Raw genomic sequence first — 922,746 nt, 5'->3', positions numbered from 1 at the left:
GCGAACCGGTCAAGGGCGCGACCCGGAGGTACCCGGGTTAACACTGACGGATAAACGCAACCTGGCGGGATCTATCACCCACAATGTTGATAAAGGCGTACTGGAGCATGGTTTGGGCGAGGACTATGCGGCCATACACCAGTTTGGTGGTAAAGCTGGTCGTAACCACAGTGTGACCCTGCCCGCACGGCCCATCATAGGCATAGAGCAATACCAGGCCGGGGAAGTGTTAGACATCGTCAGCGACTGGCTGGTTTAAAGGAGCTTTAAATGCAGTTTAATTTTGATTTAAACCAGATTGAGGCCGCTTTAAAACGCGCCGGGTTCACAACCCATTATGCCGCCGATTTTAACGAGGCCCGCCGTAAACCTGTGCAACACACGCTGTTTTGTGTGCTGCCGCTCGATGAGGACTACGAACTGGCCAGCAGCATTAACGGCCAGGACGAGTACCAGGTAACTGAGATTTTTGCGGTGATGATCATTGTGCCTTGTCGTGCGGCGAACCGCAGTACAGATGCGGAGGTACGCAAAGCGCGTGAGCAGGTTAAACAGACACTGGGCGGGCTGACCATACCGCCCTACGAGCCCATAAAACTACACCGGGGCCGCATTGTGGAGTTTAACCCGGACACCAAAAACCTGATTTACCAGTGCCAATTCAGTGTAAGTGGGCTGGTAACTGTAAACACAAAGGTGATGTAAATGACAGACAAAAAACGGCAACCAAGTGCTAAGCAAACACCCCTAACCCCGGCAGCGATTGCCGCCCAGGTGCAGGCCGCACTGGCACAAAAACGACGTAACCGCAGCCAGGCCAAAGGCTGCCTGGTGCTCGACGGCGACAAACTATCGGAGGCTAAAGTATGAGCTGGCGATTTAAAGACAAAATACTGCTGGCCGCCAGTGCCGGTACCACGCTGCTGGGCAGCCATGCGGTGTATGCGTCTGATGTGGAGTTTAGCATCGAGACCGAAACCGAGGCCGACGAACTGGAACGCGCGCACTCGGGGGCAACCCTGGAAATATACTACGGCCAGCATGTATCCATTAATTTTAAAACCCCGTTGGCTGTGAGTGGCACACCAGGCAATGCCCCGGCCATCGGCCCGCTGCTGCTGGCCTGTGGCCTGGTGCAGGTATCGACCTCTACCGCAGTGACGTACACCAAAGGCGAGGCTACGGCCGCTAAATGCCTACTGCGGTTTGGTAATAACACCCATGAGATTGACCAGATGATGGGCAACATGAGCATTAGCCTGGAAAAAGGCCGCCCCATGATTAACTGGCAGTTTAAAGGGCTGTTTAGCCCACCGGTTGCATCGAGCGCGCCGCCAGAGGCCAACTGGTCAAACTGGGCTAAACCCAGCACCCTGGGCGCGACCAATAGCAGTGCGTTTAAACTGGACGGTGCCAGCCGCACGCTACATAAACTGACGGTTGATCTTGGTAATAACGTGATATTTGACCGGGCGATTAACCATGACGAGATCATGATCACCGGCCACGAGAGCACGGCTAATTTTACGGTATCCGCCGAAACCCTGGCACTGTTTAACCCGTTTAACGCGGTGGGAAATATCCAGACCTTTGAGTTTAACCACGGTAGCAGCGCAGGTTCCCGGGTAACCATTTTGGGCCGCTACCAGATGCCGGTACCAAAATACACCAACCTGGATAGCGAACTGACCGGCTACGAGTTTGACGGCAAACTGGTGCCCTCAAACGCGGGCTATGACGAACTAACGTTAGTATTTGAGTGATCTGATTATGAAATTGAAACTGCTAGAACAATTGAAAAATGCACAAATCGACATGCCCCTGGATTTTGAGTTTGGCGGGCTAGCCTTTAAATTCACCGCCCAGATAAAACTGATCACCCAGTCAGAAATCGACGAGATCACCAGTGGCAACCTGTCTGATGCTGATGTAGTACGTAAATTGCTGGTTGGCTGGACAGGCTTTACTTATGAGGGCGAAGACGCGCCCTACTCCGAGGGCGCAAAAGAGGAAATGCTGGCCTATGGTGCGCTGGCAGCTCGTTTATCGTCGGCCAGCATACAGGCGCAATACGCCGTACAGGAAAAAAACTAATTGATGTTGCCAGGTGGTTTGTGGGGGACCTGGCAACAACAACCAGCCAGACGGTAGCCGATGACCTGGCGCATTTTGGTGCGCCGGCTGAGCCACCCAAAGCGCAAACCGATTTAACTGTACTGCCCGATAACTGGGTGGCCGCTACTGCCCTCACCACTGCCGGTAGCCAGTGGCAGTTTTGTAAAGGCGGCGTAGAGGTAGCACTGGACTACGCCCGCGCCGACATTGCCTGGCGCTACGCTGGCCTGACACTCACCCCCACCGATTTTACCAAGCTCCAGCTGCTGGAGCGCACAGTTGTAGGACTGTTAAGGCGACCCGATGAAATCAAAACTGAAACTGGCGCTGCGCTTACATTACGACGGTAAGGCGGTAACCGACGGCACTAAAAAAAATATTGCGGATCTACAACGGATCCCTAAAGCGCTTGAGGCGCAACGTGGAGCTAATACCCGCCTATCTGAGGCGGTTGGCCAGGCGACTGCTGGCCAGACGGTTGCTATAGAGGCCATGCAACGGGGCAGCCAGGTTGCCATGCAGCAAAGCCTGGTTGCGCAAGGCGTTATTGCGGCTAATCGTGATGTGGCAACTACTGCCACGCAATCGGCAGCCAGCCAGGAAAAAGCAGCTAACAAGGCCAAGGCCCAAACTACCGCAGCGGCCAATCAGGCTGAGGTGGTACAGCAGGTAGCCACAAGCCAAAAGAGCGCTGCCGCTGCGCAAGGCCAAACCGGCCAGGCCATTAAAAAAACCACCGACGAAACACGCAAACAAACCAACGCCAACCAGAAAGTTGCCCAGTCGGACAACCTGGTTGCCATTGCGGCCAAGCGCCGTGCGGCCAGCCAGCAACAGGCAGCTCGCGTGCAGGAACTGCAGCGCAGCGCTACGCGCCGCCTGGTTGCAGCAAACCAGCAGTTAAGTGCCTCGCAGGCCAAAGTTGCCGCCTCTCATTCAGGTGCAACCCGACAGGTGTCTGCGTTAAATACCGGGTACTCTCATCTGGCCATTACCCTGTCGGGGTTGGTGGGGTTAGGGACTGGCGCGATGTTTGTGCGTGATACGGGCGCAGCGCAGTTACTGGATACGCGTCTGCAGGGGCTGACTGACACGGCGCAGGGTTACAATGCTGTGCAGCACTATCTGTTTAATGCAGCGGATCGGCTCAATACGCAGTACACCACCCTGGCCGATAGCTACAGCAAAATTCTCAACCTGCAGCAGGCCGGTGTGGTTACGCAGCGTGAGGGTGTGTCTATCCTGGAGGGGATGGCCAACGCGGCGGCTAAAACCGGTGCCAGCAATGTGCAGCTGGAGCAGTCGCTGTTTGGTATGACCCAGGGGATGACGGCGGGCGTTTTGCGCGCCGAGGAACTAAACCAGGTGACTGAACCCCTGCCCGGTCTATTGCAACGCCTGGATAAAGCGGCGGGTGTAGCTGCCGGAGGATTCCGGCAGATGGTAAACGATGGCCGGGTAACCAGCCAGATGTTTAAAAAATACCTGATCACGGCGCTGGAGGACTACGCCGGAGCTGCTGAGGCGACTGAGGGTAAAATCAACGCCTCGTTTGCTGAGATGAGCAACGAGTATCAACGGCTGATCCGCCATTACGAGCAGCCGGTTAATTTTGCAGTAACCGGCGTTGTTGACCTGCTGCGCGATGGCATGCGTGAGCTGCGCGAAAACGCGGAGCTGGTAGACGGGCTAACAACTGCAGCAACGGGGTTGACGATTGTGTTGGGTGGTCATCTGGCAGCGGGTGCCGCCCGTGCCACGACCGCCTTTACGGCTCAGGTGGTTGCTAAACAACGTGCGTTAAGTGCCGATCTGGCGCTGGCAAAACAAAATCAGGCGTCTGCGGCCATTGAGCATCAGCGCTCGCTCCAGGCTAAAACCTATGCCGCGCATACACTCAACGTGGCCCGTACAGAGCAAATGCGCACCGCTGCCGTTGCCCGCCTGGCGGCTGCCAACCAGCGGGCCCTGGTAACACAGCAGGCACTGACCGCAGCCACCGCAAACTATACGGTTGCTGCTCGCAGCGCATCGGTTGCCGCTCGCGGCTTGAGCGCTGTAATGGGTGTGTTTGGTGGTCCGGTTGGCCTGGCGGTTACTGCGGGTTTAGGTGTGGCCTACTTTGCAATGCAGAGCGACAATGCGGCCCAAAGTAGCAAAACGCTCAAAACCAACCTGCTAAACCTCGCCGGGGCGTATGACTCGGTTAATAACATGACAGCTCGCAATGACATAGAGAGAGCGGGCAAACGGGCAGCTAACTATACGAAACTTATCGACCGCGCCTATACCAAACTCAAGCGCCTGCAGACGCTCCGGGATAATGCGGGCTCTGATCGCTCTAAATTTGTTTACCGTCAGCAGATTGAGCAAACTCAAAAGTACATTAATGAGCAGTCAAAGCTTCGCGACGAGCAGCTAAAGCTGGCAGCTGCAACCGCCAACACCAACAAAAACCTGGCGCAAAGCCCCTGGCAAACGGTCATCGAGGAGGCGCAACAAGCCGCAGCCGCCCTGCCCCAGAATATCCAGCAGCTGCAAACCAGCCTGCTGGATGAAGAAGGACGGCTGCAGGCCAGTTACGAAAAGCGCCGGGCAATGGTGATCACCGCCCGGGACAACGACCAGGCAAACAAAGCCAAATATAACGCCCTGCTGGCGCAGCTCGACGCTAAACACGCTGAGGATGTAAAGGCGATCACCACCCGGCGCGAAGCCGAGAAAACCCGCATACAGAATCAGGCGGAGGAAAAGCGGCGCAACGACCTGCGCACCGAACTGGAGAACCGCATAGCCCAGATGCGCGGGTTTAGTGGCCGCGAGGCACTGGCCGCCTACAACAATGAGCTGGCCGTGGAGCAAGCACGCCAGCAAGCCCGGGTGGATGCCAAACGCCGTGGCCAGCTTGGTCTGGCCGCCAATGATGAAATTGGCGAGCTAAAGCATAACACTGACAACGAGATTAGGGAGATTGAGCGCCAGCAGGAGCTACTGGCCGCGCAAGGTTTCCATAGCCAGCGAGAGGCGAACGAAGCGGCGCACCAGGAGCGTTTAATGCAGATCCGAACTCGCCATACCGGCGCGTTGCAATCGACAATCCTGGCATTCGCGAATTTTGAGAAACAAACACAGGCCGAAAAAGCCAATGCCGTTGTTGGCCTGGGTGCCAACATGTTTAAACAGCTGGCTGGACAAAGTAAAACCGCGTTTAAAGCTTACAAGGCGTTTGCTATATCGCAGGCATTGATCAACACCTATCAGGCAGCAACCGGCGCTTATACAGCTTTGGCACCTATCCCTATCGTGGGCCCTGCACTGGGTGTGGCTGCAGCCGCCGCTGCTGTGTTATCTGGCCTGCAGCAGGTTAGACAGATAAAGGCTCAACAACCGGCAGGTATTGCGCATGGTGGTCTGGACTATGTGCCCAACGAGAGCACCTATCTGCTACAGCGTGGTGAGCGCGTCCTGTCACCTAAACAAAACATAGAGATCAGCGCCATGGCCCGCCACTATAACGCAGGTGGCCAAAGTGGTGGCCAGGGCAATATCAGTTTTGCCATTACCAATCAGATCACCGTCCAGGCCGCGCAAAATGACGCTAAAGGCGAACTGGTTGCCCAAAACATTGCCAGCCGCATTGAGGCTGTTGTGATAGCCAATGTCCGTTCCAATGGCAGTATTATTCGGGCGATTAAAGCGGCCTAGCGTAGCTTGCGAGCCCGCGCCAGGTCAATAACAACACCTGGTGCCTTTTCTGGTGGTGTGTAGTCTTTATCCTCAACCGGATAGCCCGTTGCGTCCAGGGCCAGATACACACCGTCATCACACCACACACCAACATAATGCCCCTTTAGGTCTACCCAGCCACTTAGCCCGGTCTTATCGCCGGTGATGCCTGTCACATCGTGCATTGTTACACGCTCAAAATGATATGCACGCAGCTCACTGGTAAACCCTCGAAACGCTAGATAGTGTTCCTGGTCATCCAGATCACTACACCGAACACGACCCCGATTGACGCATTTTGTGTTGCGCAGCAGCCCTCCTGTCGTGAGCAGGATGTGACCATAGTTGTGTTTGTAGCGGATGACTGGCATGTGGATACGGATACTGTTTAAATATACAGCTATGGTATCAGGATACATGCGTTAGAGCTAACATCATTAGAATGTCATGAACAATGGAATAGCAATTTATTTGGGAGATCAACGGATAAATAATTGATATGATTGCGCTAGTTAGATAGAAGGAAATTCTATGATTAATTTTGAACAATTTTTAGTTTTACTAGCCACACTGCTGTTTTGGAATACTTTAGGTATGGCGATCACTGTTGTCTGTCGATTTGCTGAAAAGGCACCTACATTCTACTCTGATGCCAAAGCCTCATTGGAAAAAATGGCGGAGTTCTACTCAAACACCCTAGCCTCCTTTAAAGGAAAAAAAACTATTTTAGTTATAGTTTCAATCCTAGTTATGTCTGCAAGTTGGATTTTTTTCGTTTTCTTTGATAGATACGATTACAGCCCTAATACAACGGGTTTGAAAGATTGGGTCGATGTTGCAGTTTATTTTAACAACATACTCTCACCACTTTTTCTCTTGCTTACCATCATTTTGCTTTTGATGACCTGGAGCACTAACAGGAAGGAGCTTAAGGCTATGACTGAGTTCCAGGATAGGCAGTTGCTGCATAGTCAGGTTGCGGACTTTTGTGCAGATTCACTTACTCACTATGAAAGGCTTGCTAGTGGTGTATCAATCAAAACGCTTAGGCAAAGTGTTGATGATTTCAATCTAGTCAGTAAAAAAGATAGTATTTTGATATACGTAGGAGGCTTAACAAGCGAACAAGAAAAAACCCAAAAAAGCCTCTTGGAAGTTATTACAAAGTTTGAAAGTGACAAGTTTGCCCACCCAATAATCGTAACTCTTTACTTTGCCTGTTACTGCAAGCGTCAATCCGTGGTGCCAAAGGAAGTCGATAGTTTGTACTTTTTCATCTGCTATTGCATATTGAAGGAACATCAAATTTTCAAACAAGTACTACCGGACGTTAAGTATCTCAAACTTTTGTGTGAGTCAGCAAAAAAATACGATGAGAAATACTTGGATATATACAATATAGTGTCGTTTAAGTTGGGCTCAGACTACTTAATATTTATCTTTATCTGTGTTCTTTTGAAGAAAGCGATCCTAGCCAAAAAGAATTGCTTGAGTTTTTAAAAAGTGTTTTCAGGTACAACAATGTGGAAATAGGTGACTTAGAAAGCTATATCGTGTCGAAACTGTGATGTAAAACGTTTTACACCTAAAACCCAGCTCCATAATTTTTACACTCGCTCCCACAGTAACCGACGAGCGATGAAAAACTATGGAGCAATTGCCCCTACCAAAGCCCCCAAAATCCTGCGTATTCCGGCTGGTACCTAACAGCCAGGTGCATGTCAGCAAAGCCAATAATGCCAGTGAGGTTTACGACCTGGAAGGCGCGTACTGGGAATTTGAACTCGAACTAACCAACGTCCGTGAGGGTGATGCGCTCGCCCTCGATGCGTTCCTGGCTAAACTCCGTGGCCAGGTGGGCAAGTTTGCCCTGCACGATTATCGCCGCCCGCAAACTAATCTAACCGCCGCCGGATTTGTCAATGGCAGCAACCAGGATGGCAATGTACTCAACGTACGTGGGATGCCTGTTAACCAAACCTATGCCCCTGCCGGAAGCCGTATCCAGATTGGACTGGGCGAGACTGCTGAACTCAAAGTGCTGACCGAGGATGTAGTGGTTAACAGCCACGGCCATGCACAGCTGGTATTTGAGTCCCCTGTCCGCTCTATTCCTGGTGATTCCTCGCCTGTTTATTTTAACAAGCCCTATGGCGTGTTCCGCCTGGCCGATAACAAGCAAGGGCTCGCCGAGGCCCAGTTAAAAGATGGCCTGGTCACATCATGGAAAATCAAGGGCCGGGAGGCTTTCTAGCATGGAGGCGCTTAATTTAAGCCTGGTTCAGGACCTGGCAAACGGCCGTCCCCGCTATTTTGTGCGAATGGCTTTTGAAAGCGGTGAATTGCTGTTGCACACGGGTGTGGGCGAGCGTCGGTTCCTTGAACGCACTTGGCATGGTCTCGGGATGCTGGGCCAGGTGGGTGAGCTGCCCGCCAGCGACAAAAACAACAGTGCGCGTATCAGCCTGACATTACACACCCAAAGCGACACCGTGCTGGCCGAAGTGGCAGTCAACGACCCGATTGGCGTGGGGGTTGAGATTTACCTGGTCACGGTGGATGCGCATTACCGTGTCTCCCAATACCAAATGCTTGAAAGCGGCTACATCGTAAGCTGCGATGTTGAGCGCGGCAGTGTCAGCAAGGTGCAGTTGCAGGTGGCTGGTGAGGCTGAGCGCTGGAAACAGGCCCGGCTCAACCAGCGTTGGAATGACGCCACCCAAAAGGCCCTGCACCCAGAGGACGAGTTTTTCAGTGAAATTGTTGCTGCGACCGCGACATACCTACCAGACACCCAACCGGGAAAATACATAGGACCAGATGATTTTGAATATGAACCTTGATTTGCAGGACTACCTGGACCAATGCGCTGAGCGCGATTTTGCCTGGGGAGAGTTTGATTGCTGTTTGTTTGTGGCCAACTGGATATTGCGCCGCACGGGTATAGACCTGGCACGCGATTTCAAAGGCCATTACAAAACCGAGCTGGGCGCTAAGCGGCGTTTAAAAGCTCTTGGCTTTGATGGCATTGAAAGTGTGTTTAAAGCCCGTTTAAAGCCTGTTTTATCTAGCTACGCGCGCCGGGGCGATTTGGCCCTGGTGAATTACGGCGGCCAGCTGGTAGGCGGTATTGTTGGGCTCAACTGTGTGTACTGTGTAACACAAAACGGTACCACAGCGCTTGACCTATCAATGGTCCACAGCTGCTACAGTCTGGAGAGTGCGAATGTCTAAAGTGGTAGATGTAGTTGTTGACCCAATATTGGACCTCGGCGAGAAAATCTGGGACGAAACCGTTGGTGTTCTGCTGGACAAGTTAGATCCCGATCTCCCTCAGGAAGACATGGCCACGCTGGCCAAGGGTCTGCAAAAAGGCATTGACCAGCCACGCCGTATTACGTTCGGCCGCGACCGGGTTGGTGGTGTTATCGCGCACCAGGCAACGGTCGAACGCGATGAAAAAAAATGGGTGCAGCTAATTGTGCTCATTAACGGTGCTCCCATTGATACCCTCGAAGACATCTACATTGCTAACAAGCCGCTAAGCGATTACCCCGCAGACAGCTATAACTACTCCCTGAGTGATGGACGCCATGCAACGGCCAATAGCATGGCCGTGTCTAAGATGGCAGGCTGGACCAGCAAACACGTTGGTTTCGGTCAGGCTCACGTTTTCATTGAGCTGGAAAACAACCGGGAGGTGTTTCCGGACGGCATAAGTGATTGCGAGTTTCTCATTCGTGGTATACGCGTATGGGACCCGCGTGACAGTGGTCAGAACCCGGATGATGAAAGCACCTGGGCGTGGTCACAAAACGCGGTGCTGTGTGCCCTGCACTATGTACGGTTTTATGGTGCGCATCAGGTACCAATGCATACGATACCACTCAATTGGTGGATAGCCGCCGCGAACGTAGCGGACGAGGATACCGAGTACACCAATACTGATGGGAACACTGCAACAGAGCCGCGCTATACCTGCAATGGTACATTTCAATTTACAAGCCGCCCGAGCGAGGTGCTGAGCCAGCTGGAGCGCACGTTTGCCGGTAAAATATTCCGCCAAATGGGCCAGTGGTTTGTGCGCGTAGGTGCCTGGTATGGCAACCCCACTTATACCATCGGCCCTGATGATGTGATGGGCAATGTTAAAATCAAATGGCATGCGGATCTGCGCGACCGTGCTAACACGGTACGCGCTCAGTTTGTTGACCCAAACCAGCACTATGAGCGTACCGATGCGCCGCCCGTTGTGGCTGAGGGGTATGTTGCCAGAGATAATCAGCCGTTAGAGGCGTCAATCAGCCTGCCTTTTGTCCGTAGCGTAACGACCGCGCAGCGCCTGGCTAAAATCCATCTTGAGCAAACCCGCCTTGGGGTGATAGAGCTGCCGCTGCGCCACACTGCCCTGCGTGCAGCCGTTGGCCGAACAATATATGTAGATTTGCCCCGTGAGCACATCAGCAAAAAAATATACCGTGTTGTTGACCGCAAGTTCCGACTGACCGGTGGTATTACCCTGGTATGTATCGAGGATGGGCCCCTGTTGTGGGCGGACGACCTGGTACCCGGCGCGGTAGATATCACGCCTAACAGTGATTATGTGACTGGTAAGCCGGGGCCTGTTTTTGATGTCCGGGTTGAGGTGGACGGTGACGGCAATGGCGTAATTAAATGGGGCCACGCTACGCCCCTCGCAGTACATGAGTACGATGTTATTTTTTATGACGGTGATAACAGAGTTTATCGGGACGCTGTGACCTACACCCAGATCACCATCCCAAAACTAGCGCTCGGTACCTATACTGTACGGGTGTATGCCCGCAACATATTTGGCCAGCGCTCTACCTCTGTGGCTACACAGTTTAGTGTGCTGCAGCCAATCGCCCCGCTGGTGAGCGTTGAGGTGGATTATAACCAGGTAACGCTGACTGCTGCTCTCCCTGCTGTTGGTATAGGTACACAGTTCCAGTGGGAGTTTTTAGGCTCTGCCGAGAGCCCGGCCAGTGGCCAGCGGGTGTTTGCGCAGGTGTATAACCGCATCGGATTGCAACCAATCACCACCTATTTGTTTAGAGTGCGCTCAGTTAATCACCTGGGTAACAGTGACTGGGTTAATGTCAGTGCAACTACAACCACCGTTGACCTGACAGAGTTTATTAATGAGATACCGCTAAATAAACTCAGCCAGGAGGCGCAGGACCTGATAGCAGACATTAACCAACAGGTTGATAGGCTGCGCCCGGAGACCGATAACAACCTGCCCTCACTGGTGGCCAAAAACATAGACCAAATTCAGGTGCTGCAGGACGTTACCGCAATACTGGATGACTCTTTGGCCAATGGGCTGCCCAATCAAGTGCGCCTGGCCAACATCAAACTGGATGAGACAGCACTGGCGCTCACAGACATGCAGCGCGCGGTGTTTGACGTAACGGGTAACTATACGTCTTTCCGGCAGGAGTATGAGCGCCGGACACTGGCCAACGAGCGCCTGATAGACGCGATTGTGTACGTGGACCCGGACAATGGCACCATTGTTAACCGAGCCTATCAGTATACCGACAGCCAGTTTACCCTGGCCCAGGCGCATATTAATGGTGTTGATGCCCGGGTATCTTTTGAGGCACGGCGAATAACGCAAACACAGGACCAACTGACAGAGGCCACTGCACAGATAATGGTGCAGGCGGGGCTAATCAATCAGCGTGCTACTTACACAGAGGTAGATGCGCAAATTGCCGGAGCCATAGCAGCGTTAACCCCGGCCTACAGCTGGCAGTTTAACACCAGTGCTGAGGGGTTTACTGGCCATAGCAGCTATAACGCTCAGGGCTATCTGGTTTGTAGCACTAGCCTGTCCAGCCCGAGTATCGAGTACAGCGCCAACCAAAATCCGGTGTTCAGACTGCGTGTACGTAAGCATGCAAACGGCAGCTGGGTTGGCCGTGTCCATTTTGGCGGGGCGCAGCCTATCCCGTTGCCGGAGCCAACCAGTACCGACTGGGAGGTGGTCCAGGTAGATGCAACTGGCACAGCTGGGTATGTCGGTACCATAACGGGGCTGACCTTTGAGCTGGGTGCCTGTGATGTGGATTACATTGAGGTAGGTAAACGTGGTGCCAATGACCTTGCCCTGCGAGACGTAACGGCACGCACCACCACCATTGAGCAGGAGCTGGACGCCGGAACCGGCCGCATGGCCCAGTATGCAACCACGGCCTGGACCAGTGCCCAGGGCTACCAGACACAGAGCAATGTACAGGCTGCACTGGACTCATTTAACACCACGTATGGCATTAGTGCGGTGCTGCAGGCGCTGGACGACAACGATGTAATAGTAAAGGCCAATGCTGCTCAATCCTGGATAGACGGGGCCAACGCCACGATTAAAAACCAGGTCACACAACTACTCAATGAGGACGGTGGCGTTAACCAAAAACTGGCAACGGCTGAGCAGCAGCTGGATGCCATTGCCGGTGAGATAAGCCAAACCGTAACGCAAGTGCAAGGCCTGCAGCTTGACCTGGCAGATAAAACCCTCAATGAGGTGCTGAGCGAATACAACACCCTGCTACGCAACAACGAGCTGGCAGAGCTGGGGGTGACTCTGGCCCATGCTAACAGCAAGCTGAGCGCTGTAACCGACGAGGTGAGCGCGGTTGCAGAGCAAACCACGCAGCTCATTGCCATGCAAAATCAAAGTGCTGCGGGGGTAACAGCCCTGGGCCGCGCCTACGCCAATGAGCGCCAGGCAAGTGCTGAGCGTGAGCAGCGCTTACGGGCTGAGATAACCACCGAGAGCGGTAAAGCTGTAGCGCAGGCGATTGACTTTACCCGAGCTGTAACCGGCTACTGTGTTGATGCAGACGGCAACCCGGTAGACGAGCAGGTTGCTGTAGCCTGTGAGGCCGCTGGTCACACCTGGATAAATGGCCCGGTGGTTGAGCGCAGCATGATGCTGGCCACTGCCATGGTGGACGCCCGAGGCTATCAAACCAGCAACCAGGTGGCCACAGCCATTAATACATTTAATGGTGAGTATGGCATTACCGCTGCCCTGCAGACGCTGACCGACAACAATACCCTGGCAAAGGCCAACCATGCGTCAAGCTGGATTGCGGCCGCTGATGGTTACATCCGCGACCAAATTACCATCTATAACGCTGCCGACGGTGGCATTAATGACCAGTTTGCCCACGTTGACCAAACCCTGGACGCCATTGCCGGTGAGATAAGCCGTAACGTTGTACAAATCCAAGGCATGCAGCTGGCTGATCAGGCACAGAGCCTTAACGATGTAATAGCTGCCTATAACCAGCTGATGCAGGGTAATGACCTGGCACTGCATGACATAAAACTGGCACTGGCCCAGGATAAACTCTCGGCAGTGACCGACGAGCTAACATCGACGGCCAGTTATACCCTGGAGCTGGGTGCCCTGCACCACCAAAGCCAGGCGTACATTACCACCCTGGCCAGCGCCTTTGCCAATGAGGTGCGTGCGAGTGTGACACGTGACGAGCGCTTTGCGGCTTTTGTGGGTGATACACAGGCCGCATTTAGTGATGTGACTGAGGCTTTTGCCGAGGTCGATGCGGCAAACATTATACGAGACCAGGCATTTAGCGCCTTTGCTGCCAATACCGAGGCGGCATTTAAGGCAGTGACAGAGACACTGGCGAGCCAGGAACAGGCACTGGCCAGGCAGCGTACTGATCTGGTTGCCAAAATCGAACAAGACGATACCGCCACACTGGCCAGTGCGATCACCTATACCCGGGCAGCAGTTGGCTACTGTATTGATGGAGCTGGCAACATCACCAATGAGACGGATGCCGTACAGTGCGTAACGGATGGTCATAGCTGGGTAGACGGCCCGTTGGCTGAGTACATCCGCAATCTGGCGATCACTAATGAGGTTGGCCAGGCTGTCAGTATTGCCGACATTCGCCAAGCCTTTGAGACTCAGGGTGGCCAACTGATAGCGCGTGGCGGTTGGGTGATCAACAACCAGGGCCGCATAGTCTCTATTGCCGGTTATAACGATGGTGACGTGGGCAGTATTGACCTGTCTGCAGATGTTATCCGCCAGGGGGTGATGATTGGTGATACCTTTGTACCCACCTCATACGTGGATAATACAGACCCGGACAACCCGGTGCATGTATTCCGTGGACGGCTGGAGTTAGGCGACTATACGGTCAATTCTGTTGATGATATTCGGGCGCAGGACGGTGAGCGTGGACCGCAGGGGATCCCCGGAGAGCCTGGTGCCGATGGTAAAACGACCTATACCTGGATCAAATATGCAGAGGGGCCGACAGGTATTGGGATGAGCGACTATCCCAACGGGCGTGATTATATAGGGCTTGCTTACAACAAGCTTACGCCTTTGGAGTCGTCAAACCCGTCTGATTACACCTGGTCAAAAATCCGAGGTGAACGAGGAGCAACCGGGCAAAATGGCACTGATGGTGTGCCCGGTGAGCCAGGTGCCGATGGTAAAACAACGTACACCTGGATTGCGTATTCGGACTATGCTGATGGGCGCAATATGTATCAGGTGTCCAATGAGGATACCGCGTACATTGGTATAGCGGTCAATAAGACTACTGCTACAGAGTCTGACAACCCGGCTGACTACACCTGGTCACGGGTTCGCGGATACGATGGTCAAGATGGTCAACAGGGCCCAGCAGGTTCTAGAGGGGCTGGGCAATTTACGGTTGGTACTGAATCTGGTGTTTGGTCAGATGCCGTAGCCAATAGCGTATGCACCGGTGGTTCACCCGTTCAAAATGACGTTGTAACTATTTACAAAGTGTCTGCGCCCAAAACCCAAACCACAAAGTACTGGTCAGGCAGTAATTGGTTGGCATTTGCGCTCCACATACATGGTAGTGCTCTAATAGATGGGACAGTCATTGCGGACGCAATTGTTGCCGCAACGGGCACCATAGACAGCATCACAGCGGTATCTGGCAACGTTAAAATCAACAATAGCGGCATAGAGGCACGCCAAATATATTCCTACGCCCAGTTTGTAACAACACCTGGCCAAACCGCTGCAGACAACCCTGCTGCTGTAAGGATCAACGCTAACAGCGGCAATGTGGGTAATCTATTTATCTATAACAGCAACAGCTCAGGCTATGGTGCAACAATTTACACCAATGGCACATATGCGTTATATGCCAGTCGAGGTCTGATAGGCCCATTTACTGGTGGGCATGATGGATTGGTTGACAAATCAGTTCACCTGGAGCCTGGCGACCTGGTCCGGGACATTGACCTGGTCAATATTGCCGATCTGTCTAATGCCATCTGCACCATGGGCCCTACCACAAAAGCAAATGACAGAGCGGTACGCGGCGTGTTTATCACGCGGACTGCATTAACTAATCGTGTGGCTGCCCTTCGCGGATTTCGCGGGTTTGAGCGGTTTGTACAGTACCGCAGCACTCATGATTTGATCTCATTTAACGCCCTGGGCGAGGGCGTGCTCAACGTATGTGGCCAAGGAGGCGACATCGAGACTGGCGATTACCTCTGCAGCAGTGCGATACCAGGTAAAGCAATGCGCCAGGCCGACCAAGACTTCGAGCGCCCTTACACCATCGCACAGGCGCGCCACCCTATCACATTCACACATCCTGACCAGGTCAAACAGGCTGCGGTCATCTATCTACGAGGATAAGTACATGGCATGGTTTAATGCACAATCAGTTAATGCAACCAATGGATCTAATGTGATCCAGGTTGTCAGCGGCGAGAGTGTCGCAAACATACGCCCGGGGGATGGCCTGATCATTGGCTCATTCAACCCGGTTGAGGTCAATCGGGCCTACGCCACCAATCAGGGCCAGTACATAGAGTTGCTGGCACCCTGGGACAACGCCACCCAGTCGCAGGTTCCTGCGCTTGTTATGCCAACGAGCGGAGACTTTAACAGCGCCGTAACCGCCCTAAAAAATGCCAACACCATGGTTAACGACAACGTGCGTGCCATGGTTGACTGGCAAACAAAAATGGGGTCGGTGCAGTTTACCGATCTGGATGGTAATGTTCAGACAGTAAAAAGCCTGCGCCTGATGCAGAGCGAGGTGGATAGCGCCAACCCCTACCCCTGGGCTATGCGCAAATGCCAGATGGAGGCCATTAGACAGCAAAATTTGGAGCGTTATGCAGCGAGTGGCTGGGTACACTTCGGGACACACCGTCATGACAATGCTGGTTATGTTGCTATTAACGACGGGCTCTTTACAGAGACTACGGCCAAAAATATTCTCAATTTGGGCAGTGGCCTCGCAAATAGCGGGTCACCTAAAAAGGGGCGGTCATCAACTGATGAGCCTGTTCTTCATATGGCTGGTTTAATTGTACATTTGTCGTCGCTATCTGTATCAAACGCTGGGTATCAGGCTAATCGTATTAAATTGCCTCCTGCTGAGTCTGGCACTCGGACATACGAAAGTGCAACTGGCGTGTCTGTCACACACGCAACTGCAGCTATCGCATTTGCGTCGGAAACTGAGACTAATAAAGTTGTGACTGATCGCGTTGATATGTGGGGCTTCGAGCTGTATCTGCGTGAGATAAACGAGAGTGACCCTTTTGTGTATGCAAACGGATTAATACAGAGCCAGGCAACACATATACATGGTGTTCCAACTACAGCTGATACCGTGCGGGCCAGTAGTTATTTTGCGTGGTATGAGGCAGATGATTCTAGTCGAGGTAAAGGGGTTAACTGGCAATATGCCAGCGAGTCTCAAAGAATGGCGATTGCCAGTGACCCAGCCCACAACATCTATTTTGATGATTCTACGGGGAAGTTCTATCAATGGTGTGTTCGGGGGAGAAGTTTCGTGGGTTTAGGAAATGGAGACTGGGAATCGATAGATTCTACAAAAGACTATTTTAACTTCTCGTATGCAAGATCATCATCGATTCAACCTCAAGGTTTGCAAAATCAATCTACAGCGTTTCGAGATTCTAGCCTATTCAGCTTATATGTAGGTGGAGGAACAATCGCCAGAAGCGTTTCAGCCAAACCTTATCAACGCGGACTGTTTCAAGTTAGAACTTCTGCAGATGGAGCTAACCCAAGTGATTTCGGTATTGATGGCCATTGCTACTTTCTTGTGTGTGGTACAGTCAATCGGCTTAACCAAGGGGCGTACCACCCAAGCTTTAACCCCTTAGGTTGCGGATACCATGCCGTAGGTAGTAATCCAGGCTCTACGAGCCACGGTTCCCGATTCGGTTCAACAGATATAGTCCCTATTGCATCGAGGAGTGATACATTCGACCCAGAAAAGGTTCGAATTCCGTCCGAAAATAGCAATGTGCAATGGGGGGCAATAGGTCACTTGTCCGGCAGACCAGATGGTAAGTCCTATGATGCCATATATTCCAGTGGTCAAGGGGGCGTTTGTAGGGATATGCGCTATGGTGCTATTGGCCTGGGCTTACCTGATTTCAGTGAGAGTGATTTAAAAGTCAAGGCCAGTATGTATCGTGGGTGGGAACTTCTTTCAAAAACAGAGTTTATTCCTCGTACTGTAACCGTCGGCGCTGCAGCATTCTTTAGTTCAGGTAATAACAGCACGGTTAGTTTTGCAACTAGTGATTCCGATAACCCAAGAAATACGGCGGCTCCGGAATTCCAGAATTACAATGCCTCGCATTGGTTGTTAGCCGGAGACAACGGGAATACAATGATTATAGAGAGAGTATCTTCTGGTCAAAATTTTGCGTACTGGCCCTTTAACAATAACACTGCTTTTTTGTACGATTCTGGTGATGTGGCAGATGAATTCAACTCTAAGTTTCCGGTTGGTACCAAAATTTGGCTAGGTGCAGTTTATCCAAGCGCCTCGCCTGTTTCTGCGGAGTATTTACATACTGATGTACTTGGCTCTCCTGCTAATATACTGCAATGTGCCGATTTAAAAGAGGGTTGGATAGGCTGTTGGTTGGGAGTTCCCAACGGACAAAAAAAATGGTCTGAGTTTAGGGCAAGCCGTCCTACCCAAGCGACTGTAATTAATACAGTCCAGACTGATGATCTAGGCGCTGCGTGGACTATTTCAACTCACTCATTCAACACTGTTTTAAATAGTCCGACAGCCGCAAGTGTCGCTCCTGTAGGCCGTGTTGAGGTATGGGTTTACAATACCAATGCAAAGCTGACGAGAGCATCAAATATTTCACCCATATACAAAGGTCGTGCAGGTATAGGAAACGTATTTCTGTCGCAAAATTACCTGCAGCGAGATTTGTGCTATTCATTGACTGGTAAGATTGTTGTCCGTAGTTCGCACGCACGCAGCGAGAGTACAGTTCCTCTGAGGGATCAAGGTAGGCTGTTTGCGGGCTTGTTTTATCAAACCAGCCCTAGGTGTTTTGACCTGCCCGATACATTTCCATTGCCCGATAACAATAGCCCGGCCCTGCTTGCTCTTGACTACGCTGTTGTGCAAGATGGTATGGCGTACATTAATTACGCGTACATCGAGCTCAAGTTTAATGGCACAGATTGGGGATCTGACGGTAATGTACATATGACAAACGGCCAAGGCACTATGCTCGACGACAATGGAGATACGGTAGCTTTTGGTACCGGACAGTTGGTAGAGCCATTAGGATGGGTTTAGCTATGACATTATGTAAAATTGAGTCATTTATAAAATTTGATGATGACAACCAGCCAGTTTTGGACGATGACGGCATACCTGCGCTCCTACCTAAGCCAGCGACGAAATCAGTCCAGGATTTGGAGCGGGTTATAGCATTGGGTAAGCCTCATCAGGTCATTGGGCAATTTGCTGAGCTAGTTGCGTTGGATGAGCAATGGCGGTTTGCTGTTGATTATGTAGAGTATCTAAAGGCAGTTAAAGCCGCTGATTCATTCGGAGTTGAGCCTCCAAACGAGCCTATCCAGCCACCTACCAAAACAATCCAAGAGGTTTTGGAGCCGTATATACGAGCACAGTTTAAACGTTTAAGAGCTAAGCTGGTTGCAGCAATCACAGTCGTTGTTGATGACATGGAGTTTGACGGCGATGAGGAGAGCCAAACAAGGATGGCAAGAGCATGCCAGTTTATGTCCGATACTGATGAGATTGACTGGATCCTGGCTGACAACACCGCAGTTAAAGTTACTAAAGCAACGCTAATGCAAGCCGGACGATTAGCTGGTTTGAGACAAGCTGAGCTTTGGGTTAAATAAGGTTTAAAGAGGATTTAAAGAGGGTTTAAAGCGCCCTCTTTTTTAATAATTGAGCAATCTAAAAACAAATGTATTTTTGTCCAAATTCATGCGGCGCGTTACACTTGGCTAATAATACACAAGAAGTGAGTGTTACATATCGTGATTATAAAGGCACACATACTGTGCCTGGTCGAAAAATCAATGACCATACCTTTCACTACAATATAAAAGCTGACAAACAAGTTCAGGTTACCACTTTAGAATGGCAACCCTATATTGGTTTGAGCTTGTGTAAGCAAGGTTGGGTAATGCAGGCCACAATTGCTTTACTGCATAGCCAAGGTTATGGTGCTACCGTGACCTTTTACCCATGGGCACGTGCCGTTGCTTATGCTGAAAATGGAAAAGTAGATTTGCTGGTGCCTGAGTATTTCATTGAGCCCGAGTCGCCTTCGGATACATTTCCTGGTACGCGCCGATTGGATCATCTTACTCTCACCGAGGCATTTGGCTGGGGTCCGATCGCACTATATAAGCGTAAGGATTATAACACAGATCACTTTACCAGCCTGGCTGCACTTGCTGATGAACGCATTGGTGTAGTCCGTGGCTATCAGAATACGCCAGAGTTTGACCGGCTCATGGACGCCGGCAAATTTAATGTCATGGAAGCCGTTGATGATGCACACAATATCAGATTACTTATGGCTGGTCGTGTAAATCTAATCGTTGGTGATCCTGAAGTTATCAAGATGGAGATTGATTCTTTTAAGCAGCATAGTAATACTGAACTAGCGACGATGGCTGCCAACCTAGTGATGGTTGAACCCATTTTACAAATGAATGGCTTGTTCTTCGCTGTCTCAAAGCACAATAAATATGGTAAAACCTTACTGTTTGAACTGAATCAGGCTATTGCCGAATTTAAAAAGCACGGTATCCTGGACGAGATAAAATACAACACAGCCAATAGTTGTAAGCAATAGTAACTATCTAATTTTTATAGAAAATATAAGCACCCTGCTATTCTCTGGCCTATTTCTAACTCTCGTGTTATGTTGAAATCAGATGATCAATACAATGAGCATAATGTGAAATTAGATATTTATCAGGTTGATGCATTTGCATCAGCTGTTTTTGAAGGTAACCCCGCTGCTGTGTGCCCGCTGCAAAACTGGCTGTCAGACGACTTACTACAAAAAATAGCGGAAGAAAATAACCTATCGGAAACAGCCTTTTTCGTATTAAAGGAAAACACCTACCAACTACGTTGGTTTACTCTTAAAGGTGAAGTGGACTTGTGTGGTCATGCAACCCTGGCTGCCGCCCATGTGTTGTTCACTCATCTAGGCCATCGTGGTCAAACGATCCATTTCCAAACAAGAAGCGGCTTACTATTGGTAACAAAGGTACCAGAGGGATACAGTATGGACTTCCCCGCTACACTTGTGCAGCCTGTTGAAGAACCAGATATGCTTTTGACTGGTCTGGGTATTTCAAGTGCGGAATGTGTATTGGCGGGGTTTGATTATATTGTTGTACTAAGTAATGACTCTGAAGTCAAAGCGATTGTGCCAGAGTTTGAGAAGTTAGCTCAGCTTGAACTGCGTGGCGTTGTTGTTACTGCCCCCGGGGAGTCAGTTGATTTTGTCAGTCGCTGTTTTTACCCTAAACTGCGTGTCAATGAAGATCCCGTAACGGGATCGGCTCATTGCCAGCTGGCGCCTTATTGGTGTGAGCGATTAGACAAAAACAGAGTGACAGCACAGCAGTTATCTGAGCGAACAGGGAAGATAAAGTGTACTCTTGTCGAAGACAGAGTAATACTTGAAGGCAATGCTGTAGATTATTTGCAGGGTCAAATCTCTATCTAAACACAACTTAAAGTGATTCATAAGAATAAAAAAGGGAGTAGCAACCCTCTCCCTTTTAAGCTTTTAATACAATTTAACATAATGAAAGATAGAGCTTTTTTGCATTAATTTTATACAATTAATGCAATGCAGCGGTAAATGGAATACTTTCGCAGATCTGCGCTTCTGCAATCAGTATTTCTTCCAGGCGCGCGTCGATCACAGCTTTGTCAAAGTACTCGTAGCCAAGCTCAACAAACAAGTTTTTGTGTTTTTCTTCCGATTTGGCTATGGTTACGTAAAAGTCTTTTTCTTTACCTTCCGGTAGTGCTTCCGCGACCAGCGAAAAAACGCTCATGGCCTCGCGCTTCAATCACAGCTGCTACCAACAAGCGATCAATTAAAAATTCATCTGAGCCCTGACGAAATAGCGCACGCATTTTTTTAATATAGGGATCTGCTTTGTCATTGCCCAAAGTCACCTGGCGATCAGTCAGTAATTTAAGCACTTGCTTGAAGTGGATCATCTCTTCAATAGCAAGGTCAGCCATTGCTTTAACGAGTTTGATTCGATCTGGATAGTGGCTCAGCATTGACATAGCCATGCCGGATGCTTTTTTCTCAGCGGCAGCGTGATCCTGTAAAAAGATATCAAACTCTGCCATGACTCTATGTGTCCATTCGAAGGGGGTGTGAAATTTTAGCTCAAACATCTGTAATTTATTCTGTTGTCAGTTTGCTGAGTATTTTACCTAAGTACGATGCTAATATCCAAAATTGCTGTGTGCCTCCTACTTTTGTGTTTACTTAGTGGCCTGCACAGTTAGTATCGGACATTTTATTCATGCATAACTAAGATGGGCTATAAAGAAGGCTGTCTCTGTCTGCTTTTCCATTTCTGGTAGATTCTACTTTCAGTGGATGATCGATTTGCTTCCACGCTGTCACTTTTCCTCCCTGATTGAGGTTTGGCATAGTACTCGCCAAATCAGTTTGCATACCAAGAAAGTCCGCCAGTGTTTGTAGGCTACCAGGTTGAGCTACGTCCAACATCAGGTATGTTTGCTGCTTGCGCTCTAAAAAGCCAAGGCAATCCTTACGATGCTTTTGGTAGATATCTATCAGGTATTGATCGCTTGCGATACTATCTTTGCTTAAATGTTCAAAGGTACCAAAGTAACAACGTTTCAAAGTGTCATTGAATCCGCCCTGCTGAGTTTCCAGCCTTGGCAACATACGGGTTAGTAAGCGTCGTATTGAGGGAACCCAGCTTGACATGGCTCTGTCCAGATATATAAAGCGGCTGTTTGGATACAACGCTGCCAGTGTTTCGTAGTCATTGAATACAGGAGTATCAGCTATGACCTGAGCTTGAGAAAATGTTTCCCGGGTATAAGCTGTATGTGCTGTTTTAAAACCTAGCTCTAAAAAAGCAGCACATACACTGGTAGTACCGGTTCTTGGTAACCCGGTAATAAAAATTTTTTCCATTAAACAAAATAACAATAAATATTAATAATCGACAGTGCTAACAGTGACAAAAAGCTTAACGCCATACCCAAAACACGCAGTTTTAGATTGGCCATGTTCAGCGCGAATGAGTGCAAAATCCGACCTGTCAGGTAGGTGCTGCCCGTGATGTATAACCAAATTGCCTGTCCGCCTTGAAATTCCAAAGCAAACAGAAGGATTAAAAGTAATGGCGTGTATTCCATGAAATTGCCATGGGCGCGGATCGCTCTTTCTAAGGCGGGGTTTCCACCATCTCCAAGCGCAACTTTGTGTTTGTGACGTAAACCTATGATATCAAAACTGAGTTTGATATAAAAAAGAGTAAATATGGCAGCAAAAAATCCTGTTATCATGACGCAGACCTACTTGTAAGTATTATAAGTAGGCCCAGTATAGAGAGTTTACTCGATAAAATATACCGCATACACTTCAGCAGTGAGTGTTGTGTCTCCAGTGTTATAAGCTTGACTGACATCCATGGACTCTGCCGCCATCATTTTGCCACGAGCATAAGGCTGAACAGGCACATTCATCGGTGAAAACGACACGGAATATAATCGACCGAGTTCAACGTCAAAGTCATCTGCAAGCTCTCTGGCAGCCGCCTTAGCTTCTTCAATGGCTGATTTTTTAAGCTTTTTCATGTACTCAGCTTTGTCTTCAACGACAAATTCAGTGTTATTAAATTGATTAATGCCACTGTCTACAAAGGCCTGTAGCAGATTTGGGTATTGTGCAAGATCTTTTAGTTTGACGGTAAGACTACGGCTGACTCTGAAGCCGTCGAACTCTTCTTCGTTGTTGGTACGATTGTAACGTGTCTGGCGATGCACATTAAGCTGCTCTGCATGAATATCATTGGTTTTTATATCAAAATCTCTGGCTATCTGAATCGCTTTGGCCATGATTTGATCAACATTTGCTTTTGCATCTGGTAATGACTTGTGCTTTTCAGTTATCGCGACACGAATAATGGCTGCGTCGGGCTGTACTTCCAAAGAAGACATCCCTTTTACATATAAGTGTGGACCTTCGGGCAAACTGCCTGCTTGTGCGCTGGTACTGAGCGCAAAAATTGCAGCGGCTAAAAGTGAGCGCATGAACGCCTCCTTACTTTATTCAAATGAAAAATGTGGTGTTGAACCATAAAACCACAAGAGATGCGCCAATTAAAGCACAAGTTTGTTAATCAATGCTGAATGTTATACGCTTTGTGTAAAGAGCGAATAATAAAGGGTTCTTCTTGCTCAAAAAACAAACCTGTGTGGGCGTTGAGTATTGCTTGCTGCAGATCTGGTCGTTCGAGTGCAGACTGTAGCAGATCGATCGCTTTCTTTCCCTCGTTGGATTTTGCACAAGCTATGTAGCCAAAAATAGTCAATCCAGCCTCTTCGATAGCATGGAAAGTGTAGCCATTAAGTGCTTGTGCCGAAGGATGCTCGGTAATGAATACTGAACTGTACTCAATTATCCCGTCCAGCTTTCCCTGACTCAGCATTGTCCTAAGTCGGTAAGCACTTTGATTTCCTTGTGCTACCCAAAAAGCTGATTGGTTTGCTGCGATAAAATTGTCAATTTCCTGTCCATAAGAGCGACCTTCCGATACGCCAATATTCAGGCCCATTCTGACGACTGTGCCCAGTGAAATCGTATCGGGAATATTTGGTTGATCTTTAAGTATTAAACGGTTGGCTGGAAATGACATCAAGGGGTAAGGTGTAAACAAAGCCATAGCCTCTCGCTCTGGTGTCTTAACTTTGTTGTATAGGCACGCTTTTGAATTACGAACGAGTTCTCGCCACTCCCTTTTACGGCTGGCTGGCATAAAAGCCAGGACGAGCTTTCCCTGAAGAGTAAGCTCTAATTTAAGCAATAGCTGGGTTGCCAGATCGGTGGGGGCTATATTTGAGTCTGGAGAGTAGTCTGAAATAATATCTACGTAGATTGGCTCACTTTTTACAAAAACAGAAACGAGCAACATAATAGCTACGACAGTACAGCGCATTCAGTTCACCTAACTCGAACATCTATGCAAAACCGGTTTTGCTGGGTTCCTGCTACTAAGCAAAAAGGAGCCGGATCGGCACAGACTTTCTATCAGTGCTCCATGCACACCCTAACGCTGAGCGAGCAGCGCTGATACTAAGTGTGGCTCAAAAAGAAAGAATCTGCCATAAGCAATTTAAAGAGTATATATTGGCATTGGTGGTTTTAGCTTTGTTGACAACAGGCATAAAGAACGTTTTTGCAAGTGATATCCATCACTAACGCGCAACTTGCTCACAATAATAAACATTGTCGTTTAACTATTGGGGCTGAATTATAGAAAAAAGGCGCGAATCAGATAGTCGCGCCTCAATTTAATCACACACTACAACGTTTGTAGTTGCGGTACTCTGGTAACCAATAATTTTTCTCAATGGCTGCCCAGATTAGATCTTCCGGCATTTCCAGCGCAACGCCCTCTACCATCGCTTTCTTGGCCACAGCAAATGCGATCCGTTTACTCAACGGTTCAATTTCAACCAACGAAGGAAGCAAGCTGCCTTTACCTGTGTTAGCCCAAGGTGAAGACTCTGCTAGTGTTTCACTGGCAATCATCAGCATAGACTCTGTAATGCGTGAAGCCTTAGCAGCCAATACACCCAGTCCAATACCCGGGAAAATGTAGCTGTTGTTACACTGAGGAATAGTAAAGGTTTGGCCGTTAAACTCGACAGGTTCAAACGGACTGCCTGTCGCAACGATCGCCTGACCTTCAGTCCACTCAATCACATCTTTTGGATGTGCTTCAACCTGACGCGACGGGTTGCTCAATGGGAAGATAATTGGACGTTCACACCCTGAGTGCATTGCTTTGATAACCTGTTCGGTGAACAAACCTGGCTGACCAGATACGCCAATCAGGATATCTGGTTGAGCGCAGTGCATCACATCAAGTAAAGAAGCAAATTCACCACTGAAGTTCCAGGTTTCAAGCGCCGATTTTGATTGAACCAAAGCCGCCTGGAAATCACGTAACCCTTCCATACCTTCGGTCAGCAGACCATAACGATCGACCATGAATATCCGGCTACGAGCTTGCTCGTCAGAAATGCCTTCGGATACCATTTGCGCAATGATCTGCTCTGCAATGCCACATCCGGCAGATCCTGCACCAACAAAGACGACCTTTTGCTCAGACAGCTTTGTACCTTTAACGCGGCATGCCGCCAACAAAGAGCCAACTGTAACGGAGGCGGTACCTTGTATATCGTCGTTGAAACAGCAAATTTCGTCACGATAGCGACCCAGCAAAGGCATTGCATTGGGTTGAGCAAAATCTTCAAACTGGAGTAAAACGTTTGGCCAGCGACGTTTAACGGCTTTGATAAATAGATCCAGGAACTCGTCGTATTCATCCTGAGAGATACGCTTATGACGTGCGCCCATATACATGGGGTCATTCAGTAATTTTTCGTTGTTCGTGCCTACATCGAGCATAACCGGTAAGGTGTATGCTGGGCTGATCCCGCCACATACAGTGTATAGTGCCAGCTTACCGATTGGGATACCCATTCCACCGATCCCCTGGTCACCCAGACCCAGAATACGCTCACCGTCGGTCACCACGATAACCTTAACCTTATTTTTGGTCGCGTTACGCAGAATATCGTCGATTTGATGGCGTTCTTCATAAGAAATGAATAAACCACGCGAGCTGCGATAAATGTCGGAAAACTTTTCGCATGCATCACCTACCGTTGGCGTATAAATGATAGGCATCATTTCTTCGAGGTGATCACGCACAAGACGATAATACAGGGTTTCGTTGTTGTCCTGTATAGCACGCAAATAAATATGCTTGTTAAGGTTGTCGCTGAAACTTGAAAACTGCTGATAACAGCGTTCGACCTGCTCTTCTATGGTTTCAAAACGTGGAGGAACGAGACCCGTCAGGTTAAAGTTTTCTCGTTCGCGCTGACTAAATGCACTGCCCTTATTTAATAGCGGAGTTTCTAAAAGCGTTGGGCCAGAGTATGGAATGTAGAGATAATTGGGATCGGATTGTTTAGTCATATTTACAAGCTGTGACTCGTTAAATTAAGTACAAGGAATTATTATTGCGCAAATGCATTAAAATTCAATGAATTTTAAGCATGTCAGACCAATAAAAAACGGCTCTGTTCGGGCATGAGCAATGCGTAAACAGAGCCGTACATTATACGATAAATCGATCTCAAGCGCCAAACTTACTCGCTGGATTCACCCATTGCCGCGCCTTCCCTACGTGGATCAGCGCCTCCTAGTAGAAGATCCTCTGTCACTGCGATGGCGTGAATACCAGAATTTAAGTCACGGACTCTGACAGTATGCCCCTTTGCTTCCAAAAGTGGCTTTAACTTGGCCACCTCGGTACCTTTTTCAAGTGTGGTGTATTGGTTGCGGTTTGTCACCCTTGGCAGGTCAATCGCTTGCTGCGGTGACATGCCCCAATCAAGTACGCCAATGACTGTTTGTGCCACATAATTGATGATGCGACTGCCACCTGGTGAACCAACTACAAGTTTTAATGACCCATCTTTGTTGAATACCATGACAGGCGACATCGAGCTACGTGGACGCTTATTGGCTTCTACTCTGTTTGCGACCCAAAGATCTCCAATTTTTGGAGACAACGCGAAGTCCGTAAGTTGATTGTTTAACAGGTACCCGTTGACCATGACGGTTGAGCCAAAGGCCATTTCAATAGAAGACGTCATAGAGACCGCATTGCCCTGTGCATCTACTATCGACAAATGTGTGGTTGATGGTAACTCGTAACTGTTGTCCTGTGCGTAAGCCAGCTTGCCCATACTGGGGTCGCCAATGGGAACCTCTTTATTGTCTTTATCCGTGATAAGTGTGGCTCTTTGCTTTAGGTAAGCGGGGTTCAGCAAGCCCTGAGTTGGCACTTCTACAAAGTCAGGGTCGGCAATATAATAGTTACGATCAGCAAAAGCCAAGCGAGAGGCCTGAGTAAATAAATGGAGGGCTTCAGGGTCATTTGGCTTATATTGACTAAGCTTCTTACCCTCGAGTAATTTCAGGATTTGCAAAACGGCAATCCCGCCACTGCTTGGTGGGGCCATTGAGCACACCCTGTAACTGTGGTAAGTGGTACAAATGGGGGCACGTTCTTTACTGTGGTAATTTTTAAGATCAGATAACGACAATACGCCCGGCGCTATCGTCGATTTTTGCACTGCGCGTACTATATCATCGGCATTTTTACCTTCGTAAAACCCTTTCAAGCCAAATTCTGCAATCTCTCGGTATAATCTTGCAAGTTCTGGGTTCTTTAATAAAGAGCCAGCTTCCAGAGCTTGACCTTCAGGATAGAAATATTCTTTGGCTGGAGATAATTTGGTCAACCCGGGTTCAGCTCTTTTTTCAATAGCATATGGAGTCGTGGAGATACCAAAAAACCCTTTTCAGCAAGCTCTATTGCAGGTTTAAAAAGATGACGCCACTTCAATTTTCCATATTTATCATGCGCTTGCTTCATTGCGTGCAACACACCGGGTGTTCCAACTGAGCGCCCGCCAACTACGGCTTCTATCCAACGTACGGGTTTGCCTTCTTTGTCTAAGAATAATGAAGGAGTTGCTGCTTCAGGCGCCGTTTCTCGACCGTCGAACGTGGTCAGATATTCATTTTCTTTGTCGTAGTGAAGAATAAAAGCACCTCCCCCGATCCCCGAAGATTGAGGTTCAACAAGAGTCAGCACCAGTTGAGCTGCAATGGCGGCATCAATTGCACTGCCGCCTTGTTGCAACATGAGCTGACCAGCTTTGCTTGCGTGTGCATTGGCTGCAACGACCATATACTTTTTGGCCGTCTTCTCTTTCTTTAGCTGTAAACCGGTTGCAGCTTCGGGCTCTCTGACTTCCCTGGTGTTATTGTCTAGGGCTAAAGAAGTGAATGGTAAGGCGGCGCCAAGCGCCAGTGCGGCAAGTGATAGGCGATATTTCATACAGTCTGGAAATTCTTCTGATAGATGATTGGCATCATAAAAGTAAACAGGCACAATATGCAAAAAAATTCTAAGAAATATTATGTTTGATCTCCCTTTAGCGCCTCGTTATCTTCTTCCACCGCTCGTTCTAATGTTCTTTAGTGCTTTACTGATGCTCCCATCAGTCAAGGAAATACTGGTTTTTAACCGGGATCTAATTGACCAGGGCGAGTTATGGCGGATCTGGACCAGCCAGTATGTTCATACTAACTGGATGCATTGGTTACTGAACGTGGTTGGGGTCGTGTTTATCTGGGTGCTCCATGCAGAATACCGTTCTCCTAAAGTTTATGCACTTCACCTCAGTATCCTTGGGCTGTGGACCGGGGTCGGGATCTGGTTATTTTGTCCGGAGATCCGCATTTATACTGGGCTAAGTGGCCTGCTACACGGTGTCATTGTTTGGGGCGCGATCAAAGATATCAAAGTGGGGGAAAAAACCGGTATTCTGCTATTTCTCGGTATTGCAGGCAAGCTGGTGTGGGAGCAATACGCCGGCCCCAGTGAAGATGTGGGTCAGCTCATTTCGTCGCGTGTTGCCATAGAGTCACACTTAATTGGTGCCCTCGGTGGGTTAGTATTGGCAGTGCCTCTGTTGTGGCAGAAGAAGTAAATAGTTAACAGCGCAGATCGACTGATCTGCGCTGAACATTAACTACAGGTTTTCTTTAAACAATTTGTAGATACGACGGTATTCATCTAACCAACTCGAAGGCTGAATGAATCCGTGTGGCTCTACAGGATAAATGGCCGTTTCGAAGTTCTCTTTCTCAAGCTCTATCAATCTCTGTACCAGACGCACAACGTCCTGGAAAAAGACATTGTCATCAATCATAGGCGCATTGATCAACATAGGTTTGTTTAGCCCCTCAGCAAAGTAAATTGGTGAGCTACGACGATACGCAATGGGATCATCCGCTGGACGGTTCAGAATATTCGAGGTATAGGGGTCGTTATAATAGGCCCAGTCAGTAACGGGTCTAAGCGCGGCACCCGCCTGGAACAGCTCTGGCTGAGTAAATAAGGCCATGAAAGTCATAAACCCACCATAAGAGCCACCATAGGTACCAACAGAGTTTTTGTCTACGTTGACGTTTTCGACCATCCAGTTAACGCCATCTGCTAAATCTTCTATCTCTGGTTTACCCATATGGCGGTAAATAGCTGTACGCCAGTCACGGCCATACCCCTTGGACGCACGGTAGTCCATATCCATCACAACATAGCCTTCGCTGGCAAGCAAAGAGTGAAACATAAACTCACGAAAATACACAGACCAGCCCATGTGCGAATTTTGCAAATATCCGGCACCATGGTTAAAGATCACGGCTTTGCGTGTTTTTCCCTGCTCTCCTTCCTGATAATCAGCTGGATAGTATACCTTGGCATAAATTGGTTGGTCGGTATTGCTCGATGGCACAGCCACCACTTTTGGCGCTATTAGCTTTTTATTCAAAAATTCCTGAGACACAGTATGCGTTATTTGCTTTGGCATGCTGCCAGGTTTAGCATCAGCAATAAACAACTCAGGCGGCATGACAATTTTAGAATGAGTCAGTAGCAGTTTGCTCTCATCCGGGCTCAATACATAATCTGTCATACCATCAAGGTTTGTGAGTGTTTCAACTTCACCTGATTGCAAAGCAACTCGATAAATTTCATAGATGCCAGGGTGCTTGATGTTTGCTTTAAAGTAGATAGACTTGCTGTCTTTTGTAGGCGTAAGCTCTGACACCTCATATTTACCTGAAGTCAGTTGCTTTGCTTTACCATTCAGTGGTTTAGTGTACAAATGGCTGTAGCCTGACTCCTCAGACAGGTAATACAGGGTGTCTTGATCATTAAGCCAGCCAAAATCATTGTGCGTGTAGTTTACCCAGGCTTCATCGTGCAGACGGTGCTGCGAAACCAGTGTGTTGTTATTAAAATCAACGCTTGCAATCCAGCGGTCTTTATTGTCCCAGGACTCGAGCATGACAGCGACCTGTGAGCCTTGCGTATTCCATTGAATTGCAGACTGATCCCACGCCCAGTCAAGCATCAGGGTGATATGACGGGGCGCCTTTTTACTGGTGTATGTTTTACCTAGAGCCTGAGCATTCTCTTTTCTAACTGTCGCCAGTACATCTTCATCATATCCCGGTAAAGTTTCGTAGGGCAGCATTTTTTGCTGCTTACTGCTCAGGTCTATATAGACTAGGCTGTGTTCTACAGGTTTATTGTCCGCAACGCGACTACGCGCTTTAACCGGATCAATATTACCATCCTGTGACACATAGTTGGGCATGATATCCTGTTCACTGCGCTCAGGAATGTCTTTGGTTATTGCCACTATCAGTTTATCCCCGGCCGGAGATAAACTTGCCTCAACAATACGCTGACCTGTACCCAGATAAAACTGGTTGTTGTCCAGGGTTGCGTTTTGTTCAACCAGCGCTTCTTGGCGGCTCTGTACATCCTTTGCGTTTTTATGTTGCAACGCCACATAGTCAATTAGCTTATGTTGTTCCTGAGCGATATAACTTTTCGGCTCCGTGACGCCTTCAGGCGCATTGCCAAGCACAAGTTTAGCTAATTCGGTTGTTAGTCCAGACTCCAAATCTATTGCGTAAAAGGTATTATCTGTTAAAAATGCAAGATTGCCGGATGTCAGAAACTGCAATTGTTTTGCAGTATGGCTGGAGCGCGTTAACTGCCGAACTGTATTGGTAGTAATGTCTTTTACAAACACATTACCCGCAAATGTGTAGGCTTGTAGTTTACCATCCTGAGAATATACCGCGTTTAGGGCACCAATTTGATGCTTGTCAGATAACGCGACTTGCTCAAGTCCTTGCGGGCCAAATTTGAAAGTATCTCTCAGGTTACTACCCGTTTGTTTTTGTTCAAACAACACGGATTGACTGTCTGCACTCCAAAACCCCTCTTCAGGTTTTCGACCAAGCCAGTCAGGGTGGGCCATAGCCTGCTCTAACGTAATCGATTCAGACCCAGTGGCTGCTTTGGTTGTCATCACTTGTGCGGGTTGGGTTTCGTAAGAGGTCGGTTTACTATGACTTGATTGGGTGACTTGACACCCGCAAAGGAACAGCGCTGACGCCACTGCAAGAGAAGTAAGAGATTGTTTCATTATATGAATTGTCTAAGGTTGTTATTGTGGGCTAATTTAAGCAGAAGAATACGGATAATTCGAACAATTTAAGACAAACAACCTAATAGAACGATTATTGCAAAAAAAAGGCCAGTAAAGATACTGGCCAAATACTCTCTGCGCTCACATAGTCGTTGATGGACAACGAGTATGAAATGAGGCCTATCCACGCCTCATAAAAGTAGACCTGAAGCTCGCGTAATAAGTTCCAAAAAAAATTCATTTATTTTATTTTTTTTGTAATGCGTTGATCTTTATACCAGTAAGAGGAGCGCCGGTTAAGACAGCTTGCTTTATAGTGAAACCAGGCCATCCATGATCAGTAACAACATCACGCCACTGACGATAAACCAAAGCACAGACGCCATCGCAAAAGGTCTCCAACCACTTTGACGTAACATCGTCATCGACACACCACTGCCTATCAAAAACAAACTTGCGACCAAAACTGACTTTGCACCGCTATAAAGTAAAGTCCACACAGGTTGATAGTCAGGCAACCAGGTATTAATCATGGCCGCCGCAATAAACCCGATGATGAATAGAGGGATACTGGCCTTTTCGGAAGAGCGCCAAAATACACCAGCAATGGCAGCATAAGGAACGATCCACATTGCCCGGGTCAGCTTAATCGTTGTAGCCATTGTGAGTGCAAGCGGGCCGTAAACTGCGGCGGCTGCCACTACACTGCTGGTATCATGAATTGCCAGTGCACTCCAAAGTGCAAATTGACTTTCTGTCAGAGAAAAGTAGTGTCCAAGCCAGGGGAAGATAAGTAAACCAAGAGCGTTTAGGGCGAAGATTACACTTAATGAAATAGCGATTTCTTCTTGTTTTGCTTTGATCACAGGCGCCATAGCGGCAATAGCGCTACCACCACAGATAGCCGTACCAAATGAGATGAGTGTGCCCGTATTACGGTTTAGCCGGAATACCTGGCTCAGTATTTCACCCAAGCCAATCGTCGCAGTAATACTGATAATCGTTAATACCACAGAGCTGCGACCTACACTCATCACCTCCTCAATATTAACGTTAAACCCCAAACCAATGACAGCCAACTTTAATAACCATTTTGAGCCTGAGCTGGATAAATCAGGAAAAGGGTTACCCAGTAACAGCGCAAACCCAAGGCCAATGAAAAGTGCCAAAGAGGCGCTGGCAAATGGAGATAACGCAAACAAGAAAGCAAACAGAAATAAGGTTCGGTGTAAACCAGGTCGTTCTAATAACACGTTATTACTCCCCAGCAGTCTTCAGATAAAACAACGCCGGGTAAACCCGGCGTGATGATAGCCCTAATTGAGGATCAGGGCATGACTTGTCTTAGCAATGCCGGGATAATCGGCTTCGGGGAGTATCTCAGCAAGCTCAGCCAGACGCTCGCCCAATTCGTGCAAGCTATTGGCGGAAACGTTAATGTGTCCCATCTTTCTGCCCGGCTTTGCCGTCTTACCATACCAGTGGCTGGTAACGCCAGTTACGCTCAACACCTGGGTGGGTATACTGCTTTGGCCTAACACGTTGATCATGGCTGTTGGTCTGAGCAAGCTAGTGTCGCCTGTAGGTAGGCCTGCCACTGCACGTATGTGGTTTTCAAACTGACTGGCGTGACAGCCTTGCTGAGTCCAGTGTCCTGAATTGTGCACCCGCGGTGCAATCTCATTAACTAGCAAAGTACCGTTAACATCAAAAAACTCTATCGCCAGTACACCAACATAATTGAGCTCATCAGCAATAGCAGCAAAAGCGGTCTCTGCTTGTGACTGGATTGCGGATTTCTCTTTGCCTGCTACAGATAATGTCAGTACGCCGTTAGTATGCTGATTTTCAGTCAAAGGATAAATTCTGCATTCTCCGGTACGGTCCCTGACACCAATAATGGATACTTCACGGTCAAATGGGATCATTTGCTCAGCAATAATCGCATGTGGTGCAGTGTCTGTACCTGCGGCAAGAAACTCAGCCATTTCCAGCCAAATCGCCTCTACTTCGTCATCATGTTTGACACGCCATTGACCCTTACCGTCATATCCAGCCTGACAGGTCTTAACGACAAGCGGCTTACCCAGTTTTTCAATGGCAGCAAAAAAGTGAGCTTTTTCTGTGATCAACGCATAAGGAGCACAGGCCACTTGTGCTTTTTCTAACAAAGCTTTTTCTTTGGCACGATCACCTCCAGTCAGAATGGCTTCAGCACCGGGGTAAAACTTCTCCGAGCTTTGACATACTGACAACACATCCGCAGGGATATGTTCAAACTCTGCAGTAATAGCGTCAACATCAGCAATAGCTTGCTCCAGAGTGGCACTATGTGCTTCGAATGTCACTGGATCAATGACTTGCTGGGTCGCTACGTCGTAGGCTGAAACCTGAATATCTAAGTGCGTGGCAGACAAACTCATCATACGAGCCAACTGGCCTGCGCCTAATACTAATACTTTCATTACTACTCTGCTGGGTTAGGGTTTGCCAGAATGGTGTCGGTTTGTGCCTTACGGAACGCCTCTACTTTCTCAAATATTTCAGGCTGTTGACAGCCCAGAATTTGTGCTGCTAACAAACCAGCATTCGCTGCACCTGCATCGCCGATAGCAAGAGTACCAACAGCTACACCTTTAGGCATCTGACAGATAGATAATAGAGAGTCTACGCCATTTAGGGTTTTGGATTTAACTGGTACGCCTAGTACCGGCAGGCTGGTAAATGCTGCAGCCATGCCAGGCAAATGGGCGGCACCGCCAGCACCAGCAATGATGACCTTAATACCACGTTCTGCCGCTGAGGAAGCATATTCTGCTAACAAATGAGGAGTACGGTGGGCCGAAACAACTTTAGTCTCGTAATCAATACCGAATTTCTCCAACATTTCCGCTGCATGTTGCATTGTAGGCCAATCGGACTTAGAGCCCATTATGATGCCAACCGTCATAATTATTCCTCAGTTAAAATTGAACGATTTAGGCGCATAGTTATGGGGTGTGCGCCAACTTCAGGCGTATTATACCCAAGTGGCGCTTCAAAGCGAATCGACATTTTCACCCAGGCTGGATGCCTTTCTCTTTTGTCGTTTCGGTATTACTTTTGGCATTGCGCCAGTGATGGAAAAAAGCATCAGGTCCCAGGATAAAAAAGAATATAACCAGCCCACCGGGTACCAGCACTGCCTTAAGTGCTGGGCCCAAGACATAGCTATAGAACACAATGAATGGAATAAACAAGAGATAACCTATCAACCGCTGCAACATAAAGCCTCCTTAACTCACAATTGAGCGCGCTCACATTTTTAAATGAGCACGCTCAATTGTCAATAATTATTATGAGGACAAGAAGTTTCGACTAACCTTTTGCTTTTAACAGAACCTTGAACGACTTGATATGTAGTGTGTTAAGGTCCCCTACAGACGTGATATAATGACGAAAAGTTTTTAGCTTAGAACAGATGAAAAAAAGAGAAAAAACAAGGCAGTTGATATTGGAAGAAAGCTGGCAGCTGTTTATAGACCAGGGCTACAAAGATACCTCAACCCGACAGATAGCCACTGCCGCAGGTGTTGCCGCCGGAACTGTATTTAGTCATTTCCCTAACAAAATCGACATTCTTAAAACAGCCATGCATCAGCAAATAGACAGTGTTATTGCATTGGCCCAAAATACAGATCAACATCATTCTGCAAGGCTGAAACTCAGACATTACGCCAGTCATTTATTTGCTTTTTATTTGCAACACAGAGAATTTAGTAAGGCTTTGCTGGGAGACCTTCTTTGGCATCAGTCTTACTTTGCAGCGCAACTTGACGCGTTTAAGCATCTGCTTTTTGCTGAGCAGGAATACGATGAAACAAAGGCAACAGTGATGATGGATTGTTACTTTATGACTCTGATACAGGGTTTATCAGACCCCTCTTCTTGCGAAGAATCTATGTTGCGAACTCTCACTAATAAGCTGGCATTATTGTATTAAAAGCTATGTATGATGTGTTCTTAAGATATATGTTAAAAGGCGGAGTTTCAAACTCCGCCAGACCTTAACTTATCTTTGTGTACTAAAAACAATGCCTGAGGTTATCGCAGGCTCCTTTAAATACCAGATACTACCCGGTTCATTTTCCATTGCCCGGCGAGCAACATGATTAGAGAATAGCCAAAACATCAGGCCAAATAGTAACGACACTACTTCCACCAAAACTGATTCCAGGCTGTTTGGTGCCCAGAGTTCGGTACCCGGAATAACCGCAGCGATAAAGGATGTGACAGGCACGATTACACACAAAAGCGTCAAAAGTTTAAGTCCGTAAATTGCCGTTCGTGCCGGACCGTAAACAAATGCAGAGATCACGACACTAAAAAAACTTATGTAGTAAACGAACAAATAAGCATGATTTATGTTCACAGGCGTCAAAGTGAGCCATTTATTGCTGGCAAATACCGCTGCAATGCCCATAAGCGCACCAAGGCTGACACCTACTGTAAGTGCCCCCATCACTTTATAACTCCGACTCTGCTGAACTCCTTTGTTACGCCTTTTCTCAAGCCACAAAATATTCCCAGAATAAAATAAACCCGCGCCTGCCAGGCCCATCAAAAAATAAGCCCAGCGAACTAGATCCCCGCCATAACTGCCAAAATGCAGACTAAAAAAAGTAGATACGATTTTAGCCCATATATTTTGCTCCGGATGTGCAGCACTGGAAGAGGCAATTTCAAACGTATAAGGATTTATGAAGACATAGTCATTTAACGCGCCTCGCATTAGCTGGTCTTCATTCACTACACCTACGCTGGCTGATGCGGCTGGTTTAGTCAGGTTTGCATATCTGATATAAGAGACAGCGTATCCGGGCGCATGCGCTTCTACTTTCGCTACTAACTCTGATACTTTTGGTAAGTCTGCTAACTTTCGCTCGATTTTTGAAGGCTCGGTTCCTGGGAATAAAGGCTTATCCCCATAAAATTGCGACAAACCGCCATAAAACACGTCATGATACGCAAAAACGGTTATGGTCATAGCAATCACAATGTGAAACGGTAAACTCGCAATACCCAGCAGATTATGACCATCCAGCCAAAAACGCTTTCTTTCTCCGTCCCGGCGCAGCGCTTGAAAACGCTTAACCAGGGTTGGGAGCAGAAATATCACACCAGAAACTAACGCTATAAAGTATGCAAATGCAGCAATACCGAGTACAAAAATCCCAGCCTGATGATGATCAATTTCTCCAATAATGCCCGCGGTGCGATGCAACATATCCAGCATAGCCGAAAGCGTATTTACAGGCACCAGTTGGGTAACCAGCTCACCGTCACTATTCAATGTTCCGTGCCACTTAACCTCATCCAGGGCAAGCCCTCTCCCATTACCCTGCTCGTACCAACTTACAGGCGATAACGACTTATCAAAATGCAGGGTTACGCTGTCAGCGACTTTTGGATACGCCTGTAGCACTTTTTGCAGCAATTCATCATAGCGTTCGGCAGCTATTGCAGGCATATGTTTTTCCGGAGATGTCGCCCATCGGTCGATCTCCGGGGCAAACATCACCAATGCACCGGCAAAGAAACCGATAAACAACAGTAAGCTGGTCGTTATGCCAGTCCAGGTATGTAGTGTTTGATAGGTGCGCAGAATGTCCGCTCTCACTTTCATAACGCACTCCTTAAAACCGCCTGCATCGAAAAACATACCGCACTGGCCAATAACAAATAACCCCAGGCCTGTTTTCCCGTTTTAAACAAAAAAGTCAAACTGAGTATTACCAACCAGACAGGCGCGATAATCCACATGTTGAACTGTGTTTTCCACAATAATTCTGAGTTTGTGAGCGTCCCCTTGAGACCATCCGGACCAAACCACACGATTAGACCAACAAACGCAAAACTCAGCAGTCCCCCAGCTATAATGCCAGCCAGAGACTTGCTCACCCAATGTGGCTGAATATGTGTGCCACTCTTCATAGCTTTCCCTTGTTGTGACTCGTTAATAGTGCAACAAAAGGAGGAATAATTAACCCTAACATGATCACCACAAAGCTCTGGAAAATAACTGAGGGCCCCTTCATTTGCGAAAAAATAAAGCCATATGCACAAAGCAGTATCAGGTAAGATGCCAATCGAAAACCGTTGCTTAGCGTTCTAGGTAATAACTGCTGATTTTTATTACTGAGGTAAAATAACAAGGTACCTGCGACCAACAATAGTACCTGAAATGAATTGAGCACTATCCCTCCCTGTATTTATTTTTTACGATAACCCGCGCATTATACACAAACAGTATTGATAATCACTACCATTTAATTTGGCGAAACAGGTTATCCGCTATGCTCGGCTTTTTTGTTTTTATACAACGCGCGAGTACGTAACAAGTGGTAAGCACGGCCTATAAGAACCAAACAAATTGCACCTGTTAATACCGGAAACAGTAAAAATGTCCATCCTTGACCAGTGAGCATAATAAATAATGGATTTGCACCTGCTGGCGGGTGCACCGTTTTCGTATACATCATTAACATTACTGCTAATCCTGTTGCAGTTCCCAGCGAGAATGCATTTAGTGGGGCAAGTTCAACAAAAACGACCCCACCAGTGCAGTAATAAAATGACCTGCTATCACATTGCGCGCTTGGGCCAGTGGACTTTCGGGCAAGACAAAGATCAGCACGCAAGACGCGCCAAAGGCTGCCATTAAAAGCCAGTACTCTTGCTCATGCTGCCCAACCAGAGCCAGAGCAGTAATTGCTAGCATAGAACCTAAACCAGCAGAAAAATAGACAATCCAGTTTGACACAACACCTCCTTAGGTAGACCAATCGTTCTACCCAACATGGTAGACAGATTTGTCTACCCGTGTCAAGATAGACACAAATAATGGGAGGTAGATATGTCAGATAAACGAGAGTTGTTGCTAAGCAAGGCGTTAGAACTGTTCTATCAAAAAGGGATCTGTGGCGTTGGAATAAACGAGATCATCGCGCACAGTGGCGTTGCTAAAAAAACCCTTTATCATCATTTCAGTTCCAAAGACGACCTGGTGCTTGCTGCATTATCACTTCGGGATCAGCAATATTTGCAGTGGCTAAGCGGCAAGTTGTCCGGGGCGCAAAGCAATACAGCGCTGATTGAGCTACTGTTTCATGCATTGAGCGACTGGTTTCATGATCGTGAACCTGAGCTTGGACCCTTCAGAGGGTGCTTTTTCATTAACACCGCCAGTGAATCCGCCTCACTGAATGCACAAATCCAGGATAGCTGTGCCAGGCATAAAACAGCCGTGAGACACTTGATCACACAAAGTTTGCCCCAGCCAGATGACAGATTGGTTGATACCTTGTGTTTACTAAAAGAAGGTGCAACGGTATCAGCCTTTGTTCAAGGTGACAAACAGGCAGCTTCTCGTTGTATCGATATTGCGCTAGCGTACAACGCTCATCCTGCATTTGGGGTGTAATCTTGTGAAATTTAACCCTCAAGCTCACTGCACTATAATCCCTTCATCATCACGAACCATATGTTTTGGTCAAGATCAACTATGCAACAAGATAACTACCTTAAACATGGCGCCCTGACACTTTGTGTCTCGGTTATAGTCGGCTTTATCGTTGATTATGCGTTTAACCTCAGCCTTAGCCGTAATCTGAGCGCTCATGAATACGGCGACTACAAAGTCGCCTACGCTTATGCCACAATTTGCGGCGTTATGGTGCTATTAGGAGGTGATCGCGTCGCCCCCAAGTTTCTGGCTAAACCGCTGGCGGACAACGCAACCAGCCAGGTCGGAGGGTTCGTCTTATTCTTTTGTAAAATTGCAGTTAGCCTATCCCTGATAGTCTTTGTTTTTACTTATTTAACTGGTTACTGGCACATAGGTAGCTGGTCTCTGGAAGAACATCATGCATTACTATGGATATCTGCTGCTATTCCACTGATAGCAATCGGCGCCATATTGAGCCGGGTATTACAAAGCGCGAAGATGTTAGTTTATGCCAATTTACCCTGGCGGATTGGCTTACCACTTGGGAAAACAATAGCCGTCATCGCATTGGCTGCTTTACTGGAACAAGTTCACCTTTGGCAGGTAATTGCCGCAGGCATTGGGCTATTACTTATTATAACGTCATTGCAGTTAGCCATTTTACGCAAGAAAAATCTACTGTCTTTTACTTCTTTGACGCCCGTCAACGACGGCACAAAACTGTTGATGACGTCCGTTCCTATGATGCTTGCGATGTTAGTTACTATCGCAATCTCTCAATTAGACCTGTACATGTTGGAGTTACTCGCTCTGGAGCACGAGGTGGGCCATTACGCTGGTGCAGTAACGACGGCTCATATGTTGCCGGTCGCACAAGTCAGCATCATAGCGCTATTTGTACCTTTGCTGGGTCAGGCTTTAGACAAAGGCGAAGAACATGCCGAACATGTGCTATGGCAAGCTCAGCGAGTCATGGTGGTGGTCGTTGTTTTACTATCGATAGCATTAATGGCGTCAGGCTCTCACCTTTTAAAATTGTTTGGTGAGGACTTTTTTACAGCTAAGGAAGCATTAAGGTACCTGATACTGGGATCCTGTTTCTGGGCTGTTACAGCGTTTATCTCTACCTGGCTTCAATACACAGGTAAAGGGAAATATGTTGTCGTTATTGGGCTTTTAACATTATTTACCGACGCGATATTGAACTGGTTACTAATTCCATCTCACGGCATTACTGGAGCGGCAATTTCTACGTGTGCGGCATTATTCCTGGCTTCTTTGCTGACTTGGATTACCTTTTTAACATTTAAAAAGCAACGTCAATCCAGACGAAATATGCAATCAGCATAACCAAACAGCAACTAACACGGCATTTTAAATAATAACCCGTTAAAATAATTGACACATTCTATACCCTTTTGTAATTTAATTACTGTGCTAGTTTGCACCACAAAAATAAGAATAATAAGGAAAATTATGAAACAACGAGTAAAACAAAGTGGGTTTTTTATTCTGATGTTGTGCCTGGGTTTAAGTTTGGGCATAGCATTGAAACACGCTTACACCAAATTGTCATTCAATCCAGACAAAGTTACGCCAAGTACCGCAATGCTTCACTTAGCGCAACCGGAGCATTACCAGTTGCATCACTTTAATCAAAAATGCGTTGGCTCACAGCCCAAACTGCGTGTGTCCTGATTAAGATAATGCGACCTATCTAGTCACTTAAATAGCGTCCGGAAAACCAGCTAACTCAGATATTAACACGGTGTCCGGTCGCTATTTTTTCACATTGTCAATTGCGAAAAACAGATAGATAGACTCCCTGCCATTGTTGCGCTATCTTAAAAAGTGTTACAGACGTATGGTCAATGACGGGAGACAATTTGCGATATACCTTATTAGCGCTTTTCTGCACTTTGTTTATCACGTCCGTCACAGCAACCCCTCAGATCGTCTCCAGATCTTCAGCTGATATACTTAGAGAAGCTGAAGATTACATCATTGTTGAACCCTCTCATTCTTATCGACTGCTCAGGCAAGTTTCTACAATCACCAACCTTTCTCCACCACAACAGATCCGCTGGCATTTAATTAAGGTACGCTCAGCGATTGCCACGAACAATTTAGGCGATATTGAAGCTGAACTCATCGCGCTGTTGAAGCTTCAACATCATAGCGATTTCCAAAAGCGCCTTACAAGTATACTAAGCGCAATGGGTATCGCTTTGAGACGTTTAGGCTACTTTTCACAGGCTAAATCTTTCTACACCTGCGCACTGGAACATGAAATAGCGGACAAAAAGCGAATGGCTTTGCTTATCAACCTGGCGGTGCTCTCGCGCCATATGAATGATTACCCTCTGGCTAAGCAGTCTTACAGGGCAGCGCGAGACATAGCACTGAGGCTCCATCATGAACGTGCCCTTGCAAACATAAATAATAATCTTGGCACCTTAGCGCTAGACGAAGGCAATATAGAGTTGGCAGAAAAATATTATCGAGAAGCACTTATCGGCTATCAGTCCAGCGATAAGCGCAGTGGAAACATAACCGCTGGCACTAATTTATTGCTCATTTTTGTAATTCAGGGCCATACTCTCAATTTTCAGCGACTGATAAGTCCAATTTCAGCCTTAGTAGACGCATACCCTGATGAATCAAAAAAAGCCTTGCTATTGTGGTTGATCAACGCAAATGAGGCGAACTTGGGCAAGCTTCTGTCACAAGGTGCAAAAGACGAGTTAACATCTGCATTTTACCGCCTTGAAAGTGTCAAGCTACAGCTTTTGATAAAGCGTTATCTCGCACCCAAAATGCATTTAGATGTCACCCCGGATAAAAGCCCGGTCCAGATCACGAAACCCACCCCTGCGTGGTTAAGGGCTCGCAAGTTTTGTACATAGCCCTGAGTTACTCCTATTGCTTAGAAAAATCCTTGGTTTCCAGGTAAAGTGCTTCAACAAACTCATATGACATCGGAAGATCTCGAGGCTGTGCCAATTGGAAAGTTAACCCTTGAACTGGCCGTTGGCAAAAGTCATCCGCTTGCATGTAAGGGTAGCGTAACTCTCTTAGAATTATCGAATTACCCTTTCGCGGTGCCTAATACGTCACCGTTTTGTGGTGAATTTCGTGGGTCACGTTGTGATGGCTGGTATATTGAGTGTGCTTTCATGATTATATATGAACGACCGTGCACATCTCTTTAGCAGCTCAGCAATAGGTAATATGAATGAAAAAGCCAGCTTAATACTGGCTTTTGTGGTAACAAAATCGATTATGCCGATTTGGCTCGCTGTGCATCTTTCTTTGCTTGCTTCTGCTCTTTGCGAGCACGCAAAGTTTCCTGTGCTTCATGACCAATGTGTCCTTCACCGCGCTGTTTCGCTAATTCAATTTGCTTTTGACGCTCAGCAAAGCGGGCTTTTTGCTCCTCAGTCACATTTTCATGGCAGTGGTGGCAGGATACACCTTCCATATATTCAGGACGTTGCATTTCTTCTTCGGTTATCGGCATGCGACATGCGTGACACTGATCGTAAGAGCCCTTGTTTAGGTCATGATCCACCGCAACACGGTTATCAAAGACAAAACACTCACCTTCCCACATTGTTTCCTCTTTTGGCACATCTTCCAAATACTTAAGAATACCGCCTTCCAGATGATATACTTCTTCGAAACCCTGCTCTTTCATGTACGCCGTTGACTTTTCACAACGAATACCGCCGGTACAAAACATAGCGACTTTCTTATGCTTTGCTGGATCAAGGTTTTTCTCTGCCCACGCCGGGAACTCACGGAAAGTTTTTGTATTTGGGTCAATGGCGTTTTTGAATGTGCCTATCTCGATTTCGTAATCGTTACGGGTATCAACCAATACCACGTCAGGGTCAGAGATCAGTGCATTCCAGTCCTGCGGCTTAACATAAGTACCCACCACTTCTTTAGGATCGATACCCTGAACACCCATGGTGACGATTTCTTTTTTCAGCTTGACCTTAGTGCGATAAAACGGGCAGGTTTCGTCGTATGACTCTTTATATACAATGTTGTCAAGACCAGGCTGTTTGTCCAGCCACGCCAGTAAAGCGTCAATGCCTTCACGTTTGCCAGCGACCGTGCCGTTTATACCTTCTTCTGCAAGCAATAAAGTACCGCGCACTTCATTGGCCTCCATCACATCCAGCAAAGGCTGACGGATCGCTTGATAATTTGGCAAGGACACAAACTTGTACATTGCACATACAACAAAATGGTTATTCATAACTTTCTCTTCGATAAGCTTTAAAACAGCCTACACTTAAGCACGACGTGTAAGCACATAACCGGATCGTAAATCCGGCGCCAGGCGCGATATTTTACGGATTTTAAGGATAATTGCAAAACCGTTTGTCAGCGACCAAAGCAGAACTGACACAAAGCGCGGTAAAGTTATGGTGGTAGGTAGACTTAGTTTGTTATAATACTGCGTTTTAGAAAATAATTACTGGAGAAAAGTACCTTGAGATTTTCCGAACTGGGTCTTGACCTGCGCTTTGAAAAACAATTAGAACACCAGGGGATCACAGCCCCAACCGAGATCCAGGCTCAGGCCATTCCCACAGCCCTTGCCGGGCACGATACCTTTGCACAGTCAAAGACAGGTTCAGGAAAAACTCTGGCTTTTCTGCTGCCCGCTGTACAGCGAGTCATGAAACAAAAAGCGCTCAGTAAACGCGACCCTCGTGTACTCATCGTAGCACCCACTCGTGAGCTGGCCACGCAGGTGTTTAACCAATGTCGCCTATTAATTGCCGGTACCGCGATGTCTTGCACTAAAGTGCTAGGTGGTGAGAACTTTAATGATCAGGTAAAAGCCCTGCGTAAAGATCCTCACTTTGTGATCGGCACGCCCGGTCGTATTACTGACCATATAGAACAGCGCAGCTTACAACTTCATGGTCTTGAATTACTGATTTTTGATGAAGCCGACCGTATGCTGGACTTAGGCTTTGAAAAACAACTTTCGACCATTAACCAGGCAGCCGATCACCGACTTCGTCAGACTTTATTATTTTCAGCAACGCTTGAGCATGCTCAAATTGAAATCACCTCCAGAGATCTGCTCAAATCACCCAAGCGAATTCTGCTCAGCGGTAGTAATGAAAAGCATGATGATATTCGTCAGGCGATGTATTTTGCCGACCACCTGGATCACAAAGAGGCGCTGTTAAAGCACTTCGTACAACAGGATAACGTTAAGCAATGCATTATTTTCACGGCAACGCGTCAGGATACAGTTCGGTTCAGCGAAATGCTTAACGAACTTGGCATCAAAGCAGTTGCACTGGCGGGCGATTTGGCACAAAGTAAACGTCTGGACATCATGGACGCATTTAGCCGTGGTCTGTATAAGGTGTTAGTTACCACAGACGTTGCTTCTCGTGGCCTTGACCTGCTTAACGTATCACACGTGATCAATTTCGACTTACCAAAGCAGGCTGAAGAATACGTGCATCGAATTGGCCGTACAGGCCGCGCCGGCTTTAAAGGAGACGCGATTTCTTTTGTCGGTCCTAAGGACTGGAAAAGCTATGAGGCAATTGCAGCTTATCTGAAAGAATCAGTTCAGTTTCAGGCAGTCGAGGGGCTGGAAGCTAAATTTAAAGGGTTTAAGCCAAAAGCGACCAAACCGAAACAAAATGCAAAGCCTCAATTAGCGAACACAAAAGCCAAAGCAAAACGCGCACCCAAACGAAAACCGCAACAACCTAAAAAGGCCGTCCCGGCACCATTTGATGTCGATGGGCACGCACCACTAAGAAGAAAACCTAAAAAGCCAACCGAGGAATAAATATGCTAGGTACTACTCAGTTTTTAATGATCGAAGAGATCTGTGCCGAAGGCGCATACCTGGATGGCAAGGAGCATGGCGACGTTTTTCTGCCGCTTAAAGAGCTGCCCGATCATTTGGAAGCAGGTGACAACGTTGAAGTGTTTGTCTTTAGTGATAATCAAGGCCACCCCTGTGCAACCACGCAGAAGCCTCTCGCTCAGTTAGGTCAGTTTGCCCTGCTACGCGCAAAACAAATTAATAAAGTGGGTGCATTCTTAGATCTCGGTATCAGCAAAGATGTATTGGCACCTTACAACGAGCAGAAACCAAAAATGCGCGAAGGCTACAGCTACCTGGTTAAGCTTTACCTCGACAATGCCAGCAAGCGTTTGTGTGCCTCAAGTAACCTGGGTAAATTTCTGAACAAAACGCCTGCTCAGTACAAAAAATTTGAGCAAGTTGAACTGATTGTCGTAGCAAAAACTGACCTGGGATATAAGGTTATTGTTAATGAACAACATTTTGGCATGGTGTTTTTTAATACCGTGTTTAAGCGTATGTACATAGGCCAGCGCATGATAGGTTATGTTAAACAGGTTCATGAAGACGACAAAATTGATATCTTACTTGAAAAACCTGGCATGGATAAGATTTCAGAGCTGGGCGAGCTGATCCTTCAAAAGCTGGAAGAGAACAATGGTTTTTTGCCATTGGGCGACAAGTCAGATCCTGAATTGATCAAAAAAACCTTCTCCACCAGCAAGGCCAATTTTAAGAAGGCCATTGGTGGTTTGTTCAAGCAGGAAAAGATCCAAATTGAGGCCACATCAATTTCACTTTTGAAAACAAAAAGTAAAAATTAATACAATTTTAATTTTACATTCAACTTGAATTTCCCTAATATGCGAACGCGCTTGTCATTTGGATACAAGCGCGTTTGACTTACATAAGGAAATTTATAATGAAAGTTCTAAAAACGTCGTTAATTCTGGCAGCCCTTACTCTAACTGGTGCTGCTCAGGCCGCCTCTCTTGGTGTCAGTATTGAAGAGCAACCTCGTCCGGGTGTACCACAAGCACGTTGGACAACAGTAAACATTGGTGACGCCTATTCGCAAAACCAGAACGCGAAGTTTAACTACAGTGTTTCCAACTACACCATCAACTTTTCGTGGACGACCAATGACGGTGCCACAGGTGGCTGTAACATTTATTACGATGTAAACAAAGATAGCTCGAATAACTTTAATGATCAGGTTGCTAAACGTCGATATGACACAACTAAAGCAATTCTGACCAATCTAAAGCAAGGTGATGAGCTATTCATTCAGTCGGCGTTCGGACGCGATGGCGACCCTTGTGAAGTAACGTTAAGACACAGCATCAGCCTGTGATCTGATATGATGGCGCACTGATGTGCGCCATTTCTGCTCTTTGACTAACCAATTTCAAACGATGTTACGCCAAACGTTTTTTCTATGCCAATATCAGGCACCATTTGCGTATACATTCGTGCCGTATCAAACACCGGTGTCATGTTAAGTTTTTCCGCAAGTCCAATCGCGGATGAATTACATGCTGGCACATCCAGGTAAACGGCACAATCACCGGTGACTTTTGAGCTCAATGTGCTAATTATAGCCTCAGCCTGCTGTGCATTTTGGGCAAACAAAGGGCCTATTTTATAGCCATCCCGGCACTGCCTGATAACCCCAACTCCCTGTAATTCTCCTCCAATCAACAAACCAACAGATACTGCATTGCTCTGTACCCGCCAGGCATGCCAAAACCGGGTTCTTTGTACCGGGAAAAATGGCTCAAGAAATCGCTCTATTGTTTTGTGCGGTAATGCGTTCAATTCAGTCATTTCTGCTGTACTTCGAACTGCTAGCCGCTGATTACTACCCTGATAACGACGATTGGAATAAGCCAAAGTAAAACCTGACTTTTTGTAGTTTTCCTGTTGTTCGACCACACCATCCAAACCAATATTACACCCGTCAAGCCTGGCCATGGCGGCCTGCCAGATTTTCAAACCAAAACCCCGCCCTCTATATTCAGGTTTAACAATATAGAATCCGACAAATCCAAAGAAATCATCATATTTGACCGCAGAGATTACAGCGATAGGCTCATCATTCAAAACCCCTACAAGAAACCCGTGCGGATCAGCCTGATAGTAGCATTGCGCATCCTCTAGCCCGGGATTCCAGCCTTCCTGTGCAGCCCAGTCAACCGCGAGATCAACTTCGGCACGAGTCATAGTGCGGATTGTATAGATGTTGCTCATAAATTAGCTCCTTGATGCGAATTTACATCTGACTTTCTTATATACCCGCACTATAACTGGCGTAGCAGGAAAAAGAAGTCCGATTAGCTAGGCGCGTACTATGCCCTTGCATCATGTTTACATGCCCTTCCTTTTGCAGGCCTCTGTAATCAGCGTGTTTATCATGTTTTTTTTATCTTGGCTATTTTCGATGACTGGGATGGCCCATGAACAGCCCGAAAGTTCAAAGTGAATTTTCCAGTTCTGCCAGGTTAACAGCTCCTCCAGTGTGTAACTTTGTCCGCCCCCGGTGTCTGCGATCCCTCCTCCTATAGACTGACTGATAGCAAAGAGCTTTTCGCTGAAAGGCGCTATAGACACAGAAAAAACATGATGGGTAGGATGACGATCCGTCGGTGCTTGATTTCTGCGGCAAAGCCCGAGCCACTGTCTTGCTAGCAATTCAGGCTCTATTTGCTTTGAATTAAGAAACAGATAGTCCGCATCCAGCTCACCGCCAAATTCTAAGGATACTTTTTCTGGCGTAAACGTAAATCTCTTGGCGTTACAGGGATAGGCCAGCGCTTGCCAGCCAAAAGCCTTTCTGGGATACTTAAACAAAGCAAGCGATACTCATTATCTGGAAATTGTATAATCAACTCCCCTGATTCGTTGGGTATTATCCTCACAATCCGTTAGATTACTTGCTCAGGAGAAATCGACTCAATTTCAGATGGACTACGGTCACTGTTTGGCTGAGAAGATCTAGAAGAAACCTTTTCCATAACCAACATGATGGCTAACCCCACGACGGCGATAACAAATGCGACTAGCAATTTTTCTCCTAATCGGTTCCAATGGCAGTACCTTAGCTCAAGCTGGTCACTGCCAGTGCGCAACATATTTCGAGCTACTTATATCGCTCAGGAAACATTTTTCTTAATATAATGCCTGACCATAGATTGACGTCGATTTCTCTGTGCCTGATTGCGTGGCGATTTACAACATCCATAATATCCATAACAAGCGCAGAAAAAGCCCCTGGATCTTTGAAAAACTCTGCCTGAGCTTTTTCACAGTCGCTATACACAGACAGGAATAATGGATTGTGTTCTAGCTCTCTTGCAAGACTCTCATCATAGTCCAACATGATAGCTGGCTTGTTGTTCTCGCACTTGGGTGTCTGAACATTGTCTTCATTAGCATTGTCTTCAGATTTATTTCGCCGAGCTCGTTTCTTAAAAAATGAGACCACAGAGCAGACTATAAATGCGCAGAACATAACCAGCATATAGACTTGTATATAGCTCACAACTCGTCCTTAGTACTGCACAAAAGCTTTAACCATGGCAATGAATAGCGAGAACAGTACCATTTAGCCTCGCAATCATCAATCACTTACAATTTATTCCAATCATATTTACAGCGCGCAGGACTTGTGAGCGATATGTCACGGCCACTTATTTGAAATAAATAAAAGCTACCCAGCCTCGCTCGTGGTTAGTAATTGTAATCTACTGTAATACAGCCAATGGCAAACCTTGACTAGGCTTTAGCCCGACGAGCGGTTGAACACAAATCAAAGAGGAATTGAGATGAGCCAACAAATCCCAAATGGTCAAACCAAAACTGATCCTGCATGGCATAAACGTAAATGGTCAGACATTCAGGTCAGTGGTAATTGGTTAGCAACCCAGACCAGTAACAAAACCACTGATTTCGTTACTCAAGGTAATACACCTGGCAACGTCGGTATTTGCTTTTCCGGTGGCGGTTCCATTGCCATGATTGCTGCACTAGGTCAGATGCGAGCACTCAACGATATGGGTGTGCTCGGGCAGGCACGGGCAATTTCAACGGTATCTGGCGGGAGCTGGGCAGTTGTACCTTTTACTTATCTACCGGATCATATAGACGATGCGACTTTTCTCGGCCCTTTTGTAGAAGATCCTTCCACGCTGACAGTGAGTACTTTAGATTACGCACCATCGGGCTATCTCGGCACAACCGTCACTCTGGATGGCATTAAGTGGGATAACATGGCGTATTCGGCTGGAAAGTTATTTGTTAACCCATACTTTCCAAATAACCGGATCTGGAATTATCAAATAGCAAAGAACATTCTGGAACCATCGGGATTGTCTTCCACTCATTTCGACGGACTTATGACGCCAGTCATAGAAACCGCATGGTTTGCGTATAATCAGGCAGATGCAGCATACATAAAGGCACAGAACCCGGGGTTACCTGACACAGTGCACACATATCAGCAAAGCGAGGGGCGTATAAAACGACCGTTCCATTTGTGCAATACAGCCGCATTTATTACGCCGAATACAAACCCGCAAACCGGTGATATGCTGGCGCCCGTCCAGTGCACCGCTATCGCAACAGGCATCTTTGCTGAAGACTTAGGAACTGTGGAAACGACGGCTACTGATTTACAACAGGTTGGTGGCGGTTTAGTGTCCAGTTATTGTTTTGACACTCAACTCACCTCCTCTGCCAAGTCCAGCATCAGTGCTAAACTGCCCCTGAATAATGACAATCAGGTCTCAGCATTTTCACTGGCTGATATTACCGCCAATAGCAGTGCATTTTTTGCAACGGCCATTCAAGGAATGGATGGCATAGATCCTAAATATAATTACTGGTCAGCGGCAGATGTTGCTGAGGAAAAGCCGGGTGTGGCTGCACGCTTTGCGGATGGCGGTGGCATTGAAGACAATGGTATCGCCAACCTGCTTGCCTTTGACGATATTGATCAGGTGCTGTCGTTCTCAAACGCCCTGCAAAGTGTTTACCGTGACCCAGATAACTCAGACAACAGCTGGAATATTGTGGTTGATATGTGGTTACCCACTTTGTTTGGATATACTCCTTACCAGCACACAGGCAATAAAGCAGGGTTATCGATTGGCTATCATCAATATGCAAATCTCACTGAAGCTCAGTTACAGGGGCAAGGCATTCGCTACTTCAGACACAACCAGATATTTGACTCAGCACTTTTCCAGCCATTTTTACAACAGCTATGGGCCAGCATGGACAACTACACCAGACCTGCGGTTTACTTCAACGACGCCATAGAGGTGATGGAAAATACCTGGTTTGACATTAAACCTCGTACCATTAAGTGGCTGTTGATCCACTATGGCCCGAATAAAACATTTGAAGCAACGCTAAAACCGGATGTAAGAGCAAAACTAGACTCATACACTACGCACTTTTCAAACGTTCGTAAACAGCACCCAAAACTCTACCCTCCAACGCCTCTGGATAATCAGTTTCCTAATATGGTTTTATTTGCAACTCATATGGAAGCGCCCTTAATGAACCTGTTTGCTCACTCCACCAGTTACGCGACAAACACGGAGCGAGAACGGATCCAGACAATGTTTAAATAGCCATGAGTTTAAATAGCCCTGAGACTTTTTGGCGGCCGACAGGCCGCTTTGTTTCTATGCAGCTGGTGAGTTTAAGGCGTGCTTCTTACAATGCCCTTAGCCTTAAAGCCAGCATATACACACCAAAATAAACCAACCAGAATAGTAAAAAAGGTATAAATGCGAAGGCAAGTGTTCCCACCAGGAGCCTTGATGGCTCAGCTGCGAAAAGACTTATCACGCTTAATACCATTGCAATGATTGCAGGGGCAGGAAAAGAAAACGGGAACACCCAAATAAATGCCGGGCTAAAAAAACAAGCTAACAGGCCACTTCGCAACGCCATTTTTTCTTTAAGCTGAGATTTTCGGACTTGCTGTAGCCAAATAAGACAATCAGGCCAGCAATAATCACGTAGATTATAGGCAGAAGTATCAGCATCCACATACAGCCTTTTTCCTATCGTTTATCTGAATCAAATTTAAAGGTGACATCAAAACATCGGTGAGCGTGTTCTGACGCGTTAAACCGCCAATTTTTTAAAGCCCTAATTGACTCGCGGCTGAAGACTCGGCTCATTTTAGAATCATTAATGTGATAACCAACTAACTTGCCGCTATTGTCAACCGTCGCCCGAATATGGACAAAAGCGACCTCCTCAAGGTGTTCTGTATGTAATGGCCAGGCGGGATTTACATGCTCCACCAACTGGAACGGCTCACCAATGCAAGATTCAACCACATATGTTTCAGTTTCAATAAAACTGACTAATGCCGAGGTTAAAAACAATTCAATCATTTTTATAATAGCTTTGGTGAAAAATACATCAACAAATAGCTGAGCGTAACCTTACTCATGGTCCTCAACCCACTCCCTGTGTTGTTCCATGAAGTATTCCCAGTACTCAGTTTCGCCCGAAATAGTTTGCAATTGACGCTCAATAATAGCGAGCTCTCTGGGGTCTGTAATTGTATTCTCATCGGGGCTAACTTGAGCAAAGCTCTGCTTACTGAGTTTGTTTAGATACAAAAGCGACTCCAAGAAAGAATTCAATGAAGTTGAAACTTGCTCTGGGATCCATTCCCCCTCGCCATGCATAGCTGTATAAACCGGCATCATAGGATCACTTGTATCAACAAAAAACGGGTCGCCCAATTCACTGTCAGTAGCTATGACAACCCAGCTTTGATGCCAACTTCCCTCTTCTGTTCCCGTTAAATCTGAGCCATCGGGGTGAATGCTATAGCCTATTTGTAGCCTGGCCAAAGTTGACTCATTAGCTACACTAATGCCGGATGCACCAAAGAACACCTCACTTATAGTGTGAGAGGTTAATGCTGTACTTATTTTCGTTATTGAACGTTCCACTTAAGAGTGCCCTCTTGTTGTGATTAAACTGCTATTCAACAAAATCCTTGATAACCACGTAAAGAGAATAATTCCCACCATATCAGCAATATAGTCATGCATATCTAAAGTTCTCGTTGGTATAAGATACTGACTTAATTCTTCCACTGTGGCAAAAACAAACACGGCGGCTGTGCCCCAAAAGACATCAATCGTACCGAGCTTGAAAACTTTAAATTTGCTGGCAACGTTAACGCATAAAGTGAGGGTACCAAACAATACGAAATGGCCAACTTTATCTCCATATGGAATAATTTTCACAAGTTCAAAAAAAAGGCTTGGCTGAGCGGTGTTCGCCAAATAAATTATCCAGATGATAAAAAGAAAAAAGCAACAGGATATTATCACAGTTAGTTTATACATAGCTCCTTCCTTAAAAGGTGAATGTTCTCAGTAATCATTTCCGTCACATCATACCTTTTTAGCGGTTTTGCCGCCTTCCCCCTCAGTAGATCCCTTTTTAAGAGTTTAAAGTTAGATGCTGCTTTATAAAAGACATTCAGCATATCGTGCACTTCTTCTTCGCCAGTCGTATGCAACTTAATCTCTGGGGGTGAAGACGGCTTTAATATGAGCTGAGCCAGCACATTAAATGAGGTTTTACTTTCTTTGAATGAACTATCAGATATGTCGCTCAATGCTTTCTGGAGTTTTGTTATTTTCTCTACAGAAATCTCATCAGCAACATTTCCAAGCTCTTTCTGATAACCAAATTTCTCTATGCGAATATTTGGGGCTGGATACCGTTTCGCTTCAGGTAAAAACACTTCCATTGCACTCATATGGCAAGGCTGGTGATCTTCGCAAGCATAAGCCAGGTTAAAAGTCGAAGCTAAAATAAAAAATACGGCTAAACGCAATTCATATCTCCTAGTACGATTGACCGCTTGGTGATGAAAACACCATGATGAGTAATTTACTAAAGTAACACACAAACGCCCCCTTTAAACTACTTCTAAATACCGGAAAATCAGCTGCGTGTACTGTGTAATACCCGGTAATGGTAACTTCTTAAAATTGCTCTAGAGTTAGGGTGACCGTCTCGATATTGAAAGGAATTTGTTATGCACCCCCTTAAATTTTCTCTGATCAGTGCTGCAATCACGGCTTTGCTTGCCTGCTCTACTGAGCCTTCAGGTTCCGTGGCTGACTCTGACAACACAGCCAGCCAGGATCCCTTGTTTTGCCCTGCAAATATTAACTGGGTAACGAACCCCAATAACCCACCGAGCGAAATTCCGGGAGGTGGGCAGAACCTGTGTCAGTTCTATCAGTTTTCCTGGCAATGGTTTATCTCTTTGATCAACGCGCCAAATGGCAAGGACCGAACCTTCTTAAATGAAGACCGCTATGCCATCTATCTAGGTAGTGATCAGGATTCTTGTGCGCCAAATACCCTGGAATCCAAACTGTTTGTCAGAGGAGATAAAGATCCGCACACCACCAGTGATGACTTCACTGCGCCCCATGAGATGAATCAGGCGCTGAGCAACGCCGTATTATATGACCAAAATGGTAATATTGTGCTGTATGAAACCCGTTTTGATCGGGGTATGTGTAATGTCGCTCAAGGCTCAGCAACACTGCCAGCCGGTACAACTGAAATCAAAACATCGTGGCGTAAAATCGCTGAAAAAGACATGCTTAACTACGTTTGGGTTCGCTCCGATACCAACAACAATGGCGAAATCGATGCCGATGAGCTGTATGGTATGGTTGGGTTTCACCTGGTAATTAGCACCAAAGACCATCCCGAGTTTATCTGGGCTACCTTTGAGCATAAATACAATGCACCAGACTGCCAAAAAGCAAATCAGCCAACCTCTGACTGGAGTTTTGCCAGTGAACAGTGTGCTGCGACCCTGCCAAATCCGGATGCAAATTGTGAGTTTAATAAAACGATAGATCCGACCAAAACTGGCAATTCTCCTCTGACAGGCCAACCGACGGAAGTCTGTCAGGTTTATGCTCAGGGTACAGCCGAAGGAGACAATCAGGCAGAGCACAACCGAGCTAATATCATTTCCCTAAACGAGCAATTGAACAAAGTGTTTAAGCGTATGCCAACCTATAACTCTTTAAGAGTACTGGCCAAATATGAACTGGTTGGCGGACTATGGTTGAATGATGTAAATCAACCATCTAAAAATCGAGACAACCAGCGGGGGTCCATTCAGCTGGCGAACACGACAATGGAAACCAATGCTCAGCAAGGATTTGGTGAGGTTGTCTATACAGGCCCTGAAAATCTACAACCAGCGGCAAACTGTTTTAACTGTCATGGCTATTCTGGCCCGACACAGAATGCCAAAGTAAGCCACATCTTTAGCTCCATCCATGGTTCTGGCAAGTAGCTTGTCTATACCAGTGATAACCCGCAACGCTCGGGTTATCACCTATGTCTTGCTGACCTTTTCTTAGATTTTAGCTTAACCTTAGTTTTTGTCCGTGTTTAATCACCGCTTTTACGTCTAGAATAGAGCGAATCTCCGTAACATCCGATGAGGAAAAACCATGATTGAACAAGGACACGCCTTGCCCCAAACCACTTTGAGTGAATTGACCGCTGATGGCATGGTCACGCACCACAGTGACACCCTATTTGCTGACAAAAAAGTGGTTGTGTTTGCCGTACCAGGCGCCTTTACACCGACCTGCTCTGCAGCTCATTTACCAGGTTATGTCGCCCTGGCCGACAAAATAAAAGCCAAAGGTGTCGATGCGATTGCCTGTGTTTCGGTGAACGATGCTTTTGTAATGAAAGCCTGGGGTGAGGCCCATAATGCAAGCGAAATTATGATGTTAGGCGACGGTGACGCGAGCTTTACCAAAGCGCTTGGTTTGGATATGGATACAGAGGGCTTCGGTGGGATCCGCTCTCAACGCTACGCAATGATTGTGGAGAACGGAATTGTCACCACTTTATTAGTTGAGGCGCCTAAGACATTTGAAGTCAGTAAAGCAGAAGTGATTCTGGAAAAGCTGTAAGCTTTTAAACTCAGGGGGCGCCAAGCTCCCTGCTATTCGGCGTTAGACGTTCTACATAAACTTGATACGTCATGAATTAGAGAATGCCCCATTTTGTCCTGGAGGCTATATAAAACAAACACCTTGATATATAAAGCGGTTCTGACATATTTGAACCTGATGCCTTTACAAACCCACAATTTCTCTAAGCGCAGCGACATGACCAAGATAAGCGGCTTCACCTGGCTCAGTCAAAGAAAGCCAGGTGCGCTGACGAGATAGACTGGCTCGTTTGGTCACTGAAATATAATTTGCCTGCTCAAGTGCTTTGACATGTTTAGATAGTACCGAATCACTGACATCCAGCTGCGCTTTAACCACTGAAAACTCGAGCTCTGAGACCGGCTGAAGTAACGCACAGATCTGTAGCCGATTATGGGCATGAATAAGCGAGTCAAAACAGGCTTTACTCACTCCCAGGCTCCTTTGCCAACCAGTCTCCCGCCGGTAGCTTGTAAAAAGCAAAACTACTAAACAGGCCGATCATCGCACCTGCCACATAAGCAGATAGCCAGATTCCCTGTTTGGTCAGATAGATTGCAAGCAGTACGATAAAAGCACTAGAAAACGCCAGAATAATCTTGGTTAGCCCTTGTTTAGATGCACCTTTAAGGGTTTTTGCTTTCACACCAGACACTCGCAGATAATGAGACCAACCCAGTGCCAATACAATAACACTCAGTGCTGCGCCTATCGCTATCAAAGTCCAGAAACTACTTTGACTTGCCTGAGCGCTTGCCGTTGTAGCCAATGCCGCCAGCAGGCTGATAAGTATGTTTAGCCAAACTGGCGGCCTTAAAAGCAGACTAGCCTGACGTTTGGCGTCGCTCGCCGCGGCAAGAGACGCACGAGCAGCCGCAGCTCCGATATTAGAGTCTTTGTTCATAGTCATTCCTTTACTTTCCGTTATGGAAACTAAAGACTAGCAATGACTTTCCAATGTGGCAAGTAATAAAAGTACCAAAGCATAACCCATTATCATAGACAGCGGGTTACCCACCATTGTGAGCCTGGCAAATTTCGTGCAATCGAGAATAAGTGGCAGAGCTCTGGAAACTTGCTCTGAGCTCACCACAGAGGATGCGATAGGGACTTTAATCTGATGCTCAGTTATAACCAGAACCGAAAACCATCGAAGCGAACATCAACAACCGCGCCGATGGTAACAACTAGTTAATTAGCTTTCACCGATAAGAGATAACAACTGCTCACCCGCCATAATCGCGTTGCTTTCGCCACCAAATACATTGTCAGTGTCCTTTTCGACAAACACATCGTTAAGCCAGCTGTTGATGTCTTTGTTGAACATCAGTAAAAACTCGATAGGAAAGGAGGAGTCCGCAGCCTGAGACTCAAGACGATCCGCTACCTCATCGATCATTAGTGCCCCATCGTTGAACTCAATACAAAAGTACAAGGTATTGGCCAGTTCTTTGTAGAGTCTTGCGACATTATTGAACCGCGTTTGCGAATAACCATTAAGCTCTATTAATCCTGTCTCTGATTCCAACTCGTTAAGGGCCCCAACAATGGACTCAACATCATCCTCTTCTATTGGGCTGTCTGCCCAAAACGCCTCAGCAGTCATCGCTTGTTTGTTCAGGCGCTGATCAGTACCACTACCTGAATCTTCATCGAGGTCAAAGAACAGCTCATCAAAGCTGTTTTCATCTGGCTCCTGATACGGAAACGCTTCCTGAAAAAGCTCAACATTGTCTTTGAGATGCAATCGGCCATTGAGTAGCTTCGCACTTCTTTTCAATGCATTCAGAACAGAATCGGCCCCTTTACCAAAACGGCTGCCCTGGCGAGCTGACTCCTGATAAAACTGCTTAAACACGTTCGTCGATTCTCGGATCTGCCGAACCAGACGACGCATATTGGTGAGATCTTTTTGCAGTGAAATGTAATGTGTTACCTCCCCCGTCTCGTTTGTAATGGCTGAAATATTCCACTCAACCGGATACATAGAACCGTCTTTTCTGTAGTTAACAGAAGAACCATAAAAATAGCCGTTTTTTTCAAGTGCCGGACTTAACCTGGCCAGCACTCTGCGATTACTCTTAGGTCCTTGCAATATCGCCGTTGACTTGCCGACTAGTTCGGCAAGTTCATAGCCAGTATGACGACAAAATACCCTGTTTGCGTACACAATACGATAACCTTCATCACGATTAGCGTCAGTGACGACTATGGCGTGCTGCGATCGCATTAAAACTTGTTTGAGAAGTTCAATTGGAGAGGAATTTTCCAATAACTGGCCGAAAAACAAGGTTTCTTCCATTGAAGGATCATTGGTATTCATTGGCAACTCAACTCATATTCGACAATAACATTACCTAGCTCACCTGATGGCAGTAAGTGGTGTACGCATGTCTGTTTGCGTGAGTTTAACTATAGTGCAAATTACCGAATACCATGAATTTTTTGTTCTGAATCAATCAAAAATTGAGCGGGATAGCCTTTGCAATGACTCTGGTGCTATCCCGTTCTTATCAGTCACTGCGTTTTGCAAAACTAAATGACTGTTCAGCCTCAAGCTTGCCACTTTGGTCATGTGGTGTCGTGTAAAAAGACACACTCAGCTTATCTAATTTGTTGTCCAGCTCAATATGGGCAAAACCCCAAATAAAACTTTTTGACCATACCAGATCATATTCTGGGTAGCGATTTTCCTGCTGCTGTGCAAAAGGTGTATGTGTTCCGCGCATTTTTGCCGCAGCTCCGCTGATAATCAAGGGTAGCTTTGGTTTGGCGTTACCAGGCATAACACGGCTACAGTCGTCTGTTAACAGCTCCAGATCGTGTTCATGCCCCGCAATATAGGCGTCCGCATACTGGCATAGCTCGGGTAAAATGAGTCTTCTGAGTACATGACCCTCATCATATTTGGAGCCACCGATTGACCACAGAATATGGTGCCCGTACACCAATTTCCACTTTGCCTTAGAGTGCTTTAGTCCATCTGCCAGCCAGGCAAGCTGCCGATGATCTTCTCCATTGATCGGTGTCTCATGACGTTCGATATCTTCAACTTCTGCCTGACCTGATGCAAGCGCGCTGGCCAACCCCTGCTCACTGCCGTCGGGACGTAGCGGGACCTCATAATAATGCTGACCTGAGAGCAGCATATTGGTATCCAGTACAAACAGCTCTACATCGTTGCCAGGTTCACCTATGGTGTAGCTGTAATAGCCTTTGGGCGACATATAAAAGTTTGGCTGCTTTGCCATCCATTCAGTCTGAAGCTTCACACCTTTTCGTGACGTTTTCCAGTCATGGTTGCCCAGTGCGGAGTATACGACCAGATCCGGTTGCTGCTCAAATAACGGGCGCAACGGTTTTAGGATCAGGTCGTTCATGCGCTGTTGATCATCCTTACCATCGTTAGCACCGGCACCGTCCGGATATATGTTGTCTCCTAACTGAATAGCAAAATCACATTTTTTCTGCTCGCATAGACTAGCCATCGCTTTGCCAGTTGCAAGTGCACCTGTCTGCTCAGTGGCGATATCTGTGCCCGGATAAACGTAAACTGGCGCGTGATTAAACTCTTCAACCGGTCGATGTTCCGCTAGCCAGTCAGCCCGCTCCGCAGCAATGAATTGTGCTTTGTTTTTTGGTTTCTGGATGTGCTTTAACTTTGGGTAGTCCGGGTGGTAGCCACCGTCACCAAATGCCAGGAAGGACACCGAATTATCTGAATGGGCGGCAAAAGATACCAGAGCAGACACACTCAGGCAGGACATTACAAATCGCTTTAAAGTCATAAATAGTACACAGTGCCGGGTTTCCCCGGCACGCTCCGCTAAGCAGGTTAGAAAGAAGTGTATGTGAAGCCCAGCTCGAAAGAGCGGCCATATTGTTCATACTGGAAGTTGTACTTTTGCTCGCCGTGATAAATGTATAGCGGTTCATCCGTCAGGTTAACTGCATTGAAGTACACCTGCATTTGATCAGTGAAGTAATACTTAACACTTAAGTCCAGCTGCATATGGTCGTCCTGATAAACACGAGCATCGTTTTCTGTACTCAGATAAGCTTTACTTTTGTAGTTACCACTCAGACGCGCACTCACAGAGTCGTCTTCATATCCCACTATCAGGTTCGCAACGGTATCTGACTGGCGGGTCAGCTTGTCATCGGCATCAATTAAGGTGGTATTGGCAGAAAACATCAACCCGTTTTTAAAGTTTTTGCTGTAAGCCAGCTCAATCCCTGTCAGGTCTGCCTCGCCACCATTTACGTACTGCATCACTTTCTTATAACCTGCCCATTCAGCCTGACCTTGCACTTCCTGCTCTGTAATGAAGTTGTCGATTTGTTTGTAGAATAAGCCGGCTGACATAACCCCAATACTGCCTGTGTAGTATTCAACAGACAAATCTAAGTTGTGAGACTCATAAGGGTCCAGATCGGGGTTGCCTACCTCACCTTCTCGTTCAGTCACGACCTGTCCGTCGTCTTCATCCGTTTCGCTTTCCAGCAGTTGATAAGCAGCGGCTTCTTCAAATCCTGGACGGGCAATCGTTTGAGTATAAGCAAAGCGTGAGATCACATCGTCTGCCAGCTCATAACGCAAAGTCAGGTTTGGCATCAGGTGGTCATATGACTTTTCGACTTCCCATGGACTGATATTCACCTGTTCGCTGTCGGTTAGTTTGTCTTTTTCGAGTGCAACCCGATAGCCTCGGGTAATGTAGTCGGTGTCCTCGTAACGCACACCCGTGATCATATTGAGTTTACCAAAATCTATGTTAATCATGGCATATAGCGCACTGACTGTTTCTTCAGAGCGATAGCTGCGTCCTTTAGACTCTATACTGGTTTCCTGGTCATTACGCTCTAAGGCACCTTTGTTGCTAGCAAAATAGCTATGCAGGGCCTGCTCAGACAGCCCCGGACCAAAGTCACCCAAGTCATACTCAGGTGCGACAGTCTTGAACTGCTCTGCCGTCACATCGTCAAATCCGCCGTCATAGACTACCGCATTGACTGAGTTGAACTTTTCACGGTCGCGATATTTAACTCCAAATTTAAGCTCTGCATTGTGGCCTGAAATCACCAGATCTTTTGTCAGATCCAGCTTAAAACTAGTCGCTTCGTCTTCACTCAGGTTATTCTCATGAACAATTTCATCCAGTTCGAAGCCATTTAGTTGATGAGCACCTTCATTGCGAGACAAAGTAGGCGTATCACCCAGGCTGGCATACCCTAGCGTCAAGTCCTCAGCCACAAATGCCATATCCAAACGGTCCGGCTCCTGCTCATCTGACTTTGAGTAAACCAGGCTGTACTCTATAAACCAATCGCTTACCAGATGCTCACCACCGGCCACCACAGACAAGATGCTTTGCTCTTCATACCGATCTTTGCTGTCCCGGTCCATCTCAGCACCACTAAAGTAGGCCATGCCATCGCCAGATTGATCGCTCAGGTACTCGCCTTTGTCGAACTTGTATTCGTTACGCAGACGGAATTCGTCATCCGAAAACTCACTATACATGGTTCTCAGATAGTACTTATTGAATAAACCCTGATGCAGGTCCAGATTCAGTGCAGCCCCCAGGCGTTCACGCGTGATGGTATACAGGCGCTGCTCAATTTCTTCGGCGCCAAAAAACGTAACTTCTTCACCTGTATTGGCATCGTCCATCTCCAGTTCCATCCAGCCACCGTCTGTTTCCATATTATGAGAGCCAAATTTACGCTCAAACCACGAAACGGCCGTTGCAACCCCTAATTGAGTCTGGCTGCTTAATTCATAGATATCACTGTAACTGGCTGACAATTTTGGACTGCTCTTTTCAACTTGTTCGTTATATGCGCCCTGAATATTAAAGCTATAGCTTTCCCCTTCTCGGTCAAACGCACTTAAGCTTTTCACTTCAATACTGCCACCAATTGCATTAGCGTCCATATCAGGGGTGACTGTTTTACTTACTTCCAGGCTTTGAATGATTTCGCTCGGGAGAACATCCATAGCCACACTGCGAACACCTCCTTCCGGAGAAGGAACCGCCGCCCCGTTGATAGTCACGTTATTCAGGTTAGGATCAATTCCTCTGATCCCAACGAAACGCCCTTCCCCCTGATCTCGCTCAATAAATAAGCCCGGTAAGCGTTGCAACGCTTCTGCTGCATTCTGATCAGGTAATTGACCAATGCTGTCTGCGCTCACAATGGATTTAATACCATCAGCATTCTTCTGCCTGTTCAGTGCTCCGGCCTGTCCCGCACGCTGCCCTTTGACAATAATGTTGTCCATTTCGCCCTGATAAGCACTGAGCAGAACCCGTGTCTGAGTTACCTCGTTGTCTTTAATCACAATTTGCTGAGTAACAGATTGCGCGCCAATGTAGCGAACTTCCAGTGTATAAGTCCCTGCTGGCAGGTTGATAAATCTAAACTCACCATTTCGCTCAGAGCTGACTTCGCGGCCTAACTCCTTGATGATGACTTTCGCCCCTTCAAAACGCGCTTTATTTTGCGCATCGGTTAATTCGCCCTGTAATGTATTAGCCGAGGCAGAGGTACTCAGCAAGCCCAGAGCAATGGCAACGCCAGCACAGATTTTCGTTATCCCAGTAGGTAGATTGTTCTTCATGTTTTTTCTCGCACAGAAAAGGTGTTTTACAAATTTCGCGATGACCTTAACCGTGCTCAATGAACGAATTATTGCAGTCTATTAGGGAACAAGGCTCCTACGCCGCCATATTGGGCGTTTTTACACCGTAATGAGCTAAAATGACCCCTGCTGGTGCGGCAACATTGTGGTTTTTTTGGAATAAATGCGCATATATGGCTAGCTTACTGACTTGTATGAGCTGTTTTGACCCCGTGACTAACCATGCGATTGTTTCGCCTCCACAGTGAAAGGCCACACATCCCGCTCTTAGTTTGCGCCGATAAAAACGAAAAAAGCCGCGGCACATAAGTGCTCACGGCTTTAACAACCAGAATTTGTTGTTACAGGGCTTGTTCGAACTGAGGTAAAACCTCGAACAAATCAGCCACCAAACCATAGTCTGCCACCTGGAAGATAGGCGCTTCAGGGTCTTTGTTGATGGCAACAATAACTTTTGAGTCTTTCATACCGGCCAGATGCTGAATCGCACCGCTAATGCCGACCGCAATATACAGATCCGGCGCAACGATTTTACCCGTCTGACCAACCTGCATATCATTTGGTACAAAGCCCGCATCAACCGCAGCACGCGATGCGCCAATAGCTGCCCCAAGTTTGTCGGCAATTCCTTCAAGTAAAGAGAAGTTTTCACCGTTTTGCATACCACGACCACCGGAAATAACCACAGGTGCCGCTGTCAGCTCAGGACGCTCTGATTCAGTTTGTTCAACACCAACAAAGCGACTGCTAGTATTTTCTACTGCTGTCGTTAAGCTCTCAATACCAACAGCTGCTTGTTCACCAGCGGCGTCGAATGCACTGGCTCGAACCGTAATAACTTTTTGTGTTTCAAGCGACTTAACTGTTGCAATCGCATTACCCGCATAGATAGGACGCATAAAGGTGTCTGCATCCACTACATCAACAATTTCAGAAATTTGCGACTTATCCAGCAATGCCGCTACGCGAGGCATGATATTTTTGCCCGTGGTCGATGCAGCAGCCAGAATATGGCTGTAACCTTGTGCAAGTGTGATAACCAAATCCGCTGTGCTTTCAGCCAACTGATGCTCAAGCGCGCCGTCGTCCGCCAACTTAACCGCTGTTACGCCGGCAATCTGTGCTGCAGCCTCTGCCACCGAACCAACATTATGGCCCGCGACAAGAACATGGACCTCTGCGCCAAGCTTGTTCGCCGCATGAACCACTTTTGCCGTTTCTGGCTTTAGTACACCATTTTCGTGTTCAGCAATGACTAGTACGCTCATGAGATCACCTTAGCTTCAGTTTTTAGTTTATTAACCAGTTCTTCTACACTCTCTACCATAATTCCCGCTTCGCGTTTAGCTGGCTCCTCGACACGAACCAACTCAACGCGTGGCGCTAGATCAACACCGAGCGAGTCAGCAGCAATGACATCCAGCGGTTTACGCTTGGCTTTCATGATATTAGGCAAGGATGCATAACGCGGTTCGTTCAGACGCAGATCTGTGGTAACCACAGCTGGCAGAGTTAACGAGACAGTTTGTAAACCACCATCCACTTCACGAGTCACAACTGCTTTGCCATCTTCAATTTCGACTTTAGACGCAAAGGTACCCTGCGGGCGTTTGGTCAATGCAGCTAACATCTGACCAGTTTGATTGTTGTCAGAATCGATGGATTGCTTACCCAGTATGACCAGCTCAGGGCTTTCCTGATCAACCAGTTTCGCCAGCAATTTAGCAACATGCAGCGATTCCAGTTTAGCAGTTGTTTCAATATGAATGGCTTTATCAGCGCCCAGAGCCAGTGCAGTACGAAGCTGTTCCTGACAAGCTTTATCGCCGATTGATACTGCGATCACTTCGCTGGCTTTACCTGCTTCTTTTAAACGGATGGCTTCTTCAACCGCAATCTCACAGAACGGGTTCATTGCCATTTTTACATTGGTCAAGTCAACATCACTGTTGTCGGCCTTGACTCTTGCCTTGACATTGTAGTCAATCACGCGTTTGATTGGCACAAGTACTTTCATGGTTACTCCATCATCTGGTTATTCTATAGGGCTGACGTAAACGTCAACAAAACAATTTAATGAATCCAGACTACTTCCTGTTGACGTAAACGTCAACCTAAAATAACCTTAGCTTAACCTTAACAAAACTAAAGCCTCGTTTTAGTTAAACTACCGTCAATCTATGTGAGGTAAAAATGGTCGAACGCGAAACCATGGAATTTGATGTCGTGATTGTTGGCGCGGGCCCTGCGGGCCTGTCGTGTGCGATCCGACTTGCACAACAGGCACAGGAAAAACAACAAGAACTGATGATCTGTGTCGTTGAAAAAGGCTCAGAGGTCGGAGCACATATATTGTCTGGTGCTGTCTTTGAAACTAAAGCGCTGGACGAATTAATCCCGGATTGGGCGCAGAAGAATGCCCCAGTTACAACAAAAGTCACTGAAGACGAAATTTATCTGTTTAAAGATCAGGACAAAGCGACCAGCATCCCGCACTTTGCTGTTCCCAAGACCTTTAAAAATGAAGGCAATTATATTGTCTCTATGGGTAATGTCTGTCGCTGGCTGGCTGAACAGGCTGAGCAACTGGGGGTTGAAGTCTTTCCCGGATTCAGTGCACACTCTTTGATAGTTGAAAACGATGAAGTCAAAGGTATCGTCACAGGCGATATGGGCGTAGACAAAGAAGGTCAGCCAAAAGACAGTTATATGCCAGGTATGGAGCTCAGAGCCAAGTACACGGTATTTGCTGAGGGCTGCCGTGGCCACCTTGGTAAACAGCTGGTCAGCCACTTTGCCCTGGATAAAGACGCGACCCCACAACACTATGGTATTGGCTTTAAGGAGATCTGGCAGATAGATCCTGCGAAGCACCAGGAAGGAAAAGTCGTTCATGGTACGGGCTGGCCACTCGATAATGAAACCCATGGAGGCTCTTTTATGTACCATGGCGAAAACAATCAGGTGGTCGTCGGGTTAATCATTGACCTGAACTATAAAAACCCTTATCTGAGCCCGTTTGACGAGTTTCAGCGTATGAAACATCAGCAGGTGTTTAAAGACACGCTGGAAGGCGGTGAACGCATTGCATACGGTGCCCGGGCGATAGCTAAAGGGGGTTTTCATGCGCTGCCTAAAATGCACTTCCCTGGCGGTTTGCTGGTTGGCTGTGATGCCGGCACATTGAACTTTGCCAAAATCAAAGGCAATCATACGGCGATGAAGTCGGGTATGATAGCTGCAGATACCATTTTGGCTGCACTTGGAGAAGAAAGCCCACGAGCAGACTTAAGCGAATTTGCCGATAACTTCAAAAGCAGCTGGCTGTATGACGAGCTTTACCAGTCGCGTAACTTTGGCCCGGCAATGCACAAGTTTGGCCGTATATTAGGTGGTGCCTACAATATGGTTGACCAGAACCTGTTTTCCGGCTCACTGCCATTTACACTCAAAGACACCACGCTCGACCATGCATCTCTTAGACTGGCAAAAGACTCTCAGGAAATTAACTATCCCAAACCGGATGGTAAACTGAGCTTTGATAAGCTGTCGTCGGTGTTTTTATCCAACACCAACCATGAAGAAGAGCAACCTTGTCATTTGCAACTCAAAGATCCCTCTATTCCTATCAAAGTGAATCTTGAACAGTATGCAGAGCCTGCTCAGCGCTACTGTCCGGCTGGTGTCTATGAGGTCAACGAGGATGAAAATGGGGATAAACAGTTTGTGATCAATGCGCAAAACTGTGTTCACTGTAAGACCTGTGACATAAAAGACCCGAGCCAAAATATCACCTGGATGACGCCAGAAGGCGCAGGTGGTCCTAACTACCCTAACATGTAAGCCTGTCTGGACGGGGGGCGGCTCCCCCGCTACCATCCGATTTTATCCTAAATTGCTGGGGCAAAATGCCCCTTTTTTTCTATACTTAAGCAAATGTATTTAGATGAAGAGGTGCCTTATGGCGCAGCAATCGGAAGTGGTATTTCGCTTTTTAGCGGAACCAACCGACGTAAACTTTGGCGGCAAAGTACATGGTGGTGTGGTCATGAAATGGATAGATCAGGCTGGATATGCTTGTGCCGCGGGCTGGAGTGGTGCGTATTGCGTCACAGTATCGGTAGCTGGTGTACGCTTTCACCGCCCTATCCTGGTTGGCCAGATTGTTGAAGTCTCTGCACGCATAGCCCATACCGGTAAAACCAGCATGCAAATCTTTATTCAGGTACGTTGTGGCGACCCACAAAAGCAACACATGGTCGAAACCAATCATTGTATCATCAGTTTTATTGCCATGGACCAGGCGGGTTACCCTATCCCTGTTGCCAAATTTGAAGCAAAAACCCAAGAACAAAAAGCGCTGGAGCAATATGCCATTAAGATGAAAGAAATTGCTATCCAAACCGAGTCTCTGTTACAAAACACGCTGGATCAGGGTGACTGATCCAGCGTGTGTAACGAGTTTGCAAGTGTGGCAAGTACGCTTAAAAGGTGTACAGTGCGCCGATAAAGGCCACATCCATAGTATCGTCACCAACCAGAGGGCTCTTGCTGATGACGCTATCCAGCTCTGTTCTGCTGACGCTGCCTATCAGGGTAATTTCTTGCGTTAACTGGTAGTAGGCATTTAAACCAAACGTCACATTTACCGCACTGTCATTAGTCTGATACGCTGTCCGCCCAACTGATGCATTGATATTTTTACCGCTGATCCCATATACGGTATTCACGTAATCTGAATCCAGCCAGCGCACCTGTGCCTGCGCCGAAATACCAAATCCATATGCACTCTCATACAAAGGAACTTCTGCACTCAGTGCAAAATTGGTGGCGTCTGATTCGTCAGACAAATCGGTATGCCCGGATACCCCAAACCATAAAAACTTGGCACCATAGTTCAGCACTAACTCGCCATCTGGAGCTTCATAGCCATCGAATACCTTGCTGTTTGAGCTTGTATCACCAAACAGACTATCATAGCCTTCGTTGCGATAACCAAGGCCAGCGTAGGCTGTAAAAGTATCATTTAAATTCAAAAACTGATAACCAATGGTGCTGTCCTCATTGGAAAACCAGTTACCTTTTTTGATGTCGGCCATAGGTACTATCGCAAATTCGTTACCGACTCCCTTCCAGGGCAGATCCGCCACTAATGCTCCTGCTCCAATTTTTACTTCCCAATCATCTTGCTCTTGCTCAGTGGCGTTACTGTACATGCTGGCAAGACTCAAAAATAAACCGCCAGCCATGACTGCTGAGTTTTTAAATATCCCGATCATTATGAGCTCCTAGTCTCTAAAAGTGTTGTTGCGCTGAGATTGAAAGTTCGGGGGCTGCTGATAACAGCTATGCTAATGCGCGAGCGCCCTCTGAAATTCACGAGCTCATAGTGCGACAAAAACGTGCAAAACTCAGTGAGAGCCTTGTGAGCAACTGTAACTTTGTGCGCCATTTCACAACAGTTATTCACAATTAAGCTAGTTACATGTGTCTAAGTCACTCTATTTGGAACGGTTTAAAATTATCCAATGTATCGCTTAACCTACTGGTATGAGCTGTGCTATGATTGCCGCCAGCTTAAATTGTGTTCAAAGACAGAGCAGTATATAGTGAGAAATGTCCGGTTTTTAGTGGTTGACGATTGTACCGCTGTACGTAATGTTGTGCGCAACATAATAAAGACACGTCTGGGGTCCGATCAGGTGATCATGGCCACGAATGGTAAACAGGCGATGCAGATCTTAGAGTCAAAGCCTGTCGATATTATTATTTCAGACTGGCAAATGCCTGAAATGAATGGCGAAGAATTACTTTACCAGGTTCGCAATAGTACCAAATTCAAAGACATGCCTTTTATTATGATGACCTCAAACGGCGAGCGCGACTTCGTGGTAACAGCGATTAAAAACGGCGTTAGTCACTTTGTTGTCAAACCATTTCGGGCAGAAAAACTTGAAGCGGCTGTGAATAAATCCTGGAATGGAGCCTGTAAACGTAACTCGGTGCGTCATTCAGCCTTGCCATCACACGCAATGCGTATTGTTGCATCCGATGCGCTGCTTGAAGCCAGAGTAAATAACATCAGCCACACTGGTATGCAGGTCTATTCAGATTATGTAGACGCACTTAGGCTTTACAGGACGACCGAATTTAACCTGAGCTTTGACCATTTTAATGGTCCTCACGCTCTGAGTATCTCCCCTTTGTATGGCACGATTGTGCGTATAGAAGCAAACGAAGGCCCCGAGCAAGACTGTTTGCTGGGCGTGCGCTTTGAGTTGGATAAATGCAGTGAGCAGGTTCGAAAGAACTTGGATAAACTGATGATGCACCTGGATAACGCAGCCCCGGATGTTGTAGATAATAGCTAGATGGCTTGTCTGGCCAGTTCGAACATTGTTGTATTTGTTTGCCTGATAAGCTCGTGGCGTGGCATATCACATTGGGACATGACCTTATTCACAACCAATTCAATCTCACATTGCAGTGCTGAATTAAGTTGAGTAGCCCGGACCGTCCCATCGCCTACCCCGCAAATAATGGTTGTAAAAACACGCGACGTTTACAAAGCTGCTCCACGACTAAGGGCATCACCGGAGACTGCTCAGTAAAAACCCGGCGGCAAATGTTACTTACCAAACGACTGTATGTCGGTTCCATCATATTTGAGGCAAGGTGCCCTTTTTGCTCAGCCTGCGGAGCACTTTCGATACTAAACATTTTCAAACCAATACATTATGTAATAACCCGATCCTAGCGACAAACAGCGAACTGGGGAATTACACAGGATTACAGTGCAGATTCAGTTCCATTTGTTACAACGCCTTTTGGTCGCTACAATACGCGCAAACTTATTAGCCGGAACATTGTGTGCACTTCGATATACAGCCTATTGGTGTGATCCATTCACCCTACAAACAAAAGTTTGCCATACCAAGACAACCGCGCCTGGTACCAGAAGCCAAAGCTAAGCTGGTATTCTGTGAAGACTTTAATAGAGAAGAGTTTGTACGTGGTATTGAGGAATTTAGCCACCTGTGGTTGTTATTCCGCTTTCACGAGACCGCCGACAAAGGCTATTCGGCCTTAGTACGACCGCCACGTTTAGGCGGCAATGCGCGCAAAGGCGTATTCGCGACACGCGCCACCTTCAGACCAAATGGCATTGGTATGAGCGCTGTGAAACTTGAAGGTGTTGAGTACAAAAATGGTCAACTCGCACTCCTGTTATCTGGTATAGACCTACTTGACGGCACACCGATAGTCGATATTAAACCCTATTTACCCTATTCTGACGCCTTAACTGATGCCGCCGCAGGTTTTGCAGACACACGTCCAGAGACTCAAATGACTGTCTCCTTTAGTGATCAGGCCGAAGATTTTATCTCTCAACAGAGCCAATACCCGGAACTGAGAGCTTTTATTGGTAATGTACTCAAACAAGACCCTCGCCCTGCATACAAAAAAAAGCAGGAAAATCCGCAAAACTATGGCATGAACCTGTATAACTTTAACATACGCTGGCAAGTAGATGGTGAACACAACCATGTGCTTGAAGTGGCTATTGCTGAGCCGGATTGAGCAAAATTCCCTCAGCCATTAGAACTGTGGCTTTTTCGCGATAAATAAAGCTTTTTAAGCGGTTTTAGCACTGTTAAACTAACCCGACAAAAATACTACAACAACGTATGATAACCTGGGCCATGGCCTGAGTATTCATCAATTGAACGGAACAAGTATGCGTACCAGTCAATATATTTTAGCGACTCAAAAAGAGACGCCTGCAGATGCAGAAGTGATCAGCCATCAGCTGATGTTACGCGCGGGTATGATCCGCAAATTAGCCTCCGGTTTATACACTTGGTTACCTTCCGGCCTGAAAGTGCTGCGTAAAGTAGAGAAAATCGTCCGTGAAGAAATGGACAAAGCCGGCGCCATTGAAATGCTGATGCCTATTATTCAGCCTGCCGATTTATGGCAAGAGTCGGGTCGTTGGGAGCAATTCGGTCCTGAACTGCTGCGCATTAATGACAGACATAATCGTCCGTTCGCACTGGGCCCAACCCACGAAGAAGTGATCACTGATCTGGTACGCCGTGAAGTCAGCAGCTACAAGCAACTGCCACTGACCTTATATCAGGTTCAGACCAAAGTACGCGACGAAGTACGTCCTCGTTTTGGTGTCATGCGTGCCCGTGAATTCACCATGAAAGATGCTTATTCTTTCCACCTGGATGAAGCGTGTCTGGAAAAAACCTATCAGGCAATGCACCAGGCCTACTGTAATATCTTTGAACGCCTGGGCCTGGATTACCGCCCGGTTATCGCAGATACCGGCTCTATCGGTGGCAGTGTTTCTCACGAGTTCCACGTTTTGGCTGAATCGGGTGAAGACGCCATCGCTTTCAGTACTGAAAGTGACTACGCTGCAAACATTGAAAAAGCGGAAGCAATTGCGCCATCTGAGCCTCGTCCAGAGCCATCAAAAGCGCTCAACACCTTTGACACGCCTGAAGCCAACACGATAGCCGAGTTAAAAGCAAAGCATGGTGTTAAACCACATCGTGGTGTGAAGACTCTGATAGTATATGGTGCACCGGACGAAGACGATAAGCGTGGTCTGGTTGCCCTTATTCTGCGTGGTGATCACGAGCTGAATGAGCTCAAAGCCGAGAAACTTCCTCTGGTTGATTCCCCACTGGAAATGGCAAAAGAAGAAGACATAGTTGCCGCAATTGGTGCTAAACCCGGCTCACTGGGTCCGGTTGGTCTGAGTATGCCTATTATCGTCGACCACAGCGCTGCTGTCATGGCGGACTTCGTTGCGGGCGCGAACAAAAATGGCGTGCATTACAGCGGTATTAACTGGGACCGTGATGTCACAGACTATACAGTTGCAGATCTGCGCAATGTAGTTGAAGGCGATCCAAGCCCGTGTGGTAAAGGTACACTGCAGATCAAACGTGGTATTGAAGTTGGTCATATTTTCCAGCTAGGTACTAAATACTCAGAAGCGATGAGCGCTGGTGTATTAGGCGAAAGTGGTAAAAACCAGGTCATGACCATGGGTTGTTACGGTATTGGTGTGTCACGTATCGTAGCTGCTGCAATTGAGCAGAATAATGACGATTACGGCATTAAGTGGCCTCAAGCCATTGCGCCGTTTGAGCTGGCTATTGTACCAATGAATATGCATAAATCGCATCGCATCCCTGATATTGCACAGAAGTTTTATACAGACCTGCAAGCGGCCGGTGTTGAAGTACTATTCGATGACCGTAAAGAACGTCCGGGTGTAATGTTCAACGACATGGAGCTATTGGGCGTGCCATTTACACTGGTGATCGGTGAGCGTAACCTGGATAACAATCAGGTTGAGCTTAAAAACCGTCGTACTGGTGAAAAACTGATGCTGGACATTGATTCTGCAGTAGCAGAAATCGCTAAAGCATTAGGTAAATAACCCCCTTCAGCAGAGTACGCTTAGCCGTACTCTGCTTTACCTCCACTGTCACAATAGCTTCTCTTAACTGCCCTGTTTTTGTCATCCCTCGTCTCTAACTTAGGGTTTATTACGCTCGAGAGTATGGCTATGACACAAACCTACTATCCAACAATTTGGATCTCTGATGTACATCTGGGCTATAAAGATTGCAAAGCCGAATTTCTGCTGGATTTTCTGAACAGCACACGTTGCGATACCCTGTATCTTGTCGGTGACATCGTTGACCTATGGTCACTCAAAAGGCAGTTTTTCTGGCATTCCAGCCACTATCAGGTACTGGAATGTATTCAGCACAAGGCTGAAAATGGCACTAAAGTCATCTACATTCCCGGTAATCACGATGAAACTTTCCGAAATTACGTAGGTAAAACTCTGTTTCATGTTGAAGTACACAAAACCTATATTCATACTACGTCTGCAGGCAAGCAATTTCTGTTGTTGCATGGTGATGATTTTGATTCAGCAACCCGCTATAACAAGCTGATCAGTATCATCGGCGATGCGGCGTATGATTTCTTACTGTTTCTTAACCGCTGGACCAATCGGGTCCGCAGGCTTTATGGCGGACACTACTGGTCTTTGGCTTCATGGCTAAAGAACCGAGTTCATAAAGCCCGTGAAGCTATTCATGCTTTCGAGCAAGCAGCGGTGCATGAAGCGAAAAAGCGTGGTGTTGATGGCATTATTTGCGGTCACATACATCAACCAAGGATTGCTGTCATGGATGGTATCGTGTATTGCAATGATGGCGACTGGATAGAAAACTGTACTGCGCTGGTAGAAAATGAACAAGGCCGAATAGAGTTGCTGCATTGGTCTGACATTAAGAAGGTGTTGACCGTGGTCGAGCCTGAAGCGACCTCCCCTGAGGATGTCAAGGCAGCCTGAATTACCGCATGAGGTAGCATGGCGTTAACCATGCTACTAATTTATCTGAATAATACAGATTCACGACTGAACCAACGCACACAGCAACCCAGCAGTGCCGCAGCGAGCAAAGTTGAAGCTAAGAAAATCAGCGCTACTGCCTGGTAATCAACAGTCCCCTTAACAATTTCCTTGATGGCCAGTGCCACGTTGGTGATTGGGATCCAGGCGGTTTTGGCGTTTAGCGTCATATTGGGCAAAACGGAAACCACAATAGGCACAAACACCAACATACTCAACGGTCCCATGTAATTCTGTGCCTCTTTAAAGCTGCGAGCATAAATAGAAATCGCCAGTACCAGAGACGATAACATCATGGCGACGGGCAGTAACAGGGCAAAAATCAACAGGAAATCCCAGTGTGTAACACTCGAAAATGCACTCAGAATAGGATCTAATGCGCCAAATCCACTTGCAGCCCCAATCCAGATAGCCATGCTGGATACGGTGACCAGAGCACAGGCAATAGAACTAATTAGAATGGTCAGAAACTTACCAAGTACCAGCTGAGTGCGAGTCAGAGGTGTAAGTAGTAAGGTTTCCAGCGTACCACGCTCTTTCTCACCAGCACCGAGATCAATCGCAGGATAGCTGGCACCCATCAACACCAGGGGGATCAGCATATAAGGAATAAACGCACCGATTTTCTCACCAATGTTTTCGCGCCGGTCAGCCGTGTCCACCTTTTCCATTATTACGGGTTGAAGCACAGCCGCTTGTTTATTCGCTTCAACACCCAGTTCAGTGAGAGCCTGCGCTGTCAGTTTGGCGGAATACTCGTCAATGACCTTTTTTATACGACCATAGATGTAATTTATAGACTGCGCATCATTGAAAATCACCTGAAACCGAGTTTGTTCACCCAGAGTCACCTGTTCCTGTGGAATTGACGGAATGTAGATCCCCACGTCAATAATACCTCTTCTGACAGCATCACTGAGTGCGTCAACACTGTCGAGCTTAGTATCGCCCTCATAGCGTTTAAAACTGCGATGATAGAACAAGGTCTCAGCGAAAGGACGGGCAAAGTCCTCGTTAACCACATAAAACGTGTGAACCTTTTGCTCTGCCTCTAAGGCTGCCTTGGAAGTCAGAAAAGCGACAAAGGCGAATAAAATAGGGAAGATAACAATCGGCAGCGCAATGACAAAAAATAGTGTTTTCCTGTCTCTGAGTAATTCACGCAGCTCCTTTAACATGACTTCAAACATGTTCGCCTCTCTGAATGATCTTTAAAAACGCCTGATTGAGCTCGCTGTTTTGTCCCTGCTCGCGAAAAGCTACCAGGTCGCCTTCAAAACAGCTAATACCTTTGTCAATCACGCAAACTCGATCGCATAACATGTCGACTTCATCAAGATGATGCGTAGAGAAAATAACTGGCGTCCCCTGTTCTTTTAGTTGCCTGATAAAAGACAGTAAAGTTTGTTTGGTCATGATATCCAGACCCGTTGTTGGCTCGTCCAGGATAACCACCTGCGGGTCATGAACCACCGCACGAGCAATGCTGGTTTTCTGTTTCATACCGGTAGATAAACTTTCTGAGCGCTTGTCCAGGAAAGAGGTCATATCCAGCGTTTCGAACAATAGTTCACAGCGGTCTTTTAACTTTTTGCCTTTTAGGCCATGCAATCTGCCAAAGTACTCGACATTTTCTTTTGCACTCAGGCGCCCATACAGGCCGGTAGTCCCCGACAAAAAACCGATATGACGCCGGCCATGTAGCGGGTGTTTGACGATATCTTGCCCTGCGACAATGATAGCCCCGCTATCAGGAGACAGTGCCGTTGACAACAATCTGAGCGTTGTAGTTTTACCAGCTCCATTGGGGCCGAGTAGCCCCAGTACTTCCCCTTTTTGGCAGCGAAACGACACAGATTCAACGGAATGAAAATAACCGTCTCTTTCTCTGGGGTCGCCACTGGTTTTATTTTTATTATGCTCCCTGCTGAGCTTAAAGCGTTTTTTTAAACCCTCAACCTGTATCACTGTGTGTCCTTTTTTGCTGACGGCAGTCTTTTGGGGCGGAAATAATCAGTATCGCTATAAAAAGCCAGGTCCTGCTCACCCAGATGCCATTGGGGTATCCCAAGTAATGGTAGAGGTGACATGTGCTTATTGTTATCCAGCAACCCCTGACGCTCTATCATATCTACCAGTTTCTGGTCTAAATGACGATACTGAAGCTTTAAAGGCAAGTGATAAAAAGCTTCATCTACTTCGATGCAAATGACCTTGCCCGTAAGACCAATAAAAGGTTTGGTCAGCATTTCGTAGTTTGCATGACCAAATACAAAGGGTAGCAGGTTGTGATGCCACATCGCACTGTATTCATAAAATACTTCCTGCCATTGGTGGGCGCGTAATGCCGTTTGCCAGCTGATATCAGGTACCGCCAATACCACCCCACATTCGTCGAATAATGTCAGTGCATTACGCTTTTTACTGCGCTGTTTCAGGCCATGTTCGCCGATTTCCTGCATATGCAAGCGATTCAACAAAGACTTCGTTTGTGGAAACAGGCACCAGATCAGTGCGCCAAAAAAATCATGCCAGTTATTTTCTCGGGTGGGAATACGATTTGTTTGAGCGATAATCTCTTCGTAATACAGAGTTTCGCCTTCCAGCTCACTATTGGGTGTAAATACCACATCCCGATTGTGTTGCTGATCTTTTTGGCCATTCAGCCAGTCGAATGACGGCCAGTCAGTGTGCTGGCTAAGTGAAAACAGTTCTTCTAAATGTTCAAAAGGTGCCTGACTGAACAGGTTTGCATGCCAGTGCTCTGGCGCGGTGAATTTATTCATATTGCCGATATGTCTTTCTCAGGCAGTGTTCAAAGCTGGCATTTTACCTTACCCAAAGCCAATACCCCAAGCTTACTTTGTTTAGTAAACCGCCAATTTAGTCAATTATCGCCAAAAGTCGAAATAACGGTGTAAATAACGTTATACTAGCGGCATATAACAACAAGCGAAGATAAATAACACTATGAAACTAAAACTAGCGCTAAGCGCACTGTCTGTTGCTGTGTTAGCTGGCTGTATGGCAACACAAACCAATCAGCCTGGCGATGTAACCGCCGCTTATAACAGCATCAATGCCGAGCAACTGGCAACCCACGTTAAAACACTGGCTTCTGACGAGTTTGGTGGACGCGCCCCTTCTACCAAAGGCGAAGAACTGACTCTGGCCTATCTTAAGAAACATTTCACTGAGCTGGGTTTCCAACCTGGCAATGGTGACAGCTTCTTCCAGGAAGTCCCTTTAGTATCTATCGAAGCTGACCCTAACATGACACTAAGTATTGGTGGTAAAGACTACGAATATAAGAAAGACATGGTAATGGGCACAGGCCGTATCAGTAAATTAGAGTCGATTAAAGATTCTGAATTGGTGTTTGTCGGCTATGGAGTCAATGCGCCTGAATATGGCTGGAACGATTACGAAGGTCTGGATGTACGTGGAAAAACTGTGGTCATGCTGGTAAACGACCCAGGCTTTGCGCGTAAGGACCCAGCTTTGTTCACGGGTGAAGCCATGACTTACTATGGTCGCTGGACTTACAAATATGAAGAAGCAAGCCGTCAGGGCGCTGCAGGCGCTATTATCGTACACGAAACCGCACCAGCCTCTTACCCTTGGAGTGTTGTAGAGAATTCGTGGAGTGGTCCTCAGTTTGGCTTCCAAAAAGAAAACAACAACATGGACCGCGTCGCTGTCGAAGGTTGGGTGACCAGCGACGTGGCTAAAGAGCTATTTGCAAAAGCGGGTCTGGACTTTGCCGAAGCAAAAGAAAAAGCGGCGGCCGGTGCCTATCACGTAGACATGGGCGACTTAACCGCGTCTGTTACTGTGAAAAGTAAAATCAGCACCTCAACGTCTTATAACTTCATAGCGACCCTGCCTGGTGCCAAGCACAGTGACGAGCACATCATTTACTCTGCACACTGGGATCACTTGGGCACAGATCCTAACCGTAAAGGCGATAAGATTTACAACGGCGCACACGATAATGCAACCGGTACAGGTGGCATGATTGAAGTCGCCGAAGCCTTCAGCAAGCTGCCTGTTAAGCCGGACCGTTCAATCACTTTCCTGGCCGTGACTGCGGAAGAGCAAGGCCTGCTGGGCTCAAAATTTTATGCAGCAAACCCGGTTATCCCTGCGGATAAAACGGTTGCCAACATTAATATGGACAGCCTGAACTTGCTGGGCAAAGTAAAAGACATCAGTGTTGTGGGTATTGGCAAGTCATCACTGGACGAAATGCTGGAAACCGCCGCAAAAGCACAGGACCGTGTTGTCTCTGGCGATCCACGTCCGGCAGCAGGTGGCTACTATCGTTCAGATCATTTCGCCTTTGCTAATATGGGCGTCCCGGCAATGTATGCCGGTGGTGGTACTGAAGCGCGTGACGAAGCCACTGAGCAATACCGTAAGCGTATGAGCCTGGTTCTACGTGGTTGTTATCACCAACCTTGTGATCGCTACCGTGAAGAATGGGATTTAAGCGGTGCTGTGCAGGATCTGCAATTGTTCTTCCAGGTAGGGTACGACATTTCTCAGCAGAGTGAATGGCCGACCTGGAAAGCAACCTCTGAGTTTCAACGCAACAAATAAATACAAATGATATTGATTTTCATTTAATAACATTCTAAAGTGCAACTGTGTTTTCAACCGGTTGCACTTTTTATGCTCTCACAATCCTACTCTACAACCACCAAACGCAGCTCAGCTCTCTCTTCGTTACTGGCAAACAAGCGCTTGCTGCTACCGATGTTAATCTGTCTGGCATTGCTATTTGACCCTCTGCGCACTTTAACCATTGCCACGCTCGCCGACGCGTTTTTTCAGGTGAGTGTGTTTGTCGCCGGTACCCTGGCAATCTATTACTTTCTTATCGACAGACTGCCTCAGTTAGAGCTCAGTTATCTCAAAGCCAGGTCGCCGCTATTGGAGATCTCAATGGCCGCAATACTCGGGGCGCTACCCGGCTGCGGCGGTGCAATCATCGTGGTCACTCAGTTCACCAAAGGACAGGCAAGTTTTGCCTCCGTGGTTGCTGTATTGACGGCAACCATGGGCGATGCCGCTTTCCTGCTTCTGGCTAAGAAGCCGCTCGAAGGCCTGACTATCATCGCCCTGGGTGTGGCTGTGGGAATCGTCAGTGGTTTGGTGGTTAATATGCTGCACAAACCTGAATTTTGCCAACCCAGCAGGCACAGCAGAACCGCCATAGAGTGCAAAACGCCACCCAGCGCTATCCGCTTCAGCGAGCCTGTATGGCGCTGGGTTTTACTACCTTGTGTGGTTATCGCGCTGCTTATCGCTTTTAATACGGACCTGGGCATATTAACCAAGCCTGTTGAGCTGGCAGGCGCAGCGCTGGCCCTGTTCGCCCTGACTATCTGGGCATTGTCTTCAAAAGGCCAAAGCTACCGCGAAGTCACCGCCGAGGACGATGAGCAGGATCCCCCTTCCAAACTGGCCAAGGTCATCCACGACACCCACTTTGTGACCGCCTGGGTTGTAGCCAGCTTTATGCTGTATGAACTGTCCGTTGCCTTGTTTGGCCTGGACCTGGCGGCCTGGTTCTCAGAGTACGCAGTATTTGCGCCGCTGATTGCCATTGCAATTGGTATGCTGCCCGGCTGTGGGCCACAGATTGTCGTCACCAGCTTGTATATTCAGGGTGTCTTACCTTTCAGTGCATTAGCTGCGAACGCCATCGCCAACGACGGTGATGCCCTATTCCCGGCACTGGCGCTGGCCCCCGGGGCCGCCGCTCTGGCCACCCTTTACTCGGCGATACCCGCCTTGCTTGTGGGTTACGGCTTATATTACTTCAGCTAAAAACATAAAGGCCTGCTTGTGCAGGCCTTTTCAACGTCAAGTTCTGTTTGGTTTTAAGTATCATGCTTTTCAATGATGAGGATAACTTCCCCGACTTTAAAACCCCATTTGATGATTTCTGTGCGGTTAAACAAGCGTTTTTCGTTAACCAAATACATCCAGTCGTCTAGCGTCACCTCCAGCGGCTTACCCTGATATTGGATTTCCAGCTGATATCGCCAATACAGAGCCGACCCTGCCGTTTCGCCTTGCGCGACCCCAATCACATCACCTGCGGTGCCTTTATAGCGGTTATCCGCGGTTTTCTCGAGCTGCCAGACTCTGGTTGACTTCTCCCCGTCGTCGAAGCGAAACCACTCTTTCAGCTCGCCTTTATTGCCGCGCCAGGTACCTATCAAGTCGGCCTCAAAGCGCCGGGTAAGATTGCCACTGCGATCCAGCACTATCCCGTAGGCCGTGAGCTCACCTTCAAAAAATTGCTCCAGTGCCAGCTCTGGCTTGGTGTCACTGTAATCCGCAATCGTTTTGCTGGTGCAGCCACTCAGAGCCAACGCCAGCAGCAAAGTTATAACTAGTTTCATTATATTACCTTCTTCCTATGAGCTGCTTTCTTAGCTCAGGCTCTGTGGTTTTTTCGGACAGCCAGATCCCTAAAAAGGCCGGCCCAAATGCACTGTCCTTAATCGCTCCTAAAAAACGCGCCGACGCTTTAAGATCAGATTCGGACAGCGACGCACTCAGCTCAGCTGGCGGTTCAGGGCGGAAGTAAAAGCGACTTTGCAGGTCCTTATCGACCACCAGGATTAGCTGATTACCTTTGCGAATATCAGGCCAAAGCTGTGCAAGCTGCCGCAGCCATTGCTCACTGTTATCAAGCGAAAGCTGCTGTTTTTGCCACTGTTCTTCGGTTGCGTCAACCAACTCCTGCGCTTCAATATCCCGCTTATAGGTCAAGCTCAGTATCTGGGGATATTCAGTCTCCCGATAAGCCTCACCGCCGGTATAAAGCGCAGCTGAATAAACATCCCAGAACAGGTAGCGCAAGTCTGCTGTACCGCGTAAATCAAGCTCCGACAGCTCAGTTGATGTTGATGCCTCAGCCTGCGTCGAAATCAGTGCGGGCGCCACAACTAATGCAGCTGACAAAATCAAGCCGTTTAACTGTTTAAACATGTTGTACTCCTGTTTTCGCGACAAAACGGCTGTTAAGGTGAACCACCAGAGGCAACACCACCGCCCAGACAGCGCCAAAGACTATAAACAAATTGAAAACGGACAGCGCGCTATCAAGTGCGCCCAGTTTTATGCCGCCAATGTAGCTCAGAGCACCAAACACCGCACCGAGTAAAGACTGAACGCCCAGATGGCAACGTCCTAACCAGCTCAGACTGTGGTTGAGCGTCAAAGTAAAATGCACCCACAAAAAAGCAAGCCACACAGGAAGCCAGGGCTGATCACCGGCAAACTGGATAACACCCGCTGCCGCCAGAGCTTGGTCTACCAATAAACCTACAGGTACAACCATAAGACTACTGAGGTCAGCCTTGCGACTTGGCGACAACGCGAAGTGCAGCGCCAGCAACAGCATGACCCCAATCAGTGCCTGATGAGTGAATAAAGCACTCAACCACCACACTGATTGGAATATAACGAGGTTAACTAGCCAGAAATTGCTCATCATTGACCCCAACATATCTGGGTTTACGTGCAACTAAATGATGCGTACTGATCACCCGCTCCAAAAATGCGCCTTCACAATATTGCAGATAAAAGAGCCATAAACGTCTGAACTGCTCGTCAAATCCAAACGTGCGGATCTGCTGCCAGTTCTGCTCAAACTGAATCCGCCAGCGTTTAAGCGTTTGCGCATAATGCAGGCCAATATCGTCTATATCTCGCACCACCATATCGGTCTGTGTGGCCAGGTGTTGTGACATCACAGCCACAGATGGCAAACACCCGCCCGGGAAAATATAGCGCTGGATGAAATCCACGTTATTGCGATAATGGTCGTAGCGACTGTCGGAGATGGTGATAGCCTGCAGTAGCATCAGGCCATCGTCTTTTAACAGGCTGCTGCACTTGGCAAAAAAGCCCGGCATATAACTGTGACCAACGGCCTCAATCATCTCGATGGAAACTAGCTTATCGAACTTGCCCTCAAGTAAGCGATAATCTTGCTTTAACAGGGTTATCTGCCCCTGCAATCCAGCCGCTTCAATTCTTTGCGCTGTAAAGTCGTGCTGAGCGTCGGAGATCGTCGTGGTCGTGACCTTACAGCCATAATTTTGCGCAGCAAATAACGCCAGCGCTCCCCAGCCCGTTCCAATTTCTAGTAAATGGTCATCGGCGCTCAACTCAAGTTTGTCACAAATGATTTTTAGCTTGTTATGTTGGGCCTGCTCGAGGGGCTGCTCTAAGGTTTCAAAGACCGCGCTGGAATACATCATGGTTGGGTCAAGAAATGCCTGATAAAGGTCGTTACTCAAATCATAATGGGCAAGAATATTCTGCTTAGAACCCGATTCACTGTTGCGATTGCCAAAGTGAAAGAGGCGATTTTTCACGGCTGTAAGCCAGGACATTTTGCCCTCCAGCTCATCCAGCTGAGATTGCGCGCGGGCAAACATGCGGATCACTTTGGTCAGGTCCGGGCTATGCCACTTCCCTTCAATAAACGCCTCAGCGGCGCCAATACCACCTCCTTTAAGCACATCCAGGTAAAAACTAATGTCATTGACGAAAATGGTCGCCTGTAGTCTGGGTTGCATCGCCCCCAGTACGACTTTTTCACTGCCCTCAATGATCTCAAGACGGTCATGCTCCAATTTTTCAAGCAACTTAAAAATGACGGCTCTGGCTTTATTTATCATCAACTGATGCCACCAGGATACCGTGGCAGGCTTAGAGATGGTTTGGCTATTTTGTTCCATGTATCACTTCGCTTTATTACAGTTAGAATGCGTTTCGGGGTGCGGTATGAAAGGCACACGCTTCACCCAAAGTTTGAGTGCCTGCCAGTAAATCGCCAGGCATATTTTCAATGTCATAGAGGGCAAACAAAGACCCAGCCCCAACAGGCTTTTAACCGACAAGGGTGTTGATTTAAGTGCCATGGTGGCATCAAACAGCTTGTCGTCTTGTAAAGCACCCTTTTGCTTGTACTCATGTTCGGCCGTAGCGTGGTTTTCTATGTGCACCAGTAATCGCCCTGCCCCTTGTGCGGGCGGCGCACTAACACGCCACAAATACTGCATATCCAGAGTCATAAATGGCGACACGTGAAATACCTTATCGGTTCTGTGCGCCTGACTGATATCGACCAGATAATAATGTCGCTGATTCCAGGGGGTGTTGCTTACTTCTGCCAGCATCAGGTTACACTTGCCCTGCTCGTCGTAACAAAAGTACACATTGAGCGGGCTGAAATATAATCCCAGACAACGCCCCTGAACCAATGCTTTTACACGACCTCCGGGCCATTGCCCGCCAAGCTCTATAACTTTGTTTTTTATACGTTGTTGCAGCGTGCCAGGATCACCCTTGAGATAGTCATGTTGGCAAAAACGAATGGGCCGATACCACTGGGGACCAATGAGTCCTCGGCCTTTTTGCACAAAGGTGTTTTCATCCAGATCCAGGCACAGCATATAAAGACGATAGGAAAAGCCATGAAACACAGGGGCAAAACGGCGATGCCTGACCTGGCCAACATATAAAGGCGAACTGTGCTGCGTATCATTCATTACAGGTCATCCAGGCTTATGCCAAACCGTGCTGCCACATCAACAGCACTGCGCACGCCGTCTTCGTGAAAGCCGTTGTACCAGTAGGCGCCCGCAAAATGAGTATGCTGAAGTCCACAAATTTCCTTTCGACGCTGTTGGGCCGCCATACTCTGGGTATTAAATACCGGATGCGCGTATTGATATTGACCGATCACCTTGTCTTCATCAATTGGCTGGTTCAGTGTCACGCAAAAGGTGCACGGCGCCTCGATACCTTGCAAGATGTTCATGTTGTATGTTACTGCCGCTGGGCGAGATTCATTGTTGTCGAGCAAGTAGTTCCAGGCCGCCCAGGCTAAACGGCGCTTCGGCAGCAAATCCGTATCAGTATGCAAAATCACGCTGTTCTTTGCGTAAGGAATAGCCGACAGCACACTACGCTCTTCAGCGCTGGCATCGCTGAGCAAGTTGAGTGCCTGATCGCTATGACACGCCAGTACCACCTCATCAAACTGACTGACGGTATCAGCAAAGTGCAACTGAACACGGTCGTTTTCTCGGGTCACTTTTTTGATATCTGCATCAAGGTGGATATTGGCCTCCAGACCACTTAACAGCGGCGCAATATACTGCCTGGAGCCACCCGGGATCACATACCACTGGGGCCTGTCGCTGATATTGAGTAAGCCGTGATGATAAAAAAAGCGGACAAAAAATTTGAGCTCGAATTCCTTCATTTTCTGTAAACTGGTAGACCAGATTGCAGCGCCCATCGGCAAAATATAATGTTCAGCAAAAAATTCGCTGAAGTTTTGCTCGTCAAGAAAACTGCCCAGTGTTTCGTTAGCAGAAAAGTCATCTTCCGCGAAGCGCTGTTTGGCTGCTTTATTAAAACGTATAATTTCGCGGATCAGGCGCCAAAATCTAGGACGAACTAAGTTACGTCGTTGAGCAAACAAGGTATTAAGGTCATGGCCATTGTATTCCAGCCCGGTATCCTTGTTATGCACACTGAAACTCATTTCAGTGGGCTTACCCTGGATCCCCAGTTTATCCATTAATTTAATGAAGTTTGGATAAGTTCTGTCGTTATAAACAATGAATCCAGTATCAACCTGATAGGTTTGCCCCTGATATTTAATGTCTTTTGTTGCGGTGTGCCCGCCTAAACGATCTCGTTTTTCAAATAAATGTACGTCATGTTGGGTACTGAGCAAACGTGCACAGACCATACCTGAAACGCCACTACCAATGACGGCTATTTTTTTCATCTTTTTATCCATTTTGCCGCAATATGTCGCCAAACGTTATGCGGCAACCAACCAAAAAATTTAAGCAGGTAAGTAAACCTGCGAGGAAAGTGAATATCAAACTGTTTGTTTTCTATCCCTTTAAATATACGCTCGGCAGCTTGTTCGCTGGTTATCTGACAAGGCATGGGGAAATCGTTCTTTTGCGTCAGAGGGGTATCTACAAAGCCCGGGTGCACGACGCTGACCTGAATACCGCTTCCTGCCAGATCCACGTCGAGTGTCTTGGCAAGATAAGTAAGTCCCGCTTTAGAAGCACCGTAAGCCTCAGCGCGAGGTAAAGGAAGAAAGCTTGCCGATGAACTGACAAACACCAAAAACGAAGGATCACGTAGCTTGCCTAGCCAGGCTTCCAGACAGTAACCCACAGAGATCAGGTTAACGCGGATGATGCGCGCGAACAGTTCAGAGTCAAATTGCTTCGCGTCATCTATGTATTCACAGCCACCGGCGTTAAGAATAATCCCATCCAACTGTGGCAGTTTGTCAGCCACCTCAAAAATGGCAGCCTTATCGTTAAGATCAAAGCATACATGTCGGACTTGTTCAGATTCAGGCAAGACCGACTGAAGCTTTTCTATATCACGACCACAAACATGCACTCTGTAACCGGCATCTAAATACCGCCTGGCAAGCGCAAGTCCTATTCCGGAGCTGGCACCTGTAATTAGAACTTCGGACATGCCTGCGTGCCTCCACTGCCTGTACTACTCGATTGCTCTCCGGAAATTCGTGCCTTAAGCCAGCGCACTCCCAGCCCCATGACGGGAATATGTTCATACAGCAAACTGCCAGCATCGAAGTAGTCGCGATGCATGATCACTTTGCCATCCTGTACTTTCAGGTAAGAATGCCCTTCTACGCTTATCTCCCGCCCTTTGCTCAGGCGGTTATGTCTGTAACGCATAGTCCAATACAAAGCAGCCTGATCGCCCTGAGATAAACTGTGTTGAATATCAAACTGACAGCTGATCACATTGCTGTACATATCAGCAAAGTAATTACTTAGATTTTGCAATCCGCTGATCCCGTGAAGCGGGTCGCTAAACTGAATATCAGGATGATAAACTTCTTCCAACAGGTGCAAGGTTTCTTTGTCCAGCTTATTGTAAATCCTTACAAAATTGTGGAGCCAGTCTGGTTGTTCTGTCATTACTTTGTCCTTTTTGCTGATATGTCTGGTTATACGGGAACAGACTGACATCAGATCAAACTCTCAGAGTCTGGAGTAACCTTTTACGCTGATATCTGATATGCGCACGACTTACCATAGTACATTAGCAGCTTTTCGGATAAAGCGCCTGAAATCAGTAGTCTATAAACGAAAAAAGCACAAAGGCTGGCTTTGTGCTCGAGTCGAAGGTGGAATTAAGATAAGACTTAATTCTGGGTTAGTAAATCAACTTACCTATAGGATTAAACAATTGGCTTAGCCCCTGGCTAAAGTGCAATGCATCATCAGCCAGCGTGAAACACAAGCAAGACTCAGTCGCTATCGGTGAATGCTCATGACTTCCATCCAACATAATAAAATCGCCCGGAACATAACTATCCATTTCGTCTTTAAAAGTACCAGATAATAGTAGTGTCAGCTCAAAGCCCTTGTGCGTGTGTTGTGGCACACTGCCACCTTTTTCAATGTGCAATAAACTGGCGTGTAGCTTTCCGTCGCCCAGGTTCAGCCGAGAACGGGATAGTTTGCCAAGTTTCAACCAACCACTTAGCCCTACATTTTGCAAACTGGATGGCAGCACAAACTGCTCTCCTTTCACTTCAATTTCTAGAGGTGCAGGAGAAGCTTGGTCTGAAAACATTGTATCTTCAGTTATCTGAGCAATCAGATCGTCCCAATTTTCATCGCCCTGTATGTCGATATCTTCGCCAACAAAGCTGTGAGCGCAGCTTGTTTCGAACTGACTCGTCAGCTGCTGACATTGCGGGCACATAGCTACATGCATACTAACAGCGATACTTAGTGACGCACACAGTTCTCCCTGAACATAAGATTGAAGAATGTGTTCGGATGGGTGATATTTAATCATGGTACTCCCCCATATGTGCTTTCAGTTTGCCCAGTGCCAGTCTCAGTCGGGATTTTACGGTGCCCAAAGGTATGCCAAGTTGATTTGCCAGCTCTTCCTGACTCAACTCCTGAAAATAAATGCCTTTCACTACATTTTTTTGTTCTTCAGGTAGTTTTTCTACGTATTCAACGAGTTGGCGGTCAAGTAAGTGGTCTGAAAACTCAGCGCTATCATCGCGCTCATTGCTGTGTTGCTGCCAGATATCCTCACTGAGGTTATCTTCCCGGTTGGTCTGCATCTTTCTCAGCATATCGAAGGACTGATTCCGCACCAGGGTATAAATCCAAGTGGTTACAGCGCCTTTTTCGGCATTAAACAAATGGGCTTTTCGCCACACGTTAGCCATGCTCTCCTGAAGCAGCTCCTGTGCCTGGCTTGCATCGCCAAAGCGTTGGCGACCCAGGTGCAACACCTTAGGTGCAAACCACTTGAATAAACAGGCGAATGCTTTTCTGTCCCTTTGTTTGGCAATGCGGTGCATCCAGTCGCACAACTGCGCCTGTTGCTCGGGACTGAGCAGGCGTTGCTCCGAAGTTTGTGTAGCAGCAACGTCTTTCATAACTGACCCCTGTGGCGTTTCGGTACTTTGCTGACGGCTTTTTTCTATCATTAGCTCACATCCATACATAATGGAAGTTTAAAAACGGATTTTTTATTTCTATACACGTTATACGTCGAACAAATAGATTTGGATCACACATGCTGACGAATATATCAGTCGTCCTGACCCGTTAAAATGGTATCAAGGAATTTCAGTGCCTGAGGCAATGTGCCTGGCTCGCAAAAGCCCTCTTTATGCTCCGGAGAAAACGGTAAAATCTCCAAGAAACGTCCGGCTACCCATGCAGCATCTTCAAATCGGGGTTCTGGATATAACGCAGCCAGTTCGGGGTTTTGTTTGAATATACGCAGCAGCTCATCGCTAATGTGTTGATATCTGGGTGCCAGCTCAGAGCACGACCAGTGTGGTCTTACATCAAAGCGAGCTTGGCGTAATCCGTCAGCGTCCATCCAGACTTCGGTCACATCCAGCAAACCCTTAGAACGTACGTCGATGGTTAGAATATCATCTTCCGCGGAGCCGAAATCAATGATTTCCACCCAACTTGCCCAGGGTGCAGTCTGAAATTCAGTCGCAGACTTGTACAAACTAAGTGCAAAGTGACGCTCATCGCCGGCTTCTTTCACCATGCGCAAATATTTTTGCTCGAAGATCCGCAACCGAGTGACGCCACCGGGCAGGAGAAATACAGGTAGTGGAAAAAGTGCCACTTGCACGCTTTGCATCATAAAATCAAGCCAAACAGTTAAATCTGACTAATAGTACGAGCAAGCTATATACCCGGATCAACAAAAATTTATCTCGTTAAACCAGTAAGTGCTTGTTAATTTTTTATCGGCGGGAGCATTAAAAAAGGGCCGTAAAGGCCCTTTACAACAAGTAAGAAACTAGCAAAAGCAATGATTAGCGCATGGCCATCATCATTTTAGCCGGCTCCTCTAAGTAAGACTTCCATAAATTGTTGAATCTTGCAATCGTTCCGCCATCAATAACACGGTGATCGCCAGACCAGCTCACTTGCATAATCGAACGTGATACCACATTACCCTTGTCATCAAAACGTGGCAGATGCTGTAACTTACCCAGTGCAACGATGGCCACTTCTGGCTTGTTGATGATAGGTGTGGCCGTAGTACCGCCGATTGCACCGATGTTAGAAATTGAGATCGTGCCGCCTTTCAGGTCATTTGGAGAAACTCGTCCCTCACGCGCAGCGTCTGTAAGTTGTGTTACCGCTTCAGCGACATCCACAATCGATTTGTTCTGACACTGTTTAATGTTTGGTACCAACAACCCAAGTTTGCTGTCGACCGCCATACCGATATTATGGTCGTCAAAGTAAGTGATCTCTGTACACTCATCGTTCACCTGCGAATTAAGAATTGGGAATTCTTTAATCGCCAGCGATAACGCCTTGATAAAGAAAGGCATCATAGTGAGTTTAATGCCCTGCTTTGCGTACTGATCCTTAAGTGATTTACGCAATGCTATCAGATCCGTCAGGTCAATTTCATCACTATATGTAAAGTGCGGAATAGTCGAAACCGATGCGACCATCTGCTTGGCCATCGCAGCTTTCATACCACGGATAGACTCGACACGTGTTCCACCTGATGATACTGGTGCTGGCGTTGACTGTTCGGTCTGAGAAGGCGTAGTCGACTGGGCACCTGTAGTACCGCCCTGTGCAAAACGCTCCAGATCCTCTTTAAATACGCGACCGTTTTTACCTGAGCCTGGTACCTGAGTGATGTCGATGTCCATCTCGCGCGCGCGACGTCTGACCGCAGGCGAGGCAACGGCTTTACCATTCACTTTAGCCGGCGCAGCTGTTGCTGTTGACGGCGTTTTGTTTTCTTTAACAGGCTGTGGCTTATGGACCGCAAGCTCATCTTGTTTCGGGCTGTGATCGGCACCCAAACGCATCTGAAATAACGGACTGTGCACCTGCGCAATATCACCTTTCTGATAATACAGCTTTTCAACCACACCATCGTATTTAGCCGGAATTTGCACCAGAGCTTTGTCTGTCATCACATCACACACAGCCTGATCTTCTTTGATTTCATCGCCTTGTGCGACCAACCACTCGACGATTTCACACTCAACAATGCCTTCACCGATATCCGGCAAAATAAAATCTTCTAAATGCGCCGCAGACGCAGCTGGCACTGAACCGCTGTCATCAGCATTGCTGGCAGGTGCAGGCGCTTCGCCGGCAACATCCATTGCAAACAATGGCTCGTGGACTTTAGCAATATCGCCTTTAGCATAGTGCAACTGAGTGATCACACCATCATGTACAGCCGGGATCTGGACCAGTGCCTTGTCTGTCATCACATCACAGATAGGCTGATCTTCTTTTACTTCATCACCAACATTCACCAGCCATTCGACCAGTTCACATTCGACGATCCCCTCGCCGATATCCGGTAAAATAAATTCTTTAGACATGATCCGTCCCTTAAAACTCTACTGACTTCTTAATTGCAGCGAATACTTTAAGTGCATCCGGTACATACTCTTTTTCCAGCGCCAGTGGATAAGGCGTATCCAGGCCACAAACACGCTCAATAGGCGATTCAAGGTGCAGAAAACACTCTTTCTGGATAGTCGCTGCGATCTCAGCGCCAAATCCGTTTGTAATAGGTGCTTCGTGGCTGATAACCAGGCGACCTGTTTTAGTAACAGACTTAGCGATGGTTTCAACATCCCAGGGTAAAATTGAACGCAAGTCAATGACTTCACAGCTGATCCCGGCTTCTTCTGCCTTGGCCGCTGCCTGCTCAATGATTTCCATCTGTGCGCCCCAGGCCAACACAGTTACATCTTTACCTTCTTTTACTACTTCCGCTTTACCAATCTCAATGGTGTAGTCGCCCTCAGGTACTTCGCCCGTAGAAGCGCGGTACAAACGCTTTGGCTCAAAGAAGATCACTGGGTTATCATCTTTAATACACGCACGCAGCAAGCCTTTTGCCTGATACGGGTTACGCGGTACAACAAGCTTCAGACCCGGTGTGTGTGCAAAATAAGCTTCTGGTGATTGCGAGTGATACAACCCACCGGCAATACCACCACCGTAAGGTGTACGTATGGTCAGATTGCCAACATTGAACTCATTACCAGAGCGGTAACGGAACTTGGCCGATTCGTTTACTATCTGGTCGAACGCCGGGAAGATATAGTCCGCAAACTGGATCTCAGCAAGTGCAGGCGCACCAAAAGCCGCCAGGCCATTTGCAAAACCCAGGATCCCCTGCTCAGTCAGTGGCGTATTAAACACACGGTGTTTACCGTATTTTTCCTGTAAACCTGAGGTGGCACGGAATACACCACCAAAGTAACCTACATCCTCACCAAAAATACACGCCTGAGGGTGCTCCGCCATGGTGATGTCTAGTGCCGAGTTAATGGCGTGCAGCATGTTCATTTTAGCCATTATTTTACCCTCCCAGCCGTGATTGGATATGCATCCGGATGCTGTTTAATGTGCTCTTTAAGTTCTTCGTATTGTTTTTGCAGTGCGGGGATTGGCGTATCGTAAACGTCAGAAACAAGCTCTTCCAGTGCCGGTTTTTGAACCTTTTCAGCCACCTTCAGTGCAGCCAGGATCTCTTCGCGGATTTTGTCTTTTTGCGCTTCGTCTTCTTCTTCGTTCAGCCAGCCTTGTTTTAATAACCAGGCCTTGAAGCGGGCAACCGGACAGTTTGACTTAAACTCGGCTTCTTCGTCTTTAGTACGGTAACCCGACGGGTCGTCCGACGTAGAGTGCGCGCCTAAGCGATAAGCAATCGACTCAATAAGGACAGGCTCACCTGTGGTGACTGCGATTTCACGGGCTTTTTGCGTTGCCGCATAAACAGCTAATGTATCCGCTCCATCGACACGAATGGTCTTGATGCCATAGCCGACACCACGAGACGCAATACCGTCGCCTTTAAATTGTTCATCTGCCGGCGTAGAGATGGCGTAACCATTGTTACGGGCAAAGAACAGTACCGGTGCCTTATGCACTGCGGCCATGTTCAAACCAGCGTGGAAGTCGCCTTCCGATGCGGCCCCTTCTCCAAAGTAACAAATGGTGACGTTGTCAATTTCACTGCTTAGCTCACCGCTTTGTGCATCAATATGCTTCAGCTTCTGGCCGTACGCATACCCCGTTGCTTGCGGGATCTGTGTACCCAGTGGCGATGAAATGGTCAGATAGTGTAATTCGTTTGAGCCATAATGAACTGGCATCTGACGACCCTTACCCAGGTCTTTTTCGTTCGAGAACAGCTGATTCATAAACTGCTCAAGCGAAAATCCACGATAGTGCAACGCCGCTTGTTCGCGATATTGCGCCATAATCATGTCTTCTTGTTTTAACGCAGCCGCACTGGCGGTAATAGCAGCCTCTTCACCAAGGCACTGCATATAAAAGCTGATCCGGCCCTGACGCTGAGCCGCCTGCATACGTTCATCCAGCAGGCGGATAAAACGCATGGTAGAATAGATACGCAGCGCCGTGTCTTTGTCTAACTCAGGTGCAGTTGCACCGTCCAAAATCTCACCGTCTTCGCTGAGAATTTTCAGCGTCGGGATGTTAAGCGCATGGCCATCGATAAATTCGAGCGCATGGCTGATATTCAACGATATGTTATTGGGGTTAGTCATAACCTACCTTCTCTTGTTGTCATAACTAATTTGCAACGCCAAGGCCGCTTAAAATGGGCCGGATCCGCGGTTAGAGATTTGAATAATTAGTGCGGTAAATGCAAATTAATTAAATTAAAGCTTTTGCCACTTTACGTTAACGTAAACGGTTATTCAACTAATCCTAGATGAATAACCGTTAATTTGCACATTTTGCGGTGGAAAGTTTTTGATACGCTTTGATAAGCGCTTTATTTACATGGGGTTATACGAAGTTTTCGTCTACTTCCAGCGGGATCACAGTCAGTAATGCACGCTGGCCAAGCGCAACTTTGGCATTCGGGAAGATGATGGCTTCGCCCTCAACTTCTGCGAAGTAGGCCGTATCACCGTCGGTTGCGAGCAACTCGCCTTTAGCAAAACCGGTGAAATTTACCGCAGAATCAGGGAACGGGAATGAAAACGCCTCACAGGTGCGGTTTATCGTGCGATGCACCTGGAACAACTCGAAGTCATTTGCATTAAACTCACCAAATTCGACATTTTCCTGACTAATTAATGCTTTTAGCGTTTGTTTTACTGCAGCAAAACGTGACATATCATTTTGGCCAAAAGGTTTCACCTGCCCCAGCTCAACCGTAAAGGCGTCAGCACCAAACTGAAATGATGAGAAGTAGCTGAAGGTGGTTGCTGCTGAACGCATCATCAAAATGGTATTGACGCCGCAGGCCAGCATAAATTGCAGCTGTGACTTCTTCCAGGGCTTGCCGTGTAAGAATGGGTAAACTGCAAATTTCTCATTTTTGGAGCCACGAATGGCAGTATGCAGATCATAATGGCAACGATAACGCCCCTCAGGCACGCTGGTGAAAAAGTCGCGTACATAGCCTTCAAGCTTTGCAGCGCGGATCTGCTCGGGGTTTTCGGTGCGGTTTTCATGGGCACCGTTGAATAGTCGGTTGAGGTTTTCATCCACAAAACGCTCTGCGATATTGATGGACTTAGGATTACCGAATACGAATAACACTCGATGTGCCAGTTCAATACGCTCCTGGATCACATCCTGAATAAACTCATCGCATATTTCGATGGGGGCAGTTTCATTACCATGCACCGCGCTCGACAACACGATGTCTTTATTACCATAAGTCGCAGGCGTAAACTGGATAACGCCAGTGTCTTTTACTTCAACCAAAGTGCCGTTGCTCAGCGAAAATTGCTCAGCGGCAAGAGAGAACTCGTTATTGCGAGTCAGAGTCAGGAAGTCTCCAGTTTGCTTTAATGTATCAAGGTACATACTAACATCACCTTTTGTGAGAGAAATGAGCGTCGCTGAGGGATCATACCAATTTCACTAAGTACCTGTTCAATTTGACGGAGCAAATATGACGCTAACGGCGTTAAAAATTTTTCATTTAGAACAACTAAATAACAAAATTTTTGCCTTATTATCGACCCTATTTTCTCGCCTCAAAATAGAACACTTAATTAAGCAAATTGGTATCAAATTTCAACAACTAAATAGTAGGTATAAAAAAGGCCATCACAATGAATGGCCTTTTATCACTTAGAGTTAGCGGATCACGCTATCTACCAATGTCTTGGCCGCCTGTTCCAGCTCAGCAAGATGCACTTCGCCTTTAAACGACTCAAGATAGATTTTATAAATGTCTTCGGTGCCCGATGGACGAGCCGCAAACCAACCCGACTCGGTTACCACTTTTAATCCGCCGATGGCGGCATTGTTGCCTGGTGCCTCGGTCAGAATATCTGTGATAGCGTCACCGGCAAGCGTGCTGGCCGTGACATCTTGCGGGCTTAAAGCTTTTAGTTTGGCTTTTTGTTCAGGTGATGCAGGCGCATCAATACGCTTGTAAACTGGCGCGCCATATTGCGCTTCAAGCTCACGGTAATATTGTGACGGCGTTTTACCTGTCACAGCCAGGATCTCGGCAGCCAGCAAGCCCATAATAAAGCCGTCTTTGTCTGTGTTCCAAACCTCACCGTTACGACGCAGGAAGGATGCGCCCGCGCTTTCTTCACCACCAAATGCCAGCCATTGTTCACTCAGGCCTTCAACGAACCACTTGAAACCAACTGGTACTTCGTACACTTCGCGCTGGTTGCCTTTGACTACTTTGTCGATCATGGCGCTGGATACCAGGGTTTTGCCAATTTTAATCTCACTGCCCCAGTCTCGGTGCTTAAGCAGGTAGTCTATCGACACGGCCAGGAAATGGTTTGGGTTCATCAAACCGTCTTTAGTGACAATACCGTGACGATCGTAATCCGGATCGTTACCAATACCGATATCATAATCGTCTTTAATCGCCACCAGATTGGCCATTGCAAATGGCGAAGAACAATCCATACGAATTTTGCCGTCTTTGTCCAAAGGCATAAAGGCAAAGCGTGAGTCAACTTGCTCATTCACAACTGTGAGGTCTAATCCATATTGCTTAGCTATCACCGGCCAGAAGTTGATACCAGAGCCTCCCAGCGGGTCAACACCAATGCGTACGCCCGCTTTTGCAATTGCTTCGAGGTCAACAATGTTTGCCAGGTCTTCCACATAAGGCGTGATCAAATCGACATATTTTACAAATCCTGAGCGACTGGCTTTAGCAAATGGGAACAACTCGACTTCAACCAAGTCTTCTATTAAGAGTTGATTGGCGCGATCTTCAATCCACTTAGTTACATCAGTATCGGCCGGTCCACCATTGGGTGGGTTATACTTAAAGCCACCATCTTCTGGCGGATTATGCGAAGGCGTCACCACAATGCCATCGGCCAGCTCATGCGGATGAGTCTGGTTGTGGCAAACAATCGCATGACTGATCACTGGGGTTGGTGTGTAGTCGTCATTTTCCTGAGTCACAACATGGACTTCGTTGGCGACCAATACTTCGATGGCAGAATTGAAAGCGGCCTCAGACAAGGCATGGGTGTCTTTACCTAAAAACAAAGGCCCAAAAATATTGTTGGCTTTCCTGTAGTCACAAATAGCCTGAGTGATAGCCAGGATATGAGACTCATTAAACTTCACATTATACGAACAGCCTCGGTGACCTGACGTGCCAAAAGCAACGCACTGCTGTGGGTTTTGCTCGAGATCAGGCTCATTAAGGTAGTAAGCCGATACCAGTTTGGGAATATTCGCCAGTTGACTTAATGGTGCTGGTTTGCCTGCATTTGGGTGATTTGCCATCACATTTCCTTATAGGTAGTCTCGGATAGTTTCTGCCTGTTGCGCCGAATAACCAAGTATGAGCGCAACTTCGTGCAACATCATTTTTTTGCGCGTCGTATTTGAGTTTGTCATAACCCAGTACTGACTGTCTGCAATGTTTTTCGGGTTCGTACTACTACCGCTTTCGAGCAACGCTGCTTTGCTGGTCGAAAAATAAATGCGATCTCGCCCTTTGATCTCCAGAACTTTATGGAAATCTGCTTTATGGCTGCGATGAAACGCCGCCAGAATAAATAAAAAACGCCCCACTACGCCTTTTTGCATAGCTAGCTCTTCTTTATTAAGAATATCAAATACGTTACCTGAGGGCTCACTCGAAACCTCTGCAGGCTCGGATTCAACCTGAGGTTGAGCTGCCGGTTCTGCGGGCTGTATGACTTCTTGTGCGCTCTGCGCCACTGAGTTCAGGTTTAATAAACGACGCAGGATCTGGGAAGCGCTTTCACCAATACTTTGCGTGTTACTGGCAATGTACTGATATAGCTCGTCATCTATTTCTATTTTTTTCATGCTTGTCCTGTCATTTTATACATCTACTGCATCTTCTCGGGATTATATCTAAATTTAACTTATTCCTCTACGGCTATGATTTTGCTTTCAACACTGGCAAACTATGCGCCGGATCCGGAGGTATTATGTTGCTTAACTACAAATTATCGGGACAGCCAATAGGCAGTGCCGAGCCAGTTGTGTTACTTCACGGGCTGTTTGGCTCGCTGGAGAACCTAAATATTATAGCCCGTGCACTGGGCGAGTCTTACGCTGTGATCAATCTAGATTTGCGCAATCACGGCTTGTCGTTCAAAAGTGATGTAATGGATTATCCGAGTATGGCTCAGGACGTGCTAAATGTACTCGAGTACCTAAACATAGAAAAAGCGCATCTGGTTGGTCATTCAATGGGCGGCAAAGTCGCCATGCAAGTAGCAATGTTGGATGAAAGTAAAATCCACAAGCTGGTAGTGCTGGACATCGCCCCGGTGAATTATCACCCACGCCATGGCGCCATTATACAGGCATTAAACGAAGTTGCTTCTGCACAGGTAACAAGCCGCACTGAAGCCGACACAAAAATGAAAGCCTTTATAGAAGAGCAAGGCGTGCGCGGCTTCTTGCTTAAAAGCCTGGCAAAAGACGAACTTGGTAAGTTCAACTGGCGCTTTAACCTAACCGTCATAGAGGCTAACTATGATAAGATCATCTCAAATATAAATACAACTCATTCTTGTTTGTGTGATACTCTGTTCCTGAAAGGAAACAACTCAGATTATATTGTGGCAGAACATAAAGACGCTATCATGCAAGCCTTTAGCAATGCCAGAGCAAAAATTATCCAGGGTGCCGGACATTGGCTGCACGCAGAGAAACCGCAAGCAGTCAATCGTTCAATTATTGATTTTATTCAATAATTACCCCAGTTTTTTCTCAGCAAACTTAATTTATCGGTAACAGGTATGGTATAGTAGCCGCCGTTTATATTTTGAGTAGTGCAAAGATGATCAACGAATTTATGAATGAGTTTGAAACCATTGGTCTTTACTTTGCTCTCGCCGGGATTTTCTTCTTCATAGGTATGGCCATTCAGGACGTCCTAAAGAAAGGAGACGTGCCCAAGTTTGGTCGATACATTGTCTGGTTAGTGCTATTTTTAGGGTGCTCAGGCTTTATCGCCAAGGGCCTGATACAAGTATTTTGGCAAGGTGCGGGTGTTGGTTAATGGCCAAGTCTGAATTAGATAGAACCACTATCGACTTGTTTGAAAATGAAAAGCGCCCTGGTCGGCCTAAGACAAATCCTCTCCCCAGAGAGATGCAGCTAAAGATCAACAAGCGCAATCAGATTAAAAGAGACAGAGCAAGAGGGTTAAAGCGCGTCGAGTTTAAAATTTCCTCTGAGCTATATCAGGCATTGAGTGATATGGCTGAAGAGCAAAATATCAGTCGTAGCGCGCTGATAGAAACCATTTTGCAAGAAAAATTAGCGATTAATAGATAAAAGGTAAGTAGTTAATGGCAAGCGTAGGTATTTTTTTCGGCAGTGACACGGGTAACACCGAACACGTTGCAAAAATGATCCAAAAAGAATTGGGCAAAAAATTAGTCGACGTAAAAGACATTGCCAAGAGCAGCAAAGCAGATATCGAAGAGTTCGACTTGATCCTTTTTGGTATCCCTACTTGGTACTACGGTGAGGCACAGTGTGACTGGGATGACTTTTTCCCTGAGCTGGAAGAAATCAATTTTGAAGGCAAACTGGTAGCAATCTTCGGTTGTGGTGATCAGGAAGACTATGCGAGTACTTCCTCGATGCAATGGGTATGATCAACGACATCGTCACTGAACGTGGTGCAATCGTGATCGGTAACTGGTCTACCGAAGGCTACGACTTCGAAGCCTCTAAAGCCCTGGTTGACGACGGTCACTTTGTTGGCCTGGGAATTGACGAAGACCGTCAGCCTGAATTGACAGAAGAACGTGTCAAAAAGTGGTCTGCTCAGGTATACGAAGAAATGTGCCTAAGCGAGCTGGAAGACTAACAACCTCTAACGGGGTTAGTAATCCAAAGCACACTATTTTTAAGTCTGTGTCGTGCTAGACTTAAGTAGTAACTGAAATTAGACAAATTGAGACAGATTAATGACTGATCACAACTTAGAGCTAAAAAAAGCGGGTTTAAAGGTTACCCTGCCACGTATTAAGATCTTAGAGATCTTGCAGTGTCCTGATAACCAGCACATCAGTGCCGAAGACGTATACAAAATTCTACTGGACAAAGGCGAAGAAATCGGTCTTGCAACGGTTTACCGTGTATTAAACCAGTTTGACGACGCCGGCATCGTGACCCGTCACCACTTTGAAGGTGGTAAGTCTGTATTTGAATTGTCAGGTAGTACACACCATGACCACCTGGTGTGCCTTAAGTGTGGTAAAGTCGTTGAGTTTGAAGATGACGTGATTGAAACGCGCCAGGAAGAGATTGCCAAAGACAACGGCATCAAACTGACCAACCACTCTCTGTATTTGTATGGTGAGTGCAGCGACGTAGAAGCGTGTAAAAAATACGCTGAAGAAAACGGTAACTAAGGTTACTAAATCAATTAGAAAGCCGACGACAGTCGGCTTTTTTGTGTTCGCTAAGCATATGGCGGGGAGTACTTGGTATTTATCAAATATATACTTCTTCCCTGTCATTTCGTTGCGTGTGTTCCCTCAGCCCAATGCTAAAGCGCTCTAAAATAAATCGGAGGATTGACTGGATTAAGCGTTTTATCCTCTATGATCTTACCGGCTTGTAACTGTTTGTTTGTTGACTCTATTAGAGACTGCTGATGACCGTTTAAGTCCAGGCCCACTGGTGTCTTTTGCGCTAGTACTCCTTCTTTTGAGCAGTACCGAATACGCATAGTGTCATTGACATCTTGCCAGGTACATTCCAGTAAGGTTTCGGTGAATCCATCTACTATACGTTGGGCAGGGTAAGCCCTGAAGTAAACCGGTCCCACCTCACAGGCATTTGGCTCTGGTGTTTTATCAATGACAGCCACACCGCCAGTGAAATGGTTGAGTGTAGAGCTGTGAAAGCTCATAACGCAATTTGAAGAGTCCGCTATCTGCAATTTGGTGGCAATTGGTAAATTCAACGTACGCCCTTTGATATCATCACACATAAAATTATGTGAGTTGTTGACTACGTTATTCCAACGACAATCCAGACGCTTTTCTAACAACCCATCCACGATGCGACTCTCAGGCGCAGGCTCAAAAGATACCGCACTTCCCCAGCAAGCAGTCTTATCGCCTGCAACTTTAACTGTTCCTTTAAGCTCAGTCCGGTAACCATCAAGCCAGTCTATTGTACAAATACCATAGCTGGGAATATGCACTTTTTTAGCGACCAAAATATCTGGTAAATTGGCATCTACCGGATTGGTACACATTTTGTTTTCCCATGTGCCTATTTCATTTTGTTTATCAGACTGCCAATAGCAAGACATGGGTGAGCTGTCTTGGGCATGTGCAGTGGCCATGAAGCTACACGCGATAATTGATGATACTTTTAGTAGTGCATTTAATTTGTTGTTCATACTGGTATTCCTTTTTAGTAATGAGTTGTCATCCGAAAACATGTGCACATTAACATTTTTAAAAAGGTTAAAAAGTCTAAATTACAGTTACTTACAATCAATTACCAGGCACTACAAACACACCTTTTTACTTACAAAGCTAATACGCATCATCGACCTGAATTCAGGTTTTATACATGTTTAGCCGTGTAAGGCAATGTAATAGTATTTGTAGCGTCGGCGCCTAAACTTTCATGGCTGTTATCCCTGACAGCCATCCACACAAGGAGCCAGGCTATGACTATCTCAAAATTTATGTTGTGTGCGTTATTTAGTAGCACTTTTTTGGCACATGCAGGAACCCAGTATCTAACCCAACCAGCCAGTAATATCACACAAACTTCAGCTCAATTGAACGGATATTCCTCTTCCACAATCGGTCTCAGTGGTGAGGTTTTTGACTATGGGCAAACGACCAGCTACGGAAGTGGTGCACTGGCTATTCCCCCCGGTGTTAATGGCCCTGTGAGTGCACAAATTTCCAACCTGGATTGCGGCACACAGTATCACTTTCGGTTTCGAGGTGACCCCAAACCCCCCCGTACAACCATTCAGGGTGAAGATCTCACCTTCACTACTCTGCCCTGCGGCCCGACAAGCTATTCGAACGTATCCTTTGAAACAGGTGGACAATACTATTTCGTCGCAGAAGGTAATGGTGGTAGCACTGTGAATGCAAACCGTCTGGCTATTGGGCCTTGGGAGCAGTTTAATCTGATCGATATCAACGGTGGCGACTTAAATAGTGGCGATCAGGTCCATATTCAGACTACTTCAGGCTACTACTTTGTTGCAGAACAAGGTGGTGGTGCTGAACTCAACGCCAACAGAACCGCAGCATCCATTTGGGAAACGTTTACCATCGAACTACCAAACAACCCTGGCGCTTTGATACAAAGCGGAGACAAAGTAGCCCTCAAGTCTGTTAACGGATATTACGTACAAGCGGCTGGTAACGGCGGTTCTGGCGCAAATGTCTACCCAACCGTGATTGGCTGTAATGCCACATACCCCTGTTCCTGGGAAATGTTTAAAATTCACTTTTAGACAAACCACAAATCCGCATGGCTGTATAAACAGCCATGCTACGATTATCATGATATTCGGTACACTTGAGCAGTATTGATCAAAATGCTAGCCTGTATGGCCTAATCAACCAAGGTGGATATGCCATAGTGAAGCGCTCTTTGTCACGAGAAAACATATTGAAAAAGCTGTTTTTACTTCAAGCGCTTTCTCTTCTGGGACTGTTAACTGGCACATTTCTCGCGCCGGAAAAACCAATCTATCCGTTTGCACCTGACATAACAAGTATGGCATTCATACAGCGAACAGAAGCAATCATTACTTGTGTGCTATCTGGCTGTGCAGCAATTTTTGCTATCTTTGGCAAATTCGCGCTTAGATTATCCTATACACATGTCACTATTTGTTCTTTAATGAGTGGGCTGTTTGCCGTGTCACTTTCAAGTGTTCGATTAGGAAGCTTTTCTTTACCTCCTCTCTACCTGATCACTTCATATATCGGGATCTTACTTCTGTTTATAACTGTTGGCGTTTCAGTTGAAAAATTAAAGAACTGAAATCAAGTTTAGTGGATAAATATGCCAATCAGTTTAACTGACTGGCATTGCTGCGACAGACAGCTAATCGTTAACTTATACTCGCCCCCAAAGAACGTACCTCTTTAAGCCACATATTCCGCTGACTCTCATCCGATAGAATAACGGAGCCAAATAAAGTAACCCCAGCTTTATTAATGCCGCAAAATTCGAGTGTATAAAAACTCAGCTGCTCCAGGACCGGCCCGGATTGTTGTTCAGCAAACTCTTGTGGCGCATCCATAGTTAATATGACTCTTGCCGTTTTACCAGTTAGCAGTTGCACAACGCTGGCACTGTCATCTTTAAAAGAAAACGCCATTCCGGGTAAGAGTGCCCTATCGAATAACCCTTTGAGTTTTGCGGGCAACCCGCCCCACCAGACAGGTGTAACAATTACGATATGTTCGGCCCAAATAAGGGCTTCAACAAAATCACTCAGGCAAGCTTCCAGCTCCTGAACTTCATCGTAGCCCGACGCCAAGTTTGGATCAAAATTCATCTCTGATAAATTAAAGCGACGAACCATTGCTGACTTTTCAGCTTGGTGTTGATATTCAGAACTCAGACGATGAGTAAAACTACTTTGTTTTGGGTTGCCATTTAACAGTAAGATTTTTTCATTATTTCCTCTTCAATTTAGGTAAACAATGAACATCTTAGAGTCTCCCGTTAAGGGAAGAGTCAAGCTGTTTTTTGACAAGAACTGATTGAGCCTATGCAGATATCTAACTTGGCTATTTTTTCAGAAATGGCCTGCAACTCGTTCTCAAGTCTTTGCCTTATCACCACCAGAAAAGCGTTAATCTCTGTCCAATTTGCGCTGCCATTGTGATATTTAATAACCCCCTTCAGCTCTGATAAGGTTACCCCCAGGTCCTTAGCTTCTGAGATCAGTTTCAACACCTCAATATGTTCTGGGGTATAAATCCGATACACCCCTTTTCTCTTCGGTGCTATGATAAGATCTTTCTCTTCATAAAATCGGATTGCTTTGACGGACAAACCGGTTTTCTTTGCCACTTCACCTATATACACTGTCACTTCCTTGAAAATACGACGCCTGCGTCAATTATAATCACAACAAGGTTTAATCATTAAATAATACCAGGCTTGGCCTATCCTCAACATGCCATCAACTCTCAAGCGCTTTTTTAATCGCTTCGAGCAGTTTTTCGGGTTCGTTGGTACCTAAGCTGACAGTGGCCCCATCTTTTAGTTTGAGTTCTACGGCGTCCACACCGGAGACATTATATAGCCAGCCGGTGGATAGCAGGCGAATACCCAGGCCATTGTACCATTTTGTTTTGATGATTTTTGCCGAGTCTATTCGTGTGCAATCGAGTGATTTACGCCAAAAACCCGGGCCGAAAAACCAACGGATCTGCCCCCCTCCTACTTTAATCGTAAGCGAACTAAATAAAATGGCGATGATGCCAACGACAACAAAAGCAAAACTAGCGTTGTCTTCGGGTTTAACGACAGCGCTATAGGCAAGAACCAGTGCAGATGTGCCCATAACGGCCAATATGGCGGTGCCAATTTGGGTATGTTTATAGTCCATTATGCTTGCTCCTGTACTATACTGTTGAGCCTCTTATGTCTTTTGTAGAATTATATACGTCTTTAAACAAGGGTTATTAAAGGGCCAGGCCATACCACTTAGGCCCACCCCTTAGTAATAACCCCTAGTTAGCAAGTGTAACCATTAACAGACACAGGGCAGGAATAGTTTGGATCTGAGATTGGACCACATCCCATCGCGGAAATCGCCCCGCCAATCTGACGTGTTTTGCTATTACCGAGGACCACCTGCCCAGACAGGTTTTTTACCTTCTTCTTTTTGAGTATCAATGTCATTATTTTCACCTTTACATGATTGCACCAATATTGGTAACAAACAGTTTGTTGCCATTTTGCTCAAAAAGCAACCAACAAAGGCTGGTGCACAAATATTTCACGCAACTGTCATAATCAAGAAGAGCGCTCACGGCACTGAATTTCGCGAGCAAACTGAGTACACTCAGCAAGTGCCGTGTCGTGATCTGTACTATACGCACTAACACTTCGTCCCCATTGATCTTGCCCCTGCGCAAGATATTGCCCAGGACCCACCTCCCGACATCTGAAATACCACCCTGTGACTGTGCCGAAGATCGGATACTCTCGCACCAAGTCATCTACAGATACTGCTGTCTTAGTTTTTTCACTGTGGCAAATGCTCCCTGTGGTGCATTGTTGTTTTTGGGCGCAAGCTGATGAGGTACCAGCTTGCAACTAACTTATTACAGTATGATGCGGCTTGCTTTGGTAAAAGGTGCAATACCAATTTGCTCGAAGATCGCTTCCGGCTTAAAAACTTGAGTACCTTTAATCACCAGAGAGAGTTTTCTCAGGGCCTTGATATCCTGACTCGGATCACCGTCGACCAGGAGCAGATCAGCCACTTTACCTTCACTTATAGAGCCTGTCTGATGTGCGACCCCCATCAATCTGGCGCTATCGATTGTGGCCATTTTCAGGACCTCAGTAGCAGGGATACCGGCCATAGTGTACAACTCAAGCTCTCGAAGTAAGGTAAACCCGGGGACACTGTCTGTGCCTGCAACCATAGGTACGCCTGCGTCATAGAGAATTTTAACCATTTTCAGCATAGCGTCTCCTGAGTTCTGATAGGCATTTTGGTGTTCATCCTCAACCTGCATCTGAGCCCCTTTCAGGTTGCGCACAAAATTCGGTGGCAAATGCGATGCAATCTCGGCAAACTCTTGGTCAATCTGTTTGTTTTTACTCATTAACAGGCTTCTGAAGGTAGACACGGTAGGGTCAATGACCACGTTTTTATCTGCCAGTAGCTTAATAAAGGTATCCATTTCCTCACCGGTCATCGGCATTTCGGCTGCTTTTTCGCCGATCAAGGAAAAACGTTGCTTGGTACGTGTGTCAACTTTTTCACCCGCCAGAAAGTTCAGAAATAGCATGTTGATATGCTGGATCTCATTATACCCGGCATGCACGGCCTGCTCTGCGGTCATAAAAGCCGGAATATGACCACTAAGACGAAGCCCTCGGCTATGCGCCCGTTGTGCTATCGGCTCAACCCATTTAGGATCGATAGACGAATAGAGCTTGATCTGGACGTATCCATTATCGGCAAAAAAATCCACCATCTCGAGCGCTTCTTTCAGCGTTTTAACGCTTAAACCGGCAGAGTTCTCACTGTATTTGTCCATAAATCCCGCGCGATATACACGAGTACCCAGTACTTTTCCTGTATCAAACAAAGACTGGATCTCCATCAGATTCTGATGTTCATTGCCCATGTCCCGTACACTGGTTACACCGGTAGCAATGTTCAGGATCCCGGTATCTTTACTTAAATGGCCATGCATATCCCACAGGCCGGGGATCAAGGTTTTGCCCTGCCCATTGACTGTTGCCACCTTTTTACTAAGCTTAATTTTCGGCGCAACCTGAACAATTTTGCCTTGCTCAATCAGTACCTGTTGACCTGTGAGCGTGGTCCCTTTTTCTACGTCAAATACGTTCACCTGATCTAACAGCAACGCTGAGTGGTATTCAGTAAGCTGCTCAGCCAAGTTCTCCAGATATGTTTGTTCTGCTTTTAGCTGACGGACCTTTAGCTGGTCAAACTGTTCTTTACTAAAACCGTCACGGATAACATACATACCGCCCCAGCTCTGAGCAAAGTAATTACCTTCTTTATCGTACCAGGCAAAGTCTGGCGTCATGGTCAATCCGGATTTGGCATACAAGTAGACTTGCTCATCACCCAGCTTTACCGCATCCAATTTGGTGAATGTGACTTTGCCGTGGGGTAGCACTTCGATCTGCTCAAGATCGTTTTTGATCAGGTAACGGATCAAGGCATTATCGATTGCCAACGTGCTATTTTTGGGCACATAAAATGTGGGTTGGTTTGTGTTGGCACTACTTCGTTCATCATCATTTTGCCACTTTGCATGGCCATTTTCCCACGTATAGGACTCACTGATGTCAGCACCGAAAGCAGACTGTCCCAGAGCTTCAAAGTCCAATATCCTGCCTTTATTGTCAAGTTTGAGTGTTTCATCGATAATAATACGGCGATTATTCCAGCCAAACCGTGCCTTTGACGTGTACGTATGCGTATCTAACTGTGTCTGGCTCATAGTGCCAGCCAGCCCTTTTTCTGAATAGATGTTATTAACTATGGTTTGTGCAAGTGCTGCGGGCAAATAAGCGGCAGATAGAACAGTTGTTGCAGCGAACAAGTGCCGCACTGCAAAACTCCTTATCGTGTTTTGTTTCACTGTGTTTTCCTTACATATTATTTTAATCAACAACATTTATATCATATTCAACTGTGAAATTTTCAAAAACACTATGATTTTAAATACTTGGATTATTTCATGAAATGGAGTTTGGGCCCCAATTAAGCGCATGCTCTGCGTTGTAACTTCTCAATGCTTAGTCTGGCTCCGTGAGCTGTTGTTTTAGAAGTGAGATCACCTCAGATGGCGTTTGTCTGTTAGCGGCAAGATAAAAGTCGCTGCTTAGTTCATCCAGTTCAAATAAAAATTTAAAATCGCTTCGTTTACAGCCAATTTTTCCGCACATATAGTCCAGATGTATCGGGGATGCGGCTATTATGTCAGCTCGACCTCTCAGCAACATTTTTAATGTGACTAATGTCTCTGGCAATACGACTGTGGTGTCGAGCAAGTTCTTTCCCGATAGATATTGGAATACCACATCGTCACGCTTTACCCCGACCTTGTAGTTAAGCAGATCAGACAGTTTCTCCATTTTGATATCGCGCCGCTCTTGCAGTGCAATAAGATAAGTTTTAGTGCTCATCAGAACACCGACCCAGTGAAACAGGGCCTCTCTGTCCGGTGTTCTTACCATTGAAAAGATCAAAGTCCCCGGTTCATCTACCGCTGTTTTATAAGCCCTGGCCCACGGCATAACCTCAATGTCGGCTTTTATATTCAAATCGGCCAATAATTTAGCTACTTTTTCAGCGGCTATACCTTCTACTCTCCCATTCTTACCTGACATCTGATATGGCGGCAGATCTTCAGTTACAATTTTGAGCTGATTTAAACCCGGCACAGGCGACTCATGGCTTGTAGTGACAAACGACCACAGTAGAAGTGGAAGCAAAACAATTAAACTAACATACCGCATGTATAACCAACTTAAAGAGTGTTAAATCAAGAATTATGTCAAAGTACATAACCTATGTACGACTGAGGAAGTCATTGGGATGATTCGTACTTAAAAATTGTGCGAAATAGCCATAGAATTTCAGCCCGTTTGGTTTGGTCCGTAAAAGCAAGCGCCTGCTCATAGGCTTGCAAGTACAGACCATCAACTACGGATACCCATTGACGCCCTTAACGATATCGCAGGAGGCGTTGCTCGATACTGACGTCATTTCGCGAAGCGAATAGCCTACCCACCAGACTTACTTTGCCTGAATGTAACTACTCAGCTGATCCACATGCTGTCGCGTTTCATCGATTAAACCGCCAATTTCTCCCGCCGATTCTGTCGTACGCATCGCCAGGCTTCTTACCTCATCAGCCACAACCGCAAAGCCCCTGCCCGCGTCACCAGCTCTGGCCGACTCAATAGCCGCATTAAGTGCCAGCAGGTTGGTCTGGTCCGAAATACTGTTGATGGTATTAATGATGGTGCTGATCTTTGACAGGACCTGCGCCATGGCATGGTGCGTTTCAGTCAGTACCGCATTGCGCTCGGACACATCTGTGCCGTACAGCAAGATTTTATTTAAGTTGCCATCTTCATCTAACACAGGAGAAATGGCTGCGTCTATTTGCACTTCACTTAAACCAGTTGGCAGGGCAAGCTGGGTTTTAACGAACTGACCGTTGCGTATCGACTGCCACTGCTCGTCACTGAGGTAACTCGATAAGGTTTTGAGCATTTGCTGCACGGCACGTTTATCGCTGGCGCCCAAAGCACTGAGACCCATAGGATTGATCAGTGTCAACTCACCCAGAGGATCAAACTCCAGCACTATATTCGCCTCACCTATGGCTCTGAGGCGGATATCATTTTCCAATGCGACACGCTTAGTACTGTCCACGTTTGCCTGAATCGATACAAAGCGGATCAGACTCCCCTTGTCATCAAATACCGGATTGATTGCCAAACTTATCCAGTAGGGGTCGCCTTCTTTTGTATAGTTCAGGATCTCTTCATAAAACGGGGTGCGCTGCTCCAGATTCTTTTTTATCCGTTTTTTGGTATCCGGTGAAGTATGCTTACCCTGCAAAACATGGCCTGGCTTTTTGCCCAATACTTCGTGTTGCTCGTACCCCGATAACTTGGTAAATCCGGGATTTACATACTCAATCAGTCCGTTTGCATCTGTGATAATAACAGAATTGTCTGTTTCATTCGCAACCAACGAAAGCAATGCAATCTGGTCTCGCTGGGCTTTTTCCTCGGTGATATCCTTAACAAACGCGGTATAGGCTATTTTTCCTGCCACATTAACTTTCGACAAAGACAGGTTGGCCCACAACACCTGACCGTCACTGCGTTCAATTTCCACATCCCTCGACGTACCGACAATTTTATCTTCACCAGTTCTGCGATTGCGATTAACCATTTCGTCATGGTTGCCCTGAATTGCTTTTGGCACGAGCATTTTTACATTGCGACCTATCACTTCATCTCGTTGATAGCCCCACAAACGCTCTGCCGCTGGGTTAAAAAATGTCACTATGTTGCTGTGGTCAATAGATACAACAGCGTCAATACACTGCTCAAGCGTCTGGTCGATCCGCTCTTGTGCTTCTTTTTGTACCGTAATATCTTTAATAAATGCGGTGTAATGAATGCCATCAGACTGGCGCACCTTAGATAATGACAGACTGCACCACTTCTTCTCGCCACTGCGGGTTTCAATCTGGATGTCACGCGATGTTCCGACAATTTTATCGGGTCCGCCGTCCCGGTTGGCATTAACGTATTGATCATGGTTAGTCGCAAATTCCCGGGGAACAAGCATTTTAACATTTTTCCCAATCACTTCCGTTTTGCTGTAACCAAACAGCTTTTCAGCTGCCGCATTCATGTAAGTAACGTTGTTTTTGGTGTTGATACTGATCACGGCATCAATAGCCTGATCCAGGATAGCTTGGGTGTTATCCGACTTACCGGAGAAGAGTGACTGAATCATCAATTAACCTCTGAGCATAGGTGAAAGCACGCGCTCGCAGGCTTAATACCTGGTGGTTGCAATCACACATGCATTAAACTGCGGTTAATTAAAAGTAGACCGAGTTTTCGAAAAGTGTCAATTATCGGCGCAGCTTTAGAGCTACACGTGAACATATTTTGCGTAAGACAGAAAGGCCGTATTACCCCAAACAGTGAAGTAACGCACGTCTAAACTGATCACATGACAATCGGTACTTAACTCAATACTGCAATTATCTCCGCCATAATTTACCAGTATCTGTACGCCGCCGAATAATGCTCTTATGTTCCATATATTAAGGTTTGAAGCCTTAGCTCTTTGCTGGCTTGGCTCACCTAGGACCTCGACAACATAGGCTCTTTGACTGCCGATATATACCTTATCAGATGATATCCAACTGGCCGCCAAACGACATGCATGGACAATGAACGTCACGCCCACAGCTGCTAAGAAATTATAAAAAGCCGATTTTTAATCATTAAACTAACCTTGCGAGAGGGTGTATACATACGCTTGTATTATCGCGCCGCTATCGAGCTCTACATCAGTCAGTACTCTAGTGTAGTGCGCTCCCTCAAAGTCATCCAGTCTGTGCCAATGAGTGCTCAATTGTTCTGACGTAAAGACCTGACCTGCGACCTGCTGCGTGCCATTGTCCAGAATCAGTCCCGGATACCCTAACTCAGCACCCCAGCCAGCATTACACAATTGGCCATTCACTTTGCCTGGTTGCCATTGGCCATCTACATCGGCCAAAATATGCTCATTGGGACGCCCTGGAGCCAATGTGCCATATACAAATAAACTTGCCATTTTGCCTCCATGTACATTCATTCAGGAAAGAATGGGGATCTGAAATTGCATCGTGATCCCCCCATACCGCTCCATATCTACCTCTTCAATCCACTCTATAAAGTGACCTTTGGGATCGACCTCGTAACCGGCTAGTTGTGCTTTTTCAAAGAGAGTATGCAGCACCTGGCTATAGGCCACATCCGACAACAGATAGGCCCGACAACAAAAGTAGTTACCGGCTGCGAGCTCCAAATCATAGGGCTCTGACTGAGCCACCACTTTTCCTACCTGAGTATGAATATCCGACCAGCTTTTCTCAAGCTCGGTAGTTTGTGTGATCCCCAGCAGTCCTACCGATTGTTCCCCATAGTGGTCTAGGATCAGGTCCCAATCGGTTGTATCCGTGGGGACGAGCCTGATATAACGTTTGTCAAAAAACGTACGATTGCATGGCAAGGCCTCAGCAAGTTGTTTCTCCAGTGAGCCGGACTCCCCTGGGTGGGCCAGTTTGTCCATTAATACCGTTGTTTGCGCAGGGGTTGCTTGCTGAGCCATTAAACGTATCGCTTTTGCAGTTAACCCTAGCTCGCGCTTGAGTGCTTTGGCCAACGCCTGCGAAGAAGCAAAGCCACATAACTGAGCAATATCTGTGACCGACAGAGTGTCGTGATACAACAGATAATACACCGCATATTGCAGCCGAACCCGACTTAAATAACGTCCCGGGGTTTCATTGAACAATTTGCTAAACTGACGATGAAAATGAAATGCAGAAATGGCACTTTTTTTAGCTATCTGCTGCCAGGTCAACCCCGCTTCAAGTTGTTCATGCATCAACAGCAACGCCAATTCAAATCGTTTACGCATGTGATCGGGCAAAGGTGCCAGTAAAGCAATTTCTGGCACCAGATTAAACACGGGCTCTTTGTTCTCTGACATACGGGCTCACTGGTAAATCCTAGGCGACAACTATCGCTCAGGCAGTAGCCCGAAGTCAACTGACCGTCATTGTCTCCCTGGCTGACGAGACAGCAGAGCGGGGTTGTCTATGGCTGAAGCCAAGCAACACGGGTATTAAGAACAAGGTGATCAGGGTTGCGAATAATTCACCAAATACCAGAGATACCGCAGCAGGTTTTAAGTACTGGACTTGTTCAGATGTCCCGAACAACAAAGGCAACAAACCGCACACAGTGGTCACTGTGGTCAGAAAAATCGCTCTGAAACGAGCGGTACCTGCCATTATCAGCGCCTCAGTGGACTCAATGCCCTTGCGATATTCGCTGTTAAAGCGAGTCATCAGTACTAAGGCGTCATTCACCACAATCCCTGTCATCGCCATCATACCAAACAAGGACAATAAGCTGACAGGCAGATCCATTATGGCATGGCCAAAAATGGCACCGGCAAACCCAAAGGGGATCACAGCCATGATGATAAGCGGCTGCCAGTAGGACTTAAGTGGGACCGCCAGCAGCACATAGATCAGCATCAATGTCAGTAATAATGCCGCTTTAAAACCTTTGCTCACTTCGTCGATTTCTTCATACTCACCCGCAGGCTTGATACCCACCTCAGGATATTGGGTTTTTAGTGTCTCAATCTCTTTGGCCAGTAATGCCAGCGTTTGTTCCGGTGAGCCTGATGCACGATCCTGAGACCAATAAAGGTTAATCACCCGTGAGCGATCGCGACGCTGTAACGCCTGTGGTTCGTACTCATAACTTAACCGGACCACATCACCCAATGCTACACTTTGCCCGTCCTTGAGTATTACCCGCATATCCTTTAATTCATGCTCTGTTCGTACTGCCTGCTGTGCAAAGCGCAAAACCACTTTTAGTTCCTGAGATTGATATAACAACCTATGCACCTCTCTCTCACCAAGCGCATTGGCGACCAACTCTGCCACCTGTGCCTGGGTGAGCCCCAACTGGCGACCGAATGCGTTTAGCCTGATCCGGATCTGTCGCTGTGCTGCCTGGTGGTCGTCTCGTACGTCTTTCACGCCGGGCAAACCTGCCAGCTTTTCACGTAACAGGTCGCTGACCTGCTTTGCCTGCAAAACATCATGGGATGAAATGGCCAGAAAAGTGCCCCCCGCCGGAGGCTCTGCGGCACTAAAGTGCTGCGCGTAACTGCCCTCTATGTTTGCAGCATACTCACGCCAGGCGTCGCTAAGTGTGTTCGCTGGTAGTACATTAAGTGCTTCCGAGGTCAGCTCAGCGGTCACTTCCAGCTCACCAAACCCATTGGACCACGCCAGAATATTTTTCATCGGAGCTGCATTTAGGGCGTAGTCTGCCTGCAGGGTGTTGTTGGCTTTCTGCGCACTGAGCTCAAGCTGGCTCAACGCCCGTGCCTGCAACCCAAGCGGCGCTCCCTCTTCCAAAGTTACCTTCGCAGTCACATATCGGCCCGGAATATCCGGAAACAAAGTACTTCGTATCGCGCCACCCAGCCAAAGACCATAGGCCAATACAAAAGCGGATAAAAACATCACCAAAGTGGATCTTTTATGCTTCAGGCTCACACACAGCATGGGTTTGTAGATGTGCTGAATGAACTGGGTTAGTGCCCAGCGCGCTTTGTTTTGAACTGTGGCGACAATCCCACTTCGCGCCCCTTTACGAGACATTGCAGCCAAATGTGATGGCAGGATGAACTTGCTTTCGACCAGTGAAAAACACAATGCCAGAATAACGACAGCCGAAAACCCTGCAAACAATTTTGCCAGATCATTGTTAATCCAGAGCATAGGCGAAAACGCCGCAATACTGGTCAGTACACCAAACACGGTTGCGACGGTCACAGACTCAACACCTGTGTAGGCGGCTTGCTTGTAGTTGGCACTGCCGTTTTGGTGTTCATCAATGGCTTCACCGACAACGACCGCATCATCGACCAAAATGCCCAATACTAAAATAAAGCCAAACAAGGTGATGTCATTGAGGCTATAGTCCAGTAACTGCATACCATATAAAGTGCCACAGATGGCAACCGGGATCCCCGCAGCGACCCAAAATGCCAGTCTCAGGTTTAGAAAGACCCCCAACAGTAAAATAACTATCAGTAAACCCTGCCAGGCACTGCTGCCCAGCCTTTGTAGCTGCTCTTCTATATAAGGTGCCATGTCTGCCATGGTAGTGATCTCAATGTCTTCTGCCAGCACAGGCTTTAGCTCAGCAATGGTGTCACGAATTGCCGCGCTGACATCAAGTAGATTGTCGCTCTGACTAGTGCTGACCATCAGTGCAATACCGGGTATGCCATTGTTGCGAACTATGGCGTCGCTGTGCTCATAGCCTCTGCGCACAGTTGCAACCTCGCCTAAAGTCACTTCTCCTGCCGGACCGTTTATCACAGGCAGCTTTTTCAACTCACCCAGCGCGCTCAGATAGCCGTCTCCACGCAAGGTAATACGCCCGCCTTCATGTTGCAATTGCCCACTGCGTGTTTCGAGCGACATCTGCACCATTGTGCCCGCAAGCTGCTCCAGCGTCATGCCATAGCGCAGCAGTGCTTCAGGGTCGGGGTCAATGTATATCCGTGGCTCACGCGCTCCCCAGTTGCTGACTTTGGAAATGTCGGAGTGCTTTTTTAGCGCCAACTCTATGCGCCTGGCAACTTGTTGCAGAGCCTCATCGCTGCGCGGCGCAGAAACAATGACAAACGCCGCCAGATTAGTAAATTCATCCCGGGTCACAATGGGCTTTTCAGCCTGAGCCGGAAAGTGGCTGATAGCATTAACCTGATTGCGAACTTCCTCCAGTAACTTGCCAAGGTCCGCATCGGGCTTTTTGCGAATGGTTACGGTAGACAATCCAGCCTGCGACTGGCTGGTAATTTGTTTTATCCCCGCCACCGAGCTGACCGACTCCTCAACACGTTGCGTAATGCTTTCGTCAATCTGCCTTGCTGTGCCGCCCGGATATGCTACGTGAATACTAAGACTGGATGGCGCTATCTGAGGAAAAGACTCAACTCTGAGCTGACCAAACGCCAGCAGACCACCAGCAATAATCATCGCCATCAGTAAGTTGGCAGCCACCGGGTTATCAATAAACCATTTGCTTAGCCAGCTCATAGCGCCTCCTGCTTGTCTGCAATCTGCAACGCCTCTGTAACCGGGTTTACTTTCTTTTTAGCCATCATGGAACGCAGTGGGAAACGCACAACCTGCAATGAAGCAGGTTGCTCGTCAATCAGTGACACAATCACGCTGTTCGCTCTTACCTCGATAACCCGGACATTCAGCTGACGCAGCTGTTGCTGCGCTGTTACCACCCAGATAAGTTCGTCCGGATCAACAGCGCTGAGTGGCAGTTCATATAAGGCTCCTTCATTTTTGAGCTCAAACTGCACTTTCACTTGTTGGTTCGGGAGCAACTGAGTTTCGTGATGATAGGGATCGAACACCGTCAGCACTAACGTTCGCTGGCGCGTTGTTTCATTGACCAGTGGCGACACATAACGCACAGATGCCGGCCAGCTCGCACCCGAGCGGCTGTGTATTTTAATCACATTTTTATCGAGATCAGCTGTACTTATTCTGTCCCAGTCATGCTGTGACAGGGGCACATGAATATCCATGCTGTCGCTGGCCACCAGTTCGAACAGAGTCTGACTGGCTTCCATCCATTCTCCCGGGCTCACAAAGCGCTGTGTGATCATGGCATCGTAAGGAGCAACAATAATGGCGTCATCCAGCATTTGTTGTGCACTTTTTACATTTTGTTGTGCGCGTGCCAATTCCGCTCGCGCCGCCGCCAGATGCGGTTCCATTCTGGCAAATGCCGTGCTGCTTTGAGCGGGCCGCATGCTCTGTGCGACCTCTTGCTCATGCAGTTGTTGCTGTAAATTGAGCTCAGCCTGTTTCAATGTACTGCGCGCCTCAACAAGCTGAGATTCAAGTAAACGGGTATTGAGCCGTGCCAGTACCTGACCTTTTTTCACATGCTTACCCGGCTCCATATCTGTGCCCAGATACGCTAACCTGGCGCTGCTGGTTGCCTTCAATTGCACAGGCCAGCGTGCCTGAGTATGTGCCTGGACGGATAATGTGGGCGTCAGTTCAGTACGCTCTATGGTCAACACAGAGACTGTTGGCACCACAACTTGTTCAACCCGAGGCATGGGTTCAACGGGTGTCATTAGCACCACGGTCACCAATGACAAGAGTAATGTGGCGCCGGCAGCAATGGCCGGCAAACGGGCTTTAAACATCATGGATCACCTCCTGGTTAGGCACGGTATCAACAGGTTGGTTGAGTCGCTTACTGATTTCGCTCAGGCGAGACAGCGTCTGTAGCGTGATGGGCAACATAATTGCGGTATCTACAAATTCGAGGGAATAGGTCACAATGGAGAACACCTGACCAACACTGATATCGGAGATCAGCTGCACCATCCACAAATTACCGAGTACAGCAGCAAAGAGTACAAGGAAGATCAGGCCATAAACCCAGGCTTCTGTATCGGATAGTCGGATCTCACATCGTTTAAGGCGTTCAAAGTGCGCACTGACAGCGCCAAGTGGCCTGTGGCTCAGCACCCAAACCTGTTGCTCAAGCTGGTCATTAAGCTTGCTATTAAGCAGACTGAAACGGTCATGAAACAGCGCATAAATTAGACACATCAATGCAGCAGCCAACACGACACTGTAGGCCAGATACAAATGGAATGACGCCAGAATCATCACAGTGGCGACCAGCTGAATCACAGCGGTAAACACGCCAGGCAGGTCATTTTCGAGAAAATCAACCAGCTCACGTGACATAGTCAGCCGCGCGTCTTTTACTGACACCGGGGCAGCGCGTAGCTTATAGGCCAGCATTTCAGCCAACCAGACACGGATGTCACCAAATACACGGGTATCATAAAAGCGCCGCAGGACACTGATCACCACCAGCGCCACCAACACCAGTGCAAACCAGGTGAGCGGTGTCAGTGACTGAGCTAACACGCCATCAATGGCGTGGCCGATAAATAAAGGCAATAAAATTAATAGGATATTTTCTAAGATCACCATGGTCCAGGTGAGCAGAATTTTAACTGGGCTGGTGCGAATAATCGCACCAAAAGAAATTGAATTAAGGAGGTTCACAACCAGCTCCGTGAGTACTACAAACTTACGGCCAGTGTGACAGAGCGCGGCACTAAAAAAGTGTCCCAGATTGCGCTTTACACTTTCTAACGTTTTTTGATTCGCTCTGCATAACGTTTATGTAAAGCGATTATTTCATCCTCTGAAGTGCCCTTTTTGAGCATCCGAGCAGGCACTTCGATCACATTGTTCCCCTGTTCTTGGGGTAAATCGCTCCCACACTGAGCACAGAAGCTACGGTACTTCCAGGTAGAGACCCGGCCTTTTTGAAGCCATCGAAAGTCGTTGCGATTTACCAAGTATTGCCTGTCGGATATTTCTCCACACCGCCTGCAAATACCGGTCGAGATGTCATACATAGACTCCCCAACCTGGAAAATAAACGCACCGCATTCGCACTGACCTAGTTCCATGAGGTCACTCCTTGACCTGATAAATACCGGGCTGACAAATTTGCATCAGGATACTTGGGTCGTCCGGCGTCTCAAAACCAAACTGGGTATATAAGCCGTGCGCATCTTTGGTTGCGAGCATCATTCGGCGCAGGCCTTGTAATTCAGGGTGGTTGATCACCGCGTTCACCAACTGCTTACTTAACCCCTGGCCTCTGTGTTGGTCAAGAACAAACACATCTGCAAGATAAGCGAACGTGGCCTTGTCGGTTATCACCCGGGCGAACCCCACCTGCTCTCCCCCCTCGCAGTACACGCCAAAGCACAGTGAATTGTCGATTGCCCTGGCCATAGTCTCGCGGGGAATACCTTTTGCCCAGTAAGAGCCAGAGATAAAGTTATAAATCACGTCAAAATTAAGCCGTGTCGGATCGGTGCTGATGGTATAGGCAGACATAGTACTCCTTCATGCGTATTGTTATTGCTCTGTCCATTAAAACCCCTGACCCCTCGTGATGACAAGCCCTTAAGCCAAGTTGAGCTTTAAAATGTCACTGCATCTCATTGCCAACCAGCATACCGCGCGTCAATTGTAAGGCACCCTGATGACTTTCCAGGCTTTGTGTAACCCAAAACGTCACGGGCAAACCCATTGCACAATACATATTGGGGTGGTCCTGAAGATGAAAGTGTAAATGTGGCTCACTCGTAAAACCACTGAACCCGCAGTGCCCCAACAACTCTCCCTGCTTCACCCTGTCACCGACTTTCACTGGGACAGACCCTTTGTTCAGATGAGCATAGAAACCGTATTCACCAGGTGCATGTTTAACAACAACATGATTACCGGCAAAATGGCGGCACAGGAAGTCGATCATGCCAAATCCTACCAAAGGCGCCTGAGCCACCTTGTCGAATACAGCCACTACCTCACCGTCAGCTGCCGCTAAAATAGGCTGATTAAAACAATAATAATCGCTCACATTCAGGCCCTTGGAGGTATGGCGAGAATAATTGTGATCGACCATCACAAAGTCCAGAGCAAACCTCTGCGAGAGCACTCCCCATGAGTGCGATGTCAAAGGTGTATTACCACCATTGTAAACCAACCAGCGACCTTCAAATGGTAATTGATAACGTACTTTGTTTTGATATCCGGCCATGTCATTTCGCCCTGCCGAGACCCGTCTTGCAACCGACCTCTGGCAAACAATTAGCTTAGCCTGTTGAAAGGCCAGCAAAGGGTTTAGGAATGTCAGCGCCAGGGATGGGAGTGCGGTAAACATCATGCCGTAGCGCCCCAGATAACGATGAATACCCGGACGCGGCCAGCTTAAACCCGGGTGAGGTTCATTGCCTGGTTGACTGATAAGATACTTTTTTACTAGGCAGGCACAGATAAAATGCGATGAAAAATAAACAGTCAGCTTTGCAATAACAGGCAGTCTGACTCCCCATACCCATTGGCATATAAACTGCGCTCCCAGCGTTACGCCAACTGCGACAACCAATGGAACCAACCAGGTAAATGCAAATGTTGTTTGTGGACTTTGTGCTGTCTCTTTGGGCATGTCTGTTCCGGTTTGTGTTATCAAGTGTATTTGTCGGTGTGCCGTCACTGTATACACGTGTCACTTAAGGTACAACGACCTGGTAATAACAAACTACCAAGAACCATATTTTGATACCCAAGCAATCATTTTGTGGTACCTTTTAGAGTAAACAATAAATGAGTAAATAGAGTGTCCAAAGACCTCAACACGCAGATAATCAGGCGATGTCTCGACGCGGTTAAAGTCCAGTTAAAATCAAGACAACTTACCTATCAGGATATTGCTGCATTGTTTGACGTTTCTGAAAACACCGTCAAGCGTATGCTCAATCAGGATGACATTAGTTTAGACAGGTTATTAACACTGTCACAGTTGTGCGGAATAGATACGGCTGAGCTCCTGAGTAAGAGCCAACAACATAGGACAGCGCACACCTATTTTTCTGCGCGTCAAGACCAGGCCTTTGCAGAAAACCCACACCTGTTAAGCTATTTTTCACGGTTGTTTTACCAGCAACATAGCGTGGAGAAAATTGCCTGTGAATTTGGTCTGAGCGACCTTTCCAGCTACCGATATTTGCGTGCTCTGGAGGATATTGAGCTGTTGGAATTAAAACCCCAGAACAAGTTCAGGTTTTTAGTAAGTCCACCTTTAGGGTTCGCGCCAGACAGCATGGTCATCAAACAGTCTGCTTGTAGGCACATGGAACAAACGTTGGAAGCCGTAATGGCCCCACACAAAACACCTCAGCATCATGTTGTGATCAAGCCATTAAAAATGCCAGCCATACTGCATGACAAAATGTGGCAAGAGTTACAACACACCCTGAGCAAATATGCTCAGGTCGCTGAGATGGCCTTTGCTGAATACAGTGAGCAGCCCAATATTCAGGTCACATTGGTGACACATCCACTCAATTCGAACCTATTCGATGAGGCGCCGATCATTTCGCTTGATTAACGCCTTACGACTTATGCCTGTTGAAATGAGTAAACAGACCCCAAATTCAGGATAACCGTTAACTCATCCAGTGCCGTCTGACACTCTGTGATTAAACTTGGGTCTGCGAGATCGGCCTCACTCAACCTGTCACGATAATGTGTATTTATCCAGTCGCGCAGTTGATCATATAAGCGCTCGTTCAGTAAACACGCCTGGTTCACAGCACTAAGTTCTTGCTCAGACAAGGTTACTCTCAGGCGTAAGCAAGCTGGCCCGCCACCATTTTGCATGCTTTGTTTAAGGTCCATATAGATCACTTCACTTACCGGGTTGCTAGCTTGACACAATGCAGACAAATACTGTTCAACCTTGCCCACCATCTGGCATTCTCCAGGAGCAATAACGGCCATCCCACCCGAGGGCAAACTCACCAGCTGGCTATTAAAAATATAACTTTTAACGGCTTCTTCAACGCTGATATCTGCGTTTTTAACTTCAATCAGATGAAGTGGCCTGTCACCATGATAACGCGCGCTTATCTGCTCTATCACAGTTTGCTGTTGATAAAATGCTTGCTCATGGAATAAAAAGACGTTTTCGTTACCAATGGCAATAACATCATTGTGAAATACCCCCTGATCTATCACCTCTGGATTTTGCTGGATAAACAGGGTGTGTTGCGGGTCTAACTGGTGACTGCGAGCAACTGCCTCGGATGCCTGGCGAGTCTGTCGTGCGGGAAATAACTGAGGTTTTATCTCAGTATGGGCATCCTCACCATAGACAAATAATGCCAGTCCCTGATGGCCATAGCTGTCTGCCAGACGCGTATAATTTGCAGCACCTTCGTCGCCATACAATGGATGCTGAGGTAGCGCATCATGATGGCTAAAAAAACCATCATTACTGAACATGGCTTTGAGGATCTGGCTGGTTTGCGGCGCTTCAATAGCTCTGTGCAGTTTGTTATTTAGATTGGCAGGCGTGATGTGTAGTTTTCCGTCTGCCGAATCGCAGCTCGGTGATACCGTCGCCGCGTTTGCTGTCCACATTGAAGAAGCTGAGTAGCATGCCTTCAGCAGCTGAGGCTGTGTCTTTGCCGCTTTGCTGATCACCTCTGTGTCTGAGCCTGTAAAGCCACAAGCCCTAAGCGTGGTGAGGTCCGGACGAGCATTGGGCGCAACTACTCCCTGATGCAGACCTAGCTGAACCAGATGCCACATTTTTTCGAGCCCCTGCAATGCCGCCTGTTTTGGGTTGGACGTTTTCTTTGCATTCGACTTAGACGCCACATTGCCATAAGACAGCCCGGCATAATTGTGAGTTGGGCCAACCAGGCCATCGAAGTTTACTTCGTAATAGTTCATATTGCCCCCTGATGGTGCAACCTTTCCCGTTTGGGGTCCTCAATTGCACCAGATTGGTTATTGTTCTTGTTGATGATCTGCCTTACTTTTTCGGAATAAAAACATAAATCATTATATTTCAATAACTTATTTAGTTCACTATCAGTAAGGCTTAGAAAATTCACCAATTACAGTGTCAAGACCCGTGCCATACCAATCCACTGAATTAAATATCCGGCTTTGAGGTGAGACAATCTCGACGTAAACAGGATATAATTTAGCTTGCTGGTCGTTAAAAATACGTGGCGTTTTGCACAGTCAATGACACAGTTATGACCTCAAATAAGCAATGTCTTAACTAGCTACCATAGACTTTAAAGCTGAGGATAAGATAAGCAATATAGCCACTGAGCAATATGCCCCCTTCAAGCCGACTAAGACGACGGCCGGTAAACAGAAAAAACAACAAAACAAATGCGCTGGCCAGTAATATCCAGAGGTCGAATTGTAACACGCGAGAGTGCGCCGGAAGCGGCTGCAAAAAGGCTGAGATACCGAGGATCCCAAGAATATTAAAAATATTACTGCCCAGTACATTGCCAATGGCCACATCAGCATGGCGGCGCAATGCAGCAATCAGGGACACGGACAGTTCAGGTAACGAGGTGCCTACGGCCACTAAAGTTAGGCCGATTACGGCCTCTGAAATAGCAAAATGCTGAGCCAGCCCCACAGCGCCTTTCAACAGTACCTGAGAGCCCAGTAATAACAGCGCCAAACCGGCGACCAAAAACAAGATAATGCGCCACGCAGCATCTGGCACTACTTCAATTTCCTTTGCCTCATCTTCATACACTTGCGAAGCAGGTGAACTGTGTTTTTTTTCGCTCCAATATGCAATGGCCAGATAACCGACTAGTGCTCCCAGCAGTACCATACTGTCTGTTGCAGACAGCCCCTTGCCACCTATCAGTACAACCAACAAAACAGAACTCAACACCATGATAACGCCATCGCGCCTGAGGATCAGTGGCTGCACAGACATAGGACTTATCAACGCACATAGTCCAAGGATCAATAAAATATTACCAATATTACTGCCAACCACATTCCCCATGGCTATGTCGGGCTGGGCCTGAGCTGCGGCATCGACAGAGACCACCAACTCAGGCGCTGAAGTGCCAAACCCGACAATCACCAGGCCGCTGAGCAAAGGTGAAACCCGAAACCGCCGAGCCGCAGCCACTGCGCCTCGGATCAGCGCTTCACCACCTAGTGTCAGCATCACAATGCCAGCGAATATCTGTACCAAATACAGCGTCATAAGTTATGAGTCCTTTTCGATTAAGCACTTATACTCTAGACGTTGTTTCCTTTCTTTAACAGAGGTCATAACAAATAGCGCTAAACATCAATCACGACTTTGCCCATCGCCCGACCACTTTGCAGACGTGTATGTGCTTGCCCTGCCTGAGTCAACTCAAAACGCTGCTCATCCAGTATCGGTGTTAGCTCACCAGCTTCGACTATGTTTGTTAGCTCGTTCAGAATGTGATGATGCGCTTCACGTTTGTGGTTATGCAGCATGGGGATCAGCATAAAGACGACATGCAACGACAACCCTTTAAAGTGCGCCTGCGACAGATCCAGGTCCACCATAGCGACCGTTGAGGCAACATGACCATTGAGTGCAGCCGCCTCAAACGAGTTTGCCATATTGGCACCTCCCACCGAGTCAAAGATCAGATCAAACCCTTTGCCATCGGTGTGTCTGGCAACATAGTCGGCAACCGACTCGGTTTTATAGTTGATTGGTTCGGCGCCCAGACGTTGAATTAAATCCAGCTGGGCTTCACCACCACCGGTAGAGTAAACACGAGCGCCAAAATGCTTAGCTAACTGCAAAGCCACATGACCGACCCCGCCAGAGCCGCCATGCACTAGCACCTGTTGGCCTGCGCTAATACCGCCACGCTGTAACCCCTCATAGGCTGTGATCCCAACCAGGGGTAACGCAGCTGCTTCTCGCATACTCAGATTACGCGGTTTACGTGCAATCAGTCGTGCATCGGCCAGCATATATTCCGCCAGCGCACCTTGTAAGTCGGCCAGCCCACCAGCACAGCCATAAACTTCATCGCCTGGTGCAAAGCCGGTTACGCCTTCGCCGACCTCAACCACTGTACCGGCAAAGTCCATCCCCAAAATAGCGGGTAAAGCTGGTGACAGGGGCAACGCCTCACCCATGGTACGGATCATGGTATCCACGGTGTTAACACTGCTGGCTGCCACCTGTACCAGCACATGACCGGCGCTCACTTTGGGTTTAGCCACATTTGTAACAGTAAACTCTGCGTCATCGCCATATTGATTCAAAACCATTGCTTTCATAATTGTGCTCTCCTGTGTTGATGACGAAAACTATACTTGCCTTTCAGTATTTTGATAATAGACTTGGTTTTATAATCACTTTATGTATTTTGTTGATAATGAACATTGAATATCTGAAGCTGTTTATCCGCATTGCCTCCACCCACAACATCAGTCAGGCAGGTCAGGATTTGGGCCTGTCAGCCGCGGTCGCGAGCAGTCATATTAATAAGCTTGAAACCGACTTGGGCGTAAGACTGCTGCACCGCACCACCCGCAAGGTCGCTTTGACCGAAGAAGGGTTGGCGTTTTTACCCCATGCCGAGGATGTCTTGAATGGCGTTGAAGCCGCCCGCGCCGCCATCGGCGCAGGCACCACCAAACCCAGTGGCACACTGAGGCTGACCATGCCCGCCTCCTTTGGCCGCATGCACGTTCTGCCGGCTTTGCCCGGCTTTTTTGCGCTTTATCCGGACATTAAGCTCGACCTGAAACTCTCTGACACCATTGCGGATCTGGTTGAAGGCGGGTTTGATCTGGCCATTCGAAATAGTGCGCTGAAAGACTCAACTCTGGTGGCCAAGCGGTTAGCAACAGACACTCGCCTGCTCACTGCGGCACCCAATTATCTGGCCCTTAAAGGAGCCCCGCAAAGCCCTGAGGATTTGCGGGATCATACCTGCATTACGCTCTCTGGGCTGGAACACTGGTCTTTTCAAACCCCGGATGGCGTCCAGACCATCAAAGTTCAGGGCCAGCTGCGCGCCGACAATGGCGATGCCATCAGAGAAGCCTGTCAGCTTGGCCTTGGGATCACCATTAATTCGCGCTGGAGTGCGTATCAGGCATTACGCTCTGGTGAGTTAGTTGAGGTGCTCGCGGCCTACCCCTTGAAGTCTGATACCGCAATCTGGCTGGTTTATCCCAGCTCCCGATTACTCGCGCCTAAAGTACGGGTTTTTATTGATTACCTGACCCGCTATTTCGGCGATATCCCTTACTGGGAAAAATAATGTGATGTTCGTGAACCTTTTTATGTGCTGCGTCGTCTTGTAGAAAAAGCCACAAGGAATAGCATGGAACCATCAAAGGCCGCATTACTGGTATTGTCTGCCCAACAGGGTAACCGGCGTGCGTTCGAAACCTTATGCGAAGCGTTTTATCAGCCAAGCTGGCGATTTGCAATGAAACTCAGTGGCCAGCGCGCCTGTGCAGATGATATCTGTCAGGATGTCTGGACCAGTGTGGCAAAAAAGCTGGGGCAGCTGAAAGAGCCCAGTGCGTTTCGCGCCTGGGTGTTCAGGGCCATCTATCGACGCTTTATCAGTCAAAAGCAAGGCGAAAGTCGGTTCGAAGACACCCAACCGGAACACGCCTACGAGACACCGGATCTGGATACCTCGCTGAGCATTCTGGCACTGATAAATCAGCTTAGCGATGACGAGCGCCACTGCGTGTATCTATTTTACTTAGAGCAGATGTCGCTCAGAGACATCGCCAACATACTGGATGTCCCCCAGGGCACCGTTAAATCGAGATTAAACCGCGCACGATCCCAATTGCGTGCCATGGTTAACGAGGAGCAAGCATCATGAATTTAGACAAAGAGATCAGTAAAGCATTACAGCAAGAGCAAGCAGAGATGGCCCCGATCCTCGCTGAGGAAAAAGGCCTGTTCACCATGTTGGGCAATGTATATCAGGGCAATACCCGCTTTTGGGTGATTTTGGCGTCTATCAGCGCCCTGTTGATCACCTTAGGTTTTGTATACAGCGGTTATCGTTTTATATTGCCACATCAGTGATGGATCAGGTCTTTTGGGCGGTGTGGTTTATCGCCGGGTTAGTGGTGCAAATAGCCACCAAACTGTGGATCTTTATGGAAATGAATCGCCAGAGTGTTCTTCGGGAGATCAATGCTCTGGCGATGCGATTGAGTAAATGAGCGCAGGGCCCCGCTTTTAGCGAGATGCAGCTGGCGGGGCTACTTCACAGATCACTTTTCCAAACACACTGGCGTCTACCTCAAGGCATTGCAAGCCATTTTGGACTGACTTCACAGCGTCGCTGCAACGTTTCTCCCGCACCACCGGATGACCCTTTGGCTCTACACGATAAGTACCACCTGCACACAACTCTTTTGCGGTGCTCAGCCACAATGTCAACAATTCAGTTGCCAGCTCGTCGGGATCAGACACGGATACCAAATACACCCCGTTTACCCGTGAGTCTGTTACCTCTATTTTTGGCGCTGCCAGACCCGTGCTACAGGCCAATAACAGCATTGCTGCGATGGTTGAATGCATATTTTATAAAAAGCGGTTATCACCTTGCGCTTAATGCTCCTTTTTATGGTGCCTATTCACCATCCAGACTCAGCACTCTGGGCGGTTGTTCAGGCTTTGCATAACTCAATCGGCCCAGTCTTTGGGTTTTATGATAACTGTCGAGCCCGGAAATAGCGACCGTGTTGAGAGACTCAATGTCGATATAACCATCGGCTTTAATGCTCTGTTGCGGCAGCTGGATGTCCATCACCTCGCCAATCACCAAAATGGTGCCATTGATCTCCAGCTTTTGCACTTCACGCAACGCCAGTGCAAACTTAAGCTGGCTTTGCGCCACATAAGGGGCAGTTATACCCGCTTCATACTGAGTGTCCAGCCCGACCTGCGCAAATTCTGAGACGCCAGGCGCATAGCGCGCTGAAGTCTGATGCGCTTGTTGCCAGATATCCGCATTCACATGATTCAGCGTATAAAAACCGGTGGCTTTAAGATTGCTTAAGGTATCTCTTGGCACAGTATCGGGGCGAATGATCATACCTATCAGCGGCGGGTTAGCCCCGATATGAAATACCGAGCTAACAATGGCCAGGTTTGGGTTGCCCTGCGCATCCTGAGTCCCCACCAGGTTAGCACTTTTAAACCCCGACAAGCTGTTGATCAGCCGTGCCCTTTCTCGCTCCTGCATATTGGCTATGTCTTCCCGGTTGAGCTGTTTGATCATCTGTATACCTTCCTCATTTATCACTGTTTTTACTGCACTGAGTCCTCTTTTGGGACGTCAGTGTTATAGCTGTTCAATATTATCGAGCATCTGCCTGGCGCGTTCGAGCACAGCTTGTTTGTCTTCGTCTGACTTTTTCAGCCAGTTGCTGTATACCATTTTGGTGCGCGGGTTACTGGCAAACTGTGCATGGTGTTGCTGCATAAAATGCCAGTACAAGGCATTGAGCGGACAGGCGGAGTCAGTGACGGTTTCTGTCACCTTGTAGGCGCAATCGCCGCAATAGTCGCTCATTTTTTTAATGTAGTTGCCACTGGCCGCATAGGCCTTAGAGCCAACAATGCCGCCATCAGCAAACTGGCTCATGCCCCGGGTGTTAGGCATTTCAACCCATTCGATGGCATCGATATAAATGCCCAGATACCAGTCATCCACCTCATCCGGGTCAATGCCAGCCACCAGACAGAAGTTACCTGTCACCATCAGGCGCTGGATATGATGCGCATAGGCATAAGTCAGCGATTGGGTGATGGCATGGCTGAGACAGCGCATTTTTGTCTCACCGTTCCAGAACCAGGATGGCAGAGCGCGCTTGGCCTGCAAATGATTGAGCTGTGCATACTGAGGCATATTGGCCCAATAAATCCCCCGCACAAACTCACGCCAGCCAATGATCTGACGGACAAAGCCTTCAATTTGAGCCAGGCTGATAGCACCCTGAGACTGCTCGAAGGCCGCAATGGCCGCATCGACCACCATTTTTGGGCTGAGTATTTTGGCATTAATCGCAAAAGACAGGCGGGAGTGATACAAGCTCCAGCCCCGGTCTTCACCCAGCTCTATGAGCTTGCCCGTCATGGCATCCTGAAATCGTCCGAAAGACGGCAAACAATACTGGCAAAAAAACGTCAGCAAGTCTTTTGCCTGAACCCGATTAACCGGCCACAATAACTGCTTATCTGCCTGCCCTATGGTTTTGATCTGGTGACGTTCCAGTCGTGCTAAAATGTCAGTAACATCGTTAGCGAACACCAGAGGCTCGGGGATATCGGCAAGATCCGCCGCTTTGAGTTTGTTGCGGTTATCGCTGTCGAAGTTCCACTGCCCCCCCTGTGGCTCACCATCAACCATCAACACGTTAAATTCACTGCGCATCTTGCGATAAAAGTGCTCCAGGCGATGACGCTTATCGCGTTTAAAGTAACGGCTTAACTGTTCATCGGCGAGGTAAAAATGCTCAGTTTCGTACACACTCGACGTGATTGAAAGCGACTCACAAAACTGTGCCAGTTGCGTGCGCAGCCGATATTCGTCAGGGAGCTGATAGGCAAAATCACTGATGTTGTGTTCGCTAAACAGGTGCGTCAGTAGTTCAGGTAGAGAGGCAAAATCCTGAGTATCATCCAGTGTCAGGTGAAGTACCCGGTGCCCGGCCGACTCAAGCGCCTGCGCAAAGGCTTGCATTGCCGCGAAAAACGCGCAAACCTTCTGAACATGATGGCGCGTGTAACTGGCTTCCTGATGCAGCTCTGCCACCACATACAGTACATCGTCGGATTTTTCTTTATACCAGGTGTGACCAGCGTTGAGCTGATCACCGAGGATTAATCTCAGTTGCTTACTCATGAGGTTCTCTTTGTGTTGACTTGTTGCCTGCACAGCGTTTGGAGCAATACTTAACATTGGGCCAGTCCCGTTGCCATTTCTTGCGCCAGGAAAAAGGACGCCGGCAGACCGGACAGGTTTTTTGCGGTAACTGTGATTTCTTCATTCTCTTATCCAGCTTTTAACTTGGCCGTACGTGTCGTTTTAAGATCCGCTGCGCCTCTTTTTTTACCTGAGGTTTCTTGCGCCACTGCCACAGCAATTCCTGGGCTGCTTTATAGCTTAGTTTTAAATCAACAATGGGCTCGGGGTAGTCTTTGCCAAGTTCAATGCCGTACATCAGCTGCTCCATTGGGGAAAGCGCCCAGGGCTGATGGACCAGCGGCGGAGGAATATCTCTGAGCGCTGGCAGCCAGGTTTTTACAAACGCGCCATCGGGGTCTTTTTCTTCCCCCTGCTTAACAGGATTATAAATACGAATGGTGTTAATGCCCGTCACGCCTGCCTGCATTTGAAACTGGCTGTAATGAATGCCAGGCTCAAAATCCAGAAACAGGCGAGCAAGGTGCGCAACCCCGGCGCGCCAGTCAAGCTCTAGGTGGTGACATAAAAAGCTCACCAGCATGGCGCGCATACGAAAGTTAATATAACCGGTTTCGAGCAGGCACTTCATGCAGGCATCTACCATGGGGATCCCGGTGTTGCCCGTTTCCCAGGCGTGCAACCTGCGCTGCGCCTCATCGCCGGTGCAGCGCGGCAGCTGTTCATAGCCCCGGTTAATGTGCCTGAACTGCATCTCGCATTCGCTTTCAAACTTCTGAATAAAGTGACAATGCCAGTGCAGCCTGGAAGAAAAGGCCACCAGAGTGCGACGCCAGCCAACCATTTTCCAGTGGGCCAGCACACTCTGGTACACCTGACGCAAACTGATGTTACCCCATGCCAGATAAGCAGACATACGCGAGCAGGCCTGCTGACTCAATAAGGGACTTGAAAGACTATATGAATAGCCTTTGCCCCGCCCCTGATAAAACTCTTCCAAAACGCGATGTGCCTGAGACTCTCCACCCGGCTGAAAATTCCCCGGCGGTGCACTAAAGCGTTGCTGAATATCACTAAGTTGACCAATGGGCTTGCCCGATGTAAACCAGTTAACCTGCGACAAGTCGGGTGTGGCGCAAATTGCGCGCATGGTTTTTTGCCATTGTTTATCCCAGCTTTGCCTTTGCCTTAAACCACGCTGGACCGCACCGCTGCGCGACTCTAGCCAGTCGACTCCCTGTTCGCGGCACCAGGCAGCAACGGCTTTATCCCGCTCAAAGGTATTCGCGAGGCCAATTTCCTGATGCGAATAAAGCCCGGCAATCTGGTGATCAGCATGGATCTGCTGTAGGGTTTGCAGTGCATTTTGCTCACCCACCCACAGTGCCGAGTGTGGCACACGTGCCTGAATGTCCTGTAGCGACTGTAAAACAAACTGCCAGTGACGCGGCGAATAATGCGGGTCTTCCAGCAGCATGGGCTCAAAGCAGTAAAACAACAACACGGGGTGGCCACTGGCCACTGCCCGGCACAAAGGCTCATGGTCAGACAATCTTAAATCGCGCTTAAGCCAGACCAGCGCCACACTCATACATCGGCCTCAGCAGGCATCGGCCAGTCAGCCGCATCCACACTATCCACAGCTGTTATGCCCTGTTTACCCCGCCACTTAGCCACAAATACGCCTTGTGGGTCGTATAACTGTGCCTGCTTTTCAATATTAAAGTGACGACCACCGCGGGGATCAACGCCTACACCGGCGATATACTGCCAGTTGCCCCAGTTTGAGGCGACGTCAAAATCGAGCAACTGTTGCTGGAAATATGCGGCACCATAGCGCCAGTCCAGCCCCAATTCGTGAACAAAATAACTGGCGACAATCTGCCTGCCGCGGTTTGACATATAGCCCGTTTCGTTGAGCTGGTTCATCAGTGCGTTAACCAAAGGTGCGGGCGTGTTGCCCTCGCACCAGCGCAAAAAGCGCTCGGGCATAAAGGTGGTTAAAGGTTTCGACTGAGCCAGCCCCTGAAAACGATAGAGTTTTGCTCCAAGCTTGAGGCTCAGCCACTGAAAATATTCACGCCACAACAGCTCAAACTTGATCCAGTAGGTGGACTCATTGGCCTCTACTTGGCGCTCAAAGGCGTCTGTTGCCCACCAAATCTGACGGGGTGACAAATTACCCAACGCCAGATAAGGGCTCATTTTGGTTGAATTGAGCCAACCATCCAGTTCATTGCGGGTCTCTTTATATCTGCGTGCCACGCCGCTCTCAAAATAGTCTTTAAGATGGGCCTGAGCGGCTTCTTCACCGGCTGGAAAGTCCAGCGGTACGCGGGTTTCTGACAAATTTGACTGGAGTTGTGCTTGCCACTGCTCAAACGCTACACAAGCGCTGCTGTCGATGGCTAATGGAGCCGGCATTTTGTTTGGCTCAAAGCGGCACGCAGTGACCACCGACAAAGGCGCCTTTTCAACGCGCTTGCGGAACTGAGTAAAGCTGCCTAAATCACTGTTGAGTGTCTGAATTTGAGCTTGGTCAAATAAGGTGTGCTGCCAAAAGCTATGCACAGGAACAGCGCCCAGAGCCCGACGCGTCTGCTGCAATATCGCACGTTCATAAAAGCCGGTGGGCTCTGCACAGATCACTTGATTTATCTGATACTTCGCAACCAATTCCGGCAACAGGTGATTGGGCTCCCCCTCCAGTACCAACAGCTTGTGGCCGCAGGCTGAGAGTTGGCTGTCCAACGTCATCAGCGAATCCGCAATGAATGCCGCCTGTCGGTCGCCAAGTAACTTACAGTGATGATTGGTCTGAGTGCGATACTTTGGGTTAATCACATACACAAACGTCAGCGCATCACTATTGTGAGCGGCAAAATCCAGTGCCAGATTGTCATCCAGCCTCAGATCTTGAGTAAACCAGTAGAGTGTTTTTTTCACACGCAGCCCTGTTGGATTCGGATATATGCGACCTTTTACGAACCTGTAAAAGAAAAAGTTCAGCGTTAAGCTTTCAATTTTTATTGAAAGTTCAATAACAACCGCGCTAAGCTAGCTGTGGTGAATCAAATAATAAACAATCAACAACAGGAACTTGCACTATGAAGAAACTCGCCACTGTCGTGCTGCTGGGCACCGCATTTGCAGGCCAGGCAGGCCAATCGCAGGATGCTCATAATTACCAATATACTGAGATCGGGGGAAAGAAGCTGGCCTATGCCTGCCAGGGAGAAGGTAAAGTGACGGCGCTGCTGGTTGCAGGTATGGGGCTTGATGCCCATACCACCTATAAAAATACCTTGCACAATGCCGACCCTGAAGGATATCGGTTGTGCTTTTACGACCGCGCCGGTTATGGCAAAAGCCAGTATGAGAACCCCAAAGTCAGAACCATGGTTGAGCTGCGCGACGAGCTTGCCGGCCTGGTTGAACACTTAAAAGTCGAGTCTCTGGTGCTGGTACCACATTCTTTTGGCGGTTTTGTCGCCCGTGCTTACGCCAGCAAATACCCTGACAAAGTGAAAGGCATGGTGCTGATAGACACAGCCCATGAATCCTGGTTCGACGCCATGAAATCAAATATGTCTAAACCCGGTTGGGACACGATGGAAATGATCATCAACTGGGAACGTGAACATAACTCGTTTGAGGACTTTGCCGAGGCCTCCAGCCATTCTGCGCTTTATAAAATTAAAGAAGATCTGCCTGTTACCGTGTTATCGCGCGGCATCCCTCATGTAACCATCAGACAAACTAAAATGAGTTACGCTGATATTGATGTCTACACACAGACCTGGAACGACTCACAAAAGAAACTGGCCAAGCTCAATAACAATACGCAAGCGTTCACCATGAAATATGCCTCACACCTGTTTGATGAGACAGACCCCTGGATGGCGCTTGAACACATAGAGGCCATGGTAAATAAAGCCAAGCTCTGAGGGCAAGGCTAACTTGCTCAGGACACTTGTGCTTGGATGTCCTGAGCAGGCAGGACGAACCACACTGCAATTGCAGCTAACATTCCTTTGCACATGCAGTGCTTTCAACTGCTCGGTAACCAAACAGATAACACAGCCCAACGACCAGCCAGACAATACCTGCAATCAGGACGGGATCACTGATTTTTTCCGGATAACGAAAAAACAGTTGAATAGGCAACACCCCCCGTACAATACAGACAGCAGATATACTATAAATACCCAGCCGCAAAAAAGGCAATCGTCTAATAAACCGAGCGGCAGATAGCGCATAGCAACCCAGTAAGATAAAAATCGCAGATACAGCCACCGTCAGTAGCGGTGCCATCAGCGTACCAGCGCGAGCAGACTCTACCACAAATGGCGGAGCCATCTGGACCGCATAGCACTGCGGACCAAAATAAATACATGACAAATGTGCAACGGCGACCAAAAAAGCGGTAAGGGTTGCGAGCAGTAATAAAACAATGCCATATCGTCGACTCATACCGGTAAGCTCCTTATTTAACCTAGACTTAGAATCAAACACACAACGAAATATTAACACATTTCTTTGCAGAAAAACGGTATAGTGAAATGAGTATTCATCTGTATCAGGCTAACAATGAAACCGATTTTCTTACCTTTAGCACTGGCCGCCACCGTTTTAAATACAGGCTGTCAGAGCACTTCAACCACATTCTCCTCAGAATCACAACCAACAAATCCGCAGACTCTGAGAGTGGCCACTTTTAATGTCAGTATGGAGGCGACTAATTATGCTATGTCGAATCAAAAGTCACTCTCTGGCAATGCGTTAACCTTTGCATTAAAAAGTGGCGAGTATGAGCAGATAAATAATATCGCACAGATCATTCAACGCACCCGGCCCGACATTATCCTGCTAAACGAGTTCGACTATATAGCAGAACCAGAGCAAGGCATTAACTTGTTTAAACATGATTACCTTGAAGTATCCCAGAACGGCTTTGCGCCCATTGAGTATCCTTATGTGTATCTGGCACCAGTTAATACCGGCGTAACAACGCCATTTACTGGTGATAATGCTCGCCTGACTCATTATGGGTTTGGTAAGTACCCGGGCCAGTATGCCATGGTGTTACTATCTAGATATCCAATCAAACGGGAGCAAATAAGAACGTTTCAGCATTTCCTTTGGAAAGATATGCCAGGGAACCTGATGCCCGCGGAGCAAGATGGCAGCAGTTGGTACTCAGCAGAAGAGGTATCCGCCATGCGCTTATCCTCGAAGTCGCACTGGGATATTCCTGTACAGATATGCAACAAACAGCTCAACGTCTTGGCCAGCCACCCTACACCACCAGTGTTCGATGGTCCGGAAGACAGAAACGGCAAGCGTAATTATGATGAGCTAAGATTGTGGAAAGACTACATTAGCGCTTCAGGTAACGACTACATTTATGACGATATAGGACGAGCTGGTGGATTTGCAGATGAGTCATTTGTGATTCTGGGCGATTTAAATGCCAGCCCGGTTGATGGTGATGCCTACCCGGGTGCCATTGATCAGTTGCTAAACCATCCGCGCGTTAACGACTACCCTGCACCAACTTCACAAGGTGGGCAACTCAATAAGCCGGACAATCCACATTCAGCTACCCATACCGCACACTGGGGAATGCGAGCAGATTACGTGCTGCCCTCTGCTGATCTTGCCATTAGCGGCAGTGGTGTGTTCTGGCCAGCGAGTGACGAGGCGGGCGCAGAGCTGGTAGCAGACAGAGCGTCATCATCAGATCATCGTCTGGTGTGGGTAGATATTGTATTGCCTGCACTGGAGTGTGAAAAATAAAAGCCACCTGTAGAGGACATGACATCCTTTGTTGATACTTTTTGGCATCGCGTGCTTTTATGTGAAACAATTCAGTTTAAAAGTTGTGATGCCAGATTCTGTGCAGGTCTTATCGCTTTATTGATCTTTATCTTGCGCGCCATGACACCGCTCATGGCTTACTCTCAAATTGAACATCTGATCCGGGCGATTAGACGGATCTTTGTCAAAAAAGTTGATTTCAATAACCTGTCCCTGCTCCAACATTTCAATGAAAAGCTCTGCCTGGCACACCTTCTCCAATAAACTGTCTTTGTATATATCTTTGATAGCTTGCCTGTTTGGTCTGCGTGCTCCATTTGCTAGCTCAGCGCCATCGGAATAGTCAATGCGCAAATGGAGGCGCTTATCATATTTACTATAATTGACTACCCGGATTTTCGGGTCCCCCTCTGCTAGCTCGGCATTTAGAGTCGTCAACTCGTTTTTAAAAGCACGGTCTTTCGGACTTCCAATAAAAACCTCTAAGATAAAACCGAAAAAAAGTATCCCTAACAGCAAATACATACCATATTTTCTGTAGTCATCATATTGTGAGCTCTCTTCGTTTAGGGGTGAATTCATCTAACTTCCCTCAATTACAGTAATTCATGAACCGATACAAACTTATATCTTAAAAACTAAAATATCATCTTAACCAAACCGGGCAAGAAATAAATAACATAGGTTAAATCAAAGCTTATTGCACATATTTTGGCTTTAGACGGAGGCTTCTTAATTATTTAAAGAACAGTGATTAAAATATTAGTTTTAAATACATCATCCAGCTCATTGGATCACATAAAATAAAGAGTTCATTGCCGGGCTGTGAAATTACCAGACTATATTACTTAGATGACATCTTTTTAATTTCAGAAAACAGCCACTTTCCTGGCGGAAATTTAATCACCCCACACATTATGCATAGCGCTAGCGATTTAAAATCCATCAGGCAAATTTGAAATACACTTTTAAATGCAACCAAGAGTAAATAGACGTGAAGAGCAGCTAAAACTCACCAGTTAATTCTCACTCATCATAAGATGATCATTACTGTAAAAGGTTATCATCAGAAACCTTTCACAATACATTTTTTAAGCATTATTTACGCAAGTAATATTACTGAACAACCTAGTTATTACCTGCGTATAACAAAAAAAGATAAGCCATTGTTTTAAATGGTTATTTTGCAACCTCCATGTGTTTTGCATTTGCCAGGCTTTTCATCCATTCTGTGTGGCGTCGACTAGGTGAGACGCTTAAAAAAGTAACGTCAGCTTAGTTCGTGAACTTGACATAAAAGGTATAAACAACATGAAAACACTTACAAATGATTGTGTACGCACTGTCTCTGGTGGTGAGCTTCCGCCTGATATAGTACCTACATTCCCTGAAGACTATAAATAACAAGAAAATATAACGAAGCGTTAAATAAAGCCTCGTTTTATGTAAATAACTGGAGTAATACCATGAGCAAAACCTTTACACCACAAGTTATTGATGAATTAGAAGTAAAGTCTGTCGTTAACGGCGGCGGCATTTTTGAGCCACCAATTTTCATCGGCCAGCCTTAATAAAGGAAGCAATTAAAATGAGCAAATCAAAATCATTCAACCCAGTAACAATTGATGAATTACAACTTAAAGAAGCCGTAACAGGTGCTGGCATTGACCGCCCAGTATTTATTGGCTACCAAGATCCAATTGATGTTATTAAGTTTTAATTAAGGAAAAACAATGAAAAAAGCAAAGCAATTTACACCTAAAACAATCGAAGACCTACAACTAAAAGGCGTTACCGGTGGCGGTATCGGTGACAGGTTCTGGGATGGCCGCCCTGTTTTCATCGGTTACCACGAGCCAGTTGAAAATATTAAGTTTTAATTTAGGAAAAAAACAATGAAAAAAGCAAATCAATTTACACCTAAAACAATCGAAGAACTACAACTAAAAAACGTTACCGGTGGCGGTATCGGGATTGACCGTCCAATTTTCATCGGCTACCACGAGCCAATCGAAAACATTAAGTTTTAACTGAGGATATAACAATGAAAAATTCAAAAACATTTGCACCAAAAACAATCGAAGCGCTAAACCTTAAAGAGATCTCTGGCGGATATGGTATTGAATTACCACCTGAATTCATCGGTATCCATTAATTAGCGAAATGTAGCTGGCATCGTTGGCCCAAGTTTCTTCGGCTACCACGAGCCAATCCACACTAATAAATTTTAATTGAGGATATGAGAATGAACAATCCAAAAACATTTACACCAAAAACGATTGAAGCACTTAATCTGAAAGAAATCGCAGGCGGCTATGGCACTTCACTTCCACCTGAGTTTATCGGTATCAAGTAAGTAGATAGCGCTATAGATAGGTCGAAGTAGCAGTGGTATCGCTACTTCACCTCTTTTCACGAAACAATTTCGTATTATGGCAGTATAAAAGGACGGCATATGATGACTGATAACTTTATTAGTATCTTATCGACAAGCAGCTCAGTTGAAGGTCTCGAAAACGCATTCTTTGACTATGTGGAAAAACAGCAATTCAAAACACAAATTGAGCACATGGTTGCGTGCAAAGATAGCACTTCTTTGGGTAAAATCGGCCGCAGGGGTATTACACTATATGAAGATGATACCTGGCTAATGCTTATTACTTTGGATGCTTTTGCAACTCAAAGTGGTGTAGCAAACACGTTTGCATCCGAGTCTTTATACTGTGTTATTTCAGATCATCATTACGCTGTGAGCGCCTATCCGGAGCTCAATGGTGTAATCGCATTACCCGATGAAAATAACCTTACTAAGACTAAAAACCTGAAAATACAGGCAAAAGATTACGCTTACGTATTTCATGGACAACAAGAAAAAGTCGTCGTTGCCCTACACAATAAATCAGTCACGCGAGACGTATGCCCGCAATATGAAATTGCAACGGGCAATAAAATCGCCAGTTACTCTGGTACTCAAAATCTGGAAAGATATAAGGTCCTTATCGGATTTTTACCTCAATTTGGTGCAACAGGCGCCCCGTACCTGAGTGCACTCACCAAACACAGAATAAATGCCATTCGTTGGCAAGCACTGGTGGAACTGTTCAGGGTGGATCATCAGCTGGCAAAAAGTACTTTAATTGAGTTCTTAGAAGACCCCTGCCAAATCATCAGAACGCAAGCCAAAGCTACCCTGGCTCAGTTAACAGAATTTGAAGAGGCGTGTTAGTCATATGGAATTTTACTCACCAAAAACCGTTACCCCTAATTCTATTAAAGGATTGATGGCGTTTATTAAAAACAATGTAAAAGAAGGTCAGAGACTGTGTGACACGCCAGGCCTGGTAGATCAGTTAATGGGGCTGAGAGCGAATATTCCCGATGTATTGGATCATATTATGCAATCACTTCAGCACCCCGAAGCCAATTCATACGGTAAGAACTCATTTGTACTATATAAAGATGATACCTTGATGCTACGTGCCGTTGTGTGGGAGCCAAGAGCAGACAGTGATTACACTAAAGATGATGAAAACCTGTTCGCATACGGTTTATGTCATGACCACAATTTCGAGTTATTGACGCTGGGACTAAGTGGCAGTGGCTATACAACACACATGTATGAGTATCAACATAAAGGCAGCGCCTATGAAGAAGGCGAAGAGATTGATATTCACTTCAATGGCGACTTTGTATTAGAGGAAGGGTGTGTGCTCTATATGGATAAGTCTCAGGACTTACATTCACAAAGCCCGCCTAAAGAGCTGTCAATGTCACTAAACATCATTGTGGATAGCGGTAAAAAAGAACAGCCTGTTTTTGTAGATACACAATCGAAGCGTGTTATCTCATTTGGCAGTGTAATTGATGGCGATCGTTATATGCAGCAACTCCAGCAAGCTCTCAGCTGATAAAACTGGATTGACCTTCTCTGAACCCTGCTCAATGCGACTAGGGTCAGCGAAGGTCATTTAATACTGAGTTCCCTATAGAAAACTGAGACAATTAAAAAATGGCTTACTTTTTTGGCTAACTCACTTTTCAAAAGACAGTGAGCGGCACAATGCATCCATCCTTTTCTCTTCCATGTTTTCGTGCAAAAAGGGATCCACGCTGGCTAATTGACGTCTGGCAGCATCGCTTTGCGCGCCAATCACTTGCTCAATCCAGCTCTGATAAGACGAAACTCGGGTATAAAGTTCAGTAACGCCATATTCACCGACATCGTAAAACCAGGAATCTGTTCGTGAACTCACACCGAGTAATACTAAGCGCCCGTCTTGTTTGATATAGGCAGGTCCCCCGCTATCACCATTACCAGAGACTCCCTCCAACGCCTCTCCTTTGCTCCCTTCTTCAAATTTAAAGACAATATCGGCGTCTGTTACTTTGACTATTTTATTTTGCGCTTTTCTTAACTTCCCTTTATTGTCCTTATAATTGACTGTTTCTCCCTGCTCACCGGTACCGAAACCACCAGCTCCAATAAACCACACCACTTGACCTTGTTCGTCCTGCATATTGTAAACCTCAGCCGGTTTCACACTCGTTACTGGCTGAGACAGCCTGAGCAAAGCAATGTCGTGTTGCTCGCCTAATCGATATTCGGGGTAACTGAAACGCTGTGATACTTTGACCAGCTCATTGCCCACTTTTATTGATTGCCCTGGGTTCATACAAAACACGGTATGGGCTGCTGTCAGTACCCAGTCGGGCGCGATTAAAGTGCCATGGACACCAATATTATAAAGTGTTGCCAATGGCGGGAAGTCAGATAGCGAAGCGTCATAGTGTCGCTCAGGTACATCGTGCCGAATAACGATGGCGTTGGCTAACGAGGTAAACAGACCGATTGTAAGAAGGATAGAACTGCTAATTTTCAATGTATTAATCCTTATCTATAACAGTTGTCAGATATGCAGAGACTTGCGGATCAATGTAGCAAATAGCAGCTTATGTGTTGTTTATTGGCTGTTTCATTTTGTAAGGATAGATTACAACTTATTCAGTTGTTCAAAGCGCTGCTCCAGCTCAGTTGCGCAGCAAAACCCCAATGTCAGAGCATAAGCGTTGCCCTGCTCGTTGACATAAAACAACGCTGGAAAGCCAGAAACCCTCAATCGACGTGTTAACTCCAGATGTTGCCTGAGTTGTGTTTGGGTCTGAGCACAGCCCAGTACTTCCTGAAATTTTGGCTTATCGAGCCCTATGGAGCCTGCGCACGCTATCAGTGTATCATCCAAAGAAGGGTTTTGTGCGAGTAGATAGTAGGCTCGCTGAATGGCTTTTGCCATGTCCATAGCACTGTTTTCCCGTATACTTTGTGCGGCAATCACGGCTCGACAAGCCTGATAAGTCGCATCACTATCTCACTATCTCACTATCTTTTTTATACCAATTTGCTTAATTAAGTGCTCCATTTTGAGGCGAGAAAATATCGTCGGTAACACCGCTCACGCGTCCAGCTATCGCTGAGGCACCTATGTCCATATAGGCGAGGCAAAAATTTGCGAACTAATAGCTTAGGTAAAGGTTCTAAATGAAAAATTTTTAACACCGTTAGGGTATATTTGCTCCTTCAAATTGACCAGGCACTAAGTGAGATTGGTATTGCATTGTATGTCGGCATGCGGCTACTACTCAGGTGCCGCTGGATAGAGCAAAAAAGAGGCTCGTCAGACCCGGTTCTGAGTCGTCCGGGCTGACACCATCATTGATTAAAAAATTGCTTTAAAAAGCGCTGTTACTTACCTTTTTCTGGTAACACATAGGGCTTATTTATGAACTGATAAAGCTCAGCAACGGTTTCTCTTGTAAATACAAAAGAACCCTTCAAAAAATTATTGAGATACAACCGCTCTTCACCCTGCAAAACAAGTACATTTCCCGCAGAACCAAGATCGACCGTCAGTGTAAACTCCTTCTCTTCTTCTGGTTTTAAGTAATTCGAAAGCAGTTCTTTGAAAGTATCCAGATCAGCAGGCTCAATAACCCAAAATGGTGTGATCTGGTAATCACCTACAATATAACTTGACGATCTCAGGCTAAGAGCAAATTTGCCTCCTTTTCTATCATATTTTCCTACTGCTACATTAGATACTCTGACTTCACTGTCTTGCGCCTGTTTATCTGATGGCTCTTCAATGATGATATTGCTGATGGATGTGCGATTATCGGGGTGAAGTGTTGTCTGGCATGCTGCGACAGCAACAAGCATAAACAACACGGCGAACATCTTAAATTTCATGATACAACCTAAATTAATACAAAAACAACGGTGACATAGACAATACACACCAACTGAATATTATGATTGTAAGAGAAATGCTGGGCTGATGGTGTGACACCAGTCAGTTATGTCGACCCTCATACAATCGCGCGGTATTCTACACCAAACAATTGCATTGAGGGTAAGTACTTATGTTAAATGTCTTTGGGTTTAAACCACATAATCTACCTGCTGGACAAGGCCTGGTTTTCCATTCTCATCGAGATAAAACCCCGACTTTCGAATCGCTCCCTGTAGCTGGCCATCTGATCTGATGTTCATTGGCGTATCTGCGTTTTGCAGAGCAATGGCACCTATGTTGGCATCGTTGAGTGACACTAATTCATCCTGTTCTTTGTTTTTAACCCAAACCTTTAGGCTGTCAAAGATACTGTCATTTTCATCAATAAAGCCGTTTCCGTCGTCGTCATAATTGGCCAGGTCGGCAAACCCATTGCCACTGAGCGCACCAAACAGCTCCTTACCATCGTCGATTTGATTGTTTTGGTTGAGATCCAATGCCAGATAACCGTATCCTTTCTTCAGTTGCGCAAAGGTATCTGCGTCGCCGTCAGCATCTATATCAAAATCCATACGTTCACTATCCAATTCTACGGCACGATTGGTGAAACTAATGATCAGAGGATCTTTCATATTCACGTTTTCAATGGTGCGTTCATAACTGGTATGTGACTGCTCAAAGACAGATTTAAACGCAAAACTGATCTGCTCCCCGCTTTCAAGCCGAATTTGCCCATCAGCTTTGAAGACGTTTGACTGACTCTCGTGTGCTAACCGCTCGACGATCACCTGTGTAGGGGCCGTTGGGCTGACATTTGCTTGCTCACCCGCCGACATAATCTCGGACATTTCAGCATGTGAAATATCTTTTCCCACAACAGCGTCATACCACTGAACGTCACTGCCTGAAAGTTTTTCCACCAATAATTTCAGGATGTACATTCTGGCGCTGGTCTGCATATCCAGCTCTGTCGATGTACTGTCTACTTCCGCCACCTCCCCCTGTAAGGTCTGGCCCCCATTACCAGACTGGATTGGGTTAACGTTCTCAGACGTTGGTGGATCCGAAATTTCAGTCCGCTTTTCATAAACATGGGCCTGACCCTCATGCTTATTACTCATGTTAACTTGTGCATTTTCAATTTTCATAGCTCCTCCGCTCCCATCCATGTAGTTTGGTATCGGCCAGAGCGAACAAAAATCAAGCGCTTTTTAAAAGCTTTTGCACACAGCTTTATGACTGCGAGCGACTCCTCTTAGTGGGTAATACCTCAGCCGTTTCAGTATCCAGCATGTCGAGAACTCGTTTAAAATCGTGTTTGGGTAGCCAGTCCAGTTGCTGTCGTGCGGCCGAGGCGTCATATACCCGGTCAAGAGATTTCGGCAATGACCAGCAACGTTGCTTAAATACTGATACCAATTCAGGACATTTTTCAGTAATGACTGCAGGTGCATTTTGATATAAACGCTCACAGTCTGTGCGGCTAAAAGGTGTGGTACCGGATATGATAAAACGATTGTAGCCTGTCAGCCTTTTTTGAATAGCACACAGATGTGCCGTCGCCACATCTCTTGCGTCAATGCCACGTGTCAGCCTGTAGATTGCCATCAGATCTGCTGGCTCAGGAAAACAGCGCGACATTTGTAACACCGTTACCGGCAAACTATGTTCTGTCGAAATAGTTTGTAATGCTTGCTCTGCCAATATTTTACTTCGGTGATAAACCGACTTTGGCTGAGGTAAGGTTTGCTCAGTGATCCAACCTGCGCGCCCTGAAGGTGTAGAAGCATGACCGTACAAGGCAGTCGTGCTGGTAAAAACAAAGTGCTTTAACCCAGCCCGAACGCCTGCCAGAGCAAGTTGTCGTGTGGCCTCTACGTTGACAGACTGAAACATACCTTCATCAACCAGCCCTACATGAGGGGCATGCAGCGCTGCGGTATGGACAACCACGTCAATGCCCTCAACGGCCTCGTTCAACAAATCGATATCACGAATGTCCCCAACAAAATCAGCCGTTGAACAAGGTGTTTTATCTAAACCAACCACCTCGTATTCACGCATCAGCTTAATATAAATTGCCCGTCCAACTCTACCTGCCGAACCCGTTACCAATACCTTCACTGTCTTTTACCTTATACTCACAACGATTGTAGCCATTCCGTCACTTTGTCTGCGCAGGCCTCAACCGGCAGATCTTCTGTAATGCTCAAATCGCAGTTGCGCCGGGCCATACTGACCGTGTCTGCATAAATTTCTTTTAAATGATCCTGATATTTTATCAGATAATTACCAAGGGCACGGGATGAATGACTCTGCCTTTGGACAAAATGCCTGCTGATCACACGTGATAAGCACAGCGCCAAAGGCAGATCCAGTAACACCACATAATCTATCCATGGCGCGATGCAGTCACGCGCTTTGCCAAACGGCTCTTCAACAAACACATATTCGGGCCTGCCTGCAATACCTAATTCAAGTGCCTTTGTCATGGTCGGCGTTTTAATTTTGCATACATCCGCCCCCTCGGCGTGCCATTGTTGCAAATTCCGGGGATAGCTCCGAGCATCGACATAGTCATCAAATAATATGCCGGGACATCCGAAACGCGCAGAAAGCACTTTTACCAGAGACGTTTTTCCACTTCCTGAAGCGCCGCTAATGGCTACAACAACCGTTTTACGCATTTCAATTTCTTTGTGAGATGAATGTATGACGATCCTATGCCAATACCAGAAGAATACCAACTGTTTGTTTTGAAAAGGAGAATAGCCCTTTGACAGGTATTCTCCAGTTACTGCTACATAAAGGCAGGCAACACCCGTTCTGCCATTAATTGCAGTGTGCTGTTTTCCCTTCGATTGGCAGTAACCACAACGACTAAGTCAAGTTCCTCAATCAAAATGATGTACTGACCACCACCTCCCTGGGCTGAGACACTGTAAAAGCGTTTATCACCCGACTGCAGCTCAGCGTTCCACCAGTAATAACCATAGCCCTGTTTAGATACATCTTTGCCACCACCGAATATGTCCTCATCCCCTGTATGGAGTTGTGGGCTGATTGCTTTGGTGATGTAACCTTGCGGGATCAACTGTTCACCCTGCCACTTACCTTTGTTACTGGCTAACGTACCCCACTTGAGCATATCACGGGATGTCATGTTGACCCGCCAGCCAGCTTCAGGAAGGCCGTTATCAGCTGTTTGCCAACGATACTGTTCGATTCCCAACCTATCAAGTAGCTCCTGTTTGATAAACGCTTCTGCGGTTCCGGGCACCACGGCATCAATCACATGCATGACCAGCATAGGGTCGTCCTGATATTTGAATATCTGCGATTGTGCACTGATAGGCGCGCTACGCTCCAGCAAAGCCTGAGCATGTCGCTGACCTTTAAGCTGTTTAGACATTTGCTCAAACCCCTCCTTTTGTTCATCACTAAGCCGAATACCAGAGCGCATAGTCAACGCCATATTGAGCGTGATTTTATCACTGCCTTTTGTCAGCTTGCTGGTATCTAGCCCTTGCAAAAAACTAATCAGGGGTTTGTCCAAATCAGCCATGGTCAAATAGCCCAACTGTATGGCTCTGCCAAGCGCCAGACTCGTGTATACCTTAGTTGCTGACGCCTGATAATGAGGCAGGTTGATACGACCACGAGAGTAATAAGACTCAAACACCAACTTACCCTTATGGGCGATGAGTAAACTGTCGAACTGCCCATGCATGTTGTTTTCTATTTCTTGTGCCAATTTAATTAATAGCGCTTTGTTGCCCCCATCAATACCAACCGCACCTACAGCCAAACCATCATTTCGTCGCTTTGGTGCGGTATCAATAAAGGCATTTTTGAGCTCTGCAACGTCCCGATATCCGCCTTCTAACTCAGCCTCAGTGGCCTCTATAGGCTGTGCACATTTTGCCATTGTTAATTGGCTGAAACAGCCAATAAGTACTGTCGCAGCTAAACTCATCACTATCTTATGTTTGATCATGTCACCTCTCCTGTTTTTAATTCGTGGCAACATAACCAATACAAAATACCTATACCTGACTTTTGGGTGACTTCTTAATGATTTTACAGCAAGAACAAATATAACAACTAGTATCAATAACTTAGAAGAAATCCTTTGGCACTCGTAGTCAATATCCATATCTCTTTTACTTAAGATATGTTGTTATAATTAGACATCATTGAAAGACGTTTAGAGTCACTTTTTCTATATAAGTCAAATAATTGAACGAGCATAGACACACTGATAATTGAGTTGTTCTTCAATTGGTTGCCGTACCGACATTTATTGACTAGACTCCCTGTATCACCTCTCATTTACCGCAATATGCTACGTATCATACTTTTTTGTGTTTTCTTGTTCCCTCTGGTCGTGTTATCAAACAATGACAAGCTGGTCCTGATTGCTGGCGACAACTGGTGTCCTGTGAACTGCGGGGAAAATGATAAAGACAAAGGATTTATGATCGATGTAGCCACCGAAGCACTGGCAATTTCCGGGTATGAGGTCCAATATGTTGAAATGCCATGGCTAAGAGCCATTCATCAGGCACGCGAAGGAAAAGTACATGCCATTGTGGGCGCTTTCAAAGATGATGCACCGGATTTTTACTTTCCAAAAGTCCCTATCCTCAGCATGAGTCCAAATACGTTATTCACACTCACAGACAATACTTGGGTATACAACAACCAGCACTCCCTAAATAAAGTTCGCCTCGGGGTCGTGCAAGGTTATGACTACGGTCACTTGCTAAATGCCTACATAAAATCACATCGTACATCACCCAACAATTATATTACGCAGATATCTGGAGACAATGCTGTAAAGCGAAGCCTCCAGCTACTAACCAGCAAACGTATTGATGTCTATGTGGACGCCGGTCCCGTGGTCTGGTTCCATGCAAAGCGAATGGGGCTCAATGAACAGATCAAATCCGTAGGTTCTGTCAGTCCGCTGGAACCAGCTTATATTGCCTTCTCCCCTAAACTGACAAATAGTGAACAACTTTCACTGGCGCTTGACTTGGGTGTGCTCAGGTTACAACTAGATGGCCGTCTTGCGGTGATAGCTAAAAAGTATGGTCTGCATGAAATGCACTATCGATAAACCCGTAATACGATAATGGCTTTATGGTATTACGGGTATAAAATATGATACGAAGCGACTTGGAGCAGCTTAAGTATTGTCAGGGCATGCCGGCTGCTCAATAATTGCCTGCGCGGCATGTTGAGCAAGCTCTCCTTGCAATTCTGGTGAGACCTCAGTCAAGATACTAGTAACTCCTTGATCTACTGATTGTCCAGTGATGATCTGTGTAAATACCAGTGAGCTTAGCAATATGCCTAGCGCATCTGCATGATTTCCGTCTTCAGCGTGTAATTCCAACTCAGGTCTACTGGCAATCGTACCGTACCAAGCATTTGCAATAGGTGCCAGACAACTTGGTTCTGCGTCAGCGATAGACTTATGAATACCATGAACATAGCCACCTTCTACACTATTGCCCCTCTGAGGGTGTTCAGGAAACAAAATAGGTGTAGCGCCATGAGTTTTGGCTATTGCGACCCACTGCTTGGTTGCTTCTGTGGAGTAGGCCTTAGACATTGACTGAGAATATTTCTGACCCTGAATTATCAAATGTGTCCAGGGTTTATCGGGTTGCGTAAAACGTTTAACTACTTCATAGTCGCTAATCAAATTGTCAGTGAAGCCAAACCCTAACACTTCAACATTGACGGTTTTATCAGGCGCCATAGTTTCAATTGTGTGCTTGAGAGTTGGGGCAAGGCCACTGGAGTGGCTATTACCCACCATAGCAATTTGGTAATGCTCCACATCGGAATTGACTACCAGAGAGGCTGGTTTGATGTAGTTTTTGACTAAATCAGCTGCACTTTCCCGTGCCTGATCCTGTGCAGAGTTGTTTTGATTGTCGCTATTCGACGCACCACCGCCCCCACATGCCCCAAGCAGTAGAGTGGGCAATAACGAAAGACAAAGTAATCCAGTATACTTATTCATTTTTATGCACTTTCCTTTTGTTATACTGTCTACATAATGCCCACAAGCTCAACTACTCGTCAACGCAATATTAAACTAAAATCATCATTTCATTAATGTAGATATCAGATATCAATAGTGTTGAGCGGTTTTACATCTACCGGATAACTAAAAGGCAATATCGAAATGACATTGCCATAAAGACCACTACCAAGTGATCCACATTCGCAAATCAACTTGGTAGTTAATTCTCTTTGTAAAGCGCTAGAATTGATAGTTAACGGTAAAGGAAGTTGTACGCCCATTAATAGCGCGAGCTCTGATGATGCCAGACTCAGGAATGCTGCCCTCCTCCGCTTCTGTTATTCCAACTGCATTAAACAAGTTGTTCACGTTGAGCGATAGTGACAAGTCTTCAGTCAGATCATAGCTGGCAAACGCATTAACCTGTGTGTACCCGTCAAACTTGAGGTCATTATTGTCCTGAGCATAGGCATCGCTGGAGCCAATCATACTCAGCCCTACCGCACCCTGAGTAAGATTGTAACGCGCCATCAAGGAGTAAATAAAGTCCGCCTGACGCCGTGGTGTATTGCCCACGACTTCAGGTGCCAAGGCATCTTTAGCTATTTCTGCATTCGTCCAGGTTAAGCTGCCTCTGAAATCAAACGAGCCAATAAAGTACACCCCTTCGAGCTCAATACCATGCGCCTCATATTCACGGTCAAAAAAGCGCTGGCTAGTGGCTTCAAAATTTTGCTCTTCTGTCTGGGCATAAAAAGCGGTAGCAAATACGCTGCCATTTTCTAATCGTTGCTTGAGGCCAAACTCCAGCTGAGTTACTTCATCTATCGCATCCTCTTTTGCCACGCTTCCATCAGCGTTAACTTTACCGAACAAAAGCCTATCTGCGTTGGCCCGGGCACCTTCACTGACACGCCCAAAAATAGCTCGAGTCCGGCTCAATTGATAATTCGCACCGATTGAATAGCTGGTATAATGCCAGTCGTAATCGACCAGCGAAGGGTTAGCCAGGTCAATACCTGCAACCTCTTGTTCAGGTTTAGAAATCACCCCATCAAAATTGATGTCTCGCTGCGACACAACCGCTCCCGCGTAAGTCCCAGTGGCGTTACCTGAGTCATAACGCCAGCTGGCATCTAGCGTTAGATCGCCAAGCACGGAAGACACTGCCAGATAAGGGCCCGTGTTGAGTATTCAGTATCATAATTTCGTTGACAGCAGTTACCCCAGGCTGGCGTGCCGTAGGCATATAAACCCTGCTCAGAAAAGGCTGTACCAGCTGCTGAATACACATCAACCAGCGCAGCGTTTTCTCCTTTTATTTCCATTAGGTAGGAGTTCCAAAGCCATGACATTTCAATACTTTGCTCTGACGCAAAATAACCAAAGGTCACAGCTGTATCACCCAATTGCTTCGTGAGTTTGATATCATTCACCAACGAGCCAAAATCTTGCATCTCAACATCAAACGTATGAATCCGCATCAGGTTGTCATCTTTAAACACATTACCTGCATTTGCACCATTGGCATACTTTAGAGTAGCCCCTTCACCAGCGATACTCTGAGCAATTGATTGTGCACTCCCTACCTCTGCGGGAAAAGGCGAATTAAAGGTTCCCTTAACCTGAGCAACACGAAAACGATTCTCAATTTTCCAGTCATTGTCGAGATCAAAGCTGGCTTCTACTCCGACACTGTCAACCTGTGGGTGCATGCCATCACGCACATCGCCGCGACGAATATCATTATCGGCCCCCAACCCTTGTGTTTGTATAAACAAAGCTGAATGCGGTGTATCTGACAGAGCATCAAACCCGGCGATTGAATCTCCATTGGCATACATTGGCATAGGCAGATAAGCCGTGCTTCTGTCATCCAGATGTTTCAGATAGACACGGATATAACCGGAGTCAAATTCTTTAGTCAGGTTGGCTTTAAGTTGACCGCCTTTATTCCCTGTATATCCGGTATCTCTGGGGCCCTCTCCCTGACGCACAAAGCCACCAACATGAAATCTTACGCTGTCCGACAAGTAAGTGCCAAATTCAAAATCGGTTCTGAATTCGTCATAATCCAGACCAAAAGTGGTTGCTACACTACCCGATTCGCTTTCCCCCGTTTTAGAAATGAAGTTGATGATACCACCCGGTGAGTTGCTGGCTGCCGTGGATGCTGACCCTCCACGGATGGATTCGATAGACTGTACCGTGCTGTCGAGGCGCATAAAGATATCTGCATTACCAAACGCGATATCGCCAAATTGTAGTACTGGCAAGCCATCTTCTTGCAATTGCAGGAATTTCGCACCTCCAGCAGCGACTGGTAGTCCACGTACCGCAATATTTGCATTTCCCTCGCCCCCGGTTGATTCAGATCTGACGCCCGGCAATAAGCGAAACGCCTCAGCCGTAGTCCTGGGCGTTGCAACGCTTACCTGCTGGGCAGAGATGCTGCTTACTGACACACTCGACGCCATAACAGTACGTCGTTGTGGTACGCCAGTCACAATGATTTTTCCAGCTCATTTTGAGCCTGTGCATCTGCTTGTGTCTTCTTCTCTTCAGCTAATGCGGTGGTGCTGAGTGCCATCGTCAGTGCACTAAGTGCAAACCAACTGGGGGTGTATGTTGTCATAATGTGCCTCGTTGTTGTCAATTATATATTGCTGGCACCACATTATGTGGATTTAGATACTTAATCGATTAAGTAAATTAGCAAATATTTGTCGCTTTGCAATCAAAAAATTACTCACGACGGGTTTCTAGTTAAATAACTCTATGATTTAATTTTAAAAGTATTTGAGCTAGTGTGCGTTTGCCAGCCTCAGCTGGGCGGGGTTTTTCCAGTAGTTGTACGCCATCGCCAGCATCAACAAAGCCGCAAACCCCATCGCCAGTGCAAAACCGGAGCGAATATGGCCAAAATAATCACTGACCATACCCATCAGCAAAGGTGCCAGGGCTGCAGACAGCGCGGTAAAGAACAAAATCACGCCAGCGACCGAGCCATGCTGATGCTTATCGAAGCATGAGATCCCCTTTGAATTAAGTGTGGGGTATATCATCGACATAAAGAGCCCACTGAATGGCAGCGCAATGACGGCAGCATCCACGCCAAACACAAAAGTCACCAGGTAGCAGAGAAAAATGGCCGTGCTAAGCGCAAACATCACACTCTGCCAGCTGAACAGGTTAAGCAGCCAGACAGCCATAAAGCGCCCCACCGCCCGCAAAATAAAAAAGATGGTCAGAGCATAGGTTGCCAGCAGGCTCCAGCTCCCCTCGTAGGTTTTGAGCAAAGTCGGCATCCAGACATAAATGGCCACTTCTGTTGCGACATACAGCGCAATAGCGGCCGAAAAACCCAGTGCATGTTTGTCTTTGAGCATTCGCAGAGTCTGCCTGAATCCACTGCCTTGGTTAACCTGCTTTGTGGGCCGCTCGGGAAACTTCACAGCGAACGTGATTAAACACAAAACGCTGCATAAGCCCCCTGCCAGAATATAGAGGTAAACCCAGCTGACACCCGACGCCAGCATGTAGCTCACCGCGGCCGGACCCACGATAGCGCCGACAGCAAAGAAGCCTTCGACCATGTTCATGGTCCGGGTATGTGCCTGACTGGTTGGCGTTAAATCGCCTAATAAAGCCAGTGCTGCGGTTTTAAACAGGCCGATCGCCAGGCCAATCACACTCAGTAAGCACACAAAGGTGATAAACGTTTTACCCATTGCAAAGCCAAAGCAGGCACCGGCAAAGAGCACAAAACCAAAAATGATGGTCGGCTTGTGACCTATTTTATCGGCCAAAAAGCCTAGCAACAGACCACTGGCAGCAATCCAAATCATTGGCGCGTAATGGAACGCGCTTGCCTGCGTCATGGTTAACTGATAATCCCGGATCAGCTCGGGGATGATCACGCCCACGGCGTCCGATGTCATGGCAAACATAAAAAACATCATATATGTCAGCCAGCGCAATGCGCCTAAGTTGCTGCTTGTCATAGTTATTACCTCTTAGGTATTGCGGCAAAGCCCGGTTAAGTTTAAAACTCAATCGCACCCTTGTGCCAGTTTTCCTGTAAATAGTGCTTGAATATCTTGTCGTGCTGATTAAAGATATAACTTAATCGATTAAGTTTCAACAATGAGAATTGAACTGAACCATGAAAAACCAAGTGCAACTGATAACCTACGCCGATCGCTTAAGCGGTGCAGGCCTGACGGAACTCACTCAGCTGTTGGACGGTCCGTTAGCGGGATTGTTTGGCGGTGTCCATATCCTGCCGTTTTACTACCCGATTGACGGTAGTGATGCCGGATTCGATCCGATAGATCACAGTGAGGTTGATAAACGACTGGGCAACTGGGAAAGTGTGAAAACACTTGGCGAGCGCTTTGAGATAATGGCCGATTTAATCGTCAATCACGCTTCGGCTCAGTCGCCAGAGTTTCAGGATGTACTCAAACACGGCGAACAGTCGCCCTACTGGTCTTTGTTTTTAAAAGAGCAGGATATTTTTCCTGGTGGGATCAGTGACGAACAAGCACAAGCGATATTCAGACCCAGGCCAACCAGCTGTTTTACGCCTAAAAAGCTGCAAAGTGGTGAAACGGTCAACTTCTGGACCACATTTACTGATAACCAGGTTGATATCAATGTTGAAACGCCCCAGGGCAAAGCGTATCTGGACAAAATTCTCACCTTGTTTGCCAAAAACAATGTCAAGATTATTCGCCTGGATGCGGCTGGCTATGCCATAAAGCGCGCCGGAACAAGCTGCTTTATGACCCCTGAATCATTCGACTTTATTAATCAGTTGTCGCGTCAGGCCAATGCGCTCGGTATGGAAACCATCGCCGAGATCCACAGCCATTATCAGACTCAAATTGACGTAGCATCGAAAGTTGACCGCGTATACGACTTTGCTTTGCCACCGTTAATCTTACACACTCTATTTAGCAATAATGCCGATGCCCTGCTTTGTTGGTTACAGCAATCGCCGCGTAATTGCCTGACGGTGCTCGATACCCATGACGGTATCGGCATTGTCGATGCAGGTCCGGACGGTGATAAACCCGGTCTGCTTAATGCACAGCAAATCGACACGCTGGTAGAAACCATTCACATAAATAGCCAGGGTGAAAGCCAACAAGCGACCGGTGCCGCTGCCAGCAACGTTGACTTGTATCAGGTCAATTGCACCTACTATGATGCACTGGGTCGCAATGATCTCGATTATTTGATAGCACGCGCTATTCAGTTCTTTTCCCCCGGCGTCCCGCAAGTTTATTATGGCGGTCTGCTGGCTCTGCACAATGATATGGCGCTGCTCGAAAGTACGAACGTAGGACGGGATATCAATCGCACTTACCTCAATGAGCAACAAGTTAAAGATGCGTTATCCAAACCCGTAGTCAACGGCCTGAGCAAACTGATTGAATTACGAAACCAAAGCAGTGCATTCGATGGAGAGTTTGTTTTGTCAGGAACACAAGACGCATTCTCGTTGCAGTGGAGCAATCAGCAAGCCCGTGCAAAACTAGAGGTCAACCTGACGACAAGAGAAGCGAATATAACGCTCCAAGAGCCTGGCCAAGCTAAGCATATCAGCCTGGCAGGTTTACTTCAGGCTCTGTAACGACAGTGACAACTGATACCAGGGCGGTCAGATTGACTGCCCTGCTCTGAGCTCAAAAGGCAAACGTATTTGCTGTTTCTCTTTGCCAATAAATAAAGTTGCTGCCTGTTCACCTTTATTCTCACTATTCTGATGTATTGTCGTAATGGCCGGTTGAAACAACTGGGCCTCGTCAATTCCGTCAAAGCCAACTATTTTAAGTTCTTGCGGGACTCGGATCCCCTGAGAGAGCGCCTCACGCGCTGCGGCCAGCGCAATTAAATCACTCATACACAGTAATACATTGGGCCGAGGCTGAACGGCAAGCGCCTCTTTAGCAGCAATTCGCGCATAGCGCTCGCTACTTTCCGGAATATTCCAAATCCTGTCGTCAGGCAGTCCAACCTGATGGTCATGCAGAGCTTGCCGGTAACCTGTCAGCCTTTGGTGTGCAATAGAGGTGCTTAACTCAGGCAAATGGCGCTCATACACCCGACATATCAACTCGGTATCCAGCAATCTCAGTCCGAGGATGGCGACACCAGCTTGCTTTGATGGGGCCTCAAACCGGGTCAGGGCTGCTTTAGCTACTTCATAGGCTGCCTGGTGATTATTGATATTCACACTGGCCTGCCCCTCAAGCTCAAAATCGACAGTAACGACTTGTTTGGTCACAGTTGCCAGCTGCTCTATCAACTTTGGATTACGTGGTCGGCCATAGCAGATAAAGCCATCGACAAAATCCAGGACATTGTTAACACTGTCAGTGTTTCCCGAAAATAGCAGTAGATTTATTCCCTGAGGCTCCAGAACCTTAGCCACACCTCGCATAAAACTACTGGCCACCGGATCGGACACCATGTATTCCACACTGTCGGGTAAAACCAGAGCAACGATGTTAAACGTGCCCTTTCTCAAAGAGCGGGCCGCTTTATTTGGACCAAAATAACCTAATGCCTTGCAAGCCGCCAGGATCTCCTCACGCTTTTTAGCAGACAGTTGATCGGGGCGATTAAAGGCATTGGATACCGTGGCATTCGACACGCCAAGATGCGCAGCAATACTTTTAAGTGTCCATTTTTTTTCTGTCATGGTTCGCTATATAATCTAATTAGTAGGGTTATGCATCCGGCTGGTCTGCGTCGCAAGCTGCATTCTTTTGAACTGTGGACGGTTTGACCCTTTGACCACTGAGCAGCCTTATCAACCCTGCCACAAGCATAATGAAAGAAATGAGTACGAGAGGAATTACCAATACATTAAATTGATATACCTTAACACAGTGAAAGCAGTTCATTTGCACACGATCAAGCGTAAAAACCGCCACTGCGCACAAGATCCCAAGCACTATAAACAGCTTAGTAAGTTTCACCATGCCTCCTGGTTCAATTTTACCTGTAATGCTCAGACAACCTACCCTGAATACCCACACTCAGGGCATCAATGCATACCTGAACAGCCATAGGGGTATGCCTGGAAAAAGGGGTGAGTAAGTACACCGGGTTTTCGGGCAAACAGGCTTGTGGCATTAGCCTGGTCACGTCCGTCAAATAATTCTTTAAGTAAAAATCCGGTACTAAGCCTATTCCTGCTCCAGCCCGAATGAGTGAAACGGTACTATGAAATGCATTTGTGATGCAACTAACCTTAGGAGTTAGCGCCCTTTTCTCACCATTTTTCGTCCTAAACTGATGCGTTATCAGTGTACCTTCCCAGGCATTTGCAATGTATGGGACCTGTGTCAGTTTCTCTTGTGAAAAACGTGCATGTCCGCATAGTACATCGCGAAAGCTACCCAGCCTTTTTTGTTTGAGCGTGCTGTCTTTAGACGTACCAATACGCACTGCAATATCAATATTATGCGCCATCATATCAAGATGCTGATCATCACATGTTAGCTTGACTAGCACACCTGGATACTGTTGCATCAGTTTGCTAATAATTGGGGTGAGCAGGCTTTCTATGAGTGCATTCGGCGCTGTAATATGCACGCTCCCCTCAGGTTCAAGCTGCTGAGCCTGCACATCCTCCCAGGCTGTTTCAGCTATCTGATTGAGCGCTTTGCAGGCTTCATAAAAGCGCTTTCCTGGCTCAGTCAGAAACTGACGACGTGTTGTCCGTTTGATCAATATTACACCTAGTTCTTGCTCCAGTGTTTTTAAATGCTGACTGACTACAGATTTTGACACGCCCAACCTGTCCGCCGCAGCGGATATAGAACCTGCATCAACGACATGGGCAAATAGTGACATTTTTCCGAATTGGTGCATTACAATTGTAAACATTAACCGAACAGTGTTTTTTATTATCTCTGTTTTTCACACCAATTAATACCATTAAGCTTACCTTACTGAAAACACAACAAGTGGAGTCATTACATGACACAACAACAAGAGCTGGACCTATGTAAATCGGGCATTGTCGCGTGGCAGAACGCATTTAATAGCCAGGATGCACGTGGTTGCGCCGCACAATATGCTACAGCCAGTATTATGCATGCACGGCCCATTGGCTCATTTGACGGGAGGAAAAACATTGAGGCATTCTGGCAGGACATTATAGATCAGGGTTTCTGTGATGTTGCTTATACCGATGTAGTCTGGGAAAAGCATCCAGAAACAGGCTACTTACTCAGTGCAAACTGGACGATGAATAAAGCCTTTGGCAAGATCCATGCTGAACATTGGGTGGTTGAGCAAGACGGCAAAGCCCGTCTGCAAAGTGATGATTTTGAGATCCTGGGTGAGCGTTGAGCCACCCAGGAAACTGCGCAAAGCTAAGCAAGCTCAGCTTGTGGTGCTTCTTTTGGGTTAGGACCGTATTCGTTTTCACCCGGCTTACTGTCCATCACATTAAACACAAGCAGTACCAGAGGGCCGACTAAAGGCACAAATGTTAACAGCATCCACCAACCACTGCGGCCAATGTCGTGCAAACGGCGTACACCAACTGCAATACTTGGAATAATTACGGCAAGCGCATACAAGCCACTTACGAGACCGACACCCGCTTCCTCAGAGTACATTCCCAGCATCATATCAACCAAACCCAGCACAATCATGACGATGAGATTACATAGCATAAACAGCCAATACTCTTTACGTCTTGCTCGACCCTTGAATTCCGTATAGTTTTTTAAAACAGATAAATAACTGTCGATCATTCTTACTTCTCCTTATTTTTCCTATTTAACTTGCTGCAATCTGAAGATTGCGGCAAACAAAGCGTAAATTGCATTAAATACTTTCTTACCAAAGGCCATTCTATTGGCTGTTTACTACAGCACGGCGTCAGCAACTTAACTAATAGAGAACTGAGGGTGCCCAAAGCACACTCATTACATTGGCTAATCCAATCTTTACAGGTTTATATTACTGCTCAGACTTGAGCTCCCTATTAGTTGCCATAAAGTATAGAGAAAAACGGTTAAAAATCTTCCCGATATTGCAAACGGTTAACTTTGAGACGCAGACAAACCCAAAATGAGTTCATATCACAGCGATAAGGTAATGCAAAGGTATTACACAAAGGAAAAAACGCGGTACATTCAGGGTGTACCGCGTTTTATTGTACAGAAAAACCGACTATTTAAGCGCCTGCTCAACAATCGGGTAATGATCCCAAACTTGCTTATCGGCAAGTGATCGAACCAGCTTCACATACTCGGCATGCGTCCAGGCCAGTGGTGTAGCAGAGTTGGTGCCCTCGCCCAGTGTATAACCGAACGGATTCACACCCACGCCATCCCACACCTGCTCAGGCAGCATCAGGCCTTCGTTTGCAAAGTGCTCCATGCCTTTGATGTAAGTGTATTTGATACGTTTTACCGCACTGTCATCCAATGCATTAGCCTGGCTGGCCGCTGCAATTTCGTAATGACCGCGCTCACCGGTGAAGAAAGGCCAGACACGGCCACGCTGACCGGCCGTGTTCTGACCCTGCTCAGCGTAGTTGGTCCCGCGCACTTCATCTTCTCCGTAGCCATCGTTGCCATAGCGGCGGTAGCCCGGATAACTGTTCGGATCCCCGGCAAAGTTAAAGCTGTATTTAACTCGCAAGTTCTCCGGCAGATTTTCATCTTCATACTCTGGCAAGGTATTGGTAATGCTGCTGGCATCTGCCGCTCTTACGCCATAGCGCACAAGCTCCAGGAAGCCACCATCAATGATCTGCTTTTTATCCATACCCGCACGGCCGTTGTTGTCACTCAGCTTAGTATCGGTATTCGGGTTGGCGTCTTTGCCAATGCGGAAGAAATATTTACCATCGCTTTGCTTAGAAGGCAGGTTACCCTCTGTGGTGAACATAGTCGATTCCACTTCACTGTCGTAGCGTTTGGCTGTTGCCATATAACGCTCACTGCCGGCTTTATCTCCGGCCAGTTTCGCAATGTCACTGGCAGCGACCAGGCCCGCGATAATGGCAGCGGTTGTCGATGGTGAATAACCGTCTTGCTCTTCCCAGCGCTCCTGTTGTGTTGCCGGTGGTGTGATCTGAGTATCGTTCCAGAGGATTTTTGCCAATCCGCCGTCGACTAAGAATTCGGCCGCTGGCTGGAGCATACGCTTGTACCAGTAAGCAAGCTTCTCATCGCTCAGTACGCCGGCCTGCCAGAGTTTCCACGCCAGCATAATCGGCATAGCGGTCTGATCCAGCTGCACACCTACCCACTCCAGCTCACCGTCAACATGGGTTTTTTGTAAGAACCAGCCGGTGTCACCGTGGTTGCCAGGCGTTTTGTCTGTGACCTGTACTTTTTCCAGATATTCAAATGCGGTCAGTGCGGTTTGCGGATCGCCCATGGCCAAAAATGCCATCGCAACCTGATAGAAGTCTCGCACCCAGACCGCTTTATAACCTGTGTGGCCTTGCTCAGCCGCCACCGTATCACCCCATGGGTTAGACAAAGAGGCAATCAAGGCGCCTGCGTGGGTTTTATCTTCTTGTGCCTTTAACACCAAAGCACTGGTGTAAAGTAGTTTACCCTGATCAGCCGTGTAACCGCTGAGCTTTTTCATAGGTTCAAGACTGTTCAGGTAGTCGCGCCAGCCAATGGCTTCTCCTTCACCATTGTAGTGGGCCAGCACCTGCTGATAACCACGTGCCAGTGACTGTGCGCCTTCCTCGAAACTCGCGCTTTGCGAGTGGCCAAAACTCAGTGCCAGGTCGAATGTCGCCTGCTGGTCCACGTCACCCAGCTCCGCCAGCCAATTAACGTTGCCGCTTTGTGCGCCTGTGCTGGTGTAACGCTGTGCCATTGACTGGCTTGCTTTAAGCTGTGCCAAACCATCGCTCTGACCGGTAAAGCCCACGCTTGCTTGCTTAAAGCCTGTGCTGCTTTGCAGTGTCAGGTAATTGTCTCCTTCCCAGGCAACCAGGCCCTGCTCAGTGACTTTCGCAAAATCGTTCAGGCCGTTGTTATTCACATACGGGTTTACGTTAACGAACAGCTTCACGCCATCAAGCTCTGTATGTACCTTAGCCCGGACGAACAGCGTTTGCCCGTCGGGATCGGTGAATATGTGTTTCTCAAGCGTAAAGCGGCCTTGCTTGTCTTTGCTTGTCACTTTGTATGCCAAAGACAGCGGACGACCTTGTGCGTCTTTATCGAGGTAATCAATGCTGACGTCCAGCGCATCTTGCTCCGTTACCGTAAAATCCGGGCCGGTAACAATAAACTGCATGTCTTTGATCTGCGCCTGGTGAATAAGACCAAACATAGTTTCAGTGATCATGCCCTTAGCGATAGAAAACCACACTTTTGATACGGCTTGTGTACTTGCTTGCTCAGAATACTGGCCCTGCTTGTAAGCTTCGTAGGAAGTACCAATGCCGGTTTTACCAGAGTACGCCCAGTATGGCTTGTCACCCGGTGCACCTGGCGCGGCTTGTTGCGATTGAGCCGCATTATTGGCACTGCCGCAACCGACGAGTCCGGCCGTTATCAAAGCCAGGGTTAAACTAGATAGTTTTTTCATAAAGTCTCCTTGGGCGGTGTTATTCTTGTTCGATTTTCACCCGCATCACAGCAATCGCTGCGAGCAGGAACGACACACCACCAACCACTAATGCAAAAATCGGTTGATTATCAAATAGGTTTCTCAGGATCAGGCCAAGTACACTGGCCGCCATCAGTTGCGGGATCACGATGAAGAAGTTAAAGATCCCCATAAACACGCCCATTTTATGGGCTGGCAATGAATTACTCAGCATGGCATAAGGCAGAGACAAAATAGACGCCCAAGCAAAGCCAATGCCAATCATCGGCAGCCAAAGCAGGCTAGGATCAGCTATCATTTTAAAGCTCAATAATGCGCCTGCGCCCAGCAGTAAGTTGATGCAATGTGCGCCACGTATTCCCAGGCGATTCACCATCACAGGGATACAGACAGCTGCAAGTGCAGCAAACCCGTTGTAGGCGGCAAAAAGCACACCTACCCAGTCGGCCCCATCGTTATAGGCTTTGCTGGTTACGTCGTTGGTACCATAGTGAAAACTGGTGACTGCCGAGGTGGTATAGATCCACATAGCAAACAAGGCAAACCAGCTAAAGAATTGCACCACTGCGAGCTGGCGCATGGTGCGTGGCATAGTAAACACATCGTAGATAACATTGTAAAAGCCACCTGAAGTGCTACCGCGCTGCTGCAGGTACCCTGCTATTAATAAAACCAGCGTGAAGGATAAGAACAGCCCGCTCAGCAGATAAAGCTCTTTTTCCAGCTGCAGTCCAATCACAGCAGCCAGGATCCCTCCACCAATCACGCCAGAAATAAGTGCTGCGCGTGCATAGTTGATCAGCTGATAGCTTTGACTGGTTTGCTTTTCAACCGCTTCACCGGCAAACTCAGCCAGTTGCTGTGGGGTGTACTCTTTGGTTTTTAGAATGGTCCAACCTACCGCCAAAAATAGCACCACACCACCGAAATAGAAGGCATACTTAACAGACTCTGGGATCTGACCCGCTTCAGCGGTATTGCTGATCCCAAACCAATTGGTCATCATCCAAGGCAAGGCAGATGCCACCACGGCACCCACGCCAATAAAGAAGCTTTGCATCGCATAGCCATTGGCGCGCTGCTTTTCGTTGAGGTTGTCACCCACCAGTGCGCGAAATGGCTCCATAGTGACATTGATTGAGGCATCCATGATCCACAGCATGCCCGCCGCTATCCAGAGTGTGGGAGAGTTAGGCATAAAGAACAACGACAAGGTGGTCAGAATAGCACCATACAGGAAAAAGGGTCGTCTGCGACCCAGCTTGCCCCAGGTGCGGTCACTCCAGTAACCAATGATTGGCTGCACAATCAAGCCCGTTAATGGGGCTGCAACCCAGAGAATGGGAATATCATCGACTTTCGCGCCCAGCGTCTGAAAGATCCGGCTGACGTTACCGTTTTGCAGTGCAAAGCCAAACTGGATCCCCAGAAAGCCAAAGCACATGTTCCAGATCTGCCAGAAACTGAGTTGTGGTTTTTGTTTTTGCATATTAATTCTCTAGTTCAAAGACCGCACTGGCCAAAGGTGCCAGGGTCACTGTCAACAGACTATTGTTAAGCGTAACCTGCCCATGTTGTTCAAGTTTGTCGTAAGCTTTTCCCTGCCAACCATCTGGCAGTTGAATTGACACGTTTTGAGCGTGACTTGCATCAAAGTTACTCACCACAATCAGACGTTGTGAGTCGCTCTGGCGGGCAAATCCAATCACTTTGGTTGCCGGCTCTGCGCTAGTCGTTGTCACTGCCGTCGATACGAACTCGCCCTGTGCTATCGCACTGTAAGACGCCATGTTCATCAGTTTCTGATAATAAGCACGCAACGCCTTTTGCTCTTCGCTCAGCAAGGCACCATCAAACTTACCCTGGTTCATCCAGGCCTGATGGGCCGGTACACCGATGTAGTCGAAGATACTGGTGCGGCTGGGTTTGCCAAATCCTGCCATTTCTGACCCGTCTTCACCCACGCTCTGAGCAAAATACAACAAGGTTGGTGACTGACTGATCAAATGACTCACCACCATGGCGGGTTTACCTTTATTGGCATCTCCGGCAAACTCCGGGCTCGCAATACGTTGCTCATCGTGATTCTCTAAAAAGTGCAGCATGTGCGGTGCAATATCCTGAACGCTGGCATGCACATCCAGCACTTGCTGCGCTGTGCCTTTGCCTTGCATCAGGGCTTTAAGAGAATCATAAAAACCGACTTTGTCGTACAGGTAGTCCATCTTCCCCTGCTCAATATACGAGCGATACAGCGTTGGGTTGTAGACTTCTGCGAGGATAAAAGCATCCGGGTTTTTCATCTTGATAGACGCATTAAGAAAGCTCCAGAACTCAACCGGCACCATCTCGGCCATATCATAACGGAAGCCATCTACGCCCTTGTCCAGCCAGTAATAGGTGATATCGCGAAACTTATACCAGCTGTCGGGCAGTTTTTTATCCTGCCAGAATGCATAGTGGGCACGGTAATCAAGCTGAGCATACTGCGCCGGCAAAGTAGCAAAATCGTAGCTGCCATCGGGCTTGACACCATAGTTCACTTTTACGGTTTCATACCAGTCATGAATATGGGGCTGCGCTGCACGTGCGCCGTTACCGGTCCATTTGGCCGGACTTTCACTGAACTGACCATCGGCAAGCGGGTGTGGCTCGCCGCCAAGTACCTGATAGTCTTGCGAGCTTGGCACGCTAAAATCTTCGCCGGTGACATAGTAAAAGTTGTTATCACGAGCATAGGTCACTGAGGTATCGTCGTTCGCGCCGAAATCGCTGACACCTTGCGGTGCGCTGAGCGATTGATAATTTCGCGCAACGTGATTGGGCACGATATCTATCACCACTTTCATACCTGCTTCGTGGGTGCGGGCGATGAGGGCTTCAAATTCAGCCAGTCTGTTGGCCGGGTTTACCGCCAGGTCCGGATTGACGTTGTAATAGTCTTTTACGGCATAGGGTGAACCCGCACGGCCTTTAACCACATCCGGGTCATCCAGGGCTATCCCATACTCGGTGTAATCCCCCACCAAGGCATGATGTAATACCCCGGTATACCAGACGTGGCTCACGCCCATGGCTTTGATTTCAGATAGAGCTTTGGGGGTAAAATCAGCAAACTTGCCCACGCCATTTTGTTCTTTTGTACCCCAGGGAATATTGTTGCTATTGGTGTTACCGAACAGGCGAGTAAAAACCTGATAAACAACTGGCTTTGCATAGCCGGGCTGCGCTGCCAGGCTCTGAGTGTCGGTGACTGGTGTCTTGTTGTCGTTAATACTGTTGCAGGCACTCAGTACCACAGAGCCGGTGATCAGCCCAAGGGCAATTACCAGCGGTTTCATTGTCATCATAATGTTGTCATTTTTAGTATTTTTAATGAGTCTACTGACTTGATAATCATGGGTGAACCGCCTGCATACGTATTCAGAGCGGCTATTCATCCTCGCGTCATGTTCAATATTCTTAGTGCTCAGATGTAAACGCCGCTCAAAGGCAAAGTTCGTCGATTTATCGCTTTTGGGCTAATCGCTCAAGTTGCACACGATGGTCATCAAAATTAAGTCCACACCGGGCAATGTAGTCCTGGATCTGTGATAAGTCGTACTTGTTCGCCTCCTCATTGCCTGCGATCAATTGAGACTGCTCTGGATAAATGCCGTAACCGGCAAGTAAACAGTGCCAACTTACGGATGGATAATATTTATCGATATCCTGACGATGCAATTCATCAGATAAGTTTTTGCCCGATACCCAGGTTTGCAAAACATCATACAAAGAACGTGAGAGCTGATTGTTATTCGCGTTATCGCGCCAGTACTGAGTATCGGTTCTACTGTTTACACGATAATGCGCCACAATATAGTCTCTGATCGCCTGATAGCGTGCATCGAGTGACTGGTTGTGTCTGGTTTTGAATTTATCTGTGAACTCACCGTCCTGATAGCATTCAATAAAGCTTTGAACAGTTTCCTGTACAATATGAAGCGCTGTGGCCTCCAGCGGTTCAATAAACCCTTGCGACAGTCCAATGGCAAGACAATTTTTGTGCCAGTGCTTTTTGACCTGCCCTACTTTCATGGTCAAATGACGCGCTTCAACATCGCTGTCCAGTAATCCCAGCGCGGCGCGTAATTCGGTCTCAGCTTTATCCGGATCGCAATAGCGTCGGCTGTAAACATAGCCATTACCAATGCGGTTGGTCAGCGGGATATGCCAGCTCCAGCCGAATTTTCGGGCTATTGACTGAGTTTCAGATGAGATCACATCGCCCTGCTCGGTTGGCAACACCACAGCGGCATCGTTGAATAGGTTATTGGCAAAAGAGTCAAAGCCAACGTCGAGATGTTGCTGCATTAATAAGCTGCGAAAGCCAGAGCAGTCAATAAAAACGTCACCTGTAATTTCTGTGCCCTGCTCAGCCACCAAAGCGGCAATATCGCCATCCGTGTGCTTACGCACATCTATGATATTGGCCTGAATATGTTCTACACCCAAATCGCGGGCTGTTTGCGCCAAAAAGAGCCCTAGTTTACCGGCATCGAAATGATAGCCATAATTAATTTCAAACGGAAAATGATGCGCAGCGATTGGCGCTTTAGCCTGCTCGGCAAGATAAGTGGTAAGGAAAAATGGGTCCGGGTGGCCTGCTACATCAATCGCTTTTCTACGTACAAAGCTGTTGTGAAAAAAAGCAGGAGCTGAATAATCGTCGGGCTGTGAGGGAAAAGGATGAAAGTAGCTGCTAAAGCCGGGGCGGGTTGACCAGTCAATAAAGCGAATGCCATTTTTATAGGTTGCATTGCACGCTGGCATCCACTGCGCTTCACTGATCCCCATAAAGTCCATAAAGCCCTTAAACTGGGGAGTAGAGCCCTCGCCTACACCAATAATGCCAATATCCGGTGATTCAATCAAAGCAACTTCAATCGGCTGATCCTGCCAGCTTTTTGCCATCAGGTTGGCCGCCATCCAGCCGGCGGTGCCTCCCCCTAAAATAACGATTCTCTTTTTATTCATCATTTTCACCTCATAAAACAAAGCCACCAGAAAACTGGTGGCTTTATATCAGAACAGCATTCGATACTTAGAAGCTATAGTTAAACCCTAAGAAATACTGACGACCGAACTCTTTGTATTCACCGGTTGCCAATGCCGTACCATAGTTAGTGGTGTTAGGCTCATCAGTTAAGTTATTGACTTGTAACACAGCCTGTAGACCATTTTCAAAGTCATACGTTCCCTGCCAGTCAATCACTGTATATTCATCCGCCCACGCCAAAGACGAACCACCCGGTGATGCGCCTTCATAGACATACTCATCACGATAACGTACATTCAGGTGCGTCGTAAATGCATCTATATTCCAGAAAACAGTTGCACTCCAGACATTTTTCGACAGGCCAGGCATTGGCAGCTGCTGATCCGGGAAGTTACCGCCACCGTCAACGGTTGTTTCACTTTCAGTATATGAATAGTTAGCATTGAAACCTAAGCCAGAGAAAACGCCAGGCAGGTTGTCAAACATAGTAGTGTAAGCTAACTCTACGCCACGAATATAGCCACCCTGATCATTGTTTTGAGTTGTCTGATACTGACCAGCGACAAAGCCTTCCGGTACTTCAAGACCAATGCTTGACCAGTCAACCTCACCTTCCTGATAAGTGATGCTTTCAATCAAAGACTCAATGTCTTTCCAGAAAATTGCAGCAACGAACGCGCCACCATCTTCGAAATAACGCTCATATGACAAGTCAAATTGAGTTGCACGGAACGGATCAAGGTTTGGATTACCTTTTGACCAAACATTGTAACGAGGGCTTTCACCGTCATTCGCTGTATCGGCCCAGGAACCTGCACCACCACGTAATTGATACACAGGTGGACGACCCATCACTTTTGCAGCAGCGAAGCGTATTTGATCTTCGTCAGTAACACGGAAGTTAAGGTTCAAAGAAGGTAATGTGTCTGTGTATTCTGGTCCGTATTCAACATGACGATAATCAGTACGCGCAACACCGTTATCATCAACAATCGTATCACCTACTTCATCACCCTGGATCTGCTGGATACCGACTGATTTAGTATCTGTTCTGACAACACGTACACCAAAGTTACCTGTAACCGGAATGTTCCCGATTTCAGTATCTATATTAGCCATCACATAACCAGCTAACACTTCTTCTTTAACCGCGCCACTTTCGATCAGTGTCCAGTTGTGCTCCCAGGTCTGCTGTGCGCCGTAATTACCCGGACCAAATACCGCGTCGGCAATGCCCACCAAGTCTAGCTCAAGATAGTTGAATCCTCGAGTATGCTCCACAGTGACGAAACCATCCAGAGAGTGCGGAATACAGGCATGATTTTGGTGGTTAAATTCGCACCCTTTATTGGTAACAATTGTACCATCAGGCATTTTGTAACCATTTTGGCCTTCACGCGCACCCCAGCGGAACGTTGAACGCTGATCTGTGAACTCACGATCTGACCAGCGCGCACCAACTTCAATTGAAGAGATAAACCCAGCTTCAACATGATACTTAAAGTCTACTTTAAAGCTGTCCAGTTCATCTGTGTATCTGTGTGGGAATTGCTCCCAGTCACCCAGACGCATGTTAGACAGATCTGTGTAACTATTGCCCAAGGTAAGCTGAGGTAAATCTTTCTCTTGCTGTACAAAAGAGAAGCTCTGGTTGCGCATTTCCTGCCACGTTTCAACCAAAGTGCCATCTACAACCGTATTTCCAAACTCATAGGCGTGCATAGATGCAATCATATCACGGCGCGTTTTCTCACCTTTACTATGTGCAAAGTCCAGTCTGAGTTCCCACTTGTCTGTCACATACTCTAAGTCCAGACCAAAGCTGTCTGTCGTAGAGTCGGTTGACTGATCTTCAGAACGCATTTCAACCCATGGGCCCTTGTGGTCAGTGATCACAACATCACCGGCAACTAAGAAACCATCTTGTACAACCGCGTTGTTAAGTGAGTACAGGGAACCTACATCTTTCTCGAAGCCTTCAATGTTCAAACCGCTTTTACGGTCTTCCGATTCAAACTCAGAGCGAAAATAGTCAAATTGTACTTTCAGCGCATCTGTAGGCTGGTAGACCAAAGTACTCATAAGACCCAGACGCTCGTCTGACCCTTTTGCAGAGCGAACCTGGTAACCATTAACTGAACGCTCTTCTTTACCATCGCCATCAAAGTCTTGTGAGCGTTTTGGTGCATGCGCTGATACGTCAATTGCATTATTAGGCTGGTTTAAGAAGGCTGCGCCAATACCAAAGCCCAAAGTTTCATCAAGGAATTTGCCCTGATAAGAGAAGCTGATGCGCTCACCGCTAGAATCAGCACCGACATCTGATGCCGCGTCATTATAGGAGTAGCGTACTGAAGAGCTAAAGTTATGCTGCTCTTTTGCTTCAAGCGGGTTTACTGTTTTAAGCTCAACCGTTGCAGCAACCCCACCTTCAACCAAAGAGGCTTTTGGCGACTTATATACCGCAGCCTGATTAATAAGCTCTGACGGGTACTGGTCAAATGAAATCCAACGACTACCAGCAGTGTAACCACTGGTGCTCGCCTGTTCACGGCCATTCAGGGTAGTCTGAATAAAGTCGCCGTTCATACCACGAATATTCAGCTGTGATGACTGTCCACTGGCACGAACCGCTGTTACACCGGGTAAACGGCTCAAAGAGTCTGCAATGGATACATCGGGTAGTGATGCCAGGTCACCGGCATCAACAACTTCAGCTACTGTATCGCTGTAGCGCTTTTTATCGATAGAAGCGATGATACTGCGCGAAATACCGCGTACCTCAATAACTTCAACGTCTTCTTTCTTAACTGCTTTCTCTTCTTCTGCAACGACCGAAAAGTGGCTAACGCCAGCGGCCATAAGCGCAACTGTTAGCATACTTGGTTTGAACATAGACATAGTGTTTTATCCCAATTAACCATTTTTATGACGCCTAGTTGTTTGTTAATTCGTCACACGGAAGACCGTGGAGCGCTACAACGATTTATAAAGGCGGTAATTTTGTTGTCAGCGGCAATAGTAGCGCTGCGTTCAACACGCAAACAACTTTATGCATACGTATTCAGCGTAACTCGCGGCGAAAACTGTTCACAGAATGTTCACCACCATACAAGCTAACTTACTGTAAAGTTTATAAATGTTAGCGCAACAATCTTTCCCCATAAACTGGTCATACATGCTTCTCTAGGTTCACTAAGTTTTAACGAAATTAAAATATATGCCAGTTAATAATCGACAAAACTTGCCAAGTTTTTCCAGCACACCTTGTCAGTGGAAATTGGTATTACCAATTAATCTTACTGTAACACAGGCAAAACAGGCAAATCTGAAATGATGTTTAACATTGGTAAAGTGCACCGACAAGTCTGCTTTTATTCTTTTATACCGTTTCAACCGTAACTAATTGCGCTGCATACGTATGCAGACTTTTTACTCATATCAAAGCATGCCGTATGCTCTTCGCCATTGTTAATATTCCGTGTTGGCGTCACTCGCTTACTTAAAAACCTGATCTCAACCCGACTGAATTGACTACAGTTACTATGCTACTCAATACAGAAAGTTAGGATATGGTCCCAGAAGTAAACTTGTTTACGACAACCCGACTGCACGGCGCAGGAGAAAGTGCATGGCTCAAAATGAATGGTGGAAAGGCGCGGTTATTTACCAGGTATACCCTCGCAGCTTTTGTGATACCAATAGTGATGGAATCGGCGATCTTCAGGGGATCATAAGTAAGCTCGACTATATTAAGTCGCTCGGCGTAGACGCCATCTGGATCTCGCCATTTTTTAAGTCACCAATGAAAGACTTTGGCTATGATATTAGCGACTATCGGGATATCGACCCTATGTTTGGTAACCTTGATGACTTTGATGAGCTGATTGATAAAGCACATCAAAGGAATATTAAGATCATTATCGATCAAGTACTTAGCCATACTTCAGATGAACACCCCTGGTTCAGTGAAAGCCGTGTCAGTCAGGCCAACCCTAAAGCAGACTGGTATGTCTGGGCTGATGCTAAACCTGATGGCAGCCCACCAAACAACTGGTTGTCTATCTTTGGTGGTGTTGCCTGGCAATGGGATTCGCGTCGCTGCCAGTACTATCTGCACAATTTCCTGACCGAGCAACCGGACTTGAATTTCCATAACCCTGAAGTACGTCAGGCGGTGCTGGATAATGTAGAATTCTGGCTGAAAAAAGGCGTAGACGGATTCCGTCTTGATGCCATTAACTTTTGCTTCCATGACCAACAGTTACGAGACAATCCGGCTAAACCTAAAGAGTTACGCCAGGGCCGCGGCTTTAGCGAAGATAACCCTTATGCGTTCCAGTACCACTATTACAATAACACTCAACCAGAGAACCTTGCTTTCATGGCTGAGATCCGTGCCCTGCTAAACCGCTACCCGGGTACCGTCAGTTTAGGTGAAATCTCATCAGAAGACTCTCTTCAGACTATGGCTGAGTATACTTCTGGTGGTGACAAGCTGCACATGGGCTACAGTTTTGAGCTACTGACCAAAGACTACAGTGCAGGCTACATTCGCGAAACCGTATCTCGTCTTGAGGCGGTAATGACCGAAGGCTGGCCGTGTTGGGCATTCAGTAATCATGACGTTGAACGCGTTGCGAGCCGCTGGTCGAAAGACGGCAAAACAGTCGATGCCCGACAAGCAAGTATGCTCACCGCTTTACTTGGCTCATTACGTGGCAGTGTTTGCATGTATCAGGGCGAAGAGCTGGGGCTGGGTGAAGCGGAAGTCGCCTTTGAAGACTTACAAGACCCTTATGGCATTACTTTCTGGCCAAATTTTAAAGGTCGTGACGGATGTCGCACTCCTATGCCGTGGAGCGAGCAACGAGAACATGCGGGCTTCACCGAAGGAAAACCCTGGTTACCCGTGTCGCCGGCACATCAGTCACACGCGGTTTCTCAACAAGCTGATTCAACTGATTCTATTTTGGCCCGTTTTCAGGCGTTTATGGCCTGGCGGAATACGATGCCTGAACTACAAGTCGGTGATATTGAGTTTATCGATACCCCGGAACCTGTGCTGGCATTTTATCGACGTTATGAAGGAAAAACCCTACTGTGTGTATTCAACCTCAGTGATCAACTAGCGCAACTTGCTCTGGACATTGAACACCATGCACAACATCTGGAAATAGCCCACCATAACGGTCGCTACGAAAAAGGGCTGCTATCCCTGCCCGGATTTGGCAGTTACTTTGCTTCATTGTAACCCTTGACTTAAAAGCCCCTGACTGGGGCTTTTTTTAAGCCATAATTTACTGCTGAAAACTAGCAAATCAGCTTAAGTTCCTGGGCCGGCATCGCTTTATAGTAATGCCACCCCTGATGTACCGAGACACCCTGTCGGGTTAGATACTCTGCCTGATGCGCCGTTTCTACCCCTTCTGCAATCAGCTTTTTATTAAGCTTTGCCGCCATCTCTATCACCGCATTGAGTACGGGAGACTGTAAGTTCTCCATTCCAATTGAGGCGACAAAGGTCTGGTCTATTTTCAGTAAATCAATCGGAAAGCTCTGCAGGTAATGCAAGCCGCTATAGCCCGTACCAAAGTCATCTATTGCAATCTCGATACCCTTATCAACCAGTGACTGTAAGACGGAATGTATTTGTGCCTGAGACAATACATCTCGCTCTGTCAGCTCTATGGTTAGCGTCGGGATAACCTGATTTGCTTTATGCAAAGTCTCAAGGTAGTCAGCACAGGTTAACAAATACCCGTTGACATTGAACGACACTTTAAAGCCAGGGTGGTTTTGTACAATATCGCCGAGCTCAGTTAGCGCCTTCTCTATCTGATAAATCGACAAATCCAGAATACTACCGTCTCTTTCAGCTTCAGGGATAAAATAGGCTGGGCTTAGCTCTCCCTCCACTGGGTGTTGCCAGCGGATCAATACTTCAACGCCAACAACCTCACGGGTCGTTGCATCCACGAGTGGCTGATAAACGTTAAAAAGTTCCTGTCTGCTGATGGCCCCAAGCAACAGTGCGCGACTACTCAATACTCGACTGTCATAGTAATTTAACAGCATAGTGAGCCCAACCAGGCAAGCGCAGTATAAGACCAACAGGGTTAGCAACCAAACAGGTTTAATGGTAGAAAGCCGCTTAGCATCACTGGCAACCATAATAGTCAGTTGCGGCAAAGCAGCAAGCGGACGAGCAAAAATATACTTCTGCGCCCCATCATCAAAGCGCCCCTCAAACTCAACCACATCGCGCATCGGAAAAAGTGTCTCGCCCAGTGGCAACGTGTATTTTCCGCGTAAAAAAATGGGCACCCCAGAGTCACCATCAAGCAAAGCGATAAACGCCAGGTTTTTATGACGGGTAATATCCAGGGTGTCGCTCAGCCAGCTGGTTGGCAGCAACGCGTTGACCTCAAACCCATCGTTGCGTGTCCGTGCCAGTACAAATGCGGGCACTTGCAGGAAGTCAGTGATGATCGGGCCGTGATATCTTAGCCCCGATTGTTTAACAGGCTCAGTGGTTTGTACGGGGGTGTCAGACGGCCGAATGAATTGCACAGTAAACGCCCCTGTTGATCGACAATACCTATTTCACTCAATGCAGGATTAACAAATACCTGCTCTCTCATCAAAGTAATGGTGCTGGCATCACAGTGTATATCTAGTTGCTCAGCCTGCTTTAGGAAGACATCTATGTTGTGAAGCTGCGAGTCCAGCTCCAGTCGGATCAACTCTGAAGCGGCCTGAACGGATTGCTTTGCAGCGTCTTTTTGCTGCACGTAGACAAAGATAGCAAGCAGCCCAAATAATACAGAGCTAATTAACCAGGCGACGATGATATTTTTGATACGGTTAGTCAAGGAGTGATTACCCTGGATCAACTTCGCACTCCAAACTCAAATACAAAGGCCAGATGGTAAAACAGATAAATGAAATTTTTATGACAAAAAACCCCGACTAACGTCAGGGTTTCTTAATTATCAAACAGATACCTATTTACACTCAACAGACGAGTATTTTCCCGCTGTTGAGTACTTGGGATTCCGCGTGATTACAGGTTTTTGCTGGTACCCACTTCTACACGTGTTTTTAACTTCTGACCGGGTCTGAAAGTTACAACACGACGTGCCGAGATGGGAATGTCTTCACCAGTTTTAGGATTACGACCTGGGCGTTCTTTTTTATCACGCAGATCGAAATTACCAAAACCGGACAGCTTTACCTGCTCTCCACTTTCCAGCGCTGAGCGGATTTCTTCAAAAAACGCTTCAACTAAGTCTTTGGCATCCTTTTTGTTTATCCCCAATTTCTCAAATAGGTGTTCAGCTATGTCGGCTTTAGTAAGCGCCATATCTAGTCCCTCAACGATGCATTAAATTGTTTGGCCAATTCGGCCACCACGATTTCTACAGTGTCGTTGATGTCTTTCTCTTCGAGCGTTCTATCAACGGCTTGCAGTGTTAGAGCAATGGCTAAACTCTTATAACCAGGCTCAATACCTTTGCCCTTATACACATCGAATAAGTTTAGGTCAACTAATTGATTTCCGCCAACTTTCTCAATGCTTTCTAAAATATCGCCTATTTTTACATCATCTGCAACTAAAATAGCAATATCACGGCGATTTGACGGGAATTTCGAGATACTAACGGCTTCTGGAAGCTGTCGCTGTGCTATAGCGGCTGTTTCAACTTCAAAAACATACGCAGTTTCATTCAGATCCAGCGACTTTTGCAGTTGTGGATGTACCGCACCAATAAAGCCGACTTTCTCGCCATTCGCATAGATTGCAGCTGACTGACCAGGGTGAAGTCCATCACACTCCTGTGCTTTAAAACTGAAACGCGCTTTATCGTTACACAAGGCAAGTAATGCTTCAACGTCCCCTTTCACATCAAAGAAGTCGGTTTTACGGCTTGCAATACCCCAGTGTTCATTGTGCGTATTACCATAAACTACGCCGCCAATAACTGGAGTTTGACGAACGCCGTTTTCAGCAGCTTCATCTTTAATGAACTTCAGGCCGTGTTCGAACAAGCGAATACGTGACTGCTGACGGTTTTGGTTATACGCCACCGCATTAAGCAGTCCAGGCATCAAGCTCACACGCATTGCCGACATTTCAACAGAAATTGGGTGAGGCAATACCAGTGCATCGCTGTCTGGGTGTAAAAGCAGTTGTTTTTTCGGATCGACAAAGCTGTAGGTAATCGCTTCCTGATAACCACGTGCAACCAGTTCATTGCGCAGGCGAGAAACCGGTAAACGCGCTTCCTGATGGTCGGTCATCTTTAACGCCGCTGTCGGGGCAACGTTTGGAATGTTGTTGTAACCAAATACGCGTGCAACTTCTTCAATCAGATCTTCTTCAATGCTGATGTCAAAGCGATAGCTTGGAACCGTGGCAGTCCAGCTGTCGTTGGCAAAAGTCACGTCCAGACCCAGACGCGTCAGAATGTCTGTCACTTTGCTGTCTTCAATATGGTAGCCGATAACGCGGTCAAGACGTGCACGACGAAGCGTCACCGATTTGGCTTCTGGTAAATCAGCCTCTGAAACAGCTTCGACAACAGGACCTGCCTGTCCACCCGCAATCTCGAGTAGCAACGCCGTTGCGCGCTCCATGGCATCACGTTGCAGTTGATAATCAACACCACGCTCGTAGCGGTGTGATGCATCAGTATGCAGGCCATAGCTACGTGCCTGACCGGCAATCGCTAAAGGACTGAAGAATGCACTTTCAAGCAAGATGTCTGTAGTGCCTTCTTTAACACCTGAGTTTTCGCCACCGAAGATACCGGCCATCGCCAGTGCTTTGTTGTGATCGGCAATAACCAGCGTGCTTGGCTTCAGTTTGGCCGTATTGCCATCAAGCAATATCAGCTCTTCGTTTTCTGCTGCGCTACGTACTTTGATCCCACCTTCAATGGCATTCAAATCGAAAGCATGCATTGGGTGGCCCAGCTCAAGCAGCACATAGTTGGTAATATCAACAACCGGATCGATTGAGCGAATGCCCGAGCGACGCAGTTTTTCAACCATCCACAGTGGTGTAACCGCATCCAGGTTGATGCCCTTCACCACACGGCCGAGGTAACGAGGACAGGCCTGGCTGTTCACCAGTTCAATCTCAATTTTGTCATCAATAGTCGGTTCGACAGCCGGGATAGCCAACTCATTGACATCAATACCATTTAGTACGCCGACTTCGCGCGCCAGGCCTTTAATGCCCAGACAATCACTGCGGTTTGCAGTCAGGTCAACGTCAATGGTGACGTCGTCAAGGTTGAAGTATTCGCGAATGCTCTGGCCAATTTGTGCATCAGCTGGTAGCTCTAAAATACCATCTGAGCTTTCTGCCATGCCCAGCTCTTCAAACGCACACAGCATGCCGTGTGAAGGCTGGCCACGTAATTTTGCTTTTTTGATTTTAAAGCCGCCTGGCAGAACTGCGCCAACTTTCGCCACAGCCACTTTCAGGCCCGCACGGCAGTTTGCCGCACCACATACGATATCCAGCAGTTCGTCTTCACCAACGTTTACTTTGGTGACACGCAGCTTGTCTGCATCCGGGTGCTGACCACACTCAACGACTTCACCGATAACCACGCCATCAAAATCACCTGCAACCGGGTCGACAGCATCGACTTCCAGACCGGCCATTGATAACTGTTCAGATAGAGCCTCGGTATCAATCGCAGGATTAACCCATTCTCTTAACCACTTTTCACTAAATTTCATTGTTGTATCGCTCTTATCTGAATTGGTTTAGGAATTTTAAATCGTTTTCGAAGAAAGCACGCAAATCGTTAACACCATATCGCAGCATGGTCAGACGCTCTACACCCATACCAAATGCAAAACCGGTGTACTTTTCAGGATCAATACCCACAGAACGCAGTACGTTCGGGTGCACCATGCCACAACCTAGTACTTCTAACCACTTGCCATTTTTGCCTTTCACGTCCACCTCTGCTGAAGGCTCAGTGAACGGGAAGTAAGACGGGCGGAAGCGGATTTCCATATCTTCTTCGAAAAAGTTACGCAAGAAATCGTGCAAAATACCTTTCAACTCAGTAAAGCTCACGTCTGTGTCTACCATCAGGCCTTCAACCTGGTGGAACATTGGCGTGTGTGTCTGGTCGTAATCGTTACGATATACACGGCCTGGAGAAATAATACGTAGTGGCGGCTGCTCTGCTTCCATAGTACGGATCTGAACACCACTGGTCTGGGTTCTTAAAACCAGCTTAGGGTTAAAGTAGAACGTATCGTGATCGGCACGTGCAGGATGGTGCTCTGGAATATTCAGTGCATCAAAGTTATGGAAGTCATCTTCAACTTCCGGACCAGATTTAACAGCAAAGCCCAGCTCACCAAAGAACTGTTCGATTCGCTCAATAGTCCGTGTTACCGGGTGTAAACCGCCTTGTGGCATAGTACGCCCAGGCAGAGTTACGTCAATGGTTTCTGCTGCCAGTTTCTGAGCCAGTGCGGCCTGCTCCAGCGCTTCACGCTTGTCATTGATCGCGGTCTGAACCTGATTTTTTGCCTGGTTGATCACCTGACCCGCTTCTTTACGTTCTTCTGGTGCCAGTTTACCCAGGGTTTTTAGTAGTCCAGTGATCTCACCTTTTTTACCAAGGTAGTTAACTCTGACTTCCTCAAGTTGCGCAACTTCGCTCGCGTTTGCAACGGCGTCCAGCGCTTGCGCTAAAATATTCTCTAAGTTCATTTTATACCTGATCTTGTTGAGGTAATTTGCCTTTGATTGAATCGGATATAATAACTGAAACAACAGGGCAGATTCTAGCCCAAATTAGGGGCTTTTCATGGACAATTTAAAGGTTGTCAGTTGATTTTGGGCTAGTTTGAAGTTTTTGGTGGAATTTGAGATACCGACGTTCAAAAATTCCACAACTGAGGGTTACAAATTCAAGGTGGTTTTAATAAACGGAATTGTCAGCTTTCGCTGCGCGGCCATTGACGCATGATCCAGCTTATCCAGTACATCTAACAAGGCACGCATATCCCGACTAAGCCGGGTCAGCAAGAACCTGGCACATTCATCACTGAGTTCCAGTCCACGCATTTTGGCCCGCTTAACGAGTGCTTCGGCTTTATCATCATCACTCATCGAGCGGATCTGAAATGTGGTGCCCCAGGTAAAACGCGATTCCAGATCAGGCAGGCTCAAATTCAGCATATTCGGCAATAAATCGGCCGTGACGACCAGGCACTTACCAGGCTCATTGAACCGATTAAAAAAGTTAAACAGTGCTTTTTCCCAGGGCTCATTGCCCGCGACCAGATGCACATCATCAATGCACACGACATCCAACGCTTCCAGTCCATCTAACACCGCTGGCCCGAAGTTAATCAGCTCTCTGAGCGACAACAGAATTGTAGACAGGCCTTGTTCCTGAGCATGAATACAGGTGGCATAAAGCAGATGCGACTTACCAGAGTCACCCAGACCACAAAGATAAGTGAACTGAAAGTCCTGCTGGATTGCCTCGAGTGCATTTTTCAGATGCGTCACTTCCAGCGAACCTTCCCCTCCAAAATAAGCACTAAAGGTTTCATCGTCGGGCAGGGTTACCGGCAAAGCCATTTGCATAGGCTGCATCATACTACTGCCCCACCCAACTGTATCTGAGGTTATTGGCACTGGCCACCTGATAAAATGCACGCGGGTCAACATACACACTGAATGCGCGTTCTAATTTCAGCGACTTTTGCAAATCGACCACTGATGAGCCATGCTCCACTTCAAACTTAACTAAATCGCCCTGGCGATAAATCACATCGACATCCTGTACCGTGCTGATGCTTAGCAACTGTCTTCTGGCAAGCTCTATTTTGCTGAATGAGGTTAGTTTATCTACCGTTAAGACTGTGCTATTGGTCGCATAAGAACGATTGGGATCAATCACATATTCAGCTGCCAGTGCCGTTGACATATCATTGATCATGGCAATAAGTAGCTGTTGTTTGTCCCCGACCTGCTGGGTCGACTCAAACTGATCGGTATCTGTATAACGCCAATCCAGTTGCCAGCTGCTGCTGTTGGGTTGTTTAAACAGCCGTCCTGTTATCACCCGCTCTGCGTTATAACGCATAGATGCCGCTTCAACTGGCTCAGAAAAATTACCCCATACCTCGGCAATGCCCACCTGCGCCCGGTCGGTCAGGTCCATCAGCGGTACCACCACAGGGATCCCCCACTCTGCGGCCGTATCATAAATGAGCCGCTCCAGCTGAGGGTAACTTTCCTGTGTCACAAACTCACGTCGCAGGTTATCCTCAATCACTAACCAAATTGCAATCATCGGGCGACGGTTGCCCCACAAAGGCAAGTTACTGTCCCTGACCAGTTGTTCTACTTTATCTGCTTCAAACCTCACCCGTATTTTAATATCGCCATCAGCCGACTCAATGTACTCATATTTGAGCATATAGTCAGAAATGCGTTTTTTGCTTTGGCGGATAAGTGGATGGTTCAGGTGCTCAGTGCGACCTGTCAACTTTTGGATTACGCGGTCCAGCGCCTGTTGGCTTGCAACAACGCGCTTTGCACGTGTCTTGTTATCTACCTGCAATGTAGCTTCGTATAGATCTGTTACCTCAACCGCGCTTGCAGCCATGCACCAGCCAAACAAACTCAGTAAAAATAATCTTAGTGCCATAACAACCAAAAAGTTAAGGATAAAACCCGATCCTAATGCAATCGCAGTTGCAAAGCAAAAACCAATGTTAATTGATTTTCAACATTTTAGATGAATCGAGGTTTTTATCACCGAATCTCAGATTCGTCGTAAAAATATGCCTGATTTTTACCCAGCTCTTTTGATGAATACAGAGCATTGTCAGCACACTTCAATAAAGGTTCGGCACTGAATACACCTGTGTTATTAGCAATACCTATGCTACAACCACATTGCACCTGCTGCCCACCTTCAAGCTGGATCGGGCTCGAAATACAGGCAATCAGCCGTGTGCAGATCTGCATCAGTGCTGACTTTTCCAGAGGATCTGAGAGCACCACAACAAATTCATCTCCGCCGAGGCGACATAACACGTCATAGCTGCGCAATTCCCTTTTAATTCTCTGCGCAACTTCCTGCAATACGATATCTCCACTGTGATGACCGAAATTGTCATTAATGGGCTTAAAATCGTCTAAGTCGAGATATAAAATATACACACAAACCGGACCACGCTTTGAGCGCTCAGCCAGATTATTCAGCTCCCGGAATAAGAACTTCCGATTAGTTAACCCCGTCAGCGTATCATGCAAGGCTTCGTGTTCAAGCCGCTGTTGCAGCGCTTCGCGGATCCCTATTTCTTTTTTCAGTTCAACCAAGCTGGACTCTAACTCTTCGGTACGCTCCGCAACTTTTATTTCCAGTTCATTTTGGTAATTTTGCAAGACTTTGTTTGCCTCAACCAATGCCTGTTGGTTGTTAAAAGCATCCAACGCAGACGAGATTACATGGCTGATGGTGTATAGCACATCGACGATCACGCCGGAATATTCATCCTCACGGCGATAGGACTGAATGATAAACGCGCCCATAAAGTTGTTACGGTTCACTAACGGAAAGCACAGCCACTGTTTAGGAACGGTACCGATAATATTTAACTGGCCCTGTGCCACCAAGTCCTCTAGTTGTTCTGTCGTATAGTTGCAAACAGACTGAGATTGCAATGCATACGCAGTCAGTGAGTGGGCGATTTCTTCCAGTGACAGGGCTTCGAGATCTTCAGGGTTAATATCATCCTTCACATCATGAAAATAGGGAAATGTCAGGCTACGGTCTTCACGATATAAAACGACGTAAAAGTTGTCTGCATAAGTCACCTTTTGCAAGATACAGTGTATATCCAGTAAAAACCGCTGGATAGAATCACTGGTATTCAAGCAGGCAACTATGTCCGTCATGCTGTCAATCACTTCACCGCTATTCAGAGAATCCATCGTCTCTAACACAAGATCACTCATCCTTTACTCACTCTGTTGCATCCTATATTTGGCACTTTAGTTAGTTTAGTCGAGGATTCGTGGGAATGTACAAAGAAAAGCATAGACAGCAGCGCCTGAACCAACCGGTGAGTTAGTACTTGACATAAAACCGCAACCCTTTAAGTTTACACCATTTAAACACAAAAATAACAAACATTGACATGCGTAAGGCTACTTTTGTTTTTCTTCATATGTTGACCATCATATTGGTGAGCTGCAGTCTGTTTACCGGCCTGAGGTTTTCTTTGCTCACTCAGGACTGGTTAAGATTCCTCAGTGCTCTGTTACCTCAGGGAAGTCTGTACCCCTGGCATATCGGCAGTGCCAGTTTATTATCTGTGCTGGCCATGGGATACCTGTTACTTTCTTTGTGGCGTCCATATCGCAGCAGCCCGAGTCACTATCACCTGTGGGTGAACCGGTTTGGTTACCTAATCATACTGGTATTACTGGGCTCCGGATGGCTGCTCTGGCTGGGGCGATTTGTTGCAATCGCACAGCCTCTGCATTTTTACAGTTTCTGGTTATTGCTCATATACCTGCTCATGCACGGATGGGCCTACTTCATTCAACATGGCAAATACGTTATATCCGCTTTACTGCCAAAACAGCCAGAAAAACACAGTATCGCGGCTGTCTTAAGCGTCACTGTCGGAGGCATACTCTTATACAGCGCAACTCAACATTCCGCTGAGACCTTGACTGTTGCGTCACTTGCCCCCGAGGAGTTTATCGACATCGACGGTCTTGGCGATGAGTCACAGTGGCAGAGAGCGCCGGTTTACACAATTGAGACACACGGCGGTATCAACTTTGATGATGGCCGCAGTACTATCCAGGTTCAGGCTCTGGCAAACAGCCAGGAGAGTTATTTCCTAGTGCGCTGGACAGACTCAAGCATGAGCACCAATCACCTTCCTCTGTTAAAAACGCAGGCAGGCTGGAAGGTTCAGCAAAATGGGTTTTATGAATTTGATGAGCGCACATTTTATGAAGACAAATTAGCCGTTATGCTGTCGCACTCTTGCGAAGCCGGAGCCGATAATACCGCTCAGCTGGGCAACCGCCCGCTTGATGGTAAACCGCCAAACTGGCATGGCAAGGGGTTCCACGCCAGTATGGATGGAAAAATTCGCGACCTGTGGCACTGGAAAGCGGTTCGCACCAACGACATGTACTTAGCGGACGACAACTTTTTCGGGCCACCAGCCATAGCACAACAGGGCCAACGCAGGTATACGGCAGGCTACCAGCCAGACGGCAAAGAGAGCGGCGCCTATGTGATGAACTGGCGATGGTATAAGCCGGGTTTGGTTACTCCGAAACGATTACCCGACCAAAGCAATGCACATCTGAGTGTCTTGCCCTGGTTTGGCAGCACCCCCTATACCGCCGAAAACGATGATTTTGCACCTGGCAGTACACTGTCATCGATTCTCTATCGCTCCAATCGCTTTGAAGGTGATCGTGCCGATGTCAGGGCAAGAGGAACCTGGAGTAACGGCGTGTGGACGCTGGAGTTAGTGCGCAAGCACGACACAGGCTCTGAGCACGATGTACCGCTCACAAACGGCACCTGCATGTGGTTTTCTGCCTTTGATCATGCACAGATTGGACATACCCGCCATATGCGCCCTGCAATTTTGAGGTACCCACTATGATCGCCCGATTACTCATGTCGCTGGCTGCTGTTTTAATTGTGGCTTCTGTGCTTTGGCTGGACCCGGCAACTCCGGTGGCGCAACCGCATCCCAGGTTTGTCAAACTGGATGAAAATGGCAGTCCTCTGTCTCCATGGCAAGGACCCTGGTCCTGCGTGCTGGATACGACACAACAACTGGTATGGGAGGTTAAAACCGACAGCGAAAACATCCATGATGGATACTGGACATACTCCTGGTACCTGTCAGACGACCTCCGTATTTCAGACCAGGCAAGAGGCGAAGCCAACCTTGGCGATTGCTATTTTGAAGCGAATCGTTGCGATACCCAGGACCTGATCAACAGAACCAGACAAGCTGCCTTGTGTGGCCTGACTCAATGGCGACTCCCCAGCGCACAAGAGCTAAGCAGCTTAGTGCAGCCCCCCGCCCGCCCGGGTCATGCCCATATTGCTCAGGACTTTTTCCCCATATGAAGCACGGAGACTACTGGAGTGGCGATCACTCTCAACCTCTGTCTGGCCATTACCGGCGCTTTAAACAAGGCGCTCTGGCCGTTAATTTTCATACCGGTAAACAGTACTCGTTGCCTTATCGCAATGCCGCATTCGTGCTATTGGTGGCCGATCTGCCATCAGAGCATCACTCTTCACGCATCTCAGGCGTGACTCATCAACCAACAACAGGAAACTAGGATATGAGAGTGCTTTTAGCAGGCCTCACAACCGTAAGCTTATTTACCTCAGCGGCATACAGTGCCAGTGACTATCACCGCTTAATCTGGGATACCGATCCCAGTCATCAGGCCACGTTGGGTTTTACACCCACAGGTGGAAGTGGTCATTTTGTCAAATATGGTACCACCACGAATGAACAAAACTGGCAGGTAAAGCAGCCCACCGCAACCGCCGTTTTTGATGGTAGTCTCAACAGCCAGTTCGTCACCCTGACAGGGCTCAGTGCCAACACAGCCATCTATTATCGGGTGTGCGACAACGCCGGCTGTGGTCAGCGGATGTGGTTTAAAACGGCGCCAGACACCACCACAGGGTTTGTTGCAGTCGCGGGCGGAGACACTCGAACAGGCTGGACAACACGACGTGAAGGCAATGCACTGATAGCCAAGATCCGCCCTCTGTTTATTATGCATGGCGGCGATTATACCAATGCCAATTCAGCCCAGGAAATGCGTGAGTACCTGAAAGACTGGCAGCTGACCTTTTCTGATGACGTTATCGATGGACAAAGCTACAAACGCATCTACCCATTTGTTGCCACCTTTGGTAACCATGAAGACGACAACTTTAAAACCCTGTGTCAGGTTTTTGGGGTTGACTATGACCAAGACGGAGCCTGTACCAATAAAGATAGTTACGGCGCCTTTAACATCGCGAACCTGCTGCGCGTCTACACCTTAAACAGCCAATACAAAGACAGTGGCTGGTCTAGCTATGCGACCGCCATGAACAATTGGCTTAAACAAGACCTGCAAAGCAATGGTGCCAGTGCCAAATGGCGTATTGCTCAGTATCACAAGCCTATGTACCCACATTACTCAGGGAAATCGGACAATACTATTTTGCATACCTGGTGGGCAGACTTGTTCTATCAGCATGGAATGAACCTGGTCGTTGAATCTGATACGCACATCAATAAGCTGACCGAAGCGTTGCAACCTTCGGGTTCAGGGTTTACCAAAACGACCACTGGCGGCACCGTGTATGTGGGTGAAGGTAGCTGGGGTGCCCCCGCTCGTTCAGCCAACGACCCGAAAAGCTGGACCATTGATTTGGCCAGTATTCAGCAGTTTAAAGTGTTAAGTGTGACTGCTGACAGCATGAAAGTGCAAACGGCTCAGTTTACTGCCGGTGCTGATACACTCACACGTGAACAACGCGCAGCCGACGCGCTTGCTCTGCCTGCCAATATCAGTTGGTGGTATGCCAGTGAGCTTGGAGAAACCATGACGCTTAAGCGTGCCGCCAATTCGCTTTCAATCATTGACAGAGACAGTGGTCCGGTTGACCCGGGCAATGAGCTACAAAATGGCCAGCCAGTCGGTAACCTCGCAGGCAGTGCCGACAGTGAAAAGGTGTTCACTATGGTTGTACCAGAGGGCGCAAGCAATCTGCGCTTTACTATGAGTGGCGGTAGTGGCGATGCCGACCTGTATGTGCGTTTTGCACAAAAACCAACGACCTCAACATATGATTGCCGCCCATATAAAGATGGTAATAATGAAACCTGTACCATCAGCAACGTACAGGCGGGTACCTATTATATTGTTGTCCGCGGTTACAAAGCCTTCTCTGGCGTATCATTAGTCGGCCAGTATGATCTGGGTACACCACCGGGCGATGGCAATAAGCAAGTATGGAGCGGGTTAAGTGCAACCGCAGGAAGCTGGATCCACAAAACCTTCGACGTGCCTGCCAGTGCCACTAAGCTCACCGTGAGCACCTCTGGCGGCACTGGTGATGCCGATCTTTATTTACGTTTCGGCGCGCAGCCAACCTCTTCACGTTATGATTGTCGCCCTTATGAAGATGGCAATGTGGAAACCTGCACACAAACGCAGCCTCAAACCGGCACCTGGCATATTTCTGTCAAAGCCTATAAAGACTTCAGCGGCGTGACATTAACCGCAGAGTATTGATAGTCTGACGCAACAAGGAGAGTAATCACCCTACTCTCCTTGATTTTTACTCATCTGCCCTTATCTTTGACACCTGAATAAACAGGGGCAATTTTATGAAATATCTGCACACTATGGTTCGGGTTGAAAACCTGGATGCATCTTTAAACTTTTACTGTAACCTGCTGGGATTAGTAGAAGTTAAACGTAAAGACAGTGAAGCCGGGCGCTTTACTCTGGTTTATCTGGCAGCACCCACCCAGCTGGATGAAGCGAAAACCAGCTTTTCACCGACCATTGAACTGACCTACAACTGGGATACAGAGCAGTACAGTGGCGGGCGCAATTTTGGTCACCTGGCCTTTGCTGTTGAAGACATCTATGCACTGTGTGAAAAACTCCAGGCTGCGGGCGTCACCATTAACCGGCCACCAAGATGTGGGCACATGGCCTTCATTAAATCTCCCGACGGTATCTCGATTGAACTATTACAACAGGGCGAGCCGTTACCTCCTCAGGAGCCGTGGCTGAGCATGGAAAACACCGGCAGCTGGTAACCATAATCGCTTCAATTAAGGTATACAGGTCGCGAAGTGCCGCAGCCCGTCAAAACGCTGGCACCTCGCTACTTCGCTGTGCCGGGGCCGGCATCAATCTGGTAACGACTCAATAGCTGAGTCAGTTTACTGCGAAAGCTCGCCTCATTTAATGTGGTAGCTAAACGTTCAAACTGTGATTGCAGCTGTGGAGGTGCCAGCATGGCTCTGTAATAAGACTCATGCGGCTGTTTAGACAAATGGAAATGCTCCTGCCAGCGGTTCTTTTTAATAAAGTAGTTGAGTGTGGAACGACTCACAATGGCAAAGTCCACACGTTCGCGCAGCGCCAGCTCCAGCAAGCCTTCTTCGCTGTTGGCATCGACCCGCTCCAACACCCCGGTGCTGACCGGTTTGACTGTACGAAAGTAGTGATAACCCAAAATGCCACCAAATTTTTTATTACTCATTGAGGCCACCCCATTATATTCAAAGGGGTTTTCGGCACAGGACACAAACTCATCGGTATCGTACATCAGTGGCTCACTCCACAAGTAGCGAGTCTTATCCGGGTCTTTAAACCAGACGGGGTGCACACCCAGTACCGCACCATTTAAGGTCTGTTCATTGAGATCCCGCTCGATGCGTCTGCGAGGCAAATAAATCAATTTATAGCGTGTGTGAGACTGCGAAGCGTTAAGCAGTGCCACAAAGTCGAAGTACAAGCCTTGTTGCTCTGCCAGATTCACTATGTAAGGGGGCTTGTTGTGATAGACAAATATATTCATTCGTTCAGCTGCATATGCGGGTAATAGCATACTGAAGAGGGTTAAGGTGATGCTGACTATCAACAGGTTTATTTTCACAGATGACTGCCATAAAAAGGCTGGGAAGACTCTCTAAATCTAGAGCCTTTCTCCCCAACCTTCAAGCACATTGGTTAAATACGCTTAACGATTTAGTTGCACCATCCATCGTTATAGGTCACTTGCACAGTCGCACCGACAGGCGCGCCACTGACCTTAAGGTATCCCCAATACTGGCTTTGATCACTTAGGTTAATACACTCACTGTTACCTGCCCGATAAGATCCGGCCTCCACATTATTGTCGTTTGGCCACCCCTGATTACTGTACTCCAGTGTCAGATCACCGTTACCATGGGCTGTTTCGATTCGAATGCTCTGCTGGCCACTGACGTTTTCCAGACTAAACCACATTGGATCCTGACTGCCCATACACACAGCAACGCCGTCTGACAGCCGCCCACCAGACACGCTTCCCTGAGTCACACAGGTATCAGGTAAAGCCGCTACCGGCGCGGTGTAACTGGCAATCAGGTTAACGTCGGCATATGCATTGTAGCCTCTGAGCATAATGTAATATTCACCAGCTTTTGGTGTCGCAACGTCACATCGCTCTGCATTGCCGCCAACATAAGGCCGACAATCGTAGGTGTCCAGCGTAGGTTGCTCCGCATGACGCAGATATAAGTCAACATCTCCGCTGCCATCACTGGTACTGACGGTCAGGTTCGTTGCACCTGCTGGAAGCTGAATTTTAAAGTATGTCAGTTCATCCTGGGCACCGGCAACACGCACAGCCTTACCATTTTGTAACTCAACAATCCCCTGATCTGCACTGATCGTTGCCTGCGTTGTCACCTGATGTGCCAGACCCTGACTGTCAGTCACAGTGAGTGTTACTGTGTAGCTACCGGCATCCTGGTAAGTATGAACTGGATCCGCTTGTGTGCTTTGCGCGCCATCTCCAAACTGCCATGCATAGCTTAGCGACTGTCCTTCCGGATCTGAACTGCCCTGACTGCTAAAACGCACAGATGCGCCGGCTGTGCCCTGATATGGACCATTTATAACCGCTGTCGGCGCCTGGTTTGTGTCGCCTGCCAGTTGTTGCGTCCACCGGGTAAACTCGTTGCCATATTGCGCAGCCCAGTTATTCATGCGCGCCTTATAAGCACTCCAGTTACCGACCCGGGTTTCTCCCAGCATGGCATTCACTTCATCTTTGTGTGTTTCAACCATAAAGCGCACAGCAAGATAACCCCAGCGATAGATCCTGTCCTGATCAAAGCCGTCGTACGTGGTTTCAAAGATCTCACCCAGCTGATAGGTACTGCCGTCTTTTATCGTATCTATAGCGCGCTGATTGTCGTTCAGGTTGGCCACATATTCTGCCACCCCTTCGCTCCACCAGACAATGGCCTCCGTTGGGGCATTAAAATCACCGTACAGGTCAAATCGTCCGTCCAGGTAATGCACATACTCGTGCTCCAGATTCCACACATAATGATCAGCCTTCGCGTAGCTGGCTTCATAGGCGATGAAGTTTGCCTGGTTACCTACAACACTCGGATCTCCTTCCAGATACATTCCGCCGTTGTCGGTGTTTATACCAAATATCGGGCCCGCATATTTCTTGTAATCTGCGCTGCTGTTAAAGATATTAACTTGCAGCATGGTGTTATTATCATCGGCGACGGGTGTTTGATTGGTTTCGAGCATGGCATGAAAGCGCGTCTCTTCTGCCGCCATAGTGTCACAGGCAGACAAATGCTGCGCCTGAGTCATCTCCTGAGAGCGAATACGGATAGTGCTGCTACACTGATAGCTCTGCGACAACGCTTTACCAATCAGCTCCTCTTTAAACCCACAGATCCCGAAATCATTACAATCCGCGTAATAGGTCGCAACATCAGCGGCACCAAGCCAGATCCCATCACCATAGCCATAGCTCTGGTAGGTAGAGAACAGAGATTTCAGGGCTGTATCGACGGCTGGCTGGATTGATGTTCCTGTATAATTCTTGAGCCTGGCAAGCTCTCTGCCGGCATTAATGATCATGAATTCAGCATCCGACCCCAGCATCCAGCTTTGTTTGGTAAAGTTAGCCAGTAAACTCACCAGCTCTGCATCTTTACCGACAAGCGCAACGAAATCGCTGTTCCACTGCCCGCGGAATAAAATGGTAAATATGCCATTCACCGCACCACGCATATGCCAGCTGGTCGCATAGCTTTCGCTCCAGCGAGACAACCAGGCTTTCACGACTGGAAGATAAACATGCTGAAGTTCGGAAGAATCCATAGTGGTGATCACTTCGCTAAGTACTTCGCCATGCGCATCGTTGTTGTCATAGAAATGACTATTGGCCACAAACGCATCCAGCGCGCCCTTAACCGCAGTTTGCACACTGCCGTCGAAGGTAACTGAGTCATTATAAAACTCGACGTAAAAACCGGCCCGAATAAACAAGAAAAACGCTTCCAGATCAGCACTGCCAGTCCCTGAATAATTCACAGACAAGGTCTTTGCCTGCGCAGCGACGGCCAGCATTTTTGCGGTTGTAAAGGTGGCAACCTGAGTATCAGAAGGTGCACTGAACAGATCATTGACACAACTTGCACCCTGCTCTGTGATTTGTGCCACGATAGTCGATGCACTTGCGTTGGCGAACCCACTCAGGTTACACCCGCTTGCCAGCTCAACCTGTGATGAAGCCAAATGCATTTCTACCGGCAAATGCGAATGCATTACAGAGTCACGGGCTGCTGTTGGTGCATTGTCTTGTGCAGTGTGGTTATGACCTTCGTCACCATGAGCCAGCTGTAAATCAGCAGCGTTCAGTGGTTTAAACTGTCTTTCAACTTGTTGCTGCGTCGCCTGCACACTAGTGCATAGCAAGGGAAGCGCAGCGAGTATTGCTTTTATTTTCATAATGTAACCTTATTAAAATGTGTATCCAAACCCCATAAGAGGTGACATATTATTAACACCGATTTCATTATGTATACAATATAATTTATATAATTTTATTGAATATGCCTCCTTACTTTTCCTTTTAAGCATTATTTATTCATTTAAGTCAGAATGTTAGCGGTTATGTGACAGAAAAAAGAGTGCGCTTGCCCTGCTTGTTGTTCGAAAAACAACCCAATGAACCAAAAATATATAGCAAAAACGTCAACAAACTGGCTGTACAGTTTTGCAGTTATCAGCAACCTGTTAACCAAGCAGTATGACAATGCGGTGAGAGGCAAAAGTAAAAAGCGCTGGACTATGGGCCGGCGTACCCATGATTCATGGTTAACGTGTAGCACCGCCAGTAAGCGTGAATGATAGAATGTTCATTGCCATACAGATCTGTATAGGGGGAAGTAACGACGAAGTCTGTGACAGTATTCAGCTTGTAAGACCAGTTAAGTACAGCCAATGCCTGAATTGATGCACTTTTGTCAGTCAGACCGCTGCCACTGAGCTTACTCAAGACCCTGGCAACTATTTACCACCTGAGTGTCGCGCTAAAACAGCACATAATGCGGCTGAGGAAAGTGTTAGCCGCCTATCGCTCAGCGCAGGTTAATTATTTTGTAATTCAGTGATAGACACTATGCCATAATGCTCAATCGTGACTATCAGAGTCCGATGCTCTAGTCTCAGCGGATACTGACCATCGGGGAGCCGCCTTGCCGTCAGGTTATTCAGCCCGACAATCAATCCATCCAGGTCACTGCCCTGCCGCTGTCCCTCAACGCCACGCCCTCGCATATACTCCATACCTTGCTGCAGGCACTTTTCAACAACAGCATCAGCCACCTTTCGGCCCGCCTGGTGTTTCAGAGACTTAAACAGTAACCCTTTGATTAAGGCAAACATAATACTTCCTATATGCGATAACTATGATGCAGGAAGTGTAGCAAAGCTGGGTCCAGAGGAGTATGACAAATCGTTTCAAAGTATGTAGATGTGCGCCTGGGTGGGCGAACGTTCGATTTAATTCTCGGACGAGTGCATCCTTTTGAGTCACTTGTATGGATAATAGAGCCATCAAATCCATGTATTTTACCGATTTGGGGTAAAGTGAGAACCAGGCTGTAGCTGCAATTAAAGCCTTCATTTACAGTAGTTCGATTGAATGTCGGTTTCTCTATTGGGAGACCGTTAACAAGAATGAAGGATGTAAAAGACTCCAAGCACCACACTCGAATAGTCTACTGGGCCTCGAGGGCGCATTTGGCAAGCATGAGCAGAAAAGGTGATTTCATGAACGTTCCATTTGGTAAGGTGACACTGGATGTATAGACAGTATTTTGACTATTGTCCAATAACATTATTACGTGCCGTTTTGTCCAATTTTCACACACGTGTGTTTTTGCAGGTTGCAACCGATTGTTTACTTTGAGTTTTTCCCGTGGGACTATGAGGGTATGTAATACAGCCCGTTTTGTCGGTTTATGTTCCGACATTTTGGGGTAGAATAAATTGTTATACATCTAAAGGAGTCTGGATGAAAATTAATGAATTTGTGGAAGTTTCATTTAAAGAAGGGGCTACTTTCATTTTTCAAGTTGACTCGAATGAAATCGTTTATCAGTGTAGTCCTTTCTCTGGTAAAGAATTTGTCTCTGTTAATGGAAAACTAGTTTCTGAAAGCCAGAATTACAAATTGAAATCTAATCATAAATTCATGGTAGACGGTGTTGAATATGAAATTGCCTTCGAGAGTAAAGATTTAATTAAGGGTCGAAATGAGTGCTCTTTGAACAAAGAAGGCGTGATGGTAAAACTTTATAAACTTAAATATATAAAACCACCCAAAAAGCCACTCTATCACTGGATACCCCCTATAATTCTGGGCGCTTTAGCAGGAGTTGGGATTGCTCAAAGAGTGTTTCCTATTTGGCTATGTATTGCATTTGGCGTATTGGCTTTTGTTTTAATTTTCATTTCAGAGCTCAAATCAAGTATAGAAAACTGGGATTGTGAAGTTGTCGATGTATAACAAACAGTTTAAAAGCGGACAAAATTCAGTTGGCTGGTTTCGCTCCGCTTCACATTATAGCCAACCAAATTTTGCCTTTTAACTGAGGCGTTATATTTCAAGGGAGATCACATGGAAGATTTAAAAGCGGAAGTTTCTTCTCTCAGAACAGAGGTTAAATATCTTAAAATCATTATCCCTTCAGCATGTGGTTTTGTAGCTTTGCTATTGCTTATATTTTGGGGCGTTGAACGAAACAATATCGGAGAGAGAGTTAGCGAAGCCTTGAATGAACATGCAGTATCTCAAGCTCTACAAGATATTGAACAGTCAAAGTTGTCTGCCGAGCAGCATCTATCTGATATAGAACAGCTTCATCAATCATCAAAAAATAAAGCGCAAAGTCTGATCAATGAAATAAAGAGTATTAAACAAGAATCACCATGGAGCGTTGTCGAGATTCTTAGTGTCGATCATAGTTCAGGGACCAAAGGCCAATACTTTAATTTTGACGTACATGTTATCGACGATGCTTTAGGTCACCCAAATTGGCACGATAAAGTTTTTCTTATACTGGACACTAACACCCAGAAATTAGATAGGGCCATACTTTGGCGAAGTAAAAATGGAGGTTCAATAGGTGACGGGCATGGCCGATGGAATTCTGGAGCTAGCCCGAATCAATGGTCAGCCGGTAAATCACTAGTGATTCTATCTGGTCCGCAAGCATGAAATATAACAAAGCGTTGCACCGGACAAGCCGGTGAACGCGGCGTTAGTGTTCTTGGAGTTTTAGTTGAGAATTAGAGCTAGCCGACAACTCAGAGAGGAAATGTTCAAAAGAGTGCTCATCGCATTAACTTTGTTCGGCGTGGCAATGTATATTTTGTCATCACCGGATGGGGTTTGCTTTGAAATACTCTTTAGAGAGTTATGTAACTCTGAAGATAAGTCGGTTGTTCTCACATGGATTTTAGTTGCTGATTCTGTATTGCTTGCTTATGTCATGTCGCCATTTGTTAAGTATGGCGCATTAAAATTCTTAATAAAGTCAAAAAACGAACACTAACAAAGCAAATTAAAAAGTGCGGACAAAAAACAGTTGGCTTTGTTCGTACCTCACAAATTTTAGCCAACTATTTTTAGCCGTTTATTTGCGGCGCTGGAGGATCCCCTCATAATTGAGGCCTCCCGAGCAGATGTATCAAGCGCACATATTCGCGTATAGCCCAGCGCAGTTGCTTTCCTGTCATAACATAATCGCTTCGTCGCCTAACCTCTTTGCCAAGTCTGACAGTCGACAGAACAGCACGGTCTTTTATTGTATTTGCCTGGAACTTTCGTTGCCAGTTTGAGTGTTGGGCATACAGGCCGATCCACCAGAGAATAATGGTCGCCAGCAAAGCGAGTAATAGCAGAATATCGAGCCGGTTCCGCAGACCCATCCCGTATTGGGGGCTTTTCAGGTCTCGAAAGCTCTCTTCGATTTGCATACGTTTGGCGTAAAGTGATACTACACGTCTGGGTTTGAACAATTCTGCGGGCAGGTTAGTGGCTAATAGCCAGGGCTCTTTACTGCCAGTTCGATAACTTTTTTGTGCGGTATGATGCCTGCCAGCTTTTGAAGAGCGCCTGTCAGTACGGCCTTTTTGTTTGGCTTTATATAAATGAAGGTGGCAGTTGATAGGGCTTTTTCGGCCAAGTTTTACTTCTCCAATATAACGTCCACGAGGAGTTGCTGATGGGTAAAGAGCCTGATTTACAGGCCAATCTTCGCTGTTCTTATGCTGATAAGTGACTTTACCACGCACCCGCCCGAGCCAGAACCAGCCTTTTTTATCAACCTGTCGAAACCAGGCATTTCGATAGCCAGCATCTGTCACGATGAGTGGAATACATTTATCAGGCAGGATGCTGGCAAGTTCATCCAGGAACAGCTGATGGGACTTGGGTGAGTTGTATTGAGCAAACGTGAAGGTGCACTCATACACTATCATTGAGCGTCCCTGAATGCTGACGGAAGCACGCGAAGTCATCAACCGCAGTTGCTCGCGCACATCGGCCCAGTCGACCGGCAAGATAGGCATAGGATTAGCGCCACACGTCAGGCGAGCATGAAAGCGGTAAATAGCAAGTCGGTCGTTATGCATGGCAGTGTTGCCAAGCAGTCGGTCCATACGTTTAATGTTGTGTTTTGCAGCGACAGGGCCCTTCATATTCCGACCCAGCTCTGTAAGAGATAGTTGGTTGCAATCGAGCAAAGTCTCAGTTGCCAGCATTAATGAATCAAGGCGCCGAGCGTGAATTTGGGGGCAGTTTTTTCTGAGCATATCGTGTAGGATGGTGGTATCAAGCATGGTGTTGTTATCTGGTTAGTTTTTGGCGAAATAAATTAGATCAAACAATGCCGTGCGTGTCCATCACATTGATTTTAAATATGATTATCTGGGGATTCCTCAGTTTGCGGCGTTATAAGCCCTTTGGAGTTTTAGTGAATGAAGTCAGTATGGATATTCAATAAAAGCAATGCAGACTTTTCTGGCGGTGTTTTCAGTGAACTCGAATTAGCTGAAAGTTGGATAAAAGAAAACTCACTAACTGGGATACTAACTAAATACCCGCTTGATCAAGGTGTATTTGACTGGGCTGTAGAAAATGACATGCATAATATTAAGCCCGAAAAATTAGCTGAAAAAAGTAAACAGCCCAATTTTATTGCTGGGTTTACCACAGCTAGCCAAGAGCATTATCATTACCAAAATGGCCTTCGTTCATAGGGCTTATAACAAAGCAAATTAAAAAGGGCGGACAAAAATCAGTTGGCTTTGTTCGTACCTCACAAATTTTAGCCAACTAATTTTTGCCGTTTATTTGCGGCGTTAATTGCCACGGTAACATGCGCGAAAACTTCAGCTAAGGGAGAACAGATTATGCTTCTGAAAGCTTTACGAAATTGGAAGTTAAAAAGGATTGCGAATAAGCTAACTCCTTGGTTGAGCACTTATGGTGATAAAGAGTCGTATTCGGATGAAGAAATATTGTACGCTTTGTCCCGAGCAAAAATATCTGATAAAAATTTAGATTTTGCGAAACAAATTTTCAATGGAACTCTGTCTCAATACAGAGACTATGGAAAAACAGAATATTTAAACAGAAAAAATAGACCTCCTCGCCGAGTCTCTTCAGGAACATTTAATCACTCTTCAGCATTTAGTGAATTAAGTGATTACAGTAACGACGATTCATCGGATAGTGGCAATTAACAAGGTCGTAAACGCGGACAAATAATTTTTTAAGTGACATATATGGACGCTCCAGCGATGTCTCTGTTTGTCCGCTTTTGCAAAAAAGCGACGCTCTAATCTGGCTAATTGTGAGCGCTTTCTGGGTTAGAATTGTCATTATCTTAACTTCGAGTGATGACTGTCGCACTTAGGCAGTGCTTAAACGTGTCCAAAATATCAAATAACGACTATTTCAGCTTAAATTGTTCACCCGCAAAGCCTGACTTCTGAATCTTTCCGCTTTTCTACTTGCTGAAGCACTTGTATTAATTGTATATGGACCTGTAAAAGTAACAGGTAAGACTGGGTGTATTTGTTTTTTATTTTTGTCTGTGTTTTTCAGGAGGATTTACTAGATAGTAATAGGGAGGGTTACAATCATTTAAATAGCCATAACCAAGGGCGGATAGCCCCTTATTTATGCATCAATATTTATGGCGCACACTGAGCCCAATTTGTGCCACAAAAATCACGATGTGTTACAGGACAACGCCCTGTGCCCCCCAATTGTCCCATCCACCATTCACTTCTTTTGTTGCCTTACCATTAAGCACTGCATGATCATGGCATAACTGTTTAATTTTGTTCTTTTTTAGCTTTAATTTCATGTTTCTATCCTTGTGAGTTAATTCTCAATCCCAACCTAACTCAACTTGAAAAAAAAAACAAGTAACAAAAATAGAGCTGATAGACGTACATTCCAAAACTTGTCTGTCATACAACCCTAGCCTATGCTTTTCATCTGCTCCAAGGATAAGGACGAACCCAATGCCAATGGCACGGAAAAGCCAGATCAGCTTAGTTGACACAAAATACTACCATTGCATCTCTCGCTGCGTAGCAAGAATTTTTTAAGTGACACCCACTGGTAAATTCGCAGACCAATTGTGGGCAGGATCAATAAAGAAATGCAAGACTACCAGATACTGCATTCCGTATAAGCTCTGAGCAGTGAAAGTCATAAGTTTAAGCATGAAAACCTGAAGAATAATCAGATTCTGACAATACGAGAACGTACCCAAACCTGAGCTTGGATAAATCGAGATGGTAGTTAAGGAAAAGTGTTAACCCAGTAATCGCTCGCACTGAGTCAAGTTGGCTCGTCGCCTTTTATGAAGATGTTCACAGTAATCTGTCATCGCTTGCTTTCGCCCCACTGCACCATGAAAGACCTTTGTAAACTGCGTAGTCAGTTTGAGCCAGTTGTCTGGCTCTATTTGCAATCGTGTCAGCAGTGGCTGACTATCGCTGATATAGCCCCGCTTATCTGCGCGCATGCATCGGCCTGTTAACTCCACCAGTTGGATATAATAAGTCAGCTCAAACGGCAGTCCTTTGGGCATGTGCTTTCTTGGGTTACCCGCAAAACGCAGTAAGCTTTTGGGTTGCTTACCTTGCTGTGCATGCTCAATCCGCTTTTTAATGCTGGTGTAGTCTGACGTTTCCGGTGTCTCTGCCATTTTGGCTCTGACTGGGTTCAGGTCAACATAAGCCAGGCATGCTGCCAGTGCCGCTTCATCCAGCAAGGCTTGTGACTTAAATCGCCCTTCCCAAAACCGGCCTGTGCAACCATCTTCTTTATTGGCTCTGCGGGCAATGTCTTCATTGAGCACCCGCATAAACCAGCTGATGCTCGCAAGACGGGATCTGAATTCAGCAATATCCGCTGCCAGCATACTATGCTCGGATGCGCTCAGCTCATCACCACCAATTAACTTGTGCGTCAGCCAGTTGCCCTTAAACAGCTTATGCCAGCGAAGAACGATTGCTTTATCTGATAACCTTTGTGCTTTCTTATCATCCACATACAACACAATATGCGTATGATTGCTCATAACAGCATAGCCACAAACATCAATGCAAAACACCTTGGCAAGGGTCAGCAATTTTTCCTCAATCCATTGAGCACTACCTAAAGGTAGACGACGTACATTCCGCACGCCAGTTTCGAGTGGATGTCTCGGTTTGTCTGGCCAAACTACCGCTTTTTTAAGTAACCACCAATGTATGAAGTTTCATTGGGCCAAGAATATATGTGCATTTCTGTAAAATTGTTTTTAAACTTTACAAAAGCCAACGTTTGTTCACCCAAATGAGTATCGAAAGTACCATTGCAGCTTGGTTTATTGTTATATTCGATTACCGTGTATTCCCAAGCATAAAACTCAGTATCACCAAACCTTTTAAATGTATAAGTATCAGTGCTTATTTCAGGGTAGCTAATTACAGTTTGGGTACCATCAGCTCTTAACTCGTATGTCTCGTCACAATAATCAGCAACTAGATCCCACATACCAACATGGTAATCTTTTGCCTTTTCAGTTGTTGTAATTGTGCAACCTGAAATTATCAAAACTAAAAATGAAATGTGAAATTTCAACATTAAACCTCAATAGGTGCATAACGCTTTGCTCACCGGAAAATTGGGAGCGCAGCGAGTAATTTTTCCGCGTGCAGCAACTTGTTATATGACGCCTTTAAAATGTTTCCCCTCATACTAATAAAGCCCAAATCCATGCTCTTCATCTCGCTTCGACTCTTCAATTATTTGCCGGTTTATATATGCAATATGATCTTTAACCCAGTGCCTTACATTAGAATTTTCATGTTCAATCAAGGGGCTTAGTGCTGCTTTATCTGATTCTAGGTAGGGTACTAGAGACCCTGACCAACCACGGGTTCCCATATTAGCGCTCAGTTCACTCGCTACCCGTTGGTCATTTCCAAAGTTCTCAAGCAAGGCGATAAACAAAGCCGAAGGCTGTTGCATCTCATCAACTGTTTCGATGACATTTAAACAACGGGCAACAAAAACTGGGCCAATATCTGGTTGCTTTAAGCACCATTCCATAACGCTTTCAACTGGAATAACAGAAAGTACACTTGGCACATTTCCTACCAAACTTGTTTCCCTATCTAAGAGCTGCTGTAACCAATACTTATCCATCCCTTCAGCTCGAACGATAGCCTCACCAAATATCGGCCAGATTACGTCACCATAGTCGCTCATTAGGCTTAACATTAAAGGTTTGGTATAAGACCAGATATCACCATGATTTAAGCCAAATTTACTCGCCGCAATTAACTGATTAGTTAGCGCAACTGCAAACTCTTCATCTCGCTCTTTTAATAGCTTTTCAGCCATGTCATGCCAATGGTGTGTATCTGTTGCGGTGTTCTCTTGCCCTTTATGTAAAGGTACGGCTGTGACTAAATACTTAAGCTGATCTCTTAGCTCATTGATGCTGTCATTATTGCTAAAACAATACATATAAATCACATTGAGCGCAGACCAGCTTGCCTGTTCGCCCAGCTCAGCTAACTGTAAGCAAAAACTGGCCATCACATCCGGTTCAATGCTGTCAGTCACACTGCCATAACTCAATACGTTCGCACTATTTGGCGATAACACACCTCGCTGAATGAGCTCCAGCAGATTATCTAAATGTGCCTTTTTAATATCACCCGTCCGTATAAAATCTGGATAAAGATGAACCAATTTCTCATCCGCAACTAGCCGATCGATATTCTCTTGCCAAAGCTCTTGCGACTGCTCAAACAAACCTCGATATAAACCTAAAACTAACCGAGAGTTAGGCTTTTCAATGGCTGCTAAGCACTCTAGGGCCAAATCAAGTATCGATACAACATCAGTTAAGTCATGAGCCAGTTGGTGGCCAAAAGCATAGGACTGCTTTTGCTCCCCCTGTAACAATAAGCCGAGGTGAGGGAGTAATTCTTCAATATTATTTGAGAGTTCTGTCGCAAGTACTTTCGCATTCTCTGCTGCCACATCAACGTAGTGACCATCCTCACCTTTATGATGCTCCCAGGGAGGATTGGTTACCAAAATCTTTAACTTCTCGGGCAGTTCTGCTTCATCGGGGCTTAGCAGCTCTAACCAGTTATTCAGCGCATCAGTCGCTTCTTGCTTGATATCTTCTGAATCATACTCAAAAGTGTTTTTGATACTGTCTAGAGCTTCTGGCCAATAGCAGCCATTGATACTAACAACCTTCCTAATCGCCGAATCCAACATTTCAATACGGCCACGAGCAACAAAGCCCCGAATTGAATGACCTATATCTGACAGGACTTTTTCTTTTTGTGCATCACCCCGTTCAAAAAGAACCAGCATTAAATCAAAAGCTTGTTGCCAGAAATCAAAAATATCTTGCCATAGCTCTGGCCGCCACTCTTCAAGCGGTGCTTTAGTTCCCTGATACTCGGCCCCAACAGTTCGTGTGCCTCCATAAGTACTGATTGCTTGACCTAAAGCCTCAAGAACCACAATATCTACATCGGTCTGATTAACTGCAATAGCCCGCTTTAAAATATCAAAGCGAATATTAGGCTTCGCTTGCGTTCCAGATAGATGCACTCGAAACAACTGAGAAAACATACCCGTTGCATTGTTGCTCCAACTTTCATTTTCAGCTGATGCCAGCAACAACATACACCATGCTGATTTTTCAAATACATCCGCATGAAAACATAGCTTTTCCAATGCCCATACTAGGTTTCTTCGCGTATCACCATCTATAGCCTGAAGTTGTTCATGACTGTACTCAGACAAAACTCTGTATAAAGCATCGCTCGTTGACTCGGGTTCACCTCAACAAATGCGCGGAAGAGTTTCGAACCCCTTTCTGTAAGCAGCTCCTCCGCTTGGACAAAAGGGCTTTGCCCCCCAAATAGTCGATCTGAAAATCTTTGAACACTCGGCTGGTCATCAAGATATGAAGCCTGAGTACAAAAACTCTGCATTAAGGAATCGGGGAGAGTATCAATTAGCTGCTTTTGACGATCATATGACGTCTCCTCCCACCATTCTGACGCCAGTGTCAGTGCCAGCGGCTTAGGCACCAGTCTTGCATACCGCCCCGCGCGATTTATGATTTGCCGACTGGTAAATATTTTTAATACTCTGTCAAATGTTTTTAGGTCAGACCCTGCAACATCTTCCGCAATATATTTGGCCTCTTCGCCGGCTGTCCCTTCGGCAGTACCAAAGACATCGAATAAGGAACAAGCAGATAACATTCCCTTCTCAACATCTGTTATACCGCCGTCACCATCGATTAATTTTCTTACGACAGAGCTACTTTCTATCGAACCAAGCAATCGACCCTCTTTCTGATACTGCCCTGCGATTAGAGTAGCCATAAGAGGATAACCCTGAGCAAACCGAGCTACACGATCAACGTCACTCGAATCCATCCCAACTAATATTGGGGACAGGACCTGCTTTATGGCCTCATCTGACAATGGGGAAAGTTGAATATGAATAGATTCATCAACTTGTTCATCTGAATAGCCAACTGTAACAAGTTTTAGCAAGCAATCTGTTTTATTGACCTCCTTGGCCAAATGGTTGTGCAAATCAATATTACAATTTTCAATTACTACCAGGCCATGAACACGATCTTCAACCATTGCTCGAATACTTTCTTTAATGATGGTGTCGTAACCAGGTGCATTAAAAATAAGAACACAGGAATCATCAATAGAAGTAGATGCATCAATAGCTTCTAATAATAAGCGTGTCTTACCTAACCCAGATGCTCCTGTTAGCCTAATCACAGCTCGTTCTAAATTCATAGCAGCAACAAACGACTCAAAATCTTTTGTTCGATTTTCATCAGTCGCATAATGGTAACTATGATTTCTTTCTACATTTTTCCAGTCTTCAAGGTCTCGTGAGGCAGTATTTTTATACCTATTTACAGTATGTTCTTCCAAAATAAATTTTTTAAAAACAATATATGAAGATGATTCCATACTTTTCGGTTTGACAATTGAGCCGTGATCAACATCGTTAATTGTTTCAACCTGATGATGCCTGAAGATACTCTTGGAACTAGAAGAAGATACAATGTCGTCATTTGCAGCGACAATGCTCATAATCTCCAGAGCATTGTCCAGCTCGCTATCTACCCACTGATCATTTAAATCATCGAGTTCGCTGGAATCACGACACAGACTTTTAAGATGCCGATTTCTAAATGAAATATACTTGCCAACATTTGCGAACCCTGACCCATCATGTGGAACGTCAAAAAAGCATACTTTTCTGATTTTATGGTTAATTTTTTTATCCTTCATGCGAAGGAGAAGTTTTTTAACCACTAAGCCACCCAAACTATGGCCAGCAAGAATAATTTCATCGTTATCCAAGTCGCACCGAGCTTTTATATCGGTGAGTAGGCCATTTGCTATATTCAGAATACTGGGGGCACGCTGATAAAATTGTTTAATTATATGGGGCGACTGATAGCCATATGAAACAATGCTGTAATCAAGGTCTGCATCCTGCTCAAGGAACTCTGGAAATCTTCCCCATGTTCCGTCGGCGGAACCGCCCAGCCCGTGGACGAGTATTATTTTTTTTCCCATTTTTAAACTCTAATCTAGTGAACTCTTAGGAAACGATAAAACAATATCGCTCTTCGTTTTCCAGCACACATACTTGGCTGCCACCGTTGATATCCATGGTGCTAAAGGCATATAACGCTTTAGTATTCATGCGTACGCAGTACGCATAATCGTTTGTTGAACTGGGCCGCTACCTGCACGCCGTATCCGGCTGGTGTGGTCTATGCTATGGGGATTTGCTTTTGATGAGTAACTTCTGTTCTGAACCGTTTGTGACTTAAACCGTTACAACGTGACTCATTCCCTGCCTGAACAACGTTATTTATGCGTATTATTAGACCTACTTTTTTCCTATTTGGCAAGGTGTTGTGATTTCGACACTAATTTTTTGAGTGACACCCACCAATACATTCACAGTTCAATGTGGGCTATGTTCTAAATTGAAGTGCACCACTATAGTTCAAGTTAGCTATTTTGGAGGTGCAAAATGGGTCAAAAATACTGTCATTTGAGTCATCAAGAGCGGAAGCTTATTTTTAATTGGTCTCACTATCAGGATAAAACGATACGTGAAATTGCACGTTTACTAAATCGCTCTCATTCCACTATTAGTAGAGAGCTCAAAAGGAATATCTATGACTATTACGTGCCAACATACTATCCAAATCCAGCTCATGATATGTACAAGGCCAGGATGAGTAAGCGTGCTCAACGTGAAAAGCTGAAGACTTCTGAGACACGGCTGTATGTGTTAGATAAGCTCAGGAAAGGCTGGTCCCCTCAGATTATATCAGGACGTCTCAAGCTTACTAATGAAGCTCCCTATGTGTGCCATAAATCAATCTATCAGTTCGTTTACAGTTCGCCTCCTGAACTCATAGCGTGCTTGGCTAGAAAACACAAAAAGCGCAGAAAAAAGTATCCATCACGTCGATATAACAAAAAATGCTCAATGAAAACAAGCATCCTGGAACGGCCCACATTTATAAATGAGCGCTCCCAATTAGGCCACTGGGAGAGCGATTCCGTAGTATCTAAGCACAAGAAATCGGCACTGAATGTCATCATAGAAAGAGCAACACGGCTAGTGCATATAACCAAGCTAAGCTCCAAGAGTGCATTAGTAACAAGCAATGCAATAATAAAACGCCTAAGTTCACACCCCGCAGGATTTGTTCAATCGATTACTTATGATAATGGGTCTGAAAATGCTCAGCACATAAAGGTAAACGGGACATTGCAGTGTGATTCTTACTTTTGCCAGCCCTACCATAGTTGGGAAAAAGGAGCTGTTGAGCAGATAAATAGCCTAATTCGAAGGTATCTGCCAAAAGGTACTGATTTCTCAACTGTAACCAACAAACAGATTCAAGAAATAGAGCATAATTTAAACTCAAGGCCCAGGAGGTGCCTTGATTACAAAACTCCATTTGAAATCTATAATGAAAAAGTTGGTGCACTTCCAAGTTGAACCTGCCATAAATTCTCTTCGCAAGGTTCAACAAACCTCGACAATTGAGAAAAATCTTCATCGAGAGCTAGAAAATATTTCCAATGAGGGTTCGATTCCATTGTTAACCTCGTTGTTCACATAACAACTTATTCTGCGCCACTTTGGTAGTTCAAAACACACCAAAGCGGCTCATATTACATACCTTCATAATTCCACTAATAACCGCCAATGTAAACAGAAAGATATTACAGTGTTAAATACCACTTTGTCACCTTACCCCAAACCGGCGAGTAATAATGTTACAGGACGAAATCAGGCTCTTTGTATAAAAACAGCATAACTTTGGCCTTCAACACACACAAAAAACTGTCAGATTAAGCTGTACTAGCCAAATCTGACAGTTCAAGTTAAGTCTTATTCAAGTTAAGACTTAAGCAACAGTCTGCGCTTTCTTAATAATAGAAAACAGCTGATCTTTTAGGTGCAGGCGCTGTTTTTTCAGTGACTCAAGATAGTCGTCAGAGGTGTTTTCTGCGCCGGTTTCAATGCGATGTACTTCATGATCGCACTCGTGGTACTCCTTGAACAGACGAGCGAAGTGCGCGTCGTTCATTTTCAGGTGGTGGATCTCGTCTTTATATTCCGGAAATTCGTGGTGCAGATCATGTTTTTCAATTGTCATAATACGGTCCTTTCTATTTAGCGCATTTAATACAAGTCGTTGTGTAAGGCAGAGCGTTTAAACGCTCCGGATTGATTTGTTCTTCACAGTGCTGACACAGGCCATAGGTGCCCTGCTCTATTCGCAGTATCGCGTGATTGACCATCACCAGTTCTTGCTTCGCTTCCTGATGAATTTCATCCAGTACATCGTCGTTTTCACGCTCGGTGTTTTGCTCTGCAAAGTTGGCCGACCGGCCCTTTCTGAAATCGGCTTCAATGGCGGCTATCCGTTGACTCAGTTCATTTTGTTTGGATTTGAGAAAACTCGTTAATTGGTCAGCAGTCATGATGTTCTCCTTTGTTAAACTCATCATAACGCGCTGCTTTTGCGGCTCTTTGATCTGGCACAAGGTTAAGGAGTGGGCAATAAAAAACCCGACACTGGGTCGGGTTTTTGGTGCTATAGGTTAGACAAATCTAGACATATTCAACTTCGATGATGTCGTATTCAACGCTACCGTTTGGAGTTTGAATGGTCACTGAATCATCCAGTTCTTTTCCGATCAGACCACGTGCAATGGGCGAGTTAACCGAGATCAGATTGTTTTTAATGTCTGCCTCGTCGTCACCTACGATCTTGTAGGTCACTTCCTCGTCTGTATCAACATTGACTATGGTCACCGTGCTGCCGAAGATCACTTTGCCATTGTTTGCCATTTTAGTGACGTCAATAACCTGTGATGTAGACAGTTTGGCTTCAATTTCCTGGATGCGGCCTTCGCAGAATCCCTGCTGCTCACGTGCAGCGTGGTACTCGGCGTTTTCTTTCAGATCGCCGTGCTCACGCGCTTCCGCGATGTCGGCAACGATCTTAGGACGGACGACTTTCTTTAAGTGGTTCAGTTCTTCACGAAGCATTTCTTCGCCTCGTACTGTCATCGGAATTGATTGCATAGTATCTCACTCATTGCCAGGGCTTGCGCCCTGGCCTTGTTCTTCTTAGTTCAAACGCTGGTGTAGCTCCTGAACAGAGTTTACAGAACTTCTGTCGTCAGCCTCATTGGCTGTACAGTTTGCAAACGCTGCGTTGAGCGTAGTGGTGTAGTTAGTTTTATGCTGAAGTGCACCACGACGTAACACCTTCGAATCTTCGATGGCCTGACGGCCTTCTGTGGTATTCACAATGTAGCTGTACTCACCGTTCTTGATGCGGTCAAGAATGTGTGGACGACCTTCAAATACCTTGTTTACGCGACGTACTTCGATGCCGGCGTCTTCCAGAGCTTGTGCTGTACCTTTGGTTGCATCCAGCTCAAAGCCAATGGCTTTCATGGTCTTAGCCAGCTCTACAACACGTGCCTTGTCACCATTGCGAACAGATAGTAGCGCGCGACCACCACGTGGTAAAGCGTTTGATGCACCTAATTGCGCTTTTGCGAAGGCTTCGGCGAAGTTTTCACCAACACCCATTACCTCACCGGTAGAGCGCATCTCAGGACCACGCATTGGGTCAACACCCTGGAACTTAGCAAATGGCAGTACCACTTCTTTTACGCTGTAGTAAGGCGGGATAACTTCTTTCGTCACACCCTGGCTTTCCAATGACTGGCCAACCATACAACGCGCCGCCACTTTTGCCAGTGCAACACCGGTCGCTTTAGAAACAAACGGCACGGTACGCGCAGCACGCGGGTTCACTTCAATCAGGTAAACCTGACCGTCTTTTACCGCGAACTGAGTATTCATCAGACCAACCACGCCCAGCTCCAGTGCCATGTCGCGCACTTGCTTGCGCATTACGTCCTGAATGTCCTGCGACAGTGAGTGTGCAGGCAGTGAACAGGCAGAGTCACCTGAGTGTACACCGGCTTGCTCAATGTGCTCCATGATGCCACCAATGATGACGTTTTCGCCGTCACAGATCGCATCAACGTCTACTTCGATGGCGTCATCCAGGAAGCGGTCCAGCAGAACTGGCGCTTCGTTAGACACAGATACCGCTTCGGTCATGTAACGACGCAGGTCATCTTCGTCATACACGATTTCCATCGCACGGCCACCCAGTACATAAGAAGGACGTACAACCAGCGGGAAGCCGATTTCCTGAGATTTTGCCACCGCTTCTTCCAGTGACGTAACCGTTGCGTTTTCAGGCTGAAGCAGGTCAAGACGCTCTACCAGCTGCTGGAAGCGCTCACGGTCTTCGGCACGGTCAATCGCGTCTGGTGAAGTACCAATTACTGGCACGCCGTTCGCTTCAAGGTCGCGGGCCAGTTTCAGTGGTGTTTGACCACCGTACTGAACGATTACCCCTTTTGGCTTTTCAACGCGCACGATTTCAAGCACATCTTCCAATGTGATTGGCTCGAAGAACAGACGATCTGAGGTATCGTAGTCAGTTGAAACCGTTTCAGGGTTACAGTTAACCATGATGGTCTCGTAGCCGTCTTCACGCATTGCCAACGCGGCGTGTACACAACAGTAATCGAATTCGATGCCCTGACCGATACGGTTAGGACCACCACCGATCACCATGATTTTATCTTTGTCAGACGGTGCGGCTTCACACTCTTCATCGTAAGATGAATACATGTAAGCGGTATCTGAGCTAAATTCTGCAGCACAGGTATCAACACGCTTATAAACTGGCAGGATATCCAGCTGGTGACGTTTCTTACGAATTTCTTTTTCAGATACACCGGCAATTTCTGCGATACGCGGATCTGAGAAACCTTTACGCTTCAGGCGGCGCAGGAAGTCTTTATTCAGACCAGCCATGCCCACTTCAGCGATGGTGGCTTCGTCTTTCAGAATGTCTTCAATCTGAACCAGGTACCAGCGGTCAACTTTGGTCAGCTCGAACACTTCTTCCACGCTCATGCCGTGACGCATTGCATCAGCAATGTACCAGATACGCTCAGCGCCTGGCTCACGTAGTTCGCGAATGATGGTTTCTTTGGCTTTCGGGTCGTCCAGTGCCACAATTGGGTTAAGACCTGTTGCGCCCACTTCCAGACCACGCAGTGCTTTTTGTAGTGATTCTTGCTGGTTACGACCAATGGCCATCACCTCACCCACTGACTTCATCTGGGTAGTCAGACGGTCGTTAGCGCCGGCAAACTTCTCAAAGTTAAAGCGTGGGATCTTAGTCACAACGTAATCGATTGACGGCTCGAATGACGCAGGGGTTGCACCGCCTGTGATGTCATTTTGTAGCTCGTCCAGGGTATAACCCACTGCCAGCTTAGCCGCAATTTTAGCGATCGGGAAACCGGTTGCTTTTGAGGCCAGTGCTGATGAGCGCGATACACGCGGGTTCATTTCAATGATAACCATACGGCCATCATCCGGGTTAACACCGAACTGAACGTTTGAACCACCGGTTTCTACGCCAATCTCACGCAGTACCGCCATCGAGGCGTTACGCATAAGCTGATATTCTTTGTCTGTCAGGGTTTGTGCCGGTGCCACTGTGATTGAGTCGCCCGTGTGAACACCCATAGGGTCGAAGTTTTCGATAGAACACACAATGATGCAGTTGTCGTTTTTGTCACGCACCACTTCCATTTCGTATTCTTTCCAGCCCAGTAAGCTTTCGTCGATCAGTAGCTCGTTGGTTGGAGACAAATCAAGACCACGGGTACAAATTTCATCGAACTCTTCCATGTTATAGGCAACACCACCACCGGTACCACCCATAGTGAAAGAAGGACGAATGATACACGGGAAGCCGATGCGCGACAGTACGTCGTGCGCTTCATCCATTGAGTGGGCGATCTCTGCGCGAGGACACTCAAGGCCGATGTTTTTCATTGCCGCGTCGAAGCGTTCACGATTTTCTGCTTTGTCGATGGCATCTGCGGTTGCACCGATCAGCTCAACACCGTGTTTAGCCAGTACGCCATGCTTGTCCAGGTCAAGCGCACAGTTTAGGGCTGTCTGACCACCCATAGTGGGTAGTACTGCATCTGGCTTTTCTTTTTCAATGATTTTTTCAACCACTTCCCAGTGAATTGGCTCGATGTATGTCGCATCGGCCATTTCCGGGTCAGTCATGATGGTTGCCGGGTTTGAGTTCACCAGAATAACCCGGTAGCCCTCTTCTCTTAGCGCTTTACACGCCTGAGCACCAGAGTAGTCAAACTCACAGGCTTGGCCGATGACGATTGGGCCTGCGCCCAGGATCAGTATGCTGTTTAAGTCGGTACGTTTTGGCATTGTTACTCCGGTTCTAATTAGGCTTTACGTGCTTGCATTAATTCAATGAAGTGGTCGAACAGCGGTGCTGCATCGTGCGGACCCGGGCTCGCTTCTGGGTGACCCTGGAAGCTAAAGGCCGGCTTGTCGGTACGATGAATGCCCTGCAGGGTTCCGTCGAACAACGACTTATGCGTTGCACGCAGGTTATCTGGCAAAGTAGCCTCGTCCGCTGCGAAACCATGGTTCTGTGCAGTGATCATTACCACGTCACGGTCCAGGTCTTTCACCGGGTGGTTACCACCGTGGTGACCGAATTTCATCTTCACCGTTTGTGCACCGGATGCCAGCGCCAGTAACTGATGGCCCAAACAAATGCCAAAGATAGGCGTATCAGTTTCTAAGAAGGCTTTAATCGCATCGATTGCATAAGTACAAGGCGCTGGGTCGCCAGGGCCATTAGACAGGAAGATACCGTCTGGATTCATCGCCAGTACTTCTGCAGCGGAGGTTTCTGCTGGTACTACAGTTAGTTTACAGCCACGGTCTACTAACATGCGAAGAATGTTCTTTTTCACACCAAAATCATACGCAACAACATGAAATTTTTCTTCCTCAGAACTCAGAGTCTGGAAGCCCTGACCTAAAGTCCAGCTCCCTTCACGCCACTCGTAAGTCTGTTCTGTTGTTACGACTTTCGCTAAATCCATCCCTTTAAGGCCTGGGAACGCTTTTGCCGCTTCCAGTGCCTGCTGCTCATCAATTTCATCGCCCGCGATGATGCAGCCATTTTGAGCGCCCTTATCACGCAGGATACGCGTCAGCTTACGCGTATCTATATCGGCAATCCCAAGGATATTGCGTGCTTTTAAGTAGTCACTTAACGATTGCTCGTTACGGAAATTACTTGCAAGCAATGGCAAATCCCGAATTACCAGACCCTTAGCCCAGATTTTATCGGCTTCTTCATCCTCACTATTAGTACCGGTATTCCCGATGTGCGGATAAGTCAGCGTCACAATCTGTTCTGCATAAGAAGGATCCGTCAAAATTTCTTGATATCCCGTCATAGACGTATTGAATACTACCTCACCAACGGACAGGCCGTCAGCGCCGATGGCAGTACCGCGAAACACAGTGCCGTCTTCAAGGACTAAGAGAGCGGATTTAGTCAAGTTAACCTCCTAGATAGTAAAAAACGGGAGCAAGCCAGCGCTTATCTTCCCGTCTACAAAGCGCTTGGTAACACGCAGTTATTAAAATTTTGGCAAATTCGTTATAGTCTACAGCACTTTCTTAGATTCGTCTAATAATTCACGTAAAAAATAAAAAAATAAGGTTTTTGACGACTTTTACTAACGAACACGCTAAAATAGTAAGCTTACCTCTTCAATCCAAGCACATCTTGCATGGAATAAAGTCCGTTCGGCTTATCTTTTAACCACTGCGCAGCCCTTACAGCACCTGATGCGAAGGTTAATCTTGATGTTGCTTTATGTGTTAATTCCAGCCTTTCTCCCATGGTGGCAAAATAAGCCGTATGTTCACCAACTATGTCGCCAGCTCTGAGCACTGAATAGCCAATTTCTTGTTGACTTTTAGCCTCATGTACCTGAGTTCTGTCATAGCGTGCCACCTGGTCATGATCCCAGCCTTTTGCCTCGGCAATGGCTTCACCAATCGCCAGCGCGGTCCCCGAAGGGGCGTCGACTTTGTTACGGTGATGGGCTTCAAAGATTTCAATGTCCATTTCATCGGCCAGCTTTGCCGCGGCAGTTTGCACCAGGTCCAGCATCAGCGTCACACCGACACTAAAGTTACGCGCAAAAACAATCGGAATAGACTGAGAGGCGTTTTCTAATGCCTGCATTTGTTCTGCACTCAGGCCCGTTGTGCCAATCACCATAGGTGTTTTGTTGGCCACAGCCTGTTGCAGGTGACCAAGCATGCCCTCTGGCAGGGTAAAATCGATCAGTACATCCAGTTCAGGGTCCAGTTGCTGTTCAGAACTGAAAGTCGCCCCGGTTGGTGCTTGCGGCTGCAATGTGGCAATAGACTGGTTAAGGTGTGGCGAGGAATCTCTGACGAACGCGCTACCAAGCTGGCAATGCTGAGACTGTTGGACTGCTTCAATCAGCGCCAGGCCCATACGGCCATTGGCGCCAAAAATACCGATTTGTGTCATTTTACGGTTTTCCTTTGTGTTAGATATGCCACCTGTTTGGTGGTACGGAAACGTATTTTCCCGATTTTCAGCGCAAGAGAGATAAGCTTAATCACCCCGCTTTTATACCAGGTGATTAATTTTGTGCTCTAGAGTTTACCCTATCTCTGTGTCATAGTCAGTTGACAATAATACCAATCTATCCTGTTTTGCGTGCTCATCACTTAGGTCCGACTATTGAGGTCTCGCCCCCTTTACAATGGGGTTTTCAGCTGTCGCAACCTCTGCTCAGGTTCAAAGTCATGTGCTCAGACAGGTAGATTAATATAATAACTAAACACCATGGACTTTGGACGTCTAACCATATAAACTTCCGCCCTCGCCGATTTCAATTATTGCGGGCGATGTAGTTTAAATGCAGCTAATAATGGATTCGTTGGCTGTGGTTAGTTTTTGGGGAGTGCTATGCAGCCAAACTTAAATCACACACAAGCAAAGCTTTCTTTGCTACCACTTTTAACCTTTGTTGGCCTGTTCCTGGGCGCAGGTCTGTACCTGCAATCACAGGGCGTCGACTATGCTTTCTATCAGCTACCGGCACCGGTTGCCATTTTGCCCGCCATAGTGATCGCGTTTTGGATCAACAAAGGCACCATCAACCAGAGCGTTGAAACTTTTATTAAAGGCGCCGGACACAGCAATATCATCACCATGTGTTTAATTTACTTGCTCGCCGGTGCGTTCTCGTCGGTGGCCAGCGCGACGGGCGGCGTTGATGCCGTCGTCAATGCTGGTTTATCGCTGATCCCGCCAAGCCTGTTGTTACCCGGGCTGTTTTTGATCGCGGCAGTGGTTTCAACGGCTATGGGAACGTCCATGGGTACTATCGGTGCCATCGGCCCAATTGCTTATGCGGTATCTGTTAAAACCGGTATCGATCCCGCCCTGATGGCAGGTACTATTGTCTCCGGTGCGATGTTTGGTGATAACCTGTCTATCATTTCTGATACCACCATTGCAGCAACTCGTACTCAGGGTTGTGAAATGAAAGACAAGTTCAGAGAAAACCTGAAAATTGCCCTGCCTGCTGCTGCGCTTACTGTTGCATTACTGGTGTTTTTAACACCTGAACCACAGGCGGTTGAAACCAAGCCATTTGACTGGCTGCTGGTGCTGCCCTATGCCTTTATTTTGGTACTGGCAGTGATAGGCATTAACGTCTTTGTGGTGCTCTTTAGTGGTATTATCTTTGCCGCACTCATGGGGTTCACGGGGGATTATCAGGGCGCTGCATTTGTCAAAGACGTGTACAAAGGCTTCAGTGATATGCAGGAAATTTTCCTGTTATCTATGTTTATCGGCGGTTTGTCTGAGTTTATTCGCGTCAATGGCGGGCTGGACTATCTGGCTCACAAGATCCAGGCAATCACGGCCATCATTGCCAAATGGCACAGAAAAGTGGCCGATCAGTTAGGTATTGCCGCGCTGGTGCTCACCAGTAACCTGTGCATCGCCAACAACACAGTGAGTATTATTGTTGCCGGCCCGGTTGCTAAAAAGCTGGCGGATGATGGTGAGATCTCTGGTAAGCGCTCTGCCAGCCTGTTGGATATTTTTGCCTGTGTCATGCAGGGCTCGCTGCCTTATGGCGCACAGGCTTTATTGCTGGGTGCGACCTTTAAGATCAGTCCGTGGGAAGTCTCTACCTCGTCCTTTTACTGCTTTATTCTGGCGTTTACGGCCATTGCCGTTATATGTTTGCGCCGTCATAAAGACTAAGTCCCCCTCTTTAATGGCATCCTGAGGATGCCATTATTTGTCCTAAACCAAGAAAATGCGTGTTTTTATTCCCCTTGTTTGTTGATTTGCGTTTATAATTCAGCTGTTTATAACCCCATACACACGAGAAACAATGAAAACACCACTTTTTTCTGCGCTCACTCTGAGTCTTATGCTTAGTGCTGGTACGGCTGTGGCGGCTGACTGGAGCAACACTCAACTACACCTCAATCACGGTGAATTTAAAAACCCATTTAGTCAGCAAAAAGCCAATCAGACGATTTACTCTCTGCAGCATGCTTCCGGTTACCGTTATGGAGATAACTTTTTCTTTATCGATTACAGCTCAGACGATCTGGACGATGGTTATCAGGATGGCGACTTTTACGGCGAGTGGTACTCTACATTTAGCCTGGGGAAACTGGCAGATCTGAAGTTTGATAACTCTCCACTACAGGACGTCGGTCTTGTAATGGGCTTTAACGCCGCGGGCGATGCCAAGGTCATGAAGTACCTGCCTGGCGTGAAACTTTCCTGGAATATCGATGGGTTTAATTTCTTCTCTACTACTTTGACAGGTTACATCGACGACAGTCGCGGCGTTAATGCTGGCGGCGCGCCGAAAGAGACCAACAGTTATATGCTGGATGTGGCCTGGGGCTACCCGTTTACCATTGGCGGACAAAAGTTCGAGTTTACAGGTCATGTTGAGTACATTACTGGCCGTGATAACGAAGTGGGCGGTGATGTGAAAGGCTGGCTACTGGCGCAGCCTATTCTGCGCTGGGATCTGGGTCATGCACTGGAGATGCCCGAAAACCAGCTGATGCTGGGTATCGAATGGCAGTACTGGCGCAATAAACTGGGCACAGACACCAACGAGTCAGTGCCTCAGGTGCACCTGGCCTGGACTTTCTAAGCTACGCTTTTTTGCCGGGTCATTACCACTGACCCGGCTTGCGCCCCGTTTATTACTCTCGAATAAAAAACACGCAAAACTGTTGCAGAAAAACATACCATACAGTACGGTATGTTCAGTTATCATCAAACGGAGTTGTTTTATGTTCAGTCAGATCTTGAGCCTGAAGCCTGAGCACGATCGCCTTCAGGCCAAAGCACGTACACACCATTTTCGTGACGCACTACAGGTCACACTCGATACACCATCCTTAACACCTTCTCAGCTGCAATACCGGATTTTTAATACTATGCCCGGCTGGGTAACACAATTGATGCGACTCAGAAATAAGTTAGTCGCTGTATTTGGCTTTTCAGTAGGGCAAGACACGATGGAGCCTGCCAGTGATGAGCTGGATGTTGGCGATCAGGCAGGTTTTCTGAACGTTTGCGAAAAGCACCCTGACGAGATCATCAGCAGCGCTGAGGATCGCCATATGGACTTTTACCTGAGCGTTAAAAAACAGCAAAATACTGTGGTAATATCTACCTTGGTCAATCCAAAAACGTTAATTGGCCGCACTTATCTCACTGCCATTTTGCCCTTTCATTATGTCATCGCGCGATGTGTTATTCACAATGCCAAGAAGGCGGGCAGATTATGAGCGATGCAAAACAAAGTTGGCTGGTATTTGCGCTAAAAACCCTGATCCGCAACGGGCCGGACGCCCTGACCATAGACCGCTTGTGCAGCCGTAAAAAAGTGACTAAAGGCTCTTTTTATCATCACTTTAAAAATCGCCAGGCTTTTATCGATGCACTGATGACTTACTGGTATGAGCAAGCCACTGCACGCCTGATTAGCATTGCCGATACGCAACCCTGCCCCATGACCAGACTGGAACGCCTCGATGAGGCCATTGCAGCCACTGACATAGAAGCCGAACTGCATATACGTGCCTGGGCCCTGAAAGATACCAGCATCCAGCATCACTTGTGCACCATCGACGCTCAGCGCCAGCATTACCTTAAAACCTGTTACCTTGAATTAGGTCTGGAGCCAACTCAGGCAGAACAACTGGCAACCACCAGCTATGCCAGTTTTCTGGGACTACAGCAACTCTACCCTCGGCTGTCCGTACAGGACTGTCTGACACTGAGTTCCCAACAGGCAAAAACGCAACTGGAGACATTATTATGAATCGCGCCGCTTTTTTAGGAAATGGGCTGATATTCACAGGCCTGCTTCACAACCTGGTCGGTATCTTGATGGGCTGGGAGGTACTCACCGCAATGCATCGGGAAGGCTGGTTCGCCACGACCGTCGTCAACGGCAGTTTGCTATTTGACCGCGAAGCCATCGTGTGGTTTCTAAGCAGTGGGGTGTTGTTTTTACTCCTTGGCTCTGTGCTGCGTCAACTCAGCACATATCAGATACCCGTGCCAGGGCTATTTGCCCCCTCACTCACCTTATTTGGTGTGATACTGGCGATCATAATGCCTTTCTCTGGTGCTTATTTATTGATTTTGCTTGGCGCCCTCCCGATATTAAAAGATAAATTCTGGCGCAGGCCGTCGCACTTGTCGTGACTTTTGTCCTAAAGATGTCCAATTAAATGTCGATATAAATTAAGATAAAAGTATTAATCGATACTTTGTATGTTTAGCCAAGCGTGATCAGGGAAAGTGCTATGACATTTATAATTCACCAGACATCCAGAGACATTACCGCTTTTCAGAGTAAACCTGCAGCCACCGCGACAGACGAAGTGGCTGCAACCAAAGAACAACAGACGACGCCGTCTGCAACAGATACCGCAGAAGAAGCCCAGGGCATCACTTTATCTAATGAAGACAAGCATGTACTGTCCGGGGAAAAAGCCAAAGAAGACGCTGAGGAGTTTGAAGATGTCCCTGCCTATATTCAGCGTATGCTGGAACGTCTGGAAAAGCTCAAAGAAGAAATGACCTTACTCAAAGAAGAGTTAATGGCATTGCAAACAGAGCGAGAACCCGATGAGGCAACTCAGCAACTGACAGAAATGAAAAGCCAGTACCTGATGCAGTTGCAGGAGCAGTATTTTGACATGATCAAAAACATTCAGGAAGCGCTGAAAAAAGAAGGGATCACTGATCCCGGCATCATTATTCGCGCTATAACTTAAATTAAATACCAGAATAAACAGGGTTAAGAGACAGTGCTCTAATTATCTCTTTTAACGTGTTAGCGCCTACGATTATTAAGCCTGAGAACGGCATGAGCCATAGTCGCACCGCGAAAAGCAAACAGAATTGAGCTATAACTAATAACAGCCTTCACTTTAGTAAGTGGTAAAATTGTGCAACGCTCCTATGTTATAGCCCTTTTATTACTTTGCTTATTGGTTAGCAAATACAGTTTTGCGATGTGCTCTGAAATACGCATAGGCGGTAGCCCTGATGCCCCTCCCATCAGCTATGCTATTAGTGAAGACAGTTTACGTGGTATCGGGTTTGATTTTGTTCGGCAAATTTTGCCTAAGCAAACGCAAATAAAAATAGCAAAGCCCATGCCCTGGCTCAGAGCCATTCAATGGGCAAGAGATGGCCATATTGATTTGCTGGTTGGTTTGCAACACACCCACTATCCGCCAGACTGGTTTACCTATTTAGAGCCTCCTCTGACAACGTCTGCACACAGTGTGTTTTATCGTCGCCGAGAAATACCGCTGCGTAACTTGCATGCACTTTTGCCACTCAGAGGCGCAGCGTTACGTGAAGCTAAATCAGCCACACATAGCCACACCGGATTTGATCTCACCCAGCTGACCCTGACGACGGCGGATAGCGTTGAAAAAGCCCTTAAAATGCTGGCGCTGGGTCGGATTGATTACTTTATTGCCCCACAGTGGCAGGCCATTAGCAGTTGGTTGAATGTGTATAGTGAGCAGTCTTTACCCCTTGCCATGTTACCTGAACCTGTGCAAATCAACCCTGTGTACCTTGCCCTGTCTAACCAAAGCCCTTGTCTGGCCGACAAAGAGGCATTGGAAGCGGCCATTATCAAAGCAAAACGTGAAGGGCTGATGGAAGCCTTGCTTGAACAAAGCTTCCTCTATTCAAATGTAGTTGATCAGTTTCACAATCTGATACGTTAGTACGAAAAGAGCAAATGTAGGAATCATAAATCATTGTATTTTTAAGATAACAACACTGAGGATAGTACTAACAAGGCTAAAAACGCAGGGGTAATAAAAGCCCGAAATCGGCAAAGTGATATCGGGCTGAGAGTATTTAACAAGGTCACATAGCTTAACCACTGAAACGGTCTGGACCATTCAGCGCGAATACAGGACTAAAAGACAAAATCGACACCCATACTGATGGTGCGCGAATCGCCGTGATAGGCCCAACCGTTAGGCACATCGCCCTGATCGACAAACTTGTCATACTGGACTTTGAAAGCAGCCTTAGGCATAAAGTCATAGCGAACACCAAAGCTCAGCATGTAGTGCTCTTCCAAATCTTCTGTCGGGACTTTGGAGCGTTCATGGTCTGCTTTTGAATAAGATACATAGGGTTGAATATCATCCCAGTGATAGACGAGAGAAACCAGATAGGTAGGAAATTCAGTGCCCAGATCGTCATCGTAGTCAACAAAGTTTGCATCAAAAAGTACCGTGAACTGACTTAAATTGATGCTCCCACCCAGGCCAATAAAGGTCTGAGAAAATGGCGTATATGGGTCAATACTGCCATCTTGCTGAATGGTCTCCCTGTCGCGGTCGTTCTGGAAATAAACAAATCTCAGGTCAAAGTTGTCGCCCGAAATATTCCAGTTCATCCCGGTAATATCGGTCCAGAATTCATTGACGGTACGCGCATTACCACCATACAGCTTATCGTAGTAGAGCATTTCGACGTTATCGTCGGAATACTCGTTACCGTAGAAAAAGGTCAGTGTATTGCTGTAATCACCCAGGTCAAAGCTATACATTGCATGGACCCCGTTAAACTGAGTAACCTGCCACCAATATAAGTTTGCAGGGGGCCGCATCCAGGGGTAAGCATAGCCGACTTCTGAAAACTCAGAAAAATAGTACATGGGGATGTTACGGCGTCCTGCCATCAGGGTAAGCTGATCTGAGGCCTGATAAGTAACATAGTACCAATCGAATTCGGGCTCAAAATCGTCGACTCCTTTGGCGACCAGCTGCGCCGTCACTGAGAACTTTTCATTCAAATCGACCACAGCCTGAACAGCTAAAATTGACTCGGCATTAAAGGTGATATCATTGTCATACTGACCCACATCATAAAAGTCAGCGGTCAATATTTCATCGCGGGTTTGTCCGGGTTTGAGCGGGTCATCCACCGTACCCAGGGTTTTACCGGCAATGATAGAACCATATCCACTTATCCGCATCTCAGCCATGGCCGATGCTGACAGTAATAAAGACAAACAAGATGAGAATGCTAATAATTTTTTCATGATTATGTCCTATTAAAATTTCGCAACAACCTTGACCGAGTCTGTTGCAGCACTCGCGTCAATATATCCGATCGCATCGGGGTTTGAAGCCACAGTCGAGATCACCTCCTGAGCCGAACTCATCTCCTGCGGAGGAGTCCCCTTACCTGTGAACAGAATTTTAGACCAGTAGGCTTTTACCTGGCTGCTGGAGCGGCCTATCACCTTTTCATTAAATTCGTCAGTCGCTGGGTCATCAGCACTGGCACTGATCAGAATCGCATTGCGTCCATTAGAAAAAGACTTTGTTTTTCCTAGGAATATCTTTTTGATTTCACCCTGATCAAAGGATGAATCATTGCTTGGATGAACAATGACAACAACTTCGGCATGTACAGGCAGGGACTGGGCCATACCCAGAAGTGCGGCGCCATACATGGCCGCACAACACACCTTCTTGACGGAGATTGACATAATCGTTTCCTCATGTGAGTGGCAGAATCAAGAAGTTTTGTGCACAAACTTCCCCTTCAAAGTAGTAGAAAGGTTAATAATTAGCCAATTTTTAACAGGTGGTTAGGTAGGACATTGTGCTATTTCTGAGACAATAGTGAATACAGCCCAACAAAGGCCAGACTGGGCAACACGAGCAGTTTGTTAAATTTAACTAAACAATTGGCTTTTTCTTGTCTTATGACTAAAACTTGATAGTGGACTGAACAACTTATCGGCGCACAACGGGGCTGTGGTGCAGATATAAAAACAGCACCTCCCCTTGGAGATTAAGGTTATGCAATGGTTTAAAAACCTACCGTTATTTTACAAAGTTTGTCTAATCGTCGCTCTGTCGGTATCCGTATTTACCGCAAACCTGTTAATTAATTACTTCGCCTTTAAAAGCACACAAAAAGAGCTTATGCTGCTGGAAAAGCAAATTTACAAAACCGTCCAGTTATCCACCATAAACAGTGTGCTTATCCGCCGCGCAGATGAGCTCTACAGTCAGGCCGTCTCTTTTGCAGACAATGACGTGTTGAACCAGGCGTCTCAAACGGTGCAAGACTTGAAAGCCAACCTGGATGAACTGCGCGTGCTGGACCTTGACAATGCCACACAAATTCAGCGCCAACTCAACGCAATTGAAGAATATAAGGCGCTGTCCGAGCAGATCGCGCAGGGCATGATCAACGACACCATAGACTTCAGTACCTTACCTGCCAAAGCAAAACAAAAATCGGAGCTGTTTGAGCAAACCGATAACGATCTGAGCGCTTATCAGCAAAGCGTCGATGCGCTTTTTCAGTCAACCATTAAGAAGGCCTATCAAAGCGGCAATGACGGCCTATGGATGTCAATTCAATCCGGCGTGGTGCTGACCATCCTACTTGTCATTGTGGCTCTGTCGGTGGCGCGTAATATCAGCTTTACCGCCAACGAACTCAGATCATCTTTACGTGAACTTGCAGAAGGACACGGGGATTTGAACCAACGTATAAAAGTATTGGGCAAAGATGAACTCGGTCTCACCGCGCAAAACTTCAATAAGTTTATGGATACCCTGACATCGGCCATTAACGGCGTGATGTCGGTTTCTCAACCTTTGTTAGATACCTCAGAAAAACTGGTTCATAGTACCGAAAAAGTGAGAGAAGTTACTAATACTCAGTCAGCTCAGGCATCACAGACACAACAATCTATCAATGAACTTATTCAGTCTATCGCCAGCATAAGTGAAGCGGCCTCTGCGGCAAATACCGCAGCACATGAAACCGAGCAGGAAGCCCACAACGGCCTGACAGCGGTTACAGACACCATTGCCAATTCCAAAGAGTTAAACCAACAGATCAGTCATGCCGCCGAGGCCGTTAATGATCTTGCCAAAGGCACTGGTAACGTGTCGTCTATCCTAGATGTCATTAGCTCCATCGCGGAACAAACGAACCTGCTCGCACTTAATGCGGCCATTGAAGCCGCTCGGGCTGGTGAACAAGGTCGTGGTTTTGCCGTCGTCGCTGACGAAGTCAGAACTCTGGCCTCACGCACCGGTGATGCCACTACTGAAATTCGCTCCCTGCTCGATTCCTTGCAAAACGCGGCAGATCACAGTGTTAAAATGATGAGCCAGGCCGATGAACAAGCCGCAAGTAATGAAAGCCGGGCATTAAAAGCAGGACAAGCACTGGAAGAGATACAGTCTAAGATTGCCAATATTACGTTGATGAATAATCAAATCGCGTCGGCCACAGAACAGCAAAGCTCTGTGGCCGCACAGGTTGCCGATACCATTGAACAGATGAACGAAGGGCAACAACAGGTACATGCATCATTTGCTGACCTTGACGATGTATCGCACAGACTGCACGAAGCATCAGACAGGCTGGTCGCAGCAACCAGCCAGTTTAAATTATGAGTTTAAACCCCATACTTAATTTGGCCAGGCTGATAACCCAATGATAAATATACCCAGCAGGCTCAGATAACAGACGCCAAATGCAACGCTGCGCAATATTTTCTGGCCGAAGTAGTAACACAACATGTGCCCGACCCTGGAGACAAGGTATGTTAAGGCTATTGCATTCAGCCACCAGGGATCCGCACCGGAAAACATGGCAAAGAGTATGACCAACACGAATATACCGAGCGTCTCATTACTGTTCGCAAATACCCGGTTACAACGAAATAGCCAGTCATCCGGGTCCTGAGTAACTGCGACTCCCGGAGGATGCTTTTGCTTAATGGCGACAATATCGACAATCGCCAGTTGGATTAAGAATAATGCACCCGACAGGCCGAGCACCAAAATGCTAAGATGATATGGCGCCAATAGTTCTGCCATGTATGGCTCCTGTGTTTTTATGATTTAGGTTCAGGTACTGTGACTCGGGTTGTATCTGAGGTCAATCGAACATTCATATGACCCCATGGCACTTACTTAACTCCCCTTTAATTATCCACACCTTTAAAGGCAACGTCTTGTGTTTCAAGGGAGAAAATTTTGCCATTGTCCAGTTCAATCTCGATATAAAAAGTCATATTCACTGGATAGTCTGGCCCGGTATTCAATATCAAATTACGTGTAAACCCGGCATTTAGCCCGCCATTGGCTTGACCATATTGCACATACTCCTCAACCGTAAAAAACGTTTTCACGTCGTTTTTATAGCTGTAGTACTTATTCAGCGTATCTGCATAAGTCACGGAAAACAGCGCATTCAGCTTAGAACCGGATGGATAGGCCTCGCTAAAGTCGGACGCTGAGGTAATATCAATTGAGACGATGTCCTCTTCTGTGTGAGGCGGTATGGGCGACAAAGCATAGGCTTTTGTGATCAACGAAAACGAATGAGGTATATCAAGCCAGGATGCCGTTGTGACCGACTTAGTTTGAGTGTCCAGACCAAAAACAATGTCCTGATAGGTCACTTGCTCAGTTACCTGATACGGCGTGTCCCGATTATATTCAGGGTTTTGCGTATCTTGTTCCGCCAGTCGATTGTAAATGCGAACTTCAAATCCTTGGGTGACTATTTTTGAATTTTTCTCGCTGGGCTTGGGTTGTCCCCCCTGCCCGGGAGCCGTGCCATCGCTGCCAGAACCACAGCCTGTTAACACGCCCGATAGCGCCAGTACACCCAGTGTTTTCATCCTCATCATGTCTTGTCCTTAAACTGCAAGTACGTCATATTCTATCTGGATATGTATTGGTAACAATGGCTTGTGTGTTATTAAATGTTACTCATTGCACAATTAAACACTATGCTCTGTTTGCTAATGTAACGTGCAGCCGCTTTTTAAGGGCTTAGTTCGTTTTTTCATTCCAAAGAGAGGGCCTGATGTCAATGACAGATCAGGCCCCAATGTCAGTTTAGTTACATGCCCCCATCACTTTCCACACTGCCCAGCGGCTAGAATTGTCGGCCGGATTCTGGTTGCGTGTCCACCACTTGGCCTGGAAAAACCGACCGTTATAACTCACCTGTTCACCCGCGGTATAAACCGTATTAGCGGACCAGGCACCGACTCGACATCCAGGAGTCTTTGTTTTGACATTTATGTTGTGTGTGGCTGAGCGAGTTTGCAGCCCACCTTTATCGCTGGCCACCGCATAAACCTCATAAGTACCCGCTTCGCTCAAAGACACCGAGGCAGAGTAAGGTTTTGTGTGACTGCTTGCCACCTGTTTGCCATTAACAAAATAGCGGATCTGAGCCAGGTCCCCATCCTTATCAGACGCACTGACCTGTAGTGCGATTGGCTGACCCAGTGCAAACTCACTGCCATTTTTGGGGCTGTTCAGGGTTACCTCTGGTGCATGGGTCTCACTTTTTATGGCATTCACTTTGATTGTGCGTGAAACTGCTGCGGAGCGGGCCCCCTTGTTATCTATGGCAACCGCACTCAGGGTGTATTCTCCAGCTTGTTTTGCGTCGAAGTGAAATGCATAAGGTGCTTGAGTAAGCTCACTCAGCAACTGCCCATTGACACTAACTAGCACCTGTTTAATCGTGCCATCTCTGTCGGTTGCATTTAATGCCACCGCCACCTTGCTGCCTTCACTCACTTCGAGGTAATTATCTGGTGATAAGAAGGTCAGTTCAGGTGCCTGATTTGGTTGCTCCGCTTTGATACCACACTCAACGCCGCGCTGCCATACGCCCCAGGAACCCGAGTTATGCGCGGGGCTCTGACCTCGGTTCCACCATTTAGCCGTATACTCAAAACCATCAAAGGACGCTTTATTACCCTGGACATAGACCTGGTTTTCTCTCCACTGGGGTGTCTGGCATTGCGCAGGGTCAATTAAGGTAAAGCGCACAGGCTCAGAGGTTACTGTCAGACCTTCATTGTCTTCTACAATCGCACTGAGTTGATAGGTGCCGGTTTCATCGCTTTGCCAGTGCACCTCAAAAGGCTCAGCAGTTAATGTCCGATATTGCTCACCGTTTACAACAAAAGTGACTTTAACAACCTCACCATACTCATCTTTTGCATCAGCACTGAAGGTCAACTCTGACTCAATCTTAAAGCGGCTGCCCTCACCCGGGCTCGTTATGGTTATTTCCGGCGCTTTATTTTCTGTACAGGCAAAAACCCCCACTTGTTTAAACGCCGCGCCGACATCTTTAGTGTCGTAACCCAGCTCCTCGGCAGCATCGGTAACACCGCAAGCCAGAGATTCAAAACTGCCGTTGTAAACCCAGTAGTATTTGTTGGCGTGCAACATCACTTCATAGGCATTTTTCACGCCCCAGCCTGATGTATTTGCCAGGTGATAAAATGCTTTGTTAAACACCCCAGAACTGTAATGAACATCCAGCCCCACGGTATAGTCATCCGCATGACCAATCGACTTACCGTCTTTCGTTGGGTCATTCATATAACGCAATGCTGTACGGTTTTTGAAAATGCTGGCACCTATTAACCAATCGACCTCGCAGCTGCCATCGGCGTCTTGATTCAAAAAGCACTCCAGTGCTTCCGATGTCATATCTGAAAACGCTTCGTTCACACCACCAGACATACTGCTGTAAACGAGCTTGGAGTTTTGTGACGTCACACCATGGGCAATTTCATGGGCGACCACGCCCAATGATGTAAAGGGATACACACCATAACGAGACAAGTTGCCGTCGCCAAACGTCACTTCTTTGCCATTCCAAAATGCATTGAGGTAATTTTCTCGGTAGTGCACCCTCATCACCAAATCGCCTTCCAGTGCGCGGCTGCTGTACCAGTCATCGAACATCTCCAGCGTCGCTTTACCATAATACATGGCATCATTCAGCGGAGAATACGCACCATTAACTGACTTATGCTGGTTCTCATGGCAATCAAACACAAAGGTCTCTGCATTACTGATGCCATGTTCCATGTCGATCACACGAATATCATCATGCGCCAGGGCACAACGCCCATCTGCACGTTCTGTGGCATAAAACTTAGGTTTGTCCTCACCAAAATAGTGTCGGCCGATTTTCTCATTACCGCCGGGGCCCGTGCCAATTTTGCCGTGGGTTAGGGTTTCAACATGACTCAAAACCTCCGCACTATGGGCATCAATAAAGAACTCTGGTCGGCTGGGTGCTTGCTCTGTCTCGGCAAAAAATGTGATCATGTATGCCAATCTAAAGCTATTCTGGTAAGGATAAACCACCAGTTCGACCTGCTCATCATGCGTGAGCAAGAGATCCGGAATACTCGCCTTTGCGCTACTCAGCGCTTGTGCTTCATCAATTGATGCGACCACCGAATCCAGCTTTGGGGCCGCTACCACCGAACCACTGACCCCTGTTATATTCCCCTCAGGTGAAAACCACACACTAAACAGGTTTTGTGCATCATGATGGGTCACAATTTCCCCTCCATGTACCCGTATTCCCTGGTAATACTGACTGCGACGAAGGTGCTTGCCATCTTTGCTGCGGCTGTGGGTTTTAAATTCAAAGCCAGCCTGAGCACTTGCCTGACGGGACTGAAAAAAGCGCGTTGACTGCTGCAACTGTTCGATCAGTTGTGACTCCAGCTGCTTGTTACTGTGGACACTGATTGGCGCGGTGCTAGCTGTAGCACCAAACACGCACATCGCGGCGAGAAAAGACGCTATGGGTGATAACTTATACATAATTATACTCTTATTGTTCGTTGTTTTTATTTGTCTGATAGAAGCGCGTCCCTGCGCTATTTTGGGGTTATCCGTAAGCGTGAGTTAATTTATAGCTTGCGCCAAACGCCATTACTGCCAGGCGTCTGACCTCGGGTCCACCAGCGTGCCTGCCAGGTTTCACCGTTATGCGTAACCTTGTCACCGCCGGTATAAACCAGGTCACTGCGCCATGCGCGTACTTTGCCATCGTCTGGGATGATCTCCTGCCACACACCGCCATTGGCGGGCAGCGCACCTCGTGTCCACCAGCGGGCGCGATATTCAACGCCTTTGTAGAACACCTTATCGCCACCCACATACACTTTGTTGGCATCCCAGGTGGTGTTGCCATCGCCTGGCGTCGGATCAGGCGTATCAGCCAGATTTTTCACGGTAACGTTAAACTGACGCTGCACTTCGTGGATGCCATCGGTGACAGTCACAGTACCAGTCACAGTCTGTGTTTTATCTACTTCGGAGGCGGTCAGGGTCACAGATGCGCCCTGGCCGCTTGTTGTGTGACCAGGCACATGCCAACGATAGCTCAGTGTCTTACCTTCCGGATCAGTGGCACTCACAGTCAGCGTTTTGCTGGTCTTTTCATCCAGACTAATACTCGCTATGTCTCCAACAATTGGGGCTTTGTTTTCAACTACCGGCGCTTTTACCTGTACTTTGACTTGTCGCTGTACCTGGTTCACCCCATCGGAGACCTGTAAGTTGATAGTAAAAACAGAGTCCTGAGAGACATTGGGCGCCGTCACGATAACGCTGTCATGCTCGCTTTGCAGATGCAGCTGATCATCGCCTGACCAAAGGTAGGTCAGCGCTTTACCTTCGGGGTCGCGCGCATCAGCAGTCAGAATATAAATGTCTCCCGCTGCCAGCGTCAGGTTGGTCTGCATAGTGACTATGGGTGCTTTATTCACGGGTACCGGCTCAGTCACTTTCCCGGCCAAACCTTCGTGCATGGCATTGAGAATATCACCGTTATCCGCATCAATTTCCCAGGCGAACAAACCACCCAGATTGTGCTCACGGACATATTTTCCCTTAGCTCTGACTGAACGCGGGCTGTCATAGGTCACCAGCGTTCCTGTATCGCGATTCCACACATAGGCAGCTTCGGCAGTGGTGTCATAACCCACTTCAAAGCCATTAATGCCGTGCTCACCACTGCCAATCATGTGCGCTTTTAGGCCTTTATAGTCAATGACACCCGCTTCCCAAACGCCCTGTGACGTGCTGCCTCGTAACTTACCATTGGCTGGTGCCGTCATCGGGTTATCTGCGATTTGGGCATTTTTTGGATAAACCCCTTCCCAGCCACGTCCGTACATGGCTGCTCCGACTACGAGTTTTTCGCTGGGCACACCTTGTTTAAGTAGCAACTGAATAGCATTGTCCAGCGTATATGCAGGGCCTTTTCTTGCCTCACCTTGATCATCAACACCCGTGCCCCGGCATTCATCCGAACTCAGATGTGAACCACAGTAAATACCCGTCTGATGGCCGGTTTCATTGTTCCAGCCACCATAAAAGTCATAGGTCATGGCAAAGATATAGTCCATGTACTGAGCAGCGTCGCGATAGTCAACATCTTCGATTTTGTCCCAGCCGGTACCTATGGCTGAAGTTAATTCGTATTCACGACCGGTTTGAATTTCCAGCTCATCCAGCATCTCTCTGAGCTCTTTCATCAGCAATACATAGGTTTCGCCATCCGTACTGGAACCCAAATCAGGGTGAGCACCATCACCTCCGGGGAATTCCCAGTCAATGTCCACGCCGTCATAGAATTTCCAGGTGGTCAGGAACTTGCGCATTGACTTCACAAAAGTGTCGCGGTTTGCTTTGTCCGTGAAATCAAAGAAGGGATCGGATAAGGTCCAGCCCCCCACCGAAGGTAAGATCTTCAGGTCCGGGTTACGCTGTTTCAGCGCCATTAATTGCGCGTAGGTGCCACGAATTGGATCTTTACTGCTGATCCCAGGCAGCGCCTTTTGCACCGCAGCCCAGGGATCGTGGATCACCACTTCATAGTCTTCAGAGCTGCCGCAGGCCAACTTTAACGCGTGCAGGCTATTGCCATTTTCTATCTCAGCCAGCGAGTCATTCGGACCACAAATAGGAATAAAGCCATATAAAAGGTGGGTCAGGTTATCTGCCGGGATTTGGGTCACATCAAAGTTTCTGCCGTATATCCCCCACTCAACAAAATAGGCGCCTACCACCGTATTGGGATCAGTGTCATATTGCTTGTTGTTTGGGTTGACGTTCAGCTTAAGAGGCTCCAGGTGCCCGCCATCAGTATCCGCGATCACGATAGGCTTGCTGGCAGAGGTGGCACAGCCCGACGCATCACATAGTGCAATACGCAATTCATGACGCCCTGATTTATGATAAGGGAAGCGGATCACCCCGCTGGTGGTGCCTTTCGCCAGCTGTCCTTCATTGACCACCTTATCATCAAAGTATACTTTGTAGCTGTCTCCTCCCTTGCCCGACCAGGCATTCCACTCTATGGCAATATCGACCACTTCTTTGGCCTGGATCAGCTGTTTGTATGACCCTCGGCCATAAATATTCACATCAACAAAGGAGTAGTTTTGCGGTTTCCAGTTAATGCTCGGGTTGATGGCGCAGCGACAGCTGTCGCTACTGATAAAGCTGATGCGACCGCAGCCGCACTGATCAAATAGTTCAACATGTTTTTTCCTCGTTCGTTGTTATAGTTTTTTCCACACGCTGTGTTTGCCAGGTTGCTGGCCTCGGGTCCACCAGCGCGCCTGATAACGCTCGCCCTGATAGCGCACAATTGTACCGCCGGTATAAGCCGCAGAGGCTTGCCATAGGTCTTTTGGTTCAGAAGGTGACGCTATGCGCTCCCAGGCATGGCTTGTATCGGGACGTTGCCCGCGAACCCACCATTTGGCGCGATATTGGCTGCCGTTAAAGCTGACAATGTCTCCACCGGTATAGACCTTATCCGCCTGCCAGGCATCACTATCGGGGGGCGTCGGGGTATCATTTTGGTTGGTCACGGCAATGACCAGATTGACTGAGGTGCTAAGTTGCCCGTCGGAAACAGTGACTTTGCCGCTAAATTGCGTGTCTTTATCCACCTGTGGAGCCGTGACTGTGATGGTTGCGCCGTTGCCGGTGTAACTGACTTGGGCGGGCAACTGCCAGTCGAAATCCAGTCTGCTTTGTTGATCATCAAAGGCATGCACATGCAAATGTGCGCTTTGTCCTTCTTGCACCGTCAATATAGCCGGGGTATGCACTGTGGGTGGCGTATTCACAGGCTTGGTAACCACACTGAGATTAAAGGTATACGCCTGGTCGCTCACAAAAACCTGATTGCTCGCCAGGTTGGTTGCATCAAAGTGAATATTGCCATGCTCATCTTGCACCCCAATGCGGATCAGTGCAGTAAACGCCTCATTGAGTTGAGTCGCAAAATACGCTGGCCAGTCGGCAAGGCGCTGCTCAGAAATGGTGAGTTTTTCCTGAATAAGCTCTTTACCATTGCCGTCGAACGCCCGCAGCCAGACCGTGTCGCCAATATTGGCCTGCTGCCCCTGACGCAAATAATACCCGGCGCTGTGCCAGCTTTGTGGCGGCTGGGGTTCAGCGTCTCTGATGATAGTAATGTCACTACAGTTATAAAAACCTTCTCCGACCACATCGTCCCGTTGCCAGCGGCTGTACAGAACAGCATCGCCTGAAAACTTGTCAGGTATGGCCACTGTCATCTCGTAGTAACGTTTACCGTCAGGTGCCATAAAAAAGTCAATGTTGCCATGGCTTTGCACCAGTTCCAGATCGGTCCAGCTGAGCGCTTTGTTTTCAAAATCAACACCCGGCTTGGTCAGATAGAACTGCCAGAAACTCGGGTTGTGCGGCGTCGTGGCGCGATAGCGTATCTTGATTTTCCCCTGACCATCGACCGTCACAGGGGTTTTCTGCCAGTCTTTTGAGGGTAAACCCATGCCGGCTTTATTTTTATCGCCAGCATGGCATAAAGTCCCATCGGGAATGTTCGCCTCAACCGCACTTTGATCGTTAAACTCTGCTGTATTGACGGCAAATTCATGCTTCTGGATAAACTGCACATGGCCGGATTTCAAAAATGCGGCACGACAAGCTGCATTGGGGATTTTGGAACCATCTTTTGGCCACCAGAATCCGCCCTGCTCCTGACAAATCGCCTGGCGGGCCTTAGGAAAGTCCATATAGCCGTGCGCTAATGCCTGATTGGCAGCAGCCAAGATCATCCCCACGGCCATAGCCGACAGGGTTTTATTATATTTCATAGGGATATCTCCTGCGGTGGCAGTTATGCCACCGCTATTTGTTGAGGATTACAGCGAGCAAACCTGCTGCCAGGCACCACCATTGGATGGCGTAGCATTGGTCCACCACTTTGCTTTGTAGACGTAACCGTTATGGATCAGCATGTCGCCACCGAGCGCATGACTCGGTGTACCTGCCCAATTAGTGCGAGGCCACTGTGGATATTGGTTGATATTACTCAGCTCAACGCCTTCACAAAGCGTGCCGGATGGTGGATTACCACCGGATGTGTCGTCCGACTTTTTCGCTACAGGTAATTCGGGGTATTCGCTACTGAAGGCGTATTGCTTGCCGTCTTTTTCGATGACAAAGTTGACCGGTCCCGTGATAGGCATGTAGTACATCACCTGAGCATTTACGGTCTCCCCCGGCTTAAACGACTCCAGCTGACCACCCCACTCGTTTTTCAGGGTAATTGAGAAACGATGGAATTCGTTGTCAAAGCCACCAATGTTATTACCGCGTGTGTTGCTGGCATCTTGCTCTACTTTCATACCCAGCTTTTTGCGGGCATTCCAGTTGGACTTGAAAATCGCAGAGGTTGAGACTGGTACATTGAAGCTGATAGTTGCGCCGCTCAGGTCCAGCTCTGAGTGGTTAGTGAATGCGAATGTAGGTCTGATCGGGTAGTTCTGATCACCAACTGGGAAGTCTTTGACATCAAAGCGAATATCAACCGCTGACTCAGGCACAACAAACTCGGCATCACCTTGTGCCGTTGCGTAGTCGGTACCATCTTGATTGAAGGTGTTGTAGGCAAGGCTAGTCATGGTCGAGCCCATGAAGTACTCACCTTTATCCGCATGGTAGTCGAAGTCGCCGGCAAGCTCCCAGAACATCACGCCACCCAGGCCTTTTTCAACCACATAATTGAGCTTAGTCTGCATGGATTCGGTATCTTCCATGGACAGAAAAACTTTTTTCTGTGCATTGTACAGCCAGGGCGCGACAGCGATGTCATCGTAATGCCGCACATAGTCGCCAAGCAGCACATCATCCGAGTCTGTGGCAGGCGTCAGGCCATAGTCTGTCAGGTAGCTTGGGTTGATACCATGTTGCAAGTTCTTTGCATGCCATAAGGGGTTAGAACCTGCTGCAACTTCTTGTCCATTTTCTATGTCGTGCCAGAGGTTGTCTATGCCAATCGCACCATTACCGCATTTGTTCTTCTCACCGATCCCTGTTCCTTTCGGACAGGCGTTTTGATCAGGCAATGGCGCACGACCCCAGAGGCCATTCTCACCACCACGTACATCCTTAAATCCACGGGTGTAATATGGAATACCTATGTTGATCCGCCCCGCAGGCAATGCACCTCTGAAATAATTCACGGCCCAGTCTGTGTTGAGATAACCGATTCCGCCGAACTCTTTGGTACCATAGACATTCCAGGTTTTCAGCTCGGTGTCTTTACCCGTGTCATACAAAGGCGCATTGTGGCCGACATGGTCGTTCCAGGCGCCGTGCAGGTCGTAACTCATGATGTTAACAAAGTCGAGATATTGCGCAGTCTGGAAAGTTTCCATTCCTCTTAGCAAATAGCCTGAGGACGGAGAGGCAATGGTTAGCATATAGTGCTTACCATCCTGCTCACCCGCTTTATCCAGCGCTTCACGCAAAGATTTCATCAGCACCTGATAAGACTTATTCAGGCCAGCACGACGCTGGTTGCTGATCTCAAAATCTTCAGGATGGCCCGAGTCCTTCATCGAGGACGGGTATTCGTAGTCAATGTCCAGACCATCAAAACCGTACTGACGTAAGAAGGCTACAGAGCTGGCAACAAAGGCTTTTATCCCCTCGTGATTAACACTGCCGTCGGCATGGGTGGTCATAGTGTAAAACCCGCCACTGTTGACGCGCTTACCGGCTTCATCGAAGTAACCGCCCGTTTCAGCCCAGCCACCAACTGAGATCATGGTTTTGACGTGTGGATACTGCTTTTTGTAACGATTCAATAAGTTAAAGTGACCAGTATAGGGCAAACTTGGGTCCATTTCGGCGCCCACCTCACCCGGCCAGGTCATATTGGTTGCAGCGTTGCCCTCAGCTTTAGGGTCGCCAATGCTTAGCTCATTTCGGCTATTTACATGAGCAAAGGCATAGTTAATGTGGGTGATCTTGTCCCAGGGAATATCATTGACCAGATAACTTGGCTGACCATTTTTACCATGACGCCAGCTGGTAAAGTAACCAATCACGCGCCGAGGATGATCAGTCCCCATTTTTTCCCGACCTTCGCTATCGTATACATCACAATAGGCACTGGTTACGCCGGGTGTGCGATATAGACCGGCGGGCAAACAGTCCAGCTGGTTTGTTTGATCGTTCCCAGTTTCTTTTACGATAAAGGTACGGCGAATGGACTCAGACACCAGTCCATGCTCGTCCGTTGCCTGCAAAGTAAACTCATGACGACCCGCTGACGCAGCTGACCACTCATAATGCGCCTCAGTCAGTTCTGTACGTTTAACCTCTTCCCCATTTAGCGTCAGTACCTGAGTTAAACCGTCATTTTCTTTGTCATGGCTTCGCAATGTGAGGCGAACCACACTACCAACTTCCAGTTCACTGGGCAGTTCAGCTGTCAGCCGTGAAACAGGTGCGGTATTTTTTTCTTCCGGCGGTACGGCTATAACCTGCACAGTGTGTTTTGCCGATACCGACTTTGCACCATCGTCATCAATCGCAACAGCATGGAAAACGTGATCCCCGACGCGTGCCTTCCAGTTAAGCACATAAGGAGCATGGTCCAGTACTTTAACCAAAGCGTCATTGTGATATACAGAAACCTGCTTGACGACGCCGTCGCTGTCATGCGCACTAAAAACGAACAGAAGCTTTTCACCTTCAGTCACTTTCATATCACTATCGGGCTGCTTCAGCTTAATCACAGGTGATTGATTAGGTTGCTCAGCCCCGAGACATTCTCCCTGTTTGCGCCACTCCTGCCATTGGCCAGAGCGCAGCTTAGGTGATGAACGGTTCCACCAATTTGCAGTGTAGGCAATGTTATCTTGTTGCACCTGTTGACCAGCAGTATATACCTGACCTGCTCGCCACTTTGGTAATTCGCCACAATCCACTTCTGCATGCGCGTAATGTGCAGCTAATGCCAGTGCTATTGCGCTGAACTTAATAGTTGGCTTTTTCATGTTAACTAGTTGCATAAATGCATCCTCACTTGTTTTTATTTTTAACCTGACGTCAATGGAAATGAAGTAATTCCCTATCATCGGTGCAGGCGGAGGCAGTGTATCGACGCAAAAAAACATAACAAGTGACTAGCAAATAATAATAATCTAGTACATATTTACTTAAACTCAGCTCTCGCAATCACTCAGAAATATCATTATCTCTTTGTTTATAATAAAGATTATTTATTTGTTGCACTTTTATGAATAACCATATATTTGGAACGTTGCCAGGTGGAACTTAATGTTTACAAAGAGTGCTGGTAAGAACAGACATAAGGGCGACATTTAAGCCAAAAACTAGCACTTTAAAACTACCCGCTTTCGTATCTGTTACTTTCTATGGGATCAAATACGCTAACGCGTAGCAGAAGAAAGAGTACGAAATAACCACACGAGTTAGACTGAAAACAATAAAAAATTATAATTTGAGCGATTACAGAAGCATAAAGCAGGTAAATTGGCCATTGCTAGGCGTGTTGTCTCGTAGGATTTCTATACAGTTCTGCGGAAAACTAGAATGTAGATATTGGCGAGATGTCTTCTGACAGACAATTTACGATTAAAAGCAGCCAGCGGTGAGGTTATAAGTGGCGTTTTGAAATAAAAAATCAGGGCGCAGCCACTGAAGGCTGAGCCCTTAAAGATGTTTATTATTTGCGGCGTCTGCGACGCCCCCATACCAATGGAAGCGCAAGCAATGACAGCCAGCTCAGTGTTCCTGACTGACGCTCGTAAGTTTCAGCTTCGGGTGCAACACATTGATCAATTTCAGTGCTACCAGTCTTGGTCAATACGACTGGGATCACAACAGATTCTGAGTCTTCATTGCCATCACTGTCCTTGTCCACATTGCCGAGCGTGTCCAGCTTTTTAACCGTTTTGGTTGCTACCGCGTAAATCGTATTATCGTCTGTTATGCGGATGGCTTCCGCGACGGTATACGGGAATTCATCGCTCTTACAAGGTAGTAAATCATTGATGTTAGTTAGCTTTTCATCACCAATTTTATACATAAATGCTTCACTACGCGGGTTAGAAACATTTTTCTCTGTCTCACCCTGACCGACCATATAGCCTTGATTATTAATATCTCTGACGTAAGTATCTGAGCCATTGAAATAGCTTGGGATTTCAACCAAGGCTTTGTCGTTCATATCGTAATAAAAACCTTTGACGTCAAACAGTGTATTCTGATTTTGTCTGCCAACGTAACCTGCTATGACATTACTATTGTTGATATCAACGGCATTACCTGACTGGTAGTAGTCATCGTGCTCACGTAAAGTAAAAAACTGTCCGTCCTGATAATAGCCAGGCTCCTGAAAAGCCTTAAGGCTGTCATCAATTCTGACCCGAGATTTACCCACCACAATACCGGCTTTATTGACAGCATATGCCGAACTATAAAACGGATTGTTTTCATCGTCTTTGCGCACCAGACCGATACCGAGATCTTTTGACTCGATAACATTAAAATCTTTGTCCAGCGTCCACTGGTAGGCGTGTAAATCGTACACTAACCTGCTCTGACGCCAGATGCACACAGCTTCTGGTTCATCCTTATCATCACAATTGTCAGTGATGGTTGTTTGGCTGTTTTCAGGTAACCCAACAGACGCTTGCCCTACAACCAAGTAGTTCCCTTCATCAGTTAGGGTTATATCCGTTGCTATGCTGTAACCACCATACTCAGTGAAAGCAGGTTCCAGCGTCACCCGTTTACCACTGGGCGCAATCACAATACCACGGGCATGCCAGTCTCGCACAAAATAGGTTTTGGCTTCACTTTCACCCTCTGGTGTGAAGGTAATTTTACTGTACGGCGCAGAGCCCCAACCAACGATAGTGCCATCTTCGGCAATCGCAGTTAGTGCGTTACTTACAGAGCGCGTTAAGCCGACATAGTCACTTGATTCAACATCAAATATGTCGATAAGGTTAACACTGGTACCGGTAAATTCAAATCCAGATACTGAGGCTATCTTCTGAAACTCTGCGCTGGCGCTTTGTGTTCCAGATAGCAGGTAACTCAACATAAAGTTGTGTGCCTCTGCATTAGTTTCAAGCACGTTACCGTTTTTTATGTCATCCAACGTAAAGTCAATGGTTTCTTCTCTGTCTTCCAGGAGCCTCTTGTAAGAATCATAAAAGTTGGTGATAGAGCTGTCTTCAAAGTCAATATAGGAAGTATCAACGGGTAACTTGAACAGGCCAGTCACTTGTCCAATTGCTTCACCGCTTTCGTTAGTGTCAATGATATAGTTCATTTTGCCTATATCACTGGTCGGTAATTCAGTGAGTTTATAGGTCGCGGCAAGTGCCTGACCAGAAAGGCCGAAAATAATGCTGGCGGCCATAAGTGAATATTTCATTTCAATCCTTACTACTGATTCTGTAATGCTTCTAATTCTTCCCAACGCTCAAACGCGGCTTCAAGCTTGGACTCAAGGTCGGCCAAATGGTTCAACGCGGTTTGGGTCGTTTCAGGATCTTGCTTGAAAAACTCCGGTGAATTCACCAAGTTTTGCTGCTCTTCCAGCTCGTTTTCCAGCGCCTCTACTTTACCCGGCAACGCCTCCAGTTCAAGCTTTAATTTGTAGCTTAACTTACCGGATTTGTTTTTATTGGCAGACTTTTTGTTATCGCTTGCTTGCTGCTTCTCCTTATCGAGCTTTTCCAACGCTTTTTGCTGCTCAAGCCGTTGCGCCCGGTAAGCTTCAAAATCACTAAAGCCACCAACAATCTCTGTTACTTTACCTTCGCCTTCAAACGCCCACACACTGTTACAAGTATTATCAATGAACTCTCGGTCATGGCTAACAATCAAGATAGTGCCCTGATACTGGTTAATGATTTCTTCCAGCAATTCCAGTGTTTCTATATCCAGGTCATTGGTCGGCTCATCGAGTACCAAAACGTTTGAAGGTTTGAGGAATAGCTTGGCCAACAGCAGGCGGTTCTTCTCTCCTCCCGACAATGCTTTAACCGGCGTGCGCGCTCTCGCTGGCGGGAACAAGAAGTCTTGCAGATACCCCAGAACATGGCGGCTTCGGCCCCCCATTTGTACTTCCTGTTTGCCTTCCGCGACATTGTCCTGAACGGTCTTTTCCTCATCCAGCTTTTCCCGATACTGGTCAAAATAGGCTACTTCAAGGTTAACACCCTGCTTCACTTTGCCGTTATCTGGTGCAATATCACCAAATAAAATTTTCAGTAAAGTGGTTTTACCTACCCCGTTGGGACCAATCAGACCCACTCGATCGCCGCGCATAACCAGTGTCGAGAAGTCATCCACAATACGCTTATCTTTGAAGGCATGACCAATATGTTGTGCCTCAAAGACCAACTTACCGGAGCGCTCAGCTGATTCTATGTTAAAGTCAGTCTTACCGACTTGCTCAACACGCTGCTTACGCTCAACCCGCAGTGCTTTGAGGGCTCTGACTCGTCCTTCGTTGCGTGTGCGTCGTGCTTTGATCCCTTGTCGGATCCAGGCCTCTTCTTCGGCAAGCTTTTTATCGAACAGTGCATTTTGCGCCTCTTCAACTTTAAGATCGTGCGCCTTTTGCTCTAGGTATTTCGCATAATCTCCAGGATAGGAGATGAGCTTGCCGCGATCTAAATCGAGGATGCGGGTCGCAACACCGCGAATAAATGCCCGGTCGTGCGATATAAAAACAATGCCGCCCTTAAATTCTTTAAGAAACTGCTCAAGCCACTCAACGCTACTCATGTCCAGGTGGTTGGTCGGTTCATCCAGCAGTAACAAATCTGGATCGCTTACCAAAGCCTTGGCCAAAGCGACTTTGCGCAGCCAGCCTCCAGATAACTTTTCCAGTTTCATATTGGCAGTTAGCTGCAACTGAGTTAAAACTAGCTTGATACGGCTTTCAAACCGCCAGGCATCCTTAGCTTCGATATCAGCAGATAACCGCTCCAGTCGACTCAAAAGGCTACTCGAGTGATCGGTCTGCAAGGCTTCACTGACGTTATGGTAGTCAATTAGCAGTTGAGCGATATCTGGAAGGCCGCCAGCTACGTAATCGAATACACTGCCCTGTGCGCCCTTAGGCGGATCCTGCTCTAACCGTGAAACTTTTAATCCCGATACCCGGTTGATTTCTCCATCATCCAGTTGGACCTGGCCATCAAGTACCTTTAATAGGGTTGATTTTCCGGCACCGTTACGCCCGACAATACAAACCCGCTCTCCAGCTTCAATCACCGCGTCGGCTTGGTCTAACAAGGGATGAGTACCAAAAGCCAGCTGGGCTCTCGCAATTCTGATTAAATCCATCTTACTTTAACAACTCTTTTATATCTTGTTCTGTAAAAGGCCAGAACAAAGCTCTGGCGCTATCTGTTAACTTAAGTACAGGGATTGAGGTCTGATACTCGGCCATCAACTGAGGATCGTCCACTATGTCCTTATGTATTACGGCGTCACTGGTTACACACCTGAGTACCAGCTCATAAGCCTGCTCACAAAGGTGACAGCCGTCAGTATAGAATAATGTGAGTTTAGCCATGGGTGATCAACCAACTGTTGTGGATTTGCTTATTACGTTTGAAATCAGGCGATAAGGTTTTATCTGAGACATTCTCTGCCTTAAGACCTAATCCCATCAACCCAACTTCATCCATCTTAAAGCCCCGCTTGTTATTAGAAAACAGCAAGGTACCACCTGGACTAAGAATTTTCTTAACCCATTCAAGCAGCTGGATATGGTCACGCTGCACATCAAACACGTCCTTCATACGCTTTGAGTTCGAAAAGGTCGGCGGGTCGAGGAAGATTAGATCATATTGCCCTTGTGCGTGCTCAAGCCATTTGAGACAGTCAGCCTGCTCAAATCTGAAGCGTGGGTTTCGCAGTTCATTTAAGGCAAAGTTCTCCTCCGCCCACTTTAGATAGGTTTTTGACATATCTACCGTTGTTACGGCTTTTGCTCCACCTAGTGCTGCGTGTACTGAAGCACTGCCGGTATAAGCAAACAGGTTAAGAACACGTTTGTTCTTCGCGTTTTGCTGAATATAGCGTCTGGCGAGTCGATGGTCCAAGAACAGCCCTGTATCAAGATAGTCGAACAAGTTAACCTTAAACTTAGCCCCGAATTCTTCAATCACTTGCACCCGGTTTTGCTTACTGAGTGCATTGTACTGTTCCTGACCTTTTTGCTTCTTACGTACCTTAACCGCAATATTACTGGGGTCAATATCTAAGGTCTCAGCTGTGAGCGTGATAATGTCTTGAAGACGCTTATTTGCAATCTGCTCATCTATTTCTTTGGGTGCAGCATATTCAAACACGACGGCGCTGTCGCCATAGACGTCCACCGCGACATTATACTCTGGAATATCCGCATCGTAGACGCGATAAGCCTGGACCTGCTCTTTTTTAAGCCAGCTTTTTAATGACTGTTTGTTCTTTTTAACTCGGTTAGCAAACGCCCTAGATTGTTCAAAATGTAACGCACCAGACTGTTCATTTTGTGCTACCTGGCGCTCATCCATGTCATACAGATACAACGCAACATCAAGAGGACCATTTTTAAACTTGTAGCGCTTTTTTGATGACAACTTCAAGGTTTTAAACAGTGCTTCGTCTGTACCAAGTAACGCCAAAGACCAATCTTTGTAGTGCTTTTTAAAACGCTCACCCATGCCACGATATAGGTTAATCAGTTCCGCCATTGACCCTAAGCGTTCACCATACGGTAAGTTACTTAATAATGTCCCGGGCGCTTAGCAACACAGGTCAGTTTACTAGCATCTCCTTCACTAAAACGGATCTTGTCCTCTAGTCCAGCTCGCTTCGCATTTCCTCTGGCGGTGTCCAAGACCTGAGCATCAATATCCTGGCCGATGACCCACAAAGGTTTATCCACCTGAGCCTGTTTCAGCTCACTTTTTAGTTCTTTAAACTTGGCGTCCCTAAAGCCGGGTAGTCGCTTAAAGGCAAAATCTTTATTCAGATTGGCGGGAATGTTCAGTGCCATACTGACTGCTTCAATCAGTAAAGTGCCTGAACCGCAGCATGGATCAAACAAAGGTTTAGATGTATCACTCAGCCAGCCACTGCGCTGCACCAAAGCGGCAGCCAGATTTTCGCGGATAGGTGCCCGCCCCTGTTTGGTACGATACCCTCTGTCCGACAAGCGTGGACCAGAATAATCGATATAAAGCGCAATCTTTTGCTTATTGAGCTTCGCGATAACGCGAACATTGGCATCCTGCTTATCGACTGATGGACGCTGCTCATACAGGTCCTGAAAATAATCAACAATGGCGTCTTTAATCACCAAACCGGAAAACTGCGTGTTTTTCAGCTCCCGGTTGGTACCATTGAATTCAATCGCAAACGTCTGTTTTGGACCAAACCATTCCTGCCAGCCCTGAAAGCGAGCAAATTTATATAAGTCATCTTTATTGTTGATGTTTTCATGCTCATCAATCAGCATCATCACGCGCGTCGCGAAACGCGTCGTCATACAGAATTTCTGAACTGCCAGGCTATCCGCGGTAAAGCGAACTGAACCGACAGTTTGTTTGACTACTTCAAGCCCCTGAGACTGAAGCTCTTCAAGCAAAAGGTTTTCAATACCGATAGACGTTAAGGCGATAAACTGCAATGTAAATACTCAATAATTTCAATTGCAGCGAGTATAACACAGCAAGTAGCAGACTGGGATATCAGAGTGGATGTGTGCATTGTCGCATAGTTAAGGCGATAAGCAGCACTATCAGGCAGTTTGTGTCAGCTTTTGTGTTTGGATCAGAGGGTGCACTCGGTCGTTCAGAACCTTGATGGCCTGAAATTGCTCAAGCTCAATGTTTTCATCCAGCATAAACCCATGAGTAAGGTTAATACACAGGCTGCTCTCTTGGTTGTGATCCACAATCAAGAACTCGCCAGGCTGGCATTTCGAGTGCAATGTGATAACTGCATCAACCAGAGGCTGACCTCCGGTATAGCTTTTGAAAAACCAGCTTTTAGCTTGCACGGGGAGCAGGTGGAACTTAGCCGCAGTCGCATTAAGGGCGATTTGACAACATTGAGGCTCGGACCAGACTTTAAATCCGAGTAAATAATCATATACATTGCGATAGAAGGCGGCCTCATCCACACTCATATCAACACTGTGCAGAGAGTCTTCCGTAAGTTGTCTTAGACGAAACGGCGTACATAACTGAAGATCGTCGCCTAAGTCCACAAGCAGTCTGTTTCTGTGGCTACATCTTATCCAACGCCACTCTTTGGATGCTTGCAAAACTGACCTCCGGATATCAATGTGTTACGTATTTAAGACTTGATCAGAAGTATATCGCGAATTATCACAGTGTAAAAACTTTTGTAATAACAAATTGTTTTAGATCATTGCGCTATATAAATGATCTTTATAAGGAAAAAACGATCATTCTCGCGAAAAAATGATCGTTCTAGAGAGGCGTTGTTGTATTCGTCTATATATTACAGATTAATTACAAAAATATTCAACTACTTACAAAACAGTCGATTAGATCTCTGTGACGATCTTTTTGATCAACTGAGGTCCTTCATAGATAAAACCTGTGTAAACCTGTACTAAATCCGCACCCGCATTGAGCTTTTCTTTTGCCGCAGCGGCACTGTCGATCCCGCCGACACCAATAATAGGTAGCTTGCCTTCAGTCATTCGTTTTAGTTCACTAACAACTTGTGTGGACTTTTCACGTACCGGACGACCTGATAAGCCACCTGCCTCTTCGGCGTGCTCTAGCCCTTTAACTGCTTCACGCGATAATGTGGTATTGGTTGCAATAACGCCATCGATGCGATTATTCACTAATGACTCGGCAATTTGCTGCAATTGCACTGCGTCTACATCCGGGGCAATTTTAACCAGCATAGGTACAGATTTCTTGTGCTTCTCAATCAAATCGACCTGTTCATTTTTCAGACTTTGTAACAAGTCATCTAATGCTTCACCGTACTGCAAATCCCTTAATCCAGGCGTATTGGGCGAGGAAATGTTCACTGTGATATATGACGCGTGTTCAAATACCTTACGCATGCAATGGATATAGTCGTCCTTCCCCTGCTCGTTTGGTGTGTCCTTATTTTTACCAATATTGATACCCAGGATCCCCTGATAACTAGCTGCTTTGACATTCGCAACCAGATTATCAACCCCCTTGTTATTAAAGCCCATGCGGTTAATGATGGCATTAGCATCTGGCAAACGAAATATGCGCGGTTTATCATTGCCAGCCTGAGGCCTGGGTGTAACCGTACCCACCTCAATAAAGCCAAAACCCATCTGACTAAAGGCATCAATACATTCCGCATTTTTATCGAGTCCCGCAGCTAACCCAACTGGGTTGTCAAACTCCAGGCCAAGGAAATTAACCGGTTTCTTTGGAAGTGACTGTGACCAGGCCATACTTAATGGGGTATTCGCGAAGCGGCGTAAATTTCCGAGTGCAAAATCATGAGCCCACTCGGCATCTTTACTGAACATATAGCGACGCGCTAAATCATAAAACATTGAGACTCCTTAAGTTCCTAGTAACGTATGACACCAATCAGCATTCGCGCATATCTGATTTGCTGGATAAAACTTGCCGCTGACTGTGTAAAAAATTGCTATTTAGTACATCAAACAGCCAAATCTTTGCCAGGTTATCGCCAAGGCTGTCTTGCCTCAGATTAGTTATTCAATGCAACGACTTGGTATCAATTTCAAATCTGGGATAAAAAAATACCCCAGCAAAGCCGGGGTATTTTAACGGGTTATTTTCTATTTGGAAGTGTCACAGTTGTGACTCAACAACATTAGTTCACGCAATGCCACTGAGAACTTGGCAAAGTCATGACTCTGCGACGTCTTGAACTCAGCCAGCATTTGCTGCCAACGTAGCAATAGCGTTGACTGATTTTCCATCCACTGATTGATCAGTGAATCGACATCGTGATCATCGCCCTCAAAGCTGTTCAGAACAACTTCAGACAATGCGCGTTGCTGCCAGTCTAGCTCTTCACGGTAAGAGGCACGTGCCAGCGCCTGCCAGTGGTTGGCAACCGGTTGTGCCGTGATCTGGTCAAGGAACCAGTGTAGACCCATGTTCGCACCCAGTTTGAAGTAAGTGTTAGACACCACATCAATGGCACGGCCAGAGCTTGCAGCCACTTCTGCCAGATCCATTACAGAGAACAGACTAGACAGAGAAACGATACGCATAGCGATTTGCTCTGGTACACCTTGTGCAATAAGCGCATCGGCTTTCTCTGCCAGACGTGCACTTTCTTCTTCAACCATGTAGTTGTTCAGATTATTGCTTAGATCTGCAAACGTCGGCGCAAAGAATGCGATAGTTTCTTCAATCGTCATACCTTTGTTACGGTGACGCAGGAACCAACGTGTAGTACGACGTACAGTACGGCGCAGCTGGTACAACATTTCTGTCTGAACAGCTGATGGGATCTGGTTATCCAGTGCAGCAATTGACTGCCAGGTATCCTTCATTTCAAAAATTTCGCTGGCAATTGAATAACACAGCGCAATTTCAGCTTCCGTAGCACCCGTTTCTTCGTGCATACGGACCATGAAGTTCAGACCCATATCGTTGACAATGTTATTAGCCAGTTTCGTCGCAATGATTTCTTTACGCAGTGGGTGGTTATCCATCGCCGCGTTAAAGCGTTCACGCAGTGGCACTGGGAATGAATTCACTAACAGCTGACGGTAATACGGGTTTTCTGAAATTTCATCAACAACCAGAGATTCTTTCAATACCATTTTAGAGTAAGAAACCAGTACAGACAGCTCAGGACGAGTCAGATCAGACCCAGCCGCTGCGCGCTCTGCCAACTCTTCATCCGTTGGTAAGAACTCAATCGTACGGTCCAGTTTACCCTCTTTCTCCAGTGCATGGATAAAGCGGATCTTCTCTTTCAGTGTTGCCGGACCTTTCGACTTAGTGATAGACAGAGTATGCGTCTGGCGGTAACAGTCAGCCAGTACCAGCTCAGACACTTCGTCCGTCATGGCATATAGCAGCTCATCACGCTGTTTCTTGGTCAGGTCGCCTTCTGCTACCAGGCCATTCAACAGGATCTTGATGTTTACTTCGTTATCCGAACAAGCCACGCCACCTACGTTATCAATGAAGTCGGTGTTAATGCGCCCGCCCTTCTCGGCAAACTCGATACGACCCAGTTGCGTTGCACCCAGGTTACCACCTTCACCAAAGATCTTAGCACCTAGCTCTGAACCATCGATACGTAAGCCGTCGTTCGCGCGGTCGCCTACATCGGCATTGGATTCAGACTTAGCTTTAATGTAAGTACCGATACCACCGTTCCACAGCAGATCAGCTGGCATCTTAAGCAAGGCTTTGATTAGCTCGTTAGGGGTCATGCTGGCTTTTTTGGTGCCCAGCATCTTCTTCATTTCAGCTGTCAGGTTAATTGACTTAGCCGCACGAGAGAAGACACCACCGCCTTCAGAGATCAGCTCTTTGTTGTAATCTTCCCAGCTCGAGCGAGGCAGATTGAACAGACGTTCACGTTCTACATAAGAGCTTGCCGCATCCGGGTTCGGATCGATAAAGATGTGCATGTGGTTAAAGGCTGCCTGCAGGCGAATGTGCTTAGAAAGCAACATACCATTACCAAATACGTCACCGCCCATGTCACCGATACCTACCGCGGTGAAATCTGTGGTCTGACAGTCGATGTCCATTTCACGGAAATGACGTTTAACTGACTCCCACGCACCTTTGGCTGTAATCCCCATTTTCTTGTGGTCATAACCAATTGAACCACCAGAGGCAAATGCATCACCCAACCAGAAATTGTATTCCTCAGCGATGCCGTTCGCGATATCAGAGAAAGTCGCGGTGCCTTTGTCGGCAGCAACAACCAGATATGGGTCATCTTCGTCGTGACGTACAACGTCAACTGGTGGCACGATTTCACCATGGATGATGTTGTCTGTGATATCTAACAAACCGCGGATGAACATCTTGTAGCATTCCTGACCTTCTTTAAAGAAGGCTTCACGGTCACTTGGCAGCTGCTTACAAACAAATCCACCTTTAGAACCAACCGGTACGATTACGGTGTTTTTAACCTGCTGTGCCTTAACCAGACCCAGTACCTCAGTACGGAAATCTTCACGGCGGTCAGACCAACGTAAACCACCACGCGCGACTTTACCACCACGTAAATGCACACCTTCTACGCGCGGAGAGTAGACAAATATTTCGTACGCAGGCAACGGCAACGGCATGTCAGGGATGGCACGCGGATTAACCTTGAACGAGACATAAGACTTGTTGCTGTCGTCCGCTTCTTTTTGGTAGAAGTTAGTGCGCAATGTGGCATTGATCATATCAACGTACATGCGAATGATGCGGTCGTCATCCAGGTTAGCAACGTTTTCCAGTTCCTGATAGATCTTCTCAATCAGCTTGTCCAGCGTCTTTTGTGCCGCTTTCTTGGCTGGAGAGAACTTCTTCACAAACAGCTCAACAATTTGCGCTGCAATGTGTGGATAATGCTCAAAGGTATTTTCGATATAAGATTGCGAGAATGTCACACCAATCTGGCGCATATATTTTGCGTATGCACGTAAGATAGACGCTTCACGGCCTGTCATTCCGCCTAGCAATACCATGCGGTTAAAGCCATCGCTTTCCAGACGGTTGTTCCAAACATTGGTCAATGCGGCACGAAAACGTGCTGACACTTTATCGAAATCGGCAATGCCTTTAGAGTCGATCATCATGGAGAAATCCATGATCCAGTTTACCTGACCATCACTGCTCTTGATTGCGTAAGGCGTTTCACCAATGACACGCAGACCAAAGTTTTCCAGCATTGGCATTACATCAGACAGGTGAATTGGTACATCTTTGTGGAACAGGCTCAAGCGAACGATTTCACTGTTTGCTTCTTCCTGAGGACGATAGAACAGCATTTCCAGCTTCTTCTCATCGCTCAGTTGCTCCAACTTCTCGATGTCAACCACAGCAGCACTAGGCAAAACCTGATCTTTGTAAGAGTGAGGGAACGCATTGGCATATTTGCGGTTTAGCTCGTTACCACGGGTTTCACCATTACTGCCAAGTAATGCTGACTGTAGTTTATCTTCCCAAGTGCGAGCGGCTTCTGCCAAGTTATTTTCGATGTCTTTCACGTTGTACTTAATACTGTTATCTGCCACACGTACGATATAATGCGTTCTCGCCAGTGTGGACTCTGAGAAAAAGGTCGTAAACTCAACTTTTTCATTGGACTTAAATGCATCTGCCAATAACTTTTGAGTTTCACGACGTAGTGCCGTGTTATAGCGCTCACGTGGTACGTAAACCATACATGAGAAAAAGCGTCCATATACATCACGGCGAACGAACAGACGACACATGTCGCGTTCCTGAATTTGCAATACGCCAGTCGCAACTTCCAGTAGCTCGGCTTCACGTGCCTGAACTAACTCATCGCGAGGATAAGTTTCAAGCAAGTTCAGCACGGCCTTATATGCGTGTGTACCTTCTGCAAAATCACATTGCTCCATAATGCGTTGGATCTTGCTCTTCAGGACGGGCACATCTGCGGCACTATTGTTATAGAAACTTGATGAGAACAATCCAATGAAGCGGTCTTCGCCGACCACATTGCCCTGCGCGTCAAAACGCTTGATACCCACATAATCAATGTAAGCTGGACGATGAACACGAGACAATGAATTAGTCTTGGTTAAAATCAGCAAGTTTTTACTGCGCGCTTCTTTACGGGCTACTTCTGGCAGTTCTGAAAGCAGACGACCGCCATCATGACTTGAGTTTTTCATCAAACCCAGGCTCGTATCTGGCACTGCTCGTAATTCGTGATCCCCTTGTACAGGCACAAGGTCGTACTGACGATAGCCCATAAAGGTGAAGTTATCTGAAGATAGCCACTCAAGGAACTCAACCGCTTCATCTACTTCTGCCTGTGTGCAGTCATGATGACGTGTTGGGATCTCTTTACTGACTGCAACCAGCTTATCGCGGATTGGCTTCCAATCTTCAACGGCCACAGACACGTCTTTCAATACTGATTCCAGTTCTTCGGTAAACGCTTTGATTGCCTTAGTATCGGTCTGACGATCAATCTCGATGAAGAACACCGTCTTGGTCGACGAAGATTCTTGATCTGCTTTTAAATTTGATAGTGCAGTGATCTTATTATTACTGTCGCGCTTGATTTTAAGCGGGCTATGTAACAGTAAGTGAGACACGATGTTTTTGCGGCTAAGCGCCATGCGCACAGAATCAACCAAAAATGGCATGTCTTTCGCGATGATCTCGACGATCGTGTGAGAGGATTGCCAGCCATCTTTGGCCACTTCAGGGTTGAAAACGCGAATAACCGCATCGTCAGTGGCATTCTTTTCGAGAGAATTCCAAAGACTCAATGCGGCTCCGTATAAGTCACTGTCGTTACGATGTGCCAAGTCCTCTTTAGACATGTTGCTGTACAAGGCTTTGGCAAAAGTTTCAACGAGCGACACGTTTTCGGCATGAACTTTTTTGTGGATCAGCTTGGTGACGTTATCCAGGATAACCGATGCTGGACCTTCATTTTGTGTCATTATGTGTTCCTTAATCTATACCACCTTTGAACGGTAGATTATTTGTACAGCCATTTATTAGCGTGGAGTCATGTGAATTTTAACCTTTCTGGCGCTAATAAAAAGCCTTTTCGACGAAAACATTATAGCCTTTTCAGCCGGTTGGTCAGATATTCACTAAATATAGATATAAATGGCCGAAATCGGCCATTTATAAGCACTTTTATTCACACTTTTTTTTCTGGTCTGTCCAGATTAAGGTTCCTATTGCAGGTAATAATAAAACCGCACCCAACATATTAACCAGGAACATAAAGGTTAATAATATCCCCATATCAGCCTGGAATTTGAGCGCCGAGAAAATCCAGGTGCTGACACCTATCGCTAATGTAATCCCAGTAAACAAGACAGCACTGCCTCTTTCAGCCAATGCATTACGATACGCGTGTGAAAGTGGCATACCCTGTTTGAGTTGGGTCATCATAGAAGACAGGATATAGATACCATAATCCACACCAATCCCCACTCCCAGAGCGATTACAGGTAAGGTGGATACAGTCAGGCCGATTTCGAGTTTGACCATCAATGCTTGTGCCAGTGTCGATACTATATACAGTGGCAATACGACGGCGATAGTCGCTCGTATACTTCTGAAGCTAATAAGACACAGGATAATAACCGCACCGTACACGTAGATCATCATAGGCAGCTGCGCCGCCGATACAGACTCGTTAGTCGCAGCCATTACGCCAATAGGGCCAGAAGCCAGTTTAAATTGCACTGTGTCTGTGCCCTCTTCCTTAGCAAAGGCTTTTATTTGAGACACCACATTATCTATGGTCTGGGCTTTGTGATCGGCCATGAAAATGATAATAGGCATGACTGAACAGTCACCATTAAGCAGACCCGTACTCGTTTCTACACGAGACGTAGCCTGTACCAGGGATGCACTGTTACGTGGCAAAGTTTGCCATTTCAGATTACCCTCGTTATAACCCGCATTGACAGATTGCGCCACTGAGCTCAAAGACACTGCTGACTGAACACCTGGTAAGTTTTCAACACGCCATTGGAAACGACTGATCCTATCCATCGTATCATGTTCGGTACAGGCAGCAGGATATGCCTCTACCAACACTTTAAGTATGTCAGATGAGATTGCATAACGATCAGAGATAAGGAAAGTATCCTGATTGTAACGTGCATCCTCATGCAGCGCTGGTGCACCGGCATGTAGATCACCGATTTGCATATTCTGAGATTGCCAGTAGCCTAAACCAAACAGAACCGCACTCACCAGTAAAATAACGCGTGCAACACGTTTATCAGTGGTTTTAACTAAGGCTTCACGCAATGCAGCAAATAACCGATGGCTTAGAGAGTTGCCATCGTCGACGCGGTGGATTTTGCTGGAATTGTAGTAAGACGCCAAAACTGGTAGTAAAATCAGGTTAGTGAAAATAATCACAGCTACACCCAAACTCGCGGTGATGGCCAGCTCACGAATGATGCCGATATCAATTGCAAGCAAGGTCAGAAAACCCACTGTATCTGATAGCAAAGCAATTCCGCCTGGGATTAATAAGGCTTTGAAACTTGCTTCTGCGGCCACTTTACTGCTCACGCCTTCCGCCACTTTTTTACCAATCGCGTTGATCATTTGCACACCATGGCTCACACCAATTGCAAAGACCAGGAAAGGTACCAGGATAGACATAGGATCTAAACCAAACCCAAGTATAGTGAGCAGGCCCATTTGCCATACCACTGCAATCAAAGAGCACATAATAGGCAGAAGCGTTAACTTGAAGCTCTTACAGAATAGCCACACCATCACAAAGGTAAACAAAATCGCGACCGCAAAAAATAGCACAACGCCTTTTGCACCATCCGCGATATCGCCAGCCATCTTGGCAAAACCGATAATATGGATAGTGACTTTATCTGTGCTCAGTGGCGCACGAATTTCACTTTCCAATTTTTTAGCAAACGCCAATGTATCGAGCTTTTCCTGCGTTTGTGGGTCAATTTCCATTAACTGAGCAGTCACCATCGCACAAGAATAGTCACTGGCCACCATGCGGCCTACAACTTTGGCTTTTTCTATGTTTTGTTTAACAACTGCGAGCCCGGCCTCGTCTGCCGTAAAATTGGCGGGAATAATGGGTCCGCCAGCAAACCCATCTTCCACTACTTCAACGAAACGCGCGCTGGGCGCAAAAATTGAGTTCACGAGAGGACGGTTTACACCGGGAATAAAGTAAAGTTGGTCATGAACTGCTTTTAACTGGGAAAAAAATTCTGGGTTGAAAATATCACCATCTGCGTCACATACCGAAATAAGGATGCTATTTGCTCCGCCAAATTGCTTTTCATGCTTGAGGTATACTTTCATATACTCATGATTTAACGGGATGTTTTTATTAAAAGAAGCATCGAGCTGAATGTGGGTAGTGCGATAACCCAAAAACAAAGTGGCCACAATGAACATAAAGATCATCGCAGCTCTGTGTCTGAACACGACATACACAAGTTGGTTTAACAATGACTGCATTAGTGTTTAACCTCTACTATTTGGATCCCTTGTTCAGTCGCCAGGACCAGTTTTCCATTGAATAAAACGCCGGCCATAATGGATTTACCATTTTTTAGCTGCTTACTGGATAACCCATCTTGCGTTCGGTTGAAAATTACACCGCTGTTTGCGAAGAGGTACTGCTGCTTATCAACAGACAGAACATGATTAATGGTTGCGGTTTTATTAAGTGCCAAACGCTTAAACGAGGAGAGTTCAGGATCAGAAATAAACGCATTTCCGCGCAGTCCGGCTGTTAATATTCGGCCATCAGACGTTTTATTAACTGAAAACAGTGAGCCTGCGTAAAAACTTGGCATTCTCAGCCAGCTTTTTCCGGCGTCCTTACTCACAGCAAACAGGCCCATTTCTCCGGCCAGATAATAGTCTGTGCCATCAATCAAAAGAGAATTAAAATGTGGCAGTATGAACGCAGTTTCGTCTTCATAGGCGGCGGGGTCTTCTTCTTTTAATTCGGCCAGATAATCAATGTCATCTGGGTGGACGAAGGTATCAATAAAGCGCTTTTGCCAGTTTTTTCCACCGTCTGCGGTTTCGTACATCATGCCATAAGCACCCACAGCATAGCCAACTTGCTCATTAGCAAAGGTAATATCCAGACAGGGCTTTTCGATGTCAGGTAAATGTTGCTGGATCTGCCAGCTCTGACCACTGTCCTCAGTGCTCAGAATTGTAGCGTCATGACCACATGCCCAGCCTTTACTTTCACTTACAAAAGTCACTGCCGTTAATAAGCTTTGTACAGGAACCTGAGCTTGTTGCCAATTACTCCCATCGCTGCTTGTAACGATCGTGCCATATTTGCCAACCGCAACGAGCTGGGAGCCTGTAAAACTAATATCTGTCAGTAATGTACGCTGTGGATGTGCCACCATTAGTGCATCAGAAGCTGCGACTACTGCATCACTTTGCATTGCCAAAACAGCAATCGTGGTTGCGACTAACTTCTTAATCATGATGAATACTCGAAAATTGTTGTGAGAGAGAATAGGAAGTGCAATTCAGGAGTCACTACCGTGACTCCTGAGGAGTTGCGCATTGCCAGCACTAGCCGGCAACTGCGCTTATCGTCTGCCCTCGCGGCGTAAAGCGCTTTGTGTGAACTCATTGTCCTGGAAAGACTGGCTGAAGTCATACATGCTTTCTTCATTATCCAGGCCAATTGCCAGATAACGACGAGAGTTAAGGTCATGATACACGTCTAACGTACTCCAATGCGTCGGCACTTCGTAGTAGTTCAAACCATGTGCCATCGCTACGCGGTACATTTGGTCACGGTTGTCGTACAGATCTGCAACATGGATTTGCCAGCTGTCCTCGTCAATATAGAAAACACGCTTCTTATATATGTGACGTGTGCCCTCTTTCAGGTTTGCTTCGACCACCCAAACACGGTGCTTTTCATAACGAACGTGCTCAGGATTTACGTGACCGGCCATCAGAATATCATCATACTTGAGCTTATCACTGTGAAGTTTGTAGCTGTTATATGGAATATAAAGTTCCTGCTTTCCTTTCAATGTCCAGTTGTAACGGTTAGGTGAACCGTTGAACATATCGAAATCGTCTGTCGTACGCAGACTGTCTGACGCAGTTCCCGGTGCATCATATGCTACATTCGGTGCACGACGCACCCGACGTTGACCTGCGTTATATGTCCAAGCCTGACGAGGTGTCAGGATTTGGTCCATTGTTTCATGTACCAACAAAGCAGTCCCAGCAAGGTTCGCAGGCTCAGTTACTTTTTGTTTAAACTTAAACAGGACATTAGACTCTTTTAGTTCTTCAGGCGTAACTTCAGGACTAGAGTACTTAACCAACAGTTTTTCATCAAAACCGATGATGTTGTATGAACCCGATGCAGTAGGCATTGCCTGCCCGCCGAAGCGCGCAATAGACAAACCACGATAGCGAAGCAAGTGGTTCCAGATAGCTTCTAAGCCATTTTTAGGGATCGGGAACGGAATACCAATTGCGGTATCTTTAATACCGTTACCGTTTTCGATTAGCTGTGCTGTAGATGCATACTTTTTGGTTGCATCGTACACTAACTGCGGATATGCAGCACTGCGTCGAGTCGGGTAGATATGCATTTTGAACGTATCGGGATAAGTCTCGAACAAGGCAACCTGACCAGGGCTCAACTTATCTTTGTACTTGTCCAGATTAGTTTTATCAATCGTGAACAAGATTTTATCATCTGCGAAGGGGTCTGGGTGGTGCATACCCACTTTATACTCTGCAGGTGGCTTAGTAATACCACCTGTCCAGGCAGGGATACTGCCGTCGGCATTACCCGCTTTCTCTGCGCCGATTGGCGTCAGGTCGGCGCCCAGGCGCGCAATTTCTTCTGGGTCATTTTTGCAAATGCACCCGGTGCTGCCATCATTGTTATAATTGTTGCAGCAAGCATAGTAGGTTTTCTAAACATATTGAAAGCCCTTAGATTGAATACTTGATATTAAATGAAACAAAGTCACGGTCTGAGAATGTGTTGGTCTTACCACCACCCCAGAATGCGTTATAACCAAAGTCAAATGACCAGGCATTTTGATAACTGAAGTTCAGCGTCATGCCCACAGATTTACGGTCTTCAACAAACAAGAACATTGGGTCTGGCGTGATACCATTAACATCGTGTGAAAACACAATGCGCGGTGACATATTGACGCCGGCAAACAAGTTGTTGTACTCGCCTTTAGCAATAAGTCGATAACCCCAGGCAGATGCTGTTGGGAATGGGTTAACCTCAGGGCCGTTTGAAATAGCCTTATGGAGCAAGTCGTACTCGTAGTCTTTTACCCCTTCAATTGTGCCACTTCGGCCAGTTCCAGCTACGTTTAGACGTAACTCATCGTAACTTGGCATGTCTTTAATAGTGACACCACCCACTTCACCAACTAACGCCCAACTGTCGGCTCCCAGTGACGGGCCAAACAAATGCGTTGCAGTAAATTGCAGCTGCATGGTGTCTTTCAGGACATAACCTTGTGCAATTTCACCCGGCTTAACAAAAGCGGTATCATCACCTTTACTCAACTGAGACAGACCTGCAACGTCGGTACGAATGCCAGCCAATGCAAGCTGCTCCAACATGCCTGCATACAGCAGTTCTACGTCATCGATTTGAAGTGGTTCGTCCTGGCGATATGAAAACTCACCAGAAAACGCTGTCTCGCCGATGGCGGTATTAAAGCTCAAACCATATAGTTTGATATCTTCAGGATATTCGATCAAACCCTGGGTGAAGGCATTCAGGTTAGTGAAATTCTCAGCATCCAGCGTGTTGTTTTTGATGTAGTCAAGATCAGCAGCAATCGCCTGACTAGTAAAGTCAGACGCTTTACCAGAAATCAGCGGCCGGCGGGCGTGATAATTAATGTAGTAAAGTGCAAATTCAGTATCATTTAGTTCAGGTGCAAACACGCCTAAACGAATACCAAACTGACCACTGTCTTTTGGCTCTTTCTTACCATTATGACCTTTGCCCTTTAGAGCTACTTTAGTTGGATAAGCCAGATACATAGACGTTAACTGAGAAATTGCTTCTTCACTTTTCAGTACGTTTTCGTCAGTCACATCCAAGCCTTGAGCAGCTAATGCGCCCATCCAGTTTGTATGCAAATTATTAAGCGCATCAGTCAAGTGAGCCAGGTCTATATCCGGGTTAGCAGTAAAGCCGAGCTGAATATTCTGGTTATAGCCATTTTCAGAAGCGAAGTCGTTCGTAGAAAAATAGCTGCCCGTCGCTGGTAAGCGTGTTTCGTGCCATTCATACTGATAAAAAGCTTCAAGCGTTACATTATCTGTCAAGCCAAGAGACGCCCACAGCATGCCAACAGGAATGAAGGCTTCTTTAAGCTCGGCACCAGGTGCTTTCAAACGGTCAATATCAACGGGGTTTATGTTAATACCGTGGCTGATCAGTGTACTTTCACCCCAGTTTACAACCTGGCGACCAAGTCTGACAGACAATGGGTTTTGACCACCGTTGAGGTCAAAATCAGCCCAGACGAATGCATCTAACAGACGTAAGTCTGAACACACCTGCTCCTTGGTATTGTCATCAGCACAAGGGTCTACTTTTTGGCCAGATACTGGATTCGTGTATGCAAAATCACCGTCTTCCATCGCAAAGTCTTTGAAATACATGAAGCGTGAGAAGAAGCCATAGTTGTCTTTGGTAATGCCAAGTTCATGTGTGCCTTTGATCAACTGAGAAAACGTGTCGCCCGAGTCGAAGTTTAAATCCCCAGCATCACCGTTATTTGAGTATGCACCCTGCTGCGACCAGATCTGAGAAGATGAGTAGATGGTGTTGCCTAACGAGGCGTTATAACCTGTCCAGTCATAACGTGGGTGATTACTTTTACCGATATGGTCAAAGTCGCGGTCTTCTATACGAATACTTTGGCCATAAGAAAACGTAGAATCAAAGGTTACATCAAAATCACCAACTTGGAACGTGGCGGCTTGCGCAGCAGTGCCAGCGACACCAAGACATGCTGCACTTAGGCCCAGCATTATCTTGTTCTTCACAAAGCGCGATGTTTTTATCATTATTTCTCCCCCCTTTGGCGGGTAATTCTTATCAAGTTATTGTTTTTTGTTGTCGTAACGATAGAAGCGATAGCTTTAAATTACAAATAATACGCGTCTGATCGGTGCATTTTTATCTCATTGGAGCGCATTTCACTCATGGTAAGACGTCCTACCAGAGTAGTTATAACACGTAATTTAAGTTTAAAACAAACCGATTTAACAAAAATACTTTATGTCTCGTCGCATAATTGTCATCAAACTACTTTTTCCAACGCTACGAAGCGGTTATTTTCATCAAGCAACAAACGAAAGCGCCCACGGACCCCTAAACTTGAGACATGCCGACGAATATGATGAGCGGGGAAGCGGATCCGCTTCCCACCATCCTCAACGACCTGTATAAACTCAACGTGGCCATGGTAATACGCCATACACTGTTCATGGCTCAAATCCATGTAAAAGTAATACTCATGCATTGTGTGGATAAAAACCTTTACATATCACAACTAAAAGCGCTGTTAATTTAGCGCTTTGTCAATTTTTTCGTACAAGTCATCACTCAATTCGGGCAATCTGGCTAGTTTCTCTAACTGTGTTTTCATCAATTCCTGTCGGTTACCATCAAAACGTTTGAAAGACAGTAACGGCGTTATGATCCTGGCAGCATTTTGCGGGTTGACCTGGTTTAGCTCCGCAATCAGATCGCCCAGCAGCGCATAGCCCCGGCCATCTTCGCGGTGGAAGTGACGTGGGTTTGTGCGAGTAAAGGCACCTATTAGTGCTCGCACGCGGTTTGGGTTTGCTTTGTCAAAGCAGGGGTGGGTGTAAAGTGACAAAATATTGTCGATACAGCTCTCATCACGCCGACTTGCCTGTAGTGCAAACCACTTGTCCATTACCAACAGATCTGACTGCCACTGTTTATCAAAGTCGTCCAACAACAGCTGTGTCAGCACGTGTCCGGCATTCACCGCAGCCCTGAGTGCCCCCAGTTTTAGTGTCATATTGTAACTTTCACTTTGCGCCTGTATCCACCCCTGGATCTGCGGGTCTGATACTTGAGCAAGATAAAACAAGCATTTGTTTTTCATTGTCCGAATTGCCACAGCCGCAGCGTCCAGGCTGCCATCGTCCTGTAGCTGAGAATAGGTCTCACACCAGGCCGGCTTGAGTTGCACTGCGATTTGGTACTCCAGGGTAGTAATCGCTTGATCCAGCTGCGCGACTGGAACAGGGGTGTAATCTGCACTGAGCGCATCAAAGCCCGGCACAGTACATAGCTCAGCCAAAATTGATAAGTCACCGCTGAGATCGGCAAGCAACAGGCGTAGTGCCTGAGTCAAACATTCAGGCAGCTGATACTCTGTAAACGTCTCGGTATTTACCAGTGCTTTAATTTCGGCTTTGTACAGTTGCTGAATGGCTTCCCAACGCGCGTAATCACTGCTTGCAAACTTGGCAATGTGAAGCAATTGCTGCTGCTGATAATCGTAGCTCAACAAACAAGGCGCCGAAAACCCTTCGAGTAACACAATTACAGGCTCGCTTTCGAGTCCGCTAAACACAAAACTCTGTTGTTTCTCGGTCAGTTCTATCACCTTGCCCTGCTTGGCTATCGACTCAGGTACTGTAATGACCTGCCCGTGCTTATCCAACAACTCAATAGCAACAGGAATATGCAATGGAGCTTCTACCGGGTCATGATCAGCATGGCTTTGTGCCAAATGCAAGGTAAACTCCCCTTGCTGCTCGTCAAAACTCGTACGAGCACTGACCTTTGGTGTGCCAACCTGGTTATACCAGAGTTTAAATTGGCTTAAATCTTTGCCATTGGCATCACTCATTGCGGCGACAAAGTCATCACACGTCACAGCCTGCCCGTCGTGACGCTCAAAATAGAGCTTCATACCCTGTTGGAAACCTGCCTCTCCCAATATAGTGTGCATCATTCGGATTACTTCAGCGCCTTTGTTATACACAGTGACGGTATAGAAGTTATTCATTTCGATCACTTGCTGTGGCCTGATCGGATGCGCCATAGGCCCCGCATCTTCAGCAAACTGATGTGTGCGAACCGTATTGACTGCATCTATCCTGTTCAGTGCACGAGAGCCCAGGTCACTACTGAATTCCTGATCGCGAAATACCGTAAGGCCCTCTTTGAGACTCAGCTGGAACCAATCTCGACAGGTCACGCGGTTTCCTGTCCAGTTGTGAAAATACTCATGCCCGACGATAGACTCTATGATATGGAAATCCCGATCTGTTGCCGTTTCCTGATTTGCCAGTACACAAGCACTATTGAAAACATTCAGACCTTTGTTCTCCATCGCGCCCATATTGAAAAAGTCGACCGCCACTATCATATAAATATCGAGATCGTATTCGAGATCAAAGCGTTGTTCGTCCCAGGCCATAGCCTTCTTCAAAGAAGTCATTGCATGAGGTGCTTTACTCAGATTTCCCTTATCAACAAATAGCTGTAGATCAACTTTGCGCCCCGTCCGTGTTTCAAATTGATCCGTCAGTACATCGAAATCCCCTGCCACCAAAGCAAACAGATAAGAAGGCTTCTTAAAGGGGTCTTCCCAGCAAACATAATGGCGGCCGTCTGATAATTCACCACTGTCAACCTTGTTACCATTGGATAATAGGTACGGCATTTGTTTCGGGCCGATTATTTTTACTTTATAGGTTGTCAGTACGTCTGGGCGATCCAGGAAATATGTAATCTTACGAAACCCCTCAGCTTCACATTGCGTGCAATAAGCGCCATCTGACAGATACAGACCTTCTAGTGATGTGTTTGTCCCTGGTGAAATGGTGTTAACAATTTCAATTTCAGCACGTTCACCCAGTCCGAATAACTCCAGGCCAGTATCATGTAACCTATAATTGGTGTGCACTTGTCCATCTACATGCACTGAGTTCAGTGTCAATTCAATGCCATCGAGCATAACCGAACTGGCGTCACCCTGTGCGGTTAGCATAAACCTAGCAGTTACCTTTGTGTGTTGCGGATCCAGTTCAAACGTTAAGGAGAGGTTTTCAACGGCATGTGTGGGTGGCTGATAATCATGTAAGTATTTGGCCTGAGGTTTTGAGGTCATGACAATTCCTATTATCAATTTACATTTGCTAACGTGCGCACCACGACTAAGCAAAATGAAAAAATGAGTACAAATCAATATCTTTATTGTAGAACGGCCTGCGCTGAGGGCAAAGGGATTTATGAATTGCAGAGGTGCAAAAACGCCTCAAATTGAGTGAGGCGTTTTATTTAACGTTGCGTATTTCAAATTACGAAGCGTTGGCTGAAGTTTCGGCCTGTTGCATTGCCTTTGGCTTGATTTTCAGAATCTTAATGCCCAGGTACGCATAGACTATCGCCAGGAATGGATTGATCAGGTTGAAAAACGCATAAACTGCATAATCGAGTGGGTTGATCAGCAGCACGCTTTGCATATAAGCACCACAGGTATTCCAGGGGATAAGAGGGCTTGTAATAGTGCCACCATCTTCAAGTGTTCTTGACAAATTGACACTGCGCAAACCTCGCTGCTTGTATTCTTCTTTAAACATGCGACCCGGAACTACGATTGCAATATACTGATCGGCTGCTACCAGGTTAGTGCCAAAACAAGTAGCGACTGTAGAAGCGATTAATGAGCCAGTGCTTTTCGCAACCTTAAGTATACTCTTAACAAATAGCTCCAGTAGCCCGGTTTTCTCCATGATAGCGCCAAACATCAATGCGGTCATTACCAACCAGGTTGTCGTTAACATGCTGGACATTCCGCCACCACTGAGCAGATCATCCATTTTTGCATTGCCAGTTTCCAGACTGAATCCGTCAAAGAAAGTAGCCCAAACCAGTTTGAAGTGACTGACCAACAGACCCTCATCAGGGTTAACCTGACTTGCAATTAAATCTCCTTGGAATAACAACGCCCAGATTGCACCAATTACTGCGCCGATAGAGATGGCAGGAAAAGCAGGCATTTTTTTAATCGCCAGTGCAAGCAGAATGATCAATGGCACCAGGTTAACCAGGCCAATATTAAAGTTGGTTTCCAAAATCGTCGCTATTTCGTCGATTTTGCTGGATTCGTTCGAAACATCGGCATTGAATCCCATAACGATAAAGATTATCAGGGCAATAACAAAACTGGGCACTGTCGTCCACAACATATGCTGGATATGCTCGAACAAGTCACTACCAGCGACCGCTGGCGCCAAATTAGTCGTTTCAGAGAGCGGTGATAATTTATCACCAAAATAAGCACCTGAGATCACCGCCCCTGCGGTAACCACCGGGTCAAGCCCTAAGCCGTTGGCAACACCGAGTAATGCCACACCTATTGTTGCTGCCGTGGTCCAGGAGCTTCCGATACTCATAGCTACAATACCACAGATCAAACAACCGGCAGCATAAAACCACGAAGGATGAATTATCTGCAAACCATAGTAAATCAGGGTTGGTACAGTGCCTGACAGTAACCAGGTTCCAATCAGAGCACCTACCATGAGCAGGATCAGAATTGCGCCTAAAGAGATGGTGATCCCTTTGATCATTGCCTCTTCGAGCGTTTTCCAGGTAAAGCCATTCTTCAGCCCTATCAGTGCGGCTGTAAAAGTAGCAAAAAGCAGGGCTATCTGGTTCGGCCCCGAAGAAGAATTATCACCATACAGGTATACCGCAGCGCCTAATAAGCTGACCAGTACCACAATAGGAATAAAGGCATCCAGGTAGGATGCTTGTTTTTGTTGTCTCAAACCAGAATACTCCTTCGCACTTAATGGAGTGCTTTATTATTATCTCTGTCAGATCAGTTCAGTGTTAAGCACAACACATGAATCTGAGCAAGACAGCGCCGAGCATATTCCTGACCGGCTATTTTTAATATTGCAGCTGACAATAATAACAAATTTCCCACGCACTGGTAACGAAAAAAGGCGCTCAATGCGCCTTTTCATGGTTTAGCCTTCCGTACGTCCTATCTCCAGCTACCTACTCAGTCACCAGCCTCGTTTTTTGCCAGGCGACCATAGTTAATCATATCTTGTGTGATTAGGGCTGCTTCTTCGAGATAAGGGTCGAGCTCAGCGATGACATCTGGCACGTCATCCAAATCTTTTACAGGCTCTTGCCCTAAACGTTTAAGGCGTTCATTGGTGCGTTTTAACGCTCGTTCGTCGCGTTCCTCACGCTCTTTCGTACGCTCAGTTTCAACCAGAGAAATAGATATATCGTCTTTTTGGGCTTTATATCGCGCAATATCGTCGTAAACGTAAGCAAATTCAGGCTCTTTGGCTATTCGCAAACCATGGCGTTCATTCAAATACTCAATGGTTGGACTCAGGTCATCCAATTGCTGGTACTTGGCTCTGACAATGCTGTCCCAAGGTAAAGCATTATCTTCCTGGCTCTCGCCCCACTCTGCTGGTTCAATTGCAGAAGGCAGCAAAATATCTGGAATTACGCCTTTGTTTTGTGTACTGCCACCATCAATACGATAAAACTTGGCAATAGTATAAGTAATGCTGCCTAGTGCGTTATCGAACAGATCATAGGTCTTTCTGAGACCTCTGTGTTGCTGAACAGTACCTTTACCAAAAGTTTGCTCGCCGATGACCACAGCACGCCCGTAATCCTGCATCGCAGCAGCAAATATCTCTGAAGCCGATGCGCTGTAACGGTCAACCAGTACAGTTAACGGACCATCATAGTAGGTTATCCCATCGCTGTCTTTTTGTGCTTCTACACGGTTGTATGCGGTATGGATCTGAACTATCGGGCCTTTGTCTATAAATAAACCTGACAATTGAGTGGCTTCATACAGGGAGCCACCGCCATTTTGTCTGAGATCAACGATAATCCCATCAACATTTTGTTCTTTAAGCTTTTCAAGCTCTTTCTTCACATCTTTCGACAGATTGTTGTAAAAGCTTGGGATCTCTATCACGCCTATTTTGCTGGTAAGGTCTGAGTATTTAGCTTCGAAGATTTCCGACTTTGCAGCTCTGTCCTCAAGGCGTATCTTATCTCGGACGATCTCAACGACCTTAGGTGTGCCATGAGTGTCGCTTCCCTTAAGGTACTGCAGTCTTACTTTAGTCCCTTTAGGTCCTTTGATGAGATCAACGACATCATCGAGACGCCAGCCAATCACATCAACAAATTCTTCACCATCTTGTGCAACACCTACAATGCGGTCATCTGGCTTAATCTTTTCCGTCTTATCGGCTGGACCGCCAGGAACCAGACTGCGGATGATGGTGTAATCTTCATCGTAACCAAGTACTGCACCAATGCCTTCTAGTTCAAGTTCCATATCCATCTTAAACTGTTCGGCACGGCGAGGTGACAAATAAGAAGTGTGGGCTTCAATGCTACGCGCAAATGCATTCATTACAATTTGAAAAGCATCTTCATTGTTGGTCTGTACCAGACGTTTGATGGTGTTTTTGTAACGCTTGGTCAGTACTTCTTTGATGCCGGCCCAGTCTTTGCCTGTGAGTTTTAATCTCAGTGCATCAGACTTAACACGCTGTCGCCAGTACTCATCCAACTCGGCTTGAGTTGTGGCAAACTGCATGTCTTCTCTGTCAAACACAAATTCGTCTGGTTTATCAAACTTCATTTCTGTGTCTAACAGAGAAATTGCATAGTTAAAGCGCTCATATCGACGTTGCATACTGTCGTTGAACATCGCAAAAGCAAAATCGAGCTTGCCTTTTTTCAAAGCATCGTCGAATTGCTTTTTATACCCTGAATACTTGTCAATGTCAGACTGCAGGAAAAGAGACTTGTTGTAATCGAGGTTTTCGATGTACCGGTCAAATATCTGTTCCGACAACGCATCGTCGAGCTTAAAGCGCTTATAGTGTTCACGAGTAAATTTACTGGTTACCCTTTTTGTTGCCGTCGCATGCTGGATTTCAGGTTCCAATATGGGAATATCTTTTTCCGTCACCGTCTGTGTTGCAGCTGAGCACACGCCAGATACAAACAGTGCGATTACACCAACTAAAGGTAACTTATTACTCATACACGACTCCTTAAAGAATAAACAGGCTTTCTGCTTTGGTTTTAACTTGCATACCTGTCACTAACTCAACATGAACTTCATCTTTGTTGACTTCTGTGATGGTTGCATTGACCAGAGCCTGTCCCAACTTCACTTTAACCTTATTATTTACCTTGACCTCATTTGCTGGCAGAGGTTCAACTTTCCCTGAACTACGACGCTGTTGCTGCTCAGGCTTAGCATTAACTTTAGCGTTTTTATTCCCGTGGCGGTGCTTGTTATCACCACGTGATTTGTAAGATTTTGTGTCACCATCGCGACGACGCTCGCCACGACCATCCTGTCTCGGACGTTGAGGCTTTTTACGTTTAGCCATTTTGGCACGTGATTCTTCCAGCGCTTTTTGCGCATGCTCTACGTGCTCTTGCTCAACTTTTTCAGCATCGTTACCGTCCAGGTCAACACGAAATTCATTATTGATAACCGCTTCTAAATAACGCCAAGAAGAGGTGTACTTACGTAAAGCCTGTCGAACCTGAGTCTTACTGACTTTGTCAGAGCCTTCGATTCTGGCAGCGATATCTTTAAATATGCCAACCTTTAGCGGTTTAATACCGTCTTTTTGTTTAAAACACTGAGGAAACTCGGCATATAAAAAGTCGAGAACCTCTTTGATATCTTTTAGCTTGTTTGTGGTTTCCATGTCTAAACCTATAGTTCAATATTTTCATCAAGAGATGACTGAATGTAATGTGTAACCCAGTCGACGAGTTCATCATACTCGGCTTCGACAAGCGCCAACTCGCCGCGCAGATGTTCCCATATTCCATTTATAATTAAATCGATTTTCTCACATTCCAGATCATCGGGAAGCATGTCCCAGGCTACGTGGATAAGCTCATTCAGCGTCTCAGCAACTCGCTCTTCTTCCCCTTCCCAGTCTCCCACATCAAAGTTGGAAAACAGGTAGTCCTGAACGTTGAGTAATTCTTTCATTTACAATGTACCTTCAAAGCATTTTACCAGTGCTTCCAGGCCAAGTTTATCTTCATCGTCAAATCTAGCCAAACTCGGACTATCAATGTCCAATACAGCAAACAGTTCACCGTTTCTCATAACGGGAATAACAATTTCAGAGTTTGAAGCGGCATCGCAGGCAATATGACCATCAAAGCTGTGTACATCTTCTACGAGCTGAGTCGTTAACTCAGCAGCCGCGGTACCACATACGCCTTTGCCTAACGGGATTCGAATGCAGGCTGGATTGCCCTGGAAAGGACCTAGTACGAGCTCATCTTTACCATCTAAAAGGTAAAAGCCTGCCCAGTTTATGTCTTCCATTGAGGTAAATAACAGGGCGCTGAGGTTTGCCATATTGGCGATGTAGTTGTGCTCATCACCAATTAGGGCCTGAGCTTGTAGGCTGAGAGTATCGTAGAACTTTTTCTTCTGCATTGCGGTCATTCAACAAATTTACATAAGAAGTAAAGGTACTCTTTCGTGCAGCTAAATGAAACCTTTTAGACAGAAAAACTATTAAATTAGTGTAAATCTACGCCACGCTGTACAAAAAGCCATCAGACGTTCTGAGCATTGCGCCGTAAACTGAACAAAAACAGCCCGCCTCCCAGCGCCGCCATCACTGCATTAATGATAAAAACCATACCAGAGCTTGCAACAAACAAGTAGCTAAACAGTGCGCCTCCGAGCATACCCGCGGTCAAAATACCCGAGTAAGTCAGTTTGTTGTGGCGCAACAACATCACATAAGCTGGCAAAACAAAAAACGCCATAGACAGGCCAACGATATGGGCATTGGCTACAGCCGTCATGAGTATTTGAAACAAAATCTTACTCTGACCACTTATCAGGGCATAATACCCTCCGAGCACTATGCCAACGATTAGCGGTGAAAATAACGAATATGCCACCGCTTTTGCCACTTGCCTTCTGATCATCTCTTTCACCTTTATTACCTTGCACAGAGATAGTCAGTGTCGACGCGAAGCATAAGTATCACAAGTCAACTTTGGTCGTATAAGCTTACCTTGCTGCTATCATCGCCCACAGCAGCATGCACAAAAGCAACGCAAACAATACGCCAGGCGTCATCAGGGAACGTACGGCCGCCACCGCGAGACCAACTACACGCGCCTGCCGATAAACCACACGCTGAGGCAACTGCCAAGAGGTATTCTCTATTTCATCTTTTAACAATTTTAAGCCCTGCGCCAGTGTCTCTGCACCAAGACGTACCAGACTGCCCGCTTCCGTATAAGCGACATTGATATCGCCAGCCGGTAATGGTCCCATACCGTCAACAAATGCTCGTGTTATAAAATAGATCCCCAGACCAAGAAGTACAGGCCATGCACTGCCCCAAAAGCTTGCCCCAGTCAGTTGATTAGCCCAAGCACCATTGGCTTGCGGTATCAGATAACTCAGCACCGTCACCAATATCAATAATGTGCCGTACGCACCTAACTGAAGTACATCAGGCTGGCCAGTCACCTTTTTTGGTTGCTTTTGCGCAATCAACTGCAAGAATCGCATCATCAGCCAGGTGGTCCCTATTGCTGTCAACGGCAGTACTGTCCCCATGAGCAAATCCCGCTCCACAACATCCTTTAGCGCGACCTTGGCAACCGCACCACTGGTTAGTGGCAACCCGGCCAGTGCAGCAGCGGGTAATGCAGCTGCCAGCAAGCAACCCCAGCGATACCTGTGCCATGTTAAAGTGCTATTTATGCCAGCAAAAAGGAACAGTGCAGCCTTAGCCAGACCATGATGCACTGCGTACAACACAATAGCGGGCAGCAATAAGGACCATAACTCGGGATATTTCAACCCTACCCCCACAGCCGCAATCAAAATGCCCATCTGGCTCATCGTTGAGTATGCAAGTAAGGCTTTAGGGTTATCCTGTGTAACCCCTACCAGAACGCCTAAAAATGCAGCAAATAACCCGAGCACCACCAGCACAGAGCCATACGTTGCGAAGGCCACCTCACCGAATGGAATAAATTTAAGCCACCCTAGCAGCCCCGCTTTCACCATAACACCGCTTAGTAACGCACTGGCTGCAACGGGTGCGACCGGATGCGCCATTGGCAGCCATACGTGCAAGCCAAACAAGCCTGCCTTTACTCCAAACCCGGCAAGTAAAAACCCGATTGCCCAGGCCGGATAAGTTTGCTCCGGATTTCCAGCTGAGGAGGGATCAATTGATCCAAATGCCAGGCCTGCGAGTCCTGTAAAAAGCAACAACTCTCCCAGTACAGCCCATTGCATGTAAGATTTGCCCGCCTGATGTGCTTCATCCGTATCAAAGTGCACAACCAGGCCGTACGAAGCCAGACTCATCAAGGTGAAGAAGCTGATAAAACCTGAAATATCCTGGGCCAGCACAAGCCCAAAATTGCCGCACATGGCTAGCAGGAAAAACAGACAAAACCTAACTTTACGCTCATCAGCTTTAACAAAATTAACGGCAAAAACCGCTGCCAGTAACCACAGACAGACAGCAAGCAGGAAGAAGGTCGATGTTGTATCATTTAGCGTCAGCACACTGCCAAAAAATAACCAAGGTGTGGTGTTGGTGCCTTGTCCAGAAATTGCATAGGCAAGCAGTGCTATACCTGCTGATAAGGGTAAAAACCAGTGTGCAACCTGCTGCATTTGCTTGCGCACCAGCAATAGCGCCCCCAATAACGGTGCACCAAGCGCCAGCCACATTGCAGGAATTTGTTGCGAACTGGCTGCCAGTATTGATACAAACTCACTGCCATATTCTCGGGCTGCTATCAGTTTCACCCAGTTCAGCGGGCTAAACTGGGCATCAGCAAACAAGCCTGCGCTGAGCGCCAGTAGTGCAGTCACTACAGGTGGTAACATGAGCATCCAGTGCGTTTCTAGCCGCCCCTTGGGTTTTTCTTTTGGCCAGGCGCCCTGCTGTGGTTTAAACCAAGCCGCGTATAAAATTGGCAGAAAGTAGATAGCATTGAGCAGACTACTGATAATAAGTACCCCCAGTACCCAATAAAAGCCTGCCTCAAGTGCTCCGGTGCCCAGATACCATTTTGAAATAAAACCCGCTGCGGGCGGTATCCCTATCATGCCCAGTACCGCCAAGCTAAACGCCAACATGGTTAACGGCATTCGTTTCCCGGCCCCATTCATCTGACTGACCTTAGTGACACCCAGAGTTTCTGCTATGCTACCGGCGCAGAAGAACATGGTGATTTTCATCAATCCCTGGTGGACCAGATGTGCAATGCCACCGATTGTCGCGATTGGTCCGGCAATGGCGGTGCCGAGTGCAATGTAGGAAACCTGACTGACCGTTGAATAAGCCAGCCTGCGTTTAAGGTCATCCTGGAACACAGCTCGGGTAGAGCCATAAACAATTGTCACAGAAGCCAACACAGCCAGAATGATGGTTAGACCAAGTTCCTGAGCAAATTCAACTCCATAGACATCATAAACAACCCGCACTATGCCAAATGCACCCGCTTTAACCACGGCAACCGCGTGTAACAATGCACTCACAGGGGCGGGTGCAGCCATGGCAGAAGGTAGCCAACCATGCAACGGGATCAATGCCGCCTTTACCCCTAACCCTATAATTATGAGGGCAAAAATCACTTTCAGGTGGAATGGGTCTAAATGAGGCATGGACGCGAGGATCCCCGTCGCGGTAAAGTCCAATGATCCCGCCAGGGCTTTTAACCACACAACACCGGCGAGCAAACTGGCGCCACCTAGCATGGTATAAATCAGGTATTTACGTCCTGCCGCCAGCGAGGCTTTATTCCCCTTATGGACTACCAGTGGATAAGTTGTCAGCGTCAGTAGCTCGTAGAAAATCAAAAAAGTGATCAAGTTACCAGCCAGCGCAACACCAATGGTTGCGAATACACACAGGCTAAAAAAACCGAAAAAGCGGCTACGGTTAGGTGATTGCTCCAGATACCCGATGGCATAAATCGTCGTTAATAACCACAAAAAACCGGATAAGGCGACAAACAGTAATGACAACGCATCCGCATGCAACACCAAATCCATATTAGGCAGCAAGGGCAAACGCGTTTCAAAAACCTGTCCCTGATACACACCCGAGATCATCACCAAGATCAGGCCAACACAGCTGCCAGCGCCAAGAAAGTTCAGAGTTTTTCTAAGTATAGGCTTGTTGTCGCTGACAAAAAATATCGTAACCCCGGATACCAGTGCGCTCAGTAAAATCAACAAAGGCAGAGTACTTTGCCACATCATTTACCGCCTCCTATCGCTATCAGGTCAATGATCAGGTCCGCATTGAAACCCAGCGCCATAGTACACAGGGCCAACGCCAGGCCACTGACAGGCATAGCCACAGGCACCTTCTGCCAGTTGTCAGGGGCAACTTGCTCAGACGCCTGTTCCGGTTTAATAAATGCCAGATCCAGCACTCTGAATATCGCCAGTGCTGCCAGCAGACCGCCGCTAAGAATGATCACAACCCACCACCACTGGTGAGTATCAATGGCAACATTGAGCAGTAACCATTTGGCGATAAAGCCTGCGCTGGGTGGCAGGCCGATTAAGCTGCCTCCTGCTATCGCAAAAGTAAACAAACTCAATGGCATATACTTTGCCATGCCCTGCAGCTTAGCAATGTCGTCATGACCAAGCGAATGTATGATGTTGCCAGCAGCAATAAACATCGCTGCCTTGGCACAGGCATGGGCGACAATAAAATAAGACACCGCGGCGAGCGCACTTTGCTGCTGGGCAGCCAGTTGCGATACCGATGCTTTCTCAGTGCTCATCAAAAGTGGAAACAGCAAAAACAGATAACCAATTTGCGCGACGGTCGAGTATGCCACCATCAGTTTGAGACGCTTTGCTCTGAGTGCCTGCACACACCCCCACAGAATAGCTGTCCCTCCTAATATGCCCAATAGCATTAACGCTTCATTGGTAACGGCGGGTGCCAGGATCTCCATCCAAAATCGTACCAACAGATAAAACGACGCTTTGACAACCAAAGCGGACAAAATAGCACTCACTGGTGCCGGTGCACTGCCATGAGCATGAGGTAACCAAAAGTGCAATGGGACCAGGGCGGTTTTTAGCACCAAACCCACAGTGATTAGCGCCAATGCAGCCCAGCTTAATGGATTGGATTCAGCTTTGGCTGCAAGCTGTGTAAAGTCTAGAGTACCATAGACGTGATACAACAAAGCCACAGCAAGCAGATAACAAAGAGACCCTAACAGACCGACTAATAAATAACGCAACGCTGCCGTCAGGCCCGCTTTATTGCCACTTAACGCGACCAGAGCAACCGCTGCTAATCCGATAATTTCGAGTGTCACATAGACATTGAAAATGTCAGCAGACAGGAATAACGCATTGATCCCCGCCACCAACAACCACCACAGAGGCCAAAAGCGCACACGTGCAGGTGATGCTGCGAAATAGAAAGCAGAATAAAAGGTCAATACTGTGACCAAAAAAACGGTCAATGACAGTAGCAGAGCTGAGAACCCATCAAGGCTTAGCGCAATACCCAAAGGAGCCTCCCAGCCTGCAAGGGCATACCTCAGAGGGGTCGCGAACTCGGAGACTCCAGGGGGAAAATTGGCCAAGATAAGCCCTATTACGAATACCAAGCCCAGTGCGCTAAGCAGCCCAATCAGCACCTGAGCATCTTTAGTATGCAGCAATACCGAGAGAATAGCCCCAATCAGGGGGATTGCAATCAGCAAGGGTAGTAAAGAAGCAGCGTCGATTACTGGCATTAAACGTCTTCCTCAGGCTTTTCAAGTGCTTTGATCCGAACCACCAAAGACAAGGCCATTGCCGTACCTGCCACCGCAACTACGATCCCAGTTAATACCATAGCGTGTGGTACAAAATCTGGTGAAGCGCCGGAGGAGGCATTCGCTATAAACACCATAAACACCCCCACACCACAAATATTGATGGCGAGTATCTTCTTAACGACATGGGCAATTGCCAAGACGCCAAACAGACCAATACCGAACAGTGCAATACCAAAGACACCATACAACAAAGCTTGCGTCATGAGTGCTTCTCCTCCTCAACACGATTTGCCAGTGCATGCTGAGGCTCAATCTGCAAAGCACAAAATAGTAAAACCAGGATTGCCGCTATGGTTATTGTCGCTGCCACTTCTATTACCAGAATTAACGTGCCAGCCATGGCCTCCGGGTAAGCCAACGCAATGCCACTTGACAGGACGACACCAGCACCGACCAATAAAAACATGGCTAAGCCAACCACCAACAACAGGCGTGCGGTGGGTGCATTGAAGTTAAAACTGTGATGACCGGCAAGTAGCAGCAAAATCCCTGCGCCTGCCAGCAATGCACCCGCCTGAAACGCACCGCCTGGCAATGCCGCACCAGTCCAAAGTAAATACCCGGATGTAACGACTATCGCCGGTAACAACCACCGCAGGAAGGCCTCAAGTATCAGGCTCCGCTTTCGAGGTTCAGATACTTTAATGAAGGGCTGTCGGGCGACTTGTAAACTGAAGGGCATCACTGCCAGGGCAACAATCAACAGCACCGCAACTTCCAGCAAAGTATCATAACTGCGAAAGTTAAGTAGCACGGCCGTAACCGGGTTCTCTACACCACTTTGCTCCAGATTAGAGGCAACCAGTGTCACTAGCGATTGGTCTATAGACTGAAACTGGACCAGGGAAATAGCCAGAAATAGACAGGCTGCAACAACCACCATACCAACGATCAACAAGATGCTGCCGGGCAAGTCTGCTTCTTGTTGTGCACTGTCACTTAATGTCATGTTATTAAACATAAGTTACCTCTGTTGTTATTATTTAACACAGTTTTATTGGTTGAGCTGTCGACGCGTGGCGATAAGCAATGCACCAGTCAAACCCGCTCCAATCGCCGCCTCTGCGATGGCAACATCCCACGCACCCAGTCTGACCCAGGCAAGCGTTACTAGCAGGCCCATGCTGATAAACAGTAAAATCGCCTGAAATAAGTCTTTAGCAGTGAGACACAATATTGCGGTTACTAAGGCCCCAGTACCCAATAGTAGGTCGATAAATAATTCACCGCTTATCATGCGCTACCTCCTGTTCCTCCAGTCTGCCTCGCTGTTTTACCGGTTGTTTACCTTGCTCCAAATCTGAGTGACTGGCCAATAAATAGCATGAGACGGCTCCAGCCAGCATCACTGCGACCCAAATCAACAACAGCTGAATTGCATCTGCCACTTCTATAACCTGAGGTAACACCCCCAGTACGATAAACCCCAAGCCCAGATTGTCGGCCTTGGTCAACGCATGCAGCCGGGATAATTCGTCTGGAAAACGCCACAAACCAACACCCCCAGCGATGAAAAAGAACACACCGAGCGTCACCATAACTACACTGTACCAGTCAAAAAACGTCATGATTTAGTGTCTCCCATTTTGACCAAAATGACCGTTGCGGTTGGAGCCAGCAGGGCCAATACCAGCGCTACGTTAAATAAAGCACTTTGTTGATATACGACTGCCAGCAGCGCCAAAATCGCAACGCCTATGGTGCCAAACAGTTGTAGAGACAGTATCCGGTTAAGCTTCGATGGGCCCAGCCAAAGCCGCCACAGCCCACCAAGGAGAACCAGTATTAAAATTGTAATAACCAGGTTTAAATACTCACTCATAGTTGCTCCTTCAAAATCGGCACCACTTGCTGATCTAGTTCTAAATCAAACAAATAGGCGATCTTTTGTTCACATTCAATCACATCCCGATAATTGCTTTCATTTACTTCCAGCATGTGTACCAACAAGGAATCACCATTCAGTTGGGCACTCAACGTGCCTGGTAGTAAACTGATCAGGTGAATAAACCACAGCTGTGTATGGCCCGAAGGCAAACGTAGCGGATAGGAAACCGTCCCAGGGCGCAATGCAATGCGGTGAGCAAAAGCCAGCCGCGCTGTTTGTATTCCCCCTTTCAACGAGTTAAGCAAAAAATACGGCAGCAGGCGCAGCAAACGACCATAATGCAGCTGCCCTGTTACAGAATGAACAGGCACGGCTGCCGCGTTATGAAAAAGACGCATGCTCATCCATACCGACACAGGTACGACGATGATACCTATTACCCAGGAGGACCAGACCCCTTTTGTGAGTAGCAGCCATAAAGCGCTGAATATCACTGCCCGGATAAGCAAGGTCCGTTTGTCTGAATTGTGAGAATGCGCCTTTTTATTCATACTGATTCACTCACTCTGTTGGTATTTGAATCTGAGGTTGACTGTGGTTCTTCGTTACCACTGCGCAGGCGCTTTTCAGCTCCAACAATCAGGGAGATCAACCAACCACAGGCAATAACTCGTAACCAGGCCTCAAGTGAGATAGGTGCACTCTGGAACCAGTCATTCATCAAGGGTAGGTAGGTAAACAGCAACTGTAATGCCATCATCAGCGCGATGCCTATCCAGATCCAGCGGTTTGAAAACAAGCCAACCGAAAATACCGACCGTTCCAACGAGCGACAGTTGAACAGGTAGAATGCTTCACCGACCACAAACATAGCGACTGCGACGGTTCTGGCTTGCGCTTCAGTTGCGCCCCACATTAATTCAAGCTCGTATAAGCCGAAGGCCGTGATACACAATAAAGAGGACACCAACAAAATTCGCCACATTAAGATCCTGTCAATGATAGGAGCATCCGGATCGTAGGGTGGACGGTCCATAATGCCCTTTTCTCTGGGCTCAAACGCCAGCATCAGACCGAGTAAAATGGCAGTGGTCATGTTGACCCACAGAATATGCACCGGCAATAACGGCAGGGACACGCCAAGTAACACCGCAAGTAAAATCACCAGGCCTTCGCCACCGTTGGTTGGTAAGGTCCAGACAATAAACTTCTTCAGATTGTCAAAGACACCCCGACCTTCCTCAACAGCAGCCCGCACAGTGGCAAAGTTATCATCAGTCAGCATCATATCCGACGCATCTCTGGCCACTTCAGTGCCATTGAGTGCCATGGCAACACCAATGTCGGCCCGTCTGAGCGCGGGCGCATCATTAACACCATCCCCCGTCATGGCCACAACATGGCCTTCGGCCTGTAACGATTTCACCAGCTGAAGTTTATTTTCAGGGCTGACCCGTGCAAACACATCATTATTACTGGCAATATCACTGAACTCATGCTCCGATAGGTCACCGAGCTGATAGCCCGTAACGGTTTTTCCTGCGCTTTGCGGTTGAATAATGCCGAGCTGTTTGGCAATACTGGTGGCAGTCAGCGCATGATCTCCGGTGATCATCTTGACCCGGATCCCAGCTCTGTGACAGGCAGCAACAGCTTCAATGGCCTCAGGGCGAGGCGGATCTATCATTGCTTGCAGCCCCAGAAACACCAGCTCCTGAGCAACATCGTCATGGCTCAGGCTCGTTTGCTCCGGACTTGTCTCTTTGCTGGCAAAAGCCAGTACGCGCAAGCCTTTAGCAGCCAAGCGTTCGGCTTGTTGCTCAATCGCCCCGTGTTCAAGAAGAATTGCGGCGCCCTGCTCATTAAGCATAAACCGACATTTAGGCAGAATACTCTCGATAGATCCCTTCATATGGATTATACGCGTGTCGTCGACGTCATCCAGAGTGGCCATATACTGATATTCTGATTGAAACGGTATGCAATCAATTCGTTTGGCATTCAGGCTTTCTGAGGCCATATTAGCTTTATGTGCAGACACCAGTAATGCTGCCTCGGTCGGATCACCGCCGATACGCCACTGTGCATTTCCTGTATCCGGTGCCAAGAGTTGAGCATCATTGCACAGCGCACCAGCTCTGAGTGTTGCATAAAGACCTGGCTGGGTATTGGCCTCAACAACAGCTGACTGTAACTCAGACTGCGGCATGTGAGTTTGGATCTCACCTGTGGGATTATAACCATTGCCAGATACCGCATAAAGCAGTCCGCCGCTGTAGATCTGCTCTACGGTCATCTCATTTTTGGTCAAAGTACCTGTCTTGTCAGAGCAGATGATGGTGGTACTTCCCAGCGTTTCAACCGCCGGGAGATTGCGAATAACGGCTTTACGTTTAGCCATGCGGGAAACGCCAATGGCCAGCATAATCGTGACCGCTGCTGGCAGCCCTTCCGGAATAGCCCCCACAGCCAAAGCAACCGCGGCCATAAAGGAATCAAGTAGTGGTTGTCCGTGCAAGTACCCTATCAGCAAGGTGATCGCTGCCAGGCCGATAATCGCATATAACAAGACATGACTAAATTGCTTGATGCGTTTGGTCAACGGTGTGTCCAGCGTTGGCGTCGTCGCGATCAGCTCGGAGATTTTACCTATTTCGGTGTTATCACCAGTTTCAGTTACTACCCCAACGCCGGTACCATAAACCACCAGCGTCGATGAAAACGCCATATTCTGGCGATCTCCCAGCAGCGCTTCTTTCGCCAGCACCTCCAGATTTTTCTCCACAGGCACGGATTCACCGGTCAGTGCCGACTCGTCCACCTGTAAATCTCTAACCTGCACCAGGCGCATGTCTGCGGTCACTTTATCACCGGCCTGCAGCAGCACAATATCGCCAGGCACCAGTTGTTGTGCAGCAATGGTCGTTTTTACTCCATCACGGATCACGATTGCAGTTGATTTAATACTGCCAGACAAGGCATTGATGGCATTAATTGCCTTAGACTCTTGTACAAAGCCAATGATGGCATTGAGTAGCACCACAGCAAAAATGACGATGGCGTCGACCCACTCCTGGAGTGCCAGCGTCACCACTACTGCCGAAAGCAAGATGTAAACCAAAGGCTGATGGAATTGCAGAGCGAACCGTTTTATCGGTCCGTCTCCATCATGTTTAGTAATGGCATTTGGCCCAAATTCTGCCTGTTGCCTGTCGACCTGTTGCGAAGATAACCCTCGCTCCGGGTCGGCCTCGAACTGCTTGAGTACTGATTCTGAGTGTTGACTGTGCCAGTCTTTCAGATCTTGCATAAAACACCTCGGGAACTAGTTGTACTAAAACTATACTAGGGTGCAGCAATGCTATGTAAAACTCGAATTATCAAACTTAAAAAATCGAAAAATACGAACTGTAATTTTGGCGCAAGGTTGATTTTTTGCCACTTTGATAACGTAGCTCATTTGAATAGCGACGATTTGGCTGTATTGAATATCGCAGCAATAGCCGGGTGTCGGATTTTTCGCTCTGCTGAAATCGCATAAAACTTTTGTTTTATGTTTGGCAGCTCACCCACCGGGCGTACATGGAATGCATCACACACATTTTGAGCAATGGCGCTGGGCATAAAAAACAACCCCAAACCAGACTGACCAAACGATTTCATCAACGCACTGTCATCAAACTGCGCCACGATATTGGGGTGAATATTCTGATCGCTTAACCAAAAATCAAACTCTTTACGAATTTCATGTTGCTGTGTCGGCAGTAATAAAGGTGCATTATTAAGCGATATAGGAAAGTTTTTGGCGTACTGTCTGGCAAGTGCGGGGGCCGCTAAAAAGGTAATACTACTTTCTCCCAGCAAATGGTTGTACGCCTTGACACTAAATGCCCCAGTAACAGGCACATCGCTCAACACCAAGTCAACTTTATGAACCGCCAAGTCAGCAAGCATACTGTCAACTGGCCCTTCCAGGCTGGTCAGGCGGATGTCCTGCTCAATATGCATGGCGGGCTCAATAATCTTATGCACTATGGTTTTGGGCAATACACTGGAGGCGCCAACAATAAACTCTGCCGGGCCCACCGCACTGTTACCTTTTAAGACATCACTCAACTCATTACCCAGCTCAAAGATCTCGTCAGCGTAACGCAATACGACTCGGCCGGTATCGGTTAATCGCAGTCCACGGCCCTCTTTTTGCAAAAGCTCATTACCGACGCGCTCTTCGAGCAAAGACAACTGACCGCTGATGGTTTGCGGGGTAATGTTCAGCTTAGCACTGGCCTTGGCAATACTGCCCTCATGCGCAACAGCCCAGAAGTACTTTAAGTGTTTGTAGTTAATGACATCCTGCATGGGGCTTCCTCATAGTCGAAGACACTTCGAATAATCCGAACTGTAGTATATAGAACAAACGATTTCACTTAATTCTTTTCGATTGATACGCTTGATGAGGTAGCACGATCACATTACAGGCGACGTTTAAGCAGATAAACGAACTTTAAATCAATCAATGAGAGTAAATTATGTGGGTAGATGTGTTTTCATCCCATAGTGACGCGACAGAAGCCGAAAACAATCATGTAGATGCACAAATCAGGCTTATGCTTGGCCGCTATGCAGGGCAAATTGACAAAGTCGAAGTTTACCTTTTGACGGATGAAAACCAGTTAGACGACATTCAACAAGTTTACTGTACGATCCGAGTCGGGCTGAGAGGCTATCAGCAGGTTGAAGTGAATGAGGTGGCAGATAAGGCGTCCGATGCAATTAATGCCTGCGCTCACCGGGCTAAACGTTACGTAAAACGCGCATTGAGGCTAGCAACCCGTGCAAGATGAAAAAAGTAAAAAGGCCGTAAGTCTGAGACTTACGGCCTTAATATGGCGGAGAGATAGGGATTTGAACCCTAGATACGCTATTAACGTATGCCGGTTTTCAAGACCGGTGCTTTCAACCACTCAGCCATCTCTCCAAAACAGATTGTATAAACCCGCCAGTGGACCTCACTTGGCAAATTCTTATAAAATTAGTGGCGGAGAGATAGGGATTTGAACCCTAGATACGCTATTAACGTATGCCGGTTTTCAAGACCGGTGCTTTCAACCGCTCAGCCATCTCTCCGCAGCGGGGCGAATATTAGTGAATCCTGACGCCCTTGTGAAGCTTTTTTTTCGCTTTTTTGTTTAATTGGTTAAATTTCACTTTATTTGTACAAACATCGGACACATTGAGAGGTTTTATGGTCAATAATCGGGAGTTTGAGAACTTTTAGCACAGTTTTAGGGTCTACTGATCCAGAAAGGTTTGCCGAGCGATTTAACTCTTGGTAATCTTGGCCTAGAATAATTTTCGGAACATTGTGTTTCTAATAAGGAGCTGATAATGGCGTTCAATCATTCGTACACTGGCCAAAAAGTGGCTATGTCGACGGTCGAAACTAACAAGGTGCTTAAAAACACCTACTTCCTACTGGCAATGACACTGGCATTTAGTGCGATTACTGCTGCCATCTCTATGACTATGGCACTACCGCGCTTCACCGGTCTTGTCTGTTCTTTAATTGCCTTTGGTCTTTTGTTCGTGATCCAGAAAAAAGCGAACTCTAGCTCAGCGATTGGTCTGGTTTTTCTGTTCACAGGTCTAATGGGCTTCGGCTTAGGTCCTATGCTTAGTCACTACGCCGCGATGCCAAATGGCAGCTTACTGATTGCACAAGCACTGGGTTCAACAGCGTTAGTGTTCTTTGGTTTATCTGCTTACGCACTAACAACCAAAAAAGACTTCTCCTTCATGGGCGGCTTCCTGGTTGTAGGTATGCTGGTCGTGATTGTCTCTAGCCTGGTTAACCTGTTTATCGGCAGTTCAGTTGCCTTTATCGCGATTAACGCCGCTGTTGTGCTGTTGATGTCTGGTTTTATCTTATATGACACCAGCCGCATCGTAAACGGTGGTGAAACAAACTACATCCTGGCAACGGTAAGCCTGTACCTGAGCATCTACAACCTGTTCACATCTATCCTTGCGTTGCTCGGCTCAAGTGATGACTAATCTGCTCAGTTTGCTAAAATAAGCCCCATTCGGGGCTTTTTTTATGAGTAACTTTTGAGCCAATACGTACTTTCCCTGCACAGCGATGTCAGTGACCACGACGCATTACAGCAGCTGCTGCGATTCGCCAGTGCTTTACAAGCACAAGATCATCAAATTGAATGTATCTTTCTTTATCAGCAAGCCGTTTTGTTTGCCAGTCAGCATTTCAACCTGGCCAGCGATGAACTTCAGCCAGCTCAGGTGTGGCAATCCCTGCATGACGCAGGTATTGCGCTCAAGCTATGTGTTACAGCGGCAGAAAAGCACGGACTGGACACCACACAGTGTGCTCCTTTTGAAGTTGCAGGGTTGGCGGAATTTGCCATGTTAGCAACCAAAGCAGATAAGTGGGTGCAATTTAAATGAGTGAAAACATTCTGGTGATCAACCACACCGCTCCTTTCGATGGTGCACATATCCGCGAAGGGTTAGACATGGCGCTCATTTTTGCTGCGCTGGATCAGAACATCTCCTGGCTTTTCAAGGGCCCAGCCGTATTAGCCCTAAAACAAGGCAATGATGCATCCACACTGGGAATTAAAAACTACTTTAAACAGCTTAAAACGCTGGAGATTTATGATGTTGAGCAAGTCTATGTATGTGCCGAAGCCATGAAGCGATTTGCACTTACCCCTGACGACCTGAATATCGACGCTCAGCTTCTGTCTGTAGACGAACAGCAAGCATTGCTGTCGCAACAAAGTAAGGTGGTCAGTTTATGAGCCTCCCCACATTACATATTTTTTCTAAGCCGCTGAGTTACTATCATGACGTATTCAGTGCAGGTTTGCTCGCCAAGCAGGATGTGATACTGCTCACAAGAGACGCCTGTTATGATCAGGCAGCATGGCGCGCACTGAGTACTAATCGTACTTGCATGCTGAATGTCTGTGCACTGGCACGCGGTATCAGTGCGCAAAATAATATCGAACCGCTCAGCGACCAGCAGTGGATCACGCTGGTTGAGCAAAGCAATAAAACTATTACGTGGTAACTATGCTCGTTTTTCAAGACAAACAGATCGAAACAGATAAAGAAGGCTACCTGCTAAATCATCAGGACTGGCATAAAGAACTGGCGCCATTGTTGGCGGAGCAAGAGAATATTACGCTCACAGACGCACATTGGGAGGTCGTAAACTTCGTCCGCGACTTTTATGAAGAGTACAATACAAGCCCGGCCATTCGTATGCTGGTTAAGGCCATTGGTCAAAAGCTGGGTGAAGACAAAGGCAAAAGCATCTACTTGTATAAGTTGTTTCCGAAGGGACCTGCAAAGCAAGCCACTAAGATAGCCGGTCTGCCAAAACCGGCTAAATGTATCTAGTTCTTTGTATCGTTATGGCTGTGTGGCATGCCACAGTGCACTGATTTCATCAAGCGTGGCAGGGTCGTCAATGGTCGACGGCACTGTCATCGCTTCACCATCCACCAGCTGACGTAAGTTTTTGCGTAATATCTTTCCGGAACGTGTTTTTGGTAACCGCTCTACAACCAGAATTTGCTTCAGACAGGCAATTGCTCCTATTTTGCCCCGCACAGACTGAACAAGTGCTTCGCGTAACTGTTCCTGGGTAAGATCGGCGCCGTCTTTAAGTACCACCATAGCCACAGGCACCTGGCCTTTTAGCTCATCTTTGGCAGCAAATACGGCACATTCGGCTACAGCGTCATGCGCAGCAACGACCTCTTCCATCTCTCCGGTCGACAAACGGTGACCAGCCACGCTTATTACATCGTCAGTGCGTCCCATAATAAACAGATACCCTTCTTCATCCAGGTAACCCCCGTCACCTGACAAGTAATAACCCGGAAACTCAGATAAGTAACTCTGTTTAAAACGACTACTATTTTGCCAGATGTTACTCAGGCAACCAGGCGGTAAAGGAGTCTTAATTGCAATTAGTCCTTGCTCATTAGCCCCGCAAGGCTCGCCGCTTGCATCCAGAATGCTTAGTTGATACCCCGGTGTAGGCACCGATGAGCTGCCCGCTTTGGTTGGTAAAGGTGACAACCCCATTGGATTGGCGGCAATGGGCCAGCCCGTTTCGGTTTGCCACCAGTGGTCAATCACCGGCAGGCGCGTAACAGATTGTAGCCAGTCATAGGTCGCGGGATCCAGGCGCTCACCCGCAAGAAACAAGGTTTGTAATGAGCGGGTATCATATTGTGCAAACAACTTACCTTCCGGGTCTTCTTTCTTAATGGCACGAAATGCAGTCGGCGCACTGAAGAGCGCATTCACCTGATATTCCTCAACTACCCGCCAAAATGCACCTGCATCCGGAGTTCTGACAGGCTTGCCCTCGTACAACAAAGTTGTACAACCAAACAGAAGTGGTGCATATACAATATATGAGTGGCCCACTACCCAGCCGATATCAGACGCAGCCCAAAATACCTGACCTGGCTTCATACCATATACCGTTTCCATACTATAATGCAGTGCTACTGCGTGTCCTCCCTGCTCGCGCACGACGCCTTTTGGGGTGCCGGTCGTGCCTGAGGTGTACAAAATATAAAGAGGATGAGTTGCACTCAATGGCACTGCATCGGCCTTCGGGGCCGCTGAAACCAGCTTGCTCCAGTCAAGATCGCGCGGCGCAGACATGTGTGCAGGATATTGAGGACGTTGCCAGACAACCGCATGCTCTACTTGATGCTCCGCCAGAGCCAACGCTTCATCCAGCATGGGTTTATATTCAATCACCCTGCCAACTTCAACACCACAGGATGCACTCAGCACCAGCTTAGGTTTTGCATCATCAATGCGCACCGCAAGCTCTTTGGGTGCAAAGCCACCAAACACCACAGAATGAATTGCCCCTATCCGGGCACATGCCAACATGGCTATCACAGCCTGAGGGATCATCGGCATATAGATCACCACCCGATCTCCGGCTACCACACCAAGTTTACCGAGCGCCCCGGCAAATGTACTGACTTCATCCAGCAATTGCGCATAGGTGTAGCTCTGCTTTTGTCCTGTTACTGGTGAATCATAAATCAGTGCGACTTGTTCAGCCCTGCCCTCATTTACCTGATGATCCAGTGCAAGATAACTGGTATTGAGTCTGCCATCTTCATACCAGTGGCTCAGCGACTCTTCGTCGTAGCTGACTCCTATTTTTGGTGAGGTATGCCAGTTGAGGCGGCCAGCCTGATTGAGCCAGAATACCTCTGAATTTTGCTCAAATTGTTCGTATGCCTGTTTATAGGCCTGATATGCAGTTGTTGTCATAATGATTTCCTGTTGGGCCGGGTCCAGCAGGTATGAAACTCTGCCAACTGGTTAATACCCGGTTAACGACCGATACCCTGTTAAACATAGAATTACTGAAATAAAGACAACACTAGACATTGGTCGATGCCAGGAAGAAATTTGATCTGTCGCAAACTTTCGATTAACCAAAAAATTAAAGGCCCTCTGACGAGGGCCTCATTTGACTCGATTTATTCATCAACTGGCCAGGTATATGGGACGGCAGGTACAGACAAGCCTCGGTCAGTAATAGATTCCGCAACTGTCTTAGTTGGGTCGGTTGGTGCCCACAGATCTTGACTGAACGCAAGCGTCGCATCTTCCTGTGCGATATCGCCTAGGACCCCACTGGCATCAATATCAAATACAAAGCTGCCAGTACCGTCATAGCTGCACGAAGCGGTCGGTGCATACTCAATATTAGCTTTACTACCGCTGCCGTCATAGGTTGCGGTTGCAGTGTCGTATTGGAAGAATTGACGCTGTGAGAATGCCTGCATACTGTGATCGTTTCCCGGGCCTGCCCAGTTACAGATAAAGCCCTGGATCAGCCCGTCGGTGTCCTCAATTTTCGACCCGTAGCCAAAGTGCGCTTCGCCATTGTCCAGGCTAGGTGAGTTAAACCCGATATTGAAAATTCGGCTGTTACTGTCGTTGACTCCGGCCTGCCAAACATAGGCATATTGACCTGCCAGTGTGGTTAGGTCAAAATTAGCACCGAATATCGAAAAGTTTTCACTCCAGCCGTCAGGGTTATCGACGTTGTGATACTTGTTGTTCACGTCAACCTGGTTGTCAGAGTTGAACATACCGGTGTTGCTATGCCCACATAGGGTGGCCACTCTGGCCTGTAACGACATGGTATCTCCTGCCCGCTCATAAGCCAATGATCCTGTCCGAGTGCGCTCGTTCTGAGAACAATTTCCCCCAGGGAACTCTATACCGCTCACCCCCTGCTCGCCTTCCACCAGATAAGTCAGGTGACCTGAATAATTCATCAGATCAGCACCTGGTGTATGCGCCATACTTAATGAAATATCATAGTCAGAGCCACTTACCGTGTATGTCAAAGCAACAGTGTATTGCCATTCACTTCCAGAGCGTGTGATAGCTGCACTGCTAAAGGTTACTCCGCTAACCCCTTTGGCATTCATTTCACCGGTCACGTCAATACTACTACCATCTGCAGGTAAGCTCATGCCAGAATCAAGCGCCGCAGAAACCATGCTGGCTAAGGTCATCAGGCTCATTCGCGATTGATCTCTCAGACCACTCAGCAATGCGTTGGTCTGAGCCACTGCACAGGCATTGCCATCAGTGTCACTCTCTAACCACAGCCCTAAGTCGCCACCGGGTAAAGTGCCGGAAGCTGAAGCTGGATCAGTCGCATCAGGATGACCTGTATAAGCGACCTGAGGACCAAAGCATGCTGCATTGGTACTATTGCGATAAAATGACTGAACTTTAAAGACATCCAGCAAAGGCACGGTACCATTGAGTATGCGACCAATCCGCTGTGTCGACCATAAATAAGTGGGAACTGAAGGCCCGTACTCTACCGCAGGCCGAGCGCCAAAACCGCGCTCCACCTCGTTGCTGCTATCACTAAAAGGAGATGAAGCCATTACCTCCCGAGGGAAATATGCGCCACGCGAATCATCCGGTTCATTCTGATCAGCACCATCATCCGAGCCGCTATCGCCAGACCCTGCATCACCCGAGCTATCTCCTTCAGAACCGTTATTACTGTCCCCCGAATCACCATCAGATGAATCATCCGAAGGGGCCTGTTGCTGTTGTTCCTGATCATTGGTATTACCAGGTTCATCGTTGTCTGATGATGAACACCCTGCTAATAATGCCAGTAAAATATAAGGAATATATGTTTTCATAGTTGCATACCTTGTTGTCTAACCCGTTTTAAAGGTAAGCCAAAAAGACCGAGAGCTCAAAAAACAACCAGACCAAAGTGTGAAATTATGTTTTGATCTTTTGAGCTAAAGCTTTGATGTTTCTGCTTTTACACAAAATTAGCAAAAGTATGTATTCTCATTTAGATTTCAGAAAATAGACTAGCGTAGTGATTCCATTACAGTTTGTTGAGTTTTACAGAATAAAAAACTGTAAAAGTAAAAGAACACAAATTGAACAACTTATTACAATTAAAGCGAAGCGTTTTTGGCTTGTACCGCTAATTCGCCAGCCATCAGATCGCCTGATTACACTCGGACTGCTGGATTGCAATATGTATCAGTTCAAATAAATCAGCCATAGGTTTTTCAACCTTGTCATAGTCTTTTTCTTTGAGTAGCCCATCAATTTTCGTTACCGTCTGATAAATATCATGGCAATCGAACATAGCAGATGTGCCTTTAAGTGCATGAATAGAGCGTGCCAGACCATCAAAGTCATGATATTTCAGCTGGTTTTGCAACTGTACAAGCTGTTCATGCAACCCTGCAATGTACTGGGATTTTAGTATGGAGAACTCTTCGTCAGGTAATGCCAGGTCTTCTTCAACTGTAATGTTCAGGTAGTGACTGACCTTCTTGGCAAATTCTGCTCTGTCGATAGGTTTAGCCAGGTGATCAGTAAAGCCAAGTTTCAGGTAACGTTCTACTTCATGACTCATAGTATTTGCCGTTAACGCTATCACTGGCGCTGTGCAACCCGTTGCCTGAATAAAGTTAAATGCCTGTTCACCGTCCATCACCGGCATCTGGATATCCATCAGGATCAAGTCAAATTCGTCATCCAGCACAGCTTGCACGGCAAGCTGGCCATTTTCAACGGCTGTAACACTCAGTCCCATGCGCTCCAGAATACGCGTGATCAGACGACAGTTATCGACATGGTCTTCGGCCAATAAGACCTCGCCTTTTAATGACTCAGTTTCATAACTCTCCGACTCTGTGCCGGGCTCCTCAGATTGATGAATTTCCGAAAACGTATTTAACCACTTGGTACGTTGCGTAGTATACAAGCCCACTGATAATGTAAAAGCAGTCCCTGAGCCGACTTCACTCTCAACGGTAATATCACCATCAAGTTTCTGCGCCAGACTCTTCGAAATATTTAGTCCTAGGCCAGTACCACCGTATTTTCTGGTCGTTGACGAGTCAGCCTGATGAAAGGCGTTAAACAACTCTTTCTGCTCCGCAGAAGTCATCCCAATCCCCGTGTCCTGAACCCGCACAGACAAAATATCCTGTGTACAACTCACATCGATAGAAATTTTGCCTACCGAGGTAAACTTAAGTGCATTGGACGTCAGGTTAAGCAATATTTGTCGCAGCCGAGTCGGGTCAATCACGATATAATCCGGCAATGGAAAATGATAGTTCAACTCAAACTCCAACCCTTTGTCTCTGATCTGTTTACCCAGCAGTGATTCAACATGCGTAATGGATTGGAACAGGTTCGCTTCAATGAGTTCTACTTCCAACCGGTTAGCCTCAATTTTAGACATATCCAGAATATCGTTGATCAAACCCAGAACATGACGTGAGTTTTGCAGGATCACCGAGATCGCATGATTACGCTCATGAGGTTTGATATCACCTAACATGATGCCATCTGCGTACCCTATAATAGACGTCATCGGAGTACGAATTTCATGACTCATATTGGCCAGAAAACGGCTTTTTGCTTCGCTGGCATCGCGTAGTTCAGTCGCAAGCTGCTCCAATTCATAAGTTCGCTTTAGGACTTTTGCTTCTAGATTCTTATTGAGCTCTATGTTTTCTTCATTCGTCAGACGGTACTTATCTGCCACTGCAAATGCCAGCAATAAGGCATCCAGGGCAGTGCCTATCAAACCAATTAAATATAAGTTGATAGCAATAGGAGGGAGTAATCCCAGGTTAGTGAAGTTCCCAACCATGTTTGGTATGGCCATACACACATAAGCCAAAACAAAATAGCGCGCCGGTTTAAAACCTTCCATCAGCCGCAATATGCCAACGTAAAGCCCCATACACAAAGCCGACCCCGTAGCTAACGTTGCCCACAAAAAACCGAACCCAGGAAACAGAATACAAAATGGTGCGCCGATCGCGCCGATCGCACCAACCCAAAGCGATGCCGTCGACAAGGCAGGGTGTTTTTCCTTCAGCTTAAGCAGTTGATTATAAAATAAAACGTTGGTTATCGGCGTCAGGGCAAAACCTAGCCAATGTAAATGGGCTGAATAAAAGCCAAAGAGTTGATCTGAGATGTGAAAGAAATGACTCCAGGCGAATACCCAGGTTGCAGCAAACATCGCGTAATAAAGATGCGTCATGTCCTTTGAGCCAATGTAGATCAGTAAATTGTACAGCCCAAGCACAATACCAACACTAAAACACAGGGACATCAAAAGGTTGTCCATGGTAACCTGGCGCTCAAATTCCTTTACGGGGATAAGCTCCAACTTAATTGGCGTATAAAAATAGTCACTTTCAAATAGAGTGACTATGAAATACCTCTGGTTAGGCAGCAGGTGTATTTTATTACCATAGTGAAACGGGTACTCATTAGCATGCATACCACCGGTAAAAAACCGCTCAACACCCGTCTCGGAATAGATTCGCGTCTCAACATTGGATAACACGGTATTATAAGGGTAAAGCACCAGATCCTGATACCTGGAATGGTTTTCAATTTCTGTTACCAACCAGTACCGGCCAGAAAACAGCGCACGTTGCGTCTGTTCCGCTTGTGCAGTTGACCACTGTGCTACCTGAGCAAAACTATCCGGGAACCGTGCGTTATTTTCTGCTGACAACACTAAGCCTTTGTCATGCAAGTTATGCCCGCGCTGCGTTCCATCAAACACGTAAACGTTTGCGCTGGCGACACTAGTGCACAGGCACAGTAACAATGTAGCTAATAGCCTAAAACTACCCATTTCGGACCTTAACTTTGATAATTCAGGGCAAAAGCCCGGCTAAAACCGATATGAAAAGTCAACCCCAAGACGTCTCCCCTCTCCTTTAAAGTCTTCCAACATACCCAGAAATGCACTTAGATCGAATTTTAAATGGCTATATTCTTTATCAAATAGGTTCTTTCCCCAAACACTTACTCGCCAGTCACCCCGTTCAAAGTGCACACTCCCTCGCCATAAAGTATATCCTGATTGCATTGCATAGGCGTTTTGATTTTGGTCGAAGTAATATTCTGATTGATAGTCAAACCCAACTGTTGAAACTAACTCTCCTTGCCAAAGTGGTAAAGAATGAGTGAGATCCGCATTAATGTTCCACTCTGGGGTAAAGGGTAAACGATTGTCTGTTAATACATTGCCAACTGGGTCGATGAATTGATCAAAGTTCGCTTCGGGCACATAACCCGCGGCACTTCTGAACTTAAGAGACTCGCTCATTTTATATTGTACAGCTAACTCTGCGCCATATATTGTAGAACTACCAACATTCTCAAGAAGTTGTAATGGCGGAGCACCAGGCACAGTGGATGCCTGATTCATAAACACCTGCTGGTCACTATAATCATAGAAGAACAACGCGCCGTTGAGCGACAGGTTATCGGCATTGTTGTACTTTACCCCCACTTCATGGGCATATAACTCTTCGGGACCATAATCTGCCAGGCGAGCTTGCTCTTCCGTCGCTAGTAAGCCGCCATTGTAGCCGCCACTTTTAGTCCCATTGGCAAAGCTATAATAGAGCATTAATGGAGCTGAAAGCTGATAATTCCAGGCCAGGCGGCCAGACAGTCCGTCATCCTCCACCTTTCCATTTACTCGATAGTAAGGAATGGTCACACCATCAAGTTGTGCCACATCTAATACAGTATTCAGCCGCGAAACAGAGTCATAATCGACAGTCTCATCGCTGTAGCGAAGACCCACGGTAAGTCGATGTGCGTCGTTAAGTTGCCACTCATACTGAGCAAACACGGCTGCCGACTTTACAATAATTTCATTGTCGTAGAAAAAAGTATTCGTCAGGGTGGTGTCTAACAAACCACGCATGTCTCGTAATATGTCGTTAAAATTGTCTTGGTATATACGCTCTTCAATATGGAATAAGCCTAGGGTCAGGTGGTCTCTGTCTATGGTTTGACTGTACCTTAACTCGTTAGAGAGAATTTCATTTTTAAGACCGAGCTCCCCTTCACATAATCTAGCTGGGCTACCATCACAGTTGAAGGCATGGCGCCTGTCGAGGCGGTTAAAGCCATTTATATAGGTCAACTGTTGGCTGTCAGATAGCTGCCAGTCTCCCTGTACTGTCCAGCCTTTATAAATTGACAGGTGTGGGGAATCATTATTCACGCTAACAGCCCAGTAATCCGAGCTACCATCATTAAAACCAAACGCATCGTAACATCCCTCGCCTCCCGCTTCACTCGGGGTACAACGAACTCCATTGGCAGGATCTTTGTAAATACCTATACTGCCAACTGGCTGGACAATGCCATCCCAGTGACCATATTCGAGCTTTGCATACAGTGAAAAAGCATCCCACTCAGCTAAGTAACTGAAACGGACGTCCTGCTGTTTTAGACCCGCTTCCACAGAGGGCTCAAACAAGTTATAGCTTGTATATTCATAATCGGTGTGGTTAAAGGAAAGTCGTAGCGCACTTTGGTCATTCACCCGCGCATTATACGCCCCCTGGACCCGACGCCACTCGTCAGTGCCAACGCCTGCTTTAATAAAACCGTAATTGCCGTCATCTGGCCGTTTGGTCCTGACAAGTAACGCACCACCAGTACTATTACGGCCGAACAAGGTACCCTGAGGTCCTTTTAACACTTCAATTTGCTCAACATCAAACAAGTTAGCAATCTGATTGTTTGCAGAACCGACTGGCCTACCATCAATGTACATAGCAATGGGTGATGTATTAGCCGTGTTATAATCTATTAACCCTACGCCTCGAATATTCAATGCAGGAGGAGTGCCTTCTGCTGCGTTCTGGCTGACCTTAAAATTGGCTACGTACCCCCCTAACTCACTGATATCTTTAATGCCCTGCTGGGTCATATTGTCACCATTGAGTGTGGCAATTGAGATGCTCACTTCCTCAAGGGTTTGCTTACGTTTTTGCGCATATACCTCGATGACTTCCATACTATCACTGTTTGCAAAAACACATACGGGAGAGAGAAAAACTGAAATTATTGATATTGAAATCGCTGAGAGTTTAAACATATCCGTGCTCTTTTTCTGCTTCACGCTTGTGCTTGTTTGAGTATAGTCCAAATGCAAAGACCTCCAACAAAATTGGAGGTCTTTTGTATATTCTATCAGTAGTTAGCTAACTCAGTTATCTGATCAACTATCTGACCTGTTAGCTGAGCCGCTTAATCAGGCTTAAACCCATCCTCACCACTGATGCTTTCCGGCAACCCACAAATTGCACGTGAAGTTTGCATACCAGCCATTACCGCAGCTTCTACACACCCAGCATTTACGCCTGTACTGATCCAATCGCCTGTCAGGTACAAGTTTCTAAACACTGTGCCGTCCGTTGGTAATCTGTACTGGCTACTATCGACAACCGACAACACGTAGCGCTCACTGGGGTCAACATTCACACGCCAGTACTGGCTGTCAAATCGCTCTTCACCTTGCGCAATGCTATCGTCATAAAGTGTATTCCAATTGTACTGCCCTGCAGCATTGTAGGCATTGGGCCACAGCGGTTTCATTTCAGTCGCCAGTTTATTAATCGCATTGGCTTTAACTTTTGCCTTTTGCTCATCAGGGAAACCATGGTCATGGCTAGGCGGATATTCTGCGCAGCAAAATGCACTACAAAAGTAAGCGATATTTTTCGGGCCATTTGCCGGCCAGTCTTCACGTGGTAACAAGAAAGACATAGCAGCCCAAGTATCAAATGGTTGTGAAAAGCCACTTAGAATAGGACGCTCTTCACTGGGTGGAGTGTAGTCAAACCCGAGCTGCTCATCGGTTTGATTTAACCAAACCTGAAACGCTTGAGTTGCCACCGTTTTGACTTCGCTGCTTTGTAACCTGAGCCCATCATCCAAGGCCAATAGTTGAGGGCACAAGTGCTCCAGGCCGCCCACAGAGATGCCAAAAATCACTTTATCGAAATCACGCCCTCGTTTCAGCGATAGTCGTGGTAAGGGTTTTCCAAATTCAGCTTCATAAAGAGACGGCCAATTACCCCAGAATGACTCCAGATTGACATTGTGTTGCTGCAATAGTGCGGCCTGCGCGTCGATTATCTGATCATAGTTAGGCCGGTCGGGCCAACATGGTAGCCCTTTGACATCTACAAACGGGTCATAATGACCATTTTTCAGCTCAACCTGCCGCGTCATTGTGATTTCATCAACCACATATTCACCATCCTGCAATGCCGGGATCAGCTCATCCACTTGGTGGAAATACTCAAATTTCACGCCTCGCTTGGAGAGTAATTCATAGATAGGTGAAAAGATGATGTCGCCCATGCCCGCTTGCATTTTCCACATCACTCCACCGCGATAGCACAGCATCAAACGCAGCATCGCCAAAGACGCAACACCAGCTTCTACATTACCCTTGTCAAAATCACCATCCTCATAGCCAAAAACCAGATCGTAAAACCCTCTCACAGGAGCTGATTCAACCACATACACTTCATCTGCGCCGTTACGCTTCAACCAGGCTTTAAAGTCATATTTATTTATTGCTTCAAAACCATCTGAATGGACATGATCCCTAAGCAGACCTATCAACATCGCGATAGCCAGGTCAGCGCAAATGTATAAACGCCTGATCACAGGATGGTCGTCCAGTAAATCTCGAGCTTCTGCTCTGAGCCAGCGTTTGAGCTTACGAACAATATACCAGGTCACCAATCGGTCTCGGCTGTTTGACAAGTTCTTATCTGCAGCCCGTAAGTTGAGTAACTCATGCAGCTGGGTGATCAACAATCTGGGAGTAGACCAAATTTCCTTTGCCTCATCTTGAGCGCTGTCAAAAAAGTCAGACACTTTGTCTTCCAAACTGTCAAATGCCCCAGTAATCTCGCTCGCAAGGTGTTGCAGCAAACCACGGTCACGGCGCTTTCGAGTTTGTAAGCGGATTTCCCGGTGCGCAGCCTCAACCTCGTCTTCCAGGCCATCAATCCATTTGTGTAACCAGGCAATAGTCATCTGGATCAACTGCCAAAAGTGCAAATCCAACGTACCATCCGCAGGGTTACCCGGTACCAATGGAAAATCAATCGGCCAGGTTTCCCACTCATTGTCTATATATTCCTGCAACACGACAAAGCTGTGTGGTTTTAATGCCTGCTGCCAGGTTGCAATCGGTACTGAACTGGGCCTGCTCAAATTGTTGTAAACCGTTTCAATGGCCCGAAATGAGTTCACATACGCACCAAACCAAACATGCAAGCCATGCTCTTCAATGCGCTCGTGTACATCCGGGTTACGCCCACTTGCCCCTTTTCCCCCCAACCGCCAGCCAAGCTGGTATACTGTAATGTCGTATTCTTCCTGCCAATTTTCTTTTTCAGTTAAGTAAACTGCGGCGGTCATGGCCGACACTCCACCACCCAAGATTGCTATTTTTTCTTTACTCATTACGTCCACCTATCCCAAATCGGCCTTAACAATCTCGTGTGCGCCATCCTGATCAAAGTCCATACATAAGTAATAAGGCAGCTTGGCAAATTGCTCCCCGACTGGGATCCCAAACATCTCTTCAAGTGGGAATGCATCAACCTGGTTAAAAGTGACTTTGTATTCGTCTTTCAAAAAGCCCAGCTTGTGTAGCTTTTTAACCTCAGAGGGTGAGTGAACAACGGCACTATACACACTGTTTGTGGCAAACCCATCGGGAAACTGTTTGAAGAAAATTTGATCTAGCATGGGATTTGTAAAACCGGTGAGTAATTGCTTGATAAACTCACTACTAATATCTATTTCACTGGCGCTTTCGTGCAGCAGCTCAGCAACTTCCTTACTGATTTCGACCGCCTCCTCAAACCAGGTGTCATCATCAGCGACACGGTCGATGGACAACAGCTCGTACCAAGCCATTTTTTTATTCGGATCATAAGGCTGAAATGTTTCCAGGCTCAGCGAGAAATGGTCAGCATGACGTCGATCCGCTGGCATTTCGTAACGACACAAATATTTATTATACCCCCAGGTCTCGCGGCCATTGATGAGCGCATTTATGTTATTGACTGTGATGAATGCCGGATACCAGTACAGGTGAGTCATGCGACTGGTATTTTTGCATACCTCAGCAACAGGTACCCAAATAATAATGTCTGTTTCCTGCATATAGCCATAATTGCTATACGGCGGTACCTTGGAAGCAATATTTTCAATATCTGTGAACGTTAGCAGGCAGTGTGAAGAAATGGCTTTATAAGTATTGGTTTCGTTAGGAACGGAGTTCAACGTGGCGTCGAAAAAGACTTGTATTTTTTCAATTTTTCCCTTCACAAAAAATCCGTACATCATTGCGTTGAGCATTCTGCAGGGAGGTTTAGCAATTGGATTGCCAAGAAAATGTCGATAAGGGACTGTTAGTTTTTCAGACATAGAAAACTCCTTCTATTGCGGTGGTGACATGCGGCGACTAAAACACAGCGATACCAAATCAGTTTGCTATCACTGCTCCTTTACATTATCAGCAACCACCACTTCACAACGCTAGGCTGTACTTCCATGACTGATAACCGGGGTCTGTTAGGTGTCCGCAAAGGTTAAGATGACACTAAGTTTAGTTCATCTTTTATGCGCCGATAGTTAAATTTGATTTTTGCTAGTTGCGCTACTTCCTCCTGACATCTCGCCAGGTAATGACCAAAAGCATCACTGTTGTAATGGCTCGACAAGCAATTCATAAATCCGTGATCATATCGTGTACGAAAACATTCGATATTCGGCTGTTGTTGCAAAATTTCCATTATTGGCACAATGTCGAAATGATTTTCCTGATAGGGAAAGAAAATATCAACTCGACAGCCGGGATTAAGATGTAGGTAGTTGCGGATCTGCCCAGGATAAAAAGCAATGAGTTTAACGGAGCTCTTAAGTGCAATCGCTGATAATGCACGCCAGGCTGCGACAGCCCCAGCGCTGAAAGCAATGATTAGATCGGGTTGATATGCAAGGATGTCATCCAACACCTGCCGCATATATTTATCATGCCCGACTTCATCAACAAAGCTCTGATACACTTGATTTTCAGGGAGGTTTACTTTGGCCTCGAACTGACCGTAGGGCGAGCTAATTTTGTAATCCGTCTCAAGATTTTGTGCAAAATCTTCAAGATAATCACTATGACCGAAAATGTCACCAACGATGAGCGTAACCATAATTTTTTCTCTTATTTCCGGTTAAATTATTATTGTTACGCCAACCCCTCATTATATCTGAAAAATGCACCGATTGCAGCGTAACTGAGTCTGACTTTCCATGTTCTTTAATTAGCACAAAACTTTAGAGGAGCCTCTTAAAATGTAGCAAAACTTTGCAACTTGTAAAAATAATTTAAAAACAAATATTGTTAAACACCCTTTTAGAGAATCGGCTTGTATGGCCATTTCTCCGTTTGTGATCACCTCTGCTACACTGACTAGTCAGGCAACACTGTAGGAGTATTGCGTGAAAGTTTATTTACTGCTGTTAACATGTTTTACTCTACTTTGTCATGCACGCACCGATTTCGAGACCGTATCTTGGATCACCACAGATTTCCCGCCCTACTACATCTATTCAGATCGAGACGAAGGCGAAGGCCGGGATGAACAACTGATTACGCTATTACATACTTTGATTGGTAATCTGGTACATCAACGCCAGGGATTTCCCGCAAGCCGCGCTATTTATGAGCTTAGCCACAGTAACTCTGGTTACTGTATGATCTCTTTGTACAAAACCAAGAGCCGGAAAAAGTACATCACCTATACAAAGCACTACTCAACACTGGGTTTGGCTCCTGGCTTAGCGCTTCGCAAGGAAACAGCACGTGTACTGGGTCTAAACATCAAAGGGGATGTATCCCTGGTCGACCTGGTCGTTAAGCATGGGCTTACCCTGGGTGTTGCACAAAGCCGCTCATATGGACAAGTACTGGACCAACTTATAGCTCGATTGCCACCCGACCAGATTGTTGTCAGACCGGGATGGGATACACTGCAAAGCCTGACAAACATGTTGCTAAAAAAGCGCGTTGATTTGGTACTGGGCTACCCAAGCGAACACTACTATCTGAGTAAGCGTCTTGGTACAGATAACCTGACTCAGGTGTCCCTGTCTGGCGTGCCGCTTCTCGCCAAAGGCTATATTGGGTGTACAAACAATGCTGCTGGTAGAAAATTGGTTCAGCTATTTGACAAAGAGCTCACCAGGTTAGTCAAAAAGGATGATTACAAAAACATTATGTTAAAATGGCTGCCGGATCATTTAAAGAGCAAACTGAATAGACACCTCATCACTGAGACAAATAAACTCAGTAATGAGGTGTACATCGGAGAAGACCGAAACTAAAACGCCATTAGCGATTTTTGTAGAAGTAACTTTCTTTTTCGATCGTGATATCAGCATCTTCTTCAGCTGTCACGATAAAGGTAATTGGCGTTGCAGTGCGACTAAGATCGTAACCATCAGCGGTAACAGTAACAGGTACTAGCAGCATTTGCCCCGCTTCAATCTTAATGGATTCGGGTGCCGAAAGTGTCGCATGCTCTATCCACTTATACCAACCCGATAATGCAGAACCTGTTGTGTTTTGTTGATAATGCTCAATGTATAAGGGTTTTCAACCAATCCTTCATAGTTCACTCGGTATAACGCATTTCGGTCACGGATCACCGATGCTTCTATAGGCGTACGGTTCATCGCCCAAATCACCATTGTGACAACAATCATGGCGAACAAGGCCGCATAGCCAACCAACTTAAGTCTGAATGGATTGGTCTTTTTGCCTGATAGTGTATTTTCACTGGTGTACTTGATAAGTCCGGTGTCATACCCAAACTTGTTCATCGTCTCATCACACGCATCAATACAGAGCCCGCAGTTGATACATTCATATTGCAACCCATTTCTGATGTCTATTCCTGCCGGACACACTTCAACACATAAATTACAGTCAACACAATCACCTAGTCCCATTGCTTTGTGATCTGCCTTACGCTTTCTGGGGCCTCGGTTTTCACCGCGCGCCGCATCGTATGAAACGACTAAAGTATCTTTGTCAAACATTACAGATTGAAAACGGGAGTAAGGACACGCTACATTACACATTTTCTCTCGCAGGAAGCCGGCGTTTCCATAAGTACAAAACGCGAACAGGAAGACCCAGAAACTGACCAGGCCAGACCATTGCAGAGTAAACATCTCGGTATAGAGTGTTTTTGCTGGCACAAAATAGGCCATGAAAGAAGTGGCAGTAAAGACGGAAATGAGTACCCACACGGCATGTTTTGCCAACTTTTTCGAGACCTTCTTGCTATCCCAATTACCTTTATCCAGCTTAATCCTTTGGTTTCGAGTCCCTTCGATCCGATGCTCAACCCAAGTGAACATCAGCATCCAAATCGTTTGTGGACAGGTGTAACCACACCACACTCTGCCTAGCCAATTAGTCACAAAAAACAAGCCAAACGCACCAGCCATAAATACCCAAGCCAGGATCATGAAATCATGTGGTAATAAAGTCACGCCGAAAATACGAAACTGCTGAGAAGCCACATCCAGCAACACGGCCTGCTGACCTTTGTATGGGATCCAGGAATAGCAATGAAAACCAGCATCAGGAACCAGCCCAGGTAGCGACGGATCTGCTGAAAAGGCCCCTTTTGCTCACGGATATAGATCGGCCCGTCCTGCTTATAGGGCTTGATGATCATATCTTCTTCTTTAATATCGAACTTCATAATACTTGCTTATTGTCAGTGAAACACACCATATAATTTGCAAGTTTCAGACCAAACTGAAAGTTTTTAAAACACTGTTTTTATTACCCTTTTTAAAATATCAAGAAAACAGAATCGCGAAATATCACGAAAACCCGTTATATTTCGCGATCCCTTTGAATATTTAGCTTTTTCATTTTTGATCTCAAGGTGCTTTCGGGCATACCAAGCAGGGTTGCTGCACCTTGCTCACCTGCTACACGCCACTGGCAAAGATCAAGCACCGTAACTATGTGCTCACGTTGAGCATGTTCAAGGGATAAATCCTGAGCTACAGCGACGCCACTGGTATTTGCTGCCAATGCCTGGGTCAGCCTCAGTGTCCTACCAGTCGTTAAAATGGCTTCGCGTTCCAGAATATTTTGTAATTCACGGATATTGCCGGGCCAGTCATATGCCTGTAATTTTGCCAGCGAGGACTTAGCAATGCCTCGCAGTTGCTTGCCCAAACGTGCATTGAGCCTGGATAGCATGTTGGCGCACAATAGAGGAATGTCCTCCAGGCGCTCTCTGAGCGCGGGCACTTTGATTGGAAACACATTTAGGCGGTAGTATAAGTCCATCCTGAACTCACCTTTCTCGACCATTTGCCATAAGTCTCTGTTTGTCGCTGCGATGACGCGAATATCCACTGAAATCGTTTTGCTGCCGCCAACACGCTCAAACTCCTGTTCCTGCAGAACTCTCAGTAGCTTACTTTGCGCTTCCAATGGTAATTCACCAATTTCATCTAAAAACAATGTCCCCTGATGCGCTAATTCAAAACGCCCCTTACGACGTTCATTAGCTCCAGTGAAAGCGCCTTTTTCATGGCCAAATAATTCCGATTCCAGCAAGCTAGGCGAAAATGCCGCACAATTAACCCGCACAAAGGGCTGTGAACCGCGCAGACTCAAACGATGCAAATTGCGTGCGACCAGCTCTTTGCCTGTGCCATTTTCACCCAAGACTAATACGGTACTATTAGTCTGGCTCACCAGCTTGATCTGCTCCAGCATGGTCTGAAAAATATGGCTTTGTCCTACCAACCCCGAGTCTTGCCAGTCTTCATTGATCTCTGCAAGCAGGTAGCTATTTTCCTCTTTTAGCTGTTCAGAAAGTGTCTGAACCTGTTCAAGTGCGTCCCTCAGTGCTTGCTCAGCTTCAACTTGCTTGGATATATCGCGAAATATCGCGACAGCGCCTATTACCTGCTCATCTTTAAAAACCGGTGTTGAGGTATATTCTACGGCAAAGCAACTGCCGTCTTTTCGCCAGAATACTTCATCGGTGACATGGCGGGTCTTACCGTCAAACATAGTACGATAAATCTGACAATGATCAGCTGGATAAGGTGTGCCGTCTGCATAACTATGGTGGTGATACTGATGAATTTTCTTGCCCAGTAAATCATCCGCTGACCAGCCGGTCATTTTTTCAGCAGCCGGATTGATAAAAACCGCATTGCCGGACAGATCAAATCCATAGATCCCCTCGCCCACAGCATTAAGCAGCAGGCGGGGATCATTCAAAAATTGTGCAATTACTGAAGACATAGCTTACCTCGTGACATTTCACGAGCTAATTTACCACGCCAATCGTTGAAGAAAAACCGAAATACTAACTCTTAAATAAGGACAGTGCCTGAGCATCAAAATGACTGAGATTGGGAAACAGTTCTGTCAACTCACTGTCGGCAAGACCAAACCAACGTGCAAGCGGCGCAAAATACTGCTCGTTACTGAACGCAGGGATCAGACGCCCTCCACCAACATCTTCACTCCCATCAAGTCGCTGTGCCATCATAGCTCCGTGTAAATCGCCTCCATTCACCGCGCCACCCAATACCAGTTGGTTGCCCGCCCAGCCATGATCTGTCCCGTCACCATTGGAGGTCAGAGTGCGTCCAAAATCGGACATAGTAAATGTGGTCACCTGCTCCACCAGATTAAGTTCAGCCATTGCACTTTGAAATTCCCCCATGCTTTGCGCCAATCCTTCTAATAATGCCGGGTGGGTTGACTCCTGGTCGTCGTGCGTATCAAATCCGCCCATAGATACGAAGAAAATCTGCCGTTTAGCACCGAGCAGAGACTGAATGCTGATGGTTTTCGCAACTGCAGCGAGTTGCGCAGACAAGCCAGATTCACCAAATTCGGTGGTTAAAATCGGTGCCTGCTCAAGTAAGGAATTCATATACAAGGTGTGATCAATAGCGCCATTCAACCTGCTTGCATAAGCTGCAGCTAAGGGGTGTGCCGCCTCACTAAACAAGGTTTGCATAACACGCCGCACATGTTCAACACGAGGTTCATAGCCTCTCAATGCATTGATTTTACTGATCCCACTTTTACTTAGCGCAAAAGCACTGGTATTGCTACCTGTTTGCCAGGGATTAGCTCCATCAATTGTGATATTGCTGCCAAATACCGTCCCTTGATCCAGCCTCTCTAACAACCTGGCACCCCAGCCGGTATTCAGAGTCTGTTTTTCCTGACCATGCATCCAAGTCGCTTGCTGATCATTATGAGAAAATAGATGCTGTGGCAGTGGAACGCTTTTAGCTTTGTATTGTGTCAAAGACGTCGGCGTAATTAATGTACCGACCCCACCTACGAAAGCAAGTGATTGCTGTTCGAAGTATGGCTGCAAAGCACTGAGCGCAGGATTTAACCCCACGCCACCTTCGAATTCACTTGTCGTATTGAGAACCGTTGCTCCCTGCACGGCCAGATTTTGTCTGCTTGCTTCATACCAGGTGCGTGGCTCACCACTGAGCGGCACCAGCATATTCATCGAATCATTGCCACCATATAGATACACGCACACCAGTGCTTTATAGTCAGAAAAACTGCGCGCCCGGATGCTTCCAGAGAGGGCCTGAAGCTGCAAACTGGTTAGCGCCGCCGCAGACATGCCGCCTTTCAGGCACAATGACAAAAAGTCTCTTCTGCTTTTGTTCATCTTCTTTGCCTCCTAATACTGCACATTAAATTCAGGTGATAACGACACCATGAACAAAAGCTGTCCAACTCTGTCTGCCGCACTCTTATTACTGAAGTATTCGTCCAGTTCAATCAGGGCATTGCGAGTCGAATCTGACATATTGCCGGCAAAATACAGCACATTGTACCTATTAAGCAAAGCACTCAGACCGACTGACTCCAGCAAAGTAATATCACTGTGGCCATACAGGTAGATCGATGATGGATTCAAGGTAGTGTGGCGCTCAGCCATTCGCCAGATAAGGTCACCATATTGTTGATTTAAAGTGCCTATCATAGCTGCATCATTGGCTATCTGTAATTCAGGCGCAAATAGCCCCTGGGCGCTGAGCTCTGCTGGTTGGTGATCAGGCCGGAAAAAGTTAAATACTGATGGTGATAACATCGGACCCTGGCCATACCTGTCATCGAGGTTCCAGGTGAAATAGTTACCTTCTTCGCTATGGGCGTTTAATGTACGCCACATCTGAACACCTTTTAGCAGTGGCTCCTTGATTTTACCCTGATAGGTGAGTACCGAACCATATCGCCGGGCTTCGTCATCGAGGTATATTGCGCGGACCACCGCGCTCAAGTCCCCCCTAATACCTTTTCCGTTGTCATTAAACACCTCTGCAACCCGTTCAACATACTGAGCAGAGGGGTTAGAGGTGATCAAACGCTGGATCAGTTGCTTGCTGATAAAAGGGCCCACATTGGGATGGTTGAATAAGTTATCCAGCGCCATCTGCATAGACTCTTCAGGTCCAACTCCGGCAGGGATCACAACATCATTTAACAGCGTTTTTTCAAGTGCGGAGTGATATTCCGGAAATGCCTGCATAGGCAGAGAGAAGTTTCGGCTCGGGCGATTCCAGCGTGCTGAAAAAGCGAAAGTCCAGCCCGTAAAAACCCGGGCAAATCCGGTGATCTCCTGTTGGGAATAGGTAGCTATGGGCTGATTATCTTCGCCCAGTTTCACGGAGCCATCCTGGTTGAGCATTTCAAGCCCTATGGTGAACAGCTGCATGACTTCTCGCGCATAGTTTTCATCAGGGCGAATATTACGCTCTGGATCTGCTTTTTCGTTACCCAGATGACTCAGGTAAGTCCCCATTACAGGAGACAAGGTTACAGCCTCCAGCAAATTGCGGTAGTTACCAAACGCATGCTCAAGCAGCAGATCGTAGTATGCCAGCATCCCCTCCGGCTCACCTTTAAGCCCATTGTTTGCATCAGAAACCACAAATATTTCACTTAAAGCAAAGGCAACACGTTGTCTGAGCTGATCGTCGGCATTTAAAGTGGCCTTCCACCAGGCATCTATGCGGTTGATTTGATACGGGGTATCCCTATCTGGATAGTTCTCTAGTAATGGCGAGTGATACGTTGCCGGCAAGGCCATTTGGTCAACTAACCACTGCTCTTCACTCATGCCAGTTGCTGCATTCACTTCTTCAAGTGTCGGACCCATAGTGCCCTGATGCAGTAGCGTGGCTGCCTGTATATCAGACATTGCATTGCTGGCGTAGACCTCGATTTCTGTTGTTGTTTCAGCGCCCTGAGCATCCGTAACGGTCACAGAAAATTGATAGTTATCACCTTGAGCCTGATAGGTTTCAGGCAACGTCACTGTGAGGGTTGGGCCGGTAACGTCGCCCAGCTCTACTGGAGGTCCGGTAAGTTGTTTCCAAAGGTAACTAAATGAGGTGTCTTGAGGGTCTGCAACATTCGCAGATAAAGTCAACGACGCCCCCTTAACGACCTCGGGTTGAACAATAGAGACTTCTACCTCAGGGGGCGCATTTTGTGGCTCTGAGCCGCCGCCCTCTCCCTGATCGCCAGATGGCTCAACTGCATCACCAGTGTTATCACCTGAAGGCGTGCCTGTGCCGTCCGACGGTTGCTGGGCGCTGTTTGCGTTCGCCATCGTATTAGATGAAGCGTTATCAGTGGCGGTACCACTGTCAGAGGAGCCACCACCGCAGGCGACAAGAGTTGTCAGGCAAAAAGCGGCCAGACTAAGATGTGCATTCATAATTGCAGAGTCCACAATGACACTTAATACTTTTATAACAGTAGTAAGAAGAAATACATATACTAAATTACTATTATTCTCTAAACGCCTTCATACTAGTCTGGAAGTGTTTCTTAAACTGTTTCGCCAGTGCTTGCGGATCCTGGTAGCCGACCTTATACGCTATCTGCTCCTGAGATAAAGTGGAACTAGCCAGCAGGTGTTTGGATTTCTCAAGCCGAACCAGGCGAACGTAATCCATGGGCGTCATGCCAACGTGTTGCTTGAAACGTCGAATCAAACTACGCTCTGACATATACACCGCACCTGCCAGACGTTTCAGACTCAAGGTCTCGTTAAGCTTTTCATCGATAAGTGATTGTACCGCCCTCACTTGCTCATCTGCATGATCCTGCAGCACGCTAAGCCTGATAAACTGATTTTGATTTGCCGACTTTTGCGGGATTGCCAGCCAGGAGGCTATTTGCTCCGCGACCTCTTTTCCTGCCATATCGCAGATAAAGGTCAGGATCAGATGTAAGTAACTGTGTGCCGCCCCGGCTGTATAAATGTTACTGCTACGAAACACAATTTCATCAGCTTTAAAGTCTATATGCGGAAAATACTTGGCAAAAAATGGCGCTAACCACCAACTTGCCGTAACCCTGTGTTCGTTAAGCAATCCTGTCGCTGCCAGATAAGCAACACCGCAGCAGCCCGCTAAGTGATAACGGCAACCATTGAGTGCGTTACCAAGCCCGTTAAGAGCCTGTTTCACTTGGCTACACTGCTCCCATAAAGTAACGGGACCGCTATACTGAGCACCAACCCACACCATCGCATCATATTCACTTAGCTCCTTCAAAGTAACATCACATTGGATAGTCAATCCCTGGCTACTGACAACCTGAAGCTCGCTGCTCAGTGCTGCAATCTTCCAGGTGAAAAATTGCCTACCCATAACCTGATTGGCCACGTTAAAGATGTCTATTACACCAGTTAATGCACTGGCGAATACTTTAGGAGGACACAAAAGCACAACCTGCATGTCACTTTTAACCTGAAAATAGTCAATATTGACACAGTAACTTATCGCTTGTCTCAGATAAAGTAAAACCAGTATTAATTAACAAAGGAACAACCCAATGTGGATCCATATCCCTATCTTTTTCTTAGTGTTACTTTACACCTTATTGTGGTTTACCACTGCCACCTTGCGTATTAGAGCAGTCTATCAGCGAAAAATATCTCTGGCAGACATACGCTTTGTCAGCAAAGAAGGCTTCCCTGAGCGGATCAGATTGTTAACCAACAGCTATGACAATCAGTTCCAGCTGCCAGTATTGTTTATTTGTCTGTTACTCCTGCTGCATATTCAGGGAATTCAGAGCCAAATTTGGTATGTGTACAGCACCGTATTTGTTGCAGCGCGATACTGGCATTGCTACGAACACATACTTGGGCGCAATCTGAAAATGCGTACACTGGCTTTTGCCCTTGGCAGTATCACCCTGTTCGTTGCCTGGTTTACCCTGCTCTTCCAAGCGCTTTAAGTAACCCTTTGTTTTGGACTAGTCATATTTTGAAAATGCCATTATGATCAGACCGATAGAGCAGCCACAGACACTTTCTGTGGCTGATGTAGTCTCCATTCAATCGGAAATGTACTCAGTGGCTAATTTTGCAACTCACTTTAAAGCATCGGTGGTGGTGAGCGCCGCCGCTTCCTCCGTTATACTGGCAACCAACCTGGCCAATCTAAACGATATGTTGGTGTTATTTATCGTTGGTTCGCTAGCCGGGCTACTCCCCGACCTTGATGCAGATAAATCTCGATCATTAAATAGTTTGTTTTCTATTTTCGCGCTTTGCGCCGCAGTCAGCCTGCCCCTGGCCATCGAGTTTAATTCATTGCTCACCATTTGGCTTTCTGGAATCGGCATCTATTTGCTTTTCATGTACGCCCTGAAACCGATCTTCGAAAGCTATACCATTCACCGCGGCGCAAGCCACTCACTATTGTCTGTGGTAATGTTTGCCGTTATCGCTGTTAATATGCCGTTATTCTTGGGCAAAGCACTGCCTTTTGCGCTGCTATGCGGTGTAATGGTCACGCTGGGCATGTTGACCCATTTGATCCTGGATGAATGTTACGCAGTAGATATTAACAATAACGAACTGAAATCTTCGTTTGGCAGCGCGCTTAAACCGGTTGCTACCAGTGCGCCGCTAGCATCGATCCTTCAATTAGTCGTAGTGCTGATGGGAAGCTATTTGCTTCTCCCTCATTACGAGGGCATACCTGAAGTTATCCAGCACTGGCAAAGCAAGCTATCTAATCTGCCTTTACTGCCAGATATGGATACGCTAAAACAATTTTACTAAGCACACATGAGTTCAGCAGCTGCATTTGCCGCTGAACTCTGAAATTATTAATGAATTACTGACAGGTATAACTGGGGGTTAAGCCTTTTGCAACTTCCCACTTTGCAGTGAGCAATGAAGCCGGTCCCTTGCTGTCATGAGACAGCTCCCAGTTCATAATACCGCCTGCATTTAGCTTAGCATACTCAGTTTTCGCCCGAATGGTTGGAATACCGTTATAATAGCTGCTGCCATCTGTATCCCGACAGGCGTTCGCTGGATTTTCCTGCACCAGTGTTCGATATGCCTTCCAGGTTGGACGTGCATAAAACGGCACACCCAACACCGTTTTCTCTTTACTCAGTCCACGACTCTGCCAGTATGCAATGGAATCTTTGGCATACTGCATCGACGCATGATTGCCATTGTTTGCGTCATAAGCCATCAGGTTCAAAAAGTCGATATCCTCAAATACTGACTCCGGTACACCACCGCCCGTATAGCCCAATGCGACAACCGCAGCAGTCAGGAATTTACCGCGAGCACGCAATTCTACGCTTAACTCCTTCATCAACAGTGCATAGTTATTAGCTGAGGTGCCAGGATCCGGATATTCCCAATCCATATCTACACCATCCAGGTTATGCAGCTCTACAAAGGCCATTACTTCACGTACAAACGTCGCGCGGCCCTGTGCTGACGCCGCAAATGTTTCGAATGCGCTGTCATCGCCACCATTCCAGCCACCTATGGCAATGCCAACTTTTACATTGTTTGCATGCGCAGAATTTACCAGCGCTGTCATTTTGCTCAAATTTTCAAGCGGCTGAAGCGTGCCATCTGCGTTAGGTAACAAGAATGAGTAATTGATATGCGTCAGTTTATCAAACTGGATATCACTGACAGCCCCCTGCCAGCTTGGGAAGTAGCCGACAATTTTAAAATTAGGATCACCCGGAGGGAAATCATCGGCAGCGACTGTGAAATTTACTGCACTGGACTCCCCTCTGCCGCCTGCGGCATCGACTGCAAATACCTGTAACTGATGGCTACCTAGTCCTTGTGCTTGCCAGGGTACAGAATACGGCGCGGTATTGTCTGTCGCAATCAGCGTTCCATCGATAAAGAATTCAGCCCGCTCAATCGCAACATTCTGCGGATGAGAAACAGATGCAGCCAGATCGACCGGCATCCCGATAATAATGCTCGCATTGTTGCTCGGTGAGGTGACCGTTACTAATGGTACCGGATCAGTTGCATCGCAGTTACCATCCTTATTCCACACAGCGTAAGTCGTAGAGTTATTCGCCGGGTTTTGATTCTGAGTCCACCACTTTGCGGTATAACGCACAGACTGATAAGTCACTGAGTTCCCTTTGGTATACACATTCTGAGCTTGCCATTCTGCTAAGCTGCTACAGTCCACCGCAAGCGCGGCTTCCATCGCCCCAAGCAATGGCAACGCCATTAATAAGCTTTTATATTTCATTACCTTTTCCATGTTGTATTTGTCGGCAAACGCAGGCCGCGCCGACGTTTTAAGAGTTGATGACCTGCCCTCTCAGAGTAACAGAGCGAACAAAAATCATACAAACAACATGTTCTGCGACCTTAGTCTAATAAGGCGCATCTAAGCGACAGAGTGATAGGAGGCAACTTCAGTGAACACAGACCCACTTGTGTTGTAAAAAGGTGCTTCTTTGAGTAGGTGTATTTGCTGTACGTTCCGTGTGGTTTTCCTGAGGCGGCTCTTATACCATTTTGAATAATTAACTGGTCAGATTTATCCAGTCCCTAAAGCACAATGATTTCACCCTGTCAGCACATGAGATAAACGCATTCCATGCTTCGCTGACCTGATCCAGAATGTCATCGTAGTTTGCAAAGGTTCTGTTTGATAACTTATACCAATTTGTTTAATTAAGTGTTCTATTTTGAGGCGAGAAAATAGGGTCGATAACAAGGCAAAAATTTTGCTATTTAGTTGTTCTAAATGAGAAATTTTTAACGCCGTTAGCGTCATATTTGCTCCTTCAAATAGAACAGGTATTAAGTGAAATTGGTATTATGTTGTCTGAGCCAACTCCACACTTGTTCTATGGGGTTTAACTCTGGCGAATAAGGTGGCAGCCTAATGATCACTACATTCTCCAGGCCTTTTACCAAACCATCTTTGAAGTGCCAGGCTGCGCGATCCATGACGACCACAGCCATTCTTCCTGGTTGAGTCCTTTGTGATATTTGCTCCAGGTGAGAATACATGACTTCTTTATTCACTATAGGTGAGATGAGTGCTTCTGTTTCACCAGTTGTTGGACACACTGCACCAAATAGATAGGCATATTCGAATTGTTGCTGCTTTACAACTCTTGGACGTGAGCCTTTTTCAGCCCAAACTTTTGTTGTTGAAGTTTGCTGACCAAATCGTGCTTCGTCCTGAAACCACACATCAATGCGTTCAGGAAGCAGGTGTCCCGGGGTGTGAAGGATCGTTTCCAGCTCGAAGTTTTTTAAAAGCTTCTTGGTGAGCCTGGTTTCCTTTAGGGTGTATTGACCGGCTGCTGATCCATGAGAAGTTTTGTCTTTTCAACAATCTGTGAACGGCTGATAACTCGTATTCTATGTGAAAAGACTCAGATATATACTGCTGAATATCTTCTAGTGTTAGCCGACCACCTTCCGTGCGGTCTATAGAGTCGAGTACATATGCTTTAAGCTGCTTCAGTTGTGCACCACCCAGTTTGCAAGGACGGCCCGAGCGAGGCAGGTCTTCCAGGCCCTCTAATCCATAATCGAGATAGTCTTTGACCCATTTGTTCACGCTAGTACGACTGACCTTCAGGTATTCAGCAATCTGATAGCGAGATTTACCTTCAAAGAAATGAGCCAGTGCGAGTATACGCACTTTCTTTCTTGGGTCTTTAGTCTGTTTGGAGAGCTTAATAAATTCAGAGGGCTGCAAAATCACTATCACAATGATGAAAATTGGATTTTGATATTAGATCATAAATTTAATCAAATTGGTATTAAGTGCAAAGTACAATGACAGCGAGCAACGTGAGTGCATTTACTTTGCGCAAGGTGAAATAAGCCATTTTAGAGAACGCAGACCTATTCCACCATCCAACCCAGCTTCATGGATGAATAGGCGATGCTATTCTATCTACAGCTACAGCTCATCAGCACTTTCTTAATCACACATAGCAAAAAACCCGCTGCATTGCTGCAACGGGTTTGACGTACATGGAAGTACTAATGTCGATGATATTCATGGATGAATGTCTTTCATCGACCTACTTATAAGGCCCTGGCGATGTCCTACTTTCACATGGACGAAATGAGACCGAAGCAACGCTTCGCAGCTCATTGAGATGAGCGCATGGACCCACATGGATGTGGGGAAGTAGAATAATGCAGGAGCAATTATCGAGATGCGCGATGGGACCCAGCTTCATGGATGAATAGGCGATGCTATTCTATCTACAGCTACAGCTCATCAGCACTTTCTTAATCACACATAGCAAAAAACCCGCTGCATTGCTGCAACGGGTTTCTTTTATTAGGAGCTTGGCAATGTCCTACTTTCACATGGGAAACCCCACACTATCATCGGCGCTATTTCGTTTCACTACTGAGTTCGGCATGGAGTCAGGTGGTTCCAAAACGCTATGGTTACCAAGCAAATTCTTTCGTGCAAATGGTTAATGACATCGCGCTGTGTGCGAGCATTTCATTTGCGCAAGGTGAACTGATTTCTCATAAGAGCTCATCTATTCACAGTGCTTAAATTCGGAAAGCGTATTAAATTCTTCGTCTACTTTAATTCTTAACTTCTAACAAACAAAACCACTTTGGCGTTGTATGGTTAAGCCTCACGGGTAATTAGTACGAGTTAGCTCAATGGCTCACACCACTTCCACATCTCGCCTATCAACGTTGTAGTCTTCAACGGCCCTTCAGTTAACTCTAAGTTAAAGTGAGAACTCATCTCGAGGCTCGCTTCCCGCTTAGATGCTTTCAGCGGTTATCGATTCCGAACGTAGCTACCGGGCAATGCCATTGGCATGACAACCCGAACACCAGCGGTTCGTCCACTCCGGTCCTCTCGTACTAGGAGCAGCCCCTCTCAATTCTCAAACGCCCACGGCAGATAGGGACCGAACTGTCTCACGACGTTCTAAACCCAGCTCGCGTACCACTTTAAATGGCGAACAGCCATACCCTTGGGACCGACTTCAGCCCCAGGATGTGATGAGCCGACATCGAGGTGCCAAACACCGCCGTCGATATGAACTCTTGGGCGGTATCAGCCTGTTATCCCCGGAGTACCTTTTATCCGTTGAGCGATGGCCCTTCCATTCAGAACCACCGGATCACTATGACCTACTTTCGTACCTGCTCGACGTGTCTGTCTCGCAGTTAAGCTGGCTTCTACCATTACACTAACCGTACGATGTCCGACCGTACTTAGCCAACCTTCGTGCTCCTCCGTTACTCTTTGGGAGGAGACCGCCCCAGTCAAACTACCCACCAGGCACTGTCCTCAACCCCGATTAGGGGCCTAAGTTAGAACATCAACACTACAAGGGTGGTATTTCAAGGTCGGCTCCACAGAAACTAGCGTTCCTGCTTCAAAGCCTCCCACCTATCCTACACATGTAGGGTCAATGTTCAGTGCCAAGCTGTAGTAAAGGTTCACGGGGTCTTTCCGTCTAGCCGCGGGTACACAGCATCTTCACTGCGATTTCAATTTCACTGAGTCTCGGGTGGAGACAGCGTGGCCATGGTTACACCATTCGTGCAGGTCGGAACTTACCCGACAAGGAATTTCGCTACCTTAGGACCGTTATAGTTACGGCCGCCGTTTACCGGGGCTTCGATCAAGAGCTTCGTCCGAAGACTAACCCCATCAATTAACCTTCCGGCACCGGGCAGGTGTCACACCGTATACGTCATCTTACGATTTTGCACAGTGCTGTGTTTTTAATAAACAGTCCCAGCCACCTGGTCACTGCGGCTCTCGTCTGCTTACGGAGCAAATCCTTCACAAACAAGAGCGTACCTTCTCCCGAAGTTACGGTACAATTTTGCCTAGTTCCTTCACCCGAGTTCTCTCAAGCGCCTTAGTATTCTCTACCTGACCACCTGTGTCGGTTTAGGGTACGATTCGATATAAACTGAAGCTTAGAGGCTTTTCCTGGAAGTAGGGCATCAACAACTTCACCACCGTAGTGGCTCGTCTCGACTCTCAGCCTTAGCGACCCGGATTTTCCTAAGTCACCAGCCTACAGCCTTTCACATGGACAACCAACGCCATGCTTGCCTAGCCTGCTCCGTCCCCCCATCGCATTTATACCAAGTACGGGAATATTAACCCGTTTCCCATCGACTACGCTCTTCAGCCTCGCCTTAGGGGTCGACTCACCCTACCCTGATTAACATGGGATAGGAACCCTTGGTCTTCCGGCGTGCGGGTTTTTCACCCGCATTATCGTTACTCATGTCAGCATTCGCACTTCTGATACGTCCAGCAAACCTTACAGTTCACCTTCAGCCGCTTACAGAACGCTCCCCTACCCCGCGAACTAAGTTCGCAGCCGTAGCTTCGGTGGTATGTTTAGCCCCGTTACATCTTCCGCGCAGGCCGACTCGACTAGTGAGCTATTACGCTTTCTTTAAAGGATGGCTGCTTCTAAGCCAACCTCCTAGCTGTTTTAGCCTTCCCACATCGTTTCCCACTTAACATACACTTTGGGACCTTAGCTGACGGTCTGGGTTGTTTCCCTCTCCACGATGGACGTTAGCACCCACCGTGTGTCTCCCGGATAGTACTTTACGGTATTCGGAGTTTGCAAAGGGTTGGTAAGTCGGGATGACCCCCTAGCCTTAACAGTGCTCTACCCCCGTAAGTATTCGTCCGAGGCTCTACCTAAATAGATTTCGGGGAGAACCAGCTATCTCCCGGTTTGATTAGCCTTTCACTCCTAGCCACAGGTCATCCCCTAACTTTTCAACGTTAGTGGGTTCGGTCCTCCAGTCAGTGTTACCTGACCTTCAACCTGCCCATGGCTAGATCACCGGGTTTCGGGTCTATACCCTGCAACTTAAGCGCCCAGTTAAGACTCGCTTTCGCTACGGCTCCCCTAAATGGTTAACCTTGCTACAGAATATAAGTCGCTGACCCATTATACAAAAGGTACGCAGTCACATAACAAGTATGCTCCTACTGCTTGTACGTACACGGTTTCAGGTTCTATTTCACTCCCCTCACAGGGGTTCTTTTCGCCTTTCCCTCACGGTACTGGTTCACTATCGGTCAGTTGGGAGTATTTAGCCTTGGAGGATGGTCCCCCCATATTCAGTCAAAGTTTCACGTGCTCCGACCTACTCGATTTCACTTTAAATAAGTTGTCGTGTACGGGACTGTCACCCTGTATCGTCATACTTTCCAGAATGTTCCACTAACTACATTAAAGCTTAAGGGCTAATCCGATTTCGCTCGCCGCTACTTTCGGAATCTCGGTTGATTTCTTTTCCTACGGGTACTTAGATGTTTCAGTTCTCCGCGTTCGCTTCGTTAACCTATGTATTCAGTTAACGATGACCCAAAGGGCCGGGTTTCCCCATTCGGAAATCCTAGTCTCAAGCGCCTCTTACTGGCTTGACTAGGCTTATCGCAAGTTAGTACGTCCTTCATCGCCTCCAACTGCCAAGGCATCCACCGTGTACGCTTAGTCACTTAACCATACAACCCAAAATAGTTTTGAATTGTACTGCTAAAGACAGTTTTAACTTCGCCAGAAGTTAAGTAATACTAAAGTAGACGCTAATTAATCAAAGAATTGATTAATCGGCATTTTTCTTTCGAAAACTCTATAGAACAACAATTTTCATTGTCATTCCGAGAATTTAATATCAGCTTTCCAAATTTTTAAAGAGCAAGAGAATTACTTCTCAGAGTTAAAAACTCTCAGTTTCTTATCTAAAGTCACTGTCTTAAGAGTGTTTATCTATGAGGAGTAGGTAGTAAAGTGGTGGAGCTAAGCAGGATCGAACTGCTGACCTCCTGCGTGCAAGGCAGGCGCTCTCCCAGCTGAGCTATAGCCCCACATTACTAGGATAACATTGTTCTGAACCAAGCTTCTTTTCGAGGCCAGGCATTAAGTGAGGACGTTTAGTGTTTTCTAAACGACGAGCTTAATAACGCAGCATCGGGAAGAAGTGGTGGGTCTGAGTAGACTTGAACTACCGACCTCACGCTTATCAGGCGTGCGCTCTAACCAGCTGAGCTACAGACCCAAACAATGTTTGTGTTCTCTAATTCTAATCAACAATCATCTGTGTGGACACTTCGAACAAATCAGTTCTAAGTCGATAAGGAGGTGATCCAGCCCCAGGTTCCCCTAGGGCTACCTTGTTACGACTTCACCCCAGTCATGAATCACTCCGTGGTGAACGCCCTCCCGAAGGTTAAGCTATCCACTTCTGGAGCAACCCACTCCCATGGTGTGACGGGCGGTGTGTACAAGGCCCGGGAACGTATTCACCGCGGCATTCTGATCCGCGATTACTAGCGATTCCGACTTCATGGAGTCGAGTTGCAGACTCCAATCCGGACTACGACATACTTTAAGTGATTCGCTTACTATCGCTAGTTCGCAGCACTCTGTATATGCCATTGTAGCACGTGTGTAGCCCTACACGTAAGGGCCATGATGACTTGACGTCGTCCCCACCTTCCTCCGGTTTATCACCGGCAGTCTCCTTAGAGTTCCCGACCGAATCGCTGGCAACTAAGGATAAGGGTTGCGCTCGTTGCGGGACTTAACCCAACATCTCACAACACGAGCTGACGACAGCCATGCAGCACCTGTATCAGAGTTCCCGAAGGCACCAAACCATCTCTGGTAAGTTCTCTGTATGTCAAGTGTAGGTAAGGTTCTTCGCGTTGCATCGAATTAAACCACATGCTCCACCGCTTGTGCGGGCCCCCGTCAATTCATTTGAGTTTTAACCTTGCGGCCGTACTCCCCAGGCGGTCTACTTAATGCGTTAGCTTTGGAAAAGTTGTCCGAAGACCCCAGCTCCTAGTAGACATCGTTTACGGCGTGGACTACCAGGGTATCTAATCCTGTTTGCTCCCCACGCTTTCGTACATGAGCGTCAGTGTTGACCCAGGTGGCTGCCTTCGCCATCGGTATTCCTTCAGATCTCTACGCATTTCACCGCTACACCTGAAATTCTACCACCCTCTATCACACTCTAGTTGACCAGTTCGAAATGCAGTTCCCAGGTTAAGCCCGGGGCTTTCACATCTCGCTTAATCAACCGCCTGCGTACGCTTTACGCCCAGTAATTCCGATTAACGCTCGCACCCTCCGTATTACCGCGGCTGCTGGCACGGAGTTAGCCGGTGCTTCTTCTGTCAGTAACGTCACAGCTAGCAGGTATTAACTACTAACCTTTCCTCCTGACTGAAAGTGCTTTACAACCCGAAGGCCTTCTTCACACACGCGGCATGGCTGCATCAGGCTTGCGCCCATTGTGCAATATTCCCCACTGCTGCCTCCCGTAGGAGTCTGGACCGTGTCTCAGTTCCAGTGTGGCTGATCATCCTCTCAAACCAGCTAGGGATCGTCGCCTTGGTGAGCCGTTACCTCACCAACTAGCTAATCCCACTTGGGCCAATCTAAAGGCGAGAGCCGAAGCCCCCTTTGGTCCGTAGACATTATGCGGTATTAGCCATCGTTTCCAATGGTTGTCCCCACCTAAAGGCATGTTCCCAAGCATTACTCACCCGTCCGCCGCTCGTCATCTTCTAGCAAGCTAGAAATGTTACCGCTCGACTTGCATGTGTTAGGCCTGCCGCCAGCGTTCAATCTGAGCCATGATCAAACTCTTCAATTAAAAGTTTTTTGAAACCGAAGTTTCGTGCTCAATGAATTCTGATTTTGATACCTGTCGGTATCGAATTGACTGTGCTGAATAAACTATGTTTATTCCGTTGGTCACTCAGTTCAATTGAGACTCTAAATTTGTTTGCGTCATTCAGTAAAACTGAAATCTGCTGTTAGAACTCAACCTGTACGAGTGCCCACACAGATGATTGCTTCATATTTTTAAAGAACATAATCCGGTTACCCGGTGCGACTTAATGCCGCTGCGCTGTTAGCGCTGAGGGTTGTGCATTCTAATCACTTCCCTCTTTTTGTCAACACTCAGATTTAAAAGAAGTTAAACTAAGTTTTATATGACTAATCGGCATTTTGTTCAGCGTTATATTTGCTGCCCGCCGTGTCGATGGATGCGCATTATAGGGAGATTCGAATGCAGCGCAAGCGCTTTTTATGATTTTTTTTGAATTAATTTTTTACCCAATACGACCTCACAACTGCCACACAAGTTACCCACAAAAACCTGTGGATAAAGCAATAATACTTAGAGTTGAAAGCCGTCATGTGCTAAATTACGCCACCTTATTTACCCGTTCTGCTATATCTATAATAAGGGTCGTAATCCAATGGCTGACTTTTTTAATACTATAAGCGGCTTGCTGTGGGGTCATATACTTATATACCTATTAATTGCAGCAGGTGTTTTCTTTACCCTCCGACTGGGTTTCATTCAGTTCACTCAATTCCCGTACATGATCAAAGTCATGGCAAACAGCCGAAGTGGCGCTAAAGACGGAATTTCTTCTTTTCAGGCTTTTTGTACCTCACTTGCCGCACGAGTTGGTACCGGTAACATGGCAGGTGTTGCCGTTGCGCTTTATCTGGGTGGACCCGGTGCTATTTTTTGGATGTGGCTAATCGCCCTCATAGGTATGGCGACCAGTTTTGCAGAAAGTGCGCTTGCTCAGCTATACAAAACCAAAGACGATGAAGGCAACTTCCGAGGTGGTCCAGCTTATTATATGGAGTATGGCCTGAATAAACGTTGGATGGGTGTACTTTTTTCTTTATGTCTGATCCTCGCATTCGGCTTGGTCTTTAATGCCGTGCAGGCAAACTCGATTGCCGCAGCGTTTGAAGTGGCTTTTGATGTTCCCAAATATGTGATGGGCTTGCTACTGGTATGTGGCTCAGCCTTCATTATCTTTGGCGGCCTTAAAACCATTGCCCGCTTTGCTGAGCTGGCAGTACCTTTTATGGCAATCGCCTACTTATTATTGGCAATCATTGTCTGCGCTATGAACGCCAGCCAGTTACCCGACGTTTTCATGTTGATCATCAATAGTGCATTTGGTTTTGAGCAGGCAGCAGGCGGAGCCGTAGGTTATGCCGTCATGCAGGCAATGATCCAGGGAATTAAACGTGGCCTGTTCTCCAATGAAGCAGGTATGGGTAGTGCCGCAAATGCCGCAGCAAGTGCGACCCCGAACCCAAACCACCCTGCTTCACAAGGTTATGTTCAGATGCTGGGTGTATTTGTTGATACCATAGTGATATGTAGTGCCACCGCCGCACTTATTCTGCTCTCTAACCAACTCGTGCCAGAATCTGGTGTCACGGGCATTCAATTAACGCAGGCAGCACTGGTTGAGCACGTTGGCGACTGGGGTGCAATTTTTGTAGCTATCGCGATTCTGTTCTTTGCCTTTACTTCTATTGTTGCAAACTATAGTTATGCAGAAACCAACCTATTATTCCTCGAGCATAACCATCCTAAAGGCCTGTTTATATTCAGAGCCTGTGTATTAGCTATGGTCATGTTTGGTGCCGTAGGTGAGCTTGGCCTGATCTGGACTCTTGCCGATATTTCAATGGGCCTGATGGCGATTGTAAACGTGATTGCGCTGTTCATGTTGTCTGGCATTGTTATCTGGCTTGCCAAAGACTATCGCGCACAACTTAAGCAAGGTAAAACACCCGTATTTGATCCATCACAAAAGCCTGAGGTGTTAAAAACCTTACCTAAAGGCATTTGGCACAAGTAATCTGAGACCGGGGTAGCGTACCACACGCTGCCTCGACCTCACTTCCCTCACGTTACCCTATTGCACAATAAAGCCGCACCCGAGTCCGGTCAGCACAAATAACATTCAGTCGAAACAATTACTTATTGCCTTTCATAAAAAAATCATTATAGTGAAACCCAAGTCGGCATATAGCGCAGCTTGGTAGCGCACTGTCATGGGGTGTCAGGGGTCGCAGGTTCAAATCCTGCTATGCCGACCATTCTTTTCTCACTCCTTTTTTGAAAACTTTGTAAATTTCCCTGAGCGTAATGCATACAGTATAATGCAACTACCCTGCTCATTTATTGTCAATACATATCTAAAAACTGTTCTCTGGTATTAAAATACCACACAAAAGTACGCTTGTAGTGCAAGTAGGTATATTGAAGCACAATATAGTGATGGAATTTAGCAGCGAAGTACTACGGCTTCAGGTCGTTGCATTAGTAATTATCACGTGATGCTACGACACAGGGCATGAATATTAAAACAAACCTCATGCCCCGATTGATGGAGCTCAGTCTATATGCAGGTATTAAGCTACATTAATGAACGGGTCCCAGGTGAAATAACCAACCACACTGCCAGACTGATTATTAACCAGCGCAAATGACAAAGTATACTGAATTGACTGCTTTACCTTAGTTATTTTGGCCTGGTAAACAGAAAATTGGTTCACAACCTTAGTGAATGTTGTTGGTGCTGAATCATCGCTTGGCACCAGGTAGTTGTTTTCTTGCTGAATTTCACTACCAAAAGCTTCAATACCATTCGAAGGATTGAAGCTACCATTGTAGATGCTTGCCGTGTGATCAGTGTTGTTACCAAATGTTGTCATTGCCCATTGTAAAAAGTCACCTGACTCGGCCTGAATGGTCAGCTCTGACTGGCCTTGATTGTTTACCGCAACGCCATGTTGCGCAATCATAGAAATGAAAACATCAGACTGGCTCCAGGCTCCTAACGGGGTTGGGTGTTCAGCGCTTCCAGCTGATAGTGTGCCATCAGCTACCTTATCAGCAAGTTTCTCTGCGTCTACTGCTACTAGAATATTGATTTGGGACATGTCTATCTCCTTGTAATTTGAATGGCTCTCCGAAAAAGTTACGGATACCCTAGCCTAAGGCAACCAAAACCCAATGTAATGATCCCTTAGGTGCATCAAACTCTAGCGTTAATGTGAATTATTTCTATTACATATTATTACGTACCTGTTTGTTATCAATTGAGAACAACAAACTGAAATTGTAGCACCATGACTTATCAATAATTGTACAACTTGTATCAGAAGAGCGTGTTACGACTAATTAATGTGCAAACAAACGGGTCAGGTGTTGCCTTTCCAATAAAAATCATTATAGTGGCAACCAAGTCGGCATATAGCGCAGCTTGGTAGCGCACTGTCATGGGGTGTCAGGGGTCGCAGGTTCAAATCCTGCTATGCCGACCATTTAACTCCCTCATAACATTGAAGTTTTTCCATATTGTTGGGAGCACAAAAACGCACTTGTGCAAAATAGGTGCAAAATACGTGCAAAACCCCAGTCAAAAAACACGTACTCACACATAGCAACACATCTTGGCCACGAGCGCCAGGACAACTCAGTTACTATCAGTCTGTGATATACAATTCCCCTACCCTTATATAGGGCTCCATGAGTTTGGGGGGCTTCGGAAAAAGGTAACATTGGTAACCTTTTAAAAAATCACAATTTAAGACATTGATAATTAGAACTTTTTTGGAAAGCAAAAAAGGTAACATCTAAGGTAACTAAAGAGTAACTATGTTACCTTTTTAAATGGTAATATCTTCCCTTATTAAATCTTATATATATCAATCACATAACCAAAAATTACCTTTTGGATTACCATAAATTACCTTTTCATGGTAACCACAAAATCATTTAGAATCATATAGTTACACGTTCCAGATTCACATGATTACCAATGTTACCTTTTTCCGAAGCCCTCCCCCGAACTCTGAGCGAGCCACCTACTTTTTGCTATCTGAGTAGTCGTCTTACTTTTGCGTTTTTTTGCGTTACGATTCGAGCAGTAACATCTATCCGCAGCACCAGCTATTACTTGTATTGAAGTGCTTGCACGACTGCGTTATTTTCGACACATAAAGCGCGCAGGCGTGGCGTGGGTTCAACGGCGCGCGCTGGGTGAAAACCTCTGTGAATCACAGGCACAAAAAAACCGCCCGAAGGCGGCTGCACTTGTTAAGTATTGGTTTAGGTGCTAATCGACACTGGCTGCCAGCTTGTAGTCACGAAACCGGATGATCTCCTCACCTGCCCAGTCGTTAATCGATAACAACGACAATCTAATACATTCCATCTCGTTTGCGTCGAATACTTCCGCTGCTTTGGCCGCATCACCAAACCCACCAACATTACCAGGAACGATACCCATCAATTGCGGAGGTACCCGGTGAGAACCTAGCTGGTCATCCCGGCTAACATTCTTGATTGTTAGAAACTCATCTTTAGCAGCCACTTCTGAAACCGGTATTAACCTCATGCCATCCTTGTCACCACCAGGTGAATGCAGGAACAGGTTTCTGAAATTGCCAGGGCCTTTACTGTCTTTAAGTGCTTTTCTTAAAGTCTTTACATCCTGTTCGTCTACCGTTGAATCTGTTAGCCACATGATAAAACCAGCATGGCTGCCATTTTCGTAGTAACGGCGCCTATACAGTGTCGCCGCTTCATTCAAAATTGACGAGTTCATGCTAGCCACATAATCTGGTATACCATAAACCTCCTGGTTTAAATCAGACTCTTTAACATGGAACACTGTGTTATCAGCAAACTCCTGCTCTTCCCTGCAGTTGGGTACCCACCAGAACGCGCTAGGGTTAAGGCCTACCCGTGTATACTTTGCTGGCATACGTTTGTAACTCATAGCTGAACCCAATCGGTTTCTTACTTGTTGTAAGTAGGCGTTGTTGAATACCAGGTAATCTAGCGCCAGTGCACTAAACTCATACATGCTTAATTTTGGATGTGGAATAAAACAGCTTTTTAGGATATTACGTTTTACCTGGATAGCGCTGGAGTGATGAACCGAGGTCCGATATAAACGGCTGAGACCATTCAGTGATAATGGTGGCTCGTAGTATTTACCATTTGACATGGTTTCCAGATAATCAAATATCTCGCGCTGGCTTAATACCGGTGTTGGTTCACCAAACGTAAACGCTTCTATTTGCTGACTCTGTTTCTTTTTCTTGCCTTTGGCCATTATTCGTAAATCTCCAGTGTTGATCCATGTTCGCCACTGGTATCCAATGGCTCGTTATAAAGTGCATGTATTGCAGCCCAGGCGATGTCGGCATGGCTGATCTCTTCGCTTCGGCTTGATTCGTAGGTCGTTTGTTTTTGATTTGGTGTAAGTGTTTTGCGAATGCTAATAAATGCCTGTGCCATATCAGTCCAACCGGCATCAAATTCGAGCCGGCCTTTGCTGATAACGTCGTGTGCCTTTAACACCATCTGACTCTTAAGGTGCGCGCTGTATTTGAATGGCGTGACTTTAGGAAAGAACTTTTTGACTAGCTTAAATACAGCGTCACCAATGCCCGTGTTGTCGATACCAATAAACTGAACATTGTACTTGGCGCACAGGTTCTTGATTGCTTTCGCTTGCGCCTCATAATCCATGCCATTCCAGCGGTGTTTTTCGATGACACGGAATTTTCCGCCTGGTACTGACGGTGGGCAGATAACAACGCAGCCGGCACTATCACCACTCGTGCCGCCACCATTCGGATCATAACCAATCCACACGGGCCGATTGCCCAAAGGCTTTGGCGCAAACGGTTTGTAATCCGCCCAAACTTCCCAGCTATCGACCATACAGCGCTGCATCATGGTCATAGGAAAAACCGATTGGGTATCGTCCACGAACTCACACATTAACAGGTTGGCGTGTTCCTCGGGGCTGTACTCTAAGTGCAATGTATCAGGGTCGAATAAGTCGCAGCCTTTCTTGATGGCATCTTCAACCGTTACAATCTGCTTCCATTGGCCATCTTCACACTTACGACCTCTATTTAATGCCTGGTGCGAGACGTCCACTTCTATTCGCTCTGACTTTGGACGACCTCGATTGAACAGTGCACCAGACCAAAATGGGTAAGCCTCGTGGCCCATTGACGACGGTGTAGAGAAATACGTTTGACGCCACTTTTTGTGAATCGCCATACCCGAAGCAACCTTTCTGAATTCTTGAAACTTGTTGATCCAGAAATATTCGTCCAGGTATAAGTTTCCGTGATACGACTGTGCTGTTTTTGCATTGGTACCCAAGAAGTAAAGCGTGGCGCCATTGTCCAATACGATTGGATCACCCTTTAAATCAACTCCCACAGTGTCTTTAACAAACTGCAGGATATACTGCTTGAATACATGAGCCTGGGCTTTACTCGCAGACAAAAATATCTGGTTGCGGCCTGTTGTTAGTGCATCAATTAACGCCTCATGTGCAAAAAAGTAAGTCGCGCCAATCTGCCGACTTTTCAGAATGTTTCTGATCCGCTGGGTTAAACCTGCGCGGTACCATTCTTTTTGATACTCATATTTAGAAATGATCTCGTTAAACTTGTCTATCAGCTTTTCGAGATCCTCTTCACTGATATAATTTTTCTTGGGCTTTTTCTTTTCGCCAGCATTGCGATTGTGAACGTTAGGATTAAGATCGGCTTCGTTCCCTCCATTGTTGTAACGGGTAATGCGCGCAATTCTCTCTAACTGCCTACCCAGTAAGTCAATCTCTTTAAAGTCTTTGCCTGTCTTGTCTTCCTTGGCAATGAGCTGCAGCATTCGCATTTCTAATGCAGAGTCAACACGGTCGATTGGTTTGGCATCATCCCAGCCATCACGCTTTTTCCAGCTCGATACAGTAGATTCCGCCAAATCCATGTGTTTGCTAATTTCGCGTACAGCCCACCCTGCCAATACAGGTTCTTGGCATACTGTCTTTGATTGTTTTCTGGATTCAGTTTCATTGCGCCAGTTTAAATAGCAATATCGCCAAATCCCTTTGTATTTAGCGGTATAGCTCTGGCTATACAATTCACACGCGTTGACCCTAACCGCTCGACTATTAACCATACAAGCACCTTATTTTTTGCGCCTAAACCACAGAGGAACAACGCAATGGCAAAAAAAGTATCAAAGTTTTTTCGTGTTTTTACTGAAGGGGACACGACCGATGGCCGCGTGGTCGAACGCAGCTGGATTGAGGACATGGCTGCTACTTACGACCAGAAAAAATATGGCGCCAGGGTATGGTTAGAACATATCAGAGGCACGTTACCAGACAGCCCTTTCAGAGCTTACGGTGATGTATGCGCTGTAAAAGCAGAAGAAGTGGAAGACGGTAAGCTTGCCCTATTTGCTCAGATTGACCCAACTCCCGATCTGATTGCCATGAATAAAAAGCGGCAAAAAATCTATACCAGTGTCGAGATTAACCCCGATTTCGCTAAATCAGGGAAATGCTACCTTGAAGGCTTGGCCGTCACAGATTCACCGGCATCTCTTGGCACTGAAATCTTACAGTTTTCAGCAAAAGCCGATTCCAACCCATTTGCAGATCGTAAACAGAAACCGGAGAACTTATTTACAGCTGCTGTTGAAGCTGAACTTGAGTTTGAAGAGGAAGAAGAGCCACCAGAAGAAAACGGCCTATTCAGCAAGGTTAAAGCCCTGCTCAACAAAAACAACAAACAAACCGAGGGCAACTTTAGTGACGTAAGCAACGCCGTTGAAGCCATCGCTCAGTCTTTCTCAAATTTTGAAAAAGCTACAAGCAAACAGCTTGAAGAAGCCTCTTCAAATTATACCGAACTACTCAATGAACATAATCAGCTAAAAGAGGCGTTTAATGCGCTCAAAGAACAACTGAGCAAGGAAGAGTCTGGCGGCCAGGGGCGTTCCCCGGCAACCGGCGGCGATGGCCAAGTTCAAACAGATTGCTAAGGAGCAACACTAAATGAAAAACTCAACACGTTCAGCCTACCTCGCATTTTGCGTACAAATAGCAACACTAAACAGTGTCGAATCGGCCGAAACTAAGTTCACCGTAGCCCCATCAATCCAGCAAACGCTGGAAACAAAAATGCAGGAAAGCTCAGACTTTCTTAGTCGCATTAACATTGTCCCTGTAGATGAGCAAGAAGGGGAAAAGCTGGGCCTTGGTATTAACACGCCAATTGCCAGTACTACCGACACCACCAAAAAAGACCGCGAGCCAATTGATCCAACAGATATGGATCGACACGGCTATAAATGTACGCAAACCAACTTCGATACGGCCATACGCTATGCCAAGCTGGATATGTGGGCCAAATTCCAGGACTTTCAAACCCGTTTTCGCGATGCCATCCTGAAGCGCCAGGCATTAGACCGTATTATGATTGGCTTTAACGGTACCAGCCGTGCCGCAAGTTCTGACCGGGCACTCAATCCTTTATTACAGGATGTAAATGTAGGTTGGATTGAGAAAATTCGCCTATATGCCCCAGAGCGCCACATGAAAGAAATCGTCGAAGGCTCTGGGAAAATTGTTGTTGGTGCATCGGGAGATTATGAAAACCCTGATGCACTGGTGTATGACATGGTCAACAACATGATTGATCCCTGGTACCAGGACGATACAGATTTAGTTGTGATTTGCGGGCGCAAACTGCTTGCTGATAAGTACTTCCCTCTCGTCAACAAAAATCACGACCCCAGCGAGCAAATAGCCGCCGACATGATTATCAGTCAAAAGCGTATTGGCGGCCTGCCAGCGGTTCGAGTGCCTAGTTTCCCAGCCAACGCCATCTTGGTGACCAGGTTAGATAACCTCAGTATCTATTACCAGGAAGGCACCCGTCGCCGGGCAATTATCGATAACCCAAAACGCGATCAGGTCGAGAACTACGAATCATCTAACGATTCTTATGTAGTGGAAGATTACGGCTGCGCCGCGTTTGCCGAAAACATCGAGCTAAAGGGGTAACACATGGGATCTCCAGCACAAAATCACTTTAACAAAGTACTGGCAGCCAAGCGCGGTGATAGTGAGTTCGAAAACACTCGAGCTCAAAACCAATACGAGCTGATGCTGATGCAACTTGCTGAGCATCGCCGCACCTTAAAGCGCGTGCAATCACTCGACAGAAAGCTCGAAACCAAGACCAAATTCTTACCAGAATACGAAGCCTACATAGCCGGTGTTTTAGAAGGTAACGCAGGTGTGCAGGACGAAGTATTTGTAACCATTCTGCTTTGGTACATCGATACAGGCAACATTGAAAAAGCATTGCCTCTTGCACAATATGCGCTGCAACACGACCTGGCTTTACCAGACCGTTTTGAACGCACACTTGCCTGCACATTGGCAGAAGAAACGGCAGAAACAGCAGCAAGGTTGTTTGAGTCAGATAAGGCCATTGCATCAAAAGCACTGGGCCAGTTAGTCGCACTAACTGCAGATCACGACATGTACGACCAGGCACGCGCTAAGTTATTCCGACAACTTGGTCAGGCCCTCGAAGCCGAAGACAAACCAGAAAAAGCCATTGAAGCCTACAAACAAGCCTTAACCCTGAACTCAAAAGTTGGGGTTAAAAAGTTCATTGAAAAACTTGAGCGTGATCTTAAAAAAGTAGCTTCAGATACCCAGACAACCGAGAGCGCACCAGAGCCTGGTGCGGGTTAACCGAGCGACCCTCGCAAGCCGTGCGGCGCTGGCTAAGTAAATTTGATTATTTGCTGAAGCCAGCCCACCGCACACTAAGGAGAAGCGAATGACCTTTATTGCCACCCCACAGACTACGCAATCTGATGACAAAGTAATTAGCTCCGGTGAGTTTTGGCCAGCTATTAGTCTGGCAGATTTCCGTGCCGTGATGCGTCTGGATGGCACGGTTACCAACCAACGCCTGGAACACGCGATAACAAGCTCAATACTGCAAATAAACAAAGAGTTAAGCGAATGGCGGCGTGTCCAGCAGTCCGATGGACACAGTAATCTGGCAAATGTTCCTGGTGAGCTAATCAATAATGTGAATGCCTATGTGCACCTGTACAAACGCGCTGTGTACTGTTTTGCCAAAGCAAACCTTGTGGAGCGTTACAACGATTTTGACTCAACCGTGAAAGGTACCAGGGACAGCGACGAGCTCAACGACACCACGGATTCACTCAGGCGTGATGGCCGCATCGCTATACGCGACATACTCGGCGAAAACCATGTAACTGTGGAGCTCATCTAATGAGCGCAACGCAAGCCGTTTACTCAGCTCAGGGGGACACTGTCGATGCGATTTGCTACCGGCACTATGGCAGTACAGCCGGCATTACAGAGCAAGTAATTAGTGCCAACGCACACATAGCAAAACTTCCCCCTGTACTGCCAACAAACACATTGGTCGTGCTGCCCGAGCTTTCCAGGCTAGCATCGCCGAACCTAATCAAATTATGGGATTAATTAACAATGAGCGAACCAATATCAACAACCAAAGCTGTGGCGGCAGTCAGCGCATTAACGTTAATCCCTGGGGCAGATCCGGCAGCAGTCATTGGCGCCTTTACCGGTGCTGTATTGTTCATTATGTCAAATGACCAGCTCAGCACGGTAAAACGCATTGGTTTATTCCTGGTGTCATTTCTGGGTGGGTTGGTTTGCGCTGACTGGTCATCAATTCTTATCAGTAATTTGTTGCCAGATTCACTGCAGATAAGCTCTGGCATGGGGGCGCTTATTGCCTCAGCCTGCGTCGTACGCTTGGTTCAGTACCTGATGAACCTGATGGACGACCCAAAGCGGTTTCTGGCTTTTATTCGAGGCACAAGGGGGAAGTAATGCTGTTAGTTGCCAATACACTTATTTGCCTGGCCATTGCTTTGCGCACTGCGTTGTTCGTACGAACAGGCTCTTATCGCCTTTCGATAGCATCCATTGCGTATGCAATCACGGTAGCCGCAGGCTCAGACATTGTTTTGCGTATTTATCACATTGTCGGTCCACCCAGTAATGCTGATCTGTTCTTTAAGCTGCTTGTCCTGGTCGCGCTGATCCGTGCCAAGGGCAATGTCGCCATCTTACTTTCACTTAAAAGGAGCCACTAATGAAACTAACAATCGGTGCCAAAGGCCAGCACGTTAAAGACCTGCAATCCAAGCTTAATGATAAAGGCACCACGCTCGACGTGGATGGCTGGTTTGGAGATAAAACAGCAGCTGCAGTTGCTCAATACCAACAACGCTTGCACCTCCCTATTACAGGATATGCCGGCAAACGAACGCTAGCGGTACTTAATGATGAACCAAGGGCAAAGTATCTGACTTTCGGCGACATTCAGTTAGCCGCCAGTGAATTATCAGTTAGCCTGGCAACCATCTCAGCGGTTGCAGAAGTCGAATCAAATGGGTGCGGGTTCTTTGATTGTGGACGCCCTAGCATCCTGTTCGAACGCCATGTTTTTTATCGACAAGTGAATGAAAAAGACGAAGACCAGGCAAAAACTCTGTCTGAAAAATACCCCAACATCTGCAATCCCAAGCCTGGTGGCTACACAGGTGGCAGCGGTGAACATAATCGCTTTGGGCTGGCGTGTATGTTTGATAATGATGCCGCTATTGCTGCGTGTAGTTGGGGCATGTTTCAAATTATGGGGTACCACTTTAATTTACTGGGCTATGAATCAGCCTCAGCGTTTAAACGGGATATGGAAATCTCAGAACGTAACCAACTACTTGCCCTGGTAAAGTTCATAAAGGCCGACACCAACATGCATAAGGCACTAAAAGGCCATAAGTGGGCTGAGTTTGCCAAACGATATAACGGCCCGGGCTACAAGCGCCACCTCTATGACGTAAAGCTAAGCCAGGCATACGCTGATGCATTGGAACTGATGCCTGAAGCAGATACAGCAGCATAACTTACAGGGCTGCATTTGCAGCCTGCCAAATGAAAAGGCCAAGCATGAATAAGCCCAGCGAAATCAGAACGCTACTAAGTACCAGCATTACATCGCTAAAACAAAACCCTGAAAACCTGCACGTATTTATTGAAGATGGCAATATTGCCGCCACAGCTGCAACAGGTAACCTCAGTTTTGAATATCAATTTACGTGCGTTGTGATTATCACCGATTTTAATACGCACGCTGATAATGTGATCGTTCCGTTACTTGGCTGGATTGCCCAAAACCAGCCTGAGCTGATAGAAAACCCTGAATTAAGGGCTACCGGCTTTCAATTCAAAGCAGAGCTGCTTAATCACTCAACATTCGATTTAGAAATTAAACTCAAGCTCACCGAGCGCGTAAAAGTGACCGAGCAACAAGCGGGCCTGCACGTTGAGCACTTGCCAGAACCTGTGTTCAGCGATGATGTTAACTGGCAATTGTTCACAAACGGAGTTGAGACGCCATGGCCACCGACAACCTGAACCAAATCAACGAACTATTTGATGGATTAATCGAACGCCTTTCGCCTCAAAAACGCAAACAACTTGCCCGGGACATTTCACGCAAACTCAGGTCTAGCCAGGCCAAACGGATCAAAGAGAACAAAGCCCCAGATGGCAGTCAGTTTGACGCTAGAAAACCGCAACCTAGTTGGCGCACCAAAAAAGGCAGCATCAAGAAAAAACTGATGTTCCAAAAGCTCATTCGCACCAAATACCTCAAGTCAGGTTATACCAGCGACCAGGCCAGTGCTGGATTTATTGGCTTGTTGGCATACATTGCCAGACAACACCAGTACGGTTTGCGTGGGAAGGTCAATGACCAGGTAAGTATTCAGTACCCTGAGCGTCAGTTATTGGGGTTTACTGAGGATGAACAGGCGCTAATTGAAGAAACGCTCATCAACCATTTAGAATCTGATGCATAACTATAAAACCACTTATACCCCCCACTTTCCTTGCTCTAGTTATACCAACTCGCAAACATAGCGGCATGAACATTGCCGCTGAACTTGCAGAACTCAAACGCCGCATCGACAACCTGATACGACTAGGCACAGTAGCCGAAGTTAAATCGGGATATTGTCGTGTAAAAACGGGTGAGATTACTACCGACTTTCGTCCGTATTTAACTCACCGGGCTGGTACAGCCAAAACCAGCTGGCGACCATCAATCGATGAACAAGTGATCTTACTCTCACTAAGCGGCGATATTAACAACGCTTATGTTCTGCCTGCGCTATATAGCGATGATAATCCAGAACCGGACGACCACGAAACCAGATTAAGAACCACATTCCCAGATGGTGCTGTTTTTGAATATGACCCGGAAACGAGCCAATTAAGGATCTCGGGTATCAGAACAGCATTAATCGAAGTGACTGAAAGCACGCAAACTGATTGCCCAGACAACACCATCAACGGCAATGTCACGATTAATGGAGAAACCACACTCAATGGTGATATCGCTCACACTGGCCACATGACAAATGTAGGCGGTATTCAAGTTGACGACATTGAGTTTGGTGAACATGGCCATAAAGACGTCAAAGCCGGCACTGACATTGCGGGTGAGCCAGTATGAAGTACATGAGTTTGAACCGCAAAACAGGTGCCTTAGTTGCTGGTAATGCCCACATCCAGCAAAGCGTTGAAGATATTTTAACGACCCCGATTGGTACCCGGGTTATGCGTCGTAACTATGGATCAGAGCTATTTGAATTGATTGACCAGCCTCACAATGGCGCCACACGTTTGCGCGCAATGGCCGCGATTATAACGGCACTTACTATCTGGGAACCTCGCGTCACCATCAAACAGGTGGAGCTTTCAATTCCTGATCTCAATGGCAAATTACAAATCAACTTAATCACTGATCGTAATGATCGCATTGAGGTGCAGTATGGCTAAGTTAATCGACCTGTCTAAAGTACCCGTGCCTGATATTATTGAAGAGCTCAACTTCGAACAGCTCTACGAAAAAAACAAACAAATGCTAATTGAGATTGAGCCTGGATACGCTGATGCACTGCAGTTCGACTCAGATCCACAAGCCAAGCAATTGCAAATTCTCACTTATAGAGAAATGCATTTAATTGCCAAAGTTAACCAGGCAACCCGCGCAAATATCCTGGCATCTGCCTTTGGTCAGGATTTAGACGCTCTGGCTGCCAATTATAATATAGAGCGCCTGGTTATCTCGCCAGAGAACCCAGCTACTAATCCGCCAACACCTGCCGTACTAGAAAGCGACGAGGCATTAAAGCGCCGTGTTCAATTAGCGTTTGACGGTTTAAATACCGCAGGCAGTGTCGACGGTTATATCTTTCATACGCTGGGCGCCGATGGTCGAGTATTAGACGCCGATGCATACAGCCCAGCCCCATGCGAAGTGGTCGTTGTTGTGCTCGCTCATACAGAAACCGGCCTGCCCACTAACGATTTAGTAATCAAAATTCGTAACCACTTTGGGCTTACCAACGATGGTACAGCGCAGCTACCAACTCCCAGCAAAGTTCGCCCTCAAGGCGACCGTGTAACCGTGCAAAGCGCTGAGATAATCAATTACACCATAGATGCTGAGTTAAACATTATGCCAGGGCCAGACAAGCAAGTAGTGCTCGCAGCTGCTAACCAAGCATTAGCTCAGTACCAACTTGAACAACGCAAATTAGGTGCAAGTATCACTCTATCGGGCATTTACAAGGCGCTCCATCAACCAGGTGTATCAGAGGTAACGATAAACCAGCCAGCCATCAGCGTGAATATTGAAGCCCATCAAGTCGCTTATTGCACGAGCGCAAACATCAGAGTTGGGGCCTGATATGCAGTTTTTCGATTCCTTGCTGCCACCCAATGCCACCAAGCTCGAGCGAGATCTAGAACAGGTCATCGCCAACGCGATTGATATAGAAGTACAAATCCAGGATTTATGGGACCCATATAAATGCCCTTTTAAATTATTGCCCTGGCTTGCCTGGGCTTACTCTGTCGACCACTGGGAAGACAGCTGGCCTGAGCATATTAAACGCGGCGTTGTTGCCAACTCATTCGACGTACATAAACACAAAGGTACACCCTACGCATTGCAACAAGCACTCGACAGCTTAGGTATACGCACCAACATGCTCGAATGGTGGGAAGCTCAAGCTAATGGCCAGCCGGGCACAATGAAAATACTGGCCATGCTCACCGAAAACTTCACCAGCGACCAAAACACGTTGTTTACCAGGGAAATGCTCGAGATGGTGACAGAAGCGATCCGGGTTCATAAACGCGGCAGTATTCATTTTGAGTTAGAACTTGGCATTGCTTTCGAAGAACAATTCGCACTTGCTGGCGTTATAAATCACGGCGTTGGTTATACCGACTTCACTGCAGAAGCAATTCCATTGGTACCCAATCCAGTCAGTGAAAACTTAAAAGTGTATGGCGTAAATCATCAAACGCATTTTGCTGATCATCAAGCTTCATTTTCAGCTGCAGAGCCATACCCAGCCCAAAGTTTTATAGAGCTTGGCGCTGTGGCCAATCAAATCATCTTTTCTGATATTTCATTAAACGGAGTTGTGTAATGCACCTTAAATTGCAATTTACAGAGGCAGGTTTAGCCGCTTGCTTATCTGCCAAAGACAAAGGGTTAAAAGCTGAAATCACGCATATGGCGTTTGGTTCGCACGCTTATACACCTTCAAAAAATCAAACATCGCTTAGCCGCGAAGAAGAGCGAATCGAAATCTCAGATTACGAAGACCAAGGCAAACAGCTAAGAGTTGCAGGCGCATTCACTGGTGAACTTGAATATCCCATTAAAGAAATAGGCATTTTCTGTGGTGATGTATTACTTGGCGTATATAGCCAAGCAAACAAGCTACTTGGTTACCGAACCCCTGCAGTAAAGATTGTTCAATGGTTCACTTTAGGCATTGAAGCTTTACCAACAGACAGTATTACCGTGGTCATCGGTACCAACAATCTAAACCTAATTCTAGACAAAGAATTTGTAATGGGCGGTCTTGCGTTTGTCAAAGGCCAAACCGCTTTGGTTAAACAAGCTCACTGGAGCATGCAACTTAGTGAGCAAATAAGACAAATGGAGGGCTCGAAATGAGCTTAATTGAAAAAATTGAAGAGTTGAAAAACTCTACAGCTGAGCAAACCCTTGCCTCGCAAGCCTTAGCGCAAGAAGTTGCGGGTAAGCAGGGGCAAATTGATAAAAAGGTTCAAGATGCAATTGATAAACTTGAAAACCAAGAAGTACAGTCATTTAAAATTGGAAGCCAGCATTTTGGAATTGCAGAAATTAGCGGTTCTCAAGAAAATCCTTATCTGCATTTAAAGACTAATATTCAGCAATTCAGCTCAAGAATGGTTGCGTTAAACTTTATTGGTTTTAGATACGGTCTAGGATTAATTGATACAGACGTTTCTTTTTATGTGTACCAGCATGAAGAGTATGCTCCAAAAGGGATTTTGCATAGTTGGTCTGTAGTCAACAAAGGGGCTTACCTAGATGCTTCGTCAGTACCAAGAATAAAAGTGTCATACTATTTTTCTTCTGATAATTATTTAGTGCTAGTGATTGGGGAGCTAAACCAATACACCCAAGTATCTATAAATTCATATATGCCAGCTGCATTAAGACATAATCTAGAGATAACTCAAATTTACGGTTCAACTACAGCAGACCCACAACTTTAAATAGGTAACAAGTATGGAAATTAAATCAGAAGATATGCTCCAATATCATATCGGATGGGCTAAGTCTGAGAGAAATAAACTTCTTAAAGAAACCGATTGGACTCAATTGAATGACTGCGAACTATCTGCAGAAAAAGTAAATGAATACAGCGAATACAGGAAAGCAGTAAGGCAAGTTGTCAGAGATATTATTGACACGACCCCAATAGTTTGGCCAACACCGCCAACCTCTTAATTACCACTATCCCGCCAGTTATACCTTTCAAATAGCTGGCTTAGCTTCGGTGCTATTTGCACTCTACCACTGTTAATTAACAACAGCACCGGAGCTAAATTATGAGTTACCACCACGGTGTACGTGTCATCGAGATAAACGAAGGCACGCGCACAATCCGCACCGTATCAACATCCGTGATTGGCATTGTTGCCATTGCAGACGATGCAGACACAACACTATTCCCACTCAATCAACCCGTATTACTGACGAACGTACAAACAGCCATTGGTAAAGCTGGTACACAAGGCACGCTAAAGCGCTCGCTGCAGGCCATTGCTGATCAGGTAAACACAATGTGTGTTGTTGTTCGTGTTGCGCAAGGTACAAACGAGTCAGAAACAACCGCCAATATTGTTGGCACAACCACGTCGGACGGCGAATACACCGGGTTAAAAGCCATGCTTGCGGCTCAATCCAAATTAAAAGTAAAGCCGCGCATCATTGGCGTACCAGGCCTGGACAATTTACCAGTGGCAACCGAGCTGGTCGCAGTGGCCAAAAAACTGCGCGCCTTTGCTTATGTATCCGCCTATGGCTGCCAAACCAAAGAGCAGGCCGTCACCTATCGTGAGAACTTTGGCGCCCGTGAGGTCATGGTTATCTGGCCCGACTTTGTGGCGTTTAATGTTGATACCCAACAAGATGAAAACGCCTATGCCATCGCTCGGGCCCTTGGCCTGCGAGCCAGAATAGACAAAGAACAAGGCTGGCACAAAACGCTATCTAACATTGCCGTGGATGGCGTCACCGCGACATCAAAGCCCGTATTCTGGGATTTACAAGACCCGGCAACCGATGCCGGCTACCTGAACAGCAACGAAGTCACCACCCTGATCAACCAAAGTGGCTTCCGCTTTTGGGGATCACGTACATGTTCAAGTGACCCCTTGTTCCAATTTGAAAACTACACGCGTACCGCTCAGGTGTTGGCAGATAGTATTGCAGAATCCCACATGTGGGCGGTTGATAAACCACTTACTCCAACGCTGGTAAAAGACATTGTAGAAGGCATAAACGCCAAGTTCCGTGAACTCAAAACCAGCGGTTACATCATCGATGGTCAAGCCTGGTATGCAGAAGACACAAACGACAAAGATACCCTCAAAGCTGGCCAGCTGTTTATTGACTACGACTATACGCCAGTGCCCCCACTCGAAAACCTAACCCTGCGCCAGCGGATCACCGACCGTTACCTGGTCGATTTCGCGGTTGGCGGTGCTTAATAAGGAGCTGAACAGATGGCATTACCCAGAAAATTAAAAAACTTAAACGTCTTCGTCGATGGCCAAGCCTATGCAGGCGAAGCAGAAGAAGTCACCCTTGCCAAGCTCACCCGAAAATTTGAAAGCTACCGTTCGGGCGGTATGCCTGGTGCAGTGCAAATAGATATGGGTTACGACGACAGCGCATTAGATGTGGAATTTACCTTAGGCGGCGTTAACGTCGACATGATGGGCAAACAAGGTGCGCAAACCATCGATGGTATTCAGCTGCGCTTTGCTGGTGCAATTCAACGCGACGATACTGGCGAAGTACAAAGTATCGAAGTCGTCTGCCGTGGCCGCTTCAAAGAGTTCGACCCTGGTACATACAAACCCGGTGACAACAGCACGACCAAAGTCACCATGATCAATACGTACTACAAACTCATCATCGATGGCCAGGTGATCCGCGAAATCGACCTGGTGAACTTTATCGACAAGCGCCCAGATGGCACCGACGCAATGGCAGAAATTCGCCAGGCGATCGGACTCTAACTCCCTGCCCGCTCTGCGCGGGCCTTCAACAACTAATTTAAAGGCACAACTATGTCAAAACCTGAATTTAAAACCGTAAAACTCGAGACACCCATTGCCCGTGGCGAAAAAACGATTGAAGAAATCCAGCTACGTAAACCCAAAGCCGGAGAACTGCGCGGTTTGTCGTTGTCCGACTTACTCAACCTAGACGTAAACGCAGTAACCGCCCTGCTGCCACGCATCAGCGACCCAATACTAACAAAGCACGACATCGACGATTTAGAACTCGATAACCTGGTAACTCTGGCAGGTGAAGCTGCAAATTTTTTCGTACCGAAGAGTTTAAAGGTGTAGCCCTACCCGACCTTGTAGATGAAGCGATGGCAGATATTGCCATCGTTTTTCGTTGGCAGCTCAGCGAAATGGACGCGCTGAGTATTGTTGATTTAATGCAATGGAGAGAAAAAGCCATCAACCGCTGGAACCAAATCAATAACCCTGAAGAGGACTAAGTGTATGGGTAACAAACTCGAAATAAAGGTATTGCTCAATGCCATTGATAAAATCACCGCCCCATTCAAAAAAATGCGTGCCGCTGGCGGCCATACCACTGAGCAGCTGCGCCAGGCTCAAAAGCGTATTAAATCGCTGAACAAGCAATCTGCACAAATTGAGGGCTACCGAAAAATAAGCAAGTCTTTGGGCGTAACCTCTTCACAGTTAAAAGAAGCCCAGGCCTATGTAAAACGTCTGGCTCAGCAAATGGATCATGCTAAATCCCCAAGTAAAGAGCTAACCAAAGAGTTTGAACAAGCCAGGGCCGCAACCGTTAAACTCACGACCCAGGTTAAGCAACTCACCGCCACCAAGCACAAACAACGCGAGGCCTTGCGCGAAGCGGGCATTGATACTAAAAAGCTAGCAGCTCATCAACGCACGCTAACCAACGACCTGTCTCAGGCAAATAAGCAGTTAGCTGCACAAAAAAAACACCTGCAAGGTGTGGCTAAGCAGCAAAAACAACTCAATAAAGCACGTAGCAAATTCGATAGCGGACTCAACTTACAAAGCAATCTGGCCACAAATGGTGCCGTGGGTGCAGCTACGGGCACAGCTGCACTGTATGCAACGGGCCAGTTCCTGCAGCCTGGTTTGGAGTTCACCACGGCACAGTCAAAAGTCCAGGCATTAACACGACTCGATAAAGAAGATCCCGCACTCAAAGCACTAAGGCAACAAGCCCGAGAGCTGGGCGCAACAACCAGTTTTACCGCTAACGATGTATCCATGGGCCAGAGCTATTTAGCCATGGCGGGGTTTGACGCCAAGGCCATACAGCAGGCCATGCCGGGGCTGTTAGATCTCTCGCTAGCCAACGACACAGAATTAGCTGTCACTTCAGACATTGCCTCTAATATCCTGTCAGGGTTTGGCTTAGCAGCAGATCAAATGGGTCGCCTGGGTGATGTGCTCACAGCCACCACAACGCGCGCCAATGTAGATCTAACCATGCTGGGCGAAACCATGAAATACGTGGCGCCTGCCGCTCGCGATTTAGGCATTGGCATAGAAGAAGCTGCCGCTATGTCCGGCCTGCTTGGCAATGTGGGTATTCAAGCCAGTCAGGGTGGTACCGTTTTACGTGCCCTGCTGAACAGGCTAAGCAGTCAAACTGGCCCTGCCGCACAGGCGATGGAAGAGCTGGGTTTAAAAACCAAAGACGCTCAGGGCAATTTACGTCCTATCCCCAAGATATTGCAGGACGTTGTAAAAGCCACAGCTCAGATGGGTAATGCAGATCGCGCAGGCATCCTTAAAACCATATTCGGCGAAGAAGCCGGCACAGGTGTCAGCGAACTCATCAAACAACAAGGCGATGGCGCAATAAAAGCCTTTACCGACGTACTTAAAAACGCTGCAGGCGAAAACGCCAGAGTCGCCAAAGTGATGGCCGACAACGCCAAAGGCGACCTGCAGAGTCTGGCATCGGCCTGGGATGATGTAGGTATAGAGTTGTTTGAGGGCAACGACTCAGGCATACGCACATTGATTCAAGACGTAACCGGCGTTGTACGCAGCATTGGCGGTTGGATGAAAGCGAACCCAGAGCTTACCGCTACACTGTTTAAGGTCGCAGCAGCTGCAGCTGCATTTGCAGCGATTGGTGGCACACTCACAGTCATGATTGCGGGGCTGATAGGTCCGATCGTGATGACCAAATATGCCCTATCCGTAATGGGCATTAAACATTTACCAATGCTAAGCAAGGGCTTTAAGTTGGCAGCGCTGGGTGCTGGTAAGTTTGGCACACTACTCAAAGGCACAGCAGCTGCAGTCCGCGTTTTTTCACTGGCGTTGATCAGTTCACCAATTGGCTGGGTTATCGCAGGTATTACCGCACTGGTTGCCGCGGGTTACTTCCTGGTAAAACACTGGGATTCAGTAAGCGCTTTTTTCAGCAAAACATGGCAAACACTAAAGGCTGTCGTTTCTGAAGGTGTGACTGAATCTCTGGCCGCAATTGGTGAGTGGCCAAAGACATTAAAGGCCATATTTGATTGGTCACCGCTGGGCCTGATCATCAACAACTTTGGAGCGATAAGAGGCTGGCTGGCAAATTTATGGCCATCGGTAAAAGCAACCGCTCGGTCACAGTGGCAAAGCTTAAAGTCGATATTCACCTGGCCGCCGCTGGCATCCATCGCCAGCGCATTCGCACCGGCCACAAACTGGCTTGGCAATCTGTGGCCAGCTATCAGAGCAACCGCGGCTGCTGGGTGGCAAGCGTTAAAAACGGTATTCGGTTGGACTCCCTTGGGGCTGATCATTAACAACTTTGGAGCAGCAAAAAGCTGGCTTGCAAACCTATGGCCAAGCATCAACACTGCCGCGGCTTCTGGCTGGCAGCGATTGAAATCAGTATTCACCTGGTCGCCTTTAGCATCAATCACCAGCGCATTTACACCTGCCAGCAACTGGCTTCGCAATCTCTGGCCAAACATCAACACGACCGCGGATTCAGGTTGGCAGCGTTTTAAATCAGTATTCACCTGGTCGCCTTTAGCATCCATCGAAAGTGCTTTCACTGCTGCCACAAACTGGCTTAGCAATCTCTGGCCAAACATCAACACATCCGCAGCTGCAGGATGGCAAACATTAAAATCGGTATTTGGTTGGACTCCCCAGGGGCTGCTCATCAGCAACTTTGGCGCTGTAAAAAGTTGGCTCGCAAACCTATGGCCAACCTTTAGCGCAACAGCGGCGGCAGGCTGGCAAAGTTTAAAATCGGTTTTTACCTGGTCACCCTTGGCGTCCATCACCGGCGCATTCACACCGGCCACAAACTGGCTTAGCAATCTCTGGCCAGCAATCAACTCAACCGCGGCGGCAGGCTGGCAAAGTTTAAAATCGGTTTTTGCCTGGTCACCCTTGGCGTCCATCACCGGTGCATTCTCGTCGACCAGGAACTGGCTAAGTAATTTGTGGCCCAGCATTAACTCAACCGCGGCTGCAGGATGGCAAACATTAAAATCGGTGTTTAGTTGGACTCCCCTCGGGCTGATCATCAATAACATTGGATCGGTAAAAGGTTGGCTCGTTAACCTATGGCCAAACATCAACGCGACCGCGGCGGCAGGCTGGCAGAATTTAAAATCAGTATTCACCTGGTCACCACTGGCATCTATCGCCGACGCGTTTAACTCAGCCAGGAACTGGCTTGTTAACCTGTGGCCAAGCATCAACGCAACTGCGACTGCAGGCTGGCAGCGATTGAAATCAGTATTCACCTGGTCGCCTTTAGCATCAATCACCAGCGCATTTACACCTGCCAGCAACTGGCTTCGCAATCTCTGGTCAAACATCAACACGACCGCGGCTTCAGGTTGGCAGCGTTTTAAATCAGTATTCACCTGGTCGCCTTTAGCATCCATCGAAAGTGCTTTCACTGCTGCCACAAACTGGCTTAGCAATCTCTGGCCAAACATCAACGCAACCGCGGCTGCTGGCTGGCAGACCTTCAAGGCTCTATTCAATTGGTCACCTTTGAACATGATCACCAGTCACTTTAATTCGGTGATCGGCTTTTTTACTAACTTACCTGGTAAGTTTGTGAGCCTGGGCGAAATGACAATAGACGGCTTTGGCGACGGCATTAAGAACAAATTGCAGTTAATCAAAGAGTCCATTTTTGGTATTAGCAAAAGTGCCATTGCATCATTAAAGCAAACGCTGGGGATTGCCTCTCCCAGTAAGGTCTTTGCCACCATGGGCGACCAGACCATGCAAGGGCTGCAGGTAGGCATTCAGCGCAGCCAAAGCGAGCCAATTAAGCAAGTAAATACGCTTAGCAAAACTTTGGCAGGCACCGCGTTTGTGGTTGGGGCTGCTAGTTTGTCGGCTGTTGCTCAGCCAGCCCCATTTAGCAAAGCTGAGCAGCCTACCTTTGTAAGCGGATCACAGTTATACCAACCAGACAAAGCGCGTTCTGTGGCTAACCAGCAGCCCAAAGCCATCCAGATTGACGCGTCAATACATGCGCCAATCACCATTCAAGCCGCACCAGGCACCAACGAGCAAGACATTGCCAGACAGGTTGCCATACAATTTGAGCACTACCAGCGTGCGCAACAGGCAAAAATCAGATCAACCCTGGGAGATATAGAATAATGATGATGACACTGGGCTATTTCGTTTTCGCGCGCAAAACCCTGGCCCCACAGCAAACCCAACATACAATGGTTTGGCGCCACCCAACCAATAACCGGGTTGGAACCCGGCCCGCTACTCAGTTCCTGGGCGCCGGTGATGAAACCAAAGTGCTGTCGGGCGTGCTCATGCCCGAGTTTACCGGCGGCGAACCCAGCTTAAACGAAGTGGCTAGCATGGCTGAAACAGGCAAAGGCTACCCACTGATTGACGGCAACGGCAACATGCACGGCTTTTTTGTCATTGAGAAAATAACCGCTGGCCATAGCGAATTACTGGGCGATGGCTCAGCGCGCAAAATCGAGTTTAGCATTGAGCTCAAGCGCATTGACGAAAAAAACACCCAGCAAATTGCTCACAAACTCTCGATGTAGGACAAGCACATGACACCCGACTACCAGTTAACCGTGGATGGCAAAGACATCAAAATAAGCGCACAGCTGATCAGCCTGACACTCACCGATAATCGGGGCTTTGAGGCCGATACCATTGAAATACAGCTCGATGACAGTTCCGGCCTGTTAGATATACCCCGTAAGGGTGCCAAAATGCAGGTTAAGCTTGGCTATCGGCACAATGAACAAAGTGAGCTGGTAGACAAAGGCTCATACACCATTGACGAAGTGGAACACAGCGGCGCCCCGGACACCCTCACCATTCGGGGCAAGTCTGCCGACATGCGCGGCTCACTGTTAAAGTCTCACGAGCAAAGCTATCACCAGGTCACACTTGGCAGCATTATCGAAACCATCGCCCAGCGTAACAACCTGACCGCTAAAGTTAGCCCTGATTTAAATGCAGAAATGATTGATCACATTGATCAGGCAAACGAGTCTGACGCCCAGTTCTTAACACGCCTTGCCGAACAGTACGACGCTATCGCCACCGTTAAAAACGATAACCTGTTGTTTATTGCCGCGGGCCAGGCGGTCAGTGCCACTGGCCAGCCCCTGCCTCCGGTTAAAATTACCAGGCAATCGGGTGATCAGCATCGCTTTAGCATAGCCGACCGCCAGGCGTATGCCGGTGTTATCGCCTACTGGCAAAACGAGAAAGCCGCCAGGCGCGAAAGCGTCACCGTGCAAAAATCAGAAAGTGCGTCCGAGCTGACTGGGGGGATGGTATTAAAACCCTGCGCCACATCTATGCATCTAAAGCCACCGCCACCCGTGCAGCCCGCGCCATGTGGGAGCGTATACAACGTGGTATTGCCAGCTTTAGCCTGACGCTGGCCCAGGGCCAGCCCGAATTGTTCCCAGAAACGCCCGTCACTGTAACGGGGTTTAAACCACAAATAGACAGTACTAGCTGGATATTGGTGCAGGTCGCGCACACGCTGAATGGCGCCGGGTACACCTCATCGCTAGAGCTTGAGATAAAACATACCGAACAGGCCGAAATTACCGAGCAAAAACAATCGGTCTAAATTTGGTTCGATAGTTGCTATTCACATTGAATCGGTCTATATTTAGACCAAAGCCCGTTAAGAGGCTTTCCAACATTTCGCAACCAACCAAAAAGTGAATTCGCACATGAAACTAGCAACCATCAGCCAAATGAAAGCCAATGCGGCAAACTTGCCCGATGAACTTGGTTTTAGTCCGTTGTTTGTAACACAAAATGGCAAAGAGTCATTAGTGGTGCAAACGCACGAGGCTTACCAGCATCAGCAAGAAAAAATGGCCTTCATGACGCTACTATTACAATCAAGAAAAGACATTGAAGAAGGCAAGACCGCGCCTATCGATGACTTTTTAAGTTCAATTTAAAATAGGTAGACAATGAAGAATGTAAATATCCAGATCACCGAACACGCACAATACCACATTAAAGACGCAATCAACTGGCGTGCCCACACCGAAGGCACCGACATTGCGAGGGATAAAATTAAGTCCACCATAACGGACTTTAAAACTCAGTTAGAAACCTTCCCTGAATGCGGAAAGGCATGTAAGTACTACGAGGCCCCCGAGTTCAGAGAGCTAATCAAAGGTGATTACCGGTTTGTGTATGAAATACGCCAGACAGGTGACAGATTTGATATTTACGTTTTGATTTTTTGTCATGTAAAAATGGACTACGAAACACTCATTCGACAGTTCAGCCAATTTTAATCTTGAGAGGGCCAGCGCACATCGCTGGCTCTTTGCTTATCACTAAAATACGTAACTACACGTAAGACACGTAACATAAAAAAAACATCCGCCCAATTGACTAAAAATAGTACAAACATCATTTATATCTGTATGTTAAGGACATCTTTTCACTCTTCTCTCATTTTACCTGTTAGTTTTTTGTTTCAAAAAAGCTGTGAAAAAAGAGAGAATAAATGTATATTTATGAGCAATAACAATTAGGTTCGCTGTCAGTGGTAGACAAGGACTGTTGTGATTGTTTATGTAAACGCCTTAAATACTAGGCAACATTATGAAAATAATCATTAAAAGCGAACTCTAAAGCGCCAGAACAACGCATCAATCGAGATGGTTCTATCGTGTTTTAGGAACGGTCCATACTTTCACGAATTGCTTTGACTATACCAAACTGTAGAATAAATGCGGGTTATAACCATAAAGGAAGATAGGACATGAAAACGCATGTTTACAAAAAAGCAGTACCACTAACCAAGGGCGCAACTCGTATTGTAAGTGGCGGTAACGGTTCAGGCAATGAACCACAAATGAAAAGAAGTAACATCATTGGAGGTAATGGTTTGGGTGAAGAGCCGATTGTGGTGCTCAGTATTAAGCCAGCAAGCAATTAGCCAGCTCAGCCATAATTAAAGGAGTTAGCAGTGGGCAGCTTTATTACTGATTTTGTCAGCAATGTTTGGATAGCAACCATTTTTATGATTGTTGCAGGCATTTTCATTCGTGCTGATAAATCATCTTTGATTTCATTAACTGTATGGACGTTTGCGCAACTTCTTATGGTGCGCATAGCGGTTGATATTAATGCGGTTGAAGATATCGAAACCAAAAGGCACCTTTGGTACACAACCTGGATTGTTTTCGATGCCATTAGTATCTGGCTGCTACTGCTCATACATCAAAAGTTAGGGATAGCCAGAAGTAAGCTCAGTACCTTTATCGCTATTAGCTTTTTCTCGTTACTAATTATTCAGGCTGCACGATACATTGATCGCATGGTCCTGGAAACCAATTTACTAGGCGGTTTATACAAATACTGCGTCCCGGCCATTGAAGTTTCTGTATCATTGATGGCTCTGTTTTGGCTGTACACCACGATTAGAACCAAGGAACGAGTAACACAATGACGGCTTTCGCACTGATCAAAATCTTTGTTTGTTTATATATCTCAGTTAAGAGCATACGCGCGTTTCTAAACCTAGAAGAATCGAACGAACTTACCTGGCAAGAAGCTGAACAACAAGCCCATACACCGCAAGCCCACAAACTATGTATGCAATCCTATGAATCGAGGCAAATGGCCAACACCTTTGACAAAATTCAGGCTGACAAAGAATACGAAGAAGCGTTAATAAAGTACATAGAAGATCTAGCCACTATTAAAGCTGACAATACGGTAAGCATCATCAAACAACCATCAACTCACAAGCCTACAAAGCTAAAAGCTGTTAAATGACTTATCTGTCTAAACCTTGCAGCTAATATCAACCCAGAATGAATCTATACAATCACTGAAAGACTACATTTGCCCTTTAAACACACCTATTAGTCAGAGCCTGTTAAACGCATTTTGCTATCAGGCTTTTCTTCTTCCCTTTGCTGAATAATAAACTGTGCCAGTTCTTGAAGTTGTTCGAACTGCAGCTTCTCCAGATTCAGGATCTTAAAACGACAGGCCATCACCAGTAGCTCATCAACCAGCTTAGACACCTCACTTGGTGTCAGCTGTTTTGATTTAAGCGCGTTCCCCGAATGCTGTTTAAAATAATCGGGAATAAAAAACATCCAGAGTTCAACCCAGTCGTAGCCAGGCAACAATGTCAGCATGGCCACTATTTGCCCGGCCTTGTCTGCACTTGGATTACGTGAACCTCTGCGAACATCCATAACGTATGAGTAATCAAGTTCAATGCCCTGATCATTTGCCTGGCGTACCAGGTCTTTCACTTTGTTTGTGCCCAATACAGTCTTCATATTGTCTACAAACGTGTCCTTTGCATTCATACTAAATGTGCCTATCGTCATATTTCTTTCGATTATAGTGCTAATTGACTCAACAAAACAATCAATACGCCAAAAAGATTTGCTGATTCTGAACATAGCCATAATCCCAAATCACACAAAAATAGACTATAGACACATTTTATATTGACCAAAGTCACCTTTAACGCTTTAATTAAACACAATTCTAGGATGATAAACACACTGGTAACACTATGACCTCAGATCAAATACGCGGTGCGTTAACCAAAATGCACCAGACACGCGGGCAGCTGATGGCGTTTTGCAACACCCATAAGCTCAATTACAACCTGATCATTAAATTCCTGAACGACCCTAAGCGCCAGCTTTGGCACGACAACGCGCAGCGGATCATTGATGCGCTGCCGGAGGAATACCGGCTGGAAGAAGGAGCAGCATAATGAGAACATCCAAGGGTTTGGGTATTGATTGCCCGCATTGTGGCCATCGAGCCAATCAACGCAGAACGAAGAAACAAAGCCAGCTTACCCGTGAAAAGGTGTATCGCTGCTCAAATGAAGACTGCAACTTTGTGTTTGCCACGCTGGAAGAAATAGTACGAACAGTGACGCCCAGCGCCAACCCGAACCCGGATGTAAACCTGCCAATGAGCGCACGCGCCCAGTGGTGCGAGAGCCAGCGTAACCGCAAAGCAGGTTAACCTGCCCCACAAAAATAACAACAAGGAGCGCTAAAAATATGACAATAGGCACAAAAAACCCCTTGCAGATGATATGTGGCAATGCCATACTTGACCCGATTGCCTTAGACAAGCAATCAACACCATGCCGGTGGATTAGACACCCACAGGCAGTGAGACAAAACGAAAACTTGACGTACCACATTCCTCCATATCAGCGTAATAATACGCTGATACATGCATTATTACGCTGGTTATGGGGGCATGGGTCGGGAGCCAAAGAAAACGCCCCCTCTGTGTCTTTCGTTTTGGGACACTGTCTTGCGGCTACCCGATCCACCATAAATATTCAGTTATTTATGGGAATACAAAACGTGATTTATACCTTTCTTGTTGCCTCTGGCAATCAAACTTTATCCAAATTATCTCGCATTCGTACGGTCAGCGCTGTAGCAGATACCGAAGCCCAGGCCCGCGCCCAGTTAACCGGTTTACCCCTTGTCTTTGTTAGCCGCAATACGGCTAAGGCTGGTGCGCTATGACCATGTGTACAGGCTATGCCCACAAATCTTTAAGGCCGCAGCGCGCCAATGTCGACTTTTGGCAACAAGAGCGTAAGCGTTTATCGCTAGAGCTTGAAAAGCACCTCCAGAATAACCCTGTTACCGACACGACAACTAACACAACGACTACCAGCGGCTCTGCTCAACCAACATTTGAGCCCCGTTTAGTGCTGTTTAGCTGTGCATGGCGCAGTAGAATCCGCGCCGCTCTCAAGCAAAGTGCCAATGCCCAGCTATATCATCAGTTAGGCATGTGCAAATTACGGTTATGGCGGGCTCGTGGGACATTAGCCGCGCTGTACCAGCAAAATGTTAGCGCCGCAGCGACACAGCAGCAGGCCACCAGTGCGGAGAGTGCAAATCATGACTAGGTTGATTAATGCGCTTCTCGGCAATGGGGGCATCATCGCCAAAGTAGAATGCGATCAGCTCCACGCGCTCCACCTTAATGCGGCCTTGTTTTAGCAAAGCGTTAAACGCGGTGATGCCGGGCTCAGACACACTGCGCCAGAGTTCTACGTGGCTATACCCATCCAGCAGCAAGGTTTCTTCACCCGCAAAGCCTGCAATATCCAGCTCCATATCATGCAAAGTGGAAGCGCCATTGTCTCTGAGGTAGTCCAAAATGGCGTGTTGCATCGTTTTATCCATAGTGCGCTTATCCTTAGGTTATGGATTAATTTGACCCACTTTAAGGGCCTAACAAAAAGTGAACGCCTCAGTATGCTAAAGGGTGTATGTAATGTACACACCCCTGCTGGTCATTCAGATAAATATGTAAAGGATGCTCACACTGTGAGTGTGTTTGATGAGCAGTACTCAGGTGAGAAAAAAAGGGGGGGTATAATGTACCCACCCCTTCAGCCAATCACTCAAACAAATATGAAAGGGGTACTTGTTTAACGAGTCACCTTGCTAAAAAACACTTGGATGACTGTAAAAGGGAGGGACACAATGCGTACACCCCTTTTGATACTGATGAACAACCACAAGGAGACGTGCTATGAGCACACCAACTAAACCGCAACTATTTGCCTTTGAGCAAGATAATTTATTAGCCAATGTTCGTGTGGTAACGAGTGCACTGGGTGAGCCATTATTTGTAGCTACCGACATTGCAGCCGCTCTGGAATATCGCGATGCACATAACATGATCCGTAATTTGGATGATGATGAAAGGAGCACTCATACTGTGAGTACCCGTGGTGGCGATCAGGAACTATCTGTTATTACTGAGTCGGGGGTTTACTCTGCCATTTTGAGAAGCCGTAAACCTTCGGCCAAAAAATTTAAGAAGTGGTTAACCTCTGAGGTTTTGCCCAGCATTAGAAAGACAGGTGCTTATCAGCGTGATGGCCTGTCGCTCAACAAGCAGGTAGAGCTGCAACGCTACAGCCACAAATTGCTTAGCGACATCAGCAAAACTGCAGAGCCTCATATCCGCAACATGCTGTACCAGGATTTACAGGCGGTACGCGGCTGGCTGGGCACTGACACGCCCCCATTGGAGTCGCTCATTATCTCGGGCGTGGCCGACAACAGCCTTGAAATAGCTGAAGCCTTCTTTAATGCTGTTTGCTATTTGGAGCAAAATGGCGAGCTGGTTAACCAGCATACGCCTAAAACACAGCTGGCTGTGCACATAGATAGCTTCCTGGCCCTGTGTGAAAAGCACAATATCCCTATGGTTAAAGGCCGCGCCCTGACCCGTGCGCTGCGTCAATCACCTCGGTTGATTGCTGCGAGCCATAACGTCAATAGCACGCAAGTGAGTGGCAAAGTACTTAAATGCTGGGTGTTTGCCCTTGAACAGACCATTGATGTGGTTGAGCAACCACAAGGAGAGGTGCAATGAACCAGGCAGATACTAAATTCGACGCTGCCCTGTACTGGGCAAATAAGCCGATCAAAAAGTTCGTGTGCACCATAAAATCTGACAATGGTGAGATGCACCAGTGTATTTGTGGCTCAAGCTGCAGCGACCGCGCCGCGGAAATCGCTATTGAGAACAGCCATTTGCAAGGCGTACTAACCTGCACAGAGATACGCCTGGCTACACCCGAAGACCTGGGCGCCACCGCTACCCTTCAGCCAACCATAAAAGAAAAGCTGCGCCGGTTTGCCAGTAGCAATGACTTACGCGAAGTTGACTCCGGTGGCCATTTGTTGGTGGGGAACCTGCCGGCCATTGAGCATGTGAACGCGTTAAAAGCGCAATGCAACCACCTCAGCGTTGCCCTGGTTGACTGCCTTGCCCTGATGGCCCAGTGCCAGCAGTACCAGGAATACCCCAAACTGTTTAGCAACCCGATTAACTCGTTACCCTGGCAAGCGACCATAGAAACGGCGCGCGCCCTGCTAAAAGCAGGTAACCTACAGCAATTTGAACAAAGCAAAGCGGATAATTTTTGATGTACCCTGAGCTTCATAGTGAGGTAACAACTCGCGTAATTAATGACTACAACTTTAAATCGTCCAGGTGTGGCGAGTTTATGCAGCAGGGCACCTGCCCTAGCTGCGGCAAAAAAGAGCTGTATACCAACAAGGAGAACCCCTGGGTTCTGCGTTGTGGCCGCTTAAACAAATGCGGCGACGAGTTTCATATAAAGGATCTGTATCCGGATCTGTTTGAATCCTGGAGTGACCGTTTCCCGCAGAAGGTTACGCAAGACAACCAGGTAATTGAAAATCCCAATGCCGCTGCCGATGCCTATATGCAACACGGCCGCGGGTTTACGCTAAGCACAGTACAGGGCTGGTACGAACAAGGCGCCTATTACTGTGGCCAGCGCCAGATTGGTACGGCCACTGTTAAGTTCAAATTGCCAGGCGGCGCAACCTGGGAGCGCTTTATAGATAAGCCACAGCGCTTTGGCAAAATGAAAGCCAACTTTGCTGGTAAGTATACGGGCCAGTGGTGGCAAGCACCGGATACTGATGTAACTACCTGGTCTGGCAAAGAGCTGTGGCTGACAGAAGGTATTTTTGATGCCATTGCCCTGCTCCATGCTGATATGAATGCCGTGAGCTTAATGACCTGCAGCAACTTTCCGGATCAGGCTCTGGCCGATTTAGAAAAGTCTTTGGCTGGCCAGAAAAAGCCAAAGCTGGTTTTTGCCCTGGACGATGGTAAAGCCGGCGAATCATTTACCAGGAAATTTGTTAAACGCGCTCGAGAACTGAGCTGGGATGCCAGCGCAGCGCAGCCACCCAGAGGCAAACAAAAACTAGACTGGAACGAGCTGTACCAGCGTGGACGCCTGACCAAGCAGCAAATAGACGAATGTAAGTACTATGGTCAGTTGCTGATAGCGAGCAGTGCCATCGCCAAAGCCATACTGATGTACAACAAAAAAGGGGCTAAAGAATTTCCGTTTACATTTAACAGCGCTATGTATTGGTTCAAGGTCGATTTAGACCGGTATACCAAAACCTACAACCAGGTAATTGACAGTGCCGACAGAGAGGGCGAGCAACTGTCTGAAGAAGAAATCAAAGAGCGTGCACTGCAGGAATCGGGCAGTATTCAGGAGCTGGCCAAGTGCCACCCGCAAGCGTTGTATTACCAGGAAAACAAACTAACAGATGAAAGTTGGTACTATTTTCGCGTTGATTTTCCGCATGACAGCCCGAGCGTAAAGAATACCTTTTCGGGTAGCCAGCTGAGCTCGAGCGCTGAATTTAAAAAGCGCCTGCTGGGAATTGCACCTGGTGCGGTGTTCAACGGCCAGACCCCTCAGTTAGATAAGATCATGAGCCAGCAGCTGTACAACATTAAACGCGTACAGACCACGGATTTCGTGGGCTATAGTAAAGAATACGAGTGCTACGTTTATAACGATGTGGCGATAAAAGACGGCAGGCTTTATAAGCTAAACGACGAAGACTTTTTCGACATCAATAAGTTAAGCATCAAAACACTGCAGACCATTGAGCTGAACCTGAACCACAATATTAACCAGGTCAATGGTGAGTGGGAACATAAACTTTACCAGGCGTTTGGCGCTAAAGGCTTTGTTGCCCTGGCATTTTGGTTTGGCAGTTTTTTTGCCGAGCAGATCCGTAAAAGCCACAAAACCTTCCCCTTTTTAGAAATCGTGGGTGAGCCAGGCACAGGTAAATCAACCTTGCTGGAATTCTTATGGAAGCTGGCAGGGCGCAACGACTACGAGGGGTTTGACCCAAGCAAATCAACCCTTGCTGCCCGAGCCCGTAATTTTGCGCAAGTATCGAACTTGCCTGTGGTACTCATCGAGGGCGACCGCGGTGACACCAAAGACGCCAAACAAAAGGGTTTTGACTGGGACGAGTTGAAAACCGCCTACAACGGTCGCAGTGTTCGCGCTCGAGGAATACGCAGCCAGGGCAACGAAACTTACGAGCCCCCTTTTAGAGGTTCAATTGTGATTGCACAAAACGCCGTAGTACAGGCGTCTGAGGCTGTATTACAGCGGATCATTCATATAATGACCGACCGCAAAGGCCAGAATGCTGCAACCAAAGAAGCAGCCGAATGGCTGGAGCGCATCGATGTTGAGCAAGTATCTGGCTTTTTACTAAAGGCAGCGCTACACGAACGTGAGGTACTGGCCTGCTTTAATGACCGCTTTAAACATCACGAAAAGTGGTTAAGCGAACAGCCCGACATTAAAAACGTGCGTATCGTTAAAAACCATGCGCAGATCTGCGCCCTGGTGGATGCCATGGCGCTGGTCACCAGTATTAATCAGCAGCAAATTGGCGCCACCTATGCAATGTTGTGCGACATGGCCATTAACCGGCAAAAGGCCATCAACGCTGAACATCCGCTGGTTCAGGAATTCTGGGATGTGTACGACTTCCTGGAAGGTGAAGACGATGGCGTTAAGGTGGTTAATCACCACAGAGACCCGAAAAAGATTGCAGTCAATCTAAACCATTTTGCAGAAGTAGCTGCAGAGCGCCGGCAATATGTGCCCCCGCTTTCCGACTTAAAGCGGTTGCTTAAATCTTGTCGCACCCGCAAGTTCCTGGGCCAACAACCCGTGAACAGCGCAGTGAATGCACGCATTAATAGTGAATCCCCAATGGCACGAAAGCCGGCCACGGTGAAATGCTGGGTATTTGAAAAAGGAGTCCAACTATGACGACAGGAAAACTAATGAGAGCAAGCCAGTGGGCCAGGCGCGAGTTTGCCCAGGGCTCGATACCAACAGCCAGAACGTTACGCAACTGGGTAGAAAGTGGCGAAGTTGCCGGGCGGATCATCGGCAGTGCGGTATTTATCTTTGAAAGCGAAAAAGCAGGCTTAGACACACAAGTGAGTCAAGCCGTTGCCAAGCTGTTAAGGGCATAATATGTACAATACTAACCGTAGCGGATCCCACAGTGGCACCTGGCGAGTTTATGAACTGGCACCACCGTTTGATGGCCTTTATGAAGCCCGGGCACGAGAATCAACCAATGCCTCTCTTTACAGCGTCATAAACGGAACAGTTATTGATAAAGATGGCGACACAGTGCTTAACTTCTCTTGTGAGTGGCGCTTTGTTAGATCATTAACCGAAGCTGAGTATCAAGTGTAATTGTTATGGCACCAAGACCAAGGAATAAGAAAGGCACAAATCTACCTGAGCATCTGTATTACTATGCGCAGCGTGGTATCTATCGGATCAAGCTGGTAAATGGCAAGTTCAAGTCACTGGGCACGGACCGAAACGTGGCGATTTCGATAGCCAAAGAATATAACCGCGTTGCGCGACCGCAAGTTGCGTTAAAGGTAGATGATTTGCTCAATTATGGCGAGTTCATGGATGAAAAGCCCTTTGCTGATCATATCCCCGCTCTGCTTAATCGCATATTGGACGACGAACAGCCAGCCAGTGACTCAGCCGACACACTGGCCAATGACGCAAAGCGCGCTCAAGAGTTCTTTGCAACTATACCGGGTTCGCAAATCACGCTGCAGCATGTGAATGACTACCTGGCGCAGTATCACTCTGACTCAAGTGCCAACGTGCAAAACCGAAAAGTGTCCTGGCTTAAAAAGCTCTTCAGCTATGCGGTTGATGAAAGCCTTATGCCTGCTAACCCTGCAGAGCTGAAAAAGATGCGCCGAATTAGCACAAAACAGCGAAACCGGTTGAAAAAAGAATGGTACGACGCAATCCATGAAGCCGCCCCACTCTGGCTGCAAACCGCAATGGATCTGTCACTGCAGACAACCCATGCGCGCCTGGAAATTTCACGCATAAAATACAAAATTAAAAAGCCCAACAGCAAAGCCTGCGGCTGCGTCTGGTTCCAGGTTCCGGAAGAAACGCCCCAGGGCAAAGTTTACGGCATACTGTACATTCATCGTCAAAAGACAGAGAAAAAGGAAGCTGCGCATGTGGCCATCCCTATTGGAGATGAGATCAAGAACATCATCGACCGCAGCCGCGACAACCTGCTGAGTGATTACGTGGTCCACCGCCTGCCGGCAAAGAGTAAACGTAAGATCAGCAAAGAAGTAAACCACGTCACCCAGCTAACCCCAGACTACATCAGCCGCACGTTTTCAAAAATCCGTGACGAACTGGGGTGCTGTGACCATTTAGAAAAAGACCAACGTCCCACTTTCCACGAAATCCGCGCCCTTTCCGCCCACCTGTTCGACACCCAGGGCATAGATCCCCAATCCAGGATGGCGCACACCGATGCGAAAAGCACCAAGATTTACACTAAGAATCATATCGAGTGGGTAGAAGTACCATTTGCGGAGATAAAGTCGGGTACGGTTGATTAGTCTCTTAGAGTTGTTATTTTGTATAGCACTCAATGGCTAGGCTTGTAATTGGCCGCACTATCTTAAGTAGTAATTTCGATTGTCATCCCTAAATCAAGTACAACCTGAGTTACTACTAAGTCACCAAGCTATTGAGATGCAATACTATTTTTATTAATGTATGATTTACGAAAATTTTTTAGTTTTTTAGTGGTTAGTCTATGCATCGGTCACCTCCTACCTTACAAGGTAGCGTACCTTGTATCGTCTTACTAATTAACAGTTAAGGCACACTAATTCTCAAGTAAGGAATATTAATTTGAAGATCGTATCAGTTTTTAACAACAAAGGTGGTGTAGGTAAATCTACCCTAAGCTTTCACTTGGCTTGTGCCTTGTCAGAGATGGGTAAGAAAACGTTAATGATTGACCTCGATCCTCAATCTAACTTGACTCTACAGTGCATTTCTCCTGATCAATTGGAAGAGCTTTGGACAGAGGAAGAGCCATACATCGAGGATTTTCAATCTGCCTTGGAAGAATCAGGTGAATCCTTTGAAAAATTCGTCGAGAAACCAAGATCAATTCATTGTTTACTTAAGCCAATTGAAGATGGTGTATTTGAGTCATTCAGCTTGGGAAGCGTCTATGAAATCGATGATAATTTAGGTTTGATTCCCGGCCGGTTAAGTCTTCACTCTTATGAAGACAAAATATCAAAATCGTGGAGCGATGCATTTCTAGGCGACCCTCAAGCTCTAAGAGTAATAACAAGCATTAGAAATATTTGCCTAGAAGCAGGAGAAAAATACGGCTATGAGTACGTAATAATTGATACATCTCCGAGTTTGGGAATTTTAAACAGAATTCTCATATCGATGTCTACTGGTTTCTTTGTGCCGTGTATGCCGGACATGTTCTCAACATTCGGTATTACAAATATCGGCCAAGCGCTTAAAACCTGGAAAAATCAATTCGAAACGATGTATAGCCTGCTACCTGACAAAAAGCGAGCTGTATTTCCAAAGAGCTTTGTAAAGTTTCTTGGCTTCACCATCTACAATGCAAAGAAATATACTGGTCAAAATGAGCTTGATCTTGCAGCAGCACATTATTCATACGTAAATCGACTGCCGAGTTCAATAAAAACGCATATACCTGCAGAATGTTATGACCACTTAGACGAAAAGGTTATAGGTTCACCTATAGGCAATAAGTCTGTAATGCACTCGCACAATACCCTTCCATCAATGGCGCAGAAATATAGAGTGCCCATCTGGGAAGTCCCAAATCAACCAAACTTACTCGCTTCAGACAGGCCTACTATATCGGGTAATCGTGAGATGTATTTCGAAAAAAGGGCTCTCTATCACTCCTTCGCGGAGGATCTTCTAAGTAGATTAGAGGGGTTAGATGACTAATGGATCAGGAGCTTAAAGAAAGATACAAAGACGTCCTTGATGTCTACGATCAAAATTTTGACTCTCTTGAGTTATTCTACAAAACTGTGAGGAGCTTTTTCGAAGCTCGATCGCTAAAAGGTGTTGTGCATTCGATTCGCCATAGATTAAAAGATGTGGATCACCTTATTGAAAAGGTCGAACGAAAAAATCAGGAAGATAAAAAAAAGCCCGAACCGGAACAGCTTGGCCCTATTAATGGGGATAATTTGTTTGATCGAATAACAGACATGGCAGGTGTTCGAGTTCTTCACCTACATCAAGAACAGTTTGAAACTATCCATAAAGAGATAATGAAAAAAGTCGATGATGGTGATTTCTGCTTATTTGAAGATCCAAAAGCATATACTTGGGACCCAGACTCAGATAAATTCTTTAACTCTCTTGGTATAAGAACCCAACAAAAGGACAGTTTCTACACGAGTATCCACTATGTTTTAAAGCCAAACGAAAGAAGCCCAATAACATGTGAGGTTCAAGTTCGGACTCTATTAGAAGAAGTGTGGGGAGAAATAGATCACACCATGAACTATCCGTCCCCCGTTGAAGATGAACAGTGTAAGGAAAACATAAGGGTATTGGCTCGATTAGTTAGCGCAGGGAGTCACCTTGCGGATTCAATCATGCGCAGATATGGCAAGCCTTAACAAAGCGCTGCTGTCGGACAAATTTTCCGTCGCGCGCCTAGTTTGCGGCAGAGCGCGGCGTTACCACCGTCAGCTGTTGGCACATTGGTAAAACAGACCGTGCAAAACTACCGCTGCAGCCCGCGACTTTAAAGGCACTAATAACGCAATTTTGATGATTTGACACCCTACCCAAAACCGCAAAAATAGCAGCTAAAACATAATAATAGCACCAACATTTACGCAGTCATGGGGTGTCAGGGGTCGCAGGTTCAAATCCTGCTATGCCGACCATTCTTCTCCCCCCTCTTTTTTCATTTAATACTTCACTATTTTCAGCAACGTCCATGTCGTTTACCTTAACCCAAATCTCTAACAGTAGACTCTTAGTTCATTAATCTGAGCGCGATATTTTTCATGGCGCTGCCCGACTTAGTGTCCAGTCCCCGATTCATCAGAATAATAAACCCATCTTTTTTGTTTGGATCAAAGTACATAGCTGCGAATACACCAGGATCCGAGCCCATATGTCCTATCAAACCCATGCTGTTGTCGCGCCAGAAGAAACGCTGACCTTTTGATACAGTTTCGGGTGCCTGGATCGATATCATTTGCTGAAATATCGTAGCTGACAGGAGTGGTTCACCGGTTATGGTTTGGTTTTTTAACAGCTGGGTCAGAAACTGGCTGAGCTCTTTAATACTAGTGCGGACTCCACCGTCAGGATACTGAGGGTTACCATAGTAAGGCTGTGGCACAAACCGCTTGAATGCAATGGGCGGATTAAAGTACTCATTAATCACATAATTCAATTTAGGTGATTCGAAATCTCCACACACAGGCGTAAAGGGAATGCAGGATTCCACTTCATAAGGCACTGCTATTTCTGCAAATGAGAGACCTTCTAATCGCCAGCGGGTGTTGTCCATTCCCAGCGGTTTAAACAAATGCTCTACACTGTACTGCGCCAGGCTTTCACCCGTGGTTGCCTCGACCAGATAACCCGCCAGAGCAGAAGCCAGATTGCTATACTTGCGATGAGTACCTGGTTGATGGTCCAGATAATAGGCCCCTTGCTCATACAGATGCCCCCCGGGTGTCAGTAATGACTTCAAGTGCGCTTCCAAGGTCGTTTCAGGATCCCGATTTGCCGTGAAGCTGTTTACATCGTAGTAATCTGCAATCCCGGAGGTATGGGTCACCAAATGCCTGAGGGTAATCGTCTCATTCTCTAGTTTGGGGTTATCAACCTTAAACGGTAAATAATCGTTAATATCCCGGTCGAGCTCAAGCTTACCCTGCTCTACCAACTTAAGCAGCACAACGCCCATAATGGGTTTGCTGATTGAAGCGATATTAAACAAGGTGTCTTGTGCCACCGGCCTGTTTTGCGTCACATCCGCAAAGCCAAAGGTATGAAGTGTGGCTTCACCATTGTCAATTTTGGCAATCGCCAGCCCCGGGATAGCCGCTTCTTCCATAACGGCCTTGATGTATTCGCTAAACGTCTTCTTGTCCTGGCTGATGGCTTCTTGTTTTGGTAATAAAATCCAGAACACAGGCAGTAGTAAAACAGCGATAAACAGCTTTTTCAAAGATCTTCTCCAAGTTAAAACACATACAGGAGCATAATACAGACCAATTTTATATCATTGTATTTTAATAAGTTTTTAAAATGGGAGTCACAGGGGGTTATGCATATTGGGTGTTATGGCTAACTTTTAGCTAGTTTGACACTCAATATGTATCAAACTTATGGCCACTACTATCCATGCTCTTACACACTCCTTAAACTTTGATCTATCATTAAAAGAACGGTCGTGCTATAAATATATGCAACATAGTAGTGAGTAGTGTATGAGCAAAGGCAAACAAACCCGCGATAATATTTTAAATGTGGCATTTACGCTGGCCAGTGAGAATGGTCTGGAAAGCCTGACGATTGGTGAGCTGGCCAAACAGTGCGGTATGTCTAAAAGCGGTTTGTTCGCGCACTTTAACTCAAAAGAGAATTTGCAGGCAGCAGTTGTCGATTTTGCCAACGAGATTTTTGTCCAACGCGTTATTGTGCCTGCTCGGGCAGATAACTGCCATAGCTATGAAGAGAAGATTAAGGCGCTGTTGCATCACTGGTTAAACTGGAATCAGTCATTCCAGGGCAGCTGCATGTTCCTAGATGCCTGGCGAGAAAAATGTGTCGACGAATCTGCCGCTCAGCGAGTGCTCAAGCAAGGCATTGAAAATTGGCTAATCTATTTGCAGATCCAGATAGGCAAAGGCGTCGAAAACAAAGAGTTTCGGGCTGATCTGGCACCAGAGCAAGCCACTTTTGAGTTATATGGCCTGTATTTGAGTGCCCACCTGTATCATTCAATGCATGGACAGGAAGAAAGCACACAGCGGTTCTGGCATGGCGTAGAGCGCCAGATACAGAGCTGGAAGTAGTTGTTTAAGCTTTCCAGTAGTTTAGACTAAACAGCATAAACCCCAGGCTGAACACCTTCAGCCTTTTTTTGAATACATTAATAGCACGACCGTTCGTTTTAAAGTTAACTGGCTATGGTGTTTTTCGTGGAGAAAGAGAAATGAGTGACAAGATTTACTTTAAATCAGATAGCAAATTTAACGTCAAAAAGCATATGCTTAATTTAATGACCCGTGCACACCATAGAATAGCGCCTGGACATGCCGAAAAGACTGCAACTAAGCTACTGCTTACGCCGGTCAGGGCTAAGCCCAAGCATGCGGCACCAAATGAAATGGTTGAGGGCAGTATTTCTTCAAAAGAAGGCTTACTAAAAACCTATCAGATTGGCTGTGGGCCAGTTTGGGTGTTAACCCACGGCTGGTCTGGCAGTGCCAACCAGTTCTTTCCTCTGATGCAGCACATAGCTCAGCAAGGCTACACAGCACTGGCCTTTGACCACCCAGCCCATGGCAACAGTGAAGGCTCGGTCGGTCACCTGCCCGCCTTTGTATACGGACTTGAAGCTGTGCTCGACAGCACAGAACACGTTGAAGGTGTTATCGCCCACAGTATGGGCTGCGCCGCTGCTATTGAATGTAAGCACCCAAAACTTGCCGACAAACCGCTGCTATTAATTGCACCCGTGCTGGATTATGTCAGCAATTTGTTTGGTAGTATTGAGCGTTCGGGTTATTCAATGCGATTGTTTCGCTCCGTCGTCAGCAAGGTCGAAAATGAATACAACTACCCAATGGCGTCTGTTGACCCGTTTGCAAAGCTAAAAAGCCGCTCCGCTCAGTGTATTATTGTGCACGACCAGAACGACCGGTTTGCGCAGTTTACCGTCTCTAAACAAGCAGCGACCGAAATGTCTAAGGTAAAACTCATAGAAACGCAGGGGCTTGGGCATGGCCGTATCTTGCAAAGCGAGCAAGCAAAAGAAGCGTTTGAGGAATTGGTAACGCCTTAGATAATACCTGCCCTGCTAGATATGTTACTAACATATGTGCAGGGCTAAAATTCGGTTTTCAAAACAAGGAGATACATTGGCCCAACGCTGTGAACACTAAACTGTCAGGAGCAGAAAGTGACATCATCTCACTTAAATATCGAAGTACTGGCCACAATACTTTCTATCTCGCTTTTCAGCACGTCAGAAGTATCCTCCATGTGAGAAGCGTATATTTCCAAAAGCATCTCACTCGATAAAAATATATGAGTGATCCTTGTTGGCATTGGCTCCCCTTTGCCGTTAAGGGGCGTCAATTGATAACTGTACGCCTTGCGCCCGCCTACATTAGTGGGGCCGTGCTCAATGTTTTCGTCTAATTGTGACCAGGTTACTGCGGTCCTTTGGAAGTAATCGTCCTGCTCATTCATAAAAACAGCAGGTACTGTCGTAAGGTGATAACGCACCCCGATATTTCTATCTTCTGAAGCTCTAATAAAAATATCTGCGGCTCTGATATCTATGGCAGCAGTATCCAGTTCCCACCCTCTGCGGGGGTAACAAAAACCGAACCTTAGCTGCGAAACATAGTGACTTTGATACCCATCAGCACACCCCACGATAGGTGACTCGCAATTCTTACTGAACAGTGAATTTGAGAGAGTTAACACTACGATAAACGCAGCGATACCGCCGGATGCGCTAAATGTAAATGGATGCCTGGATATAAAAGGTAACGGAACACTGCCCCTTGCAGCAACGGCTCCACCTAAAAAAGTGATAGAAAGTGCGACCCCAAAAGCGATGACAACCACAACTAAAAAACGGCTATCACAGGGTACTTCTAAGCCAAAGACCGACATGACTATCAATAGCATGAAAAAGAGCAGGGTAAGACCACCAAACACAGCTCCAGCAATAATAACCCAGTTAGGTACTTGCTTTGTCATATTATTATTCCTTCTCTTTTTTATTTTTGCGCAATGTCGCCTCTGAAAGGCTTATGAAAAGATATCCCATCTACTTAGTATTTGTATCAAATTTTAGCCATTGAACTCAAATAGGACGACGCAATTATGTACAATTAAAGTACGCAAAATAGCAGTTAAAGCAGTATCCGCTTTTATTGAATCGCAACAAAATGACCTTAAACACCCGGTTGAGAATGGGTCCATACAAAAAATCACGTCAACTCTGCCTCGATGGAATGCAAGACATTAAAATAACGACAGATATTGTTATAAGTTTTTGATATACGGTTCAAGGTTAAGAGAATTAGCCAACTGGCATAGCCCTGTAGGAGAACATTCCGGTTTGCTAATACCTAAATTAAATGCATGAAGGGCAAATAGATAAGATCTGACTGGACTCCTTGTTAAAGCATAAAGCCCGACTAAGCCGGGCTAAGCAGCCTTATCAACAAATATATGCTGTTGGGCAAAAGACAGGCGCTGTGTAACATGCGCCGTAGTCTTTACTGTAGGCACTTGCCCCACCCGCAATTTCATTCGTTTGCTGTGCGTTTAGGTTTTTACCTGTACTTAGCGTTTTTAATTTAACCTTTTTAAGTTTCATGTTGTTTCCTGTTGTATTTCTTACAATGGTTACTCGACAAATGATGAGACACCCTGCTCTGGCTGTGCTCATCCGTTAACCAATGTGTTGAAATTAGCAACAAAAAACAAGGTGTTTTAACCACTTTCTCAGTGCGCGTTTTTAGGTACTTGTTTTTTAAGTTGTTTACTATATTGAAATTTTATCAAGGAAACAAAAATGACAGCGCTGTATTTCTATACTAAGAATGAGCCATAGAAGGTGTGGCGGCAACATATTCTTCATATTGTTCTATAAGTCAACTAGCTACTCAAATACTCCAAGAACTAGTAATACCCGCACATCATTATATCTATCTCTTGTCGTGATAATCATAACTAACAATTTTTTAACCCCTGTGACACACATAGCGTAACCCCATATACTTAACAAGCGTTTAAGTTGATTTTTCATCAATAGGAGCATGCTGTTTTTATGATGGTAAACTGTTAGTTAGTTTGTAAATACGCACCTCTGAACCTTTTAAAAGCTCAACATACAAACCCACACCGACCCTCTTCCGTTTACTCCCAACCCATCACTATGAGACAATAGCGTGACGACTTAGATTTCCAGACTTTTGAGTTTGTACAAGCCTAAGCAATAGGCGCATTCGTACACACACTGATTGCGTGCGGTACACACAGTGATACACACAGTGATACACACACTTAGATTTAAAAAACAGCAAACTCTGAACAGTAGCCTGCTTCACTGAATTAGAATAACAGGTTGATAGAAATAGGATTTATAGCCTGATGGCGACACAAGAAATAACTGATAATATCCCGACAATTTACTGGCACGATTATGAAACCTGGGGGGCCAGCCCGCAGAAGGACCGGCCTAGTCAGTTTGCCGGGATCCGTACCGACCTAGACCTGAATATTATAGGTGAGCCGCTGATTGAGTATTGTCGCCCGGCGGCGGATTATTTGCCTCAGCCAGAGGCCTGTCTGGTGACTGGGATCACGCCGCAGCATGCGCTTAAGCATGGTTTGCCGGAAAGTGAGTTTATGGCCAAGATCCATCGCGAATTCAGTAAACCCAATACCTGTGTTGCCGGTTATAACAGCATTCGTTTTGATGACGAAGTGACCCGCTACAGCCTGTATCGCAACTTTTATGACCCCTATGAACGCGAGTGGCAAAATGGCAATAGCCGCTGGGATATCATTGATTTGGTGCGTGCCTGTTATGCGCTTCGCCCTGAAGGCATTGTGTGGCCAGAAAAAGAAGATGGCACGCCAAGCTTTCGCCTGGAAGACCTCACCAAAGCGAACGGCATTGAGCACGCCGATGCCCACGATGCGCTGAGCGATGTGACGGCAACCATTGCGCTGGCCAAGCTGATTAAAGACAAACAGCCTAAGCTGTATCAGTTTTTCTTCTCGCTGCGCGGTAAAAAAGCACTCGCAGACCTGATTGATGTGTTCAACATGCAACCACTGGTGCATACCTCTTCGCGTATTCCGGCCACTCAGGGTTGCACCAGCTGGATTGCGCCAATGAGCTTTCACCCGGTGAACAAAAATGCCGTGGTGTGTTTTAACCTGACCAATGACCCGCAGGTGTTGCTGGATCTGTCGGTAGAGGAACTCCGTGCGCGCTTGTACACTAAACACAGTGAGTTGGGTGAAGACGAGCTACCGGTTGGCCTGAAACTGGTTCACCTGAACAAATGTCCGATATTAGCACCTGCAAAAACTTTGTTGCCAGAGAACGCTGCCCGCCTGGGGATTGATCGTGAACAGTGTCTGGCACATCTTAAAATTCTTAAATCGCACCCGGAGCTTCGCGACAAAGTGGCTGAGGTGTTTAACGACCAGGGCGATTTCAGCGACACAACTAACCCGGATTATCAGCTTTATAATGGTTTTATCAGTAAAGCCGACAAAGCCAAGCTGGCCATTGTACGCGAAGCGCCGCCGCACGAATTAGGCTCGCTCAACCTGGAGTTTGAAGATCCTAAATTCCATACTCTGCTGTTTCGCTATCGTGCCCGAAACTGGCCGGAAAGCCTCTCTGCCAGTGAACTCGAGCAGTGGCGTAAATACTGTCAGAACAAACTCATGCATGGTGAAGACAACCCGTCTATCAATGCGCAGGACTTTATGATCACGCTAGAAAATCTGGTGTATGAACATGAAGGCAATGAAAAGAATCTGGCTGTGTTAAAGGCACTGTACCATTACGCGCAGAGCCTCTAATTTGGCATCATAAACGGGCGGTGACAACCTCACCGCCCGTTTCTGTTACAAGCTTTCCTGATAGACCTTAAGCGCCTGCTCCAGATCAGCAATCAAATCTTCCACATCTTCCAGACCTATGTGCAAGCGGATCACCGGACCATGCTGCCAGCCCGTTGTTGTGCGCAGAGGGGCCATGCTGGCATTCGCCGTTACCAGGCTTTCAAATCCCCCCATGAAAAGCCCATCTTAAAGTGGTGTAAGCTGTCAAGGAAGCGATTAATGGCTTTGCGGTGCCCTTGTTTCATTACCACAGAGAACAAACCATTACTGCCGCTAAAGTCGCGTTTAAAAAACTCATGTCCCGGGCAGCTTTTCAGTGCAGGGTGTCGTACGTGATCAACCAGAGGGTGGCCGGCGAGCCAGTTGGCAACCTGCAATGCCGACTTCTCATGTTGCTGCAAACGCACAGGCATAGTACGCAGGCCGCGCAGTGCCAGATAAGCGTCGTCCGCCGAGGTGCACTGGCCAAGCAGGTATGAGTTTTCACGCAGGGTCGGCCAGAGCGTTTCGTTAGCCACAGCAACGCCCATCATGACATCGGAGTGGCCTACTATGTATTTGGTGGCAGCCTGAATACTGATATCCACGCCATGCTCCAGCGGACGATAATGCCAGCCGTTGCCATAAGTGTTATCCAGCATAGTGATCAAGCCCTTTGCCTTGGCCACTTTGACCAAACTCGGTACATCCTGCACTTCCATGGTGATAGAACCTGGAGATTCCAGGAACAGCACTTTGGTATTGTCCTGAATGAGTGACTCTATGTCAGCGCCAACGAGTGGATCATAATAGGTGGTTGTGATCCCCAACCCGGCCAGGATCTTGTCACAAAAATCACGGGTTGGCTCGTAGGCAGTATCTACCATCAACAGGTGATCGCCGGTTTTTAAAAACGACAGCAGGGCCTGTGAAATGGCGGCAGCACCAGACGGATATAACGCACAACCGGCGCCATTTTCAAGCTCCATGATGGCGTCTTGCAAGGCAAAATGGGTGTTGGTGCCACGACGACCGTAAAACAAAGTACGTTTACCACGCTCAGAGATCGCCTCTTGCATATCGGCAACGGAGTCAAAAACAACGGTTGATGCCCGTTGTACCACAGGGTTAACCACGCCTTTGGTGTACTGGGATTTGCGGCCTACAGCCACCAATTTAGTATTCTTCTTCATAGTGTGCTCAATTTTGGACTAAATGCATCATTGCTGACGCCAGTATTCAACCAGATATCTGGAGATAGAATCTTTGCGGGTGAGCTTATATCCGGGCACATCGTCTCCCCACTCGGCAAACCCGTTGAGCTCCTCTCGGGAAAACCATTGTGCATGCTCCAGTTCATCCTGCTCAACAAAAATGTCGGTGCTTTTTGCAGTTGCTATAAAGCCTAGCATAATAGACGACGGAAATGGCCAGGGTTGCGAGGCAAGATAGCGTACCTGATCAACCTCAACTCCGGCTTCTTCTTTCACTTCGCGGATCACGGCCCGTTCCAGTGTTTCACCGGGGTCAACAAATCCCGCCAGAGTTGAATATACACCTTCGGGCCATTGCGCCTGTCGCCCAAGTAAACAGCGCTCAACACCATCTGCAAAGGTATGTGTTACAAGCATAATCACAGCAGGATCCGTACGCGGGAAAGTCATATGGCGACATTCTTTGTCATTACACAAACGCGCATGTCCGGCTTCAACGGGGCGGTTTGGGCTACCACAGCGTCCACAGAAACGGTGCGTTTTATGCCAATAACACAGCCCGCGAGCCAACACGCCCACCGACGCCAATTCGGCGTCCAGCTTTGGACCTATGGTACGCATATCTTCGAAATGGAAAGTTTGCTCAAAAGTGTGCTCATCAAAGCTGACATCAATGCAGCCCTGCAGTAACTCTTGTTCTACTTCGCTAACGTCCAGCGCAAAGTAGCTATGTGTTTCGTCAATGCCTAAAAACATGGCTTCGGCGCGGTCAAGTGTGTCAACCTGTGACTGAGACAACAAAGCCAGCTCCCGCTCGTTGCTGACAATCAAATTTTTGTTATTCCATACCAGCAACCAGCGGCTTTTTTCTCCGTATTGGCCAAGTAACCAGTTGGGGTCTTTGCGTTCAGCTGAGGCCCTGTTCAGGTTCATTTGCGTGTAATGCAGCACGACGTTCATCCTTTTGTTGTTCTTTGACGACACGCTAACATAGATGGCCCGAATGCCAATAGCTTTGCGGCAAAAAAAAAAGCCCTTACGGGCTTGAACTACAGTGTGATAACACACTACAGAGAGGCAAGATATTCCTGAAGCTTTTGATTCTCAGCTTCAATATGTTTGTAGAATTCAATGTCTTTCAGTTTGCTGGCAGCCCCTTCATCCAGCACAATCACAGCGTGACGGTGCATTTGTAAGGCTGATGCTGGACAAGCGGCGGTCAGAGGACCTTCAATCATGGCATGTACCGCATCGGCTTTGTTTTCACCGGTTGCCAGTAAGACCACTTTACGTGCGTCTAAAATAGTGCCGATCCCCATGGTGATCGACAAATGCGGCTGGTACTCATCGGCTGCAAAAAAGCGTGCATTATCGTCGATAGTGGCCTTGGTCAGGGTTTTAACCCGAGTACGTGATGTCAGTCCTGACGATGGCTCGTTAAAACCAATATGCCCATTGCGACCAATTCCCAGAAGCTGCACATCGATGCCACCAGCTGCGCTGATCTGCGCTTCATATTCTTTACAGGCTTCAATTGGGTTTTTGGCATCTCCTGGCGGAACATGTGTATTGTCTTTGTTAATATCTATGTGATTGAACAGCTGCTCGTTCATGAAATAACGATAACTTTGTGCATGCTCGCCATTCAGCCCCAGGTATTCATCCAGGTTGAACGTTTTGGCCTTGCTAAAGCTCACTGTACCCGCCTGGTTGCGACGGATCAGTTCCTGATACAAAGCAACTGGCGTAGATCCTGTCGCCAGTCCTAAAACAGAGCCTGCGTTACGTGTTAACTGCTGAGTAAAAATATCGGCACCATATGCTGCAACTTCAGCTGCGTTTTTAAGAATGACTATTTGCATAATGTAAGGCTCAAGGTTGTGAACAAACAGGAAAAATGGGATCTGAACCTTGCTCTGCGTGCAATCAAAACAAGGTCAGATCAAAACCTAACTGGGATACACTGTTTAGGTTATTACCATTATGACAACGCTGTCATTATTAGAGAAAAAAACGCGCTTGTAAAGTAAAAGTGATAAAAAAATGTACTTTTTTTATAGCCAAAATAAAAATGACCTGCTGAGCAGGTCATTTTTCAAAGTCTTAACAGCCGTCAGGCTCAGCACTTAGTTCTATTATGCTAAACGCTAACAATAATCTTACGTTTATACATCCAATGTAATACCAGCAGCTGAACCGCCAGCAAGGCACATACACTAATTAATGCCTGCCAATGCTCAGGTACGGCTTTGATAACACCACCGAATACACTGCGGCTGATAAAGCCCCAGTCAACCAGGCTCGATGCCAGATAAATAATAATGGAATTGGCTCCGATGATCACAAAAGGATAAGCCAGCTTCTGGCCATTAAGTATATCTACCAGGGTGAAGAAAATAGCCAGGAAAATAGCACTCCAGCCAACGGTCACCAGCACAAAAGAGCTGGTCCAAAGCTCTTTATTCACCGGGAATTGCAGATCCCACAACCAGCCCAATGCCAGGCTAATGATACCAGCAATCAACAGGCGCCCTGCGACCTGCCACTGACCCAGTTTATCCGACTGTGCAATGAGCTGTCCGGCAAATACACCGGCAATGGCGTTCACAATAGCCGGGAAACTGGACAAAATACCTTCCGGGTCAACCGGGCGGTTTTGATAAGTAATCCCTGGCAGTAATACCTGATCTACCCAGGCATTCCAGCTGCCAGCCGGTGTTAGCTCCCCTGCACTACCGCCAGGAACGGGAATAAAGCACAGCAACACCCAGTACGCTAGCAAAATAGCGACTCCAGTAAGCGCCGTTATCTTCAGGCTACAGTGCCACACCAGCATAGCGCAAAAGAACCAGGCAATGGCAATGCGCCCAAGTACACTGGCATAGCGGATCTCGCCAAAGTCGGCCGGAATACCTGTGCCCCAACCATGGTTATACAGTACGCCAAACAGACACAGCAAACCCAGGCGTTTAATCGCCTTGATGTAAATGGGCTTACGCTCTTCTATTGGTAAGTGATCAATGCGCTTGGGCCGTAAGCCCATTGCCACCCCTGACAAAAAGATAAACAAAGGGAAGATCAAGTCGTAAAAGGTAAAGCCGTGCCATGCACTGTGGAGCGTCTGAGCTTCAAAAATCTTCCACCCCTGCCAGCCGGTCAGAACAAACAGCGCGGCAAATATGGACTGACCGCCCAGGATCCAAAACATGTCCATGCCACGCAAGGCATCAAGCGACGCCAGTCTTTTCTTATTATTTGACATAGTTACTACCTATAGAAACAAAAAATCCCCGCTAAACAACAGCGGGGTTTTTTACCCAGGGAAAATTAAACGCGCTTTCCGTTAATGAAAGTCTGTAATACATTAAGGTCACTATCGAGCTGCACAAAATCAGCATCTGCACCGTCGACCAGACGACCTTTCGCCGGCAGTCCAAGGTACTGTGCCGGGTATAAAGAAGCCATTCGTAGTGCTTCAGACAAGGTCACATCGAGCGTATTAACACTGTTGCGTACCGCGCTTGCCATATCAAGCACACTGCCCGCCAACTCGCCAGTCGTCGAATTTAAACGATCACCGGTTCTGATCACTTTGCGGCCATCAAAGAAATCAAATTCCTGATCATCCGTGCCAACTGGCGGCATAGCATCAGTTACCAACATGATTTTGCCACGTTGTTTAGTACGAATCGCCAGCTTAGCTGAGGCCGGGTGCACATGGTGCCCATCGACTATCAAACCACACCAGGCGTTGTCATCCCACAACGCCGCCCCCACAACCCCTGGTTCACGAGAGGTGTAGGCCGACATGGCATTAAATAAGTGTGTAAACCCGTCAGCGCCTGCTTCCAGCGCAGCCATAGTGGTTTCAAAATCCGCATTAGAATGTCCAATAGACACTTTCACACCCAGCTCGACCAGACGTTTTATATCGCTCAGCGGCACAGTTTCGGGGGCCAGAGTCACCATTTTTATACCTAGATCTTCTCGGGCATAAATAGCGAACTCTCGTTCTGAGATTGGGCGTATAAACTGCTCGCTGTGAGTCCCCTTCTTAGGGTGAGACAAATGCGGACCTTCAAAATGGACCCCTGCGACACCGGGCTCTTTACGTGCAATTGCCTGAGCAATAGCATCCGCGGCTTGCTCCATGACCGCTACCTGATCGGTGATAAGTGTTGGCATCAGCGCAGTTGATCCAAACTTTGCATGGGCTGAGACTATGGTCGTCAGACAAGACAATGAGGGATCTGCATTCAAAAAGCCGCCCCCACCACCATTAACCTGGACATCAATAAATCCTGGTGCGGTTACGCCCTCGAGTCGCGTCACTTCACTGCCCGCAGGGTGAGATTCAAAGTGAAGCTTGCCATTATCGACTACAAACTCAACTTCGTTTTTAAATTGTGTGCCGTCAAACAAACGGCTGGCTGAAAATCTGTTCATGAATTACACCAAGTGTTCCGACTGACGTTGAATACTCTGCATTGCGAAGTAAATCGCCCCCATCTCAGGTGGCTGCTTAGGCAGTTCAACCCGTTTTGCAATTTCCGGGTCAAGCCACTGACTTAACGGTTCGGATAGACCCCCTATCATTGACAATCTGGGCGGATTGTTTTCCAACAGCTTGTGGGCAAGTCGACTGACATAATCAGCCCCGGTTTTCACAATATCCAGCGCCAGCTGATCTCCGGTTTTCGCGGCATCCAGTACATAGCGAGCCAACTTTGCATAGCTGCTGGAAGGTTGTCCGGCCATTTGCTCTGCAATACCCATTGCGGAGTTGGTATTGAAGTGCTGTAAAAATACTTGAGACAAGGTTGTTTTTGGCCCAAGCCCATCTAAATCCAGTAATACGGCTTTGACCGCTTCAAGACCCATCCAGGAGCCACTGCCCACATCCCCCTGAGCAAACCCGTGCCCGCCATAATTAGCACTTTTCCCATCCACCAGCACAAATCCACATGAGCCGGTGCCTGTGATGATCACCGCACCATCTTCTCCTTCATGTGCGCCAATACAGGCGGTATGTAAATCGGTTGTCAGGAACATTTGTTTGAATGGATGATCCCAGCGCATAATTTTGTCATATAAGCTGGGTAAGTTTACGCCAGCAAGGCCTAAACCCGCATTAAGCTCGTGAACCTGCTCTACTCTGAGTCCCGCGTCTTGCAATGCCAGTTGAGTCGAAACCATGATAGACTCCAAGGTTCTTTCGAATCCATGCAAGGGATTCGCAGGACCACCAAGACCAGTGCCTAATACGCCCTGTATTGCAGAGTATATAGTGGCACGACATTTCGTTCCCCCACCATCTATACCTATATATAACTGGTCATGTTCAACCTGTTTAGCCATCATGTAACGACCCCTAAAAGTTGTGATTGGTGCCTCCTCATTCAAAGGCAACCGGTATTCAGTCATGTTGATTTGATGTTACACAACAAATGACAGCGTTGTCATTAAGTTTTTTATTATTTTTTCGCACTGTGAAAAATTTTAATATTGCATACTTTTGCTTAATTGTCAGAAAAATTTTTGCAAGGAACTGAATATTGTCCTTTTTCTGTGCTTTGACGATGGATTTGGCTGACACTTTATACATATACAAAGATTGTCACATATTTGATAACGAAAAACGGCGCGAAAGCGCCGTTTTAAGCTAATACCCTACATTGATTTAATGTAGAAACAGATAGATAGGTGTTTATTTTACACCTAGCTCTCTCAAGCGCTCTTGCAGGTAGCTATCAGCGGTGTAACGCTCAGACAGAACCACATCCGGGCGTGGGTGCAGGAACAGTGGCAATGAAATGCGCGACTTGTCACTGGCCTTACCGGTTGGGTTGATCACGCGGTGGATAGTTGATGGGAAATAACCGCCTGACGCTTCTTGCAGCATGTCACCAATGTTGATGATCAGGTTACCGAAATCACAAGGCACGTCTAACCAGCTACCATCTTGTCTTTGTACTTGCAGACCAGGCTCGTTAGCCGCTGGCAGAACAGTCAACAGGTTAATGTCGCCATGTGCTGCTGCACGGATAGCACCCGGCTCTTCATCACCTGTCATCGGTGGGTAGTGCAAAACGCGCAGTAGTGTTTGTTCAGAGTCTTTGATCATGTCTTTCAGATCAATAGAGAATTTAGCACGCACTTCTTCTGGTGCTTCAGCCTGAACCCAGCTTAATAGCTGTGCCGCAAACTCATTGGCCAAACGATAGTACTCGCGAATTTCTGCATCAAGTTGCGCAGGCACACGACCTTTTGGATAAACGTGGAAGTACTCTTTAATATCTTTAATTGTGAAGCCTTTCGCAACTTCAGAAACATCGGGCGGAAAGTAACCGTCTTGCGTTTCTTTATTGAATAAAAACGCGTGCTTTTCTTCTGAGTTAAAGAATTCTTGCCAGTTTTTATAGATAGACTCAACCAATTCCTGAGGAATTGGATGGTTCTTAAGTACACCAAAGCCCGTTGAGCGCAGAGATTCAACAAATTGTTTCGCCGCGTCAGGCGCTTGATAGTCAACTGTAGGTAGCTGTTGCATAATGGTTCCACCGATATTTTAACGTGACTTAAATTCAAGAAATTAACTGCAACTCGAACATTGAAAATTAACTTTTTGAATTAAGATAAAATCTTGCTCGCGAGCTTAGAGAAATCCACCGCCGCAGATAAGGACTTATGTCCGCCCTTCATACCAATAATCACCGAGATTGACTCAGATCAAACCGGCTCCACTGGTAAAGATATCTGCCACTCCAGCCCGTGTTGACGGTCGTAAACCTGATAACTACCGTTTAAGGCATTCACAATCAAATTAGCCGCCACAGAAGCACTCAACCCAACATGACCTGTGTTACCTCTTTTTGTCGTTACGAACGGCTTCAACATGTCTTCTTCTGAGATACCATCCAGTCCCAACCCGTTGTCCAGATAGCGCACAGTCAATCGTGTATCCTCGATACCAAGGTCAAGGCGCACTTCTAATTTGCCTTCTTGTCGACCGTGAGAGAGTGAGTTTGCAATTAATGTATCTATTACAGAGTTCAGCAGACCTCCGTCAAACAGAGCAACGCCCTCGTGTTGCACCACAATTTCAACGCTGACGGGTTTATTCAACCAGGCACACCGCACTTTCTCGGCCAACTCGAGCAAACTCACGCGAGTAGGCGAAATCGGACACTCTACCCGGGCAATTTGCTTAACCATGGACACGAATTTAGCCACCCGAGTGAGGTTTCGCTCACTTAAAGACAGACTTGTGTCACACTCTGTCAGCTTGGTCGCTATCTCAGCGGGGCTTACCTCACCCTCTTTCAATGTATTTATCAGCTTATAAATTGTATCAGAGCAATGACTGACCGCTGTAATAGCTGTGCCCAAGGGCGTATTAATTTCGTGTGCTACACCAATCACCATTTCATTCATTACCTGAGAAAGTTGCTGTTTTACCGCGCTCTTTTGTGCATCAAGCAGCTTTATCTGTGTATCCACTCTGGCTAATATCTCAGCAGGAATGAAGGGCTTAGTAATATAGTCGTTACCGCCAGCATGAAGCGCTTCGACTATCCAGTCTGTGTCGCTATGTGCACTGACAAAAATCACCGGAATATGGCTGGTATGCTTTTCAGCCTTCAGCAACTTACACAGCTCGATCCCAGATGTTCCTGGCATTTTGATATCAGTGATCACCAGCTCTGGCGGTTTACGTTGAATAATATTCAGCGCGACCTCTGCATTGATAGCGGCAAGTACTGTATGCCCTTGCTGACGAAGGATCAGTTGAAGCATATGCAGGTTTTCTGCAACATCATCAACCACCAAAATGTCTGCCATTCCTTTTACCCTCATAAGTTGCTTTTTATACTTTCAGTAAGCATAGCTTGAGAAATGACCGCACGCGACTATGGTTACTATGTTAGTAAACTCAATAGTGTGGCGTGTATATGGGTGTAAAATTAAGAGTGAATGTTGTTTTTGCAGTGATACTGTCGATATTAGTTATTTCTACGTTACTACTCTTTCTAAGTTATACCAAACTCGAACCGACCAACCAAAAACTAGATAACCTTAAGACATTAGCCAAAGTCTCATATGAGCTTAGGGAGCACGCACAGCATCACGCAATACTGCTTGCTTTGTACCTGAACAATCCTCAGCCAAAACAGCTTGAGTTACTTCGTGATTATAATGACTCAAAATTAACATTCGCACGGGGTTCCCAAGCTGATGAGCATTCAACGCCGGGAGATAAACAAAAATCGATTGATCTGGTCCACACACTGGCCAACATGCCAATAGAGTCCTCAACCACACAACTTGGTGCACTGTATGGCGAGCTCAGACAACTCCATGCTCAAACCTATGCAGAACTGACACAACACCAGCCAAGTATCTCAGCGCCCCCTTTCCAATTGGTAAACTACCACAACACCTTGCAACATATTACTACAGAACTCGATCAGTTGGATTTCATATTCTCACAGCAAAGTACACAGCTTTATAAGGCAAAAGATGAGTTGTACATGTACCTTAATCAAGTCGTGATATGGGGAATTGTATTGCTTGGTCTGGCTGCTTTGCTGGGAGCCTGGTGGTGCAATTTCCGTGTCTTTGACCCGCTTAAACGATTATATCAGTCACTGCATAACGCCAATCAAAGTGGGAATGCCCAACTGCACTTGCCACAGCAGCTGGGAGAAGAGCTAAGTAGTCTGGCCAATGTGGTTGGTCAGATCTATGACAAGCTTCATAACCGAGTAGAAATTGCCAAACTGCGCGAAATGTTCAATCAAGGGATCCGCCATAGCCGCGACCCAGATGAACTGCGACGCTTCGCACTGGAGTTTTTCGCGACTTACTATGCAGCCCCGAGTGTGGCAATTTGTGATACCCGCGACAAAACATTGAACCCTTTACAAACTATAGGCTGCCCGCCTTGCCTTGATAACCTGAGTATTCAGTACACCCAACTATGCCGAACGCTGACAAGGCAGAGTTTAGTTTCCAGCGATACCGCTTTTGATCTCAAAGCAGGTGCTGTCACTATCTCTATAAAGAGTGCCGCTTTGTATCCTTTAATCGTCAATAACCAGCTCAAAGGCGCGCTGTATATTGCCAGCATTGATCGATTCGATAGCGAGCAGCAGACCAGTATCCAGCAATTATGTGAAGACCTTGCGATTCAGATTCAGCTGTGTGAAAACGCGCAGCAACAGCTTGCTGCAGAAACGGCCCTGTCACAGCATCTGGAGATGACGTTGCACATTCTGAATGCTATTCCTAACCCAACTTATTACCGAGATACTCGGGGGACCTTTTTGGGTGTAAACCGAGCATTTCTTGATTTTCTGGATATGTTTGAGGCCGAGGTGACCGGCATGCGGATCCAGGATGTATTTGATGTCTATACAGCAGGCTACCTTGAGCAAAAGTCCAATTACACCATTGAGCAGAAAATACAACATCAATTTGAGGTGACTCTGAAAAACGGCCAGCAAGAATCCAGAGAACTGATAGTACATGAGGCCCCTTTCTTTGATGGTTATAAAGAAGTTGGAGGTGTAGTCGGGACGTTTTTAGACATGACAGAGCGAAACGAACTCGAGCGTAATATGCTTGCAGCTAAAGAGCTGGCAGATAAAAACGCCAAAGTAAAAAGCGAATTTCTTGCCAATATGAGCCACGAAATTCGTTCTCCCATGAACGCCATCATAGGCATGGCTCACCTGGCACTGAATACGCAGCTAACGACAAAGCAACGTAATTATGTTGAAAAGATAGACAACGCCGCTAAACAGTTACTTAAGTTACTGAACGATATTCTAGATTTCTCTAAGATCGAAGCAGGCAAAGTTGAAATCGAGTCCACCCACTTCCACCTTGATAAAGTGCTGGATAACGTGGCGACAATCATCGGACTCAAAGCTGAAGAAAAGCAACTGGAGCTGATCTTTGATGTCCACCCGGAAGTAACAAATGATTATATTGGCGATCCACTCAGGATCGGTCAGGTCTTGATCAACCTTGCAGGTAATGCCGTTAAGTTCACAGAGCAAGGTCATGTAACCATCAATATCAGCTATCAAAGTGAAGACGAACAAAGTGCCAGATTACTCTTTTGTGTCATTGATACAGGGATTGGGCTAAGCCATGAACAGCAAACCAAACTCTTTCAGTCGTTTTCACAAGCTGACACATCTATTACGCGCAAGTACGGTGGCACCGGCCTGGGCCTGACTATTTCTCAACACCTTGTGAAGCTGATGGGGGGTGAGATTTTTGTAGAAAGCGAACCTGGTAAAGGCTCAACTTTTTACTTTACGCTACCTCTGCCCTTTGCAACCACTACTCGTTTGGTTAGCCAGCCTTCTGAGCATTTTAAAGACAAGCTCGCCTTAATTGTGGATGACAATGCGCTGGCAAGAGAGGTTATGGCTGCCATGCTGAAAAAGTTTGGTATTGCTTCTAAGCTGTTTTCATCTGGTGACGCCTGTATTGAGTACGTGCAAAATCAGCAACCCCATTTTGATATTGCCTTCGTTGACTGGCATATGCCACAAAGAGACGGCATCGATACCATTATGGAATTACATAGCCTGTCTTCGTCAAGGCAATATGTACTGGTTACCGCCTATGGCCGCGAGCTGGGGCTTAAAGATGACCAAAAGCACATCATATCCAGCATTTTGCTAAAGCCTATAAACCCATCAAGCGTGTTCGATTGCCTGCAAGCCTGCCTGGCACCTCAGCCCCAGCAAGTCGCTGCATCCAGCGCTGACGGGGACAACCGATTATCCGGCCTGACTATCCTGGTGGCCGAAGATCAACCGGTTAATCAGGAGATTGCTGTTGAAATTCTGACATTTCACGGCGCCGATGTAGCCGTTGCCAATAATGGGCAGGATGCACTTGAGGCCGTGCAAAAGACCGCATTTGATGTGGTACTGATGGACATGCAAATGCCTGTCATGGATGGATTGAAGGCAACCCGGGCAATTCGAAAACTGCCTGAACTCAGCCAGCCGCCCATACTGGCGATGACGGCGAACGCAATGCAGGATGACATACAGACTTGCCTGAGTGCAGGTATGGATGGCCACATAGCCAAGCCTATCGATGTAGAAAACATGGTCGAAACCATACTGGCATATGCAAAACAAGGTGAAGCAGAAGATGTTATCCAACAAACCGTTTCGCTTGAGCTCAACGAGTCAGAAATACCATGCATGGAGGTCGAAGCGTTTACTCTTGAAGGAATTGATATCGAAGCTGGGGTAAACCGAGCTGCTGGTAATCGGGAGGTGTACTTTTCGCTGCTTGAAAAATTTGTCAAACAGCAAATAGAGGAACTTATCAACCTTAAACAAGCCATTACCATAGGTAACACGGAGCTTGCAGAACATATTCTTCATGCCCTGAAAGGCGCAAGTGCGAATTTATCTATGACACATCTGACGAACCAATGTGCTGCACTAGAGTCACAACTTCATGAAAACCGCTTAGACGGAACACAAATTGATAATTTACTAGAGTATATCAGACACTGTCATGAGCAGGTGTCAGGCTACGTAAACCTGCATAAAGCAGAGCCAGATAAAACCTCTGTTCCCGTTTGTGAACAGTCTGACGAAATCCTGATAACACTTGCGAAAGCGCTCAGGGACTATGACGCAAGTGCCACTGAGCTCGTTGCATCTTTACACAATGGCGCATCGCTGCCTGAGGCGGTGTTGGATGAATTGAATGATTTAGTCGCCCGGTATGAGTTTGAAAAAGCACACGCGCTGATAGTGCCTTACGTACCCCAACTTGCTTAAGCCAGGGCCCAAATGGAGCTCGAGGCAGCATAGCGAGCCTTTAATCAGCTTGGCTACACTGCACAAAAGGTATGGCTATTCGTTATAGCCCAAGATCAGCCATAAAGTCGTCGTCTGCTACATCTTCAGCTGGCGTGTCGGCTTTTTTTGCAGACTCAGCTTTTTTTGTTCTCTGGCTGGCAATAATGTCATCCGGGTCAACAGCCTCGGTAATATCATAATCATGCAGTTTAATAAACTCGGTCTTATCCATCGCTAATTCAAGATAGAAAATGTTCTGCCCCTGAGTGGTAAAGGTCACGCGGCGCGCCTGTGGTCTGTCCATAGTGGTATCGACCGAGATCTGCACCTGTTTGTTAATGGCCATCATTTTGGGCTGGTTCTGAGTGATAGAGGTATGAAGCTGCTCACGAACCTTACTGGTAAAGTCGCCGACAATTTGGTTCATCAGCTCACCCATCACATTGGATACATCATCCGACAGGTGGCTTTGTGCAATTTCGCTTTCCGGCATACCCATTGAACGCATATAGTCCTGATAGACCTCCATTGCAGCCTGCGCGGTAAAATTGGTGACAACCAGCCCGGTAAAACCGCCGTCGAACAGAACAAAACAACCAATGTCTGGACGCATACAGGTACGGGTGATCTTCTGTACCATTGCCGAATAGGCAATCTGATTGCCACTGGCCGAGGACAAAACCTCAGTCACCGAGTGACATAGTGTTGATAGGATATCTTCTGTGCTGATCACTTTATTTTTCGCCATGTTGGTTCTCTAACTTACTTCTTATTGTTAATACTAGCCAAGCTACTCAATTTATCACTGACTATCTAGTATAAAATGCTAAAATAGCATGATTATTTTTTTGTAAGACAAATTGGACTAGCAGTGTGACGGGCAAAGACAGTATATATGCCACAGAGCAAGAAGTCAGAGACTTCACCTTCGACGCAAATGTTGTAGAAGTATTTCCGGACATGATCCAGCGTTCAGTGCCGGGTTATGCCACCATAGTCAGTACCATGGGTAAACTGGCCGGACAATACGCGCAGAGTAATTCAAACCTTTATGATCTGGGCTGTTCACTGGGGGCGGTCACCCTCAGTATGCGCCGTAATATCGACAAAGAAAATTGCCGCATTATTGCCGTAGACAACTCCCAGCCTATGGTCGAGCGCTGCCAGATACATCTGAAAGGCTTCAAATCAGACGTTCCGGTAGACGTACAACTGGGCGACATTAACGAGTTAGAGATCAGCAACGCCAGCGTGGTTGCCATGAATTTTACTTTGCAGTTCATCCCCCAGGCACAAAGAGCCACCGTGCTTGAAAAAATTTACCAGGGCTTAAAACCCGGCGGCGTGTTGCTACTTTCGGAGAAGATCAAAGGTGAAAACGACATCAAAGATAATTTGTTGATTGATCTGCACCATGACTTCAAACGACATAATGGCTATTCAGAGCTGGAGATCAGCCAAAAACGCACGGCTATTGAGAATGTGATGCGCACCGATAGCCTCAGCACCCACAAAAACCGTCTGGAACAGATCGGCTTTGCCCACACTCAGGTGTGGTATCAGTGCTTTAACTTCTGCTCCCTGGTAGCGATTAAATAAGAGAAAGACTATGAATTCCTGGTTTACCGATTTTTATGCCGCTATTGCGAAAAGCCCCCTCAGCCATTGGCTGGAAACACTGCCGGCACAACTGACTCACTGGCAAAAAGAAGCCCAGCACGGTGACTGGTCACAATGGGAAAAGGTACTTAAAAACCTGCCGGACTTACCCGCTGAGCAAGTCGACATTAAGAACAAAGTGTCCTTTACCCGTCAGGAGCCACTCTCTGAGGGACATCAGAAGCAATTGACACACCTGTTCAAACGCATGATGCCCTGGCGTAAGGGCCCGTTTCATATTCATGGTATCGACATTGACACCGAATGGCGCAGCGACTGGAAATGGGATCGTTTGTTACCGCATATCAGCGATTTACATGGCCGCAGCGTGCTCGACATCGGCTGTGGCTCTGGCTATCACCTGTGGCGTATGCGTGGTGCGGGTGCTGAGTTTGTCGTGGGGATCGATCCCTCAGACTTATTCTTGAGTCAGTTTCAGGCTATCAAGCACTTTAATCCAGATCCGAATGTCCACCTGTTACCTCTGGGTGTGGAGCAACTCCCGGACTTGAAAGCCTTTGATACGGTTTTCTCCATGGGTGTTTTGTATCATCGCCGCTCACCCATCGACTTTCTTGCACAGCTAAAGGCTCAGTTACGCCCGGGTGGTGAGTTAGTGCTTGAAACTCTGGTTATTGAAGGTGACGTGAACACCGTTCTTGTGCCGACTGACCGCTATGCCAAAATGCGTAACGTCTGGTTTATTCCCAGTTGCGATGCGCTAGCGCTGTGGCTACAACGCGTGGGCTTTAAAGACATCAAGGTGGTGGATAAAGACATCACTTCTTTGGATGAACAAAGACGCACCGAGTGGATGCAGACCGAATCCCTGGCCGACTTTTTGGATCCGAACGATCCCAGTAAGACGATTGAGGGCTACCCCGCTCCGCTTAGAGCAATTATTGTCGCAAAAGCCTAATAATACCAATTTCACTTAATAAATTGGTATGTTCAAACACAAAAAAGCCAGCATCTAAGCTGGCTTTTTCAATCTATGTGGGCAGTAGATTAGCCCAGCAGCTCAGCTAGTTGCTGGCTTACAGCTTCAACAGCCTGAGTACCATCCAGTTTGTGGTACTGAGTATTACCTGCATCTGCTTCAGACTGGTAGTAACTTACCAGAGGCTTTGTCTGGTCATGGTAGATACCAAGACGCTTACGTACAGTCTCTTCTGTATCATCAGCACGGATGATCAAGTCTTCACCAGTCTGATCGTCTTTGCCTTCTACTTTAGGCGGGTTGTACACAACGTGGTAAACACGGCCAGAAGCTGGGTGTACACGACGACCACTCATGCGCTCTACGATGATTTCGTCAGCAACGTCGAACTCGATAACGTGATCAACTGCAATACCGTTTTCTTTCATCGCATCTGCCTGAGGGATAGTACGCGGGAACCCGTCTAACAGGAAACCATTCGCACAGTCTTCTTTTGCAACGCGCTCTTTTACCAGACCAATAATGATGTCATCAGATACAAGTTGTCCTGCATCCATCACTTTTTTGGCTTCCAGACCCAGTGGCGTGCCTTCGCTGATAGCAGCACGTAGCATGTCGCCCGTTGAAATTTGTGGAATACCGTACTTTTCCATTAGAAATTGAGCTTGAGTGCCTTTACCTGCACCCGGCGCGCCTAGCAAAATAATGCGCATAGTGTGTTCCTCGTATGTGAGTTATACCCATTTCACTTAATACCTGTTCAATTTGAAGGAGCAAATAGGACGCTAACTGTGTTAAAGATTTCTCATTTAGAACAACTAAATAGCAAAATCTTTGCCTTGTTATCGACCCTATTTTCTCGCCTCAAAATAGAACACTTAATTAAGCAAATTGGTATTAACTGGATTTTAATTGTGTCGAATTTTTTCACATTGGGCAGGGATACTCAAGGGACTTAGACCAATTGTCTAGCGCAGATTGTAACAAGGCGAACAAAATTCGCTCACCTTGTCATAATATTCGGATTGCCAAGAGAATTTGGTCAAATAAACCTCGCCTTTGCCAGGGATAATTATCAGCTGGCTTTTTGCTTTAACCCAGCCCTGCCCAAGACAGCTCGACATAGCCGCTCACCCAGCACAGAAAATGTCAGACCACTGAGAATCACGGCACCGCCAATCATCTCGAACAGGCTTATCTGTTCACCCAAGATCAAACTGGCCCCTATCATACCCACCAAAGGGATCAACAATGCAAACGGGGTCACTGCCGCAGCGCGATGTCTGCCGAGTAACCAGCCCCACAAAGCAAAAGCCAGCAAGGTGGAAACGGGCCCCACATAGAGTAACGCTAGCCAGGATTGTGCACTGGTATTTTGGATCAGGGTGACTGGCGTATCACTTTCAAGAATATAAGACAATCCGAACAAAGGCAGTGGCGCCACAGCACTGACCCAGACCATAAAATGCAGCAAGTTAACTTGCTTTAACTGTTTCATAATGAGATTCGACACCGCCCAGCTCAAAGCCGCACACAGGATCAACACCATGCCATACAAAGTGACGCTGCCTGTTTCGCTCAAAAAGAACAAACCAAACCCACTACACGCAATGACCGCACCAGCTATCTGAAAACGACTTGCCTGCTCTTTTAACACCACTGCACTGAGCACAATCGTAAACACCACCTGGGCTTGTAGTATTAACGATGCAATGCCCGCTGAGGCATCTTTTTCCATTGCTACAAACAGGAGGCCAAATTTAATCACACCAAGAAATAAGCCCACACCCAGCACATGCCACACCGGTGTCTTCACAAAGGGAATAAAAAATATAGCGGGGAGTGCCACAATCAAAAAGCGCAAACCGGAGAATAAAATAGGTGGTAACTCTTCCAGCCCCAGTTTGATCACTGAAAAGTTAACCCCCCACACTGTCACCACTAATAGTGCACACATGATACTCTTAAAATCCATACTTCCTCCCTGCACCTGAGACGGTCCCCCCCCTATTTCGGGTCCAAACTACAACGCTAGCACAGGTTTTAAAAGAAAATCAAAATGGGTTAGCGCATACAATTGCAAATTACAGCACAATAAACCTGGCTGAAGCGAGTTTTTACTAAAAAGGTACATTCATGTGAAATTACCGAATACAACGACAATGCTATGCAAAAATCGAGCAAAATAAAAATTTTTAACCACGTTTTATTGCAAAATTATTTCATTCCATTGTAGAATGCACGCCCAACCGAATAGCAGCTTTTGCTGACCTTTCATTCTTAAAATTCTTGTTAATAAAAGTCATGCAGTCCCCATATGGTGATTGCTTTTTTGTGCGCGTCAATTTTATAAATGTCAAAAGTCAGCTCAGTGATAGCCATTCAACCTGGTTGGCGACTACCCTCGCAGAAACCACCACACACGAGATTTAAAATTAACCGTTTCTAACTTGAGGAACATACATGAGCACCACAGCACGCAATCTTACTCCGATCGCAACCGCCATGGCATTGGCCATGGCCGGCCTATCTTCAGCCCCAGTGTTGGCAGAAGAAGCCCAAGCTGAGAAATCAAAAATCGAAGCCATCACAGTAACCGCGACCAAGCGTTCACAGGTTATCTATGAAGTACCGATCGCTATGAGTGCATTCTCAGGAGATGATCTGGATGCACAGGGTATCTCAGACATCACTGATGTGGGCAAATTTGTTCCAAACCTGAATATCACAGGTTTTTCTGCAGGTCATAACTCATCTGCAAATCCATTTATTCGTGGTATCGGCTTGCAAGACCATCTGATCACCACAGATCCTGGCGTAAGCGTTTATGTTGATGGTGTTTACCTGGGTCGCCAGGTTGGCCAAAACTGGAATCTGGCCAACATCGAGCGTATTGAAGTACTGCGTGGTCCTCAGGGTACTCTGTATGGCCGTAACTCAATCGGTGGTGCAATTAACATCATCACTAAGCAACCAGATCAGGAAGCAGTAACTAAAGTTAGCGCGGAGACAGGTACTCGCGGACGTATTAAGGCCAGTATGTTTACCAATCAGGCCGTAACCGATGAACTGGCGTTCAATTTCAACATGGGCTTCAACCGCCGCGGTGGTCTGGGTGAGTTTACTAACCTGCCAAATGCTGAATACGATGTGGGTGAGAACCAGGAATTCCACGGTCGAGTCTCAGTTAAATACACCCCAACCGATGATTTACGTTTGGTACTGACTGCAGATGCAAATGATGGTGAAGGTGGTACACGTCCGTTTACTGTGTTAATCGATGAACTAAAAGATGTAGAAGACTCTCTCTACCAAGCAGGCTTGCGCAATTCGATGGTTGCCGCAGACCCGTACGACAATGCTACCAGCAGCATCAATACAACAACCGTATCGAACAAAGCAAACGGTGTTTCCCTGACTGCAGAATATGATATCAATGCCGACTATGGTACTAAGTTTATATTCAGCAAACGCTCATCAGAGTACAAAGCTGGTCTGGATGATGACGGCACTGCGATTGCTCACCTACACTTCCCAGAGCGAGGAGAAGCCGATCAAACATCTGTCGAGCTACAACTCACAGGCTACCTTGGCCGTTCGGATTTTGTTACCGGTGTATATTGGTTTAACGAAGAAGGGAATAACCGCCAGAGCCCGGATGAAGCAAGCTTTAACGGAGGTCCTGCAATGTTGGCGCTTGATCAGGAAACGACCAGTCGAGCAGTATTTTTTAACCTGGGCTACGATCTGACTGATGACCTGCGCCTTTCAGGTGGTGTTCGTTATACAGAAGATGAAAAAACTGCGTCTGCAAAAGTACATACACTCGTAGATACTGTATATGCAGAGCGAGAGTGGGACGAAATTTCCTGGGAACTGGCTGCCAATTATACCTTTGAAAATGGCCTTAACTGGTACGGTACGGTACAAACTGGCTACCAATCAGGACAATACCCTGCCCGCCCTTATTTTCTGATCACTCAGTTTTTCGAGCTGGGCGGATTTGCAGACAATGCGACGGCAGCCAACGCAGCCATTCAGTCAGCAAATGGTTTTGTCGCCAGCGACAATATCAGTGCAATTAACTACGAAACCGGGTTTAAAGGTCAGCTGACTAATGACTTCAGCATGAGTGTGGCATTTTTCAACACTGAATACGATGACCTGCCTTACCAGGTTAACACGGTCACCTCATCCGGGTTTGCTACCAACAACCTGATTGTTGAACAGACCTCTCGCGGTATCGAATTTGAGAGCACCTACTATGTAACAGACAACTTTACCCTGCATTCAAGCTTTGGCTTTATGGATGTAGATGTTGAAGAGCAAAATGGCATCAAACCAGTTGCTCCTCTGACTCCAGAGTGGACTGCCTCAATCAGCCCGTCTTATGAGTTTGAGCTGGACAACAACGCAACGGTAAACACACGCTTTGATATTTCATACCGCGACAGTATGTATGGTGAGCCGAGCTCAGACCCGGGCCGTATGACGCAAATTGACGACCGTACCACAGTGAACTTTGACGTATCTTATGCGCCAGCCAATGCGAACTGGGATATTTCACTGTATGGCCGTAATATCTTTGATGAACGTTACGATGATGCTCGCCTGAATACAGGTGCATACATCCTGGTTATCAAGAGCAATGATGCCAGCGAGTTTGGTGTTCGCTATCGCGCAACATTCTAATTAGCTATGCATCTGACAGACTGTCAGCTCCTTGCTGACAGTCTGCTTACCCTTGCCAATACGCCTTTCCTGTCACCCCTTCTCGCCGTTTACAATAGTTCACCCTATTGATTGAAGAGCAAAAAAGAAAAGACTAAAATCCGCGCCTTTCATATGGATACGGAATATATCAAACATGAGATTCTTACCTAATAAGAAGCTGTTCTTATGCGCAACAATGGCCTTGTCACTCACCGCATGTGGCGGTGGCTCAGACAACAAGGACACAAAGACATCTTCTGTCGAAGACATCAAAATTACCTATACTAAACTACCCACTTTTATTAATGTAAAAGAAGGTCAAGAGGTCACGCTATCTCTTAACACTTCTGGGACGAATGCCAATAACCTGAATTTTACCTGGGCAGTTCGTGGCGTTGATGGCGACGTGCCATTTACTGGTCAAGGTAGTGATACAATTACATTTACTGCACCAGAAGTCAGTCAGCAGAGCTCCCTCAGCATCTCTGTTAAACTAAACACGTCTAACGTGATAGGTTTTGTGGACCAGTATAGCTCTGTGTCTGTCGCGGATACTGACTCAAGCACCGTTGCACCACAGCCTGATACGAGTAACGTAGTCAAAGAGCTTGACTTAAGTGTGCTTGTCTCTGGTAGTACCTGGATGGAGACCATTCAACGGTATATTAAAGCACCACGTACGGAAGGCGGCTATAATCATACGACCGTGAAATTCTCTCGCCCTCTCGATATTGTTAGCTTCGACCAAAGTGAACATATGTTTACTGCTAAAGCGTGCGGTAAACAACATGGTCACGATATGAAAGTGGGAGACTTTTTTACTCATATTGACTGTTCAGAGGGTACTGAGTCAATTGTGCTGACTCAAGCGGAAAACAGCTTTACCATTACTAAAATGTGTGGTGACGACGTTGCTGCTACCAGCACATTCAAACACGTCAGTGAGACCGTACAAGAGAGCTTTGGCAAGTTAGCAGTTAATTTTGCGAACTATCCACAGCTTGCTGAAACAAACCGGCTTTGCGGTATTATCGCCACAACTCATGTAAAAACAAAGGACGGTAATGGTGAGACATTAACCAGTGCCGACGTCACAGTCGTGCGTTTGGCTAGCCAGTACGAAGGTAGCCCATTTGAGTTATCCTTCACATTTGGCGGCAAGCCAAACGATTCGTTTGCTAGTTTAGACAGTGTTGCAACAGGCAACTTTGCACAGCTTACTGCGACTGCATACCCTGAGATATACCAGCTCAAGAGCGACTCAGGGATGCTCAGACTGGATTGGGACAATACAGATACACATATCAAAGCTGAGTTCAACTTTGACCTGCCGCTTAGCACGTTCGAAGATGAAGAAGTGACAGGTAGTTTTGAGCTAAAGCTGGACTGATACTCATTAACTGATAATCACCCAATAAAAAGGGCTGCTATTCTATCGCAGCCCTTTTTATTGCCTGTAAACCAGCAAATCTCACAGTAGGTTACAGGCTTAATGTATGACAGATTCCGGGCAACTTATGAGCCAGATAGCTTTACAGGAAGAGGCTCGCAGAGCGAAGACGCTGCGAGCCTATATCAAGTTATTGTGGTTGGGTATGTGTCGCCGCGTTCACCTTAGGCTGTACGTCTTCCCCGTAACCAAAAGTGACTGCTAAAACCAGTACTACCGATGCTGCCAACATCAGTTTGCCAAACAGGGGCAGACAGAATCGGAACCACAAGTGATAAGGTACACCTGCCATACCAATAATCCCCATCAGTACTGCATTAGTCGGAATGATCATGTTAGAGAAGCCATCACCAAACTGGTAAGCAAGCACTGCAACCTGACGATACACACCTATAATGTCACCTACCGGGGCCATCAGTGGCATAGTGACATAGGCCTGGCCACTGCCTGATGGAATAAACAGGTTCAGCAGCGTTTGCATAATGAACATGCCAACGGCCGCTAGTTCAGCACCCAGATGTGATAAAGGCGACGACATGGCATAAACCAAAGTGTGGAGGATCTGGCCATCTTCCATAATCAATGCAATACCACGTGCCACACCAATTAGAACGGCGGTGCTGGCTAAGTCTTTCACACCTTCGATGAACTCATTTGCAGCACGATCAGCTCCAATTTGACCAATTAAGGTAGTGAAAATACCCCAAGTAATAAACACTGCACCCAGCTCATACAAATACCAGCCCTTTTGTGATATCCCCCAGACGGCAAGAACTATAGCCGCCACCAGACCAAACAGAATCATCTGATGACGTTTATTTAGTGTCGGATAATTTGCTTCAGCTGTACCGGCTAACGGACATGGTAAACCCTTGGTCAGGGATAGCTCAGGGTTTGCCTGTATTTTTTTGGCATAACTCCAGACATGATGAAAACCAATCAATACAAATGGCAAGAATATTGCCAGTCTCAGCTCAATGCCCGAGTACACAGGAATGTCTGCTACCTTTTGGGCGACCATGACGGTAAAAGGATTAAAGGCGGAAACGCCATAACCGATGCCATAGCCTGCAACCACCATTCCCACAGCGGTCATTGCATCAAGGCGCATCGCTTTACATAATCCAACCAGGATAAGTACAAAAGGAATATACTCACCAGCTGTACCAATCGCGCCTGATGCCAGCGCAAAACAAAACACGACCATGAAAATCAAGATATTTGGCTTATGGCCAAATCGCTCCAGTAGGCGGCCAATCAGCGCATCTATGGTGCCCGTTGCACGTGCGATTGATAATACACCACCGACGATAAAGACGAAGAAAATAACATCTTGTGCCGCGGCAAACGCTCGTGGAATCGCAACCAGAAAATCCATCGGAGTTAAATGAGTTTGCGCCTGTGCAAGCGCGTAGGTGCCAGGTACTACGGCCTCACGACCGTTGTCGAGTGTTACTGTCTCGAAGAAGCCTTGCGGAACGAGCCAGGTTGCAATATACGCCACCAGCATCATAGACAACAACAGGATAAGCGTGTGGGGAACTTTGAACCCTTCTTTCATGTTAATTCTTTGTCGTTAATTTAAATTGTGCGCAGTGTAATAAATATTGGCCCTATCGTGCAAACACCAAACGCTTAACGCGCCAACTTTGTCGTTAAAACAAAAACAAACAGCGCAGAAAAATCAAATAAGAAACACACAAAAACACTTTAACAACAACAAAAACAAACTGTTTACTTTTGTTTTTCTTTTGAGTACATTCAGAACGCCACATAGACGTTGGCACTTGTTAATCGACAACAAACTCAAATAGACAAGGAATTGAATTTTGAAAACGAACTATACACTTTTATCAGCATCTATTCTTCTGGGCCTCAGTAGCCAATCTCTTCACGCAGAAGACAACGTAAACTTCCTAAAAAAACTAGCTCAGGGCAGTAACTATGTTGTAGACCGCTCTGCGCCAGAGAGCATATGCGGTGTTGATAACCTGCAGCATGTTGAGCGATATGATAACCGTTACAGTAACTGGGGATATGACAGAAACTATGTTACTGCACAACAGCGCTCAGTCGGAGCATTAAAAAGCCGCTCTTCAAACTCTGCTACCAGCTACTGTAGTGGTACACTCATTGCGCCGGATTTATTTTTAACAGCCAGTCACTGTGTCGACAGTGGAACAACATCGGACGTTGTGGCGTTTGATTACCAGTTTAATGGTACTTCCAGCAGTTTAAGAAACCAGTCATTTTTCAACGTTACTGAGATAGTAGAAGATGGTGCCAATTTGAGTGGGGATCTGGACTTCGCAATCCTGCGCCTTGCCGGTAATCCGGGTAACACATTCGGCTGGAAACCGGTTGCAAATGCAGTCCCTGGTGATGTCATGATAATCCAACACCCTCGTGGTGAAGCGAAACAACTGGATGCGGGAACGGATGTTGTTTCAAGCGGTGCCCGAGTTTTATACGGTGATCTTGATACCGAACCAGGCTCTTCTGGCTCAGGCGTCCTTAACCGTGCAGGTGCCGTAGTCGGTGTACATACAAATGGGGGATGTGGCGCAACTTCCGGCCGAAATTCGGGCTACTCAATGGCAGCCATTACCAATGTATCCAGTATTCTTCCCGTCAGTACACACGTTCGAGCGATTAACAACTTCGGTACCAATGCAGGTGGCTGGGTGGTTTCAAAGAACCCCCGAGTTATGGCTGATATCAATGGCGACGGCCGCGAAGACATTGTCGGGTTTGGCAATGCATCAGTTTACACAGCTCTGGCAAACAGAGATGGTACCTTTTCACCAATTAAACGTGCCATCGACAGCTATACAATCAACAACGGTGGTTGGGACGTTGCAAAGCACCCCAGAACAGCCGCAGACATCAACGGTGATGGCCTGGCTGATATAGTAGGCTTCGGTACGAATTCAGTCTTCACCTCAGTATCTAATGGCGATGGTACGTTTGCACCGGCTAAGCGTGCGCTGGATGCATTTACAGTGAGCAATGGCGGCTGGGATGTAGCGAAGCACCCACGCAAACTGGCAGATATTAATGGCGATGGTCTGGCTGATATCATTGGATTTGGCACCACTCATGTCTATACAGCTTTAGCAAAGGGTGATGGTACATTTGCAAACCCTGTCGCAGTCCTTCAAAGCTTTACCGTCAGCTCAGGTGGCTGGCAGGTTGATAAACACCCTCGCGAAGTCGCTGATATTAACGGTGATGGTTTGGCAGATATCGTAGGCTTTGGCACTAACGGCGTCTATACAGCTTTGGCTACAGGTAACGGAAGGTTTGCATCACCGCGCTTTGTATTGTCCAGCTTTGCTATCAGCGCAGGTGGCTGGCAGGTAGACAAACACCCTCGCGTACTTGCCGATGTGAATGGCGACGGACTCAATGACATTGTGGGCTTTGGTACCTCACACATCTCGGTATCACTAGCCAATGGCGATGGTACATTCTCAACGCCCAGAACCAAACTGGATGACTTCGTATTGGATAAAAGCTGGAGCGTTGACCGTCACCCTCGTCGTATGGCAGATGTAACAGGCGATGGTCGTGCAGATGTAGTAGGCTTTTCCGATAACGGTGTTCTGGTACACATTAACAGAAACTGGTAGTAACACCTGATAAAAGATAGGCTGAAAAGCAAAAGCCCCGCATTGCGGGGCTTTTAAATTTATTACTGCTACTTACATATTACAGAAATGCGCCCAGCGCTTTAACCTGATCAAGCATACGATTTGAGAAACCCCATTCATTGTCGTACCAGGCCATAACTTTAACCAATTTGCCATCCACTTTCGTCTGGGTTGCATCAAATACTGATGATGCTGGGTTATGGTTAAAGTCCACGGATACCAGCGGTAAGGTGTTGTACTCAAGAATACCAGCCATTGCACCGTCGGCAGCGCCTTTTAAAATCTCATTAACTTCATCAGCAGACGTCTCGCGCTTTGCAATAAAAGTCAGATCAACTAAAGAAACATTCACCGTAGGAACGCGCACCGCCATACCATCCAGTTTGCCAGCCAGCTCTGGTAGTACCAGACCCACAGCCTTCGCTGCACCTGTTTTTGTTGGGATCATTGACTGTGTCGCACTGCGCGCACGGTATAGGTCTTTGTGGTACACGTCACACAGGTTTTGATCATTTGTGTACGCATGGATAGTGGTCATACTGCCCTGCTCAATCCCTATCGTGTCATTGAGGGCTTTTGCAACTGGCGCCAGGCAGTTAGTCGTACAAGATGCATTGGAAATGATGTTACTATCTGCGTTCAATACTTCACTGTTTACGCCATGTACAACTGTGGCATCCATATCAGTGCCAGGCGCCGATACAATCACTTTCTTCGCACCCGCTGCAATATGCTTACCTGCGGTTTCACGTGAAGTGAACAAGCCTGTACATTCAAGTACGATATCTACGTTCAGGTCGCGCCAAGGTAGCTGCGCAGGATCGCGTTCCTGAGTCAGTGTAATTTCGTCATCACCAATAATGAGGGTGTTGTCTTTTAGCTCAACCGGGAAGTTAAAGCGCCCATGAACCGAGTCAAACTGGGTAAGGTGTGCGTTAGTTTGTGCTGGTGCCAGATCGTTAATCGCGACAATCTTGATCTCGTCATTCTGACCTGCTTCGTAAAGCGCTCTCAGTACATTTCGACCGATACGGCCATAGCCATTAATTGCAATATTAATCATAACCCTATTCCCCTAAATTAGTTTACTTCACTTGCTTGTCGAGCAAGCGCTTCAATGGCTTGCCAGTCTTTGTTTGCGATAAGTGCTTTATCCAGCATCCAGGTACCACCGACACAAATCACATTTTTGAGTGCCAGATAGTCGGGTGCTGTCGCTAAGCTGATCCCACCCGTTGGGCAAAACGTCACCTGAGGCAAAGGACCACCGATTGATTTCAGCATGGCTGTACCACCTGCAGCCTCTGCCGGGAAAAACTTCAAAAATTTAAAGCCCTGAGCAGCCAGTTCCATCGCTTCGCTTGGCGTTGCAGCGCCCGGCAGAAATGGAATATCTGAGCCTTTTGCCAACGCCAGCAATTCAGAGCTTACGCCCGGGCTCACCATAAAATCAGCACCGGCTTCAACAGACGCGTCGAATGATGCTTTGTCAACGACGGTTCCTGTCCCGACGTAGGCCTCTGGCACCGCTTCTTTCATGGCTTTGACCGCCTGTGCAGCAACCGGTGTGCGCAATGTCACTTCCAGCGCACGCAAGCCACCGCGATATAGAGCCTGTGCCAGTGGTACGGCGTCTTCTAAGTCGTCAATGACAATAACGGGTACTACCGGCGCCGCTGATAAAATCTCTTTAATGCTCATAATGTCCTCATTCCCAGTTGCTGTTATTCTTCTATGCCGAATGCACTTGCGCCTAAATCGGCACTGCTGACAATATTTCTGAAACCGCTAAACAACTCTCGGCCCGTGCCAAAAGTTGGACCAACTTCCGTCAGTTCAATCTCGCGCTGAGCAAGCTCTTCATCGCTGACGTGCAGAACCAGTTCACCTTTGGGTGCATCAAGCGTGATTAAATCACCCTCTCGCACTTTCGCGATCGGCCCACCTTCTACGGCTTCTGGCGCAAGATGGATAGCCGCTGGCACTTTACCCGATGCACCTGACATCCGGCCGTCGGTAACAATGGCGACTTTGAAGCCTTCATCCTGCAAGCTCGCCATCACCGGCGTCAATTTGTGTAACTCTGGCATCCCCTTTGCTTTGGGGCCTTGCTCTTTGATAACCGCGATAAAATCCTGATTCAACTCGCCTCGTGTATAGGCTTCTTGCAATGCAGCTTGGGAGCTAAACACTTTCGCAGGCGCCGAGACCACCTGATGCTGCTCAGCAACCGCTGATACTTTGATCACAGACTTACCCAGGTTACCGCTTAACAGTTGTAACCCGCCTTGCTTGTTGAAAGGATTAGATACAGGTCTGAGCACATCTTGGTCCAGAGAATCAACTGGGCAATCTACCCACTTCACTTTTGCAGGCCCAGTGCTGTCTGTCATGATAAGAGTCGGATCAACGTCCAAGACAGGCTCTTTGGTATACGCATCAAGGCCATCGCCGACAATGGTTTTAACATCGTTGTGCAGGTAACCCGCATCACGCAATTCACGCATCAAAAAGCCCATGCCACCAGCTGCCTGGAAGTGGTTCACATCGGCTGAACCATTAGGATAAATGCGTGTTAGCAATGGCACGACTTCAGATAGGTCAGCCATATCTTTCCAGGTGATTTGAACACCTGCAGCTTTTGCCATAGCCACCAAATGAATCGCGTGGTTTGTAGAGCCCCCAGTCGCCAGTAGACCGACCAGTCCATTAATGACAGTTTTTTCACTGACGACCTCTGCCAGGCTATTCACTTTGTTGTCGCCAAGTAGCTGCTTTAACATGGTTTCTACCGCGCTGGCTGTCAGGCCATCACGTAGCTCGGTATAGGGGTTGATGAATGAGCTGCCTGGTAAGTGAAGGCCCATAATTTCCATCAGCATTTGGTTTGAGTTTGCCGTACCATAGAAGGTACATGTACCCGCACTATGATAAGACGCACTTTCTGCTTCCAGTAGTTCTTCACGGCTGACCAGGCCTTGTGCAAATTTTTGTCTGACACGAGCCTTCTCTTTATTCGGAATACCCGATTGCATTGGTCCAGCTGGCAGGAAGTATATTGGCAGATGACCAAATGACAGCGCGCCAATCAGTAATCCGGGGACGATTTTGTCACACACGCCCAAACAAAACACACCGTCAAACACATCATGTGATAGTGCAACCGCCGTCGACATTGCAATAACATCGCGAGAAAACAAGGACAGCTCCATACCATCACGCCCCTGCGTTACGCCATCACACATCGCGGGTACACCACCTGCCACCTGTGCCGTAGCATCGTATTTTTCAGCGATCGCTTTGATCTGATCAGGATACTCTTTATAAGGCACATGAGCAGACAACATGTCGTTGTAGGCATTGATAATAGCCAGATTAGGCTGCTCATCCGCTTTTAATCTTGCTTTGTCACTGCTCGAACAGGCCGCCATCACATGTGCCAGGTTACCACAGCCCAGTCCGGTTCTGACGCGAGTTTGTTTTTTTGCTTGTTCTATGCGTTCAAGATAGGCCTGACGAGATTGCTGACTGCGGGTGATAACGCGTTGAGTGACTTCATGAATTCGAGGATGCAACATAATTCAACTCTCTATTGTTAGAGGAAAAGGCTCAGTACAGCTCTCCCTGTACTGAGCAGCTTTGATTTACCCGTTCAAAGGTACGCTGTCAGGTTGTCTCTCACCCCAACCTGACACCGGTGTCACTATATTTACTCACGTTTGTGACACCGGTGTCAACCCTTACTTTAAATTTAGTCTAAATTTCATAAATGACCAAATAGTGAACAAACAACAAACAAAAAAGCCCGACCAAGATTGGCCGGGCTTTGGGCAAGTATAAAAATGGGATTTAGTGGTTTTTGGCTGTTGACTCGCGCGTGATCAGTCGTGCTTCCAGAACGCGCTGATATACCTGCTCCTGAGGCTCAGAGATTTGCATGATCAGTTGCTCAACGGCCAATCTCGTCATCTCCTCGACTGGCTGGGCAATCGTAGTCAGACCTGGCCAAATATGTCTTGCGATCGGGGCATTGTCAAAACCGGCGATGGACAAATCTTCCGGTACTCGCAATTGCCGTTGAGTTGCCAGCTTAAGTACCGCGGCAGCCATGTAGTCGTTAGATGCGAATACGGCCGATGGGCGCGGTGTCATATCCAAAATGGCCCGTGCACTATCTGCACCTGAGTGATAGCTAAAGTTACCCTCAGCAACCAATCGTTCCTGAAGCGGGATCTGGTGGTGCTCTAGTGCTCGTTTGTATCCGTTAAAGCGATTTTCAGTGGCGCTGTGGTCCGGGTGACCTTTGATGAAGGCAATATCGGTATGACCGAGCGCGATGAGGTGTTCAGTTAGCTCATAAGCCCCCTGCTCATCATTGCTACAGATAGAAATAGACTCATCATCCTGAATAGCTGAAGCTACCAACGCATAGTTGATATTTTTCTGCTTGAGAAAATCTATTAGTTCGCGTGAATCAGAAAACGGAGGCGTCAATACAAGACCATCCAGTCGGGACGTTGTCAGCAATTGATCAATATTATCAATCAATGCCTCGCCGCGAAGCTCACAAGGGTGGATCAGTAAGTTGTAATTATGTTTATGACAGGCTTCTAATGCACCACTTTGTACACGGGTTATATAGCTTTTACTTGGATTGTCATACAGGCAGCCAATAATGAAACTCTTGTTTCGCGCTAATCCACGCGCAATAGGGTTTGGACGATAATCCAGCTCCTTAAAAACTTTGAGTACTTTCTCGCGCGTTGCAGGGCTGACATTAGGTTCATTATTCAATACCCGGGACACTGTCTTTTTCGACACACCCGCATACTGCGCGACACTGTTAATGGTCACTTTTTTCATTACACTTGTCCTGACTATCTGGTACTGGCACGCTCATGTAAGCACGCAGCAGCGCCAATCAAAGGGATATTTTCCTGTACTACTAAAGTGACTGGGATCTGACCCGCATATTGACTCATCGGGCCTTTGGTGACAAACCGTTCAGCAAACTGGCTTGACTTTAAACGTTGCGCCATCCGAGGCAGAATTCCTCCCCCAATGAATACACCACCCAATGCACCAAAAGTTAAAGACAGATCACCGGCAACACTACCAATCCAGTCACAGAAGTGATTCAGCGTAGCATCACAGATCTCACATTCTGCTGCTCGCTCACTGATCTGCTCTGCGCTCAATCTCTCAGCCGTGTGTCCTTTTACTTTTGCCATAGCTTGGTACAAATGTGCTAAACCACGACCCGAAAAGACTTCTTCAACTGAAACATGCGCAATCTCCTGCTTCAACGCGACCAACAGCTGTTGGTCCAGTTCAGTGACCGCAGCGAGACTGATATGACCAGCTTCACAGCTCATCACAGCACTGCCGTTTATGTCTCTGGCAAGGCATGCAGCCCCAAAACCAGTGCCCGGTCCCATCACGGCAATATTGGCACCGGCTTGGGCCTGACCCGATTTTATTTCGATATTTTGTTCTGGGTCCAGGTAGGGCGCAGCGTATGCAAAAGCAGCAAAATCATTGATGACCGCTAATTCGCTAAAACCAAATTGCTGTTTAATATCCTGACTGTTAAATTGCCACCCTAAATTAGTCAAATAAACCTGCTGTGCCTTCACCGGCCCGGCCACAGCCAGACATGCACGCAACGGCTTAGCTATGGGGAGTTCATTTAGGTAGCGACTGATGGCAGATTCAAAAGAGGGAAATTCGGCGCTGGGATACGTTGACTGGTGACTTATTACAAACTGATTAGTACTCGAATCGTACTGGGTTATAACGGCAAAACGGGCGTTGGTACCGCCGATATCCGCGACGACAATAGGCTCAAACACGTGGCCTTTATTATTCGAGCTATGAGGTGTTGTCTGGCTCATGTTGTTTTTCTCTTTTATCCGGGTGCACTGAGTGCACAACTTCCAAGGTAACTGGCTCGGGTGATGATGCCAATGTTCAGCTGTATAACTTTGCACGTTCAGCTGAAAAAATGCTGTCCCCGGAGGGACAGCCAATACGTTTTGACAACAAAATGATAAAACAGCGACATTATGACACCGGTGTCAGATGGAGGCAATAAAAATTTTCTCTGGATCGACCTGGCAATTACTAACTGCGTATTTTCACAGCAACTATTACAAAGACCCGCAATCTTTTGGTAATCCGCTCGGTCAAGTATGTTACCAGGACAGCAGCAATGATATTACGCTTGCAAATTTTATTCATTCGCTGACAATAATCAGGTTATCACTCAGAACAAATACACTATGAAACCTAAAGGCAAAGCCACCTCTTTTGATATCGCCCACTTTGCGGGTGTCTCCCAGTCTACCGTGTCACGCGCGCTAAGAAATAGCCCGCTTGTTAATGAAGAGACCCGACGTCGCGTCTGGGAAGTGGCAAAGCAGCTTAATTATAAAGTCGATAAAAACGCCAGTAACCTGCGCACTCAGCAAAGCAGCACACTGGCACTGTTGTTATTCGAGGACCCAACTGGGGACGAGTCGCAGATCAACCCCTTCTTTCTAAATATGCTGGGAAGCATCACCCGAGCATGTGCAAAACAAGGCTATGACTTGCTTGTCTCCTTTCAATCCACCAGTCAGGACTGGCGAGCTGATTATGAAGACAGCCACAGGGCCGATGGCATTATTCTGCTTGGTTACGGTGATTACATGGACTATCAGTCTCGTCTTCAGCAATTGCTCTCTCAGGACACTAAGTTTGTCTGCTGGGGCGCAACGGTCGACGGACGGGAAGATTTAACGGTCAGTTGTGATAACTACGGTGGTGGTAAGCTGGCTGCAGAACACTTGTTACAGCAAAACCGCTCGCAGTATGTGTTCATTGGTGACGCATCCGATCACAGCCCGGAATTTTTCGCGCGCTTCAAAGGCTTTCGAGATACCCTGACAGCACAAGGGTTAGCATTACCCGAGCGTCAAATCGCCAACGCCATTTCAACAGAAGAGTCTGGCTATCATGCTACCCGCTCTTTACTGGCCAACAATATTCACTTTGATGCGCTATTTGCAGCCAGCGATCTCATCGCCATTGGTGCACTCAAAGCGCTTAAAGAAGCTGGTAAAGACGTACCAGGTGATGTTGCTGTGATTGGTTTTGACAATATCGCTGCTGCCAGTTTTATTTCACCGGCATTGACCACAGTGCAACAAAACACCACGCTGGCAGGCCAAATGTTGGTCAACAACCTGCTTAGTTTGATTAAAGGGGAAACGGTGACCGACACCCTGCTACCGCCTAAGTTGATTGTTAGAAAATCTGCCTGAACGCCTGTGTTACAGATGAAATTTGCTGATCTGCTGCTTGAGTAATAGCGCATCCTCATCCGCAGCAGCGGCCATTGAATTGACCTCTGTGATAATCGCACAGTTTGCCTGAGCCAAGGTTGTGATATCTGATATTTGCTGAGTTACGTCTTTGGCCACGGCACTTTGTTCAGTGGCCGCCGTCGCCATTTGTTCATTAAAGGCTTCGATTTTACAAATTTGGTCATTAATTTGCTGCAATGAATCCCGTGTGCAGTCCGTCGATGATAAGTTATTCTCTGTTAACGCATGTGCTTCACGTATCGCTGACATCGCATTTGCCGAACCACTTTGAAGACCTTGTATCATACGATTTATCTCTTCTGTCGATTGCTGAGTCCGCTGCGCCAAAGATCTTACTTCATCGGCCACAACAGAAAACCCTCTGCCTTGCTCACCCGCTCGGGCTGCCTCAATCGCAGCATTTAATGCCAGCAAATTAGTTTGCTCCGCAATTGTCTGGATCACCTCTAATACCTGGCTGATGTTATTGGATTGTTCCTGTAAAGCCGTCATTTGTTGCATAGTCAGATCCATCGCCTGCTCCAGGCTACGGGATGACTGCATATTCTTGGCCACATTACTCTTTCCCTGCTCTGACGCGCTAACAGCATCGTGACTGGCTTCGCTGGTATACTGTGCATTTTTAGCGACGTCTTCCGAGGTTGCAGCCATCTGCTCCATTGCTGCAGCAATGTGTACAGTTAGATCCGTTTGTGTATCGCTCTTATTCGTCAGCTCTGTAAAGTTTGCTTGTAATTGTGCCATCTGACAGGACAGCTTTTCGGCGCTAAGATTGACCTGATTTAAGGTATCGGTAAAGGTTTCAAACATAGAGTTCAAAGCTCGCTCTACCTGCCCCATTTCGTCCTGACTATTAGACCCGTTGAAGCGCAAAGTTAAATCCAGTGATGTCGCAACCTCATTGATAAAACGACTCATCTTTTGAATGGGTGTCGCAATAACGTTACCAAGCCCCCATGCACAAAGCAGGGCAATAGCTATCAATATGACGGTTATTATAATCGCCATCTTTGTTATCTGATTGGTAATTTCCTCTACATCTGCAAAAGCCTCAGACTGGTCCAGCTCGCTCAATAACGCCCAGGTTTCGCCATTTATCTCAACGAAAGTATATGCAGATGCCACGGCAATATTGCGATAGTCTTCAATGATGGCAAATCCAGATTGGCCTGACAGGGCGGCTTCAACAGCCTGAGTGCGAACACTTTGCAACCCGACCGATGTATCAAATCTGTTTATTGCAGCGATAACCTTTGAGTCTACTTTAGCTTGTTCCAGTACCTGCAGATAACCTGCTTTATCTTCCAGTAAGAAGCGGCTCATGCTACGCATTTTAAAGTCACTACCTACAAGATAGGTTTCGCCCGACTCTCCCAGCCCACGTGCTTGCCAGTTCTGCTGGTAAGTCAGGATATCATTGAGTCTGTCGATGGGCATTTGAAATACCAGCACAGCCAGGATATTTCCTTCTTTGACTATCGGCGTCGCAACAAACGACGCTGCGGCATTATAAGACGGTAAATACGGGGCAAAATCAACAAAGGCCACCTCTCCCGAAGAGAGTGTTCTGGCAGCTCTGAAAACTTCACCTAGCCCACTTTGCGTATATGGACCATTCAGCAGTGACGTCGCATAGTCCAATTCCTTGAATACGGAATACACTACATGACCGCTTTTTGCATCTACGATAAAAATATCGTAATAACCAAACTGCTCTAAGAAACTATTGAAAAAAGGGTGATGCAGATGATGGGCAGCATCATACTTACTACCATCTTGTAGGCTTTTCAGCGCATTTTTACTCCCCAATGGGTGTGTATTTTGTGCTATGTACTTGTCCTGCCAGTACTTAGCAGGTGCATCAAGGGCATTCAACAGGCGCCGTGTGTCCGTCGGTATACCATTTCTTTGCGTAAATACCTGTCCGAATTCATCACGATAATAGCGACTCAAAGCCTCTTCATCGGGCTGCACACCCACGTGTTTAAAAGTATCGGTGAATTGTAGTGCCGCATTACGAGTAGCTTCACTTGCAGCCAACGTCATTAATTGGCCATTGATGAAGTCAAAATACGCCGAGAGCTGTTCTTTCTTTGCGTCTCTGAGTCCCACCAGGCGGTGCTCGATCTGCATAGCGAGGGTCCTGGCCACATCTCTTTGAGTAACTTTGACCACACTAAAGGACAAAATAATAAGTGCAACAGTGACAAGAGCTGAGACGCTTACAATAAGCTTTAACTTGATGCTCACGGCACCTCCAGCGTCATCCTGACATATAAAGTAGACAGGTATTAAAAGCTTAGTTCAAGATCTCCACTTATGTTGTTTTATATTTCTTGTACAAAGCTATCCAATACATTTGGCAAACCACTTACGCCACTGAACCCGATTGTTTTCAAGCCAATGCTTTGCAACCAGCGCAGGCGTGAAGTTTTCCAGATTTACCATGGCTGCCAGCTGCTCAAGCATCATACTGTCCATGTCGAACTGACGCAGGCCCTTGGCCAAACAAGGGTGTCGTTCAAAAAACACGGTGCTGACTATCTTTTTTAACCACCCTGATTTGGGGTTTCCGCAATCAAACAAGAATTTGGGATTGACTCCCCAACCAGGTTCAGTTTCGCACCGTGGATCAAAGTCTGGAAACTCAACAAACTCACCAGGGTAAACGGCTCCCACCCAGTTAGGTGTCCAGTTAAACATCAGGATCGGTTGTTTAATTTTGTGCGCGATCGCCAGCTTTTTCCATAGTGCTTCTCCACTGTCGACCTGCTCAACGGCAAAGGGCAACTGTAACGCCCGGATCCTGGCACGGTCAGGTTTTTCCCAGGGGCCAGCGATATATACGCCCTTGCCCTGAGAGCCAGGCCTGGAGAAGACGTCGGCACATTGGATCAGTGCTTTCCAGTGAGGTAACCCGGGGCAATGCTGTTTAACATACAGCGGATACCACCAATCTTCGCGGGTTTTCAACGTATAATCACCAAGGTCAACTATCACCTGACTGTGCATAAGTTGCGCATATTTGTCGGCCATGGTGCCTTCCCAGACTTCCATTTGAACATCTGCCATTCCGGCTTTAAGTAAAAACCACTGGCCATCTGTTTTGGCCTCTATAAATTCAGTTTGATAGCCTAGTTCGGTAAAAATATTGGCCACAATATGAGACAAAACTTGCTGGCTAGTCCAGTCATTGTAGAGAATTTGAATAGGCTGCATGGCGCGCAGTGGCATCGCCAGCAACAAAATCCAAAAACAGAGGATACGGTACATAAACGACTGATGCCTGCTCAGAATCAATACCCTCCAGTATAGGTGCTATTTCACTTCTTTCAGTCTAAAAACCCAACTCATTTTTGTGACACAATTGTTTACAAACAGTTAAGTTAAACAGATTTACACGCTAGCATGAGATGTACTAATGTTTAACTGTTCACTATATGAACACTACAAATTCTAAAAGGAATATCAAAATGAAACTCAATTTGAATAAAAAATGCATCAAAAGGCTCAGTGCGGACAAAGCAACATTAGCACTTCAGGTAACACCTCAAGTAGCAGGCGGTCGCCCTAAAAGCTACTTTAATAACTGTGCGCCAACTGAAAACCGCTTTTGTTGGGAAGAGTCAATTAATAACTGCCCATTATCGCAGGCGATTGGATGCTAATCCTTTAGCATCTATCTAATTTTAGTGCGGGACAGTTACTTGCTTATCTGGTACTCCTGCCTGGATTTGAACTCCAATACGGTCGCATTAATGCAGTAGCGATCGCTACCACCCGGACCTTCGTTGGCAAACACATGACCTAAGTGGATCCCAGAAGAACTAGAACGGATCTCTATACGCTGCATACCATGGCTATTATCTTCATGATAGGTAACGCTGCCAGCTACGGGGTGCTTAAAGGACAGCCAACCGGTTCCTGAGTTAAACCTGTCTTTAGTATCGAATAAAGCCTGCCCGCTTAACTTGTCAATGAATACACCATCACCGGTTTGCTTAAACAAATCATATTGCTTACAAAACGGGCGGTCTGTCCCTTGCTCAAATGCCGTTTTAAATGCGTCACTGTCACCTAGCTTGAAAGCGCCCAGTGCACGGTAAAACTCATCACGATCCATGTAACCCTGAAAGCCTGCGACTTCTTTACCAGCCTCTAAAAACAAGATAGTCGGTGTCGCCCAGGTTGCGGACATTATACTTAATCCCTGCAACTGGTTTGCACGCCGATAATGTAGCGCAATGGTGCCCTGATAATCATTTACGACTTGTTGCTTGAATTTTTCACAGTAAGGGCAATAAGGCGCATCAATAACAACGATATGCTTGCCAATCATTAATGGCTTATTGTCGATAATTTCTTCTTCAGTTTGTTTAAAGGTCACGCCTGTACTGTGATCCGGGCAATAACCATTGGGATTTTTGACCAAATAGTTCTGGTGATACTCTTCCGCCCTGACAAAAGCCACTAACGGCTTAAGTGCAGTTTGAATGGGACCATATCCTGCTTCACTCAGCAGTGCCTGATATTGCCCCTGTAATGCCTCTGCTTTGGTTTTCTGCGCTTCTTCCGTATACAGAATGATCGAACGATACTGAGTGCCAACATCGTTGCCCTGGCGGTTTTTCTGTGTCGGATCATGACTTTCAAAATACACTTTTAGCAATGATTCGGTGGATAGACGGCTAGCGTTGTAGGTAACCCGAACCACTTCGGCGTAATTGTTGGGGTCAAACCGCCGGCTCGGTGCGGTAATCGCTTTGTAGCTTGCATGAAACCCACGGCCATCAGCATAGCCGGATTCAGCATCAATCACGCCAGGCAAAGCCTCATAGCGTTTCTCTGCTCCCCAAAAACACCCAGATCCCAGTACCAGAGTTTTAATGTGCGAACTAGCTTCGTCTGGCATATTGCTAACGGAGGTATCGTTGGCTTGGGTAAAACCCACTCCCCCAATAGCATCAAACCCAGAATAAGTCGATTATTCACGCCGGATCCCTTAAAATTGATTTCAGATGCCTAGTGAGACCGCATAAGCAAGCCGTCACTTTCACTTTCTGTACAAAAAACCTTTTTGCCAGCACTTTAACTAGGATTCTGTGTCGTTCAACGACATTTAATTAATTAATCGCCTTGTTTAAGGTAAAACGAATCCCAAATTAGTTATTGAGGGTTTAATCAATGTCATTATCTACTCGTCTGTGCGCACTCAGTGTTGCCCTTTTCGGATCTGCATCGGCGCTTGCCGCTGATATCCAATTCACCAATAAACTGAATGAAAAGACGAATGCACTGGTCGTATTTCAGGATAACGAGCAAAGCAATGCATTTAAATTCCTCGACAGAGATACCCGCAAACAGCTTACCAAGGCACTCGAAGCGGACAAGTTTTCTGGTGACTATGGCAAAGTCGTCGAAGTACTTGCTCCTGTTGACTCCAGGCATCAGCGTATCCTTGTCGTTGGTCTGGGCGAGCTTGAAGAACTAGACAGCGCTAAGATGGCTAAACTTGGTGGTAATCTGCACGCGAAACTTGAGAAAAAAGAGGTAGACACAGTCAGTGTCGCAATCAAAGGTTTTAATGGTCAGCTTAGTAACCACGAACTTGCGGCTCAATATGCGCATGGTGCCAATTTGCGTGACCACACATTTGAATTATATAAAAAAGAGCCGAACACACACACCATGACCTATAGCCTGAATGTGGATGACCAGAGTAAAACTCAGGCTGAATACACCACTTTAAGCTACATTGAGCAAGGCGTATTCTTGGCAAGAGACTTAACCTCTGAAGTGCCCACCGAAATGACTCCTGTTGATTTTGCTAATGCAGCCAAACAACTTGAGCAATACGGCGTAGAAGTAAAAATTCTTGAGCCTGAGCAGCTTAAGTCTCTGGGCATGAATGCACTGGAAGGCGTTGGTCGAGGCAGTAAAGAAGGTGCCCGTCTGGTCGTTGCACATTATAAAGGTAATAACGACACGCCCATCGCACTAGTGGGCAAAGGGATCACATTTGATTCTGGTGGCTACAGTATTAAAACCGGTAAATCGATTGCACGTATGAAATCAGACATGGCCGGTGCAGCAGCTGTACTGGGCACAGTAAAGGCGATGGCCTTGGCTAAAGCCGATGTGAACGTCGTCGCTGTGATGGGTATGGCCGCTAACATGGTCTCTGAAAACTCAATAGCACCGGGTGATGTGCTACGTACTGCCGAGGGCTTGAGCGTAGAAATCCTAAATACCGATGCTGAAGGCCGCTTGGTTCTGAGTGATGCGATGTGGTATGCCCGTACCTATTACAAACCAGAAGTCATGGTTGACCTGGCCACATTAACAGGCTCAAAAATTCGTGCCGTGGGTAACCGCTATGCAGCAGTTTTCTCTGACGACGAACATCTGATCTCTGAATTCACTGTGGCTGGCAAGGCCGTTAATGAGCCACTTTGGCGCCTTCCGCTGGGCTACAAAGATATGCTGAAGTCGGACATTGCGGATATCGCTAACATTGGTTCAGGTGGCCCGGGCGCTACTACGGCAGCCTCTTTCTTGCAACATTTTGCGGGTGAGACACGCTGGGTACACATTGATATTGCTGGCAATGCACTGGCTTCCTCTGGTAAAGGCGAAGTCTCTGCGGGCGGCACCGGATTTGGTGTTCGCCTGCTAAGCGAGTGGCTTTTAAGCAACTAACAAAATCCCAACCTAAGAGAGCCATGCGACCACTGCATGGCTTTTTTTTGCATCTCTGTGAACACACCCTGACAGCGTTGGACACATTGTGCAAGACAGTCAATGATAAGCTTGCTATTCTTTGCCTCGGGTACCACGCCGCGCCGGCATAACCTCAGGGTTAGCCTTGTGTGACAATAATAAAATGACAATAAGAAACCATGAATCAGGAACTGACTTATCTACTTGGTGAGCAAGCTGTGGTGCTTGACCTTAATTGCGCCCGACTCGATGATGCTCAACAGAACCGACTGTTTGCGTTGCATCGCCACTTACAACAACTGGAGATTGGCAGTGACATAGTGGTTGGAAAAACCTCCATCACGCTGGTTCTAAGAAACCCCACTCACTGTAACACTTGGCAAGAACGACTATTGACGCTCTGGCAGGAGCTGAGCGCAACAGATTTTCATCCAACCACGCACACTATCCCGGTTATCTACGGCAAAGAAGCTGGCCCAGATCTCTTACCACTGGCCGCTCAACTAGACCTGTCACCACGGGACATTGTTGAGCTGCACAGTACACCAGTTTATCAGGTCAAGTTTCTGGGCTTTTTACCAGGCTTTGCCTATCTGGGAACGGTGCCACAACAACTTCAGGTCGCCCGACTGGATTCGCCACGAACACAAGTACCTGCAGGTTCAGTTGCCATTGCAGAAGACCTCAGTGCGATATACCCCAGTGCCTCTCCCGGTGGCTGGCGACTGCTAGGCCACAGCTCAACGCGATTATTCGATGCTCAAGCCAACTCACCTTGTTTGCTCCAGCCAGGTGATAACGTCAAATTTGTACCTCAAAAGGAGGGGCTGTGCTAGAAATCATTAAACCTGGTGTTCTGATGTGTATTCAGGATCTTGGCCGATATGGCTATCGTCATCTGGGGGTAACACAAAGCGGCGTACTCGACCCTATGTCGATGAAAATTGCCAACATCTTACTGGGCAACCCTCCTGATACTGCGGTCCTTGAAATCACGGTCGGTCTCAGTCAGTTGTGCTTTCACCAGCCAACCAACTTCGCCTTGACCGGCGGCGATCTCAATGCGCGCCTGGACGACGGTGCACTGACACCAGGCTGGCGTTACTTCGCAAGACCCGGACAAGTGCTCAGTTTTGCTTCCAGCCCTAGCGCACTACGCGCCTATATCAGTGTAGAAGGTGGCTTTAACCTCCATCCTGTCATGGGCTCTGACTCCACAGATCTACAGGCAGGATTTGGCGGATTAGAAGGTAAAGCGTTATCTGCAGCAGACCAGCTAAGCTATAAAACCTGTTCAGAAAAACAAAGTATAGGAGCATTACAACCGCCCTACCTAAACCATATCCGCGTGCTGCCTGGTCCCCATTGCAAACACCTGAAACACTCAACAGAGCAACTGTTGTGCAGCCAGCAATGGCAGGTGTCAGCCGACAGCAATCGGATGGGCATGAGACTCAATACCTCCTCCCAATTCAGTCATCAGGTTACGATAAACAGTCAGGCTGTGCTACCTGGTACGATTCAGCTGCCCCCAACCGGAGCGCCCATTGTTTTACTGAACGACTGCCAGACCACCGGTGGATACCCGATGATAGCTCAGGTGATCAGTGCCGATCTGCGACACTTTGCCCAGCTTGCTGCAGGCGCTCAGATCAGCTTTAGTCTGACTACCCAAACCGAGGCGCGCCAGGAAACACAAAAACAACAAAATCATCTCAATCAATTGCGCATAGCGCTGACCCATCGCGACAGGAGTTTTTCGTGAGTGAACTTAATTTTTTACCCCTGAGTGGGATTGTAGTGGTGATCCTCGGATTTGCCCTGCGGTTTAACCCTCTGCTGGTTGTAACCTGTGCCGGTGTCGTTACGGGCTGGGCAGTAGGCTTAGACTTTCTGACTATACTGGAAACCTTCGGCGAGAAGTTTCTTAATTCACGCCAGCTTGCAAGCTTTTTACTCTTGCTCCCCGTAATTGCGATCCTGGAACGATATGGCTTACAACAACATGCCAAGAGTTGGATAGCGAGTATCAAAGGTGCAACCACAGCGAGGATCATGAGCGTCTATTTTGTCGTACGTGAATGTAGCGCCGCATTGGGCCTAATTAATCTTGCGGGCCAGCCCCAGACCGTGCGCCCTTTGCTTGCCCCTATGGCGCTCGGCGCCGCGAGCAACCTGCATGGTGATTTACCTAAGCCCGTTAAGGACCTGATCAGTGCACATGCGGCGGCATGTGACAATATTGCTGTCTTTTTTGGTGAAGATATATTCATTGCCTTTGGCGCCGTACTATTGATGGATGCTTTCTTAAGAGAAAATGGCATAACAGGCATTGAGCCGCTACATATTGGTCTGTGGGCAATTCCGACCGCCATTGCTGCATTAATTGTTCACCTGTTCCGTCTGGCACGACTTGAAGCCAAAATACGCGCACAAGTTGCCCTGCATGCTGAACAAAGTCAATCAGATGCTCAGAGCTCGGCAGTAAGGGAGGAACTTGCATGAGTGCGATGAGATCCACTGTTGACGCGCAGCCTGCTTTACTGTCAATTGAAAATATCTATTTACTTATCGGCTTTGTCGTACTGTTTCTGGTCATAAAAACGCTACAAGATAAACGCCACCCCAAACGACTGACCACAGCACTATTCTGGGGCTTGTTTGGCAGCGTTTTCTTATTTGGCGATTTATCTCTCACTTACCTTGGAGAAAGTCTCACCTATCGCTGGGTAGGTGTGTTTGTCATACTCATCGCCGTACTGGCGGGCATGGGCAAGGTTTCGATGGGCCACTATGATATGCCCAGTGAGGAAGAGCAAACAACCAGTGCCAGGAAGATCGGTAATAAATTGTTTATTCCGGCGGTCCTGATCCCCATTGTCACTGTCATTTGTACCATTGTTCTCAAGGATATCCAGATTGGGAGTCTGTTTGTCTTCGATCAGAGCCATGTCACCCTGGCGGCACTGACTCTGGCTTGTACAATTGCTTTGCTAGTCAGCTGGAAATTCACAGGAGGCAGTCCGGTTCAGGCGCTCGGTGAATCACGCCGCCTGGTTGACTCCATTGGCTGGGCCGCAATCCTGCCACAAATGCTTGCAATGCTGGGTGGTGTATTCATTGTAGCCAATACAGGCACTGCTATTCAGGAGCTGGTTACGCTGTTTGTATCCCCCGATAATCGCTTTATGCTTGTGGTTATTTATTGTGTTGGTATGGCCTTGTTTACTATGGTCATGGGCAATGCATTTGCCGCCTTCCCTGTCATGACAGCCGGTATTGCTGTGCCTTTCTTAATTCAGGGCCATGGTGCAAGTGCGGCTCCACTGGTTGCAATTGGCATGTATTCCGGCTACTGCGGCACGCTGATGACACCTATGGCAGCCAACTTCAATATAGTCCCTGCAGCGCTATTAGATTTAAAAGACAAGTATCAGGTCATTAAGGTACAGATCCCAACTGCTCTGTCCCTATTGGCTATCAACATCTTGCTCATGTATGGAGTTATCTTCAATGACTAAAGGACCACACAAAACCGTTTTATTGACCGGGTTTGAACCCTTCGGCGGCGAATCGGTTAACCCTTCGTGGCAGGCAGTTCACCAGCTCGATGGCTGCCATATTGGTGAATACACGATTCGAACCAAAGAACTCCCCTGCGAGTTTGACCATGCTCTGACACAGCTCAACCGAGCCATTGATAAGTATGCCCCGTCGCTCGTGCTGTGTGTAGGTCAGGCTGGTGGTCGCGCCGATATTTCTATCGAGCGCGTGGCTATCAATGTCAATGATGCCCGCATCGCAGACAATGCGGGGGCACAACCCATAGATACCCCCGTGTTGGCAGGTGGCCCGGCAGCTTATTTTGCCGCGTTGCCAGTAAAACACATGCTCAATGATCTGAGACAGGCGCATATCCCGGCCAGCATATCAAACACCGCTGGCACTTATGTGTGTAACCATGTGATGTATGGGTTACTTCATTATATCCATGAGCACCAGCTAAATTGTCGGGGAGGATTTATCCATATTCCTTACTTACCCGAACAGGCACTGCACCATGCAGGTGCACCCAGCATGAGTGTACCTATGGTTGTCGATGCACTTAAAGTGATGATTTTATCCGCTCTGCGCCATGACAGTGATCTTCAAATCGCTGCTGGTACCACTCACTAATACAGACGCCCTGTTTTGGTTCATCTGCGCACCAAAACAGGGCGGAATCTATCCAATAAAATCGCTGTTTTTTATGTGACTTGCGATCTCATTTCTGATAGTACTAAAGGCACGAGATGGCACCAGTGTGTCCGCTCGATAATAATAGTTAACAGGAATGAGGTTATTATGTGTTCAATTTTTGGTGTGCTGGAGATCAAATCAGATCCAGCCATTCTGCGCGAGCAGGCAATAGAAATGTCCAAGCGATTACGACATCGCGGTCCAGACTGGTCCGGTGTATATGCCAGTGATAAAGCCATTCTGGTGCATGAGCGACTCGCCATTGTAGGCGTATCCAGCGGTGCCCAGCCACTTTATAACCCGGAGCGAACCCACATTCTTGCAGTCAATGGCGAAATCTATAACCACAAAGAACTGGCTCAAAAGCTCACTGTGCCCTTCACGTTCCAGACTCAATCAGACTGTGAGGTGTTGCTGGCATTATATAAACAAAAAGGTCCTGAGTTCCTCGATGACCTGAACGGTATTTTTGCCTTTTGTCTGTATGATGAACAGGAAGATGCCTATTTGATCGGTCGCGATCACATTGGTATTATCCCGCTATACACAGGGCGGGACCAGCATGGTAACTTTTATGTCGCCAGTGAGATGAAGGCGCTCACACCAATTTGCAACCAGATTGAAGAGTTTCCGCCAGGGCACTATCTTTATTCCAAAGAAGGCACCCTAAGGCCCTATTATCAGCGAGACTGGCAAAAGTTTGAGGCAGTTAAAAATAACGAAGCCACTGCAGAAACAGTCAAAGACGCACTTGAAGCAGCGGTCAAGCGTCAGTTAATGTGTGATGTACCTTATGGCGTGTTGCTCTCTGGCGGCCTCGACTCATCGGTTATCTCCGCCATCACTCAAAAGTTTGCCGCACGTCGCATAGAAGACGATGGTGCGAGTGAGGCCTGGTGGCCAAAATTACACTCCTTTTCTATCGGACTTGAAGGCTCACCTGATCTGGCAGCTGCGCAAAAGGTTGCAGATCAAATAGGTACCGTTCACCACCCTATTCATTTTACAGTACAACAAGGCATCGATGCTCTCAAGGAAGTCATTTACCACCTTGAAACCTATGATGTAACCACAGTCCGTGCGTCTACTCCAATGTATCTGATGGCCCGCTACATCAAGGCTATGGGTATTAAAATGGTACTCTCCGGTGAAGGCGCCGACGAGCTGTTTGGAGGTTATTTATATTTCCATAAAGCGCCAAACAGCCAGGAGTTCCATGAAGAGCTCAATCGCAAAGTATCTAAGCTACATATGTTTGACTGCCTGCGCGCCAACAAGTCCATGGCAGCCTGGGGCGTAGAAGCACGCGTTCCTTTCCTGGACAAAGAGTTCGTGGATATCGCCATGCGTACTAACCCTGAATACAAGATGTGTAAAGAAGGTCGTATTGAGAAGCATATTATTCGGGAGGCGTTCGATGGCTACCTCCCTGATGAAGTACTGTGGCGTCAAAAAGAGCAATTCTCTGACGGCGTTGGGTATTCCTGGATAGACTCATTAAAAGAGTATGTGAATGAAAAGGTCAGCGATCAGGAGCTGGCCAGTGCCGGATATCGCTTCCCAATTAATACTCCCGACAGCAAAGAAGCCTATTACTATCGTAGTATCTTTGAATCTCACTTTCCTGGTGATGCAGCTGCCAAATGCGTTCCGCATGGTAAATCTGTTGCCTGCTCAACACCCGAGGCGCTGGCCTGGGATGCGTCTTTTGAGCAAAATGCCGATCCATCCGGTCGGGCAGCTAATGTGCATAGCCATGCTTACCAAAGCGCAGAATAGAGTAGACAATAAAAAGGGCCTGACGGCCCTTTTTATTAAATAAACTTTTTAATGATAAAGTCGACTTTCACTCGTTTTGCCTGTCCGAGAATTTTCTTCACCGCAGACGGGTAATCATCAATTGTTTCCAAATCCTGAGGCCCGCTGAGTTTAGTGCAATTAGCCAGGATCGCCTCTCGCTCCTGAGTTATCGCTTGCTCGAGCTTTTGCTCCGGATCTTCTATCAAAATACCGTTTTCAATGTCCAATCCCCAGGCACGAGGGTTGAGATTGTGTCCCGTCATCAGATGAACCTGATTGTCACGGTTAATCCCTTTTAGATGGAATGAGTTGTTTCCATCTCGCCATAAGTACACATTCAAATGCCCTGAGTTGATGTAGCGCCGTTGCGACTTAAGAAACTTGTACAAAATGGTCTCATACAAATAAGGTAAGGCACCAATTCGACTAAACGGCTGATCGGGCGCAATGTAAAAGTCATTTGCGGTTTTATCGCCAATCACGATTGTGACTGTTTTACCTTCTTTGAGCAAACGGCGCAATGACCGTAGCAACGGCGCCGGAAAGTTAAAGTATGGCGTGTATAAAAGCAGCTCACGTTCAGTTGTATCAAACAAGGCCTTAATCAGGCGGTTTAGCTTATTCGTTCGACGACCAAAGCCTAAAAAGGCACGAACATTCAAGCCATCTGTAGCAGTTGCTGAGCGCATATCGTATTGTGCTTTTTTAAGCTGCCTCATCAATTGCTTTTGTGCCACCTTCAACTCAGAAAATGGCTTTAGCGGGCGAACATCCAACCTTGGCACGGCCTCGCTGGATAATAAATGAGTATCCAGGAAATGACAGAAACTAGCTGCCAAAGCAGTATTTTCAATCACAAAATAGCGATCCAGGCGGTACTTATCGCCATGTTGCAAGTACACATTATTAATGCTGGCGCCGCTGTACAAAACGGTGTCATCGATAACAAAACCTTTAAGGTGTAAAACGCCAAACAATTCTTTGGCCTTAACTGGCACACCATACACTTTTACGCTTGAGCCAAACTCGGCTTGCATGTCGCAATACAGCTTTGCGTTACCCTCAGATTTGGCTTCACCTATCAGCCCGCGCTGTGCCCGATGAAAATCAACCAGTACGTGGATTTCAAGATGTGGGCGCGCCGAAGCCACCTCATGTAGCGCGGTTAATATTTCGCGACCCGCTTCATCGTCCTGCAGATACAGTGCGGTCAAATAGATGCGCTGTTGTGCGCCACGGATAAGTGACAAAAGCTGCGCGTGATACTGTTTCGCATCAGTCAGTATTTCGCAACTTTGTGCGTCCAGTGCAAACCCAGGTTTATCCTGCCAAAATGCCATAACTACCTTTAAAAACAGACTAACGTCAAATAGACAGAGAAAAATTCCCTAGAACATAGCAAAAAAAAACTCTCAGGTCATGAAATACCGATCATTTACGTTGCTATGGCACAAATTCTCATCAAGTACAGTATATTTGACAGCTTCTGATTTTATAAAAAATCGATTTTTGCAATTTATTTTACTTCTGGCTTGAATTTCATAGAATCGGCAGCACTAACTAGAGAAGATAGAAATTTTATTTTAGGAATTGTTTACATGACTGATGCAAAACATTGCAAACTGTTGATCTTGGGCTCAGGACCTGCTGGTTACACAGCCGCTGTCTATGCTGCACGTGCTAACCTTAACCCAGTACTAATTACGGGTATGCAGCAAGGTGGTCAGCTGACTACAACAACTGAAGTTGAAAACTGGCCTGGCGATGCGCATGGTCTTACTGGTCCTGCACTGATGGACCGTATGAAAGAGCACGCCGAGCGATTTGAAACTGAAATCATCTTTGATCACATCAACAAGGTAGATGTGACCAAGCGTCCTTTCACGCTTACTGGCGATCAAGGTACTTACACCTGTGATGCTCTCATCATTGCAACAGGTGCTTCAGCTAAGTACCTGGGCCTTGAGTCAGAAACAAACTTCCAGGGTCGTGGTGTATCAGCCTGTGCAACCTGTGATGGATTCTTCTACCGCGGGCAGAAAGTTGCTGTTGTAGGTGGTGGTAATACCGCCGTTGAAGAAGCACTTTATCTGTCAAACATCGCTGAAGAAGTACATGTGATCCACAGACGAGATACGTTCCGTAGCGAAAAGATTCTCTCAGATCGTCTGATGGAAAAAGCAAACAATGGCAATGTTGTTCTTCATCTCAACAAAACACTTGATGAAGTGCTGGGTGATGACATGGGTGTCACAGGCATTCGCATTAAAGATACTGACTCTGACGCTACCGAGCAGCTTGATCTTGCCGGTGTCTTTATTGCTATTGGTCACAAGCCGAATACGGACATGTTTGCAGGCCAGCTGGAAATGAAAGACGGCTACCTGGTCGTACAATCGGGTCTGAATGGCAACGCAACTCAAACCAGTGTTGAAGGCGTATTTGCAGCGGGTGACGTGTCTGATCACATCTACCGCCAGGCTATTACCTCTGCCGGCACTGGCTGCATGGCTGCATTAGATGCAGAGCGTTACTTAGATAATCTGAAGTAATAACAGCGCTATTGAAGACGTGTTTCGAAAAACACGTCTTCACACACAAATTCCCCCCACTACAGACCTAAAATAGGTTAGACTAAGGTCATAAATTTGGTTTTTAGTTTGTAATTCAGAACCGCCAATATGACACAGCAATTGTTTCATCTGTCTGCCACTGACTTTATTTTTCCCCCTTGCCATTTTGCACTCAAAGACCCCGACGGCTTACTCGCAGTGGGTGGATGTCTAAGTACAGCAAGACTGCGCCGGGCCTATCAGCAAGGTATTTTTCCCTGGTTCAATGAAAGAGAACCGATTATGTGGTGGGCACCCAGTGAGCGAGGCATCATGGAGCTGGATGAGTTTCATATCAGCCGCTCGCTCAAAAAGTCTGTACGTAAACTGGTACCTGAAGTCACCATAAACACTGCTTTTGAGCAGGTTATCACGGCATGTCGGCAACAAAGAGTCGATAAGGAAGGTACCTGGATAAACAAAGCCATGCTTAACGCCTATATTCAGGGCCATAAAGAAGGCTTTGTTCATAGTGTTGAAGTATGGCAACAGGGTACGTTGATAGGCGGTTTATATGGTGTAATGCTAAACGGTGTTTTTTGTGGTGAATCTATGTTTTATCGCGCGCCTGATGCGTCAAAGATGGCGATGTGGGCACTTGTCAATTGGCTCAAGCAACATGGGGCTCATTTTATAGATTGTCAGCTGGAAAACCCTTATTTACTGTCTCTGGGTGCAAAAGTCATATCAAGAAAAGAATTTTTGGCTAAACTTAAATCAGCAAGCCACTATCAAGTGCCTGAAACGATGTGGCATCCGCAACCATTGAGGGCGATATATGACTGAACATTTCCCTTCAAAAATTGGCCTGAGCCAGCAATTTGATTGCAGCTATCTCGCTGATCAAAAAGAACAGCTACTCGTGATTCTGGATAGTAACTGTTATACACCTGTGCGCTTTGAAACTTTGCTTTCGTTTGGATTTCGTCGCAGCGGCGACCAAATATACCGCCCTCACTGTCCCGCATGCCAGGCGTGTCAGTCAGTCCGCGTTTTAGCAAGTGACTATCGACCTTCTCGTTCCCAGAAACGAAAATGGAATAAAATTAACTCAGACTTTCGTTTTGAATATAACACTCAGGAGCAGCCGAGCTACTATCAGCTCTACGAAAAATACATCACTATGAGACATAGCGACGGTTCGATGTTCCCGCCAAATCGGCTTCAATACGAAAGCTTCCTGTTTTGTCGCTGGTTGCCAGTTACCTTTATCGAACTATGGCACAAAGAACAGCTCATAGCCGTTGCAGTAACAGACACTATGCCCACTGCTCTTTCTGCCATTTATACCTTTTTTGACCCTGACTACGCTGATCTGAGCTTAGGTACCATCATGATCATGGCACAACTTGAACATGCACGTCTGCACGATAAGACCTACCTTTATCTTGGTTATCAGATAGACGCCTGCCCCAAAATGCGCTACAAGCAGCAATATTTACCTGCACAACAGTTCAAAAGCGATGTTTGGGTCAACATTTAGATTACAAAATTCTCGCTCCTGCCTTTACTTATCGCGCACTTTTCGGCAAAATCTGCACCGTTAAACTTATCAAAGAGGTGATACGCTCCCCATGGCGAAAGAAGACGTTATTGAAATGCAAGGCACGGTCCTTGACACTTTACCAAATACTATGTTCCGTGTTGAATTGGAAAATGGTCACGTTGTTGTGGCACATATCTCTGGTAAAATGCGTAAAAATTACATCCGCATTCTGACCGGCGACAAGGTGACTGTTGAAATGACACCTTATGACCTGAGCAAAGGACGCATCGTCTTCCGCGCGCGTTAATTCGCCCAGCTCAGGTACGCTTGCCGCAACAGGCTGAGTTGTACAACGAGACGATTAGAACAAAAAGCCCGGCAGTTGCCGGGCTTTTTGTTCTCTTTGTTCCAACTTAGGCTGGCTCAGCCACGTTAGATTCAAATTTAAATGCCAGTTTTTTATCTTTGACCGAAATAGTGACAGTTCCTCCGTCAATCAATTCACCGAACAAAATTTCGTTTGCCAGCGGCTTCTTAAGGTTGTCCTGAATCACTCTGGCCATTGGACGAGCGCCCATTGACTTGTCATACCCGATATCTGCCAACCAGTCTCTGGCTTCATTGGTTAAATCCAGACACACAGATTTCTTATCAAGTTGAGCTTGCAATTCGACAATAAACTTGTCAACAACCTGCAAGATAACGTCTTTCTCAAGGTGGTTAAACCAAATGATATTGTCTAACCGGTTTCTAAACTCAGGCGTAAACACCTTATTGATCTCAACCAGTGCATCATGTGAATGATCTTGCTCTTGGAAGCCTATAGACTGGCGTACCGTCTCCTGCACACCCGCGTTAGTCGTCATCACCACTATCACGTTACGGAAATCGGCTTTGCGACCATTGTTGTCCGTCAATGTGCCATGGTCCATTACCTGCAACAAAATATTGTATATATCCGGGTGTGCTTTTTCAATTTCATCCAGCAGTACCACTGAATGCGGGTGTTTAATAACCGCATCCGTCAGCAACCCACCCTGTTCAAAACCTACATAACCCGGAGGCGCACCTATCAGTCGGCTTACAGCATGACGCTCTGAGTATTCAGACATATCAAAGCGCACAAACTCAATGCCCATACATTTGGCCAATTGCTTGGTGACTTCCGTTTTACCCACACCTGTAGGACCAGCAAATAAGAACGACCCAATTGGCTTATCCTCGCTACCCAGACCTGAACGTGACAGTCGAATTGCAGAGGTTAATGCATCGATAGATTCGTCCTGACCGAAAACCAGCATTTTAAGGTTACGATCAAGGTTCTTAAGGACTTCTTTGTCGCTTGAAGACACGTTTTGCTGAGGAATGCGCGCAATTTTAGACACTATTTGCTCGATATCCGATACACCAATAGTCTTTTTACGACGTGAAGCAGGCAACAGACGCTGATTAGCACCCGCTTCATCAATCACGTCAATGGCCTTGTCAGGCAAATGGCGCTCATTAATGTATTTTGCACTTAGCTCTGCGGCGGCCTTCAACGCTTTTTGCGTGTAACGTATGCCATGATGTTCCTCATAACGCTCTTTCAGACCGCTGAGGATTTTTGCAGTGTCGGCAACGCTTGGTTCTACAATGTCAATTTTCTGGAAGCGGCGAACCAAGGCACGATCTTTTTCAAAAATGTTTTTGAACTCAGAATAAGTCGTTGAACCCAGGCAGCGCAGCTGACCGCTCGACAGCAGAGGTTTAATCAGATTAGACGCATCCATAACACCACCCGACGCCGCACCTGCACCTATGATGGTGTGGATTTCATCTATGAATAAAATGGCGTTTGGTTTTGCCTGTAACTCTTTCAACAATGCTTTAAAGCGTTTTTCGAAATCGCCCCGATACTTAGTACCGGCGAGCAAAGCACCCATGTCCAGCGAATACACCACGGCATCCGCAATCACATCGGGAACTTGGTCATTCACAATACGATACGCCAACCCTTCTGCAATGGCTGTTTTACCAACCCCTGCTTCCCCCACCAACAGCGGATTGTTTTTCTTTCTGCGGCATAAAACCTGAATAGTCCGTTCTACTTCCTGATCGCGGCCAACCAAAGGATCGATTTGACCCGCCTTTGCCATCACATTTAGGTTGGCAGTAAAGTTCTCCAGTTTGGTCTTTTCTTCAGACGCCGTTTCGTGGTTTTCTTCATGCATTTCTTCGCTATCTTCAGGCTCAACCTCATCATCAGACTTTGAAATGCCATGACTTATATAGTTGACGATATCCAGACGACTTACATCGGCCTTTTTAAGAAGATAAACAGCCTGGCTTTCCTGCTCAGAGAAAATTGCAACTAACACGTTCACTCCGGTCACTTCATTGCGACCAGAAGATTGCACATGAAAAACCGCCCTTTGCAAGACACGCTGAAAGCCAAGTGTCGGCTGCGTTTCACGGTCCTCTTCTAAATCTGGAATAACAGGAGTAGTCTCATCAATAAATTCTGACAGCTCCCTTTTTAGCCCCTCTGTTTCAACGCCACACGCATTAAGTGCTTCACTGGCAGAGGGGTTATCAATCAATGCAAGCAGTAAATGTTCTACCGTCATAAATTCGTGGCGACGATTTCTCGCCTCGCGAAACGCGGTATTCAGAGTAATTTCTAAGTCTTTATTTAGCATTGGCAACCCCCAACGAGAATATATAAGGTCATTCCTGCTCACAACTACAGAGCAGCGGGTGCTCGTGATCCCGAGCATATCGATTTACCTGCTCAGCCTTTGTATGGGCAATGTCGGCAGGATACAGTCCACATACCGCTTTTCCCTCGTGATGTACTTTTAACATCACATCAGTTGCTCTTTCGCTATCCATACTGAAAAATGTCATCAAAACTTCAATGACAAAGTCCATAGGTGTGTAATCATCATTGTTTAAAATCACTTTGTACTTGCGCGGCGGTTGTAACTTTTGCTTCTGTTCGTCGCGTACCGCGTCAACCACACCAGATTCGTTTGTCCCAGTCATAATAAAATATAGTCTTGTCTTATCAACTCAAGCAACTTGAATTGAAAAATAAATAAATTGTTAAAAAATCGCTTTAAAAACTTGACTGTCTGGCCAAATAAACTACAGTCTTTACCTAGCTGGACATAATCATCATATGGGCAGCTTAGCAAATTTCAAAGGTTAGATTAACTTAATTTAGTCAACTTATAGAAGGATGTAGAAGTATGGCTTGCGGAAAAGTCAAATGGTTCAACAACGCCAAAGGGTTTGGTTTCATCGTAGAAGACGGCAGCGAGGAAGATATCTTTGCCCATTACTCCACGATTGTAATGGATGGATACAAAACGCTTAAAGCTGGTCAGGATGTAACATTCGATCTGCAAGAAGGTCCCAAAGGCCTGCACGCTACCAACATCGCGCCGCTTGCGGACGAAGTCGTGTAGCTATTGCAATATTTTGGCACACTAAAAGCGGGTTACGTTTGTTGCTCGCTTAATCCCTTCATCAATTAGTCTCATTTCTTCCATCTTAGTTCATAAAATTTTATATCTTTATTAAATTGCATTAGCGACTTAGTGATTTGGTTGATACAATCCCCGCCGGTGTCAGGTCGGGCTCCGTTGTAGCTGGCCCAAAAACGCGTCAGGTGTGTTAGATATTTTTATTGCCCCAAACTAGTAACAATACCTAACAAACTTGCTACATGCCGAGCTCAACCATCCGCATGATGACCCGAATATGGGTTACCAAGCGGATGGCTGAATAAAGATCGTGTATGCGGATACGTCCTTGAATAGCAAGCTTTTGCTTTGTTGAACGGCTGTTTGGCCCTAAACTATCTAGGAATGATGATGACATCAAAAATTATTTACACTAAAACAGATGAAGCGCCGGCTCTGGCAACTTACTCTTTATTGCCAGTTATCCAAGCTTATACCAAAGCGGCTGGTGTTGAAGTTGAAACCCGTGATATCTCGCTGGCAGGCCGTGTCATTGCTAACTTCCCCGAGTTTCTGAGCGAAGAGCAAAGAATTGGTGATGCTCTGGCTGAGCTGGGTGAGCTGGCAAAAACGCCAGAAGCCAATATCATCAAACTCCCTAATATCAGTGCGTCTATCCCTCAGTTGAAAGCTACCATTAAAGAGCTGCAGGAAAAAGGTTACGCCCTTCCAGACTATCCAGAAGAACCAAAAGACGACAAAGAAGCTGCAATCAAAGCGACTTACGACAAGATCAAAGGTAGTGCAGTAAACCCTGTTCTACGTGAAGGTAACTCAGACCGCCGCGCGCCAGCTTCCGTAAAAGCATACGCACGCAAAAACCCACACTCAATGGGTGCCTGGTCAAAAGATTCGCAGTCTTATGTTGCCAGCATGAGCGAAGGTGACTTCTTTGGTTCTGAGCAGTCAACAACTGTTACCGAAGCAACTGACGTCACTATTGAACACGTTGCAGCAGATGGCACAGTATCTGTGCTTAAACAAAGTACTCCATTATTGGCTGGCGAAATCATTGATGCGTCTCGTATGAGCGTCACTGCGCTACGCAGTTTCCTGGAAGCGGAAGTTGAAGCAGCCAAAGAAAAAGGCGTGCTGTTCTCACTGCACATGAAAGCCACCATGATGAAGGTGTCTGATCCAATCATCTTTGGTCACGCTGTGAAAGTTTTCTATAAGGAAGTTTTTGCTAAACACGGCGAAACTTTCGAAAAACTGGGTGTCGATGTCAACAATGGTATTGGTGATGTTTACAACAAGCTGGCCAATCTGGACGACGCAAAGCGTGCAGAAATCGAAGCCGACCTTGCTGCGGTTTATGATGTACGACCAAGCATTGCAATGGTTGACTCTGACCGTGGTATCACTAACCTGCACGTACCAAGCGATGTGATCATCGATGCATCAATGCCAGCTGCAATCCGTACCAGTGGTCAAATGTGGAACGCCGAAGGTAAGCAACAAGATACCAGCTTTGTGATCCCAGATCGTTGTTACTCTGGTGTATATCAGGCAACCATTGAGTTCTGTAAAGAGCACGGTGCGTTTGACCCTCGTACTATGGGTACTATCCCTAACGTTGGTCTGATGGCACAAAAAGCAGAAGAATACGGTTCACACGACAAAACATTCGAAGCACCATCTGCGGGCCAAATCCGCGTCGTTGATCAAGCTGGTAACGTATTGCTTCAGCATGACGTAGAGCAAGGTGATATCTGGCGTATGTGTCAGGTGAAAGATGCACCAATCAGAGACTGGGTTAAACTTGCTGTTAACCGCTCGCGCGCTTCAAATACCCCCGCGGTATTCTGGTTGAACGAAAACCGTGCTCATGACGCTGAGCTAATCAAGAAAGTAAATGCCTACCTGCCAGAGCATGATACTGATGGTCTGGAAATTCACATCCTTGCACCAGTTGAAGCCACTAAGTTTTCACTGGCAAGAATGAAAGACGGTCAGGATACCATTTCTGTGACAGGTAACGTATTACGTGACTACCTGACTGACCTGTTCCCAATCCTTGAACTTGGCACCAGCGCGAAGATGCTGTCTATCGTACCACTGATGAATGGCGGTGGTCTGTTCGAAACTGGTGCGGGCGGCTCTGCACCTAAACACGTTCAGCAGTTCGAAAAAGAGAACCACCTGCGCTGGGATTCACTGGGTGAGTTCCTGGCACTGGCTGCGTCTTTAGAACACCTGAGCCAGGCGACGGGCAACAGCAAAGCACAGGTTCTGGCTGATACTCTGGACGCCGCGACAGGTAAATTCCTGGACGAGAACAAGTCTCCATCACGTAAAGTGAAAGAGCTGGACAACCGTGGCAGCCACTTCTACCTGGCTATGTACTGGGCACAGGCACTTGCAGAGCAAACACAAGATGCAGAGCTTCAGGCTAAGTTCGCAGACATTGCAAAAGGTCTGACCGACAACGAAGCGGCAATCGTCAGTGAACTGAACGATGTTCAGGGCCAGGCGATGAATATCGGCGGATACTTCCAGCCTAACGATGCGCTGGCTGCTGACGCAATGCGTCCTAGCAAAACGTTTAACGACGTTTTAGCAAGCATGGCTTAACTCGCGATTTAGTGGAAAAAGGTGGCTCATGAGCCACCTTTTTTATTTGTCTTTGATTTTTGCTACACTCGCGCCATCGCTCCATTAGCTAAACACCTAACTATGCCCGCTCCGCACCAAAAAAACCGAACACATTCAACTAGCCGCGTTCAAGCTAAACGTCCAGCCAAGCAACGCCCTGGTCCTAAACGCGCAACCAAGCCACAGGTTTCGCCTGATCAGGTTAAAGTGGTACTGTTCAATAAGCCTTTTGATGTTCTGTGCCAGTTTACGGACGACCAAAACCGTCAGACGCTCGCCGACTTTATCGATATAAAAGGTGTATATGCAGCAGGAAGACTTGACCGTGATAGCGAAGGTCTGCTGTTGCTCACCAATTGCGGCCGCTTGCAACACAAGCTGACGGAACCGGGGAAAAAAACCGACAAAACCTACTGGGTCCAGGTAGAAGGCGAACCTGACCAAGCTGCTTTGCAGGCACTGCGTGATGGTATCATACTCAAAGATGGTCCTACCCGACCCGCCAAGGTTAACCTGATCACTACACCATCTGTGTGGCCACGTAACCCGCCTATCCGGGAGCGCAAAAACATTCCCACCAGCTGGCTTGAAATCACCATTTCTGAAGGACGTAACCGCCAGGTTCGCCGTATGACAGCGCATGTCGGTCACCCTACGCTGAGATTAATACGTTATCGGATCGGACCCTATACCCTGGATGGGATTGACAATGGTCAGTATCAGGTGGTGAAGGCAAAATAACCCACCGCGAAAAACTTGGGATTAATCAACCCGCGACTTCCGGGCACCTTGATTTACATGCTATAATGCAGCTCACTTTTTTGTAATCAAAATACACAGCGAGTTTATGAGCGATAACAGTCAAATTAAAGTCATCGTCGGTATGTCCGGCGGCGTAGATTCCTCCGTTTCAGCTTACCTGCTAAAACAGCAAGGCTATCAGGTTGAAGGCCTGTTCATGAAGAACTGGGAAGAAGACGATAATGACGAATACTGTGCCGCTGCTGAAGATTTAAAAGATGCTCAGGCTGTCTGCGACAAGCTGGGCATTGAGCTACATACTGTTAATTTTGCCGCAGAATACTGGGACAACGTATTTGAGTACTTTCTAGCCGAATACAAGGCTGGCCGGACTCCAAACCCTGATATCATGTGCAACAAAGAAATCAAATTTAAAGCCTTTCTTGAATTTGCGGCAGAAGCATTGGGTGCCGATTATATCGCGACGGGCCACTATGTACGCCGTGAGGAACGGGATGGTAAGTTTGCCATGTTACGCGGTCTGGATAACAACAAAGATCAGAGTTACTTCCTGTACACGCTCAGTCACGAACACGTAGCACAAACCCTGTTCCCGGTGGGTAACATTGAGAAGCCAGAAGTGCGCCGCATTGCTGAAGAGCAAGATCTGATCACGCATGACAAAAAAGATAGTACAGGAATTTGCTTTATTGGCGAGCGCAAGTTCAAAGACTTCCTGCAAAAATTCCTGCCAGCTCAGCCGGGCAAAATTGAGGACAGCGAAGGCAACCATGTTGGTGAACATGAGGGTCTGATGTACCACACACTTGGCCAACGTAAAGGCCTGCTTATCGGTGGTATGAAAGAAGGCTCTGGCGAGCCCTGGTATGTCGTCGATAAAGACGTCGAGCGCAATGTACTGGTTGTTGGTCAGGGCAAAAACCACCCTCGCCTGTTCAGCAATGGTCTCAATGCGAACCAGCTTCACTGGGTCGACCGTGTCGGTCCACAGGGCACTACCCGTTGCACAGTTAAGACTCGTTATCGCCAGGAAGACATTCCTTGTACATTGCTCGTTGGCCAGGACGGTATGGCACGAGTGTTATTCGATGAGCCACAAAAGGCCGTAACCCCGGGCCAATCTGCGGTATTTTATCAGGACGATGTGTGTCTTGGTGGCGGAATCATTGAATCGGTGATCAAGTAATGCAACGTGACGTCGTGATCCATTGGCAGCCATGTGTCAGGTTGCAAAATTGGTACAAAAATGTGCCCGCTATGGCACTTTTAACGGCCATGAAACAGACAGTTTGTTAAAAAGTATCACTATTACTTCGCCAAAAAACCCACAGGATGTCTACGAAGACCCAGGCGCAGTGAAGCAAGGCTGCCGTGCATTAGTGGACCAGCTGAGTGCTCAGGGCGAAAAAGATGTAGAAATGGTCAAATATGTGGGCAGTCTGATGCAACTTGAACGTGCCTTGTCAGCAAACGGCAAAGCAATGGCTGAACTTGGCAAACGCATCGAGCAGCTTGACAGACAGTTACAGCATTTCGACATCGGCGATGAGCAAATCGTTGGGGCACTTGCGGATATTTACAGTCAGGTAGTCAGCCCAGTTGGCCCGAAAATTCAAATTTTTGGTAAACCTGAGTTGCTCAAACAATCTCATGTACAACATCAGATCCGGGCGCTGTTGCTGGCCGGGATCCGCAGCGCAGTATTATGGCGTCAACTCGGTGGTAAACGCCGTCACTTCTTCTTTGCAAAGAAGAAAATCATTGCCGCTGCACAAAGTTATATTTAAATATCGTTCAAAAACCAATTAGTTAGGAGAAGTTATGGAGCTTTCAGCGTTAACCGCTATCTCTCCAGTAGATGGTCGCTATGGTAGCAAAACCAGTGAGCTGAGAAGTATTTTCAGTGAATTCGGCCTGATCAAGTATCGCGTGACGGTTGAAGTACGTTGGCTACAAGCCCTGGCCAACGCAGCTGCAATCAACGAAGTTCCAGCCTTCAGTGAGCAGGCGAATGCCCTGTTAGACAGCATTGTTGATAACTTCAGTGAAGCCGATGCCGCACGTGTCAAAGAGATTGAGCGTACAACCAATCATGATGTTAAAGCCGTTGAGTATCTGTTAAAAGAGAAAGTGGCAGACAATGCTGAGCTTCAGGCTGTTAACGAATTTATTCACTTTGCCTGTACATCAGAAGACATCAACAACCTGTCGCATGGTCTGATGCTGAGTGAAGCTCGCGATCAGGTGCTGTTGCCGTACTGTGATAAACTGCTTGCAGCAATCAAAGAAAAAGCGATTGAATACAAATCAGTAGCTATGATGACCCGCACCCACGGTCAACCGGCTTCTCCTTCTACCATGGGTAAAGAGTTCGCGAATGTTTATGTGCGCTTGCAGCGTCAACGTGAGCAAATCGCAAACGTCCAGATCCTGGGTAAAATCAACGGCGCCGTAGGTAACTACAACGCACACCTGAGCGCTTACCCTGAGTATGACTGGCATGCGCATGCCGAGCAATTTGTATCAAGCTTGGGCTTAACCTGGAACGCATTTACCACCCAGATTGAACCGCATGATTATATTGCTGAACTGTTCGACGCTGTGGCACGTTTCAACACCATTTTGCTCGACTTTGACCGCGACATGTGGGGTTACATTGCGCTTAACCACTTTAAGCAAAAAACCATTGCCGGTGAAATTGGCTCTTCGACCATGCCGCATAAGGTAAACCCAATTGACTTCGAAAACTCCGAAGGCAACCTCGGCATTGCGAATGCAATCTTCACTCACCTTGCGCAGAAACTGCCTGTTTCTCGCTGGCAGCGTGACTTGACTGATTCAACAGTGCTACGCAACCTCGGTGTTGGAATGGGTTATACCCTGATCGCATACCAGGCGACGCTAAAAGGGATCAGTAAGCTGGAAGTGAATGCAGATCGTCTTCTGGCTGAGCTGGATGAAAACTGGGAACTTCTTGCTGAGCCAATCCAGACGGTAATGCGTAAATACGGCATTGAAAAGCCGTATGAGAAACTAAAAGAACTGACACGTGGCAAACGCGTTAACCAAGAGATCATGGCTGAGTTTATTGATGGCTTAGACCTGCCGGAACAAGTAAAAGCAGACATGAAACTAATGACGCCTGCCAACTATATTGGCCGTGCGGAAGCTTTCATTGATGAGTTAAACTAAACTGAGTTAATCTCACCTAAATCTGAGAAGCGAAAGTTACGGCGCAGTGCCGGGCTTTCGCTTTTTTATTGGAGCTATTTATGTATCAGCTATCTATCAATGCCCTGACCGAGGCTGCTTTCCTGACTCAGTACTGGCAAAAAAAGCCCTTACTTATTAAGCAAGGATTTAGGGATTTCATCGACCCCCTGTCACCCGAAGAGCTGGCTGGTCTTGCGATGGAAGAAAACATAGAATCTCGCATCGTTACCAATCACGACCAGCACTGGGATGCGCATCACGGTCCATTTGACGACTTCACCCTGCTAACAGAGCAACACAGCACTTTGTTAGTGCAAGCCGTTGACCATTGGCACCCTCAGGCCGCAACCTTACTTGAGCCTTTTCGCTTTATTCCAAACTGGCGTATTGATGATCTGATGATCAGTTTTTCAACGCCCGGGGCGGTGTTGGTCCGCACCTCGACCAGTACGATGTCTTTATTATTCAGGGTCAGGGCAAACGACGCTGGCGTGTCGGTATGCCCGATGCAAGCCTGAAGCAATTTGCTCAAAACAAGAGTTTGTTGCAGGTAGAACAGTTCGACGCTGTCATAGACGCAGAGTTAGAGCCTGGAGATATTTTGTACATTCCGCCTGGCTGCCCTCACGAAGGCTATGCTGTTGAGAATGCAATGAACTATTCTGTGGGTTTCAGAGCGCCGGATCAAAGAGATTTGCTTTCCAGCCTCGCCGACCACCTGATAGATTCAGAGTTAGGTTCAACCCGTTACAGTGACCCCGACCTTGCATTGCGCGACTCTTTGGGTGAGATCAGCTGCCAGGACAAAGGTAAGATCCGCAGTATGCTTGAATCGGTGCTCCACGACAGTGACATTTTTGATGAGTGGCTGGGCCGTACACTTAGTGAACCGAAACATGAAATGGACCTGGCACCACTGGATCCACCCTTAGCATTGGATGCCTTACTGGAGGATATTTCATCAGATGATGTTCTGGTACGCTCAGGTGGCGTCAGAGCGCTTTATCAAGTAACGACACAAACTGTGATACTGAGCGTAAATGGACAAAATTTCCCCCTCCCCCTTGAGGTCTTACCAGAAGTAAAAAAACTGACGGATCAGGCGACTACCCCTATTTCTACATTATTGAATGCAATTGAATGTTTGGAATTTAAACAAACTTTAACTACGCTTATAAACGATGGGTCCTTTTATATTGAGGACTGGGTGTAATTACCTGAATCTGAGGGTTAGTCATACAATAACAGGCATCCGCTCTAGCCGATGCCACAATAATAAAGAGCATAGGCTGGTCCCTTGGTCAGGCGTGATTATGATGTTTGATGCGAGGCAATCATGAATTACCACGTCGATAGAGTGAGTTGGCAAAAAACTCAGGGACAACTGCGCCAAATCCGTGAGCGAGTCTTTGTTTACGAACTTCACCTTCCAAAAGAAGTCGAATTTGACCAACACGATAACACCGCCGAGCATGTGCTCGTGCGAGATGAAAACCAGTGCCCTATCGGAACGGGCAGGCTGTGTTGTGACGGTTTGATCAGCCGAATTGCGATTATTCGAGCACACAGAAACCGTGAAGCATATCAATCTTTAATTGGCTTTTTGAGTATTCTGGCTGAACAAAAAGGTTATGAAAATGTGTTTGTACAGTGCATTCTGGATGAAGTCCCAACATTCCTTAAATCCGGTTTTTCCAAACAAGGAAGCGTATTTATGGAAGCAGGCATTCCAAGACAGCGCATGAAATGCCCGGTGAAAGAAATGAACTGTGAGCCGTTTACGATGCTGCACTAGCCCAAAGTTGGTCCTTGCTTGCCAAATCGTATAAACCATGAGCATGCTGGACCAGAATATTGGCGTATTCAGTTTGGGCTTGGTTTGGGCGCTCCGCGGCGAGGATTTTATCCGCTTTGAGTTGCCACTGATAAGAAAAGTGTTTGAGTGCTGCGCGAGCATCTGCGGCGCCGCTCACAGGCATAGCGTCCGTAGGTACTTTACCAGATATAACCCAATACCCTTTGCCTAAGTTGTCTTTGACTTTCCAGACTCCACAAATCGGGGGTAGAATGCGAGATTCTTTCGCCTGGATGTTCAAGCCAAGAATCCCTTTTTCTGCCAGGTATTTTTGTGCTGCCTGCAAAGATGTCTGTTGCCATTGAGCAAGCTGTTGCTGTTGCTCATTAGTTAATTGCGTATCGTGTTTATTCATTATGTGTACTTCATTGCTGTTTTCCCTTACTTTAGGGATTATGCTAGCCGGATGCAAGCGTCAACAAAGTTCAAAACCAGAGCATAGGCTTTGGCTGGCAGCTGGCAACGAGTTATTATTTGCATTTGCACAATAAATAGACTCGGCTAGTATTAAATAACTATTTCAGTGGCCACAGTGGAGCCAATATGCTTCCGCTTTCCATCGCAATTCAGTTCATGATTTTTGCCATCACCTGGTATGGAACAGGCTGGGGTTTTGCCCTGGGTGTTACTGGCTTATCTGGCTTAGGATTGTTTATCCTTCATCGTGCAGCTCAAACACAATCGCCCACAGATGAGGTTGTAGTTAAAGCTGATACAGATGGTCAACACAGTGACCTGAATTGTCTTGAACAACTTGGCCACACCATTACTCCACAACTCAGAGACCAGATTAACAGTGCTCGCCAGCAAACCAAGCAAGCTGTCGATAATATGTCAGCTGAATTTTCTCAGCTTGTTAGCAATATTAGTTCGACGCTCAGCAGTTTAGACAATAGCAGCGCCAATAGCCTGCAGCAAACAGCTCAGCACAGCCGTGATCAGTTAACCCAAATCCTCACGTATCTCGAACAATCCAATGTCAGCCAACAGCAGCGGACAGAGACTTTCAAGACATTGGTAGAACAAAGTAAAGAGTTACAGGCGATGTCAATTGACGTCGCTAAAATTGCTGAGCAAACAAATTTACTCGCTCTTAATGCCTCTATTGAAGCCGCTCGCGCCGGAGACAATGGCCGTGGCTTTGCAGTTGTTGCCGATGAAGTACGTGCGCTTGCTAATTCAAGCGGCGAGACAGGGGTGAAGATAAACAAAATGGTCGAGACCATTGCGCAGGCAATGCAAAGCTCTATGGCCATGATGGAAAGTGAACTGGCGGAGCGCCAGGCACTGACAGATAAATATCAGCAACAAATCAATGAAGTGATTGATACCTGGCTCACCTTATCACAAAACGTAGAGCAACAGGCGCAAGTGCTGCAAACCTCAAATGAGGACAATCGGCAAAAAATCTCAGAAATCCTGGTCGACTTGCAGTTTCAGGACCGCGTCGATCAGATCCAGGATAGCGTTACGATTGCATTGGATATCATGACTCAGGAGTTAGACCTGTTTATCGAGCAGCGCCGCAGCAGCAACAATGCTCGCTTCAATCACGAGCGGATCAGTGAGGCGTTATCACGTACCGCTGCAACACGAGAGCAACGGCATATTTTGGCGACAAAAAGTGGCAGTGCCAAGAATGATAACGACGACACAGTCGACGATCTCACTTTTTTCTGACATACAACATGAGGGTAAGTTATGAGCAAGACCATATTAGTGGTTGATGATTCCGATTCATTAAGACAAGTCGTCAATATCGCACTGACAGGTGCTGGCTATCAGGTAATAGAAGCATGTGATGGCAAGGATGCACTGAGTAAACTTAACGGCAACAAGGTACACCTCATCATCAGCGACGTGAACATGCCCAATATGAATGGCATTGAGTTCGTCAAAAATGTTAAACAACTCCCGCAGTATAAGTTCACCCCTGTGATTATGCTGACCACAGAAAACCAGCAAAGTATGATGGAAGAAGGTAAAAAAGCCGGTGCGAAGGCCTGGATGGTCAAACCCTTCAAGCCTGCGCAAATGCTTCAGGCAGTATCTAAACTACTGATGATGTGACTGCCATGTCCGAGTGTTTTAAGTTTCCAGCGGAGCTGACCATCTACGAAGTACAGGATGTACATACAGAGCTTATCGCTTTTTTGGCTGGAAAAACGGAAGTCGCACTGGATCTAAGCCTGGTCGAAGAGCTCGACAGTGCCGGGATCCAGCTGGCTATCTGGTTGGTAAATTACTGCCGTAACACAGGTGTTCAGATAGGCACCCTTGCTTTATCCGATCTGCTCACTGCCAGACTGTCTTTATTAAATGTGGCCCTTACTGAGCCCACTACAAGTGAGCCTTAGTCATGTCTGTTGATTTGAGCGCTGCCATTACTACCTTTGTCAATGAATCAAAAGAGCTGCTCGCTGAGATGGAAAACAGCTTACTTGATCTTGAAAGCAGTGAAGCCAGTACTGATCAGGACGAGACTATCAATGCCATCTTCCGCGCCATTCACACCATTAAAGGTAGTGCCGGACTATTCGGCTTTGACTATGTCGTAAGCCTGACACACATTGCCGAAACCGTGCTGGATGACGTCCGGGGTGGTGACAGAGAAATGAGCAAACCCCTGCTCTCTTTGTATCTGGAAACCGGTGATTTATGTGATGAATTGATCATGCTCGCCGCATCGGAAAATGAGCCAAGTGCGCAACAACTTAGCCAGCTTGCAAAGCTCACCGAGCAATTCAGTGCATTTACCAAAAGCGTCGACACACCACAAAACACAGAGGCTGATAGTGAAACACAGCCGCAAGATGGAACCTGGTTTTTGTGTTTTGTTCCTAACGAAAATGTGCTGCGTAACGGTCTGGATCCGTACCCATTTATTCACTTTTTGAACAACGAGGTGGAGTCCCTTGAAGTAGCCACCAATTGCACTGCACTCAATGCCGAAACGCCCTACGACCCTGAATCCTGTTACCTGGCCTTTTTGATGTTATTTCATACCAGCCAGAACAAGGACGTGATAGAAGACGTGTTCGAATTTATAAAAAATGATGCGGTGGTTGAGATTTTGCCGCCAGGTCAGTGTCACTACGACGCCATTACCGATTGCGTAAAGCACTTTCCAGACCCGTCACAGTTTCATGCCACCCTGGCAAGACTGACACAATCGCGCCTGCCGGCTCAGCCATTGGATCCTGCGTCAGTGCCAGATGAAGCCGTGCCACCAGCTCAGACAAAAGGTAAGAAAAAAAATAAGCTCCACACCAGTAAAACCCTACGAGTTGAAGCCATGAAACTCGACCGATTGATCGATCAGGTTGGGGAAATGGTGATCACAGGTGCCCGTACCAACTTGCTGGCACACGAAACGGGTAACGAAACACTGATTGAAGCTATGGCCCTGCTAGAACGACTGGTTGAAAACATTCGTGACAGCTCGTTAAAACTGCGCATGGTCCAGATTGGTGAAACCTTCAATAAGTTCAAACGGGTTGTTCGCGATGTGGCCGATGAGCTGGGCAAAGAGGTGGAGCTCAATATTGTCGGCGCCGATACCGAGCTGGACAAAACCTTTGTCGAAAAAGTCAGCGACCCACTGATGCACATCATTCGCAATGCCATTGATCATGGCATTGAACCACCCGAGCAGCGACTTGCTGCGGGTAAACCGGCATGTGGCCAGCTAACACTCAAGGCCTATCATGATTCTGGCTCAATCGTCATCGAAATTCAGGATGACGGTCAGGGACTGGATCCAGGCAAGATCCTGGCCCGAGCCATAGAAAATGGCCTGGTCAATCAAGATCATTCGTTACAGGATAAAGAAATCAATCTGCTGATTTTTGAACCGGGGTTTTCTACCGCCGCTACCGTGACCAGTATCTCCGGTCGTGGTGTGGGCATGGACGTGGTAAAACGCAATGTCGAAAGCCTGCGTGGTAGTGTAGAAGTCGACAGCAACAAAGGATTGGGCTCTAAAATTATCATTCGCTTACCGCTTACCTTATCCATCATAGACGGGTTTATGTTTACCGTTGGTGCCGAGGACTATGTGATCCCACTTGATACCGTAGTGGAATGCCTGGAGCTGCACGAGGTGGTGTCTGAGTCTGATATTCAGGATAAAAACTACATTAACCTCAGAACTGAGGTCCTGCCCTTTATTCGTCTGCGCACCCTGTTTGGGATCGAGCAGCAAATAGAACACACGAAGGAATCACTGGTCATCGTCCAGTTTGGCACGCTCAGAGCTGGCCTGGTCGTAGACTCGTTGCAAGGAGAGTTTCAGACCGTAGTAAAACCTCTGGGGAGGCTGTTCGAAGGCCTCAAATGTATCAGCGGCGCAACCATACTCGGCAGTGGTAAAGTGGCTATCATTCTCGATGTCTCTGCCCTGATCCGCACCGCAATTACTATGTACGAGTCCTTAGAACTCAAGCATTAGTCAGATAAATCGGAGCATAAAAATGTTTAAAAATCTGACCATCAAAAACAAAATCATTCTGGCCATGTTTACCATGGGGCTATTACTACTGGTGATTGCCATATCTGTGCAAATGAAAAATGGCCGTATAGAAGGATTTGCCACCGATGTGGGTCAAACCGATATCCCCGAAGCCATCTATGCGCTGAATATGCTCGATGAGCTTGGCGATATGAACAGCAATGTGCTGGAGTACATTGCCGGTGAAGCCGATGAAAAAGCGGACTTTTTGTCTAATTACAGTGAATTTACTAACTATCTGGAAGACCTTAAACGGCTCAACTCTGTTGATACCAGCTACATCCGTCAGCTTGAGGACTTGGTGCGTCGTTATGCAAGCGAAAACCAAGAACTGATCTTTGACCGCTTTGATCCCCTTCAGGAAGAAAAAGCCGTCGAAAAATATGAATACCTCAACCGCGAATTCGCAGAGCCACTGGAAAGCCTGCTCGACTCACAAAAAGAGGCCGAAGTGGCCGATGCCGGCAGCAGCGGCGACTTTGCCGAAGTGGTTAACGATGACTTACCCGGCGTGCGCTACTACCTAGAACTGATCGACGAGCAAGGCGATATGATGAGTTCACTCAATGCCTATATGCGAGGTCGAGTCGGTGCCACAGCCGCCTTCGAAAAAGACGCCCGCACCTTTTCTAACTTTCTATCTGAGCTCAAACCACTGGAAAGAAAACCCCTGGAAATTAAAGCCATTGGTGATATCGAACGCATGTATCTCGGGCTCTATAACGGCGGTAAAGAGATATTCGCTATGTACGACCCCAGACAAAAAATTCAGGCATCTAAAGATGTTGACCGGCTGGAACATGATATTTTTAATAAGATAGAGGAAATACTGGAAAAAATCTCCAATGAGGCGATTGCAGAAAGCACTACCTCACTCAACGACCTGATGTCTGCTGCACGCGACAGCATTCGCCTGGTCTGGGGCTTGCTGGTAGTTGCCATTGTACTTGCTATCGCTACAGCTGCCTTTTTGATCCGCGGCATTGTACTTCCTATTAATGCACTGGCGGATGCCGCAGAAGACTTACGCTCGGGCGAAGGCGACCTGACCCGGCGTATTCCGGATTTTGGCAATGACGAGATTGGCCAAACGGCACAGAGTTTTAACGGTTTTATTGAACGGCTGCAAAACATTCTGCTGGATATTCAGGAGTCCGTCGAGTCCATCGCCCACAGTACCAACGAAGTCAGTACGACCTCTCGCATGCTCAGCTCCACCTCAAACCAACTTGCCGCCAGTGTGGAGGAAACCTCTGCGTCACTGGAGCAAATGAGCTCTTCTATCTCGATGAATACCGAGAATTCAAAAATGACCAACGACATTGCCAAGCAATCCAGCAGTGAAGCAAATGATGGCGGCCAGGCGGTAAAAGACACGGTTCAGGCAATGACTCAGATAGCCGAAAAAATTGGTATCATTGAGGACATAGCCTACAAAACTAACCTGCTGGCACTGAATGCCGCAATTGAGGCTGCCAGAGCCGGTGAACATGGGAAAGGCTTCGCGGTAGTAGCTGACGAAGTGCGTAAACTAGCTGAGCGCTCTCAGGTTGCTGCACAGGACATCAGCACACTGGCCGACAACAGTGTTAAAATAGCTCAACATGCCGGCGCTATGCTCGACAGAATGGTGCCTAACATTGGCAAAACCGCTGATCTGGTACAGGAGATCACCGCCGCCTCCACAGAGCAAAGCACCAGTGTTGCTGAAATCAACCGCACCGTTGCCCAGCTTGATGAAATCGCCCAGCAAAATGCCTCCGCTTCGGAAGAGCTCGCGTCAACCGCTAAGATGGTTCAGGACCAAACTGGAGATATTCGCTCTACCGTGAGCTACTTTAAGTTAAGTAATAATGGTCGGGGCAGCAGCAAAGGACGTTCTTCTCATATAGTCCACGACAACAGTCATAACCGGGAAGACGGTTATACCCCGTTTGATGAGTAATGCGCTATGAATGACTTAATTCACAGCCCGGCTACCACGCCTTACGACCACGATAAGTATCTGGCGTTTGAGCTCAACGGCGCCCCCTATTCAATCAGTATTGCCATTGTCAGGGAGATAATGGAATACATTGAAGTGGACAAAATACCCATGGCGCCCGAGTTTATTATTGGTGCCATCAACCTCAGAGGACTGGTTATCCCGGTTTTTGACTTATCCGTCAGGCTCAACAAACCAGCCCAGGCCATCACTAATCGCACCTGCATTATTGTGGCTGAGTGCGACTACAAAGCACAAAATATTACCGTGGGTTTAAAAGTCGACATGGTCACTAAAGTATTGGATATCCCGGCTCACGAGGTTGACCAGGTGCCCAGTATTGCCGGTCAGTTTCATAGTCGCTTTGTATACGGGCTGGCCAAACTGAAGGACAACCTGATGACAATACTGGATATCACCAAAATACTCACCCTGAATGATGTGCAGTTGTTTGACGACTTACAGCAGCAACACAAACAGCTATCTTTTGAGCTGCCTCTCGACGCTGACTCCAATACCCAGTTCGAGGAGACCTAACATGAGTTCAGAGTCTATAAGAATAAACAATAACACCGATAGCGAAGAGCTCCACTCTCTGTTGGTGTCTATCGGAAATGACACCTTTGGCATACCCATAGACTCGGTCAAAGAAGTGATTGAGCTGACTGACACCACTATGGTGCCTATGTGCAATCAGGTGATCAGAGGCGTGATTAACGTCCGTGGCAGCGTGATCCCCGTACTTGACCTGCAATACCGCCTGATGCTCAAAAACCCTCAGCCCTACAATAAATACAGCTGCATCGTATTATATGACTTCTATGACCCCAGCCTGGATGAAACCATGACGCTTGGCATGTTGGTCAGCAGCGTGATGTCCATCCAATTCATTAACTGCACTCAGCTGGAAGATTCGCCCTCATTTGGTGCCAATATCCCTCGTCATTTCGTCTGGAAAATGGCTAAGATCAATAATCAGCTCACTATTTTGCTGGATATGAAAAGCGTACTCAATATCAGCGAAATCAATACTCAACTGAAGTCCTCTCAGGCCGAGTTTTTTACCCGGTTTTGCCAACGCTAGGTCACTATGGCGATTTCAGCGCTGGAATTTCAACAACTCAATCGGCTGTTTGAACAGCATACCGGAATAAGTCTCGGTAAAAACAAAGCCGATATTGTGGCCAGTCGCCTTGCCAGCCGGCTGCGCGCCAGTCGTAGTCCTTCTTTCAGCAAATATTACCGATTATTACTGACTCCGGAGGGCCAGGATGAGCTGCAGATTTTCATCGATAAGCTGACCACACATGAGACCTATTTTTTTCGCGAGCAGGCCCAGTTTGAGTTTCTTTACCATTATTATCAACACAATCGCCCCAGGCATTCACCTATCCGCGCCTGGAGTGCAGCCTGCTCCAGCGGTGAAGAAGCCTACTCACTCGCGATGATCCTCGACGATCTGTTTTATAATCGCCCCTGGCACGTTATCGGCACGGATATTTCGGAAATGTCGGTGTTGATGGCCAGAGATGCCCGCTATGCGATTTCCACCGTGGGGAAAATTCCTAAACGTTATCGGATCCGCTACTGCATGAAAGGTACTGGTAAAAACGCTGATAATTTTACGCTCATCTCAACGCTGAAAAAACAGTGCAGTTTTCAGGAAGACAACTTATTGAACCTGACCACAGTAGATTTCTCGTTTGATGTAATCTTTCTGCGCAATGTACTTATCTACTTTGACAAACCAAAACAACAAGCCATTCTGAATAATATCATCAAGCGTTTAAACCATGGTGGTTTACTCTTTCTTGGGCACTCGGAAGCCATACGCGATAAACCCGCATGCCTGCAAACCCTGAGCCCATGCATCTATAAGAAGGTAGCCTTATGACCAGCGTCTTTATCATCGATGATTCTGCCCTGATGCGCCAGATCATGAGTGAGGTCATCGCCCATGAGCGCACCTTAAATGTCAGTGGTACAGCACCGGATCCCATCATTGCCGAGCGAAAAATGAAGCTTAACTGGCCAGATGTTATCTTGTTAGACGTCGAGATGCCAAAAATGGATGGCTTAACCTTCCTGAAAAAAATCATGCAGGAACGTCCTACGCCGGTGATAATCTGCTCAGCGCTGGCTCAGGAAAAAACGACCACTGCCATCGAGGCATTGGCCTGTGGGGCGGTCGATGTTATTGCCAAACCCACTCAGGGGCTGGGAGAATTTCTGCACAGCGACTCAGTGTCGCAGATCATTGACGCCATCAAAGCTGCCACCAAAGCCAAAGTTCGTCAGCTAAAGTATCTGGATGAAGGCTCGTTTCGGGAATTGCATACAACGGAAGAGGTACTGCCTGCACACAAGACTGCGCAACCTCCAGAAAGCGCGGGGAAAGTCATAGCCATTGGTGCCTCAACAGGTGGCACAGAGGCAATCGCCCGGCTGCTCCAACTCCTGCCGGCTCTTTCTCCCCCTGTTGTGGTTGTGCAGCATATGCCGGGGAAGTTCACTGCGGCGTTTGCACAACGCCTCAATGACATCACTGCGCATACAGTCCAGGAAGGTCAAACCGCCGTAAGGATCCGCCCAGGCCATGTATATATTGCGCCTGGTGGTCAGCATATGTTGGTAAAACGTCAGGGCTCGGACTACTATTTAGAAATACGCGATGGGCCACTTGTGAGCCGTCATAAACCTTCGGTCGACGTGTTGTTTCGCTCTGTAGCACAATCGGTGGGTAACCATGCCATTGGCGTGATCTTAACCGGTATGGGCAACGACGGGGCAAGTGGTTTGCTGGAAATGAAGCAAAAAGGTGCGGTTACTTTTGCAGAAAGTGAAGCCAGCTGTGTGGTGTTTGGCATGCCAAAAGAAGCCATCGCGAGGGGGGCCGTCGACAAAATCTACGCGCTAAGTAACCTCCCTTACCAGATCCAAAAAGCGCTTGGGTGATCTGTATGAAAAAGCAACTGACTCAACTTCTGGATATTGCCTATCTGAGCTATGATGAGCAAGGTCAGATCGTCGCCCTTTCTGATTCAGCCGAACGCATGCTGGATTTAAAACCCGGCGATGTCCTGTCACAAAAGTTGGTGTTTATTGACGAAGATTTTAAAGAGCTCAGTATTTCAGAGATTTTATTCGACCCAATCTTTGACCAGATAGAGCTTGGCGTCAGTATTGACAACAGCAGCGTTACCTGGGTGAAGTTGTATAGCTTCAGGCAGGATAATATCCACTACATCAGGCTGGAGCCCATAGAAGAGCTGATTTCTGTCAGACGTCTGAATAAACAATTAGCTATCCGCGACCCCCATACCGGCTTACTTTATCGGGATGCCTTCATCAGTAAAATTAAAGAACAACCACATCAGGGTACCATTTGCTGTGTCCGTATCTGTAATTTTCAACGTATTTCTGAGGTGTGGAATATTGGCGTCGCCAACTTGGTATTTATGGAGATCCTTGCACGGTTTCAGGGCGAGTTCGATAAAGGCATTTTTTCAAAACACTCTTCCGATTGTTACTGTGTGTTTATTCCGCAATTTGTGCCCATCAATATAGAAACGCTGTACAAACAGCTGAATGAGCCATTCAACTTTAACGGCAACAGTTTCTACAGTAATGTCTCTCTTGGGTACTATAAAGAACAACCCGACGACGACCATGAGCTGAGTCTCAACAAAGCGGAAATGGCGACCTTTGATTCGCTGGCGGATCATAACCGCCTGGTAGAATTCAAAGATACGCTGGCCAAGCAGATTGAACGACAAAACAAAATTGAAACCGGTCTGCGCAGTGCCCTTTATCAGGGCAATCTGGAGGACAGTTTTGAAGTAGTCTTTCAGCCGATACATGACACCAAAACCGAGCGCCTGATTGGTGCGGAATGTCTGATGCGCTGGGAGCTTGACGGCCAACCTATTCCGCCTACTGAGTTTATTCCTGTCATAGAAAGTACAGGAGAAATCAACAAACTTACGCACTTTACGCTTAGCCAGATCAACGTATTAAAGGCGCTGCTGGCCGAGGAACAAATTGAAGCCAGTTTGTTCCGTTTTGCCATCAATATCAGCGTTGTAGAAATTCTCGATGTAAACTTTACCACCCGACTGCTGCAAGCTCTGGACAGACTGGCACTCAATCCCGCTAAGATAAAACTAGAGCTGACTGAGTCGGCCCTGATTGACAACTTTAATTACATCAATGAGATTTTACAGAAACTACAAAGTCAGGGGCTGATGATATCCATAGATGACTTTGGCACTGGCTACTCCAGCCTGAGTTATTTATGTAAACTGCATTTCGACGAGATAAAAATAGACCGGGCCTTTGTGACTCATGTTGTCAGCGACGGTAAAATGCAGTCTTTATTTAATTCTATTGTGTCACTGGCCAAAAACCTCGATAAGCCTCTGGTTGCTGAGGGCATTGAACACTTAGATCAAATGATTTACGCCAAGGCCAAAGGCGTTGAATATGTGCAGGGCTATTACTACAGTAAACCATTAAGTATTAAAGACTTTGTAGACTATGTTGTCGCCGATAAGTCAAGCTACCTGCACTTTGAAGAGTAACGTATACGATAACGCATACACAACGTACAAATTATTTATACGTTATCGTATGCGTTTTCAGTCCTAACCACCCAGAACTCTGGCAGGGTCAACTTTAACAGCCTGCCAGGCTGGATACAGGCAGGACAATACGGCAATCACCAGAGTGATAGACAATACAGCCACGACATCAAACCACATCAGCTGACTGGGTAAAAACTCAATAAAGTACACTCCCTGAAGCGGATTGTCCCCATCCATCTCAACCCAGGCGCGGAATAAATCGGATATATTCAGTGCCAGCAAAATGCCAATAAACAAGCCTACCAGGGCACCAATAAGCGCATAACTCACTCCCTGGATCGCAAAAGTAGTAAAAATGGTACTGTCTTTTGCACCCATGGTTTTTAAAATCGCGATATCGGCCTGTTTTTCTTTCACTTCCATTACCATGGAAGACACTATGTTAAAGCTGGCGACTGCGATTATCAGAAACACCACCAGATAGACTATGGTTCTGACCATCTGAATGTCCTGATAAAGGCTGCCCTGAGTACGAAACCAGCTGTTAACATAAACCAGATCAGGCAACGCCCTGCCTGCAGACATCGCTATCTGATGAGCGGAAAATACATCGTCGACTTTTGCGCGCAGCCCGGTTACCTGATCCTCAGCCAGCCCCATTGCCTGCTGTAATCTTTTCACCGATACCAAGGCCAATGACCGGTCGATTGGCCCACCCATGTCAATGACACCAGCCAATACAAAGTTCAACCGCTTTGGTGCCGCCAGGGGAGAATCAGCCTGAGGATTGGCCACCAACAACGTGACCTTATCTCCGGGCGATAGCCCCAGCTCTTTGGCAATATGCTGACCTAAAACTATGTCATCCCCAGATAATGCAGACAGTGAGCTCCCCTTGATAAACTGCCCTACCTCCGAAACCGTGTGATGAGAAGCAAAATCTACACCTTTCACCTCGGCGGCTTTCAACTCACCACGAAACTGCACCATAGCTGTGACCGAAATCTCTGGTGCTGCTGCGACAACGCCTGGTTGTGCCTCCAGTAAACGGACCTTTTCAGGCCAGTTAGAAATTGGCTCATACGGTGCCTGATAAGCCACATGCGGCACCACTGATAACAAACGGGTCTTTAACTGCTGCTCAAACCCATTGATGACAGACAAGGCCACAATCAATACGGCGACACCCAGCATCACACCAAGCGTTGACGATTTACTCAAAAAACCGATTAACCCTGCCTGATGTTTGGATGCTCTTAACCGATTACTGATAAATATACTCAGCATTGCACTAAGCCTCGTTTTGCAAAGTATGTTCGACCAAAACACCGTCATCCAGCGCTACTGCACGGCCTAACTTGGCAGCGAGTTCCAGATCATGTGTCACCACGACAAAGCTGGTTTTCAAATCACGGTTAAGCTCCTTGAGTAACGCATAAATTTTCAATGCATTTTGTTTATCAAGGTTCCCCGTCGGCTCATCCGCCAGCACCAAGGCCGGACGAGTGACCAATGCACGGGCAATCGCCACTCGCTGACGTTCGCCACCGGATAGCTCAGATGGACGATGACCACCGCGATGGGCCAGTCCCACTTTATCCAGCATTTCCTCAGCCTGAGCGTGCGCTGCTTTGGGTGACTGACCCGATATCAGCAGCGGCATTGCGACATTTTCAAGCGCAGTAAAGTCCATCAAAAGATGATGAAACTGATAGATAAAGCCCAAGTTTTGATTGCGAAAATCGGCTTGCTTACGACGCGACAAGCTGGCAACGTCCGTCCCTTTAATTTGAACTGTGCCACTGCTTGCAGTATCCAGCGTGCCAAGAATATGTAGCAAGGTGCTTTTACCCGAGCCTGAACTACCGACAATTGCCAGCATATCACCCTGCGCAAGCACCAGCTCGACCCCTTTTAACACCTCAACCTGCTGCCCCGCTTCATCATAGGCCTTATTCAGACCCTGACACTCAATTACTAAATCACTCATACCTTAACACCTCAGCAGGAAGCACTTTTGCGGCTTTAAACGCCGGATACAATGTTGCAAGAAAACTCAATAACAAACTGGTTGCAACTATCAGACTCAAACTCAACCAATCGAACCGAACCGGTAACTCAGCACCACCAAGTAAAGACAAGCCACTAAGTGCTACCACTTCATTGATATTGCTGGCCAGCAGGTACCCAAATACCACTCCAAACAGAGTACCAACCACACCGTTATACAATCCCTGAACCATGAATACCCGGGCGATAGCTCCCGGTGCCAACCCAAGAGTTTGTAAAATCGCAACTTCGCCCTGCTTTTCACTGACCATCATGGATAAGGCAGAAACAATATTAAAGACCGCGACAATTACAATCAGGCCGAGCAACAATGACATGATGCGTTTTTCCATCGCCACAGCGGCAAATAACGCCCCCTGTTGTACATGCCAGTCTGAGTACGTCAAGCCTGACAAAAGCGGAGCATGTGTGGTTTTAAATTCATTGACAGCAAACGCATCCTTGAGGGTAATACTGACATCAAAATCTGCTGGTTTGCGCTTAAGCAGACGTTGCAAACTCTTTCCATCGGCAAAAGCCAAATTGACGTCGGCCTCACTGCGCGTGTTATAGATCAGAGCCACAGTGAACAGGCGTTGCTTGGGTACCCGTCCCATCGGGGTGTAACTACTCATATCGGGCATAATCACCCGAACTTTTTGGCCTAAACGCACGTCCAGTTGGTTCGCCAAATAACGGCTCAATGCCAGTTGATATTTCTGCTCACGAAATTGCGCTATGCTGCCCGCTTCAATATGTGGTTCTAGTGCTGAAGGGTAACCACTGAAGGCTCCCTGTAAACGCACCCCGACCAGATCTTTATTGGTCTGTAGGATCACATCACTGGTAACGTAAGGCGTAACCCGTTTTACCTCAGGCAAGGTTGCTAACTTATCCAATAGCTGCGTAGCATCAGCCTTGTGTTTTTCAGACGACTTGTGCAACTGTACATGTGGGATCAGGTCAAGCATGGCGTTTTTAAGGCTCTGCTCAAACCCGTTCATCACGGAACTGACCGTGATCAGTGCCATTAAACCAAGTGCGATACCGGCAATGGAAAAAACGAAATAAAAGACACAAACCCGTTGCCTTTTGTGGCACGGCTGTATCTGAGCCCTATATAAAGGCTAACAGGCTGAAACATAATAGTTTATTTTTCTATATATAAGTTCAGTGCACGATACTAGCACAATCAAGAAAGCGGGGTCATACCTTTGGCCCCAAAAAAAAGTGTAAAATTTTTTTAATTGTGGCTCTAAATTACACTGGGTTTTAGTGTAGAATGCGGCAAATCTCGCGGTATGGACCTTCAATGTTTTCGTTATCAAGATTTAAACATATGAATTTCAAGGGAGATTTGTTCGGTGGTGTGACCACTGCAATCATTTCCCTACCACTCGCCCTCGCCTTTGGCGTGGCATCCGGAGCCGGAGCTGAAGCCGGTATGTGGGGCGCAATTCTCGTTGGCCTCTTCGCTGCCTTGTTTGGCGGTTCAACCTCCCTGATCTCAGAACCAACTGGACCGATGACGGTCATTATGACAGCAGTGCTGACCACTATGGTGTCAAAATACCCTGAAGCCGGACCGGCGATGGCCTTTACAGTAGTTATGATGGCCGGGGCATTTCAAATATTATTAGGCACACTCAAACTCGGTAAATACGTCACTCTAATGCCCTACAGTGTGGTTTCAGGGTTTATGTCAGGGATTGGCGTCATACTAATCATCCTGCAATTGGCACCACTACTGGGTCATCAGGCTCCACCGGGTGGTGTTCCCGGCACCCTATCAGCATTTCCCGAGCTGTTTCTAAACCTGCACTTCTCAGAGCTCTTTTTAGGTCTTCTGACTCTGGGTGTACTCTTCTACATGCCGAATAAATATCGCCAGTACGTTCCCGCTCAGCTCGTAGCCTTAGTCGTTGTTACCTTGATATCCATCCTGCTTTTTGATACCGACAGTATTCGCAGAATTGGCGAAATCCCCAGCGGCCTGCCAGAAATTGTCTGGCCGACTTTTACCCCTGAACTGTTTACTGAAATGGTCATAGACGCGCTGGTACTGGGCACACTAGGGTGTATTGATACACTGCTGACAGCGGTTATTGGTGATAGCTTGACCCGTACCGAGCACGACTCAGACAAAGAGCTTCGTGGTCAGGGTATTGCAAACATGATTGCAGGTTTTTTTGGTGCGTTACCAGGTGCTGGTGCCACGATGGGCACGGTGGTCAATATCCAGGTGGGTGCTCGCTCCCCGCTGGCGGGGATCTTCCGGGCGTTGATCCTAATGGCCGTTGTCTTTGTTGCAGGCAGCCTGACCGAACCAATTCCCATGGCTGTGCTGGCAGGTATCGCCGTCTACGTCGGAATTAACATTCTTGACTGGAGCTTTATCCAGCGCGCTCACAAACTTAGCATAAGTCAGATGGCCATCATGTATGGTGTTATGCTGCTTACGGTATTCGTCGATTTGATGGTGGCTGTTGGCCTGGGTGTGTTTATTTCCAATATTATGGTCATTGAGCGCCTTAGTCGTGTGCAGGAGCAACATGTCAAAGCCATCAGTGATGGCGATGCCGATGAAGACGTACCATTATCCACACACGAGCGCGCATTGCTGGAACAAGCGAAGGGTCAACTGTTGTTCTTTTACCTGTCAGGGCCAATGATCTTCAGCGTATCAAAAGCAATTACGCGCCAGCACCGACATATTGGCGAGTATAAGACAATGGTGCTCGATTTAAGTGATGTTGCCATGCTGGATGTAACCGTCAGCCTGGCGATTGAAAACGCCATCAGCGATGCACTGGATGCGGATTGTCAGGTCTTTATTTACTCGCCTAATAAAGATACCAGCGAGCAGCTTCAGAAATTTAATATTCGCAGCAAGCTGGGAGAGCATGCATTCTGTAACAGCCGCGAACAGGCGCTGAGCAGAGCACTGCAAGCCATGGAGGCAAACAGTATTGAAGCTTAGAGCTGTTCCGCTAAAAAGTCGATAAGTGCACGAATAGCTGTCGACAAATATTTTCTGGGCGGGTAAACCGCCCAGATCCCCTCCGCCATCGGTGTAAAGTCATCCAAGACTGTCACTAACTCCCCACATTCAAGTGCTTCCTGCACGTAATAATGGGGCAATTGTACGACTCCTAACCCCTGCCTGGCCGCATCGAGTAATGCCCAGCCACTGTTACACCTGAGTGTTCCGGATACTTTTACATGCCGTTCAACGCCATGATCCATAAAACGCCAGTACTGCGCATTGCCCAGCAGACAATTATGTTCTGCCAAATCTCGGATATGCTTGATTGGCTGGTGCCGCATCTGGTAATCACTAGAAACGCATACCAAAGTGCACCGCTGAGACAAACGTTTTGCATGCAATGACGAGTCTTTAAGCTGGCCGATTCTAATCGCCAGATCCACGCCCTGCTCAACCAGGTCTAACTGGGCGTTGGTCAATTCCATATCCACAGTCACAGAGGGAAAGCGACACATAAATTGATGCACCAGTGGCATAATATATTGCTCACCATACATCACGGGTGCCGTCATCCTGATTTTCCCCGTAGGCTGAGTATCTCTTTGCCGCAAAGCGGCTGTCGCGTCCTCGTAGGCGTGCTGCAGCAGCCGTGCATGACTCAGAAAGACCTGGCCTTCCGGAGTCAGGGCCAGATTACGTGTTGTACGTGTCAGTAACTGATATCCGAGCTCTGACTCAAGGGTTTTAACCCGTCGGCTTACCTGTGCCACGGACGTATCCAACTGCTGTGCCGCTCCCGTAAATGACCCACAGGTCGCCACCGCTACAAATTCATCTAAACCTGACCATCTGTCCATTATTACAAATACGTAAAAGTCTTTCTTAATTTTTAAGATTATCAAACTCTCAGAGCAAGTTATACTTTTGTTTTCACACTACAAAACTGGAGTAATGATGGCTGAGTTTATTAAATCACGGGCTGCGATTGCCTGGGGACCAGGACAACCACTGAGCATTGAGGAAGTGGATGTAATGATGCCCAAGGCGGGCGAAGTATTGGTCAAAATCGTTGCCACCGGCGTGTGCCACACAGATGCATTCACTTTGTCTGGCGACGATCCTGAAGGCGTGTTCCCGGCTATTCTAGGCCACGAAGGCGGCGGCATTGTTGAGGCAGTGGGCGAAGGCGTGACCAGCGTTGCAGTTGGTGATCATGTAATCCCTCTGTACACGCCTGAATGTGGTGAGTGTAAGTTCTGTACCTCAGGAAAAACAAACCTGTGTCAAAAAATCCGTACGACTCAGGGGAAAGGTGTCATGCCGGACGGCACTACCCGTTTCTACAAAGATGGTGAACCGATTTATCACTACATGGGTACCTCGACCTTCTCTGAGTACACGGTACTGCCTGAGATTTCTCTGGCCAAAGTGAATAAAAGCGCCCCACTTGAAGAGATCTGCCTGCTAGGCTGTGGCGTAACCACGGGCATGGGCGCGGTCATGAATACCGCAAAAGTGCAGCCTGGTGATACCGTCGCTATCTTCGGACTAGGTGGGATCGGCCTGTCTGCGGTAATAGGTGCGGTTATGGCGGGTGCCAGCCGGATCATTGGCGTGGATATCAACACAGACAAGTATGCACTGGCACAAAAGCTCGGCGCAACCGACGTTATTAATCCGAATGATTACGACAAACCCATTCAGGAAGTCATCGTAGAGATGACCGATGGTGGCGTGGACTTTTCATTTGAATGTATTGGAAACGTCAATGTGATGCGCAGTGCACTGGAATGCTGCCACAAAGGCTGGGGTGAATCTGTCATCATCGGCGTTGCCGGTGCAGGTCAGGAAATCTCTACTCGTCCTTTCCAGCTGGTCACAGGCCGAGTCTGGCGTGGCACCGCATTTGGCGGAGTTAAAGGTCGCTCCGAACTGCCAGAAATCGTCGAGCGCTACCTCGCAGGTGAGTTTAAACTGGACGATTTCATCACTCATACCATGTCACTCGATGATATCAACGAGGCCTTTGATCTGATGCATCAGGGCAAGAGCATACGTTCGGTGATCCATTTCTAGGGAAATATATGGAATTAGTGAGTGAAAATAAGGTCGCCGGTGGCTGGCATCGACGCTATCGTCATCAAAGCCAGCACACTCAATGCGACATGACCTTTGCTATCTTCCTGCCAGAGCAGGCAAATAACGACCAGCCAGTACCTGTGCTTTACTGGCTATCGGGGTTGACCTGCACTGACGAGAATTTTATGCAAAAGGCGGGCGCATTTAAGCGAGCCAATGAATTGGGTATTGCTATCGTGGCACCGGATACATCTCCGCGAGGAGAAGGTGTACCTGATGACCCCCAGCAGTGCTATGACTTTGGCCTGGGTGCGGGTTTTTACGTCAACGCCACACAAGCCCCCTATGATAGACACTATCAGATGTACAGCTATGTGAGCGAAGAGTTACCGGCGCTAATCGAGCAGCAGTTCCCTGTTTCTCACAAGCGTGCCATTGCAGGTCACTCTATGGGTGGCCATGGCGCACTGGTCGTCGGGCTAAAAAACCCATCGCGTTATAACAGTATCTCTGCGTTTAGTCCTATTTCAAACCCGGCAGATTGTCCGTGGGGCAAAAAAGCGTTTTCGGGTTATCTGGGTGAAGAGAGTCAAGCCTGGTTGGCCTATGATGCCTGCCACTTGCTCAGACAAAGTAAGGACGATCTAAAGGTGCCAACGCGAGTTGATCAGGGTGAAGCCGACCAGTTCCTTGAAGAACAGCTTAAGCCGCAAGCTTTAGTGAAAGCGGCTCAGGCTGCGGACTATCCGCTCACGGTGACAATGCACCCGGATTATGACCACAGTTACTTCTTTATTTCTTCATTCATAGATGCGCACCTGGATTTTCATGCGCAGTATCTGAAGTGAACCACAAAAAAAGGCGCTGATGCGCCTTTTGCTTGCTTAACATAGTATTTTAAACAGTCAGATCACCATACTGATTGTTCACTGTCAGTTTGACTGGTTTGTCAAAGCCCGGAATACTCAGCGCTTCTTTACTCAACTGCAATTGTGACTCATCGATCATGCCATTACCAAAGCGGTAAATCAGCTCATACTGACCGAGATCAGCCGCCTGTTGATAGCTGGCTTGCTGCTGTTTTGTTTCTTCCAGCTTAGTACTGTGCTGTTCAAATTCAGCTTCACCATAACGCTTAGCAAGCAATTTCAGAGTCATCTCTGGTGACAGGACTGTCGCTGTTGCATTGTTGCCACCAAACCCTTTGGAGTTAATAAAGGCAATGTCCATTTTTTTGCAGTGATAGTGATGTGTACGAATATCCAGATGTTGATCATAAACATCTTCAGCGACTGCATCTATGGTTGTCACGCCTGGCATAATTTGATGGCTAAACACCCCCAACGCCATGGCAAGCTGGTCACCTGATGCGGGTCCAATTGTATGCCCTACAAATGCTTTAGGTGCCGCCACTTTCCACCCATCAATACCGAAGGTCTCTGCAATACGATGATAAATGAAAGATTCTGTCACACGGTTTTGTGGCGTACTCGAACCATGCGCAAGAATAAAGCTACGTTGTTGCAGCGCTTCTGTGCCTGCGATTTGTTCCGCCAGAGCGACAGACTTAGCCATTGTGATGTAGTTACCAGGACCTGGTGCGGTAATTGACTTCTTTACACCATCAGCATTGACATACACATCCGCAACTGACCCCATAATATCGGCACCAAGCTCCAGCGCCAGCTTGTCATCCATCAGAATGGCAACCTGAGCCCCTTCCCCGATTGTAAAACCGCAATTTTCGCCAAACGGACGACTGGTACGGCGATAATCAACCTGATCTGTATTATCCAGCTTACGTAAACCTTCCTCGTTGGCCAGTGCGCCCATATTACCGAAGCCTTCAATAACCTCCGGAGTAAGTGCACATTCAACACTGGCAACGACTGCAACGCGGGTACGACCCGCCTGAATATCATTGACCGCCGCACGTAAATTATACAAAAAAGTCGCGCAAGCGCCCGATGTTGAGAAGGTAGTACCGACACTACCCGTTACATAGGCGTTAATGAAGTCTGTTGACATAGTATTGAGACCCAGCGCAAGCTGCTTAGTGCTCACCCGCTCGCCCTTCATTCGGCTGCGGAAAAGTCCACCAAAGCCCTCATCGTTCACCTGCCCTACTACTGAGGCCGAGTAGGTCCCAATCTGATCAGGCTCAACGCTGTTCATCACTTTTTGCCAGTCTAACCCTGTTGAACGTATCGCATCGGTCGCAGCAAAAATCGTCGCCTGGAGGCCGCGTGGTTGATAACGGCTGTTATACATAACCGAAGGATCGAACCCGGTAGGTAGCTGACCAGCGGCTTTAATAGGATTATCTCTGTGACTGTCAACCTTCACCTCCAACTGTTCAGGGATGAACACCTGAGCTGTTTTTTCGTCAATAAATTCTAGTTGCCAACTAGCAGGAACCGGCGTTGGTAAATCACGTTTACGGCAGGTAAAAGTCAGGCCGCTATCGTCACTTGCCTGCATAGTTAATTTCTGCTGCCAGTGTGTTGCGTCAACGTCAAAGTGATTTTTTTCGATTTTCCTGATCAGTGTGCCTTCTATAATCTGGCGACCAAACAGAGATTCAATCTGCTCTGGACGTACAACGTCCCCGTCTGCAGTGACCAACTCCGAGCCCTGCAACGATACCAGGTTCATCAAAGTTGCCAGGCCCAGAAAGGTTTCCTGTCTTGCAGCATCATCCAGGCTGTCTAATACAATACGGCGATACCCCTGATGGAACGAGGTTCTGCCAGAGGCGTTCACGCCTCCCATGCCTACGATAATTGGTAATGCTGTCATATCAATCTCTTATCTACTAAAACTTATGAGCCGATTTTAGAACGAAGAAAAATATGTTACTTTACATTTTTCGCCACATAACATGCAAAATACGCCACGCATTAGAGGTCGGATGAGATGAACAACCATAGCCACCGCATTGCCTTCACAATTTATGAACAAATGCTTATAACCAGTGTGACGCTGCCGGTTGAGATGCTCCGCGCTGGTGAGGCATTTGCGAGACGCCACCTTGGTCATGAGTTTGTTCCTCTGGAGCTTGCCTGGCTGAGTGAAACAGGCGCCCCTGTAAATTCATCCATGGGTATCCCATTTTCAGCCCACACCAGTTTCGCCGCACTCAATGAATTTGACTATATAATAGTGCCCAGTATTTGGCGTAATCCCCGCCCCGTGCTCCGAAAAAATGCCTCTTTGGTGTCAAATGTGGCAAAGGCATGGTGGGCCGGCGCAACGCTTATCGGTGTCGGTACGGGAGTGTGTTTCCTCGCTGAATCCGGGATCCTGGATGGCCATTCGGCCACAACTCACTGGCATTATGCAGAACAGTTCAAACGCAGCTATCCACTTGTCGCTTTGCGGCCTGACTACTTTATTACTCAATCAGAACGCCTGTATACGGTAGCCAGCCTGAACGCACTGGCAGATGTGGTCGTTCATTTAATTGGACAATTCTATGGCCGTGAGGCTGCTCACCATGTACAGCAAAACTTTTCCCATGAAGTTCGAAAGCCATACGAGGAGCAAAGATATCTTGAAGGTGCGGTAGATAGACACAGCGACGAGCAAGTCGCGTCAATCCAGTTTTGGTTACGTAATAATTATGCTGACGAAATCACTTTTCCAGATGTCGCGACTCAGTTTGGCATGAGTTACCGAACTTTCAATCGCCGTTTTAAGGCCGCAACAGGTCAGACTGCCGCGAATTATTTACAAACAGTACGCGTCCGGCAAGTAACGGAACTGCTCGCATCAACCAACTTAAGCATTCAGGAAATCGCTCTGGCTTGTGGCTTCAACTCTCAGGGACAACTTACAAGGGTGTTTAAAAGCACGATGAATCAAACTCCCAGTCAATATCGTCAGGTGGTTAGGAAAAAGCTGTTTTCCTAACTACAAAAGACTTATTACCTCAAGCCACTGGGTCTTACCGTTAAAGTGAAACTCAACTTCTTCACCAACGTCAAGCCCTTGCAATGCTTGCCCAAGAGGGGATGCAAGTGTTATCACCATCACTTGTGTTGTACCCAAGGTCAGCTTTAACCCGCCCTCACCGGGACCAATATAAAACCAATGATGTGTATCCTGCTCATCCGCAAGTTCAACCAAAGCGCCAACCTGGATAGCGGAAGGACAGCTTAATGTATACGTACTGGCAAACGCATGAATGGCCTGATACGCCTGATCTACTCGCTCACTCTGTCCCTCAGCCAGGTAGCCTGACTCTATACTGAGTGAGTCATATTGAGTTTCCGCCGCACTTTGTTCATGAATTGCATCTGCTCTTGCGCTGTTCGCTGCCTGTTGTGCTTCCTGCAGCTTACACTCAAGCGCAAATTTTAGGTGTTCAATGACATGGTGTTTGTTCAAGCTGCCTCCTATCAGACGTCAAAAGGGCCCTCAGGCCCTTTTACAGATAAAAAAGTGATTCTAACAGCAAGCAGTCACTCAGAACAGAGATTCAAAGCTACCGTCTGGGAACAAGACCCCAGGGATCCCACGAACTGTTTTCACGTCACCAATCTGCTGGTCACCATAGTAGTATCCACCTGTGAAATTACGTCCTTTTTGTTTTATATCCAACCAATAACCATCCTTACCTTTTGCAACGATATTATTATTGCTACCCGAACGACGCACTTCCATTTGCATAACTCTGCCCCCAAGTAAATAGGCGAGGTCAGCTGAGGTCAGGTCGGTAAAACTATCTGGCTCTGCGGCTAACTGCAGCTGAAAATCAGCCGCACCTTTTAATGTGAAATCCACGTGCAAGCCGAATGTTAAATCCAGTTCAGTATCAAACTCAAAGGGCGTTTTTTCTGCTGCATACAAAGTAACGGGTGTAACCTGATTTTCCGTTTCAAAATCGCCTCGCAAACGCAAGTTAGCAATCACGCTTTCAACCGTATTACTTGGTGAGAGCACTCGGTTTAACCGTGCCCGCATATCCGCTTTTGTCTCAGACTCTGCCGTTTTTAGCGTGACTTCACCGGCAAATCGGGAGGTGCCCGTTGCTGTTTCCAAACTGTCTGCATCAATTGAACCATCAAATAACAGGAAAATATCGCTTAAATCTGCAGACAAAGATACATCCCCTTTTCGTACAGAGACAGAGCCACTACCAGAGATCCGATCTCCCAAGGTTGGACTCTGACGCCACTCTGGCATGGTAACGTCCATCTCTACCTCAAAATCCCTGCTAAGTCCTGTTACGCGCCAGTGAAAGGAAGGCTCTGTCGAATATACTATGTCCAGCCCTTTAATACGATAAGTGCCAGGCGCCGAATCGTGCGCAGGAGATACATTGTCAACGACATCATATATCGCTTCCGTGAGCACCAGGAATGACTGTTGAGCCGTTTCGTTCATCACCAACCGTTCAATCTCACTGAGCTTCAGCTTAACCTCGTCACTGTACTTCTCTTCTTGTAACCGGATCACACCCAGTGAGTCCCTGAAGTGGTTTAGCAAGTCATTATTAAATACCGTTTCAGTTCCTTTAAGCGTGTCCATCTCTTGAAGCTGCAAAGCCTCATTGGCCATAAGCAACACGTTTCCGGCAACACCGGTAAATAGCGCACTCTCCTTTTCATCCAATGACACTTCCATAAAATATTGATTTACTTCATTGATGTAAGTTTGCCATAACGTATAATCATTGTTGGTATAAGCCAAATCAAAAGCCTCAGCAAGAGACAAGACTTCCTCATCTTTACTCCCCTGAAGATTCAACTGCCGCATAATATCAGCATACGTGTAGGCCTTAGCTGTAAACTCAGCTTGCACAGACTGATTGATACTCGTGTGTGCCAGATGATAAATAGGCGTATTAGTTAAAGATAGCACCGTGCTATCTAGCCTATCGTCGCTTAACAGAGTCGCATAGGATGAAAACAGGAGTTTATTCTGACCTGCAGAGGGTTTGGCTACCAAGGAATAAGTCAAATTCGCCGCCACCGGTTCCCCATAATCAATCTCATCATTGTCATTGAGATCATTAGGGTCATTTAGCTGAGCCCTGCCACACCCCAAAATTCTGGGACAGAAAACCTGAAGATTAGCAGGGGTAAAGTCAAATCGGTAGACGCTGCCAGCGTCTAGATTAACTGCTAGCTTATTTAAATCATCAGAAGTAAATTCCTGTTTCTCACTGGAGTCAATTTGCGTAATGGATAATGTACCAGCAGTAGCCGTGAAGTTTGGCAAGTAAAACGTCACAGATGCTTCTAATGATTGACTAACATCATGACCTAGACCCGGCTCACTATTATCCACCGTCGGTGCGGGATCACTACTCCCACCACATGCAGCTAAGGTTGCCGCCAAAAAGAAAGGTAAGAGTCTATTAATTCGTCGCATTTTGTTACCTCCCTAAAAAGTCAAGTTAACGAACCAGTTCAAATTAACATAGTACGCCTTTTCAATGTCTGGATTATCCATTTTCACTGAAAAGCCGGCATAGTCATTCTTAATACCCAGCTCTACCGCTTCACTGTGTGTTTCATAACCACCAAATAAAGCCCAGCTATCTGAAAAGTGATATGACAGATTTGCCTGAATAAAAGTGTCGTCAATAAATTTACGTGCTTTAAGTTCGGTAGAGAACCTATCATTGATACGGTAGTCGACACCCAGGTAATATCTGGCATCCCGCTCGAAGGTATATTCAATTTCCTGGTCATAGGCCGATGTGCGAAGTCTGACTGAAGGGGTTGTATCTATGCCTCCCTCTCGTTCTGTGAAAGGAATATCTGTCGTAAACCCGTTAACGAATCCAGCCCCTTCATATTTCGTTTCATACATCAGGTCTTTACCAGCAGCCCATACTCGCAGGTCCTTTGTTATTTGCCAGTCGACGGATAGATCAAAGCTGTAGCCGTCACCTTGTGGGTTATCTACCGGAGTAAAAGACTTGAATAACACATCTTTTGAAAAGTAGTATTCAGCCTGGAGTTTACCTTCTACTTCACTACCAAATATGGTGCCGTCAACCTCAGCCTCCTGAAAGTGCGTACTTTTGAAATAGGTAAATTTTGGTGTAACGATCAATTTATTATCGAGCAGAGACAGGTCATAGCTCAGAAAAATGCCGTTGGTTGTAGCCTGACGCCCCCACAAATAATATCGATAATTACGCTGCTCAAAAGGCAGATCATTCTTTTCTGTATGCGTATAGCGTGCAGTGTCAGGATCGAAAGCAAGCAAATAATCGAAGCGACTTTGTGCACCTATCCCTATGCCTTTATATTTCATGCCTAACTCAAATAGGTTATATGTAAAGGCACTGTCACCTTCCGTCAGCGGTCCATCGAAATCTTCAACAAACGCCTTAACCGGCTGTGCTTCAGTGTATATCTCACTGTGAAACTGATGAATTAACTGTATGTCATCAGGAGCTGAAAACGCCTCCTGAGACAAAGGCAAACAACACAGAGAAAGTAGAGGTGTAATTTTTTTAATGTCATAAACTTAACTTCTAAAAAAAAGGGGAAAGGTCACCCTTTCCCCTTTTCAAATTGGCTTACATTAGTTGCTAGACTGACCGATAAAGTCAATGTCCGTATAGTCTACTGACAGGCCTGTAAAGTAATCAACACGGAAGCCGTTTGTAATTTCCTCTACACTACCTACGCCAACTGACTGTTCGGTATCGTTAAATAGTGACACATTGCCGCGCAATGGGCCAGCTTGATCGATAAGACCAACTTTAAACACATAACCGTTAAAGTTATCGATCGATACTGAAGCCATGCCTAGATCGTCGTTATTATCCTCATTGCGAATATCAAAGTGTGCGGTAAACTCCGTGCCTTCGGTATCACCTTTGAGCACAATTGAGGCCAGCTCGGTTGTATCGTCGACGAATAGTGGAGATGGGTTACCTTGCTGGTCAACTGCGGTCAATTCTGAGTGGAAATATCCGTTGAAGCCATATTGACCATCTACAAACTCAACCAAATTAAAGGTTTTGCCATGAGAAATATCAAAGTCTCGTGCGTCTTCTACATTCTGAATACTGCCATCAACATAAAGTACTGAACAAGATGCATTTGGCATTGCAATGGCGTCTATAGCCCAGCGCTCACACTCAGCCAGATCCGGAGACTTAATTTCAACCTTTTGACCAGAGTCAGCCACTAAGTAACCTGACCAGGTAAAGATAATCTTACTCTGCGCACCAGAGTTAACCTGGCCATTCGCTACAATCTTCTCGTCACCTTTGGTATTTTCCAGATTCAGAGCGTAAGTTTCTGTGTTATAACTGTATTTCCAGTCAGGGAAGTTAGGGGCTGTGCCACTATGGTCGCCAGAGTCTAGTCCAGAATCCCAGATGTCTCTCACGACATCATAGATAACTTCACCCGCATTGAATGTGGCATCAGCGCCTTCTTTAGTCACGAAGCTAATGTTAACCAGTTTGTCTGTGCCCTGCATAGCAAGCGCCGTCATTCTGTAATCTTCAATTTGTAACGCCGTGACCCCTTCAAGTCCAGAAATCTCACCAGTTGCTTCGGTAACCAGCTCATTCGACTCATTGATAGCAAGGTCAGCCGCATCGGTTGAGGCATTTTGGTTTTGAGCGAGGGTTTTATAAGTATTTGCAAGCTCTAGTGATGCTTTTGCGGCTGTCTCTGCTGCCTGGAAAGCCGCAATAACGTCTTGCAGGCTAGTTTGAGTTTTAGCTATTTCACTCAATGCAACTTCAGCAGAGGCTTGATCTGTAATCGCAGCAACCGCTGTCATCGCTGTCTGGAACTGCACTTCCATTTCGCCTTTCTTAGCGAATGCTGCCTCTTTACTTGCCCTGGCAGCCTGGAGGCTTTCATCCGACGCTTGCTTAGCAACATCAAGCGTCGCACCAAACTCCGCTATCTTCGCATTGGCAGCAGCAAGTTCTGCGGTAATTTGACCACCCAGTTGATCTTTACGGGCAACCAAAGACGTGACCTTGGTTAACAACCCGCCCGCTTGCGTGAGTGTTGGCTGATACTTAGCATCTAAAGTCACCAAACCAGTTGCAGCAGAAACCAGTTGCTCAGCACCCGATAGTTCACGTACCAACAACTTCCCTAAATTATCGCCCTCTACGTCTGTCGCAACTGCAGCCGTAAACTGGGTATTCAAGACAACAGCAGCACTGCCGTAAGCAATGGCTTTTTCTTTGGTTGCAGTATCAGCAGCCAGTGCTTTTACAGCAGCCAATGACGCAGCAAATTCGTCCAACTGAGCATCGCTACCTGTCAGAGTTTGTTCGCCCGATTCAATACTAGCCAACAGTGAAGCGTTTAAACTATCCAAAGAAGTGTCGCCGTTACCCAAATCGTCAAGTTGGTCGACTACTTTACCAGAGTCATCTTTTAGTTGCTCATCTGACGTCGCTCCGTTTTTAACGGCCTTGTCTTTGGCTGCTTTTGCATCAGCCGCAACCTGATCGACATCAGACTCATCAACACCCGCTTCGATCAACGCGGCTTTAATTGCCTCTTCATCACCTGATACTATCGCGTTTAGTACTTTACCGGCTTTCTTTGTTTCCGTTTTTAACTTGGAAAATATCTGGCTATTGCCCAGGTTACCTTGCTCAACATCACCAGATAGTTCAGCCAATACGTCCGCTACCGTTCTGCTTTCTTTACCGGCCAGAGATTGCAGTGAAGATGCCACTTGCACTAAGACAAGCGCGCCCGCATCTAGCTTCTCAGTTCCATCCACATCAGTAAAGTCAACCACACCACCGAGCGACAAGTCGCTGGCCAGTGTTGCAACCAAGGAAAGATCGCCCACAAGCTGCCCAATTACCTGGATACTCGCTTGTCCTACTGTAGCGGCGTCGATTGCAGACTCTCCGGCAAGCAAAATACGTGCTGCTGTTGAAGTAAATACTGACAAATTCGCTTTGTAAGAACCGTCATCACCATCTGCATATGACGGTGCATTTTTAGCAGTCGCAGCCCTTGCAGCAGTGTTTGCAGAAATCAGTTTGACAACAGACAACTCGATATCGTCTTTATACCACTCACCAAAGTCAACCTTGCCATTGTCATTAAAGACCGAACCATCATTCACTTTAATCGCAGTACCCACGCCACATCCAGCAAATGCATCACACTTAACCAGTGCATCGCCATCTTTAGATGTTTTCACTGTGATATAAAGAGGTCCAGAAAACCCTTCGTCAACAAAGATTTCGTACAAACCTTGTGCCGATGTTTTTAGCTCTGTAGGGTTACCGCTGATTAACTTAGCTTCAGCTTTTTCTTTTGCTTCGCTTTCACTTTCTGCTTTTTCTGTCGCTGACTCTTCGCCAGCAGCTGCTCGATATGCCAGGTCAATCATATTGCCCTGTTCATCCACTGTTTTAACACTAACGGTTGCACCACTGAGGGTTCCCTTAACGGCTTTACCTGATACTGAAACATTAAACTTAGCAGCAACAGTACTTTCAACTTCGGATGGAGCTGGGGGAGGATTAACAGTTGGTTTGCTATCATCACTATCAAATAAGCTACAGCCGGTAAGGCCCAGGCTTAATGCAATGGTGGATGCCACTGGAGTAAATTTATTCATGCGCTTTGCCACTAGAGGTCTCCTTAAATAGCTTGCGTGTTTTTCTTTATTTATTTGCCTATGCGAATGTTTTTGTCAAACGAGACTCTAAGCTAATTTGGGTACTTTAGCCCATCAATATACTCAATACTCTTAACAAAGTCATTGCAAAACACACTTCTTTGTAAACAAATATAAAACGCAAAGGTGAACTTTTCCAACATAGATTTCATTCTTGCGTAGTGTAGAGAGTGAATGTGACATTTTTGACATATTCAGCCTCCCCCGTCAAATCAGCCAGTTTGACTGTCAAACGCCACTCCATCACTGGATCACTACAAGCACCTACCATTACTTCAGCGGACCAAAACTCACCCTGTTGCTGTGTAAAAAAAACAGGGATGGTACCCATATACATTTGGGTACCTTCCAACCAGGCAGACTGTACCTTTATATCGGACGAACTCAGGGCCAGGGACAATTCAAATGGGGTTTCCGGGTGGAGTTTTTTAGCTGAACTCCAAAGCGCTGCTTCACCCTTTTGGCAAGGAGCAGAGGCAATACAATTTAAGGAAGTTTGCGAACTTTCACTTTTTTCTGAACTTTCATGTATAATAGTGGCTGGGTCTGAACAGGCCGTAAGAAAAGTGACTAAAAAAACACCGGTTAATGTGCAAGTTTTCTGCATAATACGAAGTGTGTGACATTGTGAAAAGAAATCCAGTGTAAGTGGAATAAGTCTTTTCGACCAGCTTTGGGCGTCAAGTTTTGCAATTTGTTTTGATATTGCGCAATTCGCGTACTCATTGAACAAGTGACTCGTTCAAAATTTGATTGATGTCATTATTTTAGGTGTTTGTAGTATCTTTTCGTTTGCAAAAAAATTATTATTTCCTTGCAAAAATAAGGGTTTCTCAAGCTGGTTAGAGTTCCGTTCTAAATGGATGTAACTCCAACGGGTTTGTTGAAATAAAAAACAGGGCCTGTATTACAGGTTAATCATTTCTAATCGCATTAATTGCAGCGGAATCCAGAAAATGAGCCAAACAGTAGCATCACAAACTGAGTACAATTATAAGGTTGTACGCCAATTCGCTATAATGACAGTGATTTGGGGCATCGTTGGCATGGGTGTAGGTGTATTTATCGCGGCGCAACTTGCGTGGCCTGCGTTAAACTTCGACATTCCATGGTTAACTTACTCTCGACTTCGTCCGTTACACACGAACGCAGTAATCTTCGCATTTGGTACAAGTGCACTTTTTGCAACATCTTACTATGTTGTACAGCGCACATGTCAGACGCGTCTATTCTCTGACAAGCTAGCCGCTTTCACATTCTGGGGCTGGCAGGCAATCATTCTTTCAGCAGCTATCACACTGCCTCTGGGTATCACATCTTCTAAAGAATATGCTGAGCTTGAGTGGCCAATTGATATCGCTATTGCTGTTGTTTGGGTTACGTATGCCGTTGTTTTCTTCGGCACGCTGATCAAACGTAAAGTGTCTCATATTTATGTTGCGAACTGGTTCTATGCGGGCTTCATTATTACCGTTGCAGTACTTCACATCGTAAACAGCATGGCTGTACCTGTATCTCTCACCAAGTCATACTCTATTTATGCGGGTGCAGTTGATGCAATGGTTCAGTGGTGGTATGGCCACAACGCGGTAGGTTTCCTTCTAACTGCGGGCTTCCTGGGCATGATGTACTACTTCGTACCTAAGCAAGCTGGTCGCCCTGTTTACTCTTACCGTTTATCGGTTGTTCACTTCTGGGCACTTGTTTCTCTATATATCTGGGCAGGTCCTCACCACCTACACTACACAGCTCTACCTGACTGGACTCAGTCTTTGGGTATGGTCATGTCTGTGATCCTATTCGTTCCTTCTTGGGGTGGTATGATCAACGGTATCATGACACTGTCTGGTGCATGGCATAAACTACGTACAGACCCAGTACTGCGCTTCCTGGTTGTTTCCCTGTCTTTCTACGGTATGTCTACCTTCGAAGGCCCGATGATGGCAATTAAATCTGTAAACGCGCTATCACACTACACTGACTGGACTGTCGGCCACGTACACTCAGGTGCACTGGGTTGGGTAGCAATGATTTCTATCGGTGCTATCTATCACCTAATCCCTGCACTATTCGGTCACGCTAACATGTACAGTGTAAAACTGGTTAACACCCATTTCTGGTTACACACAGTTGGTGTTGTTCTGTACATCGTCGCTATGTGGATCTCAGGTGTTATGCAAGGTCTGATGTGGCGTGCAGTTAACTCTGACGGTACCTTGATGTACAGCTTCGTACAATCTCTTGAAGCGTCTAAGCCTTTCTACATCATGCGATTCCTGGGCGGTGTCTTCATCGTGGTTGGTATGCTGGTAATGGCTTACAACGTTTACCGTACTGTGGCAGCTAAGAGTGGTTCTTTGACCACTGACGCTAACACGCAAATGGCTTAAGGGGTGTCGAGTATGAGCAATAATAACTCTACAAACAAACATGAAATCGTCGAAAAGAACGTCGGCCTGATGGCTATCCTGACGGTTTTTGCCATCAGCTTTGGTGCACTCGTTGAGATCACCCCACTGATGTTCCAAAAAGACACCACCCAGCCAGTTGAAGGCCTGCGCCCTCTTACTGCGCTGGAAATGGAAGGCCGTGATATCTATGTCCGTGAAGGTTGCTACAACTGTCACTCACAGATGATCCGCCCATTCCGTGACGAAGTTGAGCGCTATGGCCATTACTCTGTAGCCGGTGAATCTGTTTGGGATCACCCGTTCCAGTGGGGCTCTAAGCGTACAGGTCCAGATTTGGCACGTGTTGGTCAGCGTTATTCTGATGACTGGCATTTTGCTCACCTGATGGATCCTCGCTCTGTAGTACCTGAGTCAAACATGCCTGGCTACCCTTGGCTCAATGAGAATGTATTGGACGGTCAACTAACCGCTAAGAAACTTGAAGTGTTCCGTAATTTTGGTGTGCCTTACACCGATGAGGACATTCAGGGTGCTGAGGCAGCAGTAAAGGGCAAAACCGAAATGGAAGCTCTGATTGCATACCTTCAGCAACTTGGCACACATTTGAAGTAATTTGTTATGGATTACGGCACATACAGAGGCATTTTGACTCTGGTAATTTTAGTACTGTTCATAGTGATTGTTGTGTGGGCATACAGCAAGCGTAGCAAACGCCGTTTTGATGACGCAGCTAATGCCATCTTTGAAGATGAAAAGAAACACAACAACACAATCTCAAACGAGGAAAAGGAGTCTGAAAAATGACTAGCTTTTGGAGTATTTGGGTCATCGTATTGACCTTGGCGTGTCTGGCTCTGATCTTTGGCCTGCTGCTTTGGAACCTGAAAAACTACACAGGTGTTGAAGAAGGCGAAAGTTGTGGTCACGAGTTTGACGGAATCGAAGAACTAAATAATCCACTACCAAAGTGGTGGACTTACATGTTCTTCGCAACATTTATCTGGTCTGTTTACTATCTTGCTGCGTACCCGGGTCTGGGTAACTTTGCAGGCTTTTTGAACTGGACGAGCTCTAACCAGGGCGTGACGTCTCTTGAAGAGTCTAAACAAGCAACGGAAGAAGCCAAAGCAAATGGTCACTGGGTTCAACTCGATAAAGAGTTTGAAGCTGCTGACGAGCGTTTCGGCCCTATCTTCAAAGCGTTTGCTGAGCAAGATATCGAGACACTGGCAAAGGACCAAAAAGCACTTGAAATTGGTCAACGTCTGTTCGCTCAGAACTGTGCACAATGTCACGGTTCCGATGCACGTGGCGCAATGGGCTTCCCTAACCTGGCAGACAATGACTGGTTATATGGCGGTACACCTGACAAGATCAAAGAAACACTACTGCAAGGCCGTGTAGCTGCGATGCCAGGTTGGCAAGATGCACTGGGTGACCAGGGCATCAAAGAAATGACTGCTTATGTACTGAGCTTGTCTGGTCGTAAGGTAAACCAAAAAGACGCCGATGCAGGTAAAGCGAAATTCGCAATGTGTGCAGCGTGTCACGGTATGGATGGTAAAGGCTCTGTTGCCCACAACCTGCCTTTCGGTGCACCTAACCTGACCGACAACATCTGGTTGTATGGTGGTTCTCAACGTGCAGTTGAAGAAACACTACGTCATGGCCGTGCCGGTGTAATGCCAGCGTGGAAAGACATTCTGGGTGAAGACAAAGTACACCTGCTAACAGCTTACGTGTACAGCCTCTCTCAGGAGAAATAATCGAATAGATTATAAGTTTATTTAAGATCAAAAAAGCCTCCAATCGGAGGCTTTTTTTTAGGTATTTACCCCAAATAAGATAGAATATTGCCACTGAAATTAAGCTGTTGAGTCGTTATGAACCCTACTCCCTGGTATAAGAATTTTTGGCCTTGGTTTTTAATGTTTTTTCCGCTGGTTACCATAATTGCCTGCGTATTTTTGGTGATCTTTGCCGTCGGTAATGGTCCGGACATGGTGGTCGACGACTACTATAAAAAAGGTAAAGCCATTAACCTTGAACTCAGCAAATTCGATAAAGCCAAAGCTTTGTATTTACATGGTGATCTTGATGTCAGTGAAGACAGAGTCAGCTTTACCTTCACTAAAGGTGATCACAGTAAGGTCAATGCCCTGAAAGCCTCTTTTTATCACCGCACAGTCAAAAAATATGATTTTGAGGTCACCCTGCTGGCCAATGCCGCAGGCGAGTTTACCGCGATTCTGGATGAACCGCATCGTGGTGCGTTTACCGTGTTTCTTGAACCTATGGACCAGAGCTGGAAGTTAAAAGAGAAACTTCAGCTGCCCACCGCACAGAAAGTCGCCATTTCTCCAGAATATAAGTAGACACTATGACAACCAGTTGTTTTCATTGTCTGGAGCCCGTACCGCCGGGGTTTTCTGCTCACATAGAATTTGAAGGTCAGCCGCAGCCGGTGTGCTGCACTGGCTGTCAGGCGGTCGCCGAAACCATTCTTGCTCAGGGCATGAGCGACTACTACAAATTTCGCACTGACAGTGCAGGCAAGGTAGAAGAACTTGTTCCGGAGCAATTAAAAGAGCTGCTCAGTTACGACAACGCCGATATCCAGCAAGACTTTGTAAGTCAGCAAGGCGAACTGCAAGAGGTGTTACTAAGTGTTGAAGGGATCAGCTGCGCGGCCTGTGCCTGGCTTATCGAAAAACAACTACTTGGACTCAAAGGCATTGCCAGGGTTGATGTCAACACGTCGACACACAGAGCCATGATCCTGTGGCACCCACAACAATGTAAGCTCAGTGATATTATCAAATCACTGCATCAAATTGGCTATAAGGCCTACCCTTTTCAGGCCGATGATGAAGCCGCGCAAAAGCAAACTGTCGCTAAAGCCTATTTACGTCGGCTAGGTGTCGCAGGTCTCATGACCATGCAAGTCATGATGTTCGCGTTTGCCATGTATTTTGGCATGTTTTCCGGTATGGAAGACAATTTCGAACAATACTTCCGCTGGATCAGTTTATTTTTAGCCTCTCCGGTGATCCTGTACTCGGCAATGCCATTTTTGACTAATGCCATCAAAGGCCTCAGAGCTAAGCAGCTCAATATGGACCTGCCCGTCTCACTCGCCATATTTGGCGCATACGCCGCAAGTTGCTATGCAACAGTGATGTCTGTGGGCGAAGTCTATTTTGAATCGATTTGTATGTTCACCTTTTTGCTATTGCTCGGCAAGTATCTGGAGTTCAGAGCCAGGCTGAAAGCCAGTGAGTTTACTGCCAACCTGCAAAAACTACTCCCTCTGACCGCACGTAAACTTCTACCTGATGGCGAGCAGAAAATTGTTGCTGCGAAAAGCCTGCAGCTAAGCGATCAGATTATGATCAAGCCCGGTGAAACCATCCCCGCAGATGGCGTGTTGATCTCAGGCTCGACCACGGTTGATGAATCTATGATGACAGGTGAACATCTGCCTGTTAAAAAGTATCAAACCCACCAAGTCTACGCAGGCACCATCAACCACGATGGCGTTATCACCATTGAAATCAACAAGGTTGGGCAAAACACCCTGCTTAATCAGATCATTAAGCTACAACATAATGCCCTGACAAAACGGCCTAAAATCGTCGAAGTCACTGACAAAGTTGCGCAATGGTTTGTGGCCTGTTTATTAATTTTTGCCTCTATCACTGCAATTACCTGGTATCAGATAGATCCACCCCATGCCTTCTGGGTCACCATCTCAGTTTTAGTCGCAACTTGTCCGTGTGCACTGAGCCTGGCCATCCCAACAGCTTTGACATGTGCTGTTGCTACGCTCACCCGAAAAGGGATATTGATCAAAGAAAGTCATGTGCTGGAAACCGTGCCTAAACTCACCAGAATGGCGTTTGACAAAACCGGTACCCTCACTGAAGGACGCTTCTCGATTGAATCCATCAGCGTGCTTGATACAAGCTGGCAGGAATCCGACGTAATGGCGCTGGCCGTCGCGCTTGAACGCTATTCAGAGCATCCGATAGCCAAAGCTTTCACCGAACAAGTGGTGTCACCCAGGAAGCTGAATGATGTGGAAGTCATCACAGGCAGTGGTGTAAAAGCCCGCTTTGGTCAGCAAAAGGTGGCCATAGGTAAGTCTGCCTGGTTTGGCAATCATAGCTCTTTTGCACAAGCAACGCTGTTCGTGGATAACCTGCCTGTCGCAGATTTTTATCTTGCAGACAAAGTCAGAAATAGCGCGCCTGAGATCATCAGCTATGCACAAGGTCAGGGCCTGAGCTGCCATTTACTTAGTGGAGACAGCTCAAATGCGGTCAAAGATTTGGCCTTAGAGCTGGGATTGGATACCTACAAAAATGCCTGCTCCCCGCAAGATAAACAACAGCAGGTTGAATCCTGGTCGGCACAGCAGCATATTGTGGGCATGGTAGGTGATGGAGTCAATGACAGCCCGGTATTCAACAGTGCACACTTGTCCATTGCAATGGAAACCGGCGCTGATATTTCCAAAAATACGGCTGATGTCGTGTTGCTTAACAGCGACCTTAAATCTCTACAAACACTGCATCAGGTCGCTAAAAAAACCAAGACAGTGATAAAACAGAACCTCACTTTGTCACTCTGTTACAATGGCTCAATATTACCGCTCGCTGCGATGGGACTTGTGCCCCCCTGGGTGGCCGTCATTGGGATGTCTGCGAGCTCGATTCTGGTGATCACTAACTCTTTGAGGTTGCTGAAGCTATGAGTATTATCTATATCCTTATTCCCATTGCGATCTTGTTTGTCATTATCGCAATCGGGGTGTTTTTTTGGGCCGTCAAAAGCGAACAGTTCTCTGATCTGAACAAGCAAGGACACAGCATTCTGTTCGAAGACGACAAAGAGCAACATAATAAAAGTAATGACCGAGATAAGCCTGTTTAGCGCCTTTGTAATGGGCTTGGTCGGCAGCGGCCATTGTCTGGTCATGTGTGGTGGTATTGCATCAAGCCTGCAACTAGCTCAAACCAAGCAGTCGCCGTTTGTAACCGCACTGCTCTATAATCTGGGCAGATTAGGTAGTTATATGGTAGCCGGTGCACTGGTTGCCGGGCTCGGGGGCGCATTTGCCAAACAAAGCACCTTATTTGCGAACATCTTGAATGTGCTAAGTGGCGTATTTATGTTGCTGGTTGGTATCTATGTAATGCGCCTGGCAGCGACCTTAAACTGGTTAGAAAAAACAGGAAAGTGGTTGCTCTGGCAACGCCTGGTGCAACTTAACAAGTATTTACTCCCTGTCGACAATAAGAAAAAAGCGCTGGCATACGGTGCCTTATGGGGCTGGCTGCCTTGTGGGCTGGTCTATTCGGCACTCACCTGGACTCTTCAGGCGGATAGTAGCTTTAACGGTGCGCTTACTATGGCCGCTTTTGCATTGGGCACTTTTCCTGCAATGTTAGCGGTAGGACAAACCGCCCATCTGCTCAATACGTTTTTAAATCATAAAGCTACGCGTATTGCATTAGGTAATATTTTTATTTGGTATGGCTTTTATCTACTAATCATTGCAACAGACAAACTAGTACATTAATCTAGAAGCGGTAATACTATTAGATGAGAGTCATTAAGCTGAGCCGGAGAATGGGAATTTTTTGGCAGTCAATGATCGGTGTGCAATTGTCGTTAATCCCCTTTTAGCCACAATGCCTGCAATAGTAGATAAATATCTGAATAACAGATATTGAAAAGTTCAAGTATTAAAATATGACAGCATCTAATAGAATATCATTAACGTGCGTCATAGATAACGGATTTGTTATGGATTTAAGTAATCGTTCAAAAAGTCAATGTACTATCAGCTGCAACAACTGCAGCATCAGCCAATTGTGCCTGCCCTTCTCTTTAAACGGCAGCGAAATGGATAAGCTGGATGAAATCATCGAGCGCAAAAAACCGCTTCATAAAGGGGACTTTTTGTTCGAATCAGGCAGCGAACTCAACGCTATCTTTGCCGTTCGCTCCGGCTCATTCAAATCTTATACCATTTCAGAACAAGGTGATGAACAAATCACCGGATTCCATCTTGCTGGAGATTTGGTCGGTTTTGATGCCATCAACAAAATGCAGCATCAGAGCTTTGCTCAGGCACTTGAAACCTCTATGGTTTGTGAGATCCCATTTGATACTTTAGATGAACTGGCGGGCAAGCTACCTAAACTCCGGCAACAGATCATGCGCCTCATGAGTAGTGAAATCAACTACGATCAGGAGATGCTGTTATTGCTGAACAAGAAGACAGCTGAAGAGCGTCTGGCAACTTTCATCTTTAATCTGTCTAATCGGTTTGGTGAACGAGGCTTCTCGCGAAAAGAGTTCCGTTTTACTATGACTCGCGGTGAAATTGGCAATTATCTGGGGTTAACCGTTGAAACAATCAGCCGCTTGCTTAGCCGCTTCCAAAAAGCGGAAATTATCAAAGTAGAAGGTAAATTCATAACTATTCTAGATATTGATGAACTAGCCAAGGCCGCTGCAATTTCTCTTTGATCTAAGGCAATTAACGGCCCACTTTTCCTTTATCCCACGACGATTTCGATTACACTGTAAACAGAGTTGAAATCGTCCGTGCAAGATTAAGGAGCCCATTATGGAACAAATCAAACGCATTCTCACTGTCATAGATCCGACCAAACAACAGCAGAACAGCCTGAACCGTTCTATCAGTCTGGCGCAAAAAACGGGTGCTAAAATCACTGCCTTTTTATCAATTTATGACTTTTCTTACGAGATGACCACCATGTTATCGCGAGAAGAGCGTGAGGCGATGAGAGAAGCTGTGATTAAAGACCGTGAGGCTTGGATTTCGGAGCTTACCAGTGGCTACCAAAACATCGATATCGAAACCAAAGTAGTCTGGCACAACCGCCCTTACGAGGCCATTATCAAGACCGTACTTGAGCATGAGTTTGATCTTGTTATCAAAGCCACTCATCAGCATGATACACTCAAGTCCGTCATTTTTACTCCGACAGACTGGCACCTGATCAGAAAGTGTCCTGCCCCGGTATTATTGGTCAAAGATCATGCATGGCCAGAAAAAGGCGAAATACTTGCGGCAGTCAATGCCGTCAGTGATGACGAGCAACATCAGGCGCTAAACCATCGCATCATCAAAGACGCACAATTTTTATGCGAGCTTGCTAATGCCTCTTTGAGCCTGGTAAACACCTACCCGGCAACACCGGTAAATATCGCCATTGAGATCCCAGAGTTTAATCCGTCTCAATACAATGAAGCGGTGAAGAAGCATCACGAGGAGGAAACCTGGGCACTGGCGGAGCGCTTTGGTCTTGGCAAAGCGCAATGTGTTATTAAAGAGGGCTTACCAGAAGACGTAATCCCACATATTGCGAAAGAACACAATGCAGAGCTGGTTGTTATTGGCACCGTTGGTCGAACAGGCCTAAGTGCGGCATTGGTCGGCAATACCGCAGAACATGTTATCGATAGCCTTGATTGCGATGTACTGGCGCTCAAGCCTGATGGCTACAAAAGTCCGCTAGCACAGTAAATTGATTGTAGCGATCGGCACAGAATTTTGTGTCGATCTACTCCTCCCCTCCCCCGATTGTATTCTCACCGCTTATATTGCAGTTTGCAGACCTGACGGTATAATGCGCCCTTATTTATTTTTGCCGTCATTTTGATATAGGGGGGCGAGTGTCTCACTCACAAGAAGCTAAGCAAGCATATAGCCTTAACAAGTTGCAAAAACGCTTAAGAAGGCTGGCCGGTCAGGCTGTAGGCGATTTTAATATGATCGAAGATGGTGACCGTGTTATGGTTTGCCTGTCTGGCGGCAAGGACAGCTATACTCTGCTGGATGTATTACAGCATCTCCAGCGTGTCGCTCCTATCAAGTTCGATGTGTTTGCCATCAATCTGGATCAAAAGCAGCCCGGTTTTCCTGAGCATATCTTACCAGAATACCTGGACACCCTTGGCGTAGAATATAAAATCGTTGAGGAAGACACCTACTCAATCGTCAAAGACAAAATCCCCGAAGGCAAAACAACCTGCTCACTGTGTTCACGCCTGCGTCGCGGTATTCTGTATCGAACGGCAAAAGAAATGGGCGCCACTAAAATTGCCCTGGGACACCACCGTGATGACATGATTGAGACTATGTTTTTAAACATGTTCTATGGCGGTAAATTAAAAGGCATGCCACCTAAGCTAATGAGTGATGATGGCCAGCATATGGTGATCCGACCGCTGGCGTACTGTAAAGAAGCTGATATTGCACGTTATGCGCAAAGCCAGGCATTCCCTATCATTCCGTGTAACCTCTGTGGCTCGCAGGAAAACCTGCAGCGTAAGCATGTTAAGGCGATGCTTAACGAATGGAATACAACCCACCCGGGTAGAGTTGAAAGTATCTTTACCGCAATGCAAAACGTAGTGCCATCTCATCTGGCTGACCACGCCCTGTTCGACTTCCGCTCTTTGCAAAAAGACGACATCGTTGATGGCGGTGATATTGCCCTCGATAAACCGGAGTTTCCGAGTATGCCAGCAGGCGCAGAACAGGAAGAAGACGAGCAAACCGTTCAGATCCAGGCAATAGAGCTCAGTTAAATAAACAATATTACAGGCCGGATGTGTCAGCGTCCGGTTTCTGCCCTCGAAGAATCCTGCCATTTTGAGTCACAACCAATAATGTAAGCAAACACGGAACGAATGAAAAAATAAGAATTTAGTTTCTTTTTTTTAACTTTTTGGATGTCACAGTTCCCACTAAAGGGATTTTTGTTTACAATATGTGATAATAATCATTTTTAATTGCATTTAGCAAAACAACCTTAAGTCAGGTACCCCATGTCCACCAAACTCCGTTTGCTGATTTCATTCATGCTCGTTGGCTTGCTGCCCGCTGCGTTTATGGCAATCACATCCTTAATTACCGCATCAGATGCATTAGAGCGCCAGGCTTACAACCAGCTGACCTCCATCAAACACATTAAACATCGTCAAATCGACGATTATTTCAAGGCCCGTAAGGCAGATCTGAGCCTGATCGCTGCACAATGGCAACAATTGGCCAGCGCCAAGAGTCAGTCAGGCACAGCTGAGCTTGCCCGAGACAATCACGCTCTGTTCAGGCATTTTATCGAGCAAAAAGGGTTTTATGATCTGTTTATCATAGAGACCAACGGTTTTATCAGCTATACCGTCGCTAAAGAAAGTGACTATCAGAGCAACCTGAGAACAGGGCCTTATCGCGATTCAGGACTTGCTCAGCTATTTCGCAACGCACTCAATAGTCGCCAGTTTTCCATTACAGATTATCAACAGTACGCTCCGAGTAATGGCGAGCCCGCGGCATTTATCGGTGTACCAGTTCAGGTTAACGGGCAAATTCACTCCATTATTGCGTTGCAAATCGCCATAGATACGATTAACGACATCATGCAACAACGTGATGGTATGGGCAAAACGGGCGAATCCTACCTGGTAGGCTCAGATTTAAGAATGCGTTCCGATTCCTACCTGGATCCTACCGCACACAGTGTAACCGCCAGCTTTGCCGGTTCAGTTGCGCACAATGGCGTTGATACTTATGCGGTCAGACGAGGTCTGCAAGGCTTTTCTGAGACAGAACTGATCATTGATTATAATGGTAACCCAGTTTTGTCGGCCTATATGCCATTTCAATTTGCTGACCTAAACTGGGTGCTACTGAGTGAGATTGACAAAGCTGAGGCATTTGCACCCATTTATCAATTGTATTGGTTTATTGCTCTAATTGGCGCTGTTGCAATTATCGCAATCAGCGTGGCAACCTGGTTGATAGCAAGTTCGGTACTGCGTCCATTAGGAGGAGAGCCTAGCATGATGCGCGACATCAGTGAGCGCATTGCTTCAGGTGATTTGCGCCAGGATTTCAGCCAGGACGGTAATGTAACGGGCGTATACGGCGCTATGAGACAAATGACCAGCTACCTCACTGGCGTAATAGGAACTATCAGTGAAACAACTTCCCAGCTCGCCGTTACGGCCAGTCAAACCAGTGCAGCTAGTGAGCAGGCCAACACTAGCTTGCAAGAGCAACATGCAAACATTGAGCAAGTCGCCCTTGCTATTGCCGCCACGGCTCAGTCCGTTGAAAGTGTCGCGAATAGCGCAAATCAGGTTGCAGCGCTCAGCGTCGACACACAAGACAGTACTCAGGCCGCGAGCCAAACATTGGCGGAATGTGTTTCTAAAATGACTACTCTCGATCAGGTGATCAGCGACTCAGAGCGGGCGATTAAGGCTGTAGAATCTGGTGCTCAGAACATAGGTAAAGTGATTGAGGTGATCCAGGCTATCACAGAGCAGACCAATCTGTTGGCACTCAATGCCGCCATTGAGGCAGCCCGGGCTGGTGAGCATGGTCGTGGTTTTGCCGTCGTTGCGGATGAAGTACGCCAGCTTGCCTACAAAACTCAACAATCGACCGGTGACATAGAAACTATGATCCAGGAGCTACAAAGTGCGACCGCACAAGCTGTCGATAAAATGCATCAGTCAGCCGAAGTCGCTCAAGCGTCCATATCAGCAACTAATGAGAGTGCTGCCAGCTTGCAAACCAGCGTCGCACAAATTCAGGAAATTTCGGCAAGTGCAAAACGTATAGCTCAGGAAGCACAACAGCAAACCTCGACTACTGAAGAGATCAGTTACAATATTGACGCTATTAAACAAGCCGCATTGGATAACGCAGCAGGTGCCGATCAGGTGGCCAGTGCAAGCCTGGATTTGGATAAGCAGTCAAGAAAACTCAAACAAATCACCGCAAGCTTTAAGCTGCCATAGACTTGTCAAAACGTGTCTAAAGTAAGACAAACCCAGATTCAGGTTTGTCTTACTTTCACAGTTCTATCTGGTATGGCGTTGCAACCCATAGGTAAGACCAGTCGCAAGCATGAGTAAAACACTGGATATCAACAAGCAGCTAACTAACCCGCCATACTGATAGGCCAGGCCTGATAATATGGTTCCTGCAAGGCGACCCATCGCATTAGCCATGTAATAGAAGCCAACATCCATTGACACCCCATCCTCATCAGCAAAATGCACAATCAAAAAGCTGTGCAGCGAAGAGTTCACCGCAAACACTGCACCAAATATCAGTAAACCCGCTACAATCGACACCTGTACATACCACTGAGACCACAATGCCATGGCAATAAGCGCAGGCATCAGAGTCAGCAGAGCCACCCAGATAAACGCTTGTTGCGTGTTTGAGCGCTTATTACCAAGCAGCTTAGGTGCATTGGCCTGAACCAAGCCGTAAGCAATGACCCAGCTTGCCATAAAACCGCCAACCCACCAGTGATCCCAGCCAAATACACTTGCCAGATAAACCGGTAAAGCCACAACAAACCAAACATCACGAGAAGCAAATAAAAATAGCCGCGCCGCAGATAACCAGTTTACTTGCTTGCTGGTAGAGAACATTTCAGAAAACTTAGGCTTGTGTTTTTTCTTACCCAGATCCTGCCTAAGTAATATTAAGCTGAGCACCCAGGTTACCAGCAGCATAGTGCTCATAAACCATAATGCACCCTGAAAGCCAAACTGTGTCAGGAGCAGGCCACCCATAAAAAAGCCCACCCCCTTGAGCGCATTTTTCGACCCTGTGAGAATAGCAACCCACTTAAACAGCACACCATCCTGATCTTTGGGTACCAGTAACTTGATGGCACTTTTGGCACTCATTTTATTCAGGTCTTTAGCAATCCCGGATAAAGCCTGTGCCACCATCACATATGCAACGCTCAGCCACTGCGGGTCCACAACCAGCATAAGGAGGGCCACAATTTGCAAGAACAAGCCCACATTCATGGTCTTGTTCAGGCCCATTCTGGCACCCAGCCAGCCACCAACCAGATTAGTCACGACCCCAAACACTTCGTAAAGTAAAAATAACGAGGCGATTGCAATAGGACTGTACCCCAGCTGATGGAAATACAACACCACCAGCATACGTAGTGCCCCATCGGTCAGAGTAAACGACCAGTAATTGCCAGTTATAACCAAATACTGCTTAATGGGCGCAGAAAGCTGCTGTAACACGCCTACCCCCAGCGCTGTGCAATCACGTGACGAACCAGGTCAGCTGTACGGTTAGCGTAACCCCATTCATTGTCATACCAGACATAGAGTTTGACCTGAGTGCCATTTACAACCATAGTAGACAGCGCATCTACAATGGCACTGCGAGGGTCTGTTTTATAATCGATAGACACCAGAGGCCGCGTTTCATAGCCCAGAATGCCTGCCAGGTCCCCTTGTGCAGCCTGCTCCATCCAGCCATTGATTTCTTCCACTGTGGTTTCACGGTTAACTTCAAACACACAGTCTGTGATCGATGCATTGGTCAGCGGCACCCGCACGGCATGACCATTCAACTTGCCTTTAAGTTCTGGGAAAATATGGGTAATTGCCGTTGCCGACCCTGTTGTTGTCGGAATTAAGCTGGTACCGCAGGCGCGCGCTCTGCGCAAATCTTTATGCGGAGCATCAATAATCGTCTGGGTATTTGTGATGTCGTGTATAGTCGTCATCGAGCCGTGTTTAATACCGATGTTGTCCTGCAGAACTTTAACTACAGGCGCCAGACAGTTAGTTGTGCATGAGGCCGCTGTGACAATAGAGTGAGAGTCAGCATCAAATAGCTGATGGTTAACGCCCATCACGACATTCAGAACCCCCTCTTCTTTCACAGGCGCAGTTACAACCACCTGTTTTACACCCTGAGAAAAATAGCCAGCCAGCTTTTCTTTGCTTTTCAATTTACCACTGGCTTCTATCACTAAATCACAGTCTGACCAGTCAATTTTTTCCAACTGAGTTTGCTGCTCCACTGCGATGCGTTTATCTGCAATCACCATGGTTTTCTCGTCTCTGGCCTCGGCTTCCCATTCCCATTTGCCATGCACTGAATCAAAAGTCATCAGGTGAGCCAGTGTATACGCGTCGCCGCCTGGGTCATTGATTTTAACAATTTCAATTCCTGCAGTTTGCCATAGTGCTCGCATGGTGAGCCTGCCCATGCGTCCGAATCCATTGATACCTACTTTAATAGTCATGTGAATTACCTTTTTTAATAAAGCTGACCTCTTCTAAGCCCCCTCAGAAGAAACCTCAGATCCCATACTTCTAAATATGCGAATTATATTATATATGTTTTTTCATATATTCAAGACAAATAGGCTAGTACATCCTCGCAACAAAGAATATAGCCTGTAGAGATGAGTCTATCCCCGTGCGGTGTCAATTAGTGATAAACTAGTCACATAAAGTGCAAGAGATAATGACTTTGGACAATAAAACTTATATTCCCAATGAATTTATTGATGATGTCGCCAGCTACATACCTGCGCATCTGACTATGGACGATTTCATCGCCAGCTGCCGCAAGGGCTTAAGACGTGCGATTCGTGTCAATACGCTGAAAATGTCACAACAAGAATTTGAACATCAGGCAGCACAACTGCACTGGCAAATTGAGCCTATCCCTTGGTGTGAACACGGCTACTGGCTGACCCGCCCTGATGAAGAAGAAAAGAACCTGCCTATCGGCAATACAGCGCTGCACCTTAGCGGCTGTATTTATGTTCAGGAGGCAAGCTCCATGCTACCTCCTATGGCACTGGCCACATCTCTGGCCCCCGGGGACAAGGTACTGGATATGGCCGCAGCGCCAGGGTCGAAAACATCTCAACTGGCAGCTCTGATGGATAACCAGGGAATACTGGTTGCTAATGAGCTCTCCTCATCCCGACTAAAGACTCTGGCCGCTACTCTCAAACGTATGGGTGTTGCAAACTGCGCATTGTCACATTTTGATGGCCAGGTGTTTGGTGATTACATGTATGAGAGTTTTGACCATATCTTACTCGATGCGCCTTGCTCAGGAGAAGGGACGGTCCGTAAAGACCCTGATGCGCTCAAAAACTGGTCACTGGCATCCAATCAAGACATTGCTGAAGTACAAAAAACACTGATCCATAGTGCCTTTATGGCACTCAAACCCGGCGGCACTTTAGTGTATTCGACCTGTACTCTGACCCCATTGGAAAACCAGCAGGTCTGTGAACACCTGCTAGACACCTTCGCTGGAGATGTTGAGGTAGCCCCACTCCATGATCTGTTCCCTGAGGCCGATAAAGCAGCGACTGAGCAAGGTTATCTGCATGTGTGGCCACAGATCTACGACAGTGAAGGATTTTTTATCGCAAAATTCAAAAAAACAGCCAGTGCTGTAAACCCCCAGCAGAAGAAAAAGAAAGGACAATTCCCGTTCTCGCCCTGCGCTAAGAAAGACTTACAAGTATTTGAGACCAGTATCAAACAACAGTTTGGGATCAAGGCCCTGCCCGGGCAATTGATGAGCCGGGATAAAGAGCTATGGTTGTTTCCACCAGACATGGAAACGCTTCAGGAAAAGATAAAATACTCACGCATAGGTATCAAAGTTGCCACGACTCATAAAAATGGCGTGAAGCTGGAGCATGAGTTTGCAACTTGTCTGGGTCACCTGGCAACCAGCAATACCTTCGCACTGAATGCCGAACAAGCAAAAGCTTACTTTCAGGGACAGGATATTCGTCTTGACGCTGTGGGTCCTGCCCAAGGTGAGGTGGTACTTACGCTATGTGGTGCACCTGTCGGGCTTGGCAAATGGCAGAAGGCCAAAATCAAGAACAAGCTTCCGCGGGATTTAGTCCTAAATGGCCAGTTGATAACTTGGGTATAACCTGAACAAAAGGTTTTGATAATTTTAAGACGATTCGTTCATATGGAATTAATACATTGTTTTTATTGAAATAATTAATATTTCAAATGTTTGTAAATTTTATGAAGCCTTAGCTACACTTAAATGACTTTCTACTTCTCCCTTGTAATTAGAAGGTGTTTTTAAGTTAGCGCACGGCTCCGAATTTGAGCCTTTCCCTAAGCCCGACTCACACAGAGTCGGGCGTTTTTTTATCTGTACGATTGTACAAAAATTACAGAACGCAGCGCTCTGGGATTGTGTCCACCACAACAATGCGCTCTAACACCAGCTGCTTTTAGTCTCAATATCCACCCTATTCACTCGGTGCTTACGCTAACCTCAACCTCCTTTTCACATATCGCAATCAGACTCACGATTAATGGTATTGCATCTTTGCTTGATATCATTATATGATTTATATACGAAACATATACACAGTAAATATCCATGGGTATCGTTAAAATTTCAGATGAAGTACACGAAGAGCTGCGACAGGCAAGTCAGGTCATGTCACGCTCCATCAATGCGCAAGCAGAGTTTTGGATCAAAATGGGCCGCCTGGCGGAACTGAATCCGGACATGACCTTTGCACAAATAATCAAACAACAACTTAATCATGCAAGGAGTGACGCAATTGACTCAGGTCACGATCAAAAATAAGGCAGCGATTGCGCAAATGCGCGAATCAGGTGCGCTGTTAGCACGAGTGTTTAAAGCCTTGGATGAGCAAGTAAAACCCGGCGTGACAACATTGCAGCTGGATGAATTTGTTGAGCATTATATAGTGGACGTGTTAGGAGCTATACCCGCAAGCAAAGGTCAATATGGCTACCCCTACTCCATCAACACATCGGTGAACGAAGTCGTCTGCCATGGTATGCCCAGTGCACGTCGCATCATTAGCGAACAGGACATTCTCAACGTAGACATCACTCTCAAACACCAAGGTTATATCGCTGACTCCAGTAAAATGTATGTGATGCCGAACGCCAGTGACGCGGCACGGGCGTTGGTGAACGACACCGTCACCGCACTTTGGCGCGGGATCAATCAGGTGAAACCCGGTGCTACCCTGGGCGATATTGGCTATGCAATTGGAGACTTCGCTCGGCTTAAGGGCTTGAGTGTCGTGCGGGAATATTGCGGCCACGGAATTGGTACTGAGATGCATGAGGCGCCAGAGGTGTTGCATTTCGGACGCCCGGGCACTGGGATGAAGCTTGTTCCTGGCATGACATTCACCATTGAACCTATGCTCAATCAGGGAAGTCACAAAGTTAAGACTCTCAAAGATGGCTGGACCGTCGTGACACGAGATCGCGCACTATCTGCTCAGGCAGAGCATACAATTTTGGTGACGCCTACCGGGTGCGAAGTTCTGACCCTCAGAGAAGAAGAAAGCGCAGCGGGTTTGTTGGCCAATATCATTAAGCCGATAGCCCAGAGATGACTGAGTGCTGGCAGTTATGCAGGAAAAAAGTATTGTTGTTGGCTCCAGGAAATGAGCATCTAACTCAACTAGCGACAGAGTTTGCCAGTGGTACGTATTATCTGCTCATACTTACTGCAGCTAAGTACACTGCTCCAGCTCAGTAATAAGCCACATAGCATGCGCGTTATCTGTACCGCAGACATCTTCGCAGGGTATGAAGTCACCACATACTTTAGGCCGACGAGGATCGCCAAATAATTTGCACAGGTTGTCATCATTCAATTGCACACAACGCTCTCCCGCAGGTTTGCCCTGCGGCATCCCCGGAATTGGCGAACTGATACTCGGTGCTATACAACAGGCTCCACAGCCTAAACGACACTCCATCTGACCCTTCACAATTTAGTTTTGGTGGATAATCAAGCGTACCATTATACGACAACTCTTCAACGAAAACACTAAGGTCATTATCTTGCCAGACGTAAGCAAGCTGACATCCTTGCAATGCCTTGTTACACAATTTGAAATGTTTAAAACACCCAGACACATCTGTTCGCGTATCCTTAATCAGGTTAGAGAAATCGATTCAACCGTTATTGATGGAAGGAATAACTTGTGGCTAGTAAAAAACAAATCCTATTACCCGTTGCGGTGCTCGTAGGTGGCTTGGCTACCGCTTTTGCATTTTCGGCAATGAAGCAACCGCCTGAAGAAAAACCCGAAAAAGTCATTCACCCATTGGTTGAAGTCCAGCCAATTGATATGGCTCCCATGCAATTGATAGTCGACTCTTATGGGCTCGTGGCGCCTAAATACAGCACTGAGCTGGTCGCTCAGGTCAGTGGGCAGCTTATTGATCTGTCTGATAAATTTGTCAAAGGCGGCTTTGTTAAGCAAGGTGAAACTCTGGCTCGTATTGACCCGAATGACTACGAGGCAGCATTGATAGAAGCCGAGGCCAGCCTGGCTCAGGCGCATTCGGCACTGGAAATCGAACAGGCCCAGGCTCATGTTGCGAAAACAGAGTGGCAACGTATTAAAGACAATGCACAATCGACTATCCCTTCGGAACTCTATTTGCGCAAACCACAGCTGGCAGAAAAACTGGCGCGCTTTAAAGCAGCCCAGGCCAGTGTTAAGCGAGCAAAACGCAACCTTGAGCGCACCTATATCAAAGCCCCCTATGACGCAATTATAACCAGTCGCTCTTTAAGTCTGGGCAGTGTTGTCAACCCTGGCAGTACTTTGGGTGTCCTCAATGCGACGTCTGTGGCCGAAATCCGTTTACCCGTTGCAGACCATGAGCTTAGATACCTGAACAATAATGGCATTGATGCTACCGTCACCTTATCTGCAAAAGTGGCCGGGCAACCGGTTTCCTGGCAAGGAAAAATCGTCCGTAGCGAAGGCGTTGTTGATAATAAGAGCCGGATGACTTATCTGGTTGCTCAGGTGAGGGCTCCTTATCAGGATCAGGCACAGCCGCTGCGCTTTGGTACCTATCTGACTGCGCAAATTCAGGGGATCTCCGTAGCTAATGCGATGCGTATTCCACGTCATCTGGTCCACGATGGAAAAGTCGCGTTGCTCGATCACAACCAGCAGCTCACCTTTAAGCCCATTTCCGTTATTCGTGAAGTGGATGGATATGCAATCGCAACTGAGGGTCTGACTGACGGTCAGCAATTGATCACATCCGCGCTGGAGTACCCCTCAGAGGGAATGCAGCTGCGTCTTGACTCTTCGCCTGTCATTGCACCAGATACACAACTGGCACTGAAGGAGGAGTAATCTATGGAAGGCTCTCGCGAAAAAGGCTTAATTGCCTGGTTTGCTCGTAACCCAGTTGCGGCTAACCTGTTGATGATTTTTATTCTTGTGGGCGGCTTACTCAGCGCCTTTACAATCCGCAAGCAAATGTTTCCTCAGTTTGAGAATAACTGGTTGAGTGTGCAGGCAGTTTACCCTGGAGCTGCGCCACAGGAAGTAGAAGAAGGGATTACCATCAAAGTGGAGGAATCAATGGAAGGGCTGGAAGGCATCAAGCGCCTGATCACCTATTCCAACCGTGGTTTCTCACAAACCTGGATCGAGGTCGAAGAAAAGTATGATCCCCAGGAAGTGCTGGATGAAGTAAAAATGCAGGTTGACTCCATTTCGACCTTCCCGGCTGGGATGGAACGACCTATTGTTCGCCGCGATAAGTTTGAGCAGGAAGTGATGTGGCTGTCACTCAATGGTGATATGAATTTCCACCAGCTAAAACAACTGGGGAACGAAATACACGATGAGATGCTTGCCCTGCCGGGCGTAAACCTGGTCGACTTTAATGGCGGCCTGAACTACGAGATCAGTATCGAAATCAGTCCAGATCGCCTGCGTGAGTATGGCCTGACATTCAGAGATATTTCTGAAGCTGTTAAAAGCTTTTCTGCAAACATGTCCGCCGGACAGATCCGCTCTGACAATGGCTATATTTCTATGCGGGTTGAAAATCAGGCCTACCGTGGGCATGAGTTTGAACAGCTTCCTCTACTAACACTCGCAGACGGCGCGCAAATTAAATTAGGTGATGTTGCGAAAGTCACCGATGGCTTTGAGGAAGGCCTGCTTTACTCTCGCTATAACGGCAGAAATTCACTGGTATTCGAGGTTCGGGCGTCAAAAGATCAGGATATCACCAAAGTCGCTCAGGTCATGAAAACTTACCTGGCAGATAAAGCAACCCAACTGCCCCAGGGCGTTGAGTTGGAGCCCTTTATTGATTTGACTTACTATCTCGAAGGCCGCCTTAACATGATGATAGAAAACATGATGTGGGGTGGTATTCTGGTGATGCTAATGTTGGCTTTGTTCTTACGCGTCCGCTTAGCTTTTTGGGTCATGATGGGCCTGCCAGTTTCATTTTTGGGGGCGTTCTTGTTTATGCCAATGGGCATGCTGGACGTCACAATTAATCTAGCTTCTTTGTTTGCCTTCATTCTGGTGCTTGGCATCGTCGTTGATGACGCGATTGTCGTCGGGGAATCCGCCCATGCCGAGATTGAAAAGCACGGCCACAGTCTGGACAACGTGGTTCGGGGTGTGAAGCGTGTAGCAATCCCAGCCACATTTGGTGTGCTGACCACGGTCGCAGCATTTTTACCTCAGACTTTTGCAACGGGCCCGGCGGCTGCATTTTCTAAGGCCATCGGCGGCGTCATCATTTTATGTCTGCTGTTCTCTTTGGTTGAGTCTAAACTGATCCTGCCAGCACACCTTGCAGCCATGAAGGACCGCCCCGACAATCCGAAAAACCCTTTACATCGCGCCAGAGCACTCATAGATGGTGCATTGAAAAACTTTATTGAAAATCTCTATCGCCCGTTTATAGAAAAATGTATTCATTACCGATACACAGTGATTGTGGCATTTTTGTCTATCATCATTGTGAGTGGCGGTATGTTTGCAGGCGGTCTGGTTAAGTTCGTTGCGAACCCGAAAATCCCCCATGACTTCCCTCGCATCACAATTGATATGAACCTGTCATCTTCCGAGTCAGCAACACTGGCTACAGCTAAAAAAGTTGAGCAGGTGATTCTGGATGTTGAGAAACAGCTTGAGGCTGAATATGGCACTAAGATGATCAAAGATCTGTCTGTGAACCTGCGCGGGCGTACTACGGCATCTATCATGGCTATTCTGGTTGAACCCCACAAACGCCCAATCGATACCTTTGCGCTCAGTGCTTTATGGCGTGAAAACATGCCTCCCCTGCCAGGTGTGAAGTCGCTAAACATTCAGGACAGCATTATGAATGGTGGCCGGGATGACGGTGATATCAGCTTCCGCCTGGAGGGTAAAGATAAAGAAACTTTACAGGAAGTAGCGGGCAAACTTAAAGAGAAACTACGTACCATTGCAGGGGTTGGTGATGTCAATGATTCGATGCAATCGAGCACCGAAGAAGTACAGCTCGAGCTTAAACCTCTGGCCTACAGCATGGGACTGACACTGGCTGATGTTGCCTCTCAGGTAAACTTCAGTTACTACGGTCTGGAAGCACAGCGTATACTGCGCCGTGGTGAAGAAATCAAAGTGATGATCCGCTACCCGCAAGAGCAGCGTAACACAATCAGCGATATTCAGGCGGTCAGGATCATTACGCCAAGTGGCGCAGAAGTGCCGCTTGGAGAAATCGCCGATATCCACCTGGTCGAAGGGGTTAACCGGATCCGCCGTGAAAATGCTAAACGTACCATCAATGTCTGGGCGTCCGTTGACACAGATCAGGCAGAACCATTCAAAATAGCTGAAGAGATCCGTGATGAATACCTGCCTTCGCTACTGCAGAATTACCCAGGTGTCAGCAGTAGTGTTGCAGGCCGTATTCAGGAAGAAATGGACAGTGTAGCCGAGCAAATTCGTGATTTTGCTTTATCATTAATGATTATTTTTGCACTACTGGCTATCCCCTTACGTTCTTATTCTCAGCCGATACTGATCATGTCTGTGATCCCATTCGGTGTTGTTGGCGCAGTATTTGGCCATATGGTACTGGGCATGACCATGAGTAGCCTGTCCTTCTTCGGCATCATCGCTGTCGCAGGTGTGGTCGTCAATGACTCACTGGTGATGGTTGATTTTGTGAATAAGGCTCGTGAGCAAGGTATGAGCATTAAAGAAGCCGTAGTTGAGGCTGGCTGCAGACGTTTCAGAGCAATTTTGTTGACGTCACTGACCACCTTTATAGGCCTGGTCCCAATTCTTCTGGAAACCAGTCTGCAGGCACAAATTGTTATACCTATGGCTGTTTCTTTAGCTTTTGGCGTGTTGTTCGCAACGGTGATTACGTTAATTCTGATCCCCTGCCAATACGTCGCGCTGGAAGATCTTAAGCGCCTGATGAAACGCTTCAAAAAGCAGCCCACAAACACGGAAGCGTTGCAGCAAAACTAACAATCACAATTCATAGTTCTACCCAACCAACTAAGCCCGGTATTGCACTGGGCTTTTATTTTCACGTCAGTTGACAGCAAATTCGTTTAAATTTGTCGATTAGAATATAAACACAAATTAACAAATTAACGTTTCTAAAATTACACCGTTCTCGCTTAGACTTATCTGCGACATAAAAAACGCAATATAAAGGAATGAATAATGCGAAACTACCTACTGCTCTCTACATTTGGGATCCTTGTAGCCTGTGGCGGCTCATCTGGCAGCGAAAAAACCCCGACTTCAGACCGTGCACAAACAAGCGTCAATCAAGCCCCCTCAGTCAGCCTACAAGGCAACACGCTTATTAATGCCGGTGACACATTGTCTCTCACCACCTCAGTATCGGACCCAGAAAACGATACAGTCACTGGAGAGTGGACAAGCTCACTACCAGGTGTGAAGTTCGTCGCAGCAAGCAATACCTTACATCATGTCATCTTCCCGGATGTTAATGAACAAACGGAGGTCACATTGACCTATACCGTGACAGACAGTCACGAAAACCGAGTCAGTAAAACCTGGCAAGTCACTGTAATGCCCAACTCAACAGCTGGATACATAGAACTTGCCGACACCCTGACACTTTACAGTGGAGGCCATGCCACCATCACTGCCAACTTTGCTATGTCATCAGATATAGAGAAAATTGAGTGGCGGACAAACGGCATTGAGTTGGCTAACCAGAGTACCAGTTCTCACCATGACACGCGCGCGGGCAGCAGTACATTTAGTATTGATTTACCTGATGTATCGCAGGTTCAGCAGTTTGACATCGAATTTGAAATCACAACCTCAGACAAAGTACTCAGTAAAACCATTAAAGTGACCTTATCATCGAGTACTGAACCCGCTTTGAGTGTTTCTCTGCCTGAGCAGTTTAGCGTCAAAGAAAGAAGCTCACTCACCATTAAGCCGGATATTGCCAATAGCGATGAAATCATCGCTTATGAGTGGCAATGGCAAGGAACCCCTCAGCCTTCTCAGCACACCCAGGGCAAGCTTTACTATACATTCAAAGCACCTGAAGTGAACGAAAGCCAAACGTTTAAACTCCTGCTCACAGTGACCATGAAAGGTAATATCAAAAAAACCGCTGAAACAGCTGTAACAGTGCAAAATGTTACGGATCTGAATGGCATTGAACTTACCATGGATCGCTTGTCAGCTGTGCCCGGGCAGACAATCACGGTGACCTCTAACTTAACCAATTTTGATGATGTAGATAGCGTTTCCTGGAATATTCACGACTTTAGTGACGATTTACTACAAAAATCCAATAATAAACTGATTATTACCATACCTGATGAAAGCACCTTCCAAACATCTAAACAAATAGAATATACAGTAACGCTTAAAGATGGTTCAGAAAAAACAGCCTTTGCCGAATTCGGCTACATCAGCAGTTCAGCAGCCAAAAGCCTCTTGCAGATTAAAGATCCCGACCCATTTTCACTTTACCCAGATCTGAGCGCCACATTAGTTCTGGAATTTAGCGGCCCCATTGATGTCGATGAAGTAACAGTCACAAGTAATGACTACGACCCTTATGAAAGTCTTGAATGGTCTCTTGATGGCCAGTATTTGACACTAAAGTTGCGCAAGAAAACAATCACCCGAAAAGGGCTGACTTCAATTCGTATCACAGCCAAAGCTGGTGACGTTGTGCGTGAAAGTCTCATTATGGGAACAACTCACAGCGCATTGGTGGCCCCCTATGGCGGGGTAGATGAAACCTACGTACTGGGCAGTGAGGCACAGGTCTTTGGTCAGGTATTTCACCTTAATGACAAGACTGACATGCCAAGTCACTGGCAAATCAAGAGCTACGAAGATAGCGTGACACTTAAGCAAGTTTCAGACACCAGTACCATCGTAAAATACAGTGGTGACACAAGTGACAATGTGACATTGGAGTTTAACGCAACAGATGAGTACGACAATGCATCACAAAGCGAAGTCAGATTGAAGTTTGACAATACATTCTTAGTCCAGGGTGATACCTATTACTGTAAAATTTCAGACAGTAAGTTGGAATACTGTCGGGAGAGAAGCTCCACTCGGAACCTCGACCTGGTCGCCCCGACAGAACTCAAGCAAGTAATCACACGGGGAGATTATGCCTGCTTACTTGGCAACTATGGAGCGATTGTATGTAATGCCAAAGGCGATAATCCCGCAAAACACGTACCGCCTCAGTTGCTTGCCACAAAGCTCAATGCCGTTGATGCCAGCAACGTGTGTGCTCAGTTAAGTGATGCCAGCTGGCGTTGCTGGGGAAGTCGGGGCACTGAACTCACTGAGTTGATGGCTGCACACTCTATCGTTCACAAAGTTCTGGCAAACGACACACATACCTGCCTGGTAAGCAATCAGGACATCGCATGCTATGACGGCAAGACTCGGACCAGGCTAATTGAAGATGCATTCCCCCGCGATTTAACTTTATTTAGCCGTGAAATCTGCTATCGAACAGACGTCAATATTCTCAATTGCGATATTGAGTAAGCTGTCTTGCAAACAGTTGCGGTAAAATACCGCAACTGTTTATCACCAGTCTCAGATCTGCTGCGATTCCCTCTCATACACGCTGTATTTTGCCGACCAATACTTTACAAAAGTCCGATTAGAAGACAAACTAAAGTCATAATCACCTGAACTAATACTAATATGAAATTACTACTTACTTTTTCAATTGTAATCCTATTGATGTTGTCCGGCTGTGGTGGTGATGATGATGCGGCGCGTGGAGATAAAAATACCCCGGGATATGCAGCTACGGTTTTCTTTGACGCCCTGTACAACAAAAAAGACATGGAACTTGCGCTGAGCCGCTCAACGCCTCGTATGGGCAGAATCATGCGCTCTTACGGCACCCCCTCTCAATTCGCCAGAAACCTCGTTAATATGCAATATGATCAGGTGACCATCGAGGTAGACATGACTAACCAGAGCTTGCGGGAACAATATGGTAATGAGGCCAGGATCAACCTGATTTTTACCGGCATGCTACATGGGGAGCAAGTTGACGACATGCGCAGCGTTCAACTTATCAGACGCAAGGGCGAGTGGTACGTTGATAAGATCAACGCAGATCCTTTTGCCCGCTAATGTATTCTGCCCTCCAACCCCAAAGTAAGTAGAGTACATGCGTATCACCTAGCCAGACATGAACCTGGCTAGGAAAGCTCATTTCACACGCTTAACAAAATTCACATCCACATACACAGCGGATCAACCGACCTCATCCACACTCAATGCAAGCCGACTAGAGTGGAACCAATCAACCAACATTTCGCGCTCTTCTTCGTCAATAGCACATTCAGCCACAGCCATAGCAAGCTGCTCGTCAGTATTTAAAGCCAGCAGATTTGTCTGGTGGGATTTCTGCCAGCGTTCAAATTTACACAGGGCCTGTTCGCATTTTGGATATAGCTTAAACGCCTTCTCTAGTGAGTCCAGCCCCTCGTGGCCTGACGCACTACACAAGCTGGAAACGCGGGCCAGTGTCAGCTTATTGCGATATAAGCTATCACATAAATCAACCACGAGCTTATCTGAAGGCCCCGAAAAACCACCGCCAAAAGGCATAAACCACCTTGTTGCAATCGTTTTGAGCCCCGCTGGTGCGAAGTTTTCAACAAAACCCTTATAAGCCACCTCGAACGCACTGAGGTGATAACGCATCGCATAGTGTAACAAGGGTAAATCGCTACACTGACGGCCATCATCCTCAAACTTTTTCAGTGCGCAGGAGCCAAGGTAGAGATGACTCAACATATCTCCTAAACGAGCTGAACGCATTTCCTGTAGCTTTAACTTACCGCCGAGCACGAGCATCGCCAGATCACTTTGAGTCGCTAAGATTTGGCTATACCAGGTTAGAGTTTTATAGTACCTCGCCACCTCTCCACCAACAGGTGAAGATGAGAAGAAACCTAAGGTCAGCCCATTAAAAGATGCTTTAAGAAACGTTTTGCAACTGTGTGCCAGATGATCTGTCAGAACTTTATCGAACTGAAGTAACGCGGCTTCCGCATCTTGCTCCTGTACTGCCGCCATTTCTTTCAACACATAAGGGTGACAACGGGTCGCACCTTGACCAAAAATCATTAAATTACGTGTCAAGATGTTTGCTCCTTCAACCGTAATGCTAATTGGCATGCCCTGATAATGCAGGGCCAGATAGTTCAGAGGACCTCTTTGAATCGCCTTGCCGCCGTGTAAGTCCATCGCATCATTAACACTGATCCGTGCCATTTCAGTTAGATGGTACTTAGCAATTGCCGTAATGACTGCCGGACTCTTATTTAAATCTATCGCCAAAGCGGTATTTTGCCGCGTTGCTTCTATGCTGTAACTCAGTCCGGCAATTCGGGCTAATACTGACTGAACCCCGTCAAATCGACACAAAGGTTGTTTGAACTGTCGCCTTACACTGCAATAAGCTACGGTTGATCTGGCGCTCAGTTGTGCCGTACCTGCACTCAATGCTGGCAAAGAGATACCTCGCCCTGCACTCAGGCAAGCCATCAGCATACGCCACCCTTTTCCTATGCCTTCTTGCTCTCCGATGACCCAGTCTAACGGGATAAACACTCCCTGCCCCTCGGTCGTTCCATTCATAAAAGCCAGGCCCATAGGATCATGCCTGGAACCTACTTTTACACCCTCATGGTCGGTGGGTATTAAGGCACAAGTAATGCCCAATTCACTCTGTTCAGATAATAAATGGTCAGGATCATAAACTTTGAAAGCCAACCCTAATACAGTTGCCACCGGCGCTAACGTGATATAACGTTTTCGCCAGGTAACTTTCAGGCCCAAGGTCATTTCACCATTAAACTCCTGCTTGCAAACAACAGCAAAGTCGGTGATCCCACCCGCGTCGGATCCTGCCTCTAGTGATGTGAGCGCAAAACACGGCAGCGCAGAGCCATCGGCAAGCTTAGGCAACCAACTCTGTTGTTGGTGTGATGTGCCGAAATGAAGCAGCAACTCGGCAGGCCCAAGACTATTGGGCACCATCACTGTCACCGCAGCTGATAAGCTACGGGTTGCAATTTGCGCGACAATGGCTGAGTTTGCCTGCGCACTGAACGCTTTACCGCCAAATTTTTCAGGAATGATAAAAGAAAAAAAACCTTTCTCTTTCAAAAACTGCCATACATCAGGCGGCAAATCACCAGCTGCACAGATCTGATTTTCATCCAACATTGTCATGAGTTCAGTCAGCTCATGTTCAATAAAATCCCGTTCCCGGTCACTCAGTGCTGGTTTACCCGTTTGTAACCAGTGCGACCAATTTGGTTTGCCACTGAACAAACTGGCGTCCCACCAGGTATCCCCGGCTTCCATCGCTTCGCGTTCTGTTTGTGATAGTTGTGGAAGCGCACGCTTGAAATACGCCATGGCCGGCCCCGAAACGACTTTCAGCCTGACTTCCTTGATGTAAAAAATGAAACATACAGCAATAATGAGCAGTATCAGTAACCACATGGTAAGAGCACCTTCCAGTTATTGGCGCTTTAAGTATGGAACAAATGCCACTTAACTCAATATTTTTACATCGCTTGTCTGGTGTGAATTGTCGCATTCATTCGACACTGGTATCATCAACATTCTAATAACGATAATTGGAACAATGATGGCACTACAATTCAAACTCAGCCTGGGCGCCTTAGTGGTTGCCGGGGCACTCTCTCTGAGTGGATGTAACTCAACAACCAGTTCAACCTTAACGGAAAAAGACGCGGAAGCATTTCTGACCAAAGCGGAAAAAGAGCTGCAAGATTTAAGCTATCGCAGTGCACGCTCAGCTTGGATTTACGCTAACTTCATTACCGAAGATACCGCATCATTGGCTGCCGATGTGAGTCAGGAATACACCGAAAAGCTGGTTGCACTGGCCAATGAAGCAGCAAAGTTTGATGAGCTGGAGCTGAGCTACGACAACCGTCGCAAATTGGACAAGCTTAAATTGAACCTTACTCTTCCAGCACCTAAAGATGCAGAAAAAACAGCCGAACTAGCAAAGCTATCAGCTGAACTTGATGGCATGTATGGTAAAGGCAAGTATTGTAAAGACGACAAATGTATGAGCCTGGGTGAAATGACCTCCAAAATGGCTAACAGTCGTAACTACGAAGAGCTCTTAGATGTCTGGCAAGGCTGGCGTCAGGTTTCTCCGCAAATGCGCCCGCTATACAAAGATCTCGTTTCCTTAGCAAATGAAGGTGCGCAGGAATTAGGATATCGTGACACAGGTGCTATGTGGCGCAGCAAGTATGACATGCCTGCCGATGACTTTGCCAAAGAGTTAGATCGTATCTGGGGACAGGTCAAGCCGCTATATGACTCACTTCACTGTCATGTACGTGCCAAGCTAGGCGAAAAATATGGTGAAGACAAAGTTCCTCAGGATCAGCCCATTCCAGCGCACCTGTTAGGTAATATGTGGGCTCAGCAATGGGGCAACATCTATGACCTGGTTGCGCCAGAAAACGCTGATCCAGGATACGATGTGACCGAGTTGCTTGAAAAGCACAATTACGATGAGATCAAAATGGTTAAAGGTGCAGAGAAGTTCTTTACTTCAATGGGCTTTGAACCGTTGCCTGAAACGTTCTGGACGCGCTCACTGTTCACCAAGCCACAAGATCGCGACGTACAGTGCCACGCTTCAGCATGGAACTTAGATAACAAAGACGATCTGCGTATCAAAATGTGTATCCAGCGCACCGGTGAAGAGTTCTCTGTGATCCACCACGAGTTAGGACACAACTTCTATCAACGTGCTTATAACAAGCTACCACTGTACTATCAGGAAAGTGCCAACGATGGTTTCCATGAAGCAATCGGTGATACAATTGCTCTGTCAGTCACACCTGGCTACCTGAAAGAAATCGGCCTGTTGGAACAAGTGCCTGACGAGTCAAAAGACATTGGTCTGCTGATGAAGATGGCACTGGACAAAATCGCCTTCATTCCTTTTGGGCTGTTAGTTGACCAGTGGCGCTGGAAAGTATACTCAGGTGAGATCAGCCCGGCTGAATATAACAAAGCCTGGTGGGAATTACGTGAGAAATACCAGGGTCTTCAGGCGCCGGTTACGCGTACTGAAAACGACTTTGATCCAGGTGCAAAATACCACGTACCTGGTAACGTACCTTACACACGTTACTTCCTGGCGCATATTCTGCAGTTTGAATTCCACAAGGCATTGTGCGAAATTTCAGGTAACAAAGAAGCCATTCACCGCTGCTCTGTTTACAACTCAAAAGAAGCTGGCGAACGTCTGAATGCCATGCTGGAAATGGGCAGCAGCCGTCCATGGCAGGAAGCACTGGAAAGCGTTACTGGTAGTCAACAAATGGATGCCACCGCTATCCTGGATTACTTTGCACCACTTCAAACCTATCTGGATGAGCAAAACAAAAACCGCCAGTGTGGTTGGTAACCCACTCGCTTAAACACTTTTTAAAGGAGCCTGCTGGCTCCTTTTTTATATACGCCACACTCTGAAACAATTCTCAGCTTTTCCAATCACTCACTTATGCGTTAAGGTATCGGCAAAAGGAGTGCATTATGTCACTAAAAAGAATCATGTTATTAAGTCAGTTTGAACTGACACGCTTGTTTGCCACAAAACGCGGCTGGTTGGCACTGGCAGCCTTTATTATGGTGTGGCTGATGATTTTACGTTATCCCATCTATCATGCGGTTTCGGTACTAAACAGCCCTGAATTCTCCGATATCGCGGTACAAATTGCAGGCTCAGTGGGATTATACTCGCTCGCACGCTGGCCAGAGGCTGAACTGTCGGTCTACTGGATCATTGCCTTGTTCAGTTTTCCGGTTTTTACCTTATTCGTCAGCGCTGATCAGACCGTAGAAGACAGTAAACGGGGTACGCTCAGATTTTTGACATTACGGGCCAGCCGCAGTGAAATCATGCTCGGCCGATTTGCAGGACAGGCGCTCATTTTACTGGCACTGATCCTTACCTCTGCCCTCGCAGCCTGGGTACTTATGCTCACACGAGACCCCGCTCTGGCGTTCAATGGGCTAGGTAAATTAACCTCGATTACCGCGTTACTGGCGTTAACCACTCTCCCCTTTATCGCCCTGATGAGTTTACTCAACCTGCTGGCAAGCTCAGCACGTCTGAGTATCATCTATGCCAGTTTACTATTCACAGTAGGAAATTTATTGATTGGGTATCTGGCATCTCACATTGAACTGGCTGACTGGTTATATTATCTGCTGCCAGGAGTGCATATCAGTAGTATTGCGCCCTGGCACAATATCGACTGGCATACCTTTGCTATCCCCTTACTGCAATCCCTGGCACTACTGAGCACCGCATACTGGCTAATGAAAAGGAAAGATCTATGAGTACCTCAACGTCATTCGTCATTGAAGTCAAAGAGCTGACCAAACACTTTGGCAGCAAGTGTGCGCTGGATAAAGTGAGCTTCACCATAGATCAGGGCCATACCATTGCATTGGTTGGCCCCAATGGAGCAGGCAAAACAACACTGTTTAGCATCTTATGCGGCTTTTTAAGGGCTGACTCTGGAGCTGTTCGCGTATTGGGGCATACACCCGGCGATAGTTCACTGTTTGGTGTGCTCAGTGCACTGCCGCAGGATGCCCAACTTGATCCGCGTTTTTCAGTGGGTAAGCAGTTAACGTTTTATGGCCAGTTACAGGGCTTAAGTCGTGCGCAAGCTCAACATGAAACAGCACGGGTTCTCGAACAAGTCGACCTCAGCAATCAAATCAATGCCAAAGCCTCAGAGCTGTCCCACGGTATGAGAAAACGCATCTGTATTGCGCAAGCTTTGATTGGGAAGCCCAGAATTGTACTATTGGACGAGGCAACAGCGGGTCTGGATCCCATCAATGCTAAAGCAATCAGAACATTGGTCGCCGACTTGAGCAAAGACATGACGTTTATACTGAGCTCTCATGACCTGAGCGAACTGGATCGCCTGTGCGATACAGTCCTGTATCTGGAGCAAGGAAAACTCACCAGTCATCAGAGATACGGACAAAATGGCTCAGACACCGCATACCTGACCTTGCAAGTGAAGCAACCAGACAGCCAGATGCAGTCACATATTGCCCGGCTAGACGGTGTGAAACAGGTTCGTCAGTCACAGCCTGATGAGTTTGTCATTGAATACGATACTCACCAAGTAGCATTGGATATCGCGCTGCTTGAACTTTGCCATCATCACGGCTGGGTATATAAACAATTGATCAACGGCAATACCCTCGAAAACCAGCTGTTTGCCACACCATAGGCTAAACTAGAAATTTGTATGTGCAGTCAGGGCTGCTATGAAAAAAACTCTCAGACTTATTCGTCATGCTAAATCCAGCTGGCAGGAGCCGATGCTGCACGATATTGACCGCCCGCTAAAGCCCAAGGGCGTTCGCCGCGCCCAGGCACTGGCAAAACAATTAGGTACGCTGCCTGATACATACGTATTTACCAGCCCGGCAAAGCGTGCCCTCGACACTGCCCGCATATTACATACACAATGTAATATGACTAAACCGATTGAAATAATACAGGCACTTTATACCTTTGATGCACACGATCTATTGGACTGCCTGCACTTGTTACCTGATGAATGTAATGACGTTACTGTGGTGGGCCACAATCCAGCTTTAACGACTCTGGTTAACCACCTGAGTACAGTTCAGTTTGATAACATAGTGACGGCGGGTTATATCGAGTTGTTACTGACAGTACCACATTGGCACAAACTGACGATGGATACAGTTTCTTTGCAGCAAGTGATCTTTCGCCCTGAACTGTAGTTTTAAAATATATCCATTGCGAATAACAAGCCTGCTACTTGCCCATTTAGAAAACAGGCTTCACGCACTGGCAATGTTCTTTTGCGACATACTTAACGTCAAAAGAAGCAGAGTTTTGGAATATTTGAGATTCGGTGTAACAGGTTACATATGGTGTATTGCCTTATCACGCCAAATCGCAACTTGCAGATCTGGCGCTTATCCAATTTTAATAACTTGATTTTTGCCACTTCGAAAACAGTCGCATTGCCCCTTTCTCAAGGCTCAGGCTCAATCCTATTCCTAGTTTTTCTGCCAGTGGTTTCTTAAGCTTGAAGCGCACCTGATAAAGCTGATGCACTTTATTCAGATCCAACAACAAATCGTCACTGGTACGCAGTTCATCTACCAGAGCAAACTCATGGGCGTGGCTGGCCAGCCAGTGTTCACCTGTCGCGACTTTATCTATATCCATATCGGGACGGTTATCACTGACAAAACGCTTGAACAGGCCATGGGTATGCTCGACTTCCTCTCGAAACTTTTCACGCCCTTTGTCCGTGTTCTCGCCAAACAGAGTCAGAGTTCGCTTGAACTCACCAGCCGTGATTTGCTCATAATCGATGTCGTTCTTTTTCAGCAACTTATTAAAGTTTGGCATCTGGGCAATTACCCCAATAGAACCGACGATAGCAAATGGTGCGGCAACAATTTTATCTGCCACACAGGCCATCATATAGCCACCACTGGCGGCAATTTTATCGACACACACTGTCAGTGGCAAACCAGCATCTTTTACACGTTGCAGCTGAGAAGCAGCCAGTCCATAGCCATGTACAACCCCGCCTCCACTTTCCAGATTCACCACCACCTGATCCTGTTTGGCATCAGCTATGGTCAGAATCGCTGTAATTTCCTCTCTGAGGTTTTCCACTTCATGCGCATCCATACTGCCGCAAAATTCAATCACAAATACTCGTTTCTGGGTTTCATCAGATTGCTCAGACTCTACCTTCTTTTGCTGTTTCACATGAGCTTTGAGCGCTTTTTTGTCCAGAGTTTGTGCCAGAAATTGCTCTTTCGCTTCGTCCAGACGTTTTGACAGGTCCGTCAGCTCGATTTCACCTGATTGAGACTTAGGTTTATGACTTGCAGCAACAATCATTGCGATGATTGCACCAAGCGCAGCGACCAGTGTCACTGCCTTAGCCAAAAATAATCCGTACTCGTATAAAAATGCCAACTTTCTACTCCTGAAATTTAAGTAAAAAAAGCCGCTGAAACAGCGGCTTTCACATAATCTCTTAAATGCGATTATTTTGCAATAACAGCATCGTTAGTGATCGGTAGCATCAGGCCTTCAGTTGCCAGGAAGGTGGCCAGCTGCTTCTGGATTTCCATCGTTGCTGCTGCATGACCTTCAGTAGTACCGCCCGAGCGCTCATCAAAGCTAGTGGTGAGCAATGAGCTGTGATGGCCCTGGCTGAATTTCACCACATAACTGCCAGGCGTCCCATCGACTTCTGGAGATTCAGACACTTCCTGAAGACCCATCAATGCAGCCATTGGCAAAGTGCCCGACAGCGGGTTGCTTTCCGTTGATGGCGGGATCACCTGATCTTTCTTGTTGCCATTTTCACCACCAACAACCACACCCACATACATAGGTGTGCCCAGCGCTTTAACTGTACCAGCATAGTTAGCAGCATCTGCACTGCCCAATACGGTTTGTGCTGCGTAGGCAAACTGTGTCACAGTCGCATTAATCGCACCAAGTGCAACCGTATCACCATTAGCTTCTAGCTGAGCAGTAAAGGTTGAGTACGCACAGTTAGTAAACGCACCTGCATCTGTCGCAAACTGGCCACAGTCAGTGATCGCACCTTCTTTCATATAAGCATTAAATTGCTTAGACACAGCCAGGTCAGTTGCAGCAGAAAGCACGGCGCTTTTCACAACCGGACCAAATGAAGCCGACTCAACCAGGAAGTTAGCAATACCAGAGCCACCACTTGATAAGGCGCCTGCTTTTACATTAAACAAAGCATCTACTTGCTCATCCAACGGGGTATTTGCCATCGCAATAAAGCCAGGGCCTACCACAGAACCCAAAGAATGGCCGATAAAGCTAACATCCTGAGTATTGAACAATAATGGGACCGTTGTTGCCTGATTGATAAAGTTCAGACCCAGGCGCAGACCTAATAAATCTGCAACTGACTGACGCAGGTTATCGCGCGCTACCAACAGTGACTGCAGATTCATATAATGCAATACACTCTTGGTTGAGGCATTGAAATCATCTTCACCGTCATCATTTACATCGATACCACGATCACCATGTAGCGGGTGGTCGATTGCCACTGTTGCAAAACCAGCCTGGGTTAGCGCCAGCGTCAGACCCAGCATATCTTCTTTTTTACTGGTAATACCATGTTGCATAATAACAACCGGCCAGCCAGTTTCAGGACGGTTGGTTTCATCCTTAGGCATAGTTATCTGAACAGGAATATTATTTGCACCCTGAACTTTAGGAAGCGGATTATATCTGCTGACAAACCTCTGCTGATCCAGCCCAAAGTCTCTTAACACGTCTTTGGACAAGGTTTTACACAACGCATCGTTCGAGCCTGGCTCTGCGTCGGGATCTGTCCCAGTTGCTGTTTTGTACGCAATCACAGCCAACGCGTTGTCACACTGTGCCTGCCAGTAGGTATCCGCCAGCGCTGTATCTGCGGTTGTTTGTGGCTCACCCAGGTAGCGAGGCAATACAATGTTGCCTTTAAGGTAGCGGATTGAGCCATATAAAGGACGTAGCGGCTCAGGTAAAGCATCCCCCAGTATATCGGCTACTGTTAAGCCATCCGCAGGTTGTTCACCCACGCTTAAAACAGGTCTTTGCTCAGTTGTCAAAGAACCAGCCAACAACTGCTTAACCGCTCCCATCACTTCAAAAGTTGAGTGAGTGGTCATCGCAGCTGAATAAATGATTTCTTCCTTCGTCACTGTTCCCAGTGCCGCCACAGCATTTTCATAACTGTTGATCACACCCTGTAAGCTCTTTTGCGTAGGGGTAACCAGTGGCGTTTCTTGCTTAAGCAGCGCGTAGGTTGATGAAGGCGCAATACTGCCCGAGCTGTCTTTTAAGCCCGTTGTTAACACCGTAATATAAGTTGTTGCCGACTTAAGCGGCTTCATTGGGATAACATTGATGCTCTTGCCATCTGCCCCCAACTGAGTAACAAAGTCACCCGTTGGACCGAACGTTAATTCTGCAACAGCTTTACAGGCAATACCCGCTGGCACCTGAGCACACTCTTCAACGGTCTGGCTTGCGCCCATCACCACTTCAAAAATACGCACGGAGCCAGGTGTTGCAACACTGGCAGCATCAATTTCAACACCTGCTGGAACGGTTAAATCAATGGCAAAAGGCATTTGCGTTGACCAGCCATCCAGTGCACCCAGAGCAAAAGATGGGTCGGCATACTGAGCACGCTGGAGATTAGGAGCTCCGTCGCTATTGAGCTCTCCTGGAATATTGAGTGTGCCGTCTTTTGTACCACTAAACAGCAAATCGTTAGGCACGGAGATCACACCATTTGAAGGGTCGAATTTAATCGAGGCGCTGGGTGTTACAGCTGTACTTTCTTGTTTTACGTCATCAAGGGTTTCACCGCCACCACAACCAGCTAAGGCTGCAGAAACCGCGAGTGAGAGTAGCATTTTTTTCATTTATTTGGCTCCGACATAATCTTATTATTATTCTTAGCCCTGAATCCAACTTAACTGCTTAATTTAGCTGATAAATTGAGCGATCAGAGAATTTTTAGTTAAAACCTTTGCAAAAAGGTACTTAAAGGTAAATCTGCTTTTAATAAGACATTAGACCAGTTTAAGTTAACGCAAAGTGTAGCGTTTCGCCAGCCATATTTACAATAAATTCGATAACTTGGCTGTGGTATGTGGTAAAATATGCTGAAAATTTAGCTCAGAGGTTCAAAATGCATACTTATCAAGCAGCTGAGAATGCTTTAGAAAACAAAGTGATTTTGGTCACAGGTGCAGGCGATGGCATTGGCCGCGTTGCCGCACTGACCTATGCCAGGCATGGCGCCACGGTAATTTTGCTGGGTAAAACCACCAAAAAACTGGAATGTGTTTACGATGAAATCGTTGCCGCAGGTTACCCACAGCCTGCCATTGTCCCTTTAGATCTGAAAGGTGCCACAAAACAACACTACCGCGACCTTGCCGCCACTATCGAACAACAATTTGGCAAGCTTGACGGACTGTTAAATAACGCCTCTATTTTAGGCTCATTGGGCCCGCTTGAGCACTTTTGTGTTTCTACATTCGAAAATATCATGAAGGTAAACGTTACCGCACAGGCAATGATCACTAAATACCTGTTCCCGGTGATGCGCAAAGCGCCCAGTGCGTCTATTGTGTTCACCTCATCAGGCGTAGGTCGTCAGGGCCGCGAATTTTGGGGCGCATACGCAATTTCTAAATTCGCTACAGAAGGCATGATGCAAACCTGGGCGGCGGAAGTGGGCAAAACCAACATTCGTATAAACTGTATTAACCCAGGCGCCACTCGCACCAGCATGCGTGCTACCGCCTATCCGGGTGAAGATAAAGATAAGTTAAAAACACCAGAAGATCTGATGCCGACTTATCTCTACCTGATGTCTGACGATTCAGCTCAGGTCAACGGCCAGTCCCTCGACGCCCAACCTAAGTAATAACCATTAAAAAAGCCGCAAAAAGCGGCTTTTTTGTGTCTGTTTTAACGGCGCTTACTTTGTTTGAGGCGCTGGTTATGCTTATTCACCGCCTTGCGGATACGGTTTATCTTTGCACGCTTATCTTTACGCTTTTCAGGCATCACAGATAATTTGGTCTGAGTCTCAGGGCGCAAACCTACCGACTTGCGCAGGTAATTTACATCTTCCAGCTTGAGCTCTTCCCAGCCGCCCTGAGGCAAACGCTTGCTCAGCTCAAGCTTACCGTAACGAACTCGAATAAGACGGGATACTTCCAGCTCCTGTGATTGCCATAAACGACGCACTTCTCGGTTACGGCCTTCGGTCAGAGTTACGTTAAACCACTTGTTAAGGCCCTCACCACCGCGAGGCACCAATTTCAGGAATTTTGCCGGGCCATCTTCAAGCTCTACGCCTTTTTTCAGATTGCGCAGGTGCTCGTTGGTAACATCTCCAAACACCCGAACTGAATACTCGCGCTCTACTTCGTACTTAGGGTGCATCAGGCGATTGGCCAGTTCACCATCATTGGTGAATAACAACAGGCCTGAGGTGTTGATATCAAGGCGACCTATGGCGATCCAGCGATCGCCTTCAATACGTGGCAGGCGATCAAATACAGTACGGCGCCCTTCCGGGTCCTTGCGGGTACACAGTTCGCCTTCCGGCTTATGGTACATCAGTACACGGCAGATGCGCTCTTCCTGTTGCTCTACTTTAACAATATGACCATCGACCCGGATCACCGCGTTTTCTTCCACACGGTCACCCAGTTTAGCCACCTTGCCATCAACACTGACGCGGTTGCTTTCGATGTACTTTTCCATTTCACGACGCGAGCCTACGCCTGCGCGTGCCAAAACTTTTTGTAACTTCTCACTCATTCTGATGGTTCTCTCACAGAAGGATCATCTAACATCTGATCTAGCTTTTCGCCCTGTTGTGGTGGCAGCTCAGGGAGCATATCCAGCCCGTTAAGCGAAAAGTAGTCTAAAAATTGTCTGGTCGTTGCATATAATGCAGGTTTGCCCGGCACCTCTTTATAGCCCACCACCTTTATCCACTGACGCTCCAGTAAGCTCTTAATAATGTTGGAGCTGACAGTCACGCCACGCACTTGCTCAATTTCGCCCCGGGTAATGGGTTGTCGGTAAGCTATCAGAGCCAACGTTTCAAGTGTGGCACGGGAATACTTGGGTGCTTTTTCCTGCCACAAGTTACTGAGCCAGGGACTTAAACTGGCACAAGCCTGAAAACGATAACCGGTGCCAACTTCAACCAGTTTGACGCCTCTGGTCTGATAGTGTTCACTCAGGGTATCCAGTGCATCACGAAGCCGTTTATCCGATACATTGATGTCCAGTAAAACGGTCTCTTTCAGTTGTTTACGTGATAAAGGCTTATCGGCAACGAATATGGCTGCTTCAACCAGTTCAACCAATTGTTCATCACTGATACGACGTTTCATGCAAGTAGGATAAGGCTAGTCTAAAGCGGCGTATTATGACAGAGCCCGCGTCACTCTTGTAGCTTTAATGACAAATAAATTGCACTGGCAGGAGTAACAGCCGGCGCTACCTGTAAGCAATTAATTAGCTGCTCCTTTAAAAGCTCCAGCATGGCGATAAACGTCACCACTACACCGCTACGCCCTTCCGAAACAGTAAACAGCCGACTGAATTCTACAGGCTCCGGATGTTCCGACAAAAACTGAAGGATGGCCGCCATACGCTCCCGGGTAGATAGCACTTCGGCACTGATCTGGTGGTGCTCAAAGGTTTTTGCCCGAGCCATGACATCACTGAGCGCCAGCAGCAGCTCTGCCATTTCAATATCCGGCAAACGTGCCTGAGGCTCCTCGGACTCTTCCATCAAGGCGCGGGCAACAAAAATGTCCCGATCAACTCGAGGTAACTGGTCTAAGTGCTCGGCGGCTTTTTTGAATTGTTCATATTCCTGAAGTCTTCTGACTAATTCGGCACGAGGTCTTCCTCGTCTTCCAGTTCTTCATGCACAGGTAGCAGCAAACGTGACTTTATCTGTGCCAATAAAGCAGCCATCACCAGATACTCTCCGGCCAGTTCAAGCTGCATATCCTGCATCATCTCTACATACTGCACATATTGTTGCGTGATGCTCAGTATAGGTAGTTCCAGAATATCTAATTTATGGCGTTTGATCAGATATAACAACAGATCGAGCGGACCTTCAAATGTTTCCAGTATCACTTCCAGCGCGTCCGGAGGAATATAGAGATCCTCCGGCTTTTCCAGTACGGCCTCTCCGTGTAAAAACGCCAGTGGCAGCTTCTGTTGGGCTGGTTGGTCACCCATGATTATTCAAACGGGGCCGTATCGCCACAACCACGGCGCAGGATCACCACCTCGTCGTCAGACATATCAATAACCGTGGTCGCCTGCTCTACCAGATAACCACCATGAATGATCAAATCAACATGCTTTTCCAAACGCAACCGGATGTCTTCAGGATCCGACTCTGTAAATTGCTCATCAGGCAGGATCAGCGAGCAGGACATCAAAGGCTCACCCAACTCGGCCAGTAAAGCCGACGTAATGGGGTGCTCTGTCACGCGGATACCGATGGTTTTTTTCTTCTCATTGAGCAAACGCCGCGGTACTTCTTTGGTTCCTTTGAGAATAAAGGTGTACGGGCCGGGTGTATTGTTTTTGATCATCCGAAACATTTGGTTGTCGACCCGAGCATAAGTCGACAACTCAGATAAATCCCGGCACATCAGGGTAAAGTTATGGTGCTTTTCGATACCACGAATGCGCTCAATGCGCTCCTTAGCTTGCTTGTTACCCAGGCTGCAGCCAATGGCATAGCCAGAATCAGTTGGATAAACTAGCACCCCGCCCTGCTGGATGATATCAACGGCCTGACGGATAAGACGACCCTGTGGATTATCGGGATGAATATGAAAAAATTGGCTCACGCTGTCACTCCTCTGTCGCGCCCCAGAACTGCCAAACCCCTTGGCAATCTTTTGGTAAGTATAGGTTTTTTCCGAGATCCAACCAGTTTGTTGGATAATGAAAGTCAGATCCCTGACTGGCGAGTAAGTTATATTCGCGGCTCAGTTGACCCAAAAACTGCCGTTCAGAGGGTGCCTGTTGAGGCTGTGCCACCTCCATTGCTTTGCCACCGGCAGCACTGAATTCGTCCAGTAACTTTCTGAGCCACTTATTCGACATCTGATAGCGTCCGGGATGCGCCAACACGCTTACACCACCGGCACTGTGTATCGCCTCAACGGCTTGTGCCATGCTGCACCAGCTGCTGGGTACATAACCGATTTTATTGCGGCCCAGATACTTTTTAAACACGCCTTGAATGTTTTTAGCCACGCCTCTGTCCACCAGCGCTTTGGCAAAATGAGCGCGGGTAATTTCGGCGTTCTCGGCAAGCAATTTTGCTTCTTCGTATATGCCTTCATAGCCACGCTTGGCGAGCCGGGCACCGATTTCTTTGGCACGCTCCCGGCGCTTTTGCTGCTGACTGGCAAGCAGTGTGTTTAACGCATCCGCGTTTTCATCGATATTCAGACCAACGATGTGGATTTCGAAACTCTCCCATTTGGTTGAGATTTCAACGCCCGAGACCAAAGATAACGGCAGCTGTTTATCTGCAATGTAGGCACGCGCAGGGGCAAGGCCAGCTACCGTATCATGATCCGTAATGGCCAGTACGTCCACACCTCTTTCGGTTGCCCGTTCAAGTAAAGCGCTCACTGCCAAACGACCATCCGAAAAAGTGCTGTGACTGTGTAAGTCGTATTTTATCAAACTCTCATAACCTCATAAAAATTTGCAGGTTTTAGTATATCATGTTCTTTAATGTCAGGTGTGTTTATCTCATGACACCAAACAACGAGATAGCAGCTTTTTAGTCAGTCAAAATAACCATTTTTAGGTACGTGGTGGATTTTTTCGACTTTGCCCTTGACACTTTATCCCCTAGTACGGTTTACTGTTGGCACTGAATTGACATAACGATGACTTAACAAATGAAAACACAAAAAACTCTAAACATTTGGTGGTGGCACTCGTAATTAGCGGGTGAATCGTTGTGCATACAAGATTTTATAAACCCGCGCTAAAACCGCGGGTTTTTTTATAGTTTTTTTTCGATTAATTAAGAGTTTTAACATGAGCAACAATACAGTAAACCTTACAGTATCTATGTCGTGGTGGTGGTGCCTGAATTAGCGGACGGCATTGTTGTATCTAATAAACAGACCCCCGCAAGCAACCCGCTTACGGGGGTTTTTTTAGCTTATTTTATAAAAATTACGAGGAATGAGGTGTGATTTTTAGTCATATAACGACACAACCCGGGGAAGTAACCAGCATTCGGTTACGGCGCGACTATATCGCCAGTCCCCTGTCACTGTACGCAGCACTGGACAAACCCAAATTCGCTGTTACTGGAGTCTGCCGAAATTGACTCCAAGGATAATGTTAAAAGTATTATTCTGGTCGACTCGGCACTGCGCTTTGAGTGCCAGGGTAAAAGCGTGATAGTCCGTGCTCTGTCAAATAACGGTGAACAACTGCTGCCCTATCTGGCACAGCAAGTCGAAAACTGTGATGTAGAACTTGGTAACTCAGTACTGACCCTTACATACCGGGATACACCGGCAGATCTGGATGAATACGCGAAACTCAAGGCTGATAATGCATTCAGTGCGCTCAGAACCTGTATAAACCAAATAAAGTGCAACTCAGAAACACCCTTTTCGCTATTTCTGGGTGGTGTATTTGCCTATGATATGGTGGCCAACTTCGAGCGACTTCCCGACGTCGCCGATGGCGCCAACAGCTGCCCAGACTACGTATTCTATCTTGCTGAAACCTTGTTGATCATAGATCATCAGGCGCAGACCACAGAGCTAATCGGCAATGTGTTTAATGGCCCTGATGTTCACGCCAACTGTTTTGAAGTCGGCCGCAAGCTGGAAGTACTTAACCGTCAGTGCGATGATCTGCAAGCCTTTACGCCAGAGCCAGTCAAAGGCCGTTGCGACGTCCATGTTGATATCAGCGACGAAGCTTATAAAGAGCAGGTTATCAAACTGAAGCAACATATCGTGGATGGCGACATCTTCCAGGTTGTTCCTTCCAGAACATTTACTTTGCCCTGTGCAAATCCTTTATCGGCCTATATGGCGCTCAAACTACAAAACCCAAGCCCGTATATGTTCTACATGCGTGATGAGGATTTTGTATTATTCGGTGCCTCCCCGAGTCTGCGCTAAAATACTGCGAAAAAAGCAATCAGGTTGAAGTCTACCCAATCGCTGGCACGCGCCCGCGGGGAAAATTTACCGACGGTAGCATTAACCCGGATCTGGATAGCCGCATCGAGCTGGAACTCAGAGACGACCAGAAGGAGCGAGCTGAACACCTGATGTTAGTAGATCTGGCTCGTAATGATGTGGCGCGGATCAGCATACCGGGCACCCGCCATGCCAAAGAGCTGCTTAAAGTTGACCGCTATTCTCAGGTGATGCACCTGGTCTCTCGTGTGGTTGGCCAGCTTAAGCCTGATCTGGATGCCCTGCACGCCTATCAGGCCAGTATGAACATGGGCACTTTAGTCGGCGCACCAAAAGTCAAAGCAGCGGAGCTGGTCAGACATACAGAGCAGCAGCGACGTGGCAGCTATGGCGGTGCGGTTGGCTACCTGACAGGCGATGGTGCAATGGATTCATGTATTGTGATCCGTTCAGCCTTTGTAAAAGACGGCCAGGCTCTGGTACAGGCCGGAGCTGGTGTCGTCTATGACTCAACCCCACAAGCCGAAGCCGATGAAACCCGCGCCAAAGCCAGCGCCGTGATCAAAGCAATTCAGTCGACTTATGCAGGAGAGCAGGCATGATCCCTAAAATATATTTTCTTGATAACTTTGACTCCTTTTCTTACAACCTGGTTGATGAACTGTCGCTCCTTGGCGCTGAACTCGTGGTGTATCGTAATCACCTGGACGCCGAAACGATTTTTGCAAAAATGGAACAAGAAACCGACCCGGTGATCCTGGTTTTGTCTCCGGGTCCGGGGGCACCGAAAGATGCTGGCTGTTTGCTTGAGCTGATAGCCCTGTGCAAAGGCAAATATCCCATGCTGGGGATCTGCCTGGGCCAGCAGGCACTCACGCAAAGCTATGGCGGCACAATTGGCCATGCCGGAGAAACAGTTCACGGCAAGTCATCTCATATTTCTGTAACGCCACACCCTGTTTTTGACGGACTTGGCACATCCTTTCCGGTAGCACGCTATCACTCACTGATGGCGACTCAGGTCCCGAATGCCTTGAGGTCATCGCCCAGTATGAAGAAATCCCCATGGCGATTTTCCACCCGGATGATAAGGTGATCGGGTATCAGTTTCACCCTGAATCAATTTTAACCCCATGCGGCGCTCAGCTATTAAAGCAAAGCATCGCCTATCTCACTTCCCAGGAGTAGACATGGAAAGTTTAAATTTACTGCTAGAGCAAAAATCACTGGATTTTGCTGCCGCCACTGAGCTCTTTGGCGCCGTTATGCAAGGGCAACTTGATGAAGTACAACTAACCGCAGCCCTGGTCGCTTTGAAAATCAAAGGCGAAACAGCCGAAGAAATCGCGGGGGCGGCAAAAGCGATGCGCGACCATGCCATTGCTTTTGATACGCAAGGTCTGCTGTGTGCTGACAGCTGTGGCACGGGTGGCGATGGCACCAACACCATTAATGTCAGCACGACGGCAGCGATCGTGGCTGCGACCTGCGGCATACCTATGGTTAAACATGGCAACCGCAGTGTATCCAGTAAGTCCGGATCTGCGGATCTGTTAAAAACGCTTGGAATTAATCTGGATATGGACCCGCAGGCGGGCGCGCGATGTTTACAACAAACCAATTTTACCTTTTTGTTTGCACCGCTCTATCACACCGGCGTTAAACACGCGATGCCAGTACGTACAAAGTTAAAAACCCGCACTCTGTTCAATATTCTCGGACCGCTGGCAAACCCCGCCAAACCTCAGGTACAGCTGCTGGGTGTGTATGATCCAATTTGTGCCGCCCTATGGCCGAAACGCTGAACAAACTGGGGACACAAAGAGCCATGGTGGTGCATGGTTCAGGATGTGACGAAATTGCCTTGCATGGCGAAACACGGGTTACGGAATTAAACCAGGGCGTGCTGACAGAATATACTCTGACACCCGAAGACTTTGGATTAAAACAGTACCCACTCGATGCCATCGCTGGCGACACACCTGAGTTTAATGCCCAGGCAACGCGCGATATCCTGAGTGGACAAGGTAAAGAGGCACACAATGCGGCCATCATTGCCAATGTGGCCGCCCTGATGGTGATGACAAACAAAGCATCGGATCTTAAATCAGCCAGCGCCCAGGTTGCACAAGTACTGGCATCGGGACGTTGCTTAGAAAAACTTGCTGACATCGTGGAGGTCAGTCATGGCTAATGTGTTAGAAAAAATTGTTGCAGACAAAGCAATTGAAGTCGCGGAAAGAAAGCAGGCTCGCCTCTGGCTAGCTTTATTGAGCAGATAGCGCCAAGTGATCGTGATTTTTACGGCGCACTGAGCCAGCCCGGTACGCAATTCATCCTGGAGTGTAAAAAGGCCTCGCCGTCGAAAGGTTTGATCCGTCAGCATTTCGATCTGGACGAGATCACCAGCGTCTATGGCCGTTACGCCTCTTGTATCAGCGTACTGACCGATGAAAAGTATTTTCAAGGCAGTTTTGACTACCTCAGCTATGTCCGTACTCAGGTTTCTCAGCCACTCATTTGCAAAGACTTCTTTATTGATGAGTATCAGGTTTATCTTGCCCGTTTAAGCGGCGGTGATGCCATCTTACTGATGCTATCTGTGCTTGATGATGCGCGTTACCGGGCACTGGCGGAGTTGGCTCACAGCCTGAACATGGCCGTGCTGACTGAAGTGAGCAACGAAGAAGAAGTACATCGGGCATTAGCACTGGACGCACGATTGATTGGCATCAACAATCGTAACCTCAGAGACTTGAGTACTGATCTGGCTACCAGCGAGCGTTTGCGCAAGTTGATCCCTGACGACAAAACCGTGATCTCAGAGTCTGGTATTTACACACATACCGATGTGAAGCGCCTGGCCCCTATCTGCAACGGCTTCCTGGTTGGCAGCTCGCTGATGGCGGAACAAGACCTGGAAACAGCCTGTCGTAAGTTGATCCTCGGAGAAAACAAAGTGTGTGGCCTGACCCGCAGCCAGGATGCCATCGCAGCCTACGAAGCTGGCGCAGTGTATGGAGGGTTAATTTTTTATCCCAAGTCACCACGCTATGTGGACATCGACTGCGCCAAAGCCGTTGTAGACAGCGCACCGCTGAATTATGTGGGTGTCTTTGTTGATGCACCGCTTGATCAAGTCGTCGAACATGTCCGTATCCTTACACTCAGTGCAGTACAGCTACACGGCACTGAGTCACAAACATATATAGAACAATTGCGTCAACAACTGCCCGTTAACTGCCAGATCTGGAAAGCACAAGGGATCGCGGACCGCCTGCCGGAACCATTACAAGGCGTCGACAAACACTTGTACGACACTAAGATAAAAGGTCAGATTGGCGGTACAGGACAAGTATTTGACTGGCAATTGCTAAGCAATACGTCCGGCGATTTTATGCTGGCAGGCGGCCTGAGCGCAGACAACTTAACACATGCAACCTTCCTGGGCGCAGCCGGATTCGACCTGAATTCTGGCGTGGAAAGCAGCCCTGGCAAAAAATGCGCAGATAAACTGAACAAAGCTTTTAACACAATTCGTAAATACTGAGGTGGAAATGATTAATACAGGCTATTACGGCGACTTTGGCGGCATGTTTGTCCCAGAATTGCTGGTTCCTGCGCTCAAACAACTTGAGCAGGAATTTAACAAAGCACAAAACGATCCGGCTTTTCAGCAAGAGTTCTATCAGCTGCTGAATGAATTTGCAGGTCGTCCGACTCCACTCACGCTGACCAGAAACCTGGTTAAAAACCCGAAAGTGAAACTTTACCTCAAGCGTGAAGATCTATTGCATGGTGGTGCCCACAAAACTAACCAGGTACTCGGTCAGGCGCTGCTCACCAAACGTATGGGTAAGTCGGAAGTTATCGCAGAAACCGGCGCCGGACAACATGGTGTTGCAACAGCACTGGCCTGTGCGCTGCTGGGACTGAAATGTCGCGTTTACATGGGCGCAAAAGACGTTGAACGTCAGCAACCGAATGTATTCCGTATGCGCCTGATGGGTGCCGAAGTCATTCCGGTTACTGCGGGGTCCGGTACGCTTAAAGATGCTGTAAATGAAGCGATGCGTGACTGGTCTGCCAATTATAAAACGGCCCACTACCTGCTCGGTACGGCAGCAGGTCCCCACCCTTTCCCAACGCTGGTGCGTGAGTTCCAGAAAATGATTGGTGAAGAAGCCAAGCAACAGGTCCTTGAGGCAGAAGGTAAACTGCCGGATGTAGTAATGGCCTGTGTGGGCGGGGGCTCAAATGCCATTGGTATGTTCGCCGACTTTATTGACGAGGCAGATGTTAAATTGATTGGTGTCGAACCTGCAGGTAAGGGTCTGGATACCGAAGAGCATGGTGCTGCACTGTGTAAAGGCACCAAAGGCATTTTGCATGGTGCTTACACCTACATTATGCAAAATCCGGATGGTCAGATTGAGGAGTCTTACTCTGTATCGGCAGGTCTGGACTACCCAGCGGTGGGTCCTCAACATGCCTACCTGCATGAAACCGGCCGCGCGCAATACGTTGCCGTTACCGATGATGAGGCGCTGGCTGCCTTCCAGTCATTGGCTAAACACGAAGGGATTATTCCGGCACTGGAGTCAAGCCATGCTCTGGCTTATGCCCTGAAATATGCAGAAGCACAGGAGCAGGACACTGTGATTGTGGTGAATCTAAGTGGCCGGGGCGACAAAGACTTAGCCCATGTCCATCAGGTATTAGAAGCGCGAGGTGAGCTATGAGCCGTTATAATGACATGTTTGTGCAGCTAAAAGACAAACAGCAAGGTGCCTTTGTGCCGTTTGTGACTATTGGCGACCCCGACAAGGAAACCAGCCTGGCAATCATCAAAAGTCTGATTGAAGGCGGCGCAGACGCTTTGGAATTAGGGATCCCATTTTCTGATCCTATTGCCGATGGCCCAGTGATCCAGGCCGCGAACATCCGTGCACTGGAGCAAAACATCAACACAGAGGATTGTTTTGAGGTGATCAGTGCCATCAGAGCGCAATATCCTCATATTCCAATCGGATTGTTACTCTACTCAAACCTGATTTTTGCACGAGGGCTGGAGAGCTTTTACCAGCAAGCCAAAGCTGCGGGTGTCGATTCAGTGCTGGTTGCTGATGTGCCACTGCATGAATCCAAACTGTTCCGCAGAGCTGCTGTAAATGCCGGTATTGAACCGATTTTCATTGCAACACCTAATGCCAGTGACGATACACTGCGTGAGTGCGCCAGTTATGGCAGAGGCTATACCTACTTGCTCTCTCGTGCTGGGGTTACAGGTACAGAAAGTCAGGTACAGATGCCCACAGATGAGATTATTACTAAGCTTACTGAATACCACGCAGCGCCGGCTCTGCTTGGTTTTGGGATCTCTACCCCGGAGCAGGTCAAAGCCGCGTTGGACTCTGGTGCCGCAGGTGCCATCTCAGGTTCAGCCGTGGTCAAAATCATTGAGCAGCACCTGGATGATAAACCAACCATGTATCAGGCGCTAAGTACGTTTGTGCGCGACATGAAAGCCGCGACCCAGCGTTAAACTGCTATTTGTCAGCCAGGGCATCCTTTAATGCTTTGGCTGGCTTAAACAGCACTTTGTTTTGCCCTTCAATCATGATTTCCTCACCGGTTCTTGGGTTCCTGCCCGGTTTAGCCGGATGATAACTTAAAGTAAAAGTTCCCATTCCGTTGAGCTGGACTTGATCTCCTTCGGACAGACGTTTAGTGATAAGCTTTAACAGGCTTCCCAGTGCCGCCTGAGTGTCTTTCTTAGTCAATTCGCTATGTGCCGCCATGGCCGCAACCAGTTCACTTTTATTCATCATGCAATCCGTCTTTATACAACAAAGCGAGGCAGGCTAAGGACTTCTGTCACAAATGTCAATCTTGAGCTGATTAAACGAAGTTTTCCTTACCCTGCGATACCCGAGTTGAACAGCCTTGACTATAGTTAGGCTAACGCTTTCAGACATACCCAGAGGTCACATTGAACGCAAACCAATATCGCTGGTGCGAACTATTCCTGGTGTTTTTTCTGCTACCCGTTATTGCCTATGCATTTCGCCATCAACTTGCCAATTGGTTATTTCCGGCACTTATTATACTCACGGCTGTGTGTACATATTTGTTGCTAACCGACCCTCATTTTAAACGTTTTCGCCTCACCAGCCTCGGAACCTTCTCGACGGTCAAACGGCGGTTGTTTTCAACATTTTTTATCGGCGCTTTGTTCTCGGCCATGTTCTATGGCTTAGTTAACCAGGAAGCTGGTTTGATATGCCACTCAACTCTACCGACGACTGGTTGATACTTCTGATAGCTTATCCAATTTTATCGGTGTTACCCCAGGAGCTCGTGTTTAGAAGTTACTTTTTCCACCGTTACAAACGCATTTTGCCTCAGAAAACCACCCGGGTTGTACTCAGCGCTGCCGTCTTCGCCCTGGCCCATTGTGTCTATGATAATTGGGTTGCAATAGCGTTGTCTTTTGCAGGTGGATTACTGTTTGCATATACCTATGCACACAGTCGCTCTCTGGCAGTATGTGTGCTTGAGCACAGCCTGTGGGGCCTGTGGGTGTTTACACTGGGGTTGGGTCATTACCTAGATTCTGGCGTAACGTTTTAGAACTCCCCGGCGCCGCGGTTATGCTGACGCCCGAGAGCAAGTGTCGTGTTGGTGATCAGAAACCAAACAGACTGAAAGAGAAGAACTTAGTGGTCACTGTGTTGACAAAAATCAGCAACAGGATAACCGGAATAAAGGTGGACAGAGAAAAGTTCACGTACTTTTCCATTAAACTCCCCTTATAGTTAGGTGATCCCTGTGCCAGTTCTTCAGACAGATTGTGTTTTTTCCAGCGATACATAACGAATAAACACACCAGCAAACCGTTGAATGGCAAAATGGTTTCGTAGAATACGTCAGAGATCAGTGCAAACATACTCTGACTGGCCCCACCATAATTAACAAAATCAGTCAGCCACCCCACCATACCAAAAGACATAGTACACAACACTGTCAAACCACCGGTAGTCAATGCCAGCAGGCCCAATGCTTTCTTACGACTGATGTCTTTCTCTTCCATCAGCGCAGCAGTCGGTACTTCAATGATAGAAACGAGTGAGGTAATGGCAGCAAAGAAGACTAACAGGAAAAATACCGCAGCTACGGCAGAGGCTCCGAAGTAACCGATGTCAGATTGTAATGCCAGTAGCAGCTTTGGTAGATAGACAAAAATCATTGAAACTGATGAATCGCTCAACTGCGCGGGATCAGTATCCGGGTTGAAACTAAAGATGGCTGGTAACACCATCAGACCCGCAATAAATGCAACCAGAGAGTCGGTGATCGCAACCATTTTGGAGCTGCCAACAATGTCATCTTTTTTGGAGATATACGACGCGTAAGTGATGAGGATACCCATCCCCAGCGACAGTGAAAAGAATGACTGAGATAAGGCACCATTGAGCACGCTGGCATTCATTTTGGAAAAGTCAGGGACTAGGTAGTAACGCACCCCTTCCATCGCATTATCCAGCGTTAATACGTACATCACCAGTCCCAGCAGTAGAACAAAAAGGGCTGGCATCATAAACTTAGCTGCTTTTTCAATCCCTTCTTTTACACCACCTATCAGTATCAGGTTAACAATAATACCAACAAATACCATGTAGATGAACATAGAGTACTGGTTCACAAATGCATCAAAATGACCCGGATTTGCCAACAGGTCAAGATTACCCATTACCGTCTGGACCAGGTAACCGAAAATCCATACCGTGATCACCATATAGAACACCGCGATCATAAACGGCGTTAATACTGCAATCGCCCCCGCAAGAGACCACTTTTTATCACCTTGTGTCAGTGATTTGTATGAACCGTAAGGGTCTTTTTGTGCCTTTCGACCCATCGCCATCTCTGCCATCATCACAGGCAAACAAATAAAGATAACAAACAGGGCATAAGTTAGCAGAAAAGCACCGCCCCCATTTTTTGTTGCAGACACGGGAAACCCAACCAGGTTACCAATCCCTACTGCGGAACCTGCTGCGGCAAGAATAAATCCTAGCCGCGAGCTGAAGTGCTCACGATTTGCGCTCACAAGAAAAACCTTATTATTATTTTATAAGAATAGTCGAAGGACTCTACCAGCCATCCGCACGGAATTTCAAGTATAAACGTCTAATCCGTCGCGCTGAAGCGTAAACCTGGCGGCTTTACACCTGCCAGATAGCTTATTGCTCAACGCTACACACGCGTCCGGAGCATTTACACAAAGGGGAGATTCGGTCTATGATAGGCCCAAATTACACAATAATTCTTTGCATCTTATGCTTTACATGATCTACTCAACTGACGTTGAGAACTCTTTACAGAAGCGTCTGGCTGCGCGCCCTGCGCACTTGGCAAGACTGGACGAGCTTGCACAGCAACAGCGTTTATTCGCCGCAGGCCCTTTGCCTGCCATCGACAGCCCAGATCCAGGTGAAGCCGGGTTTACCGGATCACTGGTCATCGCCGAGTTTGAGTCTCTGGCACAAGCCAAAGCCTGGGCAGCAGAAGACCCTTACATCGCAGCTGGCGTCTATGCTAACAGCGTGGTTAAGCCATACAAGAAAGTACTGCCTTAACAAGTTCAGCATGGGTTAAGTCGATCACTCTTAGCCTGTGCCACAATGATGTTAAGCAACCCTAACCGTGGAGCTTATTAAATGCAGTTGCCAAGATGTTTTGCTACAGTGCTACTCTGTTGTTTACTGGGATCACACTCTGCGCAGGCCACCGAGAAGCAAGACACAATAAGCAAAAAACAAGCTGTAAAACTTGCAACCGACCAGTATTCGGGCAAAACCCTCAAAATCTCCAAACAAGGAGACTACTACATTGTGCGGATCTTACGCGATGATGGTCGGATCATAGATTTAAAAGTTCACCAGGTTACGGGCGAAGTGAAGAAGGACTAAACAATGCGAATTCTTGTAATAGAAGATGATATACAACTGGCTGAGAACCTGCGTACCGCGCTGGAGAAAGAAAAATACAGTGTGGACCTATGCCACGACGGAGAAAACGGTCTTTTTCACTTAACTGAATATCCGCTTGATCTGGCAGTGGTTGATTTGGGTTTACCTAAGCTCGATGGCATTGAACTCATTCGACAGGCACGAGCAAAAGACATTAAGTTACCCATTTTAATTTTAACCGCTCGGGATCGCTGGCAGGAAAAAGTCGAGGGGCTGGATGCCGGCGCTGATGACTATCTTACTAAGCCGTTCCATACAGAGGAATTGATAGCTCGCTGTAACGCCTTGATCCGCAGAAGTGCCGGACAAGCTAACCCTGAGATTTGCATTGGCCCCGTCAAGATCCACACTCGCTCTCAGCAAGTTTGGGTAGAAGACCGCGAGCTCACCCTGACAGCGTATGAGTATAAGGTGCTTGAGTACCTTATGGTCAACCCTCACAAGGTTATCTCTAAATCTGAACTGACTGAACATATTTACGATCAGGATTTTGATCTGGACTCGAATGTGATCGAGGTCTTCGTACTCAGGCTCCGAAAGAAACTGGACCCGGACGGCACACTGAACCCAGTTGAAACCCTCAGAGGGCGAGGCTATAGGTTTAAAAACCAGTGGTAAATCGCGCTCAAATCTCTTTAAAAATAAGGCAAGGATTTATCCTTGTCTTTGTTTTAATCGTTGCCCTTCCCGCGCTATTTTTTTCGATAGGCCGTGCCTACTATGCCACTTTAGTAGACGCCACAGAAAAAACACTGGAAGCCCACCTCTACTCCCTGATCTCCGAAGTTGATTTTGTGACAATGGAGATGCCAAATAGCATTTTGGCACCTGAGCTGAACCGTCTTAATTCAGACACTTATGCACTTATTTATCAGCAAAACGCGCTGGTGTGGCACTCCGAATCAGCAATGAATTTAACCGTAACGCCGGACATATCGCAAAGTAAAGCAGGGGCTGCTGAATTCGAACGGGTTGAATACAACCAGGAACTTTATTGGCAACTGAGCATGACCGTCATTCTCGGTAATGCCAGCCACTCACAGCAAGCTAAGTTTATACTGTTAAAGAAAAACTCAGCTTTGGTCGCACAAATGGCACAGTTTCGTAATACCCTGGTCAACTGGATGCTGGTGATGGGCGTGATGATAGCCGCACTAATGGCATTTGGTTTTATCTGGAGTGCTCGCCCACTGCAAAGACTAGACAGGGAGATCAAAGCAATTGAAGCGGGTGAAATAGATAAAATCAGTGGCCTCTACCCAGTTGAGTTGAATACCATTAAGGCGGATCTCAATTTACTACTGGACTCGCAAAGACGCCAAAAAGAACGTTACCGAGCCTCGCTGAGCGACCTGGCACATGCGCTTAAGACCCCGTTGGCCGTGCTAAAATCTAGCCCGATGGCGGAAAATGATGAGGCGCAGGAACAGCTTGACCGCATCAATGCCATGATTGAACACCAGTTAAAACGGGCCGCATCTGGCGCCTCCGATACCTGGAAAAAGCAAACTCAGGTAGAGCCTGTGGTTAATTCCATTCTAAACGCCATGACTAAGGTTTACCATGATAAGCACATCAACTTTAGTTCTGAGTGCCCGCCAGAGGCGGCTTTTTTGGGTGATAAGACCGATCTAATGGAAATTTTAGGTAATTTGATCGACAATGCCTGTAAAGCCTGTAATTCACAGGTCGATATAGAAGTGAAATATAATCAAAGCAAAGGCGTACGCTTCATCATTAGCGACGATGGTCCCGGAATACCTGAACAAAACAGAAAGACCCTGTTACAACGTGGGACACGACTCGACACCTACGAAAGTGGCCATGGTGTGGGGATGGCCATTGTGTCTGACCTCGTCTCTTCCTACCATGGAAGCATAGACATTGATTACAGCCAGCTGGGCGGTGCTCAGTTTACAATAGAATTTAGTTATGAACAGAACCAATAAAACACTGTGCTTTTTTACCCTGTTAACGCTCAGCGTGTCTGCTCAGGCAGCCAGATTAACCCTGCAACAGTGCGACCACCTCAATTCAGATCACCCTGAAAAAGCCAAACGTTACCTGATGTGCCTGGATGGTAATATTGAGCTGCTTGAGCGTGAAAGAAAAACCTGGATAACGAAATTGGTCATGGACACCGAAAACCTACAAAAAGAGACCGGTAACTCTCAGCTGCTGCCGATCATTCAGCGTAGCTTTATAAACCAGGAGAGGTATATGGAAGATGCCTGCCGCTGGCGCTACCTGAAACAGATGCCCAATGCAACCATGGCAGCCAAAGTCTATAAACGCTGTAAGATTGAGTTTATTAAACAGCATACACATGAACTACAGGCCGATTTTCTGCTCCAGTAGACCATACCCTGGCGTACAAATTTCTATCGGCCTGTCACGTCTGATGGTAACCGACGCATACTAACTTTAAAGATGCTTTCAAGTTGATTGAAGCGCCAGATAGCCTTAGCTATCTGGCATTATGTTGCTCTTCACCACCTAACATAGTCGCCAGCCAGCGACCGTCCTCACTGTTCTCCAGCGCAATTTTAACAACCATGGTAAGTGGCACAGACAGTAACATGCCTACCGTACCAAGTAGCCATCCCCAGAAAATCAAAGACAGGAACACAACCAAAGTGCTGAGCCCCAGCCCTCTGCCCATAAAACGAGGCTCGATAATATTACCCATAATGGTGTTAATACTGATATAGCCGGCAGCAACGATGGCACTAATCATAGGACTGTGAGTAACAAGTGCTAACAATACCGGAGGGACCGCGGCGATAATTGAACCGATATTGGGAATGTAATTAAGCAAAAATGCAAAGACACCCCATAAGATAAAGTAATCAATATCAAGCACCCACAAAAAACCCGCAGCAAGCACACCCGTTGCCAGTGATACCAAGGTCTTAATTGCCAGATAGCTGTTAATGGAATCCAGAAACCGGTCAATTTGCTTCATTTTCATGTCCGGATCATCCAGCGCCAGGTGAACTTTAGTGCTGATCATCGGTGCTTCAAAGAGCATAAATACTACCGTCAGGAGGATCAGGAAAATATTTGCCATGACGCCGCCAAAGCCAGTTAGCATATTGGTCGCTACATCTATCATTTTGCCCGGGTCGAACAGCGCAATAAGTTGTTGCTTATCCACTAAGATATTGTACTGAGCCGCCATATCGACAAACCAGATAAATTTACTTCTCAGCGCTTCACGATATTGCGGCAGCTGGCTGGAAAAATCATTGAGCGACTGGCCAACCAGGCCTGTCAGACTCATGCCCATCAGCATGACCAGCATAATAATCAGCACGATTGCCAGCCCCTTAGGGATCCGGTAATTTGCGAAAAACTTCAAAAGCGGATTGCAAATAATGGCAATAAAGGCTGCCAAAACAAAAGGGACGACAATTTCGTTGGCCAGTTTTATTCCGGCTAAAACAATGAACAATGACGCAATAACGACTAAGCTTTTAGTGATCCCAGACAATGAAGACACGACTTTTCCTTACATTAACTGTGCTAAACCGGTAATTAATACCGGTATATGACCCGGAAACAAAGTATGTGCCCGATAATATCCAGGCACCCGGAGCTTCATTGTAACGGAATTTAGCATCAAAGCACGCACAACTAATAAATTGATCGACAATACACTGCACTGAGTATAAGAGACTAAATTATTAAAAATGGGTTATACATGAATGTATTAATTACCGGTGCCACCGGTCTGATAGGATCAGAACTTTGCAAGTTCCTAGTCAACAAACACAAAATAATCGTCTTAACACGCAATGTCTCTGGGGCCAGGCGCAAGCTGGACAGCAAGATTGAACCCATTGATAGCCTAGATCAGGTTAATTTTAATGAGCTGGATGTCGTGATAAACCTGGCGGGAGAACCAATAGCAGAGAAACGCTGGACGGACAAACAAAAAGCCAGAATTGTTGACAGTCGAGTTCGATTAACGCGTGAACTCAGTGCTCGGATCCGGGACTGCGAAACCCCACCACACACCTTTATATCAGGTAGTGCCATAGGTTATTACGGCAGACAGCCCGCAACTGTCAAAGTAGGTGAAGATTTCGACGAGCCCTATCAGGAGTTTAGTCATCAGCTGTGTAAGGAGTGGGAAGAGCAGGCTCATCATGCTGAAAGTGAAAATACACGCGTCTGTATTGTCAGAACAGGCATAGTATTGTCAAAACAGGGTGGCGCTCTAAAGAAAATGTTGCCTGCATTTAAATTCGGAATGGGTGGTCCAATGGCCAGTGGAACACAGATGATGTCCTGGATCCACATCGATGACATGGTGCAGTTAATCTTATTCTTGCTCAAGCATCAGGAACTGTCCGGTGTATTTAATGCCACTGCACCTGCACCTGTATCGAACAAAGAGTTTGCTGAACGCCTGGCGCTGACACTGAGGCGACCTGCCATGTTTACAATGCCCGAATTCGTGCTTAAGGCCATGTTTGGGGAAATGTCTGAGCTACTTATTTACGGCCAGCGCGTGCTGCCACGACGCGCACTCAAGGCTAACTATCGTTTTCGCTATCCAACCCTTGAAGAAGCGTTACAACAACTTTTACATTAATACGCATTTCATACCAATTACACTAAATACCTGTTCAATTTGACGGAGCAACTTGGAATAATTTTGCGTATTACAGACAATAAAAAAGCGCCTTACGGCGCCTTTTTCGTATTAGCCCTGTTATGCTGTCAGGACCTTAATTAGCCTTTCCCGTTCAACATCATGAGTATCATTCACAACCTGTGACAGGTAACAATTCAGGTAATATTCCAGTGACTGGGCGCCGCCCTGTAACTTGGCTTCCAGTAGTGCTACCTGCTCTGCCATCCTCGCTTGTTGCAAATTAGCAGGCGAGTCGTTGTTCGTCATCACTTCAAGTCGCAGTAATAACTGCTCGGCAGATAACCCTGAATCATTACCACTCAGCCAGCTGCAAGGCGGAGTATCACCGGCACGAATAGCCTCAACCAGTTCGTTGAATTTTTCACGGCTCTGCGCTGAGAAAAGTTCATTCAACTTTGCCTCTGTCTGTTCTAGCAACTGTTGTTTGGTTTTTCTCAGCGATGCAAGCACCTCAGTGCTGTGCACGGCTTCTTTGACTGACAATAGCTCTGACTGAGTTTTAGCATCGATCATTTGGCTATCTAATTCAGCCAGTAACTGGCGCTGCTGTGCTTCCTGCGCCTGAGCCTGTTCGCGTTCGGCGTTTTTCTGCTCCTGGCGCTTGCTAAATACCGCATCGTTGTGCTTTCTGAATTCCTGCCACAATGTGTGTTCCTGCTTAGTGCCGGCAAAGCCAATTTCTTGCCAGCGCTTTTGCAGAGCTTTCAACGTATCGCAGGCCTGGCCAACATCTTCAAGCTCCAGCTGTTCTTGTGCCTCTGCTACCAACTTTTGCTTCAGTTGTGCATTTGCCTGATGACGGGCTTTTAATTGCTCATTGACCTGAGTATAAGCATCACGATAACGCTTATTAAGTGCCTGGTAGGTTGCCGCATCCAGACTGCCTGCTCCACGCCATTGCTTGTTGACCCGGTTAAACACACTTTCGACCTGACGCCAGTCTGCTTCAGGTTGTTGCATCACAGGAATAAGCGCAGCCATTTGTCCGACGAGTTCTTCACGCTGTTCTATCACCTTTTTGCGTAGTTCGTCTTGCTCAGCAAAATAAGCGCGACACGGAGCGAACAACAACTCAATTTTCTCATCAAATTGTGCAGCCTGTGCTTTTTCTTCATCGCTTTCAACACGTCCCAGTTCGTTCCAGCGCACTCGTAGCAATTTAACCTGTGCTGCGCGGGCTTTAGGATCGACTTCCTGCTCGGTCAGCATCTCGTCAAGCTGTTGCAATAACTCGGTGCGCTTAGGTTGTGATGCATATTTTTGCCAGTCTTTAAGTTCCTGCAGCGCCTCGCTCAAGGTTGTGAACTGTTTTGCAAGTTGCTGTTTAAACCCTTCACTCAACTGCTCATAGCTTTCTATAAAGCCATTAAACACGCCAAACGCAACATTAAAACGACCCTGGTCAAGCAATCGTTGTACATCTCGTGCTTTTTTGCGCGCTTCTTTGAGGTGCTTTTCCTGCACATCAACCAGAGGTTTCATCGTCTGGTTAAATTGAGTGCTGATTTCTTTAAGTTGCTCTGAAGCTTGTTTTTTCAAAGCCGCGGGTAACTGGCGAAGCTGTGATTGAGCATGCTGATAAGCCTGTTTTTGAGCTGCTAACACAGTATCAAGCTGTGCCAGTTCTTCGCTTGGCGCTACATCTTTAAGTGCATTCAGAGCCTTGTCGAACTGCTCTTTTGCGCTCACAAGCTCAGGTAAACTCTCCAGCTGTCTGGCACTATCGTGTACCTTATCAAGCAGTGCTTTTAATGCAGGCTCCGCATGGTAAGCGGACGCTTCGATGTCATTTTTCAGTTGATTAAGCTGTGCTTGCAGCGAGCTTTGAGCGGTTAAGTCCAGGGCTGAGACAGTATCAGAAAGGGCCTGCTCAAGCGCTACAAATCCGGTTTCAAACGCATTTATTGCTTTCGCTTTCGCCTCGGCCTGTTCAGCTTGTTGCTGAGCCTGTTCGAACGCATGCTGTAAGGTCTCACGATGTTTATTTAGCTTTGCCGAAATAGATTCAAACTTTTCCTGGTTAGCCTGTTGCACTTCTTCGCTCAGCCACTGGACTTCAAGCGCCTGCCATTGAGCTGTCAATGCATCGGCCTGACTGGCAACCAGTTGATAATCCGGTTTGTCACGTAGTGCATTAAGTTTGGCCAAAACCAGCTTAGCCGCCTGAGTCACCTGCTCTGGCATAATCTGGCTCAGGCGTTGCTGCTCCAGCGTTTGCTCAAGCGAAGTACGTGCCTCGCCAGAGGCAGCTTTGAGTACAGCCTTTTCCAGCTGATACTGAGCGATCAGGGGAGTAACTGTACTTGTAGTGGCTCGCCCCCCTCTTTAAATGCTTTTTCAATCAGCTTTGCATTAGCAAGGCGCTTGAGTAGTTTTGCTTTTTGTTCGTTGGCAATATCACTAAAGGCAACTTTTTCCAATGTTTTTGCCGGTGCATAACGGTCAATATACTCGTCACGGATCTCCTGACTCAGGGAATTAGAACCCGACAACACGGCCTGAGAAATGTGCTGCTCTGCCAGCTCTTTCAATTCCTGGTCGTGCTTATACACCTTCCACCACAAACTCAGGTCATTCATTTTATCCAGGACCTTTTTCCTGAGCTGACTCGAGTCGTCTTCCAGCGCGAGTGTTTGTAACACGTCAGCGTCTTTGCTTGTGTCCAGTTTGTCCACTGCGGCTAATCGCACCTGTGTTTTTGGGTGCTTCCATTTAGGGGTAAAAAGGTTTTTAAAGATCATTTTCGCTAAACCTGGCTATTTCATTTTCTGCTTTAAATTCTTGTTGCAATTCACGCTTGGATTTCTGAACCATCTCGCCTTGTTCATTGATGGTGAACTGTTCTGTGCTTTTGGCTACCTTTGCCTGATATAACATGACCAGCTGAACGGTTTGTTCTTTTTGCGCATCACTGAGCTCGGTACCATCTGGCCAGCGCCCGGTAGCGGCGCCATACTGAAGTCGCTCATAAAGTTCCGGCGTTATATTTTTAACTAAACTGTCTATATTCATGTTCACTTTTTCTTTTTCAGTACAACTAAAATCACTCGGTTTACCAAATACCAAACCAGGCCCACACCAATTGCGCCCTTAGCTGCCAACATTTCCCACGTCCCTTCTACAGGCTGCTGCCAGTATAGGTATAGGAACCCACCGAGAAATAAGATCAGCGCCAGAAATGAATAATTCATAATAGTTTGCTGCTTCTTAATTCGTCTGCGAACCGTTTCTCTGTGCAGAGATTCCTCATCCATATTCGCAAGATCAAACTGACAATGTGGGCAGGTTTTGTGCATAGAAGAAATGGGCTTGTTACAACTGGGGCATTGGGCAATTGCCATACTCGAGTGACTCCTAACGAAAAACTAGCATTTACACGCCGGTCACCTTTAGAGTGCTAATACCTGTGTGCTTAGTATTGCGCTGACAAAGCGAAAAGCGGCTGTCAAATCAAGCAATAATAAGCCTCTGCGGTACCACTGCTTCATAAAGAGTAAGACCAAAAAATAAGGCGCCATGTGGCGCCCTATTCTACTTGGTTTATTAAGGTTTGTCTTTTTGGAAATGCATTGAATTGTCTTTTTGTACCTCAGTATTTCCTTCAGACTGACTCTGCTCTTTTTCGAACTTGTCCCAATACTCATCAACAGAGTCTTTCATTTCTTTACGCAGCAACATGATCCCGAACAAGTTTGGTAGCGTCATCACAACAATACCTACCGCAGCCAGCTTCCAGATTAAGGTTGTATCTGCAAACGATGCCCAGAAAAATCCTGCCACGTAGAACACACGATAAGGCATTACCGAACGTGAGCCCAACAGATAGGTCATAGCTCGGTCGCCATAATATGACCAGGCAATTGCCGTAGAAAATGCAAATAACAGCAGACCAATAGAAACTATATATTGGCCATTTTCCCCAAAGAAGCCTCGCGTAAATGCCTTGGTTGTCAGCTCAGCAGAGTGAACCAGTGACTTACCTTTAATGCTAATACTGGTATCAACCAGCATGCCCTTGTCGACTTCAACAGTTCCGGTATAACGGTGTTTCGCCGTGATACCAAAACGAATATCTTCACCAATTGAGCGCGAGTGAATGACAGTAAAGTCTTTATTGACCGCGACGCCTTCGACAACGCGGATGTTACCGCTGTAAGCCTCAACACTATGACCATCAATACCATTGAGGTATTTGTATAGCTCTTCACGGTCACTGTCGTTTGATTCAACATAGTTGCCGTGCACTATGGTCATTGATGAACGCTCAAAGGTCGTTTCGAATTTTTCAGTCCATACACCGGAGGACAAGATCACCAAACCGGTCAGCGTACAAATCACTATGGTATCAATGAAAGGCTCCAGGATAGACACCATACCTTCTGATACAGGCTCATCAGCTTTGGCTGACGCGTGTGCAATGGGTGCTGAACCCTGACCTGCTTCGTTGGAGAACAGGCCTCGGTTTACACCACGGTTAAAGGCATAAGCAAAGGAGGCACCCAGGAAGCCGCCTACCGCAGCTGAGCCACTGAATGCATTCATAAATACTGCAGCAAAAGACGGGATAATATTCTCAGCGTTATACAGAATAACGGCCAATGCGCCGATGATATAAACCGCCGCCATTAAAGGCACGACCCGCGAGGTGATCGCTGCAATGCGCTTGATACCACCAAGGATAACCAGAGCAAGTAAAATAGACAGTACGGCACCGGTAACCATAGGCTCAATATTAAAGGTTGCTTCCATACCCTGAGCGATGTTGTTGATCTGTGGTAAGCTACCTGTTCCGAACGAGCTGATCACGGTTGCAATTGCAAACAATACCGCCAGCCACTTCATGTTAAGACGACGGTCCATATAGTACATGGGACCACCAGCCATAGTGCCGTCTTCTGCTTTAGTACGGTACTTGTGAGATAAGGTAACCTCAACAAACTTGGTCGTCATACCAAAAAATGCGGTCATCCACATCCAGAATAAAGCTGCCGGGCCACCAATTGAAATTGCCAGTGCAACACCACCGATGTTACCAGTACCTACTGTGCCTGACAGAGCTGTTGACAGGGCCTGGAAATGGGTTGTGTCACCTTCATGGCTTTTTTTATCGTATTTACCGGTGACAATTTTGCAGGCATGCTTGAAATACCGGATCTGTGGGAACTTTAAATACAGGGTAAAAAACAGACCCACTCCAAGTAGTACATAGGGGAACCACCAGGAGCCCCCAACAAGGCATCCAGACTATCCAGAAAACTTCCTAACGCGTCCACGACTCTTCCTCTTCTTCGTTGTTATTATATGCAACAGGCAACCTAAAAGGTTGCCTGTGATGATGATTATCTCAGATTATCGACCACGTTAACGATGGCTGCTAACGTATCCTGTCCAAACTGATATGAACGGCGATCAGACCAGCCATAATGTGGATCAGGTAAATTTGCATTGTCCTTGAATGGCATCTCAATGGTATATGCCAGGGCTTTAAAGGCTTCGCCCACAGCACAAGATGCAACAGTCAGATTAGCCTGACCCGGCTCGTCTTTTGGATAGCCGAACTCATCCTGAAATTCCGGTGTGATTGTCAACAGAGCCTGCTTGAATTGCTCTTCCAATGAAGCCAGGCGGGCATCATAACTTGGGATCCCTTCACTACCTGCAACAAAGTTGTATGGCAGCGCTTCATCACCGTGAATATCCAGATACAAATCCAAGCCAGTTTCATGCATTTTGTTCAGCACATGATAAACTTCCGGCGAGTTTTCAAGCGACGGCGTTTGCCACTCACGATTAAGGTTCACCCCTTTGGCATTGGTGCGCAGGTGGCCCCGAACACTACCATCTGGGTTCATGTTTGGTACGATATAAAATACCGCTTTTGACAACAGAGCTGCAGCATGGGGATCTTCATCGTCCAGCAACTTGTGCAGCAGGCCTTCTACAAACCACTCTGCCATCGTCTCACCTGGGTGTTGGCGTGCGGTGATCCAGATCTTTTTCTTTTCATCACCTGGTTCGCCGACACACAGCAGACTGATATCACGTCCATCTAAAGTTTCACCCAGTGTTTCAACACGACACGCATCATGGCTCTGTGCCCAATACACCAGATCCAAATGACGCTCATAACTATATGGGGCAAAGTAAGCGAAATAAGTGTGATGACACTCAGGTTCAAAGTCTATCACCAACTGACCATCCTGATAGGTGCTCGGTACCCGGAACCAAGTTTGTCTGTCATAAGAGGCCACCGCCTGATAATCATCCCACCCTTCAGGATAAGCTGAGTTTTGCAGATTGTTGATGTGTAGCTTGTGTTCAACAAATGGCGTCGATTCAAGACGGAAGTGGAACCATTGGAAAAACTCGGAATCGTTATCGTGGTTAATCTCCAGCTGAATATCTAGTGGAGCCTCAGCAGAAATTACTTTGATATTTCCGCTGTCAAAATTACTGGTGATCTTCATCATATACCCTAAATAAAAAAACCATCTCATTGCGCCAGATGTTATGAGTAAAGCGCCGGAAGGCACGTCACACAGTCAAGGTATTTTGTTTTAACCTTGATGATTTTTGTTAGTGATTTGTAGCAATAAATCAGCTGCAAGCCTAACACACCTGGTGCGAGACAAAAACAAAAAAAGCCAGCAATCGCTGGCTTTTTTGGACAAAGCGTGAATTAACGCGGCAGGCTCGGGAATTCCACCTCAGCCATGTCACGCATTACGCGTACAACCTGACAGCTGTAACCAAACTCGTTATCGTACCATACGTAAAGTACTACACGGTCACCGTCCACAATGGTCGCTTGTGAATCAACCACACCGGCGTAGCGGCTACCAACCAGGTCAGTTGATACAATTTCAGTCGACGCTGTGTAATCGATTTGGTCGCGAAGCTCAGAATGCAAAGATGTTTCGCGCAGGAACTCATTTAGTTCCTCAGCCGTTGTTTCAGCATTCAGGTTAAGGTTCAAAATAGCCATTGATACGTTTGGCGTAGGAACACGGATTGCATTACCAGTCAGCTTACCAGCTAGCTCAGGCAGTGCTTTTGCTACTGCTTTAGCTGCACCTGTTGAAGTGATAACCATGTTTAGTGCAGCACTACGACCACGACGCTCGGCTTTGTGGTAGTTATCGATCAGGTTTTGATCGTTGGTGTAAGAGTGAACTGTTTCAACGTGACCATTCTTGATACCAAACTTGTCGTTCAGTGCCTTAAGTACAGGCGTGATGGCGTTTGTCGTACAGCTTGCAGCAGACACAATTTTGTCTTCAGACAGGATATCAGCATTGTTAACACCGTAAACAACATTCTTGATATCGCCTTTTGCCGGCGCAGTCAGAAGTACTTTAGATGCGCCTTTTGATTGCAGGTGTTTACCCAGGCCGTCTTCATCTTTCCATACACCCGTGTTATCAACAACCAATGCATTCTCAATACCGTACTGAGTGTAATCCACTTCTTCAGGAGAGTTCGCATAGATAACCTGAATGTAGTTACCGTTTGCTTTAATAGCGCCTTTTTCATGGTCAACAGTGATTGAACCGTTGAATGGACCATGAATTGAGTCGCGGCGAAGCAAGCTTGCGCGTTTTTCAAGGTCACCATCACGACCACCACGTACCACAATTGCACGCAAGCGAAGATCAGCATGAGAACCGCCACGTTCAATCAACAGGCGTGCCAATAAACGACCGATACGGCCAAAACCATACAGAACAACGTCGCGAGGGGCCGGACGGTTGCCTGTATTAAGCAGATCAGCAAGCTCAGCGTTCAGGTACTCTTCGATTGAACGACCTTCACCTGCATTTTTATAAATGTAAGCATATGCCAGTTTACCTAAGTCAACACGGCCAGGAGCCAGTTCCATCTTGCTGATGGCTTCCAGGAAAGGAAAGCTCTCGCGCAAACGCAGTTTAGTTTCTTCGAAACGTGCGACTGTCTTATGGGCTTTAATAACATCGATAGTGCTGGTGTTTACAAGAGGACGGCCATAAACCGCAATTTCAACACCCAGATTACGATACAAACGACCAATGATCGGTTGCATGCTCTCTGCATAGTCTTGACGTTCTTGCCAGCTGTTTTGATATTCTTGCTCGTGAGATAAGGTCATTTTTTCTGCCTAATAAACAATTTTTGAACGGATAGCCTAACCGAGCCTGATGTATTGCATAATTTGAGAGTCAACAGGCCCCAAGGCAGCGACATTTTAATTGAAATGGCTGCAATTCTCCACCACTTACTGATAATTGTTACTGTAAAATTAACTCCACAGTAGACCTTACATCGATTAACCTGCCACGGAAGCATTAAAATATAAGAAAAACAGCTGAGACGCGCTTTGGCCGCAATCCCTTGCTACACTTGAGGTAAATAAAGGGTGGCCAGAATTGTCGAAATTGGTACTATACACGCGCAACAACAAAGACTTGGAGTACGTATAACAATGAGGTGGTGGCTAATATCAGGCCTGTGTATTACTACAGCGTTGCTCAGTGGCTGCGATGACACAATTACGCTGAATAAAATCTGCACAGAGACCCCGGATTTTGTGAAGATCTCAATAAAGATAGCCATTGTAAAGAGGAGCGTGCGGAGGTGATATTTGCTCGATATCACGAATACAAAGCGCCGACGGATGACAATCGATACACTTTGCTGAAAAATTTTGAACAATACAACGAATGTGTTTCACTGGCCGCGCAAATTGAGCATATCAAACTAAAAGAAAAAACCACGTCACGCGTTGAAGGTCACCTTACCAGCCTCAAAGAGATGACTCGCATCTACCAGGACACAATCAACACGGAGCACCCTGGCCTGCTTTACTATCATTGGTCCAGACGGAACAATCGACTTGCGCTGAACAAGCTACTGAATATGCAAGATCAGGACAATGTAAAAAGCGACCCGGAAATACAGCTATTTCTTGCTACTTTTTACGCGAAAATTGACGACGATAAAACCATTGATATTCTGTATCGAGTGCTTGAGCTAAATAAAGCGGGAGAAACACCGGATCCCGAAGTATTTGCCAGCCTGGTGAGTATTTTTTATAAGCAGCAGAAATATAAGCATGCATACACCTTTGCCCGCGTGGCGCAGCTATCTGGTTTTGAACACATTGATATTCTGCCGGTAGAACATAAGCTTTCCTCAAGCGGCAAAGACTTAGGTGCTCTGGATACTCTGGCCGCAAAAACCTGGGAAGAGATCAGCAATGGTGAGTTTCTCTCCCCAAGAAATTTCTAAAACCTTAACGATTTTACTCCACAGAGTAGCCAGCAATGGCTGCTCTGCTAGCTTTTTGCATTCAGCTCAGCAGTCACCTTCGCCAGGCCCACTTGCGAGATACGCACCGAGATTTCCTTTTGTTTCGCACTCAGTAAAGAAATTCCCTCAGCAACCAGGTCATACACTCTCCACTGGCCGTTTTTACTCTTGCGGAACTTAAAATGGATATCAATATCAGGGCCCGCAGGTTGCTTTACTATTGCTTTCACGGTTGCATACTTGCTTTGTTCATCCATTGGCATAGATTCAAACTGTACCTGCTGACCTTTGTATTGCATCAGCGCACTTGCGTAGCTCACTTCGAGGTAATGTTCAACGGCCGAAATAAACGCGACGGCCTCTGGTTTTTTAAGGCCTTTAATATGTTTACCCAATAACTTATAGGACACAAACCGAATATCAATGTGTGACATCAGATGTGCCTTAACCAGCTTGCGCATCTCTTGGGGGCTTGCCTGACCATCCTGATTGATTTGTTTAATATCTGAAAACAGGGTTTCACCCACCTCATTGATAAGCGCCAAAGGTGCTTGAGAGGCCAATGTCAGGGATGAAAACAGCAGTAAGAAAATTCCAACAAGTAACTTGTTCACGTTCGTTCCTCGATACTTTTAGAGTTTGACTTCCTGGTCCAGCTCCAACGCAGAGCATAGAGTCAGATGGTGTGTGCTTTTAACTGTAACGCTAAAGTCATGTTGAGTGTGTGAGAAAGTGTATGGAAATCGTTCAAATTCAGTATCAGGTCAGGTTGGTTTAGTGTGTTCAGAGTGTGCACGGTTGGCATCAATTTATCGTTTCAAAACTTTTTTAACCACCCGATGAGAATGTAGCCACTGTTTTGCGCTCTCGCGCTCAAGCGCTTCACTCATATAATACCCCTGCAAATAATGACACCCGATACTGTTAAGGTAGGCTGCGGTTTTACTGTCTTCGACACCCTCTGCGACCACAGAGCAACCCAACCGCTTGGCCAGATAAATAGTTGTCTCTACAATTGCCTGATCCTTATCGCTATCCAGACAACCGCTAACAAATGAGCGGTCTACTTTAATCTGAGAGATTGGTAACTCTCTGAGCATGGAAAAAGACGAGAACCCTGTACCAAAGTCATCGATACTGACCGAGAACCCCATATCAATCAACATACCTATCATATACCTGGCCTGATCAACATCGACCATCACCATACTCTCGGTTAGCTCGAATACAATACAACTGGGTTTCACATTATATTTTGATTGCAGCTCAACAAGCTGGTTAACCAGATAACGGCCGTGAAAGTCCTGGCAGGATAAGTTGATGTGCAGGGTCACATTCGGCTCTATGGTCAGAAAATGATTCAACTCGCTAAATACTCGCTCAATCACAAATGCGCTGATCTGTTTTATATAATTGTTTTTCTCGGCTATGGGAATGAAGGTCAGTGGACTGATAAATGCGCCATCGGTATCGCGCCAGCGAAGCAAAGCCTCAAGTCCATGCACTTCATTACTGTGCCCACAGACCAGTGGTTGATAAAACACTTCAAGCTGATTGTTGTTAAGTGCAGCCTTTAGTGAATTAAACAGTTCAAATTCAGCCTCTACGCCATCATGTAAGGTTTGGTCGAATATCACCAGACTTTGACGGCTACTTTTGGCAGCATACATTGCGATGTCGGCGTGCTTTAGCAGTTGGGTAACAGAAGGTTTTTCCTCTAAACAAAAGATACGCGCACCTGCGCTGTAAAATACGTCGACCTGCATATCGTCAATCATCAGGCCGTCATTAAATGTTTTTAGTAAGGTATTATTGAGTGAAAACAGCTCTGTTTCGCTTGCCGATTCCGTGACAATCACAAACTCATCTCCGCCCATTCTGTAGACCTTGCATCCACGCGTGGTCAGAGTCTGCATTTTGACTGCAAATGCAATGAGCAATTTGTCTCCAAAGAAATGCCCGAGCGCATCATTGACTTGTTTAAAATTATTGATATCCATAAGTAACACACTGAATGCCGCCCCTTTTGCAATACATTGCTCAATATACTTAGTACATTCCTGACGGTTCTCGAGTTGTGTAAGAGAGTCGTGGCGAGCCTGGTAACGCTCACTTTCGGCAATATCCTGAAGTTGAAGTAAGCTGGCGCGGCTAAGCCGAACCACCACAATGACAAAGATAGCGCCAAGCATCAGGATCACTGACAAACCTAATACCAGAGGGGAGTTATTTTCAGTACGATAGACTTGGTGCGCAAAGGCCAGATAACCACAGATAAAAAATAACACAAGCGCAAGTAACAATTGCCAGCCTCTGTTTTGCGCAATCCGACAGATATGTGTTGCAGGGAACAACGCCGCTACCAATAGCAGGAACCCAGTCAAAATAAGGCCTAAGCTCAGGTTTTCCACATCTACCACATTCGCACTGACTGAAATGTACTGAGTATAGTGAACAAATCACTATTGCGCGTTGCTGAAACCAGGTACATCCACCTGATAAGTAAATATTCGACGCCACCGGATGCCCGGGTAATCCACGTTTATGCAAACCAAATCGACTAGCCGCACCGACGCATTTGATGTAAAATACGCGCGTTTCTAAGCAAATCCATTCTGTTATTTTTGAGGAAAACCTGTGAGCGAACAAAAACAGTCTCTTAGCTATAAAGACGCAGGCGTTGATATCGATGCGGGCAATGCATTGGTTGAGCGCATTAAAGGGGTAGTTAAAAAAACGCGTCGCCCTGAAGTTATGGGCGGCATTGGCGGTTTTGGCGCTTTGTGCGAACTACCAACCGGATATAAAGAGCCTGTCTTAGTTGCTGGCACAGATGGTGTGGGTACTAAACTGCGTCTGGCCATCGATCTTAAAAAACACGATACCGTAGGTATCGACCTGGTTGCCATGTGTGTAAACGATTTAATAGTTCAAGGTGCTGAACCCCTATTTTTCCTTGACTATTACGCAACTGGTAAGCTGGACGTTGATACCGCTGCCGACGTGGTCACAGGCATTGGTACTGGTTGTGAGCTGGCAGGTTGCGCCCTGATCGGCGGTGAAACTGCTGAAATGCCTGGCATGTACGAAGGCGAAGACTATGACATGGCTGGTTTTTGTACCGGTGTTGTAGAAAAGTCTAAGATCATTGATGGTACTAAAGTTGCCGAAGGTGACCAACTTATTGCACTTGCTTCAAGCGGTCCACACTCAAACGGCTACTCGCTGATCCGCAAAGTACTGGAAGTATCTGGCGCAGATACCAGCGAAGAGTTTGCTGGCAAACCCCTGTCTGAGCACCTGCTTGAGCCAACCCGTATCTACGTTAAACCGATTCTGGAACTGCTGAAAGAAGTAGACGTACATGCCCTGTCGCACATCACAGGCGGTGGTTTCTGGGAAAATATCCCGCGTGTATTGCCAGAGTCAGCCAAAGCAGTCGTAAAAGGCGACAGCTGGGAATGGCCTGCAGTATTCAACTGGCTACAAGAAAACGGCAATATCAGCACCCACGAAATGTACCGTACATTTAACTGTGGTGTTGGTATGATCCTGGTAGTACCAGCCGACAAGCTAGCGCAAAGTCTGGAAATCCTAAAAGCACAAGGCGAAAACGCCTGGCACATTGGTGAAATTCAGGCTGCAAATGCAGGCGAAGAGCAAGTTGAAATCCTGGGTGGTGCCGAGTAATGGCACCCAACCGATCTCCAATTCGTATTGTTGTATTGATATCTGGTAGTGGCTCCAATTTGCAGGCCATTATGGATGGCTGTCAACGCAACGACATCAATGGCGAGATCTGTGCCGTCATCAGTAATAAAGCCAACGCGTACGGGCTGCAAAGAGCCCAACAAGCGGACATTGAAACGCAAGTGTTAAGTCATAAAGACTTTGACAGCCGCGAAGCCTATGACCAACGTTTGGCGCAATTAATTGACTCTTATAATCCAGATTTAGTTGTATTAGCTGGATTTATGCGTATTCTAACCGCAGACTTAGTGCAAAAATTTAAAGGAAAAATGTTGAACATTCATCCTTCTTTGTTGCCTAAGTACCAAGGGCTGAATACCCATCAAAGAGCGATTGATGCAAAAGAAACGTTTCATGGCGCCAGTGTTCACTTCGTGACAGAAGAACTAGATGGTGGACCGGTCATCGTACAAGCTAAGGTGCCAATCCTGGCTGATGATACTGCGCACACGCTGTCACAGCGGGTTCATGAACAAGAACATATAATCTATCCTTTGGTGGTCAAGTGGTTCAGCGAACACAGACTAACGATGGAAGCAGACTATGCCGTTTTTGACAATCAACCCCTTCCAGCTCAAGGCGCAACCTACCCAGAAGAATAAAAAATACAGCGCTTTACTATTAGGTTTAAGCGCTGTTTTCTCTTCTTCCCTATTTGCCAGTGACATTGTGCCCTACCGCGCTGAATATGACGTATTGCGCAAAGGTGAGGTCCATGGCAACGCCATCAGAGAGCTCTCTAAGGTCTCAAACGACACCTACTCGCTCAACTATGAAAGCAATATCGAATGGATGATATTTTCAGACGAGCGAACTGAAAACTCTCTGTTTACTTATCATGATAAAGTGCCAAAACCTCTCTTATACACACTAAAGCGCGAAGGCACTGGCCCCGACAAAAACTACAAGATCCGCTTTGACCGGGAAAACAAACAGCTCTATAAAGACGACGAGAAATACCCTATCAATGCCGACTGGAACGAAAAGCGCCAGGATGTTTTGTCTTACCAGATAGCCCTCCGTAATGATGTCAAAGCCGGAAAAACCAAAATGAGCTACCCCATTGTGGATAAAAATGGCAATGTGCGCAGCTACGATTTTGAAGTGGTGGGGCCGGAGACCATCACCTTACCCGTCGGCAATGTCGAAACCATTAAGGTAAAACGCCTGTACGACAATGACAAGCGTCAGGCCACGGCCTGGCTGGCACCCGCCTATCACTACTCGGTTGTGCAAATGTTTAAAGGTAAAGACGGTGTGGAGCAATTTATGATCCAGCTAAAGAGCTTTGATGCAGAGCAGCCGGCTGAGTAATATCTGAACCTGATATATGGATTTATCGCAACTTCTTGAGCTAATAACAGTATTGCTCTTTCCAATAGCCTTTGTTTTTAGCTCGTTTTGCTTCTTTAAAAGCCTCTACTTTTTCGTAAAAGCACTTTTAAACACTGTTGAAGGTGCTTTTCACAAAACACACACATCATTTAACTTTTTAAATGTGCTCTGGGTACCTGGGTGTTTGAATGAGCGAGGCAAACTCTATAGAAGAATAGCCTTGCGCAATATTATTATTGCTTTAGCCTGGATGTTATTGTTTCTTGCTGCTGCTCACTCTGTTGATAGTGCTTTCGCAGCTAATTGAATTGTGTTAGCAAGTGCCGTGCTCTGATGCCCTTTTTTCTGAGCACCTTATCTCGAGCACACATTTGGCACACATTGCGCTATATTTTCTCTCCAAGTTTAAACAGCACATATTCACCGGGTTGCATTTTGTTCCACTCTTCGTCATTGGTCAGTGGCCGGGTGGCAATTACGGTCACCACGTCATCCGGAGTGGTTTCTTTTTGAAAATCCACCACCATATCCGCATCAATGAGTGTTGCCTTACCAAAAGGTGCACGACGCGTGATCCAGTGCAGATTGTTAGAGCAATACGCCAGTACAAATACGCCATCGGTCAGCAGCATATTGAAGACGCCTTTGTCCATCAAGGTCTTTGCCAGTTTGGCAGCATAGCGAAATACGGTCGCCATGTTTTTTGGTCGTTTCGGGTATTTTTCACGGATCTTGTCTAAAATCCAGCAAAACGCCAGCTCACTGTCAGTGTTACCCACCGGCTTATAAAACTCGGTAGTCAGATCTTTATAGTTAGACAACTGGCCGTTGTGGGCATAGGTGATCTCCCTGCCCCACAGCTCACGAGTAAAAGGGTGAGTATTCTCAAGACAGGTTCTGCCGCGGTTGCCCTGGCGAATGTGGCTGATCACCGACACGCTTTTAATCGGATAAGCTTTTACCAGTTTGGCAATTTCCGACTGACAGCTGGGCTCCGGGTCCTTAAATGTCCGACATCCCTTGCCCTCATAAAACGTGATCCCCCAGCCGTCCTTATGCGGCCCGGTATTCCCCCCACGCTCCAACAACCCGGAAAAACTAAAACATATATCTGTGGGTACATTGGCAGACATGCCCAAAAGTTCACACATAGAATAAAAAGCCTTTAAATTTCATAATATTAATCTGAGACATTCTCTTTTTTACTTTCTGGTCTCAGTTTTGGTCACAGTTTGGATTAGACGTGACCACAATGCTTGTAAGCCAAATTTTATCACCAAGTGGCAAAGGGTACCAATGTGTAATCCGGGGTTTTGAACGAAATAACCCTGTTGAATTGACTGTTTGGAAGAAGTGTCTTGGTGAAATCGGGGATTTTATTTTCTTGCGTCTTGAACCTCTATTCCAATGCTCAAGATTTTGTTTCAATGATATCGAACCATTGACTTAGGGCTGGTAGTAAATATGCAACTCTTACCCCTTGTCTTTCAGAAAGCGCATAGAGCAAATTAGACAAGCGATAATGATCGCTGCCTGAGACCAAACTTACCTGCTCCAAAGTCTGCTGGCTACGCTCGCTCAGTTTATCCAACTCTTGCCACCATTCAGCTTCGTGCTTCCAATAATTAGCAGCTGCATTAATTGCAGATACATCTGTCACATCAGGGTGATGCCGTGGCCCCATAATAAATGCACTTCCCTTTTCTAGCTTAAAAAAGCTGATGGCCTCAACCATAAACCTCTGAGCTGCAACAAATCCTAACCCAACATAATATTCAGCTTGGTCAAGCAATCCTTCAGAATCTGGATCATTGGTATGAGCAATTGCGTGCTCTATTTTAGAAATTTTTTTGTCAAGCAATGCGAAAAGCTCTGTCATATCACCAAATGAGCAAAGTGCTGTCAGAATAATTTGTTTTTCTGTCATGATGGTTCCATTATTTCCAATACATACGCTCGGAGCTAGAAATTTTCCGCCAGTAATAATCATGATTTAAGAAAGGATAAGTTCGCTTCATCAGTATCAGAGAAGTTCTACTTACCACCAGTGACTCCTTTGAACCGTTCAAAAAGTAGTTAAGCAATGGGTCATATCTGCCAAATAAAACTAATTCAAATCACACTCAAGCGTTCCAACAAAAACATCCACTCACTCCCCATCCCGCGTAGCCCTGATCCGCATATCAACATACCACTTCCCACCACCTTCAAGTTGCTTGCTACTCACCCAGACAAACCCCCTGTTGCTAATCTGGCTAAAGCGAAAGCGTGCGGGTTGCAGCTCGCCGTTTGGCAGGCGCTGTTCAACCTCAAGGTGAACGCCCTCTTTGTCTCTGTGTGCGGTAAACGGGTTTAACGTCGCATTCATTTGTACCGGTAAGAACACCTGATGCCAGCGTTTGTCCTGGAGTGAAAAGGTTCTGAGTGTTCTGCCTGCATAGGTTACCTTGCCCTGCTCGTCGAGCAGACTGAAATCGTCGACCACCATTTTATGGTCAAAGGCATATTCGGCTTGCCAGCGACATGGCGCTGAGAACAGTGTTTTGCCTTGCGGGTCGAGCTGCTCATACCGGCACTGCCAGTGACCTATCAAAAACGCGTAATCGCTGGCCGCAGCGGGTGCCCCTGAGTAAAGCTCGGCGCTTTTTATATGAAAGGAACAGACAATGAGCAAACATAAAAATAGACATCGCATAGTAAGATCATCAATAGAAACATGGATTTTCAGTATGCCGCCAAATATCAATACAACCAAGTCTTTGTCGTGTTATTCGCATGCTCACTTGCTGCAGGCCGTTAAAACCCGACTATACTTGGGACACCACTTTCGAACACAATCACAATAAGCACATGCTATGGCACACACGCTTACATCCGAGCAATTAGCGCGCGGCTGGATACAAGCCTGGATAGACCAGGATATGGCGTGGTTGAACACCTATCTTGCTCCAGACTTTCTGCATATTAGTCCATTTGGCCGGTTAGCTGGTCGCGATCACTACCTGAACACAGTGGCACCTCTTGCGGCTAAAAGTGTGCAAAAGCTGACCATAGTTTCGGTGATTGCCGGACCAGATAAGTCTGCCATCTGGTTCGAGAACCACACTCCAGCGGGGGTTATTCCTTCTTGTGACTGGCTGACGGTTAAAAAGGGGACAATCAGTCAGATCCACTCTTTTTACGACAGTGCCCATGTGCGCGATACACTGACATCAGAGGAACAAAGTCAGCTGAATACAACCTTGCCTCCCAAATCATCCTAACGTGTGTAGTCGTTTTGCAATCCTATTCAGCAATAATACTCACGCCGAAGTGCTCACCGGCATACTTATTCACCTTTCAATTAAAACTACTCACTCAGGCTAGCAGCCAATTCTTGTACTCCCTTACCAATATAGCAAGCCTTTCGACGATACTCATGCTCCAATGAGGCTTTACACTCAGTGCATACTTTTCCGTCACCAGAAATACTGAACAACAAAAAACCAAAACATAAACCGCATAATTAATTCAAATAACTGCATAGAAAGACCAGATAAAAGATAAACAAACCTATAAAACCACACATTATCGTGAAAATTTTTTTATTGAAATTTCATGCACAAATTCACCTAAAAACCCGTTGATAGTGAATATATTTGCAAATATAATAAATATTAATTCACGTACCTTTTTCAATGATCTTGTTACCTGATTCACTTTATGCTTTCTTAGTTTGCATAAAAACAACAACCAGTACATTTCAGGATGCGCTACAATGCTAAAACCTAAACTCATTTCTCTGGCCATCGCCGGTGCTCTGCCAGGCTCACTGCTGCTGTCATCAGCAGTAAATGCCGACGAAGCCGGTGCACAAGAAAAATCTCTCGAAGTTATTCAGATCACTGCAACCCGACGCAGCGGCTCTGTACAAGAAGCTCCGCTCAACATTACTGCGTTAGATGCGGACGTTATGAAAGATCAAAATATTGGCGAGCTGGCCGATGTTGCACGCTGGGTGCCGGGGCTGACAGTGACGGATCAGGGTGGTCGCTCAGGCTCACCTATCATAGTAAGGGGTCTCAACACCAACTCTTCAGGCCCCGGCTCTGATGGCGGCACAGTTGCTACTTATATCAATGAAATTCCGGTTTCGCTTGATATGCGCCTGACTGATGTAGAACGAGTAGAAGTCTTGATTGGCCCTCAGGGTACTCTGTATGGCGCAGGCACCTTAGGTGGTGCCATTCGCTACATGCTTAAGGCCCCTGAGTTAGATATCACCACGGTTCAGCTCTATGGTGACATGTTCCAGAACAAAGAAAGCGACTCCGTGGGTGGCGAAGGCGGTTTTGTCTTTAATGCCCCTATCATCGAAGATGAACTGGCGCTGCGTGCCAGCCTGAATCACTATAAAGATCCTGGGTTTATTGATTACAACTATGTGGTGCGCGAACCCGGTGTGTCAAAAGCCGATCCCGACTGGTCAGATCAAAATGCGGTCGATAACAACCTTCGACAAATTACCGACGCGAACGGTGAAACCACCACCACAGGTCGCATCTCTGTGCGCTGGAAACCAAACGACTGGTTTGACGGCACGCTCAACTACTTTTATCAGAAACAAGAAAGTGAAGGCCGCTCTATTGTACATTATCAGGCGCTCAATTCAGCAAACGGGCTGAATGATCGTATCGGTAAGTACGAATCTGGCTATCGTTATGAAGAGCCCAGAGACAAAGAAGACGATCTGCTAAGCCTGGAGCTGAAAGCCGATCTGGGCTTTGCAGAGCTGGTCTCGGCATCAGGCTGGTCGAGCTTTGAAGCCGACGGCCAACGCGATCAAACTGACTTGCTGATCCGCCTTGATTACGGCTATGAAGAATTCCCCTCTTTCTCGGCATTCACCCGTGAAGAAGAAGAGGAAGATACCTTCACTCAGGAAATCCGCCTTGTATCGCAGGGCGACTCCGACTGGAACTGGATTGTTGGCGGTTTCTACAACAAATTTGAAAGTGATGGCAGCAGTAAAGAATTTACCCCAGGTTTTGGTGAGTTTGCCGTTGCCAACTTTGGTGGTGAGCAATCGCGCCCCGACAATCTTGAATATTTCTCGGTCGATCGCAGTGAGGTAACCGAACAGGCACTGTTTGGTGAAGTTGGTTATCAGGTTTCCGACAAACTGACCATCACTCTGGGCGCCCGTTTTTATGAATATGAAGTAAAAGCAGAGTCTGCCGTCGACTTCCCGCTGGCAAATACGCTATACAGTGGCGCAGGACCAAACGATATCACGCTGGATTTTAAAGAGAGTAACGCCGAAGACGACGGTAACCTGTTTAAGTTCAATGCCAACTATCAGTTTACCGACTCTGTCATGGCCTATATCACAGCCAGTGAAGGATTCCGTATCGGTGGTTCAAACGGTCTGGCTCCTTGTCCGGATCCATTGCCCGACAAGCAGATCGGCTGTGGTATGCCTGATGAACTATTGTACACAGCGGATACTACAACCAACTATGAGCTTGGCCTAAAGAGTACCTGGCTGAAAAACAAACTGCATTTCAACGCAGCCATATTCAATGTGGACTGGGAAGATGCGCAAATCGCGGGTGCAACTGTGGTCGGTCAGATCCCTTATACTTCTAATGCGGGTACGGCCAACGCCAAAGGGATCGAAATATCGACACGCGCCATCCTCACCGATCATATCAGCACATATGCTACGTATGCCTACACCAAAGCTGAGCTGACGTCAGATGCCCCATTCTTGTTTAATGCAGACGGCACAGATGGCGCCAAAGATGGCGACAGGCTGCCTGGTTCTCCGGAACATCAGTTCTCGCTGGGCGTAAACTATTCAACAGAAGTGATGGGCGATAAAACCTTAGATATCAATTATGGTTTAACCGCACAAAGCGATATCATTTCCAAAGTAGGCTTGCGCGATAGCGGCGAAACCTTGTCTGGTTATGGGATCAGCAATCTCTCAGCCAAGCTGACTGGCGATATGTGGTCTGCCACTTTTTACGTAAACAACTTATTCAATAAGTATGCGTTTACCTCTGTGCGCCGGGACGTTCGGGATATCACCACCGCCAATGGTGCTGAGATCCAACGCAACTATGGTCATTACCTCAATAAGCCTCTGACGGTCGGGATTAAGTTCGACTATCAATTTGAACTTTAGTAAATTTAACTCTCCCACTCCCAGGCTCATCCATAGTGATGAGCCTTTATGTTATTAAAAGTGACCAATCAGGATGATATCAATCCAGCAACGACATAAAAACGCCGTGGCAGCTCTGAATCAGGGCCAGCTAGAAACGGCCCATCAGCACCTTGTACACCTGTTGCGCGATGCGCCCGACTACGCCGATGGCTACTTTCTGCTTGGTGTGATCAACCTTCAGGTCGGACAGTTAAAAAAGGCCGTCAGACTGTTTGAAAAAGCTCTGGGGTTGCACAGCAGCGATGAGTACCGCGCGCAATTAACCAAATGCTATGCCTTGCAGGGTGAGCTGGCGCTGGCCCGCCAAACCGCAGAACAAACCAACCCGGGTTCACTCACCCGGGCACTTGACGCCGACACCTTTGGCGTGGCACTCAGCCATGTGGGATTGCACGAGAATGCACTGGCCTTTTTCCGCCAGGCTCTGCAACTGACCCGCAATAACCCCCAGTATTATTATAACTTTGGCGTCAGTGCGAAATTTGTTGGGCAGTTTAATGAGGCTGAGCAAGCGTTTGAGCAGGCACTCGCACTAGACGCTGATCACCACAGAGCGCACTTTGCGCTGTCAGATCTAAAAAAAGCGACCCCTGATGCACATCATATTGGACGTTTACAAGGGGCCTTCGAGCGGGCAAGCTCTCCTGAATCCAGGTTGCACCTGGGTCATGCTCTGGCCAAAGAGTATCAGGATCTTGGCAAATTTAATGATGCATACCAAGCACTGCAGCAGGGTAAAGCGGCATTACATGCGGCGCGCCCATTTGACCACACAGGCAGTGAAGCACTCTTTGAGCGCATTCAGAGTCTCAGTCAGGCTGAGCCCTATGATCAGCACGGCGGCCACTCAAGCCGTGAGCCCATCTTTGTACTGGGTATGCCACGCTCCGGCACCACCCTGGTTGAGCGGATCTTATCCAGTCACAGTGACGTGATGTCAGCCGGTGAGCTGCAAGATTTTGGGATCAGTGTGAAACGTCTGGCTCAGACCACCAGCCAGACTGTGCTGGACCCCACTACCCTTGAACAGGCCTATCAGTGCAATGCGCAGCAACTCGGGCAAACTTACCTGGATGCGACCCGGGTAGTCACAGGTAGCCACGCCCATTTTGTCGACAAGTTACCCTTTAATTTTTTCTATGTTGACTTGATCCGCCGGGCGCTGCCTAACGCCAAAATAGTCTGTCTGATGCGTGACCCTATGGACACCTGTATTGGTAATTTCCGCCAGCTTTTTACCATCAATAACCCCTATTACGCCTACTCATTGGATCTCATGGATACGGCACGATTCTATGCCCGCTTTTATCATTTAATGCAGCACTGGAAACAGCTCCATGGCGAGCAGTTTTATATGATGCAGTATGAATCGCTGGTGGATAATCCGGAGCAAGAAATATCAAAGCTACTGGCTTATTGTGAGCTCTCCTGGCAAGACAGCTGCATGCACTTTCATCTTAACGATGCGCCGGTATCGACCGCCAGTAAAGTACAAGTGCGAGAGCCACTCAACCGCCGCGCTATCGGGCGCTGGAAACGCTTTGCGCCTCATACCGACGCAGCCAAGGCATTGCTTAATGAACAAGGGATATTGTTCTGACTTGAATAGAAGACTAGCCAGCGTGCATTGTGCTCTGGCTAGTGTGTATCTTTTACTTACCCGCTAAGTGCTGGGTTAAATGTCTGTGAGCTTACTTCGCTTCCTGCTCAAGGCGCAGCAGCAGTGCTTTAATGTCGTCTTTGGCACCTGTGATATGCTTTTTCAGAAATTCGCAGGCACCGGCTTTGTCTTTTTCGTGACACAACTTAAGCAAGGTACGATGCTCTTCTGGCGCCGTTTTCAAACCACCAGCAAGCAATATGTGCATGCGAACATAGCGCTCTGAGTTTTTACTGTACACGTCAACCAGCTCACGAGTCTGAGGGCGTTCTGCTCGGCTATACAGTTTGCTGTGAAATTCGGCATTGAGTTTACCTGTTGCCAGCTGCGTATCACCGGCGTCGGTTGCCTCTTCCAAGTCAGCCAAAATCGCTTCTGCTTCAAGCAGGTCGCGTTTAGTCAGATTTTCAATTGAATGGCTCAGTAATTCCGCTTCCAAAATCGCGCGCAAATCGAAAATCTCATCAATTTGCTCAGCGCTCAATCGGGTTACGGTGGCCCCTTTGTGTGCTTCAAAGTTTACCAAACCTTCCGCTTCCAGTTGCAGCAGCGCTTCTCTGACAGGGATCCGGCTGACATTCAGTTCATCGGCCAGTGCAGCCTGACGTAAAGGTTCTCCGGCTTTAATCTCGCCACAGAGGATTTTTTCTCGGATCGCTTCCGCAACCAGTTGAGTTCGGGTTTTATGTACAATCGCCATAGGGTTAATTAATTATTATCATTGGGATACATTATACGTGCATTGCTATAAATTGCACGCTGTGAGGCACTTAGTTCGCGCTCTATGAGATGATATCATGATCAAATAGGCGGTTGCACAAGCTAAGGAACAAGCTTATGCAACCGCACTCCACGGGGGTTACAGACGTTCTATCTTCTGTGATTGCCTAACTCTGTACACATAATGGACGTAAGAACCGCGTCATCGCTTGTATCCCGACTGAGGTCGAACGGACATCCGTCGATGACGGATAAGGCCCGCCATGATTCATCGACCCACACACCTCAACACCGGTTGGCATCTGGCCAAAGATGAGACGACCCACTTTGTAGCTTAATTCATCCAAAAGTGTTTCCTGCACCGCAACTTCTGCATTAGTGGCATGCACACTGGCTGTTAACTGGCCTTGCAGTTGCTCTACAACACTTAGCAGCTGAGCTTCATCACGATATCGAACAATGAGGGCACTAGGACCAAATACTTCTTCGTGCAAGCTGGCATCCTTGATGAAATCTTCCGCCTCACAGGCAAACAAATGTGCGTTGGCGTGAAAAGGCTGGCTCTGCTGGGCACAGGCCAGTGTGCTGACATGAGGGTTGCGCTTCAATTCATCCATGGCTTTGTCAAAACTACTCAAAATTCTGGGCGTCAACAAAGTATCCGATGGTGCGGCTTCAATTGCCCTTGCGGCCGTCGCTTCAAACTGTTCTTGTCCATGAGGAACAAGCCACAGGCCTGGACTAGTGCAGAACTGACCATTACCCATCAGCAAAGACTGTACTAATGCTGTGGCCAGTGTTGTGCCCTGCGCTTGTGCATACTCAGGCAAAATCAGTTGTGGATTAACGCTGCCTAATTCGCCATACAGGGGATCACTTCTTCACGCTGATGAATGGTCTCTAGCAAAGCCTTAGCTACATTCAGCGATCCGGTAAAACCGACCGCTTTAACCGCTGCAGCACCAACCAGTTGATGGGAGAGTGCATAGTCTGCGCCCTGGATCATCGAAAACACGCCATCTGGCATTTGGCACTCGTGAATGGCACGCTCAATGGCGCGCGTCATTAACTCGCTGGTACCCGGGTGTGCGGTATGGCTTTTCACAATCACTGGACAACCCGCGGCCAGTGCAGCGGCCGTATCACCACCTAATGTTGAAAAAGCGTAAGGAAAGTTAGATGCACCAAAAACCGCCACCACGCCGACAGGCAAATAACGCAACTCAGTGGCAGGTTTAGGTAAGGGTGCTCGGTCTGGATCTGCGGGGTCCTGACGTGTCAGTGCCAGTGGTGCCAGGTCCTGTTCAAGCGCTGCTGCAAATGCGTTGAGTTGATTTACCGTGCGCATCCGCTCGCCTTCCAGTCTGGCTCTGGGTAGCCCAGTTTCCAGCATTGTGGTTTCAATCAGACCATCACCCAGCGCAAGGACCTCTTCGCCAATTTTACGTAAAAAGGCTGCACGCTGTGCATACGCGATACGGCGATAGGTTTTAAATGCGGTTTGCGCTTTGGAAATTGCGTCGTTCAGCTGCGCATGATCGGCATTAAAAAATGGCTGATGATGTCTTTCATTAGTTTGCGGGCAAAACGCAAAAAACTGCCCATTGCCTGCATTGCCGCACCATTGCCCGGCAATAAAACTCTGTCCTGTCAAAGTCATGGCTGTCTCCTTAAGACAAATGGTGTGAACAGGCTGACTTCAGCCTGTTCACGGTTAAAGCACCTGAAACCCGAATGCGTATGGGTCGTCGTCATCCACGGTAATACAGTTATGCCCTGTCACACGGGCCCAACCCTGAATGCTGGGCAATATGGCACTGTGACCGGCGATTTCTGTGGTGCCCTCTATGCGACCAATAAACTGGCTGCCAATGTAGCTTTCGTGAATAAAGTCCTCGCCACTTTGCAGTGCGCCTTTTGCAAACAGCTGAGCCATGCGCGCACTGGTACCGGTGCCACACGGAGAGCGGTCTATCGCTTTGTCACCATAAAACACCGCGTTGGCGGCACTGGAATCAGGCTGATTGGGCTCACCTGTCCACAACACATGAGAGGCACCGCATACAGTCGGATCGAGTGGATGTACACAGGCAATCTGTGCGTTGACGGCATCACGGACTTTAGGGCTCATCGCCAGCAACTCAGCAGCGCTCGTCGCATGTGTGCCTTTAAAATTGCCCTGAGGTTCAACAATAATGTAAAAATTCCCCCCGTAGGCAATGTCGACCTGCAGCTCCCCAATTCCGGGAACTGAGATCACCTCATTCCGGTGTGCCAAGAATGCGGGAACATTAAACAGCTTGACCCATTCCACCTTGCCATCGCGCATCGAGTAATATGCGTCGACCCGCCCGGCTGGGGTATCTAACCTGAGGCGTCCGGGTTCTTTTGGTGTTACCAGCCCCTGCTGCAACGCAAATGTCACGGTACCTATGGTGCCGTGCCCGCACATGGGCAAACAGCCAGAGGTTTCGATGAATAAAATAGCTACATCACCGTCTGCTGTGGTAGGTGGATACAAGAATGACCCCGACATCATGTCGTGCCCTCTGGGCTCAAACATCAGTGCACGGCGGATCCAGTCATATTCGGCCAAAAAGTGCTGGCGTTTATCGCTCATGGTCGCGCCTTGGAGCTGTGGATGTCCACTGGTTACCAGCCGTACCGGGTTGCCGCAGGTGTGCCCGTCAATGCAGAAAAATGTTCCCTTATTCATAGGCTTAATCCAGATTAAACTTACTTAAATCAATCCGGTTAGTCAGTGCCTCATCATACAAACGACGTACATAGGCTTTCTCATCTTGGGTCAGCGGTAAACGCGGAGAGCGCGTCACTTCACTGCCGCGCCCGGCCAGTTGCTCTGCATATTTGATGCACTGTACCAAAGTTGGGATAGTGTCCAGACGTAGCAAAGGTAAGAACCAGCGCCACAGCTCACGCGCTTCTTCGTAACGGCCCTGCTGAGCCAGCTTGTAGATAGCAACAGATTCACGGGGAAATACATTTGTCAGACCAGAGATCCACCCGGTAGCACCCAGCATTAAACTTTCCAGTGCGATATCATCTACCCCGCCGAACACCACATAGCGATCGCCAAAGGCCGAAAATAATTCGCTGATCCGGCGTGTATCTTCTGTTGCTTCCTTCACTGATACAATATTGGCTTCTTCAGCAAGGACTTTCATGCCTTCAATTGAGACATCCACGCCATAGGTCACCGGGTTGTTGTATATCATGACAGGCAAGTTGGTGTTGCGTGCAACCTGCTGATAATGGTGGATAGCCTCTCGCTCTGTAGAGCGATAAACCATGCCGGGCAGTACCATGTAACCGTCAACACCGATTTCTTCAGCGTCGCGCACAAACTCAACAGCCAGTGCTGTGGTCGTTTCGGCCACACCCGAAATCACCGGTACTCGTCCTGCAACCACTTCTTTTGCTGCACGCAATACATCGCGTTTTTCCTCAGCACGTAGCGAGCAGTTTTCACCCACTGTGCCTAATACAATAATACCGTGCACCCCTTCTTCAATCAGGGTGTTGATCATCGCTTTGGTGGTGTCAAAGTTGATGCTTTCGTCGTCATTAAACTGGGTCGTTACTGCGGGATAAACACCCTGCCAATCTACTTTCATGATAAGTCCTCTGCTTAGTTTGTGCTTGCCATCATAGGTATATTGTATACAATAATCAATATCCAAATTTAAGAAAATTGCCAGAACGTCAAAAATCGAGGCAAACAAATTGGTAAATCAATGAAAATAATATGGTTTATTTTTTGGTTAGCTTTGCAGTGGCATCTGGTTGATAACATGCAATCTGACAAACGAGAATAACAATGACACATTCACTTCAAATTGCAGTTGTGGGAGCTGGTGTAATTGGCTTGTGTAATGCCTTACAACTCGCCCGTCAGGGACACAGCGTCACGCTGTATGACCCGGCTGGTATTGGTGAGCAGTGTTCGCGAGGTAATGCCGGCCATTTCGCAACAGAACAGGTATTTCCGCTGGCTGACAAAGCCCTGCTGCCACGTTTACCTATAATGCTGCTCGATAAGCTCAGTCCTTTGCGCATTGATCACAAATACTTTGTTAAAGCGTTTCCCTGGCTGAGCCGCTTTTGCCTGAATATGCTGCCGGGCCGGTTTAAGCGTCATACCCGGGCTTTGCGGGCACTCAATGAAGCCGCCTTAGCCGCGTTCAGGCGGCTTTTGCAGGAGGACTTTGAGAGCAATATCAACCTGCGTGGCAGCCTGCTGACCTTTGAACATGACAGAATCAAAGAGATCTGCGCCATACAGCATAAATACCAGCAACAAGGGGTTGCCGTTGAGTTGCTGGACCGCACGCAACTCTTTGCGCTGGAGCCAGGTCTGAGCCGCAGTATTCACTACGCGCTTTACTTTACTGAAGTGGGCCATACCTCCGACCCTTATCAGCTAAGTCAGGCTTTATTTGAGCAGTTTACAGCGCTGGGAGGAAGATTTGTAAAGGCGGAAGTGTGTGCTATCACTCCTTTGGAAAATGGTTCAAACAGTCCTGACCAGGCTCAGGTAAAACTAACCACACAGACACACAGTTGTCGCACCTTTGACCGGCTTGTATTGGCCACCGGAGCCTGGAGCAAAACGCTGTGTGCTCAGCTTGGTTATAAACTGCCTATAGAGGCAGAGCGTGGTTATCATAATATGCTGCCTGTCATCAGTGGCCTGAGCCGTCCCGTGGCCTCTGCCGATCGCCAGTTTATAATGACCCCCATGCAAAATGGTCTGCGCCTGGCAGGCACCGTGGAGTTTGCAGGCCTGGACACCCGCCCTAACTATGAACGCGCAGAGATGTTACTGACTCATGCACGAGCCATACTCAAGGACAACGACGCCTTGCAACAGGGCGAACACTGGATGGGGCCGCGGCCCTCACTGCCTGACTCTTTGCCGGTAATAGGGCAAGCACCAGATCATCCAAACATTTACTTTGCCCTGGGACATCAGCATCTGGGTCTGACTCAGGCCGCAATCACCAGTGAGCTCATCGCACAGAGCATTGCAAATCAACCAACAACGCTGGATATTGGCCCCTACAGTATTGCGCGTTTTCAATAACGAAAAACAAACAGGAATCATTATGAAAGGCATAGGTTACCAAAATCGTGAAGCCGCACTGGCCGCACTGACAGATATGACGCAGGATGTGGTTGCGATTAAACCCGAGGAGTATTTGCATCGCATAGAAACAGCGCAAGCCTATATGCGTCAGCACAAAATAGCAGCTATTTATCTGAATGCTGGCACCAATTTAAAGTATTTTACGGGTTTACAGTGGTATCCGAGCGAGCGTATGGTCGGCGCCATTTTGCCAGCGCAAGGCGAAATACAATTTATAGTACCGTTTTTTGAAGTCGGTTCCATAAAGGACTATCAGGTAATTGAAGGCCCAATGCATACCTGGCAGGAAGAGCAGTCCCCCTATAGCCTGCTAACCAAGGTACTGACCGAGCTGGGCATTGCACCGGATGCGACGCTGGGCATTGATGAAAGCGCCGCTTTTTTCATCGCTGATGGCATTCGTCGGGCCGGGCCTGCGCTCAACCTGATCAACGCCAAATGCGTCACGGCCCATTGTCGCATGCATAAGTCTGACTCAGAACTGGCCCTTATCCAGCGAGCCATGGACATGACGCTCGCAGTGCACAAAGCCGCAGCCTCAATACTCCATGAAGGGATCACCACCACTGAGGTGGAAACCTTTATCAATGAAGCGCACCGTAAAGTCGGAGCAACCGGCAGCTATTTTTGCATTGTATTGTTTGGCACAGCCACGTCTTTTCCGCATGGCGTAAAAGATCCGCAGACGCTCAAACAGGGCGATGTTGTGTTGATAGATACTGGCTGTAAATTACAGGGTTACCTGAGCGATATCACCCGCACTTACGTGTTTGGTGAAGCGACTGAGCGCCAGCGCACTATGTGGCAGCACGAGAAAAATGCGCAGCTTGCTGCGTTTGAAGCGGCTCAGCCAGGCTCCCCATGTGGTGATGTCGATTTAGCCGCTCGCAGCTATCTTGCCGCACAAGGACTGGGACCAGATTATCAGTTGCCGGGTTGTCCACACCGAACCGGACACGGTATTGGCCTGGACATTCATGAATGGCCTTATCTGGTGAAGGACAATCCAGAGCCTCTGGCACCGGGTATGTGTTTCTCTAATGAGCCAATGTTGGTACTACCGGGGGAGTTTGGTATTCGACTGGAAGATCATTTTTATATGACACCAGACGGGCCAAAGTGGTTTACCGAACCTGCACACACAATTGATGATCCATTCGGTCTTGATAGCTAACCACTGTCCGGCGCTGCGTGACTCGCAGCGCTATCCTCAGCTTACGAGGAACAACTCCGTTTTGATACTCTTGGCAAATAAAGCAACTCGCTCATACGTCAAACAGCATCAGACCCATAGTTAACCCAAACTCTGAGTTGCACGCACGACATCAACCTCCCCGCGCCATCAAAACAGTGTCAGAAAAACTACGTAATAACCTGTAATTACTGGATATATTTTTATTTAGTAAAAATGTTTGATTAATTAATTTTTATACGATTTAATAATACCAATCCGCATAGTTCTGTTGCCAATCTTAAGACGAGTTAATCTCGGCGATAACGAGGCAAGAATTTTTCTATACAGGTGTTCTAAATGAGAAATTTTTAACACTGTTATCGACAGATTTAACCTCTCCAATTGGTTATGCATTATTGCGGATTGCTATAACTCAGGCAGCGCATTACTCCAACCCAAAAAAGACGCTGCCAAATACAATTAAATACCCATATCAACAAGGAATAAATATGAAACTAACGGTTAAAAAAACCCAGCTAAAGCGCTTATCTAACAAGCAAAATACCCTGCCACAACAGGCGACTCCACAGATTGCGGGTGGCCACCAGGGCGCCTCAATCTCAGCAGGCATTTTGTGTGAGATCACATCACTGGTGAATTGCTCAGGCGAATGCTCATTGGTGGTTTGCCCACAGTAGTCATTAGCCAGCCACCTCTGAGCACCAGGCACAGAGGTGGTTGATAAAGTTCAGGACTCCAAAACTAGTAACTTGCTTCAGAAATAGTAGCCGATGTTTACATTGAAACGGCGCTCAACGTCATCGCTGTCACCGACCAGTGTCCCGCCAACGAAGGGTTGATTTTTGGCATGTACCAAATCGATATAGGCAAATACAGGGCCTGCCGCCACAGCCATACCTGTGATATTCATCCAGGTGTTTGCGCTGTCATCAGACTTACCATGCATTAAGCCAAAGTCATTATAAACGGTCAGCTCGGTTAGCGGCCCAAACTCAACCTGCCAGTCATAAGATACGCCCATAGTCGTCGACGCAGCCTGTGCCGCGATGGTGTCGTACATCGCATTCGCAGCAACCGCAATCTGAGTAAATTCATCGACCTGATAGTCGTACTCGGTGTGTTGAAAATGGACATACCACTGGTGATATCGATTAGACGCATGCACAGCCCAGGCCTGATAATCGCCGGCCCGGGAGATTCCATTGTCCAGACCGCCATGCAGCGCAGAGAATCCGAGCTGGGTAGTACCAAAGGCATGATCCAGCTGGTAGGCAAACCGCCCTGCCAGAGTGTCATACTCAGCCAGCTTTTGTTCAGGTGTATCGTAAACCCCCTCACCTGCAGCGCGCAGACCAACGATGTCCACCGAATAACGGTCTTTGCGATCTTCAGCCGCACCATCTATCCCCCCGTGGTCGTCGTTTTTGAAAAAGGCCAGCTCCAGTTGCCAGTTATCCTGCATAGTGCGTTTAAACACCAGACCTAAATCATAATCCTCCTCCAGACCAACGAAATAATTGGGTGTCATAAAGTAGCTGTGTGATGCAACCGGCGTATTACCAAATGGTACAGGAGCCAGGCCGAGCTGAGCCAGCCAGTGAGGTGTGATGTCGTAGTCCAGGTAAGCAAACTTCACAACGCGCATGTAGTCATGAAATCGCACTTCCGCATTGATACCAATATCCGCAACCTTACCTGACAAATTAATACGAGCCAGATCAAAGTCGATGTCACCACCACGACGCTCACTGTCCTGATCGTAGGAGTTCATACCATAGTTAAACCGAATAGCTCCGCCTACCTTTACACCCTGCTCAGCAGGTTTATTATCTGCTTCTTGTTGTGTTTCAAGCTGTACCACTTTTTGCTGCAAATGAGCAAGTTCACGTTTAAGCGTACCTAACTCAGTCGCATTAATATTAAAGGAGGCAGAGCCAATGATCAGGGAGCTCGAAAGCAAAATAGTATGTCGGGAACTAAATGACATAAAGACACATTCCGGGGTAAAGCTAAAAAATTCGCGCAAGCCTATATGACAACGCTGACACGTTCAAATTAAAGAATTTCACCCGAATGTAAGGGATGTAAAACACTGTGCAATGGAGGTTTCAGTTTGTAAATTCTGTAGTGAAAATGCAGTTATGCTGTTTTATCTTCTTACCTAAAACATCAAGAGAACCAAGAATAATAAATTTAATTATCAATTACTTATATAGTCCCCTTGAGATATCGCCTTCATTAAAGTTAGCGAATAGTTACCAGTAAGCGGTTTATTGGCAATTCTGAGCCATTTTTAGCCCAGAAGAATTGTTCGAGCAATTTTCACCCGCTCTGATCGCTGGCAACCTGCCGCTTACCGCACCCAGTGACATTTTTGACCAAAACACGCTAATCTGTGAGCCTCTTTCTGTCGACTTAAGTTGAGCAAGCATGAAGAAAACATTAAACAACATTGCATTAAGCTTATTTTTTATCTCTGCCCAGAGCGTCCAGGCGGTTGAGCCTCAAACTATCCCTGTTGCAAAGAGCGCTGATAACTATCAGCTGGAACTGGTTGCGAGGGGTATTCAGATCCCCTGGGGAATGGTGTGGCTAAACGACAAAGAGCTGCTGGTCACCGACAGATCGGGGCAACTTCGCCTTATCAAAGAGGGCAAGCTGGTCGACAAACCGATCGAAGGTGTGCCAGAGGTACACGCTGAGCGCCAGGGTGGCCTGCTGGATATCGAGATAGACCCTGACTATAGCAAAAACGGTTGGATCTATTTTTCTTATTCCGGCTTTGAAGGCGAAGAAAAAGGCAGCAATACGTCTATTATGCGTGCACGCCTCAAAGATATGAAGCTGGTTGATAAGCAGTTAATATTTGATGGTTTTCCAAATACCAAGCCTTCTTTTCATTTCGGCTCTCGCATTGAGTTCGACAAAGATGGCTATCTGTACTTTTCGATTGGAGACAGGGGTAACCGGGACGTGCACCCGCAGCGCTTAGATCATGATGCAGGTAAAATTCATCGTATCAATGCCGACGGCACTATCCCCGATACTAACCCATTTGCAAAACAAAAGGATGCGCGTAAAAGTGTGTACTCCTACGGCCACCGCAACCCGCAAGGTATGGCTATGCACCCCAAAACGGGCGAGATTTGGACCCATGAGCATGGCCCTCGGGGTGGCGATGAGATCAATATCATCAAGCCGGGCCTGAACTACGGCTGGCCTGTGATCACCTACGGAATTAACTATAACGGAACAAAGATCACCGACGAAACCACCCGAGATGGAATGCAACAACCTAACTGGGTATGGGTTCCTTCTATCGCACCATCTGGTATGGAATTTATTACCAGCGACAAATACCCACAATGGCAAGGCCATCTGGTTGTCGGTTCAATGAAATTCGCCCATCTGGTGCTGGTTGAACTTGACGGCAATAAAGTGGTTGGCCACAGTAAACTCTTCGAGGGCGCCGGCCGTGTGCGCAGCATAGCGACCCACCCCAACGGTGATCTTTACCTGGGAATAGATGGCAGCGGGATCTATAAAGTGATACCCAAAGTCAAATAAGCAGCAATACTCTCATCCCGGCCACAGAGCCGGGATTTTTTTGATTTACCATGCACCTATCAGTGAAGGTATTGACCTACGTCCGCCACTTTTTATCGCTATGTTGGCGCAAAGCTTGCCACTTACCACACAAGACTTTGCTAAAAGGTTATTTTACAACGGCATTAAATAGACGAGGCTAAGGCCTAGGTATTTTTGGATATAACCCCATATAGATTAGGAGGTTCGCGTTGGTTGGAAGTAAATTTGATGCAGGGACAAAGAGATAACTTACAAGATAGAGTAATTGGCTCACTAGTCGGTCTAGCGTGCGGCGATGCTGTAGGGACTACATTGGAATTTGCAACAAAGGGAACATTTAAACCATTAACAGATATGATTGGTGGTGGCCCCTTTAACCTAAATAAAGGGCAATGGACTGACGATACATCAATGGCACTGTGTCTCGCCCACAGCCTTCTGGAAAAACAAGGATTTGATGCAAAAGATCAAATGGAGCGCTACTGCAAATGGCATAACCATGGCTACATGAGCAGCACTGGCAGGTGTTTTGATATTGGTATAACAGTATCCCGTGCCTTACGACAGTACCAGATCACTAACATCCCGTTCAGTGGCACCACAGACAAATACTCTTCAGGTAATGGTTCAATCATGAGATTGGCACCCATTCCTATTTACTACTTCTCAGATATCAATGCTTGCATGCTATATGCACAAGAAAGCTCTCGCACAACGCATGGCTCTCCACTATGTTTGGACGCATGCCGTTTATTAAGCTACCTTATCCGCAAAGCGTTCACGTCTCAGTGTAAAAATGACATCTTTGAACAGATCCCCGGTCATTTCTGTAGCGAACTGGATCCGGTTACCACTTTTAACTTTAAGGAGCTGGATTACTCGGTGCTGACAGGCAGTGGGTATGTTATCGATAGCCTGATATCCGCTCTTTGGTGCTTTTATCACAGCAATACTTTTAAGGAGTCCATATTACTTGCCGCAAATATTGGCAATGATGCCGACACAACAGCGGCCATATGTGGTCAAATTGCCGGCGCATTTTATGGATTCAATGGTATTCCAGTAGATTGGCGAGAATCCATTACAATGGCCTCTGATATAAAACAACTCGCCTCAGATCTATATAAAGCAGGAATAAATAATGGTGCTTTTGCCAGTTAGACCCAAGTGCCCTCCAGCTCTTTGTTTTTGAATTCACATAATAAACCAGCAACTGCAGACTATACTGAATGCAATAAACGAGAACATTGGCGCATTTGAACGGTGCTGTTCCCGAAGAGTTCGTCGGCCAAATACAACCCACTTTATTGTCTTGCTTAACAATCCTACAAAAACAGTATTGGTATGGCCCCAAAAGATTCGCCCTTGTGTTCCTGAAAAACAACCTTATATCCTCTATTGGTAGTGAATAAAAAAACATCAATTGCCATATCAAGACTTACAGGAACCTCAAGGAGCGCACACATGAAATTGGCCCAGTTAAATATAGCTAAAGCAAAATACCCGCTGGATGCCCCCGAGATAAAAGACTTTGTCGACAACTTAGAGCTGGTAAATGGTATTGCTGAAGACAGTGAGGGATTTGTCTGGCGACTGCAAGACGAATCGGGCGATGCAACACACATTCAGATGTTTGACGACCCCAGTATTATCGTCAATATGTCGGTGTGGGAGTCTGTTGATGCACTTAAAAACTTTATGTTCCGAACCCATCATCGTGAATTTATGCGCAGAAAAAGCGAATGGTTTCATCGCCTGGCCGAAGATACCTATGTGCTGTGGTGGATTGAAGATGACCATATACCGACGCAAGAAGAAGCATTGGCGCGTCTGATACACTTGCGACAAGAAGGAGATACTCCCTATGCCTTTACATTTAAGACTAACTTCACAGCATCGGAAGCGGCTATTTACTCCAGGGATGCACGGGGTTAGCACGCATAGGGGTATGTCATTTAAAAACAATAAGTAAAAAAGGACCAATCGTATGAAATATGTGTGCCTGATGCGTGGAATTAACGTTAGCGGCCAGCGAAAAGTAAACATGAAAACGCTCTGTACGCAACTCGCTGAACTTGGGATGGATAATGTCAGCTATTATCTGCAATCTGGTAATCTGCTCTTTGACACCTTGCTGACCAGTTCAGAGATCAAAGCTACTATCACACAATTGCTTGGTGATGCCTACGACTATCAGGATGTCGATCTGTTCCTGTTTACCTTTGATGCACTGCAAGCCATTTACGATGAGATGCCTACATTTGATTCTGATCAGGATGAAAGCAAAAGCCACTTCACCTTCCTCAATGACACACCTGATACCACCCTGACTGAGCAGATGGACGACCAAGCCTTCTTGCCAGACCAATATCGAATCTGTGGCACTATGGTTTACGTCTATTGCCCCAACGGATATGGCAGAACCAAAATACACACCAATTTTTTTGAGCGCAAACTTAAAGTCAGAGCCACCACCAGAAACCACAAAACGGTTGCGACCTTACTGGATAAACTCAGAAGCTAACGGACGCCATTTAACTGACCCCTCATTAACACGGCAAGACTGGCGAGCAGGTCGTGCTTGATAAATTGCTCGCCTAGATCAATGGTTTGAGCACTACATAATGACTCATGGATACAGTGCCTTAACTCGTCATTCGTCGAATAAACAGACACTTTTGGCATTAGTTGATGTACTCTATCCCACAAAACAGGACCTTTAGTAAGGAGTTTAGGTGAAACCCATTTTGTTTGTACTCAACATGCCCTTCGAAGATGGGCCCGGAAAAATGTGGGTATGTTCCCACTGTGCCATGATTGAAGGCGCACTGGCTGTAAACCACCACTGGGCAGATAAGGTGGATGTACGTCGTATTGATTTTGCAAAACCAAGAAAAGCGGTAGTTGAACTACTAGGCGAAGACAATCAGTGGTTACCTGTGCTTATTATGGACAATAAAAAAACGCTCACACAACCTGAAGCAATCATTAATTATCTGGCTGAAACCTTTGGAGGCGCGGCAGTTCACCCTTAACTATGCCTTGTTCAACCTGTTACCCGCACTCAATGTTTAAATACTCGATAAAAACATGCAGCTGTTACGGCAGGTATCACACTGTGAAATCGAGACTTTAAGGAAAACCATATGACCGTAATTATCAGGGAACCGCAAGCATCAGACTCAGAGGCAATTCACCAAGTCTCTCGCCATCTGGGTTATACCGAATTATCTCCCTCAGAGGCATACGAAAACCTGCATGCACTACTCAACTCTCCTCAGGACAAGCTCTACGTTGCACAGCGCAATGGCCTAATCGTGGGCTGGATACATGTGTTCTACGCTCGGAGATTGGCATCAGCCGGCTTCTATGAAATCGGAGGGCTAATTGTGTCTCCTGACGCCCAGGGGCAAGGAATAGGCCGAAAGCTGGTTAACCATGTGCGTACGCAACACCGGGGAACAGTCAGAGTTAGGTGCAACATGTTAAGAAAAGATGCACATCGCTTTTACGAATCAATTGGGTTTAACAATAACAAAGGTCAGTTCGTTTTTCAGGCAGACGCCATAAGGGAGTAATAGCTTAATTACCGCCCGGATATTCACCAAAAAGTAAAATAACACTGCCAAATTAAAGTAACGCTCAGGTACATATGACGCAATGATATGTCTGACGAGAAAACAGCTAAGTATGTGTTCAAATCACTTAGGATAAACGTGCCATACTTAATTGACCTTTAAAAAATGGAAAAAGAAATGCCTCAAAACAACCCTGTTGGATATTTTGAAATTCCAGTCACAGATCTGGATCGCGCGATGGCGTTTTACCACGCCGTATTTGGTTTTCAGTTCGAACATGCCGTCATCGATGGGCATGATATGGCACTATTCCCATCGAATGATCAGGCAACCGGCATAACCGGTGCGTTGGTTACAGGAGACAGTTATGTGCCATCTAAAGCAGGCGCACGGCTATATTTTCATACTGATGACATCGATGCTACGCTGGCCAAGGTGCTTTCACTGGGAGGTAAAACCCTCTACCCCAAAACATCAATTTGCGGATTTGGCTGGGTTGCAGAGTTTGAAGATTCTGAAGGGAACTGTATCGCCTTGCATGCCGAGTAACCTGCTCAATACGGAATTCAGCAACCAGTGGCACATTCTGTAAGCAGATATAAGGAAACATATGCACAAACATAAAAAACAGGCTCGCATTGTATCGCCTAGCAGATCGGCAGAGATCTTGTCCCAAGAAACAACAGCCATTGCCATTGAAACGCTTGCTGGGCTGGGTATCCAGTGCGACTTTTCCGCGCATTACATACACCGAGAGGTTACAACAGCCCAGTTGATACTCGATAAGGCAAAAGATTTGAATGACGCCTTTGCAGACCCAGAAGTTACACTCATTTTAAGTACTATTGGCGGTCACAACGCAAACAGGACACTCGACCATCTACACTGGGACATGATCCAGGCCAACCCAAAGCCTCTGTGCGGATACTCCGACATAACCGTACTACTCAACGCTATCTACGCCATTACAGGCCAGATCACCTATCTGGGCCCGCACTTTTCCTCTTTTGGCATGCAACAAGGTCTGGAATTTACCCTCAGACATTTTGAACACGCCTTACTGAGCGGTACAAACTATGAGCTTGGCGTCAGCGAATTTTGGTCAGATGATCTTTGGTTTATCGATCAAGCAAACCGTTCTTTTATACCTAACACTGGCCCCGTTATTGTGAACAAGGGGACTTGTGAAGGCATCATTTTAGGTGGCAACCTTTGCTCATTCAATTTATTGCAAGGCACCCGATACATGCCAGATTTAACTGGGGCGGTTTTGTTTATCGAAGAAGATAACCTGCTGGGCGACTTGACCCTGGCGGAATTTGAACGCAATTTGCAATCTTTGTTGTCTCATCAGGGCGCTGAGCATATCGCTGGACTTGTGGTCGGCCGCTTTCAGGCCAACAGCAGAGTCGACCTGAACGACTTGATAGAACTCTTGAGTAGCTTTGAGCAACTGACGCATTGCCCGGTTGTGTGCAATCTCGACTTTGGTCATACAACGCCTATCTTCACCATTCCCATTGGCGGACAATGCAAGATCAATGCATTGGATGGTAAAGTAACCGTTAACATCCTTACACAGCAAAACAACTAATGGGTTCCATAATCGATTATAAGTTTACGTCACAGGCGCAGGCCTCTGACTTACCCTTTGCATTCTATATAACCTGGCTTTGGGCCATTGGGTTGATAATTTTGCTGGGGTTTATCCCCAGCTATATTCTGCAGTTTTCATCACTGACTAGGATGCATCACTGGCACGGCGCTTTGTCCTTTGCCTGGGTGGCCGGTATGATCAGCCAGGCAACGCTGATTTACCAAAAACGCTTGATACCGCACCGAACACTTGGATACTGCCTGACTTTTGTCTTACTGGCTTTTATTATCTCAACGGTGGTTTTATACATCACCGTATACCAGGAACGTATCACCACCAGCGTTATATTCAGGTTGGTGTTGAGCCTTGATATCGCTCTTTTCCCGCTCTTCATATTCTTTATGTATCGGGCCATTTTCAGCCCTGGCTCTTCGCTCAAACATGCACACTGGGTGCTGCTTGCGTCTGTGATGCTGCTGCCTCCGGGACTTGGTCGCCTGATCCATGGTCTGTTTTTCTTCCCGTTTGATTTACCGCCCAGATATTTCTATGAGCCGACTGTGATTATCACAGGGTTAATCCTATACAGAATCGGTCAGGCGCAAAGCTGGCAATTCAAAAGCACCAGAGTTTGCTTAGTGGCATTTATTTCAGCTGTTCTAATCAGTTATGCTGTTGCTTACGATATAACGAAGGAGTCAATCCCGTGGCTTTCTTAAACGCGGTGTTAAAGGTCGACTTAGAGTTAAAACCCACTTCAAACTGAATGCTCGACACCTGCATGTCTGTTTCTTTGAGTAATTTTTCAGCTTGTGATATTCGATAGCGATTTACAAACTGGAAGAAGTTGGTCTGCATTAATTGAGACAGAGTTTCTGAAATGTGATTTTCGCTTACGCCAATTGCACTGGAAAGTTTATTCAAAGACAAATCCTCTTCCATAAACAGTTGATCTTCTTCCATCGCTTTTTCCAGTTTAGCCGAAATGCGCTGCATTCTGTCCAGGCTCACTGTCGATGTACGAGGCTGCCGGGCTCTCGGCTCACCTTTGTCAGCCGGAGTCAAAATTGGTTGTTTGAGTGCCAGATAGGCGAAGGCAAGTAGTACGCAAGCCTCAAAAATGGGTAGTATCACCCCCTGCCCAAACCAGCGCCAACCTAAGAACACCGAAATGTAACCAGTGGCATAGCACAGCCAAACCAAGCCCCACAGCAATAAGATGATGGCAAACCAACTGATTGAACGCGACTCAATGTCAGAAAAACGTTCCATTAATTGCTGCCGGTGACGGGTATGAAGTTTTAAAGCGCTAATAAAATAAACCGCTGTGTACAAAACAAAGATCTGCGTTGAGGCAAAACAAGAGAATAAAGCCAGCTTGTAATGCTGAGGATCTCGGGTTGCCGGGTCCGCCAGTGCCAGTTTCTCAGCAGAGGTCAGGCCGGACACAAACGGAGCCATCACAGCCATCACCAAAATCGGGCCAGACAGAGCCCATGCATAAGTCCGTTTCGAAAATTCAGGATTAGGAGACATGGTCGCACAGGCGTAAAAATACAGTGCCGGGCCTAACAGTACACGGACAGGAAACTGCGCTCCCACCAGCCAGGGCACGTAACGATATGCACCGGAATACACCACCAGTTCACCGCACACATGAACTATCAGTAAGGCGAGTAACGCTATCAGATAAGTCGTTTGTCTCTGTCGGGGTTTATTAACCGCCTGTAACAACGCCAGTAACAGCATACCCAGCATACTAGAATAGATCAGCGTGCCTAACACACTCATTTCAGCTCTCTCAAAAACATACAAAAGACAAATGGTAGCATATTGGAAACAGCTAAGGGGTGCAACCAGCGAGCAAGAGTAGACGCCATGTTGTTCAAGGCGAATTAAAAACTATGAAAGTGTATATTTTACATAGTATTAGATTAGATATAGGATAATCAGTGAGTGGTGGAAAAGTGATGTTTTACCACCTTAAATCACAAAGGATTCTATGAAACTAACACTAAAACTTTCTATCGCCATTTACATTATTTCTCTGTGCCTGCCTGCAATTTCTCCTTTGGAATATTCAGCAGAACATCTCACCGATGGCTATGAAACACTCATACTGGGACCTGTACAGGTTTTATTTGGATTGGTTATGTTGCCTCAAATGCCCGGGCTCGGACTACTGCTGATGTTACCCTGGCTGGCAAATATCAGTTGGCTGATAAGCCTGGTCACTTATAAGGAAAAACTGGGTCGCATTGCGGGGCTCTGTACTGCCGTGATCGTGGTGGTGTTTTTCGCTCACCCCGTTGCCATTATTGGCTCTTCTGTAAGTGTGGTCTTGTTGCAGTTGCATATTGGCGCTTACCTGTGGATGCTGGCACTCATGCTACCATTGCTCACCTTGTATCCACTCAAAACAAAAAAACAGCCTCACACCTCAGCGTCTTAATTTGTTAATTCGCCCATTTGGAGTAAGGCCAAGCGGCCTGCGGGTAAAACTGCCACAGGCCACTTCAATTAAGCGTAATTAGAATTACTGACGTTTATCCACTTCCACCTTACCGTCTTTAATTACCAGGGTCACGGTTTCCATCACCTGGATGTCTTGTAACGGATTACCCGGCACAGCAATGATATCAGCCAGCTTACCCGCCTCCAAAGAGCCGAGCTTGTCCTGCATCTTTAACAAGGTCGCAGAATTGATAGTCGCGGCCTGAAGCGCCTGAAGCTCATTCATACCAAATTTAACCATACGGCTGAACTGCTTGCCGTTTTGACCATGAGGATAAACCCCGCCGTCCGAGCCAAACACCATGTTCACACCTGCCTTAACGGCTTTTGTAAAACTGGCCCGTTGAGTGCCGCCAACTTTACGTTCTTTATCCAGACTTTCGGGTAAAATACCGGCTTTTTCTCCCTCACTCAGAATATATTCGGTATTGTAAATATCCATTGAGAAGTATGTACCGTGCTGCTTAGCAAGCTTGATAGCTTCATCATCCAAAAAACTAACATGTTCAACTGAATCCACCCCAGCACGGATAGCTGACTTAATGCCATCTGTTCCATGCGCATGAGCAGCCACGGTTAGGCCACGTAAATGCACTTCTGCTACCAGCGCCTGCATTTCCTCAAACGAATACTGCTGTGCACCCACTTTAGTACCTTTGGATAACACACCACCGGTTGCACAGAACTTAATAACGTCGACACCATATTTGATGTTTTCACGTACCTTTTGTCTGACTGCCCAGGGGCCATCGGCCACCCCTTCTGCTACCACCTTGTGTTCGTGAGTAAACAGGTTATTGTCGCAGTGACCGCCCGTAATGCCAAGTGCCGGACCCGATGCGAAGATACGAGGCCCAGGTACATCGCCATCATAGATAGCATCACGCAGCGCCAGATCAGCATAGCCGCCAGCGCCCAGGTTACGCACAGACGTAAACCCAGCTGCAAGCGTACGCTTGGCGTTACGCACTCCTGTGATTGCCGAGCGCGGTGCAGTACGCTGCAAGCGCTTGTAACCATGTACCTGTGCATCACCGGTCAGGTGCACATGCATATCAAACAACCCTGGCAACAGAGTATGGCCTTTAAGGTCTATTACAGTGGCATCTTCTGGGTAGGCTTTACGGTTGCTTCGCGATACCGACACGATGGTGTTGTCTTCGACCACCACAGTGGCGGGCCGGATGAGTTTTCCTGTGTTAACATCCAGCGCGGCATCGGCATTAAGTACCAATGTATCAGCAAAGGCATTGCCACAGGCCATAAGCACTGCGGCACTGATCAGAGTTGTTTTCAACATATTAGCTTCTTTTTTGTAGTAATTAGTCGACTCAGTCTAGCCATGGCAAGACGACAAAGGCAACTTAAGTGCGACCAACTTCGCCGAACATCGGAACAAACAGCGCTATAGTGCGGTTTGTTCCTCTACAGAAACCCGCTGAAAAGGCGTTTGAATCAGGAAGCGGTTGAAAAGGTATAAAGCAACAGCCGTCACCAGTGCCAATGCACCAAATAACCCCCACATCAAATCTGGTCGGCCATCTTGCTGGACCAAGGTGGCATAACTCCATCCTGATAAGAACCCGGCAAACAAAAATCCCAGAGCCATAGACACAAAATAGTAGCCCATATACAACGCGGCCTGAGAAGGCGGTGCGATGCTAGCTACGTACTCCTGGCTTTTAGGTGAGGTCAGCATTTCCCCCAGCGCGATTAGTAAAATAACTGTCACCATCAATGCTCCATTCGTTGATGTAAGCTCTACAGTCATGAGTGAAAAGGCCCCAAACATGACAACCAGTCCGGCCGTTAGCACATAGAACGGCTTTATCCGCTGGCACATATAGCTAACCAGGATCTGGAGCAAGACAATGGCAGCAAAATCCAGATTGATTAAATACTCGGGATTTATTTGCCTATATTCCAAAAGAGAATGCGTTATCTGTTGCAACTGTACACTCGAGAGTGTCTCAGACGCTGTCAAATCAGCCATCAGGGTGGTCAACTCTGATGCTGGTACATTTACTTTAAGGTGAACCCACTCCTGGCGCAGGGCTTCAGCGGCAGGTACAGTGCCCGTTTGCAATTGTGTATGCAATACCTGAACTGCACTTTGTAGCTGTGCACTATCTACATATGCAAAGAAAGCGACGGCATCCTCACCAAAATAGGCAATAAAATTCAGCAAGTCTCGGGTATCTACATAGTCACGGATAAACAAAGGTAAGGTATAGAACAACTGGTTGTAAACTGTCCAAAATCCAGAGAGAATGGCCAGATACACTGCAAACCGCACATTACTAATCTTCATTGGCTGAGCCCACCAGCCTGCTTTCGCCTGCGTGACTCTTTGGGCGATTCTATCCCAAATCAAATTAATAACCAGCCAGAGCCCGATCAGTGAAAACGCCTCAACATAGCTGAGTAATTCAATTCCTGAACACATCAGTAGCACCACAGCAACCAACAACGTCAGCGCAAAACGGCCATTACCTAGTACTGATTGAGCTTGCCGAAACACATCATGAAGCGACGCGCTCTGTCGCTTAAGGCTTGGCGGATCACGGTAAAACCACAAAACTGGAATAAAATTCAACAAGATCCAACATGCCGACATCATAAATACGGCATCCCAGCTTATCGCTCTGAACGCCCCAGCAAGCAAAGGCCCTAGAAAACCGCCAATATTGACCATGGTATAGAAAATACCGAATCCCAGACCGCGATTACTGTCATTGGTGCTGTGAGAAATAGTGCCGACTACCACAGGCTTGAAGCAAGCAGCCCCCAGGGCGACCAGGCTTAGTGCGGCAAAAAACGGCCAAAAACTTTGCGCCTGACCCAGTAAAAAATATCCCGGAGCCATAATGGAGAATGACAGCAAAAACATTTTTCGATAGCCAAGCTGATCGCCCAATGCGCCAGTCAGTACAGGTAAAAGATAGAGAAAAAATGGGATTATCCCCTGCACAGCACCGCGTTCAAGATCGGTAAAACCAACCCCGCCCTGAGCGCTGGGCGTGGTCATATACACAGAAGACACTGCAAAAAAACCATACCAGGCTAACCGCTCAAATATTTCCATGAGGTTAGCGACATAAAAAGTACGGCTAAATCCCGAACTGGAATCATCTGCTGTCTGTGTCCCTGCATCTGACTGACCTGCTGGTGTATTTATCGACATTGACTTGGATCCTATTGATTATTATTGTATACAATATACATAAAGCACAAATAAGAGAAAGTCAAAATGTTACGATTGAGTTTAATTGCGTTGGCACTCCTAAGCGGCTGCCAGTCGGTAGAAAGTCCGCTTCAGAACCAGGAAACCCGAGTTGCTAGCCAGATAGAACAGACAATACCGAGTCCAACTCAGATGCGTGTGGATATTGAAGTCGCGGGCAGGACCAGCACACTGAATCACATCGATATTGCTTATGTTGGTAAACAAATACCACGCACTTACAGCGACGGAAAAATAGCCAACAGTCGTGGCTATAACTGGTGGGTCAGTAAACATTTTGCGCTCAAAAGCGATCTGAGTGAGGAGAAAGTCCGCCTTTATCTCGAGTTACTGGAAATGTCCTACCCTCACTATGTCGAGCTGTTTGGCATGGCGCCTGCGAACATTGATAATCAGCGTATTGCTGTCGTATACGGCAGCTCCCGTGAGCGCGTACGTGAAGCCATGCTGGACGACGGTTTTTTACGTGGCGTACACAAAACTGCGGGAGGTGAAACCATGTATTACAACCGTGCCGGATACAGCTTTCCCAGCCACCGGCATCACCATCAGCGCTATATTGTGATCCACGAAACTATGCACGCTTTTCATATGGCGCTCAATGGTCACTCTACCTGGGCGCCAAACTGGATCACCGAAGGAATGGCCGACGCTATCGCCAGCCATACCTATGACAGTGACAAAAAACAGCTCAGAGTCATGGTATTTGACCGCGCCCCCATGAACTACCAGACCATGGGACTGGCGCAGTATCATAAAAATGGACAACCCAGCTTTGAACAGATCAATGATGATCCCCAACTGCGCCGTGGCCTTAACTTTTTTATTGTGCATTTTCTGTTAAGTGACCCAATGCGCTACCAGTATTTCAAACGCTACCTGCGCAACCTGATGGCTCTCAATCCCGACTCTGACGCAACCTTACCAACGGCCAATGCCTTATTGAAAACCACCTTTGCAGACTGGCCACAGCTGGAACGCGACTTTGCCGAATTTGTTCAATCAGCAAAACCGAGCTTTTACATTGTACAGGGTCCCTGGGAACAAAATGGCTCTGGTTATTGGCTACGCAGCAACGATGAAAAAGCGTTGCAACGCTTAGATATTACACCGATGCACAATACCAGCCACCCCGTACTGGATTTTCCCGCACCTCAGCCACACCCTGCAATTAACCCTGTCAGCAAAGATTCATTCGCGGCCTTATTGACACTACAACCAGAGCAAAAGACCCGTGGTGAAATTGGCATTGCTCTGCTCACCAAACTGAGCCAGGACAGCCTTGCCAAACGCACCGGATTGACTGAAAAAGCTGACTTTGCTCAGGATCAAATGCTACAAGTGCTACTTACCGATGGCACGCGATTGTCAGTCATTGACACAACCAACGGCACCACACAGGAGGTTGCACTGACGCCAGCAGTTTTGAGAAGCTTAGAGCAAACCTCACAACTGGGTCTTAATCTGCGAGCGACCGGTTCAGGGCTGGAAGTTGAGATAAAATCAGCTAACAGCACGCAAACTGTTGCCTTTACAGTCCCTGACAAGGTTTTGAGTGCAATCGACTTCCAGCAAGTCGCCCTGCTGGGCCGCAATATGAATCACATGGTTACCCCTTATCTGTATAGCCATACCTATGAGGTACCAGAGCTGAACACAGCCACAGCAAACCCCTGGTATTTTGCAGATGCAGATCTGGTACACAGAGCCTTTAATACCTGTGTCGCGTATTCGTCGCAGCTCCCGGATTGTATGGCAACACTGGATACTCAGCTGGCAAAACAATCCGATCTGAGTCTGCACTCAGCACTGAGCACGAATTTACAAAGTATACTAGAAAGTTGGCAACAACAGCTCTCTGATGATGCATTGTATTCGCTCAGCGGCATCGAACTGGTGTTACGCTTTGACGGTGATAACCCTTTTATTTCAGCACATAACCCCAGTCAGCAAACTGCCAAAATAACGCTTGAAGATGGCAAGTCCTACTCTTTAGCGCCGGGTAGGCACAAACTACCGTTGTCGGTAACTCAGAACCACGCAGACTATACCCTGAATTGGCAAGGCTTAACACAAACGGGCCAGATTACATTGGAAAATCAGCACTTTGATGGCGTGTATTTAAATGCCCAGTTCAGCAAAGGCAACTCAGATCTACAGATCAGTCTGACCGGGCCATATTCCGGAAACACCCATGGTAAACTGTCGGTACAGTTCCTTCCCTACCAAAGCCCGGCAGCTCAGAGCGCACTTTGGCAGCAGGACATCACCATTTCTCCCTATGAGAAAAAGCGCTGGCAACCGCGCTTGCGCCAACCTGAAAAACTCAAAAACGGGGTACTGAAGATAGTTGCCGTATTGAACGTAGATGGGGAGCCCATTAAACTGGTGGAAAGCTTTAAACTGTAAATAGACCTGGGGGGCTGATCAATTTTATTTGCCCCCTTGTTTGCAAAGATAAATGACTTAGGCGCGATACCAGTACAGGTGGCAATACTCGTCAGTACTGATTACATTGTCCAGATTACAATAAGCGCTGTTGTCTATAGTGACGGTTAGCGTCTGAGTAAATTTTGGTGCAAACAGGTGCAACTTCTTTAGGTAGCTTAGTTAAAACGACCTCAATATGGTTGGTTAACTCCGAGTTATCTGCATGCTGATTTACGAGGTAGCACACATCCTGACCTCCTTCTGCACCACCAGGTAAGGAGTCAGAACCAAGGTCCCAAAGTAAAGTAACGTGCTCTTCAAAGTTAAAGTAATAATAGTCGTTCCCCCACCTATTCTGGGGCAGTGTAGATATAAATTTCCCCTGATGTTCATGGATGTGTGCAGAGGTTAGATGCGCAAGCCCTTCCTTATTATTTGGGTATTGACCTGTTTTTAACTTATACATGCTTAATGCATCACCCAATTGTCGAAAATGCAGCTGGCTGAGGTCACGTTTACAAACCGTTTTATCGATAAGCTCGGGCATTACAAGCCCGGCTAAGAATAGTGAGGCCAGTACTGTAACGCCACAGAGTTTTGCACTCCCCTTTAATTCCATGATGCACTTACCTAATTTACACAGAATTTCGTACCATCATAGGTACCATGTCCAACCTCACTATTTACTTATTACTCGTGACGTGTTTGATTCTCGAAATGCCCTGAACACATCCATCTAAATGCAACGAAAGTGGCTGCGAAGCCATATGCGCAGCAAGGAGCAGAGAATATATTTCCTGAAAGAAAGGGTGATGATCATCCAAAATATAGTAGTCTGCACGGCCACATTTGCCTAAATCTGACATACCGGTTTGCTTGATCAGCACCCCAGTGTGACCTTCGTACCATAAAATAGTTTTAATCACGCCGGAGCTATCTCCGGAAGCGGCACTCGCCTGATTAAACAATGGCAAAAGTAAAAAGAAAACAATGATAAAAAACACCTGTTTCATCCGAGAAACTCCTTTATTTGATTAAATTTTCTATGCTGGAATAGCGTCAACGCGATGTACACCGTCTAAAAACAGTTTGAGAAAACCATGCGCCAGAATCACTTACCCGACCTGCTACTGCCAGGGCATCTTAGGACCTTGAATTGGTTGGGCTGGTATCAGGCATCGACACTCGCTCTGAGTCTCGAAATACGTATCGTAAACCACTAAGCCAACGGCATTAAAACACTATCGTGAATAGCTGCAGCGAGGTTAAAAAGCGTATACATATTACTGACTAACACTGCCTGAGCAAACATTACCTGAACAACAGAACGACCATCCGATAGTTGATTCTTCATGCCCCCATTCGATGGTGAGTAATGAGCTTTTTGATACATATGGCTGCTACCCGGGAGTTCACAACTAAAGAAAAAAGCATATCTCTGAGTAGGGATATGCTTTGCGTTGGACTATTGTGAGTCACCACAATATTTTAATTTAATTCCCATATTTGCTGTTGTTGGGCTCCATCGAACTCCCAGCTGTACACCAAAGGGTCCACATCAGTACTGTAGTACCAGATCTCTGCTTTCAGCTTTTGCTCGGAATGCGGTAATACTATTTGAACAAATAGTCCGTTATTGTCGATGGGCGCTCTCAAGAAACACGTATCGTCATTTGTCAATGTTGCCTCCTGAGGGCAAATGTTAATAAATGCTCGATTGTTCACAACACCCGGCGCAATTGACACAGCCACGGGTACGTCTGTACGAAAATCGAACGCCTCATCAACAACTACAGCCTCCATGCCTTCTAAACTGCCGTTGTCTTGCTCAGGTTGCATATCCTCGCTTTGCTGTGCAGAACCCTCTTGCGATTCGTTATCGCTACCCGCTTCAGTATCGTTATTACCTTGTGCCTGCGCAGCATTGACCGAACTGTTTTGCCCCTTGTCACTCGCTGTGCTCACAGTGGTACTATTTATCCGTGCTTGCCCTTGTGAGTCACCAGAACCACCACCGCATGCTGTTAATAATAATGAGATTAGAGTTACGATTAATTTTTTCATGATGCTCTCCTAGTTTTGCGCTGAGTTGCTGATGGTGTACTGGTTGCCAGGTACTGGGTTTTCAAACCAGGTTGCATTGTTAGCACCTGCCGACTCTGCAAACGCGGCAAAATCCGGGTAAGCTGCTGACATATCAACGCGCTCCATAGGATGGTCCCACTGAGAGTTAATGATGAGTGCCCAGGGCAGACCTGTAGACGTTTGGAAGTAGCCATTGATTGATGAAGTATCATCTCCCTGATCCAGATAGCTGCTATCAAACGCTTCGGTTGGCTCATGATTTTTAAGGTGAACTTCCCAGCCGCGTCCGTTATTTTGGTCTACAAAAGGTCCGTGGTAGTGGCCATTTACCGCAAAGATAAACGGGTCAACCTGACTGTTTGTCGCGATATTGGCGTTGTAGCTGGTTGCTAGCGGAATAGAGATTTCAAACGGGTAAGGCGCTCGTTGGATATCACTACAGCCGGTTTCTGTTCTGAAGAATTTACAGCCTGGCTGAACCGGTACCATCTCTCTGGTATCTGCAAACACAACGACTATGGCTTCGTTTCTGTTGGCTTCCAGCGGACTACTCATCTGCGGCGTACCATCAATAGTCAGTTCAATCTGGCCCTCATCAACATCCTTTCGAGCGATGTCTTTTAAACGAATCGCAAAGGCATTGTGATAGCCAGCCCCGACTGCTATCAGTGCCCCTTCAATGTGATATCGCACAACCTGGTTGCCAATTTGGCTGGTCGTCACACGATATCGAACCACCACGTCGTTAAAATCGTAATCGCCTTTTTGCGGCCACAGATCTTCAAACGCCGCTGTTTTCCAGGAAGTCGAATTTTGGATCAGACTACTGGCGACGATGGAGATATTTAAGTCCTCTACTTCACCGTTATCAACTCCACCCTGAGGTGCAATATCACTGTTGTCGGATACCCGGAACCTGGCCCAGGTACTACCTTCAACGGCATCAACAGGAACAGGGATAAGTACACGATTTTCACCGGCAACCCCCTGATACTCACTGATCACTCGCTCCGCCTGCTGAAACTGACCATCACCGTTCCAGTCGATCCAGGCATTTACATACCCTGATTTTGATAAGGAGAAGGAAATCAGTGTGTCGTACCCTGTTTCTAGGTTGGTCAAAAAGCTAATACCATCATCGTCATCTGTGGCTTTGGGTACGTATTCCGCACTGACACTTTGACCAAAGAATAGGTCACCCACATTATGACGGGCACCATTGGCATTGAGCGATGTACCATAGCTGTTGGGTGCATCACCATAGTCGATGGTTGGGTCTTCTGTATCATCAATAATGGGGGCTGTCGCGCAGCGCGCCCCGTCATTGGTATTTGAGACTGGGCCGTAAGCGAAAAGCTGGGTATTAGCTGGATTATTTATGTCTATTTTATAAACATGGCCGTCCTGATTACGGCTGATATAGAAATTATTTTCAACATCAAAATAGACTGCACCGAATGTGCCTGATTGTCCTACGTTGCCGAGGTTGGTACTGGTTCCGTTAGAAACATCAATGCGATGCAAATTTCCATTGCTATCCACACTGTAAGCCAAACTGGCATTTTCGTTGGGAGCGAACGCCATATCAAAAATATTCAGATTCAGTGCACTGCCATCAATGATACGCTCTGCTTGCAAATAGTCGTCGCTATTTGCGTCGAGAGATACACGATACAAACCTAAACTGCTACCCTTTTTGTAAACGTAAAATGCATTTTCGTGAATGGCAACGTCACCTACATAAAAGTTGGTATCAGGAAATCCCGACGTCATAATAGGTTCAAGCACATAGTCTTTTCCCAATCGACCAATGTCTTTATTGCTGTAATCCCAACCATAAATGTAACGGTCGTGAACACTGAACCCAATCCCATTGAGCTTATTATTGGTACCAACGTTTTCAGCGAAAGTAGTGTACGACCCCGAGACCAGATTAACGCCGTACATAGTTGCTGTGTTGCCCTGCACCAAAAAGGCTTTTGACGGGCATGTGTCGAATGGTGCGGCTGATAGTCCTGCGGAAAACGCACAGGCTCCGAGCAATAACTTTTTCATGTGACTCTCCAACGCTTAAATTGCTGTTAGATAGATTGCAAGCACAATACCAACTTTATGCACCTGATTTTAAAAGCCTTTTCTTTTTCTGATTAGTGTTGTTGCAATATGCGATGCGGTATGAAAATGGGAATGGAAAAACGGGGCGAAAAAGCATGCTCGGCTCGTGCTCAATCAACCGCGATGAATCACTGAGTTAATTGACTCTGTCGATCACGGATCAGGACTTATAGACATCTTTGGTCTTGAGCATGTCGTAAACTCTGTTCTCACGTGTTTCATCAAAGCCCACCTTTTGTATATACCCTTGTGGATTTGAGAGTGTGCCAAACAACAAATCCCAGTAAGCTAAGCCATAGTTTTGTTTGTGATGCAACTGATGAAAAACACGCCACAGCAAGTCAAACTTATGCATCGACCTGTGCCCCCTGTGAGCAACAAAGCTGGTTAATAAGAACCCGAGCATGCCTTGCAAGAACATATTGTGAGTAGTAATGCCAAAGACACAATGATGCTCATCGTTTGGCTAGCTCACGCTTGAGCTCTAATATTGTATGCTGACTAAACACCTTAATGCCCAGCTCTTCTAACAGTGCCGCAGTGACACCCGAACCATTAACTTTGGTCCCACTGAACGTACCATCATAAATATTGGTACTACCACAGGAAGGGCTGCTCTGCGTGAGCACTGCGTACTTTATTTGTTGCCGTTGACAAAGTGCCAGGGCGTTTTGGGCACCCGCGACAAACTGCGTAGTGACGTCGATACCGTCATCTCCGACGACTCGGGATGACCCTCTGAGTACATCAACACCTTTGCCTGCAATGATTTCAGCCGGCGGCCGAGGAGTGGGCAGGCCAGCGGATACTTCTGGGCAAAAGACCACCAACTCCACGTTTGCCTGCAACCAGTGCCAATCAGATTCAGGAAGAGACAAACAGCTGGCATTGTATCGAACTTTATTTCCAACCAAACACGAACTAATTAATACTTTTTCCACCCAGAACTCCTTTATAAAAAAGCAACAAACCGGACTCAACTAAGTGTCGGAGTCGCGTTAGTCTGGTGTGTTACATTCACTACTTAAGTTAGCTTATCGATCTTTATACCAGCCAGCCCAATCTGGTTGCTCAGGGTATTTTAATTTATAAGCGTTAATTTCTGCTTGCGAGGAGTGCTCAAAGTACACATCGATATAGTCCGTTAAGTACCCTTCTCCAATACCCATCCGCCAAAAAAGACTACCCGGCTCGTACTCAGGATATTTCTTCCAAGGCGGTATTGGTGGCGAATTCTTTAACTCATCGCCATATCTCTGCCTGAGCATTGCAGCCCACTCTTTTTTGTGATTAAGGTAAGCAGTCCAATCCTCTTGTGAACCCCCCTTTGGTGGGGAGCCATTATCTGTAGCCATACATAAACCTGAAAAATGAGAAAAAGCGGCAAATACAGAAACCTAGCTGTTAACGCTATAGTGTCTTGTTATATTCCTAATCGCTATGTTCTAAACTAGCAAAATTTGATATTTCAAAAAGTTTATCACCAAGCTCAACTAGCTTACCGAGATTCCTTCTTTCCCAAGCAGCGTTAGGTGTCCAAAGACAGGTTTCAGAATATGAGCTTCCACTTTTAGGTTTAAAGCACCATGTTGAACCGTCCATGCCACGCACACTATCGGTTACTAGTGTAGCTTGAACGGCTCTGTAAAGATCCTTGATATACAGGGAGGTCTTGACGTCTAACCTGGCCAATGATTCATGTGTAATCGTAGTTTTTAAAGGACCGCGAGTTGATACCGGCTCTATATATTGTGACACAACGTAGCTCGTTTCATCAAAGCAGAACTTGAAGTTATAGCTGCCATGAAAAGAGGTTACGACTTCCAGCTCAAACAGTTTACCACCGAACAGTTCATTTTCAGAACAATTCGGCACTGTGCCAGAAAACGTATTGAAGCTTAATACAATAAAAATAATAAAATTTTTCTCATATCTAAAATGGCATACATCGCTTGCTTCTGGGCGTCCTATGATATCTATATTTCAAGGCAGCGTGATAAGCGCACATGGTATTGTTCAATACCATTTAATATGCCAAACACTGACCAAATTACAATACTATGCGAGAAGCCACAGTCCTATAAGCCATGCTTAGTAAAGGCTGCCGTCAGATTTATGCCAGACGCCTTAATTCATTGGTACAGACAACTGAAGCTTTGCCTGATAGACATTAATTTCGTCTACCGACTTTCACTTATCTAACTGACAAAGGGATATCGGAGATTGCCGCTATAAATAACAAACGTGTTAGCCAACAATTTTGCGTCGATTTGTTCCAAGCTAAAGAAGCACTCGTATTGTCCCCATAATAACATATACTTGAGGGACTTTTTATATGGGGGCTGCACCAGTGCCGCAATCAAAGGAAGCGCTTACGTTGCCATGCTAGTTGTTTAGTTTGGCAACTTGATACGTTTAAACATGAATACTTTTGTACCACTTTGAAGCTTCAGCTCATCTTTAGTTTTTAGTAAAACCTTTAGCTTCTGCCGTTTGGTATTCTCTTGCAAAAAAGATTGCTGCTTAATCTTACGATCCGAGAAAAAGAAATAGTTGTTACCTATTTCAACTTTCCCAGTTTCGATTATTGGTTCTTTTGGGTCCAAACCGTAGCAGTCATTAAAAATGATAAAGTTATTACCACTTAACTCTAACACATCGGGACATTCAATTTTTTCATCGTATTGAATCCAAGTTTCAGCATTTGCCGAAAAGCTCAGTAGGAATATAGAGAGTGCTACTATTTTGCTCATACCAAAGATTACCAACACCCATCTCTGGGGTGTCTTCAAAATCATACTAAAAACGCTTCAATGCATTAGTACTGGCAACGAAGCAAGTACAAATTTATATGCTAGATACATTTGCTTGAAGACCTCAATTATGAAAGCTCCCCCAGCAAATTTTCACCCTTTCTATGTGATGTTTTCAGAACAAGTAAAATACATTTTTGTACCCAGAGGAAATTGCTCATTATTAAATTTTACCGTAAAAACTTCATCGGAGGCTGACTTTAACGCTACAACAAAATCATCTCCTTTCTCTGCTCGCGTCAAGATATCAGACACTTTTTTTCCTGTTAAATAAAAGTACTGTCCGTCTTTGCTCTCTAATCTATTCAGCTCGTCTCCATTAACATAGAGCTCGAATGGATAGTCAACTTTAGCGAGTGAAGTGTTGTACACCCCAGAAATAAAGAAACCCAAAGTGTGGTGACCCTTTTGGAAACCATTGCTTTTTTGTAATTCAGACAATTCGTACCCTTTCCCTTTAAAAGAGAAGCTGGAATAGATATCTACATTTAGTTCCGGTGAAACCTCAACATTTGAATTTTGCCATAGAATACACGCAGACTTTTTAAACTCAGGTTTCCAGTACCCTCCATAAGGAAGGCCCATACTGTTAAAACTTATTAGAACCAAAATTAAAGAACTTAATTTAAACATGCAATAGCCACTCAACGCTTTCTCTAAAATGCCATCATTTTCGTGCATTTATTATTGTAAAGAACAAAAACCTACCATCATAATATGCTTTGCTCAAGCCAAAGCGACTCCATGGAAACTGAACCATACACTTGGCAACACTTGCTTTTTGAGTGTCATTTGCCGTTTTAAGAGGTAACAGTTCTAGTTTACCCAGTCCCTGAAACTTAGTGATTATACTCAGTACATCAGATAGACATAGTCTGGTGGCGCTTTCGCACCGTGTTTTGATGGATCCCTGCTCGCACGCGTCAGGGATGACGAAGGGGAACATGATATGTTGGCATTGTGCTTGATACGACGAGGACGTATGTCACGTTCACTGCAACAAGATACAACTACGTTGTACTTAGGTAGTTCCCAGCTCGCACGCGTCCGGGATGACGCAGGGGTACGTGAGATGATGGCATTGTGCTTGATACGACGAGGGCGTATGTCACGTTCACTGCAACAAGATACAGCTGCGTTGCATTTGGCTAGATCTCAGCTCACACACGTCCGAGATGACAAGATTGTTAATGAAATTACGAGGTTGTTTGTCTAATTCCCCTCCACTATGTTGAAAAAAACCGCAGTTAAGCTGATTTAGCGCAGGTTTTACTGTCTCTACCCATTGAATTGCGACCCTTATGGCCTTAGTATCGGGAAAAACAATAATAATAACTGTAACGTTTTGAGTTCTTTAAGCCGCTTTTTCTTACTTGAGGAAGAAACCCAATCACCAGATCAGGTGCCTAACTGGCGTGTAAGTGCGCTGCGCATTATTTTGGTGACCGGTCTTTTATTATGTCTTGGGATCTTCGTCAACAGCTTGCCTGCTGCGTTGGCATTTGAACTCGACTATGTGCTGGCGCTGACATCCGGATTTACGCTCACCATAGGTGTGCTGCTTACATTGAGCCGAAGTGCCTATCAACTGTGCGCGCACCTGCTGATGATTGCGATTGTGGCCGCAGGGGTGGCCATCAAGTTATTTATTCCTCTGCTACCACTTGCCCAGTTAGGGTCTATTTTTGTTTATATTACGCCTATCCTTGCTTTGTTGTTACTGGGTAAGCGCACCGCAATTTTTTATGCCATTTTGAATATCGCGCCGTTTCTGATGATAGTGCAACACGTGAATGTCTCGCTGATCCCGCCGGGTGAGCGCATGCTGGTCGATGGCGACATCTATATTCACTTTTTGCTGTTCTTCTTTTTCAATTGTACCGTGCCACTGGCTGTGTGGCGCACCAGTTTGGCGGCCAGCCGACTTAACCTGCACATGGCCAGCAACAACGAACTGCTTGCCTCTCAGAAACAAATCTACCAACGCTTCTTTCAAAAATCTTTCCACGCAATCGCTTTAGTTGACCAGGACTTAAATATTGTAGAAGCCAATGAGAAGGCACGCAGTTTACTGGGGATCCAAACTCAACCCCTGCCCTGTAATTTTGCCCGTGTCACGCAGGACGATCTGAGTAGCCTGCTCATTAATAACGATCTATTTGATGCTGATTTGAATGTCTTTCGCGTTGACGAGCGAACCATTGAACTGGCCTCGCGGGAATACCACTCCGAGCAGCTGTGTGCCTGGTACCTGAACGATGTCTCCGATCAGCACCAGCTTCAGCAGGATCTGCTGGCACTGGATGTTGCGCACCAGCAAGCTAAATACTTTGATGCCAGAACCAATTTGCCAAATAAAACCTGGCTCACTGAGCAGCTACAAGTGCATATTGACCGTGGGCGGCCATTTGCTCTGCTCATCGCCGAAAACCTCAACAAACATGTACTGGACTACCTGATTGATGGTGAGCTCCATAAACATTTGTATGGTCATATTAATCAGGTTGCTGAACACGACCCCAGCTTGCTCGACCAGATAGCATATATCGGTGCAGGCCGACTAGCGATTATCATTGAGCCCGACGCCCCCGTGCTGGAAGTCGCACAGCGCTGGCATCAGCACCTGGATTTCTGGCTTAAGCTGGGTCAGCACCAGTTTCATGCGCGCTACGCCGTTGGCATTGCAACCTACCCCGAGCATGGCTACATTCCAGAGCGCCTGTTAAAGAATGCACAGCAGGCGTGCGAATTACGCAGCCCAGGCGATGACCTGGCCATTTTTGATCACGGCACCCGACGTCAGACACTTGCCCGCCATGAAATGGCTCTGCTGCTGGAAAAAGCACTGGAACATGACGAATTGCAAATTGTGCTGCAAAGTAAGCACGATAATACCCACTCGGTGATTGGCTATGAAGCACTCGCGCGCTGGCACAGTCCGCTGCTGGGATGGGTGTCTCCCGGTGAGTTTGTACCTATTGCCGAAGAGTTTGGCCTGGTCAATCAGCTGACACAACGTATTTTGCACAAGGTTTGTTTTACACTTCAGAGCCACCCGGATATTCACGTGCCAATTGCCATCAATATCAGTTCCCGGGATATTGCCTGTGAGCAATTTGCTCGCAAAACGCTCGCCATTGTACATAGTTACGGCTTGAGTCCGCGCATGTTTGAATTTGAACTGACCGAATATAGTTTTGCGGACGATCACAATCAGATCATGGAAGCGCTGGATAAAATGGGGTTCAGTCTCAGTATCGATGACTTTGGGATAGGATATTCTAACATCGCCCGGGTTCTGGCTTCGCCTATAAAACGCCTCAAACTGGATCGCTCTTTGGTGACTCAAATCACCTCAGATCAAAAGCAACAAGCACTGCTGCTTGGGATCCTCACTATGTGTGATAACCTGGGGATTGCTGCGCTGGCAGAAGGGGTTGAAACTCAGGAGCAACTAAATAAGCTGCTCGAGCTGGGTGTTAAAGAGTTTCAGGGCTACTGGTTTAGCCGTCCTGTTGCAGTTGAGCAGGTACTCGCAAAAACACATCAAATGCAGGAGCTTTAAGTCTTTTCCTGCGCTTCAAGCGCCATACACTGGTATCTGAGTTCACCGATAAATGCCCGGGCTGCAGGTCCCAGTGTGTCTCCGTCTTTAAAGATCAGATTAAGCTGCGCCAAACGCGTACGATTGTGCATCAGTTTTAATGGCAGCAGTGTGCCACTACTGAGTTGCTGTGCTATAGCACTTCTGGGTAGCCAGGCAAAGCCCAGTCCCTGCGTTACCATATCCACCATAGTGCGCAAATGGCTAACCGTCCAACGCTGATCAGCCCCCAGCCAGCCACTGTCTGTGCCTTTACCCAGCGCAGAATCTCTGACCACTATCTGCCTAAAAGACTTTAGGTCTTCCAAAGTGAGTGCACGGCCCAACTGATGTAAGGCATGTTCAGGGTGAGCAACAGCCACAAACTCAACCTGGCACAACTGCTCGCTGAATCCATCGCTCAATACCATAGGTGAAATAGCAATATCGACCTTAGCATGCTGTAGCGCCTCAAACGAGCCAGAGAGGATAGATTCAACCAGTTCTATGCGAAGTAAGGGGTATGCCTGAGAAGTCGCCTCCAGTACCTTATAAAGCAATGTTTGAGGAAATATTTCATCAACCGCAATGCGCAAGTGGCTTTCTACCCCTTTGGCCAGGGTCTGACCAACGGCTTCGACTTTCTCGGCCTCATCTAACAGGTAATTGGCTCGGCGCAGCATCATTTCGCCCGCTTCGGTCAGCCGGGTTTTGCGCCCTTCCACCTGAAATAGCTTAACTGACAGGGCCGTTTCTATTTTCTGCACTGCTGTATGAATGCTCGACTGGCTCTTATGGATAACTTTGGCAGCCTGATTAAAACCGCCATGTTCTACCACCGCGCGAAGCATGCGCCACTGCTCAAGCGTGACTCGTAACATCTCACCTTCCTCGTCATTTGGCCTTACAGGCCCTTTGCCTGCAACTATTCTAATCTATTCAAGTACTTTTCTCTATCAACGCGCACTGTATGCCACTTCAGCATAGTTAGCACACAACTGAATAGACCATGCAAAATTAAACCCTTAAACAGACTTAGGCTGTCATAATTTAGTCATTTATTAAGGGTATGATGCGCTCGCTCTTAACCAATCTGTACGCATTTTGGTTACTTTGATTTTTGAGCCTCCCTTGAATATTTACTGCACGGAGGCAGTACAGTTTCCCTTGGTGCTTTTGGCCCAACCAATAGCAAATCCACGTAGCCGGCGGACGTCGGCTTTTTTCTTTGCGACTGCAAAATATAATATCGGTTTGAATTAGGGGGTGAGAGACGGATGAGGCACAGCGGCCCCACCCAGAGGTAAGCAGGTTTTTCCTGAAAGGTAATTAACCCGCCGGATAGATATAGCTAGATTGCAGGCCCAATGGAATGCTCAGGCCCCAATATGCCAGCAAGAACAAACTCCAACCAATCAAAAAGGCTATTGAATATGGCAGCATCAGTGCCAGCAATGTACCAATACCTGTGTCTTTTACATACTTCTGACAGTACACCACCACCAATGGGAAGTAAGGCATTAGCGGAGTAATGATGTTTGAGCTGGAATCACCAACCCGATATGCCGCCTGAGACAAGTCCGGAGAAATACCCAGCTGCATTAGCATAGGGACAAAAATTGGGCCTAGCAGTGCCCATTTTGCCGAGCTGGAACCAACAAATAAGTTTACAAAGGCAGTCAAGAAAATAATACCAATCACGGTCACTGAGCTTGGCAGTGCCATTGCTTTTAAGATCTCAGCCCCTTCAATGGCCAGCAACGCGCCCAAGTTTGACTGGGTGAATGCTGCGATAAACAGTGCACAGAAAAACGCCATAACAATGTAATAAGACATCGAGTTCATCGACTTACTCATCGCATTTATCATGTCTTTTGACGACTTAAAGGTACCCACCATAAAGCCAAATACTGCACCAGGGATCCAGAATAATAAGAAGATCAGCGGTACAATCGACTGCATCAGAGGGGCACTAAAATCCGTCAGAGCACCACTTTTACTGCGCAGTGCCGAGTCTTCACCACTAGCGGCGAAGATAAGCAGCCCAATACCCGCCAGCATAACCGCAGAGGCAGTGTAAAAAGCCGAACGTTCTTTGCTGGTCACTTCGTTAAACTCAGGCAGGTCGTCAGTGTCGCCATCGACTTTAGTAGAAGCAAGTCGTGGTTCAATGATTTTATCAGTAATATACCAGCCCAGTAGAATAATAAAGACGCTAGAAGCTGAGGTAAAGAACCAGTTGTTCAGCGGATTAACGGCGATATCCGGGTCGATAATTTGCGCAGCACTTTGCGTAAAGCTTTGTAGCAACGGGTCAATACCAGACGGGATAAAGTTGGCACTAAAGCCCCCACTCACACCCGCAAACGCAGCCGCGATACCTGCAAGCGGGTGACGACCCATGGCATAGAATATAACGCCAGCCAGTGGGATCACCAGTACATAGCCAGCATCTGTAGCTGTATGGCTAACAATTGCAATCAGAATAATAGAGGGAGTAAGCAGTGCCTGAGGCGTGCGTTTAAGCATGAGCTTAAGGCCAGCGTTAATGAAACCAGAATGTTCTGCAACACCAACACCCAGCATAGCGACCAGCACTACACCCAGAGGAGCGAAGCCGGTAAAGGTTTTAACCATTGAGGCTAAAAAGCCCGCCAGAGCGTCACCACTGAGCAAGTTGTGAACAACAATCGCCTCGCCGGTACGCGGATCGATAGCATCAAAGCTGACACCTGAAAACATCCAGGATAACAGCCAGATAAGCATCATAGCACCAAGGAAAATCATGGCCGGGTCGGGCAGCTTGTTACCTACCCTTTCTATATTATTGAGGAATCGCATAACGAAGCTGGCGTCGTTATTTGCGTTTTTCGCTTGTTCCATAGTTAATCCCTAAAAAGAAAATTAGCCAACTTTAACTTAACAACCGTAACAATGCCAATTCATTTGTTCCTTTATCCATTACGTGGACATTATTTATGCGTTGTTTTGCGTTGACGCAAAGAATGCGTAATCCGACTCAGCTACTATACTTGGCAAAATGGCCTGAACCTCAACGGGCTAATTGTGTTTTTTAGTATTTTCTCAATGAGACCGCTATGATCGAAATAGACAACGCCGTGCTTAAGGATATGAATCATGGCTTTTGCCTGCCAGCAAAGCCAGAACTGTTGCAAAGCTTGCATCAGGTTTTACAACAGCCAGAGCCGGAACTTGGCGAAATCGCCGCTCTGATAGCAACAGACGTAGCAACTTCCGCCGCTGTACTCAAAGTCATTAATTCCTCCAGCTATGGTTTTTCACGCACCATTACTGATATTCGTCAGGCGGTGATGTTTCTCGGCCTCAACAGCATTACCATGCTGGTGACGGGATACCTGCTCAAACAGGCTTTTGACCAATCAAAATGCTGCATCAAACTGGAGCGATTCTGGGACAGTGCCCAGGAAATCGCCGATGTCGCAACCCTGATAGGCAATAAGATAAAAAGCAAAGTCCCAGTCGAAAACCTCTATATGCTAGGCCTGTTTCATGATGCAGGTATTCCGGCCATGGCTTTTAACTATACGGATTATGTCGAAGTACTGGGCGCTGCAAACAGTAATTACGATAAAATGCTGGTAGAGTTCGAAGAGCAGCGCTACCAGACCAATCATGCCGTCATTGGCTACTACCTGGCCAACAGCTGGAACTTGCCCAAACCCATTTGCCAACTCATTCTTCGCCATCATGATGTGACTTACCTTCAGGAAAAACGCACCGACGAAGAAATGCTCACATTTTCCACGCTGAAAATGGCTGAAAACCTGGTCCATGTTAATAAGCGTTTTGTGGCTGCGCCAGACTGGCCGATTATGAAGCAAAGCGTACTGGATGCCCTGAACCTGGATGAGGACGATTATCAGGACCTAAAAGACGACACTGAAGAATACTTTACCAGCTAACCGACTTCACGTCCTGACAGGGCTTTTGAACACCCAACCTCATTAGCCCAGTCATTTTCCACTTGGCAAACGCTTTCAAATCGTTAACATGAGTGGCAAAAAATAGGAAAGTCGTGTTGGAATCAATGTTTGCTAAACTCCGGAACCTGGGACCTGGGATCCTGATGGCCACTGCTGCAGTTGGCGGTTCACATCTCGTCGCCGCTACGCAGGCCGGTGCCCTGTTCGGCTGGCAGCTGCTGTGGCTAGTGGTAGCGGTTAATTTGCTTAAGTATCCGTTCTTTCGCTTTGGTGTGGAATATACACTGCACACAGGCAATAGCCTGGTCACAGGTTATCATAATAAAAACCGGGCTCTGTTTTATCTTTTTGTTGCCCTTAATATTATCGCTGCAGTGGTGAATACCGCGGGTGTACTCTTACTCACGGCCGCATTGCTGCAGTATGCCCTGCCATGGAGCCTATCGCTGACAACCTTGTGTTATGCGCTGCTGTTTGTGTGTCTGGGAATTTTATTGTTTGGTCATTACAAATTGCTCGACAAAGCCAGTAAAGGGATCATGGCGGTGTTGTGTATCACAACTCTGGCTGCGCTGCTGGTAGCCGTGTCACAAGGTCAGGCGCATCCATCACCACAACCGGCCCCTTCTCCCTATTCACTTGCATTACTGGGCTTTATGGTGGCTCTGATGGGCTGGATGCCGGCCCCCATTGAAATATCAGCCATCAATTCATTGTGGCTTAAAGCCAAAACTCGCACCCAGTCGCTCAGCAAAGCGCAGGGTTTGTTTGACTTTAATATGGGCTACTTTCTGACTTTATTTCTGGCAGTAGTATTCTTTTCTCTGGGCGTGTTACTGCAATATGGGCAGAGCCAGAAAATAGAACTCGCCGGCGTGGCTTTTTCTAAACAGCTGATTGATATGTATGCACTGACCTTAGGTGAATGGGCCCGCTGGTTAATCGCTACCATCGCCTTTTTGTGTATGTTTGGTACCACAATCACGGTGCTGGACGGCTACGCCAGAACCCTGGACGATGCGCTCAAGCAGATCAAACCGCACCAAAATAAGGCCAGCTTGTCGATTTTCATTACCGTGCAGGCCATCTTCGGGATGGTGCTGGTGTTGTTCTTTAAAGCCAACCTGAAAGACATGCTGATGTTTGCCATGACGCTGGCGTTTTTAACTACGCCGTTTTTTGCCTGGCTGAACTTCTCATTGCTCTCGAAAGCGCAGTTTGCGCAGCAAAGTAAGCCGGTGCAACTGCTGACCTGGGCAGGCCTGAGCTATTTGATTGCCTTTGCGGTACTATTTGTGGTGTGGCGCTGGATACTGTAAATGACAAAAGGCGGTGTAAAACCGCCTTTTTCGAAGTGAAATTAAGCCCCTAACTGCTTAAGGCGTTCCCAAATGGTTACCACATGGTGCTTGTCTTCTTCGTTAAGCTCGCCATCACGATACGCTTTCACCAGGCTTGCCTCGACTTTAGCATTCAGCTCATCCACTGACAGCGCCAGCTCCTCAACCTGAGCATAACCAACCGCCAGGTCGAAATGACCGCGTAAGTAGCCACCAGCAAACAGCTCGTCATCGCTTGCTCTATCTACTAATTCATCAAAAAACTGCTGCGCAGCTTCTATATACGCTTGAAGTGACATTCTGTCTCCTAAATTAAATCCTGATGCCCGACGGCATACATTACATGGTCATTATACCCTGTCACTACTTTGATGTAGCCACTCAGTTCATTGTCCAGTTCCTGATCGCCCGTATCTGCTATAAGAGGGCGACCATTGAGAGCCTGCAACTTGGTTTTGGTCGCAACCACTATGATATTGTCTTTGCCAATCTGACGGATCAAAGCCGGGCTGAGCTGCTGATTGCCACGGCCAAATATATGGCCCTGCCCACCTATCAGGGTGATCACCAATTTTGTTGGAGCCTGTGAAGCAGCATCCAGCAGCTGTTGCGCCGTCAGGTCACTGCCCAGCAGAGCGTGGTCGCGGATCAAATCAACCCCCAGTAAGGTGTTTTCCAGGCCCAGCTCTTCCATAATAGCGGCCACCGTTGAGCCCGAGCCCATAATATACTGCTCATGCTCTTCCATTTCTGAAATCACATACGCAGCGATGTCCGCCAGTACCAGTTCATCGCTTTCTTTGCCGCCATTTTTTACGCTTTGCACATAACGCAGCTCACTGGGCACCTGCATTTCACCATAGCGCTTGGCGCGCACCGTGCCTGCCCGAAAAGCACTTTCATCTATGTCCATCACGTCGGCGTCGTCTATGGTCACCAGCTCCCCTTTAATAAGCATTTCTACCACCCGACCAGCCGCTTTAGGGGTAATTGCATACACGCCACTGTGGATCTTACAACCGGCTGGTACACCCAGCACCGGGGCTTCGCTGCCAATGGCTGCGCAGATGTTTCGTGCGGTACCATCTCCACCGGCAAACAGCAACAGATCGACTTTAGCATCGGCCAACAGTTTGGCTGCCTGCTCTGTATCTTCTGGGGTACTGGGTGTGCCACAGGTCATCACAACCTGAGTAGAAAAACCGTGCTCAATGGCCAGGTCTTCTCCCATATCACCGCTCACGGTATAAACTTCAATGATGTCCCGATAAGGCTGTAATAGCGCCAGGGCCTGTGCCGTACGACTGTGTGCCTTCGGTTCAGCCCCAAGCGAGCGGGCAAGCTCGGCGGTTTCACTGCCATCACTGCCCTTGAGTGCCACAGTACCACCTAACCCGGCAACCGGGTTCACGATTAATCCAAGTTTAAACTGCATCTGCAAACTCCTGTGGGCAATGCCATTCAAACTGGCCAGCACTGAGTGGCCAGGGGGTCGAGTAAAACTGAGATAACGCTTCTAACAGCGCTTCGGTTCGGGCATTAAACCCGTCGGTTAACATTTCCAGCACCTGTGTATGAACACGACGCTGAAAAGCAAACCGACAGGTCGGCTCGCCATTTAGATTGTCAACAGAGACATTAAAGGCAAACCCGGCTGCTGCGCTCAGTGCCCACTCAATGGCCTGAGGCTTAACTTCCACTTGCTCAAATGCCAGTTGCTGATCTTTACTGCGTCCGTCCGGGCAGTACCAATAGCCATAGTCTTCGAGCTCCCGCCGCGCTTTACCAGCCACCAGCCAGTGCGCAATTTCGTGCATCGCACTGGCATAAAAGCCGTGTGCAAAAACAATGCGGTGATAATCGCACTGTGTATCCGCGGGCAGATAAATGGGCTCATCCTTACCTGCGACCAGTTTGGTATTGTGTGTTGGATAAAATAAGGCGTTAAATATCGAGATCAGATCGTCAATGTGGTGCATACAACTCGCAGGCGGTCCTCTAATCGGTTTATGGCCGCAGATTGTACGGATTTTTAGGGGGAAAGTAAAAACTCGTGCTAGTGATCACTGAACAGTATCGCTCTGCCCCGACCCGCCGCTTTAGCCTGGTATAGGGCATCATCGGCCTCGCCAATTAACTGAGCACACTCCACGCCCGACGACATATTAGCGCGACTGGTTACGCCGATACTCATTTCAAGATCATACTGATTCATTTGCCGGTACTGACTCACCAGCCTTTGCGCCATCAACAACGCCTCTTCTGAGGCGATTTCCGGGCATACAATGACAAACTCATCGCCTCCCCAGCGGCCAAGACAGTCGCTGGGCCTGATAGAGCGTTTTAAAAAGGCACTGAGCTCAGTTAGCGCTGCATCTCCAACCTGGTGACCCATGGTGTCATTGAGGGTCTTGAAGTGATCCAGGTCGACCATCATGACTGACAACGCCCTACTATAACGCACAGCGCGTGTCAGCTCATCGCCCAGTATTCGCTCAATCTGGCCTCTGTTAAAGGCCTGGGTCAGGAAGTCTAATTCAGCGCGTTGCTGTAGTTGCAATTCGGGGCGCAGATCCCGGATCACGGCCACATAGTAGGTTTCCTGTCCAAAGGTTGTTCGGGCAATTGCTATGTCCAGAGGTATTTCGTGACCAAGTTTATGCAAGCCAATGATATTCAGTCCATTCACCCCTTTACGGCGCATTTTTGCGCGCCCATAGAAAGATGCTCTGTGCTTGGCATGCAACTCCCTGAAGCGCTCAGGCATTAAGGCTTCGAGTTGCATATTGACTAACTCTTTCGCAGAGTAGCCAAATAGCTCGGAGCATGAGTGATTCACCTGGGTGATACGACCCTCAGAATCACAGTAAAGCAGTGCATCCGGGATGGCATCGAACAGACAATCACGCTCTTTTGCAGCCCTAAACTGCATCCTGAGCATCATAAAACTGACGAGCAGCATCATGACTATCAATATCAACAACAATAGTCCTTCAAGACTATCCCGGTAAATAATGTCTTGTAATGTCAGCTGGTGAGCTTCACGAGTGCGCGAGAAGCGCGTTTCAAGACCTTGCCTTAGTGAGCGCAAGGCTTCGTCTAAATGTTCATGCTGGCTTTTGAGTTGCTCAGAAAGTGCAGCAGTGCCTTGGTTTTGAATACCTTCGCTGTCAGCCTCAGTTAACTGTTTCTGGTAGAGGCCCGCATAATGTGTCACCACAGCTAACGCTTCGGTTTCACCTGCTTGCAGATCAAGCTCACTCAGCTGCGCCAAAGTGCGATACAGGCGAACCATATACTCGTCTGCCGATGGCTCGGCGTCCGGCTCTGGGTGGTGATAATCACGCACCTGATGTATGGCTTTGGCCTGGCTGAGCTGATGTTCCAGATCATCCAGCAGCCTGGATTCCTGCAAGACAATATCCGCCTGCTCCTGCCACTGCCGCTCAAATGTCTGGATCATGTCATTGACATCATCGCTGATCAAATACAGCACCACATTGGCTGAAATCGTCAGCACCAATAAAACAGCCAGAACAATTAAAAAAAGCGGTTTTTTCATCGCTTTTACATCGCAATACACAGAGTATCTGACTAATTTTAGCCGAAAATAAAAAAGCCGCATCAATGCGGCTTTTTCTAATGCTCAGACAAATGCTTAGCTGTAGTAAGCTTCACCCGCTTCGGCCTTAGCCAGTAGCGGTTCCGCTGGTGTAAACACCGCGTTGTCGGTGGCATAGGTAGACAGCTCTGAACACACTTTATTCAGACCACGTTTGTCCATATAGCTGAACGGCCCACCTAAGAATGGCGGGAAGCCAATACCAAAGATGGCACCGATGTCACCATCACGGGCACTGTCGATGATACCTTCATCCAGGCAGCGCGCAGCTTCATTGAGCATTTGCGCCACACAGCGGCTGGCAATTTCTTGCTTGTTCAGACGTGGGGCCGGTGTAATTCCCAGCAAGTCATAGACAGACTCGTCCACTTTCTTGCCTTTGGCTTCATATTTGTAGAAGCCTTTGCCGGTCTTACGACCCAGACGCTTGCTGTCGATCATGCGGGCAAAGGCATCCGGTGCTTTAAAGCGCTCACCCAGTTCTTTTTCAAGGATAGGCGCAATCTTAGAGCCGATGTCCACACCCACTTCGTCCAGCAGTGCCAAAGGCCCAACCGGGAAGCCAAACTCAACCAGGGCCTGGTCAATCTTTTCAATTGGCTCACCCGCTAATAGCAGGTTGGCCGCTTCATTAACGTAAGGCGCCAGAATACGGTTTACATAGAAGCCCGCTTTATCTTTAACCACGATAGGCGTCTTGCCCTGCTTGCGCGCAAAATTAACAGTACGAGCGATGGCCTCCTGTGATGTACCCTCATGCGGGATGATCTCAACCAGTGGCATTTTCTCGACCGGCGAGAAGTAATGCAGGCCAATCACGTTTTCAGGACGTGCAGCTTTTTCAGCGATCTGCGCAATCGGTAAGGACGACGTGTTACTGGCAAAAATGGTTTGCTCTGTACATTCGCGCTCGATGTCGGCCACCATGCTTTGTTTCAGAGCCAAGTCTTCAAATACCGCTTCAATCACGATATCAGTGTGACGCATGCCGGTGTAATCGGTAGTACCTGTGATGCGGTTCATCGCCAGTTGCAGATCGGCCTTAGACAAAATACGTTTTTTCTGTTTTTTAGACAGGATCTTGTAGCTATAACTTAGGGCATTGCTGATCCCCTGATGCGCCACATCTTTAATGCGCACAGGCACACCGGCTTTTACTGCGCTCACGTGAGCAATACCGCCCCCATCAAACCGCCACCCAATACCGCCGCGCGGTTGATTTTTGGTGCGTCGTCGCTTTGCCACTCTTTTTTCATCTCTGTGGTCGCGAAGAAAATGCCACGCAAAGACTGCGACACTTCGGTCATCACCAAGTCGGCAAAACCTTCAGCTTCTGTTTTGTAGGCTTTCAGTTCACCTAATTCAACCGAAGCACGCACGGCCTTGATAATGGCCAGTGGTGCCGGATAGTGGCCACCGGTTTTCTTCTCAACGTTTTCCTGCGCCTTTTTGAAGATGATGTTGCGACCAAACGGATTTGATTCCAGCAGCTGGCTAAGCTTATCCAGCTTAGGTTTACGTGCTTTAGGCTTGCTGCCACGGGCCAGTTTAATAGCCACATCCAGTAAAATACTGTGCGGCACGCTGTCATCTACCAGACCGGCTTTTTTAGCCTGCTTGGCACGCACTTGCTTGCCCGTCAGCATCCATTCTAATGCTTTTTGAATACCCACCAGCTTTGGCAGACGTTGTGTGCCGCCACCGCCTGGTAACAGGCCTAATTGCACTTCTGGCAAGCCCAGCTTGGTCTTGTCGTCATCACTACATACGCGATAATCACACGCCAACGCGAATTCAAGACCGCCACCCAGTGCCGCACCGTGAATGGCCGCAACCGTTGGGAATGGCAGTTTCTGCATTTTGAAAAATGCCTGCTGGCACATTTCAGATAAACGCAGCGCATCTTCGCGAGTTTTTGCCTGATCCAGCATTTTGATGTCGGCACCGGCGATAAAGTTATCGTCTTTACCGCTGACAAACACCATGCCAGTTACATCATCGCTGCGACCCTGCTCCAGGATAGTTAGCAGTTCATCGGCAAAGCTGTCGCGCAGCGTATTCATCTTCTCGCCCGGCACATCGATGGTGACGATGGCCACGCGGTGGCTGTTTAATTCATAACTAAATACTGACATTATGCACTCTCCAATACAAAGGCTGCACCCAGACCACCAGCCGCACAAGCCGTAGTCAGCGCTAGTCCACCACCGCGACGTTTCAGTTCATTTAGGGTTTGCGTGATCAAACGCGCGCCTGTTGCCGCAAACGGGTGTCCATAGGCCAAAGAGCCACCGTTTACGTTGAATTTATCCATATCGATTTCACCCAGGGCTTTGCTGCGACCCAGCTTCTCCTGAGCAAACTTATCCGATGCAAACATCTTCATGTTAGCCAGAGTTTGCGCTGCAAAAGCTTCGTGCATCTCAATCAAATCTAAATCTTGTAGAGTCAGACCAGCGCGTTCCAGTGCCAGTGGCGTAGAGTGAGCCGGACCCATCAGCATGTCTTCGTGCACGCCAATGGCAGTAAACGCGTAGTTACGCACATAGCCCAGGATCTCGTAACCCAATGCTTTGGCTTTACTTTCGCTCATCATCAGTACTGCAGCGGCACCATCAGTGAGTGGCGTTGCGTTTGCCGCAGTGACCGAGCCATGTTTACGGTCAAAGACCGGACGCAATTTGGCGTAGCCTTCCAAAGACGAGTTCGCACGAATGTTGTTATCTTTGTCGATAAAGCCTTTGTACGGCTCAACATGTGCCGTCATGACTTCGTCTTTAAGCAAACCAGCATCCCAGGCTTTGGCAGCCAAGGTGTGCGAGCGGTGCGCCAAAGCATCCTGATCGGCACGGCTGATGGCATGAGTTTTGGCCATTTGCTCTGCCGTCTGACCCATCGACAGGCCCGTTGAGTATTCAGCAACGGCCGGCGGTACTGGCATCAAATCTTTCAGTCTGAGCTTTGAGAAAATCTTCAGGCGTTGCGACAAAGTACGCGCCTTGTTTAAATCAACCAGGCTACCTGCCAGCTTTTTGCTCACACCAATAGGGAGTACAGACGATGAGTCCGCACCACCGGCGATACCCACCGCCGTGTGACCTGCGATAATAGACTCGGCAACGTTCGCTACCGCCTGAAAACTGGTGGCACAGGCACGAGATACGGAATAAGCATCGACGGATACCGGCATGCCAGTACCTAGTACGATTTCACGCGCAATGTTTGGCGCTTCTGGCATTTGCACGACCTGGCCAAAAACCAGCTGGTCGATTTCGTTTTTATCTATGTTGAGGCGTTCCAGCATTTCATTGACAACGACCTTACCCAGGTCCAGTGCCGGTACGTGGTGATAGGCCGTAGCCTGCTTCGCAAAGGGTGTACGCAGACCAGATACAATGGCGATGCGGTCCCCTTTTGTTGTTTTTAGAATGTGTTGTTCAGACATGAATTTTGCTCTCCCGCTGACAGGTCTGACCTGTTATTGTCGTTTGATTCTAAACAACCGAATCCTTAATGCCAATAGCAAATTGGAAAATCTTATCATTCGAGCATGACTGAGATGGTCCATCTAAACGCCGCTTTTAAATCTAGCCTGATTTTTGCTCAATTCAAAAAGTCACTGAAAAATAAATGAAGTTTGGGGAACTTTCACCTGCTTCAGTGTCTAATCAAGTTACAAAAAATCGCCCGCAAAACCTTGAGTTTTGCGCCTTAATCCTTATAAATAAGCAAAAAATTTGTCACAACAAGGACAAAGCACCATGGCAGTAAACGCATTTAGTGAACTGAAAAACTACCTCGACTCTCAAATACTAGGTCAAAGCGCACTGACAGAAGCGCTTCTCATTGCTCTGCTGGCTGATGGCCACTTGCTGGTAGAAGGCCCGCCAGGACTGGCTAAAACCCGTGCTGTAAACGCGCTGGCCAAAGGCATTGAGGGCAGCTTTCAACGCGTTCAGTTTACCCCTGACTTGTTGCCCGCCGATATTACCGGCACCGACATCTATCGCCAGCAAACCAGCGAGTTTGTGTTTGAAAAAGGCCCTTTATTCCATCACCTGATTTTGGCGGACGAAATTAACCGCGCGCCGGCTAAGGTTCAGTCAGCCCTACTGGAAGCAATGGCAGAGCGGCAGATCACGGTAGGTAAAACAACTTACCCGCTGCCAGAGCTGTTTATGGTAATGGCAACGCAGAATCCACTTGAGCAGGAAGGAACTTACCCACTGCCGGAAGCGCAGCTAGACCGTTTTCTGCTACACCTTAATATTGATTACCCGCAGGCGAGCACTGAGCTGGAGATCTTGCGTTTAACACGTGGCGAGGCGCTGTCAGAACAGACTGCGCAGTTTACGCCGATTTCGCAGCAAACCTTATTTGAAGCACGTAAAAAAGTGCTGTCACTGCATCTGGCTGAACCGCTTGAGCACTATCTGGTGCAGTTAATCATTGCCACCCGTGAAGCCGCTAAGCTGGATCAGCAACTGGGTGCCTGGATTGAGTACGGCGCCAGTCCGCGGGCAACCATTGCACTAGACAAGTGTGCACGTGCTCACGCTTGGTTGCAGGGTCAGGACTTTGTGACACCGGATGATATTCAGGCTGTGCTGCACAATGTATTGCGTCATCGTATTATTCTCAGTTATGAAGCGCAGGCGGACGGGATCAGCAAAGATCAGGTGATCAGCCGTATTCTGGAACTGGTCCCTGTGCCATAAGTGGTCGCGATGATGAAGCATTCAATGCAACACACCGATCACACCCAGTGGCTGGCACAAAGCCATAGCAATGGTGTTGAACTGACACTCAAAGAGCTGCTTTATTATAAGAGCAAAGCGCGCTTGCTGGATCTCAAGCCCAAGCGCGCCATCCGCAGTGATCAGGCCGGGCAATATCTGGCACCACACAAAGGCCGGGGAATGGAATTTGCCGAGGTACGTCAGTACCAGTATGGCGATGATATTCGCGCTATCGACTGGCGTGTTACGGCGCGTACTGGTGAGGCCCATACCAAGCTGTACCAGGAAGAAAAAGAACGTCCGGTGTTTATCTTCTGCGATCTTTCCAGTTCTTTGCTGTTCGGCAGTCGTCTGTTGCTCAAGTCTGTTCAGGCTGCACATCTGAGTGCCCTGGTTGCCTGGTCCGCATGCGCCCGCGGTGACCGGCTCGGTGGTGTGGTATTCAGTGAGCTAGGCCATCATGAGCTTAAGCCCACGGCACGCGACAAAGGCGTGCTGGCATTTTGCCACCAGCTGTGTGATATCCACACGCAAAGCCTGGCTCAGCGCAGCGAAAATCTGGCCTCGACGTTTGATAATAACCTGAAACGTTTGTCGCATCTGGCCAAACCCGGCAGTCTTATTTATCTGATCTCCGATTTCAGCCAACTTAACGAGGCCAGCTTTAAACAGCTTGAGCATCTCAGCCGGCACTGCGAACTGATTGGCTGCCAAATCAGCGATCCGTTCGAGCATACCCTGCCCGCCTATAAAGATGCGATTGAAGTCAGTTCGGCTTCAGGTAGCTGGACGCTGCCACTGGCGGATAAACAATTCAGAACCCGATTTGCCGAGCAGGCCGAACAGGCTTTCCAGACCCGCTTGGCCCGCTTACAACGCGCCGGTATGAGTATGCAAACGTTTTGTGCCTCAGCACCAATAGAAACACAGATCTCCAGGTAAGTGATGATGCAAAACCCACTAGATGCACTCCATGATGTGATCCCGCCCGAGCAGGTGAGCTGGTGGCCGCTGACCCCGGCCAGCTGGGCTGTGATCCTTATCGCGCTGCTCCTCGTGAGTGCCGGTATCTGGCTGGCAGTCAGACACTGGCAGCATAATGCGGCGAAACGAGAAGCCATTAAACTGAGTCAGCAGCATACTCAAGATGCCCTGGCGCTGCATGGCATACTCAAACGGCTGACCCGACATTACTACGGCACTGAACAGGCCGCTCAACCGACAGCACAGTGGTTGCGGTTGTTAAACAAACTCACTCGTCAGCAGTTTAGCCAGCAGGACCTCAGTTCGCTTTACAGCAGTCAACCCACGATTGATTGCAGCAAACTGATGGCGGCTATTAAAACCTTTAAAACCAAAGAGGCCGTGCATGTTTGAACTTGACTGGCCACTGGCCTTACTACTGTTACCCCTGCCCTGGCTGATTGCCCGATTTAAACCAACTGCGGCACAAACTCAGGTCCGCCTGCGGATGCCAGGCTACCAACAGCAAAGTGCAAGCGGGCAAAGCCTTGAACGTCCAAAGCGCAGTGTAAACCTGATCGAAGCCTTGATCTGGCTGTGCCTGGTTGTGGCGCTCAGTGGCCCCAGCTGGCTCGATGATCCAATCACCTTGCCCAATGAAGGACGCGATATCATGCTGGCCGTGGATCTATCGGGCTCAATGACCGAGCAGGACATGGCCTACCAGGGCAAATATGTTGATCGCCTGTCGGTGGTCAAAGCCGTGCTGTCTGACTTCATTGTCGAGCGTCAAGGGGATCGTCTCGGTCTGATTTTGTTTGGTGACACCGCATTTTTGCAGACCCCGCTGACCCGCGACCTGCAAACCGTGAGCCAAATGCTGCTCGAAGCACAAATCGGCCTGGTGGGCCGGGCAACCGCTATTGGCGATGCCATAGGCTTGTCGGTTAAACGCTTCAACCAAAAAGAGCAAAGCAGCCGCATTCTGATCCTCCTGACCGACGGTCAGAATACCGCAGGCAACCTGAGCCCGGAAGAAGCCCTGATCCTGGCCCGTGAAGAAGGCATTAAAATTTACACCGTCGGCGTCGGCTCGGATGGCCGTGGCGGTTTCAGCCTGTTTGGCATGGGCGGAATGACAGGCAGCAGCATAGATGAAAATACCCTGAAACACATTGCCTCAGAAACCGGTGGTGCCTATTTCCGCGCCAAAGATGTGAAAGGCTTGCAACAAATCTACGCTGAACTGGACAAACTGGAACCCATTGCCGATGAGAACCAGACTTTCAGACCCCGCCTGTCACTCTTTTATGTGCCGCTGCTTATTGCACTGGCGCTATGGAGCCTGACTCTGCTCAGTAAAGCAGTCAAACAATTGCGAGTTAAACCACTATGACCGAGTTTATATTTATTCGCCCTACTTTGTTATGGTTACTTATACCCTGGCTACTGCTAACGGGCATGCAATGGCTAAGGCGTCACCGTAGTACAGACGAGGCGCTGATCGCACCTCACCTTGCACAAATAGTACTAGAGGACGGCCCTCGCAAGCAGCGCAAAAGCACGCCCTGGCTGGTCAGTCTGCTCCTGTTATTGAGCATTCTGGCCGCAGCCGGACCCAGCTTTGAAAAGCACACTGTGCCAGTATTCAAAAGCAAACAAGCCCGGGTGCTGGTCATGGATATGTCTTACTCCATGTATGCCACTGACATTCAGCCTAACCGGCTCACTCAGGCGCGCTTTAAAACCCTGGATATGATTGGCCAGTTTACTGAGGGCGACACCGCGCTGGTTGCCTATGCTGGAGACGCATTTGTCGTCTCTCCTTTAACCGATGATGTCAAAACGCTGGAAAACCTGGTACCCAGTCTGAGCCCTGAAATCATGCCCAGTAAAGGTGCCAACGTGTTAGCGGGGCTGGATCAGGCCAAAACTTTGCTGGATCAAGCTGGATATAGTGAAGGGGAAATCATCCTCATCAGTGACGAGGTGGAACAGGACGAGCTGGCAGATATCGCAGACTTGTTAAATGGCACGGGTTACCGACTACACGTTTATGGTATTGGCACGCTAGACGGTGCGCCAATTGGTCTGCCTGAAGGCGGTTTTTTGAAAGACCGCTATGGACAGATTGTGGTCCCTAAACTGTATCCGGAGCGATTATCTGCCCTCGCCTCTCGCCTGGGTGGTCGCTATGCAACCTATACACCCAGCGACAACGACATAAAAACCTTTGCGCCAAGTAAGTTAACCACTCTGAACAGCGATGAGCAGCCAAGTGAAACCCTGTGGCACCTGGACGCAGGTAAGTATCTGCTGTTTGTGATTGTCCCGCTTGCGTTGTGGTTGATGCGCACCCAGCCACTTACTCTGGGTTTATTCGTTGTGGCGTTGTTACAGCCCCAGACTGGATATACTGCAGACTGGACCAACTGGTTTAAAAATCAGGACCAGCAGGCACTGGAATCCTATCAGCAAGGCAACTTTGAGCAGGCGCAGAGCGCTCAGGATCCGTTGCTCAAAGGCACCGCATTATACAAAGCCGGAGAGTATGAACAGGCAGCGGAACAGCTCAAACACACCACATCTGCCACCGGGCAATATAACTATGGTAATGCGCTGGCGAAGTCCGGACAACTGGATCAAGCCATTGCGGCCTATGAGCAGGCCCTGCAACTGGACCCTGATTTAGAACAAGCGAAAGCAAATAAGCAGCTGGTCGAAAATCTCAGGGAACAGCAACAGCAGTCCCAGCAACAAAATGGCGACCAGTCTGATGATCAGGAGCAATCCGGCGACCAGCAAGAAAAGCAGCAAAGTGACCAACAGCAAGAAGGTGAACAGCAGAGCGGGCAACAATCAGGCGAGCAACAGGACCAGCAATCGTCTTCGCAATCTGATCCTGAACAGCAATCTGACGCATCGCAAAGTGACACACAGAACCAGCAAAGTGCTGAGTCTCAGGATCCGTCACAATCAGACAATGACAACGCACCCGAGCTTGCACAATCTGAACAACAAAACGAACAGGAGCAGGAACAGCAAGCTGAACAAACAGCCCAACAAATGCAGCAGGCACAGCAACATTCTCCTGACGATGAAAGTCAACCTGAGGGGACACAGCAAATGATGCAAAGTCGCCCACTGACACCAGAAGAAAAAGAAAAAGCACAGCAACTCGATCAGTTACTTCGTAAAGTGCCAGACGACCCTGCCATCTTGCTGCGCAACAAAATGTTATTGGAATCACAACAACGGGTACGTCAGCGACGCCCGCGAGGAGAAGAAAAATCATGGTAACGCGATTACTGGGATCCGTGATCTTACTTATTACAATGATGCCTGCCTGGGCGGTAGACCAGCTCAGCGCCAGTGTCGACAAAAACCCGGTGCTGGTTGGAGAGTATTTTACCCTGACCATAGAAGCTAACGGCAAAGTATCTGGACAGATGCCTGACACCAGTGCCCTGAGCGCTCAGTTTGTCACCAGCCCTGTCAGTACCAGCTCCCGCACCAGTATCATTAATGGCAGCATGAGCAGTACCACCAGCTGGCAAATGCAGCTGCTGTCTCGCAAAGCCGGGGAATTTACCATCCCCAGTTTTGAGGTTGCAGGTCATCAGTCTCGCCCTATCAAGCTCAAGGTGCTTGCCCGCGAACAGGATGGCGAAACGCAGCAAAATATCTTTATTAAAACCGAGCTAAAACCAGATACATTGCATGTTCAGCAGGCTGCGCTGTTCACTGTTAAGCTGTATCTTGGCCAGGATCTGCTGGATGGTCAGCTCAGCGCGCCACAAATGCAGGATGCACAAATTGCCCAGCTGGGAAAACAAAGTGAGGACTATGAGATAGTCAACGGCCGTCGTTATATGGTCGTGACCCGAGAATATCTGGTACAGCCGCAAAAAAGCGGCACCTTTACACTCGAGCCACCTATCTTTAATGGCCAGATCCGCGAAGGCTACCGTCGGATGGCAGTCTCAGCGATAGGTGAAAGTCTTGAAGTTGAGGTGAAACCTATTCCGGATACCTATTCAGGTGCCTGGTTGCCCAGTGAGTTAGTCAACCTAAGCGAAGAGTGGCAACCAAATGAGCAGACCGTCACTGTTGGGACACCAATCACCCGCACCCTGACATTAACAGCTCTGGGGATCACCAAAGAGCAACTGCCCGATATACAAGTGCCTGATGTCGACGGCTTCAGAACTTACCCGGATGAAACAGATCGAAAACAGATGACGCGCGACGGCCGGGTGATTTCTCAGCTGATAGCCTCTTATGCTTTGTTGCCTCAGACACCTGGCACTTATACATTGCCAGAAATTAAAGTGCCTTGGTTCAATACCGTCATCAACAAAGTACAGTATGCCACCTTGCCATCCAGAACCATTGAGGTAAAAGCCGATCCGAATCAGGTATCGGTCGCCCCTGCGCCCGTCGCCAATACGCCACAACAAACAACAGCTCAGGCTGAGCCACACATTGTGATCCAACCAGCGGATAAAACCTGGCTGGACTGGGCGCTTATTGCATCTGGCTATGTACTGTGGCTTATCACCTTGTTAGTTTGGTTTTTGACTCGCCAATCGTCCAGGGTAGCGCCAACGCAGAGCGATAACACACCCTTTGTGCCAAACGAAGCGCAAGCAATTAAACAAATTAAACACGCCACTCAACACTCAGACCCGGGACAATGCTATCAGGCTCTTAAAGCACTTGCGCGCGCACAAGGCTATGAGCATATCCATGCCTGGCGTCATCAGCTCAGCCATGAGTTGCAAAACGAAATTGCAAAGTTGCAAGGGGCGCTCTATAGTGCCAAACAAGAGAACGTTGACCTGAGCGTGCTATATCAATTGATTGCCGCACATCATAAGCAGGTTAAAAACGCGAAAAAACAGCATCTTGAGCCGTTGTACTAAATTTTCTTCGGTAAGATGAAATAATGTTGCTAGAGACAAGGTCTTATTAGCATGACCACAAAACAAAAACGTTACGAAAGTCTGGTCCAGGTATACAACAAGGAGCTTTATCGCTTTGCTTACTGGTTGTGCCAGGATCCGACCATTGCTGAAGATTTGGTACAGGAAACTTTTTTACGCGCCTGGCGGTCACTGGACGCCCTGCAAGATGACAGCGCAGCCAAATCCTGGTTATTAACCATTTTGCGGCGAGAAAATGCGCGCCGCTTTGAACGCAAACAATTTGATTATGCCGACGTAGAGCAGGACACGCTGATTGATGCAACCAGCGCCTCACCCGACTCGCAGACAGAGCAAATGATGGTCCAAAGACAGATTAGTTTATTGTCACCGGAATATCGTGAGCCGCTGCTGTTACAGGTTGTGATGGGCTGCTCCGGCGAAGAAATAGCACAGATCCTGGAACTCAACAAAAATACCGTGATGACCAGACTATATCGTGCCAGAAACCAATTGAAAGAGGCTTTAACACAAGTGACCGAAACAGCAAAAGGGGCATCAAACTGATGGATGAACTTGAATTTCGCCGCCGCTTGTTTGCCGATCCCAATGATAAGGATGTAATTGCACAGGCAGACACAGATCCGGCCAAACAACGTCTCGTCAAAGAGATGCAGGATTTTGATGCAACGCTTCACAGTGCGCTGGATATTTCAGTGCCTGATGACCTGGCACAAAAAATCCTTGCAAAGCAGCAAGCAGATACAGAGACTTCCAACAAACAAAGTGCCGAAGTAAAGCAGCTGGCCTGGTACCGTCGCTTTAAAGCGCCACTGGCCACGGCTGCTTCAGCCTTATTGGCTGTCTCCTTGTACTTTGCAACCTCAGTTCAGGCGCCATTACATGCGGGCGAACACGCGTTAGAACACGTATATTACGAAGCAGAAGCCCTGGCGTTAACAGATGAAGTTCAGTTGCAGGTTGTCAACGAGAAGCTTGCTATGTTTGGTGGCAAACTGGAATCCATGCCGGGTAAAGTGACCTATGCAACGTTTTGTAACTTTAAAGGGCAGCGCAGTCTGCATTTGATATTTCAGTCGGAGCATGGCCCGGTAACTGTGTTTATTGTGCCCACCGACAGGAATGAAGCCACAGGCACAGACGAGCAGTTTGCAGATGCACGTTTCAGCGGAAGCATCAAGCCAGGAGAAAGAGCAGACACTATTTTAGTGGCTGATCTGAATACCCCGTTGGAGCGTTACGAAACGGCTGTGACAGCATCATTACGCTGGTTGTAAATTTTACTCTCTTTATATACAACAACACCGGGTTTTAACCCGGTGTTGTTGTATTACTGTGTACCCGCCCCATCACTTAAAACAAATAGCTGATGAAAAAGAAGTAACTATCAGCTATTTACGAACAATCAGAAAGATTATTTCGACCTGAACAAAAAAACCATAAAAATTCAATTATTTCAAATATTTAACCCCCATCTTGTGCAACGTAACCTGAACCCACTATTGAAATCGCTTCGCTTCACCACATTGATTAATTACAATGCGTTCAGATCTAAAACTCAGAGGAACACCATGAAACAATTCATTGTTTTAATGACATTAATTGCCGTTTTGGTATCAACCAGTTTCAGTGCAGAAGCACGGAAAAAGTTCGGCAGCAAAAAAAGTGCGGGTAAAACCCACGCAACGAGCACCACGGCACAGAAAAAACAAGTGGACACCAAAACACTGGCACCGAATACTGCCGCAAAGCCTAAATCAAACAAAAAAGGCATTATGGCTGGCGTATTAGGCGGCCTGTTGGCAGGTGGCCTTATCGCTGCAATGATGGGCGATGACTTCGAGGGTTTCCAGTTTATGGAAATGATCTTGTTTGCGATTCTGGCATTCGTACTATTCAAAGTCATTAAATCCTTCATGACTAAACGCCAGCAACCACATATGGCGGGAATGCCTCAAGGTGGTAACTTTGGTGGTGGTAACTTTGGCCAGAATAATGCGGGTCAGGGTCAAAACCAGAGCGCTCAGTTCCGTCAGCAAGCCCAATCAACCACCACGAGCGGTGGCTTTGGTCAGCAGCAGGAGCAAGTACCATTTAATTTGCCAGCTGACTTTGATGTGAACGGCTTCTTACAAGGCGCCCGAGAGCATTATCATACCGTACAAACCGCCTGGAACCAGGCCGATTTTGCCACTCTGGCTGAGTACCTGAGCCCTGAACTGGTCGAAGAGTTTAAACAAGACCGTGCGCAACATGGCGATGTCGCAACAGAAGTGATGTTTGTTGATGCGCAGTTAGTGCGTGCAGAAACCTCACCTGTGGCTTGGGAAGTGAGCGTCATGTTCAAGGGTAAATACCGTGATCTTGGCGATAAGCAGGAAGAACCAATCCACGAGATCTGGCACCTGGAAAGAAAAACACAGGGCGATGCGCCTTGGGTTATTGTCGGTGTGGAAGATCTGATCGACTAAATCGACGTCTGTGCTACCAGAGTGACTTTGCCGGTAGCACAGTTTCATTCAATTGACTCCCTTACCTGAGCAAACAAGCGTCGGCTGACGGGCACCCGCTCACCCTCACAAAGGTATAAAAACGCATAGCCAGCGACTGCTTTATCCTTATTCAATGTAACCTTTCTGACTTTGTCCAAATCAACAAGATAAGATCTGTGTACCTGCATAAATGTAGCCGGCAGTTTGTCTAACAAACTCTTCAGTGAACCTGAATACAATCGCTCACCGCCGCCTTCCAGATTTAGCTCAACATAATCTCCAGCTGCGCGGCACCATATCAACTGTCTAACATCGATACGCTCCGTTGAGCTGCCATAAGTGAGATTGAGATACTGTTTTTCATCTGCTTGATTTAGTTGCGCCAGTTTTACCTGTAATTTAGCAATGGCCTGTTGGTCGATAATGCTCTGGGTCTGAAGCTCACCCAGATGACGAATATGCAATCCCAAAAAACCCCCAAGCAGTGCAGTGACCATGATGTAGAACAACAGGCTGTGAAATGACTGCACGCTCAGTATAGCCGCCAGCAGAAACGCACACAGCATCGCAACGAGTACCAGAGCTTTACTGGTACGGGCCTGATAATAATACCGGCCAGATACCAATATCCCGATAAGTACCGGAAGAGCCACTGCCAGCGTTGTCTTTTGGTCAAATCCAGGGCTAAAAAATACCACAAGCAAGGTGAGGCTCGTACTCAGAGCCAGGATCGTCAGCCGGGTTTTAATAAAGACCTGACAAGAACGTAGCAAGTATGCGAGTAATCCGCAGCCAAAACCCAATGCACACAGTAAGATTAAAATGAGCCTGACGTCATGCATAGGGTAAGGATAACTTATCCAACCGCGCAACTGCTCTAGCGCCAGTTGGACGGCAGCAATGCCAAACAACCAAAGCAATCCTGTCGGGATCTGGGCCCTCAAAGGGCTTAATCTCAGGCCCAGTAAATACAGCACCCCGAGTACAAGCACACACAATACACTCAGTTGAATATGCGGTTCTATCCCAAAGTACTCGGTGCTACTCTGGTACTTACCCAGTGCAGCCAAATGTAATGGTGAAGATAATCGTAACAGGCTCTGATGGGAAGACAGATGCATGACCACCCAGTTTTCACCTTCTTTGATGACATCGGGAGGGACATAAAACCGGGTATCCATGCGCCCGGCAAGTTCTTGCTCACCATCTTGAGCAACACGGCCATTCGTGCCAAGCAATCTACCATTGAGATAAACCTCACTGGAGGCCTTCGCGAACAGATAAAATGCATAAGGGCCTGAGCCTTCTTGCCAATGCTTAGGTAAATGCAATGATGCCTTTAACCAGATAGCCTGCCCCTGTGGATCGCCATTAAAAAATGACTGCGTCTTACAAGTTGGTTCTTCAAAAGTTGGTATCGGCCCACCGCCCGGGCACACCCAAACCTGATGATAGTTTATGTGTGTCCAATCTAGTGCTAACACATTGCCAGACACCAACAGCAGTGCACAGAGTACTGTTCGCAATAATCTACTGTCACGAAATCGCACACCTTCTCCTATTTCGACCGCTGGTCGGCTGAATTCAACCGTTCGTCGATATTACTATTAAAATCAATACATTCGATAGAATATCGCATGATATTTGGTCTCGAACAAGCTTAACTGGCTGCACCTCCAACCAACAAGATCATCATTATGAAAGACATCCGCTATAACAACTTTGACAGCTCTGTGCTGCGCGTACTGCTGCTCCTCATCTTAATCATACCCTTTGGTACAATCAGTCAGGAGCAACACCTATCAGTGTATGAGAATGAACAGGCAATCACATTTAAGACTCAGGATAACCAACAAGTTGCTGCCTTTTCGGGTTTTATTACCGTGCCAGAGAATCGCACTCAGGCAAACAGCCGCACTATTCGTGTTCACTATGTACGATTTCCTGCCACCACTAAGCAACCCGGCAGCCCCATTGTTTATCTGGCCGGCGGCCCGGGAGGGTCTGGAATCAAAACAGCTGAATATGCCAATTTTCGCTTTCCTTTGTTTATGGCCCTGCGCGAATTTGGTGATGTGATAGCACTGGATCAACGCGGTACGGGTAAATCCGATCAGCTTCCCTCTTGTCAGTCAGGCATGTACACCAGCACAGATACGCCACAAACCGATCAGGAAATTGCGCGTCTATATCAGCATGCCGCACTCAAGTGTGCCGCATTCTGGCAGGCAAAAGGTATTGATATCAAAGGGTATACAACCGAGCAAAGTGCAAAAGACCTGGATGACCTCAGACGCCACCTCAAAGCCGAAAAGCTGACTCTCTGGGGGATCAGTTATGGCACTCATCTGGCGCTGGCTGTGACCAAACTGATGCCCAATAAGCTGGACAAACTGGTGCTGGCAAGTGTTGAAGGGCTGGAGCAAACAGTCAAACTGCCGGCTCGGACAAATGCCTACTTTGCCCGGGTGCAGCAGGCTATTAACACTCAGCCTAAAGCAAAGGCGCTGTATCCCGATATTGCCGCACTGATCCGTCGCGTACATGAACGCCTAGAAATATCCCCAATAAAAATACAAGCAATTGATACTGATGGGAAGAAAATAGATTTCTTGTTTCAACGCTGGCATATGCAGCGCCTGGCATCCTCAATGATAGCCGACCCGCACCGAGGCCTGAAACGCTTGTTGGCACTTTATCGGGCTTTGGATATAGGGATCGTTGAACCGCTTCAGCACATCGCAAACAGAGGTTATTTTAGCGATAATCAGATTAGTTTCAGACTCATGCCATTAGTCATGGACATAGCCTCAGGTATCACCCAACAAAGATTGGCACAGGTTAACCAGCAAAGCAAAACAGCCCTGCTTGGCGCCTATTTAAACTTCCCTATGCCACAATTGCAGGGGATCATTGGCGGGCTAGACCTAGGTGATACATTTCGCAAAGCCCCAGTATCCGACGTGCCCACATTAGTGCTGTCGGGCTCATTGGATGGCCGCACCTACCCACACAGTCAGCTGGACGCCGTCCGGAATTTTAGCGATGTGATCCACGTCATCGTCGAAAATGCAGGGCATAACCTGTTTATGTGCTCGCCACAGGTGACGCAAGTGATTAAAACATTTTTAGCAGGTAAATCGGTGCAAACCAGCAGTATCAAAGTGCCGCTAGTAGAATTATATTAAGCTGAGATTTACAGACAAAATATTTCAGTAGCGCTCAATCACAGCAAATGATGTTACTGCGATTGAGCTGCTCATTTGTCAGGCATAACGTACGACGCGGCTAGAGCAAAATATGAAAGCCTTTTGCCATTTTACCTGTCGACACATGCGCCCTTCTTATATTCCCCAGGCGTCATGCCTGTGTGGGTTTTAAATGCCTTATAAAAAGAAGATCGCGCGTTAAAGCCTACTGCCATCGCTATATCCAGCACGGTTTTATCGTTCGCGCGCAGTAGCTCCGTTGCGGCGTCAATCCGGGCTTTATTAACATAGTCAAAAAATGACTGTCCCAATGTCTGATTTAGAGTTTGTGACACATAGTTTGCTGATACTTTCAAATATTCCGCCAGTTTGTAGAGGGTCAGATCCGGCTCCAAATAGAGCTTCTCTGTGACCACAGCATTGTGTATTTTCCTGGCAATGCGATTTGCCTGTTCATCACTCAACGCCGAATGCTGGTATTTGGCTGAAGTCGACCGTTCTGCAGCCTTGTCGCTTAGCACGTTTGACCTTTCCGGCTGTTCAGTAAGATGGTAGATTTTGTCGAACCCAGGCTTCTGCCTCAAGGACCAGTAGAGCAACAGCCAGATAGTCACAGAGGTCAATGTCGCGACTCCCCCTCACGCAAAAACGCAGGCTGTGCACTTAAATCCTGAATAAGGGTCAGCGCCAGCCAGCCCCAGTTAAAAAACATCAGGGTTAGCACAACACCTAGCCAGCCTAGTTCACGCTCTTTGGTACTTGCAAATACCGCGTGTAACTGCCGCCGATAAGTCAGTAAATTACGCCAGGTTTTAACTACATAAACCAGGCTTTGCAACGGCCAGAACAACATAACCGTTATGATCAACCAAACAGTAAGGCGCGCGTCGCTTGCCAGTTCCACGTCACCTTCGGCGAAAAAGATACTAAACAAGGTGCTATCAGAAAGCCGTAACAGACTGACTGACAACACACAGGAGACACAGGCCGGAACAAAATGCCACAGGCTTTGGCGGGAAAAGCGCCAGGGGACTTGTGAAGTCAACCCTCGCGTATAGAGGTAAAAACAAGGAAAAAGTAACAACCAGGCCGGAACAATCGCTGCAATATAAACATAACGCGCTGCGGGAAACTGAGCGAAGATAAGTGGGCCAGATAAGATCACAAACAAAGAAAATAGAAACAGTGCCAGTGCCCGGTAACAATGCCAACGTTGCACTCTGCCAGCCAGTATTGTCAATGCAAGCCCTAATGCCCCGAGTAAAAAGGTATAGACAAACGTAAATTCAGCAACAAACAAAAATTCAACCTTATGATTTTTATACTTATAAATATCAATACTGTCCTAACCTTCAGTATTGGACGACAGCCTATGACTGCCAGTATAAAGTGCATTACCAACACATCGCAATAAACAGGAATAACAAGATGGAACAGATTACATTGACTATGCTGATACATATAATCACAGGAACCTTTGCCATAATTGCAGGGGTTATCGCCATGGCGGTTGCAAAAGGCAAATCCTTACATGCCACGGCAGGTACTTGGTTTGTCTACACTATGCTCACAATGGCGCTCAGCGGCACCTTAATTGCGATATTACAGCCCATGATTATCACTGCTATCGCAGGCATCTACACTGCTTACCTGGTCATTTCCGCGTGGCAGGCAGTCAAGTCAGCGCCGAATACTCGAGGAAAGTTCGATTACGCATTCCCTGTGTGTTCACTGCTGATCATCATCGCCGGTATGTACTATAGTGCTCAGGCAGGCTCCAGCCCGGCTGAAATTAAACATGGCATAAGCGCTTATGATTACTACTTTTTTGTGTTGCTCGCCAGTCTGTCTTTTATTGGTGACGTACGACTTGTGTACTCCAAAGGCCTGAACTCAGCACCACGACTGATACGCCATTTATGGAGAATGTGTTTTGCTTTATTTATATCAGTTGGCTCATTCTTGTCACAAGGCGCAGTAAAAGTCGTGCCGCAGGCACTTATAGACTCAGGTCTGTTAGCAATCCCTGAGCCCTTTATCTTGCTGGTTATTGTTTACTGGTGCTTAAAACTAAGCCTTGGTAACAAAATACGTCAATGGCGAGCCAATCGTACTGCTCAGTCTTCTTCTTGAGACAAATACTGTCGGCATAGTTCAGTTACGACTGCACTTTGCCGACAGTGCTGTGAAATCACCTGATTCTCGGCTTTTTTTATCAGTACAGTCAGCTCACCACTTTGCGTCATGCGCCGTAAAACGTCATCGACTTTGTTAACCCAATGCTGTTGATCTTTGTGGACATAATGATATAGCTCCAACACTCGAAAACTACTCTGATGTGGTACAACATTCTCAATTCCAGCCTGAGCCAGCTTGACTAAGCCGTCGATACGATTGGTCAGTGCAACGTCGGCTAATCCCTTAGAAACGAGATTCAATGCCTGTATTGTGGTGTCTGTGTCCTCTACTTCGGACATCCCTTTAGTGATGTTATTGGTGTGTTTTACACCGCGCACTTTTGCAATTTTATAGTTACTCAAATCCTGTTCACTTTGGAGATCGACATGACTATCACTGCGAACAAAGGCCATGGTCTCTAGTGTGTAATAAGGGGTTGGAACACGAATAGTATGCGGATTTTCATCGCCATAGCTGTAAATGCGCATGATTTCGCCATGCCGCTTTCCGCTGCGCACCAGCTGCTGTGCCCGCTTGCCCGGGTAAGGCGTTATCACAATCGATACATTAAGTTTGCGGTACACCTCAGGTAAGACCAAGCGCCCTACTTCCTGCTCAATCAGATAGTTAATTGATACAAACTGTAAGGGCCCAGCAAACACGTTGTTGCTCCACAATAGCAACAATAACAGGAACTTCTTCATTGGCTTACCGAGCTTTTAAGGTAATGTTTATTCGATTATTTTAGTATCACTAGGGCAAATATCAATGGTTGGTTGTACAAGTTGCAACATTGCCACTATTGCAATAGTGATAATCCAGGTAGTAGTGTGATTGAGCAGGCTTCTTGTCCTGGGTGATAAAATGGTACAGTAACTCAGCCCCCAGGCGTCCCATTTCAAAAGGCTTCTGTCCAATATTGGTTACAGATAAGCCTCGTTGCAGTGCTTTGAGCTGCGTATTTTCCGTATCAGCAGAGATTATCACCCGATTCTTTTTAGCTATTAACGCTTTAAACTGCGCCATCCGGGTTATGTAGTCTGGGTTAAATTGCGCAAACCCAGCGACTGCTAGAAATATGGGGGATTGGGGTACTTCATCATTGTAACTAGTTGATCCAACGCATCAGCTCGTCTTCCCATCGTAAAGAGTGGACAACGGTAGTGCTCGATCCAGCCATTTTCACCAGACATTCTGGTTTTGCTTTGTCCGGACAATGCAAATCGCACACCAGCGATACGTTGGTTTAGATTAGGAGTTGTCTGATGCCCAGACTGCAAGCAGATATATTGTACCGGCTCAGTTTTAAAACGTTTTGCCTCTTCTCCCAGCGCCTTCCCAAAATCAAAATTATTAGTCCCGACATACGCCAGGCGGTATGCCTCATGTTCTTTAAGTAAATCGGAGTCAAAGGTAATGACCGGGATGCCTTTCTTAGCAGCTAGTTTGAGCGCACCATCGACAAGGAACTTTGAATCTGTGGTTGAAATGAGCAGGCCGTCGACACCTTTTTTGATCAGCTCTTTGACTATCAGAACCTGTGTCCTGACATCCTGATAGTCGTCAGCTCCGTCGTAGATACAAGCAACATTGGGATAGTCTCGTGCAAAGTGCACACACCCTTTGTGCGATTGTTGGTAAAAGCTATCGTTTTTGGTCTTTCCAACTACGGCAATATTGATAGATGTGGCAGCATCATAGACGCCAGAGGCTACAGCCTGAAAGCACACAAGCGTGACAAAAAGAAGTGATATCTGAGCAACACGATGGATCATGCAGGTATCTGGTCCGGTAACTGCCTACTTGTTAACAGTGTAACCAAATCACCCTAAAAAACAATCACCTTCATGCCATTAAGACGCTGCATCTAGCTCAAAGGGTGCTGAATATCAGGCACAGTCTTTGAGCCCTCTTGGTAGTTACTTACAACTAAATGCCAAAGTGATCTGATACGGTTCGCCCATAGAATCTTCGGCTATGCCACCACCAATACTCATGGCAGCGCCAACATCATCAACTGCATTCTCACCTAAGATCCACATTGCGGTACCAGCCGCTTCAACTGCCGTTGCTATATTGCGTTTTTGCAAGTATTCCTGCTCTGGCATTGAGCCCATATATGTAATGTTTTCATTTTGAATGTAAGCATGACCACCACCTTGCTCATCACAATAATGATTGGCCTGATCCAGTGCTTCCTTGCCTGCTGCCTCTCTGGTCTCTGCGGTCAAGTTTACATAGTGCTTGCCATCTGCTGAAGGACGAACGTTGTTGTGATGTGCGCAGCCACTTGCAAAGATGGCGACCAAGAGAATGCTATCCAGTTTTTCATGATGTTTACCCTGACTAATATGTATTTATTGAGACAGAGTATATTGAGTATCACCGTGGCATTCAGTGAGAGAATGTTGAAAAATGTTATCTCTGCATCACGCCGTCGCTCGCCGCTAATATCTTGCATGGCTGCCCAGATTTGAAACGTTCATACAATGCATGGTCGAATAAAATCGTATCACTCATTCTCTGATCAGCGTATTGGTAGGTCACCAGCATATGCGCCTGATGACATACCAGCGGATTTATCAGACGCTTATCGCTGACAAGCACTAAATCAATGACCGGGCACTGACGATAATACGGTTTCTCTTTCCTTGAAAGGCGCCACATATTAATAATGCTCCATTACCAGATTGGCAGCAACCAGATCACTCAGTGCTGTGCCTACAGATTTAAACAATGTAATTTCACGGTAATGGCTGCGCAGGTAGCGATTTTCCCGAGCCATATCAGCCAATTCCCCCTCAATCTGTTCAGCCTTAAATACACCTTGTTCTATCGGGATTAGAAGCTCTCCAGCTTCGTTCAAAAACGTTAGCTCTGCTGTCCACAAACACACGACTGGCTAGTAAGGTCGCAGTATCTATTTCCCTTGCATTCTTGTGGTGATTACCTATCACATCAATGTGTGTACCTGGTTTCACCAGCGCCCGTCAAATAGTGGACTATGACTGCCTGTCGCAGTGCAGATAACATCTGCCGAACCAATCACGTCAGCTCGACTTTGACCCAGCTCAAAACTGACCTCTGGAAACATAGTCAGCAATGAAGCCTGAAGGCTTTCTGCTTTGTCTGGATTTCTGGCGATCAACGTGACCTTTTCATAGCCTCTTACAGCCAAGTGTGCGCGAACCATGTAAGGAGCAAGTTTGCCAGAACCAAATATCACCAAGTGTTTTGCATCTTCCCTGGCGAGGTATGATGCTGCCAATGCAGAAACAGCTGCAGTGCGCCACAATGTCACTTGAGTGCCATCCACCAGTGCCAAAGGTTCACCGTGCACACGGTCAAACAACATAATCTTAGAGTATAGGCTGGCTTTGCCTTGGGCTTCGTTGTCGGGGAAATAGGTGAAAGCCTTTACACCAATAACAGTGTCATTCCACGCCGGTAAAACAGCGAATGCATCATGATTATCTGTATTTGTATCCAATTCAAAAACACTGCGCTTAGGCATAGCATGCTCGCTGGCAAATCCGAGTTGAAGCGCTGCAATCAAATTTGGAAATGAGAGCGCCTGATGTACCTGTTCACGGTCAATGATTTTCATAGCCTCTCCTTAGAGTTCGAAACGTTGTGGAGAATGAGTTAGGAGCTCATAGCCAGATTCAGTGATAGCAATATCTTCTTCCAGCCTGACCCCGCCATAGCCAGGGATATAATACCTGGTTCAATGGTGATCACATTACCCGGCTCCAGTTGATAATTAACACCTGGTTTAATGAAAGGCTGCTCATGTAAAAAAGTCCCAGGCCATGACCAAGGCCTTCTCCGGCATACTGTGCAAAATCACTATTCAGCAGCACCGCGTGAGCAGCCTCATTCAACTCCTGACAATCGACCCCAGAACATGCTTGCACCAGCGCTGCCTGCTGAGCTTTTTGAACCGTATCAAACATTGCCCGTTGTCTTGTATTTGGAGTGCCATACACATAGGTCCGTGTCATGTCCGATCGATAGCCGTCGACAACGGCTCCGAAATCAACCAGTATTAAGTCGCCATGTTGGAGTTTCTGCGTTGAAGGACTGCCGTGTGGTAAGGCACTACGTGCCCCAAACAAGAGTATGGTGTCGAACGAAACCCCTTCAGACCCTAACTTTTGCATCCGATAATCTAACTCCAATGCTAAATCACGCTCACTCACCCCTCCTTTATTAAAGGTAAGGTATCTGCCAGTGCCTGATCAGCAATCTGTGCAGCCTGGCGAATGCGGGTAATCTCATATGACGTTTTAATTTGTCGTAATTGCTCAACCAGTCCAAGCGTTGGCGTTAAAACTCGTCCTGAGAGCTCGCCACTGATCTGGTGCCACTGACCAACATCAATATGAGCTGCATCAAACGCCAGTGTCTTTAACTGTCCAGACAAGCGATTCAAACACTGACCCAGGCTTTCAGTATCCCGATGCCTGAGCACGACTTCAGCCTGTTCAGCCTCTTCACTGGCACGCTCAAAATAACGATAATCAGTGATAAGTAAACACTGTTCGTGACTGATCAATAATGTGGCAGCATGACCGCTGAATCCGCACAAATAGCGAATGTTCTCATAACCAAAGACCAACATTGCTTCGTGATCAGATGTAAGGAGCTGACTGCGCAACCTCGTTTGTCGTTGTAAATAATGACTCATCGTAGAATAAATCCATGTTTTAGTGGATCACTGGGATCCAGACAAAATATATGTTTTCCGGTCACATACGCCTCGCCCATCACTTTTGGACGAACCGCCTGATGTCCGTGGTACTGAAAAGTCTCACCAATGCTGGTGCCAAAACCACAACCCAGAAGCCCCTCAATATGAATAACTTCACCCGGGTCAAGTTTTCCCTGCGCTGCCAACAACGCAGCCCTGCCACTCACACCTGTTCCAGTTGGGCTGCGATCCAACGAGCCATCAGCAAAAATACAGACATGACGGCTATGACTACTTGCACCACAAACTTGTGAATTTGAATAGAACACCACACCATACAAAAAACCGAGAGAGGGCTCTTCAGGATGTTCGAGTTCAATCTGACCAATCAGAGCGCGTTTTATTTTTCTGCCCAGAGAAATGATTTCTTCATGGTTTTGTTCGATAAGTTCCAAATCCAGCTGCTCAGCATTCACATAAGCGTAATAAGCACCACCAAATGCAATATCGCAATGAACAGTGAGTTGCGGTGTCAATGTCACTGATACGTTCAGATCACATACAAATGAAGGCACATTTTCAAAGCCCACTACCTTACTATCAGAGTAATAAAATGCGCTAATTTGCCCCGCTGGGTATCCATGTTAATCACCTGTTTTTCTGCGACTCTTGGTCCCAGCGTTCTGGCTAACTCAGTTAGCGCTATCACCGCATGACCGCACATTGTCGAGTAACCTTCGTTGTGCATGAATAACACACCAAATGCGCTATTATCCCTCTCTGGCTCAGTCATCAGTGCACCATACATATCGGCATGTCCGCGAGGCTCAAACATTAATGCCCTGCGTAACTCTTCAAAGTTGCTCTGGCAGTACAAACGTTTCTCTACCAAGCTTTTTCCCTGTGGTTCAGGCCAGCCTGTCAGTATGATACGAAGTGGCTCACCCGCCGTGTGCATGTCCAATGCCTGAACTTGTTGCCAGTGCGACGGTATCTGCCACTGAATTAAGTCTGATTTCATCTTGTCTCCATAACGAAAAGCCGGGCATAAAGCCCGACTGACTAGGGAAAAAGTTCGATTAAAAAGTAAAACGCGCAACCAAAGAAACGTAGCGTTCCTCCTGTCGGCGTGTCACCAACCCATAATCTGGGTTAAGCTCCAGTTCCTGCCCTTCTACAGAGCTGCTGCGAGTTCTGGTTTCGGTGATATCTAAGGCGGCATCATTATTAAGCAGGTTGTAGACAGTAGCCTTAAGCATCAGGTCATGACCTGAGATCTCAGTGTTGTAAGTCAATGACATATCGAGATTTGTCAACCATGGAAGGTTATCAATACTGCCTCGCGGTGCCGGATTGCCGTTTTCATCGTAGTGACTGACATGACCATAACCGCGACTCACACACTTATCCAGGGACTGCCCTTCTTACAGCTGTCCACATCACTCGGGTGTAATGACAAATAGTTCGTAGGACGACCCGAAATAGCACGGGCAACCATGCCTAAGGTAAATTCGTCGGTCAGTTCATAGGCACCAGAAAACTTGAAGGCATGACGGTGATCATTGGGTAAGTCACCGTAACCGTGATCCATCAGATCGGCATAGTCATAAGACGTCGTCCAGCCAGGATCAGCCTGATTATTGTCGGTTTTTACTAACCCTTCAGTGTTGCCATAACTGTGTGACCAGGTGTAAGAGGAATTGATCCTGAAGCGATCAGTAAGGTTACCCTCCAAGGTGAGCTCCAGTGCCAGATACCTGCGTTTAGCCTGCTGCAATGCAAGTTCCTCGCACTGAGCGTAATATCATCGACCTGCCCATCACCGTCGAAGTCATAGCTCAGGGTAATGGCTTCACCGGGATTGTTCAGCACATAGTAGGAACTTTGCCCCACGTTATCCGTGATCCCCAACTCAGCCAGCTTTTTAGCCAATACAGGTGCAACATTAGTATCTTCGACGCTACGCCCTAAATCCCGGTAAATTGCACGGATCCCCAACGCCATGTCACCAAATACCTCCTGCTGATAACCTAATGTAAACTCATCAGAATACATCGGCTTCAGATTGGAAGATGCAATGAGACCTGGCTCCGTGATCCCACGTTGAGTCCAGTAGCGGTCACGAAACTTAGCCCCTCGGCTAGGTGAACCATCGGCCCCAAGAACAGGCGATCCATTGGCATCAACCTGATCCAACGCATAATAGTCATACCACTCGATTGAAGCGGAACCGAGTGTCACGTTCATATTTGCCGATACGGGTTGAAAGTAACGACCATAGGTGGCAAAAATTTTAGCGCTGCCGTCACCGTGCAGATCATAAATGGCCTGTAGTCTTGGCGCGATTTGATTTTTCATATCCACATAGGGGCGACCACCCGGTACAGTGTTTTCAAACTCGCTATATCTCAGCCCTAAGTTCAGCACCAAGTTATCCGTGGCCTGCCAGCTGTCATTGATATAAAACGCCAAAGCAGTTGAATCTGAGTCTACTTCACGGGTACGTACCCGATGTTCAATGTAATCGCTCCCCTGAGGCGCACTAGATAAGTCGCCCTCAGAAGCTGTCATAACCGTCCACCAGCCTTGCGCTTCGCCGATACCATTCTGGCCTTCATAGTAATCGACCTTAATCTTGGCGTAGTCCAGGCCAAAAGATATCGAGTGCAGTTCCAGATCCCAAGTAAAGTCCAGCTTAAACTGATCACGGATAAACTCTTCTTCTGTGATACCGCTGGCGGTGTGCGATGAAACAGTCACAAAACCATCGCGCTCATCCCAGACACCAGGATCGGTTGAAGCCACAACGTTTTCCACATTTTCCGACACCCGACCTAACACAGCGGATATCGAAAAGAAGTCTGTAAGATAACCATTGTAATTTAAGCTGTAGACTTTACCCCCGTCCTCCCCTGGGGCGGCTACGCCCCGGGGATCACCAATCACATTACTTTCTCCGTCATAGGTGTAGGATTGTCTTTCCCAGGTGCGCTTGTTATTCATGGCAGAAAAACCTACGGAATGGTTTTCATTGATAAACCAGTCCAGTTTGGCAAACCAGCGATCTTCTTCACGATCTCGGTCGTTGTAAACGGTTTGCCTTGCCCAGGTATGATTTTCTCTGCGCGGTGCAAGCAAGCCATAAAAGAATAAGGAGTCTTCAATCAGTGCACCACTTGCCCACACCTGAAGCTCTTTAAACGTTTCGCCTGATTGCTTTGTGTTGGTGTCATGCCCCACAACTCCATTACTTTGATATATAGAATCGTGCTGGTCTCTTAAGCTATTGGGATCATAACGCATTTCAACCCCCAATTTAAAATCGTTGTCACCGGACTTAGAGACTGCATTAACGATGCCACCAAGTGCACCTCCAAACTCAGGGCTAACTCCACCAGTTTTAATTTGAGTTTGCGAAATCGCTTCCCAGGGAAGGCGAATGGAACCCAGACCGGTACGAATACTGGTAACATTCAATCCGTTAAAATAGTAGCCATTCTCTGCCGAGGATGAGCCTCCGAAGCTAGATGCACCCTTGAACTCGGAGCCACCGGGTTCAGCAGTTCCGGGCGCCAATAGCGCGATACTCTCAAAGCCAGTATTTACGGGCATAGCTTTGATTTCATCATCTGTGTATGTGACGCCCGCTGTGGAAGATGCCATATCAACGCGGCGAATGGCTGTACCTGATACTGCGATGCGCTCGATACCCGACGCGCCGATGCGATTAAGCTGCGCATCCAGTAATACTGACTGACCGATGCTGACCTGAACCTGCTCTTCGAGCACAGTTTCAAACCCCTCTTTACTGATCGATACCCGATATTGACCGACAGGTAAATTACGTAGAATGTATTCACCCTGTGCATTGGTTCTGACGCTAAATGTCAGTCCTTTTGCTTTGTGTGTAAAGATGAGCTCCACATCACTCAGGTCATTGCCCTGAACACTGACGATACTACCTCTGACCAAACTGTTGCCATCTGCAGCAAATGCAGGTACCGCGCCACCTAAGGCCAGTGCGATTGCACTCGCAGCCAGCGTTCGACGGATCACCTGCGTATTATTTTTATTGTTACGCATTTTTAATTCCTGTTGAGTTCCCATTGATGTTGTGCCTGTAACAGACCTAATCACCCTACAATGAATTTATATTGTATACAATATTTTTTATTCCAAAATATAAAGCTTGTCATCTCAATATTTTCTACTATGCAGCTCAACAGAAACTAACCAAATACAAGACCTGGCTAAGAGTCGACTACAGAAACTGTGATCCGTTTCACAACTCGAATTCTGTGATAACGAGTATTGGGAAGTACTTGAGTAATTAAAGCAACGACTAGAATTGGAAAGCTACTATGTGTCTAATAGTAAGTTCTGTGTTTGTACCGGCTCAGTAAACTAATACTGAGGGGTATTATTGCTTTGTAGTAATAATTTTTGAAGTATCTAATGGGTATTCAATTTGAAAATTCAGATGGGTACTTGTAACTTTGATGAAAGTGAAAGTTTGTCAGTAAACAACCAACACTGTTCAAAAATAGCAGTGCTGGTTGAAGCTTAAATCAATGGGTAGTCTTTATTAATGCTCGTGTCCTTCAGCACCATGACACTCAGCATCGGAGTTTGTGAATGCTAGTCCTCCCGCCACATTTGGCGTCAAATTCTTCTCCAACCCTTTGTTTTCAGTCGCTAGTTTTTTTACTGGCTTTTTCTTTAAGTTAAGTTTCATTTTTAAGTCTCCTTTTAATTAACTCGAGATCACTGTAAACAAAGTTAATATTTAAGTAAACAGAAAAACCAAAAGACCATTAGTTTATGAATAGATTAATAAGGTGAAAATTCCCTTTTCACCAAACTATCAGGTGACAAATAACCACCTCTAACATTTAACTTTGTGATGCGACCCAGCGGTCGACATCGTCTTCCACAATTGCCAGAGGTCTGGCACCTTTCAGTAGGATCACATCATGGAAGGCTTTGATATCAAACTTATCACCCAGCGCCTTGCGGGCTTTATCGCGCAGCTCTACCAGCTTAATCATACCCAACTTATAGCCCAGCGCTTGTCCTGGCCAGGCAATATAACGGTCGATGGCAGCCGTCACATCACTCATAGCAGACCCAGTCGCCTCAGCGAAGTATTCAATCGCCTGCTGACGCGTCCACTGTTTATAGTGAAGCCCGGTGTCGACCACAAGGCGAGCAGCACGATAGGCTTCCGCCTGTAAGCGACCCAAATCACCAAACGGGTCGTTCTCGTACATTCCCATTTCATAGGCGACGAGTTCAGAATACAGCGCCCAGCCCTCAATATATCCATTGAACGAGGCGTTCTGACGCATCAGGCCTATGTCTGTCTGCAGCATGTTCAGCGCAATCTGGAAGTGGTGTCCTGGTACTGCCTCGTGATAAGTCAGTGTTTTCATACCAAAGCTTGGTACAGCTTTCATATCTTTGAGGTTGATGGCAAACACCCCTGGACGACTGCCATCCAGTGACGGTCCGCTGTAATAGCCTCCTGGTGCACCCGCTTCGACTTCTTGTGGAATTCGGCGCACTTCTACTTTTTGGGGCGGCAAAGTTGAAAAGTATTGCGGTGCTTTTTTATTGATGGTCTCAATTTCTCCACGCAAGAAAGTCAGCAATGCCTCACGACCCGTATCACTGTCTTCGTATAAAAAGCGTGGTTCATCATTTAGCTGCTTCATACGATCACCCACGGAGCCCGTGGTGTAACCATTTTCGCGTAAGATCTCGTCCATTCGCTCAGTGATCCGTTTGACTTCAGCAAGCCCGATATCATGGATCTGCTGTGCACTTAGATCTGAATCAGCGAGGTAGGTAATTTCATGCTGGTAGAAGGCTTCACCACCGGGTTGAGCCCAGATCCCGACTTTTTCTGGTGCTTTTTCTTGTAACACTTTAAGGTCGGCAATCACACGGCGGTATGCAGGATAAATCTTTTGGTCAACCAATATTGTAGCCGCATTAACGAGCTCGGTACGCTGTGCTTTCGGTATTGACTCAACTTTTGATAACTTGGCGTCAAATGAAGTAACCAATGGGTGTTTTTCACCGGAATGCGCAGTAAAGTTATTCAAATAACCAAAGGTATTTGGAAACAGGACTTTAGGCAAAATAATGCCTTTCTTAGCATCATCTGCTAACTTATCTCTTACTTGATCTGTCAGTGTTGCAAACGCTTCCAGCCTGGTCAGATAGTTTTGCGCATCCTGCAGATTTTCAACATTGTGCTGATCTTTCAGCAGGTTTGGAATATCGACTAACGGCCCGGAAAGCTGATTGACAATATAAGGTAAATGGCCGCCCCAGGTATCTATATAACCGCCACTAAATTGCGCATCACCAGCGTAGTAACGCGCCAGTACTTCGTTCACACGCAAGTGTAGGCGATCATCTTCGCTCATTTTTTGCGACTGCAGGCGTTTTAATTTTTCTGCGGCATTATTCATATCAATTTGCAGTGCCTGCATACCTGATGCAGAGTAATCAGGTAGCCTGTCGGCATAGCTGCCGTATTGATCTGCGGATAACTTTAACGAAGTTGCCAGTGCAGGCTGATGATTAATGAAAGTTTGTGTATATGTATCAACTTGCTTATCGATGTCAGCACGTGACAAAGAGGCGGTAGTCGTTTTCTCTGAGTCGGTGTGATTGATCCGACTTTCCTGAGCACACCCCGACAGAGCGATCGCTACTGCGAGTGTGAGCGCGTTCAACTTATTCATTACAGAGCTCCAGTTTTTATTATACGTGTAGTGTTATGATGCTGGTATATCATATTTGCCTACAATATACAGCCGCTTGCGACCACTCTTTGAGAATCGCTGCTTTTTTGGCTTACTCAGCCACTTTGTTTGTTCAGGATGTAACGTTGTACCGCCTGGTTGTGCTCTCGTAAGGACTTTGAGAAATAATGGCTGCCATCGCCTTTGGATACAAAATACAGATAATCTGTTCGCGCTGGCTGAGTTGCAGCCTTGATAGCATCCAATGACGGCATGGCAATAGGAGTAGGCGGTAACCCATTTATTCTATAGGTATTATAGGGCGTATATTCACGCAAATCGCGACGCTTGATGTCACCGTCAAAACGCTCACCCAACCCATAAATGACTGTCGGATCCGTTTGCAATCGCATCTTCCGGTTCAAGCGGTTTACAAATACAGAGGCAATAACCGGACGCTCCTCCGCCTTGCCAGTTTCCTTTTCGATGATGGATGCCAGGATCAGTGCCTCGTATGCTGAATTGATAGGCAGGTCCCCTAACCGTTGTTGCCATGCAAGTGTCAGTTGCAGTTGCATACGCTCGCTGGCACGTTTAATCAGGGCTGACGCTTTGCTGTGAGCGTGATAATGATAAGTCTCGGGGTATAACCACCCTTCTGGATGAAAAGCTCTTTCTTCAGACAGCTCCTCTGTATCAACCTGAATGTACTTCGCCATATCCGTTTCGCTCAGGTCAAAATGGATAAATGGCGCTTCTTTTAGGTTTGCCAGCACCTGCTTAAAAGTTTGCCCTTCGATTATAGTAAACATGAAGTCGGCCTGCACCCCGGTGCTCAACTTTGACAACGCCTCAAGTACACCTAACCCTTGCAATTCGTAGACACCGGCTTTGACTTTTACCCGCTCGGGAAATATTTTGCCGTAAACCTGGTACGGTAAACAGCTTTCAATCCAGCCCTGACGCTGCCAGCGCTGGCAAATTGCTACAAAGCTGTCGCCCCGCTTAACTTCAAAATAGCGGGTATCGCTGCGAAGTGGCGCCTCGTTATACTCTGAAATGAAATACGCAGCTGCCAGTACACTGATGAGCATTCCCGACAACAGAAGTAAAATCAGCTTTTTGATCATAATGTAACCATTAGCTCCCCGGCCAGAGCCTTGGCTTTGTCTATGCAGTAATGATAGGTATCAATCTGGTGCACTGGCACCAGACCCATCAGGCTATTACACAAATATACAGCATCAGCTGCATAAACAGATTCAAGACTCAGGGAAGTCGTTGTAATGGGGTTATACTGTTGCAAGCTTGAAAGATACACGCCCTGGATCCCACACAGAGACAAATCGGGCGTATACCAGTGCTTGTCTTTACAGATCAGAATATTGGCTGCAGAACTCTCGATGACCATACCCTGTAAGTCCATAACAAGTACATCATCCGTAGTTTTGCTGGCAGCATTTTGCTTGATCAGCACCTGCTCCAGGCGGTTCAGGGTTTTCAGTCCGGCTAATATAGGCTGGTGGCCAAGACGCACGTCAGATTTAGCCAGCGAAATCCCGTCTTCACGCCAGCGGTTATAATGAGCAGGATAGGCTGTTAACGACACCACAATTGTTATCTGAGGCTCTTCTGGCAGTCCATAGCCCCTACCGCCTTCTCCGCGGGTTATGACCACTTTAAGCACGCCCTCATTAGTATCCCGGGCTGCACACTCGCACTGCTCTGTCAGCGCCCTGAGGTCTAACTCAGGGAAGTATAAAGCGCTTGCGCACTGCGCAAGGCGTTTTAAATGGCCTTCCCATCGCTCCAGTTGACCTGCTGAAATCTTGACCGTTGTAAAAAAGCCATCGCCATAATTCAGGCCACGATCCCGACTGCTTACCTGCTGCATTACTTTTTACCACACCAAATAGATTGACCCAACTGTATCATATCCACTGTTCAGACGGTGCCATATGGGCATAAAAAAACCCGGCAATGCCGGGTTTCTACACTGAGTTAGCTATCAGACTTTCTTAAACAGCAAAGAGCCGTTTGTGCCGCCAAACCCAAATGAGTTACATAGCGCATAGTCTAACTTAGCATCACGTGCCGTATGTGGTACGTAATCCAGATCGCACCCTTCATCCGGGTTATCCAGGTTAATAGTTGGCGTGACCTTTTGGTGCTGTAGTGACAAGATACTAATGATAGACTCTACAGAACCCGCTGCACCCAACAGATGACCCATCATCGACTTAGATGAGCTGACCATCACATCTTTCGCAGCATCTCCGAAGATAGATTTCACTGCCGAAGTTTCTGCCTTGTCGCCCGCCGATGTAGACGTACCATGGGCATTAATGTAACCGACCTGTTCAGCGTTTACACCCGCATCTTGCAGGGCATTTTCCATCGCCAGCGCAGCACCCGCGCCATCTTCAGGCGGTGATGTCATATGATATGCATCACCACTCATGCCAAAACCAACTAGTTCAGCATAGATTTTTGCGCCACGTGCTTTCGCGTGTTCGTACTCTTCCAGCACAATCACACCTGCACCATCGGCCAGGACGAAGCCATCACGATCTTTATCCCAAGGGCGCGACGCCGCTTGTGGATCATCATTGCGTGTCGATAAAGCACGCGCTGCACTAAAGCCACCCATACCAATTGGCGTCGACGCTTTCTCTGCTCCACCGGCAACCATAGCATCCGCATCACCGTAGGCAATCATACGTGCCGCATGGCCGATGTTGTGCAGGCCTGTCGTACATGCTGTTACGATAGAAATATTCGGACCTTGCAGGCCGTGCATGATAGACAAGTGACCCGAGATCATATTAATGATGGTCGAAGGTACATAAAAAGGAGACAGCTTACGTGGGCCACTGTTGAGCAGCTTCACATGGTTTTCTTCAATCAGCGTCAGGCCCCCGATCCCAGACCCCACAGCGACACCAACGCGTTTGGCATTTTCTTCTGTGATTTCCAACCCGGAATCTTTAAGCGCCTGTACGCCCGCCGCGATACCGTACTGAATGAACAAGTCCATTTTCTTGGCATCTTTCTTTGACATGTATTGAGTCTCGTCAAAATCATTGACCAGACCCGCAAATTTGGTACCGAACTGAGTAGTGTCAAAGTGTGTGATATTGCGAATACCACTTCGGCCTTCTAACAAGCCCTGCCAGGTTGACTCTACGTCATTACCTAGCGGCGTCAACATACCTAAGCCAGTTACTACGACTCGACGTTTAGCCACGGTTTCCTCCAAAAGGGATTTTCGAAATGATGGGGGGATAAAGAATCAGGGCAGCGAACGCTGCCCTAATTTAAAGTCGCTAATTACTCAGCGTGAGCAGTAACGTAGTCGATCGCTGCCTGAACAGTAGTGATTTTCTCAGCTTCTTCATCAGGGATTTCAGTGTCGAACTCTTCTTCCAGAGCCATTACCAGCTCAACAGTGTCAAGAGAGTCAGCACCCAGATCGTCTACGAAAGACGCTTCTGATTTTACTTCTTCTTCTTTAACACCTAGTTGCTCAACGATGATTTTTTTTACGCGTTCTTGGATGTCGCTCATTCTTCTTTCCTTTATTTAAACGCTATCGCGTTAATTTCAGATTGCGGCGTAGTTTACGGCGCATCATACTGTGATTCAAGGATTGACCATGACTTTTTTTTCTGGTCAAACCTGTTACTAAATATTTTGTACTTTTATCGCCTATTTTAATAGCAATTTCAAGTCAGATTGCCGCAAGATCACAAAAACTTCAACCTTGCGCACAATTGTTACACCATGTACATAGCGCCATTTACGTGCAAAGTTTCGCCTGAAACATAAGCACCAGCGTCTGATGCAAGGTAAACTGCCGCCGCTGCGATCTCTTCTGGCTTTCCAAGGCGTCCTGCCGGCACGTTCGCGAGCGTTGCCGCCTTTTGCTCGTCAGTTAGCTCATCAGTCATGTCTGTTTGGATAAAACCAGGTGCGATAACATTCACGGTGATACCACGTGATGCGACCTCGCGTGCCATGGACTTCGAAAAGCCAATCACGCCCGCTTTAGCGGCTGCATAGTTTGCCTGGCCAGCATTACCCATAGTGCCAACAACAGAACCGATATTAATGATACGGCCCGATTTTTTCTTCATCATAGGACGCAAAACCGCCTTAGACAAACGGAAAATTGAGCTCAGGTTTGTATCGAGGATATCATCCCATTCCTGGTCCTTCATGCGCATCAACAGGTTGTCACGGGTAATGCCCGCGTTGTTAACCAAAACATCCACATCGCCCAAATCTTGCTTAATTGCCTGCAGAGTAGCTTCAATAGAATCCGCGTCGGTTACATTCAGCTTGTACCCTTTGCCATTTTCGCCCAGGTAATCAGAAATTTTTTCTGCACCTGACTCACTTGTTGCGGTGCCCGCTACCTTTGCGCCTTGTGCAACCATAGCATTTGCAATGGCTTTACCGATACCACGGCTTGCGCCTGTAACAAGTACTACTTTACCTGTTAAATCAAATAAGTTTGTCATCTTAATTTCCGTTATTTACTTTGCAGATGTCAGAGAAGCAACGTCGTTCACTGCGCTACATGCAACAGATTTATCAATTCGCTTAGTCAGACCGGTCAGTACTTTACCCGGGCCAAACTCATAAGCTTGCGTGACCCCATCTTTTGCTAATTGCTGAACCGTCTCTGTCCAGCGAACTGGGCTATATAATTGGCGAATAAGCGCGTCTTTAATCGCTTCGCCACTTTCTTGTGCCACAACGTCAACATTATTAATCACTGAAAAGTTTGGTGCTGAGAACTCGATTTTTGCAAGATCCGCTGCCAGTTGATCGGCAGCCGGTTTCATTAACGCACAGTGAGAAGGTACACTAACTGCCAGCGGCAACGCGCGTTTTGCTCCCGCCTCTTTACAAGCTTCGGAGGCACGTTCTACTGCTTCTTTATGACCAGCAATGACCACCTGGCCCGGTGAGTTGAAATTGACCGGTGCTACGACCTGTTGCTCCGATTGCTCCTCACAAATCTTCGCAATTGTATCGTCATCCAGGCCGATGATTGCAGCCATAGATCCCGTACCTGCCGGTACCGCTTGTTGCATATACAGACCGCGCTTCTCAACCAATTTAACGGCTGTAGACAGATCTAATACGCCTGCACATACCAGGGCTGAGTATTCGCCCAGACTGTGCCCAGCTAGGACTAACTCTGCATCGACCTGCTCGCTCTGCCAGTGACGGAAAATTGCCACACTGGCAGTAAGCAATGCAGGCTGGGTACGATGTGTTTCATTTAATTCGCTTTCAGGGCCGTCTAATACTAACTTTGCCAGGTCATACCCCAAAGCAGCAGAAGCTTCTGCAAATGTATCCTGAACAACTTGAGAAGTTTCTAATAATTCCGACAACATGCCTACGCTCTGAGAGCCCTGGCCTGGGAATAGTAAAGCAATCTTTTGTGACATAGTGTGCTCTTTTGATTTCTATATTCTGCCTTTTCCTTAGCCACACTATTTGGATGAAACTAGGATCTGGCAGATGTCTCTTCAACCGGCGCCATTTCTTCAAAGGTCGCCTGGATTTTATCTGGAATACGTCTATCGATCTCTCTGGCCGCTTCTTCAATCGCTGCCATAAATGCCTTCTTCGACGCATTTCCGTGACTTTTCACTACAATACCGCGCAATCCTACCAGACTTGCGCCGTTATACTGGTCGGGGTTCACACGTTTATACAGTTTTTTTATGACGGGCCTGAGTAAAAACGCCAGACACCGGTAAAAAAGATGTTTTTTCAACGCTTTTGTGAACTTAAACATGATAAGTTTGGCAATTCCTTCACAAGTTTTCAATGCGACATTGCCAACAAAACCCTCACATACAATGACGTCTGATTTCCCTGAAAATATATCACTCCCCTCGCAATACCCCTGATAATTGATCACTTTGCAACCTTGCATAAGCTTAGCGGCTTGTTTAATACCATCATGACCTTTTATATCTTCGAGGCCGATGTTGAGCAAGTGGACTTTGGGCTTGTCGAGTTTAAGTGCGGCGCCTGCAACAATCGACCCCATAATGGCAAACTGTAACAGCGTTTCAGGATCACATTGTACATTGGCACCAAGATCCAGCAGATACACGGGTTGTTTCTTTTCAGTGGGTACTGAGGTGATCAGTGCAGGTCGCTTTATACCTGGAAGCATTTTCAATACATAGTGCGCCATCGATAATAACGCGCCCGTATTACCCGAGCTCACACAAGCTTGTGCCTGACCGGCTTTGACCAGGTCCAATGCAACTCGCATAGAAGAGTTTCGTTTATTACGTAGAGCCTGAGCAGGATCACAAGTATTGGTCACCACTTCATCACAGTGTTTAACGATCAGACGTGGGTGAGAAAGCGCATTAGCTTTTTCGAGCGCATCTTCCAAAACGGAGCGATTGCCACATAATAGCAGGATTAAGCGAGGATGTTTTTCAACTGCAGCGATTGCAGCAGGAATTGATGAACGGGGGCCGTAATCGCCCCCCATCATATCTAACGCTATGGTTAGATCAGCGTGCATAAGTAATCTCTTACTTAGAAATTACTTTTTCGCCTTTGTAGTAACCGTCAGCAGTTACGTGGTGACGACGGTGAGTCTCACCAGAAACTTGATCTACTGTTAGTGTAGGACCGTTAATAGCATCGTGTGAACGACGCATGCCACGACGTGAACGTGACACTTTACTTTTTTGTACCGCCATTAGCCTATCTCCTAAGAATCTTTCTTAAGTTGTTTTAAAATTTCAAATGGATTTGGTTTGCTCTCTTGTTCTTCTATATCACCAAAGCTAACTGGCTTATCAGAAAAAGAACAGGATGCTTCTGTATGCTTAGGAACGATAGGAATCGCCAGTATCAACTCATCTTCGACAATTTGCCGCAGATTAATCTCACCTTCTTCATCCAACTCCACAACATCATAGCACTCAGGGAGTTCTTCCGACTCTGCACCTAATCCGACTGGCGAATACGCAAAGTCTTGTTCCAAATCCAACCCTAATTCATCGTTGCAACGCTGACACAACACGGTGACTTTGGCTTGTACGTTTCCACGTACCACAACCAAACCTTGCTGGTCTGTTTCACAACGAATAGTTACCGCTATTTCACCTACTTGATCTTGCACAACTTGCTGCAAACGAGAAAGTTCTTCAAGCGCTATCACACCGTCATAACTGGCCCGGCGCTGTGCCGCTTTGCAAGGATCAATGGTGATGGGAATTTTCACCTTTTGCATAGGGGCTGCATCATATAGATAGTTAGTGCTTTAGTCAAAGCAAAATTAAACTTTCATATTGTTTTTAACCACGTTGTGATTATCCTATGGAGAATTTTCTACAACGCAGTGACAGTACTTATGAAATCACCACTTATATTAGCTTCCAGCTCGCCATTTAGGCAGCAAATCTTAGCAAAATTATGCCTGCCATTTGAGAGTTTCTCGCCTGACATTGATGAATCAAGTTTGCCTGCAGAAGCGCCTGCTGAGCTGGTTGCCAGATTAAGCGACAGTAAAGCGCGCGTCGCGCATCAACATTATAGCAGTGGATTAGTGATTGGCTCAGATCAGGTCGCTTTATTTGACGGCAAGATCCTCGGCAAACCTCACACCGAGGAAAATGCCCACGCACAGCTTAAACAATTCAGCGGCCAGGTGGTCACGTTTCTCACCGGATTGTGCGTCTATGAGCTTGAGACACAGAGATCTGTTACTAAAGTCGTGCCGTTTAAAGTCCATTTTCGACAATTAACAGACGCTCAGATTGCGCACTATGTAGCAAAAGAGCAACCGCTCAATTGTGCAGGCAGCTTTAAAAGTGAAGGACTGGGGATATGCCTGTTCGATAAGCTTGAGGGAGACGATCCCAATACATTAATTGGACTCCCTCTGATTGAACTGACCAAGTCATTGGCAGAATTCGGCGTTGACGTGCTCGGGCAATAAAAACGCCTGAAGCTGAGCATAGCTTTCGCACACTGCCAGCGGCGCGTATTTCTCAAGTTGCGCTGCACTGGCTGCGCCGAGCGTTACTGCGACGGCAGGTACATTCGCATTTTTGGCCAACTGCATATCAATTGCGGTATCGCCAATCATGATGGCCTGCTCTGGGCTGATATCGAGCTCACGTAAAATCTGTTGCAGCATGTCCGGATCTGGCTTCGAGTTTGCGTCATCCGCCGTTTTGGTAATATTAAAATAACCACGCAAACCACTTTGTGCCAGTAAGTTATCCAGGCCAACCCGACTCTTTCCAGTCGCGACAGCCAGTAAATACCCGTCATTTTTGAGCGCAGCCAGCAATGCCTCGACTCCTGTAAAGACCACTGCCGGGGTTGTGTCTTCTTTATATAAACGTTTATAAGTCAGTGCTAAGTCAGCAGAGTTATCTTGTTGTTCTGGGAACAAAGTGGCCATGGCCTTTTCTAACGACAAGCCGATTATTGACTTGGACGCTTCATCAGAGATAGGTTCAAGGCCGTGGGCTATCGCCACTTTGCGTATGGTATTAACAATTTTTGGTACTGTGTCCATCACAGTACCATCCCAGTCGAATATAACCAGCTTACGCGTCATTATTACCCCTTAGCTTATTCAAGCAGTGCTCCAGCGCTTTGTCTAATGGCGCTTCAACGTGCAGTGTTGTTTCATGCTTTGGATGAATAAACCTAAGCTCCCGGGCATGCAGGAATAACCGCCCTAAGCCCATCTGGCGCATTCTGCTGTCGAACACCTGGTCACCATATTTATCATCGCAGGCGATTGGATGGCCTTTGCATTGCGTATGTACTCGGATCTGGTGAGTACGCCCCGTGACAGGTGATGCCTGCACTAACGTCGCCCCCTCAAAACGTTCCAGTACCCGAAAGCGCGTATGTGAGGCCTTGCCTTCTTCGTGATCAACTCGTACCACCCGCTCGCCAGATTGCAGGGTATTTTTACGCAAAGGTTCTGTGACATTTTTATGCTTTGCAGACCACTCACCACACACCAGTGCCCAGTAATTCTTTTCCATGGTTTTTTCTCTGAGCTGCTCGTGTAGGCCTTTTAAGATTGCGCGACGCTTTGAGATTAACAAACAGCCAGACGTATCACGATCCAGTCTGTGTACTAACTCCAGGTTCCTTTCTTCAGGGCGTAAGGCCCGGATAGCCTCAATTAGCCCATAGCTCAAACCACTCCCGCCATGGACCGCCATACCTGATGGCTTATTCATTACAATCAGGTATTTATCTTCATATAGAATCGCGTCTTCCAACCCTGCGACTTTATCCAGGTTTTTTGGCACAAATTCTGACTTCTCAGCGACTTTTACCGGCGGAATACGCACTTCATCATTCAGCTGTAGCTTGTAAACTGGCTTGATCCGTTTTTTGTTAACCCTGACCTCCCCTTTGCGAAGAATTTTGTAGATTGCACTCTTTGGTACCCCTTTAAGGTGGGTAAGCAAAAAATTATCTATGCGCTGACCGAGTTGGTCTTCTGTTATGGTTACAAAACTTACCTTTAAGCCGGTTTTTTCTGACATTGCCTAATCACTGAATTGAGTAATAATTTAGTTGCTATCACGCCGGTATTAGTGGGATAATCGGCCCGCCTATCTTTGCGAGCGTGCTTTTTATCGCATTGATGCCGCTGTGATGCACATCTTGGGTGGAGGATCATACAGATTAGAGCTGAGATTTCCACAGCTTTATCGACCCAGCCCAGTGACAAATACGTGCGTTTAATCTGAAATGAAGCGTGTAATAGTTCATGGTACTGATTAAACACAGCTAAATAACCGAAATTAAAAGCAATAATTATTAATGTCTTGTGTAATTTAGTCGGGATAGGTTCAGGCCCGTGCGACATCCGCAATTGAGTGAAGAACTCAGTAACCCGCCACTTATAAAGCAGTGCGGCATAAGCGTTATATGCGGAAGTAAATGATTGTTCCCGTCTCCCAGTCGTGAGACTGCATTATAAAAATAGGAACACTGAACCCCTGAACTAACAAGCACAGGCAAAGTGTAAAAATTAAGTAGAGTAAAAATATGAAACGTATGCTGATCAATGCGACGCAGCAAGAAGAAATGCGCGTTGCACTGGTTGACGGCCAGCGACTGTACGATTTAGACATCGAGAGCCCTGGTCATGAACAGAAAAAAGCCAATATTTATAAAGGTAAAATCACCCGTATAGAACCTTCCCTAGAAGCCGCTTTTGTTGATTATGGTGCTGAGCGCCATGGTTTCCTTCCTCTCAAAGAAATTGCCAAAACTTACTTTCCTTCAGGCTACACGTTCAACGGTCGCCCAAACATCAAAGATGTGATCAAAGAAGGTCAGGAAGTCATTGTTCAGGTTGATAAAGAGGAACGAGGCCAAAAAGGCGCAGCACTGACCACCTTTATCAGTGTCGCCGGCAGCTACCTGGTACTGATGCCAAATAACCCTCGTGCAGGCGGTATTTCTCGCCGTATCGAAGGCGATGAGCGTATCGAACTGAAAGAAGCGTTGAGCCGCCTAAATCTGCCAAAAGGCATGGGCCTGATTGTGCGTACAGCAGGCGTAGGTAAATCTTTTGAAGAACTCGAATATGACCTGAAAGCGTTGCTAGTACACTGGGAAGCAATCCAGAATGCCGCAGACAGTGGTAAGGCACCGTTCTTAATCCATCAGGAAAGTAACGTTATCTTCCGCGCCATCCGTGATTATTTGCGCCGCGATATCGGTGAGATCCTGATAGATAAAGCGCGCGTATTTGAAGAAGCGAAAGCTCACATTGAGCGCTTCCGCCCTGACTTCATCAATCGTGTTAAACTCTATCAAAATGATGTTCCGCTGTTCACGCACTATCAAATAGAGAGCCAGATTGAATCAGCTTTCCAACGTGAAGTACGTTTGCCTTCTGGCGGTTCGATTGTCATTGACCCAACCGAAGCGCTTACTTCTATTGATATCAACTCCTCAAAGGCAACCAAAGGTGGCGATATTGAGGAAACAGCGTTAAACACTAACCTGGAAGCCGCAGACGAAATTGCCCGTCAATTGCGTTTACGTGACCTAGGTGGTCTGATTGTTATCGACTTCATAGATATGACGCCTCCGCGTCATCAACGCGAAGTAGAGAACCGCCTGAAAGATGCGGTACGCGCAGACCGCGCTCGTGTGCAGATTGGCAAAATTTCGCGATTCGGTTTGCTCGAAATGTCACGCCAGCGCTTGCGCCCTTCATTGGGTGAAGCGAGTCAACACACATGTCCACGTTGTGATGGGCAAGGGACTATTCGCTCGAACGAATCGATTGCGCTCTCTATTCTTCGCCTGATTGAAGAAGAAGCGATAAAAGAGAATACAGCACAGGTCAATGCACAAGTGCCAGTTAAAGTAGGCTCTTATCTGTTGAATGAAAAGCGCCGAGCTGTACAACGCATTGAAAAACGCCACAACTGTGACGTTGTGATCATCCCTAACCAACACATGGAAACGCCGCATTATGACGTGGTACGCCTGCGTAAGGATGATGTGCCTGAGAGTGTTAGCTACGATCAGGTTGTAACGCCAGAAGTTGAAGTTGTCGCAACACCAATTGCCGCGCCTGTGGCCAAAGAAGAACCGGTTCTAAAAGGCGTTGCCATGCCCACTGCGCCGGCACCTGCCCCACAACCAGCCGAAGCAGCTAAACAACCTCAAGTACAAAAGCAAGTTGAGGAAGAAGCTGGCTTGTTGAGTCGTATCGGTAAATGGCTCAAAGGCTTGTTTGGCTCTGAAGAAGAGCAAAAAGAAGAGCAGCCTAAGCAACAACCTCGTCAGCGTCAGGATAATCGCCGTCGTAATCAACAGCGCCGTAAGAATCGCAACCGTAATGACCGCCGTAACGACGAACGCAATGATAATCGTAAGGCTGAACAAGACAACAGCGATGCTAAAACACGCAAAGATGAGCAGAACGATAATCAGGAGCGTAGCGAAGGCCGTAATAAGCGTCGCCGCCAGAACCAGCGTCGTCGTAATGACTCGGATAAAGCAAAGCAAAGCCATGAGCAAAATACCGAGCAAAAACAGGACAACGCAGAACAGGCAAGCCAGGAAAAATCGGTTAAGCCACGTCGCCAACGTCGTAACTTGAAAAAGAAAGTGCGTGTAGAGGGTGAGCAAGTCAACACTCAGACCACTGATGCACAACCTGTAGTCGCTGATAACTCTGTGCAGAAGCCTGAGCAAGCTTTGGATCAAGGTACAACAAATGCCGCTGAAGATGCTGCAGCTCAAGAGATGGAAGCTAAGGTACAAGCTGACAAAAAAATTGCGGAAGAAGTAATTGAGCAAACTCAACACAACGAAAAAGTTGAGGAGTCAAGCGAAGAAGATAAAGAGCAACGTGAACAACCTCGCACTCGCTCTCGTCGCTCTCCGCGCCACCTGAGAGCTGCCGGTCAAAAGCGCAAGCGCAATGAAGCTAAGGATGCAACACCTGCATTTGTACCTGTTGCGGATCAAGCCGCCGCTGAGTTCGAAGCCGAGATGAGCGCTACAGCAAAGGCACAAGTTGCAGTTTCTGAGGAAATTCAACAAGCCCCTGCTACTGAAGCATCGGCTGAAGTGCAGGCTGAACAAGCTCCTGTAACTGAAGCTCCGGCTGAAGTGCAGGCTGAACAAGCTCCTGTAACTGAAGCTCCGGCTGAAGTGCAGGCTGAACAAGCTCCTGTAACTGAAGCTCCGGCTGAAGTGCAGGCTGAACAAGCTCCTGCTACTGAAACACCGGCTGAAGTTCAGGCTGAACAAGCTCCTGCTACTGAAGCACCGGCTGAAGTACAGGCTGAACAAGCTCCTGCTACTGAAGCACCGGCTGAAGTACAGGCTGAACAAGCTCCTGCTACTGAAGCACCGGCTGAAGTACAGGCTGAACAAGCTCCTGCTACTGAAGCACCGGCTGAAGTACAGGCTGAACAAGCTCCTGCTACTGAAGTACCGGCTGAAGTACAGGCTGAACAAGCTCCTGCTACTGAAGCACCGGCTGAAGTACAGGCTGAACAAGCTCCTGCAACTGAAGCACCGGCTGAAGTAGAGGCTGAACAAGCCCCTGCGACTGAAGCACCGGCTGAAGTACAGGCTGAACAAGCCCCTGCTACTGAAGTGCAAGCTAAACAAGCTACAGCGCAGACAAAAGCTGTCCGCTCTCGTTATCAATACGTCGCCGAAGCACCAATGACAAAAGCGACGGCTGATGATAGTGCCGATATCAGCATTTCAGTAACGGCTATGCCTGACTCTATGCGCGAAAAGGTAAGTGACAGCGGCCAGGGCTCCGGTTCCAAGTCTCCTACAGCGCGTGCAAGTTCAGCAATGGCGTCGCCAGCTAGCTATGAATAAGCGTTAGCTACACGAAAAAAGGGTCGCCTGTGCGGCCCTTTTTAATGTCTGTAACTCTCATCGTTCAGCAGAAATATGCTTATAGATTACGATGAAACGTAGCTACTTGAAACCTTAGTCCAAAGTAAGCAAATCTCGACACACCGGATAGCAAATCCTGCGACGCCCTCCACATATAGAGGGATATAGCACTAAAGGACATATCAAATACAGGTCCGGTACACACTCTCATAGGGAGTACCGCCTAATTTGTAGAGTGGCCATCATATAGAGATTGTGCATCGTGATACATGACCAGGAATAGAAAGCTTTATAAACACAGAGGCGACTGTATCTTAAGACAGGAAACAGTTTCCGTAGTTGGGCTTAAAGGAGGCGATAGTGATAAAAAGGGAAGCTTTTCAATATAACGAAATACCAGAGCAGTTTATTCTGGTACTTCGTCTTTTGAGTTAAATATATAGTTTTTCCGTCGCCAAGACTTTTTTCAGATAGCGACGAGTTTCACTGTAAGGTAAACCTTGCTGTAGCGCTTCCAGCACACGCTCTGGGGACAAAGAGTTAATCACTCTTGCTGCGCGCTTAATATTGCGCGAGCCATCAGCATTAAATACACTGGCGACGTTCCCTGCTCCCGTATTGTAGGCTGCAATCATACAATACTTACGGCTTAATGGATCTTTGATGGCGCTAAGATAACGATTATTCAGAAGATGTAAATAAGCCGTGCCTGCTTCAATGTTATTGTCCACAATATAGAGATAAGGCGGGCTCATTGGCTCGTCTAACTTGTACAAATAGCGATTGACGTCTACGCCTGCGCTGGTAGGCACTATCTGCATTAAACCAAATGCCGGTATATGTGATTTCGCCAGAGGATTAAAATGGCTCTCGGTATGCATGACAGCCAGCACCAGGCTGGTATCGATTTCAAAGCGTTCGCTTTGTTTTGCTATTTGACCTTGATAGTCTGATGCACGTTTGTGTGCCAAGCCGTTTTTCGGCATTTTGATCCGCACCTGAGTCACTTGCTGAGGCTCAGTCTTTGAGATCTGTCTGACAGATTTTGTTAGGTTTTTTATGCGCTTAGTGGCCAGTTCATCAAGTTCGGCTTTTTTTGTCGCTAACTCTTTACTTGCGGCCTCCACCAATTGTGGTTCAGACTGCAATGCCAGAGCTGCATCGGCCTGCTGCTCTGCTAATTGTTTCTGTTCCTGTGTTTGTTGCTTGATCTGTGCTTTAGCCGCAATGATAGATTTTACACGCAGTCCATTATCTATAGCGACTTGCTCTCTGTGAGTCACACCATCTGTCAATGATTCACCGCTGAGAAAAGACTGAAACAGCATCCCTTCGGATTGACGAAACCTTTCTATGGCCCGAGAAATCTCCTGCTCTGACACATGAGTGCCCGCATGGTGGCGAACACTGAGAATTATTTCATCATTCTCAAAGTCTACTTCTAACCGCTCGCGGTTATCGTCAGAGTAACTGACAAACTGGCTTTGACTGGAAACTTTAGCCTCACCCCACTGCTGGATCAGCTTGTCGCGAAACGCATCAAACTCCGCAAAATGTTGCTCAACATAGTCGTTGAACTCTTGCAAGTGCTGCGCCTTGTAACGCTCAAATTCCGTTTGCTCCTGGGCGCTGGTGTCATAGGTTTGCATTGCCGCTTCCAGTTCATTAAACAAACTAGATGTACTAGCGACCGCTGCCGCGGCTGCAAACTGAGATGCAATCGTCAATGCAAGTATGTTTTTCACAGCCCAACTCCTGTCAATGAATAGCGCGCCAGCAGGCGCGCTCTCTATTAGTTTGTTAATCTGGCGATTTCTTTTTCCAGATCTTTTTCAGCTTTAAACGCTTTAAATTCTTGATACAAGAATTGTTCATCCTGTGGATTAATCTGCTTCTTACTTTCTTTTACCAGATCTTTAAACAAGCTTTTTGTCAGAGCCGGTGAGAGTGTCGTTAGCGCGCAAAAGTAGTCTTTGCCACCAATCTCTACAACATCAGCTTTAATAACGCGTGAACCGTTTAGAGTTTGCTTAGTAAGTTGCTTGGAAACAGAGCTAAAAGTTGCACCAACAGTCGTTTCGTCATTGGCATCAGTGCGATTAGAGAAGGTTTTGTCTAGCCCCTCAATACGTGTTTCAATTTGTTGAGCTAAAGCAAGCCTTGCATTCGCAACAGCCATTTTCTGGTCAATCGAGATATTGCCAGAAAACTTAACGCAATCCGCAGCAGCAATGCCATTTTCAACGGCAGGGTTTAATACCCAGTCGGGTATATTAATCTTCGACTCGGAAGCAGTTTTTTCTCCAGTCGAGCTACAGGCTGTTAACATCCCTGCAACGAGCATAGTAGTAATAAGCGGTTTGATCTTCATGATATTGTCCTTCGAGCTATTGATTGCCTAAGCGATGATTTAAATTTAACAAAAGCCTGACTGCTTTACAGTAATAAATTGTAAGAACGATTTCTTACAATATTCAGCTTCAAAAAAAGCAAAATAATCTTTAAGTTAGTGCAAATATATCCAACTTTTTTGGTATAGTCACCGTAAACTTTATGACAAGCAAAGGAAGCGTAATGCTATCACTTCTCCGTCCCCTGCATTATCGAGCTTGGTTAACAGTGACCCTGATAGTGGTTCTGACAGGATGTAATTCAACACCCGCCAACAAAAATGCAATACTTCTTGCTCAGAATGGTCAATTTGGTCAAGCCAAAACGACAATTGAAACGACCTACTCAGCAACAGGCAAAAACAAGCTGTTACGCTATCTGGAATTGGGAACATTGTATCACCTCGAGCAACAATATGAGCTGAGCAATGACAACCTCGACAAAGCCAAAGCCATCATCGAAGAGCAATATACTGTTAGCGTCTCTGAGCAAGCGTTGGCGCTACTGAGCGGACCGACTTACACCACGTTTGCAGGCAAAGAATTCCATCGTCCGATGATTAACGTGTTTAAAGCGTTAAACTACAATGCTCTGGCAAACAAGCATCCAACTCAGAGACAATACTATTTGGACGCTGCTTTGGTTGAAATGCGCCAACTCGATACCTATTTGTCGACACTAACCGACGAAACGGGTGGCTATGATGGCGAGCCAAGCGGTGACGGGCTCACCGACAGCGTCATGCGTATTTTACAGCCGCTTCTGGCACCGAACGACTTGCTAAAAAACATTGACTACAAAGATGATGCTTTTGCTCACTATATCAGTGGCATTCTGTACGAAAGCAGTAACGAGTTAGATGCTGCCCGCATCCAGTATCAAAGAGCCGCCACAGCTTTTGAGCAAGGCTTTGTTGAACAGTACGACTTAAACAACACCGTAACACTGCAGGCTTATTCTGATCTGGCTCGAGTCATGCGTAAGGCGGGTGGTTATGGCAATGAGCTTAACGCACTTGAAAAAAAGTGGGGAAACAGCATTAGCAAAACAAAGAAATCTGGCCCTCTCCTTACTGTGGTGCAAAATGCGGGGATTGGTCCGCAGCGCAAAGAGTTTAATTTGTTATTAAAAGCAGATCACAGTGCCAAGGCACTCGTTGTGACACCAATACTATGGGGTACGCCTGCTGAGCGACGAGCGCAGATGTGGTGGTTCCAGATGCTATATGCAGATACCAGCTTATTCGACATGATGCAAAATTATGCTACCGGTGACTTGGGTGATGTTGCAATGGGTGCTTTAACTAAGCGTCTGCCATTAGGCGACTCACTCTGGCAAAGCGCCAAGACAGCTGGCTTAATTGATGCCCTGGAGCACGGCAGTCGCATTGCTGTGACATACCTGGAGCCGTTTGAACAAAAAATAGAGAAAACTGAGCTTTGGCTTGATGGCAAAAAAGTAACAGAGCTTGACACTTATCACTCTGTTAGCCTGCTGACCTTACAAAGTGCACTAAAAAATGCCAATACAGAGATGCAGATAGCACTAACGAGAGAAGTTGTAAAAGCTATGACCGCCCATAAAGCAATCCAGAGCACAGGTCTTCAAGCGTTCGATGGCTTTGCTAAGTTAGCAACCAGCGTTGTCAACGCAGTGACAGCAGGTGCTGACTTACGACAATGGCAGTCACTTCCATCACATATTAAGCTGGCACAAGTGCCTGTAACACAAGGTACAGTCAATATTACGCTCAAAACGAAGCTGCGCTCCGGCAGAGTCATTGAGCAATCTGACACATTAGAAATCAACGAAAATATGACGCTGTGGCATACTCGCACTTTCATTGATAGTGCAAAACCCGCGGCACCATCAAACCTGTTTACAATGGAATAATTGTTATGAACTGTAAAACCACACTTTTAAAGCTAACTCCTTTGGTTGTTGCATGTAGTTTAGCCGTCACAGGCTGCTCTTCAACCAAAGTGCAAAGAGTAGATGCAAATCAAGAGGTTGCCCTTTCTGACAAGTGGAACGGCAAGGACTCGCAATTGGTTGCAGAGGCTATGATCAATGATATGTTGAGCTTTCCATGGGTTAACGATCACTTACAAAAAGAAGGGTCGCGTCCTGCTATTATAATCCAGTCAGTCCGCAATAAATCGCATCAGCATATTGCAGTTGATACCTTTTTAAATGATTTAAAACGTTCAATTTTACGTAGCGGCCAGGCTGACTTTGTAGCTAACAAAGATGTTCGCCGTGAGATCCGAGACGAAAGGAAGGACCAGGAGCTGAACGCCAGCCTTGAGACGCAAAATGAAATGGGCCAGGAGCAAGGTGCTGATTACGCCCTGTCTGGCACTATCAACTCTTTCGTTGACCAGCAAGGCGGCGATCGCGTGACTTTCTATCAGGTCGACCTGAGATTGATTGATATGACCACAAACCGTGAGGTATGGAATGGACAGAAGAAAATTCAGAAGCTTCAAGAGCGCTCACGCTTTGGCTTCTAAACCCCTGCTCGCAACCTTGCTAGCAACAGCCATTATCAGTGGCTGTGGAGCGAATAATGCTAACCAGCCCCCTGTTGACACCAAGCCAGCATGGATCACATCCATGCCAAGCTCAAGCTATATGATCTACGGTGTTGGCAACGCGCAAAACACAGGCGATTTGCAGCAGGCAAAACTGGCGGCGCAGGAGGCAGCCCGACTGGCTTTGGCAAAACAGCTCAATGTCACAATTTCTGCCACTACACGCATCGAACAATCAGCAACTGAAAAGTCAATGCAGTTTCATGTTGATGAACTTATCAATTCGAAGGTGCCGGATATTCATTTGCAAGGTGTTAAAATTGAAGATGAATATGTCAGTGCAGATCGACAAACCGTTTTTGCGTTAGCCGCCTTCAACCGCACCGAAGCTGCAATGCAAACGGAGCTTGCTATTCGCGCACTCGATGGAGACATTGCACAGTTCAGGTTGGCAGCCACAGGAAGTAAATCCCAGCAATTAAAGCAGGCCGCGGCGCTTAAAGAACTTTTGGTCAAGCGCAGCAAGCAAAATCGCTATTTGACGCAGTTGCAAGCCGCACCACTTGCTTTGCCAGAAGCAGTTCGGGACAAGCAAGCTGAAGCGGATGCAATCATCAACGACATCAGCTTTAGCATTGAGGGCGATAGCCAGGCACATCGCAAGGTTCGCGATATTTTGGCAAAAGCACTGAGTTCACAGGGAATAAAAGTGACCACAGGTGATGCCGACTTTGCTCTCAAATTTACTATAGACTGGCAAAATATGGAAAAAACCGGCACCTTTTACAGCGTAGCGGAAAGCTATCTGGTAGTGCTGGAAGACGGTGAAGAGCAGGCACACTTTAATACTAAAGTAAAAGCAGCTTCAAGCTATAAAGAGACCGCCAAAAGTAATGCAATGACCAAACTAGCTGGCAAGTTAGGTACTCAACTGGCACAGTTTGTTGTCACTGGTAAATCCTAAACATATCAGCCTCTAAATTTCCTACATGTTAAAGAGGGCTAACACGAGTTAACCCTCTTTCTTATTACTCACTTTCTTGCTGATAGAACTTTTCCAGCTGATCTTTGAGGTTCGGCGGCACGCCTTTAATTGTCAAAGTATCACTTTGCGGATCATACAATACTCGCTCTCCTAAGTGCTTACGTTCGAACCCCACGCTGACGCCACCACCAAGACCAGAGAATTTAACCATAGTGGTGACGGTTTTTTTATCTAGCGGAAAAGACTCTTCCAGTTCATAGCCCTGCTGCTTATAAAAGTCCTCAAACTGAACATCCGAAGACTTAGACACTGTATCTGACAAAGACTCTACATCAGCATCTTCGCCGCTGTTGATACAGTCATTACAATAATCAAAGACCTCCTTGCGGATCGCGTCTTTTTCTTCCTTCCCAAACTGTTGTTCAGCCAGGTAATCTTCTACTGCATGCAGCATAGTCTGCGACTGCTGTTTTGGATCAATGCCTTCGGCGCAGCCCAGAAAATCAAGAAAGAAATCCGCTACCTTTCTGCCCGCACGACCTTTAATGAACGAGATATAACGATTTTCATCCGCTTGCGTATCCCAGGCTGTCAGGTCTACACGTGCAGCCAGCTGCATACGCGAAATATCTAAATGTCTTGATGCAGCCAGGTCCAGCTCAGAGGTAATCGAGTAATGCTCTTTGATATTGATCATAGCTATCAATAAGTAATCGCTGGCAACATACTGATAGTGACAAAACACCAGGTAGCCGGTTTCATTGAATGCATATTTGTTCAGCTCTTCTTTAAGAACTTCAGTTGCCTGCTGCGTCAGATGCCAAAAAGCCAGCTCGTTATTACGGTAGCTTTGCATTGCCGACGCAACACGGCTGTCTTTGTCGGGATCAAAGGCACAGAAGCCCTTTCCAGGTTTGCCATTATAAGCATGGTGGAGTTGCTCTATGAATACCGCGACCCGATCATTAACCTGCATCTCATCTTCGCGCAAATGAATTTGTGTTTCTTCGTCTTGCTTGTCTACATAGTGTACAACAAGCTTGTTCACCTCAATGCTCATCTTTGTTTTTAACGCCTCTGGTGTTAGAATAGAAAGAATTATAACTCTTTTTATTTGAACCAACCGATGCCTATCCAGTCAAAATATTCCAACCAACAAGTAGAACAAATTGTCGACCAACTGTTAAACGTACTGACAGAGAATCAGGCAACCGTCGATTTAAGCTTAATGTGTTTAGGAAATTCTATCACGCACATCATCAAAGAGCATGTGCCAGAACAGAAAAGACAAGCGGTTGCTGAAAATTTTGCCAAGGCGTTGACTCAGTCGGTAAAGTAACTGAATGAACCTTTCTTCGCACAGCCCTTTTTCGTCAAAGGCCAGTCAGCTGTTGAGCTGGGGGCACTGGTTTACCTTTGCCAACATTGGTTTAGTATTAATCATTACCTTAAGCTATCTGGCCGCAGACAAAGCGCCTTCTACGGCGTTGGGCTGGCTCTATATGTTGGTCACCTGGCTCAGTCATACCAGCTTTATCACCTTCTGTGTATTTGTACTGAGTATATTCCCCCTCAGCCTGATTTTCCCTTACCCAAGACACATTCGGGGTATGGCAGCCTGTGTTGCAACACTGGGGATCTCGGTACTGTGCATTGATGCTTTTGTTTATTTCCAACTTGGTTATCACCTTAATCTTCAAGCGTTACCCGAGATACTGTCACTTATCTGGAAAACCATCAGTGGCTCACCGGCTATCAATAGCCTGATTGTTATCGCTATTATTGCTTCGATCTTAGGTTTTGAGCTTATTGTCGGTAACCATGCGTGGCGTCACCTTGAACGTCTGAAGGGTTACTCCTTCCCCAAAGTGGCCAGCTCAATTCTGGTCACCTGTTTTGCAACCAGTCACATTATGCACATCTGGGCGGACGCAAATAGTTACTTCGACATCACAATGCAAGACAATGTACTGCCCTTGTCTTACCCTACCACTGCCAAGACTTTGCTTGCCAGGCATGAACTACTCGATATGCAAGAATACAATCAGGCGAGATCGCTCAATGTCGTGCCCAATGAAGTGACCTATCATCCACCAACTTCATTGGATGTTTGCCCTACGCAAAGCCCTCCTGTCAATATTGTGATTGCGAAGGCACTGAATGTGCACACTGAACAGTTATTGGCGCATCCAACCTGGTACCATTCAGATCAATTACTGGCACCTACAAACATTGACGATTTCAGGTTTAACCTAATCTATGGCCTTCCTGCATACTACAAAAAGCCGCTCAGGGCTGACGAGCAGCCCCCTGTTTGGTCCTCGCGCCTCACTTTATCGGTGACGGGAATACCCCAATTCGAATTTATTGGTAAGCCCAGTGACGCAAACCTGAACATATCATTTGCAGAACAAGACTTTAAGTTGTCAGAAGATGTTCCTGCAACAATAGTCGTTGTCGAACCTGACAGCTCAGACATTGTTACAACAACACGTTTTATTACCAATATTCCCGCTTTTTTCGGACACTCAGAACTAATTCAACTAAGTGACGTGATGACCACGATAATCGCAGAACACTTTCAATGTCACACGCTCGCGACAGCGAGTATGTTGGGCAACAATGTTGCTACAGATACACTTAATGAAGGTGTGAACTACTCTCGCGGCGTGCTCATTGCGTACAAGAAAGATCGCATCACTCTCATCGCACAGGATGGCAGCTACAAGCAAATATCTGCCAAAGAAGGATTCACTTTAGATCAAAAGCTAGACGTGCCCTTTTTAATTCAGAGTATTAAGCGGCTTAAGCAATTCAATCAGACGCCGGCAGGAAACTAGCACGGCGTCAATTCGAGTACTTGCGATATTGAACAGTTTTACTATCTTGAAATGTAACTGCAGGTTTCAGGGAAGCTTTCACTATGAGGATACTAATGATTTTGTCTTGGCTATTGTTGCCAATGATAAGCTCGGCCAAAACAACATTCAGCTACTATAAGTGTGTCACGGGAGAAACGACTGTATACAGTCAACATCCGTGTGCAGCCAACGCTACACAACATACTTTAAGCCATTCTAATCCTGAAGCTCCGCCTCCCGATGGCCAGTATACAAAGACACTCAACAATATAGAACGCCAACAGCTTATTCTCAGGTTGAAGAAAACACTGCGAGCTAAAAAACAACAAGCCGCTGTATTGGGCAGAAAAAGGGATGAAGCAACCCGGGACGAGCAAAGACGCGTTTCGCGCATGATGGAAAAAGGTGAACGGGCTAAAACACTAAATGAAGTAAAGCGCAATATAAAGTCTATAAACACGGCATATCTTAAAGAAGTCAAAATTCTAAATAAGGAAATTACGAGACTGGAAAAGCGCCTTAAACGTTTAGAGTAACCCCTTGCATCTCATACTAATTTTACTTAATACATGTTTAATTTGAAGGGATAGATTGGTATTACACCCGGAAAAAGCAATACCAGTTTCACTGAATACTCGTCCGATTTGAAGAAGCAAATTGGTACAACCCCAACAGCATTCGAACTTGAGAGAGCGACATTTGTGCGCTACAGTAACTCGCAGATTAGGAGGTCCGATGAGTTGCCAAGTTCAAATAATTGCAGAATACATTCTGTCAGGGTTCCATGCTCACTTTGCGCTATTTCAAAAAATTACGGCGCGAGCTCCTGCTGCATTTGCACAACAAAGATGGGGAGAGATTGAACAGATCAGTAAACAGCGGATCAGTTTATACGACACCCGAGTCAACGACACAGTCGAAGCACTGAAAAAGCAAATCACGCAAGGCCCCCCTGACGAGTCACTCTGGCATCAGATAAAACTGTACTATGCGGCGTTACTTTCCTTTCACCCTCAGGCTGAACTAGCTGAAACATTTTACAACTCTGTGTTTTGTAGATTGTTTCATCGTCGATACTATAAAAACGACTTTATTTTTGTCGCAACCACACTTGAAAAGCCCACAACCTTACCCATTGAAGCCGAATTCCGAAGTTATTTTCCTGTGGTTTCCGGACTCAAACCCACAATCCGCAGCATGATTTCGCATATGGATTTACAGTGTGGTTTTCGCGATCTGGAACAAGATATTAGACTGCTGGTAAAAGCCTTCATTAAACAGGCACCGAGCACCCACCACAGTCACCATGGGCTGCGCTTTGATATTCTCACCGCGCCTTTTTATCGTAACAAAGGGGCTTATATCGTTGGTCGGGTTGTTTCAAAGTCTGGTGTTCAGCCATTCATCATTGCGCTGTTACATCACCCACAAGGTGGCATATATATCGATGCGCTGTTGACCAAAAGTGCCCAAATGCGTGTCATTTTTGGTTTTGCGCGTGCATATTTTCTGGTTGAAACCCAGGCACCGTCTGCAATGGTTGGATTTTTACAGCAGCTAATGCCAAACAAAACAACCGCGGAGCTATATAATGCCATTGGATTTCACAAACAGGGAAAGACCGAGTTCTATCGCGACTTTCTCTTTCATCTTCAGCATAGCGAGGATATCTTTACCGTAGCGCCAGGCACGCCAGGAATGGTCATGATGGTGTTTACCCTTCCCAACTTTCCCTTTGTCTTTAAAGTAATAAAAGATGTGTTTTCTGAGAGTAAACCCTTCGGCAGGGATACTGTACTGGCACGCTACCAATTGGTTAAAAGTCATGACCGGGTTGGTCGCATGGCCGATACCATCGAATACTCAGAAGTGGTGATCCCTAAAAGGAAGTTTTCTCCGGAACTACTGAATCAACTCAAAGCAACAATAGCTAACAATTTGAGAGATGAAGGAGATTATGTAGTCATTAAGCATTTATACATCGAGCGGCGTATGACACCACTGAACCTTTTTCTGCAAACGGCCGATGAGCAAACCGCCAAACAGGTTATCGAAGACTATGGTCATGCTATCAAGGAAATGCTTAGTGTAAATATATTCCCGGGAGACATGCTCCTGAAAAACTTTGGTGTGACCAAACACCACAGAGTGATATTTTATGATTACGACGAAGTGCAATACCTGACCGATATGAATTTTAGATCTATGCCTAAACCTTCACTGGAAGACTTATATAGTGGCATATCAGAGCCTTCAGCAGCACCAAATGACGTATTTCCCGAACAATTGTGTACATTTGTACTGACAGACCCTAAACTCAGAGCGGTGTTTGAGAGCGCTCATGAATCATTGCTTAAGGTGAATTATTGGCAGCAAGCTCAGCGGGACGTAAAAACACATGTTGTGAAACAAATATATCCCTACCCCGCCGCACAACGCTTCTACCAACATATAGAATAATAAAGGAACACAGTGAACATAAGTAAAATTGATCTGAACCTATTGGTTTATCTGGATACGCTATTACGAGAATGTAATGTAACTCGGGCAGCAAACCAGTTAAGCATTACTCAACCTGCAATGAGCAATGGCCTGAAGCGGCTTCGAAATTTGTTTAACGATCCCATTCTTGTTCGGACAAGTGAAGGCATGGTGCCCACAGAGCGCGCACTGGAGCTCCAGCCTGTTATCCGTGGCATTTTAATGACATTAGAAGAGACACTGGCGCCAAATCGAGAGTTTGAACCCGGGCAAAGTAAACGGGTCTTTCGGATTATGGCCAGTGACTACGCAGCCAGCACTCTGGCTCCTAAGCTGCTAAATAAACTCCACATGGAAGCCCCAGATACCACACTCGACATTCTCACCCCCAGTGATGTTACTTTCCATGACGTGGAGAATGGCAAGGTCGATATGGCGATAAACCGATTTGAAAACCTGCCCCAGTCTTTTCATCACAAACGCATTTGGAAAGATAGCTTTTGTTGCTTGATCAAATCAGACAACCCAATAAGGGCAGACTTCAATCTGGATGCCTACTTAAAGGCACGACACATCTGGGTGAGTAAGACTGGCTTTGGTGTTGGGGTCGGTATGGATCCGGCTGACGTTCAAAAACTGGGTTGGGTGGATGAAGCCCTGGCTCACTTCGGAAAGCATCGCAACATCGCAACATTTACACGTAATTACCACGTTGCAATCCACCTGGCAAAAGAGCAAAACTTAATTGCGACCTTGCCATCAAAAGCAGCCAATATATACCGAGACGATCCCAATCTGGCGATCCTTGAGCCCCCCTTCCCTATTCCGCCATTTGAGTTAGATATGATTTGGAGCCCACTTTTACATCGTGATGCCAGCCATATCTGGTTAAGGCAAAAAATAGCGGAAGTCGCTGAGGCATTAAAATAGCGCCCAGCGCTGCAATAGATATAGGGGTTCCCCTATATCTCGTTCTCCAGCATAGCCAATGCGCGCTTCTCACTGTCACACACTTCACCGTTTGCTTCACTGATTTTGTGGGCAATTGATACGGCTAATTCGCGCATTGGTTTATCTACAATATGACTCAACCTGTGCTGAATGTAGCTTTCAGTCTGCTCTTGTTTAATGGCTACCAGGCACTTACCTAATGCATCATCCATGTAATCTTGTAATGAGATAGCTGAATTCCAGCGCAAAGTTTTCGCCCAATCCCGGACAATATTCATTTCCTCAGTTTCAATTTTTCCATCAATACTGACAAACAACAGAGCAATATCCAACAAGGACTCTTTTTGTAATTGCTCCACACATATTCCCATATCAAAGTGGTTCAATAGTTGTTCAAATTTCATAATAATTAGTTCCTTGTAATTGAGATGACCTTTACCAGTGTCAGCAATGATCCTGTTATCAGGGTACCTGATACCAGGATTTAATCCATTCGACACTTGCTTGCCAATGTCGACATATAATCACATCTAGCATTCAAACATATTCTACAAATGCCAGGTTGTCACTTTAAAAATCGTCAACTCACGCCCCCTGAGCTAGACTTTCTTAGAAAACACCGGAGTCGCTATGCCCTTATTTACAGTCTTAGTTCTGAAAATATTACTTATTTTAGGCTTATCACTGTCTGCTCATGCTCGTGTCTCAATTTCTATAGAGGAAGATATTTATCAATACGCGAAGGAAATTCTGGCGGGACAGTCCATTTCAGACTTCACCACAGAAATATTCAACCACCCAAAATGCCAACGTGACGTGGTTGAATTTCTCATCGCACAACGTGCGCTACAAGAAGGAGGATTTAAACACTCTTTTAACTTTACGTTGGGCAATTACGATGCCAGAAACCTGAAGTTATTGGAGTCAGGCTTACTGCTTATGAGTTTTGATACAATCTGGCTTACTCAAGCCAAGATGATTGCCAATGATGTATTAATTTCAGAGCCGATAATCGAAAAAGGAAGATACTTTGCTGGGATCTACACATCACATACCAATAAAACTCTTATTCGGAATAAAATTTCCACAGATCTGAGCAAAGTGAGTGTTGTTAGTAGCAAAGCCTGGTTAGTCGACTGGGTTACACTCAAAGCATTGTCACCTCAGCAGCTTCATCATGAGGATGACTGGATCACAATGGCTAAGTTGGTCAGTAATGGCTGGGTTGATGTCATGTTGGTCTCCTTCAACAATACTCGCCCGTTTTTCTACGAAGGAACGGGCTATAGGATAGAAGCTATTGAGGGAGTAAAGGTCGCCCTTCAGGATAGCCGTCATTTTATAGTTTCCAGGCACCACCCTCTTGGTCAGCAGGCCTATGATGCGCTAAAGGTAGGCTTGGCAAAATTAAAAGCAAGTAACTTTATCTATCAGGCTTATCGCCAGTGCGGTTTCATCAACCCTTTGGTTGATGAATGGCACACTCTTTAACCCTAAAATCGCAATTATCAGTTTTAATTTTGGGTATTCATAATTCTTCCATTTTCTTCTCCTAAATTTCCAGCCTCTCGGGAATCTGTCATATTAGGAACAAATAATGAATGAACTAAAACTGGAAGTGAACACTACTTTTTACTGCGTCGTTGGCGCTTTCGTTATTGCACTGCTAGCACTGGCTGGACTTTTCACCGAACTCAATCTGTCTTTTCTGGCTAGACTCCAGATCACCTTAGCCAGTGTTGTAACCATTGCATTTGCAATAAACTTTTTGATGAGCCTGGCAGGCCGTAAACGGGTGACATTGTGCAATCAGGGACTGTCGTTTTTTAGCCTGACTGGTCGTCGACATTACGTACCCGCTGAAAACATTCAATCTATCGAGTTCGTTAATTACGTAGGTTTGACCATTACAAAAGTCAAAACTCAAACTGGTGTAATTAAGCTTCTTGCCTTTAGAGTGCGTAAAGAGCAACAGCAACGTCTTAAAAATATGGGCTATCTGGCGTAGATAACTTGCTCCGGGTACCTATTGTGATTAGCATGCAAATATCAACGAAATAGAGACATGTTATGACAGCACAGTATTCAATCGGACAAGCTGGCAAACCTTGGGGCCAGAAAGAGAAGCAACAATGGTTGCTACAGCAAACCAAAAAGCGTGATTATTTTGAAGACATAGTGCCTGCTATCAACGCACTTAAAAAGCACTTTAATGTTGAGCAGTATGGCGTACTAAAATACGACAGCCACTACCCAGTGTATGCGCTCAAATCTATGCCATGGCGAACTGATCTACCCATTGTACTGGTAACTGGTGGTGTACATGGTTATGAAACTAGTGGCGTGCTGGGAGCGCTGGCATTTGCAAAAAAGCACACCCAGACTTATCAGGGTAAATTTAATCTAGTTGTGCTACCGTGTATTAGCCCATGGGGCTATGAAACGATTAACCGCTGGAACCCTCAGGCTGTAGACCCTAACCGCTCTTTCTATTCACAGAGTCCGGCTGAAGAGTCCGGACTCGCCATGGACTACGTCAATGATTGCCAGGAGCGAATTATTCTTCATATCGACTTACATGAGACTACGGATACGGACAATAGTGAATTCCGTCCGGCGCTTGCGGCTCGCGACGGCAAAGTCAATCATAACTGGAATATTCCGGATGGGTTTTATCTGGTTGGACACAGCCAAAAGCCTGAAGCAGAATTTCAGCGACACATAATCAGCACTGTAAAGAAAGTCACTCACATTGCCGAAGCAGATGAACATAATGCCCTGATTGGCGTCCCTGTAGAGCAGTTTGGTGTCATTAATTACGATGCCACCAAACTAGGTCTGTGCATGGGCATGACAAACGCACCGTACGTTACAACCACTGAAGTTTACCCCGACAGCCCGAATACAACACCGCAGAATTGTATTGACGGACAGGTCGCTTCTGTTGAAGGCGCTATTAGCTACCTCGACAGCATCATGTAGATCACGCCATTAACTCTCCGTGCTCGTGAATAATCTCGAAAATGTCTCTAAATGAATGAGCTTTTTGAAAGATATTTACGGGCATATGCAAAGCCCTGGCAATATCAGACGAAGAAATCATTCCTCTTAAACCACCTTTTTCATCCATTAATAGAACATGCTGCTGTCCAAGCTCTCTGAGCGTCTGTAACACATCACCTATCTTAGCGTTTGCAACGGTCGTAAAGCGCATGGCATGCAAGTCCTGCTTTTTCGTCATCACATCTTCAACAGTTAAGTCACTGCGCGCTACTTGTCGTTTCTGTGCGATTGATAAGACTCGCCGTCCCGACAAGTCCTTTGAGTTTACCACCCCCAAGAAGGTATCATCATGATCCACAACTAATTTTGACCGTACGTGACCATTTAGCATCATGTAAACTGCATGATCTATGTCTACATCCTTTTGGATCATCTGTGGCTGACGTCTTGCAAAATCAGTAATTACCTTAGTTGCCGGACTCGATAAGCTCAGCGCTTCTGCATCATAGTAATCACAAAACTGATAGACCCCTTCTAGCTTTAGCGTTTGTAGCGATTTGTACTCACTCATATTTCCTCCGCTGCCTAACTATGGCCGCACTCTAAGGAAAATATGGAACATAGTTGCATTTTATGCAAGACAACAAATCACTCGGTGTAATCCTCTGTAATGGCATAATCAAAGCTAACTGATTACAATGTTAAGGTTCGCAATTGTCTTTGCCCGGACACAAATAATGACCTGATGAGTCAGGCCTTATTATTGTGAATATTTCCTGAAATAACAGTACCCGTTTCGGCGGGTTCTTTTTATAAACTGAAGGTAACTAAGGAAATAGTCCCTTCAACAAGGTAGAATCTCCACCGAAATTCAAATTCGTGTGCGTCACTTATACGGAAAGTTAGGAAAAATTTATGGCTTATTTAATCGATGAACAGAAACTAGAAAAAATTTACCTGAAAAGTTATCACACTTTTGGGCGCTACAAGTTTAATGTAGATACGTTCGTCGATAAGCCCGGCATTTCCAGGCACCATGCCATTATCGAGCACGCCAATGACACTTGGTTGATCCGTGATGTCAGTACTAACGGGATCTGGATCAACGACAAAAAGATCGATAAAAACCTTCCTTATCAGCTCTCGGAGCACGATAAAATAGACTTTGCCGCACCCGGCCAAAACTCTTATGTTGTGGCTAACTTAAATGCCAATTGTCAGTATCTGGTTTCACAAAGTAACCCAAACCAGGTTATTGAGCTCGAAAACCAAATCTTGCTTCCCAACGATGAAGAAGCCAGCCATATCGTATATTTTGATGCGTTACTCAACTACTGGTTCCTTGAAGACCTCAATACCTCAGATAGGCAAGCCCTGATCGATGGCGGTGTTGTTTCTCTATTTGGCCAGCAATGGCTATTCTACTGTGCCAATACATCAACAATGACCAAGCACTTGGACAACCAGCCTGTGGTAAAACCAATCGCCCTTAATTTCAGCGTCAGTCAGGATGAAGAAAAGACGGACTTGACACTGGAACTGGAAGGTCAGGAAATTGACTTAGGTTGCCGCACACACCATTATCTTATGCTGTTGTTAGCCAGAACACGTATTGATGATAAACAAAATGGTATGGACACAGAGTCCCAGGGGTGGCTTTACCGAGAAGATCTCGCCAAAGCACTGGGAGTACAAACCAATCATATGAATATTATGGTACATCGTGCCCGTAAGCAGCTGACTGAGGCTGGCGGTGACAGAGCACCGGAGTTGGCTTATGTGTTGGAAACCAACAATGGTAAAATTCGTCTTAATTGTCAGAATATTACCATTGTTAAAGGGTGCCAGTTAGAAACTCGGATTTCTATCTAGCCATTGTATCTCAGGGCCGGTATGGACCGGCCTCGCTGTTTATCCGCTGCTCAAGCGCTCTGAAACAGCCGACCTTATTTAATAATTCCATCATTACAAACAAGGGGCCTATCAATAACCCCATTAGATCATCCGCAAAAGCCGGCTTCTTTCCTTCAAAATAATGCCCGATAAACTGGATCACCCAGCCAACGACAAATAAAGCAAGTCCCGTCATATAGAACCAGATAACGCCAATGCCCGCCTGAGCCACTGTCTCAAATGCATAATTGGCTGCTACCTGACAAAGTAACAAAAACCCTATCATCCAACTGCCAAGTGTAGGTGACAGGTATAAGTAGTAAATGCTGACAATTAGAATCAAACAGGCAGACAAGGTTACCTGGGCCAGATTAAACATGCCAAATGGCAGAAATGTCATCCAAACAACCGCGAACACGATCAGGGGGACACCAACAAAATGTGTTGCAATATTGCGCTTATCTCTGTGATAAAGTGCATAATTGATAAGGTGCTGTTCAAGTGATTTCATCGTTCTTATTCTTTTGAGTAATTACTTTATTTTATAAAGCCGTAATCCGCGGAAAAAGTCAACACTGTCCCAATATCAGACCACCCATCTCTTAAATAAAAATGCCGCCAGGTTTCTGGCGGCATAAATCACTGGGTTATTAACGGTAATGAACACGGTTTGTCATCTCCGTTATTTACTACTGTAGACCAATCAGATAAACAAACAAGATAAAAACATAAATTTAACCCAAACGTAACCTTTCACTCATTCCAGAATGCCGTCCTGCCTGTGTCTGCATCGATAATTGCAACACCTGTGGCTGGCAATTCAATTCCAGGTGTCGTTTTGCACGAGTGATCCCCGTGTATACCAACTGACGATTAACCCCCTTTCCTGCTCGCTGGATTGGCGGCAGAATCAACGCTGTATAATCGAACTCAGAGCCCTGCGATTTGTGAATGGTCATGGCATAAACCAGCTCAAAACTGGGGAGCCTCGCCGGGTAATAGTATCTTACCGTGTTTTGTTCATCGATGAAGGTTGCATAAAGCTGACCATCGTCATCAGGTAATACGATACCAATATCACCATTAAAGAGCTTAAGCTGGTAATCATTTTGCGTAATCATAATTGGCATACCAGCATAAAATCGACTGTACGGTACAATCAGCCTGCGCTGTGCGAGTTTCTGTTCAATCCGCTTATTCAGCTCTGACACACCATAAGGACCTTCTCTGACCGCAGCCAGAAGCTGATACTGGCCAAACAGAGTATGCACATCTGCAACATCACGATTGTCTTCAATGGCATTCAGATACGCACTGTAATGATCTGCTGCACGCTCAAGCAAGGCATTATATTGCTCCACGCCGAGACCATAAAAGCTCAGGTCGCTAAACCCGTGATTTATAATCTGCTGCAAACGCTCTGGCTGATTATGGTTAACAGCACTTGCCAGTTGCCCAATCCCACTGTCACTTTTAAAGCGATGACTTTGCTGCAAAAATGCAGTGGTATCAGCCAGTACATAACGAGTCGCTTTGCCTTTTAGTACTGCACGACCTGCGAAACACATTTGATTTAAAAACGCAGCCCGGTTGACCGTATATACAGGTTGAGATCCTAATACCAGATGTCCACACAAGTCGCTCAAGATGCTCCCTGTATCAACTGAAGCTAGCTGGTCCTTATCACCCAGCAAAATCAGTCTGGCATGAGGTGGCAATGCCTTCACCAACTTGCTCATCAAAGCCAAGTCAACCATGGAAGCTTCATCTACTATCAGCAAGTCGAGATGCAGTAAATTCTGCTCGTGATGGATGAACCGATTGGTATTAGGGATGACCCCAAGCAAACGATGAATGGTTTGGGCCTGCTCGGGGATCTTCGCAGCCAACTCAGGGGCCAGTGCAAGCCGCCCCTTAGCACCGATTATTGACTCGCTGAGCCTTGCAGCAGCTTTACCTGTTGGCGCCACCAGCTTTATACCCAGCGGTACATCGGCATACAGCGATTGTAAAATCGCTAGCAGCTTAGTCACTGTGGTCGTTTTACCAGTCCCGGGGCCACCCGTAATCACGCAAAACCCGCTGGATGCTGCCATCGCGCAGGCGACCTTTTGCCAGTCAACTCCCTGAGCATTATTGTCAGGAAAGTAATAGTCCAACAAATCGCTCAACTGCGATTCATTCAGACTGATGGATTGCTGTGCCATCGATTGAAAACGGGTACTAAGATACGCTTCATATTCTGCCAGCCGTCCCAAATATAGTCGGCCTGCGAACAGCCTCAACGGCTTGCCTTCTCCTACCGCAGGATGTTCACTCAGTGCCGCCAATGCCACTTCAGGATCATCAAACGGGGTATAGGGTAATGTAGTCACCAAACCCGACATGCCAGAAAACGCACTTATATCGTCTGCGCTTAACGAAAACGGGTTCTGCCAGTCTATATCTGTGAGCAACAAACAGGTATGCTGACTTTGCTCGGCGCGTTGCAGTAATAAAACAAGATAAAATACCGCGTCAAATCTTTCCTGACACAGCAGCTTTGCCAGTGCTACATCTGCAACACGCACGCGCCGGGCGTGGATTAACAGTGCAATGTAAGCCTGATGGTCCAGATTGTCGGCCGGGAATTCAAACATACTCTGTGTCATTATTCTTCTCCCGCCTCGAACAAGGCATCCAGTTGCAGCAAAGTACTTTCATCAAGTTGTGTAAAGAAACATCCGGCACCATCGGGTAGTGCCCGCAGGAACAAATAATAAACGCCACCCAGATGACGCTGTGGGCTATAGTCGGCAAGGCGGTGCTTTAACAGCCGATGTAAGGCAACGGAGTAAATCAAATACTGAAGGTGGTACTGATGGGAATTCATTGCCAGTGCGAGATTATCAGCCTGATAATCGGCCGAGGTATCTCCCAGATAATTTGATTTATAATCGAGGATAAAATATCGCCCCTGCCAGACAAAAATCAGGTCAATAAATCCTTTGAGCATGCCCTGCACCTCATCGAAGCGCAAGTGACTGGGCGCACCTGTGATTTGCGCAATCAACTTATTGAGCCTGGTATAAGACAAACGCTTAAGCGGTAACTGAAACTCCATCTCTACCAGGCAATCCACAACGGCTAGCTGGCTGAGTGACAGCTCTGGGATCGGGTTTAATGGCGCATTCAGACATCCCAGGATCCAGTGCTCCACGGTTTCCTGCCACACTGTATCGAGATGATATTTCTCAAGACAGGCTAAGGTTGCTTCGGCTAAAGTCAGCTTGTCTGGCGAGGCAGGGGCATGTGGAGAAGTAAAGTCAATTTGCTCAAATATCTCGTGCAAACAACTACCAGCTCTTGCGCCTTTGACAAAAGTGTATGGTGTATGACGTTTAATCACACTCGGCTCAGGCAAGTCAATTTTATGGTTCTCATCTTGCGCCCCTACGGGCCGCTCAGCACTGGCCTCATGATAGCTAAGCTGGCTGAAACTCGTCATGCGCCAGTTATGCTCAATGGTAACCTCGACGGGCCGGGTGTGTGTATTCTGAGTTTGTTCAGTGAGGGTTGGCTGATAAAAACAAGGTACTGTTTCTAATGTCTGGTAAGCCATTTCTGCATTACCTGCACACAACTGCCTGAGTTGCTCGTGCCATTGTGTTGCTTGCGTTACTTTTTCATTACCAAATAGCACATACCCCAAGGCACTTTGCTGGATCCCCGGCTTTTTACTGCGACCCAGAGGCAGGTTGTACAAACCAAGACTGCAATAGTGAATTGCCCGAGTCAGAGCAACATAAAGCAGACGGATATCCTCAGCCAGGCGCTCCTGTTCAGCGCTCTGTTGCGCATGTTCGTCAGCATCCAGATTGAGTACCAGCTCGCCGTTTTCATGATAAATCGCGTCATCTAATCCCCTGTAAGCACTGGCAAAAGGCATGTAGACCAGCGGATATTCAAGCCCTTTGGAAGCATGCATGGTCACGATCTTAACCAGATCAGCATCACTTTCCAGTCGCAGCTGAGTGCCTTCATAGTTGGGGTTGACACATTGAGACTGCAACCAGCGCATTACTCGCTGTGTGCCTTCCAGCTCAATTTGTTTATGTTGTAACAATTCAGCCAGATGCCGGTAGTCAGTGAGCCAGCGCTCAACCTCAAAACCCGCCTGCTGCCAAAGTAATACAAGTTGATTATCAACCAGTAAAGACTCCAGTGTGGCCATCGCCCCTTGCTGATACCATAATTGCTTAAGCTGGGCGAATTGCATAAGATAGCGCTGCCATTGCCCTTCCTGAGTGCGCAGTGTATAAATCTGCTGCTCATTCAGTGCAAACAACGGCCCTGCCAGAACCCCACGTAATGCAGCTTCATCATAACTGCCATGCACAACATGGAGTAACTGCCAGACGGCTTGGGCAACGGGCTGCGAGAAAACACTGTCACGAGCCAGGTAGACGCTACTCACTCCAGCTGACTGCAAAGCCTGTTTGATTTCGCGCGCTTCGTTTCTGTCACGGACCAGCACACAAATATCTGCTGCCAGTACCGCGCGCTGACCGATGCAGGCTCGCCCCTGCTGCGCCAAAGTCAAAAGCTGTGCAATTTGCGCGGCAAAGCCCTGCGCCAGTATAGGATAAGCTTTGGCTTTGGAAGTTACGGGTTCCTCATCATCTTCAAACACATTGAACTGCAATGCAGGTGGTTCGATACCATCCAGGGTAAAGGTATTGTCAGCATCTTTGCCCGCAGCATCCACTTCAATAAACGGAATATCACGATTGAAAATAAAGCTATCCGGCTGCGTTGTAAAAATGGTGTTGACGGCTGACACCACACGCCGAGATGACCGGTAGTTTTTATCCAAAGTGAACTGTCGTGTCTGATCAACCTGGTGCTTAGCACCGATGTAGGTGAAAATATCCGCACCACGAAACCCATAAATAGCCTGTTTAGGATCGCCAATCATGGTCAGCCCCTGACCATTTTCGCTACCATAAATGCATGAGAATATGCCAAACTGGGTTGGATCTGTGTCCTGGAACTCATCAATCATGGCTACTGGATAAAGCTGTGCTATTTTGTCTGCCAACACCTTACCTTGCGTACCCAGTAATGCCTGATGTAAATCGTGCAGTAAATCGTCCGGAGAGATGAGGCTATGCTCCAGCTTAGAACGACTCATCAGTGTGCGGACTTCTTTCAACGCATGCTGTAGCAAAGCGATTGGCAAACCCTTAGACACACTCTGGTGTAATTGTGCCATCTCATCGAACCACGACACGGCTGGATGAATAACAGGCTGACCCGTTTTTGTATAGTTTTTAGGGTCACTCAGCTGGGCCTCACCCCATAATGCAAACGAATGCTTACTGGTACCAAATTCAAAAAACCAGTCCTCCCCCATGCAATAATCGATCAGCGCCTGAATATTCGCAGGCCGCCCAGGGGCTTTATTTTTAGCCAGTCCGGCATCACGCAACACCTGGAAAAAATCAGAGTTCAGAAGCTTTTGTTTAAACTGTACAGCCTGGTTTTGATACTGTGTTCTCAGATCCAGAATACTTGCCAGGTCGAGCTCTGGCTTAAGCTGCGCATCTGCGCGTTTGAGTATCGGGTAGAGGCGTTTCGCTAAAGCCTGTGGATGTGAAAAATGTGATAACACCAGCTCAGTCTTATCCGAGTCTAGGGGATAAACGAATCGTCTCCAGTGGTCCTCCACAGCCGCATTGAAGAGCTCGCTGTCATCCAGAATAAACTCCAGATTAAAGCTCAGGTTAGATTCAAATGCGTGTTGCTTGAGCATACGCTGACAAAAACCATGAATAGTAAAAATCGCCGCTTCATCCATTGACTTAGCCGCCGCATCAAGTAAATGATAAGCACTTTCCTGGTCTTCAACCTGCGCCAGCAGTTCGTTAATCAAGGTATCCTTGCACTCATCACCGAGCAAAGCATCCCTTGCCTGTACAATTCGCCTGCGCACCCGGTCTTTGATCTCCTGAGTAGCCGCTTCTGTAAAGGTCACCACCAGGATCTGTTCGACACTAAAGGGAGTCGATTGTGTTTTTGAGTCAACTAATCCCAACAGGTAACGTAAATAAAGGCCGGTAATGGTATAGGTTTTACCGGTTCCGGCACTGGCCTCGATCAGATTGTGGCCTGATAAAGGCATAGTTTGTGGATCAAGCCGTTTCATAGCGGGACTCCTGAGCAAGGTCGATAAGCGATGTCAGCATATCTCGACTCAGTTGCGTAAATTCAGTTTCGCAGGCCTGTAATGATGGAAAGCTCAAAGCGACATAAGGGTCTTCACTGTCTCCAAACCCAACATATTGGCCTCCCTGGAACTTACTTAACGCTTTGCTCATATTCTGTGTTTTACAATATTCGTAGCTGGTAGCCGGGAAAAAAGGCACCGCACAAGTGATCAATTTACCATAAAACGCCAGCCACTTTGACAGCTGCCCATACGCATCATCACGGCTTATCGGGGGAAAAGCACTTGCTCGTCAAGCCCATATATATGGGTTTCTACCTCCTGCATTACGCAGTTGGCAACTAAGTGCATAAGGTAGCCGCGGATCCTGTCTTTACCTTTTATACTGGCTGTGCGATAAAATACTTGGCGCCCCAGGTACAAATTACTCAGCCAACCCTGCAAACGCGTCGGGCCTATTTGTAATGCAACTTCAACAGGTTCTGACGGTTCAGTAATCACACCTTTGAGGCGCGCTGATAAACCAGCAATACGCCCTTTTAGCTTTTGCAGCTCCACCACGCCAACATTGGCCTGAGGCAACTGTGCACGCTGCAAGAGTTGCGTTTCAGGCAAAGGAGTCGCGTTCAGTTCACTATGCAAAATTTCGTCGAGATACTGATAGCGCGTCAATGGGTCTAACGCAAAGGGTTCACTATCTGATAACTCCTCTTCCAGCGAAACCAGGCGAACCCCCAGAGTAAATTGATAAAACCAGCGCTGTGGCGCAAGGCAGGCACGCAGGAACTCTGCCAGCTCCAACTCATCAGGTGGGCTAACGTCAATGACCTTTTCAGAATTCGATTCCGTCACATCTGTCTGAGCTTCGCTCTGATATGGGCACCAATTAGGATTAAAGCTGTGTAATGGACCGCTCTGATAATGTTCTCGGCTAAACGGCTGCAATGGGGCTTGCTGGTAAATTTGCTTACTGGGTTGCAGTGCATCATCCTGATAACAAAAAGCACGATCCAGGTACTCACATAATTCACTGACCAGGATCGATGGCATCTGTGGCTCGTTATTGTAGCAAGAGCGCCCTAAATAACTGATGTACAAATGCTGGCGCGCGCTGAGCAGCGCTTCCAAAAACAGATAACGGTCATCAAGCTTACGTGAGCGATCCCCTTTTCTACGTCGCGAATATGGCACCAGGTCAAAGCCGATTGGCTGCACCTGTCGCGGATAGTCGGTATCATTCATCCCCAATAAACACACGACCTTAAAAGGCACTGCCCGCATCGGCATCAGGGTACAAAAATTCACCGCGCCGGCCAAAAAGCGCTGCCCCACACCTTTATCTTTGATCCCCTGACGCACCTGATGCAACACAATTCTAGCATCGACCGGGCCCGCATAGTCTCCATTTTCATGGTGTTTTTCCAGCTCGTCGATAACCTTGTGTAATTGTAATAGGTCCCAACTTTGTTCCGCTTCCTGATCATAAAAATCAGCCAGTACTTTTCTCAATACCGTGCTTTTTTCGTCCAGCGGTGTCGCAAGTATCAATTCATTACGAGTCTGCTCCAGCGTTTCAATAAAGGCAATCAGTTTGCTCAGCGTATTGACCGCCATACCTTCTACGGCGTCAGCAGGGTAAATCTCATCATAGGACGTTAGCTCATCGGCACTGGCAATTCCTAACAGGAGCCGCTGTAACCCGTGCCGCCAGGTGTTCAGAGAAATTTCTGGTAATCCATAATCGCGCTTATGCTGCCCATTTAATCCCCACTTAACCGCGACCTGCTCAAGCCAGGTTTGGATCTGAACAAACTCACTTGCCTCAACACCGAAACGTCTGCTGATTGGTTCCACACCCAACAAATCGAGCACATCTGACACACTAAAACGGTTAAATGGCAATCCAACTAATGTCACAAAGGAATTTAATACCGGCTTTTCCTGCTCTATGCTCATATCAGCGAGTGCGAACGGAATACTTCTGGGTCCCGAGGCACTACCAAACACCGCTTCAATATAGGGGCTGTAATTGCCCACATCAGGCATCATTACAATGATATCCTTGGGTGTCAGTGTTGGGTCTTCGTGAAATAAACTCAGCAGATGATCATGCAGTAACTCAACCTCACGTAAAGGTGTGTGACAATCACTGAGCAGCACCGACCTGTCATTCTCGTCGATAACCTGTCGTCCCTCAGAGCTGACATACCAGTGAGGATCGGCAACTAAAGACTCACCTTTAAAAGCCAGCTGATAGATCTCCTGCTGCAACTGAGTCAGTAAACTACTACCAAAATGATCATCAAAGCCGTCCAGCCAACGAGCATCAGTTTGAAGCAACTGCTCAAGGTAATCTCGGCCTAACTTGCCCCAGGAAGATAATAAAGGGTTACCGGTATTGTAGTAGCTGTTCTCTCCTGCCTGTTTTTGTAACTGAGCATCCAATGTGGGTTTAACCTGGTATTTTGCAAGGATCTTTGCCTGAGTTTTCTCATCAACCAGATCTCCCCAGTAATGCTCACTGGGATTGAAAAAAAACAACAGCACATCAATCTTCTGTGCTAACGCATTAAATATTTCTAACTGGTTGGTGGCCATCGCAGAGAGACCAAAAATACTGATCCGCTCTGGCAAAGTAGAGGGATCCGCATCAGAGAGTTTTGTGAGCAGCAGCTGATGCATATTCGCCCGGTTGTAAGGGCTTTGTCCCAAACTGTGTGTATGCGAGACCAGTGCCCGCCATAAATCAGGCTGCCAGGGGGCGATACTAACATCTACATCATCCAGGGGATCTACCCCCTGCTCCCATTGTTCAAGCCAATTGGGCCTGTACATCAGATATTGGTCATAAACATCCGCAATTTTTTCACACAATGCAAAACGCTTAAGCTCAGCCTGGGGACTATCATTTGTGTCTTCCAGATATGCTCGCAGAGGCTCATATACAGGGAGTCCAAGCTTCTGAGGTAATAGCGTAAAAAGCTTCCAGCTCATATTGCTTTTGTTAAAAGGGGACTCTTTTGGCACGTCGGGCAGAAATTGCTGATAAAGGCGCCAGATGAAACTCAGTGGCAGCGGGAATTCTACCTGGGCCGCATAACCAATATCGCGACTCAAGCCATTCTTAAGCCACTGAGACATACCCGGAGACTGAACCAGTACAACTTCGTTGGCAAAGGGGTCTTTCAGGGGCGCCTGCTTCAGCAAAGTCGTGAACTGAGATTGAAGGGCTTCCATTCGATTTGATTGGATTATGTGCAACATAATGATGTCTCGGGCTTTTTAGGCGGATTTAGGGCTTAAGACAGTGTAAGAGATTTTACTGGTGAATAGCAACGAGCCGGACAAATCAGCTACCAGAGGTAGTCTATGGAACAGAAATACGGTAACTGCTCCAGTTACCGCAGATTACTTATTCAGCTCAGAACAAATCGATCCCAGAGCCTTCGTCGTGACGCTCAAGCTTTTTGGTATTGAGCAGAGTTTCGAAAAATGCGACCTGATCACGGCCGTTTTCCTTTGCGTAATATAATGCTCTGTCTGCATTTTCTAACACATTAATTGGAAAATCATAAGGGCTGATCCGAGCAAGTCCGGCGCTTACAGTGAGCTTTTTAACAAACGGGAAGTGCGTTTCACGTATAAGTGCTAAGAATCTTTCCAGTTTTACCTCAATAGACGCGTGATCTGTTGGCTCAAACACCAACACAAATTCTTCGCCACCAAATCGAAATAATAGATCCGTGGAACGGAAAAACTGCTGCATTTTTTGCGCAACCAGCAACAACACCTCATCCCCACAAACATGACCATAGTTGTCGTTGACCTGTTTGAAATGATCTATGTCTATCATAGCAAGCCAGGATGTTGCCCCCTGATGGAAAGTCCGTGGGTCCTGGTCATCACGGATATGGCGATTTTGCTTGATGACTTGTTTCTCAAGCAACTGCTTAAGCTTTTTCTCAAAGGTTTGACGATTCAATAAGCCTGTGAGTTTATCCCGCTCATTTTCGTGCAATATGGTCAGATAGTTTTCGTAGATTCGTACAAAGGCATTGAGCAATACCTGTTCATTACTATCGAGGCCGCCGGAGTGTACTTCAATCGCGCCAACAGGTGTCTCATGGATATTGATAGGCAACCAGCGTTTTTCTATGCCATCAGCACTTTGTACCGTAATAGTACAGGAAGACTGCAAACAAGAAATCAATTCAGATTGAGGCTTTTCAATGACTTGCCTGTCAAGCCATTCAAATTCTCGCTCGCCGTGCATAGTCAAGCCAATACTACGTTCAACAGCGAGATCTTCTTGGGTGTTAAAATTTTTATAGACACATAAGTGCTTACACCCTACCAGCTCCTGAATTGTAGACAGCAGGCTGTATTCGAGTGAATCAATGTCTCTTGTTTTAGTTATTTTAATTACTGAATTGAGTAGCTCTTCTTGCATTCGAAACTCACAGACTCGACTTATGCCGGATATAGTAACGGCTTTTTATCCAAGTGTGTACTACCAAGTTTAGCAACATAGCGCACTCGTGAAGTTGAATTAAGGCATAGTAAAAAGCAAAAAGGCGTCCGATTGGACGCCTTTTCAAAATAAGGAATGGCGGAGAGAGAGGGAGTCGAACCCTCGATACGCTATAAACGTATACACGAGTTCCAGTCGTGCGCCTTAAGCCACTCAGCCATCTCTCCGCGCTGTAGCACCACTTGAGTGCGGCGCTAATACTATGAAAAGTGTTGCAATTTAGCAAGCATTTTTTGTAAAAACACGCCTAAGTGCTTAGTAACTATGCAACTTAGCTTATTTTTGTAAGCTTGCAGAGAAATCTAACATACGGTTAAGCGAACGCAGTGCACCTTCACGTAACTCCATATCAACGAAGACTTCTTTTCCGCTTGGGTCTATCAAAGCTTCTTCAATGGCTTTAAGGCCATTCATGGCCATCCATGGGCAATGGGCACAGCTTTTACAGGTTGCGCCTTCACCCGCTGTTGGCGCTTCAAAGAATTCTTTCTCAGGACATAATTGCTGCATTTTATAAAAGATGCCGCGATCAGTCGCAACGATAAATTTCTGATTAGGCATTTCCTGCGCCGCTTTAATCAGCTGGCTTGTTGAACCCACTGCGTCTGCCAAGTCAACGATCTCCGCAGGCGACTCAGGGTGCACCAATACCGCCGCATCGGGGTGCAAGGCTTTCATGTCTTTCAGCGCTTTGGTTTTAAACTCATCGTGGACGATACAGGCACCGTTCCACATGATCATATCGGCACCAGTTTTCTTTTGGATGTAAGAACCCAGGTGTTTGTCTGGACCCCAAATAATCTTCTCACCTTCCGAATCCAGATGCTCAACAATCTCAAGTGCGCATGATGAAGTCACAATCCAGTCGGCACGTGCTTTCACAGCAGTGGATGTATTTGCATATACAACAACCTTTCGGTCCGGGTGTTGATCACAAAACGCAGAAAACGCATCAATAGGACACCCTACATCCAATGAACAGGTTGCTGCCAGAGTGGGCATAACAACGGTTTTTTCTGGTGTCAGGATTTTTGCCGTTTCACCCATAAAGCGTACACCGGCAACAATGATCATATCAGCATCTTGTTGCTTGGCACCAAAGCGCGCCATTTCCAGTGAATCCGCAACGCATCCGCCGGTTTCCTCAGCCAGGGCTTGGATCTCTGGATCTGTGTAATAATGCGCAACCAGGACTGCGTTCTTTTCTTTTAGCAACGCTTTAATTCTGGTTTTATATTCAGCTTGTTCCTGCTTAGTTAAAGGCGCAGGCTTTGGAGGAAAAATATAATCCTCCGGCATAATTTGTTCTGCTAGACTCATTCTCTCGACCACTAGTCCACATGACGGAATATCCGCGAATTATACGAAAATCGGGGCAATAATCCTAGTTTAAGTCGGAGTTTTGAAGGAATATTTAAGAGATTATGAACAAGAGGAGGTTGTGCAAGAATGGTGGGTCATGATGGACTCGAACCATCGACCAATGGATTAAAAGTCCACTGCTCTACCAACTGAGCTAATGACCCGCTCGGTGTTAAAGTGCCATTAAGTCGTCCTGACTCGCGTTCGAAAACTGCGAAGCGGTGCTTCGTTTTTCTCACCCAACTGAACTAATGACTCGCTCGAGAGTTACTTAAGAGATACGCCAAATTTGAATGGTGGGTCATGATGGACTCGAACCATCGACCAATGGATTAAAAGTCCACTGCTCTACCAACTGAGCTAATGACCCGCTCGGTGTTAAAGTGCCATTAAGTCGTCCTGACGCTTGGTTCCGGCTCGTCGTCCTGACTCGCGCTCGAAAACTGCGAAGCGGTGCTTCGTTTTTCTCACCCAACTGAGCTAATGACCCGCTCGAAAGATACTTAAGTGATACACCAAATTTGAATGGTGGGTCATGATGGACTCGAACCATCGACCAATGGATTAAAAGTCCACTGCTCTACCAACTGAGCTAATGACCCGCTCGGTGTTAAAGTGCCATTAAGTCGTCCTGACGCTTGGTTCCGGCTCGTCGTCCTGACTCGCGCTCGAAAACTGCGAAGCGGTGCTTCGTTTTTCTCACCCAACTGAGCTAATGACCCGCTCGAAAGATACTTAAGTAATACACCAAATTTGAATGGTGGGTCATGATGGACTCGAACCATCGACCAATGGATTAAAAGTCCACTGCTCTACCAACTGAGCTAATGACCCGCTCGGTGTTAAAGTGCCATTAAGTCGTCCTGACGCTTGGTTCCGGCTACCGGTTAGCGTCGTCGTCCTGACTCGCGTTCGAAAACTGCGAAGCGGTGCTTCGTTTTTCTCACTCAACTGAGCTAATGACCCGCTCGAAAAATACTTAAGTAATACACCAAATTTGAATGGTGGGTCATGATGGACTCGAACCATCGACCAATGGATTAAAAGTCCACTGCTCTACCAACTGAGCTAATGACCCGCTCGAAAGATACTTAAATAATATACCAAATTTAAATGGTGGGTCATGATGGACTCGAACCATCGACCAATGGATTAAAAGTCCACTGCTCTACCAACTGAGCTAATGACCCGCTCTAAATTATTTAAATAATACACCAAATTTGAATGGTGGGTCATGATGGACTCGAACCATCGACCAATGGATTAAAAGTCCACTGCTCTACCAACTGAGCTAATGACCCGCTCGAAATTACTTAAATAGTACACCAAATTTGAATGGTGGGTCATGATGGACTCGAACCATCGACCAATGGATTAAAAGTCCACTGCTCTACCAACTGAGCTAATGACCCGCTCTGGCTTTACTTAAAGTAAAAATAACAAATTTGAATGGTGGGTCATGATGGACTCGAACCATCGACCAATGGATTAAAAGTCCACTGCTCTACCAACTGAGCTAATGACCCACTAAATTGTTCGCTGCAAGATGTGTGTAACACTATCGGCTGCTGCGGGCGCTTATAATACTTATTTAAAAATCTTGTGCAACCGAAATTGCCTGTTTTTTTCAAATTTCGCGTCTAAGCGCCTAATTTTAAATCATTCTGAGAAAATATCAGCCATTTATATTTTGCTCAGCCGCTCTGTTGCCAATTTTGCAGCCGTTGTGCTGGGATATTCTTTGATGAGATTTTCGAATAAGGTTTTTGCTTGTGCAGATTGTCCTGTCTTCTGGAGCAAAGTTCCCAGCTTTAACATCGCATCTGGGCGCTTATTAGAATCAGCGAACTGATCAACCACAGTACGGAAGTGAACCATGGCCTGATTGTCCTGATTCTTTATCGACTGTAACTGACCCAGCCAGTAGTGCGCATTCGGTATATAGACGGAATTTGGAAACTGCTTGAGGAAGCCTTCAAATTCAGGAATAGCCGCGTCATAGCGCTTATCTTTCATAATCAACGCTACGGCTCTGTCATACGCCTCATTTTCCGACAAGTCTGAACTCACGGCCTGAGCTGTTGCGCTATCAGGAGTCACTGCTGGCTGCAGCTGCTTGCTTTGCTCATAGACCTGAGTGACTCGTGTTTCTATTTCCTGATAAAGCTCACGCTGGCGCTGTAGCACTTTTTCGAGCTTATAACTTTGCTCTTCCGTTACGCCACGGATCTGACTCACTTCGTCCTGCAGTTGGTCAAGTTGCGTTTGTAGCTCTGCCTGGATCAGATTGCGGTTTCGCATCAAACTCTCGAGCTGAGTCAAACGTTGTTCAATAGTTTGGTTAGAACCAGCAGCATCAGATACAGCAGCGGGAGCTGCCCACAGTTGGGAGCTCCCGCTGACTAAGATGATGGCTGCCAAAAAAGTATTCGGCTTCATAGCATCTCTTTAACGATTAGTATACCAGTACCGCGCGGCGGTTCTTAGCAAAGGCTTCTTCAGTGCGCGCTTTGTCCATTGGCTTTTCTTCACCATAGCTTACAACAGACATTTGGCTGTCAGACACGCCCAGGCTCTGCAGATACTTAGCAACCGCTTTACCACGGCTTTCACCCAGTGCGATATTGTACTCAGGCGTACCACGCTCATCGGCATGGCCTTCAATCAGTACCTTAACACTTGGGTTTTTAACCAGAAAGTCAGCGTGTGCTTGCAGAAGCTCTACGAACTCGCTACGAACAGTAGATTTGTCGAAATCGAAGTATACGATTTGCTCTTGACGCAACGCTTCATACTTTTCTTTCAGTAGCTCTTCAGCTGTTTTCTGACGTGTAGCTGTGTTCACATCAACGTTGCTGCTATTGTTCGCAGTTGCTGCATTTGTTTCGCTGCCAGCGCCTGCATCAGTGCCCGATGAAGAGCTACATGCAGCCAGCGTCATCACAGGCAACGCGACCAAAAGGGCCTTGAGAGTTTTGTTAAGTTGCATCGAGTATATTCCTATATCTTTTATAAGTCTTACCAGCAAAATTACTGTAAAAATGGCGACCAAGCTGGTGCCTTAACCTGTCCGTCTAACACCGGCAGGCGGGCCTTAAAGCGGCCATCCATCGACACCAACGCCAGTACCTGCTTATTATTATGCAAGGTACTATAAATAATCATAGAGCCGTTCGGCGCAATACTCGGTGATTCATCGAGTCTGGTGCGCGTTAATACCTGAAACAGCCCAGAATCCAATTCTTTCTTGGCAATATGGTAACGACCTAAAGTGCGATTTACCATTACCAATTGTTTACCATCTGGCGTGATTGACCCGGCTAAGTTCATGTCGCCGTCGAAAGTTACACGCCGTGATCTTCCTGTATCTAAATTTAACTTATAAATCTGGGCATTACCACCCCTTTCAGAGGTATAGACTATTTCTTTACCATTTGGGTGCCAGGTTGGCTCAGTATCTATACTACGGTGCTTAGTCAAACGCCTCTCTTTACGCGTTTCCAGGTCAATTAAATACACTTCCGTTGCACCGCCTTTATCTTTAGATAATACAATCAGCATCTGTGTACCATCCGGCGAAAATTGCGGAGCGCCATTGATCCCAGGGTAACTGGTCAGGATCTCACGCTTACCCGTGTAAATGTCCTGAATATAAATCTGTGACTGTCGATTTTCGAACGTCACATACGCCAGCTTGTTACCATCAGGTGACCAGGCCGGAGACATTAGCGGTTCTTTAGAGCGCAATAAAACCTGCTCGTTATAACCATCATAGTCAGCTACAACCAGCTGATAAGGCTTGTCCTGCTCTTCACGCACAATCACATACGCAATTTTGGTGCGGAACGCGCCTTTTTCACCCGTCAGAGCTTCGTAGACTACATCACTGATCTGATGTGCATAGTAGCGAAAACTTTGGGCATCAATCACACTTTGACGTGCTTCCAAAACATGATCCTGACTCTTCATCAGCTTGCCGTTAGTCATCATACGGGTCTCACCACCGGTGATCTGCGCACGAATGACATCAATCAACTCATATTTAACAAGATAACGATTTGCAGGCTGCTGGGTAATGGTCCCTACAACAACCGCTTCCACGCCCAGCTCAACCCAGGCATCGTAATCCACTTCTTCATCGGTTGTGGGTAGCTGGGGCATTTGCTCTTCTGCTACCGGCTTAAACTTACCACTGCGGATCAAGTCCGCAGCAATCACAGAGCTTATTTCAGCTGGTGCTTCGCCGTTGCCAATGTATTTGAATGGAGCTATCGCAATAGGCCTGGCACTGTCGACCCCTTCGGTTATCACGATCTCCAGTGCTGCGTAAGCGACCCCTTGCGCAGCGAAAGCCAGAACCAAGAGTAAATTTCTTAAATGGTTGTACATGGTCTTCCTTTATAGAGTTGGTTTTATCGTCAAGTTAATGTTCTTAAGCTGTTCGAACACATCTTTATTTTCAGAAACAGGTAAGGTATCTGCCATTCGCACAGCACGCAAAGCGGCTTCACACACCAGCTTATCACCACCCAGTGATTCCGCTTGTGTCACCAGGCCATTAAAGCCCAGGCGAATATTAAGGCGACATTGCTTGCCTTTCATTTTTTCATCTATTAACAAGTTAGATTGGATCCGCTGCATAATCAGCGCCTTATACTTGTCCACTTCGGTCAGGACCTGCTGCTGCCGGATTTTCGCTCTCGCCGCTTGTTCCTGTGCCAGTTGCTCCTGAAGAAGTTGCTCTTGCAAGGCTTTCTGGCGTGCCTCTTCAGCGGCTTGTGCTTTGCGCTTAGCTTCTTCCTCTTGCTGTTTACGTTTCGCTTCAGCCTGCCTCAGCCTGTCCTCTTCTGCTTTACGTTTTTGCGCTGCTGCTTTAGCAGCCTTTTCAGCAGCTAGGGCTTCCTGGCGCGCTTTTTCAGCTTGCTGACGCTCTTTGTTTTGAATTTCTTGTGCGCGTTTGGCTTGCGCTTCCGCTTTACGTTTTTCTTCCAGCTTAGCAAGACGTTGTTGTTCCAGCTTTTTGATCCGTCTGGCTTCAGCTTCACGATCCTTGCGGGCCTGCACTGCTCGGCGCTCTAAATCACGTATCCTTTGCTCTTCTGCACGCTTCTGCTGCGCCTCTTTTTCGCGTAGCTGTGCAATTTTTCGCTCAACAGCCTGCTGGTCAACCGAGATGGCAGATACCGCTTTTACTTCTTCAATTTCGTTAATGGCAGGATTCAGCTGAACTTCCATAACAGTAGGACTGGAAAACTGAAAGTTGGCAGTCGCGAATAGTAGTCCGGCAATAGCGAAATGGAGTAAAAACGACTTTAATATTCCGCTGGTTAAAGCATCCATCAACTGTCCTCAAACGATTTTGTCATTAACCCGACAGACGGTACGCCCGCATTTTTCAAAAAGTCCATCAATAACAGAACTTCCTGATATGACACACGACCAGACCCTTTTATCATTACAGGGGTATCGGGATTTTGCTGTAACTTAAGCTTGATGACCGCAGCCACTTCTACCGCATCCATTGGCGCTTCCGGATCGGTACCTACAGATACGTAGTAACGACCCTCAGCATCAATACTGGCGATAATCGGCGGCGCGTCTTTAGTCTCGACCAAATCCGACTCTTCCATTTGTGGTAAGTCGACTTTAACTCCATGGGTAATCAACGGAGCGGTTGCCATAAAGATGATTAACAGCACCAACATAACATCAATGTATGGCACTACATTGATCTCTGCGACAGGGCGGCGTCTCTTATGCTGATACATTTTGCTTAGCCTCAGTTAAGCTGGCAGCCTGTCGATGCAAGATATTGGCAAACTCTTCCATAAAGTTGATGTAGTTTGATTCCAGCTTTTCTACATTTTTAGCAAAACGGTTGTATGCCATAACTGCCGGAATCGCCGCAAACAAACCCATTGCCGTTGCGATCAGGGCTTCAGCGATACCAGGCGCAACCATTTGCAGTGTTGCCTGCTTGACTTCACCGAGGGCGATAAATGCATTCATGATCCCCCAGACAGTACCAAACAGACCAATGTAAGGACTGATAGAGCCAACCGTTGCCAAGAAAGACAACCCAGACTCGACTTTCTCAACTTCACGAGATAAGGCAACACGCATAGAGCGGTGTGTACCTTCTATGATCATGCTCGCCGAACCCGTGTTTTGCTTCTTGTGACGTGCAAATTCTTTAAAACCGGATACAAACAAAGCCTCTAAGCCGCTTGAACTACCCGCTCTAGCGGTAATTTCATTGTATAACTTGCCTAAATCCATTCCCGACCAGAACTTCTGTTCAAATTTTTTCGCATCTGCCAGAGACTGCGCCAGTATGCTGCGGCGCTGAAAGATAATCGCCCAAGAAGCAACCGACATGCCGACCAAAGTCAACATAACAAGTTGTACAAGGATACTGGCTTCTAAAATGAGATCTATGAAATTAAGTCCCGATTCCACGTTGTTATACTCCTAGAAAATAATTGTGTTCTCGGCCAAGGCAGCCTTCACCGTATTGACTGTAAGCCAGCAAAAAGGTTCAGGTAGTTTAACCACACTAATAAGGGCTTACAATCTCAATGCCGTAAAATTCACTTAAATGCCGATAATTCGCACATTAAGCTACTTGACCCCTAGTTCTGACTCGCTCCGCAAGCCCAGCTGGATATGAGTAGAGAATTGGTTTCACCTAATATCCAGCCTAAATTGCTCTTTTATACCCTAAAAACGCTCTGTGCCTACATTTAGATTGCGATGAAACATACAGCCTAGAGCGTATTTGTGACAGAAATTTAATGTGGTCGGAGCAGTCAAGTCTTCATTATGTTTATTTATTTATTCAACCTGCATAAAAACGATGTTTTATTCACTCTGATAGAATAAACCCTCAAAACAATATTGGTAATACCAATTAACAACAAATAATCTAATATTCACAAATTGCGCATAATAAAGACAACCCCATATTTTACATGAACTTACAACCAACCCTATGGTTATGATTCACACAATGTAATTCAACACCAACTCTTCGGATTAGTTTTTTTTATAGCAAAACTGTAATTTTTCTAGTTTGATTAAATACCCGACTCACCTTATTATACTCCCCGTACTGAGCGAGCAGCATCTCTCAATGCAAATGCACAGTTACTAAGGCCGCAGAAGTCTGATTTATTCTGCAGTCATGATGAGAAACTTTTGGATAACACCTCAACGGACTCATCAGTTCCCTGGATTACTTCCTTCAACTTGTTGTTTTCGCCCGCACACTGTGCGGGCTTTTTTTTGCCTGCTGTTTACTCATATCTGGTTCTCTCTCCCTAAAAGGAGATACAAGTTCTTGCGCTAACATAAAGGAAGTGGAATGAGCGTTGGATGAATAGAAGAAGTGTATAGTGTATAAAGCAAAGAAGCGCTGTAGTAGCGCTTCAATCTGATTCAGTATAAATGCCTGAAGGCTATCTTCATGCCGATGGTTTAGTTAAATCAAAGTGCAGATAGGCTCTGTCAGAAACGATCCGCCCCCTCGGAGTCCGTTGGATAAACCCCTGCTGGATCAGGTAAGGTTCGATAACATCTTCTATGGTCTCTCGCTCTTCACCAATTGCAGCCGCCAGATTATCCAAACCAACAGGCCCCCCGGTGAACTTTTCAATAATTGCAAGTAAGTACTTACGATCCATATAATCAAAGCCACACTTGTCGACGTCAACCATATCCAATGCCTGACTGGCGATCATCTCATCTACGCTACCATCCCCTTTTACCTGAGCGAAGTCCCGAACCCGCCTGAGCAAACGGTTGGCAATACGCGGCGTACCTCGTGCACGTTTCGCCACTTCAATCGCCCCGACGTCACTGATCTCAAGATTCAAAAAATGCGCAGAGCGAGACACAATCGATGCCAACTCAGCCACAGAATAAAACTCCAGACGTTGCACAATACCGAAACGGTCTCTCAGTGGTGAAGTCAAAGAGCCTGCGCGGGTCGTGGCCCCCACCAGAGTAAAAGGTGGCAAGTCTAGTTTAATTGAACGCGCTGCCGGTCCTTCACCGATCATAATATCGAGCTGGTAATCTTCCATCGCTGGGTAGAGGATCTCTTCAACCTGGGGGCTCAGGCGATGTATTTCATCAATAAACAACACATCTCCCTGCTCCAGATTTGTCAGCATTGCGGCCAGGTCGCCGGCTTTTTCAAGCACAGGACCTGAGGTGGTTTTTATATTTACACCCAGCTCATTCGCCACGATATTTGCCAGTGTCGTTTTACCTAACCCCGGCGGTCCGAATATCAGCAAATGGTCCAGTGCTTCTTCACGGCTGCGCGCCGCTTCAATGAAGATTTCCATCTGCTGCTTCACATGCTGCTGACCGGTATAGTCCGACAGTAGTTTAGGCCGTATCGCTCTGTCTACGGCCTCTTCACTGCCCTGCACTTCTGGCTCAATAAGTCTGTCTGCTTCTATCATAATTACTTAATCAGTCTTATTTACATCATAGATCTCAGGGCTTCTTTGATCAGCCCTTCGGTATCCATGCCTGGTTTGCTCACCGCTTTCAATGCTTTTTGTGCTTGTGCGGGTTTATAGCCTAACGCAAGCAGCGCAGCCAACGCATCATCTTCAGGCGTATTCGCCACGGTGGGATCTTCCTGAGGTGCCAAAATGGCATCATCGCTGAATGGAGTCAGCAGATCATGGCCAAAGTTTTTCAATTTATCCTTCATCTCAAGCACCAAACGCTCAGCGGTTTTCTTGCCTACACCTGGAATTTTCACCAAGGTAGATGAGTCGCCCTGATTGACACAGTGAACAAACTGCTCTGCCGACATACCCGACAAAATGGCCAGTGCTAGCTTGGGACCAACGCCATTAGCCTTAATTAACTCGCGAAATAATGCTCGCTCGGTTTTATGGTTAAAACCAAACAATAATTGTGCATCTTCTCGCACCACAAAATGAGTATAGATTGTTGCCTCATTACCCGCCTGAGGTAACTCATAAAAACACGTCATCGGCATTTGTACTTCATAACCGATGCCACTGACATCTAACAGGATCTCTGGTGGCTGTTTTTCTACTAGTATACCTTTGAGTCTGCCTATCATAATTACCTCAATCTTCCTCGTACGGTTTTTTTCGCATTGCCTGCCAGCTTGATCAGGTTTTGCTCGGAGTGTGCATGGCAAATTGCAATGGCCAGCGCATCGGCAGCATCGGCCTGGGGAGTACCCGGGAGTTTTAACAGTCGCTTGACCATTTCCTGAACCTGCGACTTATTCGCCCCGCCGGTGCCAACAACCGCTTGTTTAACCTGCCGGGCTGAATATTCAAACACCTCAATCTCTTTCATTGTGGCAGCGACGATGGCTGCCCCGCGTGCTTGACCAAGTTTTAAAGCTGAATCTGGATTGTGCGCCATAAAGACTTGCTCTATCGCAAACCCCTGCGGGTTAAACTGCTCGATGATCTGGCTAACACCCTGATAAATCATCTGCAGTCGTTGTGGAAATGGCTTATCACCAAGTCGAATACAACCACTGCCCAGATACTGAAACTGACTCCCCTGACGCTTAACTACACCATACCCGGTCAGCCTTGAGCCTGGATCTATGCCTAAAATTACTGCCAAGGCGCATACTCTCGTTGTTTTTTCGCTATCATGCCAAAATACTGTATGGATTTCCAGTTACCTAGGGTTTGCAGAATAAAAAAAGCGGCGCAATCGCCGCTTTCTTATTCCTTTAGCTGTCGTTATTCAGCGTCTTTTTGCTGCGCAGTGACTGTTACTGCAAGCTCCTTTAATGCATCTGGATTGGCAACGCTCGGTGCATTGGTCATCAGACACGATGCCTGTGTAGTTTTCGGGAAGGCAATCACATCACGAATGTTGTCTGTGCCACACAGCAACATCACCAGACGGTCAAGGCCAAATGCCAAACCCGCGTGTGGTGGCGTACCATATTTCAGAGCATCCAGCAGGAAGCCAAACTTATCTTGCTGCTCTTGTTCATCAATACCCAGAATACGGAAAGCGGCTTGCTGCATATCGTTGTTGTGGATCCGCACCGAGCCCCCACCTACTTCGTAGCCGTTCAGTACCATGTCATACGCGTCTGAAATTGCGCCGGCAGGATTGGCTTCAAGCTCTGCTGCTGAAATGCCTTTTGGTGCCGTGAATGGGTGATGTACTGCGTGCAGATTCCCCTCGTCGTCTTCCTCAAACATTGGGAAGTCAACAACCCAAAGCGGTGCCCACTGGCCAAGATTAGTCAGTTCAAGGTCCAGACCTACTTTCAGACGTAATGCACCCATTGCTTCGTTTACCACGTTACGCTTATCAGCACCGAACAAAATGATGTCGCCAGTCTGTGCATTAGTGCGTGCAAGAATACCTTTGATCACTTCTTCGTTCAGGAACTTAGCAATTGGTGACTGAATACCTTCAAGGCCAGCGTCCAGATCATTGACCTTCATCCAGGCCAGACCTTTTGCGCCATAGATGCCAACAAACTTAGTGTATTCATCAATTTGCTTACGAGATAGTGATGCACCACCTGGTACAGTCAACACCGCCACTCGGCCTTTCTCGTCATTAGCAGGGCCCGCAAGTACTTTAAACTCAACGTCCTTAACCAGATCAGCAACATCAATCAGCTCAAGCGGGTTACGTAAGTCCGGCTTGTCTGAACCGTAACGACGCATAGCTTCTTCGTAGCTCATGACAGGGAACTGGCCCAGATCAACGTCAAGCAACTCTTGCCACATTTCACGGATCAAGCGTTCAGTGATGTCGCGCACCTGTGTAGATGTCATGAATGAGGTTTCTAAATCGATTTGGGTGAATTCAGGCTGACGGTCAGCACGTAAGTCTTCATCACGGAAACACTTAACAATCTGGTAGTAACGGTCAAAACCAGACATCATCAGCAACTGTTTAAACAGCTGAGGAGACTGTGGCAACGCGTAGAAGCTGCCTTTATGTACACGGCTTGGAACCAGATAGTCACGCGCACCTTCTGGGGTTGCTTTCGTCAGTACCGGCGTTTCGATATCCAGGAAATCATTGCTATCTAAGAAGCGACGAACAAAGCTGGATGCTTTAGCGCGTAGTTTAATGCGGTCGCTCATTTCCAGACGACGTAAGTCAAGGTAGCGATAAGTCAGGCGACGCTCTTCCGAATTTTCCTGGTTAAAGTCCAAAGGCAAAGGCTCTGCACGGTTGATGATTGTCAGGCCAGTGCCCAGGATCTCAACTTCGCCAGTAGCCATATCCTGATTGATTTGGCTCTCTGGACGCGCACGAACAGTACCTGTAACCTGAACGCAGAACTCTTGGCGTAAAGTGTTTGCAACATCCATCAGGCCTTCTACTTCAGGATCAAACACGACCTGGACCAAACCTTCGCGATCTCGCAGATCAATGAAGATCAGGCCACCCAGATCACGACGTTTGTTGATCCAACCACATAGCTCCACTTCCTGACCTACATGGTCCTTGTTTAATTTTCCGCAGTATATTGAGCGCATAATAATCCTATTTGCCTACTAACTCTAAAGGGCATAATGAATGATAAATTTAATCGCCAATTATATAAAATTGCCACGCTTTGTCATCCCACAAAGCAGGGATTCTTTCGCTGTTACGATTTTTTCTCGATCTGGACTTTGTTAGACTGCACTTCAAGTCAATCAGGGAGCAAATTTCATGCTGTATTTGGGGTGTCCTCAATGGGGCTCTGCACACTGGAAGGGTCGATTTTTCAGTAGTGACTGCAAAACCGTTGATATGTTGAGCGAGTATGCACAGATTTTTAACAGTGTTGAGGGCAATACAAGCTTTTACGCGAGCCCTAAACCAGAAACCATCACAGCCTGGTCAAACGCGGTGCCTGATACTTTTCGCTTTACCTTCAAGATACCCAAAAGGATTTCTCATGAGCTGGCATTAAATCATTGTCAGCAAGAGCTCAAGCAATGGCTCGAACTGTTTTCTCCTTTATTTTCACGACTGGGAATGGTGCTGCTGCAACTGCCTGCTAGCTGTAGCCCGCAATATCTTGGCCGGATAGCCGATTTTATCTCACAATTACCTGAAGAGCTGACACTGGGCATTGAAGTCAGACACAGGGAATTCTTTGCCAAAGGCGACGCTGAGAAGCGTTTTAACCAGCTGCTGATGAAAACCAAAGTGAATCGTATCATGATGGATACGCGCCCTCTTTTTAGTGAGCCGCCGAGTACTCCAGCCATCATTGATGCCCAGCAAAAGAAACCTCGCGTGCCGGTCAATGTCATTGCCACCGCTCAGGCACCTATGTTGCGCTTTGTCGGGTGTTCAGATTTAGCAGCAAACCGGTCATTTTACGCGCCCTGGCTTAACAAAATTCGTGACTGGTTGAACGATGGACGTACCCCTTATGTATTCTTTCATACTGCCGACAACTATGATGCGCCTTTGCTCGCCAGGCAGTTCATCCAGGACTTAGGTGTTTCTCATCAGGTGCTCGCTCCCTTCCCGGCTGAGCGCCAGCCACTGCAACAAACATTAATTTAACCACTTGACAGTTTTCAAATTTTGCAGGATGTTAGAAAGCGAACAAAACAACAATAAGGAAAATACCATGTTATTAAAACTCAATAAAAAACCTGTAAAACAGCTCTCAGATGACCACAGTGCATTACCAGCCAAAGCAACTCGTGCTGTTGGCGCCGGCAGAGCAGAAATTCAGAAAAGCGGTGGTAACTCACGCGCGTCTGATTGCTGTGCGATGACAGATTAATACCTCTAATCTGTATACCTAAAGAGAGCTGGGGCCAAGATATCCCCTGTCTCTCACTCCCTGCCCGGCTCTTTACCTTCATAGCGAGGAAGCTTGGCGTCTAACTCTTCCCAATTTGCTTTTGAAGTCACGTAATTATGTGACATTGGCCGCTCCGCTATATCAGTGTCGAGAATACCGAGTCGAATCCTGAGTTTTTCAGGGCTATCTTGGTTAGAGCTATATAAAGGAGATGCACAAACTCCACAGAAGTGACGTAACCTGCCGGGTTTAAACGCGTAGTGACGTATATGCTCCTCTCCGGCAATCACTTTTAATTCATTCCGATTGATAAATCCATTGGTCGCATAAGCGGTGCCAGACGACTTGCGACATAAGGAACAGTGGCAATGGATGATGCTAGAAATAGCGCCTTGCAGTGCAAGCTTAACCGCACCGCATAAACAACTTGCCTGATACATTTATTGTTATTCCTGTTATGATCTTCAGTACACTAGCTTAGAATTTCCGTATCAGGATTACTACCGTCATCATGAACTATTTGCAGTATTTTCAGCACTACCCTGCTGCGTTGCAGTCCCAGATTAAAAGCTTACTGGAACCGGATAAACTTGCAGCATATTTCAAAGGTAAATATCCGCAAGGTCATCAGCTACAAAATACACAAGCGCTTTATGATTACTGCAATAGCTATAAAAACAAGTATCTGAAGAATGTGCCTCGTCTGCATAAGGTAAGCTATGCAAAAGGTCGAGATCTGATGGCGGGGACATTAGGGCATCATAGCCAAACACGTAAACAGCACGGCGGAAAAGTAAAAACCCGCTATGAGATTACGCTGTCCCAGCAGCTAAAATATGCGCCTGAAGCCATTTTGCGTGCATTGGTTGTTCATGAGCTAGCGCACTTTAAAGAGCTGGATCACAACAAGGCCTTTTATCAGCTCTGTTGCCATATGGAGCCTGAGTACCATCAGCTGGAATTGGACCTCAGGCTGTTTATTGTGCTCAATAAGCTAGGCGTCAGCTTCTACGACAATTCAGCCCAGCCAGATTAAGTTTATCGGCAAGCTGGGCTACGGCCCTGTTTGTTAGCGTCCTCTGCTAAAGTATTTGCCTGCGCCATTTTGCTTTGTAGCAACGCAATGCGGTTTTCTGGAGACGGATGAGTCGATAAAAACTCCATAGGGCGTTCTCCCCCTGCTTTTTCCATATTTTGCCACAACTCTACAGCCCCCTGCGGTTTAAAGCCCGCTTTAGCCATTAAGTCGAGCCCAATGACATCCGCTTCACTTTCATGGCTACGGCTAAATGGTAGTGCAATTCCATACTGTGCCCCAAGCCCTAAGCCTTGCATAATGGCATTACGATACTGCACATTACCCATTTCAAGTGCCGCATTGCCAGCTTGCAGGCCAAGCTGTAACAAGCTATTTTGAGACACCCGCTCGTTAGCATGTTCTGCGATAACGTGTCCCACTTCATGTCCCATAACAGCAGCAAGTTGATGCTGGTTTTGTGCCACCTTCAGCAGACCGGTATGCACTCCAATCTTGCCACCAGGCAAAGCAAAGGCGTTTGCACTGGGCTCTTTAAATACCACGACTTCCCATTGCTGTTGTGCATACTGTGCCGGTAGTTGCGCAATCAGGGCATCTGCTATGCATTTTACATAGCCGTTGATCTTGGCATCGTTTTCTATCGTCTGCTCCTGCTTCATTTGCTCGAAGCTGGCGACACCCATCTTATCCATTTGTTGTTCTGAATATAGGGCTATTTGGGTACGTCCGGTGGGAGAGGTTTTACAACCAGCGAGGGTGATGGCCATAGCAGCAATAGCAAGTAGTTTTTTGTTCATGGACTTATGCCTAGAGTGAATTCACTTTTCTATTTTAAAAGGTGACGCGATCTGATGCAAATCAGATCAAAAAAGCCCGCAATCGCGGGCTTATAAATCAGGTAGTTACAACTTATTCAGCAGCTTTTGATACCATAACCATTGCGGGGCGTAATAAACGACCATTCAGGGTATACCCTTTTTGCATAACTGCTAAAACGGTATTTGGTGATACATCGTTGCTCGGTTGCATTGACATTGCCTGGTGTAACTCTGGGTTGAACGCTTCACCTTGTGGGCTCACAGCCTCAACACCGAATTTAGCCAGTGCGTCGTTGAATGACTTCAGTGTCATCTCAATACCTTCAAGGATCGATTTGGTTGCTTCGTTTTCTTTATCAGCAAACTCAATTGCGCGCTCTAGATTGTCAACCACAGGTAGCAGCTCGTTAGAAAACTTTTCTAATGCAAATTTCTGTGCTTTCTCAACATCTTGTGCTGCGCGACGACGTACATTTTCGGCATCTGCCGCTGCACGGATCACGCTGTCTTTCTGACCTTCAATTGTTTGCTTAGCCGCTTCCAGTTCTGCATACAGGCCTGCAATCTCTTCTTCTGGGCTCAACTCAGCTTGCTCAGTCTGTGCACTCTCTTGCGCTTGTTCTGCTTGCTCTACAGCACTTTCCTGTAGGTCTTCTTGCACTAACTCTTGTTCCTGCTCTTGGGCTTTTGTCTGCTCAGACATGAAAAATTCTCTCCGATTCTTTACAACTGCCGTAATTATGGGGATTCAAATTTGTTATTCAAGCTTCTTTTTTTGGGATTTGTGTAAATTCGCTGATTATTGCTTCAATTGGCGCATCAGCAGGACAAATCACGCAAAAACGACTCTGGTACTCGCTCGACGTAAAGTAAGGTACACTCAAGACCACAAATCGCTCCAGATTCAGATAACTCAACTCACTGCCCAGTAACACCGACAGGCCATTCTTTAGCGCTAACTGATCTTCCACCTGGTGTAAGAAGCTCACCCCCAGGTTGAGTTCATTATTCCCTTCAAGGCGGTTATACAGATAACGCTCTCCGACTACTATGCTATTGTCGGTACCCAACTGCAAGCTTAGCTCGCGACTCCATTGCATCAAAGAGCCACGGCAATCTGCCATCGCACTTTTCGCCATAGCCCGCATTCGGTGCAACCCCTCTTTTAGCGTTTGCGCACTGAATACAGTGTTCATCCAAGCCGCGAACTGATACCTTACCTGATCGGAATTCGATTCTGGTTTATTAATAAGGATATTATTGGACTGCCCGGTTCTATCAATCAGTAATACCAGCCAATGTTTGCGATCAAAATCTAGTACTTCGACCCGAAATATGGTTTGTTCACTAACCTGAGGTAAGCCAACGATACAGCATACCTGATATTTCTGGCTGAGAGTATGTGCAAAACCAGTCAGCTCCTCTCGCTCTGGCTCCCAGTAAGGGGCGATGTCTTCTAAGCCAAAATACTCCTGCAACCAGTACTTAATTCCCAGATCAGAGGGAACCCGCCCGGCCGAAGTGTGAGGTGAAAAAAGCAGCCCCTGGTTTTCCAGGCGAGCCATAGCATTGCGTACCGTTGCAGAGCACACCGCCATACCTTTTAGTTTTGCTATCTTGCTCGATGCTACGGGATGGCCTTCACCGTTACAGTAAAGACTCATCACAGCAGAGAAGACTTGTTTGTCACGTGCACTAAGTTTCATAACATCATAAATAAGGTTAAATTTGCGAGTTTCAAGCGAATTCATTTTAAGATAATCTTGGCAACAGAAATTTTGCCAAGGAAACTCACTGAATGAGCGCACCATTTAAAACCATCGGCCTGATTGGTAAACCAAACCATGATGGCGCCGCACTGACATTACAACGCTTGTATACATTTTTGCAAGCACTTGGCTATGAAGTTTTTGTTGAGCAACGAGTTGGCAAACAAATCGCTGAATTGCCCGAGTCAAACATACTCGATGTTGTGGCTCTGGGAGAGCGCTGTGACCTGGCTGTAGTGGTCGGCGGTGATGGTAATATGCTGGGTGCAGCTCGTGTACTGGCCCGGTTTGACGTTGCCGTGATAGGCGTTAACCGTGGTAATTTAGGGTTTCTGACCGACTTAGACCCCGATGGCTTTGAGGCAGAACTGGAGCAAGTCCTCAGCGGAAAATTCGTAGAAGAACAACGCTTTTTGCTTGAAGTCGAAGTGTTCCGTCATGCAGAACTTAAAAGTGCCAACCTGGCAGTAAATGAAGCTGTGCTACACGCTGACAAAGTCGCCCATATGATCGAGTTTGAGGCCTTCATTGACGAACAGTTTGTCTTTTCTCAGCGTTCTGATGGGCTAATCGTCACGACTCCAACCGGCTCAACGGCTTATTCATTGTCCGGTGGTGGCCCTATTTTAACGCCTGAGCTAAACGCGATGGCCCTTGTCCCAATGTTTCCGCATACATTATCCAGCAGACCCCTGGTTGTTGACGCAAATAAACAAGTCAAACTGAAGCTCAGCCCAGAAAACACCGCAAGCTTGCAGGTAAGTTGTGACAGTCACGTCGTGCTCGCATTGCTTCCGGGTGACGAAGTGGTCATAAAAAAAGCAGAAAAAAAACTCCGTTTGATCCACCCTGTCAGTTATTCCTACTACAATGTTCTGAGACAGAAATTAAATTGGGGTAGCAGGCTTTACTAAGCGAACGAAGTTCAGCAAAATAAGTAAAATTTATTTTCTATTTTAGGGAAAAGTAAACCAACATGAGCTACGTTGTTTTCGTATCTATTACCTTATTGATCACCATTTTGGGGGTTTATGTGGTGATTGAGAATAACCGTAAAAAAGCACGCGAAGCCGAAAAGCGGGTGTTCAATGAACGTCTGAAAGAAATCAGCAGTCACTTCAAAAGCAAAATTAGTGAATTCGTAAGTTATAAGCTGATCCGCCCAAAGCACGCGCCTCAATTTAATGCCATTGTCGGCAACTTCTTTGTTGTTCAAGCCCACAATGACGAAAACCTGGAAGCACTCGAGCGTGTGACTGATCATTTGCTCGCCACAATTGGTACTGAACTAAATAAGTGTCGTGAAAATGGCAATATGGAGCTATTGGCCGATCAATTGTTTATGTTTGTCAGTGAGCTGCCCTCTGCCGGGATAGCCTATAACAAAGCATTTTACAGTGAAATTCTGCCAGCACTGATTTCACGGATCCAGACACCTGATACACCTGTACAAACTGACACGCCGGAAACAGGGCAGAGTGAGGAAGAAGCCCCAGCTCAAACCGAGAACAACGACCCCTCGGTACAGCAACGAAAAGCCGCGGCCCTGTAAAAACCCTGGTAGTAAAACGCAATTTCAAGTTGCATTTCCAATAAATGCTGTATAAATTAACAGTAATTGTACTGTTTGGATATACAGCATGCTTCTTAGTCTGCAAATCAAAAACTTTGCCATTGTTAACGAATTAACCATTGACTGGCGCTCAGGTATGACTGCCATCACCGGTGAAACCGGTGCTGGTAAATCCATTGCAATCGATGCCCTCTCTCTGTGCCTGGGTGAACGGGCAGACGTTGCCAGTATCCGCCCTGGTGCCGCAAAAGCAGAGATAACCGCTCAATTTGATATCAGGCAGCTCCCCAACGCTCAGCAGTTTTTAAACAAACTCATGTTAGATGATGAAGAACAAAACTGCATTTTACGCCGTGTTGTTATGCAAAATGGCCGCAGTAAAAGCTTCATTAATGGTAACTCTGTAACGGCTGCGCAATTAAAAGAACTCGGCCAGCGACTCATTGCCATTCATGGTCAGCATGCCCACCAGCTGTTACTTAAACCCGAACATCAGCTGGGTTTGCTGGATGCCTACGCTGGTCACGATAACCTGTTACACGCTGTGCGTGCTCAGTATCAGCATTATCACACATTGCAAAAAGAACACTCAGAGCTCATCAAACAACAACAGGCGCAGGCAGCCAAAAAGCAACTGCTCGAATATCAAGTTCAGGAACTGGATGAGTTTGCGCTGGAAGAAGGTGAATATGAGCATATTGAAACTGAGCATACACGATTGAGTCATAGCCAGACGCTAGCTGAAAGTTGTCAGCGCGAACTGATGTGTCTGTCTGAGCAAGATGACCAGACTGTTTTAGGGCAGCTTCAGCACAGTGTACAAACCTTCATTGAACTGAGCAATTATGACCCTAAACTGCAGGAAATCAGCCAACTGCTGGGGGAGGCTGCAGTGCAGCTCGAAGAAGGCTGCCGAGAACTGCGTGCCTATGGTGAAAACATCGAGCAAGACCCAGAGCGTCTGCAGGCTGTCGAAGACAGGCTGGCGCAAGCAATGACCTTATCACGTAAACACCAGATCAGCCCCGAGTTGCTGCATCAGCATCATCAACAGTTGCACGAAGAGCTGGCATCTATCTGCTCTAACAATGAGCGCATCGAAGATCTACAGCACGAAATAGCTGAAGCGCTTCATGCCTATCAAATATCAGCGGCACAACTGAGTGAAAGCCGTGCTCAGGCTGCACTGACTTTGAATGATTTAATCAGTGAGAGCATGCATGAGCTGTCGATGGAAAATGGCCAGTTTGCTATTGAGCTTAACCAGCATGAAGACAGACGCCCCAACGAGCTGGGCATGGATAAAATCGAGTTTCTGGTTTCGACCAACCCGGGTCAGCCTCTACAAGCCCTGGCGAAAGTCGCATCGGGTGGTGAACTGTCACGGATCAGCCTGGCTATTCAGGTGATTATCGCGAACCGAGTTACTACCCCTACTCTGATATTTGATGAAGTAGACGTTGGTATTTCAGGTCCCACAGCCTCTCAGGTGGGTAAACAGCTTCGCCAGCTTGGTAATTCAACTCAAGTGATCTGTGTAACTCACTTGCCTCAGGTTGCCTGCAGTGGCCATCATCAATTCTTTGTTTCCAAACGTGTAGAAGGCGGTGAAACCTTTACATCTATGCTGCCATTGGTGCAGGAACAACGTGTTGACGAAATCGCTCGCTTACTTGGCGGTGACAAAGTCAGCAGCACCACACGAGCCAGCGCTAAGGAGCTGCTTGAGGTGCAGGGGGCATAACATCAGGCGGGGCCGGCTTAATAAAGCATACCTGTTTGCAGGAGCCTTCGCTCGTATTTAATGTTGTTAATACTTAGGTAATAGTTGTTTAAGGGTTGGTTACCCGCTCAGTACCGATACACTGGTGTGAGCGGGCCTGATGTCAAAAGCACACACAACACTTAAAATATGACCGGTATTTGACTTCGTAACCCAAAGTGGCTGCTCTTACTACGGCAGATTCTGCGCCTTAATGCTATCTAACCTTGTGGGGTTTCGTATGCTATGAGAAACGGACTTATGAGATCGCACAGATACAGTCTTTAATTCTTAACCCATACCCGCGATTTTCACTCTACACCACCTCTATAAGCTGCTTACTCTATCATAAGCGTTTCATTATACTTCGGTCGGTAGACTATTTGTTCATTTGCTCGATTGATCCCACCCCGATAACCCTTTCACACAATAAACCATTTTTTCTGTCCTATTTGCAACGCAAACCCCGTTATAGTTGTCGACAGGCGGCACTTCAAATCCTGATACTCCATTAACTGTGATCTTGGTATTTTTTCCGTTAATTACCTTGGATACTCGTATCCCATTCTCATATTCCCAGCCCGCAGACTGCTCATGGATATTCCCACAAATAAATGCTTCACAAGTAAAGTGGTGTTTTTGACTCGGCTGAATAATAGAGCAGGACGTATCAATCACCGCACATGCCGCGTGCACTGTGATGGTAGAACACAGGCAGATAAGAACAAGTCCTGTCCTTGACACAATTTTTAATTGGGTATTCATTCCATCAGTTGTTCCCAAGTAATTCCATAACGCCTGTCTGTCCATATAGCCTATCTATATAGTGAGGGTAGTGAACCGTCTACCCACGCCTGTGTCGGCAGCTGACCGCTCTCAAGACAAATCGAGTTTCCTTCTGAAGCCGGGTACGCAAAATATACACACTCTTCATCGACATGCGTTGCCCAATCGTTCACAGCATACATGCCCACTAAATTATGCTGTGTATCTATTACGACTAAGCGCGTAGCCGCCCTCAGTCCGGCGTTAAAATAACGACGATAATTAAATATCTTGTCTTCATTATTCAGCGAACCGAGAAACTGAAACTCTGTGTGCTCATCAACAATAAGGAGATCAGACTTTAACGCGATATTTTTAAATACCTGATTAACATCTGCAAAAACTGGCAAAGTTGCCAAAGCAATTAGGACGGCAATATAGTTCATAATTCCTTCAAATATAACCAAACTCCATGCTTAACCCGAGCCTACCCCAGTTAGTGATTTAATCCAAGTGCTGAACAAGTTGGAGTGTCCAAAAAGCAAAAAGCCTGCTGTTAACCTGAATGGTTAACAGCAGGCTTTTTATGGTGAAACCATACTCTGCGAAGTGAGCGACTTTACACCCCAAGATAGTCCATGATCCCTTCGGCGGCATTACGGCCTTCGAAGATGGCGGTGACCACCAAATCCGAGCCGCGAACAGCGTCACCGCCGGCGAAGATTTTTTCGTTGCTGGTTTGGTGTGTAAACGCACCCTTTTCAGGCGCAACAATACCGCCCCATTCGTTGATGGCAACGTCGTAGGCTGCCAGCCAGTCAAGATTGTGGGGTTTAAAGCCAAACGCCATGATAACGGCATCGGCTTCAATCAAGTGCTCAGACCCAGGCACCTCTTGCGCACGTCTGCGACCATTTTCATCAGGCTCACCCAACTCAGTCCGAACCATACGGACGCCCGCAACCTGACCATGTTGATCGAGTTCAATGCCTTTAGGCTGAACATTGAAGCTAAATTTAACGCCCTCCTCTTTGGCATTCTTAACCTCACGACGTGACCCCGGCATATTGGCTTCGTCCCGGCGGTACGCACAGGTTACAGACTGTGCGCCCTGACGCACTGAGGTGCGCACACAGTCCATTGCAGTATCACCGCCGCCCAGCACCACAACGCGTTTACCGGCCATATCTATGTACGCCTGTTTGCTTTCGTCATAACCCATGACTCGATTGGTGTTACCAATCAAAAAGGGAAGCGCATCATACACATGCTCTGCATCTTCATTGTCCAGTCCGGCGCGCATGTATTGGTACGTACCGACCCCGATAAATACGGCGTCATATTGTGCGAGTAGCTCGTCCATACTGATATCTTTGCCAATCTCCGTATTAAGGCAAAACTCGACACCCATTTCCGAAAAGATCTCGCGACGCTTCTCCATCACCGATTTTTCCAGCTTGAATGACGGGATGCCAAACGTCAGTAATCCCCCAATCTCCGGATTACGATCAAACACCACAGGTTTAACCCCATTACGCACCAAAATATCCGCACAACCAAGCCCGGCAGGACCCGCGCCGATAATGGCCACCTTTTTGTCAGTCCAGGTGACATAAGACATATCGGGCTTCCAGCCCTGTGCAAATGCGGTATCCGTGATGTACTTTTCAATATTACCAATCGTCACGGCACCAAACTCGTCATTAAGTGTGCAAGAGCCTTCACACAGCCTGTCCTGTGGGCAAACCCGACCACACACTTCTGGCAGACTATTGGTCCGGTGCGACAATTCCGCAGCCTCAAGGATCCTGCCCGTACGGATCAACTTTAGCCACTGCGGAATATAATTGTGCACCGGACACTTCCACTCGCAATAAGGGTTACCACAATCCAAGCAGCGATCGGCCTGAGAGCTGACCTGCTGTTTTGAAAACGGTTCGTAAATTTCAACGAAAGAGCTCTTGCGTGTCGTGATAGGCTTCTTTCTCGGGTCGATGCGCTGTACATCGATAAACTGATAGACATTTTCGCTCATACTTCCCCCTATTGTGCCTGAACGCGCAATTCAGCACTGCTGCGTGCACGGTGCCCCAGCAAGCTCTTTACATCGCTTGATTTTGGTTTGATCAGCCTGAACATAGGCACATATAACTCAAAGTTGGCCAGGATCTGCTCCGCTCTGCAAGAGGCTGTGTTCTCCAGATGCTCAGCAATCAAGCCTCGTAAATGCTCCTGCATGGTTGCTAACCCTTCCAAAGAGAGCACTTCAACCAGCTCAGGGTTATAGCGCTTGTCGAAATCTCCGGCTTCGTCCAGTACATAGGCAAAACCGCCAGTCATCCCGGCGCCAAAGTTAACGCCAACCTGACCTAACACACAGACAACGCCACCTGTCATATATTCGCAGCCGTTATCACCTAATCCTTCAACAATCGCTTGAACTCCTGAGTTACGTACGGCGAATCGCTCTCCGGCGCGCCCGGCAGCAAACAACTTGCCACCGGTTGCTCCATACAAACAGGTGTTACCAGCAATGGTAGCCTGGTGAGTCAGGAAACTAGAGCCTACAGGTGGCCGTATCACTAACTTGCCACCAGCCATGCCCTTACCCACGTAGTCGTTGGCATCTCCAACCAGTGTCATCTCAAGACCACCGGCATTCCACACACCAAATGCCTGCCCTGCGGTTCCGTGCAATTCGATCACCACAGGATCAGCAGCCATACCTTGGTTACCGTGACGAGAAGCTATATATCCAGACAACATTGCACCCACAGAGCGGTCAGTATTTTTAATACGACTCACCAAAGAGGTACCCGTTTTGTCGTCTATCGCTTGCTTCGCTTTCTCAAGCAAGCTCTCATTGAGTTGACCCTGATAGTGCGACGTGTTCGGCGCACTGCAATAGAGTGTTTCGCCCGACGGATTCGCCGGTTTTGCCAGCAGAGGTTGTAGATCAAGCTTTTGCTGTCTTGCGGTTGTTCCATCCAGCACCTCGAGTAAGTCCGTACGCCCGATTAAATCGGTCAACTTGTTTATGCCCAGCGACGCCATGATCTCGCGCGCTTCCTGAGCAATAAAGCGAAAGTAGTTCATCGCCATTTCTGGCAAGCCATGATAGTGCTTCTGCCGTAGCGTCTCATCCTGAGTAGCGACACCTGTCGCACAGTTATTCAGGTGACAAATACGCAGATATTTACATCCCAGTGCAACCATAGGCCCTGTTCCGAATCCAAAGCTTTCTGCGCCCAGAATCGCAGCCTTAATAATGTCCAGACCGGTCTTGAGACCACCGTCAGTTTGCAACCGGATACGGTGGCGCAGGCCATTTTCTACCAATGCCTGCTGTGTCTCAGCCAGACCAAGCTCCCACGGGCTACCAGCATACTTCACTGAAGTGAGCGGACTTGCTCCCGTACCGCCATCGTAACCGGCGATCGTGATCAAATCCGCATAGGCTTTCGCAACACCCGTTGCAATGGTGCCTACACCAGGTTCAGACACCAGCTTGACGGAAATCATTGCCTTGGGATTGACCTGCTTAAGATCAAAGATCAACTGCGCCAGGTCCTCAATCGAATAAATATCGTGATGTGGCGGTGGCGAAATCAAAGTAACTCCAGGCACAGAATATCTCAGTTTGGCGATGTAAGGTGTCACCTTTTCACCCGGCAACTGACCACCTTCACCAGGCTTGGCGCCTTGCGCAACTTTTATCTGGATCACATCCGCACTTTGCAAATAATGGGGAGTTACGCCAAATCGGCCGGAGGCGACCTGCTTGATACGTGAATTTTTCTCAGTACCAAACCGTAACTTATCTTCTCCCCCTTCACCGGAATTAGAGCAGCCACCCAAGCGGTTCATAGCAATCGCTAGTGCTTCATGCGCTTCCGGTGATAAAGCACCAATACTCATCGCTGCAGAGTCGAAACGCTTGTACAACTCAGTTGCAGGTTCTACCTCATCAATATTAATGGCTGTACAATCCGCTTTTAGCGCCAGCAGATCTCGTAAATTTGTCACGGGCCGATTGTTCACAAGATTGGCGTACTTTTGATAGTCCTCGTAGTTTCCTGATCGTACGGCAACTTGCAACGACTGCACTACGTCCGGGTTATAGGCGTGATACTCACCACCATGAACAAATTTAAGCAGACCACCGTGAGAGAGCAGCTTGCGCTTACTATATGCCAGCTTGTGCAACTGTGAACCATCCGCTTCGAACTCAGCAAAACCCGCTCCCTGGATACGACTACTGACCCCGTTAAAGCACAGTTCAACAATTTCATCAGACAAGCCCACAGCTTCAAACAACATCGAGCAGCGATAAGAGGCAACGGTACTGATCCCCATCTTGGACATGATCTTGTACAAGCCTTTATTAATCGCATTACGATACGCCAACGTTACTTCGCGATAAGTTTTTTCAATCACTTTGCTGTCACACAGCGCAACCAAAGTCTCGTAAGCCAGGTAAGGGTATATCGCTGTTGCGCCGAATCCGAGTAGTACCGCAAATTGATGCGGATCGCGTGCACTGCCGGTTTCAATTATGATGTTGGAATCGCAGCGCAGGTTAGTATTCACCAGTCTATGTTGTACAGCCCCTACTGCCATTGCCGCAGGTATGGGCATAGTGTCTTGAGTGATATCACGATCACTTAACAACAACATGACGCATCCTGATGCGGCTTTTTGCTGAGCTTCGTCACAGACCCGTTCAATGGCGCTTTTCAGGCTTTCCACCTGTGGGTTGTAATTCAGTGATATGCGACACACACTGTAATGATCATCATCTGCTGCCAACAGCTGTTGAATATCAGAGAAGGTCAGGACAGGCGAATCAAATTGCAAACGCTTGGCATGGCCTGTTGTCTCGTTAAACACGTTCTGCTCACGACCAATACAGGTTGCAAGCGACATCACGTGATTCTCGCGCAAGGGATCGATAGGCGGGTTAGTTACCTGAGCGAATTTTTGTCTGAAGTAATCGTACAGTGAGCGTACTCCTTCGGAGAGCACAGCGAAAGGCGTGTCGTCTCCCATAGAGCCGGTGGCTTCCTGACCATTTTGGCCCATCACACGGATCACCTGATCGACTTCTTCGTTACTATAGGCAAACAGCTTTTGATAAACGAGCAATGTCTCATCATCAAAATCACGCTGACCCGCATCCGCTTCATTAAGCGCTTCAAATGGCGTTAGCCGTTTGACGTTTTGTTCTAGCCAGGTCTTGTATGGATGCCTTGCTTTCAGATCTTCATCAATTTCGTCAGACTGCCAAATCTTTCCGTGCAATGTATCCACTACCAGCAACTCACCCGGGCCAACACGCCCTTTTTCAACCACTTCATCAGGTTCGTAATCCCATATACCTACTTCGGAAGCCAGAGTGATAAATCCGTCTTGTGTAATGACATAGCGTGCCGGACGTAGGCCATTTCTGTCGAGATTGCAGGCCGCAAAGCGACCATCAGACATAACGATGCCCGCCGGTCCATCCCAGGGTTCCATGTGCATCGAGTTAAAGTCGTAGAATGCCCTGAGTTCATCATCCATTGCACGGTTTTTCTGCCAGGCAGGCGGCACCAGCATACGCATGGCACGAAAGATATCCATGCCACCTGCAAGAAATAGCTCCAGCATGTTATCCAGACTGGAAGAGTCTGAACCGCTCTCGTTTACAAATGGCGCAGCATGTTGTAAATCAGGCAGCAAAGGCGAAGCAAACTTGTACGCGCGCGCTTTGGCCCACTGCCGGTTTCCGGTAATGGTGTTTATCTCGCCATTGTGTGCCAGGTAACGAAATGGCTGAGCCAGTGGCCAACGCGGTTGTGTATTAGTCGAAAAACGCTGGTGAAACACACAAATAGCACTGGTCATACGGATGTCAGCGAGGTCCAAATAGAAATTAGGCAGATCTGCTGGCATCATCAGACCTTTATAGATGGTTACCAGACCCGACAAACTCGCAATATAAAAGTCAGGATCTGACTCCAGCTGCTTCTCAATACGACGACGTGCAATATAAAGCCGACGTTCCAGGTCTTTTGGACGCCATCCCTCCGGTGCAGACACGAAGACCTGTTCAAACAGGGGGAGTTGCTCCGTTGCGATAGGACCAAGCATACCTGGGTCGGTGGGGACAGTGCGCCAGCCCACCAATGTCAGTGTTTCTTTTCTAATTCTTTGTTAATGATGTCACGAGCTTCTTTGGCAAGCGATGGATCTTGGCTAAGGAACACCATACCAACCGCATAATTTTTACCCAGATGCCACTCGTTCTCAGCCGCAACAGCTCTGAAAAAGCTGTCTGGCTTTTGTAATAATAAACCACACCCATCCCCAGTCTTCCCATCCGCAGCTATGCCCCCGCGGTGCTGCATTCTGTCCAGGCCGGTAATTGCCGTGCGGATTAACTTGTGGCTGGCCTGACCTTGTGTGTGTGCGATCAAACCAAAACCACAGTTTTCTTTTTCTAATGCTGAGTCATATAACATGGACTCCTCCCCTTGCTACAACTGCCAGCCGGTAATTTCAGACGAATTACTGGCAGATAATCAAAGCTAGCCCTGATTAGTATTCGAGTCAATACAATAAAGAATAGTTATTCATATACATGAATATTTCTCATAAAAAAGGTACTTAGATAACGACTTGTAACCTTACAAATATTTCAACACTCGTAGAAAAACACAAAATGACACCGGTATCAAATCAAAAAAATGACAAAAACCGCGCTACAAAAGGGAAGTTTACGTCAACGTAACACCCAACATAACAATGCATAAATATTCAATATTTCGAGAATGAATTTGGCAACCCCTGAGTCTATGCAGGGTTGATGCTTGACGTATGCGTAAACTTAGTGTTGCAAAAGAAGAAATGGGGCGTGAAATTAACGAAAAGTTCTCAATGATAGGAAGCGGTGTTCGCAGATATAGGTCGATAAATTTACAAAACAAAGGCGCATAAAAAAGGGCATGCAACTGACGTTGACATGCCCTAAAACGACTTAAAACAGAATTACTCTGCTGTTTCAGCGTCGTCTTCTTTGTATTTTGCAGCCGTTTCTGCAATCAGCGGTTGCAACTCACCTTTTTGAAACATTTCAATGATGATGTCACATCCACCAATCAACTCTCCTTCGACCCAAAGCTGCGGAAATGTTGGCCAGTTGGCATAATGAGGCAGCTCAGCACGAATGTCTGGGTTAAGCAGAATATCGACGTAAGCAAATTGCTCGCCACACGCCATCAGCGCTTGAGATGCCTGCGAAGAGAAACCGCAGTTAGGTAACTTGGGCGATCCCTTCATATATAGGATGATCGGATTTTCTGCGATTTGCTGTTTAATCTTTTCAATGGTTTCCATTATTTACCTCAAAATGACGATAGCATAGCTCAGCATATCATCCACTTTGCCAGTCAACCTCTTCTTTTGTCAGTTAGCCCGTACAAAATGAATGCAATCTAAGCCATTCATTCTACAAGTCTTGGCTATTGCCATTGCTGTTTGCCAAAACTTGAGTAAAATACTCAGGAATTATAGTATCACTATATGCCGTCAAATCGTATAGAAATGTAAGCTAAGATAGAGATTGCTTCTATTTGCTTTGGCAATTTAACAACGAAATGGAGATTAACATGGCTTTTGAACTACCGTCACTTCCTTATGCTATCAACGCGCTTGAGCCGCATATTTCTCAGGAAACGCTTGAGTTCCACCACGGTAAACATCACAACACGTACGTTGTAAAACTGAACGGCCTTATCCAAGGCACAGACCTTGAAAACAAATCTTTAGAAGAAATCGTATGTAACTCTGAAGGCGGCGTATTCAACAACGCAGCACAGATCTGGAACCACACTTTCTACTGGCACAGCCTGGCACCAAATGGCGGCGGCGAGCCAACTGGTAAAGTTGCAGACCTGATCAATGCGAAGTGGGGCTCATTCGCAGCATTCCAGGAAGCATTCAACGATAAAGCAGTGAACAACTTCGGCTCTAGCTGGACTTGGTTAGTGCAGCTTGCTGACGGTTCTTTGGATATCGTCAATACGTCTAATGCAGCAACACCTTTGACAGAAGAAGGTGTAACGCCGATCATTACTGTAGATTTGTGGGAACACGCTTACTACATTGATTACCGCAATGTGCGTCCAGACTACCTGAAAGGCTTCTGGGCACTGGTTAACTGGGATTTCGCTAACGAGAACCTTGCTTAATTTCAGACTGTATAAAAGGGCGCTCTTCAGAGCGCCTTTTTTAGTGCCTTTGCCTCCTAGTCTCTCTCCTGAGGCACATATTGCTGTCGTTTGTTTGTTTCTTTACTGCTAAAAACCACTATACAAATATCCACATAGTCAGTGCCTGCAAACCATGCATTTTGTTGTATCGCCTGCGGTGCCCGAACGACCGCTTGTATCAGGCTAAATAGCGATTAAAAACTACATTCAGAGTGCACTATTTAGCTTATAGAAAGCGACTTTGTGCTCCTAATTTGACCATTTGTTTGAAAAACTCGATTAAATGCACTGTAAAGATCAATTGATGAGAAAATTTCACACCTACACAGCAAGCTTAGTGAACATTAAATTACTGGAATTTTTGGGCAAATTTTAAATATCCCTACTAAACTTTAAATAGCCTTGCATTAAGAGACCGCATCATCAACAGGTTATTGGAGTTCATTATGAGTATATTTGAGCATTACCAGTCCAGATACGAAGCGTCCCAAGAAGAAGAGTTCACCATAGCGGAATATTTGGAAATATGTAAAGAAGACAAAGCAGCGTACGCCAGTGCACCGGAGCGTTTGCTGATGGCAATTGGTGAACCAGAAATGGTCGATACTTCAACGGATGCTCGGCTTAGTCGCCTGTTTTCAAACCGAGTCATTGCTCGCTACCCTGCATTTCATGAATTTTACGGTATGGAAGACGCCATTGAACAGATAGTGTCTTATCTCAAACACGCCGCACAGGGCCTTGAAGAATATAAGCAAGTCCTCTATCTGCTGGGTCCTGTTGGGGGCGGTAAGTCATCCATTGCGGAAAAGCTCAAATATTTGATGCAGCAGGTGCCTATTTATGCGATCAAAGGCTCACCCGTAAACGACCATCCTCTGAGCCTGTTTAACCCTCTTGAAGACGGTGAGTTACTGGACAAAGAGTACGGGATAAACAGCCGTTACTTACGTACCGTGATGTCTCCCTGGGCGACCAAACGATTACATGAATTCAACGGCGATATTTCTAAATTTCGGGTCGTAAAGCGGTACCCTTCTATTTTGGATCAGACTGCCATCGCTAAGACAGAACCGGGTGATGAGAACAATCAGGATATTTCAGCCCTGGTTGGTAAAGTCGATATTCGAAAATTAGAGCATTATGCCCAAAATGATCCAGACGCCTATTCTTATTCAGGGGCTTTATGCCTGGCCAACCAGGGGTTGATGGAATTCGTGGAGATGTTTAAGGCGCCCATTAAAGTCCTGCATCCTTTGCTCACTGCAACACAGGAAGGAAATTATAACGGCACCGAAGGTATTTCCGCCCTGCCCTTTAACGGCATCATTCTTGCTCACTCCAATGAATCAGAATGGCAGTCATTCAAGAACAACAAAAACAACGAAGCATTTTTGGATCGTGTTTTTATTGTTAAAGTACCTTATTGCTTACGTGTTTCTGAAGAAGTCAAAATCTACAAGAAATTAATTGAGAACAGTGAGCTAAGAACTGCACCATGCGCACCTGGTACGCTTGAAACACTCGCGAAATTTTCTACGTTGTCGCGTATCAATGAGCCTGAAAACTCCAGCATCTACTCAAAAATGCGCGTTTATGATGGTGAAAGTCTCAAAGACACAGATCCAAAGGCGAAGTCATACCAGGAATACAGAGATTATGCTGGTGTGGATGAGGGAATGACTGGTCTCTCTACCCGTTTTGCCTTCAAGATATTGTCTCGGGTCTTCAACTTTGACCACGCTGAAGTCGCGGCAAACCCAGTGCATTTATTCTATGTGCTTGAGCAGCAAATTGAACGTGAGCAGTTCAGTGCAGAAATTCAGGAGCGCTACCTAAGCCACCTTAAAGGCTATTTGATCCCGCAGTATGTTGAATTTATTGGCAAGGAACTACAAACTGCATACCTCGAATCTTATTCAGAGTACGGGCAAAATATATTCGACCGTTATGTCACTTATGCCGACTTTTGGATTCAGGATCAAGAGTATCGGGATCCAGATACTGGCCAGTTATTCGACAGAGCAGCACTCAACGCTGAACTTGAGAAAATAGAGAAGCCAGCTGGCATCTCAAATCCCAAGGATTTCCGTAATGAGATCGTCAACTTCGTATTGAGAGCACGCGCTCATCATAACGGCGCAAACCCAGTCTGGACCAGTTATGAAAAACTCAGAACTGTGATAGAGAAGAAAATGTTCTCGAACACGGAAGAGCTGCTACCGGTCATTTCTTTCAATGCGAAAACCTCAGCCGAAGATCAGAAGAAACACGAAGACTTTGTCAATCGAATGATGGAAAAAGGCTATACCCAGAAACAAGTCCGCTTACTATCAGAGTGGTATTTACGGGTTAGAAAATCTCAATAACTTTAGCGGTTGGAGGGTGTTCTATGGCACATTTCATCGATCGTCGACTGAATGGCAAGAATAAAAGTACGTTGAACCGGCAACGTTTTATCAGACGCTATAAAAAGCAGATAAAAGAAGCGGTTTCGGATGCCATTAACAAAAGAAGTGTTACTGATGTCTCCAGTGGAGAGAGTATTTCTATACCGCAAAGAGATATCAGTGAACCTATTTTCCACCAAGGGAAAGGGGGTAATCGAGAACACATTCATCCCGGCAATGATCAATTCACGACGGGAGACAAAATTCAGCGCCCCCCCTCTGGTCAGGGTGGCGGTGCTGGGGAAGGCAATGCCAGTGATCAAGGCGAAGGGCAGGACGATTTTGTATTTTCTATTTCAAAGGATGAATATCTGGATCTCTTGTTCGAAGACCTGGAGTTGCCAAACCTGCAAAAAAGTCAGCTCGACAAGTTAGTGCAAATGAAAACGCACAGAGCTGGCTTTTGTAACGATGGTATGCCAAGTAACTTGGATATAGTGAGATCGTTAAAGGGCTCAGTGGCCAGACGCATTGCTATGACTGCAAGCAAAAGAAAACAGCTTAAAGAGCTAGAAGAGCAATTAGCGGCTTTGCTTGAAGAGCCTGTACCAAAGCAAACGCAAATCCAGCAACTTGAGCGAGAAATATCAGAGCTTAAGCGCAAGATCGATGCAGTCCCGTTCATTGATAACTATGATCTGCGATTCAGAAATTATGAAAAGCGCCCACATCCTACAAGTAAAGCTGTCATGTTTTGCCTGATGGATGTATCTGGCTCAATGGATCAGGCAACCAAAGATATGGCCAAGCGTTTCTATATTTTGCTCTATCAGTTTTTAACACGTACTTACAAAGATATCGAAGTCGTCTATATCCGACACCACACTCAAGCGAAAGAAGTCGATGAGCAGGAGTTTTTCTATTCTCAGGAGACCGGTGGCACCATAGTGTCCAGTGCACTGAAACTAATGGATGAGATCATTGCTGACAGATATGCGCAGGGAGACTGGAACATCTATGCCGCACAGGCATCTGATGGTGACAACTGGGCAGATGACTCACCACATTGTACAGACATACTAACGAACAAGCTGCTAAAAGTAGTGCGGTACTATGCCTATATCGAAATCACAACACGCGCCCATCAAAGTCTTTGGCGTGAGTATCAAGGCATTGCAGATACATTTGACAACTTTGCTATGCAACACATTCGTTCTGTCGAAGATATCTATCCGATATTCAGAGAGTTGTTTAAGAAAAACCGACAACAAAACGCAGCCTAACAGGGGGAGTGCCTATGACATATAACCCGCTAAATGATGGCCCGGACTGGACGTTCGACTTGCTTGAAGAATATCAGGCTGAGATTGCTCGAGTGGCGGCCCACTACAGACTGGATACCTATCCGAATCAGATTGAGGTGATCACCGCGGAACAGATGATGGATGCCTACTCCAGCGTAGGCATGCCCATTGGTTATGCACACTGGTCTTACGGTAAGAAGTTCATCCAAACGGAGCAAACCTATAAACGGGGTCAAATGGGCCTAGCTTACGAAATTGTGATCAACTCAGATCCGTGTATCGCCTATCTGATGGAAGAAAATACCATGCCAATGCAGGCATTGGTCATGGCACATGCCTGCTACGGTCATAATTCGTTTTTTAAAGGAAATTATCTTTTCAGAGCGTGGACGGATGCTTCGTCTATTATCGACTATCTGGTCTTTGCGAAGAACTATGTCGCCAAGTGTGAACAAAAATACGGCATAGATGAGGTCGAAAACCTGCTCGACTCCTGCCATGCATTGATGAATTATGGAGTAGATCGCTACAAACGCCCGCAACAAATCTCTATGTACGAGGAACAAAAACGCCAAAAAGAGCGAGAAGACTATCTCCAGTCTCAGGTCAATGAGCTCTGGCGAACCATCCCCAAAGGGAAACAGCAGGATGAAAGAGAAGATGTTAAGTTTCCATCTGAACCTCAGGAAAATATCTTGTACTTTATTGAGAAGAATGCCCCGTTACTCGAATCCTGGCAAAGAGAGATAATTCGAATAGTGCGCAAGGTATCTCAGTACTTTTATCCGCAAAGACAGACGCAGGTGATGAATGAAGGCTGGGCGACGTTTTGGCACTATACAATATTGAATCACTTGTATGACGAAGGTAAGTTGAGCGACGCTTTTATGTTAGAGTTTTTACAAAGCCATACTAATGTCGTCTATCAACCACCTTACAACAGTAAGTTTTACTCTGGTATAAACCCGTATGCACTGGGTTTTAATATGATGGTAGATATTCGCAGGATCTGTGAAAACCCAACTGACGAAGATAAATACTGGTTTCCAGAATTTGCTGGCAAGGATTGGCTCGATACCCTCCATTTTGCCATGGAAAACTTCAAAGATGAAAGCTTTGTTAGCCAGTTTCTGTCACCTAAGATCATGAGAGATTTCAAGTTATTTACTATTATAGATCAGGAGAAATCACCTCACCTGGAAGTGGGCGCCATCCACGACGAGTCTGGCTATCAGAAGGTCAGAAATAGTTTGTCTGCGCATTATAACCTGAGTAATCACGAACCCAATATTCAGGTGTACAATGTGGATATACGAGGCGATCGCTCGCTTACATTAAGGTACGTTCCCCATAACAAGGTACCCCTTGCTGATTCAAAGAAAGAAGTGCTAAAGCACCTTTACCGGCTATGGGGATTTCCAGTTAAACTCGAAGAGCTGCAGGATGATGGCACGGTGAACATTCTGGGTCAGTGTCCGCAGGAAAATAAAGATGACTCCATTTAGCAAAAAGCCCTTATGAAAGGGCTTTTTATTCTTCAGGAATAACACCTAACTGGATAAGCAAAGCTGTTATAGTGCTGTTTTTTAAATGAAACCGGACACGAATTCGCCTCGAACAAGCTGAGATTTCACATCGAACCACATAAATAATCACTCTTAAGGCGAGAAGTTACAGTTGTTCTAAATGATAAACTTTTAGCACTGTTATTGGCAGATTGAATCCCCCTGCGACCAATGAATGACGCGGCGAAAGTATTAATACCTACATGAAAGTTTTGGTGCAAAGTGACAGTCTTCGGCTCCTTTGCACCAACTTAAACGCACATGATTTAACAGCCTTACTATATTAACGTATGTAGCAAAGATTGATACTGCTTAGTGTGCCATAGAAGGATCATACACCGTGACTATGTTCCGGCCATTTTCTTTAGAGTGGTAAAGCGCGGTATCGGCGGCCTCAATCCATTGCTCATACTTTTCAAAATTGTCATCACAGCAGGCAATACCCAGACTTACAGTCAGCTTAATCTCTTTGTCATCGTAGTAGATTACTGAGTTTTCAATCAGACTACGCAGTCTTTCAGCAAACACTTTTGCGCCTTCTGCATCGGTATCGACCAAAGTTACGGCAAACTCTTCACCACCATAGCGCCCCGCGACATCGGTTTCACGCAGTGTCTTTTGTAACAGATCCGAGATATGGCGAATGGCCTCATCACCGCCACTATGACCATAGGCATCATTGATGCGCTTAAAAAAGTCGATATCGAACATTAACAAACTGCTGCTTCCATGGCTTCGCTGTAAACGTTTGAACTCCGTTCTTAAACTTTGCTCCCAATAACCACGATTCGCAAGCTTAGTGAGGCTATCTGTGCGGCTCATTTTTTCCAGCGTTTTATTCACCTTCTCGAGCTCAAGCTTGTTCATTGCCTCATCAGTCACATCGTAAATAATCACACAAATATGTGCCACTTCACCTGTGACCGTCGTCAGTGGTATAAAGGTTGCGTTCTGATACATATAATCAGCCTTTCCTGTGATAGGCCGATAATTTTTAAAGCGAAAAATATAAGGCTGCTGTTCCCAAATCGTGAAAGACCGGTTTTTGAGTACAAATACAGGTTCTGACTTGCTTTTAAACCAGGCCTCATCAATGCTGGGAAACAGGTCAAAAACATCTTTGTCTTTTACCGCGCTTGGCAACAGACCTGAGTGGTTTTCCATAAACCCGTTCCAGACACACACTCGATAGTTCCTGTCCAAAACGACCAGGCCGACATCAACTGTGTTAAACATATCCATTAACCAATGGATCTCATTCATGTCAAAATCAGATGCAGGCATAATTCTAATCTTCTAACAGGTACTCAACTTTATATTTGAGTGTTTTAAGTGAGTCTTCAGTAAACAACAACATTAAATCGCAGTTGATGTCGTGGTCTTCAATTCCGTAACTTATTTCTATCGCTAGTGTACGTTGCCAGCGGTCTTTGTTCGCTTTTACGAGCTCTGAAACTTCACAATGTTGTCCAAGCACGACCGGGTGCCCCTGACTAAATGGCATGTCTAACTGTTTTGATAAACCAGTCAGGATGGCACCAATCAGGATATTGCTAATGTCCATCAGTAGCTCAAGTTCTACTTTTTGATTGAGTTCACCCGTATAGCTCATCAATGATGCAATTTCCTTGAAGCTGGAGTCATTAAGCAGAAGCAAGGCTTCTCCCGATACTCCACCTCCAATAAACCCCTGACATACACCCGACGTCGTGGCGCTCGCATCAATCGCTTGCAACGCCATGTGCAGTTCATTGACCTCTAGCACGTTTACATTTGGAATAGGTAATTCAACGAATACATTAAGTAACCGAGCGAGCAAGTCACCTGCCTGCCCCATTGCGACATTCGTAATTTCTTGATAAATATCTCGGATCTCAGGCTCAAGTTGCTCACCGAGCTTATGCACCAGATTGGCACGAATAGCCTTATCTTTGATCCCATGATGCGTAATGATTTCTTCTAGCTTTGCAGCATCACAGGGCTTACGTATAAAATCGATCGCACCTAATTCCATTACTCTTTGGTGCGCATTTGGCTGGATATCTCCAGAGACGACAACTGTCAAAACATTCAATCCTTGTTCGTTTATTGCTTGTAACACCTCATATCCATCCATGTGAGGCATATTTAGATCTAAAAACAAAATCTCGGGTGAGACCGCTTTTATTTTTTCAATGCAATCCAAGCCATGTTCTGCAAATTCCACTTTAATATCCCAGTCGTCTGGCAATGATCGCGCCAGTTGCCGGCGTGCCAATTTTGAATCATCGCATATCAGGACAGGTGTTGACATAAAAGCTCTCTTCGCATTTTCAGCTAACTGGTTGTGATCAGCCAAAAATTTTCTATTTATAGTTATGACATAGCAGCATTTTAGGACTTACATGGTAATCAAAGCTTAACCGATTTACAATCCAATTTACTGCAAAGGTTGGTTATATAATTCCAGTATAATACACTGACGGGAATTGCGAAAAATTAAAAAGGGAATACGTTATGCGAATCATATCCTTGCTTACGGCATCACTGTTGACTTTGACAAACCCAGTCTGTGCCAACGAGCTGCAAGAAAACCAAGTTGACGCAGGAAAAGTCAGTGCACAGGGCAAGCCTGTCACTCTGCTAGGACAAGGCATTAAAGTCGGCGACTCAGCCCCCGATTTTAAAGTTGTTGATGGCAGCTTTGTGCCAGTTACATTAGCCAATTACGTGGGTAAACCCGTGTTGATAAGCGTCGTGCCCAGCCTTGACACCGGGATCTGCTCTTTGCAGACCAAGTACTTTAACGAAAAGGTGGCCAAAGAGTTTTCCGATGTCGCGATGCTTACCATCAGCGCTGACCTCCCCTTTGCTCAAAAGCGCTTCTGCAAAACGGAGAACATTGATCAGATTGATACATTATCGGATTCAGTATGGCGCGATTTCGGAGCCAAATACGGCCTTTACATTAAGGATATGGGCCTGCTAAGCCGAGCTGTACTGGTATTAGACAAAGATCACAAGGTAGTTTATAAGCAACTTGTTAGCAATCTAGCCAGTGAACCCAATTATCAGGGCGCAATTGAGGCGTTAAAACAACTTTAATTCCCAAAGCTTTAATCCATTTTTGACGGTGTACAGATGCAAGTATAGGGTTACTTTCACATCTATGCACCGTTCGCTATGCTATGAAAGCACCATATCTATGTGTTCAATACCGTCTTCCAGGTAAGCCTGGCTGCATATTTCAAACCCTAAAGACTGGTAAAATTGAGTCAAATAAGTTTGTGCCGAGATGTGTATGGGTTGCACGCCATACTGTGTGCGGCAGACTTCTATCGCTCTGGTCATCAAAGTCTGAGCTATACCTTTACCGCGACAGGCTTGTGAAACAAGAACACGACCGATGGCACTGCAACCCAACGCTGATTTATAGCATCTTGCATAAGCCTGTAACTCGCCTTGCTCGATTAAAAAAACATGCAAGGTATCTGACTTTTTATCTGTCTCATCAATTTCCTGATAAGCACAGGCTTGCTCTACAACAAACACAGCAATACGTGTCTGAAAAATACTAAACAGCTCTTCGTGAGAAAGTTCGTAAAAGGTTTTAACTTGCATGGGTTTATCACTTGAAAAGATACGCCCCTAGCGAGGCGTCATAATGATTTAGGCGAATAGCCTTTCCAGTTGGTCACATAACTGAGATAAGTTCACCTGATCATGCTCAATAGTCAAGTCAACATAGCCATCGCCGCGAAACGCCCTGTCCAGCTCAATTAGTACATGCGTTCGATGTGCTTCAGGGACAAAAGATAGCTCGACTTCCTGAAGACCAAACAAAGATGTGTTAGCCGGACGATATTCGATCTCCTGGTAACACCCCGATACAGACTGAAAGTTAGATGCCTTGAGGTAGCCTCGTTCAACATCCGCCTTCACCATTCTAAACCCTAGTTTATCCATGGCCATCAGACAATTTTTGACGGCCTCATTAGGATAGATATGTAGCAAATCTTTGTCACTCGGGTCCATGGCCAAATCGATGTCCAGCCCTGTTTCCAGCCATACGTAGCTGTGATTATATGGTGCGTTAATTTCAGTAATCGGGGTTTCAGAGTGCAAGCGGGCCTCAAATGGGATCACCTTTTTCTCGCCCGGCGCAATTGTGAATTTGTTACCAATACGCCATTTCTCGATTACCTGATTTGCATAGTACTCGCCACTGTCACCCTCAACCTTCACTTTTGTCATCAACGCCAGCTCAAGGCCACTTACTTCTTGCTCTACATCGCCACCCAACACAACTATCTGCGCCTGGAATTTTTGACCTGGATGCAAATGTTCTGTTTCTAAAATTGTATCTACTTTCGCGGCACCAATACCTACGGATGCCAAGAGCTTTTTAAACATCTTATCTCCTCTCGAGGATGTCCCCTTATCCGCATCTTAACCACATTTTTTCAGGTTTGTCAGCGAAAATTTATAGCGATCAGATAAATAGTTGACATCAAATCTTAAAATGTCCCCTGTGAGGCTTATATTAGTTAATCAATGTGCTAATTTTTCATTTATAAATCAGTTTGTTTTGTTACACTGCTAACACCTTCGACTTGACTGAATCACTATGGAATTACTGTACTTCGCCGTTGCCTTTGCCTGTGGCTTTTCCGTCTATCAACTCAAACTCCCACCATTAATTGGCTTTTTGCTGGCGGGCTTTGTCCTCAATTTGTTAGGGCACAGCAGTACCGACTTACTCACCCAACTGGCTGATTTGGGTGTTACTCTACTGTTGTTCAGTATTGGCTTAAAACTGAAAGTATCCAACCTGGTTAAGCCTCAGGTTTGGGCACCAGCAAGTCTGCATTTGGTCACCAGTATCGCCTTTTTCGCCTCCTTATTACTAATGTTAGGCGCATTTGGGTTACCTTTATTTGTCGACTTATCCTGGCAAAGTGCTTGTCTGGTTGGCTTCGCATTCAGTTTTTCCAGTACCGTATTTGCGGTAAAGGTCCTGGAAGAAAGAGGAGAGATGGCCAGCCTGCACGGTAAAATTTCTATCGGGATCCTGGTTATGCAGGATATTTTTGCAGTGATCTTCCTCGCCATCAGCACTGGTAAGTCGCCTAACATATGGGCACTTGCTCTGCTTATTGGTTTACCTCTATTACGGCCAATGTTGTTCTGGGTACTTAACCGCTCAAAACATGGCGAACTCCTGCCATTATTCGGTTTTTTCTTTGCCCTCGTACTTGGCTACCACGGGTTCGAACTGGCGGGTCTGAAAGGTGATTTAGGCGCCCTGATCATCGGAATGATATTTGCGCCGCATAAAAAAGCAGGTGAACTGTCTAAAGCACTACTCAACGTCAAAGATATTTTATTGGTTGGCTTTTTCCTTAACATTGGCCTCAACGCCAACATCTCTCTCGAAGCCGTGCTTATTGCCGTGTTACTTGCAATTGTACTGCCTGTCAAAGTTTTCATTTACTACCTCTATACCAACATGTTCAGACTACGTGCCCGGACGTCCCTGCTTAGTGCATTTACCTTGTCCAACTACAGTGAGTTTGGTCTGATCGTCTGTGCGGTAGCCGCGAGCAGTGGCATGATCACCACCGACTGGCTTGCTGTAGTTGCACTGGCTGTGTCAGTCACTTTTGTGCTGGCCACCCCCTTGAATAAAAAAGCAAATGAAATATACGTTAAGCTTGAGCCGCTGCTCGTTAAATTTGAAAGTGATAAACGGCTTGAAGAAGAATTACCAGTTAACCTGACCGACACACGGATCGTGATATTTGGTATGGGTCGGATTGGAACCGGTGCCTATGAGACCATTCATGCTTCTCACCCAGGCGCTGTTGCCGGAGTAGATATCAAGCCTGAAGTAGTCGAAAAACACATCAGTCTTGAGCGCCGGGTGCTGCTCGCCGATGCAACTGACCCCGACTTCTGGCAAAGAGTAAATCATTCTAATGTTGACATGGTTATGCTGGCAATGCCCAAGCACATGCAGAATATCTATGCCCTTGAACAGCTCAAGGCATCTGGGTTCTCAGGCCAGGTTACTGCCATTGCAAACTACCCGGATCAACAAAAAGAGCTGGAAGATTTGGGCGTACACTCTACCTATAACTTCTATTTAGAAGCCGGTAGTGGCTTTGCTGAACACGTCAAAGAAAAATTATTTTCATAATCTGCAAAATAATTCTCAGTATCAAAAGGGGTACTGAGAATTATTTCTAATTCCGCATCATACACTTACATCTAGACGTCTAAATATCAGGCACATAATCGTGGCATCTTTGTAACTATACGATTTACAAAGCTTTACATCATCGTTGGTAATTGCCCCTCAATTCGAAGTAAACTGGCTTCAGTAGGTTAGTTGCACTAATCTATTTTCTTAATTTAAATCTGACACTTATACCCCTCAATCAGGAACATTGAGTGGGCACTCTAATTATTCGAGAGGGCAAGCATGTTAAAAAATAAATCAGCTTCTTACTTTCCTGCAGCGGTGGATGATGTAAATGCAGGCCCGCTCGCAAAATTGCAAGCGCAACTTGATGCTATTCAAGATTCAGGAATGACAGCGTTGACAATTAGGGACATCCTTTTCCAAAAAATGCTAGATATGCATTCTGTTCCTAAGAAGCATTTTTTACGCGATCAGGATACGCCTGACAGACTTGATGACCCGGCAATTATTGAACAATTAAATGCACTTGGGTTTTATCGCACCGCACAAGGCCAGGTGCACTAAGATACCGTTTTATGGGAGCCTACTCTCCCTCATAGGCTGGCAATGCCCGTCGCCAGCCTATTTCTCTCTCCTTATAGCAGTATTTATTCGCTTAGGCAGTAAACAGCGAGTGGCTTCTTTGAGTGGCTTAAAATAAATAGCGGCCAAGCTGTCATGTCCGGCATCGTAACGGCCAACTCCTATTTCTATTTTCTCAACTTGTGATGCGCGGATCAAAGAGCGCCCTAACCTGTCCCATATTGCTAATGCGGAGCCCAAATTGGTATCAAAGTGAGCTGGATCTGCGCTGTGGTGAATTTGGTGTTGTGCTGGGCTAATAAACCAGTTTTCAACCTTATCTCCCCAGCTAAACCAGATATGAGAATGGCGTAAGTTTGAGCCAAAAATATTAAATAAGAAAACGAAAGCATTAGCTCCAAGGATATCGAACATACTCAACGCCGTACCAAACAGGAAATACCCTAACCCCACCACTAAACCTTGCGTTAAAGCCATACGGCAAGCGTACAAGTAGCTTTCTACCGGGTGTGAACGATAGATAGTAAACGGAGTCAGCACTTTTGCAGAATGGTGTACTTTGTGAAACTCCCACAAAAATGGAATTTTATGAAGCGCCAGGTGCAACAAATACCGGGTAAAATCATCAACCAGAAACAGCATCAACGTAAACAAAAAAATGACCACTGAGTCATCCCAGGCAAGATGTAAGGGCGCGCCAAACAGCCACTCAAGACCATCAGAAATAGCAATAGCAACCGGCACCATAGTCAATACTATGGGAGCAAAGGTGAGTGCTTTGATTAATTTGTTGGCAATAAACAATCCGTAATCCAGTTTTGCACTGTCAGATAGCCAGACGTCACGCGGGAACAAAAACCCCAGGAACCCTTTGAGCGAACGCGGGCCATGTAGTTTGCTGTATACCAGGCCCGCCATCGCGACGGCACTGAGAAGATACAGCCAATAGATTCGTTTATTCGCATCCAGTAAATAACCGGGCAAAGAAGATAGACTTTGCCAAAGCGTTTCTATCATAAAGTGGACCGACTCCTTTAAAAAAGGCCACTGATTAGCGGCCTTGTAAGTATACTAAAATACATCAGATGCGCAGCTGATTACGCACCTGTGATTGGTTTACATGGTTCAGAAAGAATATTTATAGCCCAATGTAAACTGACGAGGCTTGCCAGGTCGAGCTCCATAAGGGCGACGACTCACGATCTTGGTCTCATCCAGCAGGTTATCAACCTTAGCATACACCTGACCGTATTTGCCCAATTCATAGACGGCAGACAAGTCGACGGTTGTAATCGCAGACACTTCTTTACCCTCGAGTATCAGATCATAGCTGCCAGTGGGGGCATTGGGATCTGTGCTGCTGTCCCAACTGCGACCCGCAGCTTCTGACATAGAGCCGACGTACTTCACCGCCAAAGATACACGCCAGTCAGGGGCAGAAACACCTATATTAAAACTGGCCTGATGCTCAGGTAAATACGGGAGTTCATCGCCGCTTTTTACATGACCCCATTGTGCGAAGTTGGTGTACCTGTCATTTTTGAACTCCCCTTTGGTGTAGGTGTAAACAAAGCCATAAGGGATATCAATTTGCAGGTTCAATGGATAACGCTGACTAAACTGAGCTTCCAGTCCATATACGTGCGCCTCGCCGCCATTGAACTCTTTGCCCACTTCCAGCGCACCGCAGTTTGACTGACCGCAGCTTTCTTTCAGGTTACTGTAGTCATTGAAGAAACTGACCACTTCCAGCTGAGTCACACCGTCGTTAAAGCGGCCACCAAATTCATAATTGGTGCTTTTCTCAATTTCGATGTCAACCGACTGCTGAGGTGAAGCGGGCGAGAAACCTTGATGTACACCAAACAGAATGCCTGAATCTTCAGACAGTTGATAGAAACCACTCATACCAGGCAGCCAGATACGAGTCGTTTTGTTCTGCCAGTCATCCGCATCCACCGTGTTCTGGTATGCCATATCCATGAGCTCACCACGGATCCCCAGGCCAAGCGTCAACGCATCAATCGTCACTTTGTCCTCGACATAAACAGACCAGGCTTTGGTATTTTCGGTGTTTTGATCGGTATAGACTTTGTCCAGCCCCAGATTAAACGCACTTCCCTCTTTCATGCCGTAGGTTTCAGTAAAGTGTTTACGCTCAATCTCATCTTCATGAAAGCGCACGCCAAACGACAGGGTATTCTTATAACCAGCGAGATTAAACTTGGCAGAGCCATCAACCTGAATGCCCTGAGAGAAATACTCACGGTCATTGGTGCCCATAGTCAGAAAGTTCGGCCGCCCGCTAAAGGGGATTGAGTCTTCTTCTCCACTGAGAACCAGGTACAAACGCTGATACTTTTCATCTTCGGGGTTTGCCAGTATCTCCGGCAAAGTTGCATCTGTGTTCGTCAAGCCATTTAGTTTCAGCCAGGCACGTTCATAGTCATTACGGTACACCCGCGAAGTAAGGCTAACATCCTGATATTTAAGGTGGTGTGAAAACATCACCTGACTGTGTTTGGTATCCATATTATCAGGCTGAGACGCAGCGTAACGACGATAAGGGGTGGCATCAAAATCCGCATCAGTCAGCCCCAGATAGGTTTCGTTCGACAGTTCATCAGCATAGCTGAGTTTCAGCCCAAACGTGTGCTCAAACTCGCCTTGTTGCATCTTATAGTTAAACTTAGCGAGTAAGTCGTTTTTCTCAAATCCTGTGTCAGCCCCACCATCCAGGTCTTTGAACCCGTCCGCTTGCAAATTAACACCTTCGAGCAAAAAGCCAACATTATTCACTACTGACCCAAAATACGCGTGTGCTTTGGTGTAACCATCACTGCCCGTAGCTAAATCTATAGCGCCTTCCGAAAACTCAGGTACGGCACGAGTCACCAGATTCAGTGCACCTGCAACAGACTGAGGACCATGTTTAATGGCCGCAGGCCCTTTAAAAACTTCAACAGCCGTCATGCGAGTTGTGACTGGAAAATAATAAGCCGCTGGGGCTGAGTATGGCGCAGGACCAATCAACACCCCATCTTCCATTATGGTGATTTTTTTGCTTCGTTCAGGTGTTACCCCCCGAAAACCGATGTTTGGGCGCAGACCATAGCCATCTTCCTCTCGGATATTCACGCCGGGTACCGAAGACAAGATACGATGAATGTCATCGTATTCAAATTCAGACAACTGCTCTTCGCTTAACAAAGTTGCGGAGCCAGCTTCAGTGCGAAGCTTGTCATAATGACTCAGGATCTGAATGTGTTCCATGTCGTCATTCTTTGCATCATCATTTGCCAGTACCTGAGGTGCAGCCAGCGCCACAGCCATGGCCAACACAGATCTTTTCATCATGGGTCCTTTAGTCATTGTCACCTGCCGATGTTTTTGGAAGTTCCAGAGCCAGTTTTTGGATGAAGTCGTTCTTAAGCTGATCAGTGACATCTTTAACCTTTGCGTGTGTATTCGTCACTCCCGCAGTATCTTCGTTCAACGCTTGCTGTAAGTTATCATTCAGTGCTGCTGTCGCGGCTTTCGCATTTGCGATACCCTGGATCATAACGTCTTTGGTTTGACTGGCAGATTGATTATCCAGGAAATCATCAAAACCGATTGTGTCTTCACTGTCCGTACCCTGCCCAAGGAAGATCTGCTCAAACGCAGCAATATTCGCCTGAATGTTCTCGATAGAATGCTTGGCATAACGTGACTCAACGGCTTCTGGGCACACTTCTGTGCCACACTGGTTGGCAAATAATCCCAGCGGGGTCGCCAATTTGTAATCCTTTAACTCTTCCGTCATGTAGAACAGAGCATCAGAAATACGGTTTACAGCTTCAGTAACGGTGGCAAACTCACTGCCCGATGCGCCGGCATTTTTCAATTTGGCGGCATAACCTTGATCGCCAGCCCACTCAAACATCAGGCGTTCTGCGGTTTCTTTGAGGTCTTTCGACGCTTCTACGGCATATTGGCAGCGCATTGAGCGACGCTGCTGTTCATCCTGAGTATTCCACTGTGCCAGGATATTTCCTGCAGCAGCAGCTGAACAGCTGTGGTCTAAGTTATTGTTAAATAGCAAGTACTCCAATGCATCTAAACCTCGACGCTTATCGCTACGCTTACTGATATCATAGGGCACACCGTTAATATTACCCTGCGCAAAGTAAGCAACGTCCTGATCAACATTACAGTAATTGGTATCTGGCCACGAATAAATATCTTTACGAAGTGCTTTGTCATCGGCCAACAAAGGGCCCACTATCATGAGCTCAGCATGTTGCCAGCTCACCATTGTCTCTTTCCAGCTGTTCTGGGCTGCAAGCAGAGCTTCATCTCGTGCCGCTTTTGCAGCCTCATCGCTCAGAGTAGGATCAAACGCAGTTTCCAAATCACAGTACGCTTTAACTATGTCTGGTTGTGCACTTGCTTTGTTAGCAAATTGTTGGAAAGTTGGGGTGAACACATTATCAGTTAGGTTTGCAATTAACTTTTGCTGGCTGAAAGTTCCCTGGTTATTATCCTGACCCGAATCAGGTGTATCAGAGCCACCATTGGATGAGTCCTGATTATCATTACCTGTATCTTGGTTATCATTACCAGTGTCTTGGTTATCATCTGTGTTAGTAGCTTGTTTATAGCCAGGGCCTGCAGAGCTTGACGTACTTTCGCCACACCCGCTTAATGCCAAACCAATGGCCACTGCCAATAAAATAGGTCTGGAGTGTATTCTCATTATGTGCCTCAAATGAATAGTCTAGATACGCAAAAGGCTAGCAAAATTTGCTAACCTTTTTAAAGTTCAAAGAATCGTTAAAAAATTACCAGTTGGCAACGTTCTCTGCATCAAAGCCGTATACTTCCTCAAGGATGTCACGAGCCGCTTTCAAATCAACTTTATAGGCTGCGATTGCATCTGCAGTAATCGCAGGCTGAGTACCCATCAAAGTATGCATTTGCTCAAACTTGCCAACGTTAGCTTCTGCATAGAAAGGTGAGAAACGGTTAAACTGGAAGTTTAGCGCAAAGCCTTTCATTTCTGACCAGTGCTTAGCCAGTGTAGCAAAGTCAGAAGAAGTGTACTCTTCCTCAGCAGTACCTGCCAATTCGGCCGCCAACAAGTCTAAATCTTTTTGAGTATCGTTGATATAATGAACAACTGTCGCGGCAATGGCTTTTTCCCATGCCAGCAATGCGTCTTTCGCATGACCTTTCAGGGTCTCCATTTGTGTTTCGCTTAACGCACCGTTTGTCGAGTTAATCAGCTTACGACCATTATAGAAAGCCTCAAAAGCCTCTTTGCTCAAATCTGTTGGATTTGTATTGTTTACAGTACCACGGTCACGTTTGGCTGCATTGGTTGAGTTGCCAAAGTTGTACTCCGAGTTGAAGTCAATTTTACCGTCAGCATTTGCATCGTTGTAACCTGCCTTGAATGCATCTCGGCCACCTTTACCGGCAATTTCGTCATCCGTGTAGCTCATGTAGTTACGTGCTGCACCGAAGTAACCAAAACCTTCGTCCCACTGGTGCTCAAGGTTAGTGTAAGCTTTACCTTCAACAGCGACAGTGTTATCAGTCGTCAGACCTTTACCATCTGTGTCGTAATCCAGGTAATCATCTGCCGCTTGCGAGAACGCTACAGCGCCGTATAAGAACTTCTGAATTAACTGGTTGAGATCAACGCCATTTTCAGCAACATAAATAGTGTCAATATCGTTACCGCTAGGATCTAATGGAGCCTCGGCAAGTGCGCGCTCGGCTAACTGGTCAAATAATTGCTTCACAAACAGCTCAGGGATAGGTGTTTCACCGTCTGCTGCAATCGCCGTCCAGCCTGTAAAGCTGCCATCTTCAGTCCAATCTTTGTACTGGCCTTTAGCATCATTGCCCGCAATTTTACCACTGAGGTCTTTGTGCGATGAAGAAATGTCAGTCAATTTAGTTTGCGCAGCAGGATCAGTGACGATTGTCAGGTCGCGCTTTCCCCAAACATCGCTGTATTCTTCTTCAGAAACAGCATAGAAGCTGTTTATCGCGGCTAACAAGGTTTCTTTTGTCGCGTTGGTATCTTTTGCATCGTTAACAAATTGATCACTGCCGATGTAGTTATACAACTCTTTAATCAACACATGACGAGCAATCTGGCCCGAATATGCAACGCTAGACTTACCTTCTTCAAAGCGGCTGATGAAGTCATAGTCCATTTCATCAAGTACTTTGAATACGATATCAAAGCTTTCTTCATTATCAGAACCATCTACTACAGTAACAGTTAGTTTAACTTCCTGCTCCAGTTCATAGTTCAGGTGCTCACCGGCTTTTAATTTCAAAACACCATTTACAACTTCAAAACGCTCGTCAGACACAGAAAAAGTATGGGTATCATCATCACCGTCAGTTACTACTAGAGTACCAATCTCTACTGCAACCATGTTTTCAGTCACAGTCACTTCAGTGACATCAGCATCTGTACTTTTTAGTGTCAGCGCTGTGGGCGCTTCGTTTACTGTTGGTGCAGGTGGTGTAGTCGTATCTGGCGTCTGAACCTTGTTGTCATTCGAGCTTGAACCACCACAGGCAGTTAGACCCAAAGTCGCAACAATAATAGAAGTAGCAAGCAGAGATTTTTTAAAAATCATTGAGCATTCCTTAATAAAGCAATGTTAAAAATTATTCTTAGTCGCGTTAAGTATACACCGCTTTAAATAGCAATCAATTCTATTTACGTTGCTAAATGCACGATTTAGATCAAGGAACATGCAAGTTATTTCACCTGTAAAGGCTTCGAGATATAGACCCGGCAATACAAGGACACATACAAACCATTGATATATATAGGTTTAAATGAAATTTCGGATATATGAAAGGGTTACAGGCTAAAAGGTATGTACAATTGAGAGCGAATGGATAGTTCGAATAATTGGAACTATCCAATATGGAAGTTTCGCCAAAGTATGACTTTAATTTAAGGAGGTCCACGCCTCTTTTACAAAAAGATAACCCTTACGCCAAACCGTTTTAATTTTTTCAGCACCTACAGCGGTATCCCCAGCTTTCTACGTAGGCATGACACACGTACATCCACTGTCCGGCTGTTCGCCTGATAGTGTTGCCCGACAACCTTTTTATAAATCTCTTCACGACTGACCACTTCCGGCGCTCGCGAGGCCAGCAACCATAGCAGCTCAAATTCATGGCTGGTTAAATTAACCGGCTGCTGTGCCAGTGATACGCTGCGCTCATTAAAGTTTAAACTCAGTTCTCCAAAGTGGAGTTCATGTGGCATGCCTGCGCAGGGCACAGGAGGAACCGGGTGCTTGCGGGCCAGCGCATCCAGACGGGCACGCCACAGCCTGGGCTTAGCCATACATGGGATAACGTCATCCGCCCCCAGTTCCAGCATGAGGCTTTGCAAGTCCTCATTATCTTCATCAAGAGACACCATAAGAGGCGCATCAAAGCACGATTTGAGTGTATTAATGGTGTCATATTGTGCACTGGTAGCCAGCGTCTGGCCGATCACAATACTGTCTACCTGCAAATTGGCATTACCTTGCCTGGTTGCATCATGAATATTGATAAACCGCATGGTGAAACCATGCTGTTGTAGTGCCTCGAAAGGCGCGATGCTGTGTCCTTTTTCATCTTGTGCGATTAATACCGTTGACACGAAAAAGCCTCGTTCGAACTATGTGTGACGGTTAGTCTAGTGACGCTAGCTGAACAAACGCTTTACACAGCAAACAAACGCTCTGCAACACGAAACAAGGCACTCACGACAGGGTCCTGCAGCCGTTTCTTTTTGCATACCAGGCCGATTTCAATTTCTTCACTCTGCAAGCCCAATGTCTGCACCTGATTTCTGAACGGGCTTTGTTCCAACACAACTTCGGGGACATAGGCAACGCCAAACCCCAGACTGGTCAACGCCACCATCGCTTCATGCCCAGAAACATGCGCATAAATTTTTGGCTGCAGCACTTTTTTCTTAAAAAACACATCCAGGCGCTCTTTCAATACGCCGTGCTCTGGTACTATGAAAGGTACCTGCTCCCAGGGCAACTCCCCCCGATGTTGCTCAATCAAATCGCTCAACGGGCATTTCATCGTTGGGGCAATAAACAACAACCGGGAACGGCCAATACTCAGATACTCAAGTCCCTGAGGAAGATTGCGAGGCCTAACGGCGACCGCTACATCCACAACTTCTCCTTGCACCTGTGCAATGGAATTTGCCGGATCTCCTGTCAGTAAATTGAGTTCAACCTGCGGAAAATCCTGACGATAACGCGCAAACAAATCATAAATGAAGCTGTAAGATGCCGTTACCGAGCAAAACAGGCTCAGCTCCCCGCTCAAAGGCTTGTCTTCATCCAGACATTCACTTTTGAACTGCCGCCAACTTGTCAATGTAGCTTGTGCGTATTGAATGAATGCCTGCCCTTGCGGGGTTAGCGCGACACTGCGATTGTCACGAATAAACAAAGGCGCCCCAACCTCCTCTTCCAACTGCTTTATCTGGCGGCTTAGCGTAGGCGGGCTAATGTAGCAACGTTCACTGGCTCGGGAAAAATGTAAGGTATCCGCCAGTGCCAGGAAATACTTCAACTGTTTATGATCCATCGTGATTACACTCGGAGTGTTTCATTATGTGAAATACAATAATTTAAATATATCATTTTACGCAACTTCAACTTGCTACTAGGCTACACCCTATACCTTATTCCAGAAGAATCAAACAGGACAAATCATGGCGAACTATTTCAATTCACTGCCACTACGAGAGCAGCTTGCCCAACTGGCTCAATGCCACTTTATGGATCCCAAAGAATTCGAGGACGGCGTGAACGTTCTGCTTGGTAAAAAGCTGGTGATCGTCGGCTGTGGCGCCCAGGGCCTTAATCAGGGTCTTAACTTACGTGATTCTGGTCTGGATGTCAGCTATGCGTTACGTCAATCAGCTATTGATGAAAAGCGTCAGTCATTCCTTAACGCCAGCGACAATGGCTTTGAGGTCGGAACCTATGAGACCCTGATCCCACAGGCTGATGTGGTACTAAACCTGACCCCTGACAAACAGCATTCTGCGGTTGTCGAAGCTGTCATGCCGCTAATGAAGCAAGGCGCCACACTGGCGTATTCTCATGGCTTTAATATCGTCGAAGAGGGAATGCAGGTCCGAGATGATATCACTGTTATCATGGTCGCTCCCAAATGTCCTGGCACTGAAGTTCGAGAAGAGTATAAGCGTGGTTTTGGTGTGCCAACGCTTATCGCGGTCCACCCTGAAAACGACCCTCAGGGACATGGTCTGGCTCAGGCAAAAGCCTATGCAGCTGGCACAGGCGGACATCGTGCGGGTGTACTACATTCATCTTTTATCGCTGAAGTTAAGTCAGATTTGATGGGCGAGCAAACCATTTTGTGCGGCATGCTACAAACTGGCTCTTTGTTGTGCTTTGACAAAATGGTTGAACAAAGTGTTGAACCTGGTTATGCCTCAAAACTCATCCAGTACGGCTGGGAGGTGATCACTGAGGCGCTTAAGCATGGTGGTATCACTAATATGATGGACCGCCTGTCGAATCCGGGCAAAATCAAAGCATTTGAATTGAGCGAAGAGCTCAAGGCCATTATGCGCCCACTATACAACAAACATATGGATGACATTATCAGTGGTGAGTTTTCACAGGGCATGATGGCAGACTGGCATGAAGACGATGCAAAACTGCTAAGCTGGCGTGCCGAGACTGCCGAAACGGCGTTTGAAAAACAAGCCAATTGTGAGCAAGAAATTGCAGAGCAGGAGTTTTTTGACAATGGTATTTTGATGGTTGCTATGGTCAAAGCGGGTGTAGAGCTGGCATTTGAAACCATGACAGCGGCCGGTATTATCGAAGAGTCCGCCTATTATGAGTCTCTGCATGAAACGCCTTTAATTGCCAATACCATAGCACGTAAAAAGCTATTCGAAATGAACCGCACCATTTCAGACACAGCGGAATACGGTTGCTATCTGTACAACCATGCCTGCTTACCGTTACTCAAACCGTTTATGGAGAAAATCGGTACAGACGTTATTGGTAAAGGGCTTTCACAAAGCTCTAATGAAGTGGATAACCAAACGCTGATCAACGTCAATGCCGCTATACGAAATCACCCTGTTGAAGTGGTTGGCAATACCTTACGCGGCTATATGTCTGCGATGAAGAAAATAATATAACCATCTGATAGGTAAAGCCTTTAAAGTAATTAAAGGCTTTACCCCAAGCAAATTTGCCATTTTAGTTCGCTTGTTAGAAACCAAGGCCCACCTGCGATGCAGTGGGCTTTTTTGCTATTAAAAACATGACACTATTATGACAGTAACGTTATACCTATAGGTGTTAATTATTGACCATGCTAAAATTATGAGTCACGGGATCAAAAAGTAGTGAGATTAATGCATAACACTGGTTTAACAATTACACAACGAATTACTCTGCTGGGCAGTTTAATCGCGGTTGTTGTCGCTTGTCTGATCGGCTTTATTTCTACCTATCAGGCCAAGTCTATGATCGAAACCCGCATGCTGGGATCTGAGTTGCCCAGCAAGGTTGAGAGCATCAACAAGTCGATTAGCCAACAAATTGGCCAGCTTAAGAGTGCGGCGAAGCAACTTTCAAGCAATCAGTTTTTGCTTGATTCGGTCAATAAAGGTCAACTAGATGAGCAGGTTTTGCTCACGGAGTTGACCCGCGTACAAAATCAATACGCGTTGGTCACCGCTTCCTGGGCCAACAGAGAAACGCGACAATACTGGAATCAAAATGGGTTCTTGCGGGTACTCAATCAACAACAAGATGGCTGGTTTTTCCAGTTTACCCAAAGTAGCGAAGAATACTCCATCAGCATCTATCAGGAAGCACCTGGTGATGTAAAGATGTTCGTCAATCATCAACAGACCAATGGCATTGGCTTGGCGGGCCTGGCAAAAAGTATCGATGCGATGCAAACCATGCTGGCAAATATGAAAATTGAACAAAGTGGATTTGTGTTTGTAGTTGAAAAATCACAAGGTGTTGTGCAACTTCACCCCGATGCCAGCAAAGTCGCCAAAACAAAGCTCGCGGACCTTTACGGCGTAACAGCTGCTGGTCAGTTGCGTAATAGCCGCGACTTTGTGGTACTGGATTTGGAAGCCGATGGCGCTCCTTCATTGGTTGCAGCCAGTCCTATCGAGGGCACAGAGCTGTTGGTTATTGCACAGGTACCTAAAGCCGAAGTATTTGCTCAGGTGTCTTCGTTACAATGGCAAATTATCTTCTGGGCGCTAATTGTGGTCGCTGTGGTATGTATTGCCAGTATGCTTATGGCACGCAACCTCAGTGCGCCGTTACTGAAAATGGCCGACGTATTTCGTCAACTTGGCAGCGGTGACGCAAAGCTGAATTATCGCGTTCCCAATGCAGAGCAGCCAGAATTGCAAGCGCTGGGTCAGGGGTTTAATCAATTTATCGAAAAAATTGAAGCTGCTATTTGCAATGTCGCAAAAGAAAGTAGTGATATACGCGTTGCCAGTGAGCATGTCTTTGCTCAGGCAAAGAAAAACTCATCGTCTCTGGATGAACAAAAATCCCAGACCTTGTCTGTGGCCGCAGCTATCAATCAGATGGCTGCCACGGTGCAAGAAATCGCCGGAAGTGCTAACAATACCGCAAAACTCACCGACGAAAGCCGCGAACACACTAAACACAGCCACAGCTGTGTGCAGCAAAGCCAGGGGACTTTACACCAACTTGCACTGGATATTCAGCAAATGGCAGATCAAGTGGCCACTTTGGCCAGCAAGACCCAGTCAATCGCCAGTATTCTAGATGTAATTCGGGGCATATCAGAACAAACCAACTTGCTGGCACTCAATGCAGCCATTGAGTCAGCTCGTGCTGGTGAACACGGGCGGGGTTTTGCTGTCGTTGCCGATGAAGTTAGAGCGCTTGCAAGCAGGACCTCTCAGTCGACGGATGAAATCCAGGCAACCATTCAAGAGCTCACAGCTGCGTCTGATTCAATCGTGACACAAATTGCTTTGTCTTCTGAGCAAGCGCAACAAAGTGTCGACAATATGCAAACATCTGTAGAGCTGATGAATACCATCACGGAAACAGCAGATCAGATAAATGACATGACGACCTTGATAGCCACAGCAACGGAGCAGCAAAGTAATGTTGTTGCGGATGTTGGCCGCAGTATCGAGCAGATCAGCGTGATCAGTGATGGCGTAATGAGTGAACAACTCGATACAGAACAAGCGATTCAGCAACTGGCCAATTCGGCCAAAGCACTCGATAAACTGGTTGCCAGTTTCTAGTACAAACAAAGCGGCTGACAGCGTTTGGCCGCTTATTCCCTTCTGTCTGAACCCTATTTGCACTTTATTGTGCTCGCCCTTTGGGGCGTACTCACATTCATTCATCTGCAATGGATTGTAACAATTTTTGCTTCCTTAACCGGTCAAAATAGCTACACTGAAAGAAAGCTGTAGAATTTAGGAATGCCCCTATGCTGTGTTTCAAGCGCTTCGCTCGACGTTATCTTTGCCCTATTCTGACTGTTTCCACTTTGTTACTCAGTGGATGTGAATCGACTCAGGTCCAGCCAGAAATAGAAATGCAGCTTCTTGATAACGCCCCTTTCAAACAACATTCAGTTGAGTCTCAGCAGTCCATCTTTGCATTGGATGCGAATATTCGGGCAACTTTAGATCGCTACCTAGCTCGACATGATGGCTCCAATATCAAGGTTGCAGATCAGCTGCTCCAGTTTCTGGTAGAAAATGGCGATTCGAGTTTGTCTTATATGCGTGGTGCGAACCTCAGTGCGACAGAGACATTTTATGACCTCAATGCAAACTGCCTTTCTCTGTCGATTCTGGCATTTAGCTTGTCAGAGCACTTAGGCTTTAAAGGCCAGTTCCAGCGTGTTCATATCCCTGAATACTGGGCTCAAACAAAAGGTTACAGCTTATTGACCGGCCATGTAAATGTGGTCGTAACGCAAACTAACATGAATACCAAAAAAAATAGTGATCACCGTGAAGTTTTATACACCCGCCCGGCACGTGTAATTATCGATTTTGACCCTAATAGCCGTGCGCAGAAGTTCGCAACCTCTAAAATCAGCAAAGATCGTATCACCGCAATGTTTTACAGCAATAAAGGCGCGATGCATATGATAAATAAGGAAATGGACTTGGCATATAGCTATTTTAAGGCCGCTATAGAGATCGATCCGCTCTACTCCGCAGCGTGGGGAAATTTAGCCGTGCTATTTCGTATCAATGATCACGTTAACCAAGCCGAAGCGCTTTATCGGCAAGCTTTACTGATCAATGGCGAAAATAAAACAGCCCTGGGTAATTTGGCTCTATTATATGAACTGACAGACAGACAGCAGCAAGCAAAGGATATCAGAGCTCAACTCCATGCCTTACGCAAAGATAACCCTTACTACCAAATAGCACTCGGTGATGAGGCATTTGCAAATGAAGACTATGACAAGGCACTGAGACACTACCGCGCAGCAAACAAGTTATCCAGTTCACTACACGAGGGTTACTTTGGGTTAGCTAAAGTCTATTACATTCAGGGAGAGTTGGAACTGAGCAGAACATTTTTAAACCGAGCACTGAATCACGCCAATTTTAATCATGATAAAAAGCGTTACCGCAACAAACTGGAGTGGCTGAGTGCAACTGCCAGGAATTAGCCTACTGTGGCTGAGTTGCATTATTTCGGTTGCACAGGCTGCAAATAAAATTGAAGTCGACCTGAGAACACTAACCAGTGAGGCATATGCGGGCCGGGGTTCTGGCCATGCTGACATCAACAAAAGTGCACGTTACATCTATTCGCGCTTTGTTGAAACCGGAATAGATGTCTATTACCAGTCGTTCCGATTTCGCCATGGGTTCGGAAAACTTGCTTACGGACACAATGTTGTCGCAACCTTACCATGTAATGTGACGCCCTGTTCTGCGGCATTAGTCATTAGTGCGCACTATGATCATTTGGGAAGCAAAGGAACTCGTTACTACCCTGGTGCCAATGATAATGCCTCAGGGGTTGTTGTTATGATAGATATTGCGCGCCAGTTGATGACACAAGTACGACACAGGGAAATTATTTTTGTCGCAACCGATGCGGAAGAAAAAGGCCTGTACGGGGCGCACTTCTTTGCTGCAACGCTTGACCCCGAGCGTGTCGCTTTGAATATCAACCTGGACATGCTTGCAGTTAATAGCAGAAATCGTCTGTATGTTCTGGCTTCAAAACAAGCAAGCGCATACACAAAAGATATTGCGCAGGCATTTAACAAGGAGATACGTGCTCAGGTCTTTACATCCACAACGCGTATGTCACGTCGCCTGGATACGCCACGAGTTGACTGGTTAAGAGCCAGCGACCACTACGCTTTTCATAAAGTCGGGATCCCTTTTACGTACTTTGGAGTTGGTACAGATCCTCTGCATCACACATATAAGGACCAGTTTGATAAAGTGGACATCCCTAAGCTAACTCAGGTTTCGGCGCATATTAACGCTTTTATTTCTGCATTGTCAGTGTCGGCAGCACCCTGAACTAATGCGATTTTACGAGCCTTTGATAACCGCTTAAACCTCCATTCCAGCCTGGCAGCAGCGCGTTTATCTTCAACAGCCAGCGTGTATACCAGTTTAAGCGGCCCCTTTCCTCGCAAGCTTTTAGCCCCTTTACCGGCAACATGCGCCGAAAAGCGCTTTGTCACATCGTTGGTGATCCCGGTATACCAGTGGCCAAATCTATTTTCAATCACATACAGGTACCATGGTGGCTGTGCATTACCCATGACCATAACTACTCATTAGAACGAATGGAACTATTTTAACTGCGAATGGTCGAAACTTACCAATAATTCTACTTTACCTTCTTTATCCATTCTGTATCATTCATACAACCAAAAATAAGGATACACATACATGCAGTTAAAAAAGCGCCTTTTTGTTTGGCTTAGTATTATTCTTGCGACGACCATGCTATCCGCTTGTTCCAGCTGGGTATACCGGATAAACGTCCCTCAGGGTAACTTCCTGGAACAGTCCGATGTCGATAAGCTCAGAATCGCTATGACAAAAGAGCAAGTTTTATATGTATTGGGCACCCCGGTGGCTAAAGACGCATTTAACAGTGAGATCTGGCATTACTCATATGTGTTCAATCTGGGCCGAGACTCAGAGCAACGCCGAGAGTTAGTTGTTTATTTCAAAGATGATAACCTGAGCGATATATCTGGAGACTTTGATAAACCTTCAGATTTCAATACGCCACTGTCAGAATAAGCTTAGTCTTCAGCGTTTCAGTTAAAGCAGAGCCTCGGTTCTGCTTTAACTCCCCATCACTGCAATTAAAACCACGACACTAAATAGCACCTGGAGCGACATGCTAAGCCAGGCGAGTACGTTTACCCCTATTAAACTCCATGGAGACGAATCCTGGGGGTAGAGTGGACTGCGTTTTTGCCACCGAGCCAAGGCAAAAAACAGCAACGTCAGGCTAGAGATCATAATCGTTGCAGAAAGCTTATTGCTGTGTGTCTCATTAAAGAAGAAGTTTAACTGTACGGGCATCAGAATTGCGACCAGTGCATACAAGCTATAAACGCGTGCTACTTTTTCATATTTTGCTGCAAAAGACAGTTCAATAATCCCACGCTGTTCCAAAAACTTCTTTGCTGCAACCGCCTGTGCCTGATTGGCAAGGCGATACGGAGTCGTGCCAGTGACATCTGCCAGTCTCGGGTCTACATTCATAGACTCAACCAATTCGAGCATCGCCGTTGAATTGGACATAACCGCGTAATGCATTAAATTCCGGCCTAAGTCATCCAGAGACTGGTGACAATGATACTCAGTCAATGCCTGAACTGCACTGACAAAGCCCTGCTCGACCAGCCACATCATGGCAGATTTCCCTGCAGGGTCTTTGCTCTGACCAGTTGCCCCTTGCTCAATCAGCTTCAGGGCGATAGATTGCTTAGCATTTTTAGACATTAAATGGGCCAGCAAAGCCTGATCTAGCAAGCGCTCAACCTCTTCACCGCTGCACAGATGCTTCAACAGCCCTACATAAGTATCATCCCCCTGCAAACGCTCAACCGCCAGTTGCAAAGTCTCAACCTTATCTTGTAGCACCACTTCGAGCATGCCACCCAAGTCCAATTGCATTTCCTGGTCAGCAATGTCCCATAAGTCACACGCTTCCTCTGCCGTTAACGTTAAACCATATTGCAATAATACACCCAAAGAGCGGGTATAAGACTTACTCAATAAAAGCGAAGCGGGAGTGGTTTCAGTCTGGTAGGTAAGCTGTGTCTTGATATCGGCATAATGGGAGAATACCCCTAATAACTTAGCAATCAACTCATCCTGACTGATACCCGCGGCGCCAATATGAAGTAATAAGTCATCGCAGTATGTCTGATGTGCTTGATCGTAGTCATCAATATGCTGGTAGCGACAAGATTCGAACGGTTCCAGGGGTTTCAGCCATAAAATATACATCAACGGCGGTAAGACCGACGAACGTACACCTTGCTGATCTGTCACGGTTTCACACTCAGGCCAAGCCTCGAGTGCATCCAGAATAAAAGCCCCATTGTTTTCAACCAGCCCCTTGAGTAGCAGAGGGTACTGAGCCGGCCAAATTAAAACATGCTCCATTAAAGAATTAACCACCTTATTTGTCATATCGTGCACTTAATGCCATAGATATTGTCGCAGTGCTGTTAGCGGAATGATACCAATTGCATCATGAAAAAGCTGCTGCTGATCTCAAGAATCACATCACTTTACCTAATATGAAAACAAATCCGCAATGAGCCAAAATCGATATGCTCATTGTGCACCGATCCACAGTGCCATAGAACGACTCAGGGTCGTCGATTAAGTTACTCAGCTCTGGGCTTGAGGTCATGAACGATTAAGATATACAATAGAAGTGAACGTCCAATGAAGGCCCTGTGATAGGGAGCAAGTCAAGATGGAAAATACCTTACCCACCTGGCACGTAATACTGATTATTGTGATGGTACTTGGGTTCATTATCAGCAATATTATGCTGTTGAAATATATGACCCGATTTGATGTCAAAGGCAAGCTAGATAAACAAACTAAGCCAGACTCAGAGGCCAAGAAAGAAGAAGAGGAAGAAAAGTAGGGCTGGCACGCACCTGCCCTACCTCAGAGATTAACCTAACAACCAATGCGCCATCAATGCAATCACAGGTAGCGTGACCAGAGTGCGCAGAATAAAAATACAGAATAGCTCGAACAAATTGACCGGTATTTTGCTGCCCAGCAACAGCGCGCCTACCTCAGACATGTAAATCAGCTGAGTCACACTCAATGCTGCCACGATAAAGCGTGTCACATCACTTTCTATGTTTCCTGCTGCCAAAATTGACGGGATAAACATATCCGCGAAACCAACCACTATCGTTTCAGCTGCTTTTGCAGCTTCGGGCACCTGAAGTAATTCGAGGTAAGGCACAAACGGCTTACCAAGGATCTGAAACACTGGCGTATGTTCTGCAATGATGAGCGCAAACGTACCGACTGCCATGACTACAGGTAAGACAGCAAATACCATGTCCAGCGCATTGTGCACGCCTTCTTTCAATGTCCCTTTTACACCCGGTGCTTTTTCCGCTTTTGCAAGAGCAACATCCAACGCATGACCAAACAACGTTTTACCTTCAGGCACCAGCTCAGCACCGGGGTTGGCATCACTGCCGTCGACATAACAGTCTTTTTTCCATCGCAGAGGCGGCAAACGCGGTACAATAATCGCAGCAGCAATCCCCGCAGCACATACGGTTAAGTAAAATGGCGCGAACAAATGCTCCAATTTAACCTGACCAATCACAACCAGACAGAAGGTAATAGAAACCGCTGAAAAAGTTGTACCTATAATCGCAGCTTCTCTCTGTGTATAGTGCTTATCTTCGTACTGACGAGATGTCATCAAAATGCCCACACTGCCATCTCCCAGCCAGGATGCAACGCAGTTTACAGCACTTCGACCGGGTACGCCGAACAAGGGACGCATCACTTTAGTCAGTAAAGTACCTACCAGTTCCAACAGGCCAAAATTCAGCAACAATGGCAGTAGCAGACCGGCTAAGACAAAAACAGAAAACAGCACAGGTAATAAATCATTGAGCACCAGTGATCCCGTATGTGCAGAGTGAATTGCTTCTGGCCCTACTTTAAAGTAGGTCATCAGAATAAAGGCCATACCAGCAAGGCGAGTAATCAGCCAGATTGGACTCACGGAAAACAAGTGTCTGAATAAATGGTTTTTTAGCAGCTGCCTTGGCTTAACCAGCGCAACAAATGCACTCATCACCCCGGTGATACACACTATGGCGACTATCATGGCCTGTGCGAAGGGTGCTATCCAACCTTGCAGTGCCTTAGCCATAACAGCGATAGGAATAGTCATTGCTTCCCCGATTGCGACAGGTGTCATAAACAAAAACACCCCGATCAGGGAAGGCACGATAAACGCAAAGAGCGTGCGCCAGTTAAGCGACGCTGAGCCCGTAGATTCTGACATCATATGATTACCCACTAAAAAGAAAAAGAGCGTAAGGCTCTTTTTCGTGTTACTTCAACTCATTGTTTTTATTTTAATATTTTGATTTATTTAAAATATTATATTTGCAGACCTCGACTGCGCAAGACCTCAAGCAGAGATTGCAACAATAGCTCCATAGTCTGTGCATCCAGCACTTGTTCCTCACCATCCAGCCAGGTCAACGCCGTCTGACCGTCATCGGTTGTCGATACTTTAACCATATAATCACCGTTGGCAATCGGTAATATAGTGGCCTCTTCACCCCAAATAGAATCCCAGACGCTTTGCTCAGGTGCTTCATAACGAACTTTCACCTGCTCGTTATCTCTGTCTAATCGGATCACAGTAAAGTTGACGCGTTCAAGGAAGTTGGACAGACGATCCATTACTGCACTTTTCTCAACCAGTGTCAGCATTGCAGCGTTGCCGTCACTGTCAAACCCACCCTCGAGAGACAATAAGCCCTGCTGCTTACGCAACTCAACGGCTAACAACCTGTATCGATAATCAAACTCAGCAATCACCTCGTTCAATGCACGTACTTCTAACTGCTGCTTTAGCATGTCATTCAGAGGCGCCTGATCACTTTGATAATCAAGTAGTTTAGCACTTAGGGAAGCCGTTCTCTGGTGCTCTTTTTGTTCAATGGTAAACTCAAAGCGCTGACGCGATACCTCAACAATGTCCTCCCAGAACCAGCCTTCGTCCTTCTTGATCAACGAGTACCAACCTGTTTCCACTGTGCCTTGTTGACGCGCATCTTTGGCAACCTGAGTGTTGTGGTTCGCCATTACTCCATCAAGCGACTGCCAGATAAATGCCGACAGGTCTTCAATACCGTCATTTTTATCAAAGTAGACACGAGCGACCTTGTCTTTATTTTCAGCCCAGCTACCCTGAGCGAGTGTAAGAACCTGCTGCGGTGGTCGATATAGTTTATCTTCTCCATCCGGGTTGTTGTCATAAACAGCAACAGCCATCTTATATTCAGGATCCTGATAAGGCTGCTCAAGCCCAGATGGCACGCTAATGCCTTCATTAACGCGATAGTTTTTGCTGTCATGTGCATCATTTGGAAATACACTACATCCCGTTAAACCAAGTAAAACACCTAAAGTTAGTGCTTTTGGAACCCAATACTGCACGAATAAAACTCCTTAGCAAACCCTGTTATATTTATTTACGGTAAACGAATATCGTCTTTATATGAGTGAGGATTGCCGATTTGGTTCACTGCCGGAGAAACTTTTTATATTCGCCCGGCGAGCCTAAACAACTTGCAAAATTTGCCCTATGTTACTTGCCTCGCCCAGTAAACACAAGCTGTGAGCTGCCTGACACCAATATCAGGTTAAGGCAAAGTAGCAAAGCGACCCTCTGCCAGTATCCCAACTAACTAACTTATGTTAGTATTTACGGCTATACATCTAAAACTTGCCGTCAGGCATTACCATTATTCTCAGCGTATAGGGTGCTCTTGAATGACCACATTTACCAACCAACAATTGGTTTTGACCGCAATCGGAGAAGATCGCTCGGGATCGTCAGCGAACTGACAAAGCTGGTCAGTGAATGTAATTGCAACATTATTGATAGCCGCATCGCGATACTCGGTAATGAATTTACTTTCATTATGTTGCTATCGGGCGACATGGCAGCCATTAGCCGGGTCGAGCATACCCTACCTACAAAAGGGATGGAGCTGGGCCTGCTTACAATGATGAAACGTACAGCCAGCCATCAGCAGAATGAGTTCAGCGCCGGATATACACTCGAATACAATGGACTCGACGCGCCTGGTACCCTGAGTAAAGTCACACGCTTTTTTGCAGAGCAAAACATCAGTATCTGTTCATTGAAATCTGATACTTATGAAGAGGGGACGCTTTGCATATGCGCTGTGAAATCGAAGTCAATATCCCCATTGAAGTTGATGCAGACGCATTTAAAATACAGTTCGAGCATCTCTCAAACTCACTAAATCTGGATTATATTTTTCGACGCATTCGTTAAGGAGCATCCTATGAATACGCTACAAGCAGGCGCTCAGGCCCCGCAATTTACCCTAGAAAATCAAGATGGTGAAAGTATTTCACTCAGCACTCTTTTGGAATCTAACCAGGTACTGGTGTATTTCTATCCAAAAGCACTGACACCAGGTTGCACAGTACAGGCAGAGCAACTCAGAGACCACAAAGAGCAGTTAGCGCAATATAATACTGTGGCAGTGGGGATCAGCCCGGATCCGGTCAAAAAGTTAAAAAACTTCGAAACCAAAAAAGAGCTGAACTTTGATCTGCTATCCGATGAAGACCACGCTATTGCTGACGCATTTGGTGTGTGGGGATTGAAAAAGTTCATGGGTAAAGAATATGACGGGATCCACCGTATCAGCTTCCTGATAGGCCAAGATGGCACCGTTAAACATGTTTTCAACAAGTTTAAGACCAAAGAGCACCACCAGGTCGTTATCGATTACCTGGCTGCACAATAATGTAGGTTCGCATCTGGCATGCGAGTCAATACAAAAAGGGGCTGAATTCAGCCCCTTTTTGATTCTTTCACGCCATATTAGCTGCGGGCATCCAGCATCAAACGCTTCATATCTCTTACTGCCTTCTCCAGCCCATCAATAGCGGCTCTGGCAATAATCGCATGGCCAATGTTGAGCTCATAAATTTCCGGCATCTCAGCAATGGGTTTTACATTATGGTAATGCAGACCATGGCCTGCGTTGACAACAATTCCCAGGCCATGCGCATATTTTACACCTGTGCGGATCCGTTCCAGTTCAGCTTGCATCTCAGCATCTGATTCTGCATCAGCGTAAGCGCCGGTGTGGATCTCGATATAAGGTGCGCCAGTGTCTTTGGCAGCTTCGATTTGCAGAGGATCTGCGTCGATAAATAAAGACACCTTAATGCCTGCATTTGCCAGCCGAGTCACGGCCTGAGTAACCTTTGCTTTGTTCGCAACCACGTCCAGACCACCTTCAGTAGTCAACTCTTCGCGTTTCTCTGGCACCAGGCAAACGTATGCAGGCTTTACTTCACAGGCAATGTCCAGCATCTCGTCTGTCACGGCAATTTCCAGATTCATACGTGTCTGAATGGTCTTCGCCATCACGTACACATCGCGGTCCTGAATATGACGCCGATCTTCACGTAAGTGGATAGTAATACCATCAGCCCCGGCATGTTCAGCAACAGCGGCAGCATGTGCTGGATCCGGATAGCTAGTGCCTCTCGCCTGGCGTAATGTGGCAATATGATCGACGTTTACGCCCAATAATATCTCTTTCATTGTTATTACCTTGATTGAAATAGCTCTCTGCTTTTCAGCGGTTTATGGCCAAGTAATGGCCTGAATAAATATCTGCTAAGACCCTTTGCCTGACGTCGTACCTGATCATCAGAAAAATCGCGCTGGGCAATCTGGTGAAGCACTCGGCCTGAAAAGCCAATATGCCGCTCATCTGTTCTGACAAACCCCAATTCCCGAATATATTGGTAATATGCACCCTCGACAATCGCGTCGCCATCGGCATCATATTCAAACTCGACACCGAACCCCAACTGCTCCAGCAACTGGAACTCAAAACTGCGCAGCGTGAGCTCAAATACGCTGCTACTCGTCTCTTTGGCCTGCTCGCTCAATTGCTGCAGATGATGATGATACAACGAAAATATCTCATCAAGCGGCTCATTGACCGGAATAACCCGGGTGCTGAGTTCGTTGAGATAAAAGCCGCAATACAAAACTTGCCCTTTCATTGCTAAAGGCTGAGTATGCAACTCTATATCATTGAGGTATTTTAAATCATGACGGCCGCTATAACGGACCAAAAGCAGACTGAAGGGTTGAAGATGTGCGTTGTGCCTGAGTGCCTGACGGCCCTTTATACGGGCCAGCATCATCAGCTGGCCCACCCCTTCGACTAGCATATTAAGCATCACCTGAGAATCACTATGTGGTCTGCGATGCAACAAATAGGCTTGTCGAAAGTCGTTGTTCAATTAGTCTTCTCCGTAGCCAAGACTACGCAGTGCCCTCTCATCATCTGCCCAGCCAGACTTCACTTTTACCCAGCATTCCAGAAATACTTTATTGTCCAGCATCTCTTCCAAATCACGACGTGCTTCGCGACCGATCACCTTGAGCTTTTCGCCCTTGTTACCAATCACCATACGCTTTTGCGATTCGCGTTCTACCAGGATCAGGGCATTGATCTGCCATACGCCATTGTCGAGCCACTTGAACTGCTCGATTTCCACGGTCACTGAATAGGGAAGTTCATCACCCATAAAGCGCATGAGTTTCTCACGCACAATTTCTGCCGCCAGAAAACGCATTGACCTGTCTGTCACATAGTCATCCGGGAAGAAAAACTCGCATGCCGGCAGATGCTTATGTACTTCTGCTTTGACCATATCGACATTACGATTTTGCTTAGCCGAAATTGGAATGATCCCAACAAACTGACCTTGCTCCGAAAGCCATTGAAGATGCGGCATCAGGGCTTCACTTTTGTCTTTGACCTGATCACTTTTATTGATCACAACCAAAACCGGACGGCCACTGTCCTTAACCTTGTTCAGCACCATTTCATCATCTTTGGTCCACAAAGTGCCCTCAACAACGAAAATTACCAATTCAACGTCACCAATGGAGCTGGACGCTGCACGGTTCATCAACCGGTTAATGGCACGCTTTTCCTCACTGTGAAGTCCTGGTGTATCGACGTAGACCGCCTGATAGTTATCCTCAGTGTGGATACCCATGATACGGTGCCGGGTAGTTTGTGGTTTACGTGAAGTGATACTGACCTTTTGTTCAACCAGCTTATTCAGTAACGTGGATTTACCAACGTTGGGTCGCCCGACAATCGCGACCATGCCACAATGGGTATTAGGAGTCATTCTTTAAAATCTTTAGTGCTTTTTCAGCGGCTTTTTGCTCAGCCTTACGACGAGAGCTGCCTACTGAGATAATACTTTCCATCCCTTCCACAATACACTCAACCGTAAAGGTCTGATTGTGTGCCTGTCCCTTGGTATCTATTACAGTATAACCGGGTAAGGGCAATTTGCGTGCCTGCAAGTACTCTTGCAACAGGGTTTTTGGGTCTTTCTGGTTGTGACCAGGAGAAATCGCAGCCAAACGCGTGTCGTACCATTTTAATACCAGCGTCTTACAGGTCTCGATGTCTGAATCTAAAAACACCGCGCCAATAATCGCTTCGACCGCATCTGCCAGGGTTGACTCACGACGATAACCACCGCTTTTCAATTCACCTGGACCTAATCTGAGATAGTCACCTAAGCCAAACTCAACACCGAACTCTGCCAGAGTCTGTCCTCGTACCAGCGTAGAACGCATCCGGCTAAGATCACCTTCACGCGCTTTAGGAAACTGCTTATACAAGGCATTGGCAATAACAAAGCTCAGGATTGAGTCGCCTAAAAACTCCAGACGTTCATTGTGCTGCCCTTTGTGGCTACGATGTGTCATTGCCTGCTCAAGCAGGCTTTGATCGGAAAATTCGTAACCAATCTTTTTATATAATTCTGTGACGTTTTTTTTCATGCTACTGAATATTACCTAGGCGTTCAAAACGAACTCCTGTTGGAACCCAACCAGGCAGAATGCTGTTCGGGCCATTTTCAAAATCGAAACTCATCCAAATAAATACGGCTTTACCAACCAGGTTTTCTTTTGGCACAAAGCCCCACATACGGCTGTCCTGACTGTTATTACGGTTGTCACCCATAGCAAAGTAACTGCCCTCTGGTACAACCCATTCATCACGTCGCGTACCTGGCTGCTGATAATAGCGCTCCGTCAGTTCAGGCAATTGCGGCGTCACAAGTACATCATGCGTGACACCCGGCAGACTCTCTGTCAGACGTACCATTTGCATTGCGCCATGTTTGAACTCATCGCGATTAACAATATCAAGATTAATTTTGTTGAATTCGCCACATGCCAGACCATCGCGTTGCTGCTCGCCATCATTGCAGTGAGGCTTGATATAAAGCTGACGGTCGCGATAAACGATGCGATCTCCAGGTAAGCCAACAATCCGCTTAATAAAGTCGATACGCTCATCCAGCGGAAACTTAAAGACCGCGATGTCACCACGCTGGGGATCATTCACTTCTACCAGCTGACTGCGCCAGACCGGGTCTTTAATACCGTACGCGTATTTCTGTACTAATATGAAGTCACCATCCAGCAGTGTCGGCATCATTGAACCGGACGGGATCTGGAAGGGTTCAAAAATAAATGAACGGAACACTGTGATCGCAGCAATCATCGGAAAGATAGATTTTGCGCTTTCAGTGATGGCAGGCACAGGTGCTATCTGCTCGATGACTTCCTGATCAAGCGGCTGCTCAGATGCGCCCTGTGCTAATGCGATACGCTCTTTACGCTTTGGTGCGTAAAGCAAATGATCGATTAACCATATGAGACCTGAACCCAGCGTCAACAACACCAAAAATACTGAAAAATAACCTGCCATAATAATTCCTGTTACTTACCTACTTTAAGAATCGCAAGGAAAGCATCTTGTGGCACTTCAACGTTACCCAGCTGCTTCATACGTTTCTTACCTTCTTTTTGCTTTTGCAGTAGTTTCTTCTTACGACTGACATCACCACCATAACACTTCGCGATGACGTTTTTACGTAACTGTTTCACGGTTGTACGCGCGATCACGTGGTTACCAATCGCAGCCTGAATCGCAATATCAAACATTTGACGTGGGATAAGCTCGCGTAGTGCGTCAGCTAACTGGCGTCCACGACCTTGAGAATTCTCTCGGTGTGCAATAATTGCCAGTGCGTCAACCCGGTCGCCATTGATCAGAATGTCTACACGGACCATGTCGGATGTCTGGAAGCGCTTAAAGTTGTAGTCCAAAGAAGCAAACCCGCGGCTGGTCGACTTAAGCTTATCAAAGAAGTCCATCACCACTTCTGCCATTGGCAACTCATACGTCACCGCAACTTGTTTACCGTGGTAGCTCATCTTGGTCTGCACGCCGCGCTTTTCAACACACAGAGTAATGACATTGCCCAGATATTCTTGTGGTACCAGAATATTGGCTTCTACAATCGGCTCGCGAATTTCAATGATATCATTGACTGGTGGTAGATCTGACGGGTTATCAATTTGGATCACACCGTCTTTCGTTTCTACCTCGTAGACAACCGTCGGAGCCGTTGTGATCAGATCCATATCATATTCACGTTCCAGACGTTCCTGAATAATCTCCATGTGAAGCATGCCCAGGAAGCCACAACGGAAACCAAAGCCCAGTGCAGTTGAGTTCTCCGGCTCGAAGAACAAAGACGCATCATTAAGGCTCAGCTTATTCAATGCATCACGGAAGTTCTCATAATCATCAGAGGAGATTGGGAACATACCCGCATAAACCTGAGGCTTAACGCGCTTAAAGCCTGGTAAGCGTTCTTTCGCTGGCTCTTTGGTAAGGGTAATAGTGTCACCCACAGGCGCACCATGAATATCCTTGATACCCGCAATAACGAAGCCTACTTCACCGGTTTTCAGTACCCCGGTTTCTGTTTGTTTTGGTGTGAAAATACCGACTTTATCAGCAATATGAGTTTGATCTGTCGACATAATCTTAATCTTGTCACCACGACGCAGCTCACCGTGCTTAATACGTACCAAAGACACAACGCCCTGGTATGAGTCAAACCAGGAGTCGATGATCAGGGCCTGCAGTGGCTGCTCCGGCTCACCTACTGGTGGCGGCACGTCGCGCACGATCATTTCCAGTACCTCATCGATACCGATACCGGTTTTAGCACTACACTGCACCGCTTCAAGTGCTTCAATACCGACAATTTCTTCGATCTCTTCGGCAACGCGCAAAGGATCGGCCTGTGGCAAGTCGATTTTGTTCAACACCGGCAGGACTTCCAGGTCCATCTCAATCGCGGTGTAACAGTTTGCCAGCGTCTGAGCTTCTACGCCCTGACCGGCATCGACAACCAGCAAAGCGCCCTCACAGGCAGCCAGAGAACGTGATACTTCGTAGCTGAAGTCAACGTGTCCCGGGGTATCGATAAAGTTAAGCTGATAGGTTTCACCATCATTGGCTTTGTAGTTCAGTGTCACGCTCTGCGCTTTGATGGTGATCCCACGCTCTCGCTCAAGGTCCATCGAATCCAGCACCTGCTGCTGCATCTCGCGATCTGTTAAGCCGCCGCATACCTGGATTAAGCGGTCCGAAAGGGTCGATTTCCCGTGATCGATGTGGGCAATAATTGAAAAGTTACGGATGTGCTTCATATACTGGATTCTAAACTTCTGTTTTTCACAAATAGAGATTAAACGCCGATTTTACAATTTATTTGGCGCAATCACCATCTATTTGCGTTAGGGGAAGGCTAATTGGATAAATTTTTATCACTTTGATGTCGTGACGCAATGCTTTGGTGCGTTGTTTAGCAAATTTAAAGCCGAACAAACCGCCAATCACAGCTGACAAGATCTGCCAGGGCTCTGATGCGCCCAATGCAAGGTGTGTGGTAAACATAGCAATAAACGCCATTACCAGAGGTAACAAATAAACCCAAAGTGCGTTCTGGACCACTTTGCTATCGTCCAGTGCCAGGGTCATTTTTTGCCCTACCTGAACCGATTCACCGCACTCTATCGGCAATGCCTTTTTGTTACTGCCAAATAGTTTACTAAAAACTTGCGAGCCGCATTTGCCATTGCAGCCAGCACAGGCCGGTTTTTCCTCAGCAACCAGCCAGACTGTACCGCGCTCAATACGGGAAACGGTGAGTGTTTGTTCTATCATAATGGTCGGGTTACTGACTCAGCAATGGCCTTTGCTGTCATCGTTGGGATTTTACCAACCACCGACACATCAAATGCACCTGAATTATGTACATATATCGTTGTGGCGCCCGAGCTTAGTGCACCGCTTGCTCTTTGCCCAGACAGAGGCCTTTGCACGAATACCGAAAACTCTACCAGGCCATCAGAAAACAAAAAGTAGTCTGCTAATTCATTGTTCAAATCAAGCTTGTGCCGATCTGACTTCAGTAGCTTGAAGCCGTCAGGCAACCAACCAATCCGCCAATTATTTTGCAGTTTTTGTGCGGTGTCATTTTGAGCCAGAGAAGCCAGAGGCATCGGAAAATCTTTACTGCTAAGCTCGACAAGCGGCTGAGCAGGTTGCTCTGTCACGCTGATGTGTGTCAGCTGAAGCTGTTCAAGTACTTCACCTTGTTGAGTAACGTAGGCAGCTTTTAACAGCAATGCAGATTGAATATCAATCCACAGCCAATAGTTATATTTGTGCTCATCCTTAGAGACCAGGCGAACCAGCTGTGCCGCTCTGTCAGCAATACGCTCTTTGCCACCCAGGACAAAATCATAGCTGCTGGCTAATGTACCCACTTCACCAAACAGAATTTCTGGAATGGGTCCGGCAATTGCATCTGTCTCTATCGAATAGGGTTGGGTTTGAGGCTCAAAGTAGGTGACTTTGTTGTCAACGCGCACAACTTCAAGACCTGCACCATTTTGTCGGCTCAGAATTTCAAGTTCGCTGTTGTCAACCTTACCATGGAGCCAGCGGTACGGTTCCATACCTTTGCCTTTAACCACCACAAATGATGCATCAAAATTACGCTCCTGGATAGCAGAAGACATATCTGTGAGCAGCTGCTTTGCATTAATAATATCGCTGGCAACAACTTGGGCACTTAAGCCCACTCCAAGTAGTAACGCAAGCCACTTCATCTACTTTTCTTGTTCCTCTTTCACTTCTTGTGCTTGTTGGGCCAAAGCATGAGCCATTCTGGACTGTCGCTGATGCTCAAGCACCAAAGCACCAATACGTTGCTGTTGCAGTTCTCTGAGGCCTTTTTCTGCACTTTCCAATGCAGGCTCTGATGACAGACTAACCGGCGAAACTGAGCCAGTTAATGGCGTTGATTGTAACACAGGAAAATCACTGATGGCTTGTTCCTGTGGGCTATAGTTACTTACGCCCAGAACAGCGACTAAAGATACACTGGCTGCAATCGCCACTTGCGCCAGAGGCTTACGCCAACTTGACAACGCAACGACCTTATTCTCTGCGCCTGCCTGCTGGGGTTTCTGCTCTGACGCCTGAGCGCCATAGGTGGGCTCATCTGCGAGTGCATCCGCCAGACTGGCAGTGATATCAATACAAGGCGCCTGATTTTGCTGACTACGCATGGCGTCGCCAATCAGAGCATAACGAGCAAACTTTTCTGCATCGAACTGCGCCTGACTGGCATTATCCAGAGCCTGCTCGGAATCGAGTATACTGGATGTCACTTGCCCGTCTTTGACATTAAAGTTTGATTGCGTCATCTACTTATTACCTATGAGTGGGTTTATATTATTGTCAATGGCTTCTCGTGCCCTGAAAATCCGCGATCTGACCGTCCCTACCGGACAATCCATCACGACTGCAATTTCTTCATAGCTCATACCTTCGATCTCTCGTAATGTGATCGCGGTTTTTAGATCATCGGGTAACGACTCGATGGTCCTGAAAATTACCGCTTTGATCTCATCGCTAAGCAATAAGCTCTCCGGAGAAGCATTGGACCTGAGCTGATCAGCTCCGTCGTAAAATTCGGCCTCTTCAGCATCAACATCATTTGCCGGTGGCTTACGCCCCTGAGCTACTAAATAGTTCTTAGAGCAGTTAACCGCTATCCGATAGAGCCAAGTGTAAAAAGCACTGTCTCCGCGAAAATTGGGCAAAGCACGGTATGCCTTAATAAACGCTTCTTGCGCCACATCGGCCACATCGCCTGAATTAGACACATATCTCGAGATTAACGCGGCTACTTTGTTCTGATATTTGGCAACCAACAAATTGAACGCATTTTTATCTCCTTGCTGAACACGCCGAACTATTTCTAAATCTAAATCCTGCTCGCTCATTCGAGCCGGTACTCCTCTTTGTTATTACTTGTTTTTCACACACATTGTCGCGCATTGTTGCCATCTTTTACAGCTACTCTGACTAAGTGATGAATAAAAAGTTCTGTTTTTTTGATATTTTTTTTAAAATACCCCGTATTGACACGTCATAAACGTATTCAGTGTGGAATATACCAAGTACCTGCGATCCTGCGCTAAGCATAGCAGACTTATCAGATCACGCAGAATAAAAGGTTTAATTAGCTAAGACCCACTAACATGAAAGAACAAGTTCAACACCAAACAGATGTCATTATTGTCGGTAGCGGCGCAGCCGGGCTAAGCCTGGCTCTGTCTTTGGCAAACACCTGCCGCGTCACAGTGCTCAGTAAGGGCGACCTGCGTGAAGGTTCAACCTTGTATGCTCAGGGTGGCATTGCTGCGGTGTTTGATAAGAAAAATGACAGTATAGAATCTCACGTTGAAGACACCCTGGCTGCGGGCGCGGGTCTGTGTGACAGAGAAGCCGTTCATTACACCGCTTCAAATGCAAAGCAGTGTCTGAAGTGGTTGATAGAGCAAGGCGTTCCATTTGATATGGAGTTCGATAGTAAAGGACGTGAACGCTTCCACCTGACACGTGAAGGCGGTCACAGCCACCGCCGCATCCTCCACGCCGCAGATGCAACGGGTAAAGCAGTACAGTCGACACTGATCGAACGCGTCCAGGAGCACCCCAATATACTCTTGCTGGAACAATACAATGCAATTGACCTGATCACGCATGGCGCACAAGAGCAAAAAGTCGCTCATGGACTTTATGTATACAATCGTCGAGCAAACCAGGTCGAAACCGTTACCGCAAAGTTTGTCGCCCTTGCCACGGGCGGTGCCAGTAAAGTGTATCTTTATACGTCAAATCCAGACGTTTCCAGTGGGGATGGCATTGCCATGGCATGGCGAGCGGGCTGCCGAGTTGCCAATATGGAATTTAACCAATTTCATCCAACCAGTCTTTATCACCCAGAATTGCAAAACTTCCTAATCACCGAAGCTATGCGTGGCGAGGGAGCATTGCTGAGACGTCCTGATGGCACACGCTTTATGCCGGATTTCGATGACAGAGAAGAACTGGCCCCTCGTGATGTTGTTGCCCGAGCCATCGACTATGAAATGAAGCGTCTGGGGGCCAACTGCGTCTATTTGGATATCTCTCATAAAGACAAAGACTTTATCATTGAACACTTTCCGACCATATACGCCAAGTGCCTCAGTGTAGGGCTGGATATCACCAAAGAGCCGATCCCTGTCGTTCCAGCCGCACATTACACCTGCGGTGGCGTCATGACCGACTTTAACGGGCTGACGGACATTAGCAACCTCTACGCTATCGGGGAGGTGGCTTACACGGGGCTACATGGTGCCAATCGTATGGCGAGCAATTCATTGCTGGAGTGCATTGTATTTGCCCATGCAGCAGCGAAAGATATCCTTGCCAAGCTGGATACACAACCGTTACCGCCTGCACAGCCAGACTGGGATGAAAGTCAGGTCAGCGATTCAGACGAAGAAGTGGTGATCACCCATAACTGGCACGAACTTAGACTGTTTATGTGGGATTATGTCGGCATTGTACGCTCGACCAAGCGACTGGAACGTGCACTTCGCAGAGTGGAATTATTACAACAGGAAATCCAGGAGTACTACTCCCACTTCAGAGTCAGTAATAACCTGCTAGAGCTTCGTAATCTGGTGCAGGTAGCAGAGTTAATTATTCGCAGTGCACTGAACAGAAAAGAAAGCCGTGGGCTGCATTACACACTGGATTATCCGCAAAGCGCAGAAACAACCAAACCAACGATATTGACTCCCAGTAAAATCAAACGTTGATATTGATGCCTGAGGATATCGCCTTACGCTTATGACTCGGTCATCTCAAATACATGGCGGCACAAGTGTCGCCATTGCTCTTCCTTCATTGCATGGCGCATAATACCAATATGCCGGGTTCGTTGCTCAGTCTTGACGGTTAATAATAGCACGCAATGAAAATAGACTTGCGCAGCTGTTAGCTGCCCTTGCCATTGATACTGGCGTCCAGACACTATCACTGTCATGTGCTCCGGTAACAACCCTAAGTGGCCGGTTACAATGAAATATTGGTGTGTACGTTGTCTGGCGAGGGCATACCCGAACAAGCAAGTTCCGATATGCCACCACCACAGTGTTGGCACGATTACAATCAATGCCAGCGCCAAACAGCAAAAAAAGACCACTGAGACTTTGTGGTCAGGTGTATTATGTTCGAAATAAAAGCTAAGCGCGGACTCGGTCAAGAACGAATTTCACCATAGCATCCAGCTCGGGATACGGACACGCTTCATGACCCATAAACCAGGCGAACAAGTCGGGGTCTTCAACTTCCAATAACCGTTGAAAAACCAGCTTATCCTGTTCAGACAGCTGGTCATACGCCTCATCAACAAAAGGCTCCAGCAAAATATCCAGCTCCAGCATGCCACGGCGACATGCCCATTTTGTGCGGGCCTTTGAATACAACTCAGCCATAATTTCCACATACCCCTAAATTTTATTATGTCACGGCAATTATAACGTATCCTGAGGTGCCCGTTAACTGTTCGAATAAACAATAATCGTGTCTATCTCGCCTATCTCGGATGCGATATTTACGGTAACATTAGGTAATTTCTTCAACAAGGATCAATAAGATGGCACAAGCAAATGCATATCCTCTTTCTCTACAATTGATCTCTGTGAGCGGCGCCGAAAAGTTGAGCTACCTGCACGGTCAGGTCACCCAGGATCTCAATCTGCTGACGGATGACAACTTCCTGTGGGCCGGGCACTGTAGTCCTAAAGGCAAATTATGGGCGACACTCAGGCTGAGTCAGTTAGATGACCAATATCTGCTGTTGGGTTCAAAAGCGGAAACCGAAGCATCCTGCCGGGAGCTTAAAAAATACGGTGTGTTCGCGAAAGTTGATATTGATATTACGCACCATCAAGTCATTGGCGTGTTAACTGATGAGATGACCGAAACCTGTGAGCTGCTAGGGCTAACGTTTGCGCAACACGCTAATGCTTGTACGTTTGATGGTAAAAATAAGGCGTTGAAACTGGACGACCGGCGTTTAATCCTGATCGTTGAGCACGGCTATGCGTTGCCACAAGGTGTTGCCCTGCACACAGATCCAACTCCATTTGAGGCTGCTTCAATTCTGGCCGGTGAGCCTCAACTGAGCGAAGCCAGTATTGATGAGTATGTACCGCAAATGGTTAACCTCCAGGCACTGGGCGCAATCAGCTTCAAAAAAGGCTGCTATACTGGGCAGGAGACAGTCGCCCGGATGCGTTATTTGGGCAAAAACAAACGTGCTTTGTACATTGTCAAAGGTCAGGCTGAAGCTCACCCACAAGAGTCTGAGCTAGAAATACAATTGGACGGAGAAAACTGGCGCCGTGCAGGCAAAGTGCTTCATCAGGCCTACGACAGTGTAAGCCAGGACTATTATGCGCTGGCAGTGATGGCTAATGATTTAACTGAATCATCAGTTTTGCGTGCTAAAACGCACCCGGAAGTGCAGCTGACACTGCTGCCACTTCCTTACTCTTTAGAAGACAATTAAGCGGATAGATTATGAAAATTGCCCCAAATACCGTTGTAAAAATGCATTATGCGGTGCTGGACAACGATGACAATAGCATAGACAACACCTTCGATGATGAACCACTCGAGTTTATCATCGGTACGGGTTACTTAATCTCGGGTCTGGAAGATGCCCTTATCAATAAACAAGCGGGTGACAAATTCAGCGTTACCGTTGAGCCACAAAATGGCTACGGCGAACGCCACGATAACCTGATGCAAGCGGTACCAAAAAGCATGTTTGAGGATATGGAAGTTGAAGTAGGTATGCAGTTTCGTGCTACCACAGACGAAGGCGAGCAAACGGTCATTGTGATTGGTATTGAAGGTGAAGACGTCATCGTTGATGGTAACCACCCCCTTGCAGGTATCACACTGAACTTTGATGTGGAAATTCTGGAAGTGCGTGAAGCGACATCAGAAGAACTGGCCCATGGCCATGTTCACAGTGAGGGCGGCTGCGGCCACCAGCATTAATATCTACTGAGCTTAACGCGTGTTCAATTTGAAGGAACACTTATATTAAGTAAATTGATATAAGCTTACAAAAAAGCGCCTATTTGGCGCTTTTTTCAATTTCTTCAATGGCAGCCAATACGCCACTTTGATCGTTTGTACCTATGCGATATTTAGAGCCATCGTCCAGTTCGAATTCAATGGCTTTAAAACCATGTGCAGCGTAAACCCAACCATCGTGGGTGATCTTGACACCGATGCCGTGACGAAACGAATTGGTTACAGCACAATATGATTGTAGCTCGTCCACCTTGACTGTTTTTTTCAATACCCCAGGACCAAACCACCAGCTTACCGTTCGCTTATCTTTATCAACTTCAAGCGTTAACCCATAGAACAAGTAGCCGATCAGGACCAGTATGCCGATGAAACCATACAACAGTGCATTGTGGCCCAATAAAAATATGGCGAGTGCAACAAAAGTGGCAAACCACGTAAGAAACATCCAAATTATCCAGGACCATTGGGTCTTTTTGTACATCTGCTAAAACACCTTAATTAAAGCTATAAACCAGTGTGACACCAATCTCGCTATCCACTTTCTCTTTGTCTTCTTCTGGTTGAGAGTGATATCGATAGGTATAGGCCACCTTCATGGACACCCCGCCCATTACCTGACTAATCAGTGCCGTTTCAGATAGAATGCGCGCACCGAGGCCTGACAGTGATCTTTCGTAGCTGACATCCTGATTAAAACGGGTACGCTTAGATACAGTTCGTTCCCATTGTAATGCAGCACGCAACAAGTGGCCTCTTTCAACCCGTTCTTGACCCAGCTCCAGCTCAGTCTCGTCTTCACGTCGGTACATAGACAATCCTGGCCCGATATCCACATCTACGGTGTTCTTTCGTCCCTCAAATATGCGATTACCGTAACCAACAACAAACGTTGTGGTGTATTCCCGACCATTGAATTTGTCGACCTCGTAATCTCCGTAGACAAATAGGGAGGTGTTCTTCTGTCCTATTTTATAGTTGCCCTGCGCTGACAGGAAGTAGCGAGAAGCCGTTTCGTCTTCAATGTTGGTATCCGGGTCAACTTCACGGCGGTAAGCGCCGTCGAATTTAAACTGGTTCCGCCAGTATTTAAAGTCCTGATACAGATTGCTTTTAAGTTTAAACGCGGTATTACTGGTATTACCGCGATTGAGCAACACACCAAATTCCACATCACCATATAAAAATTCACCCTCGTGAAGAGCATGGATCTCTTCATCTGACAGCTCACCATATTCATGAAAATCTTCGAATGGATCAACAGCAAGTGCTTTCACGCTGAACAAGAGTCCTGCGCAGTATAGGAAAAAAACGGTGTACTTCACTGAGCTGATTTCTCTTACTGCTTCCAAATTATGTGGCAAAACGGGGCATCTAAATCACGGCTGATCAGAACTTTGGCAAACATCAGGTCACCTTGCTCTGTTTCCAAACCTATGGTCACCTGAACAAAATATTCCGCTTCGGTCTCCTGTTCATAGGCAACCAGCGAAGCCCAGCTCTCGTCTGGAACGCTGTCTTCAATGTATCCCAGCTCTTCGCTGTGGGCATTGAATAGCTCAATGTCCTCAATGGTAAGATTGTCAGGGGCAAGCTCTAAGAAAATATCATAGGCCTGCTGGCTCACTTCTTCGATGGAACTTAAACGTGCAGACATTACATCACCTCGTCTGTCAAAATTGAGTGGTATAGTAGCAAATAGCAAATTTGCAATGCTACGGCTTTTAGTTAGTTTTAACAAAAATACCGCTCAGTTACATGAAAATAGTAAATTTGCCATCCAGTTTGTGCGCTAATTACCACTGGCACCATTAAAGTAATTACTCTATGCTTGCCCTGCAAACTATCAGAATAATAATGATGTGCCAAAGAAGGAAAAACACATGGTCCAGTTAGAGACAATTGATGGTATCGCCTGGGTTACCCTCGACAGGCCCGAAAAGCAAAATGCTTTATCCTACGACATGTTTAAACAGTTGGATAACATCATCCACAAGCTCAAACGCAATCGCCAGCTACGTGCTGTTGTGCTGCAAGGTCAGGGGCCGCATTTTTGTTCTGGGCTGGATGTAGGTGCAGTCATGAAAAAGCCAGCTAACATTGTATCGCTGTTATTTAAATGGTTACCAGGCAATGCCAATCTCGTACAGCGGGTCGCACTGGGCTGGCGCACATTACCTGTTCCTGTGTTTGCCCTGGTACGGGGAAATTGTCTGGGAGGGGGCTTACATATCGCGCTCGGAGCAGACTATCGCATTGCAGCGCCAGATGCCCAATTTGCCATTATGGAATCACGCTGGGGACTGTGTCCTGATATGAGTACTAGCATACTGCTGCCGGGTATATTAAATCATGATCAGGCGCTTTGGCTGGCTTCTAACCCACAACGCATTGATGCCAAGCAAGCCCGCGAGTTGGGGTTAATCACACAAGTCAGCGACGACCCTTTGTTTGCCATTCAAGAACGCCTCACCCGGGTAACCGCTATTTCTCCGGATGCCCTGGCTGCCGTCAAGCATTTATATAACACTGCCTATCACCCCCAGCGCAGAAAGCTGCTGTGGCAGGAGACCTGGTTTCAGATCAAACTGTTGTTGTCAAAAAACACTCGAGTGGCTATGCACAATGGTCGCCATACGGAGCAACCTAAGCCTTTTAAGCCACGGAAAAAATGGTAAGAAGGTCTCATTGTAAGCAATCCATTAGCCACCGAGAATAACATCAGATTTGATCACTTGAGTGTCCATTATGATGATAACTTTGCGATTTATCGCATCCCTTAGCATTCTAATCGGGTGCCTCTGGGCTGCCAGGCTAATCACTGCGGCCTTAGCTTTGAGCTTGCCAGCTCCCCTGCTGGGCATGTTGATGTTATTTGGCTTACTGCAATCGGGTATAATTAATAGTAAACATTTACTTCCTTCTTGTGGTCCGATATTAAAATACATGGCGTTATTTTTCATCCCTGCTGGAGTCGGGTTAGTCAGCTATTTAGAGGTGTTTAGCCATAATGCCTGGCTGTTGATGAGCGTTCTGATTTTGGTACCCGTATTGGGTCTCGTACTGACAGGTAAACTGGCAAATCTGGGCAGGTATCATGATTAATCTACTGGTGGGTTGCACCTTCACCCTGGTGTTATTTGCCTTTATGCGACGGGTAAACCAAAGGTGGCATTCGCCCCTGCTTAATCCCGTGTTGTTATGCATTATAATTATCAGCACGACGCTGCTAATTAGCGATATTGACTACATTGACTACCGTAATGCCACACAGCCTATCAGCTTATTTCTTGAAGTTGCGGTCGTTGCACTTGCCCTGCCCCTTTATCAACAACTGCACGCCATACGACCATACCTGTTACTCATCAGTCTCAGTAGCTTCATTGGGATCACCTGCGCAACATTGATTGCCTTTTGGCTTTGTCAGTTGTTTAGCGCCCCCAGTACACTCACTGCGTCTTTGATGGCCCTGTCTGTGACCACACCTATCACGCTTATCGTAACCGATTCACTCGCAGGACTGCCCGGAATAGCCGCCATCATGGTGATCCTGATTGGTGTACTGGGGGGCGTATTCGGCTTGTCGTTGCTTACCCTTGCAGGTGTAACCAAGCCTCAGTCCAAAGGCATAGCACTGGGTGTGGCCTGCCATGCAATTGGTACCGCCGCAGCCATGGAACATCACCCGGCAGCAGGAGCCTTTGCATCTGCCGCGATGATTATCAGTGCAGTCATCACCGCGAGCTGGGTGCCAATGCTTTTTACACTGTTACAAGGCATAATCAGCTAAACTGAGAAAAATAATATCAATCATCAAAAAATAAGCTGAAATGCCCGCCCCGTTTCAGCAATGCAGGAGCACAGCATGATAGAACAAGAAATAGCACAGATCGAACACTACTACGTGCTGATCAGGAATTACCTGGTGACTTATAGTATGCAATTGTTAGGTGCCTTGGTGATCCTGATCCTTGGATTATGGCTTGCTAAGAAAGTGGCTAAAGGCACAGAGAACCTGATGCTCAGACACAATATCGACGTAACCCTGACAAACTTTGTCAGCAATGTGGTCAAAGTCCTGATTATTATGATGTTCACTATCATTGCGCTGGGTAAAATTGGCATCAGTGTTACCCCGTTTGTTGCTGCAATTGGTGCTGCCTCACTCGGTGCCGGCCTGGCCGTTCAGGGTATGTTATCTAACTATGGTTCTGGATTAGCAATTATTGCCACCCGTCCGTTTGTAGTGGGTGACACCATTGCCGTCAAAGGGGTTTGCGGCCAGGTTAAAAGTATCGAGCTAGGCCACACAATCCTGATCAATGAAGAAAAGGTCGAGATCACCATTCCCAATAAACATATTATTGGTGAAATAATGCAAAACTCCTTTGCTCACTCCCTGGTCAAAGGAGAAATAGGCATCGCTTATAGTGCCAGCGCAGACAGAGCCATCGCCATCATCAATGAGATTTTGTCAGATAATGACGCCGTGGCCGACACCCCACAAGCTCAGGTTGGCATAGAAGCGTTTGGCGACAGTGCCGTTATCATTAGCTACCGCTACTGGGTGCCCACGACACAGATAATCGAACATAAACTAGCCATCAATGGCGCCATTTATGCCGCGATCCAGGCTGCTGACATAGAAATTCCGTTCCCGCAGCGGGTTGTCACGCTAAAAGAAAAGCCTGCTTCTGCCGATTGATCCTGGTTGTTTTTCACTCTATGCTGTCAATGTTTTGTTTACAAAACATACAACATGTAAAACGGAGTGATTTATGAACACAAAAAATTAGTAAGGCTATGCTGTGCCGCAGGCCTGCAACTCATTGCAGTACACAGCTGGGCTCAGGCCGATACCGCCAACTATGACTGCAGCGCGCTCGCCGAATGGTCCAGTTCAACGGTGTACCGCAAAGGGGATCAGGTGCGTGCTCAGGCTCAAGCTTATGAGGCAAAATGGTTCAATCAAAATGAGCGACCCGCGAATAATTCCGATACCTTTGACGTATGGCGACAACTTGGCCAGTGCATCAGCGGCAACGCCCCCGTGGTTACCCTGGTAAGCCCCCAGGATGGTGCTGTGTTGAACAAAAATGACAGCGCTGTTTTTGCTGCAAATGCCAGTGATCAGGATGGCGATCTCGCCCAGGTTGAGTTTTTTGTCAACGACATCAGCGTCGGTATACTCAGCCAGCCTCCTTATCAGCTTACCTGGTTTGCACAGCTGGGCATGCACACAGTGAGCGCAGTGGCAGTAGACGCTAAAGGAAACCTCAGTACACCTGCAACAGCAGGCATTACGGTGCGAGATGACAACGGCAATGTACCACCCGCTCTCACCATTGATACACCGACAAATAACCAAACATTTAAAGTTGGCGATACCGTTAGCCTTGCTGTGCAGGCCACTGACACTGATGGCCAGGTTGTGCAGGTCGAAATGTGGCGAGATGCTCAGCGTCTGACAACACTCAGTAGCCCACCTTTTCGCCATGATTTTGTGACCGTGAGTCCCGGCAACAAACAGCTCAGAGTCATTGCACAAGACGACAAAGGCGCAACCGCTGAAGCCAGTGTGACCATTGAGGTGAGCGCTGCAAGCTCAGGTGGCTGCGCAGGTCTGAGCACTTATCGAGCCGGTCAAAGCTATCAAAGTGGTGAGCTGGTAGCACACAATAATCGCAAATATCGCTGCGACATCGCTGGCTGGTGCAGTTCCAGTGCGGCATGGGCCTACGAGCCCGGCACAGGTCAACACTGGCAGGACGCCTGGAGCGATTTGGGGATCTGCGCGATCGCGCCCGAAATTAGCTTTACTCAGCCTAACGATAATGCCACTTTACTGCGTAACCAGCCTACACAGATTGCTGTCAGTGCCTCCGATGCCGATGGGACTATCTCGCAATTAGAATTATTTGCTGATCAAACCTTACTTGGCAGCACCGTACAAAATACACTGACTGTTGAGTGGACCCCAGGCAACACCGGGCCCGTTACTCTCAGTGCCGTTGCAATCGATAACGAGAGCAATCAGAGCCAACAAACTATCCAGGTCACGGTTACCGATCAGCCACTGGTCGTTGATTTAACCGCCCCAACTGCGGGAACTCAATATGTACTGGGTAATACAATCACCATCAAAGCCAATGCTCAGGCGCTCAGCGGTCAGATCTCGATAGTCGATTTTTATGCCAACGGGGTAAAAGTTGGCAGTGATACCCAGGCACCTTATGAGTTTAACTACGCGCCAGCAACAGTTGGACAACACAGCATCTATGCAACCGCGACCAGCACATCGGGAGATACAGCAAGCAGCCCGGCCGCTACTGTCACTGTCATTACGCCACCGGTTGGCAAAACCCATAAACTCATAGGCTACTGGCACAACTTTGTAAATCCGGCTGGCTGCCCTATTCCATTGGATCAGATCTCCGACGCCTGGGACATCATTGACATTGCCTTTGCAGAAAACGATCGTTCCTCTAATGGTACGGTTCACTTCAAGCCCTTTGAAAAGGACATTCGCTCTAACTGCCCACCCATCGATCCCGCTAAATTCAAAACCGATATGCAGGCACTACAGGCCCAGGGCAAAATTTTTGTGCTCAGCCTGGGTGGCGCTGAAGGCACCATTACGCTGAACACAGATGCTGATGAAGCAAATTTTGTAAGCACTCTTACTGCAATCATTCAGGAGTGGGGATTTGATGGTCTGGATATTGACCTGGAAAGTGGCTCTAATTTGTTGCATGGCTCACAAATACAAGCCCGCCTGCCCAGAGCAATTAAGCAGATAGAGCAGAATATCGGTGGTGATATGGTGCTCACCATGGCGCCGGAACATCCTTACGTTCATGGCGGTATGATAGCCTACTCCGGCATTTGGGGCGCATACATTCCATTGATCAACGAACTCAGAGACACGCTGGACTTACTGCATGTGCAGCTCTACAACAATGGTGGACTGCCCAACCCATACGAGCCAGGCAGCGCACCGGAAGGCTCAGTCAATATGATGGTCGCACACGCCAAAATGCTGATTGAAGGGTTCGACCTGGCCGATGGTAGCCGCTTTATGCCGCTTAGGGATGACCAAGTTGCCATTGGCCTGCCATCCGGCCCGCAATCCGCCAACTCTGGTCAGGCTCCCATTGCCAATATCATCGCGGCGCTGGATTGCCTCACCAAGGGCACCCAATGCGGTACCATAGTGCCCAGTCATAACTACCCTGCTTTTGGGGGTGTTATGACCTGGTCTATCAACTGGGATAAATTCGATGGCTACAACTTCTCAGTACCTGTTGGTAACAAACTCACCGAAATGAATCAGGGTCGATAAACACCTGACCACAGGGTAACGGCGACCTCCTGCCCGTTACCCTTCTCTCGTTGTTTTTCTTGGCATTTTGCTGCTGGCAGATTAGCAGAATTAGCGCTAAGGTGAGGGTTATCCGGTTAACACCCATTATATTCAAGGAGATCACATGAGTAACAACACCTATACGCCTCCTAAGGTGTGGACACACCAGCCCAGTAGCGATAATAAATGGGCCAATATTAATAGCCCTGAATCAGGTGCCAGATATGAACAGGCACTGCCCGTCGGCACACACCCTTTGCAGCTTTACTCGCTTGGTACACCAAACGGCCAAAAGGTGACTATTTTGCTGGAAGAATTGCTGGCCCTTGGGGTAGCCGAAGCCGAATACGATGCACACCTGATCAATATTGGAGAAGCTGAACAATTCTCGTCTGGTTTTGTTGCCGTCAATCCAAACTCTAAAATTCCTGCCCTGGTCGATAAATCAGGTGAAACAAAGGTCAATGTCTTTGAATCTGCGTCTATTCTCGTTTATTTGGCCGAAAAGTTTGGTCAGTTTCTCCCGTCTTCTGGAGTACAAAGAACAGACACCCTGAACTGGTTATTCTGGGCACAAGGCTCAGCCCCATTTTTGGGAGGCGGGTTTGGCCACTTTTACGCCTATGCGGACGACAAACAAGAATACCCCATCAACCGCTTTGCTATGGAAGCCAAGCGCCAGCTGGATGTATTAGACAAACGGCTGGCACACCACCAATATGTTGCAGGCGATCACTACAGTATTGCCGATATGGCTATCTGGCCCTGGTATGGCAATCTGGCCCTGGGCAAACTCTATGATGCCGGTGAATTTTTACAGGTTGAGCAGTATACGCATGTGGTACGCTGGGCTAAACAGATTGAATCTCGCCCGGCCGTACAACGTGGCAGGATAGTCAACCGGACCTTTGGCGAACCACAGGAGCAACTCCCCGAGCGCCACAGTGCAGCAGATATTGACGCTGTACTGAATCAGTAAACAGGTCCTTTCAGGGCAAGCGCGCGTCCCGCTCCCTTGCCTTTTTATCGCCTTGCCATTCCTTTCTCCGAGTGCTCCGACACCTCACGCTCAATGTGATAAGAGCAACCCCTCAAAGTACGTGACAACCCACAAATATAAATGACAATAATTTTTATTTGTGTTTTTATGTATAGATTAGATACCGATGCCTGTGCCCGTACCCTATGTTACTGACGAGGAGCCCTTAATGCTGCAATCTTATCCTGTATTGAATGACACCACCAGCTTGCTTGAAAATGCACTCGCCCCATGGCAAACAGCAATCACCAAAGGCAACCACGCTTTTGAAAGCCAGTCATTTTATTTAGCAAGAGATCAGTATCACAGTGCCCTCTATCTGGTCAGCAATTTAATCGAGTATTTTACTCATCAATACGATAGCCAGCTTCAGGAAGAAGCATTAGCACATTGCTGTCCAGCTTTTGTTGTGGCTGCACATAATCTGGCCGACTGCTATCTCGCCCTCTCAGAACCACACAAAGCTTGTGAACAGCTTATCAATGTGCACCTCTGTCTCACCCAGCTTTGCGACCATGCTAATCCCCAGATAGCGATGACTGCGATGCGTCATAGTCTGAGAACACGCGAGGAGCTAATACGGTTTATTAATTCCCATGAAGCAAACACCACCTTGGTTAGCTGGGCTACTCAGGTGCTGGATGCACCACATTCAACGACTCATTTTCATTAACCAAAAGGAGAGAAGTATGGCGTTTACTCTGCCTGCATTACCTTATGCCTATGAGGCACTCGAACCGCATATCGATAGTAAAACGATGGAAATTCATCATACCTTGCATCACCAGACGTATGTCAACAAAGCCAATGCTGCACTCGCAGGGAGCGAGTTTGAGGATCAAACAAGTATCGAATTGCTCACCCATATTCGCGATCTGCCCGAAGCATTGCGCGGCGCCGTGCGTGACCACGTTGGTGGCCACAATAACCACTCTTTATTCTGGGAGATCATGTCACCACAGGGCGGACACTTGCATCAGGGCACGCTATCCGACGCGATTAACCATGCATTTGGTGACTTTGAGGCCTTTAAAGCCCAGTTTACACAAGCCGCTGTAAGCCGCTTTGGCAGTGGCTGGGCCTGGTTGGTGGTTAACGATCAGAAGCGCCTGGAGGTAACCAGTTCACTGAATCAGGACAGTCCGTTCATGGACGGACTGACGCCCATTTTAGGCTTGGATGTCTGGGAGCACGCTTATTATCTGAAATATCAAAACCGCAGACCTGAGTATATTGAAGCATTTTATAAGGTGATCTACTGGCAGGAAGTGGAACGCCGCTTTATCGCCGCCGTTGAATAAATCACACAGACAAAAAAGCCAACGTAAGAACGCTGGCTTTTTTACCGGTGGCGCAGTTAAGGTTTTTGCGCCGCAATTGGCCCATGCGACAAATCAACATGCGGGTTCTGCCCGCGTTGCCTGAGCAGGTGATCCATCAAGGTGATTGCCATCATGGCTTCTGCAATAGGAATCGCGCGGATCCCAACACAAGGATCGTGACGGCCTTTAGTGATCATTTCGACCGACTCATTCTGGGTATTAATGCTCTGACCCGCAATAGTGATACTTGAGGTCGGCTTAAGTGCGATGGAGGCAATGATATCCTGCCCGGTTGATATACCCGCCAGCACCCCCCCAGCGTGATTACTGGTAAAGCCCTCGGGGGTTAGCTCATCACGGTGCTCAGAGCCCTTCTGCTCAACCACATCAAACCCGTCACCAATCTCCACGCCTTTTACGGCATTGATACTCATCAGTGAATGTGCAAGCTCCGCATCCAGCCTGTCGAAAACCGGTTCGCCCAGACCAACAGGGACGCCTTTTGCAACCACTTTCACTTTCGCACCCACAGAGTCCCCCTGTTTTTTAAGGTCACGCATATATTCATCCAGCGCGTCCAGTTTAGAGACATCAGGGAAAAAGAACGGGTTTTGTTCAACTTGCTGCCAGTCAAATTGCTCAGCTTTAATTGGCCCTAATTGAGAAAGACAGGCATGGATCTCAACACCATGCACTTGCTTCAGGTATTTTTTGGCAATGCCTCCCGCCGCGACGCGGATCGCCGTCTCTCTGGCAGAAGAACGTCCGCCACCGCGATAATCACGATGACCATATTTATGCCAGTAGCTATAGTCACCATGACCAGGGCGGAAAACATCTTTGATTTTACTGTAATCTTTAGAACGTTGATCGGTATTCTCAATCAACAAACCAATACTGGTTCCGGTTGTTTTCCCTTCAAACACCCCTGAGAGTATTTTGATTTCATCTCCCTCGCGGCGTTGAGTCGTATAACGGCTCTGCCCCGGTTTGCGCCTGTCCAGGTCAACCTGTAAATCCGCTTCGTCCAGCTCAAGCCCTGCCGGGACACCATCCACAACGCCGCCCAATGCGACGCCGTGGCTTTCTCCAAAGGTCGTTACCCTGAATAGTTGGCCTATGCTATTGCCTGCCATTGATTTTCCTCATTCCAAAAAAAACACCATTGCGCTTCCCTGCTCACAGGAAAACGCTTAGTCGTTGAAGTAATCCAGTAATTGTTTTTTACTGATCACAAACACGCCCAGTCCGCCGCGTTCGAATTCCAGCCAGGTAAACGGCGCACCGGGATAAAGCGCTTCCATATGTACCATAGAATTACCCACCTCGACAAATAACAGGCCTTCCTCGGTAAGGTGTGCAGCCGCCTCTTGCAACAAGGTACGTGTCACATCCAGGCCATCTTCTCCAGAAGCCAGACCCAACTCTGGTTCATGATGAAACTCTTCAGGCAGGTCGGCCATATCTTCGGCATCAACATAAGGCGGGTTTGCGACAATCAGGTCATACTGTTGACCAGGCACACCACTAAATACATCGGACTGAATGGCAAATACCTGATCCTGAACCTGATGATCATTGATGTTTATTTCTGCAACGGCCAAGGCATCAAAAGAAATGTCCACCGCGTCAACCTGAGCCTGTTCAAATGCTTTTGCAAGTGCAATTGCAATACACCCGGAGCCAGTACACATGTCCAAAATACGAGTGACTTTTTCCGGCGACGCAAGCCAGGGCCTGAACTGAGCTTCGATCAGTTCAGCAAAAGGCGAACGTGGCACCAGTACGCGCTCGTCGACGTAAAAAGGCAGCCCAGAAAACCACGCCTGATTTGTCAGGTAAGCAACGGGGATCCGCTCATCGATACGCAGTCGAAGGTACTCTACCAGCCTGACTTTTTCGCTGTGCGTGAGCCGTGCACTGGTGAGCTCTTTAGGCGCGTCAACGGGCAAATTGAGCAAAGGTAATACCAAACTTACCGCTTCATCCCACGGGTTGTCGGTACCATGGCCAAAAAACACACCATTGCCAGCAAACTGACTGGCCGTCCAGCGTAACCAATCCTGAATGGTTACTAAATCCTGATAGGCTTCTTCAGCCATCGCCTGAGAAATAACAGAGTCACTCATGAGTTGTTCTCACTACTAATTGCATGGCGGCATTGTAACGGTTTTTAAGCTAGGTTTTTACGCTTTTTTTCTTTAAAATGTCGCCATGAACACAGATAAACCAAACTCACAACTGCCAGACGACGATTTTGCTCTGTTTCGAGAAGCAATATCAGGCACCAGTCAGTTCAAACAAGATACAGTGCGCCAAGCAAGACGCCAGACACGCTTCAAGGGTGAAGTAATCGCCGAGCAAAAGAAGCAGCATCAGGCCGAATTCTACTTTTCGGACGAATATGTCCCGGACATAGACACCCATGGCACGGTAAATTACGTGCGTCCGGGCGCTGACAAGTACCTCGCCAAGCAATTGCGCCGTGGTGATTATGCGCCTGAGCTTATTCTTGATATGCATGGTATGAACAAAGAAACGGCGAAAGATGAGCTGGCAGCCTTGATCCATGCCTGTAAAAAACAGCATGTTGCCTGCGCCTGCGTGGTACATGGTATCGGTGAGCGTATACTAAAACACAAAGTGCCTCAGTACCTGGTCCAGCACCCGGATATACTGGCTATGCATCAGGCCCCGCTTGAGTATGGCGGCAAAGGCGCTGTACTAATACTGGTGGACCTGCCACAAAGTATGGAGTTTCGCCGTTAATCGCAATAAGGGCAGCCAGGCCACAGACACGCCACTGCCCATTGCATCGAATCTATCGCTGATAGCGGTATTGGCATTCCCCTGCACCATCCGTGTTCTGAGCGCGCCCTTCCTCCAGCTGCATAACCCATTCGACAAAACGCACTACCTATAGTTTGTTTTAACACCCTGCTCACCAAGCTAGCGACACGGTAACAAATACGTTATATTGCCAGTTAATCTGACTATTTATATTGCAACATTTACTCTCATACCATGAATGAACTTTTAAGCTCAGATTTGAGCATCCTACTCCTGGAGCCGTCCCAGACACAAAGACGGATCATCAGTAACGAACTTCAGGAAGAAGGGATCCAAAATATCGAGTGTGTTGATACACTTGCAGCTGCCATGGAAAGCCTGAATAACAGTAAACCTGATTTGGTGATCAGTGCTTTGTATCTGCCTGATGGCGAAGCTCTGACGTTATTGCAGCATATCCAAACGACTCTGTCTGACCACCATTTGCCCTTTATGCTGGTATCCAGTGAAACCCGCAGGCTACAACTGGAAGCATTCAAGCAGTCCGGGGTGGTTGCGATTCTGCCCAAGCCATTTAACAAAACTCACCTGGGTAAAGCCATCAATGCCACTTTGGATATTTTATCTCCGGAAGAACTTGAGCTGGACTTGTATGACATTCAGGAGTTGCGGATCCTGGTCGTAGATGATTCACGCCTGGCACGTAATCACATCCGCCGGGTACTCAACAACCTGGGCGCGACGCGGATCAGCGAAGCAGAACATGGCGCAGAAGCCCTGTCCATCCTTGAAGATACTATGTTTGACTTGATCATCACAGACTACAACATGCCAGAGGTTAATGGTCAGGAGCTCGCGGAGGCCATTCGTAACTCGAATGAACACAATCATGTGCCCATACTGATGGTCTCTTCAGAAGCGAATGAAACCCACCTTGCCAATATCGCGCAATCCGGAGTGAATGCATTATGCGACAAGCCGTTCGAGCCCCAGGTCGTGAAACAATTGATCTATCAGTTGCTTGAACAAAATTAACCAAAAGTTAGTTAAGATAACCACTCCACTGGTCAAAATTGCAATTTACATTTTGACCAGTACACCTCAGGAAAATAAAAACCCTTAACATTCAACACTATAAAATAATTTCCGAAGCTGGCACAACCTTTGTAATAGTTAGAACGACTAACTCATTAAAGTATCGTTACTAACCCAAAAGGAACCAGACCATGAAAACTGCCACCCAACTTAGCATCCTAGTTTTTACTCTTGGCATGAGCACCAGTTCATTTGCAGCGGGCAACACCAGCGTCACAGCAAGTGTCAACGCCAGTACTGCAGCCAGCCTTAGCTCTATGGCGACTGTAAGCACAGACAGTGGCTCAGTCACTCAGGAAGTACTCAGCGACATTAAATCTCATGTCAGCAAAGCGATTAAGGCAAACCTGATTGAGCTTAAAGAAAGCACCAAAGCCACACTGATAAAGTCTTTCACGCCAGAGCACAAAGAAACACGTCAAGATAAAGGACAATAAGATGCTGAATGAAATAACACTGTTGAGCTTGCTGGTTACACCCGTTATCAGTTTAGTACTGGCATATGGTTCGGTTGAATTGATTAGACTTCTCAACCACAAGTGGTCGATAGGGCGTGCATCATGATTGAGCGAGACTGGGTATTGTATCAACCTACAGTAACTCATGACCTGGCTTGTGGATTGACACAACCACCAACGATTTTGAAGGTCACTCGCTCAGCACTGTGCAATAGCAAATACTTTGCTTTCCTATCCATGACATTACCTTGCCTCTACAAGGGCGGCATGAACAAGCGGAGTGACGTAAAAAAACCCGCACAAGGCGGGTTTCTTAACTAAACAACGCTGGACTTACAGGTCGCCTTCGTTTTCAGACAGGAACTTAGCAACACCTTCAGGGCTTGCGTCCATACCTTTTTTACCTTCAGTCCAACCAGCTGGACATACTTCACCGTGCTCTTCGTGGAACGCCAGCGCGTCAACCATGCGCAGCATTTCATCGATGTTACGGCCAAGAGGTAGATCGTTTACTACCTGGTGGCGTACGTTACCTTCAGAGTCAATCAGGAAAGAACCACGGAAAGCAACACCTGCTTCTGGGTGCTCAACGTCATATGCCTGACAGATTTCGTGCTTCACGTCAGCAACCAGGTCATATTTAACCGGACCGATACCACCTTCGTTTACTGGGGTGTTACGCCATGCGTTGTGAGAGAACTGAGAGTCGATAGATACACCGATCACTTCAACACCACGCTTTTGGAATTCTTCGTAACGCTTGTCAAATGCGATTAGCTCAGAAGGACAAACGAAAGTGAAGTCTAGTGGGTAGAAGAAAATAACCGCTTTCTTACCTTTGATACGCTCATGTAGATTGTAACCATCTACGATTTCACCGTTACCTAAAACTGCAGCTGCTGTAAAGTCAGGTGCCTTGCGGCCTACTAATACACCCATTGTTATCTCCAAATAGTTAGTTTGAGTTCCAAAGTCTCACAATCACACAAAGCTACGTCCCCTGTCAGGTTATGCATTTCTGTATCACTGCGAATTGTCACTTATTATTGAGGCGTTTTATAAAAAAACAACCCCTATACCAGATGGTATTATTTGGCGCTCAGTTTATGCTGTTCCTTCAAAAGGATACAATCGAATTATCCGATAGCAGCCATCTAATAAATTGATGGTGCAGTAAATAGCCGATATGCCGCCCTTACACGCACAAAAAAAGCACCCTGAGGTGCTTTTTATCATCGGACCAGCCAACTTAGTCCATAATATCGTCGGGCATATCACCACGCAGTTGCTGCCATATCTCACCTGAGCGATGACCGTAACGACGCATCAGTGCAATAGCACCATCATGCTCGCCTTTTTCAGCTAGTGCTGTCAGGTCAGCGTAAAACTCGCGTGCCAGTTCACGAGTGCGCGGATCGGAGAAATAGTGGCAACCAATCTTAGAGTACAAACCTTTAAACCCATTGAGGATCAATACATAGATTTTGTTATTGCCGGCACTGGCCAGTTGATGATGAACCCGATAATCATATTCAGCAAAAGCTTCAGCCGTATCAGCCACTTCTGCATGCTTAGACAGAATATCAATCACCGACTGTGGATTAAACTTAATCGCGGCACGAGTATAAATTGCACTAATGTTTGTACGTGCAGACAATAACTGGTCCGTTAATTCGGGCACCTTGTCTTCATCCAGACGCGCCAAGGTCTCAAGAATATTCAGACCAGAGGTTTCCCAGAAGTTATTAACCCGGGTTGGTTTACCATGCTGGATAGTTAACCAACCATCACGCGCCAGACGTTGTAAAACTTCTCGTAACGTGGTGCGAGTGACACCAATAAGCTCTGACAGCTCGCGCTCAGCTGGCAAAATGGAGCCCGGAGGAAATTCGCCATTCCAAATCGACTCTACAATGTACTCCTCAGCAAAACCTGCTGGGCTCTTGGCTTTAAAGATTCTCATTTAGCACCACTTTTGACAACATAAGGTACGTCGACAAGCCTGTGCTTCTGTGCGTAGCACACCAACAGGCTTCTGCAACTCAATAATCCACTGATTGTACCAGATGATTTGCAACTAACAAGGCATATCTGTGTCGCTGTGTAACCTCTTAGAGCAACATGAAGAAAAAGCCCGAAGAAGGGGACACACGATGGTAATTAACCATACTTTTTACCGTGTATTATTGCTTAATGCCTACCCCCTGAACCACAGCGGCAAGCCCCGTATGATAGCGCCCTTCCACCACTGAACGTTGTAGTTGCTCAAGGTGAGTCCACTTTACTCCTTTTACCTCCTGGGCCAGTTGAACCTTAGTGAGCATGGTATCAATGTCGTTTCCACCGCCCGTACCAAATTGAATTTGCGCAGGTGAATAAGCTTCTGTCAAAAACACCCCACCCGGTACCAGAGCCTGCACGACTCGCTGGTGCAGTTTCGCACGCAATGCCTGACCAAACGGCGCAAAAATTGCGATGATGCTGTCCCATTGTTCGCGACCGAGGTCAAAATTTGCCAGGTCCGCCTGAATAAACTCTACAGACACGCCCGTAGAGTGGGCTAATTGTTGCGCTTTTTCTATACCCTTGACCGAGGCATCCACCGCCGTTACGTCAAACCCAATTCTGCCAGATAAACCGCATTACGACCCTCTCCTTCGGCCAGACTCAGTACCCGCTTGCCTTTCAGTTGTTTTACCTGTGCCTTCAGAAAATCGTTTGGCTCTGTACCATAAGCGTAGTCAGATTCAGCAAAACGCGTGTCCCACATAGGATCAAAATTCATCACAGTCTCCTCTCGTCAAGTGATACGAACCATGCTACAACTTAAAGTCGACTTTAGGTCAAGACCCAATAATCAAATGAATTCACACACAAGAGAACCACATGGATATCGCACAAGTTGCCAGGGCCTCCGGGCTCAAACCTTCCACCCTCAGATACTATGAACAAAAAGGGTTGATCCGCAGTGCCGGACGCCATGGGCTGCGCCGTTACTACGATACTGCGGTGCTGGAGAGATTAGCGCTGATTAATCTCGGACGCTATGTTGGTCTTTCTCTGGATGAAATTAGCCATATGCTGCTGCCAAACGGAGTGGACGTAGACCGAGCCCTGCTGCGCCAAAAAACCGCCGAAATGGATAAGCAAATAGCGACGATGCAAGCCATCAGAGAAGGTCTGCACCACGCAGCGAATTGCCCGGCCCCTAACCACCTTGCCTGCCCAACCTTTCAGCGCTTGCTTAAGCTGGCAGGTAAACGCCTGAAACCGCAACAGAGTAAGCTTTAGTACCTTTACAGAGGAGTCTAAACGCAAAGCAAAAGAATTATCTTATCTTTATTATCAACAAGTAGCGTAAAAATATGCAGCACACTGGTATTAAAAATTGTCAATTCCGGTCAGATTAGGCAGCTGACACAACAAGCCGTGGTAGCGTTGTGGCATTGCTTATTCATAAAAGATGTCACTATGACACAATCCAGAAACACTTTGCTGATGAATATTCGTCTTTTCTCTGAGCCTTCACATAAAGGTAGAAGAGCGGACCAAGCATCAGCGCCAGTGGCACAATAAACTGATGTAAGGTGTCACCGGGACCCGTGGCAATATCCACCAGCTGCACCACCCCTATTAACGCAAAATAACCCAACAAGTAGTGGGTGCTGTTACGCTGCTTAAAGGGTAAGGACAACGAGATAAAGACGAATAACAAACTGGTTGTCGCACTACTCACCAGTACTAACTCATGCAGAAGCATCTTCCCCTCCCCGACTGGCAGTTGCGAATGACATAAATAATATACCTGTTGGTGACTCCGGTACAGTTTCCATCGGGCTAACGCTCTGCGTAATATCCCTCAATACTAAGGGACTTAGGTAAAGCAATCACAACTGGGAATAGTGGCACCTATTATCCTGGCAGGCGATACTTACCCTGAGCACAGACACGAACCTTTGCGATATTAACCTACACTCCTAAATATTATGCACGCTCAAAGCTGTCTGGATTATCACGTAACAGATTTTGCAATGACAAAAACAGCGGCTCAGGCAATGCATCCGGAGAAAACCAGCGCCACTGCAGACATTTGTTCGGCTCCAGCAATTGCGGCTCTTCATTTAAGCACTCTCCTGTCACAAACAGGGTGATATAATGTTTGCCATCAGACTCAAATACATCATTGGTGTAATCAAGCTTAGTCACCTGGGTCAACGTCAGGCCAGTTTCTTCTAATACTTCTCGGCGCGCACACTGCTCTACGCTTTCTCCCATTTCAAGGTGACCGCCCGGTGTTGCCCAGGTATGAGCCCCGTGCGACCCGATGCGTTCACCCAGTAAAATTTTATCCTGACGTTTAATCACTACGGCGACACCGACACGCACAACTGATTGCATTACTTTCTCCCTTACTATTTGACTGGCGTGAAGATACCACACTTTGTGCCCAAAACGCGCGTAGTGCTGAAACTTCTATCCTATTCAGCAGTCAAACCGCTCAACTAATCTGAAACCAGTTGCCCAGACGCATTGACATAGCCATAATGGTGGGCAAAAAAAGGAACACCTATGTTAAATAAACTTGCTGAATTTTCTCGCACCCGAGTTGCCTGGGGTGCACTGTTTTTCTCGGCTTTCGTGCTTGAAGTGATTGCCTTGTATTTCCAATATGCAATGGGGCTGGAACCTTGCATTATGTGTATTTACCAGCGCACAGCGGTACTGGGTATTGTTGCAGCGGGCCTTATCGGTCTGGCATCACCGACCAGCCTGCCAGTGAGACTCCTGGCCATGAGCTGTTGGGGTGTGTCGGCCATATGGGGCTGGCTGTTAGCCAAAGAACACATCGCGATGCAAACCACCACAGATCCGTTTGCGTTTACCTGTGACTTTGTACCGAACTTCCCAAGCTTTATGCCATTGCATGAATGGCTGCCGGCCTTCTTCGCGGCGACTGGGGATTGTGGTAACATTGACTGGTTTTTTGCGGGTCTGTCGATGCCTGGCTGGATGGAAGTGATTTTTGCACTTTACAGCATCAGCTTTATCGCGTTTGCCGCCGTATTTATTGCTAAAAGATGAGAAGTAAATGGTTTTCAGACTGAGTAAACTTGCCGAATTAGATGGCTTTGCACTACGTGACAAACAACGTATTAAAGCGTTGGCACTGGCGCAGTTACCCTCTTCGCAAAAGGTCCTGCTCAACATTGCTAAGCTGATGTTACTCACCCCACTATTTATGGCACTGGCATTTATCCATGGCTGGCTATTGTTACCCGTCTTACTCCTGTGTGGGCTAGCTTATCCGCTGCTTACCGTACCGCTGGAGATCCAGTTTGCCAAGCCCTACCTGCCTCAGGCGATTGCAGAGTTTAAGAAGGGGCAGGCATAAAAAAAGTGGTGCACTGCACCACTTCTCTATTCCTCAGTCATACAGATTAAGCGCGGCAATCCGGTCCTTTGCTTAGCTCTTCACACCAGACCGTCCAGGGTTTTGTTGTATATCCACCACCCACTTGTGGAGTATTGGCCTGCGCCAACTGTTGATGTTGTTCATTAAGGCGTTTTAGTTTGCTGGTTTTTAATTGTAGTTTCATTATTCCGCTTCCTTCTTGGTTATTGTTTCAACACCATAAAATCACAAAGCTTTCGTGAGCCGCAAGCTCAAAAAACAGACAAATGTTACAAAGTGATGCTGCTGACATATCCGTTTCACATTATTGCAATTGACAGAGCTTCCTCGGGTATTCAATTTGTCAAACGGTCCAACGAGCCACTTTATTGCTGCTATACTCAAGTGCAATGACCTACTCGTTCGGGTCACCAGAGCTGCTTGTTCCTCCAGGGAGTTGGAATAACCGCTATCGTTTGGGTACTCAATGAAAAATAAACTCCCTTATATCGTAAGCTTCTGTGCACTGTTTGGCGCAGCCTCGGATGCTCACACGACACCAGGCAGTGACAATGATGTATTCGCGCTGTCAATTGACGAGCTAATGGAAGTGACCGTTGAAGCGCGTAAAGTTAAAGAAAACGCACTGACCATTCCGGTTTCGATTTCTGTGATGTCGGAGAAATTTTTGCAGGAGCGCAATCTGAACTCCCTGCTTGAGGCCGCTTATTTTATTCCTAATATTGATGTCACCACAGTAGGAGAAAACTCCGGCTGTACACACTGCGCAAACATCACGATCCGTGGAATAGGTCAGGTGGACCCTTTACCCACGGTCGACCCCAGTGTGGGCCTCTACCTAGACGGTGTCTATTACGCTCGCTCACCTGGCGGAATTTTTGATCTGTATGATGTCCGCCAGATAGAAGTGTTAAGAGGGCCACAGGGTGCTATTTTCGGTAAAAACACCATAGGTGGTGCCGTCACAATTTACACCCACGACCCCGTTTCTCGAACATTTGCTGATGGAGAGGTTACTTTCGGCGCGTTTCAACGCCAAGATATCCGTCTGCGTGCTAATGTTGCATTAAACGAGTCGCTGACCAGTCGCTTCACTTTTACCCACCTAAATCGTGATGGTTTTGTCAAACGCGCGAATGGTGAACTTGAGGGAGGACAGGATGAGTGGGCAGCAACTGCTAAGTTTCGCTACCAGCTCAATCCTAAATTAACGGCTCAGTTATCTCTGGACCAACGCCGGATTAATTCAGGGTCAGCGCCCTCCATACTCGCCGCCAAAAACGATCAGGCCGACTTGCTGGTGCTATACAATGATTTAGTCACCCAAAGTGGCATCACTGAACCCTACCCTGCTTTGCAGATATTTGATGGTTCATACCAAAGCGCTGCTCTGGGCACAAACTTTAATACCTTGGAACAATCGGGTGCACTGCTTTCTGTTGAGTGGCAAACACCGCAACACTGGCAGCTTAAATCTCTGACAGCCTACAGGGAGTTTTATGCAACGTATGGTCGAGACTTTGATAACAACCCCGCAGTCATAGGCGATACTCAAGACTTTCAACGTCAGTTTCAATTTAGTCAGGAGCTGCATATAAGCGGCAGTACCTTAGACGACCGGATTCAGTGGTTAGTGGGCTTATTCCATTTTGATGAATCCATAAAGCACCTGACTGATTTGGTATTCATCGGGGGCCTTTATCAGGCGCTGGAAAGTGTGCCGGGCCCGCTGGATGGTTCACCGCTTGACAACCCCACCAGCATAGGTGGCCCGGGTAACCCGCTCAACATTGGACTGGACATAGACAGTGGCTTTGATAATCAGGTAGAAATCCAAAGCACTGCAATTTTTACGCATGCCAAATACGCATTGACACGTCACTGGTCCTTTCATCTCGGTGGCAGACTGACATTTGAAGACAAGATGCAACAGGTCCAGAGTGATGCTGATAATGCTGGTGTTATTTTGATCGACAGAACGTATCGGACCGAAGGGCAAAAAAATGGCGGGCCGATCACAAAAAGCTGGCGGGTTTTTTCTCCACAAGGCGGAGTAGAGTATCATCTTGATGACAAACAATTCATCTATCTTAGCGCTTCACGGGGGTTCAAATCAGGTGGCTTTAACGGCATTCCCAGCTCGCCTACCTCAGCTCAGCCCTTTGACCCCGAATACCTTACCGCTTATGAACTGGGGTATAAAGCAACCCTGTTTGATGGCTCCTTACAACTCAGCCTGGCGGCGTTTGATATGCAGCATAAAGCCATGCAGCTGCGTGGAGGGCAATCTACCGACGCGGGGCTTGAGATCTTCATCGATAATGTCGGCGAAACCAGTATTCAGGGCATTGAAACCAGTTTTGAGGCGCTCCCCACACACGACTGGCATATTTCAGGTAATCTGTCTTATACCGATGCGCAGTTTGACTCAGTAGGCACGGCTACACAAGTTACAACTGACAGTAAACTCATGCGTTCACCTCGCTGGACAGCCGCATTGGGAATGCGTTATCACTGGTCGAACGCTAATCTTAATGCTCCGATTAAAATTGGTCTCGACTGGGCATTTCGCAGTAAAACCTATAACGATGTCTTTAACACCGAACTTGGTGCACAGGGTAGCTTTGCTTTAGTTAATGCACGCATCAGCCATGCACTCACCGAGCAGCTGGAGATTGCCCTGTTTGTTCGTAATCTCACGGATAAGCGCATACTCATTGGCGGCAATGACTTCACTGAAGTTTTTGGTGTCGCTGAGCATTATCTGGCCCCGCCCAGGGAGTGGGGCCTTTCCCTGAAATACGAGTTTTAAAGACCGAATATTATGATGACACACACTAAATCGTTTCTGCTTATCTTCGTGATGTCCTTACACATCAGCTTGTGCTTTTCGGCAGCAGCTCAGCTCCAGTTGCTCAGTGATGATCCACTGGACATCAAGATGGTGTTTTCAGGCCAGGTTCTGGATATCTCAACCGACTCCAATAACCTGGTTTTTGATTACCTTGCTAAAAACATTCCGGGGTTTACCCGCCCACCTTTATTACTGGCCCCCGGTACTCGTATTGATCAATTGCTACAAAGCACCTTGCCTTTTTGTGCGCTAAACCGGATAAAAACACAGCGCAGAGCAAAGCAGTACCTGTTCAGTTTACCTGTACACCTTTACCCGAGCCACAGACTGTATTTTTTGCCACTAAACATTGAATTATCCCCTTTTCTCAATGCTCAGGGACAACTAACTGATCTCACTGCACTCTTAGAAGCTCATCCAAGAACCACCTTACTGACAGAGGCTCAACGCTCTTACGGAGATTATCTGGATGTGCAACTGAGTCATATTAACAAAGCACAATTGATCCAACGTCCAGGCGGAGACAGCTATAAAGCAACTGTCACTATGTTTGAACGAGGCAGAGCCAGTTTTATTCTTACTTACCCGACAACGATTCAACGCTATGCCAGCCAACTGACGCTCAATCAGGTGCACAGCCTGGAGATCGCCAATAACCCGCCGTTTGTTCTTGGCCACATAGCATGCTCAGACACCCCAGAGTCCCGGCAATTCCTTAAAACTGTTAATGAAGCACTAAGTCAGCTGTACCAACAAGAGCGCTTCTTAGCGTTACACCTGCGTTACTTACCAAACGCGGAAAGAGGTTATTTTAAAGAGCAAATAGCACAACAGATAGCAAAGGCGCTTGCTAATTATCAGGTGACACAAAATAATGGACAATAAAAAGAGCAGCCTTAGCCGCTCCTGGAGATGAACAAACAATACTGAGTCCGTGCTAAAATGCGACTTTTCCTTTTAACTTCGTGAGCATGTTTACACCGATCCCGTTAACCCGTAAAAGCGCATCCATATCCGGAAAGTCCCCAGCTTCTTCACGCGAGCGAACAATGGCTTCGGCTTTTTTCTGGCCAATACCTGGTAACCGTATCAACTCCTCAACACTGGCGCGGTTGACATTCACCACAGCATCAGCAACTTGCTGTGCCTCTGTAGGGGCTTGCTCTGGTTGAGCCATAACTGGCAGTGCGGCAGACAGTGCTAACGTAGCTAAAAGTGTTTTGATATTCATAATAAGATCCCTCAATTTCAGATTCCATTTCTTTGTGCATTCACATCAATGTATATGCACAGTTAAAATAAAGTAAACATCAGTAATTATGTCAAAATTATGTCTGTATTTTTCAGTTGCTTTTTTTTCATACAGAACCAAAACTGGAAACTCAGCTTCCGGGTGAGCACGAATCCTTAGCTGGCAGCCTCTTGCGAGTGAGTATTTTTACCTTTAACGAAAAGATGTAAATGAAGGATGCCTAGGTACAGATGGGCCATACTCATGCATAATAGTGCTTTATTAGTTGTAATTATTAACGAGACAAGTTACTGTATATAAAAACAGTGTTCGTGGAGAGTGATCATGGCGGTTATCGTAAAGTATGTGGTAGAAAGAAATGGAGTAGAGCGTATGACATTTACCAGCAAAAAAGAGGCTGATGCTTATGATAAAATGCTGGATGTTGCAGAAGCGCTTGAAGGCATGTTAGAAAAAGTCGATGTTCCGCTCAGTGAGCAGCAAGTTGAATCGCTGGCACTTGAAATTGCCAAACAAAAAGACGACTTTATGGCTATTCTAAAAGGCACTAAAGTGCCGTCAAAGAAAGACAACGAAGAAAAGCCAGCCGGTAAAAAGGTGATAACGATAAGGTCACGGCAATCAAACAAGCCTGACACCAAATGACTTAATTCGGTCACAAAAAAAGCCAGTATTCTCACAGAGTACTGGCTTTTTAAATTCAGTTGAATTTATTTAAGCACGGTTGCCACAGCATCTGCAAAATAATCGATGTTGTCTTTACTCACACCTGCAACGTTTACACGACTTGAGCCTACAATATAAATTGAATACTCTTCACGTAGTCTGTCTATTTGTGCTTTATCTATACCAAGGAATGAGAACATACCATTTTGGCGCTCAATGAAAGAGAAATCCTGCGCTGTGCCCTTTGCATTCAGGTTATCTTTGATCAAGCTGCGTAGACCGTTAATTCGATCACGCATTTCAGCCAGTTCCTGGTGCCACTCCTGCGTCAACTCCTCACTACCCAGGATGGTATTCACAATGTCTGCACCATGTGCAGGTGGCATAGAGTAAATACTACGTACAACACTCAGCAACACTGAGTTAGACACATCCGCAACCGCAGCATCTTTAGCGATAAATGAGCAGGCGCCAATACGCTCACGGTACAAACCAAAGTTCTTAGAACATGAAGAACAGATCAACAGTTCATCTACGGTTGCCGCCAACAGGCGCAGTCCCTGAGCATCTTCTTCCAGACCGCTACCAAACCCTTGATAGGCGATATCAATCAGTGGGGTAAAGCCTACTTCTTTGGCCAGCTCTGCGACAGTCTTCCATTGCTCTGCGTTTAAATCCATACCACTTGGATTATGACAACATGCATGAAGTAGCACCACATCCCCTTTCGGTACTTGCTTCAGTGCATCTATCATTTCATCGAACAATAACCCTTTGTTCTCATAATCATAATATGGGTACTCTTTAACCTGCAGGCCAGCGGCCTCGAACAAACTAATGTGGTTTGCCCAGGTAGGGGTTGTCACCCATACCGTCGCATTGGTATTACAACGCTTGATAAATTCAGCCGCAACACGCAAAGCACCAGTGCCGCCCGGCGCCTGTGCTGTTCTGACTCGGTTTGCCAGCAATGCAGGGTGATCATTACCCAGTAGCAACTTTTCCATTTTGTCGCAGTAATCCAGGTTACCCGCTAAACCAATGTAAGATTTAGTTGTTTCATTTTCCAGACGAAACGCTTCAGCCTTTTTTACCGCCTTCAGAACCGGGGTATGACCCTGTTCGTCTTTATACACCCCAACCCCTAGGTCAATCTTATTTGGGTTAGTATCTTTTTTATAGGCGGCCATCAGGCCCAGGATTGGATCCGTCGGAAGTGGTTTTAGTTCTGAAAACATGGTTCTCTCTTTTCCTAATTAACGTAAACGAGGTTTTCTGGCTCGTTTGTCACGGGGTTAACTCTGGGCTCATATTAACATAAGTTGTTACGAAGACGAGCCTGCTTAACTTGGAAGATACTCAATCGCACGAAGGCAAGCGGCAACTAAAACTGCCAGTTTGTATTCATCAAAGCACTCTTGCTCAAAAGCTTCTGCATCAATGATCCCAAGACACCGACCTTGCGCGTCTAATAAGGGTAAACACACCTCAGCCTGCACTTTTGGATCGCAGGTGTAATATTCACCGCCATTCGCGACATAATCTGGAATATTATTGATCACTCGAGCTTTCTCAGATAAGAAGGTCTGAATGTTATTTGACGTTGCAGCAAACGCATCGGTAATGGGGAACAAAGGTCGGCTCGGCGCACCATAATAAGCCAGCTTCAGTAGCTGCTGTAAACCATCGGCCTCTCTGGCTTGATAAATACCGAACCAGTCTACCCCTGTGGCAGTTTTAACGTATTCAGCAATAGCCTGTAACCGGGATAAATTGTGCTCACTTTCGCTATTCTGGCTGATATATTGAGCAAGTAAAAAAGGTGCCTCCTGCAAATGGCCAAACAGGCTGCAACTGCCTCCCTCGCCCAGTTCAGGGATTTGATACGCCCATATTGCATCAAGAGTATGGTTTTCAATAAACGCGTCCAGTTCCGCAAGCTGACCCGCTACAGTGCTTTCACTAATGGATAAATTACTATGAGATAGATAAGCTGAAATCATTTGGCCATCCAAACATCTAAATATCCATTGAATTTAACACGGAAGGCAGTGCTATGCCAGAGTCTTATCGGAATATTTTATTTTAAGCTAGACACATCATAGAAGAACACGTTGTTAGCGAAGAGAGTAAATGAGTTCAACTTCATTACCGACCTGATTGTATGTCACACTTTGCGCAATTTCAGAGAGCAACTCCACCCCCCTGCCATGTTCCTGCTGAGATTGATGCAACGCGGTCGTATTGTGGTCGAACCCATTACCCGAGTCACAAATATTAAAAATAAGACGGTACTCTTCCGGGCTAAAGCGCACATTTATAATGATCAAAGCATCTTTGAGGTTTTCCAGTGCACGTGCCCTTTGATGATAATATTCTATAAAGCCATCATCCTGGTTTTTCAGATCGGATTTTAATCCCAGTACACCGTGGTCCAGAGAATTATTATAGGCTTCCGACAACAGCAAGAAGACATTGGATCTGTGCGCATGCAGCCCCTCTACTTTAGATAGGATATCAACTAACTCCAGTACGGGGTCTGTGTATCGCATCTGCTCTGCATTAAGTGAAATGCTGATATTAAAAGGTAATGTGGAGTATTCTGGCGGTAACGCTTCCGTAGACTGGTCAGGCAGGCAGTTTATGATGGCAATGCTTAAATCGTCTTGTTGCTCTTTATGGCCGCTGTACTCCCTAACCTGCTGGATAATATCCTTTGTAGAAATATCCACTTTACAGCTTAATACGTCAATCAGCCGTTGTTCACCAAATAGCTCCCCTTCAGGATCCTCGCTCTCGATAATGCCATCCGTCGCCATGACAATGCGGGTACCCACATCGACTTCAAAGTGCAAAGTGTTACGCTCAAACTCATCCTCGTCCAGGATCCCCAGCGACATATGCTGAGATTCAATGGTCTTGAGCACCTGCCCGTCACTGTCAATCAGATAAATATCCGGAAAACCGCCAAGCCAGGCTGACACGTTTCTGCCTGAGCTGCTAATTTCGACAATGGCTGCTGCGCAGAACATATGCCCGGGCAGCAAGGTGTTCAGTGAACTGTTAAGTTCGGCTGCAATATCATTCACCGCCATGCCTTTTTGCACCATAGTATAAAATATCTTTGATGCTGGCAGTGCACCCACCGCAGCCGCTAACCCGTGCCCCGTAAAATCCCCAAGCAAACAATAAAAACCACCGATGGGGCTTTTGGCCATTAAGAACATATCGCCGTTAAACATAGATGCGGGTGACAAATGGTAGTCACACAGGTCGGCAAAGTCATCCTGACCCGACAATGCATTACGGAAAATATGTTCTACAATCTCGTGCTCGCGCTCAATCTGATTGTAGTGATATTCAAGCTGTTTTTTTTGCTCGTAAGCCTCTTTACTCAGTTTTCTTGTTCGAGCGTGTGCTCGGATCTTGGCTGATAGTATGATCCTGTCGAAGGGTTTATGAATGAAGTCGTCGCCTCCAACATGAAGGCATTTTTCAAAGCTGGCGTGGTCTTCCAATGCAGTGATGAAGATAACAGGTAAGTAGACGTCTCCTGCATGCTCTTTGATTTTGGGCGCAGTTTCAAAGCCATCCATCACAGGCATCATCACGTCCAGCAATACGATGTCTACATCATGGTCTTGCAGCAAGTCCAACGCTTCCTGCCCATTATTAGCAACTAACACCTCATACTGCTGGTGTTCGAGCATGGTTTGTAGCAATCGACAGTTGAGTGGCTGATCATCCACAACCAAAATTAGCATACACTAATCCCTAGTGCTTCAATCAATATCGAATTTCTTATCGAATCTTGAAATCTGCAAAATCTTTTTCAGCTGGGGTCTGCAATTGCTGATCTGTATGCTTGATACCGAGTCACCCAGAGTTTTTTTCATATTGAGCAACATACCTAACGCTGAACTATCCATATAGTCCGTGTCACGCAAATCAACGACGACTTTCTCAGTTTGATTGCCTACTTCTGCATAGGCCTGACGAAAAGATTGGACCAAGTTAAAATCAAACTTTCCTTTGATTTGTATCGTTAAAGTTTTTCCGTCCGCTGAAGCATTTTTGCTCAGGCTCATCGCAAGCTCCTACTTTAGTTGAATTTTGGTATCCATGATGTTGTTTTAAATATAAACCGATAAGTGAAATTAGCCAAAAAATTATCTCGCTTCAAAACGCTTTTTGTTACCATGGCCGCATTCAGCCTCAAACAGGAGAGTCAAAATGTCAGAGAGCCGTTTAGTTTACTCAACCGAGTCTGGCCGCATAAAACACACTGAATCCAAGCCAGAGCCGCAAGCAAAACTGTTTAAAGATGGCGTGGTACGAATCGAACGCCAAACGAAAGGTCGCAAGGGCAAGGGCGTCATGCTGGTTGTTGGTATTGACCCGGCAGAACACGATATGAAAAAACTGGCGAAAACTTTAAAAAGTAAAATGGGTCAGGGCGGCGCACTCAAAGATAATGTGATAGAAATCCAAGGTGATGACCGTAATAAGCTTAAAGCGCTGCTAGAAGCACAAGGTTTCAAAGTTAAAATCGCGGGAGGCTGAGCTCAGCCGAAGGGCGAGCCTGATACCTTCGAGCTCGCCTAACTGGCTTAATGCGCCTGTTTGCCCTGTCCTATATCAGGGTGTTGACTTTGCATCAGAATTTCGTGTTCAGTTAAAGGCGCACTGTAGTAGTAACCTTGTACAATAAAGCAGTTATTTCTTTGTAAAAATGCCACCTGCTCCTGAGTCTCTACGCCTTCAGCAATCACTTTCATGCTCAACTTCTGTGCCATCGCTATGATTGCCGCCGTGATCTCCATGTCATTCGAATCTTGAGGAATGTCCTTAACGAATGAGCGGTCCACTTTGAGCACATCGACCGGAAAGCGCTTCAGGTAACTGAGCGAAGAGTAACCCGTGCCAAAGTCATCAATAGACAAGGACACACCCAACTTTTTCATTTCCAGCAGTTGTTCTATCGCCGCCTCCACATCCCCCATCAACATGCTTTCTGTTAACTCAAGGTGCAACATATCGGGAGACAGGCCGGTTTCTTTCAACGTAGTTGAAATATACTCAATCAACTCTGCATCCTTGAATTGCCGTGCAGACAGGTTGATGGAAATATCCGCAGTGCGGCCACTGCGGCGCAACCTCGCGGAAAATTGACAGGCTTCTCGCAATACCCAGGCGCCCAGTTCAACAATCATACCTGTCGCTTCAGCAATAGGAATAAATTTAGTTGGCGCAATAAACCCTTTTTCAGGGTGATACCAGCGAACCAGTGCCTCATACCCGACGACTTGTTCTGTAGTACTGTCAATCTGAGGCTGATAACGCAGGCTGAACTGGCCCTCTTTGATCGCCTGGCGGAGCTCGTTCTCAATATACAAACGCTCGTTGGCAGCCGCGTCCAGTTCCTGAGAATAAAAGTGAAAGGTATTTCTTCCCTTAGCCTTTGCTTCGTACATGGCAAGATCAGCATGCTTTAATAGCTGCTCTTCCTCTTTGCTGTCAAAAGGTGCCAATGTGATGCCTATGCTGGCGCTGACAATGACCTCGTTGTTACCAAGTCGGATTGGTTTAGCGAGTGTTCGTTGAATTGTGTGGGCCACATCCATGGCATTATCTCGACTTTCTATGCCACTGAGGAGCACAGCGAACTCATCACCGCCCAGACGTGCTATCGTATCTTCAGCTCGCAACCGCTGCTTTAAGCGTTCGGCGACTTCAACCAATAATCGGTCCCCGGCATCGTGACCCAGGGTGTCATTGATACGCTTGAACTCATCGAGGTCGAAGTAAAACAACGCAAAAGCATAATGTCCGCGTTCGGCAAGTGCCATTGATTTGCGCAACTGCATTCGGAAAAAGGTACGATTTGCCAGCCCGGTCAGCGTGTCAAAGTAGGCCAGTTCTTCCATTTTACGCTGGCTTTCTTTAACAAAGGAGATATCCTGCGCTGATGCAACATAGCTTGAGATCCTGCCACTTTCCTCGCGAATAGGGGATATGCTCAGGCTCACCCAGATTTGCTCATCAGAAACACCTTGTAGCAGTGTATCGCCTCGCCAGTAGTTCCGACTGCGTAGGTCAAAATCTATGTCGTCAACGATAATCGCCATTTCTTTCGAAACAATCCCAAGCAAAGGCGCACCAATAAAATGCGCTTCATTAAAGCCGGTCATCTCCAGCATTTTGGGGTTCACGTATTCAATTTTAAACCTATCATTGGTGATAAGCACTCCGGTCCCGGAAAATTCAACAGCTTTACCCAGGCGGTTCGCTTGTTTTTGAGCAGACTCTCGTTCCAATACTCGAGTATTGAGGCCATGGATCAGCTTACGGGTTTCGCTGCTCATATCATTAATTGACGCATTCAGCACACCTAACTCATCGTTGGCATCAGGTAATTCTGGGGATTCAAGCTGACCTTTGCCAAACGAGATCAGCGCATTCACAGACTGATTGACACGTTTTAAAATCAGATGATAAATAACCTGATGTAGTAATAAGGAAACAAAGAGACCGTAAAGGATAAATAAACCAGAGAATTTCCATTTGAGATTATTGAGAGCAGATAATGCGGTGTCACGTTTTTTGTAATAGCCGACATACCAGTCTAACTCCATCAAATGGACCACATTAGCGAGATAAGATTCCTGATTATATCCAAACTCACTTTGCAGGCTGGGTAAGTTAACCCGTAACGTGCTGTCTATCATCTCCTGGAACGCTACCGGCAATGAAGACTTATCTGCCAGTTCATTATTGTGCGCAATAATACCCATATTTGGTGCGGACAAGACTCTTCCCTGCTTATCAAACACTATATAACTAAGGGTATCTGAACTCTCAGGAAGGCGCCTCAACAGCACATCTAACTCTAAATCGCTGCCTGTATAGCCCTGATATATGTCATCTACATACAGAGGGACAAGCACGCTGACTACCCACTTGCTCCAGACTTCATCGAAGTGGATCCCCGACCATAGTGCCTGACGAGTCGGATTCAGTTCTTCCCTCAATAGCGGTAAGGCATGAATGCTGAAATGATTACTCCCTTTACCATCAATCAATAATGAGTTTGGTGGCGATATCCGTACAAAATCGTCGGTGGTATAAAGGTAAAAATTAAAAAAGTCCTGAAGGAGCAAAGGAGATAATGAATTCCAGACATATTCAGATTCGTTGAGCAACGCCTGATTTTGTTCATTTAGGTTTTTTTCAGGTAGATAAGCCGCCGAAATACCGTTAGCTGCAATGCTGTTAACACGCCCATCTGTACGATTTATTTGCACCTGAGGATATGATGCACGTTGCTCACTTTGATCAGAGAAGAGTGTTCTGCCGACAACCATATTGGCTTGCTGCGCCAATTTTTTCTTCAACGTTAAGAATTCGGAAAAGTGTATGAGCGTTTGCTCGCTTTTTTGCTTTAACTCATGAAATTCTTCATGCACAAGTTGCTTTTCTTCGGTTTTCAACATCAGTGCGGCAGCAATAACGCCGGCAATCAAACAAACGGCTGCCGTTAACACCGGGAGTTTGACACTGAGTGAGTTAAAACCAAAGCGAGACACAGGTCGTCGATAGCCCACGATAAACCTTTTAGCTAGTTGTCGTTTTTCAAGAGTATATGGCCAGAATATACCAGATCACGGAGAACCTCGCCAAACACTTTGCCAGATATGTCTCAATTCGGGCTTGTATAGTTAAAATGATCTGTGGTAATAATAGCGTTAATTAGATTAAGAACCACATTTTAGACAGATTTATGACTTTAACGACACGCAACTACTTTTTCTTTTTAGCTTCTTTAGGTGAAGAGGCTTAACTGTTTGCGTGTAAAAATCAGATAGCTAAGCCTCCCACACCGGGAGGCTTTTTTTTGGCAAAATGGGAGTGAGGACCTATGACACAAGATACTTTGGATGCGCTACGTAAGGACATCAATGAAATTGATTCAGAACTGCTGATCCTGCTGGCAAAGCGCCGCAGATTGAGCCACAGCGTACTGGAATATAAGATCACCAATAACAAGCCTATCAGAGACGAGGCTCGTGAGCTGGCGCTGCTGGAAAAACTCATTAGTTACGGCAAATCACTCGGACTAGACCCTTTTTATATCAACAACGTTTTTCAGGTGATCCTGGAAGACTCAGTATTGAATCAACAAGCGCTACTACAGAAAAGTCTGAATCCGGAGTCTCTGAGTGATACTCATAAAGTTGCTTATCTGGGTGGGCAAGGTTCTTATAGCCAGCTTGCCTGTCACAAGTATTTCAGCCGTCGCCCGGGTACACTGGTTGAGCTGGGGTGTCAGACGTTTTCGGACATCACCCAGTCTGTTGAAAAAGGCCAGGCTGACTACGGTATACTACCGATTGAAAATACCAGCTCAGGGAGTATCAATGAAGTCTTTGATTTACTCCAGCATGCTCAGGTTTCTATTATTGGTGAGGTAACACATAGTGTTGAACACTGTTTGCTGGCACAAGAAGGCACTACCCTCAAGGACATCAATAAGATTTTCGCTCATCACCAACCTTTCGCACAATGTAGCCGCTTCCTCGAAGGACTTGGCGATCTGACACAAGAAACCTGCGACTCCACGTCCAGCGCACTGAAACTGGCCGCAGACACACCAAACAGTGCAGCGATTGGTTCAGCACAGGCAGGTAAGGGATTCGGTTTAGAAGTGCTTAAAAGTGGTCTGGCTAATCAAGCGGAAAATCACAGTCGTTTCATTGTTGTTGCACGTCAGCCACTACAAGTATCAACTCAGATCCCTACCAAAACCAGCCTGATCATGGCAACTAAGCAAAAAGTCGGCTCTCTTGCCGATGCCTTGATGGTGTTCAAAGAACACAATATCAATATGACCAAGCTGGAATCACGCCCTGTGCCAGGTAACCCATGGGAAGAAGTGTTTTATGTTGATCTGCAGGCTAATGTCGCGGATAAACAAGTGCAAAGCGCCCTGGAATCTTTGAAAGAGCATACCCAGTATGTACGTATTCTGGGTTGTTACCAAAGCGAATCACTACAGGCAGTAGAAGTGGTATAATACCAGTTTCACTTCATACCTGTTCAATTTGAAGGAGCAAATATGCCGCTAACGGTGTTAAAAATTTCTCATTTAGAGCAACTAAATAACGAAATTTTTGCCTCGCCTATATGGATGTAGGTGCCTCAGCGATAGCAGGACGCGAGAGCGGTGTTATCGACGATATTTTCTCGCCTCAAAATAGAACACTTAATTAAGTAAATTGGTATAAAAGAATGAGAGCGAGGCTTGCCTCGCTCTGCCATGATAACTAAGAAATGACCTTAGCGTCGTTGGCCTTATTGAGCAGACCACGGCTTTGACGTAAAAAGGTTTGTGCACTGTCCGAGAAGTAGCTTTTTGCCTCATCAAAGGCGGCCATAAGTGCCGCTTTGTCACCTGATTGCAAACGGCTCAGTGTCTGTTCAAAGGTATCCTGGTAGCTTGCCAGCAGCCCTTCCACTTCATCAAACTGTGCCAACATGATATCTGTGTACAGCTCCCCGGACTGCGCAAACAGGCGGCCAACCATCATGAGCTCAAGCTGATAAATCGGTGATGAACATCCTTTTAGCTCTTCCAGCGTATGACACTGACGAGCCAGAAATTGGCCATAAACAAAAGTCGTAAGGTGGCGCATAACCTGGATGATCTGCATAGCCTGATCGTGCTTTTTGGCCGCCATATTAGCCAAATGACACCCCCAGATCTTAAGCTGTTCAAGCAATCCCTGATACACCTCGCTATTGCGCCCGTCACACACCACTACGGTTTGCTTCACCCAATGTGAAATATCTGGCCCAAACATTGGGTGCAACCCCACCACAGGCCCGGGGTGCTTTTTCATCATCGCTTGCAAGGGTGCTTGTTTGACAGAGGTAATATCTGCCAGCACGCAATCGTCAGGAAGTGGAGGTAATTCACTGATCACCTGCTCCAGCGCATTAATCGGGACACTTAGTAGCACCAGCTTAGCACCCGAGAGTATCGTCGCTTGATCTGCTTGCTGTGCTTTATCCAAAATACGCACTTCGTACCCTGAGCGCTCTAACTGGCGGGTAAACAATTGACCCATAGCACCTGCGCCACCAACAATCACAACAGGAGATAACTGAGGGGCTGCGCAAGCCAGCTCACTTTGCTGATTCTCATAGGCTTCACGCATCATTCGACGCAATATATCTTCAACGAGATCCGGATTGACGCCCTTTTCATCGGCCTGCGCTCGCCTTGCCTCAATCAGGTCTGCCTCCCTTTGTGGTACATGCAGCGGTGCCCCAGTGACTTGCTTGATTTTTCCAACCTGCTCAGTGAGTTCTCGCCGCTGCGCCAGCAGGTCAACCAACGCACTGTCGCAGGCGTCAATTTTTTCCCTGAGCAAAGTTAGTTCAGATGTTTGACTCATTCCCATACTGTAAACTATTATTTACTTTAGTAAACCAAAAGGTACACCAGTCTAATGCCAACTCGCTTAGATTAGCAAGCTCTTTTGCCGCGATTAAATCTCATCATAGTCCATACAAAAGCAGATTGATCATTGAATTAAAGCTAAAAGTAGACGTATAGGCAGGCAATTGAGGAAGTAAGACGATTCGGGCCTAAAACCAAAACGGGCCACTCAAAGAGTGGCCCGTTTTTAAGCATTGGTAAATGCGACGTATTAATTAAGTTTTTCTTTAATACGTGCAGACTTACCAGAACGCTCACGCAGATAGTAAAGTTTCGCGCGGCGAACTGCACCACGACGCTTCACTGCAATGCTGCTAACAAGAGGGCTGTGCGTTTGGAATACACGCTCTACACCTTCACCGTTCGAGATTTTACGAACTGTGAATGCAGAGTGAAGACCACGATTACGCTTAGCGATTACAACACCTTCAAAGGCCTGTAGACGCTCTTTCTCGCCTTCTTTAACGCGAACCTGAACAACTACTGTGTCACCAGCGCCGAAAGCAGGTACGTCTTGCTTAAGCTGTTCAGCTTCAAGCTCTTTAATAATATTTTGGTTTACTTTTGCCATTTTATTTCTCACATTCCTAGGAGTAACTGTCTTCTAGCCACAAGCTTCATGTTCTTGCTGAAATTCAGCAAGCAAACGCGCTTGCTCCTCAGTCAGAGCTAGGTTACGCAACAAGTCTGGACGGCGTAGCCAAGTTCTTCCCAGTGACTGCTTTAAGCGCCACTCGGCTATCGCTTGGTGGTTTCCACTGAGCAATACAGCAGGCACCTGTTTTCCATCCAACGTTTCTGGCCGAGTATAGTGTGGACAATCTAATAAGCCGTCTGAGAACGAATCTTGTTCTGCAGACTGGTTGTGGCCTAACACACCTGGCACCAATCGCGCGACTGCGTCGATTAACGTCATGGCGGGCAGTTCACCCCCACTTAAAATAAAATCCCCGATGGACCATTCTTCGTCGACATACGACTCGATGATCCGCTCGTCTATACCTTCGTAGCGACCAGCGACTAAAATCAACTTTTCGGATTGAGCCAGTTCGGCCGCACCTTGTTGATCTAACTTCCGCCCTTGTGGAGACATATAAATTACTTTAGCGCCTTCCCCTGCTGCCTGTTTGGCATCAAGAATGGCTTGTTTGAGAGGCTCGACCATCATCAGCATGCCCGGACCACCACCATAAGGTCGGTCGTCAACAGTTCTGTGCTTATCCAGTGCATAGTCTCTCGGATTCCAGCAGTGAAAGTCGATCAGCCCGTTTTTTACGGCCCGACCGGTGACACCTTGCTGAGTTACCGCGTCAAACATTTCAGGAAAGAGTGAGATCACCCCAACCCACAGTTTTTGCTGTTCACTCATTAAAACGCCGGATCCCAGTCTACAGTAATTTCTCGTTCTTCGTGCTTAACTTCAATCACAACAGAATCTGTCAGGAATGGAATTAAGCGCTCAGACTGACCAAATGCATCTTTTTTGTTTGCTTTCACAACCAAAACGTCATTTGATCCAGTCTCCATCAAGTCATCAACATGACCCAGGTTATACCCTTTTGTCGTAACGACTGTCATACCGATGAGATCTCGCCAATAAAACTCCCCTTCTGGTAATTCAGGGAGCTGCTCTACATCTACTGAGATTTCTGCATTGGTCAGTGCCATTGCTTCGTCTCTGTCGTTGATGTTCGCAAACTTGGCGATAAAGCCCTTGCTGTGACGACGCCAGTCACTCACTTCAAGGGTTTGCCATTTACCTTGTTGACCTATCAACCATGGGCTGAAATCGAAGATCCCTTGGGGATCATCAGTAAATGAATGCACCTTAAGCCAACCTTTGATGCCATAAGGAGCACCAAGTTTACCAACAACGATTGTCGAGGTTTTTTCTTGACTCATGGTTACACTTACGCCTATTAAGCCGCTTTACGAGCGTCTTTAACCAGTTTAGCTACGCGATCAGAAAGACCAGCGCCCTGACCTACCCAGTGATCAACACGGGCAAGGTCTAGACGAAGTTTTTCTTCTTGACCAGCAGCGATTGGGTTAAAGAAACCTACTTTCTCGATGAAACGACCGTCACGCGAGAAACGGCTATCCGCAACCACGATTTGATAGAATGGACGCTTTTTAGCGCCGCCACGTTGCAAACGAATAGTTACCATACCGTCCTCTACATAGATTGACTGTTTTCATTAATAAGATTTGCTTCCCACTTTGGGAAGCTGGGGAATTGTACGTCTTTTTTCACGCATTGCAAGTGTGAAATCCATTTTATTACCAAATGATGAAGATGCTCGGTAATTGACAGAAGATGACGCCTAAATTGTGTGAATGCGATGGCCAGCCTGGGTCATATCGCATCTGAGGGCATAAGTATAAAAGAAGGACCGCAAAACAGACACCCTTCTTTAATATACGTGATACGTGTTACTTTAACTGTGGCGACTAGAAGGTGACTTTAACTTTGGCCGCCAGATAACGTCCCGGCATTGTATACTGAGACAAGCTGATATCAGCAGCGCTGCCTGCGACCCGTTCGTAGTTGACGTATTCCTTATCCAGTAGATTGAAGATACCCATATTCAGCTGCCAGTTGTGCCAATGATAATCTGCAAACACATCAACCGTGGCCCAGCCAGCGGTTTTAATTGCCGCATCAGAGGGGGCTTTATCCATATGACTGGCAGCACGCAACGCCGTTGTCAGCGACCACTGCTCAGACTCATAACGCGCTTTAACAAAGCCATTAAGCGGGCTCAGCGATTCTATGTAGTCATCGGTCTGTGAATTTTTACCATGCAGGTAGGTCAGGCCGCTGTCGATGGCAATCTGATCGTTCAGCCACAAGGTCATATTGGCTTCAAACCCTTTGATTTTTACTTCCTCAATATTCTGATACTGATAGACCTGTTTACTGACATTAGGGATGAAGGTAGGCTCAGTGCGGACCAGCTGATTAGCAATAAAGTCGTCAAAGGTAGAGTGGAATACACCAAGAGAAAACTGACTGCTATCAAAACTGCCTTTTAAACCGAGTTCAAGGCTATCACTGTATTCCGGATCCAGATCTGAATTTGGGATGATCTGGTAAAAAGGCTCAACACCGTGACTCTGATAAGCCTGATCGTGGGCGGGATCTTAAACCCACGCGCATACTGGCCCACCAGGCTCAGGCCATCCGAAATACTGTACACCACACCCAGTTTAGGTGACAGCGCCGTCTCATCAATTTTTTCAAATGCGCCACTGGCATATAATGTATCGTGCTTGGGATCCATCTGGTAACTGTCCAGTCTCAGACCTGCATTCACAGTCAAAGAGTCGGGCAGTAGCGTTACATTATCCTGGATAAATAACCCGATTAACGTCGTATCCGCTCCGGGAAACGCTTTTTGTGCCTCGTTGTCTTTAACCAAAGCGCCTTGCAGGGTGCGCCGTGACTTGTAGCGCGGACGCTGTGTGTCATACCTGTCGAAGTCCAGCCCATATACGAATTGGTGTGCAACGGCACCAACGTCTAACTGTTTGTCCAGTACCAACCGGGTGCCAACAATCTGCTGCTCAAAGCGATAGTCATTGGTATCAACGTAAGGCCCTGAACGGTCAGCACCGGCGCGGATTTGATCGCTGCGTTGCTCGTAATCGCTAAAGTATGCCTGTGCTTGCAGGTTATCGTACAGGGCCGTTGCCGCACTGCTTTTATATAGTACGGACACTGACAGGCTATCGTTCACTTCCTTTGTCTCGTTGCTCTGTTCTGCCAGTACCTGCTCTGTTTCCTGAGTGTAATAATCCAAAGTAGTTAACAGGCTAGACTGCGCCCCCAGGGCCAGTTCACCTTTTAGTACAGCAGCCGTGGAGGTGTAGTCATATTCAGGCAAGGATTCGTCATAATTCTGTGTTTCACTCCCCTCGCGGCGAGTTAACTGAAGTGACGCTGCATGCTCGCCAATGCGCTTTGCAAACACGCCACTGATGCTCTGCTCGTCACTGGCACCATGATAACCAGCACTGAGATGAGCATACGCTTTGCTACTTGCTAAATAATCAGAGGGTGATTTAGTGGATATTACTACTATGCCACCGAGTGCATCTGAGCCGTAAAGTGAGGAAGCGGCCCCTTTGGCTATTTCAATTTGTCTGACGCCTTCGATATCCAAATAGCCCCGACCAATTAACAACCCCTGCCCACCTTCGTAGGCATCGTTCAAACGTCTGCCGTCTTTGATATAGACCACGCGGTTACCGCCAATACCTCGCACAGTGATCGCCTGTGCATTACCTGCACTACCCTGTGTGGTAATACCGGTTTTATAACGAAACGCCGAGGCCAGGTCGATACTCACTTCCTGCTCCAGAGTCTGTTCAGTCACGACGCTGACACTGCCAGTCACATCCGACAGCTTTTGCTCGACCCGTGAACCACTAACCACAATAACCTCTGCAGACTTTTCAAATTCATCGGCCTTGGCATCGGTCGTACCAAGGAGTGCTGCTACTACACCAAGCGCAATACTGCTGTGCTTTAAAGTCATTAGAAACCTCATTCAGGAATTTAAACAGAACTATTTTGTTGTGCACTATAATGTCCCTGAAACTCATTTGCAAATGATAATGGTTTTCATTTTTATATTTATGTAGATTTGGGTGGCTTTATTCAGTAGAATCGGTACCTGATAAGGTGAGCACCCTCTATTTCTGCGTGACATGTGAATTAAAATATTGTGACAAAAAATACAGGGGAACCAAAAATAATTGTATTAAACGAGATAAACCATGCATAAACTAATGTTTCTGATTTTGATATCAATGCTCAGTCACCAAGGCGTCGCCGCACAGCGCATAGTTATCGCGGGAGGCTCCATAACAGACATAGTATTTGCTCTGGGGGCAGGAAAAAATGTCGTGGCTGTAGATTCCTCCAGTACCTCACCGGTTGCTGCGACGAAATTGCCCAAGGTAGGCTACTATCGAGATCTGGCAGCTGAAGGCGTGCTGTCGCAACACCCAGATTTGATCCTTGCTTTGCAAGGCAGCGGCAGACCCGAAGTTTTGACTCAGTTGCGCAGCACCGGAGTGCAACTCAACCTGTATGATAAGCCGACTAATATCAATGAGCTATTTAACCTGATAGCCCAGCTTGGCCAAGATCTAAACCAGCCAAGTCAGGCACAAAGACTTATAAATAAACTGAAGCAAGCCTTACCGCCCAAAGCACCACCATCCTCCCTCAGTGCGCTCTTTATTCTCTCTGCCGGCGATCGAGGCATCACAGTAGCAGGCCCAGAAACGGTGCCTGATCTGCTCTTCGGCTATACGGGTGTGCGTAATCTGGCAACGGAGCCCGGCTACAAACCCTTCAACCGTGAAGCTATGTTAGTCAGCTCGCCAGACTTTCTGGTTGCTCCTAGCCATGTTGTTCACAGCCTCGGTGGCCCGGAGCAATTTTGTCAGCAAAGTGCCCTGGCTTTGCTACCAGCCGCTCAGCAATGCAAACTGCTGGTGATGGATTCTTTGATGTCAATGGGGATGACCACCCGACTACCTGAAGCCATAGCTCAACTTGCCGCATATCGGGAACAATCCACACTATGACTCCGACGCACTCGATTTTAACATCACGTCATCACACTACCTGGTTATGGTTAAGCAGTACTGCATTGCTTGCGCTGACCTGGTTATCTATAAGTAGCGGTCCGGTAGGCTGGGACTGGCGCATGCCTGTGGTTGCCCTGTTACCTGATCAACTTACACAAGATATTACTGAGCTGCATATAACCGTAGTTACTCAGATCCGTCTGCCAAGGCTGTTACTGGCCCTGTTGGTGGGTTGTGTACTTGCCTGCAGTGGCGCTGCCAGTCAGGCACTGTGTCGCAACCCATTGGCCGATCCCAGCCTGATGGGAGTCACCGGTGGTGCGGCCGTTGCAGCCATTGCAGTGATAGCACTTTCCCCAAAAGTAGCCTTTATTAACGAAGCCATGGTCGCACCGGCGGCTTTTTTAGGCGCACTGGCCATCACTTCCTTGCTGTATCGTATTGCCAGCCACAACGGCCAGGTCCAGATCACTATACTGCTGCTTGCCGGGGTGGCGATCAATGCCGTGGCCATGGCGTTGATCGGACTGCTCAGCTTTTTTGCCGATGATACTTCTTTGCGCCTGATGACCTACTGGCAGATGGGCGCGCTCGCCGGCGCCAGCTGGTCCGCCATGCAATATGGCGCGCCGCTCATTCTTATTTGCATCGTGATGCTGGTTGTGCGTCGAAAACAGATCAATGCGCTGATGCTCGGAGAACGTGATGCCAGACATCTGGGCGTCAATGTCAGCCGACTCAAAAAGGAGGTGATTTTTCTGATTGCACTGGGTGTCGGCGGGGCGGTTGCTATGTCGGGCATGATTGGCTTTGTCGGCCTGCTGGTGCCTCACCTGGCACGATTGCTGGTTGGTCCTGATCTGCGCCGCATGCTGCCTTTGAGTATGTTACTTGGCTGTGTGGTATTGCTCACGGCCGACTGGCTAGCACGTCTGGTTGTTACCCCTTCAGAGCTACCCATTGGTGTGATCACCGCCCTGTTCGGCAGTCCGTTTTTCGTCTATTTATTGATCCAACAAAAACGAGGTGCACATGCTTGAATGTCGTAACCTGACAGTGACCCGTGGCGGCAAGCCTATACTGACTGAGGTGTCATTGACGCTAGAAACCGGTCAGTTTATTGTCCTGCTGGGTGAAAATGGTGCAGGGAAATCCACATTATTAAGCGCGATTTGTGATGATATCCCCTATAGTGGCCAGATCCTGTTGCACGGGTGTGCCATGGATAAACTCGACCCGCTCACTTTAGCTACTCAGCGAGCCGTGCTATTACAGCACAACCGTGTTAATTTTGCCTTCTGTACCACCGAGTTAATCGCTATGGGTCGCTACCCGTATCAGGAAAGCAGCGCTGAGCAGGCGGCAGTGGTTGATAAACTCACCACACAACTGGCACTTGAAAAACTCGCGAAACGGGAAATTACCCAGTTGTCGGGTGGTGAATTTCAGCGTGCCCAGTTTGCCCGATGCCTGGCCCAGCTAAATGCACACGACCCGGGCACCCGAAACAAGCTGATGTTGCTGGATGAACCGACCTCGGCACTGGATCTGCACCACCAGCATCGGGTACTCAGTGCCGCGCAACGCTTTGCCCGTCAGGGCAATACGGTAATTGCCGTGTTACATGATTTAAATCTCGCGTCGCTTTATGCCGACCGGATCCTCTTGCTGGACAATGGTCAGATCCGCAGCGATGGCCCGCCGCAAGATGTTCTCAGACACGAAGTATTGCTACCCATTTACCAAACAGGCATGCAGATTAACCTGCATCCCAGATATAATATACCTATGATATTCTCAGAACCGCTAACAGGAGCTCCCAATGCGTGAACAAGCCGTTTTTGAAGCGCGCCAGCTGCTCAGACAATCGACCGTCTGTGTGATGTCCACACTCTCTAAAAATCTGGCGGGCTACCCGTTTGGCTCAGTCACGCCGTTTATGAGTGACGATCAGGGTCGGCTGGTTTTTTACATTGCTGGTATTGCGCAACATTCGCGCAACCTGACAGAAGACAGCAGAGTGTGCGCAACAATTTTTGATGCTGCGCAAAGCGGAGACCAGAACGAACATGCCCGCGTCACCATCGTCGGCGACGCTGCGCCGGTTGCAGATGAAGAGGCAGCCGACCTACTGCTGCGTTACGAGCGTCATTTTCCAGAGGCGCTCAGCTATCGCAAGGCCCATGATTTCAAACTCTGGCGCATGGAAATAAAACGCGTGCGGTATATCGCCGGCTTTGGGCAGATATTCTGGCTGGAGGCTGACGAGTGGGCACAGCCTGCTGCAAATTGGGACCTGGCAGGTGAAGCGCATATGGTGGAACATATGAATGACGATCACCAGGATGCCAATCAGTTGATCCTCAAACTGGTGCACAATGTTGACGCCACAGAAGTGACTATGACCACACTACTCAATGAAGGCTGTTATTTCAGAGCCAATGACAAATCATACTACGTACCTTTCGAAGAGCGCTGCGAAGACGCAACCGCTGTACGCAAAGAACTGGTGCGCCTTACCAAAGCGGCCCGCGCACAATTCGGTGAAGCCGTAGAAAGCTAACCATTAAAAAAGGACAGAGTGATTCGCATCAGTCTGTCCTTTTTTAGTCTGGCTTAGCCCTGAATTAAAACTTCGGACCACCACCACCGAACATGCCCGGTGGCATCATGCCTTTCATGTTCTTCATCATTTTCATCATGCCGCCCTTACCCTTCATCTTTTTCATCATTTTCTGCATCTGGGTAAATTGCTTGAGGAGTTTATTGATATCCTGGACCTGGGTACCTGAGCCGGCCGCAATCCGTTTCTTACGTGAGCCTTTGATTACTTCCGGACGCGCGCGCTCATGCGGTGTCATGGAGTTAATGATGGCTTCCATCTGGTTAAACGTCTTATCGTTAACCTGACCTTTAACGGCATCCGGCAGATTTGACATACCTGGCAGCTTATCCAGCATTGACATCATGCCGCCCATATTTTTCATCTGGCGTAGTTGTTCAGCAAAGTCTTCCAGCGTGAAGCCATCGCCTTTAAAGACTTTCTCAGCGACTTTAGCCGCTTTGTCTTTATCGACCTTAGACTCAACCTCTTCAATCAGTGACAGAACGTCACCCATGCCAAGGATGCGTGATGCAACACGGTCAGGGTGGAATGGCTCCAGCGCATCAGTACGCTCACCAACACCGATGAATTTAATGGGTTTACCTGTAATATGACGAATAGATAGGGCCGCACCACCACGTGCATCACCATCGGTCTTGGTCAGGATCACACCTGTCAGTGGCAAAGCTTCGTCGAAGGCCTTAGCTGTATTTGCGGCATCCTGACCTGTCATGGAGTCTACAACGAACAGAGTTTCAATCGGAGAGATAGCTGCGTGCAGCTCTTTGATCTCACCCATCATCTCATTGTCGACGTGCAAACGACCAGCGGTATCTACCAATACCACATCGATGAATTTTTTCTTCGCGTGCGAGATAGCATTAGTAGCAATATCGACCGGTTTTTGCGAAATATCACTGGGGAAAAATTCAACATCGACTTCTGTTGCCAGTGTTTCAAGCTGTTTGATTGCCGCAGGCCGGTATACGTCGGCACTGACCACCAGTACAGATTTTTTCTTACGTTCTTTTAAGAATTTAGCCAGTTTACCCACACTGGTAGTTTTACCCGCACCTTGCAGGCCGGCCATCATAACAACCGCAGGTGGCTGCGCAGCCAGGTTGAGCTCCTCGTTGGCCTCACCCATGGCTTTTTCGAGTTCTTCACGCACGATCTTGATGAAAACCTGGCCCGGGCTCAGGCTCTTAGTCACTTCAACACCAACCGCACGCTCTTTGACCTGCTTCACAAAGTCTCTGACGACAGGTAAAGCCACATCCGCTTCAAGCAACGCCATGCGCACTTCTCGGAGCGTTTCCTTAATATTATCTTCGGTTAATCGGCCGCGGCCGCTGATGTTTTTAAGCGTTTTTCCTAAGCGTTCTTGGAGGTTCTCAAACATTTATCGCTTCCAGTATGTCGTAATTGCCCAGCATTATACTGATATGCGCGTCACTAATACAGTATTCAAGTCAGTTAAGAAACTTTTTCCATGCCCCTATGCAAGAACCCGAGCTTAAAATACAATAGCCTACAAAAGGAGCATGTAAGTAGAAAGCCATTCATGTTGATCATCAGTTTATCTTTGTTTGCCAGTCTGTTTTATGTACTTGCCACCGGGCATGTACTGTCGCGCCTATTCCATAAGGAAGGCCCTAGTCAAAAGCTGACCATTATTTTCAGCACAGTGGCGATCCTCAGCCATATGCTGGTACTGGTAAACTCCGTGTTTACGCAGGATGGCCAAGATCTCAGCACCATTAATGTGGCGCTGCTTACCTGTTGGGTCATTGTGGTGTCGGTAACAACGGTTTCCCTGAAGTTTCCGGCCACATTGTTATTACCTGTTGTCTATGGCTTCGCCTCGATACTCCTGATAGCCAGTCTATTTGTCCCGCATCACATTGTTATGAAGTCGCTGGACGTAGATATTGGCTTGGTGGTGCATATTTCCCTGTCTTTACTGGCTTACTGCGTACTGATTATTGCCACGCTTTATGCAGTACAGTTTTATTTCATTGATCGCAGACTTAAAGAAAAAGATCTGGCCATCATGCACAGCCACCTACCACCGCTAATGCAGGTTGAATCACAACTTTATCAACTACTGACTGTAGGTACGGGCTTATTAACCTTGGCGCTGCTCTCTGGTTTTGTGTTCCTTGAAGGCATGTTTGCCAAAGAGTTTTTGCACAAAACCGTATTGTCACTGGTTGCCTGGTGTATGTTCAGTGCCGTCACCATTGGCCACCATCAGTTTGGCTGGCGGGGCAAATCTGTGGTATTTGCAGTGTTAGGTGCGTCAGGTATTGTTACCTTAGCCTATTTTGGCAGTCGCTTTGTGCAAGAAGTGATCTTAGGTAAGTTTTAATCTAAGTTTTAGCTTAAGTTCACGGTTTTTGACTTGACTCTGAATTCTGGCTAACGCTTAATACTCCTTCGTAAGCAAAAAAGGGATCCTCTGTTGGACGACATATCAACCAGCGCCTTGTTTATTATTCTTGGCGTGCTTGTTCTGCTCTCGGGCTATTTTTCCAGTTCGGAAACCGGGATCATGTCTATCAATCGCTACCGATTGCGCCACTTGGTAAAAGAAAAACACAAGTCGGCACAACGCGTAGACGAACTTTTAAAACGCCCGGACCGTTTAATTGGTCTGATCCTAATCGGGAATAACCTGGTTAACATCGCCGCTTCAGCGGTTGCTACCGTTTTGGGTATGCGTTTGCTGGGTGATGCAGGTATTGTGGTTGCCACCTTTGCTCTGACCTTGGTCATCTTAATCTTTGCAGAAGTGACACCTAAAACACTGGCGGCGCTATATCCCGAAAAAGTTGCGTTTCCCAGCTCTGTCATTCTGAAACTCCTGCTAAAACTACTCTTCCCTGTGGTTGTGACCGTGAATTGGATCACCAACGGCATGTTGAAACTGATTGGCGTATCACCGGAGCAGATAGAAGAACACAGCCTGAGTAAAGAAGAGCTTAAAACTGTCCTCAATGAATCTGGCGCCATGTTGCCAACCAACCACCAGGATATGATGACTTCCATCCTGGATTTAGATCATGTGACAGTTGAAGACATTATGATCCCACGCAGTGAGATCAATGCCATCGACATCAATGATGACTGGAAGGACATTTCCAAGCAACTGACCAATGCTCAGCACACCAGGGTACTGCTGTACCGGGACCAAATAGATGACGCCGTGGGCTTTATTCATTCACGCGATGCTTTGCGTCTGCTGACCAAAGAGCAATTTGACAAGCCTTCTCTGCTGCGAGCGGTGCGAGAAATTTACTATATTCCGGAAAGCACCTCGCTCAATACACAACTACTGAAGTTCCAGCAGAACAAAGAGCGTATCGGTCTGGTGGTCGACGAATATGGGGATATCCAGGGCCTGGTAACACTGGAAGACATCCTTGAAGAAGTAGTCGGCGACTTTACCACAACCAAAACCCCAGCTCCGAGCGACGAGGTAGACGTTCAAAATGATGGCTCAGTTATGGTTGATGGTGGTGCGAACGTACGCGACCTGAACAAAGAGATGCGTTGGCATCTGCCTACGGAAGGCCCAAAAACCCTCAGTGGACTGATTGTTGAATATCTTGAAGATATCCCACAAACACAGTTAGGTCTGAAAATAGCGGGCTACCCTATGGAAGTGGTCGAAATAAAGGAAAACATGATCAAAGTGGTCAAAGTTTACCCCAATAAAAAGAAAAAACCTGCCAAGTCAAATTAATTAAAAAGCCGCGTAATGCGGCTTTTTATTTTTAGTTACAAAAAAAATATCAACTCCCCCTTAAAAAGCAGCCTACATTCTGTACAAATTAATTTCATTATTGTTAACTAAGTCAGCCCAGCCTATGGGCATACTCAAATGAACAAGGAAATATAAATGAAGTTAAAATTGAACAAAAAAAGCGTGAAAGCTTTGTCTTCTGACAACGCAGTACTGCCCGGGAAAATGACACGTCAGGTTGCCGGTGGTTTAGTAACACTCGAATGCCCAAGTGATTGGGATCGCTGGACCAGCGGCGGTTGCGTATCAACTCAATGCGAAACCTACACCTGCCCACCTCCACACACTATTGTCGGTGATTGCCCAGTGTCCTGGGATTGCCGTTTCTCCAAAACCGGATGCTAATATCAATAAAGGAATTAATATGAAACTTAAGCTCAACAAAAAAAAAGTAAAAACACTCTCAGCTGACAACTCTGTGTTACCAGTAAAAATGACCGGAAAAATCGCGGGTGGTGTGCCACCGACTTCAAATTGTCCAAGTGACTGGGATACACGTACCAGCTATACCTGTACAACGTTGAACTGCGCCGAAACCTACAACTGCCTGCCCTCTATCCATAATGAGTGTGACACCTGGGATTGTCGATTTTCACGCAACACTACCTGCTGATCCACTAGGGAAATAACATGAAATTAAAATTACGCAAAAAAAGCGTTAAAGCCCTTTCTGCTGATAATGCCTTACTACCTGAAAAAATGACCCCCCACGTTGCTGGAGGAACTTTCTATACAGCACAGGGCTGTCCGATAGACTTTGATACGCGCACGAGTTATTCATGCACGACCAAATACTGTCCGGAAACATCTCCGTGCTACCCGGACCTATCGTGGAATTGCAACTCTGCTCAATGTTATAACTAAGTATTGAGAGTGGTGCAGCAGAACAATTATCTGCTGCACATTTTTAAAAGGAAGGCTTAATGACAATAACGCTTAGGAGAATAAACGTTCAAACCAGTTTTTATCGAGATCGGCTTCACATCGCTTGAGCTGAGCGCCATAACGCGAAGCACGATGCTTCACTTTATTGGCCACTTTCATCAGCCATTGCTTCTTCTTATAAGTACCCCGTCGGTAACCGCCCCAACCTTCGTGATAGTTGAGATATTGTGCATAGGCATCCCACTTAGAAACGCCGTTGATTTTATGGGTCTTATAGACAAACCACCCCATAAAATCTATGGCATCTTCAAAATCATCTCTGTCTGCACCTGAATTACCGGTTTCGCGAATGTAGTCGCTCCATGTTGGTGTTTTTGCCTGTGAATAGCCATAAGCACTGCTAGCTCGGCCAATAGGGATGACCCATAAAAAGTACTCCATGGGAGGCGCGGCGTCATGCCTGAACGAGCTTTCCTGGTACATCATGCTCATCAATACGTGTTTAGGCGAGCCCCACTTTTCTTGTGCATCTTTTGCATCAAAATACCAATCGTCTTTCTCTTCAAAAATTTTACAGATATCATTAGGTTGCTTCGGAGGTGCGGTAGCACAGCCAGTCAATGCAGCCAACAAAGGTAATAAAATTATTTTTTTTCTCATTTTTTTATGAACTCGTTGAACTTTTCTAAATTGTGCCGGTCTTACTCTCTGAATGCAGCAGTTTAGCATTGTTTCATCCCTGATATTTATTTGCGCAGCCTACTGGCTGCGCTTTTTTTATGCCCGAGAAAAGTAGTCCCGCAAAAATTCGTTAAACGTGGTCCTGTCTTTTGCAACGACGTCTTGCTCATCCGCAAATGATCGCTCGCTCATAGAATCCAGCTCAGCTTGCTGAAATACATGATAGTCGTCAGACACATGAATTTGTTTGTATTGCTGTGCCAGCGACAAAGCCAGTTTACCGCTGTCCTGGGCTTGACTGACTAGTTGATCAACAATACGTCCAGAAATAGTTAGTTCCGGTCGATTTACCCACTCACTAAGCTTAGTTATAACGGGTGTGTAACGCTCAGCACCATGAGCTTCATCCAGCACAGCTGCAACACGATGCAATTGTTCAAAAATGTCCTGGCCCCACTGTTGTAAAGAGCCTGTTTCTGTCCCTCTGTGAAGGGTCACATCAGGATTACGCCCCTCATTAATGACCTGCTGTAGATTAAGATCACAGATCTTTTGCTCTTCCCAGCTTAGTGCAGGAGACTCTTTCAATAAACAGTATGTGAGGAATACATCCAAAAACAGGATTTGCTCAAGATCAATCCCCGTCTCACTGAATGGATTGACATCCAGCGCTCTGATCTCAACATATTCAATGCCGCCTCGGCTCAGCGCCTGAGTGGGGGTTTCTCCAGAGCGACCATTGCGTTTCGGTCGGATAGGCGAATAGAATTCGTTTTCTATCTGCAGAATATTTTTGTTGAGTTGTTTCGGTATTTCGTGCTGATAATCCGGAATATGCTGGTAGAGATCAGATTGACTACGAATGGCCTTTTGCAACCCAGCCACATATTCATCCAGACTGTTGTAGGTAACACGCAGTGATGACTGCGCACTGTTGGTGTAACCCAGGTCGCCCAGTCGCAATGCGGTGCCATACTCGAGATAAAGTGTTCCCTGCCCCAGCTTTTTAAATGGTAGTTCACTGCTTTTGCCTTGCAAAAAAGAATGACACAAAGCCGGAGAAGCGCCAAACAGATAACTGATAAGCCACAGTTCACGTTTAAAGTTGCGAATAAGACCCAGGTACTGATCAGAAATAAATGCCTGTGAAGGGCGTGTATCCTCCGTCAGTGTCTGAAGGCTTTGCCACAAAGAATCGGGAAACGAAATATTAAAATGTACCCCTGCAATAGCCTGCATCATACTGCCATAGCGGTTTTTTAGGCCTTCCCGATACAAGGTCTTCATTTGACCTATATTTGACTGGCCAAACTGCGCCAGAGTAATGTCGTCTTCATGTTGAATAAAGCACGGCATACTCATTGGCCACAATAGCTCATCACCCATGTGGCTCAGGGTATATTTTTGCAAGTCTCTCAGCTGAGAAAGCGTTTCCTCGGGTGACTCGCTGACCGGCGTAATAAACTCCAGGAGAGATTCGGAGAAATCAGTTGTGATCGCACCATGTGTCAACGCATGACCAGCCCCACGAGGATGCGGGGTTTTTGCTATCTCTCCGGATGATTTAATTCTCAGCGCTTCTCGTTCAATCCCACGTTTTATACCACGCAAGGCGCTACGATGTGCCGATGTCGCAAGCGCTTCTAACTTGCCTTGTAAATTTAACTGTTTCAAAAACTAATACCTCGAGGCCCGGTGCTCAGTAATACACAATGCTACTGTCAATTGGGGCAAATTACGAATACTCAAGCGGTAATGATCACTTTGCCAAAATGCGCACCCTGTTCAACATACTCATGCGCCCGCTGAATGTCGCTTAATTTAAATCGCTGATCAACCAATACCTGCAACTGGTCTGCACATACTGCTTCATATAAACGTGCTAAATGTGCCTGATTCGCTTCAACCAATAGTCCACGTCCCTTCACCCCCTGTTGGTGAGCAACTGCTAACACCTGATCTTTTGTTACCGTGGGAACAGTGACGAGTTCAGAGCCAGCAAGAAGGTTCTGCGTCATACTTTGCCCGAGCTCTGCCCCGACTAAATCGATCAAGAGACCCTTACGAGGCTTTGACAAATACGTTTCCAACGTGATGGCCTGAAAGTCCAATGTGCTGAAAACCTGATGCTCAGTACGCCGACTGACGGGGATCACATCAAAACCGCGTAATCTGCCAATTTGCAGTAACAGGTGACCAACCCCTCCGGTTGCTGCATTGACATACACAGGCGCACGCTGAGGGTCGAAATCGGCCAGCGCCTGCCATGCAGTCAACCCTGCCAGACACAGACCGGCCAAACTGGCTTCTGCATTCTGCTCGACTTTAATTAATTCACCAGCGTTGCCATAAACATGGCTGGCATAACTCCCTGGATGACTGGCAAAGCCTGCCATGCCAATCACCTTATCTCCCGGCTCAAATCCGCTAACATGCTTACCGGTTTGTACGACTTCGCCCAAGACGTCATAGCCCAGAGGCAAAAACGCATCGGGCGCTTTACCTTGTGCAACATAGCCAAGGCCACTGCGTGTTTTAATATCGATGGGATTGACTGACGTTGAAATAACTTTGATCAGCACCTGCTGATCGCTAGGTGATGTCAGTGGCAGGTCCTGAGCACACAGTTCAGTGCTGCCACCAAATTGAAAAATGCCATACTGGCGAAAGAGCTTTTCCATGGAAGATGCGTGTTTATGTGGCGATAAGGAACTCTAACATATCACAACAAAACCCCCAACCTCAGTACGTTGAATTTACATAGGTATGGGCGGCATACTGCCGCCCATTATGGAGGAGCTAACGCGTGAAAACGATGTCGCCCTCAACAACATCCACCTTAATCACGTCCCCGACATCAAAATCCCCTTGCAACAGCTGCTGTGCCAGCGGGTTCTCAATGTAGTGCTGAACAGCACGTTTGAGTGGTCGTGCGCCGTAGACAGGATCGAAGCCACTCGCAGCAATCTTATCCAGCGCCCCTTCAGTAAGTTCAAAGCCAAATCCTTTGTCGTGCAAACGCTGGCGCAACTTTGATAGCTGAATATCTGCAATTTGCTTTATGTGCTCGTTAATCAGCGGATGGAAGACGACCGTTTCGTCGATACGGTTTATAAATTCGGGTCTGAATTGCGTCACCAATACATCCATAACTCGTTGTTTAAGAACGGCATAATCATTGCTTCCCGCCTGCTCCTGAATAACATCGGAGCCCAGATTCGAGGTCATAATGATCACTGCATTTTTAAAGTCTACGGTGCGCCCCTGGCCATCGGTTAAACGGCCATCATCAAGTACCTGAAGTAAAATATTAAACACATCTGGGTGCGCTTTTTCTACTTCGTCGAGCAAAATAACCGAATAAGGACGACGACGAACCGCTTCTGTCAGATAACCGCCCTCTTCATATCCGACATACCCCGGAGGTGCCCCCACCAGGCGTGCAACTGAGTGCTTTTCCATAAACTCAGACATATCAATGCGCACCATGGCATCTTCCGTATCAAACATAAAACCAGCCAGCGCCTTGGTTAGCTCTGTTTTACCAACCCCAGTAGGACCTAAAAACAAGAATGAGCCAATCGGCCGGTTAGGATCAGCCAGACCAGCTCGAGAGCGACGTATGGCATTGGCCACCGCACTAACGGCCTCATCCTGACCAATGACCTTTCTGTGCAACTCATCTTCCATCTGCAGCAGTTTGTCTCGCTCGCCCTGCAGCATTTTTGCCACCGGGATCCCTGTCCAGCGCGATAAAATCTCCGCGATTTCATCTTCACCAACCTGATTTTTCAGCAGACTCATTTCCTGCATCTCAGCCTGAGAGGCTAAATCCAGTTTGCGTTCCAGCTCCGGGATACGACCGTATTGCAGCTCTGACATACGCTGCAAATCGCTTGCCCGGCGCGCCACATCCAAATCAAGACGTGCCTGCTCCAGCTCTGCTTTGATAACCTGCGTCCCCTGTAATGAAGCCTTCTCAGCATTCCACACCTCATCAAGCTCTCGGTATTCTGTTTCCAACTGCTGGATCAGGGTTTGCATTTCAGTGCGGCGCTTCTGGCTTGCTTCATCTTTTTCTTTCGCCAGTGCATTGTCTTCCAGTTTCAATTGGATGATACGTCGTTCCAACTTATCCAGCTGTTCTGGTTTAGAGTCTATCTGTAAGCGAATGGACGAACCGGCCTCATCGATCAGATCAATGGCCTTGTCCGGTAACTGCCTGTCACTGATATAACGATGTGACAAATGCGCTGCAGCGACAATGGCAGGATCGGTAATGTCAACGGAGTGATGCAGTTCATAGCGCTCTTTTAAACCACGCAGAATCGCAATGGTGTCTTCAACGCTTGGCTCTGCAACAAAGACTTTCTGAAAACGTCGCTCCAATGCAGCGTCTTTTTCAATATACTGGCGATACTCGTCCAGTGTTGTTGCCCCCACACAATGTAATTCGCCACGCGCAAGCGCAGGCTTGAGCATGTTGCCCGCATCCATGGCGCCATCTGTCTTACCAGCGCCCACCATAGTGTGGATCTCATCAATAAAGAGGATCACCCTGCCTTCTTCTTTAGCCAGCTCATTAAGTACTGATTTGAGGCGCTCTTCAAATTCTCCGCGATATTTTGCACCGGCTACCAGCGCGCCAAGATCAAGCGATAACACGCGCTTATCTTTAAGACCCTCGGGCACTTCTCCGTTAATGATACGCTGCGCTAACCCCTCTACAATAGCCGTTTTACCAACGCCAGGCTCACCAATCAGCACCGGGTTGTTCTTGGTACGGCGCTGTAACACCTGCACGGTTCGACGAATTTCATCATCACGACCAATCACCGGATCCAGCTTGCCTTGCTCGGCACGCTCAGTCAGATCTATCGTGTACTTCTCCAGTGCCTGACGAGTATCTTCAGCATTCGGATCATCCACTTTCTGACCACCGCGAATAGCTTTAATGGCGTTTTCAATTTTGTCCTGAGTGATATTCAAAGAGCGGAAGATATCACCCAGCGGGCCTTTATCTTCACATGCCGCAAACACAAACAGCTCACTAGAGATGTATTTATCTTTGCGTTTCTGTGCATACTTGTCACATAAATTGATTAAAGAGATGAGGTTATTTGATAACTGTACATCGCCACCGACTCCTTCAACCTTAAATAGTTTTTCAATGGCCTGAGAAAGTTTAGTGTTCAGCTCATCGGCACTGACCCCTGCCTGGGCGAACAGTGCACGTACACTGGAGCCGCTTTGCTGCAACAAAGAGTACATTAAATGTACAGGCTCAATAAACTGATGGTCCCGCCCTAATGCGAGTGACTGCGCATCGGACAGCGCAGCTTGAAATTTACTGGTAAACCTATCTATTCGCATACCCTAAATAACCTTATAAATAACTTAGTTACCTATAAAATGGGTATCACAGCGAGTTTGATCAAGGTGTGTGAAGCAAAAGAGCGAGATTTATTTGCGCCAAATCAAACTGGCCATTCGACCGCAGCGACGGTCCCTGCGATAAGAAAAATAATATTGGGGATGTGCTACCGTGCAGTGTGCCTGTTCAGACACAGCGGTGACGCCTAGCTCACTCAATTGTTGTCTGGCAAGAAGATAAATATCCGCAAGATACTGACCGTTTTCCTGACGTACAAACGCGTGACTATGTATCTGGCTGAGAGCAACAAACTGCTCTACCACCTCCTTGCCAACTTCAAAAGCCTGAGGGCCAATAGCTGGGCCTAACCAGACATGCAATTGACTTGCGGGCGTTTGAAAATGCGTGAGGGTCTTGGCAAGAACGCCGGCCGCCAATGGCCGCCAACCACAATGAACCGCCGCAATTTCATGACCTTCTTCACTGGCGATCAGCACAGGTAAACAGTCAGCGGTCATTATTGCCAAAGCGAATTTGGAAGAGCGGGTAAAAATGGCATCAGCCTGGGGGAGTGAAGCAATATCATACTCATCATCAGCGTGGATAACAGTGTTACCGTGTACTTGCTCCAGCCATGCGATTGGCAAAGAGACCTCAGCCTCTAACTTTGCTCTGTTCTGCGCGACGGCCTGGGCCGCGTCGCCGACATGATAAGCCAGATTAAAGCCATCAAAAGGGGGCTCAGATACGCCTCCCTGTCTTGTTGTAGACAGTGCGCCAACAACGCCCTGTAATGGCCAATCTGGGTAGAGCATATTAATAGTCTATCTGTGGGTTCTGCTTGCTGTCTTCACGCAATGCCGCAGTAAGCTGCTGCATATCTTCCGGGATCGGTGCTTCCCAGGTCATGATCTCACCGCTGACTGGGTGTGCGATACGCAATTTTACCGCATGCAGTGCCTGACGTTTAAAACTCCTAAGCGTATCAAGAAACTCCGGCGACGCATTGCGCGGCGGACAAGGACGGCCACCATAAAGCTGGTCACCCACCAGCGGGTGCTTAAGATAAGCCATATGTACACGGATCTGGTGGGTACGACCGGTTTCAAGACGTAAACGCAGACGCGTGTGTGCCCGAAACTTTTCGGCAACCCGATAATGCGTGATTGCGGGCTTACCCATTTCGTGGATTGCCATATGCGTACGTTTAGTCGCATGACGCCCTATGGGCTTTTCTATCATGCCACCAGCAGTCATAGTGCCATTACATATCGCTTCATACTCACGGGTAAAGTTTTCACGTGCCTGAAGGTTTTTCACCAGATGTGTTTGCGCAACTATGGTCTTGGCCACGACCATCAGGCCCGTTGTATCTTTATCAAGACGATGCACTATACCCGCACGCGGGACATTGATGATCTCGGGGTGGTGGTGTAACAATGCATTGAGCACGGTGCCATTGGGATTGCCAGCGCCAGGGTGCACAACCAGACCCATTGGCTTGTTGATCACAAGGATATCATCATCCTCATAAACGATATCTAACGCGATGTCCTGCGCTTCGTACTCCCGTTCAGCCTCAATTTGCGTTTCCACCGCAACGACTTCACCACCCAGCAATTTTTCCTTGGGGATCGCCAGTACGTCACCGTTGACGGTGACTTTTTCGTCAAGGATCCAAGTTTTTATTCTGGAACGTGAAAAATCGGGGAACAATTGCGCCAAAATCTGGTCTAGACGTTTACCGCCCAGTTCCACTGGCACATCGGCTTGTAGAGAAATTTGCTCAGACATGTGTAACTTTACCTAAAATACCAGTGCAAGCCATGCTCGACTGGGTTAGAATCGCATAAATGCATAGTTTACTCGGTTTTGCCGACTTGGCCTAGCCTGATAACGAAGGTAGTAAAATAAAATGATAAAGACGTTGGGAAAACGCGCTTTCGCAATCGTATTGAGCGCATCTGTATTGGGATTAGCAGCCTGCTCATCCGCCCCAGAACAAGAAGAAATCGAACGCGTACCAAATAAATCTGTGCAGGCATTGTACGAAGACGCCAAACAAACGCTCGACTCTGGCTTATATGCCCGTGCTATTGAGCTGTTGAGTGCCATTAACTCACGCTATCCATTTGGCCCTTATTCTCATCAGGTGCAAATGGACTTGGTATATGCCTTTTATCAAACAGGAAACACAGAACAGGCTTTAGCGACAGTAGATCGTTTTTTACGCCTTAACCCCAACCATAAAAATCTTGACTACATGTATTATATGCGGGGCCTTATCAACATTAAGGCAGATGAAAACGGCTTCCAGGAGTACTTTGGCATTGACCGTGCAGACCGCGACCCTAGTCGAACACGTGTTGCTTTTCAGGACTTGTCGACTCTGGTAAAGAATTATCCTGACAGCGCCTATGTGCCGGAAGCCAAAAAGCGCCTTGCCTGGTTGCTAAACAAAATGGCACGTTATGAACTAAAGGTCGCCAACTATTACTTTGAGCGTGAAGCCTATCTTGCTGCGGCTAATCGGGGTAAGTATGTAGTCGAACATTTCTCACAAAGCAGCTATCTGGTTCCAGCACTTGAGATGATGGAAAAGAGCTACGCGATGCTTGGTCTTGAGGAACTCAGCGACAACGCCCGTAAAGCCAAAGAGCAAAACCAGCAACGTCAGCAATAAATATACTTCACAGAACAATTGAAAACGCCGGGACTGCTTACAGTACCCGGCGTTTTTATGTCTTTTCTTGAGAGCTCAATGACTCGCTATACCAATTTGCTTAGTTAAGTGTAATTGATATTAGATCGCTTCTTCATCCTCTTCACCAGTACGGATCCGCACAACACGCTCCACTTCGGTGACAAAGATTTTACCATCGCCAATCTTGCCGGTTTGTGCTGTTTTTAAAATGACATCGATAGCCCGGTCTACATCTTCTTCGGCCAGAACGATGTCCAGTTTCACCTTTGGCAGAAAGTCGACCATATATTCTGCGCCACGATACAACTCAGTGTGGCCTTTTTGTCGGCCAAAGCCTTTAACTTCACACACAGTCATACCGGTAATACCGATATCAGACAAGGCTTCACGCACGTCATCTAGCTTAAATGGTTTAATGATGGCTTCTATCTTTTTCATGATTGATTTTTATCCCTTTGGTAATGCGTCGATTTTAGACAATCCAACAAAACAAGGCAAACAAAGCGATTGAATTAATACACGAAAAGACGCACTATAATAAGTAGTAGTTATTCCTAATTTTGGTTGTGCACGATGAAAAAACACAGAGGCTTTACACTTATTGAACTCATTGTCACGATTGCCATTTTGGGATTGCTATCTGCCATTGCCTTATCATTTGGGGCAAATATTTCAAGCTCTACCCGCTCTGAAACTTACTTACAGGAACTCAAGCGTACTGTCACGTTTGCCAGAGCACATGCAACTGCAACAGATGAAATCATTGTAATTTGCCCCGCAAGCCAAGCGCTGGTTGAAACCAACAGCGACTTTAACTGCCTGACCGACTGGCAAAATAACCGCATCACAGTGTTTTTAGACCGAAATAACAACGGCTCGTACAACGCTGATGCCGATGACCTGTTGCGTGTGATGGAGCGCGTGCCTGAAAACGACGCATTGTCATTTCCAAGTGCCAGTCTACGCTTTGATTCAAGTGGCCGCACAGCAATGCTGCAAGCCAGCAGCTTTGTCTATTGCCCTTCTGCAACCAACTTTGCCAATCAACAATTAGAGATAAGTGTTGTGGGGTCTGCGCTCTATCGCGGTGATACCCAGCTCACCTGCAATTAATCGCTTCATTGTGGTTTTTAGATAAGTGTCTTTGAACTGAGTACATCCGCGGTCGCGGAATTAAGCTTAAGGACTGATACTTACCAACTCCGCCCATGATAATTATTCATACTCCTTGTGATATAGCGCTCCCCATCTACGCTAGAATAATGACTCATGCACGGATGCATACTCATGAATGTAAGGAACTGCTTCGGATTTACCCTGTTTGAATTGATCATTTGCATGGCGCTGTTTGGTGTTATGGTGCTACTCTCGGCCCCTGCCATACACACACTGACCGAATTAGACAGGCCCAAAACTGCGCTATTGAACATCGACCGTCACCTGACCTTATCGAGGTTGCTGGCTATCACACACAATGCACCTGTCACTATGTGTCCATTAGTCAACGGCCACTGTACAACTCAGTGGCACAAGGAGCTGACTGTTTTCACCGATTATCAGGATCGCGCTCAGTTCGATAACGGAGATATCAAGCTAATGGTATTGTCGGGGATCACGACCAGCGACACGTTAGAATACCCCAGAAAAGCGATAACCTTTAAACACACAGGGACTTTAAGAGGATTTGGTAATGGTACCTTTGTTTACTGTGCCAGACGCCTTCGCGGAGATCCTATCGGGCTGGCTTTGTCTGTCAGTGTGGTAGGTCGAAGCAGACTCAGAGAAACGACAAAATGCCATTAGCGCCATATTTGTCCCTTCAAATTGAGCTAACCTTATTGGCCAACTCTGTACAATAACTCATATTGAATGCGCTTTGCACAACGCGCTCATTCAGGCACAGTGCACGGTGATTAAATCTGAGTCAACATGAGAATGAAAACAGGACCTGCATCTGGCTAGATCGCAGTGATCATCGCCCCCAACATTGATCTGCGGTGAAGTTACCTGTACTACCCCGAATATTCAAGTTATTGATGGTTAGGGTTGTACAATCGGGATCGTCCTCAAGTGGGCCCCCGATGCCGTGGCCGTAATTGTAAAGGTATTGAGGTTCGCACCCAGTGCTATGGTCAGGGTAAAATAATCATTCTCCGTTGTGGTTTGCAATCCCAGCTCAGCTAATGTGCTGGCATATTGCCGGTTGTCCACAAAATACTGTTCCTGTTTGTTCGCAGCATCAAGCAAAGTGGATGCAGCTTCAGCTCTGGCTGCACGCTTCACATACAATGAATAACTGGGGTAAGCAATGCTGGCTAAAATACCCAGGATTGCGATGGTGATCATCAGCTCAATCAGAGTGAATCCCAATACTGTACGATTAGTTCTTTTCATCATGCTCTTCTTTTTTGTATATGTACAATAACCGAGTTTGCATTTCGATTTGTACGTCATTTTCACCAGTTACACCACCGACACCGCCGTCTGACTTTCTATATGGCTCGGCAGCATCGGGTTCCACCAGCCGGATCTTGCCATCTATAACATCGTCACTGTTCTCAGTCACAATAGGACTTATCAGCTGCGCTTTAATTGTGGTACTGCCATCCTCATTGGTATGTTCGCTATAGTGTACTCTGGGTGTATCCGGCACTTCTGCGGTAGTCTGAAAACTTCTCAGATCCAACATCTGCATACCATAGTTCAGGTGCAACGCATATAACCTTCCCCTGCCCGCAGTGATAGAACACTCGTTTATCTCGACACTGGCAGGCGTAAAAGTTGTGTAATAGGCAACACCGGCGACAATGGTTGCTGCCGCCATCGCTTTTTCGCCATCAGCAAGTTCCAACTTCCAGCCGTTTGCCAAACCCAGCTCAACTTCTTTTTCTACAAACTGGTCAAAATCATCCAGCCGAGAGTAAAAGGGGTCACTGGTGACATCCAGTAGGTTTGCAGATGTGATAGTCGCCGGTACACTGTCCCCTCTAAATGATTGTGTTTTGGTGTTTTCATCCCGAATCATATAGAGAAAATCCTGCACAGCAGTAGACGTCGGCTTGGCTCGGTTACCACTGCCAATCAGTAGCCCTTCATAAGGGATGTCCCTGCGAATAGTGATCGTCTGACCATTTACCGTTTCAGTTGATACCTTAGAAAAGTAGGTGCGAGCTACAACCGGACGGTAGAAAAGCCGTCGCTTGTGATTGTCCGTGTCTCCGCTAAGATCTGCCAGTTTGAAGTGTGTCCAGGGAGTTTCACGGTCGCTTGGATTGGTCCCGGGCATGTCAAAGCGCCAGACACCTCCTCCTGTATCCGAAGCATAGATACGATCAATATAGCCATCATAATCAGAATCAACGGTGCTGAGGTCTGCTGCGATACTATGCTTGCCAGAGAAACCATTAGCCGCAGTCAGGCTCCAAAACGGCTTACCCGTTTCTATGTCAACAATATAAATACCCCGGCCAACGTTGTCGTCAGAAAAGAGCGCATTATCTTTATTGGTATCATATCCGGCACCAAAAATAACAACTGGCGTATCCGGTTTAGATTTAATAAAAGTCACCAAAGGTTTAGACCAGGTTTGAGCCAGTTGCTCATAGGGCGCAGACCCGCCTTTGATAGGTCCTCCCCACAATAACTTAGGATTATCAGGGGACGTAATATCAAACCCATAATACTCGTTGCCACCACGTCGCATACCGGCAATGAGCCAAACGCGCTCTCCGCTACCTACCTTACCATCGTCATTTTTGTCCCAGAAATAAACCGTTATCGGGCCATCCATACCGTATAACTTGGTATCATCCTGGCGCACCATTTGAGGTCTGAGTATGTCCAGCAAGGAACCGGGAACAAACGCCCAGCTCTCCGTCACGGTGTCGCCGTTGTCCTTAAACATGTGGAGGAACCCGGCATTAGTACCCACAATCACTCGCAAGTCGCCATTGCCATAATCCAGCGTTACGGGCCTTGAGTGCAAGGGGTCGCCAAAAATGGTGTCGCGTCGGTCAGTGGTTGAGCCGTTATTGTTTTCATCATTAACGTCAATCCCTCTGGACCAGTCAATCACATCAGGTAACAGACCGGCATTATCCACCGAAAACATGGTGCTCAATTTTGACAAGTCACCACCCGCAGCGATCAATGCGGTGGCATAGTCAAAAGACATTAAGGTGCCTTTACCATAGTCTGAATAAAGCTTGCGTGTTGTTTGCCGTGATAACTGATAGTTAACGCCACCGACCCCCACTTTTGAGCCATCTTTAGAACCAGGCTGAGACCAATACGTGGTGACATTATCTGCGATAACCCCCTCTTCATTAATGGCATGGCTACTACTTCCCATGCCATGTATCACAGATCCTTTCACCTTGAGCTTTTTCAGATTGCCCCGCCACCGGGTGTGGGTTTCTGGATAAAACATAGTGTAATAGATTGAGTCTCCACTGCGACTCAAGTCTGAGCTACTGGTTGATACAGAAGGCGATGAAAAACTGTCACTCTTTTCGCGAATGTTAGTAATGGTGGCTTTCAATGCTTCAGAAAGCTCAGAGGCCGTATTCGCATGTTTGTATTCTCCGCCACCATCAAGAGCGGTTTGCTCAAGCAAGGTTTTGCCCGCATTGGACATCCCCGTACCAAAGCCTATGGTATAGGTGCGGGCAAAGTCCAGTTCTTCCGGCGTACTGGGGTAAAGATCGACCTGAGTTTCGGGTGTTCCTCTCATCACTTTAGCGAGTGAGTTAAGGTAGTTGTTGGATACTCTGCTGGGCGCAGAGCCAAACGTAGACACATATTTATTATAGATATCCGTATTACGCGCTGAGTCACTGGTCGGATCGCCATCTGTCATCAGAATGATATTGGTCGACGTGTCGCAGCGTTTCGGCGCCAGGGGATCCGGCTTAAAGGGCGAAATATAATAACCATTACTTTCAACACTGCGATCACGGTCGCTTTTATCCTGCCCGTAAAGAACCCGTTTACCTGTTAGATAAAGATATGCCTCCCACAGGGTTTCCGACAAAGGTGTGCTGCCGCTGGCTGGCAAGTTAGCAATTTTACTTTTTAGCGTTGTTGTATCTGTACCCAGGCCATTAAGTACATATCCACCTGAACTGGAATAGAGTCGCATTAAGCCGATATCGAAATCTGGGTTGTCATCTACCAGTGTTGTAATCGCATCCTGTGCAACCTTTAAGCGACTATCGCCACAGTTTGATTGTTGGTACCAGCCATTACGTACCTTGTAACAACGTTTGCTGGTCTGCGAAGAATCAAAGCAATCAATGCTACGAAACCGCCCTCTACGATACTCATAGCACCGCTGGCCATCCTTCACATCCCACGCCATACTTCCCGATGTATCAAAAACAACCAGCACTCGTGACTTTTCTGAGTTAGAGATGTCATGTTTAACAAATAACTCGATATCCTCGGCCTGAATGCTGAACACACAAATACAACTCAGCAAGCCTAATAGTCTATACCACATTATTGATTCCCCAGGTTGCTAAGCGCTTCCTGCGCAACGCCAATCACAACGGTCACCTGATGCTGAGCTTGGTCACCATATTGCACTGTACTTTCCACTTCAGTGATCACACAGCTTAGTCCAGCAGTGAAGTTAAAAACACGCGGACACTCCAGTAACAGCTGACCGCTGTTGAGGTTGGCTTGCAGGCTTTCCAGTTCTATTTCTTCATCATTGCGGATCACCCGGCCAACCATCTCTCCTGCATCGTTTTCAAACTGGCCGTTACGGGCATGAAAAACACTTTCGTTAAACAGTACTTTCTCTTGTGAAATAATGCGCTGTACTTCTCCCATCAACAATGCCTCGGCAGCTTCACGCTCTTGCGCGGCATTTGTCACTTTAATATCTATAGTACTGCTACTCATCAGGGTCACAGCGACGCTCATCACGGCCACAATAAGGACCATAGAAACAATCAGCACCATGCCCTGCTGTTTATGCGCCATTACCATGTTGAAATTCCCATGTTATAGAGTTGGATTGTGGTCGAGAACACCGTCCGACGATAATTGTCATTAAAGGTCAGGGTTCGTCTGTCCGGGTCATTGCCCAGGGTATAAGTCTGGCTTTTCAATTCCAGATCCGCATCAGCCTCAAGTACTCTGACTAATGCGATGATCTGCACGGTCAGAATCCCACCTGAGCGCTCCCAGTCTCCAGCGGTCATATCTTGTGTACTACGATAAGTATCTACGCGGCTGTCACCATTGGTGTCCAGTCCAAACAGGTAGCGAATATCTTCGACCCCTTCAATCACAGCTTCTGTGGTCATCCCGCCACTCACGGTCAGTCTTCTGCGCATCAGGATTGGAGTGGTGATAGTTTTGCTATTGATCTGAATTTGCTGCTCTTCGATATAGTAAACATGATGACTGTAGGGCCACAACGTAGCGTTGTTAGTCGGCATGCCAGCAAAACTATCCCCGGCGACAAAGGTGCCCTGTTCTTGCTGTGCAATAAAATAGTAACGATTGTCTTCAACATCGCCGAAATCTGTAATTTGCCTTCCTTCGAGAAACTTAAGCTGTAACACCTCTGTATTGTTACGCGCCCCTGAGATGCAATCTAACGCCGCACCACTTGTTTGCTCCGCGTAGATAGAGCGGAAGTTCGTCTGTACCGCATTGGGAAAACTACCATTATTGAGACCGCCAAAACAATCGTTCGTTGGATTCGCTGGACTGGTTGAATTAATCGTGGTCAGGCCTTTATCATAAAAGGTGCCCCAGAAACCAACCTGCTCAAGGTCACGGCGTAACAAGGTCAGTGTCAGCCTGCCAACCTCCTGAAGCTCGCCAATCGCCATCGTATCTCGTGTTGTTACTTTCATACTGACATACGCTGTGACTACGCCACCCAATAACAAAGCGCCAATAAACATGGAGATCAGTAACTCTACCAGCGTAAACCCTGAGCGTCCCATTTCAGTCCCTCACCAGTAAATAACTGTTTATGCTTACTACTCGTCGATAGTCATTGTTTTCGCCACAGTTAATCGCCTGGTTGGCAGCATTCATGACAAATGCCTGACGACCTGCCCAGGCAACACTGACCGTCACATTGAAGCCTCGCCCCTGCGTATTGGCCACCGGCGTTGTACTAATACACACAGTAGTATCGTCAAGCGAGCCCGTGTTCTCTTTGGCTTGTATGGCCATAACCCATTGCTCCAGATCCATCGCAGCAATTTCAGCATTGGTACATGTATTACTGAAACAGCCATTATTGCCATTTATAGTCGCCGTGCTGCTGAATACTTGCTGATATTGTGTATCTAGATTGAGGGTGTCGTTACTGCGGATCCGCTGCATAATATCACCAGCCAGGGCCACAGCAGCTGCGCGTTGCATAGAGTCAAAACTGGCTTGCTTTGCCTTCGCTTGCAGTGCTACAGCACCGAGCAGGCCAAAGCTCAACACCATAAAAGCGATCAGCGTTTCTAAGAGGGTAAATCCGCGATTTGCGTTACTACACACAGTTCTTGCCATCATTTTTCAAAGTCAGTTTGCTCCATCACATAATATAATGAATCACTTCGTCATGAACCTGATCGTGGGCTCAACGGTCAATCAGTCGGGTTTAATGGTCAGAATAGCGACTTAAAATTAGCCGCAGCCCGGCGGCTCACCGTAATGGGCTCAGCAAAGCCATTCAACCGGACTCTGTGATTCCCTTCCACGGACTCCAGACTCAACACCGCCTGCTTTTTCACCAGTGTATTTCTGTGTACCTGTACAAAGTGTCGTGGATAGGTTGCCAGTAACTTCTTTAGGGGAATATCTACCAATGCCTCACCACCGGTAAAATAAATGTGGGTATAACGCTCGTCACTTCTGGCTACCAGAATATCGGATACCGCAACCCAGCGCGTATCATGGCCTACCTGATATTGCAGACGCTGCATTTTCTCGCCATAGATATGTTCAAGTAAGGCAACCAGGCGGTCTTTATCTATGGGTTTAACCAAATACCCTTCTGCCAGCAGATCGAACGCTCGCAGGGCATGTTCAGCGAATGCTGTCACAAAAACAATTTTGCATTCTGGCATTTTTTGTCTGAGCAAACCCGCGACTTCCAGACCATCAATGCCGGGCATAGCAATATCGAGAAACACCAGCTCGGGTAAGGTATCCTCACACAATTGCAGCGCCTGCTCACCGTCTGCCGCTTCTGCCACGCAAGTGAAATGTTCAAACTCCGACATCAAGCGCCGTAACCGCCGTCTGGCGATAGGTTCATCATCCAAAATCAGATAATTCATAAGCTCCGGTGTCAGGTAAAGTAATGGTAGCTAAGAATTTATCATTATCTCGCTCAATCCTCAAACTTGCCCGGCGCTGGTAATAGAGTGACAGTCGTTTATCGATATTTTTTGTCGCAATCCCATTGCCACTGGAGTGATGTGTTACGTGTGGTAAGGGATTAGTCACACTCAGTGTGATTGTATTATCACGTTTTTCAATGTGAATAGTAATGGTGCCGCCCTGGACACGCTTTTCTATGCCGTGCAATACTGCATTCTCGACCAGAGGTTGCAACGTCAGTGTCGGGATAGGCACACTCAACAGGGCATCATCGATTAGCCACTGAACCTGTAGCCTTTGCTCGAAACGAAAACGCTCCAGACAAAGGTAATCTTTCGTTAGCGCCACTTCATCTGCAATGGTATGCCATTTTTTTTCGGCAAAAGACACTCGCATCAGGCGGGCAAGTAATAAGGCTGCTTGTTCCGCATCAGCTGCATTTTCATGCGTTAATTCAGCCAACGTGTTTAACGTATTGTGTAAAAAGTGCGGTCGTATTCTTGCCTGCAAGGCATCAATTTCCGCTCGCGCAGCCAGCTCAAGCGCATTAACATTGTCAATGTAGATCGACATAAAGTACAGCAGGATCACCACAACAAAACAACATATGGCGCTATTGCTAAATACCGGACCCCAATCAATCGGCACATGGGAAGACAGAGGCGTAAACTGGATCCCGATACTCAGACCAATACACACACTAATAAACACAATAAAGACGATGCTCAGTTCCAGAACACCATTTTGAGCCGGTTTAGACACTTTAAAGGCGCTGATAAGAGCTATAACACCTAAAGACAATAAAGCGTTACCATGGGTGAATAAACTCACCAGCCCTAAAGTCAGCCAGAAGTCATCATAATCAGCGAGCGTATAAATAAAGGAGAGAGATTGCGAGGCGATCAGCATAGCCAGTACGCCCCGCTCAGATACCATGGCTTTTAGCAGTCCCAGGCCAATCGCCTCTGACTTATCCATGGTCTGTCGCACCTACCGAAGTTCGACAGGCACAGCGAAAACCACATTTTCTTCCTGACCCGGGTTTTCTACAACGGTTTGTCCACCAAGCGCTTTGAGTCGGGCAATGACCTGCTGCACCAACACCTCAGGTGCTGAAGCACCAGCAGTTACACCCACTTTGTTTACACCATCAAACCAGCTCGCATTCAGGCATTGGTCATCATCAATTAGAAATGCGCGTGTGCCCATTTTGTCCGCAAGCTCACGCAGGCGATTTGAGTTAGAACTATTCTTAGCACCAACGACCAACAGCAAGTCGACCTTGTTAGCCAGGTCTCTAACCGCGTCCTGACGGTTTTGTGTGGCGTAACAGATATCATCCTTACGTGGACCATGGATCTGTGGAAACTTTTCCCGCAGCGCTTCAATCACATCCGAAGTATCATCTACCGACAAGGTCGTCTGGCTGCAATAAAAAAGGTTGCTAGGATCTTTTACTTCCAGCGTACTGACATCCTCAGGTGTTTCAACCAGATATATACCACCCGCTGGGTTATTATATTGGCCCATAGTACCTTCTACTTCCGGGTGTCCATGGTGTCCGATAAGGATACACTCCGTGCCTTTGCGGCTTGCACGTGTGACTTCCATATGTACTTTGGTGACCAAAGGGCAAGTCGCATCAAAGACTTTTAGTTCGCGACGTTTTGCTTCCTGACGCACCTGCTGAGATACACCATGCGCACTGAATATCACAATGCTGTCATCTGGCACCTGATCCAGCTCTTCAACAAACACCGCACCACGGGCACGCAGCCCGTCTACTACATATTTGTTGTGTACCACTTCATGACGCACATAAATGGGTTTTTCAAAGATATCAAGGGCACGTTCTACGATACTGATTGCTCGGTCTACCCCGGCACAAAAACCACGTGGATTTGCAAGCAAGATTTCCATTAGTTTTTCACCTCTAAAATATCAACTTCAAAGGTCACCTTTTGCCCGGCCAGAGGATGGTTGAAGTCTACAGTAACAGAATCTCCGGCAACCTCGCGGATCAGGCCTGGCAGCTCAGTTCCGTCAGGCTGAGTAAAGGCAATAATGCTGCCTACTTCAGCGGGTGTTTCAGAACCAAACTTACTGCGGTCGATATAATAAATGTTGTCCGGGTTGGGCATACCGAAGGCATCCTGCGGCTCTAGCTCAAACGATTTACTATCTCCGGCACGCAGTCCCAGCAAACATTTTTCAAAATTTTCAGTCAAACTACCGTCACCCATAAAGAGCTTTGCCGGTTTATCATGTACTTTCGTTGAGTCCGCTGCAGAACCGTCAGCCAGTTTTATTGAAAAGTGAAATAAAACCTCGGACTGTGGGCCTATTATCTGCTCACTCATGCCTTGTTCTCCTGGGTATCTGCGTTATCACCAAAAATGGCGTCAAATAACAATAAACCTGCGCCACCAACGATAGCCATATCCGCTACGTTGAATGCCGGGTAATGCCAGTCCTGATAGTAAAAGTGCAAAAAGTCTACTACGTAGCCTAAGGTAACCCGATCATACAAGTTACCTAGTGCGCCTGATAGCACTAAAGCGTAAGCACTGCACAGCAACCAGTTTTTTGCAGGTAACTTTTTAAGCCAATACACCAGTAGAGCACTAATAGCGACTGCGATACCACTCAAGAACCAACGTTGCCAGCCTCCCGCTTCACTAAGAAAGCTAAACGCAGCACCATAGTTATGCATATAAGTAAAATTAAAAAATGGTAGCAACTCAATCGACTCATACAGTCGCATATTTGCTACCACCAGTGCTTTCGTGCCGAAGTCTACTGCAAACAGCAGTAGACTCAGCCACAACCACACCAGACCACTACGTTCGGTCGATTTGGTCATGTAATACTCCTAATTAAGCAAACTGACGCTGTTCACCAGCACCATCGACATTCGTCACACAGCGACCACATAGTTCTGGGTGCTCTGCATGTTGACCAACATCTTCGCAGTGATGCCAGCAACGATCACATTTCGGTGCTTGTGTGGCTTTAACGGCAATGAATAGTCCGTCAATTTCTGTAGCAACGGCAGCTTCTGGCTTCGTATTTACAACTTCTACTTGCGCTTTTGATGTCAGTAATACGAATCGTAGCTCGTCTTTCAAAGTCATCAGCTTCTGTGCCAAATCACCGCCTGTGTACAACGTAACTTCGGCCTGCAAAGTAGCACCGATAATCTCTTCTTTACGTGCACTTTCCAGTACTTTATTAACTTCATCACGTACTGACAGCAATTCCTGCCAGAAGTCATTGCTCAGCTGCCCTTCGCTCACTTGGGTAAGACCATCGTACCAAACATCAGTAAATACGAATTCACCACGCTCACCAGGTAACACTTCCCAGATTTCCTGGGCTGTGAAGCTCATAATAGGCGCCATCCAGCGCGTCATCGCTTCAGCAATATGGTAAAGCGCACTTTGACATGAACGGCGGGCATGACTGTCGCTCTTCGCGGTATACTGTCGGTCTTTAATCACGTCAAGATAGAACGAACCCAGCTCACCGGTACAGAAATTCATCAGCTTTTGTGTCACTACCAGCATCTGGTAATTATCATACGCTTCGACAATTTCCTGCTGTAGCTGCGCAGCTCGGCTGACAATCCAGCGATCCAGCTCAATCATATCTTCTACAGCAACCAGGTCCGTTGCAGGATTGAAGCCACTCAGGTTGGACAGCAAATAACGGCTGGTATTTCGGATCCGGCGGTAGCGATCTGCCGCGCGCTTAAAGATCTGATCTGACACGGTCATTTCAGCAGTGTAGTCTGTTGAAGCTACCCACAGGCGTAAAATATCCGCGCCCAGCTTATTCATAATATCCTGAGGCGAAATAACATTGCCCAGAGACTTAGACATCTTGTGGCCTTTTTCATCCACAGTGAAGCCGTGAGTCAGAACCTGACGATAAGGAGCATGACCATTGATTGCCACAGACGTCATCATCGAAGACATAAACCAGCCACGGTGTTGATCCGAGCCTTCCAGATACAGATCTGCAGGGCCTGTCAGCTCTTCACGAGCATCCACCACACATGCGTGGGTTACACCTGAATCGAACCAAACATCCAGCGTATCTTGCACTTTTACGTACTGCTGTGCATCGGCCTCATTGAGCAGGCTGGCAGGTTCTAAGTCATACCATGCCTGAATACCTTTTTGTTCGACCAGCTTAGCAACGTCTTCAATTAACGCCTCTGTCTGTGGATGCAGCGCTCCAGTGTCTTTATCAACGAACAGTGCAATAGGTACACCCCAGGTGCGCTGACGAGAAATACACCAATCCGGGCGGCCTTCAACCATATTCGCAATGCGATTTTCACCCCACTCAGGGATCCACTGGGTTTTAGCAATCTCTGCCATTGAATCTTGACGCAGGTTAGCCTGATCCATGCTCACGAACCACTGCGGTGTAGCGCGGAAGATAATAGGCGTCTTGTGGCGCCAACAGTGCGGATAACTGTGAGTCATGGCATGATGATGTACCAACGCGCCATTTTCTTTTAGCTTCTCAATGATGGCTTCATTGGCTTTAAATACATGCTGGCCAGCAAAAATTGGGGTGTCTGGTAAAAAGACGCCATTTGCTCCAACTGGGTTTGCCACTTCCAGGCCATACGCCTGTCCAGCTGCGAAATCCTCAGGACCGTGACCAGGGGCAGTATGAACAATACCTGTACCTGAATCCGTTGTTACGTGGTCGCCCAGAATAACCGGCACATCGTAGTCATAGATAGGGTGCGCAACGCGCAGATTTTCCAGTGCAGCACCTTTGCTGTAACCCAGCACGTGGTAACGATGGAAGCCAAATCGGTCCATTGCATCTTTAACAAGCTCAGAACCCAGCACCATGCGCTGCTCTTTGCCCTCATCTTCAACCTGCACCAAAGCGTACTCAAGAGCACCATGCACTGCCACAGCACGGTTAGCGGGCATAGTCCATGGAGTGGTTGTCCAGATCACTGTGCTTGCCGGGCCTGTACCTTGATGTCCTTCTGTCAGTTCAAAGGCATCAAGCAGTGCCTGCTCATCGACAAAGTCAAATTTGACATCAATCGCTGGCGACTGCTTATCCTGATACTCAACTTCTGCTTCTGCTAACGCAGAACCACAGTCTGTACACCAGTGAACAGGCTTTGCACCTTTATGCAGGTGACCATTTTTAATAATGCGGCCCAATACGCGCAACGCATTGGCTTCAAAGTCGAAATTCATTGTCAGGTATGGACGATCCCAATCGCCTAACACACCCAAACGTTTAAAATCAGTTTTTTGGCCTTCAACCTGCTTGCGAGCGTACTCACGGCATTTCTCACGGAACTCTGCAACTGATACTTTCTTGCCGGGTTTACCAACTTTCTTCTCAACTTGCAGTTCAATTGGCAGACCATGACAATCCCAGCCCGGCACATAAGGTGCGTCGAAGTCGGAAAGTGTCTTTGATTTAATAATAATATCTTTGAGGATCTTATTAACTGAGTGACCTAAGTGAATGTTGCCATTGGCATAAGGAGGACCATCGTGCAAAATGAACGGCTTTTTACCTTTTTTGGCATTACGGATCTGACCATACAGATCCTGCTCGTACCATGTTTTAAGCATTTTGGGCTCGCGTTGTGCCAAATTGCCACGCATTGGAAACTCGGTTTCCGGTAGATTTAACGTATGCTTGTAGTCGCTCATTTACTTTACTTTCCGTATCGGCTACTTAAAATTATTGAAAAAAGTGTTTTGCAGCAGTGACATCCTGAGCAATCTGCTCAGTTAGGTGCTGCAATGACTCAAATTTTTGTTCATCACGGAGCTTATGAAGAAGCTCCACTTTTATAAACTGACCATATATTTCCTGGTCAAATTCAAATATATGTACCTCGAGCAAAGCTCGCTTGCCATTTAAGGTTGGCTTGGTGCCCACATTGGCAACACCTTTGTACATTGTATTGCCTACATTTATGCGCACAGCAAATACCCCTTGTACAGGGCTAACCTGACGCTTAAGCGCAACATTGGCGGTCTTAAAACCTAGCTCACGCCCTTTTTTCCAACCATGAATAACACGGCCCGAAATCGCATAGGTGTGGCCCAGCATTGCGTGCGCACGCGCGACATCACCCTCGGCCAGTGCTGCACGGATCAACGTACTGCTGACCCGGCTATTTTGCTGCCTGAAACTCTGTGTATCTTTGACGTCCATATTTAGTTCGGGGCCAAGTCGCTGTAGCATTGCGAAATCACCGACACGCCCTTTACCAAAGCGAAAATCGTCACCAACAGTCAAAGCTCGGACACCAAGCTTGGTGCACAGTACGTCACGCACAAAGTCTTCTGCCTGGAAATTAGCAAATCGCGCGTTAAAGCTCACACAAATAACACGTTCAATGCCAATATCTGCCAGTAACGCCAGTTTATCTCTCAGCCGGGTCAACCTGGCTGGAGCCTGCTGCCTGGCAAAAAATTCCTGCGGCTGTGGCTCAAAAAGCATGACAGTGCTCGGCAAATTGTGTGCGTGTGCATCTGCAACTAACCCTTTCAGTACCTCAGTGTGTCCCAAGTGCACGCCATCAAAGTTTCCTATCGTCAACACACAGCCGTAATGGTGGGGTCGAATATTGTGGATCCTCGGATCAATTGCATACAACTAACACCTGTGATTACTAAAGAAGTATAAAAGCCCGATTATACCCAAGTTACCGGCAAATGCGAATAAAGCCTACGCAGGCTGTACAGGCGCTGCTGAACTGTCTTTAAGCGTGCTCAACCGAACCCCCATCAGGTACATCATACTAAAATAAACCAGTATTGCAGCCACCAGCTGAAGGCCCAGTAAACCGATTTGTGTTATCAGGTCATTCCCCTGCCAGGACAACTGGCGGTTGAGCCATATTAATACACCGGACATCACGAGACTGGACAAGATACACTTTGCGGTGAATGCAATGGTAAACCTGGATACACGGTAGACACCCTGTTGATTGAGTTGCCTGTATAACAAGGCCGCGTTGCAGGTCGCAGATAGCGCAGTTGCCAGTGCCAGCCCCAGATAGCCGATAAATGGGGCGAGCATCAGATTAAACAACATGTTCAGTGACATGGCAATGATACCAATTTTAACTGGCGTTTTTGTGTCTTGCCGGGCAAAAAAACCAGGGGCTAGCACTTTAATCAGCATAAAGCTCACCAAGCCGACCGAGTACGCTGTAACAGCGCCACTCACGGCAGCAACGTTGTCATGTTCCCCCTGGTTAAATTCACCATGGCCAAACAACACAGAGATAATTAATGGACTAATCAGCATCAGTCCGGCCATCGCTGGTATCCCCAGAAATATGACAAACCGCACCCCCCAGTCGAGCGTTTGCTGGAATTCCTCAATACTGTCCTTAGCGTGCAATTTCGACAGCGCAGGTAAAATCACCGTCGCAATCCCTATACCAAACAGGCCTAATGGAAATTCAATTAACCTGTCAGCATAGTACAACCAGGCAATAGAGCTGGTTGCCAACGCAGCAGCAATAACAGTATCAAGTAGCAGATTGATCTGGCTTACAGATACACCAAACATGGCGGGCAACATCAGCTTACGCACCTTTACCACTTCAGGTGAACGCCAGGCAAATTTTGGTCGCGACAGCATGCCCAGACGGGCCAAAAACGGCAACTGAAACAGGAACTGGGCCAGGCCACCCAGAAATACGCCTATCGCCAATGCATAAGCGCCCTGCTCAAATTGGTCATGTAATAACAGCGCACAGCTGATGATACTGATATTTAGTAATACGGGTGTAAATGCTGCCACAGAAAAGCGGTTGTACACATTAAGCACCGCCCCACTGAGCGCCACTAAAGAGATAAAGAAAAGATAGGGAAAAGTGAACTTGAGTAATGCACTCGCCAGTACAAACTTCTCAGCATTTTCACCACCGTGCCACCAGTCAATGAACCAGCTGGTGCCAAACAAACCGGCAATCACTGGCGAGCCCACGACGCCAACTAAGGTGACAAGCATTAGAATTGTACCTAAGGTACCTGCAGCCTGAGCAACAAAGACCCTGACTTTGTCATCTCCGTGTTGTTCTTTGATCTCAGCGAGAACAGGAACAAACGCCTGTGCAAACGCACCTTCAGCGAATAAGCGGCGCATAAAATTCGGAATACGGTTTGCAAACAGGAAAACATCCGCGGCAAGTCCTGCTCCCAGCAGATTTGCCACCACAGCGTCTCTGACTAATCCCATTACCCTGGATATCATCGTCATGGCACTCACAATCATGCCTGATTTAAACAGCCCCTTCGCCACTGCATTTCCTCAGATAAATTTTTGCGCGGAATTATGCCACAATCAGATAAAGATAAATACTCGCGAAAATGAGGGTTTTTGCGAGTATTAGCCTGATCAATTGGGGTCAATCGTAGCACAACAGCCAGGCATATTTACGCTCGTTTGTGTGGATAATCATAAACACTCTAGTAGAGCGATTATGGATTTGTTACAATGCGCCCAGACTGCCAAGCCGTGTGCCGCTAAAGGTGCTGACTTGGTATACGATCTGAGACTGTGATTGCACTCAATCGTTTCAGACAAGCTATCGTGCAACCCAACTAGCCGCTTATGGCTGCGAGGGGCTAGGGACAAGCGCGATACACAAACAAATTGACCAGCCGAGGGGAATTTTTATTGACTTTAAAGAATAAAAAGGGCATATTCCTCGGCCTTTAAACTAAGCTTATTTTAAGATTGTTAGGAGCATACCTTGGCTAACATCAAGTCTGCAAAAAAACGCGCTATCACTAGCGAAAAACGCCGTCAGCACAACGCAAGCCGTCGTTCAATGATGCGTACTTACTTCAAAAAAGTAGTAGCTGCTATTGAAGCTGGTGACAAAGAAGCTGCACAGCAAGCTTTCGCTGTTGCTACACCTATCCTGGACCGTTACGCAACTAAAGGTCTTATCCACAAAAACAAAGCTGCTCGTCATAAGAGCCGCCTAGCTGCTAAGATCAAAGCGCTATAATTGTGGTTTTGGATATGAAAAAGCCGACGTAAGTCGGTTTTTTTATGTCTGGAAGAAAGCTTCTACGCTGCTGACTCAGGCAGTAGACACAAGTCCTCTGGACGGAAGTGTGTCAATACTCATTGCCCAAACCAAATATAATAAGCCAGCAGTTAAGCTAACTCTAGCTTTGGATAAAACTTCTTTAGCATCGCCGCAATTTTCTTTGGCGAAAAAGGCTTAACAACAAACCCTTTTGCTCCCCGTTCAATTGCATCTTTCACATTATCAACTGTTGAGTGTGCTGACACCATCACTACATTGATATCCGGATTAATCTCGGCAAGCTCCGCAATTAGCTCCTTTCCATCCCCGTCAGGTAGTTCGATATCTAAAAAACGATATCAAAAAAACGATATCAAAGTGACGTTCCTCACAGGCGGTAATACATTGTTTCGCAGTCGATGCTTCTTTAACATTATCGATCCCCAGATGCATCAGAGTTTGATGTAAGAAACTGCGAACAGTGCCTACGTCATCAACAATTAGTATAGAGATTTGTTGTTCCATATCCTTTCCCGTGGGCTAGTCAATTGAAATGCGCTATTATTAGCATAGAACTATTATAGAGTCCTGCAAACAAAAGGCTATAGCAAAGCATGGCACAAAGACCAAAAAAACAAACTCTACTCAATCAGGTAGATGCCAGGTCCAAGAAAAAACGACCGTCACAAAAAAAACGTTTATCACCTCAACAACAACGAGCATTACAACAACAGCAACAGGCACAACTTGCTGCTGCACAACAAGAAGAAGTTAGACCAAATAAAAGCCGTTGGATTGTCGCAGCCATTATACTGCTTCTAATTATCATTTTTCCCAAACCTAAACTCATCACTTACGAAAAGCTCGGCCTGGTTGCACAGAGTGTATATTGGCCAGGTTTACCTGGGGTTCAGCCCATTTTGTTCGACTCAAACCTGCATATCAGACCAGCTTTAGAGCGAAATACGCTCTATTTGTGTCAGGATGAAAGCGATCCAGACTCCTGCCAGAAGTATCAAATTATAGAGCAACAAGGATTTATTTCGGCGCTTGTAAAGCTAGTTTTAGATTAGAAAAACTAATCTGAAAATTATAAAAATACTCGTTTGAAGAGACCGGGGTTGGGGCGCATAATGGCGCCCCTTTATTGAACAACCTGGAGTACTTTGACGATCATGCCGAACGAATTTGACTGGCTACTTAATTTATTACTGCTAGTGCTAGGATTTGGTGCCTTTTTTATTAACCATAAGACCCTGCTGCGCGGTGCAGCATTGGCGACCTGCAGCATCCTGTTTCTCTTGTTCAGCCTGGATCTGATGAATACTTCAGTGATTTCAAACTTAGGTTTAATTCTGATAAATTCATTTTATCTGTTCAAGCTTTTTACCCACGAGCAGTACAACACGCCTTAGTTTTAACTAGCCTGCACCATCACATACCTTGCGTTGCAGGCTATAAACCCCCGAAGAGGCTTCTAAAGATATTTTCTAATGTCTTAGCCTGCGCTACAATCTGGCCACACCCGTTGGTTTTGGAGACGCAGTATGGCCATGACAGATGAAGAACTTTTTCTTGCCTCTATGGGAGACGTTGTCCCTTTGGCACAAGACAATCAAGCTCAACTAAAACGTCAACAAAACGAACCGACTCTGGCACAACTTGCACGCAGAGAAGCAGCAGAGCAGGAACAGGACTTCGATCCCAACTTTCTTTCGACTGAGTATGTCGACTTGCTCGACCCTCATGATTTGCTCAGCTACAAAAAAGATGGCGTGCAGCAAGGCGTGTTCAAAAATCTCAGGCTTGGTAAATATCAAATAGACGCAACGCTGGACTTACATGGAAAGCCATTCCGAGAAGCCAGAAAATCTCTTTTTGACTTCATTACTGACTGTCATCAACGCAGTATCAGGGTATTGCTAATACGCCATGGTATTGGCTTAAAAAGTAAGCCTTTCCCGGCAATTTTGAAAAGCTACTGTAATAAGTGGTTGCAGGAGATGCCCCAGGTTTTGGCTTTTCATTCGGCTTTGAGTTGCCATGGGGGAAATGGCTCAACCTATGTTTTACTCAAAAAAAGCGAAGAGAAAAAAGTAGAGAACCGAGAGCGACATGCAAAAAGGTGATAGCAGCGTGAGCAGCTATCACTTAGTCAACCTCAGCGATAAGGTTGACTTCCTCTTCGGTTTGCTGGACTGCAGGAACCGCTTCAGCATTAGCTTGGTTAAACCAAGCCATAACACCCAACACAATGACCGACAAGAGCACGACGGATAACTTCACGCCACCTTGGTTACTATTCATAACGAGCGACTCATTTATTATTGTTTTTTTGATAACTTACTGAATGTAATAAGATGTCACAAGATGTTTTTTTATACAGTATTTTATACAAGGGGCAATCCTGTGTTTACGCCCCATTAGAAGAGTAACCATAGTTACTCTTCAGCCACATTAGTCAAGGTCGTTTTTTCCGTTCAATGACTGCAAAGAAAGCTCGTGCCCTTTAATAACCTAAGGTAGTGTCAACACAATGAGATAAAGGTTCATTGCTCTGCATTGCCTTCATATTCGAAACAATCTGTGCCATTGCGGTTTTCATGCTTGTCAGCGCTGCTACATGAGGTGTCATCGTGATTTTTGGATGGCGCCAGAACGGGTGTTCCTCAGCAACCGGCTCCTGTACAAAAACATCCAGCGTGGCAGCGGCTATCTGCTCTGTATTCAGTGCATGCAGCAGATCTGCTTCATTAATATGCGCACCTCGGGCTACGTTAATAATGACACCATGCGAAGGCATCGACTGAAATAACGTGTTGTCCAAAATCCCTCTGGTTTGTGGTGTTAATGGCAATAGACAAACAAGATAATCACACTGTGACGCAAACAAATGAAGCTGTTCTGCTCCCCAAAACTGTGAAATACCCGGCAAAGTTTTCTCACTTCTGGACCAGCCTATGACTTCAAAGTTGTTTTGCTGCATCTTTTTGGCAACCACCTGACCAAGTTGTCCCAGTCCCATAATACCGACCCGGTTACCACCACTTGCCCGCTTAGGACGCCAAAGTTGCTGTTGCTGCTGTTGGTAATACAGTGGTAAACGGAGCTTATGCGCCAACACATGCCCAAGCACGTATTGCGCCATATCGTCTGCAAGCGCCGGATCCACTATCCGACATACCCTGACCTCTGGCGGCAACTCAGACAATGGAATACCGTCGACACCAGCACCAAAGGACTGAACCACTTTGAGATTAGGCAACTGTTGCCATAGAGAGTCAGGTGCATTCCAGGCCAAAACAAATTCAACCTCAGCCAGATTACCTCCTTCAGGCCACTCTCTGATGTCTACCCCCGGCAGGTGTACTCTCAGCTGCGCCATCAGTTTGCTGTTGTCTCTGCCCGTTACACAGACTAATAATGCCATGCTCTTTCCCTTATTCTTTTTCAATCGCCACTACTGTAACAAAAATCCAATCTTAAGTTGTACTTACACGATAGCCATCAAACTGACATACAGCTGCAACTTGTTTGTCATGGAGAGTTTTTAATCTTGATGAAAAGCGGTTATAAAACGTGAGAATTGAAATATGATCAGTGTAGATAAGGTCATTGAAGCAAACCTGCCTCAATTAGAAAATTCACCTAAAGTAAAAGGGTTAGTAAAAAAGGGTCTGGGATACTTACTTCATGAACAGGAGTTTGTCGCCTTTGCTGATACCTACCCACACCTGCAGGGGCTTGAATTCGTAGAACAAGTCTTGGAAGAGCTCGACTTTGATGCACGCTTTAAACCCAAACAAATTGAGCACATTCCCAGTGAAGGCAGTGTCGTAATAGTCGCCAATCACCCAATTGGCTCATTAGATGCACTGGCATTGATAAAAGTATTGGCCCAGGTGCGTCCCGATTTAAAAGTCGTGGCCAACAGAATGCTCATGTCCATTACTCCTATGCACTCACTGCTGTTACCGGTAGATAATCTATCCGGTGCAAGCCGTAAACAAGAGCTGGCCAATATTCAACACCACCTTAAGCAAGACGGTGCCTTACTTATTTTTCCGGCCGGAGAAGTATCTCGCCTGGGGCCAACAGGTATTAAAGATTGCAAGTGGAACTCCGGGTTTTTGCGTATGGCCAAAAAGGCCAACTGCCCTATTTTGCCCATCTATATCAAAGCCAAAAATAGCCCCCTATTTTACGGCACTTCAATGATTTACAAACCCTTAGCCAGCTTGCTTCTGGTCAAAGAAATGTTTAAGCAGCGCCAAAAGTCCCTGGAATTCGAGATTGGTGCCAGTATTCCACCCGCCTCCTATCTGCTGGAAAACCTCAAAGACAAAGAAGTTGTTGCCCTGATCCGCAAGCAACTCTACCGACTAACCTCGAAAAAGTCTCTACCTCTAAAGACTCAGTCTCCAATCGCAGTTCCGGAGTGTAAAAAAGAGCTCAAACAGGCCATTGAAACCTGCGAGCGTTTGGGGGAAACCCAGGATGGTATGCAGATATATCTGTATCAATATCAGGGTAGCTCACCGATTTTCCGTGAGCTGGGCAGATTAAGAGAAATCGCATTTCGTGCCGTTGGTGAAGGCAGTGGCAAGCGTCGCGATATAGATAAGTATGACATGTACTACCAACACCTGGTGTTGTGGGATGCGAAACACCTTGAACTGGTCGGCGCCTATCGGCTGGCTAGTGCACAAACCGTCATCAATGAACAGGGTACGGAAGGCCTATATACCACCAGCTTGTTTAATTACTCTGAGCATATGCAACCCTATTTTGAACATGGCCTGGAATTAGGCAGAAGCTTTGTACAGCCAAAATATTGGGGACGCAAAAGCCTGGACTACCTTTGGTATGGTATAGGTGCTTTTGTCAAACGCTATCCGCACCATCGCTATCTGTTTGGTGCAGTTAGTCTATCCAACGCGCTGCCAGATAAAGCCAAAGCTATGCTTATTTACCATTACCAGCATTACTTTTCAAATTTGGCCTCCCTCGCGACCCCGAAAAACGAGTTTAAATTTACGCCCTCCCAGCAACAAGCCTTTGCTCAGCTATTTTGTGGTCATGATATTAAAGAGGATTTTGCTGAACTCAAACACATCATGGCAAACATGGGCGCGCAAGTGCCGACTTTGTTCAAGCAATATACTGAACTATGTGAGCCCGATGGTGTAAATTTCCTGAGTTTCAGCATAGACCCTGATTTTAATAACTGTATCGACGGCTTAGTTTTAGTTGACTTGACTCGGATCAAACCCCAAAAAGCCAAGCGTTATTTGGGAGAGAACATCTACGACTGATTGGTTGTTGCGGTTTTTTTATTTATACTCGCGCTCGGGAATCAACATTTGCGAGCGCGCATGATAAAAACAGTTCTACAACTCATTATTTTTGCCATTGTTTTTCTGGCTGTGACTGCCTACCAGGAACTCGGTATGCTAGCTGACGATGGCAAAGCCCCTGCCCCCTATTTTGCACTGCCCCTGCTAGAACAACCCACACAGCGTGCCACTATCAAGTCGCTACAAGGGCAGCAATCTGTGGTTTATTTTTTCGCCCCCTGGTGCAGTATTTGCCGATACAGCATGCCAAATCTTAACAAGCTACATGAGGCGGGCAAAGTGAATGCCGTTGCCATTGCGCTGGACTTTGAAAACACAGACGCTGTCAGCGCCTTTGTAGAGGATTTATCACTGAGCATGCCTGTTTTACTCGGCAATAGCAGTACTGCCTCCGATTACAAGATCAAAGCCTATCCCACTTATTATGTATTATCAGATGACCTGAAAGTGGTCGAGCGATCAGTTGGCTACTCCAGCGAGCTTGGGATACGTGCCAGACTCTGATTCAAGCTGCGCTAAGTGTAAGAAAGTGTTCGAGTAATCGACAATTTCTTACCCTAACGTAAAACAAAGGTACGATTTATTCTCATACACTAGTCCCCATTCTTATTCAGCTTAGATTCAACAAGGGACTAACATGACACTCTGCTCGCTCAAACAACCATTTGTACTGTCGCCCATTATGATTTGTATGGCGCTACAAGCTCAGGCAAATACTAGCGCAGACATAGAACACATCGAAGTGCATTACAAGCGCAGCTCTATTACTTCTCAAATTACTGAAGATACAGAAAAATTGATAGAAATGCCCGGTGCTATGGGCGACCCACTACGCGCTGTTTACGCATTGCCTGGCGTGGTCGCAGCCGGCGGCTCAATGAGTGCACCAGCGGTGCGAGGTTCTTCTCCCAGTGACAATATGTTTGAAGTGGATTTTATGCCCGCGGGCTATATTTTCCATGACTTCGGCAGCTCGATATTTAATCGCTATATTATCCAGGACTTTCAGCTCTATTCTGCAGGCTATGGCACAAGTTACAGCAATGCCACCGGTGCAGTCTTTGACGTGGCACTGCGCAACCCCAAATACCAGCCAGTCACCACAACGCTGGATCTGACCATGTTTAACGCAGGCGTATTCGTTGAAGGACAACTGAGTGACAGCACCGCTTTCTATGTCTCGGGCCGAAAAAGTACCCTCCCCTTATTCTTTGAAGAAGGCGAGGAGCTTGAAGATGACGATGGCGAACCAACTGGTGTGATCATCAATGATGCACCGGACGATCACGACTATCAGGGCAAGTTTTTGTGGGATATTAACGCCAACAACACCCTGACCTTCAACTTTACCGGCGCAGAAGACTCCGCTGCAGCCGGGTTTAACGAACGCTCCGAACTGGCGCAGAAGACCCCGGAGTTTCAGGGGGACGCGCGGTTTATCAGGGAGTTCAATAGTCAGAACGTGTTGTGGGACCACTATAATGACAAGTTACACCTGCGTGTTGGTATAGGTGCGCTGGACCATTCAGGCCGACTGGAATATGGCCGCCGCGCCACGGTATCTGCCGGCTATTTTGAAGAAGAGTCGGAAAAACAATATACCTACAAGGCACGCCTGAACTACCGTATTAATCCAGCCCATCAACTGATCTTAGATGCCGCTTACTTTGATAACGAAACAGAATATAGCTACGACACTTTCCAGTACTTATGTACTGAATTAGATCCCGACTGCGACCTGAAAAAAGGTGAGCGGATCAGCGGTAAGCGCAGCATAGACATCGATAGTGGCTTTGTTGGCCTCGCGCATATCTGGCAACTGAGCGATGACTGGCAGAGCGAGCTGGGAGTGCAGAGTCAGCATAACAAATACACCGATGAAACCTTTACCTCACCGCGTTTAGCAATCAGCTACTACGTTACCGAAAACAGTACTCTTACTGCCAAAGCAGGGCGTTACAATCGCATGCAGAATGTCGAACACATACTGCCAGAAATAGGCAATCCTAAACTTAAATCTCAAACCGCGGATCACTATACACTGGGATTCAGCCAGCAACTCGAAGACGAGTGGAGCTGGTCAATAGAAGGATATTACAAGACTATGGATGACCTGCCACTTGCCATAGATGATGGTCCCAATGCCGACGACTTATATAGTAACCAGGTTGAAGGGCGTGCATATGGTTTGGATGTGTTAATTAACAAAAATAAAACCGATAACTGGTATGGCTGGATAGCATTGAGTTATTCAAAGAGTGAACGTACCGATCTGAGTCGCAATGTGACCCGCGATTATTACGCCGATACACCACTGGTATTTAATGCCGTATTCCACTATGAGATTAATGAAAAGTGGCAAGGTGGTTTTAACTTTACCGCGCGCAGTGGTCAGGCTTATACGCCCATTGTTGGTGTGAGAGAAAACCCTGATCACGATGGTCGTTTCTTACCTGTTTATGGCGACCCCTTCTCTGAGCGCTTCAAAATTTACCACCGACTGGATATTCGGTTTGAGAGAAAAACTGAGATATTTGGTAACGATGGCAAATTAATTTTCGAACTAATGAACGCCTATGGTCAGGAAAATATTTCTTATATCGACCTGGATTATGACAGAGTTAAATCCGTCAATGACCTGTATATAGAGGAAGAGGAAGATGATTTCTCAATCCGCCCGTCGATTGGGTTTAGCGTGACCTTCTAACACTCCCCTGAAAAGGCCGATAGCTGACAATTGAGACTTGCGTTTTCGGCCTTCTCCTTGCATGATCGGCGCCTTTGATAGTCCGGAGACCTGAATCATGCCAAAAGCCTGTGCTTACCACATTTTAGTTAAAACCGAAAAAGAGTGCCTTGCCATTAAAGCTAAACTTGCCAAAGGCGGCGACTTCAACAAACTGGCCAAACAGCATTCTTTATGCCCATCGAAAAAACGGGGCGGTGACCTTGGCGAATTTAACAAAGGTGATATGGTTAAAGCATTCGATGATGTGGTCTTCAAAAAGCCGCTTTACGAAGTCCATGGTCCGGTCAAGACTAAGTTCGGTTACCACCTCATCAAAACTGTGTATCGCTCCTAAAGCATCATCGGTTTTCTCTATCATAGCCATCGGTTTTTGACGGTTTCATTTTGCCTGCAGGCCGATATACTAATTATCAAGCTCAATGATTTGGAGAACCCTATGTTTACTGTGATTTTTGGCCGTGAAGGCTGTCCTTACTGTGTCCGTGCAAAAGACTTGGCTGAGCGCCTGAGCAATGAACGCGACGATTTTAAGTTTCGCTACATTGATATCATTAAAGAAGGTGTCAGCAAGGCCGATTTGGAAAAATCCGCAGGCAAGCCCTGTCCAACCGTGCCACAAATTTTTGTTGACCAAGACCACATTGGTGGCTTTACCGAATTTGAAGCCTATGCCAAAGAGAATCTGGGCCTGTATCAGTAACACAGTGTCACACTACGCCTGCCTGAGTCGTCATTAAGCCGCAATTCAGGCATGATTTTCCCTTTAAAATAGCCACTTATCTGCCATTCTAATAATCAAGAAAAATAAATAAGTTTATTTTTTGACCAATATCAAATACCTACAAAATTAGTGCCAATTTATGCAAGCAATTGTTTTTTCTTTGCTGTACAATGCCGCCTCTTTTAACTTGTTGAGGCGCATTAATGTCAGAACCAGTCACGTTTGAATCTTTAGATCTTTCTCCTGCAATTTTAAAGGCAGTCGAAGAGCTGGGATATCAATCACCTTCTGAGATCCAGGCTCAATGTATACCGTTATTGCTAGAAAGAAAGGACGTGCTGGGACTAGCGCAGACGGGTACGGGCAAAACGGCGGCGTTCGCGTTGCCGCTATTAAACAATGTTGACGCATCCGTTAAGCAACCACAGATATTAGTATTGACTCCAACACGCGAACTGGCTTTACAGGTCGCGGAAGCCTTCAACCAATATGCAAAATACACCAAAGGTGTTGAAGTATTGGCTCTGTATGGCGGACAAAGCTATGGCGTACAGCTGAGTGCACTACGCCGTGGCGCACAGATCATCGTGGCAACACCGGGTCGTTTGATTGACCACATTAACCGTAAGACCATCGATTTGTCGGATCTGAAAGCCTTGGTGCTGGACGAAGCCGATGAGATGCTACGCATGGGCTTTATCGATGATGTTGAAAGCATCATGGAAAAAACACCAGTAGAGAAGCAAACCTGTTTGTTCTCTGCAACCATGCCAAAGCAGATCCAATCTATTTGTTCTAAGTACTTAGATAACGCAGAGCAAGTAAAAATCACACCACGTAACTCGACTGTTGACACAATCGAGCAAGTTTACTGGCGTGCAACGACACATAAAAACAAAGCCATCGTACGCTTCTTAGAAGCGGAAGACTACGATGCGTCTATCGTGTTTGTTCGTACTCGTAATGATACTGTTCAGCTTGCTGAACTACTTGAACGCGAAGGCTTCTCTGCGGCACCACTGAATGGTGACATGAACCAGCAAGCCCGTGAGCGTACGGTAGAGCGTCTGAAAAGTGGTCTGTTAGACATCGTTATCGCAACGGACGTTGCGGCACGTGGTCTGGACGTAGATCGTCTGAGCCTGGTTATCAACTATGATATCCCGCAAGACAGCGAAGCCTATGTACACCGTATCGGTCGTACAGGTCGTGCTGGTCGTAAAGGTAAAGCTATTCTGTTCGTAAAAGGTAATGAGCGTTACCTGCTACGTAACATCATGCGCCATACCCGCTCTGATATCGAGCAGGTTGAACTGCCTAACGCGAAAGTCGTTGAGCAAAAGCGTATTGAAGCACTACAAAGTAAACTAAGCCTGGCGCTGGATCACAAAGACATCGAGTTCTTCAGTGAAGTAGCACAAGGCATGGCTGAGAAACTGGAACTGAGCCAAACTGAGCTGGCCGCTGCACTTCTGTGCCTGGCACAGCAGCAGTCGCCGCTGAAAGTTCAGGAAATTCAGGTGCAACGTGAGCGTCGCGAGCGCGATGGTAACCGTGACGGTAACCGCGAGCGTCGTGGTGAACGTGGCGAGCGTGGTGAGCGCAAAGGCAATGCACGTCGCAACACCGGTCCTATGGATACCTATCGTATCGAAGTCGGTCGTGAGCACGGCGTACAGGTCAAGAACATCGTTGGTGCGATTGCTAACGAAGCTGATATCTCAAGCAAGTTTATTGGTGAAATCCGTTTGTTTGATGAGCACAGCACCGTTCAGCTGCCTCAGGATATGCCGGCAGATACGCTGTCACACTTCCAAAGCGTTTACATTTGTCAGCGCCCAATGAAGATGACCAAGAGCACGCACCCTGCCGATCAGGGCAACGGTGGTGAACGTCGCGGTGGCGAACGTCGTTCAGGCGGTCGTGATGAGCGTCGCTTTGAAGGTCGTGGCGAACGTGGCGAAGGCCGAGGTGATCGCAAGCGCAGCTTCAAAGACCCACGTGGTGACAAGCGTGACGGCAGACGCAAAGAGCGTGGCGAGATCAGCTTTTCATAATCTGATTTAAACGAAAAAACCGCTTCAACTGAAGCGGTTTTTTTATACCTGTCGTATCACTTATTCAAAGTAGAGTTTATCTCTTTGCTTTTTACCCACTTCGTTCATGGTCGCCGCATCGAATAAGCGCCCATTGATCATGGTATATTGCACCTTGTCTGTAACCCGAATGTCTTTCAGCGGATCGCCATCAATCACTATCAGATCAGCCAGCTTACCAGCTTCCAGTGAGCCAATATGTTCATCCAGGCCAATGTAGCGTGCTGAGTCTAGCGTGGCTGCGCGTAATACCTCGTGTGCTGACATCCCTCCCTGAGCAAACATCCACATTTCCCAGTGTGCCGCAAGCCCTTCTCGCTGACCATGCGCCCCCAGATTCACCATAACGCCGAGGTCTTGTAGCTGAGCAGCAACCTGTGCATTACTAACATGATTGTAATGATGATCGGGCGCCTTAACACGACGTAATGAACGCGGCAGTAGCTGAGATTTAGGCACAAACTTGCTCAGACGAGGGTGATTCCACACATCAGTTTTGTCATACCAGTAGTTTTCCCCCCAGATCCCACCATAAGCCACGCCCAGAGTTGGCGTATAACCAACCTCAGTTTGCGACCACAACTGGCGAATATCATCATAAATTTTGGCCACCGGAATAGAGTGCTCTACACCGGTATGCCCATCGACGACCATACTCAAATTGTGCTGCAGTAAAGAACCGCCCTCAGGTACGACCATCATACCGAGTTCACGACCAGCCTGAACAACCTGCTGTCGCTGGTCCCGACGTGGTTGGTTATATGACTTTACACTAAATGCGCCAACTTTTTGCAAGCGCTGCAGATGGAATTTGGCGTCTTCTAGAGAGTCAATGTGTGAAGTGTATCCGGCAACATTAGCACCATACAATATGGTTCCGGTTGAGAAGATGCGTGGGCCGACAATCATCCCCGCTTTTTGAAGCTCGCTGGCCGCGAAGATTTCCGTTGTATCATTGGAGGGATCGTGAATAGTGGTCACCCCCAGTGCCAAACCGGCCAAGTTTTTCCAGTTTTGTTGAGGAATGATTTCATCACTTCCCTGTGCACCATGTGCATGCACATCCACCAACCCCGGCATCAAGGTTTTACCTTTTATGTCTATGACTTTGGCCTTGCGAGGGATCCGGACGTCCGCTCTGTTGCCGACGGCCTTGATATGTTTGCCATCAGTTAGCAGCACGCCGTCCTGGATCACCTGCTCCCCCCGCATGGTGATAATATTGGCTCCAACCAATGCAATCATGCCCTCGGGCTCAGCCATCTTTTGAGTAAAACTAATGTCACTACCAGTGTTGAGTTTGATTTCGCTTTCAGCATTGTGTTTTATATCAAACATGCCAGCCAGCGAGGCATGATACAGTTGTGGGCCCAGGCTCCAGTAAAGCTTATCACTGGCCCCATTCCAACTGATGTTTTCACCAGAGCGTTCCGACAATTGTTTAACAGGGAACTGCTTATCCTGATGACTCAAAGTGATTGGCTTACCACGTTCGACAAACGGAGTAACAAATACTTTGAAGCGTTCGGCAAAGGCCAGATATTTGCCATCAGGTGATACCCTGAACTCAGTGGCATGCTCAGATTTATACACAGTTCGGCTTTGCTTGGTGTCGAGCTCGATGACCCTCAGCTCAGGAGTCGGTGCTTCTGCCATAACAAACAAGCGGTCATTGCTGCTGCCAAACTGAGGTTGGAAGCCCTGCTCAGCGATAAACTCAGACTCACCGCCCTTGCTGGATACGCGGTAGATCCCTGGGTTCAAAGACCAGTCGCGAGACAAAATGCTGCCACCTCGAACTTTGCGATAAACGACATGCTTGCCATCAGGGCTAAATGTCGGCTCTATATATTTACCAGCCTCACGTGTCAGGGTGTCCCCGCGGCCAGTTCGCGTTGATACCACACGAATGCTGCCCTGATTTTTGTCATCCCAGGTTACATAGACAATCTTCTTACCGTCTCGGGAAAACTGTGGATAGAGCTCGAAGTGCTCGCTTTGACGAGTCAGGCGTTTGACCTTACCACTGCTCAGATCACGCTTATATATATGCCCCAGTGCCTCAAAGATCGCTGTTTCACCATCTGGTGAGACCTGAACATGACGCAGCATCTTCACCTTAAACTCTGGTTCATCAATATCCTGTGTAAAGCGTAACGGCTTTTGCAGTTTTTTCGTGGTTTGTACTTCGAAAGGAATAACTCGACTGCGTTTATCGTCTATATCTAGTTTATGGATCTGCCCGCCAGTCCAAAATATAAGACTGTTGTTGTCAGGGGTCCAGGATAAAGTAGGATAGACACCATGGATAGCCCAGGTTTCCTGCATATCACGATCAAGTTGAGCATACAGTTTAGTTTCTTTACCTGAAGCTAAATCGTACAAATACAAAGCAGACTGAAAATCATCTCGCTTGATATAAGCCAGCGACTTACCATCTGGAGATGGTGTTGGGCGAATTGCTCCACCCATACCTTCAAGGATCACCTCGATCTCCCCGCTTTGGGTGTCAAAGCGTTTTATTTTGTAGATACCTTGAGTAGAGTCTTTTGAATAGTGGAAAGTTTTACCCGGTGTAGCGTCATGCGAAAAGTATATGTAACGGCCATCCGGCGAATACGCAGGCTCACCCAGATCTTTCTGATCGTTGTCTCGCTTGGTAAGCTGGATGCCCTTTCCACCCGCTTTGTGATACATCCAGACCTCTCCGGCTCCCAAAGAACGAGTGCCTGTAAAGTGCTTTCTTGCCACAATAAAATTGCCATCCGGACTCCATGCCGGGCTATTGAGCAGACGGAAAGTTTCATTGGTTATAGCTTGTTGCTGCGAGCCGTCGGCTTTCATAACCCAGATGTTGTCACCGCCTCCCTGATCAGAGGTAAAAGCAATATATTGGCCATCCGGACTAAAGCGTGGTTGCATCTGCCAGGCAATATCTGAGGTTAACTGCCGCGCCTTGCCCCCTTTGACTGACATCGTATAGATATCACCGAGCAAGTCGAAAACCAGCGTGGTTCCATCGGGGCTGACGTCCACATTCATCCAGGTTCCCTGAGAAACGCTGATGTTTGCATCGAAGAATTCGCCTTGAGGTGCATCAACCTGCCACTGTGGCGACTCATTGGCTGACAAACAGGTGCTACCTAGCGCCACTGAAACGGACAGGGCAAGCACCGTCTTAACTGTAGTGTTCATTCATTGTCTCTTGTTGTTATTGTCACCTCATCACAACAAAATTTAGCGATGCCTGCCATTAAAATGCTATCAACATGGTATTCTTTGCGGCTATTTGAGCCAATCTCGCGGATCGAATCGATAATAGTCACTCAGTAAATTGAACAGCTCCGGGTTTTCCTGCTTCAATTGCAGAGGTTTCTCGATAAAGGTCTCTGTGATCACGGCAAAAAACTCAGCTTCATTGGTCGCGCCATACTCATGTACTACATGTGGCATATGATACGCCAGTTGCGTTTTCAACTGCTGATAGGCCCGAGACAGCACTTCCCCCCATTTTTTGTAACTCATGCCTTTTGGCAGTTGTGGCGTGCCATTGGTTTGCCCAGTTTGCTGGTCCAGTTGATGGGCAAATTCATGAAACACCAGATTATGACCATCTTCAGGCAGACGATTGCCCTCCAGTACATCATGCCAACTTAATACCAGAGTGCCACCTGGCCAAGACTCACCCTGACGCACCACAGTATGGAAGCTGACTAACCCAGCACTGTCACGGCTATTCTGCCCGGCATAATAGCTGCTGGGGTAAAGTAAGATCTCTTTAACATTGGGATACAGCGGCCATTGCTGGTTAAGCACTAAAAGACAAGCATCCGCCGCGATGATCAAAGCCATTGCCCGGTTGGTTTTAAGACCGTCACGACCCAACAGGCGTTTTTCACCAAGAAACCACATAATATGGCGCTCCAATCTTGCTCTATCATGGTCGGTCATGTTTCGATAGATCGGCATGTATTTCAGTAGCACCTGCCTGTCCAGTTCGCTAAGGGACTGACCTTGATATTTGCGCCGCCAATAGGCTCGTTTTAGGTCATCAAACCGCCAATAGATAACACAAAACATGACCAGGGCGATGAGTAAACTGATTTCTGTCATAGTAATTACGTTTTGATAATTTAATTCTGAGATGCGCCCAATTGACAGCCTTTTCAAGCTGGATTTGCTAAAATCCCCGACACACTAAAAAATATCTATCAGTATCAACTCCGTATGTCACTGCCAATCGAACAGATAAAAACACAGTTTTGCGACTATTTAACCCGAGGCAACGTGATTGTCGCCGCAGCTACGGGCTCAGGAAAGTCCACGCAACTTCCTGTCTGGGCAGCCAAACAAGGACGGGTTCTGGTGATCCAGCCTCGCCGCATCGCCTGTACCTCGCTGGCTGAATATGTCGCGCAGCAGCAAAACAGTCCGATTGGTGAGCAGGTCGGATATGCAATCCGTTTTGAGGGTCTGTTTCAAGAAAACTCTGAGATAGTATTTGCAACGCCAGGCGTAGCATTGCGCTGGTACTTTGACAATCGCCTAAGCGATTTCGCCGTTGTCATGTTGGATGAATTCCATGAACGACGCTGGGATATGGACTTGTTACTCGCGATGTTGAAACGCCAAGCAGCCCATCGACTGGTCGTTACCTCCGCTACTTTGTCAGCCAACAGACTCGTCAGCTATTTAGATGCTCCTTTATTAACCTCCGAAGGAAAAATGTTTAACGTTGAAGAACGTTTTCTGGCTAAGGACATGCGCGCCATGCCCGACCGGGACCATCTAAGTGAGCGAGTAAAAGCGGCCTGCGACTACGCTTTGCAACGCACTTCGGGTGATATCCTGGTTTTTCTGCCTGGTAAAGGCGAAATCATGCAATGTGCCGCCCAGTTAAAAGTACTTGATGCCCTGGTGATCCCTCTGTTTAGTGGCTGTGCCCCTATCGATCAGCAAAGAGCGCTACAACAGCAGAACCAACAACGTATTATTCTGGCTACCAATGTAGCGGAAACCTCTCTGACTATTCCCAATATCACCTGTGTCATTGATTCAGGACTGGAACGACGTACCCACCTTAGAAATGGTAAAACAGTGCTGGGTCTGGATGCAATCGGTCGGGATTCGGCAAAGCAGCGGCTCGGCCGGGCCGGACGCACTCAGGAAGGACTTTGTTTACGCCTGTATGGGCAATACGCCCCATTGATAGACAGAACTCCACCCGAAGTACAACGAGAAGCGCTGACAGAGCTAGTGCTAGCTGCGGGGTGTGCAGCTGATGGGATCAATACACTGAGCTTTATCGATCCCATACCCGCAAGCTCCGGGCAAAAAGCGGTTGCACTGCTTCAACAAATAGGCGCACTAGATGAGTACAACCGTGCGACTGCACTCGGTAAACAACTATACCCTTTGCCGATAGATGTAGAACTCGGCCACCTGATCACCTGCATGCCGGACAACCGCCTGCGTCAGGCAATGATAGATGCCGTAGCGGTGATGTCTGTACCTACGCGCGTCTATCAGCTTCCGAGTGATGCTGATCAGCTGGATCAACTTTGCAAAGCGCTGCCAAACAACTGTGATCTGGAACTGATCATCGCACTGGTGCGCGGCAAGGCCCCTTTTTTGCGTATCGAGGAAGATGCTATCCGTGAAGCCCGACAATTCAGCGCACAACTGAGAGAAGCCTTCTCCCTGCCACCGCTCGACAAAGCCGCCAGTTATAACCGAGATGAGCTACTCAGAGCAATCGCTTCTGCTCGCCCGGACTGGTTATATATTAAAAGACACAATCGTCGCGGCGCATTCGGCAACGGCGTCAGCGAAGTCGTACCGGCCAAAGAATCACGGATTGCCGACAGCTGTGACGCTATGATAGTAATGGATACTTATGCTCTGGCGGGCAAAGGCGTCAAGCAGGCTACAACATTAGCAACATTGTCGGCGCCAGTGGCTATGTCTTTATTAGTTCAACATGCAAACACAGAAACTGTTCTTGAGCGCGCTTATATACAGGAAGGCGCAATATGGGTTGAGCAGGTAGAAACCTATGCTGGCGTATCTGTGCAAAAGCAGAACCAACGCGCTGAAGGTGCTTTGGTCATTCCTGCGTGTGTCAGCCTGATTGAGCAAGACCTTCTTTTCGAGGGGTTCATAAACAAGTGAGCACCATGCTGGCGTACGAGGCCCTCTACCATCAATATGAGCATAATATTGCACCGCAACAACCAGAAGCGTCCGGATGGATTGCCCAAACTTTGACAGAGCTCGGTGTTGAAACACAAGAAGATCTGGCGCTGATCGGTGTTGATGACCTCTATTATCAACCTATAGAGGACTGGATTATCAATCCGTTTATGGAAAAGTATCCGCTCCAGGTCGAATTGCCCGAACTGACCATGCTTGTTGCTTACAGTTTTAGCGCAAAACGCGTTTCATTAGAGTACATTTGTGGCAATAGAAAGGATGCACCAAAACGGTGGGAACTACCTGCCTGGCCGGGGTTTAAAATAAGATATAAGAAAGCCAGTAAAGTTGTGGACATTAAATAATCAGACCCAGAACTGACTTCAACCAAAATAACTGAGCGGAAGTCAGTTATAACTCTGGGCCTGTAAGCGTGGAGCTATCAAAGCTAACCTTAAAAAGTTAGCAAGAGGCTGAGCCGCAACCTGTTATCCGACCTGTTGCCTGAGAGTTTTTAAGTGCTTCCAACCCACGCTTTCTCGCTTCCTCGCGCTCTTTTCTGGTAGAGCAATAGACATTGGGAATATTCGAACCCAGAGAGGTAACTTGTTTACATCTGTGACCAGTATCTGCTTTTGCCACTTGGTTTGAAGAGCTTGTGCTATTACAGCCACTTACAAAAGCTAATACGATAAGAGAAAGTGCTATTTTAGTTTTCATAATTTATCCTTTTCTTGTCTGAATTTAAAAACAAATTCCAGCTATATGAAGATTACACGGATTCTGATCATTAACAAGTATTCAGCTTCCGTTTCCTCCCGTTATTCTTCCTACTCTTTGAGAAGTTCTGGTAGCCTCAATACCACGTTGGGCGGCTTCTTCTCGCTGTTTTTTCGTTGAGCAGTAAACATTAGGTATATTTGAACCCAGTGCTGTGACCTGCTTACAACGGTAACCAGCTTTAGCTGTATCACCAGAATCAGCATTGCGCTCCGATGAGGTTGTATTGCATCCAGACAAAAATACCAAAGTTAGTAGTGGAAGCACTATTTTCATTTTTTTATCTCCTTTAAAAAATCAAATTCCGTAATCAGCCATTCCCACCACTGATCACACTCGTTTGCCGAGAGTTTCTAACTGCTTCTTTAGCTTTCTCCCGAGCTTCCTCTCTTTGTTTCTTGGTCGAACAATAAGTGTTAGGGATATTGCTACCTAATGAACGCACTTGTTTACAACGATAGCCAGTGTCAGCTGTTTGGTCTGATTTTGTAGAATTACAACCACTGAGAAGCAGCATAGCCAATGCTGAAAGAGCAATTTGAAGTTTCATATTTCATCCTTTATATTTTTGTAGGTATAAATCAGGTTTTAAATCGTTTAAACCTTTGATTCTAGACACTTATAATATTTTAAAATGACCATTACCAAAACTTGTAGATACACGACCAATAACTACTATAAGTATAATTTGTTACAACTGTCAACACACGATACCAAACATTAAATTTTGCATATTAGAATGCGAAATTTTATTCTCATTAACCACAAAGAATAACAGAGAGGCTGGAGCCGACTATTAATTAAATCAATACCCACTTCTATATACATCTGTAGACGCAGTCATTAAAGAGCGCGGCTAGTGGTCTTATCATGTTTACTAGCGCCTCCCGCCCCAAATTAAATTTCAATTGCTTACAGAGCATGCTCTCTGAGATATACAAAGCTCATCAAAAAAAACAATTAATTAACAAAACAAGGTGATGATTCAGGAAAGCCTGCATAATAATTATGTGAAAATTTAAATCTATAACAATTTCACTTAATACCTGTTCAATTTGAAGGAGCAAATATGTCGCTAATGGTATTAACAATTTCTTATTTAGAACCTTTACCTAAGGTATAAGTTCGCAAATTTTTCCTCGCCTACATATATGTAGGCGCCTCAGCGATAGCTGGACGCGAGAGCAGTGTTATCGACGATATTTTCTCGCCTCAAAATAGAACATTTAATTAAGAAAATTAGTTTTAGAATTCAATCAGGGCAAGTTGATATAATTTATTCCACAATAAAAACAAATGAATTATAAAATATAAAAAAGAAAACATAGCTACATATATTATGCTGCCTTCCTGTGCAGATATAGCAACACAACTCTAGTATATTAAACTCTAAAAGCGACCAATATTACTCATGAGAGTCGCATTTATGCAACACCTCTAAATTTATCCAACCTATTGGAGTTAATGAGTTACTTTGGACTCGGCGCAAAAAAAATGCCAGTCAGCAAGGCTGACTGGCATCTCATTTCACTCTTGAGAGCGAATGCTACACTTTCAAAGTATTAGAAAGAGTAGTCTACGCTGATGTAGTAAGTGCGCATGAACTGGTCATAGTAACGACCTTCATAACCTACTAAGTGGCCTTCTGGATCTGCAAGTGAGAACGGAGGCTCTTTGTCAAGAAGGTTGTTGATACCGAACGTGATAGTTGTATCTTCAAAGCCACGGTAATCAATCTTATAGTCAGTCTTCACATAAGAAGGAATGTGTAGCTGTACGCGTTCAGTTGTAGGTGTACCATCAACCATTACTGGCTCTTTGATTGTACCTACACCAACAGTTGTTGGCGCATCTTCCCAACCAGACTTGTAGCTGAAGCGTAATGTATGAGCAAAATCACCGTGTGTTAGTGTATTTTGGATGTTCATTACATTACGGAAAACAACTTCTTCGTCTTCACCGTAACGGCCTAGGCTGCTTGTCCACTCGAAAGGAACAACACCTGGACGAGTGTACTCAGACTCAGTGATGTAAGTACCTTGAAGTACAGTTTTCAGCTCACCGAACGATAGCTCGTTAGTAAGCATTACTTGCCAGTCGATACCAGCTGTTACACTTTCACCGATGTTGATCGGAGAGTTTCTAAGTGCAACTTCTTGAATCGTTGGATCTGAACGGTTTGCTTGCAAGAAGAAGAAATCTGCGAACTTGTCAGCATTTGCGAACAGGTAAGCTTGGTCTGGGTACTGAACCTGATCTTCGATTTCAACTTTCCAGTAATCCATTTGGAAAGTGAAGTCTGTAGACGGAGAGTATACAAAACCAAATGTGCTCTGTGTAGACTGCTCAGGAACTAGGTCAGGGTTACCCTTGATGTTGTTCTGGTACTGAGTGTCACCTGCAGGACAGAATACTGCTTTAGAATCAGTTGAAGGCAGTGGACAAGTGAATGAAGAACCTGTTACACCCCAAGCTGTAAGCGGACGAGCGATGTCAGTCAGTGAAGCAACTTTAAAGCCAGTACCGATTGAACCACGGATAACTAAGTCGTCTGTCGCGTTGTAACGGAAGCTAACTTTGTAAGTTGTGTCGTTTTCGTCTTTACCGTAAGTTGTGCCGTTTAGAGTATCGTCAACTGCACCAACGTTATCGTAACGTAGAGCAAGGTTGAAGTTTAGGCTTTCAAGAACAGGAACCTGGAATTCAGCGAATGCACCCCAAGATTGACGCTCTAGTTTGTAGTCAAAATCGCCACCGCCGTCACCAAAACGCTTATCTGAAATGTTTTCAGCTGAACGTAGGTTTTCGTAGCTGTTTTCACGGATGTCAGCACCGTAACCAACATAAACTTCACCAGCTGGCAGTTCAAATACAGGCTGTGAAGCACGGAAGTCTAGTGAAACTAGCTCTGTGTTTGTTACAGACTCAGGTGCTCTCCACTGAGATGCATCTAGTGCACTAAGAGCATCTGCGTTAGACATGAAATCTTCGTAAGTAGTGAAGATATCAATTTGACCTGAAACAATTGCCGGTGCAAATGTGTCACCGTTGTAGTAACCACCAAGGATATTCTCTTCACGGTCTGAAGTAGAGTATACAAGTGCAGTGTTGAAATCGATGTTATCGAAAAGTGTACCTTCAACACCAGTGATCAGGTTCAATGCTTCTGCAGACCACTCAGTTGTACGGTTACCACCTGGTAGTGCACGCCAAGTACCACGGAACTCAGTTACCTTACCTTTTTCGTCATCAGTCAGGTGAGGCTCGCCATATTTAGCAAATAGCGGGCTTTCGATACCGATGTTGATGAAACCTGTAGGCTCTGGAGCGATACGAGGAGTTTGTGTGAAATCAGTATACGTTAACGTTGCAAAACCTGTTAAGTACTCAGAAATCGCTACGTCAGCTTGAAGAACAAGAGACGTACGCTCTGTTTCAGGGTAGATTTCTAGAGTACTTGTGTAGTCAAACAGACAACGAGGATCGTTAGTCGGCTTAGCAGTGTCTGGTGCACATGAACCATTTGCTTCAAGATGTGGAGTGAACCAACGGAAGTAAGAACCTTCAGTCAAAGCACCTGTCTCTGGGTCACGGCCACCAACTAGGATTTGCGCGTTACCTGGAATAGAGTTAGGAGAACCATTGATTGAGTAATATTGATTTTGGTTGTGTTCAAACTCAAGTAGACCTGTCTTAGCAAAGTCACGGTCTTTTGAACGCATTGGATCAGTTTTATCATGCGTTAATGAAGCAACAAGGCTGAACCCGTCTTGGTCGAAGTTACCGAAACCAGTTGTGAAGCTCAGGCTCATTTGCTCACCACCATCTTCTTGAGGGCGGTCGTAACGAACAGAAACAGTAGACTTGTCTACTTCGTCTTTAAGGATGAAGTTGATTACACCCGCGATAGCGTCTGAACCGTATAGTGCTGATGCACCGTCAGAAAGAACTTCAACACGCTCGATAGCTGCAAGAGGGATGGTGTTCAAGTCAACAGTGTTAGTTGAACCGAATGGTGCAATACGACGACCATTCAGTAGTACTAGTGTGTATTCTTCGTCAAGACCACGTAGTGCTGCTGTAGCAGTACCACCACCACCGCCACCTACTGACGATACTGGAGTAGTGAAACCCTGCATAGAAGGAATCTGAGCAACTAGGTCAGGTACAGATGTTACACCTGTAGCTTTGATGTCTTCTTCGCTCAGAATGTTAACAGGAAGTGCGCCTGCAAGGTCAGTACCCTTGATGCTTGAACCTGTTACTTCGATTTTTTCAATCTTCTCTTCTGCTTCTTCTGCGTTTACTGCAAAAGCAGTAGCAGACACAGCACCGTATACTAGTGCTAAGCGGACCGCTTTCGAGATCTTGCTATTTAACATTTGTTTTCTCCCTGGCTTTAAATATTTCTTTAAAGCATTGTTTTTATGTATTTTCTTACTTTTATATGGGTAACAAGTGACTACACTTTTAGCCATATTGGTGAAACATACTAATCGCATGAAAAACAAAAGGTCAACAACCTTTTTCAAAACCGGAATAAAAATACCACACAAAAAACACAAAAACCCTTCAAAAACAAAAAGATAACAGAAAAAAATTATCTTACACTTTATTTTACACAGAACCCGTCTGTTTTTTGTTCTAAAAACAACCAAAAACTTGATGACAAGGTGGCAATATTGACGACTGTTCGATGTATTCAGGGTGAGGGTTTACGCCATTTGACAAGTTAGCGCTCAGAAACCTTGCAGGAAGGACAATAGACCGCTTAATAGCGTCTTTTTGATGGTTAAATTATTGTTATAAACGCAATTCGCAACTAGTCCAATTTTGCGATTTCACCGCCATGAAAATGCGAACAGACTGTTTTACAATGACACCCGGCGCCCGTCTCATCTACGACAGAAATTCAATTTGGGTACATATTTATATGATTCGCTCGTTCTTTACTCTAACCATGTGAACCAAACGGCGTTCAGTGTCAGCTTTTACAATTTTTGCAAACAGGAAAATGATTGTTGCTTCAATCGATACCGGCGCCTTACCTTAGCCAAATTAGTCGCTTTGCGGCAAGTTCAGCGACCTGTGATATATAGATTTTGAACAATGAAAAATCGCGCTGAAGCGCAATATCAACTATGCCCCGAGCGCCACCCAGCACTATCCCAGATGAAACTTGGCGGTCTTCGTCGATATGGATATCATAAGTTAATGGCATGTGAGATCTTTGACCTATGGCAATACTGTTCAATGAAGCCAAACAAAGCGATGACCCAGAGTAACGCATATTTTGATACATTTCTGACAGGTGCTGATATTTGCCAGCGGGAAGCAACTAGCCACTATGCAGGTGGAAAGATCAGAGCCATATAATATGGCCATGGGCATTTAAACTAGCGAAGAATTTGCTAGAGAAACTGCGTTGATAACATAAAAAATCCGACCTCATTTCTGAAGTCGGATTTTTATATTTTAAGGCGCGCTTAAAGCGCACTCACGCTCTATTTACTGCTCAGCAAATTAGAAGCTGATGTTGTAACCGGCGAAGATTTCGCGACCAATGTGGCCTGTATTGTAGATAGCATAGTCTTCGTAGAAGCCCTGGCTATTAAATACCACGCCTTTGTCAAACAGGTTACGTGCACCCAGAGTGAACGTACCATAGCCATCGCTGTAGTACTTCATGTTCAGGTTGTGGGTTACGTAAGTCGGAAGCGAGCCATCGTATACATTGAACGGTTCTTTACCATCGACTTTAACAACAGACTGCGTCTCGTAAGTATCAGCAATGATGTCTGTGGTCCAGTTCACTGTGTAATTATCAACTGCGTAGTTAACAGTGAACTGAGAACGCCATTCAGGTGTTTCCGGTGCGCCCTTCTCATCTTCACGAGGACCAGTGAAGTAAACATCTTCACCCACTTCTGTCAGCAAGGTGGTTACATTTCTGAACTTAAAGTCACCAAACGAAGTTTCTAGCTTGTAAGACAAGTCAATATCGAACCCTTTACGAGACATAGAAGCGCCGTTTGCATACTGAGTATATGCCTTCGAGATAACCCCATCAGCGTCGCGCTCGATGCCAACATATGAATATCTTGCCTGAACTTCGTCAAGCTTGCCGGCATTTTCAATATGTACCAGATCCTGCGCAGTGATGATTGAAATGACATTGTCGATTTCAAGCTCAAAGTAGTCAACTTTGATTGAGACATCTTCAAAGCCAGAATAAACCACACCCAAGTTCATATAGGTCGATTCTTCCGGACCAAGCTGGTCATTACCCTTACGCACCTCACTGACTGCAACCGTGCTGCATTTGATAGCAGGTGTGCCTTGAGCTGCACAGCTTACATAGTCAGTCACGCTCGGACTGCCTTTAGAGTCTTTTGCATTCAGCTCTTTCAGAGATGGCGCACGGAAGCCTTCTGAGTATGATGCACGAAGTAACAGATCATCAATCGGGCGGTAGTCCAGTTTCACACTTGGATTACCTTCACCACCGAAGTCGCTGTAATCGTCGTAACGATAGGCCGCGCTCAGTGTTAAATTATCCAAGATTGGAAATGCCACTTCATAGAATACTGCCGTTACATCACGCTCACCGGCACCTGAACCACCAGCATCGCCGCCGATCAGACCGGCTTCGTTTTGTGCGTCGTAACGTTGATCTAACGTCATATCGAAGTATTCAGCACCCACATAGTGCGAAATCGCACCAGCTTCTAGCTCACCCAGTTCAAAACCCAGACCTGCAAAGACGTGATCCAGTTCGCTCTGGCTTTCTGTGTAAGTGGTGGCACGCATATTCGCCTTGCCCTGCTCAGACTCAAGCGAAATTTTATTCAAAATATTGTGCGACAAACCAGCAACACTCAGATAGTAGCGACCTGCTGTACGGTAATCTAACTTTGCTTTGTGGTAAGACACTTCCCACTCAGCGGTATCACCAAACATGCCCTTCAGGCCAAGTGTATAGTCTTGCTGATAATCCGTTACCTCACCATCGCGATTACCTGTCTGATACCAGCGGAAATAGCCGTTTGCAACTTCACCCGTTGGGTTTAACGGGTGGTCCGCTGCCATATCTTCAAAATAGTCAGCAGGCGGAGCATAACGGCCAAATGAATCGTTACGGCTGAACATTGCACGTGCATACAGCTCTAACTCATCGGTGAGTTCATAATTAACACTGGCCATCGCAGAATCGCGCTTAGTCGATGCCATGTTGGCTGAAACATCTGCATGAGCATAAGCACAGACTTCACCGCCACCAACACCACCTAGGTTGGTGCCTTGGTCAAGCACACCAACAAAGCCTGGTACGGTTTTTGTTAATTCATCACATTTAGGTGAGGCGATATAACCACCACCTGATTTCTTTTTAAATGTTTCACCAAAGTAGCTAATACCCACAGTCTCGTCGTAGATAGAGATTAGGCCATCACCATTTCTATCTTCCATAGAAGCCGCTGTGTAGCTACGGTCACGAGAGAAGATTGGGTTACGCTGCTGGTGGTCGTATACAAATGTAATATTACCTTTGTCAGAGCTTACGCCAAATGCCATTGACATTTGCTTGGTGTCTGCACCTTCTGCTTCAGGGCGACCAACCTGGATATCGAAAGATACACCTTCGAAGTCTTTTTTCAGGATAACGTTAATAACACCGGCAATCGCGTCAGAACCATAGATAGCTGAAGCGCCATCTTTAAGAATTTCAATACGCTCTACCGCCGCCATTGGGATTGAGCTCAGGTTAGCACCACCACCGTTTAGTGAAGGTGAGCTACCCATACGCTTACCGTCGATCAACACCAAGGTACGGCCCGCACCGGCACCCAGTAAGCTTACAGTTGACTGCGACTGACCGCTGTTACCAGAACTTGGGATAACAGAGCCAAAGCTGTTAGAAGTCACACTTTGTAGTGCCTCAGCAACAGAGACTCGGCCCTGACCTTCGAATTCAGCGGTAGAGATCACTTCAACCGGGCTTGCACCTTCCATGTCGACACGCTTGATACGCGAGCCTGTGATTTCAATGCGTTCTACTTTTTCAGCACCGTCTTGTGCAGAGGCTGACTGTGCAATCACAGCCGTAGACGCAGCACCAAATGCCAGTGCTAAACGCACGGCCTTAGTTACTTTAGTGTTCAACATGTGTTTTCTCCCTGGGCTTACTCGTGGCGGTAAGCATGAGTATTGTTGGTATTTATAACGAGCTTGCTGGGTCTAATTTCAGCAGGCTCTGAATTTTCGCGACGGATACTAATCGCGACCTGTGTTAAGCGTCAAACCCCCACGACTTAACAGACAAGCACACCAAAAACACAATCAAAACCCAATGATTTAACAGGCCTTTAAAGTTAATTACTACTCACTTCAAAATAAATGCATTTTTTAATTGAATTCACAAAGGGGTTGTTCACAAAGAATGCAGGGACCAGTACCAGGAAAGAATTGCAAGTCGCATTTTGGTTAAAAAAAATATTTTAAAACTCAGTCTGTTCGCTGTTTTTTTATGCAAAAAATATCAACCAAACAAACCATTTTCAAAAAAGTTAGTATGTATTTACATTCAAATAAAGCTTTGTATGCAGTGATCTTTATTGGTGAATGGCAAATAGACTGAAAAAAAGATTTGCTTACAAGCAGCTAAAGAACCGCTTGCACGCAATTACAAATCTGAGGACAAATCCAGCGTGCGCTGGCCATGTAAACTGATAGCCTCCAGATCGATATCCGGCAGCATTTGATAAATAGGTAAGATCTGTTTCTCTATATAATGACTGTAATCGGGGTTTGCTAACGCTCCGCTTACCAGTTTAGGGCCTGATCTGCTAATATAGTACGCAACCTGACTCCCCTTACCGAGCACTCTGTCGATACCCAAGCTGTGCGCCTCTTTTGCGGCCCTGACATGTGGCGGAATATTCTTAACGTAGGCGTTAAGGGGTTTGCCCAGGCGTTTCTTATAGATGAGCTTGCTGTCTGCCTGGCCACTGTTGATTAAGGTAATATACTGTTCCGTCACAGATACCACATCCTGGCCATCAAACAGTGCCCTGATGACCGCTTGTTGGTACTCTTTCGCAATTTCAGTCCAGTCACTTCGCACCGTTTCCAATCCTTTGAACACCAGCTCAGTGCCCTGCTCTGTCTGTATTTGGCCGACATAGCGCTTTTTAGATCCCGTTTCCTGACCCCGGATAGTCGGCATAAAAAAAGGGCTATAGTGAGTTTCAAACTCAATTTCCAGATAGTTCGGCAAATTGAAATGGCTGTCTATATGCTTAGCCCAGCGCAGATTAATCTCCCTCATCAGACTTTCACCAAGTTGCTGACATTGCGCCGCGGATAAAGACTCAGGCACGCATACAAAGGTCGAATCCGTGTCACCATAAATGACTTCATACCCCATCTCTTCGATCCAGCCTCGTGTGGTTTGCATAATCTCGTGACCACGCAGGGTAATAGAACTGGACAATCGGGGATCATAAAACCGGCAACCCCGTGACCCCAGAACACCATACAGGCTATTCATAATAATCTTGATGGCCTGCTGCAGCATTTTCTCACCCCGGTCTTTAGCCTCCTGGCGTGCCTGCGCCAGCTGTGCGACTAACTTAGGTAGATGATGCTGAGTGCGGGAAAAAGCCCCTTTATTAAAGCCAGGAATAGCATCCTGGGGTGATTTTAGCCCTTCTATCAATCCCATAGGGTCGATATGAAAGGTGCGTATAATGGAGGGATAGAGGCTTTTGAAGTCGAGTACCAATACATTTTGATATAATCCGGGTCGTGAATCCATCACATAGCCCCCTGGGCTGTCAAATGTCAGGCCATGCTCACCCAGATTAGGCGCAATATAACCGCTGCGGTGCAATAAAGGCAGATATAAATTGGTGAATGCAGCCACTGATCCACCCATACGCTCCAACTCCAGACCCGTTAGCTGAGTTCGGGCAATAGCAAATTCCAGCAAAGACAGCTTAGTGAATATATCCCAAACCAGTACACAGTCCTGCAAGTTATAACCCGCCAGTGCCGGCTTGTCCTGGTGGAACAGGCGTATGATAGCTTCAAGCCTGTCGTCCTGCTCGATTAGTTTACCTGCCCCCAACACTTGCTGAGCAACATAAGCCAGCTTAAAGGTTTCAAAGTGGTAAGTGGCATTTTTCATCGTATCTATGCCATCCAGTACGACCCGACCCGCTATAAGTACCCGGGTAAAGTTCCCTTTCGATACTTGCATGGGCGTACCATCTCGCCCAAAACTGAGTGAGACGCCCAATGCTTCAGCCCTTTCATTCAATACCGCACAGTCAAACTCAATCACGTTCCAACCGATGATCACATCCGGATCCATGCGGTTAACTTCCTCAACCAGAGCCTGCAATAATGATAATTCATCGGCAACCCAACGCACATTTACTTCGGCGACTTCTGGCTCGCCTATCATAATTACAAGCCGTTGTGACTCTGTGACCAGCCCAACAGAGAACAGCACACCTTCCCCGCTACACTCAATGTCCAGCGACAACATAGACAACTTAGGGACAAAATGCGGTGATGGCTTTAACCGAGCCTGTCGGATTTCTATGTATCCGGCTTTTTCTACTGCCTGGCCAGATACCCAGGCACCTCCGCGAATAAACCGCTCCATCAGGTACCTGTCAGCATGGCGAATATCTGCCTCATACAAAGTAACGTGGTCGGTCAAACTCTCTTTACATTGATAGAAATCACTTAAATTTGAGCAGTAAAGAGCGCTAACCGGTGACTGGTCGAGGTGCTTGAGAGTGAGTGGTTTAAATTCAACTCCTGAGGTGAATTCAGCTATGCGGGTTTGCGCTCTTTTAGCGTCTGCACTGCGTATAAACAAGACCGCCTGCTGCGGCTCAGTGATCACTTTCAATAACCCTTGTGCAGATTTCAACCAGTAACATAAGTGCAATCGGTTGTTTAAATGGATCTGTTGCCGTGAAAGGATAAAGCCCTGATATACCGCTTGTGCCAAAGGAGATCCCCGCCTAGAATAGAATACCTGTAATTATATCCATACTTTTTTGCTTAAGCGATCCTACATGCTGTCAGATTCTCTAAAAAAAACCATTCGTCAGGCGCACACCAACATAGCTGAACAACTCGAGGGTTTTCGCCCTCGCGCCGGACAAAACTATCTGGTTGCAGAAATCGCCAAAACGCTCGGTGGTGACTATCACAAATCTCAACGTATCTGTGTGATTGAAGCGGGGACCGGAACAGGTAAATCTCTGGCCTATTGCTTGGGGGCTCTGCCCATGGCACTGGCAAAAAAGAAAAAACTGATCATATCCACTGCCACCGTTGCGCTGCAGGAACAATTACTCAATAAGGAACTCCCCTTTTTTAAAGAGCACTCCGGCCTCGATTTTAAATTTGATCTAGTGAAAGGTCGCCAGCGTTATATCTGTGTGCAAAAGCTATTGGCCGCAGTAAGCGGCGAAGAAACACAAATGTCCCTGATGCCTACAACCAGCTCACCTTTGTCGGCAATGGAACAGCGCTGCTTACAAGAACTGGCAAAAGCCTATCAGGATAAACGCTGGCAAGGTGACAGAGACAGCTGGGCCGATACCATCCCAGACAAAGTCTGGAACCTCATCGCTTGCGACAAACATGCTTGTCAGCGCCAGCTGAAATCTCACAACTTGTGTCCTTTTCATCTGGCAAGGCAAAAAATCGCGCAAATGGATGTACTGGTCATCAACCATGCCCTTTTACTTGCCGATCTGGAACTCGGTGGCGGTACCATTTTGAGTGACCCGGAAGAGACCTTTTACGTTATCGATGAGGCCCACCATTTGCCGCATATTACCCGGGACTTCTCATCCGCAGCAGCAACAATTAAAGGTACGATAGAGTGGCTGGACAAACTGCTCAAGTTCAGCGGTAAAATGGCCAATGTTGTGGTGTCACAAAAAGCCATCGGGCAAAATTTCAAACTCAATGACGCAGCCAATGATGCGGGTAAAGTACTCCGCCAGGTCAGAGACATGCTGGATCAATCTGACTACACCTACAACGATGATGATACCCATCGTTTTTTGCATGGTGAAGTGCCGGAGCAGCTCAAAGAACGTGCCAAGGACATCGCTGATGCTACTCAGGATGCGCTGCGCGCACTGAGTAAAATGCATGATGCGTTGACCCTGGATGTCAACGATGGTGACGTCCAGGGCTTTCTTGCCGATCCTATATTGGCGGAGAGCGGTCAGTATATTAACCGCCTGGAGCAGCTCAATAAATTATGGTTCAGCTATGCCACAAAAGGTGAAGGCACGCCACACGCGCGCTGGATAAAACGTCTGGACTACAAACACCATCATGACTACCTATTGTGTGACTGTCCCATTGAAGTGGGATTTTATCTAAAAGATAACCTTTGGCGCGAATGTGCCGGGGCGGTGTTATGCTCAGCCACGCTCAGTGCTATGGGTAACTTCGACCACTTTGCGCGAGAAAGCGGACTCAGTAACGAACCAGGTGTCAAATATATCAAAGCCGACTCTCCCTTTGATTATGCCAAACAAGCCAAACTGCATATTCCACAGACCAAAACGGAGCCTACAGACAAAGCCTTCAGTGATTATCTTGCAGAAGCGCTGCCCGACTACCTGGACAAGAAAAAGGCCAACCTGGTGCTGTTTGCTTCCTACTGGCAAATGGATCACGTGGTTGCCAAACTGCGCAAACAAAACTGGCAGATCCTGGTGCAGGGCGAACTGTCTCGAGAAGAGCTGCTTAAACGCCACCGCGCCGCCATTGATTTGGGCGCAGGAAGTATTTTATTTGGTACTCAGAGTTTGTCTGAGGGGTTAGACTTGCCAGGCAAGTACCTGGAGAACCTGGTGATCACTAAGATCCCCTTTGCAGTTCCCACGTCACCAGTTGAAGAGGCACAGGCTGAATTCATTCAGTCTAAAGGAGGAAATCCATTTTTATCGATTACGGTGCCAGATGCTGCCAAGAAATTAGTCCAAAGCTGTGGTAGACTGCTGCGCAAAGAAACGGATTCTGGCCGCATCACCATACTCGACAGACGCCTGATCACCAAACGATATGGCAAGGCGATGCTGGACACGCTGCCACCCTTTGCGAAACAAATAGACTGATCCATGCTCGAATTTGCTTTAGACCCAGCCACCTTGGCGTTGTTATGTACAGTTGCACTAGCAGCAGGATTCATTGATGCGATCGCCGGCGGTGGTGGTATGCTCACTGTACCTGCTCTGCTCACTGCTGGCCTGCCTCCACACATGGCACTGGGCACCAATAAGCTTGCGGCCAGCTTTGGCTCCTTAACCGCCAGTTTCACTTATTACAAGAAAAACCTCTTTAACCCGAGGTTTTGGGCAGCTTCCGTACTGGCCACCGCCATTGGCGCCGCATTAGGCACTTTATTGGTCGACTCACTCAGTATTGAGTTCCTGAATAAGCTTATTCCTGTCATTATTTTGCTGGTTGCTCTGTATAGTCTGTTTGGCAAAATGAGTCACAGCGACTCCATAGACTTGCCCAAAAAAACCGCCATACTTAAGGTAAAACAGTGGCTGCAAGGCTTGGCACTAGGTTTTTTTGATGGCCTGGCGGGCCCCGGTACCGGCACTTTCTGGACCGCATCCAATGATATGCTGTATAAGATGAGCCTGCTGCTTAATTGTGGTCTTGCACGTTCGATGAATTTTGTTTCGAACTTTATTTCCCTGATCACCTTCGTTGCACTGGGTCATGTGAATTACCTGCTGGGCCTGGCTATGGGCGCATTTTTAATGCTGGGTGCTTGGCTTGGGGCGCATTCAGCGATAAAGTTTGGTAGTCGGTTGATCAAACCCCTGTTTAATACTGTGGTGATTATCCTGACAGCAAAACTTATTTTTGAGGCCTATATGGTATGAGTCAGCCACTGGATAAACTCAGGCAGCGCGTTGAAGAGTTGCAACATCACGCCCAGCAGTTTGATAACGCAAAATGGTTTGATAAAAACCGCTATATTCAGTCACAACCCAGCCTATTTGACAGTCATGTGTTTCGTAGTAAAAGCCTCAAACTCAGCGACTATGTAGATGAAGTCAAAGAAGCGCTGGCACATTTACCTCCGCAGTCGCAACGCCATGCGCTGCAATATGCAGTAGAACACATCGGTGAACAGATTGAAGCCATCATTAAAGTGCTGAAATCAACCCCCGTGTGGGCGAAAGAAAACCGTTTTCAGCCCCACAAGAAGGCAAAAGTCTTCCGTCAGGCCGTCAAAAAGATCATGCAACCTACCCATGAACTTTATCAGGAATTGTCCCAAAACCATGAATTTGAAAGGCGCCTGCAAGAAATGATCTCGCTGCGCCAGGATCAGCTGATAAAAGCAACGCCAGAGCAGGCCAGTCAGCTAAATAAAGAAATTCTTGCGCTACATGGCCGGCTCGGGCGCTGCCGCAAAGCCATCAGCGCAACGGAGGATAAAATCCAGCAAAAAGAAAAACAAACCCGCTTCTGATTTGGAAAATAGCCCCTCTATGTTGTTTTATCATCCCAGCTACAGTGATCTCACTTTACCGCCAAGGCACAGGTTTCCTATTGATAAATACCGCTTGCTTTATCAGCAACTAACACAGACATCGTGTGCACAATGGCTCACGCAATCACAGTGTATTGCTACACCAGAGCAACTCATGATGTGCCACGATACGCAATATGTTGCACAATTTCTTGACGGCACTATGTCAGCTGCTGCTATTAAGCGCATGGGTTTTCCCTGGTCGCCACAGTTGGTTGAACGAACACTACGCTCCATCGGTACGGCACTCGAAGCCACGGAGGTTGCATTGAGTAACGGCTTTGCTGCCAATCTTAGTGGCGGGTACCATCATGCCTTCAGCGACAGAGCTGCCGGTTTTTGCATTTTCAACGATCTCGCCATTGCCGCCAGAACCCTTATCAACAACGGACAGGCCGATACGGTATTACTGCTGGACTGTGACGTGCATCAGGGTGATGGTAGTGCTGAGATCCTGACAACAGATACGCAGATAATTACCTGCTCGCTCCATTGTGAGCAGAATTTTCCCAAGCTGAAGCAAGCGTCCGACTACGATTTTGCCTTACCCATTGGCTGCTCAGATGACACTTACCTCGCTACACTAGATGAAGCCCTGAGCCTGTGTACTCGTCTTCATCAACCCGACATCATACTGTATAACGCAGGAGCAGACATCTATCACCGTGACGAGCTCGGGCATTTAGACATTAGCCTGGAGGGCGTACTGAGACGGGATATTCAGGTGTTGAAACATGCAAAGCAACATAAAATCCCTCTTATGGCGGTACTTGGAGGTGGCTATCAGCGTAATATCAGCCGGCTGGTTGAGGTACATAAGCAGCTGTTTATCGCGCTGCAGCAAGTCTGGCCAGAACGCTTCAACACACCCTCTGCACAATAAACTCGCCACATAAAGTGGCATTTTGCAGGTTTTAAAATTGCTGGTAGCATTAACCACAGAGGTGGTTTATGTTGTACAATTACAATAACTTCAAAATGGAGCACTACAATGAAACTTCATGATGATTTGCACAATTATTACGAGAAAATTGTGCTCGAAAACATTGAAGAACGAGGCCTTGACCATAAATACGATGAAGACGTGATGGCAGACCTGTGTTGTACCGCATTAAACCGTTTGCCAGCTCGTTACATTCGTTATGACGTAGACATGGAGTTTTACCTGCCCACCGACGAAAGAACTGAGATGGAAGCCAAAGTCAAAGAAGCCGTGGATTACGCACTGGCACAAATCGCGAAAAAGAAACAATTTCAACCATGACCCAAAAAACACTTGAAAGCGCACCTGAACACATCAAGCTCGCCGTAGACCTGATCATGTTGCTAGAGCAAAACGAAGTGCCTGCGGAGCAGGTGCTGGCCGCACTTGAGATAGTTCAGGCCGATTTCACAAAAAAACTGGATACGGAAGTTAGTTAACTTTAAAAGAACAAAAAACTTCACATACCATTTACCCATGTGTCATATTGTCGCCTCACAATGACAACGCCCTATGATGTAAGGAACAATTATGACAACAAATCATCCACGTGCTATTGCCTTGTTTGTCGCCACCACCTTGTTAAGCGGTGGTGCGCTGGCCAATGACTTCGCCGCACTTGATCAAGCGCTACCAGACGGATATGTGATCAACGGTACAGAGCCCGTATTCGATTTTGATGGAGATGGATGTTTGCCAAGCGCTGGGATCAGCAGGACCGGACAACAGAATGCAGGATTGAAAACCTCGGGTAGTTTGGGTGGCAGTTGCAGAGACAGCCAGTTTTTAGCCACCTCTAATACCGTACACCGATACGCCTGTGCAGAAACCGAGCAAGGTCGATACTGTGGTCACTTTTATGCTATGTATTTCAAAAAGGACCAGGTATTCCCCTACTTTGGAGGTGGACACCGTCATGACTGGGAATATGCCGCAGTATGGACCAAAGACGGCCAGGTCACACACGGCAGCTACAGTGCACACGGTGATTTGTATACTAAACCAGCTAACGAATTACCCTTTGAAAATGGACACCTGAAAATTGTCTACCACAAGGACGGTATTCTTACTCACGCATTTCGTTTTGCAAAATCGAATGAAGCAGCTGAGAATGGGTACAATCGCTTTGTCACACCGGCCATCATAAGCTGGTACGAAATGTCCGGAGATGGCATAGATAATCAAGGTTTGCGCGATAAGCTAAATCAATACGATTATGGCTCAGCGACCCTACCCGTCAAAGACAGTCGCTTTTTAACTAACCTTAACCGCTTCAAACCCACGGGATATCCTACTTTCACTAACGCTGACGTGTTAGCGGCACAGTAGCTTTCTTGCAAGCCCGCGATAGTGCGGGCTTGCTCTGTGCAACCTTAAGCTGACTTTGCGAATGCCTCAGTGGATGTGTGCAGCTTATACTGTGCAAAAAATCGGCTATCAGACTCGGAGTCTCTCGGGCAAGCGAAATAAGCGACATCGTCGCGCACCGGCTCGGGCCGGTTATGTTGACCATCTTCCCAGTACAACACGGCATGCTTCACCAGCTCTTCCAGATAAGTATGGTCCCAGCTATAGTGGCAGAATCCATGATGATCAGACAAATAAGGGGCATAATCTGCACAACTCTCAATGCTGGTCACACCATTTTTATAATCAGCAAAGGCTTTTGCGTCTTCCTCAGCAGTGGCTGGATCAACAAAATAGGCGACATCACGCCGTGGTGGTAAGGCCTGCGGAAGACCAAACTTTTCTCTTACGGCCGAACATTCAACCACAATCCAGGAAACAAAATGGGCACCAATCTGATGGTCCCACTTCAACGCAACAAACATCTCAACTCTCCTTCTAAGCTCAATTTATCTCGGTTAGATCGAAACCCTGCATGGTAAATGCGGGCATCCTCCAGAATGCGCGCGCAGCTTACCGGAAATTGTTGTCAAAAAGTAGTCAATTAATGAATTTTTTCATGACATTTTTTGATGTGAATCGAGAAAATAATAACCCAACCGTCAGGTACCCGGCATTCAACTTCAGCGTCAATCAGATCACAGCCCCTGAACTGGCCACAGTCTAAAAAACAGCCAAAATGCGACTTCAGATGGGTATTTAAACTGTGTCTGACTCTGTTAAATCGTTACAAGGTATTACGACATAGCAAATCACCGCTAATATGTTGCTATTTGTCGTGATTTTCAAAAATACCTACTTACCTGCCGCTAGCAGTTTTTTGTCATTTCATTAAACTGCACAGTGAAGATCAACACTTGGACGTTGTTATGAACCTGACACGCAATTCATTGAAAAACCCCGCTGCTGTCGTGGTGATCCTGGTGCTGCTAATACTGTTTGGCATTCTCAGTATTTTTAAGTTACCAATCCAGCTGACACCAGATATAGAACAACCACAAATAACCATATTTTCTGGCTGGCGGGAAGCTGCACCCGAAGAGATTGAGTCGGTGATCATTGAGCCACTCGAAAACGCGGTTAAAAATACCCCAGGCGCGCTGGAAGTTAATACCACTATAAACCGAGGCAACGGCTTTATCTCATTAACTTTTGCTGTCGGAACCGATATGCAGCAAGCCATGCTGGATGTCCTGACCAACCTGAATCAGGCGCCACCGCTACCGCTGGATGCCATTGATCCGGTTGTCAGTGCAGGCGGCAATGGTGGACCAGCCGGCCCCAATGCCGCCTCCTTACTCGTAACCCCACTCAACGTTGAGGGGGATGGCTTAGACCTGGACATGGCTCAGTTTCAAAAAACTATAGAAGAGCTGATTGAACCTCGTCTGGCAAGCATACCCGGCGTGGCCCGAGTCAACTTGGCCAGTGAAAGACCAAAAGAATTACGTATCACCTTTGACCCTCATAAAGCCGCCGCATTAGGGATCTCACTGGGACAGATCAGACAAACGCTTGCAAGCTCCAGAGATACCTCGGGAGGCTTGGCAGACGTTGGCCGACGCCAGTATACCGTGCGCTTTACTGGCCAATATGACCTGCAAGATATGCTGCAAATGCGTATTGGCTACTCTCAGGAGCGACCTATCTATTTGGGTGACGTCGCCACGGTCGCCGAAACTTACTCAGATCGCCGGGCAATGAGTGGCCGAAATGGTAAACCGGCCTACTATATTACGGTATCTAGAGCAAACGGTGCCAATACGGTTGCTTTGCTCGACGGCATCAATCAGGCCATCAATGACTTAAACGCAGGACCTCTGCCTGAAGCTGGCATTTCGATTGAGCTAAGTTATGATGCTTCCGTCCATATCCGCAATGCCTTACTACTGGTCAAGAGTAACCTCGGACTCGGTGTATTGCTGTCGCTGGCCATTCTGTGGCTGTTCTTCAGAGGCATAAAAACCACGCTGATCATAGCGGCGACTATCCCAGTATCTCTGATGGTCGCGTTTTTGGCACTGAGCGCCTTCGAGCGCAGTCTTAACGTAATTTCACTGGCTGGCCTGGCGTTTGCCGTTGGTCTGGTATTAGATGCCGCAATTATCGTGCAGGAAAACATTACCCGATTGAAATCCAATGGCTTTGATGATTACAAAGCGGCGTTACGTGGTGCGGGGCAAGTAGCCGGCGCCTTATTTGCCTCTACCGCGACCAGTGTCGCTATCTTCCTCCCCATTCTCTTTATGGCGGGCATTGAGGGGCAACTGTTTTCCGACCTGGCTCTGACACTCTCAATCGCTGTAGTCGCCTCCATGGTCTGTGCATTGACCATTATCCCTGTGGCCAATCGATACCTGCCGGATAGCAAAACACAAACCGATCCGTATAAGCATTACTGGCAAAAGCTGACAACTCTGATCATGCGCCTGACTAACAGCAAGGTCAAACAATTGGGCTGGGTCTGTGCGCTGCTGGGTGGCTCCGCAATAGTGACCTTCACTATGTTACCGAAAACGGACTTCATGCCCCGCGCGCCTACCGACGGCTTTTTCTTTAATCTCATTACCCCACCAGGTGGAAACATGGCCTATATGGAGGATGAATTACTCAAACGAGTCCGTGCGCGCCTGATGCCCTATTATCACGGCGAAAAACAACCGAGTATCAAAGACTTCAATTTTTATATTTTTGGTGCGAACGCTGGTGGCTTTATTTATTCAGCCGATCCACAACGCGTTGAAGAACTTATGCAGGTTGCCCGAGAAGAAATTTTTGTCGACCTGCCCGATACTCAGGTGTTCTTTTTCCGCGGGTCGATGATCAACATTGCTAATGGCGGTGACGGTCGCGACATCAATATCGAGCTTACCGGACCGAATATGGACGATCTTATCGCTGGTGCTCAAGTAGCACTACAGGCAGTGCAAACCGCTATGCCTGACGCTACAGCGCGACCACAACCTCGTCTCGATATGGCAGAGCCTGAACTCAGATTGCAACCCAATGATCGGCGAATTACCCAAGCGGGACTGACCCGTCAGGATGTCTCTCAAGCTGTTCAGGCCTTTACCGGAGGCCTGTTTATTAACGAGTATTTTAACGGTAACGAACGGATGAACGTGATTTTGCGTGCTCAAGCCTGGCAGACTCCAGAAGAGCTTAAAGCACTGCCTTTGTTCACACCAGATGCTGGGATCCAGACCTTAGGGGAGCTTGCAGAAGTAACACGCACTGTTGGACCCAGTCAATTACAACGGATCAACGGCCGTCGTACTGTCAGTATCATAGTCACGCCGCCCGCTGAAATGAGCCTCCAACAGGCACAGGCGATTCTGGCTGAGCAGGTGATGCCTAAAATCAAAGCTCAGTTACCAGAAACAGCCGGCGTCATTCTTGGCGGTAATGCCCAGAAAATGAATAGTGCTATCGAGGAAATGACCCTTAACTTCTTCCTCGCCCTGTTTATCTTGTTCTTACTGATGACAGCATTATTTAAGTCAGTTCGTGACAGCGCTTTGGTACTACTGGTGATGCCATTGGCCATTGCCGGTGGTGTACTGGCGCTCTATGTCCTGAACTTGTTTACCTTTCAGTCTTTAGATCTACTTACCATGATAGGCTTTATTATCTTACTGGGTCTGGTCGTTAATAATGCCATTTTGCTTGTCGACCAAACGCGTCATGCGCAGGCTCAGGGAATGGACCGCCGCGATGCAGTTGAGCAAGCAGTGCTGATGCGTGCGCGTCCTGTTTATTTGAGTACATTGACAAGCCTCTTCGGTATGCTGCCTCTGATGTTGATGCCTGGCGTGGGATCAGAGATCTATCGCGGCCTGGCGACCGTTATCGTCGGCGGTATGGCAATTAGTGCCTTGTTTACCCTGGTACTCATGCCCAGTCTGTTACAGCTTGGCAGTGATAAAAAACCAACCCCTAAAGCTAATAACAACACTAAACCTCAGTTAAACCTGGTCGCGAATCAATAGGAGACTCTTATGTTTGCAAATCAATTTAAATGCGCACTGGTCACCCTTATTGTCGCCGGTGCAGTAACCTTCAGTCAGCAGGCTGATGCCGCACAACCCGTCGCTGTAGAGCCTGTGTCTCAGGGTCAACTCACCAGTGAGCTGGCAGTAAATGGTACCTTGCATGGCAAGCGCGATATGGTGATTACTGCGGGCGTAACAGGCCGGTTGCAATATGTTGCCGAGCCTGGCCTTGAAGTTGCTGAAGGTGATGTACTCGTGCGCATGGATACACTCCCTCTTGAGCTTGAAAAGGCACGCCAGCAAGAAATGCTCAAGCGCGCTCGAATTAATTTGCGTTTTCAGCAACAGGAGCTGACACGCCTCAAAGAGCTGGCCAAAACCAGCAGTGCCGCAGCCAGTCAGGTCGACAAGGTCCAGAATGCACACGACCTGGTACGCTCTGATATTGCCCTCGCGCAGGTTGAGCTCAAAGTGATAGAAGACAAACTCAACCGTGCCACCGTTAAGGCCCCGTTTGCAGGAACGGTCAGCAAACGCTATCACCGTGCAGGTCGCGATGTGAGCCGGGCTGACGAGTTACTCAACCTGGTGGATATACATCAGCTAGAAGCCCGCCTTTATGTGCCGGTCAAGTATCTTAGCTATCTGAGCGTCGGGCAGACACTTCCCGTCAGCGCAGGCAATCTGGATGCCCCACAGACCGCTTCCGCGCGTATCAGTGCCGTGATACCAGCCACCGACCCTCGTTCACAGACCTTTGAAGTACGTGCCATGCTAGCGCAACAAAATGTGCCAGCGAGCAAACACCTCTGGGCTGTCGGGCAACTTGTCGATGTCAAAGTACCATTGGCCGCCAGCGAACAAGCATTATTGGTAAATCGCGATGCCCTCATCCTGCGTAAGCAGGGCGTCCATGTAGTCAAAATTGAAGACAACAACACTGCTATTCAGGTGCCGGTGACAGTTGGTAAAGGTCAGGGCAAATTGGTTGCAATTGCTCCTAAACCGGACCACCAGCTGCTTGCAGGAGATAGAGTCGCGGTACGCGGAGCCGAGCGACTGACCAATGGCCAGGAAGTCGACGTACAAAATTAAAAAGCTTACTAGCCCAATGAGCCTGCTTAAGGAAGAGCTAAGGCTCATTTTTTAAATCAATTCATAAAAATCAACCATTTAATATTTTTTAATATGCCCGCACGGTTAATTTAAGCATTTTTAACTGGCTTATCTCCTCTCTCCAGTCAACGCTGTTCCTGTCCAATAACAATAAGGAACACGTGATGAAAAACCCCCTCTTTTTTTCTCTGACCACCTTAGGTGCCAGTATGCTGATAGCCTGCACCAGTCAACCGCTGGGTGCACAACCCTCTGAAATCATGTTTGATGATTTCAGTTATACACGCTTTGCTGAGGCGCAAAAGCACGGCTGGCAACTTCGCTCCGACACCGGCCACCCGGGGATCAAAAATGCAACCTGGTGGCACGAAGGTGTGAGCTTTCATGTCGACCCACATAGCCCTGACAATCGTGTCATGCGCTTAACATCTAAAACGGATGGTAGCGCAGCAAATACCCGTCATGTACAAGTGTGCCACAAGCGGAAATATCTCGAAGGCACCTATGCTGCCCGGGTATATTTCACTGACAAGCCACAGTACGGGCCCGATGGAGATGGTGTTATCCAGACTTTCTATGCTATCAGCCCTTTGGCCGCACCTATGGATAAAAACTATAGTGAAATGGACTTTGAATACTTGCCCAATGGGGGCTGGGGTACCGACAGACACGCCTTGTTTGCTACCTCCTGGGAAACCTTCCAGCTTACGCCCTGGACCAAAGTAAATGCATACGATTACGACATAACCCCATTGGAAGGATGGAATACACTGGTTCTGCAGGTGGGCAATGAGACCTTAAAATACTACATCAACGGTAAGTTGTACGCAGAACATGGCAGCGATGTTTATCCGGAAGTCGCAATGTCGATAAACTTTAACCAGTGGTTTGATCCTAATAAAATCGTTAACTCCAATGAAATGCGACAGTATTATCAGGATGTTGACTGGGTCTATTTTGTTAAAGACAGCATTGTTGCGGTCAATGACGTAAGCAAACAGGTCCAGCAGTTAAGAAGCCAAAATATCAAATATAAAGACACCGTAGCCCCGTCTGAGTATGCGGACTATTGCAGCCTGTGAGCAGACTATCTAAGGCGTAAACTATCAATTAACTGTGTATATAGGCGCCCGGGCAAACCAGGCCTCAACCCGCTCAATCAAAACGGGGTCATCGGCATCACGCGCAAGAACTCTGGCACGTGATGCCAGTCGATGTGCCTGCTCTACGTGCTGTGACTGACGCAGCAGATCTGCCTCAGCCAGCCAGATCCAGATCTGATTAGGGATAGCGTTACTCGCCTTTGCCACCTGATGCGCCTGTTCAAACAAGCGTGCAGCCTCTTTGTGTTCTCCCTGTTCGGTTGCAATTCGGGCTAACTCTATGAGTGCATTAGTCTGACCATAGATAGCGTCGAAACGCTGATGGTAGCTCAAAGCCGAGTGTAGCAAACGAGACGCCTCGCTATACCTGCCCTGAATACGCTTAATCTTGCCCAGCTCTTCAAGTGCATACGCAATAAACAACTGGTCTGCATTGTCCGTGGCCTGCTCATGAGCGGTTGCAATATATTGCTGTGCTCGTTCAAGCTCTTGATCTCGGTCATCTGCCTGCGGCCAGTTAACTAATAAATAACCAATCATCAGGTTGGCCCGCATCCGCTCACGGCGGGTGACTGGATCGGTGCCTTGTTCGGCAATATTAGACTGCAGCAAAGCCAGAGCAGCCGAAACGTCTCCATGGTTTGCCAGGCTTGCAGCAAGATAACGTCTGACAGTTAACGGGTCGTCAGAGTGACTGAGTGCAGATCGTAATAAAGCGATCGCTTGATGGTAATTGCGCGACAGGTAGAACTGCACCCCTCTGGCAAATGCCTCATTGCTAAAATCCAAATCTCGCTGCGTGTGCAAGGCCTGTGATAGTTCACCATAACGAGTCGTCAATCGTGCTATCAGAGCCTGATAAGCAAGCTCAGGGCTGGCAGCAAACACGACCCCCTGCTCTTCACTGTGTTTGAAGTGCAAGATATATTGCAATTGCATGTCTTGCGGAAAGCCACTCAGACGTGTTTCTACCAACAGATCAGCGCCCAATCGCTCCAGAAGTTGCAGGACGTCTTGTCGCCGCGATAATCTGATCTGTGCAGTATCATCAGAATACCAGGGGCTATGAGATAGGGTGGTCAGCACATGCTCAGCTGTAACAACGGGCAACGCAGACTCTTTTTGGATATGCTCACTCAAATATGTTAGCCCTGTGAGGGGGACCGCAGCATGAACATCGTCAAGTATCGCGTTGTCGACTGGTAAAAATGCGACGGTAGGGTAACGGTCAGATGATAGTTCTGCACCCCACCACTTACTCAGCAGTCCCCAGGACATCGCCAATACCAAGACACTCAATAACACTGCAACAGAGTATTTTTGAGCTGCACTTGAGATACCTATCGGCACCGGTACTAAGGTCAGTTGGTAGCCAATACGCGGATATGTTTTGATGGCGTCTGCACCGAGGATTTCCCGTAGCTCGCGAACGGACTGCACCAGTACCTGCTCCTGTACAACAACCCCTCGCCACACCGTATCAAGCAGCTGTGCCTTGGTCACAATCTGCTCAGAATCTTGAATCAGTATCTGCAGGACTGCCAGCGTCTTAGCTCTGATATCCTGTATACCATCACGGGTCGTTGCCGTACCTTTAACCAGGTCTACCTCGACATTGTTGAGCAGATAACGCATAGGTCCATCTCTAAGATTCACAGTACACACACCGCTGGTGTCGGTGTTCCCATCACGAGTGTGCAATATTTCCCCGTCAGGCTCAAGTCCCTGAAAAACAGACTTGCGACAGAAGACCTGACTAATGGATAAATTTAACCTTAAAATATTCAACAGCATAGTCTATTCAATGTGATTTATTGAATACAAACAGCATAAAAATTAACCCTTGTGCTACATTTGATATGGGTTATGTCTTTTTGGTGTCAGCATTGTAATAAGGCTTGATTATTTTGCGCCCTCTCATGCTTTCAACCCTATTTAATGAAAGGCAAATAAAACAAGTCCACACAATTGAACAGAAGTCGTCGTACAGATTGTTGCCGTCGTTTGTGACAAAAACGGTAAATAACAAACTAAGGAACTACTATGACGCATTATTCTTTTGGCAATGAAATCGATGATAAAAGCCTCCCAAATCACCTTGAGGTCGCCATTGTCGGGGCCGGTATGGCCGGGCTATACAGTGCGTGGCGCCTGCAAAATGAATCAAACTGTGAAAAGCTCGCCATCTTTGAGCGCTCCAATCGTACCGGCGGCCGGCTTGACTCGGATTTAATTCAATTCAAAAATCAGCATAGTAATACTCCACCCACTATCACGGTAAAAGAAGAGCAAGGGGGGATGCGCTTTTTATTTGACGGCATGGACGATTTAATGGCGCTGTTTCTGAATCTCGATCTGCAGGATCAGATAGTCCCTTTCCCGATGAACAGTGGTGGTGATAATCGCCTGTTTTTCCGTGGCAAAAGCTTCAGCGTGAATACCGCTGCACAAGACAATTACAAGATTTGGTCGGAACTATACAATCTGGCCCCATCTGAGCAAGGGGTTAACCCAAAAGACATTGTCAATGTTGTGTTCAATCGGATATTGCAGGCCAATCCGCAATTTAAGGCACGTCCCGAAGTCAGAGGCCCTGAGTTCTGGCAAGCGTTCCGTCTCGAATGTCAGTGGCAAGGTAAAACACTCAATGAGTGGACCCTGTGGGATCTTTACACAGCTATGGGTTACTCTCAGGAATGTATTAATATGCTGTATCGGGTACTTGGCTTTAATGGCACTTTTTTATCTCAAATGAATGCGGGGGTAGCCTATCAATTGTTGGAAGATTTCCCGGCTGGCGTACAATTTAAAACGTTCAAAGACGGATTCAGTACCCTACCAAATGCGCTTGTGGACAAAATAGGCACGGACAACATTCACCTGCAAACCAGTATTGAGGAAATTTCTTATCTTGAGGCGGACAACCGCTACGAACTGCACTATCTGCACACCGATGAAAACGGGCGTAGTCATAAGGGTAAAGTCACAGCCGACAAAGTCATTTTAGCGCTTCCTCGCCTGGCACTGGAAAAACTTTTTGTTCGCTCTAATGCGTTTAATACTCTGGATAAGGAGCGTTCAGAACAACTGTGGAATACCCTGCAAACCACCTCGAACCAGCCGCTGCTGAAGATTAATCTCTATTACGACAATGCCTGGTGGGGACGCGGCACAACAGGCCGCCCGGCGGTTGAGTTTGGCCCGAACTTTGCGGATCTGCCCACCGGCTCTGTTTACCCCTTTTATGCAGTCAACGAGGAGCTGGTCGCGGCCCTGATGTATCAGGAGCGCAAAACCGACCCAAGTGATAGCACGCAAGCCAAGCTGGATCATATTAGCAATGAAAAATATGAGCGCCCTGCAGCCCTGACTATCTATTGCGACTATCTGAACATTAACTTCTGGAGTGCACTGCAAAACATTGGTGAAACCTATCATCACCCACACCAGGATCAGTATGTCACCGATATCCCGGGTGATATCTACCCGGCCTCAACGGCCGTGGTCGAGCAAGCCACCCGCTTTTTCAAAGATATTTTCAACACACACTATGTACCGGAGCCAATTCTGACCAGCGCCCGAATTTGGCAAGGCGGTGTCCGCTTTGATGTACCACCCAGCCAGCAATTTGGTTTCGGAGTGCACCAGTGGGCAGTGGGTGCCGATGATAAAAAAGTAATGGAAGAACTGACTGAGCCTCTGCCTAACCTATTTACCTGCGGTGAAGCTTTTTCTGATTACCAGGGATGGGTCGAAGGCGCATTGCGCTCGACCGATCTGGCGCTCACAAAAGGGTTTGGGCTACAGCCATTGAGCGAGGTCTACGAGCAAACAACACATATTAGTTCGTCAGAAGCCATTAAAGTCGCCTATGAGGAAAATGCCAGCAAGCTGATCAACCAGTACATCGAGCCTAACTTCTCAACGGGTAGCGCACCTATCGAGAAACAGTCGGAAGTTGAAAACGTTCTGGGTGTTAACCTCAGTTACTTTGACCGTAAGTAGCTCTGCACCGGGCACCAACACAGGTGCCTTTCCTTCCAAAGGCGGGGGAAGCCCGCCCAGCTTGCTTAAGGAGACAATTGATGACTCAAGCTACCTCAACCTTTAGTGTTGCCGATTATTTTAAAGCGCGGCTGGAAGAAATTGGTGTTGAGCAAATGTTTGGTGTTGCAGGTAACTACACCGCGGCTTTGCTGGATACCATACTGGCTGATCAGCACTCCCCTATAAGAATTAGTGGCAATGCCAATGAGATTTGTGCGGGTTTTGCGGCAGATGCCTATGCCCGGCTCAAAGGCCCCAGCGCCTTGTATGTCACATACAGTGTTGGTGCATTCAGCCTGTTAAACACCATTGCAGGTTCCTTTGTGGAGCAGGTACCGGTGATCTTGATAAATGGTGCCCCCACTAACAAAGAAGATCAGATCTCAAAAAATGCCGGACTGCTATACTCACACACCACAGGGTATGAGTTTGTCGACATCCACATGTTTCGCCCCATAACGGTCGCAGCGGAGCGTATTGTGAATGCTAACCAGGCGCCCTACCAGATTGATTCGGCACTGGCTGCATTGTTGGCGCAGCGCCGACCGGTTTACTTTGAAGTCAGTGAAGATGTCTGGCGGGCAGAATGTATTAAACCGGCTCAGCCCCTGGCACTTAATAACCCCGTCAGCATTACGGTCAGTGAAGCGCAACAGGCAGCCAAAGCGACTATCGAATTAATGCTTAGTCAGCCAAAAAGTATCTTCTGGGCTGGCGTAGAGCTGCAACGTTTTGGGTTGCAGGATATCTTTTTAGAGTTACTCGAGGTCATAAACCGCAATCATACCGTGCCGGAAGGACATATTCATTTTGTCACCTCCGCATTGAGCAAGTCAGTCATTGCAGAAACCCACCCCTGGTTTGAAGGCTGTGTCACATTGACGCCCTCAGAGGTAGCGTCACTGGTTGGGGACGATGGCGTTTTGGTCGGAGTTGGCGCCTGGACGACAGGTAAGGACACGGGCAATCAGGATATTCGCAGCAGCCGCACCGTCCTTGCCGCACAGGGCGGCGTATACGTTGGCGCAACCTACTATGCGTCAGCCACATTGGCTGACTATCTGCAGTGTCTGATCTGTGAGTTTACAGCGCTGGCACAGCAGCAAAGTGCTAATCTAAAAGGCTTACGTATGGATAAGCCTGTACTTAAGAGTCAATCGGCTGAGTCACAACTTGGCTATGACAGCTTTTTCGCCACCCTGAGCCAATGGCTGGATGAGGATGATGTCCTGGCAGTGGATGCCGGATTCCCACTGATTGGTGCACAAAGCGTTAAAATACCGACTCAGGATGGCTTTGTCGCTCAGGCAGCGTGGCTGTCGATTGGTTATTCGGTCCCTGCTGGCACTGGCATTAAGTGTGCGTTTCCTGATAAACGAGCTATCGTGGTGGTTGGTGATGGTGCCTTTCATGAAACCTGCCAGGCTGTTGCAGACCAGCACGCTTATGGGCAAAACACAGTGGTTTTTGTGTTAGCAAACGGCATCTATGGTATAGAGCAATATCTGGTTAATCCAAATCCATTCAGAACGCCACCCGTCGACTATCAGGACAAGTTACTCGACAAGGTCTATAGCTACAATGACCTACCTGCCTGGAACATAGCTAATATTACCCAGGCATTTGGCGGAGAGGGGCGTCTGGTTACCACAGTGAGCGAGTTAATGGCGGTCATGGAGGAGATAAGAACGAACCCGGCCAGTAACTATGTCGTTGAAGTGACTATTCCCAAAGAAGATACTCCTCACTCTATTACCCTAGAAGCAAACACCGCCGTTGGTGAAGACGAAGTCGCCAACCCACAATGGCCGCCGGCTAATAAATTCTAATTTTTATCAGGTAAGGGCAGCCTCCGCGAATGGGGGCTCACCTTGTAGTGAATGATTTGACCGCTCTATCGGCAATCACCTGGAAGATGCCGCAGGTATCTTCCTCACCCATTAGCTAAAATCAGATCTTCGGCTGGCTGCTTTAAAAACCTGCTCACCTGGGCAATTTCCTGAGCAAATTTCTCCACAACGCTCACAATTTGAACGATACTAATATCAGGCAAAATCAAGCAGGGAAATGATATGGATATCCATCTATTGGATCTTCCAATACTGACCGTAAACGATCAATGGCAGGTGCTGGATTGCAATCAGGCCGCGAGCAAACTGCTTAACTTGACTGGCAACGCCTACGCACATCAGCACTTTTTTGATTTCTGTCAGCTCATAGACACAGGGGAACAAAGCAACCTATTTTTAAATCAGGCGCCAGGTAGCTCTGCACAGGCTCTGTTAGCTTGCGGAGCGCGGCTTAATCTGGTCATCAGTGATAATCTGACCTCAGAAACCTGTTTAATACTCAATCCTGTTACACACTCACACCAGTCATACCTGAATGAGCTGGCCGAGTTGGCACTTCAATGCGGTGACATTGGAGTGTGGCAAGTCAGCGCTGACTTCGAACAGCCCTACTTTTCGCGCACTTTTTGTGAGCTTCTGCACTGCCATACCTTATCCAGTTGGCATGATTTCATCAATCTGATTTACGAAGACGACAAGCCACTGGCGCTGAGCTTCATTGAGGAACATATACAGTCCAATGTACGACTGAAGTTTGAATTCAGAGTGATGCTCGATTCAGTGCCTCACTGGTTTGAGCTCAGTGGCGACCAGCGCCGAAATAGTGACGCCCAGCTGAGTTTATTTGGTATTTTGCGTGAATGTACACAAGAGAAACAAATGCTGATCCACCTTAACAACGCGCATGAAAGTCGCCGCATTGCATTGGAAGCCGGTAAAGTCGGTACCTGGCGTGTCAGCAAACAAAACACCCACTGGCACTGGGACTGGGATCCTCAAACCAGTACTATCTTTGACTTGGCAGCCCAGGATACAGGAAGTTATGAAAAGTGGCTGGAGCGGATCCATCCACAAGACAGAGAGAGGGTTTCAAATGGGCTAAAAGAAGCACTAGAAACGGGCGAAGATTTCGAACATGTGTTTCGCGCCGTGCTGCCCAATAAGGATGAATTACATATTTTTGCCAAAGGAGTTGTCACGGATGACGGCTACGGTAATCACTGTCGCCTTGACGGTGTATGTGTCGATCAATCAGAGGTTTATCGCGCTTATTTGAAATTATCCCAACTGAATGCAGAGTTAGAAACACGTGTTAAAAGCCGTACATCTGATCTGAAATGCGCTGTCACTAAGGCGGAACAAGCCAGTCGTGCCAAATCCGATTTCCTGGCCATGATTAGTCATGAGCTAAGAACCCCAATGAATGCCATCATAGGTTCGCTCGAATTACTCTCGTTACAAAAGCACAACCCGGAAGAGATGGAATTGCTTGAAACGGCTTCTGTCTCGGCTAAGAATCTGGTTGATATTCTCAATGATATTCTGGATATCAATAAGATTGAGGCCGGTAAGTTAGAGCTGGAGTTCAGGGAGTTCGATATCTCGAAAACATTACATAATGTGCTACTGACATTTGCATCTAATGCGGAGAAACGCCGTGTTAATCTAAAAGTCATTGAGTCGGAACAGCTACCAACGATGCTCTATTGTGACGAAAATCGTATTCGTCAGGTGCTGTTCAACCTGCTAAGTAACGCTATCAAATTCAGTGGTCCACCAGCCAAAGCCAGCGGTAACGTGGTGATCGAAGTGGACTGGCAAGTACAAAGTCATAGCCAGGGAGAGCTCAGTATTCTGGTGAAAGACAATGGGATAGGTATCGACGACAAGACCCAGAAAAAGCTTTTTCACCCTTTTACCCAGGCAGATAAGTCTACCACCCGGGTATATGGCGGAACGGGTTTGGGACTTGCCATTTCAAGAAAAATTGTTGACCTGATGGGGGGACGTATCGGGCTGAAAAGTAAACTGGATCGTGGCAGCATATTTCGCGTGTGTATTCCGTTACATAGATTTTCACATCACACTGCACCGTCATTGTTTAAACATATTTATCTGATCCCAACCCACAGTGCACAATTGCACCCACATCTGCTATCGGTACTAAACACCCTCACCGATGAATTGCATCAGATAGAGTTAAACCAGCTGCCCTCCTCCTCCGACTCCGGCACTTTAGTGTGCTGCTGTGTAGAGTCAGATCGGGACTTGACTGATTTAAAAGAGTATAAAGAGATACTCACTGAGCATAAGGTGCTCATATGTCATCAAACCGGAGTAACAGAGAAGTTAAGAGCAATCCTTCCGGATGCAGCTCCGCTGAATGTTGGCCTGGCAACACGCTATGGTATTACCCGACAAGCTATGCACTTACTGGCTCACACCACAGACAAGGCGGCCAGTATTGCCCACACAGATCAACACCCTACGGATAAAAGCCAAACGGAAGGCAAGGCACAAGCCAATGTAGCAGGGTTACGCCCCGGCATTTTATTGGTTGAAGATAACACCTTTAATCAGAACCTGATGGTTAAACAGCTCGCGAAACTGGGATACACCTGTACGCTGGCAGAAAATGGTGAACAAGGATATGAAAGTTGGAAACAGGATGAATACAAACTCATACTAACCGATTGCCACATGCCCGTTGTGGATGGCTACGAAATGGCCAAACGTATCCGCCAGACTGAAAAGCAGCTGGCACGCAAAGCCATTCCGATAGTGGCAGTCACAGGAGCCGCGGTTAAAAATGAGCTGGAAAACTGCCACCTTTATGGCATCAATGATTGTATCGGCAAGCCAGTTCAACTCGAGCGTTTCAAATCAGTGATAGAGAAATGGTATGGCAAGTGATTACACACAATTGGCAAGACTAAATGCACAAACCCTCGTAGATTTAATTGGCGAAGACATGGACACCATTACGCGGTTTCAACGTGACTTTGTGACTCAGGCAGAAGCCAGTTGTAAACTATTTTTAAGCGCTTATAGTAATACGGCTTATGCTGAACTTAAAGAGCATGCCCACTTTTTAAAAACATCAGCCCGGGCAATTGGCGCTGAACGCTGCAGCGAATATCTGGCTGAGTTAGAAGACGCAGCCTTATCCTGTAACCGTCAAGACTGCCGTTCAGTGCTTATCAACATAGCCCGAGAGATCAAAGCACTTAACGCGCTTATCAATCACGGCGAATAATCGGCACTTCACTCATTGTGTGCAATTTAATCAGACACACTCAGTGCCTAGCAACTTGTTTACAGCGTCCAAAATACTGCGCTTAGTGGAAGGCTTAACAATATAGCCTCCAAGTCCAAGTGTGGCCCATTTTCGAATGAGATCTTTGTTCCGGTTGCTGGTTAGTGCGACAATGGGAATGCCACGACAATGCTCTATGGCACGTACATTTTTAGTGGTGTTGTAGCCATCCAGACCCGGCATAAAGAGGTCCATAAATATCATATCATAGCGATGTTTGCGCAGCTCCTTAATGGCAGCCAAGCCATTTTCCATACCGTCTACAGAGAACCCCTGCTCTCGCAATATTCCTGAAATCATCTCACGATAGATTTCATTGTCCTCTACTATCATTATCCGTTTGTCTCTGGCCATGACAGGCTCAGGTACATTCTTACTATCAAAGGCGTGCGCGGACTCCTCACTAAGCGAATGGTCATGATGCGACTCTTCATGAGTGTGATAATCAGTGTGCGGTGTTGGCGCCTCATGTTCTCGCACATCATGATCGAGGTCATCGTTTGCGTCTTCTTTGTGCTCACCTGCGTGCTCCAGTACGGAAGTAAATGCAGACGTATGTGAATTATTAAACAAATCGGCCAGCTCATTCAGGGTAAAGTGGCTATCATTGAGTTGTTTGGTGATCTGTTGAATATCTTTCACCAGTTGCTGTTGCAACTTATCCAACAAAGGCAAGACATGCTTTTCTTTAAGCTGTTGTAATAACTGCGCGTTTACTTCATCTTCTTCCTGAACTTCACTGAGGGACTCTCTGACTTGCTGGAAAGATTGCTCAGTATTAACCCGGTAACTGGCAGCTTGATCAATCAGCTGTTTCAGTCCGTTATCGATACGACCAAAGTGCTCTTCTTTTAGTTCAGTGATTTGCTGGGTATCCTCAGCCTGTTGCAAGATATTATGCAAAATCATCCTGAGTCGGTAATTTTCGTACATAGGCTTAAAAACGAAGTAATCATTAAAGATACCTTTAATACAACATCGAAAAGCAACCCCTGACTCTTTGTTTTCGCATAACAAGATGCTCTTGTGGGGATAACCCAGCAGCCCACGCTGCGCAAGTGAGTTATAGGTCTCTATACTGGCTTTTACATGCAACATGGCAAAAATAAGCACAGGAGGTTTTCCCTCACGGATCACCTTATGTGCATCCCGAGTTCCCTCTTGCGTTCTAAAAGCAGTAACCTGGGAACTGATCACTTTACAGACGCCAACCATTTCGTGGGCGTCATCACAGATCATCAATACCTTCGGGTGTCGCTCTCCGTAATCCACTTCACCTTTATGCATACCTTTCTCCTGCGCCTTAGGTGGTATCAGCTCACTGACTCCCTTAAGAATAGCGCAAGCGCAGGTTTTTGTAGCAACATCACCATTACTTTTAAGTGTTTTACCCCAGTTTAGTTCCTAACAGGAGATGGCATTGACACTTCACTGGTATACACCAGCTTTTTATTCATCTCGCGGCGCAGCAACAGATAACTGATCATCGCCTGACAATAAACGGTGGCAACAGAAAACACCCAGATCTGTTCGATTTCAAAGTCACTTTGTCCTGCCAACCAGATAACGGGAACCGCAAATAGTATTAAGCGGCTGGCCGTGCTATACAAAGCCGGCCAGGTATTGCCCAACGCCTGAAACATACCAGAAGCTGCAAACGTAAAACCTGCCGGTACAAAATTCAGGCAAACATATCCCAAAAATGTTGCTGCGACTAGAATAACGTGTGGCTCATCACTGAAAGGCGCAAAAAAACCAGCTTGAATTTGCCAAACATACCAAGGTCAAAATAGCCATCAGCATACAAGTGAGTAAATTAGTATATCGGTAGGTTTCTTTCACCCTATCATATTTACCCGCAGCATAGTTTTGAGCCGCAATCGCAGGAGCAGCAAACGCGACTGCCATAACGGGTAGAAAAAGCACTTGCATGATCCTAACACCTAACCCAAACCCTGCCTGAGCACTCGCGGCAAACTGACTGAGCGCCCAGTAAATTACCGACATGTACATAAATGTAAGTAAAAACTCTCCACCTGATGGTAAGCCCAAATTAATCACTTTCAGCATAACTTGGCGTTCAGGCACCAGCGCCTTTGTAGGCATGGTCAGATAGTCCACTTTACGAACAAAATACCATACCGTCATTACCATGGCGAAGATTGCGGACAAAGAGCTGGCAAGACCCGCGCCTGATACACCGAGCGCAATTGGACTTCCCCATCCAGAGATCAAAACCGGCGATAGTATGATATTCAGGATCACTGCCACAACCGAAATCAACATGACAGGTTTAACAACGCCGGCTCCACGCAGCGCTGCGGCCATGACGGTCAGTCCAAACTGCAAGATTAGTGCAGGCAAAAACCAGTGAAAGTAGTCCACTGCGGCTTGACGAGTCATTGCATCTGGCGTCATAAATTCAAAGAAAACATGACCAAACGCATAACCCAGTACAACCAACAGAACAGAACAAAAGGCAGCAATCAGCATACTTTGATGAAATAATGTATTGGCCTGCACACGGTCTTTACTGCCAACGGCATGGGCGACCAAAGTACCACAACCGATATTCAGGATCTGAGTCAATGCCATAATAAAAAAGAAAACACTACCCGCGTTACTGACCCCGGCCAGAGCATGCGCTCCTAGTGCACCAACAAAATACAGATCGACCAGAAAATACAAGGTCTGGATAAACATCCCAACCGCCATTGGAACAGCCATTGCAATAAGATGAGTGAGGATTTTTCCCTGAGTAAGGTCCTTCATTAATAATTGTCCTGAATGAATAATTTCTCTATTGTACCTTTTATCCTTAACACGTCATGGGGTATTTTCCCAAATCAAAGAGCCTCAACCCAGAGCCAGATTTTATCTCACTGACTGGATACGTATTCATGCCAATTGGTATAATGTCTGTAAGGCTGAACAGATATGGCAGACTCAACGACCTGCTACTTCGGGTAAATGGATATGGTTAACAACAAAAAAAATGCTCAGGCGGCGCCGGATACCACAGCGGCAGTCACGGGTATGATCCAGGCGATACACAGTCATAGCCTGGCACGCATACTAAGCTGTTTTGAGCAAGCAACACAGACAGAGCGCTCAGCACAGCTCAGACATTGCTTTGAGGCAGCAAGTAATCATGCGTCAAATTACGAGCATTATCAAAATATCGCTGCCCACTGCGTCACGCATCATGGCCTGCCGTCGGGCGTCATTGCGGGGATCAATAATAGCGAGCGGTTAGACTTTTTTATGCCCGCACTTCAGGCCGCCAATGCGTTTAATATCACTAACCATCAGGGCAATACATTTTTGCACTGTCTGTTTGCCAACCCACAAAACCAGATACCTCCGTTTAACTACATCCGTTCCTTGTTGTTGTTTGAACGTAATGAGTCTCTGGCCGATGCGCTCGTTGTACGTAATCATCAGGGGCTAAGCGCGCTGGAAGTATACCTGGGTTTTAACCCGAATTATTGCGAACTTCCACAACATGAGCTTGCCGCCTGGCTGGCCTTGTGCGAAGCACAAAGAAAGCTATCCGGTGTAAATATTGATAATCTTGATAAGGTAATGTCACAACTACACACCGGACCCCTACGCCAGGAACGCCTTACGCTTATCGCCAGCTATTATCAGGTGTCTGTCAATTCACTCTCATAGCGGCATCTGCGTGCAACGGTGTACACAGCCAAAACGCCCTTTCATTGTGTCTGTAGGTCATGACAGATCCACCACTGGATTTGTCCCTCAGACACGCATACTCAACAGCCTCAAATGCGGAACGACCGAAGTCCATCGCAGCAATCGCCCAAGTCGCGCCACTACCAATGGCCCAGTTTAGCGACAACGGTTCTAAAAAGCGTTGACCATGGCGAATTTCACCAAAGAATATACGGCCTGCGTCTTCCACAAAAAAGAATGAACAAGTGATGTCGCCAAATTGGTTATCACGCCATTGGTCTATCAGATGATGAATTTCGGTACAGTTACCAGAAGCAAACACATATCCGTCCTCGACGCGCTGGCATTTGCGCGTTGTCCAGGACACAACAGTCTGGTTAGTCGAGGTCAGACTATCTGTACAGATAGTTCTGGAATTGTGATGATAAGCAATAGTAGTCAAAAGCACTCCTTGGTGATGATCCCTCTGTTGCAAGTTAACCCAAATTTATCGGGAACACCGGCCAATTTTGACCTGAAATTCACAATAAATGGCCTAACTTACAGTTTAAACACCAGTATATGGAGTGAAAAATTAATATAAAGTTAACAACGCTGTCAATAAATCTCCCTTGAGGTAAGACCAATAAAGAGTCTGAAATCGACATCAAGGGAGTGCACCGTCTTAGTCATCAGGATATCAGAGTATGAAATCACTCGGGCAGAGTTCATACTTTTACATATGACAGCCATGTTTTCCATTGGTTTTACACCATCATGGCAACAACACCTGCCCCAACAATCAATACAGCCAGTGGCACCAACCACTTCCAGGGGAAGCGCTGTAGCTGTTGTTTTTCTTGTCCGGGGTTTTGTTGCTCCGGTGCAGAAGCTGACTGCTCAGCCGCCTCGTTCTGCTGTGGCAATTGTTCGGCAGGATCAGCAGGCTCTACTGGCAGTTGCCATTGATAGCCTTTTTTGGAAAAGGTCTTAATCGCATCATCACCAAATAGTGCACGTAAGTGGCCAATATTCTGAAATACAACTTGCTCTGTAACCGTCCTGCCAGGCCATACATGCTCGAGAATCTCAGCCTTACTATATATTTTTGGGGATCAGACAGGAACAAGCCTAATAGTGCCGCTGGTTTCTCTTTGATACTGATTTTTCTACCTTGTTTTGACAAAGCCAGGTTTTGGCAGTCAAACTCGAAATCTTGGAATGTTAACTTCATCGTCCTTCAGCTTTATAGTTATAATAATCGTTTAATGGTAAGAGCACGCCCTGTACTAACAGCCGATTACGCGCTCCCTACCGGTCAGTTCGACAAGCTTAACATGTTCCCAACCTCGGATCAGTAGCCCAATGTAACGATTTATAACAATCGTCTTTTCATCCTGTTTGCCACAACTGACATGCCAGTTTCACCGAACTGGAAAACGGCAAGACTCACCATAATAATAGATGCGCCAGTCAGTAGTGTCAGCGTGATCTTTTCATTGTTGATCCAGGCTCCCAGCAGCATAGCAAACCCTGGCGTGATCAGGGTCGTTAAAGCAACCGTACTCGCTTTGAGCTTTTGTAACACATGGAAATAAGCGATAAACCCGATCAAAGAGCCGAATACACCTAAGTACACCGTAGCCAACACAGAGCTTTGCTGCCAGCTTTGCATCTTGAGTTGTCCATCACTCACCCACCACACCAAACCAAACATTGGTGTCACCAGCAAGAGTGAGCCAAAGGTGGTGGCTAACGGGTGGATAACCAAACGAACACGCTTGACCATCACACCGCTGAGGCTAAAGCAGGTCACAGCGCCCAGTACATAAATCAACCCACGTGGTGCAAGATCCAGCTCTGTGATTTGTGACATAACAACCAAATACAAACCCACAAAGGACAAGGCCAGAGCCAACCATTTGATTGCACTAAAGCGAGCCTCGCGCAACAAATGCTGAGCAAACAGGCCCGACAACACAGGCGCCAGACCAAATACCAGAGATATCACCCCAGAAGGCACCGTCTGAGCGGCCAGGTAACTGAGCAACATACCACCAAAAATCCCTATACCGGAGTAGCAATATAAGGTCCAGGCCCGACGGGACACAGGAACCCGGTAACGGCCAATCAGTATGATAAAAAAGCACAGCATCAGTGCAATGGCCATACGCAAAAACACACTCAATGTCGGCGACATACCCGCACTGCTGATAACAATCCCCAAAGGGGTGGTAGACCATATCATGATGACCAAAATGTAAGATGCCTGGACTGGCATAATAAGCTCCCGAAAGTGGGGCAGTATGAGGGGCTAAAGTAAAGAAACATCACTAACCGCTGATACTGCCGCGGTTAGTAATTGACGTTTACAAACCGCTGACAATACGCCACACACTGGCCGAATTGAGCAGCCAGGTATTGTGCATTGTAAGGACGGTTGAACAGGTCATGAATTTCTTCTTTTTTGTTTGTTGAATATCCGTTTTATCACGTCAGGCTTCAATGTCAATGGCTTACATCCAAAATCGACGAGCCCAATGCGTTCAATGCTGAGGCTGATACCGACAAAACCTCTCTCTTGCCGCAGTGTAAATGTAGAAATTTCTACCCAATCAGTGCTTTCATGGCATGATAAAAAAATATAAAGTTAATGAAAATTTAACAATAAAAATCCATAAACCATCTCCTTACCGTCATAAAAAGGTCACAAAGCACAATTTAAAACCCCTTTAAAAACATATTATTGAATCATTTATCATAAAAAAGTGTAGAGAATGTGAAACACAAAAATAAAACCCAAATAAAACATTTAAAAAACACAGGTTAACAGGATTGACAGGTACATTAACAAGTCTCCATAATAGCAATTAATGCAAAAGCAGTATTTCAACCAACTCAAAGTGCAATATTATGGATTTTCAACTTTCCGACTATCAGACCGAGTTATACGATTCCGCACTTCGCTTTGCTTCTGAAGTGTTGAACAAGGATGCACACCAGCGTCAACGAGAACATCAATTTTCCCCGGAGCTTTGGCGTCAGGCTGCTCAGTTTGGCTTTACCGGACTGGCAGTAGAAGAAGCCTATGGCGGAGCTAACCTTGGGGCACTCAACACCATGTTAATGGTAGAAGCCCTGGGCAAAGGCAGTCAGGATCTTGGCTTGTCATTCTCTTTATGTGCTCACCTGTTCGCCTGCGTGATGCCGGTTACACGGTTCGCAAGTGAAGAACTCAAACGTGACTTTCTGGAACCTTTAGTCGCAGGCAAATTAATTGCTGCCAACGCAGCAACCGAGCCGGGTGCGGGTTCAGATATCTACAGTATGAAGACAACAGCCACCAAAGAAGCCGGAGGCTATCGCCTTAATGGTCAGAAAACTTATATTACTAACGCACCTGTCGCGGATGTATTCGTTGCCTACGCCCGGACCAACCCGAGTCATGGATTTATGGGCGTTTCTGCGTTTATCGTTGCGAAGGACACCCCGGGGCTGTCAACCGGCGCAAGCCAATCAAAGGATTGCCTGGCCAGCTGCCCGATGGGCGACGTATTTTTTGACAATGTCTTTGTTCCCGAGTCGCAACGTATTGGGTTTGAGGGAGCCGGAGGGGCCATTTTCCATGACTCAATGATTTGGGAAAAAGGATGTCTGTTTGCCTTGTTTGTTGGTGCTCTGGACAGGCTGCTCGAAACCACGCTGGCCTATGCGCAGGAACGTAAGCAATTTGGCAAGAAGATTGGACACTTTCAGTCAGTATCAAACCGCATTATCGACATTAAACTACGCCTGGAGCAGTGCCGCCTGATGCTATATCGCGCGGGCTGGAAATACGATCAGGGTCAGGATGCCGAAATTGACATAGCGATGAGCAAGCTGCTGATTTCGGAGTACGTAGTACAGTCCTCTTTGGATGCCATTGCTACTTTTGGCGGTGCAGCAATCGATGCCGATATGGGGATTGTACAGGTTCTGCTGGACACTCTGCCCAGCCGTATTTTCTCAGGCACCAACGATATTCAACGCGAAATCATTGCCCGAAAACTTGGCTTAAGAGGAGCCTGAACATGCTAGTTCAACGGATCTTTGCTGTACTTTATATGCTGGCCGGACTGGCCAAAGCGTTTCCACAATTAGAAAATGTGCCTGATATTCTGCGCCAGGCTGCCGCTGCAAATCAGGGTACCTGGTATGGCGGGCTGAGTGAGCTATTAGCCAATAACGGAGATATGGCGAATATCCTGGTCGCGGTCGCATTGTTCGGCTCGGGGCTGGTACTGTGGCTGAATCCACGCTGGACCCGTTTTGTCATATATGGTCAGCTAGCTATGATGGCGGTGTTTATCACGATATTGCACCGTTCTCAGCCTCAGGTTATTCCTCTTGATGCCATTTTTATTGTCGCGGCGCTCTATATGTTGCGTCAGCAATTCCGCCGCACCGGCGCAAAGCGCGTCTTTACCAGCCAGGATTTCGCCAAACCAAAGCCGCTGGCAAAATCTCCGGATAAACCTAAGCTGGCTGATGAGTACGACGTGATCATCATCGGTGGTGGTGTCTCGGGATTGACGGCGGCCAGCGAGTTCAGCACTGAACGCGTGCTGGTGCTGGAAAAAAGTCCAACATTCGGTGGTAATGCACGTTGTAACAGTCATCGTTCTTTGCCGCACCCTATTGCCGGAGTGTGTTTTCAACAACCCGTATCAGGCTCGGATATGGATCAGTTGCTGACCAAACTGGGACTGCAGGATAAATTTAAAACTAATGCACAAGATACATTAGTTTTCTTCGATACGATTCTACTGCTCAAGTGCCTCAATGAGATCACTTTAGGTTTCATAAAATTTCCCAGTTATTTGCTCAAACCTGCGGTATGGGGATTAACGGGGCAATTGTTGCTCAATGCGTTAATTGGCAAACCCTATGTTGTCGCAGCAAAACAACTGGGCGACCCAATATTTGCTGATCTGTACCACTTTCTGGATGGTTTTGCCCCAGGTACCGAGCGTTTTCCTCAGGTGCCATGGCATGAGCAAAGTGGCTGGAGCAAAGAAGAAATGGTACAGCTGGACAGGATTTCTCTATACAGTTATCTGTTCGAGCCAGAAAAAACCGCATCCTTCCCTGACTATTTGCAGCCTCCTCGCAATCTGGGCAAGTTGGTTGAAAACGCAGTCACTACCACGCTCAGAGTAGAGTGTCTCGATATTCATGAAGTCTCAGCCTATGTTGGCCTGCACTTTTTGGTCGGTTACCTCAGAGGGAATTTAGTGACACTCCCGGGAGGCAACGGTCACATCAGTGAAGCCTTAGTGGCACACTTGCATCAGCAAGCGAATGTCACACTGCAAAGTGATGTTAACCTGGTCAACCTGGACAACACCGAAGCCGGCGTTCAGTTAACAGCAAAAGTGCAACATCACAACATTTCGGTGAAGGGTAAAAAACTCATCTGGGCAGCACCAAAACACCAACTCTCACAGTGGCTGCCATCACTGCCTGAAGCCCAGCTCGATGCCATAAAAGAAATCCGCCATGAGGATTATTATCTGGCCAATGCACTGTTATCGCGCCCTGTGCTCAGCCACTCTTTTGGCGGCTATATGATTGAGCCTGAACGCCCTGAGCAGCCTTACGCCTGGTGTAAAGCCGGAACCTGCCTGGTCGCTAACTGGATGGACAGCTCCAACCAGAGCGAAGGCGGTGTACTTACCCTGTTAAAGCCAACGACACGCCCGGAGCGCCAGGGACGCACAGCAGAGAACGATTTTGCGAGCTTACAGCAGCAAACCTATCAGGAAATCTCATTGATGCTTAATAACTTGGGAATTGACCCGCGCATTGTCGAGGATATTCAGATCTGGTACTGGCCCGGAGCACTCATTACCTCGGTCATAGGCCAGCAGGCCAGCGGCTTATTCCAGCAAGCTTCACAACCACATTTAAGCGTCTATTTTGCCAACCAAGACAGCGTTGGGATAGGCAACCTGGAAAGTGCCATTTTTGCAGGTAAACAGGCTTCTGCACAGGTTAAAGAAGCATTACTACACACGGATAAAACTGCCATACCGCGCAGCAAGGAGACGGTATCATGAGCCAATCACTCGTCGTCGCCCTCAGTGGCAACGAACAACTAGAACTCGGTCACCTGGGCGGCAAAGGCCACTCACTGAATCATCTGATCCGTGCGGGCTTGCCCGTACCACCGGCCTTTTGTATTACAGCAGAGGCTTATCAGACCTTTGTTAACACTGCGCTGCCAGACGACTTACTTAGCGCGTCAGAGCTGGATAAAGTGCGTGAAACCATTCTCAGTGCCGATATTCCTGAACAATTGCGAACCGCCATTGCATCTGCTTACCAGGGCTTAGGTGACAATGCGCAAATTGCAGTGCGCTCTTCCGCGCTGGACGAAGACGGTCAAAGCCAGAGCTTTGCCGGTCAATATGAAACCTACCTGCATGTTCAGGGCAGCGACAGCGTCATGGAAAAAGTGCGTGCATGCTGGGCCTCATTGTGGGCCGAACGTGCCGCTGGATATCGTAACAGCAGTGCAGCTGATACCGCGATTGCCGTTGTATTGCAAACCATGGTCGATGCCGATGCAGCTGGGGTGATGTTCACTCAGGACCCGCTCAGCGGCGATACCAACAAAGTGGTTATTGACAGCTGCTGGGGTCTGGGCGAAGGCGTCGTATCAGGTCAGGTCAGTACCGACAGCTTTGTTCTGGACAAAGAGAACGGTGCACTGTTGCAACAGGAAATCCGGGTCAAGCCTCAGTATTGCCAACGCAATGCTCAGGGTCAGGTCACTTTACTGAATACCCCGCCAGCGCAACAACAAGCCGCCAGTCTGGATGAAGGGCAACTGGCGCAATTATTAGCGCTGGCAAAACAGGCTCAGGCTTTGTATCAGACCGAGCTGGATATCGAATGGGCACTAAAAGACAACAAAATCTGGCTACTACAGGCTCGTCCGGTCACAACCCAGGCGAGTAAAGCCGAGCCCATTTACGCCAATCCCTGGGAGCAGGATCAGAGCATTAAAGACGGCGCCTTCTTTTCGCGCATGGATACCGGAGAGATAGTCACCGGACTGATGACACCGCTTGGTCTGTCATTTTGTGAATTCTATCAAAAGCACATTCATGGTCCTGCTATCAAAACCATGGGCTTAGCAGACATTAGTGACTGGCAAGTTTACATGGGTTATATCCAGGGTCAGGTGTATCTGAATATCTCCGGTTCTGCACACATGTTGCGCCAGTGCCCGCCAACCCGGGACGAAATGAAGTTCACCACCCGCTATGCCACCTCAGATATAGATTTCAGCAATTACCGTAACCCCTATGGTCGCGGTGTCGAAGGCTGGGACTATGCTAAAAGCGCCTGGCACTGGCTGAAACAGCAAGTGCACAATATGCGCAATGCAGGCAAAATTGTTGAGGACATGATTGCCCTGCGAGAAAACGAGACTAAACGTTTTCTGGCACTGGACTTGCCCAGTATGTCACTCCGTGAATTAGATGCTGAGCTGACTCGCATCGACCAGTACTTCCTCGATTCTTGTGCCGCCTATATGCCGTTTTTCCTACAGTCCTTTGCTTTGTACGATGCACTGGCGGAAACCTGTGAAGAACACTTTAAAGATCAAGGTGAAGGGCTGCAAAATCGCATCAAGGCCTCAATGAACAACCTGCGTACGATTGAGGTAACACGTGGGATCCTGGATCTGGTTGAACATGTACAGAAGAACAATGAACTTAAAGCTGTATTTGAGCGCTTTGAAGCCGAAGAGCTGGTTAATATACTGCCAGCTCACCCGCTGGGACAGCCATTCTGGCAGGGTCCGTTTGAAGCCTTTTTACTTGAGTTTGGCGCCCGTGGCCGTCAGGAGTTTGAGCTGAGTATTCCACGCTGGCGTGATGACCCAAGTTACCTGCTGCAGGTCATGAAAATGTACCTTAAGCACCCGGTTGATCTGGAGAAAAAGCTCAAAGAAACCGAGAGCCTGCGCGAAGCCGACAGCGAGCAGCTGTTTAAAGCCTTGTCAGCAGGGGCACGATTTAAACTCAAAACCATCATTAAATTGTATGGTGTGATGGCAGAGCGCCGCGAAGCAACACGTCCGACGTTTATCACCGAAACTTGGTTCTACCGCTGCATCATTCTGGAGGTGCTTTCACGTCTGGAGCGAGACAATCTGGCTAAAGTTGAAGACTTACCCTACATCGACTTCAATCGACTACGAGACTATGTTGCAGGACGCATGGGCGCCGCGGAGGCATTCAGCGAGTCGTTGCTCAATGCCAATCGTCACAGTCACTTATTTAACCTCCATGCTGAGGAGCCCCCAATGGCCATCATTGGGCCTTATACGCCCAAAATGAAAACCTCCTCGCAAGAGCACAGCGATTCGATGAGTGGTCTGGCTGCCAGCCCCGGCAAAATAGTTGCAAAAGCCCGTGTCATCACCGATCTGCAAACCCAGGCTGGTGAACTGGAGCCGGGAGAAATTCTGGTCGCGCGCTTTACAGATGCCAGCTGGACTCCCTTATTTGCGCTTGCCAGTGGCGTTGTCACGGACATCGGCTCGACCCTGTCACACAGCTGTATCGTGGCCCGTGAGTTCGGCATTCCAGCGGTGGTGAATCTACACAGCGCCACTGCAGCCATCAAAAGTGGTGACACGCTGATACTTGATGGTGACCAGGGCACAGTGATCATCCAAAGAGAATAGCGAAATCCATTGCGGGTCAATGACCCGCAGCACACCCGATATTCAATTTAAAAGTACAACGGCAAGTGGCGTGCTGCCGCCGTTGCGGGTCGTTGCGTGCAATTTTCCCAACGAACCGAGTTATTAACAGGCAGCAGAAGGAATAAATTATGACAAGCATTACAGGATTAAGCACTCAGTCGAGCGAATCCGGCTTTGAGCATATATGGCAAGCCGAGACGCAGCGCAGTGGTGCAAAGCAAGACACCATCACCGTTGGGGTGATCGTAGTCACCCGTGACGAGCAGTTTTTCCACACCGGATTGAGCGTTCTGAGCGACATCCGCGATTATGTGTTTAACCGGGTACATATTCAGTCGGAACTGGCGTTGAAAAACCCTTCGTTAGTCCCCTGCTCGCTATACGACGAAGTAAGAAGCAAAGCGATCCAGTTTTTAAAGGGGCAGAAAAAAGCGATCAATATTCAGGTGATTCAGTGCGCCAGCCTGGCTGAAGCAACCGGTAAGATCATTCACAGCAATGCCCTGAACGATCAACCGGATTTTCAGGTGGGCATGCTGTTTTATGATCAAACTTCAATGGGGTTTCAGGACGACAGCATAGATCAGGTTGACCGCGACCTGGATGCCTTTTACCGTGCGATGCAGAAAATCGGTATTCCCGCTTTCTACACCAGCTTCTCGACCGTGACCTTTATTCGCGCGCTGCGTACCCCCTACAGCTACCTGCCGCAACAATATCGTGAAATCGTGCGCAGCACCGATCCAGCCACCTTTCAGACCGAGCTGTTGCGATTGTGGATGGACTTTTTCGAAATGAATTATGCCAATCGCCGGGTCAAACCTGTTGGCTCTATAGAGCTGCACAATACTCTGGGCGAGCAGCTAATCAACTTCTTTGCCCGAACAGCGCCCGAGCACTGGCTGGTGTCTTACTACACCGGCTCTGTGGTTTCCAACCTCATCGGCCATCTCGACCGTCACGCCGAAAAGCAAGGCGCCTTGGTGCTAAGGGGCCCGAATGAGCATGCGATTGCCTGTGGCGCGATTGCCAACTGGCAGCTCTACCGCATGCCGTTTTTAGCTGTGGTCACCTCCGGCATGATGGATGAATTTAAAGGTACCCTGGCCAACCTGAAAGAAACGGCAGCTCAGGGGATCATCGTTGTCGCCGAAAACCGCCTGAGTCAGTGGTACAGTTTTCAGGGCACCATCACTGCCAGTGAGGACATGCGCGACGTATTGGCCGCTAAGCGTATCCCCTATGTATACATGGATGAAATTGAACAGATAGGTGAAAACCTGGCAGAAGTTTACCGACTCTATCATCAGGGTCAGGGACCGGTTGTGGTACTGGCCACTCAAAATGTCCTCGAGTCTTCTTTGGAACTGGATTTACCTGCGCTCGAAGCCCTGCCTGCGAATCCAAGCGATGAGCCCGTTGAAGTCATGACAGATGAACTCAGTCAGGCCATCGAGCTTATCAATAACGGACCAGAAAAACTGGTCTGGCAGCTCGGTCCGGTCAGTGAGGACGAATATGCTCTGATCCATGACATAGCCCAGCAGGCAGGCATTGCGCTGGTAGACAGCCTGGCCCACCCGGGTACGGCACCCAAATATTACCAGGGTAAACGCAACGACAACTACCTGGGTACGCTGGCCATTTATGGTTATACGCCGCGGGTTTACAACTACTTTCATACTAAAGACAAGCTCAACAGTACCGATGAGCAGTGCCTGTTTATGATTAAAAGCCGGGTTGCTCAAATTGCCACGCCATTTTCCGATGGCCGCCTGGAGCGCAAGGTCCACCTGGTGCAACTGACCAAAGAAGCAACCCACCTGTCGCCATTTGCCGATCTGCATTTGCATATGCGCTGTCGTGATTTCCTGCAGGCGGTGAAAAAGCACCTGAATGTCAGCGAATCGCTGCGTGCCAGACGTATGGCGCGGATCATGGCTTACCCGGATACCCAGTCTGATGTGCTCAGCAAACTGCCCAGTCTGCCAATGTCACCGAACTACTTTTTCTGTCAGCTCAATCGCGTCATTGAAGACTTAATCGAGCAAGAGAACTTTGACTATACCGGTGTCTACGATGTGGGTCGCTGTGGCATTTCCGCCGTGCGTAACGTGGCCAAAACACGCCGCGGTTTTTCTGGCTGGTATGGTCGCGCGCTGATGGGCGACGCATTGCTGGCCAGTGGCTACCTGGCCTATACCAGCCCCACCAATGTTATCGCCTTTATTGGCGACGGTGCTAAAGGGATTGTCCCCGATATTTTACCGGCTTTTATCGACAATATTCTGACTCACCCTCAGCTGCTCGATAAAAGCATCAGCGTGTTCTATTTCTGCAATGGCGGTTTGTCGGTGATCAACACCTATCAGGAACGGATCTTATTCAATCGCACCTCACGTCAGATGCGTCTGGTCAACATAGATCAGCCTCAGTTTGAGCAGCAGATCGGGGACTTTGACATTTCCGCCCAGACCCTGACTCAGTTCGATGAAACGGCGGTACGCTCAGCACTGACAGCGAACAAACGTTTGACGCTGTTCTCCGTGGTACTGGGCCACAACAACGAAGGGGATGGCATTTCACTGGCCACCGCCAAAGGTTGGCAGCGCGACAGCGCCGAGCCTGTTACCCCCGATACCGATTCAGATACGCCACCAGCACAGGAAGTTAACTCATGAAGTTTGGATTTATCGCCCACCCGACCTCTGTCGGCCTGAAACGCTACGTTAAAATGCTCGATTTGCTGCAACGCAACACCCAGGATCAGCATACCGGCTATAACCGTGAACTGTGGGGCAAAGCCAACCTGGTTCCATTTATGAACTTTGCCAAAATCACCTCAGCCAGCGGCGCGACCTGTGAAGGCATGATCAAATATATGCCACTGATAGCCGAAGAGATGATTGCCGATCCCAGAGGCATTGCCGAACGTGTTGTCGCCGGCGTTGAAGAATTCGTAGCTGACGGCGCAGAGCTGGTTGGCCTGGGTGGCTTTACCTCAATTGTTGGTCGCCGCGGTGAAGCCACCGCCGCCAAATCCCCAATCCCGATTACATCTGGCAACTCGCTGACCACTTATGCAGGCTACAAAGCGCTGATGCAAATCAAAGAGTGGCTGGACATCAACCCGGAAAAAGAAACTGTGGCCATCGTGGGGTACCCGGGTTCTATCTGCCTGGCTCTGAGTCGTTTGTTGCTGGCGGAAGGATTTAATCTGAAACTGCTGCATCGCGCCGGTCACAAAGACAAAGCAGAAATGCTCAGCCACCTGCCGGAACAATACCACAATCGGGTGAGCCTGACTGGCAACCCGGACGACTTGTATGGCGAGTGCAAGCTGTTTGCCGGCGCCACCTCAGCCGGTGACGTGATCGATGTAGCGAAACTGCAACCCGGTTCCATCTTCATTGATGTGGCGCTACCGCGTGATGTCAATGTTGATGCCCGCCCGGCCCGCGATGATATTTTAATCATCGATGGCGGCTGCGTAACGGCAACCGACGCCGTCAAGCTGGGAGGTGAGTCATTGAATGTCACCATCAAACAACAGCTCAATGGCTGTATGGCTGAAACGATCGTGCTGGCCCTGGAGCAGCGCCGTGAGAACTACTCACTGGGTCGTTACCTGGAGCCGGTCAAAGTACTCGAAATCGGCGAGCTGGCCGAAAAACATGGCTTTTATGCTTACCCGCTGGCCTCATTTGGAGAGCGCATTGACCGTCAGCATGTCACCAACCTGAAGCGCTATTATCATCAGGACATTTATGCCATCGACAAAGGCGACACCAGTCAGAGACTGACCTTTATCGATAACATCCTTAGCCAGGATCCTGCCAAAGAAGACACCCTGGACCGTCACCATCAGTTTATTAACCCAATGATGGTGGAGTTTTTAAAACAACAGCGCTGCGACAATGTGTTCCGTAAAGCCGAAGGCACTATGCTGTATGACAATGAAGGCACCGGCTATCTCGATATGGTGGCAGGCTACGGCTGTCTTAACCTGGGTCACAACCCTACTGCCGTGAGTGAAGCTGTGAAGACCTTTTTGGATGAGCAAGGCCCTAACTTTATTCAGTATATTTCTGTGCCCGAACATACCGCCAAGCTGGCTGAGGTCTTGTGTCATCTAGCGCCGGGCGATATGGGACGAGTGTTTTTCAGTAACTCAGGTACCGAAGCCGTTGAGGCAGCTATTAAACTGGCCAAGGCCGCAACCGGTAAGCCAGGCATTGCCTATCTGAAAAACAGCTATCACGGTAAAACCCTGGGGGCGCTGTCTATTACCGGGCGGGAAAAGCACCGTAAATATTTCCAGCCACTGATCCAGGCCATGGTTGAAGTTCCGTTCGCGGACTTAGATGCACTGCGCGAAGCTCTGCAACGTGATGATGTGGGGGCACTGATGATAGAGCCTATTCAGGGTGAAGGCGGCGTCCATGTACCACCAGCCGGATATCTGAGTGCCGTTCAGCAGATCTGTCGGGATACCGGTACTTTGCTGATGGTCGATGAGATCCAGACCGGTCTGGCCCGTACCGGTAAGCTGTTTGCCTGTGAGTGGGAAGGCATTGAACCCGATGTGCTGATGCTCTCTAAGTCTCTGTCCGGCGGACTCATGCCCATCGGGGCGACTTTGTGTCGCAGCGATGTCTGGCAGCGTGCCTATGGCACTTCAGATCGCTTCTTGGTACATACCTCCACCTTTGGCGGCGGCAACCTCGCATCAGTGGCTGCACTGACCGCACTGCGTGAAATCGTTGCGCAGGATCTGGCCTCACGCTCTGATGAGCTGGGCAGCTATTTTAAAGCTGAGTTACAGGCCATTGCCGATAAATATCCCTTTGTGGCCGAAATACGCGGTAAAGGCCTGATGTTGGGGATCCAGTTCGAACAAACCTTTGATGGTGCGGTTGCCGCCTCCGCAAGAGAGTTTGCTACGCGTCTGCCCGGCGACTGGCACAGCACCTGGAAGTTCCTGCCAGATCCGGTCCGGGAGCACCTGCAAGCTGCAATGGAGCGTATGGAGCAGACACTGGGTGAAATGTTCTGCCTCAAGTTTGTCACTAAGTTCTGCCTGGATCACCAAATCCTGACCTTTGTCACCGCCAACAGTTCGACGGTGATCCGGATCCAGCCGCCTCTGGTGATCACAAAAGCAGAGATTGACCGCTTTGTCAGCGCCTTCTCTTGTGTCTGTGAAGAACTCTCAACCTTTTTAGACTAATGAAATCTGGGTCGCACTGCCACACACAGTTGCGACCCACACCGTAACAAATTACTGATTGATAAGGATTACTTATGACTCTCAACAAACAAGACGTTGTCAACCATATGATGGGCTTTTTCCAGGCCAAAGCCGTGACCGCTGCATTATCACTGAAACTATTTGACCATTTTCGCGACACGGATCTGAGCGCCCAGCAACTGGCCGACAAAATCGACGCACCGCTGCGCTCTACAGAACAAATGCTTATCGCGCTGCATGCAATGGGTTATCTGACTAAGCAAGATAACCAATATCAGCTACCCGCTGAGCACCACACATTCTTATTGAGTGATGAGCCCATGTGGCTGGGCTGGCTGGGCCGCCATATCGATACTTTCTTATATCCTTTGTGGGGTGAACTGAGCAGCGCCGTAAAAAGCGATACCAATCAGCGTGAAGCGGTATTTGGTGACAACCGCAGCTGGTTCGATATTCTGTATCAGAATCCAGATGACGTGGCTGATTTCCAGGAGTTCCTGGGCAAGTTTGCCGCCCCCTTTATTGAAGGCTTTGTCAAAGATTACGATTTCTCACAGCACCACGCTTTTTTAGACATCGGCAGCGGTATTGGCACTTTACCGATTGCCGTGGCTAATGCCCACCCAGGCGTATCGCTGGCCATCTGTGAATTACCTCAGGCGTCGGCATTTTTACGCGACAAGTTGGGTGAACAGGGCTTTGGCGATCGCATCGAAGTCGTTGAAGGTGATGTCATCGCAGGTAACCTGCCCATTGGGAACTATGACCTGATTCACCTGGGCTGGATGCTGCACGACTATGCACCAGAAACCCAGGTCACCATCTTAAAAAATATCTACAACGCCATGCCAGCCGGTGGCCGCTTTATTGCCTCAGAAACACCGCTTAATGATGATAAGTCCGGACCTGAGTTCACTGCCCTACTGTCACTGAATATGTTGGTATCCACAGACGGGGGTATTGAAAGTAGCAGCGAAGAATATCTGGCTCGTTTCCATGAGGCCGGATTCAACAATGCCCGTATCCTTGAGATCCCTGGGCCACGGACCCTGATCGTCGGCGAAAAAGCGTGATCAGGTAATAACAGAAGGAGTAGCAGGATGTTAGCCACAAAATTACTAAACCATATCGCCGAGCAGTTTCTGGACGGCGAAAAAGACGGCCTTGAGCCGCAAACCCCCTTGTTTGAATTAAATATCGTTGACTCGGCGGCCATTTTTGATCTGGTCGATTATCTCAAACAAGAAACCCAGTTAAACATAGGTATGCAGGAGATCCACCCAGGCAACTTTGCATCCGTCGATGCCATGGTAAACCTGGTTGAGCGCCTTCAGACAGAGCAAGCATAAGGAGGCTTGAAAATGAGTGCAACGAATCCAAAAGTAAATCCGGACATTATGGAAACCCTGCAACAGCAAGTCCTGAAAACATTTGCTGAACTGACTGAGTACCCTGCTAATACTCTGGACCTGACCAGTCATCTGGAAAACGACTTTGGCATAGACTCCATTGCGCTGGCCGAAGTAACCGCAGCACTGACTAAGCAACTGCAGCTTAAAAACCCACTGTCGATTCAGACTATTAACTGTATTGGCGATGCAGTTGAGCAAATCGCCGCACAAGAATTTCATCTCAGTGAGGTAAAGGCAACAGTAAATACCGATGACGCCCAAGATGCTCACAGTTGGCTGCGCGAGCAAGTACTCTCAGTGGTTGCCAGCTTCAGTGGTTATAACGCCAATGAACTGAGCATGGACGCCGAGATTGAGAGCGATCTGGGTATAGACTCAGTTACTGTGGTCTCAGCACAGGGTGAGCTGCTGAAAACCCTGGGGCTAAGAGACAATTTAAAAATTCCTGGCTGCAAAACACTGGCTGAGCTGGAGCAGGCGTTTGCCAGTTTACTGGTAGAAGAAAAAGGCGCGCAATGGGCCGCCGAGCTGGTGAGCAAAAACCCGCTGATTGATGAGCTGCTCAACCCGACTGCTAAAAATGACGAAGTACAGCATCAGATAGAAAGCGACGACGGTGATAACCGGACAATGCGTGACTTTGTTGGAATTCAGCACCCGGACCTGTTCCACAAAGCCAGCGAGTTTAAAGCCTTTTACGATAAGAAAAAGGCGCAACAACTTTACTGGTACGGTATGCCACTGGAAACACCCTGTAAAAACCGTGCAGTCATGTTTGATGAAGTCACCGGCACCAGTCGTGAATTTCTGATGTTTGGTTCTAACAGCTACCTGGGCCTGTCGAATCACCCTGAGGTGATCCAGGCGATACAGGATGCTGCTGGCCAATATGGCGCCACCAACACAGGTTGCCGGATTATTGCGGGCAGTAACGTCTTACACCTGGAGTTAGAACGTAAACTGGCCAAACTGAAAGGCCGTGAAGCCTGCATTGTATACCCGTCCGGTTACTCTGCTAATCTGGGCTGTATTTCAGCCCTGACGTCTAAACATGATCTGATCTTTACTGATGCCATTAACCATATGAGTATCACAGATGGCTGTAAACTGGCGGGTGCGCAACGCAAGATCTACAACCACTCACTAAACAGCCTGGAAAAATCTCTGGCCAAATACGCCGACCACCCGGGTGGCAAACTGATTGTGACCGATGGCGTGTTCAGCATGCATGGGGATATTGTCGACCTGCCGCGCCTGATGAAACTGGCGAAGCGCTACGGCGCCCGTGTACTGGTAGATGATGCCCATTCAACCGGTGTTCTGGGTAAAACAGGCTCGGGGACTACCGAGCACTTTAACATGAAAGGCGAAGTCGACCTGGAGCTGGGTACTATGAGTAAAGCCCTGTCTGGTCTGGGCGGATTTGTCTGTGGTGATGGTGACGTAGTGGAATTCCTGCGTTTCTACTCCAACTCATATGTATTCGCCGCCACAATTCCAGCCCACGTAGCAGCAGGTGTCATAGCATCGATTGATGTGATGCTGCGCGAGCCTGAGCGCCTGACCAAGCTATGGGATAACATTTATTACTTCCGCAACTTGTTATTGCAGGCAGGCTTTGACCTGGAAAACTCCGACTCAGCCATAGTTCCTGTTGTGGTTGGCGATGATGCAAAAACGCTGGCACTGGGACGCGCCGTGCGTGCCCGAGGCCTGTATTGTCAGACCGTGGTCTTCCCCGGCGTGGCAGTTGGTGATGCACGTTTGCGCCTGAGTATCACCAGTGAGCACACCCAGGCAGACCTGGATGAAGCCTATCGTATTCTGGTAGAAGGTGCACTGGAAGTGGGCGTGCCACTCAATCAGGATGTTAAAGCGGGACTGGCGGAGGCCTGAGTATGACGAAAATTCCGTCATCGGCCCGTTTTGCGCTTAATCTGCTGAGCCATGCTCAGCAGACACCGCATAAAACGGCGCTGATTTGTGCCGAGCAACAGTGGGATTATGCTCAGCTCGCGGCTCGCGCCTGCCAGATTGCCAATGCGCTTTGTGCTTTAGGTTTAACTCAGGCGCCGGTGCTGCTCAATTTGCCAAAACACCCAGATACGGTCGCAGCCATCTATGCCTGCTGGCTCAGTGGCAACCATTACATTCCCATTGATTACAGTCAGCCTGATGCCCGGATTGAGCGGATCATCACAGCGGCAAAGCCGGCATTGGTACTGGATCAGGACTGGCTGAATACACTCGACAGTCTGGCGCATCACAGCGACTATGAGCAAGACCTCGCAGCCTATATGTCACGATTACGCCAGCACCGGGGTGTCAACATTGCCGCCATCCTCTACACCTCAGGTTCAACCGGCACACCCAAAGGCGTGCAGATAAGCCATGATATGCTGGATTTTTTCATTGACTGGGCCGTGCAAACCACCGCAGCTGACGGCGAAGATACATTTGCTAATCACGCCAGCTTTGCGTTTGATTTAAGCACCTTTGATCTTTTTGCTGCTGTGCGCACGGGCGCCTGCGTGTGGCTTATCACGGAGCAGGAACAGAAAGATCCACTGGCGCTTATCAGGGGAGTTAAAAAGCATCAGGTCAGTATCTGGTACAGCGTGCCGTCGATCCTCTCAATGATGGTTCGCAGTGGTGAGCTCAATAGCAGCCATACAGCGACATTAAAGCAAGTGATTTTTGCCGGGGAGCCTTACCCTGTCGCAGCATTACAACGTTTGGTCAGTTGCCTGAGCGCAGATACCCAGTTACACAACTGGTATGGTCCGACCGAAACCAATGTCTGCGTCGCCTGGCAGGTTGATAAAACACAACTTAGCCACCTTCGCCATCTGCCAATAGGTAAATTATTGCCTGAACTGAACGGCTGGCTGGAAGATGAGTCTGGGGAACGTCGGCCTCTCTCACAGTGCCTGGGAAAAAGTGGTGAACTGCTGATTGGCGGTCGCTGCGTAACGCCTGGGTATGCCAATGTGGACTTGCCACGTGCCACAGAGTTACATCAACAGCATTGCCATGCAACCGGCGATCTGGTTGAGCTGACCGAGGACGGACTGGTTTATCGCGGTCGTATCGACGATATGGTTAAGCTCAATGGTTATCGGGTTGAATTGGGAGAAATAGAGTCATTGCTGCATCAGCATGACGCCATCGAGCAGGCAGCGTTACACCTTGCTCTGGGTGAACAACAGCATAAGCTGATTGCCGTGATCACCCTCAAAGGCGGTGCTGCAAAACCCTCTTTACTGGCGCTGAAACAGTTCTTACAGCAACACCTGCCAGCCTATATGTTACCACACAAGGTGGTGGTAGCGGCGCAACTACCACACAACGCCAACGGCAAAGTGGATCGTAAACGACTGGCGGAGTTTGTGTTATGAGCAAAGATACAACGTCTCCTCTGGCCATAGTCGGGATTGGCTGCGCACTGCCTGACGGTATTAGCTTTGCAACCTTAAAGCAACGTGGCACGCTGAACCCTGGTCAGTTTACTCACCCCTTTGGCTGGTCAGTCGCATTTGAGCCGCTCAAAGGCGGACAGGTAAACACAGATGACTTTGATTACAAAAAGTTTTCTATTCCGCCACTATTTCGCAAGGCCGTCAGTCGCGAGACCCGCATGGCAATGCTCGCAGCTGAAGAGGCACTGAGCCAGCTAGCCCTCGATGAATCACTGCGCGATCATTGCGATCAGCTTTGTGCAACCCATATGGCAAGCGACTCCGCCTACCGCAATGCCACCAAAGTAGCCGCGCTGCGCGCACTGGCTGAGCAGCTGGGCAATCAGGATAATGCACAGATATGCATAGATGAGTACAAACAAACACTGGCGAGTACTTTTGGGGCCACATCCCACGACAGGGTTGGTGAAATGGCCTCAACGATCCCGGCCCGGATAGCGCATTTTGCGCATACTCGGGGAAAGTGTCTGACACTCGATGGCGGTGATTTGGGCGGACTGCGACTGCTTCAGGCAGCACAGGATAACTTTCGCTATCAGGACAGTCAGCTTGCTGTACTCACCAGCATTCAGTGTTTTCATCATCAGTCTCAGAGCGAAATTTTGCAGCAACAGGGGATCTCAATACAGCAGCCCTGGCTCGAAGGCGCGATAAGCCTGGTTATCTGCCCGATAGCATTGGCCCAGCAACAAAACTGGCCAATACTCATGGAACTCAGCACCTTTGTTACCTGCGACTCACAGCAACCGCAGGCAGGCTATTTTGCTGGTGCAAGTCAGGTGTTTTATCAGTTACTCGAGATGCACCTCAATGGTCAGGATGAGTGCAGTGGTGCGGCAGCTCTTGGACAGAACTGGCAAATCTCTGCGGCAGGCAAACACAGTTATGTCCCGGCCAGCGACGATCAGGTCGCTATCACAGATTATCGACCCATAACCGCGCTGGGTAATGACAAAGACCGTTTTTGGCAAACTCTGGCTGACGGGCAGGATGTATTACGCCCGCAGTCTGCACAGCAGCTCAATACACAGGCCTTCGTGCGGGAAACACCGCAAAAGCTCAGCACCTATATAAACAAAGCGATGAGCTTTGACAGTCATAGTGCACTTGATATCGCCCTGAGTAAGCCTATGATGCCTGCTAAAAAAGCCCGATTGGATGTCTCACAATTGCAGCTGCTCAAAGGCGCTGAGGCTCTGGTGCTGGGTGAATTTAAGCGCCCCGCCGTGATCCTGGCCTGCAACCTGGCACTCAGCGCAGACAGACTGTTAGGCGCACAAGCACTATGGGCACAACTTCCTGACGCCCCCTGCTATCTGCCACAACCTGATGCGCCTGAAATTAACCGCTGGAGCTGGTACGGTGCGACAGGTCTGGGTGGCGCAAAGTTACTGGCACAACAGCTTGGACTCCCTGACGCCGACTGCATCGCCGTCGAGGCTGCCTGTGCCAGTTCAATGGCCGCGCTGCATAACGCTGTAAGAGGGCTGCAGTCCGGACGCTACGATGGCATAGTTGTGGGCGGTATTGAAACCGCCACACTGGAGCGGGATCTGGTGCTATGCGGGGCACAAATGATGCTCTCAGCAACCCGCATTCGGCCCTTTGCCAAAGGTGCCGACGGCTTTACCCCGGGTGATGGTGGTGGCCTGTTTGTGCTGCAAACTAAATCCGACGCACCACACGCCATCGCCCACATAGATGCCATTTCCGGGTCCTGCGACAGCCGCTCCATGACGGCGCCAGATCCTCAGGGCCAGGCACTGGCAATGTACAAGACTCTTCAGCTGGCGTCGGTTAATCCCGAGCAGGTACAGTATCTCGAAACCCATGGTACTGGCACTACGCTGGGTGATCAGGCTGAACTGGAGTCGCTCAGTGCGGCATACAGCCGCGAGCACGACCAGCCGCTCTATCTGGGGTCAGGCAAATACAACTTTGGTCACTGTTTTGCAGGAGCCGGTGCTATCAGTTTGGCAAAAATGCTGGCGGCACTGGAGCAGTGCAGTATGCCACCTACCCCAATTCTCGGTGAACTCAATGATGCATTGCCATTTGACAGTATTCCGGCGCAAGTCCCGCAAACAGCCTTGCCGTGGCCAGCACTGCCAAACCAACAACGGATAGGTGCAATTAACGCCTTTGGCACTGGCGGCATCAATTATCACCTGACTTTATTACACTCTCACTCAGAGGAATCAGTATGAAACTCATCGTTCACAAAATTCGCCTTAAAGACATCAAACACCTGGGAGCCTTTCGCGACTGGGTAGAAACGACAGACTATAAAGCATGTGAAAAACTGGATTCGGTCAAAGCATTCGCAGTTTTTGAAGCTTCCAGTCAGGCTGATGCAGCGTTTCACTTTGTTGAGACTATCTACCTGGAGTCCGAGCAAGCCTTCGAACAGGACATGACGACGCCACTATTTCAAAGCCTGGTTAGCCGCTTTGATGAAATGGCCGAAGTGGTTGAAGAGTTTAAGGGTGATCGGATTGCACAAGGCTATCAACAGTGATCACCCAGCACACCAGTACACCTGTGGGAGAGACTCATGTCTCACCCACTGTGTATATCGGTCGCAGCGTTGATAATGCGATACACTCAGCACCACGTTTGGTTCAAGGACTGGTCGTCAAACAGCTCAGCAGAACTCTGGCAACCTTGGCCTTACAAGGTGCCAGTCACACCTCATCAATCCGACTTGCTCACGCTGCAAGCGGTCAGCCATATGGTGAGCCAGGCAAGGGTCAACCTAAGGTGCCTTTGTCTATCAGCCATAGCGGTCCCTGGGCTGCTGTTGCATGCGCAGCACACCCTGTTGGTATCGACCTTCAGGTTTATCGACGTTTCTCTGCTGGTGCTCAGCAACATATCTTTTGTGATAAAGCCAAGCCAACAAGCCTGGTCGCGCAAACAGCTCGATGGTCAGTGCACGAAGCCTATCTAAAATCCTTCGGCCGCGGTCTGCCTTTTGATTTACGTGACATCGCAATCCAAAAATACACCACCCGTGGGGCAACAGAGTATGGCCGCGTGTATACCCACAGCGCCTCCCTAGCCCCGGCCAGCTACTGGCTCTGGCGCACGCTATATTTCTGCTGTGCAGTCTGTATTGCAGGCGACAGGGACATCACCCCAACACTCTCTTTTCACATCGGGAAATGACAATGACACATACAGCATTTGAACAGACACTGACTGAAGCGGTGAAACTGGCGAGACTTGCGCCTTCATCGCACAACTGTCAGCCCTGGGCGATTCATTTTGACCCCGTCATACATTGCGGTTATCTGGCCATAGATAACCGCCGTAAACTCACAGGTCTGCCCTCATTAGAGCGAGAAATGTTGCTCAGCTGCGGGATCTTTTTTTACATACTGGAAGCGCTGATCCGCAGCCGAGGCTACGAGCTGCACTGGCGCTGGTGTGATGAGCAAGAGCAACAAAAGCTGGCAGGCAATGACCGGGCGCTGATACGTTTTATGCCTGGGCCTGAACAAGACCATCAGAGCGATGCGTTTGCCAGCCTGTCTGAACAGCTCGAGCAGCGCCATACCGTGCGCTCGCCCTATCTCAGGACCGCCCTGAGCGAGCAACAGCGCGACGAGCTACAAGCCTTGCTCAAACCTTACCCTGTCTCCCTTGGGATTTTTTATCAGCAAACCCATGGGCAGGCTCTGGCCGGGCTGACTCAAACCTATGCAGGGCAGGACTTTGCCAATAAAGCGGCCTGGCGCGAAACCTATAGCTATATCCGCTTCGACGAGCGTCGCCAATATGAAGACGGCTTTTATCTGCACAACCTGTTTGGTCCGGTTTCCGCCGGATTTAAGCATTTTTTTAAAATGGCTTTCCATCCCAGCCTCAACAGCCTGACTAACTTACTCCGCCTGCCAGATAAAATGGCGAAAGGTCTGGCTGAATTAGTTGCTTGCGGACCTCACTATCTGTCGCTGAATGTCAGTAAAGATGGGGATGAAGCGATGTTTCGTGCCGGGATTGGCTTAGGCGCATTGTGGTTGCGGCTACAACAATGGGGGTGGGCCATGCATCCAATTAGCGTACTGGTTCAACATGACAATGCCAGGCAGGCGCTGGCAGAGTGTCTCAGTCAGGCGGAGCTTCCGGTGTTTTTCGCGCGATTTGGAGAGCCAGAAATAGCAGGCAGCCCGGCACCGAGAAGGCATTGGCAAAGTATTCTGCTCAGTGATACCCAAAGTTTCGCCGAGCCCAAACCCACTCAGCGAGAGTAAAAACACCGATCAGAACAAAAAAATAAACGATTGATTAGTTGTAAATTATAAGATAAAACAAAAAGGCACACATTGAGAAAACTTACATAATAAGGAAAATAAAATGAAGCTCATCAAAAAACAAATCAAAATGCTGTCTAAAGACACAACTCGTTTACCTGTGCTGATGACTGCAAATATTGCAGGTGGCAGACGCACCCGCGGCAATGAAATTGGCAATTCAGAAGAAAGCATTTGCACGGCCATCGCTGCAGCAGATGCAATCAAAAATTCTGCTGAGAGCATTTGTACGGCCTAATCGCATCTTGTCACGTCATGCGCAGCACAAAGACGTCAACATAAGCAGGCTTTGTGCACTGTATAAAAAGCAGTTGATAAACAAGATTTTTATACAGTAGTTTGTAACAGACCAATATGTATAACAAAAACAATTCAACAGGATATGAAATGAAACTAGCACTTAAGAAAAAACAACTAAAACAACTAGACAACACTATGCTGCTGGACAACCAGGCCACTCCTCAGGTTGGCGGTGCCGGCGAGAGTTCACCTCCACGAGCTTGCCTGCCAACCGGCCACATTTGTGATCGTCTGAGCGGCAAAAGTGACCACACCTGCTGGTGCTAATTAAATCGCGGCAGCACTGCTGCCGCACTCAAACCACTTTGCCTGATTCAAATTACGTTAAACACAGCTCACCCTGAAACTTTCTGTTCTTATTTTTCATTTCTGTTGTCCAGGCAATAAAAAATTTCGCTTTCCGGCGCTTTGTCCTGTCTTTTTCTCCATGCTTCCCTACAATACCCGCCATAAGGAGACAGCATGCAGCAAAAAACCAGCAAACTATTGATTTTTATACTCGCTCTCCTGGTGGTGTTTTGTCCACTGGGGATCGATCTGTATTTACCCGCATTCGTCAATATGCAACAAGACTTAGCCGTCAGCGAGGCACAAATCCAACAAACCGTCGGGATTTATATGCTGGCCGTTGGTCTTGGACAGTTACTTGCCGGCCCCCTGGCCGATAAATATGGCAGACGGCCCATCGCTTTGTTCGGGATTATCTTGTTCGGTTGCGGCGCCTTGCTGGCCACTTTATTGGATGAATGGCACTGGATTATGGTCGCCCGCGTGCTTCAGGGGTTAGGTGCCTGTGCCACCTTTGTTAGTGCCTTTGCCATTGTTCGAGATAGTTTTGGACATAAGGGCAGTGGCCAGATGATCACCTACCTCAACGGGATTGTCTGCTTTATTCCGGCCCTCGCCCCAATTTTGGGAGCCTGGCTCACAATAGAGTTTGGCTGGCGTAGTAATTTTACTTTTCTGAGCGGGTTTGCTGCCATCGGCCTCATCCTGGTACTGACACTGTTTCGGGAAACTAAACCTGACAGCACTGTATACTCAGGTCACCTGTTGGATTTACGTCGCTTCCAACCCATGCTGAGTAGCCCTCAGTTTATGTTCAATGCCTGTATTACTATGGTGGGGATGGCTGCCATGCTGGTATTTGTGGTTGGTGCGCCTGGTTGGCTCATGACTGTGCTGAATCGACCCGTCGAAGAATTTACCATGTGGTTTACTATCAATGCTGCCATCAGCATTGCTGCCAGTTTTATCGCACCGCATTTTATCAAGCGTAATTCACAGCAGGCACTGCGGTTTGGCCTGAGCTTGTTTACACTCGGCGGTGTATTACTGTTGATGGCACCACAAAGCCACCCGCTTGCCTATCTGTTACCTATGTATCTGGCATCCGTGGGGTTTGCTTTTACACTTGGCGCCGCCGCAGGCAATGCCCTTGCTCCATTTGCCAATCAGGCAGGGACGGCATCGGCACTGATTGGGGTGATGCAAATGAGTGGTGCCGGGCTGCTGGCTATGCTCAGCCAGCCACTGGTATTACCTGCACCGCAACAATTGGCTGTACACCTGCTACTCGGGCTGCCTTTCCTGTGTTTGCTATTTAGTCGCTGCAAAGACAACCTGCATAGTCCAGCCTGATAACCTAAACACATCAATTGGTATCATTATCCTTTAAATAGGCACTGCACAGATAATGATACCTATTTTCATTCATTTTAAAGAATAAATATTCTACATATCCAGACTTCCCCTAATACTCTTTTATTCTAAATGAAGAATAATTAATTCCTAAAAATTCCATCAAAGTGGAAAAATTCTTCTTTACGTTAGCGCAATATTACGTCTATCTTAATAAGCGTTAACCAGCGGTTAGCAATGTAACCAAGTTAAAATAATTATAAATTGTGAGATAATAATAATGACATTCAACAAGTTTACGACTTCACTCCTACTTGCCGGCCTGTGTGCAGCCACTACCGCACAAGCAAACGACGACAGATTCATCATCCAGGTAGATAACAGCAAAAAAGGTGTAGTTAAAGCGCTGGCCAAGAAAATGGGCGCTGAGCTGCACGTTGACGGTGATGGTTTCCTGGCAGCCACATTTAGCGGCAAAGCGCTCAGTGAAGTGAAGGGACTCCTTAACAATCCACACATCAAACTGATTGAAGTAGACCAGAAGCGTCAACTAATGGGTTTGTATAACGACGATGCCGGCGACCCGATGCAGCAACAGGTTGCCCCTTATGCGTATTATCAGTCACAAGCCAACCAGGTGACCTTTAACGCCAATGCCGGCATGAAAGTCTGCGTTATCGACTCAGGTCTGGACATGTCAAACCCAGACTTTATCTGGGGTAACATCACCGGAGACAATGACTCTGGCACGGGTAACTGGTATGAGCATGGTGGCCCGCATGGTACGCACGTAGCCGGTACTGTGGGTGCTGCGGACAACAATATCGGTGTGATTGGTATGGCACCTGGTGTAGACATGCACATCATTAAAGTATTCAACGCTGAAGGATGGGGTTATTCATCGGACCTGGCCCACGCAGCAAATCTGTGTAGTCAGGCAGGTGCCAACATCATCAGTATGAGTCTGGGCGGCGGCGGTGCAAACAGTACCGAAGAAAATGCCTTCGAAAGTTTTAATAATGCTGGCGGTCTGGTGGTTGCAGCCGCAGGTAATGACGGCAACAATGTACGCTCCTACCCTGCCGGTTACCCGTCAGTCATGATGGTCGGCGCGAATGATGCCGACAACAACATTGCTGACTTTTCTCAATTTCCAAGCTGTCAAAGTGGCAAAGGCAAAAATGCAGCTGAAGATGAAACCACTTGTGTTGAAGTAACAGCCGGTGGCGTTGATACCTTGTCAACTTACCCGGCAGGCCTGGCTACATCGTCCAGCCTGAACGTTGATGGCGCAGTATTCGCTTCATCGGCAATGGAGAACAGCGGCAGCGTCTCTTCATCAGTTTACTTTATGGGCACAGCAGAAGCTACCGATGCCAACGCCAGCGGTAAAGTCTGTCTGATTGACCGGGGCAATATTTCTTTCCATGACAAAGTGGCTAACTGCGAAAATTCAGGCGGTGTTGGTGCCATCATAATCAATAATGAAGCAGGTATGCTGTATGGCACACTGGGTGATACCAATGCCACCAGTATCCCGGCGATTGGTGCAGCACTGGAAGACCGCACAGCCCTGCTGGCTGCCTCTACTGCAAATATCGTCATCGGTACATCCGATTATGGTCTGATGAGCGGGACTTCAATGGCAACCCCGGCAGTATCTGGTATTGCTGCATTAGTCTGGTCAAATCACCCAGATTGTACCGGTCAGGAAATCCGTGCCGCACTTAAAGCAACGGCACAAGATAGCGGTGCGGCGGGTAAAGATGTGTACTTTGGCTACGGTATTGTTAAAGCGGCAGATGCAGATGCTTATCTGACTGCCAACGGCTGTGCCGGCGGCGGTAATGGTGGTGACCTACAGCTAACGGCTAATGGGTACAAATTAAAAGGCAGCAAATATGTTGACCTGAACTGGCAAGGCGCCTCAACATCTCAGGTAGATATTTTCCGTAACGGTAGCAAGATTGTCACAACCAGCAACGATAATAGCTACACAGATAGCATCAGTGGTAAAGGTGGCGGTAGCTACTCTTATCAGGTTTGTGAGCAAGGCAGCACATCGGCTTGTTCTGCGAGTCAGACTGTTGTGTTCTGATACTGAGCAACTTAGCGGATAACATGCCGTAGCGCGCTCCCGGGGTAGACGGACGAGCGCACGTCAAGTTAGCTGAGTATCCCCAACCAATTTTTTATGCGGGCATATGTCCGCATTTTTTATGGGCTTTTTATTTTAAGCTGGGTACACTAAGGGCAACCTTGTCTATCAGAGTGCAACATGCTGAACCCCGAATTACTCGCCTCTTTTTTATTTGCCAGCTTTATTATTGCCATTGCTCCGGGCCCTTCAAATGCCTTTTTAATGGCTCAGACTTTTACTAATGGTCGGACTGCTGGCATGCAAAGTGCCTTCGGCTTTGCCCTCGGCGGTGTGGTCCATACCCTGTTTGCTGTGATTGGTTTGTCGGCCATTCTCAAAGCATCAGAAACCGCCTATACCACAGTACAATATTTAGGTGCTGCTTATCTTGCCTATCTGGGTATACGCACTTTTAAAGACACGCTCTCCAAGTCGAGTGACTGTGATGATGAAAAGCCCCATGTAAGCAATAAGAAACAGCAAAATGTCATGTTCCAGGCAATGATGACCGAGGTATTAAACCCTAAAGTAGCGCTATTTTTTATTGCCTTTATTCCCCAGTTTGTTGATCAGAGCCTCACAACATCAACCACAGTGCAGCTGGCCATGTTCGGTTTACTCTACCCGATCCTAGCCTTTCCCATTGATTGTGTGTATGTTTACAGCGGCGATAAAATTGCCGGTTATTTTCGCGCTCACCCCAGTGCGCCAATTTGGATAGACAGGATCTCTGCATTTATCTTCGTCGCACTGGCAATTAACTTATTACTATGAGGTAAGTATGGACACCAAGTCGCAGGTTATTCCGGCTAAAAAACGTATCGCACTGGTTGCACATGATGGTAAAAAACAAGCCATGGTGAGCTGGTGTCAGTCACACCTTGATAAGCTCGCTATGCATCAGCTGTATGCTACAGGAACAACAGGTAGCCTTATTGAAAAAACGTCGGGCCTGCCTGTCCATAAACTTCTGAGCGGTCCAATGGGTGGGGATCAACAGCTTGGTGCAAAAATTGCCGAAAATGAAATTCATATGCTTATTTTTTTCTGGGATCCCATGGCCTCACAGCCCCATGATCCAGATGTAAAAGCCCTGCTCAGGCTAGCCGCCGTATGGAATATTCCGGTCGCGTGTAATGAAACTACCGCAGATATGTTGCTCTCTTCGATGATGATGACCACTCCGATAGAGCGCCAGTTACCTGACTACGAGCAGTATCTGTCAGAACGACTGGAGCGCTAATGCTTGTAGAAGCAAAGCCGAGGCTGTCTGGTTACTTATGGCCCCGATAAAGCAAGCTGCGCAATGTTTACAGAACTTTCGCGCAGCTTATCCACTCAGATAGAGTGTGACATTAAGCCGTTTGGTAAAGCCTGTTCGCCCATTTAGTCAGGCCGGCTGTAACGCTACCAAAGTTGTCACCATTAACCATAGGTATATCACCCAGACGCTGCTGTAATGCCAGCTTTAACAGCGGAGATTGGGCACTTCCCCCGGTCAGATAAATCACATCGGGCTGTGTTTTGGCTTCAACAATCGCTTGTTCAGCCAGCGCCGCGGCTTGTTCCAGACAGCTGGCTACCGATTCAGCCATAGTCTGCGCACTCACCTTGACATTCAATGCTTTGTCCAGAAAGTCCAGCGGCACAACCTGTTCTTCTTGCTCCGACAGGGCGATTTTAGCCAACTCCCCCTGACGTACAAATTGGTGGGTCATTTTGTTTTTTTGTATCTTTAACAAACGCTGTAGTTTTTCAGGCTCGCATACATCTCTTAGCATGCCAGTCAACTCGCGTTGCATCTGCTCGCTGTAGAAGTCGCTTTGCATCTGAATGTCGTTAATTTTACACGCCTGCCAGAACAGAGGATTTGGCAAAGGTAACCCTGATGTGAACTGACCACCTAAGCCGCACACCGGCATAAGGGTATGAAAGGCCAGTGCGATATCCAGATCATTGCCTCCGATCCGCTTACCACTGTGAGCTAAAAAGTCGGCACTACGGTCGGCTTTATCACGAAAGCTCGGGCCCATTTGCACAAAGGAACAGTCGCTGGTACCGCCTCCAATATCAACCACCAGTACTTTCTGATCTTCAGTCAGACGCGACTCGTAATCAATGCCAGCCGCCAGCGGCTCATACAGAAACTCCACGTCTTTAAAGCCTGCTCTCTTTGCGGCAACAGTCAGGATATCGATTGCCTGACGATTGCTTTGCTCGCCACCAATCGCCTGGAAGTTCACAGGACGACCAATGACAGTATGATTCAGGGAATATCCCAGATGATGCTCTGCCCGGCTTTTTATTTCCATAATCATGGCCGTGGCGATATCTTCAAAAAACGCAAGCTGCGCCGGCTTCAGACCAACGGCACCAAAGAAGGACTTAGGGGATTTCACAAAGTACCCTTCTTCCGGGAACGCAATATACTCATCTATTGCCTGCTGACCGACAAACAGACCCTGCTCTGTCGGTTGTAAGTCCAGTTCGCGTCTCGCCATTGCGGCGCTACTGAGCAGAGGTTTACGTGCACTTTGGTAGTCAGTAGCAAGCATCGAGCCTGCCAGTTTGTGTGCCACAAACTCACTCACCAGGCTATTGTGTAAAGCGTAAAGTGTCGATGGCAGATAGTGCTTACCCTGCTCCAGCGGAACCAGTGTCACGTCACCCTCTTGCATCACGCCGATTGCGCAATTGGAACTACCGTAATCAAATCCTGCTATCATTTTTCACCTCACGACCATAAAAAAGGTCGCGCACTGTATCACAGCAAGGTGGCAAGTAAAAGTCTCAACCCATTGGGGCTCACACCTTATAGTGGCTGCCTTGTTCTCAAAAAGCGAGCAAATCGCGGTTTACCGAACTTAGTGATCCCCTGAAATCTATATGTCACGACACTGCCAACCGGGGGCGGATTTCGTCGCTGTGCATCAGTAAAGCCACTGCCAATCTTAAATACCTTTCCCTGTGCTGTTTTCACCCTAATCGCCCCCATCATCCCCTGATACTTTCCTTTACCCGGCAAATGGGCAATCACCTCGGCTTCGGCGTCAAAATAGGGTTTATACTTCAAGATTGCCGATGTCCTGCCCTGTTGATGAAGTGCCTGACGCTCATGCAGCATCACCCCTTCCCCACCACGCGCCAAAACCTGTGCAAAAAAGTCATCGAGCTCGGCCTTAGTTGAAAGGTGATGCTGAGTTACCGCACGAATATGCGGCTGTGCCAGCCGATTGATCAGCTGGCTATATACCTGATAGCGCTGCACAAAGGGGGCCGTAATATCCGGTGCATCAAAGATCAGGTATTGAACCTGCCGCCAGTCCTGATCCGAAGCCTTATGGCGGCGTACCACCGCACTGACAAACTCAAAGTTCTCGTACCCCGCCCACAGCTCCCCGTCGAGTGCTATGTCTGGCAAAGCTGAAGTAAACCAATGCGGAGCATGGATCTGTTGGCCACTGCGGGTAACCAGTTGTCTGCCATTCCAGATAGCCCGGACACCGTCAAACTTTTCGCTCACCAGATAGTGCATGACCGGACGTTGTGCCTGGTATACTTTGGCAAGTTGTACAGCTGGTGTGGAATTACAATAGGCGGGCTGCAATTGGCACAGACAGACCAGCAGCAACCACCCAAACAGTTTGGTGTGCATACTACGCTCCTTGTAGAGTTAGAATCCTATTTCTTTCACTATCAGAGCATAGCGTGGGTTGACAAAAATGCCAGCCGACGACTTTAAAGTGACGCGCAAAAAGACAACAGCAAAACTGCCACCTAATCTTGACCGATAAGGCGCTCAATTAAGGGCAGGGCCGACTGCAACGAGCTTTCCTGCCACGCTGCGCGCGAAAAGTCCTGTTTAGCTGAATGCTGATTAGGGATCACCAGCACCTGAAGCCCCGCGGTACAGCCCGAAGTGAGCCCGGTTGTAGTATCCTCAATCGCGATGGCTTGATCGGGTGAAACGTGTAATGATACCAAAGCTTGGATATAAGGTTCAGGGTGTGGTTTTGGATGTTTTACATCATCTTTGGTAACGATACACTCAAAGAAGTGCAACAGGTCATAGTGTTCCAGTACCGGAATGGCTTCAGCTCGGGTGCTGCCAGTCACCAGCGCCAGTTTACAATGCTGTGCCGTATAGCTCAGGATCTCTCTGGCATAAGGCATGAGCCTGGGCCTGATGGTGGCCGAGGTGTCGACAAACAGACGATTTTTTTCCTCACACAATGCCTGCGCATCATGGGGCAGCTGATGGCGCTCGCGCAGAATCTGTGCCGTTTTCAGCGTAGGCACACCAGAAAACTCATCACAGAAAGCCAGCTCGCTATAAGTGATATCAAAAGGCGCCAGTACGCGTTGCCAGCTATGGTAATGGAGCGCTTCCGAATCCGCCAGCGTCCCATCAAAATCAAACAAGATTGCCTTTAAATTCATCATCACTCCTTCATTATTGGTCTTACTCTGCTTTGGCAGGTGGCTCTGCGTGCGCAACATCACCTGTGTCTTTTTCTACCAGCTCGTAACCGCGGGGTTTGCGAATCACTTTCAGTACCGGTTTATCGAATGCCGTTTGCAACCGAGTAAAATCGGCTTTCAGGTCATCAATGCTCTGGCCATAAGGCGATTCACCGGTCTCCGACCAGTTGACCGCCTTACCATTTTCATTGTACTCAACCGCATGTACCTGATATTGCTCTGGCGCATCTTTACTAGCTTCGCAATAGATAACGCGGTAGTTCCAAAATGCGGACATTTTCTCTTCCTCTAAAATTCTGTCTAAACCAGCTGTACTTTACCAGTACTGGGGCATGGTTGCATGACAGTATTAATAAAAAACCCGTGAATGCCGAGCATTCACGGGTTTTCGCTTTAATTTTCCGTGAAATTAAAAGAATTTCACTTTGAACTCAGCACCAACAAAGCGCTCTTCGTTCAGCATACCTGTGTTGTTGTTGAAATCTACACCACCGATAACCACCTGCTCATCGAACAGGTTACGTACAAACGCCGACACTTCATAGTCGTTGTCGCCCGAGTTCCACGCGTAGCCCGCACGTACACCGGCTTCAAACAGCGCTTCGCCTTTAAACTCAACCGACTCATACAAGAAGAAGTCGATTTCACTGCGGTAAGACAGGTCGGTGTATACAAAGAACTCACCGTCTTCCAGTTCTGTGGTATAACGCAATGTCGCGTTTGAGATCCATTCTGGCGCATGCGGTAGGCTATTGCCATCCAAAATCGCGCGTGCTTCTGGACCATTTGGTCCTTCAACCATGTAAGTAGGATCAGTCACTGTACACTGAGCACATACAGCTACTGCCAGCGAATCATCATCCAACTCAGTTTTGTTGTAGCTCAGATTAAAGGTTGCATTTAGCTCGTCCGTTAATACCCATTCAGTATCCAGCTCAAAACCATAACCTGTAGTTTTATCGGCATTGATCAGACGGTTAAAGTTAGAGCCGCCGCCTACTGCGGTCAATTGTTGGTCATCCATCTGGAAATAAAACACAGTTGCGTTCACACGACCCTGACCATCCAGTACGTCTGACTTCACACCAAATTCAATTGAGTTAGTAGTTTCTGACTCAGCTACAGTCACAACGTCACCGAACAGGATACGACCCTGAACACTTGGCGCACGGAAACCATTTGCCAAACGACCAAACAGGTTAACATCATCCGTCAGCTTGTAAGTTGCACTTAGATCCCAACTCACGTGACTGTCACTTGGATTTGCACGACCTTCCAGGAAATCAGGGGAACCGTTCCAAGGTGTAGGGTTGTCCGTTCTTTTTGCGTAAAAATCTTTTTCATCGTCTGAGTAACGTAAGCCCAGAGTCACGTCCAGCTGCTCAGATACAGTGTAATCGAAAGAACCGAATAGTGCCCATGCCGATGTTTCTTGCTCCTGAACTGCATAGCCGTTTTGCAGACCATAGTTGCCAGCAGCTTCATCGTATGCGCCTGTGTCGAAGCTAAAGCTTTCAATAGTCAAATCTTCTTCAAACAGGAATAAACCAACCTGGTAATTGAAGTCACCCGAAAAGTTGCTTGAAAGGCGAAGCTCCTGAGTGTACTGATCATGCTCAGGGATGGCATCCGCTGTTTCAGAAGAAAACGGAATGAAACCTGGCCCCATTGTCGGGGCAAAATTATTACCATAACCACCGTCAACGTCTGCACGTGAATAAATTTCAGCGCTTTCCCAGCCAGTGATTGAGGTAATGGTGTGCTCTTTTAGATCCCATTCCAGTTTCAGACTAAGGCCTTGCGTGTCTACTTTCTGAGTCGCACGAGACGCTGCATCCTGATAAACCACATCGTTATCATACAATGGGTTAATGTTGTTGGAGCCTTTTTCAATCAGATTAGCACGGAACGGGATTGGACGGCCTTCCAGATCACGTACGTGGTAGTTCAACAAACCTGTGAAGTCATCGCCTTCGTACAGGAACTGTACGCGCGCAGCCTTCTCGTTGTAACCACCCAGAGAATCCTCTTTTTCAAAACCAGGCGCTTTCACGTCAATGTAGTCTGGCTTGTCCTGAACCAGCAAAGAAACACGTGTAGATATTTTATCTGTCAAGCCGGTACCAGCAGCACCCTCAAAGTCAATTGAGCTGTTGCTACCATAAGAAACTGCGGCATAGCCATCAAATTCCTGGCTTGGCTTTACGCTGTCGAACTTAACCAGACCTGCTGGCGTGTTACGACCAAATAATGTGCCCTGAGGGCCACGCAGTACTTCAATACGCTCGATATCGAATACAGGGAAGCCTTTTAGGATTGGGTTTTCCTGAACAACTTCGTCAACCACCAAAGAAACTGGCTGCGAAGCATTCAGATCGAAGTCGGTGTTACCCAGACCACGAACATAAAAGCGTGGGAATGTACGTCCGAATGAAGATTCAACCGACAAACTCGGGATCTTCGCATTCATAAAGCGGATATCCATACCAGCTGAGCTGTATGCGTCTAAGTTGTCGCCTTGTAAAGCAGACACAGAAACTGGCACTTCTTGTGCGTTCTCAACACGCTTACGCGCGGTGATTTGGATCACTTCCAGTTGATTACTTTTAGCTTGCGCTTCTTCTGCAAGCGTAGAGAATGAAGTACCTGCTACAGCAGAGAACAACGTCGCATTGATTAAAGTTGCTAACGTAGATCTTTTCATTGCTTTCATGTTGGGATTTAACCTTTTATATGCACTCTTGAGTTCAACGGTTTTGATTTGGGCGCCGTATCACAATGGCTGGTTCGCTCAATTTTACGCGCAAATGACGAGCAGCGCGGACCTCACTAGCGAGAGTGCAAAGCGGCTATGTGAGGCTGAACGAGACGGCCGTAATTATAGCAGCAAATTTTCAAATTGCTGCAATTATGCATATAAATTTTCCACATTTTTGTAAATATCGTGAAAGTTAGCTAAGAGTTAACAACTTTTCGCAACAAAAAGCCTCAAAATAAGGACAATTGTCCTTACCAAACTCTTGCCTATATGATGGCAGGAAACGGATTTACCGAATTGAAATACAGATGTCACTATCTCGCTCTACTCAATAACACATTGCAAGATACCACTAACGGAAACGCACAAGGTGAGATAAACCTGCTGCGCACACCTGTTCGTTTAATCGCAAAACAACGGTGTTCTTTAGCGGCTTACTCTGCGACGAAATATAATACAACCGGGCACCATCCGCCCAAAGATGGTAACCGGTGTCATGAAAGCGACGTCATTGTAATAAAGCGCCGTAACGAAAAGGAGGACATTAGACCGCACAGAGTCAACTTATTTATACTTAGTGCTTGTCTAGTTGGGTGGAGTGACCAGCTGGAGCAACTCGCTTTTAAGCGTATCGGGGTTATATTGGATCACGGCAACCGCAGCCGTTGGAAATATTGGCATTTCACCCGGTACCAGCTGATCAACCAGATAACTGACGATAGGCATATGCGCCACGACCAGCCAGGTATCCAGCGTGTCATGCATACTTATCAGAGTTTCCAGATAATCAACGGCCACTGCAGCATTACCACTGGGCACAATATCATGACACGTTTGGTCAAAAGACACAGAATTATGCTGCAACACCCCTTGTGCTGTTTGCTGTGCCCTGACGTAAGGACTCACCAGGACAGCCTGAGGAGGGAAATGCTCACTTAGCCACTGCCCCATGGCCGCAGACTGAGTCGTTCCGCGTGATGTCAGTGTTCTGGCTGCATCGTTAGCCTGCATAGGGCCCGCTTCGCCATGGCGCATGATCAGAATTGTTTTCATAGCACTCCGAAAAGTTGGCAAGAAAATTAAAGACAACCTGTAGCTATTGCCCCAAATTGTCCGCTATATTAAAACAAAAGCATCCAAACCTTAAGTTTAAAATACAGGCTAATTCAGAGGTGACCGGCTATCGCAACGACCCAAATGTCTGTTGCCAGCGTTAAGCCCGGAAACAGCAGCCACGTCTCTAACCACTATATCGGCGGCACACAATTGAAACTGAGTAATAATGATAAAAGAAATTATCGTCACCTGACACTGGACAATGGTCTTAAAATACTCTTGGTAGAAGATACTTCAAGCACCAAAGCCGCTGCATCATTGGCCATTAATGTTGGTCACTTTGACGATCCCCAAAGTCGTCAGGGCATGGCGCACTTTGTTGAGCACATGTTATTTCTCGGAACGAAAACCTTTCCGGCAAGGGGAGAGTTCTCTCAGTTTGTCAGCCAGGCAGGTGGACAGAGCAATGCATGGACCGGCACAGAGCACAGCTGTTATTTCTTCGATTGCCGCTCTGCCATGTTTGAACAGGCATTACACAGGTTTAGCGAGTTCTTTTATGCCCCGCTGTTCGCTGAAGATGCTTTACAGGATGAACGCAATGCTATTGACTCCGAATTCAATCTGAAAGTCAAAGACGACAACCGCCGGATCATTCAGGTACACAAGGAAACGGTCAATCCCGCCCACCCATTTGCTAAGTTCTCTGTCGGGAACCACAACACGCTGGCAGATCACAGCGGAGAGTTCAAACAAGAAATCGAAACCTTTTTTACAGCACATTATCAGGCACAATGGATGACCCTGGTATTGGCAGGCCCTCAGCCTCTGGAAGAGCTGGCACGACTGGCCAGACTCTATTTTAGCCCATTAACAGGCCACGATGCACCAAAGCCTGCCATTGACGTGCCACTGTATCGTCAGCAAGACCTTGGCCTGTTACTCCATATAGAGCCACGCAAGCACATGCAAAAACTGATTGTCAGTTTTGCGATGCCGGATGTCGAAAGGCTTTATAAGTTTAAGAGTCTGAGCTTTTTAGCTCATTTGCTTGGCTACGAAGGGGATGGCTCGCTGTACGCGATTTTAAAGAAAAATGGCTGGATCAACGCTCTGTCGGCCGGTGGTGGTGTGGATGGCAGCAACTTCAAAGATTTTAATGTCAGCTTTGCACTGACTGATAATGGCATAGAATACTACGAAGACATCGTTGAAATGTTGTTTGAGTATATCAGCCTTATCCGTGAACAAATTGCGCTACTTCCGGCGCTATACGAAGACAAAAAACGCCTGCTTGAACTGGCTTTTGAAAATCAGGAACAAAGTAAGCTCCTTGATTGGGTGAGTGCACTCAGTATTAACATGCATCATTATGAAGAAGATGACATTTTGTACGGTGATTATTGCATGAGTGCTTTCAATCATACCTTGCATGATGAACTCATGACGCTGCTATCTCCACACAATATGCGCTTGATACTTATCCACCCCGACATTACCTGTGAAAACGACGTCACCCGCAAGGTTGCGCAGTGGTACAATACGCCCTATCAGGTCGAACGAATTAATATAGAATGGCTCCAAACCCTTGAGCAGATTACCACCCCGCTTCCCGAAATGCGCTTACCTGCTGCAAATCCCTACCTGGCTTTTGAGAACCGCCTGTATGATATTGAGCCCGGCCGAAAAACTCCGACACTGTTGACAGACAGGCCCGGATTCGCTTTCTGGTTTAAGCAAGACACGCGCTTTCGTGTGACTAAAGGTCATTTTTATCTAGAAATCGACTCCCAGTGTTCGGTTGAAAACCATAAAAGCATGGCGATGACCAGGCTGTTCGCCGACTTATTTATGGACAGCGTGGCAGAGCAGTTTTATGCCGCCGAATTGGCAGGTCTGAGCTATCACCTGAGCTCTCATCAGGGTGGTCTGACACTGCAAACGGCAGGTCTGTCAGCCAGTCAGCTCAAGCTTGTGCTGCAACTAGTCGAGGCACTACTCAAACAGCCAATCAGCGCCACCCGTTTTGCAGAGTATAAAAAGCAACTGATCCGGCACTGGAAAAATCACAACAAGAGCAAACCTGTCAGCGAGCTATTTAGCCTGCTTGGTGCCCAGCTGATGCCCTGGAACCCAACGCCGGAGCAGTTAGCCAAGGCCCTGAAAAATATCAGTTTCAATGAGTTTTGCCTGTTTCGCGATAACTTTTTCAAGGCAATTCACATCAAAGCCTTTATGCATGGTAACTGGCAACTGGACCATGCACTGGATATGCAAAAGCAACTCCACGCTCTGTTTGCCTACAGTGAAATTCTGGACGACCTGAAAAAGCCGCTCAACCTGTTCTCTTCACATCAGCAAGTAGAGATCGAAAAACCTGGCGCTGAACACGCCTTTGTTGAATATATACAGGCCCCCACCAGCAGTGTCGATGACAAAGTCAAAATTATGGCCTTCAATCAACTGGTTAGCCAGGATTACTTTGAGTCACTGCGCACCCAACAACAGCTAGGTTACTTGGTTGGTGCGGGTTATGCTCCGTTTAATACCCGCGCGGGGATCGCGTTTTATGTGCAATCTTCCAATTACGACAGCGAAACGCTGCTGCAGCGTCATCATCAATACCTGACTGACCTGGTGACACAATTGGATAACTATGAAGACACGCAATGGATTCAGGTAAAAGCAGCATTACATGCCCAAATCGCTGAGAAAGATAAGAATCTGAGGCTACGCTCACAACGGTTATGGATAGCCATTGGCACCGATGATCATACCTTCTCCATGCAGGACAAACTCATCGAAGCACTCGATAACCTGACCTTTGAAGCGTTGAAACAATACATAATAAATCTGGTGTCCAGCGATTTTGCAAAAATCACACTCAGGTGTAATTAATAAACATCAGAACCTTCGCTAAGGTAGCGCCATTCATACCCGGCGCTTCTGAAACGTTTGATCTTCATCGCGAAAGTACCTTAGCAGCAACGAGGCAGGCTGACCTGACTCAAGTGCTTAAGACACCTATTCCCGCATAGATTTTATACATGCAGAGACAGTAGGTCCCAAATTAGGGATTTTTTCTGACATTCTTTTTGACTCTACACAGGGCTTAGATTAGATTAGCAATTGTAATTGACTCTTTAAGCCTTATGAAAAAAACAACAATTATAAAAACAATTACATCTATTTTGTTGCTTCAGACCTGGCCGACTGTGAGTGCGCCCGTGTCTTTGGAGGTAATGCAAAATTCACAGATGACACTAACGATTGTGGTGGGACTCATCACCGCGGTCACCTTGTGCTATCTGGTGATTGTAAATCGCAAAGCAAAACGCTCCCTCAGTGCGCTTAAACATTCAGAGCAACGCCTGAAAAGTACTGTAGAAGGCAGCGGCGACACACTTTGGGACTGGAACATCAACAGCGGTGAAATTGTGCGTATCAATGACAAATTCATGATGGATACCGCAACAGGTAAAAACTTCATTCCAAACGCCAGCCTGATACACCCTCTCGACCTGCCTCTGGTAGAAAAACAACTTAAGCTACATTTTGCTGAAAAAACGGCGTTTTTTGAAGCCACTTACCGAGTCAGAAACAGCCTGGATCAGTATCACTGGGTACTGGATAAAGGCAAAATCATTGAAAAAGATGACAACTTAAACCCGCTGCGTATGACGGGTACAATTCGCGACATAAACCACCTAAAGAGCACAGAAGAACGACTAAACCTGTTTGCCAAATGCGTCGAGTCTCTGACCGATGCGATTGCCATCTACGATCATCACTTCCGCCTGGTTGATTTGAACCCAAGCTACATCCGGGTGTTTGGTGGTGTTCGTGAACAATACATAAATACCGAATTTAAATTGCCCGGTTACGACGGCCAGTTTATCAGCCAGATAAAAGCGGCTCTAAAAAAGAGCGAACACTGGCAGGAAGAACTTAAGCTCTACGACCAGACTGGTACTATGCTGCCGATTGAAATATCCATTGACGAGATTAAAAATAACCACGGCCACATTACCAATTACGTTGTTGTGTTTTCAGACTTAACTGAACGTAAGAAAGCTGAATCACAGCTGCATAACCTGTCTAACCGGGATCGCACCACTGGACTGCCAAACAGGAACTTATTTTTCACCAACCTTAAGAAACTGGTTGATCAGAAACGCGACCACGCCCTGCTGGTGTTTGACCTGGATAACTTTAAGAAGATAAACGACTCTCTTGGCCACCAGCTGGGAGACAGCTTGCTTGCCAAGCTCGCCATGCGACTCAATAAACTGTGCCGTCAACAAGATACGTTTTATCGTCTGGGCGGCGATGAGTTTGCCCTGGTAATGTCGGGCACGAACGATATTCATACCATCACTAAAGCCGCGAAACAGTTTCTCGCGGTCATTGCAACACCATTTAAAATGGCGAATCATGAGCTGGTGATCACCTCTTCTGTTGGCATTGTGTTGTTTCCCGAAGATGGCAGCACACCGGAAATCTTGCTGAAAAATGCTGATACAGCCATGTACCATGCCAAGCAAAAAGGCAATCACTATCTGTTCTTTAATGATTCCATGAACGAACAGGCCGTTAAGCGTCTGCAAATAGAGAACCTGATGCGCTTTGGATTAAAAGAGGACCATTTTGTGGTGTATTACCAGCCCAAAATGGACATTGCAACCGGGGCACTCGTGGGCATGGAGGCATTGGTGCGCTTCATTACCCCTAAAAAAGGTGTGATCAGTCCGGGTTTATTCATTCCTATTGCCGAGGAAACGGGGCAAATTGTCGAGATTGGCGAAGTGGTGCTGGACAAGGCCTGTAAAGATGTCAAACGCTGGGTAGATCAGGGATTGTTTAATGGCCGTGTTGCTGTCAATTTATCCGCCAGACAGTTTAGTTTGCCTGACCTGACCGCACGCATAGATCTCATCTTGCAAAAGAATCAACTTCCTTCATATTTCCTTGAGCTAGAAATTACCGAAGGCACGGTTATGGACGATCCACAAGAAGCAATTTCAATTATGCGCTCATTGAGTTCACGTGGCATACACCTGGCGATGGACGACTTTGGCACAGGCTATTCCTCTTTAGCTTATCTGAAACAGTTTCCACTTAATACTCTGAAAGTCGACAAAGCCTTTGTCGATGATATGAACACTGAGCGTGGCTGCAACATGGTCGACTCGATTGTTACCATTGCCCACAATCTGGGCCTGCATGTGGTCGCCGAAGGTGTTGAACATGAACAACAACTGCAACAGTTGCAGCGCCTCAATTGTCAGACCATTCAGGGCTACTATTATGCTAAGCCTTTATCAGCACCAGAATTTGAGCAATTTCTTAAATCCCAGCTCGCCGATAAGCCCACTCTGCAACTGGTCAACTAGCCCCTCAAATGGCTTGTATCGCACACTTAGTCGACTCAGGCTCTTAACACTGCATATATACTTCCAACTTGTCTGAGCCATGTAAGGCGATAGTGAGTGCGAAATAGGATCCATACCACGGGGCCCGCACATGCAGCCAGAAATACCCAGGAGCGCCTCGTGACCCCGGTACAACGCAATTCATTAAACATCAGCAGTGCCCCAAGACACATAAATAAAGGATACAACACCAGCACACAGCCTCCCGACACTGTGATTCCATAGCAAATCCATGAAGCACAGCGTTCCACGTTAAGTAAATGGGTAATTTATTTCCCGCGCAGTGTATCTTAAGTTTAAAAAACACGCAAAAACATCGAAATTGTTGCAAAATATTGCATTATTTAATTTAATACGTCCCCAGAAACGCATGGTTTCTAACTTAGGTGCATGTAACAACACGCCCCTAAACTCGCAAATAATTGCTAACTTATTATTTTAAAAAGGTATTATTTGCTGCGACACGGATATAAGTCGTACCAGGTGGCACGTCAGGTAATAGACAAACCTGATGACCTGTCACTTTCGCTGGCGATCCGGTTTGATTTTCCTACACTTAGGTTAAGCCGAACGGGATTGGAAGCTTATACGTGCCAATTTGATTGCACTTTCACTGTGTTTCAAAGAGGGTTTTCTCTCATACAACCGGTTGAATGTTCAATGAAGTGGGCATTTGTCATTTTGGTCATGGTGTGGTTAGCAGTCAAAGAGCGGGAGAAAATTTCTCCTTGAGCAGATTTGAAATTGGAACTGTAAAGATAAATGGACTGGTTAACCTCTGTGCGGTTTAAGACGTATTTTTCTCGATAGAGTGAAATATACTGATATTGTTGCGCAGCTTAGATAAGGTTATTCAGGTATATTCTTATTTGGTCTTAACTGACTGATAGTTTTTACTTATTCCTAATTACAGAAATCTCACAAAAGCTGCTAAAATCAGCCCCATGTTGTGTTAATTTAATTTGTTATTTCAAGGACACGGGCTATGGATCAGAAATTCGTACATGAGTATTTACAGGCTAAGCCTGGGACCTTTATCACAAAACCGTTTGCACAGGACGTGGACGTTTACAAGGTGCAGCACAAGATGTTTGCCACCTTATATGAAGGGAAAGAGGGTCAAATGGGTGAGAATGGTGAGCCAGTTTGGTGGCTTAACCTAAAGTGTGATCCAGATGAAGCGCTATTGTTGCGAGACAAATACGCATCAATCGTACCTGGTTATCACATGAATAAACGATTATGGAACACCATCGTACTTGATGGCAGCATCCCGGAAGAAGAGATCAAACGCATGATTGATGATTCATATCAGATTGTGGTTGATAACTTACCCAGCGCACAGCGCGCAGAGCTAGACCGTCTCACAAACTCCTAACGAGACTGTCTTGATTGGCTTCCCTCGTACTTAGTGCGAGGGCCATTTTGTTTCCCTTCCCCAAAATCACACCATTGTCATTCTGATGTCAATTATCCCTGATTTAATTACAGTGATTTTCTCAACTCAGAATAAAGACAATGAAAAAAACACTGATCTCTTTAACGCTGCTTGGCTTGCTAAGCGGATGTAGCCTGGATGGCGATGACGGACAAGCAGGAAAGCAAGGCGAACAAGGTGTACAAGGCGAAGCCGGTAAAACAGGAGAGACCGGAGAAAAAGGCCCACAAGGCGAAACCGGTACTCAGGGTCAGCAAGGAGAGACTGGCGTAACCATGACTGGTACGCTGTCAGCTCAGTTAGTTGGTCGTGCTGTACTCAATGTAGAAAGCCCAGAAGGTGCAGCTGAAATAGTTGCCTATCATGCCCCCAGCCAACGCATCTTTGCCCTGGACAGCTCTGGCGATAGCCCGCAAATCGCGGTGATCCCGACCACACAAATTGATGCAGCAAAGCTTATTAAGAACAATGAAGGTGTCGTCACAAACACCAACCTGAATGTCGCTCAGACAATCGCAGTTAATGAAGTCGTCGCCGCAGATGCCAACAGTCTGGCAATCCATGGTGATATGCTCGCCATTGCGATGGCTCGCGCCACCGGACAAACAGGGTTTGTTCTGGTCTATAATATCGCTTCTGAGCAACCACAATTGCTGAAGACCGTTGAAGTTGGTTATCTGCCAGATATGGTTACCTTCAATCAGGATGGCAGCAAAATACTCGTCGCAAACGAAGGTGAGCCCGCTGGAGATTACAGTGTGGACCCGCAAGGCAGTATCGCCATTATTGACATTACTGACGGTCAGGTTGCCGATCAGGCCACACTACTGGGTTTCGAAGCGTTTAATGACCAGCAAGCTCAGTTACAGGCGCAAGGCGTGGTCTTCGCCAACCCAACCGGACGCACCATCAAAGGACAACAAATCAACACCAGTGTCGCGATGGACCTCGAGCCAGAGTATGTCACCGTCAGCAAAGATAACCGTTATGCCTATGTCTCGCTACAAGAAAACAATGCGCTCGCCATTGTCGACCTAAGTGATAACTCACTTACTATAAAGGGGTTAGGTTATAAAGACTGGGGTAACTGGAGCATGGATGCATCGGATAAAGACGGTGGTATTAACCTGCGCAAATATCCAGGCTTATATGGTATGTACCAGCCGGACTCCATCGCCGCCTACCAATGGCTGGGTGCCAACTTCATCGTGACGGCAAACGAAGGGGATGGACGAGAATACTTCTTCCCGGCTGCCAGTGAAGCTGAGTGTACAGCCAACGGTGGACTGGATTTTGATGAAGATGATGGCTGTCTGGCTTACACAGATGAAATTCGCGCCAAAGACCTGACATTGGCTGCGAACTTTACCGACGTAAACAACGACAACGATGACCTGGGCCGTCTGAAAGTGACAACAGTAATGGGCGATGAAGATAGTGATGGTCAGTATGAACGCTTGTATACGTACGGCGCACGCTCTTTCTCAATCTGGGATCATCGTGGTACACGCGTATTTGACTCGGGAGACGAAATTGTACGCATTACCACGGCATTACACGGTGAGCAGTTTAATAACGATGAAGATACCAATGAAGGTGACACTCGCTCAGATGCTAAAGGCGCAGAGCCTGAAGCACTGGCTTTGGGACAAATAGGTGAACGCACTTATGCCTTTGTTGGATTAGAGCGTATGGGCAGTATTTTAGTCTATGACATCACCAATCCGTTTAATGTCACCTTTACCACCTACCTGATCAATCGGGGACTGGAAGAAGGTGCCGACATTACCGGTGATCTGGCACCAGAAGGCATGATCTTTGTCAGTGCTGATCACAGCCCAACCAATACCCCTTTACTGGTTGTGGGTAATGAAATATCTGGCAGCATTGCCATCTGGTCACTCACCCAGAAATAAATGCCTTATCTTGTACTGTGGCTGCACTGTGCTGTACATTAATCTATGTGTATAGTTCAGTCACAGTACAGGGATCTTAATGACCAAAATTGCGTTACTCACCAGTGGCGGCGATGCCCCCGGCATGAACGCCGCTGTCCGTGCTATCGTGCATAGTTGTCAACACCATCAATATGAGTGCATCGGCTTTTTCCATGGTTACAATGGCTTACTAAACGATGAGTGGCAAGCCCTGACACATCGCGATGTTAGCAACATCCTGCAGTTTGGCGGTACTTTGTTAAAAAGTGCACGCTGCCCCGCTATGTGCACCCCAGATGGCCCAAAACAAGCGGCCAATACACTCCGCAAACACCAAATTGATGCGCTGATAGTGATTGGTGGAGATGGCTCCTTCCGTGGGCTCGAAGCGATTAAAGCACACTGGCAAGGACTGGTAATCGGACTACCCGGCACCATAGATAACGACCTGGCAGGCTCAGATAACACAATCGGCTTTGCCACAGCGGTCACAACTGCCACTCATGCAATCGACAAGATCCGCGATACCGCAAACGCGTTTGAGCGCGTATTTATTGTAGAAGTGATGGGCAGACACAGCGGACATATTGCGTTTAATGTCGGACTGGCAACGGGGGCGGAAGCCATTATGTCGTTCGAGAATTGTGACCCCAGCAATACGGCACCACAACTGGCACAACTGATTGCTCAAATCCAGATTCAGCAACAATACAACCATGAGAGCTTCGTCATAGTGTTAGCCGAAAACCTCTGGCCGGGCGGGCCTGATGCCCTGAAAATGCAGTTGGCTGAGCAAGCTGGTATTGACAGTGCAGTCTGTGTGCTCGGTCATATTCAACGCGGTGGCAGCCCTGCCCCTGAAGACAGGTTGCTTGCTACCGAATTGGGGTTAGCGGCAGTCGATGCCGTCGCCAATAACCGAGATCGGGTCATGATAGGGAAACAAGGGAACCAGATCCAGGAAGTCCCCCTGTCGTATTCAGTCAGCGCCGCCAAACCGGTTGACGGCCGCTGGGTTGAGGCACACAGTGATATCTTAACGGAGTATCTAATCAAACACAGTGAATAGCTCGGCATTGAGCCACAAATGAACCAAAATACTTGCGGCGTATCCCAGCGCAATGACAGGCGTCCATTTCAGATGGCCAAAAAAGGTATAGTAGCCTCGCGCCTGTCCCATTAACGCCACACCCGCCGCGGAGCCAATGGAAAGCAAACTGCCACCAACCCCAGCTGTTAGCGTGATGAGTAACCACTGACCATGCGACATGTCAGGCTGCATGGATAACACGGCAAACATCACCGGGATATTATCGACGACCGCAGACACAACACCTAAGAAGACATTGGCAGCCGTAGCAGACCAGCCACCATAGAGCAGCTCCGACATCAGGCTAAGATAGCCCAGAAAACCCAGTCCTCCAACACACATTACAATGCCATAGAAAAACAGCAAGGTATCCCATTCTGCCCGTGATACCTTAGCGAACACATCGAATGGAACCACATTGCCCAGCGCCTTGAGACGTTCCTGATCGCCGGCCTGCTCTGCTTCAGCTCGCTTACGGTCAAGTGAGTTGGGCAAAGTAGTCCGCAAAAAGTAGCCAAAGAACTGCAGATATCCCAGCCCCATCATCATGCCCAACACAGGTGGCAAATGTAGCAAACTGTGACATGAAACCGCGGTGGCAATGGTGATCAGGAAAAGTACCATAATTCGTCGGGCTCCGCGCTTTAACTCAACCACTTCGTCACTGGCCGCTGGCTTTTTGTTTTTCACAAACAAACTCATAATGACCGCCGGCACCAGGTAATTGGCCAGCGCAGGGAAAAACAAAGAGAAGAATTCAGCAAAATGGACAATACCAGCCTGCCAGACCATCAAGGTGGTAATGTCTCCAAACGGACTGAAAGCGCCCCCCGCATTTGCTGCCACAACGATATTAATACAGCTAAGGTTAATAAATTCCTTGTCACCCTGCCCGACTTTCATCACCACCGCACACATTAACAAAGCCGTTGTCAGGTTGTCCGCGATCGGGGAAATGACAAAGGCGAGAAATCCACTGAGCCAGAATAATGTGCGAAAGTTAAACCCCCGACGTACCATCCATACGCGCAAGGCATCGAATAGTCGTCGCTCTTCCATCGCATTGATGTAAGTCATGGCAACCAACAAGAACAACATTAGCTCAGAAAACTCGAGTAAATTATGCCGAAAGGCATGCTCTGTCAGCTCGGGGATATCATTCATGACGTAGTAACCGCCAATCATCATCCAGATCAACCCGGCCGCCACTAGTACAGGCTTAGACTTACGCATGTGAAGCTTTTCTTCCAGCATGACTAGGATATACGCCAATACAAAAATGGCGATGCAAAACCAACCCAGCAAAGCTGAGGTAAGATCAACAGGTGTTGCAACATGATTCGCCGCAGCCGACATGGCTGCAGGATGGCAGAGCAGAGTAGCTAAGGCGAGCAGAACATATAGCGAGTTTTTCATTAGTTATCAGGTCCGAAACGAGGTTAAAACGTGGTTAATTTTAGCGCGGCTACTTGATAGCATATTTTTCACACGACCTGCATTCGACACAAGTCTATAGTTCGCGCATGATTAAATTAATTAACGCCCGACAGACAATAAAAAACGGGTGTGTGACCTGCGTCACACACCCGTATGATACAATGATGAAATTTTATCAGTTGACCGAAAGAACAGGTCGACTATGCGTCTCGGTTACTGATCCACTCAATGGCAAGGATCAGCACTAAGCCGGCAACGGCGAGCAACACACACCCCAGTACGTAAGGATCCTGGCCTGATATTTGAGCGAACTCAGCGGGCAGTACATTTTGCTGAGTCAAAGGTTTTTCAATCCCTTTAGAGTTGGTATACGTCGTCAGTACCTGTTTCCAGGGCCAAAGTAAGTTCAAAGACCCCAGTAAAAAGCCGCACAGCAGTGCAAACGTCACTTGCTCAAAACGGCTTAGCAGCCATGATAATAAACGTGAAAACGCCATCAAACCAACCACACACCCACTCAGGAACAAGGCAATCAATAGTACCTCAACCTCATTGACCGCACTCAGTACATGACCATACATACCCAGCAGCAGCAGAATAAAACTCCCTGAAATGCCGGGCAAAATCATCGCACAAATGGCTATGGCGCCTGCTGCAAAATAGTACCAGGTTTGTGGCACCGCTTCCGCGGGCGCCAAAGAAGTTATGCCATACGCAATGGCTGCACCAGCCATACAGGCTGTTACCGTGCGCCAATCCCAACGGGTAACTTGCTTACCAACATGAATAAAGGACGCGATGATAAGGCCAAAAAAGAATGACCAGACAAATAATTGGTGATGTTCTAGCAAGTAAGTAATGAGCTTAGCCAAAGAAGCTGCACTGGTTAGCAGGCCCGCAAACAACACCAGTAGGAAGGTCCCGTCGATATGTCGCCATGCTGCCTGCAATCCGTCTGAGCGTAACGTTTTGATAGCGTCCAGGTTGACACTTTTGATGGCGCCAAGCAAGCGCGCATAAATACCGGTTATAAATGCGATGGTTCCGCCAGACACACCAGGCACGACATCGGCGGCTCCCATGCCTGCCCCTTTAAAAAACAACCAAATAAAATCACGTTTGGTATCAGTTTTATTGCTCAAAGCCTTCTCCATTGTTTTTTTCCGGCACGAGTTTACCGAAATTTTATGACGCTGCACATAGCCGAAAACAGATTACACTCAAGCTTTGCAACAAATAGCCGATACAAACGCAATAGAGTCATTAAGTACGTAAGCTATGTTTAAACATTCCCTGTTGCCACTCATAATCAGCTTGTTAGCAAGCTTTTGTATCTGTGCTGCCAGCACGTTTTCAAACGCAGCCGAGCACCAGCCACCTCCCAGTAAGTCATCCGTGTTTGACAGCGACTTGCGCTACTGGTTGAGCAGTGAAAAGCTGCTGACTATCAAAGATGAAGAACAGGAAATTGCCGTGTTGTTTTCTGAATATATGGCGGCGCCAAAACGCGGTATTATTGTGTTGCTGCCTGGTCTTGAACAAAGCCCTCTGTACAATAACGGTTTGAGTTACTTACACCAGACGCTCACGGACGATGGATACGATACTTATACACTGCCAGTTCCAGACCTTACCGAGGGCAATGATATTACGCAGGGCATTATGGAGGATGAGCCCAATGAGGTAAAAAGCACGGTACTGCCTATACTCAGCGAATTTGCGTTAGACAGTTACAAAGCTGCGTTAGTTGCTCGCTTTGAAGCACTCTACAAAACTCTGGCACTGCGTCAGCAAGAGCATATTGCGATTGTGGCGTTTGGTAACAGTGCGGGGCTTTTTGCAGAATATCTGGCGACCCTGCCCAATATTCGTGTCGATGCCCTGATCACAGTCAGCGCGCAACTAGCTAATGCACAACGCAACAGCCATTTACCAGCCAGCCTTTCTTTGGTTGCCCCCGCGCTGCTGGATGTATTCTATACTTTTGACAGTCCACTAGTATTGGATACCATTGATGAACGTCGGCGCTGGGCCAGACGTAACAGCAAACTCGACTATCGCCAGCGAGAATTGTTTGGCCAGCAGCACCAGCCAATGCAACATCAACGGCTACGCAAAGAGCTAACAGGGTTTTTACGCCGCCTTTAATCCGATGCTCAGCTGCTGCGTTTTTGTTTCAGTAGCTCATAGGCAGTGATTGGCAATGCTACTTTGGCTCTTTCGCCTTACACCCACACTCAGCTGCCGCGGTTTTGTGTCAGTAGCTCATAGGCAGTGATTGGCAATGCTACTTTGGCTCTTTCGCCTTACACCCACACTCAGCTGCCGCGTTTTTGTTTCAGTAGCTCATAGGCAGTGATTGGCAATGCTACTTTGACTCTTTCGCCTTACACCCACACTCAGCTGCCGCGTTTTTGTTTCAGTAGCTCATAGGCAGTGATTGGCAATGCTACTTTGACTCTTTCGCCTTACACCCACACTCAGCTGCTGCGTTTTTGTTTCAGTAGCTCATAAGCAGATTGAATACTCTGACTCTTGCGCTTAGCAACTTCCATCATATGCTCGGGCAAGCCCTGAGAGACCAGTTTGTCAGGGTGGTGCTGTGCCATCAACTTGCGGTAGGCACGCTTGATTTCTTTTTCTGACGCACCATCACTTAACCCCAACACTGCCAGCGCTTCACTGCGAGACACCATCGACTGCTGAGCTGGACCGGAAGAGCTGCGTTGTTGTCTTTGCTGTCCCTGATTATGACGTTGCTGAGACTGCCACTGTGCACGCTGCTGTCGAAACCGAAATTCAGCCTGATACCGTTTGAGCAAAAAGCTAAACTGAGTCTGGGAGATCCCCAGGTATTTACTGACCTCTCGTAACAGAGTCTGTTCCTGCTCCGACACATGCCCATCAGAAAAAGCCATTTGAATTTGGATTTCCAGGAACAACTGCAACAAGTCATAACGTCTGGCAAAGGCTTCTCTGACTTCTCGAACTGAGTCTTTAATGGAAAAATCAGCGTCCTTTCCGGCGCGAAAGGCATGCTGTGCCTCACGTCGATCATCGCCTGCCAATGCCATTTCATCCATAAAAGCGGTTGCGGCACGGATATGAACCTCGCTGACTCTGCCATTGGATTTAGCAATGTGTCCCATGACAGAAAAGCAGCTGGAAAAAAACAAAGCCTGGCGCTCACTGAGATCATCACCATTCAAAAAGCCCTGGAAACCACCTACCTTGTCGAAATCTTGCCTGAGGCTCTTGTCAAATAAATGCCCCAGATAAAATCCCAGGATCGCACCCAGCCATTTGCCAAACAAAAAGCCAAACCCTGTGCCTAATAACTTACCCCACATGTGCCTGCTCCACTGCATTGTTGATCTGCGCCAGGCGTTCTGGAGTACCTATATCATGCCACTGCCCCAGGAAGAGCTCTGTTGAGACCTGGCCCTGCGCTAACCCCTCTCGGAGCATTGGGCCCAGAGCTAAAAACTGTTCATTGACCGCGCTGAAAAAGTCTTTGTGATACAGTCCAATTCCTGCAAACGTGTACGCCTGTGTATTGGTGCTCTGGTGGGCAAGAGGGAAATCTCCCTGTAAGTTGTGAGGCGGGTTTTCCACTAACACCAAATGCGCTTCACCGGGTAATAAATGCAGTCGAGACAAATCATGTACAGCGTAATCTGTAAAAATATCACCGTTAATCACGATAAACGTGTCTTCGTCTTCACATAACAGTGGTAAAGCCCTAACTATACCGCCAGCTGTTTCCAATCCACCTTCGGGCTCTTGTGAGTATTGAATGGATACACCATATGCACTGCCATCAGCAAAATACTCACGTATCTTGTCACCTTGCCAAGCCAGGTTAATCACAATACGCCTGATCCCAGCCTGCGCCAGACGCATCACGTGATATTCCAGTAAGGGTTTGCCCGCAACCTCCAACATCGGCTTTGGTATCGATGCCGTCAGCGGCATCATACGCTTGCCCCGGCCCGCAGCCAAAATCATTGCTTTCATGTCTGTTGTTCCAGCTTTGCTTCTGTCAAAGGTATTATCTCGGATTGCAAACAGGTTGCAAGCCACTGAAATGTATCAACACATTTTGCTGCGTCATAAATATATTGCAGTGTCGGCAAAATATTCTGTAAATAACCGGGTTTTCCATCTCGTAAATACAGACGCGCAAATATCCCGGCTGCTTTAAGGTGTCGTTGTAACCCTGTCAGCGCCAGCTGTTGCTGATAATCTGTATAACTGCTGTTGGTTAGGAGTCCGGCTTTGCTAAGTACATCGAAACTATGACGTTGCAGGTGCTCGAACTGAGCATCCGCCAAGGTGTGATAACAATCTTTGAGTAACGAAACTACGTCATAGCAAACCGGCCCCTGCACAGCATCCTGATAGTCTATGACCACCCATTGTTGCTGATGCCACATGATGTTTCGGCTGTGAAAGTCTCGATGCATAGTGACCTGAGTTTGCTCAAGCATGGTTGAGATCAGCGCCTTTTTCAAAGCACTCCACTGTCGCTGCCAATTTTCGGTGATTTCATACTGTAGCCAATGAGTAAGTAGCCACTCACTAAAAATATCCAGTTCCATATCAATAAAAGCTGCATCATAAGGCTTCATATGGGGGCTTTTGGGAAGACGAGCAATGTCAGGCAGCATCTCTATCAGTGTCTCATAGTACTCCAATACATCACCCTGTGCGTCCAGCCTGTCTGCCAAATGCTCAGTGCCCAAATCTTCTAACAGCACAAACCCAAGTGCACAATCTGCCGCCATGATTTGCGGCACGCGCACAGCTCCTTTGCTGAACCACTCATTCAATTCAACAAATGCATGAACATCTCCCACCTGAGGAGCCACATCCAATAAGATTAACCGGCTACCTTCATGGATAATACGAAAATAGCGGCGAAAGCTGGCATCTCCATCGAGGGCAGTAACCTGCTCCGGGACAGCATTATAATAGTTGTGTAAAAAGGCCGATCTGGCTTGTGCTCGTGACACACCCTCTGGTGACAGGTTTTGGGTCATTTTTCTTACTATTTCCTATTCTTAACTACTGTAATTAACACGCATTTCATTTATTATGTCTGGCTTGAAAATGAATTTCGGCAAACAAGGTTGATAAATGAGCAAAGCTTGGGGCCTTTTCGTGCTTCCCCTAATCAGTACAGCGACTTTTGCTAATTCGAACATTGATGGCCTTCAGTGTAAAGACTACTTTCAGCCTAAAAACTGGCAACCCATCGCTGATTTACCAAGGGGCGCCATCGACATTCAGTCTGACAATGTTGAGCTACAAGGCGTCGACAGCGCAGAGTTTAGCGGAAACGTTGTGATCAGCTCCAATGTTATGAGCTTATCCGCTCAGGCGGCACTGATAGACAAACAACAGGGACTACTCAATGCTACCGGACCTTTGGTTTTTCAGGATGAGTATACCTTAGTCAACAGTACTGGCATGTTTGCCAATTTAAAAGAATATGAATTCAGTCTGCTGGGTGCCGATTACTGGCTGACTCAGCAAAACGGCCATGGCAGTGCAGAAAAACTACATGCCACCACCAACCAGGTTGATCTACTTAATTCCAGCTTTACCACCTGTCCGGGAGAAACCCCCTTCTGGTCAATCGAAGCCAGCAATATCGTTATGAATCGCGACAGTGGTTGGGGAGAAACGCACAACACCATCCTGAAAATACTGGACACGCCAATAGTCTATGTACCGTATTTCACTTTCCCTATTGATGATCGCCGAAAGTCTGGTGTACTAACCCCGACTATTAGCAGTTCGAGTCAACGCGGCCTGGGTGTTGCAATCCCCTACTACATAAACCTGGCTCCAAACTACGATGCAACCATAACGCCCAGGTATATGTCGAAAAAAGGCACGCAGCTCATTTCTGAGTTTCGTTATCTGACCCGACAACATCAGGGCCAGCTTGCCATCGAATTTTTAGAACAGGATGATTCAGCAAAGCAGCTAGATGAAAGGTACTTGGTTAACTGGACGCAAAATAGCTATTTTGACGAAAATTGGCGTGCCAGTGTCGACATTACCAATGTCAGTGATGACGCCTATATTTCAGATTTAGATTCTGAATACGCCAATGAGACAGACACCCAACTATATCGTACCGGGCAACTCAGTTACCTTGGAGACGACTGGGCCATTGACCTGAAAGTGCAGAACTTTGAGGTGTTGGGTAATCACACCGAATCGTATGCTGTGCTGCCACAGCTCACCATTAATAATGTCACACACAATTATCGGGGTTCAACTGGGGACTGACAGGTCAAATTAGTCACTTTACTAATGATGAATTAACCGTCACAGATGCAACCCGCATACATCTGGAACCCAATGTGTCCTATGACTACAATGCCTATGCTTGGTCATTTGCCTCTAATTTAAGCCTGATGCACACCTATTATGAACAGGATGGTGATGAAGCATTCTCGCAATCACAGTACAAAAAATCGGTATCCCGTACTGTGCCTAAACTGCGTTTGCATGGTCAGCTAAATCTGGAGCGACAAACCAACTTCATTCTTGAACAGGGCACCCAAACTCTGGAACCACAAATCCAGTATTTGTATACCCCGAAAAAGGATCAGTCAGGTATCGCTTTGTATGACACTATCAAAATGCAGGACGACTTTTTTGGGCTGTTCCGTGAACAACGTTTTTCGGGTGTCGACTTTATCGCTCAGGCAAATCAGTTTACCCTCGGAGCAACCACGCGACTGTTCGATAGTAATAACAGTGAACGTTTCAATTTCAGCATGGGGCAGATCCTCTATCTAAGTGACTCAGCCAAACCAACTGAACAATCTTTGGAAACGAATGCACTGACACAGGACAACCAGGAGTTTGGCAGTAAGAATTACAATGCCCTGTTTGCAGCGGAAAGTATGCTGCACTGGCACCGTCGATGGTACTTTTCAGCAGGCCTGCAGTACGATGCAGATGAAAAAGAGCTGATCCAGTCTCATATGACACTGGATTACCGCGGCAGTAACAAAAAATTAGTTCAATTGAACCATCACTATGCCAGTGATGTCTCAGGATATGAAATTGATCAAATCGGCTTGTTTAGCAGTTTACCCATAGATGAAAACTGGCAACTGGTTGCCAGCTATCACCGTGATCTGACGGCAAGCCGAAGCGTTGAAGTGTTTGCCGGGCTCCAGTATGAATCGTGCTGCTGGGCTGTACGCATCACAGGCAAACGCCAAATACAAACGGATCTCAATCAAACGATATCTCGTGATGACGCTATTTTTGACACAAGCTTTGGTATCAATTTTGTGTTAAAAGGGTTAGGTAGCAAATCAAGATATGATGCTAGCCAGTTACTACGTTCGGGTATCTTTGGTTACCGCAGACCGTTCTTTTTAAATAATTAACAACAAAGACTCTTATGAATTTAAAAAAGCTGTTATTAGTTCCAATATTAAGTATGACGCTGGCACAGCCGGTGTGGGCAGAGCGTATCCAGTTGGACAAAGTAGTCGCGACGGTTAACGACGGCGTGGTGTTAAAAAGTGAAGTAGACAAAATCCTCAAACGCGTGAAAGAGCAAGCCGAACAACAAAATACAGAGCTCCCCTCTGATAAGGTTTTGCGAATTCAGGCCGTTGAAAAACTGATAGATCAAGTGCTAATGCAACAATTAGCAGACCGAATGGGAATGGAAATCTCCGACGCCCAGCTGGATCAGACACTGGCTAGCATGGCAAAAGACCAAGGTGGTACAATCTCAGATCTGCGTAACTCAATTGAAGCTGCTGGTGAGAGCTTTCAGGCGTACCGAGAAGAGATCCGTACAGAAATCATGATTTCTCAGGTACAGCGTGCCGCCGTTGATCGCCGCATTTACATCAGCCCGCAGGAAATCGCTAATCTGCAGAAAATTTTAGCGGAGCAAACGGGTCAATCAGAAGAATATGATATTGGCCACATCCTGATCAAAGTTGACAGTAAAGCAAACCCCGAAGACATTGAAGATGCACGTGAACGTGCTGAAAAGGTGATGGAATTTCTTGACGAAGGTAAAGAGTTCAAACGCATCGCCATTGCGTCATCTAGTGGTGCCAAAGCCTTAGACGGCGGGCAACTTGGCTGGATGGGGATCAATGAAATGCCAACCTTGTTTGCTGAGGCAGTAAAAGGCAAGAAGAAAGATGATATCATTGGTCCACTGCGCTCTGGGGCAGGTTTCCATATCCTGAAGGTTCAGGATATTCGCGGTCGCCAAGTCGTTGAGCGGGTAGAAGTACGCTCACGTCACATTCTCATCAAGCCGTCCATCATTCTAAGTGAAGAAAAAGCACGAGACATGCTGGCTGGTTTTGCAACCGACCTCCGCGAAGGTAACGCCGATTTTGCGGCTCTTGCAAAAGAGCACTCGGAAGATCCCGGTTCAGCGCTCAAAGGCGGTGAGTACGACTGGACAGATCCTACTACCTATGCACCTGCGTTTCGCGACGCGCTGCTGTCTCTGGAACAAAATGAGATAAGTGACCCATTCAGAAGTAGTTTTGGCTGGCACATTGTACAGTTACTTGACAAACGTGTGGCTGATAAAACAGAGCAAGCAAAAGCAAATCGTGCCCACCAGCTTCTGTTTCGTCGTAAGTTTAAAGAAGAGAGCTTTAAGTGGATGCGCGAAATGCGTGAGCAGGCACACGTAGAAGTAATCGACTAATAGAAGAACTAAGATGAGTTTAAGAATCGCAATCACCCCCGGTGAGCCGGCAGGGATAGGACCAGATTTGGTCATCAAACTTGCGCAACACGACTGGCCAGCTCAGCTGGTCGCCGTTGTTGATAAAGACATCATGCTAGAACGCGCCAGGGAGCTAGATACGACCATTAAGCTCATTCCATTTGATCCCAATGCCCCAGCAATAGCGGCACCGCCTGGCAGTATTTATTACCTTCAAGTCGACAAAGGCTGCGACGTCGTCCCCGGTGAGCTTGACGAACGCAATGGCCAGTATGTGTTAGATACCTTACGTATTGCTTCTGAAAAAAATATGGACGGCACGTTCGATGCGGTCGTCACCGGGCCAGTTCATAAAGGGATCATTAATCGCGCAGGTATTTCGTTCAGTGGCCATACCGAGTACTTTGCTCAGCAATCCAACACCCCTGATGTGGTCATGATGTTGGCTACCGAGGGGCTACGTGTAGCACTGGTTACGACTCATATTCCTCTGGCTTACGTTTCTAAGGCCATTACCCATGAGCGCTTAACTAAAGTTGCCCATATTCTTTATCAGGACTTGCAAACCAAGTTGGCATTGAGCAACCAAATGTACTGGTGTGCGGATTAAACCCGCATGCAGGTGAAGGGGGACACTTGGGCAGCGAGGAAATCGATACCATAGAGCCAGTTCTTGCTGAGCTCAATGCACAAGACATGCATTTTGTCGGCCCGCTGCCCGCAGATACCCTGTTTCAGGCTAAATATCTCGAAAATACCGATGCCGTACTGGCAATGTATCACGATCAGGGCTTACCTGTGTTAAAATACAAAGGATTTGGCAATTCGGTAAATATTACCCTTGGATTGCCTTTTATCCGTACTTCAGTTGACCATGGCACGGCACTTGACCTTGCCGCCAGCGGCAACGCAGAAGTCGGTAGTTTCGAATTAGCGATCCGCGAAGCAATTAAGCTCGCCACCGAGAAAACACAGAGTTCATGACAGATAAAGTACATTTGGGCCACCGAGCCCGTAAACGCTTCGGCCAAAACTTTCTTAACGACAGCAATATCATCGATAAGATTGTCACGGCCATCGACCCTAAGCCCACAGACAACCTGGTTGAAATAGGTCCAGGCTTAGGTGCCATCACTGAGCCCGTTGTTGAGCTGAGTGACCAGCTTACTGTTGTGGAACTAGACCGTGATCTGGCAGAGCGGCTGATCCACCACCCTTTTATGGGACCCAAACTAACGGTGCACCAGGGCGATGCCATGAAGTTTGATTTTTCTACGCTCCTCAAAGGCGATGAAAAGTTGAAGATTTTTGGTAATTTACCCTACAACGTCTCTACCCCGCTGCTTTTTCATTTATTTGAATTTGCGGATCAGGTTGAACATATGCATTTCATGCTGCAAAAAGAAGTCGTGAATCGCATGGTTGCCGGACCAGGTTCTAAAGCCTATGGTCGTTTGAGTGTGATGACTCAGTATTATTGTCACGCGATTCCGGTGATCCAAGTACCACCCACTTGCTTTAAGCCCGCTCCAAAGGTTGACTCCGCAGTGGTAAGGTTGATCCCTAAAGAAGCACAGCAACGTAGTGCAAAGAGCACCAAAGTCCTCAACACCGTGTGTCTTGAAGCTTTCAACCAAAGACGTAAGACGCTGCGTAACAGCTTGTCTAACTTGATGACAGCTGAGCAACTCAGTGACCTTGGGATCGACCCGGGTTTACGTGCAGAAAATATTTCCCTTTCGCAATTTATTGAGATAGCAAACTGGATCTATGACAACAAAGAGTGAGATCGGCTCACCGATCAAAGTCGCTGTAGAAACCTTCTATGTTGAAGGCCAATCTCAGCCAGAAAAAGACAAATATGTTTTTGCCTATACCATTACCATTAAAAATCACAGTTTGTGCAATGCCAAACTGGAAAGCCGTTACTGGCTGATCACTGACGCTAATGGCAAAGAAACTGAGGTTGAAGGTGATGGTGTGGTCGGCGAGCAACCGACCATTCGCCCGGGGGAAAGCTACCAATATACCAGCGGTGCGGTGTTGGACACGCCAGTTGGAACGATGGAAGGCTACTATGTCATGCGCAACGAGTTTGGCACCGAGTTCCGGGCACCTATTCAGGTATTCAGACTGAGTCGCCCGGATATCCTGCACTAATGGCCAATTATGTGGTCGGTGATCTGCAAGGCTGCTTTGCACCATTAAAGCAGCTATTACAGGAGGTCGCGTTCAACCCTGCACGTGACCACCTTTATCTGGTCGGCGATATCGTAGCCAGAGGGCCTGATTCTCTTGGCTGTCTTGACTTTGTATTTCGTCATCAGGATTGCATAACCATTACACTCGGCAACCACGACTTACACCTTATCTGTAATGTATTGCTTGGCAAAACACCCAACCCTAAAGACAAGCTCGACGCCCTATACCAGCACTCTCAATTACCAGATTATCTGACTTTTTTGCGCCGTCAGCCATTGTGCGTGTATCTTGATAACCATCGAACTTTTATTTCTCATGCCGGTATTCACCCTGATTGGGAGATTGAACAAGCCCTGTCATTAGGACACTGGGCACAGCAAAAATATATGGGTGATGAGGCGAGTCGCTTTCTGAGCGCCATGTATGGCAAAGAGTCACGCCTGGTACTGGATGAAGATGAACAAAGCCGCTTTAATAGCATAGTCAATGTGTTTACCCGAATGCGCTTTCTGACGTCTCAATGGCATCTCGATTTTGACAACAAAGGGACGTTAGAAGATGCCGGTGATTTACGTCCCTGGTTCACTCACCCACGCTTTCAGACCGACCCTAGTCGCTACGTGTTTGGCCACTGGGCAGCACTACAAGGCATCACATATATGCCCAATGTTACTGCTTTAGATACAGGATGTGTATGGGGTGGGCCAATGACCTTGCTTGATTTAGATAAAAATGAGCAAATTTCGAGCAATTAACTGTTTCTCAGCCGATTTTACTGAATTTTGAATTCACATCTGCTATAAAATACTTAACTATCGCGCAATAAATCCGATAAGCATTCATTCAGCTTTAATTTGATGGTACCCGTATGAATTTGACTGTAAGCCAACGCATTTGGGGTGGTTTTATAATAATCACTCTGCTCCTGTTGATGATCGGAGGAAACTCGCTGCTAAGGATCGCCAATATTGATAATTCCACAAGACTGGTTAATTCTCTGTCATTGCCTGCGCTCGATAGCAGTGCAGCCTTACAGATCGAATTTACTCAAATGAGTAAACTTGCTCAGGGCAGTTACTTTACCCAGTCACCCGACGAGCTTAATTCACTTAAGGCAAAGTTTAATGAGCGCCAGCAAGCGTTTAATAAAACCTTTTCTGAATTAGGTGCAGTGGTTGACCAAGACCCGGGTCTGGCACAAAGCAAACGTCAGGTCGAAACAAGCTTTAAACAATTCTCGGCCTCAGTGCAGGACTTACTAAGCAACAAAGCCCGTGAGCTTATGCTGGTTAATACCCTTAAGAAACAACTCGAAGACACCGAAATGGCAGCGGAAGATGCCACTACAGTAGTGCTAGATATCCTTGACCTGGATGGCTTACAAGAAAGCGACAACCGCGCTTATCAGGCCGCAACCAAACTGGAAAACCTGTTTAGTTCAGCGGTTACCACCAGTACAGATATGATGACTATCAAAGAACGCAACACACTGGACATAGTCGAAAAAGAACAAGCCTATGTGCTGGAAGAGCTGGAGCGCAACATGGCGCTGATGACATCAACCGTCTCTCAACTTGATAGCACCCTGGCTGACGATTTACAGCAGTACTACAGTGACCTCCTTGCTCAGCTAAAAGGCTCAAGCGGCATTGCCGGCAATGTTGGTCAGCTGATTGCTGCAAGGCAAAAGACTCGCTCTGAGTTGGATGCTGCAGAGACGACAACCAATGCGGCATTAAAACAGCTTGGTGAGCTGGTTGCGCAATCTAAACAACTCGCGTTTGATATCCAGGACGAAGTACGCGCAGACGTGACTTCTGCAAATATGTGGACCTGGGTAGGCATGATCATGGCAGCCCTGTTAGCCATTGTTATTGCTTATTTGACTGTCAGCCGTATTACCAAGCCACTGGCCGAAGTAAACAGAATACTCAACATTGTGGCGCGTGGCGACATGACCCAGACACTGGATGATTCAGCGAAAGATGAGTTTGGCGAACTGGCACGCAGCTGTAATAGTCTTATCGCCAGCCTGCGTGAACTGATCACAGGTATTGTGTCGCGTTCAACCCAGCTAGCAGCAGCCTCGGAAGAAACCTCAGCCATTACCATAGAGTCTAGCCAGGCAATTAAGAGCCAGCAGTCTCAGGTTGAACAAGCAGCCACTGCTACCACAGAAATGAGTAGTACTGCCCATGGGGTGAGTAACAGTGCCCATCAGGCGTTACAGGAAATCAAGAACGCGGACAAAGAAGCTGAGCGCGTAAAAGGTATTTCTCAGGACAACAAGCACACCATTGAGCAACTGGCTCATGAGGTGGAAGCCGTCTCAGAGGTCATCAACAAACTACATCAGGACAGTTCTGCCATTGGCGGGATCCTGGATGTTATCCGCGGTATTGCAGAGCAAACCAACCTGCTGGCACTCAATGCTGCCATCGAAGCCGCACGTGCAGGTGAGCAGGGTCGTGGTTTTGCTGTTGTTGCAGATGAGGTACGCTCTCTTGCCAGCAAGACCCAAGAGTCAACCCAAGAGATCCAGGCTATGATTGAGTCACTGCAAAGTGGTGCGGAAGAAGCCGTTAGCGCCATGTCGAAAGGCCAGCAACAGGCTGAGTCATGTGTTCATCAAAGTGATGTGGCCAACGAAGCGCTTAACTCTATCACTGATGCAGTCTCACGCGCACACGATGTCAGTGAAGAAATTGCCAATGCAGCCAACGAGCAGCAGCAAGTTTCGCAGGAGATCAGCGAACGTCTTGAGTCTATCGTGACCATCGCCGAGCAAACAGCTGAAGGTGCAAACCAGACATCTATCTCGAGCTCAGAAGTAGCTAAGCTGGCCGAAGAGCTGAGACAGTCTGTCGACCAGTTCAGGGTCTAATTTCAAACTTTACCAAATCAAAAAGGCCCGCTCTTTGAGCGGGCCTTTTCTTTTTATACCTATGTGCTGCATTAAGTGAAATTTGTACTAGTGCGCTCAAAATGATTCATGTAACACCACCAGCGCACTGAGCTTGTTAGCACCAAAAGTGGCCATTCTCTCAAAGTCTTCACGTGCAATGGGCACCTGCTGACAGTCAATTGCCTCCTGCTCATCTTCCACATCCGGGTCATTGACATACAAGCAGAGCGTATCGATGCCGGTGATTAAGACCCAATGTGGTGCCTTCTTACCGTTCAACCGATAAGTGCTGATCAAAGCCAATATCGAACTCCCCTGAGACAGCCACAGCTCAACTTGTTCAAGTTGAAGGCTGGCACAATGAACGGGAATATCACGATATTCACATTCTTGCTTAAATTGCTCATGTACCAGTGTCATGACCTGTTTTTTCTGTTCGTTTCGCACCCCATCAATAAATAGTGGCTGTGCGGTATTCACCACGACTTCGGTCGCAAAGCCACGCCTTTCAGCAGCAAGCGCCAGGCCAAATGGATGGCAACCACCATGTCCAGAGGTCATAAAAATGGTTGTTGCTTCGCGCCAGATCTCAAGCTCCAGGCTCTGATCTCCCATACAATTCGGATCTATGCTGGCCATCGCCATCATCAAAGACGCAGGCCCACAGGTAAACTCTGTCGTCTGTTGATACCAGGGCAACCTGCAAGGTCGCCTGCTCAGCGCGCTTGCGAATACACTTTTGCATTCTCAGCGCATCATCGTGGTCCTCGTAGTAATTAAGATATTCACCAAATACTCGATACCCCAGCTTCTTGTATAGAGCGATTGCCGCCGTGTTGCGCTTTGCAACTTCCAACCGCATATAAAACCAACCAAGCTGGGCCGCCTGAGACTCAAGCGCCGTCATCAACTGTCGGGCAATACCCTTGCCCTGGTGCTCCTGCGATACAGCTAGTGAGTACAAGCGTGCCAGTCGTGTTCCCTGATGCAACCATAGCAATCCATAACCCACCAGTTCACCTGCCAGTCGGGCAGTCAACAGCAGGCTGTGCTCGAACCCGATATGATGCTTAAACTGGCGACGACTGAGCCTGTCGCTGCTAAAGCAACGCCCTTCCAGCTCAACCAGTTCGGCTAAATCCGCTGGCTGGGCTTTTTCAACCACCATACAGGCCTGCAACATTACTTTTTACCTCTCGCCTCAAGACGGCGTAAGAATTCGGACATGATCTGCATATACAGCTCATCGCCCAGGTACTTGTCTTCTACACCCTGATCGATGCTGGGGTTATCGTTCACCTCCAGCACATAGGCCTTACCCTCATGCTCTTTAATGTCAATGCCATACAAGCCGTTGCCAACCACAGCCGCAGCTTTCAGTGCGGCGCCCAGCACAGCCTTAGGCACCTCAAAGGTCGGCAAAGTGTCAAACCCACCTGAGAAGTTGCGTTTTGAACTGTGGTTATAGATCTGCCAATGATTGCGCGCCATATGATAACGGCACGCATAAATGGCGCGTCCGTTGAGTACCCCAATACGCCAGTCATAATCGGTATACAGATATGCCTGGGCCAGCACAAGGGCCGACTCTCCCAATAACAGGTTCAACCGAAATTGCAGCTCTTCTTTGGTTTTTACCTTATAAACTCCCTTTGAAAATGCACTTTCCGGCATTTTAAGGACCATAGGCAATGACAACTGTTCAACCAACTCTTCAATTACCTTTTCAGAGCACTGGCTAACAAAGCGCGTTTCCAGTGACGGCACTTTTTTATAGTTAAACGCATCGTGCAAGAACACTTTATTGCAGCAGCGTAAAATAGAGCTGGGGTCGTCAATCACCACTAAGTCTTTTTGCTCCGCCTCCTGGGCAAGACGATAGGTATGATGATCAATAGCTGTTGTTTCGCGAATGAACAACCCATCAAACTGACTTAAGTTATACAGCTCAGCCGCCTCGACCAGGTGAACTTTAATACCCAGCTTGGCCCCGGCCTTCACAAAGCGACTAACGGCGTTTTTGTTACTCGGCGGCAACTGCTCTTGATGATCAACCAGCATAGCCAGATCCCAGCGGTGCTTTTTACTACTTTTGCGCTTCTTCCATTGCATTGCATTGCATGGACTCGACTAAGCACCTGTGCACAATATGCCAGCTCATCAGCATCAATTGATGAAAAGTCGCTGCGCAAAACCTGGACTTGCAGTCCCGCGCCCTGCAGCTGAACATTCACAGTCAGTAACGGAGCCTGGAATTGTGCAAACAAATGCGCTGCCAGCTTGGTATATGCAGCCTGCTGTGTTTCGCCCATACAGACCAACAAAGACAAGGGCTGTGACACGGCTATGCCCTGCTGCGCGCACCAGACCTGAGACAAATACACGGTGCAGCCCTCATCACCCAGTTCATTGATCACTTTTACATTCGGCAGCGCCTGATGATTGCGTGCTTCAGCCAGCAAGGAGCAATAATAGCCCTGACTGAGGTATCGTCGGCTGTCACAAAGGTTAATAACCCTGAGCTTAGACTCGCCGAGTTTAGGATACTCCTGAAGATAAGTTTCGAAAGTCACCACATTGTCGTTCAGTGGTAAAATATCTGCGTTTTGATCAACAACAAATAGCGTAGACAACATTTTAGTCCTTAGTGTGGCCTGACCTTTTATGCTTTTAGCATAGTGCAACAGACCACCTGTTTATGATGGTTTTTCCAACCGGTATAACGCTATTTGTATGTAAAAATCAGACCAGAGACAAACGATCAATTTTGATGCTTAAGATGAGCAATTCTTTTCTCCTGTTCGCTGCAAAAGCCACCATTGTGCCCAGTCTTGCCACCAAAAGTTGCAATTTAAGGGACGATACTGCACACTTGCGCCATTTTTAACGGAATAGAATTAAATCACATGAACAAAGTAATCTTGATACCCGTGGCACTGACCGTTCTGGCTGGGTGCAATTCCACACCCAAAGCACACAATGACATGGTCAGGTTAAGCAGCTCAGAGGTCAACGAAGAAGCGCTCAAGCTGGAGCTTGCTTTCGGCAAGGCAACCACACACGTAATGCCTCATAAAGGTAGCATAGACGCGGAAAGTGAGTCGAAAGGGCTAACTTCTGCCAAACTTTCGCTGGGTTTCGGACTTGAACTTGACGCCACCATTGCCAGCGATGCTAATTATGGGATCAAATACCAATTTTACGGTAAGCATCGTGAACATGCTCAAAGCGGTGACTGGAGCCATGCTGTACGGTTTGGGTATGTCAAAAACAATGACAACGGTAGCACTGGCAACCAGAATACCTACCGACATTGGGGGCTTGATAAGCAACTGCTGGACGTGTCCCTTATTAGCGGGTACAGAATTTCACCACAACTGCTAGTCTATGGCAGCGTCTTTTATCAACCAGGTGATATTGAAATTATTTACTGTGAAAAGCGCGAAGGCTGCAATAAGGATGTGGCCAATAAAGTGCTCGACTATGATGGACATAACTACGGCCTGAGCTTAGCCATAGAACATGCCTTTACGCCCAGTTGGTATGGCACATTAGAGACAATCTACCACCAGTCCAACTGGTTTGACCGTAGCAGCAACGAAATGGGTATCAATGTGAGCCTCGCCTATCGGTTCTAAGCCGATGTTAAAGTGCAGATAGATGATACATTCAGCGAGATAAGGTTTTGCTGCCAGGTTTCGCTGAATGACCACGATTTTTCAAAATTTCTTCTTGTTTTATCCTAAAAAGCTCATCCACATAAACGCCTTGTCGGCAGGTAGCTTTGCCATTTGCATGTTCAAAAGTGGGCTCCGGAAACACTTCCTTTGCATACGCCTCATTGTACATCACTGTGCTATATTCGATTACTGGACTGAATTCGATATTCTCCAATGGCTTAGGATTCACAGCTTCTTCGTACTCAAAGGGAGCACCGCAATAGGCCCACTCCCCCGACTGTGTCTTATAAACATCAAAGTACTGGTACTTTTCGTGGTATATTTTCCCGTCATGCTCTGTGACAAATAACAGTACATACTTATACTTTGCAAACGCAGGAGTGCCGTAGTGATCGTAGACTTCAAACGAGATTACATCGGCATTAAACTCTCCGTGGACTTTCTCCAGGACTTTGTATTTCGCTTTGAATGCGCCATCCATGCGGATCACACCGTCGCCTACATTGGACTCAAACTGATAAAAGTCCACCTGCTCCCCAACAAATGCAAAGATGCCGCTTTCACTCTTTATGCCCGCGGTGGCAGACACGTTCAGAGAAACCAATATTAGGGTGATAAATAGTATCCTCAACCTATGACTCCTGATGACCAGTTATCGTTTAATGATAAGAGCACGAGGTTTCGGGCATATCCGAAACAGTAACCCCTCACTATAAAACATTAATTACAACAAAGAACAATAGCTTGTACCAGTTCAAGCCTATTCAGAACATAAAAAAGCCGCTTAGGTTTCCCTAAACGGCTTTTTCAATGCAAACTTTGAGCTTAGTTGAACAGCGCTGTTGCCTTGGCAACCACATTCTCAACGGTAAAGCCGAAGTGCTTGAACAGCTCAGCTGCAGGCGCTGACTCACCAAAGGTGCTCATGCCAACAACCGCGCCATTCAGACCAACGTACTTATACCAGTAGTCTTCAATACCTGCTTCGATAGCAACACGGCGTGTTACCGCAGCTGGCAATACAGACTCTTTATACTCAGCAGACTGTGCATCGAATGCATCGGTAGATGGCATAGACACTACGCGTACGCGCTTGCCACTGTCACGAAGTTGTGCCGCAGCTTCTACTGCCAGTTGAACTTCTGAACCCGTTGCAATCAGGATAAGCTCTGGTTCACCGTCACAGCTCAGTACATAACCACCTTGCTTAATGGCTGCAACCTGTTCGTCGCTACGCGCCTGTTGCTCAAGCCCCTGACGGGTAAATACCAATGACGTAGGACCGTCTTTACGCTCGATAGCCTGCTGCCAGGCTACAGCGGATTCAACCTGGTCGCACGGGCGCCAGTTAACCAGATTTGGGGTCATGCGCATACTTGCCAGCTGCTCTACTGGCTGGTGCGTTGGGCCATCTTCGCCCAGACCGATTGAATCGTGGGTATAAACAAAGATGCTAGGCTGCTTCATCAGTGCTGCCATACGTACTGCGTTACGGGCGTATTCCATGAACATCAGGAAGGTTGCGCCGTAAGGAATAAAGCCTTTGTGCAAAGCAATACCATTCATAATGGCCGACATACCGAATTCACGTACACCGTAGAAGATGTAGTTGCCTGAGGCATCGTCTGCTGTCAGGCCTTTGGAGCCATCCCACAGTGTCAGGTTAGAACCCGCTAAGTCCGCTGAACCGCCCATAAACTCAGGTAACAGAGGGCCAAATGCATTCAGTGCATTTTGTGATGCTTTACGGGTTGCCGGGTTAGCCGGGTTGGCCTGTAGCTGGGCAATGTACTCAGCACTTTTCTGTGCCCAATCAGCAGGTAACTCGCCTTTAGTACGACGCTCAAATTCCGCCGCCAGTTCAGGGTAATGCATCTGATATTCTGTGAACTTAACCAGCCACTCGCTCTGAATTTGCTGGCCATGTGCAGACGCATCCCATTTTGCGTAAACAGACTCAGGGATTTCAAACGCCTCATGCTCCCAGCCCAGGAACTCGCGTGCCGCTTTGATCTCGTCATCACCTAGAGGGGCGCCGTGACAATCGTGGCTGCCCGACTTGTTTGGTGAGCCATAACCAATCACTGTTTTACAACAAATAAGCGTTGGCTTGTCTGATTCTGCGCGTGCCGCTTCAATCGCTGCTGCGATGGCGTCGCTGTCATGGCCATCCACATCCGCAATGACGTGCCAGCCGTATGCTTCAAAACGCTTCGGCGTGTCATCGCTGAACCAGCCTTCAACTTCACCGTCAATTGAAATGCCATTGTCATCCCAAAATGCGATCAGTTTACCCAGACCTAAAGTACCGGCCAGTGAACAGGCTTCGTGAGAAATACCTTCCATCAAACAGCCATCGCCAAGGAAAGCATACGTGTAGTGATTTACAATATCGTACTCGTCACGGTTAAACTGAGCTGCCAGCGCTTTTTCCGCAATTGCCATACCTACGGCATTGGTGATGCCCTGCCCCAACGGACCTGTAGTCGTTTCAATACCAGGTGCATAGCCATACTCTGGATGACCTGGCGTTTTTGAATGCATCTGACGGAAGTTTTTCAGTTCATCAATAGACAGATCATAGCCAGACAAATGCAACAGAGAATAAATGAGCATGGAACCATGGCCATTTGATAATACAAAGCGGTCACGATCAACCCACTCAGGATTATTGGGGTTATGCTTTAAATAATCGCGCCACAATACCTCTGCGATATCGGCCATACCCATTGGGGCACCCGGGTGACCGGATTTGGCCTTTTGAACTGCGTCCATGGACAGAACGCGTATGGCATTTGCAAGTTCTTTGCGAGATGGCATGAAGTCTCCTACCTTTTATGTCTTTTGAGTGGCAAATCTGTACCTATAATACCCGTGTAGCGACGTTGTCATGTGTGCCTGATGTGAGGCAACTTAAAGTGTAACACGTCAAAGCAGCAGGTAACTCGATTAGAAAATTGGTCCCCATTCTTACCTATTAGGGTAACCACTGCAATTAAAAATCAATGAAATATCGAGCTACTCACGGACTTTTTTACTGCGTTTTTTGCAAAGGTCTAAAATTAGACGTCTAGGCGTAAAAAAGCTATGCAGCCGTGCGTGTTTTCGATAATATATCGCTCTGATTTTTCGCGCTATTCCTGTAGTTTGTGAAGCGCAATATTTGTGAGCATAAATACAATGGCAAAACATTTATTTACTTCTGAATCTGTTTCTGAGGGTCATCCGGATAAAATCGCCGATCAGATCTCTGATGCGGTACTAGATGCTATCCTTGAGCAAGATCCAAAAGCACGTGTTGCGTGTGAAACTTACGTTAAAACCGGTATGGTCATGGTTGGTGGTGAAATCACTACCAGCGCCTGGGTTGATATCGAAGAATTAACGCGTAAAACGGTACGCGAAATCGGCTATACCCACTCAGACATGGGCTTTGATGCTGATTCATGTGCAATCCTTAATACCATTGGTAAACAGTCTCCTGATATCAATCAGGGTGTTGACCGTACTCGCCCTGAAGAACAAGGTGCGGGTGACCAGGGTCTGATGTTTGGTTACGCTTGTAACGAAACTGATGTTTTAATGCCAGCACCAATCACTTATTCACACCGTCTGGTTCAACGTCAGGCGCAAGTGCGTAAAGATGGCACTTTGCCTTGGTTACGCCCTGATGCTAAGTCTCAGGTTACTTTTGCCTATGAAAATGGTAAAGCAGTTGGTATTGATGCCGTTGTTTTGTCAACTCAACACTGTGACACAGTGTCTCAGGATGATCTGGTAGAAGCTGTGATGGAAACCATCATTAAACCAGTACTGCCAGCTGAACTTATCACTGAAGCGACTAAGTTCTTCATCAACCCGACTGGCCGTTTCGTTATCGGTGGCCCTATGGGTGACTGTGGTCTGACTGGTCGTAAAATCATCGTAGATACCTACGGTGGTATGGCACGTCACGGTGGTGGTGCGTTCTCAGGTAAAGATCCATCAAAGGTTGACCGTTCAGCCGCTTATGCAGCCCGTTATGTTGCTAAGAACATTGTTGCAGCTGGCCTTGCTGACAAATGTGAGATTCAGGTGTCATATGCAATTGGTGTTGCAGAGCCTACCTCTATCAGTGTTGAAACCTTCGGCACAGGTAAACTGGAAGAAGCTCGCCTGATCGACTTGATCCGCGAACACTTTGACCTGCGCCCGTACGGTCTGATCACTATGCTAGACCTTGAGCGTCCAATCTACCAGCCTACTGCGGCTTACGGTCACTTTGGTCGTAACGAGTTCCCGTGGGAAGCAACAGACAAAGCTGAAGCGCTTAAAGCAGCTGCTGGTTTATAATTGTAAATAATGATTTACAGAAAAGGCGCCTTAAGGCGCCTTTTGTTTATAAAATTAGAATAGTTAATTCCCGGATATCAAAAACTCTTCAATATCTTCTTTTATATCCACGTATTCATCGTCATGAATGTTTAATACAATCATCACCTTATCTTTAAAAGCATGCCAATCCGCACAGTTACGAAAATACTTACCCTCAAAGGCGAGGTTTTCAGCTAACTTAAGAATGGCAAAGGCTTGCTGCTCACTCTCCTCTCGCTCCTCATCCAGGTACAAAGGGTCGTGATGACGCAATATGATCTGACACATCGCCTTGGGAATATTCCATGAGCTGGCAAGGTAATAACCCACCACAGCGTGATTAGTCGGGTATAGCTGCTCTTCATAACAGGCAAGCGTATACTCAGGGCGCTGTATGGCACGAGTCATGACTTCCTTGTAGTTGTCATAACGCATGGCCATTGCAGGTATACCTGCATCATGAAACAAGCCAAGCAACTGTAAGTTTTCAACCGGTACATTGGCGCGCACCCGCTTGCCAATCAGCATGGCTATCTGAGAGATATCAATGGCATTGTCCCAGAACCGCTCTAACGAGATACAACACAGGCTTTGATCAAACGCCTCTTTCAACAAGTAGCCCGTCACAATCTGGGTGATACTATTAAGACCCAAAAACATCACGGCCTGTTTGATGTCCGACACCGTTCTTGACATGCCATAGGCCGGGGAATTAATGACTTTTAACACAGCGGCAGAGGTTGCAACATCCTGAGAAATGATATTCGCAACGCGATTGAGTTCAGGTTCTTCACTATTAAGTTCATTCTGGATGTGCTCCAGAATTTCAGGCTTTGCCGGCAGATTGAATCCGGAACGTAACTCCGCCAGTGTTTCTTCATCGATATTGAGCATAACAGCAAATACGTCAGACTAGTTTGCTTTTAGTGTAGACGATATATACGCGATGATCATTCGAACGGGCAGGTATTTCCGGGCGTAAGGGCCCAGGGCTCCATGCTGTCCGGGCGTGCCCGTAATAAAGCATACAACGCATTAAACGAAGCCCGGGTATTACGCAGTGCAACTTTATCGGTAAACCATTGTGGTGCCTCGCCTTGAATGTCAGCTGAGATTTGATAATCGATATAAACGGCGTTGTCTTGCTCCGTGAGACCCCATTGTACCATCACAGGCTGAATTCGAATCACATCCTGCTCTGTCGGGTACTCAGTGTCGGAGCGTATCTTCAATACATAGCTTTCTTTGGATAATTGCAGCAAACAGGCATGTGTCACCATGTCCCGCTTACGAAGCGGCCAGGGTAAATCAAATTGGGTCAGCACGCGCGTCTGATTAGCTGCAGGGCGAGATAAAATCGTCACTTCACTAACGTGTTTCACCCACAAAGGAACGCGCTCGGTATCATTTAGCAGATTAATCACAGATTTTGCACTGATCCCGGGCCATTTGCCGGTTACACGTATTTTCAGGGGTTGATCAAATGGCTTATGGTAGGTGATCGACAGCAACGTCGATTGATGCCAGGGCTGCCATCGCTCTGACGTCTGTGTACTGTGACCCGGCATAGCATAAACGACAAGCCACAGTAGCAAACACAGACAGGCTAAACCTGGCTTATCACCAGTAAGGTTCACTGTTTAACGATGCCTGACGACTTTGCTCCATTGCACTAACGAGAAAGTCGGCCTTTTGTTGCAACCAGACTAAAATGTCCTGCAACGCTTCACTGGGCTGTCCCTCGCACAACTGACGTAAATAGAAGAGTGTTTCTAGTTCATAAATACCATAAACAATATCGACCCATGGGGCTCTGAACGCCTGACGGGTTTCTTTATCGTATAGTTTACCCAGACAATGGCCACTAAGAAGCATGTTTTCCAGCGGCTGACGACACTCCAGATACTCTTTAACTGTCATAGCACTGTCTGCCGGGAACAGCGTTGTTAGTTTGTTCCAGTCGTGATCGTAGGCACGTTTTGCCAATGCCCCAACCGGGCTTTGTGCAGCAGTTATCGCATTTTGATCCCAGTTTTTACGCCAGGACTTGTCCAGTAACCAGCGGGTAAGCGCCAAAATCAAGCGGTTATATCGTGAGCAGTGGAATAAATCTTCAATATCTGTCACCGTTGGCTGCACGTCTTTCATATCCGTGATCACCTGAGCCAGTTCAGGCGCATTGGAGATCCGTTTATAATAGGCGTGGCGTTTCGACGTGTAGGTTTTCAGATGAATGGCATTCTCCACCCAACCTAATTCAGACAATAGCCACTTAAGCTCTTTGCGCAAAAACTCCGTCGAAGACTTATCAACAAACTCTTCAAAGAGCCAGAACGCGTGCCGGATCAAACTGACCCCATCTATCACTCGTTTGAGTGTTTTCAGGCTCGGAGAGTCCAGATAACACTGCTCATGCTTTTGAACAAACTGGATACCATGATTGACTGTAGCTATCAGCGCCTGCTCTTGTGAGCAGCCTCTGGGCAATTTGATGACACCCAGTGTTTTGTTCGCCTTCAGTGGCTTATCGTCGGCAAGACGGTAACCTCTGGCCGCTTTGGAGTACAATCCTAGACGCAAACCTATGTGTTGCAACAAGTGATCAGCCAGCAGGAACAGATCATTTTTATCACCTTCAATAAGCTCTATTTCAAGCTCGGAAATGGGCTCAACCGACCCTTGTGCACTGATCTCGCCTTTATCAAGGACGACTTCAATTTCGCTACCTGCTTCGGTTTCAATCAACCAGGTACGGCGAATGAAATTAGTACTGAATATCGGGAATAAATTACTGGCAATCGATTCGAGCTGTACACCCATAGGCCAAATACTGCTGTCAAAGGCATGAATATCAGGTCGACTGCCCTGGATTGGTAAATTGTATTCAGGACGTTGATGTAATCCACCCACCACTTCTCCGGCCAGCTTTATCGTCTGTTCGCACTCGTCATCGTTACAGCGCGTACGCAAGCCTATATCTAATGCACGTAACTCCCGACTGGGTGTGTCAAAATACGCATTTTTTAGATTTTTAGCAGGTTTATTGCTGACTTTTTTAGCAAACTGGGTAATTAGGGCTGGGATCAGCGGAACTTCATTGTCTGAAACCAAAAATTTCAGTTCTATCTCAGTGTCCATCAGGAGTGTGATTTACCTATGTAATTTTAGAACCCACAAAATATACAAAGGGTCCGCACTTTGCAAACCTTTTAGTAATTATTAGCGCATAATCACCACCATTACCAACCGGTTCCATGAATTACAGGTGTAAACAAGAGCACACACAATGTCATGCGCCAACACATTTACTCGCAAAAAAACAACCTGCAATAGAATTGAGGACAAAACCTGCCCCTTGCCTTTGTGCCGGGAAATCCCTACTATTTTGGTAACTTTATAAAGATATCAATATTTAAGGCCTGCGAATGCTGAAAAATATCGCTTTGCCGCTGCTGCTGTCTGTGCTGTCTCTGGGCACAATGGCGGAGCAAACCGACCTGCAAAATGAGCCTGCCGAGGCCCAGTCAGCAACCGACAACAACGGTTATATTGTCGACGACTTGTACCTGTTCATGCACACCGGCCCGGGCAAGAACTATCGTATTTTGGGCTCGGTCGAAGCGGGTAGCCCCATTACCATCTTGAACACCGCCCAAGAAGGCTTTGTGCAGATTAGAGATGATAAAGCCCGTGAAGGTTGGGTTGAAAGTAAATTCGTCACAGCAGAGCCTGGATTACGCCAGCGCCTCGAAAGTGTCAATGTTGAGCTCAGTAGCAACAGCAGCCAGCTCAATGCTTTACAAAGTCAGATCCCACAGCTGGAACAAGCCAATCAGCAATTACAACAGGACAATGCGGATCTGAAAAACACCATTTCAGAATTAGAACAAGCACTTGAAACCCAGGCTGAAGCAAGTAAAAACAAAGCACAAACGGAGCAACATATGTTGCTAAGCTACGGTGGCGGAATTGGCATCGCAGGCATTTTAATTGGCGTGATACTTACGCTGGTGCTGTCAAGGCGTAAGCGCTACGACGGCTGGGCATAAAAGTCGCAATACAATATACGCATAAAAAAAGGCCTTTCGGCCTTTTTTTATACCAATTTGCTTAATTAAGTGTTCTATTTTGAGGCGAGAAAATAGGGTCGATAACCAGGCGAAAACTTTGCTATTTAGTTATTCTAAATGAGAAGTTTTCAACGCCGTTAGCGCCATATTTGCTCCTTCAAATTGAACAGGCATTAAGTGAAATTGGTATTACTTGCCTGCAATGGCGAGTAACTCAACTTCAAATATTAACAGCGACCCTGGTGCAATTTTCCCGGCTGCACGGTCTCCGTAGCCAAGATCCGGACCGATAAAAAAGCGAAACTTATCACCCACGGTCATCAGCTGAACGCCCTCGGTCCATCCCGGTATGACCTGGTTCAGGCCAAAACTGATAGACTCACCGCGTACCACAGAACTGTCGAACACCGAACCATCCAGCAAGGTGCCATGGTAATGCACGGTGACTTTGTCTGTCGCGCTCGGATGCTCAGTCCCGTCACCTTTGTTTAAGACTTCATATTGCAAACCAGAGTCGGTTGTTGTGACTCCGCTCTTTTGCGCGTTTTGCGCCAGAAACTCAGCCGCCTCTATCCTGTTACCTGCCGCCGCCTGCTTTTGCTGTTTACCGTTTTTAAAAATCAGCCAGCCCAGCACGACGATGACCAGCACAAGGATAATATTGGTTGTTGACATAGTGACTACCTAAATTATGAATGATCTTTTTCTTGTTCGTTTGGCGCTTCGCCTTCGGCGTCTTTATCGTCGCCATTCACCACATCGGCAATTTGCTGCAAACGGGCCAGTGCCAGCGCATTGATACTCTGCTGCGGATACTCACCATTGGTAAGTGCCCCGGCTTCGCGCTGCATCAGCAAAGACAGCGCCTCGTCGACTGTCGCCACCGCGAAAATATGGAAGCGACCTTGCTGAGCCGCCGCCAGCACTTCGTCATCCAGTACCAGGTTGATCAGGTTAGAACGAGGAATGATCACACCCTGACGCCCGGTCAGGCCGCGCATTTTACACAGCTTAAAGAAGCCTTCGATTTTTTCATTCACGCCACCGACGGCCTGCACCTCACCGTGCTGGTTAATGGAGCCCGTCAGTGCCAGTGACTGATCGATGGGAAGCTGAGTAATGGCAGAAATAAGGCCGCACAGCTCCGCCAGCGACGCGCTGTCACCGTCAATAAAGCCATAACTTTGTTCAATGGCAATATTGGCGCTCAGCGTCAGGCTAAAGTTTTGCGCATATTTATTACCCAGGTAGCCTGTCAGCAGCATAACGCCTTTAGAGTGGATCGACTTACCTAACTCGGCTTCACGTTCCACGTCTATCACCCCATCGGCACCGGCATACACAGTCGCAGTGATCCGCGCCGGCGTACCAAAGGCAGTATCGCCAATGTGCAACACCGTCAGACCGTTGACTTTACCGACTGCCTCGCCTTCTGTGGCGATCAAAGTATGACCTTCTTCAATGTCACTAAGCATGTTCTCACTGAGTTGTCCGGTGCGATATTGCTTACCTACTATGGCTTCGTCGATATGAGGCGCGTCAATTTCGCTAAGGCCGTCCTGCTTAGCGTAATAACTCGCCTCAGCCACCAGCTCCAGCACATCAGCAAAACGGGCCGAGAGTTTGTTCTGGTGCTCAGCCTGGCGATAACTGAACTTCAGCAACCGCGCCAGCGCTTCGCCGGTTAAAGTACACTTGAGTGTCTGCTCGCAATACTCCTGCACTTTAGTGACAAACTGATATTGCAACCGATCGCTATCGGGCAGATAGTAGTCAAAGTCAGCCAGCACCCGGAACAACTCGCCAAACTCTTCGTCGTATTCACCTATGGTGTAATACAAGTCACGAGAACCCAGCAGAATAATTTTCACATCCAGGGGGATCAACTGAGGTTTAAGGGTAAAACTACTACCTACCGAGCTATCCTGATAAGGTAAATCATTTTTGATCTGGTGCGTTTTTAAAGACAGTTTGAGCCCGTCCCAGACCTGCGCATTGGCCAGCACTTTGTCGGCATCCATGATCAGATAGCCACCATTGGCGCGATGCAGTGCGCCCGGCTGAATGGAGCGGTAGCTGGTGATCAGGGTGCCGTGCGCATTGGCATACTCAATTTTGCCAAAGATGTTGCCAAAGGTCGGATTAGGCTCGTACACCACAGGCGCGGCCTGCCCTTCTTTGAACTCCACCAGTATGTTAGGCGCAAAGAAATCACTCAGCATTCCCTTGGCATCAAAGTCATCTTTATTCTCGTCTCCCGCAGCACTGTCATCGTCCAGCCAGTCCAGTACTGCATCGACGATTTCCACCCGCAAGTCTTTGAGATAACGTATCACCCCAATGTGGCTGGCATACTTATGCTCCAGAGCTTTGAGTAATGGCTTGGTCGCCAGCTCTATCGTGGTTTTCTTCAGCTCGCGCAGCTTCTCTGATGACTCGCGCTTCCAGCGTGGCAACTCGATCAGTGCTTCAATCAGGCAATCTTCCAGTTTTTCAATGGCATCAAAAAAGTGTTCCTGAACGGCTTCTTCAAGTGCCATAAATTCAGTATCGTCCAGCGCTTTGCCATCCACCACAGGGGCAAAACTCACTACCCCTTTTTCTTCCATCATGGCAACGCTTTTCTTCGCGGCAAGTTCTTCCACCGCACTCAGGGCAGCGTTGTATTTATTGTCAAAGTCTCTGTCGAGCGATTTTTTCTTGCGCTGGTAACCCGGGTTATCGAATGCCGCAGGAAACGTATCCACTACCTCATCTAAAAAGGAATCAATGTCATCGGCCAATACTTTGCTCTCGCCAGCTTGCATAAACAGGGCGATCGGCTCTCTGTGGTCATCGTAGTTATTGACGTACAACCACTCTTTGGGTGTCGGGCGGGTTTTGCAGTGTGCTTCGAGTTTATCTTTGACCATGGTAAAGCGGCCCGTCGCCGCTTCGCCCATAACAAACACGTTATAACCCGGTAGTTCCATGCCCAACGCAAAATCCAGTGCGCTTTGGGCCCGATTCTGACCGATAAAAGGCAAAGGATCCGGATACGGGTTTTGCATGCAGGTGGTGATATGTGGCAAAGACACACTGGGAGCCAGCTGTTCGCTGCTTAAAGGCTTAATGGTTTTCGTCATTCCTAACTTCTTTCTCTTGGCCGGCCGCACGATTGTTTCATGCAGGGCTGTGATTAAGGGGTAAGTGCCTTACGAGCAAACTCACCGTGCCCACACTCGCTGCACGACGGAATTTCCAACGCATAATAGACATTCATTTTATGGCCGCAATTTTTACATACTAATTGCCCCAATGCTATCCATTCCCCCTGTTTGTAGATGCCATCGTGTTGAAAGTCCTGCACTAATGCCTGCCACTCCAGTTGAGTTCGGTCCTCCAGCTGAGCCAGTTCATACATCACACTGGCTTTAAGCTCTTCCCAGGCCACATCATCATAGTGATCTTTATGTTCACTCAGATGGGCCAGATCGCGCTTCAGATAGTATCGATAATCGGCCAACTTGTCTTTGGACAGCTGCTTCACCGCTTGCTGGACCTCCATAAAGTCTTTGATCAACTTTTTAAGCTCATGCTCTTTAACGTCTTTCAGCCACACTGAAAAGTCATCCAGCCAGCGTTTGTAATCTGCCATGTTTACCTCCCGACTCACGTTATTTCACAGCACTTTTAAGTTACTACTTCTTCAGTATAGTTCAGCTGACGTCACAGTCCTGAAACAAATCACTGCCATAGCGCCAATTTGCTGTAATAATTCCGCTGTGAAGCGCTGTGATCAGCGCGTTTTTTGGGGTATGCTATCGGCAATTTTCAAATTAGTTTGCAAGAAGTCTGGAAACGTCAATGCAAGAGCAATACAACCCGCAAGAAATCGAACCTAAAGTTCAATCCCATTGGGAACAAAACAACAGCTTCAAAGTTGTTGAAGACGAATCAAAAGAAAAATACTACTGTCTGTCTATGTTCCCGTACCCAAGTGGTCGTCTGCACATGGGTCACGTTCGTAACTACACCATCGGTGATGTGGTCTCGCGTTTCCAACGACTCCAGGGCAAAAATGTGATGCAACCTATGGGTTGGGACGCATTTGGCCTGCCAGCAGAAAATGCCGCGATCAAGAACAACACGGCACCTGCAAAGTGGACCTACGAAAACATTGATTACATGCGTAACCAGTTAAAGCTGCTTGGTTTTGGTTATGACTGGGACCGTGAAATCGCGACCTGTCACCCGGATTACTACAAGTGGGAACAATGGTTCTTCACCAAGTTGTACGAAAAGGGCCTGGTCTACAAAAAAATGTCAACGGTAAACTGGGACCCGGTTGACCAGACAGTACTGGCCAACGAACAGGTTATCGATGGCCGCGGCTGGCGTTCAGGCGCCATCGTGGAGCAAAAAGAAATTCCACAGTGGTTCATCAAGATCACCGACTATGCGCAGGAGCTGCTGGACGATTTGGACCAGCTTGAGCACTGGCCAGAGCAGGTGAAAACCATGCAGCGTAACTGGATCGGTCGCTCGGAAGGTCTGGAAATCGACTTCAAGCGCGCAGACAATGATGAGCAGTTCACCGTTTATACAACACGCCCTGATACTTTTATGGGTGTGACTTACGTGGCAGTGGCTGCGGGTCACCCGATTGCCCAGGAAGCGGCAAAAAACAACGCCGACATCGCTGCGTTTGTTGAAGAGTGTAAAAACACCAAAGTTGCCGAAGCTGACATGGCCACTATGGACAAAAAAGGCATCGCGACCGGCTTTTACGCTATCCACCCACTCACCGGTAAGCAGGTCCCTATCTGGGTTGCTAACTTTGTACTGATGGATTACGGCTCAGGTGCCGTCATGGCGGTACCGGGTCACGACCAGCGCGACTACGAATTTGCCAGCGCTTACGGGCTGGAAATCAAGCAAGTGATTGCCCCGGCTGCCGACAGCGAGCAAGAAGCAAACCTTGATGAAGCGGCATTTACTGAAAAAGGCGTGTTAATCAACTCAGGTGAGTTCGATGGCCTGGACTTTGACGGTGCCTTCAACGCCATTGCTGACAAACTGGAAGGCATCAATGCCGGTAAGCGTAAAGTCAACTTCCGCCTGCGCGACTGGGGTGTCAGCCGTCAGCGTTATTGGGGTTCTCCAATTCCAATGCTGAACAAAGCAGACGGCAGTGAGCTGGCAGCCAGCGAAGACATGTTACCAGTGCGCCTGCCAGAGGACGTGGTAATGGATGGCGTGACCTCGCCGATTAAATCAGACCCAGAGTGGGCCAAAGCAACCGTCAATGGCGAGCAGGTATTCCACGAGACAGATACTTTCGACACCTTTATGGAGTCATCCTGGTATTATGCGCGCTACTGCAGCCCGCGTTACGATGAAGGCATGTTAGAGCCGGGCGCAGCAAACTACTGGCTGCCGGTTAACCAGTACATTGGTGGTATTGAGCACGCTATCCTGCACCTGCTGTATGCGCGTTTCTTCCACAAACTGCTGCGCGATTTTGGTTTGGTCAATTCAAGTGAGCCGTTCGAGCGCTTGCTATGTCAGGGCATGGTACTGGCAGAGACTTACTACCGCAAAGATGAAAAAGGCGGTGATATCTGGATTTCACCTACCGACGTAGAAACCGAAACCGACGACAAAGGCCGCATCACTAAGGCGTGGCACAAAGACGATGGTGAGCCGGTATTCTCAGCGGGCATGAGCAAGATGTCTAAGTCAAAGAACAACGGTATCGACCCGCAGATCGTTATTAAGCAATACGGTGCCGACACCGTGCGCTTGTTTATGATGTTTACTGCACCACCAGAGCAAACGCTGGAATGGTCTGATTCGGGCGTAGAAGGCGCACACCGCTTCTTGCGTCGGGTCTGGAAATTTGCTGTCGATGTAAAAGCCGCCGGTACTGCCGAGCTGGACCTGAATGCACTGAGCAGCGCACAGAAGACATTGCGCCGTGAGATCCACAAGACCATCGCGAAAGTAACCGATGATGTTGAGCGTCGTCAGACCTTCAACACCGCCATTGCGGCTATCATGGAGCTGTCGAACAAGCTGGCCAAAGCACCGCTGAAAGACACACAAGACATCGCACTGGCTAACGAAGCACTGGAAGCCATGATCATCATGCTGGCCCCAATCACACCGCACCTGTCTCATGAACTATGGGAGCAACTGGGCAAGCAAGGTGATGTTCTGGACGCTCGCTGGCCACAGGTTGACGCTACAGCTTTGGTTGAAGACGAGAAACTGATCGTTGTTCAGGTCAATGGTAAATTGCGTACTAAGCTAACGGTAGCTGCAGATGCAACTCAAGAGCAGATCGAAGCATTGGCCTTTGCCGATGAGAACGTACTTAAGTTTACCGACGGTAAAACCATACGTAAGAAAATTTACGTACCGGGTAAGCTGTTTAATGTGGTAGCCAACTAATGGCTACCCTGCTGAATACACCTTTATTCAGTATGACAAGACGCTGGCATGTTATCATGCTGGCGTTGTTTGCCTGTGTGGCGCTGTCAGGCTGTGGGTTTCAGTTAAAGAAGGCCTCTTATTTACCTGAAGATCTAAAAACCCTGTACCTGAGTGGTAATGACACTAAGTCGGCTTTGTACAACAGCCTGAAGCAAGAACTCAGACGTGCTCAGGTCAAATTACTGCCGTCACCGAAACTCGGCAATGGGCAGGATGCAGTTGAACTTCACCTGTACAGAGACTCACTAGAACGTCAAACACTCAGCCTGTTCAAAAATGGTCAGGTGGCACAATATGAACTGGCCTACAGCGTTCGCTACCGTCTCACTCGTCCGGGCCTGGAGCCTGTCGAGCAGGAATTCGAGCTATACCGCAACTATCAGGATGATCCGGACAATGCCCTGGGCAAGTCTCAGGAGCGGGAGATTATTCTCAGCGAGCTGCGCCAGCTGGCCAGCCGTCGCATTATTCGCGAATTGTCTCAACTCTAATGCGGTGTTATGCAAACCAATTGGCAGGTCAGCTAAAACAGGGCCTGCATCCGTTCTATCTGATTTTTGGTGAAGAGCCTTTCCAGGAAGCCCAGTGCGTCACCTCAGTACGTCAGGTTGCTAAAAATCAGGGATTCGATGAAGTCATCAAATTCAGTCTGTTACCCGGCTTTGACTGGCAGGAGCTGGTGAATCAATACAACAGCATGTCACTGTTCAGCGCCAAAACCCTCATCGAATTTGATCTCAACCAACAAAAGCCGCCGACGCCGGGTGTCAACATCCTTAAAGAGTTAGCGGCACATCCGAATCCAGACGTGATCTTGATTCTCAAAGGCGCTAAGGCCGCCCAGGAGATTCAGCGCAGCGCCTGGTTTAAGGCGCTGGATAAGCAAGGTTTGTTTGTCCCCTGCTATGCACTAACAGGCTACCACTTACAACGCTGGCTGGATGATGAGTGTAAACGGCTCAGGCTGAACTTGCATAATGACGCCAAACGTAGCCTGTTGCAGGCAACCGAGGGGAACTTACTGGCAACGCACCAGGAACTGGAAAAACTATCGTTGCTGTATAAGAACGCCCCATAGATCAGGAAAAACTGCTCAACGGCCTGCTTAATCAGGCCAAATTTGACATCTTCGACCTCAATGATGGACTGTTGCGCGGTAATCCTCGCACGCTGATCAAGGTATTGAACAAACTGGCACACGATAACGTAGAGCCCGCAAGTATTGCCTGGACACTACACAATCAAGCCCAGTTGCTGTTGAACCTTAAACACCTGATCCAGGCAGGTACGCCAACACCCGAAGCGTTCAAAAAGCATAATGTCTGGAAAAATCAGCAACAAAATACCCAACAGGCACTAGACAGACTCAATACTGCTCAGCTTGAGCAACTACTGGTGCTGCTGGCTGAATTCGACTCTGCCTACAAGCGTAATATTTTGGTTGCGCCCTACCAGGCACTGGCACACATTGCACTGAGCTTTTGTCAGTCGTTGCCATTCTCTTTGCCCTATCAGGAGCAACTATGATAGCGCTGTTCGGTGGCACTTTCGATCCGGTTCATCTGGGCCACATCAATATGGCTACGGAGTGTGCCAACACATTGGGCTTGTCTGAATTGCGTTTTCTGCCCAACGCCCTGCCAGTACATAAACAAGGCCCGGCCATCAGCACAGACGACAGACTGGCCATGTTACAGCTGGCCACAGCCAGCGACCCAAGATTTACCATAGATCGCCGTGAACTGGAACGTGATACGCCTTCATACTCTTTGCTCACTCTGCAAGAGATAAAAGCCGAATATCCGCAGTGCGCGATCGTATTCTTAATGGGAATGGACTCTTTCAATAGCCTTGATAAATGGTATCGCTGGCAAGAAATCATCTCGCTGTGCCATATCGTGGTATACCAAAGGCCGGGGGATGCTTTTGCGCCGTCAGAGGCATTACAGGATTACCTCAGAGGCGCGCGTTGCACAGAGCCTGCCCAACTTAGCGCTCAATTAAGCGGCCTGTGCTATTTTTTACCGGGCCAGCCATTTGATGCTGCGTCCAGTACCATCAGAAACGCGATAAAACACCGCCAAGTGGTTGAACCTTGGCTGAATAATACAGTCCTAGAGTATATTCAGGCACATCAATTGTACCTAAGCAATCGCGACAACACATAAACCCGGCAGAGATGGACGTGTAACCCCAGTTACAGACTTGAGTTTCCCCCCGCTAACCGTGTTACAATTGCCGCTTATTTGTAGCAAAGAGACAGAGATTTGGATTCAAAACAATTACTAGATTTTGCCTTAGACAAAGTCGATGATATGAAAGCCCGCGATATTGTTCACCTTGATGTAAGAAATACCTCTTCCGTCACTGATTATATGGTTATCTGTTCTGGCAACTCCAAGCGCCACGTGCAATCCATTGCCGATCATGTCGCTAAAGAAGCGCGCCATGCAGGCGAAACACCGCTGGGCCAGGAAGGACAGGACACAGGCGAATGGGTATTGGTCGATCTGGGCGATGTCGTTGTCCACGTCATGCAAGATCAGACGCGTGACTTCTACGACCTAGAAAAACTCTGGGGTTAATGTGAAGATCCAGCTAATCGCAGTCGGTACCAAAATGCCTGGCTGGGTAGAAACCGGCTTTAAGGAATATCAACGGCGTTTTCCCAAAGACATGCCGCTGGAGCTGATTGAGATCTCCGCCGGTAAGCGGGGTAAAAATGCAGATATCAAACGCATTTTGCAGCAAGAGGGTGAAAAGACCCTGGCCGCGATCCCCAAAGGTAACCGCATAGTGACTTTAGAAGTGACGGGCAAACCTTGGGACACCCACCAGCTTGCCAGTAATATGGAAAAGTGGCAACTGGATGGCCGTGATGTTAGCTTGCTGATAGGCGGACCTGAAGGCCTGGCGCCGGAATGTATCGCCGCTTCCGAGCAAAAATGGTCGCTGTCCAATCTGACACTCCCCCACCCGCTGGTGCGAATTGTGGTGGCAGAAAGCCTGTATCGGGGCTGGAGTTTAAATAACAACCATCCTTATCACAGGGAATAGTCACCATTATGCTCAATCACAGGCCGACGATCCGCGACCATAGCGCAGAAGCAAACCTGTTTGCGCGTCGCGCCTTTATTGGCTTCGTATTCGTGGTGACTCTGATAGGGATCTTGCTGCACAATGTGTACAAGTTACAGGTCACTGAGCACGAGACCTACCAAACCCGCTCCAACGACAACCGTATTAAAGTCATTCCGGTCGCACCTAACCGCGGGTTAATATACGACCGAAATGGCATCATCCTGGCCGAAAATCGCCCAGTTTATAATCTGGAAGTGATCCCCGAAGACGTCGATGATCTCGACACGGCATTGACTCAGGTCCGGACCCTGATCGACATCAGCGATCAGCAAGTAGAAGAGTTTCGTAAAGACATACGTCATAATCGTCGCTTCAAAAGCCAGATACTCAAAGGCCGCTTGGACGAACAAGAAGTGGCCATTTTCTCGGTCAATCAACATAAATTTCCCGGCTTCAGTATTGAGGCGCGGCTGGCTCGTTATTACCCCTACGGCGATACCCTAACCCACGCGCTGGGTTATGTTGCCAAGCTGAATAAAAAGGAGCTCGACGAGCTCGAGTCTGAAGGCCATGCCAGCAACTATCGCGCAACCCGGGATATCGGCAAGCTGGGCATAGAAAAGTTTTATGAATCGCGACTGCATGGCGTAGTCGGTTCACAACGCGTTGAGGTCAATAACCGTGGCCGTATCATTCGTACTTTAGGCGTCGAACCACCACAGCCTGGTGAAGATCTCGTCCTGACCATGGATATCGGCCTGCAACAGATAGCCCAAAAAGCACTGGAGGACGTGCGGGGTGCCATTGTTGTGCTCGATCCCAAAGACGGCGGTGTGCTGGCCATGTACTCCAACCCAAGCTATGACCCGAACCTGTTTGTCCATGGGATCAGCAGTAAAGAATATCGTGAGCTACTTAATCCAGACAGGCCACTGATCAATCGGGTTACACAGGGCCGCTATGCGCCAGCATCCACAGTTAAGCCGCATCTGGCTATCCTGGCACTGGAAGAAGAGCTGGTCACAGAGCAAACCAAACTTTGGGATCCGGGTTTTTTCCAGATCCCCAACGTCGATCACCGCTGGCGTGACTGGAAGCGCTGGGGACATGGCCACGTGGATGTATACAAAGCCATTGAAGAGTCCTGCGACACCTATTTTTACCATACCGCTTATCAGCTTGGCATCACCAAGATCAGTAACTTTATGAGCCAGTTTGGTTTTGGTGACCTCTCTGGCATAGACATCTATGAAGAAACCAGTGCTATCATGCCCACCACAGATTGGAAGCGCCAGCGCTTCAGAGAAAACTGGTGGCCTGGCGACACTATTTCCGTCGGCATTGGGCAGGGTTACTGGACTGCCACCCCTATTCAGATTGCCAATGCGGTGTCTATTTTGGTTAACAAAGGCGCGCACCGGCCACCACATCTGGCTCAGGTTGCCCGCCATGACAATGAAGTCACGCAAATGTACACCGATGAAAAACCACCTGTAGTGTTAAAAAATCCGGATCACTGGCGCATTGCCCTGGAGGCGATGCACAACACGGTTTATAAAACCACCGGCACGGCCCACAAAGCATTCAAAGGCGCAACCTATGATCCGGCAGGTAAAACGGGTACAGCACAAATCGTCAGTATTGCCCAGGGTGAAAAGTACGACGCAGAAAAATTACAAGAACGGCACAGAGATAACGCCATTTACACCGGATTCGCTCCCTATAATGATCCACGTATTGTGGTCGCCATTGTGGTAGAGAACCAGGGGGCGGGTTCATCCATAGCAGCACCCATCGCCAGGCAGCTGATGGATTATTATTTTGCCACTTATCCCAGTGACACGGAGGGACAATGAGTCCGTTGAATCAACAGCGTACCATCTGGCAACGACTGCATATCGACCTGCCGCTGCTGCTCGCTATGCTGGCGATGATGGTTGGCAGTATCACCATAGTCTACAGTGCCAGTGGTCAGGATATGGACATGGTGGTGCGCCACAGCAAACGTATGTTTGCCGCCTTTGCGGCTATGCTGTTGGTAGCACAGCTGTCGCCCAATACTTTAAAAAGGCTAGTGTTCCCCATGTACACCGTTGGCCTGCTGATGCTGATTGCCGTATTGTTTGTCGGGGTCAGCAGTAAAGGCGCGCAGCGCTGGTTGGATCTGGGCATTACCCGTTTTCAACCGTCCGAAATCATGAAAGTCGCTGTTCCCATGATGGTTGCCTGGTATATTGGGCGCCACCATATGCCACCGCGCTTTATCCACATTATTGTTGGCTTTGCGATTGTGCTGGTGCCAACCTTGCTCATCAAGGAGCAACCCGATCTGGGCACCTCTATCCTCATCGCCAGCTCAGGGATATTTGTGCTATTTCTTGGCGGGCTCAGCTGGAAACTGATTGGCTCAGGTATGCTACTCGCCGTGCCAGGCGGCTTTGCGCTGTGGCACTTTGGTATGCACGCTTATCAGAAACAACGGGTCCTGACCTTTTTAGACCCAGAAAGTGACCCGCTTGGCTCTGGCTATCACATCATACAATCAAAAATCGCCATTGGCTCCGGCGGCATTGAGGGCAAGGGCTGGCTGCAAGGCACCCAGTCGCAACTGGAGTTTTTGCCTGAGCGTCATACTGACTTCATTTTTTCCGTGTTAAGTGAAGAATTCGGGCTCACCGGTGTGGTGATTTTACTGAGCCTGTATTTGTTTATTATTGGCCGGGGACTCTACGTTGCCGTAAACGCACAGGATGCCTTCAGTAAACTGCTCGCCGGCGCACTGACACTGACCTTTTTCGTATATATTTTTGTAAATATTGGCATGGTATCAGGCCTGCTCCCTGTCGTTGGGGTGCCACTGCCGTTGATCAGTTATGGCGGCACCTCCATGGTGACCCTGATGGCCGGGTTTGGCATTATTATGTCGATAGCCACAGATAAGAGGATGTTATTGAAGTGATGAAGAGGACGTTTAAACAAGCTGCATTACTGGGCTTTGTTGTTGTATTAAGCGCCTGTAGCAGTCGCTATCATGTGAAACAGGATAAAGCACCGCTGCGCGCGCCCACTGAGCTGGAGATGCAAGATGCACTGATCACCAGCGAAGCCAAAAGCGTCAGTGCGGGTCGTCCGTACGAAGTACTGGGAAAGCGTTACACGCCGATGTCAGATGAAAAAGGCTATCAGGCACAAGGTACTGCATCCTGGTATGGGCATAAGTTCCATGGCTACTACACCTCTAATGGTGAAGTATTCAATATGTTTGATATGACCGCAGCCCATAAAACGCTGCCTCTGCCAAGCTTTGTCCGAGTTACCAATGTCGAAAATGGCAAAAGCGCCATCGTCAGGGTGAATGACCGTGGACCGTTTCACGATGACCGCCTGATTGACCTGTCCTATGCCGCCGCCTATAAACTGGGCTTTCATCGCCAGGGTACAGCACAGGTTAAGATAGAAGCCCTTACCATAGCACGCGATACGCCCAGGCTAACCTACGTACAGGTCGCAGCCGCTAGCAACATTGAAAATGTGCAGGCGCTGGCCAGTACTTTGTCGCAGCAATTTCAGCTCGCCGCGCCAATTGCCTTTGAGGACAATTTATACAAGCTGAGACTAGGTCCGATCACCGACGATAACACGGCGCAGAAACTCTTAGAAACATTACGCCAGGGTGAATTTAATCGCGCCTTCTTGCTTTACACAGAACATGAACTTTAAAATATTCAGTAATGACATTTAAACATGCCGATCAACAACCAAAAAGCGAGCATAATGACAGTTTTCAAACCTAAATTTATTAAACACTTAGTGGGTGCCGTGTGTTCGTTCACCCTGTTTTCGGCCAGTGCACAGATCTTGCCTTCACCACCTCAGGTCAGTGCTAAGGGCTACTTTCTGGTTGACTTTACAACCGGTAAAGTCATCGCAGAAGGCAACCCGGACACCAAACTGGCTCCGGCTAGTTTAACTAAAATGATGACCAGCTATGTGATTGGTACCGAGCTGCTGGCCGGTAATATTGCCAATGAAGACATGGTCACCATCAGTGAAAAAGCCTGGGCGAAAAACTTTCCGGAATCTTCCAAGATGTTTATCGAAGTGGGTAAACAGGTCAGTGTTGAAGACCTCAACCGCGGCGTAATCATTCAGTCAGGTAACGACGCCTGTGTTGCGCTGGCAGAGCATATCGCTGGCAGCGAGAGTGCCTTTGCCGACCTGATGAATGCCCACGGCGAGAAGCTCGGGATGACCAACACCCATTTTGTAAACAGTCATGGCCTGGATACCGACGAGCATTACACCACCCCCAGAGACATGGCTACCCTGGGCGCAGCGCTGATTCGTGATGTGCCTGAAGAGTACGCCATCTACAAAGAGAAGTCGTTCACCTTTAATGGCATTAAGCAGTACAACCGTAACTCCTTGCTGTGGGATGCCAGCCTGGATGTCGACGGCATCAAAACAGGTCACACCTCTGAGGCCGGCTATAGTTTAGTTACCTCAGCGACCAAAGGCGATATGCGTCTAATTGCTGTTGTTATGGGCACAGCCAGTGAGCGAGCCCGTAAGGTAGAAAGTAAAAAACTTCTGAACTACGGCTTCCGCTTCTTCGAAACCATTACCCCTTATAAAGCAGGCGACAGCTTTGCCGATCAACGTATCTGGATGGGCAACAAAGAAACCGTATCGCTGGGTATTGCTCAGGATACGCCTATTACTATTCCACGTGGTCAGCGTAAAAACCTGAAAGCGCATTTTGAGCTGGATAAAACCCTCGAAGCGCCACTGGCAAAGGGCAGCAAGGTTGGTACTCTATTCTTGCAACTGGAAGGCGAAGACATCGCTCAGTACCCGCTGGTAACGCTTGAAGAAATAGAAGAAGGCAGCTTCTTCAGCAAGATCTACGACTACTTACGTTTACAGATCATGCAATAACCCCGTTATTAGTGGGCTTATAATCACAGACGCCTCTCACCGGAGGCGTTTTTTTTTGCCGCAAAAATGCTAGAATGCCCGCCAAGATATGTAGTGTGCCGGGGTCTGTTCAGACCCAGCCAAGTAGTGAGGATACCGTTGTGGTAACACCTGTAAAAAATACTAAGTTTGACGAGTACTTAGAGTTCCCTTGCCCGTTTACCTTCAAGATCATGGGTCTGGCGAATGTCAACCTGACCGATCAGGTTGTGGCAAAGATGCAAACTTTGGCACCTGGTGACTATGCACCTAAAACTAAGCCAAGCAGCAAAGGCAACTATGAATCCGTCACCCTGGTTGCCACTGTGACGTCTAAAGAGCACATCGAGCAGATCTACACTGAGATAGGTTCACTGCCAGACGTCCGATACGTGCTATAAGGCGCAACACCGATATGAGCAACCGCAGTATCATAGTTCGTCAACTGGGCCGCCAGGCTTACGAGCCAATCTGGCAAAAAATGCAGTCGTTTACCGACACCCGTGATGATAACAGCCCGGATGAGATCTGGTTGGTTGAACACGAGCCGGTATTTACTCAGGGTCAGGCTGGTAAAGCCGAACACCTGTTAGCCCCTGGTGATATTCCTGTCGTCAAAGTCGATAGAGGTGGCCAGGTCACCTACCATGGCCCGGGCCAGCAGATGATGTATGTGCTGTTTAACCTACGCCGACTAAAGATTGGGGTGCGCGAGCTGGTCACCTGGCTCGAAGAAACCATCATCGACATGCTTAAAGACCATGACATTGAAGCTTATGCCAAACCAGATGCACCGGGTGTTTATGTCAATGACGCCAAAATCGCCTCTTTAGGGCTGCGGGTCCGTCGGGGTTGCTCGTTTCATGGTCTGGCGCTGAACGTCAACATGGATATGAGTCCATTTTTACGCATCAACCCATGTGGCTATGCCGGCATGGAAATGGTGCAAACCAGTCAACTTAATGGCCCTGCTACGCTTAACGATGCGGGCAATGGCCTGGTAGAACATATGCTCAAGCGCCTCGCGGCCGAGCAGGTTATACACACCCAGGGGTTTGAAAACGAATGAGTAAACCAGTGAAAATTGAGCCAGGGGTAAAGCTCCGCGACGCAGAAAAAATGGCGTTGATCCCGGTTAAAGTAATGCCAACCGAGCGTGATGAAATGCTCCGCAAGCCGGACTGGCTGAAGATCCGTCTGCCAAAATCCAGCGAGCGTATTGATGGCATCAAACAGGCAATGCGCAAGCACGGTCTGCACTCAGTCTGTGAAGAAGCATCATGCCCTAACCTGTCAGAGTGTTTTAACCACGGTACGGCGACCTTTATGATTTTGGGTGCCATCTGTACCCGTCGCTGCCCATTCTGTGACGTGGCACACGGTCGCCCGCTCAAACCAGATGCAGCAGAGCCAGAGAAACTGGCATTGACCATCAAAGACATGAAGCTGAAATACGTTGTGATCACGTCGGTTGACCGTGATGACCTGCGTGACGGTGGTGCTCAGCACTTTGCCGACTGTATTCGTGAAATTCGCAAGCACAACCCGGGGATTACCATTGAGATCCTGGTACCGGATTTCCGTGGCCGGATGGACCGCGCACTGGAGATCTTAACCGAGACGCCACCAGATGTGTTTAACCACAACCTGGAAACCGCACCACGCCTGTACAAAATGGCGCGTCCGGGTGCCGACTATAAATGGTCACTGGAGCTGTTGCGCCGCTTTAAAGAAGCGCACCCTGAGGTGAAAACCAAGTCTGGCCTGATGGTCGGTCTGGGTGAAGAGATGTCAGAAATCGAAGAAGTACTGCGCGACTTGCGTGAGCATAACGTCGACATGCTCACCGTTGGCCAATACCTGGCACCGTCTAAGCACCACCTGCCGGTAAAACGCTACGTGCCACCTGCAGAGTTCGATGCGCTGAAAGAGTACGCCGACGAAATTGGCTTCAGCCACGCCGCCTGCGGCCCGTTCGTACGCTCCAGCTACCACGCTGATCAGCAAGCCGCGGGTAAAGAGGTTAAGTAACGTCTCACCATAAACAAGAAAAGCGCGACCTGAGTGTCGCGTTTTTTTATGCCTGCCTTTTTATGTCTATCTCTACCCAAACAAGCTTGTTCAAAGTGAACAAAAAACAATCAAAACACACTTTTTTCTATTTTCTTTAAATTAATTTTCGCCCTTGTACCTGCAAAATCAGGCCATTTAACAAGCTTGTTTTAGCGTATCTCAACGAAACATCACACGCCATGTGCAAAAAACAAAGCTAACAAATTGATTATTAATTGCTTTTTATAACTTTCCTCTCGCTCATTAAGAACCCTTGGTGGGTACAGTCACAAGCTTGTCTGCTCTGAAGCCAGTCGCTCGCTTCGATATTCTTTATCCCGAGCTTGAGTTCGAATTCATTTAATAAACCTGATGAGCGCTCATCACAATTGAGGAAATTGTGATGAAAATCAAAAAAGTATA

792 protein-coding genes, 16 tRNA genes, 3 rRNA genes and 36 pseudogenes (2 of these 847 running past the window's edge) are annotated in these 922,746 nt (G+C 47.1%); 391 read left to right on the top strand and 456 right to left on the bottom strand.

Annotated elements, in window-relative coordinates:
* The 7 genes in view from ELR70_RS14705 to ELR70_RS14680 are tightly spaced (at most 20 nt apart) and all read left to right on the top strand, a layout consistent with a single transcriptional unit that may run on beyond the window.
* Positions 1–259, top strand: partial view of a phage virion morphogenesis protein gene (locus ELR70_RS14705; protein WP_054015114.1) — the 3' portion only. The gene continues 185 nt to the left of window position 1, outside the view; the window shows 259 of its 444 coding nt (coding positions 186–444); its start codon lies off the left edge, out of view; the stop codon is at positions 257–259.
* Between the two features lie 11 nt (positions 260–270).
* A complete protein-coding gene (locus ELR70_RS14700; RefSeq protein ID WP_054015115.1) occupies positions 271–705 on the top strand; it encodes a hypothetical protein in 435 nt (144 codons plus the stop codon).
* Positions 706–870, top strand: a complete 165-nt coding sequence (locus tag ELR70_RS24895) for a hypothetical protein (RefSeq protein WP_160317364.1) — start codon at positions 706–708, stop codon at positions 868–870.
* Entirely contained in the window at positions 867–1,763 is an 897-nt protein-coding gene (locus tag ELR70_RS14695) for a hypothetical protein (protein ID WP_054015116.1), read from the top strand. The genes ELR70_RS24895 and ELR70_RS14695 overlap by 4 nt, the downstream gene beginning before the upstream one ends.
* 7 nt (positions 1,764–1,770) lie before the next feature.
* Positions 1,771–2,094, top strand: coding sequence for a hypothetical protein (locus ELR70_RS14690; RefSeq protein ID WP_054015117.1), 324 nt, complete (start codon positions 1,771–1,773; stop codon positions 2,092–2,094).
* Between the two features lie 20 nt (positions 2,095–2,114).
* On the top strand, positions 2,115–2,465 hold the full coding sequence (locus ELR70_RS14685; protein ID WP_054015118.1) for a DUF1799 domain-containing protein: 351 nt from the start codon (positions 2,115–2,117) through the stop codon (positions 2,463–2,465).
* Complete coding sequence (locus ELR70_RS14680; protein WP_235577081.1) at positions 2,419–5,820, top strand: tape measure protein; 3,402 nt, start codon at positions 2,419–2,421, stop codon at positions 5,818–5,820. Before ELR70_RS14685 ends, ELR70_RS14680 begins: the two co-directional genes overlap by 47 nt.
* Here ELR70_RS14680 and ELR70_RS14675 read toward each other — a convergent pair.
* Positions 5,817–6,212, bottom strand: coding sequence for a hypothetical protein (locus ELR70_RS14675; protein WP_128064613.1), 396 nt, complete (start codon positions 6,210–6,212; stop codon positions 5,817–5,819). The genes ELR70_RS14680 and ELR70_RS14675 overlap by 4 nt on opposite strands.
* A 160-nt stretch (positions 6,213–6,372) precedes the next feature.
* Between ELR70_RS14675 and ELR70_RS14670 the strand changes: the two genes are divergently transcribed.
* The 9 genes from ELR70_RS14670 (at position 6,373) to ELR70_RS14630 (ending at position 20,934) form a co-directional block, all read left to right on the top strand.
* The gene (locus tag ELR70_RS14670) at positions 6,373–7,341 is read left to right on the top strand and encodes a hypothetical protein (RefSeq protein ID WP_128064612.1); all 969 of its coding nucleotides are present in this window, start codon (positions 6,373–6,375) and stop codon (positions 7,339–7,341) included.
* 148 nt (positions 7,342–7,489) lie between these two features.
* Positions 7,490–8,095 (top strand): hypothetical protein, encoded by a 606-nt coding sequence (locus ELR70_RS14665; protein ID WP_054015121.1) that lies wholly within the window; start codon positions 7,490–7,492, stop codon positions 8,093–8,095.
* A gap of 1 nt (position 8,096) precedes the next feature.
* The gene (locus ELR70_RS14660; protein ID WP_054015122.1) at positions 8,097–8,684 is read left to right on the top strand and encodes a hypothetical protein; all 588 of its coding nucleotides are present in this window, start codon (positions 8,097–8,099) and stop codon (positions 8,682–8,684) included.
* Entirely contained in the window at positions 8,674–9,075 is a 402-nt protein-coding gene (locus ELR70_RS14655; protein ID WP_054015123.1) for a hypothetical protein, read from the top strand. Before ELR70_RS14660 ends, ELR70_RS14655 begins: the two co-directional genes overlap by 11 nt.
* Entirely contained in the window at positions 9,068–15,541 is a 6,474-nt protein-coding gene (locus tag ELR70_RS14650; RefSeq protein ID WP_054015124.1) for a collagen-like protein, read from the top strand. The genes ELR70_RS14655 and ELR70_RS14650 overlap by 8 nt, the downstream gene beginning before the upstream one ends.
* Before the next feature lie 4 nt (positions 15,542–15,545).
* A complete protein-coding gene (locus ELR70_RS14645; RefSeq protein WP_054015125.1) occupies positions 15,546–18,503 on the top strand; it encodes a hypothetical protein in 2,958 nt (985 codons plus the stop codon).
* Between the two features lie 2 nt (positions 18,504–18,505).
* On the top strand, positions 18,506–19,078 hold the full coding sequence (locus ELR70_RS14640; protein WP_054015126.1) for a hypothetical protein: 573 nt from the start codon (positions 18,506–18,508) through the stop codon (positions 19,076–19,078).
* A gap of 104 nt (positions 19,079–19,182) precedes the next feature.
* Positions 19,183–20,046, top strand: a complete 864-nt coding sequence (locus ELR70_RS14635) for a transporter substrate-binding domain-containing protein (protein WP_160317365.1) — start codon at positions 19,183–19,185, stop codon at positions 20,044–20,046.
* A gap of 105 nt (positions 20,047–20,151) precedes the next feature.
* Positions 20,152–20,934 (top strand): PhzF family phenazine biosynthesis protein, encoded by a 783-nt coding sequence (locus tag ELR70_RS14630; RefSeq protein WP_054015128.1) that lies wholly within the window; start codon positions 20,152–20,154, stop codon positions 20,932–20,934.
* Positions 20,935–21,052: 118 nt separating this feature from the next.
* Here ELR70_RS14630 and ELR70_RS14625 read toward each other — a convergent pair.
* The 7 genes and pseudogenes from ELR70_RS14625 to ggt form a co-directional block, all read right to left on the bottom strand.
* Positions 21,053–21,626: pseudogene (locus ELR70_RS14625) on the bottom strand (tRNA-(ms[2]io[6]A)-hydroxylase).
* A gap of 139 nt (positions 21,627–21,765) precedes the next feature.
* Positions 21,766–22,404: a sulfotransferase gene (locus ELR70_RS14620; protein WP_054015130.1), complete on the bottom strand. Its 639-nt coding sequence runs from the start codon at positions 22,402–22,404 to the stop codon at positions 21,766–21,768.
* Positions 22,404–22,778 (bottom strand): MAPEG family protein, encoded by a 375-nt coding sequence (locus ELR70_RS14615; protein ID WP_054015131.1) that lies wholly within the window; start codon positions 22,776–22,778, stop codon positions 22,404–22,406. The genes ELR70_RS14620 and ELR70_RS14615 overlap by 1 nt, the downstream gene beginning before the upstream one ends.
* Before the next feature lie 48 nt (positions 22,779–22,826).
* The gene (locus tag ELR70_RS14610; protein ID WP_054015132.1) at positions 22,827–23,525 is read right to left on the bottom strand and encodes an SIMPL domain-containing protein; all 699 of its coding nucleotides are present in this window, start codon (positions 23,523–23,525) and stop codon (positions 22,827–22,829) included.
* An 89-nt stretch (positions 23,526–23,614) separates the two neighbouring features.
* On the bottom strand, positions 23,615–24,430 hold the full coding sequence (locus ELR70_RS14605; protein WP_054015133.1) for an ABC transporter substrate-binding protein: 816 nt from the start codon (positions 24,428–24,430) through the stop codon (positions 23,615–23,617).
* Positions 24,431–24,789: 359 nt separating this feature from the next.
* The gene (locus ELR70_RS14600) at positions 24,790–26,484 is read right to left on the bottom strand and encodes an NAD-dependent malic enzyme (protein WP_054015134.1); all 1,695 of its coding nucleotides are present in this window, start codon (positions 26,482–26,484) and stop codon (positions 24,790–24,792) included.
* Positions 26,485–26,657: 173 nt separating this feature from the next.
* Positions 26,658–28,420 (bottom strand): annotated as a pseudogene (gene ggt / locus ELR70_RS14595) (gamma-glutamyltransferase).
* 82 nt (positions 28,421–28,502) lie between these two features.
* On the opposite strand from ggt, the gene rrtA reads away from it, so the two are divergent.
* Positions 28,503–29,075, top strand: a complete 573-nt coding sequence (gene rrtA / locus ELR70_RS14590; RefSeq protein ID WP_054015135.1) for a rhombosortase — start codon at positions 28,503–28,505, stop codon at positions 29,073–29,075.
* Positions 29,076–29,117: 42 nt separating this feature from the next.
* On the opposite strand, the gene ELR70_RS14585 is transcribed toward rrtA, so the two are convergent.
* The 5 genes from ELR70_RS14585 to ELR70_RS14565 form a co-directional block, all read right to left on the bottom strand.
* A complete protein-coding gene (locus tag ELR70_RS14585) occupies positions 29,118–31,592 on the bottom strand; it encodes a prolyl oligopeptidase family serine peptidase (RefSeq protein ID WP_200908201.1) in 2,475 nt (824 codons plus the stop codon).
* A 314-nt stretch (positions 31,593–31,906) separates the two neighbouring features.
* Positions 31,907–32,848 carry a putative sulfate exporter family transporter gene (locus ELR70_RS14580; RefSeq protein WP_054015137.1) on the bottom strand — a complete coding sequence of 314 codons (942 nt, stop codon included), beginning with the start codon at positions 32,846–32,848 and terminating at the stop codon, positions 31,907–31,909.
* 63 nt (positions 32,849–32,911) lie between these two features.
* Positions 32,912–34,060, bottom strand: a complete 1,149-nt coding sequence (locus ELR70_RS14575; protein WP_082353169.1) for a 5-(carboxyamino)imidazole ribonucleotide synthase — start codon at positions 34,058–34,060, stop codon at positions 32,912–32,914.
* A gap of 2 nt (positions 34,061–34,062) precedes the next feature.
* On the bottom strand, positions 34,063–34,545 hold the full coding sequence (gene purE / locus ELR70_RS14570) for a 5-(carboxyamino)imidazole ribonucleotide mutase (protein WP_054015138.1): 483 nt from the start codon (positions 34,543–34,545) through the stop codon (positions 34,063–34,065).
* 106 nt (positions 34,546–34,651) lie between these two features.
* On the bottom strand, positions 34,652–34,861 hold the full coding sequence (locus ELR70_RS14565; protein WP_054015139.1) for a hypothetical protein: 210 nt from the start codon (positions 34,859–34,861) through the stop codon (positions 34,652–34,654).
* A 194-nt stretch (positions 34,862–35,055) separates the two neighbouring features.
* Between ELR70_RS14565 and ELR70_RS14560 the strand changes: the two genes are divergently transcribed.
* Positions 35,056–35,577: a TetR/AcrR family transcriptional regulator gene (locus ELR70_RS14560; protein ID WP_054015140.1), complete on the top strand. Its 522-nt coding sequence runs from the start codon at positions 35,056–35,058 to the stop codon at positions 35,575–35,577.
* A 69-nt stretch (positions 35,578–35,646) separates the two neighbouring features.
* On the opposite strand, the gene ELR70_RS14555 is transcribed toward ELR70_RS14560, so the two are convergent.
* The 3 genes and pseudogenes from ELR70_RS14555 to ELR70_RS14545 all read right to left on the bottom strand — a co-directional run bounded on the left by ELR70_RS14555 (position 35,647) and on the right by ELR70_RS14545 (position 38,295).
* Complete coding sequence (locus tag ELR70_RS14555) at positions 35,647–37,260, bottom strand: PepSY-associated TM helix domain-containing protein (protein WP_054015141.1); 1,614 nt, start codon at positions 37,258–37,260, stop codon at positions 35,647–35,649.
* A complete protein-coding gene (locus ELR70_RS14550) occupies positions 37,257–37,568 on the bottom strand; it encodes a hypothetical protein (protein WP_054015142.1) in 312 nt (103 codons plus the stop codon). The genes ELR70_RS14555 and ELR70_RS14550 overlap by 4 nt, the downstream gene beginning before the upstream one ends.
* 353 nt (positions 37,569–37,921) lie before the next feature.
* Positions 37,922–38,295, bottom strand: a pseudogene (locus ELR70_RS14545) (HPP family protein).
* Between the two features lie 195 nt (positions 38,296–38,490).
* On the opposite strand from ELR70_RS14545, the gene ELR70_RS14540 reads away from it, so the two are divergent.
* From ELR70_RS14540 to ELR70_RS14525, 4 genes are all read left to right on the top strand, one after another.
* Positions 38,491–39,057, top strand: coding sequence for a TetR/AcrR family transcriptional regulator (locus ELR70_RS14540; protein WP_054015145.1), 567 nt, complete (start codon positions 38,491–38,493; stop codon positions 39,055–39,057).
* Between the two features lie 81 nt (positions 39,058–39,138).
* Positions 39,139–40,431: a polysaccharide biosynthesis C-terminal domain-containing protein gene (locus tag ELR70_RS14535; protein WP_054015146.1), complete on the top strand. Its 1,293-nt coding sequence runs from the start codon at positions 39,139–39,141 to the stop codon at positions 40,429–40,431.
* Positions 40,432–40,557: 126 nt separating this feature from the next.
* Positions 40,558–40,779 carry a hypothetical protein gene (locus tag ELR70_RS14530; protein WP_054015147.1) on the top strand — a complete coding sequence of 74 codons (222 nt, stop codon included), beginning with the start codon at positions 40,558–40,560 and terminating at the stop codon, positions 40,777–40,779.
* Positions 40,780–40,967: 188 nt separating this feature from the next.
* Positions 40,968–41,987 carry a tetratricopeptide repeat protein gene (locus ELR70_RS14525; protein ID WP_160317366.1) on the top strand — a complete coding sequence of 340 codons (1,020 nt, stop codon included), beginning with the start codon at positions 40,968–40,970 and terminating at the stop codon, positions 41,985–41,987.
* Between the two features lie 374 nt (positions 41,988–42,361).
* On the opposite strand, the gene ELR70_RS14520 is transcribed toward ELR70_RS14525, so the two are convergent.
* On the bottom strand, positions 42,362–43,348 hold the full coding sequence (locus ELR70_RS14520; protein WP_054015149.1) for a rhodanese-related sulfurtransferase: 987 nt from the start codon (positions 43,346–43,348) through the stop codon (positions 42,362–42,364).
* A gap of 237 nt (positions 43,349–43,585) precedes the next feature.
* Here ELR70_RS14520 and ELR70_RS14515 point away from each other — a divergent pair, with 237 nt between their 5' ends.
* From ELR70_RS14515 to ELR70_RS14505, 3 genes are all read left to right on the top strand, one after another.
* Positions 43,586–44,917, top strand: a complete 1,332-nt coding sequence (locus tag ELR70_RS14515) for a DEAD/DEAH box helicase (RefSeq protein WP_054015150.1) — start codon at positions 43,586–43,588, stop codon at positions 44,915–44,917.
* Positions 44,918–44,919: 2 nt separating this feature from the next.
* On the top strand, positions 44,920–45,762 hold the full coding sequence (locus ELR70_RS14510) for a S1-like domain-containing RNA-binding protein (RefSeq protein WP_082353171.1): 843 nt from the start codon (positions 44,920–44,922) through the stop codon (positions 45,760–45,762).
* A gap of 98 nt (positions 45,763–45,860) precedes the next feature.
* Positions 45,861–46,292: a hypothetical protein gene (locus ELR70_RS14505; RefSeq protein ID WP_054015152.1), complete on the top strand. Its 432-nt coding sequence runs from the start codon at positions 45,861–45,863 to the stop codon at positions 46,290–46,292.
* Positions 46,293–46,336: 44 nt separating this feature from the next.
* Here the strand turns inward: ELR70_RS14505 and ELR70_RS14500 are convergent, their stop codons facing one another.
* The 3 genes from ELR70_RS14500 to ELR70_RS14490 all read right to left on the bottom strand — a co-directional run bounded on the left by ELR70_RS14500 (position 46,337) and on the right by ELR70_RS14490 (position 48,479).
* Positions 46,337–47,188, bottom strand: a complete 852-nt coding sequence (locus ELR70_RS14500) for a GNAT family N-acetyltransferase (protein WP_054015153.1) — start codon at positions 47,186–47,188, stop codon at positions 46,337–46,339.
* Positions 47,189–47,305: 117 nt separating this feature from the next.
* Entirely contained in the window at positions 47,306–47,788 is a 483-nt protein-coding gene (locus ELR70_RS14495; RefSeq protein ID WP_128064611.1) for a hypothetical protein, read from the bottom strand.
* A 289-nt stretch (positions 47,789–48,077) separates the two neighbouring features.
* Positions 48,078–48,479, bottom strand: a complete 402-nt coding sequence (locus tag ELR70_RS14490; protein WP_054015155.1) for a hypothetical protein — start codon at positions 48,477–48,479, stop codon at positions 48,078–48,080.
* A 283-nt stretch (positions 48,480–48,762) separates the two neighbouring features.
* Between ELR70_RS14490 and ELR70_RS14485 the strand changes: the two genes are divergently transcribed.
* On the top strand, positions 48,763–50,574 hold the full coding sequence (locus ELR70_RS14485; RefSeq protein ID WP_054015156.1) for a hypothetical protein: 1,812 nt from the start codon (positions 48,763–48,765) through the stop codon (positions 50,572–50,574).
* Positions 50,575–50,659: 85 nt separating this feature from the next.
* On the opposite strand, the gene ELR70_RS14480 is transcribed toward ELR70_RS14485, so the two are convergent.
* The 5 genes from ELR70_RS14480 to ELR70_RS14460 all read right to left on the bottom strand — a co-directional run bounded on the left by ELR70_RS14480 (position 50,660) and on the right by ELR70_RS14460 (position 52,820).
* On the bottom strand, positions 50,660–50,998 hold the full coding sequence (locus ELR70_RS14480; RefSeq protein WP_128064610.1) for a hypothetical protein: 339 nt from the start codon (positions 50,996–50,998) through the stop codon (positions 50,660–50,662).
* A gap of 14 nt (positions 50,999–51,012) precedes the next feature.
* Positions 51,013–51,351: a TonB family protein gene (locus ELR70_RS14475; protein WP_054015158.1), complete on the bottom strand. Its 339-nt coding sequence runs from the start codon at positions 51,349–51,351 to the stop codon at positions 51,013–51,015.
* 51 nt (positions 51,352–51,402) lie between these two features.
* Entirely contained in the window at positions 51,403–51,819 is a 417-nt protein-coding gene (locus tag ELR70_RS14470) for an SMI1/KNR4 family protein (RefSeq protein WP_128064609.1), read from the bottom strand.
* 102 nt (positions 51,820–51,921) lie between these two features.
* On the bottom strand, positions 51,922–52,323 hold the full coding sequence (locus ELR70_RS14465; RefSeq protein ID WP_054015160.1) for a VanZ family protein: 402 nt from the start codon (positions 52,321–52,323) through the stop codon (positions 51,922–51,924).
* Complete coding sequence (locus ELR70_RS14460) at positions 52,311–52,820, bottom strand: hypothetical protein (protein ID WP_054015161.1); 510 nt, start codon at positions 52,818–52,820, stop codon at positions 52,311–52,313. The genes ELR70_RS14465 and ELR70_RS14460 overlap by 13 nt, the downstream gene beginning before the upstream one ends.
* Positions 52,821–53,024: 204 nt before the next feature.
* Between ELR70_RS14460 and ELR70_RS14455 the strand changes: the two genes are divergently transcribed.
* Together ELR70_RS14455 and ELR70_RS14450 are read left to right on the top strand one after the other, a co-directional pair.
* Positions 53,025–54,314 (top strand): hypothetical protein, encoded by a 1,290-nt coding sequence (locus ELR70_RS14455; protein WP_054015162.1) that lies wholly within the window; start codon positions 53,025–53,027, stop codon positions 54,312–54,314.
* 160 nt (positions 54,315–54,474) lie between these two features.
* On the top strand, positions 54,475–54,948 hold the full coding sequence (locus tag ELR70_RS14450) for a peroxiredoxin (protein WP_054015163.1): 474 nt from the start codon (positions 54,475–54,477) through the stop codon (positions 54,946–54,948).
* Between the two features lie 165 nt (positions 54,949–55,113).
* Here ELR70_RS14450 and ELR70_RS14445 read toward each other — a convergent pair whose 3' ends face one another.
* The 7 genes from ELR70_RS14445 to ELR70_RS14415 form a co-directional block, all read right to left on the bottom strand.
* Positions 55,114–55,401 (bottom strand): transcriptional regulator, encoded by a 288-nt coding sequence (locus ELR70_RS14445; RefSeq protein ID WP_054015164.1) that lies wholly within the window; start codon positions 55,399–55,401, stop codon positions 55,114–55,116.
* The gene (locus ELR70_RS14440; RefSeq protein WP_054015165.1) at positions 55,394–55,873 is read right to left on the bottom strand and encodes a hypothetical protein; all 480 of its coding nucleotides are present in this window, start codon (positions 55,871–55,873) and stop codon (positions 55,394–55,396) included. Before ELR70_RS14440 ends, ELR70_RS14445 begins: the two co-directional genes overlap by 8 nt.
* 291 nt (positions 55,874–56,164) lie before the next feature.
* Positions 56,165–57,292 (bottom strand): PAS domain S-box protein, encoded by a 1,128-nt coding sequence (locus ELR70_RS14435; protein WP_054015166.1) that lies wholly within the window; start codon positions 57,290–57,292, stop codon positions 56,165–56,167.
* A 190-nt stretch (positions 57,293–57,482) separates the two neighbouring features.
* On the bottom strand, positions 57,483–58,736 hold the full coding sequence (locus ELR70_RS14430) for a metallophosphoesterase (protein ID WP_054015167.1): 1,254 nt from the start codon (positions 58,734–58,736) through the stop codon (positions 57,483–57,485).
* Positions 58,737–58,804: 68 nt separating this feature from the next.
* On the bottom strand, positions 58,805–61,594 hold the full coding sequence (locus tag ELR70_RS14425) for a TonB-dependent receptor (protein ID WP_054015168.1): 2,790 nt from the start codon (positions 61,592–61,594) through the stop codon (positions 58,805–58,807).
* A 362-nt stretch (positions 61,595–61,956) separates the two neighbouring features.
* Complete coding sequence (locus tag ELR70_RS14420; RefSeq protein WP_054015170.1) at positions 61,957–62,883, bottom strand: FAD-binding protein; 927 nt, start codon at positions 62,881–62,883, stop codon at positions 61,957–61,959.
* Complete coding sequence (locus ELR70_RS14415; RefSeq protein ID WP_054015171.1) at positions 62,880–63,632, bottom strand: electron transfer flavoprotein subunit beta/FixA family protein; 753 nt, start codon at positions 63,630–63,632, stop codon at positions 62,880–62,882. The genes ELR70_RS14420 and ELR70_RS14415 overlap by 4 nt, the downstream gene beginning before the upstream one ends.
* Before the next feature lie 176 nt (positions 63,633–63,808).
* On the opposite strand from ELR70_RS14415, the gene ELR70_RS14410 reads away from it, so the two are divergent.
* Together ELR70_RS14410 and ELR70_RS14405 are read left to right on the top strand one after the other, a co-directional pair.
* Positions 63,809–65,458: an electron transfer flavoprotein-ubiquinone oxidoreductase gene (locus ELR70_RS14410; RefSeq protein ID WP_054015172.1), complete on the top strand. Its 1,650-nt coding sequence runs from the start codon at positions 63,809–63,811 to the stop codon at positions 65,456–65,458.
* Between the two features lie 118 nt (positions 65,459–65,576).
* Complete coding sequence (locus ELR70_RS14405) at positions 65,577–66,059, top strand: acyl-CoA thioesterase (protein WP_054015173.1); 483 nt, start codon at positions 65,577–65,579, stop codon at positions 66,057–66,059.
* A gap of 40 nt (positions 66,060–66,099) precedes the next feature.
* Here ELR70_RS14405 and ELR70_RS14400 read toward each other — a convergent pair whose 3' ends face one another.
* A complete protein-coding gene (locus ELR70_RS14400) occupies positions 66,100–66,894 on the bottom strand; it encodes a MipA/OmpV family protein (RefSeq protein ID WP_054015174.1) in 795 nt (264 codons plus the stop codon).
* 249 nt (positions 66,895–67,143) lie between these two features.
* Here ELR70_RS14400 and ELR70_RS14395 point away from each other — a divergent pair, with 249 nt between their 5' ends.
* The 4 genes from ELR70_RS14395 (at position 67,144) to ELR70_RS14380 (ending at position 72,008) form a co-directional block, all read left to right on the top strand.
* Positions 67,144–67,986: a response regulator gene (locus ELR70_RS14395; RefSeq protein ID WP_054015175.1), complete on the top strand. Its 843-nt coding sequence runs from the start codon at positions 67,144–67,146 to the stop codon at positions 67,984–67,986.
* Positions 67,987–68,485: 499 nt separating this feature from the next.
* Positions 68,486–69,196, top strand: coding sequence for a tRNA (N6-threonylcarbamoyladenosine(37)-N6)-methyltransferase TrmO (gene tsaA, locus ELR70_RS14390; RefSeq protein ID WP_054015177.1), 711 nt, complete (start codon positions 68,486–68,488; stop codon positions 69,194–69,196).
* Between the two features lie 157 nt (positions 69,197–69,353).
* Positions 69,354–71,078 (top strand): proline--tRNA ligase, encoded by a 1,725-nt coding sequence (locus ELR70_RS14385; RefSeq protein ID WP_054015178.1) that lies wholly within the window; start codon positions 69,354–69,356, stop codon positions 71,076–71,078.
* A 129-nt stretch (positions 71,079–71,207) separates the two neighbouring features.
* On the top strand, positions 71,208–72,008 hold the full coding sequence (locus ELR70_RS14380; protein ID WP_054015179.1) for a UDP-2,3-diacylglucosamine diphosphatase: 801 nt from the start codon (positions 71,208–71,210) through the stop codon (positions 72,006–72,008).
* Between the two features lie 41 nt (positions 72,009–72,049).
* Here the strand turns inward: ELR70_RS14380 and ELR70_RS14375 are convergent, their stop codons facing one another.
* The 3 genes from ELR70_RS14375 to ELR70_RS14365 are packed head-to-tail and all read right to left on the bottom strand — an operon-like array spanning position 72,050 to position 74,854.
* Positions 72,050–73,258, bottom strand: a complete 1,209-nt coding sequence (locus ELR70_RS14375; protein WP_054015180.1) for an ABC transporter permease — start codon at positions 73,256–73,258, stop codon at positions 72,050–72,052.
* Complete coding sequence (locus ELR70_RS14370; RefSeq protein WP_054015181.1) at positions 73,251–74,036, bottom strand: ATP-binding cassette domain-containing protein; 786 nt, start codon at positions 74,034–74,036, stop codon at positions 73,251–73,253. The genes ELR70_RS14375 and ELR70_RS14370 overlap by 8 nt, the downstream gene beginning before the upstream one ends.
* Positions 74,033–74,854, bottom strand: a complete 822-nt coding sequence (locus tag ELR70_RS14365; protein WP_054015182.1) for a DUF3025 domain-containing protein — start codon at positions 74,852–74,854, stop codon at positions 74,033–74,035. The genes ELR70_RS14370 and ELR70_RS14365 overlap by 4 nt, the downstream gene beginning before the upstream one ends.
* Before the next feature lie 184 nt (positions 74,855–75,038).
* Here ELR70_RS14365 and ELR70_RS14360 point away from each other — a divergent pair, with 184 nt between their 5' ends.
* The gene (locus ELR70_RS14360; protein WP_054015183.1) at positions 75,039–76,670 is read left to right on the top strand and encodes a M28 family metallopeptidase; all 1,632 of its coding nucleotides are present in this window, start codon (positions 75,039–75,041) and stop codon (positions 76,668–76,670) included.
* Between the two features lie 72 nt (positions 76,671–76,742).
* Positions 76,743–77,903, top strand: a complete 1,161-nt coding sequence (locus ELR70_RS14355) for a putative manganese transporter (RefSeq protein ID WP_082353172.1) — start codon at positions 76,743–76,745, stop codon at positions 77,901–77,903.
* A gap of 53 nt (positions 77,904–77,956) precedes the next feature.
* Here the strand turns inward: ELR70_RS14355 and ELR70_RS14350 are convergent, their stop codons facing one another.
* The 17 genes from ELR70_RS14350 to seqA all read right to left on the bottom strand — a co-directional run bounded on the left by ELR70_RS14350 (position 77,957) and on the right by seqA (position 93,988).
* A complete protein-coding gene (locus ELR70_RS14350; RefSeq protein ID WP_046004485.1) occupies positions 77,957–78,484 on the bottom strand; it encodes a DUF3833 domain-containing protein in 528 nt (175 codons plus the stop codon).
* A 4-nt stretch (positions 78,485–78,488) separates the two neighbouring features.
* Positions 78,489–79,076, bottom strand: coding sequence for a chalcone isomerase family protein (locus ELR70_RS14345; protein ID WP_054015184.1), 588 nt, complete (start codon positions 79,074–79,076; stop codon positions 78,489–78,491).
* Entirely contained in the window at positions 79,069–79,530 is a 462-nt protein-coding gene (locus ELR70_RS14340) for a DUF2878 domain-containing protein (protein ID WP_160317368.1), read from the bottom strand. The genes ELR70_RS14345 and ELR70_RS14340 overlap by 8 nt, the downstream gene beginning before the upstream one ends.
* 28 nt (positions 79,531–79,558) lie before the next feature.
* Positions 79,559–80,836, bottom strand: a complete 1,278-nt coding sequence (locus ELR70_RS14335; RefSeq protein WP_054015186.1) for a cyclopropane-fatty-acyl-phospholipid synthase family protein — start codon at positions 80,834–80,836, stop codon at positions 79,559–79,561.
* 3 nt (positions 80,837–80,839) lie between these two features.
* The gene (locus ELR70_RS14330; RefSeq protein WP_054015187.1) at positions 80,840–81,649 is read right to left on the bottom strand and encodes a DUF1365 domain-containing protein; all 810 of its coding nucleotides are present in this window, start codon (positions 81,647–81,649) and stop codon (positions 80,840–80,842) included.
* Complete coding sequence (locus tag ELR70_RS14325) at positions 81,649–82,902, bottom strand: FAD-dependent oxidoreductase (protein WP_054015188.1); 1,254 nt, start codon at positions 82,900–82,902, stop codon at positions 81,649–81,651. The genes ELR70_RS14330 and ELR70_RS14325 overlap by 1 nt, the downstream gene beginning before the upstream one ends.
* On the bottom strand, positions 82,899–83,624 hold the full coding sequence (locus tag ELR70_RS14320) for an SDR family NAD(P)-dependent oxidoreductase (RefSeq protein WP_054015189.1): 726 nt from the start codon (positions 83,622–83,624) through the stop codon (positions 82,899–82,901). Before ELR70_RS14320 ends, ELR70_RS14325 begins: the two co-directional genes overlap by 4 nt.
* On the bottom strand, positions 83,609–84,094 hold the full coding sequence (locus ELR70_RS14315; protein WP_054015190.1) for a nuclear transport factor 2 family protein: 486 nt from the start codon (positions 84,092–84,094) through the stop codon (positions 83,609–83,611). Before ELR70_RS14315 ends, ELR70_RS14320 begins: the two co-directional genes overlap by 16 nt.
* Before the next feature lie 238 nt (positions 84,095–84,332).
* Entirely contained in the window at positions 84,333–84,983 is a 651-nt protein-coding gene (locus ELR70_RS14310; RefSeq protein ID WP_054015191.1) for a ChrR family anti-sigma-E factor, read from the bottom strand.
* Positions 84,976–85,635: a sigma-70 family RNA polymerase sigma factor gene (locus tag ELR70_RS14305; RefSeq protein WP_054015192.1), complete on the bottom strand. Its 660-nt coding sequence runs from the start codon at positions 85,633–85,635 to the stop codon at positions 84,976–84,978. The genes ELR70_RS14310 and ELR70_RS14305 overlap by 8 nt, the downstream gene beginning before the upstream one ends.
* Positions 85,636–85,739: 104 nt before the next feature.
* Positions 85,740–86,315: a hypothetical protein gene (locus ELR70_RS14300; RefSeq protein WP_054015193.1), complete on the bottom strand. Its 576-nt coding sequence runs from the start codon at positions 86,313–86,315 to the stop codon at positions 85,740–85,742.
* 175 nt (positions 86,316–86,490) lie between these two features.
* The gene (locus ELR70_RS14295) at positions 86,491–88,041 is read right to left on the bottom strand and encodes a dihydrolipoyllysine-residue acetyltransferase (RefSeq protein ID WP_054015194.1); all 1,551 of its coding nucleotides are present in this window, start codon (positions 88,039–88,041) and stop codon (positions 86,491–86,493) included.
* Positions 88,042–88,051: 10 nt separating this feature from the next.
* Positions 88,052–89,029: a transketolase C-terminal domain-containing protein gene (locus tag ELR70_RS14290; RefSeq protein ID WP_054015195.1), complete on the bottom strand. Its 978-nt coding sequence runs from the start codon at positions 89,027–89,029 to the stop codon at positions 88,052–88,054.
* Positions 89,029–90,246 (bottom strand): thiamine pyrophosphate-dependent dehydrogenase E1 component subunit alpha, encoded by a 1,218-nt coding sequence (locus tag ELR70_RS14285; protein ID WP_054015196.1) that lies wholly within the window; start codon positions 90,244–90,246, stop codon positions 89,029–89,031. The genes ELR70_RS14290 and ELR70_RS14285 overlap by 1 nt, the downstream gene beginning before the upstream one ends.
* Positions 90,247–90,490: 244 nt before the next feature.
* Entirely contained in the window at positions 90,491–91,522 is a 1,032-nt protein-coding gene (astE, locus tag ELR70_RS14280) for a succinylglutamate desuccinylase (protein WP_054015197.1), read from the bottom strand.
* Between the two features lie 276 nt (positions 91,523–91,798).
* Positions 91,799–93,436, bottom strand: coding sequence for a phosphoglucomutase (alpha-D-glucose-1,6-bisphosphate-dependent) (gene pgm / locus ELR70_RS14270; protein ID WP_054015199.1), 1,638 nt, complete (start codon positions 93,434–93,436; stop codon positions 91,799–91,801).
* A gap of 9 nt (positions 93,437–93,445) precedes the next feature.
* A complete protein-coding gene (gene seqA, locus ELR70_RS14265) occupies positions 93,446–93,988 on the bottom strand; it encodes a replication initiation negative regulator SeqA (protein ID WP_054015200.1) in 543 nt (180 codons plus the stop codon).
* A gap of 125 nt (positions 93,989–94,113) precedes the next feature.
* Here seqA and ELR70_RS14260 point away from each other — a divergent pair, with 125 nt between their 5' ends.
* From ELR70_RS14260 to fur, 5 genes and pseudogenes are all read left to right on the top strand, one after another.
* A complete protein-coding gene (locus tag ELR70_RS14260; protein ID WP_054015201.1) occupies positions 94,114–94,887 on the top strand; it encodes an alpha/beta fold hydrolase in 774 nt (257 codons plus the stop codon).
* A gap of 86 nt (positions 94,888–94,973) precedes the next feature.
* On the top strand, positions 94,974–95,195 hold the full coding sequence (locus ELR70_RS14255) for a DUF2788 domain-containing protein (RefSeq protein ID WP_046004500.1): 222 nt from the start codon (positions 94,974–94,976) through the stop codon (positions 95,193–95,195).
* Positions 95,195–95,473 (top strand): LexA regulated protein, encoded by a 279-nt coding sequence (gene ybfE, locus ELR70_RS14250; protein WP_010384731.1) that lies wholly within the window; start codon positions 95,195–95,197, stop codon positions 95,471–95,473. The genes ELR70_RS14255 and ybfE overlap by 1 nt, the downstream gene beginning before the upstream one ends.
* 14 nt (positions 95,474–95,487) lie before the next feature.
* Positions 95,488–96,014, top strand: a pseudogene (gene fldA, locus ELR70_RS14245) (flavodoxin FldA).
* Between the two features lie 100 nt (positions 96,015–96,114).
* Positions 96,115–96,561 (top strand): ferric iron uptake transcriptional regulator, encoded by a 447-nt coding sequence (gene fur, locus ELR70_RS14240; protein ID WP_054015203.1) that lies wholly within the window; start codon positions 96,115–96,117, stop codon positions 96,559–96,561.
* Between the two features lie 137 nt (positions 96,562–96,698).
* Here fur and ELR70_RS14235 read toward each other — a convergent pair whose 3' ends face one another.
* Positions 96,699–97,562, bottom strand: coding sequence for a hypothetical protein (locus ELR70_RS14235; protein ID WP_054015204.1), 864 nt, complete (start codon positions 97,560–97,562; stop codon positions 96,699–96,701).
* Between the two features lie 276 nt (positions 97,563–97,838).
* Here ELR70_RS14235 and ELR70_RS14230 point away from each other — a divergent pair, with 276 nt between their 5' ends.
* Together ELR70_RS14230 and ELR70_RS14225 are read left to right on the top strand one after the other, a co-directional pair.
* Entirely contained in the window at positions 97,839–98,648 is an 810-nt protein-coding gene (locus tag ELR70_RS14230; RefSeq protein WP_054015205.1) for a peptidase S8, read from the top strand.
* 65 nt (positions 98,649–98,713) lie between these two features.
* Positions 98,714–99,184: a hypothetical protein gene (locus tag ELR70_RS14225; RefSeq protein WP_054015206.1), complete on the top strand. Its 471-nt coding sequence runs from the start codon at positions 98,714–98,716 to the stop codon at positions 99,182–99,184.
* A 70-nt stretch (positions 99,185–99,254) separates the two neighbouring features.
* On the opposite strand, the gene ELR70_RS14220 is transcribed toward ELR70_RS14225, so the two are convergent.
* From ELR70_RS14220 to ELR70_RS14155, 15 genes are all read right to left on the bottom strand, one after another.
* Positions 99,255–99,812: an NAD(P)H-dependent oxidoreductase gene (locus ELR70_RS14220; RefSeq protein ID WP_277749883.1), complete on the bottom strand. Its 558-nt coding sequence runs from the start codon at positions 99,810–99,812 to the stop codon at positions 99,255–99,257.
* Positions 99,813–99,886: 74 nt separating this feature from the next.
* The gene (locus ELR70_RS14215) at positions 99,887–100,240 is read right to left on the bottom strand and encodes a MerR family transcriptional regulator (RefSeq protein WP_054015208.1); all 354 of its coding nucleotides are present in this window, start codon (positions 100,238–100,240) and stop codon (positions 99,887–99,889) included.
* Between the two features lie 97 nt (positions 100,241–100,337).
* Positions 100,338–100,766 carry a hypothetical protein gene (locus ELR70_RS14210; RefSeq protein ID WP_054015209.1) on the bottom strand — a complete coding sequence of 143 codons (429 nt, stop codon included), beginning with the start codon at positions 100,764–100,766 and terminating at the stop codon, positions 100,338–100,340.
* A 128-nt stretch (positions 100,767–100,894) separates the two neighbouring features.
* The gene (locus tag ELR70_RS24890) at positions 100,895–101,062 is read right to left on the bottom strand and encodes a hypothetical protein (protein WP_160317369.1); all 168 of its coding nucleotides are present in this window, start codon (positions 101,060–101,062) and stop codon (positions 100,895–100,897) included.
* Positions 101,063–101,487: 425 nt separating this feature from the next.
* A complete protein-coding gene (locus ELR70_RS14205) occupies positions 101,488–103,485 on the bottom strand; it encodes an amidohydrolase family protein (protein ID WP_054015211.1) in 1,998 nt (665 codons plus the stop codon).
* Positions 103,486–103,672: 187 nt separating this feature from the next.
* The gene (locus ELR70_RS14200) at positions 103,673–104,320 is read right to left on the bottom strand and encodes a transporter substrate-binding domain-containing protein (RefSeq protein WP_054015212.1); all 648 of its coding nucleotides are present in this window, start codon (positions 104,318–104,320) and stop codon (positions 103,673–103,675) included.
* Positions 104,321–104,675: 355 nt separating this feature from the next.
* Positions 104,676–106,421, bottom strand: coding sequence for a PAS domain S-box protein (locus ELR70_RS14195; RefSeq protein ID WP_054015213.1), 1,746 nt, complete (start codon positions 106,419–106,421; stop codon positions 104,676–104,678).
* Positions 106,422–106,925: 504 nt separating this feature from the next.
* Positions 106,926–107,255: a gamma-glutamylcyclotransferase gene (locus tag ELR70_RS14190; protein WP_054015214.1), complete on the bottom strand. Its 330-nt coding sequence runs from the start codon at positions 107,253–107,255 to the stop codon at positions 106,926–106,928.
* Positions 107,256–107,276: 21 nt separating this feature from the next.
* A complete protein-coding gene (locus ELR70_RS14185; protein WP_082353176.1) occupies positions 107,277–108,176 on the bottom strand; it encodes a helix-turn-helix transcriptional regulator in 900 nt (299 codons plus the stop codon).
* A gap of 55 nt (positions 108,177–108,231) precedes the next feature.
* Positions 108,232–111,324 carry an efflux RND transporter permease subunit gene (locus ELR70_RS14180; RefSeq protein WP_054015215.1) on the bottom strand — a complete coding sequence of 1,031 codons (3,093 nt, stop codon included), beginning with the start codon at positions 111,322–111,324 and terminating at the stop codon, positions 108,232–108,234.
* Complete coding sequence (locus ELR70_RS14175) at positions 111,321–112,466, bottom strand: efflux RND transporter periplasmic adaptor subunit (RefSeq protein ID WP_054015216.1); 1,146 nt, start codon at positions 112,464–112,466, stop codon at positions 111,321–111,323. The genes ELR70_RS14180 and ELR70_RS14175 overlap by 4 nt, the downstream gene beginning before the upstream one ends.
* On the bottom strand, positions 112,456–113,343 hold the full coding sequence (locus tag ELR70_RS14170; protein WP_082353177.1) for an ABC transporter six-transmembrane domain-containing protein: 888 nt from the start codon (positions 113,341–113,343) through the stop codon (positions 112,456–112,458). The genes ELR70_RS14175 and ELR70_RS14170 overlap by 11 nt, the downstream gene beginning before the upstream one ends.
* A gap of 86 nt (positions 113,344–113,429) precedes the next feature.
* Positions 113,430–113,756, bottom strand: a complete 327-nt coding sequence (locus ELR70_RS14165; RefSeq protein WP_054015217.1) for a hypothetical protein — start codon at positions 113,754–113,756, stop codon at positions 113,430–113,432.
* Between the two features lie 4 nt (positions 113,757–113,760).
* A complete protein-coding gene (locus ELR70_RS14160; protein WP_054015218.1) occupies positions 113,761–114,192 on the bottom strand; it encodes a GNAT family N-acetyltransferase in 432 nt (143 codons plus the stop codon).
* 94 nt (positions 114,193–114,286) lie between these two features.
* On the bottom strand, positions 114,287–115,306 hold the full coding sequence (locus ELR70_RS14155) for a M23 family metallopeptidase (protein WP_054015219.1): 1,020 nt from the start codon (positions 115,304–115,306) through the stop codon (positions 114,287–114,289).
* 171 nt (positions 115,307–115,477) lie between these two features.
* On the opposite strand from ELR70_RS14155, the gene ELR70_RS14150 reads away from it, so the two are divergent.
* Positions 115,478–116,248: a helix-turn-helix domain-containing protein gene (locus ELR70_RS14150; protein ID WP_054015220.1), complete on the top strand. Its 771-nt coding sequence runs from the start codon at positions 115,478–115,480 to the stop codon at positions 116,246–116,248.
* 11 nt (positions 116,249–116,259) lie between these two features.
* On the opposite strand, the gene astB is transcribed toward ELR70_RS14150, so the two are convergent.
* The 3 genes from astB to ELR70_RS14135 form a co-directional block, all read right to left on the bottom strand.
* On the bottom strand, positions 116,260–117,597 hold the full coding sequence (astB, locus tag ELR70_RS14145; RefSeq protein ID WP_054015221.1) for an N-succinylarginine dihydrolase: 1,338 nt from the start codon (positions 117,595–117,597) through the stop codon (positions 116,260–116,262).
* Between the two features lie 337 nt (positions 117,598–117,934).
* Positions 117,935–118,900, bottom strand: a complete 966-nt coding sequence (locus tag ELR70_RS14140) for a calcium/sodium antiporter (protein WP_054015222.1) — start codon at positions 118,898–118,900, stop codon at positions 117,935–117,937.
* Between the two features lie 80 nt (positions 118,901–118,980).
* Positions 118,981–119,967 (bottom strand): zinc-dependent alcohol dehydrogenase family protein, encoded by a 987-nt coding sequence (locus ELR70_RS14135; RefSeq protein ID WP_054015223.1) that lies wholly within the window; start codon positions 119,965–119,967, stop codon positions 118,981–118,983.
* 98 nt (positions 119,968–120,065) lie between these two features.
* Here ELR70_RS14135 and ELR70_RS14130 point away from each other — a divergent pair, with 98 nt between their 5' ends.
* The 4 genes from ELR70_RS14130 (at position 120,066) to ELR70_RS25865 (ending at position 121,890) form a co-directional block, all read left to right on the top strand.
* Positions 120,066–120,959, top strand: a complete 894-nt coding sequence (locus ELR70_RS14130; RefSeq protein ID WP_054015224.1) for a LysR family transcriptional regulator — start codon at positions 120,066–120,068, stop codon at positions 120,957–120,959.
* A gap of 63 nt (positions 120,960–121,022) precedes the next feature.
* Entirely contained in the window at positions 121,023–121,541 is a 519-nt protein-coding gene (locus tag ELR70_RS14125; protein ID WP_054015225.1) for an RNA polymerase sigma factor, read from the top strand.
* On the top strand, positions 121,538–121,750 hold the full coding sequence (locus ELR70_RS25425; protein ID WP_241566385.1) for a DUF6768 family protein: 213 nt from the start codon (positions 121,538–121,540) through the stop codon (positions 121,748–121,750). The genes ELR70_RS14125 and ELR70_RS25425 overlap by 4 nt, the downstream gene beginning before the upstream one ends.
* Positions 121,750–121,890, top strand: a complete 141-nt coding sequence (locus tag ELR70_RS25865; protein ID WP_347232137.1) for a DUF6768 family protein — start codon at positions 121,750–121,752, stop codon at positions 121,888–121,890. The genes ELR70_RS25425 and ELR70_RS25865 overlap by 1 nt, the downstream gene beginning before the upstream one ends.
* A 16-nt stretch (positions 121,891–121,906) precedes the next feature.
* Here the strand turns inward: ELR70_RS25865 and ELR70_RS14115 are convergent, their stop codons facing one another.
* From ELR70_RS14115 to ELR70_RS14090, 6 genes are all read right to left on the bottom strand, one after another.
* The gene (locus ELR70_RS14115) at positions 121,907–122,251 is read right to left on the bottom strand and encodes a hypothetical protein (RefSeq protein WP_054015227.1); all 345 of its coding nucleotides are present in this window, start codon (positions 122,249–122,251) and stop codon (positions 121,907–121,909) included.
* Positions 122,252–122,303: 52 nt separating this feature from the next.
* Positions 122,304–122,954, bottom strand: a complete 651-nt coding sequence (locus ELR70_RS14110) for a flavin reductase family protein (RefSeq protein WP_054015228.1) — start codon at positions 122,952–122,954, stop codon at positions 122,304–122,306.
* Between the two features lie 63 nt (positions 122,955–123,017).
* Complete coding sequence (locus ELR70_RS14105) at positions 123,018–124,580, bottom strand: cryptochrome/photolyase family protein (RefSeq protein ID WP_054015229.1); 1,563 nt, start codon at positions 124,578–124,580, stop codon at positions 123,018–123,020.
* Positions 124,573–124,725: a DUF2256 domain-containing protein gene (locus ELR70_RS14100; protein WP_082353178.1), complete on the bottom strand. Its 153-nt coding sequence runs from the start codon at positions 124,723–124,725 to the stop codon at positions 124,573–124,575. Before ELR70_RS14100 ends, ELR70_RS14105 begins: the two co-directional genes overlap by 8 nt.
* 15 nt (positions 124,726–124,740) lie before the next feature.
* A complete protein-coding gene (locus ELR70_RS14095; RefSeq protein WP_054015230.1) occupies positions 124,741–126,192 on the bottom strand; it encodes a deoxyribodipyrimidine photo-lyase in 1,452 nt (483 codons plus the stop codon).
* A complete protein-coding gene (locus tag ELR70_RS14090; RefSeq protein WP_054015231.1) occupies positions 126,189–127,547 on the bottom strand; it encodes a DASH family cryptochrome in 1,359 nt (452 codons plus the stop codon). The genes ELR70_RS14095 and ELR70_RS14090 overlap by 4 nt, the downstream gene beginning before the upstream one ends.
* 161 nt (positions 127,548–127,708) lie before the next feature.
* On the opposite strand from ELR70_RS14090, the gene ELR70_RS14085 reads away from it, so the two are divergent.
* On the top strand, positions 127,709–128,548 hold the full coding sequence (locus tag ELR70_RS14085) for an alpha/beta hydrolase (RefSeq protein ID WP_054015232.1): 840 nt from the start codon (positions 127,709–127,711) through the stop codon (positions 128,546–128,548).
* Positions 128,549–128,624: 76 nt separating this feature from the next.
* On the opposite strand, the gene ELR70_RS14080 is transcribed toward ELR70_RS14085, so the two are convergent.
* The gene (locus ELR70_RS14080; RefSeq protein ID WP_054015233.1) at positions 128,625–129,074 is read right to left on the bottom strand and encodes a hypothetical protein; all 450 of its coding nucleotides are present in this window, start codon (positions 129,072–129,074) and stop codon (positions 128,625–128,627) included.
* A 117-nt stretch (positions 129,075–129,191) separates the two neighbouring features.
* Between ELR70_RS14080 and ELR70_RS14075 the strand changes: the two genes are divergently transcribed.
* On the top strand, positions 129,192–130,400 hold the full coding sequence (locus tag ELR70_RS14075) for an endonuclease/exonuclease/phosphatase family protein (RefSeq protein ID WP_054015234.1): 1,209 nt from the start codon (positions 129,192–129,194) through the stop codon (positions 130,398–130,400).
* Positions 130,401–130,517: 117 nt separating this feature from the next.
* Here ELR70_RS14075 and ELR70_RS14070 read toward each other — a convergent pair whose 3' ends face one another.
* Positions 130,518–131,003, bottom strand: coding sequence for a hypothetical protein (locus ELR70_RS14070; protein ID WP_054015235.1), 486 nt, complete (start codon positions 131,001–131,003; stop codon positions 130,518–130,520).
* Positions 131,004–132,009: 1,006 nt separating this feature from the next.
* Between ELR70_RS14070 and ELR70_RS25715 the strand changes: the two genes are divergently transcribed.
* The 5 genes from ELR70_RS25715 to ELR70_RS14060 all read left to right on the top strand — a co-directional run bounded on the left by ELR70_RS25715 (position 132,010) and on the right by ELR70_RS14060 (position 134,329).
* Positions 132,010–132,141 carry a hypothetical protein gene (locus tag ELR70_RS25715; RefSeq protein WP_268795156.1) on the top strand — a complete coding sequence of 44 codons (132 nt, stop codon included), beginning with the start codon at positions 132,010–132,012 and terminating at the stop codon, positions 132,139–132,141.
* A 13-nt stretch (positions 132,142–132,154) separates the two neighbouring features.
* Positions 132,155–132,301 (top strand): hypothetical protein, encoded by a 147-nt coding sequence (locus tag ELR70_RS24885; protein WP_160317370.1) that lies wholly within the window; start codon positions 132,155–132,157, stop codon positions 132,299–132,301.
* A 15-nt stretch (positions 132,302–132,316) separates the two neighbouring features.
* Complete coding sequence (locus tag ELR70_RS25710; RefSeq protein WP_268795157.1) at positions 132,317–132,451, top strand: hypothetical protein; 135 nt, start codon at positions 132,317–132,319, stop codon at positions 132,449–132,451.
* A 425-nt stretch (positions 132,452–132,876) separates the two neighbouring features.
* Positions 132,877–133,647 carry a hypothetical protein gene (locus tag ELR70_RS14065; protein WP_054015236.1) on the top strand — a complete coding sequence of 257 codons (771 nt, stop codon included), beginning with the start codon at positions 132,877–132,879 and terminating at the stop codon, positions 133,645–133,647.
* Between the two features lie 55 nt (positions 133,648–133,702).
* Positions 133,703–134,329, top strand: coding sequence for a hypothetical protein (locus ELR70_RS14060; protein WP_128064607.1), 627 nt, complete (start codon positions 133,703–133,705; stop codon positions 134,327–134,329).
* A 123-nt stretch (positions 134,330–134,452) separates the two neighbouring features.
* Here the strand turns inward: ELR70_RS14060 and ELR70_RS14055 are convergent, their stop codons facing one another.
* The 7 genes and pseudogenes from ELR70_RS14055 to ELR70_RS14025 all read right to left on the bottom strand — a co-directional run bounded on the left by ELR70_RS14055 (position 134,453) and on the right by ELR70_RS14025 (position 140,705).
* Positions 134,453–135,301 carry a trypsin-like serine protease gene (locus ELR70_RS14055; protein WP_235577082.1) on the bottom strand — a complete coding sequence of 283 codons (849 nt, stop codon included), beginning with the start codon at positions 135,299–135,301 and terminating at the stop codon, positions 134,453–134,455.
* 111 nt (positions 135,302–135,412) lie between these two features.
* Positions 135,413–135,766 (bottom strand): annotated as a pseudogene (locus tag ELR70_RS14050) (DsbA family protein); the annotation flags it as partial.
* A 395-nt stretch (positions 135,767–136,161) separates the two neighbouring features.
* Complete coding sequence (locus ELR70_RS14045; protein ID WP_054015240.1) at positions 136,162–136,665, bottom strand: hypothetical protein; 504 nt, start codon at positions 136,663–136,665, stop codon at positions 136,162–136,164.
* Positions 136,666–136,857: 192 nt separating this feature from the next.
* Complete coding sequence (locus tag ELR70_RS14040; RefSeq protein ID WP_054015241.1) at positions 136,858–137,856, bottom strand: hypothetical protein; 999 nt, start codon at positions 137,854–137,856, stop codon at positions 136,858–136,860.
* 85 nt (positions 137,857–137,941) lie between these two features.
* Positions 137,942–138,832, bottom strand: a complete 891-nt coding sequence (locus ELR70_RS14035; protein ID WP_054015242.1) for an NAD(P)-dependent oxidoreductase — start codon at positions 138,830–138,832, stop codon at positions 137,942–137,944.
* Positions 138,833–138,849: 17 nt separating this feature from the next.
* Positions 138,850–139,395: a hypothetical protein gene (locus ELR70_RS14030; RefSeq protein ID WP_054015243.1), complete on the bottom strand. Its 546-nt coding sequence runs from the start codon at positions 139,393–139,395 to the stop codon at positions 138,850–138,852.
* Positions 139,396–139,508: 113 nt separating this feature from the next.
* Positions 139,509–140,705: a serine hydrolase gene (locus tag ELR70_RS14025; RefSeq protein ID WP_054015244.1), complete on the bottom strand. Its 1,197-nt coding sequence runs from the start codon at positions 140,703–140,705 to the stop codon at positions 139,509–139,511.
* A 345-nt stretch (positions 140,706–141,050) separates the two neighbouring features.
* On the opposite strand from ELR70_RS14025, the gene ELR70_RS14020 reads away from it, so the two are divergent.
* Positions 141,051–141,830 carry a transporter substrate-binding domain-containing protein gene (locus ELR70_RS14020; protein WP_054015245.1) on the top strand — a complete coding sequence of 260 codons (780 nt, stop codon included), beginning with the start codon at positions 141,051–141,053 and terminating at the stop codon, positions 141,828–141,830.
* A 69-nt stretch (positions 141,831–141,899) separates the two neighbouring features.
* On the opposite strand, the gene ELR70_RS14015 is transcribed toward ELR70_RS14020, so the two are convergent.
* The 3 genes and pseudogenes from ELR70_RS14015 to ELR70_RS14005 all read right to left on the bottom strand — a co-directional run bounded on the left by ELR70_RS14015 (position 141,900) and on the right by ELR70_RS14005 (position 146,752).
* On the bottom strand, positions 141,900–142,745 hold the full coding sequence (locus ELR70_RS14015) for a hypothetical protein (RefSeq protein ID WP_054015246.1): 846 nt from the start codon (positions 142,743–142,745) through the stop codon (positions 141,900–141,902).
* A gap of 243 nt (positions 142,746–142,988) precedes the next feature.
* Positions 142,989–145,383, bottom strand: a pseudogene (locus tag ELR70_RS14010) (TonB-dependent receptor).
* A 169-nt stretch (positions 145,384–145,552) separates the two neighbouring features.
* Positions 145,553–146,752 (bottom strand): MFS transporter, encoded by a 1,200-nt coding sequence (locus tag ELR70_RS14005; RefSeq protein WP_054015248.1) that lies wholly within the window; start codon positions 146,750–146,752, stop codon positions 145,553–145,555.
* A 161-nt stretch (positions 146,753–146,913) separates the two neighbouring features.
* Here ELR70_RS14005 and gtfA point away from each other — a divergent pair, with 161 nt between their 5' ends.
* Entirely contained in the window at positions 146,914–148,389 is a 1,476-nt protein-coding gene (gene gtfA / locus ELR70_RS14000) for a sucrose phosphorylase (RefSeq protein ID WP_054015249.1), read from the top strand.
* Between the two features lie 27 nt (positions 148,390–148,416).
* Here the strand turns inward: gtfA and ELR70_RS13995 are convergent, their stop codons facing one another.
* Positions 148,417–149,460 (bottom strand): LacI family DNA-binding transcriptional regulator, encoded by a 1,044-nt coding sequence (locus ELR70_RS13995; protein ID WP_054015250.1) that lies wholly within the window; start codon positions 149,458–149,460, stop codon positions 148,417–148,419.
* Between the two features lie 299 nt (positions 149,461–149,759).
* The gene (locus tag ELR70_RS13990) at positions 149,760–150,620 is read right to left on the bottom strand and encodes a LysR family transcriptional regulator (protein ID WP_200908203.1); all 861 of its coding nucleotides are present in this window, start codon (positions 150,618–150,620) and stop codon (positions 149,760–149,762) included.
* Between the two features lie 126 nt (positions 150,621–150,746).
* Here ELR70_RS13990 and ELR70_RS13985 point away from each other — a divergent pair, with 126 nt between their 5' ends.
* The gene (locus ELR70_RS13985) at positions 150,747–151,121 is read left to right on the top strand and encodes an isochorismatase (protein WP_054015252.1); all 375 of its coding nucleotides are present in this window, start codon (positions 150,747–150,749) and stop codon (positions 151,119–151,121) included.
* 23 nt (positions 151,122–151,144) lie between these two features.
* Here ELR70_RS13985 and ELR70_RS13980 read toward each other — a convergent pair whose 3' ends face one another.
* The 6 genes from ELR70_RS13980 to ELR70_RS13955 form a co-directional block, all read right to left on the bottom strand.
* Positions 151,145–151,528: a DUF805 domain-containing protein gene (locus ELR70_RS13980; RefSeq protein ID WP_200908207.1), complete on the bottom strand. Its 384-nt coding sequence runs from the start codon at positions 151,526–151,528 to the stop codon at positions 151,145–151,147.
* Positions 151,529–151,952: 424 nt separating this feature from the next.
* Positions 151,953–154,346 (bottom strand): glycoside hydrolase family 15 protein, encoded by a 2,394-nt coding sequence (locus ELR70_RS13975; RefSeq protein ID WP_054015254.1) that lies wholly within the window; start codon positions 154,344–154,346, stop codon positions 151,953–151,955.
* A 19-nt stretch (positions 154,347–154,365) separates the two neighbouring features.
* The gene (locus tag ELR70_RS13970; protein ID WP_054015255.1) at positions 154,366–155,856 is read right to left on the bottom strand and encodes an MFS transporter; all 1,491 of its coding nucleotides are present in this window, start codon (positions 155,854–155,856) and stop codon (positions 154,366–154,368) included.
* Position 155,857: 1 nt separating this feature from the next.
* Positions 155,858–157,714 (bottom strand): alpha-amylase family glycosyl hydrolase, encoded by a 1,857-nt coding sequence (locus ELR70_RS13965; protein WP_054015292.1) that lies wholly within the window; start codon positions 157,712–157,714, stop codon positions 155,858–155,860.
* Between the two features lie 160 nt (positions 157,715–157,874).
* Positions 157,875–159,383 carry a tryptophan halogenase family protein gene (locus ELR70_RS13960; RefSeq protein ID WP_054015256.1) on the bottom strand — a complete coding sequence of 503 codons (1,509 nt, stop codon included), beginning with the start codon at positions 159,381–159,383 and terminating at the stop codon, positions 157,875–157,877.
* Between the two features lie 67 nt (positions 159,384–159,450).
* Positions 159,451–162,306, bottom strand: a complete 2,856-nt coding sequence (locus tag ELR70_RS13955; RefSeq protein WP_054015257.1) for a TonB-dependent receptor — start codon at positions 162,304–162,306, stop codon at positions 159,451–159,453.
* A gap of 730 nt (positions 162,307–163,036) precedes the next feature.
* Between ELR70_RS13955 and ELR70_RS13950 the strand changes: the two genes are divergently transcribed.
* The gene (locus ELR70_RS13950; protein ID WP_054015258.1) at positions 163,037–164,659 is read left to right on the top strand and encodes an alpha-glucosidase family protein; all 1,623 of its coding nucleotides are present in this window, start codon (positions 163,037–163,039) and stop codon (positions 164,657–164,659) included.
* A gap of 59 nt (positions 164,660–164,718) precedes the next feature.
* On the opposite strand, the gene ELR70_RS13945 is transcribed toward ELR70_RS13950, so the two are convergent.
* The 8 genes from ELR70_RS13945 to ELR70_RS13915 form a co-directional block, all read right to left on the bottom strand.
* The gene (locus ELR70_RS13945) at positions 164,719–165,978 is read right to left on the bottom strand and encodes an EAL domain-containing protein (RefSeq protein ID WP_241566384.1); all 1,260 of its coding nucleotides are present in this window, start codon (positions 165,976–165,978) and stop codon (positions 164,719–164,721) included.
* The gene (locus ELR70_RS25420) at positions 165,912–166,301 is read right to left on the bottom strand and encodes a CSS-motif domain-containing protein (RefSeq protein WP_241566383.1); all 390 of its coding nucleotides are present in this window, start codon (positions 166,299–166,301) and stop codon (positions 165,912–165,914) included. Before ELR70_RS25420 ends, ELR70_RS13945 begins: the two co-directional genes overlap by 67 nt.
* Before the next feature lie 170 nt (positions 166,302–166,471).
* Entirely contained in the window at positions 166,472–166,771 is a 300-nt protein-coding gene (ihfA, locus tag ELR70_RS13940; RefSeq protein WP_010384797.1) for an integration host factor subunit alpha, read from the bottom strand.
* 2 nt (positions 166,772–166,773) lie between these two features.
* On the bottom strand, positions 166,774–169,161 hold the full coding sequence (gene pheT, locus ELR70_RS13935) for a phenylalanine--tRNA ligase subunit beta (RefSeq protein ID WP_054015259.1): 2,388 nt from the start codon (positions 169,159–169,161) through the stop codon (positions 166,774–166,776).
* Positions 169,162–169,174: 13 nt separating this feature from the next.
* Complete coding sequence (gene pheS / locus ELR70_RS13930; RefSeq protein ID WP_046004550.1) at positions 169,175–170,155, bottom strand: phenylalanine--tRNA ligase subunit alpha; 981 nt, start codon at positions 170,153–170,155, stop codon at positions 169,175–169,177.
* 192 nt (positions 170,156–170,347) lie between these two features.
* Positions 170,348–171,052 (bottom strand): DnaA inactivator Hda, encoded by a 705-nt coding sequence (gene hda / locus ELR70_RS13925; protein WP_082353180.1) that lies wholly within the window; start codon positions 171,050–171,052, stop codon positions 170,348–170,350.
* Position 171,053: 1 nt separating this feature from the next.
* Positions 171,054–172,109, bottom strand: a complete 1,056-nt coding sequence (locus tag ELR70_RS13920; protein ID WP_200908204.1) for a DUF2066 domain-containing protein — start codon at positions 172,107–172,109, stop codon at positions 171,054–171,056.
* Between the two features lie 107 nt (positions 172,110–172,216).
* Positions 172,217–173,425 carry a sensor domain-containing diguanylate cyclase gene (locus ELR70_RS13915; protein ID WP_082353181.1) on the bottom strand — a complete coding sequence of 403 codons (1,209 nt, stop codon included), beginning with the start codon at positions 173,423–173,425 and terminating at the stop codon, positions 172,217–172,219.
* Positions 173,426–173,607: 182 nt separating this feature from the next.
* Between ELR70_RS13915 and ELR70_RS13910 the strand changes: the two genes are divergently transcribed.
* The 5 genes from ELR70_RS13910 (at position 173,608) to ELR70_RS13895 (ending at position 178,299) form a co-directional block, all read left to right on the top strand.
* Complete coding sequence (locus ELR70_RS13910; protein ID WP_054015262.1) at positions 173,608–175,107, top strand: ethylbenzene dehydrogenase-related protein; 1,500 nt, start codon at positions 173,608–173,610, stop codon at positions 175,105–175,107.
* Entirely contained in the window at positions 175,104–175,583 is a 480-nt protein-coding gene (locus ELR70_RS13905) for a DUF1566 domain-containing protein (RefSeq protein ID WP_241566382.1), read from the top strand. The genes ELR70_RS13910 and ELR70_RS13905 overlap by 4 nt, the downstream gene beginning before the upstream one ends.
* A complete protein-coding gene (locus ELR70_RS25415; protein WP_241566381.1) occupies positions 175,580–175,801 on the top strand; it encodes a hypothetical protein in 222 nt (73 codons plus the stop codon). The genes ELR70_RS13905 and ELR70_RS25415 overlap by 4 nt, the downstream gene beginning before the upstream one ends.
* Positions 175,802–175,804: 3 nt before the next feature.
* Positions 175,805–177,763, top strand: a complete 1,959-nt coding sequence (locus ELR70_RS13900; RefSeq protein ID WP_054015264.1) for a pre-peptidase C-terminal domain-containing protein — start codon at positions 175,805–175,807, stop codon at positions 177,761–177,763.
* Positions 177,764–177,858: 95 nt separating this feature from the next.
* Positions 177,859–178,299, top strand: coding sequence for a VOC family protein (locus ELR70_RS13895; RefSeq protein WP_054015265.1), 441 nt, complete (start codon positions 177,859–177,861; stop codon positions 178,297–178,299).
* 68 nt (positions 178,300–178,367) lie between these two features.
* On the opposite strand, the gene ELR70_RS13890 is transcribed toward ELR70_RS13895, so the two are convergent.
* The 4 genes from ELR70_RS13890 to ELR70_RS13875 all read right to left on the bottom strand — a co-directional run bounded on the left by ELR70_RS13890 (position 178,368) and on the right by ELR70_RS13875 (position 182,953).
* Complete coding sequence (locus ELR70_RS13890) at positions 178,368–179,066, bottom strand: hypothetical protein (protein ID WP_054015266.1); 699 nt, start codon at positions 179,064–179,066, stop codon at positions 178,368–178,370.
* A 170-nt stretch (positions 179,067–179,236) separates the two neighbouring features.
* Positions 179,237–182,014 (bottom strand): collagenase, encoded by a 2,778-nt coding sequence (locus ELR70_RS13885; protein ID WP_054015267.1) that lies wholly within the window; start codon positions 182,012–182,014, stop codon positions 179,237–179,239.
* Between the two features lie 340 nt (positions 182,015–182,354).
* The gene (locus tag ELR70_RS13880) at positions 182,355–182,564 is read right to left on the bottom strand and encodes a hypothetical protein (protein ID WP_128064605.1); all 210 of its coding nucleotides are present in this window, start codon (positions 182,562–182,564) and stop codon (positions 182,355–182,357) included.
* A gap of 92 nt (positions 182,565–182,656) precedes the next feature.
* Positions 182,657–182,953 (bottom strand): hypothetical protein, encoded by a 297-nt coding sequence (locus tag ELR70_RS13875; RefSeq protein ID WP_054015269.1) that lies wholly within the window; start codon positions 182,951–182,953, stop codon positions 182,657–182,659.
* A gap of 631 nt (positions 182,954–183,584) precedes the next feature.
* Here ELR70_RS13875 and ELR70_RS13870 point away from each other — a divergent pair.
* Positions 183,585–184,079, top strand: a complete 495-nt coding sequence (locus ELR70_RS13870) for a hypothetical protein (protein ID WP_054015270.1) — start codon at positions 183,585–183,587, stop codon at positions 184,077–184,079.
* A gap of 111 nt (positions 184,080–184,190) precedes the next feature.
* Positions 184,191–184,790: a hypothetical protein gene (locus ELR70_RS13865; RefSeq protein ID WP_054015271.1), complete on the top strand. Its 600-nt coding sequence runs from the start codon at positions 184,191–184,193 to the stop codon at positions 184,788–184,790.
* Between the two features lie 443 nt (positions 184,791–185,233).
* On the opposite strand, the gene ELR70_RS13860 is transcribed toward ELR70_RS13865, so the two are convergent.
* Positions 185,234–186,415, bottom strand: a complete 1,182-nt coding sequence (locus ELR70_RS13860; protein WP_054015273.1) for an IS4 family transposase — start codon at positions 186,413–186,415, stop codon at positions 185,234–185,236.
* A 138-nt stretch (positions 186,416–186,553) separates the two neighbouring features.
* Here ELR70_RS13860 and ELR70_RS13855 point away from each other — a divergent pair, with 138 nt between their 5' ends.
* Both ELR70_RS13855 and ELR70_RS13850 read left to right on the top strand, forming a co-directional pair.
* Entirely contained in the window at positions 186,554–186,835 is a 282-nt protein-coding gene (locus ELR70_RS13855) for a hypothetical protein (protein ID WP_054015274.1), read from the top strand.
* 153 nt (positions 186,836–186,988) lie between these two features.
* A complete protein-coding gene (locus tag ELR70_RS13850; protein ID WP_054015275.1) occupies positions 186,989–187,321 on the top strand; it encodes a hypothetical protein in 333 nt (110 codons plus the stop codon).
* Between the two features lie 500 nt (positions 187,322–187,821).
* On the opposite strand, the gene ELR70_RS25705 is transcribed toward ELR70_RS13850, so the two are convergent.
* The 5 genes from ELR70_RS25705 to ELR70_RS13825 all read right to left on the bottom strand — a co-directional run bounded on the left by ELR70_RS25705 (position 187,822) and on the right by ELR70_RS13825 (position 193,738).
* Entirely contained in the window at positions 187,822–187,950 is a 129-nt protein-coding gene (locus ELR70_RS25705) for a hypothetical protein (protein ID WP_277749879.1), read from the bottom strand.
* A gap of 456 nt (positions 187,951–188,406) precedes the next feature.
* Positions 188,407–189,282 carry a transposase gene (locus ELR70_RS13840; RefSeq protein WP_235577084.1) on the bottom strand — a complete coding sequence of 292 codons (876 nt, stop codon included), beginning with the start codon at positions 189,280–189,282 and terminating at the stop codon, positions 188,407–188,409.
* 38 nt (positions 189,283–189,320) lie between these two features.
* A complete protein-coding gene (locus tag ELR70_RS13835; protein WP_054015276.1) occupies positions 189,321–189,725 on the bottom strand; it encodes a hypothetical protein in 405 nt (134 codons plus the stop codon).
* Between the two features lie 114 nt (positions 189,726–189,839).
* Positions 189,840–191,918, bottom strand: a complete 2,079-nt coding sequence (locus tag ELR70_RS13830; protein WP_128064604.1) for a hypothetical protein — start codon at positions 191,916–191,918, stop codon at positions 189,840–189,842.
* Positions 191,882–193,738: an alpha/beta hydrolase gene (locus ELR70_RS13825; protein ID WP_128064603.1), complete on the bottom strand. Its 1,857-nt coding sequence runs from the start codon at positions 193,736–193,738 to the stop codon at positions 191,882–191,884. The genes ELR70_RS13830 and ELR70_RS13825 overlap by 37 nt, the downstream gene beginning before the upstream one ends.
* A gap of 466 nt (positions 193,739–194,204) precedes the next feature.
* Between ELR70_RS13825 and ELR70_RS13820 the strand changes: the two genes are divergently transcribed.
* Positions 194,205–195,188 (top strand): IS30 family transposase, encoded by a 984-nt coding sequence (locus tag ELR70_RS13820; protein WP_128064602.1) that lies wholly within the window; start codon positions 194,205–194,207, stop codon positions 195,186–195,188.
* Positions 195,189–195,600: 412 nt separating this feature from the next.
* Here ELR70_RS13820 and ELR70_RS13815 read toward each other — a convergent pair whose 3' ends face one another.
* The 6 genes from ELR70_RS13815 to dapB all read right to left on the bottom strand — a co-directional run bounded on the left by ELR70_RS13815 (position 195,601) and on the right by dapB (position 202,215).
* Complete coding sequence (locus ELR70_RS13815; protein ID WP_046003101.1) at positions 195,601–195,852, bottom strand: YdcH family protein; 252 nt, start codon at positions 195,850–195,852, stop codon at positions 195,601–195,603.
* Positions 195,853–195,865: 13 nt separating this feature from the next.
* Positions 195,866–196,180: a TraR/DksA C4-type zinc finger protein gene (locus ELR70_RS13810; RefSeq protein ID WP_054017181.1), complete on the bottom strand. Its 315-nt coding sequence runs from the start codon at positions 196,178–196,180 to the stop codon at positions 195,866–195,868.
* A 130-nt stretch (positions 196,181–196,310) separates the two neighbouring features.
* Positions 196,311–196,787 carry a transcription elongation factor GreA gene (greA, locus tag ELR70_RS13805; RefSeq protein ID WP_046003103.1) on the bottom strand — a complete coding sequence of 159 codons (477 nt, stop codon included), beginning with the start codon at positions 196,785–196,787 and terminating at the stop codon, positions 196,311–196,313.
* Positions 196,788–196,832: 45 nt separating this feature from the next.
* Positions 196,833–200,051, bottom strand: coding sequence for a carbamoyl-phosphate synthase large subunit (carB, locus tag ELR70_RS13800; RefSeq protein ID WP_054017180.1), 3,219 nt, complete (start codon positions 200,049–200,051; stop codon positions 196,833–196,835).
* 17 nt (positions 200,052–200,068) lie between these two features.
* A complete protein-coding gene (gene carA, locus ELR70_RS13795; RefSeq protein WP_054017179.1) occupies positions 200,069–201,205 on the bottom strand; it encodes a glutamine-hydrolyzing carbamoyl-phosphate synthase small subunit in 1,137 nt (378 codons plus the stop codon).
* A gap of 206 nt (positions 201,206–201,411) precedes the next feature.
* A complete protein-coding gene (gene dapB / locus ELR70_RS13790) occupies positions 201,412–202,215 on the bottom strand; it encodes a 4-hydroxy-tetrahydrodipicolinate reductase (protein ID WP_054017178.1) in 804 nt (267 codons plus the stop codon).
* A gap of 444 nt (positions 202,216–202,659) precedes the next feature.
* Here dapB and ELR70_RS13785 point away from each other — a divergent pair, with 444 nt between their 5' ends.
* From ELR70_RS13785 to ELR70_RS13755, 7 genes are all read left to right on the top strand, one after another.
* A complete protein-coding gene (locus ELR70_RS13785; protein WP_054017177.1) occupies positions 202,660–203,973 on the top strand; it encodes a Na+/H+ antiporter NhaC family protein in 1,314 nt (437 codons plus the stop codon).
* 133 nt (positions 203,974–204,106) lie between these two features.
* Positions 204,107–204,892, top strand: coding sequence for a nucleoside-binding protein (locus tag ELR70_RS13780; protein ID WP_054017176.1), 786 nt, complete (start codon positions 204,107–204,109; stop codon positions 204,890–204,892).
* Between the two features lie 142 nt (positions 204,893–205,034).
* Positions 205,035–205,535: a DUF2867 domain-containing protein gene (locus ELR70_RS13775; RefSeq protein ID WP_054017175.1), complete on the top strand. Its 501-nt coding sequence runs from the start codon at positions 205,035–205,037 to the stop codon at positions 205,533–205,535.
* Positions 205,532–206,071 carry a TetR/AcrR family transcriptional regulator gene (locus tag ELR70_RS13770; protein WP_054017174.1) on the top strand — a complete coding sequence of 180 codons (540 nt, stop codon included), beginning with the start codon at positions 205,532–205,534 and terminating at the stop codon, positions 206,069–206,071. The genes ELR70_RS13775 and ELR70_RS13770 overlap by 4 nt, the downstream gene beginning before the upstream one ends.
* Positions 206,068–206,460: a DUF6463 family protein gene (locus ELR70_RS13765; RefSeq protein WP_054017173.1), complete on the top strand. Its 393-nt coding sequence runs from the start codon at positions 206,068–206,070 to the stop codon at positions 206,458–206,460. The genes ELR70_RS13770 and ELR70_RS13765 overlap by 4 nt, the downstream gene beginning before the upstream one ends.
* Before the next feature lie 101 nt (positions 206,461–206,561).
* Positions 206,562–207,035 (top strand): hypothetical protein, encoded by a 474-nt coding sequence (locus ELR70_RS13760; protein WP_054017172.1) that lies wholly within the window; start codon positions 206,562–206,564, stop codon positions 207,033–207,035.
* Positions 207,036–207,275: 240 nt separating this feature from the next.
* The gene (locus tag ELR70_RS13755) at positions 207,276–208,007 is read left to right on the top strand and encodes a transporter substrate-binding domain-containing protein (RefSeq protein ID WP_054017171.1); all 732 of its coding nucleotides are present in this window, start codon (positions 207,276–207,278) and stop codon (positions 208,005–208,007) included.
* Positions 208,008–208,204: 197 nt separating this feature from the next.
* Here the strand turns inward: ELR70_RS13755 and ELR70_RS13750 are convergent, their stop codons facing one another.
* Positions 208,205–209,341, bottom strand: coding sequence for a hypothetical protein (locus ELR70_RS13750; protein WP_054017170.1), 1,137 nt, complete (start codon positions 209,339–209,341; stop codon positions 208,205–208,207).
* A gap of 12 nt (positions 209,342–209,353) precedes the next feature.
* Entirely contained in the window at positions 209,354–209,758 is a 405-nt protein-coding gene (locus tag ELR70_RS13745) for a substrate-binding domain-containing protein (protein WP_054017169.1), read from the bottom strand.
* Positions 209,759–210,110: 352 nt separating this feature from the next.
* On the opposite strand from ELR70_RS13745, the gene ELR70_RS13740 reads away from it, so the two are divergent.
* A complete protein-coding gene (locus ELR70_RS13740) occupies positions 210,111–211,730 on the top strand; it encodes a methyl-accepting chemotaxis protein (RefSeq protein ID WP_054017168.1) in 1,620 nt (539 codons plus the stop codon).
* Between the two features lie 15 nt (positions 211,731–211,745).
* Here ELR70_RS13740 and ELR70_RS13735 read toward each other — a convergent pair whose 3' ends face one another.
* From ELR70_RS13735 to nhaR, 35 genes and pseudogenes are all read right to left on the bottom strand, one after another.
* Entirely contained in the window at positions 211,746–212,156 is a 411-nt protein-coding gene (locus ELR70_RS13735) for an MAPEG family protein (protein ID WP_054017167.1), read from the bottom strand.
* Positions 212,157–212,263: 107 nt separating this feature from the next.
* Positions 212,264–212,974 (bottom strand): hypothetical protein, encoded by a 711-nt coding sequence (locus ELR70_RS13730; RefSeq protein WP_054017166.1) that lies wholly within the window; start codon positions 212,972–212,974, stop codon positions 212,264–212,266.
* Between the two features lie 211 nt (positions 212,975–213,185).
* A complete protein-coding gene (locus tag ELR70_RS13725; RefSeq protein WP_054017165.1) occupies positions 213,186–215,942 on the bottom strand; it encodes an Ig-like domain-containing protein in 2,757 nt (918 codons plus the stop codon).
* An 89-nt stretch (positions 215,943–216,031) separates the two neighbouring features.
* Positions 216,032–218,673 (bottom strand): annotated as a pseudogene (locus tag ELR70_RS13720) (glycosyl hydrolase family 18 protein).
* A gap of 19 nt (positions 218,674–218,692) precedes the next feature.
* Entirely contained in the window at positions 218,693–220,282 is a 1,590-nt protein-coding gene (locus ELR70_RS13715) for a lytic polysaccharide monooxygenase (protein WP_054017163.1), read from the bottom strand.
* A gap of 48 nt (positions 220,283–220,330) precedes the next feature.
* Positions 220,331–223,492 (bottom strand): glycosyl hydrolase family 18 protein, encoded by a 3,162-nt coding sequence (locus tag ELR70_RS13710; RefSeq protein ID WP_054017162.1) that lies wholly within the window; start codon positions 223,490–223,492, stop codon positions 220,331–220,333.
* Between the two features lie 677 nt (positions 223,493–224,169).
* Positions 224,170–225,891 carry a DUF3466 family protein gene (locus ELR70_RS13705; RefSeq protein ID WP_054017161.1) on the bottom strand — a complete coding sequence of 574 codons (1,722 nt, stop codon included), beginning with the start codon at positions 225,889–225,891 and terminating at the stop codon, positions 224,170–224,172.
* Positions 225,892–225,902: 11 nt separating this feature from the next.
* Positions 225,903–227,816 carry an ABC transporter ATP-binding protein gene (locus tag ELR70_RS13700; RefSeq protein ID WP_054017160.1) on the bottom strand — a complete coding sequence of 638 codons (1,914 nt, stop codon included), beginning with the start codon at positions 227,814–227,816 and terminating at the stop codon, positions 225,903–225,905.
* A 1-nt stretch (position 227,817) separates the two neighbouring features.
* The gene (locus ELR70_RS13695) at positions 227,818–228,048 is read right to left on the bottom strand and encodes a glutaredoxin family protein (RefSeq protein ID WP_054017159.1); all 231 of its coding nucleotides are present in this window, start codon (positions 228,046–228,048) and stop codon (positions 227,818–227,820) included.
* Positions 228,041–230,151, bottom strand: a pseudogene (rlmKL, locus tag ELR70_RS13690) (bifunctional 23S rRNA (guanine(2069)-N(7))-methyltransferase RlmK/23S rRNA (guanine(2445)-N(2))-methyltransferase RlmL). The gene ELR70_RS13695 and the pseudogene rlmKL overlap by 8 nt, the downstream one beginning before the upstream one ends.
* A 111-nt stretch (positions 230,152–230,262) precedes the next feature.
* Positions 230,263–230,790 carry a cell division protein ZapC domain-containing protein gene (locus ELR70_RS13685; RefSeq protein ID WP_082353334.1) on the bottom strand — a complete coding sequence of 176 codons (528 nt, stop codon included), beginning with the start codon at positions 230,788–230,790 and terminating at the stop codon, positions 230,263–230,265.
* A gap of 246 nt (positions 230,791–231,036) precedes the next feature.
* On the bottom strand, positions 231,037–232,047 hold the full coding sequence (gene pyrD / locus ELR70_RS13680; RefSeq protein ID WP_054017157.1) for a quinone-dependent dihydroorotate dehydrogenase: 1,011 nt from the start codon (positions 232,045–232,047) through the stop codon (positions 231,037–231,039).
* 252 nt (positions 232,048–232,299) lie between these two features.
* Positions 232,300–237,138 carry an NAD-glutamate dehydrogenase gene (locus ELR70_RS13675; RefSeq protein ID WP_054017156.1) on the bottom strand — a complete coding sequence of 1,613 codons (4,839 nt, stop codon included), beginning with the start codon at positions 237,136–237,138 and terminating at the stop codon, positions 232,300–232,302.
* 202 nt (positions 237,139–237,340) lie between these two features.
* On the bottom strand, positions 237,341–239,671 hold the full coding sequence (locus ELR70_RS13670; RefSeq protein ID WP_054017155.1) for an MMPL family transporter: 2,331 nt from the start codon (positions 239,669–239,671) through the stop codon (positions 237,341–237,343).
* Complete coding sequence (locus ELR70_RS13665) at positions 239,671–240,669, bottom strand: YCF48-related protein (RefSeq protein ID WP_054017154.1); 999 nt, start codon at positions 240,667–240,669, stop codon at positions 239,671–239,673. The genes ELR70_RS13670 and ELR70_RS13665 overlap by 1 nt, the downstream gene beginning before the upstream one ends.
* A 108-nt stretch (positions 240,670–240,777) precedes the next feature.
* Positions 240,778–242,144 (bottom strand): annotated as a pseudogene (locus ELR70_RS13660) (DUF1329 domain-containing protein).
* A gap of 11 nt (positions 242,145–242,155) precedes the next feature.
* Positions 242,156–244,273: a DUF1302 domain-containing protein gene (locus ELR70_RS13655; protein ID WP_054017152.1), complete on the bottom strand. Its 2,118-nt coding sequence runs from the start codon at positions 244,271–244,273 to the stop codon at positions 242,156–242,158.
* Between the two features lie 236 nt (positions 244,274–244,509).
* Positions 244,510–244,731: a DUF2835 domain-containing protein gene (locus tag ELR70_RS13650; RefSeq protein ID WP_082353332.1), complete on the bottom strand. Its 222-nt coding sequence runs from the start codon at positions 244,729–244,731 to the stop codon at positions 244,510–244,512.
* Between the two features lie 42 nt (positions 244,732–244,773).
* Entirely contained in the window at positions 244,774–247,365 is a 2,592-nt protein-coding gene (gene pepN, locus ELR70_RS13645; protein ID WP_054017150.1) for an aminopeptidase N, read from the bottom strand.
* A gap of 190 nt (positions 247,366–247,555) precedes the next feature.
* Positions 247,556–249,031: a Na+/H+ antiporter NhaC gene (nhaC, locus tag ELR70_RS13640; RefSeq protein ID WP_054017149.1), complete on the bottom strand. Its 1,476-nt coding sequence runs from the start codon at positions 249,029–249,031 to the stop codon at positions 247,556–247,558.
* 239 nt (positions 249,032–249,270) lie between these two features.
* Entirely contained in the window at positions 249,271–251,307 is a 2,037-nt protein-coding gene (gene prc, locus ELR70_RS13635; protein WP_054017148.1) for a carboxy terminal-processing peptidase, read from the bottom strand.
* A gap of 10 nt (positions 251,308–251,317) precedes the next feature.
* The gene (gene proQ, locus ELR70_RS13630) at positions 251,318–251,989 is read right to left on the bottom strand and encodes an RNA chaperone ProQ (RefSeq protein ID WP_054017147.1); all 672 of its coding nucleotides are present in this window, start codon (positions 251,987–251,989) and stop codon (positions 251,318–251,320) included.
* An 8-nt stretch (positions 251,990–251,997) separates the two neighbouring features.
* On the bottom strand, positions 251,998–252,282 hold the full coding sequence (locus tag ELR70_RS13625) for a hypothetical protein (protein ID WP_054017146.1): 285 nt from the start codon (positions 252,280–252,282) through the stop codon (positions 251,998–252,000).
* A complete protein-coding gene (locus tag ELR70_RS13620) occupies positions 252,283–252,741 on the bottom strand; it encodes a GAF domain-containing protein (protein WP_054017184.1) in 459 nt (152 codons plus the stop codon).
* 122 nt (positions 252,742–252,863) lie between these two features.
* Positions 252,864–253,241: a hypothetical protein gene (locus ELR70_RS13615; protein ID WP_054017183.1), complete on the bottom strand. Its 378-nt coding sequence runs from the start codon at positions 253,239–253,241 to the stop codon at positions 252,864–252,866.
* 88 nt (positions 253,242–253,329) lie between these two features.
* Positions 253,330–256,560 carry a proton-conducting transporter membrane subunit gene (locus tag ELR70_RS13610; RefSeq protein WP_054017145.1) on the bottom strand — a complete coding sequence of 1,077 codons (3,231 nt, stop codon included), beginning with the start codon at positions 256,558–256,560 and terminating at the stop codon, positions 253,330–253,332.
* Positions 256,557–258,071, bottom strand: a complete 1,515-nt coding sequence (locus tag ELR70_RS13605; protein ID WP_054017144.1) for a proton-conducting transporter membrane subunit — start codon at positions 258,069–258,071, stop codon at positions 256,557–256,559. Before ELR70_RS13605 ends, ELR70_RS13610 begins: the two co-directional genes overlap by 4 nt.
* Positions 258,071–258,358, bottom strand: coding sequence for an NADH-quinone oxidoreductase subunit K (locus ELR70_RS13600; protein WP_054017143.1), 288 nt, complete (start codon positions 258,356–258,358; stop codon positions 258,071–258,073). The genes ELR70_RS13605 and ELR70_RS13600 overlap by 1 nt, the downstream gene beginning before the upstream one ends.
* Positions 258,355–259,116 (bottom strand): hydrogen gas-evolving membrane-bound hydrogenase subunit E, encoded by a 762-nt coding sequence (gene mbhE, locus ELR70_RS13595; RefSeq protein ID WP_054017142.1) that lies wholly within the window; start codon positions 259,114–259,116, stop codon positions 258,355–258,357. The genes ELR70_RS13600 and mbhE overlap by 4 nt, the downstream gene beginning before the upstream one ends.
* A gap of 33 nt (positions 259,117–259,149) precedes the next feature.
* Complete coding sequence (locus ELR70_RS13590; RefSeq protein WP_054017141.1) at positions 259,150–259,392, bottom strand: DUF4040 domain-containing protein; 243 nt, start codon at positions 259,390–259,392, stop codon at positions 259,150–259,152.
* The gene (locus ELR70_RS13585) at positions 259,379–259,723 is read right to left on the bottom strand and encodes a monovalent cation/H(+) antiporter subunit G (RefSeq protein ID WP_054017140.1); all 345 of its coding nucleotides are present in this window, start codon (positions 259,721–259,723) and stop codon (positions 259,379–259,381) included. The genes ELR70_RS13590 and ELR70_RS13585 overlap by 14 nt, the downstream gene beginning before the upstream one ends.
* Positions 259,720–259,977, bottom strand: a complete 258-nt coding sequence (locus tag ELR70_RS13580) for an MrpF/PhaF family protein (RefSeq protein WP_054017139.1) — start codon at positions 259,975–259,977, stop codon at positions 259,720–259,722. The genes ELR70_RS13585 and ELR70_RS13580 overlap by 4 nt, the downstream gene beginning before the upstream one ends.
* Positions 259,974–260,534 carry a Na+/H+ antiporter subunit E gene (locus ELR70_RS13575; RefSeq protein ID WP_054017138.1) on the bottom strand — a complete coding sequence of 187 codons (561 nt, stop codon included), beginning with the start codon at positions 260,532–260,534 and terminating at the stop codon, positions 259,974–259,976. The genes ELR70_RS13580 and ELR70_RS13575 overlap by 4 nt, the downstream gene beginning before the upstream one ends.
* A complete protein-coding gene (locus ELR70_RS13570; protein WP_054017137.1) occupies positions 260,531–263,293 on the bottom strand; it encodes a cation-transporting P-type ATPase in 2,763 nt (920 codons plus the stop codon). Before ELR70_RS13570 ends, ELR70_RS13575 begins: the two co-directional genes overlap by 4 nt.
* A 146-nt stretch (positions 263,294–263,439) precedes the next feature.
* Positions 263,440–264,342 (bottom strand): transcriptional activator NhaR, encoded by a 903-nt coding sequence (gene nhaR / locus ELR70_RS13565; RefSeq protein WP_054017136.1) that lies wholly within the window; start codon positions 264,340–264,342, stop codon positions 263,440–263,442.
* 170 nt (positions 264,343–264,512) lie between these two features.
* Between nhaR and ELR70_RS13560 the strand changes: the two genes are divergently transcribed.
* A complete protein-coding gene (locus ELR70_RS13560; RefSeq protein WP_054017135.1) occupies positions 264,513–264,827 on the top strand; it encodes a hypothetical protein in 315 nt (104 codons plus the stop codon).
* Positions 264,828–264,870: 43 nt separating this feature from the next.
* Here ELR70_RS13560 and ELR70_RS13555 read toward each other — a convergent pair.
* Positions 264,871–264,961, bottom strand: a tRNA-Ser gene (locus ELR70_RS13555).
* Positions 264,962–265,019: 58 nt separating this feature from the next.
* Positions 265,020–265,110: transfer RNA gene (locus ELR70_RS13550), tRNA-Ser, on the bottom strand.
* A 261-nt stretch (positions 265,111–265,371) separates the two neighbouring features.
* On the opposite strand from ELR70_RS13550, the gene ELR70_RS13545 reads away from it, so the two are divergent.
* Genes ELR70_RS13545 through ELR70_RS13525 form a run of 5 tightly spaced genes read left to right on the top strand, consistent with a single transcriptional unit; the run spans position 265,372 to position 267,405 of the window.
* The gene (locus ELR70_RS13545) at positions 265,372–266,037 is read left to right on the top strand and encodes a Bax inhibitor-1/YccA family protein (protein ID WP_054017134.1); all 666 of its coding nucleotides are present in this window, start codon (positions 265,372–265,374) and stop codon (positions 266,035–266,037) included.
* Between the two features lie 54 nt (positions 266,038–266,091).
* Positions 266,092–266,445 carry a DsrE family protein gene (locus ELR70_RS13540; protein WP_054017133.1) on the top strand — a complete coding sequence of 118 codons (354 nt, stop codon included), beginning with the start codon at positions 266,092–266,094 and terminating at the stop codon, positions 266,443–266,445.
* Positions 266,442–266,801: a sulfurtransferase complex subunit TusC gene (gene tusC, locus ELR70_RS13535; RefSeq protein WP_054017132.1), complete on the top strand. Its 360-nt coding sequence runs from the start codon at positions 266,442–266,444 to the stop codon at positions 266,799–266,801. Before ELR70_RS13540 ends, tusC begins: the two co-directional genes overlap by 4 nt.
* A complete protein-coding gene (locus ELR70_RS13530; protein ID WP_054017131.1) occupies positions 266,798–267,073 on the top strand; it encodes a hypothetical protein in 276 nt (91 codons plus the stop codon). The genes tusC and ELR70_RS13530 overlap by 4 nt, the downstream gene beginning before the upstream one ends.
* A gap of 2 nt (positions 267,074–267,075) precedes the next feature.
* A complete protein-coding gene (locus ELR70_RS13525; RefSeq protein WP_010386021.1) occupies positions 267,076–267,405 on the top strand; it encodes a TusE/DsrC/DsvC family sulfur relay protein in 330 nt (109 codons plus the stop codon).
* 12 nt (positions 267,406–267,417) lie between these two features.
* Here ELR70_RS13525 and ELR70_RS13520 read toward each other — a convergent pair whose 3' ends face one another.
* The 7 genes from ELR70_RS13520 to ELR70_RS13490 all read right to left on the bottom strand — a co-directional run bounded on the left by ELR70_RS13520 (position 267,418) and on the right by ELR70_RS13490 (position 280,640).
* The gene (locus ELR70_RS13520) at positions 267,418–269,319 is read right to left on the bottom strand and encodes a propionyl-CoA synthetase (protein WP_054017130.1); all 1,902 of its coding nucleotides are present in this window, start codon (positions 269,317–269,319) and stop codon (positions 267,418–267,420) included.
* A gap of 212 nt (positions 269,320–269,531) precedes the next feature.
* Positions 269,532–271,232: a hypothetical protein gene (locus ELR70_RS13515; protein WP_054017129.1), complete on the bottom strand. Its 1,701-nt coding sequence runs from the start codon at positions 271,230–271,232 to the stop codon at positions 269,532–269,534.
* A 314-nt stretch (positions 271,233–271,546) separates the two neighbouring features.
* On the bottom strand, positions 271,547–274,228 hold the full coding sequence (locus ELR70_RS13510; RefSeq protein ID WP_054017128.1) for an ATP-binding protein: 2,682 nt from the start codon (positions 274,226–274,228) through the stop codon (positions 271,547–271,549).
* A gap of 39 nt (positions 274,229–274,267) precedes the next feature.
* Positions 274,268–276,418, bottom strand: a complete 2,151-nt coding sequence (locus ELR70_RS13505) for a TonB-dependent receptor (protein WP_235577142.1) — start codon at positions 276,416–276,418, stop codon at positions 274,268–274,270.
* 233 nt (positions 276,419–276,651) lie between these two features.
* Positions 276,652–278,889 (bottom strand): NAD(P)-binding protein, encoded by a 2,238-nt coding sequence (locus ELR70_RS13500; protein ID WP_054017126.1) that lies wholly within the window; start codon positions 278,887–278,889, stop codon positions 276,652–276,654.
* 9 nt (positions 278,890–278,898) lie between these two features.
* Positions 278,899–279,861 (bottom strand): acetoacetate decarboxylase, encoded by a 963-nt coding sequence (locus ELR70_RS13495; RefSeq protein WP_054017125.1) that lies wholly within the window; start codon positions 279,859–279,861, stop codon positions 278,899–278,901.
* A gap of 164 nt (positions 279,862–280,025) precedes the next feature.
* Positions 280,026–280,640 (bottom strand): hypothetical protein, encoded by a 615-nt coding sequence (locus tag ELR70_RS13490; protein ID WP_054017124.1) that lies wholly within the window; start codon positions 280,638–280,640, stop codon positions 280,026–280,028.
* A 289-nt stretch (positions 280,641–280,929) separates the two neighbouring features.
* Here ELR70_RS13490 and ELR70_RS13485 point away from each other — a divergent pair, with 289 nt between their 5' ends.
* On the top strand, positions 280,930–281,814 hold the full coding sequence (locus tag ELR70_RS13485; protein ID WP_054017123.1) for a transporter substrate-binding domain-containing protein: 885 nt from the start codon (positions 280,930–280,932) through the stop codon (positions 281,812–281,814).
* Between the two features lie 7 nt (positions 281,815–281,821).
* On the opposite strand, the pseudogene ccoG reads toward ELR70_RS13485, so the two are convergent.
* The 5 genes and pseudogenes from ccoG to ELR70_RS13460 all read right to left on the bottom strand — a co-directional run bounded on the left by ccoG (position 281,822) and on the right by ELR70_RS13460 (position 289,272).
* A pseudogene (gene ccoG / locus ELR70_RS13480) lies at positions 281,822–283,205 on the bottom strand (cytochrome c oxidase accessory protein CcoG).
* Positions 283,206–283,342: 137 nt separating this feature from the next.
* A complete protein-coding gene (locus tag ELR70_RS13475) occupies positions 283,343–284,779 on the bottom strand; it encodes a sigma 54-interacting transcriptional regulator (protein WP_054017121.1) in 1,437 nt (478 codons plus the stop codon).
* A gap of 64 nt (positions 284,780–284,843) precedes the next feature.
* Positions 284,844–286,187 carry a DUF1501 domain-containing protein gene (locus tag ELR70_RS13470; protein WP_054017120.1) on the bottom strand — a complete coding sequence of 448 codons (1,344 nt, stop codon included), beginning with the start codon at positions 286,185–286,187 and terminating at the stop codon, positions 284,844–284,846.
* Between the two features lie 12 nt (positions 286,188–286,199).
* Complete coding sequence (locus ELR70_RS13465; RefSeq protein WP_054017182.1) at positions 286,200–288,245, bottom strand: DUF1800 domain-containing protein; 2,046 nt, start codon at positions 288,243–288,245, stop codon at positions 286,200–286,202.
* 73 nt (positions 288,246–288,318) lie between these two features.
* On the bottom strand, positions 288,319–289,272 hold the full coding sequence (locus tag ELR70_RS13460) for a helix-turn-helix domain-containing protein (RefSeq protein WP_054017119.1): 954 nt from the start codon (positions 289,270–289,272) through the stop codon (positions 288,319–288,321).
* Positions 289,273–289,369: 97 nt separating this feature from the next.
* Here ELR70_RS13460 and ELR70_RS13455 point away from each other — a divergent pair, with 97 nt between their 5' ends.
* Both ELR70_RS13455 and ELR70_RS13450 read left to right on the top strand, forming a co-directional pair.
* A complete protein-coding gene (locus ELR70_RS13455) occupies positions 289,370–289,777 on the top strand; it encodes an MAPEG family protein (RefSeq protein WP_054017118.1) in 408 nt (135 codons plus the stop codon).
* Positions 289,778–289,895: 118 nt separating this feature from the next.
* A complete protein-coding gene (locus ELR70_RS13450) occupies positions 289,896–290,609 on the top strand; it encodes a metal-dependent hydrolase (protein ID WP_160317418.1) in 714 nt (237 codons plus the stop codon).
* 55 nt (positions 290,610–290,664) lie between these two features.
* Here ELR70_RS13450 and ELR70_RS13445 read toward each other — a convergent pair whose 3' ends face one another.
* From ELR70_RS13445 to ELR70_RS13405, 9 genes are all read right to left on the bottom strand, one after another.
* Positions 290,665–292,077, bottom strand: coding sequence for a glycosyl hydrolase family 18 protein (locus tag ELR70_RS13445; protein ID WP_054017116.1), 1,413 nt, complete (start codon positions 292,075–292,077; stop codon positions 290,665–290,667).
* 321 nt (positions 292,078–292,398) lie between these two features.
* Entirely contained in the window at positions 292,399–292,611 is a 213-nt protein-coding gene (locus tag ELR70_RS13440) for a hypothetical protein (protein WP_054017115.1), read from the bottom strand.
* Positions 292,612–292,637: 26 nt separating this feature from the next.
* The gene (locus ELR70_RS13435) at positions 292,638–293,036 is read right to left on the bottom strand and encodes an IS630 family transposase (RefSeq protein WP_164881451.1); all 399 of its coding nucleotides are present in this window, start codon (positions 293,034–293,036) and stop codon (positions 292,638–292,640) included.
* 10 nt (positions 293,037–293,046) lie between these two features.
* Positions 293,047–293,493 (bottom strand): IS630 family transposase, encoded by a 447-nt coding sequence (locus tag ELR70_RS13430; protein WP_164881450.1) that lies wholly within the window; start codon positions 293,491–293,493, stop codon positions 293,047–293,049.
* Between the two features lie 660 nt (positions 293,494–294,153).
* A 5S ribosomal RNA gene (rrf, locus tag ELR70_RS13425) occupies positions 294,154–294,268 on the bottom strand.
* A gap of 181 nt (positions 294,269–294,449) precedes the next feature.
* Positions 294,450–297,333: ribosomal RNA gene (locus ELR70_RS13420) — 23S ribosomal RNA — on the bottom strand.
* 287 nt (positions 297,334–297,620) lie between these two features.
* Positions 297,621–297,696 (bottom strand) — tRNA-Ala (locus tag ELR70_RS13415).
* A 114-nt stretch (positions 297,697–297,810) separates the two neighbouring features.
* Positions 297,811–297,887 (bottom strand) — tRNA-Ile (locus ELR70_RS13410).
* 76 nt (positions 297,888–297,963) lie between these two features.
* Positions 297,964–299,495: ribosomal RNA gene (locus ELR70_RS13405) — 16S ribosomal RNA — on the bottom strand.
* Together the 16S, 23S and 5S rRNA genes with 2 tRNA genes alongside form the textbook arrangement of a ribosomal RNA operon.
* Positions 299,496–300,108: 613 nt before the next feature.
* Between ELR70_RS13405 and ELR70_RS13400 the strand changes: the two genes are divergently transcribed.
* Both ELR70_RS13400 and ELR70_RS13395 read left to right on the top strand, forming a co-directional pair.
* The gene (locus tag ELR70_RS13400) at positions 300,109–301,527 is read left to right on the top strand and encodes a sodium:alanine symporter family protein (protein WP_054013723.1); all 1,419 of its coding nucleotides are present in this window, start codon (positions 300,109–300,111) and stop codon (positions 301,525–301,527) included.
* A 164-nt stretch (positions 301,528–301,691) separates the two neighbouring features.
* Positions 301,692–301,768: transfer RNA gene (locus ELR70_RS13395), tRNA-Pro, on the top strand.
* Between the two features lie 315 nt (positions 301,769–302,083).
* Here ELR70_RS13395 and ELR70_RS13390 read toward each other — a convergent pair.
* Positions 302,084–302,614, bottom strand: coding sequence for an AidA/PixA family protein (locus ELR70_RS13390; protein WP_054013724.1), 531 nt, complete (start codon positions 302,612–302,614; stop codon positions 302,084–302,086).
* Between the two features lie 307 nt (positions 302,615–302,921).
* Between ELR70_RS13390 and ELR70_RS13385 the strand changes: the two genes are divergently transcribed.
* Positions 302,922–302,998, top strand: a tRNA-Pro gene (locus ELR70_RS13385).
* Positions 302,999–303,792: 794 nt separating this feature from the next.
* Here the strand turns inward: ELR70_RS13385 and ELR70_RS13380 are convergent.
* Positions 303,793–304,797: a phage portal protein gene (locus ELR70_RS13380; RefSeq protein WP_054013725.1), complete on the bottom strand. Its 1,005-nt coding sequence runs from the start codon at positions 304,795–304,797 to the stop codon at positions 303,793–303,795.
* On the bottom strand, positions 304,797–306,668 hold the full coding sequence (locus ELR70_RS13375; RefSeq protein ID WP_128064597.1) for a terminase ATPase subunit family protein: 1,872 nt from the start codon (positions 306,666–306,668) through the stop codon (positions 304,797–304,799). Before ELR70_RS13375 ends, ELR70_RS13380 begins: the two co-directional genes overlap by 1 nt.
* A 45-nt stretch (positions 306,669–306,713) precedes the next feature.
* Here ELR70_RS13375 and ELR70_RS13370 point away from each other — a divergent pair, with 45 nt between their 5' ends.
* The 30 genes from ELR70_RS13370 to ELR70_RS13235 all read left to right on the top strand — a co-directional run bounded on the left by ELR70_RS13370 (position 306,714) and on the right by ELR70_RS13235 (position 326,547).
* Positions 306,714–307,538 carry a GPO family capsid scaffolding protein gene (locus ELR70_RS13370; RefSeq protein WP_054013727.1) on the top strand — a complete coding sequence of 275 codons (825 nt, stop codon included), beginning with the start codon at positions 306,714–306,716 and terminating at the stop codon, positions 307,536–307,538.
* Between the two features lie 13 nt (positions 307,539–307,551).
* A complete protein-coding gene (locus ELR70_RS13365; protein WP_054013728.1) occupies positions 307,552–308,562 on the top strand; it encodes a phage major capsid protein, P2 family in 1,011 nt (336 codons plus the stop codon).
* A 3-nt stretch (positions 308,563–308,565) separates the two neighbouring features.
* Entirely contained in the window at positions 308,566–309,264 is a 699-nt protein-coding gene (gpM, locus tag ELR70_RS13360; RefSeq protein ID WP_054013729.1) for a phage terminase small subunit, read from the top strand.
* 88 nt (positions 309,265–309,352) lie between these two features.
* Complete coding sequence (locus ELR70_RS13355; RefSeq protein WP_054013730.1) at positions 309,353–309,820, top strand: head completion/stabilization protein; 468 nt, start codon at positions 309,353–309,355, stop codon at positions 309,818–309,820.
* The gene (locus ELR70_RS13350; protein ID WP_054013731.1) at positions 309,820–310,035 is read left to right on the top strand and encodes a tail protein X; all 216 of its coding nucleotides are present in this window, start codon (positions 309,820–309,822) and stop codon (positions 310,033–310,035) included. The genes ELR70_RS13355 and ELR70_RS13350 overlap by 1 nt, the downstream gene beginning before the upstream one ends.
* Before the next feature lie 6 nt (positions 310,036–310,041).
* The gene (locus ELR70_RS13345) at positions 310,042–310,410 is read left to right on the top strand and encodes a putative holin (protein ID WP_054013732.1); all 369 of its coding nucleotides are present in this window, start codon (positions 310,042–310,044) and stop codon (positions 310,408–310,410) included.
* Positions 310,410–310,676, top strand: a complete 267-nt coding sequence (locus ELR70_RS13340; protein WP_054013733.1) for a phage holin family protein — start codon at positions 310,410–310,412, stop codon at positions 310,674–310,676. Before ELR70_RS13345 ends, ELR70_RS13340 begins: the two co-directional genes overlap by 1 nt.
* Entirely contained in the window at positions 310,676–311,488 is an 813-nt protein-coding gene (locus ELR70_RS13335; RefSeq protein ID WP_054013734.1) for an N-acetylmuramidase family protein, read from the top strand. The genes ELR70_RS13340 and ELR70_RS13335 overlap by 1 nt, the downstream gene beginning before the upstream one ends.
* A gap of 44 nt (positions 311,489–311,532) precedes the next feature.
* Positions 311,533–312,000, top strand: coding sequence for a phage tail protein (locus ELR70_RS13330; protein WP_054013735.1), 468 nt, complete (start codon positions 311,533–311,535; stop codon positions 311,998–312,000).
* Positions 311,982–312,446: a phage virion morphogenesis protein gene (locus ELR70_RS13325; RefSeq protein WP_054013736.1), complete on the top strand. Its 465-nt coding sequence runs from the start codon at positions 311,982–311,984 to the stop codon at positions 312,444–312,446. The genes ELR70_RS13330 and ELR70_RS13325 overlap by 19 nt, the downstream gene beginning before the upstream one ends.
* 65 nt (positions 312,447–312,511) lie before the next feature.
* On the top strand, positions 312,512–313,102 hold the full coding sequence (locus ELR70_RS13320; protein ID WP_054013737.1) for a phage baseplate assembly protein V: 591 nt from the start codon (positions 312,512–312,514) through the stop codon (positions 313,100–313,102).
* On the top strand, positions 313,099–313,428 hold the full coding sequence (locus ELR70_RS13315; RefSeq protein ID WP_054013738.1) for a GPW/gp25 family protein: 330 nt from the start codon (positions 313,099–313,101) through the stop codon (positions 313,426–313,428). Before ELR70_RS13320 ends, ELR70_RS13315 begins: the two co-directional genes overlap by 4 nt.
* The gene (locus ELR70_RS13310; protein WP_054013739.1) at positions 313,421–314,341 is read left to right on the top strand and encodes a baseplate J/gp47 family protein; all 921 of its coding nucleotides are present in this window, start codon (positions 313,421–313,423) and stop codon (positions 314,339–314,341) included. Before ELR70_RS13315 ends, ELR70_RS13310 begins: the two co-directional genes overlap by 8 nt.
* Position 314,342: 1 nt before the next feature.
* The gene (locus ELR70_RS13305) at positions 314,343–315,092 is read left to right on the top strand and encodes a phage tail protein I (protein WP_054013740.1); all 750 of its coding nucleotides are present in this window, start codon (positions 314,343–314,345) and stop codon (positions 315,090–315,092) included.
* A complete protein-coding gene (locus ELR70_RS13300; protein ID WP_054013741.1) occupies positions 315,092–315,628 on the top strand; it encodes a hypothetical protein in 537 nt (178 codons plus the stop codon). Before ELR70_RS13305 ends, ELR70_RS13300 begins: the two co-directional genes overlap by 1 nt.
* Positions 315,625–316,218, top strand: coding sequence for a hypothetical protein (locus ELR70_RS13295; RefSeq protein WP_054013742.1), 594 nt, complete (start codon positions 315,625–315,627; stop codon positions 316,216–316,218). The genes ELR70_RS13300 and ELR70_RS13295 overlap by 4 nt, the downstream gene beginning before the upstream one ends.
* Positions 316,219–316,231: 13 nt before the next feature.
* A complete protein-coding gene (locus tag ELR70_RS13290) occupies positions 316,232–316,453 on the top strand; it encodes a phage tail assembly chaperone (protein ID WP_054013743.1) in 222 nt (73 codons plus the stop codon).
* A 98-nt stretch (positions 316,454–316,551) separates the two neighbouring features.
* A complete protein-coding gene (locus ELR70_RS13285; protein ID WP_200908191.1) occupies positions 316,552–317,718 on the top strand; it encodes a phage tail sheath protein in 1,167 nt (388 codons plus the stop codon).
* A gap of 15 nt (positions 317,719–317,733) precedes the next feature.
* Positions 317,734–318,252, top strand: coding sequence for a phage major tail tube protein (locus tag ELR70_RS13280; RefSeq protein ID WP_054013745.1), 519 nt, complete (start codon positions 317,734–317,736; stop codon positions 318,250–318,252).
* A 51-nt stretch (positions 318,253–318,303) separates the two neighbouring features.
* Complete coding sequence (locus ELR70_RS13275) at positions 318,304–318,588, top strand: phage tail assembly protein (protein ID WP_054013746.1); 285 nt, start codon at positions 318,304–318,306, stop codon at positions 318,586–318,588.
* Between the two features lie 26 nt (positions 318,589–318,614).
* Positions 318,615–318,746, top strand: a complete 132-nt coding sequence (locus ELR70_RS13270) for a GpE family phage tail protein (RefSeq protein ID WP_082353080.1) — start codon at positions 318,615–318,617, stop codon at positions 318,744–318,746.
* A 4-nt stretch (positions 318,747–318,750) separates the two neighbouring features.
* Positions 318,751–322,902 (top strand): phage tail tape measure protein, encoded by a 4,152-nt coding sequence (locus tag ELR70_RS13265; RefSeq protein WP_128064596.1) that lies wholly within the window; start codon positions 318,751–318,753, stop codon positions 322,900–322,902.
* Positions 322,902–323,315: a phage tail protein gene (locus ELR70_RS13260; RefSeq protein ID WP_054013748.1), complete on the top strand. Its 414-nt coding sequence runs from the start codon at positions 322,902–322,904 to the stop codon at positions 323,313–323,315. Before ELR70_RS13265 ends, ELR70_RS13260 begins: the two co-directional genes overlap by 1 nt.
* Positions 323,316–323,324: 9 nt before the next feature.
* Positions 323,325–324,167: a contractile injection system protein, VgrG/Pvc8 family gene (locus tag ELR70_RS13255; protein ID WP_206613312.1), complete on the top strand. Its 843-nt coding sequence runs from the start codon at positions 323,325–323,327 to the stop codon at positions 324,165–324,167.
* Positions 324,125–324,367, top strand: coding sequence for a hypothetical protein (locus ELR70_RS25080; RefSeq protein ID WP_206613311.1), 243 nt, complete (start codon positions 324,125–324,127; stop codon positions 324,365–324,367). Before ELR70_RS13255 ends, ELR70_RS25080 begins: the two co-directional genes overlap by 43 nt.
* 106 nt (positions 324,368–324,473) lie before the next feature.
* A complete protein-coding gene (locus ELR70_RS13250; protein WP_054013750.1) occupies positions 324,474–324,710 on the top strand; it encodes a type II toxin-antitoxin system Phd/YefM family antitoxin in 237 nt (78 codons plus the stop codon).
* A 12-nt stretch (positions 324,711–324,722) separates the two neighbouring features.
* Positions 324,723–325,055 (top strand): type II toxin-antitoxin system RelE/ParE family toxin, encoded by a 333-nt coding sequence (locus tag ELR70_RS13245; RefSeq protein WP_054013751.1) that lies wholly within the window; start codon positions 324,723–324,725, stop codon positions 325,053–325,055.
* A 473-nt stretch (positions 325,056–325,528) separates the two neighbouring features.
* The gene (locus ELR70_RS24880; protein ID WP_160317349.1) at positions 325,529–325,705 is read left to right on the top strand and encodes a hypothetical protein; all 177 of its coding nucleotides are present in this window, start codon (positions 325,529–325,531) and stop codon (positions 325,703–325,705) included.
* 30 nt (positions 325,706–325,735) lie between these two features.
* Positions 325,736–326,218, top strand: coding sequence for a hypothetical protein (locus ELR70_RS13240; RefSeq protein ID WP_054013752.1), 483 nt, complete (start codon positions 325,736–325,738; stop codon positions 326,216–326,218).
* The gene (locus ELR70_RS13235) at positions 326,215–326,547 is read left to right on the top strand and encodes a hypothetical protein (protein ID WP_054013753.1); all 333 of its coding nucleotides are present in this window, start codon (positions 326,215–326,217) and stop codon (positions 326,545–326,547) included. Before ELR70_RS13240 ends, ELR70_RS13235 begins: the two co-directional genes overlap by 4 nt.
* Before the next feature lie 89 nt (positions 326,548–326,636).
* Here the strand turns inward: ELR70_RS13235 and ELR70_RS13230 are convergent, their stop codons facing one another.
* The gene (locus ELR70_RS13230; RefSeq protein ID WP_054013754.1) at positions 326,637–327,095 is read right to left on the bottom strand and encodes a hypothetical protein; all 459 of its coding nucleotides are present in this window, start codon (positions 327,093–327,095) and stop codon (positions 326,637–326,639) included.
* A gap of 212 nt (positions 327,096–327,307) precedes the next feature.
* Between ELR70_RS13230 and ELR70_RS13225 the strand changes: the two genes are divergently transcribed.
* Genes ELR70_RS13225 through ELR70_RS13215 form a run of 3 tightly spaced genes read left to right on the top strand, consistent with a single transcriptional unit; the run spans position 327,308 to position 328,295 of the window.
* Positions 327,308–327,514 (top strand): hypothetical protein, encoded by a 207-nt coding sequence (locus tag ELR70_RS13225; RefSeq protein ID WP_054013755.1) that lies wholly within the window; start codon positions 327,308–327,310, stop codon positions 327,512–327,514.
* Positions 327,514–327,774, top strand: coding sequence for an ogr/Delta-like zinc finger family protein (locus ELR70_RS13220; RefSeq protein ID WP_054013756.1), 261 nt, complete (start codon positions 327,514–327,516; stop codon positions 327,772–327,774). Before ELR70_RS13225 ends, ELR70_RS13220 begins: the two co-directional genes overlap by 1 nt.
* 38 nt (positions 327,775–327,812) lie before the next feature.
* A complete protein-coding gene (locus ELR70_RS13215) occupies positions 327,813–328,295 on the top strand; it encodes a hypothetical protein (RefSeq protein WP_054013757.1) in 483 nt (160 codons plus the stop codon).
* 333 nt (positions 328,296–328,628) lie between these two features.
* On the opposite strand, the gene ELR70_RS13210 is transcribed toward ELR70_RS13215, so the two are convergent.
* The gene (locus tag ELR70_RS13210) at positions 328,629–328,967 is read right to left on the bottom strand and encodes a hypothetical protein (protein WP_054013758.1); all 339 of its coding nucleotides are present in this window, start codon (positions 328,965–328,967) and stop codon (positions 328,629–328,631) included.
* 352 nt (positions 328,968–329,319) lie between these two features.
* On the opposite strand from ELR70_RS13210, the gene ELR70_RS13205 reads away from it, so the two are divergent.
* The 8 genes from ELR70_RS13205 (at position 329,320) to ELR70_RS13170 (ending at position 337,167) form a co-directional block, all read left to right on the top strand.
* On the top strand, positions 329,320–330,171 hold the full coding sequence (locus tag ELR70_RS13205) for a Bro-N domain-containing protein (protein ID WP_054013760.1): 852 nt from the start codon (positions 329,320–329,322) through the stop codon (positions 330,169–330,171).
* Positions 330,168–330,728: a hypothetical protein gene (locus tag ELR70_RS13200; protein WP_054013761.1), complete on the top strand. Its 561-nt coding sequence runs from the start codon at positions 330,168–330,170 to the stop codon at positions 330,726–330,728. The genes ELR70_RS13205 and ELR70_RS13200 overlap by 4 nt, the downstream gene beginning before the upstream one ends.
* On the top strand, positions 330,728–333,442 hold the full coding sequence (locus ELR70_RS13195; protein WP_054013762.1) for a toprim domain-containing protein: 2,715 nt from the start codon (positions 330,728–330,730) through the stop codon (positions 333,440–333,442). The genes ELR70_RS13200 and ELR70_RS13195 overlap by 1 nt, the downstream gene beginning before the upstream one ends.
* Complete coding sequence (locus tag ELR70_RS13190; RefSeq protein WP_054013763.1) at positions 333,439–333,651, top strand: hypothetical protein; 213 nt, start codon at positions 333,439–333,441, stop codon at positions 333,649–333,651. The genes ELR70_RS13195 and ELR70_RS13190 overlap by 4 nt, the downstream gene beginning before the upstream one ends.
* Position 333,652: 1 nt before the next feature.
* The gene (locus tag ELR70_RS13185; protein ID WP_054013764.1) at positions 333,653–333,880 is read left to right on the top strand and encodes a hypothetical protein; all 228 of its coding nucleotides are present in this window, start codon (positions 333,653–333,655) and stop codon (positions 333,878–333,880) included.
* A 5-nt stretch (positions 333,881–333,885) separates the two neighbouring features.
* Positions 333,886–335,082, top strand: coding sequence for a phage integrase Arm DNA-binding domain-containing protein (locus tag ELR70_RS13180; RefSeq protein ID WP_054013765.1), 1,197 nt, complete (start codon positions 333,886–333,888; stop codon positions 335,080–335,082).
* 298 nt (positions 335,083–335,380) lie between these two features.
* Complete coding sequence (locus ELR70_RS13175; RefSeq protein WP_054013766.1) at positions 335,381–336,481, top strand: AAA family ATPase; 1,101 nt, start codon at positions 335,381–335,383, stop codon at positions 336,479–336,481.
* Positions 336,481–337,167 (top strand): RelA/SpoT domain-containing protein, encoded by a 687-nt coding sequence (locus tag ELR70_RS13170; RefSeq protein ID WP_054013767.1) that lies wholly within the window; start codon positions 336,481–336,483, stop codon positions 337,165–337,167. The genes ELR70_RS13175 and ELR70_RS13170 overlap by 1 nt, the downstream gene beginning before the upstream one ends.
* Positions 337,168–337,532: 365 nt before the next feature.
* On the opposite strand, the gene ELR70_RS13165 is transcribed toward ELR70_RS13170, so the two are convergent.
* A complete protein-coding gene (locus ELR70_RS13165; RefSeq protein ID WP_054013768.1) occupies positions 337,533–338,741 on the bottom strand; it encodes a serine hydrolase in 1,209 nt (402 codons plus the stop codon).
* A gap of 262 nt (positions 338,742–339,003) precedes the next feature.
* Here ELR70_RS13165 and ELR70_RS13160 point away from each other — a divergent pair, with 262 nt between their 5' ends.
* Both ELR70_RS13160 and ELR70_RS13155 read left to right on the top strand, forming a co-directional pair.
* The gene (locus tag ELR70_RS13160) at positions 339,004–339,591 is read left to right on the top strand and encodes a TetR/AcrR family transcriptional regulator (RefSeq protein ID WP_054013769.1); all 588 of its coding nucleotides are present in this window, start codon (positions 339,004–339,006) and stop codon (positions 339,589–339,591) included.
* 140 nt (positions 339,592–339,731) lie between these two features.
* Positions 339,732–340,583: an alpha/beta hydrolase gene (locus ELR70_RS13155; protein ID WP_054013770.1), complete on the top strand. Its 852-nt coding sequence runs from the start codon at positions 339,732–339,734 to the stop codon at positions 340,581–340,583.
* A 128-nt stretch (positions 340,584–340,711) separates the two neighbouring features.
* On the opposite strand, the gene ELR70_RS13150 is transcribed toward ELR70_RS13155, so the two are convergent.
* Positions 340,712–341,512, bottom strand: a complete 801-nt coding sequence (locus tag ELR70_RS13150) for a hypothetical protein (protein ID WP_054013771.1) — start codon at positions 341,510–341,512, stop codon at positions 340,712–340,714.
* Positions 341,513–341,978: 466 nt separating this feature from the next.
* A complete protein-coding gene (locus tag ELR70_RS24875; RefSeq protein WP_160317350.1) occupies positions 341,979–342,137 on the bottom strand; it encodes a hypothetical protein in 159 nt (52 codons plus the stop codon).
* A gap of 776 nt (positions 342,138–342,913) precedes the next feature.
* Here ELR70_RS24875 and sbcB point away from each other — a divergent pair.
* On the top strand, positions 342,914–344,365 hold the full coding sequence (sbcB, locus tag ELR70_RS13145) for an exodeoxyribonuclease I (protein ID WP_054013772.1): 1,452 nt from the start codon (positions 342,914–342,916) through the stop codon (positions 344,363–344,365).
* 45 nt (positions 344,366–344,410) lie between these two features.
* On the opposite strand, the pseudogene ELR70_RS13140 reads toward sbcB, so the two are convergent.
* The 8 genes and pseudogenes from ELR70_RS13140 to ELR70_RS13105 form a co-directional block, all read right to left on the bottom strand.
* Positions 344,411–345,579: pseudogene (locus ELR70_RS13140) on the bottom strand (cystathionine beta-lyase).
* 27 nt (positions 345,580–345,606) lie between these two features.
* Entirely contained in the window at positions 345,607–346,551 is a 945-nt protein-coding gene (gene nudC, locus ELR70_RS13135) for an NAD(+) diphosphatase (RefSeq protein WP_200908183.1), read from the bottom strand.
* Positions 346,552–346,667: 116 nt separating this feature from the next.
* Positions 346,668–347,462 carry a glucosamine-6-phosphate deaminase gene (gene nagB / locus ELR70_RS13130; protein WP_054013774.1) on the bottom strand — a complete coding sequence of 265 codons (795 nt, stop codon included), beginning with the start codon at positions 347,460–347,462 and terminating at the stop codon, positions 346,668–346,670.
* 278 nt (positions 347,463–347,740) lie between these two features.
* Positions 347,741–348,862 carry a DUF5009 domain-containing protein gene (locus tag ELR70_RS13125; RefSeq protein ID WP_054013775.1) on the bottom strand — a complete coding sequence of 374 codons (1,122 nt, stop codon included), beginning with the start codon at positions 348,860–348,862 and terminating at the stop codon, positions 347,741–347,743.
* A 65-nt stretch (positions 348,863–348,927) separates the two neighbouring features.
* Positions 348,928–350,046 carry an N-acetylglucosamine-6-phosphate deacetylase gene (gene nagA / locus ELR70_RS13120; protein WP_054013776.1) on the bottom strand — a complete coding sequence of 373 codons (1,119 nt, stop codon included), beginning with the start codon at positions 350,044–350,046 and terminating at the stop codon, positions 348,928–348,930.
* 3 nt (positions 350,047–350,049) lie between these two features.
* Positions 350,050–350,961 (bottom strand): BadF/BadG/BcrA/BcrD ATPase family protein, encoded by a 912-nt coding sequence (locus tag ELR70_RS13115; protein WP_054013777.1) that lies wholly within the window; start codon positions 350,959–350,961, stop codon positions 350,050–350,052.
* 346 nt (positions 350,962–351,307) lie between these two features.
* On the bottom strand, positions 351,308–352,150 hold the full coding sequence (locus ELR70_RS13110) for a 2OG-Fe(II) oxygenase family protein (protein ID WP_054013779.1): 843 nt from the start codon (positions 352,148–352,150) through the stop codon (positions 351,308–351,310).
* Positions 352,151–352,329: 179 nt separating this feature from the next.
* On the bottom strand, positions 352,330–353,442 hold the full coding sequence (locus ELR70_RS13105; RefSeq protein WP_054013780.1) for a response regulator: 1,113 nt from the start codon (positions 353,440–353,442) through the stop codon (positions 352,330–352,332).
* A 110-nt stretch (positions 353,443–353,552) separates the two neighbouring features.
* Between ELR70_RS13105 and ELR70_RS13100 the strand changes: the two genes are divergently transcribed.
* The gene (locus ELR70_RS13100; protein WP_054013781.1) at positions 353,553–357,425 is read left to right on the top strand and encodes a PAS domain-containing hybrid sensor histidine kinase/response regulator; all 3,873 of its coding nucleotides are present in this window, start codon (positions 353,553–353,555) and stop codon (positions 357,423–357,425) included.
* An 82-nt stretch (positions 357,426–357,507) separates the two neighbouring features.
* Here ELR70_RS13100 and ELR70_RS13095 read toward each other — a convergent pair whose 3' ends face one another.
* Positions 357,508–358,194 carry a DUF3334 family protein gene (locus ELR70_RS13095; RefSeq protein WP_054013782.1) on the bottom strand — a complete coding sequence of 229 codons (687 nt, stop codon included), beginning with the start codon at positions 358,192–358,194 and terminating at the stop codon, positions 357,508–357,510.
* 125 nt (positions 358,195–358,319) lie between these two features.
* Here ELR70_RS13095 and cmoA point away from each other — a divergent pair, with 125 nt between their 5' ends.
* Positions 358,320–359,045, top strand: coding sequence for a carboxy-S-adenosyl-L-methionine synthase CmoA (gene cmoA, locus ELR70_RS13090; protein ID WP_054013783.1), 726 nt, complete (start codon positions 358,320–358,322; stop codon positions 359,043–359,045).
* A 10-nt stretch (positions 359,046–359,055) separates the two neighbouring features.
* Entirely contained in the window at positions 359,056–360,024 is a 969-nt protein-coding gene (cmoB, locus tag ELR70_RS13085) for a tRNA 5-methoxyuridine(34)/uridine 5-oxyacetic acid(34) synthase CmoB (RefSeq protein WP_054013784.1), read from the top strand.
* An 89-nt stretch (positions 360,025–360,113) separates the two neighbouring features.
* On the opposite strand, the gene adk is transcribed toward cmoB, so the two are convergent.
* Entirely contained in the window at positions 360,114–360,758 is a 645-nt protein-coding gene (gene adk / locus ELR70_RS13080; RefSeq protein ID WP_010385354.1) for an adenylate kinase, read from the bottom strand.
* 362 nt (positions 360,759–361,120) lie between these two features.
* The gene (locus tag ELR70_RS13075) at positions 361,121–362,020 is read right to left on the bottom strand and encodes an EamA family transporter (RefSeq protein WP_054013785.1); all 900 of its coding nucleotides are present in this window, start codon (positions 362,018–362,020) and stop codon (positions 361,121–361,123) included.
* A 488-nt stretch (positions 362,021–362,508) separates the two neighbouring features.
* Between ELR70_RS13075 and ELR70_RS13070 the strand changes: the two genes are divergently transcribed.
* Together ELR70_RS13070 and ELR70_RS13065 are read left to right on the top strand one after the other, a co-directional pair.
* A complete protein-coding gene (locus ELR70_RS13070; protein ID WP_054013786.1) occupies positions 362,509–364,737 on the top strand; it encodes a TonB-dependent receptor in 2,229 nt (742 codons plus the stop codon).
* 175 nt (positions 364,738–364,912) lie between these two features.
* Positions 364,913–366,148: a hypothetical protein gene (locus ELR70_RS13065; protein WP_128064595.1), complete on the top strand. Its 1,236-nt coding sequence runs from the start codon at positions 364,913–364,915 to the stop codon at positions 366,146–366,148.
* Positions 366,149–366,338: 190 nt separating this feature from the next.
* Here the strand turns inward: ELR70_RS13065 and ELR70_RS13060 are convergent, their stop codons facing one another.
* Positions 366,339–367,769, bottom strand: coding sequence for a TIGR00366 family protein (locus tag ELR70_RS13060; protein ID WP_054013788.1), 1,431 nt, complete (start codon positions 367,767–367,769; stop codon positions 366,339–366,341).
* A gap of 268 nt (positions 367,770–368,037) precedes the next feature.
* Between ELR70_RS13060 and ELR70_RS13055 the strand changes: the two genes are divergently transcribed.
* Entirely contained in the window at positions 368,038–369,840 is a 1,803-nt protein-coding gene (locus ELR70_RS13055) for an FG-GAP-like repeat-containing protein (RefSeq protein ID WP_054013789.1), read from the top strand.
* A 79-nt stretch (positions 369,841–369,919) separates the two neighbouring features.
* Here ELR70_RS13055 and gap read toward each other — a convergent pair whose 3' ends face one another.
* The 5 genes from gap to glk form a co-directional block, all read right to left on the bottom strand.
* Entirely contained in the window at positions 369,920–370,924 is a 1,005-nt protein-coding gene (gene gap, locus ELR70_RS13050) for a type I glyceraldehyde-3-phosphate dehydrogenase (RefSeq protein ID WP_054013790.1), read from the bottom strand.
* Between the two features lie 17 nt (positions 370,925–370,941).
* Positions 370,942–371,562, bottom strand: coding sequence for a bifunctional 4-hydroxy-2-oxoglutarate aldolase/2-dehydro-3-deoxy-phosphogluconate aldolase (locus ELR70_RS13045; RefSeq protein ID WP_054013791.1), 621 nt, complete (start codon positions 371,560–371,562; stop codon positions 370,942–370,944).
* Between the two features lie 23 nt (positions 371,563–371,585).
* Positions 371,586–373,439, bottom strand: coding sequence for a phosphogluconate dehydratase (gene edd / locus ELR70_RS13040; RefSeq protein WP_054013792.1), 1,854 nt, complete (start codon positions 373,437–373,439; stop codon positions 371,586–371,588).
* A gap of 271 nt (positions 373,440–373,710) precedes the next feature.
* Positions 373,711–374,724 carry a LacI family DNA-binding transcriptional regulator gene (locus ELR70_RS13035; protein ID WP_054013793.1) on the bottom strand — a complete coding sequence of 338 codons (1,014 nt, stop codon included), beginning with the start codon at positions 374,722–374,724 and terminating at the stop codon, positions 373,711–373,713.
* A gap of 14 nt (positions 374,725–374,738) precedes the next feature.
* The gene (gene glk / locus ELR70_RS13030; RefSeq protein WP_054013794.1) at positions 374,739–375,755 is read right to left on the bottom strand and encodes a glucokinase; all 1,017 of its coding nucleotides are present in this window, start codon (positions 375,753–375,755) and stop codon (positions 374,739–374,741) included.
* Between the two features lie 387 nt (positions 375,756–376,142).
* Here glk and ELR70_RS13025 point away from each other — a divergent pair, with 387 nt between their 5' ends.
* A complete protein-coding gene (locus ELR70_RS13025) occupies positions 376,143–377,165 on the top strand; it encodes a LacI family DNA-binding transcriptional regulator (protein ID WP_054013796.1) in 1,023 nt (340 codons plus the stop codon).
* 9 nt (positions 377,166–377,174) lie between these two features.
* On the opposite strand, the gene ELR70_RS13020 is transcribed toward ELR70_RS13025, so the two are convergent.
* Both ELR70_RS13020 and ELR70_RS13015 read right to left on the bottom strand, forming a co-directional pair.
* Positions 377,175–379,361 carry a methyl-accepting chemotaxis protein gene (locus tag ELR70_RS13020; protein ID WP_128064594.1) on the bottom strand — a complete coding sequence of 729 codons (2,187 nt, stop codon included), beginning with the start codon at positions 379,359–379,361 and terminating at the stop codon, positions 377,175–377,177.
* 213 nt (positions 379,362–379,574) lie between these two features.
* Complete coding sequence (locus ELR70_RS13015; RefSeq protein ID WP_054013798.1) at positions 379,575–380,501, bottom strand: ABC transporter substrate-binding protein; 927 nt, start codon at positions 380,499–380,501, stop codon at positions 379,575–379,577.
* A 200-nt stretch (positions 380,502–380,701) separates the two neighbouring features.
* On the opposite strand from ELR70_RS13015, the gene ELR70_RS13010 reads away from it, so the two are divergent.
* Positions 380,702–380,896, top strand: coding sequence for a hypothetical protein (locus ELR70_RS13010; protein ID WP_054013799.1), 195 nt, complete (start codon positions 380,702–380,704; stop codon positions 380,894–380,896).
* A gap of 35 nt (positions 380,897–380,931) precedes the next feature.
* Here ELR70_RS13010 and msrA read toward each other — a convergent pair whose 3' ends face one another.
* A complete protein-coding gene (gene msrA, locus ELR70_RS13005) occupies positions 380,932–382,140 on the bottom strand; it encodes a peptide-methionine (S)-S-oxide reductase MsrA (protein WP_128064781.1) in 1,209 nt (402 codons plus the stop codon).
* Between the two features lie 272 nt (positions 382,141–382,412).
* Between msrA and ELR70_RS13000 the strand changes: the two genes are divergently transcribed.
* The 7 genes from ELR70_RS13000 (at position 382,413) to asnB (ending at position 389,966) form a co-directional block, all read left to right on the top strand.
* Positions 382,413–383,927 (top strand): leucyl aminopeptidase, encoded by a 1,515-nt coding sequence (locus ELR70_RS13000; protein WP_054013800.1) that lies wholly within the window; start codon positions 382,413–382,415, stop codon positions 383,925–383,927.
* A 200-nt stretch (positions 383,928–384,127) separates the two neighbouring features.
* The gene (pxpB, locus tag ELR70_RS12995) at positions 384,128–384,784 is read left to right on the top strand and encodes a 5-oxoprolinase subunit PxpB (protein ID WP_054013801.1); all 657 of its coding nucleotides are present in this window, start codon (positions 384,128–384,130) and stop codon (positions 384,782–384,784) included.
* Entirely contained in the window at positions 384,778–385,713 is a 936-nt protein-coding gene (locus ELR70_RS12990) for a biotin-dependent carboxyltransferase family protein (RefSeq protein WP_054013802.1), read from the top strand. Before pxpB ends, ELR70_RS12990 begins: the two co-directional genes overlap by 7 nt.
* Positions 385,710–386,453, top strand: a complete 744-nt coding sequence (locus ELR70_RS12985; RefSeq protein WP_054013803.1) for a DUF969 domain-containing protein — start codon at positions 385,710–385,712, stop codon at positions 386,451–386,453. The genes ELR70_RS12990 and ELR70_RS12985 overlap by 4 nt, the downstream gene beginning before the upstream one ends.
* Positions 386,450–387,469, top strand: a complete 1,020-nt coding sequence (locus ELR70_RS12980; RefSeq protein WP_054013804.1) for a DUF979 domain-containing protein — start codon at positions 386,450–386,452, stop codon at positions 387,467–387,469. The genes ELR70_RS12985 and ELR70_RS12980 overlap by 4 nt, the downstream gene beginning before the upstream one ends.
* Positions 387,462–388,124, top strand: a complete 663-nt coding sequence (gene pcp, locus ELR70_RS12975; RefSeq protein ID WP_054013805.1) for a pyroglutamyl-peptidase I — start codon at positions 387,462–387,464, stop codon at positions 388,122–388,124. The genes ELR70_RS12980 and pcp overlap by 8 nt, the downstream gene beginning before the upstream one ends.
* Before the next feature lie 168 nt (positions 388,125–388,292).
* On the top strand, positions 388,293–389,966 hold the full coding sequence (gene asnB / locus ELR70_RS12970) for an asparagine synthase B (RefSeq protein WP_054013806.1): 1,674 nt from the start codon (positions 388,293–388,295) through the stop codon (positions 389,964–389,966).
* A gap of 35 nt (positions 389,967–390,001) precedes the next feature.
* Here asnB and pssA read toward each other — a convergent pair whose 3' ends face one another.
* Positions 390,002–391,327: a CDP-diacylglycerol--serine O-phosphatidyltransferase gene (gene pssA, locus ELR70_RS12965; RefSeq protein WP_054013807.1), complete on the bottom strand. Its 1,326-nt coding sequence runs from the start codon at positions 391,325–391,327 to the stop codon at positions 390,002–390,004.
* A 258-nt stretch (positions 391,328–391,585) separates the two neighbouring features.
* Between pssA and trxB the strand changes: the two genes are divergently transcribed.
* From trxB to infA, 4 genes are all read left to right on the top strand, one after another.
* A complete protein-coding gene (gene trxB, locus ELR70_RS12960) occupies positions 391,586–392,539 on the top strand; it encodes a thioredoxin-disulfide reductase (protein WP_054013808.1) in 954 nt (317 codons plus the stop codon).
* Positions 392,540–392,668: 129 nt separating this feature from the next.
* Positions 392,669–393,385, top strand: a complete 717-nt coding sequence (aat, locus tag ELR70_RS12955) for a leucyl/phenylalanyl-tRNA--protein transferase (RefSeq protein ID WP_054013809.1) — start codon at positions 392,669–392,671, stop codon at positions 393,383–393,385.
* On the top strand, positions 393,378–394,082 hold the full coding sequence (locus tag ELR70_RS12950; RefSeq protein WP_054013810.1) for an arginyltransferase: 705 nt from the start codon (positions 393,378–393,380) through the stop codon (positions 394,080–394,082). Before aat ends, ELR70_RS12950 begins: the two co-directional genes overlap by 8 nt.
* Positions 394,083–394,173: 91 nt before the next feature.
* A complete protein-coding gene (gene infA, locus ELR70_RS12945) occupies positions 394,174–394,392 on the top strand; it encodes a translation initiation factor IF-1 (protein WP_002962494.1) in 219 nt (72 codons plus the stop codon).
* Between the two features lie 106 nt (positions 394,393–394,498).
* Here infA and clpA read toward each other — a convergent pair whose 3' ends face one another.
* Positions 394,499–396,766 carry an ATP-dependent Clp protease ATP-binding subunit ClpA gene (gene clpA, locus ELR70_RS12940; protein WP_054013811.1) on the bottom strand — a complete coding sequence of 756 codons (2,268 nt, stop codon included), beginning with the start codon at positions 396,764–396,766 and terminating at the stop codon, positions 394,499–394,501.
* A gap of 28 nt (positions 396,767–396,794) precedes the next feature.
* The gene (gene clpS, locus ELR70_RS12935; RefSeq protein ID WP_054013812.1) at positions 396,795–397,112 is read right to left on the bottom strand and encodes an ATP-dependent Clp protease adapter ClpS; all 318 of its coding nucleotides are present in this window, start codon (positions 397,110–397,112) and stop codon (positions 396,795–396,797) included.
* 206 nt (positions 397,113–397,318) lie between these two features.
* On the opposite strand from clpS, the gene cspD reads away from it, so the two are divergent.
* From cspD to ELR70_RS12895, 8 genes and pseudogenes are all read left to right on the top strand, one after another.
* Positions 397,319–397,537 (top strand): cold shock domain-containing protein CspD, encoded by a 219-nt coding sequence (cspD, locus tag ELR70_RS12930; RefSeq protein WP_046003210.1) that lies wholly within the window; start codon positions 397,319–397,321, stop codon positions 397,535–397,537.
* A 408-nt stretch (positions 397,538–397,945) separates the two neighbouring features.
* Positions 397,946–400,168 (top strand): NADP-dependent isocitrate dehydrogenase, encoded by a 2,223-nt coding sequence (locus ELR70_RS12925; RefSeq protein ID WP_054013813.1) that lies wholly within the window; start codon positions 397,946–397,948, stop codon positions 400,166–400,168.
* Between the two features lie 102 nt (positions 400,169–400,270).
* On the top strand, positions 400,271–400,930 hold the full coding sequence (locus tag ELR70_RS12920; protein WP_054014224.1) for a pseudouridine synthase: 660 nt from the start codon (positions 400,271–400,273) through the stop codon (positions 400,928–400,930).
* A gap of 106 nt (positions 400,931–401,036) precedes the next feature.
* Complete coding sequence (mnmA, locus tag ELR70_RS12915) at positions 401,037–402,137, top strand: tRNA 2-thiouridine(34) synthase MnmA (RefSeq protein ID WP_054013814.1); 1,101 nt, start codon at positions 401,037–401,039, stop codon at positions 402,135–402,137.
* Positions 402,138–402,168: 31 nt separating this feature from the next.
* A complete protein-coding gene (gene hflD / locus ELR70_RS12910; RefSeq protein WP_128064593.1) occupies positions 402,169–402,738 on the top strand; it encodes a high frequency lysogenization protein HflD in 570 nt (189 codons plus the stop codon).
* A gap of 34 nt (positions 402,739–402,772) precedes the next feature.
* Positions 402,773–404,143 (top strand): adenylosuccinate lyase, encoded by a 1,371-nt coding sequence (purB, locus tag ELR70_RS12905; protein ID WP_054013816.1) that lies wholly within the window; start codon positions 402,773–402,775, stop codon positions 404,141–404,143.
* 80 nt (positions 404,144–404,223) lie between these two features.
* Positions 404,224–405,377 (top strand): annotated as a pseudogene (locus ELR70_RS12900) (cupin domain-containing protein).
* Positions 405,378–405,500: 123 nt separating this feature from the next.
* Positions 405,501–405,959: a GNAT family N-acetyltransferase gene (locus ELR70_RS12895; RefSeq protein ID WP_054013818.1), complete on the top strand. Its 459-nt coding sequence runs from the start codon at positions 405,501–405,503 to the stop codon at positions 405,957–405,959.
* Here the strand turns inward: ELR70_RS12895 and ELR70_RS12890 are convergent.
* The gene (locus ELR70_RS12890; protein WP_054013819.1) at positions 405,943–406,374 is read right to left on the bottom strand and encodes a DUF4826 family protein; all 432 of its coding nucleotides are present in this window, start codon (positions 406,372–406,374) and stop codon (positions 405,943–405,945) included. The genes ELR70_RS12895 and ELR70_RS12890 overlap by 17 nt on opposite strands.
* Positions 406,375–406,562: 188 nt before the next feature.
* Between ELR70_RS12890 and ELR70_RS12885 the strand changes: the two genes are divergently transcribed.
* From ELR70_RS12885 to ELR70_RS12840, 10 genes are read left to right on the top strand one after another with little or no spacing between them, the layout of a single operon-like run.
* On the top strand, positions 406,563–407,699 hold the full coding sequence (locus ELR70_RS12885; protein ID WP_054013820.1) for a methyl-accepting chemotaxis protein: 1,137 nt from the start codon (positions 406,563–406,565) through the stop codon (positions 407,697–407,699).
* A gap of 21 nt (positions 407,700–407,720) precedes the next feature.
* On the top strand, positions 407,721–408,089 hold the full coding sequence (locus tag ELR70_RS12880; RefSeq protein WP_046003219.1) for a response regulator: 369 nt from the start codon (positions 407,721–407,723) through the stop codon (positions 408,087–408,089).
* Positions 408,090–408,094: 5 nt separating this feature from the next.
* The gene (locus tag ELR70_RS12875) at positions 408,095–408,376 is read left to right on the top strand and encodes an STAS domain-containing protein (protein ID WP_054013821.1); all 282 of its coding nucleotides are present in this window, start codon (positions 408,095–408,097) and stop codon (positions 408,374–408,376) included.
* Positions 408,377–408,378: 2 nt separating this feature from the next.
* Positions 408,379–410,469, top strand: a complete 2,091-nt coding sequence (locus ELR70_RS12870) for a chemotaxis protein CheA (RefSeq protein WP_054013822.1) — start codon at positions 408,379–408,381, stop codon at positions 410,467–410,469.
* 22 nt (positions 410,470–410,491) lie between these two features.
* Positions 410,492–412,474 carry a methyl-accepting chemotaxis protein gene (locus ELR70_RS12865; protein WP_200908184.1) on the top strand — a complete coding sequence of 661 codons (1,983 nt, stop codon included), beginning with the start codon at positions 410,492–410,494 and terminating at the stop codon, positions 412,472–412,474.
* 6 nt (positions 412,475–412,480) lie between these two features.
* Positions 412,481–413,050: a chemotaxis protein CheW gene (locus tag ELR70_RS12860; RefSeq protein WP_046003222.1), complete on the top strand. Its 570-nt coding sequence runs from the start codon at positions 412,481–412,483 to the stop codon at positions 413,048–413,050.
* A gap of 1 nt (position 413,051) precedes the next feature.
* Complete coding sequence (locus tag ELR70_RS12855; protein ID WP_046003223.1) at positions 413,052–413,597, top strand: chemotaxis protein CheW; 546 nt, start codon at positions 413,052–413,054, stop codon at positions 413,595–413,597.
* A gap of 6 nt (positions 413,598–413,603) precedes the next feature.
* Positions 413,604–414,407 (top strand): CheR family methyltransferase, encoded by an 804-nt coding sequence (locus tag ELR70_RS12850; protein WP_054013823.1) that lies wholly within the window; start codon positions 413,604–413,606, stop codon positions 414,405–414,407.
* Positions 414,404–415,468 (top strand): chemotaxis response regulator protein-glutamate methylesterase, encoded by a 1,065-nt coding sequence (locus ELR70_RS12845; RefSeq protein ID WP_054013824.1) that lies wholly within the window; start codon positions 414,404–414,406, stop codon positions 415,466–415,468. The genes ELR70_RS12850 and ELR70_RS12845 overlap by 4 nt, the downstream gene beginning before the upstream one ends.
* A 5-nt stretch (positions 415,469–415,473) precedes the next feature.
* Positions 415,474–417,093, top strand: a complete 1,620-nt coding sequence (locus tag ELR70_RS12840; RefSeq protein ID WP_054013825.1) for a bifunctional diguanylate cyclase/phosphodiesterase — start codon at positions 415,474–415,476, stop codon at positions 417,091–417,093.
* Between the two features lie 63 nt (positions 417,094–417,156).
* Here the strand turns inward: ELR70_RS12840 and ELR70_RS12835 are convergent, their stop codons facing one another.
* The 3 genes and pseudogenes from ELR70_RS12835 to ELR70_RS12825 form a co-directional block, all read right to left on the bottom strand.
* Complete coding sequence (locus ELR70_RS12835) at positions 417,157–418,383, bottom strand: lipoprotein-releasing ABC transporter permease subunit (RefSeq protein ID WP_054013826.1); 1,227 nt, start codon at positions 418,381–418,383, stop codon at positions 417,157–417,159.
* A 4-nt stretch (positions 418,384–418,387) separates the two neighbouring features.
* Positions 418,388–419,086 (bottom strand): lipoprotein-releasing ABC transporter ATP-binding protein LolD, encoded by a 699-nt coding sequence (gene lolD / locus ELR70_RS12830; RefSeq protein ID WP_054013827.1) that lies wholly within the window; start codon positions 419,084–419,086, stop codon positions 418,388–418,390.
* Positions 419,079–420,289, bottom strand: a pseudogene (locus tag ELR70_RS12825) (lipoprotein-releasing ABC transporter permease subunit). Before ELR70_RS12825 ends, lolD begins: the two are co-directional and overlap by 8 nt.
* Before the next feature lie 168 nt (positions 420,290–420,457).
* Between ELR70_RS12825 and ELR70_RS12820 the strand changes: the two are divergent.
* Positions 420,458–422,125, top strand: a complete 1,668-nt coding sequence (locus tag ELR70_RS12820; protein WP_054013829.1) for a SulP family inorganic anion transporter — start codon at positions 420,458–420,460, stop codon at positions 422,123–422,125.
* Here the strand turns inward: ELR70_RS12820 and ELR70_RS12815 are convergent.
* On the bottom strand, positions 422,122–422,988 hold the full coding sequence (locus ELR70_RS12815) for a LysR family transcriptional regulator (RefSeq protein WP_054013830.1): 867 nt from the start codon (positions 422,986–422,988) through the stop codon (positions 422,122–422,124). The two genes, ELR70_RS12820 and ELR70_RS12815, sit on opposite strands and share 4 nt — an antisense overlap.
* Before the next feature lie 94 nt (positions 422,989–423,082).
* Between ELR70_RS12815 and ELR70_RS12810 the strand changes: the two genes are divergently transcribed.
* Positions 423,083–424,207, top strand: coding sequence for an S-(hydroxymethyl)glutathione dehydrogenase/class III alcohol dehydrogenase (locus tag ELR70_RS12810; RefSeq protein ID WP_054013831.1), 1,125 nt, complete (start codon positions 423,083–423,085; stop codon positions 424,205–424,207).
* 8 nt (positions 424,208–424,215) lie between these two features.
* On the top strand, positions 424,216–425,058 hold the full coding sequence (gene fghA, locus ELR70_RS12805) for an S-formylglutathione hydrolase (RefSeq protein WP_054013832.1): 843 nt from the start codon (positions 424,216–424,218) through the stop codon (positions 425,056–425,058).
* 49 nt (positions 425,059–425,107) lie between these two features.
* Here fghA and ELR70_RS12800 read toward each other — a convergent pair whose 3' ends face one another.
* Complete coding sequence (locus tag ELR70_RS12800; RefSeq protein WP_054013833.1) at positions 425,108–427,009, bottom strand: beta-ketoacyl synthase; 1,902 nt, start codon at positions 427,007–427,009, stop codon at positions 425,108–425,110.
* Between the two features lie 117 nt (positions 427,010–427,126).
* Here ELR70_RS12800 and ELR70_RS12795 point away from each other — a divergent pair, with 117 nt between their 5' ends.
* On the top strand, positions 427,127–428,122 hold the full coding sequence (locus tag ELR70_RS12795) for a helix-turn-helix domain-containing protein (RefSeq protein WP_054013834.1): 996 nt from the start codon (positions 427,127–427,129) through the stop codon (positions 428,120–428,122).
* Here the strand turns inward: ELR70_RS12795 and ELR70_RS12790 are convergent, their stop codons facing one another.
* From ELR70_RS12790 to ELR70_RS12770, 5 genes are all read right to left on the bottom strand, one after another.
* Positions 428,123–428,599 (bottom strand): GreA/GreB family elongation factor, encoded by a 477-nt coding sequence (locus tag ELR70_RS12790; protein WP_054013835.1) that lies wholly within the window; start codon positions 428,597–428,599, stop codon positions 428,123–428,125.
* A gap of 78 nt (positions 428,600–428,677) precedes the next feature.
* Positions 428,678–430,588: a hypothetical protein gene (locus tag ELR70_RS12785; RefSeq protein ID WP_054013836.1), complete on the bottom strand. Its 1,911-nt coding sequence runs from the start codon at positions 430,586–430,588 to the stop codon at positions 428,678–428,680.
* A 12-nt stretch (positions 430,589–430,600) separates the two neighbouring features.
* Positions 430,601–431,653 carry a hypothetical protein gene (locus tag ELR70_RS12780; protein ID WP_241566380.1) on the bottom strand — a complete coding sequence of 351 codons (1,053 nt, stop codon included), beginning with the start codon at positions 431,651–431,653 and terminating at the stop codon, positions 430,601–430,603.
* Positions 431,654–431,755: 102 nt separating this feature from the next.
* Positions 431,756–434,809: a hypothetical protein gene (locus ELR70_RS12775; protein ID WP_054013838.1), complete on the bottom strand. Its 3,054-nt coding sequence runs from the start codon at positions 434,807–434,809 to the stop codon at positions 431,756–431,758.
* A gap of 196 nt (positions 434,810–435,005) precedes the next feature.
* Positions 435,006–435,590 (bottom strand): hypothetical protein, encoded by a 585-nt coding sequence (locus tag ELR70_RS12770; protein ID WP_200908185.1) that lies wholly within the window; start codon positions 435,588–435,590, stop codon positions 435,006–435,008.
* Positions 435,591–435,813: 223 nt separating this feature from the next.
* On the opposite strand from ELR70_RS12770, the gene ccoN reads away from it, so the two are divergent.
* The 12 genes from ccoN to ELR70_RS12710 all read left to right on the top strand — a co-directional run bounded on the left by ccoN (position 435,814) and on the right by ELR70_RS12710 (position 448,119).
* Positions 435,814–437,247, top strand: coding sequence for a cytochrome-c oxidase, cbb3-type subunit I (gene ccoN, locus ELR70_RS12765; protein ID WP_046003240.1), 1,434 nt, complete (start codon positions 435,814–435,816; stop codon positions 437,245–437,247).
* A gap of 12 nt (positions 437,248–437,259) precedes the next feature.
* Positions 437,260–437,880, top strand: a complete 621-nt coding sequence (ccoO, locus tag ELR70_RS12760; RefSeq protein ID WP_054013840.1) for a cytochrome-c oxidase, cbb3-type subunit II — start codon at positions 437,260–437,262, stop codon at positions 437,878–437,880.
* 6 nt (positions 437,881–437,886) lie between these two features.
* Complete coding sequence (locus ELR70_RS12755; RefSeq protein WP_010373992.1) at positions 437,887–438,072, top strand: cbb3-type cytochrome c oxidase subunit 3; 186 nt, start codon at positions 437,887–437,889, stop codon at positions 438,070–438,072.
* Positions 438,069–439,034, top strand: coding sequence for a cytochrome-c oxidase, cbb3-type subunit III (gene ccoP / locus ELR70_RS12750; protein ID WP_054013841.1), 966 nt, complete (start codon positions 438,069–438,071; stop codon positions 439,032–439,034). The genes ELR70_RS12755 and ccoP overlap by 4 nt, the downstream gene beginning before the upstream one ends.
* A gap of 117 nt (positions 439,035–439,151) precedes the next feature.
* Complete coding sequence (locus ELR70_RS12745; RefSeq protein ID WP_054013842.1) at positions 439,152–439,643, top strand: FixH family protein; 492 nt, start codon at positions 439,152–439,154, stop codon at positions 439,641–439,643.
* Positions 439,644–439,648: 5 nt separating this feature from the next.
* Positions 439,649–442,024 (top strand): heavy metal translocating P-type ATPase, encoded by a 2,376-nt coding sequence (locus ELR70_RS12740; protein WP_054013843.1) that lies wholly within the window; start codon positions 439,649–439,651, stop codon positions 442,022–442,024.
* Positions 442,021–442,203: a cbb3-type cytochrome oxidase assembly protein CcoS gene (gene ccoS / locus ELR70_RS12735; protein ID WP_054013844.1), complete on the top strand. Its 183-nt coding sequence runs from the start codon at positions 442,021–442,023 to the stop codon at positions 442,201–442,203. The genes ELR70_RS12740 and ccoS overlap by 4 nt, the downstream gene beginning before the upstream one ends.
* On the top strand, positions 442,181–442,852 hold the full coding sequence (locus ELR70_RS12730) for a sulfite exporter TauE/SafE family protein (RefSeq protein ID WP_054013845.1): 672 nt from the start codon (positions 442,181–442,183) through the stop codon (positions 442,850–442,852). Before ccoS ends, ELR70_RS12730 begins: the two co-directional genes overlap by 23 nt.
* 227 nt (positions 442,853–443,079) lie before the next feature.
* Positions 443,080–443,808, top strand: coding sequence for an FNR family transcription factor (locus ELR70_RS12725; RefSeq protein WP_054013846.1), 729 nt, complete (start codon positions 443,080–443,082; stop codon positions 443,806–443,808).
* Positions 443,809–443,908: 100 nt separating this feature from the next.
* Complete coding sequence (gene uspE, locus ELR70_RS12720; RefSeq protein WP_054013847.1) at positions 443,909–444,832, top strand: universal stress protein UspE; 924 nt, start codon at positions 443,909–443,911, stop codon at positions 444,830–444,832.
* A 149-nt stretch (positions 444,833–444,981) separates the two neighbouring features.
* Positions 444,982–445,899: a tRNA 2-thiocytidine(32) synthetase TtcA gene (gene ttcA / locus ELR70_RS12715; protein ID WP_054013848.1), complete on the top strand. Its 918-nt coding sequence runs from the start codon at positions 444,982–444,984 to the stop codon at positions 445,897–445,899.
* Positions 445,900–446,139: 240 nt separating this feature from the next.
* Positions 446,140–448,119 carry a methyl-accepting chemotaxis protein gene (locus tag ELR70_RS12710; RefSeq protein WP_054013849.1) on the top strand — a complete coding sequence of 660 codons (1,980 nt, stop codon included), beginning with the start codon at positions 446,140–446,142 and terminating at the stop codon, positions 448,117–448,119.
* A 63-nt stretch (positions 448,120–448,182) separates the two neighbouring features.
* On the opposite strand, the gene arsJ is transcribed toward ELR70_RS12710, so the two are convergent.
* Positions 448,183–449,382, bottom strand: a complete 1,200-nt coding sequence (arsJ, locus tag ELR70_RS12705) for an organoarsenical effux MFS transporter ArsJ (protein WP_054013850.1) — start codon at positions 449,380–449,382, stop codon at positions 448,183–448,185.
* 2 nt (positions 449,383–449,384) lie between these two features.
* Positions 449,385–450,398 (bottom strand): ArsJ-associated glyceraldehyde-3-phosphate dehydrogenase, encoded by a 1,014-nt coding sequence (locus tag ELR70_RS12700; protein ID WP_054013851.1) that lies wholly within the window; start codon positions 450,396–450,398, stop codon positions 449,385–449,387.
* A gap of 230 nt (positions 450,399–450,628) precedes the next feature.
* Here ELR70_RS12700 and rsmF point away from each other — a divergent pair, with 230 nt between their 5' ends.
* From rsmF to map, 3 genes are all read left to right on the top strand, one after another.
* Positions 450,629–452,068, top strand: coding sequence for a 16S rRNA (cytosine(1407)-C(5))-methyltransferase RsmF (gene rsmF / locus ELR70_RS12695; RefSeq protein WP_054014226.1), 1,440 nt, complete (start codon positions 450,629–450,631; stop codon positions 452,066–452,068).
* 468 nt (positions 452,069–452,536) lie between these two features.
* Positions 452,537–452,749 carry a ParD-like family protein gene (locus ELR70_RS12690; protein ID WP_054013852.1) on the top strand — a complete coding sequence of 71 codons (213 nt, stop codon included), beginning with the start codon at positions 452,537–452,539 and terminating at the stop codon, positions 452,747–452,749.
* A complete protein-coding gene (gene map, locus ELR70_RS12685) occupies positions 452,724–453,539 on the top strand; it encodes a type I methionyl aminopeptidase (RefSeq protein ID WP_054013853.1) in 816 nt (271 codons plus the stop codon). The genes ELR70_RS12690 and map overlap by 26 nt, the downstream gene beginning before the upstream one ends.
* Before the next feature lie 120 nt (positions 453,540–453,659).
* On the opposite strand, the gene ELR70_RS12680 is transcribed toward map, so the two are convergent.
* The gene (locus tag ELR70_RS12680) at positions 453,660–453,908 is read right to left on the bottom strand and encodes a YkgJ family cysteine cluster protein (RefSeq protein WP_054013854.1); all 249 of its coding nucleotides are present in this window, start codon (positions 453,906–453,908) and stop codon (positions 453,660–453,662) included.
* Positions 453,909–454,136: 228 nt separating this feature from the next.
* Between ELR70_RS12680 and ELR70_RS12675 the strand changes: the two genes are divergently transcribed.
* From ELR70_RS12675 to ELR70_RS12660, 4 genes are all read left to right on the top strand, one after another.
* Positions 454,137–455,312: an efflux RND transporter periplasmic adaptor subunit gene (locus ELR70_RS12675; protein WP_054013855.1), complete on the top strand. Its 1,176-nt coding sequence runs from the start codon at positions 454,137–454,139 to the stop codon at positions 455,310–455,312.
* Between the two features lie 3 nt (positions 455,313–455,315).
* Positions 455,316–458,459, top strand: coding sequence for an efflux RND transporter permease subunit (locus ELR70_RS12670; protein ID WP_054013856.1), 3,144 nt, complete (start codon positions 455,316–455,318; stop codon positions 458,457–458,459).
* A 201-nt stretch (positions 458,460–458,660) separates the two neighbouring features.
* Positions 458,661–461,006, top strand: coding sequence for a hypothetical protein (locus ELR70_RS12665; protein WP_054013857.1), 2,346 nt, complete (start codon positions 458,661–458,663; stop codon positions 461,004–461,006).
* A 162-nt stretch (positions 461,007–461,168) separates the two neighbouring features.
* Complete coding sequence (locus ELR70_RS12660; RefSeq protein WP_054013858.1) at positions 461,169–461,609, top strand: hypothetical protein; 441 nt, start codon at positions 461,169–461,171, stop codon at positions 461,607–461,609.
* Between the two features lie 123 nt (positions 461,610–461,732).
* On the opposite strand, the gene ELR70_RS12655 is transcribed toward ELR70_RS12660, so the two are convergent.
* On the bottom strand, positions 461,733–463,997 hold the full coding sequence (locus tag ELR70_RS12655) for an acyl-CoA dehydrogenase (RefSeq protein WP_054013859.1): 2,265 nt from the start codon (positions 463,995–463,997) through the stop codon (positions 461,733–461,735).
* Positions 463,998–464,145: 148 nt separating this feature from the next.
* On the opposite strand from ELR70_RS12655, the gene ELR70_RS12650 reads away from it, so the two are divergent.
* The 4 genes from ELR70_RS12650 to ELR70_RS12635 all read left to right on the top strand — a co-directional run bounded on the left by ELR70_RS12650 (position 464,146) and on the right by ELR70_RS12635 (position 468,332).
* The gene (locus ELR70_RS12650; protein ID WP_054013860.1) at positions 464,146–465,957 is read left to right on the top strand and encodes a M2 family metallopeptidase; all 1,812 of its coding nucleotides are present in this window, start codon (positions 464,146–464,148) and stop codon (positions 465,955–465,957) included.
* A 128-nt stretch (positions 465,958–466,085) separates the two neighbouring features.
* Positions 466,086–466,895 carry an ABC transporter permease subunit gene (locus ELR70_RS12645; protein WP_054013861.1) on the top strand — a complete coding sequence of 270 codons (810 nt, stop codon included), beginning with the start codon at positions 466,086–466,088 and terminating at the stop codon, positions 466,893–466,895.
* Complete coding sequence (locus ELR70_RS12640) at positions 466,892–467,809, top strand: ABC transporter ATP-binding protein (protein WP_054013862.1); 918 nt, start codon at positions 466,892–466,894, stop codon at positions 467,807–467,809. Before ELR70_RS12645 ends, ELR70_RS12640 begins: the two co-directional genes overlap by 4 nt.
* A 37-nt stretch (positions 467,810–467,846) precedes the next feature.
* Positions 467,847–468,332 (top strand): phosphoglycerate mutase family protein, encoded by a 486-nt coding sequence (locus ELR70_RS12635; RefSeq protein WP_082353083.1) that lies wholly within the window; start codon positions 467,847–467,849, stop codon positions 468,330–468,332.
* A 208-nt stretch (positions 468,333–468,540) separates the two neighbouring features.
* On the opposite strand, the gene sohB is transcribed toward ELR70_RS12635, so the two are convergent.
* Complete coding sequence (gene sohB, locus ELR70_RS12630; protein WP_054013864.1) at positions 468,541–469,554, bottom strand: protease SohB; 1,014 nt, start codon at positions 469,552–469,554, stop codon at positions 468,541–468,543.
* Positions 469,555–469,625: 71 nt separating this feature from the next.
* The gene (locus ELR70_RS12625; protein WP_054013865.1) at positions 469,626–472,046 is read right to left on the bottom strand and encodes a VolA/Pla-1 family phospholipase; all 2,421 of its coding nucleotides are present in this window, start codon (positions 472,044–472,046) and stop codon (positions 469,626–469,628) included.
* 269 nt (positions 472,047–472,315) lie between these two features.
* On the opposite strand from ELR70_RS12625, the gene ELR70_RS12620 reads away from it, so the two are divergent.
* Complete coding sequence (locus tag ELR70_RS12620) at positions 472,316–473,059, top strand: YciK family oxidoreductase (protein ID WP_054013866.1); 744 nt, start codon at positions 472,316–472,318, stop codon at positions 473,057–473,059.
* Positions 473,060–473,103: 44 nt separating this feature from the next.
* Here ELR70_RS12620 and rluB read toward each other — a convergent pair whose 3' ends face one another.
* The 5 genes and pseudogenes from rluB to ELR70_RS12595 form a co-directional block, all read right to left on the bottom strand.
* A complete protein-coding gene (rluB, locus tag ELR70_RS12615; protein WP_054013867.1) occupies positions 473,104–473,964 on the bottom strand; it encodes a 23S rRNA pseudouridine(2605) synthase RluB in 861 nt (286 codons plus the stop codon).
* Positions 473,961–474,548 (bottom strand): SMC-Scp complex subunit ScpB, encoded by a 588-nt coding sequence (gene scpB / locus ELR70_RS12610; RefSeq protein WP_054013868.1) that lies wholly within the window; start codon positions 474,546–474,548, stop codon positions 473,961–473,963. The genes rluB and scpB overlap by 4 nt, the downstream gene beginning before the upstream one ends.
* Before the next feature lie 50 nt (positions 474,549–474,598).
* Positions 474,599–475,413 (bottom strand): annotated as a pseudogene (locus ELR70_RS12605) (segregation/condensation protein A).
* Between the two features lie 2 nt (positions 475,414–475,415).
* Positions 475,416–476,036: an L-threonylcarbamoyladenylate synthase gene (locus ELR70_RS12600; RefSeq protein ID WP_054013870.1), complete on the bottom strand. Its 621-nt coding sequence runs from the start codon at positions 476,034–476,036 to the stop codon at positions 475,416–475,418.
* A 4-nt stretch (positions 476,037–476,040) separates the two neighbouring features.
* Positions 476,041–476,886 (bottom strand): PHP domain-containing protein, encoded by an 846-nt coding sequence (locus tag ELR70_RS12595; protein ID WP_054013871.1) that lies wholly within the window; start codon positions 476,884–476,886, stop codon positions 476,041–476,043.
* Between the two features lie 520 nt (positions 476,887–477,406).
* On the opposite strand from ELR70_RS12595, the pseudogene ELR70_RS12590 reads away from it, so the two are divergent.
* From ELR70_RS12590 to trpA, 6 genes and pseudogenes are all read left to right on the top strand, one after another.
* Positions 477,407–478,981 (top strand): annotated as a pseudogene (locus ELR70_RS12590) (anthranilate synthase component 1).
* A pseudogene (locus ELR70_RS12585) lies at positions 478,978–479,567 on the top strand (aminodeoxychorismate/anthranilate synthase component II). The pseudogenes ELR70_RS12590 and ELR70_RS12585 overlap by 4 nt, the downstream one beginning before the upstream one ends.
* A gap of 2 nt (positions 479,568–479,569) precedes the next feature.
* Positions 479,570–480,573 (top strand): annotated as a pseudogene (gene trpD / locus ELR70_RS12580) (anthranilate phosphoribosyltransferase).
* A pseudogene (gene trpCF / locus ELR70_RS12575) lies at positions 480,566–481,929 on the top strand (bifunctional indole-3-glycerol-phosphate synthase TrpC/phosphoribosylanthranilate isomerase TrpF). The pseudogenes trpD and trpCF overlap by 8 nt, the downstream one beginning before the upstream one ends.
* A 7-nt stretch (positions 481,930–481,936) precedes the next feature.
* Entirely contained in the window at positions 481,937–483,121 is a 1,185-nt protein-coding gene (gene trpB, locus ELR70_RS12570; RefSeq protein WP_054013876.1) for a tryptophan synthase subunit beta, read from the top strand.
* A complete protein-coding gene (gene trpA / locus ELR70_RS12565) occupies positions 483,118–483,924 on the top strand; it encodes a tryptophan synthase subunit alpha (protein WP_054013877.1) in 807 nt (268 codons plus the stop codon). Before trpB ends, trpA begins: the two co-directional genes overlap by 4 nt.
* Before the next feature lie 4 nt (positions 483,925–483,928).
* Here trpA and ELR70_RS12560 read toward each other — a convergent pair whose 3' ends face one another.
* Entirely contained in the window at positions 483,929–484,207 is a 279-nt protein-coding gene (locus tag ELR70_RS12560) for an HU family DNA-binding protein (RefSeq protein WP_054013878.1), read from the bottom strand.
* A 164-nt stretch (positions 484,208–484,371) separates the two neighbouring features.
* On the opposite strand from ELR70_RS12560, the pseudogene ELR70_RS12555 reads away from it, so the two are divergent.
* Positions 484,372–485,012, top strand: a pseudogene (locus ELR70_RS12555) (CPBP family intramembrane glutamic endopeptidase).
* 55 nt (positions 485,013–485,067) lie between these two features.
* Here the strand turns inward: ELR70_RS12555 and ELR70_RS12550 are convergent.
* On the bottom strand, positions 485,068–486,492 hold the full coding sequence (locus ELR70_RS12550; protein ID WP_054013880.1) for a sodium-dependent transporter: 1,425 nt from the start codon (positions 486,490–486,492) through the stop codon (positions 485,068–485,070).
* 229 nt (positions 486,493–486,721) lie between these two features.
* On the opposite strand from ELR70_RS12550, the gene ELR70_RS12545 reads away from it, so the two are divergent.
* From ELR70_RS12545 to ELR70_RS12525, 5 genes are all read left to right on the top strand, one after another.
* The gene (locus ELR70_RS12545; RefSeq protein ID WP_054013881.1) at positions 486,722–487,021 is read left to right on the top strand and encodes a YciI family protein; all 300 of its coding nucleotides are present in this window, start codon (positions 486,722–486,724) and stop codon (positions 487,019–487,021) included.
* An 81-nt stretch (positions 487,022–487,102) separates the two neighbouring features.
* Positions 487,103–487,354: a PepSY domain-containing protein gene (locus ELR70_RS12540; RefSeq protein ID WP_054013882.1), complete on the top strand. Its 252-nt coding sequence runs from the start codon at positions 487,103–487,105 to the stop codon at positions 487,352–487,354.
* 3 nt (positions 487,355–487,357) lie between these two features.
* A complete protein-coding gene (locus ELR70_RS12535) occupies positions 487,358–488,032 on the top strand; it encodes a response regulator transcription factor (protein WP_054013883.1) in 675 nt (224 codons plus the stop codon).
* Positions 488,026–489,363, top strand: coding sequence for an ATP-binding protein (locus ELR70_RS12530; protein ID WP_054013884.1), 1,338 nt, complete (start codon positions 488,026–488,028; stop codon positions 489,361–489,363). Before ELR70_RS12535 ends, ELR70_RS12530 begins: the two co-directional genes overlap by 7 nt.
* The gene (locus tag ELR70_RS12525) at positions 489,347–489,772 is read left to right on the top strand and encodes a hypothetical protein (RefSeq protein ID WP_054013885.1); all 426 of its coding nucleotides are present in this window, start codon (positions 489,347–489,349) and stop codon (positions 489,770–489,772) included. Before ELR70_RS12530 ends, ELR70_RS12525 begins: the two co-directional genes overlap by 17 nt.
* A gap of 109 nt (positions 489,773–489,881) precedes the next feature.
* Here the strand turns inward: ELR70_RS12525 and ELR70_RS12520 are convergent, their stop codons facing one another.
* On the bottom strand, positions 489,882–490,916 hold the full coding sequence (locus ELR70_RS12520; RefSeq protein WP_054013886.1) for an AI-2E family transporter: 1,035 nt from the start codon (positions 490,914–490,916) through the stop codon (positions 489,882–489,884).
* 201 nt (positions 490,917–491,117) lie between these two features.
* On the opposite strand from ELR70_RS12520, the gene ELR70_RS12515 reads away from it, so the two are divergent.
* Entirely contained in the window at positions 491,118–492,014 is an 897-nt protein-coding gene (locus ELR70_RS12515; protein ID WP_054013887.1) for a TIGR01777 family oxidoreductase, read from the top strand.
* A gap of 120 nt (positions 492,015–492,134) precedes the next feature.
* On the opposite strand, the gene ELR70_RS12510 is transcribed toward ELR70_RS12515, so the two are convergent.
* The 7 genes and pseudogenes from ELR70_RS12510 to ELR70_RS12485 all read right to left on the bottom strand — a co-directional run bounded on the left by ELR70_RS12510 (position 492,135) and on the right by ELR70_RS12485 (position 500,202).
* On the bottom strand, positions 492,135–494,261 hold the full coding sequence (locus tag ELR70_RS12510; protein WP_241566379.1) for a DUF349 domain-containing protein: 2,127 nt from the start codon (positions 494,259–494,261) through the stop codon (positions 492,135–492,137).
* A 101-nt stretch (positions 494,262–494,362) separates the two neighbouring features.
* Positions 494,363–494,818: a hypothetical protein gene (locus ELR70_RS25410; protein ID WP_241566378.1), complete on the bottom strand. Its 456-nt coding sequence runs from the start codon at positions 494,816–494,818 to the stop codon at positions 494,363–494,365.
* Complete coding sequence (locus tag ELR70_RS12505) at positions 494,808–495,089, bottom strand: DUF1315 family protein (protein ID WP_054013889.1); 282 nt, start codon at positions 495,087–495,089, stop codon at positions 494,808–494,810. Before ELR70_RS12505 ends, ELR70_RS25410 begins: the two co-directional genes overlap by 11 nt.
* Before the next feature lie 2 nt (positions 495,090–495,091).
* On the bottom strand, positions 495,092–495,418 hold the full coding sequence (locus tag ELR70_RS12500) for a hypothetical protein (protein ID WP_054013890.1): 327 nt from the start codon (positions 495,416–495,418) through the stop codon (positions 495,092–495,094).
* Between the two features lie 202 nt (positions 495,419–495,620).
* A pseudogene (locus ELR70_RS12495) lies at positions 495,621–497,350 on the bottom strand (AGCS family amino acid carrier protein).
* Positions 497,351–497,416: 66 nt separating this feature from the next.
* Positions 497,417–498,544, bottom strand: coding sequence for a M14-type cytosolic carboxypeptidase (locus ELR70_RS12490; RefSeq protein WP_054013892.1), 1,128 nt, complete (start codon positions 498,542–498,544; stop codon positions 497,417–497,419).
* 212 nt (positions 498,545–498,756) lie between these two features.
* Positions 498,757–500,202: a glyceraldehyde-3-phosphate dehydrogenase gene (locus ELR70_RS12485; protein ID WP_054013893.1), complete on the bottom strand. Its 1,446-nt coding sequence runs from the start codon at positions 500,200–500,202 to the stop codon at positions 498,757–498,759.
* A 333-nt stretch (positions 500,203–500,535) separates the two neighbouring features.
* Between ELR70_RS12485 and ELR70_RS12480 the strand changes: the two are divergent.
* A pseudogene (locus ELR70_RS12480) lies at positions 500,536–501,341 on the top strand (DUF2989 domain-containing protein).
* Between the two features lie 47 nt (positions 501,342–501,388).
* Here ELR70_RS12480 and ELR70_RS12475 read toward each other — a convergent pair.
* Positions 501,389–501,976 carry an ABC transporter substrate-binding protein gene (locus tag ELR70_RS12475; RefSeq protein ID WP_054013895.1) on the bottom strand — a complete coding sequence of 196 codons (588 nt, stop codon included), beginning with the start codon at positions 501,974–501,976 and terminating at the stop codon, positions 501,389–501,391.
* A 195-nt stretch (positions 501,977–502,171) separates the two neighbouring features.
* A complete protein-coding gene (locus ELR70_RS12470; protein WP_082353084.1) occupies positions 502,172–503,773 on the bottom strand; it encodes a bifunctional diguanylate cyclase/phosphodiesterase in 1,602 nt (533 codons plus the stop codon).
* A gap of 226 nt (positions 503,774–503,999) precedes the next feature.
* Here ELR70_RS12470 and purM point away from each other — a divergent pair, with 226 nt between their 5' ends.
* From purM to ELR70_RS12450, 4 genes are read left to right on the top strand one after another with little or no spacing between them, the layout of a single operon-like run.
* Positions 504,000–505,052 (top strand): phosphoribosylformylglycinamidine cyclo-ligase, encoded by a 1,053-nt coding sequence (gene purM / locus ELR70_RS12465; protein ID WP_054013896.1) that lies wholly within the window; start codon positions 504,000–504,002, stop codon positions 505,050–505,052.
* On the top strand, positions 505,052–505,714 hold the full coding sequence (gene purN, locus ELR70_RS12460) for a phosphoribosylglycinamide formyltransferase (protein ID WP_054013897.1): 663 nt from the start codon (positions 505,052–505,054) through the stop codon (positions 505,712–505,714). The genes purM and purN overlap by 1 nt, the downstream gene beginning before the upstream one ends.
* Complete coding sequence (locus ELR70_RS12455; RefSeq protein WP_200908186.1) at positions 505,656–506,426, top strand: DUF3108 domain-containing protein; 771 nt, start codon at positions 505,656–505,658, stop codon at positions 506,424–506,426. The genes purN and ELR70_RS12455 overlap by 59 nt, the downstream gene beginning before the upstream one ends.
* Before the next feature lie 16 nt (positions 506,427–506,442).
* Positions 506,443–506,754 carry a hypothetical protein gene (locus ELR70_RS12450; protein WP_054013898.1) on the top strand — a complete coding sequence of 104 codons (312 nt, stop codon included), beginning with the start codon at positions 506,443–506,445 and terminating at the stop codon, positions 506,752–506,754.
* 79 nt (positions 506,755–506,833) lie between these two features.
* On the opposite strand, the gene ELR70_RS12445 is transcribed toward ELR70_RS12450, so the two are convergent.
* The 3 genes from ELR70_RS12445 to ELR70_RS12435 all read right to left on the bottom strand — a co-directional run bounded on the left by ELR70_RS12445 (position 506,834) and on the right by ELR70_RS12435 (position 509,142).
* A complete protein-coding gene (locus ELR70_RS12445) occupies positions 506,834–507,598 on the bottom strand; it encodes a class II glutamine amidotransferase (RefSeq protein ID WP_054013899.1) in 765 nt (254 codons plus the stop codon).
* A gap of 260 nt (positions 507,599–507,858) precedes the next feature.
* Positions 507,859–508,374 carry a hypothetical protein gene (locus ELR70_RS12440; RefSeq protein WP_054013900.1) on the bottom strand — a complete coding sequence of 172 codons (516 nt, stop codon included), beginning with the start codon at positions 508,372–508,374 and terminating at the stop codon, positions 507,859–507,861.
* A 222-nt stretch (positions 508,375–508,596) separates the two neighbouring features.
* Positions 508,597–509,142, bottom strand: a complete 546-nt coding sequence (locus ELR70_RS12435) for a hypothetical protein (protein WP_128064589.1) — start codon at positions 509,140–509,142, stop codon at positions 508,597–508,599.
* 160 nt (positions 509,143–509,302) lie between these two features.
* On the opposite strand from ELR70_RS12435, the gene ELR70_RS12430 reads away from it, so the two are divergent.
* From ELR70_RS12430 to ELR70_RS12420, 3 genes are all read left to right on the top strand, one after another.
* Positions 509,303–509,710: a nuclear transport factor 2 family protein gene (locus ELR70_RS12430; RefSeq protein ID WP_054013902.1), complete on the top strand. Its 408-nt coding sequence runs from the start codon at positions 509,303–509,305 to the stop codon at positions 509,708–509,710.
* A 494-nt stretch (positions 509,711–510,204) separates the two neighbouring features.
* Positions 510,205–512,616, top strand: coding sequence for a TonB-dependent receptor (locus tag ELR70_RS12425; protein WP_054013903.1), 2,412 nt, complete (start codon positions 510,205–510,207; stop codon positions 512,614–512,616).
* Positions 512,617–512,689: 73 nt separating this feature from the next.
* The gene (locus ELR70_RS12420) at positions 512,690–514,258 is read left to right on the top strand and encodes a sulfotransferase family protein (protein WP_054013904.1); all 1,569 of its coding nucleotides are present in this window, start codon (positions 512,690–512,692) and stop codon (positions 514,256–514,258) included.
* 91 nt (positions 514,259–514,349) lie between these two features.
* Here ELR70_RS12420 and ELR70_RS12415 read toward each other — a convergent pair whose 3' ends face one another.
* The 5 genes from ELR70_RS12415 to ELR70_RS12400 all read right to left on the bottom strand — a co-directional run bounded on the left by ELR70_RS12415 (position 514,350) and on the right by ELR70_RS12400 (position 518,673).
* The gene (locus ELR70_RS12415) at positions 514,350–515,018 is read right to left on the bottom strand and encodes a GntR family transcriptional regulator (RefSeq protein WP_054013905.1); all 669 of its coding nucleotides are present in this window, start codon (positions 515,016–515,018) and stop codon (positions 514,350–514,352) included.
* A 187-nt stretch (positions 515,019–515,205) separates the two neighbouring features.
* Positions 515,206–515,868 carry an aldehyde dehydrogenase family protein gene (locus ELR70_RS25860; protein ID WP_347232136.1) on the bottom strand — a complete coding sequence of 221 codons (663 nt, stop codon included), beginning with the start codon at positions 515,866–515,868 and terminating at the stop codon, positions 515,206–515,208.
* A gap of 23 nt (positions 515,869–515,891) precedes the next feature.
* The gene (locus ELR70_RS25855; RefSeq protein ID WP_347232135.1) at positions 515,892–516,698 is read right to left on the bottom strand and encodes an aldehyde dehydrogenase family protein; all 807 of its coding nucleotides are present in this window, start codon (positions 516,696–516,698) and stop codon (positions 515,892–515,894) included.
* Positions 516,699–516,752: 54 nt separating this feature from the next.
* Complete coding sequence (locus ELR70_RS12405; RefSeq protein ID WP_054013907.1) at positions 516,753–517,754, bottom strand: 4-hydroxyproline epimerase; 1,002 nt, start codon at positions 517,752–517,754, stop codon at positions 516,753–516,755.
* A 4-nt stretch (positions 517,755–517,758) separates the two neighbouring features.
* Positions 517,759–518,673, bottom strand: coding sequence for a dihydrodipicolinate synthase family protein (locus tag ELR70_RS12400; protein ID WP_054013908.1), 915 nt, complete (start codon positions 518,671–518,673; stop codon positions 517,759–517,761).
* A gap of 203 nt (positions 518,674–518,876) precedes the next feature.
* On the opposite strand from ELR70_RS12400, the gene ELR70_RS12395 reads away from it, so the two are divergent.
* The 3 genes from ELR70_RS12395 to ELR70_RS12385 all read left to right on the top strand — a co-directional run bounded on the left by ELR70_RS12395 (position 518,877) and on the right by ELR70_RS12385 (position 522,077).
* Positions 518,877–520,142 carry an FAD-binding oxidoreductase gene (locus tag ELR70_RS12395; RefSeq protein ID WP_054013909.1) on the top strand — a complete coding sequence of 422 codons (1,266 nt, stop codon included), beginning with the start codon at positions 518,877–518,879 and terminating at the stop codon, positions 520,140–520,142.
* A gap of 22 nt (positions 520,143–520,164) precedes the next feature.
* A complete protein-coding gene (locus ELR70_RS12390; RefSeq protein ID WP_054013910.1) occupies positions 520,165–521,379 on the top strand; it encodes a Xaa-Pro peptidase family protein in 1,215 nt (404 codons plus the stop codon).
* Between the two features lie 509 nt (positions 521,380–521,888).
* A complete protein-coding gene (locus ELR70_RS12385; RefSeq protein ID WP_054013911.1) occupies positions 521,889–522,077 on the top strand; it encodes a hypothetical protein in 189 nt (62 codons plus the stop codon).
* A gap of 77 nt (positions 522,078–522,154) precedes the next feature.
* Here ELR70_RS12385 and ELR70_RS12380 read toward each other — a convergent pair whose 3' ends face one another.
* A complete protein-coding gene (locus ELR70_RS12380) occupies positions 522,155–523,387 on the bottom strand; it encodes a hypothetical protein (protein WP_054013912.1) in 1,233 nt (410 codons plus the stop codon).
* A 443-nt stretch (positions 523,388–523,830) separates the two neighbouring features.
* Between ELR70_RS12380 and ELR70_RS12375 the strand changes: the two genes are divergently transcribed.
* The 9 genes from ELR70_RS12375 to ELR70_RS12335 all read left to right on the top strand — a co-directional run bounded on the left by ELR70_RS12375 (position 523,831) and on the right by ELR70_RS12335 (position 530,882).
* Positions 523,831–524,967 carry a PQQ-dependent sugar dehydrogenase gene (locus ELR70_RS12375; RefSeq protein ID WP_054013913.1) on the top strand — a complete coding sequence of 379 codons (1,137 nt, stop codon included), beginning with the start codon at positions 523,831–523,833 and terminating at the stop codon, positions 524,965–524,967.
* A gap of 234 nt (positions 524,968–525,201) precedes the next feature.
* Positions 525,202–526,149: an ADP-ribosylglycohydrolase family protein gene (locus tag ELR70_RS12370; RefSeq protein WP_235577048.1), complete on the top strand. Its 948-nt coding sequence runs from the start codon at positions 525,202–525,204 to the stop codon at positions 526,147–526,149.
* Positions 526,150–526,452: 303 nt separating this feature from the next.
* Positions 526,453–526,923, top strand: coding sequence for a DUF3291 domain-containing protein (locus ELR70_RS12365; RefSeq protein WP_054013915.1), 471 nt, complete (start codon positions 526,453–526,455; stop codon positions 526,921–526,923).
* A gap of 52 nt (positions 526,924–526,975) precedes the next feature.
* The gene (locus ELR70_RS12360; protein WP_054013916.1) at positions 526,976–527,512 is read left to right on the top strand and encodes a DUF1697 domain-containing protein; all 537 of its coding nucleotides are present in this window, start codon (positions 526,976–526,978) and stop codon (positions 527,510–527,512) included.
* 211 nt (positions 527,513–527,723) lie between these two features.
* A complete protein-coding gene (locus ELR70_RS12355; protein WP_054013917.1) occupies positions 527,724–528,023 on the top strand; it encodes a DUF3088 family protein in 300 nt (99 codons plus the stop codon).
* A gap of 111 nt (positions 528,024–528,134) precedes the next feature.
* Positions 528,135–528,566: a GNAT family N-acetyltransferase gene (locus ELR70_RS12350; protein WP_054013918.1), complete on the top strand. Its 432-nt coding sequence runs from the start codon at positions 528,135–528,137 to the stop codon at positions 528,564–528,566.
* 177 nt (positions 528,567–528,743) lie between these two features.
* Entirely contained in the window at positions 528,744–529,115 is a 372-nt protein-coding gene (locus ELR70_RS12345) for a VOC family protein (protein ID WP_054014229.1), read from the top strand.
* Between the two features lie 61 nt (positions 529,116–529,176).
* Positions 529,177–530,160 carry a S66 peptidase family protein gene (locus ELR70_RS12340; protein ID WP_054013919.1) on the top strand — a complete coding sequence of 328 codons (984 nt, stop codon included), beginning with the start codon at positions 529,177–529,179 and terminating at the stop codon, positions 530,158–530,160.
* Positions 530,160–530,882 carry a hypothetical protein gene (locus ELR70_RS12335; RefSeq protein ID WP_054013920.1) on the top strand — a complete coding sequence of 241 codons (723 nt, stop codon included), beginning with the start codon at positions 530,160–530,162 and terminating at the stop codon, positions 530,880–530,882. The genes ELR70_RS12340 and ELR70_RS12335 overlap by 1 nt, the downstream gene beginning before the upstream one ends.
* On the opposite strand, the gene ELR70_RS12330 is transcribed toward ELR70_RS12335, so the two are convergent.
* Positions 530,827–531,954 (bottom strand): AraC family transcriptional regulator, encoded by a 1,128-nt coding sequence (locus tag ELR70_RS12330; protein WP_054013921.1) that lies wholly within the window; start codon positions 531,952–531,954, stop codon positions 530,827–530,829. The two genes, ELR70_RS12335 and ELR70_RS12330, sit on opposite strands and share 56 nt — an antisense overlap.
* Positions 531,955–532,165: 211 nt before the next feature.
* Between ELR70_RS12330 and ELR70_RS12325 the strand changes: the two genes are divergently transcribed.
* The gene (locus tag ELR70_RS12325) at positions 532,166–532,615 is read left to right on the top strand and encodes a hypothetical protein (RefSeq protein WP_054013922.1); all 450 of its coding nucleotides are present in this window, start codon (positions 532,166–532,168) and stop codon (positions 532,613–532,615) included.
* An 84-nt stretch (positions 532,616–532,699) separates the two neighbouring features.
* Here the strand turns inward: ELR70_RS12325 and ELR70_RS12320 are convergent, their stop codons facing one another.
* Together ELR70_RS12320 and ELR70_RS12315 are read right to left on the bottom strand one after the other, a co-directional pair.
* Positions 532,700–533,977, bottom strand: coding sequence for an amidohydrolase family protein (locus ELR70_RS12320; protein ID WP_054013923.1), 1,278 nt, complete (start codon positions 533,975–533,977; stop codon positions 532,700–532,702).
* Between the two features lie 105 nt (positions 533,978–534,082).
* Positions 534,083–535,861: an MFS transporter gene (locus ELR70_RS12315; RefSeq protein ID WP_054013924.1), complete on the bottom strand. Its 1,779-nt coding sequence runs from the start codon at positions 535,859–535,861 to the stop codon at positions 534,083–534,085.
* A 66-nt stretch (positions 535,862–535,927) separates the two neighbouring features.
* Between ELR70_RS12315 and ELR70_RS12310 the strand changes: the two genes are divergently transcribed.
* The gene (locus tag ELR70_RS12310; protein ID WP_054013925.1) at positions 535,928–538,330 is read left to right on the top strand and encodes a hypothetical protein; all 2,403 of its coding nucleotides are present in this window, start codon (positions 535,928–535,930) and stop codon (positions 538,328–538,330) included.
* Positions 538,331–538,445: 115 nt separating this feature from the next.
* On the opposite strand, the gene ELR70_RS12305 is transcribed toward ELR70_RS12310, so the two are convergent.
* From ELR70_RS12305 to ELR70_RS12265, 9 genes are all read right to left on the bottom strand, one after another.
* Complete coding sequence (locus tag ELR70_RS12305) at positions 538,446–538,970, bottom strand: type II secretion system protein GspG (RefSeq protein ID WP_054013926.1); 525 nt, start codon at positions 538,968–538,970, stop codon at positions 538,446–538,448.
* A 64-nt stretch (positions 538,971–539,034) separates the two neighbouring features.
* Positions 539,035–539,364, bottom strand: a complete 330-nt coding sequence (locus ELR70_RS12300) for a hypothetical protein (protein WP_054013927.1) — start codon at positions 539,362–539,364, stop codon at positions 539,035–539,037.
* Between the two features lie 475 nt (positions 539,365–539,839).
* Positions 539,840–540,415, bottom strand: a complete 576-nt coding sequence (locus ELR70_RS12295) for a hypothetical protein (protein ID WP_054013928.1) — start codon at positions 540,413–540,415, stop codon at positions 539,840–539,842.
* A gap of 9 nt (positions 540,416–540,424) precedes the next feature.
* Positions 540,425–542,491: an LruC domain-containing protein gene (locus tag ELR70_RS12290; protein WP_054013929.1), complete on the bottom strand. Its 2,067-nt coding sequence runs from the start codon at positions 542,489–542,491 to the stop codon at positions 540,425–540,427.
* 220 nt (positions 542,492–542,711) lie between these two features.
* Positions 542,712–542,906, bottom strand: a complete 195-nt coding sequence (locus ELR70_RS12285; protein WP_054013930.1) for a hypothetical protein — start codon at positions 542,904–542,906, stop codon at positions 542,712–542,714.
* A gap of 100 nt (positions 542,907–543,006) precedes the next feature.
* On the bottom strand, positions 543,007–543,492 hold the full coding sequence (locus ELR70_RS12280; RefSeq protein ID WP_054013931.1) for a DUF523 domain-containing protein: 486 nt from the start codon (positions 543,490–543,492) through the stop codon (positions 543,007–543,009).
* Between the two features lie 93 nt (positions 543,493–543,585).
* Positions 543,586–543,906: a hypothetical protein gene (locus ELR70_RS12275; RefSeq protein WP_054013932.1), complete on the bottom strand. Its 321-nt coding sequence runs from the start codon at positions 543,904–543,906 to the stop codon at positions 543,586–543,588.
* 1,038 nt (positions 543,907–544,944) lie between these two features.
* Positions 544,945–545,304 carry a hypothetical protein gene (locus ELR70_RS12270; protein ID WP_128064588.1) on the bottom strand — a complete coding sequence of 120 codons (360 nt, stop codon included), beginning with the start codon at positions 545,302–545,304 and terminating at the stop codon, positions 544,945–544,947.
* A gap of 162 nt (positions 545,305–545,466) precedes the next feature.
* On the bottom strand, positions 545,467–546,045 hold the full coding sequence (locus ELR70_RS12265) for a hypothetical protein (protein ID WP_054013935.1): 579 nt from the start codon (positions 546,043–546,045) through the stop codon (positions 545,467–545,469).
* Positions 546,046–546,709: 664 nt separating this feature from the next.
* On the opposite strand from ELR70_RS12265, the gene ELR70_RS12260 reads away from it, so the two are divergent.
* Positions 546,710–548,929, top strand: a complete 2,220-nt coding sequence (locus tag ELR70_RS12260) for a GGDEF domain-containing phosphodiesterase (RefSeq protein WP_054013937.1) — start codon at positions 546,710–546,712, stop codon at positions 548,927–548,929.
* On the opposite strand, the gene ELR70_RS12255 is transcribed toward ELR70_RS12260, so the two are convergent.
* Complete coding sequence (locus tag ELR70_RS12255; protein ID WP_054013938.1) at positions 548,926–549,828, bottom strand: LysR family transcriptional regulator; 903 nt, start codon at positions 549,826–549,828, stop codon at positions 548,926–548,928. The genes ELR70_RS12260 and ELR70_RS12255 overlap by 4 nt on opposite strands.
* 448 nt (positions 549,829–550,276) lie before the next feature.
* Positions 550,277–551,830: an AbgT family transporter gene (locus ELR70_RS12250; protein WP_054013939.1), complete on the bottom strand. Its 1,554-nt coding sequence runs from the start codon at positions 551,828–551,830 to the stop codon at positions 550,277–550,279.
* Between the two features lie 215 nt (positions 551,831–552,045).
* On the opposite strand from ELR70_RS12250, the gene ELR70_RS12245 reads away from it, so the two are divergent.
* A complete protein-coding gene (locus ELR70_RS12245; RefSeq protein ID WP_054013940.1) occupies positions 552,046–552,891 on the top strand; it encodes an HDOD domain-containing protein in 846 nt (281 codons plus the stop codon).
* A gap of 125 nt (positions 552,892–553,016) precedes the next feature.
* Positions 553,017–554,231 carry a divalent metal cation transporter gene (locus ELR70_RS12240; protein ID WP_054013941.1) on the top strand — a complete coding sequence of 405 codons (1,215 nt, stop codon included), beginning with the start codon at positions 553,017–553,019 and terminating at the stop codon, positions 554,229–554,231.
* A gap of 41 nt (positions 554,232–554,272) precedes the next feature.
* Here ELR70_RS12240 and ELR70_RS12235 read toward each other — a convergent pair whose 3' ends face one another.
* From ELR70_RS12235 to fadI, 6 genes and pseudogenes are all read right to left on the bottom strand, one after another.
* Positions 554,273–554,551, bottom strand: coding sequence for a YfcL family protein (locus ELR70_RS12235; protein ID WP_046005959.1), 279 nt, complete (start codon positions 554,549–554,551; stop codon positions 554,273–554,275).
* An 8-nt stretch (positions 554,552–554,559) separates the two neighbouring features.
* Positions 554,560–555,687 (bottom strand): ATP-NAD kinase family protein, encoded by a 1,128-nt coding sequence (locus ELR70_RS12230; RefSeq protein WP_054013942.1) that lies wholly within the window; start codon positions 555,685–555,687, stop codon positions 554,560–554,562.
* Complete coding sequence (locus ELR70_RS12225) at positions 555,677–556,231, bottom strand: elongation factor P hydroxylase (RefSeq protein ID WP_054013943.1); 555 nt, start codon at positions 556,229–556,231, stop codon at positions 555,677–555,679. The genes ELR70_RS12230 and ELR70_RS12225 overlap by 11 nt, the downstream gene beginning before the upstream one ends.
* 77 nt (positions 556,232–556,308) lie before the next feature.
* Entirely contained in the window at positions 556,309–557,814 is a 1,506-nt protein-coding gene (locus ELR70_RS12220) for a sensor domain-containing diguanylate cyclase (protein WP_054013944.1), read from the bottom strand.
* Between the two features lie 96 nt (positions 557,815–557,910).
* A pseudogene (gene fadJ, locus ELR70_RS12215) lies at positions 557,911–560,009 on the bottom strand (fatty acid oxidation complex subunit alpha FadJ).
* Positions 560,009–561,319 carry an acetyl-CoA C-acyltransferase FadI gene (gene fadI / locus ELR70_RS12210; RefSeq protein WP_046005954.1) on the bottom strand — a complete coding sequence of 437 codons (1,311 nt, stop codon included), beginning with the start codon at positions 561,317–561,319 and terminating at the stop codon, positions 560,009–560,011. The pseudogene fadJ and the gene fadI overlap by 1 nt, the downstream one beginning before the upstream one ends.
* Positions 561,320–561,635: 316 nt before the next feature.
* Here fadI and ELR70_RS12205 point away from each other — a divergent pair, with 316 nt between their 5' ends.
* From ELR70_RS12205 to ELR70_RS12165, 9 genes are all read left to right on the top strand, one after another.
* Positions 561,636–562,592 (top strand): MoxR family ATPase, encoded by a 957-nt coding sequence (locus tag ELR70_RS12205; protein WP_054013946.1) that lies wholly within the window; start codon positions 561,636–561,638, stop codon positions 562,590–562,592.
* Positions 562,593–562,616: 24 nt separating this feature from the next.
* Complete coding sequence (locus ELR70_RS12200; protein WP_054013947.1) at positions 562,617–563,555, top strand: DUF58 domain-containing protein; 939 nt, start codon at positions 562,617–562,619, stop codon at positions 563,553–563,555.
* Between the two features lie 3 nt (positions 563,556–563,558).
* Positions 563,559–563,990, top strand: coding sequence for a DUF4381 domain-containing protein (locus tag ELR70_RS12195; RefSeq protein ID WP_082353089.1), 432 nt, complete (start codon positions 563,559–563,561; stop codon positions 563,988–563,990).
* Positions 563,983–564,972, top strand: a complete 990-nt coding sequence (locus ELR70_RS12190; protein ID WP_054013949.1) for a VWA domain-containing protein — start codon at positions 563,983–563,985, stop codon at positions 564,970–564,972. The genes ELR70_RS12195 and ELR70_RS12190 overlap by 8 nt, the downstream gene beginning before the upstream one ends.
* Positions 564,969–566,876 (top strand): VWA domain-containing protein, encoded by a 1,908-nt coding sequence (locus tag ELR70_RS12185; protein ID WP_054013950.1) that lies wholly within the window; start codon positions 564,969–564,971, stop codon positions 566,874–566,876. The genes ELR70_RS12190 and ELR70_RS12185 overlap by 4 nt, the downstream gene beginning before the upstream one ends.
* Positions 566,870–568,501: a BatD family protein gene (locus ELR70_RS12180; RefSeq protein WP_054013951.1), complete on the top strand. Its 1,632-nt coding sequence runs from the start codon at positions 566,870–566,872 to the stop codon at positions 568,499–568,501. Before ELR70_RS12185 ends, ELR70_RS12180 begins: the two co-directional genes overlap by 7 nt.
* 51 nt (positions 568,502–568,552) lie before the next feature.
* On the top strand, positions 568,553–569,068 hold the full coding sequence (locus ELR70_RS12175; protein WP_054013952.1) for a sigma-70 family RNA polymerase sigma factor: 516 nt from the start codon (positions 568,553–568,555) through the stop codon (positions 569,066–569,068).
* The gene (locus ELR70_RS12170; RefSeq protein ID WP_054013953.1) at positions 569,068–569,799 is read left to right on the top strand and encodes a DUF3379 family protein; all 732 of its coding nucleotides are present in this window, start codon (positions 569,068–569,070) and stop codon (positions 569,797–569,799) included. Before ELR70_RS12175 ends, ELR70_RS12170 begins: the two co-directional genes overlap by 1 nt.
* A 294-nt stretch (positions 569,800–570,093) precedes the next feature.
* Complete coding sequence (locus ELR70_RS12165; RefSeq protein WP_054013954.1) at positions 570,094–570,993, top strand: TIM44-like domain-containing protein; 900 nt, start codon at positions 570,094–570,096, stop codon at positions 570,991–570,993.
* A 44-nt stretch (positions 570,994–571,037) separates the two neighbouring features.
* On the opposite strand, the gene ELR70_RS12160 is transcribed toward ELR70_RS12165, so the two are convergent.
* Positions 571,038–572,564 (bottom strand): LytTR family DNA-binding domain-containing protein, encoded by a 1,527-nt coding sequence (locus tag ELR70_RS12160; RefSeq protein ID WP_054013955.1) that lies wholly within the window; start codon positions 572,562–572,564, stop codon positions 571,038–571,040.
* 147 nt (positions 572,565–572,711) lie between these two features.
* Between ELR70_RS12160 and ELR70_RS12155 the strand changes: the two genes are divergently transcribed.
* Positions 572,712–574,202, top strand: a complete 1,491-nt coding sequence (locus ELR70_RS12155; RefSeq protein ID WP_235577049.1) for an alpha/beta hydrolase — start codon at positions 572,712–572,714, stop codon at positions 574,200–574,202.
* A 131-nt stretch (positions 574,203–574,333) separates the two neighbouring features.
* On the opposite strand, the gene ELR70_RS12150 is transcribed toward ELR70_RS12155, so the two are convergent.
* Both ELR70_RS12150 and ELR70_RS12145 read right to left on the bottom strand, forming a co-directional pair.
* A complete protein-coding gene (locus ELR70_RS12150; RefSeq protein ID WP_164881449.1) occupies positions 574,334–574,744 on the bottom strand; it encodes an AraC family transcriptional regulator in 411 nt (136 codons plus the stop codon).
* A gap of 98 nt (positions 574,745–574,842) precedes the next feature.
* The gene (locus ELR70_RS12145) at positions 574,843–575,523 is read right to left on the bottom strand and encodes a hypothetical protein (protein WP_128064586.1); all 681 of its coding nucleotides are present in this window, start codon (positions 575,521–575,523) and stop codon (positions 574,843–574,845) included.
* A gap of 128 nt (positions 575,524–575,651) precedes the next feature.
* Here ELR70_RS12145 and ELR70_RS12140 point away from each other — a divergent pair, with 128 nt between their 5' ends.
* Positions 575,652–576,356: a hypothetical protein gene (locus tag ELR70_RS12140; protein ID WP_054013957.1), complete on the top strand. Its 705-nt coding sequence runs from the start codon at positions 575,652–575,654 to the stop codon at positions 576,354–576,356.
* Here ELR70_RS12140 and ELR70_RS12135 read toward each other — a convergent pair.
* From ELR70_RS12135 to yceD, 21 genes and pseudogenes are all read right to left on the bottom strand, one after another.
* The gene (locus tag ELR70_RS12135) at positions 576,341–577,105 is read right to left on the bottom strand and encodes a transporter substrate-binding domain-containing protein (protein WP_054013958.1); all 765 of its coding nucleotides are present in this window, start codon (positions 577,103–577,105) and stop codon (positions 576,341–576,343) included. The genes ELR70_RS12140 and ELR70_RS12135 overlap by 16 nt on opposite strands.
* Positions 577,106–577,166: 61 nt before the next feature.
* Positions 577,167–577,427: a hypothetical protein gene (locus ELR70_RS25405; protein ID WP_241566377.1), complete on the bottom strand. Its 261-nt coding sequence runs from the start codon at positions 577,425–577,427 to the stop codon at positions 577,167–577,169.
* A gap of 44 nt (positions 577,428–577,471) precedes the next feature.
* Positions 577,472–578,176, bottom strand: a complete 705-nt coding sequence (locus ELR70_RS12130; protein ID WP_241566376.1) for a substrate-binding domain-containing protein — start codon at positions 578,174–578,176, stop codon at positions 577,472–577,474.
* Between the two features lie 144 nt (positions 578,177–578,320).
* On the bottom strand, positions 578,321–578,710 hold the full coding sequence (locus tag ELR70_RS12125; RefSeq protein WP_241566375.1) for a hypothetical protein: 390 nt from the start codon (positions 578,708–578,710) through the stop codon (positions 578,321–578,323).
* A gap of 109 nt (positions 578,711–578,819) precedes the next feature.
* Positions 578,820–579,068: a hypothetical protein gene (locus ELR70_RS12120; RefSeq protein WP_054013961.1), complete on the bottom strand. Its 249-nt coding sequence runs from the start codon at positions 579,066–579,068 to the stop codon at positions 578,820–578,822.
* A 1-nt stretch (position 579,069) separates the two neighbouring features.
* A pseudogene (locus tag ELR70_RS12115) lies at positions 579,070–580,008 on the bottom strand (ornithine cyclodeaminase family protein).
* A 130-nt stretch (positions 580,009–580,138) separates the two neighbouring features.
* Positions 580,139–580,603: a M24 family metallopeptidase gene (locus tag ELR70_RS25850; RefSeq protein ID WP_347232134.1), complete on the bottom strand. Its 465-nt coding sequence runs from the start codon at positions 580,601–580,603 to the stop codon at positions 580,139–580,141.
* On the bottom strand, positions 580,600–581,091 hold the full coding sequence (locus ELR70_RS25845) for an aminopeptidase P family protein (protein WP_347232133.1): 492 nt from the start codon (positions 581,089–581,091) through the stop codon (positions 580,600–580,602). Before ELR70_RS25845 ends, ELR70_RS25850 begins: the two co-directional genes overlap by 4 nt.
* Positions 581,088–582,052, bottom strand: a pseudogene (locus ELR70_RS12105) (proline racemase family protein). The gene ELR70_RS25845 and the pseudogene ELR70_RS12105 overlap by 4 nt, the downstream one beginning before the upstream one ends.
* 121 nt (positions 582,053–582,173) lie before the next feature.
* Positions 582,174–585,177, bottom strand: a pseudogene (locus ELR70_RS12100) (TonB-dependent receptor).
* A gap of 502 nt (positions 585,178–585,679) precedes the next feature.
* Positions 585,680–585,829: a hypothetical protein gene (locus ELR70_RS24870; RefSeq protein WP_160317351.1), complete on the bottom strand. Its 150-nt coding sequence runs from the start codon at positions 585,827–585,829 to the stop codon at positions 585,680–585,682.
* Positions 585,830–585,986: 157 nt separating this feature from the next.
* A complete protein-coding gene (locus ELR70_RS12095) occupies positions 585,987–587,849 on the bottom strand; it encodes a DUF885 domain-containing protein (RefSeq protein WP_054013966.1) in 1,863 nt (620 codons plus the stop codon).
* A 116-nt stretch (positions 587,850–587,965) separates the two neighbouring features.
* Positions 587,966–588,979 (bottom strand): endolytic transglycosylase MltG, encoded by a 1,014-nt coding sequence (gene mltG, locus ELR70_RS12090; RefSeq protein ID WP_054013967.1) that lies wholly within the window; start codon positions 588,977–588,979, stop codon positions 587,966–587,968.
* Complete coding sequence (pabC, locus tag ELR70_RS12085; RefSeq protein ID WP_054013968.1) at positions 588,976–589,743, bottom strand: aminodeoxychorismate lyase; 768 nt, start codon at positions 589,741–589,743, stop codon at positions 588,976–588,978. Before pabC ends, mltG begins: the two co-directional genes overlap by 4 nt.
* Positions 589,744–589,857: 114 nt before the next feature.
* Entirely contained in the window at positions 589,858–591,096 is a 1,239-nt protein-coding gene (fabF, locus tag ELR70_RS12080; RefSeq protein WP_054013969.1) for a beta-ketoacyl-ACP synthase II, read from the bottom strand.
* A gap of 83 nt (positions 591,097–591,179) precedes the next feature.
* Positions 591,180–591,416, bottom strand: coding sequence for an acyl carrier protein (gene acpP / locus ELR70_RS12075; protein WP_010374019.1), 237 nt, complete (start codon positions 591,414–591,416; stop codon positions 591,180–591,182).
* Positions 591,417–591,625: 209 nt separating this feature from the next.
* Positions 591,626–592,372, bottom strand: coding sequence for a 3-oxoacyl-ACP reductase FabG (gene fabG / locus ELR70_RS12070; protein WP_054013970.1), 747 nt, complete (start codon positions 592,370–592,372; stop codon positions 591,626–591,628).
* Positions 592,373–592,387: 15 nt separating this feature from the next.
* Entirely contained in the window at positions 592,388–593,314 is a 927-nt protein-coding gene (gene fabD / locus ELR70_RS12065; protein ID WP_054013971.1) for an ACP S-malonyltransferase, read from the bottom strand.
* 59 nt (positions 593,315–593,373) lie between these two features.
* Entirely contained in the window at positions 593,374–594,417 is a 1,044-nt protein-coding gene (plsX, locus tag ELR70_RS12060; RefSeq protein WP_054013972.1) for a phosphate acyltransferase PlsX, read from the bottom strand.
* A 10-nt stretch (positions 594,418–594,427) separates the two neighbouring features.
* The gene (gene rpmF, locus ELR70_RS12055; protein ID WP_010382129.1) at positions 594,428–594,598 is read right to left on the bottom strand and encodes a 50S ribosomal protein L32; all 171 of its coding nucleotides are present in this window, start codon (positions 594,596–594,598) and stop codon (positions 594,428–594,430) included.
* Between the two features lie 11 nt (positions 594,599–594,609).
* A complete protein-coding gene (gene yceD / locus ELR70_RS12050; RefSeq protein WP_054013973.1) occupies positions 594,610–595,134 on the bottom strand; it encodes a 23S rRNA accumulation protein YceD in 525 nt (174 codons plus the stop codon).
* Between the two features lie 120 nt (positions 595,135–595,254).
* Between yceD and ELR70_RS12045 the strand changes: the two genes are divergently transcribed.
* The gene (locus ELR70_RS12045) at positions 595,255–595,842 is read left to right on the top strand and encodes a nucleoside triphosphate pyrophosphatase (protein ID WP_054013974.1); all 588 of its coding nucleotides are present in this window, start codon (positions 595,255–595,257) and stop codon (positions 595,840–595,842) included.
* Here the strand turns inward: ELR70_RS12045 and ELR70_RS12040 are convergent.
* Entirely contained in the window at positions 595,804–596,472 is a 669-nt protein-coding gene (locus tag ELR70_RS12040; protein WP_054013975.1) for an HAD-IIIA family hydrolase, read from the bottom strand. The genes ELR70_RS12045 and ELR70_RS12040 overlap by 39 nt on opposite strands.
* Complete coding sequence (gene rluC, locus ELR70_RS12035) at positions 596,462–597,424, bottom strand: 23S rRNA pseudouridine(955/2504/2580) synthase RluC (RefSeq protein ID WP_054013976.1); 963 nt, start codon at positions 597,422–597,424, stop codon at positions 596,462–596,464. Before rluC ends, ELR70_RS12040 begins: the two co-directional genes overlap by 11 nt.
* A gap of 508 nt (positions 597,425–597,932) precedes the next feature.
* Here rluC and rne point away from each other — a divergent pair.
* Positions 597,933–601,253, top strand: coding sequence for a ribonuclease E (gene rne / locus ELR70_RS12030; RefSeq protein WP_128064584.1), 3,321 nt, complete (start codon positions 597,933–597,935; stop codon positions 601,251–601,253).
* 452 nt (positions 601,254–601,705) lie between these two features.
* On the opposite strand, the gene ELR70_RS12025 is transcribed toward rne, so the two are convergent.
* The gene (locus tag ELR70_RS12025; RefSeq protein ID WP_054013977.1) at positions 601,706–603,019 is read right to left on the bottom strand and encodes a murein transglycosylase domain-containing protein; all 1,314 of its coding nucleotides are present in this window, start codon (positions 603,017–603,019) and stop codon (positions 601,706–601,708) included.
* 47 nt (positions 603,020–603,066) lie between these two features.
* The gene (locus ELR70_RS12020) at positions 603,067–603,645 is read right to left on the bottom strand and encodes an LPP20 family lipoprotein (protein ID WP_054013978.1); all 579 of its coding nucleotides are present in this window, start codon (positions 603,643–603,645) and stop codon (positions 603,067–603,069) included.
* Positions 603,646–603,848: 203 nt separating this feature from the next.
* Here ELR70_RS12020 and ELR70_RS12015 point away from each other — a divergent pair, with 203 nt between their 5' ends.
* The 3 genes from ELR70_RS12015 to ELR70_RS12005 are packed head-to-tail and all read left to right on the top strand — an operon-like array spanning position 603,849 to position 607,163.
* Positions 603,849–605,558, top strand: a complete 1,710-nt coding sequence (locus ELR70_RS12015; protein WP_054013979.1) for a hypothetical protein — start codon at positions 603,849–603,851, stop codon at positions 605,556–605,558.
* A 5-nt stretch (positions 605,559–605,563) separates the two neighbouring features.
* Positions 605,564–606,178 (top strand): penicillin-binding protein activator LpoB, encoded by a 615-nt coding sequence (locus ELR70_RS12010; RefSeq protein ID WP_054013980.1) that lies wholly within the window; start codon positions 605,564–605,566, stop codon positions 606,176–606,178.
* On the top strand, positions 606,168–607,163 hold the full coding sequence (locus ELR70_RS12005) for an LPP20 family lipoprotein (protein ID WP_054013981.1): 996 nt from the start codon (positions 606,168–606,170) through the stop codon (positions 607,161–607,163). The genes ELR70_RS12010 and ELR70_RS12005 overlap by 11 nt, the downstream gene beginning before the upstream one ends.
* Positions 607,164–607,227: 64 nt before the next feature.
* Here the strand turns inward: ELR70_RS12005 and yejK are convergent, their stop codons facing one another.
* Complete coding sequence (gene yejK / locus ELR70_RS12000) at positions 607,228–608,244, bottom strand: nucleoid-associated protein YejK (protein WP_054013982.1); 1,017 nt, start codon at positions 608,242–608,244, stop codon at positions 607,228–607,230.
* A gap of 66 nt (positions 608,245–608,310) precedes the next feature.
* Between yejK and ELR70_RS11995 the strand changes: the two genes are divergently transcribed.
* The 5 genes from ELR70_RS11995 to ELR70_RS11975 all read left to right on the top strand — a co-directional run bounded on the left by ELR70_RS11995 (position 608,311) and on the right by ELR70_RS11975 (position 613,456).
* Positions 608,311–608,523 carry a DUF1414 domain-containing protein gene (locus ELR70_RS11995; RefSeq protein WP_054013983.1) on the top strand — a complete coding sequence of 71 codons (213 nt, stop codon included), beginning with the start codon at positions 608,311–608,313 and terminating at the stop codon, positions 608,521–608,523.
* Between the two features lie 4 nt (positions 608,524–608,527).
* Complete coding sequence (locus tag ELR70_RS11990) at positions 608,528–610,024, top strand: DUF3413 domain-containing protein (protein ID WP_054013984.1); 1,497 nt, start codon at positions 608,528–608,530, stop codon at positions 610,022–610,024.
* 95 nt (positions 610,025–610,119) lie between these two features.
* A complete protein-coding gene (locus ELR70_RS11985; protein ID WP_235577051.1) occupies positions 610,120–610,581 on the top strand; it encodes a DUF4124 domain-containing protein in 462 nt (153 codons plus the stop codon).
* Positions 610,582–610,780: 199 nt separating this feature from the next.
* Positions 610,781–612,505: a bifunctional isocitrate dehydrogenase kinase/phosphatase gene (gene aceK / locus ELR70_RS11980; RefSeq protein ID WP_054013986.1), complete on the top strand. Its 1,725-nt coding sequence runs from the start codon at positions 610,781–610,783 to the stop codon at positions 612,503–612,505.
* Positions 612,506–612,517: 12 nt separating this feature from the next.
* Entirely contained in the window at positions 612,518–613,456 is a 939-nt protein-coding gene (locus ELR70_RS11975) for a LysR family transcriptional regulator (protein WP_054013987.1), read from the top strand.
* A gap of 32 nt (positions 613,457–613,488) precedes the next feature.
* Here the strand turns inward: ELR70_RS11975 and ELR70_RS11970 are convergent, their stop codons facing one another.
* Positions 613,489–613,881 carry a hypothetical protein gene (locus tag ELR70_RS11970; protein WP_054013988.1) on the bottom strand — a complete coding sequence of 131 codons (393 nt, stop codon included), beginning with the start codon at positions 613,879–613,881 and terminating at the stop codon, positions 613,489–613,491.
* A 226-nt stretch (positions 613,882–614,107) separates the two neighbouring features.
* Between ELR70_RS11970 and ELR70_RS11965 the strand changes: the two genes are divergently transcribed.
* The 3 genes from ELR70_RS11965 to ELR70_RS11955 all read left to right on the top strand — a co-directional run bounded on the left by ELR70_RS11965 (position 614,108) and on the right by ELR70_RS11955 (position 616,459).
* The gene (locus ELR70_RS11965; protein WP_054013989.1) at positions 614,108–614,968 is read left to right on the top strand and encodes a hypothetical protein; all 861 of its coding nucleotides are present in this window, start codon (positions 614,108–614,110) and stop codon (positions 614,966–614,968) included.
* A gap of 106 nt (positions 614,969–615,074) precedes the next feature.
* A complete protein-coding gene (locus tag ELR70_RS11960) occupies positions 615,075–615,485 on the top strand; it encodes a hypothetical protein (RefSeq protein ID WP_054013990.1) in 411 nt (136 codons plus the stop codon).
* A 62-nt stretch (positions 615,486–615,547) separates the two neighbouring features.
* On the top strand, positions 615,548–616,459 hold the full coding sequence (locus tag ELR70_RS11955) for a M14 family metallocarboxypeptidase (RefSeq protein ID WP_054013991.1): 912 nt from the start codon (positions 615,548–615,550) through the stop codon (positions 616,457–616,459).
* Position 616,460: 1 nt separating this feature from the next.
* On the opposite strand, the gene ELR70_RS11950 is transcribed toward ELR70_RS11955, so the two are convergent.
* A complete protein-coding gene (locus ELR70_RS11950; protein ID WP_054013992.1) occupies positions 616,461–617,051 on the bottom strand; it encodes a CBS domain-containing protein in 591 nt (196 codons plus the stop codon).
* A gap of 344 nt (positions 617,052–617,395) precedes the next feature.
* Between ELR70_RS11950 and ELR70_RS11945 the strand changes: the two genes are divergently transcribed.
* Complete coding sequence (locus ELR70_RS11945; RefSeq protein ID WP_054013993.1) at positions 617,396–618,352, top strand: FHA domain-containing protein; 957 nt, start codon at positions 617,396–617,398, stop codon at positions 618,350–618,352.
* Between the two features lie 10 nt (positions 618,353–618,362).
* Here ELR70_RS11945 and ELR70_RS11940 read toward each other — a convergent pair whose 3' ends face one another.
* From ELR70_RS11940 to aspS, 26 genes and pseudogenes are all read right to left on the bottom strand, one after another.
* Positions 618,363–618,884 carry an Mpo1-like protein gene (locus tag ELR70_RS11940; protein ID WP_054013994.1) on the bottom strand — a complete coding sequence of 174 codons (522 nt, stop codon included), beginning with the start codon at positions 618,882–618,884 and terminating at the stop codon, positions 618,363–618,365.
* A 223-nt stretch (positions 618,885–619,107) separates the two neighbouring features.
* Positions 619,108–621,024, bottom strand: coding sequence for an exodeoxyribonuclease V subunit alpha (gene recD, locus ELR70_RS11935; RefSeq protein WP_054013995.1), 1,917 nt, complete (start codon positions 621,022–621,024; stop codon positions 619,108–619,110).
* On the bottom strand, positions 621,024–624,560 hold the full coding sequence (gene recB / locus ELR70_RS11930) for an exodeoxyribonuclease V subunit beta (RefSeq protein WP_054013996.1): 3,537 nt from the start codon (positions 624,558–624,560) through the stop codon (positions 621,024–621,026). The genes recD and recB overlap by 1 nt, the downstream gene beginning before the upstream one ends.
* Positions 624,547–627,845: pseudogene (gene recC / locus ELR70_RS11925) on the bottom strand (exodeoxyribonuclease V subunit gamma). Before recC ends, recB begins: the two are co-directional and overlap by 14 nt.
* 157 nt (positions 627,846–628,002) lie before the next feature.
* Positions 628,003–629,031: a GGDEF domain-containing protein gene (locus ELR70_RS11920; RefSeq protein ID WP_054013998.1), complete on the bottom strand. Its 1,029-nt coding sequence runs from the start codon at positions 629,029–629,031 to the stop codon at positions 628,003–628,005.
* Between the two features lie 157 nt (positions 629,032–629,188).
* Positions 629,189–629,279: transfer RNA gene (locus tag ELR70_RS11915), tRNA-Ser, on the bottom strand.
* A gap of 109 nt (positions 629,280–629,388) precedes the next feature.
* The gene (nadA, locus tag ELR70_RS11910) at positions 629,389–630,432 is read right to left on the bottom strand and encodes a quinolinate synthase NadA (protein WP_054013999.1); all 1,044 of its coding nucleotides are present in this window, start codon (positions 630,430–630,432) and stop codon (positions 629,389–629,391) included.
* A gap of 130 nt (positions 630,433–630,562) precedes the next feature.
* Positions 630,563–630,638, bottom strand: a tRNA-Lys gene (locus ELR70_RS11905).
* Positions 630,639–630,768: 130 nt separating this feature from the next.
* A tRNA-Lys gene (locus ELR70_RS11900) sits at positions 630,769–630,844 on the bottom strand.
* Positions 630,845–631,000: 156 nt separating this feature from the next.
* Positions 631,001–631,076: transfer RNA gene (locus ELR70_RS11895), tRNA-Lys, on the bottom strand.
* Between the two features lie 156 nt (positions 631,077–631,232).
* A tRNA-Lys gene (locus ELR70_RS11890) sits at positions 631,233–631,308 on the bottom strand.
* A gap of 168 nt (positions 631,309–631,476) precedes the next feature.
* Positions 631,477–631,552 (bottom strand) — tRNA-Lys (locus tag ELR70_RS11885).
* A 36-nt stretch (positions 631,553–631,588) separates the two neighbouring features.
* Positions 631,589–631,664: transfer RNA gene (locus ELR70_RS11880), tRNA-Lys, on the bottom strand.
* Positions 631,665–631,699: 35 nt separating this feature from the next.
* Positions 631,700–631,775, bottom strand: a tRNA-Lys gene (locus ELR70_RS11875).
* A 35-nt stretch (positions 631,776–631,810) separates the two neighbouring features.
* Positions 631,811–631,886, bottom strand: a tRNA-Lys gene (locus ELR70_RS11870).
* 38 nt (positions 631,887–631,924) lie between these two features.
* Positions 631,925–632,000, bottom strand: a tRNA-Lys gene (locus ELR70_RS11865).
* Positions 632,001–632,157: 157 nt separating this feature from the next.
* Entirely contained in the window at positions 632,158–632,913 is a 756-nt protein-coding gene (gene ybgF / locus ELR70_RS11860) for a tol-pal system protein YbgF (RefSeq protein ID WP_054014000.1), read from the bottom strand.
* A 16-nt stretch (positions 632,914–632,929) separates the two neighbouring features.
* Entirely contained in the window at positions 632,930–633,463 is a 534-nt protein-coding gene (gene pal, locus ELR70_RS11855; RefSeq protein WP_054014001.1) for a peptidoglycan-associated lipoprotein Pal, read from the bottom strand.
* Between the two features lie 41 nt (positions 633,464–633,504).
* Positions 633,505–634,863, bottom strand: coding sequence for a Tol-Pal system beta propeller repeat protein TolB (gene tolB / locus ELR70_RS11850; RefSeq protein ID WP_054014002.1), 1,359 nt, complete (start codon positions 634,861–634,863; stop codon positions 633,505–633,507).
* 9 nt (positions 634,864–634,872) lie between these two features.
* Positions 634,873–635,814: a cell envelope integrity protein TolA gene (gene tolA / locus ELR70_RS11845; RefSeq protein ID WP_054014003.1), complete on the bottom strand. Its 942-nt coding sequence runs from the start codon at positions 635,812–635,814 to the stop codon at positions 634,873–634,875.
* On the bottom strand, positions 635,814–636,242 hold the full coding sequence (gene tolR / locus ELR70_RS11840) for a protein TolR (RefSeq protein WP_054014004.1): 429 nt from the start codon (positions 636,240–636,242) through the stop codon (positions 635,814–635,816). The genes tolA and tolR overlap by 1 nt, the downstream gene beginning before the upstream one ends.
* The gene (tolQ, locus tag ELR70_RS11835; protein WP_046006726.1) at positions 636,229–636,933 is read right to left on the bottom strand and encodes a protein TolQ; all 705 of its coding nucleotides are present in this window, start codon (positions 636,931–636,933) and stop codon (positions 636,229–636,231) included. The genes tolR and tolQ overlap by 14 nt, the downstream gene beginning before the upstream one ends.
* A gap of 1,004 nt (positions 636,934–637,937) precedes the next feature.
* Positions 637,938–638,945: a Holliday junction branch migration DNA helicase RuvB gene (gene ruvB / locus ELR70_RS11830; protein ID WP_054014005.1), complete on the bottom strand. Its 1,008-nt coding sequence runs from the start codon at positions 638,943–638,945 to the stop codon at positions 637,938–637,940.
* Between the two features lie 20 nt (positions 638,946–638,965).
* Entirely contained in the window at positions 638,966–639,583 is a 618-nt protein-coding gene (gene ruvA / locus ELR70_RS11825; RefSeq protein ID WP_054014006.1) for a Holliday junction branch migration protein RuvA, read from the bottom strand.
* Between the two features lie 2 nt (positions 639,584–639,585).
* Positions 639,586–640,107: a crossover junction endodeoxyribonuclease RuvC gene (ruvC, locus tag ELR70_RS11820; protein WP_054014007.1), complete on the bottom strand. Its 522-nt coding sequence runs from the start codon at positions 640,105–640,107 to the stop codon at positions 639,586–639,588.
* A 122-nt stretch (positions 640,108–640,229) separates the two neighbouring features.
* Entirely contained in the window at positions 640,230–642,005 is a 1,776-nt protein-coding gene (gene aspS / locus ELR70_RS11815; protein ID WP_054014008.1) for an aspartate--tRNA ligase, read from the bottom strand.
* Positions 642,006–642,183: 178 nt separating this feature from the next.
* On the opposite strand from aspS, the gene ELR70_RS11810 reads away from it, so the two are divergent.
* Together ELR70_RS11810 and ELR70_RS24865 are read left to right on the top strand one after the other, a co-directional pair.
* Positions 642,184–643,032 (top strand): DUF72 domain-containing protein, encoded by an 849-nt coding sequence (locus tag ELR70_RS11810; RefSeq protein WP_054014009.1) that lies wholly within the window; start codon positions 642,184–642,186, stop codon positions 643,030–643,032.
* Positions 643,033–643,099: 67 nt separating this feature from the next.
* Entirely contained in the window at positions 643,100–643,258 is a 159-nt protein-coding gene (locus ELR70_RS24865) for a hypothetical protein (protein WP_160317352.1), read from the top strand.
* A gap of 53 nt (positions 643,259–643,311) precedes the next feature.
* On the opposite strand, the gene ELR70_RS11805 is transcribed toward ELR70_RS24865, so the two are convergent.
* Positions 643,312–643,719, bottom strand: a complete 408-nt coding sequence (locus ELR70_RS11805) for a GFA family protein (protein ID WP_054014010.1) — start codon at positions 643,717–643,719, stop codon at positions 643,312–643,314.
* A 71-nt stretch (positions 643,720–643,790) separates the two neighbouring features.
* On the opposite strand from ELR70_RS11805, the gene ELR70_RS11800 reads away from it, so the two are divergent.
* Complete coding sequence (locus ELR70_RS11800; protein WP_054014011.1) at positions 643,791–644,315, top strand: YgjP-like metallopeptidase domain-containing protein; 525 nt, start codon at positions 643,791–643,793, stop codon at positions 644,313–644,315.
* Positions 644,316–644,317: 2 nt separating this feature from the next.
* On the opposite strand, the gene ELR70_RS11795 is transcribed toward ELR70_RS11800, so the two are convergent.
* The 3 genes from ELR70_RS11795 to ELR70_RS11785 form a co-directional block, all read right to left on the bottom strand.
* Complete coding sequence (locus ELR70_RS11795) at positions 644,318–645,115, bottom strand: M48 family metallopeptidase (RefSeq protein WP_054014012.1); 798 nt, start codon at positions 645,113–645,115, stop codon at positions 644,318–644,320.
* A 112-nt stretch (positions 645,116–645,227) separates the two neighbouring features.
* Positions 645,228–645,839, bottom strand: a complete 612-nt coding sequence (gene grpE, locus ELR70_RS11790; RefSeq protein WP_054014013.1) for a nucleotide exchange factor GrpE — start codon at positions 645,837–645,839, stop codon at positions 645,228–645,230.
* A 58-nt stretch (positions 645,840–645,897) separates the two neighbouring features.
* Positions 645,898–646,842: an HrcA family transcriptional regulator gene (locus tag ELR70_RS11785; RefSeq protein WP_235577052.1), complete on the bottom strand. Its 945-nt coding sequence runs from the start codon at positions 646,840–646,842 to the stop codon at positions 645,898–645,900.
* Between the two features lie 92 nt (positions 646,843–646,934).
* Here ELR70_RS11785 and nadK point away from each other — a divergent pair, with 92 nt between their 5' ends.
* The 3 genes from nadK (at position 646,935) to recN (ending at position 650,222) form a co-directional block, all read left to right on the top strand.
* A complete protein-coding gene (nadK, locus tag ELR70_RS11780; protein WP_054014015.1) occupies positions 646,935–647,819 on the top strand; it encodes an NAD(+) kinase in 885 nt (294 codons plus the stop codon).
* A 62-nt stretch (positions 647,820–647,881) separates the two neighbouring features.
* Complete coding sequence (locus tag ELR70_RS11775; RefSeq protein ID WP_054014016.1) at positions 647,882–648,457, top strand: hypothetical protein; 576 nt, start codon at positions 647,882–647,884, stop codon at positions 648,455–648,457.
* A gap of 88 nt (positions 648,458–648,545) precedes the next feature.
* Positions 648,546–650,222 carry a DNA repair protein RecN gene (gene recN, locus ELR70_RS11770; RefSeq protein WP_054014017.1) on the top strand — a complete coding sequence of 559 codons (1,677 nt, stop codon included), beginning with the start codon at positions 648,546–648,548 and terminating at the stop codon, positions 650,220–650,222.
* Between the two features lie 405 nt (positions 650,223–650,627).
* On the opposite strand, the gene ELR70_RS11765 is transcribed toward recN, so the two are convergent.
* The 5 genes and pseudogenes from ELR70_RS11765 to ELR70_RS11745 all read right to left on the bottom strand — a co-directional run bounded on the left by ELR70_RS11765 (position 650,628) and on the right by ELR70_RS11745 (position 658,382).
* Complete coding sequence (locus ELR70_RS11765; protein WP_054014018.1) at positions 650,628–651,050, bottom strand: hypothetical protein; 423 nt, start codon at positions 651,048–651,050, stop codon at positions 650,628–650,630.
* A gap of 5 nt (positions 651,051–651,055) precedes the next feature.
* Complete coding sequence (locus ELR70_RS11760; protein ID WP_054014019.1) at positions 651,056–651,451, bottom strand: hypothetical protein; 396 nt, start codon at positions 651,449–651,451, stop codon at positions 651,056–651,058.
* Positions 651,452–651,624: 173 nt separating this feature from the next.
* Complete coding sequence (locus ELR70_RS11755; protein WP_054014020.1) at positions 651,625–653,040, bottom strand: FAD-dependent oxidoreductase; 1,416 nt, start codon at positions 653,038–653,040, stop codon at positions 651,625–651,627.
* An 8-nt stretch (positions 653,041–653,048) separates the two neighbouring features.
* Positions 653,049–657,508: pseudogene (gene gltB / locus ELR70_RS11750) on the bottom strand (glutamate synthase large subunit).
* A 526-nt stretch (positions 657,509–658,034) separates the two neighbouring features.
* Positions 658,035–658,382 carry a Grx4 family monothiol glutaredoxin gene (locus ELR70_RS11745; RefSeq protein WP_054014022.1) on the bottom strand — a complete coding sequence of 116 codons (348 nt, stop codon included), beginning with the start codon at positions 658,380–658,382 and terminating at the stop codon, positions 658,035–658,037.
* A gap of 272 nt (positions 658,383–658,654) precedes the next feature.
* On the opposite strand from ELR70_RS11745, the gene ELR70_RS11740 reads away from it, so the two are divergent.
* The 4 genes from ELR70_RS11740 (at position 658,655) to ELR70_RS11725 (ending at position 664,456) form a co-directional block, all read left to right on the top strand.
* The gene (locus ELR70_RS11740; protein WP_054014023.1) at positions 658,655–659,236 is read left to right on the top strand and encodes a Fe-Mn family superoxide dismutase; all 582 of its coding nucleotides are present in this window, start codon (positions 658,655–658,657) and stop codon (positions 659,234–659,236) included.
* 467 nt (positions 659,237–659,703) lie between these two features.
* Positions 659,704–661,626 (top strand): PrkA family serine protein kinase, encoded by a 1,923-nt coding sequence (locus ELR70_RS11735; protein ID WP_054014024.1) that lies wholly within the window; start codon positions 659,704–659,706, stop codon positions 661,624–661,626.
* Positions 661,627–661,649: 23 nt separating this feature from the next.
* The gene (locus ELR70_RS11730) at positions 661,650–662,930 is read left to right on the top strand and encodes a YeaH/YhbH family protein (RefSeq protein ID WP_054014025.1); all 1,281 of its coding nucleotides are present in this window, start codon (positions 661,650–661,652) and stop codon (positions 662,928–662,930) included.
* A gap of 14 nt (positions 662,931–662,944) precedes the next feature.
* Positions 662,945–664,456, top strand: coding sequence for a SpoVR family protein (locus ELR70_RS11725; protein WP_054014026.1), 1,512 nt, complete (start codon positions 662,945–662,947; stop codon positions 664,454–664,456).
* A gap of 372 nt (positions 664,457–664,828) precedes the next feature.
* Here ELR70_RS11725 and ELR70_RS11720 read toward each other — a convergent pair whose 3' ends face one another.
* Together ELR70_RS11720 and ELR70_RS11715 are read right to left on the bottom strand one after the other, a co-directional pair.
* Positions 664,829–665,800: a diguanylate cyclase gene (locus ELR70_RS11720; RefSeq protein WP_054014027.1), complete on the bottom strand. Its 972-nt coding sequence runs from the start codon at positions 665,798–665,800 to the stop codon at positions 664,829–664,831.
* 4 nt (positions 665,801–665,804) lie between these two features.
* Positions 665,805–666,809, bottom strand: coding sequence for a response regulator (locus ELR70_RS11715; RefSeq protein ID WP_054014028.1), 1,005 nt, complete (start codon positions 666,807–666,809; stop codon positions 665,805–665,807).
* Positions 666,810–667,012: 203 nt separating this feature from the next.
* Here ELR70_RS11715 and tpx point away from each other — a divergent pair, with 203 nt between their 5' ends.
* Positions 667,013–667,600, top strand: a complete 588-nt coding sequence (gene tpx, locus ELR70_RS11710) for a thiol peroxidase (RefSeq protein ID WP_054014029.1) — start codon at positions 667,013–667,015, stop codon at positions 667,598–667,600.
* Positions 667,601–667,681: 81 nt separating this feature from the next.
* On the opposite strand, the gene ELR70_RS11705 is transcribed toward tpx, so the two are convergent.
* Both ELR70_RS11705 and ELR70_RS11700 read right to left on the bottom strand, forming a co-directional pair.
* Positions 667,682–668,116: a GNAT family N-acetyltransferase gene (locus ELR70_RS11705; protein WP_054014030.1), complete on the bottom strand. Its 435-nt coding sequence runs from the start codon at positions 668,114–668,116 to the stop codon at positions 667,682–667,684.
* Between the two features lie 48 nt (positions 668,117–668,164).
* Entirely contained in the window at positions 668,165–668,908 is a 744-nt protein-coding gene (locus tag ELR70_RS11700; protein ID WP_054014031.1) for a sporulation protein, read from the bottom strand.
* A 214-nt stretch (positions 668,909–669,122) separates the two neighbouring features.
* Between ELR70_RS11700 and ELR70_RS11695 the strand changes: the two genes are divergently transcribed.
* Positions 669,123–670,694, top strand: a complete 1,572-nt coding sequence (locus ELR70_RS11695) for a cation:proton antiporter family protein (protein ID WP_054014032.1) — start codon at positions 669,123–669,125, stop codon at positions 670,692–670,694.
* 285 nt (positions 670,695–670,979) lie between these two features.
* Positions 670,980–671,264, top strand: a complete 285-nt coding sequence (locus tag ELR70_RS11690) for a hypothetical protein (RefSeq protein WP_054014033.1) — start codon at positions 670,980–670,982, stop codon at positions 671,262–671,264.
* Between the two features lie 57 nt (positions 671,265–671,321).
* Here ELR70_RS11690 and ELR70_RS11685 read toward each other — a convergent pair whose 3' ends face one another.
* The 6 genes from ELR70_RS11685 to ilvY form a co-directional block, all read right to left on the bottom strand.
* Entirely contained in the window at positions 671,322–672,299 is a 978-nt protein-coding gene (locus tag ELR70_RS11685; RefSeq protein ID WP_054014034.1) for a sterol desaturase family protein, read from the bottom strand.
* Positions 672,300–672,407: 108 nt separating this feature from the next.
* Entirely contained in the window at positions 672,408–674,636 is a 2,229-nt protein-coding gene (locus ELR70_RS11680) for a TonB-dependent receptor (protein WP_235577057.1), read from the bottom strand.
* A gap of 10 nt (positions 674,637–674,646) precedes the next feature.
* A complete protein-coding gene (locus ELR70_RS11675; protein WP_054014036.1) occupies positions 674,647–676,020 on the bottom strand; it encodes an imelysin family protein in 1,374 nt (457 codons plus the stop codon).
* Between the two features lie 85 nt (positions 676,021–676,105).
* On the bottom strand, positions 676,106–677,926 hold the full coding sequence (locus tag ELR70_RS11670) for a DUF4856 domain-containing protein (protein WP_082353091.1): 1,821 nt from the start codon (positions 677,924–677,926) through the stop codon (positions 676,106–676,108).
* Positions 677,927–678,321: 395 nt separating this feature from the next.
* Positions 678,322–678,957 carry a winged helix-turn-helix domain-containing protein gene (locus tag ELR70_RS11665; RefSeq protein ID WP_128064583.1) on the bottom strand — a complete coding sequence of 212 codons (636 nt, stop codon included), beginning with the start codon at positions 678,955–678,957 and terminating at the stop codon, positions 678,322–678,324.
* 62 nt (positions 678,958–679,019) lie between these two features.
* Positions 679,020–679,910: an HTH-type transcriptional activator IlvY gene (gene ilvY / locus ELR70_RS11660; RefSeq protein ID WP_054014038.1), complete on the bottom strand. Its 891-nt coding sequence runs from the start codon at positions 679,908–679,910 to the stop codon at positions 679,020–679,022.
* 127 nt (positions 679,911–680,037) lie between these two features.
* Between ilvY and ilvC the strand changes: the two genes are divergently transcribed.
* The 4 genes from ilvC (at position 680,038) to ELR70_RS11640 (ending at position 685,905) form a co-directional block, all read left to right on the top strand.
* Positions 680,038–681,510, top strand: coding sequence for a ketol-acid reductoisomerase (ilvC, locus tag ELR70_RS11655; RefSeq protein ID WP_054014039.1), 1,473 nt, complete (start codon positions 680,038–680,040; stop codon positions 681,508–681,510).
* A 219-nt stretch (positions 681,511–681,729) separates the two neighbouring features.
* Positions 681,730–683,637 (top strand): methyl-accepting chemotaxis protein, encoded by a 1,908-nt coding sequence (locus ELR70_RS11650; protein ID WP_054014040.1) that lies wholly within the window; start codon positions 681,730–681,732, stop codon positions 683,635–683,637.
* Between the two features lie 191 nt (positions 683,638–683,828).
* Positions 683,829–685,034, top strand: a complete 1,206-nt coding sequence (locus ELR70_RS11645) for a tetratricopeptide repeat protein (RefSeq protein WP_054014041.1) — start codon at positions 683,829–683,831, stop codon at positions 685,032–685,034.
* Positions 685,015–685,905, top strand: coding sequence for a M28 family peptidase (locus ELR70_RS11640; protein ID WP_082353094.1), 891 nt, complete (start codon positions 685,015–685,017; stop codon positions 685,903–685,905). Before ELR70_RS11645 ends, ELR70_RS11640 begins: the two co-directional genes overlap by 20 nt.
* Here ELR70_RS11640 and ELR70_RS11635 read toward each other — a convergent pair.
* Positions 685,845–686,159: a GIY-YIG nuclease family protein gene (locus tag ELR70_RS11635; RefSeq protein WP_235577053.1), complete on the bottom strand. Its 315-nt coding sequence runs from the start codon at positions 686,157–686,159 to the stop codon at positions 685,845–685,847. The genes ELR70_RS11640 and ELR70_RS11635 overlap by 61 nt on opposite strands.
* A 178-nt stretch (positions 686,160–686,337) precedes the next feature.
* Here ELR70_RS11635 and ELR70_RS11630 point away from each other — a divergent pair, with 178 nt between their 5' ends.
* Complete coding sequence (locus tag ELR70_RS11630; RefSeq protein ID WP_235577058.1) at positions 686,338–686,643, top strand: outer membrane protein assembly factor BamE; 306 nt, start codon at positions 686,338–686,340, stop codon at positions 686,641–686,643.
* 45 nt (positions 686,644–686,688) lie between these two features.
* Here ELR70_RS11630 and ELR70_RS11625 read toward each other — a convergent pair whose 3' ends face one another.
* Positions 686,689–688,050: an ankyrin repeat domain-containing protein gene (locus tag ELR70_RS11625; RefSeq protein ID WP_128064582.1), complete on the bottom strand. Its 1,362-nt coding sequence runs from the start codon at positions 688,048–688,050 to the stop codon at positions 686,689–686,691.
* Positions 688,051–688,342: 292 nt separating this feature from the next.
* Here ELR70_RS11625 and ELR70_RS11620 point away from each other — a divergent pair, with 292 nt between their 5' ends.
* Entirely contained in the window at positions 688,343–688,519 is a 177-nt protein-coding gene (locus ELR70_RS11620) for a DUF2897 family protein (RefSeq protein ID WP_082353096.1), read from the top strand.
* Positions 688,520–688,549: 30 nt separating this feature from the next.
* On the opposite strand, the gene ELR70_RS11615 is transcribed toward ELR70_RS11620, so the two are convergent.
* Positions 688,550–689,920, bottom strand: a complete 1,371-nt coding sequence (locus ELR70_RS11615; protein WP_054014234.1) for a YjiH family protein — start codon at positions 689,918–689,920, stop codon at positions 688,550–688,552.
* A 98-nt stretch (positions 689,921–690,018) separates the two neighbouring features.
* Positions 690,019–691,086, bottom strand: a complete 1,068-nt coding sequence (gene bamC, locus ELR70_RS11610; RefSeq protein WP_054014044.1) for an outer membrane protein assembly factor BamC — start codon at positions 691,084–691,086, stop codon at positions 690,019–690,021.
* Positions 691,087–691,422: 336 nt separating this feature from the next.
* Here bamC and ELR70_RS11605 point away from each other — a divergent pair.
* A pseudogene (locus ELR70_RS11605) lies at positions 691,423–691,954 on the top strand (ACT domain-containing protein).
* Positions 691,955–691,964: 10 nt separating this feature from the next.
* Complete coding sequence (gene bcp, locus ELR70_RS11600; protein WP_054014046.1) at positions 691,965–692,435, top strand: thioredoxin-dependent thiol peroxidase; 471 nt, start codon at positions 691,965–691,967, stop codon at positions 692,433–692,435.
* A gap of 77 nt (positions 692,436–692,512) precedes the next feature.
* Here bcp and pdxJ read toward each other — a convergent pair whose 3' ends face one another.
* The 10 genes from pdxJ to rpoE are packed head-to-tail and all read right to left on the bottom strand — an operon-like array spanning position 692,513 to position 700,912.
* Complete coding sequence (pdxJ, locus tag ELR70_RS11595; RefSeq protein ID WP_054014047.1) at positions 692,513–693,244, bottom strand: pyridoxine 5'-phosphate synthase; 732 nt, start codon at positions 693,242–693,244, stop codon at positions 692,513–692,515.
* Between the two features lie 5 nt (positions 693,245–693,249).
* Complete coding sequence (gene recO, locus ELR70_RS11590) at positions 693,250–693,957, bottom strand: DNA repair protein RecO (RefSeq protein WP_054014048.1); 708 nt, start codon at positions 693,955–693,957, stop codon at positions 693,250–693,252.
* The gene (gene era / locus ELR70_RS11585) at positions 693,958–694,860 is read right to left on the bottom strand and encodes a GTPase Era (protein ID WP_054014049.1); all 903 of its coding nucleotides are present in this window, start codon (positions 694,858–694,860) and stop codon (positions 693,958–693,960) included. It lies immediately after the preceding gene.
* Positions 694,850–695,527 (bottom strand): ribonuclease III, encoded by a 678-nt coding sequence (rnc, locus tag ELR70_RS11580; RefSeq protein ID WP_046006769.1) that lies wholly within the window; start codon positions 695,525–695,527, stop codon positions 694,850–694,852. The genes era and rnc overlap by 11 nt, the downstream gene beginning before the upstream one ends.
* Before the next feature lies 1 nt (position 695,528).
* On the bottom strand, positions 695,529–696,464 hold the full coding sequence (gene lepB, locus ELR70_RS11575; protein ID WP_054014050.1) for a signal peptidase I: 936 nt from the start codon (positions 696,462–696,464) through the stop codon (positions 695,529–695,531).
* A gap of 11 nt (positions 696,465–696,475) precedes the next feature.
* On the bottom strand, positions 696,476–698,263 hold the full coding sequence (gene lepA, locus ELR70_RS11570; protein WP_046006771.1) for a translation elongation factor 4: 1,788 nt from the start codon (positions 698,261–698,263) through the stop codon (positions 696,476–696,478).
* Between the two features lie 58 nt (positions 698,264–698,321).
* Entirely contained in the window at positions 698,322–698,780 is a 459-nt protein-coding gene (locus tag ELR70_RS11565) for a SoxR reducing system RseC family protein (protein WP_054014051.1), read from the bottom strand.
* Entirely contained in the window at positions 698,777–699,730 is a 954-nt protein-coding gene (locus ELR70_RS11560; protein ID WP_054014052.1) for a MucB/RseB C-terminal domain-containing protein, read from the bottom strand. Before ELR70_RS11560 ends, ELR70_RS11565 begins: the two co-directional genes overlap by 4 nt.
* Positions 699,731–700,330 (bottom strand): RseA family anti-sigma factor, encoded by a 600-nt coding sequence (locus ELR70_RS11555; RefSeq protein ID WP_054014053.1) that lies wholly within the window; start codon positions 700,328–700,330, stop codon positions 699,731–699,733. It abuts the gene before it with no gap.
* Positions 700,331–700,912: an RNA polymerase sigma factor RpoE gene (gene rpoE, locus ELR70_RS11550; RefSeq protein WP_054014054.1), complete on the bottom strand. Its 582-nt coding sequence runs from the start codon at positions 700,910–700,912 to the stop codon at positions 700,331–700,333.
* A gap of 258 nt (positions 700,913–701,170) precedes the next feature.
* On the opposite strand from rpoE, the gene nadB reads away from it, so the two are divergent.
* Positions 701,171–702,781: an L-aspartate oxidase gene (nadB, locus tag ELR70_RS11545; RefSeq protein WP_054014055.1), complete on the top strand. Its 1,611-nt coding sequence runs from the start codon at positions 701,171–701,173 to the stop codon at positions 702,779–702,781.
* Between the two features lie 29 nt (positions 702,782–702,810).
* On the opposite strand, the gene ELR70_RS11540 is transcribed toward nadB, so the two are convergent.
* Both ELR70_RS11540 and ELR70_RS11535 read right to left on the bottom strand, forming a co-directional pair.
* Complete coding sequence (locus ELR70_RS11540; RefSeq protein ID WP_321170894.1) at positions 702,811–703,167, bottom strand: protein YgfX; 357 nt, start codon at positions 703,165–703,167, stop codon at positions 702,811–702,813.
* Between the two features lie 40 nt (positions 703,168–703,207).
* The gene (locus ELR70_RS11535; protein ID WP_046006778.1) at positions 703,208–703,459 is read right to left on the bottom strand and encodes a succinate dehydrogenase assembly factor 2; all 252 of its coding nucleotides are present in this window, start codon (positions 703,457–703,459) and stop codon (positions 703,208–703,210) included.
* A 161-nt stretch (positions 703,460–703,620) separates the two neighbouring features.
* Between ELR70_RS11535 and ELR70_RS11530 the strand changes: the two genes are divergently transcribed.
* Together ELR70_RS11530 and ELR70_RS11525 are read left to right on the top strand one after the other, a co-directional pair.
* Positions 703,621–704,538: a folate-binding protein YgfZ gene (locus tag ELR70_RS11530; RefSeq protein ID WP_054014056.1), complete on the top strand. Its 918-nt coding sequence runs from the start codon at positions 703,621–703,623 to the stop codon at positions 704,536–704,538.
* An 11-nt stretch (positions 704,539–704,549) separates the two neighbouring features.
* The gene (locus ELR70_RS11525) at positions 704,550–705,035 is read left to right on the top strand and encodes a peptidylprolyl isomerase (RefSeq protein ID WP_054014057.1); all 486 of its coding nucleotides are present in this window, start codon (positions 704,550–704,552) and stop codon (positions 705,033–705,035) included.
* 79 nt (positions 705,036–705,114) lie between these two features.
* Here the strand turns inward: ELR70_RS11525 and ELR70_RS11520 are convergent, their stop codons facing one another.
* From ELR70_RS11520 to ELR70_RS11510, 3 genes are read right to left on the bottom strand one after another with little or no spacing between them, the layout of a single operon-like run.
* Positions 705,115–705,519, bottom strand: coding sequence for a hypothetical protein (locus tag ELR70_RS11520; protein WP_235577054.1), 405 nt, complete (start codon positions 705,517–705,519; stop codon positions 705,115–705,117).
* Positions 705,520–705,568: 49 nt separating this feature from the next.
* Positions 705,569–706,396 carry a DUF481 domain-containing protein gene (locus ELR70_RS11515; protein WP_054014059.1) on the bottom strand — a complete coding sequence of 276 codons (828 nt, stop codon included), beginning with the start codon at positions 706,394–706,396 and terminating at the stop codon, positions 705,569–705,571.
* Between the two features lie 14 nt (positions 706,397–706,410).
* Positions 706,411–706,728: a DUF440 family protein gene (locus tag ELR70_RS11510; protein WP_054014060.1), complete on the bottom strand. Its 318-nt coding sequence runs from the start codon at positions 706,726–706,728 to the stop codon at positions 706,411–706,413.
* Positions 706,729–706,954: 226 nt separating this feature from the next.
* Here ELR70_RS11510 and ELR70_RS11505 point away from each other — a divergent pair, with 226 nt between their 5' ends.
* The 8 genes from ELR70_RS11505 to ELR70_RS11470 all read left to right on the top strand — a co-directional run bounded on the left by ELR70_RS11505 (position 706,955) and on the right by ELR70_RS11470 (position 714,774).
* A complete protein-coding gene (locus ELR70_RS11505) occupies positions 706,955–707,749 on the top strand; it encodes a crotonase/enoyl-CoA hydratase family protein (RefSeq protein WP_054014061.1) in 795 nt (264 codons plus the stop codon).
* Between the two features lie 70 nt (positions 707,750–707,819).
* A complete protein-coding gene (locus ELR70_RS11500; protein ID WP_082353101.1) occupies positions 707,820–708,176 on the top strand; it encodes a CidA/LrgA family protein in 357 nt (118 codons plus the stop codon).
* Positions 708,169–708,861, top strand: a complete 693-nt coding sequence (locus ELR70_RS11495; RefSeq protein ID WP_054014063.1) for an LrgB family protein — start codon at positions 708,169–708,171, stop codon at positions 708,859–708,861. The genes ELR70_RS11500 and ELR70_RS11495 overlap by 8 nt, the downstream gene beginning before the upstream one ends.
* Positions 708,862–708,936: 75 nt before the next feature.
* Complete coding sequence (locus ELR70_RS11490; protein WP_054014064.1) at positions 708,937–709,776, top strand: mechanosensitive ion channel domain-containing protein; 840 nt, start codon at positions 708,937–708,939, stop codon at positions 709,774–709,776.
* Positions 709,777–709,842: 66 nt separating this feature from the next.
* Positions 709,843–712,413 carry an Ig-like domain-containing protein gene (locus ELR70_RS11485; RefSeq protein WP_241566374.1) on the top strand — a complete coding sequence of 857 codons (2,571 nt, stop codon included), beginning with the start codon at positions 709,843–709,845 and terminating at the stop codon, positions 712,411–712,413.
* A 145-nt stretch (positions 712,414–712,558) separates the two neighbouring features.
* Positions 712,559–713,413, top strand: a complete 855-nt coding sequence (gene yghU, locus ELR70_RS11480) for a glutathione-dependent disulfide-bond oxidoreductase (RefSeq protein ID WP_054014066.1) — start codon at positions 712,559–712,561, stop codon at positions 713,411–713,413.
* A gap of 229 nt (positions 713,414–713,642) precedes the next feature.
* Entirely contained in the window at positions 713,643–714,146 is a 504-nt protein-coding gene (locus tag ELR70_RS11475; protein ID WP_054014067.1) for a hypothetical protein, read from the top strand.
* Between the two features lie 16 nt (positions 714,147–714,162).
* A complete protein-coding gene (locus ELR70_RS11470; protein ID WP_054014068.1) occupies positions 714,163–714,774 on the top strand; it encodes a superoxide dismutase in 612 nt (203 codons plus the stop codon).
* Positions 714,775–714,830: 56 nt separating this feature from the next.
* Here the strand turns inward: ELR70_RS11470 and aroC are convergent, their stop codons facing one another.
* Together aroC and prmB are read right to left on the bottom strand one after the other, a co-directional pair.
* On the bottom strand, positions 714,831–715,931 hold the full coding sequence (aroC, locus tag ELR70_RS11465) for a chorismate synthase (protein ID WP_054014069.1): 1,101 nt from the start codon (positions 715,929–715,931) through the stop codon (positions 714,831–714,833).
* Between the two features lie 57 nt (positions 715,932–715,988).
* Positions 715,989–716,924 carry a 50S ribosomal protein L3 N(5)-glutamine methyltransferase gene (prmB, locus tag ELR70_RS11460; protein ID WP_054014070.1) on the bottom strand — a complete coding sequence of 312 codons (936 nt, stop codon included), beginning with the start codon at positions 716,922–716,924 and terminating at the stop codon, positions 715,989–715,991.
* A gap of 85 nt (positions 716,925–717,009) precedes the next feature.
* Here prmB and smrB point away from each other — a divergent pair, with 85 nt between their 5' ends.
* From smrB to ELR70_RS11445, 3 genes are all read left to right on the top strand, one after another.
* Positions 717,010–717,564 (top strand): endonuclease SmrB, encoded by a 555-nt coding sequence (gene smrB / locus ELR70_RS11455; protein WP_054014071.1) that lies wholly within the window; start codon positions 717,010–717,012, stop codon positions 717,562–717,564.
* 255 nt (positions 717,565–717,819) lie between these two features.
* Positions 717,820–718,620: a response regulator gene (locus ELR70_RS11450; protein ID WP_054014072.1), complete on the top strand. Its 801-nt coding sequence runs from the start codon at positions 717,820–717,822 to the stop codon at positions 718,618–718,620.
* A gap of 191 nt (positions 718,621–718,811) precedes the next feature.
* Positions 718,812–719,117: a hypothetical protein gene (locus tag ELR70_RS11445; RefSeq protein ID WP_054014073.1), complete on the top strand. Its 306-nt coding sequence runs from the start codon at positions 718,812–718,814 to the stop codon at positions 719,115–719,117.
* A 354-nt stretch (positions 719,118–719,471) separates the two neighbouring features.
* Here ELR70_RS11445 and ELR70_RS11440 read toward each other — a convergent pair whose 3' ends face one another.
* The 4 genes from ELR70_RS11440 to ELR70_RS25400 form a co-directional block, all read right to left on the bottom strand.
* Entirely contained in the window at positions 719,472–720,077 is a 606-nt protein-coding gene (locus ELR70_RS11440) for a peroxiredoxin C (protein ID WP_010382361.1), read from the bottom strand.
* Positions 720,078–720,387: 310 nt separating this feature from the next.
* Positions 720,388–721,101 carry a fatty acid metabolism transcriptional regulator FadR gene (gene fadR, locus ELR70_RS11435; RefSeq protein ID WP_054014074.1) on the bottom strand — a complete coding sequence of 238 codons (714 nt, stop codon included), beginning with the start codon at positions 721,099–721,101 and terminating at the stop codon, positions 720,388–720,390.
* 220 nt (positions 721,102–721,321) lie between these two features.
* Entirely contained in the window at positions 721,322–721,741 is a 420-nt protein-coding gene (locus ELR70_RS11430; RefSeq protein ID WP_241566373.1) for a class I SAM-dependent methyltransferase, read from the bottom strand.
* A 5-nt stretch (positions 721,742–721,746) separates the two neighbouring features.
* Positions 721,747–721,923, bottom strand: a complete 177-nt coding sequence (locus tag ELR70_RS25400) for a hypothetical protein (RefSeq protein WP_241566372.1) — start codon at positions 721,921–721,923, stop codon at positions 721,747–721,749.
* A 101-nt stretch (positions 721,924–722,024) separates the two neighbouring features.
* Between ELR70_RS25400 and ELR70_RS11425 the strand changes: the two genes are divergently transcribed.
* The gene (locus ELR70_RS11425) at positions 722,025–722,429 is read left to right on the top strand and encodes a helix-turn-helix domain-containing protein (RefSeq protein WP_054014075.1); all 405 of its coding nucleotides are present in this window, start codon (positions 722,025–722,027) and stop codon (positions 722,427–722,429) included.
* A gap of 178 nt (positions 722,430–722,607) precedes the next feature.
* On the opposite strand, the gene ELR70_RS11420 is transcribed toward ELR70_RS11425, so the two are convergent.
* Entirely contained in the window at positions 722,608–722,898 is a 291-nt protein-coding gene (locus tag ELR70_RS11420) for a hypothetical protein (RefSeq protein WP_054014076.1), read from the bottom strand.
* Between the two features lie 224 nt (positions 722,899–723,122).
* A complete protein-coding gene (locus ELR70_RS11415; RefSeq protein WP_054014077.1) occupies positions 723,123–723,536 on the bottom strand; it encodes an NUDIX hydrolase in 414 nt (137 codons plus the stop codon).
* 171 nt (positions 723,537–723,707) lie between these two features.
* Between ELR70_RS11415 and dsbB the strand changes: the two genes are divergently transcribed.
* Positions 723,708–724,220, top strand: coding sequence for a disulfide bond formation protein DsbB (gene dsbB / locus ELR70_RS11410; RefSeq protein ID WP_054014078.1), 513 nt, complete (start codon positions 723,708–723,710; stop codon positions 724,218–724,220).
* 7 nt (positions 724,221–724,227) lie between these two features.
* Positions 724,228–724,530, top strand: coding sequence for a hypothetical protein (locus ELR70_RS11405; protein WP_054014079.1), 303 nt, complete (start codon positions 724,228–724,230; stop codon positions 724,528–724,530).
* A 46-nt stretch (positions 724,531–724,576) separates the two neighbouring features.
* Here ELR70_RS11405 and ELR70_RS24860 read toward each other — a convergent pair whose 3' ends face one another.
* Entirely contained in the window at positions 724,577–724,735 is a 159-nt protein-coding gene (locus ELR70_RS24860; protein WP_160317353.1) for a hypothetical protein, read from the bottom strand.
* 282 nt (positions 724,736–725,017) lie between these two features.
* Between ELR70_RS24860 and ELR70_RS11400 the strand changes: the two genes are divergently transcribed.
* Both ELR70_RS11400 and ELR70_RS11395 read left to right on the top strand, forming a co-directional pair.
* Positions 725,018–727,363 carry a TonB-dependent receptor gene (locus tag ELR70_RS11400; protein WP_054014080.1) on the top strand — a complete coding sequence of 782 codons (2,346 nt, stop codon included), beginning with the start codon at positions 725,018–725,020 and terminating at the stop codon, positions 727,361–727,363.
* A gap of 12 nt (positions 727,364–727,375) precedes the next feature.
* A complete protein-coding gene (locus ELR70_RS11395) occupies positions 727,376–728,290 on the top strand; it encodes a hypothetical protein (RefSeq protein ID WP_054014081.1) in 915 nt (304 codons plus the stop codon).
* Between the two features lie 52 nt (positions 728,291–728,342).
* Here ELR70_RS11395 and ELR70_RS11390 read toward each other — a convergent pair whose 3' ends face one another.
* On the bottom strand, positions 728,343–728,636 hold the full coding sequence (locus ELR70_RS11390; protein WP_054014082.1) for a helix-hairpin-helix domain-containing protein: 294 nt from the start codon (positions 728,634–728,636) through the stop codon (positions 728,343–728,345).
* 345 nt (positions 728,637–728,981) lie between these two features.
* Between ELR70_RS11390 and ELR70_RS11385 the strand changes: the two genes are divergently transcribed.
* Entirely contained in the window at positions 728,982–729,302 is a 321-nt protein-coding gene (locus tag ELR70_RS11385; RefSeq protein WP_241566371.1) for a YebG family protein, read from the top strand.
* A 65-nt stretch (positions 729,303–729,367) separates the two neighbouring features.
* On the opposite strand, the gene ELR70_RS11380 is transcribed toward ELR70_RS11385, so the two are convergent.
* The 4 genes from ELR70_RS11380 to ELR70_RS11365 form a co-directional block, all read right to left on the bottom strand.
* Positions 729,368–730,561 (bottom strand): amino acid aminotransferase, encoded by a 1,194-nt coding sequence (locus ELR70_RS11380; protein ID WP_054014084.1) that lies wholly within the window; start codon positions 730,559–730,561, stop codon positions 729,368–729,370.
* A 105-nt stretch (positions 730,562–730,666) separates the two neighbouring features.
* Positions 730,667–731,326, bottom strand: a complete 660-nt coding sequence (locus tag ELR70_RS11375; protein WP_054014085.1) for a GAF domain-containing protein — start codon at positions 731,324–731,326, stop codon at positions 730,667–730,669.
* Between the two features lie 114 nt (positions 731,327–731,440).
* Positions 731,441–733,087, bottom strand: a complete 1,647-nt coding sequence (locus tag ELR70_RS11370) for a fused response regulator/phosphatase (protein ID WP_054014086.1) — start codon at positions 733,085–733,087, stop codon at positions 731,441–731,443.
* Positions 733,088–733,105: 18 nt separating this feature from the next.
* Positions 733,106–733,411 (bottom strand): STAS domain-containing protein, encoded by a 306-nt coding sequence (locus ELR70_RS11365; RefSeq protein WP_054014087.1) that lies wholly within the window; start codon positions 733,409–733,411, stop codon positions 733,106–733,108.
* Positions 733,412–733,556: 145 nt separating this feature from the next.
* On the opposite strand from ELR70_RS11365, the gene ELR70_RS11360 reads away from it, so the two are divergent.
* On the top strand, positions 733,557–733,886 hold the full coding sequence (locus tag ELR70_RS11360) for a translation initiation factor (protein WP_054014088.1): 330 nt from the start codon (positions 733,557–733,559) through the stop codon (positions 733,884–733,886).
* Between the two features lie 47 nt (positions 733,887–733,933).
* Here ELR70_RS11360 and ELR70_RS11355 read toward each other — a convergent pair whose 3' ends face one another.
* Positions 733,934–736,927 carry an EAL domain-containing protein gene (locus ELR70_RS11355; protein ID WP_054014089.1) on the bottom strand — a complete coding sequence of 998 codons (2,994 nt, stop codon included), beginning with the start codon at positions 736,925–736,927 and terminating at the stop codon, positions 733,934–733,936.
* A gap of 314 nt (positions 736,928–737,241) precedes the next feature.
* Here ELR70_RS11355 and ELR70_RS11350 point away from each other — a divergent pair, with 314 nt between their 5' ends.
* Positions 737,242–738,396: a chorismate mutase gene (locus ELR70_RS11350; RefSeq protein ID WP_054014090.1), complete on the top strand. Its 1,155-nt coding sequence runs from the start codon at positions 737,242–737,244 to the stop codon at positions 738,394–738,396.
* Between the two features lie 250 nt (positions 738,397–738,646).
* Here ELR70_RS11350 and tyrA read toward each other — a convergent pair whose 3' ends face one another.
* The 7 genes from tyrA to ELR70_RS11315 all read right to left on the bottom strand — a co-directional run bounded on the left by tyrA (position 738,647) and on the right by ELR70_RS11315 (position 744,365).
* The gene (gene tyrA / locus ELR70_RS11345) at positions 738,647–739,780 is read right to left on the bottom strand and encodes a bifunctional chorismate mutase/prephenate dehydrogenase (protein ID WP_054014091.1); all 1,134 of its coding nucleotides are present in this window, start codon (positions 739,778–739,780) and stop codon (positions 738,647–738,649) included.
* 255 nt (positions 739,781–740,035) lie between these two features.
* Positions 740,036–740,395, bottom strand: a complete 360-nt coding sequence (rplS, locus tag ELR70_RS11340; RefSeq protein ID WP_054014092.1) for a 50S ribosomal protein L19 — start codon at positions 740,393–740,395, stop codon at positions 740,036–740,038.
* A 33-nt stretch (positions 740,396–740,428) separates the two neighbouring features.
* Positions 740,429–741,193 (bottom strand): tRNA (guanosine(37)-N1)-methyltransferase TrmD, encoded by a 765-nt coding sequence (gene trmD / locus ELR70_RS11335; protein WP_054014093.1) that lies wholly within the window; start codon positions 741,191–741,193, stop codon positions 740,429–740,431.
* A complete protein-coding gene (gene rimM, locus ELR70_RS11330; RefSeq protein ID WP_046006658.1) occupies positions 741,193–741,726 on the bottom strand; it encodes a ribosome maturation factor RimM in 534 nt (177 codons plus the stop codon). Before rimM ends, trmD begins: the two co-directional genes overlap by 1 nt.
* A gap of 17 nt (positions 741,727–741,743) precedes the next feature.
* On the bottom strand, positions 741,744–741,992 hold the full coding sequence (rpsP, locus tag ELR70_RS11325) for a 30S ribosomal protein S16 (RefSeq protein WP_010382415.1): 249 nt from the start codon (positions 741,990–741,992) through the stop codon (positions 741,744–741,746).
* 283 nt (positions 741,993–742,275) lie between these two features.
* Positions 742,276–742,896: a TonB-dependent receptor gene (locus ELR70_RS25700; RefSeq protein WP_277749882.1), complete on the bottom strand. Its 621-nt coding sequence runs from the start codon at positions 742,894–742,896 to the stop codon at positions 742,276–742,278.
* On the bottom strand, positions 742,857–744,365 hold the full coding sequence (locus ELR70_RS11315) for a TonB-dependent receptor (protein ID WP_164881448.1): 1,509 nt from the start codon (positions 744,363–744,365) through the stop codon (positions 742,857–742,859). The genes ELR70_RS25700 and ELR70_RS11315 overlap by 40 nt, the downstream gene beginning before the upstream one ends.
* Positions 744,366–744,606: 241 nt before the next feature.
* Between ELR70_RS11315 and ELR70_RS11310 the strand changes: the two genes are divergently transcribed.
* From ELR70_RS11310 to ELR70_RS11295, 4 genes are read left to right on the top strand one after another with little or no spacing between them, the layout of a single operon-like run.
* Positions 744,607–745,425 (top strand): ABC transporter substrate-binding protein, encoded by an 819-nt coding sequence (locus ELR70_RS11310; protein WP_054014095.1) that lies wholly within the window; start codon positions 744,607–744,609, stop codon positions 745,423–745,425.
* A complete protein-coding gene (locus tag ELR70_RS11305; protein WP_082353103.1) occupies positions 745,422–746,468 on the top strand; it encodes an iron ABC transporter permease in 1,047 nt (348 codons plus the stop codon). Before ELR70_RS11310 ends, ELR70_RS11305 begins: the two co-directional genes overlap by 4 nt.
* Entirely contained in the window at positions 746,461–747,258 is a 798-nt protein-coding gene (locus tag ELR70_RS11300) for a heme ABC transporter ATP-binding protein (RefSeq protein ID WP_054014096.1), read from the top strand. Before ELR70_RS11305 ends, ELR70_RS11300 begins: the two co-directional genes overlap by 8 nt.
* A complete protein-coding gene (locus tag ELR70_RS11295; RefSeq protein ID WP_054014097.1) occupies positions 747,251–747,991 on the top strand; it encodes a DUF2470 domain-containing protein in 741 nt (246 codons plus the stop codon). Before ELR70_RS11300 ends, ELR70_RS11295 begins: the two co-directional genes overlap by 8 nt.
* A 64-nt stretch (positions 747,992–748,055) precedes the next feature.
* On the opposite strand, the gene ffh is transcribed toward ELR70_RS11295, so the two are convergent.
* Positions 748,056–749,435 carry a signal recognition particle protein gene (gene ffh / locus ELR70_RS11290; RefSeq protein WP_054014098.1) on the bottom strand — a complete coding sequence of 460 codons (1,380 nt, stop codon included), beginning with the start codon at positions 749,433–749,435 and terminating at the stop codon, positions 748,056–748,058.
* A gap of 162 nt (positions 749,436–749,597) precedes the next feature.
* Here ffh and ccsA point away from each other — a divergent pair, with 162 nt between their 5' ends.
* The 4 genes from ccsA (at position 749,598) to ELR70_RS11270 (ending at position 752,454) form a co-directional block, all read left to right on the top strand.
* Positions 749,598–750,404, top strand: a complete 807-nt coding sequence (ccsA, locus tag ELR70_RS11285; protein WP_054014099.1) for a cytochrome c biogenesis protein CcsA — start codon at positions 749,598–749,600, stop codon at positions 750,402–750,404.
* Between the two features lie 93 nt (positions 750,405–750,497).
* Complete coding sequence (locus tag ELR70_RS11280) at positions 750,498–751,781, top strand: HlyC/CorC family transporter (protein ID WP_054014100.1); 1,284 nt, start codon at positions 750,498–750,500, stop codon at positions 751,779–751,781.
* Positions 751,782–751,937: 156 nt separating this feature from the next.
* A complete protein-coding gene (locus ELR70_RS11275; protein WP_128064578.1) occupies positions 751,938–752,186 on the top strand; it encodes a hypothetical protein in 249 nt (82 codons plus the stop codon).
* 19 nt (positions 752,187–752,205) lie between these two features.
* On the top strand, positions 752,206–752,454 hold the full coding sequence (locus tag ELR70_RS11270; RefSeq protein WP_054014101.1) for a hypothetical protein: 249 nt from the start codon (positions 752,206–752,208) through the stop codon (positions 752,452–752,454).
* 323 nt (positions 752,455–752,777) lie between these two features.
* Here the strand turns inward: ELR70_RS11270 and ELR70_RS11265 are convergent, their stop codons facing one another.
* The 6 genes from ELR70_RS11265 to rluD form a co-directional block, all read right to left on the bottom strand.
* A complete protein-coding gene (locus tag ELR70_RS11265) occupies positions 752,778–753,386 on the bottom strand; it encodes a hypothetical protein (RefSeq protein ID WP_054014102.1) in 609 nt (202 codons plus the stop codon).
* A gap of 117 nt (positions 753,387–753,503) precedes the next feature.
* On the bottom strand, positions 753,504–755,081 hold the full coding sequence (gshA, locus tag ELR70_RS11260) for a glutamate--cysteine ligase (protein ID WP_054014103.1): 1,578 nt from the start codon (positions 755,079–755,081) through the stop codon (positions 753,504–753,506).
* Positions 755,082–755,152: 71 nt separating this feature from the next.
* On the bottom strand, positions 755,153–756,088 hold the full coding sequence (locus ELR70_RS11255) for an NADP-dependent oxidoreductase (RefSeq protein WP_054014104.1): 936 nt from the start codon (positions 756,086–756,088) through the stop codon (positions 755,153–755,155).
* A gap of 118 nt (positions 756,089–756,206) precedes the next feature.
* Positions 756,207–758,780, bottom strand: coding sequence for an ATP-dependent chaperone ClpB (gene clpB / locus ELR70_RS11250; protein ID WP_054014105.1), 2,574 nt, complete (start codon positions 758,778–758,780; stop codon positions 756,207–756,209).
* A gap of 90 nt (positions 758,781–758,870) precedes the next feature.
* Entirely contained in the window at positions 758,871–759,596 is a 726-nt protein-coding gene (gene pgeF / locus ELR70_RS11245) for a peptidoglycan editing factor PgeF (protein WP_054014106.1), read from the bottom strand.
* Position 759,597: 1 nt separating this feature from the next.
* Entirely contained in the window at positions 759,598–760,575 is a 978-nt protein-coding gene (gene rluD / locus ELR70_RS11240; RefSeq protein WP_054014107.1) for a 23S rRNA pseudouridine(1911/1915/1917) synthase RluD, read from the bottom strand.
* A 121-nt stretch (positions 760,576–760,696) separates the two neighbouring features.
* Here rluD and ELR70_RS11235 point away from each other — a divergent pair, with 121 nt between their 5' ends.
* The gene (locus ELR70_RS11235) at positions 760,697–761,464 is read left to right on the top strand and encodes an outer membrane protein assembly factor BamD (protein ID WP_054014108.1); all 768 of its coding nucleotides are present in this window, start codon (positions 760,697–760,699) and stop codon (positions 761,462–761,464) included.
* Positions 761,465–761,584: 120 nt separating this feature from the next.
* Here the strand turns inward: ELR70_RS11235 and glnB are convergent, their stop codons facing one another.
* Positions 761,585–761,923 (bottom strand): nitrogen regulatory protein P-II, encoded by a 339-nt coding sequence (gene glnB / locus ELR70_RS11230; protein WP_010382451.1) that lies wholly within the window; start codon positions 761,921–761,923, stop codon positions 761,585–761,587.
* Between the two features lie 135 nt (positions 761,924–762,058).
* On the opposite strand from glnB, the gene ELR70_RS11225 reads away from it, so the two are divergent.
* Positions 762,059–762,598, top strand: a complete 540-nt coding sequence (locus tag ELR70_RS11225; protein WP_054014109.1) for a GspH/FimT family pseudopilin — start codon at positions 762,059–762,061, stop codon at positions 762,596–762,598.
* Positions 762,599–762,772: 174 nt separating this feature from the next.
* Positions 762,773–763,288 carry a GspH/FimT family pseudopilin gene (locus ELR70_RS11220; protein WP_054014110.1) on the top strand — a complete coding sequence of 172 codons (516 nt, stop codon included), beginning with the start codon at positions 762,773–762,775 and terminating at the stop codon, positions 763,286–763,288.
* Positions 763,289–763,457: 169 nt separating this feature from the next.
* Here ELR70_RS11220 and ELR70_RS11215 read toward each other — a convergent pair.
* From ELR70_RS11215 to murJ, 13 genes and pseudogenes are all read right to left on the bottom strand, one after another.
* Positions 763,458–763,879: pseudogene (locus tag ELR70_RS11215) on the bottom strand (type IV pilin protein).
* Complete coding sequence (locus tag ELR70_RS11210; protein WP_054014112.1) at positions 763,866–766,985, bottom strand: PilC/PilY family type IV pilus protein; 3,120 nt, start codon at positions 766,983–766,985, stop codon at positions 763,866–763,868. The pseudogene ELR70_RS11215 and the gene ELR70_RS11210 overlap by 14 nt, the downstream one beginning before the upstream one ends.
* Positions 766,985–767,479, bottom strand: coding sequence for a hypothetical protein (locus ELR70_RS11205; protein ID WP_054014113.1), 495 nt, complete (start codon positions 767,477–767,479; stop codon positions 766,985–766,987). Before ELR70_RS11205 ends, ELR70_RS11210 begins: the two co-directional genes overlap by 1 nt.
* Entirely contained in the window at positions 767,473–768,450 is a 978-nt protein-coding gene (locus tag ELR70_RS11200; RefSeq protein WP_054014114.1) for a PilW family protein, read from the bottom strand. The genes ELR70_RS11205 and ELR70_RS11200 overlap by 7 nt, the downstream gene beginning before the upstream one ends.
* Position 768,451: 1 nt before the next feature.
* Positions 768,452–769,018 (bottom strand): type IV pilus modification protein PilV, encoded by a 567-nt coding sequence (pilV, locus tag ELR70_RS11195; RefSeq protein ID WP_054014115.1) that lies wholly within the window; start codon positions 769,016–769,018, stop codon positions 768,452–768,454.
* Between the two features lie 95 nt (positions 769,019–769,113).
* A complete protein-coding gene (locus tag ELR70_RS11190) occupies positions 769,114–769,788 on the bottom strand; it encodes a LytTR family DNA-binding domain-containing protein (protein ID WP_054014116.1) in 675 nt (224 codons plus the stop codon).
* Positions 769,766–770,809, bottom strand: a complete 1,044-nt coding sequence (locus ELR70_RS11185; RefSeq protein ID WP_054014117.1) for a histidine kinase — start codon at positions 770,807–770,809, stop codon at positions 769,766–769,768. Before ELR70_RS11185 ends, ELR70_RS11190 begins: the two co-directional genes overlap by 23 nt.
* Before the next feature lie 12 nt (positions 770,810–770,821).
* Positions 770,822–771,751 (bottom strand): 4-hydroxy-3-methylbut-2-enyl diphosphate reductase, encoded by a 930-nt coding sequence (gene ispH / locus ELR70_RS11180; RefSeq protein ID WP_054014118.1) that lies wholly within the window; start codon positions 771,749–771,751, stop codon positions 770,822–770,824.
* Positions 771,751–772,191: an FKBP-type peptidyl-prolyl cis-trans isomerase gene (fkpB, locus tag ELR70_RS11175; protein WP_054014119.1), complete on the bottom strand. Its 441-nt coding sequence runs from the start codon at positions 772,189–772,191 to the stop codon at positions 771,751–771,753. Before fkpB ends, ispH begins: the two co-directional genes overlap by 1 nt.
* Positions 772,188–772,694 (bottom strand): signal peptidase II, encoded by a 507-nt coding sequence (gene lspA, locus ELR70_RS11170; protein WP_054014120.1) that lies wholly within the window; start codon positions 772,692–772,694, stop codon positions 772,188–772,190. The genes fkpB and lspA overlap by 4 nt, the downstream gene beginning before the upstream one ends.
* A 13-nt stretch (positions 772,695–772,707) precedes the next feature.
* Entirely contained in the window at positions 772,708–775,536 is a 2,829-nt protein-coding gene (gene ileS, locus ELR70_RS11165) for an isoleucine--tRNA ligase (RefSeq protein ID WP_054014121.1), read from the bottom strand.
* Positions 775,537–775,567: 31 nt separating this feature from the next.
* Positions 775,568–776,482: a bifunctional riboflavin kinase/FAD synthetase gene (ribF, locus tag ELR70_RS11160; protein ID WP_128064779.1), complete on the bottom strand. Its 915-nt coding sequence runs from the start codon at positions 776,480–776,482 to the stop codon at positions 775,568–775,570.
* Positions 776,483–776,563: 81 nt separating this feature from the next.
* Positions 776,564–778,150 carry a murein biosynthesis integral membrane protein MurJ gene (gene murJ / locus ELR70_RS11155; RefSeq protein WP_268795146.1) on the bottom strand — a complete coding sequence of 529 codons (1,587 nt, stop codon included), beginning with the start codon at positions 778,148–778,150 and terminating at the stop codon, positions 776,564–776,566.
* A gap of 454 nt (positions 778,151–778,604) precedes the next feature.
* Here murJ and rpsT point away from each other — a divergent pair, with 454 nt between their 5' ends.
* Complete coding sequence (gene rpsT / locus ELR70_RS11150) at positions 778,605–778,865, top strand: 30S ribosomal protein S20 (RefSeq protein ID WP_054014123.1); 261 nt, start codon at positions 778,605–778,607, stop codon at positions 778,863–778,865.
* A gap of 152 nt (positions 778,866–779,017) precedes the next feature.
* On the opposite strand, the pseudogene ELR70_RS11145 reads toward rpsT, so the two are convergent.
* A pseudogene (locus tag ELR70_RS11145) lies at positions 779,018–779,414 on the bottom strand (response regulator).
* An 89-nt stretch (positions 779,415–779,503) separates the two neighbouring features.
* Here ELR70_RS11145 and ELR70_RS11140 point away from each other — a divergent pair.
* The 3 genes from ELR70_RS11140 to smrA all read left to right on the top strand — a co-directional run bounded on the left by ELR70_RS11140 (position 779,504) and on the right by smrA (position 781,018).
* Positions 779,504–779,962: a hypothetical protein gene (locus ELR70_RS11140; RefSeq protein WP_054014124.1), complete on the top strand. Its 459-nt coding sequence runs from the start codon at positions 779,504–779,506 to the stop codon at positions 779,960–779,962.
* A gap of 102 nt (positions 779,963–780,064) precedes the next feature.
* Positions 780,065–780,304, top strand: coding sequence for a hypothetical protein (locus tag ELR70_RS25395; protein ID WP_054014125.1), 240 nt, complete (start codon positions 780,065–780,067; stop codon positions 780,302–780,304).
* Positions 780,305–780,436: 132 nt separating this feature from the next.
* Entirely contained in the window at positions 780,437–781,018 is a 582-nt protein-coding gene (gene smrA, locus ELR70_RS11130) for a DNA endonuclease SmrA (RefSeq protein WP_054014126.1), read from the top strand.
* Between the two features lie 22 nt (positions 781,019–781,040).
* Here the strand turns inward: smrA and ELR70_RS24855 are convergent, their stop codons facing one another.
* Both ELR70_RS24855 and ELR70_RS11125 read right to left on the bottom strand, forming a co-directional pair.
* The gene (locus ELR70_RS24855) at positions 781,041–781,196 is read right to left on the bottom strand and encodes a hypothetical protein (RefSeq protein WP_164881447.1); all 156 of its coding nucleotides are present in this window, start codon (positions 781,194–781,196) and stop codon (positions 781,041–781,043) included.
* A 202-nt stretch (positions 781,197–781,398) separates the two neighbouring features.
* Positions 781,399–782,319 carry a glyoxylate/hydroxypyruvate reductase A gene (locus ELR70_RS11125; protein ID WP_054014127.1) on the bottom strand — a complete coding sequence of 307 codons (921 nt, stop codon included), beginning with the start codon at positions 782,317–782,319 and terminating at the stop codon, positions 781,399–781,401.
* Positions 782,320–782,482: 163 nt separating this feature from the next.
* On the opposite strand from ELR70_RS11125, the gene ELR70_RS11120 reads away from it, so the two are divergent.
* The 6 genes from ELR70_RS11120 to ELR70_RS11095 all read left to right on the top strand — a co-directional run bounded on the left by ELR70_RS11120 (position 782,483) and on the right by ELR70_RS11095 (position 789,773).
* On the top strand, positions 782,483–784,204 hold the full coding sequence (locus ELR70_RS11120; RefSeq protein ID WP_054014128.1) for a lysophospholipid acyltransferase family protein: 1,722 nt from the start codon (positions 782,483–782,485) through the stop codon (positions 784,202–784,204).
* A 60-nt stretch (positions 784,205–784,264) separates the two neighbouring features.
* Positions 784,265–784,750: a TlpA disulfide reductase family protein gene (locus ELR70_RS11115; protein WP_054014238.1), complete on the top strand. Its 486-nt coding sequence runs from the start codon at positions 784,265–784,267 to the stop codon at positions 784,748–784,750.
* Positions 784,751–784,928: 178 nt separating this feature from the next.
* Positions 784,929–786,953 (top strand): TonB-dependent receptor, encoded by a 2,025-nt coding sequence (locus ELR70_RS11110; RefSeq protein ID WP_235577060.1) that lies wholly within the window; start codon positions 784,929–784,931, stop codon positions 786,951–786,953.
* A gap of 97 nt (positions 786,954–787,050) precedes the next feature.
* Entirely contained in the window at positions 787,051–787,329 is a 279-nt protein-coding gene (locus ELR70_RS11105) for a peptidylprolyl isomerase (protein WP_010382504.1), read from the top strand.
* Between the two features lie 102 nt (positions 787,330–787,431).
* On the top strand, positions 787,432–787,695 hold the full coding sequence (locus ELR70_RS11100) for a GrxA family glutaredoxin (protein WP_054014130.1): 264 nt from the start codon (positions 787,432–787,434) through the stop codon (positions 787,693–787,695).
* Positions 787,696–787,919: 224 nt separating this feature from the next.
* Positions 787,920–789,773, top strand: coding sequence for a DEAD/DEAH box helicase (locus ELR70_RS11095; protein WP_054014131.1), 1,854 nt, complete (start codon positions 787,920–787,922; stop codon positions 789,771–789,773).
* 60 nt (positions 789,774–789,833) lie between these two features.
* Here ELR70_RS11095 and ELR70_RS11090 read toward each other — a convergent pair whose 3' ends face one another.
* Positions 789,834–793,007: an amidohydrolase family protein gene (locus tag ELR70_RS11090; RefSeq protein ID WP_054014132.1), complete on the bottom strand. Its 3,174-nt coding sequence runs from the start codon at positions 793,005–793,007 to the stop codon at positions 789,834–789,836.
* A gap of 90 nt (positions 793,008–793,097) precedes the next feature.
* Positions 793,098–793,925 (bottom strand): M90 family metallopeptidase, encoded by an 828-nt coding sequence (locus ELR70_RS11085; RefSeq protein WP_054014239.1) that lies wholly within the window; start codon positions 793,923–793,925, stop codon positions 793,098–793,100.
* Positions 793,926–794,039: 114 nt separating this feature from the next.
* Here ELR70_RS11085 and ELR70_RS11080 point away from each other — a divergent pair, with 114 nt between their 5' ends.
* The gene (locus tag ELR70_RS11080; protein ID WP_241566370.1) at positions 794,040–795,983 is read left to right on the top strand and encodes a helicase-related protein; all 1,944 of its coding nucleotides are present in this window, start codon (positions 794,040–794,042) and stop codon (positions 795,981–795,983) included.
* The gene (locus ELR70_RS25390) at positions 795,980–796,369 is read left to right on the top strand and encodes a hypothetical protein (protein ID WP_241566369.1); all 390 of its coding nucleotides are present in this window, start codon (positions 795,980–795,982) and stop codon (positions 796,367–796,369) included. Before ELR70_RS11080 ends, ELR70_RS25390 begins: the two co-directional genes overlap by 4 nt.
* Positions 796,370–796,466: 97 nt before the next feature.
* On the opposite strand, the gene ELR70_RS11075 is transcribed toward ELR70_RS25390, so the two are convergent.
* The 7 genes from ELR70_RS11075 to ELR70_RS11045 all read right to left on the bottom strand — a co-directional run bounded on the left by ELR70_RS11075 (position 796,467) and on the right by ELR70_RS11045 (position 807,807).
* Positions 796,467–796,724 carry a hypothetical protein gene (locus tag ELR70_RS11075; protein WP_128064577.1) on the bottom strand — a complete coding sequence of 86 codons (258 nt, stop codon included), beginning with the start codon at positions 796,722–796,724 and terminating at the stop codon, positions 796,467–796,469.
* A gap of 81 nt (positions 796,725–796,805) precedes the next feature.
* Positions 796,806–797,060 carry a hypothetical protein gene (locus tag ELR70_RS11070; protein WP_128064576.1) on the bottom strand — a complete coding sequence of 85 codons (255 nt, stop codon included), beginning with the start codon at positions 797,058–797,060 and terminating at the stop codon, positions 796,806–796,808.
* Between the two features lie 34 nt (positions 797,061–797,094).
* Entirely contained in the window at positions 797,095–797,334 is a 240-nt protein-coding gene (locus ELR70_RS11065; protein WP_054014134.1) for a hypothetical protein, read from the bottom strand.
* A 1,012-nt stretch (positions 797,335–798,346) separates the two neighbouring features.
* Positions 798,347–801,442, bottom strand: a complete 3,096-nt coding sequence (locus ELR70_RS11060; RefSeq protein ID WP_128064575.1) for a TonB-dependent receptor — start codon at positions 801,440–801,442, stop codon at positions 798,347–798,349.
* A 386-nt stretch (positions 801,443–801,828) separates the two neighbouring features.
* Positions 801,829–802,005: a hypothetical protein gene (locus tag ELR70_RS24850; RefSeq protein WP_164881446.1), complete on the bottom strand. Its 177-nt coding sequence runs from the start codon at positions 802,003–802,005 to the stop codon at positions 801,829–801,831.
* 302 nt (positions 802,006–802,307) lie between these two features.
* Complete coding sequence (locus ELR70_RS11050) at positions 802,308–804,947, bottom strand: TonB-dependent receptor (protein ID WP_054014136.1); 2,640 nt, start codon at positions 804,945–804,947, stop codon at positions 802,308–802,310.
* A gap of 517 nt (positions 804,948–805,464) precedes the next feature.
* The gene (locus ELR70_RS11045; protein WP_054014137.1) at positions 805,465–807,807 is read right to left on the bottom strand and encodes a DNA polymerase II; all 2,343 of its coding nucleotides are present in this window, start codon (positions 807,805–807,807) and stop codon (positions 805,465–805,467) included.
* A gap of 67 nt (positions 807,808–807,874) precedes the next feature.
* Between ELR70_RS11045 and dinG the strand changes: the two genes are divergently transcribed.
* The 7 genes from dinG to ELR70_RS11010 all read left to right on the top strand — a co-directional run bounded on the left by dinG (position 807,875) and on the right by ELR70_RS11010 (position 813,694).
* Positions 807,875–809,944: an ATP-dependent DNA helicase DinG gene (dinG, locus tag ELR70_RS11040; protein ID WP_054014138.1), complete on the top strand. Its 2,070-nt coding sequence runs from the start codon at positions 807,875–807,877 to the stop codon at positions 809,942–809,944.
* Positions 809,945–809,947: 3 nt separating this feature from the next.
* Positions 809,948–810,727: a TSUP family transporter gene (locus tag ELR70_RS11035; RefSeq protein WP_054014139.1), complete on the top strand. Its 780-nt coding sequence runs from the start codon at positions 809,948–809,950 to the stop codon at positions 810,725–810,727.
* Positions 810,724–811,323 carry a primosomal replication protein gene (locus tag ELR70_RS11030; RefSeq protein WP_054014140.1) on the top strand — a complete coding sequence of 200 codons (600 nt, stop codon included), beginning with the start codon at positions 810,724–810,726 and terminating at the stop codon, positions 811,321–811,323. Before ELR70_RS11035 ends, ELR70_RS11030 begins: the two co-directional genes overlap by 4 nt.
* Before the next feature lie 19 nt (positions 811,324–811,342).
* Positions 811,343–812,266, top strand: coding sequence for a histone deacetylase (locus ELR70_RS11025; protein WP_054014141.1), 924 nt, complete (start codon positions 811,343–811,345; stop codon positions 812,264–812,266).
* A gap of 108 nt (positions 812,267–812,374) precedes the next feature.
* Complete coding sequence (locus tag ELR70_RS11020; RefSeq protein ID WP_054014142.1) at positions 812,375–812,647, top strand: late competence development ComFB family protein; 273 nt, start codon at positions 812,375–812,377, stop codon at positions 812,645–812,647.
* On the top strand, positions 812,644–812,805 hold the full coding sequence (locus ELR70_RS11015; protein WP_082353107.1) for a YbaM family protein: 162 nt from the start codon (positions 812,644–812,646) through the stop codon (positions 812,803–812,805). The genes ELR70_RS11020 and ELR70_RS11015 overlap by 4 nt, the downstream gene beginning before the upstream one ends.
* Before the next feature lie 91 nt (positions 812,806–812,896).
* Positions 812,897–813,694 carry an NPP1 family protein gene (locus tag ELR70_RS11010; protein ID WP_054014143.1) on the top strand — a complete coding sequence of 266 codons (798 nt, stop codon included), beginning with the start codon at positions 812,897–812,899 and terminating at the stop codon, positions 813,692–813,694.
* A 44-nt stretch (positions 813,695–813,738) separates the two neighbouring features.
* Here the strand turns inward: ELR70_RS11010 and ELR70_RS11005 are convergent, their stop codons facing one another.
* Positions 813,739–814,197: a hypothetical protein gene (locus ELR70_RS11005; protein WP_054014144.1), complete on the bottom strand. Its 459-nt coding sequence runs from the start codon at positions 814,195–814,197 to the stop codon at positions 813,739–813,741.
* 444 nt (positions 814,198–814,641) lie between these two features.
* Between ELR70_RS11005 and ELR70_RS11000 the strand changes: the two genes are divergently transcribed.
* From ELR70_RS11000 to ELR70_RS10990, 3 genes are all read left to right on the top strand, one after another.
* The gene (locus ELR70_RS11000) at positions 814,642–817,761 is read left to right on the top strand and encodes an efflux RND transporter permease subunit (protein ID WP_054014145.1); all 3,120 of its coding nucleotides are present in this window, start codon (positions 814,642–814,644) and stop codon (positions 817,759–817,761) included.
* Between the two features lie 9 nt (positions 817,762–817,770).
* Positions 817,771–818,859: an efflux RND transporter periplasmic adaptor subunit gene (locus tag ELR70_RS10995; protein WP_082353108.1), complete on the top strand. Its 1,089-nt coding sequence runs from the start codon at positions 817,771–817,773 to the stop codon at positions 818,857–818,859.
* A gap of 185 nt (positions 818,860–819,044) precedes the next feature.
* Positions 819,045–819,962: a glycoside hydrolase family 16 protein gene (locus ELR70_RS10990; RefSeq protein WP_054014146.1), complete on the top strand. Its 918-nt coding sequence runs from the start codon at positions 819,045–819,047 to the stop codon at positions 819,960–819,962.
* Between the two features lie 24 nt (positions 819,963–819,986).
* Here the strand turns inward: ELR70_RS10990 and ELR70_RS10985 are convergent, their stop codons facing one another.
* Positions 819,987–821,618 (bottom strand): winged helix-turn-helix domain-containing protein, encoded by a 1,632-nt coding sequence (locus tag ELR70_RS10985; protein ID WP_054014147.1) that lies wholly within the window; start codon positions 821,616–821,618, stop codon positions 819,987–819,989.
* Positions 821,619–822,026: 408 nt separating this feature from the next.
* Here ELR70_RS10985 and ELR70_RS10980 point away from each other — a divergent pair, with 408 nt between their 5' ends.
* From ELR70_RS10980 to ELR70_RS10965, 4 genes are all read left to right on the top strand, one after another.
* A complete protein-coding gene (locus ELR70_RS10980; protein WP_054014148.1) occupies positions 822,027–823,988 on the top strand; it encodes an FAD-dependent L-amino acid oxidase in 1,962 nt (653 codons plus the stop codon).
* A gap of 80 nt (positions 823,989–824,068) precedes the next feature.
* Positions 824,069–825,859 carry a thiamine pyrophosphate-binding protein gene (locus ELR70_RS10975; RefSeq protein WP_054014149.1) on the top strand — a complete coding sequence of 597 codons (1,791 nt, stop codon included), beginning with the start codon at positions 824,069–824,071 and terminating at the stop codon, positions 825,857–825,859.
* Positions 825,860–826,102: 243 nt separating this feature from the next.
* The gene (locus ELR70_RS10970) at positions 826,103–828,793 is read left to right on the top strand and encodes a PAS domain-containing hybrid sensor histidine kinase/response regulator (RefSeq protein ID WP_054014150.1); all 2,691 of its coding nucleotides are present in this window, start codon (positions 826,103–826,105) and stop codon (positions 828,791–828,793) included.
* Positions 828,783–829,136 carry an Hpt domain-containing protein gene (locus tag ELR70_RS10965; RefSeq protein WP_054014151.1) on the top strand — a complete coding sequence of 118 codons (354 nt, stop codon included), beginning with the start codon at positions 828,783–828,785 and terminating at the stop codon, positions 829,134–829,136. Before ELR70_RS10970 ends, ELR70_RS10965 begins: the two co-directional genes overlap by 11 nt.
* A 30-nt stretch (positions 829,137–829,166) precedes the next feature.
* Here ELR70_RS10965 and ELR70_RS10960 read toward each other — a convergent pair whose 3' ends face one another.
* The 3 genes from ELR70_RS10960 to ELR70_RS10955 all read right to left on the bottom strand — a co-directional run bounded on the left by ELR70_RS10960 (position 829,167) and on the right by ELR70_RS10955 (position 831,968).
* Positions 829,167–830,483: a response regulator gene (locus ELR70_RS10960; RefSeq protein WP_054014152.1), complete on the bottom strand. Its 1,317-nt coding sequence runs from the start codon at positions 830,481–830,483 to the stop codon at positions 829,167–829,169.
* Positions 830,484–830,593: 110 nt separating this feature from the next.
* Positions 830,594–830,896: a hypothetical protein gene (locus ELR70_RS25695; protein WP_277749878.1), complete on the bottom strand. Its 303-nt coding sequence runs from the start codon at positions 830,894–830,896 to the stop codon at positions 830,594–830,596.
* Positions 830,897–830,930: 34 nt separating this feature from the next.
* Positions 830,931–831,968, bottom strand: a complete 1,038-nt coding sequence (locus tag ELR70_RS10955; protein ID WP_277749877.1) for an MATE family efflux transporter — start codon at positions 831,966–831,968, stop codon at positions 830,931–830,933.
* A gap of 204 nt (positions 831,969–832,172) precedes the next feature.
* Here ELR70_RS10955 and ELR70_RS10950 point away from each other — a divergent pair, with 204 nt between their 5' ends.
* Entirely contained in the window at positions 832,173–832,871 is a 699-nt protein-coding gene (locus ELR70_RS10950; protein ID WP_128064573.1) for a hypothetical protein, read from the top strand.
* Here the strand turns inward: ELR70_RS10950 and ELR70_RS10945 are convergent.
* From ELR70_RS10945 to ELR70_RS10935, 4 genes and pseudogenes are all read right to left on the bottom strand, one after another.
* Positions 832,855–833,340, bottom strand: coding sequence for a proteasome subunit alpha (locus tag ELR70_RS10945; RefSeq protein WP_241566368.1), 486 nt, complete (start codon positions 833,338–833,340; stop codon positions 832,855–832,857). The two genes, ELR70_RS10950 and ELR70_RS10945, sit on opposite strands and share 17 nt — an antisense overlap.
* 298 nt (positions 833,341–833,638) lie before the next feature.
* The gene (locus tag ELR70_RS25385; RefSeq protein WP_241566367.1) at positions 833,639–833,797 is read right to left on the bottom strand and encodes a hypothetical protein; all 159 of its coding nucleotides are present in this window, start codon (positions 833,795–833,797) and stop codon (positions 833,639–833,641) included.
* A gap of 99 nt (positions 833,798–833,896) precedes the next feature.
* Positions 833,897–833,959, bottom strand: a pseudogene (locus ELR70_RS25380) (transcriptional regulator); the annotation flags it as partial.
* Positions 833,960–834,246: 287 nt separating this feature from the next.
* Complete coding sequence (locus ELR70_RS10935) at positions 834,247–835,152, bottom strand: DMT family transporter (RefSeq protein WP_054014156.1); 906 nt, start codon at positions 835,150–835,152, stop codon at positions 834,247–834,249.
* Between the two features lie 632 nt (positions 835,153–835,784).
* Here ELR70_RS10935 and ELR70_RS10930 point away from each other — a divergent pair.
* From ELR70_RS10930 to ELR70_RS10840, 19 genes are all read left to right on the top strand, one after another.
* Positions 835,785–836,939, top strand: coding sequence for an acyl-CoA dehydrogenase family protein (locus ELR70_RS10930; RefSeq protein WP_054014157.1), 1,155 nt, complete (start codon positions 835,785–835,787; stop codon positions 836,937–836,939).
* Positions 836,940–836,941: 2 nt separating this feature from the next.
* Positions 836,942–838,969 carry a DUF6041 domain-containing protein gene (locus ELR70_RS10925; protein ID WP_054014158.1) on the top strand — a complete coding sequence of 676 codons (2,028 nt, stop codon included), beginning with the start codon at positions 836,942–836,944 and terminating at the stop codon, positions 838,967–838,969.
* Complete coding sequence (locus ELR70_RS10920; protein WP_054014159.1) at positions 838,966–841,614, top strand: PEP/pyruvate-binding domain-containing protein; 2,649 nt, start codon at positions 838,966–838,968, stop codon at positions 841,612–841,614. The genes ELR70_RS10925 and ELR70_RS10920 overlap by 4 nt, the downstream gene beginning before the upstream one ends.
* Positions 841,615–841,763: 149 nt before the next feature.
* Positions 841,764–844,316: a biosynthesis protein PigD gene (locus ELR70_RS10915; RefSeq protein ID WP_054014160.1), complete on the top strand. Its 2,553-nt coding sequence runs from the start codon at positions 841,764–841,766 to the stop codon at positions 844,314–844,316.
* Positions 844,313–846,865 carry an aminotransferase class III-fold pyridoxal phosphate-dependent enzyme gene (locus ELR70_RS10910; RefSeq protein WP_054014161.1) on the top strand — a complete coding sequence of 851 codons (2,553 nt, stop codon included), beginning with the start codon at positions 844,313–844,315 and terminating at the stop codon, positions 846,863–846,865. Before ELR70_RS10915 ends, ELR70_RS10910 begins: the two co-directional genes overlap by 4 nt.
* A gap of 74 nt (positions 846,866–846,939) precedes the next feature.
* Positions 846,940–847,959, top strand: a complete 1,020-nt coding sequence (locus ELR70_RS10905; RefSeq protein ID WP_054014162.1) for a methyltransferase — start codon at positions 846,940–846,942, stop codon at positions 847,957–847,959.
* A 27-nt stretch (positions 847,960–847,986) separates the two neighbouring features.
* Positions 847,987–848,235, top strand: coding sequence for an acyl carrier protein (locus tag ELR70_RS10900; protein WP_054014163.1), 249 nt, complete (start codon positions 847,987–847,989; stop codon positions 848,233–848,235).
* A gap of 12 nt (positions 848,236–848,247) precedes the next feature.
* The gene (locus tag ELR70_RS10895) at positions 848,248–850,194 is read left to right on the top strand and encodes an aminotransferase class I/II-fold pyridoxal phosphate-dependent enzyme (protein WP_054014164.1); all 1,947 of its coding nucleotides are present in this window, start codon (positions 848,248–848,250) and stop codon (positions 850,192–850,194) included.
* A gap of 2 nt (positions 850,195–850,196) precedes the next feature.
* Complete coding sequence (locus tag ELR70_RS10890; RefSeq protein ID WP_054014165.1) at positions 850,197–851,696, top strand: AMP-binding protein; 1,500 nt, start codon at positions 850,197–850,199, stop codon at positions 851,694–851,696.
* Positions 851,693–853,984, top strand: coding sequence for a polyketide synthase (locus ELR70_RS10885; RefSeq protein ID WP_054014166.1), 2,292 nt, complete (start codon positions 851,693–851,695; stop codon positions 853,982–853,984). The genes ELR70_RS10890 and ELR70_RS10885 overlap by 4 nt, the downstream gene beginning before the upstream one ends.
* Entirely contained in the window at positions 853,981–854,295 is a 315-nt protein-coding gene (locus tag ELR70_RS10880; protein ID WP_054014167.1) for a RedY, read from the top strand. The genes ELR70_RS10885 and ELR70_RS10880 overlap by 4 nt, the downstream gene beginning before the upstream one ends.
* Positions 854,292–854,945 (top strand): 4'-phosphopantetheinyl transferase superfamily protein, encoded by a 654-nt coding sequence (locus ELR70_RS10875; RefSeq protein ID WP_054014168.1) that lies wholly within the window; start codon positions 854,292–854,294, stop codon positions 854,943–854,945. The genes ELR70_RS10880 and ELR70_RS10875 overlap by 4 nt, the downstream gene beginning before the upstream one ends.
* A gap of 2 nt (positions 854,946–854,947) precedes the next feature.
* Positions 854,948–856,033, top strand: coding sequence for a hypothetical protein (locus ELR70_RS10870; protein ID WP_054014169.1), 1,086 nt, complete (start codon positions 854,948–854,950; stop codon positions 856,031–856,033).
* A gap of 103 nt (positions 856,034–856,136) precedes the next feature.
* The gene (locus tag ELR70_RS10865; RefSeq protein ID WP_054014170.1) at positions 856,137–856,331 is read left to right on the top strand and encodes a hypothetical protein; all 195 of its coding nucleotides are present in this window, start codon (positions 856,137–856,139) and stop codon (positions 856,329–856,331) included.
* Positions 856,332–856,480: 149 nt separating this feature from the next.
* Entirely contained in the window at positions 856,481–856,660 is a 180-nt protein-coding gene (locus ELR70_RS10860; RefSeq protein ID WP_054014171.1) for a hypothetical protein, read from the top strand.
* 195 nt (positions 856,661–856,855) lie between these two features.
* The gene (locus ELR70_RS10855; RefSeq protein ID WP_054014172.1) at positions 856,856–858,034 is read left to right on the top strand and encodes a multidrug effflux MFS transporter; all 1,179 of its coding nucleotides are present in this window, start codon (positions 856,856–856,858) and stop codon (positions 858,032–858,034) included.
* Positions 858,035–858,314: 280 nt separating this feature from the next.
* The gene (locus tag ELR70_RS10850; protein WP_054014173.1) at positions 858,315–860,132 is read left to right on the top strand and encodes a S8 family serine peptidase; all 1,818 of its coding nucleotides are present in this window, start codon (positions 858,315–858,317) and stop codon (positions 860,130–860,132) included.
* A 180-nt stretch (positions 860,133–860,312) separates the two neighbouring features.
* Positions 860,313–860,948 carry a LysE family translocator gene (locus ELR70_RS10845; RefSeq protein ID WP_054014174.1) on the top strand — a complete coding sequence of 212 codons (636 nt, stop codon included), beginning with the start codon at positions 860,313–860,315 and terminating at the stop codon, positions 860,946–860,948.
* 7 nt (positions 860,949–860,955) lie between these two features.
* Entirely contained in the window at positions 860,956–861,417 is a 462-nt protein-coding gene (locus ELR70_RS10840) for a methylglyoxal synthase (protein WP_054014175.1), read from the top strand.
* A gap of 112 nt (positions 861,418–861,529) precedes the next feature.
* Here the strand turns inward: ELR70_RS10840 and yegD are convergent, their stop codons facing one another.
* The 6 genes from yegD to sixA form a co-directional block, all read right to left on the bottom strand.
* The gene (yegD, locus tag ELR70_RS10835) at positions 861,530–862,900 is read right to left on the bottom strand and encodes a molecular chaperone (RefSeq protein ID WP_054014176.1); all 1,371 of its coding nucleotides are present in this window, start codon (positions 862,898–862,900) and stop codon (positions 861,530–861,532) included.
* Between the two features lie 86 nt (positions 862,901–862,986).
* A complete protein-coding gene (locus ELR70_RS10830) occupies positions 862,987–863,829 on the bottom strand; it encodes a DNA ligase (RefSeq protein ID WP_054014177.1) in 843 nt (280 codons plus the stop codon).
* Positions 863,830–863,951: 122 nt separating this feature from the next.
* Positions 863,952–864,617: an HAD family phosphatase gene (locus ELR70_RS10825; protein WP_347232132.1), complete on the bottom strand. Its 666-nt coding sequence runs from the start codon at positions 864,615–864,617 to the stop codon at positions 863,952–863,954.
* Positions 864,618–864,636: 19 nt separating this feature from the next.
* Positions 864,637–864,933, bottom strand: a complete 297-nt coding sequence (locus tag ELR70_RS10820; protein WP_054014179.1) for a hypothetical protein — start codon at positions 864,931–864,933, stop codon at positions 864,637–864,639.
* A gap of 132 nt (positions 864,934–865,065) precedes the next feature.
* Positions 865,066–867,369, bottom strand: a complete 2,304-nt coding sequence (locus ELR70_RS10815; RefSeq protein ID WP_054014180.1) for a TonB-dependent receptor — start codon at positions 867,367–867,369, stop codon at positions 865,066–865,068.
* A gap of 630 nt (positions 867,370–867,999) precedes the next feature.
* Complete coding sequence (gene sixA, locus ELR70_RS10810; protein ID WP_054014181.1) at positions 868,000–868,467, bottom strand: phosphohistidine phosphatase SixA; 468 nt, start codon at positions 868,465–868,467, stop codon at positions 868,000–868,002.
* 213 nt (positions 868,468–868,680) lie between these two features.
* On the opposite strand from sixA, the gene ELR70_RS10805 reads away from it, so the two are divergent.
* From ELR70_RS10805 to ELR70_RS10785, 5 genes are all read left to right on the top strand, one after another.
* Positions 868,681–871,368 carry an insulinase family protein gene (locus ELR70_RS10805; RefSeq protein ID WP_054014242.1) on the top strand — a complete coding sequence of 896 codons (2,688 nt, stop codon included), beginning with the start codon at positions 868,681–868,683 and terminating at the stop codon, positions 871,366–871,368.
* A gap of 344 nt (positions 871,369–871,712) precedes the next feature.
* Complete coding sequence (locus ELR70_RS10800; RefSeq protein ID WP_200908188.1) at positions 871,713–873,863, top strand: bifunctional diguanylate cyclase/phosphodiesterase; 2,151 nt, start codon at positions 871,713–871,715, stop codon at positions 873,861–873,863.
* A gap of 1,024 nt (positions 873,864–874,887) precedes the next feature.
* Positions 874,888–875,280: an MmcQ/YjbR family DNA-binding protein gene (locus ELR70_RS10795; protein ID WP_054014183.1), complete on the top strand. Its 393-nt coding sequence runs from the start codon at positions 874,888–874,890 to the stop codon at positions 875,278–875,280.
* 140 nt (positions 875,281–875,420) lie between these two features.
* Entirely contained in the window at positions 875,421–877,256 is a 1,836-nt protein-coding gene (locus tag ELR70_RS10790) for a choice-of-anchor I family protein (RefSeq protein WP_054014184.1), read from the top strand.
* A gap of 79 nt (positions 877,257–877,335) precedes the next feature.
* Positions 877,336–878,346: an ATP-dependent 6-phosphofructokinase gene (locus tag ELR70_RS10785; protein ID WP_054014185.1), complete on the top strand. Its 1,011-nt coding sequence runs from the start codon at positions 877,336–877,338 to the stop codon at positions 878,344–878,346.
* Here ELR70_RS10785 and nhaD read toward each other — a convergent pair.
* Together nhaD and ELR70_RS10775 are read right to left on the bottom strand one after the other, a co-directional pair.
* Positions 878,326–879,783 carry a sodium:proton antiporter NhaD gene (gene nhaD / locus ELR70_RS10780; protein ID WP_200908189.1) on the bottom strand — a complete coding sequence of 486 codons (1,458 nt, stop codon included), beginning with the start codon at positions 879,781–879,783 and terminating at the stop codon, positions 878,326–878,328. The genes ELR70_RS10785 and nhaD overlap by 21 nt on opposite strands.
* A gap of 221 nt (positions 879,784–880,004) precedes the next feature.
* The gene (locus tag ELR70_RS10775) at positions 880,005–880,886 is read right to left on the bottom strand and encodes a DUF368 domain-containing protein (RefSeq protein WP_082353121.1); all 882 of its coding nucleotides are present in this window, start codon (positions 880,884–880,886) and stop codon (positions 880,005–880,007) included.
* 196 nt (positions 880,887–881,082) lie between these two features.
* Here ELR70_RS10775 and ELR70_RS10770 point away from each other — a divergent pair, with 196 nt between their 5' ends.
* Positions 881,083–881,952: a DUF3530 family protein gene (locus ELR70_RS10770; protein WP_082353111.1), complete on the top strand. Its 870-nt coding sequence runs from the start codon at positions 881,083–881,085 to the stop codon at positions 881,950–881,952.
* 332 nt (positions 881,953–882,284) lie between these two features.
* Here ELR70_RS10770 and djlA read toward each other — a convergent pair whose 3' ends face one another.
* From djlA to ELR70_RS10755, 3 genes are read right to left on the bottom strand one after another with little or no spacing between them, the layout of a single operon-like run.
* Positions 882,285–883,154, bottom strand: a complete 870-nt coding sequence (djlA, locus tag ELR70_RS10765; protein WP_054014187.1) for a co-chaperone DjlA — start codon at positions 883,152–883,154, stop codon at positions 882,285–882,287.
* Positions 883,144–883,821, bottom strand: coding sequence for an N-acetylmuramate alpha-1-phosphate uridylyltransferase MurU (gene murU, locus ELR70_RS10760; protein ID WP_054014188.1), 678 nt, complete (start codon positions 883,819–883,821; stop codon positions 883,144–883,146). The genes djlA and murU overlap by 11 nt, the downstream gene beginning before the upstream one ends.
* A complete protein-coding gene (locus ELR70_RS10755; protein ID WP_054014189.1) occupies positions 883,818–884,846 on the bottom strand; it encodes a phosphotransferase in 1,029 nt (342 codons plus the stop codon). Before ELR70_RS10755 ends, murU begins: the two co-directional genes overlap by 4 nt.
* A gap of 97 nt (positions 884,847–884,943) precedes the next feature.
* Between ELR70_RS10755 and lptD the strand changes: the two are divergent.
* The 7 genes and pseudogenes from lptD to ELR70_RS10720 all read left to right on the top strand — a co-directional run bounded on the left by lptD (position 884,944) and on the right by ELR70_RS10720 (position 893,633).
* Positions 884,944–887,225 (top strand): annotated as a pseudogene (gene lptD, locus ELR70_RS10750) (LPS assembly protein LptD).
* Between the two features lie 14 nt (positions 887,226–887,239).
* Entirely contained in the window at positions 887,240–888,526 is a 1,287-nt protein-coding gene (gene surA, locus ELR70_RS10745) for a peptidylprolyl isomerase SurA (protein ID WP_054014191.1), read from the top strand.
* Between the two features lie 13 nt (positions 888,527–888,539).
* A pseudogene (gene pdxA, locus ELR70_RS10740) lies at positions 888,540–889,531 on the top strand (4-hydroxythreonine-4-phosphate dehydrogenase PdxA).
* On the top strand, positions 889,528–890,334 hold the full coding sequence (gene rsmA, locus ELR70_RS10735; protein WP_054014193.1) for a 16S rRNA (adenine(1518)-N(6)/adenine(1519)-N(6))-dimethyltransferase RsmA: 807 nt from the start codon (positions 889,528–889,530) through the stop codon (positions 890,332–890,334). The pseudogene pdxA and the gene rsmA overlap by 4 nt, the downstream one beginning before the upstream one ends.
* Positions 890,318–890,707, top strand: a complete 390-nt coding sequence (apaG, locus tag ELR70_RS10730) for a Co2+/Mg2+ efflux protein ApaG (RefSeq protein ID WP_054014194.1) — start codon at positions 890,318–890,320, stop codon at positions 890,705–890,707. Before rsmA ends, apaG begins: the two co-directional genes overlap by 17 nt.
* Positions 890,707–891,504, top strand: coding sequence for a symmetrical bis(5'-nucleosyl)-tetraphosphatase (locus ELR70_RS10725; RefSeq protein WP_054014195.1), 798 nt, complete (start codon positions 890,707–890,709; stop codon positions 891,502–891,504). The genes apaG and ELR70_RS10725 overlap by 1 nt, the downstream gene beginning before the upstream one ends.
* 113 nt (positions 891,505–891,617) lie before the next feature.
* Positions 891,618–893,633 (top strand): methyl-accepting chemotaxis protein, encoded by a 2,016-nt coding sequence (locus tag ELR70_RS10720; protein ID WP_054014196.1) that lies wholly within the window; start codon positions 891,618–891,620, stop codon positions 893,631–893,633.
* 96 nt (positions 893,634–893,729) lie between these two features.
* On the opposite strand, the pseudogene ELR70_RS10715 reads toward ELR70_RS10720, so the two are convergent.
* Together ELR70_RS10715 and ELR70_RS10710 are read right to left on the bottom strand one after the other, a co-directional pair.
* A pseudogene (locus ELR70_RS10715) lies at positions 893,730–894,837 on the bottom strand (GNAT family N-acetyltransferase/peptidase C39 family protein).
* A pseudogene (locus tag ELR70_RS10710) lies at positions 894,837–896,290 on the bottom strand (RimK family protein). Before ELR70_RS10710 ends, ELR70_RS10715 begins: the two co-directional pseudogenes overlap by 1 nt.
* A gap of 270 nt (positions 896,291–896,560) precedes the next feature.
* On the opposite strand from ELR70_RS10710, the gene ELR70_RS10705 reads away from it, so the two are divergent.
* Entirely contained in the window at positions 896,561–897,292 is a 732-nt protein-coding gene (locus tag ELR70_RS10705) for a hypothetical protein (protein ID WP_054014198.1), read from the top strand.
* Positions 897,293–897,323: 31 nt separating this feature from the next.
* Here ELR70_RS10705 and ELR70_RS10700 read toward each other — a convergent pair whose 3' ends face one another.
* Both ELR70_RS10700 and tkt read right to left on the bottom strand, forming a co-directional pair.
* A complete protein-coding gene (locus tag ELR70_RS10700) occupies positions 897,324–897,965 on the bottom strand; it encodes a hypothetical protein (RefSeq protein ID WP_128064572.1) in 642 nt (213 codons plus the stop codon).
* Between the two features lie 194 nt (positions 897,966–898,159).
* Positions 898,160–900,154 (bottom strand): transketolase, encoded by a 1,995-nt coding sequence (gene tkt, locus ELR70_RS10695; RefSeq protein WP_054014200.1) that lies wholly within the window; start codon positions 900,152–900,154, stop codon positions 898,160–898,162.
* A 360-nt stretch (positions 900,155–900,514) separates the two neighbouring features.
* Between tkt and metK the strand changes: the two genes are divergently transcribed.
* Positions 900,515–901,666: a methionine adenosyltransferase gene (gene metK, locus ELR70_RS10690; protein ID WP_054014201.1), complete on the top strand. Its 1,152-nt coding sequence runs from the start codon at positions 900,515–900,517 to the stop codon at positions 901,664–901,666.
* 63 nt (positions 901,667–901,729) lie between these two features.
* Here metK and ELR70_RS10685 read toward each other — a convergent pair whose 3' ends face one another.
* Genes ELR70_RS10685 through ELR70_RS10675 form a run of 3 tightly spaced genes read right to left on the bottom strand, consistent with a single transcriptional unit; the run spans position 901,730 to position 904,825 of the window.
* Positions 901,730–902,581, bottom strand: a complete 852-nt coding sequence (locus ELR70_RS10685) for an HDOD domain-containing protein (protein WP_054014202.1) — start codon at positions 902,579–902,581, stop codon at positions 901,730–901,732.
* 56 nt (positions 902,582–902,637) lie between these two features.
* Positions 902,638–903,324, bottom strand: coding sequence for an START domain-containing protein (locus ELR70_RS10680; protein ID WP_054014203.1), 687 nt, complete (start codon positions 903,322–903,324; stop codon positions 902,638–902,640).
* Positions 903,308–904,825 carry a CYTH domain-containing protein gene (locus ELR70_RS10675; protein ID WP_054014204.1) on the bottom strand — a complete coding sequence of 506 codons (1,518 nt, stop codon included), beginning with the start codon at positions 904,823–904,825 and terminating at the stop codon, positions 903,308–903,310. The genes ELR70_RS10680 and ELR70_RS10675 overlap by 17 nt, the downstream gene beginning before the upstream one ends.
* A 287-nt stretch (positions 904,826–905,112) precedes the next feature.
* Here ELR70_RS10675 and ELR70_RS10670 point away from each other — a divergent pair, with 287 nt between their 5' ends.
* Positions 905,113–905,736: a TIGR04211 family SH3 domain-containing protein gene (locus ELR70_RS10670; protein ID WP_054014205.1), complete on the top strand. Its 624-nt coding sequence runs from the start codon at positions 905,113–905,115 to the stop codon at positions 905,734–905,736.
* 210 nt (positions 905,737–905,946) lie between these two features.
* On the opposite strand, the gene ELR70_RS10665 is transcribed toward ELR70_RS10670, so the two are convergent.
* The 3 genes from ELR70_RS10665 to ELR70_RS10655 are packed head-to-tail and all read right to left on the bottom strand — an operon-like array spanning position 905,947 to position 909,394.
* Positions 905,947–906,432 carry an FKBP-type peptidyl-prolyl cis-trans isomerase gene (locus ELR70_RS10665; protein WP_046004188.1) on the bottom strand — a complete coding sequence of 162 codons (486 nt, stop codon included), beginning with the start codon at positions 906,430–906,432 and terminating at the stop codon, positions 905,947–905,949.
* Positions 906,433–906,446: 14 nt separating this feature from the next.
* Complete coding sequence (locus tag ELR70_RS10660; protein ID WP_054014206.1) at positions 906,447–908,882, bottom strand: AAA family ATPase; 2,436 nt, start codon at positions 908,880–908,882, stop codon at positions 906,447–906,449.
* A 53-nt stretch (positions 908,883–908,935) separates the two neighbouring features.
* A complete protein-coding gene (locus ELR70_RS10655) occupies positions 908,936–909,394 on the bottom strand; it encodes a zinc ribbon-containing protein (protein WP_054014207.1) in 459 nt (152 codons plus the stop codon).
* Positions 909,395–909,603: 209 nt separating this feature from the next.
* Here ELR70_RS10655 and leuS point away from each other — a divergent pair, with 209 nt between their 5' ends.
* From leuS to ELR70_RS10585, 14 genes and pseudogenes are all read left to right on the top strand, one after another.
* Positions 909,604–912,192, top strand: a complete 2,589-nt coding sequence (gene leuS / locus ELR70_RS10650) for a leucine--tRNA ligase (RefSeq protein ID WP_054014208.1) — start codon at positions 909,604–909,606, stop codon at positions 912,190–912,192.
* A gap of 32 nt (positions 912,193–912,224) precedes the next feature.
* Entirely contained in the window at positions 912,225–912,725 is a 501-nt protein-coding gene (lptE, locus tag ELR70_RS10645) for an LPS assembly lipoprotein LptE (RefSeq protein ID WP_054014245.1), read from the top strand.
* Positions 912,725–913,761, top strand: a pseudogene (gene holA / locus ELR70_RS10640) (DNA polymerase III subunit delta). The gene lptE and the pseudogene holA overlap by 1 nt, the downstream one beginning before the upstream one ends.
* A complete protein-coding gene (gene nadD / locus ELR70_RS10635; RefSeq protein ID WP_054014210.1) occupies positions 913,758–914,402 on the top strand; it encodes a nicotinate-nucleotide adenylyltransferase in 645 nt (214 codons plus the stop codon). The pseudogene holA and the gene nadD overlap by 4 nt, the downstream one beginning before the upstream one ends.
* Before the next feature lie 99 nt (positions 914,403–914,501).
* Positions 914,502–914,819 (top strand): ribosome silencing factor, encoded by a 318-nt coding sequence (gene rsfS / locus ELR70_RS10630; RefSeq protein ID WP_054014211.1) that lies wholly within the window; start codon positions 914,502–914,504, stop codon positions 914,817–914,819.
* A 1-nt stretch (position 914,820) separates the two neighbouring features.
* Complete coding sequence (gene rlmH, locus ELR70_RS10625; protein WP_010382641.1) at positions 914,821–915,291, top strand: 23S rRNA (pseudouridine(1915)-N(3))-methyltransferase RlmH; 471 nt, start codon at positions 914,821–914,823, stop codon at positions 915,289–915,291.
* 8 nt (positions 915,292–915,299) lie between these two features.
* A complete protein-coding gene (gene mrdA, locus ELR70_RS10620) occupies positions 915,300–917,171 on the top strand; it encodes a penicillin-binding protein 2 (RefSeq protein WP_054014212.1) in 1,872 nt (623 codons plus the stop codon).
* Positions 917,168–918,274 (top strand): rod shape-determining protein RodA, encoded by a 1,107-nt coding sequence (rodA, locus tag ELR70_RS10615; RefSeq protein ID WP_054014213.1) that lies wholly within the window; start codon positions 917,168–917,170, stop codon positions 918,272–918,274. The genes mrdA and rodA overlap by 4 nt, the downstream gene beginning before the upstream one ends.
* Positions 918,274–919,035: a septal ring lytic transglycosylase RlpA family protein gene (locus ELR70_RS10610; RefSeq protein ID WP_054014214.1), complete on the top strand. Its 762-nt coding sequence runs from the start codon at positions 918,274–918,276 to the stop codon at positions 919,033–919,035. Before rodA ends, ELR70_RS10610 begins: the two co-directional genes overlap by 1 nt.
* Before the next feature lie 54 nt (positions 919,036–919,089).
* Entirely contained in the window at positions 919,090–920,253 is a 1,164-nt protein-coding gene (locus ELR70_RS10605; RefSeq protein WP_054014246.1) for a serine hydrolase, read from the top strand.
* A 140-nt stretch (positions 920,254–920,393) separates the two neighbouring features.
* On the top strand, positions 920,394–920,672 hold the full coding sequence (gene ybeD, locus ELR70_RS10600; RefSeq protein WP_040644649.1) for a DUF493 family protein YbeD: 279 nt from the start codon (positions 920,394–920,396) through the stop codon (positions 920,670–920,672).
* Positions 920,673–920,686: 14 nt separating this feature from the next.
* The gene (lipB, locus tag ELR70_RS10595; protein ID WP_054014215.1) at positions 920,687–921,340 is read left to right on the top strand and encodes a lipoyl(octanoyl) transferase LipB; all 654 of its coding nucleotides are present in this window, start codon (positions 920,687–920,689) and stop codon (positions 921,338–921,340) included.
* Complete coding sequence (gene lipA / locus ELR70_RS10590; RefSeq protein WP_046004199.1) at positions 921,337–922,302, top strand: lipoyl synthase; 966 nt, start codon at positions 921,337–921,339, stop codon at positions 922,300–922,302. The genes lipB and lipA overlap by 4 nt, the downstream gene beginning before the upstream one ends.
* A gap of 424 nt (positions 922,303–922,726) precedes the next feature.
* Positions 922,727–922,746, top strand: partial view of a class I SAM-dependent methyltransferase gene (locus ELR70_RS10585; protein ID WP_054014216.1) — the 5' end (the start) only. The gene runs 1,225 nt beyond the window's last position; only the first 20 of its 1,245 coding nucleotides appear in the window; its start codon is at positions 922,727–922,729; its stop codon lies off the right edge, out of view.

It is taken from the genome of Pseudoalteromonas sp. R3, assembly GCF_004014715.1.
In the GTDB taxonomy this organism is placed as follows: Bacteria; Pseudomonadota; Gammaproteobacteria; order Enterobacterales; family Alteromonadaceae; genus Pseudoalteromonas.
This window is presented reverse-complemented; position numbering and strand designations above follow the sequence as displayed.

Excerpts from the sequence above, each read along its gene's own strand:
- ELR70_RS12725 (WP_054013846.1), top strand. The coding sequence starts at position 443,080 with ATGGATTTAAGTAATCGTTCAAAAAGTCAATGTACTATCAGCTGCAAC.
- ELR70_RS13210 (WP_054013758.1), bottom strand. The coding sequence starts at position 328,967 with ATGGATAAAACGATGCAACACGCCATTTTGGACTACCTCAGAGACAAT.
- ccoO (WP_054013840.1), top strand. The coding sequence starts at position 437,260 with ATGAGCAATAATAACTCTACAAACAAACATGAAATCGTCGAAAAGAAC.
- ELR70_RS14605 (WP_054015133.1), bottom strand. The coding sequence starts at position 24,430 with ATGCGCTGTACTGTCGTAGCTATTATGTTGCTCGTTTCTGTTTTTGTA.
- ELR70_RS11740 (WP_054014023.1), top strand. The coding sequence starts at position 658,655 with ATGGCTTTTGAACTACCGTCACTTCCTTATGCTATCAACGCGCTTGAG.
- ELR70_RS14440 (WP_054015165.1), bottom strand. The coding sequence starts at position 55,873 with ATGAACAAAGACTCTAATATCGGAGCTGCGGCTGCTCGTGCGTCTCTT.
- asnB (WP_054013806.1), top strand. The coding sequence starts at position 388,293 with ATGTGTTCAATTTTTGGTGTGCTGGAGATCAAATCAGATCCAGCCATT.
- ELR70_RS12425 (WP_054013903.1), top strand. The coding sequence starts at position 510,205 with ATGCTAAAACCTAAACTCATTTCTCTGGCCATCGCCGGTGCTCTGCCA.
- ELR70_RS13250 (WP_054013750.1), top strand. The coding sequence starts at position 324,474 with ATGAAACTAGCAACCATCAGCCAAATGAAAGCCAATGCGGCAAACTTG.
- ELR70_RS12195 (WP_082353089.1), top strand. The coding sequence starts at position 563,559 with ATGATGCAAAACCCACTAGATGCACTCCATGATGTGATCCCGCCCGAG.
- ELR70_RS13525 (WP_010386021.1), top strand. The coding sequence starts at position 267,076 with ATGCTCGTTTTTCAAGACAAACAGATCGAAACAGATAAAGAAGGCTAC.
- rpmF (WP_010382129.1), bottom strand. The coding sequence starts at position 594,598 with ATGGCGGTACAAAAAAGTAAAGTGTCACGTTCACGTCGTGGCATGCGT.
- ELR70_RS14690 (WP_054015117.1), top strand. The coding sequence starts at position 1,771 with ATGAAATTGAAACTGCTAGAACAATTGAAAAATGCACAAATCGACATG.
- ELR70_RS13520 (WP_054017130.1), bottom strand. The coding sequence starts at position 269,319 with ATGACAACAACTGCATATCAGGCCTATAAACAGGCATACGAACAATTT.
- yejK (WP_054013982.1), bottom strand. The coding sequence starts at position 608,244 with ATGAGCATTGAGGTGAACAAGCTTGTTGTACACTATGTAGACAAGCAA.
- ELR70_RS14395 (WP_054015175.1), top strand. The coding sequence starts at position 67,144 with ATGTATCGCTTAACCTACTGGTATGAGCTGTGCTATGATTGCCGCCAG.
- smrB (WP_054014071.1), top strand. The coding sequence starts at position 717,010 with ATGAACACAGATAAACCAAACTCACAACTGCCAGACGACGATTTTGCT.
- greA (WP_046003103.1), bottom strand. The coding sequence starts at position 196,787 with ATGCAATCAATTCCGATGACAGTACGAGGCGAAGAAATGCTTCGTGAA.
- ELR70_RS13320 (WP_054013737.1), top strand. The coding sequence starts at position 312,512 with ATGAACATTGCCGCTGAACTTGCAGAACTCAAACGCCGCATCGACAAC.
- ELR70_RS12880 (WP_046003219.1), top strand. The coding sequence starts at position 407,721 with ATGAGCAAGACCATATTAGTGGTTGATGATTCCGATTCATTAAGACAA.
- ELR70_RS10785 (WP_054014185.1), top strand. The coding sequence starts at position 877,336 with ATGACCAAAATTGCGTTACTCACCAGTGGCGGCGATGCCCCCGGCATG.
- ELR70_RS14305 (WP_054015192.1), bottom strand. The coding sequence starts at position 85,635 with ATGATAGAAAAAAGCCGTCAGCAAAGTACCGAAACGCCACAGGGGTCA.
- ELR70_RS13580 (WP_054017139.1), bottom strand. The coding sequence starts at position 259,977 with ATGAGTGAGTATTTAAACCTGGTTATTACAATTTTAATACTGGTTCTC.
- ELR70_RS13655 (WP_054017152.1), bottom strand. The coding sequence starts at position 244,273 with ATGATAAAAACATCGCGCTTTGTGAAGAACAAGATAATGCTGGGCCTA.
- ELR70_RS14465 (WP_054015160.1), bottom strand. The coding sequence starts at position 52,323 with ATGTATAAACTAACTGTGATAATATCCTGTTGCTTTTTTCTTTTTATC.
- ELR70_RS10895 (WP_054014164.1), top strand. The coding sequence starts at position 848,248 with ATGAGTGCAACGAATCCAAAAGTAAATCCGGACATTATGGAAACCCTG.
- ELR70_RS12795 (WP_054013834.1), top strand. The coding sequence starts at position 427,127 with ATGAACAACCATAGCCACCGCATTGCCTTCACAATTTATGAACAAATG.
- ELR70_RS13335 (WP_054013734.1), top strand. The coding sequence starts at position 310,676 with ATGAAACTAACAATCGGTGCCAAAGGCCAGCACGTTAAAGACCTGCAA.
- ELR70_RS13770 (WP_054017174.1), top strand. The coding sequence starts at position 205,532 with ATGAGCGATGCAAAACAAAGTTGGCTGGTATTTGCGCTAAAAACCCTG.
- ELR70_RS12670 (WP_054013856.1), top strand. The coding sequence starts at position 455,316 with ATGGAAGGCTCTCGCGAAAAAGGCTTAATTGCCTGGTTTGCTCGTAAC.
- ELR70_RS13855 (WP_054015274.1), top strand. The coding sequence starts at position 186,554 with ATGAAGTCAGTATGGATATTCAATAAAAGCAATGCAGACTTTTCTGGC.
- ELR70_RS13960 (WP_054015256.1), bottom strand. The coding sequence starts at position 159,383 with ATGAATAAAAAGAGAATCGTTATTTTAGGGGGAGGCACCGCCGGCTGG.
- ELR70_RS11730 (WP_054014025.1), top strand. The coding sequence starts at position 661,650 with ATGGCACATTTCATCGATCGTCGACTGAATGGCAAGAATAAAAGTACG.
- ELR70_RS11800 (WP_054014011.1), top strand. The coding sequence starts at position 643,791 with ATGAACTATTTGCAGTATTTTCAGCACTACCCTGCTGCGTTGCAGTCC.
- ELR70_RS12310 (WP_054013925.1), top strand. The coding sequence starts at position 535,928 with ATGTTACGATTGAGTTTAATTGCGTTGGCACTCCTAAGCGGCTGCCAG.
- ELR70_RS12265 (WP_054013935.1), bottom strand. The coding sequence starts at position 546,045 with ATGCACGAAAATGATGGCATTTTAGAGAAAGCGTTGAGTGGCTATTGC.
- ybgF (WP_054014000.1), bottom strand. The coding sequence starts at position 632,913 with ATGAAGCCGAATACTTTTTTGGCAGCCATCATCTTAGTCAGCGGGAGC.
- ELR70_RS13325 (WP_054013736.1), top strand. The coding sequence starts at position 311,982 with ATGGCCACCGACAACCTGAACCAAATCAACGAACTATTTGATGGATTA.
- ELR70_RS14505 (WP_054015152.1), top strand. The coding sequence starts at position 45,861 with ATGAAAGTTCTAAAAACGTCGTTAATTCTGGCAGCCCTTACTCTAACT.
- ELR70_RS13620 (WP_054017184.1), bottom strand. The coding sequence starts at position 252,741 with ATGCAGAAGAAAAAGTTCTACGATACTCTCAGCCTACAAGCTCAGGCC.
- ELR70_RS14455 (WP_054015162.1), top strand. The coding sequence starts at position 53,025 with ATGCACCCCCTTAAATTTTCTCTGATCAGTGCTGCAATCACGGCTTTG.
- ELR70_RS14045 (WP_054015240.1), bottom strand. The coding sequence starts at position 136,665 with ATGAAATTTAAGATGTTCGCCGTGTTGTTTATGCTTGTTGCTGTCGCA.
- ELR70_RS25415 (WP_241566381.1), top strand. The coding sequence starts at position 175,580 with ATGAAGCACGGAGACTACTGGAGTGGCGATCACTCTCAACCTCTGTCT.
- ELR70_RS11140 (WP_054014124.1), top strand. The coding sequence starts at position 779,504 with ATGGCACAAAGACCAAAAAAACAAACTCTACTCAATCAGGTAGATGCC.
- tpx (WP_054014029.1), top strand. The coding sequence starts at position 667,013 with ATGCGAATCATATCCTTGCTTACGGCATCACTGTTGACTTTGACAAAC.
- ELR70_RS13975 (WP_054015254.1), bottom strand. The coding sequence starts at position 154,346 with ATGAAAAAACTATCTAGTTTAACCCTGGCTTTGATAACGGCCGGACTC.
- adk (WP_010385354.1), bottom strand. The coding sequence starts at position 360,758 with ATGCGCATTATTTTGCTAGGCGCGCCGGGTGCAGGTAAAGGCACTCAA.
- ELR70_RS13400 (WP_054013723.1), top strand. The coding sequence starts at position 300,109 with ATGGCTGACTTTTTTAATACTATAAGCGGCTTGCTGTGGGGTCATATA.
- ELR70_RS12380 (WP_054013912.1), bottom strand. The coding sequence starts at position 523,387 with ATGTCATTTAGTTCCCGACATACTATTTTGCTTTCGAGCTCCCTGATC.
- ELR70_RS13445 (WP_054017116.1), bottom strand. The coding sequence starts at position 292,077 with ATGAAATATAAAAGCTTATTAATGGCGTTGCCATTGCTTGGGGCGATG.
- ilvC (WP_054014039.1), top strand. The coding sequence starts at position 680,038 with ATGGCGAACTATTTCAATTCACTGCCACTACGAGAGCAGCTTGCCCAA.
- ELR70_RS10790 (WP_054014184.1), top strand. The coding sequence starts at position 875,421 with ATGAAAAAAACACTGATCTCTTTAACGCTGCTTGGCTTGCTAAGCGGA.
- ELR70_RS12040 (WP_054013975.1), bottom strand. The coding sequence starts at position 596,472 with ATGACGCGTAAGCTGGTTATATTCGACTGGGATGGTACTGTGATGGAC.
- ELR70_RS12785 (WP_054013836.1), bottom strand. The coding sequence starts at position 430,588 with ATGCGACGAATTAATAGACTCTTACCTTTCTTTTTGGCGGCAACCTTA.
- ELR70_RS11185 (WP_054014117.1), bottom strand. The coding sequence starts at position 770,809 with ATGGATAAGTCAGAGGCGATTGGCCTGGGACTGCTAAAAGCCATGGTA.
- ELR70_RS24885 (WP_160317370.1), top strand. The coding sequence starts at position 132,155 with ATGAAAAAAGCAAAGCAATTTACACCTAAAACAATCGAAGACCTACAA.
- ELR70_RS10900 (WP_054014163.1), top strand. The coding sequence starts at position 847,987 with ATGTTAGCCACAAAATTACTAAACCATATCGCCGAGCAGTTTCTGGAC.
- ELR70_RS12020 (WP_054013978.1), bottom strand. The coding sequence starts at position 603,645 with ATGAAGATCAAACCGCTTATTACTACTATGCTCGTTGCAGGGATGTTA.
- ELR70_RS11445 (WP_054014073.1), top strand. The coding sequence starts at position 718,812 with ATGAAAACTGCCACCCAACTTAGCATCCTAGTTTTTACTCTTGGCATG.
- rsmA (WP_054014193.1), top strand. The coding sequence starts at position 889,528 with ATGACAGATAAAGTACATTTGGGCCACCGAGCCCGTAAACGCTTCGGC.
- ELR70_RS12290 (WP_054013929.1), bottom strand. The coding sequence starts at position 542,491 with ATGAAAAAGTTATTGCTCGGAGCCTGTGCGTTTTCCGCAGGACTATCA.
- ELR70_RS13870 (WP_054015270.1), top strand. The coding sequence starts at position 183,585 with ATGAAAATTAATGAATTTGTGGAAGTTTCATTTAAAGAAGGGGCTACT.
- infA (WP_002962494.1), top strand. The coding sequence starts at position 394,174 with ATGGCGAAAGAAGACGTTATTGAAATGCAAGGCACGGTCCTTGACACT.
- ELR70_RS10720 (WP_054014196.1), top strand. The coding sequence starts at position 891,618 with ATGAATTTGACTGTAAGCCAACGCATTTGGGGTGGTTTTATAATAATC.
- rne (WP_128064584.1), top strand. The coding sequence starts at position 597,933 with ATGAAACGTATGCTGATCAATGCGACGCAGCAAGAAGAAATGCGCGTT.
- ELR70_RS13695 (WP_054017159.1), bottom strand. The coding sequence starts at position 228,048 with ATGGCTAAACTCACATTATTCTATACTGACGGCTGTCACCTTTGTGAG.
- ELR70_RS13380 (WP_054013725.1), bottom strand. The coding sequence starts at position 304,797 with ATGGCCAAAGGCAAGAAAAAGAAACAGAGTCAGCAAATAGAAGCGTTT.
- ELR70_RS10960 (WP_054014152.1), bottom strand. The coding sequence starts at position 830,483 with ATGCATAAAGGTGAAGTGGATTACGGAGAGCGACACCCGAAGGTATTG.
- ELR70_RS11810 (WP_054014009.1), top strand. The coding sequence starts at position 642,184 with ATGCTGTATTTGGGGTGTCCTCAATGGGGCTCTGCACACTGGAAGGGT.
- ELR70_RS13625 (WP_054017146.1), bottom strand. The coding sequence starts at position 252,282 with ATGAAAGAATTACTCAACGTTCAGGACTACCTGTTTTCCAACTTTGAT.
- ELR70_RS13470 (WP_054017120.1), bottom strand. The coding sequence starts at position 286,187 with ATGAACAAAAGCAGAAGAGACTTTTTGTCATTGTGCCTGAAAGGCGGC.
- ELR70_RS11190 (WP_054014116.1), bottom strand. The coding sequence starts at position 769,788 with ATGAATTATCTGATTTTGGATGATGAACCTATCGCCAGACGGCGGTTA.
- ELR70_RS14185 (WP_082353176.1), bottom strand. The coding sequence starts at position 108,176 with ATGTCAGAGAACAAAGAGCCCGTGTTTAATCTGGTGCCAGAAATTGCT.
- pheT (WP_054015259.1), bottom strand. The coding sequence starts at position 169,161 with ATGAAATTTAGTGAAAAGTGGTTAAGAGAATGGGTTAATCCTGCGATT.
- ELR70_RS14680 (WP_235577081.1), top strand. The coding sequence starts at position 2,419 with ATGAAATCAAAACTGAAACTGGCGCTGCGCTTACATTACGACGGTAAG.
- ELR70_RS13985 (WP_054015252.1), top strand. The coding sequence starts at position 150,747 with ATGACACAACAACAAGAGCTGGACCTATGTAAATCGGGCATTGTCGCG.
- ELR70_RS14135 (WP_054015223.1), bottom strand. The coding sequence starts at position 119,967 with ATGAAAGCAATGGTTTTGAATCAATATGGCGATGACGCAGAGTTTACT.
- ELR70_RS11705 (WP_054014030.1), bottom strand. The coding sequence starts at position 668,116 with ATGCAAGTTAAAACCTTTTACGAACTTTCTCACGAAGAGCTGTTTAGT.
- ELR70_RS11995 (WP_054013983.1), top strand. The coding sequence starts at position 608,311 with ATGCCTATCCAGTCAAAATATTCCAACCAACAAGTAGAACAAATTGTC.
- ELR70_RS12510 (WP_241566379.1), bottom strand. The coding sequence starts at position 494,261 with ATGCCAGAGCAGGTGACTCAGGCGGCTAAGCTGGTTTTGGCCAAACTT.
- ELR70_RS14365 (WP_054015182.1), bottom strand. The coding sequence starts at position 74,854 with ATGAATAAATTCACCGCGCCAGAGCACTGGCATGCAAACCTGTTCAGT.
- ELR70_RS11775 (WP_054014016.1), top strand. The coding sequence starts at position 647,882 with ATGAGCTACGTTGTTTTCGTATCTATTACCTTATTGATCACCATTTTG.
- ELR70_RS25400 (WP_241566372.1), bottom strand. The coding sequence starts at position 721,923 with ATGAATTTTGATCCTATGTGGGACACGCGTTTTGCTGAATCTGACTAC.
- ELR70_RS12345 (WP_054014229.1), top strand. The coding sequence starts at position 528,744 with ATGCCTCAAAACAACCCTGTTGGATATTTTGAAATTCCAGTCACAGAT.
- ELR70_RS25395 (WP_054014125.1), top strand. The coding sequence starts at position 780,065 with ATGCCGAACGAATTTGACTGGCTACTTAATTTATTACTGCTAGTGCTA.
- ELR70_RS13600 (WP_054017143.1), bottom strand. The coding sequence starts at position 258,358 with ATGACGCAAGCTTTGTTGTATGGTGTCTTTGGTATTGCACTGTTCGGT.
- ELR70_RS12180 (WP_054013951.1), top strand. The coding sequence starts at position 566,870 with ATGGTAACGCGATTACTGGGATCCGTGATCTTACTTATTACAATGATG.
- ELR70_RS13015 (WP_054013798.1), bottom strand. The coding sequence starts at position 380,501 with ATGTACCGTATCCTCTGTTTTTGGATTTTGTTGCTGGCGATGCCACTG.
- ELR70_RS10930 (WP_054014157.1), top strand. The coding sequence starts at position 835,785 with ATGGATTTTCAACTTTCCGACTATCAGACCGAGTTATACGATTCCGCA.
- ELR70_RS14155 (WP_054015219.1), bottom strand. The coding sequence starts at position 115,306 with ATGCCCAAAGAGACAGCACAAAGTCCACAAACAACATTTGCATTTACC.
- ELR70_RS11755 (WP_054014020.1), bottom strand. The coding sequence starts at position 653,040 with ATGAGCGAAAATGTCTATCAGTTTATCGATGTACAGCGCATCGACCCG.
- ELR70_RS14555 (WP_054015141.1), bottom strand. The coding sequence starts at position 37,260 with ATGAAAGTGAGAGCGGACATTCTGCGCACCTATCAAACACTACATACC.
- ELR70_RS13665 (WP_054017154.1), bottom strand. The coding sequence starts at position 240,669 with ATGATTAAGAAGTTAGTCGCAACCACGATTGCTGTTTTGGCAATGCAA.
- ELR70_RS14020 (WP_054015245.1), top strand. The coding sequence starts at position 141,051 with ATGCTACGTATCATACTTTTTTGTGTTTTCTTGTTCCCTCTGGTCGTG.
- ELR70_RS11635 (WP_235577053.1), bottom strand. The coding sequence starts at position 686,159 with ATGGTCATGGGTAATGCACAGCCACCATGGTACCTGTATGTGATTGAA.
- ELR70_RS10935 (WP_054014156.1), bottom strand. The coding sequence starts at position 835,152 with ATGCCAGTCCAGGCATCTTACATTTTGGTCATCATGATATGGTCTACC.
- ELR70_RS14065 (WP_054015236.1), top strand. The coding sequence starts at position 132,877 with ATGATGACTGATAACTTTATTAGTATCTTATCGACAAGCAGCTCAGTT.
- ELR70_RS11530 (WP_054014056.1), top strand. The coding sequence starts at position 703,621 with ATGGCACAAGCAAATGCATATCCTCTTTCTCTACAATTGATCTCTGTG.
- ELR70_RS11420 (WP_054014076.1), bottom strand. The coding sequence starts at position 722,898 with ATGCTTCTGCATGAGTTAGTACTGGTGAGTAGTGCGACAACCAGTTTG.
- ELR70_RS11650 (WP_054014040.1), top strand. The coding sequence starts at position 681,730 with ATGCATAACACTGGTTTAACAATTACACAACGAATTACTCTGCTGGGC.
- ELR70_RS13185 (WP_054013764.1), top strand. The coding sequence starts at position 333,653 with ATGTACAATACTAACCGTAGCGGATCCCACAGTGGCACCTGGCGAGTT.
- ELR70_RS13670 (WP_054017155.1), bottom strand. The coding sequence starts at position 239,671 with ATGCAGTCATTGTTAAACCAACTTGTGTATGTCGTGTTCAGACACAGA.
- ELR70_RS12190 (WP_054013949.1), top strand. The coding sequence starts at position 563,983 with ATGTTTGAACTTGACTGGCCACTGGCCTTACTACTGTTACCCCTGCCC.
- ELR70_RS11630 (WP_235577058.1), top strand. The coding sequence starts at position 686,338 with ATGCTATCCGCTTGTTCCAGCTGGGTATACCGGATAAACGTCCCTCAG.
- ELR70_RS11010 (WP_054014143.1), top strand. The coding sequence starts at position 812,897 with ATGACAACAAATCATCCACGTGCTATTGCCTTGTTTGTCGCCACCACC.
- ELR70_RS13150 (WP_054013771.1), bottom strand. The coding sequence starts at position 341,512 with ATGACAAAGCAAGTACCTAACTGGGTTATTATTGCTGGAGCTGTGTTT.
- lepB (WP_054014050.1), bottom strand. The coding sequence starts at position 696,464 with ATGGCAGGTTATTTTTCAGTATTTTTGGTGTTGTTGACGCTGGGTTCA.
- ELR70_RS12500 (WP_054013890.1), bottom strand. The coding sequence starts at position 495,418 with ATGGCAATTGCCCAATGCCCCAGTTGTAACAAGCCCATTTCTTCTATG.
- ELR70_RS11990 (WP_054013984.1), top strand. The coding sequence starts at position 608,528 with ATGAACCTTTCTTCGCACAGCCCTTTTTCGTCAAAGGCCAGTCAGCTG.
- ELR70_RS12845 (WP_054013824.1), top strand. The coding sequence starts at position 414,404 with ATGACCAGCGTCTTTATCATCGATGATTCTGCCCTGATGCGCCAGATC.
- ELR70_RS12665 (WP_054013857.1), top strand. The coding sequence starts at position 458,661 with ATGCGAAACTACCTACTGCTCTCTACATTTGGGATCCTTGTAGCCTGT.
- ELR70_RS10815 (WP_054014180.1), bottom strand. The coding sequence starts at position 867,369 with ATGAAAGCAATGAAAAGATCTACGTTAGCAACTTTAATCAATGCGACG.
- ELR70_RS12820 (WP_054013829.1), top strand. The coding sequence starts at position 420,458 with ATGTTTTCGTTATCAAGATTTAAACATATGAATTTCAAGGGAGATTTG.
- ELR70_RS25410 (WP_241566378.1), bottom strand. The coding sequence starts at position 494,818 with ATGATCTTTAAAAACCTTTTTACCCCTAAATGGAAGCACCCAAAAACA.
- ELR70_RS11085 (WP_054014239.1), bottom strand. The coding sequence starts at position 793,925 with ATGACAGAAATCAGTTTACTCATCGCCCTGGTCATGTTTTGTGTTATC.
- pepN (WP_054017150.1), bottom strand. The coding sequence starts at position 247,365 with ATGACCTCAAAACCTCAGGCCAAATACTTACATGATTATCAGCCACCC.
- pcp (WP_054013805.1), top strand. The coding sequence starts at position 387,462 with ATGACTAAAGGACCACACAAAACCGTTTTATTGACCGGGTTTGAACCC.
- ELR70_RS11940 (WP_054013994.1), bottom strand. The coding sequence starts at position 618,884 with ATGAAATCACTTGAACAGCACCTTATCAATTATGCACTTTATCACAGA.
- ELR70_RS11690 (WP_054014033.1), top strand. The coding sequence starts at position 670,980 with ATGTTAAAAAATAAATCAGCTTCTTACTTTCCTGCAGCGGTGGATGAT.
- rluC (WP_054013976.1), bottom strand. The coding sequence starts at position 597,424 with ATGTCAGAAAAAACCGGCTTAAAGGTAAGTTTTGTAACCATAACAGAA.
- ELR70_RS11415 (WP_054014077.1), bottom strand. The coding sequence starts at position 723,536 with ATGCAATCAGTTGTGCGTGTCGGTGTCGCCGTAGTGATTAAACGTCAG.
- ELR70_RS12980 (WP_054013804.1), top strand. The coding sequence starts at position 386,450 with ATGAGTGCGATGAGATCCACTGTTGACGCGCAGCCTGCTTTACTGTCA.
- ELR70_RS12300 (WP_054013927.1), bottom strand. The coding sequence starts at position 539,364 with ATGAAACAGGTGTTTTTTATCATTGTTTTCTTTTTACTTTTGCCATTG.
- ELR70_RS13815 (WP_046003101.1), bottom strand. The coding sequence starts at position 195,852 with ATGACAATTGAAAAACATGATCTGCACCACGAATTTCCGGAATATAAA.
- ybfE (WP_010384731.1), top strand. The coding sequence starts at position 95,195 with ATGGCCAAGTCTGAATTAGATAGAACCACTATCGACTTGTTTGAAAAT.
- ELR70_RS14330 (WP_054015187.1), bottom strand. The coding sequence starts at position 81,649 with ATGAATGATACGCAGCACAGTTCGCCTTTATATGTTGGCCAGGTCAGG.
- ELR70_RS10825 (WP_347232132.1), bottom strand. The coding sequence starts at position 864,617 with ATGATGAATTTAAAGGCAATCTTGTTTGATTTTGATGGGACGCTGGCG.
- nadD (WP_054014210.1), top strand. The coding sequence starts at position 913,758 with ATGATAGCGCTGTTCGGTGGCACTTTCGATCCGGTTCATCTGGGCCAC.
- ELR70_RS13025 (WP_054013796.1), top strand. The coding sequence starts at position 376,143 with ATGAAACCTAAAGGCAAAGCCACCTCTTTTGATATCGCCCACTTTGCG.
- uspE (WP_054013847.1), top strand. The coding sequence starts at position 443,909 with ATGGAACAAATCAAACGCATTCTCACTGTCATAGATCCGACCAAACAA.
- ELR70_RS12175 (WP_054013952.1), top strand. The coding sequence starts at position 568,553 with ATGACCACAAAACAAAAACGTTACGAAAGTCTGGTCCAGGTATACAAC.
- ELR70_RS13590 (WP_054017141.1), bottom strand. The coding sequence starts at position 259,392 with ATGATAAGCGGTGAATTATTTATCGACCTACTATTGGGTACTGGGGCC.
- ELR70_RS11525 (WP_054014057.1), top strand. The coding sequence starts at position 704,550 with ATGAAAATTGCCCCAAATACCGTTGTAAAAATGCATTATGCGGTGCTG.
- ELR70_RS11390 (WP_054014082.1), bottom strand. The coding sequence starts at position 728,636 with ATGAATATCAAAACACTTTTAGCTACGTTAGCACTGTCTGCCGCACTG.
- astB (WP_054015221.1), bottom strand. The coding sequence starts at position 117,597 with ATGAACTATTACGAAGTAAACTTCGATGGCCTGGTTGGCCCAACTCAC.
- ELR70_RS12840 (WP_054013825.1), top strand. The coding sequence starts at position 415,474 with ATGAAAAAGCAACTGACTCAACTTCTGGATATTGCCTATCTGAGCTAT.
- ELR70_RS13990 (WP_200908203.1), bottom strand. The coding sequence starts at position 150,620 with ATGTCACTATTTGCCCATGTCGTTGATGCAGGTTCTATATCCGCTGCG.
- pyrD (WP_054017157.1), bottom strand. The coding sequence starts at position 232,047 with ATGTTTTATGATTTAGCGCGTCGCTATATGTTCAGTAAAGATGCCGAG.
- ELR70_RS13575 (WP_054017138.1), bottom strand. The coding sequence starts at position 260,534 with ATGAATAAAAAGGCGCATTCTCACAATTCAGACAAACGGACCTTGCTT.
- ELR70_RS13455 (WP_054017118.1), top strand. The coding sequence starts at position 289,370 with ATGTGGATCCATATCCCTATCTTTTTCTTAGTGTTACTTTACACCTTA.
- ELR70_RS13190 (WP_054013763.1), top strand. The coding sequence starts at position 333,439 with ATGACGACAGGAAAACTAATGAGAGCAAGCCAGTGGGCCAGGCGCGAG.
- ELR70_RS12850 (WP_054013823.1), top strand. The coding sequence starts at position 413,604 with ATGGCGATTTCAGCGCTGGAATTTCAACAACTCAATCGGCTGTTTGAA.
- ELR70_RS11715 (WP_054014028.1), bottom strand. The coding sequence starts at position 666,809 with ATGTCAACACCTGTCCTGATATGCGATGATTCAAAATTGGCACGCCGG.
- ELR70_RS12010 (WP_054013980.1), top strand. The coding sequence starts at position 605,564 with ATGAACTGTAAAACCACACTTTTAAAGCTAACTCCTTTGGTTGTTGCA.
- ELR70_RS13920 (WP_200908204.1), bottom strand. The coding sequence starts at position 172,109 with ATGGCACTAAGATTATTTTTACTGAGTTTGTTTGGCTGGTGCATGGCT.
- ELR70_RS11970 (WP_054013988.1), bottom strand. The coding sequence starts at position 613,881 with ATGAAATTTGAACAACTATTGAACCACTTTGATATGGGAATATGTGTG.
- ELR70_RS13440 (WP_054017115.1), bottom strand. The coding sequence starts at position 292,611 with ATGACGCTAACGGCGTTAAAAATTTCTCATTTAGAACAACTAAATAGC.
- ELR70_RS25865 (WP_347232137.1), top strand. The coding sequence starts at position 121,750 with ATGGATCAGGTCTTTTGGGCGGTGTGGTTTATCGCCGGGTTAGTGGTG.
- ELR70_RS14475 (WP_054015158.1), bottom strand. The coding sequence starts at position 51,351 with ATGATTGAATTGTTTTTAACCTCGGCATTAGTCAGTTTTATTGAAACT.
- gap (WP_054013790.1), bottom strand. The coding sequence starts at position 370,924 with ATGATTAATATTGCAATTAATGGCTATGGCCGTATCGGTCGAAATGTA.
- pgm (WP_054015199.1), bottom strand. The coding sequence starts at position 93,436 with ATGGCAAATCACCCAAATGCAGGCAAACCAGCACCATTAAGTCAACTG.
- clpS (WP_054013812.1), bottom strand. The coding sequence starts at position 397,112 with ATGACTGGGACAAACGAATCTGGTGTGGTTGACGCGGTACGCGACGAA.
- ELR70_RS12875 (WP_054013821.1), top strand. The coding sequence starts at position 408,095 with ATGTCCGAGTGTTTTAAGTTTCCAGCGGAGCTGACCATCTACGAAGTA.
- ELR70_RS14160 (WP_054015218.1), bottom strand. The coding sequence starts at position 114,192 with ATGTCTGCCTATACCATCAGCACCGATCCGACACGGCTTAATTTTGAC.
- trxB (WP_054013808.1), top strand. The coding sequence starts at position 391,586 with ATGACTGATGCAAAACATTGCAAACTGTTGATCTTGGGCTCAGGACCT.
- ELR70_RS12485 (WP_054013893.1), bottom strand. The coding sequence starts at position 500,202 with ATGACCTTATCTCACGAGCAAGAATATCAAAACAGCTGGCAAGAACGT.
- ELR70_RS11510 (WP_054014060.1), bottom strand. The coding sequence starts at position 706,728 with ATGTCTGCACGTTTAAGTTCCATCGAAGAAGTGAGCCAGCAGGCCTAT.
- mltG (WP_054013967.1), bottom strand. The coding sequence starts at position 588,979 with ATGATCAAAAAGCTGATTTTACTTCTGTTGTCGGGAATGCTCATCAGT.
- ELR70_RS14040 (WP_054015241.1), bottom strand. The coding sequence starts at position 137,856 with ATGAAAATTGAAAATGCACAAGTTAACATGAGTAATAAGCATGAGGGT.
- ELR70_RS12640 (WP_054013862.1), top strand. The coding sequence starts at position 466,892 with ATGAGTACCTCAACGTCATTCGTCATTGAAGTCAAAGAGCTGACCAAA.
- ELR70_RS11450 (WP_054014072.1), top strand. The coding sequence starts at position 717,820 with ATGAATGAACTTTTAAGCTCAGATTTGAGCATCCTACTCCTGGAGCCG.
- ELR70_RS13345 (WP_054013732.1), top strand. The coding sequence starts at position 310,042 with ATGAGCGAACCAATATCAACAACCAAAGCTGTGGCGGCAGTCAGCGCA.
- ELR70_RS11030 (WP_054014140.1), top strand. The coding sequence starts at position 810,724 with ATGAGTCAGCCACTGGATAAACTCAGGCAGCGCGTTGAAGAGTTGCAA.
- tolR (WP_054014004.1), bottom strand. The coding sequence starts at position 636,242 with ATGTATCAGCATAAGAGACGCCGCCCTGTCGCAGAGATCAATGTAGTG.
- ELR70_RS14190 (WP_054015214.1), bottom strand. The coding sequence starts at position 107,255 with ATGGCAAGTTTATTTGTATATGGCACATTGGCTCCAGGGCGTCCCAAT.
- ELR70_RS13020 (WP_128064594.1), bottom strand. The coding sequence starts at position 379,361 with ATGCAGATCGAGCACCGCCTGGTGGGACTCAGAGACGCAAAGAAAGAA.
- ELR70_RS12740 (WP_054013843.1), top strand. The coding sequence starts at position 439,649 with ATGACAACCAGTTGTTTTCATTGTCTGGAGCCCGTACCGCCGGGGTTT.
- lptE (WP_054014245.1), top strand. The coding sequence starts at position 912,225 with ATGACAAGACGCTGGCATGTTATCATGCTGGCGTTGTTTGCCTGTGTG.
- ELR70_RS14665 (WP_054015121.1), top strand. The coding sequence starts at position 7,490 with ATGGAGCAATTGCCCCTACCAAAGCCCCCAAAATCCTGCGTATTCCGG.
- surA (WP_054014191.1), top strand. The coding sequence starts at position 887,240 with ATGAATTTAAAAAAGCTGTTATTAGTTCCAATATTAAGTATGACGCTG.
- ELR70_RS12390 (WP_054013910.1), top strand. The coding sequence starts at position 520,165 with ATGAAAGGCATAGGTTACCAAAATCGTGAAGCCGCACTGGCCGCACTG.
- ELR70_RS12335 (WP_054013920.1), top strand. The coding sequence starts at position 530,160 with ATGGGTTCCATAATCGATTATAAGTTTACGTCACAGGCGCAGGCCTCT.
- ELR70_RS11120 (WP_054014128.1), top strand. The coding sequence starts at position 782,483 with ATGATCAGTGTAGATAAGGTCATTGAAGCAAACCTGCCTCAATTAGAA.
- ELR70_RS12655 (WP_054013859.1), bottom strand. The coding sequence starts at position 463,997 with ATGTGGTTACTGATACTGCTCATTATTGCTGTATGTTTCATTTTTTAC.
- ELR70_RS10975 (WP_054014149.1), top strand. The coding sequence starts at position 824,069 with ATGACTCAAGCTACCTCAACCTTTAGTGTTGCCGATTATTTTAAAGCG.
- ELR70_RS10880 (WP_054014167.1), top strand. The coding sequence starts at position 853,981 with ATGAAACTCATCGTTCACAAAATTCGCCTTAAAGACATCAAACACCTG.
- ccoS (WP_054013844.1), top strand. The coding sequence starts at position 442,021 with ATGAGTATTATCTATATCCTTATTCCCATTGCGATCTTGTTTGTCATT.
- rplS (WP_054014092.1), bottom strand. The coding sequence starts at position 740,395 with ATGGCAAAAGTAAACCAAAATATTATTAAAGAGCTTGAAGCTGAACAG.
- ELR70_RS13290 (WP_054013743.1), top strand. The coding sequence starts at position 316,232 with ATGGAAATTAAATCAGAAGATATGCTCCAATATCATATCGGATGGGCT.
- ELR70_RS10795 (WP_054014183.1), top strand. The coding sequence starts at position 874,888 with ATGGATCAGAAATTCGTACATGAGTATTTACAGGCTAAGCCTGGGACC.
- ELR70_RS12205 (WP_054013946.1), top strand. The coding sequence starts at position 561,636 with ATGGCAGTAAACGCATTTAGTGAACTGAAAAACTACCTCGACTCTCAA.
- ELR70_RS14645 (WP_054015125.1), top strand. The coding sequence starts at position 15,546 with ATGGCATGGTTTAATGCACAATCAGTTAATGCAACCAATGGATCTAAT.
- ELR70_RS13825 (WP_128064603.1), bottom strand. The coding sequence starts at position 193,738 with ATGGGAAAAAAAATAATACTCGTCCACGGGCTGGGCGGTTCCGCCGAC.
- ELR70_RS13225 (WP_054013755.1), top strand. The coding sequence starts at position 327,308 with ATGACCTCAGATCAAATACGCGGTGCGTTAACCAAAATGCACCAGACA.
- ELR70_RS11105 (WP_010382504.1), top strand. The coding sequence starts at position 787,051 with ATGCCAAAAGCCTGTGCTTACCACATTTTAGTTAAAACCGAAAAAGAG.
- ELR70_RS14345 (WP_054015184.1), bottom strand. The coding sequence starts at position 79,076 with ATGTTTAAACAGTTAAACGGCTTGATTTTGTCAGCTGCATTAGTTGTG.
- ELR70_RS10605 (WP_054014246.1), top strand. The coding sequence starts at position 919,090 with ATGACAGTTTTCAAACCTAAATTTATTAAACACTTAGTGGGTGCCGTG.
- ELR70_RS14195 (WP_054015213.1), bottom strand. The coding sequence starts at position 106,421 with ATGATTCAGTCACTCTTCTCCGGTAAGTCGGATAACACCCAAGCTATC.
- ELR70_RS13910 (WP_054015262.1), top strand. The coding sequence starts at position 173,608 with ATGCGTAAGGCTACTTTTGTTTTTCTTCATATGTTGACCATCATATTG.
- ELR70_RS24870 (WP_160317351.1), bottom strand. The coding sequence starts at position 585,829 with ATGAAACTTAACTTAAAGAAAAAGCCAGTAAAAAAACTAGCGACTGAA.
- ELR70_RS13100 (WP_054013781.1), top strand. The coding sequence starts at position 353,553 with ATGGGTGTAAAATTAAGAGTGAATGTTGTTTTTGCAGTGATACTGTCG.
- ELR70_RS10885 (WP_054014166.1), top strand. The coding sequence starts at position 851,693 with ATGAGCAAAGATACAACGTCTCCTCTGGCCATAGTCGGGATTGGCTGC.
- dsbB (WP_054014078.1), top strand. The coding sequence starts at position 723,708 with ATGTTAAATAAACTTGCTGAATTTTCTCGCACCCGAGTTGCCTGGGGT.
- pgeF (WP_054014106.1), bottom strand. The coding sequence starts at position 759,596 with ATGCTCTACCCAGATTGGCCATTACAGGGCGTTGTTGGCGCACTGTCT.
- ELR70_RS13280 (WP_054013745.1), top strand. The coding sequence starts at position 317,734 with ATGGCATTACCCAGAAAATTAAAAAACTTAAACGTCTTCGTCGATGGC.
- ELR70_RS14180 (WP_054015215.1), bottom strand. The coding sequence starts at position 111,324 with ATGAGCTGGCTAAGCAAATGGTTTATTGATAACCCGGTGGCTGCCAAC.
- ELR70_RS25705 (WP_277749879.1), bottom strand. The coding sequence starts at position 187,950 with ATGAAATTAAAGCTAAAAAAGAACAAAATTAAACAGTTATGCCATGAT.
- ELR70_RS12540 (WP_054013882.1), top strand. The coding sequence starts at position 487,103 with ATGCAGTTGCCAAGATGTTTTGCTACAGTGCTACTCTGTTGTTTACTG.
- aroC (WP_054014069.1), bottom strand. The coding sequence starts at position 715,931 with ATGGCAGGCAATAGCATAGGCCAACTATTCAGGGTAACGACCTTTGGA.
- ELR70_RS12535 (WP_054013883.1), top strand. The coding sequence starts at position 487,358 with ATGCGAATTCTTGTAATAGAAGATGATATACAACTGGCTGAGAACCTG.
- ELR70_RS12400 (WP_054013908.1), bottom strand. The coding sequence starts at position 518,673 with ATGAAAGTAGATTGGCAGGGTGTTTATCCCGCAGTAACGACCCAGTTT.
- ELR70_RS14310 (WP_054015191.1), bottom strand. The coding sequence starts at position 84,983 with ATGATTAAATATCACCCATCCGAACACATTCTTCAATCTTATGTTCAG.
- ELR70_RS11255 (WP_054014104.1), bottom strand. The coding sequence starts at position 756,088 with ATGGAAAAGCTCTTTCGCCAGTATGGCATTTTTCAATTTGGTGGCAGC.
- fadR (WP_054014074.1), bottom strand. The coding sequence starts at position 721,101 with ATGAGAATCTTTAAAGCCAAGAGCCCAGCAGGTTTTGCTGAGGAGTAC.
- plsX (WP_054013972.1), bottom strand. The coding sequence starts at position 594,417 with ATGCACGCTGATCTAACCATAGCGTTAGATATGATGGGGGGCGATTAC.
- ELR70_RS10955 (WP_277749877.1), bottom strand. The coding sequence starts at position 831,968 with ATGAAGGACCTTACTCAGGGAAAAATCCTCACTCATCTTATTGCAATG.
- ELR70_RS13315 (WP_054013738.1), top strand. The coding sequence starts at position 313,099 with ATGAAGTACATGAGTTTGAACCGCAAAACAGGTGCCTTAGTTGCTGGT.
- ELR70_RS13995 (WP_054015250.1), bottom strand. The coding sequence starts at position 149,460 with ATGACAGAAAAAAAATGGACACTTAAAAGTATTGCTGCGCATCTTGGC.
- era (WP_054014049.1), bottom strand. The coding sequence starts at position 694,860 with ATGACTCCTAATACCCATTGTGGCATGGTCGCGATTGTCGGGCGACCC.
- ilvY (WP_054014038.1), bottom strand. The coding sequence starts at position 679,910 with ATGGATCATAAACAGTTGAAGTATTTCCTGGCACTGGCGGATACCTTA.
- ELR70_RS14125 (WP_054015225.1), top strand. The coding sequence starts at position 121,023 with ATGGAACCATCAAAGGCCGCATTACTGGTATTGTCTGCCCAACAGGGT.
- ELR70_RS24865 (WP_160317352.1), top strand. The coding sequence starts at position 643,100 with ATGTTATTAAAACTCAATAAAAAACCTGTAAAACAGCTCTCAGATGAC.
- apaG (WP_054014194.1), top strand. The coding sequence starts at position 890,318 with ATGACAACAAAGAGTGAGATCGGCTCACCGATCAAAGTCGCTGTAGAA.
- ELR70_RS11765 (WP_054014018.1), bottom strand. The coding sequence starts at position 651,050 with ATGGACAGACAGGCGTTATGGAATTACTTGGGAACAACTGATGGAATG.
- ELR70_RS12165 (WP_054013954.1), top strand. The coding sequence starts at position 570,094 with ATGAAACAATTCATTGTTTTAATGACATTAATTGCCGTTTTGGTATCA.
- ELR70_RS13105 (WP_054013780.1), bottom strand. The coding sequence starts at position 353,442 with ATGGCAGACATTTTGGTGGTTGATGATGTTGCAGAAAACCTGCATATG.
- ELR70_RS12925 (WP_054013813.1), top strand. The coding sequence starts at position 397,946 with ATGACATCAAAAATTATTTACACTAAAACAGATGAAGCGCCGGCTCTG.
- ELR70_RS13955 (WP_054015257.1), bottom strand. The coding sequence starts at position 162,306 with ATGTCTATGTTCAAACCAAGTATGCTAACAGTTGCGCTTATGGCCGCT.
- ELR70_RS13950 (WP_054015258.1), top strand. The coding sequence starts at position 163,037 with ATGGCTCAAAATGAATGGTGGAAAGGCGCGGTTATTTACCAGGTATAC.
- ELR70_RS14615 (WP_054015131.1), bottom strand. The coding sequence starts at position 22,778 with ATGATAACAGGATTTTTTGCTGCCATATTTACTCTTTTTTATATCAAA.
- ELR70_RS13300 (WP_054013741.1), top strand. The coding sequence starts at position 315,092 with ATGCACCTTAAATTGCAATTTACAGAGGCAGGTTTAGCCGCTTGCTTA.
- ELR70_RS14030 (WP_054015243.1), bottom strand. The coding sequence starts at position 139,395 with ATGCGTAAAACGGTTGTTGTAGCCATTAGCGGCGCTTCAGGAAGTGGA.
- mnmA (WP_054013814.1), top strand. The coding sequence starts at position 401,037 with ATGAGCGATAACAGTCAAATTAAAGTCATCGTCGGTATGTCCGGCGGC.
- ELR70_RS11395 (WP_054014081.1), top strand. The coding sequence starts at position 727,376 with ATGATGACACACACTAAATCGTTTCTGCTTATCTTCGTGATGTCCTTA.
- rpoE (WP_054014054.1), bottom strand. The coding sequence starts at position 700,912 with ATGAGCGAGCAGGATTTAGATTTAGAAATAGTTCGGCGTGTTCAGCAA.
- ELR70_RS14230 (WP_054015205.1), top strand. The coding sequence starts at position 97,839 with ATGACTATCTCAAAATTTATGTTGTGTGCGTTATTTAGTAGCACTTTT.
- tkt (WP_054014200.1), bottom strand. The coding sequence starts at position 900,154 with ATGCCATCTCGCAAAGAACTTGCAAATGCCATACGCGTTCTGTCCATG.
- ELR70_RS11760 (WP_054014019.1), bottom strand. The coding sequence starts at position 651,451 with ATGAACTATATTGCCGTCCTAATTGCTTTGGCAACTTTGCCAGTTTTT.
- ELR70_RS11370 (WP_054014086.1), bottom strand. The coding sequence starts at position 733,087 with ATGCTAATTTTGGTTGTGGATGATCAGCCACTCAACTGTCGATTGCTA.
- ELR70_RS12710 (WP_054013849.1), top strand. The coding sequence starts at position 446,140 with ATGTCCACCAAACTCCGTTTGCTGATTTCATTCATGCTCGTTGGCTTG.
- ELR70_RS13785 (WP_054017177.1), top strand. The coding sequence starts at position 202,660 with ATGCAGCCAAACTTAAATCACACACAAGCAAAGCTTTCTTTGCTACCA.
- ELR70_RS13760 (WP_054017172.1), top strand. The coding sequence starts at position 206,562 with ATGACATTTATAATTCACCAGACATCCAGAGACATTACCGCTTTTCAG.
- ELR70_RS11265 (WP_054014102.1), bottom strand. The coding sequence starts at position 753,386 with ATGAGAAAAAAAATAATTTTATTACCTTTGTTGGCTGCATTGACTGGC.
- seqA (WP_054015200.1), bottom strand. The coding sequence starts at position 93,988 with ATGAAAAAAATAGAAATAGATGACGAGCTATATCAGTACATTGCCAGT.
- tolA (WP_054014003.1), bottom strand. The coding sequence starts at position 635,814 with ATGGATGCTTTAACCAGCGGAATATTAAAGTCGTTTTTACTCCATTTC.
- ELR70_RS14655 (WP_054015123.1), top strand. The coding sequence starts at position 8,674 with ATGAACCTTGATTTGCAGGACTACCTGGACCAATGCGCTGAGCGCGAT.
- ELR70_RS14670 (WP_128064612.1), top strand. The coding sequence starts at position 6,373 with ATGATTAATTTTGAACAATTTTTAGTTTTACTAGCCACACTGCTGTTT.
- ELR70_RS10685 (WP_054014202.1), bottom strand. The coding sequence starts at position 902,581 with ATGCTCAATATCGATGAAGAAACACTGGCGGAGTTACGTTCCGGATTC.
- ELR70_RS10775 (WP_082353121.1), bottom strand. The coding sequence starts at position 880,886 with ATGGGAGCCGCCGATGTCGTGCCTGGTGTGTCTGGCGGAACCATCGCA.
- ELR70_RS11270 (WP_054014101.1), top strand. The coding sequence starts at position 752,206 with ATGAAACTTAAGCTCAACAAAAAAAAAGTAAAAACACTCTCAGCTGAC.
- trpB (WP_054013876.1), top strand. The coding sequence starts at position 481,937 with ATGATTAATACAGGCTATTACGGCGACTTTGGCGGCATGTTTGTCCCA.
- ELR70_RS12375 (WP_054013913.1), top strand. The coding sequence starts at position 523,831 with ATGAAGAAAACATTAAACAACATTGCATTAAGCTTATTTTTTATCTCT.
- ELR70_RS11960 (WP_054013990.1), top strand. The coding sequence starts at position 615,075 with ATGAATGAACTAAAACTGGAAGTGAACACTACTTTTTACTGCGTCGTT.
- ELR70_RS13460 (WP_054017119.1), bottom strand. The coding sequence starts at position 289,272 with ATGCAGGTTGTGCTTTTGTGTCCTCCTAAAGTATTCGCCAGTGCATTA.
- clpB (WP_054014105.1), bottom strand. The coding sequence starts at position 758,780 with ATGCGAATAGATAGGTTTACCAGTAAATTTCAAGCTGCGCTGTCCGAT.
- mbhE (WP_054017142.1), bottom strand. The coding sequence starts at position 259,116 with ATGTTTAATAACATGACATTAAGTGACAGTGCACAACAAGAAGCAGAC.
- ELR70_RS14210 (WP_054015209.1), bottom strand. The coding sequence starts at position 100,766 with ATGGACTATAAACATACCCAAATTGGCACCGCCATATTGGCCGTTATG.
- ELR70_RS25710 (WP_268795157.1), top strand. The coding sequence starts at position 132,317 with ATGAAAAAAGCAAATCAATTTACACCTAAAACAATCGAAGAACTACAA.
- pheS (WP_046004550.1), bottom strand. The coding sequence starts at position 170,155 with ATGAACTTAGAGAATATTTTAGCGCAAGCGCTGGACGCCGTTGCAAAC.
- ELR70_RS13390 (WP_054013724.1), bottom strand. The coding sequence starts at position 302,614 with ATGTCCCAAATCAATATTCTAGTAGCAGTAGACGCAGAGAAACTTGCT.
- ELR70_RS10915 (WP_054014160.1), top strand. The coding sequence starts at position 841,764 with ATGACAAGCATTACAGGATTAAGCACTCAGTCGAGCGAATCCGGCTTT.
- ELR70_RS24875 (WP_160317350.1), bottom strand. The coding sequence starts at position 342,137 with ATGAAACTTAAAAAGGTTAAATTAAAAACGCTAAGTACAGGTAAAAAC.
- ccoP (WP_054013841.1), top strand. The coding sequence starts at position 438,069 with ATGACTAGCTTTTGGAGTATTTGGGTCATCGTATTGACCTTGGCGTGT.
- ELR70_RS13710 (WP_054017162.1), bottom strand. The coding sequence starts at position 223,492 with ATGCAACTAGTTAACATGAAAAAGCCAACTATTAAGTTCAGCGCAATA.
- ELR70_RS11110 (WP_235577060.1), top strand. The coding sequence starts at position 784,929 with ATGATTTGTATGGCGCTACAAGCTCAGGCAAATACTAGCGCAGACATA.
- ELR70_RS12430 (WP_054013902.1), top strand. The coding sequence starts at position 509,303 with ATGGCACACACGCTTACATCCGAGCAATTAGCGCGCGGCTGGATACAA.
- ELR70_RS12325 (WP_054013922.1), top strand. The coding sequence starts at position 532,166 with ATGAAACTAACACTAAAACTTTCTATCGCCATTTACATTATTTCTCTG.
- ELR70_RS11205 (WP_054014113.1), bottom strand. The coding sequence starts at position 767,479 with ATGGTAATGGCGCATAAACAGCAGGGCATGGTGCTGATTGTTTCTATG.
- ELR70_RS12450 (WP_054013898.1), top strand. The coding sequence starts at position 506,443 with ATGGATTTATCGCAACTTCTTGAGCTAATAACAGTATTGCTCTTTCCA.
- ELR70_RS11305 (WP_082353103.1), top strand. The coding sequence starts at position 745,422 with ATGACTCCGACGCACTCGATTTTAACATCACGTCATCACACTACCTGG.
- ELR70_RS14015 (WP_054015246.1), bottom strand. The coding sequence starts at position 142,745 with ATGAATAAGTATACTGGATTACTTTGTCTTTCGTTATTGCCCACTCTA.
- ELR70_RS11560 (WP_054014052.1), bottom strand. The coding sequence starts at position 699,730 with ATGAAGTGGCTTGCGTTACTACTTGGAGTGGGCTTAAGTGCCCAAGTT.
- ELR70_RS13370 (WP_054013727.1), top strand. The coding sequence starts at position 306,714 with ATGGCAAAAAAAGTATCAAAGTTTTTTCGTGTTTTTACTGAAGGGGAC.
- ELR70_RS14350 (WP_046004485.1), bottom strand. The coding sequence starts at position 78,484 with ATGAAACTAGTTATAACTTTGCTGCTGGCGTTGGCTCTGAGTGGCTGC.
- ELR70_RS14080 (WP_054015233.1), bottom strand. The coding sequence starts at position 129,074 with ATGAGTCGACGATATGGCATTGTTTTATTACTGCTCGCAACCCTTACC.
- tyrA (WP_054014091.1), bottom strand. The coding sequence starts at position 739,780 with ATGAGTCAAACATCTGAACTAACTTTGCTCAGGGAAAAAATTGACGCC.
- ELR70_RS13215 (WP_054013757.1), top strand. The coding sequence starts at position 327,813 with ATGACAATAGGCACAAAAAACCCCTTGCAGATGATATGTGGCAATGCC.
- ELR70_RS12170 (WP_054013953.1), top strand. The coding sequence starts at position 569,068 with ATGGATGAACTTGAATTTCGCCGCCGCTTGTTTGCCGATCCCAATGAT.
- ELR70_RS13075 (WP_054013785.1), bottom strand. The coding sequence starts at position 362,020 with ATGGATTTTAAGAGTATCATGTGTGCACTATTAGTGGTGACAGTGTGG.
- ELR70_RS13110 (WP_054013779.1), bottom strand. The coding sequence starts at position 352,150 with ATGCAACAGCTACCTACAGTTGACTATCAAGCGCCTGACGCGGCGAAA.
- rluB (WP_054013867.1), bottom strand. The coding sequence starts at position 473,964 with ATGAGTGAGAAGTTACAAAAAGTTTTGGCACGCGCAGGCGTAGGCTCG.
- ELR70_RS12950 (WP_054013810.1), top strand. The coding sequence starts at position 393,378 with ATGACTGAACATTTCCCTTCAAAAATTGGCCTGAGCCAGCAATTTGAT.
- ELR70_RS12305 (WP_054013926.1), bottom strand. The coding sequence starts at position 538,970 with ATGGAATTAAAGGGGAGTGCAAAACTCTGTGGCGTTACAGTACTGGCC.
- ELR70_RS11300 (WP_054014096.1), top strand. The coding sequence starts at position 746,461 with ATGCTTGAATGTCGTAACCTGACAGTGACCCGTGGCGGCAAGCCTATA.
- ELR70_RS14095 (WP_054015230.1), bottom strand. The coding sequence starts at position 126,192 with ATGAGTGTGGCGCTGGTCTGGCTTAAGCGCGATTTAAGATTGTCTGAC.
- ELR70_RS14420 (WP_054015170.1), bottom strand. The coding sequence starts at position 62,883 with ATGAGCGTACTAGTCATTGCTGAACACGAAAATGGTGTACTAAAGCCA.
- ELR70_RS13915 (WP_082353181.1), bottom strand. The coding sequence starts at position 173,425 with ATGAGTGATCTTGTGTTAGAGACGATGGATTCTCTGAATAGCGGTGAA.
- ELR70_RS13265 (WP_128064596.1), top strand. The coding sequence starts at position 318,751 with ATGGGTAACAAACTCGAAATAAAGGTATTGCTCAATGCCATTGATAAA.
- ELR70_RS11005 (WP_054014144.1), bottom strand. The coding sequence starts at position 814,197 with ATGTTTGTTGCGTTGAAGTGGGACCATCAGATTGGTGCCCATTTTGTT.
- ELR70_RS25855 (WP_347232135.1), bottom strand. The coding sequence starts at position 516,698 with ATGACTTTGACAGGACAGAGTTTTATTGCCGGGCAATGGTGCGGCAAT.
- pal (WP_054014001.1), bottom strand. The coding sequence starts at position 633,463 with ATGCAACTTAACAAAACTCTCAAGGCCCTTTTGGTCGCGTTGCCTGTG.
- ELR70_RS11095 (WP_054014131.1), top strand. The coding sequence starts at position 787,920 with ATGTCAGAACCAGTCACGTTTGAATCTTTAGATCTTTCTCCTGCAATT.
- ELR70_RS12360 (WP_054013916.1), top strand. The coding sequence starts at position 526,976 with ATGAAATATGTGTGCCTGATGCGTGGAATTAACGTTAGCGGCCAGCGA.
- ELR70_RS13970 (WP_054015255.1), bottom strand. The coding sequence starts at position 155,856 with ATGCAAAAACAAAAACCACAACTCAGTTTCTGGCAGATCTGGAACATG.
- ELR70_RS13560 (WP_054017135.1), top strand. The coding sequence starts at position 264,513 with ATGTGGGTAGATGTGTTTTCATCCCATAGTGACGCGACAGAAGCCGAA.
- rpsP (WP_010382415.1), bottom strand. The coding sequence starts at position 741,992 with ATGGTAACTATTCGTTTGCAACGTGGCGGCGCTAAAAAGCGTCCATTC.
- ELR70_RS11075 (WP_128064577.1), bottom strand. The coding sequence starts at position 796,724 with ATGAAAACTAAAATAGCACTTTCTCTTATCGTATTAGCTTTTGTAAGT.
- ELR70_RS11955 (WP_054013991.1), top strand. The coding sequence starts at position 615,548 with ATGACAGCACAGTATTCAATCGGACAAGCTGGCAAACCTTGGGGCCAG.
- ELR70_RS14295 (WP_054015194.1), bottom strand. The coding sequence starts at position 88,041 with ATGTCTAAAGAATTTATTTTACCGGATATCGGCGAGGGGATCGTCGAA.
- ELR70_RS12015 (WP_054013979.1), top strand. The coding sequence starts at position 603,849 with ATGCTATCACTTCTCCGTCCCCTGCATTATCGAGCTTGGTTAACAGTG.
- ELR70_RS13860 (WP_054015273.1), bottom strand. The coding sequence starts at position 186,415 with ATGCTTGATACCACCATCCTACACGATATGCTCAGAAAAAACTGCCCC.
- aspS (WP_054014008.1), bottom strand. The coding sequence starts at position 642,005 with ATGCGCTCAATATACTGCGGAAAATTAAACAAGGACCATGTAGGTCAG.
- ELR70_RS24880 (WP_160317349.1), top strand. The coding sequence starts at position 325,529 with ATGAAAACGCATGTTTACAAAAAAGCAGTACCACTAACCAAGGGCGCA.
- ELR70_RS11295 (WP_054014097.1), top strand. The coding sequence starts at position 747,251 with ATGCGTGAACAAGCCGTTTTTGAAGCGCGCCAGCTGCTCAGACAATCG.
- ELR70_RS14450 (WP_054015163.1), top strand. The coding sequence starts at position 54,475 with ATGATTGAACAAGGACACGCCTTGCCCCAAACCACTTTGAGTGAATTG.
- ELR70_RS14620 (WP_054015130.1), bottom strand. The coding sequence starts at position 22,404 with ATGGAAAAAATTTTTATTACCGGGTTACCAAGAACCGGTACTACCAGT.
- nadK (WP_054014015.1), top strand. The coding sequence starts at position 646,935 with ATGAGCGCACCATTTAAAACCATCGGCCTGATTGGTAAACCAAACCAT.
- ELR70_RS13675 (WP_054017156.1), bottom strand. The coding sequence starts at position 237,138 with ATGACACAAAATGAAGGTCCAGCATCGGTTATCCTGGATAACGTCACC.
- djlA (WP_054014187.1), bottom strand. The coding sequence starts at position 883,154 with ATGTGGGGTAAGTTATTAGGCACAGGGTTTGGCTTTTTGTTTGGCAAA.
- ELR70_RS13885 (WP_054015267.1), bottom strand. The coding sequence starts at position 182,014 with ATGAAAATAAAAGCAATACTCGCTGCGCTTCCCTTGCTATGCACTAGT.
- ELR70_RS13255 (WP_206613312.1), top strand. The coding sequence starts at position 323,325 with ATGACACCCGACTACCAGTTAACCGTGGATGGCAAAGACATCAAAATA.
- ELR70_RS10770 (WP_082353111.1), top strand. The coding sequence starts at position 881,083 with ATGTTTAAACATTCCCTGTTGCCACTCATAATCAGCTTGTTAGCAAGC.
- ELR70_RS12730 (WP_054013845.1), top strand. The coding sequence starts at position 442,181 with ATGACCGAGATAAGCCTGTTTAGCGCCTTTGTAATGGGCTTGGTCGGC.
- ELR70_RS10755 (WP_054014189.1), bottom strand. The coding sequence starts at position 884,846 with ATGACCCAAAACCTGTCACCAGAGGGTGTGTCACGAGCACAAGCCAGA.
- ELR70_RS12885 (WP_054013820.1), top strand. The coding sequence starts at position 406,563 with ATGCTTCCGCTTTCCATCGCAATTCAGTTCATGATTTTTGCCATCACC.
- ELR70_RS12815 (WP_054013830.1), bottom strand. The coding sequence starts at position 422,988 with ATGGACAGATGGTCAGGTTTAGATGAATTTGTAGCGGTGGCGACCTGT.
- ELR70_RS11720 (WP_054014027.1), bottom strand. The coding sequence starts at position 665,800 with ATGCCTGCATCTGATTTTGACATGAATGAGATCCATTGGTTAATGGAT.
- ffh (WP_054014098.1), bottom strand. The coding sequence starts at position 749,435 with ATGTTTGAGAACCTCCAAGAACGCTTAGGAAAAACGCTTAAAAACATC.
- ELR70_RS10830 (WP_054014177.1), bottom strand. The coding sequence starts at position 863,829 with ATGCACACCAAACTGTTTGGGTGGTTGCTGCTGGTCTGTCTGTGCCAA.
- ELR70_RS13365 (WP_054013728.1), top strand. The coding sequence starts at position 307,552 with ATGAAAAACTCAACACGTTCAGCCTACCTCGCATTTTGCGTACAAATA.
- ELR70_RS13865 (WP_054015271.1), top strand. The coding sequence starts at position 184,191 with ATGGAAGATTTAAAAGCGGAAGTTTCTTCTCTCAGAACAGAGGTTAAA.
- bcp (WP_054014046.1), top strand. The coding sequence starts at position 691,965 with ATGAATACGCTACAAGCAGGCGCTCAGGCCCCGCAATTTACCCTAGAA.
- ELR70_RS14360 (WP_054015183.1), top strand. The coding sequence starts at position 75,039 with ATGAAACTAAAACTAGCGCTAAGCGCACTGTCTGTTGCTGTGTTAGCT.
- ELR70_RS13890 (WP_054015266.1), bottom strand. The coding sequence starts at position 179,066 with ATGAATATATTTGTCTATCACAACAAGCCCCCTTACATAGTGAATCTG.
- ELR70_RS12645 (WP_054013861.1), top strand. The coding sequence starts at position 466,086 with ATGTCACTAAAAAGAATCATGTTATTAAGTCAGTTTGAACTGACACGC.
- ELR70_RS10860 (WP_054014171.1), top strand. The coding sequence starts at position 856,481 with ATGAAACTAGCACTTAAGAAAAAACAACTAAAACAACTAGACAACACT.
- cspD (WP_046003210.1), top strand. The coding sequence starts at position 397,319 with ATGGCTTGCGGAAAAGTCAAATGGTTCAACAACGCCAAAGGGTTTGGT.
- ELR70_RS12405 (WP_054013907.1), bottom strand. The coding sequence starts at position 517,754 with ATGAATAAGGGAACATTTTTCTGCATTGACGGGCACACCTGCGGCAAC.
- ELR70_RS13235 (WP_054013753.1), top strand. The coding sequence starts at position 326,215 with ATGACGGCTTTCGCACTGATCAAAATCTTTGTTTGTTTATATATCTCA.
- ELR70_RS14435 (WP_054015166.1), bottom strand. The coding sequence starts at position 57,292 with ATGAATACCAATGATCCTTCAATGGAAGAAACCTTGTTTTTCGGCCAG.
- fghA (WP_054013832.1), top strand. The coding sequence starts at position 424,216 with ATGGAATTAGTGAGTGAAAATAAGGTCGCCGGTGGCTGGCATCGACGC.
- ELR70_RS11475 (WP_054014067.1), top strand. The coding sequence starts at position 713,643 with ATGCTGCAATCTTATCCTGTATTGAATGACACCACCAGCTTGCTTGAA.
- ELR70_RS14335 (WP_054015186.1), bottom strand. The coding sequence starts at position 80,836 with ATGGAACAAAATAGCCAAACCATCTCTAAGCCTGCCACGGTATCCTGG.
- ELR70_RS12835 (WP_054013826.1), bottom strand. The coding sequence starts at position 418,383 with ATGCTGAGTATATTTATCAGTAATCGGTTAAGAGCATCCAAACATCAG.
- carB (WP_054017180.1), bottom strand. The coding sequence starts at position 200,051 with ATGCCAAAACGTACCGACTTAAACAGCATACTGATCCTGGGCGCAGGC.
- ELR70_RS13495 (WP_054017125.1), bottom strand. The coding sequence starts at position 279,861 with ATGTCTGAAAAACTAACAGTCCCTTATCGACATTTTCTTGGCAATCCA.
- ELR70_RS10840 (WP_054014175.1), top strand. The coding sequence starts at position 860,956 with ATGGACACCAAGTCGCAGGTTATTCCGGCTAAAAAACGTATCGCACTG.
- ELR70_RS14110 (WP_054015228.1), bottom strand. The coding sequence starts at position 122,954 with ATGATCAAACAGCTCAACCGGGAAGACATAGCCAATATGCAGGAGCGA.
- ELR70_RS14695 (WP_054015116.1), top strand. The coding sequence starts at position 867 with ATGAGCTGGCGATTTAAAGACAAAATACTGCTGGCCGCCAGTGCCGGT.
- ELR70_RS11500 (WP_082353101.1), top strand. The coding sequence starts at position 707,820 with ATGATGATAACTTTGCGATTTATCGCATCCCTTAGCATTCTAATCGGG.
- ELR70_RS11670 (WP_082353091.1), bottom strand. The coding sequence starts at position 677,926 with ATGATTTTTAAAAAATCTCTGCTTGCTACTTCTATTATTGTTGCGACT.
- ELR70_RS12870 (WP_054013822.1), top strand. The coding sequence starts at position 408,379 with ATGTCTGTTGATTTGAGCGCTGCCATTACTACCTTTGTCAATGAATCA.
- ELR70_RS11625 (WP_128064582.1), bottom strand. The coding sequence starts at position 688,050 with ATGACAAATAAGGTGGTTAATTCTTTAATGGAGCATGTTTTAATTTGG.
- ELR70_RS11645 (WP_054014041.1), top strand. The coding sequence starts at position 683,829 with ATGCTGTGTTTCAAGCGCTTCGCTCGACGTTATCTTTGCCCTATTCTG.
- ELR70_RS12130 (WP_241566376.1), bottom strand. The coding sequence starts at position 578,176 with ATGATCCATCGTGTTGCTCAGATATCACTTCTTTTTGTCACGCTTGTG.
- ELR70_RS12620 (WP_054013866.1), top strand. The coding sequence starts at position 472,316 with ATGCATACTTATCAAGCAGCTGAGAATGCTTTAGAAAACAAAGTGATT.
- ELR70_RS24860 (WP_160317353.1), bottom strand. The coding sequence starts at position 724,735 with ATGAAACTACAATTAAAAACCAGCAAACTAAAACGCCTTAATGAACAA.
- ELR70_RS11380 (WP_054014084.1), bottom strand. The coding sequence starts at position 730,561 with ATGTTTTCAGAACTAAAACCACTTCCGACGGATCCAATCCTGGGCCTG.
- ELR70_RS12920 (WP_054014224.1), top strand. The coding sequence starts at position 400,271 with ATGCCCGCTCCGCACCAAAAAAACCGAACACATTCAACTAGCCGCGTT.
- ELR70_RS11685 (WP_054014034.1), bottom strand. The coding sequence starts at position 672,299 with ATGATAGAAACGCTTTGGCAAAGTCTATCTTCTTTGCCCGGTTATTTA.
- ruvB (WP_054014005.1), bottom strand. The coding sequence starts at position 638,945 with ATGATAGAAGCAGACAGACTTATTGAGCCAGAAGTGCAGGGCAGTGAA.
- ELR70_RS14425 (WP_054015168.1), bottom strand. The coding sequence starts at position 61,594 with ATGAAGAACAATCTACCTACTGGGATAACGAAAATCTGTGCTGGCGTT.
- tolB (WP_054014002.1), bottom strand. The coding sequence starts at position 634,863 with ATGTACAACCATTTAAGAAATTTACTCTTGGTTCTGGCTTTCGCTGCG.
- sbcB (WP_054013772.1), top strand. The coding sequence starts at position 342,914 with ATGGCGACACAAGAAATAACTGATAATATCCCGACAATTTACTGGCAC.
- ELR70_RS11025 (WP_054014141.1), top strand. The coding sequence starts at position 811,343 with ATGTTGTTTTATCATCCCAGCTACAGTGATCTCACTTTACCGCCAAGG.
- murU (WP_054014188.1), bottom strand. The coding sequence starts at position 883,821 with ATGAAAGCAATGATTTTGGCTGCGGGCCGGGGCAAGCGTATGATGCCG.
- ELR70_RS11375 (WP_054014085.1), bottom strand. The coding sequence starts at position 731,326 with ATGATTTCAGCTTATCTATCTCATAGTAATTTATCCATTAGTGAAAGC.
- ELR70_RS12220 (WP_054013944.1), bottom strand. The coding sequence starts at position 557,814 with ATGAAAAAACCGCTTTTTTTAATTGTTCTGGCTGTTTTATTGGTGCTG.
- ELR70_RS12660 (WP_054013858.1), top strand. The coding sequence starts at position 461,169 with ATGAAATTACTACTTACTTTTTCAATTGTAATCCTATTGATGTTGTCC.
- ELR70_RS10970 (WP_054014150.1), top strand. The coding sequence starts at position 826,103 with ATGGATATCCATCTATTGGATCTTCCAATACTGACCGTAAACGATCAA.
- ELR70_RS12650 (WP_054013860.1), top strand. The coding sequence starts at position 464,146 with ATGGCACTACAATTCAAACTCAGCCTGGGCGCCTTAGTGGTTGCCGGG.
- ELR70_RS10890 (WP_054014165.1), top strand. The coding sequence starts at position 850,197 with ATGACGAAAATTCCGTCATCGGCCCGTTTTGCGCTTAATCTGCTGAGC.
- aceK (WP_054013986.1), top strand. The coding sequence starts at position 610,781 with ATGAGTTGCCAAGTTCAAATAATTGCAGAATACATTCTGTCAGGGTTC.
- dapB (WP_054017178.1), bottom strand. The coding sequence starts at position 202,215 with ATGACACAAATCGGTATTTTTGGCGCCAATGGCCGTATGGGCCTGGCG.
- ELR70_RS12635 (WP_082353083.1), top strand. The coding sequence starts at position 467,847 with ATGAAAAAAACTCTCAGACTTATTCGTCATGCTAAATCCAGCTGGCAG.
- ELR70_RS13755 (WP_054017171.1), top strand. The coding sequence starts at position 207,276 with ATGTGCTCTGAAATACGCATAGGCGGTAGCCCTGATGCCCCTCCCATC.
- ELR70_RS14255 (WP_046004500.1), top strand. The coding sequence starts at position 94,974 with ATGATCAACGAATTTATGAATGAGTTTGAAACCATTGGTCTTTACTTT.
- ELR70_RS13205 (WP_054013760.1), top strand. The coding sequence starts at position 329,320 with ATGAGCACACCAACTAAACCGCAACTATTTGCCTTTGAGCAAGATAAT.
- ELR70_RS14430 (WP_054015167.1), bottom strand. The coding sequence starts at position 58,736 with ATGTCCTGCCTGAGTGTGTCTGCTCTGGTATCTTTTGCCGCCCATTCA.
- ELR70_RS14175 (WP_054015216.1), bottom strand. The coding sequence starts at position 112,466 with ATGATGTTTAAAGCCCGTTTGCCGGCCATTGCTGCCGGCGCCACATTA.
- ELR70_RS14085 (WP_054015232.1), top strand. The coding sequence starts at position 127,709 with ATGAAGAAACTCGCCACTGTCGTGCTGCTGGGCACCGCATTTGCAGGC.
- ELR70_RS14380 (WP_054015179.1), top strand. The coding sequence starts at position 71,208 with ATGACACAAACCTACTATCCAACAATTTGGATCTCTGATGTACATCTG.
- ELR70_RS11795 (WP_054014012.1), bottom strand. The coding sequence starts at position 645,115 with ATGAACAAAAAACTACTTGCTATTGCTGCTATGGCCATCACCCTCGCT.
- fabD (WP_054013971.1), bottom strand. The coding sequence starts at position 593,314 with ATGTCACAAAAGATTGCTTTACTATTCCCAGGCCAGGGCTCTCAGAGC.
- ELR70_RS12245 (WP_054013940.1), top strand. The coding sequence starts at position 552,046 with ATGATCGAAATAGACAACGCCGTGCTTAAGGATATGAATCATGGCTTT.
- nagA (WP_054013776.1), bottom strand. The coding sequence starts at position 350,046 with ATGAACAGATTTTCAGCCAGCCGTTTGTTTGACGGCACACAATTTAAA.
- ELR70_RS14290 (WP_054015195.1), bottom strand. The coding sequence starts at position 89,029 with ATGGCTAAAATGAACATGCTGCACGCCATTAACTCGGCACTAGACATC.
- ELR70_RS14550 (WP_054015142.1), bottom strand. The coding sequence starts at position 37,568 with ATGAAGAGTGGCACACATATTCAGCCACATTGGGTGAGCAAGTCTCTG.
- nagB (WP_054013774.1), bottom strand. The coding sequence starts at position 347,462 with ATGCAAATAGTCATTCTTAAAAACGCAGCTGAAGTTGCAGCATATGGT.
- purE (WP_054015138.1), bottom strand. The coding sequence starts at position 34,545 with ATGACGGTTGGCATCATAATGGGCTCTAAGTCCGATTGGCCTACAATG.
- lepA (WP_046006771.1), bottom strand. The coding sequence starts at position 698,263 with ATGAAGCACATCCGTAACTTTTCAATTATTGCCCACATCGATCACGGG.
- ELR70_RS13780 (WP_054017176.1), top strand. The coding sequence starts at position 204,107 with ATGAAAACACCACTTTTTTCTGCGCTCACTCTGAGTCTTATGCTTAGT.
- ELR70_RS12155 (WP_235577049.1), top strand. The coding sequence starts at position 572,712 with ATGAAAGACATCCGCTATAACAACTTTGACAGCTCTGTGCTGCGCGTA.
- ELR70_RS11680 (WP_235577057.1), bottom strand. The coding sequence starts at position 674,636 with ATGAAAAGATCTGTGTTGGCCATGGCTGTGGCGCTGGCTGCACCTCAG.
- ELR70_RS14560 (WP_054015140.1), top strand. The coding sequence starts at position 35,056 with ATGAAAAAAAGAGAAAAAACAAGGCAGTTGATATTGGAAGAAAGCTGG.
- cmoB (WP_054013784.1), top strand. The coding sequence starts at position 359,056 with ATGAATTCCTGGTTTACCGATTTTTATGCCGCTATTGCGAAAAGCCCC.
- ELR70_RS10925 (WP_054014158.1), top strand. The coding sequence starts at position 836,942 with ATGCTAGTTCAACGGATCTTTGCTGTACTTTATATGCTGGCCGGACTG.
- ELR70_RS12095 (WP_054013966.1), bottom strand. The coding sequence starts at position 587,849 with ATGAATAAGTTGAACGCGCTCACACTCGCAGTAGCGATCGCTCTGTCG.
- ELR70_RS11985 (WP_235577051.1), top strand. The coding sequence starts at position 610,120 with ATGATTTTGTCTTGGCTATTGTTGCCAATGATAAGCTCGGCCAAAACA.
- ELR70_RS13905 (WP_241566382.1), top strand. The coding sequence starts at position 175,104 with ATGATCGCCCGATTACTCATGTCGCTGGCTGCTGTTTTAATTGTGGCT.
- ELR70_RS13065 (WP_128064595.1), top strand. The coding sequence starts at position 364,913 with ATGAGATTCTTACCTAATAAGAAGCTGTTCTTATGCGCAACAATGGCC.
- ELR70_RS12690 (WP_054013852.1), top strand. The coding sequence starts at position 452,537 with ATGGGTATCGTTAAAATTTCAGATGAAGTACACGAAGAGCTGCGACAG.
- ELR70_RS13725 (WP_054017165.1), bottom strand. The coding sequence starts at position 215,942 with ATGTATAAGTTATCACCCATAGCGTCTTTTCTCGCCGCGATGTGCGTG.
- rluD (WP_054014107.1), bottom strand. The coding sequence starts at position 760,575 with ATGTCTGAGCAAATTTCTCTACAAGCCGATGTGCCAGTGGAACTGGGC.
- ELR70_RS14315 (WP_054015190.1), bottom strand. The coding sequence starts at position 84,094 with ATGACAGAACAACCAGACTGGCTCCACAATTTTGTAAGGATTTACAAT.
- ELR70_RS11490 (WP_054014064.1), top strand. The coding sequence starts at position 708,937 with ATGATAGAACAAGAAATAGCACAGATCGAACACTACTACGTGCTGATC.
- ELR70_RS12865 (WP_200908184.1), top strand. The coding sequence starts at position 410,492 with ATGTTTAAAAATCTGACCATCAAAAACAAAATCATTCTGGCCATGTTT.
- ELR70_RS13530 (WP_054017131.1), top strand. The coding sequence starts at position 266,798 with ATGAGCCTCCCCACATTACATATTTTTTCTAAGCCGCTGAGTTACTAT.
- ELR70_RS13875 (WP_054015269.1), bottom strand. The coding sequence starts at position 182,953 with ATGTTTGCCTTAATCAAAGGGTTACTGTTTAAGTCTCTGAAACACCAG.
- ELR70_RS13170 (WP_054013767.1), top strand. The coding sequence starts at position 336,481 with ATGGATCAGGAGCTTAAAGAAAGATACAAAGACGTCCTTGATGTCTAC.
- ELR70_RS25405 (WP_241566377.1), bottom strand. The coding sequence starts at position 577,427 with ATGGCGCAGTTTAAAGCGTTAATAGCTAAAAAGAATCGGGTGATAATC.
- ELR70_RS13765 (WP_054017173.1), top strand. The coding sequence starts at position 206,068 with ATGAATCGCGCCGCTTTTTTAGGAAATGGGCTGATATTCACAGGCCTG.
- ELR70_RS12135 (WP_054013958.1), bottom strand. The coding sequence starts at position 577,105 with ATGAAGAAGTTCCTGTTATTGTTGCTATTGTGGAGCAACAACGTGTTT.
- ELR70_RS11520 (WP_235577054.1), bottom strand. The coding sequence starts at position 705,519 with ATGTTTCTTACGTGGTTTGCCACTTTTGTTGCACTCGCCATATTTTTA.
- ELR70_RS12225 (WP_054013943.1), bottom strand. The coding sequence starts at position 556,231 with ATGCACCACATTGACGATCTGATCTCGATATTTAACGCCTTATTTTAT.
- clpA (WP_054013811.1), bottom strand. The coding sequence starts at position 396,766 with ATGCTAAATAAAGACTTAGAAATTACTCTGAATACCGCGTTTCGCGAG.
- ELR70_RS12330 (WP_054013921.1), bottom strand. The coding sequence starts at position 531,954 with ATGAGTGTGTTAGGCACGCTGATCTATTCTAGTATGCTGGGTATGCTG.
- ELR70_RS12890 (WP_054013819.1), bottom strand. The coding sequence starts at position 406,374 with ATGAATAAACACGATACGCAATTAACTAATGAGCAACAGCAACAGCTT.
- tusC (WP_054017132.1), top strand. The coding sequence starts at position 266,442 with ATGAGTGAAAACATTCTGGTGATCAACCACACCGCTCCTTTCGATGGT.
- ELR70_RS11090 (WP_054014132.1), bottom strand. The coding sequence starts at position 793,007 with ATGAACACTACAGTTAAGACGGTGCTTGCCCTGTCCGTTTCAGTGGCG.
- ELR70_RS11620 (WP_082353096.1), top strand. The coding sequence starts at position 688,343 with ATGGAAAATACCTTACCCACCTGGCACGTAATACTGATTATTGTGATG.
- ELR70_RS10855 (WP_054014172.1), top strand. The coding sequence starts at position 856,856 with ATGCAGCAAAAAACCAGCAAACTATTGATTTTTATACTCGCTCTCCTG.
- hflD (WP_128064593.1), top strand. The coding sequence starts at position 402,169 with ATGTGTCAGGTTGCAAAATTGGTACAAAAATGTGCCCGCTATGGCACT.
- ELR70_RS12250 (WP_054013939.1), bottom strand. The coding sequence starts at position 551,830 with ATGGAACAAGCGAAAAACGCAAATAACGACGCCAGCTTCGTTATGCGA.
- aat (WP_054013809.1), top strand. The coding sequence starts at position 392,669 with ATGACACAGCAATTGTTTCATCTGTCTGCCACTGACTTTATTTTTCCC.
- ELR70_RS14300 (WP_054015193.1), bottom strand. The coding sequence starts at position 86,315 with ATGATGCAAAGCGTGCAAGTGGCACTTTTTCCACTACCTGTATTTCTC.
- ELR70_RS13700 (WP_054017160.1), bottom strand. The coding sequence starts at position 227,816 with ATGGATTTAATCAGAATTGCGAGAGCCCAGCTGGCTTTTGGTACTCAT.
- lolD (WP_054013827.1), bottom strand. The coding sequence starts at position 419,086 with ATGAGTGATTTAGTAATTGAGTGTCAGGGTCTGAATAAGGCCTATGAT.
- pabC (WP_054013968.1), bottom strand. The coding sequence starts at position 589,743 with ATGCAGCAGGTAAGCAGTCGGGATCGTGGCCTGAATTATGGCGATGGC.
- ELR70_RS13510 (WP_054017128.1), bottom strand. The coding sequence starts at position 274,228 with ATGGGTAGTTTTAGGCTATTAGCTACATTGTTACTGTGCCTGTGCACT.
- ELR70_RS11785 (WP_235577052.1), bottom strand. The coding sequence starts at position 646,842 with ATGAAACTTAGTGCACGTGACAAACAAGTCTTCTCTGCTGTGATGAGT.
- ELR70_RS13740 (WP_054017168.1), top strand. The coding sequence starts at position 210,111 with ATGCAATGGTTTAAAAACCTACCGTTATTTTACAAAGTTTGTCTAATC.
- ELR70_RS12745 (WP_054013842.1), top strand. The coding sequence starts at position 439,152 with ATGAACCCTACTCCCTGGTATAAGAATTTTTGGCCTTGGTTTTTAATG.
- recN (WP_054014017.1), top strand. The coding sequence starts at position 648,546 with ATGCTTCTTAGTCTGCAAATCAAAAACTTTGCCATTGTTAACGAATTA.
- ELR70_RS14600 (WP_054015134.1), bottom strand. The coding sequence starts at position 26,484 with ATGACTAAACAATCCGATCCCAATTATCTCTACATTCCATACTCTGGC.
- ELR70_RS10610 (WP_054014214.1), top strand. The coding sequence starts at position 918,274 with ATGAAGAGGACGTTTAAACAAGCTGCATTACTGGGCTTTGTTGTTGTA.
- ELR70_RS25080 (WP_206613311.1), top strand. The coding sequence starts at position 324,125 with ATGTGGGAGCGTATACAACGTGGTATTGCCAGCTTTAGCCTGACGCTG.
- purN (WP_054013897.1), top strand. The coding sequence starts at position 505,052 with ATGGCACCCAACCGATCTCCAATTCGTATTGTTGTATTGATATCTGGT.
- ELR70_RS11920 (WP_054013998.1), bottom strand. The coding sequence starts at position 629,031 with ATGCAAGAAGAGCTACTCAATTCAGTAATTAAAATAACTAAAACAAGA.
- ELR70_RS11070 (WP_128064576.1), bottom strand. The coding sequence starts at position 797,060 with ATGAAAATAGTGCTTCCACTACTAACTTTGGTATTTTTGTCTGGATGC.
- ELR70_RS11405 (WP_054014079.1), top strand. The coding sequence starts at position 724,228 with ATGGTTTTCAGACTGAGTAAACTTGCCGAATTAGATGGCTTTGCACTA.
- ELR70_RS12255 (WP_054013938.1), bottom strand. The coding sequence starts at position 549,828 with ATGTTACGAGTCACGCTTGAGCAGTGGCGCATGCTTCGCGCGGTGGTA.
- pssA (WP_054013807.1), bottom strand. The coding sequence starts at position 391,327 with ATGGCATTTTGGCAGGATAAACCTGGGTTTGCACTGGACGCACAAAGT.
- ELR70_RS14485 (WP_054015156.1), top strand. The coding sequence starts at position 48,763 with ATGAGCCAACAAATCCCAAATGGTCAAACCAAAACTGATCCTGCATGG.
- ELR70_RS13505 (WP_235577142.1), bottom strand. The coding sequence starts at position 276,418 with ATGGAAGTCATCGAGGTATATGCGCAAAAACGTAAGCAAACCCTTGAG.
- ELR70_RS10920 (WP_054014159.1), top strand. The coding sequence starts at position 838,966 with ATGAGCCAATCACTCGTCGTCGCCCTCAGTGGCAACGAACAACTAGAA.
- ELR70_RS11210 (WP_054014112.1), bottom strand. The coding sequence starts at position 766,985 with ATGTGGTATAGACTATTAGGCTTGCTGAGTTGTATTTGTGTGTTCAGC.
- ELR70_RS13775 (WP_054017175.1), top strand. The coding sequence starts at position 205,035 with ATGTTCAGTCAGATCTTGAGCCTGAAGCCTGAGCACGATCGCCTTCAG.
- ELR70_RS10950 (WP_128064573.1), top strand. The coding sequence starts at position 832,173 with ATGGTTAACAACAAAAAAAATGCTCAGGCGGCGCCGGATACCACAGCG.
- ELR70_RS13340 (WP_054013733.1), top strand. The coding sequence starts at position 310,410 with ATGCTGTTAGTTGCCAATACACTTATTTGCCTGGCCATTGCTTTGCGC.
- ELR70_RS24850 (WP_164881446.1), bottom strand. The coding sequence starts at position 802,005 with ATGCCATTAACTTATGATATCCATATCGACGAAGACCGCCAAGTTTCA.
- ELR70_RS11020 (WP_054014142.1), top strand. The coding sequence starts at position 812,375 with ATGAAACTTCATGATGATTTGCACAATTATTACGAGAAAATTGTGCTC.
- ELR70_RS25715 (WP_268795156.1), top strand. The coding sequence starts at position 132,010 with ATGAGCAAATCAAAATCATTCAACCCAGTAACAATTGATGAATTACAA.
- ELR70_RS13545 (WP_054017134.1), top strand. The coding sequence starts at position 265,372 with ATGGCGTTCAATCATTCGTACACTGGCCAAAAAGTGGCTATGTCGACG.
- ELR70_RS11440 (WP_010382361.1), bottom strand. The coding sequence starts at position 720,077 with ATGGGTGTATTAGTAGGCCGCAAGGCACCTGACTTTACAGCAGCTGCA.
- ELR70_RS12230 (WP_054013942.1), bottom strand. The coding sequence starts at position 555,687 with ATGCAGTTTAAACTTGGATTAATCGTGAACCCGGTTGCCGGGTTAGGT.
- ELR70_RS13260 (WP_054013748.1), top strand. The coding sequence starts at position 322,902 with ATGATGATGACACTGGGCTATTTCGTTTTCGCGCGCAAAACCCTGGCC.
- ELR70_RS14100 (WP_082353178.1), bottom strand. The coding sequence starts at position 124,725 with ATGAAGAAATCACAGTTACCGCAAAAAACCTGTCCGGTCTGCCGGCGT.
- pilV (WP_054014115.1), bottom strand. The coding sequence starts at position 769,018 with ATGATGGCAAGAACTGTGTGTAGTAACGCAAATCGCGGATTTACCCTC.
- ELR70_RS11745 (WP_054014022.1), bottom strand. The coding sequence starts at position 658,382 with ATGGAAACCATTGAAAAGATTAAACAGCAAATCGCAGAAAATCCGATC.
- ELR70_RS11115 (WP_054014238.1), top strand. The coding sequence starts at position 784,265 with ATGATAAAAACAGTTCTACAACTCATTATTTTTGCCATTGTTTTTCTG.
- ELR70_RS13835 (WP_054015276.1), bottom strand. The coding sequence starts at position 189,725 with ATGTTGAAATTTCACATTTCATTTTTAGTTTTGATAATTTCAGGTTGC.
- ELR70_RS12810 (WP_054013831.1), top strand. The coding sequence starts at position 423,083 with ATGATGGCTGAGTTTATTAAATCACGGGCTGCGATTGCCTGGGGACCA.
- trmD (WP_054014093.1), bottom strand. The coding sequence starts at position 741,193 with ATGAGTGAACAGCAAAAACTGTGGGTTGGGGTGATCTCACTCTTTCCT.
- fabG (WP_054013970.1), bottom strand. The coding sequence starts at position 592,372 with ATGACAAACTTATTTGATTTAACAGGTAAAGTAGTACTTGTTACAGGC.
- ELR70_RS10965 (WP_054014151.1), top strand. The coding sequence starts at position 828,783 with ATGGCAAGTGATTACACACAATTGGCAAGACTAAATGCACAAACCCTC.
- ccoN (WP_046003240.1), top strand. The coding sequence starts at position 435,814 with ATGAGCCAAACAGTAGCATCACAAACTGAGTACAATTATAAGGTTGTA.
- ELR70_RS13310 (WP_054013739.1), top strand. The coding sequence starts at position 313,421 with ATGGCTAAGTTAATCGACCTGTCTAAAGTACCCGTGCCTGATATTATT.
- ELR70_RS11035 (WP_054014139.1), top strand. The coding sequence starts at position 809,948 with ATGCTCGAATTTGCTTTAGACCCAGCCACCTTGGCGTTGTTATGTACA.
- ELR70_RS13195 (WP_054013762.1), top strand. The coding sequence starts at position 330,728 with ATGTACCCTGAGCTTCATAGTGAGGTAACAACTCGCGTAATTAATGAC.
- ELR70_RS24855 (WP_164881447.1), bottom strand. The coding sequence starts at position 781,196 with ATGAATAGTAACCAAGGTGGCGTGAAGTTATCCGTCGTGCTCTTGTCG.
- ELR70_RS13125 (WP_054013775.1), bottom strand. The coding sequence starts at position 348,862 with ATGTCAAATAATAAGAAAAGACTGGCGTCGCTTGATGCCTTGCGTGGC.
- ELR70_RS14375 (WP_054015180.1), bottom strand. The coding sequence starts at position 73,258 with ATGTTTGAAGTCATGTTAAAGGAGCTGCGTGAATTACTCAGAGACAGG.
- yceD (WP_054013973.1), bottom strand. The coding sequence starts at position 595,134 with ATGCAAAAGGTGAAAATTCCCATCACCATTGATCCTTGCAAAGCGGCA.
- ELR70_RS14520 (WP_054015149.1), bottom strand. The coding sequence starts at position 43,348 with ATGAATAACCATTTTGTTGTATGTGCAATGTACAAGTTTGTGTCCTTG.
- ELR70_RS10820 (WP_054014179.1), bottom strand. The coding sequence starts at position 864,933 with ATGTCCGCATTTTGGAACTACCGCGTTATCTATTGCGAAGCTAGTAAA.
- lspA (WP_054014120.1), bottom strand. The coding sequence starts at position 772,694 with ATGACCAAATCGACCGAACGTAGTGGTCTGGTGTGGTTGTGGCTGAGT.
- ELR70_RS14500 (WP_054015153.1), bottom strand. The coding sequence starts at position 47,188 with ATGAGCAACATCTATACAATCCGCACTATGACTCGTGCCGAAGTTGAT.
- ELR70_RS14415 (WP_054015171.1), bottom strand. The coding sequence starts at position 63,632 with ATGAAAGTACTTGTGCCAATCAAACGCGTGATTGACTACAATGTCAAG.
- ELR70_RS13965 (WP_054015292.1), bottom strand. The coding sequence starts at position 157,714 with ATGACAATGAAACCGCTGGTAATTGCCCTTGGGCTGATCACCGGCTCT.
- ELR70_RS11470 (WP_054014068.1), top strand. The coding sequence starts at position 714,163 with ATGGCGTTTACTCTGCCTGCATTACCTTATGCCTATGAGGCACTCGAA.
- ELR70_RS10850 (WP_054014173.1), top strand. The coding sequence starts at position 858,315 with ATGACATTCAACAAGTTTACGACTTCACTCCTACTTGCCGGCCTGTGT.
- ELR70_RS14535 (WP_054015146.1), top strand. The coding sequence starts at position 39,139 with ATGCAACAAGATAACTACCTTAAACATGGCGCCCTGACACTTTGTGTC.
- ELR70_RS11015 (WP_082353107.1), top strand. The coding sequence starts at position 812,644 with ATGACCCAAAAAACACTTGAAAGCGCACCTGAACACATCAAGCTCGCC.
- ELR70_RS13490 (WP_054017124.1), bottom strand. The coding sequence starts at position 280,640 with ATGGTTACGCTCATCGTTGGTGACATTTTCGGTCATAGTGATTATCTT.
- ELR70_RS13270 (WP_082353080.1), top strand. The coding sequence starts at position 318,615 with ATGGCAGATATTGCCATCGTTTTTCGTTGGCAGCTCAGCGAAATGGAC.
- edd (WP_054013792.1), bottom strand. The coding sequence starts at position 373,439 with ATGTTGCATCCTCGAATTCATGAAGTCACTCAACGCGTTATCACCCGC.
- scpB (WP_054013868.1), bottom strand. The coding sequence starts at position 474,548 with ATGAAACGTCGTATCAGTGATGAACAATTGGTTGAACTGGTTGAAGCA.
- ELR70_RS13500 (WP_054017126.1), bottom strand. The coding sequence starts at position 278,889 with ATGAGTAAAGAAAAAATAGCAATCTTGGGTGGTGGAGTGTCGGCCATG.
- ELR70_RS11200 (WP_054014114.1), bottom strand. The coding sequence starts at position 768,450 with ATGGGACGCTCAGGGTTTACGCTGGTAGAGTTACTGATCTCCATGTTT.
- ELR70_RS12445 (WP_054013899.1), bottom strand. The coding sequence starts at position 507,598 with ATGTGTGAACTTTTGGGCATGTCTGCCAATGTACCCACAGATATATGT.
- ispH (WP_054014118.1), bottom strand. The coding sequence starts at position 771,751 with ATGGAAATCTTGCTTGCAAATCCACGTGGTTTTTGTGCCGGGGTAGAC.
- yegD (WP_054014176.1), bottom strand. The coding sequence starts at position 862,900 with ATGATAGCAGGATTTGATTACGGTAGTTCCAATTGCGCAATCGGCGTG.
- smrA (WP_054014126.1), top strand. The coding sequence starts at position 780,437 with ATGGCCATGACAGATGAAGAACTTTTTCTTGCCTCTATGGGAGACGTT.
- ELR70_RS13900 (WP_054015264.1), top strand. The coding sequence starts at position 175,805 with ATGAGAGTGCTTTTAGCAGGCCTCACAACCGTAAGCTTATTTACCTCA.
- ELR70_RS14700 (WP_054015115.1), top strand. The coding sequence starts at position 271 with ATGCAGTTTAATTTTGATTTAAACCAGATTGAGGCCGCTTTAAAACGC.
- ELR70_RS14660 (WP_054015122.1), top strand. The coding sequence starts at position 8,097 with ATGGAGGCGCTTAATTTAAGCCTGGTTCAGGACCTGGCAAACGGCCGT.
- ELR70_RS14400 (WP_054015174.1), bottom strand. The coding sequence starts at position 66,894 with ATGATCGGGATATTTAAAAACTCAGCAGTCATGGCTGGCGGTTTATTT.
- ELR70_RS14650 (WP_054015124.1), top strand. The coding sequence starts at position 9,068 with ATGTCTAAAGTGGTAGATGTAGTTGTTGACCCAATATTGGACCTCGGC.
- ELR70_RS13305 (WP_054013740.1), top strand. The coding sequence starts at position 314,343 with ATGCAGTTTTTCGATTCCTTGCTGCCACCCAATGCCACCAAGCTCGAG.
- ELR70_RS25425 (WP_241566385.1), top strand. The coding sequence starts at position 121,538 with ATGAATTTAGACAAAGAGATCAGTAAAGCATTACAGCAAGAGCAAGCA.
- ELR70_RS13730 (WP_054017166.1), bottom strand. The coding sequence starts at position 212,974 with ATGATGAGGATGAAAACACTGGGTGTACTGGCGCTATCGGGCGTGTTA.
- ELR70_RS10725 (WP_054014195.1), top strand. The coding sequence starts at position 890,707 with ATGGCCAATTATGTGGTCGGTGATCTGCAAGGCTGCTTTGCACCATTA.
- ELR70_RS10665 (WP_046004188.1), bottom strand. The coding sequence starts at position 906,432 with ATGTCAACAACCAATATTATCCTTGTGCTGGTCATCGTCGTGCTGGGC.
- ELR70_RS11945 (WP_054013993.1), top strand. The coding sequence starts at position 617,396 with ATGGCTTATTTAATCGATGAACAGAAACTAGAAAAAATTTACCTGAAA.
- ELR70_RS14510 (WP_082353171.1), top strand. The coding sequence starts at position 44,920 with ATGCTAGGTACTACTCAGTTTTTAATGATCGAAGAGATCTGTGCCGAA.
- nhaD (WP_200908189.1), bottom strand. The coding sequence starts at position 879,783 with ATGAAAAACTCGCTATATGTTCTGCTCGCCTTAGCTACTCTGCTCTGC.
- ELR70_RS12680 (WP_054013854.1), bottom strand. The coding sequence starts at position 453,908 with ATGGAGTGTCGTTTAGGCTGTGGAGCCTGTTGTATAGCACCGAGTATC.
- msrA (WP_128064781.1), bottom strand. The coding sequence starts at position 382,140 with ATGCCAGACGAAGCTAGTTCGCACATTAAAACTCTGGTACTGGGATCT.
- ELR70_RS10705 (WP_054014198.1), top strand. The coding sequence starts at position 896,561 with ATGAACAAAGTAATCTTGATACCCGTGGCACTGACCGTTCTGGCTGGG.
- ELR70_RS13515 (WP_054017129.1), bottom strand. The coding sequence starts at position 271,232 with ATGAAAACATATATTCCTTATATTTTACTGGCATTATTAGCAGGGTGT.
- ELR70_RS11555 (WP_054014053.1), bottom strand. The coding sequence starts at position 700,330 with ATGACGCAATCAAACTTTAATGTCAAAGACGGGCAAGTGACATCCAGT.
- ELR70_RS11565 (WP_054014051.1), bottom strand. The coding sequence starts at position 698,780 with ATGATAGAACAAACACTCACCGTTTCCCGTATTGAGCGCGGTACAGTC.
- ELR70_RS14140 (WP_054015222.1), bottom strand. The coding sequence starts at position 118,900 with ATGACGCTGTATTTGGTACAGATATTCGCTGGCATTGTGATGCTGACA.
- ELR70_RS13060 (WP_054013788.1), bottom strand. The coding sequence starts at position 367,769 with ATGAAAGAAGGGTTCAAAGTTCCCCACACGCTTATCCTGTTGTTGTCT.
- ELR70_RS12240 (WP_054013941.1), top strand. The coding sequence starts at position 553,017 with ATGTTTGCTAAACTCCGGAACCTGGGACCTGGGATCCTGATGGCCACT.
- ELR70_RS14105 (WP_054015229.1), bottom strand. The coding sequence starts at position 124,580 with ATGAGTAAGCAACTGAGATTAATCCTCGGTGATCAGCTCAACGCTGGT.
- ELR70_RS12395 (WP_054013909.1), top strand. The coding sequence starts at position 518,877 with ATGACACATTCACTTCAAATTGCAGTTGTGGGAGCTGGTGTAATTGGC.
- ELR70_RS14070 (WP_054015235.1), bottom strand. The coding sequence starts at position 131,003 with ATGAATTCACCCCTAAACGAAGAGAGCTCACAATATGATGACTACAGA.
- rodA (WP_054014213.1), top strand. The coding sequence starts at position 917,168 with ATGAGTCCGTTGAATCAACAGCGTACCATCTGGCAACGACTGCATATC.
- ELR70_RS12385 (WP_054013911.1), top strand. The coding sequence starts at position 521,889 with ATGAAACTAACGGTTAAAAAAACCCAGCTAAAGCGCTTATCTAACAAG.
- ELR70_RS12560 (WP_054013878.1), bottom strand. The coding sequence starts at position 484,207 with ATGAATAAAAGTGAACTGGTTGCGGCCATGGCGGCACATAGCGAATTG.
- ELR70_RS13010 (WP_054013799.1), top strand. The coding sequence starts at position 380,702 with ATGAAACTCAATTTGAATAAAAAATGCATCAAAAGGCTCAGTGCGGAC.
- ccsA (WP_054014099.1), top strand. The coding sequence starts at position 749,598 with ATGTTGATCATCAGTTTATCTTTGTTTGCCAGTCTGTTTTATGTACTT.
- ELR70_RS11235 (WP_054014108.1), top strand. The coding sequence starts at position 760,697 with ATGATAAAGACGTTGGGAAAACGCGCTTTCGCAATCGTATTGAGCGCA.
- purB (WP_054013816.1), top strand. The coding sequence starts at position 402,773 with ATGGAGCTTTCAGCGTTAACCGCTATCTCTCCAGTAGATGGTCGCTAT.
- ruvA (WP_054014006.1), bottom strand. The coding sequence starts at position 639,583 with ATGATAGGCAGACTCAAAGGTATACTAGTAGAAAAACAGCCACCAGAG.
- ELR70_RS12515 (WP_054013887.1), top strand. The coding sequence starts at position 491,118 with ATGAATGTATTAATTACCGGTGCCACCGGTCTGATAGGATCAGAACTT.
- ELR70_RS14025 (WP_054015244.1), bottom strand. The coding sequence starts at position 140,705 with ATGATCAAACATAAGATAGTGATGAGTTTAGCTGCGACAGTACTTATT.
- ELR70_RS11360 (WP_054014088.1), top strand. The coding sequence starts at position 733,557 with ATGTCAGAGAGCCGTTTAGTTTACTCAACCGAGTCTGGCCGCATAAAA.
- ELR70_RS11615 (WP_054014234.1), bottom strand. The coding sequence starts at position 689,920 with ATGTCAGAATCTACGGGCTCAGCGTCGCTTAACTGGCGCACGCTCTTT.
- ELR70_RS13155 (WP_054013770.1), top strand. The coding sequence starts at position 339,732 with ATGAGTGACAAGATTTACTTTAAATCAGATAGCAAATTTAACGTCAAA.
- ELR70_RS13115 (WP_054013777.1), bottom strand. The coding sequence starts at position 350,961 with ATGATGGCTAAACAGGTTGAACATGACCAGTTATATATAGGTATAGAT.
- ELR70_RS10870 (WP_054014169.1), top strand. The coding sequence starts at position 854,948 with ATGACACATACAGCATTTGAACAGACACTGACTGAAGCGGTGAAACTG.
- ELR70_RS11365 (WP_054014087.1), bottom strand. The coding sequence starts at position 733,411 with ATGAGCCTGAGCAAAAATGCTTCAGCGGACGGAAAAACTTTAACGATA.
- ELR70_RS12235 (WP_046005959.1), bottom strand. The coding sequence starts at position 554,551 with ATGTCACTTCAAGCGTATATAGAAGCTGCGCAGCAGTTTTTTGATGAA.
- rrtA (WP_054015135.1), top strand. The coding sequence starts at position 28,503 with ATGTTTGATCTCCCTTTAGCGCCTCGTTATCTTCTTCCACCGCTCGTT.
- glk (WP_054013794.1), bottom strand. The coding sequence starts at position 375,755 with ATGAGCCAGACAACACCTCATAGCTCGAATAATAAAGGCCACGTGTTT.
- ELR70_RS13610 (WP_054017145.1), bottom strand. The coding sequence starts at position 256,560 with ATGATGTGGCAAAGTACTCTGCCTTTGTTGATTTTACTGAGCGCACTG.
- ELR70_RS13160 (WP_054013769.1), top strand. The coding sequence starts at position 339,004 with ATGAGCAAAGGCAAACAAACCCGCGATAATATTTTAAATGTGGCATTT.
- ELR70_RS14320 (WP_054015189.1), bottom strand. The coding sequence starts at position 83,624 with ATGTCCGAAGTTCTAATTACAGGTGCCAGCTCCGGAATAGGACTTGCG.
- ileS (WP_054014121.1), bottom strand. The coding sequence starts at position 775,536 with ATGAGCGACTACAAGCATACGTTAAATCTACCGGAAACCGAGTTTCCA.
- ELR70_RS12855 (WP_046003223.1), top strand. The coding sequence starts at position 413,052 with ATGAGTTCAGAGTCTATAAGAATAAACAATAACACCGATAGCGAAGAG.
- ELR70_RS11385 (WP_241566371.1), top strand. The coding sequence starts at position 728,982 with ATGGCGGTTATCGTAAAGTATGTGGTAGAAAGAAATGGAGTAGAGCGT.
- metK (WP_054014201.1), top strand. The coding sequence starts at position 900,515 with ATGGCAAAACATTTATTTACTTCTGAATCTGTTTCTGAGGGTCATCCG.
- ELR70_RS11275 (WP_128064578.1), top strand. The coding sequence starts at position 751,938 with ATGAAGTTAAAATTGAACAAAAAAAGCGTGAAAGCTTTGTCTTCTGAC.
- ELR70_RS12140 (WP_054013957.1), top strand. The coding sequence starts at position 575,652 with ATGGAACAGATTACATTGACTATGCTGATACATATAATCACAGGAACC.
- ELR70_RS12415 (WP_054013905.1), bottom strand. The coding sequence starts at position 515,018 with ATGGCGATTGTACATAAAACCCGAACTCAACTGGTTGCGGAAGCGATC.
- ELR70_RS13180 (WP_054013765.1), top strand. The coding sequence starts at position 333,886 with ATGGCACCAAGACCAAGGAATAAGAAAGGCACAAATCTACCTGAGCAT.
- dinG (WP_054014138.1), top strand. The coding sequence starts at position 807,875 with ATGCTGTCAGATTCTCTAAAAAAAACCATTCGTCAGGCGCACACCAAC.
- pdxJ (WP_054014047.1), bottom strand. The coding sequence starts at position 693,244 with ATGAAAGAGATATTATTGGGCGTAAACGTCGATCATATTGCCACATTA.
- ELR70_RS13355 (WP_054013730.1), top strand. The coding sequence starts at position 309,353 with ATGACCTTTATTGCCACCCCACAGACTACGCAATCTGATGACAAAGTA.
- ELR70_RS11125 (WP_054014127.1), bottom strand. The coding sequence starts at position 782,319 with ATGGCATTATTAGTCTGTGTAACGGGCAGAGACAACAGCAAACTGATG.
- ELR70_RS12505 (WP_054013889.1), bottom strand. The coding sequence starts at position 495,089 with ATGAATATAGACAGTTTAGTTAAAAATATAACGCCGGAACTTTATGAG.
- ELR70_RS14530 (WP_054015147.1), top strand. The coding sequence starts at position 40,558 with ATGAAACAACGAGTAAAACAAAGTGGGTTTTTTATTCTGATGTTGTGC.
- fkpB (WP_054014119.1), bottom strand. The coding sequence starts at position 772,191 with ATGAGTGAGCAGATAATAGGCCCACAGTCCGAGGTTTTATTTCACTTT.
- ELR70_RS11000 (WP_054014145.1), top strand. The coding sequence starts at position 814,642 with ATGAACCTGACACGCAATTCATTGAAAAACCCCGCTGCTGTCGTGGTG.
- ELR70_RS14260 (WP_054015201.1), top strand. The coding sequence starts at position 94,114 with ATGTTGCTTAACTACAAATTATCGGGACAGCCAATAGGCAGTGCCGAG.
- ELR70_RS13475 (WP_054017121.1), bottom strand. The coding sequence starts at position 284,779 with ATGTCTTCAGTAATTGCACAATTTTTGAATGATCCCCGCCTGCTGCTT.
- grpE (WP_054014013.1), bottom strand. The coding sequence starts at position 645,839 with ATGTCTGAGCAGACAAAAGCCCAAGAGCAGGAACAAGAGTTAGTGCAA.
- ELR70_RS14355 (WP_082353172.1), top strand. The coding sequence starts at position 76,743 with ATGCTCTCACAATCCTACTCTACAACCACCAAACGCAGCTCAGCTCTC.
- ELR70_RS10800 (WP_200908188.1), top strand. The coding sequence starts at position 871,713 with ATGCAAAATTCACAGATGACACTAACGATTGTGGTGGGACTCATCACC.
- ELR70_RS11495 (WP_054014063.1), top strand. The coding sequence starts at position 708,169 with ATGATTAATCTACTGGTGGGTTGCACCTTCACCCTGGTGTTATTTGCC.
- astE (WP_054015197.1), bottom strand. The coding sequence starts at position 91,522 with ATGTACCTTGATACATTAAAGCAAACTGGAGACTTCCTGACTCTGACT.
- ELR70_RS12860 (WP_046003222.1), top strand. The coding sequence starts at position 412,481 with ATGAATGACTTAATTCACAGCCCGGCTACCACGCCTTACGACCACGAT.
- ELR70_RS12340 (WP_054013919.1), top strand. The coding sequence starts at position 529,177 with ATGCACAAACATAAAAAACAGGCTCGCATTGTATCGCCTAGCAGATCG.
- ELR70_RS12420 (WP_054013904.1), top strand. The coding sequence starts at position 512,690 with ATGATATCAATCCAGCAACGACATAAAAACGCCGTGGCAGCTCTGAAT.
- ELR70_RS14075 (WP_054015234.1), top strand. The coding sequence starts at position 129,192 with ATGAAACCGATTTTCTTACCTTTAGCACTGGCCGCCACCGTTTTAAAT.
- ELR70_RS12045 (WP_054013974.1), top strand. The coding sequence starts at position 595,255 with ATGAAATCACCACTTATATTAGCTTCCAGCTCGCCATTTAGGCAGCAA.
- ELR70_RS12455 (WP_200908186.1), top strand. The coding sequence starts at position 505,656 with ATGCCGTTTTTGACAATCAACCCCTTCCAGCTCAAGGCGCAACCTACC.
- ELR70_RS11080 (WP_241566370.1), top strand. The coding sequence starts at position 794,040 with ATGTCACTGCCAATCGAACAGATAAAAACACAGTTTTGCGACTATTTA.
- ELR70_RS12200 (WP_054013947.1), top strand. The coding sequence starts at position 562,617 with ATGCAACACACCGATCACACCCAGTGGCTGGCACAAAGCCATAGCAAT.
- ELR70_RS14405 (WP_054015173.1), top strand. The coding sequence starts at position 65,577 with ATGGCGCAGCAATCGGAAGTGGTATTTCGCTTTTTAGCGGAACCAACC.
- ELR70_RS14235 (WP_054015204.1), bottom strand. The coding sequence starts at position 97,562 with ATGAACAACAAATTAAATGCACTACTAAAAGTATCATCAATTATCGCG.
- glnB (WP_010382451.1), bottom strand. The coding sequence starts at position 761,923 with ATGAAAAAGATAGAAGCCATCATTAAACCATTTAAGCTAGATGACGTG.
- ELR70_RS12365 (WP_054013915.1), top strand. The coding sequence starts at position 526,453 with ATGAAATTGGCCCAGTTAAATATAGCTAAAGCAAAATACCCGCTGGAT.
- ELR70_RS14610 (WP_054015132.1), bottom strand. The coding sequence starts at position 23,525 with ATGCGCTCACTTTTAGCCGCTGCAATTTTTGCGCTCAGTACCAGCGCA.
- ELR70_RS13705 (WP_054017161.1), bottom strand. The coding sequence starts at position 225,891 with ATGAAATATTCACTTATGGCCGCCAGCATTATTTTCGGCCTTTCTGGT.
- ELR70_RS12545 (WP_054013881.1), top strand. The coding sequence starts at position 486,722 with ATGCTTTACATGATCTACTCAACTGACGTTGAGAACTCTTTACAGAAG.
- acpP (WP_010374019.1), bottom strand. The coding sequence starts at position 591,416 with ATGAGCGACATCCAAGAACGCGTAAAAAAAATCATCGTTGAGCAACTA.
- ELR70_RS13750 (WP_054017170.1), bottom strand. The coding sequence starts at position 209,341 with ATGAAAAAATTATTAGCATTCTCATCTTGTTTGTCTTTATTACTGTCA.
- ELR70_RS13095 (WP_054013782.1), bottom strand. The coding sequence starts at position 358,194 with ATGGCGAAAAATAAAGTGATCAGCACAGAAGATATCCTATCAACACTA.
- ELR70_RS13820 (WP_128064602.1), top strand. The coding sequence starts at position 194,205 with ATGGGTCAAAAATACTGTCATTTGAGTCATCAAGAGCGGAAGCTTATT.
- ELR70_RS14385 (WP_054015178.1), top strand. The coding sequence starts at position 69,354 with ATGCGTACCAGTCAATATATTTTAGCGACTCAAAAAGAGACGCCTGCA.
- ELR70_RS12315 (WP_054013924.1), bottom strand. The coding sequence starts at position 535,861 with ATGTCGATAAATACACCAGCAGGTCAGTCAGATGCAGGGACACAGACA.
- gpM (WP_054013729.1), top strand. The coding sequence starts at position 308,566 with ATGGGATCTCCAGCACAAAATCACTTTAACAAAGTACTGGCAGCCAAG.
- ELR70_RS24890 (WP_160317369.1), bottom strand. The coding sequence starts at position 101,062 with ATGACATTGATACTCAAAAAGAAGAAGGTAAAAAACCTGTCTGGGCAG.
- leuS (WP_054014208.1), top strand. The coding sequence starts at position 909,604 with ATGCAAGAGCAATACAACCCGCAAGAAATCGAACCTAAAGTTCAATCC.
- ELR70_RS13465 (WP_054017182.1), bottom strand. The coding sequence starts at position 288,245 with ATGAATGCACATCTTAGTCTGGCCGCTTTTTGCCTGACAACTCTTGTC.
- hda (WP_082353180.1), bottom strand. The coding sequence starts at position 171,052 with ATGATGCAGCCTATGCAAATGGCTTTGCCGGTAACCCTGCCCGACGAT.
- ELR70_RS14565 (WP_054015139.1), bottom strand. The coding sequence starts at position 34,861 with ATGTTGCAGCGGTTGATAGGTTATCTCTTGTTTATTCCATTCATTGTG.
- ELR70_RS11310 (WP_054014095.1), top strand. The coding sequence starts at position 744,607 with ATGCATAAACTAATGTTTCTGATTTTGATATCAATGCTCAGTCACCAA.
- ELR70_RS11050 (WP_054014136.1), bottom strand. The coding sequence starts at position 804,947 with ATGTTGAACACTAAAGTAACTAAGGCCGTGCGTTTAGCACTGGCATTT.
- ELR70_RS12440 (WP_054013900.1), bottom strand. The coding sequence starts at position 508,374 with ATGACAGAAAAACAAATTATTCTGACAGCACTTTGCTCATTTGGTGAT.
- ELR70_RS14325 (WP_054015188.1), bottom strand. The coding sequence starts at position 82,902 with ATGAAAAAAATAGCCGTCATTGGTAGTGGCGTTTCAGGTATGGTCTGT.
- ELR70_RS14060 (WP_128064607.1), top strand. The coding sequence starts at position 133,703 with ATGGCGTTTATTAAAAACAATGTAAAAGAAGGTCAGAGACTGTGTGAC.
- ELR70_RS12490 (WP_054013892.1), bottom strand. The coding sequence starts at position 498,544 with ATGAAGATCACCAGTAATTTTGACAGCGGAAATATCAAAGTAATTTCT.
- ELR70_RS11535 (WP_046006778.1), bottom strand. The coding sequence starts at position 703,459 with ATGGCTGAGTTGTATTCAAAGGCCCGCACAAAATGGGCATGTCGCCGT.
- rnc (WP_046006769.1), bottom strand. The coding sequence starts at position 695,527 with ATGAAAAAAAACGTCACAGAATTATATAAAAAGATTGGTTACGAATTT.
- ELR70_RS10655 (WP_054014207.1), bottom strand. The coding sequence starts at position 909,394 with ATGGCAGATTACAAACGCTGGCTGGATGACTTTTCAGTGTGGCTGAAA.
- ELR70_RS13650 (WP_082353332.1), bottom strand. The coding sequence starts at position 244,731 with ATGCATGAGTATTACTTTTACATGGATTTGAGCCATGAACAGTGTATG.
- ELR70_RS11225 (WP_054014109.1), top strand. The coding sequence starts at position 762,059 with ATGAAAAAACACAGAGGCTTTACACTTATTGAACTCATTGTCACGATT.
- ELR70_RS10910 (WP_054014161.1), top strand. The coding sequence starts at position 844,313 with ATGAAGTTTGGATTTATCGCCCACCCGACCTCTGTCGGCCTGAAACGC.
- ELR70_RS11220 (WP_054014110.1), top strand. The coding sequence starts at position 762,773 with ATGAATGTAAGGAACTGCTTCGGATTTACCCTGTTTGAATTGATCATT.
- mrdA (WP_054014212.1), top strand. The coding sequence starts at position 915,300 with ATGCTCAATCACAGGCCGACGATCCGCGACCATAGCGCAGAAGCAAAC.
- ELR70_RS13000 (WP_054013800.1), top strand. The coding sequence starts at position 382,413 with ATGTCATTATCTACTCGTCTGTGCGCACTCAGTGTTGCCCTTTTCGGA.
- ELR70_RS11700 (WP_054014031.1), bottom strand. The coding sequence starts at position 668,908 with ATGTTTAAAAAGCTCTTGGCATCCGTAGGTATTGGTGCCGCGAAAGTA.
- ELR70_RS11675 (WP_054014036.1), bottom strand. The coding sequence starts at position 676,020 with ATGAGAATACACTCCAGACCTATTTTATTGGCAGTGGCCATTGGTTTG.
- ELR70_RS13745 (WP_054017169.1), bottom strand. The coding sequence starts at position 209,758 with ATGTATGGCGCCGCACTTCTGGGTATGGCCCAGTCCCTGCCTGTACAT.
- ELR70_RS14130 (WP_054015224.1), top strand. The coding sequence starts at position 120,066 with ATGAACATTGAATATCTGAAGCTGTTTATCCGCATTGCCTCCACCCAC.
- ELR70_RS13810 (WP_054017181.1), bottom strand. The coding sequence starts at position 196,180 with ATGACTGCTGACCAATTAACGAGTTTTCTCAAATCCAAACAAAATGAA.
- ELR70_RS14410 (WP_054015172.1), top strand. The coding sequence starts at position 63,809 with ATGGTCGAACGCGAAACCATGGAATTTGATGTCGTGATTGTTGGCGCG.
- ELR70_RS24895 (WP_160317364.1), top strand. The coding sequence starts at position 706 with ATGACAGACAAAAAACGGCAACCAAGTGCTAAGCAAACACCCCTAACC.
- ELR70_RS10980 (WP_054014148.1), top strand. The coding sequence starts at position 822,027 with ATGACGCATTATTCTTTTGGCAATGAAATCGATGATAAAAGCCTCCCA.
- ELR70_RS13275 (WP_054013746.1), top strand. The coding sequence starts at position 318,304 with ATGTCAAAACCTGAATTTAAAACCGTAAAACTCGAGACACCCATTGCC.
- ELR70_RS11350 (WP_054014090.1), top strand. The coding sequence starts at position 737,242 with ATGACACAAGATACTTTGGATGCGCTACGTAAGGACATCAATGAAATT.
- ELR70_RS14165 (WP_054015217.1), bottom strand. The coding sequence starts at position 113,756 with ATGGAACTAGGTCAGTGCGAATGCGGTGCGTTTATTTTCCAGGTTGGG.
- ELR70_RS11315 (WP_164881448.1), bottom strand. The coding sequence starts at position 744,365 with ATGACTTTAAAGCACAGCAGTATTGCGCTTGGTGTAGTAGCAGCACTC.
- ELR70_RS11950 (WP_054013992.1), bottom strand. The coding sequence starts at position 617,051 with ATGAGTGAGTACAAATCGCTACAAACGCTAAAGCTAGAAGGGGTCTAT.
- lipA (WP_046004199.1), top strand. The coding sequence starts at position 921,337 with ATGAGTAAACCAGTGAAAATTGAGCCAGGGGTAAAGCTCCGCGACGCA.
- ELR70_RS12285 (WP_054013930.1), bottom strand. The coding sequence starts at position 542,906 with ATGCATAAGTTTGACTTGCTGTGGCGTGTTTTTCATCAGTTGCATCAC.
- ELR70_RS11100 (WP_054014130.1), top strand. The coding sequence starts at position 787,432 with ATGTTTACTGTGATTTTTGGCCGTGAAGGCTGTCCTTACTGTGTCCGT.
- ELR70_RS12525 (WP_054013885.1), top strand. The coding sequence starts at position 489,347 with ATGAACAGAACCAATAAAACACTGTGCTTTTTTACCCTGTTAACGCTC.
- ELR70_RS10985 (WP_054014147.1), bottom strand. The coding sequence starts at position 821,618 with ATGCGTTATCTGCTCAACAATGTCGAGGTAGACCTGGTTAAAGGTACG.
- ELR70_RS13070 (WP_054013786.1), top strand. The coding sequence starts at position 362,509 with ATGAGCACCACAGCACGCAATCTTACTCCGATCGCAACCGCCATGGCA.
- ELR70_RS11065 (WP_054014134.1), bottom strand. The coding sequence starts at position 797,334 with ATGAAACTTCAAATTGCTCTTTCAGCATTGGCTATGCTGCTTCTCAGT.
- ELR70_RS25845 (WP_347232133.1), bottom strand. The coding sequence starts at position 581,091 with ATGAGTCATTATTTACAACGACAAACGAGGTTGCGCAGTCAGCTCCTT.
- ELR70_RS10675 (WP_054014204.1), bottom strand. The coding sequence starts at position 904,825 with ATGGACACTGAGATAGAACTGAAATTTTTGGTTTCAGACAATGAAGTT.
- ELR70_RS12270 (WP_128064588.1), bottom strand. The coding sequence starts at position 545,304 with ATGAGCAAAATAGTAGCACTCTCTATATTCCTACTGAGCTTTTCGGCA.
- ELR70_RS12320 (WP_054013923.1), bottom strand. The coding sequence starts at position 533,977 with ATGTTGAAAACAACTCTGATCAGTGCCGCAGTGCTTATGGCCTGTGGC.
- prc (WP_054017148.1), bottom strand. The coding sequence starts at position 251,307 with ATGAGTAATAAGTTACCTTTAGTTGGTGTAATCGCACTGTTTGTATCT.
- ELR70_RS11735 (WP_054014024.1), top strand. The coding sequence starts at position 659,704 with ATGAGTATATTTGAGCATTACCAGTCCAGATACGAAGCGTCCCAAGAA.
- ELR70_RS12800 (WP_054013833.1), bottom strand. The coding sequence starts at position 427,009 with ATGACAGCATTACCAATTATCGTAGGCATGGGAGGCGTGAACGCCTCT.
- ELR70_RS11505 (WP_054014061.1), top strand. The coding sequence starts at position 706,955 with ATGGTCCAGTTAGAGACAATTGATGGTATCGCCTGGGTTACCCTCGAC.
- ELR70_RS13850 (WP_054015275.1), top strand. The coding sequence starts at position 186,989 with ATGCTTCTGAAAGCTTTACGAAATTGGAAGTTAAAAAGGATTGCGAAT.
- ELR70_RS13570 (WP_054017137.1), bottom strand. The coding sequence starts at position 263,293 with ATGCAAGATCTGAAAGACTGGCACAGTCAACACTCAGAATCAGTACTC.
- ELR70_RS14005 (WP_054015248.1), bottom strand. The coding sequence starts at position 146,752 with ATGACAAGCAGCAACTTAGGCGCATTGCGCTGGCTGACATATATGATG.
- ELR70_RS13350 (WP_054013731.1), top strand. The coding sequence starts at position 309,820 with ATGAGCGCAACGCAAGCCGTTTACTCAGCTCAGGGGGACACTGTCGAT.
- ELR70_RS13735 (WP_054017167.1), bottom strand. The coding sequence starts at position 212,156 with ATGGCAGAACTATTGGCGCCATATCATCTTAGCATTTTGGTGCTCGGC.
- recD (WP_054013995.1), bottom strand. The coding sequence starts at position 621,024 with ATGACACAGAGTATGTTTGAATTCCCGGCCGACAATCTGGACCATCAG.
- rimM (WP_046006658.1), bottom strand. The coding sequence starts at position 741,726 with ATGAGTCAAGAAAAAACCTCGACAATCGTTGTTGGTAAACTTGGTGCT.
- ELR70_RS10660 (WP_054014206.1), bottom strand. The coding sequence starts at position 908,882 with ATGACGAAAACCATTAAGCCTTTAAGCAGCGAACAGCTGGCTCCCAGT.
- nhaR (WP_054017136.1), bottom strand. The coding sequence starts at position 264,342 with ATGCAGGATGTCATTAACTACAAACACTTAAAGTACTTCTGGGCTGTT.
- lipB (WP_054014215.1), top strand. The coding sequence starts at position 920,687 with ATGAGCAACCGCAGTATCATAGTTCGTCAACTGGGCCGCCAGGCTTAC.
- ELR70_RS14640 (WP_054015126.1), top strand. The coding sequence starts at position 18,506 with ATGACATTATGTAAAATTGAGTCATTTATAAAATTTGATGATGACAAC.
- prmB (WP_054014070.1), bottom strand. The coding sequence starts at position 716,924 with ATGAGTGACTCTGTTATTTCTCAGGCGATGGCTGAAGAAGCCTATCAG.
- ELR70_RS13375 (WP_128064597.1), bottom strand. The coding sequence starts at position 306,668 with ATGGTTAATAGTCGAGCGGTTAGGGTCAACGCGTGTGAATTGTATAGC.
- recB (WP_054013996.1), bottom strand. The coding sequence starts at position 624,560 with ATGAAACGGCTTGATCCACAAACTATGCCTTTATCAGGCCACAATCTG.
- ELR70_RS12755 (WP_010373992.1), top strand. The coding sequence starts at position 437,887 with ATGGATTACGGCACATACAGAGGCATTTTGACTCTGGTAATTTTAGTA.
- ELR70_RS12185 (WP_054013950.1), top strand. The coding sequence starts at position 564,969 with ATGACCGAGTTTATATTTATTCGCCCTACTTTGTTATGGTTACTTATA.
- ELR70_RS13895 (WP_054015265.1), top strand. The coding sequence starts at position 177,859 with ATGAAATATCTGCACACTATGGTTCGGGTTGAAAACCTGGATGCATCT.
- ELR70_RS11400 (WP_054014080.1), top strand. The coding sequence starts at position 725,018 with ATGAAAAATAAACTCCCTTATATCGTAAGCTTCTGTGCACTGTTTGGC.
- ELR70_RS12120 (WP_054013961.1), bottom strand. The coding sequence starts at position 579,068 with ATGTGGCGCCTTTCAAGGAAAGAGAAACCGTATTATCGTCAGTGCCCG.
- ELR70_RS13605 (WP_054017144.1), bottom strand. The coding sequence starts at position 258,071 with ATGCCAGTAATCGACGCTGCTTCTTTACTACCCTTGCTGATTGCAATC.
- ELR70_RS13045 (WP_054013791.1), bottom strand. The coding sequence starts at position 371,562 with ATGAGCATTAAAGAGATTTTATCAGCGGCGCCGGTAGTACCCGTTATT.
- ELR70_RS14675 (WP_128064613.1), bottom strand. The coding sequence starts at position 6,212 with ATGCCAGTCATCCGCTACAAACACAACTATGGTCACATCCTGCTCACG.
- ELR70_RS14585 (WP_200908201.1), bottom strand. The coding sequence starts at position 31,592 with ATGAAACAATCTCTTACTTCTCTTGCAGTGGCGTCAGCGCTGTTCCTT.
- ELR70_RS11805 (WP_054014010.1), bottom strand. The coding sequence starts at position 643,719 with ATGTATCAGGCAAGTTGTTTATGCGGTGCGGTTAAGCTTGCACTGCAA.
- trpA (WP_054013877.1), top strand. The coding sequence starts at position 483,118 with ATGAGCCGTTATAATGACATGTTTGTGCAGCTAAAAGACAAACAGCAA.
- ELR70_RS10990 (WP_054014146.1), top strand. The coding sequence starts at position 819,045 with ATGAAAAACCCCCTCTTTTTTTCTCTGACCACCTTAGGTGCCAGTATG.
- ELR70_RS11965 (WP_054013989.1), top strand. The coding sequence starts at position 614,108 with ATGCCCTTATTTACAGTCTTAGTTCTGAAAATATTACTTATTTTAGGC.
- gtfA (WP_054015249.1), top strand. The coding sequence starts at position 146,914 with ATGAAAAACCAAGTGCAACTGATAACCTACGCCGATCGCTTAAGCGGT.
- ELR70_RS10670 (WP_054014205.1), top strand. The coding sequence starts at position 905,113 with ATGCTGAAAAATATCGCTTTGCCGCTGCTGCTGTCTGTGCTGTCTCTG.
- ELR70_RS12350 (WP_054013918.1), top strand. The coding sequence starts at position 528,135 with ATGACCGTAATTATCAGGGAACCGCAAGCATCAGACTCAGAGGCAATT.
- ELR70_RS11725 (WP_054014026.1), top strand. The coding sequence starts at position 662,945 with ATGACATATAACCCGCTAAATGATGGCCCGGACTGGACGTTCGACTTG.
- ELR70_RS13295 (WP_054013742.1), top strand. The coding sequence starts at position 315,625 with ATGAGCTTAATTGAAAAAATTGAAGAGTTGAAAAACTCTACAGCTGAG.
- ihfA (WP_010384797.1), bottom strand. The coding sequence starts at position 166,771 with ATGGCGCTTACTAAAGCCGACATAGCTGAACACCTATTTGAGAAATTG.
- fur (WP_054015203.1), top strand. The coding sequence starts at position 96,115 with ATGACTGATCACAACTTAGAGCTAAAAAAAGCGGGTTTAAAGGTTACC.
- ELR70_RS12295 (WP_054013928.1), bottom strand. The coding sequence starts at position 540,415 with ATGAAAAAATTAATCGTAACTCTAATCTCATTATTATTAACAGCATGC.
- yghU (WP_054014066.1), top strand. The coding sequence starts at position 712,559 with ATGAGTAACAACACCTATACGCCTCCTAAGGTGTGGACACACCAGCCC.
- ELR70_RS12895 (WP_054013818.1), top strand. The coding sequence starts at position 405,501 with ATGAATTACCACGTCGATAGAGTGAGTTGGCAAAAAACTCAGGGACAA.
- ELR70_RS14285 (WP_054015196.1), bottom strand. The coding sequence starts at position 90,246 with ATGACTAACCCCAATAACATATCGTTGAATATCAGCCATGCGCTCGAA.
- ELR70_RS11425 (WP_054014075.1), top strand. The coding sequence starts at position 722,025 with ATGGATATCGCACAAGTTGCCAGGGCCTCCGGGCTCAAACCTTCCACC.
- ELR70_RS10905 (WP_054014162.1), top strand. The coding sequence starts at position 846,940 with ATGACTCTCAACAAACAAGACGTTGTCAACCATATGATGGGCTTTTTC.
- ELR70_RS10865 (WP_054014170.1), top strand. The coding sequence starts at position 856,137 with ATGAAGCTCATCAAAAAACAAATCAAAATGCTGTCTAAAGACACAACT.
- ELR70_RS10845 (WP_054014174.1), top strand. The coding sequence starts at position 860,313 with ATGCTGAACCCCGAATTACTCGCCTCTTTTTTATTTGCCAGCTTTATT.
- ELR70_RS13715 (WP_054017163.1), bottom strand. The coding sequence starts at position 220,282 with ATGAAATATAATAAAACCCTGTCGGCTATGGCCGTGGGGATGATCTTG.
- pxpB (WP_054013801.1), top strand. The coding sequence starts at position 384,128 with ATGAATCAGGAACTGACTTATCTACTTGGTGAGCAAGCTGTGGTGCTT.
- ELR70_RS12275 (WP_054013932.1), bottom strand. The coding sequence starts at position 543,906 with ATGGCTACAGATAATGGCTCCCCACCAAAGGGGGGTTCACAAGAGGAT.
- ELR70_RS13330 (WP_054013735.1), top strand. The coding sequence starts at position 311,533 with ATGAATAAGCCCAGCGAAATCAGAACGCTACTAAGTACCAGCATTACA.
- ELR70_RS10995 (WP_082353108.1), top strand. The coding sequence starts at position 817,771 with ATGTTTGCAAATCAATTTAAATGCGCACTGGTCACCCTTATTGTCGCC.
- ELR70_RS14575 (WP_082353169.1), bottom strand. The coding sequence starts at position 34,060 with ATGAAAGTATTAGTATTAGGCGCAGGCCAGTTGGCTCGTATGATGAGT.
- fadI (WP_046005954.1), bottom strand. The coding sequence starts at position 561,319 with ATGTCTGAACAACACATTCTAAAAACAACAAAAGGGGACCGCATCGCC.
- ELR70_RS13230 (WP_054013754.1), bottom strand. The coding sequence starts at position 327,095 with ATGAATGCAAAGGACACGTTTGTAGACAATATGAAGACTGTATTGGGC.
- ELR70_RS12435 (WP_128064589.1), bottom strand. The coding sequence starts at position 509,142 with ATGCGATGTCTATTTTTATGTTTGCTCATTGTCTGTTCCTTTCATATA.
- ELR70_RS13220 (WP_054013756.1), top strand. The coding sequence starts at position 327,514 with ATGAGAACATCCAAGGGTTTGGGTATTGATTGCCCGCATTGTGGCCAT.
- ELR70_RS14540 (WP_054015145.1), top strand. The coding sequence starts at position 38,491 with ATGTCAGATAAACGAGAGTTGTTGCTAAGCAAGGCGTTAGAACTGTTC.
- ELR70_RS12625 (WP_054013865.1), bottom strand. The coding sequence starts at position 472,046 with ATGAAAAAAATGCTACTCTCACTCGCGGTTTCTGCAGCCTTAGCTGGT.
- ELR70_RS13585 (WP_054017140.1), bottom strand. The coding sequence starts at position 259,723 with ATGACGTTTTTTGACTGGTACAGTGTAGTTATGGTGACGCTCGGTGTG.
- proQ (WP_054017147.1), bottom strand. The coding sequence starts at position 251,989 with ATGGAAACCACAAACAAGCTAAAAGATATCAAAGAGGTTCTCGACTTT.
- ELR70_RS11695 (WP_054014032.1), top strand. The coding sequence starts at position 669,123 with ATGGAATTACTGTACTTCGCCGTTGCCTTTGCCTGTGGCTTTTCCGTC.
- ELR70_RS13200 (WP_054013761.1), top strand. The coding sequence starts at position 330,168 with ATGAACCAGGCAGATACTAAATTCGACGCTGCCCTGTACTGGGCAAAT.
- ELR70_RS12700 (WP_054013851.1), bottom strand. The coding sequence starts at position 450,398 with ATGACTATTAAAGTAGGTATCAATGGATTCGGACGCATGGGCAGGCTC.
- sixA (WP_054014181.1), bottom strand. The coding sequence starts at position 868,467 with ATGAAAACAATTCTGATCATGCGCCATGGCGAAGCGGGCCCTATGCAG.
- ELR70_RS13245 (WP_054013751.1), top strand. The coding sequence starts at position 324,723 with ATGAAGAATGTAAATATCCAGATCACCGAACACGCACAATACCACATT.
- ELR70_RS14115 (WP_054015227.1), bottom strand. The coding sequence starts at position 122,251 with ATGCATTCAACCATCGCAGCAATGCTGTTATTGGCCTGTAGCACGGGT.
- ELR70_RS13035 (WP_054013793.1), bottom strand. The coding sequence starts at position 374,724 with ATGAAAAAAGTGACCATTAACAGTGTCGCGCAGTATGCGGGTGTGTCG.
- nadA (WP_054013999.1), bottom strand. The coding sequence starts at position 630,432 with ATGAGTCTAGCAGAACAAATTATGCCGGAGGATTATATTTTTCCTCCA.
- nadB (WP_054014055.1), top strand. The coding sequence starts at position 701,171 with ATGAAAGAACAAGTTCAACACCAAACAGATGTCATTATTGTCGGTAGC.